At 69.0% G+C, this 740269-nt stretch carries 708 protein-coding genes, 11 tRNA genes, 2 pseudogenes and 1 other annotated feature (1 of these 722 running past the window's edge); of the genes and pseudogenes, 387 read left to right on the top strand and 334 right to left on the bottom strand.

From position 1 onward, the window contains the following. Positions 1-134 (bottom strand): annotated as a pseudogene (locus AB7I40_RS09875) (alanine dehydrogenase); the annotation flags it as partial. A 132-nt stretch (positions 135-266) separates the two neighbouring features. Here AB7I40_RS09875 and AB7I40_RS09870 point away from each other — a divergent pair. After that, positions 267-761 (top strand): Lrp/AsnC family transcriptional regulator, encoded by a 495-nt coding sequence (locus AB7I40_RS09870; RefSeq protein WP_428347273.1) that lies wholly within the window; start codon positions 267-269, stop codon positions 759-761. Between the two features lie 17 nt (positions 762-778). On the opposite strand, the gene AB7I40_RS09865 is transcribed toward AB7I40_RS09870, so the two are convergent. Beyond that, a complete protein-coding gene (locus tag AB7I40_RS09865; RefSeq protein ID WP_428347272.1) occupies positions 779-1276 on the bottom strand; it encodes a hypothetical protein in 498 nt (165 codons plus the stop codon). Between the two features lie 302 nt (positions 1277-1578). On the opposite strand from AB7I40_RS09865, the gene AB7I40_RS09860 reads away from it, so the two are divergent. Further along, on the top strand, positions 1579-1776 hold the full coding sequence (locus AB7I40_RS09860) for a hypothetical protein (RefSeq protein WP_428347271.1): 198 nt from the start codon (positions 1579-1581) through the stop codon (positions 1774-1776). A gap of 19 nt (positions 1777-1795) precedes the next feature. Here AB7I40_RS09860 and AB7I40_RS09855 read toward each other — a convergent pair whose 3' ends face one another. Next, positions 1796-2185, bottom strand: coding sequence for a helix-turn-helix domain-containing protein (locus AB7I40_RS09855; RefSeq protein ID WP_428347945.1), 390 nt, complete (start codon positions 2183-2185; stop codon positions 1796-1798). Positions 2186-2323: 138 nt separating this feature from the next. On the opposite strand from AB7I40_RS09855, the gene AB7I40_RS09850 reads away from it, so the two are divergent. Then, positions 2324-2581 carry a helix-turn-helix domain-containing protein gene (locus AB7I40_RS09850; protein WP_428347269.1) on the top strand — a complete coding sequence of 86 codons (258 nt, stop codon included), beginning with the start codon at positions 2324-2326 and terminating at the stop codon, positions 2579-2581. 24 nt (positions 2582-2605) lie between these two features. Next, positions 2606-3235, top strand: a complete 630-nt coding sequence (locus AB7I40_RS09845) for a flavin reductase family protein (RefSeq protein ID WP_428347268.1) — start codon at positions 2606-2608, stop codon at positions 3233-3235. A gap of 66 nt (positions 3236-3301) precedes the next feature. Here the strand turns inward: AB7I40_RS09845 and AB7I40_RS09840 are convergent, their stop codons facing one another. Genes AB7I40_RS09840 through AB7I40_RS09825 form a run of 4 tightly spaced genes read right to left on the bottom strand, consistent with a single transcriptional unit; the run spans position 3302 to position 6160 of the window. Further along, the gene (locus AB7I40_RS09840; RefSeq protein WP_428347267.1) at positions 3302-3943 is read right to left on the bottom strand and encodes a fasciclin domain-containing protein; all 642 of its coding nucleotides are present in this window, start codon (positions 3941-3943) and stop codon (positions 3302-3304) included. Between the two features lie 49 nt (positions 3944-3992). Then, positions 3993-4697: an anti-sigma factor gene (locus AB7I40_RS09835; RefSeq protein WP_428347266.1), complete on the bottom strand. Its 705-nt coding sequence runs from the start codon at positions 4695-4697 to the stop codon at positions 3993-3995. After that, on the bottom strand, positions 4694-5239 hold the full coding sequence (locus tag AB7I40_RS09830; RefSeq protein WP_428347265.1) for an RNA polymerase sigma factor: 546 nt from the start codon (positions 5237-5239) through the stop codon (positions 4694-4696). Before AB7I40_RS09830 ends, AB7I40_RS09835 begins: the two co-directional genes overlap by 4 nt. A 57-nt stretch (positions 5240-5296) precedes the next feature. Further along, positions 5297-6160 carry a DICT sensory domain-containing protein gene (locus AB7I40_RS09825; protein WP_428347944.1) on the bottom strand — a complete coding sequence of 288 codons (864 nt, stop codon included), beginning with the start codon at positions 6158-6160 and terminating at the stop codon, positions 5297-5299. Between the two features lie 69 nt (positions 6161-6229). Here AB7I40_RS09825 and AB7I40_RS09820 point away from each other — a divergent pair, with 69 nt between their 5' ends. Genes AB7I40_RS09820 through AB7I40_RS09810 form a run of 3 tightly spaced genes read left to right on the top strand, consistent with a single transcriptional unit; the run spans position 6230 to position 8213 of the window. Next, positions 6230-6478, top strand: coding sequence for a hypothetical protein (locus AB7I40_RS09820; protein ID WP_428347263.1), 249 nt, complete (start codon positions 6230-6232; stop codon positions 6476-6478). A gap of 8 nt (positions 6479-6486) precedes the next feature. Further along, entirely contained in the window at positions 6487-7347 is an 861-nt protein-coding gene (locus AB7I40_RS09815; protein ID WP_428347262.1) for an FHA domain-containing protein, read from the top strand. Between the two features lie 2 nt (positions 7348-7349). Next, positions 7350-8213 carry an oxygenase MpaB family protein gene (locus AB7I40_RS09810; RefSeq protein WP_428347261.1) on the top strand — a complete coding sequence of 288 codons (864 nt, stop codon included), beginning with the start codon at positions 7350-7352 and terminating at the stop codon, positions 8211-8213. A gap of 201 nt (positions 8214-8414) precedes the next feature. Here AB7I40_RS09810 and AB7I40_RS09805 read toward each other — a convergent pair whose 3' ends face one another. Further along, positions 8415-9902, bottom strand: coding sequence for an NAD(P)/FAD-dependent oxidoreductase (locus tag AB7I40_RS09805; RefSeq protein WP_428347260.1), 1488 nt, complete (start codon positions 9900-9902; stop codon positions 8415-8417). Between the two features lie 244 nt (positions 9903-10146). On the opposite strand from AB7I40_RS09805, the gene AB7I40_RS09800 reads away from it, so the two are divergent. The 3 genes from AB7I40_RS09800 to AB7I40_RS09790 are packed head-to-tail and all read left to right on the top strand — an operon-like array spanning position 10147 to position 11815. Continuing rightward, positions 10147-11088: an ATP-binding protein gene (locus AB7I40_RS09800; RefSeq protein WP_428347259.1), complete on the top strand. Its 942-nt coding sequence runs from the start codon at positions 10147-10149 to the stop codon at positions 11086-11088. Continuing rightward, positions 11085-11486: a fluoride efflux transporter CrcB gene (gene crcB / locus AB7I40_RS09795; RefSeq protein ID WP_428347258.1), complete on the top strand. Its 402-nt coding sequence runs from the start codon at positions 11085-11087 to the stop codon at positions 11484-11486. Before AB7I40_RS09800 ends, crcB begins: the two co-directional genes overlap by 4 nt. Further along, on the top strand, positions 11483-11815 hold the full coding sequence (locus AB7I40_RS09790) for a fluoride efflux transporter FluC (RefSeq protein WP_428347257.1): 333 nt from the start codon (positions 11483-11485) through the stop codon (positions 11813-11815). The genes crcB and AB7I40_RS09790 overlap by 4 nt, the downstream gene beginning before the upstream one ends. Here AB7I40_RS09790 and AB7I40_RS09785 read toward each other — a convergent pair. From AB7I40_RS09785 to AB7I40_RS09775, 3 genes are all read right to left on the bottom strand, one after another. Next, the gene (locus AB7I40_RS09785; protein WP_428347256.1) at positions 11806-12159 is read right to left on the bottom strand and encodes a metallopeptidase family protein; all 354 of its coding nucleotides are present in this window, start codon (positions 12157-12159) and stop codon (positions 11806-11808) included. The genes AB7I40_RS09790 and AB7I40_RS09785 overlap by 10 nt on opposite strands. A gap of 71 nt (positions 12160-12230) precedes the next feature. Continuing rightward, positions 12231-12304, bottom strand: a tRNA-Asp gene (locus tag AB7I40_RS09780). Positions 12305-12411: 107 nt separating this feature from the next. Next, positions 12412-12484, bottom strand: a tRNA-Glu gene (locus tag AB7I40_RS09775). Between the two features lie 121 nt (positions 12485-12605). Between AB7I40_RS09775 and AB7I40_RS09770 the strand changes: the two genes are divergently transcribed. Then, a tRNA-Phe gene (locus AB7I40_RS09770) sits at positions 12606-12679 on the top strand. Positions 12680-12729: 50 nt separating this feature from the next. Here AB7I40_RS09770 and AB7I40_RS09765 read toward each other — a convergent pair. The 6 genes from AB7I40_RS09765 to AB7I40_RS09740 form a co-directional block, all read right to left on the bottom strand. Next, entirely contained in the window at positions 12730-13968 is a 1239-nt protein-coding gene (locus tag AB7I40_RS09765) for a glucose-1-phosphate adenylyltransferase family protein (RefSeq protein ID WP_428347255.1), read from the bottom strand. Between the two features lie 24 nt (positions 13969-13992). Further along, a complete protein-coding gene (locus AB7I40_RS09760) occupies positions 13993-14526 on the bottom strand; it encodes a dihydrofolate reductase family protein (RefSeq protein ID WP_428347254.1) in 534 nt (177 codons plus the stop codon). A gap of 69 nt (positions 14527-14595) precedes the next feature. Next, entirely contained in the window at positions 14596-15747 is a 1152-nt protein-coding gene (locus tag AB7I40_RS09755; RefSeq protein WP_428347253.1) for a glycosyltransferase, read from the bottom strand. A 28-nt stretch (positions 15748-15775) separates the two neighbouring features. Then, the gene (locus AB7I40_RS09750) at positions 15776-16837 is read right to left on the bottom strand and encodes an NAD(P)H-binding protein (protein WP_428347252.1); all 1062 of its coding nucleotides are present in this window, start codon (positions 16835-16837) and stop codon (positions 15776-15778) included. Between the two features lie 4 nt (positions 16838-16841). Further along, complete coding sequence (locus tag AB7I40_RS09745) at positions 16842-17906, bottom strand: LLM class flavin-dependent oxidoreductase (protein WP_428347251.1); 1065 nt, start codon at positions 17904-17906, stop codon at positions 16842-16844. Next, complete coding sequence (locus AB7I40_RS09740; RefSeq protein ID WP_428347250.1) at positions 17903-18313, bottom strand: acyl-CoA thioesterase; 411 nt, start codon at positions 18311-18313, stop codon at positions 17903-17905. The genes AB7I40_RS09745 and AB7I40_RS09740 overlap by 4 nt, the downstream gene beginning before the upstream one ends. Before the next feature lie 50 nt (positions 18314-18363). Here AB7I40_RS09740 and AB7I40_RS09735 point away from each other — a divergent pair, with 50 nt between their 5' ends. Continuing rightward, the gene (locus AB7I40_RS09735) at positions 18364-19764 is read left to right on the top strand and encodes a hypothetical protein (RefSeq protein ID WP_428347249.1); all 1401 of its coding nucleotides are present in this window, start codon (positions 18364-18366) and stop codon (positions 19762-19764) included. Here the strand turns inward: AB7I40_RS09735 and AB7I40_RS09730 are convergent. Next, positions 19744-19944: a BldC family transcriptional regulator gene (locus AB7I40_RS09730; protein WP_428347248.1), complete on the bottom strand. Its 201-nt coding sequence runs from the start codon at positions 19942-19944 to the stop codon at positions 19744-19746. The two genes, AB7I40_RS09735 and AB7I40_RS09730, sit on opposite strands and share 21 nt — an antisense overlap. Positions 19945-20170: 226 nt before the next feature. Between AB7I40_RS09730 and AB7I40_RS09725 the strand changes: the two genes are divergently transcribed. Then, the gene (locus tag AB7I40_RS09725; RefSeq protein ID WP_428347247.1) at positions 20171-21265 is read left to right on the top strand and encodes a Glu/Leu/Phe/Val family dehydrogenase; all 1095 of its coding nucleotides are present in this window, start codon (positions 20171-20173) and stop codon (positions 21263-21265) included. A gap of 61 nt (positions 21266-21326) precedes the next feature. On the opposite strand, the gene AB7I40_RS09720 is transcribed toward AB7I40_RS09725, so the two are convergent. From AB7I40_RS09720 to AB7I40_RS09690, 7 genes are all read right to left on the bottom strand, one after another. Then, positions 21327-21521 (bottom strand): DUF3073 domain-containing protein, encoded by a 195-nt coding sequence (locus tag AB7I40_RS09720; protein ID WP_428347245.1) that lies wholly within the window; start codon positions 21519-21521, stop codon positions 21327-21329. A gap of 141 nt (positions 21522-21662) precedes the next feature. Then, positions 21663-22772 (bottom strand): phosphoribosylformylglycinamidine cyclo-ligase, encoded by a 1110-nt coding sequence (gene purM / locus AB7I40_RS09715; RefSeq protein WP_428347244.1) that lies wholly within the window; start codon positions 22770-22772, stop codon positions 21663-21665. Positions 22773-22783: 11 nt separating this feature from the next. Further along, positions 22784-24340, bottom strand: a complete 1557-nt coding sequence (gene purF / locus AB7I40_RS09710) for an amidophosphoribosyltransferase (protein ID WP_428347243.1) — start codon at positions 24338-24340, stop codon at positions 22784-22786. Between the two features lie 25 nt (positions 24341-24365). Then, positions 24366-25706, bottom strand: coding sequence for a dipeptidase (locus AB7I40_RS09705; RefSeq protein WP_428347242.1), 1341 nt, complete (start codon positions 25704-25706; stop codon positions 24366-24368). 10 nt (positions 25707-25716) lie between these two features. Next, positions 25717-26067 (bottom strand): sterol carrier family protein, encoded by a 351-nt coding sequence (locus tag AB7I40_RS09700; protein ID WP_428347241.1) that lies wholly within the window; start codon positions 26065-26067, stop codon positions 25717-25719. Next, on the bottom strand, positions 26067-26630 hold the full coding sequence (locus tag AB7I40_RS09695) for a helix-turn-helix domain-containing protein (RefSeq protein WP_428347240.1): 564 nt from the start codon (positions 26628-26630) through the stop codon (positions 26067-26069). The genes AB7I40_RS09700 and AB7I40_RS09695 overlap by 1 nt, the downstream gene beginning before the upstream one ends. A 10-nt stretch (positions 26631-26640) precedes the next feature. After that, entirely contained in the window at positions 26641-27573 is a 933-nt protein-coding gene (locus AB7I40_RS09690; RefSeq protein WP_428347239.1) for an NAD(P)/FAD-dependent oxidoreductase, read from the bottom strand. Between the two features lie 122 nt (positions 27574-27695). Here AB7I40_RS09690 and AB7I40_RS09685 point away from each other — a divergent pair, with 122 nt between their 5' ends. Beyond that, positions 27696-28937 carry an MFS transporter gene (locus AB7I40_RS09685; protein WP_428347238.1) on the top strand — a complete coding sequence of 414 codons (1242 nt, stop codon included), beginning with the start codon at positions 27696-27698 and terminating at the stop codon, positions 28935-28937. Here AB7I40_RS09685 and AB7I40_RS09680 read toward each other — a convergent pair. Then, complete coding sequence (locus tag AB7I40_RS09680) at positions 28927-29880, bottom strand: helix-turn-helix transcriptional regulator (protein WP_428347237.1); 954 nt, start codon at positions 29878-29880, stop codon at positions 28927-28929. The two genes, AB7I40_RS09685 and AB7I40_RS09680, sit on opposite strands and share 11 nt — an antisense overlap. Before the next feature lie 67 nt (positions 29881-29947). Here AB7I40_RS09680 and AB7I40_RS09675 point away from each other — a divergent pair, with 67 nt between their 5' ends. Continuing rightward, positions 29948-30658, top strand: coding sequence for a hypothetical protein (locus AB7I40_RS09675; protein WP_428347236.1), 711 nt, complete (start codon positions 29948-29950; stop codon positions 30656-30658). A gap of 53 nt (positions 30659-30711) precedes the next feature. Here the strand turns inward: AB7I40_RS09675 and AB7I40_RS09670 are convergent, their stop codons facing one another. The 3 genes from AB7I40_RS09670 to AB7I40_RS09660 are packed head-to-tail and all read right to left on the bottom strand — an operon-like array spanning position 30712 to position 34364. Then, entirely contained in the window at positions 30712-31533 is an 822-nt protein-coding gene (locus AB7I40_RS09670; protein WP_428347235.1) for an alpha/beta hydrolase family protein, read from the bottom strand. 4 nt (positions 31534-31537) lie between these two features. Next, the gene (gene purL / locus AB7I40_RS09665) at positions 31538-33796 is read right to left on the bottom strand and encodes a phosphoribosylformylglycinamidine synthase subunit PurL (RefSeq protein WP_428347234.1); all 2259 of its coding nucleotides are present in this window, start codon (positions 33794-33796) and stop codon (positions 31538-31540) included. Between the two features lie 10 nt (positions 33797-33806). Then, positions 33807-34364: a TetR/AcrR family transcriptional regulator gene (locus AB7I40_RS09660; protein ID WP_428347233.1), complete on the bottom strand. Its 558-nt coding sequence runs from the start codon at positions 34362-34364 to the stop codon at positions 33807-33809. Positions 34365-34478: 114 nt separating this feature from the next. On the opposite strand from AB7I40_RS09660, the gene AB7I40_RS09655 reads away from it, so the two are divergent. The 3 genes from AB7I40_RS09655 to AB7I40_RS09645 all read left to right on the top strand — a co-directional run bounded on the left by AB7I40_RS09655 (position 34479) and on the right by AB7I40_RS09645 (position 37938). Further along, positions 34479-35924, top strand: coding sequence for an MFS transporter (locus tag AB7I40_RS09655; RefSeq protein WP_428347232.1), 1446 nt, complete (start codon positions 34479-34481; stop codon positions 35922-35924). 180 nt (positions 35925-36104) lie between these two features. Next, a complete protein-coding gene (locus AB7I40_RS09650) occupies positions 36105-37442 on the top strand; it encodes a glycoside hydrolase domain-containing protein (RefSeq protein ID WP_428347231.1) in 1338 nt (445 codons plus the stop codon). 7 nt (positions 37443-37449) lie between these two features. Then, positions 37450-37938 carry an RDD family protein gene (locus AB7I40_RS09645; protein WP_428347230.1) on the top strand — a complete coding sequence of 163 codons (489 nt, stop codon included), beginning with the start codon at positions 37450-37452 and terminating at the stop codon, positions 37936-37938. Here the strand turns inward: AB7I40_RS09645 and purQ are convergent. Next, a complete protein-coding gene (gene purQ, locus AB7I40_RS09640; RefSeq protein ID WP_428347229.1) occupies positions 37901-38575 on the bottom strand; it encodes a phosphoribosylformylglycinamidine synthase subunit PurQ in 675 nt (224 codons plus the stop codon). The genes AB7I40_RS09645 and purQ overlap by 38 nt on opposite strands. Beyond that, positions 38572-38844: a phosphoribosylformylglycinamidine synthase subunit PurS gene (gene purS / locus AB7I40_RS09635; RefSeq protein ID WP_428347228.1), complete on the bottom strand. Its 273-nt coding sequence runs from the start codon at positions 38842-38844 to the stop codon at positions 38572-38574. The genes purQ and purS overlap by 4 nt, the downstream gene beginning before the upstream one ends. A gap of 67 nt (positions 38845-38911) precedes the next feature. Here purS and AB7I40_RS09630 point away from each other — a divergent pair, with 67 nt between their 5' ends. Further along, positions 38912-39412 (top strand): general stress protein, encoded by a 501-nt coding sequence (locus AB7I40_RS09630; RefSeq protein WP_428347227.1) that lies wholly within the window; start codon positions 38912-38914, stop codon positions 39410-39412. 19 nt (positions 39413-39431) lie between these two features. On the opposite strand, the gene AB7I40_RS09625 is transcribed toward AB7I40_RS09630, so the two are convergent. Continuing rightward, positions 39432-40985 (bottom strand): long-chain-fatty-acid--CoA ligase, encoded by a 1554-nt coding sequence (locus AB7I40_RS09625; protein ID WP_428347225.1) that lies wholly within the window; start codon positions 40983-40985, stop codon positions 39432-39434. 32 nt (positions 40986-41017) lie between these two features. Further along, the gene (locus AB7I40_RS09620) at positions 41018-43087 is read right to left on the bottom strand and encodes an MMPL family transporter (protein WP_428347224.1); all 2070 of its coding nucleotides are present in this window, start codon (positions 43085-43087) and stop codon (positions 41018-41020) included. Between the two features lie 23 nt (positions 43088-43110). Between AB7I40_RS09620 and AB7I40_RS09615 the strand changes: the two genes are divergently transcribed. Next, on the top strand, positions 43111-43599 hold the full coding sequence (locus AB7I40_RS09615; RefSeq protein WP_428347223.1) for a MarR family winged helix-turn-helix transcriptional regulator: 489 nt from the start codon (positions 43111-43113) through the stop codon (positions 43597-43599). Here AB7I40_RS09615 and AB7I40_RS09610 read toward each other — a convergent pair whose 3' ends face one another. Together AB7I40_RS09610 and AB7I40_RS09605 are read right to left on the bottom strand one after the other, a co-directional pair. Then, positions 43600-44019 carry an SRPBCC family protein gene (locus AB7I40_RS09610; RefSeq protein WP_428347222.1) on the bottom strand — a complete coding sequence of 140 codons (420 nt, stop codon included), beginning with the start codon at positions 44017-44019 and terminating at the stop codon, positions 43600-43602. It lies immediately after the preceding gene. Beyond that, positions 44016-44894 (bottom strand): phosphoribosylaminoimidazolesuccinocarboxamide synthase, encoded by an 879-nt coding sequence (locus AB7I40_RS09605; RefSeq protein WP_428347221.1) that lies wholly within the window; start codon positions 44892-44894, stop codon positions 44016-44018. The genes AB7I40_RS09610 and AB7I40_RS09605 overlap by 4 nt, the downstream gene beginning before the upstream one ends. 71 nt (positions 44895-44965) lie before the next feature. Between AB7I40_RS09605 and AB7I40_RS09600 the strand changes: the two genes are divergently transcribed. Next, positions 44966-45835, top strand: coding sequence for a hypothetical protein (locus AB7I40_RS09600; RefSeq protein ID WP_428347220.1), 870 nt, complete (start codon positions 44966-44968; stop codon positions 45833-45835). A gap of 35 nt (positions 45836-45870) precedes the next feature. Here AB7I40_RS09600 and AB7I40_RS09595 read toward each other — a convergent pair whose 3' ends face one another. From AB7I40_RS09595 to AB7I40_RS09580, 4 genes are read right to left on the bottom strand one after another with little or no spacing between them, the layout of a single operon-like run. Continuing rightward, the gene (locus AB7I40_RS09595; RefSeq protein ID WP_428347219.1) at positions 45871-46401 is read right to left on the bottom strand and encodes an antibiotic biosynthesis monooxygenase; all 531 of its coding nucleotides are present in this window, start codon (positions 46399-46401) and stop codon (positions 45871-45873) included. Between the two features lie 10 nt (positions 46402-46411). Beyond that, positions 46412-47830 (bottom strand): adenylosuccinate lyase, encoded by a 1419-nt coding sequence (gene purB / locus AB7I40_RS09590; RefSeq protein WP_428347218.1) that lies wholly within the window; start codon positions 47828-47830, stop codon positions 46412-46414. Continuing rightward, positions 47827-49071 carry a phosphoribosylamine--glycine ligase gene (gene purD / locus AB7I40_RS09585; RefSeq protein WP_428347217.1) on the bottom strand — a complete coding sequence of 415 codons (1245 nt, stop codon included), beginning with the start codon at positions 49069-49071 and terminating at the stop codon, positions 47827-47829. The genes purB and purD overlap by 4 nt, the downstream gene beginning before the upstream one ends. A gap of 5 nt (positions 49072-49076) precedes the next feature. Beyond that, positions 49077-50375 (bottom strand): adenylosuccinate synthase, encoded by a 1299-nt coding sequence (locus AB7I40_RS09580; protein ID WP_428347216.1) that lies wholly within the window; start codon positions 50373-50375, stop codon positions 49077-49079. A gap of 121 nt (positions 50376-50496) precedes the next feature. Here AB7I40_RS09580 and AB7I40_RS09575 point away from each other — a divergent pair, with 121 nt between their 5' ends. Next, positions 50497-51396 carry a diacylglycerol/lipid kinase family protein gene (locus tag AB7I40_RS09575; RefSeq protein WP_428347215.1) on the top strand — a complete coding sequence of 300 codons (900 nt, stop codon included), beginning with the start codon at positions 50497-50499 and terminating at the stop codon, positions 51394-51396. Between the two features lie 22 nt (positions 51397-51418). Here AB7I40_RS09575 and AB7I40_RS09570 read toward each other — a convergent pair whose 3' ends face one another. The 3 genes from AB7I40_RS09570 to AB7I40_RS09560 all read right to left on the bottom strand — a co-directional run bounded on the left by AB7I40_RS09570 (position 51419) and on the right by AB7I40_RS09560 (position 54567). Next, complete coding sequence (locus AB7I40_RS09570; RefSeq protein ID WP_428347214.1) at positions 51419-52411, bottom strand: DNA-binding response regulator; 993 nt, start codon at positions 52409-52411, stop codon at positions 51419-51421. Positions 52412-52614: 203 nt separating this feature from the next. Next, positions 52615-54072: a lysine--tRNA ligase gene (gene lysS / locus AB7I40_RS09565; RefSeq protein ID WP_428347274.1), complete on the bottom strand. Its 1458-nt coding sequence runs from the start codon at positions 54070-54072 to the stop codon at positions 52615-52617. An 81-nt stretch (positions 54073-54153) separates the two neighbouring features. Next, positions 54154-54567, bottom strand: coding sequence for a DUF3151 domain-containing protein (locus AB7I40_RS09560; RefSeq protein WP_428347213.1), 414 nt, complete (start codon positions 54565-54567; stop codon positions 54154-54156). 60 nt (positions 54568-54627) lie between these two features. Between AB7I40_RS09560 and AB7I40_RS09555 the strand changes: the two genes are divergently transcribed. Further along, complete coding sequence (locus AB7I40_RS09555; protein WP_428347212.1) at positions 54628-56106, top strand: DHA2 family efflux MFS transporter permease subunit; 1479 nt, start codon at positions 54628-54630, stop codon at positions 56104-56106. Here the strand turns inward: AB7I40_RS09555 and fbaA are convergent. Together fbaA and AB7I40_RS09545 are read right to left on the bottom strand one after the other, a co-directional pair. Beyond that, complete coding sequence (gene fbaA / locus AB7I40_RS09550; protein WP_428347211.1) at positions 56099-57130, bottom strand: class II fructose-bisphosphate aldolase; 1032 nt, start codon at positions 57128-57130, stop codon at positions 56099-56101. The genes AB7I40_RS09555 and fbaA overlap by 8 nt on opposite strands. A 66-nt stretch (positions 57131-57196) precedes the next feature. Beyond that, positions 57197-57889, bottom strand: a complete 693-nt coding sequence (locus AB7I40_RS09545; protein WP_428347210.1) for a TrmH family RNA methyltransferase — start codon at positions 57887-57889, stop codon at positions 57197-57199. 40 nt (positions 57890-57929) lie between these two features. On the opposite strand from AB7I40_RS09545, the gene AB7I40_RS09540 reads away from it, so the two are divergent. Beyond that, on the top strand, positions 57930-58616 hold the full coding sequence (locus AB7I40_RS09540) for a DedA family protein (RefSeq protein ID WP_428347209.1): 687 nt from the start codon (positions 57930-57932) through the stop codon (positions 58614-58616). Here AB7I40_RS09540 and AB7I40_RS09535 read toward each other — a convergent pair whose 3' ends face one another. Beyond that, complete coding sequence (locus tag AB7I40_RS09535; RefSeq protein ID WP_428347208.1) at positions 58617-59273, bottom strand: class E sortase; 657 nt, start codon at positions 59271-59273, stop codon at positions 58617-58619. Positions 59274-59305: 32 nt separating this feature from the next. Between AB7I40_RS09535 and AB7I40_RS09530 the strand changes: the two genes are divergently transcribed. Both AB7I40_RS09530 and AB7I40_RS09525 read left to right on the top strand, forming a co-directional pair. Continuing rightward, positions 59306-60469 (top strand): pyridoxal phosphate-dependent aminotransferase, encoded by a 1164-nt coding sequence (locus tag AB7I40_RS09530; RefSeq protein WP_428347207.1) that lies wholly within the window; start codon positions 59306-59308, stop codon positions 60467-60469. Positions 60470-60472: 3 nt separating this feature from the next. After that, positions 60473-61231: a class I SAM-dependent methyltransferase gene (locus AB7I40_RS09525; RefSeq protein WP_428347206.1), complete on the top strand. Its 759-nt coding sequence runs from the start codon at positions 60473-60475 to the stop codon at positions 61229-61231. 3 nt (positions 61232-61234) lie between these two features. Here AB7I40_RS09525 and AB7I40_RS09520 read toward each other — a convergent pair whose 3' ends face one another. After that, positions 61235-62254 carry a hypothetical protein gene (locus AB7I40_RS09520; protein WP_428347205.1) on the bottom strand — a complete coding sequence of 340 codons (1020 nt, stop codon included), beginning with the start codon at positions 62252-62254 and terminating at the stop codon, positions 61235-61237. Positions 62255-62488: 234 nt separating this feature from the next. On the opposite strand from AB7I40_RS09520, the gene AB7I40_RS09515 reads away from it, so the two are divergent. Next, the gene (locus AB7I40_RS09515) at positions 62489-62887 is read left to right on the top strand and encodes a hypothetical protein (RefSeq protein ID WP_428347204.1); all 399 of its coding nucleotides are present in this window, start codon (positions 62489-62491) and stop codon (positions 62885-62887) included. A 16-nt stretch (positions 62888-62903) separates the two neighbouring features. Further along, a complete protein-coding gene (locus tag AB7I40_RS09510) occupies positions 62904-63644 on the top strand; it encodes an ABC transporter permease (protein ID WP_428347203.1) in 741 nt (246 codons plus the stop codon). Between the two features lie 19 nt (positions 63645-63663). Here AB7I40_RS09510 and clpB read toward each other — a convergent pair whose 3' ends face one another. The 5 genes from clpB to dnaK all read right to left on the bottom strand — a co-directional run bounded on the left by clpB (position 63664) and on the right by dnaK (position 70355). Further along, the gene (gene clpB / locus AB7I40_RS09505; protein ID WP_428347202.1) at positions 63664-66243 is read right to left on the bottom strand and encodes an ATP-dependent chaperone ClpB; all 2580 of its coding nucleotides are present in this window, start codon (positions 66241-66243) and stop codon (positions 63664-63666) included. 110 nt (positions 66244-66353) lie between these two features. After that, complete coding sequence (locus AB7I40_RS09500) at positions 66354-66755, bottom strand: heat shock protein transcriptional repressor HspR (protein ID WP_428347201.1); 402 nt, start codon at positions 66753-66755, stop codon at positions 66354-66356. Beyond that, a complete protein-coding gene (gene dnaJ / locus AB7I40_RS09495; RefSeq protein WP_428347200.1) occupies positions 66752-67885 on the bottom strand; it encodes a molecular chaperone DnaJ in 1134 nt (377 codons plus the stop codon). Before dnaJ ends, AB7I40_RS09500 begins: the two co-directional genes overlap by 4 nt. Positions 67886-67899: 14 nt before the next feature. Further along, a complete protein-coding gene (gene grpE, locus AB7I40_RS09490; RefSeq protein ID WP_428347199.1) occupies positions 67900-68484 on the bottom strand; it encodes a nucleotide exchange factor GrpE in 585 nt (194 codons plus the stop codon). Further along, positions 68481-70355, bottom strand: a complete 1875-nt coding sequence (dnaK, locus tag AB7I40_RS09485; RefSeq protein ID WP_428347198.1) for a molecular chaperone DnaK — start codon at positions 70353-70355, stop codon at positions 68481-68483. Before dnaK ends, grpE begins: the two co-directional genes overlap by 4 nt. A gap of 139 nt (positions 70356-70494) precedes the next feature. Here dnaK and AB7I40_RS09480 point away from each other — a divergent pair, with 139 nt between their 5' ends. Together AB7I40_RS09480 and AB7I40_RS09475 are read left to right on the top strand one after the other, a co-directional pair. Beyond that, positions 70495-70908 carry an MmcQ/YjbR family DNA-binding protein gene (locus tag AB7I40_RS09480; RefSeq protein WP_428347196.1) on the top strand — a complete coding sequence of 138 codons (414 nt, stop codon included), beginning with the start codon at positions 70495-70497 and terminating at the stop codon, positions 70906-70908. Between the two features lie 41 nt (positions 70909-70949). After that, a complete protein-coding gene (locus AB7I40_RS09475) occupies positions 70950-71795 on the top strand; it encodes an aldo/keto reductase (RefSeq protein WP_428347195.1) in 846 nt (281 codons plus the stop codon). Here AB7I40_RS09475 and AB7I40_RS09470 read toward each other — a convergent pair. Continuing rightward, positions 71792-72289 (bottom strand): MarR family winged helix-turn-helix transcriptional regulator, encoded by a 498-nt coding sequence (locus AB7I40_RS09470; protein ID WP_428347194.1) that lies wholly within the window; start codon positions 72287-72289, stop codon positions 71792-71794. The two genes, AB7I40_RS09475 and AB7I40_RS09470, sit on opposite strands and share 4 nt — an antisense overlap. Positions 72290-72328: 39 nt before the next feature. On the opposite strand from AB7I40_RS09470, the gene AB7I40_RS09465 reads away from it, so the two are divergent. Continuing rightward, positions 72329-73285: an EamA family transporter gene (locus tag AB7I40_RS09465; RefSeq protein WP_428347193.1), complete on the top strand. Its 957-nt coding sequence runs from the start codon at positions 72329-72331 to the stop codon at positions 73283-73285. Here AB7I40_RS09465 and AB7I40_RS09460 read toward each other — a convergent pair. The 9 genes from AB7I40_RS09460 to AB7I40_RS09420 all read right to left on the bottom strand — a co-directional run bounded on the left by AB7I40_RS09460 (position 73184) and on the right by AB7I40_RS09420 (position 85849). Then, positions 73184-73741, bottom strand: a complete 558-nt coding sequence (locus tag AB7I40_RS09460) for a hypothetical protein (protein WP_428347192.1) — start codon at positions 73739-73741, stop codon at positions 73184-73186. The two genes, AB7I40_RS09465 and AB7I40_RS09460, sit on opposite strands and share 102 nt — an antisense overlap. 37 nt (positions 73742-73778) lie before the next feature. After that, positions 73779-76715 (bottom strand): M36 family metallopeptidase, encoded by a 2937-nt coding sequence (locus tag AB7I40_RS09455; RefSeq protein WP_428347191.1) that lies wholly within the window; start codon positions 76713-76715, stop codon positions 73779-73781. A gap of 100 nt (positions 76716-76815) precedes the next feature. After that, positions 76816-78120: a cytochrome P450 gene (locus AB7I40_RS09450; protein ID WP_428347190.1), complete on the bottom strand. Its 1305-nt coding sequence runs from the start codon at positions 78118-78120 to the stop codon at positions 76816-76818. Then, a complete protein-coding gene (locus tag AB7I40_RS09445; protein ID WP_428347188.1) occupies positions 78117-78962 on the bottom strand; it encodes a sucrase ferredoxin in 846 nt (281 codons plus the stop codon). The genes AB7I40_RS09450 and AB7I40_RS09445 overlap by 4 nt, the downstream gene beginning before the upstream one ends. Positions 78963-78976: 14 nt before the next feature. Next, on the bottom strand, positions 78977-81952 hold the full coding sequence (locus AB7I40_RS09440; protein WP_428347187.1) for a helix-turn-helix transcriptional regulator: 2976 nt from the start codon (positions 81950-81952) through the stop codon (positions 78977-78979). Between the two features lie 8 nt (positions 81953-81960). Next, positions 81961-82101, bottom strand: coding sequence for a hypothetical protein (locus AB7I40_RS09435; protein ID WP_428347186.1), 141 nt, complete (start codon positions 82099-82101; stop codon positions 81961-81963). 102 nt (positions 82102-82203) lie between these two features. Next, positions 82204-83349 (bottom strand): imidazolonepropionase, encoded by a 1146-nt coding sequence (gene hutI / locus AB7I40_RS09430; RefSeq protein WP_428347185.1) that lies wholly within the window; start codon positions 83347-83349, stop codon positions 82204-82206. Further along, entirely contained in the window at positions 83346-84650 is a 1305-nt protein-coding gene (locus tag AB7I40_RS09425) for a formimidoylglutamate deiminase (RefSeq protein ID WP_428347184.1), read from the bottom strand. Before AB7I40_RS09425 ends, hutI begins: the two co-directional genes overlap by 4 nt. Continuing rightward, entirely contained in the window at positions 84647-85849 is a 1203-nt protein-coding gene (locus AB7I40_RS09420; RefSeq protein WP_428347183.1) for an allantoate amidohydrolase, read from the bottom strand. Before AB7I40_RS09420 ends, AB7I40_RS09425 begins: the two co-directional genes overlap by 4 nt. 97 nt (positions 85850-85946) lie before the next feature. Between AB7I40_RS09420 and AB7I40_RS09415 the strand changes: the two genes are divergently transcribed. Genes AB7I40_RS09415 through AB7I40_RS09405 form a run of 3 tightly spaced genes read left to right on the top strand, consistent with a single transcriptional unit; the run spans position 85947 to position 88453 of the window. Beyond that, positions 85947-86480 carry a DUF1992 domain-containing protein gene (locus AB7I40_RS09415; RefSeq protein WP_428347182.1) on the top strand — a complete coding sequence of 178 codons (534 nt, stop codon included), beginning with the start codon at positions 85947-85949 and terminating at the stop codon, positions 86478-86480. A gap of 30 nt (positions 86481-86510) precedes the next feature. After that, positions 86511-87602, top strand: coding sequence for an HpcH/HpaI aldolase/citrate lyase family protein (locus tag AB7I40_RS09410; RefSeq protein ID WP_428347181.1), 1092 nt, complete (start codon positions 86511-86513; stop codon positions 87600-87602). Beyond that, the gene (locus tag AB7I40_RS09405; protein WP_428347180.1) at positions 87599-88453 is read left to right on the top strand and encodes an HpcH/HpaI aldolase/citrate lyase family protein; all 855 of its coding nucleotides are present in this window, start codon (positions 87599-87601) and stop codon (positions 88451-88453) included. Before AB7I40_RS09410 ends, AB7I40_RS09405 begins: the two co-directional genes overlap by 4 nt. Before the next feature lie 12 nt (positions 88454-88465). On the opposite strand, the gene AB7I40_RS09400 is transcribed toward AB7I40_RS09405, so the two are convergent. The 7 genes from AB7I40_RS09400 to hutH all read right to left on the bottom strand — a co-directional run bounded on the left by AB7I40_RS09400 (position 88466) and on the right by hutH (position 98152). Then, positions 88466-90373 carry a primary-amine oxidase gene (locus AB7I40_RS09400; protein WP_428347179.1) on the bottom strand — a complete coding sequence of 636 codons (1908 nt, stop codon included), beginning with the start codon at positions 90371-90373 and terminating at the stop codon, positions 88466-88468. A gap of 12 nt (positions 90374-90385) precedes the next feature. Next, positions 90386-91399 carry an NADPH:quinone reductase gene (locus tag AB7I40_RS09395; RefSeq protein WP_428347178.1) on the bottom strand — a complete coding sequence of 338 codons (1014 nt, stop codon included), beginning with the start codon at positions 91397-91399 and terminating at the stop codon, positions 90386-90388. Positions 91400-91437: 38 nt separating this feature from the next. Beyond that, positions 91438-92442: a M48 family metallopeptidase gene (locus AB7I40_RS09390; protein WP_428347177.1), complete on the bottom strand. Its 1005-nt coding sequence runs from the start codon at positions 92440-92442 to the stop codon at positions 91438-91440. 61 nt (positions 92443-92503) lie between these two features. After that, on the bottom strand, positions 92504-93385 hold the full coding sequence (locus AB7I40_RS09385) for a universal stress protein (protein WP_428347176.1): 882 nt from the start codon (positions 93383-93385) through the stop codon (positions 92504-92506). 1 nt (position 93386) lies between these two features. Beyond that, positions 93387-94847, bottom strand: coding sequence for an APC family permease (locus tag AB7I40_RS09380; protein WP_428347175.1), 1461 nt, complete (start codon positions 94845-94847; stop codon positions 93387-93389). 45 nt (positions 94848-94892) lie between these two features. Next, positions 94893-96614: a urocanate hydratase gene (hutU, locus tag AB7I40_RS09375; protein ID WP_428347174.1), complete on the bottom strand. Its 1722-nt coding sequence runs from the start codon at positions 96612-96614 to the stop codon at positions 94893-94895. Then, positions 96611-98152 carry a histidine ammonia-lyase gene (hutH, locus tag AB7I40_RS09370; RefSeq protein WP_428347173.1) on the bottom strand — a complete coding sequence of 514 codons (1542 nt, stop codon included), beginning with the start codon at positions 98150-98152 and terminating at the stop codon, positions 96611-96613. The genes hutU and hutH overlap by 4 nt, the downstream gene beginning before the upstream one ends. Before the next feature lie 160 nt (positions 98153-98312). On the opposite strand from hutH, the gene AB7I40_RS09365 reads away from it, so the two are divergent. After that, on the top strand, positions 98313-99506 hold the full coding sequence (locus AB7I40_RS09365) for an MFS transporter (protein WP_428347172.1): 1194 nt from the start codon (positions 98313-98315) through the stop codon (positions 99504-99506). A 44-nt stretch (positions 99507-99550) separates the two neighbouring features. Then, positions 99551-99943, top strand: coding sequence for a hypothetical protein (locus AB7I40_RS09360; RefSeq protein WP_428347171.1), 393 nt, complete (start codon positions 99551-99553; stop codon positions 99941-99943). Between the two features lies 1 nt (position 99944). On the opposite strand, the gene AB7I40_RS09355 is transcribed toward AB7I40_RS09360, so the two are convergent. Continuing rightward, positions 99945-101963: a caspase, EACC1-associated type gene (locus AB7I40_RS09355; protein ID WP_428347170.1), complete on the bottom strand. Its 2019-nt coding sequence runs from the start codon at positions 101961-101963 to the stop codon at positions 99945-99947. A 159-nt stretch (positions 101964-102122) separates the two neighbouring features. Here AB7I40_RS09355 and ppk2 point away from each other — a divergent pair, with 159 nt between their 5' ends. Then, positions 102123-102983 (top strand): polyphosphate kinase 2, encoded by an 861-nt coding sequence (gene ppk2 / locus AB7I40_RS09350; protein WP_428347169.1) that lies wholly within the window; start codon positions 102123-102125, stop codon positions 102981-102983. Here ppk2 and AB7I40_RS09345 read toward each other — a convergent pair. Continuing rightward, entirely contained in the window at positions 102980-103645 is a 666-nt protein-coding gene (locus AB7I40_RS09345) for a hypothetical protein (protein ID WP_428347168.1), read from the bottom strand. The two genes, ppk2 and AB7I40_RS09345, sit on opposite strands and share 4 nt — an antisense overlap. A gap of 142 nt (positions 103646-103787) precedes the next feature. Here AB7I40_RS09345 and AB7I40_RS09340 point away from each other — a divergent pair, with 142 nt between their 5' ends. Next, positions 103788-104546, top strand: coding sequence for an IclR family transcriptional regulator (locus AB7I40_RS09340; protein ID WP_428347167.1), 759 nt, complete (start codon positions 103788-103790; stop codon positions 104544-104546). Positions 104547-104548: 2 nt separating this feature from the next. On the opposite strand, the gene AB7I40_RS09335 is transcribed toward AB7I40_RS09340, so the two are convergent. Beyond that, the gene (locus tag AB7I40_RS09335; RefSeq protein ID WP_428347166.1) at positions 104549-105598 is read right to left on the bottom strand and encodes a hypothetical protein; all 1050 of its coding nucleotides are present in this window, start codon (positions 105596-105598) and stop codon (positions 104549-104551) included. 88 nt (positions 105599-105686) lie between these two features. Here AB7I40_RS09335 and AB7I40_RS09330 point away from each other — a divergent pair, with 88 nt between their 5' ends. The 3 genes from AB7I40_RS09330 to AB7I40_RS09320 all read left to right on the top strand — a co-directional run bounded on the left by AB7I40_RS09330 (position 105687) and on the right by AB7I40_RS09320 (position 108755). Next, positions 105687-106295 (top strand): hypothetical protein, encoded by a 609-nt coding sequence (locus AB7I40_RS09330; protein ID WP_428347165.1) that lies wholly within the window; start codon positions 105687-105689, stop codon positions 106293-106295. Between the two features lie 235 nt (positions 106296-106530). After that, positions 106531-107859, top strand: coding sequence for a DUF222 domain-containing protein (locus AB7I40_RS09325; protein WP_428347164.1), 1329 nt, complete (start codon positions 106531-106533; stop codon positions 107857-107859). Between the two features lie 95 nt (positions 107860-107954). Continuing rightward, positions 107955-108755 carry a VOC family protein gene (locus AB7I40_RS09320; RefSeq protein ID WP_428347163.1) on the top strand — a complete coding sequence of 267 codons (801 nt, stop codon included), beginning with the start codon at positions 107955-107957 and terminating at the stop codon, positions 108753-108755. A gap of 6 nt (positions 108756-108761) precedes the next feature. Here AB7I40_RS09320 and AB7I40_RS09315 read toward each other — a convergent pair whose 3' ends face one another. Then, complete coding sequence (locus AB7I40_RS09315) at positions 108762-111164, bottom strand: CDP-alcohol phosphatidyltransferase family protein (protein ID WP_428347162.1); 2403 nt, start codon at positions 111162-111164, stop codon at positions 108762-108764. A 66-nt stretch (positions 111165-111230) separates the two neighbouring features. Between AB7I40_RS09315 and AB7I40_RS09310 the strand changes: the two genes are divergently transcribed. From AB7I40_RS09310 to AB7I40_RS09270, 9 genes are all read left to right on the top strand, one after another. Then, positions 111231-112214: a dehydrogenase gene (locus AB7I40_RS09310; protein WP_428347161.1), complete on the top strand. Its 984-nt coding sequence runs from the start codon at positions 111231-111233 to the stop codon at positions 112212-112214. A gap of 9 nt (positions 112215-112223) precedes the next feature. Further along, positions 112224-112622 carry a 6-pyruvoyl trahydropterin synthase family protein gene (locus AB7I40_RS09305; protein ID WP_428347160.1) on the top strand — a complete coding sequence of 133 codons (399 nt, stop codon included), beginning with the start codon at positions 112224-112226 and terminating at the stop codon, positions 112620-112622. Further along, positions 112619-113653 carry a glycosyltransferase family 4 protein gene (locus AB7I40_RS09300; protein WP_428347159.1) on the top strand — a complete coding sequence of 345 codons (1035 nt, stop codon included), beginning with the start codon at positions 112619-112621 and terminating at the stop codon, positions 113651-113653. The genes AB7I40_RS09305 and AB7I40_RS09300 overlap by 4 nt, the downstream gene beginning before the upstream one ends. Continuing rightward, positions 113653-114525, top strand: coding sequence for a lysylphosphatidylglycerol synthase transmembrane domain-containing protein (locus AB7I40_RS09295; protein ID WP_428347158.1), 873 nt, complete (start codon positions 113653-113655; stop codon positions 114523-114525). The genes AB7I40_RS09300 and AB7I40_RS09295 overlap by 1 nt, the downstream gene beginning before the upstream one ends. Continuing rightward, positions 114522-115211 carry a RibD family protein gene (locus tag AB7I40_RS09290; protein ID WP_428347157.1) on the top strand — a complete coding sequence of 230 codons (690 nt, stop codon included), beginning with the start codon at positions 114522-114524 and terminating at the stop codon, positions 115209-115211. Before AB7I40_RS09295 ends, AB7I40_RS09290 begins: the two co-directional genes overlap by 4 nt. A 123-nt stretch (positions 115212-115334) precedes the next feature. After that, the gene (locus tag AB7I40_RS09285; protein WP_428347943.1) at positions 115335-118394 is read left to right on the top strand and encodes a heterodisulfide reductase-related iron-sulfur binding cluster; all 3060 of its coding nucleotides are present in this window, start codon (positions 115335-115337) and stop codon (positions 118392-118394) included. A 112-nt stretch (positions 118395-118506) separates the two neighbouring features. Beyond that, complete coding sequence (locus AB7I40_RS09280; RefSeq protein WP_428345683.1) at positions 118507-118923, top strand: hypothetical protein; 417 nt, start codon at positions 118507-118509, stop codon at positions 118921-118923. After that, positions 118920-119222, top strand: a complete 303-nt coding sequence (locus tag AB7I40_RS09275; protein WP_428345682.1) for a hypothetical protein — start codon at positions 118920-118922, stop codon at positions 119220-119222. The genes AB7I40_RS09280 and AB7I40_RS09275 overlap by 4 nt, the downstream gene beginning before the upstream one ends. Positions 119223-119226: 4 nt before the next feature. Further along, the gene (locus AB7I40_RS09270) at positions 119227-120525 is read left to right on the top strand and encodes a hypothetical protein (RefSeq protein ID WP_428345681.1); all 1299 of its coding nucleotides are present in this window, start codon (positions 119227-119229) and stop codon (positions 120523-120525) included. On the opposite strand, the gene AB7I40_RS09265 is transcribed toward AB7I40_RS09270, so the two are convergent. Then, positions 120488-120766 (bottom strand): hypothetical protein, encoded by a 279-nt coding sequence (locus tag AB7I40_RS09265; RefSeq protein ID WP_428345680.1) that lies wholly within the window; start codon positions 120764-120766, stop codon positions 120488-120490. The genes AB7I40_RS09270 and AB7I40_RS09265 overlap by 38 nt on opposite strands. 10 nt (positions 120767-120776) lie before the next feature. Continuing rightward, positions 120777-122495 carry a sodium:solute symporter family protein gene (locus tag AB7I40_RS09260; protein ID WP_428345679.1) on the bottom strand — a complete coding sequence of 573 codons (1719 nt, stop codon included), beginning with the start codon at positions 122493-122495 and terminating at the stop codon, positions 120777-120779. A gap of 131 nt (positions 122496-122626) precedes the next feature. Here AB7I40_RS09260 and AB7I40_RS09255 point away from each other — a divergent pair, with 131 nt between their 5' ends. Genes AB7I40_RS09255 through AB7I40_RS09245 form a run of 3 tightly spaced genes read left to right on the top strand, consistent with a single transcriptional unit; the run spans position 122627 to position 124164 of the window. Beyond that, positions 122627-123151, top strand: coding sequence for a toxin-antitoxin system HicB family antitoxin (locus AB7I40_RS09255; protein WP_428345678.1), 525 nt, complete (start codon positions 122627-122629; stop codon positions 123149-123151). A gap of 34 nt (positions 123152-123185) precedes the next feature. Further along, a complete protein-coding gene (locus tag AB7I40_RS09250; protein ID WP_428345677.1) occupies positions 123186-124007 on the top strand; it encodes a DUF4097 family beta strand repeat-containing protein in 822 nt (273 codons plus the stop codon). A 22-nt stretch (positions 124008-124029) separates the two neighbouring features. Further along, a complete protein-coding gene (locus tag AB7I40_RS09245) occupies positions 124030-124164 on the top strand; it encodes a hypothetical protein (protein ID WP_428345676.1) in 135 nt (44 codons plus the stop codon). 3 nt (positions 124165-124167) lie between these two features. Here the strand turns inward: AB7I40_RS09245 and AB7I40_RS09240 are convergent, their stop codons facing one another. From AB7I40_RS09240 to AB7I40_RS09230, 3 genes are all read right to left on the bottom strand, one after another. Further along, complete coding sequence (locus AB7I40_RS09240) at positions 124168-125115, bottom strand: siderophore-interacting protein (protein WP_428345675.1); 948 nt, start codon at positions 125113-125115, stop codon at positions 124168-124170. Between the two features lie 146 nt (positions 125116-125261). Further along, positions 125262-125837: a dCTP deaminase gene (gene dcd, locus AB7I40_RS09235; protein ID WP_428345674.1), complete on the bottom strand. Its 576-nt coding sequence runs from the start codon at positions 125835-125837 to the stop codon at positions 125262-125264. Between the two features lie 29 nt (positions 125838-125866). Continuing rightward, the gene (locus tag AB7I40_RS09230; protein WP_428345673.1) at positions 125867-126922 is read right to left on the bottom strand and encodes a ScyD/ScyE family protein; all 1056 of its coding nucleotides are present in this window, start codon (positions 126920-126922) and stop codon (positions 125867-125869) included. Between the two features lie 116 nt (positions 126923-127038). Here AB7I40_RS09230 and AB7I40_RS09225 point away from each other — a divergent pair, with 116 nt between their 5' ends. The 6 genes from AB7I40_RS09225 to AB7I40_RS09200 all read left to right on the top strand — a co-directional run bounded on the left by AB7I40_RS09225 (position 127039) and on the right by AB7I40_RS09200 (position 132327). Beyond that, on the top strand, positions 127039-127800 hold the full coding sequence (locus tag AB7I40_RS09225; RefSeq protein ID WP_428345672.1) for an SGNH/GDSL hydrolase family protein: 762 nt from the start codon (positions 127039-127041) through the stop codon (positions 127798-127800). A 38-nt stretch (positions 127801-127838) separates the two neighbouring features. Next, positions 127839-127914 (top strand) — tRNA-Gly (locus tag AB7I40_RS09220). A 161-nt stretch (positions 127915-128075) separates the two neighbouring features. Next, entirely contained in the window at positions 128076-129362 is a 1287-nt protein-coding gene (locus AB7I40_RS09215) for a C39 family peptidase (protein WP_428345671.1), read from the top strand. Beyond that, positions 129362-130474: a hypothetical protein gene (locus tag AB7I40_RS09210; protein ID WP_428345670.1), complete on the top strand. Its 1113-nt coding sequence runs from the start codon at positions 129362-129364 to the stop codon at positions 130472-130474. The genes AB7I40_RS09215 and AB7I40_RS09210 overlap by 1 nt, the downstream gene beginning before the upstream one ends. A gap of 34 nt (positions 130475-130508) precedes the next feature. Beyond that, positions 130509-131141, top strand: coding sequence for a DUF2461 domain-containing protein (locus AB7I40_RS09205; RefSeq protein ID WP_428345669.1), 633 nt, complete (start codon positions 130509-130511; stop codon positions 131139-131141). A gap of 64 nt (positions 131142-131205) precedes the next feature. Then, positions 131206-132327 (top strand): hypothetical protein, encoded by a 1122-nt coding sequence (locus AB7I40_RS09200; RefSeq protein WP_428345668.1) that lies wholly within the window; start codon positions 131206-131208, stop codon positions 132325-132327. Positions 132328-132336: 9 nt separating this feature from the next. On the opposite strand, the gene AB7I40_RS09195 is transcribed toward AB7I40_RS09200, so the two are convergent. Then, positions 132337-132795 carry an RrF2 family transcriptional regulator gene (locus tag AB7I40_RS09195; RefSeq protein WP_428345667.1) on the bottom strand — a complete coding sequence of 153 codons (459 nt, stop codon included), beginning with the start codon at positions 132793-132795 and terminating at the stop codon, positions 132337-132339. 306 nt (positions 132796-133101) lie between these two features. On the opposite strand from AB7I40_RS09195, the gene AB7I40_RS09190 reads away from it, so the two are divergent. Both AB7I40_RS09190 and AB7I40_RS09185 read left to right on the top strand, forming a co-directional pair. Next, positions 133102-134979, top strand: a complete 1878-nt coding sequence (locus tag AB7I40_RS09190) for an acyl-CoA dehydrogenase (protein ID WP_428345666.1) — start codon at positions 133102-133104, stop codon at positions 134977-134979. Between the two features lie 55 nt (positions 134980-135034). After that, positions 135035-135262, top strand: a complete 228-nt coding sequence (locus AB7I40_RS09185; RefSeq protein ID WP_428345665.1) for a DUF6458 family protein — start codon at positions 135035-135037, stop codon at positions 135260-135262. Positions 135263-135270: 8 nt separating this feature from the next. Here AB7I40_RS09185 and AB7I40_RS09180 read toward each other — a convergent pair whose 3' ends face one another. Together AB7I40_RS09180 and speB are read right to left on the bottom strand one after the other, a co-directional pair. Then, positions 135271-136632 carry a pyridoxal phosphate-dependent decarboxylase family protein gene (locus tag AB7I40_RS09180; RefSeq protein WP_428345664.1) on the bottom strand — a complete coding sequence of 454 codons (1362 nt, stop codon included), beginning with the start codon at positions 136630-136632 and terminating at the stop codon, positions 135271-135273. A gap of 4 nt (positions 136633-136636) precedes the next feature. After that, positions 136637-137677 (bottom strand): agmatinase, encoded by a 1041-nt coding sequence (gene speB / locus AB7I40_RS09175; protein ID WP_428345663.1) that lies wholly within the window; start codon positions 137675-137677, stop codon positions 136637-136639. Positions 137678-137730: 53 nt separating this feature from the next. Between speB and AB7I40_RS09170 the strand changes: the two genes are divergently transcribed. Together AB7I40_RS09170 and AB7I40_RS09165 are read left to right on the top strand one after the other, a co-directional pair. Beyond that, positions 137731-138663: an oxidoreductase gene (locus tag AB7I40_RS09170; RefSeq protein ID WP_428345662.1), complete on the top strand. Its 933-nt coding sequence runs from the start codon at positions 137731-137733 to the stop codon at positions 138661-138663. A gap of 71 nt (positions 138664-138734) precedes the next feature. Beyond that, the gene (locus AB7I40_RS09165; RefSeq protein WP_428345661.1) at positions 138735-141053 is read left to right on the top strand and encodes a sortase domain-containing protein; all 2319 of its coding nucleotides are present in this window, start codon (positions 138735-138737) and stop codon (positions 141051-141053) included. 4 nt (positions 141054-141057) lie between these two features. Here the strand turns inward: AB7I40_RS09165 and paaN are convergent, their stop codons facing one another. Next, positions 141058-142725 (bottom strand): phenylacetic acid degradation protein PaaN, encoded by a 1668-nt coding sequence (paaN, locus tag AB7I40_RS09160; protein ID WP_428345660.1) that lies wholly within the window; start codon positions 142723-142725, stop codon positions 141058-141060. Positions 142726-142795: 70 nt separating this feature from the next. Between paaN and AB7I40_RS09155 the strand changes: the two genes are divergently transcribed. Further along, positions 142796-143458 carry a hypothetical protein gene (locus AB7I40_RS09155; protein ID WP_428345659.1) on the top strand — a complete coding sequence of 221 codons (663 nt, stop codon included), beginning with the start codon at positions 142796-142798 and terminating at the stop codon, positions 143456-143458. Positions 143459-143464: 6 nt separating this feature from the next. On the opposite strand, the gene AB7I40_RS09150 is transcribed toward AB7I40_RS09155, so the two are convergent. Further along, entirely contained in the window at positions 143465-144910 is a 1446-nt protein-coding gene (locus tag AB7I40_RS09150) for a serine/threonine-protein kinase (protein WP_428345658.1), read from the bottom strand. Positions 144911-144951: 41 nt separating this feature from the next. Between AB7I40_RS09150 and AB7I40_RS09145 the strand changes: the two genes are divergently transcribed. Genes AB7I40_RS09145 through AB7I40_RS09120 form a run of 6 tightly spaced genes read left to right on the top strand, consistent with a single transcriptional unit; the run spans position 144952 to position 149671 of the window. Continuing rightward, the gene (locus AB7I40_RS09145) at positions 144952-145527 is read left to right on the top strand and encodes an RNA polymerase sigma factor (RefSeq protein WP_428345657.1); all 576 of its coding nucleotides are present in this window, start codon (positions 144952-144954) and stop codon (positions 145525-145527) included. Then, positions 145524-146006, top strand: coding sequence for a GNAT family N-acetyltransferase (locus AB7I40_RS09140; RefSeq protein ID WP_428345656.1), 483 nt, complete (start codon positions 145524-145526; stop codon positions 146004-146006). Before AB7I40_RS09145 ends, AB7I40_RS09140 begins: the two co-directional genes overlap by 4 nt. After that, positions 146003-147517 (top strand): M1 family metallopeptidase, encoded by a 1515-nt coding sequence (locus AB7I40_RS09135; RefSeq protein ID WP_428345655.1) that lies wholly within the window; start codon positions 146003-146005, stop codon positions 147515-147517. Before AB7I40_RS09140 ends, AB7I40_RS09135 begins: the two co-directional genes overlap by 4 nt. Further along, on the top strand, positions 147514-148257 hold the full coding sequence (locus AB7I40_RS09130; RefSeq protein WP_428345654.1) for an SDR family NAD(P)-dependent oxidoreductase: 744 nt from the start codon (positions 147514-147516) through the stop codon (positions 148255-148257). The genes AB7I40_RS09135 and AB7I40_RS09130 overlap by 4 nt, the downstream gene beginning before the upstream one ends. 17 nt (positions 148258-148274) lie before the next feature. Then, entirely contained in the window at positions 148275-148694 is a 420-nt protein-coding gene (locus AB7I40_RS09125; protein WP_428345687.1) for a pilus assembly protein CpaE, read from the top strand. Next, positions 148691-149671 carry an NAD-dependent epimerase/dehydratase family protein gene (locus tag AB7I40_RS09120; protein ID WP_428345653.1) on the top strand — a complete coding sequence of 327 codons (981 nt, stop codon included), beginning with the start codon at positions 148691-148693 and terminating at the stop codon, positions 149669-149671. Before AB7I40_RS09125 ends, AB7I40_RS09120 begins: the two co-directional genes overlap by 4 nt. On the opposite strand, the gene AB7I40_RS09115 is transcribed toward AB7I40_RS09120, so the two are convergent. Genes AB7I40_RS09115 through pdhA form a run of 6 tightly spaced genes read right to left on the bottom strand, consistent with a single transcriptional unit; the run spans position 149662 to position 156414 of the window. After that, positions 149662-150597: a DivIVA domain-containing protein gene (locus tag AB7I40_RS09115; protein WP_428345652.1), complete on the bottom strand. Its 936-nt coding sequence runs from the start codon at positions 150595-150597 to the stop codon at positions 149662-149664. The two genes, AB7I40_RS09120 and AB7I40_RS09115, sit on opposite strands and share 10 nt — an antisense overlap. Beyond that, complete coding sequence (locus AB7I40_RS09110) at positions 150594-152024, bottom strand: hypothetical protein (RefSeq protein WP_428345651.1); 1431 nt, start codon at positions 152022-152024, stop codon at positions 150594-150596. The genes AB7I40_RS09115 and AB7I40_RS09110 overlap by 4 nt, the downstream gene beginning before the upstream one ends. A gap of 30 nt (positions 152025-152054) precedes the next feature. Further along, positions 152055-152843 (bottom strand): YqjF family protein, encoded by a 789-nt coding sequence (locus AB7I40_RS09105; RefSeq protein WP_428345650.1) that lies wholly within the window; start codon positions 152841-152843, stop codon positions 152055-152057. 23 nt (positions 152844-152866) lie between these two features. After that, positions 152867-154252 carry a dihydrolipoamide acetyltransferase family protein gene (locus tag AB7I40_RS09100; RefSeq protein ID WP_428345649.1) on the bottom strand — a complete coding sequence of 462 codons (1386 nt, stop codon included), beginning with the start codon at positions 154250-154252 and terminating at the stop codon, positions 152867-152869. A gap of 12 nt (positions 154253-154264) precedes the next feature. Next, positions 154265-155245: an alpha-ketoacid dehydrogenase subunit beta gene (locus AB7I40_RS09095; protein WP_428345648.1), complete on the bottom strand. Its 981-nt coding sequence runs from the start codon at positions 155243-155245 to the stop codon at positions 154265-154267. Beyond that, a complete protein-coding gene (pdhA, locus tag AB7I40_RS09090) occupies positions 155242-156414 on the bottom strand; it encodes a pyruvate dehydrogenase (acetyl-transferring) E1 component subunit alpha (protein WP_428345647.1) in 1173 nt (390 codons plus the stop codon). The genes AB7I40_RS09095 and pdhA overlap by 4 nt, the downstream gene beginning before the upstream one ends. 221 nt (positions 156415-156635) lie before the next feature. On the opposite strand from pdhA, the gene AB7I40_RS09085 reads away from it, so the two are divergent. After that, positions 156636-157085, top strand: a complete 450-nt coding sequence (locus tag AB7I40_RS09085; RefSeq protein ID WP_428345646.1) for an SRPBCC family protein — start codon at positions 156636-156638, stop codon at positions 157083-157085. A gap of 2 nt (positions 157086-157087) precedes the next feature. Further along, the gene (locus AB7I40_RS09080) at positions 157088-157783 is read left to right on the top strand and encodes a DNA alkylation repair protein (protein WP_428345645.1); all 696 of its coding nucleotides are present in this window, start codon (positions 157088-157090) and stop codon (positions 157781-157783) included. A 10-nt stretch (positions 157784-157793) separates the two neighbouring features. Here the strand turns inward: AB7I40_RS09080 and AB7I40_RS09075 are convergent, their stop codons facing one another. Next, positions 157794-158720, bottom strand: coding sequence for a cation diffusion facilitator family transporter (locus tag AB7I40_RS09075; RefSeq protein WP_428345644.1), 927 nt, complete (start codon positions 158718-158720; stop codon positions 157794-157796). A 58-nt stretch (positions 158721-158778) separates the two neighbouring features. Here AB7I40_RS09075 and AB7I40_RS09070 point away from each other — a divergent pair, with 58 nt between their 5' ends. After that, entirely contained in the window at positions 158779-159723 is a 945-nt protein-coding gene (locus tag AB7I40_RS09070; protein WP_428345643.1) for an EamA family transporter, read from the top strand. Between the two features lies 1 nt (position 159724). Here AB7I40_RS09070 and AB7I40_RS09065 read toward each other — a convergent pair whose 3' ends face one another. The 4 genes from AB7I40_RS09065 to AB7I40_RS09050 form a co-directional block, all read right to left on the bottom strand. Next, positions 159725-160630 (bottom strand): glutathione S-transferase family protein, encoded by a 906-nt coding sequence (locus tag AB7I40_RS09065; RefSeq protein WP_428345642.1) that lies wholly within the window; start codon positions 160628-160630, stop codon positions 159725-159727. A gap of 37 nt (positions 160631-160667) precedes the next feature. Then, positions 160668-161735, bottom strand: a complete 1068-nt coding sequence (gene hisC, locus AB7I40_RS09060) for a histidinol-phosphate transaminase (RefSeq protein ID WP_428345641.1) — start codon at positions 161733-161735, stop codon at positions 160668-160670. A gap of 25 nt (positions 161736-161760) precedes the next feature. Beyond that, positions 161761-162321 (bottom strand): VanZ family protein, encoded by a 561-nt coding sequence (locus AB7I40_RS09055; protein ID WP_428345640.1) that lies wholly within the window; start codon positions 162319-162321, stop codon positions 161761-161763. A 414-nt stretch (positions 162322-162735) separates the two neighbouring features. Further along, positions 162736-163644 carry a dimethylarginine dimethylaminohydrolase family protein gene (locus AB7I40_RS09050; RefSeq protein ID WP_428345639.1) on the bottom strand — a complete coding sequence of 303 codons (909 nt, stop codon included), beginning with the start codon at positions 163642-163644 and terminating at the stop codon, positions 162736-162738. 61 nt (positions 163645-163705) lie between these two features. Here AB7I40_RS09050 and AB7I40_RS09045 point away from each other — a divergent pair, with 61 nt between their 5' ends. From AB7I40_RS09045 to AB7I40_RS09020, 6 genes are read left to right on the top strand one after another with little or no spacing between them, the layout of a single operon-like run. Next, a complete protein-coding gene (locus tag AB7I40_RS09045) occupies positions 163706-164398 on the top strand; it encodes a GntR family transcriptional regulator (protein WP_428345638.1) in 693 nt (230 codons plus the stop codon). A 39-nt stretch (positions 164399-164437) separates the two neighbouring features. Beyond that, a complete protein-coding gene (locus AB7I40_RS09040; RefSeq protein ID WP_428345637.1) occupies positions 164438-164812 on the top strand; it encodes a phage holin family protein in 375 nt (124 codons plus the stop codon). Then, positions 164812-165300 (top strand): low molecular weight protein-tyrosine-phosphatase, encoded by a 489-nt coding sequence (locus tag AB7I40_RS09035; protein WP_428345636.1) that lies wholly within the window; start codon positions 164812-164814, stop codon positions 165298-165300. The genes AB7I40_RS09040 and AB7I40_RS09035 overlap by 1 nt, the downstream gene beginning before the upstream one ends. Continuing rightward, positions 165297-166151, top strand: coding sequence for a fructosamine kinase family protein (locus tag AB7I40_RS09030; RefSeq protein WP_428345635.1), 855 nt, complete (start codon positions 165297-165299; stop codon positions 166149-166151). Before AB7I40_RS09035 ends, AB7I40_RS09030 begins: the two co-directional genes overlap by 4 nt. A 45-nt stretch (positions 166152-166196) precedes the next feature. Beyond that, the gene (locus tag AB7I40_RS09025) at positions 166197-166919 is read left to right on the top strand and encodes a response regulator transcription factor (protein ID WP_428345634.1); all 723 of its coding nucleotides are present in this window, start codon (positions 166197-166199) and stop codon (positions 166917-166919) included. Continuing rightward, positions 166916-168313: a sensor histidine kinase gene (locus tag AB7I40_RS09020; protein WP_428345633.1), complete on the top strand. Its 1398-nt coding sequence runs from the start codon at positions 166916-166918 to the stop codon at positions 168311-168313. The genes AB7I40_RS09025 and AB7I40_RS09020 overlap by 4 nt, the downstream gene beginning before the upstream one ends. Here AB7I40_RS09020 and AB7I40_RS09015 read toward each other — a convergent pair. The 7 genes from AB7I40_RS09015 to AB7I40_RS08985 form a co-directional block, all read right to left on the bottom strand. Then, positions 168282-169556, bottom strand: coding sequence for an anthranilate synthase component I family protein (locus tag AB7I40_RS09015; RefSeq protein WP_428345632.1), 1275 nt, complete (start codon positions 169554-169556; stop codon positions 168282-168284). The two genes, AB7I40_RS09020 and AB7I40_RS09015, sit on opposite strands and share 32 nt — an antisense overlap. Further along, entirely contained in the window at positions 169553-170158 is a 606-nt protein-coding gene (locus tag AB7I40_RS09010; RefSeq protein ID WP_428345631.1) for an anthranilate synthase component II, read from the bottom strand. The genes AB7I40_RS09015 and AB7I40_RS09010 overlap by 4 nt, the downstream gene beginning before the upstream one ends. A 200-nt stretch (positions 170159-170358) precedes the next feature. Further along, entirely contained in the window at positions 170359-172299 is a 1941-nt protein-coding gene (locus tag AB7I40_RS09005) for an anthranilate synthase family protein (protein WP_428345630.1), read from the bottom strand. A 64-nt stretch (positions 172300-172363) separates the two neighbouring features. Then, the gene (locus AB7I40_RS09000; RefSeq protein ID WP_428347942.1) at positions 172364-174577 is read right to left on the bottom strand and encodes a HelD family protein; all 2214 of its coding nucleotides are present in this window, start codon (positions 174575-174577) and stop codon (positions 172364-172366) included. A 47-nt stretch (positions 174578-174624) separates the two neighbouring features. Further along, positions 174625-175935, bottom strand: a complete 1311-nt coding sequence (locus tag AB7I40_RS08995; protein ID WP_428345628.1) for a hypothetical protein — start codon at positions 175933-175935, stop codon at positions 174625-174627. Beyond that, positions 175932-176492 (bottom strand): SigE family RNA polymerase sigma factor, encoded by a 561-nt coding sequence (locus AB7I40_RS08990; protein ID WP_428345627.1) that lies wholly within the window; start codon positions 176490-176492, stop codon positions 175932-175934. The genes AB7I40_RS08995 and AB7I40_RS08990 overlap by 4 nt, the downstream gene beginning before the upstream one ends. Positions 176493-176528: 36 nt before the next feature. Then, a complete protein-coding gene (locus AB7I40_RS08985; RefSeq protein WP_428345626.1) occupies positions 176529-177287 on the bottom strand; it encodes an enoyl-CoA hydratase-related protein in 759 nt (252 codons plus the stop codon). A gap of 60 nt (positions 177288-177347) precedes the next feature. Here AB7I40_RS08985 and AB7I40_RS08980 point away from each other — a divergent pair, with 60 nt between their 5' ends. From AB7I40_RS08980 to AB7I40_RS08945, 8 genes are all read left to right on the top strand, one after another. Next, positions 177348-178865: a molybdopterin-dependent oxidoreductase gene (locus AB7I40_RS08980; protein WP_428345625.1), complete on the top strand. Its 1518-nt coding sequence runs from the start codon at positions 177348-177350 to the stop codon at positions 178863-178865. A gap of 209 nt (positions 178866-179074) precedes the next feature. Next, positions 179075-179734, top strand: a complete 660-nt coding sequence (locus tag AB7I40_RS08975; protein ID WP_428345624.1) for a fasciclin domain-containing protein — start codon at positions 179075-179077, stop codon at positions 179732-179734. Between the two features lie 17 nt (positions 179735-179751). Further along, complete coding sequence (gene sigK, locus AB7I40_RS08970) at positions 179752-180348, top strand: ECF RNA polymerase sigma factor SigK (protein ID WP_428345623.1); 597 nt, start codon at positions 179752-179754, stop codon at positions 180346-180348. Then, a complete protein-coding gene (locus AB7I40_RS08965; RefSeq protein WP_428345622.1) occupies positions 180345-181103 on the top strand; it encodes an anti-sigma factor in 759 nt (252 codons plus the stop codon). The genes sigK and AB7I40_RS08965 overlap by 4 nt, the downstream gene beginning before the upstream one ends. Next, positions 181100-183232: an FAD-dependent oxidoreductase gene (locus AB7I40_RS08960; protein WP_428345621.1), complete on the top strand. Its 2133-nt coding sequence runs from the start codon at positions 181100-181102 to the stop codon at positions 183230-183232. The genes AB7I40_RS08965 and AB7I40_RS08960 overlap by 4 nt, the downstream gene beginning before the upstream one ends. Then, on the top strand, positions 183232-184536 hold the full coding sequence (locus tag AB7I40_RS08955) for a class I SAM-dependent methyltransferase (RefSeq protein WP_428345620.1): 1305 nt from the start codon (positions 183232-183234) through the stop codon (positions 184534-184536). Before AB7I40_RS08960 ends, AB7I40_RS08955 begins: the two co-directional genes overlap by 1 nt. Beyond that, complete coding sequence (locus tag AB7I40_RS08950) at positions 184533-185843, top strand: class I SAM-dependent methyltransferase (RefSeq protein WP_428345619.1); 1311 nt, start codon at positions 184533-184535, stop codon at positions 185841-185843. Before AB7I40_RS08955 ends, AB7I40_RS08950 begins: the two co-directional genes overlap by 4 nt. Then, the gene (locus AB7I40_RS08945; protein ID WP_428345618.1) at positions 185840-186604 is read left to right on the top strand and encodes a DUF1295 domain-containing protein; all 765 of its coding nucleotides are present in this window, start codon (positions 185840-185842) and stop codon (positions 186602-186604) included. Before AB7I40_RS08950 ends, AB7I40_RS08945 begins: the two co-directional genes overlap by 4 nt. Positions 186605-186610: 6 nt before the next feature. Here the strand turns inward: AB7I40_RS08945 and AB7I40_RS08940 are convergent, their stop codons facing one another. After that, positions 186611-187600: a hypothetical protein gene (locus tag AB7I40_RS08940; RefSeq protein WP_428345617.1), complete on the bottom strand. Its 990-nt coding sequence runs from the start codon at positions 187598-187600 to the stop codon at positions 186611-186613. Positions 187601-187697: 97 nt separating this feature from the next. Between AB7I40_RS08940 and AB7I40_RS08935 the strand changes: the two genes are divergently transcribed. Together AB7I40_RS08935 and AB7I40_RS08930 are read left to right on the top strand one after the other, a co-directional pair. After that, complete coding sequence (locus AB7I40_RS08935) at positions 187698-187961, top strand: hypothetical protein (protein WP_428345616.1); 264 nt, start codon at positions 187698-187700, stop codon at positions 187959-187961. 125 nt (positions 187962-188086) lie between these two features. After that, positions 188087-188230, top strand: a complete 144-nt coding sequence (locus AB7I40_RS08930) for a hypothetical protein (RefSeq protein ID WP_428345615.1) — start codon at positions 188087-188089, stop codon at positions 188228-188230. A 4-nt stretch (positions 188231-188234) separates the two neighbouring features. Here the strand turns inward: AB7I40_RS08930 and AB7I40_RS08925 are convergent, their stop codons facing one another. The 7 genes from AB7I40_RS08925 to AB7I40_RS08895 are packed head-to-tail and all read right to left on the bottom strand — an operon-like array spanning position 188235 to position 197530. After that, the gene (locus AB7I40_RS08925) at positions 188235-189392 is read right to left on the bottom strand and encodes an acyl-CoA dehydrogenase family protein (RefSeq protein ID WP_428345614.1); all 1158 of its coding nucleotides are present in this window, start codon (positions 189390-189392) and stop codon (positions 188235-188237) included. After that, entirely contained in the window at positions 189389-191488 is a 2100-nt protein-coding gene (locus AB7I40_RS08920; protein ID WP_428345613.1) for a biotin carboxylase N-terminal domain-containing protein, read from the bottom strand. Before AB7I40_RS08920 ends, AB7I40_RS08925 begins: the two co-directional genes overlap by 4 nt. A 5-nt stretch (positions 191489-191493) precedes the next feature. Next, positions 191494-193059 carry an acyl-CoA carboxylase subunit beta gene (locus tag AB7I40_RS08915; protein WP_428345686.1) on the bottom strand — a complete coding sequence of 522 codons (1566 nt, stop codon included), beginning with the start codon at positions 193057-193059 and terminating at the stop codon, positions 191494-191496. Positions 193060-193070: 11 nt separating this feature from the next. After that, positions 193071-194780: an acyclic terpene utilization AtuA family protein gene (locus AB7I40_RS08910; RefSeq protein WP_428345612.1), complete on the bottom strand. Its 1710-nt coding sequence runs from the start codon at positions 194778-194780 to the stop codon at positions 193071-193073. Next, complete coding sequence (locus AB7I40_RS08905; RefSeq protein WP_428345611.1) at positions 194777-195559, bottom strand: TIGR03084 family metal-binding protein; 783 nt, start codon at positions 195557-195559, stop codon at positions 194777-194779. The genes AB7I40_RS08910 and AB7I40_RS08905 overlap by 4 nt, the downstream gene beginning before the upstream one ends. Then, the gene (locus AB7I40_RS08900; RefSeq protein ID WP_428345610.1) at positions 195556-196161 is read right to left on the bottom strand and encodes a TetR/AcrR family transcriptional regulator; all 606 of its coding nucleotides are present in this window, start codon (positions 196159-196161) and stop codon (positions 195556-195558) included. The genes AB7I40_RS08905 and AB7I40_RS08900 overlap by 4 nt, the downstream gene beginning before the upstream one ends. A gap of 49 nt (positions 196162-196210) precedes the next feature. Beyond that, a complete protein-coding gene (locus AB7I40_RS08895) occupies positions 196211-197530 on the bottom strand; it encodes a flavin-containing monooxygenase (protein ID WP_428345609.1) in 1320 nt (439 codons plus the stop codon). Between the two features lie 6 nt (positions 197531-197536). Between AB7I40_RS08895 and AB7I40_RS08890 the strand changes: the two genes are divergently transcribed. Beyond that, a complete protein-coding gene (locus AB7I40_RS08890) occupies positions 197537-198034 on the top strand; it encodes a GNAT family N-acetyltransferase (protein ID WP_428345608.1) in 498 nt (165 codons plus the stop codon). On the opposite strand, the gene AB7I40_RS08885 is transcribed toward AB7I40_RS08890, so the two are convergent. From AB7I40_RS08885 to AB7I40_RS08860, 6 genes are all read right to left on the bottom strand, one after another. Then, positions 198018-198371 (bottom strand): rhodanese-like domain-containing protein, encoded by a 354-nt coding sequence (locus AB7I40_RS08885; protein WP_428345607.1) that lies wholly within the window; start codon positions 198369-198371, stop codon positions 198018-198020. The genes AB7I40_RS08890 and AB7I40_RS08885 overlap by 17 nt on opposite strands. A gap of 74 nt (positions 198372-198445) precedes the next feature. Then, on the bottom strand, positions 198446-199072 hold the full coding sequence (locus tag AB7I40_RS08880) for a histidine phosphatase family protein (protein ID WP_428345606.1): 627 nt from the start codon (positions 199070-199072) through the stop codon (positions 198446-198448). A gap of 45 nt (positions 199073-199117) precedes the next feature. Beyond that, a complete protein-coding gene (locus AB7I40_RS08875) occupies positions 199118-200650 on the bottom strand; it encodes a hypothetical protein (RefSeq protein WP_428345605.1) in 1533 nt (510 codons plus the stop codon). Then, positions 200625-201392 (bottom strand): ABC transporter ATP-binding protein, encoded by a 768-nt coding sequence (locus AB7I40_RS08870; protein WP_428345604.1) that lies wholly within the window; start codon positions 201390-201392, stop codon positions 200625-200627. The genes AB7I40_RS08875 and AB7I40_RS08870 overlap by 26 nt, the downstream gene beginning before the upstream one ends. A 59-nt stretch (positions 201393-201451) precedes the next feature. Then, positions 201452-203656, bottom strand: coding sequence for a 3-hydroxyacyl-CoA dehydrogenase NAD-binding domain-containing protein (locus tag AB7I40_RS08865; protein WP_428345603.1), 2205 nt, complete (start codon positions 203654-203656; stop codon positions 201452-201454). 62 nt (positions 203657-203718) lie between these two features. Further along, positions 203719-204930, bottom strand: coding sequence for an acetyl-CoA C-acetyltransferase (locus AB7I40_RS08860; RefSeq protein WP_428345602.1), 1212 nt, complete (start codon positions 204928-204930; stop codon positions 203719-203721). A gap of 39 nt (positions 204931-204969) precedes the next feature. Between AB7I40_RS08860 and AB7I40_RS08855 the strand changes: the two genes are divergently transcribed. After that, positions 204970-205686, top strand: coding sequence for a MerR family transcriptional regulator (locus tag AB7I40_RS08855; protein ID WP_428345601.1), 717 nt, complete (start codon positions 204970-204972; stop codon positions 205684-205686). Beyond that, positions 205686-205973: a DUF1905 domain-containing protein gene (locus AB7I40_RS08850; RefSeq protein WP_428345600.1), complete on the top strand. Its 288-nt coding sequence runs from the start codon at positions 205686-205688 to the stop codon at positions 205971-205973. The genes AB7I40_RS08855 and AB7I40_RS08850 overlap by 1 nt, the downstream gene beginning before the upstream one ends. 114 nt (positions 205974-206087) lie before the next feature. Here AB7I40_RS08850 and AB7I40_RS08845 read toward each other — a convergent pair whose 3' ends face one another. Beyond that, a complete protein-coding gene (locus tag AB7I40_RS08845; RefSeq protein ID WP_428345599.1) occupies positions 206088-206282 on the bottom strand; it encodes a CsbD family protein in 195 nt (64 codons plus the stop codon). 80 nt (positions 206283-206362) lie between these two features. Beyond that, on the bottom strand, positions 206363-206710 hold the full coding sequence (locus tag AB7I40_RS08840) for a winged helix-turn-helix transcriptional regulator (protein ID WP_428345598.1): 348 nt from the start codon (positions 206708-206710) through the stop codon (positions 206363-206365). 92 nt (positions 206711-206802) lie between these two features. Between AB7I40_RS08840 and AB7I40_RS08835 the strand changes: the two genes are divergently transcribed. Then, the gene (locus tag AB7I40_RS08835; protein ID WP_428345597.1) at positions 206803-207414 is read left to right on the top strand and encodes a malonic semialdehyde reductase; all 612 of its coding nucleotides are present in this window, start codon (positions 206803-206805) and stop codon (positions 207412-207414) included. A 6-nt stretch (positions 207415-207420) separates the two neighbouring features. On the opposite strand, the gene AB7I40_RS08830 is transcribed toward AB7I40_RS08835, so the two are convergent. Beyond that, complete coding sequence (locus AB7I40_RS08830) at positions 207421-208860, bottom strand: flavin-containing monooxygenase (protein ID WP_428345596.1); 1440 nt, start codon at positions 208858-208860, stop codon at positions 207421-207423. A gap of 94 nt (positions 208861-208954) precedes the next feature. Between AB7I40_RS08830 and AB7I40_RS08825 the strand changes: the two genes are divergently transcribed. Further along, positions 208955-209152: a hypothetical protein gene (locus tag AB7I40_RS08825; RefSeq protein WP_428345595.1), complete on the top strand. Its 198-nt coding sequence runs from the start codon at positions 208955-208957 to the stop codon at positions 209150-209152. On the opposite strand, the gene AB7I40_RS08820 is transcribed toward AB7I40_RS08825, so the two are convergent. From AB7I40_RS08820 to AB7I40_RS08810, 3 genes are read right to left on the bottom strand one after another with little or no spacing between them, the layout of a single operon-like run. Beyond that, a complete protein-coding gene (locus AB7I40_RS08820) occupies positions 209136-210359 on the bottom strand; it encodes an ATP-grasp domain-containing protein (protein WP_428345594.1) in 1224 nt (407 codons plus the stop codon). The genes AB7I40_RS08825 and AB7I40_RS08820 overlap by 17 nt on opposite strands. A 15-nt stretch (positions 210360-210374) precedes the next feature. Then, complete coding sequence (locus AB7I40_RS08815) at positions 210375-211121, bottom strand: esterase family protein (RefSeq protein WP_428345593.1); 747 nt, start codon at positions 211119-211121, stop codon at positions 210375-210377. Positions 211122-211125: 4 nt separating this feature from the next. Beyond that, positions 211126-212154: an alpha/beta hydrolase gene (locus AB7I40_RS08810; RefSeq protein ID WP_428345592.1), complete on the bottom strand. Its 1029-nt coding sequence runs from the start codon at positions 212152-212154 to the stop codon at positions 211126-211128. Positions 212155-212213: 59 nt separating this feature from the next. Here AB7I40_RS08810 and AB7I40_RS08805 point away from each other — a divergent pair, with 59 nt between their 5' ends. The 4 genes from AB7I40_RS08805 to AB7I40_RS08790 are packed head-to-tail and all read left to right on the top strand — an operon-like array spanning position 212214 to position 215408. Next, positions 212214-212675, top strand: coding sequence for a hypothetical protein (locus AB7I40_RS08805; protein ID WP_428345591.1), 462 nt, complete (start codon positions 212214-212216; stop codon positions 212673-212675). Next, positions 212672-212974: a transcriptional regulator gene (locus tag AB7I40_RS08800; RefSeq protein ID WP_428345590.1), complete on the top strand. Its 303-nt coding sequence runs from the start codon at positions 212672-212674 to the stop codon at positions 212972-212974. Before AB7I40_RS08805 ends, AB7I40_RS08800 begins: the two co-directional genes overlap by 4 nt. A 37-nt stretch (positions 212975-213011) precedes the next feature. Further along, positions 213012-214652 carry a phosphoglucomutase (alpha-D-glucose-1,6-bisphosphate-dependent) gene (gene pgm, locus AB7I40_RS08795; RefSeq protein ID WP_428345589.1) on the top strand — a complete coding sequence of 547 codons (1641 nt, stop codon included), beginning with the start codon at positions 213012-213014 and terminating at the stop codon, positions 214650-214652. Between the two features lie 30 nt (positions 214653-214682). Further along, positions 214683-215408 carry a PIG-L deacetylase family protein gene (locus tag AB7I40_RS08790; RefSeq protein ID WP_428345588.1) on the top strand — a complete coding sequence of 242 codons (726 nt, stop codon included), beginning with the start codon at positions 214683-214685 and terminating at the stop codon, positions 215406-215408. Positions 215409-215414: 6 nt separating this feature from the next. On the opposite strand, the gene AB7I40_RS08785 is transcribed toward AB7I40_RS08790, so the two are convergent. From AB7I40_RS08785 to AB7I40_RS08775, 3 genes are read right to left on the bottom strand one after another with little or no spacing between them, the layout of a single operon-like run. Next, a complete protein-coding gene (locus AB7I40_RS08785) occupies positions 215415-217007 on the bottom strand; it encodes a phospholipase D family protein (RefSeq protein WP_428345587.1) in 1593 nt (530 codons plus the stop codon). A 34-nt stretch (positions 217008-217041) separates the two neighbouring features. Beyond that, a complete protein-coding gene (locus AB7I40_RS08780) occupies positions 217042-218268 on the bottom strand; it encodes a fatty acid desaturase family protein (RefSeq protein WP_428345586.1) in 1227 nt (408 codons plus the stop codon). Positions 218269-218278: 10 nt separating this feature from the next. Further along, positions 218279-219388 carry a ferredoxin reductase gene (locus tag AB7I40_RS08775; protein WP_428345585.1) on the bottom strand — a complete coding sequence of 370 codons (1110 nt, stop codon included), beginning with the start codon at positions 219386-219388 and terminating at the stop codon, positions 218279-218281. A gap of 96 nt (positions 219389-219484) precedes the next feature. Between AB7I40_RS08775 and AB7I40_RS08770 the strand changes: the two genes are divergently transcribed. Both AB7I40_RS08770 and AB7I40_RS08765 read left to right on the top strand, forming a co-directional pair. Then, positions 219485-220687 (top strand): helix-turn-helix domain-containing protein, encoded by a 1203-nt coding sequence (locus AB7I40_RS08770; RefSeq protein WP_428345584.1) that lies wholly within the window; start codon positions 219485-219487, stop codon positions 220685-220687. Between the two features lie 60 nt (positions 220688-220747). After that, a complete protein-coding gene (locus AB7I40_RS08765; RefSeq protein WP_428345583.1) occupies positions 220748-221869 on the top strand; it encodes an endonuclease/exonuclease/phosphatase family protein in 1122 nt (373 codons plus the stop codon). 80 nt (positions 221870-221949) lie between these two features. On the opposite strand, the gene AB7I40_RS08760 is transcribed toward AB7I40_RS08765, so the two are convergent. From AB7I40_RS08760 to AB7I40_RS08740, 5 genes are all read right to left on the bottom strand, one after another. Next, positions 221950-223416, bottom strand: coding sequence for a DEAD/DEAH box helicase (locus tag AB7I40_RS08760; RefSeq protein ID WP_428345582.1), 1467 nt, complete (start codon positions 223414-223416; stop codon positions 221950-221952). 204 nt (positions 223417-223620) lie between these two features. Beyond that, on the bottom strand, positions 223621-224778 hold the full coding sequence (locus AB7I40_RS08755) for a CaiB/BaiF CoA transferase family protein (RefSeq protein ID WP_428345581.1): 1158 nt from the start codon (positions 224776-224778) through the stop codon (positions 223621-223623). 57 nt (positions 224779-224835) lie between these two features. Then, entirely contained in the window at positions 224836-225567 is a 732-nt protein-coding gene (locus AB7I40_RS08750) for an amino acid ABC transporter ATP-binding protein (RefSeq protein ID WP_428345580.1), read from the bottom strand. Continuing rightward, the gene (locus AB7I40_RS08745) at positions 225564-226409 is read right to left on the bottom strand and encodes an amino acid ABC transporter permease (RefSeq protein ID WP_428345579.1); all 846 of its coding nucleotides are present in this window, start codon (positions 226407-226409) and stop codon (positions 225564-225566) included. Before AB7I40_RS08745 ends, AB7I40_RS08750 begins: the two co-directional genes overlap by 4 nt. Next, positions 226406-227248: an ABC transporter substrate-binding protein gene (locus tag AB7I40_RS08740; protein WP_428345578.1), complete on the bottom strand. Its 843-nt coding sequence runs from the start codon at positions 227246-227248 to the stop codon at positions 226406-226408. Before AB7I40_RS08740 ends, AB7I40_RS08745 begins: the two co-directional genes overlap by 4 nt. A 187-nt stretch (positions 227249-227435) precedes the next feature. Here AB7I40_RS08740 and AB7I40_RS08735 point away from each other — a divergent pair, with 187 nt between their 5' ends. The 6 genes from AB7I40_RS08735 to AB7I40_RS08710 all read left to right on the top strand — a co-directional run bounded on the left by AB7I40_RS08735 (position 227436) and on the right by AB7I40_RS08710 (position 235406). Continuing rightward, complete coding sequence (locus AB7I40_RS08735) at positions 227436-227981, top strand: PadR family transcriptional regulator (protein WP_428345577.1); 546 nt, start codon at positions 227436-227438, stop codon at positions 227979-227981. After that, positions 227978-230122: an NADPH-dependent 2,4-dienoyl-CoA reductase gene (locus tag AB7I40_RS08730; protein WP_428345576.1), complete on the top strand. Its 2145-nt coding sequence runs from the start codon at positions 227978-227980 to the stop codon at positions 230120-230122. The genes AB7I40_RS08735 and AB7I40_RS08730 overlap by 4 nt, the downstream gene beginning before the upstream one ends. A gap of 24 nt (positions 230123-230146) precedes the next feature. Beyond that, positions 230147-230857 carry a pirin family protein gene (locus AB7I40_RS08725; RefSeq protein ID WP_428345575.1) on the top strand — a complete coding sequence of 237 codons (711 nt, stop codon included), beginning with the start codon at positions 230147-230149 and terminating at the stop codon, positions 230855-230857. An 86-nt stretch (positions 230858-230943) separates the two neighbouring features. Continuing rightward, entirely contained in the window at positions 230944-231909 is a 966-nt protein-coding gene (locus AB7I40_RS08720; RefSeq protein ID WP_428345574.1) for a sigma-70 family RNA polymerase sigma factor, read from the top strand. Positions 231910-231911: 2 nt separating this feature from the next. Continuing rightward, positions 231912-232505, top strand: coding sequence for a TIGR03086 family metal-binding protein (locus tag AB7I40_RS08715; protein WP_428345573.1), 594 nt, complete (start codon positions 231912-231914; stop codon positions 232503-232505). Positions 232506-232631: 126 nt separating this feature from the next. Continuing rightward, entirely contained in the window at positions 232632-235406 is a 2775-nt protein-coding gene (locus tag AB7I40_RS08710; protein ID WP_428345572.1) for a helix-turn-helix transcriptional regulator, read from the top strand. Positions 235407-235448: 42 nt separating this feature from the next. Here AB7I40_RS08710 and zwf read toward each other — a convergent pair whose 3' ends face one another. The 3 genes from zwf to AB7I40_RS08695 form a co-directional block, all read right to left on the bottom strand. Continuing rightward, entirely contained in the window at positions 235449-236912 is a 1464-nt protein-coding gene (gene zwf / locus AB7I40_RS08705) for a glucose-6-phosphate dehydrogenase (RefSeq protein WP_428345571.1), read from the bottom strand. A 57-nt stretch (positions 236913-236969) separates the two neighbouring features. Further along, on the bottom strand, positions 236970-238394 hold the full coding sequence (locus AB7I40_RS08700) for an NAD-dependent succinate-semialdehyde dehydrogenase (RefSeq protein WP_428345570.1): 1425 nt from the start codon (positions 238392-238394) through the stop codon (positions 236970-236972). A 76-nt stretch (positions 238395-238470) separates the two neighbouring features. Then, the gene (locus AB7I40_RS08695) at positions 238471-240615 is read right to left on the bottom strand and encodes a M4 family metallopeptidase (RefSeq protein WP_428345569.1); all 2145 of its coding nucleotides are present in this window, start codon (positions 240613-240615) and stop codon (positions 238471-238473) included. Between the two features lie 320 nt (positions 240616-240935). On the opposite strand from AB7I40_RS08695, the gene AB7I40_RS08690 reads away from it, so the two are divergent. Further along, positions 240936-241520, top strand: a complete 585-nt coding sequence (locus AB7I40_RS08690) for an RNA polymerase sigma factor (protein ID WP_428345568.1) — start codon at positions 240936-240938, stop codon at positions 241518-241520. A 141-nt stretch (positions 241521-241661) separates the two neighbouring features. Next, positions 241662-243977, top strand: a complete 2316-nt coding sequence (locus AB7I40_RS08685) for a helix-turn-helix transcriptional regulator (protein ID WP_428345567.1) — start codon at positions 241662-241664, stop codon at positions 243975-243977. Here the strand turns inward: AB7I40_RS08685 and glmS are convergent. The 4 genes from glmS to AB7I40_RS08665 form a co-directional block, all read right to left on the bottom strand. After that, positions 243964-245787 carry a glutamine--fructose-6-phosphate transaminase (isomerizing) gene (gene glmS, locus AB7I40_RS08680; protein WP_428345566.1) on the bottom strand — a complete coding sequence of 608 codons (1824 nt, stop codon included), beginning with the start codon at positions 245785-245787 and terminating at the stop codon, positions 243964-243966. The genes AB7I40_RS08685 and glmS overlap by 14 nt on opposite strands. Positions 245788-245795: 8 nt before the next feature. Beyond that, positions 245796-246059 carry a hypothetical protein gene (locus AB7I40_RS08675; RefSeq protein ID WP_428345565.1) on the bottom strand — a complete coding sequence of 88 codons (264 nt, stop codon included), beginning with the start codon at positions 246057-246059 and terminating at the stop codon, positions 245796-245798. A gap of 106 nt (positions 246060-246165) precedes the next feature. Beyond that, positions 246166-246309, bottom strand: a complete 144-nt coding sequence (locus tag AB7I40_RS08670) for a hypothetical protein (protein WP_428345564.1) — start codon at positions 246307-246309, stop codon at positions 246166-246168. A gap of 168 nt (positions 246310-246477) precedes the next feature. Continuing rightward, positions 246478-247434, bottom strand: coding sequence for an alpha/beta hydrolase (locus AB7I40_RS08665; RefSeq protein WP_428345563.1), 957 nt, complete (start codon positions 247432-247434; stop codon positions 246478-246480). Between the two features lie 179 nt (positions 247435-247613). Here AB7I40_RS08665 and AB7I40_RS08660 point away from each other — a divergent pair, with 179 nt between their 5' ends. Together AB7I40_RS08660 and AB7I40_RS08655 are read left to right on the top strand one after the other, a co-directional pair. Further along, positions 247614-248414, top strand: a complete 801-nt coding sequence (locus tag AB7I40_RS08660) for a pentapeptide repeat-containing protein (protein WP_428345562.1) — start codon at positions 247614-247616, stop codon at positions 248412-248414. Positions 248415-248424: 10 nt separating this feature from the next. Further along, entirely contained in the window at positions 248425-249660 is a 1236-nt protein-coding gene (locus AB7I40_RS08655) for a low temperature requirement protein A (protein WP_428345561.1), read from the top strand. 12 nt (positions 249661-249672) lie between these two features. Here the strand turns inward: AB7I40_RS08655 and AB7I40_RS08650 are convergent, their stop codons facing one another. Then, positions 249673-251466 (bottom strand): DEAD/DEAH box helicase, encoded by a 1794-nt coding sequence (locus tag AB7I40_RS08650; protein ID WP_428345560.1) that lies wholly within the window; start codon positions 251464-251466, stop codon positions 249673-249675. 147 nt (positions 251467-251613) lie between these two features. Here AB7I40_RS08650 and AB7I40_RS08645 point away from each other — a divergent pair, with 147 nt between their 5' ends. The 5 genes from AB7I40_RS08645 to AB7I40_RS08625 all read left to right on the top strand — a co-directional run bounded on the left by AB7I40_RS08645 (position 251614) and on the right by AB7I40_RS08625 (position 255490). Then, on the top strand, positions 251614-252213 hold the full coding sequence (locus tag AB7I40_RS08645) for a YceI family protein (protein ID WP_428345559.1): 600 nt from the start codon (positions 251614-251616) through the stop codon (positions 252211-252213). A gap of 86 nt (positions 252214-252299) precedes the next feature. Continuing rightward, complete coding sequence (locus AB7I40_RS08640) at positions 252300-252887, top strand: maleylpyruvate isomerase N-terminal domain-containing protein (RefSeq protein WP_428345558.1); 588 nt, start codon at positions 252300-252302, stop codon at positions 252885-252887. Positions 252888-253016: 129 nt separating this feature from the next. Next, positions 253017-253178: a hypothetical protein gene (locus tag AB7I40_RS08635; RefSeq protein WP_428345557.1), complete on the top strand. Its 162-nt coding sequence runs from the start codon at positions 253017-253019 to the stop codon at positions 253176-253178. 42 nt (positions 253179-253220) lie between these two features. Continuing rightward, complete coding sequence (locus AB7I40_RS08630; RefSeq protein WP_428345556.1) at positions 253221-254480, top strand: acyl-CoA dehydrogenase family protein; 1260 nt, start codon at positions 253221-253223, stop codon at positions 254478-254480. Between the two features lie 2 nt (positions 254481-254482). Further along, positions 254483-255490 (top strand): acyl-CoA dehydrogenase family protein, encoded by a 1008-nt coding sequence (locus AB7I40_RS08625; protein ID WP_428345555.1) that lies wholly within the window; start codon positions 254483-254485, stop codon positions 255488-255490. Positions 255491-255501: 11 nt separating this feature from the next. Here AB7I40_RS08625 and AB7I40_RS08620 read toward each other — a convergent pair whose 3' ends face one another. Then, entirely contained in the window at positions 255502-255843 is a 342-nt protein-coding gene (locus AB7I40_RS08620; RefSeq protein ID WP_428345554.1) for a DUF1801 domain-containing protein, read from the bottom strand. Between the two features lie 101 nt (positions 255844-255944). Between AB7I40_RS08620 and AB7I40_RS08615 the strand changes: the two genes are divergently transcribed. Next, positions 255945-257279 carry an MFS transporter gene (locus AB7I40_RS08615; protein WP_428345553.1) on the top strand — a complete coding sequence of 445 codons (1335 nt, stop codon included), beginning with the start codon at positions 255945-255947 and terminating at the stop codon, positions 257277-257279. 15 nt (positions 257280-257294) lie between these two features. Here the strand turns inward: AB7I40_RS08615 and AB7I40_RS08610 are convergent, their stop codons facing one another. The 7 genes from AB7I40_RS08610 to AB7I40_RS08580 form a co-directional block, all read right to left on the bottom strand. Continuing rightward, positions 257295-258275 carry a patatin-like phospholipase family protein gene (locus tag AB7I40_RS08610; RefSeq protein WP_428345552.1) on the bottom strand — a complete coding sequence of 327 codons (981 nt, stop codon included), beginning with the start codon at positions 258273-258275 and terminating at the stop codon, positions 257295-257297. Between the two features lie 60 nt (positions 258276-258335). Further along, a complete protein-coding gene (locus tag AB7I40_RS08605; protein ID WP_428345551.1) occupies positions 258336-258815 on the bottom strand; it encodes an SRPBCC family protein in 480 nt (159 codons plus the stop codon). Continuing rightward, positions 258812-260569, bottom strand: coding sequence for a DUF429 domain-containing protein (locus AB7I40_RS08600; RefSeq protein WP_428345550.1), 1758 nt, complete (start codon positions 260567-260569; stop codon positions 258812-258814). The genes AB7I40_RS08605 and AB7I40_RS08600 overlap by 4 nt, the downstream gene beginning before the upstream one ends. A 34-nt stretch (positions 260570-260603) precedes the next feature. Beyond that, a complete protein-coding gene (locus AB7I40_RS08595) occupies positions 260604-261881 on the bottom strand; it encodes an MFS transporter (protein ID WP_428345549.1) in 1278 nt (425 codons plus the stop codon). A 26-nt stretch (positions 261882-261907) separates the two neighbouring features. Continuing rightward, a complete protein-coding gene (locus AB7I40_RS08590; RefSeq protein ID WP_428345548.1) occupies positions 261908-262411 on the bottom strand; it encodes a mycothiol transferase in 504 nt (167 codons plus the stop codon). A gap of 15 nt (positions 262412-262426) precedes the next feature. After that, positions 262427-262993: a DUF305 domain-containing protein gene (locus tag AB7I40_RS08585; protein ID WP_428345547.1), complete on the bottom strand. Its 567-nt coding sequence runs from the start codon at positions 262991-262993 to the stop codon at positions 262427-262429. 114 nt (positions 262994-263107) lie between these two features. Continuing rightward, positions 263108-263785, bottom strand: coding sequence for a 2'-5' RNA ligase family protein (locus tag AB7I40_RS08580; RefSeq protein ID WP_428345546.1), 678 nt, complete (start codon positions 263783-263785; stop codon positions 263108-263110). 98 nt (positions 263786-263883) lie between these two features. Between AB7I40_RS08580 and cls the strand changes: the two genes are divergently transcribed. Further along, on the top strand, positions 263884-265392 hold the full coding sequence (gene cls, locus AB7I40_RS08575; protein ID WP_428345545.1) for a cardiolipin synthase: 1509 nt from the start codon (positions 263884-263886) through the stop codon (positions 265390-265392). Between the two features lie 30 nt (positions 265393-265422). Here the strand turns inward: cls and AB7I40_RS08570 are convergent, their stop codons facing one another. The 7 genes from AB7I40_RS08570 to AB7I40_RS08540 form a co-directional block, all read right to left on the bottom strand. Continuing rightward, complete coding sequence (locus AB7I40_RS08570; protein ID WP_428345544.1) at positions 265423-265896, bottom strand: potassium channel family protein; 474 nt, start codon at positions 265894-265896, stop codon at positions 265423-265425. Continuing rightward, positions 265896-266948 (bottom strand): AI-2E family transporter, encoded by a 1053-nt coding sequence (locus tag AB7I40_RS08565; RefSeq protein WP_428345543.1) that lies wholly within the window; start codon positions 266946-266948, stop codon positions 265896-265898. Before AB7I40_RS08565 ends, AB7I40_RS08570 begins: the two co-directional genes overlap by 1 nt. After that, the gene (locus tag AB7I40_RS08560; protein ID WP_428345542.1) at positions 266945-268942 is read right to left on the bottom strand and encodes a phage holin family protein; all 1998 of its coding nucleotides are present in this window, start codon (positions 268940-268942) and stop codon (positions 266945-266947) included. Before AB7I40_RS08560 ends, AB7I40_RS08565 begins: the two co-directional genes overlap by 4 nt. A gap of 91 nt (positions 268943-269033) precedes the next feature. After that, entirely contained in the window at positions 269034-270080 is a 1047-nt protein-coding gene (locus AB7I40_RS08555) for a hypothetical protein (protein WP_428345541.1), read from the bottom strand. A gap of 59 nt (positions 270081-270139) precedes the next feature. Beyond that, positions 270140-271660, bottom strand: coding sequence for an aldehyde dehydrogenase family protein (locus tag AB7I40_RS08550; RefSeq protein ID WP_428345540.1), 1521 nt, complete (start codon positions 271658-271660; stop codon positions 270140-270142). Further along, positions 271657-273285 carry a GMC family oxidoreductase gene (locus tag AB7I40_RS08545; RefSeq protein ID WP_428345539.1) on the bottom strand — a complete coding sequence of 543 codons (1629 nt, stop codon included), beginning with the start codon at positions 273283-273285 and terminating at the stop codon, positions 271657-271659. Before AB7I40_RS08545 ends, AB7I40_RS08550 begins: the two co-directional genes overlap by 4 nt. 134 nt (positions 273286-273419) lie before the next feature. Further along, the gene (locus AB7I40_RS08540; RefSeq protein ID WP_428345538.1) at positions 273420-274712 is read right to left on the bottom strand and encodes a DUF222 domain-containing protein; all 1293 of its coding nucleotides are present in this window, start codon (positions 274710-274712) and stop codon (positions 273420-273422) included. A 203-nt stretch (positions 274713-274915) separates the two neighbouring features. Here AB7I40_RS08540 and AB7I40_RS08535 point away from each other — a divergent pair, with 203 nt between their 5' ends. Further along, positions 274916-275539: a maleylpyruvate isomerase family mycothiol-dependent enzyme gene (locus AB7I40_RS08535; RefSeq protein WP_428345537.1), complete on the top strand. Its 624-nt coding sequence runs from the start codon at positions 274916-274918 to the stop codon at positions 275537-275539. On the opposite strand, the gene AB7I40_RS08530 is transcribed toward AB7I40_RS08535, so the two are convergent. Next, on the bottom strand, positions 275540-276511 hold the full coding sequence (locus tag AB7I40_RS08530) for an aldo/keto reductase (protein ID WP_428345536.1): 972 nt from the start codon (positions 276509-276511) through the stop codon (positions 275540-275542). A 54-nt stretch (positions 276512-276565) separates the two neighbouring features. Here AB7I40_RS08530 and AB7I40_RS08525 point away from each other — a divergent pair, with 54 nt between their 5' ends. Genes AB7I40_RS08525 through AB7I40_RS08515 form a run of 3 tightly spaced genes read left to right on the top strand, consistent with a single transcriptional unit; the run spans position 276566 to position 278491 of the window. After that, positions 276566-276928, top strand: coding sequence for a hypothetical protein (locus tag AB7I40_RS08525; protein ID WP_428345535.1), 363 nt, complete (start codon positions 276566-276568; stop codon positions 276926-276928). Continuing rightward, positions 276921-277313: a hypothetical protein gene (locus tag AB7I40_RS08520; protein ID WP_428345534.1), complete on the top strand. Its 393-nt coding sequence runs from the start codon at positions 276921-276923 to the stop codon at positions 277311-277313. The genes AB7I40_RS08525 and AB7I40_RS08520 overlap by 8 nt, the downstream gene beginning before the upstream one ends. Then, complete coding sequence (locus tag AB7I40_RS08515; protein WP_428345533.1) at positions 277310-278491, top strand: AGE family epimerase/isomerase; 1182 nt, start codon at positions 277310-277312, stop codon at positions 278489-278491. The genes AB7I40_RS08520 and AB7I40_RS08515 overlap by 4 nt, the downstream gene beginning before the upstream one ends. A 5-nt stretch (positions 278492-278496) precedes the next feature. Here AB7I40_RS08515 and AB7I40_RS08510 read toward each other — a convergent pair whose 3' ends face one another. Beyond that, the gene (locus tag AB7I40_RS08510; RefSeq protein WP_428345532.1) at positions 278497-280386 is read right to left on the bottom strand and encodes a penicillin-binding transpeptidase domain-containing protein; all 1890 of its coding nucleotides are present in this window, start codon (positions 280384-280386) and stop codon (positions 278497-278499) included. A gap of 57 nt (positions 280387-280443) precedes the next feature. Between AB7I40_RS08510 and AB7I40_RS08505 the strand changes: the two genes are divergently transcribed. Then, complete coding sequence (locus tag AB7I40_RS08505; RefSeq protein ID WP_428345531.1) at positions 280444-280806, top strand: iron chaperone; 363 nt, start codon at positions 280444-280446, stop codon at positions 280804-280806. 44 nt (positions 280807-280850) lie between these two features. Next, complete coding sequence (locus tag AB7I40_RS08500) at positions 280851-282404, top strand: SDR family NAD(P)-dependent oxidoreductase (protein WP_428345530.1); 1554 nt, start codon at positions 280851-280853, stop codon at positions 282402-282404. 34 nt (positions 282405-282438) lie between these two features. Here AB7I40_RS08500 and AB7I40_RS08495 read toward each other — a convergent pair whose 3' ends face one another. The 3 genes from AB7I40_RS08495 to AB7I40_RS08485 form a co-directional block, all read right to left on the bottom strand. After that, positions 282439-287037 carry a hypothetical protein gene (locus AB7I40_RS08495; protein WP_428345529.1) on the bottom strand — a complete coding sequence of 1533 codons (4599 nt, stop codon included), beginning with the start codon at positions 287035-287037 and terminating at the stop codon, positions 282439-282441. Between the two features lie 221 nt (positions 287038-287258). Next, positions 287259-288335: an alkene reductase gene (locus tag AB7I40_RS08490; protein WP_428345528.1), complete on the bottom strand. Its 1077-nt coding sequence runs from the start codon at positions 288333-288335 to the stop codon at positions 287259-287261. Between the two features lie 190 nt (positions 288336-288525). After that, positions 288526-289425, bottom strand: a complete 900-nt coding sequence (locus tag AB7I40_RS08485; RefSeq protein WP_428345527.1) for a GNAT family N-acetyltransferase — start codon at positions 289423-289425, stop codon at positions 288526-288528. A 118-nt stretch (positions 289426-289543) separates the two neighbouring features. Between AB7I40_RS08485 and AB7I40_RS08480 the strand changes: the two genes are divergently transcribed. Both AB7I40_RS08480 and AB7I40_RS08475 read left to right on the top strand, forming a co-directional pair. After that, positions 289544-289840 (top strand): virulence factor, encoded by a 297-nt coding sequence (locus AB7I40_RS08480; RefSeq protein WP_428345526.1) that lies wholly within the window; start codon positions 289544-289546, stop codon positions 289838-289840. Then, on the top strand, positions 289837-290730 hold the full coding sequence (locus AB7I40_RS08475; RefSeq protein WP_428345525.1) for a homocysteine S-methyltransferase family protein: 894 nt from the start codon (positions 289837-289839) through the stop codon (positions 290728-290730). The genes AB7I40_RS08480 and AB7I40_RS08475 overlap by 4 nt, the downstream gene beginning before the upstream one ends. Before the next feature lie 18 nt (positions 290731-290748). Here the strand turns inward: AB7I40_RS08475 and AB7I40_RS08470 are convergent, their stop codons facing one another. After that, entirely contained in the window at positions 290749-290991 is a 243-nt protein-coding gene (locus AB7I40_RS08470) for a hypothetical protein (RefSeq protein ID WP_428345524.1), read from the bottom strand. 70 nt (positions 290992-291061) lie between these two features. Between AB7I40_RS08470 and AB7I40_RS08465 the strand changes: the two genes are divergently transcribed. After that, the gene (locus AB7I40_RS08465; RefSeq protein WP_428345523.1) at positions 291062-291943 is read left to right on the top strand and encodes a LysR family transcriptional regulator; all 882 of its coding nucleotides are present in this window, start codon (positions 291062-291064) and stop codon (positions 291941-291943) included. Positions 291944-292274: 331 nt separating this feature from the next. Next, positions 292275-294920 (top strand): binary toxin-like calcium binding domain-containing protein, encoded by a 2646-nt coding sequence (locus tag AB7I40_RS08460; RefSeq protein ID WP_428345522.1) that lies wholly within the window; start codon positions 292275-292277, stop codon positions 294918-294920. Positions 294921-294984: 64 nt separating this feature from the next. Here the strand turns inward: AB7I40_RS08460 and AB7I40_RS08455 are convergent, their stop codons facing one another. The 3 genes from AB7I40_RS08455 to dnaB form a co-directional block, all read right to left on the bottom strand. Continuing rightward, the gene (locus AB7I40_RS08455) at positions 294985-295854 is read right to left on the bottom strand and encodes an alpha/beta fold hydrolase (RefSeq protein WP_428345521.1); all 870 of its coding nucleotides are present in this window, start codon (positions 295852-295854) and stop codon (positions 294985-294987) included. Further along, a complete protein-coding gene (locus AB7I40_RS08450; protein WP_428345520.1) occupies positions 295851-296369 on the bottom strand; it encodes a MarR family winged helix-turn-helix transcriptional regulator in 519 nt (172 codons plus the stop codon). Before AB7I40_RS08450 ends, AB7I40_RS08455 begins: the two co-directional genes overlap by 4 nt. Positions 296370-296437: 68 nt before the next feature. Continuing rightward, positions 296438-297850, bottom strand: a complete 1413-nt coding sequence (gene dnaB, locus AB7I40_RS08445; RefSeq protein WP_428345519.1) for a replicative DNA helicase — start codon at positions 297848-297850, stop codon at positions 296438-296440. Between the two features lie 520 nt (positions 297851-298370). Between dnaB and AB7I40_RS08440 the strand changes: the two genes are divergently transcribed. Then, positions 298371-299705 (top strand): MATE family efflux transporter, encoded by a 1335-nt coding sequence (locus tag AB7I40_RS08440; RefSeq protein ID WP_428345685.1) that lies wholly within the window; start codon positions 298371-298373, stop codon positions 299703-299705. 192 nt (positions 299706-299897) lie between these two features. On the opposite strand, the gene rplI is transcribed toward AB7I40_RS08440, so the two are convergent. The 4 genes from rplI to rpsF form a co-directional block, all read right to left on the bottom strand. Next, a complete protein-coding gene (rplI, locus tag AB7I40_RS08435; RefSeq protein ID WP_428345518.1) occupies positions 299898-300344 on the bottom strand; it encodes a 50S ribosomal protein L9 in 447 nt (148 codons plus the stop codon). 12 nt (positions 300345-300356) lie between these two features. Continuing rightward, entirely contained in the window at positions 300357-300593 is a 237-nt protein-coding gene (rpsR, locus tag AB7I40_RS08430) for a small ribosomal subunit protein bS18 (RefSeq protein WP_428345517.1), read from the bottom strand. A gap of 63 nt (positions 300594-300656) precedes the next feature. Next, entirely contained in the window at positions 300657-301211 is a 555-nt protein-coding gene (locus AB7I40_RS08425) for a single-stranded DNA-binding protein (protein WP_428345516.1), read from the bottom strand. A gap of 88 nt (positions 301212-301299) precedes the next feature. Continuing rightward, a complete protein-coding gene (gene rpsF, locus AB7I40_RS08420; RefSeq protein WP_428345515.1) occupies positions 301300-301587 on the bottom strand; it encodes a 30S ribosomal protein S6 in 288 nt (95 codons plus the stop codon). Positions 301588-301787: 200 nt separating this feature from the next. Between rpsF and AB7I40_RS08415 the strand changes: the two genes are divergently transcribed. Both AB7I40_RS08415 and AB7I40_RS08410 read left to right on the top strand, forming a co-directional pair. Further along, complete coding sequence (locus tag AB7I40_RS08415) at positions 301788-302504, top strand: aspartate/glutamate racemase family protein (protein ID WP_428345514.1); 717 nt, start codon at positions 301788-301790, stop codon at positions 302502-302504. Positions 302505-302514: 10 nt separating this feature from the next. Then, on the top strand, positions 302515-303306 hold the full coding sequence (locus AB7I40_RS08410; protein ID WP_428345513.1) for a deoxyribonuclease IV: 792 nt from the start codon (positions 302515-302517) through the stop codon (positions 303304-303306). Positions 303307-303309: 3 nt separating this feature from the next. Here AB7I40_RS08410 and AB7I40_RS08405 read toward each other — a convergent pair whose 3' ends face one another. The 5 genes from AB7I40_RS08405 to AB7I40_RS08385 form a co-directional block, all read right to left on the bottom strand. Next, positions 303310-303627 carry a hypothetical protein gene (locus tag AB7I40_RS08405; RefSeq protein ID WP_428345512.1) on the bottom strand — a complete coding sequence of 106 codons (318 nt, stop codon included), beginning with the start codon at positions 303625-303627 and terminating at the stop codon, positions 303310-303312. A 96-nt stretch (positions 303628-303723) separates the two neighbouring features. Continuing rightward, positions 303724-306174: a CHAT domain-containing protein gene (locus AB7I40_RS08400; protein WP_428345511.1), complete on the bottom strand. Its 2451-nt coding sequence runs from the start codon at positions 306172-306174 to the stop codon at positions 303724-303726. 7 nt (positions 306175-306181) lie between these two features. Continuing rightward, a complete protein-coding gene (locus tag AB7I40_RS08395) occupies positions 306182-307747 on the bottom strand; it encodes a S8 family peptidase (protein ID WP_428345510.1) in 1566 nt (521 codons plus the stop codon). A 38-nt stretch (positions 307748-307785) separates the two neighbouring features. Beyond that, positions 307786-308268 carry a hypothetical protein gene (locus AB7I40_RS08390; protein WP_428345509.1) on the bottom strand — a complete coding sequence of 161 codons (483 nt, stop codon included), beginning with the start codon at positions 308266-308268 and terminating at the stop codon, positions 307786-307788. Beyond that, the gene (locus tag AB7I40_RS08385) at positions 308265-308858 is read right to left on the bottom strand and encodes an RNA polymerase sigma factor (RefSeq protein WP_428345508.1); all 594 of its coding nucleotides are present in this window, start codon (positions 308856-308858) and stop codon (positions 308265-308267) included. The genes AB7I40_RS08390 and AB7I40_RS08385 overlap by 4 nt, the downstream gene beginning before the upstream one ends. Positions 308859-309085: 227 nt before the next feature. Between AB7I40_RS08385 and AB7I40_RS08380 the strand changes: the two genes are divergently transcribed. Both AB7I40_RS08380 and AB7I40_RS08375 read left to right on the top strand, forming a co-directional pair. Next, positions 309086-310309 (top strand): lipid II:glycine glycyltransferase FemX, encoded by a 1224-nt coding sequence (locus AB7I40_RS08380; protein WP_428345507.1) that lies wholly within the window; start codon positions 309086-309088, stop codon positions 310307-310309. Beyond that, positions 310309-311382 (top strand): alanine racemase, encoded by a 1074-nt coding sequence (locus tag AB7I40_RS08375; RefSeq protein WP_428345506.1) that lies wholly within the window; start codon positions 310309-310311, stop codon positions 311380-311382. Before AB7I40_RS08380 ends, AB7I40_RS08375 begins: the two co-directional genes overlap by 1 nt. Here AB7I40_RS08375 and AB7I40_RS08370 read toward each other — a convergent pair. The 5 genes from AB7I40_RS08370 to AB7I40_RS08350 all read right to left on the bottom strand — a co-directional run bounded on the left by AB7I40_RS08370 (position 311340) and on the right by AB7I40_RS08350 (position 318142). Further along, complete coding sequence (locus tag AB7I40_RS08370; RefSeq protein WP_428345505.1) at positions 311340-312773, bottom strand: glycosyltransferase family 87 protein; 1434 nt, start codon at positions 312771-312773, stop codon at positions 311340-311342. The two genes, AB7I40_RS08375 and AB7I40_RS08370, sit on opposite strands and share 43 nt — an antisense overlap. Then, positions 312770-315058: a transglycosylase domain-containing protein gene (locus AB7I40_RS08365; RefSeq protein ID WP_428345504.1), complete on the bottom strand. Its 2289-nt coding sequence runs from the start codon at positions 315056-315058 to the stop codon at positions 312770-312772. Before AB7I40_RS08365 ends, AB7I40_RS08370 begins: the two co-directional genes overlap by 4 nt. Positions 315059-315159: 101 nt before the next feature. Continuing rightward, a complete protein-coding gene (locus AB7I40_RS08360; RefSeq protein ID WP_428345503.1) occupies positions 315160-316119 on the bottom strand; it encodes a glycosyltransferase family 2 protein in 960 nt (319 codons plus the stop codon). Positions 316120-316148: 29 nt separating this feature from the next. Beyond that, entirely contained in the window at positions 316149-317597 is a 1449-nt protein-coding gene (locus AB7I40_RS08355; RefSeq protein ID WP_428345502.1) for a hypothetical protein, read from the bottom strand. Then, entirely contained in the window at positions 317594-318142 is a 549-nt protein-coding gene (locus AB7I40_RS08350; RefSeq protein ID WP_428345501.1) for a hypothetical protein, read from the bottom strand. Before AB7I40_RS08350 ends, AB7I40_RS08355 begins: the two co-directional genes overlap by 4 nt. 149 nt (positions 318143-318291) lie before the next feature. Here AB7I40_RS08350 and AB7I40_RS08345 point away from each other — a divergent pair, with 149 nt between their 5' ends. Then, complete coding sequence (locus AB7I40_RS08345; RefSeq protein WP_428345500.1) at positions 318292-318864, top strand: PadR family transcriptional regulator; 573 nt, start codon at positions 318292-318294, stop codon at positions 318862-318864. A gap of 38 nt (positions 318865-318902) precedes the next feature. Beyond that, positions 318903-319976, top strand: a complete 1074-nt coding sequence (locus AB7I40_RS08340) for an inositol-3-phosphate synthase (RefSeq protein ID WP_428345499.1) — start codon at positions 318903-318905, stop codon at positions 319974-319976. 147 nt (positions 319977-320123) lie between these two features. On the opposite strand, the gene AB7I40_RS08335 is transcribed toward AB7I40_RS08340, so the two are convergent. Then, entirely contained in the window at positions 320124-320813 is a 690-nt protein-coding gene (locus tag AB7I40_RS08335; protein WP_428345498.1) for a DNA-binding response regulator, read from the bottom strand. Between the two features lie 23 nt (positions 320814-320836). Further along, complete coding sequence (locus tag AB7I40_RS08330) at positions 320837-322282, bottom strand: CCA tRNA nucleotidyltransferase (RefSeq protein WP_428345497.1); 1446 nt, start codon at positions 322280-322282, stop codon at positions 320837-320839. 58 nt (positions 322283-322340) lie between these two features. Here AB7I40_RS08330 and AB7I40_RS08325 point away from each other — a divergent pair, with 58 nt between their 5' ends. From AB7I40_RS08325 to trxA, 7 genes are all read left to right on the top strand, one after another. Then, positions 322341-324548, top strand: a complete 2208-nt coding sequence (locus AB7I40_RS08325) for a DUF6049 family protein (protein WP_428345496.1) — start codon at positions 322341-322343, stop codon at positions 324546-324548. Continuing rightward, positions 324545-326371, top strand: a complete 1827-nt coding sequence (murJ, locus tag AB7I40_RS08320; protein ID WP_428345495.1) for a murein biosynthesis integral membrane protein MurJ — start codon at positions 324545-324547, stop codon at positions 326369-326371. The genes AB7I40_RS08325 and murJ overlap by 4 nt, the downstream gene beginning before the upstream one ends. 62 nt (positions 326372-326433) lie before the next feature. After that, the gene (locus tag AB7I40_RS08315) at positions 326434-328308 is read left to right on the top strand and encodes a hypothetical protein (protein WP_428345494.1); all 1875 of its coding nucleotides are present in this window, start codon (positions 326434-326436) and stop codon (positions 328306-328308) included. Then, complete coding sequence (sigM, locus tag AB7I40_RS08310; RefSeq protein WP_428345493.1) at positions 328305-328976, top strand: RNA polymerase sigma factor SigM; 672 nt, start codon at positions 328305-328307, stop codon at positions 328974-328976. Before AB7I40_RS08315 ends, sigM begins: the two co-directional genes overlap by 4 nt. A 36-nt stretch (positions 328977-329012) precedes the next feature. Beyond that, complete coding sequence (locus AB7I40_RS08305) at positions 329013-329690, top strand: hypothetical protein (RefSeq protein ID WP_428345492.1); 678 nt, start codon at positions 329013-329015, stop codon at positions 329688-329690. A 130-nt stretch (positions 329691-329820) separates the two neighbouring features. After that, positions 329821-330813: a thioredoxin-disulfide reductase gene (gene trxB, locus AB7I40_RS08300; RefSeq protein WP_428345491.1), complete on the top strand. Its 993-nt coding sequence runs from the start codon at positions 329821-329823 to the stop codon at positions 330811-330813. 88 nt (positions 330814-330901) lie between these two features. Beyond that, entirely contained in the window at positions 330902-331228 is a 327-nt protein-coding gene (trxA, locus tag AB7I40_RS08295) for a thioredoxin family protein (protein WP_428345490.1), read from the top strand. 11 nt (positions 331229-331239) lie between these two features. On the opposite strand, the gene AB7I40_RS08290 is transcribed toward trxA, so the two are convergent. Next, the gene (locus tag AB7I40_RS08290; protein ID WP_428345489.1) at positions 331240-331887 is read right to left on the bottom strand and encodes an N-acetyltransferase family protein; all 648 of its coding nucleotides are present in this window, start codon (positions 331885-331887) and stop codon (positions 331240-331242) included. 76 nt (positions 331888-331963) lie between these two features. Here AB7I40_RS08290 and AB7I40_RS08285 point away from each other — a divergent pair, with 76 nt between their 5' ends. Genes AB7I40_RS08285 through AB7I40_RS08275 form a run of 3 tightly spaced genes read left to right on the top strand, consistent with a single transcriptional unit; the run spans position 331964 to position 335056 of the window. Next, positions 331964-333280 (top strand): PLP-dependent aminotransferase family protein, encoded by a 1317-nt coding sequence (locus AB7I40_RS08285; protein ID WP_428345488.1) that lies wholly within the window; start codon positions 331964-331966, stop codon positions 333278-333280. Between the two features lie 23 nt (positions 333281-333303). Then, positions 333304-334302, top strand: coding sequence for a D-alanine--D-alanine ligase family protein (locus AB7I40_RS08280; protein WP_428345487.1), 999 nt, complete (start codon positions 333304-333306; stop codon positions 334300-334302). Next, positions 334295-335056, top strand: coding sequence for a lysophospholipid acyltransferase family protein (locus tag AB7I40_RS08275; protein ID WP_428345486.1), 762 nt, complete (start codon positions 334295-334297; stop codon positions 335054-335056). The genes AB7I40_RS08280 and AB7I40_RS08275 overlap by 8 nt, the downstream gene beginning before the upstream one ends. Positions 335057-335221: 165 nt before the next feature. Here the strand turns inward: AB7I40_RS08275 and AB7I40_RS08270 are convergent, their stop codons facing one another. The 8 genes from AB7I40_RS08270 to rpmH form a co-directional block, all read right to left on the bottom strand. Then, positions 335222-336202 carry a ParB/RepB/Spo0J family partition protein gene (locus AB7I40_RS08270; RefSeq protein ID WP_428345485.1) on the bottom strand — a complete coding sequence of 327 codons (981 nt, stop codon included), beginning with the start codon at positions 336200-336202 and terminating at the stop codon, positions 335222-335224. Further along, positions 336199-337158 (bottom strand): ParA family protein, encoded by a 960-nt coding sequence (locus AB7I40_RS08265; protein WP_428345484.1) that lies wholly within the window; start codon positions 337156-337158, stop codon positions 336199-336201. The genes AB7I40_RS08270 and AB7I40_RS08265 overlap by 4 nt, the downstream gene beginning before the upstream one ends. Before the next feature lie 165 nt (positions 337159-337323). Then, entirely contained in the window at positions 337324-338028 is a 705-nt protein-coding gene (gene rsmG / locus AB7I40_RS08260) for a 16S rRNA (guanine(527)-N(7))-methyltransferase RsmG (protein WP_428345483.1), read from the bottom strand. A gap of 32 nt (positions 338029-338060) precedes the next feature. Beyond that, a complete protein-coding gene (locus tag AB7I40_RS08255; RefSeq protein WP_428345684.1) occupies positions 338061-338663 on the bottom strand; it encodes a protein jag in 603 nt (200 codons plus the stop codon). Continuing rightward, positions 338657-339670 carry a membrane protein insertase YidC gene (yidC, locus tag AB7I40_RS08250; protein ID WP_428345482.1) on the bottom strand — a complete coding sequence of 338 codons (1014 nt, stop codon included), beginning with the start codon at positions 339668-339670 and terminating at the stop codon, positions 338657-338659. Before yidC ends, AB7I40_RS08255 begins: the two co-directional genes overlap by 7 nt. Continuing rightward, the gene (yidD, locus tag AB7I40_RS08245) at positions 339671-339919 is read right to left on the bottom strand and encodes a membrane protein insertion efficiency factor YidD (protein WP_428345481.1); all 249 of its coding nucleotides are present in this window, start codon (positions 339917-339919) and stop codon (positions 339671-339673) included. Continuing rightward, positions 339916-340251, bottom strand: coding sequence for a ribonuclease P protein component (gene rnpA / locus AB7I40_RS08240; RefSeq protein WP_428345480.1), 336 nt, complete (start codon positions 340249-340251; stop codon positions 339916-339918). The genes yidD and rnpA overlap by 4 nt, the downstream gene beginning before the upstream one ends. A 23-nt stretch (positions 340252-340274) precedes the next feature. Beyond that, the gene (gene rpmH, locus AB7I40_RS08235; protein ID WP_428345479.1) at positions 340275-340412 is read right to left on the bottom strand and encodes a 50S ribosomal protein L34; all 138 of its coding nucleotides are present in this window, start codon (positions 340410-340412) and stop codon (positions 340275-340277) included. 510 nt (positions 340413-340922) lie between these two features. Here rpmH and dnaA point away from each other — a divergent pair. The 16 genes from dnaA (at position 340923) to AB7I40_RS08155 (ending at position 358399) form a co-directional block, all read left to right on the top strand. Then, positions 340923-342362 (top strand): chromosomal replication initiator protein DnaA, encoded by a 1440-nt coding sequence (gene dnaA, locus AB7I40_RS08230; RefSeq protein WP_428345478.1) that lies wholly within the window; start codon positions 340923-340925, stop codon positions 342360-342362. Positions 342363-342727: 365 nt separating this feature from the next. Continuing rightward, entirely contained in the window at positions 342728-343876 is a 1149-nt protein-coding gene (dnaN, locus tag AB7I40_RS08225; protein ID WP_428347941.1) for a DNA polymerase III subunit beta, read from the top strand. Between the two features lie 27 nt (positions 343877-343903). Further along, positions 343904-344812 carry a phosphogluconate dehydrogenase (NAD(+)-dependent, decarboxylating) gene (gene gnd, locus AB7I40_RS08220; protein ID WP_428347940.1) on the top strand — a complete coding sequence of 303 codons (909 nt, stop codon included), beginning with the start codon at positions 343904-343906 and terminating at the stop codon, positions 344810-344812. Between the two features lie 11 nt (positions 344813-344823). Continuing rightward, on the top strand, positions 344824-345999 hold the full coding sequence (gene recF, locus AB7I40_RS08215) for a DNA replication/repair protein RecF (RefSeq protein WP_428347670.1): 1176 nt from the start codon (positions 344824-344826) through the stop codon (positions 345997-345999). After that, the gene (locus AB7I40_RS08210; protein ID WP_428347669.1) at positions 345989-346585 is read left to right on the top strand and encodes a DUF721 domain-containing protein; all 597 of its coding nucleotides are present in this window, start codon (positions 345989-345991) and stop codon (positions 346583-346585) included. The genes recF and AB7I40_RS08210 overlap by 11 nt, the downstream gene beginning before the upstream one ends. A 206-nt stretch (positions 346586-346791) precedes the next feature. Beyond that, entirely contained in the window at positions 346792-348912 is a 2121-nt protein-coding gene (gene gyrB, locus AB7I40_RS08205) for a DNA topoisomerase (ATP-hydrolyzing) subunit B (RefSeq protein ID WP_428347668.1), read from the top strand. Between the two features lie 120 nt (positions 348913-349032). Then, positions 349033-351642 (top strand): DNA gyrase subunit A, encoded by a 2610-nt coding sequence (gene gyrA / locus AB7I40_RS08200; RefSeq protein ID WP_428347674.1) that lies wholly within the window; start codon positions 349033-349035, stop codon positions 351640-351642. Next, the gene (locus tag AB7I40_RS08195) at positions 351642-352211 is read left to right on the top strand and encodes a DUF3566 domain-containing protein (RefSeq protein ID WP_428347667.1); all 570 of its coding nucleotides are present in this window, start codon (positions 351642-351644) and stop codon (positions 352209-352211) included. The genes gyrA and AB7I40_RS08195 overlap by 1 nt, the downstream gene beginning before the upstream one ends. 83 nt (positions 352212-352294) lie before the next feature. Next, a tRNA-Ile gene (locus tag AB7I40_RS08190) sits at positions 352295-352368 on the top strand. Between the two features lie 47 nt (positions 352369-352415). Continuing rightward, on the top strand, positions 352416-352541 hold the full coding sequence (locus AB7I40_RS08185; protein WP_428347666.1) for a DLW-39 family protein: 126 nt from the start codon (positions 352416-352418) through the stop codon (positions 352539-352541). Between the two features lie 17 nt (positions 352542-352558). Beyond that, positions 352559-352634 (top strand) — tRNA-Ala (locus tag AB7I40_RS08180). 192 nt (positions 352635-352826) lie between these two features. Beyond that, positions 352827-354098: a sigma factor-like helix-turn-helix DNA-binding protein gene (locus tag AB7I40_RS08175; RefSeq protein WP_428347665.1), complete on the top strand. Its 1272-nt coding sequence runs from the start codon at positions 352827-352829 to the stop codon at positions 354096-354098. Beyond that, the gene (locus AB7I40_RS08170; RefSeq protein WP_428347664.1) at positions 354095-356143 is read left to right on the top strand and encodes a Z1 domain-containing protein; all 2049 of its coding nucleotides are present in this window, start codon (positions 354095-354097) and stop codon (positions 356141-356143) included. Before AB7I40_RS08175 ends, AB7I40_RS08170 begins: the two co-directional genes overlap by 4 nt. Continuing rightward, positions 356136-357242, top strand: a complete 1107-nt coding sequence (locus AB7I40_RS08165; RefSeq protein ID WP_428347663.1) for a hypothetical protein — start codon at positions 356136-356138, stop codon at positions 357240-357242. Before AB7I40_RS08170 ends, AB7I40_RS08165 begins: the two co-directional genes overlap by 8 nt. A gap of 3 nt (positions 357243-357245) precedes the next feature. Further along, positions 357246-358121, top strand: a complete 876-nt coding sequence (locus AB7I40_RS08160; protein WP_428347662.1) for a hypothetical protein — start codon at positions 357246-357248, stop codon at positions 358119-358121. Further along, entirely contained in the window at positions 358118-358399 is a 282-nt protein-coding gene (locus tag AB7I40_RS08155; protein ID WP_428347661.1) for a hypothetical protein, read from the top strand. Before AB7I40_RS08160 ends, AB7I40_RS08155 begins: the two co-directional genes overlap by 4 nt. A 4-nt stretch (positions 358400-358403) precedes the next feature. On the opposite strand, the gene AB7I40_RS08150 is transcribed toward AB7I40_RS08155, so the two are convergent. Continuing rightward, positions 358404-359804, bottom strand: coding sequence for a DNA cytosine methyltransferase (locus AB7I40_RS08150; RefSeq protein ID WP_428347660.1), 1401 nt, complete (start codon positions 359802-359804; stop codon positions 358404-358406). A 256-nt stretch (positions 359805-360060) separates the two neighbouring features. Between AB7I40_RS08150 and AB7I40_RS08145 the strand changes: the two genes are divergently transcribed. Both AB7I40_RS08145 and AB7I40_RS08140 read left to right on the top strand, forming a co-directional pair. Further along, positions 360061-360900 (top strand): DUF3883 domain-containing protein, encoded by an 840-nt coding sequence (locus AB7I40_RS08145; RefSeq protein ID WP_428347659.1) that lies wholly within the window; start codon positions 360061-360063, stop codon positions 360898-360900. A 41-nt stretch (positions 360901-360941) separates the two neighbouring features. Further along, complete coding sequence (locus AB7I40_RS08140; protein WP_428347658.1) at positions 360942-361364, top strand: very short patch repair endonuclease; 423 nt, start codon at positions 360942-360944, stop codon at positions 361362-361364. Positions 361365-361522: 158 nt separating this feature from the next. On the opposite strand, the gene AB7I40_RS08135 is transcribed toward AB7I40_RS08140, so the two are convergent. Both AB7I40_RS08135 and AB7I40_RS08130 read right to left on the bottom strand, forming a co-directional pair. Continuing rightward, positions 361523-362494 carry a hypothetical protein gene (locus AB7I40_RS08135; RefSeq protein WP_428347657.1) on the bottom strand — a complete coding sequence of 324 codons (972 nt, stop codon included), beginning with the start codon at positions 362492-362494 and terminating at the stop codon, positions 361523-361525. Continuing rightward, complete coding sequence (locus AB7I40_RS08130; RefSeq protein ID WP_428347656.1) at positions 362491-363591, bottom strand: hypothetical protein; 1101 nt, start codon at positions 363589-363591, stop codon at positions 362491-362493. Before AB7I40_RS08130 ends, AB7I40_RS08135 begins: the two co-directional genes overlap by 4 nt. Before the next feature lie 541 nt (positions 363592-364132). Between AB7I40_RS08130 and AB7I40_RS08125 the strand changes: the two genes are divergently transcribed. Then, entirely contained in the window at positions 364133-365089 is a 957-nt protein-coding gene (locus tag AB7I40_RS08125) for a hypothetical protein (RefSeq protein WP_428347655.1), read from the top strand. Positions 365090-365361: 272 nt separating this feature from the next. On the opposite strand, the gene mobF is transcribed toward AB7I40_RS08125, so the two are convergent. Continuing rightward, entirely contained in the window at positions 365362-368391 is a 3030-nt protein-coding gene (gene mobF / locus AB7I40_RS08120; RefSeq protein ID WP_428347654.1) for a MobF family relaxase, read from the bottom strand. 261 nt (positions 368392-368652) lie between these two features. On the opposite strand from mobF, the gene AB7I40_RS08115 reads away from it, so the two are divergent. Further along, the gene (locus AB7I40_RS08115) at positions 368653-368871 is read left to right on the top strand and encodes a helix-turn-helix domain-containing protein (protein ID WP_428347653.1); all 219 of its coding nucleotides are present in this window, start codon (positions 368653-368655) and stop codon (positions 368869-368871) included. A 615-nt stretch (positions 368872-369486) separates the two neighbouring features. Here the strand turns inward: AB7I40_RS08115 and AB7I40_RS08110 are convergent. After that, positions 369487-369885, bottom strand: coding sequence for a hypothetical protein (locus AB7I40_RS08110; protein ID WP_428347652.1), 399 nt, complete (start codon positions 369883-369885; stop codon positions 369487-369489). Positions 369886-370081: 196 nt separating this feature from the next. Between AB7I40_RS08110 and AB7I40_RS08105 the strand changes: the two are divergent. The 3 genes and pseudogenes from AB7I40_RS08105 (at position 370082) to AB7I40_RS08095 (ending at position 373312) form a co-directional block, all read left to right on the top strand. Beyond that, a pseudogene (locus tag AB7I40_RS08105) lies at positions 370082-371347 on the top strand (IS3 family transposase). Next, positions 370361-370504 (top strand) — a sequence feature (AL1L pseudoknot). It overlaps the preceding pseudogene by 144 nt. Before the next feature lie 154 nt (positions 371348-371501). Continuing rightward, positions 371502-371900 carry a hypothetical protein gene (locus AB7I40_RS08100; RefSeq protein WP_428347651.1) on the top strand — a complete coding sequence of 133 codons (399 nt, stop codon included), beginning with the start codon at positions 371502-371504 and terminating at the stop codon, positions 371898-371900. Then, positions 371813-373312, top strand: coding sequence for a hypothetical protein (locus AB7I40_RS08095; RefSeq protein WP_428347650.1), 1500 nt, complete (start codon positions 371813-371815; stop codon positions 373310-373312). The genes AB7I40_RS08100 and AB7I40_RS08095 overlap by 88 nt, the downstream gene beginning before the upstream one ends. A 144-nt stretch (positions 373313-373456) precedes the next feature. Here the strand turns inward: AB7I40_RS08095 and AB7I40_RS08090 are convergent, their stop codons facing one another. From AB7I40_RS08090 to AB7I40_RS08080, 3 genes are all read right to left on the bottom strand, one after another. Then, entirely contained in the window at positions 373457-373753 is a 297-nt protein-coding gene (locus AB7I40_RS08090; protein WP_428347649.1) for an addiction module antidote protein, read from the bottom strand. 103 nt (positions 373754-373856) lie between these two features. Further along, positions 373857-374051, bottom strand: a complete 195-nt coding sequence (locus AB7I40_RS08085; RefSeq protein WP_428347648.1) for a type II toxin-antitoxin system RelE/ParE family toxin — start codon at positions 374049-374051, stop codon at positions 373857-373859. A gap of 45 nt (positions 374052-374096) precedes the next feature. Further along, positions 374097-375275, bottom strand: coding sequence for a tyrosine-type recombinase/integrase (locus tag AB7I40_RS08080; RefSeq protein ID WP_428347647.1), 1179 nt, complete (start codon positions 375273-375275; stop codon positions 374097-374099). A gap of 286 nt (positions 375276-375561) precedes the next feature. On the opposite strand from AB7I40_RS08080, the gene chrA reads away from it, so the two are divergent. Beyond that, complete coding sequence (chrA, locus tag AB7I40_RS08075; protein ID WP_428347646.1) at positions 375562-376917, top strand: chromate efflux transporter; 1356 nt, start codon at positions 375562-375564, stop codon at positions 376915-376917. A gap of 40 nt (positions 376918-376957) precedes the next feature. Beyond that, positions 376958-377896, top strand: a complete 939-nt coding sequence (locus AB7I40_RS08070; RefSeq protein WP_428347645.1) for a formylglycine-generating enzyme family protein — start codon at positions 376958-376960, stop codon at positions 377894-377896. Between the two features lie 62 nt (positions 377897-377958). On the opposite strand, the gene AB7I40_RS08065 is transcribed toward AB7I40_RS08070, so the two are convergent. From AB7I40_RS08065 to AB7I40_RS08055, 3 genes are all read right to left on the bottom strand, one after another. Next, on the bottom strand, positions 377959-378339 hold the full coding sequence (locus AB7I40_RS08065; RefSeq protein WP_428347644.1) for an SHOCT domain-containing protein: 381 nt from the start codon (positions 378337-378339) through the stop codon (positions 377959-377961). Between the two features lie 135 nt (positions 378340-378474). Then, complete coding sequence (locus tag AB7I40_RS08060; protein WP_428347643.1) at positions 378475-378807, bottom strand: SHOCT domain-containing protein; 333 nt, start codon at positions 378805-378807, stop codon at positions 378475-378477. A gap of 2 nt (positions 378808-378809) precedes the next feature. Further along, complete coding sequence (locus AB7I40_RS08055; protein ID WP_428347642.1) at positions 378810-379253, bottom strand: DUF6325 family protein; 444 nt, start codon at positions 379251-379253, stop codon at positions 378810-378812. Between the two features lie 120 nt (positions 379254-379373). On the opposite strand from AB7I40_RS08055, the gene AB7I40_RS08050 reads away from it, so the two are divergent. From AB7I40_RS08050 to AB7I40_RS08035, 4 genes are read left to right on the top strand one after another with little or no spacing between them, the layout of a single operon-like run. Continuing rightward, positions 379374-380108, top strand: a complete 735-nt coding sequence (locus tag AB7I40_RS08050) for an SURF1 family protein (RefSeq protein ID WP_428347641.1) — start codon at positions 379374-379376, stop codon at positions 380106-380108. A gap of 13 nt (positions 380109-380121) precedes the next feature. Beyond that, positions 380122-380460 (top strand): DUF3817 domain-containing protein, encoded by a 339-nt coding sequence (locus tag AB7I40_RS08045; protein WP_428347640.1) that lies wholly within the window; start codon positions 380122-380124, stop codon positions 380458-380460. Positions 380461-380469: 9 nt separating this feature from the next. Continuing rightward, positions 380470-381291, top strand: coding sequence for a patatin-like phospholipase family protein (locus AB7I40_RS08040; RefSeq protein ID WP_428347639.1), 822 nt, complete (start codon positions 380470-380472; stop codon positions 381289-381291). Next, positions 381288-382295, top strand: a complete 1008-nt coding sequence (locus tag AB7I40_RS08035; RefSeq protein ID WP_428347638.1) for a 1-acyl-sn-glycerol-3-phosphate acyltransferase — start codon at positions 381288-381290, stop codon at positions 382293-382295. The genes AB7I40_RS08040 and AB7I40_RS08035 overlap by 4 nt, the downstream gene beginning before the upstream one ends. A 95-nt stretch (positions 382296-382390) precedes the next feature. Here the strand turns inward: AB7I40_RS08035 and AB7I40_RS08030 are convergent, their stop codons facing one another. Beyond that, a complete protein-coding gene (locus AB7I40_RS08030; protein WP_428347637.1) occupies positions 382391-383029 on the bottom strand; it encodes a hypothetical protein in 639 nt (212 codons plus the stop codon). A 183-nt stretch (positions 383030-383212) separates the two neighbouring features. On the opposite strand from AB7I40_RS08030, the gene AB7I40_RS08025 reads away from it, so the two are divergent. Then, positions 383213-383752, top strand: a complete 540-nt coding sequence (locus AB7I40_RS08025) for a peptidylprolyl isomerase (RefSeq protein ID WP_428347636.1) — start codon at positions 383213-383215, stop codon at positions 383750-383752. 149 nt (positions 383753-383901) lie between these two features. Continuing rightward, positions 383902-384672 (top strand): rhomboid family intramembrane serine protease, encoded by a 771-nt coding sequence (locus AB7I40_RS08020; protein WP_428347635.1) that lies wholly within the window; start codon positions 383902-383904, stop codon positions 384670-384672. An 85-nt stretch (positions 384673-384757) separates the two neighbouring features. On the opposite strand, the gene AB7I40_RS08015 is transcribed toward AB7I40_RS08020, so the two are convergent. Then, positions 384758-385222, bottom strand: a complete 465-nt coding sequence (locus tag AB7I40_RS08015) for a cell division protein CrgA (RefSeq protein ID WP_428347634.1) — start codon at positions 385220-385222, stop codon at positions 384758-384760. A gap of 97 nt (positions 385223-385319) precedes the next feature. Between AB7I40_RS08015 and AB7I40_RS08010 the strand changes: the two genes are divergently transcribed. After that, complete coding sequence (locus AB7I40_RS08010; RefSeq protein WP_428347633.1) at positions 385320-386078, top strand: DUF881 domain-containing protein; 759 nt, start codon at positions 385320-385322, stop codon at positions 386076-386078. 18 nt (positions 386079-386096) lie between these two features. On the opposite strand, the gene pknB is transcribed toward AB7I40_RS08010, so the two are convergent. The 7 genes from pknB to AB7I40_RS07975 are packed head-to-tail and all read right to left on the bottom strand — an operon-like array spanning position 386097 to position 394596. Beyond that, on the bottom strand, positions 386097-387839 hold the full coding sequence (gene pknB / locus AB7I40_RS08005; RefSeq protein WP_428347632.1) for a Stk1 family PASTA domain-containing Ser/Thr kinase: 1743 nt from the start codon (positions 387837-387839) through the stop codon (positions 386097-386099). Further along, positions 387836-389293: a serine/threonine protein kinase gene (locus AB7I40_RS08000; RefSeq protein WP_428347631.1), complete on the bottom strand. Its 1458-nt coding sequence runs from the start codon at positions 389291-389293 to the stop codon at positions 387836-387838. Before AB7I40_RS08000 ends, pknB begins: the two co-directional genes overlap by 4 nt. After that, positions 389290-390750 (bottom strand): peptidoglycan D,D-transpeptidase FtsI family protein, encoded by a 1461-nt coding sequence (locus AB7I40_RS07995; RefSeq protein ID WP_428347630.1) that lies wholly within the window; start codon positions 390748-390750, stop codon positions 389290-389292. Before AB7I40_RS07995 ends, AB7I40_RS08000 begins: the two co-directional genes overlap by 4 nt. Next, a complete protein-coding gene (locus AB7I40_RS07990; RefSeq protein ID WP_428347629.1) occupies positions 390747-392156 on the bottom strand; it encodes an FtsW/RodA/SpoVE family cell cycle protein in 1410 nt (469 codons plus the stop codon). The genes AB7I40_RS07995 and AB7I40_RS07990 overlap by 4 nt, the downstream gene beginning before the upstream one ends. After that, the gene (locus tag AB7I40_RS07985) at positions 392156-393409 is read right to left on the bottom strand and encodes a PP2C family protein-serine/threonine phosphatase (protein ID WP_428347628.1); all 1254 of its coding nucleotides are present in this window, start codon (positions 393407-393409) and stop codon (positions 392156-392158) included. The genes AB7I40_RS07990 and AB7I40_RS07985 overlap by 1 nt, the downstream gene beginning before the upstream one ends. Before the next feature lies 1 nt (position 393410). Next, entirely contained in the window at positions 393411-393884 is a 474-nt protein-coding gene (locus tag AB7I40_RS07980) for an FHA domain-containing protein FhaB/FipA (RefSeq protein WP_428347627.1), read from the bottom strand. After that, positions 393877-394596: an FhaA domain-containing protein gene (locus tag AB7I40_RS07975; RefSeq protein WP_428347626.1), complete on the bottom strand. Its 720-nt coding sequence runs from the start codon at positions 394594-394596 to the stop codon at positions 393877-393879. Before AB7I40_RS07975 ends, AB7I40_RS07980 begins: the two co-directional genes overlap by 8 nt. A 161-nt stretch (positions 394597-394757) precedes the next feature. On the opposite strand from AB7I40_RS07975, the gene AB7I40_RS07970 reads away from it, so the two are divergent. Then, positions 394758-394841, top strand: a tRNA-Leu gene (locus AB7I40_RS07970). Positions 394842-395047: 206 nt separating this feature from the next. Here the strand turns inward: AB7I40_RS07970 and AB7I40_RS07965 are convergent. Beyond that, positions 395048-395530, bottom strand: a complete 483-nt coding sequence (locus tag AB7I40_RS07965) for a MaoC family dehydratase (protein WP_428347625.1) — start codon at positions 395528-395530, stop codon at positions 395048-395050. Between the two features lie 110 nt (positions 395531-395640). On the opposite strand from AB7I40_RS07965, the gene AB7I40_RS07960 reads away from it, so the two are divergent. From AB7I40_RS07960 to AB7I40_RS07940, 5 genes are read left to right on the top strand one after another with little or no spacing between them, the layout of a single operon-like run. Further along, positions 395641-396864: an acyl-CoA dehydrogenase family protein gene (locus AB7I40_RS07960; protein WP_428347624.1), complete on the top strand. Its 1224-nt coding sequence runs from the start codon at positions 395641-395643 to the stop codon at positions 396862-396864. 1 nt (position 396865) lies between these two features. Further along, positions 396866-397681 carry an SDR family oxidoreductase gene (locus AB7I40_RS07955; protein ID WP_428347623.1) on the top strand — a complete coding sequence of 272 codons (816 nt, stop codon included), beginning with the start codon at positions 396866-396868 and terminating at the stop codon, positions 397679-397681. 46 nt (positions 397682-397727) lie between these two features. Further along, positions 397728-398720 (top strand): phosphotransferase family protein, encoded by a 993-nt coding sequence (locus AB7I40_RS07950; protein WP_428347939.1) that lies wholly within the window; start codon positions 397728-397730, stop codon positions 398718-398720. Positions 398721-398762: 42 nt separating this feature from the next. Further along, the gene (gene fabG, locus AB7I40_RS07945; protein WP_428347622.1) at positions 398763-399521 is read left to right on the top strand and encodes a 3-oxoacyl-ACP reductase FabG; all 759 of its coding nucleotides are present in this window, start codon (positions 398763-398765) and stop codon (positions 399519-399521) included. A 36-nt stretch (positions 399522-399557) separates the two neighbouring features. Next, a complete protein-coding gene (locus tag AB7I40_RS07940) occupies positions 399558-400748 on the top strand; it encodes an acetyl-CoA C-acyltransferase (protein ID WP_428347621.1) in 1191 nt (396 codons plus the stop codon). Between the two features lie 40 nt (positions 400749-400788). On the opposite strand, the gene AB7I40_RS07935 is transcribed toward AB7I40_RS07940, so the two are convergent. Further along, entirely contained in the window at positions 400789-401562 is a 774-nt protein-coding gene (locus tag AB7I40_RS07935; protein WP_428347620.1) for a crotonase/enoyl-CoA hydratase family protein, read from the bottom strand. 36 nt (positions 401563-401598) lie between these two features. Next, positions 401599-402597 carry an NADP-dependent oxidoreductase gene (locus AB7I40_RS07930; protein ID WP_428347619.1) on the bottom strand — a complete coding sequence of 333 codons (999 nt, stop codon included), beginning with the start codon at positions 402595-402597 and terminating at the stop codon, positions 401599-401601. Between the two features lie 230 nt (positions 402598-402827). Here AB7I40_RS07930 and AB7I40_RS07925 point away from each other — a divergent pair, with 230 nt between their 5' ends. Beyond that, a complete protein-coding gene (locus tag AB7I40_RS07925) occupies positions 402828-403637 on the top strand; it encodes an enoyl-CoA hydratase-related protein (RefSeq protein WP_428347618.1) in 810 nt (269 codons plus the stop codon). A 24-nt stretch (positions 403638-403661) separates the two neighbouring features. On the opposite strand, the gene AB7I40_RS07920 is transcribed toward AB7I40_RS07925, so the two are convergent. Then, positions 403662-404297 carry a TetR/AcrR family transcriptional regulator gene (locus AB7I40_RS07920; RefSeq protein ID WP_428347617.1) on the bottom strand — a complete coding sequence of 212 codons (636 nt, stop codon included), beginning with the start codon at positions 404295-404297 and terminating at the stop codon, positions 403662-403664. A gap of 257 nt (positions 404298-404554) precedes the next feature. On the opposite strand from AB7I40_RS07920, the gene AB7I40_RS07915 reads away from it, so the two are divergent. After that, positions 404555-405370, top strand: a complete 816-nt coding sequence (locus AB7I40_RS07915) for a helix-turn-helix transcriptional regulator (RefSeq protein WP_428347616.1) — start codon at positions 404555-404557, stop codon at positions 405368-405370. A gap of 4 nt (positions 405371-405374) precedes the next feature. Here the strand turns inward: AB7I40_RS07915 and AB7I40_RS07910 are convergent, their stop codons facing one another. Beyond that, the gene (locus AB7I40_RS07910) at positions 405375-406310 is read right to left on the bottom strand and encodes an SDR family NAD(P)-dependent oxidoreductase (protein ID WP_428347615.1); all 936 of its coding nucleotides are present in this window, start codon (positions 406308-406310) and stop codon (positions 405375-405377) included. A 225-nt stretch (positions 406311-406535) separates the two neighbouring features. Between AB7I40_RS07910 and AB7I40_RS07905 the strand changes: the two genes are divergently transcribed. The 4 genes from AB7I40_RS07905 (at position 406536) to AB7I40_RS07890 (ending at position 413303) form a co-directional block, all read left to right on the top strand. Further along, the gene (locus AB7I40_RS07905; protein ID WP_428347614.1) at positions 406536-407525 is read left to right on the top strand and encodes an acryloyl-CoA reductase; all 990 of its coding nucleotides are present in this window, start codon (positions 406536-406538) and stop codon (positions 407523-407525) included. 27 nt (positions 407526-407552) lie between these two features. Further along, on the top strand, positions 407553-409067 hold the full coding sequence (locus AB7I40_RS07900) for a class I adenylate-forming enzyme family protein (protein WP_428347613.1): 1515 nt from the start codon (positions 407553-407555) through the stop codon (positions 409065-409067). 124 nt (positions 409068-409191) lie between these two features. After that, positions 409192-411831: a flavin-containing monooxygenase gene (locus AB7I40_RS07895; protein WP_428347612.1), complete on the top strand. Its 2640-nt coding sequence runs from the start codon at positions 409192-409194 to the stop codon at positions 411829-411831. A 44-nt stretch (positions 411832-411875) separates the two neighbouring features. After that, the gene (locus AB7I40_RS07890; protein WP_428347611.1) at positions 411876-413303 is read left to right on the top strand and encodes an aldehyde dehydrogenase family protein; all 1428 of its coding nucleotides are present in this window, start codon (positions 411876-411878) and stop codon (positions 413301-413303) included. 78 nt (positions 413304-413381) lie between these two features. Here the strand turns inward: AB7I40_RS07890 and AB7I40_RS07885 are convergent, their stop codons facing one another. Next, positions 413382-414218 (bottom strand): class II aldolase/adducin family protein, encoded by an 837-nt coding sequence (locus AB7I40_RS07885; RefSeq protein ID WP_428347610.1) that lies wholly within the window; start codon positions 414216-414218, stop codon positions 413382-413384. Between the two features lie 189 nt (positions 414219-414407). After that, positions 414408-415496: a sugar ABC transporter substrate-binding protein gene (locus tag AB7I40_RS07880; protein WP_428347938.1), complete on the bottom strand. Its 1089-nt coding sequence runs from the start codon at positions 415494-415496 to the stop codon at positions 414408-414410. 407 nt (positions 415497-415903) lie between these two features. Between AB7I40_RS07880 and AB7I40_RS07875 the strand changes: the two genes are divergently transcribed. Together AB7I40_RS07875 and AB7I40_RS07870 are read left to right on the top strand one after the other, a co-directional pair. Beyond that, complete coding sequence (locus tag AB7I40_RS07875) at positions 415904-416962, top strand: ABC transporter permease (protein WP_428347937.1); 1059 nt, start codon at positions 415904-415906, stop codon at positions 416960-416962. Then, positions 416959-418503 (top strand): sugar ABC transporter ATP-binding protein, encoded by a 1545-nt coding sequence (locus AB7I40_RS07870; protein WP_428347608.1) that lies wholly within the window; start codon positions 416959-416961, stop codon positions 418501-418503. Before AB7I40_RS07875 ends, AB7I40_RS07870 begins: the two co-directional genes overlap by 4 nt. A gap of 384 nt (positions 418504-418887) precedes the next feature. Here AB7I40_RS07870 and AB7I40_RS07865 read toward each other — a convergent pair whose 3' ends face one another. Then, a complete protein-coding gene (locus AB7I40_RS07865; RefSeq protein ID WP_428347607.1) occupies positions 418888-419628 on the bottom strand; it encodes an alpha/beta fold hydrolase in 741 nt (246 codons plus the stop codon). A 659-nt stretch (positions 419629-420287) separates the two neighbouring features. Between AB7I40_RS07865 and AB7I40_RS07860 the strand changes: the two genes are divergently transcribed. After that, positions 420288-420806 (top strand): histidine phosphatase family protein, encoded by a 519-nt coding sequence (locus tag AB7I40_RS07860; RefSeq protein ID WP_428347606.1) that lies wholly within the window; start codon positions 420288-420290, stop codon positions 420804-420806. Positions 420807-420858: 52 nt separating this feature from the next. On the opposite strand, the gene AB7I40_RS07855 is transcribed toward AB7I40_RS07860, so the two are convergent. The 4 genes from AB7I40_RS07855 to AB7I40_RS07840 form a co-directional block, all read right to left on the bottom strand. Then, positions 420859-421779, bottom strand: a complete 921-nt coding sequence (locus tag AB7I40_RS07855; protein ID WP_428347605.1) for a glucosyl-3-phosphoglycerate synthase — start codon at positions 421777-421779, stop codon at positions 420859-420861. Further along, complete coding sequence (gene folP, locus AB7I40_RS07850; protein ID WP_428347604.1) at positions 421776-422615, bottom strand: dihydropteroate synthase; 840 nt, start codon at positions 422613-422615, stop codon at positions 421776-421778. The genes AB7I40_RS07855 and folP overlap by 4 nt, the downstream gene beginning before the upstream one ends. Positions 422616-422713: 98 nt before the next feature. Beyond that, complete coding sequence (locus AB7I40_RS07845; RefSeq protein WP_428347603.1) at positions 422714-424264, bottom strand: long-chain-fatty-acid--CoA ligase; 1551 nt, start codon at positions 424262-424264, stop codon at positions 422714-422716. A 58-nt stretch (positions 424265-424322) separates the two neighbouring features. Then, positions 424323-425567: a flavin reductase gene (locus tag AB7I40_RS07840; protein ID WP_428347602.1), complete on the bottom strand. Its 1245-nt coding sequence runs from the start codon at positions 425565-425567 to the stop codon at positions 424323-424325. A 273-nt stretch (positions 425568-425840) separates the two neighbouring features. On the opposite strand from AB7I40_RS07840, the gene AB7I40_RS07835 reads away from it, so the two are divergent. The 19 genes from AB7I40_RS07835 (at position 425841) to AB7I40_RS07745 (ending at position 443073) form a co-directional block, all read left to right on the top strand. After that, the gene (locus AB7I40_RS07835) at positions 425841-426566 is read left to right on the top strand and encodes a GntR family transcriptional regulator (RefSeq protein ID WP_428347601.1); all 726 of its coding nucleotides are present in this window, start codon (positions 425841-425843) and stop codon (positions 426564-426566) included. Positions 426567-426842: 276 nt separating this feature from the next. After that, a complete protein-coding gene (locus tag AB7I40_RS07830) occupies positions 426843-428234 on the top strand; it encodes a Rieske 2Fe-2S domain-containing protein (RefSeq protein WP_428347600.1) in 1392 nt (463 codons plus the stop codon). Then, positions 428221-428637 carry a Zn-ribbon domain-containing OB-fold protein gene (locus tag AB7I40_RS07825; RefSeq protein ID WP_428347599.1) on the top strand — a complete coding sequence of 139 codons (417 nt, stop codon included), beginning with the start codon at positions 428221-428223 and terminating at the stop codon, positions 428635-428637. The genes AB7I40_RS07830 and AB7I40_RS07825 overlap by 14 nt, the downstream gene beginning before the upstream one ends. Beyond that, positions 428634-429743 carry a thiolase family protein gene (locus AB7I40_RS07820; RefSeq protein ID WP_428347598.1) on the top strand — a complete coding sequence of 370 codons (1110 nt, stop codon included), beginning with the start codon at positions 428634-428636 and terminating at the stop codon, positions 429741-429743. Before AB7I40_RS07825 ends, AB7I40_RS07820 begins: the two co-directional genes overlap by 4 nt. Before the next feature lie 23 nt (positions 429744-429766). Further along, positions 429767-431026: a CoA transferase gene (locus tag AB7I40_RS07815; RefSeq protein ID WP_428347597.1), complete on the top strand. Its 1260-nt coding sequence runs from the start codon at positions 429767-429769 to the stop codon at positions 431024-431026. Position 431027: 1 nt separating this feature from the next. Further along, positions 431028-432236, top strand: coding sequence for a CaiB/BaiF CoA transferase family protein (locus AB7I40_RS07810; protein ID WP_428347596.1), 1209 nt, complete (start codon positions 431028-431030; stop codon positions 432234-432236). A gap of 48 nt (positions 432237-432284) precedes the next feature. Then, positions 432285-432479, top strand: coding sequence for a ferredoxin (locus AB7I40_RS07805; RefSeq protein ID WP_428347595.1), 195 nt, complete (start codon positions 432285-432287; stop codon positions 432477-432479). Continuing rightward, positions 432476-433168: an RraA family protein gene (locus AB7I40_RS07800; RefSeq protein ID WP_428347594.1), complete on the top strand. Its 693-nt coding sequence runs from the start codon at positions 432476-432478 to the stop codon at positions 433166-433168. Before AB7I40_RS07805 ends, AB7I40_RS07800 begins: the two co-directional genes overlap by 4 nt. 151 nt (positions 433169-433319) lie before the next feature. Then, positions 433320-434801 (top strand): FAD-dependent oxidoreductase, encoded by a 1482-nt coding sequence (locus tag AB7I40_RS07795; protein WP_428347593.1) that lies wholly within the window; start codon positions 433320-433322, stop codon positions 434799-434801. Positions 434802-434889: 88 nt separating this feature from the next. Then, on the top strand, positions 434890-435396 hold the full coding sequence (locus tag AB7I40_RS07790; RefSeq protein ID WP_428347592.1) for a DoxX family protein: 507 nt from the start codon (positions 434890-434892) through the stop codon (positions 435394-435396). A 118-nt stretch (positions 435397-435514) separates the two neighbouring features. After that, positions 435515-435916 carry a RidA family protein gene (locus tag AB7I40_RS07785; RefSeq protein WP_428347591.1) on the top strand — a complete coding sequence of 134 codons (402 nt, stop codon included), beginning with the start codon at positions 435515-435517 and terminating at the stop codon, positions 435914-435916. Further along, entirely contained in the window at positions 435913-436920 is a 1008-nt protein-coding gene (locus AB7I40_RS07780; protein WP_428347590.1) for an amidohydrolase family protein, read from the top strand. The genes AB7I40_RS07785 and AB7I40_RS07780 overlap by 4 nt, the downstream gene beginning before the upstream one ends. Positions 436921-436995: 75 nt before the next feature. Continuing rightward, positions 436996-437565 carry an isochorismatase family protein gene (locus AB7I40_RS07775; RefSeq protein WP_428346427.1) on the top strand — a complete coding sequence of 190 codons (570 nt, stop codon included), beginning with the start codon at positions 436996-436998 and terminating at the stop codon, positions 437563-437565. Between the two features lie 94 nt (positions 437566-437659). Further along, a complete protein-coding gene (locus AB7I40_RS07770) occupies positions 437660-438025 on the top strand; it encodes a hypothetical protein (RefSeq protein WP_428346426.1) in 366 nt (121 codons plus the stop codon). A 230-nt stretch (positions 438026-438255) separates the two neighbouring features. Then, complete coding sequence (locus tag AB7I40_RS07765; protein ID WP_428346425.1) at positions 438256-438936, top strand: alpha/beta fold hydrolase; 681 nt, start codon at positions 438256-438258, stop codon at positions 438934-438936. A gap of 40 nt (positions 438937-438976) precedes the next feature. After that, positions 438977-440254, top strand: coding sequence for an LLM class flavin-dependent oxidoreductase (locus tag AB7I40_RS07760; RefSeq protein WP_428346424.1), 1278 nt, complete (start codon positions 438977-438979; stop codon positions 440252-440254). Positions 440255-440283: 29 nt separating this feature from the next. Further along, positions 440284-441279: an alpha/beta hydrolase gene (locus AB7I40_RS07755; RefSeq protein ID WP_428346423.1), complete on the top strand. Its 996-nt coding sequence runs from the start codon at positions 440284-440286 to the stop codon at positions 441277-441279. 32 nt (positions 441280-441311) lie between these two features. Continuing rightward, a complete protein-coding gene (locus tag AB7I40_RS07750) occupies positions 441312-441695 on the top strand; it encodes a cupin domain-containing protein (RefSeq protein WP_428346422.1) in 384 nt (127 codons plus the stop codon). Positions 441696-441756: 61 nt separating this feature from the next. After that, a complete protein-coding gene (locus tag AB7I40_RS07745) occupies positions 441757-443073 on the top strand; it encodes an MFS transporter (RefSeq protein WP_428346421.1) in 1317 nt (438 codons plus the stop codon). A gap of 4 nt (positions 443074-443077) precedes the next feature. Here AB7I40_RS07745 and AB7I40_RS07740 read toward each other — a convergent pair whose 3' ends face one another. Then, a complete protein-coding gene (locus AB7I40_RS07740; protein WP_428346420.1) occupies positions 443078-443530 on the bottom strand; it encodes a MarR family winged helix-turn-helix transcriptional regulator in 453 nt (150 codons plus the stop codon). 40 nt (positions 443531-443570) lie between these two features. After that, positions 443571-444533 carry a phytanoyl-CoA dioxygenase family protein gene (locus AB7I40_RS07735; RefSeq protein ID WP_428346419.1) on the bottom strand — a complete coding sequence of 321 codons (963 nt, stop codon included), beginning with the start codon at positions 444531-444533 and terminating at the stop codon, positions 443571-443573. Positions 444534-444744: 211 nt separating this feature from the next. Between AB7I40_RS07735 and AB7I40_RS07730 the strand changes: the two genes are divergently transcribed. From AB7I40_RS07730 to AB7I40_RS07715, 4 genes are read left to right on the top strand one after another with little or no spacing between them, the layout of a single operon-like run. Further along, the gene (locus AB7I40_RS07730; protein ID WP_428346418.1) at positions 444745-445677 is read left to right on the top strand and encodes a transporter substrate-binding domain-containing protein; all 933 of its coding nucleotides are present in this window, start codon (positions 444745-444747) and stop codon (positions 445675-445677) included. A gap of 6 nt (positions 445678-445683) precedes the next feature. Next, positions 445684-446649: an amino acid ABC transporter permease gene (locus AB7I40_RS07725; RefSeq protein ID WP_428346417.1), complete on the top strand. Its 966-nt coding sequence runs from the start codon at positions 445684-445686 to the stop codon at positions 446647-446649. Continuing rightward, complete coding sequence (locus tag AB7I40_RS07720; protein ID WP_428346416.1) at positions 446646-447479, top strand: amino acid ABC transporter ATP-binding protein; 834 nt, start codon at positions 446646-446648, stop codon at positions 447477-447479. The genes AB7I40_RS07725 and AB7I40_RS07720 overlap by 4 nt, the downstream gene beginning before the upstream one ends. A gap of 13 nt (positions 447480-447492) precedes the next feature. Next, positions 447493-448248: an SDR family NAD(P)-dependent oxidoreductase gene (locus tag AB7I40_RS07715; RefSeq protein WP_428346415.1), complete on the top strand. Its 756-nt coding sequence runs from the start codon at positions 447493-447495 to the stop codon at positions 448246-448248. Here the strand turns inward: AB7I40_RS07715 and AB7I40_RS07710 are convergent. From AB7I40_RS07710 to AB7I40_RS07695, 4 genes are all read right to left on the bottom strand, one after another. Next, on the bottom strand, positions 448223-449596 hold the full coding sequence (locus AB7I40_RS07710) for an MFS transporter (protein ID WP_428346414.1): 1374 nt from the start codon (positions 449594-449596) through the stop codon (positions 448223-448225). The genes AB7I40_RS07715 and AB7I40_RS07710 overlap by 26 nt on opposite strands. A 102-nt stretch (positions 449597-449698) precedes the next feature. After that, a complete protein-coding gene (locus AB7I40_RS07705) occupies positions 449699-450463 on the bottom strand; it encodes a Sua5/YciO/YrdC/YwlC family protein (RefSeq protein ID WP_428346413.1) in 765 nt (254 codons plus the stop codon). A 133-nt stretch (positions 450464-450596) separates the two neighbouring features. Then, positions 450597-451559 carry an aldo/keto reductase gene (locus tag AB7I40_RS07700; protein WP_428346428.1) on the bottom strand — a complete coding sequence of 321 codons (963 nt, stop codon included), beginning with the start codon at positions 451557-451559 and terminating at the stop codon, positions 450597-450599. A gap of 186 nt (positions 451560-451745) precedes the next feature. Beyond that, positions 451746-452549 (bottom strand): SDR family NAD(P)-dependent oxidoreductase, encoded by an 804-nt coding sequence (locus AB7I40_RS07695; protein WP_428346412.1) that lies wholly within the window; start codon positions 452547-452549, stop codon positions 451746-451748. A gap of 276 nt (positions 452550-452825) precedes the next feature. On the opposite strand from AB7I40_RS07695, the gene AB7I40_RS07690 reads away from it, so the two are divergent. The 8 genes from AB7I40_RS07690 to AB7I40_RS07655 all read left to right on the top strand — a co-directional run bounded on the left by AB7I40_RS07690 (position 452826) and on the right by AB7I40_RS07655 (position 460434). Next, positions 452826-454043, top strand: a complete 1218-nt coding sequence (locus AB7I40_RS07690) for an amidohydrolase family protein (protein ID WP_428346411.1) — start codon at positions 452826-452828, stop codon at positions 454041-454043. A 39-nt stretch (positions 454044-454082) separates the two neighbouring features. Further along, positions 454083-455258 carry an LLM class flavin-dependent oxidoreductase gene (locus AB7I40_RS07685; protein ID WP_428346410.1) on the top strand — a complete coding sequence of 392 codons (1176 nt, stop codon included), beginning with the start codon at positions 454083-454085 and terminating at the stop codon, positions 455256-455258. Positions 455259-455323: 65 nt separating this feature from the next. Further along, the gene (locus AB7I40_RS07680) at positions 455324-456790 is read left to right on the top strand and encodes an aldehyde dehydrogenase family protein (protein WP_428346409.1); all 1467 of its coding nucleotides are present in this window, start codon (positions 455324-455326) and stop codon (positions 456788-456790) included. Positions 456791-456829: 39 nt separating this feature from the next. Next, a complete protein-coding gene (locus AB7I40_RS07675) occupies positions 456830-457120 on the top strand; it encodes a hypothetical protein (protein ID WP_428346408.1) in 291 nt (96 codons plus the stop codon). Positions 457121-457204: 84 nt separating this feature from the next. Continuing rightward, on the top strand, positions 457205-457951 hold the full coding sequence (locus AB7I40_RS07670) for an RraA family protein (RefSeq protein WP_428346407.1): 747 nt from the start codon (positions 457205-457207) through the stop codon (positions 457949-457951). Next, positions 457948-458607: an RraA family protein gene (locus AB7I40_RS07665; RefSeq protein WP_428346406.1), complete on the top strand. Its 660-nt coding sequence runs from the start codon at positions 457948-457950 to the stop codon at positions 458605-458607. Before AB7I40_RS07670 ends, AB7I40_RS07665 begins: the two co-directional genes overlap by 4 nt. A gap of 56 nt (positions 458608-458663) precedes the next feature. Further along, positions 458664-459629, top strand: coding sequence for a hypothetical protein (locus AB7I40_RS07660; RefSeq protein ID WP_428346405.1), 966 nt, complete (start codon positions 458664-458666; stop codon positions 459627-459629). 181 nt (positions 459630-459810) lie between these two features. Then, positions 459811-460434, top strand: coding sequence for a GntR family transcriptional regulator (locus tag AB7I40_RS07655; protein ID WP_428346404.1), 624 nt, complete (start codon positions 459811-459813; stop codon positions 460432-460434). Positions 460435-460494: 60 nt separating this feature from the next. Here AB7I40_RS07655 and AB7I40_RS07650 read toward each other — a convergent pair whose 3' ends face one another. From AB7I40_RS07650 to AB7I40_RS07640, 3 genes are read right to left on the bottom strand one after another with little or no spacing between them, the layout of a single operon-like run. Further along, positions 460495-461667 (bottom strand): NAD(P)/FAD-dependent oxidoreductase, encoded by a 1173-nt coding sequence (locus AB7I40_RS07650; protein WP_428346403.1) that lies wholly within the window; start codon positions 461665-461667, stop codon positions 460495-460497. Then, positions 461664-462377 carry a cysteine hydrolase family protein gene (locus tag AB7I40_RS07645; RefSeq protein ID WP_428346402.1) on the bottom strand — a complete coding sequence of 238 codons (714 nt, stop codon included), beginning with the start codon at positions 462375-462377 and terminating at the stop codon, positions 461664-461666. Before AB7I40_RS07645 ends, AB7I40_RS07650 begins: the two co-directional genes overlap by 4 nt. Next, entirely contained in the window at positions 462374-463018 is a 645-nt protein-coding gene (locus AB7I40_RS07640; RefSeq protein ID WP_428346401.1) for a cysteine hydrolase family protein, read from the bottom strand. The genes AB7I40_RS07645 and AB7I40_RS07640 overlap by 4 nt, the downstream gene beginning before the upstream one ends. A gap of 465 nt (positions 463019-463483) precedes the next feature. On the opposite strand from AB7I40_RS07640, the gene AB7I40_RS07635 reads away from it, so the two are divergent. After that, positions 463484-463999, top strand: coding sequence for an NUDIX domain-containing protein (locus AB7I40_RS07635; RefSeq protein WP_428346400.1), 516 nt, complete (start codon positions 463484-463486; stop codon positions 463997-463999). On the opposite strand, the gene AB7I40_RS07630 is transcribed toward AB7I40_RS07635, so the two are convergent. Further along, the gene (locus AB7I40_RS07630; RefSeq protein WP_428346399.1) at positions 463919-464230 is read right to left on the bottom strand and encodes a hypothetical protein; all 312 of its coding nucleotides are present in this window, start codon (positions 464228-464230) and stop codon (positions 463919-463921) included. The two genes, AB7I40_RS07635 and AB7I40_RS07630, sit on opposite strands and share 81 nt — an antisense overlap. Before the next feature lie 173 nt (positions 464231-464403). Here AB7I40_RS07630 and AB7I40_RS07625 point away from each other — a divergent pair, with 173 nt between their 5' ends. The 3 genes from AB7I40_RS07625 to AB7I40_RS07615 all read left to right on the top strand — a co-directional run bounded on the left by AB7I40_RS07625 (position 464404) and on the right by AB7I40_RS07615 (position 466569). Further along, entirely contained in the window at positions 464404-464706 is a 303-nt protein-coding gene (locus tag AB7I40_RS07625) for a hypothetical protein (RefSeq protein WP_428347936.1), read from the top strand. A gap of 66 nt (positions 464707-464772) precedes the next feature. Then, entirely contained in the window at positions 464773-465561 is a 789-nt protein-coding gene (locus AB7I40_RS07620; protein ID WP_428346397.1) for an electron transfer flavoprotein subunit beta/FixA family protein, read from the top strand. A 24-nt stretch (positions 465562-465585) separates the two neighbouring features. Beyond that, the gene (locus AB7I40_RS07615) at positions 465586-466569 is read left to right on the top strand and encodes an electron transfer flavoprotein subunit alpha/FixB family protein (RefSeq protein WP_428346396.1); all 984 of its coding nucleotides are present in this window, start codon (positions 465586-465588) and stop codon (positions 466567-466569) included. Between the two features lie 139 nt (positions 466570-466708). Here the strand turns inward: AB7I40_RS07615 and AB7I40_RS07610 are convergent, their stop codons facing one another. The 3 genes from AB7I40_RS07610 to AB7I40_RS07600 form a co-directional block, all read right to left on the bottom strand. Further along, a complete protein-coding gene (locus AB7I40_RS07610; protein ID WP_428346395.1) occupies positions 466709-467524 on the bottom strand; it encodes an SGNH/GDSL hydrolase family protein in 816 nt (271 codons plus the stop codon). Further along, entirely contained in the window at positions 467521-468906 is a 1386-nt protein-coding gene (locus AB7I40_RS07605) for a UDP-glucose dehydrogenase family protein (RefSeq protein ID WP_428346394.1), read from the bottom strand. Before AB7I40_RS07605 ends, AB7I40_RS07610 begins: the two co-directional genes overlap by 4 nt. Before the next feature lie 76 nt (positions 468907-468982). Continuing rightward, positions 468983-470107: a glycosyltransferase family 4 protein gene (locus AB7I40_RS07600; RefSeq protein ID WP_428346393.1), complete on the bottom strand. Its 1125-nt coding sequence runs from the start codon at positions 470105-470107 to the stop codon at positions 468983-468985. A 199-nt stretch (positions 470108-470306) separates the two neighbouring features. On the opposite strand from AB7I40_RS07600, the gene AB7I40_RS07595 reads away from it, so the two are divergent. The 5 genes from AB7I40_RS07595 to AB7I40_RS07575 are packed head-to-tail and all read left to right on the top strand — an operon-like array spanning position 470307 to position 477049. Further along, positions 470307-472406, top strand: coding sequence for a hypothetical protein (locus AB7I40_RS07595; protein WP_428346392.1), 2100 nt, complete (start codon positions 470307-470309; stop codon positions 472404-472406). Positions 472407-472415: 9 nt separating this feature from the next. After that, complete coding sequence (locus tag AB7I40_RS07590) at positions 472416-473336, top strand: glycosyltransferase family 2 protein (RefSeq protein WP_428346391.1); 921 nt, start codon at positions 472416-472418, stop codon at positions 473334-473336. After that, positions 473336-475438, top strand: coding sequence for a hypothetical protein (locus AB7I40_RS07585; RefSeq protein ID WP_428346390.1), 2103 nt, complete (start codon positions 473336-473338; stop codon positions 475436-475438). The genes AB7I40_RS07590 and AB7I40_RS07585 overlap by 1 nt, the downstream gene beginning before the upstream one ends. Beyond that, on the top strand, positions 475435-476139 hold the full coding sequence (locus AB7I40_RS07580) for a class I SAM-dependent methyltransferase (RefSeq protein WP_428346389.1): 705 nt from the start codon (positions 475435-475437) through the stop codon (positions 476137-476139). Before AB7I40_RS07585 ends, AB7I40_RS07580 begins: the two co-directional genes overlap by 4 nt. Further along, positions 476132-477049: a lysylphosphatidylglycerol synthase domain-containing protein gene (locus AB7I40_RS07575; protein WP_428346388.1), complete on the top strand. Its 918-nt coding sequence runs from the start codon at positions 476132-476134 to the stop codon at positions 477047-477049. Before AB7I40_RS07580 ends, AB7I40_RS07575 begins: the two co-directional genes overlap by 8 nt. A gap of 2 nt (positions 477050-477051) precedes the next feature. On the opposite strand, the gene AB7I40_RS07570 is transcribed toward AB7I40_RS07575, so the two are convergent. Continuing rightward, positions 477052-478722: a TIGR03767 family metallophosphoesterase gene (locus AB7I40_RS07570; protein ID WP_428346387.1), complete on the bottom strand. Its 1671-nt coding sequence runs from the start codon at positions 478720-478722 to the stop codon at positions 477052-477054. A gap of 207 nt (positions 478723-478929) precedes the next feature. Between AB7I40_RS07570 and AB7I40_RS07565 the strand changes: the two genes are divergently transcribed. Then, positions 478930-480408, top strand: a complete 1479-nt coding sequence (locus AB7I40_RS07565) for an alkaline phosphatase PhoX (protein WP_428346386.1) — start codon at positions 478930-478932, stop codon at positions 480406-480408. 141 nt (positions 480409-480549) lie between these two features. Here AB7I40_RS07565 and AB7I40_RS07560 read toward each other — a convergent pair whose 3' ends face one another. Next, complete coding sequence (locus AB7I40_RS07560; RefSeq protein WP_428346385.1) at positions 480550-481353, bottom strand: AIM24 family protein; 804 nt, start codon at positions 481351-481353, stop codon at positions 480550-480552. A 139-nt stretch (positions 481354-481492) separates the two neighbouring features. Between AB7I40_RS07560 and AB7I40_RS07555 the strand changes: the two genes are divergently transcribed. Then, positions 481493-482149 carry a hypothetical protein gene (locus tag AB7I40_RS07555; RefSeq protein WP_428346384.1) on the top strand — a complete coding sequence of 219 codons (657 nt, stop codon included), beginning with the start codon at positions 481493-481495 and terminating at the stop codon, positions 482147-482149. Between the two features lie 57 nt (positions 482150-482206). On the opposite strand, the gene AB7I40_RS07550 is transcribed toward AB7I40_RS07555, so the two are convergent. From AB7I40_RS07550 to AB7I40_RS07540, 3 genes are all read right to left on the bottom strand, one after another. Continuing rightward, positions 482207-483208, bottom strand: coding sequence for an Acg family FMN-binding oxidoreductase (locus AB7I40_RS07550; protein ID WP_428346383.1), 1002 nt, complete (start codon positions 483206-483208; stop codon positions 482207-482209). 111 nt (positions 483209-483319) lie between these two features. Beyond that, positions 483320-483844: a flavodoxin family protein gene (locus AB7I40_RS07545; RefSeq protein ID WP_428346382.1), complete on the bottom strand. Its 525-nt coding sequence runs from the start codon at positions 483842-483844 to the stop codon at positions 483320-483322. Further along, positions 483841-486270, bottom strand: coding sequence for a phosphoketolase family protein (locus AB7I40_RS07540; RefSeq protein WP_428346380.1), 2430 nt, complete (start codon positions 486268-486270; stop codon positions 483841-483843). Before AB7I40_RS07540 ends, AB7I40_RS07545 begins: the two co-directional genes overlap by 4 nt. A gap of 148 nt (positions 486271-486418) precedes the next feature. Between AB7I40_RS07540 and AB7I40_RS07535 the strand changes: the two genes are divergently transcribed. From AB7I40_RS07535 to AB7I40_RS07525, 3 genes are all read left to right on the top strand, one after another. After that, positions 486419-486838: a pyridoxamine 5'-phosphate oxidase family protein gene (locus tag AB7I40_RS07535; protein ID WP_428346379.1), complete on the top strand. Its 420-nt coding sequence runs from the start codon at positions 486419-486421 to the stop codon at positions 486836-486838. A gap of 56 nt (positions 486839-486894) precedes the next feature. Continuing rightward, on the top strand, positions 486895-487530 hold the full coding sequence (locus AB7I40_RS07530; protein WP_428346378.1) for a response regulator: 636 nt from the start codon (positions 486895-486897) through the stop codon (positions 487528-487530). A 101-nt stretch (positions 487531-487631) separates the two neighbouring features. After that, positions 487632-488246, top strand: coding sequence for a hypothetical protein (locus AB7I40_RS07525; RefSeq protein WP_428346377.1), 615 nt, complete (start codon positions 487632-487634; stop codon positions 488244-488246). A 68-nt stretch (positions 488247-488314) separates the two neighbouring features. On the opposite strand, the gene AB7I40_RS07520 is transcribed toward AB7I40_RS07525, so the two are convergent. Both AB7I40_RS07520 and AB7I40_RS07515 read right to left on the bottom strand, forming a co-directional pair. Then, entirely contained in the window at positions 488315-489931 is a 1617-nt protein-coding gene (locus AB7I40_RS07520; RefSeq protein ID WP_428346376.1) for a GAF domain-containing protein, read from the bottom strand. 29 nt (positions 489932-489960) lie between these two features. Next, positions 489961-490401: a pyridoxamine 5'-phosphate oxidase family protein gene (locus tag AB7I40_RS07515; protein WP_428346375.1), complete on the bottom strand. Its 441-nt coding sequence runs from the start codon at positions 490399-490401 to the stop codon at positions 489961-489963. 128 nt (positions 490402-490529) lie between these two features. On the opposite strand from AB7I40_RS07515, the gene ddaH reads away from it, so the two are divergent. The 5 genes from ddaH to AB7I40_RS07490 all read left to right on the top strand — a co-directional run bounded on the left by ddaH (position 490530) and on the right by AB7I40_RS07490 (position 495668). After that, a complete protein-coding gene (gene ddaH, locus AB7I40_RS07510) occupies positions 490530-491288 on the top strand; it encodes a dimethylargininase (protein ID WP_428346374.1) in 759 nt (252 codons plus the stop codon). Continuing rightward, positions 491255-492274: a Gfo/Idh/MocA family protein gene (locus AB7I40_RS07505; RefSeq protein WP_428346373.1), complete on the top strand. Its 1020-nt coding sequence runs from the start codon at positions 491255-491257 to the stop codon at positions 492272-492274. Before ddaH ends, AB7I40_RS07505 begins: the two co-directional genes overlap by 34 nt. Before the next feature lie 66 nt (positions 492275-492340). Beyond that, positions 492341-493633 (top strand): S1C family serine protease, encoded by a 1293-nt coding sequence (locus AB7I40_RS07500; protein WP_428346372.1) that lies wholly within the window; start codon positions 492341-492343, stop codon positions 493631-493633. Between the two features lie 106 nt (positions 493634-493739). Further along, positions 493740-494222, top strand: a complete 483-nt coding sequence (locus AB7I40_RS07495; RefSeq protein ID WP_428346371.1) for a glutathione peroxidase — start codon at positions 493740-493742, stop codon at positions 494220-494222. 63 nt (positions 494223-494285) lie between these two features. Further along, positions 494286-495668: an NAD-dependent malic enzyme gene (locus AB7I40_RS07490; RefSeq protein ID WP_428346370.1), complete on the top strand. Its 1383-nt coding sequence runs from the start codon at positions 494286-494288 to the stop codon at positions 495666-495668. Between the two features lie 10 nt (positions 495669-495678). On the opposite strand, the gene ppgK is transcribed toward AB7I40_RS07490, so the two are convergent. Then, the gene (ppgK, locus tag AB7I40_RS07485; RefSeq protein ID WP_428346369.1) at positions 495679-496431 is read right to left on the bottom strand and encodes a polyphosphate--glucose phosphotransferase; all 753 of its coding nucleotides are present in this window, start codon (positions 496429-496431) and stop codon (positions 495679-495681) included. Positions 496432-496513: 82 nt separating this feature from the next. Here ppgK and AB7I40_RS07480 point away from each other — a divergent pair, with 82 nt between their 5' ends. The 3 genes from AB7I40_RS07480 (at position 496514) to AB7I40_RS07470 (ending at position 499164) form a co-directional block, all read left to right on the top strand. Then, positions 496514-497314 (top strand): maleylpyruvate isomerase N-terminal domain-containing protein, encoded by an 801-nt coding sequence (locus AB7I40_RS07480; protein ID WP_428346368.1) that lies wholly within the window; start codon positions 496514-496516, stop codon positions 497312-497314. 99 nt (positions 497315-497413) lie between these two features. Continuing rightward, positions 497414-498412: an ATP-binding cassette domain-containing protein gene (locus tag AB7I40_RS07475; RefSeq protein WP_428346367.1), complete on the top strand. Its 999-nt coding sequence runs from the start codon at positions 497414-497416 to the stop codon at positions 498410-498412. After that, positions 498409-499164, top strand: coding sequence for an ABC transporter permease (locus tag AB7I40_RS07470; protein ID WP_428346366.1), 756 nt, complete (start codon positions 498409-498411; stop codon positions 499162-499164). Before AB7I40_RS07475 ends, AB7I40_RS07470 begins: the two co-directional genes overlap by 4 nt. A 2-nt stretch (positions 499165-499166) precedes the next feature. Here the strand turns inward: AB7I40_RS07470 and AB7I40_RS07465 are convergent, their stop codons facing one another. From AB7I40_RS07465 to rpe, 5 genes are read right to left on the bottom strand one after another with little or no spacing between them, the layout of a single operon-like run. Then, positions 499167-499862, bottom strand: coding sequence for an HAD family hydrolase (locus AB7I40_RS07465; protein ID WP_428346365.1), 696 nt, complete (start codon positions 499860-499862; stop codon positions 499167-499169). Then, positions 499859-500866: a class II fructose-bisphosphatase gene (glpX, locus tag AB7I40_RS07460; RefSeq protein ID WP_428346364.1), complete on the bottom strand. Its 1008-nt coding sequence runs from the start codon at positions 500864-500866 to the stop codon at positions 499859-499861. Before glpX ends, AB7I40_RS07465 begins: the two co-directional genes overlap by 4 nt. Further along, positions 500863-501816 (bottom strand): phosphoribulokinase, encoded by a 954-nt coding sequence (locus AB7I40_RS07455; protein WP_428346363.1) that lies wholly within the window; start codon positions 501814-501816, stop codon positions 500863-500865. Before AB7I40_RS07455 ends, glpX begins: the two co-directional genes overlap by 4 nt. 1 nt (position 501817) lies before the next feature. Then, positions 501818-503800: a transketolase gene (gene tkt, locus AB7I40_RS07450; RefSeq protein ID WP_428346362.1), complete on the bottom strand. Its 1983-nt coding sequence runs from the start codon at positions 503798-503800 to the stop codon at positions 501818-501820. Continuing rightward, a complete protein-coding gene (gene rpe / locus AB7I40_RS07445) occupies positions 503800-504474 on the bottom strand; it encodes a ribulose-phosphate 3-epimerase (protein ID WP_428346361.1) in 675 nt (224 codons plus the stop codon). Before rpe ends, tkt begins: the two co-directional genes overlap by 1 nt. Positions 504475-504587: 113 nt before the next feature. Between rpe and AB7I40_RS07440 the strand changes: the two genes are divergently transcribed. Further along, positions 504588-505247, top strand: a complete 660-nt coding sequence (locus tag AB7I40_RS07440; RefSeq protein WP_428346360.1) for a response regulator — start codon at positions 504588-504590, stop codon at positions 505245-505247. Next, positions 505244-506362 (top strand): GAF domain-containing sensor histidine kinase, encoded by a 1119-nt coding sequence (locus tag AB7I40_RS07435; RefSeq protein ID WP_428346359.1) that lies wholly within the window; start codon positions 505244-505246, stop codon positions 506360-506362. Before AB7I40_RS07440 ends, AB7I40_RS07435 begins: the two co-directional genes overlap by 4 nt. 119 nt (positions 506363-506481) lie before the next feature. On the opposite strand, the gene AB7I40_RS07430 is transcribed toward AB7I40_RS07435, so the two are convergent. Continuing rightward, entirely contained in the window at positions 506482-507471 is a 990-nt protein-coding gene (locus AB7I40_RS07430; protein ID WP_428346358.1) for a class I fructose-bisphosphate aldolase, read from the bottom strand. A gap of 180 nt (positions 507472-507651) precedes the next feature. Here AB7I40_RS07430 and AB7I40_RS07425 point away from each other — a divergent pair, with 180 nt between their 5' ends. Next, positions 507652-508929: a hypothetical protein gene (locus AB7I40_RS07425; protein ID WP_428346357.1), complete on the top strand. Its 1278-nt coding sequence runs from the start codon at positions 507652-507654 to the stop codon at positions 508927-508929. Between the two features lie 9 nt (positions 508930-508938). Here the strand turns inward: AB7I40_RS07425 and AB7I40_RS07420 are convergent, their stop codons facing one another. The 3 genes from AB7I40_RS07420 to trhA form a co-directional block, all read right to left on the bottom strand. Beyond that, entirely contained in the window at positions 508939-509142 is a 204-nt protein-coding gene (locus tag AB7I40_RS07420) for a hypothetical protein (RefSeq protein WP_428346356.1), read from the bottom strand. Between the two features lie 37 nt (positions 509143-509179). Next, positions 509180-509752, bottom strand: coding sequence for a hypothetical protein (locus AB7I40_RS07415; protein WP_428346355.1), 573 nt, complete (start codon positions 509750-509752; stop codon positions 509180-509182). A 76-nt stretch (positions 509753-509828) separates the two neighbouring features. After that, the gene (gene trhA, locus AB7I40_RS07410; RefSeq protein WP_428346354.1) at positions 509829-510500 is read right to left on the bottom strand and encodes a PAQR family membrane homeostasis protein TrhA; all 672 of its coding nucleotides are present in this window, start codon (positions 510498-510500) and stop codon (positions 509829-509831) included. 155 nt (positions 510501-510655) lie between these two features. Between trhA and AB7I40_RS07405 the strand changes: the two genes are divergently transcribed. From AB7I40_RS07405 to AB7I40_RS07395, 3 genes are read left to right on the top strand one after another with little or no spacing between them, the layout of a single operon-like run. Next, positions 510656-511447, top strand: coding sequence for an ABC transporter ATP-binding protein (locus AB7I40_RS07405; RefSeq protein WP_428346353.1), 792 nt, complete (start codon positions 510656-510658; stop codon positions 511445-511447). Next, positions 511444-512232, top strand: coding sequence for an ABC transporter permease (locus AB7I40_RS07400; RefSeq protein WP_428346352.1), 789 nt, complete (start codon positions 511444-511446; stop codon positions 512230-512232). The genes AB7I40_RS07405 and AB7I40_RS07400 overlap by 4 nt, the downstream gene beginning before the upstream one ends. A 4-nt stretch (positions 512233-512236) precedes the next feature. Further along, positions 512237-513061, top strand: a complete 825-nt coding sequence (locus AB7I40_RS07395) for a MerR family transcriptional regulator (protein ID WP_428346351.1) — start codon at positions 512237-512239, stop codon at positions 513059-513061. A gap of 20 nt (positions 513062-513081) precedes the next feature. On the opposite strand, the gene AB7I40_RS07390 is transcribed toward AB7I40_RS07395, so the two are convergent. The 4 genes from AB7I40_RS07390 to AB7I40_RS07375 all read right to left on the bottom strand — a co-directional run bounded on the left by AB7I40_RS07390 (position 513082) and on the right by AB7I40_RS07375 (position 517499). Next, entirely contained in the window at positions 513082-513726 is a 645-nt protein-coding gene (locus AB7I40_RS07390; protein WP_428346350.1) for a dihydrofolate reductase family protein, read from the bottom strand. A gap of 120 nt (positions 513727-513846) precedes the next feature. Continuing rightward, positions 513847-514155 carry a hypothetical protein gene (locus tag AB7I40_RS07385; protein WP_428346349.1) on the bottom strand — a complete coding sequence of 103 codons (309 nt, stop codon included), beginning with the start codon at positions 514153-514155 and terminating at the stop codon, positions 513847-513849. 1 nt (position 514156) lies between these two features. Beyond that, positions 514157-516622 (bottom strand): M66 family metalloprotease, encoded by a 2466-nt coding sequence (locus tag AB7I40_RS07380; protein ID WP_428346348.1) that lies wholly within the window; start codon positions 516620-516622, stop codon positions 514157-514159. Positions 516623-516698: 76 nt separating this feature from the next. Beyond that, positions 516699-517499, bottom strand: coding sequence for a chitosanase (locus AB7I40_RS07375; RefSeq protein WP_428346347.1), 801 nt, complete (start codon positions 517497-517499; stop codon positions 516699-516701). 153 nt (positions 517500-517652) lie between these two features. Here AB7I40_RS07375 and AB7I40_RS07370 point away from each other — a divergent pair, with 153 nt between their 5' ends. Genes AB7I40_RS07370 through AB7I40_RS07360 form a run of 3 tightly spaced genes read left to right on the top strand, consistent with a single transcriptional unit; the run spans position 517653 to position 519404 of the window. After that, on the top strand, positions 517653-517934 hold the full coding sequence (locus AB7I40_RS07370; protein ID WP_428346346.1) for an excalibur calcium-binding domain-containing protein: 282 nt from the start codon (positions 517653-517655) through the stop codon (positions 517932-517934). Next, the gene (locus tag AB7I40_RS07365; protein WP_428346345.1) at positions 517931-518602 is read left to right on the top strand and encodes an HNH endonuclease family protein; all 672 of its coding nucleotides are present in this window, start codon (positions 517931-517933) and stop codon (positions 518600-518602) included. The genes AB7I40_RS07370 and AB7I40_RS07365 overlap by 4 nt, the downstream gene beginning before the upstream one ends. 58 nt (positions 518603-518660) lie before the next feature. Beyond that, positions 518661-519404 carry a potassium channel family protein gene (locus tag AB7I40_RS07360; RefSeq protein WP_428346344.1) on the top strand — a complete coding sequence of 248 codons (744 nt, stop codon included), beginning with the start codon at positions 518661-518663 and terminating at the stop codon, positions 519402-519404. 22 nt (positions 519405-519426) lie between these two features. Here the strand turns inward: AB7I40_RS07360 and AB7I40_RS07355 are convergent, their stop codons facing one another. Both AB7I40_RS07355 and AB7I40_RS07350 read right to left on the bottom strand, forming a co-directional pair. Continuing rightward, a complete protein-coding gene (locus AB7I40_RS07355) occupies positions 519427-520008 on the bottom strand; it encodes a DinB family protein (protein WP_428346343.1) in 582 nt (193 codons plus the stop codon). After that, complete coding sequence (locus AB7I40_RS07350) at positions 520005-520412, bottom strand: YccF domain-containing protein (RefSeq protein WP_428346342.1); 408 nt, start codon at positions 520410-520412, stop codon at positions 520005-520007. The genes AB7I40_RS07355 and AB7I40_RS07350 overlap by 4 nt, the downstream gene beginning before the upstream one ends. A 100-nt stretch (positions 520413-520512) precedes the next feature. On the opposite strand from AB7I40_RS07350, the gene AB7I40_RS07345 reads away from it, so the two are divergent. Beyond that, positions 520513-522078, top strand: a complete 1566-nt coding sequence (locus tag AB7I40_RS07345; protein WP_428346341.1) for a peptide chain release factor 3 — start codon at positions 520513-520515, stop codon at positions 522076-522078. A gap of 12 nt (positions 522079-522090) precedes the next feature. Here AB7I40_RS07345 and AB7I40_RS07340 read toward each other — a convergent pair whose 3' ends face one another. Next, the gene (locus AB7I40_RS07340) at positions 522091-522426 is read right to left on the bottom strand and encodes a cupin domain-containing protein (protein ID WP_428346340.1); all 336 of its coding nucleotides are present in this window, start codon (positions 522424-522426) and stop codon (positions 522091-522093) included. 77 nt (positions 522427-522503) lie between these two features. Between AB7I40_RS07340 and arr the strand changes: the two genes are divergently transcribed. Beyond that, positions 522504-522914 (top strand): NAD(+)--rifampin ADP-ribosyltransferase, encoded by a 411-nt coding sequence (gene arr / locus AB7I40_RS07335; protein WP_428346339.1) that lies wholly within the window; start codon positions 522504-522506, stop codon positions 522912-522914. Positions 522915-522933: 19 nt separating this feature from the next. On the opposite strand, the gene AB7I40_RS07330 is transcribed toward arr, so the two are convergent. The 3 genes from AB7I40_RS07330 to AB7I40_RS07320 all read right to left on the bottom strand — a co-directional run bounded on the left by AB7I40_RS07330 (position 522934) and on the right by AB7I40_RS07320 (position 524689). Continuing rightward, positions 522934-523593: a Type 1 glutamine amidotransferase-like domain-containing protein gene (locus AB7I40_RS07330; protein WP_428346338.1), complete on the bottom strand. Its 660-nt coding sequence runs from the start codon at positions 523591-523593 to the stop codon at positions 522934-522936. Between the two features lie 85 nt (positions 523594-523678). Continuing rightward, positions 523679-524245: a hypothetical protein gene (locus AB7I40_RS07325; protein ID WP_428346337.1), complete on the bottom strand. Its 567-nt coding sequence runs from the start codon at positions 524243-524245 to the stop codon at positions 523679-523681. A gap of 90 nt (positions 524246-524335) precedes the next feature. Further along, positions 524336-524689, bottom strand: a complete 354-nt coding sequence (locus tag AB7I40_RS07320; protein ID WP_428346336.1) for a hypothetical protein — start codon at positions 524687-524689, stop codon at positions 524336-524338. A 150-nt stretch (positions 524690-524839) separates the two neighbouring features. Between AB7I40_RS07320 and AB7I40_RS07315 the strand changes: the two genes are divergently transcribed. Together AB7I40_RS07315 and AB7I40_RS07310 are read left to right on the top strand one after the other, a co-directional pair. Further along, positions 524840-526747 (top strand): histidine kinase, encoded by a 1908-nt coding sequence (locus AB7I40_RS07315; RefSeq protein ID WP_428346335.1) that lies wholly within the window; start codon positions 524840-524842, stop codon positions 526745-526747. Further along, positions 526747-527403, top strand: coding sequence for a response regulator transcription factor (locus AB7I40_RS07310; RefSeq protein ID WP_428346334.1), 657 nt, complete (start codon positions 526747-526749; stop codon positions 527401-527403). The genes AB7I40_RS07315 and AB7I40_RS07310 overlap by 1 nt, the downstream gene beginning before the upstream one ends. A 27-nt stretch (positions 527404-527430) precedes the next feature. Here the strand turns inward: AB7I40_RS07310 and AB7I40_RS07305 are convergent, their stop codons facing one another. Then, a complete protein-coding gene (locus tag AB7I40_RS07305; protein WP_428346333.1) occupies positions 527431-528282 on the bottom strand; it encodes an alpha/beta fold hydrolase in 852 nt (283 codons plus the stop codon). A 123-nt stretch (positions 528283-528405) separates the two neighbouring features. Between AB7I40_RS07305 and AB7I40_RS07300 the strand changes: the two genes are divergently transcribed. Genes AB7I40_RS07300 through AB7I40_RS07285 form a run of 4 tightly spaced genes read left to right on the top strand, consistent with a single transcriptional unit; the run spans position 528406 to position 531555 of the window. After that, positions 528406-529410, top strand: a complete 1005-nt coding sequence (locus AB7I40_RS07300) for a hypothetical protein (protein WP_428346332.1) — start codon at positions 528406-528408, stop codon at positions 529408-529410. A gap of 58 nt (positions 529411-529468) precedes the next feature. Further along, the gene (locus AB7I40_RS07295; protein WP_428346331.1) at positions 529469-530224 is read left to right on the top strand and encodes a VOC family protein; all 756 of its coding nucleotides are present in this window, start codon (positions 529469-529471) and stop codon (positions 530222-530224) included. Between the two features lie 3 nt (positions 530225-530227). Continuing rightward, on the top strand, positions 530228-530530 hold the full coding sequence (locus AB7I40_RS07290; protein ID WP_428346330.1) for a hypothetical protein: 303 nt from the start codon (positions 530228-530230) through the stop codon (positions 530528-530530). A gap of 26 nt (positions 530531-530556) precedes the next feature. Then, entirely contained in the window at positions 530557-531555 is a 999-nt protein-coding gene (locus tag AB7I40_RS07285; RefSeq protein WP_428346329.1) for a hypothetical protein, read from the top strand. A 61-nt stretch (positions 531556-531616) separates the two neighbouring features. On the opposite strand, the gene AB7I40_RS07280 is transcribed toward AB7I40_RS07285, so the two are convergent. Next, complete coding sequence (locus AB7I40_RS07280; protein ID WP_428346328.1) at positions 531617-532744, bottom strand: glycosyltransferase; 1128 nt, start codon at positions 532742-532744, stop codon at positions 531617-531619. Positions 532745-532820: 76 nt separating this feature from the next. Continuing rightward, a complete protein-coding gene (locus AB7I40_RS07275) occupies positions 532821-533243 on the bottom strand; it encodes a DUF3237 family protein (protein ID WP_428346327.1) in 423 nt (140 codons plus the stop codon). 144 nt (positions 533244-533387) lie between these two features. Between AB7I40_RS07275 and AB7I40_RS07270 the strand changes: the two genes are divergently transcribed. Beyond that, positions 533388-535532, top strand: coding sequence for a M14 family metallopeptidase (locus tag AB7I40_RS07270; RefSeq protein ID WP_428346326.1), 2145 nt, complete (start codon positions 533388-533390; stop codon positions 535530-535532). 24 nt (positions 535533-535556) lie between these two features. On the opposite strand, the gene AB7I40_RS07265 is transcribed toward AB7I40_RS07270, so the two are convergent. Next, on the bottom strand, positions 535557-535949 hold the full coding sequence (locus AB7I40_RS07265; protein WP_428346325.1) for a DUF2510 domain-containing protein: 393 nt from the start codon (positions 535947-535949) through the stop codon (positions 535557-535559). Between the two features lie 138 nt (positions 535950-536087). After that, the gene (locus AB7I40_RS07260) at positions 536088-536636 is read right to left on the bottom strand and encodes a YciI family protein (protein WP_428346324.1); all 549 of its coding nucleotides are present in this window, start codon (positions 536634-536636) and stop codon (positions 536088-536090) included. Between the two features lie 91 nt (positions 536637-536727). On the opposite strand from AB7I40_RS07260, the gene AB7I40_RS07255 reads away from it, so the two are divergent. Both AB7I40_RS07255 and AB7I40_RS07250 read left to right on the top strand, forming a co-directional pair. After that, positions 536728-537189, top strand: coding sequence for a helix-turn-helix domain-containing protein (locus AB7I40_RS07255; protein ID WP_428346323.1), 462 nt, complete (start codon positions 536728-536730; stop codon positions 537187-537189). 37 nt (positions 537190-537226) lie between these two features. Then, the gene (locus AB7I40_RS07250; protein ID WP_428346322.1) at positions 537227-537895 is read left to right on the top strand and encodes a nucleotidyl transferase AbiEii/AbiGii toxin family protein; all 669 of its coding nucleotides are present in this window, start codon (positions 537227-537229) and stop codon (positions 537893-537895) included. A 23-nt stretch (positions 537896-537918) separates the two neighbouring features. Here the strand turns inward: AB7I40_RS07250 and AB7I40_RS07245 are convergent, their stop codons facing one another. The 3 genes from AB7I40_RS07245 to AB7I40_RS07235 form a co-directional block, all read right to left on the bottom strand. Then, positions 537919-538938 (bottom strand): LLM class flavin-dependent oxidoreductase, encoded by a 1020-nt coding sequence (locus AB7I40_RS07245; protein WP_428346321.1) that lies wholly within the window; start codon positions 538936-538938, stop codon positions 537919-537921. Between the two features lie 92 nt (positions 538939-539030). Beyond that, positions 539031-539987, bottom strand: a complete 957-nt coding sequence (locus AB7I40_RS07240) for an NAD(P)-dependent alcohol dehydrogenase (RefSeq protein ID WP_428346320.1) — start codon at positions 539985-539987, stop codon at positions 539031-539033. A 68-nt stretch (positions 539988-540055) separates the two neighbouring features. Beyond that, on the bottom strand, positions 540056-541153 hold the full coding sequence (locus AB7I40_RS07235; RefSeq protein WP_428346319.1) for an MFS transporter: 1098 nt from the start codon (positions 541151-541153) through the stop codon (positions 540056-540058). 79 nt (positions 541154-541232) lie between these two features. Here AB7I40_RS07235 and AB7I40_RS07230 point away from each other — a divergent pair, with 79 nt between their 5' ends. Beyond that, on the top strand, positions 541233-541838 hold the full coding sequence (locus tag AB7I40_RS07230) for a TetR/AcrR family transcriptional regulator (RefSeq protein ID WP_428346318.1): 606 nt from the start codon (positions 541233-541235) through the stop codon (positions 541836-541838). Positions 541839-541875: 37 nt separating this feature from the next. Here the strand turns inward: AB7I40_RS07230 and AB7I40_RS07225 are convergent, their stop codons facing one another. Continuing rightward, positions 541876-542871 carry a sigma-70 family RNA polymerase sigma factor gene (locus AB7I40_RS07225; RefSeq protein WP_428346317.1) on the bottom strand — a complete coding sequence of 332 codons (996 nt, stop codon included), beginning with the start codon at positions 542869-542871 and terminating at the stop codon, positions 541876-541878. 144 nt (positions 542872-543015) lie between these two features. Here AB7I40_RS07225 and AB7I40_RS07220 point away from each other — a divergent pair, with 144 nt between their 5' ends. Next, positions 543016-543585 (top strand): dihydrofolate reductase family protein, encoded by a 570-nt coding sequence (locus tag AB7I40_RS07220; RefSeq protein ID WP_428346316.1) that lies wholly within the window; start codon positions 543016-543018, stop codon positions 543583-543585. Here AB7I40_RS07220 and AB7I40_RS07215 read toward each other — a convergent pair. After that, positions 543564-544442, bottom strand: a complete 879-nt coding sequence (locus tag AB7I40_RS07215; RefSeq protein ID WP_428346315.1) for a LysR family transcriptional regulator — start codon at positions 544440-544442, stop codon at positions 543564-543566. The two genes, AB7I40_RS07220 and AB7I40_RS07215, sit on opposite strands and share 22 nt — an antisense overlap. A 166-nt stretch (positions 544443-544608) precedes the next feature. Here AB7I40_RS07215 and AB7I40_RS07210 point away from each other — a divergent pair, with 166 nt between their 5' ends. The 4 genes from AB7I40_RS07210 to AB7I40_RS07195 all read left to right on the top strand — a co-directional run bounded on the left by AB7I40_RS07210 (position 544609) and on the right by AB7I40_RS07195 (position 547914). Further along, a complete protein-coding gene (locus tag AB7I40_RS07210; RefSeq protein ID WP_428346314.1) occupies positions 544609-546069 on the top strand; it encodes a form I ribulose bisphosphate carboxylase large subunit in 1461 nt (486 codons plus the stop codon). 34 nt (positions 546070-546103) lie between these two features. Beyond that, positions 546104-546523, top strand: a complete 420-nt coding sequence (locus AB7I40_RS07205; protein WP_428346313.1) for a ribulose bisphosphate carboxylase small subunit — start codon at positions 546104-546106, stop codon at positions 546521-546523. Further along, the gene (locus AB7I40_RS07200) at positions 546520-547503 is read left to right on the top strand and encodes an AAA family ATPase (RefSeq protein WP_428346312.1); all 984 of its coding nucleotides are present in this window, start codon (positions 546520-546522) and stop codon (positions 547501-547503) included. Before AB7I40_RS07205 ends, AB7I40_RS07200 begins: the two co-directional genes overlap by 4 nt. Before the next feature lie 171 nt (positions 547504-547674). Continuing rightward, complete coding sequence (locus AB7I40_RS07195) at positions 547675-547914, top strand: hypothetical protein (RefSeq protein ID WP_428346311.1); 240 nt, start codon at positions 547675-547677, stop codon at positions 547912-547914. A gap of 53 nt (positions 547915-547967) precedes the next feature. On the opposite strand, the gene AB7I40_RS07190 is transcribed toward AB7I40_RS07195, so the two are convergent. The 5 genes from AB7I40_RS07190 to AB7I40_RS07170 form a co-directional block, all read right to left on the bottom strand. After that, positions 547968-548222, bottom strand: coding sequence for a hypothetical protein (locus AB7I40_RS07190; protein WP_428346310.1), 255 nt, complete (start codon positions 548220-548222; stop codon positions 547968-547970). Between the two features lie 113 nt (positions 548223-548335). Further along, positions 548336-549175, bottom strand: a complete 840-nt coding sequence (locus tag AB7I40_RS07185) for a hypothetical protein (protein ID WP_428346309.1) — start codon at positions 549173-549175, stop codon at positions 548336-548338. Beyond that, the gene (hypB, locus tag AB7I40_RS07180) at positions 549175-549909 is read right to left on the bottom strand and encodes a hydrogenase nickel incorporation protein HypB (RefSeq protein ID WP_428346308.1); all 735 of its coding nucleotides are present in this window, start codon (positions 549907-549909) and stop codon (positions 549175-549177) included. Before hypB ends, AB7I40_RS07185 begins: the two co-directional genes overlap by 1 nt. Position 549910: 1 nt before the next feature. Then, entirely contained in the window at positions 549911-550402 is a 492-nt protein-coding gene (locus tag AB7I40_RS07175) for a hydrogenase maturation nickel metallochaperone HypA (RefSeq protein WP_428346307.1), read from the bottom strand. After that, a complete protein-coding gene (locus AB7I40_RS07170) occupies positions 550395-551465 on the bottom strand; it encodes an AraC family transcriptional regulator (protein ID WP_428346306.1) in 1071 nt (356 codons plus the stop codon). Before AB7I40_RS07170 ends, AB7I40_RS07175 begins: the two co-directional genes overlap by 8 nt. A gap of 155 nt (positions 551466-551620) precedes the next feature. On the opposite strand from AB7I40_RS07170, the gene AB7I40_RS07165 reads away from it, so the two are divergent. Genes AB7I40_RS07165 through AB7I40_RS07105 form a run of 13 tightly spaced genes read left to right on the top strand, consistent with a single transcriptional unit; the run spans position 551621 to position 565449 of the window. Continuing rightward, positions 551621-552202: a DUF1641 domain-containing protein gene (locus tag AB7I40_RS07165; protein ID WP_428346305.1), complete on the top strand. Its 582-nt coding sequence runs from the start codon at positions 551621-551623 to the stop codon at positions 552200-552202. A gap of 13 nt (positions 552203-552215) precedes the next feature. Further along, positions 552216-553187 (top strand): hypothetical protein, encoded by a 972-nt coding sequence (locus AB7I40_RS07160; RefSeq protein ID WP_428346304.1) that lies wholly within the window; start codon positions 552216-552218, stop codon positions 553185-553187. A 53-nt stretch (positions 553188-553240) separates the two neighbouring features. Then, positions 553241-554869, top strand: coding sequence for a nickel-dependent hydrogenase large subunit (locus tag AB7I40_RS07155; protein WP_428346303.1), 1629 nt, complete (start codon positions 553241-553243; stop codon positions 554867-554869). Further along, positions 554856-555947 (top strand): hydrogenase maturation protease, encoded by a 1092-nt coding sequence (locus AB7I40_RS07150; RefSeq protein WP_428346302.1) that lies wholly within the window; start codon positions 554856-554858, stop codon positions 555945-555947. The genes AB7I40_RS07155 and AB7I40_RS07150 overlap by 14 nt, the downstream gene beginning before the upstream one ends. Beyond that, positions 555944-557368, top strand: a complete 1425-nt coding sequence (locus AB7I40_RS07145) for a hypothetical protein (RefSeq protein ID WP_428346301.1) — start codon at positions 555944-555946, stop codon at positions 557366-557368. The genes AB7I40_RS07150 and AB7I40_RS07145 overlap by 4 nt, the downstream gene beginning before the upstream one ends. Next, positions 557365-558375 carry a NifU family protein gene (locus AB7I40_RS07140; RefSeq protein ID WP_428346300.1) on the top strand — a complete coding sequence of 337 codons (1011 nt, stop codon included), beginning with the start codon at positions 557365-557367 and terminating at the stop codon, positions 558373-558375. Before AB7I40_RS07145 ends, AB7I40_RS07140 begins: the two co-directional genes overlap by 4 nt. 5 nt (positions 558376-558380) lie before the next feature. Then, entirely contained in the window at positions 558381-559586 is a 1206-nt protein-coding gene (locus AB7I40_RS07135; RefSeq protein WP_428347935.1) for an NHL repeat-containing protein, read from the top strand. Continuing rightward, positions 559583-561991 carry a carbamoyltransferase HypF gene (hypF, locus tag AB7I40_RS07130; protein WP_428346298.1) on the top strand — a complete coding sequence of 803 codons (2409 nt, stop codon included), beginning with the start codon at positions 559583-559585 and terminating at the stop codon, positions 561989-561991. The genes AB7I40_RS07135 and hypF overlap by 4 nt, the downstream gene beginning before the upstream one ends. Beyond that, complete coding sequence (locus tag AB7I40_RS07125; RefSeq protein WP_428346297.1) at positions 561978-562253, top strand: HypC/HybG/HupF family hydrogenase formation chaperone; 276 nt, start codon at positions 561978-561980, stop codon at positions 562251-562253. Before hypF ends, AB7I40_RS07125 begins: the two co-directional genes overlap by 14 nt. Before the next feature lie 8 nt (positions 562254-562261). Then, positions 562262-562558, top strand: a complete 297-nt coding sequence (locus tag AB7I40_RS07120; protein WP_428346296.1) for a HypC/HybG/HupF family hydrogenase formation chaperone — start codon at positions 562262-562264, stop codon at positions 562556-562558. After that, positions 562555-563658 (top strand): hydrogenase formation protein HypD, encoded by a 1104-nt coding sequence (gene hypD, locus AB7I40_RS07115; RefSeq protein ID WP_428346295.1) that lies wholly within the window; start codon positions 562555-562557, stop codon positions 563656-563658. Before AB7I40_RS07120 ends, hypD begins: the two co-directional genes overlap by 4 nt. Next, entirely contained in the window at positions 563655-564713 is a 1059-nt protein-coding gene (gene hypE, locus AB7I40_RS07110; protein WP_428346294.1) for a hydrogenase expression/formation protein HypE, read from the top strand. Before hypD ends, hypE begins: the two co-directional genes overlap by 4 nt. Before the next feature lies 1 nt (position 564714). Continuing rightward, on the top strand, positions 564715-565449 hold the full coding sequence (locus AB7I40_RS07105; protein WP_428346293.1) for a DUF6390 family protein: 735 nt from the start codon (positions 564715-564717) through the stop codon (positions 565447-565449). Between the two features lie 25 nt (positions 565450-565474). Here AB7I40_RS07105 and AB7I40_RS07100 read toward each other — a convergent pair whose 3' ends face one another. Next, the gene (locus AB7I40_RS07100; RefSeq protein ID WP_428346292.1) at positions 565475-565627 is read right to left on the bottom strand and encodes a hypothetical protein; all 153 of its coding nucleotides are present in this window, start codon (positions 565625-565627) and stop codon (positions 565475-565477) included. Between the two features lie 195 nt (positions 565628-565822). Here AB7I40_RS07100 and AB7I40_RS07095 point away from each other — a divergent pair, with 195 nt between their 5' ends. From AB7I40_RS07095 to AB7I40_RS07085, 3 genes are read left to right on the top strand one after another with little or no spacing between them, the layout of a single operon-like run. Next, positions 565823-567232 carry an MFS transporter gene (locus AB7I40_RS07095; protein WP_428346291.1) on the top strand — a complete coding sequence of 470 codons (1410 nt, stop codon included), beginning with the start codon at positions 565823-565825 and terminating at the stop codon, positions 567230-567232. 4 nt (positions 567233-567236) lie between these two features. Then, positions 567237-568436 (top strand): M15 family metallopeptidase, encoded by a 1200-nt coding sequence (locus AB7I40_RS07090; RefSeq protein ID WP_428346290.1) that lies wholly within the window; start codon positions 567237-567239, stop codon positions 568434-568436. A gap of 48 nt (positions 568437-568484) precedes the next feature. Further along, the gene (locus tag AB7I40_RS07085) at positions 568485-569333 is read left to right on the top strand and encodes a methylenetetrahydrofolate reductase (RefSeq protein ID WP_428346289.1); all 849 of its coding nucleotides are present in this window, start codon (positions 568485-568487) and stop codon (positions 569331-569333) included. A gap of 95 nt (positions 569334-569428) precedes the next feature. On the opposite strand, the gene AB7I40_RS07080 is transcribed toward AB7I40_RS07085, so the two are convergent. The 5 genes from AB7I40_RS07080 to AB7I40_RS07060 are packed head-to-tail and all read right to left on the bottom strand — an operon-like array spanning position 569429 to position 574297. After that, positions 569429-570079 (bottom strand): DUF1638 domain-containing protein, encoded by a 651-nt coding sequence (locus AB7I40_RS07080; protein WP_428346288.1) that lies wholly within the window; start codon positions 570077-570079, stop codon positions 569429-569431. Then, a complete protein-coding gene (locus AB7I40_RS07075) occupies positions 570018-571967 on the bottom strand; it encodes an ASKHA domain-containing protein (RefSeq protein WP_428346287.1) in 1950 nt (649 codons plus the stop codon). Before AB7I40_RS07075 ends, AB7I40_RS07080 begins: the two co-directional genes overlap by 62 nt. A gap of 7 nt (positions 571968-571974) precedes the next feature. Next, positions 571975-572862, bottom strand: coding sequence for a dihydropteroate synthase (locus tag AB7I40_RS07070; protein ID WP_428346286.1), 888 nt, complete (start codon positions 572860-572862; stop codon positions 571975-571977). Further along, complete coding sequence (locus AB7I40_RS07065) at positions 572859-573530, bottom strand: corrinoid protein (protein ID WP_428346285.1); 672 nt, start codon at positions 573528-573530, stop codon at positions 572859-572861. Before AB7I40_RS07065 ends, AB7I40_RS07070 begins: the two co-directional genes overlap by 4 nt. Then, the gene (locus AB7I40_RS07060) at positions 573527-574297 is read right to left on the bottom strand and encodes an IclR family transcriptional regulator (RefSeq protein ID WP_428346284.1); all 771 of its coding nucleotides are present in this window, start codon (positions 574295-574297) and stop codon (positions 573527-573529) included. The genes AB7I40_RS07065 and AB7I40_RS07060 overlap by 4 nt, the downstream gene beginning before the upstream one ends. Positions 574298-574447: 150 nt before the next feature. Between AB7I40_RS07060 and AB7I40_RS07055 the strand changes: the two genes are divergently transcribed. Then, positions 574448-575887: a trimethylamine methyltransferase family protein gene (locus tag AB7I40_RS07055; RefSeq protein WP_428346283.1), complete on the top strand. Its 1440-nt coding sequence runs from the start codon at positions 574448-574450 to the stop codon at positions 575885-575887. A 79-nt stretch (positions 575888-575966) separates the two neighbouring features. Here AB7I40_RS07055 and AB7I40_RS07050 read toward each other — a convergent pair whose 3' ends face one another. Beyond that, on the bottom strand, positions 575967-576908 hold the full coding sequence (locus AB7I40_RS07050; RefSeq protein ID WP_428346282.1) for an endonuclease domain-containing protein: 942 nt from the start codon (positions 576906-576908) through the stop codon (positions 575967-575969). Between the two features lie 143 nt (positions 576909-577051). After that, positions 577052-577966: a formyltetrahydrofolate deformylase gene (purU, locus tag AB7I40_RS07045; RefSeq protein ID WP_428346281.1), complete on the bottom strand. Its 915-nt coding sequence runs from the start codon at positions 577964-577966 to the stop codon at positions 577052-577054. Positions 577967-578124: 158 nt separating this feature from the next. Between purU and AB7I40_RS07040 the strand changes: the two genes are divergently transcribed. From AB7I40_RS07040 to AB7I40_RS06955, 18 genes are all read left to right on the top strand, one after another. Then, entirely contained in the window at positions 578125-578904 is a 780-nt protein-coding gene (locus AB7I40_RS07040) for an IclR family transcriptional regulator (RefSeq protein WP_428346280.1), read from the top strand. 149 nt (positions 578905-579053) lie between these two features. After that, positions 579054-580523: an aldehyde dehydrogenase family protein gene (locus AB7I40_RS07035; protein ID WP_428346279.1), complete on the top strand. Its 1470-nt coding sequence runs from the start codon at positions 579054-579056 to the stop codon at positions 580521-580523. A 25-nt stretch (positions 580524-580548) separates the two neighbouring features. After that, a complete protein-coding gene (betA, locus tag AB7I40_RS07030; RefSeq protein WP_428346278.1) occupies positions 580549-582261 on the top strand; it encodes a choline dehydrogenase in 1713 nt (570 codons plus the stop codon). Further along, positions 582258-583316 carry a quaternary amine ABC transporter ATP-binding protein gene (locus AB7I40_RS07025; protein ID WP_428346277.1) on the top strand — a complete coding sequence of 353 codons (1059 nt, stop codon included), beginning with the start codon at positions 582258-582260 and terminating at the stop codon, positions 583314-583316. The genes betA and AB7I40_RS07025 overlap by 4 nt, the downstream gene beginning before the upstream one ends. Then, entirely contained in the window at positions 583313-585436 is a 2124-nt protein-coding gene (locus AB7I40_RS07020; RefSeq protein WP_428346276.1) for an ABC transporter permease, read from the top strand. The genes AB7I40_RS07025 and AB7I40_RS07020 overlap by 4 nt, the downstream gene beginning before the upstream one ends. Positions 585437-585485: 49 nt before the next feature. After that, the gene (locus tag AB7I40_RS07015; RefSeq protein WP_428346275.1) at positions 585486-586451 is read left to right on the top strand and encodes an ABC transporter substrate-binding protein; all 966 of its coding nucleotides are present in this window, start codon (positions 585486-585488) and stop codon (positions 586449-586451) included. Between the two features lie 172 nt (positions 586452-586623). Then, positions 586624-588243, top strand: coding sequence for a BCCT family transporter (locus AB7I40_RS07010; protein ID WP_428346274.1), 1620 nt, complete (start codon positions 586624-586626; stop codon positions 588241-588243). Positions 588244-588537: 294 nt separating this feature from the next. Continuing rightward, positions 588538-591042, top strand: a complete 2505-nt coding sequence (locus AB7I40_RS07005; protein WP_428346273.1) for a GcvT family protein — start codon at positions 588538-588540, stop codon at positions 591040-591042. Continuing rightward, complete coding sequence (locus AB7I40_RS07000) at positions 591042-591812, top strand: electron transfer flavoprotein subunit beta/FixA family protein (protein WP_428346272.1); 771 nt, start codon at positions 591042-591044, stop codon at positions 591810-591812. The genes AB7I40_RS07005 and AB7I40_RS07000 overlap by 1 nt, the downstream gene beginning before the upstream one ends. Beyond that, positions 591809-592789: an electron transfer flavoprotein subunit alpha/FixB family protein gene (locus tag AB7I40_RS06995; protein WP_428346271.1), complete on the top strand. Its 981-nt coding sequence runs from the start codon at positions 591809-591811 to the stop codon at positions 592787-592789. Before AB7I40_RS07000 ends, AB7I40_RS06995 begins: the two co-directional genes overlap by 4 nt. A gap of 122 nt (positions 592790-592911) precedes the next feature. Then, a complete protein-coding gene (locus tag AB7I40_RS06990) occupies positions 592912-593175 on the top strand; it encodes a LysR family transcriptional regulator (protein ID WP_428346270.1) in 264 nt (87 codons plus the stop codon). 113 nt (positions 593176-593288) lie between these two features. Continuing rightward, a complete protein-coding gene (locus AB7I40_RS06985; protein WP_428346269.1) occupies positions 593289-593540 on the top strand; it encodes a hypothetical protein in 252 nt (83 codons plus the stop codon). A 21-nt stretch (positions 593541-593561) separates the two neighbouring features. Then, a complete protein-coding gene (locus AB7I40_RS06980) occupies positions 593562-594359 on the top strand; it encodes an ABC transporter ATP-binding protein (protein WP_428346268.1) in 798 nt (265 codons plus the stop codon). After that, positions 594359-594634: a hypothetical protein gene (locus tag AB7I40_RS06975; protein WP_428346267.1), complete on the top strand. Its 276-nt coding sequence runs from the start codon at positions 594359-594361 to the stop codon at positions 594632-594634. Before AB7I40_RS06980 ends, AB7I40_RS06975 begins: the two co-directional genes overlap by 1 nt. Further along, positions 594631-596112, top strand: a complete 1482-nt coding sequence (locus AB7I40_RS06970; RefSeq protein WP_428346266.1) for a hypothetical protein — start codon at positions 594631-594633, stop codon at positions 596110-596112. Before AB7I40_RS06975 ends, AB7I40_RS06970 begins: the two co-directional genes overlap by 4 nt. Beyond that, positions 596112-596588, top strand: coding sequence for a hypothetical protein (locus tag AB7I40_RS06965; protein WP_428346265.1), 477 nt, complete (start codon positions 596112-596114; stop codon positions 596586-596588). Before AB7I40_RS06970 ends, AB7I40_RS06965 begins: the two co-directional genes overlap by 1 nt. 9 nt (positions 596589-596597) lie before the next feature. After that, positions 596598-597533, top strand: a complete 936-nt coding sequence (locus AB7I40_RS06960; RefSeq protein ID WP_428346264.1) for an NADPH:quinone oxidoreductase family protein — start codon at positions 596598-596600, stop codon at positions 597531-597533. 21 nt (positions 597534-597554) lie between these two features. Continuing rightward, positions 597555-599507, top strand: a complete 1953-nt coding sequence (locus AB7I40_RS06955) for a M13 family metallopeptidase (RefSeq protein WP_428346263.1) — start codon at positions 597555-597557, stop codon at positions 599505-599507. Positions 599508-599696: 189 nt separating this feature from the next. Here the strand turns inward: AB7I40_RS06955 and AB7I40_RS06950 are convergent, their stop codons facing one another. Continuing rightward, on the bottom strand, positions 599697-600257 hold the full coding sequence (locus tag AB7I40_RS06950; RefSeq protein WP_428346262.1) for a hypothetical protein: 561 nt from the start codon (positions 600255-600257) through the stop codon (positions 599697-599699). 92 nt (positions 600258-600349) lie between these two features. Between AB7I40_RS06950 and AB7I40_RS06945 the strand changes: the two genes are divergently transcribed. Then, the gene (locus AB7I40_RS06945) at positions 600350-602422 is read left to right on the top strand and encodes a RecQ family ATP-dependent DNA helicase (RefSeq protein WP_428346261.1); all 2073 of its coding nucleotides are present in this window, start codon (positions 600350-600352) and stop codon (positions 602420-602422) included. 21 nt (positions 602423-602443) lie between these two features. Here AB7I40_RS06945 and AB7I40_RS06940 read toward each other — a convergent pair whose 3' ends face one another. The 3 genes from AB7I40_RS06940 to AB7I40_RS06930 are packed head-to-tail and all read right to left on the bottom strand — an operon-like array spanning position 602444 to position 606968. After that, on the bottom strand, positions 602444-604033 hold the full coding sequence (locus tag AB7I40_RS06940) for a DHA2 family efflux MFS transporter permease subunit (protein WP_428346260.1): 1590 nt from the start codon (positions 604031-604033) through the stop codon (positions 602444-602446). 60 nt (positions 604034-604093) lie between these two features. Next, positions 604094-605398, bottom strand: a complete 1305-nt coding sequence (locus AB7I40_RS06935) for a DUF1501 domain-containing protein (protein ID WP_428346259.1) — start codon at positions 605396-605398, stop codon at positions 604094-604096. A 10-nt stretch (positions 605399-605408) separates the two neighbouring features. Continuing rightward, complete coding sequence (locus AB7I40_RS06930; protein WP_428346258.1) at positions 605409-606968, bottom strand: DUF1800 domain-containing protein; 1560 nt, start codon at positions 606966-606968, stop codon at positions 605409-605411. Positions 606969-607131: 163 nt separating this feature from the next. Between AB7I40_RS06930 and AB7I40_RS06925 the strand changes: the two genes are divergently transcribed. From AB7I40_RS06925 to AB7I40_RS06900, 6 genes are all read left to right on the top strand, one after another. Then, positions 607132-608877, top strand: a complete 1746-nt coding sequence (locus AB7I40_RS06925) for an alpha-glucosidase (protein WP_428346257.1) — start codon at positions 607132-607134, stop codon at positions 608875-608877. Continuing rightward, positions 608874-611543: a DEAD/DEAH box helicase gene (locus AB7I40_RS06920; RefSeq protein ID WP_428346256.1), complete on the top strand. Its 2670-nt coding sequence runs from the start codon at positions 608874-608876 to the stop codon at positions 611541-611543. Before AB7I40_RS06925 ends, AB7I40_RS06920 begins: the two co-directional genes overlap by 4 nt. Continuing rightward, positions 611543-612217 (top strand): hypothetical protein, encoded by a 675-nt coding sequence (locus AB7I40_RS06915; protein ID WP_428346255.1) that lies wholly within the window; start codon positions 611543-611545, stop codon positions 612215-612217. The genes AB7I40_RS06920 and AB7I40_RS06915 overlap by 1 nt, the downstream gene beginning before the upstream one ends. Before the next feature lie 121 nt (positions 612218-612338). Continuing rightward, on the top strand, positions 612339-613760 hold the full coding sequence (locus AB7I40_RS06910; RefSeq protein WP_428346254.1) for an APC family permease: 1422 nt from the start codon (positions 612339-612341) through the stop codon (positions 613758-613760). Beyond that, complete coding sequence (locus AB7I40_RS06905; protein ID WP_428346253.1) at positions 613757-614275, top strand: universal stress protein; 519 nt, start codon at positions 613757-613759, stop codon at positions 614273-614275. Before AB7I40_RS06910 ends, AB7I40_RS06905 begins: the two co-directional genes overlap by 4 nt. Further along, the gene (locus AB7I40_RS06900) at positions 614275-615357 is read left to right on the top strand and encodes an ABC transporter substrate-binding protein (RefSeq protein WP_428346252.1); all 1083 of its coding nucleotides are present in this window, start codon (positions 614275-614277) and stop codon (positions 615355-615357) included. Before AB7I40_RS06905 ends, AB7I40_RS06900 begins: the two co-directional genes overlap by 1 nt. Here the strand turns inward: AB7I40_RS06900 and AB7I40_RS06895 are convergent. Then, on the bottom strand, positions 615344-615892 hold the full coding sequence (locus tag AB7I40_RS06895) for a TetR/AcrR family transcriptional regulator (protein ID WP_428346251.1): 549 nt from the start codon (positions 615890-615892) through the stop codon (positions 615344-615346). The genes AB7I40_RS06900 and AB7I40_RS06895 overlap by 14 nt on opposite strands. A gap of 73 nt (positions 615893-615965) precedes the next feature. Here AB7I40_RS06895 and AB7I40_RS06890 point away from each other — a divergent pair, with 73 nt between their 5' ends. Genes AB7I40_RS06890 through AB7I40_RS06865 form a run of 6 tightly spaced genes read left to right on the top strand, consistent with a single transcriptional unit; the run spans position 615966 to position 623908 of the window. Then, entirely contained in the window at positions 615966-617645 is a 1680-nt protein-coding gene (locus AB7I40_RS06890) for a carboxyl transferase domain-containing protein (protein WP_428347857.1), read from the top strand. Between the two features lie 6 nt (positions 617646-617651). Next, positions 617652-619577: an acetyl/propionyl/methylcrotonyl-CoA carboxylase subunit alpha gene (locus AB7I40_RS06885; protein ID WP_428347856.1), complete on the top strand. Its 1926-nt coding sequence runs from the start codon at positions 617652-617654 to the stop codon at positions 619575-619577. Then, the gene (locus tag AB7I40_RS06880) at positions 619574-620506 is read left to right on the top strand and encodes a hydroxymethylglutaryl-CoA lyase (RefSeq protein WP_428347855.1); all 933 of its coding nucleotides are present in this window, start codon (positions 619574-619576) and stop codon (positions 620504-620506) included. Before AB7I40_RS06885 ends, AB7I40_RS06880 begins: the two co-directional genes overlap by 4 nt. Further along, positions 620503-621582, top strand: a complete 1080-nt coding sequence (locus AB7I40_RS06875; protein ID WP_428347854.1) for a hypothetical protein — start codon at positions 620503-620505, stop codon at positions 621580-621582. Before AB7I40_RS06880 ends, AB7I40_RS06875 begins: the two co-directional genes overlap by 4 nt. Beyond that, positions 621579-622700 carry a hypothetical protein gene (locus AB7I40_RS06870; protein WP_428347853.1) on the top strand — a complete coding sequence of 374 codons (1122 nt, stop codon included), beginning with the start codon at positions 621579-621581 and terminating at the stop codon, positions 622698-622700. The genes AB7I40_RS06875 and AB7I40_RS06870 overlap by 4 nt, the downstream gene beginning before the upstream one ends. Further along, positions 622697-623908: a hypothetical protein gene (locus AB7I40_RS06865; RefSeq protein WP_428347852.1), complete on the top strand. Its 1212-nt coding sequence runs from the start codon at positions 622697-622699 to the stop codon at positions 623906-623908. The genes AB7I40_RS06870 and AB7I40_RS06865 overlap by 4 nt, the downstream gene beginning before the upstream one ends. Here the strand turns inward: AB7I40_RS06865 and AB7I40_RS06860 are convergent. Then, entirely contained in the window at positions 623869-624549 is a 681-nt protein-coding gene (locus tag AB7I40_RS06860) for an EcsC family protein (RefSeq protein ID WP_428347851.1), read from the bottom strand. The two genes, AB7I40_RS06865 and AB7I40_RS06860, sit on opposite strands and share 40 nt — an antisense overlap. 36 nt (positions 624550-624585) lie before the next feature. Here AB7I40_RS06860 and aat point away from each other — a divergent pair, with 36 nt between their 5' ends. Both aat and AB7I40_RS06850 read left to right on the top strand, forming a co-directional pair. Then, entirely contained in the window at positions 624586-625263 is a 678-nt protein-coding gene (gene aat / locus AB7I40_RS06855; RefSeq protein WP_428347850.1) for a leucyl/phenylalanyl-tRNA--protein transferase, read from the top strand. Positions 625264-625318: 55 nt separating this feature from the next. Next, entirely contained in the window at positions 625319-625690 is a 372-nt protein-coding gene (locus tag AB7I40_RS06850; protein WP_428347849.1) for a hypothetical protein, read from the top strand. Between the two features lie 37 nt (positions 625691-625727). Here the strand turns inward: AB7I40_RS06850 and AB7I40_RS06845 are convergent, their stop codons facing one another. Next, positions 625728-626060: a rhodanese-like domain-containing protein gene (locus AB7I40_RS06845; protein WP_428347848.1), complete on the bottom strand. Its 333-nt coding sequence runs from the start codon at positions 626058-626060 to the stop codon at positions 625728-625730. A gap of 32 nt (positions 626061-626092) precedes the next feature. After that, positions 626093-626959: an Fpg/Nei family DNA glycosylase gene (locus tag AB7I40_RS06840; protein ID WP_428347847.1), complete on the bottom strand. Its 867-nt coding sequence runs from the start codon at positions 626957-626959 to the stop codon at positions 626093-626095. Between the two features lie 63 nt (positions 626960-627022). On the opposite strand from AB7I40_RS06840, the gene AB7I40_RS06835 reads away from it, so the two are divergent. Beyond that, positions 627023-627289, top strand: a complete 267-nt coding sequence (locus tag AB7I40_RS06835; protein ID WP_428347846.1) for a hypothetical protein — start codon at positions 627023-627025, stop codon at positions 627287-627289. Here AB7I40_RS06835 and AB7I40_RS06830 read toward each other — a convergent pair. Then, entirely contained in the window at positions 627286-627675 is a 390-nt protein-coding gene (locus AB7I40_RS06830) for a hypothetical protein (protein WP_428347845.1), read from the bottom strand. The two genes, AB7I40_RS06835 and AB7I40_RS06830, sit on opposite strands and share 4 nt — an antisense overlap. A gap of 82 nt (positions 627676-627757) precedes the next feature. Between AB7I40_RS06830 and AB7I40_RS06825 the strand changes: the two genes are divergently transcribed. Then, positions 627758-628963: an ATP-binding protein gene (locus tag AB7I40_RS06825; RefSeq protein WP_428347844.1), complete on the top strand. Its 1206-nt coding sequence runs from the start codon at positions 627758-627760 to the stop codon at positions 628961-628963. 26 nt (positions 628964-628989) lie between these two features. On the opposite strand, the gene AB7I40_RS06820 is transcribed toward AB7I40_RS06825, so the two are convergent. Beyond that, positions 628990-629376: a phage holin family protein gene (locus tag AB7I40_RS06820; RefSeq protein WP_428347843.1), complete on the bottom strand. Its 387-nt coding sequence runs from the start codon at positions 629374-629376 to the stop codon at positions 628990-628992. Positions 629377-629488: 112 nt separating this feature from the next. Here AB7I40_RS06820 and AB7I40_RS06815 point away from each other — a divergent pair, with 112 nt between their 5' ends. The 3 genes from AB7I40_RS06815 (at position 629489) to AB7I40_RS06805 (ending at position 631766) form a co-directional block, all read left to right on the top strand. Continuing rightward, a complete protein-coding gene (locus AB7I40_RS06815; RefSeq protein WP_428347842.1) occupies positions 629489-630727 on the top strand; it encodes an NAD(P)/FAD-dependent oxidoreductase in 1239 nt (412 codons plus the stop codon). Positions 630728-630731: 4 nt separating this feature from the next. Beyond that, entirely contained in the window at positions 630732-631112 is a 381-nt protein-coding gene (locus AB7I40_RS06810) for an SRPBCC family protein (protein ID WP_428347841.1), read from the top strand. A 69-nt stretch (positions 631113-631181) separates the two neighbouring features. Next, a complete protein-coding gene (locus tag AB7I40_RS06805; protein ID WP_428347840.1) occupies positions 631182-631766 on the top strand; it encodes a DinB family protein in 585 nt (194 codons plus the stop codon). A gap of 15 nt (positions 631767-631781) precedes the next feature. On the opposite strand, the gene AB7I40_RS06800 is transcribed toward AB7I40_RS06805, so the two are convergent. Next, positions 631782-632606: a PhzF family phenazine biosynthesis protein gene (locus AB7I40_RS06800; RefSeq protein ID WP_428347839.1), complete on the bottom strand. Its 825-nt coding sequence runs from the start codon at positions 632604-632606 to the stop codon at positions 631782-631784. A 66-nt stretch (positions 632607-632672) separates the two neighbouring features. On the opposite strand from AB7I40_RS06800, the gene AB7I40_RS06795 reads away from it, so the two are divergent. From AB7I40_RS06795 to AB7I40_RS06780, 4 genes are all read left to right on the top strand, one after another. After that, positions 632673-633452 carry a glycerophosphodiester phosphodiesterase family protein gene (locus AB7I40_RS06795; RefSeq protein WP_428347838.1) on the top strand — a complete coding sequence of 260 codons (780 nt, stop codon included), beginning with the start codon at positions 632673-632675 and terminating at the stop codon, positions 633450-633452. Positions 633453-633462: 10 nt separating this feature from the next. After that, entirely contained in the window at positions 633463-634416 is a 954-nt protein-coding gene (locus AB7I40_RS06790) for a DUF5926 family protein (protein WP_428347837.1), read from the top strand. Positions 634417-634736: 320 nt separating this feature from the next. Next, complete coding sequence (locus AB7I40_RS06785; RefSeq protein WP_428347934.1) at positions 634737-641720, top strand: beta strand repeat-containing protein; 6984 nt, start codon at positions 634737-634739, stop codon at positions 641718-641720. A 48-nt stretch (positions 641721-641768) separates the two neighbouring features. After that, on the top strand, positions 641769-642275 hold the full coding sequence (locus AB7I40_RS06780; protein WP_428344281.1) for a hypothetical protein: 507 nt from the start codon (positions 641769-641771) through the stop codon (positions 642273-642275). A 110-nt stretch (positions 642276-642385) separates the two neighbouring features. Here AB7I40_RS06780 and AB7I40_RS06775 read toward each other — a convergent pair whose 3' ends face one another. The 9 genes from AB7I40_RS06775 to larB all read right to left on the bottom strand — a co-directional run bounded on the left by AB7I40_RS06775 (position 642386) and on the right by larB (position 649974). After that, positions 642386-642961 (bottom strand): TerD family protein, encoded by a 576-nt coding sequence (locus AB7I40_RS06775; RefSeq protein WP_428344280.1) that lies wholly within the window; start codon positions 642959-642961, stop codon positions 642386-642388. Between the two features lie 63 nt (positions 642962-643024). After that, on the bottom strand, positions 643025-643759 hold the full coding sequence (locus AB7I40_RS06770) for an AIM24 family protein (RefSeq protein WP_428344279.1): 735 nt from the start codon (positions 643757-643759) through the stop codon (positions 643025-643027). A 9-nt stretch (positions 643760-643768) separates the two neighbouring features. Next, complete coding sequence (locus AB7I40_RS06765; protein WP_428344278.1) at positions 643769-644410, bottom strand: AIM24 family protein; 642 nt, start codon at positions 644408-644410, stop codon at positions 643769-643771. 1 nt (position 644411) lies between these two features. After that, a complete protein-coding gene (locus AB7I40_RS06760) occupies positions 644412-645029 on the bottom strand; it encodes an AIM24 family protein (RefSeq protein ID WP_428344277.1) in 618 nt (205 codons plus the stop codon). A gap of 77 nt (positions 645030-645106) precedes the next feature. Then, the gene (locus AB7I40_RS06755; RefSeq protein WP_428344276.1) at positions 645107-646105 is read right to left on the bottom strand and encodes a serine hydrolase domain-containing protein; all 999 of its coding nucleotides are present in this window, start codon (positions 646103-646105) and stop codon (positions 645107-645109) included. 49 nt (positions 646106-646154) lie between these two features. After that, a complete protein-coding gene (locus AB7I40_RS06750; RefSeq protein ID WP_428344275.1) occupies positions 646155-647393 on the bottom strand; it encodes an arginine deiminase in 1239 nt (412 codons plus the stop codon). A gap of 32 nt (positions 647394-647425) precedes the next feature. After that, positions 647426-648022, bottom strand: coding sequence for a TMEM165/GDT1 family protein (locus tag AB7I40_RS06745; RefSeq protein ID WP_428344274.1), 597 nt, complete (start codon positions 648020-648022; stop codon positions 647426-647428). 66 nt (positions 648023-648088) lie between these two features. Beyond that, positions 648089-649288 carry a nickel pincer cofactor biosynthesis protein LarC gene (gene larC / locus AB7I40_RS06740; protein ID WP_428344273.1) on the bottom strand — a complete coding sequence of 400 codons (1200 nt, stop codon included), beginning with the start codon at positions 649286-649288 and terminating at the stop codon, positions 648089-648091. Beyond that, on the bottom strand, positions 649285-649974 hold the full coding sequence (gene larB / locus AB7I40_RS06735; protein ID WP_428344272.1) for a nickel pincer cofactor biosynthesis protein LarB: 690 nt from the start codon (positions 649972-649974) through the stop codon (positions 649285-649287). Before larB ends, larC begins: the two co-directional genes overlap by 4 nt. A gap of 107 nt (positions 649975-650081) precedes the next feature. Here larB and AB7I40_RS06730 point away from each other — a divergent pair, with 107 nt between their 5' ends. After that, positions 650082-650864, top strand: coding sequence for a VOC family protein (locus AB7I40_RS06730; protein WP_428344271.1), 783 nt, complete (start codon positions 650082-650084; stop codon positions 650862-650864). On the opposite strand, the gene AB7I40_RS06725 is transcribed toward AB7I40_RS06730, so the two are convergent. Then, on the bottom strand, positions 650865-651722 hold the full coding sequence (locus AB7I40_RS06725; RefSeq protein WP_428344270.1) for a prephenate dehydratase: 858 nt from the start codon (positions 651720-651722) through the stop codon (positions 650865-650867). It abuts the gene before it with no gap. An 82-nt stretch (positions 651723-651804) separates the two neighbouring features. On the opposite strand from AB7I40_RS06725, the gene AB7I40_RS06720 reads away from it, so the two are divergent. Continuing rightward, complete coding sequence (locus AB7I40_RS06720) at positions 651805-652206, top strand: DUF4446 family protein (RefSeq protein WP_428344269.1); 402 nt, start codon at positions 651805-651807, stop codon at positions 652204-652206. Between the two features lie 139 nt (positions 652207-652345). Here the strand turns inward: AB7I40_RS06720 and AB7I40_RS06715 are convergent, their stop codons facing one another. Continuing rightward, positions 652346-653920 (bottom strand): diacylglycerol kinase family protein, encoded by a 1575-nt coding sequence (locus AB7I40_RS06715; RefSeq protein WP_428344268.1) that lies wholly within the window; start codon positions 653918-653920, stop codon positions 652346-652348. A 66-nt stretch (positions 653921-653986) separates the two neighbouring features. On the opposite strand from AB7I40_RS06715, the gene serS reads away from it, so the two are divergent. Genes serS through AB7I40_RS06690 form a run of 5 tightly spaced genes read left to right on the top strand, consistent with a single transcriptional unit; the run spans position 653987 to position 658018 of the window. Then, on the top strand, positions 653987-655264 hold the full coding sequence (gene serS, locus AB7I40_RS06710) for a serine--tRNA ligase (RefSeq protein ID WP_428344267.1): 1278 nt from the start codon (positions 653987-653989) through the stop codon (positions 655262-655264). Beyond that, a complete protein-coding gene (locus tag AB7I40_RS06705; protein ID WP_428344266.1) occupies positions 655261-656139 on the top strand; it encodes an HAD family hydrolase in 879 nt (292 codons plus the stop codon). The genes serS and AB7I40_RS06705 overlap by 4 nt, the downstream gene beginning before the upstream one ends. Beyond that, the gene (locus AB7I40_RS06700) at positions 656136-656648 is read left to right on the top strand and encodes a GNAT family N-acetyltransferase (protein ID WP_428344265.1); all 513 of its coding nucleotides are present in this window, start codon (positions 656136-656138) and stop codon (positions 656646-656648) included. The genes AB7I40_RS06705 and AB7I40_RS06700 overlap by 4 nt, the downstream gene beginning before the upstream one ends. Beyond that, positions 656645-657439 (top strand): HAD family hydrolase, encoded by a 795-nt coding sequence (locus AB7I40_RS06695; protein ID WP_428344264.1) that lies wholly within the window; start codon positions 656645-656647, stop codon positions 657437-657439. Before AB7I40_RS06700 ends, AB7I40_RS06695 begins: the two co-directional genes overlap by 4 nt. A 9-nt stretch (positions 657440-657448) precedes the next feature. Beyond that, a complete protein-coding gene (locus AB7I40_RS06690) occupies positions 657449-658018 on the top strand; it encodes a hypothetical protein (protein WP_428344263.1) in 570 nt (189 codons plus the stop codon). Here AB7I40_RS06690 and AB7I40_RS06685 read toward each other — a convergent pair. Genes AB7I40_RS06685 through mobA form a run of 4 tightly spaced genes read right to left on the bottom strand, consistent with a single transcriptional unit; the run spans position 658015 to position 660541 of the window. After that, entirely contained in the window at positions 658015-658590 is a 576-nt protein-coding gene (locus tag AB7I40_RS06685) for a bacterial proteasome activator family protein (protein WP_428344262.1), read from the bottom strand. The two genes, AB7I40_RS06690 and AB7I40_RS06685, sit on opposite strands and share 4 nt — an antisense overlap. Before the next feature lie 10 nt (positions 658591-658600). Then, complete coding sequence (locus AB7I40_RS06680) at positions 658601-659569, bottom strand: NAD(P)H-quinone oxidoreductase (protein ID WP_428344261.1); 969 nt, start codon at positions 659567-659569, stop codon at positions 658601-658603. Between the two features lie 17 nt (positions 659570-659586). Beyond that, entirely contained in the window at positions 659587-659910 is a 324-nt protein-coding gene (locus AB7I40_RS06675) for a DUF6457 domain-containing protein (RefSeq protein WP_428344260.1), read from the bottom strand. Between the two features lie 55 nt (positions 659911-659965). Next, a complete protein-coding gene (gene mobA, locus AB7I40_RS06670) occupies positions 659966-660541 on the bottom strand; it encodes a molybdenum cofactor guanylyltransferase (RefSeq protein ID WP_428344259.1) in 576 nt (191 codons plus the stop codon). Positions 660542-660577: 36 nt separating this feature from the next. Between mobA and AB7I40_RS06665 the strand changes: the two genes are divergently transcribed. The 3 genes from AB7I40_RS06665 (at position 660578) to AB7I40_RS06655 (ending at position 662516) form a co-directional block, all read left to right on the top strand. Then, positions 660578-661333: a carbon-nitrogen hydrolase family protein gene (locus tag AB7I40_RS06665; RefSeq protein ID WP_428344258.1), complete on the top strand. Its 756-nt coding sequence runs from the start codon at positions 660578-660580 to the stop codon at positions 661331-661333. A gap of 41 nt (positions 661334-661374) precedes the next feature. Beyond that, complete coding sequence (locus AB7I40_RS06660; protein ID WP_428344257.1) at positions 661375-662373, top strand: hypothetical protein; 999 nt, start codon at positions 661375-661377, stop codon at positions 662371-662373. A 54-nt stretch (positions 662374-662427) separates the two neighbouring features. Continuing rightward, positions 662428-662516, top strand: a tRNA-Ser gene (locus tag AB7I40_RS06655). Positions 662517-662525: 9 nt separating this feature from the next. Here AB7I40_RS06655 and AB7I40_RS06650 read toward each other — a convergent pair. After that, positions 662526-662906, bottom strand: coding sequence for a hypothetical protein (locus AB7I40_RS06650; RefSeq protein WP_428344256.1), 381 nt, complete (start codon positions 662904-662906; stop codon positions 662526-662528). A 112-nt stretch (positions 662907-663018) separates the two neighbouring features. Here AB7I40_RS06650 and AB7I40_RS06645 point away from each other — a divergent pair, with 112 nt between their 5' ends. Further along, positions 663019-663468, top strand: a complete 450-nt coding sequence (locus tag AB7I40_RS06645) for a hypothetical protein (protein ID WP_428344255.1) — start codon at positions 663019-663021, stop codon at positions 663466-663468. 65 nt (positions 663469-663533) lie between these two features. After that, a tRNA-Ser gene (locus AB7I40_RS06640) sits at positions 663534-663622 on the top strand. Between the two features lie 756 nt (positions 663623-664378). Here the strand turns inward: AB7I40_RS06640 and AB7I40_RS06635 are convergent. Together AB7I40_RS06635 and AB7I40_RS06630 are read right to left on the bottom strand one after the other, a co-directional pair. Further along, positions 664379-665383, bottom strand: coding sequence for a LuxR family transcriptional regulator (locus AB7I40_RS06635; RefSeq protein WP_428344254.1), 1005 nt, complete (start codon positions 665381-665383; stop codon positions 664379-664381). Between the two features lie 145 nt (positions 665384-665528). Next, complete coding sequence (locus AB7I40_RS06630; RefSeq protein WP_428344253.1) at positions 665529-667346, bottom strand: phosphoenolpyruvate carboxykinase (GTP); 1818 nt, start codon at positions 667344-667346, stop codon at positions 665529-665531. A 300-nt stretch (positions 667347-667646) separates the two neighbouring features. Between AB7I40_RS06630 and AB7I40_RS06625 the strand changes: the two genes are divergently transcribed. Next, positions 667647-667719, top strand: a tRNA-Arg gene (locus AB7I40_RS06625). A 203-nt stretch (positions 667720-667922) separates the two neighbouring features. On the opposite strand, the gene AB7I40_RS06620 is transcribed toward AB7I40_RS06625, so the two are convergent. Continuing rightward, a complete protein-coding gene (locus AB7I40_RS06620) occupies positions 667923-668507 on the bottom strand; it encodes a hypothetical protein (protein ID WP_428344252.1) in 585 nt (194 codons plus the stop codon). Positions 668508-668619: 112 nt separating this feature from the next. Here AB7I40_RS06620 and AB7I40_RS06615 point away from each other — a divergent pair, with 112 nt between their 5' ends. Continuing rightward, entirely contained in the window at positions 668620-669654 is a 1035-nt protein-coding gene (locus AB7I40_RS06615) for an aldose epimerase family protein (protein WP_428344251.1), read from the top strand. A 3-nt stretch (positions 669655-669657) separates the two neighbouring features. On the opposite strand, the gene AB7I40_RS06610 is transcribed toward AB7I40_RS06615, so the two are convergent. Continuing rightward, entirely contained in the window at positions 669658-671223 is a 1566-nt protein-coding gene (locus AB7I40_RS06610) for a PucR family transcriptional regulator (protein WP_428344250.1), read from the bottom strand. 117 nt (positions 671224-671340) lie between these two features. Here AB7I40_RS06610 and AB7I40_RS06605 point away from each other — a divergent pair, with 117 nt between their 5' ends. Next, on the top strand, positions 671341-672855 hold the full coding sequence (locus AB7I40_RS06605; RefSeq protein WP_428344249.1) for a CoA-acylating methylmalonate-semialdehyde dehydrogenase: 1515 nt from the start codon (positions 671341-671343) through the stop codon (positions 672853-672855). Next, the gene (locus AB7I40_RS06600; protein ID WP_428344248.1) at positions 672848-674179 is read left to right on the top strand and encodes an aspartate aminotransferase family protein; all 1332 of its coding nucleotides are present in this window, start codon (positions 672848-672850) and stop codon (positions 674177-674179) included. The genes AB7I40_RS06605 and AB7I40_RS06600 overlap by 8 nt, the downstream gene beginning before the upstream one ends. On the opposite strand, the gene npdG is transcribed toward AB7I40_RS06600, so the two are convergent. After that, entirely contained in the window at positions 674176-674835 is a 660-nt protein-coding gene (gene npdG / locus AB7I40_RS06595) for an NADPH-dependent F420 reductase (RefSeq protein WP_428344247.1), read from the bottom strand. The two genes, AB7I40_RS06600 and npdG, sit on opposite strands and share 4 nt — an antisense overlap. Positions 674836-674923: 88 nt before the next feature. On the opposite strand from npdG, the gene AB7I40_RS06590 reads away from it, so the two are divergent. The 7 genes from AB7I40_RS06590 to AB7I40_RS06560 all read left to right on the top strand — a co-directional run bounded on the left by AB7I40_RS06590 (position 674924) and on the right by AB7I40_RS06560 (position 685843). Continuing rightward, entirely contained in the window at positions 674924-675169 is a 246-nt protein-coding gene (locus AB7I40_RS06590; RefSeq protein ID WP_428347933.1) for a hypothetical protein, read from the top strand. Between the two features lie 90 nt (positions 675170-675259). Then, entirely contained in the window at positions 675260-675577 is a 318-nt protein-coding gene (locus tag AB7I40_RS06585) for a winged helix-turn-helix domain-containing protein (RefSeq protein ID WP_428344245.1), read from the top strand. Positions 675578-675610: 33 nt separating this feature from the next. Continuing rightward, a complete protein-coding gene (gene recC / locus AB7I40_RS06580) occupies positions 675611-678910 on the top strand; it encodes an exodeoxyribonuclease V subunit gamma (protein WP_428344244.1) in 3300 nt (1099 codons plus the stop codon). Continuing rightward, on the top strand, positions 678910-682233 hold the full coding sequence (locus AB7I40_RS06575) for a UvrD-helicase domain-containing protein (RefSeq protein WP_428344243.1): 3324 nt from the start codon (positions 678910-678912) through the stop codon (positions 682231-682233). The genes recC and AB7I40_RS06575 overlap by 1 nt, the downstream gene beginning before the upstream one ends. After that, entirely contained in the window at positions 682230-684002 is a 1773-nt protein-coding gene (recD, locus tag AB7I40_RS06570; protein ID WP_428344242.1) for an exodeoxyribonuclease V subunit alpha, read from the top strand. The genes AB7I40_RS06575 and recD overlap by 4 nt, the downstream gene beginning before the upstream one ends. A gap of 60 nt (positions 684003-684062) precedes the next feature. Beyond that, a complete protein-coding gene (locus tag AB7I40_RS06565; RefSeq protein ID WP_428347932.1) occupies positions 684063-685229 on the top strand; it encodes an LLM class flavin-dependent oxidoreductase in 1167 nt (388 codons plus the stop codon). After that, positions 685226-685843: a CE1759 family FMN reductase gene (locus tag AB7I40_RS06560; RefSeq protein WP_428344240.1), complete on the top strand. Its 618-nt coding sequence runs from the start codon at positions 685226-685228 to the stop codon at positions 685841-685843. Before AB7I40_RS06565 ends, AB7I40_RS06560 begins: the two co-directional genes overlap by 4 nt. Here AB7I40_RS06560 and AB7I40_RS06555 read toward each other — a convergent pair. From AB7I40_RS06555 to glgX, 5 genes are all read right to left on the bottom strand, one after another. Further along, on the bottom strand, positions 685840-686133 hold the full coding sequence (locus tag AB7I40_RS06555) for a chorismate mutase (protein WP_428344239.1): 294 nt from the start codon (positions 686131-686133) through the stop codon (positions 685840-685842). The two genes, AB7I40_RS06560 and AB7I40_RS06555, sit on opposite strands and share 4 nt — an antisense overlap. Positions 686134-686154: 21 nt before the next feature. Beyond that, the gene (locus AB7I40_RS06550) at positions 686155-687699 is read right to left on the bottom strand and encodes an FAD-binding oxidoreductase (RefSeq protein ID WP_428344238.1); all 1545 of its coding nucleotides are present in this window, start codon (positions 687697-687699) and stop codon (positions 686155-686157) included. Positions 687700-687816: 117 nt separating this feature from the next. Then, complete coding sequence (gene treZ / locus AB7I40_RS06545) at positions 687817-689574, bottom strand: malto-oligosyltrehalose trehalohydrolase (protein WP_428344237.1); 1758 nt, start codon at positions 689572-689574, stop codon at positions 687817-687819. Continuing rightward, complete coding sequence (locus AB7I40_RS06540) at positions 689574-692102, bottom strand: malto-oligosyltrehalose synthase (protein ID WP_428347931.1); 2529 nt, start codon at positions 692100-692102, stop codon at positions 689574-689576. The genes treZ and AB7I40_RS06540 overlap by 1 nt, the downstream gene beginning before the upstream one ends. A 26-nt stretch (positions 692103-692128) precedes the next feature. After that, on the bottom strand, positions 692129-694345 hold the full coding sequence (gene glgX / locus AB7I40_RS06535) for a glycogen debranching protein GlgX (RefSeq protein ID WP_428344235.1): 2217 nt from the start codon (positions 694343-694345) through the stop codon (positions 692129-692131). Between the two features lie 133 nt (positions 694346-694478). On the opposite strand from glgX, the gene AB7I40_RS06530 reads away from it, so the two are divergent. Together AB7I40_RS06530 and AB7I40_RS06525 are read left to right on the top strand one after the other, a co-directional pair. Continuing rightward, positions 694479-695801 carry a serpin family protein gene (locus tag AB7I40_RS06530; protein WP_428344234.1) on the top strand — a complete coding sequence of 441 codons (1323 nt, stop codon included), beginning with the start codon at positions 694479-694481 and terminating at the stop codon, positions 695799-695801. An 83-nt stretch (positions 695802-695884) separates the two neighbouring features. Then, entirely contained in the window at positions 695885-696628 is a 744-nt protein-coding gene (locus tag AB7I40_RS06525) for a hypothetical protein (RefSeq protein ID WP_428344233.1), read from the top strand. Between the two features lie 12 nt (positions 696629-696640). On the opposite strand, the gene AB7I40_RS06520 is transcribed toward AB7I40_RS06525, so the two are convergent. Then, positions 696641-697105 (bottom strand): PPOX class F420-dependent oxidoreductase, encoded by a 465-nt coding sequence (locus AB7I40_RS06520; RefSeq protein WP_428344232.1) that lies wholly within the window; start codon positions 697103-697105, stop codon positions 696641-696643. Between AB7I40_RS06520 and thpR the strand changes: the two genes are divergently transcribed. Both thpR and AB7I40_RS06510 read left to right on the top strand, forming a co-directional pair. Then, positions 697104-697748, top strand: a complete 645-nt coding sequence (gene thpR, locus AB7I40_RS06515) for an RNA 2',3'-cyclic phosphodiesterase (protein WP_428344231.1) — start codon at positions 697104-697106, stop codon at positions 697746-697748. The genes AB7I40_RS06520 and thpR overlap by 2 nt on opposite strands. Before the next feature lies 1 nt (position 697749). After that, on the top strand, positions 697750-698466 hold the full coding sequence (locus AB7I40_RS06510; protein ID WP_428344230.1) for a lysostaphin resistance A-like protein: 717 nt from the start codon (positions 697750-697752) through the stop codon (positions 698464-698466). On the opposite strand, the gene AB7I40_RS06505 is transcribed toward AB7I40_RS06510, so the two are convergent. After that, a complete protein-coding gene (locus AB7I40_RS06505; protein WP_428344229.1) occupies positions 698463-699362 on the bottom strand; it encodes an NAD(P)H-binding protein in 900 nt (299 codons plus the stop codon). The two genes, AB7I40_RS06510 and AB7I40_RS06505, sit on opposite strands and share 4 nt — an antisense overlap. Before the next feature lie 76 nt (positions 699363-699438). Here AB7I40_RS06505 and AB7I40_RS06500 point away from each other — a divergent pair, with 76 nt between their 5' ends. Next, the gene (locus tag AB7I40_RS06500; protein WP_428344228.1) at positions 699439-700038 is read left to right on the top strand and encodes an ACT domain-containing protein; all 600 of its coding nucleotides are present in this window, start codon (positions 699439-699441) and stop codon (positions 700036-700038) included. A gap of 4 nt (positions 700039-700042) precedes the next feature. On the opposite strand, the gene AB7I40_RS06495 is transcribed toward AB7I40_RS06500, so the two are convergent. Both AB7I40_RS06495 and AB7I40_RS06490 read right to left on the bottom strand, forming a co-directional pair. After that, entirely contained in the window at positions 700043-700480 is a 438-nt protein-coding gene (locus AB7I40_RS06495; protein WP_428344227.1) for a nitroreductase family deazaflavin-dependent oxidoreductase, read from the bottom strand. Between the two features lie 34 nt (positions 700481-700514). Continuing rightward, positions 700515-701837 (bottom strand): DUF2252 domain-containing protein, encoded by a 1323-nt coding sequence (locus tag AB7I40_RS06490; protein WP_428344226.1) that lies wholly within the window; start codon positions 701835-701837, stop codon positions 700515-700517. Between the two features lie 43 nt (positions 701838-701880). Between AB7I40_RS06490 and AB7I40_RS06485 the strand changes: the two genes are divergently transcribed. Both AB7I40_RS06485 and AB7I40_RS06480 read left to right on the top strand, forming a co-directional pair. Further along, positions 701881-702957: an SLC13 family permease gene (locus AB7I40_RS06485; protein WP_428344225.1), complete on the top strand. Its 1077-nt coding sequence runs from the start codon at positions 701881-701883 to the stop codon at positions 702955-702957. A 10-nt stretch (positions 702958-702967) separates the two neighbouring features. After that, positions 702968-703885, top strand: a complete 918-nt coding sequence (locus AB7I40_RS06480; protein ID WP_428344224.1) for a 1,4-dihydroxy-2-naphthoyl-CoA synthase — start codon at positions 702968-702970, stop codon at positions 703883-703885. 18 nt (positions 703886-703903) lie between these two features. On the opposite strand, the gene AB7I40_RS06475 is transcribed toward AB7I40_RS06480, so the two are convergent. Next, positions 703904-705475, bottom strand: coding sequence for an MFS transporter (locus AB7I40_RS06475; RefSeq protein WP_428344223.1), 1572 nt, complete (start codon positions 705473-705475; stop codon positions 703904-703906). A gap of 70 nt (positions 705476-705545) precedes the next feature. On the opposite strand from AB7I40_RS06475, the gene AB7I40_RS06470 reads away from it, so the two are divergent. The 11 genes from AB7I40_RS06470 (at position 705546) to AB7I40_RS06420 (ending at position 713694) form a co-directional block, all read left to right on the top strand. Further along, a complete protein-coding gene (locus AB7I40_RS06470; RefSeq protein WP_428344222.1) occupies positions 705546-706166 on the top strand; it encodes a TetR family transcriptional regulator in 621 nt (206 codons plus the stop codon). A gap of 107 nt (positions 706167-706273) precedes the next feature. Next, positions 706274-706585 carry a DUF4333 domain-containing protein gene (locus AB7I40_RS06465; RefSeq protein WP_428344221.1) on the top strand — a complete coding sequence of 104 codons (312 nt, stop codon included), beginning with the start codon at positions 706274-706276 and terminating at the stop codon, positions 706583-706585. A gap of 48 nt (positions 706586-706633) precedes the next feature. After that, positions 706634-707323: an NAD-dependent deacylase gene (locus tag AB7I40_RS06460; RefSeq protein WP_428344220.1), complete on the top strand. Its 690-nt coding sequence runs from the start codon at positions 706634-706636 to the stop codon at positions 707321-707323. A 74-nt stretch (positions 707324-707397) separates the two neighbouring features. Continuing rightward, positions 707398-708126 carry a VIT1/CCC1 transporter family protein gene (locus tag AB7I40_RS06455; protein ID WP_428344219.1) on the top strand — a complete coding sequence of 243 codons (729 nt, stop codon included), beginning with the start codon at positions 707398-707400 and terminating at the stop codon, positions 708124-708126. A 69-nt stretch (positions 708127-708195) separates the two neighbouring features. Beyond that, a complete protein-coding gene (locus AB7I40_RS06450; protein WP_428344218.1) occupies positions 708196-708885 on the top strand; it encodes an energy-coupling factor ABC transporter permease in 690 nt (229 codons plus the stop codon). Continuing rightward, the gene (locus tag AB7I40_RS06445; RefSeq protein WP_428344217.1) at positions 708882-709223 is read left to right on the top strand and encodes a PDGLE domain-containing protein; all 342 of its coding nucleotides are present in this window, start codon (positions 708882-708884) and stop codon (positions 709221-709223) included. The genes AB7I40_RS06450 and AB7I40_RS06445 overlap by 4 nt, the downstream gene beginning before the upstream one ends. Further along, complete coding sequence (gene cbiQ, locus AB7I40_RS06440) at positions 709224-709901, top strand: cobalt ECF transporter T component CbiQ (protein WP_428344216.1); 678 nt, start codon at positions 709224-709226, stop codon at positions 709899-709901. It begins immediately after the preceding gene. Next, positions 709901-710653 (top strand): energy-coupling factor ABC transporter ATP-binding protein, encoded by a 753-nt coding sequence (locus AB7I40_RS06435; RefSeq protein WP_428344215.1) that lies wholly within the window; start codon positions 709901-709903, stop codon positions 710651-710653. The genes cbiQ and AB7I40_RS06435 overlap by 1 nt, the downstream gene beginning before the upstream one ends. A gap of 22 nt (positions 710654-710675) precedes the next feature. Next, positions 710676-711959 (top strand): NAD(P) transhydrogenase subunit alpha, encoded by a 1284-nt coding sequence (locus tag AB7I40_RS06430; protein WP_428347930.1) that lies wholly within the window; start codon positions 710676-710678, stop codon positions 711957-711959. Then, positions 711956-712279 (top strand): NAD(P) transhydrogenase subunit alpha, encoded by a 324-nt coding sequence (locus AB7I40_RS06425; protein WP_428344213.1) that lies wholly within the window; start codon positions 711956-711958, stop codon positions 712277-712279. Before AB7I40_RS06430 ends, AB7I40_RS06425 begins: the two co-directional genes overlap by 4 nt. Further along, a complete protein-coding gene (locus AB7I40_RS06420; RefSeq protein WP_428344212.1) occupies positions 712279-713694 on the top strand; it encodes an NAD(P)(+) transhydrogenase (Re/Si-specific) subunit beta in 1416 nt (471 codons plus the stop codon). Before AB7I40_RS06425 ends, AB7I40_RS06420 begins: the two co-directional genes overlap by 1 nt. Before the next feature lie 118 nt (positions 713695-713812). Here the strand turns inward: AB7I40_RS06420 and upp are convergent, their stop codons facing one another. Then, complete coding sequence (upp, locus tag AB7I40_RS06415; protein ID WP_428344211.1) at positions 713813-714454, bottom strand: uracil phosphoribosyltransferase; 642 nt, start codon at positions 714452-714454, stop codon at positions 713813-713815. Between the two features lie 91 nt (positions 714455-714545). Here upp and AB7I40_RS06410 point away from each other — a divergent pair, with 91 nt between their 5' ends. The 4 genes from AB7I40_RS06410 (at position 714546) to AB7I40_RS06395 (ending at position 717534) form a co-directional block, all read left to right on the top strand. Next, positions 714546-715028 (top strand): tRNA adenosine deaminase-associated protein, encoded by a 483-nt coding sequence (locus AB7I40_RS06410; protein ID WP_428344210.1) that lies wholly within the window; start codon positions 714546-714548, stop codon positions 715026-715028. A gap of 26 nt (positions 715029-715054) precedes the next feature. Then, positions 715055-715492, top strand: coding sequence for a tRNA adenosine(34) deaminase TadA (gene tadA, locus AB7I40_RS06405; RefSeq protein WP_428344209.1), 438 nt, complete (start codon positions 715055-715057; stop codon positions 715490-715492). 86 nt (positions 715493-715578) lie between these two features. Further along, entirely contained in the window at positions 715579-716814 is a 1236-nt protein-coding gene (locus AB7I40_RS06400; protein ID WP_428344208.1) for an alpha-hydroxy acid oxidase, read from the top strand. A gap of 78 nt (positions 716815-716892) precedes the next feature. Further along, the gene (locus AB7I40_RS06395) at positions 716893-717534 is read left to right on the top strand and encodes a hypothetical protein (protein ID WP_428344207.1); all 642 of its coding nucleotides are present in this window, start codon (positions 716893-716895) and stop codon (positions 717532-717534) included. Positions 717535-717537: 3 nt separating this feature from the next. On the opposite strand, the gene AB7I40_RS06390 is transcribed toward AB7I40_RS06395, so the two are convergent. The 4 genes from AB7I40_RS06390 to AB7I40_RS06375 form a co-directional block, all read right to left on the bottom strand. Then, complete coding sequence (locus AB7I40_RS06390; RefSeq protein WP_428344206.1) at positions 717538-718191, bottom strand: GAP family protein; 654 nt, start codon at positions 718189-718191, stop codon at positions 717538-717540. A gap of 58 nt (positions 718192-718249) precedes the next feature. Further along, a complete protein-coding gene (locus AB7I40_RS06385) occupies positions 718250-718627 on the bottom strand; it encodes a DUF779 domain-containing protein (RefSeq protein WP_428344205.1) in 378 nt (125 codons plus the stop codon). Further along, a complete protein-coding gene (exaC, locus tag AB7I40_RS06380) occupies positions 718627-720150 on the bottom strand; it encodes an acetaldehyde dehydrogenase ExaC (protein ID WP_428344204.1) in 1524 nt (507 codons plus the stop codon). Before exaC ends, AB7I40_RS06385 begins: the two co-directional genes overlap by 1 nt. A gap of 182 nt (positions 720151-720332) precedes the next feature. Continuing rightward, positions 720333-721529, bottom strand: a complete 1197-nt coding sequence (locus AB7I40_RS06375) for a GAF domain-containing protein (RefSeq protein WP_428344203.1) — start codon at positions 721527-721529, stop codon at positions 720333-720335. A 151-nt stretch (positions 721530-721680) separates the two neighbouring features. Between AB7I40_RS06375 and AB7I40_RS06370 the strand changes: the two genes are divergently transcribed. From AB7I40_RS06370 to AB7I40_RS06360, 3 genes are all read left to right on the top strand, one after another. Continuing rightward, positions 721681-721770: transfer RNA gene (locus tag AB7I40_RS06370), tRNA-Ser, on the top strand. 323 nt (positions 721771-722093) lie between these two features. Then, the gene (locus AB7I40_RS06365) at positions 722094-722567 is read left to right on the top strand and encodes an AAA family ATPase (protein WP_428344202.1); all 474 of its coding nucleotides are present in this window, start codon (positions 722094-722096) and stop codon (positions 722565-722567) included. Between the two features lie 40 nt (positions 722568-722607). Next, complete coding sequence (locus AB7I40_RS06360) at positions 722608-723189, top strand: hypothetical protein (RefSeq protein WP_428344201.1); 582 nt, start codon at positions 722608-722610, stop codon at positions 723187-723189. 252 nt (positions 723190-723441) lie between these two features. On the opposite strand, the gene AB7I40_RS06355 is transcribed toward AB7I40_RS06360, so the two are convergent. After that, on the bottom strand, positions 723442-724083 hold the full coding sequence (locus AB7I40_RS06355; protein WP_428344200.1) for a histidine phosphatase family protein: 642 nt from the start codon (positions 724081-724083) through the stop codon (positions 723442-723444). A gap of 299 nt (positions 724084-724382) precedes the next feature. Between AB7I40_RS06355 and AB7I40_RS06350 the strand changes: the two genes are divergently transcribed. Then, positions 724383-725276: an AAA family ATPase gene (locus tag AB7I40_RS06350; RefSeq protein ID WP_428344199.1), complete on the top strand. Its 894-nt coding sequence runs from the start codon at positions 724383-724385 to the stop codon at positions 725274-725276. Between the two features lie 7 nt (positions 725277-725283). Further along, complete coding sequence (locus AB7I40_RS06345) at positions 725284-726645, top strand: vWA domain-containing protein (RefSeq protein ID WP_428344198.1); 1362 nt, start codon at positions 725284-725286, stop codon at positions 726643-726645. 5 nt (positions 726646-726650) lie between these two features. Here the strand turns inward: AB7I40_RS06345 and AB7I40_RS06340 are convergent, their stop codons facing one another. Both AB7I40_RS06340 and AB7I40_RS06335 read right to left on the bottom strand, forming a co-directional pair. Further along, positions 726651-728114 carry a lipase family protein gene (locus AB7I40_RS06340; protein WP_428344197.1) on the bottom strand — a complete coding sequence of 488 codons (1464 nt, stop codon included), beginning with the start codon at positions 728112-728114 and terminating at the stop codon, positions 726651-726653. 1 nt (position 728115) lies between these two features. Next, the gene (locus AB7I40_RS06335) at positions 728116-728565 is read right to left on the bottom strand and encodes a putative T7SS-secreted protein (protein WP_428344196.1); all 450 of its coding nucleotides are present in this window, start codon (positions 728563-728565) and stop codon (positions 728116-728118) included. Between the two features lie 121 nt (positions 728566-728686). On the opposite strand from AB7I40_RS06335, the gene AB7I40_RS06330 reads away from it, so the two are divergent. Next, complete coding sequence (locus AB7I40_RS06330) at positions 728687-730252, top strand: potassium/proton antiporter (RefSeq protein ID WP_428344195.1); 1566 nt, start codon at positions 728687-728689, stop codon at positions 730250-730252. On the opposite strand, the gene AB7I40_RS06325 is transcribed toward AB7I40_RS06330, so the two are convergent. Further along, positions 730249-730776, bottom strand: coding sequence for a LytR C-terminal domain-containing protein (locus AB7I40_RS06325; protein ID WP_428344194.1), 528 nt, complete (start codon positions 730774-730776; stop codon positions 730249-730251). The two genes, AB7I40_RS06330 and AB7I40_RS06325, sit on opposite strands and share 4 nt — an antisense overlap. Further along, positions 730776-731072: a type II toxin-antitoxin system VapB family antitoxin gene (locus AB7I40_RS06320; RefSeq protein ID WP_428344193.1), complete on the bottom strand. Its 297-nt coding sequence runs from the start codon at positions 731070-731072 to the stop codon at positions 730776-730778. The genes AB7I40_RS06325 and AB7I40_RS06320 overlap by 1 nt, the downstream gene beginning before the upstream one ends. Before the next feature lie 54 nt (positions 731073-731126). On the opposite strand from AB7I40_RS06320, the gene AB7I40_RS06315 reads away from it, so the two are divergent. After that, positions 731127-731759 (top strand): LysE family translocator, encoded by a 633-nt coding sequence (locus tag AB7I40_RS06315; RefSeq protein ID WP_428344192.1) that lies wholly within the window; start codon positions 731127-731129, stop codon positions 731757-731759. A gap of 38 nt (positions 731760-731797) precedes the next feature. Next, on the top strand, positions 731798-733411 hold the full coding sequence (locus tag AB7I40_RS06310; protein ID WP_428344191.1) for a helicase HerA-like domain-containing protein: 1614 nt from the start codon (positions 731798-731800) through the stop codon (positions 733409-733411). Between the two features lie 35 nt (positions 733412-733446). Here the strand turns inward: AB7I40_RS06310 and AB7I40_RS06305 are convergent, their stop codons facing one another. Together AB7I40_RS06305 and eccCb are read right to left on the bottom strand one after the other, a co-directional pair. Beyond that, positions 733447-733626 (bottom strand): hypothetical protein, encoded by a 180-nt coding sequence (locus AB7I40_RS06305; RefSeq protein WP_428344190.1) that lies wholly within the window; start codon positions 733624-733626, stop codon positions 733447-733449. Positions 733627-733719: 93 nt separating this feature from the next. Beyond that, the gene (gene eccCb, locus AB7I40_RS06300; RefSeq protein ID WP_428344189.1) at positions 733720-737574 is read right to left on the bottom strand and encodes a type VII secretion protein EccCb; all 3855 of its coding nucleotides are present in this window, start codon (positions 737572-737574) and stop codon (positions 733720-733722) included. A gap of 193 nt (positions 737575-737767) precedes the next feature. On the opposite strand from eccCb, the gene AB7I40_RS06295 reads away from it, so the two are divergent. The 5 genes in view from AB7I40_RS06295 to AB7I40_RS06275 are tightly spaced (at most 51 nt apart) and all read left to right on the top strand, a layout consistent with a single transcriptional unit that may run on beyond the window. Next, the gene (locus AB7I40_RS06295; protein ID WP_428344188.1) at positions 737768-738082 is read left to right on the top strand and encodes a WXG100 family type VII secretion target; all 315 of its coding nucleotides are present in this window, start codon (positions 737768-737770) and stop codon (positions 738080-738082) included. A gap of 25 nt (positions 738083-738107) precedes the next feature. Further along, on the top strand, positions 738108-738395 hold the full coding sequence (locus AB7I40_RS06290; protein ID WP_428344187.1) for a WXG100 family type VII secretion target: 288 nt from the start codon (positions 738108-738110) through the stop codon (positions 738393-738395). A gap of 40 nt (positions 738396-738435) precedes the next feature. Continuing rightward, on the top strand, positions 738436-739737 hold the full coding sequence (locus tag AB7I40_RS06285) for an EsaB/YukD family protein (protein ID WP_428344186.1): 1302 nt from the start codon (positions 738436-738438) through the stop codon (positions 739735-739737). A gap of 6 nt (positions 739738-739743) precedes the next feature. Further along, positions 739744-740001: a hypothetical protein gene (locus tag AB7I40_RS06280; protein ID WP_428347929.1), complete on the top strand. Its 258-nt coding sequence runs from the start codon at positions 739744-739746 to the stop codon at positions 739999-740001. A 51-nt stretch (positions 740002-740052) separates the two neighbouring features. Then, positions 740053-740269, top strand: the 5' portion of a protein-coding gene (locus tag AB7I40_RS06275; RefSeq protein ID WP_428344185.1) for a hypothetical protein. It continues 185 nt past the right edge of the window; only the first 217 of its 402 coding nucleotides appear in the window; the start codon lies at positions 740053-740055; its stop codon lies off the right edge, out of view.

The raw sequence follows: 740269 nt of genomic DNA, 5'->3' as shown, positions 1-740269 counted from the left end.
ATCGACGACCCCACCCCCGCACCAGCCTCAACAAACACCTCATGCCCATGCGACACCAACTCATTCACACCCGCAGGCGTGATCGCCACCCGAAACTCATTGTTCTTCACTTCCTTGGGAACGCCGATCCTCATGTGCGCAGACCTTTCATCGGAGACGACTAGCATGGGGCAGATCTGCGGCAGTGAGGGCAACCATCGAATTTCTGCCGCTCGCTTGCCCGACAGGCCGTGGAATGTTCCGACGACAGGAAGGGACGGTGCTCCGTGCCGAACAATCTTCACGACTCCCCGGTCTCCGGCGAGGTGTTGCTCGACGCCGTCGACCGCACCCTGCTGGGACTGCTCGTCGACGACGGGAGACTGGCCAACAACACCTTGGCCAGCCGAGCGGGCATCGCGCCGTCGACCTGTCTGGCCAGGGTTCGACGTCTCCAGTCACTGGGAGTGATCCGAGGCTTCCATGCCGACGTGGACCTGACTGCGCTGGGCCGGCCACTGCAGGCACTCATCGCCGTCCGGCTCCAGGCCGGAGCCCGGGGCCGGATCGCCCAGTTCCAGCATCACCTGGCCACGCTGCCCGGCGTCCTCAACGTCTTCTTCCTCGCCGGCGAGGACGACTTCCAGATTCACATCGCCGTGCGCGATCCCGACACTCTGCGTTCTTTCGTCGTGGACCATCTCAGCGTCGCCACCGAAGTGGCCATGACCAAGACGAGCCTCATCTTCGAACACCTCGGCACGCGCCCTCTGGGAGGGTGAGCAGGCGGGCCCTCGGCTCAGGCGACGCCGACCCTGCGCCGAGCGCCGGCTCTGCGGAGCACCGCACGTTCGCCCGGCCGGGCGACGGCGAGGCGGAACCGCACCCAGTCCTCCGGAAGCTGCAGCAGCCCGGCGACGTCGTGCGCCTCGCACTCCCGCCGCAACGCCCACGTCAGACTGGACAACGGCAACGCCCACCGCACCGCGAGGCGTTCCACCAGACACTCGACCCGGCGCTCGCCGTGCTGGGCCAGGTCACGTCGATCCGCATGCACCAGCTCATGCCAGAGGTATCGGCGCTGAGCGGGACCGGGGAGACCGCGGCGCAGCACGATGCAGCGCTCCTGGTCGTAGTAGCGCGCAGGTTCCGGAATATCGGCGTAGAGCAAACTCAGCCAGGGGCGCGCGGACAGCGCGACCCAGGGGTCCGGGACCGTGCTGTCGCCCCTGCGCCAACCGTCGGGACACGGACCGTCGACGCCGTGCACCGAACCCGACGGCTCGCAGACTGTCATCGCCCTGCACACCCCTCATGGCATTCCGATCCGGCAACCGCCGACGGGGGCAATGATGCCGATCTCCGCCGACACTCGTAGCGATCAGAGTTGTCCACAGCTCTGGAACATGCTGCTTGTGTAGTCGATCATGATTGCCTAGATTTCTATTCGAATCTGACAACGAAGTGACGGGGGCAGTGCAGATCGTCGAGATCGGGACCTTTGTGAGGAGTCTGTGGGCGGGGTCCGAGAAGCGCAGGGGCCGCGTCGTGTGGGCAGCGGTGACCACAGTGCTGGCGGTGGTCTTCACGCTGTGCGCGATGGCACTCTGGCCAGAGGCCGCGAAGAGCGTGGCCCCACCAGTCAGGTCGGCGACCACGACCCAGGTCGCCAGGCAATGTCGCGATGACGTGCCCTGCCCCTCGACGATGTCGCTCAAGGGCGGTGGCCTCTGGGGGGCCGGGCGAGGCGGAGCAGCCTGTCTGTGGACCTACGCGGTCAAGGACGGCCTCTACTAAGCCTCTCAGTCCCTGTGGATCAGGCGTTCTGCTCCAACCGGGCCAGCCGCTCGGACATGGCCCGCAGATCCTCCTGCATGGCACGGATGGCTCGCAGCACGTCCTCACTGCTGCCCCCTGCCGGCACGCGGTCACCGGGAGCGGAGACGAAGGCTCCATCGCTGCGACCGGCCACGCCTATCGGGAGGCCCTGGCTGTCGAGTCCGAGGACCCCCAGGACGGCCGCCCGCTTGACGTCTTGGACCCCGAGGCCGGCCTCGACCCTGTTCCACGTGGTCCGACTGATCTCCGCACGGCGCGCGGCAGTCTCCACCGACCAGCGCTTCTCGACGCGGGCCGCTGCCACGCGTTGCCCGAGTTCCACCAAGTGTTCCATCACGCCCACATAGTGCCAGTCACACTCAGTCATCTCTAGTCACATCTATCGACGTGGATCTGAACAGGACTGCGGCTTATGAACTAGTTGTCGGATATGTCCCAACAGATCGTACACAAGTCTGGACAACTCTGCTTGCTTGTGTCATCTTGCCTCACTATCTTTCTGAGCATGCATGAGGAACACATCAGCCCCGGCACCGTGGAGGTGCACGGCTATGCGCTTCGGATGATCCGGGAGGCGCGTGGCCGCAAGGTGGCCGACCTGGCGGCCGGCCTGGGGGTGGATCGCTCCTACATCGCCCATCTCGAGAACGGGAGCAAGCGTCGGGTCGGCGCTGAGTTCTACGCGCTGCTGTTGACCGAGCTCCAGATCCATGACTACCGGGCCCTGCTGGCGACGGCGCCGGTGCGCAAGCCGCGCACCTGATGACTCCTTGGGCATGATGGCGTCATGCGCACAACCTTCCGCACCGACGACCCTGCCGTGAAGCCCTACCCCCTGCTCACCGCGCTGGTGGTGCCCCGCCCCATCGCCTGGGTGTCCACCTTCAGTGCTGAGGGTGTCGGCAACCTGGCACCGCACTCGTTCTTCACCGTCGCGTGTGCCACGCCGCCGATCGTCTCGTTCACCTCGGTGGGACACAAGGACTCGCTGCGCAACGTGAGGGAGACCGGGGAGTTCGTGGTCAACCTCGCGAGCCGCCCCCAACTCGACCAGGTCAACAACAGCAGTGCGAAGTTCGGCCCCGGCATCGACGAGGCCTCCGCGCTGGGGATCGAGATGGAACCCAGCGAGCGGGTCCGACCACACCGGGTCGCGGCCTCCCCCGCGTCCCTCGAGTGCACCCTGCACTCCACCATCGAGCTGGGGGACTCCGTGCTGATCCTGGGCAACGTCGTTGCCATCACGGTGCTCGAGGAGATGATGGTCGACGGTCACCCGGAGTTCAGCCTGCTCCAGCCCCTGGCCAGACTCGGCCGCGCGGAGTGGGGTCTGCCCTCAGAGGTCGTCTCGATCCCGCGACCCGCGCGACCCGACGACATCCTCGGTGCAGCCGTCGAGGCCGGCGAGACGACGTAGTCCAGGCGCGGGACCGAGCACGCGTTGGCGGCGCCGGGAGGACCCGGCGCCGCCTTCTCGCTGACGTCAGAGGTTGATCGGACGCAGCACCCGGTTGATGCCGTGGGCGATCTGCTTGTTGCCCTTGTTGATGTTCTTCGCCGCAGCGCGCACGCGGGCGTTGAGGTCGTCGGTGTCGCGGTCGCGCAGGAACACCGAGCCATGACGCACCTTGACCCGCAGGTTGGTGCCCGCGAGGGCCGTCGCCAGCTTGGCACCGTCGGCGCCCTTGGCGACCTTGTAGGTCAACGTGGCACCGGGCACCACGTGGTACAGCAGGATCGCCTCGAGCGTCTTGACGTCCGCGACGCCGGCAACAGCCTTGAAGACCGCCTTCTCACTGCCCAGGCGCTTGCCCGACAGGTCGTGGACCAAACGACGGAAGGCCCGATCAGTGGGCAGGAAAGCAGTGAGCGCGACCTTGCCATCCGCCAGGACGGCCACATCGCTCTTCGGCTTGGCCTTCAGCACCGTCGTAACAGCCTTGTCGAGGATGTCGAAGTCGTCCCAGTTGTGGTCGTAGCGGTGGCCGTCAGCGGCCAGGACGGAGGCCAGGCTCTTGTTGCCGAGCTTCTGGGCCGGAGCGACCTGAGCAGTCGCGACGGCTGGACTGACCAGACTGAGCGCGACTCCGGCAACGACGGCGGAGGTGAGGACGCGGATTCTCATGGTGATCTTCCTTCTTTTCTCAGGGTGTTGGACAGGACAGATCCAGGGGTCAGGAGGAGGTCGTCGCTCCCGCGTCGTCGTACGAGGCGCGCAGCACCGAGGTCACCGAGTGCTGGGGGTCGCCGTCATCGGCTTCGAGGCTGACGTCGACCGACGAGTATCGGGCCAGCAGTTGGTCGTCGAGCGTGAACGAAGCGACGCCCGCGGGGCCGACCTGGCCCAGTGGCAGCATCTTGTTGGTCTTCGGGTCCAGGAGCCACGCGTAGTAGAACTTGCCGGAGCGCAGCTTCGGGAGGTCCGAGGTCTTGACGGTCATCGTGGTCGTCGACGACCCGTCGTGCACCATCACGACAACGCCTGCCCCACTGCCCTCGACCGGCTCGAGGGTCGCCTCGGCGAACGGCTTCGGGGCGACGTCCTCGGGGCCGGAGTCGAGGCGCACCCACCCGGTGACGCCGATCCCGACGACCAGGGCCGCCGCGGCAGCGAGCACGAAGCCCTGCCGGCGCCGACGGGTACGCCGGGCCGGGGACACCCGCGCGGGAAGACCGTCGGTGGGGTTCGGCACGAGCGCCGTGCCCCCCAACGTGCGCGAGGCCGAGGCCAGCAACGCGTGACCCACAGCAAGCTCGGCCAGCTCGCTGCGGCATTCCTCGCACCCGTCGAGGTGGTCGGCCGCCTGTCCGATCTCGTCGTTGCGGAGCTCACCGAGCAGCAGCCCGCTCAGGTCCAGGTGGTCGTCGTCGAGGTTCATGACACTCCTCCGTAGGTGTCGATGCCGCGGATGATGGAGGCCAGCCGGCGGGTGCCCCGAGAGGCCCTGGCCTTGACAGTGCCCTGTGCGACGTCGAGCCGAGCTGCGATCTCGCGGTGGCTGAGGCCACCGAAGTAGGCCAGTTCGAGCACGGTGCGCTCGTGCTCGGGCAGTCGCCCCAGCGCCACGCGGACCTCGGCGGCGTCGGCATAGCGATCCGCGGTCTCTCGGCCGTCCTCGCCGACCAGGGTGCGTGCGAGGTCCACGTCGACGATGTCGTGGCGGCGGGCGCGCAGGGTGTCGATGGCGCGGCGGTGGGCGATGGTGAACACCCAGCTGCTGAACCGCTGGCTGGCGTCGTACCGCCCGGCGAAGCGCCATACGTCGAGCAGCGTGCGCTGCAGGACGTCCTCGGCCTCGTCGCGACCCACGAATCGGGTCAGGTAGGCGCGCAGGCTGGGACCGTAGGTCGTGTACACGTCCTCGAGCGCACCCTCGTCATGTCGCGCAAGGCGGCTGCCGATGGCCTGTCCGCTCTCCATGACCCCTACTTCGCAGGTGCGACCCGGCCGGTTGCCGAAGTCGCGAAGTTTTCCGGTTCAGCTGAGGCGGTCGACGTAGGCGACCACGCGACCGAACAGGGAGGCGGCGTCCGCGGGATCGCTGGACAGCGGCTCCGGCTCGCCCGCCAGCTCCTCGATCAGGGTGCTCGCCTCGGCGACCCCTGCGGCCTGGGCGACGTGGGCACAGACCCTGGCCGCGTGACGAACCGCCTGGGGGTCGATGGTCCACACCGACTCGAACAACCTGTCCCCGTCCGGGACCGTCTGCTGGCCGGGGATCTCCCAGGCGGCAAGGACAGCCGGCAGGTCGGGGGCATCGCACACGACCACCCACTCGCGGCGCATCGGCGAGTCGTCCGCCAGCTGTACGCGCACGGGCCGTTCGTCGTCGCCCTGCTCGGAGGTGAAGTCGGCCATGGCCAGGGTGGCGTGCCCGACTCGGGCCAACTCGTTCCACCGCGGCTGGGCCTTGCGGTAGTACTGCTCCTCCTGGAAGGCACCGAAGATGGTGGCCCGCTGGGCGCGCGCACAGCACTCGTCCTCGATCGCCCACGTCAGCGCGAGCAGGGTGGACTTCTTCAGCCGGTGGGGCTCGAGCCGGGGGTGCGCCCGCCGCAGCTCGGCGTACACCGAGTGCACGGGGATCCGGGTGGCGCCCGTGACCTCCGCGATGGCCACCTCGAGCCTCGTGCCGGCATCGCGTCGGTGCAGCACTCCCTTGATCATCGCGACGTCCGCCTCGGTGTAGCGCCGATGGCCGCTCTCCAGCCGTTGCGGTCGAGGGAACCCGTGGCGCGACTCCCAGGTGCGCAGCAGCTCCGGCGTCAGCCCGGTTCGCCGCGCCAGATCGCCGATCCGCAGATTGGGCTCGTCCAACTCTTGCTTTTTCATCTCCTGCATGGCCACTCTAGGAGAGTAAACCTCAACAATCTGTTTAGGGAAGCGTTTAGGTTCAGGAAAGTAGGAGTCATGAGCATCAACAGCCAGTCGGAGCAGGGCAGTCTGAACGACGAGGTGGTGGACTGGAGTGACCTCGGCCAGAAGATGTGGTCGTTCCTCACCGGTCGTGAGGCCGCCATCAACTACCGGTTCATCGACATGAGCATCGAGGTTCCCCGCGACACCGGCGCCCAAGCGCCGCGCGCCGTGTGGAAGGTGGACGGCACCCTTCAGGTGACCACCCGCGACAACGAGGTCAGCCCGGCCCGGAAGGCCTGAGCGCTCACATGGCGACCCAGATCGAGGTCGAGGCCGACCTGAGGTTCGAGGTGGCGGTGCCCGGGCGCGCCCCGGTGCTGGGGACGCTGTACAGCGCCCCCAGCGGGCTGGTGCTCCAGGTGTCGGACCCCCAGATGTTCGCTGGGCGGACCGATGCCCCCGCGATCCGCGGCCTGGCCGACCTGCTGGCCTCCCGCGGACTCAAGGTGCACGTTCACGACGGCCGCACCCATCTCGTGTCCATCGGCGCCATCCGCGCTCCCTGGTGGCAACGTCGCCTGACTGGGTCGCGGCACATCAGGCTGGGCAGCCTGCGGGGTGCGTGGACCTCTGCTCGGTCCCGGGCCAGGACGGTCGACACCCCGGTGCTCCCGGACGCGACCATGCTGCCGCCGGCCACGATGTTCCCCTTGGCACCCACCTTCATGCGGCGCCCGCCGCGCCGGGTCACCACGACCAACGATCCGCTGCGAGGCGGCAATCCGCGCCTCATCCTCGCCCCCGGTCAGGCCGTGGGGAGGGAGGTGGGCCGCGAGCGCCGCTCCACGACGTACTGGCTGGAGCACACGACCACGCTGGGCAGCGGGCCCGACTGCGACATCCGGCTGCCCGGGCTGGCCGAGCTGCACGCCACGATCACGCAGGATGACAACGACGAGTACGTGCTGACCTCCGAGGGCCCCGAGGTGCGGGTGCACGGGGAGCGCACCGACCGCAGGGTGCTGCGCACCGGTTCCCGCGTCGACCTGGGGAAGTGGGTCCTCACCTACTACCGCGAGGAGTACGCCGACCACGGCCGACCGTACAGTGGTCGGGTGGGCGGCGAATTCGGACGGCAACGCAAGCAGCCACCGACGGCCGAGGGGTGAGCATGCCGCTCGGCGTCGTACGCCGTTCGCTGGCCCAAGCGCTGCGTGCCCGCATCGCGGGCGACGACGCCGCGTCTCGGGCCCAGAAGATCTGGCAGGCCGAGGGCGAGCGCTGGTTCACTCCCGACGACCCGATCTGGTGGGTGCACATGGACGCGTCCATGTTCGCCGGTGGAATCCGGGCCCTACTGCTGCAGTCACTGCACCCCCTGGCCATGGCCGGAGTCGACCAGCACTCGGCCTACCGTGACGATCCCTGGACCAGGGTGCAGCGCACCAGCAGCTACATCGCCACCACTACGTTCGGGACTATCCGGCACGCCGAGCAGGTGATCGGCGCTGTCCGACGCATCCACGAGCGGGTGCAGGGCACGACCACCGACGGGACGCCCTATCGTGCCGACGACCCCCATCTGCTCATGTGGGTGCACGTCGCCGAGGTGGAGAGCTTCCTGACCACCTACCAGCGGTTCGGTGGCCGACCGCTCAGCCAGGGCCAGGCCGATCGGTACGTCGCCCAGACCGGCGTGGCCGCCGAACGTCTCGGCGTGCTGAACCCTCCCCAGAGCGAGGCCGACCTGCGCGCGGTGCTGGCCGGCTACCGACCCGAGCTGGTCTCCTCTCCCGAGGCCCGTCAGGCTGCTCGGTTCCTGCTGCGCGAACCTCCGCTGCCCCTGCTGGCGCGCCCCGGCTACCACGCCCTGGCTGCCGGTGCGGTGAACACCCTGCCCACCTGGGCCAGGCGCGAGCTCGGCGTCGTACGCCGTCCTGCGGGGGCGACCACAGGTGTGGTGGCCACGACGGCAGTGCGCTGGCTGATGAGCGACCCGTCGGTCAGTGACCGACCCGGCCTGGTCAAGAGCTGACGATGTTGGACGACGGTGACCCTGTCCCACACAGGGTCGCCGCCGTCCGCGTCAATCGCGTCGATCGGATGGATCGGTGCGGGATCCACCCACCCCCGACTCGATAGAGACAGGTCCAGTCTCGGGGGAAGTCAAGCACCTGCCCATCGGGCGATCAGTCACTTGTGACACCACCCGGATGGGCGGTCGGCCACCAACCGGTCAGTTGCTGACCCCACGCAGGTTGTCGTCGCTGAGCCGCGACTCCTCGGCGGCCCGAGCCTCGAGCTCGGCTCGCCGCGAGGTCTCGAGGAGCTCCCGACTGGCCTCGTAGGCCCCTGGTTGGGACACGAGATCGGTGGCGCCACCACGCAGTCTGCCCAGCGCGGCACGGCCGAAGACCTGTTGCTCGGTGGTGGTCCGCTCCGAGCTGCCCCGACCCACGAACGACACCGCCCAGTGCAGCAGCGCCGTGATCCGGCTCTTGAACCCGGTGATGTAGATCAGGTGCAGCGCGAGCCACATCAGCCAGGCGATGAAACCGGTGAAGCGCAACTTGCCGACCATGGCAACGGCGCGGAAGCGGCTGATGATCGCCATCGAGCCCTTGTCGAAGTAGTGGAACGGCTTCTGGGGCTCCTTGCCACGCAGCCGGTTGTTGATCTCCTTGGCCGCGTACTTCGAGCCCTGGATGGCGACCTGGGCGACGCCGGGGAGATTGTCGAGCGAGATCATGTCGCCGACCACGAAGACCTCGGGATGACCCGGCAGGGTGAGGTCGGGGTTGACGCCGATCCGTCCGGCCCGGTCGAGCGGGGCCCCGGTCTGTTCGGCCAGTGTGCGCCCCAGCGGGTTGGCCTGGACGCCGGCGGCCCAGATCTTGGTGACGGCCTCGATCCGGTCGGTGGTGCCGTCCTTGCGCTTGACCTCGATACCGCGCTCGTCCACGTCGGTGACCATGGCGCCGAGCTGGACCTCCACACCGAGGCTCTCGAGCTCGTGGTGGGCCTTGGCGCCGAGCTTGGCACCGAAGGGCGGGAGCACCTGCGGGGCGGCGTCGAGGAGGATCACCCGAGCGGCACGGGAGTTGATGGCCCGGAAGTCCTTCTTCAGCGTGCGACGCGACAGTTCGGCGATCTGGCCGGCCATCTCGACTCCGGTCGGACCCGCTCCGACGACCACGAAGGTCAGGTCCGCATCGACGTTCTCACCTCGCGCCGCCCCCAGCTCAGCCATCTCGAACGCACCGAAGATGCGCCCGCGCAGCTCGAGCGCGTCGTCGATGCTCTTCATGCCGGGTGCGAACTCGGCGAAGTGGTCGTTGCCGAAGTAGGACTGGCCGGCCCCGGCGGCAACGATGAGGGTGTCGTAAGGGGTCACGCTGACCCGGCCGAGGACGTGGTGGGTCACCGTCCTGGCCTCGAGGTCGATCGCTGTGACATCCCCGAGGAGCACCGCTGCGTTCTTCTGGCTGGCCAGGATCTCGCGGGTCGGGGGGGCGATCTCGCCCTGCGACAGGATGCCGGTCGCGACCTGGTAGAGCAGTGGCTGGAAGAGGTGGTGCGAGGTCTTGGCGATCATGGTGACCTCGACGTCGGCGCGCGAGAGTGCTTTCGTGCCGAACAGCCCACCGAAGCCGGACCCGATCACCACGACCCGGTGCCGCCGGGACTGAACGGGTGCTGCCTGAGGCGTGGTGTTGGCTGCCATCTGGCTGCCCTTCCTTCGAAGTTGCGACTCGATCGGGGTTCTCTCCCCATTGTCCGGCTCTTCACTCCGCAATGCACATCCGGAGCTGGCTGCAGACATCTGTTCAACGAGGAAGCCCGATCTGTTATGCCTCAAGGCGCGACAGATCGCGAAAATTGTGCGATTTTGCTCTGATGGGGGTTTGGATCTGGGGTGGCTCGGGCATGTGGTCCATATTCATACCGAATGTTGGTCGGAGTTGCGTTTGACGCCCACTGCTGCGTCGCTCACGCTCAGCTCGAGCCCGCGTTCCGTTCAGGACGCGCGCCGCTGGGTCGTTGAAGCCTGCCGTTCCATCGGCCGCTCCGACCTCGCTGAGTGCGCAGAACTGGCCGTCTCCGAGCTCGTCACCAACGCGCTGCTCCATGCCGAGCCGCCCCTCGTCGTCCGTCTCGGCGGCACCCCCTCCTACCCTCGGATCGAGGTGGCGGACGGTTCGGTCAACCCACCGTCACCCAACGGCCGGATGACCGACGACCAGGAGTTGCTCTCCACCGTCGGGCGGGGACTGGGGCTGGTGGCCATGTGCTCGGCAGTGTGGGGCGTGCGCATCCACCGCGACGGCAAGGTGGTCTGGTTCGTCCCGGCCAGCGAGGCGCGCCCCGACGTCGATCTGCGAGCGCTCCAGATCGAGTACGAGGACATCTCCGACCTTCCGGGTCCGTCACCAGAGCTTGCCGACCCCGTGCAGGTGCGGGTGCTCGGCCTGCCGACGCAGTCCTACATCGAGTTCCGTCATCACTACCGAGAGATCCGGCGCGAGCTGAGGCTCCTGGCGCTGGCCAGCGAGGAGACCTACCCGATCGCCCGGCACCTCTCCGAGCTCTTCGTGCTGTTCGAGCGCGACTTCCAGCTGAGTTCCGGCACCGACGCCATCCAGAAGGCGATCGAGTCTGGCAACCCGACGGTCGACGTCGACGTGCTCGTGGACCGCTCGTCGATCTCCACCATCGCGCAGATGATCGACGTGCTGGAGCTCGCGGACGCGTTCTGCCGGGCTGAACGGCTGCTCTCGGTTGCTGCGACCCCGCCACAGCGAGCGTTCACGCGCTGGTATCTCGGCGAGTTCATCAGCCAGGGTCGTGGGCGAGAGCCCCTGCGGTGGGCCGGCGGTTACGTCCGGGATCCCGAGCTGCACGAGTCGTGAGGCGCGCCCTCCTCGCCGTCGCCGTGGGCGGCGCCCTCGGTGCCGTCCTCCGGTGGAGCCTGGGACTCCTGGCCCCCGACGGTCAGGGTTTCCCGTGGACGACGTTCGCCATCAACGTGTCCGGCTCGTTCCTCCTGGCGCTGCTGCCGGCCCTGCCATCCGTACGTCGCCATCGGCTGCTTCCGCTGTTCTTGGGCACGGGCGTGCTGGGCGGCTACACCACTCTGTCGACCTACGCCGAGGAGAGCCGGGTGCTCTTCGCCGATGGCCGGGCGGGCCTGGCCCTGGCCTACCTGCTCGGCACCCTGGCGGCATGCGTGATGGCGGTGTGGCTGGCCCGGCACCTGTCGCCTCCGTCGGCCCAGCTGGAGTTCGCTGTCGAGGGTGGCGAGGAGTGACCGGGCTGCTGGTGGCGCTGGGGGCCGGACTGGGCGCTCCGCTGCGTTTCCTGATCGGTGTCCGCTTCGATCGTCCGGCGTTCGCGCTGGGGACCCTGCTGGTCAACGTGCTGGGTTCGTTCCTGCTGGGCGTGTTCAGCGCACTCACCCTGGGTGGACACGCGTTCGCCTTCCTCGGCACGGGCTTCTGCGGCGGGTTCACCACCTATTCGGCATTCGCGGTCAAGACCGTCGAGCACGGCTGGCGCACCGGGGCGGCGTACGCCGTGCTGAGCGTGAGCCTCGCGCTGGCCGCCTGCGCCCTGGGCTTCTGGGTGGCTCAGGCGTAGCCGAGCTCGTGCAAGCGGTCGTCGTCGATGCCGAAGTGGTGGGCGACCTCGTGGACGACGGTGATGCGGACCTCGTCGACCAGTTCCTGCTCGGTGGCGCACATGTCGAGCAACGGGTTGCGAAAGACCATGATCCGGTCGGGCAGCTCACCCCCGAAGCCGTTCTCCCGGTCGGTCAGCGCGACCCCGTCGTAGAGGCCGAGGAGGTCGGGCTCGTCGGCGGGTGGCTCGTCCTCGACGAGGACCACCACGTTGCGCACGAGCCGGGTCAACTCGTCGGGGATGTCGTCGAGGGCGCGATCCACCAGCTCCTCGAACCTCTCCCTGCTCATCTCGATCGGCATTCGTCCAGTCTGGAGCAGGCCCCCAAATGCAGAACACCCCGGACCGAAGGTCCGGGGTGTTCGTCGCTGTGCGACCCCGACGGGACTCGAACCCGCGGCCTCCGCCGTGACAGGGCGGCGCGCTAACCAACTGCGCTACGGGGCCAGGTGTGGTGCCTTTGTGGTGCTCTGGAACGCTTCTTGCGAAGCGGGGGAACTCTAACTCATCCTCGACTCCGGAAACCAATCGGCCATGTGCGCCGACCCGGATCGCACCCCCAACGGGATTCGAACCCGTGCTACCGCCGTGAAAGGGCGACGTCCTAGGCCACTAGACGATGGGGGCCTGCCGCCTTGCGGCAACCGGCACATCATAGGGGCTCGCGAACAGCGGTCCCAAATCCCTTCCCAACCCATTTTCGTGACGGCCCGGGGCCTGCGGTATGGTTTCCGCGCTCAGCAAAGTGGGGCAGGTAGCTCAGTCGGTACGAGCGTCCGCCTGAAAAGTGGAAGGTCGGCGGTTCGACCCCGCCCCTGCCCACCGAGCACTGGACGCCCCCGCTCACCGGCGGGGGCGTTCTGCCTTCCCGGTCAGGTCGTGGTCCCCGGCTCGAGGCGGGATCCGGCAGGGATGACGGCCTCGGCAGCCACCTGCGAGTCCTGGCCGACCAGGGTCACCGCGTCGGAGGACCCCAGGGCATCCGCCTCGGCATCGCCCACGCGCGCGCCGCTGCCGATCGTGCACCCGGAGTCGATGATCGACCAGTGCACGGTTGCGTCGGCCTTGATGACGGTGTCGGCGAAGACGACGCTGTTGCTGACCATGGCACCGGCCTCCACCACGACACCGGGACCGAGCACGCTGCGGTGCACCCACCCCGAGACCCGACTGCCCGGGCTGATCAGCGAATCGGTCACCGTCGCACCGTCGAGCAGGCGAGCGGGCACCCGCTGGGGCGGTTGGGTGAGGATCGGCCAGCCCAGCTCGCCGAAGACTCCGACATCGTCGGTGAGGAGATCCTGGTGCGCCTGGAGGTATTTGCGCGGCTCACCCAGGTCACGCCAGTAGCCGGTCAACGGGTGCGCCACGACCTGGCCCCGATCGACCAGTCGTGGCAGCAGGTGCTCACCGAAGTCACCGAGCCCGGTGTCGCCGGCCGGCCGGTCCTCCGTCGTGTCCGACAGCTCGCGGTGCAGCTCCTCGAGCGTCTCGATGAGGACGACGGGGTCGTAGGCGAAGATCTCGGCCGCGACGACGTTGGTGGTGGGGTTCTCCGGCTTGTAGGCGAACCCGGTCACGGTCGCCTTGTCATCGGCCTCGACGGTGGCATGGTCACCGGCGTCGGCGGGGTCGACAGTGGTCGTGAGCACGGTGCAGCCGGCCTTGCGGGAGAGGTGGGTCTCCAGGATGTCGTTGAAGTCGAAGCGGTACACGTGGTCGGCGCTGGCGACGAGCAGGACGTCAGGGGCGAAGTCGGCGATCCGGGTGCGGAGTCGGAACAGCAGGTCGGCGTTGCCGTGGGCGAAGCCGTCCTCGTCCAGCGAGCCGGAGCCCTGCTCGGGGACCATCAGGCGCAGGCCGCCGCGCGTGCGGTCCAGGTCCCAGGGTCTGCCGTTCGCGACCTGGTCCTCCAGGACAGCCGCCTGGTACTGCACCGACAGCCACACGTCGCTGATGCCGCTGTGCGACAGGTTGGACAGCGACAGGTCCAGCAGCTGGTAGATGCCGGCGATCGGCAGCGCGGGCTTGGGGCGTTCCCGGGTCAGGACGTCCATGCGGGAGCCGGCTCCACCGGCCTGGATGATGGCGAGCACGCGAGGAGCGGTCATGGCGCCATCGTTGCACCCGCCACGTCACAGGGGCGGCGCCACGGGCCGGTAGCGCTGGCGCACGACGCCGGAGTCGTACGCCGTCACCTCCATGAGCTCCAGTCTGAGGGTCACTCCGTCGAACGGCCGGGTGCCGGCGCCACCCACAGCCGGGTGGACCCAGAGGCAGACCTCGTCGATCACCCCGCCACGGAGCAGGTTGCAGGCGAGCTCACCACAACCCGACAGGATCAGGTCACCCTCGAGCTCCTCCTTCAGGCGGCGTACTCCCTCGACGGCGTCTCCCTCGATGACACGGGCGTTCCAGTCGAGCTGGCCGCTGAGAGTGCGTGAGGCGACGTACTTCGGCATGGGATTGAGGACCTCCGCCCACGGACCGGTCGCCGACGGCCAGAATCCGAGGAAGCCCTCGTAGCACCTGCGCCCGGTCACGAAGGCCGCGGCGGCCGCGAGCTGCTCGACCCCGGCCTGGTCGTGGCCCCCGGCGGCCACGAACCACGCGCCGACGTCACACAGTCCATCGACGGTCATGCTGGTGTTGCTGACGAGTCTGCCCATGGTGTCGTCCTCCTCTTCCCAGGTCTGACTCACCCAGCGGCGAGAAGTCATCGCAGCGGCGTCGCCGGGTCACCGTGGGGCGAGGGTCGCGACCACATCGGCGGGAGCCGGCATCGCCGCGATCTCGGCGGCCACCAGAGCAGCGCCCGCACGGTAGGTCTCCTCACGGAGGAGTGAGTGCACCGCATCGCGGACCTGCTCGGAGGAGACCTCCGGTGGCGGCAGCACCAGTCCTGATCGAGTGGAGATCGCTGCCTCGGAGTTGCGGAACTGGTCGGCCGCCTGTGGCAGGCAGAGCTGGGGAAGGCCCAACGCCAGGGCACCGAGGAAGGTGCCGGAGCCCGCATGCGAGACCACCACGGCGCTGTGCCGCAGCACCTCGGACTGCTGGACCCAGGTCACGCTGGACACGTTGTCCGGCTGGTCCCCGAGCGCAGCGGGATCGCCCATCGGGCCGACCGAGACCAGGACCCGGACCGGTAGGGCGGCGATCCCCCGGACCGCCTCGGCCAGCACCGGGACGGGCGCGAAGACGGTCCCCAGGGTCAGGTACACCAACGGTCGTCGGTCTTCGGCTGTCACGATCGCAGGAAGCTCACCGTGCGGCTCACCGGTGTAGGCCTCCGGCCGGATCGACAGGCGTCGCGGGACGTGCTCCAGGGATTGGGTCTGCACCGAGGTCGGGCAGATGTCGAGGTATCCAGCGGCGAAGCAGCCCGCGTAGCGAGGTACGTCGAGCCCGTGGCTCTCCCACAGCTCGGACAGCTGCTCGGCGGCGGCCTCGACGAAGGCGGCCGGCACGGCACCGCCGAAACTGTGGGTGAACGTGTCCACCTCGAGCAGGGCGCCGACCAGGGGCGCGGCCAGCTCGGCCTGCTCGTGGATGATCAGGTCGGGCTCCCAGGAGGTGGCGACAGCCAGGAGGTCGGGGAGCATCACCGGCGCGGCCCAGGCGCCGAACATGTGCGGGAACGCGTAGGCGGCGCGGTCCTGGGGCCGCACGTTGTCGTTGTGGGCGCGCAGGCGACCGGCGACCTCCCGCACCCCAGCGGTGTCGAGACCGACCCCGACGACGTCCAATCCGGCTGCGGCAACGGCCCGAGTGGCCGGCTCGTTGGTGGCCCAGCGGACCTCGTGCCCGGCGGCCACGAACGCCGTGGCCAACGGCACCATCGGGAAGACGTGGCCGACGCCCCACGTCGAGGAGAAGAGCACGCGCATCAGAGGCCTCCTGGGCGGCCCACCGGACTCAGCCAGGTGAGATGAGACCCAGTAGACCACGGATCCGGTGCTCGGCCACGTGGCTGGCGGCCGACGCGATCCTTGCGCCCGGGAGCCCCACCCCCAGCACCGTGCCGTCCCAGCGGGGTGGTTGGGACCAGGCCGGATCGCTCGTCACCCCGGCCTCGGGAGAGCCGTGATCGACGAGCGCGCGACCGATGGCTTCGCGCAGCCCCAGCGCGTCCTCCGGGTCCATGACCGCCGGATCCGGCTGGCCGGGCCGACACACCATGTCGTGGCGCAGGCTGTGCACCAGCGCAGCCACCGTCCAGTACGGCGCCGCGCACGCGAAGCCCGCAGCCAGGGCCGTCAGGTTCGTCGGCGGCCCCAGGGTCGGCACCTGTGCGCGGTACAGGCCAGCCAGGTCGGCGTAGGTCGCCAACAGCTGCGGATAGGAGACGACGTCCGGACCGCCGATGTCCACGGCTCCCACAGTGGAGCTCTCCAAGGCGTCGGCCAGGACCCGGATCGTGTCCGAGACGGCGATCGGCTGGACCTTCGAGTTCATCCAGGTCGGGATGGGCTGGACGAGCAGCGCCGAGGCGGTCTGGCGCACGATCTCGAACGAGGTCGAGCCGGCACCGATCACCACGCCCGCGCGCAGCGACAGGGTGGCGGCGCTGCTCTGCGCCAGGGCCTGCTCCACCTCGAGCCGCGAGGCGATGTGGGGCGACAGATCTGTCTGCGCCACGTCGGGCACCAGGCCGGACAGGTAGACCACGCGGCGTACACCTTGGGCGTCGACTCCACGGCGTACGTTCACCGCCGCCAGGCGGTCACGCGCGCCGAAGCCGCGCACCTGCAGGCTGTGGATCAGGTAGCACACCGCGTCCACCTCGCAGAGGGCCTCGAGGACCGCGGCCGGGTCGGTGGCATCCATCACGACGTTCTCGACCTCGGTTCCCCAGCTGAACCGCTCGGGCCTGGGGACCGACGACGATGCCGCCACCACCGCGTGGCCCCGGCTCAGGAGTTCGGGCACCAGTCGGGACCCGATGTAGCCGGTCGCTCCCGCGACGAGAATGCGCATGACCTCAGTCTGCCCGCCGGGCCAACAGCTCACGCACCCGCGGGACCACCTCCTCGCCGTACAGGCGGATCGAGCTGAGCCGCTGTTCGTGCGGCAGGGTGCCCACGGCGTACTTCAGTTGGAAGCGCGAGAGCCCCAGGGTCCGGATCGCCCAGGCGATCTTGGTGGCGACCGTCTCCGGAGATCCGACGAACAGCGACCCCGTCGGGCCGGCACCGTCGTCGAACTGCTCAGGCGTGTACGGCGGCCAGCCGCGTTCGGCACCGATCTTGGTGAAAGCGGCGGCCTGGTGCGGGTACATCTCCTCGCGCGCTTGCTCGTCGGTCACCGCGACGTGGCCGGGGCTGTGCATCGAGATCGGCCGGGTGCCGTGCCCGTAGTGCTCCAGGGCGCGGTGGTAGAGGTCCACGAGCGGCTCGAAGCGGGCCGGCGATCCGCCGATCACGGCCACCACCAGGGGCAGGCCGTACGACGCCGCACGGACCACCGACTCGGGGGTGCCTCCCACACCGATCCAGGCGGTCAGGCCGTGAGCCGTGCGAGGGAAGGCCTGGCCCGCGACCAGCGGTGGACGGAAGGTGCCCTCCCAGGTGACCGGGCGCTCCTGGAGAAGCTGGGTGAAGAGGTCGAGCTTCTCACTGAAGAGCGTCTCGTAGTCGTCCAGCGACAGCCCGAACAGGGGGAAGGACTCGGTGAAGGAGCCTCGACCAAGGGTCACCTCGGCGCGGCCGCCGGAGACGGCGTCGAGCGTCGAGAACCGCTGGAAGACCCTGATGGGGTCATCGGAGCTCAGCACCGTGACCGACGTGCCGAGCCGCAGCCGACTGGTCTGACCGGCGATGGCGGCCAGCACCACGTCCGGTGAGCTGACGGAGAAGTCGGGGCGGTGATGTTCACCGATGCCGAAGAAGTCGAGCCCGACCTGCTCGGCCACCACGGCCTCGGCGACGACCTGGCCGATGGCCTCGGGATGGCTCACAGCGGTGCCGTCCGGGTGCAGGGCCACGTCACCGAACGTGTCCAGCCCGAAGGTGGGGGCCTCAGGGGTCCCCAGCGGTTCGAGGTTCATGGCCTGCCCTCCGTGGCTCGCAGCTCCTCGAGGATGCGGCGGTCCGCTGGAGTCAGCGGAAGCGACGCAGCGGCTGCTCGGTCCCAGCGAACCGTCACCGAGCGGCTCCGGGCCACCGCACGGCCGTCGTCGGCATACATCGTCTCGGCCAGGGTCAGGCTCTTCGTGCCGACCGCCTCGACAGCGAAGTCGACGCGCACCGAGCGATCCGCGGGCCCCAAAGGGCTCACCCAGTCGATCTCCATCCTGGCCAGCACGTAGTCACCGTCGCCGGACAGCCCGAGCTGCGTGAACCACTGCGTGCGGGCGTCGTCGAGAAGGGTCAGGTATTCGGCGTGGTAGACGTGCCCGTACGCGTCGAGGTCACGAAAGCGCAGGGGCAGCCAGGCCGGGGTCACGTCGGTCATCTCCCCCAGTATCGCCGGTGCCGGCACGACAGGCCTGAGAGAGTGTGCAGGTGCTGCCACGGTTCGAGATCCGCGATCGGCTCCGACCCGTGGCCCTGCTCGCCCCCGACCAGGTCCGCACCGACCTCACCTGGCCCGGCGAGCCGCCCACCTCCATCTGGACCGCGGCGCCGGCACAGGCGCCGTACCTGGCCCTGGTCGTGGACCTGGCGCCGGGCGAGGTGAGCGGCCGCCTCAGCTTCGGCTGGACGTGCGGCGACGGCCGACGGCTCCTTGGGTGGTACGACGGTAGGCGACGCCTGCTCGGCATCGATCTGGGATCGGCTGACGGCACGACCACCTCCCACCGCAGTCGCCGCTTCGGCCGGCTCGACGGGGGTGCGGTCACCGGATCACTGGCCCTGACTCTGACCGGCACCCACCTGACCGTGTTGACCGCGCATCGCGGCACCTGGGCGGCCCGGGCTCGCGTGGACCTGCTGGGAGTGTGGGACACGCGCGCCGAGGCGTTCCTGGACCATCTCGAGGCCGGCTTCGAGTGGACGCACCCGGACGCGGCTCCGGCCCCGATGGCGCGCCTGCGGCAGGGGTCCTTCGGACAGCTGGGACTGCGTGACCTCCATGTCGCCACCCACGCCGACGGCCAGGTGGTGCGACACGAGGACCGCATCGTGTTGACCGCCACCCACGCCGGGCCGGGCTTCTTCGACACCGGGCACACGGGGGTCTGGACGTTCGACCCGGACACCCACGAGCTGGAGCACCGGTCGAACCTCTTCTTCCACCGCCCGGATGTGCCCGGCGTGTTCGGCGACCACGCCACCCACCTGGTCCGTGACGGAGCCGAGTGGCTGGTGGCCACGAGCACGTGGGGGGACTTCGATCGCACCGGTGTCGAGATCACCCTCGCGCGCACCCAGGCGGACCTGCTCAACGGCGAGCACGTGCTGGACACCACCTACCTGGACCTGCCCACGACGGGCGTGGGGGTCTGGGACCCGCATCTGACCCGGATCGAGGGGCTGTGGCACGTGGCCTTCGTGACCGCCAGCAAGTTCTTCGACTTCCACCCAGCCCTGTGTCGCGGCACCAGCCTGGGTGCACTCGAGCTGGTGGGTGAGGACCTCACCCGCAGAGCCACCGAAGGCACCGTCCTGGTCGAGATCGACCACACGTGGCGACTGGTGGCCAGTGACGGCCGGGACAATCGCCTGGACCGTCGCGAGCGCTTTCCCGTCTACGACCTGACGATGACCGAGATCGACGTGCTGGACGCCCCGTATCCGACGAACATTCCCTGGCCGATGGTGCTTCCCGACGGTGACGGTTGGCTGATGCTGACCTTCGACGGGACCCGCTACGGCGGGGGAATCCTCGGGTACGGCACGCACGGCGACGTGGTGGTCATGCGCACCGGAGAGCTGCCTGGATCAGTCCTCGACGGGCGCTGAGCCGTCGAGCAGGCGACGGATCTCGGTCTCACGAAAACGCCGATGACCTCCAAGGGTCCGAATCGAGCTGATCTTGCCCGCCTTGGCCCACCGGGTGACCGTCTTGGGGTCGACCCGGAACATTGCGGCCACCTCAGCAGGCGTCAGCAGGGTCTCGGAATCCGTGGAGTTAGCGCTCATATGATGGTTGCCACACTTTCCATCCCTACCGGTGCTCCCCGCGAGCCAGGTGGGATGATTAGAGTGTGCCACTTGCTAGCGGGTGTCTCAAAAGAGAACTGGACGCAGGCGGCGCATTTTTACCTTCTTTACCCGATTAGTGTGCAATTAAAGGCCGACATTTCCCCCACCCATCGGGAGGTCGACCTCACCATCACCACCCTGATGCCACAAGGACTGATCCACGATGAGCCAGACGCCCGCCCCCGACCTGTTCGACCTCAGCCGCGACCACGAGCAGGTGGTCTTCTGCCAGGACGCCGCAACCGGCCTCAAGGCGGTCGTCGCCATCCACTCCACGGCACTGGGCCCCGCACTGGGCGGCACCCGCTTCCACCCCTATGCGACCACCGATGAGGCAGTCCAGGACGCGCTCAACCTGTCTCGCTCGATGTCCTACAAGGCCGCGCTGGCAGGACTCGACCTGGGTGGCGGCAAGGCGGTCATCATCGGCGACCCGCACACGCTCAAGTCCGAGGCGCTGCTGCGCGCCTACGGCCGGTTCGTGCAGTCGCTGGGTGGTCGCTACCTCACGGCCTGCGACGTCGGCACCTACTCAGAGGACATGGACCACGTGGCCCGGGAGTGCTCCTACGTCACCGGCCGCACGGTCGCCCATGGCGGCGCAGGCGACAGCAGCGTCCTGACGGCCTTCGGCGTCTTCCAGGGCATGCGCGCCAGCGCCGAGGTGACGTGGGGCAGTCCCACGCTCGCCGGACGCACCGTCGGCATCGCCGGCGTAGGCAAGGTCGGTCGCCACCTCACCGGCCTGCTCATCGAGGACGGGGCCTCCGTGGTCGTCACCGACGTCTACCAACCCGCCGTGGAACGGCTCAGGACAGAGTTCCCGCAGGTCACCGTCGTGGAGTCCACGGACCGACTGGTCGCCACCCCGCTCGATGTCTACGCACCGTGCGCCCTGGGGCACGCCCTCACCGACGAGGTCGTGGCCGTGCTCTCGGCCCGGATCGTCTGCGGAGCCGCCAACAACCAACTGGCCCACCCCGGCGTCGAGAAGTCCCTGGCTGATCGCGGCATCCTCTACGCCCCGGACTACTGCGTGAACTCCGGCGGCCTCATCCAGGTCGCCGACGAGCTCGACGGCTTCTCCTTCGAGCGTGCCCACCAGCGAGCCAGCGGCATCTTCGAGACGACCCGTCGGGTCTTCGACCTCGCAGCCGCAGACGGCGTCCCCCCTGCGGTGGCAGCCGACCGCCTGGCCGAGCGACGCATGCACGAGGTGGGCCGGCTGCGCGGGATCTGGCTCAACCCATCGTCCTGAGGGCGCACCTCACACTTCAGGGGCGTCGCCCGAGAAGTGTGGGTCGTGCTCGATCAGGAGTTCAGTCGCGTCGCGAATCGACGTAATCAGGCCAGTCGTCCTCGTCGGACGACTCCACCTGCTTGATGTCGGCACCGTTTCCGGTGTCTCCTCCATGCAGCTCGGCGGCCAACGCCCCGAAGTCCGTCTCATGAGTGCGGTACTTCAGGTCGCGAGCGACCTTCGTCTGCTTTGCCTTAGCTCGGCCGCGCCCCATAGGGTCCGACCCCCTCGCACGCTTGGCCGGGGCACTGTGGCTCCCGGTCTGACTGTCAGAATTATCGTGAGGACAACGCTACCTGCTCGGTGGCTGTTCCCGCACACCCGGGCCACTTTTGGTCATCGTGGCGCTGGTCGGTCACCAGCCCGAGTGTTGCCCCACCAGCTCGACGCGGCCGCCGTTGGACCCCGACGCCACGTCTGCCGAGCCGGCGACCCAGGCGGGGATCCCGTGGCGGGCCAGCACGGCGATCGCCTTGTCGGCATCATGCGGGGCGGTCAGCGCGACCATGCCGACGCCGCAGTTCAGCGTCTGCTCCAGGTCTCCCTGGGGCACGCTGCCGGCCTGTCGAACGAGATCGAAGATGGGTGCCGGTGTCCAGGTGGCGCGATCGATCGTGATCGTCAGCTCGACCGGCAACACGCGTTCGAGGTTGGCGGCCAGTCCTCCACCGGTGATGTGGGACATGGCATGGGTGGCCGTCTCGGCCGCGACGTCCAGGCAGGCCTTCGCATAGATCCTGGTCGGCTCGAGCAGTTCCTCACCCAGCGTCCGCCCCAGCTCGGGTACGTCGCGATCGAGCTGCCACCCCAGACCGCCCTGCGAGGGATCGGCGAGCAGGACGTGGCGGACCAGGGAGTATCCGTTGGAGTGCAACCCGCTCGACGCGATCGCGATCACCGCGTCACCGGGACGGACCCGGCCGGGGCCCAGGAGCCGGTCGGCCTCCACCACGCCGGTCGCCGCGCCCGCGACGTCGTACTCATCGACCTCGAGCAGCCCGGGGTGCTCCGCGGTCTCCCCGCCGATCAGGGCGCAACCGGCCATCACGCAGCCCTCCGCGATGCCCTTGACGATCGCTGCGATCCGCTCAGGGATCACTCGCCCCGTGGCGATGTAGTCGGTCATGAAGAGCGGCTCGGCGCCACACACCACGAGGTCGTCCACGACCATCCCGACCAGGTCGAACCCGATCGTGTCGTGTCGGTCCATCGCCTGGGCGATCGCGACCTTCGTGCCCACCCCATCGGTGGAGGTCGCCAGGAGGGGGCGGTCGTACTTGGTCAGGGCCGAGGCGTCGAAGAGCCCGGCGAACCCGCCGATCCCGCCGATCATCTCGGGACGACGCGCCTTGTCGATCCAGCCCTTCATGAGCTCGACGGCCCGGTCCCCAGCCTCGATGTTGACGCCGGCTTCGGCGTAGGCGGTGTTGAAGGGCTGATCTGTCGAGGGCTCGAACTCGGACACGTGGGTGCTCCTCAGGGGTTGTTGAGGACAGGCAGCGCCTTGCCCAGGGTGGGTGAGTTCAGCGACACCTCGAGCAGGTGCTTGCCGAGCAGGCTCTCATCCGGGAGCTCGATCGGGTACTCGCCGGTGAAGCAGGCCTTGCAGAGCCGGTCTGCGCTCTGGCTGGTCGCATCGACCATGCCCTCGAGCGAGATGTAGCCCAGGCTGTCGGCTCCGATGCTGGACCGGATCTCCTCGACGTCCAGCCCGTTGGCGATCAACTCCGCACGCGTGGCGAAGTCGATGCCGTAGAAGCAGGGCCACTTCACCGGGGGCGAGGAGATGCGCACGTGCACCTCCAGGGCGCCCGCCTCCCGCAGCATCCGGACCTGGGCGCGCTGGGTGTTGCCGCGCACGATGGAGTCGTCGACGACCACGATCTTCTTGCCGCGGATCATGTGGTCCAGGGCGTTGAGCTTGAGGCGGATGCCCAGCTGGCGCAGGGTCTGGCTGGGCTGGATGAAGGTGCGCCCGACGTAGGCGTTCTTGACGAACCCCTGCCCGAAGGGGATGCCGCTCTCCTCGGCATAACCGGCGGCGGCGGGGGTGCCCGACTCGGGGACCGGCATCACCAGGTCGGCCTCGACCGGGAACTCGCGGGCCAGCTGCCGGCCCATCTCGACGCGAGCCTCGTGCACGCTGCGCCCGGCGATGGTCGCGTCGGGCCGGGCCAGGTAGACGTACTCGAAGACGCAACCCTTCCGCTCCGGCTCGGCGAACGTGTAGGAGCGCAGACCGTTCTCGTCGATGACGATCATCTCGCCGGGCTCCACCTCACGCACGACGCTGGCGCCGATCGTGGCCAGTGCGGCCTGTTCGCTGGCCACCACCCAACCCCGGTCCAACCGGCCCAGGACGAGCGGGCGGATGCCCTGGGGATCGCGCGCAGCGTAGAGGGTGTCCTCGTTCATCCACACGAAGCAGAAGGCCCCCCGAAGCAACGGCAGCACCTCGAGCGCGCGCTGTTCCAAGGAGGTGTCGGGGTGGTGTGCCAGCAGCGCCGTGACCAGGCTGGTGTCGTTGGTCGAGGTCTCCTGCGGGCGGGTGTGAAGGTCCAGCTGGTCGGCCGGACCGGGCAGCGCGTCCACCAGCTCGGACAGCTCATGGGTGTTGATGAGGTTGCCGTTGTGACCCAGTGCGATGGAGCCGTCGGCGGTGGGCCGGAAGGTCGGCTGGGCGTTCTCCCACGTGCTGGCGCCGGTCGTCGAGTAGCGGCTGTGCCCGATGGCGAGGTGACCCTTGAGGGAGTTGAGTGTGGACTCGTCGAAGACCTGCGAGACCAGGCCCATGTCCTTGTAGACGAGGATCTGGCGGCCGTTGCTCACCGCGATGCCAGCTGACTCCTGGCCACGGTGCTGCAGGGCGTAGAGACCGAAGTAGGTCAGCTTGGCGACGTCCTCACCCGGAGCCCAGACCCCGAAGACGCCGCACGCGTCCTGAGGACCCTGGTCGTGCGGGTCGAGAGCCGCGGTCAGTCGCCCGTCGCCGCCCTTGCGAGAGGACGGGCGCGTGGGGAGGGGGTTGGCCACGGTCAGCAGTCTACGGCCCCGAACGTCAGAGACGGCCACCGAGGCGGCCGAGCAACAGCGCCTCGGCCAGACAGACCCGCTCGAACTCGGCCAGGTGCAGGCCCTCGTTGGCTCCGTGGGCACGCGTGTCCGGGTCCTCCACACCGGTCACGAGCACGCTCGCGGCCGGGAACGCCTCAAGGAACTCGGCGATGAACGGGATCGAGCCACCCACTCCCATGTCCACCGGTTCGGTGCCGTCCCAGGCGTCGCGGAACGCCGAGCGCGCCGCGTCGTACGCCGGGCCGCTCGCCTCGATCCTTGTCGCCTCGCCCGTGTCCACCACCGTCATCGTGAACTCCGCGCCCCACGGCACCCGCTCCTCAAGGTGGGCGCGCAGGCGGGCCACGGCATTGTCGGTGGTGTCACCTGGGGCGATGCGCAGCGAGACCTTGGCGCGGGCGCTCGCGACGAGGGTGTTGCTGGCGCCGTCGACCTGGGGGGCGTCGAGACCGGTGATCGACAGCGACGGCCGGGTCCACAGGCGTTCGACGGTGGATCCGGAGCCGATCCACTGCACGCCGGGCACGGCGCCCGACTCAGCACGCAAGCGCTCCTCGGGGTAGTCGACGTCGGCGGCCGGGCCGGCGTACAGGCCCGCGACGGCGACGTTGCCGGCGTCGTCGTGCAGGGTGGCGATCAGCCGGCTCAGCGTGATCAGGGCGTCGGGGACCAGGCCGCCCCACATGCCGGAGTGCACGGCGTGGGTGAGGGTGCGCACCTCGATGTCGGCGCGCACCAGGCCACGCAAACTGGTCGTGAGCGCCGGCACGCCGATGTCCCAGTTGGTCGAGTCGGCGATGACGATCACGTCGGAGGCGAGCTCGTCGCGGTGCCTGGTGAGCAGCGCGGAGAGGGTGTCGGAGCCGACCTCCTCCTCACCCTCGATGAACATGGTCACGCTCACCGGGAGGTCGTCGCCCCAGGCACGCACGGCAGCCAGGTGGGCAGCGATGCCGGCCTTGTCGTCCGCAGCGCCGCGCGCATAGAGCCGACCGTCCCGCTCGGTCGGCTCGAACGGCGGGGAGTCCCACTCGGCGTGGTCGTTCTCGGGCTGCACGTCGTGATGGGCATACAGCAGCACCGTGGGCGAACCTGCCGGACCGGCCCGATGCGCGATGACGGCCGGGGCGCCACCGTCGGCGCTGGTGATCTGCACCTCGAAGCCCTCCGCGGAGAAGAGTTCTGCGACCGCCTCGGCACTGCGCTGGACCTCCCCGGCCCGTGCCGGATCGGCGCTCACCGACTCGATCCTGACCAGGTCCTCGAGGTTGGCTCGGACGCCGGGCAACAACTCGCGCACGATGGCGCGCATCTCCTCAGTCATGCCCGCCAGACTAGGTGAGCGGCAGGTACGCCGACAGGTCGGTGCGCTCCCCCGAGGCCAGCACCCGGCCGTCCCGGGTCGCCACCGACCAGGCCAGCTCTCCGGTGGCCAACGCGATCCACGTCTGCGCGTCGAGCTCGACCACGGCCGGCGGCGTACCCCGGGTGTGGCGGACGCCGGGCACCACCTGCACCGCGGCGTACGGCGGCACTCGAAGCTCCACCGAGTTGCCGGGGGACCGCTCGGCGAGCACTGCCATGAAGTGCTTGGTGAGCAGCTTCAGCTCGGCACGGCCGCGCTCGGGGGCGGCCAGGGCAGCGGCGACGGCCGCCGGGTCGGCCGGTCTCAGGCGCGGCGGCATCAGGCCTCGCGCATCGGTTGGAGGATCTGCAGCAGCTGGTAGGTCCGCGCGTCGGGGCCGCTGTGCTGTCCGCGCTGGCGCCAGCTCTCCACGAGGGCCTCGAGCTCGGCCGCCAGGGCTCGGGCATCGGCCCGGGTGAGGCGGAGCGCCGAGTCGCTGATGACCACGGTGGAGTCGGGTTGACGCTCGGCGCCGTAGGCGCGATCCACGGCGTCGCGTGCCGCCGCGGCGGCCTCGCGACGGTAGACGGTGGCGGCTGCCTTCCCGCCGGGCGTAGCCGCGAGCTCGTTCAGGTCGATGGTCAGCCCGGACTCGTGCGCTGCCTTCCAGACCCGGTCCCGCCCGTCGCGGGCCGCCTCCGGGGCCTCGACGACCAGTCCGTACTTCGCCAGCTGACGCAGGTGGAAGCTTGCCTGGTTGGCCGGTACGCCGAGGACCGCGGCCATGTCGGCGGCTCGTTGCGGACCACCGGCGCTGAGCTCCTCGAGGATCCGGTTGCGGACCGGATGGGCGATCGCGCGCAGGACACGCGGGTCGTGGACGTGTGGGGGCTCCTCGGGCATACCCCGCAGGTTAACCGGCCTCGGCCTGGATGAGCTCCGCGTTGATCCATGCGCCGACCTTCATCCCGGCCGCGGCGGCCGCCACCACCTGGCTGGTCGGGTCGGTGACGTTGCCGGCGACGTAGACGCCGGGGACCGCGGTCTGTCCCAACGCGTCTGCCGCTACGTGCGTGCCGACCACGTGCTCGCCCATCAGGAAGTCTGCCGTGGTCAAGCCCAGTCCGGCCAGGAACTCCGAACGGGCCCGGACCGGCGCTCCGACGACCATCGCCTGGCAGGGTACGACGCTGCCGTCGACCAGTCGGACGCCCGACAGGGCGTCATCCCTGGTCTCCACTGCGTCGACCCGCGGCCGTACCGTGCGCCCGCCACGGGCCTCGAACCTGCGGAGCCAGTCCGGGTCGGGATCGGGTTGGTCGTTGAGCAGCAACACGATGTCGGAGCTCCACTGCGTGAACAGCAACGCCTGATGAAGGGCCATGGGCCCGGTGGCCAGGACCGCGATCTCGAGGTCCTGCACCTCCCAGCCGTGGCAGTAGGGGCAGTGCAGGACATCACGGCCCCAACGCTCGCGCAGGCCCGGGACGTCCGGAAGCACGTCGACCAGGCCCGTGGTGACCACGAGGCGGAGTGCCGTGACGCGGCCACTGTCGGCGAGGACCACGGCGAAGCCGCCGGCGAGCCGCTCAGTGCCGGTCACCCGGGTGGACCGGAACTCGCCGCCGTAGCCGGCCAGCTCGGCCCGGCCCCTGGCCAGCAGCTCGAGCGGCGGGACACCGTCGTGGCCGAGGAAGCCGTGCACACCTGCCGCCGGCGCATTGCGAGGCTCGCCAGCGTCCAGCACGACCACGGCCCGACGGGCGCGTGCCAGCGTCGTCGCAGCACTGAGTCCGGCGGCTCCGCCGCCGATCACGATCACATCGAAGTCCATTCGGTCATCCATGCGTCGAGATTCGCCTGTCCACCCGGGAACTGCAAGTCATCTTGCCGCTTCGGCAACCTGCCTCAGGAAAGTTTCGCACTACTACTTGCGCATTATCTATTGCGCACGTTAACGTGCTGATTATGACCAGCTTTCGTACCCTCGCTCGCAACCACGACTTCACCGTGCTGTGGATCGGCCAGACGATCAGCGAGCTCGGCAGCCGGATGAGCATGTTCGTCTTCCCGCTCCTCGCGTTCCAGCTCACCGGGTCCGCCCTGATCGCGGCCGCAGCCGAGAGCAGCCACCTCGTGGGACTGGCGGTGACCCTGCTGCCAGCCGGCGTGCTCGCCGACCGGGTCGACCGACGCCTCCTGATGCGCTTCGCCAGCGCGTCCGGCGCCCTGCTCTACGCCTCCCTGGTGCTGGCAGCACTCGTGGGCGAGCTCACCCTCGTCCACCTGTTCATCGTGGCCTTCCTCACCGGCGCCGGGGTCGCGGTGTTCGCCCCGGCCGAGATCTCGGCCCTGCGCACCGTGGTCCGCTCCGAGGACCTGCCCACCGCCCTGTCGCAGAACCAGGCGCGCCAGCACGTCGCCGCCCTACTGGGTGGACCCGTGGGCGGCCTGCTGTACGGCGTGACCCGCTGGCTGCCGTTCGCCGCCGACGCCGTGACGTTCACGATCTCGTGGGTGCTGCTGGGCCGGATCCGCACCGATCTCTCCGCCAGCCCCACGCACAAGCACCCCCGCGAGGACCTGCTCGCCGGCCTGACCTTCATCCGGCAACGCCCGTTCTTCCGCGTGCTGATGGTGTGGGCCGCGGGTGCCAACCTCATGGTCAACGCCGTGTTCTTCGTGGCCGTGCTGCGCCTCATCGACAGTGGCGTCGACCCGGTGCACATCGGCCTGGTCGAGACAGCCGCGGGCGTGGCGGGCATCGCCGGGGCGATCGTGGCCCCGTGGATCATCGACCGGTTCCGCACCGGGCGACTGACCGTCGTGGTGGCGTGGAGCTTCGTCCCGCTGCTGATCCCCATGGCCCTGTGGAACCACCCGGCCGTGGTGGCCGCAGCACTCGGCGTCGGGGTCTTCCTCAACCCGGCCGGCAACGCCGGCATCGGCGCCTACCGGATCGCAGTCACTCCCGCCGACCTCCAGGGCCGGGTCCAGTCCGCGATGCAGTTCGTCTCCATGTCCACCCTCCCGCTCGCGCCCCTGCTCGCCGGAGTGGCACTGACCGGGTTCGGCGGCGCACCGGCAGTCCTGGCGCTCGGAGCGCTCACGGCGGCGGTCGCCCTCATCCCCACCCTGAGCTCCAGCGTGCGCAGCGTGCCGCGGCCGGCCGAGTGGGTGCGTGAGGAGCAGGTCGCCGTCAGCGTCTGACCGTGGCCGACCGTGCGAAGCGGCCTGCAGTCCGGTCCACGGCCTCGACCAGCTCCTCCGGCGACTCCACCACGAATTCGGCCTCGATCCCGGCCAGCAGCATCAACGGCCAGGTCAGCTCGTCGGCATTCATGGTGAGCAGGCTCGTATCGCCGTCCTCGGACACGTCCACCCAACGTCGAACATGGCCGGGCACGACGTCGGCGGGAGCCAACAGCCGCACCCTGACGGCGTACCGCTGCGGCCGCTCGCGGATGCCGGCCCGCACGAAGCTCAACGCGTCGGGCGCGGGCAGTTCGCGTCCACGGAAGCGAACCCCTGACAGCCTCGCGCCACGCACACGATCGACGCGGAAGCTGCGCCAGTCGTGGCGATCTCGGTCATAGGCGACGAGGTACCACCGGCGTCCGAGCGCCACCAGCCGATGGGGCTCGACGCGTCGCTCGCTCGGTTCGGCGCCTCGCGCGGTGTAGCCGAAGGTCACCAGTTCGTCGTCGCGGCAGCCCTGCGCCAACGTGGTGAGGGTCTCGGCGTCGACACTCGGGCCGTACGACGGGGCGGGGTCGGTCTGGGACCGCACGGCATCCATGCGGCGGCGCAGCTGCGGCGGCATCAACCCGATCACCTTGGTCAGCGCCTGGACGGTGGTCTCCTCCAGTCCCCCGACCGCGGAGGCAGCCGCGGTGCGCAGCCCGACGGCGATCGCCACGGCCTCCTCGTCCTCGAGCAGCAGCGGGGGTAGCGAGCCGCCGGCGCGCAGCTGGTAGCCCCCAGCGACCCCGCGGGCCGCCTCGACGTCATAACCGAGCTCACGCAGGCGGTCGATGTCGCGCCTGAGGGTCCGGGCGCTCACCTCGAGGCGGTCCGCGAGCTCACCGCCGGGCCAGTAACGATGGGTCTGCAGCAGCGACAGCAGTCGCAGCATGCGGGCACTGGTGCTCATGGCAGTGAGCATAGGAGGGATTGCGGACGGCTAGTGGCCGCAATCGCGCTGCCCTAGGGTGTGGCCCGTGAGTCCCCAGGCGTCGGAGCAGCTGAACGCGGACCCGGTCCGGCGCATCGTCGAGACCCTGCACGACCGGATCAACGCCCGGTTCCCCGAGCGCGGACTACGCCGGGCGGCGCTCGATCTGCTCCGGCTGGTCGACGAGGTGGCCAGTGTGTCGAGCGAGAGCCAGGGCCGGGTGCGCACGGCTCGCCTGTGGTCTCGGGTGCTGATGGTGGTGGTCCTCGCGGCGACCGTGGTGGCGCTCGGCTTCACGGTGCGCGACGTACTGCGGGAGGAGACGCTGCACAGCTCGCTGGTGTGGCTGCCGTTGCTGGGCACGGTCATCAGTGATCTCGTGTACGCCGCGATCGCGGTGTTCTTCCTCTACTCGTTCCCCGAGCGGATCCGGCGCGGGCGCACCCTCGAGCTGCTGCACCAGCTCCGATCCATGGCCCACGTGATCGACATGCACCAGCTGGCCAAGGATCCCGAACAGCTGCGCTCCTCGTTCGTGCCGACATCGGCGAGCACGCGGAACGACCTGACCCGGGACGAGATGGAGCGCTATCTCGACTACTGCTCGGAGTTGCTCAGCCTGGTCGGCAAGGCCGCCGCGCTGTGCGCTGAGGCCTCCCGTGACGCCGTCGTGCTGGACACCGTCAGCACCATCGAAGCGCTGACCACTGGGATGTCGCGCAAGATCTGGCAGAAGATCTCACTGCTGCCCGACTGACCCGTGCACATCTGCGACAGGTCGGCGCGATCTGCGCGTACATCTGCGACAGGTCAGGGGAGGAGGGCGAGGGTGCGCCGCCAGGCCGGCGACGCGGGATCGATCACGACGAAGTGGTCGCCCTCGACCGCGACGAGCTCGGCGCGCGCACCGGCGGCCGTGGCAGCGGCCACGTAGTCCTGGGACTGGGTGAAGGGCACAGTGTCGTCCGAGCGCCCGTGCACGCACCACACGGGCACGTCGAGCGGCAACTGCCGGATCGGGTCGGCGGCCTCATCCCCTGGCCCTGGGGGGTGGCCCAAGAACGCCTCGACCGCCCCGTCGCCGAGGCCGCCGGCGTACGCCGCTCGCAGATCGAGCACCCCGGCCTGCGAGATGACCGCGGTCACCGGGACCCGCTCGGAGAAGCCGAACCGCCCGCGCGCGGCCGCCCACGTGGCGAGGTGGCCGCCGGCCGAATGACCCAGCGTCACCACCGTCGTGGTGTCCAGGCCCTCGACTTCCGCCAGCGCATCGATCCCAGCCGCGACGTCGTCCAGAGTCGCCGGCACGCCACCACCGCCACCCAGGGCCGAGCCGACGCGGCGGTACTCGAGGTTGAGCACCGACCATCCGGCGGCCACGAGGCTCGGCACGAGCGGCCGCCCCAGCGAAAGGTCGTAGGCCGCCTTCCAGAACCCGCCATGGATCACCACGACCACGCCGCGCGAGGCCGTGGCGGGACGGGTGAGCTCGGCGTACTGGCTCGGGTCGGCGCCGTAGTCGATCCGGGCGAACCCCGACGAGGTGCCCGCGCCCTCCTTCACCGGTGCGGCTCCACAACCTGCCAGCGCCGCGACCGAGCCGGCCAGCAGGGTCCGCCGGGCGAGGCGCACACGATCAGCCGAGCGCCGCGGGAAGGGTGGCCGACCACGCGGAGCGGATGGTCTCGACAGGCACCGCGAACTGCCCCTCGACGACGAGGTCGCTGCCCCCGGTCCGTCCGATCACGGCCAGCGGCACCCCGTGGGCGGCGGCCAGTGCAGCCAGGTCGTCGAATGCGCCCTGGGGGACGGTCACCAGCACCCGGGCGGCGGACTCGGAGAAGAGTTGGACGAACGGGTCCCCGGCCAGGTCGACCACGGCACCGATGCCCCGCCGCATCGCGCACTCCGCCAGCGTCTGGGCCAGGCCGCCGTCGGAGAGGTCGTGGGCGCTGGTGATGGTGCCGACGGCCGCCGCCAGCAGCTCGGCCAGGGCGCGCTCGGCACCGAGGTCGACGCGGGGCGGGAGACCACCGAGGTGTCCGTGGACGACGTGGGCCCACTCCGAGCCCGACAGCTCGTCGCGGGTCTGGCCCAGGAGCACGACCTGCTCGCCGTCGGCGACGAAGCCGCTCGGCGTACGCCGGGTGACGTCGTCGATGACCCCGAGCACCGCCACCACGGGCGTGGGCAGGATCGCTGTCTCAGCGGTCTGGTTGTAGAGGCTCACATTGCCGCCGGTGACCGGGATGCCGAGCTCGAGGCATGCCTCCTTGAGACCACGGCAGGCCTCGACGAACTGCCACATCACGTCGGGATCCTCGGGGGAGCCGAAGTTGAGGCAGTCCGAGATCGCGAGCGGCCGGGCGCCGCTGGTGGCGACGTTGCGGTAGGACTCCGCGAGTGCCAGCTGTGCGCCCGTGTAGGGGTCGAGCTTCGCGAACCGGCCGTTGCAGTCGGTGGCGACCGCGACCCCCAGGTTGGTCTCCTCGTCGACCCGGATCATGCCGGAGTCCTCGGGCTGGGCCAGGACGGTGTTGCCGCGCACGTAGCGGTCGTACTGGTCGGTGATCCACGACTTGTCGCAGAGGTTGGGGCTGGCGACCAGACGCAGCAGCGTCTCGCGCAGCTCCTCGCCGGAGGCCGGCCGAGGCAGCGCCTCGGCCGCATCGGCCTGGAGCGCGTCCTGCCAGTCCGGTCGGGCGAACGGGCGGTGGTAGGTCGGGCCGTCGTGCGCCACCGAGCGCGGGGGTACGTCGACCACGCGCTCACCGTGCCAGTCGATCTGCAGCCGACCGGTGTCGGTGACCTCACCGACGACGGTGGCGTCCACCTCCCACTTCGCACAGATCGCGAGGAACGCCGGCACGTGGCGGGGCTCGACCACCGCCATCATCCGCTCCTGCGACTCGCTCATCAGGATCTCCTCCGGCGCGAGGGTGGAGTCACGCAGCGGGACCTGGTCGAGACGGACGTGCATGCCACCGTCGCCGGCGCTGGCCAGCTCGGAGGTGGCGCAGGACAGGCCGGCGCCGCCGAGGTCCTGGATCCCTGCGACGAGACCGGCGGCGAAGATCTCCAGGGTGCACTCGATCAGCAGCTTCTCCATGAACGGGTCGCCGACCTGGACGCTGGGCCGCTTCGCCGGGCCGGTGTCCTCGAAGGTCTCGCTGGCCAGGATGCTCACCCCGCCGATGCCGTCGCCGCCGGTCTTGGCGCCGTAGAGGATGACCTGGTTGCCCTCGCCGGTCGCGTTGGCCAGGTGCAGGTCCTCGTGGCGCAGCACGCCCACGCAGAGCGCGTTGACCAGCGGGTTGCCGAGGTAGGTCTCGTCGAAGACGGCCTCGCCGCCGATGTTGGGCAGGCCCAGGCAGTTGCCGTAGCCACCGACGCCGGCCACGATCCCGGGCAGGACCCGATGGGTGTCGGCGGCGTCGAGAGGACCGAATCGCAGCGGGTCCATCACCGCGACCGGACGAGCGCCCATCGCCAGGATGTCGCGCACGATGCCGCCCACTCCGGTGGCGGCGCCCTGGTAGGGCTCCACGTAGGAGGGGTGGTTGTGGGACTCGATCTTGAAGGTGACCGCATAGCCCTGGCCGATGTCGAGCACTCCGGCGTTCTCCCCGATGCCGGCGAGCATCTTGCCGACCGGGGTCTCCTGCGGGATCTCGCTGAACTGCTTGAGGTGCACCTTGGAGGACTTGTAGGAGCAGTGCTCGCTCCACATCACCGAGTACATCGCCAGCTCGGAGCTGGTGGGACGACGCCCGAGGATCTCGCGGATCTCCTGGTACTCGTCGGCCTTCAGGCCGAGCTCGGACCAGGGCTGGTCCCGGGCGGGGTCATCGGCGGCGAGGGCAACGGTGTCGAGCTGGGGGCGGGTCTCTGGCACGGGCGACAATCTACCGGTGTGAGCGCAGCATCCCGTCGGCGACCACTTCGAGAAGAGGGCGTACGACGTCGCTGCCCAGATCACCCTGGTCCGCCACGGTCGCGACACCTCCGACGAGGCGGCACATCTGCACCGAGTCGACCCCCTCGCGCAGCGCACCGTCGGAGGCGAGTCGCTCCACGATCCGGTCGGTCGCCCGGGTGAGGGTCTGACACTTCGTCACGATCGGCGACCCTTCGTCGCCCAGGGCTGAGGTGATCTTGGCCGGCCCGCCCTTGTGCAGGCTGATGAGTCCGACGTAGTCCTCGAACCAGCCGAGCAGGACTTCGCGGGGCGAACCCTCGCGCACCACGGCCTTGTCGGCGGCGTCGGTGACCCGGTCGACCCAGCTCTGCATGATCGCGTCGATCAGGTTCTCGCGCTGGGGGAAGTGACGGTAGAGCGTGCCCGGCCCGACCCCGGCGCGCCGGGCGACCTCGTCGAGCGAGGCGTCGTACCCCTGCTCGCGGAAGACGACGCGGGCGACCTCGACGATCCGGTCGCGGTTGCGCTGCGCATCGGCGCGCATCACATCACCCCTTGCTAAACGGAGACTGTCTCCGTATCGTCGTCTCCAGAACCGGAGCCATCCTCCGCCTAGTCTACGTCGGCCCACCCGGCCAGAACAGGACACCAGAGAAACATGTCTGTATCCGAGACCGCCCGCACCACAGTCCACCCAGACCTACCCACCGAGCTCCCGCCGGACGCCGCGCGCGCCGCGACCGGGATCGCCATCGTCCTGGTGGCCCAGCTGATGCTCGTCCTCGACGCCACGGTCGTGAACGTCGCCCTGCCCGCCATCGACGCCGACCTCGGTTTCGGCCCGGCGTCCCTCTCGTGGGTGTTGAACGGCTACACCCTCGCCTTCGGCGGGCTCCTGCTCCTCGGAGGACGGCTCGGCGACGTTCGCGGACGGCTGCGCCTCTTCGAGCTCGGCCTGGCGCTGTTCACCGCCGCCTCGTTGCTCGGCGGCCTGGCCCAGACCCCGGGTTGGCTGGTCGCGGCCCGCGCCGCCCAAGGGGTCGGCGCCGCGATGGCCGCCCCGAGCGTGCTGGCGCTGCTGACCACCAGCGCCCCGGACGAGGCAGCCCGCAACCGAGCCTTCGCACTCTTCGCCGCGGTCTCCTCCGGCGGCGCCTCACTGGGGCTCCTGCTGGGTGGCTTCGTCACCGATGTCGGCTCGTGGCGCTGGACGCTGTGGATCAACGTCCCGATCGGGATCGCCGTCCTGCTGCTGGCGCGGCGCTTCGTGACCGAGACCGAGCAGCGCCCGGGCAGGTTCGACGTCGGTGGCGCGGTGACTGCGACCCTGGGGGCCGTCTCGCTGGTGTGGGCCCTCATCGGGACCCCGGAGCACGGCTGGACCTCACCGCGGACCCTGGGCGCACTGGCTCTCGGCATCGCGGCGCTCACGGCACTCGCGATGATCGAGCGCCGGGTTGCCCACCCCATGATCCAGCCGCATCTGCTGCGCAGCGGGCGCCGGATCGCAGCGCTTGCCGTCATGGCCTTGGTGGTCGGCGCCCAGCTGTCGATGTTCTTCCTGGTGGTGCAGTACGTCCAGCGGGTCCTCGGCTTCGGCCCGCTCGCGTCCGGCTTCGCCTTCCTACCGCTGAGCCTGGGCATCTTCGCGATGTCGCGGGTCACGCCACGGCTCGTCGCCCGGTTCGGACCCGGCGCCCTGATCATGGTCGGCACCCTGGGGCTGACCACGAGCTTCGTGTTGCTCAGCGAGGTCGGCGCGACCAGCACCTACTTCGGCGCCGTGTTCGCGCCGATGCTGCTCAACGGCCTGTCGGCCGGACTGGTCTTCATGCCCGTCACAGCGACTGCGCTGGCCGGTGTCGAGTCGGAGCACGCCGGCTCGGCCTCCGGTCTGCTGCAGACCACCCAGCAGCTCGGCAGCGCGGTCGGCGTCGCGGTGATCGTGTCGGTGTACGCCGCCGGTGCAGTCCCCGGCGAGTTCCTCCCCGGTGCCCGGTCCGCGTTCCTCACCTCGGCCACCTTCGCGCTGGTCGCCTTCCTGGTCAGCACCGCGGTGCTGCGAACACGGCGCGCGAGGAGCCTGCCCGCGGGTCGTCTGTGAATTACAGATCTGTAGTTATCTGTGAAAGGTGTTGCTGGTGTTACTTGTGTGGTTATGGTGACTGCGCCGGCACGGGGACCAGACACCGCCCCCCGACTTCTGGTCCCGTGCCCGGCCCCAGCCAGACCCCCAGCCTGACCCCCAGCCAGACCCCCAGCCTGACCCCCGACTGGAGAGTCCATGTTCCGCCTTCCCCGCTTGTTGCCCGCAGCACTGTTCGCGTCGCTGATCGCTCTGGTGAGCGGCCTGCTGGTCGTGACCGCGGTGCCGAGCCACGCCCGGGACGGCAACGTGGCGACGCCGGGCAACTTCACCGGCTACGGCTTCGACCAGTGCCTGGCCCCCGAACAGTGGAAGATGGACCGCTGGCTGAACCGGTCACCGTTCCTCGCGGTCGGCATCTACGTCTCCGGCTACTCACGCGGGTGCCGCACGCAGCCCAACCTCACCCCGGCCTGGGTCTCGACCCAACTGGCCAACGGCTGGCGCCTGTTGCCGATCACCCTGGGCCCCCAGGCATCCTGTTCGCCGCACTTCCCGCGCTACGGCAGCGACAAGACGATCGACGCCAGACCCGGCCCGCTGGGCAAGTACGGCTACGCACGCCGTCAGGCCATCACCCAGGCGAACCAGTCGGTGGCCGATGCCGCCGCGTTGGGGATCGGCAAGGGCAGCGCGCTCTGGTACGACCTCGAGGGCTTCGACGCCACCAAGACCGCCTGCCGCGAGTCCGCGTTGCGCTTCCTGAGTGCTTGGACGGGACGGGTGCACGCACTCGGCTACCTGTCCGGGGTCTACTCCAGTGCCGGCTCGGGGATCCAGGTCCTCGACCGGGCCCGCGCCGCAGGCGTTAACTACTACTACCCCGACTATCTCTGGATCGCCCGCTGGGACGGCGTGGCCAACACTCGCACGTCCTACATCAGTGACGTGGGCTGGAACCCGCACCGCCGGATCAAGCAGTACCAGGGCGGCCACAACGAGACCTGGGGCGGGGTGACGATCAACATCGACCGCAACTACCTGGACCTCGGCACCGGCAGCGTTGGACCTGCCAACCTCTCGCTGTGCGGTGGCGTGAAGCTGAACTTCTTCGACTACCAGGCGCTCTCCCCCGGCGTGAACCGGCCGTTCAAGACCAAGGCGCTCCAGTGCCTGCTCAACGGTCGCGGACTCTACGACGGCCCCATGAACGGCTCGTACGACGCCGCGACGATCGCCGCCGCCAACCGGTGGCAGACCCGGAACGGCGCCCGCGTCTCCACCACCTGGAGCATCACCAACTGGTCCAGCCTGCTGACCGCCGGGGCCACGCCCGTGGTCAAGGTGGGCTCCGCCAGTCACGCCGTACGGCGCCTGCAGCGTGCCCTCAATGCTGAGCTCTCCGATGCCCGCGTCCACACCACCGGACTGTTCGACGCCGCCACCGACAGCGCGCTGCGCGCGTGGCAACGACGCAACGGACTCCCCGTCTCGGGCGTGGCGGCAGCCGACACCTGGGCAGCGCTCAGAAGCTAGGAGCCACGTGGCACAGAATCGTGCACCGGCGGCCTACGCGACCTGGCGCCAACGGGTGCTGGCGACGCTGACCGACGCAGGGCTGCTGCTGATGGTGGCCGTGGCGGTCGCCATCCCGGTGTTGGCTGTGCCGGAACCCTCCGTCGAGATCGTGATCGCGGTCACGACGGTCGTGTATCTCTACTGGCAGTTCCTCAACGGCTCCACCGGCCAGTCACCTGGCAAGTCGCTGGTCGGACTGCGGGTCGTCAGCCTCCGCGACGACCAGCCCATCGGCGGGTGGCAGGGCGTGGCCCGGTTCGGGGTCGCTGCGGTCCTGGCGTTCTTCAGCTGCGGGCTCGCCGCACTCGTCGACAACCTGCTCCCGCTTCGCGACGGCCGCCGTCAGACGCTCCACGACAAGGCGGTCGGGAGTGTCGTGCTCGCCGGGCAGGAGCGACGGACCTTGGCCGAGCTCCTCAGGCCTGTGACAAGGCTGATGCGGCCAGGGAGGTGAAGAAGCCCAGACCGTCGGTGCCGGGTCCGCACAGGTCCTCGATCGCGTGCTCCGGGTGTGGCATCAGGCCGACCACGTTGCCGCGCTCGTTGGTGATGCCGGCGATGGCGCGCTGCGAGCCGTTGGGGTTGGGGCCCAGGTAGCGGGCCACCACCCGGCCCTCGCCCTCGAGGACGTCCAGGGTGTGCTCGTCAGCGACGTAGGCGCCTTCGCCGTTCTTCAGCACGATGGTCACCTCGGCGCCCTCGGCGTAGGACGACGTCCACGGCGTGCGGCAGTTCTCGATGCGCAGGCGCTGGTCGAGGCAGCCGAACTTGCGGTGGTCGTTGCGGATCAACGCCCCGGGCAGCAGGTGGGACTCACACAGGATCTGGAAGCCGTTGCAGATGCCGAGCACCGGCATCCCGCGACCCGCCGCCTCGATCACCTCGGTCATCACCGGGGAGAAGCGCGAGATGGCGCCGCAGCGCAGGTAGTCGCCGTACGAGAAGCCACCGGGCAGCACCACGGCGTCGACGCCGCGCAGGTCGTGGTCACCGTGCCAGAGCGCCACCGCCTCGTTGCCGCCGACCTTGACCGCGCGCTGCGCGTCGACGTCGTCGAGGGACCCCGGGAAGGTGACGACCCCGACCCTCATGCGGTGTGCTTCCCCGTCGCGGCGTCACCCTCGACGTGGACGGCGTAGTCCTCGATCACCGGGTTGGAGAGCAGGGTCCCGGCCAGGTCGTTGACACGCGCCAGGACCTCATCGGTCACCTCGCCGTCGACCTCGAGCTCGAAACGCTTGCCCTGGCGGACATCGGTGACTCCCGAGAAGCCGAGGCGCGGCAGCGCGCCGTGCACGGCCTTGCCCTGGGGGTCGAGAATCTCTGGCTTGAGCATGACGTCGACGACGACACGGGCCACGGGGGTGCTCCTCGGCAGAAGGCGTGCAGTTGCGCAACGAGTCTAGGGCGTCGGGCAGAATGGAGGCATGGCAACCCCTGATCCCCGACTCTCGCGAGGCCTCGACCTCGAATTCCCCCAGTCGCTGGCCGTCTACCCGGAGTACGCCGCGGCCCAGAAGGCCGTCGACTTCCTCTCCGACAACCACTTCCCCGTCGAGAACTGCATGATCGTGGGGACCGACCTCAAGCGCGTCGAGCGGATCACGGGACGGCTCACCACCGGACGGGTGGCCATGGCCGGCGCCCTCTCAGGGCTCTGGCTCGGTGTGTTCGTCGGGTTGATCTTCGCGATCTTCGGCGACGACCCGGTGTGGCAGGTCGTGCTGACCACCGCTGCCTTCGGTCTCGTCTTCGGCGTCATCTGGGCCCTGCTGGGCTACGCGGCCTCCCGCGGCCAGCGGGACTTCTCCTCGGTCAGCCAGGTGGTGGCCACGCGCTACGAGGTGCTGGTGGAGAACAAGCACGCCCAGGCCGCCCGCGACCTGCTCGCGAAGCTCCCCGGCGCGTTGCCCGACCCCTTCGCCTGAGTCGACACAGCTCGCGAGCTCAGCTCAGCTCGCGCTTGAGGATCTTGCCGGTAGCCGTCATCGGCAGCGCCGTCACGATCTCGACCATGCGCGGGTACTTGTAGCCGGCCATCTCCTGCCGGCCCCAGGCCACGAGCTCCTCGGGGGTGCTGGTGGCGCCGGGGTTGAGGATGACCACGGCCTTGATCTCCTCGCCGTGGCTCTCGTTCGGGACCCCGATGACCGCAGCAAGCGAGATGTCGGGGTGGGTCATCAGGACCTCCTCGACCTCGCGCGGGTAGACGTTGAAGCCGCCGCGGATGATCATGTCCTTCGATCGGTCGACGATGTAGTAGAAGCCGTCCTCGTCGCGACGCCCGAGGTCCCCAGAGCGGAACCAGCCGTCCTTGATCGCCTCGGCGGTCGCCTCAGGTCGGTCGTAGTAGCCCTTCATGATGTTGTGGCCCTTGATCGCGATCTCCCCGATCGCATCGGGACCGTCAGCGACCTCGGTCCAGTCCGACTCGATCAGCTTCATCTCGACGCCGGGGATCGGGACCCCGATGGAGCCGACCCGCGGCTCCTCACCGAACCGCGAGAAGCTGGCCACCGGAGAGGTCTCCGAGAGGCCGTAGCCCTCCAGGATCGTCACCCCGAACCGGTGCTTGAAGTCCTTGTGCACCTCGACCGGCAGCGCGGACCCACCCGCTGCGGCGACCCGCAGGTTGGCAGCGAGCGCCGCCACGTCGACGGTGTCGTCCAGGGCGCCGAGCAGCCCCCAGTACATCGTGGGGACGCCGGCGAAGAACGTCACCTTCTCGCTCGTCATCAGGGCCAGTGCGGCATGGGCCTCGAAGCGGGGCAGCATGACCACGGTCCCGCCGAAGGCGAAGGCGCCGTTCTGGATGACGGTCTGACCGAAGGAGTGGAACAGCGGCAGCACGCACAGATAGGTGTCGGGGTTGGCCGCATCAGCGCCGAACAGGTCCTTGCCGGCCATGGCGTTGTCACGCATGTTGCGGTGCCGCAGCTCCGCACCCTTGGGCTGGCCCGTGGTGCCAGAGGTGTAGAGGATCACCGCGGTGTCGTCGGCGTCCGTGGCCACCGTCTCGAAGGTGGGCGCCTTCCCGGCTGTCGCCTGGGCGAAGGTCTCGACCCCCTCGATCGGCGACGGCGCCATCGGGTCGGCCGTGATCAGCACGAAGGTCTCGCAGCCCGGGGTCTGGTTGAAAGCGGCGTACCCGTCCTCGCCCATCGGCAGCTCGGGGGTGCCCTGGAAGCAGAAGTAGGCCTTAGCGTCGGAGTCGGCCAGGTGGTAGGCGATCTCGCGGCTCTTGAGCAGCACGTTGAGCGGCACCACGGTCGCCCCGGCCTTGAGGATGCCGAAGTAGATGATCGTGAAGTAGGGAAGGTTCGGGCAGGTCAGCGCCACCTTGTCGCCGGGCTCGATGCCACGCTCCACCAGGAGGTTGGCCACCTGGTTGGCGGCTGCGTTGACCTGGGCGTAGGTCAGCCTGGTCCCTCCGAGTACGACGGCCTCGCGGGCCGGGTAGTCGCGGGCTGAGTCCTCGAGGAGTGATGCGAGATTCAACATGTCGCCAACCTACTGGGCGGGCGTGAGCCGCGTCACCGGTCCGCCCGTGACAGTTGCCCGGGCCACCAGAACCGGCGGCCCAGCAGCGCGACGAGCGCCGGCACCAGCACACTGCGCACCAGCAACGTGTCGAGCAGGACCCCGAAACCGACGATGACACCGATCTGGGTGAGCACGATGACCGGCAGCACCCCGAGCACGGTGAAGACCGCGGCCAGCAGCACCCCGGCACTGGTGATGACCCCGCCGGTGACCGCGAGGGCGGTGGAGATGGCCGTCGTGGTGTCGGTCCGGAACGCCTCCTCGCGGGCGCGGGTGGTCAGGAAGATGTTGTAGTCGACACCGAGCGCCACCAGGAACAGGAAGCTGAGCAGCGGCACGCTGAGGTCCAGCGCGGGGAACCCGAACCAGTGGCTGAAGGCGAACCAGCTCGCCCCCAGGCTGGCGACGTACGTCGCGACCACGGTGAGCACCAGCAGCACGGCGGCCACGATCGACCTCAGGAGCAGCAGGAGGACGAGCAGCACCACGGCCAGGATCAGGGGGATCAGCACCTTCTGGTCCCGGGTGGCCGCGGTCTGCGCGTCCAGGCCCTCGGCGTCCGATCCGCCCACGAGCGCGCCGGGGTCGGCCGACCTGGCGGCCTCGCGCACGGCCCGCACCTGGTCGAAGGCCTCCTCGGAGGACGGGTTGGCACTCAGGACCACGGTCAGCTCGGTGTAGTCGGCGTCGCCGCCGGCCTTCTCGACCGACTGCACCCCTTCGACCTCCTCGACGGCACTGCTCACCGCGCTGGCGGTGTCGGGGGCGGTGATCACCGAGGTCGGCTGGGAGGCTCCCGCAGGGAAGTGCTGCGCCAGCACTTCCTGACCGGTCACCGACTCAGGCTTGACCCGGAACTGCTCGGTCGCCGAGAGCCCGGTCTGCACCCCCAGCAGGGGCAGGGACAGCACGACGAGAAGGCCGAGGCCGATCACCGACACCAGACGTGGGCGGGCGGTGACGACGCTGGCCACCCGGGCCCAGAAACCAGTCTCGGTCGGCTCCGGCTGGCCAACCTTCGGCACGAATGGCCAGAAGAGGCGGCGGCCGAAGATCGTCATGGCCGCAGGCAGCACGAGGAGGGCGAAGAGGACGGCGGTGACGATGCCGATCGCCCCGGCGTAGCCGATGGCGCTGCTGGAGGGATTGTCGGCGAAGGCGAGGCAGAGCAGGGACAGGACCACCGTGCTGGAGCTGGCCAGGATGGCCGGGGCAGCCCGTCCCAGGGCGATCCGCATGGCGTCGTACCGGTTCTCCTCGCGGCGCAGCTCCTCGCGGTAGCGGGCGATGAGCAGGAGGGCGTAGTTGGTGCCGGCGCCGAAGACGAGCACGGAGGAGATGCCGGTGGTGGCGCCGTCCGCCGCGAACCCGAAGACGTGGGTGCCCGCCGCCAGGGCCTTGGCGGCGACCTGGTCGGCCACGGCCACCACCAGCAGGGGGACCAGCCAGAGCCACGGGCTGCGATAGGTGAGCAGGAGCAGCAGCGCGACGACGACGACCGTCGTCACCAGGAGCTTGATGTCGGCGCCGTCGAAGGCCTTCGAGATGTCCACGGTGAACGCGGGACCGCCGGTGACGTTGCTGCGCAGGCCGTCGGGCAGGTCGGCTGCGGCCGTGTCGCGGATGTCGGTGACCGGGCCGGCCAGGTCCTCCTCGGCGATGTCGGAGGCCAACGGCACTCCCACGAAAGCCGCCTGCCCGTCATCGGAGAAGACCGGGAAGACCTGCTGGCCCTGGGCCGCGAGCGGCTGGAGCGCCTTCACCTTCTCCCCGACCAGGGCGCGGTCGGCGGCGGTCAGCGGTTCACCGTCGCGATCGAAGACCACGATCGCGGGCACGTACTCCGCCGTCGACAAGGAGTCCTGGATCTCGGCTGCCTGCGCCGACTCCGAGGTGGTCGGCAGGTTGGCGGTCGCGTTGGGGGCCGTCTCCGCGGTGACCCCCGAGGCCAGGACCGCTCCGGAGAACAGGATCGCCGCCACGACGACGAGCCAGCTCAGCCGAGGGCCGACCGGGTGCAGGAACGACAGCCGACTCTTTCCGGGCTCGAATATTTCCACGCCAGAAAGAGTATGATGTCGCCGTGGAGAATGCAACGCGGGGAACAGCGGAGCCGCCGAGTGGCGAGGCCATCCGCCTGGTCCGCGCCCTGCGCGCCTACATCAACGAGACCGAGATCTACATCGGTGCCGCCGGACGCGAGGCGGAGATGCACCGCACCGACCTGACCGGACTGACCGTGGTGATGGATCGCGGGAACGCCGGCGAGAGCACCACCCCCGGACAGCTCAGCACCGCGATGCGGCTCAGCGCCCCGGCCACGTCGGCGATGCTCGATCGACTCGAGCGGCTCGGCCACGTGGTGCGCCATCCGCACCCCAGCGACCGTCGATCGGTCGTCGTCGAGATCACCGACCACGCACGCGAGGTCGGCAACGCGATGTTCGGGCGGCTGGCGGCCCATCTGGCACCGGTCATGGGTCAGCGCTCGGAGGCAGAGCTGGCCGACATCGCGAACTTCGTCGAGCAGGTCGTGGATGCGACCAGGGCTGCCAGCGACGAGATCCGCTGATCAGTGCGAGCGGGCGGCCAGCAGGCGCGCCGCCTTGCGCAGGTCGGGCAGGACCCCGAAGACGGCGACCCGATCCACCGCGTAGGCCAGCGGCCGCATCGCCCCTCGTCCGGTGACCCGGAAGGTGGGCCGAACCTGACAACCATCACCCTCCTCGGTGAAGTCCAGGGTCAGGACGGCGTGGACTCCGCGCCACGTGCCCACCTCGGTCCAGGTGCGGGGCCGGTCCAGGAAGGTCGTCTCCATGCGGGGGCGCAGGCCGGGCACGGTGACGTCCACCCAGCGTTGACCCACCCGGGGCTGACCCTCGACCGACTCCACCTTGCGCAGCGACGACTGCCATTCCGGGCGGCGGTTCGGGTCGACCAGGTAGTCGAAGACGACCTCGACCGGTACGTCGAAACGGACCTGCCGGTTCATCGGAAGCTCGTGCCGGTGAGGCGCTCGAAGGCCTCGACGTACTTCGCCCGGGTGAGCTCGACGACCTCCGCGCTCAGCACCGGCGGCGGTCCGGAGCGGTCCCACCCGCTCTCGGCCGACGTCAGCCAGTTGCGCACGATCTGCTTGTCGTACGACGGCTGAGGGCTGCCCGGATGCCAGGCGTCAGCCGGCCAGAAGCGGCTCGAGTCCGGGGTGAGCACCTCATCGGCGAGCACGATCTCCCCCGACGGCCGCCGGCCGAACTCGAACTTGGTGTCGGCCAGGATGATCCCCCGCTCGCGGGCGATGGCCTCCGCGCGTGCGTAGATCTCCAGGGTGAGCTCGCGCAACGCAGCCGCGTCCTCGGCGCCCACACTCGCCACGACGGCCTCGTAGGACACGTTCTCGTCGTGGTCGCCCAGGTCGGCCTTGGTGGCCGGGGTGAAGATCGGCTGCGGCAGGCGTGATCCGTCCTCGAGTCCGTCGGGCAGCGCCACGCCGCACACCTCACCCGTGGCCCGGTAGTCCAGGAGGCCAGAACCGGTCAGGTAGCCGCGCGCGACACACTCCACCGGGAACATCTCGAGCGGCTCACACACCACCGCCCGACCACGCACCTGCTCGGGCACGTCGGTGGACACGATGTGGTGGGGCACGTCGAGCTGGTCGAACCACCACAGCGACATCCGGGTCAGGATCTCGCCCTTGTCGGGGATCCCCGGCTCGAGCACGTAGTCGAAGGCAGAGATCCGGTCACTGGCGACCATCAGCAGGTTGCCGGCGTAGGGCCCGGAGTCCAGGGTGTAGAGGTCGCGCACCTTGCCCGAGTGCAGATGGGTCGCACCCTCGATCGCCGGCGCCACTGGGATGTCCATGGACCGGAGCCTAGCGGCGCCCCTGTGGAGAGCCGGACGCGCGGGCGCGCCACCTCGGCAACGATGGCAGGGTGGATCCGGTCGACGCCGTGGCAGAGCTCGGAGGCGTGGCACGCTCCGACCAACTTCTGCAGCACTGCTCTGCCCGAGCGATCCGCAGAGCACTTGAATCGGGGCGGATCAGCAAGGCAGCGCGGGGGCGATACCACCTGCCCTCGGCGAACCAGGCAGCGATTGCGGCCGCCCGGTTGCACGGGACCCTGAGTCACCTGAGCGCTGCCCAGCATCACGGCTGGGAGATCGCCCGCGATCCCGACCGGCCGTGGATCTCGGTGCCTCGCAATCGCAAGACCCTCGGACGCGGAGTACATCTGACGTACAGCGACGAGCGAGGCACAGCGACCGAACCCGTCCGCACCGTCCTCGACTGTGCCCGGCGACTGCCCTTCGGCGAGGCCCTGGCCGTGGCCGACTCGGCTCTTCGACACGGAGTCGATCCCGGGCGGCTGCGGTCGGCCGCTGCCTCCGCGCGTGGCCCAGGGTCCAGCCGATGTCGCCGGGTGGCGAACGAGGCAACCGAGCTCGCTGCCAACCCGTTGGAGTCGATGCTGCGGGCGATCGCGCTCGAGGTGCCGGGGCTACAGGTCAGGGCGCAGGTGCCGATCCAGCTGCCGGGGGTGCTGGTGCACCCGGATCTGGTGGACAGCGAGCTCGGGATCGTCATCGAGGCCGAGGGCTGGCTCTTCCACGGGGTCAACCCCGACCAGTTCAGCCGCGACCTGTGGCGCTACACGATGCTGGTCGTCCACGGCTGGCTGGTGGTTCGCTTCGGCTACCGCCAGGTGATGGATCAACCCGACTACGTGTTCAAGGTCCTGACGTCGCTTGTTCAAACGGGCAGAAGTCATCCTCAGACAGTGCGTCGCCGCTTGGACTGGTGAACTGAGCGAGGCCATTGCACGTTCGGAGGAACGGCTCAGCCCTTGTTCAGCCACCAGCCGAGCCGGCGGGTCAGCTGCGGCAGCACGACCCAGGTCATGAGCGGGATCATCACGAACGTCGTCAGCAGGACGCGCAGCGGGATGCTCAGGTGCGGAGCCACCGCGGCGAACACGTAGGCGGCGATCAGGCTGAGCGGGAAGAAGGCGAGCCAGATGACACTGGCCTGCTTCCAGCGCGGGGGTGCCGAGGGGGTGCCGTCGAACCAGCCCTCGAGCCCCGTTCCGCGGGTCGAGGCCGACTCCACGAGCCCGAGCACTTCGGCGTCCCAGAGCCAGGACCGCCGACGCTCGGAGTTCTCCCAGCCTGCTAGGGACTCCTCGTCGGCGAACCGGTAGAGCAGCTGCCACCGATCGGAGTCGAGCCCTGGCCTGACCCAGCCGGCACCCAGGAATCCCGGCACCTGTTCGGCGAGCGCCTCGCCCGCCCGGATCCACCTGACCATCTCGTCGGCGAGTTCGGGCAGGACGTGGCGGGTGATCGAGACGGTGACCGGCGACGATGTCATGGTCCGTCTCCTAGAGGATGTCGCCCGGCGCGTAGGCCGCGGCCTCCGGGTGCGCCTTGGCAAGGTCGTCGATGCGGCGTACGACGGCCTGCACCTGGTCGACGGCGGCGCCGGTGAACGACAGCGGGGCAGCCACGAGTGAGGCGATCTGGTCGCGGGTCAGCCCGAGCCGCGCGTCGCCGGCGAGCCGGTCGAACAGGTCGTTGACCGCCAGGCCCTGCCGCATCTCGAGCGCCACTCCGACGGCGTGCTCCTTGATGGCCTCGTGGGCCGCTTCACGACCGACCCCGTTGCGCACGGCCGCCATCAGCACCTTCGTGGTGGCCAGGAACGGGAGATAGCGATCGAGCTCGCGCTGGATCACCGCCGGGAAGACCCCGAACTCGTCGAGCACGGTCAGGAAGGTCTGGAACAGCCCGTCGGAGGCGAAGAACGCGTCGGGCAGCGCCACCCGGCGCACGACCGAACAGGAGACATCGCCCTCGTTCCACTGGTCGCCGGCAAGCTCACCCACCATGGAGAGGTGCCCGCGCAGGACCACCGCAAGTCCGTTGACACGTTCACAGGATCGGGTGTTCATCTTGTGCGGCATCGCGCTCGAGCCGACCTGACCCTCCTTGAACCCCTCGGTGACCAGTTCGATCCCAGCCATCAGGCGGATCGTGGTGGCCAGGTTGGAGGGTCCGGCGACGAGCTGCACCAGCGCCGAGACGACCTCGAAGTCGAGGGAGCGGGGATAGACCTGGCCGACGCTGACGAACACCTGGTCGAAGCCGAGGTGCCCGGCCACCCGCTGCTCGAGGTCGGCCAGCTTGTCGGCGTCGCCGTCGAGCAGGTCGAGCATGTCCTGGGCGGTGCCCATGGGGCCCTTGATCCCGCGCAGCGGATAGCGCGCCAGCAGCTCGTCGATGCGCTGCAGGGCCACCAGGATCTCGTCGGCGACGGTCGCGAACCGTTTGCCGAGCGTGGTCGCCTGGGCGGCCACGTTGTGGGAGCGGCCGGCCATCACCGTGGTCTCGTGCTCGACGGCCAGGCGCCCGAGGCGTATGACGGTGGCCACGCCGCGGTCGCGCAGGATCTCCAGGGACTGGCGCACCTGGAGCTGCTCGACGTTCTCGGTGAGGTCGCGCGAGGTCATCCCCTTGTGGATGTGCTCATGCCCGGCGAGGGCACAGAACTCCTCGATCCGAGCCTTCACGTCGTGGCGGGTGACGCGCTCGCGAGCTGCGATCGAATCGAGGTCGACGCGGTCGACGAAAGCCTCGTAGGCCTCGATCACGCCGTCCGGGATCTCGACGCCCAGGTCCTTCTGCGCCTTCATGACCGCGATCCAGAGCTGGCGCTCCAGCACGATCTTGTGCTCGGGCGACCAGATGGCCGCCAGGTCGGCGCCCGCGTAGCGGGTCGCCAGCACGTTGGGGAAGTTCACGACTTGCTCGCCTTCAGTGCGATGTCAGTGCGGTGCTGGGCACCCGGGAAGCTGATGGTGGCCACGCCTTCGTAGGCCTTGGCGCGCGCGTCGGCGAGATCGATGCCGACGGCGGTCACGGCCAGGACCCGACCTCCGGCGGTCACCAGGTGGCCGTCACGGATCGCGGTGCCGGCGTGGATGACGTGGACGTCGTCCTCGACATCGAGCGTCTCGGTGCCGACGATCACGTCGCCTGAGGAGGACGTCTCGGGATACCCCTTGCTGGCCATCACCACGGCCACGGCGGCACCCGGCTTCCAGGCCGGCGGGGGTACGTCGCGCAACGTGCCGGTGGCCGCCCCCATGAGAAGCGCGCTCAGCGGGGAGTCCAGCAGGGTCATGAGTGCCTGCGTCTCGGGGTCACCGAAGCGCGCGTTGAACTCGATGACCCGGGTGCCCCGGGAGGTCAGGGCCAGCCCGGCGTAGAGCAGCCCGGCGAACGGCGTACCGCGTCGCGCCATCTCGTCGACGGTCGGCTGCAGGACCTGCTGCAGAACGTCCGCGACGAGGCCCTCGGGCGCCCAGGGCAGCGGCGTGTAGGCGCCCATCCCTCCGGTGTTGGGCCCGGCGTCGCCGTCGAAGATCCGTTTGAAGTCCTGGGCCGGTTGCAGCGGATAGACGGTGCGGCCATCGGTGATCGCGAACAACGACACCTCGGGCCCGTCCAGGAACTCCTCGACCACGACCCGCTCGCACTGGGCGGCGTGTTCCAGCGCGGCCGCCCGGTCGTCGGTGACCACGACCCCCTTGCCGGCCGCGAGACCGTCGTCCTTGACGACGTACGGCGCCCCGAACTCGTCGAGCGCAGCCGCCACCTGGTCCGCGTCCAGGCACACGCGCGCGGCCGCGGTCGGCACTCCTGCGGCACCCATCACGTCCTTGGCGAACGCCTTGGACCCTTCGAGCTGGGCGGCTGCTGCCGATGGTCCGAACACCGCGATCCCGCGGGCGGCCACCGCGTCGGCGACCCCGGCCACCAGGGGGGCCTCGGGGCCGATGACCACCAGGTCCACAGCGAGCTGCTCGGCGAGATCGGCCACGGCGGAGCCCGACATCGGGTCCACGGGATGCACTGTCGCGACGGCGCTCATGCCGGGGTTCCCGGGAGCCACGTGCACCTGGCTGACGCCCGGGTCGCGGGCCAGCGCCCAGGCCAGGGCGTGTTCTCGGCCGCCGGTGCCGATGACGAGGGTCTTCATCGTGGTCAGCCTCGCACCAGCACCGTCTGTTCGCGACCGGGGCCGACCCCGACGCCCCAGAACTGCGTGCCCGACATCGACTCCAGCGCCTCCACGTAGCGCTGCGCGTTCTTCGGCAGGTCCGCGAAGGTGCGGCACCCGGAGATGTCGCTCTGCCATCCGTCGAAGAGCTCGTAGATCGGCTTGGCGTGGTGGAACTCCGACTGCGTCATCGGCATCTCGTCGTGGCGCACGCCGTCGATGTCGTAGGCCACGCAGACGGGGATCTGCTCCCAGCTGTCGAGGACGTCGAGCTTGGTGAGGTAGTAGTCGGTCAGCCCGTTGACCCGGCTGGCGTAGCGCGCCACGACCGCGTCGTACCAGCCACAGCGCCGGTTGCGACCTGTCGAGACGCCGACCTCGCCACCGATCTCCCAGAGCTTCTCGCCGTCCTCGTCGAACAGCTCCGTGGGGAACGGGCCGGAGCCCACGCGGGTCGTGTAGGCCTTGATCACACCGATCACGCGATCGATGCGGGTGGGCCCGACGCCGGCTCCGGTGCAGACACCCCCGGCCACGGCGTTGCTGGAGGTGACGAACGGGTAGGTGCCGTGGTCGACGTCCAGCATGGTGGCCTGCGCACCTTCGAACAGCACCGTCTTGCCCTCGTCGAGAGCGGTGTTGAGCAGCAGGCTGGTGTCGGTGACCATCGGCCGCAGGCGCTCGGAGTAGCCCAGCAACTCCTCGACGATCTCCTCCACGCCGATGGCGCGCCGGTTGTAGACCTTGGCGAGTAGGTGGTTCTTCATGTCCAGCGCGGCTTCGACCTTCTGGCGCAGGATCGACTCGTCGAAGAGGTCGGCGACGCGGATGCCGGTGCGGTTGATCTTGTCGGCGTAGGCCGGGCCGATCCCGCGCCCGGTCGTGCCGATCTTGTTCTTGCCCAGGAAGCGTTCGGCGACCTTGTCGATCGTGGAGTGGTACGACGCGATGATGTGCGCGTTGGCGCTCACGAGCAGGTTCGTGACGTCGACGCCGCGCTGCTCGAGTCCGTCGATCTCGCGGAACAGTGCCTCGGGCGAGACCACCACCCCGTTGGCGATGACCGCCGTGCAACCGGGCGTCAGGATGCCACTGGGCAACAGGTGGGTGGCGAACTTCTCACCGTTGACCACGATGGTGTGACCCGCGTTGTGCCCACCGCTGGTGCGCACGCAGTAGTCGATCGTCGCCCCACTCGACTGGCTCTGGGTGGCCAGCAGGTCGGTCGCCTTGCCCTTACCCTCGTCGCCCCACTGGGCGCCGAGGATCACGATGGCGGGCATCGCATCTCCTTCGGTGGTCGAGACTGGTCGAGACCTCTGAAATGCAAGCGGCCCCGGCGACAAGGCACCGGGGCTCTTGCGGCCATACGTTACCAAAGTCCGGGTCGGTAGTGTCCTGGCCATGGATCCTCTGCTCGTCATCACCAACAGCGATGCCGGCTCGGCCGATCAGGACAACCTGGACGCCGCCCTCGACGTGCTGCGAGCGCAGGTGTCGGTCGAGGTCGCAGCCACGTCGAACCCCGGCGAGCTCGACGGCGTCCTGCACCGGGCCGCCTCGCGCCGGATCGTGGTCGCGGGGGGCGACGGGTCCATGCACGCCGTCGTCGCGGCCCTGCACCGCCGCAACGAGCTGAAGGACAAGGTGCTGGGTCTGATCCCGCTCGGCACCGGCAACGACTTCGCGCGGGGCACCGGCATCCCGCTCGACCCGGCAGAGGCGGCGCACCTGGTGCTGAACGGCGACATCCGGCCGGTGGACCTGATCGTGGACGAGCTCGGTGAGGTCGTCGTCAACAACGTGCACGCCGGGATCGGCGCACAGGCCAGCCGACGCGCGCACCGCTGGAAGGGTCGGCTCGGCAAGGTCGGGCTCGGACGCCTGGGCTATCCGATCGGGGCCGTCCTGTCCACCTTCCAGCCGCCGTTCGTGCGCCTGCACATCGAGATCGACGGCAAGGTCGTCGTCGACCTCGACCAGCCGGTGCTCCAGATCGCGCTCGGCAACGGCTCCCACGTCGGCGGCGGCACCGAGCTGAACCCCGAGGCCGACCCGGAGAGCGGCCGCATCGACGTGGTGATCTCGCGGGCCCTCAGCCCGGCCGCTCGGCTGGCGTACGTGGTCCACCTGCGGCGCGGCGAGCACCACCGCCGCGACGACGTCATCAACGTCCGGGCCCGGGAGGTCTCGATCTCCGGTGAGGAGTTCTGGTGCAGTGCCGACGGTGAGATCTACGGGCCCGAGCGGCAGCGCACGTGGCGCCTCGAACCGGCCGCCTACGCGATGACCCTGCCCTCCTAGACGAGCCGGCCTCAGTGGGGTCCTAGAGCAGCCCTCGCCGGGCGGCTTCGACACCGGCCTGGAAGCGGGTCTCCACGTGGAACTCGTCGAGCAGGTCGGCCACGCGGCGCCGTACCGTGCGCAGGCTGAGCCCCAGGCTGCGGGCGATCTGCTCGTCCTTGGCGCCGGCCGCCAGCTGACGCAGCAGCAGCTTGCGCGATACGGCCTGGCTACGACGCTCACCGAGCTCCGGCACCGGGAGGGCCTGCTCCCAGGTGCTCTCGAACAGCATGGCCAAGGCGCCGACGATGGCCGGTTGCCGAATCAGCAGGCGGGGCTCGTCGGTGTGTCCCAGCGGTTCGGGAAGCACCGCGTGGGTGGTGCCGATGACGATGAGGCGGGTGGGCAGCTCGGGGACCATCCTGATCTCCTCACCGGCCGCCGCACGGGTCCGTAGGGCGTCAGGCGCCTCCTGCAGAGCCAGTTCGGGGTAGATCGCGCGGGACCGGCGCCCCGAGGCGACCGCATTGGCGATCACCTCCGCGACCGCCGACTCACGCGGGATCCGCCAGGCGTCGGGGCGGAACCAGAGCAGGTCACCGCGACTGTTCTCCACCAGGGCGCGCAGCAGCTTGAGGGGTTCGCCACCGGAGCTCACCTCACCGTCGAGGGCCGACACCTCCGCGACCTCACCTGGCGCCGGGCGACTGTTGGCGGCCACCAGGTGCGGGATGGCCAGGGCGAGATCCTCGAGACGGTCACGCGAACGGGCCGCACGCTCGGCTTCGCTGGCGACCTTGCCGGCCAGCACTGCCGACGCGGTGAGGACCCGGACCCGGTTGTCGGTCAGCTGCACGAGACCGTGATCGGCGAGCCGGGCCAGCTCCACCTCGAGCTCGGCCGGAGTGGTGATGAGCCGCGAGGCCAGCAGGCCGACGGTGCCCCCGGAGAGCGGCAGGATGCGCTGGTGGAGCCGCTCCAGATCAGCGGGAACTCCGAGAGCGGCCAGAACGGACGCGGCAACACGACGAGGCATCCTGGCAGTTTAGTGCCACTGGCATCTTCAGGGGCGAAGTTCGGCATCAACGGATGCGAAGATGCTGGCTCGACCCACCTGGAGCGACGGTCCCACCGCGGGGGATGTGACTGCCGGGGGGTGGCTCGGGAAGCGCGAGGCGCTGGATTCAACGGATCCGGCGCCTCCCGCCTTTTCAGGCTCTGGGCCTCAGGCTCTGGCCCTCAGGAGCGCGACTCCGGTCGCAGGTGCGGGAACAGGATCGTCTCCCGGATGTTCGCACCGGTGAAGAGCATGATCAGGCGGTCGATGCCCAGGCCGAGGCCCCCCATGGGCGGGGCGCCGTACTCCAGAGCGCGCAGGAAGTCCTCGTCGAGCTGCATGGCCTCGGCATCGCCCGCGGCAGCGAGCTGTGACTGTGCCGTGAGGACCTCGCGCTGCACCACGGGGTCGATCAGCTCGGTGAAGCCGGTGCCGCGTTCGACCCCGGCGATGATGAGGTCCCAGGCCTCGATCAGCCGCGGGTCGTCACGGTGCTCGCGCGCCAGGGGCTGGGCCGACGGCGGGTAGTCGTAGAGGAACGTCGGCTGCAGCAGGGTGGGTTCCACCAGCTCGCCGAGGATCTCCAGCACCAGCTTCTCGGCGCCCCAGGACGGGTCGAAGGCCAGCTCCTTGGCCTGCATGAGGCTTCGGAGCGTCTCCACGTCGGTGTCGGGGGTGATGACCTCGCCCACCGCGTCGCTGACCGCGTCGTAGACGGGCAGCCAACGCCACTCACCGTCGAGGTCGACGACCCCTGCTGGCGTCTCGACCTGCCGGCTGCCCAGGGCGTCGGCCGCGGCCAGGAACATCGCCTGCATCAGCTCGGCGATGCTGCGCTGGTCGCCGTAGGCCTGGTAGGCCTCGAGCATCGTGAACTCGGGGCTGTGAGTGGAGTCGGAGCCCTCGTTGCGGAAGATGCGGCCGATCTCGAAGACCTTGTCCACCCCGCCGACGACCGCCTTCTTGAGGTTGAGCTCGAGCGCGATGCGCAGCGTCATCTCCTGGTCGAAGGCGTTGATGTGGGTGCGGAAGGGTCGCGCCGAGGCACCACCGTGGATCAGCTGGAGCACCGGCGTCTCGATCTCCACGTAGCCCCGCTCCTCGAGCGTGGCCCGGATGGCGCGCACGATCCGGGAGCGGTTGCGCACCATGTCGCGGGCCTCCTGGCGGACCACGAGGTCGGCGTAGCGCTGACGGACCCGGGACTCCTCCGAGAGGTCCTTGTGCAGGACAGGGAGCGGTCGCAGTGCCTTGGAGGCCATCTCCCAACGGGCGGCCATCACCGACAGCTCGCCGCGCTTGGAGGAGATCACCCGGCCCTCCACGAACACGTGGTCCCCGAGGTCGACGGTCGCCTTCCAGTCGGCGAGGGCGTCCTCACCGACCTCGCTCAGGCTCAGCATCACCTGGAGCCGGGTCCCGATGCCCTCCTGCAGGGTCGCGAAGCAGAGCTTGCCGGTGTTGCGCACGAAGATGACCCGGCCGGCCACCCCGACGACGTCCTGGGTCTCCTCGCCGGTGTCGAGATGCCCCCACTGCTCACGCACCTCCTCCAGCGTGTGCGTCCGGGCGACCGAGACGGGGTAGGCCTGCTTGCCCTCGTCCAGGAGCCGTTGCCGCTTGGCCCGCCGGACCTTCATCTGGTCGGAGAGGTCGAGCTCGGGCTGTCCGGGGGTGTCACTCACCCGCGAAGGATACCGAGCCGGTGCGAGCCGCTGGCCTCAGCCCAGCAGCTCGTCGTAGGCGGCAGGGCTGGAGTCACGCAGGAACTCCGAGCAGCGTTCCCACTCGGACTCCTCGCCGATCGCCTTGGCCGACTGCGCGAGCAGCGCGAGGCTGCGCAGGAAGCCGCGGTTCGGCTCGTGCTCCCACGGCACGGGGCCGTGGCCCTTCCAGCCGTTGCGGCGCAGCATGTCGAGGCTGCGGTGGTAGCCGACCCGCGAGTAGGCGTAGACGGTCACGTCGTCGGCGCCCTGCTCCTTCGCCTGGGCGGCGAGCGCCGCCCACGCCCACGGAGATGCCGGCGCGTGGCGTACGACGTCGACCGGGTCGGCCCCGCCTGCGAGTTCGGCGGCAGCGGGGTCAACGGGCAGGTGGGTGGGCGGCGGTCCTGCCATCAGGTCGAAGTGGCTCATGGCGCCAGCGTAGGTCAGCGGCGAGGAATCGATGTCGGCGGTCAGGTGTTGACTACTTCCATGGCCGACACTCTCGACACCGACGCGCCCGCGAAGGCGCCGCACGAGCTCAACCCCTGGCCGGCGCTCTTCGCGCTGTGCCTGGGCTTCTTCATGATCCTGGTGGACTCGACCATCGTGTCGGTCGCGACGCCGGCGATCATCGAGGACTTCGGGGCCGGCGTGAACGAGGTGGTCTGGGTGACCAGCGCCTACCTGCTGGCCTATGCGGTTCCCGTGCTCATCACCGGTCGTCTCGGTGACCGGTTCGGCCAGAAGCGGATCTACCTCATCGGACTCACCGTCTTCACCCTGGCCTCGCTGTGGTGCGGTCTGACCGGGACCATCGAGCAGTTGATCATCGCGCGGGTGGTGCAGGGCCTCGGTGCCGCTCTGATGACCCCGCAGACGATGGCCACCATCACCCGGATCTTCCCCGCCGAGCGCCGTGGCCAGGCGATGGCCCTGTGGGGCGCCACCGCCGGTGTGGCCACGCTCGTCGGGCCGATCCTGGGCGGCGTGCTGGTCGACTCACTCGGTTGGGAGTGGATCTTCATCATCAACGTGCCGGTCGGCATCCTCGGCTTCGTGCTGGCCTGGCGCCTGGTGCCCAGGCTGCCCACCAACCCGCACCGCTTCGACTGGCTCGGCGTCGCGCTCAGCGGGCTCGGCATGTTCGCCCTCGTGTTCGGCATCCAGGAGGGCCACCAGCACGACTGGGGCACGGGGATCTGGTCGCTGATCGCGGCGGGCATCGCCGTGATGGGCCTGTTCGTGCTCTGGCAGGCCCGCAACACCCGCGAGCCGCTCGTGCCGCTGCGGCTCTTCCGGGACCGCAACTTCTCGCTGGCCAACGTCGGCATCACCACGATGGGGTTCGCCATCACCGCCATGGCGATCCCCCTGATGCTCTACGCCCAGCTCGTCCGGGGCCTCTCCCCGACCGGTGCGGCCCTGCTGCTGGTGCCGATGGCACTGGTCACGCTGGGTCTGGCGCCGATCGTCGGCAAGCTCACCGACACCATCCACCCCCGGATCCTGACGGGTGCGGGCTTCGGGCTCACGGTGACCTCCTTGGTGTGGCTGTCGCGAGTGATGACGCCCGGCAGTGCGACCTGGGAGATCCTGCTACCGATGGCCCTGCTCGGGCTCGGCAACGCCGGTGTCTGGGCGCCCTTGAGCGCCACCGCCACCCGCAACCTCGAGATGCGCGAGGCCGGCGCCGGCGCAGGTGTCTACAACGCCACCCGTCAGTTCGGTGCCGTGCTGGGCGCGGCCGCGATCGCGGTCCTCATGGACTCCCGCCTGGCCGCCAACCTTCCGGGGATGGGTTCGGCGGGATCGGCGGAGGCCGCGGGCGGTGCCCTGCCCGCGGCCGTCCAGGGACCGTTCAGCCATGCGATGGCTCAGTCGATGCTGCTGCCGCCGGCCGTCCTGCTCATCGGCCTGATCGCGGTGCTGTTCTTCGCGACACCGCGCCACCTGAAGCAGGTCAGCTGAGCGACGTGCCTGCCGAGCGCAGGTTCTCGCACGCGGTGACGATGCGAGCGGCCATGCCCTCTTCGCCGGCCTTGCCCCAGGCGCGCGGGTCGTAGGCCTTCTTGTTGCCGACCTCGCCGTCCACCTTCAGCACACCGTCGTAGTTGGTGAACATGTGGGCAGCGATCGGCCGGGTGAACGCATACTGCGTGTCGGTGTCGACGTTCATCTTGATCACCCCGTAGTCGACCGCGGCCGCGATCTCCTCCGGCAGCGACCCCGATCCACCGTGGAAGACCAGGTCGAAGGGCAGCGACCCCGCCTCGAGCCCCAACTGGGCGACGACGGCCTCCTGGGCCTCCTTGAGGATCTCGGGGCGCAGCTTGACGTTGCCTGGCTTGTAGACGCCGTGCACGTTGCCGAACGTGAGGGCGGTCAGGTAGCGACCCTTCTCGCCGGTCCCGAGCGCGGCCACCGTCGCCAGGGCGTCCTCGGCGGTGCTGTAGAGCTTGTCGCCGGCACCGCCCTCGACGCCGTCCTCCTCGCCACCGACCACGCCGACCTCGATCTCGAGCACGATGTGGGCCGCCGCGGACAGCGCCAGCAACTCCTCGGCGATCTGCAGGTTCTCCTCGAGCGGTACGGCGCTGCCGTCCCACATGTGGGACTGGAACAGGGGGTTCTCGCCCCGCGCGACCCGCTCCGCGGAGATCGCCAGCAGCGGTCGGACGAAACCGTCGAGCTTGTCCTTGGGACAGTGGTCGGTGTGCAGCGCCACGTTGACGGGGTAGTTCTTGGCGACCTCGGCGGCGTAGGCCGCGAAGGCTGCCGACCCGGTGACCATGTTCTTGACCGACGGGCCGGAGAGGTAGTCAGCGCCTCCGGTCGAGACCTGGATGATGCCGTCGGAGCCGGCATCGGCATAGCCCTTGAGCGCGGCATTCAGCGTCTGCGAGGACGACACGTTGATGGCGGGGTAGGCGAAGGATCCCGCCTTCGCGGCGTCGAGCATCTGGGCGTAGACCTCGGGGGTGGCGATGGGCATGCGATCTCCTGAGAAGCGGGGCAGGCGTGCGAGGCTCACCACACTAGTGGCTACCGGGCGGTCGTCTCATCCCCGCCAGGCGGGCACGTCACCGGCACCCGACAGGTCGGCATGCGTTCGGATCCAGGAGTGCATGGCGATGGCCGCGGCCGCCGAGGCGTTGATCGAGCGGGTCGAGCCGAACTGGGCGATGGAGAACGTGCCGTCGCAGACCTCGTGCGCCTGCGTGGACAGTCCTGGCCCCTCCTGGCCGAAGAGGAAGCACACGCGCCGCGGGACCGTCATCGTCTCGAGGTGGGCGGAGCCCGGGAGGTTGTCGATGCCGAGCAGCTGGACGTCGATCCCGTGCAGGTAGGCGGCCAGGTCGGCGGCGCTCGCGTGGTGCCGGATGTGCTGGTATCGGTCGGTGACCATGGCCCCGCGCCGGTTCCAGCGGCGATTGCCGACGATATGCACCTCGGCGGCCAGGAACGCGTTCGCGGAGCGCACGATGGTCCCGATGTTGAAGTCGTGCTGCCAGTTCTCGATGGCCACGTGGAAGTCGTGGCGGCGCTCGTCGAGGTCGGCCACGATCGCCTCCATGCTCCAGTAGCGATACCGGTCCACCACGTTGCGGCGGTCCCCGGCGGCCAGCAGCTCGGCGTCGTACCAGGGCTCCGTGGGCAGCGGCCCCACCCAGGGCCCGACGCCCACTTCTGCGGGCCCGTGGGGCATCGGGTCGTACGGCGCCCGCTGCTCCATCTCACCCTCGAGTCCCATGACACGCGAGCGTAACCGCAGGCCAGTTAGGGTTGTGCCCGTGACTTCGCTGCTCCAGCTCCAGCCCCTGCTGTTGGGCATGAACTGGATGGACCCCACCTGGCTCCTGGAGCAGTTCGGTCAGGAGCTCTTCTGGATCAGCCTGGCCATCGTGTTCGTCGAGTGCGGGCTGTTCTTCCCGTTCCTGCCCGGAGACACCCTGCTGTTCGCGATGGGGCTGTTCATCGCCACCGAGCAGATCGACATCTTCGGCGGTCACCACTCCTTCGACCTGATCGCCGCCCTGACGCTGTTCACATTGGCGGCGTTCCTCGGCAACGTGGCCGGCTACGAGATCGGCCGACGGATCGGCCCTCCGCTCTACGAGCGGGAGGGGCGCATCCTCAAGCGCAAGTACTTCGACCAGACCGAGACCTTCTTCGCCAAGCACGGCAACAAGGCGCTGGTGATCGGTCGCTTCGTGCCGTTCGTGCGCACCTTCATCACGGTGGTCGCGGGGGTCACCCAGATGGATCGGCGCCGCTTCTTCGTGTGGAGCGCCATCGGCGCGGTGCTGTGGGTCACCACGATCACCCTGCTCGGCTACTTCCTCGGCACCAGCCCGATCGGCGACTGGCTGCAGACCAACATCGACTACGCGATCCTGCTGCTCCTCGCGCTCTCGGTGATCCCGGTGGCCCTCGAGTGGTGGCGGCACCGGCGTCCCTCGGCCAAGGTCGCGGACTGACTACTTCTTCTCCGTCGACTCCAGGCGGCCGAAGGCGATCATCCGGTTGTCGGTGTGGAACAGCTCCGAGCACGTCGTCAGGGTGATCAGCTTCTGACCGGGCTTCTGGGCCGGCTGGATGCCGCCATCGGGGTTCGTCGGCAACGGGTCGAGCACCCAGGTGCTGGTGAACGGCACGACCAGGGCATCACCCCCGCTGGTCAGGACGTAGGTGTAGATGCGGGTCCGGGTCTCGATCTGGACCTCGTCACCGACCTCCAGGTCGGGCATGTCCCGGAAGGGCTCGCCGTGGGTGACCCGGTGGGCGGCCAGCGCGTAGTTGCCGACCTGGCCGACCGACGCCGTCTCGGTGAAGTGCCCGACGCCCGAGGCCAGTACGTCGTCGCTGGTGCCCTGCAGGATGGGGACCACGTAGTCCTTGCCGAAGCGCGGGACGCGCAGCAGGGCGTCAGCCTTCATCTCATCGACGGCGGCGAAGTCCTCACCCGCCTTCCACTGCTCCTGCAGGGAGGTGGTCACTTCGCGATGTTTGCGCGCGGAGACGATGTTGGTGCCGTAGAACTGCCAGGCGACGTACCCGATGAGTCCCAGGCCGCACACGATGAGCAGCCAGCCCAGACGGGACTGCCAGCGGCGACGCCGCGCTTTGTCAGACATGGCGGACATTGTCGCCCACTAGTGTCGGCGGCATGACACGAGTCGCCCGACGGCTGCAGGGCATCGCGCCGACGATCTTCGCTGAGATGTCGGCCCTCGCCGTGCGCACGAGTGCGGTCAACCTCGGCCAGGGCTTCCCGGACGCCGACGGGCCGACGTCGGCCATCCGGCGGGCCGAGCGGGCCCTCGAGGGCGGCGAGAACCAGTACGCCCCGGGTCCGGGCCGGCCTGAGCTGCGCGCCGCCGTCGCGCGGCACCAGGAGCGCCACTACGGCGTCATGCTGGACCCGGACTCGGAAGTGGTCGTGACGACCGGGGCGACCGAGGCCGTCGCCGCGGCCATCCTGGGTCTGGTGGACCCGGGTGACGAGGTCGTGGTGCTGGAGCCGTTCTACGACTCCTACGTCGCCGTGCTGCAGATGGCCGGCGCCGTACGCCGTCCGGTGACGCTGCGCGCGCCTGCGTTCCGTCTCGACATCGAGGCGCTCGCGGCCGCCGTCACCGACCGGACCAGGTTCGTGCTGCTCAACACCCCGCACAATCCCACGGGCACGGTGCTGGACCGGACCGAGCTCGAGGCGGTGGCGGCGCTGGCCATCGCCCACGACCTCGTGGTGATCACTGACGAGGTCTATGAGCACCTCACCTACGACGTCGAGCACGTTCCGCTGTGCACCCTGCCTGGCATGGCCGAGCGGACCCTCACCATCTCGAGCGTCGGGAAGTCCTACTCCTTCACCGGCTGGAAGGTGGGTTGGGCGACCGGGCCGGCGGACCTGGTGGGCGCCGTCCTGGCGGCCAAGCAGTGGCTGACCTTCACCTCGGCAGGGCCGTTGCAGTCAGCTGTCGCAACGGCTCTCGACACCGAGCAGGCCTGGCCGCTCGGGCTGGCCGAGGACCTCCGGGCCCGACGCGACCTGCTGTGTGCCGGCCTGGACTCCCTCGGCCTGCCCGCACCGCTGCCGCAGGGCAGCTACTTCGCCATCACCGACATCGCTCACCTGGGCTGGCCCGACGGCCGGACCTTCTGCCTTGCGCTGCCCGAGCGCGCCGGTGTGGTGGCGATCCCGGTGCAGGGCTTCTACGACGACGCCGAGGCCGGGAGACACCTGGTGCGCTGGGCCTTCTGCAAGGACAGATCGGTCATCGAGGAAGGTCTGCGCCGCCTCGGAGCGGCGGATCTGACCTATCGTTGAGAGGTGAGCTTCGAGGTCACCGCTGAGAACTACTCCCGGTTCATGGGGCGATGGGCCGACCCGCTGGCGATCGCCTTCGCCGACTTCGTCGACGTGCAGCCCGGGGACCGGGTCCTGGATGTCGGCTGTGGGCCGGGCACCTTGACCGCAGTGCTGGTGGACCGGCTGGGGTCAGGGTCGGTGTCGGCGATCGACCCGTCGGAGTCGTTCGTGCGGGCGACCGCAGCCAGGTTCCCGGACGTCTCCACCACCTCGGGCGCCGCCGAGGACCTGCCCTACCCGGACGACGCCTTCGACCTGGCCCTCGCCCAGCTCGTGGTGCACTTCATGAGCGATCCGGTGGCGGGGCTGCGTGAGATGGGCCGCGTGACCCGCCCCGGGGGCGTGGTCGCGGCATGCGTGTGGGACCACGCAGGCGGACAGGGCCCGTTGTCGCCCTTCTGGGACGCAGTGGCCGAGTTGGACCCGGACGCCCCCGGTGAGGCACAGCTGCCGGGCACGACGCAGGGCCACCTGGTCCAGCTGGCGAGCCAGGCCGGGCTGACGGCTCCGTCGGGAGGTGCCCTGACCGTGGCGGTCAGGTGCGACACCGTCGAGGACTGGTGGGGACCGTTCACGTTGGGCGTCGGCCCGTCCGGGGACTACGTGGCCGGCCTCTCCGAGGAGCGCAGGGCTCGTCTCCAGGAGCTGTGCACCCAACGGCTGCCGAAGGCACCGTTCGAGATCCAGGCAACGGCCTGGACGATGCGCGCCCGCGCGTGATCCTCAGGCGCGGGGCGGGGCCGGGCGGCGACACCACGCGATCGCCTTGCTGCTGAGCAGCAGCCGCATGACCACTCCGGCCGCGATGAGCAGGGGCAGCGTCACGAAGCTGCTGACCAAGGCCACCACGGACAGGCCGGCGACGACCCCCGAGGAGATGACCATGGCGATCCGCGCCCACTCGCGGCCGCGCCAGACCAACAGGGTCGCGATGCTGGTCAATGCCGCCCAGACCAGCAGCCCGACGAGCATCAGTCCCACCCCGACCAGCAGGGTCTGCTCGGGCATCCCGGAGGTGTCGAGATTCGGGTTCTGGGCGAGCGCCTCGTCGAGCAGGCGGCTGCCGTCCACCAGCAGGGTGACCAGTGCGAACAGCAGCAGGACAGCAGTGAAGGTGCAGAAGGCCCAACTGATGACGCAGGCCCACAGCACCTGGTCGGGGCGCGCCCGGACGGAGTCGAGCATCCCCCGCGAAGCAGGGGGCAGGGGCGCGCCGAAACCGACGTACGGCGCCGGCTCGGTCGGCGGCGGGGCCTGGGACCAGTGCCCGGGTTCGCGCGCACCGGACGGGTGCACGATCTCGGGCCGGGCCCGAGTCACGCCGTTGAACCAGTCGCGGGCCGGGCGGGACCACAGCAGGAGAGCCGAAGCTGCGACCAGCGAGGAGAAGAAGCCACCCGTGGCGACGCCTGAGATGAACAGCGGGACGGCCACGACGGTCAGGGCGATCCGCGAGGGCCGGTGCCGGTGCAGGACGTGCCAGCCGAGGACCGCGGCCGCCGTGGCACAGCCGGCAGCGACCATGGCCAGGACCCGGAGCAACAGGAGCGCTGTGTCGGTGGACATGCCCAGCCCCTCGCCGGGTGGCTCGCCCAAGAACTTCTCCACCTGCTCGCGCACCTCGAGGGTGTGGAAGGAACCGAGCTGCTCGAAAGCTGTCAGCACCACGATGACCGAACCCACGATCACCATCCAGCCAGCCATGGTCACCTGGCTGGGGCGGATCAACTTCGACTCGGTCACCACTCCATTTGACCACCCGGGGCAACCCGGGCGCGGCTGGCCCCTGGCGCGCAACAACGAAATCGCCCAAATGGGTCAGTTTTGGTGACGAATTCGTGTGCCCCGACCGTCCATCGGGGTGGATATCGTCCGCGGGGGATGGGATCTGGGCTGTCTCGCGGTTCAATTGGCAGGTGCCCACAACGCGGTGGTTGCCGTACATCCAGGTGGGAAGACGTCGGGGGGCGTTACAACATGAAGACTCAGGGGAACGCACACGCAGTGCGTTGGAGGATCGACAAGACATCGAGCACCGGCTTCGCCGTGCTCACACATCAGGGGGAGGACAACGCGGTCGAGGTGCAGGTCGAAGTCAGCCGCGGCACCTCGGTGCAGTTCATCTACGGCGGACTCACGTTCCGCGAGATCGCGGCCGGCACCGCGGTCCGGTTGCCACGACACAGCTCGGACCCGAGCCTGCCGAGCTGGAACGTCGTCACGGTCACGTGGCGCGAGGGCAACTGGTGGCAACGACGCCGGGTGCAGCGGTGGCAGGGCGTGCTTGCTCCGGAGCGCGTGGATCGGCCGCGTCGGCGTTCGCCGGTGCCCAGCGGCGCCGGAATCCGGGTGCCATCGCAGAGGCTTCCCCTCTAGCGGTCACAATGCAGGCGTGAGCTCGGTCGTCGACTACGCGCCCTTCGGGGCGGGGCTGTTGGCCATGACCCTGCTCACCGTGGCAGCCGGGCGCTGGGCGGGCACCGGGATCGGCTGGTTCCCACTGTGGGCCATCCTGCGCGCGAGCCTCCAGCTGACAGCTGTGGCACTGCTGCTGCGGGGCATCCTGGCGGTGCCGTGGACGGTGGCGCTCTTCGTGGTGCTCATGCTGTCGACGGCATCGTGGACAGCGGCCGGCCGGCTCGATGGTCTCTGGCATGGTCGGCGAACGGCCGCCGTGGGGGTGCTCGCCGGGGCGTCGACGACGCTGGCGGTGATCTTGGCACTGGGTCTGGTCGACGTGCAGGTGCGCTACGTGGTGGCCGTGGCAGGCATCATCATCGGCAACTCGATGACGGCCGCGACGCTGGCGGGACGCACCTTCCTGCGCGGGTGCCGGGCCCGCAGCGACGAGATCGAGGCGTGGTTCTCGCTGGGCGCCACCCCGGCCCGAGCGCATGGGGAGATCGGTCGCGAGGCCGCGCGCGAGTCGCTGCTGCCCACCCTCGACCAGACGAAGTCCACCGGCCTGGTGACCTTGCCCGGCGCCTTCGTCGGTGCGCTGTTCGGTGGGGCCAGCCCTGCCGAGGCCGCCCAGTTCCAGCTGGTGGTGCTGGTGGGGATCGCCCTGACCATGACCGTGACGAGCATCGTGGTCACCCGGCTCGCGGGACGCTCGCCGTACCTTCTTCGCTGAGCGGGCCGCAGCTGCCCGATCACATGGGGGTGAGCACCAACCCGCCCTCGCTCACGTCGACCGTGACTCCGCCACCGTCGGTGATCGTGCCACTGATCAGCAGCTTGGCCAGGGGGTCGCCGATCGCGGTCTGGATCAGGCGCCGCAGCGGGCGGGCGCCGTACGCCGGGTCGTAGCCGGTCTCGGCGAGCCACGCCTGGGCTGCCGGCGTGACCGTGATGGTGATCCGCCGCACTGCCAGCCGCTGCTCGAGCAACGCCAGTTGCAGGTCCACGATGTGCGTGAGCTCGTCCTTGGTGAGGGCGTCGAACATGACGACCTCGTCGAGCCGGTTGAGGAACTCGGGCTTGAAGTGCTGACGCACGACGGCCATGACCGAGGAGTGCTTCACCTCGGTCGACAACGACGGATCCACGAGGTACGTCGAACCCAGGTTGCTGGTCAGGATCAGGAGCGTGTTGCGGAAGTCCACCGTGCGTCCCTGACCGTCGGTCAGGCGCCCGTCGTCGAGCACCTGCAGCAGGATGTCGAAGACCTCGGGGTGCGCCTTCTCGACCTCGTCGAGCAGCACCACGCTGTAGGGCCGGCGGCGTACGGCCTCGGTCAGCTGACCGCCCTCGTCGTAGCCGACGTATCCGGGCGGGGCGCCGACCAGGCGGGAGACCGAGTGCTTCTCGGAGTACTCACTCATGTCGATGCGCACGATCGCGCGATCGTCGTCGAACAGGAAGTCGGCCAACGCCTTCGCCAGCTCGGTCTTGCCGGTGCCGGTCGGACCCAGGAACAGGAACGAGCCCGTCGGGCGGTTGGGGTCCGAGATGCCTGCGCGGGAGCGACGTACGGCGTCGGACACCGCGTTGACGGCACCCTTCTGCCCGATCAGCCGCTCACCGATGACCGACTCCATCTCCAGCAGCTTGGCGGTCTCGCCCTGCAGCATGCGTCCGGTGGGGATGCCGGTCCAGGCCTCGACGACCTCCGCGATCTGCTCGGCGCCGACCTCCTCCCCGACCAGAGGCTGGGAATCGGACTTCTCGGCGGCCTCGACCGCCACCAGCTTGGCCTCCAATGACGGGATGGACTCGTAGCGGATCTTGCTGGCGGCCTCCAGGTTGCCTTCGCGCAGGTAGCGCTCCTCCTCCATGCGCAGCTGGTCGAGGGCCCGGCGCAGCTCTCCCTCGCCCTCGAGGGAGGCCTTCTCGCGCTCCCAGCGACCCTCGAGCCCGCGCAACTCCTCGGACCGGTCGGCCAGGTCCGCGCGCAGCTTCACCAGGCGGTCGGCAGACGCGGCGTCGCTCTCCTTGGCCAGAGCGAACTCCTCCATCTTGAGCCGATCGACCTGTCGGCGCAGCTGGTCGATCTCCTCGGGTGAGGACTCGATCTCCATGCGCAAGCGCGACGAGGCCTCGTCGATCAGGTCGATGGCCTTGTCCGGCAGCTGACGGCCGGTGATGTAGCGGTCCGACAACGTCGCGGCCGCCACCAGGGCGGCGTCGGTGATCCGCACGCCGTGGTGGGCCTCGTACTTCTCCTGGATGCCCCGCAGGATCTGGATGGTGTCCTCGACGCTGGGCTCTCCGACGAAGACCTGCTGGAAGCGGCGTTCCAGCGCAGGGTCCTTCTCGATCCGCTCGCGGTACTCATCGAGGGTCGTGGCGCCGATCATGTGCAGCTCACCGCGCGCGAGCATCGGCTTGAGCATGTTGCCGGCGTCCATGGCCGAGTCGCCGCCGGCCCCCGCGCCGACCACGGTGTGCAGCTCGTCGATGAACGTGATGATCTGCCCGCCGGCGTCCTTGATCTCCTCCAGGACGGCCTTGAGGCGCTCCTCGAACTCGCCGCGGTACTTCGCGCCCGCCACCATCGCGGCCAGGTCGAGGCTGAGCACGCGGCGGCCCTTCAGGGAGTCGGGCACATCGCCGGCGACCACACGCTGGGCCAGGCCCTCGACGACCGCGGTCTTGCCGACGCCGGGCTCGCCGATGAGGACCGGGTTGTTCTTGGTACGTCGACTCAGCACCTGCACGACGCGACGGATCTCGGCATCCCGGCCGATCACCGGGTCCAGACGCCCTTCGCGGGCGGACTCGGTGAGGTCGACGGAGTACTTCTCGAGCGCCTCGTAGGTCGACTCGGCCTCCGGGCTGGTGACCCGACGGTTGCCCCGCACGGCGGTGAGGCCCTCGCGCAACCCACTCTCGCGCAGCCCTGCGTCGAGCAGGAGCTTCTGGGCACTGCTCTCGACGGAGGCCAGGGCGATCAGCAGGTGCTCGGTGGCGACGTAGTCGTCCTTCATCGAGGACGCCAGGTCCATCGCCGAGGCCAGGGCGCGGGTCAACGCAGCGGAGGCGGCGGGTTGCTGGACGGTCGCGCCGCTGGCCTGCGGCAACGCCTCCATGACCCCTTCGGCACGGGCGGTGAGCGCGGCGGCGTCCACCCCGGCATTGGCGATCAGGGTGCGGCTGATGCCGTCGGGCTCACGCAGGAGCGCCACCAGCAGGTGGATCGGCTCGGTCTGGGTGTTGCCGGCCTTCGTGGCCAGCAACTGGGCGGTCTCGACCGCCGTACGACTCCTCGTGGTGAACTTCGCTGCGTCCATGCATCCAACCTTTCAGCCTGGTTCCAGTGCGTCGAGGGTCCTTCGCCCTCACTTGGCACAACACCATCAAAGTTGAGTGCATTCCACTCAACTTTGGATTTCTGCCGACGTCACCGACCCCGGCGCCAGACCACGATGGACTGGCCTGGGGCCGGCTCACGCAACGCCGGGAGGCGACTGGGCAGGGCGGGCGGAGGCCGCATCGAGGATCGGGCTGCGTCGAGCTCGGCCTGCAGCTCGGCATTGCGACGGGTGAGCGCGTCGATGCGGTGCTCCAGGTCGAGGATGCGGCGTACGCCCTCCAGACCGATGCCGTGGGAGGTGAGCGTCGCGATCTCCCGCAGCAGCTCGATGTCGCGGTAGGAGTAGCGCCGTCCTCCACCCCCGGTGCGGCCCGGGGTGACGAGGCCGAGGCGCTCGTAGGTGCGCAGGGTCTGCGGGTGCAGCCCGGTGAGCTCGGCGGCCACGCTGATCACGTAGACCGCGGCCTCGGGGGTGGGCGAGCCGCTCATGACGCCTCGAAGAGGTTGGTCCGCAGTGCACGGCCCGCGGTGGCCGCCCGGTAGGCCTCCACCGCCTCGCGAGCCGCCTGGTCGAGCACGGCAGGCACCTGCACCTCGACGGTGGCCAACAGGTCCCCGTTGGTGCCGTCCGCCTTGCGTGCCCCCTTGCCTCGCACCCGGAAGGTGCGCCCGTTGGGAGTGCCGGCAGGCAGCTTCAGGGTGACCGGAGCCCCGCCGAGGGTGGGGATCTTCACCTCGGCTCCGAGCGCGGCCTCGTCGAAGGAGATCGGCACCTCGAGGGTCAGGTTGTCGCCCTTGCGAGCGAACAACCGGTGCGGGGTGACTTTGACGTTCACGAACAGGTCGCCGGCCGGGCCGCCGTTCTCGCCAGCTGCGCCCTTGCCCCGCAGCCGGATCTTCTGGCCGTCCTTCACCCCGGCCGGGATCCTGGCCTGGATGCTGCGCGCGGACATGCCCCGCCCACTGCCGTGACAGGTGGGGCAGGGCTCGTCGTAGACGAGTTGCCGGCCGCCACAGGCAGGGCAGGTCTCGTTCATGGAGAACGCCCCGCCCACGCTCGCAACGACGAAGCCGGCCCCTTCGCACTCGGGGCAGATGTGCGGCTTGGTGCCGGGTTTGCCACCGGTGCCCGAACAGTCCGGACACGGGGCGTCACTGGTCAGCCGCAGGCTGATCGTCACACCCTCGATGGCATCGGTGAAGCCGATGGTCGCGGTCGTCTCGACATCGGCACCCTTGGTCGGGCGACGCTGCTGGGTGCGCCCGCGGCCCCCGGCGCCACCGAAGATGTCGCCGAACATGTCCCCGAAGCCACCGCCGGCACGATCGCGCAGCAGGTCGTTGATGTCGAACCCGCCACCGCCGCCGCCGACGCCGAACCCGGTCGGCGCAGCCCGCATCTGGTCGTACTGCTGACGCTTCTCGGCGTCGCCGATCACGTCGTAGGCCTCAGCGACGGCCTTGAACTTCTCGTGCCGAGCGTTGTCACCGGGGTGCGTGTCGGGGTGGTTGTCGCGAGCCAGGCGACGGTAGGCCTTCTTGATGTCGTCGGCCCCGGCGTCCTTCTTGACGCCGAGCTCGGCGTAGAAGTCCTTCTTGGCCCAGTCTGCACTGGTCACTCACTCACCCCCTCTTAGTCGTCGTCTGTCGGGTCCACCACGAGCACCTGGGCCGCGCGCACCACCCGGTCACCGATGCGGTAACCCACCTTGGCGATGTGCTGGCAGGTGGTCACGGTGACCTCGGGGTCCTGACCGATGTGGCTCAGGGCCTCGTGGATGTTGGGATCGAACGGGTCGCCGGGTGCGCCGAAGCGGGTCAGCCCCAGGTTGGCCACCGTGCGCTCGAGCTGCTCCGAGACGGCCTTGAAGCCACCTTCGAGCTCGCCGTGCTGTCGGGCCAGGTCGATGGTGTCGAGGACCTCGATGATCGGCGCGAGCGCGGCGTACGTCGCGTTCTCGCGGATGAGGTCGCGGTCGCGGTCGACCCGGCGCTTGTAGTTCAGGTATTCGGCCTGCAGTCGCTGCAGGTCGGCGGTGCGTTCGGCGAGCGCCATCTGGGTCAGCACGAGCTCGTCGTCGAGCACCGATGCCGGAGCGCCCTCCTCCACCATGTCGGACTCGGCGAGCTCGGTCTCGGTCTCGGGGATGGACTCCCCCGGCCGGGGAGCCGCAGTCTCCTGCGGCTCCCCCTCGCCTCCGACGTTGTCGTCGGTCACTTGGTGTCACCCTCGGCGGCGTCCGTGGACTCACCGTCGGGGGCCTCGTCGACGATCTCGGCGTCCACCACGTCGTCGTCTGCCTCACCGGTGCTGCCGGTGCTGCCACCGGCGGCGGCCTGCTCGGCCTCGGCGGCGGCGTACATCGCGGCGCCCATCTTCTGGCTGGACTCACCGAGCTTGGTGACGCCGGCCTGCAGCTCGTCGGCGGAGGCCTCCGCGTTGTCGAGCGTCGCCTTGAGCGCGTCGACGTCGGCCTGGACCTCGGTCTTGACGTCCTCGGGCAGCTTGTCGGCGTTGTCGGTCAGGAACTTCTCGGTCGTGTAGACCAGCGAGTCGGCCTGGTTGCGCACCTCCACCGCGGCACGACGCTGGGCGTCCTCCTCGGCGTACTGCTCGGCCTCCTTGACCATCCGGGCCACCTCGTCCTTCGACAGGGCGGACCCGCCCGAGATCGTCATCGACTGCTCGCGGCCTGAGGCATGGTCCTTGGCGGACACGTGCACGATGCCGTTGGCGTCGATGTCGAAGGTGACCTCGATCTTCGGGATGCCCCGGGGAGCCGGAGGCAGACCGGTGAGCTCGAAGTTGCCGAGCGGCTGGTTCTGGCCCCACATCTGGCGCTCACCCTGGGCGACCTTGATCTCGACCGAGGGCTGGTTGTCGTCGGCGGTGGTGAAGATCTCCGAGCGCTTCGTCGGGATCGTGGTGTTGCGCTCGATCAGGGTGGTCATGACGCCGCCCTTGGTCTCGATGCCGAGGCTCAACGGGGTGACGTCGAGGAGCAGCACGTCCTTGACCTCGCCCTTGAGCACGCCGGCCTGCAACGCGGCACCGACGGCCACGACCTCGTCGGGGTTGACGCCCTTGTTGGGCTCCTTGCCGCCGAGCAGACCCTTGACCACCTCGGTCACGGCCGGCATGCGGGTCGAGCCACCGACGAGCACGACGTGGTCGATCTTGTCGACCGCGACGCCGCCGTCCTTCAGCACCTGCTGGAACGGCGCCTTGGTCCGGTCGAGCAGATCGGAGGTGAGCTTCTGGAACTCGGCCCGGGTGAGCTTCTCCTCGAAGTGCAGCGGGCCGGACTCACCGTGAGTGATGTAGGGCAGGTGGATCGTGGTCTCGCTGGAGCTCGACAACTCGATCTTGGCCTTCTCGGCGGCCTCCTGGAGGCGCTGGTTGGCGATCTTGTCGGCGGAGAGGTCGACGCCGTTGTTGCCCTTGAACTTCTTGACCATCCACTCCACGACGCGCGCGTCCCAGTCATCGCCACCGAGGTGGTTGTCACCGCTGGTGGCCTTCACCTCGACGACACCCTCACCGATCTCGAGCAGGGACACGTCGAACGTGCCGCCGCCGAGGTCGAAGACGAGGATGGTCTGGTCGTCACCCTTGTCGAGGCCATAGGCCAGGGCGGCGGCCGTGGGCTCGTTGACGATGCGGCTGACGTTGAGTCCGGCGATCTCGCCGGCTTCCTTGGTCGCCTGACGCTGAGCGTCGGAGAAGTACGCCGGCACCGTGATCACCGCGTCGGTGACGGTCTCACCGAGGAACGCCTCGGCGTCGCGCTTCAGCTTCTGCAGCACGAAGGCGCTGATCTGCTGGGGCGTGAAGGCCTTGTCGTCGATCTTGACGGTCCAGTCGGTGCCCATGTGGCGCTTGACCGAACGGATGGTGCGGTCGACGTTGGTGACGGCCTGCCGCTTGGCGACCTCACCGACCAGGACCTCACCGGACTTGGAGAACGCGACCACCGACGGGGTGGTGCGCGCGCCCTCTGCGTTTGCAATGACGGTGGGTTCTCCACCTTCGAGAACCGAGACGACGGAGTTCGTCGTGCCGAGGTCGATGCCGACCGCGCGTGCCATGGAATACCTCCGGGTTGAATCTGCTGGGTGAACTGTGGGTGTTGGTCACAGTCTGTCAAAGAAGTTGAGTCGAATCAACTCAACTCTGATGGTGGGTCCAACGTACCCACTCGCTCGGTTGTTCCCTAGCATCGGGATCATGGCCGAGCCCCTCCTTGTCCCGGTCGAGATCCTCGAAACCCTGAGCGCCATCTGCCTGGCGCTGCCCGAGGTCTACGAGGAGCCGGCCTGGATCGGGATGAGGTGGCGGATCCGCACCAGGACCATTGCCCACGTGGCCACGATCGACCTGGACGCCCCGGGAGCCTTCGCCCGGGCGGTCGACGCGACGGGGATCGTCACGACCATGACCTTCCGTGCGCCGGAGGAGGAGTTGGAGGTGCTCGCCCAGCTCGGACACCCCTTCTACCGACCCGGCTGGGGGGCCAACGTCGTCGGCCTGCTGCTCGACGCCAGCACCGACTGGACCGAGGTGGCCGAGCTGGTCACCGACAGCTTTCGCATCCAGGCGCCGAAGAGGCTCGCGGCCCGACTCGATGAGTCGGCGCAGTAGCGCGGCGGAATAGTTTGGCCGCTCATGGTTTTGTCCTAGGTATGACCGTGCCGACACTGACCCTGAACGACAACACCACCATCCCGCAGCTCGGCTTCGGGGTGTTCCAGGTGCCACCCCCGGAGACCGCCGAGACGGTGACGAAGGCGTTCGAGGTGGGCTACCGCCACATCGACACCGCACAGATGTACCAGAACGAGGAGGGTGTCGGCGCTGCGATCGCAGCCTCCGGCATCGCCCGCGACGAGCTCTTCATCACCAGCAAGCTCAACAACGGCTTCCACCGGCCCGAGGACGCCCGATTCGCCTTCGAGCAGACGCTCACCCGACTGGGCCTCGACCAGGTCGACCTGTTCCTGATCCACTGGCCGCTGCCGACGCAGTACGACGGCGACTTCACCTCGACCTGGCGCACGCTCGCCGAGTTCGTGCAGGACGGCCGGGCCCGCTCCATCGGAGTGTCCAACTTCCAGCCCGCACACCTCACCCGGATCATCGAGGACACCGGGGTCATCCCGGCGGTCAACCAGATCGAGGTGCACCCCTACTTCACCAACGAGGCCGCCCGGACCGCGTCCCACGAGCACGGCATCAAGGTGGAGGCCTGGTCGCCCATCGCGCAGGGCAGGGTGCTCGACAACGAGGTGATCGGCAAGATCGCCAGCAGCCACGGCAGGACGCCGTCACAGGTGACGCTGCGCTGGCACATCGAGCGCGGAGACATCGTCTTCCCGAAGTCGATGCACGTCGAGCGGATGAAGGAGAACTTCGAGATCTTCGACTTCTCCCTCACTCCCGATGAGGTCGCTGCGATCAGTGCCCTCGACCAGGGCGAGAGCGGACGCACCGGACCCAACCCCGACGAGTTCGACTGGATCCCCAGCTAGACATCGAGGGCCCGGCCCCATACCTCCAACAGGTGGGCGAGCCGGGCCCGCTCGAGGTCGCTCAGCGACGCGACCAGTCGCTGCTCGTTGGCCATGTGGGCCTCGAAGGCCCGGTCGATCAGGTGCACCCCCTGATCGGTCAGGGCGACCACGCGACCCCGCGCGTCGTGCTCGCCGACCCGGCGCGTGACCAACCCCCGAGCCACCAGTCGGTCGACCCGTTTGGTGATGGCCCCCGACGTCACCATCGTCCCGGCCGCCAGCTCTCCGGGAGTCAGCTCGAAGGGAGCTCCGTTCCGGCGCAGGGTGGCCATCACGTCGAAGTCGCCCTCGCCGAGCCCGAAGTCGGCGTAGACCGAGACCAGTTCGTCTCTCAGACGCTCGGCCAGTCGGTGCAGTCGCCCGATGATCCCCTGCGGGGACACATCGAGGTCCGGGCGCTCGCGTGCCCACTGCGCCATGATCCGGCCGACGTGATCAGGTTCTCGCTCCATCCCTGGAATATATCTTCTTTGGAAGGTATTATGTCTTCCATGGAAGATAAATGGCGCACCACTCTCTTCACGGCCGTCGCCCCGGCAGCCTGGGGCTCGTCGTACTACGTCACGGCGCACTTCCTGCCACCGGACCGCCCGTTCTTCGCAGCAGCGGTCCGGGCGCTCCCGGTGGGTCTGGTGATGCTCGCCTTCACCCGGCAGCTGCCCCGCGGCGCGTGGTGGTGGAAGGCGCTGGTCCTGGGCACCCTCAACATCGGGGCGTTCTTCCCCCTCATCTTCGTCGCCGGCTACCACCTGCCCGGCGGGATGGCGGCCACGCTGACGGCCACCTCCCCCATCGCGGTCATGCTGATCGCCTGGGCGCTCGTGTCTGAGCGCCCCGCCCTGCTCTCGCTGCTGGGAGCCGCCGTCGGCATCGCCGGGGTGGCCCTCCTGGTCCTGGACGGCGGGCTCAGCCTCGACTGGGTCGGGGTGGCGGCCTCGCTCGGGGCCGTGGCCATCTCGAGCCTGGGCTACGTCCTGGTCCGTCGTTGGCAGCCGCCGGTCGACATGCTGACCTTCTCGGCCTGGCAGCTGATCGCGGGAGGCCTGATGCTCGTGCCCGTGGCCGCGGTGGTGGAGGGTGCCCCACCCACGCTCGACACCCGAGCCATCGGCGGGTTCCTCTACATCTGCGTGATCGGCACCGCCCTGGCCTACGTCGCATGGTTCAACGGGCTCAAGCGGATGCCCGCAGGGGCGGTCTCGCTCATCGGGCTGGTCAACCCGGTCACCGGGACCCTGCTGGGAGTCGCCCTGGCCGGCGAGGCCTTCGGCGCGCTCCAGCTCGTGGGCATGGCGCTCGTGCTCGGCGGTGTCCTCGCCGGACAGCCCGCCGTCCAGGAGCTGGTCTCAGCCCACCTTCACGCTGACCGCGTTGGACTTGGTGTCGGTGTCGGAGTCGACGACCCGGAACTTGTTGACGCCGGTGCGACTGGTCTGCACGAACGTTGAGAAGGAGCCGTTGGTGACCGTGACGCTCACCGAGTAGAAGCCCACCCACGTGCCGTTCTCGAGCCGCTGCACCTGCAGGATCGACCCCTCACCCAAAGGGTAGGACCCGCTGAGGTCGATCTCGTCGAAGGACCCCACGCTGGCCTGGCCGGCCACCAGCTTGATCTCGCGCTTGGGCTTCTTCGTCGGGCTCGATGCAGGCGCCGAAGTGGTCGGCGTCGGGTCGCCGGGCGCCAGGGTGATCAGCGGCCCGGTGCCCTCCGCGGTCGGCGACGGGGTCGGCAGGTAGAGCGAGTCGCCGCCGGTCGCTGCTCCGGTGGCGTCCTGATCACCCCCGAGACCCAGGATCCGGGTCCCGAAGAGCGCGGCACCGCCGAGCAGCAACCCGACGACTGCAGCCACCGCAACAAGCGCGATGAGTCCGGTGAGGACGGGCCTTTCCTGTTTCTCCGACACCATCACATTGTTGCAAAGACCCCGAGCCGGACCCGCATCACGGCGTCGCGGCGCCGTAGACCTTGAGCTCGGTCAGGTCCGTGTAGGAGCACCCGGAGAACGCCCCGCCCGGACACGACGTCGCGAAGTCGGGGGTCTGGTTGCCCAGGATCGTGAACTTCACGAACTCCACACCGGCTGCGCCAGCTGTGGGCGGCACCGGGTTGAGCTGACCGCGTTCGGCTGCGGTGAAGGTGCCCTGTGCTGCCAGAGTCCAGGTGGTTCCATCAGGCGAGGTCTCGATCTGGTAGTCGCCGGTCGAGGCACTGCCGCCGTCCCCACAGGTCGCCGACGGATCCACGGCGAACTCAGAGACATCCACCGGCTGGCCCAGGTCGACCACGATGTACTTCGGCACGAAGACGTTCGTCGGCGTGCCCTCGTCGTCACCCGTGGTGCTCCCCCAGCCAGCGGCCTGGCTGCCGTCGATGGCAAGGTCCGGGCCGCAGGCCGGCGAGAAGTCCGGGCCGTTGAAGTCGGCGATGGACGCGCCGCCACTCGAGGCGGCCCAGTCACGCCGTACGGCGAAGTCCTTGACCGCGCCGGAGGTCGTGACCCGCACCGCCTTGGTGACCGGGTCGAAGCCGCCGCCGCTGACGCTCAGCTTGCGGTAGAGGCCGACCGGCACCGGGCCGAGACGGTAGGTGCCGTCGGCCTTGGTGACGCCGCTCGGGTTGACGACACTGTTGCCGCCCTGGAAGGCGAGGCTGACCGGCACGTCGGCCACGGGGTCGCCCGACGCCGCGTCGGTGACGGTCCCGGTGATGAACGCCTTGCGGACCGTGGTCGGCGGGACGTGGCGGTCCCAGGCGGGAGCCGCGTCGTCGCCGCCCAGCGAACCGGCGTAGAAGCCCATGCCCCGCTTGGCGAAGACCCGCCAGATGGCTGCCTGGTCAGCGCCGCGGAAGACGGCCGTGTCGGCCATCAGGATCGCGTTGCGCATGTCGAGGAACGACGGGTTGTAGGGAGCCAGCTCCATGGCCCGGGTCACGACGGCCTCGGACTTCTTGGCACCGAGTCGGTCGCGGAGGTCCCAGAGGGTCTGCGCCCAGATCTCGCCGTCGGAGTGCACCTCGGGCGAGCCGGAGACGTGTGCATAGTCGGCGTAGGTGTAGCCACCACGGTGCCCCGTCTCACCGCCGCCGCAGCGCGCGACCGGCTGGTTGACCTTGCAGTCCAGCGGCTCGGTGCGGTCGAGGTAGACCCCTTCGCCGTCGTAGCGGAACAGCACCACGTCGACCTTGCCCGGCTTGTCCACCTGCAGCTTGGAGTTGACCAGGGAGTCCATCGCGTACCAGTCGCTCCAGGCCTCACCCATCGAACCCGCCTGGACACCGCCCAGCGACGAGACCCCGTCGGGGTCGACGACCAGGCGGTTGGAGAGCCCGTGGGTGTACTCGTGGAAGACCGTGTCGGCCTCGTCGCCCACGTTGGTGGGCGCGAACGGGTCCTCGTCGGGGTACGACGTGCCGGGCTGGTGCTGCAGGTACATCTGCATCGTGGGCGCCATCCCGTCGGGGGGCGTGTCCATGTTGGCGTTGTCGATGTGCGAGCCGTCCGGCAGCCCGTTGTCGGTGTTCGCGCCGTCGTCGGTCTGGGTGTCGACGCGGTCGCCGCCCTTGCCCTTGCCGGTGAAGTTCTTCTGCTGGAAGTTGCCGGCCGCCTCGGTGAAGCCGATCGGGGACTTCATCAGGTGGTCGTGGAACTTGTTGACGAAGTAGAAGACCTGGGCGGCGTTCTGCTTGCGGTTCGCGCGCCAGGAGTACGGCGTCTCCGGGTCCCACGAGCAGGGCCACGGGTTGTTGCAGAACGAGACCCCGGGAAGCGCGAACGGCTTGAGGCGGTAGTTCCAGCGGTTCTTGTAGGACGGCGGCGCCTCCTCCGAGGCCTGGGGCGCGTTGTCGTCGTTGACGTCGGAGTAGGTGTGGGAGTTGTTGCCACGCAGCCGCTTGGCAGCCGGGCTCAGCCACCCGTGCTTGGTGTAGTTGACCGTGACCTGCTTGCCGCCACGGGCGTTGCCCGGGAAGAACGGGAAGGCCAAGCCGGTGGCGCCCTTGACGCGCACCTTCGTGTCGGCGCTGTTCTCGTCCTGGCCGAGGGGCCGGCGGAAGAGCACCCGGCCGCTGGCGGCATCGATGACGCTCAGGGCCGGCTCGTCGGCGGACATGGTCACGGTGCGCCAGGCGAGGTGGGTGCGGCCACGGGTCACGAACAGGACCTGCTCGGCGTGGTCGCGACTGCCGGGCCGGGTGCTGGCCTCACCGGTGTCCTTGCGGGACGCGGTGATCGCAGCCGCGCCCGTGGTGAGCTTGCTGGCCGACTTGGTCGGGGTCAGCAACGACACCGGCACCGGCGAACCACCGATCGTCAGCAGCCGGCCGTCGGCGTTGACCGAGGCCACGAGGCCGTAGCCGAACACCTTGTCGCCGTTGATCCGCTGGATCCACGAGAGGTGGCGAGTGCCTGCCACATCACGGTAGATCCTGCGCAGGTGCAGGGTCTTCAGGTCGGAGCCGATCAGGCCGAAGCCCGCCAGGTGGGCGCGCACGAAGCCCAGAGCCACCTTCGCCGGCGGCCGGTTGCTCGGAGGGGTGAGGTAGCCGTTGAGTCGGGCGACCAGGCGTGGGGTGCCCGTCGTGCCGTCGATGTCGACCAGGGCCGAGATCCCGAGGACGGACTGCAGCGCCTGGGTGGCCGGTCGCGCAGCTGCCGTCGCAGCGGTGTCGAGCGCGGCGGCGCGGGCGGCGGTCCCGGTGCCGTTGCGGGCGTCGTAGAACCCGCGGGCCTCCGCCTGGGTGCCGTGGTTCTCACCCGCCCCCGGGCCCGCCTTCGGCTGACCGGCGGCCACCGGGTTCGACATCGTCAGGGCGGTGACCCCGGCGACGAGGCTGGCGGTGACGATCTGGACGGAACGAGTGCGTGTGATCCTGGACAACGAGAACTCCTGTGTGAGCCTGCAGAATGCAACCTTCGTCACTCTTGCTCCCGAATGCGCCCTTGGCAAGAGATGATCCGGAAAAACTGTGGCTGGTTGGTCAACCTTCCGGCAGAGGTCGCACGGTGATCCGGGCGCCGTGTCGCGGGACGCTGGTGATGTTGCGGACCTTGGGCTCGTCGGCCTGCGTGGTCTCGACGTCGTAGGCCGCCAGCACCTCGCGCAACACCGCGACCCCCTCCATCAACGAGAAGCCGGCGCCGATGCAGCGCCGGACCCCGCCGCCGAAGGGGATCCAGGTGTTGGTGGGCGGACTGGCACCCAGGAAGCGTTCGGGTCGGAAGGCCTCCGGATCGGGGTGGTGGGTGGGATCGGCGTGGTTGAGCAGGATCGACGGGCCGACGGTGGCCCCCGCTGGCAGCGCGTAGCCACCCACCGTGGCCGGCTGCATCAGCGTGCGCACCACCATCGCGATGACCGGGTGCAGGCGCAGCGACTCCTTCATCACCGCCTCCAGGTAGGCGTCGCCGCCATCACGGGCGCGCTGGCGCAGCACGGGGTCGCGACCCAGCTCGTAGAGGGCCCAGGACAGGGCGGTGGCCGTGGTCTCGTGGCCGGCGAGGAGCAGGGTGACCAACTGGTCGCGCAGCTCGGCGTCGGAGAGCCGGTCGCCCTCCCCCTCGCCGCCGTCGGCACCCACCAGCAGGAGCCGCGAGAGTACGTCGGTGCGCGAGCGCAGGTCGGGTGCGGCACGACGGTCGGCGATCTCGGCGTAGATCAGCCGGTCGAGCTCGATCCGGTTGGTGACCTGGGTGCGCCACGGCCGGAACCGCAGCAGCCAGGGCCAGGCTGCCCCGGCCAGCAGCGCCGGGCTGACATTGACAATGGTGCGCACCCGGGGCCGCAGGGCCGCCAGCCTCGACTCGTCGGTGACCCCGAACACGACCCGCAGGATGACCTCCAGCGTGAGGGCGTTCATCCGGTCCAGCGAGCGGAACTCCACCCCGGGCTGCCAGCGGGCGACCTCGGCGCGGGCCAGTTCGGAGACGACGGCCTCGTAGCCGTGCAGCGCATGGCCGTTGAAGGCCGGCATCAGGAGCTTGCGGGCCCGCTTGTGGTCGCTGCCGTCCTGCAGCAGGAGCGAGTGCTCTCCCATGATCGGGCCGAGGATGGCGTTGCCCTTGCCTGCGTGGAAGACCTCCGGGTCGGCGGCGAAGATCTCCTTGGTGTGCTCAGGCCGGGTGAACAGCACCAGGGGGCGCCCGTGCGGGATCACCCTGACGGTGAAGGTGTCGCCGTACCTGCGCCGCAGGTGCGGGATGAACCGGTGCCGGAACCGCAGCAGTCCCATGCTCTGCACGAGGACGGGCAGTCGAGGACCGGGAGGGAGCGCAGGCTCGGTCATGTGCTGGACAGTAGCCCCGTCCTGGCAAGGTGCACCGGCACGGGCTTGGTGGCGAGGTCGGCGCAGCTCTGGCGGCGCGGCGGCCCCATGCTGGTGTGCACCACGGCCGAAGCGCGGTCGAACCTGACCTCGGTGAGGTCACCGGCGACGGTGGTGCCCGTCAGGACCAACGGTGGGCCGACCTCGCCCAGCAGGTGCACCTCGGCAGCCTGGACCGCCGGAGGGAGTCCGGCGCGTCCACGGGTGGAGGCGAGCGGGTGCCCGCCTGCGTCGATGTCCGCGCAGGCGGCGAGAGCAGTCACCGGGTCGAGCCGGCCCAGGGTGATCCCGCTGGGCAACGCGAGGAGGGTGCCCGCGAAGCGGTGCCCACCCAGGTGGGTGGTCTCCCAGGTGGCACCGGGCCAGCGGCGGCTGAGGGCAGCCGTCACCGGGCGCCCCAGCTCGGCACAGCAGACGTCGCGTCGACCATTGGTGCACACGAGCCAGAGCGGTTCGTCGTAGGGCGTCAGCCCCGGTGACCGGCCCTCGGCGAGCGCCGCCAGGTCCAGCCCGCCGAGCTCGGTGAGCCCGGAGAGAAAGGTGGTCTGGACCGTGTAGGAGGCGCCGTCGTGCCAGGCCAGGAAGACGGTCAGGCCCCGGCCCGGTTGCGCCCGGTGCCTCCGGATCAGCTGGACCCGGATCCCGTGGGGCACCTCGACGTGGCCGGCGAGGAGTGCCGGAGCATCCCGTGGCCACGGTCCGGCGTGCTCGACGAGCAGGAACGCTCGATCGGTCAGTGCCGTGCCTGCCATCGGCTCGTGATCGAGGCGCGAGGCTGTCGAGCAGCGGAAGTCGTCGGGCACGTCGTCGATTGTGCCTACTGCTCGATCAGTCCACGGCGGCGGGCGATCGCTGCGGCCTCGGTGCGTCCGGCGGCATCGAGCTTGCCCAGGATGTTGGAGACGTGCACGCTCACGGTCTTGGTGCTGATGAAGAGCTGCTTGCCGATCTCCCCGTTGCTGTGTCCCTGGGCCACCAGGGTCAGGATCTCGAGCTCGCGCGGCGTCAGGGTGGCCGCGCTGTCCTGGGCGCTCCGGGCCGGGGCCGCGCCGAGCTCCCGCAGCTCCAGCAGGAGCGCAGTGGCACCCAGCGCGCGGGCCGTCTCCCGCGCCTCATCGGCGACCAGCCGGGCCGCGACTGCATCTCCTGTCGCACGCAGCACCGTGGCCAGACCGACCCGGGCCCGAGCCCCCTCGTGCACATGGCCGAACTCGTCGAACAGCGCCACCGCGCTGCGCCAGGCGTCGATGAGCTCATCGGGTGTCGGTTTCTCGGTGTCCGCCAGCCAGCGCACCCGCAGCCACTCCGCCTCGAGGCGGCCCACCCAGGCTCGACCTTCCGGCCCCCACGGGTCGGAGGAGTCCTGGCTCTCGACCACGGCGCGGCCGTCGGCGTGGATTCGCCGGGCGTCCAGCAGGCGCGCGGCACGCTCGGCCGTGGTCGACCGTGCCAGCCCATCCGCGACCGCCCCGAGGGCGACCGCTGCGAGCCGGACCCGGGCACTGAACCGCTCATGCCAGATCCGCACCATCACCGCGACGGCGTCGTCGTAGGCACGCACGGCTCCGGCGGCATCGCCGCGGCGCCCGGCCGTCTCGATCTCCAGAGGACTGGTGGTGATGGCCAACAGACCTTCTGCGGGCCACAGCGCCCGCAGCGGCCGCAGCCTGGCTGCGACGTCCTCGCCCCGGGCCAGGGCGATCTGGAGTCGGAGGCCCTCGAGCAGCGCGGCCCCGATCGGTGGTGGGCTGTGGGCATCGACCTCGAGGAGGGCGAGCTCCTCCTCCCACCGACCCCGCACGTGCAGGACCCAGGCAAGCTGCCAGCGAGCCTCGAACCCGTATGGCGCCCACGTCACCCCGGCGGCCTCGGCCCGCTCGACCCCGCCGCGGAACCAGCGCGCCGCGTCGTCCCACTCGGCCCAGTCCTGGTGGGAACGGCCGATGTGGAACCGGCCTCGCAGCTCGGTGTCGATCGCGCCGGACTCCTGCGCACGTTGCACCGCCAGGGCCAGCGAGGCGCGCAGTGCCTCCTTCGGTCCCGAGCGCTTCAACCCGCTGAGCGTGGTGACCGCGTCGCTGGCCACCGCCCCCAGGTCGAGCCGCTCGGCCAGCTCGAGCGCATCGAGACCGAAGCCCTGCGCCTCGTCGTAGCGGCCCTCGTGGGCCAGCATGCGGGCATGCAGAGCAAGTGCCTGAGCGCGCAGCTTGGTCGCCTCGTCCGGCAACAGCGCCACGGCCTCGGCCGAGACCTTGACCGGTTCCTCGTCGGGCTCGATGACGTCCAGCGCAGCCGCTCGGGCGATCAACAGGCGTGCGCGCCACGAGGGCGGTGCGTCGGTCGGCAACCGCTGGAGCTGCTCGAGGACCAGCGCCGCGGCCCGGCCCGGGTGACCGCTCGCCATCAAGGCGCTGGCGGCGCTGGCCGCCAGTTGCGAGACGTCGACGGCCAGGTCGTTGGGGCGGCGTCGATCGGCCATCAGCTCGAGGGCGAGCTGATAGTGCTGCGATGCCTCGTCGGGACCGCCGACGGTCATCGCCTCGTCACCGGCGCGGATGCCGGCCTCCAGCGCCGTGTCGAAGTCCATGGCCAGGCGCGCGTGCCGGGCCAGCTCGGCTGCTGTCCCGAGACCCCGGCGCTCACGCAGGGCGTCTGCGTAGCGGGCATGCAGCCTGACTCGCTCGCCGGGCAGGAGGTCGTCGTAGGTGGCCTCACCGAGCAGGGCGTGACGGAAGGCGTAGGCGGAGCCCTGGGCCACCAGCACGTTCATCTCCACGGCCTTGCGGACGGCGGTCTCCAAGGCACCGGGTTCGATGTCGGTGGCGGCGGCGAGCAGCTCATGGGTCACCCGCCGCCCGGCGACACTGGCCGCACGCACCACCTGGCGCGCGGTGTCGTCCAGGCGGTCGAGGCGCACCAGCAGGACGTCGGCGAGGTCGGAGGGCACCCAGCGCCCCGGCCCGCTGGCAGCGCCCACCAGCTCCTCGACGAAGAACGCGTTGCCCTCGGCGCGGTCGACGATGCCTTCGACCTCGTCCTGATCGAGTGGCTCGGGGTGCAGCTGGAGCACGAGCGCACGCACGTGATCGGGGGCCAAGGGCCCGAGCTGGAGCCGTTCGACACCGCGCACCCTGCTCCACTCGGCCACTTGGGTGCGCAGGGGATGACGCCGGTGCAGGTCGTCGGAGCGGTAGGACACCACGATCGCGACGAGTCCGCGAAAGGGCCGGGAGAACAGGAAGCTCACCATGTCGCGCGTCGACTGGTCGGCCCAGTGGGCGTCCTCGATGACCAGAAGCAGCGGGGCCGCGGCTGCGACGGCCTCCAGGACGGCGTGGACCGCGGTGAAGAGCTCACCTCGGTCCAGGGCTCGCAGATCGTGCGAGGCGTCCTGGGACATCACCCGGCGCCCGGGCTGGAGGCGCGCGAGGGCGGGGTGGGCGCGCGCCACCTCGGCGACCACCTCGGGCCGCTCGGCACTCAGGCGGCCGATCACCTCGGAGAAGGGCAGGTAGGGAAGGGCACTGTCACCGAAGTCGAGGCAGTGACCGGCGACGACCTGCCACCCCCCCTCGACGGCGACGTCGCGCAGCGCCGTCAACAACCGCGTCTTGCCCACCCCGGCGTCGCCCGAGAGCAGGACCGCGTCGGGGATCAGGGCATCAGGGGACCTCGTCGGACGCACACCAAGCAGGGAGGTCAACTCCGTCAGCTCGGCCTCGCGTCCGACGAGGTCGCGATCCAGATGTCCGGGCGGTGCCACGTCGCCCATGATCGCAGTTGCGACCGACACCCCGGGTCCTAGTTCAGTCGTCCGGGGGCAGCGGGGCGCCGCAACCGGTGCACGCGCCTGCTGCGGCGTACGCCGGAGCGCACCCGGTCGGTGCGGTAGTCCAGCTCGGACTTCACGAAGGCCTCGGACCGCAGGAACTCGTTGCTCATCTCTGTCTCCTCATCTCGTCGATGAGTCGAGACTCGTCCTCTGAGGTAGGCGCGCACATCGGGCGACTTCCCTATCTCTGCTCGATCCCTGCCAGCCCTACCTCAGAGGACCGGGCGCCCGCCCAGCCAGGTCTGGGTGACCAAGGGGACCCCGGGGCGGTAGGCGAGGTGGACGAACGAAGGCGCTTCGAGCACGGCCAGGTCAGCGCGGTCGCCGACCCGCAGGGAACCCACGTCGCTCCGGCCCAGGGCTGCGGCGCCCCCGGCGGTGGCCGACCACAGCGCCTCGGCCGGCGACATGCCCATGTCGCGCACGGCCACGGCGAGGCAGAACGGCATCGAGGAGGTGTAGCACGAGCCAGGGTTGCAATCGCTGGCGATCGCCACCGTGACCCCGCGATCCAGCAGGTCGCGCGCATCGGGGTAGGGCTGGCGTGTCGAGAACTCCACGCCCGGGAGCAGGGTCGCGATGGTGCCGGAGTCCGCCAGCGCGGAGATGTCGGCGTCGTCGAGGAAGGTGCAGTGGTCCACGGCGACCAGCCCGAGCTCGCAGGCCAGTTGCACCCCGGGGCCGAGCCCGAGCTGGTTGGCGTGCAGGCGCCCCTTCAACCCGTGCGCCGCCCCGGCTCGGAGGATCTGCCGGGCCTGGTCGGCGTCGAAGGCACCGCGTTCGCAGAAGACATCGATCCAGGTCGCGTACGGCGCGGCCGCCTCCAACATGGCCCCGGTGACCAGATCGACGTACGTCGCCGGGTCGGTGTCGGCCGGCACCACGTGGGCGCCGAGGAAGGTGGTGTCCTCGGTGAACTGCCGGGCGATGGCCAGGCTCCGGGCCTCGTCCCTGGTGGTCAGCCCGTAGCCGCTCTTGATCTCCAGGCTGGTGGTGCCCTGGTGGCGCATCTCCCGCACCAGCCTGGCCACGTGGCTGGTCAGCTGCTCGTCGGTGGCCGCTCGGGTGGCGGCCACCGTCGTGCGGATCCCGCCGGCGCCGTACGGCGTCCCGGTCATGCGGGCCTCGAACTCGGCGGAGCGGTCGCCGGCGAACACGAGGTGGGAGTGGCTGTCGACGAACCCGGGGATCACCGCTCGCCCGGCGAGGTCCACGTGGTGGTCCGCGGACGGCGCCCGCGTGGCCTCGCCGACCCAGGCGATGGTGGCGCCCTCGATGACGATCGCCGCGTCGTGACGGACCGGTTGCTCGTCGTGGGTGGTGAGCTCGCCGATGTTGGTGATCACGGTGCTGGTCATGCCCACACCTTCTCGATGGCGGCGTCGAGCTGGCGCCCGATCTCGTGCCGATCACCCTGCCGCACGACGACGACGCCGTCGACCATCACGCTGGTCACGTCGGCGCCGGTGGCCGCGAACACGGCGGTGTTCTCGTCGCGGCCGGTGCCGGCCGTCCGCGGCGAGCTCACGTCGAGGGTGACGAGGTCGGCGCGGTGGCCCACCGCGATGGATCCGGTGTCGGCCCACCCGAGGGAGTCGTGACCGGTCGTCGTGGCGGCGGCGAGCAGCTCGGTGCTGCTCCAGTGTCCGCGTTGCTCGGAGGCAAGGCGCTCGTGGAGCTCCACGGCGCGCATCTCCTCGAAGAGGTCGATGACCGCGTGGCTGTCGGAGCCGAGGGTCAGCGGTGCCCCGGCGTCGTGCAGGCGCCGGCTGGGGCCGATGCCGTCGCCGAGATCGCGCTCGGTGGTGGGGCAGAAGCAGGCCCGGGTGCGGGTGCGGCCGAGCGTGGCGACGTCCTGGTCGGTGAGGTGCGTGGCGTGCACGACGCTGGTGCGCTCACCCAGCGCTCCCTCGGCCTCCAACAGCTGGGTCGGGGTGAGGCCGTAGGCCGCCAGGCACTCGTCGTTCTCGGCGCGCTGCTCCGACAGGTGCACGTGCAGGGGGCCTCCCGAGGTCCCCTGCACGAAGCCGGCGAGCGTCGCGATCTCGGCGCGCGGCACGGCGCGCACGGAGTGGATGGCCGCACCGGCCAGGTGTCGGCCCGGGTCGAGGGCATCCACCCGCTCGGCCCAGCGGTGTGCGTCGCCGTCGTCGAAGCGACGCTGCACTCCCTCCGGAGCCCTGCCGATGCCGGCCGCGAGGTAGCAGGTGTCGAGCAGGGTCATCCTCAGGCCGGCCTGCTCGGCCGCCGCGATCAGGGCGTGCCCCATCTCGTTGGGCTCGTCGTACGGCGTGCCGTCGGGCTGGTGGTGGAGGTAATGGAACTCCCCTACGCTCGTGATCCCGCTCGCCACCATCTCCCGGTAGGTCGCCAGGGCCAGCTCGAAGTAGGTCTGCGGGGTCAGGCGTGCGGCCACGGCGTACATCTGGTCGCGCCAGCTCCAGAACGTGCCCCGCTCGCGTTGGGTGCGGCCCCGCAGGGCCCGGTGGAAGGCGTGGCTGTGGCAGTTGGCCAGCCCCGGAAGCGTGAGACCCCGGACCGTCACGGCCTCCTCGGCGGCCGGCGCCACCTCGGTGAAGCGGCCGTCCACCACGGTGATGCGCACGTGGTCGGCGATCCCGGTGGGCAGCAGGGCGCGCTCGAGGACGACCGACGTCATGAGGTGAGTCCGGCCAGGGTGTCGGCCAGGGCCTCGACGCCGGCCAGGCAGTCGGCCATCTCGGCCGACTCGGCCGGCGAGTGCGAGACGCCGGTGGGGTTGCGGACGAACAGCATGGCGGTGGGGATCCCCGCCGCGGACAGGACGCCGGCGTCGTGCCCGGCCTGGGTGGGGATGACCGGCAGGCCGCCGGCGTGGGCCAGCTCCTGGGCCAGCTCCTGGGCCAGCGGACGGGAGAACCGCACCGAGGCGGAGACTGACTCGGCGGTGACCGCCAGCGTCGTCCCGTCCCGCTCGGCACGCTGCTGGCCCTGCCGCGCGATGAGGGTGACCAGCTCGGTCAACGCCTCGTCGCTCGCACAGCGCGCGTCCAGCCACGCGGTCACCTTGGAGGGGACGGCGTTGGTGCCGTTGGGCTCGACCGCGACCCGTCCGAAGGTGGCCCGCTGTCCCGACAGCCGGGCCTGCTTGTTGGCCGCGAGGGCGGTCATCGCATAGGTGAGCATGGGATCGTGGCGGTCCTCCATGCGCGTGGTGCCCGCGTGGTTGGCCTCCCCGGTGAACTCGAACCGGTAGCGCCCGTGCGGCCAGATCTCGCTGGCCAGCCCCACAGCCGCGTCGCGGTCGACCAGGTCACGACCCTGCTCGACGTGGAGCTCCACGAAGGTGCCCACCCCGTCGAGGAGCGTGGAGCCGGTCGACGGGTCCAGCGAGGCGGCGGCCCACGCGTCCTCCAGTCGTACGCCGTCCCGGTCGGTCAGTGCCGCAGCCTCGGACAGCTCCAGCCCGCCGGTCATCAACCGTGACCCGAGGCAGGCCAGCCCGAAGCGCGAGCCCTCCTCCTCCACGAAGGAGCCGATCCCGATCCGTCGGTCGGGCACAAAGCCGCGATCACGGAGCACGTCGAGCGCGGCGAAGGCGGACACGACACCCAGGGGGCCGTCGTAGGCGCCACCGTCCAGCACCGAGTCCAGGTGCGAGCCGGTCAGCACCGAAGGTCGCGAGGAGGGCGTGTCCCACCAGGCCACCGCGTTGCCGAAGCCGTCGTACTCGACCTCCAGGCCACGCTGGGCCGCGGCCTCGGCGAACCAGGCCTGGCACTCCCGCTCCGCAGCGGTGAACGGTTGACGGAAGTAGCCGCCGGTCGCCGATGACCGGCCCACCGGCGCCAGATCGCGCCACATCGACTCGAAACTCACCACCCCAGTCCATCGACTGCCCGTACTGCGGTCAACCGGACCGGCCCGGCGGCGGTCTCGCATCCGAGACACTTGGCCGACTCGGTAGATTGGGGGCGTGCCCGAGAGCAAGGACACCCCCGACGAAGCGCGCGACAAGCGCACCGGCGGCTCCGCCGCCGCAGCCCGTGTGCAGCACCAGGCCCACTGGGTGGACCTGCAGATCCAGCAGGCCATGGCCCGCGGAGAGTTCGACGACCTGCCCGGCTACGGGCGCCCGATCGAGGATCTCGACGGCCGTCACGACCCCGACTGGTGGCTCAAGAAACTCGTCGAGCGCGAGCAGCTCAGTGTGCTGCCGCCCGCCTTGGCGCTGCGCAAGGACGACCTCGAGCTCGAGGAGGCGCTGGACCGCCTGGCCAGCGAGTCGGAGGTACGGCGCGAGCTGGAGGCGTTCAACGAGCGGATCCGCAGGGCCCGGATGCAGCTCACCGGAGGCCCGCCGGTGGTGACTGCGATGCGCGAGGTCGAGGTCGAGGTCGAGGCCTGGACCGCGCGTCGCCGGGCCCGGTTGACCAGTCGGCGCGGGCAGCCCGAGGAAGCACCGCGACCCCGCAGGCGCTGGTGGCGCAGTGGGATTCGTCATACCTGACACCGGCGTCGCGCTGCTAGCGTCCGCAGCATGCGCAGCGCCAAGGACTTCTTCGCCCCCCTCGCCGTCGGAGCGCCCGCTCCCCTGCACGAGATCCCGGCACGCCCCAGCCGCGCCATCCACTTCTTCGATCCCAGCAACGCCAAGATGGCGGCCAAGATCCCCCAGATGGTCGGCTCCGTCGACGTACTCCTGGGCAACCTCGAGGACGCGGTCAAGGCCGACAACAAGCTGGCCGCCCGCGAGGGCCTCGTGGCGATCGCCCGAGCGACCCCGGACCTGGGCGGGCCCGGTGGCCGGACCCAGCTGTGGACCCGGGTCAACTCCCTCGACTCGCCCTGGGGCCTGGACGACCTGACCACCCTGGTGGGCGAGATCGGCGACAGGCTCGACGTCATCATGGTGCCGAAGGTGCAGGGCGCCGAGGACATCCACTACGTCGACCGGCTGCTGGCCCAGCTCGAGGCCAAGGCCGGCCTGACCCGGCCGATCCTCGTGCACGCGATCCTGGAGACGGCGCGTGGCATGGTCAACGTCGAGGAGATCTGCGGCGCCTCCCCGCGCATGCAGGGGCTCTCGCTCGGCCCGGCCGACCTCGCCGCCGACCGCCGGATGAAGACGACGCGGGTCGGCGGAGGACACCCCGGCTACCTGGTCCGCCAGGACCCGACCGACGGTGAGATCGACGCACCACGCGCGGTCCACCAGCAGGATCTGTGGCACTACACGATCGCGCGCATGGTCGATGCCTGCGCCATGCACGGCATCTACCCCTACTACGGCCCCTTCGGGGACATCGCCGACGTGGTGGCCTGCGAGGACCAGTTCCGCAACGCCTTCCTGCTCGGGTGCGTGGGCACGTGGTCGCTGCACCCCAAGCAGATCGCGATCGCCAACAAGGTGTTCAGCCCGAGCGTCGAGGACATCGCCCACGCCCGCCGGGTGGTCGCCGCCCTCGAACGTGACGGGGGCGACGGCACCGGCGCGGTGATGCTCGACGGGAAGATGGAGGACGACGCCTCGCTGAAGCAGTGCCTGGTGATGGTCCACCTCGCCGAGGAGCTGGCCGCGATCGACCCGGAGCTGAAGAAGCTCTACGACGCGATCGAGGTGACCGCATGAGCGACTTCCGCCCTCGACGCTCGGTGCTCTACATGCCGTCGTCGAACGAACGGGCCCTGGAGAAGGCGAAGTCGATCCCCTGCGACGCCCTCATCCTGGACCTCGAGGACGCCGTCGCACCGGCGGCCAAGGCGGACGCCCGCGCGGCAGCGTGTGCAGCCGTACGCTCCGGCGCCTACGGTCGTCGCGAGCTGACCATCCGGGTCAACGGCATGGACACCGAGTGGCATGACGACGACCTCGCCGCGGCCTGCGCGGCGGGCCCGGACGCGATCGTCGTCCCCAAGGTCAACTCCGCCGCCGAGGTCCGCACGCTCGTGGCCGCCATGGCCGATGCCCCCGAGCACACCAAGCTCTGGGCCATGGTCGAAACCCCGGTCGCGATGTTCAACGCACTCGACATCGCCACCGCGTCCGAGCGTCTCACCGTGCTCGTGATGGGCACCAACGACCTCGCCAAGGAGCTGTACGCCGAGCATGTTCCGGGGCGCCAGCCGCTGCTCACCGGCCTGTCGCTCGCACTGTTGGCGGCCCGGGCGGCCGGCAAGGCCATCGTCGACGGCGTCTACAACAACGTGAAGGACGCCGACGGATTCCTGGCCGAGTGCACCCAGGGTCGCGAGATGGGCTTCGACGGCAAGACCCTGATCCACCCCGGGCAGGTCGAGGGCGCCAACGCGGCCTTCGCCCCCTCCGAGCAGGCCGTCGAGGACGCCCGCGGCATCCTGGCCGCCTGGCAGGAGGGCGCCGGCTCGGGCGTCGTCACCTACAACGGCCGGATGGTGGAGAACCTGCACGTGGAGTCGGCCGAGCGGATCCTGTCGATCCACGAGGCGATCACGGCGCTGTAGGAACCTGGCCGCTCAGTGGCAGTGCCCGCCCTCGCGACCGGGCGAGGGCGCCACGTCGATCGAGGGGTTCTGATCGAAGAAGCCGAACGGCTTGAGCCAGAACGAGACCGTGTCGGCGGGCATGATCGGCCAATCCTCCACCCGGGTGATGTGGTGGATGCCGAAGACGTACCAGAGCACCACGTCGGTGTTCTCGAGCGGCTCGTCGTCGGCGATCCAGCGCGTCATCCCCTCGTCGTGCTCCGACTGCGTCGGGTAGGCGCCGGCCGGCCAGCGCTCATCGTCATGGTGACGGGTCACCCACACGGTGTGCCCGATGACGGGGGCGCGCAGGAACTGAGGTGTGTCCGGGTCCATCAGGGAGGGGATCGAGGCGCTGGGGACCAGCTTGTAGGCAGGGTTGGTGCCGACCTTGTTGGTCCGGTTGGGGTTGACCACCTTCCAGGACCGCTGCGTGTCCCAGTTGAAGTCGCGTGCGGCCCGCGACTCCGAGACCACCGGGGTCGCCTCGGTCACGACAGCCAGGCCGTAGGGGTTGTCTGTCGACACCGGCAGGGCCATGGAGTCGACCTCCATCACCGTGTTCTCGTTGCCGTCGACGTCGAGGTCGAGGCGCGCCACGAGGAAGTGCTGGTGGAACGGGGCATAGGTCTGCTCGTCGACGACGGTGCCGGAGCGTGGAGGTCCCGTCTCGGGGTCGAACGGGGTGGTGACCATCAGGCCGGTCGCACGGACCTCGCACTCGATGTTGCCGTCCTCGTAGAACCGCCAGTAGAGCAGGTATTCGTAGTTGGCCACGGTGGCGTGGCACGAGATGACCATCCGGCGCATCCGCCGCACCTCGGCACCATGGTGGTGGTCGACGTGCTTCCAGAGGACGGCGTTGTCCTCCTCGTGCAGGCAGATCGCATTCTTGATCGTGTACGGCGTCCCCGTGGTGTCGTGCAGGACCGCGTCCACGTAGCGGATCTCACCGAGGCAGTCGCAGCCCAGCTCGAGAGAGGTCGTCATGAAGCCCAGACCCCACTCGCCGATGTCGAAGGCGGTGCGGCGGTAGTGGTCGAAGGAGGCGTCGCGGTAGGGCACCACCATCTCGGCCAACGACAACCGGTAGGCGATGTCACGCTTCGTGCCGTGGTCGTCGTAGGCGACCTGGTAGAGCACCGGGCCCTCGCGGTAGTTGAACCCCAGGCGCATCGACCAGTTCTGCCAGGTGAGCTCGGTGCCCTCGATGGTGAAGGAGACTCCCTCGGGCTGGACGATGTCGAGTGGTGTGAGGTCCGTGCGGTGCTGGCCGGTCCACGGCCCCACGACGTACTCCGCGTCGACCTCGGGCTGGCCGTGGTCGTGGTCGTTCTCGAGCGCGAGGAGCTCCAGGGTGTTGACGTCGACGACCACCTTGAGACCGGAGACGGGGTGGGCGTAGAGGTTGCCCTCGGGCGTCGCCCTGTACCAGATGTCGCACCAGCCCAGCCGCCGATCGCGCCACTGCTCGGGCATGAGGGCCTTGGCGTAGGTCCACACCTCGATGGCGACCAGGGACAGGTCGGTGATCCCTCGTTCGGCGAGGGCGGCGATCACGTCCGGGTGGGCACGCATGGCCGCGTCGACCTCGGCGTACTCGTCGGTGGTGAAGTGCGGGGTGACGCCGGGGACGTGGGTCCAGGACTCGACCCGGTCGCCGCTCAGGTCGACGACACCCTCCCAGGTCTGGTTGTCGTCGCGGTTCCACAGCACCGCCAGCGCCGTACGGCGCACGGGGTCGCCGGGCTGCCAGGACCGGACCTCGGCCTTCGGGGGCTCCTGCAGCTCGATCGACGCGAAACGCCAGGACCGGTTCAGTCCCAGCTCGCGCCTGAGGATCGCTGCGGTCTGCGTGAACTCGTGCTCTCCCAGAGAGTCGAGCGGGTGCCGTGACATGGCGTCACTCTGTCAGAACGCGACGTCGATGAGTACCTTTCCCACCGCACCCCGCTCGACGGCCACGTGGGCCTCAGCCGTCTGCTCCAACGTGAAGCGGTGCAGGGGCAGGCCCGCCTCCGGGCCGACGCGTAGCGCCCCGTCCCGTACGGCGGCGAGCACGTCGGCCACCGCGGCCGCCTTCGCCGCACCCGTCACGGTGTAGACGAGGATCCCGTGCCAGTTCAGGTTGGCGGCCATGGACGGCCGGACCGGAAGGGTGACCTCGTCCCCGCCGTTGTTCGCGTAGAACGCCACCGTCGCCCCCGGCGCGGCCACGGCCAGGTCGAGGGCGGCGTTGACGGCCGGCGCGACCTCGACGACCAGGTCGACACCGCCCGGCGCCTGGGATCGGATCGCGGACGCCGCGTCCTCGGTGCGGTAGTTCACGACGTGGTGGGCTCCGGCCGCGGTGGCCAGGGCCGCCTTCTCGGCGCTGCTCACCGTGGTGATCACGGTGGCCCCGGCCCAACGAGCCAGCTCGATGGCCGCATGGCCCACAGCCCCCGCCCCGCCGGCCACCAGCACGACCCGCCCGTCGAGGGCATGGGGCGCCAGTCGCTCCGGCCCGGCGAGGGTGAGGGCGCGGTGCGCCGTCAGCGCGGGGATGCCGAGGCTGGCGCCGAGGTCGAAGCTGGCGTCGTCCGGCAGCTCGACGGCCTGCGGCGACGGCAGGGCGACGTACTCCTGGGCAGTCCCCTCGGCACGCTGCCAGGCGGCTTCCCACACCCAGACCCGCTCACCGATCCGGTCCGTGGAGACGCCCGCACCGACGGCGGTGATCACGCCGGCACCGTCCTGGTTGGGCACCCGGTCCTGGGCGTCGCCGGTGGCGGTGGCTCCCGACCGGCTCTTCCAGTCGGTCGGGTTGACCCCGGAGACATGGATCCGCACCAGGACCTCGCCGGCACCCGGGACAGGCACGGGACGCTCGGTCAGGGACAGGACCTCGGGACCACCGGTCGAGCGGTAGACGATTGCTCTCATGGGCCCATCATCTCCCCCGGACCATCATCCCCCCTGGGCTAGGGCCGCAGCCTGTCGTCGAGCCACAACTTGGCCGACCCCATGAAGCCGGCCGCGTCGTGGACCAGTCGACCCAGGGCGTCCTGGGTGTTGCGGAAGCTGTCGGCGTAGCTCCTGGCGGCCTCGGCAGCAGCGTCGGTGACCTTCGCTGTCGCGTCGTCCTCGCGCCGCGGATAGGTGCCGCCGAGCACCGCCGTGTAGGCACCGGAGTCGACCCAGCGACGCAGTTCGGTTGCCCGGACCACGGCGAACGGGTGGGCCCGGTTCTCGACCAGGAAGGCCTTGAGGATGGAGTCGCGCAGGTCACCGGTCTCGTGGTACTCCGCGCCCTGGGCCAGGAACGACGTCGCGTCGAGGTTGTCGAGGCTCCCGCCGCTGGCCAGCTTCATGTGGAAGCGGAAGGCGGCAGCCGGATCCTGCGCCGCGAGCAGACCGGCCCGGTCGGCGGACAGCTCGGCCTTGCGCGACCACTCCATCAGGGAGGCGGTGATGGCGCGGACGCCGAGGAACCCACCGGGCACGGAGTTGAAGACCCCGGTGAGGTGGATCAGCCGCTGCAGCATCGTCCGGTAGACGGCGTGCCCGCTGACGGCGTGGCCGAGCTCGTGACCGATCAGGAAGCGCAGCTCGTCCTCGTCGAGCAGGTCGACCATCGCGGAGTTGATCACGATCACCGGCTCGTTCATGCCGACGGTGACCGCGTGGAGGAAGGGACTGGCGGTGACGAAGAGCTCGGGCAGCTGCTCGACATCGAGGGTTGTGCCCACCTCGGCGAGCAGCCGGTGCAGCACGGGGAACTGGCGTTCGTCGACGCGGACCGCCGAGCCCAGCAGCATCAGCCGGATGGTCCGCTCCCGGACCAGGCCGGACATCAGCTTGAGGATCGAGTCGAAACCCTTGAGCTTGCGCAGCGCCACCAGGGCACCTTGGTCCGCCGGGTGCTCCCAGGTCCGGGAGCTGACACCAGGCAGGACGGTGCGTGCCCGAGCAGGCTGCTTCTTCATGGCCGGGATCGTGTCACGATCGCGGCGGGCCCGCCGTGAAACCCGGGATTTGGGTGATCGATCAATGCACGACCACCACCGGCACGGGCGAGTGCCGCATGATCTTGCTGGCGTTGGAGCCCAGGAAGACCCGGGCCAGCAGGTTGGTCGAGGAGGACCCCACGACCAGCACGTCGTCGCGCTCCCAGGGCAACCCCTCCAACGCCTCGGACCAGTTGTGACCGGTCGCGACCACGCTGTCGACGTCGCTGATGGTCCCCTGCTCCCGGAGGCCCTCGATGGCTGCCGCCTGTGCCTGGGTGGACTGCTCCACGAACTGGCTCAGCACGAGGTCCTCGCCGAGCACCTCGGGCGGGTACATGGTCCGGCCCAGCACCCCGAACGTGGCGACCCGCAGGCTCGCCCCGATGTCCCGGCAGATCTCGGCCGTGCGGACCAGCGCCGCGTGCGAGGACTCGTCCCCACGGAACGCGCACGTGGCTCGACCGATGCGACCCTCGGCCGGCGGCCGGTAGCCGCGAGGCGCGAGCGCCACCGCCACCGGGGAGGAGTGCAGGAGCCGGTCCGCCGTGGTGCTGACCACCACCTTGCCCCAGCTGCCGTCCGAGCCCGACCCCACGACGATCATGGCTGCGCCGCACTTCTCGGCCTGGTCCGCGAGCGTGCCGGGGATCGATCGTCCGGGGACCGCGATCGCGCGTGCAGTGATCTCCGGGCACGCGGAGGCGAGCAGGGCCTCCGCCTCCGCCACCGCCTTGGCCCCACGCTCGCGGGCCCAGTCGACGTACTCGCGGTCGGTGTGGCCGGCGACCGGGGTCGGCCAGGGAGCCGGTACGACGCTCACCACCAGCAGGTCCTGCCCCGAGGAGCGGGCGAACGTGGCGGCGAGGTCGAGCGCTGAGCGTTCACTCTTGCCCGGGGCGAAGCCGACGACCAGGGTCATCTCACAGCACCTTGTCCTGGGTCTGGGGGCCGTTGAGGATGGAGTTGCGGCGACCCCAGAAGAAGTAGAACGCCATCACCACGAGCAGCCAGCACCCGAAGATCAGCCAGGTGACCGGGGCCAGGCCGGACAGCACGTAGACGCAGGCGACGACCGTGAGGATCGGGGTGACCGGGTAGCCCGGCACCCGGAAGGGACGCTCGAGGTCGGGCATGGTGCGACGCAGCACGATGATGCCGATCGCGACCACCGAGAAGGCCATCAGGGTGCCGATCGACACGGTGTCCCACAGGTAGTCGGCGGGCACGAACCCGGCGATCAGACTGACCACCACCCCCACGAAGATCGTGTTGAAGGTGGGCGTGAGGGTGCGCGGGTTCACCTCGGCGAACTTCGCCGGCAGCATCCGGTCACGCCCCATGGCGAACAGGATCCGGGTCTGGCCGTAGAGGGTGACCAGGGTGACCGAGAAGATCGAGATGACCGCGCCGGCAGCCAGGATGGTCCCGGGGACGTTCGAGCCGGTGATGTTCTCCAGGATCACCGACAGCCCGGCGCTCTGCTGCTCGTCGCTGGAGAACTCCGCCAGCGGCTGCGACCCCACACCGGCCACGGCGACCAACACGTAGACAGCGACGACGATGACCAGGGCGCCCATGATCGCCCGAGGCAGGGCCTTCTGCGGGTTCTTCACCTCCTCACCTGCGGTGGAGACCGCATCGAGGCCGATGAAGGAGAAGAAGATGGTGCCGGCGGCCGCGCTGATCCCGGCCGATCCCGACGCCCAGAAGTTCTCGAAGCGGTCAGCCTGGAAGGCCGTCAGGCCGATGATCACGAACATGATCAGCACCCCGAGCTTGGTGAGCACCATGATCGTGTTGACCTTGGCCGACTCGCTGGCCCCTCGGATCAGCAGCATCGTGCACATGATCACCAGGACCACGGCGGGTAGGTTGATGATCCCCGTGGTGCCGCCGTCCACCGGGATGGGCGAGTAGGACAACGAGTCCGGCAGGGTGAAGCCCACGGTCTTGTCGAGCAGTTCGTTGAAGTAGCCGCTCCAGCCGACCGCGACCGCCGAGCCCGCGACGCCGTACTCCAGCAGCACGCAGGCGGCGATCACCATCGCGATGCCCTCGCCCATGGCGTGGTAGGCGTAGGAGTACGTCGACCCGCTCACCGGGATCGCGCTGGCCATCTCGGCGTAGCACAGGGCCGACAGCCCGGCTGCGAGCCCGGCGATGAGGAAGGACACGATGACTGCCGGCCCGGCGTCCGGCACGGCCTCCTGGAGGACGAAGAAGATGCCGGTGCCGACGGTGGCGCCGACCCCGAACATGGTGAGCTGGAACGTGCCGATCGTGCGTTCGAGCTCTTCGCCGGAGTGGTCACCGGCCTTCTTCAGCGGCTTGCGACGGGCGAGCTGCGCGCCCAGACTCGGTCGGGTGTTCAGGTCTGTCATGGCCGCTCCGTCCCTGGGCTCCGGCGGAGCGCCATTTTCGGGACGCTAGTGGTCCGGACCGTCGTCTGGGAAGACCCCGGCGGCAGATTGTCCGACAATTCCTTCGGTCATCGGGATCCTTACGCCCCGTTCGGCAGCCACCTCGGCCGCCCGGTCGTAGCCGGCGTCGACGTGTCGGATGACCCCCATGCCGGGGTCGTTGGTCAGCACGCGCTCGATCTTCTCCGCAGCCAGCGCGGTGCCGTCGGCGACACACACCTGGCCGGCGTGGATGGAGCGTCCGATGCCGACGCCGCCGCCGTGGTGGATGCTCACCCAGGTGGCACCGGAGGCCGTGTTGACCAGGGCATTGAGCAGGGCCCAGTCGGCGATCGCGTCGGAGCCGTCCAGCATGGCCTCGGTCTCGCGGTAGGGCGAGGCGACCGAACCGCAGTCGAGATGGTCGCGACCGATCACGATCGGGGCCTTGAGCTCGCCCGAGGCCACCATCTCGTTGAACTTGAGGCCGGCCAGGTGACGTTCGCCGTAGCCCAGCCAGCAGATCCGCGCCGGCAGGCCCTGGAAGGCCACCCGCTCGCCGGCCATCGTGATCCACTTGTGCAGGCGCTCGTAATCTGCCGATTCATGGCGAGGGAAGAGCTCGAGGATCGCCTTGTCGGTCGCGGCGATGTCGGCCGGGTCGCCGGACAGGGCGGCCCAGCGGAAGGGCCCCTTGCCCTCGCAGAACAGCGGGCGGATGTAGGCCGGCACGAAGCCGGGGAACTCGAAGGCCCGGTCGTAGCCGCCCTTGCGGGCCTCGTCACGGATCGAGTTGCCGTAGTCGAACACCTCGGCCCCGGCATCCTGGAACTCCACCATCGCGCGGACGTGGGTGGCCATCGATTCCTGGGCGCGCTTGGTGAAGCCCACCGGGTCCTCGGTGCGCTCGCGCTCCCAGTCCTCGAAGGCCGTGCCGGCAGGCAGGTAGAACAGCGGGTCGTGGGCAGAGGTCTGGTCGGTGACGATGTCGATCGGTGCTCCGGACTCCAGCAGCTCGGGGAGCAGCAGAGCGGCGTTGCCCAGGACGCCGATGGACAGCGCCCGCTTCTCGTCGCGGGCCTGCACGGCCATGGCGACCGCGTCCGCGAGGGAGTCGGCCTGGACGTCGAGGAAGCGGTGCTCGATGCGCCGGGTGATCCGGGACTGGTCGCACTCGATGCAGATCGCCACGCCGTCGTTCATGGTGACCGCCAACGGCTGGGCGCCGCCCATGCCACCGAGGCCGGCGGTGACCGTGATCGTTCCGGCCAGCGTGCCGCCGAACCGCTTGTCCGCGACAGCGGCGAAGGTCTCGAACGTGCCCTGGAGGATGCCCTGGGTGCCGATGTAGATCCAGGACCCGGCCGTCATCTGTCCGTACATCGTCAGGCCGAGGTCCTCGAGCCGACGGAACTCCTCCCAGTTGGACCAGTCGCCGACCAGGTTGGAGTTGGCGATCAGGACCCGCGGCGCCCACGGGTGGGTGCGCATCACGCCGACCGGCTTGCCCGACTGCACGAGCATGGTCTCGTCGTCCTCGAGGTCCCGCAGTGTGCGCACGAGGGCGTCGTAGGCCTCCCAGTTGCGGGCGGCCTTGCCCGTGCCGCCGTAGACCACGAGGTCCTCGGGGCGCTCGGCGTTCTCCGGGTCCAGGTTGTTCATCAGCATCCGCAGCGGCGCCTCGGTCTGCCACGACTTCGCGGTCAGCTCGGTGCCGGTGGCGGCGTGGATGGGAAGCCTGTGGTTCATGCGAGTGCTCCAATCGTGTCCTCGACCGCGGCGAGCACGGCGCCGGAGCGCACCAGCTGGAAGGCGGTCTCGATCTCGGGTGACAGGTGACGGTCAGGGCCGGGGCCCTGGATGCCGGCGGCGCGCAGGGTGCGCACGACGGCGGCGGTGGCCGGGGAGGGGACGAGCGGTGCCCGCATGTCGAGGGCTCGCGCGGCGGTCAGCACCTCGATGGCCACCACCCGGGTGAGGCCGTCGACGGACCTGCGCAGCTTGCGGGCGGCCGACCAGCCCATCGACACGTGGTCCTCCTGCATGGCGCTGGAGGGGATCGAGTCCACCGAGGCCGGGTTGGCCAGGCGCTTGAGCTCCGAGACGATGGCGGCCTGGGTGTACTGGGCGATCATGTGGCCGCTGTCCACCCCGGGGTCGTGCGCCAGGAACGGGTTGAGGCCGTGGTTGCGCGCCTTGTCCAGGAACCGGTCGGTACGCCGCTCACTGATGCTGGCGACATCGGCCGCCACGATCGCCAGGAAGTCGAGCACGTAGGCCACCGGGGCGCCGTGGAAGTTGCCGTTGGACTCGACGCGGTCGCCCACGACCACCGGGTTGTCGACGGCGCTGGACAGCTCTCGCCCGGCCACCTGGGCGGCGTACTCCACGGTGTCGCGGGCGGCCCCTTGCACCTGCGGCGAGCAGCGCAGCGAGTAGGCGTCCTGGACCCGGTTGCAGTCCGGGCCACGGTGCGAGGCGACGACGCCGGAGTCGGCGAGGATCCGGACCAGGTTGGCCGCCGAGGCAGCCTGCCCGGGGTGCGGGCGGATGGCCTGCAGCTCGGGCGCGAACACCCGGTCGGTGCCGAGTTGACCCTCGACCGACATGGCCGCGGACACGTCGGCGGTGCGCAGCAGCATCCGCAGGTCGGTGATGGCCATCACGAGCATGCCGAGCATGCCGTCGGTCCCGTTGATCAGCGCCAGGCCCTCCTTGGGCCCGAGCTCGACGGGGGCAAGTCCGGCCTTGGCCAGGGCCTCCGCGGCGGGCATGAGGACGCCGTCGGCGTCGCGCACGTCACCCTCGCCCATCAGCGCGAGCGCGCAGTGCGAGAGCGGTGCGAGATCGCCGGAGCAACCCAGGGACCCGTACTCGTGCACCACCGGCGTGATGCCATGGCTGAGCAGGTCCGCGAGCAGCTGCGCGGTCTCGAGCCTGATCCCGGTGTGACCGGTGGCGAGCGTGGACAGGCGCAGCAGCATCAGCCCACGCGTCACCTCACGCTCCACCTCGGGACCGGAGCCGGCCGCATGGGAGCGGACCAGGGACTTCTGCAGTTGCGCGCGCATCTCGGCCGGGATGTGCCGGGTCGCCAGGGCGCCGAAGCCGGTGGAGATGCCGTACGCCGGGGTGGGGGCCGCGGCCAGCCCTTCGACCACACCGCGGGCCCGCTCGATCGCGGTGCGGGCCTCGGCGCTGATCACGACCGGGGCACCGTGGCGCGTCACGGCGAGTACGTCGTCGAAGGACATCGGGCCGACCCCGACTTCAATCACAGCTGTCATGGCTTCATCAAACTCCCGCGGCCCGCAGGGGACCAGAGACCGAAGGCAGCACGCGTCTCGAATACGAGACCAGCGTGAGCGGTCGGTTCGTGTCCCTTCCCACAGCCCACACGGTGAGATCGACCTGTCGTCGAGCGCGCCGGCGGCGTTCACTTGACCGGTGTCCACGACCACCCATCCCCACGACATCGGCGAGCTGCGCCGCTGGGGCATGCTCGCGGTCGGCACCTTCGCCCAGGCCGCGTCGGCGGTCAGCGTGCACGGCCCGGCGTTCCTGATCCCCGCCCTCCACGACCGCCTCGGCCTGTCCCTCTTCGAGGCGGGCGTGGTCGCTGCCGCCCCGATGCTCGGGGTGATGCTCACGCTCGTGCTGTGGGGGCTGGTGGTGGATCGCCGCGGGGAGCGCTTCGCCCTGTTGGCCGGGTTGCTCGGGACGGCGGTGGCCGGCGGCGCGGCCACCCTGGCCGACAGTGCCCTCTGGCTGGCGCTCACCCTGTTCTTCGCCGGTGCGGCGGCAGCGAGCACCAACGCCGCCAGCGGCCGGGTCGTCGTCGCGTGGTTCCCCCCGGACCGCCGGGGACTGGCGATGGGGATCCGCCAGATGGCGCAGCCCGTGGGCGTCGGGCTCGCGGCGATCACCGTGGCGGTGCTGGCCGACCAGCAGGGCATCTCCACCGCCCTCCTCCTGGCCCCGGCCGTCGCCCTGGTGGCCGCGCTCGCCGTGGCTCTCGTGGTGATCGACCCGCCGCGCCCGGAGCGCACGGCCACGACCGCGCCCAACCCTTACCGGCGCGACAGCTACCTGGCCCGCATCCACGGCGTCTCGACGCTCCTGGTCGTCCCGCAGTTCGTGGTCTGGACCTTCGCCCTGGTCTGGCTGGTGCAGGACCGCGGCTGGTCACCGGCAGCAGCCGGTACGGCGGTCGCCACGTCGCAGGTGGTCGGGGCCTTCGGGCGGATCGCGGCCGGACAGCTCTCCGACATGGTGGGCAGCCGCCTGCGCCCCCTGCGCTGGGTCGCCGTGGCAGCAGCCGCCACGATGGGCGCCCTGGCACTGACCGCATGGCTCGACTGGGGCGTGGCCGTCCTGCTCATGGTGGTGGCCACCGCTGTGACGGTGGCCGACAACGGCCTGGCCTTCACCGCCGTCGCGGAACGCGCCGGCGCGTTCTGGTCGGGCCGGGCTCTCGGCATCCAGAACACCGCCCAGTTCCTCACTGCCGCCGCGGTCCCACCGCTGGCCGGCTTGTTGGTGCCCCTCGCCGGGTTCCCGACCCTGTTCCTGGTGGCCGCCGCGTTCCCGCTGCTCGCGGTCGCCCTGGTTCCGGTCGCGCAGGAGCCAGACCTCTCCTGAAGCCCTAGACTCAGGTCCCAGGCCCATTCTCGAGGTGATCTGTGATGGATGACGAGATCCTGGTCGAGTTGTACGCCGACGGCGAGCAGCTCGGTGACGACGACCTGGAGCGCATGCGGCTCGCGCTGCGCCGGGAGTTCCTGGACCTCAGCGACGTGGCTGCCGTCGGCACCGTGTCCGCCGGTCCGGCTCCGCCCGGGACGCGCGGGCTCGACGTCGCCGCCATCGGCGCGCTCGCGGTGAGTGTGCAGCCCACCATCGAGGTGTTGGAGAAGGTGTTCGGGTTGCTGCGCGGCTGGCTGGGACGCAACACGTCGGCCTCGACGATGCGCGTCACCGTCAACGGGCAGTCCATCGAGCTCTCGCCGACCAAGGAACAGCAGGCCGCCCTCGTCGAGGCCTTCATCGCCCAGAGCGCGACACCCCCCGGGCAGTAGGTCAGCGACTCCCCCACGCCGGAGGTCCGAGGCGGCCCACGACTCCCAGTCCGTGGGCACCTTCCTCGCCGGCCACGTCGACCCACAGCTCCGACTGCTTCGCGTCGTCGGGCGACGGCTGGAGCCAGACTGCGGACTCCCCGTCGGGCGACGAGGTCGGCGACTTGACCAACGCCTCGCCGGCGAACGACTTCGGCTCCTCGCCGGGCACCGCGAACCAGACGTCCCCGGCGTCGGCCGACGGACTGCTGGAGCGCAGGAACAGCACGCCGCCCACCGTCCAGTCCGGGTGACTGTCCGACCCGTCGGTGCTTGCCAGCAGCGGGAGTGATCCCGGACTGCCGTCAGCGGCCACCGAGCGGATGGTGCTCGGATCGTCCGGGTTCTCCGCTGCACACTCCACATAGATCCGGCCGTCGGCCCCCCAGGTGGGCGCACCCACGGCACCCGGTGGGGGGACGAGGCGGCGTACCAGGGAACCGTCCACCTCGACCACGCTCATGCCGGTGGTCTGCTGGTCGGCGTCCTGGCAGAGCACGACGAGCTGGCTGCCGTCCGGGCTCCACGCGGGTCGCGCGGCGAACGGGCAGTCCCTGCGGGCCTCGGCGTCGAGGAGCTGGCGCAGCCCCGACCCGTCCGCCTCCACGAGGTACGCCGGGCGCGCCGCGCCGGCGGTGCCTACCAGCAGGGCCACCTGGGTCCGATCCGGTGAGATCGTCGGGAGGCCGTAGGTGGGCTCGGTGCTCAGGACCTTCGTCGCGCCGCTGACCACGTCCACCGCGAGCAGCTCTCGACCACCGGCGTCCAGGTCGCGCGTGACCAACACCTCGGTCTCCGGCAGCCGGGCCACCGACTCCCCGCCACCGCCTCCTCCACCGTCATCCGCGCCTGGGGGAAGCAGCCAGACCACCGCGCCCGCCGCGATCGCGGCCACTGCCAGGCCCGCGGCCCCCAGCACCCAGCGGCGCGACGGGCCCGGGGGCTCGGAGGTCGGTGGCTGCGGTCCGGTGCCGTCGAGGACGGGTTTCGGCGCGGGCTCCGGCGGCATCCCGCCCAGAGCTGCCCGAGCCGCCGCACGCACCCGCTCGCTGTCATCCTCGGCGGCCATCCGTTCCAGGGCCAGCCGGGCCGCCAGCGCCAGGCCGGGGTGGTCGCCGGACAGCAGGTCGCTCAGCGGCACGGCCGCGGCTTCACGCTCCCAGGTCAGGAGGCTCTGCATGGACCCCTCGATCTCGGGAGGCAGGTCGCTCGGAGAGGTCACGGGCGCGCCGCGGCGCGCGACGTACACGTCGCCCTCGATGTCGAAGGCCCACTTCTTCGGGGTCTGTTGCGGGGAGATCCGGGTGACCTCGTCGTGCACGAACGCATAGAGCTCGTCCAGCGAGACCCAGCCGTCGAGGTCGCGGTCGGCCTCCCCGGTGCGCAACCCGCGGACCAGGGCGCTCGTGAAGGCCGAGGGACCGTCGGCGTCGAGCGCCCCGTCGGCCAGCTCGTCGCCCTCGAAGGCGAACTGCAGCGCCGATGACGCCGTGATCACGGCCCGCCCGCGACCGCCCAGCCGCTCGTTGACATCGACCGCGCCGACCGCCCTGGGCACCAGGCCCCGGGCGAAGGCGCCGGAGTAGCAGCAGTCCAGCAGCAGCACCACGCGTCCTGCGCGAGAGCGGTCCATCGTGCGGCTGACGAAGCTCGACGGCACCGCGGTGGCCTCGAGGAGGTCCAGCCGGGTGTCGGTGGCTGCGAAGAACAGCTCGCCGCTGTCGTCCTTGAGGCCGTGGCCGGAGAAGTGCAGCATCAGCAGGTCGTCGGGCTTGCGATCCTTGAAGAACGTGGCCACGGCCCGGCTCACCTCGTGACAGCGACCGTTGATCACGGAGACGACATCGAAGCCCCCGATGTCGGGATCCGACAGCACCTCGGCAAGCTCCTCCGCATCGCGGGCGGGGGCACGGAGCCGGGTCAGGCCGGGGTCCTCGTGCAGGTACGTCGCGACGATGAGTGCGCTTCTGGTGCCAGGCATGACTCCTTCTCCGTCATCGGTCACGGATGAGGAGGCTGGTTCGCCCGGTCAGATACGCCATCAGGTCTGCCACAGCGTGCTGTTGACCGCATACGCTTGCCAGCCGCCGGTGGGACGCGGGAGCGTGAGCCCCACACGTTTTCAGGGTAGGAGCCCAGCATGAAGCAGTCCAGTGCACCGCCCGCCGGAGCCGACGACATCGGGACGGGGACCGGCGATCGCGACCCGGCCCACTACACGAAGTCGGGCAAGCTCAAGTCAGTGATCTACGAGGCCGAGATGGAGCGGCTGCAGGAGCAGCTGGTGCTGTTGCAGTACTGGATCCAGAGCCAGGGCCTCAAGGTGCTGGTGATCTTCGAGGGGCGCGGCTCGGCCGGCAAGGGCGGTGTGATCAAGCGGATCACCGAGCGCACCAGCCCCCGGACGGTGCGGGTGGTGGCGCTGCCCAAGCCCACCGAACGGCAGAAGACGCAGTGGTACTTCCAGCGCTACGTCGAGCACCTTCCCGCCGCCGGGGAGATGGTGCTGTTCGACCGCAGTTGGTACAACCGCTCCAACGTCGAATGGGTCATGGGCTACTGCTCGGAGGACGAGCACCAGGAGTTCCTGCGCAGCGCCCCGGAGTTCGAACGGATGCTGGTGCGCTCCGGCATCACCGTCATCAAGTACTGGTTCTCGGTGTCCTTCGAGGAGCAGCGCAAGCGGTTCGAGGAGCGCAACGCCGAGCCGCTGAAACGGTGGAAGCTGTCGGACATGGACCTCGCCGAGCACGAGTACTACGTCCGCTACTCCATGGCCAAGGACACCACGTTCCAGTACACCGACATCAAGCAGGCGCCCTGGTACGTCGTCCCGTCGGACGACAAGAAGGGTGCCCGCCTCAACTGCATCAGCCATCTGCTGAGTCAGTTCGACTACGTCGACGTGGCGCCTGACGTGGTGAAACTGCCGCAGATGCGCGAGGTGCCCTATGTCCGCCCGCCGATGCACGAGCAGACGTTCGTCCCACAGCTCTTCTAGACGGTCGCCTCGTAGTAGGTCCAGAGCCCGATCGAGTTGCCCTCGACCTCGACGCTGGCCATCTCGAGCCATGGCGTGCCGAAGAACTGTCCACCCACGACGGTGGCGTCCTCACGACCACGGATGGCGTAGAGGATGCCCCCGTCGTCGTGCACTTCCTGGGACTGCGCTCCGGTCGCCTTGAGACGGAGCGAGAAGGTGTCGCTCCCGCGGCGAGGCACGGCAGCACCGTTGAGACTCTCCCAATCCGGCATGTCGGTGCCCCGGAAGGTCATGTAGCGCAGGTTGGGCGCCCAGGTGTTGGTGGTGCTAGCGGCGCCGTGCTGGTCGAAGTAGAACGCACCCTTGAGGGTGCAGGGGGTCTCGACCTCACCCCAGGCCACCTTCGGCGCGATCGCTCCGGCCGGGCACCACCAGTCGCGGATCTCCCCCCGGATGGTCTCCTCCTCGTCGTAGGTCCAGACCTCGGTCACGTGCTGGTTCCCCAGGCGGCCGGGGAGCCGTCCGACCTGACGGCCGGTGACGCTGACCAGGCCCTGCGAGTACGTCGGCACCCAACCGTCCGGGATCGGTTCAGCGCTCGCAGGCGCGGCTGCGAGCGTGGTGACGGTGAAGACTGCGGGCACGATCAGTGCCAGCGCGCGAGAAACGGTCTTCTTCATGACTTCCCCCCAATAGACGTCTGCGACGCTCCTCAATGTCGTCGCCCCACCAACGACAGACAAGACCCATCCGGGTGGCCGGAGCCACCGACCGGGCCATAGGGACCCCAGACCTGCGCGAGTCGCGTAATAGAGTCCGAGCATGAGCCAGGTGCCCGCAGCCACCCGTGCCCTGCGGGTGTTGCGGTTCCTGGCCAGCCAGCCCGACCCGGTGGCCCTCGACCGGATCACGCGGGCCTGCGAGCTGCCCCGGAGCACGGCGTACCACCTGCTCAACACGATGATTGCCGAGGGCTTCGTCGTCCACCTTCCCGATGAGCGGCGTTACGGACTCGGCGTTGCGGCGTTCGAGGTGGGCAGTGGCTACTCCCGCCAGGAACCGCTCCAGCGGATCGCGCGCCGCCCGCTCGCCGACCTGGTCGACGTGACCCGGCAGAACGCGCACCTGGCCGTCCTGCACGGGCGCGACGTGCTCTACGTCGTGGAGGAGCGCGCACCGGGCCGGCCGCCGCTGGTCACCGATGTGGGCGTCCGGCTGCCGGCTCAGCTGACGGCCAGCGGCCGCGCGATCCTGGCAGCCCTGCCCGCCAACCAGGTGCGGGCCCTCTATCCCGATCGCACGGCGTTCGTGAACCGTCACGGCAAGGGTCCGACGTCGCTCAGCACGCTACGCACCCTGTTGTCGGAGACCCGACAACGCGGCTACGCCAGCGAGGACGGAGAGGTCACGCCCGGCTTCGCCAGTGTCGCCGCGGCCGTGCTCGACCACAACGGGCACCCCGTTGCGGGGGTCGCGGTGACGTACGCCGACGACGTGGACGCGGCAGCCATCGTGAGCGCGGTCCTGCGCACCGCCGACACCGTGACCAGGCGCCTCAGCGGGCACGCGGCCACTCGCTGAGCTCACAGCTGGTTGGCGCTGCCCTCCGTCAGGAAGACCGGAGACTGACCCTGGCCCGGGTCCACGGTCGCGAGCACGCGGCTGACGGGGGTGCACGCCAGGGTCCGCAGCTCGCAGGTGACGACCTGCCGGGCGCGCAGCACGTTGTCCACGCTGTCGTAGTCGATGCGCTCGGCGACGCCGAAGAACGTGTCCTCATCGCTCCAGCCAGCCAGGGTGAAGTGCTCCCACGGGGCATCGATCGTGCGCTGGCGACCGGTCGACGACTCGTACACGACTGCGGGGGTGGGCCACATCGACGTGTCGAAGATCGTGCTCCGGTCCGGGGACAGCAGCCCTGTGCCGAACATCGAGGACTCCGCCAGCTCGCGGTGCCTGCCCTCACCGCGGATGCTCACGTGGTAGCCGTCGGGGAACAGCGTCTCGGCGTACCCCTCGTAGACCTCGATCCCGTCGGCGTCCTCGCTCGCCGGCACCACCGAGGCGTCGTCGAGTCCGATGGTCGTGCCGTCGAAGAAGAGGCGCTCGTCGCTGACGCCGTGCAGGAGCGGCATGATCTCGCCGTACAGGTTGGCCAGATCGTCGTCGTCGTCCGGCTCTTCATCGGGGGTGCGGTAGAGCTGCTCACCGGTCCGGGTGTCGAACGCCGCCACCTGCAGGACGTGGGTCCCGAACGTGTCGGTCGGGCCGCGGGACTGGTCCACGGTCGCGAACACCGACCGGTCCGCCGACACCGCCAGGTTGCCCCAGCGGACGTCCTCGACCTTCTGGGTCTCCCCCTGCGCACTGGTGAACATCAGCCTCGGGCCGCGCATCCAGTAGACGCCGGTCGCGCCGAGCACGAACAGATCCACCCGAGCGCCGAGCTCGACGCTCTGCTCCCCGACATGCAGCGTGCCGTCGTAGAACCACGCCGGCGAGCTGACGTCCCACTCGCTCGGCCCCACCGGCAAGGTGAAGGGCTTCGCGCTCGAAGCGCTCCCGGTGGACTCCCCGCACCCGGCGAGCACGAGGCACGCGAGCACGCCGGCCACGATCCCACGTGCTTTCATCGGGCCATGATCGCATCCGCGCCTTCGCGGGGACTTCGCCGGTAATGTCGGCGACGAAACATGACGTCACAGCACCGACGGAGTCGCGATGTCCGGGCATGAGCTCACAGTCCGTGCCGCCGAGGACCACTACCCCGGGGTCGGGCGACGGGGCACTGTGCTCATGCTCCCCGGACGCGCCTACTCGTGCGACATGTCGTTGTTGGCGTGGACGACGAGGGCACTGCAAGCCACCGGCTGGGCGGTTGTCCAAGCCGGGTGGAACCTGTCGGCCATCCCCGCCGACCCGCGCGCGTTCATCCAGGACGCCGCCCGGCGACTGGACGAGATGAAGCGTCCTGGCGAGCCGGTGCTCGTCGTGGCGAAGTCCCTGGGGACACTGGCCGCTCACTGGGGGGCTGAGAAGGGGTACCCGGCCGTTTGGCTCACGCCCGTCCTCAAGGCAGCTGGCCGGCACCCGCTGCCGAGCCACAGTGAGGAGTTGGCGAGCCGGCTCCGCGACTACCCCGCCCCCAACCTGGTTGTCGGGGGCACCGCGGACATCTTCTGGCAGCGGGGATTCACGGGAACCGGGGAGGTCCTGGAGATCGCCGGGGCCGACCACAGCCTCGAGGTCGCAGACTGGCGCGCGTCAGTGCACCAGCACGAGGCTGTTGCGTCTGCCGTGGTCCGCTTCGCGTCGGGAGCGGCCGGGTAGCGCTGCCATTCTCCGATCACGAGCCTCACTGTCGATCCCCGCGGAGCCAGCCTCTGACGGTGTCCCGGAGCCACTCGTCATCGAGGTCGACGAACTGGTCACTCGGGTCTGTGGCAAGCGGTGGTGCCCGCCTAGGACGGGCCCGCCCACAACCCCCTTCCCAGACAGACCGGTTGTCCACAGGTGAGTGAATGGGTGCTGTCGGCCGTCGGCGTTCGGACCTAGAATCGATCACATGTTCGAAGAGTTGGAGACCGTGGGTGCGGCTGATGCCCGTCAGGTCGTGGCTGCCCTGGGGCGGCTGGTGGAGGTGGTCGCTCGACTCGGGGCACACCCGGGTGACGACGCCTTCATCGTCGACTGCCTGGCCCAGCTGGAGCGGGTGAAAGCCGCGGCGGCCGCCGCCCAGGCCGAGCTCACCACGCGTCTGGACACCATGCGCCGCACTGAGGACAGAGCTTCCGGCTCCGCCGTACGCGAGGTCGGCCGAGGGGTGGCCCACGAGGTTGCCCTGGCGCGGCGCGAGAGTCCCCACGACGCGCGGCGTCACCTTGCGCTGGCCAGGGCGCTGGTCAACGACCTGCCCGAGACTCTGGCGGCACTGGCCCGCGGCGACATCAACGAACGACGAGCCGAGATCATCGCCCGCGAGACCAGGGTGCTGTCCCGCGATGACCGCCGCCTCGTCGATGCCACCCTCGCTGACCGGATGCCTGAGCTCGGCGACCGAGCCCTGCTCTGCGCGGCCCGCAAGCTGTCCTACGAGTTGGACGAACGAGCCACCACCAAACGGATGGCCGCCGCGCGAGCCGAGCGCCGGGTCACCTCACGCCCTCTCGCCGACGGCATGGTCCTGATCAGTGCGACGGTCCCGGCACCCGAGGGAGCCGCGGTGATGCTCGCCCTGAGGGAGTACGCCGACAGCCAGCAAGCCCACGGCGACCCGCAAGCCCACGGCGACCAGCAAGCCCACGGCGACCAGCGCACCCGGAGCCAGGTGGTGGCCGACGTGTTCTGCCAGCGCCTGGTGGGGCTGAGCACCGCGGTGACCTCCACCGTCAGCGTGGAGGTGCAGGTGGTGATGAGCGCCGAGATGCTCCTGGACGAGGACAACACCCAGGCCGCGCACCTTCGCGACTACGGGCCCCTCCCGTCGCGGATCGTGCGCGAGCTGATCGCCACCACCAGGGGCCGGGTCCTCCTGCGTCGGCTCTACGCCAACCCCGACGACAACACCCTGGTCGCGATGGACTCCCATCGCCGCGTGTTCGCCGGCGAACTGCGCCAACTCCTCCTCAATCGCGACGACCGGTGCCGCACCCCCTGGTGCGACGCCCCTATCCGCCACGGCGACCACATCACCCCCCACGCCCGCCACGGCAGCACCAGCGTGAGCAACGGACAGGGACTCTGCGAGTCCTGCAACTACGCCAAGCAGTCCCCCGGCTGGACCCACCGCGTCGCCCAGCCCTGGCCACAGCGACATCGCGTCCACATCACCACCCCCACCGGGCACCTGCACACGAGCAACGCACCACCCCTGCCCGTCGACATCCCTGCATGATCCCCGCTCCGCCGACCAACCGATTCCCGACTTTTCCGGCGAGCGCGACGACAACCGGGCACCATGGTGCGGGTCGACACTGAGGAGCCCACTGAATGCCCACACGCGAAGAGGCGTGGCCTGAAGGCACCCCTAACTGGGTAGAGGTTGCAGTCGACGAGCCCACAGCCGCCGCCGCGTACTACCGCGACCTCTTTGGCTGGGTCTGTTACGACGCCGGCGAGGAGGAAGGGGACTACATCCTCGCCTTCAAGGACGGCCGGCCAGCGGCCGCGATCGGGCCCAAACAGGTGGACGGGGTGCCCGCCAACTGGGCGACGTACTTCGCGGTCGACGACGCCGACGACGCCGCTGCCCGGATCCGTGCAGCCGGCGGCGAACCGCACTTCGACCCCGTCGATGTCGGCCCCAACGGTCGGATGTTCTTCGCCTCCTCTCCCGACGGGGCGAGCTTCGGGCTGTGGGAGGCCGGCGAACACACGGGAGTGGGCATCTACAACGAGCCGGGCAGCCTGGCTCTCAACGTGCTGCACACCGACGATCTCGACCTGGCCCAGACGTTCTACACCGACGTGTTCGGCTTCAGCTATCGCGACCTGAGCCGACCCGAACTCGTCCTCTTCGCACTGCTGCGTGCATCGGACGGCACCGGCGTGGCAGCGATGAGCACCAACAAGGTCGCCCCGCCCGGCACCCCTTCGCACTGGATGACCTGGTTCGCGGTCGACAACTGCGACGAGTCCGCGATCATGGCCTGCCGCCTCGGTGGCCGGGTCCTCGTCGAGCCCGAAGACACCCCCTTCGGGCGCACCGCCGTGGTGGCCGGGATCGAAGGCGAGGTGTTCGGCGTGGTCGACCTTCGCAACACCCGCAAACTCGTCGCCGTCGCCGACTAGACCAGCTCACGGCCCGGCGAACGCCTCGAGGAAACGGTCCCGGAAGTCACTCATCGTCCAGACCGGCGCCTGCGGCGTGGGCCGCAGGCCACGGTCCCAGCCCCAGCCCCGGACGGCCGCGAGGACCGCGGGGTCGTGGGCGATGATCGAGATCGGCACGTCGCGCCCGGCATCGTCGCCGGAGACGATGGTGTGGGGCTGATGGTCGCCCAGCATCACCACGACCAGGTTGTCGTCGCCGTACTGCTCCACGAACCCGGCGACCGCGCTCAGGGCGTACTCGACCGAGGCACCGTACGCCGCGCGCACCTTCTGCTGGTCCGGCCACACCTCGCCGGCGGCCAGTCCCTGGGCAGGCATCGGGTCGAAGATGGCGCCATCGCCCACGTCGGCCCAGGGGACCAGGCGCGGGACCGGTGTGAACGGCGAGTGACTGGAGACCAGGTCGACCTCGGCCATCACCGGGCGCCGGTGGACCGGAGCCAGTTCGAGGCGCTGCAACGCCGAGAGCGTGTATTGGTCGGGCATCGTGGCGTAGCTGAACCGCGGGCCCTCATAGCCCAGGCTGCGCGAATCGTAGAGCTGGTCGAAGTGGTAGAACCGCTGGCCCTCCGGCCAGTCCTGGGTGTTGGCAGGCACCACCTGGACCGAGCGCCAGCCCGCGTCGGTGAAGGCCGAGGTGAGGGTCAGGCGATCGCGCCCCAGGAGCTGGTTGTAACGCTGCTGGCTGTCCACCCACAGCCCCGACTGCAACGACGCGTGCGCGAGCCAGCTCGCGGCGCCATAGGTGGAGGAGGTGAGGAAGCCGCTACGCGCGGCGAACCCGCCGGTCCGCAACCTGGCTGTGGCTCCGTCGAGCACTGCGGACACGCCCGGGGCGACGGATGAGCCCTCCAGGGCGACGCGACCATAGCTCTCCACGACGACGAAGAGCACGTCCTTGCCCTGGAGCCCGCGCAGCAGGGTGTCGCTGGGCGCGTCACTGAAGGCATCGTGCTCGATCTGCTTGGCGAAGCGGTCGCGGTCCTCCAGACCGGCGCGCACCAGCTGGACCTGCGCGCCCGCGAGGTCCGCGGAGCTGGTGGAGGCGACCTGGATCCTGGCCACGAAGGACACCGAGAACACCGCGCACAGCCCCCAGGCCATGCCGAGGACCAGCACCGAGCGCAGGGCGCCGGCCCGGTGGCGCGCAGCTGAGCCGGCGAGACGGCGTACGGCGAGCACCAGCACGACCATCAGCCCGACGGCGAGCACGACGGCACCCACCACCACACCGACCGCGGCGAGCCTGCCCGCCGAATCCTCGACCACTCCGACGCCCGGGCCCAGATAGCCCCAGTCGTTGACCGGGTCGAAGGGCCGGTCGAGCACCTCGAAGAACCCCCAGTCGAGGAGCTTCACGATCACCAGCAGGCCCAGGACGACCCCGAAGCCGCGGGCCAGCACGGGCAGCCAGCGAGCCGGCAGCACCGCCGCCAGGGCGATCAGCAGCAGCCCTTCCAGGGGGATGCTCAGGAAGGCACGAGGAGTGAGCTCCCCCAGCCGTACGGGCGCGACGAGGGCCGCCCACACGACCAGGCAGGCGAGCGCGGTGAGCAGCGCCGGCCCGACAGCCCGTGCGGCCGGAGCACGGACCTCTCCCGTGGCCGGCGCGGTCGTGGCAGGTCGGTGACGAGCGAGCCACAGCACCTGGCGGCCGAAGGATTCCGCCAGGAGTACCGCGGCGCCGGCCAGCAGGAGCGTCTCGAGCCACGCTGCGAGCACCGCCCAGGCCACCACGGTCAGCACGATCCCCTGGATGGCAGCCACCCACTTCGCCCACGGCCGCGGCGGCGAGGGCTCGCCCAGCCAGGGCCACACCTCGACCGCCGCGAGGAACAGGTAGCGCGCGGCCCCGATTGCCAGCACCCACCAGCGGTCGGTGGCGTGGGCCACGTGGATGCTGAGCACGAGGATGAGGAAGGCGTCGACCTCCATGTCGAACCGCGCCCCGAGCGCAGTCTCCCCGTGCGTACGCCGCGCGACGTACCCGTCCACGCCGTCGAGGACCAGCGCGACGGCGGCCAGGAGCGCCAAGGCGTGCACCGGAGCCGCCCCCGGCAGGAAGTCGTTGATGTGGTGGCCGTCGAGGGGCGTCTCCCCCTGGGGGGCGAGGCCCAGCTCGAACACGGTCAGGGCCACAACCGCCGCGACGAGGGTCAGACGGGTGAGGGTCACCGCGTTGGCGGCCCCGAAGCTCGCGGCTCCCGACTCCGCCAGGCCGCGACCCAGCAGCGCCTGGGCAATGACGAGGCAGCCGAGGCCAGCCAGCCACCCACCTCCGCTGAGTCCCACCGTCTCGGTCAGCACGCCCAGCAGGGCGACCAGGGCGAGGCAGGACACCACCACGGCGAGACGGAACGCGCGCAACGTGACCTCCCGCGGAGTGTGAGCAGTGCTACCTTTCGAGTTTCCCACGCTCGGAGAGGTGAGGCCGTGACGCGGACCGCCGGATCCTTCTGGGTCGTCGCTCCCGGAGTGGGCGAGATCCGGACCGTCGAAGTGCCCGAGCCCGGGCCGGACGAGGTGCTGGTCCGCACCCTGTTCACCGCCGTCAGCCGAGGCACCGAGCAGCTGGTCTGGCGCGGCGGCGTGCCGCCGAGCGAGCACCTCACCATGCGGGCGCCCTTCCAGGAGGGTGAGTTCCCGGGACCCGTGAAGTACGGCTACCTCAACGTCGGCTCGGTCGAGGTCGGCCCCCCGCACCTGGTGGGGCGCACGGTCTTCTGCCTCTATCCCCATCAGAGCGCCTACGTCGTGCCCGCGGCCGCGGTCACGGTGGTTCCCGACCAGGTCCCGGCCCGACGCGCCGTCCTGGCCGGCACCGTGGAGACGGCGGTCAACGCCCTGTGGGACGCCGGCCCGCTGGTCGGTGACCGCGTCAACGTCGTGGGAGCCGGCATGGTGGGCTGCTGCGTCGCCCGGCTCCTCGCCCAGATCCCCGGGACCGCAGTCACCCTGGTCGATGTCGACCCCGGGCGGGCCGCAACGGCCGAGGCCCTGGGAGTCGACTTCGCGCTGCCCGACCGGGCACCCGAGGCCCGCGACCTGGTGGTGCACGCCAGCGCGACGTCGGCGGGACTGCAGCTGTCCCTCGACCTCCTCGCTCCTGAGGGCACGGTCCTCGACCTCAGCTGGTACGGCGACACCGAAGTCACCCTTTCCCTGGGCGGCTCCTTCCACTCAGGACGGCTCGCCGTCCGGGCCAGCCAGGTCGGCCTCATCGCCGCCGCCCGCCGCTCGCGGCGTACCCACGCCGACCGCCTGGCCCTGGCACTCGACCTGCTTTCCGACCCGGCGTACGACGTGCTGCTCGGCGACGACTGTGAGCTGGCCGAACTGCCTGCGGTGATGGCCGCACTGGCCACGGGAGGTCGTAGGACGATCGGGCAGGTCGTGACCTACCGCCGCGGCCCCTAGTCTGGGTCCGTGTTCAGCGTGACGGTGCGAGACCACATGATGATCGCCCACAGCTTCCGCGGGGAGGTCTTCGGCCCCGCCCAGCGGCTGCATGGTGCGACGTACGTCGTCGACGCCACGTTCCGGCGCGCGGACCTCGACGACGACAACCTCGTGGTCGACATCGGGAGGGCCGCGGAGCAGCTGCATGAGGTTGTCGGAGCGCTCAGCTATCGCAACCTGGACGAGGAACCCGACTTCGCGGGCACCAACACCTCCACGGAGGCCCTGGCCAAGGTGGTCGCCGACCGGTTGGCGCATCGCGTCCACGCGGGGGACCTCGGCGAGGGCGCACGTGGCCTGAGCGGCCTCTCGGTGACGCTCCACGAGTCCCACATCGCCTGGGCCAGCTACGAGCGCTCATTGTGAAGACGGTCCATGTCGTCGTGCCCCCGGGTCTCGACGACCCGGGCCGACCCAGCGGCGGGAACACCTATGACCGGCGCGTGTGCGGCGGCCTGGCCGCGCTCGGATGGACGGTGCACGAGCACCCGGTGGCGGGCACCTGGCCGCACCCCACGTCGGCGGACCTCGAGGCGTTGCGCGAGCTCCTGGCCAGGATCCCGGACGGTGTGCCGGTCCTCGTCGACGGGCTGATCGCGAGCGTGGCCGCGGAGCCCCTGGCCGCAGCGGGAGCGCGGATGCCGGTGGTGGCCCTGGTCCACATGCCGCTGGGGGCACAGGTCGGCGAGGGGGCGGTGCTCAGATCGGCCGCCGCCGTGGTCACCACCAGCCGGTGGACCCGCCAGCGCCTGCTCGCCGAACACCGCCTCGACCCGGACCTCGTCCATGTCGCGCTGCCCGGAGTCGAACCGGCCGACCTCGCGACCGGCCACCCCACTGGGGGCTCACTCCTCTGCGTGGCCGCGGTCGCCGCCCACAAGGGGCACGACCTGCTGCTGTCGGCACTGGCCGGACTGTCCGCGGCCGACTGGCACCTGACCTGCGTCGGGGCCCTCGACCTCCAGCCGGAGTTCGTCCAGCGGCTGCGCCGACAGGTCGCTGACTACGGCCTCACCGGACGCGTCAGCTTCGCCGGGCCCCGCACGGGGCCCACGCTCGAGGAGGCGTACGCCGCCGCCGACGTGCTGGTCTCCGCATCGCGCACGGAGAGCTACGGGATGGTCGTCACCGAGGCCCTGGCGCGCGGGTTGCCCGTGATCGCCACGCGGGTCGGCGGTCACCCCGAAGCGCTCGGTCGCACCACCCGCGGCGTACTCCCCGGTCTGCTCGTGGCTCCCGACGACGCGGCCGCGCTGAGCGAGGCGTTGGGTCGCTGGCTGGGTGACCCCGTGTTGCGATCCTCGCTTCGGGTGGCCGCCGCCGAACGCCGGGGCTCGTTGACGGGCTGGTCCGCGACGGCCGCTGAGGTCTCCCGGGTCCTCAGGCAGGTCGCCTGATGAGGTCGCTGTGGTGGACCTGGCTCAAGGTCGGTGGCGGACTGGTCATCCTGGCGCTGCTGTGGTGGCGACTCGGCAGCGCGCCGTTCCGCGACGGGCTGCGCTCCGTCGACGCGGGCGCGCTCCTCGCGGCGTCCGCGATCGCGGTGGTGACGACGGTGGCGAGCGCCTGGCGCTGGAGAGTGGTGGCCCGCGGTGTCGACGTGGACCTGCCGCTGCGCGCGGCGGTCGCCGCCTGCTACCGCTCCCAGTTCCTCAACTCGGTCCTGCCCGGCGGGATCCTCGGTGACGTCCACCGGGGGATCAGGCACGGCCAGCAGCTCGGCAGGATCGGCACCGGCATGCGCGCGGTCGTGTGGGAACGGATCGCCGGCCAGGTCGTCCTCGCAGCCCTGGCGGTGCCGGCGCTGCTCAGCCTGACCCGGTCCCCGCTCGTCTGGCTGGCGATCGCGGGCGCGGGCCTCCTCGCGGTGCTGGCCCTCCGGCAGCAGCGTCGGCTCGGCGTACCGGTGCTCGCGCCGACCGCCTGGGCCACCGTCGCACTCGCCTCCGCCGTGGCCGTCTGCGGGTACGTGGCCACCTTCCTGGTGGCGGCGTCCGCGGTGGGCTCGGACGTCGGCGCCGGCACGCTCGTGCCCGTCGCGGTCCTGGTGCTGCTGGCCTCGAGCATCCCGGTCAACATCGGTGGCTGGGGTCCGCGCGAGGGCGCCGCGGCCTGGGTCTTCAGCCTCGCCGGCCTGTCCGCCTCGTTGGGTCTGTCGGTCGCCGTCGCCTATGGCGTGATGGGGCTCGTGGCGACGCTGCCGGGCGCCGTCGTCCTCCTCGCCGACCGGCTCGAGCCCACCCCGCGACACGTGGGACGTGCCGCGTGAGCGATCGGCCCTACACCGTGCTCAGCTGCTGCATCTCCCTGGACGGCTATCTCGACGACGGCAGCGACACCCGCCTGCTGCTGTCCAACCAAGCCGATCTCGACCGGGTCGACGGCGTGCGCGCCTCCAGCGACGCGATCCTGGTGGGGGCCGCGACGATCCGCAACGACGATCCCCGGTTGTTGGTGCGCTCACCCGAGCGCCGCGCGCAGCGGGTCGCGCGCGGGCTGGCCCCTTCGCCCACGAAGGTCACGGTCTCGACGATGGCGCGGCTCGACCCGGAGTCGCAGTTCTTCAGCGCCCGTGGCCCCGACGTCCTCGTCTACTGCCCGACGCAGGCCGTGCCGGGCGCGCGTGAGCGGTTGGGGGGCCTGGCGACCGTGGTCGACGGCGGCCCTGAGATCACCATGCGCCGGCTCGCTGAAGACCTGCACCTGCGCGGCGTACGGCGCCTTATGGTCGAGGGCGGCGGGCAGATCCACACCCAGTTCCTGGCCGACGACCTGGTCGACGAGCTGCACCTGGCGGTGGCGCCGTTCTTCGTCGGTGACTCCCGGGCCTGCCGGTTCGTGGAGGACGGCAGCTTCCCCTGGCACCCCGGCAGACGGGCCGCCGTCGTGGAGACCAGCACCGTCGGCGACGTGGTGCTCCTGCGCTATGCGCTGTCCGAGCGCTTCCAGGCCTGATGGCGGCGTAGGGGAATTCTCACAGCCTGCTGGCCGAGACAGGGCTCGGTCTGGGAACGTCTGGGGTCGTAGGCTTCAGCGGCGCGCATCTCTACGCGCACGGCACAGAGGGGCACCCACAGCATGCAGGTCTTCGCCATCGTCGTTTCGCTGAGCATCGCCGCTGTCGGCGTCGTGCTGTTCGTCCGCGCGATCAGGCAGATCATCGCGGTCCTCAAGGTCGGCCAGCCGGTGTCGCGCAGCGACAACCCGGTCGGGCGGACGGTGACGCTCCTCAAGGAGTCCCTGGGACACACCCGGATGCTGCAGTGGCACTGGGTGGGTGCGGGTCACTGGTTCATCTTCGTGGGCTTCGGCTTGCTCTTCTTCACCCTGCTCACGGCGTTCGGACAGCTGTTCGACGCCCACTTCGCGCTTCCGCTGATCGGTCACTTCGTCCTGTGGGAGTGGGTCTCGGAACTGTTCACGGTGATGATGATCATCGCCGTCGTCTCGTTCATCGTCTACCGCGCCAACCGGCCCTCGGAGCGCGTCCGCGGCCCCCGCGGGCGGCTCTGGGGATCGACGATGTGGCAGGGCTACTTCGTCGAGGGAGTGATCCTCGGCGTCGGGCTCTGCATCATGACCCTGCGCGGGTTGGAGTACGCGCTGCTGAGCCACGGCGGCGAGCACGCCGACAACGCCTCCGCCCTGCACTTCCCGTTCACGTTCTGGCTCGGCGAGGCGTTCTCCGGCCTGTCCGTCGGCACTCTCGAGAATCTCATCTACCTGGTCGCGACCATCAAGATCGTCATCTCCTTCGTGTGGATGATCGTCATCTCCCTCAACGTCACGATGGGTGTGGCCTGGCACCGGTTCCTGGCCTTCTTCAATATCTGGTTCAAGCGCGAGTCCTCCGGCCGCACCGCCCTGGGGGCCCTCAAGCCCCTGACCTCGGGGGGCAAGGCGATCAGCCTCGACGACATCGACGACCTCGACGAGGACTCCGCCCTCGGGGTGGGGGTGGTCGAGGACTTCAGCTGGAAGGGGATCCTCGACTTCACCTCCTGCACCGAGTGCGGACGGTGCCAGTCCCAGTGCCCTGCCTGGAACACCGAGAAGCCGCTGTCGCCCAAGCTGCTCATCACCGCGCTGCGCGACCACGCGCACGCCAAGGCGCCGTACCTCATGGCACCTGAGTCCGAGCGTGAGGCGATCCTCGCGGCCGGCGGGGACACGCTCACCAAGGAGGTCGAGCGTCCCCTGATCGGCGACGAATCGGTCTACGGCGTGATCGATCCCGACGTGCTCTGGTCGTGCACATCGTGTGGTGCCTGTGTGCAGCAGTGCCCGGTCGACATCGAGCACGTGGACCACATCGTCGACATGCGGCGCTACGCGGTCCTGGTGGAGTCCAACTTCCCCGCCGAGCTCAACGGCCTGTTCAAGGGCCTGGAGAACAAGGGGAACCCGTGGAACATGGCGCCCTCCGGGCGTCTCGACTGGGCCAAGGACCTGCCCTTCGACGTGCCCGTGGTCGGGGAGGACCTGGAGTCGCTGGACTCGGTGGACTGGCTGTTCTGGGTCGGTTGCGCGGGCGCCTACGAGGACCGTGCGAAGAAGACGACCCGGGCCGTGGCCGAGCTGCTGGACCTGGCCGGCGTCTCCTTCGGGGTGCTCGGCAACGGCGAGACCTGCACCGGCGACCCCGCGCGCCGCGCCGGCAACGAGTTCGTGTTCCAGGGCCTGGCCCAGCAGAACGTCGAGACGTTCAAGGAATACCGCGTCAAGAAGGTCGTCTCGACCTGTGCGCACTGCTTCAACACGTTGAAGAACGAGTACAAGGACTTCGGCGTCGAGCTCGAGGTGGTGCACCACACCCAGCTGCTCAACCGCCTGGTGCGTGAGGGCAAGCTGACGCCGGTCGCCACCGGAGCCGGGGCAGCCAAACGCTCCATCACCTACCACGACCCCTGTTACATCGGTCGCCACAACGGCGTCTACACGCCTCCGCGCGAGCTGCTCCAGGTGCTGCCCGGGGCGGAGTTCGTCGAGATGGACCGCAACTCCGAACGATCCTTCTGCTGTGGTGCCGGTGGTGCCCGGATGTGGATGGAGGAGAAGATCGGTGAGCGGATCAACATGAACCGCACGAACGAGGCCGTGGCCACCGGGGCGGACCAGATCGCCGTCGGCTGCCCGTTCTGCCGCGTGATGCTCTCCGACGGGCTCACCTCGGCCCAGGCCTCCGGGACCGCCCGCGAGGAGGTCGAGGTCCTCGACGTGGCCCAGATGCTGCTCGCCTCGGTCAAGGGCGAGGTCGCCACCAAGGTGAAGAAGCCCGCCCCGGCTGCCGCGACTTCTGTGGCCGAGCCCGACCCGGTGGTCGAGCAAGCCTCGGTGGTCGAGCAAGCCTCGGTGGTCGAAGAGGCCTCGGTGGTCGAGCAAACCTCGGTGGTCGAGCAAACCCCGGTGGTCGAGCCTGTCGAGACCACCCCCGCACCCACCACCGGCTCCCTCTTCGACGTCGAGCCCGACCCGGTGGTCGAGCAAACCCCGGTGGTCGAGCAAACCCCGGTGGTCGAGCAAACCCCGGTGGTCGAGCCTGTCGAGACCACCCCCCAACCCACCGGCGGCTCCCTCTTCGACATCGAGCCCGACCCGGTGGTCGAGCAGACCCCGGTGGTCGAGCAGACCCCGGTGGTCGAGCCTGTCGAGACCACCACCGCACCCACCACCGGCTCCCTCTTCGACGTCGAGCCCGACCCGGTGGTCGAGCAGACCCCGGTGGTCGAGCCTGTCGAGACCACCACCGCACCCACCACCGGCTCCCTCTTCGACATCGAGCCCGACCCTGTGGTCGAGCAAACCCCTGTGGTCGAGCAAACCCCGGTGGTCGAGCCTGTCGAGACCACGCCCGCCCCCACCGGCGGCTCCCTCTTCGACATCGAGCCCACCCCACCCGCGGAGCCCGAGACAGAGGCTCCTGTCAGGTCCCTGTTCGACGTGAAGGCTGATGTCGAGGCCAAGGCCGAGGCGTCGGAACAACACCCCGAGTCGACCGACGCCGAGACTCCAGTTCGAGGACTGTTCGACACCGACACCGACACCGACACCGAGCCAGAGCCAGAGCCGGAGCCAGAGCCAGAGCCAGAGCCGGAGCAGAAGTCGAAGCCGGAACCTGGCTCACTCTTCGACTACTGAGCATCACTGCGGTCGATCAGTCCAGCCTGGTTGGGCCGATCGACCGCGCTGGTTTCCACAGGCCTCGGAACCGCTGCTCGCGCCAGACGCCGGATCCCACCAGCATCGGGCCATGACCGATGTCGAGAGACGAAGACTTCGATCCAGCGGCGGATTCGGCGACGTGAGTGGGCCCTGGTTCATCCGGGGATCTACGTCGACCATCCACGTAGCCGTCGACCGACAGCGCAGCCTGGTGGCACCCTCCGGAGTCCGTCTGCATCGAGTGGTGGAACTCGGCGCTCGGGTTCAGTGGAACCTGAGTCCGCCCCGGGTGCGCTACGACGACGCCGTACTCGATCTGGCCGCCGACGCCGACTCCGACCTGAAGGCACTGGGAGTCGTCGTGGATGCGTGCAACGCGCGACGCACGACAGCCGGGCGATTGCTCGAGAGACTGGAAGGTCGCCGGCGGATCGCGCGGCGCCGCTGGCTGACCACGGTGCTCTCCGACATCGTCAACGGGCTGCGACCGACCCGCGCGGCGTGATCTTCCGCGACGCCCTCTACGAGGACTTCGGGCTCGTCGTGGAGCTCGACGACCGTGCCTTCCACTGTTCGGTTGCTGATCGCGACCGGGATCTGGACCGCGACCTGGAGGCGGCTGTGGAGCGCCTGGAGACCTTGAGGATCGGCTACGGTCAGGTCTTCGAGCGCCCGTGCGACACCGCCAACAGAGTCGCCAGCGTCCTTCGCCGGCGGGGCTGGTCCGGGATTCCGACGGGCTGCGGAAGGTGCAGTGGGCAGCCCGAACAGCCAGTGCGGTCCTACGCTGGGCTCGGGCGGTGAAGAGATGGAGTTCGACGACTACGTCACGGCGCGACGCGCGACGCTGGTGCGCGTCAGTGTGCTCCTGGGCTGCCCGGACTCCGCTGCCCCTTCGCTCGTCGCGGGTGTCCTCGCCCGGTCGTCCCGCGAGATCAAGAGCGCGGACGATCCTGATCCGGAGGTGCACCGGGCACTGATGGGCAGGATCGCTGAGGTCCGCGACACGTGGCCGCCGGAGTCCGCACCTGCCGAGGATGCGCGCAACGAGCACGGGCTACGGGTACGGCGCGAACTCGCCGCCCTCGACCCCCTGGAGCGGGCTGCGCTGGTGCTGACGCACTACGCCGACCTCACTGCCCATGAGACGGCCGACGCCCTGCGCACCAAACCCACCGTCGTACTCGAGGCCGCGGCGGCAGCCCGGCGGCGGTGGGACGGCATCGGCGATCTCCAGGTGGCCGACCGGTTGCAGGCCGCGGCCGACACCGTCGAGATCCACCCGGCAGGGAGGATCGTGCCGGCACCACCCCGACGCCGCTGGCCCTGGCTGGTGGCGATCCCCACCGCGGCGGTCGTTGCCGTGGTCGCCGTGGCTCTCACCCGTCCTGCACCTCCGAAGGACGACGACCGGCTGCGCGCCGACCAGATCCCCTCGGTCTTCGGGTACGACGCGCCCGGAGCGCGGGACCTGCTCGAGGCCCGCGGCCTCAAGGTCAGGGACGAGCTCGCGCGCGCCTGCGAGGTGGCTGAGCGCGCGCTCTCCTCCGATCCTCCCGCCGGCTCCAGGTTCGAACGGGGCGACACCGTCACGGTGTTCGCCGCCGCCCCGTCGGGCCCGGACTGCGACGCCCACTACGGCGACCGCACCGACGCCTGGGAGTTCATCGACTTCGCGACCGGGAGGGGCCCGGCTCCCGACTTCGCCGACCACGTCTACCTGGTGGTCAACGGGGGAGTCCCGATCACGGTCACGGCAGCGGAGGCCCGCGCCTCCGCCACCTGGCGCGACCTTTCGGCCATGAGTGAGCTGCGCGAGGCCGTCCGCCAGGTCATCCGCCTGCCCAACGGCAACTACGACACCCCGAACCTGGGCGTCTCGACCGTCTTCCCGCACGCCAGCGTGTGCGGCGTACGCCGACCGTTGGGTGCCGGCGCGCGCGAAGCACTCGAGCTCACTGTCACGGTCCCGGGCTCGGTGGGCTGCCCACTGACCGTCGACCTCTACCGCAACGAGTCAGGGATCGACGCGATCGTGCTCTACACCGCGAAGCCGGCTGCGCGGAAGCTCAGTGCTCCCCCGTGGGCGACTCATCCTCGCGGCTGACGGTCTCGGGCACCACGATCGGCCTGATCCGCACCCACGCCAGGAAGCCGAGACCGACGGCCAGCAGGGCGATCCCGGCCCACAGGTTGGCGTTGATGTCGCCCGTCTTCTCCAGTTCCTGATCGCCGAACAGACCCATCAACCCGATGATCACGCCGTAGATCGTGAGCAGCAGTCCGATCACGTTGCGGATGTCCAGCACGCCGGCTGTGTGCTTCGCGGTTCCTGTCTTGTCGTCCATCACTCACTCCTCAGAAAGCCACGTTGAGCACGATGACCATGGCCAGTGCCACGCAGGCCAGGGGGACTGTTCGCCTGTACCAGGGGTAGGCCGCCTCGTTGGGATCTGTGCGCTGGTCCTTCGGTGTCTCGGAATAGACCAGGCCGACCAGTTCAGAGGCGGGCTTCGGTTCGGTGACCAGCGAGATGGCGACGCTCAGGACGATGTCGACCACGAACGCGGTCGACGCGGCGAGGAACGCCGCGCCCTGCCCTGGGAGGTCGAGAGGACCCCACTCGTTGAGGGCGAACACCACGATGGCCGACGAGGTCCCGGCGACCAGGCCCACCCAGGCCGCGGTCGGCGTCATCCGCTTCCAGAACATACCCAGAATGAAGGTCGCGAACAGTGGCGCGTTGAAGAACCCGAACAGGGTCTGGAGGTAGTCCATGATGTTGGAGAAGCTGCCAGCGATGGAAGCGGTGAAGATGGCGACCACGGTGGCCACGACGGTCGCGATCCGGCCCACCCGCAGGTAGTAGCCGTCCTCGCGCCCCTTGACGACGTAGTCACCCCACAGGTCGTAGCTCAGCACAGTGTTGAAGGCCGAGATGTTGGCCGCCATGCCAGCCATGAAGGCAGCCAGGAGACCCGTGATGGCCAGGCCGAGCAGACCGTTGGGCAGCACGTCTCGCATCAGGTAGAGCAGGGCGTCGTTGTAGGCGACCCCGTCTCCCGAGGCGCCGCCGGGCGGAGAACCGCCGGCCTTGAGGTCGGCGATCTCGGTGACCAGTACGGCGGCGATCATCCCGGGGATGATGGTGATGAAGGGGACGAACATCTTCGGAAAGGCGCCGATGACCGGTGTCTTGCGCGCAGCCGAGATGGAGTCCGAGGCCATCGCCCGCTGGACCTCCACGAAGTTGGTGGTCCAGTAGCCGAAGGAGAGCACGAACCCGAGACCGAACACGATCCCCACCACCGACCACACGGGGTTGTCGAAGCCCGAGAGCGCCTGCCCGGGCCAGGAGTTGAGCTGTTGCTCGGCGGGCGGGGCGTCCCCGATCCCGGCGGCTGCGGTGATCTTCTCCTCCAGGCCACTCCAACCGCCGACACGGTGCAGGCCGATGAAGGTGAGCGGCGCCAGCGAGGCCACGATCACGAAGAACTGCAGGACCTCGTTGTAGATCGCGGCCTTCAGTCCGCCGAGGGTGATGTAGGACAGCACGACCAGGGCCGCCACGATCAGCGCGACCCACAACGGCCAGCCCAGCAGCGCGTGCACGATCGTGCCGAGGAGGTAGAGGTTCACCCCCGCGATCAGCAGCTGGGCCACGGCGAAGGAGATCGAGTTGACCAGGTGGGCGGGCTTGCCGAACCGGCGCAACATGAACTCCGGCACCGAGCGCACCTTGGAGCCGTAGTAGAACGGCATCATCACGACGCCCAGGAACAGCATGGCCGGGATGGCGCCTACCCAGAAGTAGTGCACTGCCGGGAGCCCGAACTGGGCACCGGAGGCAGACATGCCCATGATCTCGACCGCACCGAGGTTGGCAGAGATGAACGCCAGTCCGGTCACCCACGCGGGCAGTGAGCGCCCGGAGAGGAAGAAGTCGAGGGAGTCCGACACCTGGCGGCTGGCCAACCAGCCGATGCCGAGCACGAAGGCGAAGTAGATCGCGAGGATCGCGTAGTCGACGGGGCCAGCGTCGATCAGGGTGGCCAGCGGGGTGATGCCCGGGTTCATGCGGCGGCTCCGTTTCCGAGTTCGGTGCTTCGTCGGACACCGTAGACCCGCTCCGTACCCAGTCAAGCCCGACACCACTCTGACGCCAGAATCTCTTGCGTTGACATCAGAGTGATGTCATAGTGATGCGTATGGACATCACACCGTACGTCGACAGCCTGCGGCGAGACCTCGTCGCAGCAGCCGAGGCCGGGGGCGAGGAGATCCGGGCCGCCGCCGAGCGACTCACCCTCGCCCTCGACCCGGCAGCGCGCCTGGCCCTCATGGAGGCGCTCTCGCACGCCGCAGCCGAGATCACCGCAGAGTTGCCCGCCGGGTCGGTCGACGTCCGCCTCAACGGTCGCGAGCTCGATTTCGTCGTCACCACTCCACCGCCCGACGAGGCCGCCCCGGCGGCCGCTCCCCGTGCCGACGAGGTGGAGGACGACGGCAACCTGGCGCGCATCACGCTGCGGATCCCCGAGTCGGTGAAGGCACGGGCCGAGGAGTTCGCGAGTCGTCAGGGTCAGTCGTTGAACACGTGGTTGGTCAACATCGTGCGGATGGCCACCAGCCGTGAGGCCGTGGACATCGACCTGTCGAGCATCCCGTTCCTTAATGACCCCTTCACCAAGCAGAAGGGATCCAGTGGCCGGCGCATGACCGGCTGGATCTGAACACCCCACCCACCGACCACCCTGGAGGCACCTCATGAACACCGCATTCGAAACCCATGAGCCTGTCCAGCTCTTCGTCGCCATCGGCCGGGGCAGCGTGACCCTGTCCGCCGCCGACACCACCGAGTCGACCGTCCACGTGACCGGAGAGCACAGCGACGACACCACTGTCGAGCTCGACGGCAACCAGCTCAGGGTCCTCGGACCCAAGCACCGCACGGGCTTCTTCGGCGGGGAACCCCACCTCGACGTCACGGTGGTGGTGCCCACCCACAGCGAGCTCGCGGTGAAGACGGGCAGTGCCGACATCCAGGCGTCCGGCGCCTGGGGCAGCTCCCAGATCAGGAGCGGCTCCGGGACGGTTCAGGTCGACCAGATCGACGCTCCGGCGCTCATCGAGACCGGATCGGGATCCATCAACGCCGAGCAGATCCTCGGGGAGACACGCATCAAGAGCGGGTCAGGGGACGTGATCGTCCAGCGCGCGGGAGGCGCGTGCGCGGTCAGCACGGGCTCGGGCGACGTGAAGGTGACCCACTCGAGCGGCCCCCTGGTGGTGAAGACCGGTTCGGGGGACCTTCGCGTGGCCACGGCCGACGGCGACGTGTCCATGTCGACCGGCAGCGGCGACGCCGTCGTCGATCGGCTCACCCGAGGCAACTTCACCGTGAAGGGCGCCTCCGGTGACGTCGCGGTCGGCGTACCTCAGGGCGTGCCCGTCTGGACCGACATCACCTCGGTGAGCGGCCAGGTGCACTCGAACCTCGTCGGGGCCGGAACCCCGACAGACGGGCAGGAGCACATCGAGCTGCGGGCCAAGACGGTCAGTGGCGACGTCATCCTCAAGCAGCTGTGAACAGGAAGGGACCATCATGAGCATGTCCGACATCGAAGCCCGACAGCGCATGGCCGACCGACTGCGCCGCGCCCGCGAACCCCACCTGCCGCCCGTTCCGCGACGACACCGGCTGGCTGCCCGGCTGCGGCGCATCGCGCAGCAGTTGGAGAACTGACACTCAGGAACGCATCGCCACCCCCCGGCGCCAGTAGCCCATGAAGGCGACCTGGCGCCGGTCCATGCCGAGTTCGTTGACCAGATGGCGACGCAGCCCTGTGACGACGGCGGACTCGCCGGCGATCCAGGCGTAGAGCCCGTCGAGGTCATGGCCCACCGTGACGGCCTGGTCGAGGATCTCCTCCCCGGAGGAGGAGTACGCGGGGGTCTCCCACAGGTCGTCGTCCACCTCGAGCTCGAACGGCTCGGCCGGGGAGGCGACGCCGAGGTGCGCGAGGACAGCGGCCCGCAGTGGCTCGCCGAGCGGGTCCCCGGAGCGAGGCAGCCACACGATTTCCATGCCGACCGGACACCGCACGTCGAGCACGTCGCCGGCCAGCGGCACCTCGAGGAAGGCGTGGCCGCGGGTGCCGTCAGGCAGGGAGTCGAGGATGCTGCTCACGGCAGGTACGGCGGTCTCGTCGGCCACCAGGAGGATCGTCCGGGCACCGGCCGGGTCGAACTCGATCCCCCCGAACGGCATCCCGCGACGAGGGGCGATCATCATGAGCCGGTCACCGATGCCGGCACCGGCCGCCCACGTCGACGCCGGGCCGGTGGCACCCTCGGCCAGGTGCAGGACGAAGTCGACCACGATCCTGGTGTCGCGGCCTTCGCCGCGGACCGCCCTGACCGTGTAGGTGCGCATGTGGCCGCGCTCCTCGGGAGGTTGCGCCATCCAAGCCTCGACCCAGGACTGCTCGGCGTCCGCGAAGGAGGGCAGGCTGCCGGAGTCCGTGGGGAAGACGAGCTTGATGCGCTGGTCGTACAAAGGACCGTCGACCCCGAAGTCAGCCAAGGCGTCGCCCCCGAACTCGACGCGGACGTACGTCGGCGACAGCCGCTCGATCGAGCGGACCTCGACCTCATCGCAGATCATCGGGCGTTGGTCGGACTGTGTCGTGGTCACTGGGCGACTCCCTTACGTGAAAGTAAGGTAAGCCTAACCTAAATCACCAACGCCTTGTCAGGGGGAACCATCGGTTGTCAGCCATTGCACCGGCTGACAACCGCGGGATTCCCCGGTCGACCGGGGAAACCGTCAGCAGGACCAGCTCAGATCTGGGTGCGGTGGAAGTTCTGGAACGACTTCGATGGCGTGGGACCGCGCTGCCCCTGGTAGCGCGACCCGTACTTGGCCGATCCGTAGGGGTGCTCGGAGGGGGAGGACAGGCGGAAGAAGCAGAACTGGCCGATCTTCATGCCGGGGTAGAGCTTGATGGGCAGGGTCGCCACGTTGGCGAGCTCGAGGGTCACGTGACCGGAGAATCCCGGGTCCACGAAGCCGGCGGTGGCGTGCGTGAGCAGCCCCAACCGCCCCAGGGACGACTTGCCCTCAACGCGCGCTGCGATGTCATCGGGCAGCGACACGACCTCGTAGGTCGAGCCGAGGACGAACTCGCCCGGGTGCAGGATGAACGGCTCATCCCCCTCCGGCTCGACCTCGCGAGTCAGATCGGACTGGTCGGCGGCCGGGTCGATGTGGGGATAGCGGTGGTTCTCGAAGACCCGGAAGAAGCGATCGAGGCGGACGTCGATGGAGGACGGCTGCATCATGGCCGGATCCCAGGGATCCAGCCTGATGCGGCCGGCGTCGATCTCGTCGAGGATGTGGCGGTCGCTCAGGAGCACGCACGTAACCTACCGCGACCGCCCTGCCCCTACGGCCTGACTCTCACGATGGACCCGTTGGCGAACACGTCGATCGAGGCGAAGAGCCGACCGTCGCGGAACTCCACGGCCCCGGGGGACGGCACGTCGACCACGGTGGTGACCTGACGGTGGTAGATCCGCGAGATCCTGTTCGCGAAGAGTTCGGTGACATAGATCCGCCCACCCGGCGCGACCGCGACGTTGGTGGCACCAAGGAAGCCGTCGGCCAACCTGGTCCACTCACCGTCGAACGGGTCGACGCGATAGACCGCGCCTCGGGCACCGAGGCTTGCGTCCTCCGGGCCGCCGGGCAGCAGGCTGACGATCAACATGCCCACCGCGTTGACCTCGACGTCGGTCGGCACCGGCTCGAAGGCGTACGTCGCTCCCACGGTGCACTCCGGGAGCCCGACTGCCGCGGCGGCTTCTGCGGTGATCGACGTCTTCTGCGGGCGGGGCACCCACACGACCTCGATCTTGCCCTTCTTGCCCACGTGGTAGACCGCGTTGGCGCCGGCGTCGGCCACGAACCAACCGCCGTCGGGCGCGTTGGCCACGGCATAGGGGTGGGCGTCGAGAAGCCCGGTGTAGGGCTCGCCGCCGATCTCGGGAGGCACCTGGGCGGCGCACTCGGGCGCCAGGTTGCGGAAGCCGTAGCGCTGGGAACCGTCGGGGTTGTTGCGCTCCTCGAAGCGCCGCAGGTTGGCGATGGTGCGGACCTTGCCGTTGGCCTGGCGGAGCTTGAGGAGGGCGACGGGGTTGGTCTCGTCACCGCCGGTGAACGTGTAGGCCACGTTGTAGCCCCGCGATGCCACGCCGCCGACCTCGCCCGGCTCGGTGAGCAGGTCGGTGGTGGTGCCGTTGGGCCTGAGCTTGGTCAGGGCCCCGGAGAAGGCCTGACCGATGTAGGTCTGGCCGTGGTCTCCGAGGTCGAACTGCAGCGGCCCGGCGAGGCCGCTGACCACGGGATCGTCGACCTCGGCGGCGGCTGTCGCGGCAGAGGCGGCGGTCGTGGGGATCGACAGGGCGAGGGTGGAGACCCCGGCCACGAGAAGGATCGACATTGATCGGCTCATGATGCCCCCAGAGGCAATTTGCGGGATTTGTTCCATCGAGGATGGCACCGCTTTTCCGGAGTGGACCACCCCAGGGTTTTGTGCCTATTCCCTAGCCTGTGGTCATGGGTTTCCAGCGGTACGTCGCCCTCGGCGACTCGTTCACCGAGGGCGTCGGCGACCTCGATCCCGAGCGGCCCAACGGGGTCCGCGGCTGGGCTGACCGGGTGGCGGAGGTGTTGGCGACCAGGGTCGACGACTTCACCTACGCCAACCTCGCCATCCGCGGCCGGAAGCTCGACGCGATCGTGTCCGAGCAGCTGTCTCCCGCGCTGGCCATGGCTCCGGATCTGGTGACGATCTACGCGGGCGCCAACGACATCATGCGACCCCGCGTGGACCTCGATCGCCTGATGGAGTCCTACGACGACGCGCTGGCCCGGCTCACCGCGAGCGGTGCCCGCGTGGTGGTGTTCACCGCGTTCGACACCGGCGGCTCGGCGGTCTACGCCCCCGTCCGGGGCCGCTTCGCCCTCTACAACGAGCTTCTGCGCCAGAGCGTGGAGGAGCACGGCGCGACCTTGGTGGACTTCTGGCGAATGCGCGAGCTGCGCGACTGGCGACATTGGGACCGCGACCGCATGCACCTCAATGCGGCCGGCCACCAACGGATCGCCATCGCCGTCCTCGACCGGCTGGACGTGCCACACACCCTGGCACCGCTGCCTCTCGGCCAGCTGGAGCAGCTGGACCGCAGGGCTCGGCTGGCCCACGACCTGGACTGGGTCCGGACGCATGCGGTGCCCTGGGTCCACCGTCGCCTGACCGGTCGCTCCAGCGGGGACCTGGTCTCTGCGCGCCGACCCACCCTGACCCCGGTCGAGTGAACAGGTAGGATTCCCGTGCCCGTCACCAAGGGGCACCTGCGGATGTAGCTCAGTTGGTAGAGCGCGACCTTCCCAAGGTCGATGTCGCGAGTTCGAGTCTCGTCATCCGCTCCAGTTACGGCCCGGCGTGAACCACGCCGGGCCGTTCGCATTTCCTGCGGCGTGTCGGTCCGCTGTTTCTCCTGTGACTTCTGGGAAACTTGACGACTTTTGAGGTTATTGTGGACAGTGGTACTCGAGACACTCCCCACCCACCACTGAACGAGGTCTTCCCCATGCCCCGTGCATCTCGGCAACGCTCCGGCACCTCTCCCGGCCTGAAGGTGGCTGTCGGCGCCCTGGCTGCGCTGCTCGTCGGGGCCCTCTTCGTGCCCCGAGGGGGAGACGACGACCGGGCCGTGCGTCCCTCCGCGGCCGCCGAGAACGGCGACCTCGCTGACGCCAGCGCAGGACCGAGTGCGGTGACGCCGGAGGCCCAGGCTGAGATCGACCGGGTCGTCACTCAAGGCCTCACCTCCGCTCGGGGACTCTCCGCTCGCTCCCCCCTGGCCAGCCTGGCGGCCAGTCAGGTGCGCTGCGCCGACTTCGAGGGCCAGCGCTACTGCCTGCACAGCGGTTGGACCACTGCCTCCCCCAGCGACGTCGTCGCCGACGTGAGCGCCGAGGCGAGCCGCGCGGCAGCACGCCGTACGGCGGATCAGGTCACCACGGGCGACCGGGATCTCGCGTCCACCCTCAGGGCCACCGCCGCCCTCGCCCCGAGTGCCCGAGCCGCAGCCGACCGCGCCGAGCTCACCGCCGCTGCCCGGTCGGTGGCCAAGGTGTGGTTGCTGCGCAACCAGATCCAGGGGATCCCGCTGCCGGAGGGCTTCCTGAGCCGACACCCCGAGGTGACGGTGCCCACCGACCCTGCAGCCCCTGCCGCCAAGGCCACTGCAAGTCCCTCAGCGACACCGAGCGCCGGCGCGGCGCCCGTGGTGAAGACGAACAAGGACTACCCGCGCGGCTCCTGGATCCTGGACGCCCGCAAGGTCGCCGAGCAGGCCGTGACCTACTACTGCGGTCCGACCTCGATGCAGATGATCGCCTGGAACTGGAGCGGCACCCGCAAGTCCCAGAACCACTGGGCCGACCAGCTCGGCACCACCTCCAGCGGTTCGGCGATCACCGACATGGTGCGCGTGACCAACGCCGTCACCGGCTGGGACCGACCGGCCTATGCCGGGCCCTACATCGTGCTCGACATCAAGGACTTCACCTACCGGCAGTGGATGCTGCTGAACATGCGCCACATCGTCGACTACAAGGCGCCGTTGATCTTCCACCCGATCCTGCTGAAGGAGTTCTACCCCTACCTCGACGACAACGCCTCCGGGCACTTCCAGGTCGGCCGCGGCTACAACAAGCGGGGGGCCAAGGCGAATCTGGTCAGCTACTTCGAACCCTGGAACCAGCAACGCTTCGATCCCTCCGAGCCCTACATCGCGCGGGTCCAGAACCGCAGCGCCTACAAGAGCTATCGGGCCAACCTGGCGCACTTCCAGCACAACATCGGGGTCTGATGCGCGTCGCTCGTTCGGTAGCCGTGACCGCCGCGGTGCTGGCGTTCGTCGCCACGGGCTGTTCGGGCGACCCCGACCCGGCGCCTTCGCCCTCGCCATCGCCCTCGGCAACGTCGAGCTCGCCCTCGAGCACGACGGACGACCCCTCCCCCGACCCTGATCCCGACCCCGGCGACCCGGTCACCAACCTTCTGGACTGGACGGCGCTCGATGCGTCGCGCACGGACGTGGTCACGAAGGGCAAGGACTTCACGATCGTCGTCGACCAGGCCCAGCGCGTGGTCACGCTGGACAACGCCGGTCGTACGTCGAGCTTCCGCGCACCGGCCCGGTTCCAGTTCAACGACGTCCTCACCGACGGGACCTGGCTGGTGATGGTCGCGCAGGACAAGCAGGAGGTGCAGCCCAGTCGAGCGACCGTCGTGGAACTGGCCACCGGCGACGAGTCCACGCTGGACGGCGACTCCGACCTGCCCACGGTCAACGGCGGCTCCTGGGCGGTCGGCGGGGGGACCGTGCTGCATCCGACCCTGGGCCCGGGTCGCCGCTACTGCCTGGCGAGCGTGGAGCTGCCCGCGATGAAGTCGACCCTCGGCTACTGCGCCCCGCGGCGGGCCGGCTTCTCCCACGTCCTGATCTCCCCGACCGCCACCAGCCTGCTCACCTTCAGCGGCCAGCCCCAGTGCCGCACCGTGGCCCGGCTCGACGGGGCCACCATCACCCCCTTCCCCGACGTCACCGACTGCAAGGGCTGGGACGGCGCGGTCACGGCCACCGGCGCCGTCTGGTCGGTGGTGACCAACGAGAACCGGGTGGAGCAGAGCGAGTTCTTCGCCAGCGCCGGTGAGGGCGAGGTCGACCTCGGGCCGGGGACGACGGGATCGCTCACGTGGTGCGGCGACTCGGCGTACTTCGTGCGCGACTCCCAGAAGGACGTCGACAAGGCCCGCCTGCTGCGTTGGACCCCGCAGGGGCGCCTGGAGGTCGTCTACGAGTCACCCGGCAGCGGTGAGGCCTTCCTGACCACGCCCCGGTGCGCTGGCGACGTCCTGACGATCAACGCTTTCGGCGAGGGCGGCGACGAGCAGGTCTGGGCACCAGCGCCCTCCTGAGCCGCGCTCACCGAGTCTGGGCTACCGTCGCCGGGTGTCCGATTTCCAAGGCTTTCCGGTGGCCGCCCTCGACTTCTACGACGACCTCGAGATGGACAACACCAAGTCCTTCTGGGAGGCCAACAAGGCCGTCTACGACGAAGCTGTCAAGGCTCCGATGGCGGCACTGGTGAAGGCCCTGGAGCCGGAGTTCGGCACCGCCAAGGTGTTCCGCCCCTACCGCGACGTCCGCTTCGCGAAGGACAAGACGCCCTACAAGACGCACCAGGGGGCCTTCGTGGCCACCGGCCCCGCCACGGGCTGGTACGTCGAGATCGCCGCTCGCGGGATGCGGGTCGGAGCCGGCTTCTACGAGGCCGGTGGCGAACAACTGGCCGCCGTGCGCGATGCCATCGCCGACGACGTGACCGGGCCGAAGCTGCAACGAGCGCTGCGCAAGCTGGAGCGGGCCGGCTTCGAGATCGGCGGCGAGAAGCTGAAGACCTCCCCGCGGGGGTACGACGCCGAGCACCCCAGGATCGAGCTGCTGCGCCACAAGCAGATCCTCGCCGGACGCTCCTACGGCTTCGAGCCCTTCATCCACCAGGCCGACCTGCTCGATCATGTGCGTGCCGACTGGCGTGCGCTCAAGCCGCTCCTGACCTGGTTGTCCGCCCGCTCCCTGTAGGGGATTTGCGCCCGCGACACGGGATGTTCATGCGCTGGGCGCCGAGACATGTCACCGTGGTGGCATGACGCGTCGCAAGGTGTTCATCCACATCGGGCTGCCTGGCACCGGCGCGGCCTTCGTCGAGCAGGCGCTCCTGACCCACAGTGCCGGCCTGGCCGCGGTCGGGATCGACGTAGCCGCCCACTCGACCGAGGAGCTGCTGCGCGCGGCGATCGAGATCCGGCGCGACCACAAGGACTGGGGCTACCAGCGTTCGGAGGTCGAGGGCACCTGGGCCGAGGTGTGCCGGCGCATCTTCAAGCTCAAGGGAACCGTGGTGCTCAGCCAGGAGCTGTTCGCCGGAGCCGACGCCGACCAGGTGGCCCTCTTCCTCGACGGCCTGTCGGGGCGCGAGGTCCACGTGATCGTGACCGTGCGCGACCCCGGCACCCAGGTGGCCACGGGCTGGCAGGAGTCGGTCAAGTCAGGCGACTCGGTCACCTTCGGTCGCTTCCACGAGCGCATCATGGACCCCGATCGCGGCCATGCGCAGGCGCGTCACTTCTGGAGGTCCCAGGACCTCGTGGAGGTGCTGGGACGCTGGAGTCACGTGAAGGCCGAGCGCATCCACGTGATCGCCGTACCGCAGGTGAGCGATCCGCGGGCCACCATCTGGGCCGAGCTCGGCGCCGTCGTGGGCTTCGACCCAGGACGCTTCGCCCCCGATGTCGCTCGGGCCAGCCAGCCCGCGCTGGGCACCACCGAAGCCGCGGTGCTGCGCGGGGTCAACGAGGCGATCGACGGCCGCATCGAGGGCCAGCTGCGCCGTACTGTGGTGAAGCGCTACTTCGCCGACCGCATCCTCGGCGACACCTCCGCCCCGCCCACGACCACGCCTCCCGAGCTGTACGACGAGCTGCTGGCGCGCGCCGAGGTGTGGCACAAGTTCATCGCCAACGCGGGCTACGACGTGCGCGGCCAGCTGGACGACCTGCTCCCCACGGTGCCGGCCGGCTCGGCGATGTCCCCCGACGACGTACCGGCCAAGGAGCGGCTGCGCACGACGACGAACGCCCTGGCCAACGTGCTGGTGGAGGTGGCGCGACTGCGCGAGCACAACGAGCAGCTCGAGATCCGCAATGCCGCGTTGGAGAAGAAGCGCAAGAAGCTCAAGCGCAAGCTGGCAGCCCGAGCTCCCGAGTGAGCGCCGGCGTCAGTGTGGTTGCCAGGCGTCCTCGTCGCCGGTGCGGCTGGTCACTGCCTTCGGCAGCTTGCCGTCGGCCATCTGCCTCAGCGTGACCTGCTCGAACACGTCGCGCAGCGAGCTGCGCGCGGCGATCCAGACATGCTGGAGGACGGCCGCCGACTCGTTGTAGCTCACCGACTCCGGGCGTAGTCCGTAGACCGACACCAGCGGGCCGTCGACGGCGCGAATGACGTCGGCGACGCTCACCTCCTCGGGCTCGCGGTTGAGCCGCCAGCCACCGGACTGGCCGCGCTGCGACACCACGACGCCAGCGCGGCGCAGGTCGGCGAGAATCGCCTGGAGGAAGCCGTGCGGGATGCCCTGGAGGCGCCCGAGCTCCTCGGCACTCACGGGCACACCGTCGGTGCGTCCGGCCATCTCGATGAGGGCCCGCAGGGCGTAGTCGGACTTGGCGGAGACTCGCATGGCGTCAGTCTGTCAGATAAGTCCACCGGATCCATTGACCAAGACGTGAAACGCAGGCTGGAGTGCGCGGTCCGACGGGGGTGCGTCCGTCGGACCGCGCGGATCGGGGGCGGAAGGGGGGCCTCTACTCCCAATATAAGTAACTTACTACAGAATGGGCAGAATGGAAGCCCGGGGTCGCGATGTGGATCTGGTCACAGGTGTGTCTCGAGGAGTCTCGGCGTTCGCCTTGCGATTCGGCCGCTGACGAAGGATACTTAAGTTACCGGTCAGTAGCCCGCACACGAGAACGGAATAGGTGGAGCAGTGAGCCACTACAAGAGCAACCTGCGTGACATCGAGTTCAACCTCTTCGAGGTCTTCGGTCGCGACCAGGTCCTCGGCACAGGTCCCTTCGCGGAGGTCGACACCGAGACGGCACAATCGATCCTGCGCGAGGTCGACCGACTCTCCCGCGAGGACCTCGCCGCGTCCTACGAGGACTCCGACCGCACCCCGCCCGTGTTCGACCCGGCCACCAACACCGCCGACATCCCTGCGAGCTTCAAGAAGAGCTACCAGGCCTGGATGGACTCCGAGATGTGGCGCCTGCAAGTGCTCGAGGAGCTCGGCGGACAGCCTGCCCCCTCGTCGCTGATCTGGGCCCTCGGCGAGTTGGTGCTCGGCGCCAACGCCCCGGTCTGGATGTACGCCGCCGGGCCGGCGTTCGCCAACATCGTCTACCGCAACGGCAACGACCGGGACAAGCGGATCGCCCAGCACATGGTCGACGGCCAGTGGGGCTGCACGATGGTGCTCACCGAGCCTGACGCGGGCTCCGACGTCGGCGCCGGTCGCACCCGGGCCACCCTGAACGACGACGGCTCGTGGAACATCGAGGGCGTCAAGCGCTTCATCACCTCCGCCGAGCACGACATGAGCGAGAACATCATGCACCTCGTGCTGGCCCGACCGGTCGGCGTCGAGGGGGTCGGGGGCCCCGGCACCAAGGGACTGAGCCTCTTCCTGGTGCCCAAGATCCACTTCGACCACGACTCCGGCGAGCTGACCGGGGAGCGCAACGGCGTCTACGTCACAGGAGTCGAGCACAAGATGGGGATCAAGGTCTCCAACACCTGCGAGGTCACGTTCGGCGACCCCAGCGTCGGTGGCGGCGAGCCGGCGAAGGGCTGGTTGCTGGGCGAGGTGCACAACGGCATCGCCCAGATGTTCCAGGTCATCGAGAACGCACGCATGATGGTGGGCACCAAGGCCATCGCCACCCTGTCCACCGGCTACCTCAACGCGCTCGACTACGCCAAGACCCGGGTGCAGTCAGCCGACCTCACCCAGGCCGCGGACAAGACCGCCCCCCGCGTGACCATCACCCACCACCCCGACGTACGCCGTTCGCTCATGACGCAGAAGTCCTACGCCGAGGCCATGCGGGCGCTGGTGCTCTACACCGCCACCTGGCAGGACAAGGTCATGCTCGCCAACCACGCCGGCGAGCGTGACGAGCTGGCCGAGGCCGTCAACGACCTGCTGCTGCCCATCGTGAAGGGCTACGGCTCCGAGCGGTCCTGGACCCTGCTGGGCACCGAGTCCCTGCAGACCTATGGCGGCTCCGGCTTCCTGCAGGAGTACCCGATCGAGCAGTACGTGCGCGACGCCAAGATCGACACCCTCTACGAGGGCACCACGGCCATCCAGGGTCAGGACCTCTTCTTCCGCAAGATCGTGAAGGACCAGGCCAAGGCGCTCGGCTTCGTGGCCGGCGAGGTGGAGAAGTTCCTGGCCTCAGAGGCCGGCAACGGCCGGCTCAAGGTCGAGCGGGGCCTGCTCGCCACGGCCCTGGCCGACGGCAACGCCATCGTCGGGGCCATGATCGGGCAGCTGATGTCGGCCGACGTCAACGCCGAGGGCGGCGACCTACGCAACATCTACAAGGTCGGCCTCAACTCCTCTCGCCTGCTGATGGCGCTGGGGGACATCGTCTGCGCCTGGCTGCTGCTGCGCCAGGCCGAGGTGGCCCTGACGGCGCTGGCCGGCGAGGTCTCGGAGAAGGACCAGGCGTTCTACGAGGGCAAGATCGCTGCTGCCCAGTTCTTCGCGCACAACGTGCTCCCGAAGATCACCGCGGAGCGCGCGATCGCCGAGTCCGTGGACCTGTCCCTGATGGATCTGTCCGAGGACGCCTTCTGACCCACCACCCATTGGGGTGTGCCGTCGTGTCGTCCCACCCGGGAGGGTGGGCGGCATGGGTATTGGAATCGGCATCGTCCTTCTGGTCATCGGCCTGATCCTGGTGACCGGCGCAGTCGACCTGCCGGCAAGCATCGACGACGCCATCGCGTCGGACACGCTCGGCTGGATCTGTCTGGTCGCGGGGGCCCTCGCGATCGTGCTGGCCCTGGTCATGAACTCCCAGCGCACCCGCTCCACCACTCGCGTCGAGCGGGTCGAGGAGCAGCGACACCTCGACTGACGGGACCGCTAGGAGGTCCGGGCCAGCACCTCGCGGACGACGTCGAGGCTCGTGTCGGGGTGCAGGAAAGCGAAGCGGCCGACGGTCTCCCCGTCCCACTTGCTCGGCGGGATGAAGGCCACCTCGTCCTGATGCAGCCGCTCTGCCCACCTGGTGTAGTCCTCGTGCCCCCAGCCGATCCGGCGAAAGAGCACGACGCCGAGGTCCGGCTCGCGGATCAGCTCGAGATGATCCGCAGCGCGGATCAGGTCCGCGGTCTGCCGGGCCAGGTCCGCCGCGACCTCGATCGCCTCGCGATAGGCATCCACGCCGTACACCGCCAGCGAGAACCACAGCGGCAGGCCCCGGGCCCGGCGCGTGAGGTGGTAGGCGTAGTCGGTGGGGTTCCACTCACCGTGCGAGGTGTGGATCACGTCGAGGTACGACGCGTCCTGCGTGTGTACGCCGCGCGCCAGCTCGGGATCGCGGTAGAGGACCGCGCAGCAGTCGAACGGGGTGAAGAGCCACTTGTGCGGGTCGAGGATGAAGGAATCGGCCAGCTCGAGCCCGGCGTACAGGTGCTTGAGCGACGGGGCGAAGATGCCTGCCCCGCCGTAGGCACCATCGACGTGGAACCACCACCCGTGCTCCTTGGCCAGTGCCCCCACCCCGGCCAGGTCGTCGACGATGCCGGCGTTCGTCGTCCCCGAGGTGCAGACCACGGCGGCGATGTCGCTCGGGTCCGGGTCGGCAGCGATCGCGGCACGCACGGTGTCGGCCGTCAGTCGATGATCGGGCGTCTCCACGACGAGGGCGTCCATCTCGAGCAGCCTCAGGGTGTTCACGATCGACGAGTGGGCATCGGTGCCCACCACCACCCGCAGCCGGCGCCCGCCGAGCGCCTCCCCGAGTCGCGACTTGGCCGTCTCACGGGCGACCGCGAGGGTGGACAGGTTGCCCGCGGAGCCGCCGGAGACGAAACAACCCCCCGCCCCCGCCGGCAGCCCGGCCTCGTCGGCGATGAGTCGCAGCACCGTGTTCTCGGCCGCGATCGCGCCCGAGGCCTCCAGCCAGGAGATGCCCTGGATCGAGGCGCACGAGACCAGCATGTCGAACAGCAGGGCGGCCTTGGTCGGGGCAGCCGGGATGAAGCCGAGGAACCGCGGGCTGTCGGCCGAGATCACGCTCGGCGCGATCACCGAGGCATAGACCCCGAGCACCTCGTCCGGGGGACGCCCGGCGCCCCGGATCAGGCCGTCCAGTCGCTCGTACAGCTCCTGCGCGGGCAGGGCACCCCGGTCCAGGGGCACCGGGTTCATGCGCAGCCGGTTCTCGGCGTACGCCAGGACGCTGCGCACCATCTGCTCGGTGGTCTGGTCGATGTCGTGCACGCGCTCAGCCCATCTCCTCGCCCGGCAGCGGGCCACGGTCGGCCAGGAGCGGCAGGCTGGGGTCCCAGCTGGTGCCCTCGAGGGCATCACGACGGCGTCGGGCGATGGCCGAGAGCGACTCCAGGACGACGCGATTGCCCAACGCCGCGGTGATCTCCGCATGGTCGTACGGCGGGCTGACCTCCACCACGTCCACGCCGACCACGGGCAGCTCGAGGCAGATCCGGCGTACGGCGTCGAGGAGCTCGCGCGCCGTCAGGCCACCGGGCTCCGGAGTGCCCGTCCCCGGCGCGTGCCCCGGGTCGCACACGTCGATGTCGACCGACAGGAACACCCCGTCGCAGTCGTCCATGGCGATGCCGAACGCCTCGGTCAGGCAGACGCTGAGGCCGCGGTGCCCGATCTCGGTCATCTCGTAGGAGCGCATCTGCTTGCCGGCCATCCAGTCCAGCGTCTCCGGGGGCGGCCAGTAGCCACGCAACCCCATCTGCAGGAATCGGTCGCCTCGCAGGGCGCCCGACTCGATCAGCCGGCGCATGGGCTGGCCATGACCGTAGAGCGAGCCGAACTCGATGTCCCCGGTGTCGGCATGGGCGTCGAAGTGGATCATCGAGATCCGGCCGTGCCCGAACACGTTGGCCACCCCGGTCGCATCCGGCAGCGTGACGGAGTGGTCTCCGCCCAGGACCACCGGGATGGCGCCGGCCCGCGTCACCTTCTCGACCGCGACCTCGAGCGCCGGCAGCGCGACGTTGATGTCGCCGGAGTACATCTCGACGTCCCCCGCGTCGACCACCTTCAGGTCGACGAGGCCGTCGGTGCGCAGCGCCAGGCTGGGCCGCGAACCGTCGTGCGGCAGGTAGTCCCGCATCCGGATCGCCATCGGACCGAACCGGGCGCCGGAGCGGCCCGAGGTCCCGCCGTCGAACGGGGCCCCGATGATGACCACGTCGGCATCGGCGTACGACGCCGGGTCGTCGAGGTCGCACATGGGAACGCCCAGGAAGGTGAAGTCCGGACCGAACTGCTGGCCATAGCGGGTCATCCCCGGAGTCTCCCAGTGCGCCTGCCGATGTCAAGCAGTGACAAGGTGACGACATGAGCGCCGCCTGGACCCTGGACGACCTGCCCGACCAGACCGGCCGGACGGCGGTGGTCACGGGCGCCACCGGCGGCCTGGGCGAACAGGTGGCCCTCGAGCTGGCCAGGCGGGGTGCCACGGTCGTGCTCGCCGCCCGCAGCGAAGCCAGGCTCGAGGCCAGCAGGGCCCGCCTGGTCGCGCAGGTCCCCGGCGCCGACGTCCGTCTGCTGCGGGTGGACCTCAGCGACCTGGGTGAGGTACGCCGCGCTGCGGGCGAGGCCGCGGGCCTGGGAGCCGTGCACCTCCTGGTGAACAACGCGGGCGTGATGGCGACCGCGTCGACGCGCACCCCCGACGGGCTGGACCTTCAGATGGCGACGAACCACTTCGGGCACTTCCTCCTGACCGGGCTGTTGTTCCCCCAGCTCCTCGCCGGCTCCGGGCGCGTGGTCAGTGTCAGCTCCAACGCCCACCGTGCCGCCCGTCAGGCGCCCCTGGGCGACCCCCGGGTGCCCGAGCGGCGCTACTCCCGATGGGGCGTCTACGCGCAGAGCAAGCTCGCCAACCTGCTGTTCACCTACGAGCTAGAGCATCGCCTGAGGGCCGCTCGGCTGCCGGTGCAGGCGATGGCTGCCCACCCGGGTTACTCGGCCACCCACCTGCTCGCGACCGGCCAGACCGGTCGGGCGGCCGGAGGTGCGGCGTCCATCCTCAATGCGGTCATGCGCGCCACCGCGCAATCCGCCCACATGGGAGCACTGCCGATCCTCATGGCGGCCAGCGCCGACCTGCCCGGCGGCAGCTACTGCGGTCCCGGAGGGCTCCAGCAGTGGCGCGGGCTCCCCCAGCTCGTGACCAGCAGTGACCTGGCCCACGACCGCTCGGCCCAGGCGCGCCTGTGGGGGATCAGCGAGGACGTCACCCAGCTCCGCTACCCCAGAAGTTCGTAAGGACCGAACCCCCCTCTGCGTCCTACCCGGTGGACGACCGTCCGACACGAAGACCACCGGGGGAACACCACATGCTTGAGCATCATCCGCGCGCCACCGCACGACCGACCCGGCTGCTGGCCATCCTCACCAGCCTGCTGATGTCCGTCCTGGCGACGCTCTCCATCACCGCACCGGCTCGCGCCGACGTGATCGACGACGCCATCACCGGTGTCACCCTGCAGACCACCGGCGACGTCTGGGACGGCGAGACGCTCCGCTTCTCGTGCACCTGGCGGGTCCCGGTCGGGTCGCAGCCCGGCGACACCTTCACGCTGCAGCTGCCCGACGAGCTCAGGTGGCAGGGAGCAGCTTCGTTCCCGCTCCTGGCGCCCGACGGCGTCACGCCGGTGGCCCAGGGGGTGGTCTCGGCCGGAGGGCTGGTGACCTTCACCCTGACCGACTACATGCTGGCGCACCCGTCGGCCAGCGGCACGTGCTCCTTCACCACCATCTACCAGGCCACCGGGCCGGGAGAACACGAGCTCACCTTCGACACCGGCACGAGTGTCATCACGGTGCCCGTCACCGAGGGCGTGCAGTGCGAGGAGGACTGTGGGGTCAACCGGGCCACGAAGCGCGGGTGGTGGCTCGACCCGGCCAACCCGACCCGGATGCAGTTCGTGATCCTGGCTCCCGCAACCGCCGACACCGACGACAACACGATCGAGTTCATCGACCGTCCCAGCGCCGGCTACACCCTGGACTGCTCCTCGTTGTCCTCCGCCATCAGCGCCACCACCAACGCCAGCGGTGCCGTCACGGCGCCCTATGCCGGCCACTACGACGCGACCCGCACCCCGGCCTACCCAGCCGGCCAGCAGCTCGGCGCACCCACGGTCACCTGCACGACGACCAGCCTGAGCGTGATCTGGTCGCACGTCCCCCAGGGCTTCTACTCCGAGGTCCGGATCAAGGCCGACGTCACCGACCCGTCGCTCAAGGAATACACCAACACCGGGGTGGTGCGGATGAACGGCGTCGAGCAGTCCGACGGCTTCACGCTGATCAACCCGACCCCGACCGGCGACGGGCAGGGCCCCGACATCCACCTCGAGAAGTGGTCCACCAACGACGGCGGCCCGGCCACGACGGACGGCACGGACTTTCCCGGCGACTACGACGACGCTCCGGGAGCGGACCTGGTGGTGGGCCAGCCGACCCCGATCACCTTCACCATCACCAACACCGGCGACGAGCCGCTGAGGCAGGTCGAGGTCAGCGACGCCACCATCGCCGGACCGGCGATCACCGACATCTCCTGCGACTTCAGCGCCCTGGGTGGGCCGAGCAGCGGGACCACCTGGGTCGAGGGACCCTTCAACCCGGGCGACTCCTTCACGTGCACGGGGACGGTGCCGGCGATGGCGGCCGGCACCAGCCACTCCGATGACGCCACCGTCACCGGGATCGGGATCGCCACCGGCGCCCCTGTCACGAGTCACGACACCTGGCACGGTCACACGCCTCCGGCACCGGCCAAGGCCCGACCCAGCCTCACCACGCGGACCTCTGCCGCGGTGGCGGCTCCGGGCGTCACGCTGCGCGACCGGGTCACCGGCAGCGGCTACGGCACCTACACCGGCATCGGGCGGGCCACCCTCTACGGCCCGTTCAGCTCACCGAAGGCCGCCCGGTGCACGTCGGCCACGGCGGTCGGCACCGTCGAGTTCACTCCGCGCAACGGCACCGTCACCACGCCGGGGATCACCATCGCCGAGCCGGGTCACTACACCTGGGTGGCGCGCTCGAGCGCCGACGCCCATCACGTGGCAGCCACCCACCGGTGTGGGCTGGCCTCCGAGTCGACGTTGGTGCGCAAGCCCCCGATGCTGATCCCGCCGCTGGTCAACACCGGTTTCAGCGGCACGCTGGGCCGTCTGCTGGCCCGTCCGTCGGTGGCCCGTCCGTCGGTGGCCCGGGTGACCTTCCCTGGCGCCCGCCTCAACGCCCGGGTCTCTCCGACCGGCCTGGTGGGTCGTCGGATGTCCCTGCCGCGCACCACCCAGCGTCTGGTGATGCTCGATCGCACCGCCACGCCGGGAGACGCGATCGGCACCACGGTGATCGCCGGACACGTGAGCAACGAACACAACGTTCCGGGCGCGATGTGGGGGCTGCGCAAGGCCAAGGCGGGGCAGCTCATCGGCTACCGCGCCGGCGACGGCACGGTGCACCGCTACCGGGTGACCCACCGCAGGCTCTACACGCGCGGGCACCTCCCGCTGCGGGTCTTCTCCACCACCGGGGCGCCCCGTCTGGCACTCATCACCTGCGCCCGCATCAAGGTCCGCCCCGACGGCCACTTCCACTACACGAAGAACCTCGTGGTCTTCGCCAAACCGGTCTGAGGGCTCACACGTGGCGGCGCGACTGCACCCATCGGAACCGGCTGGCGACGTAGGCGGCATCGGTGTAGGACGCGTTGGCCGCCGGGTTGGCCCCGGTGCCGTGGAAGTCGGAGTAGGCAGCGGACTGGTTGACGAAGACGCCACCGGTGAGGTTCTCCGACAGGGCCACGCCCGCATCCAAGGCGGCGTCGCGCATGGAGGCGATGACGTCGGCGGAGGTCGAGTAGACCGCCGCCGTCATCGCCCCGCGCCGCTGCACGGTGTCGCGGAACAACGCCACAGAGGCTGCGGTGCCGTCGGTGGCGATGAGGTAGGCGACCGGCCCGAAGCACTCCTGTTCGTAGGTGTCGGCGTCGGCCGCCGTCAGCCCGACCAGCGTGGGGGTGCGCACCTCGGCGTCCGGGTAGGCCGGGTGGGTGATCGTCCGGCTCGCGACGAGGACCTCACCGTGGCTGGCGGCTGAGTCCAGCCGGCCGAGCACGGCTGGGTTCACCACAGCCCCCAGGAGCTCGACGGCGCGCGCGTCGTCACCGAGCAGTCGGTCGAGGGCTGCGCCGATCCCGGCCGCCACGTCGGCCGGCTGCTTGGTGCCCTGGTCGGTGGCGATGCCCTCGGCCGGCAGGAAGAGGTTCTGCGGAGCGGTGCACATCTGTCCGGTGTAGAGAGCGAACGAGAAGGCCAGGTTGGCGCACAGCCCGTCGAAGTCGTCGGTCGAGTCCAGCACGATCGTGTTGACCCCGGCCTTCTCGGTGAAGACCGTGGCCTGACGGGCGTTCAGCTCCAGCCAGTCACCGAACCCGTTGCCCCCGGTGAAGTCCACGAGCTTCACCCGGGGGTGCGTGGCCAGGGTGGCCGCCAGCCGGTCGGCGGGCTCCTCGGCGGCCAGCGTCACCAGGTCCGCGTCGAACCCGGCCTCGGTCAGCACCTCGCGACAGACCTGCACGGTGATGGCCAGCGGGAGGACGGCCGAGGGGTGCGGCTTGACGATCACCGGGTTGCCGGTGACCAGGGAGGCGAAGAGTCCCGGCCAGGAGTTCCAGGTGGGGAAGGTGTTGCAGCCGATCACCAGGGCCACCCCGCGGGGCACCGCGGTGAAGGTCTTCTCCATCCGCACCGGCTCGCCTCGCCCCGGCTTCTCCCAGATCGCCGAGGCGGGCACGCGGCCCATCTCCTCGTGCGCGTAGGCCACGGCCTCCAGGGCCCTGTCCAGGGCGTGGGCGCCACCGGCCTGGAACGCCATCACGAAGGCCTGGCCGCTGGTGTGCTGCACCGCGTTCGCCAGCTCGAAGATCCGGCTGTGCAGCCGATCGAGGATCTCGAGGCAGACACCCACCCGGGCCTGGGGACCCGCGTCGCGCCACGCCTTCAGCCCGGCGCCGGCCGCCTGCGTGAGTGCCTCGATGTCCTGGGCCCGCGGGTAGGCGATGCCCAGCTCGAACCCGAACGGGGACCGTTCGGTGGCCACGAGGCCGTTCGCACCTGGGGTGGCCAGCGGGAACTCGGTGTCGCGCCAGGCCTCGAAGGCGGCCTTGCCCTCCTGGGCCGCCTCCGCGCCGTACACCCGGGGAGAGGGGGACTCGTCGAAAGCGGCGAAGTGTCCTCGTGTCGCGATGGCGGCCACCGCGCTGTCGAGTCGATCACGGTGCTTGTCGTACATGGCCTCAGCAGTCATGCCTCCACCTTCCCCGCCGCTTGTGGCCCACGCAACTCCACGCGGGTCCCTGCGTCGATACCCTTGGACGATGCAACGGGGTGTGGAGGGCAAGGTGACGGTCATTCTGGCCGCCCTCGTCACCTGCGTCCTGCTCGGGGCGGTCGCCGGCTGGGCCCTGGTGACCCTCACCCGAACCGACCCGTCCCGGGCCGAGACCGCCCAGCCGCTCACTGCGTCCGGTCCGCGGTTGCCCACCCAGGCGCCGGAGGAGCCGTACGCCGATGACGTGGCCCTGCCCACGCTGCAGCCGAAGCTGGACTACCGCCCCATCAGGATCGGATCGGACGCCTATGCCTGGCGGGGCACCGTGCCGCGCGGGTGGCTCACCACGGTGATCGGACCCAACGAGAACACCTATGTGCCCCCGGACAGCGAGGGGGGAGGCTACGGTCTGCGCCTGGAGCTGGTGCTCGGTCAGCGCCTGTCCCCCCAGGCCCTGGTCGACCAGCGACTGGTCGCCTTCCGGTCGCTGTTCGAGGATGTGCACGTGCTCCTCAAGACCGCCGACACGATCAAGATGAGCTATCGGGACCCGCAGGCCAACTGGCTGCGCTTCAACACGTTCCGGTGGATCCCCGACGCCAACGGCACCGCCGCCGTCGAGGTGTCGGTCGCCGGACGCGAACAGGACCTGCCCGGCCTCGACGACCTGCTGGAGACCGTGTCGGCGAGCGTCCGTCCGGCGGACTGAGACGGCTCAGGACAGGCCGTGCACGCGGATGCCGTCGAGCACCCGGTTGGCCGTGGCGCTGTCGTCCGAACGCACCTGGACCCAGAGCCACCGGTTGTCGGTCACGCGCACCACCCGCTCGACGACCACCCCCGGGCAGCCGGTGTGCACCTCGGTCTCGGACCGCTCCCCGGCACCTCCGCGCACCCGTGGGCGCACGTCGTCGCACTCCGGGTGGCCGGGAAGCAGCTCGGGCAGGGCGGCACCGGGCATCAGGCCCGCGAACACCGCAGGACCGTCCTTCGGCGACCCGACCTGGACGGCCGGGTAGGAGATGCTCTGGCCCGGCGGTTGCCAGCCCCCGTCGGCGACGGTCGTGCGCCAGGATCGCGGCACCTCCAACGAGATCGACCCCTGGTCGTCGGAGACGGTCACATACGGGTCCTGGCGTTCGAGGTGGAGCCAGACGCCAGCGGCACCGAGGGCCGTCGCGAGGATCCCGGCCACCAGCACCGGCCAGCGCCGACTCCGACGATCGGGCGTCGATGGCGTCGGCTCGGTCGACGCCACCTGAGGCGCCGAGGGCCGCACCCCGACGGCCGTCAGTTCCGGGTCACGCAGGTCCCGCTCGGGCGCTGGAGGCAGCTCCTGGCCAGCCGCAGCGGCGGTGAGAGCCCCCACGAAGGAGTCGATGTCGGGCCACCGGTCCGCACGGTCGACCGAGAGGGCCCTGGCCACCACCGCCTCCAGAGCCGCAGGGTAGGGCCGGTTGGCCGTGCCCAGCGGCGGGGCCGGGGCCGGCTGAGCCGCCGCCGCCAGGCTGGCATGTGCGTACGGCGGCCGCCCGGTCAGCACCAGGTAGGTGAGCGCCCCCAGCGAGTACTGGTCGGCCCGGGCATCCAGCGCGTCCCCCCGGGCCTGCTCCGGCGCCGTGAACGAAGGGGTGCCCGCGATCATCGTGAGCCGCGAGGACATGTCGAGGGACTTGCCCAGGCCGAGGTCGCCCAGCATCGCGCGGACCTGGTCGACGCCTTGGGACTCGTCGGTGCGGAACAGGACGTTCTGCGGCTTCACGTCGCGGTGCAGCACCTCGCGGCGGTGCAGCGCACTCAGGCCGAGGCCGACCTGCCGGATGATGTCGATGCCCTGGTCAGCCGACAGCGGCCCCGCGGTGAGCCGGTCGGCGAGGGTGCCCTGGTCGGCGTACGTCATGACCAGGTAGGGGCGACCGTCCTCGAGCTCCCCGGCGTCGTGCACCCCGACCACGTGGGGCGAGTCGACCTTGCGCAGGAACCGGCCCTCCTCGACGAACCGGCGCCGGACCTGGGAGTCCTCGGTCCAGTTGTCGGCCAGCACCTTGATCGCGACCGGCGAGTCGAGCTGCTCGTCGTAGGCGAGCCACACCGTCGCGAACCCGCCCGAACCGATGCGTCGCCGAACGGCGTAACGGCCAAGACGCACGGGTAGGGACACCCCTGCATTATGTTGCAGAGGACGAAGGGGGAGACGACCGCATGACCGGCAACGAGCTGCAACCACCGACACCGGACGAGATCGACGCGCTTGCGCAGGCTGCCCGGGAGGGCGATGCGCAGGCCCTCGACGACGTGATCCGGCTGCTGCGACCGCGTGTGCTCAACATCTGTCGGGGGGTGCTGCCGTTCAATCCCGACGCGGAGGACGCGTGCCAGGAGGCCCTGATCAACATCGCTGCGAAGATCGGCAGCTTCCGGGGCACGAGCCGCTTCACGACGTGGGTCCACGCCGTGGCCGTGAACAGCGCGCGCTCCACCTACCGGCGTCTCAAGAACCAGGCGACCCCCCGAGGAGCCGGCGACGACCTCGGCCTGGAGCGTGCCGATCCCCAGACCACCAGCGTGATCGCAGGCACCCGGCTCGACCTCCTGGAGGCCATGGACATCCTCGAGCGTGAGCACCCGTCGTTCGTGACCCCGCTGCTGCTCCGCGATGTCTACGGCCTGTCCTACAACGAGATCGCCGCCGAGACCGGGGCTCCGTTGGGCACCGTGAAGTCCCAGGTCCATGACGGGAGACGGCTGGTGCGACCGCTGCTGAGGGTCAGCGAATGAACTCCGACCTGCACCTGCGCGCGGTCGAGCCGCGCGACCACGCGTTCGTCATCGAGCTCAACCGGCTGCACGTCGACCTCACGGCTCCGATGGAGGAGCCCCGGATGCTCGACCTCCTCGGCTGGTCCGAACGGGCCCTGGTCATCGAGGTCGACGACACGCCGGCCGGCTTCGTCTTCACGTTCGCCGCACACACCCCCTACGACTCCCCCAGCTATCGGGAGTTCTGCCGCCGCTTCGACGCGTTCACCTACCTCGACCGGATCGTCATCGACAGCGCCTTCCAGCGCCGGGGACTGGGGACAGCGGTCTACGACGACCTCGAGGCCAGCGCCGACACCCGCCTGGTCCTCGAGGTCAACATCGACCCACCCAACGAGCCTTCCCTGGCGTTCCACCGGGCCCGGGGCTACGTGGGGGTCGGTGAGTTCGGCCCCACCGACCACCGGGTGCTGCAGATGTCCAAGGAGCTCGGGTGATCCGCGGCCGCCTCGGCGTGCTCGTCGCGGTCCTGCTCGTGGTGGCCGCCGGCGTCGTCGCCGTCCGGCTGCTGTCCGGGGGCGACGCCCCACCCGCGGCGAGCTCGACGGACTCGGGCAACGACCAGAGGCCGAGCGGGCCGGCGCAGGGCACCGACGGCCCGGCGTACGACGCCGCGTTGACGCCGGCCCTGAGCGACCCGTTGGAGGACAGCTACTACCCCGACCAGGGCGACCCGGGCATCGACACCCTGCACTACGGCCTCGACCTGACCTGGGACCCCGAGGACACGGTGCTCACCGGCATCGCCACCGTCGACCTGCGCGCCACCACCGACGCCGTCGACTTCCAGCTCGACCTGCTCGAGGCCCTCTCGGTCTCGGAACTGACGGTGGACGGCAACCGGGTCGACTTCGACCAGGACGACGACCAGCTGGTCGTCGAGCAGGCGGTGCGCGCGGACCAGCGCTACACCGTCGTGATCTCCTACGCCGGCACGCCGGCACCGGTGCCGGCGCCCACCACCCGCTCGGACTTCAGCACCACCGGCCTCACGGTGACGCCCAGCGGCGAGATCTGGACCATGCAGGAGCCGTACGGTGCGTTCACGTGGTACCCGGTCAACGATCAGCCCTCCGACAAGGCGCTCTACGACTTCACCATCCGGGCGCCTCGGCAGTGGGTCGGGGTGGCCAACGGGGTGCTGCAGTCACGGCGCACCAACAGTGAGCACACCGTCACCCGCTGGCACCTCGACGCACCCGCGTCGTCGTACCTGACCACCCTGGCCGTCGGTGACTTCGTCCAGACAGAAGACCAGTCGGCCAGCGGCGTTCCCATCAGCTACTGGACGCCTCGCGGCGAGGGCGACATCCTGCGCGCGCTGCGGGTCACCCCGCAGGTGATGGCCTGGAACGAGGCCCGGCTCGGGCGCTACCCGTTCTCCTCCTTCGGCATCCTGGTGGTCGACTCGGAGTCGGGGATGGAGACCCAGACGATGATCACGCTCGGCGACACCGACTACACGCTGTCGGACGAGGTGATCCAGCACGAGCTGACCCACCAGTGGTACGGCGACCTCGTCTCGCCGACGGACTGGCGCGACGTGTGGATGAACGAGGGCATGACGATGTTCCTGCAGGGCGCCTACGAAGCCGACCGCGACGGCATCAGCATCGACCAGAAGCTGGCCATGTGGGCACCCTTCGAGAGTCAGCTGCGCGCGGAGTCGGGACCACCGGGCGCCTACGAGGCCGGGGAGTTCGGCGAGGGCAACATCTACTACGGACCGGCACTGATGTGGAACGCGCTGCGTCACCGCCTGGGCCCGCCGGCCTTCTGGGCCATGGTGCGCGCGTGGCCCCAGGTCCATGCCGAAGGCAACGCCACCCGCGAGCAGTACTTCGACTGGATCGAGAAGGAGACCGGCCAGGAGCTCACGTCCTTCTTCGACGACTGGATCATGGGCACCACCACTCCTCCCTACCCCGATGAGAAGAGACAGACATGACCCGCACCGCCGTCGTGACCGGAGCCAGCAGCGGCATCGGTGCCGCCACCGCCCGGCGCCTGGCGGCCGACGGGTTCACGGTGGTCCTCGCGGCCCGGCGCGAGGACCGGCTGGCCGAGCTCGCCGACGAGCTCGGCGCGACCTACGTCGTGTGTGACACCACCGATGCCACAGCGGTCGCCGAGCTGGCCACCGCGGTCGGAGACACCCTGGACGTGCTGGTCAACAACGCCGGAGGTGCCCTGGGAGCCGACCCGGTCGCCGAGGCGTCGGTGGCGGACTGGAAGACGATGTTCGACGTCAACGTCATCGGGACGCTCCAGGTCACCCAGGCATTGCTCCCGGCCCTCGTAGCAAGTGGCAACGGGCTCCTGCTCAACGTCACCTCCACGGCCGCCCACGAGGCCTACGTCGGCGGCAGCGGCTACACCGTCACCAAGGCGGGGGTCTCGGTGCTCACCCGCACCCTGCGCCAGGAGCTGCTGGGCCAACCGGTCCGGGTCACCGAGCTGGCCCCCGGCATGGTCGCCACCGAGGAGTTCGGCCTTCGTCGGTTCGGAGGCGACCAGGCGCGCCGCGACGCGACGTACGCCGGGGTGCCCGGTCCGTTGTCGGCGGCCGACGTGGCCGACACCGTGGGCTGGATCGCCAGCCTGCCCTGGCACGTCAACATCGATCTCCTCGTCCTCAAACCGCGCGACCAGGCCAGTCAGACCCAGATCAACCGCAGCCAGGGGTAGTCCACACTGGTGAGGTGATGAGCCTTGATCTCGCCCGCGCGCTCCACGCGTCGGGGGTACGGTGGACGCCGGCCAACGGAGACCGGTTCATGGTGCCGGACCGCGACCTGGACGAGGTGGTGTTCGTGCTCAGCGACATGGTGATCGAGATCCGCGAGACACCGACCGGGCCACTCCTGGCCTTCAACGGCACCACCGAGTGGGCCCTGGACAGCCTCGATGCCGACGCCGCGGTCTGGCTGCCCCGCGAGGACCAGTTGCGCGACCTGCTCGGAGACCGCTTCGGCTCCCTCGAGAGCCTGGGAGGTGGGAGTGTGCCGAGCGGCTTCGCCGTCAGCGTGACCGTGGCCGGGGAGACCCAGCGACACGTCGAGGTCGACGCCGAGGCGGCCTACGCGCGCGCCCTCCTGGCGGTGCTGGGAGAGGGGCAGGCATGAAGCTGCTGGTGCTCGGCGGCACGGTCTTCCTCTCGCGAGCGGTGGCCGAGGCCGGCCTCCGACGCGGCCACGAGGTCACCTGCGCGGCCCGGGGCACGTCCGGCTCGGTCCCGCCGGGTGCCCGGAGGTTGGTGGTCGATCGCCAGGACGACGACGGCACCGCGTTCGCGGGGGACTGGGACGCCGTCGTCGATGTCGCACGGCTTCCGTCCTGGGTGCGCAGGGCCGTCGGCGCGGTGCCGCACGCGCACTGGGTGTTCGTCTCGACCATCAACGTCTACGCCGACACCACGACGGTCGGGGCGACCCCGGCCACCCTCGGCCTGGTCGAGCCGGTGACGACCGACCAGGACCCTGCCTCGGGGTCCGAGGTGTACGGCGCCATGAAGGTGGCCTGCGAGCAGGCGGTGCAGGCCGGAGCCGCGTCCTCGATGGTGGTCCGACCGGGCCTGATCGTCGGTCCCGGGGACCCGACCGGCCGGTTCAGCTACTGGCCGGACCGACTCGCCGACGGCGGAGAGGTGCTGGCGCCCGGATCACCGGACGACCCCGTCCAGGTGATCGACGTGCGCGACCTCGCGGAGTGGATCGTCGAGAGCTGCGAGGAGCGGCGTACCGGCGTCTTCGACGGTGTCGGACCGGTGACGAGCCGCGCCGAGGCGCTGTCCGAAGTGGCAGCCGGGGTCGGGGCGGCGCCCGACCTGACGTGGGTGGACCAGGGGTTCCTCACCGGGCACGGCGTGGAGCCCTGGGCCGGCCCGGCGTCGCTGCCGTTGTGGCTCCCGCTGCCCGAGTACGACGGGCTGCTCGCCCACGACGCCGGCCCGTCCTGGGCAGCGGGGCTGCGGCCGCGGCCGCTGGCCGAGACGGCCCACGACACGCTGGCGTGGCTGCGCACCCACGGCGGCACCGTGACCGGGCTGAGCAGGGACGCCGAGGCCGACGTCCTGCGCGCCTGGCACGCGCGTCAGGACTGAGGCTCGCCCGCCTCGTCCACCTGGTCCTCCGAGGACGCCTCGGGCACCTCGGGCAGCGGGTCCACCGCGAACCCGGTGGCGGACCCTGAGAGCGTCTGCAGCATCTGGCGCACGTTGGACAGCTGGGCGTTGATGCTGTCGCGACGTTGCGAGGCGGCCGCGAGCTCGCGGTCGGAGTCGGCGCGGACCCGGTCGGCGGTGGCTCGGGCCTCACGAACGAGCGCGGCGGCGCGCCCCTCGGCCTCCTCCACGATCCGGCGGGCCTCGGCCTCAGCGGCGGCCTGCTGACGCTCGGCGGTCGCCTTGACCTCGTCGACGCGGGCGGCCATGGCGTCGAGCTGGGCCTGGGTGGCTGCCTGCTGCTCCTGGAACTCGGCGGTGGTGCGGTCCCGGCGCTCCGCGAGGGTGGTCTCGAAGTCGGACGCGGCCTTGGCGGCGTTGGCACGCTGCTGCTCGAAGATGGCCTCGGCCTCCTGACGACGGGCGGCGGCGTCGCGTTCGGCAGCATCGCGTTCGCCGTCGGCCGCGCGCTTGGCGTCGGTCACGATCCGGGTGGCCTCGGCGTCGGCGTCACGGCGGCGCTGATCGGCGTACTGGTCGGCCTCGTCCCGGATCACCAGGCTGGCCTGCTCGGACTCCTTGCGGTGCGTCTCCACCTCGGCGCGGACCTGGTCGCGCAGCTCGGTCGCCTCGGCTTCGGCGAGCGACAGGATCTGCCCGACCCGGGCCCCGAGATGCTCGAAGGACGCCGGCTGGCTCGACGCGGAACCGGCCTGCGACTCAGCGCTCTGGAGCCGGGACCGGAGGTCGTTGGCACCCTGCTCGGCGGTCGCGATCCTGGCCTCGAGCTCGGCGACCTTCCGGTCGACGTCGGCCGGGTCGTAACCCCGCATGACGACACGGAACTGGTGCTCGGGCTGGCTCATGTCTGCTCCTCATCGGGTTCTGCTGGTGTGGGGCGCAGCGACTCGGGCACGGCAAGGGCCTCGATCACTCCGGACAACTGGGTGAGCTCGCTGGTGATCTGCTCGCGGCGCGAGCGCAGGGCCGTGACCTCGGCGCGCGCCTCGTCGAGGACCCGGTGGGCCTCGCTGCGCAGCTCATCGGCCTCGGCCTGGGCCGTGGCCATGCGGGTCGCGGACTCCTCGCGGGAGCGGCGCAGGTGCTCGGCGGCCTCGGTCCGAAGCCGCACCACCTCGTCGGCGACATGGGCCCGCATGGCGCTCGCGCCCGCCTCGGCCTCGGCGCTGCGCCGCTCGGCGCGCTCGATCGTGCGGGCGGCCTGGCTCTCGGCCTCCTCGAGCAGGACCCGCCGCTCGGTATCGGCCAGCTCACGGCGCTCCATCGCGTCGAGGTCGGCCTGAGCAAGGGCAGCGGCGGCCTGGGCGTGCAGCTCGCCGGCGCGCTGCTCGGCTTCGGCCAACTCGGTGCGCAACCGGTCGTTGGTGCGGTTGACGACCCGCTGGATGCGGCGACGGACCTCGCCGAGGTGCCGCACGGCGTCCTCATGACCCGAGCTGCGGATCATCTGGGCCTCGGAGTCGGCCGCGGCCAGGAGCGACTCCACGGTTGTCTTGGTCCAGGCGGTCTCGGCGGCGGCGCGCTGCAGTTCGGCCTCGCTCTCGGCGCGGGCGGTCGCGATCAGGGACTCCGCCGTACGCCGGGCCTCGGCGACCGCGTCGCGAGCCTCCTCCTGGCGGACCATGATCTCCTTCTCGGCGTCGCGCCAGAGCTCTGCGACCTCGTTGCTGGCCACCTCGCGCATGGCCGCCGCGTCGGTGGTGGCAGCGGCCAGGTGCGAGTCGGCGTTGATCTGGGCGTGCTCGACGAGCGCGGCGGCGCGGGCGGCCGAGGTGGAGGTGGTGTTCGCCGCCTCCTGACGGGCCGCGTCGAGCAGGGACTCGGACTCCTGGTGGGCAGCCAGCCGGGCGGCCTCGGCTTCGGCTTGTTGGGCGGCGATCTGCGCCTGCCCCGCGGCGCGGCGCTCCTCGAGCTCGGTGTGGAGCTCCTCGAGCAGTCGGTCGCGCTGGGTCTCCGCTGAGCGCAGCAGCAGGGTGGACTGCTCACTGGCGTCGGCGACGATCGCGCGGGCCTCGCCGGCGGCGTCCGCGAGGACTCGTTCGGCGCGCTCCCGCATCCGCTCGGCCTCGGCGTGGTGGCCGGCCGCCTCGTCGCGGAGCCGACGGTTCTCGGCCTCGAGGCGTTGGGACTCGGCCGTGGCGCGCTCAGCCTCCGCCAGCGCTTCTCGGTGCAGCTGGTCGGCGATGTCCTGCGCCCGGCGCAGCAGGGCCGCCGCTGCGCCCTCGGCAGGCGTCGACTCAGCCCCTGTCGTGGGGTTCGTCGGCGCCGGCATACGGCAATTCTGGCAGGTCTGACCGTGAGGTCAACGCGGAATGTCCTGAATTGTCCAGCGGACGCGCCGGGCACTGCCCGGAAACCCGAACTCGGTGTGCACTCCGGGGCTGAAGGCCACGTGGTCGGGCGCACGCTCCTGTAGGTCCGGCAGGCCCACCGACGCCATCAGGCCGTCGCTGAACTCGACCAGCTCGGCGTTGTGCAGCGGCCAGGTCGGATGGGTGTTGGGGATGTAGAGGGTGCGGCCCAGCCAGCGGGTGTGCAGTCCCCAACGTGCCGACACGAACTCGTCGAGTGGGCTCGCGGCCCGCTCGGTGCCCACCCGCACGACCACGTGACTGCTCGCCGGGGCCGCGGTGCGCGACAGACGACGCAGCCGGGCGTCGTAGGTGTGCTCGGTGCTGCCGTTGCGCACCGTGCTGGAGTGACGCATCGAGGCCCAGCGGTAGGGCACGTTGAACGCGGCACGAGCGCCGGCCACCACCACCAGCCGGTCGATGTCGAGGCTGAGGAAGACCACGCCGCGTCGCCCGGTCGAGTCGACCGAGTAGAGCCGCACATTCGTCTCCAGGAACGACCCGAGCCACGGCGTACCGCGCCCCCTGAAGGGTGCCGCGTCGACCATCCGGAACGGGATCAGGCCGACATAGGTGACGCCTTCGAAGGTGTCGGGGCGCACGCCGGGCGGCATCAGGTGCGCCACCCGCTCAGGCGGCACGGCCCAGTGCAGGAAGGTCAGGTCACGCCAGTCCTGGTTCATCATCACCCGGCCAGCGAGTGGTGGGGCGACAGCACTGACCGGCTCGTCGATCGTCACCCCACCAGCATCGCTCGGTGACCCTAGAACAGCAGGGCGCTCGCCGGGTCCTCCAGGATGCCGGCCACGTCCGACAGGAACCGTGAACCCTTCTCACCGTCGATGTGACGGTGGTCGAAGCTCAGGGCGAGCGTGGTGACCTGGCGGACCACGATCTGGTCGTCCACCACCCACGGCTGCTTGCGGATCGCACCGAAGCACAGGATCGCGGACTCACCGGGGTTGATGATGGGGGTGCCCGCGTCGACGCCGAAGACCCCGACGTTGGTGATCGTGAACGTCCCGCCGCTCATCTCGGCCGGTTGGGTCCGGCCCTCGCGAGCAGTCGCCGTCAGCTCGTTGAGCGCCTGCGCCAGGTCGTGGAGGGACAGGTCCTGGGCGTCCTTGACGTTGGGCACGACCAGGCCACGCGGGGTGGCCGCGGCGATGCCGAGGTTGACGTAGTTCTTGAACACGACCTCCTGAGCGGCATCGTCCCAGAACGAGTTGATCTCCGGGGTGCGGCGCATCGCGAGCATGATGGCTCGGCTCAGCACCAGCAGCGGCGAGACCTTGACGTCGGAGAACTCGCGGCGCTTCTTGAGCCGGCCCACGAACTCCATCGTGGCGGTGACGTCGATGGTCACCCACTCGGTGACGTGCGGAGCCGTGAAGGCCGAGGAGACCATGGCACCAGCCATCATCTTGCGCACGCCCTTGACGGGTTCGCGGGTCTCGCGCTCCCCCAGGCTCGGCGTGGTCTCGACAGGCTCGAGCACCGACCCGTGTGCGCCCTCGACGTCGGCCCGGGTGACCGAGCCACCGGGGCCGGTCGGGGTCAGCGTCGCGAGGTCGACCCCGAGGTCCTTGGCGAGCTTGCGCACCGGCGGCTTCGCCAAGGCACGGAGCTCGGCCGGAGCAAGCGGTGTCGCGGTCGTCGCCGGGACAGCGGGCTCGTCGACCCCGGCCACCTCAGGCGACGGGCCGGGTTCGAACGAGCTCTGGACCTGCTGCTGGGTCGCGGCCACCCCCGGCGCGACGGCACTGCGGCGCGCCCGGCGTACGGCGCTGCGCTCGGCCTTGTTGCGACCCACCAGGCTCTCGCCCTCACCGCCGCCGGAGGCACGCGGGTTGGACAGGTCGATCTCCATCTCGGGCTCGGGGCTCGCGGCCGGCGCGGGCTCGGGCACCTCGTTGGGGTCTCCCACGGAGATGATCGGCGTGCCCACGTCGATCATCTCGCCTTCGGCCACCATCAGCGCGAGCACCGTGCCGGCGTACGGCGAGGGCAGCTCGACCAGGGACTTGGCCGTCTCGATCTCGACGATGATGTCGTTGATCTCGATGACGTCGCCGACCTTGACCTTCCAGGCCACGATCTCGGCCTCGGTGAGGCCCTCGCCCACATCGGGCAGTTTGAACTCAGACATCAGGACTCCTGCCTAGAAATCGAGGGATCGGTCGACGGCGTCGAGGACCCGGTCGAGGTCGGGCAGGAAGTCCTCCTCGATCCGCGACGGCGGATAGGGGGTGTCGAAGCCGCCGACCCTGAGCACCGGGGCCTCGAGGGAGTAGAAGCACTCCTCGGTGATCCGGGCCGAGACCTCCGAGCCCATGCCCAGGTTGACGTGCGCCTCGTGCACGATGACGGCTCGACCGGTGCGACGTACGGACTCGAAGACCGGGGCGAGATCCAGCGGCGAGAGCGTGCGCAGGTCGATGACCTCGAGCGACTTGCCCTCGCCCGCGGCCGCCTCGGCGGCCTTGAGGCAGGTCTTCACGGTCGGCCCGTAGGCCAGGACGGTGACATCGGTGCCGCGTCGGACGACCCGTGAGGTGAACAGGGGTGCCGCGGTGGCCTTGTCGTCCAGGTCGGCCTTGTCGGCGTGGTACTGCCGCTTGGGCTCGAGGAAGATCACCGGGTCGTCGCAGGCGATGGCCTGCTGGATCATCCAGTAGCCGTCGACCGGGTTGGAGCAGGCGACGACCTTGAGTCCGGGGGTGTGGGCGAACTGCGCCTCCGGAGACTCGCTGTGGTGCTCGACGGCGCCGATCCCGCCACCGAAGGGGATCCGGATGACCATCGGCATCGGCGACTTCCCCTTGCTGCGGAAGTGCATCTTCGCGACCTGGCACACGATCTGGTCGTAGGCCGGGTAGACGAAGCCGTCGAACTGGATCTCCACCACAGGGCGGTAGCCCCGCAGCGCGAGCCCGACGGCCGTTCCGACGATGCCGGACTCGGCGAGCGGTGAGTCGATCACCCGGTCCTCGCCGAAGTCCTTCTGCAGGCCGTCGGTGATCCGGAAGACGCCGCCGAGCTTGCCGACGTCCTCCCCCATCACCAGGACCTTGGGGTCGTCCTCCATGGCCTTGCGCAGGCCCATGTTGAGTCCCTTGGCAAGGGTGATCCGCTGGCTCATGACGCGCTCCCCTCGAACGACTCGAGATACGCGGCGTAGCCGTCGCGCTGCTGCACGAGCTCGTCGGTGATGTCGGCGTAGACGTGCTCGAAGATGCCGAGCGGGCTGGGGTCGGGCAGGGCCTTGCAACCCTCGCGGAGGCGGTGGCCCAGCGCGTCGGCCTCGTCCTGGACCCCGGCGAGGAAGTCGTCGTCGGCCAGGCCGTTGCGGGTCAGGTAGACCTTCACGCGCGCGATCGGGTCCTTGAGCTTCCAGTGCTCCACGTCGTCGCTGAGCCGGTAGCGGGTCGGGTCGTCGGTGGTGGTGTGCGCACCCATGCGATAGGTGTAGGCCTCCACGAACGTGGGGCCCTGGCCGTCACGGGCGCGCTGGAGAGCGGCCTTGGTCACGGCGTACGTCGCGAGCACGTCGTTGCCGTCGACCCGGACACCGGGGAACCCGAAACCGAGGGCACGCTGGTAGAGCGGGATCCGGGTCTGCCGCTCGATGGGCTCGGAGATGGCCCACTGGTTGTTCTGGCAGAAGAAGACCACCGGGGCGTTGTAGGAGGCGGCGAAGATGAAGGCCTCGTTGACGTCGCCCTGGCTGCTGGCCCCGTCGCCGAAGTGCGCGATGACGGCCGCGTCACGGTCGGGGTCGCCGGTGCCGACCGCACCGTCACGCTGGATGCCCATGGCGTAGCCGGTGGCGTGCAGCGCCTGCGCGCCGATCACGATCGTGTAGAGCCCGAAGTTGTTGTCGTTGGGGTTCCAGGCACCGTGGTCGATGCCGCGGAAGAGCCCCAGCAGGTCGAGTGGGTCGACACCGCGGCAGTAGGCGACGCCGTGCTCGCGGTAGGTGGGGAACACGTAGTCCTGAGGACGCAGGGCGCGGCCGGCGCCGATCTGGGCGGCCTCCTGGCCGAGCAGCTGCGCCCAGATGCCGAGCTCACCGTGGCGCTGGAGCGCGGTGGCCTCGGTGTCGATGCGGCGGGTCAGCACCATGTCGCGGTAGAAACCGCGGATGGTCTCCGCCTCGTCGACTCCGTCACCGGTGTCGAAGCTGAAGTCGGGGTGTTCGACGCGCTCACCCTCGGGAGTGAGGAGCTGGATCAGCTCCGGTCCCCCGTCTTGCTGCGAAGGACCGAAGACCTCGACGAGGTCGGGCCCGAAGTCGGACTGATGACTCACCTGCACTCCTTCGTGTCGCCCGGTGCGCGGGATCACCGCAGGTCCGGGTAGTTGCGTGTGCGCGGTCGTCGACGAAGGGGTGGTACGCCGTCCGACCAGCTGGCGGGCACACGATCCCCGTGTGATCGGGGACACATGCTCCGCTTCTGGACAACGTACCCGGCGGATCCGACCCGCCGCCAATCCGTGGCGGCCTCCGCGCCGCGGCTACTGTCTCGGCCATGAGCTCTCGCATCGTTTCGGCGTCCACCACGATCCTCGCTACGCCTGAGGTGGTCTTCGCGATCCTGGCCGACCCACGGCAGCACAGCAGGATCGACGGTTCGGGCTCCGTGCGCGCCCTCACCACCGGGCCCGAGCGACTCGAGCGCGGCTCGGAGTTCGGCATGGACATGAAGATGTATGGCGTGCCCTACAAGATCCGCAACCGGGTGGTGGAGTTCGAGGAGGGCAGGCTGATCGCATGGCGCCACTTCGGGGGGCACCGCTGGCGCTACGCGCTGTCGCCGGTCGAGGGCGGTACGTCGGTCACCGAGTCGTTCGACTACTCGATGTACAACGCCGTGGCCGCGAAGGTGCTCGAAGCCGCCGGCTACCCCGGCAAGAACCTGCGCGGCATCCAGGAGACGCTGGTGCGTCTCAAGGCGGCCGCTGAGAGTGACGCCGCATAGCGGTGAGCGCCCCCGACCACCAGTTCATCGATGACGTCACGGCGGCGCTGGCTTCGGCCGGCGACCCCGAACGGGCTGTCGCCCAGCAGCGCTACATGAAGTCGGCGATGCCCTACTACGGGATCACCTCGCCCCGGCTCAAGACCCTGCTGCGACCGATCCTGGCGGCCCACCCACCCAGTGACCGGGCCGCGTGGGAGGCCACGGTCCGGACCCTCTGGGACGACGCCAGCCACCGCGAGGAACGCTACGCCGCCATCGCCCTGGCTCGACACCGAGCCGCCCGGCCGTGGCTGGACCCTGATTCCCTGGACCTCTGGCGCCACCTCATCGTCACGGGCGCGTGGTGGGACCTCGTCGACGAGGTGGCCACCCACCTGGTCCGCGAGGTGCTCGCCTCGCACCGTGGGGCAGTCACCCCGGCGGTCCGGGCCTGGGCCTCGGACAGCGACCTCTGGCTGCGTCGAGCGGCGGTGATCTGTCAGGTCGGGCTCAAGGACCGCACGGACCTCGACCTCTTGCGCGCGAGCATCGACGCCAACCTCGACGACACGTCCTTCTGGTTGCGCAAGGCCATCGGGTGGGCGCTGCGCGACCAGGCGCGGACCGACCCCGACTGGGTGAGAGCCGAGGTGGACCGGCTCGGCGAACGGCTCTCCGGGCTGTCGCGTCGCGAGGCGCTCAAGCACCTGTCGTGACCCTCGCCCCTCAGTGCGGCTCGCCGAGATCCTCATGTTCTCGGTGGCTGACCGGCTCGACCTGGAAGGTGGCGTGCCGGACGTCGAAGTGCTCGGCGGTGCACGCCGACAGCCGGTCCAGGATCTCGCCCACGCCGAGCTGGTCGAGCACCTCGTCGGTCACCGTCACATGAGCCGACAGGCTGGGCATGCCGCTGGTGATCGTCCATGCGTGCAGGTCATGGACATCGACGACGCCCGTCATCTCCAGCAGGTGCTGACGCACGTCCTCGAGGTCGAGACCGGCCGGCGCCACCTCGAGCAGGATGGCAGCCGAGTCGCGCAGCAACGACAGCGCCCGCGGCAGGATGAGCACGGCGATCACCAGGGACGCGATCGGGTCTGCTCGCTGGAAGCCGGTCGAGGCGATCACCAGGCCGGCCACCACGGCGAGCACCGAGCCCACTAGGTCGGCGAACACCTCCGTCGCGGCACCACGCAGGTTCAGCGAACCCGTCTCCGAGCGGTTCAGCACCGTCAGCGACACCCCGTTGGCCACCAGGCCGACCAGGGCGAACGCCACCATCGGAGCCGCATCGACCGTGCCGGGATCCAGCAGGCGGCGTACCCCGGCCACGGCGAGGAAGGCGCACACGCCCAGCAGGACGAGTGCGTTGATCGCGGCAGCGAGAATCTCTGCCCGGTGCCAACCGAACGTCGAGCGGTCCGTGGCCGGCCGGGTCGCCAGGTACGACGCTGCGAGCGCGAGCACGATCGCCCCGGCATCGGTGGCCATGTGCCCGGCGTCGGCCAGCAGCGCGAGGGAGCCCGCGACGTAGGCACCCACCAGTTCGACGACCAGCACGACCGCGGTGACCACGAGCACCCAGCGCAGCCGGGCCCGGTCCTGGGCCCTGCCTCCGGCGTGACCGCCCGCGTGGCCGTGATCGTGTCCCATGCCGTCAGCCTAGGAGGGTGGCTCGACGTCCGGGCGAGGCGTCCAGCACGATGGACCCGTGCCCGCCCCCGTCGTGACCACGCGCCCGGCGGCGGCCCTCGGCCTGGTGATGACCGCGCTCGTCGTGGTCTACCTCGTCTGGGGATCCACCTACCTGGCGATCCGCGTGGTCGTCGAGGACGCACCCCCTTTGCTGGGGATGGGCAGCCGCTACGCCACCGCCGCGGTGCTCCTGGGTCTCCTGCTGTCGCTGCGTGGCGGGCTGCGCCGCCTCCTGGTCACCCGACGTCAGCTGGCCGGCTGCGCGTTCCTGGGCCTGATGCTCCCGGTGTTGGGCAACGGGATGGTGTCGGTCGGCGAGAACCTGGGCGCACCCTCAGGCATCACGGCACTGCTCATCGCCATCGCGCCCCTGATGATCACCCTCTTCCGCTTCGCCGCCGGTGACCGTCCGCGACTGCTCAGCCTCGTCGGCGTGCTCCTGGGCCTGGCCGGCCTCGGCTACCTCGTCCTGGCCGGCCGCGGTGCCAGCGAACCGGTCCCGCTCCTGGCGGCCGGGATCGTGCTGCTGGCCAGCACCTGCTGGGCCTTCGGGTCGTGGGTGCAGCCGCGACTGCCGCTGCCGGCGGACGCGTTCGTGATGACCGTGCACGAGATGTGGACCGGTGGACTGATGCTGCTCGCTCTGGGGCTGGCCTCGGGAGAGCGACCCGACCTCGCGTCGTACGGCGCCCGCACCTGGCTGGCCTGGGGCTACCTGGTCGTCTTCGGATCCATGCTCGCCTTCACGGCGTACGTCTGGCTGCTGTCCAACGCCCCGATCTCGCTGGTGGCCACCTATGCCTACGTCAACCCCGTGGTCGCGGTGCTCCTCGGCGCCCTGATCCTCGACGAGCCGGTGACCTCGGCGGTGCTCGTCGGCGGAGGGATCATCGTGGCCGCGGTCGCCATCGTGATCTCGGTGGAGCGCCCCCGTCGCCCGGCTCCGCTCGAGGACCGGTGAGTCAGAGCGCCTCGCGCCCGTGGGCGCTGAGCCACACCGCCGGATCCGGACCCCGCGGCACGATCCCCGACGGGTTGATGCCGGAGTGCACCACGTAGTAGTGCGTCTTGATCTGGTCGAAGTCGGTGGTGTCCCCGAAGCCGGGGGTCTGGAACAGGTCTCGTGCATAGGCCCACAGCACCGGCATCTCGGTGAGCTTGTTGCGGTTGCACTTGAAGTGGCCGTGGTAGACCGCGTCGAACCGGGCCAGGGTCGTGAACAGGCGGACGTCGGCCTCGGTGATGCTCGGACCCATGAGGTAGCGCCGATCGGCCAGCCGCTCCTCCAGCCAGTCCATCGCCGCCCACAGCCGGTCGTAGGCCTCGTCGTACGCCGCCTGTGTGCCGGCGAAGCCGCACCGGTAGACCCCGTTGTTGACCTCGGTGAACACTCGCTGCATGACCGCGTCCATCTCGTCGCGGACCTCGGCAGGCCACAGGTCGGGGGCATCGGGGCGGTGGTACTGCTGCCACTCGAAGAACAGGTCGTGGGTGATCCACGGGAAGTCGTTGGTGACCACCTGTCCGCTCGAGATCTCCACGACGGCCGGCACGGTGATCCCGCGGGGATAGTCGGGGAAACGGGCGAAGTAGGCCTGCTGCAGTCGCTCGATGCCCAGGACGGGGTCCACCCCACCCGGATCGAGATCGAACGTCCAGCTCCGGGAGTCGTGGACCGGGCCGCAGAGGCCCAGGGACACGACGTCCTCCAGCCCCAGCAGGGAACGCACGATGATCGCCCGGGTGGCCCACGGGCATGCCTTGGCAGCGATCAGCCGATAGCGACCCGGTTCGACGGGCCAGCGGTCGCCGTCACGGGTGATCCGGTCAGGGATGTAGTCCATGTCTCGGTCAAAACCATTGCTCATTCAACTACCTTAGGCGGCGAGCGCCGAGATCCACGGTTCAGCGGAAGCGGGCAGCGACGTCGATGAAACGGGTATTGGCCTCCGACTCACCGATCGAGACCCGCACCCCCTCGCCGGCGAAGGGCCGCACGACAACTCCGGCCGCCTCCGCGGCCGCAGCGAAGTCGAGCGTGGCATCACCCAGCGCCAGCCAGACGAAGTTGCCCTGCGCATCGGGGACCGTCCAGCCGGCCGAGCGCAGCGACCCGAGCACGCGGTCCCGCTCCTCGACGAGGGCCTCGACCCGCCGGAGCAGCTCGGCCTCGGCGGCCAGTGAGGCGATCGCCGCGGCCTGGGCGATCGCGGAGACCCCGAAGGGCAGCGAGACCGCGCGCAGGGCGCCCGCGATCGGCGCGGGCGCCACGGCATAGCCCACTCGGAGACCAGCCAGGCCGTAGGCCTTGGAGAAGGTGCGCGTCAGCACGACGTTGTCGTGGCCGCGGTAGGTGGCGACCCCGTCGACGGGATCTGCCATCCGCACGAACTCCACATACGCCTCATCGACGACCACGACCACGTGGGAGGGCACGGCCTCGAGGAACGTGTCCAGGGCGGACTGCGTGATCGAGGGCCCGGTGGGGTTGTTCGGGGTGCACACCAGCACGACCTTGGTGCGGTCGGTGACGGCTGCCGCCATGGCGGCGAGATCATGCTCACCCGTGGCGAGGAGCGGGACCCGGATCGACACCGCACCCGCAGCGGTCACCGCGATCGGGTAGGCCTCGAACGATCGCCAGGCGTGGACCACCTCGTCCCCGGGATCGCAGAAGGCCTGGACGAGCTGGTAGATCAGGCCGACCGACCCGGTGGCCACGGACAGGTCGGTGACCGGGCAGTCGAGCCGGGCGCCCAGGGCCGCGTAGAGCTCGGCGCACGCCATGTCGGGATAGCGGTTCATGCTCCCGGCGGCCGCCACGGCGGCGTCAAGGACCCCGGGCAGCGGCGGGTAGGGGTTCTCGTTCGACGACAGCTTGAAGCTGACGTGTCCGGGGCGCTGGGCCGGCGGCTTGCCCGGCACGTACGTCGGGATCCGGAGCACGTTGTCACGGGGTCGGGGGGCGCTCATGCGCCCACCTAATCACGACCCGGCATCATCGCGCGGGCCGCCGATGGCGCCACGGTCGCAACACCAGCGCCAGGACCAGGCCGACCACGAAGCCCAGCAGCGCACCGGTCACGTTGTCCACCACGTCGGTGACGTCACAGGCCCGGTCGATGCGGGCCAGCTCCAGCTGCACCCACTCGATGGCCGCCGAGTACGCCGCCAGGGCGAGGATGCCCAGCGGGGCGAGCAGCCAGCCGACGTGCCACCGGGACACGACGAGCACCAGCAGGGCTCCCGCCGGCACGAAGAGCACCGTGTTGAGCAGTCGCTGGCCACCGTCGAAGACCCAGAAGCCCTCGGGCGCGGGACCGCCGAGGTCCCACGAACAGGTCGGCAACCGACCCTCGGCGGGAACCACCCCGGGCGCCCCGTTGGCCGGGACCAGCGTGACCAGGGCGATCACGACCAGCCACCAGAGGAGCCCCCACCAGGCCATCGTCGCGACCCACCCGAGGCGGCGCCGCGTGACCAGCGCTGCCAGAGCGCACACCAGGAAGGCTCCGGCAGCACCCGCGAGCATCACGCCAATTCCGCCGACCGGGACCACTCAAGGAGGCTATCGACCCGGCCCCAGCGAGCTGTCCGAGGCCACCCGAGGCCGCGGGATAGTCCACGAGGGGACGGGTAGTGCTTACGGGCCATTTCCCATCATGGGGTGGTTCTGGGGCGCATCCCTAGTACCGCTGATCGCAGCGAACCGGGAGGATTGGCACAGCCGGTCCTTGGCGGGGGAGTCACTGCGTGTGACAGCTTTTGCGCTTGCCCCGTTGAGTTCTGCGGTCATTCGCAGGAAACTCTAAGTAAAGAACTTCGGACCCTGAGGGTCCGAACAGAGGTGGGCGGCGCGTCCGGAGTCCTCCCCCCAGCCCCGGCACGGCGCGCCTGCCAAAGAAAGAAGGCCGACCCGGCAGCCCCTGGCTGCCGGGTCGACTCTTTGCTGCAGACAACCCTTCAGGCGAGGTCAGGGCAGCACGACCTCCGGCACGAGCACGGCGGGCAGGTCTCGCCCGATGGTGATGTCGACCGGGTTGGTGAGGCAGCGGATGGAGCCGCCACCCTTGTGGAACTCGCTCACCTCGACCAGGACGATCTCGAAGCCCCACGCCTCCAGCCGCTCCCGCACCCGATCCGGGCAGGCCGGCATCAGGACCGTGCGCCCGATCACGATGGAGTTGGCACAGAAGGTCATCGCCTCCGCCTCACTCAGCACCAGAGGTTCCGGCACCAGGGCCAGCAGTGCGGCCGCGCTCGCCTCGTCGAACGCCGACGGGCACACCATGGCGCGCCGTTCATCCAAGGGACAGAAGGCCAGGTCGAGGTGGTACATGCCAGGGTGGGCGATCCGCACCCCCCGCACCCGGACACCGAGCTCGACCGCGAGCAGCTTGAGGCCCAGCTCCTCGGTCCGGGGACCGTAGCCGACCACCAGCGCGTCGCCCCAGGCGAACGCGTCGCCGGCTTCGAAGTGTGCCCCGACGCCGTCGCGGCCGACCCAGACGCTGCGGGCCCCGCGGTCCTCGAACCAGGGGTGCGTCGTGACGACCTCCTGGCGTCGCTCGGGATGACGCATGTGACTGAGGACCACCTGCGAGCGCGCCTGGGCATCGACCGTGACCAGTCCCAGGTTCATCGCGTAGACCATGTCGGGTGAGTCCGGGCGCTGTGCGATCACCTCGACCCGGCCGCCCGCTTCCTCGATGGCGGCCACGAGGGCCCCGAACTGATCGTGGGCGCGCTGCGGGTCGGGCTGGTCGCGTCGATCCATGAAGGGATTGATGACGTAGTCGATCCGGAAGTGGTCCGGGCGGACCATCACATAGTGCTTGCCCCACTCGAGCATCTCATCCTCTCTCGTCAGATTGTCGGACAATCAGACACGATGATTTTGCGGGTGAGTCGCCCAAAAGGCAAGAAACGACCACAATGGGGGCATGGCCGACGCGAACGGCTCGCCGTTCGAGCGGCTGAGCCTCGAGTACACCTCCACCGTCGACCGGGTCGCCGACGAGCTGCGCCGAGCGGTCTTCGAGGGCGAGGTCGGCTCCGGCACCCCGTTGCGCGAGGTCGCCCTCGCCGACTCCCTCGGCGTCTCCCGCTCCACCATCCGCGAGGCCCTCGGCCTGCTGGTCGCCGAGGGGATCGCCACCCGGATGCCCAACCGTGGCGTCGCGGTCACCACCCCCGACCCCGACTCGATCCGGGACGTGTGCCGGGCGCGCGCCGTCCTGGAGATCGAAGGGGTACGGCGCTGGGAGACCGCCTCCGAGGCGGCCCGCGACGCCCTGCACACCGCCCTGGTCGACTACACCGCGGCGGTCCGCGACGGGGCCTCCTACCAACGTCTCAACGAGAAGCACCTGGCCCTGCACCTGGCCCTGGTCGGCCTGATCGAGTCCCCCCGGCTCGTCGCGATGGCCGAGACCCTCTACGCCGAGCTGCGCCTGGCACTCGCCCAGATCGACCGGATCCGCCGCAACGCCCACGACCAGGCAGGCACCCATGGTCGGCTGCTCCGGCTGCTCGAGCGAGGCGACATCGAGGCCGCCGCCGCCGACATCGAGCAGCACCTGGCCGAGGCCGAGGTGGCCATCCTGGAGGCGCTGGCCCTACCGCCCGCGACCTGATCGCGACGCGAGGCTGGGCAGTGGCCCTAGGCTGGCCCTGTGCGATTCGTGACCTGGCTCCTGACCAACGCTGCGGCGATCGCCGTCGCGGCCTGGCTGCTCAACGGCATCACCCTCGAGGGCACGGACTGGCAGGACAAGATCGTGCCGCTCCTGCTGGTCGCGCTGATCCTGGGACTGGTGACGATGTTCGTGGAGCCGGTGGTCAAGCTCCTGTCGCTCCCGTTCATCATCCTGACCATCGGGCTGTTCCTCTTCGTGATCAACGCCCTGATGCTCTGGCTCACCTCGGCGATCGCCGACGGACTGGACATCGGATTCCAGGTCGACGGCTTCTGGGCGGCCCTGTGGGGATCGATCATCATCACGCTGGTCACGGGCTTCATCGACATCGCGGTCCTCGAGGATCGCTGATGGACCTGCCCACGCCACGGCATCCGGGGACCTACCGGATCGCGGTCGTGTGCCTGGGCAACATCTGTCGCTCTCCCATGGCCGAGGTGGTCCTCACCGCCCACCTGGAGCGGGCCGGCCTCGCGGACGCCGTCGTCGTGGACAGCTCGGGCACCGGTGGCTGGCACGTCGGCTCGCCGATGGACGAGCGGGCCGCCGGCATCCTGGGCGCCCAGGGGTACGACGCGAGCCGGCACCGCGCCGCTCGTTTCACCAGCAGCCGAGCCATGGAGCACGATCTCGTCCTGGCCATGGACGCCACCAACGAGGCCGACCTGCGCCGGCTCGGTGTCGAGGAGCGCCTGCGCCGGTTCCGTGACTTCGACCCCGAGGGGCCCGGCGACGTACCCGACCCCTACTACGGCGGCCACGACGGGTTCGCCGACGTGCTCGCGATGGTCGAGCGCACCTCGGACGCGCTCGTCACCGCACTCAAGGGCCTGCCGTGACCCGGCAACCGGCCCTGGCCCGACGCGCCGAGGAACTGCTGGGCTCCTCGGTGATCGCGACCGCCCCGGTGGCCGGCGGGGACATCTGCACCGCCAACCGACTGCGCCTCAACGACGGTCGCACCGTGCTGATGAAGACCCATCCCCACCCTCCGGACGGCTTCTTCGCCGCGGAGGCGCGGGGGCTGGAGTGGCTGCGGGTCGAGGGCGGCGCACCGGTCCCGGAGGTGCTGGCCACCGACCACGACTGCCTGATCCTGCCGTGGATCGAGCCCGGCAAGGTCACCAACGAGGCCGCCTCGGCCTTCGGCGCGGCCCTGGCGCGCACCCACGCCGACCGCCCCGCGGCGTACGGGCTGGCGACCGAGGGGTTCATCGGCCGCCTTCCCCTGCCCAACACCCCGGCTCCCACCTGGGCGGAGTTCTACGCGACCCGTCGGGTGCTGCCCTACCTCAAGCTGGCCACCGACCGCGGTCATCTCACCGCCACGGATGCGGCCTCGGTGGAACGCCTCATCGGCCGCTTCACCGATCTGCTCCCCGACGAGGGCCCCGCCCGCCTGCACGGCGACCTGTGGAACGGCAACGTCCTGTGGGGACACGATGCCCAGGTGTGGCTGATCGACCCCGCGGCGTACGCCGGTCACCGCGAGGTGGACCTCGCGATGCTCGCTCTCTTCGGCATGCCCAACCTGCCCCGGGTGCTGGAGGCCTATCAGGAGGCCGCGCCCCTCAGCGATGGCTGGGAGGACCGCGTCGGGCTGCATCAGTTGTTCCCCCTGTTGGTGCACGCGGCCATGTTCGGCGGCACCTACGGCTCGCGCGCCGCTGAGATCGCGGCGAGGTACTGACGCGATTCTCAGCACCGACTCAGGCGTCCCTGGCACAGTGGAGCGGTGAATGCTTCCCCGTCGGGCACCGCCAAGCCCCGCGTGCTGGTCGTCGACGACGACCGCGCCGTGCGTGAGTCGCTGCGCCGCTCCCTCGAGTTCAACGGTTATGACGTCGCACTGGCCGAGGACGGCGCCCAGGCGCTGGCCGGGATCGCGTCGAGCTCCGCGGCCAGCCACCCCGACGTCGTGATCATGGACGTGATGATGCCGCGCCTCGACGGCCTGGAGACAACCCGAGCCCTGCGTGCGGCCGGCAACGACGTCCCCATCCTGGTCCTGACCGCCCGCGACGCCGTCGGCGAGCGGGTGGAGGGCCTCGATGCCGGCGCCGACGACTACCTCACCAAGCCGTTCGCCCTGCAGGAGCTCCTGGCCCGCCTGCGGGCACTGCTTCGCCGCGTGGTCCCGCAGGAGGAGGACGCCGACGAGGTCCTGTCGTTCGCCGACCTGACCCTCGACCTGGCCTCCCGCGAGGTCCGCCGCGGCGGGCGGTCCATCGAGCTGACCCGCACCGAGTTCACCCTGCTCGAGATGTTCATGCGCCGCCCGCGACGGGTCCTGGAACGCTCCTTCATCCTGGAGGAGGTCTGGGGCTACGACTTCCCGACGACCGCCAACTCCCTGGAGGTCTACGTCGGCTACCTGCGCCGCAAGACCGAGGCCGAGGACGAGTCCCGCCTCCTGCACACCGTGCGAGGTGTCGGCTACGTCTTGAAGGAGTCATGACCACACCCTCCTGGTTCGGTCCGCGCTGGCACTACCGCCGCTCACTGGCCAGCCGGGTCACGCTGCTCACCACCATGGCGGTGGGCCTGTCGGTCGCGTTCGTCGCCCTGGGGGCCTACATCACGGTTCGGATGCAGACCCAGTCGACGCTGGACCAGTCGATGGTGGTGCGCGCTGAGACGGCTGCCAAGCAGAGCGCCTTCTCCATCGCCACCGAGACCGGTGAGGTCTTCAACGCCGCCGCCCTGGGCGCCAACGCCGGCGACGTACGCATCGTCCTCATCGGCAGCGACGGCCGGGCGCAGGGACTCGGCCCCGGACCCGAGATCCTGCCCGGCGCACCCGACCTCGCGGTCCTCGAGGGAAGGCAGGACCAGGCGATCCGCACGGTCTACGCCGACGGCAAGCACTACCGGGTCGTCACGGTGCCCACCGAGGACGGGGCGCTGATGCTGGCGCAGTCGCTGGCCTCGCAGGAGAAGGTCCTGGGCCGCCTGGGCCTGGTCATGCTGCTCTTCGGCCTCGTCGGCGTGATCGCCGCCGGACTCGCCGGCTGGGCGGTGGCCCGCAACGGACTGCGCCCGGTGCGTCACCTCACGGCCTCGGTGGAGGACATCGCCCGGACCGAGCACCTCACCGAGATCCCGATCGAGGGCGACGACGAGGTCGCCCGGCTGGCGGCTGCCTTCAACTCGCTCATCGCCAGTGTCGACGCCTCCCGCAACCGCCAACGCCAGCTGGTGGCCGACGCCGGGCACGAGCTGCGTACGCCGCTCACCTCGCTGCGCACCAACCTCGACCTGCTGGCGCAGGCCGACGGTGGCGGCGACGACACCGGTCGCCTGCCTGCAGAGGCCAGGACCGAGCTGCTCGACGACGTCCGCGCGCAGATCGAGGAGCTGACCACGCTGATCGGGGACCTGATCGAGCTGGCCCGCGAGGCACCCGCCGCGCCGGTGGTCGAGCCGCTCGACCTCGCCGAGGTGGTCGAGCGGGCCATCGCCCGGGTGCGGCTGCGGGCCCCGAGCGTGCGCTTCGAGACCCAGCTGGCCCGCTGGATGGTCCTCGGCGAGTCGTCCGCACTGGAGCGGGCCGTCACCAACCTGCTCGACAACGCCGCCAAGTGGAGCCCCCCAGGGGCGCCGGTGACGGTGCGGCTCAGCGACGGGGTGCTGTCGGTCGCCGACCAGGGTCCGGGCATCTCCGAGAAGGACCTGCCGCACATCTTCGACCGCTTCTACCGCTCCACGGAGTCCCGCGCGATGCCCGGTTCCGGGCTCGGCCTCTCGATCGTGCGCCAGGTCGCCGAGCGACACGGCGGCAGCACCCGCGCCACCAGCGGTCCCGACGGCGGCGCACTGGTCACGTTGAAGATCCCGGGAGCCTCGAGCTGACGCTCGGGTCCTCGAAGATCCGCAGCAGCCGCTCGGACTTCCAGCGCGACTCGGCGTACTCCTCATCGACGTCCGAGCGCACGGTGATGCCGCCCCCGGTCCCGAGGCGATAGCGCCAGCCGTCCACCGACGGCGTGGCCACCAGCGAACGGATCACCACCCCCAGGTCGGCGCGACCATCCCCGCAGATCCAGCCGAAGGCACCGGCATAGACCCCCCGAGGAGTCCCCTCGACGGCGTCGATGATGTGCATCGTGCGCAGCTTGGGGGCCCCGGTCATCGAGCCGGCCGGGAACAGCGAGCGCAGGGCACCGACCGTGGTGACGTCCTCGCGCAGCCGACCCCGGACCGTGGAGACCAGCTGGTGCACCGACTCGTAGGACTCCACCTGCATCAGCGCCGGCACCTCGACGGACCCCGGATCACACACGAGGGCGAGGTCGTTGCGCAGCAGGTCGACGATCATGAGGTTCTCGGAGCGGATCTTGGGGTCGCTGCGCAGGTGCTCGCGCAGCTCGGCGTCCTGCTCCGGGGTCGCACCGCGCGGCGTGGTGCCCTTGATCGGCTTGGTCTCGATCATCCGGTTGCGGTCGATCGCGGCGTAGCGCTCCGGGGACGAGCTGAGCAGGCGGGTGTGACCGTGCTGCAGGAAGCCGGCGTAGGGCGCCGGGTTGAGCTCACGCAACCGCAGGTAGGCCTCGACCGGGTCGAGGTCGCTCTCCACCTCGACGCGATAGGTCAGGTTCACCTCGTAGGAGTTGCCGGCCAGCAGCTCCTGCTGCACCCGCGCGAAGGCCTCGCGGTAGTCGTCCGGGGTGGTGATCGTCGTGCTCGCCCCGGGTGGGCGGGCCTGGCGCGGTACGTCGGGATGGTCGAAGACCTCGACGTGACGTGCCCGCATCCACACCGCGGTGGGCGCGAGGTCCTCGGTGTCGAGACCGGCGGGCAGGTCCGGTCGCGAGGCGTAGCCGAAGTAGCCGACCCAATGGACGTCGGAGCCGTCGCCCTCCATCTCGGTCTCCAGCACGTCGAAGATGTCGAAGATGTCGTTGCCGACGGCCACACTCGCGCCGCGCGCATGCCGGAACACCTTCCCGTCCACCAGCGTCAACGACACGTCGTCGTCGTCGAGCCAGCCGATCAGGGAGCGACGGCCCGACCACTCCAGGCCACCGCCGCCGTCCAGCCAGAAGCAACGGTCGTGCACGCCGGCCAACTGCCGGAACCTCTCCTCCGCACTCATCTGAGGAAGTTCGCCATCAACGCCTCGCCGTACTCCGACAGGATCGACTCAGGATGGAACTGGACGCCCTCCAGGGGTCGGCTGACGTGCCGGACCCCCATCACCGCCGGCGGTCCCTCCGGCAGCACGCCCGGGCAGGTCGCGGTCACCACCAGACTGTCGGGCAGCTCGATGGCCTGCAGGGAGTGGTAGCGCACCGCCTTGAAATCCTGCGGCAGGCCCCGGAAGACCCCCTTGCCGTCGTGGGTGATCAGCGCCAGCTCACCATGGGCGGGCACGTCGCGGCCCACGGTGCCGCCGTACGCCGTCACCAGGCCCTGCATGCCCAGGCAGACCCCGAGCACGGGGCGATCGCCCTCACGCAGGACGGTGGTGCCGACCGAGAAGTCCTGGGGCACCGCAGGATGGCCGGGACCCGGTGACAGCACGATGTGGTCGAAGCCGAGCAGGAACTCGGGGGTGGTCTCGTCGTGTTGGACGACGGTCGGCAGGACGCCGGTGACGGCCGCGACCAGGTGCACCAGGTTCCAGGTGTAGGAGTCGTAATGGTCCACCACCACCACGCGCGGCGTGACCTTCGACGAGACCTGGGCAGGGACCACCCGGCTCAACATACTGGGACAGCCCGCGAAACTCGCGCGTCTGGGCGAAATGGACTGCGGGCCGCCAGTGGCGGCCCGCAGGTCGATGAGAGCTCGAACTCCCCCGTCTCGAGTTCGTGCGTCACTTGCTATGACGTGACGTCGCCGGATTTGGTTGCCTGCTCGGACAACACATTTTCAGTCGAGTTTCCCCAGCCCGCTCAGGCCGGCCTGAGAAGGTCGGCCACCAGCCCGTGCAGCAGGTCGTACCCATGCTCGGTCAGGATCGACTCGGCGTGGAACTGGATGCCGCGGAAGTGCGGGCCGGTGAGCACGTGGATGTCCCCGGTGGCAGCGTCGACCTCGGCCGACAGGCCCGCGGGGAGACCTGCGCCGTCACCCTCGATCCTGCCCACGAACGTGTTGTAGAAGCCCACCCGTTCCGTGCGCCCCTCATAGGGGATCGGGGACTGGGTGCCCTGGAACACGATGTCCTTGAAGGCCAACCCGATCCCCAGCTGGTGACACAGCGTCTGGTGTCCCAGACACACAGCCAGGAACGGGCGCCCCTGGGCGAGGAGCTCGGCGACCGCTGCCCGGATCCGCACCATCTTCGCGTCGGTGTCGTCGCGAGGATCGCCCGGTCCCGGACCCACGATCACCAGGTCGAAGCCGTCGAGGGCCCCGGGCACGTAGTCCTCGTGACGCACGACCTCACTGCGCAGCCCGAGCACGCCGAGGACGTGGCGCAGCATGTTCACGAAGTCGTCCTCGCCGTCGAGGATCACCACCGACTTGCCGGCCAGGTGGGCGTCGGGTGGAGCGCCCGCCTGGTCGGTGAGCCAGAACCGGCTGAGCTTCTGGTTGCGCTCGTTCAGCGCCAGCAGGACGTCCTCGTCGCGCGTCAGCAGCGCCGTACCCTCCGCGGGGGCGGCTGCCTGGGCGACGAGGCCGAAGGCCGACAGGATCCCGCCGGCCTTCGCGCGGGTCTCGGCCACCTCGTAGGCCGCCTCGGAGTCGCGCACCAGGGTGGCGCCCGCGGTCACCTTCAACCGGCCGTCGAGGTCGACGTCGGCGGTGCGGATGACGATCGGGCTGTCGGCCGTGGGGGCACCGTCCGCGTCGCGGCCCAGCAGCGCCAGGGCCGCGCCGTAGTAGCCGCGACCCTCGGCCTCGTACTCCTTGATCAGCCGGCAGGCGTTCTCCACCGGGCTGCCGGTCACGGTGGCGGCGAACATCGTGTCGCGCAGGATCTCGCGCACATCGCGGTGGCTGCGTCCGGCCAGGAGGTACTCGGTGTGCACCAGGTGCGTCATCGGCTTGAGGAAGGGCCCGAGCACCTGGCCGCCCTCGTGGCAGATGTCGCACATCATCTTGAGCTCTTCGTCGACCACCATGAAGAGCTCGTAGATCTCCTTGGGGTCGCGCAGGAAGTCGAGCAGCTGCTGCTTGGTGCTGGGCCCGGCGCTCGTCTCGCCCGAGACCTTGGGGACCCGGAAGGTGCCCGAGATCGGGTTCATCCGGACGTCGCCGCCGCGCACGCTCACGTGCCGCTCGGGGCTGGCCCCGACCAGGTAGCGCTCACCGGTGAAGAACAGGAAGGTCCAGTAGGCGCCGCGCTCGCGGGCCAGCAGCCGCCGGAACACCGTCAGGGCCTTGTCGGCGTCCCAGTCGGCCACGACGGCCCGGTAGTGACGTCCCACGACCAGGTTGGCGCCCTCGCCGTTGCCGATCTCGTCGCGGATGATCGCCTCGACGACCTTCGCATAGTCCTCGTCGTCGCTCTCGAAGCCACCGCGGTCGGTGAACTCGACGGCCACATCGGGCAGGGCGCCCAGCACGTCCGGCAACGGGACCTCGAGCTCGGTGTCGATCTCGACCACCACGAGCGGAGTGCCGTCGTCGTGGGCCGCGAAGCCCCGCTCGGCCACCTGCCGGAACGGGATCGCCACGAGGCGGTCGAAGCGGCGCCCGGGCTCGGGGACACCGTCGGCCAGGGGTACGTCGAGCAGGCTGGCCACCTCGCTGCGTCGGCCACCGACGAAGGTCACCGTGTCGGAGTCCTGGAGCCGGATGACCGCCCACGCCTCGTGCCCCTGGATCGCCTCGATCGCGGTCCGGGCACTCGTCGGCCCACTGGAAGACGGGGACTGCTCGGTCATGCGCTCAACCCTAAACCGCGCCGACCTGTCGCAGATGTACGTCCCAAACCCATCGACCTGTCGCTCAGGTGAGCGTGGTGAGCAACTGGGTGGCGCGGGTGAGGACGACGTACAGGGTGGCGCGTCCGGTGACGGACTCGTCCTCGATCTCCTGGGGACGGACCACGACGATGGCGTCGAACTCCAGGCCCTTGGTGTCGAGCCCGGTCAGCACCACGAGGCGGTCCTCACCGGACGGCGCGACGGCCGAGTCGACGGCTGCCGCCGCCGAGGGGGCGTCGACGGCGAACTCGGGCCAGGAGGCCAGCCAGCCGTTGACCTCGGAACGACGCGCGACCGGTACGACGATGCCGACGGTGCCGGCGACCTCGCCCGCGACCCGGGCGACCTCGGCCCGTAGGGCGGCCTCCAGGTCGTCGACGTCGGTCACGATCCGGGGCGGGTTGCCGGTCGAGCGGACCGCTGTGGGCAGGTCGGCCTCCAGCCCCACCCGCGCGGCGTAGTCGGCGGCATGGGCGTAGATCTCAGAGGAGTTGCGGTAGTTGGTCGAGAGGTGGAACTCGTGCAGCGCCTTGCCCTCCAGGGCCTGCGCCCGAGCGGCCGAGGACTCCTCCGGCACCGGCCACGACGACTGGGCCGGGTCGCCCACGATCGTCCAGGAGGCGTTGCGCCCACGCCGCCCGACCATCCGCCACTGCATGGGGGTCAGGTCCTGGGCCTCGTCGATGAGGACGTGGGCGAACGGGTCGTCCTCGACCCGGTGGGTCGGCGGTGTCCAGGCACGCCCCGACGGGGCGTACTCCCGCTCCGAAGCCGTCGTGAGCTCCTGGAGGTCGACCCCGCCCTCGAGGACGGCCGGGATGTCGTCGCGGTCCTCCTGTGCCTGCTGGGGGATGTCACCGAGGGCGTAGCGCAACTCGTCGAGCAACGCGATGTCCTCGATCGAGAGGTCGCTGGAGGAGCCCCACGACTTGAGCAGCAGCCGCTGGTCCTCCGCAGACACCACGCCTTCGCCGACCCGGGCCAGGAAGTCGGGATCAGCGAGCCACGAGAAGACCTGCGGGGCGTCGAGCGGAGGCCACCAGGCCACCGCGAACTCGACGAAGTCCGCATCGGAAAGCATTTCGTCGTCGAACGCCTCGCGGCCCCGCTCGCGCCCACGCTCGCCGCGCACCTGTCGCCACATGGCATCCAGCAACGTGGAGGCGACCCGGGGCAGCTGACGGTTGCGGACGCCCTGCGCCAGCAGGGTGCGGCGCAGCCGGCCCAGGATGCCCCGGTCCAGGACGATGACCTCGTCGCGCCAGAACACCCGGAAGTGGTCCGGCCCGCCCGGGACACCCTGGCGAGCGGCGCGTCGCATCAGCTCCGCCATCCGGGCCGCACCCTTCACGTCGGCCACCCGAGGCTCGTCGTGACGCGTCGCACGCACCCCGTCGACCACCTCACCGAGCGAGCGCAGCGCGACCGCCGTCTCGCCGAGCGAGGGCAGCACCCGCTGGATGTAGCGCATGAAGACGCCCGAGGGCCCCACGATCAGGACGCCGCCGGACTCGTAGCGACGCCGGTCGGTGTAGAGCAGGTAGGCCGCACGGTGCAGCGCCACCACCGTCTTGCCGGTCCCCGGTCCGCCGGTGATCAGCGTCGCCCCCTTGGAGGGAGCCCGGATCGCCTTGTCCTGCTCGGCCTGGATCGTGGCCACGATCGAGTGCATGGAGCGATCGCGGGCCCGCGAGAGCTGCGCCATCAGGGCACCCTCGCCGATGATCGGGAGGTCGGTGTCGATGCTCGGGTCGAGGAGCTCGTCCTCCACCCCGGTCACCGAGGCGCCGACGCAACGCAGCACGCGGCGCCGTACGACGCGCTGCGGGTCGGCCGCGGTCGCCTGGTAGAACACCGCGGCGGCCGGGGCCCGCCAGTCGATCAGCAGGGAGTCGCGGTCGTCGTCGCGCAGGCCGATCCGGCCGATGTAGCGCGCCTCGGCATCGAACGTGGGGTCGAGATCGAGCCGACCGAACACCAGGCCCTCGTGGGCGGCGTCCAACTGGGCGATGCGTCGCGCTGCCTGGAAGACCATCGCGTCGCGCTCGACGAGGCCACCCTCGTGGCCCAGCCGCCCGCGCTGATGACCCTCGCGGGCCAGCTCCGCAGCGTTGGCAGCCGACTTCTGAAGCTGAACGTAGACCCGGTCCACGAAGGCCTGCTCGTGGGCGATCTCGCGCTCGGCGACTTCCTCGGACAATCGGTCCCCCGCTGATGGGCTGGCGTGCAATGGCAAGTCGACAACTCTACCCCGCAGCCTCGCCGTACCGGCGCCCGATGCCGTCATCCACGCCGATACAACGCCACACCCACCTCGCCGCGCGGCCCGAGGCGGACACCGTCGATGGCCACGGTGTGCTGGCCGCCCTCGAACATGCGCACGACACCGAGCCCTCCGCCGCTGTTCCTGGAAGCCACCTTGCCGTCCACGAAGGAAGGCACGGTGACCCGGAAGTTCCCCTTGCTCATGGTCTGGGCCAGGACGGGGCCGGGGTCGGCATCGACGTCCAGCGCGGCCGGACCCAGCGTCGCAACCAGTGACGTCGAGTCGAACCAGGTCCACAGGTGACCGTCGTACTCCACCTGGGCCGGCAGGTCCCACCCGGCCACCACAGCCACCGTAGGGGCGACCTCGTAGAACGCCGCTCCGAGATGGACGCCCGGGGCGCTGACGGCCTCCGGAGAGGGGTCGTCGCGGCCCGACTCCCGTGTCACCCAGATCCGGGCGGTCACCGGGTCGCCGGGCCGGACCCGGTCACCCTTCCGGTCCGCGATGCCTCCGGTGAACGTCGAGTAGCCACTGCCACCGTCGAGCGGCGTCGAACCGGAGCACTGGCCGAACGTCACCAGAGCACCATTGATCTCGACGTTGACCTGGAACTTGTCGCTCAGTCCGGAGCAGACCTCGGACATCCGCAGGTCGCGCTGTGGCATCGCGAACCGCACCGTCAGGTCGTTCTGGCCACGGTCGCCGATGGCGGCCTCGAGCAGGCGGTCGCCGGCGACGTCCGCCCGGAACGTGGTGCCGTCCTTGGTCACCCCGGGCGCCGGAGCCGACAGCGTGTAGACGGCCAGGCCCACCTGGCCGGGACCGGTCGCGCGGAGCACGCCCGAGACGCCCGGTGGGATCTCGTGGAAGTCCGCGAAGTCCTCGGCCCCCAGCTCGACGGTGTCCGGGGACGAGCCGTCGCCATCGAGATCGCCCGGGTCCCTGCCCTGGAGGGAACCGGTGTCGGAGGCCCACGCATAGAGACGGGGCTGGTCGGACGGCGAGAGCCGCACGACGGCCTCACCGCGCCCCTGGTCACCGTCCGCGAACGTGTAGGTGTAGCCCAGGGACTGCAGGGTCTTGGGTGCCGTGTGGCCAGCAAGGTCACGGCTGGCCGGTGCGGCCTCGGGGTCACGCGGCAGGAAGGTGACCACTCCGGCGACGGCGACCACCACGGCAGCGGCGCCGGCCATGGCGGCGCGGCGGCGCCGGCGTACGCCGCGGATGCGGCCCTGCACCTGACTGAGCCGATCACCGGTGGGGATCGTCTCGATGTCGTGTGCGTGCTCCTCCAGGACGCTGCGCAGATCGGTAGGGGTGCTCATCGGGACTCCTCCCCGGTGTGGGTGAGCAGGGCCGGATCGATGCGCAGGTGCGCCATGGCCTTGCTGGTCTGGGATTTCACGGTGCCGACCGAGCAACCCAGGGTGCGGGCGGTCTCGGCCTCGGTCAGGTCCTCGAAGTAGCGCAGCACGATGACCGCACGTTGGCGGCGCGGCAGCCGGGCCAGCGCGGACCACAGGTCCTGGCCGCTCGCAGCACCGTCGGTGAAGTCGCTGCCGGTCCGGTCGGGGAGCTCCTCGGTGGGATGCTCACCGTTCCACTTGCGCCGCCACCAGCTCGCATAGGTGTTGACCAGGATCCGTCGTACGTAGGCCTCCGGGTTGCCGTCGATGCGCGACCAGGCGAACCAGGCCCTCGTCAACGACGTCTGGAGGAGGTCCTCGGCGAGCGCATGGTCGTGGGTGAGCAGGTACGCCGTGCGCAGCAGTCCGCTGGACCGGGCGGCGACGAACTCCTCGAACCCGACCGTGCTCGTCACGCGACCTCCCGGATCGGCCCCCTTGTCGGCCCCATGGTCGCGGAGCGTCGTGGCTGTCATGCACGGTAGTACCGGGTCGCGCCCCCGGAAGGTTGCCTACTTCCTCCGATTGAGGAAAGCCACCATGGCCTCACGGGCCTCCTCGGAACCGAACAGGCGGGCACTGAGCTGGGCGAGGTCCGCACCCTGGGCATCGATCCGGGTCACCAGGTCCCGGGCCAGCAACGACTTGGTCTCGCGCAGTCCCTGCGGGTGGCCCTTGACGAGGTGGGAGCAGGCCGCGTCGACAGCCGCGTCCAGGTCGGCCTCCGGCACCGCCATGGTGACCAGGCCCATCGCCGCGGCCCGGGCCCCGTCGAAGGTCTCGCCGGTCAGGAAGGTCAGGGCCGCCGACCGGTCGGTCATCCGCGGCAGCACGGTCAGGCTGATCGCCGCCGGGGTGAGCGCGAGCCGCACCTCGGTGAACGCATAGCTCGCGTCGTCCGCGCTGATCGCGATGTCACTGGCCGCGACCACGCCGATCCCGCCCGCCCGCACCGCGCCGTGCAGCCGGGTCACCACGGGCTTGGGGAAGGTGACGAGGCGCCGTTGCAGGTCGACCAGCACCCCCGCCGCCTTCTCCATGCCCTCACTGGCCGCCTCCGACAGGTCGGCGCCTGAGCAGAACGCCGGACCGGCCGCCCGGATGACCACCACCCGGACGTCGTCGTCGTCCTGCGCCCGCTGCAGCCCGTCGTACAGCTCGGAGACCAGCTGGCGACTCAGCGCGTTGCGGTTGCGCGGCGAATCCAGGGTCAGGGTGGCGCGGGCAGGGGTCGTGTCCGTCGGGCCGTCGTACCTCACAAGAGCGGTCATGAGGACATGTCTACCGCTCCGCGCGGCAATCCGCAGCGGGCTCCGCTCCGAACACCTCCCATGCGCACCAGACTGCTCCACGCCCTGTACGGCCTCGTCGCCACCGTCACGGGCATGGCCGCCGCACATCTGGTGGCCGCCCTCCTCAACCCGGCCTCCTCGCCAGTCCTGGCCGTCGGCTCGCAGGTGATCGACCTGACGCCCACCCCGGTCAAGGAGTGGGCAGTGCGCCACTTCGGCACCAACGACAAGCCGATCCTGATCGGCTCCGTGCTGGTCGCCACCCTGCTGCTCTCGGCCGTCGCCGGGCTGCTGGCCAGGCGCCGTTTCGCCCTGGGCGCGGGACTGCTGGTCCTCCTGGTGGCCCTCGCCGGAGCCGCTGCGCTCAACCGGCCCACCGCCTCGTTCACCGACGCGCTCCCGGCCGTCGTCGCCGGCCTCGTGGGCGTGCTCGTGCTCGGCGTCCTGTGCCGGATGGCGCGACCCGACGCCGCTCCCGACACCTCGGCCGACCCGGCCACCGGCACGACCCGGCGTCCGTTGCTCCTCGCCACCGCTCTGGGCGCCGTGGGCGCCGCCATGGGTGGCACCGGGCAGTGGCTGATCAACCTGAAGGCCCGCCCCGAGGACGTCGCCATCCCCACGGCCACCGACCCGGCCCCGGCCTTCCCGCGTGGCCTCGAGACCCGGATCCAGGGGATCAGCTCGCTGCGCACACCGAACGACTCCTTCTACCGGATCGACACCTCGCTGATCACGCCGAGTGTCAGCGTCGACGGGTGGACCCTGACGATCGACGGTGATGTCGACAAAGAGCTCGAGTTCACCTTCGAGGAACTGGCTGCGATGCCGCTGATCGAACGCGACATCACGCTGACGTGCGTCTCCAACGAGGTGGGCGGGCCGTACGTCGGCGGTGCCCGCTGGCTCGGCGTACGCCTGACCGACCTGCTGGACCAGGCAGGCGTGGGCAGCAAGGCCGACCAGATCCTGTCCACGGCGTACGACGGCTTCACCATCAGCACTCCCCTGGAGGTCGCCACCGACGGGCGCGACGCCATGGTCGCGATCGCCATGAACGGCGAGGCCCTGCCTCGGGCCCACGGCTTCCCCGTCCGGCTGATCACACCGGGCATCTACGGCTTCGTGGGCTCCACCAAGTGGCTCTCGAAGCTCACGCTGACGACCTACGCCGAGCAGCAGTCCTACTGGACCGAGCGGGACTGGGCCACCGACGCCCCCATCAAGGTGGAGAGCCGGATCGACACCCCCAAGGGCCTGTCGACCATCAAACCCGGCATGACCGCCATCGGGGGTGTGGCCTGGGCGCAGCAGCGCGGGATCGGGAAGATCGAGGTCCGCATCGACGGAGGCGCCTGGCAGGAGGCCAAGCTCGGCCCCGAGGTCAACCTGGACTACTGGCGCCAGTGGTACCTCCCCTGGGAGGCCAAGACCGGCTCGCACCAGCTCGCCGTACGCGCCACCACGAAGGACGGCGAGACTCAGACCGCCGCTCGCGTCACTGTCTTCCCCGACGGCGCCACCGGCATCCAGGAGATCGTCGTCAACGTGTCCTGATCCCCCACCCCTCCCTACCTTTCGATAGTCCAGAACGTTCGGCACCCTCGTACGGCGAGTCTCGGTGCCGAACGTTCTGGACTATCCGGGTTTTGGGGGGGACGCAGGGGAGGAAGAAGTTTTGGGAAGTTTCCAATCCGGTTCCCGAGCAGCACCGAATGCCTAGTGTCCGGCCGCTCCTGGCCTTCCACAGAGATAAAGGAACCATCATGCGAACGAACACCCTGCGCCGCACGGCAGCCGCCGGCTCGATCCTCGCCCTCTCCCTCACGATGGCCGCCTGTGGCGGCAGCAGCGAGGGCGACTCCACCCCCGCAGCCGCAGAGGAGAGCACCTCGGCCCCGGCCACGCCGGATGCCAGTGAGTCCACCCCGGCCGAGACCACCAACGCCGGCGACCAGACCTTCGGTGAGGGCTGCGCGGCCGTCCCGGCCGACGGCGCGGGCAGCTTCAACGGCATGGCCACCGCCCCGGTCGCCTCCGCCGCCAGCGCCAACCCGCTGCTCTCCACCCTGGTCACCGCGGTCACCAAGGCCGGCCTGGTCGACACCCTGAACTCGCAGGAGGCCCTGACCGTGTTCGCGCCGACCAACGACGCGTTCGCCAAGCTTCCGCCGAAGACCCTGAAGGCCGTCCTGGCCGACAAGGCGCTGCTCACCAAGATCCTGACCCACCACGTCATCGCCGGGCAGCTCACGCCCGAGCAGCTGGCCGGCCCGCACGAGACCCTCGCTGGCGACATGCTCAAGGTCAAGGGTTCGGGCGAGTCCTTCAAGGTGGTCCCGGACAAGGCATCCGTCATCTGCGGCAACGTGCCCACAGCCAACGCGACGGTCTACATCATCGACACCGTCCTCATGCCCTCCTGACCCACATAATGGAGCTTGTGAAGACACCCAGACCCGGCAAATCGGACGATCCGTCGCCCGATGGCCGTGACGTCGCCCTGGCCGACCTGCTCAGCAGATCGGCCAGGGGGGACGAGGCAGCATTCGCCACGCTCTACGACGCCACGGCCGCCCGGGTCTACGGGCTGGTCCTCCGGGTCGTTCGCGATCCGGCCCAGGCCGAGGAAGTGACCCAGGAGTGCTTCCTGGACATCTGGCGCACAGCAAGCAGGTTCGACCCCGATCGAGGCAGCGCCATCTCGTGGCTGCTGACCATCGCGCACCGCAAGGGCGTGGATCGGGTCCGCTCAGCAGAAGCGGCCACCCGCCGTGACACGACCTACCACCGCAGCTCCGGTGCCGTCCCCCACGACGAGACCGCCGAGGCCGCAACCAGTTCACTCGAGGCCAAGCGCGTGCGCTCGGCCCTCACCACCCTCACGGCGGTCCAGCGCGACGCGATCGAGCTGGCCTACTTCGGGGGCTACACACATACAGAGGTGGCGACGATGCTCGACCTACCTGTCGGCACCGCCAAGACCCGGATCCGCGATGGGCTGATCCGACTACGAGACGCGATGGGAGTGGGCTCATGAACAACGACAACCGAGACCTGACCCCGGACATTCACGCCCTCTCCGGCGCCTATGCCCTCGATGCCCTCGACGACATCGAGCGCGCTCGCTTCGAAGCCCACCTTGCCGAGTGCTCCGTGTGCCGCGAAGAGGTGGCGAGCCTGACCGAGGCAGCCGGCCTGCTCGGTGCGAGCTCCGAGCTGACGCCGCCCCCCGCCCTGCGTGACGCGGTGCTCGGCAACATCACCCGGATCCGTCCGCTGCCCCCGCAACCGGCACGACCGGTCGTCACCGACGATCTGGCCCAGCACCGCCAGGCTCGCCGCCGCCGGTTCCCGCAGCTGGTGGCCGCAGCGGCCGCCGTCGTGGCGCTCGGAGTCGGCGCCACCGTGTGGCACCCCTGGAACGACGACTCCAGCCAGACCATCTCGGTCGCCGACCAGGTGTTGAGCGCTCCCGACGCCACCAAGGTCACCCACGAGATCGACGGTGCCTCGGCCACCCTGGTGACCTCCAAGTCGCTGGGCAAGGCCGTCCTGGTCGCCAAGGACATGCCGGCCGCACCGAGTGGCAAGGTCTACGAGCTCTGGTTCCAGAACGCCCAGGGCAAGGTCACCTCCGCCGGCCTCATGACCGGTTCGGGAGACCAGACCGTCGTCCTCCAGGGCGACGCCTCCCAGGCGGTGTGGGCCGGGATCACGGTCGAGCCCGAGGGTGGCTCCGACGCCCCCACGATGCCCACCATCGCCGCCTTCGACTTCCAGGACCTGGCGTGAACGCTCACCGCAAGAGGCACGTCGCCGTCGTCGGAAGTGGCGTGGCCGGCCTCACCGCCGCCTACGTGGTCGCGAAGTCGGCCCACGTCACGCTCTTCGAGGCCGACGAGCGCCTGGGTGGCCATGCTGACACCCACGACGTCACCGGTCCCGACGGTCGCCTTGCCATCGACACCGGCTTCATCGTGCACAACGAGCGCACCTACCCGACCCTGCTGAGGATGTTCGCCGAGCTCGGCGTCGCGACCCAGGACTCCGAGATGTCGATGTCGATCAGCGACCGCGGCACCGGGCTGGAATGGGCCGGCGCCCTGGGCCTCAAAGGGGTCTTCCCGACCTGGCGTACGTCGAGGACCCCGGCGTACCTGCGGATGCTTCCGGAGATCCCGCGGTTCCACCGTGAGGCGCGGAAGGTGATCTCGACAAGCTCGATCACTGAGGACCGCGACGTGACGCTGCGCGAGTTCCTCGAGGCCGGCGGCTTCTCGGACTATTTCGCCCACCACTTCATGGAACCGCTGGTGGCCGCGGTCTGGTCGTGCGACCCGGCGCTGGCGCTGGACTACCCCGCGCGCTACCTGTTCTCGTTCCTCGATCACCATGGCATGCTCTCGATCTTCGGCTCGCCGACCTGGCGCACCGTGACCGGTGGCTCCCGCGAATACGTCCGTCGCGTCGCGGCCGGTCTGCCCGACGTACGCCTCGGCACCAAGGTCACCACCGTCACCGAGCTCGCAGACGGCGTGGAACTGACCGACGGCAACGGCCAGGTGACCTCGTACGACGCCGTGGTGATCGCCACCCACCCGGCCCAGGCCCTCAGCATGCTCAGCACCCCCTCGGACCTTCAGCGCGAGGTCCTGTCGGCCATCACCTACTCACCCAACGTCGCACAGCTGCACACCGACACCTCGCTGCTGCCACGAGCCAAGCGCGCCTGGGCGTCATGGAACTTCCAGCGGCCCGCCGCGAACGACGGGCTCATCGTCACCTACGACCTCACCCGCCTGCAGCGACTCCCCACCGAGACCCACTACCTGGTGACCCTCGGCGGCACCGACCTCGTGGATCCCGCCTCGGTCATCGAGACGATGCACTACGAGCACCCGCTCTACACCCCGGCCTCGGTGGCGGCCCAGCAGCGACTCGGCGAGATCGCCACCGACCGAGTGACCTTCGCCGGCGCGTGGCACGGCTGGGGCTTCCACGAGGACGGTGCCCGCTCCGGGCTCACGGCCGCCGAGCGCCTGGGGTTCGAGTGGGTGAGTGATCTCGACAAGCTCGATCACCGAAACACGCTCGATCACGGAAGCTCACTCGATCACCGAAACACGCTCGATCACGGAAGCTCACTCGATCACCGAAACACGCTCGATCAGGGAAGCTCACTCGATCACCGAAACACGCTCGATCACGGGAACTCACATCAGGCCCCTCGCGTCTACGACACGACGATCCGCCATACGCGGCGTACCCCGTGGAAGCGCGCGTTCACGCACCGCTCGCGGACCTGGCTGGTCGACCTCGACCACCTTCCCGACCACGGGATCCTCGGCCGGTTCGAGGCTCGTGACCACCTCGGGGACCCGGCGGCGAGCCTGCGCGGCAACCTCGAGACGTTCCTGGCCGCGCACGACATCGCGATCCCAGGCGGGCAGATCCTCATGGCCGCCAACGCGCGGGCCCTGGGGCACTCCTTCAATCCGATCAGCGTGTTCTGGTGTCACGATGCCAGCGGCGCCCTGGCCGCCACCGTGGTGGAGGTGCACAACACCTACGGCGACCGGCATGCCTACCTCGTCCACCCCGACGAGCAGGGGCGCGCCTCGACACCCAAGTCGATGTACGTCTCCCCGTTCCACGGGACCGACGGCACCTACGAGCTCGCCGTACCCGTGCCCGGCAACCGAACTGCGGACCGACTCCAGATCGCGGTCACCCTGCACACCGACGACGGGGCCGTGTTCAGCGCCTCGCTCAGCGGGGTGCCCACCCGGTCCGGTCCGCTGCGCGCGGCACCCGCGGCCTTGAAGGGCTCCGTGCTGATCCGTCTGCACGGCGTCTGGCTGTGGGCCCGTCGACTCCCCATCCGTCCTCGCCCCCGTCACGCACCCCAGGAAGGCGTCTGATGACTCTCGCCCCCAGCCGGCCGTCGCACACAGACTGGCCCGGTCTCCACGTCATTCCCTCCGGGCCCCGAGCGCGCGTGTTCGCGCGGCTCTCGCGCCCGATCTTCCGCACCGCCCTGCGGCGGCTGCCGGTCACCGTCAAGGTCGGCGACGGCCCCGGGGCCGAGACCATCGGCGCCGGTGGACCGCTGATGACCATCCACCGCCCCGACGAGTTCTTCGCCCGGGTCGGCAGCCAGGGGCTGATCGGGTTCGGCGAGGCCTACCTCACCGGAGCCTGGGACGCCGAGGACCTCGCCGGCTTCCTGACAGTGCTCGCCGCCGACCTCCCCAACCTGGTCCCCGAACGCCTGCAGCGACTGCGTGCGGCGTACGTCGCCCGGCCTCCGCGACACCAGCAGAACACCGTGGACAACACCCGCGACAACATCGCTCACCACTACGACCTGTCCAACGACCTGTTCAGCACGTTCCTCGACCCGACGCTCAGCTATTCGGCCGCGCTGTTCGAGTCCACGATCGGGCCCGACAGCGACCACGTGGGAGACCACCTGGTCGCCGGCCCGCCCAGCACCAGCGGCGACTTCGCGACCGCCCAGGTCCGCAAGATCGAGCGACTGCTCGACGAGGCCCACGTCGGCGAGGGCACCCGGGTGCTGGAGATCGGCACCGGCTGGGGAGAGCTGGCTATCCTGGCCGCCCGCCGAGGCGCCGTGGTGCGCTCGGTGACGTTGTCGAGCGAACAGCAGGAGCTGGCTCGCGAGCGGATCGCCGCAGCCGGCTTCGCCGACCAGGTGCAGGTCGACCTGTGCGACTACCGCCTGGTCACCGGAGAGTACGACGCGGTGCTGTCGGTGGAGATGATCGAGGCCGTGGGCCACGAGTACTGGGGCACCTACTTCGCCACCATCGACCGGCTGCTCGCGCCCGGTGGTCGGGTCGCCATCCAGGCGATCACCATGCCCCACGACCGGATGCTGGCCACCCGCCGGACCTACACCTGGATCAACAAGTACATCTTCCCCGGCGGGTTCCTGCCCTCGGTGCAGGTGCTCGACGAGATCACCCGCAACGAGACGACCCTGCGACTGGGTTGCCGACTGTCGATGGGCCTGCACTACGCCGAGACGCTGAAGCGGTGGGACGAGGCCTTCCTGGCGGCTTCCGACCGGGTCCAGGAGCTCGGGTTCGACCGCACCTTCCTGCGGATGTGGCACTTCTACCTCGACTACTCCCGCGCCGGTTTCGCCTCGGGCTACCTCGACGTCAACCAGCTCACGTTCGCTCGGGAGGACGTGCGGTGAGTCCGGCATCCGCAGCTGTCGCTCCGCGCCTCGCGGACGCCTTTGCACCCTTCACCGGAGGGGAGCTGCCGGTCCGCCTCATCGCCTGGGACGGCTCGACCGCGGGCCCGGTCGACGCCCCGACGGTCGAGCTGCGCAGCCCCGAGGCACTGCGCCGACTGCTCTGGCAGCCCGGTGAGCTCGGGGCCGCCCAGGCCTACGTCCTCGGCGAGCTCGAGGTCGAGGGCGACCTCGACGCCAGCCTGACCCGGGTGCGTGAGTCACTGACCGCACGCGGCGTCCGCGGGCTCAGGCTGTCACCGGCCGCCATCGCGGCCGCGCTGCGCACGGTGGGCTCCCTCGGGGCGCTCAAGCTCCCGCCACCCCCTCCACGGAGCCAGGCACGGGTGCCCCGCGGCCTGCGCGGCCGGCTCCACCAGCACGCCCGGGACAAGTGGGCGATCAGCCACCACTACGACCTGTCCAACGAGTTCTACGCCCTGATCCTCGATGAGGCGATGGCCTACTCGTGCGCCTACTTCACCTCCGACGACCCGGCCTACACCCTGGAGGACGCGCAGCGCGACAAGCTGTCGATGGTCTGCCGCAAGGTCGGCCTGCAGCCCGGCATGAGCTTCCTCGACATCGGCTGTGGGTGGGGCTCGCTCTCACTGCACGCCGCCGAGCACTTCGGTGCCCAGGTCACCGGGATCACCATCTCCGCGGAGCAGAAGAAGTTCATCGACGGCCGGATCAAGGCCAGAGGGCTCCAGGACCGGGTCGAGATCCGGTTGATGGACTACCGGGACCTGGTCGGCTCGACAGGCTCGAGCGCAGTGTGGGACGCCGTCGCGTCGTTGGAGATGGGTGAGCACGTCGGCGAGTCGAACTACCCGACGTACGCCGAGGTGCTGCGCGCCTCGGTGCGCCCCGGTGGCCGGGTGCTCATCCAGCAGATGTCGCGCGCCGGACGCCGAGGGGGCAAGCACCCGGGGGGTGGCCCGTTCATCGAGAGCTTCATCGCCCCCGACATGCACATGCGCCCGGTGGGAGAGACGGTCGCCCACCTCGAGCTCGGAGGGCTCGAGGTGCGTGACGTGCACGCGCTGCGCGAGCACTACGTGCGCACCGTCGAGGCCTGGCTGGAGCGCTTCGAGGCGCATCTGGAGCCGCTCACCGCCCTGGTCGGCGAGGAGGTCGTGCGGGTGTGGAGGCTCTACCTGGTCGGGGGCGCCATGGCGTTCCGCGACGGCCGGATGGGCGTCGACCAGATCCTGGCGGTGCGCCCGGGCGCGCCGCACACCCTGCCTGGGGTGCGTGACTGGTGAGCTTGGCCGCTGTCAGCGCCCTGGCGCTGCTGACCGCCGCGCTGCTGATGCTCGCCACGGCCATCATCGCCCGCCGCGTCGGCCGGATCGCGGTCGTCGACGTCACGTGGGGGCTCGGGTTCGTGGTCATCGCGCTGGTCTGCGCCGTCGCGGGCGTCGGCGATCGGCGCTGGTTGCTGCTGGCCCTGGTCGCGGTGTGGGGACTTCGCCTGGCCTGGCACATCCGCAAGCGGGCCGTCGGCCACGGTGAGGACCCGCGTTACGCCGAGCTGATCGGGGACGACGGGTTCGCTGTCGCGATCCGCAAGGTCTTCGTGGTCCAGGGCCTCGCCCTCTGGTTCATCTCGCTGCCGCTCCAGGTCGGCGCCACGGTGGCGGTCGCGTGGTGGCCCCTGGTGTGGGTCGGCCTCGCGGTGTCGGTCGTCGGCATCGGTTTCGAGACCATCGGCGACGCCCAGCTCGCGGCGTACAAGAAGGACCCGCACCGTCCCCAGGTGATGGATCAGGGCCTGTGGCGCTACACCCGCCACCCCAACTACTTCGGCGATGCGTGCGTCTGGTGGGGGCTGTGGCTGGCCGGTGGGCTGGCCTCCGGCTGGCTGCCCGGGCTGCTGACCGTGCTCGCCCCCGTGGGCATGACCTACTTCCTCGTGTTCGCCACGGGCGCCCGGCTGCTGGAGCGCACCATGATGCAACGCCCCGGCTACCCCGAGTACGCCGAGCGCACCTCGATGTTCGTGCCGCTCCCGCCGCGCCGCTGAACGTGCTCAGATGAGGTCGAGGTCGCGGCAGCGCACCCCGAGCTCGAAGCGGCTGTGGGCGTCGAGCCGCTCGCTGAGAGCGGCGATCACCCGGCGTACCGAGCGCAGGGACAGCCCCGTCCGGCGGCTGACGGCCTCGTCCTTCAGGCCACTGGCCAGGAGCTTGAGCACCGCCATCTCCACGTCGCTGACGTCCGGGCGGTCCGCGCCCTTCGGCTCCGCGGGGATGGCGCTCGACCACAGCGTCTCGAACAGCGTCACCACCACGTCGACCAGTCCGGGCGAGTGCACCACGATCGCCCCAGCAGCGGCGTTGTCGGGTTCGAGCGCCACCAGGGCGGTGTGCCGGTCGAAGAACATCAGGCGGCTGGGCAGGACGTAGGCGACCCGGATCTGCCCGCCGTTGGCCTGCATCCAGTCGAGGTAGGCCCGCAGCGCCGGCGACTGGCGCCGGTGGCCCTCCAGGAACAGCCCGCGCACCGACACCCCGCGTTCGAAGAGCTCGCGGTCCCCGGCGCGGGCCTGTTCCAGGGCCTGCTCCGAGGGAAGGCTGGAGACCACCGTGCAGATCTCGTGCTGGGTCTCACCGAACAGCTCGGCGATCCGGCGTACCGTCGCGTCCCGGCCGCGCAGCACCTCGAAGCGGCCGCGCAGCTCGCGGGAGCGGTGCTCCTCGAAGCGCTCCATCAGGGCGGCGGTGCTGGCCCGCAACCGCTTCACCTGCGCGACGTGCCGGTTGAGGTCCGCCTCGACGCCGTCGACGGCGGCCCGCAGCCCGACGACGGGGGCGACCGGCACGAACTCCCGCGGGCTCTCCTGTGAGGCCCTGATCAGACCCCCGGCGACGAGCTCGTCGAGCACCCGGCCCAGCTGGTCCGGGGCCAGGTCGATGCCCTCGGCCAGGGACTCCATCGTCCAGTTGTCGTGGAACAGGACGTACTCGTAGGCCGCCATGGCCGCCTCCGAGAGCCAGTGCGACCCGAGCGATGGTTCCATCCGAGACCCCGTCACTTGTTGCCAGAGCAGTTAGTGCACCGTTTCGTTCTCCGCTGGCGTCCAGTAAACACGTCAGCACGAGATGGATCGAGGAGACATGCGAATCGTTCGGCTGACCGCGCGGCGGCTGACCGGGACCACCGCGGCATCGGCCGAGGTGGTCGCCCGGCGCATCAGCGCCGCCCTTCTCGCGCATCCCGACGACCGTGTCGCGCACGCGGTGGTGTCCCAGGTCGGGCCCGACGTCGTCGAACTGGCCGTCTTCCTGCGCGAGGGCGCTGCCGACACCCCGCCGGTCGATCTCCCCTCCGGCTGGGCCGTCGACGACCTCACGTCGCGACCGGAGGAGGAGAGCTGGTGAGGGCATGGCCGCCGGTCACTAGTGGCCTAGGCCAGTTGTGCCCCTTCCGTCCGAAAGCACACGTTGGTCAGGCTTCGACCGTGACCTGAAGCAATCAGGTCCCGCACCACCAACGGGAGGAAACCATGATCCGCACCATCGCCCTGCTGATCGCCAGTGCAGTGACCAGCCTCGTCCTCGCCGACGCCGCCACCGACGCCACCAGCGGGAACGAGCAGACGCTGGAGGCCAAGGGGCCGCGAGCCCAACCGTGCGTCGGCTGCTGGTGAGCCCTCAGTAGGACTTGGGCAGGCCCAGGGAGTGCATCGCGACGAAGTTGAGGATCATCTCGCGCGAGACCGGTGCGATGCGGCCGGCTCGCGCCGCCACCAGGAGTCCGGCCATGCCGTACTCCTGCGTGATGCCGTTGCCACCATGGGTCTGCACCGCCCGGTCCACCGCGTCGCAGGCAGCCTCGGCAGCGGCGTACTTGGCCATGTTGGCCGCCTCGCCGGCGCCCAGGTCGTCACCGGCGTCGCACAGGGCAGCTGCCTTCTGCGTCATGAGGCGGGCCAGCTCGATCTCGATCTTCGACTGGGCCAGCGGATGTGCGATCGCCTGGTGGCCACCGATCGGGCCCTGGAAGACGGTGCGCTCCTTGGCGTAGGCGGCCGCCTTCTCCAAGGCGTAGCGGGCCAGGCCCGTGGAGAACGACGCGGCCATGATCCGCTCCGGGTTGAGCCCGGCGAAGAGCTGGACCAGGCCGGCGTCCTCGTCGCCCACCAGGGCGTCGGCCGGGAGCCGGACGTCATCGATGAAGACACTGAACTGCTTCTCCGGCGAGACGATCTCCATCGCGATGGGGTGGTACTCCAGCCCCGGCGAGTCCGTCGGCAGCACGAACAGGCAGGGCTTCAACTTGCCGGTCCGGGCGTCCTCGGCGCGCGCCACGACCAGGACGTTCTGCGACTCGTCCACCCCGGAGATGTAGATCTTGCGGCCGTTGAGCACCCACTCGTCGCCGTCCCGTCGTGCCGTGGTGGTGATGGCGTGGGAGTTGGTGCCGGCGTCCGGCTCGGTGATCGCGAAGGCCATCGTGGCGGTGCCGTCGGCCAACCCCGGCAGCCACCGCTGCTTCTGCGCCTCGGTGCCGAAACGGGCGATGACCGTGCCGCAGATCGCCGGGCTGACCACCATCATCAGCAGCGGGCAGCCTTGGGCTGCCAGCTCCTCGCAGACCGCGGCCACGTCACCGATCCCGCCACCTCCGCCGCCGTACTCCTCGGGGATGTTGACGCCGAGATAGCCGAACCTGCCGACCTCGAGCCACAGGTCGGTGGTCTTGCCCCCGCTGCGCGCCTGCGCGGTGAAGTAGTCCCGGCCGTACTTCGAGGCCAGCCGGGACACCTGCCGGCGCAGCTCCTGCCGCTCCTCGGACTCGGTGAAGTTCATGCCTGCTCCATTTCCACGACAGCGAGCACCTCGCCTGCTGCCACCTGTTGACCCGTCACGACGGGGAGTTCGGTCACGGTGCCCGAGTGGGGCGCCGACACGACGTGCTGCATCTTCATGGCCTCCAGGACCAGGACGGCTTGACCCGCCTCCACCTGGTCGCCGACGCCCACCGCGAGGCTGATGACACAGCCGGGCATGGGCGCCACCAGGCTTCCGCCGGCGAGCAGCTGGTGGGGGTCGGCGAAGCGGGGCAACACCCGCAGCCGGACATGACCATCAGCGCCGTCCACGTCCACGTCCCGGCCGCCGGTCGCATCCGGCTCACCGAGGTGGACCTCGCAGTGCCAACGCACCCCCTCGGACTCGATCACGACCCGGTGTCCGCCGGCGATCGACGCGCACGAGATCACCTCGCACCCGTCCACGCGGTAGCCCTCGCGGCCCCCGAGCCAACTGACCTCGAGGTCGTCGGCGAACCGGGTCGTCTGCGGCTGGCTGACCACGTTGCGCCAGGCGACGGGCACGACGCGCTGGACGGTACGACGGGCAGCCGACTGCTCGGCCAGAGCGATCGTCGCGGCGACCGCGGAGAGCCGGCTGGGGGTCGCCGGCGCGGCGGTCCCGGGATGCCGTGCGAAGAAGTCGGTGCTCACCTCGCCGGCGAGGAAGGCCGGGGTGCGCAGCGTGGCCACCAGCTGGTCCCGGTTGGTGGAGACGCCGTGGATCCGGGCACGCCGGAGGGCGGCAGCCAGCTGGCGCACCGCCTGGTCCCGGCTCGGGGCCCACGAGATCAGCTTGGCGAGCATGGCGTCGTAGTGGGTGGAGACGACGCTGCCGGTCTCCACGGCGGAGTCGACCCGTAGCCCCGGCCGGTTGATCAGGTCGAACCCGACCCCCTCGACCTCCCAGCAGGTCACGGTGCCGGCCTGGGGCTGGTGGTCCGAGGCAGGGTCCTCGGCGTAGAGGCGCGCCTCGACGGCGTGGCCGTAGGTCTCGCCGATGGCACGCGGGTCGAGAGCCCGGCCCTCGGCGACCGCGAGCTGCAGTTCGACGAGGTCGACCCCGTGGACCAGCTCGGTGACCGGGTGCTCGACCTGCAGTCGGGTGTTCATCTCGAGGAACCAGAAGCGCGTCGGGTCGTCAGCGTCGAGCAGGAACTCGACCGTCCCGGCTCCGCGGTAGTCGATGGCGGCCGCCGCTGCCCGCCCGGCCTCGTGCAACGCGGAGCGGGTCGGCCCGTCCAGGCCCGGGGCCGGCGTCTCCTCCACCACCTTCTGGTGACGGCGTTGCACCGAGCAGTCACGCTCACCGAGCACCAGGATGCCGTCGCGGTGGCCCAGCACCTGCACCTCGACGTGCCGGCCGTGCTCCACGTAGGGCTCGACGAACACGGTGCCGTCACCGAACGCGGAGGCCGCTTCGTCCTGTGCCGCCGCGATCTCGGCCGGCAGGTCGGCCAGCGTGCGCACGACCCGCATCCCGCGCCCACCGCCTCCGGCCGAGGCCTTCACCAGCAGGGGCAGGTCGGCCTCGGTGGGAGCGTCCAGGTTGGCCAGGACCGGCACCCCGGCGGCCTCCATCAGGGCCTTGGCCTCGATCTTGGAGCCCATCGCGGCGATCGACGCCGGGGTGGGGCCGACCCAGGTCAGCCCGGCGTCGAGCACCGCCTGAGCGAACTCGGCACTCTCGGAGAGGAACCCGTAGCCCGGATGGATCGCGTCGGCACCGGCCTGCAGGGCCGCAGCGATGACGAGGTCACCGCGCAGGTAGGTCTGCGCCGGAGCGTTGCCCGGCAGCCGCACCGCCCGGTCCGCCTCCCCCACGTACGGCATCGCCTGGTCGGCGTCGGAGTGGACGGCCACGGTCTCGATGCCGAGGCGGCGGCAGGTGGCGAAGACGCGCCGGGCGATCTCGCCACGATTGGCGACGAGGAGACGACTGATCGTGGTCGAGCTTGCTCCCTCGGTGGTCGAGCTTGCTCCTTCGGTGGTCGAGCTTGCTCCTTCGGTGGTCGAGCTTGCTCCCTCGGTGGTCGAGCTTGCTCCTTCGGTGGTCGAGCTTGCTCCTTCGGTGGTCGAGCTTGTCGAGACCATGCCCGTCACATCCGAAAGACGCCGAAGCGGTCGGTGCCCGCGTACGGCTGGTTGTCGATCACGGACAGGCAGATGGCCAGCACGGTGCGGGTGTCACGCGGATCGATGACCCCGTCGTCGTACACCATCCCGGACAGGAAGTAGGGCAGGGACTGCTCCTCGATGCTCTGCTCGACGTAGGCCCGCAGGCCGGCGTCGGCCTCCTCGTCGTACACCTGCTGCTTGGCCTCGGCCGCGGCGCGCGCGACGATGCTCATCACCCCGGCGAGCTGTGCCGGCCCCATGACCGCGGACTTCGCGCTCGGCCAGGTGAAGAGGAACCGCGGGTCGAAGGCGCGACCGAACATGGCGTAGTTGCCGGCCCCGTAGGAGGCCCCCATGATGACGCTGAGGTGCGGCACGGTGGAGTTGCTGACGGCGTTGATCATCAGGGCACCGTGCTTGATGATGCCGCCCTGCTCGTAGTCCTTGCCCACCATGAACCCGGTGGTGTTGTGCAGGAAGAGCAGGGGTACGTCGACCTGGTTGGCCAGCTGGATGAACTGGGCCGCCTTCTGGGCCTCCTCGCTGAACAGGACCCCTTGGGCGTTGGCCAGGATGCCGATCGGGTGGCCGTGCAGGCGCGCCCACCCGGTCACGAGGGAGGAGCCGTAGAGCGGCTTGAACTCGTCGAGGACCTGCCCGTTGGTGGCCGAGACGCCGTCGCAGATCCGGGCGATCACCTGGCGGGGGTCGAACGGCTCTTTGAGGTCGGTGGGGATCAGGTCGAGGAGCCCGTCGGGGTCCTCGTCCGGTTCGGCCCACCCCGCGGCCTCGTCGGGTGACGTTGCGGGGTTGGCCTTGCGCCAGTTGAGGCGGGCGACGATCCGCCGCCCGATGCGGATCGCATCCTGTTCATCCACCGCCAGGTAGTCGGCCAGGCCAGAGACCCGGGCATGCATCTCCGCGCCTCCTAGCGACTCGTCGTCGGACTCCTCGCCGGTGGCCATCTTCACCAGCGGCGGGCCACCCAGGAACACCTTCGCCTGTCCCTTGACGAAGACCGTGTAGTCGCTCATGCCCGGCACGTAGGCCCCACCGGCGGTGGAGTTGCCGAACACCAGCGCGATGGTCGGCTGCTTGCGGGCCGAGGCACGGGTGAGGTCACGGAAGACCCGGCCGCCGGGGATGAAGATCTCCTTCTGGGTCGGCAGGTCCGCCCCGCCCGACTCGACGAGCGAGATCGTGGGGAGCCCGTTCTCGGCGGCGATCTGGGCGGCCCGGAAGCCCTTCTTCACCGTCCAGGGGTTGGAGGCTCCTCCCTTCACGGTCGGGTCGTTCGCGGTGATCAGGCACTCGACGCCCTCGACCACGCCGATGCCGGTGACCAGCGAGGCACCCACCGTGAAGTCGGAGCCCCAACCGGCCAGCGGGGACAGCTCGAGGAAGGCGCTGCCCTCGTCGATGAGCAGCTCGATGCGTTCGCGCGGCAACAGCTTGCCGCGGGCATGGTGCCGCTCGACGTACTTCGGGCCGCCGCCGGCCACGGCCTTGGCGTGCTCGGCGTCGAGCTCGGCCAGCTTGGTGAGCATCGCGTCCCGGTTCACAGCAGGTCCTCCTGGATGTGGACGAAGCGCGAGCGAACCCACTCGCCCAGGCCCTTGGCCTGCGGGTCGAACCGGGTGGAGGCGGCCACGCCATCGCCGAGGAGCCCGTGCAGGACGACGTTGACGGCACCGAGGCGGGGCAGGTTGAACACCTCGATGTCGAGGTCGGCGGCCTCCGGGACCAGCTCACGCACCTTGGCCGGAGTGACGAGCTTGGTCAGCCAGGTCACTCGGTCGTCGTAGCGCGGTGAGCCGTCGTGCACGATCCACAGCCCGAGGTTGGCGTCGCCCCCCTTGTCGCCGCTGCGCGCGTGCACGAACGTGCCGAGCGGCACCCGGCGGTTCACCTGGTCGGCGGGGGCCGGGTAGGGCGAGGGTCGCAGTCCCTCCATGCCGGTGGTGACCGGGCTGAACTCCTGCGGGTCAGCGATCACCTCGCGGCGTCCGTCGGCGTGCACCACCGTGTGGGTCACCGCCTCGCGCTCGACGTACTCCGCGCGATAGATGCCGTACGGCGTGGGTGGGGCGGGTGGGCCGGTCATGGTGAACCCGGGGTACGACGCCAGCGCGAGCTCGACCGCGGGGCCGGTGAAGGCTCGGCCGACCACGTCGGCCGACGGGTCCTTGACGGTGCAGCGCAGGAGCACCGAGGCGGCCTCCTGCGTCGACGCGTCTGCTGCGGGTGTCGAGAGGGGCGACCAAGTCACCTCCTGGGCCGAGATCGCGCTGAGCTGGGCGCGGACCCAGTCGGCCTTGGCCTCGATGTCCAGCCCCGTGAGGACGAACTCGACGCAGTTGCGGAAGCCGCCGAGCTCGTTGACACCGACCTTCAGCCGGGCGGGCGGCGCCTGGCCCCGGACCCCGCTCACCGACACCCGATCGGGGCCTGCGGGAGTGAGCGTGACGGTGTCGAGCAGTGTGGTGACGTCGGGTCCGAGGTAGTGGGTGGACTGGATCTCGTAGACGAGCTGGGCGGTCACGGTGTCGACGGTGACCGCGCCTCCGGTGCCGTCGTGCTTGGTGATCACCGTCGACCCGTCGGCGGCCAGCTCGGCGATCGGGAAGCCCAGGGGCCGCGAACGGTCGAGGCTGAGGAAGCCCGAGAAGTTGCCTCCGGTGGCCTGGGTGCCGCACTCGAGCACGTGGCCTGCGACGACGGCGCCCGCGAGCTCGTCGTACGACGTCGTGCCCCACCCGTGGTGCGCGGCGCCGACGCCCACGACGAGCGAGGCGTCGGTGACCCTGCCGGTGACCACGATGTCGGCCCCGCCGTGCAGGGCGGCGGCGATGCCGAAAGCGCCCAGGTAGGCGTTGGCGGTGAGGGCGCCGGGGAACCCGAGCGAGCGCAGGTCGTCTCCCTCGACGTGCGCGACGCTCGGTGCGAGTCCCAGTCCGGTGGCCACCTCACGGATGCGGGCGGCGAGCCCGGCCGGGTTGAGGCCCCCGGCGTTGGAGACGATCCTCACGCCCGACTCCAGGGCGAGGCCGAGGCAGTCCTCGAGCTGGCGAACGAACGTGCGGGCGTAGCCCAGCGACTGGTCCTTCATCGCGTCGCGGCCCAGGATCAGCATGGTCAGCTCGGCCAGGTAGTCGCCGGTCAGCGCATCGAGCTCCCCGCCGGTGAGCATCTCGCGCATCGCTGACAGCCGGTCGCCGTAGAAGCCCGAGCAGTTCCCGATCCGTACGGGGGCCGTCGCGCCGGTCATGTCCGGTCCCGTCCGCCGCCGGGTGGACCGGCGAACGCCTGGGCGACGCGCAGCCAGGTCTCGGCCGCCTGACCGGTGGCCACGAGCGCGAGGTCGTCGCGGTGCCGGCGCTGGGTGACCAGCAGGGCGAAGTCCAGGGCGGGCCCGGTGACTCGTTGCTCGGCGTCCTCGCGACCGTAGGCCCACTGATCGCCCGACGGCGCCGTCAGCTCGACCCGGACCTCGTCGGTGGGCTTCTCGAGCCCCGCGTTGACGTGGGAGAAGGCGCGGGTGCGCACCCCGAGGTGGACGACGTGGCGGATCCGGTCGGACTCCTCCCGGCGTACGCCGAGCGCGTCGGCGACGTCGAGGGCGTGTGCCCAGGTCTCCATGAACCGGGCCGTCGCCATCGACGTGGCGCTCATGGGCGGCCCGAACCAGGGCAGCCGCGCTCCGTCGGGGAGGTCGCGCAGGACACCTGCCAGTCGCGGCCCCGAGGCGCGCCAGCGGGCCAGGATCTCGGCCCCGGTCGCCTGGGCACCCTCGTCGGCCGCGGTGTCGACGAAGCCGTCGGCATCGTCGATGGCGGTGCGCACCAGCGCGTCCCAGCCGTCCTTGTCGGTGGCCGCGAGCACGGCCACCTCATCGGTCCAGGCGAGGTGGACGAGCTGGTGGGCGATGTCCCATCCCTCGGCCGGCGTGGGCGTGCGCCACTCGGCCTCGCTCAGGGGCGCCACGAGAGCATCCAGGACCTGGGACTCGGCGGCGAGGTCGGCGAGTACGTCGTCGAGCGTGGTCACCGGGTCTCCCTGAGGTGCTCGTCGAGGACCGCGGCCCAGGAGTCGAGCACCCGATCGCGGCGGCGGCGGTCGTCGGTGATCAGGTTGGCGACCCCCAGCCCCCTCACCAGGTCGAGGGTGGCCTGCACGAGCTCGCGGGTGCCTGGTCGGGTCTCGTCGACGTCGAGGAGCTCCACGGTCAGGCGGTGGATCTGCCGACCGATCCGCTGCTCGAGGGGCGCGAGCGCGGACAGCAGCTGGGGATCGGTGCGCCCAGCCACCCACAGTTCCAGGGCCGCGGTGAACACGGGGCTGAGGAAGTGCTCGACCATCATGTCGAGCACCGCCCGGGTGCGGGCGGCGCCTGTCGGCAACGACCGGGCAGCGGACTCCAGCTCGCGGGCCCGCACCTCGCTGAGATGCTCGATCGCGGCCAGCACCAGCGCTGACTTGGTCGGGAAATGGTGCAGCTGTGCGCCGCGGCTCACCCCGGCGCGCTGCGACACGAGCGTCGTCGAGGTGCCGCTCCAGCCGCGTTCGACCAGGCAGTCGACGGTGGCCTCCAGGAGCCGGGCCCGCATCAGCCGGGTGCGCTCCTCCTGGGGGATCCGCACGGTCGTCACGCCCTCAGGATGACGCCGAGTGCAACAAACAGTCAAGCCTGTTTGTAATTCAGACCCTGGTGCGCTTCCGCTCCTTCAGCAGCTCCGCCTTGTAAGCGTGGGCATCGACCTGGATGGTGTGCCGTTTGCTGGCGACGTAGCGCTTGCGCAGGCGGTCGTCGTACGCCGCGATCTGGGCCCGCATCTGCGCCGGCTCAGGCAGTCGGCAGCGGCCGGTGATGAGGTCGGCCACCCAGTGCGCCTGCTGCTCGGCCAGGGGCATCACCGCGCCGATGGGCTGGATCAGGCCGATGAAGTACAGCCCCGGATGGTCGACCGACACGACGCGGCGATAGAGGTCCACGTGGTTGTCCTCGCGGGCGATGAACGTGTCGTCGAGGAACGGGAAGCTGACCCGGTAGCCGGTGCAGTAGACCACCACGTCGGCCTCCACCTCGGAGCCGTCGGCGAACCGCACCGTCGAGCCCTCGAAACCGGTGATCGCGGGTTTGACGCTCAGGTCGCCGTGCCCGAGCCGGGTGAGCAGGTCCGAGCTGACCGTCGGATGCGCATGCAGCACGGCGTGGTCGGGCTTCGGCAGCCCGTAGTCGGTGACCTTGCCGACCGACAACCGCAGCATCGCCCGCATGCCCAGGGACTGCAGGAACAACGGGCCCCGGGCCAGCGGCGAATCCGTCAGGTGGTCGGTCGGCATCCCGAAGAGGAACTTCGGCACGATGTGGGCGCCCCGGCGCATCGAGAGGTACGTCGCGCTCGCCACCCGGGAGGCCTCCACGGCGATGTCGGTGGCGGAGTTGCCGATGCCCAGCACCACGACCCGTTTGCCGGCCAGCACCTCCGGGGTGCGGTAGTGGTGCGCGTGCAGTTCGGTGCCGGAGAACGTCCCCGGGAAGGCCGGCTCGGGCCACCGCGGATCCCAGTGATGGCCGTTGGCGACGATCACCTGGTCGTAGTGCCCGGTGCGGATCTGGTGGGTGTCGCGGGTCCGGACGGTGACGTCGTAGCCGCCACCGGGCGCTGGCACCACCGTGGTCACCTCGGTGCGGAACGTGATCCTGGGCCGCAGCCCGAAGTGGTCCACGAACTGGTCGAAGTAGGCCGCGATCTGCCAGTGGCTCGGGTAGTCGGGCAGGTCCGGCGACATCGGAAGGGCGGCGTACTCCATCGCATCGCGCGAGGTGTTGATGTGCAGCGACTGGTAGGCCGAGGACACCCCGTTGTCGTTCTCGTAGCGCCAGTTGCCGCCGACCCGGGAGCCGAGCTCGAAGCAGTCGAAGTCCACGCCACGCGCGGCCAGCACCTGGGCGGCGGTGATCCCCGACGAACCTGCACCGATGATGCAGACCTTCACGTTGGCTCCTGTCAGCATGGACGGATGTTCCGGATCGCTGGTGACGACGACCTGGTGGCACTGCGTGATCTCGAGCGGGACGCCAACCTTGTGGCGCTGGCCCATGTCTACCCGCCGGAGTCGTATCCCTATCCAGCTGACGACGTGCTCGCCCGCTGGCGGATCGTGCTCGACGACCCGGACTGTACGACGCTCGTGCACGACGGCGCCAGCGGCCTGGACGGATTGGTGGCCTTCGACTCCGTCGAGGGTCGGGGCTCGATCCGGCACCTGGCCGTGCGGCCCTCCCGCTGGGGCACCGGCCTGGCCCGGGCGCTGCTGGAGGCAGCCTGTGACCGGATCGAGGGTCCCGTGTCGCTGTGGTGCCTGGCCGAGAACCACCGAGCCCGCGGTCTCTACGAGCACCTGGGCTGGCAGCGCACCGGGGTGCAGGAGGAGTCGGAGTTCGCGCCGTACCCGGTGCAGTGGGAGTACCTGCTGCGGTCCGTGCCTCGGGGACCGGCCCTCACTCGACCAGGCTGAAGCCCTCGTCGAGCCACCCGGTCACGCCACCGATCATCTTCCGCACCGGCCGCCCGAGCCGGGCCAGCCGCAGGGCCGCCTTGTCGGCGCCGTTGCAGTGCGGGCCGGCGCAGTAGACGACGAACCGGGTGCCGGGCTCGTAGCCGGCCAGGTTGCGCTCCACGATCCGCCCGTGCGGCAGGTTCACCGCCCGGGGCAGGTGGCCGGCGGCGTACAGCTCCGGAGAGCGTACGTCGAGCAGCACGAAGTCGGCCTGCGCGCGGGTGAGGGCGTCGTGGGTGTCCCAGCAGTCGGTCTCGAACTCGAGCAGCCGGGCGAAGTGGGTGGCGGCATCCATGCGGCAAGTGTGCTGATCCGACGGGCCGCCCGCGAGGCCCGATCCCGCCGAGCTTCGACGATATCCGGCCGTGGTCAACGGTAGGTGAGCTGGTCCAGGGGCAGGTGGGTGTGCTCGTTGAACGTGAGCAGGGTGAGGCCGCGGCGGCCGTTCAGCACCCTGGTCACCGAGGTGTTGACCACCACCGGCGCCAGTCGGGTGTGCGTGACGACTCCCGCCTCCAGCAGCTCGGTCACCACCACGGCGATCGGCCCACCGGAGGTGAATACGACCGCGTCGCGACCCTGTCCGAGCCGCCGCAGCGCGGCCAGCACCCGGTTGCGGAACATCGGGTAGGACTCGTCGTACTCGTGGTCGTGGACGCCGGCGGTCCAGCGGTCGGTCGCGGCCTCGAACCACTGTTGGAACTGTGCTGGATCCGGCTCGCCCTCGAAGGGTCGCTGCGTCGCGGCCAGCAGGGCGTCGGCGTCCATCTCGTCCCAGTCCGGGTCGCACTCCACCGGACACGACCACCCGGACGCCTTGAGGGCCAGCTCTGCGGTCTGTCGCTGCCGGGTCAGGGAGCCGTGCACGACCACGTCGGGTGTGAGGCCGGCCAGGGCTGTGCCGACCGTGCCGGACTGCACCTCGCCCAGCGGTGACAACAGGTCGTAGTCGGCCGCCCCCCAGGAGGCCTGCCCGTGGCGAACGAGGACGATCATGGTCCGTGACCCTAGCCGGGCTCGCGCGGAGCCGCGGACAGGAGGTCAGGCGCTGACCGTCGCGACGACGCGGCTGCGCTCGAACGGGTTGGCCCACTGCGCCCGGACCCGCATCAACCGGACGAAGGAGTAGAGCGCCATCGGGATCGCCAGGATGACCGACGCGCGCCAGTCCGGCACCTGGGCGAGCCCGGAGAAGATCATCCCGGTGATGGTGGTCGACAGGGCCAGTCGCGCGGAGTAGCCGACCATGTAGAGCGGCGGCGCCGGGGTGGCCCGGGCACTGCGCAGGTCGACGGAGAACGGTTGCTTGACCGACCACCGCATGGACAGCGACACCACCTGCGCGCACACCACCAGCCAGGCGCACAGCAGAGCCGTCAGCTCCTCCACCGTGGGCTTGCCGGCGCGCAGCGCGGCCAGGGCGAGCGTGGTGGCAGAGCTGACCAGCAGCAGCTCCAGGAGCACCCAGCTGCGTGCGAAGAACGTCAGGGACGGCGACACCGGCAGGGTGTCGCGCCACAGTCCGCCGCGGCCATCGAGGCACCACGCGTTGACACCGAAGAGCAGCGCGGCACCACTCGCGACGAGGCCGGGCAGGATGGTGAGCATCTTCCACTCCAGGCTCCCCGACAGCGCGATCAGGCCGGGGGCGGCCGCCAGCAGATAGATGCCGCGCCGCAACGACACCGCACGCCACACCCCTGAGCGGTCCATCCGGATCATGGCGGCCAGGGGTCCGCTGGGGTTGCGCCGGGCCGGGAAGTTGCCGGTCTCGATGCGGGCCTCGTCACGCGGTGCCCGCCGCAGGGCGACCCGGGCCGGCAGGACGCCGAGCAGCACCGTCGCGCCGATCAGGGCGAGCAGGATCAGCAGGGTCACCGGGAACGCGAGGCCGATCCCCTGGGTCAGGCCGGCGAGCACCGACACCAGGCGCAGGGTCGGCAGGTGGTCCAGCACCAGGCTGACGTGCTTGGTCAGGATCAGGGCCAGGGCGGCGAGCCCCACGAGGGCGGTGATGCCGCGTACGGCGAGCACGCCGTGCGGCCCGCGACGGATCGCCTCCATGCTCCAGGCGACCACCTGGGCCACGGCGGTGGCCCACACCAGCCACAGGAGCGCGATCACGTGGGCGAAGACCAGCGCCGCGGGTCCGACGACGTAGGCCGTGAGGCCCAGCAGCATCCAGCCCTGAAGCAGCCAGGCGATGTTCAGGGGCGCCATCAGGAGGGCACCCAGGTGGTCGACGGCGGGACTGATCGGGAAGGCGACGGCCTGGTCGCGCGCGACCAGCTCCCGGCCCCCGCCCGACGCGACCGCCGAGATCGTGGTCAGCAGCAGGAACCCGGCATAGGCCGTCGGCAGCAGCAGGAACATCTCGAACGCCCGGCTGTGCTTGAGCGAGTAGTCGGCGGCCCCGGGCAGGAAGGCGGGCACGATGGCGGACAGCAGGGTCAGGGTGACGAGGATGGCGACGAACCAGCGGGTGCGGCCCTTCTGCCGGACCGTGGAGGTCCGGAACTGGACCAGGGACCGGGTGTCGGCCAGCGCGTCAGTCCAGGAGCTGACGGTAGACACGGGCGCCTTCCTCTCCCGACAGCGACTCGGCGTCGAGGTTGGCCACGCGCGAGCCTCCACGCAGCACGACCGCGGTGCTGCAGGCCTGGACCGCGAGGTCACGCAGGTGGGTCGAGACCAGGACACACGCCCCTCGGGCGCGGGCGTCGGCGATGACCTCCTGGGTGGCTTCCACGCCGAGCGGGTCGACACCGTCGAACGGCTCGTCGAGCAGCAGCACCTGGGGCTGGTGGAACGCGGCGAGCACCACCGACATCCGGCGGCCCATGCCGTGGCTGAAGCCTGCGGTGATGCGGTGGGTGACGTCGCCGAGCTCGAAGCGCTCCAGGAGGTCGCGGGCAGGCTGCTCCCAGCCGGCCGGCATCCGGCGCAACCGGGCGGCGAGCTGCAGGTGCTCCCACGGGGTGGCGCGGGGCACCAGGCCGCCCACGTCGGGGCAGTAGCCGTTGCTGCGTTTGGCCGCCATCAGGTCGGTGCGCAGGTCGTGACCGGCCACCCGCACGACCCCACCGGTGGGCGGGATGACACCGGCCAGGACCCGCATCGTCGTGGACTTGCCCGCGCCGTTGCGGCCGAGCAGCGCCGTGGCCTGCCCGGCGTACGCCTGCAGGTCGACGCCGTCGACGGCGTCCACGGTGCCGAAGCGCACGTGCAGCCCACGTACGTCGACGAGCGGGGCCGCGCCGTCCTCGGGGGAGGAGGCGAAAGCCACATCGGGGTCGATGGCGGAGGATTCAGTCACGCGTCAAGTGTCGCCGACCGCCCGCGGTTGCACAGAAGAATCTGCACATCTGCGACACCTCAGGCGGGGAAGGACTCGCCCTTCGCCGCCATCTCCCGCAACCGGTCGGTCGGGCGGAAGCGGTCGCCGTACTTCTCGGCCAGCTCGTCGGCGCGCGCCACGAAGGCCGTGAGACCGATGGTGCCGTCCACGCCCTGGTAGCCGGTCATGAACTGGGCCGCTCCGCCGGTGAGGGGCGGGAAGCCGATGCCCATGATCGAGCCGATGTTGGCGGCCGCCGCGGACTCGATGACACCTTCCTCGAAGCACTTCGCGGTCTCGATGGCCTCGGCGAACATCATCCGGTCGGCGACGTCGGCCAGCGGCGGTTGGGGCTCGGCGACCGGGAAGGCGTCTGCCAGACCGGGCCACACACCCGCACGCCGGCCCTCGACGTAGTCATAGAAGCCGGCACCCTTGAGCCGCGAGGGGCGGCCCAGACCGATCATCGTGGCCACCACGGCCTCACCCGGGTGCTCGACGTAGGACTCGCCGGCGGCATCGCGGTTGGCCTTGCCGATCTTGGCCATCAGCTCGAGGTTGAGCTCGTCGGAGAGCTGCAGCGGCCCGACCGGGTAGCCGGACTGCGTGGCGGCGCGCTCGATCGAGACCGGGTGCACGCCCTCGGCCAGCATCGCCAGGCCTTCATTGGTCATGGTGCCGATCACCCGAGAGGTGTAGAAACCGCGGCTGTCGTTGACGACGATCGGGGTCTTGCGGATCTGCTGGACCACGTCATAGGCCTTGGCGAGCGCCTCGTCGGAGGTCTGGGCACCGCGGATGATCTCGACCAGCGGCATCTTGTCCACCGGGCTGAAGAAGTGCAGCCCGATGAAGTCGGCGGGCCGGTCCACCCCGGTGGCGAGGTCCGTGATCGGGAGGGTCGAGGTGTTGGAGCACAGGAGCGCGTCGGGGTCGACGAAGGGCAGGATCTCGGCGAAGACCTGGTGCTTGAGCGAGGGGTCCTCGAACACGGCCTCGATCACCAGGTCGCAGCCGACGAGGTCGGCCGGGTCGGCGGTGGCGGTGATCCGGCCGAGGAGCTCGGCCTTCTTCTGCTCCGTGGACCTGCCCCGGGAGATCGCCTTGTCCAACAACGACTCGGAGTAGGCCTTGCCGCGGGCCGCGTTGTCGGCCGACACGTCCTTGAGCACGACCTGCATCCCGGCCTTGGCGCACGAGTAGGCGATGCCGGCCCCCATCATGCCCGCGCCGAGGACGCCGACCTTGACGGCCTTGTAGGGGGCGAAGCCCTGCGGGCGCAGTGAACCGGAGTTGATCGCCTGGAGGTCGAAGAAGAACGCTTGGATCATGTTCTTCGACTGCTGGTTCACGATGAGACTGGTCAGGTAGCGCGACTCGATCCGCGAGGCGGTGTCGAAGTCGACCTGGGCACCCTCGATGGCGGTCGAGAGGATGGCGCGCGGAGCGGCGTACGGGGCTCCCTTGGTCTGCTGGCGCAGCAGCGCGGGGAAGGCCGGCAGGAACTGCGCGAACTTCGGCTGCCGGGGGTCACCACCGGGGATGCGGTAGCCGTCGCGGTCCCACGGGTTCTTCGCGGCCTCCGGGTCGTGCTGGTGGTCCAGGATCCACGCCTTGGCGGCGGTGAGGAGGTCGTCGGGCGCCACGACCTCGTCGACCAGGCCCTTCTCCTTGGCAGCGGCGGGCTGGAAACGGGTGCCCGGCAGCAGCACGTCCATCAGGGCGGGCTGGATGCCGATCATGCGTACGACGCGCGTGACGCCGCCGCCGCCGGGCAGCAGACCCAGCTGGGACTCGGGCAGACCGATGTCGTAGCGCGCGTCGGCGGCGATCCGGTGGTTCGCGACCAGGGCGATCTCGAGCCCGCCGCCGAGGGCGGCACCGTTGATCGCGGCCACCACCGGGCGCGGGAACGTCTCGAGCCTGCGCAGGTCGGCCTTGACCTGCTCGACCTCGGCGAAGACGGCAGGGGCGTCCTCGACGGTGGTCTGCACCATGCCCTTGAGGTCACCGCCGGCGAAGAAGGTCTTCTTGGCGCTGGCGATCACGACCCCGATGACGTCGTCGACCTCGGCGTACAGCCGCTCGACGGCCGCGTGCATCGAGTCGCGGTAGAGGGCGTTCATGGTGTTGGCGCGCGCGGTCGGGTCGTCGAGGGTCAGGGTGACGATGCCCGCGTCGTCGCGCTCGTAGCGCACGGCGCTCTCCTCGGTGATCGAGCTTGTCGAGATCACGTCATTCATGTGGGGTCCTAACTGGGGTCTCGAGGCGGCTGCAGAGCAACCTCCTCGACCAACGGAGTTGATCAGATGAGTCCGACGATGGTGGCGATGCCCATGCCGCCGCCAACGCAGAGGGTGGCCAGGCCGCGTCGCTGGTCGCGCCGCTCGAGCTCGTCGATCAGCGTGCCGAGGATCATGGCGCCGGTGGCCCCCAGCGGGTGTCCCATCGCGATCGCTCCGCCGTTGACGTTGGTGACCTCGTCGTCGATGCCCATGTCACGCATGAACCGCATCGCCACGGCCGCGAAGGCCTCGTTGATCTCCCACAGGTCGATGTCCTCGGCGGTCAGGCCGGCGACGCCGAGCGCCTTGCGGGCCGCCGGGGCCGGACCGGTCAGCATGATCGTGGGGTCGGCGCCGGACACCGCGGTGGCGATGATCCGGGCCCGCGGCGTGAGGCCGAGGTCGAGGCCGACCTGCTCGTTGCCGATCGCCATCAGCGCGGCACCGTCGACGATGCCCGAGGAGTTGCCCGCGTGGTGGACGTGGTCGATGCGCTCCACCCAGTGGTACTGCTCCAGCGCGACGTCGTCGAAGCCGGCCTGCTTGCCCATGTCGGCGAAGGACGGCTTCAGCCCGGCCAGCGACTCCACGGTGGTGCCGGGGCGGATGAACTCGTCGTGGTCGAGGATCGTCAGCCCGCTCGCGTCCTTGACCGGGACCACCGAGCGGGTGAAGCGACCGTCGGCCCAGGCCTTGGCGGCCCGGGCGTTCGACTCGGCGGCGAAGCCATCCACATCGGTGCGGCTGAAGCCCTCGATGGTGGCGATCAGGTCGGCCCCGATGCCCTGGGGCACGAAGTTGTTGGCGAAGGCGGTGGCCGGGTCCATGGCCCAGGGACCGCCGTCAGACCCCATCGGCACCCGGCTCATGGACTCCACGCCACCAGCCACGATGAGCGTCTCGAAACCGCTGCGCACCCGCTGGGCGGCCTGGTTGACGGCCTCGAGCCCGCTGGCGCAGAACCGGTTGAGCTGCAGACCGGCAACCGTCTCCGGGTAGCCCGCCTTCAGGGCCGCGGTCTTCGCGATGTCACCGCCCTGGTCCCCGATCGGGGTCACCACACCGAGCACCACGTCGTCGACGCGAGCGGTGTCGAGGGTGGGGTTGCGGACCTGCAGTTCGTCGAGGAGCCCGACCACGAGGTCGACGGGCTTCACCTCGTACAACGTCCCGGTCTTCTTGCCGCGGCCCCGCGGTGTGCGCAGGTGGTCATACACGAATGCTTCAGCCATGGTGCCAATTGTGACACCATTACTGTCACTGTGGTCAACGTGTCGAAGGTCTCCCCCGAGCTCCTGACGCTCGACGAGCTCTGCTCCCGGGTCGGTCTGAGCGTGCGCAACGTCCGGTTCTACACGACGCGCGGGCTGGTCCCGGCCCCGATCCGCCGCGGACGGTCCGGCTACTACTCCGCCGACCACGTCGTCCGGCTGGAGCTGGTTCAGGAGCTGCAGGCCCACGGCTTCACCCTGTCGGCGATCGAGAAGTACGTCGCCCGGATCCCGGACAGCGCCACCCCGGCCGACATCGCCCTGCATCGCACCCTGCTGGCACCGTGGATGGCCGAGGCTCACGAGGTGCTCACCCACGAGGAGCTGTGTGAGCGGGCGGGCCGGGAGCTCACCACTGACGACCTGGACACCCTGGCTGCCCTCAGCGTGATCACACCGGTTGCGCACGGCCGCTACGAGGTGGCCCTCGCACACCTCTCCGTGGCCATGGGCCTGGTCGACGTCGGCTTCCCCACGTCAGCCGCGCTCGCTGCCAAGAAGGTGTACGCCGCGCACGGGCGCGCCATCGCCGAGGAGATCAATGAGGTGTTCCGTGGCCAGGTGTGGCCGACGTACAAGGAGCAGGGCATCTCCCCCGAACAGCTGCAGGAGCTGCTCGAACGCCTCAAACCACTGTCGATCGCCGGCCTCGTCTCGGCGTACGAGTCGGCGGTCAACGACACCAAGCGCGAGAGCATCGAACGGCGTACCCGCTGATGGACTTCGCGTTCGATGCGCGGCTCATCGAGTGGCGCGGACCTGCGCCCTACTACTTCCTGCGAGTCCCCGACGAGGAGAGCGCGGACATCAAGTTCGCCGCCAAAGGGCTGGAGTACTGGGGCCAGGTGCCGGTGGTGGTGCGCATCGACGACAGCGAGTTCACGACGGCACTGTTCCCCAAGCACGGCGCCTACCTCATCCCCGTCAAGCTCGCCGTGCGCCTGCCCCTCGGGATCGACGTCGGCCAGGTGGTCGAGGTTGCCCTGAGCGTCGGGCGGCCCTAGCCGCGCGGCCCGAGCCGGGAGGCCCTCAGCCCCTCGGGCTCGAAGGGACTGATCTCCCGGGCGCAGAACGGGCCCGCTGCGGCGTACGCAGCGGGCCCGAATCTCTGAAGGACGTCAGCGCTTGAAGGCGTCCTTGACGTCCGAGGCAGCGTCCTTGACCTTGTCGCCGGCCTGCTTGACGCCGGCCTCGCTCTGGTCGGCGCGGCCCTCGGCCTCGAGGCGCTCGTTGTCGGTCGCCTTGCCGGTCGCCTCTTTGCCCTTGCCGGCAACTTCTTCGACCTTGTGCTTGATCTTGTCGCCCATGCTCATGGGATCCCACCTTTCAGGAGGTTGGACTCCAACGTAGGCACGCCGATCCAGGGATCGTTCCACCCCTGAGGGTGAAAGCGTCACTCGTGGCCCTGACAGCGCTCCTCGGTGAGGTTCTCCCTGGCCCAGGTCGTCAACGCCTGGAGGGCAGGCAGGATCGCCCGACCACTCTGGGTCAAGGCATAGCTGACAGCCACGGGCGGTCCGGGGTCGACGGTGCGCTCGACGAGGCCGGCGCGGGTGAGCTCGGCGAGTCGGTCCGACAGCATCGAGTCGCTGATGCCGAGGGTCCGCTTGAGCTCGGCGAACCCGGCCGGGGCCTGGATGAGGGTGCCGAGGAGTACGCCGTTCCAGCGCTTGCCGAGGAACGTGAACGCGCGCTCGAGCTGAGCGTCACACGCACGCGTCTCGGGAGCGGTGTCAGGCATGTGACGAATACTACTCTGCTTCGATCTTCACTGTGACTTCTGTTTTAGTAGTAACATCTCAATCCCAAGCCACTACTCTCCAAGGAGCCGACATGACGACCACCACCCTCGAGGCACTCAACGACACCGGCCGCGCACTGATGTTCACCGAGGCACGCACGGCGAACTCGTTCTCCGACGAGCCCGTCAGCGACGCCGAGCTGCAGAGCATCTGGGACCTCGCCCGCTGGTCCCCGTCGATGGCGAACTCCCAGCCGCTGCGCGTGCTCTTCGTCCGTACGCCGCAAGGGCGCGCACGGCTCGGCGTACACATGGCCGAGGGCAACCGTGCCAAGACGGTGGCCGCACCTGCCGTCGCCGTGCTCGCCTACGACAGCGACTTCCACGAGCACTTCCCCACTGTCTTCCCTGCCCGTGGCGAGATGTTCCGCGACAACTTCGGCGGGATGCCCAGCGAGGCCCGCGAGGAGGTGGCGAAGTACAGCGCAGCCCTCCAGAGCGGCGTCTTCCTGCTCGCTGTCCGAGCACACGGTCTTGCCGCCGGTCCGATGGGCGGCTTCGACGGCCCCGCCATCGACGCCGACTTCTTCGCCGGCACCACGTGGAAGACCCACCTGGTCGTGAACATCGGCCACCCGGGTGTCGATCCGTGGTTCGACCGGCTTCCGCGCCTCGACACCGACACCGCGCTCGACTGGGCCTGATCGACCTCAGCGGCGAAAACGCAAGGCCCTCTCGCGGCGTGAGCGGAACCGGAGCGTCACCGCATCGCGCAGGTAGTTGTGGGGGGCCTTCCACGGCCCTCGATCGCCCTGCTTCGGGAACGCGTCGAGGGCGCGCTGCACATAGCCCGACGTGAGATCCATCAGCGGCGCCGTCGCGACGGAGGAGTCCAGCACCGGGACGACGACCTGGAAACGGTGCCTGGCCATGTGCCGCAGCAGCCCCACGACGTACGCCGAGACGAGGTCGGCCTTCAAAGTCCAGGAGGCGTTGGCATAGCCGACCACGTAGGCGAAGTTGGGGACGCCATCGAGCATCACGCCGCGGTAGGCGATCTTCGAGGCAGGGTCCACGGTCGCGCCGTCGACGACGACCTCCGCCCCTCCGAAGGCCAGCAGCGACAGGCCGGTCGCGGTGACGACCACGTCGGCCGGCACCTCGGTCCCGTCGGTCAGCCGGACGCCGTCCGGGGTGAACGTCTCGATCCGACCGGTGACGATCGAGGCGTCACCTGCCCGGATTGCCCGGAACAGGTCGCCGTCGGGCACGATGCACATCCGCTGGTCCCAGGGGTCGTACGGCGGTTTGAAGTGGGTGTCCACGGCGTAGCCCTCGGGCAGCGCCTTCAGGGTCGCCCCGCGGATCGCCTTGCGCACGAACGCCGGTCGGCGACGGGCGAGCTGGAAGAGCCCCCATTGCACGAGGATGTTGCGCCAGCGCACCACCGAGGAGGCGAGGGTGTCGGGCAGGAACCTCCCGAGTCGGGCCGCGGCGTTGTCGCGCTGCGGCACCGAGACCACGTACGTCGGGGTGCGCTGCAGCATCGTCACGTGAGCGGCCCCTGGTGCGAGGGCCGGAACCAGCGTCACCGCCGTGGCACCGGAGCCGATCACCACGACCCGCTTGCCGGCGTAGTCGAGGTCCGCGGGCCACGACTGCGGGTGCACCACCCGACCCTTGAACTGCTCGAGCCCAGGCAGATCGGCCGCGTAGGGCCGGTCGTAGTCGTAGTAGCCCGTGCAGTTCCACAGGAAGCCGCAGGTGATCTGCCGGGGGCCGTCGTCCGTCTCGAGGTCGACGGTCCAGACCTGGCGCTCGCTGTCCCAGGCGTAGCGGACCGCGCGCTGGCCGAACCGGATCTTCTGCACGACCCCGAACTCGGCAGCGGTCTGCTCGACGTAGGCCTTGATCGACGGCCCGTCGGCCAACACCCGGTCGTCGGTCCACGGTCGCAGCCGGTAGCCGAGCGTGAGCATGTCGGAGTCGCTGCGCACGCCTGGGTAGCGGAACAGGTCCCACGTGCCGCCGATCGCCTGCCGGCGCTCGATCACGGCGTACGTCGTGCCGGGCTGGTCGCGCTCCAGGTGGCTGGCCGCCCCGATCCCGGACAGCCCGGCACCGACGATGAGGACGTCGACATGATTCACACGAGCATGTCTAGCAGCCCACTTTCGCTCGCTGTCCACAGGTCGGTGAGGACGTGGTTGCGGGGCTCGACAACACCGAAATATTATCGAACACATGTTCGATGTCTCCGTCGCCGACCTCCAGGGGTGGGCAGTCCTGCTCACCCACCTGGACACCACTGTCGACGACGCAGGGCGGATCGCCCAACTGCGGGCTCTGGAGGACGTGCAGGCCGCGGCATGTGCCGCGCAGGCCAGGATCGCGGTCGACTTCGCGGCCTCACAAGCACTAGTCGTCAGGCGTTATCCGTGACCCACAGATCGATCAGGCCACGGAAGTGGCCCAGGAACTGGTCCTGCTCGTGGGCCGGGTAGGTCGCCTGCACCGTCTGGCGCAGGATCCGGTCGAAGTCCGCCGAGGTGACCCAGTCGTGGACCTGCTCGTCCAGGTGCGGCAGGTGAGTGGCGCACCAGTCGGTGTAGGCAGCCGTCTCGAAGTGCTCGTCGGCCAGGGCGAGGTAGCCCTCCAGCTTGGTGGCGTAGTCCAGGGACGGGTCGTCGGCGATCGCGAAGTAGCGACTGGTGCCGAGATCGACCTGGGCGGTGCGCCCCGTCGCCAGGCAGTACGCCGACCAGCGCACCAGGGCCGTGATCGCCCACGGGAAGTAGTAGTGCAGAGAGGTCACCGCCACGTCGGGACAGGCATTGGCGTAGTCGATCGGGTAGACCTCGTCACCGGCCACGAGCATCTCGCAGGAGTTGAACTCCCACCCGAAGAAGGCGTTGACGATCCGGCTGATCGCCATCGCCTCGTGGCCCGCGGACTCCGACAGGAAGTCGTGGCTCACGGCGTACCGCTGGTGCATGGGCTGCTCGGGGCGGAAGTCCATCACCATCGTCTCGGGGCCGATCGAGAGCGCCCGCGCGAACTTCTCGTAGTCCACCGTCGCCTGCAGGTGCATCAGCATCTCGCCGGACTCGTCATAGGCCCGGTGCAGGTCGTCGCGGTCGTTGACCCGGGAGACCCCGCGCCAGCCGCCGCCATCGAACGGCTTCATGTAGAGCGGGTAGCCGACCTCCTCGGCGATCGCGTCGAGGTCGAAGGACTGGTTGTACTTGGCGGAGGTGTAGGCCCAGCGCACGTTGTCGACCGGGTTCTTGTAGGGCACCAGCACGGTCTTGGGGACCTTGAGCCCGAGCCGGAGCATGGCGCAGTAGGCGCTGTGCTTCTCCATGGACTGAAAGGTGAACGGACTGTTGAGCAGGTAGGTCCCGTTGACCAGGGCGGCCTTCTTGAGCCACTCGCGCGGGTGGTAGTACCAGTAGGCAAGCCGGTCGATCACCAGCTCGCTGCGCACCGGATCGGTGAGGTCGAAGGGCTCGATGGTCAGGCGCTCACTGCTGAACGTGTGCGTGGCGCCCCCGAAGGTCACCGGACCGACCCGGCCCAGGATCGCCTCGAACGCCTGCGGCCAGTCCTCCTCGGCTCCGAGCAGCAGTCCGATCAGGTGATCGCTCATCGAGTCATCCTCTCCTCAACAGAATCGTGGTAGATGCAGCGCGATCTGGCGTTGCCACCAGTCCCAGTCGTGGGCCGAGTCGTGGCCCCAGACGTCCAGGTCGTGCGAGATCCCCTGAGCCGCCAGCAGCCCGGCCATCCGGCGCGCCTCCGGCAGGCTCGAGGTCGGGTGGGTCTCCCACGGCCCCTGCCCCACCGTGAGGACGACGTGCAGCCTGCCGCGCAGCCACTCGAGATGCTCACCCGACAGGTTCGGGACGTAATCGGTGGGGTTCGTGAAGTACGCCGCGTCGCCCCGGGCGCCCCAGGCATGCCACTGGGAGGGGTCGTAGTTGCCCGACTGGCAGATGGCCACCGGGAACAGGTTCGCGTGGGTGAGCGCGAAGTTGAGCGCGTGGTAGGCCCCCATGCTGCAGCCGGTGACGACCGCACCCGAAGCCCCCGGGGTGTCCTCGTCGATCCAGCCGACCACCTGCCCGGTGACCCAGGCGTCGTAGGCACCGTGTCGCCGGGCCCGGTCCTCCAGCGGCAGCCAGTTGTCCGACCAGGTCGCGGCGTCGAAGGAGTCGAGGCAGTAGAGCTTGATCCGGCCGCCGTCGATCAGGTCGCGGAGCGCCTCGACCATGCCGTTGTTCTCGTAGTCCCACGCCCGACCCTGCTCGCTGGGGAAGACCAGCACAGGCCGCCCCCAGTGGCCGTAGCGGATCACCGTCCCGGCGCGGTCGAAGCCGGGTGCCTCGAGCTCGACCTGGACGCGTTCCATGTCGTCAACTCCACACAGATGCGAGCAGATCGGTCAAGTGCGGGTCGAGCAGGTCACGCCAGCAGGTCCAGTTGTGGCCGTCTCGGACCTCACCCCAGTGCACCTCGACACCGTCGGTGCGTAGCCGCTCGGCCATCAGGCGGTTGTTGGCCAGGTTCTCCTCCGCGGTGCCACACACCAGCGTGATGCTGCGGGCCGTCCCCGGGCCAGGCTCCAGCTCGGCGACGAAGCGAGTGATCTGGGGCCACTGCTCGAAGTCCGACTCCTGCGGGTCGGTCTCGGGGGTGAAGAAGGAGCCCGACTGCAGGAACAGTCCGGCGAAGACACCTGGGTGGGTCCACGCGGCGTGCAGGGCGGCCACGGCGCCCAGGCTCTGACCCATCAGCACCGGCCGACCCTGGATCGCCCCGACTCCCCCGATCGCCGGCAGCACCTCCTCGACCAGGTGAGCGGCGTACTCCGGGTTGGCGGCGTACTCCTCATTGCGCTGACCCCCCAGTTGGCCGGGAGGCAGCAGAGCCACCCGCATCGGGGGCAGCCGCCCGGCCGCGACCAGCGCGCCCACGTAGCGGGTGAGGTGGCCGTAGGCGTCCATCTCGGGTCCGTCGTGACTGATCAGGAGCGGAAGCCCGACGTCGGCGGAGATGCCCGCCGGGGTCCAGAGCTCGCCGGTGACAGCGCCGGTCAGGCCGGTCCGCTCACCCTGGACCGGTTCCAGGGCCAACCAGGGCGGGTCGAGGTAGCCGGCCAGCGGGAGCCAGGAATGGTCGCCGAACGCGCCCGCGACGAGCAGCGGGTTGCCGGCGTCGGTGCCCAGCTCGCCGTCGATCTCGAGCAGGTACTCGATCCGGTCGAGCGGCAGTCCGGTGAGGGTCAGCTCCCACCCGGCGTCGGTGGGGCCGAAGTCGCTGGACAGTGGGAGGTCCAGGTCGGTCCACAGGCGCACCCCGCCGAGCGCGTGCTCCGGGTCCGGGACCCGGAAGGTGACGACGTCCCCGTCGACGGAGGTGGTCTGGTGGCTGGCGTCTGACACGGGGGCGATGCTACGCGGATCACTTGCCATAGTGGAAACTGATGGCTATGGTTTCCACTATGGAAAGCAATAGCGACCAGATGGCCCAGCTGCGCGAGGCCGACCGAGCCGCCGCGGCGCCGTACCTCGACTATCCTCCGAGCCCGGTGTGGTACCCGGTGGCCACCGGGGCCTGGTTCGCCCTGATGCTGCTCGCCGTCAGCGCGCTCGACGACCACCGCGGCTGGGCGATCGCCGCCATCGTGACCCTGGTGGCGATCGAGTTCGCCTTCATCGCGTGGGTGCGACGCAGCTGGGGCACCTGGCCGCGGATGGCCGGGGCACCGGCGGAGATCACAGGCGCCTACCGGTGGTACGTCGTGCGCCTGGTCGCACTGGTCCTGGTGGTCGGCGTCGCGGGCTGGCTCGGCGGCCACTGGGTCGCAGCCGGGGTCGCGTTCGTCGGCACGACCGCGCTGATCTGGACCTACGACCGCATCTACGCCCGCGCCGCCTCCCTGACCCGGGAACGCCTCGCGTGAGCGTGCCACAGCCTGGCCTAGCCGACCTCGATCCGGTCATCCACGCCCCCAAGCGACTCGCGATCATGGCCGTGCTGAGCAACTCCACCTCGAGCGACTTCGCGTTCCTGCGCGGCCACCTCGAGGTCAGCGAGTCCGACCTGTCCAAGCAGATGTCGGCCCTGGAGGCTGCCGGCTACGTCACGGTCAGCAAGCTGGGCCGCGGCCGGGGCGGGGTGACCACCTATCGGATCACCCGCTCGGGCGCCGCCGCCTACCGGCGACACCGGGCCGCGCTTCGCGCGCTGCTGGGCGACTGAGGGCTGACCCTTTCCCGGCGCCGCCCCACCCGACATGATGGGCCGCATGTCGAACCGCGCCGGACAGCCAGCCCAACCCTCCGACCTCGTCGATCTCGCCCACCTGGTGACGGCGTACTACACCGGGATCCCGGACCCCGCCGACGTGGACCAGCAGGTCGCCTTCGGCACCAGCGGACACCGCGGCACCAGCCTGCGGACGTCCTTCAACGAGCACCACATCCTGGCCACCACCCAGGCCATCTGCGACTACCGCAAGGCCCAGGGGTACGACGGTCCCCTGTTCCTCGGTCGCGACACCCACGCGCTCTCCGAACCGGCCTGGGCCTCGGCCATCGAGGTGCTGATCGCCAACGACGTCACCGTGCTCGTCGACGACCGCGACGGCTTCACGCCGACCCCCGGGGTCTCGCACGCGATCATCCGCGCCAACGTGGGCAGGACCAACGGGCTCGCCGACGGCATCGTGGTCACCCCCTCCCACAACCCGCCCTCCGACGGCGGCTTCAAGTACAACCCCCCGCACGGCGGCCCCGCGGACAGCGATGCCACGTCGGTCATCGCCGCCCGCGCCAACGAGCTGATCGCCGGCGGCCTCGCCGACGTGCGCCGTACGCCGTTCACCCGGGCCCGGGCCGCCTGCGGGGACTACGACTTCCTGGGCACCTACGTCGACGACCTGCCCTCGGTGCTCGACCTCGCCCGGATCAAGGAGGCCGGCGTCCGGATCGGGGCCGATCCCCTGGGCGGTGCCAGCGTGGCCTACTGGGGTGAGATCGCGGACCGTCACGGCCTCGACCTCACCGTCGTCAACCCGTTGGTCGACGCGACGTTCCGGTTCATGACGTTGGACTGGGACGAGAAGATCCGGATGGACTGCTCCTCGCCCTCGGCGATGGCCTCGCTCATCGCCCGCAAGCACGACTACGACATCGCGACCGGCAACGACGCCGACGCCGACCGCCACGGCATCGTGACGCCCGACGCCGGTCTGATGAACCCCAACCACTTCCTGGCCGTCGCCATCGGCTACCTCTTCGGTGGCGCCCGACCCGGCTGGCCCGCGACGGCGAAGATCGGCAAGACCCTGGTCTCCTCCTCCATGATCGACCGGGTGGCTGCTTCCCTCGGCAAACCGATGGTGGAGGTGCCGGTCGGGTTCAAGTGGTTCGTGCCCGGCCTCATCGACGGCTCGTTCGGTTTCGGCGGCGAGGAGTCGGCCGGTGCCTCGTTCCTGCGCACCGACGGCACCACCTGGACCACCGACAAGGACGGCATCCTCCTGGCACTGCTGGCCTCCGAGATCCTGGCCGCGACCGGACGCACCCCGAGCGAGCACTACGCCGACCTGGTGGCGCAGCACGGGGACCCTGCCTACGCCCGGATCGACGCCCCCGCCAACCGCGAGCAGAAGGCCAAGCTGGGCGCGCTGTCGCCCTCCGACGTCTCGGCAACGTCGCTGGCGGGCGAGGAGATCACCGCCAAGCTCACCGAGGCACCCGGCAACGGCGCCAAGATCGGCGGCCTCAAGGTGACCACCGATTCGGCCTGGTTCGCTGCTCGCCCCTCGGGGACCGAGGACGTCTACAAGATCTACGCCGAGTCGTTCCAGGGACCCGAGCACCTCGCGCAGGTGCAGTCCGAGGCCCGCGACGTGGTCAGCGCGGCGCTCGGCTGAGGTGACCACCCGGCGCCGTACCCTGTCCGCATGACCACCCCGAGGCCCGACACCGACGTCGAACGCGTCCTGGTCGTCATGGCCCACCCCGACGACTGCGACTTCTCCAGCGCCGGCACCCTGGCCGCGTGGACCGACGCAGGCATCGCGGTCACCCTCCTGTGCCTGACCCGGGGGGAGCAGGGCGCGCAGCCCGACGCGGACATCGCCGCCATCCCGGCCCTGCGTGAGCAGGAGCAGCGCGCGGCCAGCGCCGAACTCGGGGTCAGCGACGTCCGGTTCCTCGATGGTCACCCCGACGGCGGGCTGGCGCCGAGTGCGGACCTGGTCCGCGAGATCGTGCGGGTCATCCGCGACGTCCGTCCGCAGCGGATCGTGGGACAGTCCCCGGAGCGCAACTACGACCGGATCATCGGCTCGCACCCCGACCATCTGGCCTCCGGTGAGGCCTGCCTGCGGGCGACCTACCCCGCGGCGGAGAACCCTTTCGCCTGGCCCGAGCTCCTCGACGAGGGCCTCGCGGCCTGGAAGGTCAACGAGGTCTGGCTGGTGGCGCACCCGACGCCCGACCACGCCGTCGACATCACCGACACCTTCCACCGCAAGGTGGCCGCCCTCAAGCAGCACGCCTCGCAGACCGGTCACCGTGCCGATCTCGAGCCGATGCTGCGTCAGTGGGGCGAGTTCAGCGCGCGGTCGGTCGGGCTGCCCGACGGCCGGTGCGCCGAGCTCTTCAAGGTCGTCACGGTCAACTGAGGCCGCTCAGAAGTCGTCCGCACGGCGCAGGGACCTCGGGCGACCGTCCGGGTCGTGCAGGGTGAGGTACGCCGGGAGCGCAAGGGCGCGCGTCAGCACGCCCAGCTCGGGCGGGTGCAGTCGCCTTAGTCGTCCGTTGGGCCGGGGGCCGGCCTGCCCGCCGGCGTACCAGTCGTCGAGTGCGGCCGCCGACTGCTCGAAGGCGGTGTACATCTGCGACGGGTCGACACAGTCCGCCATCACGTCGAGCAGCTCGTCGGGCCCGTCCACGGTCCGGTCGAGATGCTCCGCGGCGAGGGTGAGCCGCAGCCGCCGGGCATAGCTGCCACGACCCTCGTCGAGCACGACCGCGGAGAGCTCCGAGTCATGCGTCCAGGAGCGCCGGTTGAAGTTGTCCGACCCGATCGTGGTCCAGGTGTCGTCGATGATGCAGCACTTCGCGTGGACGTAGATGGGCGTGCCGACCCGGTTCTCGATGCCGTAGATCGCCACCCGCCCGGGCGCCACCCGAGCCATCTCGAGCATCGCCCGGCGCCGGCCCAGCAGCTGGGGAGTTCGCCCCATGGCCCCCTCGAGGTCCGGGTGCAACGGCACCACGGCGATCACGTGCAGGTCGCGATGGGCTCTCAGCGCCTCGGTGAAGACGTCGCCCACGTGCTGTCCCCAGAGGTACTGGTCCTCGACGTAGATCAGGCCACGGGCCCGACCCAGCGCCTTCGAGTAGCCGCGTGCGACGCTCCGCTCGCCCCCGTTCGCGAAGGGGTAGTCCCGGTTGAGCCGGAGATCGGGGTAGGTGCGCAACAGCTGGACCAGGTGCGAGCCACCCGCAACGGGAGGCGGGGGCGGCGCCTGCTCCGGCATCGGATCAGGACTGAGGTCCATCCCGCTGAGCTTGTCGGCCAGGAACCGGATCGGGTTCCGGCTCAGCGGCGTCGGGTCCTCCCATCGCTCGCGGAACACCGTCTCCACGTCGTGCACGGCCGGGCCGCTGATGGCGGCCTGGATGTCGTGCCACGGCGGGGTGTCGCCGTACTCGCCGGCCATCGTGAGCGCCTGCGGGTCCCCCAGGTGATCGGCGTCGTCGCGCCGGGAGTGGCACAGGTCGATCCCCCCGACGTAGGCGATGTCGCGGCTCGGGTCGTCGCGGTGCCGGATCACGACCAGCTTCTGGTGGTGCGAGCCGCCGAAGCGCACCCGCATGTCGAGCAGCGCCTCCGCGCCACGGCGCTGCAGCTTCTTGCCCAACCGCCGGTTCTCCCCGGAGGTGAACCCGAACGCCTCCAGGTGCGAGCGCCACACCAGGCCCCGGACGTCGACCCCGCGCTCGTCGGCCCGAGCCAGGACGTCGGCCACCTCGCTGCCCGGCTCCCCGGTCAGGCGCTCGTCGGCGTCCCCCTGCCAGTCGGTGAAGAGGACGAGGTCCCCGGCCCTGGTGGCCTCGAGACGTTCGAAGAGCTCAGCGAAGTACGTCGAGCCGTGGATCAGCGGACGAACCAGGTTGCCCCGCGACCAGGCCTGGTCGCCGGGGTGCCGGTCGTCGAGCCGGGTGTCGGGGTTGGCGCGTTCGCTCCGGGTCAGCAGCCAGTCGGTGAGGGACACGTCCCCCACCCTGCCGCACGACCCCCCGGTCGGGTCAGGCAGCCTTGAGCTTGCGCGCCTGCTGGGTGAGCCTTGCCTGCGCCGCCCGACGGACCTTCGGACCCTTGGTGGTCATGCCCCACAGCATCTTGAGCTGCTCGGGCGCGTTCTTCACCGTGGTGGTCGCCAGCCAGTCGTTGGGCAGCGAGAGCCGCACGACCTTGTGCCAGGCCGAGTAGACCTGCGCCGGCAGCGGAGCCGAGTGGTAGTTCAGGCCGAACTTCTCGAAGAGCGCCTGCACCTGCGGGGCGATCTCGGCGTAGCGGTTGGACGGCAGGTCCGGGAAGAGGTGGTGCTCGATCTGGTGCGACAGGTTGCCGGTCATGAAGTGCATGACGCTCGAGCCGGAGATGTTGGCCGAGCCCAGCATCTGGCGCAGGTACCACTCACCGCGCGACTCGCCCTCGATCGAGGTCCGCTCGAAGGTCTCGACGCCCTCGGGGAAGTGACCGCACATGATCACCGAGTGGGTCCACAGGTTGCGGACCAGGTTGGCGGTGAAGTTGGCGCTCACGGTGTGCAGGAACGAGGGGCCTGACAGCAGCGGGTGCACCACGTAGTCCTTGGTGGCCTGCTTGCGGATCTTGGCGAGGGTCTGCTTGGCGCGATCCTTGAAGTCCTTGCTGCGCTTCTCCTTGGGGATGGCCAGGTTCTTGCCCAGCTCCAGGTCGTAGGCCGCGATGCCGTACTCGAAGAAGCACGCGTTGATGAAGTTCCACAGCGGCTGCGCGAGGTACAGCGGGACCCACTTCTGGTCCTCGTCGACGCGCATGATGCCGTAGCCCAGGTCGTTGTCCTTGCCGACCACGTTCGTGTAGGTGTGGTGCAGCTCGTTGTGGGAGTGCTTCCACTGGTCAGCGGGCGAGGCGTTGTCCCACTCCCAGGTCGTGGAGTGGATCTTCGGGTCGCGCATCCAGTCCCACTGGCCGTGCATGACGTTGTGCCCGATCTCCATGTTCTCGATGATCTTGGCGACGCTCAGACCGGCCGTGCCGACGAACCAGGCAGGCGGGAACAGCGAGAACAGCAGGACGGCCCGGCTGGCGAGCTCCAGCTTGCGCTGGGCGTCGATGACCTTGTGGATGTACGCCGCGTCGGCTTCGCCGCGGGTGTCGAGGATGCTCTGGCGGATCGCGTCGAGCTCGATGCCGAGGAGCTCGATGTCCTCGGGGCTCAGGTGGGCGATCGGGCTGATCCCGGTCTTCTTCTGAAGGGTGGTCATGTCAGTCTCCTCAGTGGTCGATCTGGCAGGGGCCGGCGGCGGCCGAGATGCAGGTCTGGATCTGGACGCCGTCGCCGGGGGCGGCGGTGGTGATGGCACCGTTGCGCAGGTCGCGCACCGCGCCTTCGCGCAGCGGCAGGACGCAGCCGAAGCACACGCCCATCCGACAGCCGCTCGGCATGAGCACGCCGGCGTTCTCGGCGGCGTCGAGGATCGGGGTCGCACCGTCGGCGTCGACGGTGGTGCCGTTGGTGAAGGTGACGGTGCCACCCTCACCGGCAACGACCATGGTGGTGCGGAAGCGTTCGATGTGCAGCGGGAGGCCGAGCGGCGTGTGGTGGGCCTCCAACGCGTCGAGCAGGCCGACGGGGCCGCAGGCGTAGGTCACGCGTTCGGACAGGTCGGGGACGATCGTGTCCAGGTCGGCCACGTCGAGCAGGCCGTCGACGTCGGTGTGCAGCTCGACCAGGCGCAGCCTGTCCTCGGCGGCGTAGGCGCGCAGCTCGTCGCCGAAGATGACCTCCGAGCGCGAGAGCGCCGAGTGGAGCAGCACGATGTCGGTCTCCACCGGAACCGCCCGCGAGAACAGGTTGCGGAGCATGCCGATGACCGGCGTGATGCCCGAGCCTGCGGTCACCAGGAGCAGCTTGCGCGGGATCGGCACCGGCAGCACGAAGTCGCCTTCGGCCTGGCCCAGCTGCACCATCTGGCCAGGTCGGACCGAGTGCACCAGGTGGTGGGAGACGACCCCGTCCGCGATGGCCTTGACGGTGATGCTGATGCAGCGGTCCGGGCGCGGGCCATGGGTCAGCGAGTAGGTGCGCCACAGCCGCACGCCGTCGACGGCAACGCCGATCCGGACGTACTGCCCAGGCACGTGGCCGGCCCAGTCCCTGCCAGGCTTGATGACCAGGGTCGCGGAGTCGGCCGTCTCGGCGCGCACCTCCACGATCCGGCCACGCAGGTCGGTGCCCGACCGCAGCGGGTTGACGAGGTCGAGGTAGTCGGCCGGGGTGAGCGGGGTCGCGGCCGCCTCGAGGACGGACGCGATGCGTTCCCTGATCGACGGCGTACGCCGGGTGGTCCCCGTGACGTCGCCTTGAAGGAGATGCATGCTCATGTACTCCATGGTGCTGGACAGATGATCTAAAGTCATGACTGGTGGTGGTGAATTCGCCCCACTGTTTTGTTCGCTGCGAACAAGAGAGGCGGGGGCATGACGCTCAGTGGGCCCGGCAGATCAGCCGAGGGAATCGAACTGCCACCCGACATCGCGGAGGCCATGCGGCTGCACCTGCCGACCGTGGCCGACCGCACGGTGGCTGCGGTGATCGCCGAGGTGCCCAGCTATGAGGGCGCCCTGGCCGGACCGATGGGGGAGACGATCCGGGCAGCTGTCCAGCTGGCGCTGGGCGGCTTCCTCAACCTGGCGACCCGCTCGCGGCGCTCCGACCCGGGTACGCCGCTCGCCCCGGCACTCGAGGGTGCCTACCGGCTGGGCAGGGGGGAGGCGATCAGCGGGCGCAGCATGGAGGCGCTGCTGGCGGCGTACCGGATCGGGGCGCGCACCGCGTGGCGAGACATGGCCGACGTTGCCGTCAGCAACGGGCTCAGCGCTTCGGCCCTGACCTCGTTCGCGGAGCTGGTCTTCGCCTACATCGACGAGCTGTCGGCGGCGAGTGCGGCCGGCCACACCGACGAGCTGGAGAGCAGCGGACGGTTGCGGCGGCGCAACCTCGAGCGTCTGGCCCGCGCCCTGCTGACCGGAGCGCCGGCCGATGCGGTGGTGGCTGCCGCCGAGCGAGCCGAGTGGGCGCCACCGGCCGCGCTGACCGCCGTCCTGCTGCCGGAGTCCCAGGTGCGACCGGTTCTCACGGCTGTCGACCCCAGGACCCTGAACCCCGCCGAGGACCTCCCCAACGCCCCCGAAGGCCTCGCCCTGCTCCTGGTGGCTGAGGCCCGCCCAGGCACGGCCACCTCGCGCACCCGCCTGCTGCGCGTGGTCGCCGACCACCAGGCCGTGGTGGGCCCCACCCTCCCGTGGCTGGAAGTGGCGGGCTCCTACCACCGTGCGCTGCGCTGCCACGCCCTGCCGGGGGTGGCCGGGACGACGGTCGACAGCGACACCCGCCTGGCCGAGATCGTGCTGTCTGCCGACCCCGCCGCCCTCGCCGACCTGCGGGCGCGGGTCCTGGAGCCCTTGTCGGGCCTGCGGCCGGCAGCGATCGAGAAGCTCACCGAGACCCTGCGGTCCTGGTTGCTGCACCACGGTCGACGCGACGAGATCGCAGCCGAGCTGTTCGTGCACGGGCAGACGGTCCGCTACCGGGTGAGTCAGCTGCGTGAGGTGTACGGCGACCGGCTGGACGACCCCGCCTTCGTGCTCGACGCCACGATCGCGCTCGGGTCGGCCGGCTAGTCCGTATCAGGTGGGGCTGCACCGGACTCCTCCAGAGCAGCACCGGAAGGGGTGGCGACCATGCGACTGGCGTCGTTCAACGTGGAGAACCTGTTCGCGCGCCCGAAGGCCATGGACGCCAGCGAGGGTGACGCAGCCACCCGACGCGCGGTCCTGGCGGCCCAGGCCCGCCTCTCGGACCTGTTCGAGCTGGCCGACTACGGGCCGGTGGAGGCCGAGATCCTCTCCCTTCTCGAGACCCTCGGCATCGCCGAGGACGACGACGGGGAGTTCGTCCGGCTGCGCAAGCTCCGCGGACAGCTGCTGCGGCGGCCGCACCACGGCCCGGTCGAGGTCGTCGCCGAAGGCCGCGCCGACTGGGTCGGGTGGGTGGAGCTCACGACCGTCGCCGTCCACGAGCGCGCCACCGAGAACACCGCACGGGTCATCCACGAGCTCGACGCCGACGTGATGACCGTCGTGGAGGCCGACAACCGCCCCGACCTCGACCTGTTCAGCAGGTCCCTGCTGCCAGCGGTCGGCGGCACGCCGTACGAGCAGGTCATGGTGGTGGAGGGCAACGACTCACGAGGCATCGACGTGGGGCTGCTGGCGCGGGCGCCGTACCGGCTGGTGCAGCTGCGCACCCACATCTTCGACGAGGACGACCAGGGCCAGGTCTTCTCACGCGACTGCTGCGAATACCACCTGCAGACCCCGCTGGGCACCAGGCTCGTGGTCCTGGCCAACCACTTCAAGTCCAAGGGCTACAGCTCACCGGGAGACCCGATCGGCGCCGCCCGGCGACTGCGCCAGGCCACCCGGGTCGCGGCGGTCTACGAGAGCCTGCTGGCCGAGGGCATCGACCATGTGGCGGTCACCGGCGATCTCAACGACGATCCGTCCAGCGCCGCCCTCGTCCCCCTCCTCGCCACAGACCTGCGAGACGTGAGCGAGTACGACGGATTCGACTGGAACCACCGCCGGGGCACCTACGGCTCGGGCAACGAGAGCCAGAAGATCGACTACGTTCTGCTCTCGGCCGCCCTGTTCGCCCGGGTGGTCGGCGGCGGGGTGTTCCGCAAGGGCGTGTGGCACGGCAACCGGACCACGGACCCGTGGGACCTGTTTCCTACCTTGGAGCGCGAGGAGCACCAGGCCTCGGACCATGCCGCGATCTATGCGGACCTGACCGACTTCTGAGCAGGTGTCCTCAGACGACGAACGCGGTTGATCGGTCCAGACTGGCTGGAGCGATCAACCGCGTTGAAGTCGAGTGTGGGTCAGCGACCCGAGCTGAAGCCGGCCGCGCTGTGCGACCCGCCCCCACGCGAGGAGCCACCGGCCGGACGGCCGCCTGAGCGACCTCCGGAGCGACCAGCCTTGGGTGCAGAGCCGCCGGCACCCTGGCCGCCGGTGCGACGCGAACGCTGACCGCCGTTGCCCGCCGACGAACCTCCGGACTTGGCGCCGCTGCGCGAGCGGTTGCCGCCACCGTTGCCACCGCCGGAGCGACCGCGGTTGCGACCGCCGCCACCCTGGACCTCGGGCTCGGAGACCGGGAGGCCTCCGGCGACGACCACGCGCTCGCCGGGGGCGAGCTTGACCAGCATCGGGTGGGCGGCGCCGTCGATCCGGGTCGTGGTGGCGGTGATGCCTGCGGCCCGGGTCAGGCTGCGCACGTCGCGCACCTGGTCGTCGGTCATGAGCGTGATGACGGTGCCCTCGTTGCCGGCGCGCGCCGTACGGCCCGAGCGGTGCAGGTAGGCCTTGTGCTCGACCGGCGGGTCGGCGTGCACCACGAGGGCGACGTCGTCGACGTGGATGCCGCGCGCGGCGATGTCGGTGGCCACGAGTGCGGTGGCCTTGCCGGAGTGGAACGCCTCCATGTTGCGGGTGCGCGCGCCCTGGCTCAGGTTGCCGTGGAGCTCGACGGCGGTGACGCCGTTCTTGTTCAGCTGACGGGTCAGGGCCTTGGCACCGTGCTTGGTGCGGGTGAAGACCATGGTGCGCCCCGGAGCGCTCGTGAGGTCGATGAGGACCCCGAGCCGGTGCTCACGGTTCACGTGCAGCACGTGGTGCGACATGGTGGAGACCGGCGACTGGGCGGAGTCGGCCTCGTGCGTGACGGGGCTGACCAGGAACTGCTTGACCAGGCCGTTGATCGCGCCGTCGAGAGTCGCGGAGAACAGCAGCCGCTGGCCCGACTTCGGGGTCTGGGCGAGCAGGCGCTTGACCGACGGCAGGAAGCCGAGGTCGGCCATGTGGTCGGCCTCGTCGAGGATCGTGACCTGCACGTCGCCCAGCGAACAGGCGCCCTGCTGGATCAGGTCCTCAAGACGGCCGGGGCAGGCGATGACGATGTCGACGCCCTTGCGGAGCGCCTGGACCTGCGGGCCCTGGCCGACACCACCGAAGACGGTGCGGGTGCTCAGGCCGGTGGCCTTCGCGAGCGGGATCAGGGCCTGCTCGATCTGACCGACCAGCTCGCGGGTCGGGGCCAGGATCAGGGCACGGGGTGCCTTCGGGGCCGGGCGACGGTTGCTCGCGGTGAGGCGGGCGACCAGCGGAAGGAGGAACGCGTAGGTCTTGCCGGAGCCGGTGCGGCCACGGCCGAGCACGTCGCGCCCGGCGAGGGAGTCGGGCAGGGTCGCTGCCTGGATGGGAGTCGGGCTCGTGATGCCGAGGTCAGCCAGGAGGGCGGACAGGTCTGCGGGCACGCCGAGGTCGACGAAAGATGAAGAAGACAAGAGAGAATTCGCTATCAGTTGGTGTGTCTCACCAAGCCGTTCCCGCCGGCGGCGGGAGTAGGAAAGCGTTGTGCTCGCGTTGTGTCGCGAGGGGCGCTCTCTGCTGTGAAGCGAGTTCGCGCCGGCAGCCCGAGGTAAGACTTGGCGGGCCGTTGTCTACAAGAGTAGAGCACCTGACTCGGAATCGGTGAATCAACGCCCGCGTCAGGCCTGGACGGCGGCCCCTGACGCGAGGAGCGCGTCCACGTCACGGATTCCCCAGGCCAGCAAGGCGTCCCGGGTCTGCTGACCTGCGGCGGACGGTGGCGAGGTCAACGTCGCCTCGGTCCGGGAGAAGCGCGGGGCGGGCGCCGGCTGCACGGCCCCGTCGCGCTGCACGAACACCCCTCGGGAGACCAGGTGCGGCTCCTCGGCGGCCTCGGCCATCGTCAGCACCGGGAACACGCAGGCGTCGCTGCCCTCGAACACCGTCGCCCACTCGGCCATCGTCCGCGACGCGATCCGGTCGCCGATGAGTCCGCGCAGCTCGCCGTACCGCTCGGTGTCGGCCTGGCCAGGCGCGTCGTCGGGGAGCCCGAGGAGGCGGACCAGTTCGGCGAAGAACTGCGGCTCGAGGGCTCCGACCGACAGGTGCCGGCCGTCGGAGGTGGCATACACGTCGTAATAGGGCAGCCCGCCGTCGAGCAGGTTGACCCCGCGGGCCTCGGTGAGGGTGCCGCTGGCCAGCATCGCGGAGGCCATCGAGTTCAGGTGCGCGGTGCCGTCCACGATGGCCGCGTCGACCACCTGCCCCTGACCGGAGAGACGTGCCTCCAGCAGGGCGGCGAGCAACCCGATGACCAGGTACGTCGACCCGCCACCGAAGTCCCCGACCAGGTTCGAGGGGAAGTGCGGTCGGGCCGGATCCTGCCCCATCCCGAAGAGGGCGCCGGTCATCGCGACGTAGTTGAGGTCGTGACCCGCTGCCTGCGACCACGGCCCGTGCTGGCCCCAGCCGGTCATCCGACCGTAGACCAGGGCGGGGTTGACCGCCATCGTCTCCTCAGGTCCCAGCCCGAGCCGCTCGGTCACGCCGGGGCGCATGCCCTCCACCAGGATGTCGGCATCCGCCACCAGGTCGAGCACCACCTGCACCGCAGCCGGGTCCTTCAGGTTGAGGGCCACGCTGGGGCGCCCACGGTTGAGGAAGTCGTTGGTCGGCAGGATCGCCAGGGACGAGCCGCCGGGCCGCTCCACGCGGATCACGTCGGCGCCCAGGTCGGCCAGGATCATGCAGGCGTGCGGACCGGGCCCGATCCCCGCGATCTCGACGACCTTGACACCGCGAAGCGGTCCGGTGCCCTGTCCCAGTTCGACGCTCATGGCCGCGAGGCTATCGGCCGACCTGTCGGCGCGATCCTCAGGGACGTCTGCGACAGGTCACAGGACGCGGCGCAGGAACTCCCGGGTGCGGTCCTCGCGTGGAGCGGCGAAGATCCGCTCGGGCGAGCCCTGCTCCAGGATCCGGCCCTGGTCGAGGAAGCAGACCTTGGTGGCGACCTCGCGGGCGAACGCCATCTCGTGGGTGGCCAGGATCATCGTCATCCCGCGGTCCGCCTCGGCGCGCACGATCTCCAGGACGTCGCCGACCAGTTCCGGGTCCAGCGCCGCGGTGATCTCGTCGAGGAGCAGCAGCCGGGGCTGGGTGCACAGCGCCCTGACCAGGGCGACGCGCTGCTGCTGGCCGCCCGACAGCGCATCCGGGTGGGCGTCTGCCTTGTCGGCCAGTCCGAACCGGGCCAGCAGGTCGAGCGCCCGGTCACGCGCCTCGCGCGCACCCACCCGATGCACCTTCACCGGAGCGAGGGTGCAGTTGTCCATCACGCTCAGGTGCGGGAACAGGTTGTAGGCCTGGAACACCATCCCGATCTCGCGGCGCACCTCGCGGGGATCGACCAAGGGGTCGGACACCTCCCGGTCACCGAACGTGATGGTGCCGTCGTCGACGCTCTCGAGCAGGTTGAGGCAGCGTAGGAGAGTGGACTTGCCCGAGCCGCTGGAGCCGATCAGGCAGATCACGTCGTGCACGTTGACCGTCAGGTCGATGTCGCGCAGCACCACCTTGTCGCCGTAGGACTTGCGAAGGTTCTCGACCGTGAGCAGCTCAGTCATCGTCCGCCCCGTTCCCGGCGCTGGGCGCGTGCACTCAGCCAGTCGGTGAACCGGGCCAGGGGCACCGTCACCACGACGAAGAACGCCGCGGTGACCAGCAGCGGCGTGTAGTTGAAGTTGAAGTTGCCGTAGTCCTGCGCGGCGTACAACGCCTCGGTCACCCCCACCGCCGAGACCAGGGCGGTGTCCTTCTGCAGGGACACGAAGTCGTTCATCAACGGCGGTACGACGCGGCGCAGCGCCTGCGGCAGGATCACGAAGCGCATGGACTGTGCACGAGTTAGGGCCAGGGCCTCTGCCGATGCCAGCTGCGAGGGGTGGATCGACTCGATGCCTGCGCGCACCACCTCGGCCACATAGGCGCCGTACGACAGCACGAGCGCGGAGGTCGTCAGCCAGAACAGGCTGGTGGTGACGCCCTGGAGGTTCAGCGCCGGGATGCCAAGCGCGAACAGCACCACGACCAGCAGCGTCGGCACCCCGCGCAGGAGGTCGGTGTAGACGATGGCGAGCAGCCGCAGCGGAGCGAGCCACGGCGAGATGGTGTGCCGGGTGACGGCGACCATGATGCCGATCACCAGGATGATGGGCTCGGCGATCAGGAACATCCGCACGTTGACCCAGAAGCCGTCACGGATCGCCGGGAACGACGCCTTGGCGTCCTCCCAGCTCAGGAACAGGTCGCGGAAGCGCGGCCATCCGGGTGACGAGGTCACCCCAGCCACCAGCAGGCCGAGCACCACCACCGTGACGAGGGTGGCGATGAGCGCACGTCGACGGCTCAGGCGGCGCGCGACACTCTCCCGCTCGAGCTGACGGACGCTCGGGGACCAGTCCTTCACTGCAGGACGGGTACGTCGACCACGTCGGAGAGCCACTTCTGCTCGAGCTCGGCCAGCGTGCCGTCGTCCTTCAGCGCCTGCACCGCCTCGTTGATGCAGGGCAGCAGCTCACTGCCCTTCTGCATCAGCAGGCCGAACTCCTCCGGCGCGCCACCGGTCGGGAACTGTCCGGTGATCGTGCCCTCGGGGATCTCGACCGCGGTGATGTAGAAGGCCGTCGGGAGGTCGGCCACGATGGCGTCGACCTGGCCGTTGAGCAGCGCCTGCTTGGCGACGTTGGTGTTGGGGAACACCAGCGGCTCACTGGTGGGCTGGATGTCGTCGCGGATCGCGGTGAGCGAGGTCGTCCCGGTCTGCGCCCCGAGCTTGAGGTCCTTGAGCGCGGACAGGGTCGAGGCAGCAGCGGCATCCTTCTTCAGGGTGATGACCGCCTGGGCCGCGGAGTAGTAGCCGTCGGAGAAGTCGACGACCTTCTGGCGCGCCGGGGTGATCGAGATCTGGTTGATGTCGAAGTCGAACCGCTTCTCACCAGGTGCATACGAGTTGTTGAACGGCACCTTGACCCAGGTCACATCGTTCTTGTCGAAGCCGAGCTGGTCGGCGACCGCATAGGCGACGGCCGATTCGAAGCCCTGCCCGTTGGCCGGCTTGTTGTCGACGAACCACGGCTCGTAGGCCGGCGAGTCCGTGGCCACCGTCAGGCTGCCGGGCAGGAGGACCGGCAGATCCGCCGTCGCGCAGGAGTCCGCCTCGGTCACGGTCTCGGCCTCGTCCTGAGGCGCGCAGGCCAGCACGGACAGGGCGAGGGGGGCCAGCAGGAGCAAGGGCTTCAGGCGCATGGAGGAATGGTAGGACCCGCGGCAGGCGCGGCGCAGCGGCGGCCGACCCCAGTGCTGTGGGTCACCTTGGCTTGCAACTCGTTGCATAGGGGAAGAGACTGATCTCGACAAGCTCGATCAACGACGTCGAGCGGCTCGATCAACATCAAGCAGCTCGATCAACATCAGGCTCGACCAGCGGAGGACCATGGCTCTGGAACACGCGCTTCTGGTCTCGCTCAGCGAGCGGCCGGCCGCCGGTCTCGAGCTGACCCGCCGCTTCGAGAGGTCCATCGGGTTCTTCTGGGCCGCCACCCACCAGCAGATCTACCGCACCCTGGCCCGGATGGAGGCCGACGGCTGGGTGAGCAGCACGGTCGTCTCCCAGCAGGGCCGCCCGGACAAGAAGGTGTACGCCGTGTCGCCCCAGGGCCAGGACGTGCTCGCCGCCTGGCTGACCACGCCCAGCCCCCAGCCCAACCCCCGCAGCGACCTCTCGGTGAAGATGCGCGGCGCATCGTTCGCGGCCGACCGGGACGCGGTGCTCGACGTCGTACGCGCGGACCTGGCCGAGCACCGCACCCGCCTTGCCTACTACCAACAGCTCGAGAAGCGCGACTACCCCACCCCCGGGACCCTCAACGGTCTCGAGCTCGACCAGCACCTCGTGCTCCGCGGCGGCATCCGCCTCGAGGAGTTCTGGGTGTCCTGGCTCGAGGAGTACCTGCACGCCCACGAAAGGCCCACCTCATGACCTATCCCCACCTGCTCGCGCCGATCACGATCGGTTCCACCACGCTGCGCAACCGGGTGGTGATGGGGTCGATGCACACCGGCCTCGAGGACCGGGTCTGGGACATCAGCAAGCTGGCGGCGTACTTCGCCGAGCGCGCCGCTGGTGGGGTCGGGCTCATCGTGACCGGGGGCTACGCGCCGAACAAGCGCGGTTGGCTCAAGCCGTTCGGCTCGGAGATGACCACCCGCCTGCAGGCCATGCGGCACCGGGAGATCACCGATGCGGTGCACGCGCACGACGGCCGGATCGCCCTGCAGATCCTGCACGCAGGCCGCTACGGCTACCACCCCTTCAGCGTCTCCGCGAGCAACCGGCAGTCGCCGATCACCCCGTTCAAGCCGCACGCCCTGTCCGCTCGTGCCGTGGACCGGACCGCGACCGACTTCGCAAAGTCCGCCGCCCTCGCACAGAAGGCCGGGTACGACGGCGTCGAGATCATGGGCTCCGAGGGCTACCTCATCAACCAGTTCCTGGCCAGCCGCACCAACGACCGCTCCGACCGCTGGGGTGGCACCGCTGAGAAGCGCATGCGCTTCGCGATCGAGATCGTGCGACGCACCCGAGAGCTCGTCGGGCCCGACTTCCTCGTGCAGTACCGGATCTCCCTGCTCGACCTGGTCGAGCACGGCCAGTCCTGGGACGAGGTGGTGGCCCTGGCCAAGGCTCTGGAAGCGGCCGGAGTCGACATCTTCAACACCGGCATCGGCTGGCACGAGGCGCGGGTGCCCACCATCATCACCCAGGTCCCTCCGGGGGCGTGGCGCGCCACGACCGCCCGGCTGCGACCCGAGGTCGGCGTCCCGGTGTGCGCCTCCAACCGCATCAACACCCCCGAGCTGGCCGAGGAGATCCTGGCTGCCGGGGAGGCCGACCTGGTCTCCATGGCGCGACCGTTCCTGGCCGACCCAGAGTTCGTGACCAAGGCGGCAGCCGGGCGCGCCGACGAGATCAACACCTGCATCGGCTGCAACCAGGCCTGCCTCGACCACGTGTTCGCCAACGAGCACGCCTCCTGCCTGGTCAACCCGCGGGCCTGCCGGGAGACCACGTTGGTGCTCACGCCGATCGTGGTCTCGACAAGCTCGACCACCGAGACGCAGCGCTCGACCACCGAGACGCAGCGCTCGACCACCGACACGCAGCGCTCGACCACCGACAGAGGCGGCTCGACCACCGAGATGCAGCGCTCGACCACCACCACGGCGAGGTCCGTGGCGGTCGTGGGGGCGGGGCCCGCGGGCCTGGCGGCCGCCGTGTCGGCCGCCGAGCGCGGCTTCGAGGTCACCCTGTTCGAGAAGTCGGACGAGCTGGGAGGTCAGTTCCGGCTGGCGATGGCGGTGCCCGGCAAGGAGGACTTCGCCGAGACCCTGCGCTACTACCGCCGACGGCTCCAGGTGCTGGGTGTCGAGGTCCGGCTCGACACCACGGCAACGGCGGCCGATCTCGTGGCGTTCGACGAGGTCATCGTCGCCACGGGCGTCGAGCCACGACTCCCGCAGTTCCCGGGCAGCGACGACCCCCGCGTGGTGTCCTACGCCGACGTGCTCAGTGGCCGGGTCACCGTCGGGCGTCGGGTGGCGGTGATCGGGGCCGGCGGCATCGGCGTGGACGTCAGCCACTACCTCACCCACGACCCCGAGGACACCCTCGAGGACTGGATGGCGCACTGGGGCGTCGGCGACCCGACCGTGCATCCGGGCGGACTCACCGACAAGCTGCCGCGCACCCCCGTACGCGACGTGACGCTGCTGCAGCGCAAGACCTCGACGATCGGTCGCGGCCTGGCCAAGACCTCCGGTTGGGCACACCGGGCAGTGCTCAAGGACTCCGGGGTCACGATGGTCCCGGGAGCCACCTACGACCGGTTCGACGACGCCGGGCTCCACGTGAGGGTGACCGGGAAGGACGGGCGGCGGTCCGAACGGGTCATCGAGGTCGACCACGTGGTGCTCTGTGCCGGACAGGAGTCGGTGCGCGAGGTGTACGACGACCTCCCGGACGGGCGAGCGGCACACCTGATCGGCGGTGCCGACGTGGCCGCCGAGCTCGATGCGAAGCGCGCGATCGAGCAGGGCACCCGGGTCGTCGCAGCGCTCTGAGCCCTCAGGGGGCACGATGGGGGCATGTCCTCCCCCGTGATCCGCCGTGCCGGCGACCGTTATCGCAGCGACGCGGAGGGGCGATCGACGTACCACTCGTTCTCGTTCGGGCCGAGCTATGACCCCGCCAACATCTCCTTCGGCGGGCTCGTGGCCCACAACGACGAGCGCATCGAGCCCGGGCACGGCTACCCCGACCACCCGCACCGTGACCTGGAGATCGTCACCTGGGTGCTGTCGGGGGCACTGACCCATCGTGACGCCTCCGGAGCCACCCAGGTCATCACGCCCGGCCAGGTCCAGCGGATGTCGGCCGGCACCGGGATCGTGCACTCGGAGACCGTGGAGCCCGACGCCGGCGCGACCCGCTTCATCCAGACCTGGGTCCGGCCCAGCAACGCCGGTGGCGTGCCGTCGTACTCGGCAGCCACGGCACGGCCCAAGACCGACGAGCTCACAGCACTGGCCTCGGGGGTCCGTCCACATGCGCTGGTCCGGATCGGCGCCGCGGCCAGCCTGTACGTCGCCCGCCTCGAGCAGGGCGTCACGCTGCCCGACGCGCAACTGCTGCACGTCTTCGTGGCCTCGGGCTCGATCAAGCTCGGCGACGACGTCCTCGACGACGGAGACGCTGCCCGGCTCACCGATCTGGGCTCCATGCCGATCGCGGTCTCCGGTGACGCCCCGGCGGAGGTCCTCGTGTGGGCCTTCCGCGAGTCGGGCCGACGCGGCTGACCCTGGTGCTGCTCGACGGCCGATGAGTTCCGCTGTCGACGCAGGTCCACCTGTCGAGGCAGACTTGAGGCCGCGGGAGGAGCAGGATGAGCATCGATCAGGACGTGACGGCGACGACGGAGGAGTTCCCGGAGGTTGCCCAGCGCTACCGGCGTGAGCTGCTGGCGCACTGCTACCGGATGACGGGCTCGGTCTACGAGGCTGAGGACCTGGTGCAGGAGACCTACCTGCGGGCATGGCGCGCCTACGAAGGTTTCGAGGGCCGCTCGTCGGTGCGCACCTGGCTCTACCGGATCGCGACCAACGTGTGCCTGACCAATCTCGAGGGAAAGGACCGGCGTCCCTTGCCCACCGGGCTCGGCACCGTCGTCTCCCGGCCGGGAGACGAGCTGGTCGAGGAGTCCGAGATCCCGTGGCTGGAGCCGGTCCCTGACACGGCCGTGATGGTGACCGAGCGGGACTCGATCCGGTTGGCGTTCGTGGCGGCGCTGCAGCACCTCCCCGCCCGCCAGCGCGCCGTCCTCATCCTGCGCGACGTGCTGCGCTGGAAGGCCGCGGAGGTCGCTGAGGCGCTGGGCACCAGCACCGCGGCGGTGAACTCGGCGCTGCAGCGGGCCCACGCCCAGCTCGCGGCCAAGGGGCTGAGCGAGGACAGTGTGGTGCCCGACCTGGACCCACGGCAGCAGGACCTTCTGGACCGCTACGTCGACGCGTTCTGGCGCAAGGACATCGACGCCATCGTGGGGATGCTCACCGCCGACGCCGTCTGGGAGATGCCGCCCTACACCGCCTGGTACCGCGGCGCCGAGACCATCGGACGCCTGATCGACGGCCAGTGTCCCGGCGGGGTGCACGACATGGTGATGCTGCCGACGTCGGCCAACGGCCAGCCGGCGTTCGGGCTCTACATGCGCACCGCGCGGGGCAACTTCGTCCCGTTCCACCTGCAGGTGCTCACCACCGACGGTGAGCGGGTCAGCCACGTCGGAGCGTTCTTCGACACCCGGCTGTTCGCCACCTTCGGGCTGCCTCCCAGCCTCCCTGCGCGCTGACCATGGCCGGCCCGCCCGGCACCCGCCTCGAGGCCCTGCCGCCGGCGGTGTCGCTGCTCGAGCGCTCCATCGGCTTCACCCGGGTGGCGTTGATGGACGTCACCGCAGACTCGCTGCGCAACCCGACGCCCTGTCGTGCCTGGGACCTCGCCCAACTCCTGGCCCACATGGATGACGCGCTCGACGCCTTCGCCCAGGCTGGCTCGGGTGCCGTCGACCTGGTGCCGCTGCGGTCCTCGCCACAGGTGCTGGAGCGGATCCGGGGCAAGGCCTGTGCCCTGCTGGCCGCCTGGTCGCAGGCCGACCCGGCGGCGATCCTCATCGGGGACCGGGAGCTGCCGGCGGCCGTGCTCGTGCGCGCCGGGGCCCTCGAGATCGCGGTGCACGGATGGGACGTCGGGCAGGCGACCGGGCACCCCAGGGACCTGCCCGAGGACCTGGCCCGACACCTGCTGCCGATCGCCACCGACCTGGTCGAGGACGCCGATCGACCCCACCGGTTCGGACCTAGGGTCGCGGTTGCAGAGGGTCGGGGCCCCCAGTTTTCGGCGTCGTACGGCGCCGAATTGCTGGGGTTTCTAGGCCGCTTTGCCTGACAACCCCAGCAACCCCAACCCCTGCTGGGGGAAAGACCACCCCGACTGACTATTCCCACTGGTCCCTAGCCGTCAATTGGCTGTCCGGCTGGTGCATTTTTCAAGGACTGTCCCTAAGTTGGAGACATGGTGGGGGCCTACGTACTAGAACGCGACACTGAGACCACAATTTTGGGCAAGCTGATTTCCCGAGCCGCTGGCGGCCGGGGCAGCTTGGTGGCTATTGAAGGGCCGGCGGGTATCGGCAAGACCCGTCTTCTGGCTCATGCTCGGCAACTCGCCACCAACTCCGGTTGGCGGGTGCTGGACACACGTTGTACTCCGATGAGCAGCACGATCGGCTATTGCGTCCTGCGTGACTGGTTCGGGACGCTGGCGCATCGTGCCGGCGAGGGAGTGCACCCGTTCGACGGTCCTGGTCGCGCCCTGCGCGAGCTGGCCGACGGGCACGACCGCTCGATCGGCGACCTGACCTACGCCGTGCGTTGGGTCCTCGAGGACCTGACCTCGGAGCAGCCGATGCTGCTGGTCGTCGACGACCTCCAGTGGGCCGACAAGGCCTCGGTGGAGTCACTCGACCTGCTGGCGACCGCCCTGCAGCAGCTGCCGTGCCTGGTCGTCTTCACGGTGCGCTCCGGCGAGCCGGTCGCGGCATCGGAGTCGCTCAACCGGCTCCTGGGTGCCAGCACGGTGCTGACGCCCGCGCCGCTGTCGCGCGAAGCCGTCGCCGAGCAGGTCCGCGCCGTCCGGCCGCGTGCCGGCGACGCCGAGATCGACGCCCTGCACCGCAAGTCCGGAGGGGTCCCGTTCTTCGTCAACGAGCTGATCGCTGACACCAGCGGCACTCCGGACGCCGTCGTCGGGTCGATCAGCGGACGACTGAGCCGGCTCAACCCGACCGCGACCACGACCGCGCGGGCCGTCTGCCTGCTCGGCTCGCAGGCCAGCGTCGGTCTGGTGGCCGCACTCACCGGCCACCCGCTCGCCTCGGTCGCCGACGACATCTCGACCCTGGTGAGCGCACAGATCCTGACCCCACACGGTGGTCACCTGCGTGGCACGCACCCGCTGATCGCCCAGGCAGTCCTGGCGCCGATGTCGGCGCACGAGTCGTCCGAGCTGCACCACCGCGCTGCCCAGGTCCTGATGGGCCGCGGGGCAGCTCGCTCGGTCATCGCCTCACACCTGCTGCAGACCCTTCCCGGCACCGACCCCGTGGTCCGCGAACGCCTGCGCGAGCAGGGTGAGAGCGATCTGGCTTCGGGTTCACTCGAGGAGGCCGGCCGCTACCTGTCCCGCGCCGTCGCCGAAGGACCGGTCACCGCTGCCGACGTCGACCTGATGTCGGCCGCCGCCCGCGCCCTGGCCGGGCAGCGACTGCTCGACGACGCTCTGGCGCTGTGGGAGCGAGCCACTGAGCTCGCCGAGGATGACATCACTCGGGACCGCCTGCGGGCCGAGGCCGGCGACGCGCTCATGGTGGCCGGGCGTCACCTGGACGCGCAGGACGCCTTCGGGGCCCGACAGGACCCCGATTCGGGACGCCAGCGTCTGTTCGCCCGCATGGTGCTGGCGGGACTGCTCAACGGGGTCTCCCTGGACTACCTCCGGGCACAGGTCAGCGACGTCCTGGCCAAGCCGCCGCTCGGCGACACCCAGGAGGAGCGCCTCAGCCTCGCGGCCGCGTCCGTGGTGCTCACCTTCGAGTGCCAGGACGGCGAGCGGGCCCGCGACCTCGCGATCCGGGCCATCGGAAACGGCGCGATGCTGCAGGACGAGAGTGCCGAGGGCTCGATGCTCTACCTCGCCACCAGCGTCCTGCACTGGATGTCGGCCTTCAGCGAGGGCGACGCCATCCTCACCTCCGCGATCGACGACGCCACCGCACGCAAGGCATCGATGGCCCTGGCCACCGCCTCGTTGTGCCGCGGCAACATCCGGATGCACATGGGGATGATCTCCGAGGCGCTGGTGGACCTCGAGGTGGCTCTCGCCCAGCGCACCCATGGCTGGAACGCCTTCATGGCGCCCCTGCTGGCTGCTCTGGTCGAGTGCCGGATCGCCCGTGGTGAGCTCGACCGCGTCGCGGACCACCGTGACGAGCTCGAGGAGCTCACCCACGCGCCCGGTCTCACCGGAGCCTTCGCCACCTACGCACTGGCGGACCTGGCCGCGGCCCACGCCGACCACGAGCAGGCCGCGCACCTCTACGCGCAGGTCGGTCGACTGGTCGACGGCCGCATGGACAACCCGGCGATCCTGCCGTGGCGCGCCGGCGAGGCGCTGTCCCGGATCCGGATGGGTCAGCCTCGTGAGGCCGTCAACCTGGCCCGCGAGAATGCCGACCGCGCCCGGGCCTTCGGGGGGCCCTACGCGATCGCCCAGGCGCTGCGCACCTTGGCAGCCGTCGACGCCACGGGTGACCGGGTCGGGATGCTGCGCGAGGCCCTGGCCGCGCTGCAGCAGACCCAGGCACCGCGCCTCGAGGCACAGGTGGCCACCGATCTGGCCGGCATGCTGCTGCTCACGCAGGGCATGGGCGACACCCGCGAGCCCGTCGTACTCCTGCGGCGCGCGGAGTCCTACGCCGCCTTCCAGGAGCTGCGCCCGCTCAGCGACCGGGTGCACCGGATCCTGGAGCGGATCGGGGAGCCGGTGAAGCGTTCGACGACGGAGAACCTGACCTCGTTGACCGCCTCGGAGCGCCGGGTGGCCGATCTGGCTGCCTCGGGGCTGTCCAACCGGCAGATCGCGCAGCAGCTGTTCGTGACCGTCAAGGCCGTCGAGTGGCACCTGTCCAACGTCTACCGCAAGCTCGGCATCCGTTCGCGCACCCGCCTCCCTGGGTTGCTCAACGTGCCGAGCCAGCGCACCGGGGGACTCACCCAGCGCGCCGTCTGACCCAGACAGGTCAGTGAGGCCTCACCCCATCGGGGTGGGGCCTTACTTCTTGTCGCGCCACTTCCGCTCGAACGGCAGCCGCCAGGCCCGCGGAGCGATGAGCTGGTGGATCTGGTTGGGGCCCCAGGAGCCGTCGGGGTAGGTGCGCACCGGCGGCGGGTTGTCGAGCAGCGGCTCGGAGATCTCCCACAGCCTCTCGACACCCTCGGCCGTCGTGAACAGGGTGTGGTTGCCCTTCACCGCGTCCAGGATCAGACGCTCGTAGGCCTCGAGCACCGAGCCGGACCACGCGCTCTCCTCCACCGAGAACTGCATCGACAACTTGTCCAGGCGGAAGTCCGGTCCCGGGCGCTTGCCGTAGAAGGACAGGGACATCTTCGAGGAGTCAGCCAGGTCGAAGGTGAGGTGGTCGGGCCCGTTCTGCCCGATCCCCGAACCCTCGGGGAACATCGACTGCGGAGGCTCCTTGAAGGCGATGGAGATGATGCGCTGCCCCTCGGCCATCTTCTTGCCGGTGCGCAGATAGAACGGCACGTCGGCCCAGCGCCAGTTGTCGACGTAGCACCTCAGGGAGATGAAGGTCTCGGTCTCTGAGCCGGGCGCCACCCCGGGCTCGGACTGGTAGGAGTCGTACTGACCCCGGACCACGTCGGCCGGCTGGATGGGCAACATGGAGCGGAAGACCTTGTTCTTCTCCACGGTGATCGCGTCGGGATCCAGGCCCGTCGGTGCCTCCATCGCGGTGAACGCCAGCACCTGGAACAGGTGCGTGACCACCATGTCGCGATAGGCACCGGTGGCCTCGTAGAACTCGGCGCGCGACTCCAGCCCCAGCTTCTCGGGAACGTCGATCTGGACGTGGTCGATCATGTTGCGATGCCAGATCGGCTCGAACAGTCCGTTGGCGAACCGGAACGCCAGGATGTTGAGCGCCGCCTCCTTGCCCAGGAAGTGGTCGATGCGGAAGATCTGGCTCTCGTCGAAGACCGCGTGCAGGGCCGCATTGAGCACCTTGGCCGAGGCCAGGTCGGTGCCGAACGGCTTCTCCATGATGATCCTGGTGCCCTCCACCAGGCCGGCCTCACCGAGCGTGGCGATCACGGCCAAGGCCGCCCTCGGCGGCACCGACAGGTAGGCCAGCCGGTTCTGCGGCTCGGTCAGCCCCGCCTCGGCCTCGGCCAGGCCGGCAGTGAGGTTCTCGACCGTCGGCGGACCGGCCCAGAACAGCCGCTTGGAGAACTCGTCCCAGTCACCCTGGCTGACCTCGTCGCCGTGCTCGGTGACCGCCGCATGGGCGAACTCGATGAACGAGTCGCGGGTGTGTTCCTCCAGGGAGGTGCCCAGCACCTGCATGTTGGGCAGCAGCCCCGAACGCAGCAGGTGCAGCAGGCCCGGGAGCAGCTTGCGCTTGGACAGGTCGCCCGTCGCCCCGAAGAGGATGACGGTGGTCGGGGGTCCCGGGGTGCCCAGGGGATGCCTTCCCGAAGCGGTGTCTCTCTTTGCCATGTCATCGACCATGATCCAACCTTGTCACGCGAGCGGCTCAGGCGCGTTGCGCCGAGGTTACGACGTAGAGATCCCAACGTACTTGGTCTCGAGGTACTCATCTATGCCGTCGAAGCCACCCTCGCGACCGAAGCCGCTGGCCTTCATCCCGCCGAAGGGAGCAGCGGGATTCGACAGCAGCCCGGAGTTGATGCCGACCATGCCGTACTCGAGCCCCTCGGCGATCCGCAGTGCTCGGTCCAGGTCGGCGGTGTAGAAGTACGACGCCAGGCCGTACTCACTGTCGTTGGCGCGGGCCAGCGCCTCCTCGTCGGTGTGGAAGATCGTGATCGGAGCCACCGGCCCGAAGATCTCCTCCCGGTTGATCCGGGCACCGGCCGGGACGTCCACGAGCACCGTCGGCGGGTAGAAGTGCCCTGGACCGTCCAGCGTCGTTCCTCCGACGACCAGCCGGGCTCCGTCACTGACCGCGTCGGCGACCAGACCGGTCACCGAGGTGACCGCCTTGTCATCGATGAGGGGACCGACGTCGGTGCCCTCGTCCTGGCCACGTCCGACCGTGAGAGCAGACATCCGGGCCCCCAGCTTCTCGGCGAACTCGTCGGCGACCGAGGCGTGCACCAGGAACCTGTTGGCGGCCGTGCACGCCTCCCCCATGTTGCGCATCTTGGCGATCATCGCGCCGTCCACGGCGGCATCGACGTCGGCGTCCTCGAAGACCAGGAAGGGAGCGTTGCCGCCCAGCTCCATGGACACCCGCTGGAGCTTGTCGGCGGACTGCTTGACCAGGATCTTGCCGACGACCGTCGACCCGGTGAAGCTCACCTTGCGCAACCGGTCGTCGGCCATCAGTGCAGCCGAGACGACCGGCGAGTGGTGCGTGGTGATCACGTTCAGCACCCCGGCAGGGAGCCCGACATCGTGCAGCACCTCGGCGAGCTTGAGCATCGTGAGCGGGGTCAGCTCGGCGGGCTTGACGATCATCGTGCACCCGGCCGCGATGGCCGGACCGATCTTGCGGGTCCCCATCGCCAACGGGAAGTTCCACGGGGTGATCAGCAGACAGGGGCCCACCGGCTGCCGCATCGTCACAAGCCGGCTGCCACCGGCAGGGTTGGTGAGCCAGGTCCCCGTGATCCGCACCGCTTCCTCGGCGAACCAGCGGAAGAACTCGGCCCCGTAGGCGACCTCGCCCTTCGCCTCGGCAAGCGGCTTGCCCATCTCGAGGCTGATCAGCTTGGCGAAGTCGTCGGCCTGCTCGGTGATCGCCTCGAACGCCCGTCGCAGGATCTCACCCCGCTGGCGGGGCGGGGTGGCCGCCCAGCCGGCCTGCGCTGCGACTGCGGCATCGAGGGCGTCCAGGGCGTCCACCTCGGAGGCGTCGGCCACCGAGTCGATGGTCGAGCCGTCCGCGGGGTCGCGTACGTCGAATCGTGCACCACTGCGCGCCTCGCGCCATTCACCGTTGATGTAGAGGTCCATGGCGACAGCCTCGCACAGCAGACCGGCGCCCGGGGAGCCCCGGGCGCCGGTCTGGCGATGATGCGTCAGCAGCTGCTCACGGCACGTCGTACTTCAACGTGAAGGCACCGGAACCGGAGTAGGACAGGACCCTCCACCGGTAGGTTCCCGCAGCCGCGTTGTAGGTGATCTTCTCGGTGGCCGTGGATCCGAGGCTGGTCGCCACGTTGGTCCACGAGGAGCCGTTCCTCTTCTGCAGGTAGAGGTCGAAGTCCACCCCGCTCGGCCCGGTCAGGCAGCCGACGATCGGCCCCGCGACCGAAGCGAAACCGGTCGAGGAGGGTTTGTAGGTCGAGGCACGGTTGGCCAAGGTGCCGGTCGCGGTGACCTCGGAGCAGGTGCCGCCCGCGCCGGTGATCGTCCAGGTGAACGTCGTCGACCCCGCCGCACCGGTCGTGTCCGTCGCGGTGACGGTCACGCTCGCGGTGGTGGCCGTGGTCGGCGTACCCGAGATCAAGCCGGTCGAGGAGTTGATCGACAGACCCGCCGGCAGGCCGGTGGCCGTGTAGGTCAGCGTCTGGCCGGCAGCCGAGTCCGTGGCGGTGATCTGCAAGCTGGTCGCCGTGCCGGTGGCACCGCTCTGAGCGCCCGGGTTGGTGACCGTGACGGTGTTGTTGGACGTCGAGCAGGTGGGGTCAGCGGCCTGGGCCGGCACGCTCACCGCGTTCCACGCAGCCTTCACGGTGTTGAACTCGGCGCAGCTGCCCGGGTAGAGGTTCTTGGCAGCCGTCAGCGTCCAGGTGCGGTACTTCAGGTACGACGAGCTGGTGGTCTTCATCAGCATGGCGTTGTACATGATCTTGGCTGCGGCCTGGATGCCGAGCCCGGAGATCGTCGTGCCGTTGCAGGTGGAGCTGGTCGGCTGGCCGTTGGTGGGGTTGGTGCCCTCCGCCAGCAGGTAGAACCAGTGGTTGCCGGGACCAGCGGCGGCGTGGACCTCGGCGGTCGGCGTCGCGGCCGAGTAGCAGTTGTCGTCGCCGGCCAGGGACGGGTTGTACATGTAGCGGATCGGGCCGGTCCCGACCAGGTTGACCATCTCCCCGACCGTGTAGTCCGGGGTGTCCACCGCGTTGTTGGCGTACCACTCGGTCATCGCGCCGAAGGTGTCGGCGACGAACTCCTGCGTGTTGCCGTTCGAGATGCCGCCGGGCGTCTTGTCGTCGATGCCGTGGCCGAACTCGTGGGCGACGACGTCGATCTCACCGATCCACTTCCCGCCGGTCTGGGTGTGTCCGATCTGCACCTGGGTGCCGTCGTAGTAGGCATTGACGTCATTGAGGCCCACCCGGATCGGGACCCAGCCGCCGGTGCCGTTCATGCCGTTGCGTCCCAGCCACGAGGAGAGCATCTGACGCTCCATCTCCGCGGCGTAGAAGGCATCGACACAGCCGGTCTCGCGGTTGGTCGCGTCACCGTTGCCCCACAGGTCGTCCGACCCTGAGAAGGTCGCGTTGCCGGTGGCGTTCTGACACACGAGCGTCGCGGCGTTGGTGTTCTTCATGGAGTACGTCGAGCCCGACAGCGTAGTGGGCAGGCTGACCGACGAACCGGAGTAGGCCGAGTTGCCGGTGCCTTCCAGGACGTGCTCACGGGTGCCCAGCACCTTGCCGGAGCGGGCATCGACGTAGACCGAGAGACTCGAGGGGCTGGTGCCCTGCACCCCGGTGACCCGGGTCTCCCAGGCCAGGTGCGAGCCGGCCTTCTGCCAGACCACGAGCTTGGTGGCACTGGTGGAGTCGGTGCGGGAGAGCTGGCTTCGCGCGACGCCGGCCGCCGTGGACCTGCTCAGGGTCGGCGTGATCGAGGGGAGGGCGGTCTTGCGGCCCTGGGCGACCGACGTGGAGAGGACCTGACCGGCATCGTCGGTGACGACCACGAAGTCGCCTCCGACCACGGGCAGGCCGCGGTAGAGGCGGTCATAGGAAGCGAACTGGATCCCGTGCGAGGAGATGACGGGGTTGGCGACGTACGACTCCTGGGAGCCGATGCGCAGCTGCGGTGCCCGACTCGTGATCAGGTGGCGGGAGGTGGTGCGAGCCAACTGCTTGGCGTCCTTCCCCGCAGCTTTGGCGGTGTGGACGGTGGCCGGCTTGGTGCCGGCGTCGGCTCCGACCGGCAACGCGGCGACGGCTGAGCCGGCCAGAACGGTGGCTAGCAGACCACCCAGATATTTCCTCTTCATGTGCGCAACACTCTTCCTCGAAACGGCGGACCCGATCAGGCCGGCACGGGATGAGGTCGTCCGAGACGGTGGACGGCCGGATCGAAGCGTCACTCTCCCGTCGCAGGGGGTCAACGACTGGCCTCCCTCATGTTCGTGCAATGCACAAAGATGTCCCGCTCGCCGAGTCCGTCACGACCACGGATCTCCGTAGTCGATTCCGTATTTCTACCGATGGCCGCCTGATCCTCACTTGAGATCGTCGATGCGACCGAGGCCTTCAGACCGACACAGGTCGACACAAGGGCACTCGGCGCACCGGCAATCGATGGAGTGGGACCATGACCGAGGCGACGATCTCGCCCGCCGAAGACCTGTTGGACGGGGGGCTCGACTCCGCCAGCGACACCGACCTCGCGGCGCTGGTGCGCCGTGATCGTTCCGCCGCCGCCTTCACCGCCCTGGTGGATCGCCACTACTCGCCCATCCAGGCCTATGCCTGCGCGATCGCCCACCGGCGTTTCGCCGAGGACCTGACGGCGGAGAGCTTCGCGCGGCTCTGGCGCAAGCTCTCCGAGGGTGCCGGGCCGACGACGGCGGTGCGGGGCTACCTGAAGACCATCGTGCGCAACGCACTGATCGACGGCCATGCCACCGAGGCTCGCCTGGTGTGGTCGGAGGATCTCCCCGAACCCTCGACCTCGCGCGACCCCGGCGAGGAGTCCGACGACGTGGTGGAAGCACTGGCCATGCGCGACGCCCTGGCCAGGCTCGCGCCGCGGCACCGGCAGGTCCTGGAGCTCACCGTGCTGCAGGACCGCTCACTCGCCGAGACGGCTGTGCTCATGGGACTCAATCCCAACGCGACCGCCGCCCTGAAGTATCGAGCGTGCCGCAGCCTGCGTGCCGCTCTCCTGGCGACCTGACCCCCACGAGGCAGCACCGCACGGACGGCCGCCCGGCCTGGGGGATGGAGCATTCCGCGTCGGAGCGGTAGCGTTGTCGCACGGTTCTCGGAGTTGCAGGCGGCCGCCCTTGCCCGGCCGCGAGTGGTCAGAGGTGAATCTGTGCCTCCAGGTGTTGCGTCCGTGTCGGTGTGCCCGGAGAGCGGCCTGCCCTTCGAGACCACCTCGTTCCTCGGGCGCGCCGCGGAGACCCGACACGTCTCCAGCATGATGGGCCAGGCGCGCCTGGTGACACTGGTCGGCCCGGGCGGGATCGGCAAGACTCGACTGGCGATGCGGGTGGCCGCCGAGGCCGCGGAGAAGTTCTCCGACGGCATCCGGTTCGTCAAGCTGGGAGACGTGGACGACCCGGCACTACTGCCAGCCGTGGTGAGCGCGGCTGTGGGACTGCAGGGACGCTCCAGTGAAGCGCTCGTCGACCAGTTGAGAGAGGCGTTGAGGCGCCAGGACCTCCTGCTCGTCCTGGACAACTGCGAGCACCTGGTGGAGGCGGCGTGCGACCTGCTGAACGAGGTCCTGCCGGCAGCACCTGACCTTCGCGTCCTGGCGACGAGCAGGCAGTCACTGGGAATCGCTTCCGAGCACGCGTGGCAGGTGCCCCCCCTGTCTGTGCCGCTGAGGCTCGAGGGCCACCCGGTGAGCGCAGTCACTCTCGAGACCAGCGAGGCCGAGGCCGTCGCCCTGTTCGTGGACCGCTCCCGGGCGGCGAGCGCCGCACCCGCGTTCTCCGACGAGGAGCTCGCCGTGGCCGTGGAGATCTGTCGGCAACTGGACGGCATGCCGCTGGCCATCGAGCTGGCGGCCATCCGGACCCGCTCGCTATCGCTCCAGCAGGTCCTCGACGGCCTGCACGACAGGTTCGAGCTCCTGACGCTCGGCAACCGTGGTGCGACGCCCCGCCACCTCAGCCTGCGGGCCCTCGTGGACTGGAGCCATGAGCTGTGCACCCCGCCAGAGCGTGACTTCTGGGCCCAGGTCTCGGTGTTCAGCGGAGGGTTCGACCTGGCGGCGGCGCAGAACGTCTACTTCCCGCACGAGGAGTCAGCCACCTCGGTCATCGATCTGCTCGATGCCCTGATCGACAAGTCGATCCTGCACACCGAGCGCTCCGGCCAGACCATGCGCTACCGCATGCTCGAGACCATGCGCGAGTACGGCGGACGGCGGGTGGTCCAGGGTGGCGACGAGGATGGGCTGCGCCGTCGCCATCGTGACTATTTCGCGTCCCTGGCCGATGACTGGTTCGTTCGCTGGTTCGGGCCGGACCAGGTCGAGATCATCGCCGCGATCAAACGGGACTGGGCGAACCTCCAGCGGGCCCTCGACTTCTCCACCTCCCAGCCACCAGAGGCGACGGTCGCGCTGGACCTGGTCGCGAACCTGTTCTACTACCACGTCAAGTCGGCTGTCTCGGAGGGCCGGCTGTGGTGCGACCGGGTCCTCGCCCTCTCCTCCGCCGCGTCGGCCGCACGCGCCCGAGCCCTGTGGGCCACCGGCTGGCTCGCGGTGATCCAGGGCGACCTGTCGACGGCGCGCTGCACGAGCGACGAGCTGCACAGCATCGCACCGGCGCTGGGCCAGGACGCGCAACGCCTGGCAGGTCTGGTGGGAGCCTTCCTCTCGATCGCCCAGGGTGACTCCGAGACGGCCCGGAGGGCGCTGGGTCCACTCGGGCCCATGCCGGAGCAGGCAGCCGGCCTGATCGTTCGTCACATGTGGGGGCTCGCATCGTTGATCGACGGAGACTTCCCGGCGGCTCGAGAGACGTTCGAGGGATCGGTCGCGATCTGTGAGGAGGTGGGCGAGCAGTGGCTGCGGGCCCATGCGCTGCGAGAGCTCACCTTCATCGCCTGGAGACAGGGCGACTCGGCGCGCACCCGAGAACACGGCGCGAAGGCCCTCCAGCTGCACCTCGCCATGGACGACCACCTGGGTGTCGGGCACTCGCTCGAACACCTGGCCTGGTCCTCGCACGACGACCTCAAGGGTGCCCAGCTGCTCGGTGCCGCCGACGCCACGCTCGCGCAGATCGGTGCGCAGAGGCACGGCTTCCTGGAGCAGGAACACCTCCGATGCAAGGAACGGCTCGTCCGCACCCTCGGGGAAGATGCCTACGAGGCTGCTTTCGAGACGGGTCGCACAGCGCCTTTCGGCCGAGCGATCGAGCTGGCGCTCGCCCCGGATCCGGACGACTCCATCACGCTCACCCGCCGCGAGAGCGAGGTGGCACGCCTGGTGGCTCGAGGGATGTCGAATCGCGAGATCGCCGAATCGCTGTTCGTCAGTCCCAGGACGGTCGAGACCCATGTCGAGCACATCCTCGCCAAGCTGGGGCTGAGGAGTCGTGGTCAGGTGGCGCCCAAGCTCGCCCTCGGCGAGGCTTCCGGGCGACACCCGGGCCCTGTCACTCCACGGTGACGGACTTCGCCAGGTTGCGGGGCTTGTCGATGTCGTGCCCGAGCCGCAGCGCGGCGTGGTAGGCCAGCAGCTGAAGCGGGATCGTGAGGAGGATGGGGTCCAGCTCGGGCTCGTTGGCCGGTACGTCGATCCGGGTGGCGCGCACCTCGCCCAGATCGACGTCGGCATGGGTGATGACCACCAGCGGACCCAACCGGGCGTCGATCTCATGCAGGGCGGCCACGTTGCGGTCGGTGAGCTCGTCGGCCGGCACGATCGCCACGGTGGGGACCTCGGGACTGATCAGGGCCAGCGGCCCGTGCTTGAGCTCTGAGGTCGGGTAGGCCTCCGCGTGCCGGTAGGAGATCTCCTTGAACTTCTGGGCACCCTCACGGGCGACCGGGAAACCGCGGACCCGGCCGATGAAGAACAGCGACTCCGCCTCGGAGAGAAGAGCAGCCACCTCCGCGATGGCGTCCTCCTGCTTCAGCACCTCCTCCAGCTGGGCGGGGAGCCGCTGCAACCCGGCGATGAGCCGTCTTCCGTCCGCCACCGAGAGGTCGCGTACCCGCCCCAGGTGCAGCGCCAGCAGTGCGAAGCCGAGGAACATGTTGGTGAGCGCCTTGGTGCTGGCCACCGCCACCTCCGGCCCGGCGTGCAGGTAGATGCCGCCGTCGCACTCCCGGGCGATGGCAGAGCCGACCACGTTGACCAGACCGACGACGCGGCCACCCTTGCGACGGATCTCCTGGACCGCGAGCAGCGTGTCGATGGTCTCGCCGGACTGGCTCACCGCCAGGTAGAGCGTGTCGGGTTCGATGATCGGGTTGCGGTAGCGGAACTCGCTCGCTGCCTCGGCATCCGCGGGCACGCGGGCGAGCTCCTCGATCAGGGCCGCCCCCATCTGCCCGACGTAGTAGGCCGAGCCACACCCCAGGATCTTGACCCGCTTCACGCCCCGGCTCTCGCGGGCATCCAGGTCGAGCCCGCCCAGGTGGGCCGTGCCGAAGCGCTCGTCGAGACGTCCACGCAACATCCGCTCGGCGGCCGCAGGCTGCTCGAGGATCTCCTTGTACATGAAGGACTCGTGCTCACCCGCGTCGTAGGTGGCGGGGTCGATGTCGAGCTCGGTGATCTGGTTGGCGAGTCGGGTGGCGGTTCGGTCCGTCGTGCTGGAGGTGGTGAAACCGGCGGCCGTGACGGTGGCCAGTTGACCGTCCTCGAGGTGCGCGACGGTGGTGGTGTAGCGCACGAGCGCGGCGAGATCGGAGGCCACGTGCATCTCCTTCTCCCCCACGCCGATGATCAAAGGCGAGCCGTTGCGGGCCACCACGATCCGATCCGGGAAGTCCTCGTGCAGGACGGCGACGCCGTACGTGCCCTCGATGCGAGCCAGAGCGGAGCGCACCTTGTCCTCCAGGCTCGCCGCCTCGCTCAGGGCCACCAGATGGGCGAGCACCTCGGTGTCGGTGTCGGAGACGAGGTCGATCCCGAGATCGCTCAGCTCGGCGCGCAGCGCCGCCGCGTTGTCGATGATGCCGTTGTGTACGACGGCCACCTTGCCGTCAGCGGAGCGGTGCGGGTGGGCGTTGACGTCATTGGCCGGACCGTGGGTGGCCCACCGGGTGTGGCCGATGCCCACCTTCCCAGCGAACCGCTTCGGCAGGTCGATGGCACGCACGCGGCCGGCCTGCTTGGCCACCTTGATCCCGCTCGCCGCGAGGACGGCGACGCCAGCGGAGTCGTAGCCGCGATGCTCGAGCCTGGTGAGCCCCTCGAGCAGGAGTGGGGCGGCCTGCTGGCCGCCGACGTACCCGACGATTCCGCACATGTGTGGTCCTAGCCGTAGATGATGCGGCGCAGCTGCCGCTCGGTGAGCTCTGGTGCGGCGACCACGCGGTCAGCCAGCTCGCTGCGAAGGCGCGCGAAGATCTCCGGGTTCTTCGCCCCGAAGGTCTGCAGGTGGGCATGGCGGCGGCGCACGTAGTCCTCCACGCTCTCAGCATGGAAGGCGATCACGTCGCCGATCACGCGTGCGGCATCCGCGGCGGTGAGCCCGGTGCTCTGGACCACGCGTTCAACGAGGGCGGGATCGGCGGGCACGGAAGGAAGCGTGCGCCTCGAAGGCGGAACTGTGCAACTTCCTGCCCGATTTCGGGCAGAAATGCAGCGACCCGCCACCAGAGGTGGCGGGTCAATGCTGCAGGACTCAGGCTGCGTGCGGGTTGGGCTTGCTGGCCACGGCGGCCGCGGAGATCCAGCGGGCCTCCATGCGCACGCGACCGTCCACACCCTGGACGGGGACCCACTTCATCGCGAGGTCACCCCTCGTCGTTCCCTGGTGATTGCGCATCAGACACCTCCCGTTCATCTTGTGTTCATGTTCAGTGTGCCATGCAGTCGCCGAAAATGCCAAAGAATCCCCACTTCGGGGGTCGAAAACCCATCGACACGCCCGGAACTGCCCCACACCATCGGCGTTTCGGGCATTTATGACTGCTGCACGCCCCCACTGAGGGGGTCAGGAAGCGAGGCCGTCCTCGACCGGGGGCCGCAGGGGGACCACCCGGTCCACGAAGGTGCTGATCTGTTCCACGGCAGCGGCGCCCTCAGGCAGGAAGTCGGCCAGCACCGGGAACGCGTGCACCTGGCCCTCCCAGATGTGCAGGTCGACCGGGACACCGGCCTTGTCGAGCCGCTCGGTCATCAACTCCGCGTCGTAGCGCAGCACCTCGTCGGCGGCGCACACGATCAGCACCGGGGGCAGGCCCCGAAGATCGGCGTTGACCGGTGACATCTCCGGATCGATCACCGGCGTGCCCGTCACGTGATGGGCGACCCGCTGCAGCCGGAAGGCGGGGATGAAGTCGTCGCGCAGCGCGTTGCGGTGTCGTCGGCGCTGGGTGTTGTCGAACTCCAGCCACGGTGAGAGTGCGACCACGCCAGCCAGGGCGATGCCCTGCTCAGTCGCGGCGAGGGCGACGGCGAAGGCGAGGTGGCCTCCTGCGGAGTCACCTGCGAGCACCAGACCGGATGGGTCGAAGCCGCGGTCGATCAGCCAGTCCACGGCCTCGATGCAGTCGCGGATGCTCGTGTCGACGTGACCGCGGCCGTGCTGGCGGTAGGCCACCGAGAGGACGGGCAGGCCCGCGCGCTGAGCCAGGCGCTCGGTGATCCGGCGATGGGTGCCCAGGCCGCCCATCACGAACGCCCCACCGTGGAAGTAGACGATCGCACCCCGGCGCGGGTCGCAGCCCTCGACGCTGAGCAGCTCTGCCACCCACTCACCGCCGTCCACGGACTCCACCTGGACCTCGGAGTGCCGCGGCAGGGCCTGCATGCCCACGTCGACGAGGTCGAGGAGGCAGGCTGCCGTGCGCGACGACGGGAACAGGCCGAGCACCGGCCGCACGACAGCGCGCGAACCGATCCGGACGAGGAGCGAGCGGTGGCTCGAGCGAGCGTGGATCTCGATCACTGCCGATCCCTTCCCTCCGGTGCGACCCCGACGTGCCGCACGACTGTAACCCACGTCACGTCCTGCGAGACCTGCCCGATCGGAGGGTAGGCGCCCCAGAATCCCCAAGCCCGGTTGGGGATTCCGGGTTTTCTCGATCCAATCGGACACTCCGAGCCAACCTCGGGTTGAATGGCCTGATGACCGGGTTCAGGGCCGACTGCGGCAACTGCGTGGGGCTCTGCTGCGTCGCTCTGACGTTGACCCGCTCAGCAGACTTCCCGGTCGACAAGCCCGCCGGCGAGCCGTGCGAGCACCTGCAGTCCGACCTGAGGTGCGGCATCCACGACCGGCTGCGTGACCGGGGGTACACCGGCTGCACCGTCTACGACTGCTTCGGCGCGGGGCAACAGGTCACCCAGAACTGGATCGGCCCCGACTGGCGCGACGCCGCTGACGCGGGTCAGGAGATGTTCGCGGTCTTCGGGGTGGTACGCCAGCTGCACGAACTCCTGTGGCTGCTCGAGTTCGCCGGAAGCCTGAGGGCCGCCGAATCGCTGGTGGCAGACCTGGAGCGGGCCACGTCCGACATCCTCGCCGTGGCGGACGCGGAGCCGGCGGTGCTGGCGGCGTACGACGTAGCCAGACTCCGCGACCAGGTTGCTCCCCTGCTGCGCCGGGTCAGCGTCCTGGCGCGAGGTTCGTGTCCGGGCACTGACCTCGACGGTGCCGACCTGATGGGACGGGACCTGACCTCGCGCACGCTCGTCGGCGCCAGCCTGCGGGGTGCACTGCTCGCCGGGGCCGACCTGCGGGGTCTGGATCTGGGCCTGGCCGACGTCACGGGGGCCGACCTGCGTGGCGCCGACCTAGGTGGGACAGACCTGAGGGGAGCGCTGTTCCTCAACCAGTCGCAGGTCGACGCCGCCCGTGGCGACACGAGCACCAGGCTTCCGGACGGCTTGCGAGCACCCGCCTGGTGGGCGGCCCCACAGCCCTAGAATCCCGGCCATGACCGAGACCCATCATCACCGGATCCGGATGACCGGCCGTGACCCGCAGGAGTCACACCGTGCCGCCACGTCGCTGGAGCTGCTGTTCGACCTGACCTTCGTGATCGCGTTCGGGACAGCCGCCGACGAGCTGGCCCATGCCCTCGCCGCGGACCACTTGCAGTCCGGCATCGTCGGCTTCCTGTTCGCGACCTTCGCGATCTCCTGGGCCTGGATCAACTTCGCCTGGTTCGCCTCCGCCTTCGACACCGACGACTGGATCTACCGGCTCACCACGATGGTGCAGATGGTCGGGGTCCTCATCCTCGCGCTCGGGCTGCCGGACATGTTCGCCTCACTGGAGCACGGCGAGCACGTGGACAACACGGTGATGGTGCTCGGGTACGTCGTGATGAGGGTGCCGATGGTCGCGCAGTGGGCACGCGCAGCCGCGCAGGATCCCACCCGGCGACGTTCCTGCCAGGTCTTCATCGTCACGATCCTGACCGCCCAGGTGGGATGGATCGCCCTGCTGCTGGCCGACACCGGCGTGGTCACCACGTTCGCGTGCGCGGGCGTCCTGGTCCTGGTCGAACTCACCGGGCCCGTCCTTGCCGAGACCCGGGTCGGGTCCACCCCCTGGCACCCCCACCACATCGCCGAGCGCTACGGCCTGCTCGTGATCATCGCGCTCGGCGAGGGACTGCTGGGCACCATGGCGGCGCTGTCGGCCATCGTCGGGCCCGAGGGTCCCGGCTGGACCAGCGACGTCGCCGTCCTCGGCCTGGCCGGAACCGCCCTGACCTTCGGGATGTGGTGGGTCTACTTCACCGTTCCCAGTGGCCATGTCCTGGCCACGCGACGAGAGCGCTCGTTCGGGTGGGGCTACGGTCACATCCCCCTCTTCGGGGCGACCGTCGCGGTCGGAGCCGGCCTCCACGTGGCGGCCTACCAGATCGAGCACCACAGCAAGCTGACCGTGACCGGGACCGTGCTGACGGTGGCTGTCCCGCTCGGCATCTACCTGGTGCTGGTCTTCGGGCTGTACGCGCTGTTGACCCGCTCGGTGGACCCGTTCCACCTGCTGCTCGTCGCCGCCTCGACCATCCTGCTCGTCGGATCCGTCGTGCTGGCCAGCGCCGGCCTGTCGCTGCAGTGGTCCCTGGCGATCCTGGCGCTGACCCCGTGGGTCACGGTCGCCGGCTACGAGATCGTCGGCCATCGCCACAACGCCGAGGTGCTGGCCCGGCTGTAGGGAACCGGTGGGTCAGTCGCGTGACTTGGTGCGCGGCTTCTTGAAGTCGCCGCGGGCATCGGACTTGCCCTTGTAATGACCCCCGGGACGGTTCGCCGGCGCCCCGGTGTCGGAGCTGAGCTCGATGAGCTTGCCGGAGATCCGGGTGCCTCGCAGCTTGTCCCAGGCGCCCGCCGGCAGCTGCGCGGGCAGCTCGACCAGCGAGTGGTCCATCCGGATGTCGATGTGCCCGAAGTCGTTGCGCCCCAGCCCGCCCTCGTTGGCGATCGCGCCGACGATCTGGCGCGGCTCCACCTTGTGACGCTTGCCGACCGCGATCCGGTAGGTCGCCATGTCGATGTCGGTGCGGCCACGGGGCTTGCGGGCTTCGCGCTTGGCGCGCTCGCTGCCCTGGTCACGACGATCGGAGCCGCGGTCCTCGCGCTCCTTGTACGCCGGGCGCACAGGCTCGGGGTCGAGCAGCAGCGGCTCGTCGCCCTGCATCACCACGGCGAGGGCCGCAGCGACGTCACCTTCGGGGACGTCGTACTCACGGACGTAGTGGGCCACGACATCGCGGAAGAAGCCGACCCGGTCGGAGCTGAGGGCCTCGGTGATGGCGCCGTCGAACTTGCTCAGACGGGTGGAGTTGACGTCGTCCACCGTCGGCAGCGGCATCAGGGTCAGCTGCTGCCGGGTGGCCTTCTCGATGGCCTTGAGCAGGTAACGCTCCCGCGGGGTGACGAACGAGATGGCGTCACCGGAACGACCGGCCCGGCCGGTGCGCCCGATCCGGTGCACGTAGGACTCGGTGTCGGTGGGGATATCGAAGTTGATGACGTGGCTGATCCGCTCCACGTCGAGACCGCGGGCGGCGACGTCGGTGGCCACCAGGATGTCGAGCTTGCCGTCCTTGAGCTGGTTGATCGTGCGCTCACGCTGGTTCTGGGCGATGTCGCCGTTGATCGCTGTGGCGCTGAAGCCGCGCGCGCGCAACCGCTCGGCAAGCTGCTCGGTGGCCTGCTTGGTGCGGGCGAAGATGATCATCGCCTCGAAGTTCTCGACCTCGAGGATGCGGGTCAGGGCGTCGAGCTTCTGCGGGAACGACACGATGAGGTAGCGCTGCGTGGTGTTGGGCGCCGTCGTGGTCTTGTTCTTGATCGTGATCTCGGCGGCGTCGGTGAGGTACTTCTTCGAGATGCGGCGGATCTGCGCCGGCATCGTCGCCGAGAACAGGGCGACGTGCTTCTCGGCCGGGGTGTCGGCCAGGATCGTCTCGACGTCCTCCGCGAACCCCATCTTCAGCATCTCGTCGGCCTCGTCGAGGACCAGGAACCGGAGCCGGCTCAGGTCGAGCGTGCCCTTGTCGAGGTGGTCCATGATCCGCCCGGGGGTCCCCACGACGATGTGGACGCCACGGCGCAGGGCGCTGAGCTGGACGCCGTACCCCTGACCGCCGTAGACGGGCAGCACGTGGACGCCGCGCAGGTTGGCGGCGTAACGCTCGAAGGCCTCGCAGACCTGGAGCGCGAGCTCACGGGTCGGGCACAGGACGAGTGCCTGCGGCGCCTTCTGGGCCAGGTCGAGCTGGGAGAGGATCGGCAGGGCGAACGCCGCTGTCTTGCCGGTGCCGGTCTGGGCGAGGCCGACGACGTGGCGGCCGGCCAGCAGCGGTGGGATCGTCGCTGCCTGGATCGGTGAGGGGGACTCGTAGCCGAGGTCCTTGACTGCCTTGAGCACGCGGTCGTCGAGGCCGAGATCCGCAAAGGTGGGCTCCGCAGAGCTGGGTACGTCGTTGCCGGTCGCGGCATCAGGGGTGTCACTCACCTTCGAATGGTAGTCGCTCGGCACCGCTGCCCACGAAAGCGCAAATGATGCCTGTGGCTCAGATCACACGCCAACGGGAACAAATCGGACCCGGGTCCGCTTAACCTAGTTGACGGTTCAACCAAAGACCTAGATCAGGAGCATCCCATGAGCATCTTCAGCCGCAAGACCAGCGCCCCCGAGTCCGTGTTCGACGGTGGCACCACCGCCGTGGCCGACATCACCGGCGACTACACGATCGACGCCTCGCACAGCCACGTCGGCTTCCAGGCCCGTCACGCCATGGTCACCTCCGTGCGCGGCAGCTTCAAGACGTTCGAGGGCACCGCAGCCATCGACACCACCAACCCCGCCGCCTCCTGGGTGAAGCTGTCGATCGACGTGGCGAGCGTCGACACCGGCTCCGCCGACCGCGACGGCCACCTGCAGTCCCCCGACTTCTTCGACGCCGCCACCTTCCCCGCCATCACCTTCACCTCGACCCAGGTCGAGCGCGACGGATCCGAGTGGGCGATCACCGGCGACCTGACCATCAAGGACACCACCAAGCCCGTCACGGTCGTCTTCGAGGAGACCGGCTCGGCCCAGGACCCGTTCGGCAACCTCCGCGTGGGCTTCGAGGGCGAGGTCGCCGTCAACCGCAAGGACTGGGGCCTCACCTGGAACGCCGCCCTCGAGACCGGCGGCGTGCTCGTCTCGGAGAAGGTCAAGCTGCAGTTCGACATCTCGGCGATCAAGAACGCCTGATCCGCAGCACACTCAACAGCAGGGCCGCCGGGAACACCGGCGGCCCTGTTGCATCCCCGGGGTGAGCGCGAGCACCATGAGATGCCATGAGCCAGATGTCGACGATGTACGCCGCAGCCACCGAGCACCTGGCCGGGATCGTGCTCGCGCTCGACGACGACCAGCTCCGCTCCAAGGTGCCCGGCAGCCCACACTGGTCGGTCCACGACGTGCTCGCCCACCTCGCCGGAGGCCCGAGCGACGCGCTGACCGGCCGGATGGACGGCGCCCCCGCTCCGTCATGGACCGCGGTGCACGTCGCCGAGCGCCGTACCACCAGCGTCGACGACCTGATCCAGGAGATCCGCACCAACCGACCCGCCCTGCAGGCGAGCATCGAGGACAACCCGCGCCCCGCGATCGTGTGGGACGTCTCGGTCCACCTCGCCGACCTGCACGAGGCCCTGGAGCTGGGCCGACCCGATCCCTCCCTGTGGCAGCCGGTGCACGCAGCCGTCGCCCCCTACCGACTCGGCGAGCGCGTGCTCGACGTCGAGGACTACGAGTTGTTCCGGGGCCTCTTCTCGCGCAGGTCACGCTCGCAGATGCTCGCCTGGGGGACTCCGCTGACCCAGGAGGAACTGGACGAGCTGCCGATCTTCGGGCCCCGTGACGATGACCAGCCGGTGCCCTGAGAAGGCCATCGCAGGCCGCCGCGCCAGACTTTACTTCTGCTCGCGTCATGCCGGAACGACCCAGGCGTCCCTTCACCGTGGGGCAGCGTCACTTGGGGAGGAAGTGGCCTACCGAACAGGAGTCATCGCATGACCGTCAAGGAAGCAGCATCAACGCTCGACCTGCCCGTCTGGACCGTATGGAAGCTCTGCACCGCAGGCTCCCTGCCGTCGTGGCGGGCCGAAGGACGCATCCTCATCATGCCGTGCGCCGTCACGGAGTTCGCCCGGGTGTTCCCGAACGCCGCCTGAACACCTGCCCGACCCAACCAAGTCGTGGCTAGGTTGGTTGCCATGGAGCGACGACTCAGCGACGACGACCGGGAGTTCCAGGCCCGGATGCGCAACATCTTCACCACCCAGGTGCCTCAGCAGGTGCGCGACAAGGTCGCCGCGGGCCACGAGCTCACCAAGGCCGACATCGTGGCCGCCCACCAAGCGCTGAACGCCGCGGGCGTTGCGGTTCCCGGCTGGCCCGTCGAGTACGGCGGGCAGGACTGGACCTCACTCCAGCACTACCTCTGGGCCAGCGAGATGCAGGCGGCCGCCGTACCGCCGCCCCTGGCCTTCAACGCCAACATGGTCGGCCCGGTCATCGCGGCCTTCGGGTCCGAGGAGTTGAAGCAACGCTTCCTCCCGCCGACCGCCTCATTGGACATCTGGTGGTGCCAAGGCTTCTCCGAGCCCGACGCCGGCTCCGACCTCGCCAGTCTGCGGACCACAGCCGTGCGCGACGGTGACGAATGGGTCGTCAACGGCCAGAAGACCTGGACCACGCTCGGCCAGTACGCCGACTGGATCTTCGCGCTCGTGCGCACCAACCCCGACGCCAAGAAGCAGGCCGGCATCTCCTTCCTGCTCATCGACATGACCTCACCCGGCGTCACCGTGCGACCCATCCAGTTGATCGACGGCGGTCACGAGGTCAACGAGGTCTTCTTCGACAACGTCCGGGTGCCCCTGGACCAGCTGGTCGGCGAGGAGAACAAGGGCTGGGACTACGCCAAGTTCCTCCTCGGCAACGAGCGCGTCGGCGTCGCTCCCGTCGGCTCGATCAAGCGCAGGCTCGCTGCGGTGAAGGAGTACGCCGGGAGCGTGGTCTCGACAAGCTCGACCACCGAGGGCAGCCGCTCGACCACCGAGGGCGGCCGCTCGACCACCGAAGACCACAGCCGCTCGACCACCGAGGGCAGCCTGCTCGACGACCCTCTGGTCGCCGCGCGGATCGCGGAGCTGGAGTGTGACCTGATGGCGCTCGAGCTGACGGTGCTACGGGTGGCCGGCGGCTCCCACGAGGGCAAGCCCGACCCAGCGTCCTCGATCCTCAAGCTGCGCGGGTCGCAGCTCCAGCAGGACGTGCTCGAGCTGGCGGTGGACGTCGCCGGGCCGATGTCGCTGGCTTGGGGCCTCGAGGACGGCGAGTCGACCCTCCCGGACTGGACCGCAGTGGCAACGCCGACCTACCTCAACTTCCGCAAGGCCACCATCTACGGCGGTTCCAGCGAGGTGCAGCGACAAGTCATCGCCGCCGGCATCCTGGGACTGAGGAGCTGACCATGGACTTCACCCCCGACAACGAGCAGAAGGCCCTGCGCGAGGCCGTGCGCGACATGCTCAAGCGCACCACCCCGCCCGACACGATCGGCCTGCCGGTGCACGACCCCGAGCAGTGGCAGCAGTTCGTGGAGATGGGCCTGGTGGCCCTCCCCTTCGACGACAGTGCAGGCCCGGTGGAGGTCATGCTCGTCGCGGAGGAGCTCGGGCGGGCGCGCGTGCGCTCGCCGTACGTCGACGTGCTGCTGGCCGGGCACCTGCTCGCGGCGACCGGACAGGGCGACCTGCTCGACGCGATGGGTGAGGGCCAGGCGTTGGTGTTGCCGGCGCTCGCCGAACCGGGCCGGTCCTGGCAGTCCGCGGCGAGCGTGACAGCAAGCGGTGACGCACTGAGCGGCACCAAGGACCCGGTGCCCTACGCGGCGGCCGCGACCCACGTCATCGTGAGCTCCACCCAGGGCCTCCACCTGGTCGAGCACCCCCCGGTCTCGGGCAGCGGGATCGCCCTCGATGCCACGCCGGCCACGTTGCTCACCGAGGACCACTCCGTGCTGGCGCCGGCCCTCAACCTGGCCACGGTCGCACTCTGTGCCGAGGCCCTGGGCGCGATGTCGGCGGCCGTCGACCTGAGTGTGGACTACCTCAAGACCCGCAAGCAGTTCGGCGTACCCCTGATGAGCTTCCAGGCGCTCACCCACCGCGCCGCCGACCTCTACGTGTCCCTGGAGCTGGCGCGCAGCACGGTGCAGTACGCCGCCATGTCGCTCGCCGAGGACCCCGGGGACAGCGAGCTCGTCTCCCGCACCAAGGTCATCGTGGGCAAGTCCGGCCGGTTGATCGGCCAGGAGGCGATCCAGCTGCACGGCGGGATCGGGATGACCGCGGAGTATTCCGTCGGCCACCTCACCGCGCGACTCACCGCCATCGAGCACACCTTCGGAGACACCCGTCAGCACCTCGGGGCGCTGGCCCGCTCGCTATCGGGGCACACCACGGTCGACGTGGTCTGACCCGCCGCGGATCAGGCCCGATTGAGTTCGGCGGCCTCGCGGACCAACGCCACGAAGGCGGCGTCGTCGAGGTCGCCGGGACTGAAGAGGTCGACGGCGCGTCGGGTGCCGGCATCGAGGCTGGCGTTGAACACGGAAGCCGGGTCGGCCAACGTCGCACCCTTGGCGAACGTGACCTTCACCTTGTCCTTGTACGTCTCGACCGTGCAGATCAGCCCTGAGCTCGAGAAGGTCGGGACACCGTCCGGGTTCGACGCCTTGCGCCACTTCGCCTCCTCCTCGACCTGGGGCTCGGCCTGGACGATGAGGGCACGGATGCGGTCGACGAGGTCGGTTCTCCAGTCAGCAGCCATGGGCTGAACCCTACTGAGGTCCCCGGCCGGTGTCGCGCCTGCGCGGACGACCCGGAAAACTCCCGCGACAAGTGTCGGTGGGACCGGGCAGGGTAGTGGCGATGTTCGCCGCCCTGCTGCGCTCCGCGCGCCCCCCGTCGCCGCTCGCCGGTCGCCTGGGCGTCCAGTCGCTCCTGTTCGCCCTCGGTGAGGGCACATTCATGACCGGATCGGCGGTGTTCTTCACCCAGATCGTGGGGTTGTCCGCAGCCCAGGTGGGTCTCGGACTGACCCTGGCCGGCATCGCCTCCTTCCTGGCCGCCCTGCCGATGGGCAAGCTCGTCGACCGCTACGGGCCCAAGAAGATGTGGGCCCTCAGTGCGACGGGGCAGGGCGCGATGTTCGCCGTGTGGCCCTTCATCACCGACTTCCGTGGCTACGTCGCGATGGCCGTCGGCATGGAGGTCATCGGCGCGCTGGGCAACGCGGCGCACGGCGCCTACACGATCGACGTGCTGCCGCCCGAGGAACGGGTGAGGTCGCGCGCCTACATGTACTCGGCGCTCAATGTGGGCTTCACGCTCGGTTCCCTGATCGGCGGGATCGCGCTGGCCTTCCACTCCAACCAACTGCTGCACGCACTCCCCTGGTTCACCGCGGCGATGTTCCTGGTCAATGCCGTCGCCATCGGACGGCTGCCGAAGGCGTCGCACGACGAGCGGACGCCGGAGGACCGACTGGTCAAGATCCCCGGGCCAGGACCGCTGCGCAACCCGGGCTGGTTGCTCACCACGTTCTTCGGCGGTGTCTTCTGGACCAACCAGGTGCTGCTGCACACCGTGATCCCGCTGTGGCTGGTGCAGGAGACCGATGCCCCGCGGGTGCTGCTGGCCTTCCTTTTCGGGACCAACACCGTGATGTGCATCTTCCTGCCCATGACGGTGTCTCGTGGCGTCGGGGACATCCCGACCGCGTTGAGATCGGTGCGGGTCTCGTCGTGCTTCTTCGTCATCTCGTGCGTGATCACGTTGATCACCCACGACACGGTCGGCTGGACCACGATCGCTCTGGTCTGGCTGGGCCACGTCACCGTGACCGGGGCCGAGCTCTACCTCTCCGCCGCGAGCTGGGCGTTCGAGGCCGAACTGATGGACCCCCGCCAGCGGGGCGCCTACCAGGGAGCCGCCGAGTTGAGCAGCACCCTGGGCAAGGTGTGGGCGCCAGCGCTCTACACATTCCTGGCGTTGAGCTGGGGAGCTGCCGGCTGGCTGGTGATCGCTGCGATCATCGTGCTCGCCACCATCGGGGTGCACCCCGCCACCCGGATGGCGCGACGGTTCCTCGAGCAGCACGTGCCCGCCGACGTGCTCGCCGATGCCCGCGCCTCGACAGCCGACCCCGAGGAGGCGGTCGCGCTGGGCCCACCCACCTACATCGAGGGGGAGCCCGGCCACTGAGCCGGCGTCCGCCCGTCAGGCAACGCCTGCGACCGGGGCGGCGTACCTCGCCCGCCACGCGTCGTAGTCCCAATCGGCGAGGAAGTCGCCGGCCGAGCGGGCGCCGTTCGCGAACAGCATCCGTTTCTCCACCGCGTCCAGCCTGAAGTCCGTCGCACGAACGCCGCTGGTCTCCACGAAGATCGTGCGCGAGGCCACCGACGCCTGGTCGACGTAGAGCTGGTCGTGCGCGTTGGTCATCGTCGCCACCAGGGCGCGAGCCAAGGAGAGTGGGTCGTCGGCGTCATTCCACTTCTCCTCGGACAGCCGCAGCCGGCCCGACAGCTTGACCCCGATCGTGGGGTGGTCGAGCTCGTCGTCGAACAGGTCGATCGGGTAGTTGGAGAGCATCGCCCCGTCGGTCAAGACCAACTCGTTCCTCCCGTCGGTGAGCGCCGGGTCGACGCGCAGGCGCCAGGGCCGGAAGAAGAACGGGATCGATGCCGAGGCGCGCACGGCGTCCGCCACCGGCATCGCATCGGGTGAGTAGCCCAGCAGCCGCTCGTAGTCCCACGGCAACCGGAGCATCCGCCCGCGTGTCACGTCCGAGACGATGACGACCAGGCGGTAGCGCTGCTCGACCGGCGTGCGAGCGTCGGCCCCCGGGACCCGCAAGTCCCCCCAGGTCTGCACCCCCGCCTCCGCGAGCGTGGCCGCCACCCAGCGGTGCAACACCCGGCCCCGGTAGATGCCCTCGCGCAGCATCACGTCCAGGCCGCTCCCGAGGGGGCCGAACAGGCGGCCGGCGGCCCCAGGATCCAGGAACCCCGAGAAGTCCGTGTCGACCAGCATCGACTCGAGCCGGTCCTGCAGGCCGGCCGCAACGAAGGCCGCGACGATCGCCCCGGCCGAGGTGCCGGCCACCCGGTGGAAGTCGTAGTCCCGGGCGAGCACGCTGACAGCGCCGGCCAGGCCGGCGCCCTTCACGCCTCCGCCCTCCAGCACCAGGTCGCTCACACACCGATCTCCAGGCACGAAAGTAAAGAGCCGTGAGCTCGGGGCGGTGATACGACCGCGTCAGTCGATGCCCAGGTGGTGCAGCAGATTGGACGAGAAGCGCACGCCCATCGTGCTGATCACGCCCTTCATCGCCATGCCCACCGCCGGCGCAGCCAACCGGGACAAGGGCAGGTCGACGGCCACCGACAGGCTGATCGAGAGCTTGGTGCCGGCCTCCGCCTCGGCCAGGAGGTACTGCCCTTCGACCCCGGCCCGCTCGGACCTGCCCGGCGGCGGATCGTGCACGAAGTCGATGCGGTGCGGCTCGTCGAACATCATCCGCTCGGTGAAGGCCGGCACCACACTGACCCCGAGCACGGGGATCCGGGTCAGCTGCCAGTGCCAGAGGTGGCCCCGCTCGTCGGTGTCCACCTCGATCGAGTGCAGGAACGGGGTGAGCTTCGGCAGCAGGACCGGGTCGGTCAACGCCTCCCAGATCGCTGCTCGCTCCGCCCTCACCACCGACGAGGTCTGCGTCGAGCTGCTGAACCGGGTCACTGAGGGGCACCACCCATACGCTCGAGACGGGTGCGCAGCAACGCCTCCCGGTGGACATTGCCGTGCAGGCCGAGATAGCGCTCCCGATAGACCGCCAGCAGGGCGTCGTCGAGGCGGCGTACGGCGCCGGGCGGGTAGCGGTAGCCCATCTGCGCACTGATCTGCACGTCGTCCACGGTGCGCAGGGCATCGCCGAGCTCGTCGAGGGAGGTGATCCCGAGCTCGAGCAGCAGTCCGGAGATCCAGGCGTAGTGGTCGGTGCGCGACCAGCCGGCGTCGGAGTACTGCCCGGCCAGGAAGGCGGCCAGCTCCCGGGGGCTGATGCGCGGGTCGTCGTCGGCGGTCTCCGTGCGCTGCTCGGCGACCTCGGGCCGGAGCCGGTCCCAGATCGTGGAGAACTCCCGATCGGCCAGCTCCAGCAGTCCCGCAGCCAACGTGAAACGCCGGTCGAAGTCGCGCACGTGCTCGTCAGGGATGGTGCCCTTGTAACGGATGTCGTGCTCGAACTCCGCCCAGGCGTGCTGCAGCACGGTGCGGATCTGCACCGACGCCCCGAGCCCATGCATCGAGGCGAAGGCCGGGGAGGCCGCGCGGCCGGCGTCGAGCGAGATCACCAGGTGCCGGCTCGCGTAGCCGAAACGGCCCTCGCGGGCGGTCTCCTGGCCCATGTCCCGGTCATCGAGCACGGCGATCTGGTCGGCCAGCAGGTCCGCCACTGCGGTGACGTCACTCTGCACGTAGGTGATCACCCGGATCCCGATCTGGTCGGTGATGTCGGTGAGGGGGTCGGGGTAGAGCAGCTTGCCGTCCGGGGCCAGGCGGGAGGCCTTCTCCGCGAACGAGGCGATGCTCTTGGTGCGGCCGGTGACGCTCAGGTAGTTGATGCCGCCGTCGTCCAGGATCGTGGTGATGAGCGCCACGAACTCCTCTCCGGCACGCTCGAGGGCGGGGTGCCGGGCGGCGTACTCCTGAACGGCGCGGCTGATCGGACTCGGCCGGGGCGGACGGGCACTGGGTTGATGATCGGCGGGCAGCGTCGGGGTGACGATGTAGCCCTCCGCGAAGTCCCCGTAGACCGTGATGTCCGCAGGACGACGCACGGCGTAGAGAGCCACGTAGGCGCAGACCACCGCATCGACCTGGTCCTCCACCCGGCGCAGCTCGCTCTTGCGGGTAGCCGTCTCCACGTCGGCCACCAACGTGCGCCAGGGCGGATGGCCGGCCACGTGCAGCGCCGGCTGTGCTGACGCCAAGCCGGACAGCAGGTCCATCAGGTGGCGCAGCTCGCCCTTCAACTCCCCGAGGGAACGTCCGGGCTTGTTCTTGTACTTGAGCGTGCGGCCCAGCCGGAACAGGGCGATGGTGGCGGGGTGCGGGTAGACCTCGATGGCTCGCCGCGCACTCGTGGACCCCGGGTCCATGTCGAGACCCAGAGCCGTCGCGAGCCGTGCTCCGCGCGGGGTGGTGCTGAACTCCGGCTTGGCCGTGTTGGAGGGGTGGGCGCCGGCCTCGAAGGCCCGGAAGTCCCGGTTCAGTGCCGCCTCGGCCGGACGGTTGCCGCTCGCGTTGGTGACCACCAGCGGCGCGTCGATGCCGACCAGGCAGTCGTCCTCGACGTACGGCGCCAGCGCCTCGCGGATCTCCTCGTCGGTGCTCACCGAGGAGATGTGCACCAACCGGCCCGTGTCGTCGAGCACTGCCAGACCGGTGGGCTTGCGTTGACCCCACGCGAGATCGACGCCGACGAAGTGCATGGGAGAACCCTCCCACGGCGCTGGTGGATCCGGCTCAGGTGAGGGGTTGGCGCACCAGGCGGTAGCGCACGAAGGCCGGCACCAGCAGAGCGGCCACGACGGTCCCCACCACCACCAGGACCCCGCCGCCGGCGGCCGTGGCGGCGGTCCCGACCATCGCCGCCGAGGCACCGTGGGCCACGTCGGCGACCCGCGGGCCACCCGCGACCACCACGATGAACACCCCTTGGAGTCGGCCGCGCACCTCGTCCTTCGCTGCCGTCTGGAGCATGCTCGTGCGGAACGCCGCCGACGCCATGTCGGCAGCCCCACCGACCACGAGCATCCCCACGGCGATCCAGAGGAAGACCCCCGGACTGCCCTGGGCCAGGCCGGTGGCCACGCCGAACCCCACGATCGCCAGGCCCCACACGATGACGCAACTGATCACTGCCAGGCCCTGCCGTTCCACCCGGGACACCCAGCCGGAGAAGATGCCGCCGATCACCGCGCCCGCCGGAATCGCCGCGAACAGCAGGGCGAACGCCAGCCCACCTTCGGTCGGTCCCCCGAAGCTCGTGTGCGCCATCTCGGGGAACAGCGCCCGGGGCATCCCGAAGACCATGGCGATGATGTCGACCACGAAGGACATGAGCAGCACCGGATGACCCTTGAGGTAGGCCAGCCCGTCGATCACCGATCGCAGCCCCGGCGTGATCGCCACCCCTTCGACGGGGAGCCGGGGAAGAGCGACCACGGCTCCCAGGGTGGCCAGGAGGGTCACCGTGTCGGCCAGGTAGAGCCACGAGAAGCCGAGGAGCGGGATCAGGGCACCGCCGACCAGGGGCCCCGCGATCGCCCCGGCCTGCATGACGGTCATGTTGAGCGAGTTGGCGGCCGGCAACTGCTCGGGTGGGAGCAGCTTGGGCAGCACGGCGCTGCGGGTCGGCTGGTTGACCGCGAAGAACGCCTGCTGCACCGAGAACAGCCCCAACAGCAACCACACGTTGCTGGCACCGCTCACCGCCTGTGCCCAGAAAAGAGCGCTGGTGAGGATCAGGCCGAGCGTCGTACACACCAGCACGGTGCGCCGGTCCATCGCGTCCGCCAGCGCCCCACCCCAGAGCCCGAAGATCACCAACGGCACCAAGCCGAAGACCCCCGTCAGACCCACGTACGCCGACGCCCCCGTCATGGCGTAGATCTGCGCGGGAACGGCCACGACCGTCAGCTGGGCACCGATGACGGTGACGATGTTGGCCAGCCACAGCCGGCGGAAGTGCACATTCTCCAGCGGACGGGTGTCAGCCAGCAGGCTGCGGGGGTTGGCCACTGGCTGACGCTATCTGGAAACCGCGCTCACAGGCCGAGCAGCCCCCGCACGTAGGACGCCTGTCCCAGGTGCTGCTGGTCATCGTTGATGACACTGACCAGGCGGACGCCGAGCGTCACCGGCGGGTCCCACCGGTGGTCGACCACCCGGTCCAGATCACCCGCGTCCAGCCCGGCGACGTACCCGAGGGTCTGTTCGTGGACCGCCGTCAGGTACGACCTCAGCTGGTCGGCGTCCGCGCGGAGCTGTCCCACCTCCAGGCGGGACTGCCCGTAGCCGGTCGCCGAGACCTCGAACGGCAGCGCGAAGCGATCCGCGAAACCCTGGGCGGTCCACACCTGTTCGATGCCCGCGGCGTCGGCGACGTGGTCGTCCTGGACCCGGGTGAGGTGCCACACGAGCCACCCGACGGGGTTGGCGTCCGGACCCGGACGGGTCGCCAACTGGTCAGGGTCTAGGCCGTCGAGGACCGCGACCCCGCCGTCGTGGATCCGCCCGAAGGCGTCGGACAGCAGCTGCGCAGGAGTCATGGCTCCCGAGCGTACCTACTGCTCGAGCATCGCCCGCATGGTCTCGATCTCCGCCCGCTGACTGCTCACAATGTGCTCGGCGAGATCGAGAGCGGGTGGATACCTGCCGTCCTCGACCTCGGCCTCACCCATGTCGATCGCGCCTTCGTGGTGCGCGATCATCATCCTCAGCCACATCGCCTCGAAGCCCCTGTCGTTCACCTCGTCGAGCTGGGCGAAATCCTCCTCCGACATCGCGTTGGCCATGTCACCCATGCTCGCGCCGTCCATGTGGTGCAGGCCGGTGCCCTCGGGGACCTCCTCACCCCACGACTCGAGCCAGCCGCCCATCAGGTCGATCTCCGGGGCCTGGGCGGCCTTGATCGCGGCGGTGAGGTCCGCGAAGGCCGGGTCCACGTCCCTGCCCTCGGTCATGTCGACCATCACCAGCGCCTGGGCGTGGTGCGGGGTCATCTCGGTCGCGAAGGCGACGTCGGCGTCATTGTGCTTCTGCGTACTGCTGCTGCCGGTGTCGTCGCTACTGCTGCAACCGGCGACGACGAGGACGGCGACCGCCAGGACAGCGGCGATGCTGGGCTTCATCTGGTGCGTCCACCGGCATGGACGTGGTGAGTTGCAACACTGGGCAACCGGGCGGTTCTCACCTCTTCAGAGTAGGCCGGAGAGAGGAATCGCCATGGCGGAGCGAAGGCCGGCTCAGCCGGTGAGGTCCTGTTCAGCGTCCGCCCCCAACGCAACGACCGCCTCGACGCGCCACTGGTAGTGATCGCGTTCGCGGGTCACGGCCGCGAACGTGAGCTGCGGCTCGGAGACCACGATGACCAGATCGTCCAAGGCGTCGACAGCAGCGTCGGCGCGGAGCTTGCCGATGATGCTGCTGCGCTCGCACGGTTGATTGAGGTAGCCCAGGCTCACGTGCGGCCAGAACGGCTCCGCAGCACTCACCCCGCCGCCGATCGCTCGGAGCGCCTGGTCGAGTCGACGCTGCAGGTCCAACAGGGCCGGTGTCGCCGACACGCGCAGCACCACCGAGTCCACCATCGTGCTCAGCGGGCCGAGCTCGAGCTGCAACGGAGGACAGCCCTCCAGTGCCTCGCTGGCAGCGGCCACCACGGCGGCCAACCGGTGCTCGTCCACCTCGTCGACGAAGCCCACCTCGAGCAGGGTCAGGTGCAACCACTCGTGGGGGATCACATCGACACTCTCGATCGCCTCGAGCACGCTGGTCAGCTCGTGACAGGCCGACCAGAAGGCCGGCTGGTTCTCGAAGGTGAGGTACCAGTAGAGGCAGGGCCGGTCAGAGGTCCACTCCGGACGCCACTGACGGTGCTCGATCAGCTGGCTGGCCTCGGGCCACGAATCATCTGTCGGCATCGAACCGCACCCTTCGCTCGAGCCATGATCCAGCGAGATGATCATGCCGCAGCCACGAACCGAGTGCACGCAAAACCGCCGAGGCCTAGAGTTCGCTCGTGCAGACGATCCTCACGGTTCTCGGCGTACTCCTGGTCATCACCGACTACGTCATCAAGTTCCTGGCCATCGGCGTGCTCCCGACCAACAAGAAGCCCTCCTCGGCGATGGCCTGGTTGATCCTGATCCTGGTCATCCCGTTCGCCGGGTTCGTGGTGTTCCTCTTCCTGGGCCGCACCAACATCGGCGCCAAGCGCCAGGCTCGCCAGAAGGAGGCAGACGAGGCGATCCGTGCGGCCACCGAGAGAGTGGTCTCGACAAGCTCGACCACCGAGAGCGGCTCGACCACCGAGAACGGCTCGACCTCCGGGGGCGGCCCGCCGCCGTACCTGGCGTCGATGGCGATCCTCAACCGCAACCTGGGCTCCCTGCCGCTCCAGCCCGGGAACCACATCGAGCTCTTCCCCGGGTACGCCGACGCCATCGCGGCCATGACGCGCGCCGCCACCGAGGCGCAGCACAGCATCGAGGTCGAGTTCTACATCTCCGCGTGGGACGAGGTCACCTCACCGTTCTTCGAGGCGCTCGTGGCCGCGGCGGCCCGGGGTGTCACGGTGCGCCTGCTGTTCGACCACATGGGTTCGCGCGGCATCCCGGGCTACAAGGACTTCGTGGCCAAGCTGCAGACCTCCGGCATCGCCTGGCACCCCATGCTGGCGGTGCAGCCCCTCAAGGGGAAGTTCCAGCGCCCCGACCTGCGCAACCACCGCAAGATCATGGTGGCCGACGGGCGCGTCGCGTTCACCGGTTCGCAGAACCTGATCGAGCCCGGCTACAACAAGCCCAAGAACCATGCGGCCGGCCGGGAATGGGTCGAGCTCGTGGCTCGGGTGGACGGCCCGGCGGTCAATGCGCTGCGGGCAGTCTTCGCCAAGGACTGGTACACCGAGGCCCACGAGCGCCTCGGGGACGAGATCCGGACCGACACGGTCACCGTCCATCCCGACGGCCCCGAGACGGTGACCGCCCAGGTGCTGCCCAGCGGCCCGGGCTATGTGACCGAGAACAACCTGCGGCTGTTCACCGCCCTGATCTACTCCGCACAGGCTCGCGTCTCACTCACGAGCCCCTACTTCGTGCCGGACGAGCCCCTGCTCTACGCCGTCACCACGGCCGCGCGCCGCGGGGTCGACGTGGAGTTGTTCGTCAGCGAGGAGGGCGATCAGTTCATGGTCTACCACGCGCAGTGCTCGTACTACGAGGCGCTGCTCGAGGCCGGCGTACGCATCCACCTCTACCCCGCTCCGGCAGTCCTGCACTCCAAGCACTTCTCCATCGATGACGACGTCGCGGTGATCGGCTCGAGCAACATGGACATGCGCTCGTTCGCCCTCAACTACGAGGTCTCGCTGATGCTCACCGGGGGCGACATCGTGCGGCGCTTCCGCGACGTGGAGGACAGCTACCGTGCGGTCTCGCGCGAACTCACCCTCGAGGAGTGGCGCGGCCGCCCGTGGGGCAAGAGGTACGTCGACAACGCGATGCGGCTCACCGCTGCCCTGCAATGACGCCGCACGCAAGGAGCAGCGTTCGGAGGATCAGGACGACGCCCGCCGGTTGGCCAAGCCACGGAACAGGGCGGTGAGGACCACGACGTTGAAGACGATGAGACCACAGACGAAGCCGCGGGCCAGCTGTCCCTCCGCGTGCACGTCGCCGTAGCCGACGGTGGCCATGGTGCTCAGGGTGAAGTAGAGCGCATCGGTGCGCGTGCCCAGTCCTACCATCTGGTGGTCACCCAGCCGCTCGAGCAGGTAGAAGCTCATCGAGAACGAGATCACGACGACCGCGACCGCCATCGCCAGCACCGGCGTACTCCGAACGGAGTCGCCACGCTCGAGGTGGCGCACCTCGCGGGCCAGCATGAGGCCGAGGAGAGCCAGCCCAGCCAGCGTGACGATGAGCCCGAGCACGATCACCGACGTCTTCTCGAAGCTGACGGGCACCGCATAGTAGGCAGCCAGCAGACCCAGCAGGCTGAGCAGTGGGCGGTCCCAGCCCCCGAAGCGCATCAGACCGGATCCCCCGCGGGCTTGCCGCTGATCAGGGGTTCCATCCACCGAGACGCCGGATCGGCCTCGACCAGGAGCGCCTTGAACAGCAGGCTCATCGGGACGGCGAGCAGCGCCCCCAGGGGGCCGAGCACCCAGGCCCAGAAGACCAGCGACATGAAGGTCAGCGTCGTCGACAGGCCCACCGCGTTGCCGACGTAGCGGGGCTGGATCACCGATTGGATGACGAGGTTGATCAGCGAGTACACGACGATCACCCAGATCATCAGGCTGGGGCCACCCTCGAGCAGGCCGATCACCGCCGGGGGGATGACGCCGATCACGAAACCGATGTTGGGGATGAAGTTGGTGACGAACGCCAGGACTCCCCACACGAACGCCCCCGGGACGCCCATCAGCGCCAGCACCGCGGTATCGATCACCGCCACGATCAGGCCGAAGACCGCCGACACCGCCAGGTAGCTGCGGGTGCCCTGGGCGAAGTGGGACAGGGCGTCGACCAGCTCAGGCCGGTGCGCACGTGCCCCGGCAGCCAGCCTGGAGACGTGCGCTGCGTCGAAGGCCAGGAAGAGCAGCAGGGTGATGATGAAGAACAGGTTGGTGAAGATGCTGAGGATGCTGCCGAGCAGCGCCGTGGCCACGTCGACCACCTTGCCCACGTCCATGGCCCCCACCACCGCGTCGACCTGGTCGGTGCCCACCCCGCGGTCGGCGAGCCAGTGGCCGATGTCGGTGACCAGGTCGTTGATCTGCGGGGCGTACGACGGCACCAGGACGGCCAGGCGACCCACCGAGACGACCAGTGCCAGCGTCATCAGCACGATCAGGACGTAGGCGGCGACCAGGACGACCACGGACGCCGCCCAGGGTGGCATCCGCCGGTCGAGGGCCGCCCGCAGCGGATGGAACACGATCGTGAGGGCCAGCGCCAGCATCCCGGGCCCGACGATGCCGCTGGCCGACCTGAGGCCGGCAATGATGAAGAACAGGGCCGCGACACCGACCAGCAAGGTGGTGGTGCGGGGAAGTGTGGACGTGCCCGGGACGTTCATGGGGTGCTCCTCGCGAGGTTCTTCCGGTGTCCCAGTGACTCCAGGATCCCGATGAGGTGAAGGTGCAGTTCGTCGCCGCCGACGATCTGGTGGTCGGGGTGGAAGAGCTCAGGAGGAGCCAGGACGAAGCCGCGGTCCTGCCACCCACCCAAGCCACCGTGACACCCGACGAGTGGCTCGAAAGCCGCGACTTCCTGGGTGCCCGCATCGATGGCGCTGTTGACCAGGATGTCGGGGCACTGGGCCATCTGGGTCAGGGAGAGCAGCATCGCCGGGGCGTGATCCCCGAACGGCACCAGCGGGTCCTCCCCCTCGACCACCCCGGTGGCGAGGTGTCGGCGTCCGGCTCCACCGATGGCGACGGGTCCGCCCTCCGACATGACGGAGACGAAGCCGACACCCGGGTGGGTCGCCAGGCCGGACACGAGCGCGGGCCAGCGCCGGTCGAGCTCCTCGAGGGTCAGTCGTTCGGGCTCTGGCACGAACACGAGCCCGAGGTTGCCGCTGCCGACCACCACGAACTCGACGTCCGGGGCCGACTCCTCGGGTGCCAGCTTGCGGTCCATGCGGCGCGCGGCAGCCTTCTGGACACCGGACGTGCCGCCACCGCCGAGGTCCTCGATGACCGAGTCGACGCGGCCCCAGCCTTCGACGTTGTCCTCGAGGCTGGTCGACGGAGCGTGCGTCAGCTCGGTGCAGAGCTCGCTGAGGCTGGTGCCGTAGCGCGACGCGAACGGCTCGCCGGTGGAGTGTCCGTGGTCGCTGAGCAGCACGATGTGATACTTCCGCGCTGCCCCGGCCGCGACCCTCTCCAGCACCGACAGCACGTTGTCGAGACCGGTGAGGGCGATGAGCGACTCCAGTCGCGTGCCGCCGGCATGGTGGGCCACCTCGTCGTAGTCGACGTAGTTCACATAGATGCTCTTGGCGCCGCGCATCATCTCCTCGGCGACCACAGCGGTGTTGAGGTCGCGCAACAGACCGTTGGTGAAGGCGCGTAGTCCGGCGAAGGTCCAGGACCGGTGCACCCGTGGGTGCATGTCCTGGCGGTGCTGACGCTTGGCCTGGAACCGCTCGCGCACCGCCTCGGCGATCGTCCTCGAGACGCTGCGCGACAAGCCGTCGGGGCGCAGCAGGAAGCGGGCGAAGACGACCCGGGTACGCCGCGAGCCACGGCTCACCTCCAGCCGACTCATCGTCATGGCCGCCTTGGGTGCGTCCCCGGTGAAGAGGTTGGAGATCGACACCCCGTCGTCGGCCAACAGGCCCAGTCCGGTGCTGGCGCGGGACTCGATGATCGCCGCGTCGTCCGGCCGGTTGGCCACCAGGACCCGGGCGAGCTCACGGTCGTACCAGCGGAACGCGGGCACACCGGACGCGTGGCCCTGCAGGATCGCCTGCTGGCTGGCCGGCGTCGTGCACGGCATCTGCACGGTCCACTCGTGGACGCCGTGCGACCCGCTGTCCACCCAGCGTCGCAGCGTCGGCATCGAACCGGACTGCAGCACCCACTGCATCACCGGGAAGGAGACGCCGTCGAGCTGGACGAACAGCACACCGTCGATCTCGGGGTCCGCGACCTTCGCCGGGCGGGTTCGCAGGAGGGTGGCGGCGAACGAGTCATCTGTCCCGGCACTGACGATCCAGGCCAGCAGGGTGCCGAACGCGGCGGCGATCCAGGCTGCGGCCACCGCGGTCCAGAGGTGGCGGAAGGTCGCCCCAGGCACCACCGTGAGGGCCAGCTGCATGACGAGGGCCTGGCCGAAGATCGTGGCGATCGCCACGGCGATCCAGCCGATCGTCGCCGCGACCTGGACGAGGATGGGACGCACGATCATGCCGACCAGTCCGGTGACCGCGGCCGCGACCAGCAGCGGCAGCCACGAGGTGAACGTGAAGCCCGGCAGGAGCTCGGCCGTCAGGAGGAGCGCCAGGAAGGACAGGAACCAGGAGACGAGCAACCTGACGACATCGCCGACATGAATCCTGTTCACGGTTCATAGTGGCACGGCAGAACCTCCGAAATCCGTCCGTGATGTCCGTTTCGACGCAGGTTCTCCGCGGTCGTGGTCATCCTCGGGGGAGTCACACCACCCAGATCACGAACGCCAGAACGGCCGCTCCCATCACCATGGCGGCGGCCGGACCCGTGACGGCCGACACCGACCGCCCTGGTGAGACCGCGAGCTGCCGCACCCGAACAGCACTGCGCGCGGGTCCGGTCAGCCAGGTCAGCACGAGCGCGACCAGCGCCGCCACGAGCAGCGCGCGCATGGAGGCGCGCAGCGCCACGAACAAGATGTCCCACACGGCTCGGACCACGTCCGTGTCCTCCGGTCCCACCAGGCCGGTGACGTGGGCTCGGGCCACCTTCAGGCCGATGGCCAGCAGCACCACGCCGACGATGGCGGCGTACGCGAGGAAGCGGACAGCCCGGCGACGGTTGCGAGCCAGCAGCACAGCGAGCCCGACGAGAAGCAGCCACAGCACCGGGAGCCAGTAGCCCAGCCGGTCCAGAAGGTCGTAATATCGCTGCGCCCTCTCGAGGTCATCCGCCTTGACGAAGGCGAAGCTGGCCTGCAGCTCCGGAAGGGCCGCCGCATCCACGAGGCCCTCGTCGTCGAGGATGCTGAACACGGTGGTCAACAGGGTGTCGAGCTGGATGCTGATCCGACCGTCGGAGTCGACGAGCTCGCTGTCCTCACCGGAGAGCACCGCGACGAGCTGCTCATGGGCCGACCGGTTCGCCTCCGCCCAGGCGACCGCGAACTCCGGATCCCGGATCACCCGGACGACAGCGTTGTGGACCGTGGCCGTGATCGCACCACGCGCGGTGCCCGACAGCGCCGACAACCCGACCCGGAGACGGGGCGGCAGACTGCCGTCGGCCAACAGGTCGTTGAGCTGCTGCTCCCGCTTGTCGAGATCGATCGCCTCGAGGGCCACGCGCTCGAGGCGGACCTCCACGGCCGACTGCACCAACGGTTCGGACGCGAGCGGCGCCACCGTGTCGACATAGCTGTCGGTGTCGGTGACGACGGCCGCCAGCCACCCCGAGACCAACGCCAACGGCAGCAGGATCGACGCGACGACGACAAGGATGCCCGAGGCGAGGGAGGACCGGGGAATCATGGAGGAGATGATCCCATGCGGCTCCGGCGCTGCGGATCCTCCTGGCGAGCCGGGCCGGATCAGCCTCGGCGCTTGCGCTTGCCCAGTTGCGTGGCTCGACCGTGCAGTGCGGTCACGAGGGTGGCGAAAGCCGTGTCGGTCTTGGCGTCGCGTCCGAACGTCGTCAGGTTCATCACGGGCTTGATGCGTTGCCGGGCGACGGCCTTGGCGAAGGTGAACTCCTTCAAACCGTCGGCTCCGTGGATGCGACCGAACCCCGAGTCACCGACGCCCCCGAACGGCAGCGAGGCGATCCCGGCGAACGAGATCACGGAGTTGACCGAGGTCATCCCCGAACGCAGCCTGCGCGCCAGCTCCGGCCCCCGCTTCGCCGAGAAGACCGTCGAGCCCAGGCCGTACTTCCCGGCATTGGCCAGGTCCACCGCCTCGTCCATCGAGCCCACTCGCGTGACCGTGACGGTCGGACCGAAGGTCTCCTCCGTGATCGCCGTGGAGTCCTCAGGGACGTCCACCAGCACCGTCGGCTGGATGAAGCGCTCCCCCACTGCCCCCGGCCCGCCGACGACGGCGCGACCTCCGCGGGCCAGCGCATCATCGATGTGGCTGCGCACCACGTCGACCTGACTCGGCAGCGTCATGGGGCCGAGCTGTCCGTCGATGTCGGCCCGCACGCCCTTCGCGGCGGCGGTGAGCTCGGCGAGGAAGGCGTCGTAGACGCGCTCATGGACGTAGATACGTTCGACGCCGATGCACGTCTGGCCGGCGTTGGAGAACGCTCCCCAGGCTGCGGCGTCCGCCGCGGCCGTGATGTCGGCGTCGGCATCCACCAGCAGGGCGTCCTTGCCTCCCGCCTCGATCACGACCGGGGTCAGGCTCTCGGCGCAGGCGGCCATCACCTGCTTCCCGGTGGCAGTCGAACCGGTGAAGGCAAGCTTGTCCACGCCGGCGCGACACAGGGCCGCGCCGGTCTCGCCGCGACCGATGACGAGCTGCAGCAACGCACCGGGGGCTGATGCGGGAACGACCTCGGCCAGGGCATCGGCAAGCCACACACCGACACCAGGCGTGAGCTCGCTGGGCTTGAAGACGACCGGGTTGCCGGCGGCCAGCGCATAGGCGATCGAGCCCATGGGCGTGAAGACCGGGTAGTTCCAGGGCCCGATCACGCCGATGACGCCCAGTGGCAGGTACTCCACCGTCGCTGCCTGGTTCGCCAGCAGCAGCCCGGGGGCCTTCCGCTTGCGCCCCAGCACTTTCTCAGCGTGGGAGGCGGCCCAGGCCAGGTGCTCGATGGCCAACCCGATCTCGAGCTGGGCATCGCCATGCGGCTTGCCCGTCTCCTGGTGGACGACATCTGCGAGCTGGCCCATGCGCCGGGTCAGCACGCCTCGCCACAGCCCGAGGATGTGCTTGCGGCCGTCGAAACCGAGCCCGGTCCACCAGTCCACTGCCTCGCGGGCCCGGGCCACGGCGGCCGCGACGGACGCAGCGTCGTCGATGGCGTGGACGCCGACCACGTCGCCGGTGGCAGGGTTGAGCGACTCCAGCTTGTCCACGTCGGACTCGGTGAGGTGAGTCATGGGGTTGCCTTTCCAGTGACGCGGCCGCGGATCAGGTCCGCCGCTCGCTCGCCGATCATGATCGTGGGGGCGTTGGTGTTGCCGCGAGGAACCACCGGCATGACGCTGGCGTCGACCACCCGCAGTCCGTCGATCCCGCGCACCCTGAGCTCGGGGTCGACCACCGCGTGTTCCCCGGTGCCCATCGCGCAGGTGCCGACCGGGTGGTAGAGCGTCTGGGTGTGACGGCGAAGGTGTTCGACGATCTCGGCGTCGGTCGGGTCCGCCTGACCGGGCATGGCGGGCGCCTCGATGTAGTTGGCCAGCGGGCCGGTGCGCACCGTCTCGAGCAGGCGGCGGACGCCGACGGTCATGGCGTCGAGGTCGGCCTGGTCGTCGTAGTACGCCGGATCGATCTCCGGGTGCCACCTCGGATCGGTGGAGCGCAGGCGGAGCTGACCGCGACTGGACACGTTGACCAAGGTGGGTGCGACGGTGACCTTGCGGGTGGTGGGCTCGTGCAGACCGTTGTCCCAGAACCCGCTGGGCGCCACGTGCGCCTGGAGGTCGGGCGCGGCCAGGTCGTCCCGGCTCTTCCAGAAGCCGCCACCCTCGCCGATGTTGGAGACCAAGGGCCCGGTGCCGGTGGCCTTGGCGCGCGCGAAGTTGACCAGGTTGTTGTAGTCGGCGAGGTCGCTGATGTCCTTGGTGTGGAACACGATCGGGGCTGCAGGGTGGTCGTGCAGGTTCTGCCCCACCCCGGCCAGGTCACTGACGACGTCGATGCCGAACTCGTGCAGGTGCGCGGCCGGGCCGATCCCCGAGAGCATCAGCAGCTGTGGTGAGTTGATGGCGCCCCCGCACAGGATGACTTCGGCATCGGCGTGGACCGTCACGCTCTCGCCCTGGGAGCGGTAGGTCACCCCGACCGCACGCGCCCCGTCCAGGACGAGCCGCTCCGCGAGCGCGCCGGTGCGGACCGTCAGGTTGGCGCGATCCATGGCGGGTTCGAGGTAGGCCTTGGCGGTCGACCAGCGGCGGCCCTTCTTGCAGGTCACCTGGTAGAGCCCGGCGCCTTCCTGCTCCGCGCCGTTGAAGTCGTCGGTGGGCTTGAAGCCGGCCGTGATCGCAGACTCCACCCAGGCCTCGGTGAGGGGATGGGTGTAGCGCCGGTCCTCGACGTGCAAGGGACCGTCCTGGCCATGGAACGGGTCGCCGAGTCGGGTGTTGCCCTCTGCCTTGATGAAGTAGGGGAGGACGTCGTCGTAGCCCCACCCCTCGGCGCCGTGCGCGTCACGCCAGGTGTCGTAGTCCAGCCGGTTGCCGCGGATGTAGATCATGGCGTTCATCGACGAGCAGCCGCCCAGCGCCTTCATCCGAGGCCAGTACGCCGAGCGGCTGTTGAGCTGCTTCTGCTCGACGGTCTGGTAGTTCCAGTCCCACCTGGTCTTGAACAGATTGGCGAACGCCGCCGGGATGCTGATCTCGTCGGCGTCCGCTGGTCCGCCCGCCTCGAGCAGCAGCACGGTGGTGCCCGGGTCCTCGGTCAGCCGATGGGCCAGAACCGCCCCGGCGCTGCCGGCCCCCACGACCACGTAGTCGAAGCTCTCCAGGCCTGCTGCACCCGCTGACGAACTTCCTGTCACTGCGACCTCCTCGAAAGCGCGGTCACCGACCGCGTCACAGAGAACCTATGCCGAGGTGGTCGGCGTCACAATGGCTGGTTACTGATGAGTTGCCCTGGTCGCGGCACGACCGGCTGCCGGGCCAGCGCATGGTCCTATCTTCGTCGGTGGAAGCGCCACTCACCCGAGCTGTGACGGCGGAGGTCGAAGAGATCATCGTGGGCGCGCCGGTGGTGGAACCCGCAGAGGGGGAGGGCGTTGTCGAGGTCGGTGTGCCCGCCGCGGGACCACGGGTGCAGATGGTGGATCTCGCACCAGGCGAACGGTCGCTCACAGCCCGCGACGGCACAGGAATCGTGGGCCACGGAGAGGGCCTGGCGCTGACTCGGGGTATGCAGTCGCCTGGTCCGTCCCAGGTCGAGCGGCACGGAGGGCCCACCGAGGACGGCCGGCACCAACCCGGCCTCGCAGGCCAGGCGCCTGGCCTCGGTGGCGGAGATCCTGATGCCCGTGTCGAGGCCGGCGGCGCCGATGCCCGACAGCAAGGCGTCCAGCTCGAGCTGCACCACCAACGTCGCGACATTGCCGCTGTGACCGGCCGTCGGCAGGTGTTCGAGGAGCTCCAGGAAGGCCACTCCGTTACGTTCGGACCAGCTCAGGCAGGGACCGGCGGTGGGCAGCGTCGGATCCACCACCAGTTCACCGCCCTTGTCGCGGCCGAGGCGGCGGGGAGCGGTGAGCCTGTCGAGCGCCGACCGAAGCAGCTGTCCGTGGAGCTCGGGGATCACGAAGCGCCCGGCGAAGGTGCCGTCACCGTTGTCGTGCAGCGTCAGCCAGGTCTCGCGGTGGGCCCGTCGCTCCTCCTCACCCAGCAGCTCGGACTCGTGCTGGTCGGCGACCTGGACCGACATCGTCTCGAACATCCGGCGGGCCACCTGGCGCAGGTGTCGCGCGTCCATCGGTCGACCGGAGCGGTTGGCGTCACCGGTCGCCTTCGCGACCAGGAGCTCCTCGGCTTCGCGGATCTGCGCGGCGCTCGCGCCGTCTGGTGCACGATCGGCCGCCTGGACGATCACGCGCACCTGATCCATCCTCAGCCGGCCGGCCGCGAAGGCGGCGCGCGTGCTGTCGTAGGTCTCCTGCAACCGGCGAGCCAGGAACAGGCCACCGGCCGCGACCGCCCTCGTGTCGCCGGTCAGCTTCGCCAGCCAGGCGTCGGTGCCGGTCTCGGCCGCCCCGGCCGCCACCCCGCGGGCATCGACCTCCGCCACCAGGGCCAGGCGCCAGGCCGCCACCTGGGACTCCAAACGGGACAGAGCGTCGATCGCGGTGGCCAGCTCAGTCTCCGCGATGGCCACCGCGGGCACCGCAGCACCTTCGAGGACCGCGTCCCGTGCAGCCTCCAGCCAGCCGGTCACTGCCGGCTCGTGCAGCTGCTGAATGCTCATACCTGGATCGAAACAGCCAGCACCGACAACCACGCGCCTTCATCCACAGCCCCGTCACAGGCGCTCCCACACACTGGTGCCATGCAGCTTGACGAGCCCGGGCCCTGGTGTGTGGAGCCAGCGGCGCGCTGGGGTCGCTGATGGTCCGGCGCTGGACCGCCTCAACGAGCGCACTGCGACCCGCTGAGCGTTAGCATCCGGTCATGCCGTCCCGTGAGTGGCAAGTCGCCACGTCTGCCTTCACACAGGCAGCGGACTGGTACGCCGAGCTGGTGGCCGCCTGCCCCGACGACGGCTGGGGCTCCCCCGGACTCGGGGAGTGGACGGTCCGCGACCTGGTCGGCCACACCAGCCGCTCGCTGTTGACCGTCGAGGCCTACCTGCGCCCCGGCCCCGGACCGGTCGACCTGGAGACGCCCTCGGCGTACTTCACGGCCGCGTTGGCCTCCATCGGTGACCCGGCGGCGGTCTCGCAGCGCGGGGTGGCAGCCGGCGAGGCCCTGGGGGCCGACCCGGTCGGCGCCGTGCGCGAGATCAGGGACCGGGTGGTCGCTCTGGTCTCGAACGCCCTCGCCGACGACCACGTCGACACTCCTGTGGGTGCGATGCGACTGATCGACTACTTGCCCACGCGCACCTTCGAGCTGACCGTGCATACCTGTGACCTGGCGATCGCCCTGGGCACGGAGCCGAGGCCGCCCGCGGATGCGGCCCGCGTGAGCCTGGCCCTGATCTCCGACCGGGCAGTGGCCGGCGGGGCCGCTGCGACGTTGCTGCTCGCCGCGACCGGCCGCCACCCCCTGCCCGGCGGTTTCACGGTGCTGTAGTCACCAGGCGTAGTGCTCGGGCGCCGTCTGGCGACCGGGGAAGATCTCGTCGAGGCGGGCCAGGGCTGCCTCGTCCAGCGTCACGGACAGAGCCCGCACGCCGGCGTCGAGCTGCTCCTGGGTGCGCGGCCCGACGATCGGGGCGGTGACGGCCGGCTGGTGCAGCAACCACGCCAGCGCCACGTCGCCGGGCTCGTGGCCGAGCTCGGCGGCGAAGGCCTCATAGGCCTCGATCGCCGGCCGGCGCTGCTCCACCGCCTCCTTGGCACGACCCTGCAGGCGCCGCTTGCCCTCCTGGTCCTTCTTGAGTACGCCGCCCAACAGCCCACCTTGCAGCGGCGACCAGGGCAGGATGCCCAGACCGTAGTGCTCTGCTGCCGGGATCACCTCGAGCTCGATGTCGCGGGTGACGAGGTTGTAGATCGACTGCTCGCTGACCAGCCCGGTGAAGTGCCGCGACGCGGCGGCGGACTGGGCCTGGGCGATGTGCCAGCCGGCGAAGTTGCTGCTACCGGCGTAGAGGATCTTGCCCTGGGCGACCGCGACCTCCATCGCCTGCCAGATCTCCTCCCACGGCGTACGCCGGTCGATGTGGTGGAACTGGTAGAGGTCGACGTAGTCGGTCTGCAGCCGGGTCAGGGAGGCGTCCAGCGCGCGCCGGATGTTCAGCGCCGAGAGCCTGCCCTCGTTGGGCCACTCGCCCATGTCGCCGTAGAGCTTGGTGGCCAGCACGGTCTTCTCGCGTCGGCCGCCGCCCTGCGCGAACCAGTTGCCGAGGATCGTCTCGGTGGCGCCTTTGCCCTTGTCCTGTCCGTAGACGTTGGCGGTGTCGAAGAAGTTGATGCCCGCGTCATGGGCTGAGTCCATAATCGAGAACGAGTCGGGTTCGCTGGTCAGGGGCCCGAAGTTCATGGTGCCGAGGCACAGGCGGCTGACGGAGAGGCCGGAGCGGCCGAGCTGGGTGAATTCCATGCCTCCACCCTGCCGCGCGCGTCCAAAGCTGCGCCTCCCTCTATGTTGGGGCACGTGACCGACTGGCTCCAGATCGCACTGACGGTGCTCGCGTTGGCCGTGGCCCTGATGGCTCTGGGGTACGTCGTCCTCGACCGGGTCGCCGATCGCTGGCTGCTGGCCCCGGTGGCGCTCCTCGCCGTCGGGACGGTGTGGCAGCTGGTCAGTGGGGTGCTCAAGCTGATCGCCACCGACCGCGACGTGTCCGGTCCAACCTTCGTGGGCTACCTGATCGGGTTGGTCCTGGTCCCCCCGCTGGCCACGATCTGGGCGCTCGGCGAACGCAGTCGTTCCGGAACGGCAGTCCTCATCGTGGCCGGGCTGCTGGTCCCGTTCCTGCTGCTGCGGCTCGACACGATCTGGAGCGGCGGTGCCTGAGACCAACACCGGCCCCGGCCGGGTCCTCATCGCTGTCTACGCCACGTTCGCGCTCGCCGCGACCGGACGTTCGGTGGTGCAGCTGGCCACCAAGGCCTCCGACGCACCGGTGCCCTACGGCCTGTCCGCCCTGGCCGCTGTCGTCTACATCGCCGCGACCGTGGGGCTGGCGAAGTCGGGGGCGCGGTGGCGTCGGGTGGCCTGGGTGGCCTGCGGGGTGGAGCTGGTCGGGGTCCTCGTGGTGGGCACGCTCAGCATCCTGGACAGCAACGCCTTCCCCGACGACACGGTCTGGTCGGGCTTCGGCAGCGGCTATGGCTACATCCCGCTGGTGCTTCCGTTCGCCGGCCTCGCCTGGCTCCACCACACGAGGGGGGACCGATGACGCCCGGTTCATCCCAGTGGCGCTCCGACCAGCTGTCAACGATGCTCACGTTCGCCGAGGGCTCGCGCACCGATCACGGATTCGCCTGGCTCGACGCCGAGGGCCGCCCGCGGGCCGACGCCGGACTGCAGATGTGGATCAACGCGCGGATGACCCATGTCTTCTCGCTGGCCACCCTGCTGGGACGCGGCGGCGCCGCAGATCTCGCTGCGCACGGGGTCCGCACCCTGCGCACGACCTTCGCCGACGTCGAGTACGGCGGCTGGTTGCACCAGGTGGCGCTGGACGGCCAGGTGCTCGACGCCACCAAGAGCTGCTACGACCACAGTTTCGTCCTGCTCGCCGCCGCCAGCGCGACCGCAGCGGGGGTCCCGGAGGCTCACGACCTGCTCGTCGACGCCTGCGAGGTGCATCGGGCGCACTTCTGGGACGAGGAGGCGGGTGCCTGTCGTGAGTCCTGGGACCGCTCCTTCACCACGTGTGAGGACTACCGGGGCGCGAACAGCAACATGCACACCGTGGAGGCCTACCTGGTGGTGGCCGACGTGACCGGGCAGGCCGCCTGGCGGCAGCGGGCCCTGGAGATCGTCGAGCGGCTGGCGCACGGAGTGGCGCGCGCACACGACTGGCGCCTCGTCGAGCACTTCACCTCCGCCTGGGAGGCCCTGCCCGAGCACAACCGGGACCGCCCCGACGACCCGTTCCGGCCGTACGGCGCCACTCCCGGTCACGGTTTCGAGTGGTCCCGGTTGATGGTCCAGCTGGAGGCCGCCCTGCCTGACCCACCGGCCTGGCTGCTGCCTGACGCCGTCGCCCTGTTCGCCCGGGCTGCCTCAGACGGCTTGTGCTACACCACGGACTGGGCTGGGCGTCCCGTGGTCGAGGAGCGCTTCCACTGGGTCCTCGCGGAGGCGTTGCAGGCCGCCGACGCCCTGGGCCGCCGTACCGGCGAAGCGGTGTACGCCGAGCAGGCGGCGGCGTGGTGGCAGCTGGCGGCGGACCACTTCGTCGACCCGGTGAACGGCTCCTGGCATCACGAGCTGTCGCCCGCCCTGGAGGTCTCGACGCGGACCTGGGACGGCAAGCCGGACGCCTACCACGTGGTCGGGGCACTCCTGGCTCCTGACCTGCCGCTGGCCCCGACCGCTGCGGTGGCGCTGGCGGAGCCGAGCGCCTGACGACCTCAGCGCAGGAACGCCTCGAGCAGGGGTCCGGCGGTGCCCGAGCCGGACTCGCCGGTCTCCACGAACACCGCGACCGCGAGGTCGCCCTGGGTCGCGATCATCCACGTGTGGGTGGGCAGGGACCCGTCGGCGGCCGGCTCGCCGTACTCGGCGGTGCCGGTCTTGGCGCCCACGTCACCCGGCAGGCCGGCCAGGAAGTTGCCGGAGCCTTCGGTGACCACGGCGCGCATGAGCTCCTGCAGCTGCCCTGCCTCCTGCTTCGTCAACGGCGTCGCTGGCGCGGTCTGGGTGGTGTCCACGGCAGGGATGAGCCGGGGCAGCACCGCCCGGCCGTTGCGCACGGACGCTGCCACGGCCGCCATGGCCAGTGGTGAGGCGAGCACCTTGCCCTGGCCGATGAGGTCCGCGGCGGCCTCGGTCTCGCTGGCCGGCGCCGGCACCTGCCCGAAGTAGGCAGGGAAGCCCAGGTCGTGGTCGACCCCCAGGCCGAGGGCGGCGGCGGCATCGGCCAGCGCCCCCCGGGGCAGCCGGCTCCCGGCACCGATGATCGCGGTGTTGCAGGAGTTGGCCACGGCCTCGCGCAGGGTGATCCGGCCGAGCGCCGTACTCGGGTAGTCGTCGTAGTTCTTGAACCTCTTGCCGTCCACGACCAGCGTCGCCGGGCAGTCCACCGGACTCTGCGGGGTGAGGCCCGATCGGAGCAGCGCCAGGGAGGAGACGATCTTGAAGGTCGATCCGGGGGCGTACTGGCCGTAGGTGGCGATGTTGTTGCCCTGCGCACCCGGCCCGTTGGCGGCCGCCAGGACGTCGCCGGTGGAGGGCCGCAGGGCGACGATCGCGGTCGCGTTGCGAGCACCGCCCTCGAACCCCGCCAGGATGCGCTCGGCCTTGAGCTGGAGACGTTCCTCGAGCGTGATCTTGAGCGGTGTGCCGTCGACCGGGTCGTAGGAGTAGAGCTGGCGTTCGGTGCCCTCGGAGTCGACGGCCTGGACGGCCAGTCCGGGGGTGCCGCGCAGGGTGTCGTCGTAGCGGGCCTGCAGACCTGACAGGCCGACCACGTCGCCGTCGCGGATAGCCCCGTCCGACTTCTCGATGATCTCGGCGGTGGCCGGCCCCACCGAGCCCAGGATGGGCGCGGCGAACTCCCGCGTGGGCGCCAGCGGGATCTGGTCGGTGATCGCGGCGGCGCCCGGGATCTCGGCGTACGCCGAGCCGACCTCGCCGGTGTCCTCGCGGCGCAGCACCAGCGCCTCCACGAAGGCCTTGGCCCCGGCCTGCTTCGCGGACTTCACGTACGACGCCGCGTCGATGTCGAGCACCTGGGCGATCCGGCGGGCACTGTCGGCCACCTGGGCTGGCTTGATGCGCACCTTGTCCAGTCCGTAGCGCACCACGTCGCGGTCGGTCACCAGTCGACGTCCGCCGGCGCCGATGATGTCGCCGCGCTGGGCCGGCAGGGTGTCCACGTCCAGGGTCTCGCCCGCGACGAGCGAAGGCTCGAGGATCGAGGGTGCCCACTCGACCTGCCACTCCTCGCTCCCCTCCTCCAGCTGCGCCTGGCTCTCGTAGGTCCAGTCGTGACCTTCGAACGACCACGACCAGGCCAGGGTCGCCGTGCCGGACCCGGCGCTCGCCTCGACGTTCGTGACCTCCACCGCGACGGGGGTGTCGGCCAGTGGCCCGAGGAGGGTAGGCAGATCGATGGCGGAGGCCTCCGTCGACCACGGCACGTCCGTCACGTCCTTCGCGATCAGGCCCTGGACAAGCAGGTCGGCAGCCGTCCCCGGTCCGTTGCCGTCGTCTCCCGAGGAGGTGCAACCGCCGACGACCAAGGCGGCCACGAGCAGGCCACACAGTCCGAGAGTCGGTCGAGGAGTCTGGGTGCGCATGGCCCCGATCCTGCCAGCCGGGCGGTCAGGGAGCCCTGCTGCTGCCACACTGGGGGCATGACCGCTGACTCGGTGAACGCCTACCTCTCAGCTCTCCCCGCGGAGCGACGAACCGTGGTGGAGGAGGTCCTGCGCCGGCTGCGCCGCGTCCTGCCCGGGGCCGAGGAGACCATCAGCTACCAGATGCCGACGCTCAAGGTCGATGGCGAGTCGGTGGTGCACCTGGCCGCGTGGAAGCACCATCTCAGCCTCTACCCGACCCCGGCGTTGAGCGGTGACCCCGACTTCGAGGCGGAGTTCGCCCCACACCGGGGCGAGAAGGGCACTGCCCGCTTCCCGTACGTCGACCCGATGCCCTACGACCTGATCGAGCGGATGGTCGAGCACCTGCGCGAGGAGCACCTGCGGGCTCGCTCCTGATCAGCGATGCCGCGCGTGGGGGCGCCCCACCTTAAGATCTTGCGGTGACCACGACCCCGGACTCCGCTGACGCCGTCGGCGGACCCGGCGACGTCGGGCACGTCGGGGGCATCGACCCCGCGGACCTCGCGGTCACCGTGCGGGTCCTCACCCAGTTGCACGAGCTGCCCGACCACCACCCCGACATCCGCACGGTCAAGCATGCGGCCAGCCACATGTACAAGGCGCTCAAGCGGGAGCGCAGGACCCGCAAGCGCGAGGCCGAGCTGGCCGCCGACCGTGCGGTCACCGAGGCGACCGCGACGGGCTCACCGATGCGCATCGACGACGAGACCAAGGGCATCTCGCTGGTGTCCTCGGCCCCGGGGGCGTTCGCCGGTGAGCTCATCAACCCGCGCGGGTGCTACATCTGCAAGAACGACTACACCTTGGTCGACGCGTTCTACCACTGGCTGTGTCCCACCTGCGCGGCCTTCTCACACTCCAAGCGTGACCAGCGCACCGACCTGACTGGCAAGCGGGCCCTGCTGACCGGCGGCCGCGCCAAGATCGGGATGTACATCGCCCTGCGCCTGCTGCGCGACGGTGCCCACACCACGATCACCACCCGCTTCCCGCGCGACGCCGTACGCCGCTTCGCCGCGATGCCGGACAGTGCCGACTGGCTGCACCGCCTCAAGATCGTCGGGATCGATCTGCGCGACCCCACCCAGGTCATCTCGCTGACCGACGACGTCGCTGCGGACGGCCCGCTGGACATCCTGATCAACAACGCCTGCCAGACCGTACGGCGCTCGCCGGGCGCCTACTCCAACCTCGTGGAGATGGAGGCGGCGCCACTGCCGGACCTGCCGGTGCTCCCGGAGCTGGTCACCTTCGACCGGATCTCCGAGGCCCACCCGGCGTCGATCTCCGGCGCGCTGACCACCTACGCCGTGGCGCACCACGCCCCGGTGGTCGAAGAGGGCGCTCTGCGCCCTTCTCGAGACCACACGCCGGCAGACCTGACCGCTCTCGCTCTGAAGGCCGGCAACGCCTCGCTGGAGGCGCACCTGGCCGGCACCGCGGTCGATGCCGGTGGGTTGCTGCCGGACACCCAGAGCACCAACTCCTGGACCCAGGTGGTCGACGAGGTCGACCCGCTGGAGCTTCTCGAGGTGCAGTTCTGCAACTCGATCGCGCCGTTCCTGCTCATCTCCCGGTTGCGTCCGGCCATGCGGGCAGCCGTGCAGGTCAACGGTGCCCGGCGCGCCTACGTGGTCAACGTCTCGGCGATGGAGGGACAGTTCTCCCGCACCTACAAGGGGCCTGGCCACCCGCACACCAACATGGCCAAGGCGGCGCTCAACATGCTGACCCGCACCAGCGCGGCGGAGATGTTCGAGACCGACGCGATCTTGATGACCGCGGTCGACACCGGCTGGATCACCGACGAGCGGCCGCACCAGGAGAAGCTGCGGATCGCCGCCGAGGGCTGGCACGCCCCGCTCGACCTGGTCGACGGGGCGGCGCGGGTCTACGACCCGATCGTGCTGGGCGAGGCCGGCGAGGACCTCTACGGCTGCTTCGTGAAGGACTTCAAGCCCAGCCCCTGGTAGCAGGGCTGGGCTCGACGTCCAGGGACCAGGTGGCTCAGCTGCCGTTGATGACCCGGAGTCGGCGGTTCTGCCGGTCCGCCACCCACAGGTTGCCGTGGGAGTCGAGGGCCATCGCGGAGGGCCGCTGCCAGGTCGAGAAGAGCGGGAACCCGCCGTCGCCGAGGTAGCCGAACTGACCACTGCCTGCGAGCGTGTCGAGGTTGCCGTCGTGCACCAGCCGGATCCGGTTGTTGTTGGCCTCGCCGATGTAGAGGTCTCCGTTGGGTGCCGCGAAGACGTACTGCGGCTTGTGCAGGCCGGCGTCGATGGCCAGGCCGCCGTCGCCGTCGGCGGTCGCGATTCCGGTCCCGGCGAAGGTCGTGATCACCCCGTTGGTGTCGACCCTGCGGACCCGCTCGTTGTCGTAGTCGGCGATGAACACGTTGCCCGAGGCGTCGACGTCCACGCCGTACGGGCTGTTCAGCCGGGCGGCGGTGGCGGCGATGTCGTCGCCGTTGTAGCCGGCCGTGCCGGTGCCCGCGAACGTGGTGATGACACCGTTGGGAGCCACCTTGCGGATCTTGTGGTTGGCACGGTCGGCGATGAACATCGACCCGTCGGGGCCGAAGGCCACGTCGTACGGCGTCCGCAGTCGCGCCGCGGTGGCCTGGCCGCCGTCGCCGGTGTTGCCGGCGGTGCCGGTGCCGGCGACTGTGGTGATCACACCGGTGGCCGTGGTGACCTTGCGGATCTTGTTGTTGCCGGAGTCGGCGATGTAGAGGTTGCCGGCGGCGTCGAAGGCGAGGCGGACCGGGGTGTTCAGGCGCGCCGCGGTGGCCTGACCACCGTCCCCGGTATTGCCCGAGGTCCCGGTGCCGGCGATCGTGGTGACAGTGCCGTTGAGGTTGATCCGGCGCACGGAGTGCAGTGCGGAGTCGGCGAAGTAGACCCGGTCCTGGCTGTCGATGGCCAGGCCCCACGGGGTGTTGATGCCGACCGCGACGGATTGCTGGCCGTCGCCGGAGTAGGTCGTGCCTCCGTTGCCGGCGGCCGTCCACAGCAGGTTCTTGCCGCAGTTGGCTGCGGTGTACGCCGCCGCCCGGTTGAAGTAGTTCCAGGCGTTGGCGTTGAGGGACTGCGCCGCGTTGGCCTGGAAGAACACGCGGCACGACGCGGCGTTGCCCACTGTCATCGCATCGCCCTCGTCATAGGCGAACTCGGTCGCGGCGCCGCCGGCGACGGTGGCGATGATGTCGGCCGAGGCCGCCGGGGTCGCGTAGCCGACGTTCTGTGCGTTGGTGCTGATCGTCTGCAGCCCCGTCGTGGCCCGGGAGAGCGGGTGCAGGGGCTTGGCGATCGTCACCTGGTTGGCCGAGATCACCTGTCCACCGGTGGCGGTCATCCCCATCTCGTCGAGCATCCGGCTGTGCAGCACCATCGTCGGGCGGGCGAGGTCCCGCAGCCGGGTGCCGAGCCGGGCCTCGACCACGCTCGGGTAGAGGATCACGTAGGAGTAGTCGGCCAGCACGTCAGCGGGCTGCACGGTGTTGTCGTCGGCGTAGGTGATGGCGTAGTTGTCCTCGACGAAGTCGGTGACCTTCTTGTCCGCCGCGGTCAGCACGGCCGGGTCGGCCACCACGGCGAGCACCTTGGTGCCGCCCACCGGGGGGTTGATGGTGACGGTCTGCGACGAGGAGGAGGAGAGGTTCCCGTTGTCGTAGGCGGCGGTGCCGGTGAAGGAGTACGTCGGCTTGGAGCCCACCGACCCGGTGACGAACCGGTCGACGTGGCAGTTGATCATCTGGAACGCCGCGACCACCTTGGGCAGGCCGCACTCCGAGGACACGTCTCCGAAGGTGGGACTGGTCAGGCTGGTGACCGTGGTGGGTCGCACCGGATCCAGGTTCATCATGGTGACGTTGAAGCGGACGGTCTGACCGGGGTAGGACACGATCCCGGGGCCCACGACGGTGCGCAGCCGGAAGGTCGTGGTGCTGGTGAAGATCTGCACGAGCGAGGTGTCGGTGTCGCTCAGGGCCGTGGCCCCGGCGTTGCCGGTGGCGGTGACGGTCGAGCTGACCGAGGTGGCCGCAGCGCCGCTGACGGTCTCGGCGGCGGTCGTGCAGCTGTACATCTCGCCGGCTGCCAGGGTCTGGGGCAGCGAGCAGGTTCCCGACCCGTTGAGGTCACCCATCCGGGCGTCGTTCAGGGCCGTGACCGTGACCGACCGGTCGGTGTAGGTGTTCTGCACGCGCACCTTGTGCGAGACGCTCCCCGAGGGGGCGATCACGAACGGACGCGACGGGGTCTTGCGCACCTCGATGCCGGGCGCGGGGTTGGGCCAGAACGCGTTGCGTCCGTGGTTGACGACGGCGAAGGCGTCCCCGTCGCTGCCGGCGAACAGGCCGGCCGGCTCCAGCTCGACGGTGAGGACGCCCCGGAAGCCCCCGGCGTTGGGCACCCAGTTGATGCCCTGGCCGGTGTCGGGGTCGACCGCTGCCACCTGGAACCGGGGGTCGGACTTCGTCTCGGTCTCGAGGTAGCGGAAGTGGCCGGAGAAGTAGACGGCATCCTTGTCGGCGGCGACCGACTCCATCGTGTCGCCGATCCGGTCGGACCACAGCGGCTGCTTGTTGGTGGCGTCGTTGGCCATCGAGAACGAGTTCAGCGTGTCGCAGGCGGGGTAGTAGATGTGTCCCGAGCTCACGACGTACATGGACTGACCGTCGGGGTCGATGTCGATGTCGCGCATGAAGCCGACCTTGCCGCTGCGCGAGCAGGGTTGGTCGTAGAGGTCGGTGTGCCAGTCGGTCACCAGCGCGCTGGGCCCGCCGACGTCGATCTGGGCGATCAGCGGCCGCTCGACGCCGGCGATCTTGCGGAAGTTGCCGATCACCATCAGCTTGGTCTCGTCCGGCGACAGCGCCATCGCGCGCATGCCGCCCTCGCTGATGTCGTTGGTCGGCTCGGTGAGCGGCATGCTGAAGTTCGGCAGGAGCGCGCCGGTGGTGGCGTCGATGGCCGCCAGCCGGCTGGTGTTGACGCCGTTGAGGACGTCGAAGTTGCCGCCGAGGTAGAGCGTGCTGCCGTCGGTGCGGACCGCCATGTCCTTGACGTAGGAGTTCGCGCTCGCCTGGAAGGCGGCGATGTTCTGGCCTGTGGCGATGTCGAGCTTGGCGATCTTGGACTTCGCCTGCCCGCCGATGTTGGAGAACTCACCGCCGACGAAGACCGCCTGGGCGTTGGCCGACGCCTTGACGGTGTTGACCTGGCCGTCCGGGGCCGGGTTGAAGTCCGAGCGCAGCGCTCCGGTGGCCAGGTCGTAGGCGGCCAGCCCGGAGCGGGCGACGGTGCCGTAGTCGGAGAAGTCGCCGGCCACCAGCAGGGAGCCTCCGTCGCGCACCAGCGTGAGAGCTCCGCTGGTGCCGCTCTGCGGCGTACGAGCCAGCGAGCGTGGGGTCTCGTAGTACGGCACCACGGTGGTCACGGCGTTGGTGGCCAGGGCGACCCGGGCGATGACCGCGGGGTTGTCCTTCTCGGGGGTCATCTGGAACGAGCCGCCGAGGTAGAGGCCGCCGTTCCCGTCGAGGGTGACAGCGGCGATGTCGCCGGAGATGCCCGCCAGGGCCAGGGACGTCGTGACGCCCGCGCCGGCCAGGGTGACTCCGGCGAGCCGGTTGCGGGTCACGCCTCCCACGGAGCCGAAGGAACCACCGAGGTAGACGGTATTGGCGGCGTCGTCGACCTCGATGTCGTTGACGGTGTTGTTGATGCTGACGCTCAGGGTGCCGAGGGCGCCGTTGGCGCCGTCGAGGGAGGCCAGTCGGGTGCGCGCGATGCTGGCCACGTTGGTGAAGAGCCCGGCGACCAGGACGTCGCCGTTGCTGCGCACGGCGATGTCGTTGACGGTGTTGTTGGGCGTGCCGTTGGCCCAGGTCGCGTTGCGGGCGCCGGTCGCGGCGGTGAGGCCCGCCAGGCGCCGGTAGGTGACGTTGTCGACCTTGGAGAAGTCGCCGCCGACGTAGAGGAGACTGCCGTCGCTCGACAGGGCCAGGCTGCGGACGACGCCGGTGACGTTGGCGCCCCACGTGAAGGCCCCGGCGGCGGAGAACCGGGCCACCGCGTTGGCACTCTGGCCGGCGATGCTGGTGAACGCCCCGCCGACGAAGAGGTCGCCGGCGCCGTTGGTGGCCAGGTCCCAGACCGCCCCGTTGGGAGCCGGGTTGAACGACGTCACCGCGCCGGTGGAGTCCACCTGGGCGAGGTTGGTGCGGCTCTGGCCGCCGACAGCGGTGAAGGTGCCGCCGAGGTACCAGCCGCCGGCACCGTCGGAGACCGCGGCGCGGACCGAGCCGACGACGTCGGGGAAGGTGGCTCCGAAGGACTTGGCGGCGGTGTCGACGATGCCGACCGCGCCCCTGGTCACCGGGCCCACCCGGGTGAAGTTCCCACCGAGGACCACCGAGGAGCCGACCTGGGCGATCGTGCGCACCTCACCGTCGACGGCATGCACGGCGGCATCGCGCGGACGCTCGGCCACCACCCCCGCGCGAGTGTCCGGGTCGGCGTGCGCCACGGGTGCCGCGGTCAGGACGGCAAGGAATCCGGTCGACCCGAGCGCCGCTGCCAGAAGGAATCGCACAGCGTGCTTCATGACGCTTCCTCACGTGGTGATCGCCCGTCGCGCAGACGGATGTTGTCGTCGAGACGCGAGTGCCCGGCACCGCTGATGTCCCCCAACTGTCGATGGTAGGGACGATCACTTGGGGTGCGACCAAAGATGATCCGTCCGGGAGCGCACTCGGGGCGCCCTGACTAGGCAGGGCGCCCCGAAGTGATCAAGCTGGACTCTGGGGTTGCCCCCAGCGAGCAGGCTCAGGCCTGCTCGAGCGTGGGGTAGTCGGTGTACCCCTCCGCGCCGCCACCGTAGAAGGTGTCCGGGTTGGGCTCGTTGAGGGCGGCACCGGTGCGCCAACGCTCAGCAAGGTCGGGATTGGCCAGGTACGGGCGGCCCACCGCGACCAGGTCGGCCAGCCCCTCGTCGAGGATGCGCTCGACGTCCTCGAGGCTGGTCACGTTGGCGAAACCGGAGTTCTCGATGACCGGTCCACCGAACAGCTTGCGCAGGTCGGCGACCAGCTGGGTGCTAGGGTCGGCCAGGATGCTGAGGTAGGCCAGCCCGAGGTCGGCGATGCCGTCCACCAGGGCCTCGTACGTCGCCCGGGTGTCCGCCTCGTCCTGCTCCAGGACTCCTTGGATGTTGTGGGCCGGAGAGATCCGGATCCCCACCCGGTCGGCGCCGATCGCAGCTGCGACGGCGCGGGTCACCTCGATGACGAGGCGGGCCCGGTTCTCCGGCGAGCCGCCGTACTCGTCGTTGCGAGTGTTGCTCGAGGGCGCGAGGAACTGGTGCAGCAGGTAGCCGTTCGCCGCATGGATCTCGACGCCGTCGGTGCCGGCCTCGATGGCGTTGCGCGCCGCCTGGGCGAACTCCTCGACGATGCCCGGAAGCTCGTCGGTCTCCAGCGCCCGCGGTACGACGTGGTCGAGCTGCCCGTGGGCGGTGACCATCTGGCCGGGGGCGGCGATCGCACTGGGAGCGACGGTCTCGAGGCCGTCCTTGTTGTCGGGGTGGGCGATGCGGCCCACGTGCATCAGCTGGATCACGAGGTGTCCGCCGCGGGCGTGGACCGCGTCGGCGACCAGGCGCCATCCCTCGATCTGGGCCTGGCTGTGGATGCCCGGGGTGTTGAGGTAGCCCTGGCCGACGGCACTGGGCTGGGTGCCCTCGCTGATGATCAGGCCCGCTCCGGCGCGTTGGCCGTAGTACTCCGCGTGCAGGTGCGTGGGTGCCATGCCGGCGCCGGCGCGATTGCGCGTCAACGGGGCCATCACGAACGACTGCGGAAGGGCCCAGCGGCCCACCTGGACGGGTTCGAAAGCGCGGGTCATGCAGCAACCTTTCATCGTCGATCAGTTTGACTGTTCAACCAATCGAACAGCGCCGGGCGTGAGCCCATTCCCCCGGAGGCTCCTGATGTGATCGAGACCGCACCCGCGCTCCAGCCCGCACTGGTGCACCACCTGCGTCGAGCCGACCTGGTCCGCACCCTGGGGGCTGCGATCTGCCTGGCCGGGGCGATCATGGCGTCGCTGTAGAGCGATACCCCTGGATCGACACCTCGAGGCGGAAGCCGAGCTTCTCGTAGAGCCGCCTGGCTGGGAGCCGCGGATCCTGCACGGTCAGGTTGACGTTGTGGTGCGCGGAGATCTCGATCAGCCGGCGGCTGATCGCAGTGACGAGCTCGGCCCCCAGGCCGAGGCCGCGTGCCTCGGGCGCCACCGCGACGTAGTCGAGGTAGCCGTCCCCGTCGGGCTGTTCCCGACCGGCGGCGTACCCCTGGACGACGCCATCGTGCTCGGCGACCAGCACGGTCCAGGTGCCGGCCTCCGACCGGTCCACGAGCTGCTGCGTGCTCGCATACGTCCGGGGGAACTCGAGGTCGTGCAGCGGCTCCAGGAGGGGAAGGTCGGCTGCGGTCACCGGCCGGATCCACGGGCTGTCGGCCGGCCACGATCCCGCGGCCCCGGCATCGGCCACGAAGACGTGATTGATCACGCCGGGCTCCCAGCCGAGGGCCGTGCCCAGGCCCGCGAGTCGGGCGTTCGCCACGTCCCCCGAGATCTCCCGGTCGGTGATCGCGGCCGGGATCTGGGCTGCAGCGGCGTCGAACACGGGCCTCGCCCAGCGCTCCCAGGCGGCGTCGTCACCGCTCACCCAGGGGCCGAGGATCCAGGCCCGGGCGGCCTCGAGGTCCCACTCGGCCAGCGCCACCCCCACGATCCGGGCGCCGTCACGGGCGACCCGCACGGTGTCGTGCCAGGGCGGCTCCAGGTCGGCCAGCTCGGCCTCGATGCCGATCCGGGTGGCGCCCAGGTAGGGGATGTTCCGGGTCGGGTCGGCCTGCTGGGCGACGATGAGGTCGAGGACCTGGTCCCGCTCGCCAGGGTCAGGCGGTGTGGGCCGCTGCTCGTCGGTCATGTCCGGCATCCTCCTGGATCGTGGCCGCCTTGTCAGCCGTGGTGCGACTCGGCTCCTGATCGTGCCTGATCAGCGAGACGAATCGGCGTACCTACCGGCGGCGACCTAGGCTGCGGGGGTGACTGAGTATCAGGTGACCTACTGGCGTGATCTGCCCTCGCTCGTGGTGGCCCGCGAGGGTGACGCAGTGACCAAGTCGCTGCTTGCGGCGCGCTTCCAGGGAGCGATCGACGAGGCCGCGATGCGCTTGGGTGAGACCGGCAGTGACGACTACCTGGCCGGGTGGCGCCGTACCGATTGGACTCCTGCCGAGGGCGACCCGGCCCAGGTCGCCGAGCAGGTCAGCGCCCAGCTCGAGGAGGCGTGGCCCGCCCAGGCGATCACCGACTACCTCGATGCGCTGGGCCCGGCGTGAACCACCTGACCGAGCTCCTGGCGCGGTCCGCGGGGTCCTCCGACGGGGTCGTCCTGCTCGACGGTGGCATGGGCACGCTGCTGCAGGACAACGGCCTGGTCGACGGTGGTGCCGGCGAGCTGTGGAACGTCGATCGCCCGGAGGTCATCCGCACCGCGCACGAGCAGTACGCCGCGGCCGGAGCGCGCATCCTGACCACCAACACGTTCGGTGGCACCCGACCGCGTCTGCAGATGCACGGGCTCGAGGACCGCGTCCATGAGCTGAACCGGGCTGCCGCGCAAGTCGCGCGATCGGTCGCGGACGCGCACGGCATCCTGGTGGCCGGCGATCTCGGCCCCACCGGTGAACTGCTGTCCCCACTGGGGACGATGTCGCCCGAGGAGGCTGAGGGTTTCTTCGCCGAGCAGCTTGCCGGCCTGGCCGAGGGCGGCATCGACGTGGTCCTCATCGAGACCATGAGTGACCTCGGGGAGGTCGAGGCGGCGGTGGCGGCGGCGCGTGCCGTGGTGCCGGAGGCACCGATCATCGCGACGCTCAGCTTCGACACCAACCTGCGCTCGATGATGGGGGTCCGGCCCGCGGACGCCGTCACCCAGCTCGGAGCGCTCGGCGTGGACGCGGTCGGCGCCAACTGCGGTCGCGGTCCGACGGAGATGTCTCAGATCGCTGCTCAGCTGGTGCAGGCGCGGTCGGACGGCTTGCTGCTGGTGGCCCAGTCCAACGCGGGGTTGCCGCAAGTGGTCGGCGACCATTTCGAGTACGACTCACCTCCAGACGAGATGGCCGCGCACGCGGTGGCGCTGCGCGATCTGGGCATCGACCTGATCGGGGCGTGCTGCGGATCGACGCCTGCGCACATCGATGCCATGCGCCGCGCCCTCATCTGACCAGCAGGTTCGGTCCGTTCAGGAGGCCATGCGGTGCTCGCGCACGTTGCGCGAGACGATGCCGCGGATCTGCTCGGCGGCGTCGCTGTCCTCGCCGCGCAGGGAGGCCAGCAGGTCGTCGACGTCGCTGGGGCTCGTGTAGTGGGCCAGCTCGCGCTCGAGCGCACGGAACTCGGCGCGGGCGGCGCGCCGCTCACGCAGCTCGTCGCGCAGTTCGGCGAGGACCTGGACCGGCGAGCGGGTGGACTTGTGTGTGGTCATGCTTCAAGTCTCCGCGCCCTCAATCCATACGTCCAATGTGGATTCTGCTCATTATTCATGCGATATCGTCATGGATATGGAGACCGATGCGTTGCGCTGGTTCCAACAGGTCGCCGACGGAGTGACGGTCACCGAGGTCGCCGACATCTACCGGGTGAGCCAGCCAGGTGTGTCCCGGGCCCTGGCCCGTCTGGAGACCGAGGTCGGGACGCCCCTGCTGCACCGTGAAGGGCGACTGCTGCGTCCCACGCATGCGGGCCGGGTGATCAAACGGCACGTCGATGCCCTGCTCCACGCGCTCGACGACGGGTTGGCGGCAGTCAGCGAGTTGGTGGACCCGGAGACCGGCACGGTCACCGTGGCATTCCAGCTCTCCCTGGGCACCTGGCTGGTCCCAGGTCTGATCGGGCGGTTCCGGCAGTCCCACCCCCAGGTGACGTTCCGGCTCGAGCATTCCGACGACGCTCTCGGCTCCTCCCTGCTCGCCGGAGGGCGCATCGACCTGGAGTTCACCTCGCGCCGCCCGCGCAACCCGGCCGTCCAGTGGCACCACCTGCTCGATCAGCCCCTGCTGCTCGCCGTACCGCCGGCACACGCGCTGACGGGGCACGCGTCGGTGTCCCTGGCCGAGGTGGCGGCGGAGGAGTTCGTCATGCTGCGACCTTCCTGGGAGCTGCGCACGCTGAGTGACGAGCTGTGCGCCGCAGCGGGGTTCACGCCCCGGGTCGCCTTCGAGGGAGACGACCTACCTGTCGTGGAGGGCTTCGTCGCGGCCGGACTCGGCGTCGCCATCGTTCCGGCATCGGACCCGGGTGGTGCCTCGACCGGCCGCGGCGACCTCATCCCGCTCAGCGACCCCGGCGCCTTCCGGGAGGTCGGGGTGGCCTGGTCACGTGAGCGACGCCTGCTGCCGTCGGCCGAACTGTTCCGCCAGTACGTCATTTCGCGGTAGGCGTCCAGGGACACGACGCCTCGTGGTCCAACTCCCGACCGGACGGGACGCTCCGGCCGTGCCGTCCGGCATCGGCGGCATAGCCCGTTCGGGTGGTGCCGGTCGCGGATCGGACAACCTTCAACCAGATTGCGTCAAGCGCCGGACAGCATCGATTGACCACTGCGATGCTCATCGTGTTCTCGGTGACGTGCCCCCGTGTGTGGGGCACCCCCCAACTGCCCTCGATCGGCCATTGCCCGGCCGCGTCCGAGCGCGCCTTCTCGATGGCTCGACCCTGCTCCTTCGCACCACTGTCTCGAACCCGCCAACCCCCAGAGTGAGGAACCCTGTGAAGCGAACCGTTCGCCCCCATCCCGTCCGTGCCGGGCTGTCGACCGCCGCCGTGCTCAGCATGGCCGCCGCCGGCCTGAGCCTGAGCGTCGCCCAGTCCGCGGGTGCAGCCGTCCCGGACCCGGCCAGCCAGAACTATCAGGCCTATGCGTACGGCTCGACGTTCCAGTCGAACTTCTACAACAACAGCTTCGAAACCCAGCGCTACGTCTCCGCGGGCCAGAGCCAGTCGGGCGCCCAGAACAACAACGGCACCGACCGCTACTCCTACGCCTACTCCTACGGCCTCAACACCTATCCGGCCGACTCTTCCGGACTCTCGGCGAATGTCTACCAGTGGTCACAGTCGGCCAACGCGGCGGGCGAGCAGTCCGACACCAACCCCGGCGGCAGCGTCGAGGGCGTGCTCTCGGTCGGTGCCAGCACGGCGTACGGCAAGACCAACTTCGTCGACCAGGACACCTGTGTGCCGGCCGGCGAGTCGTTGGCCAAGACGACGACCATGGCCTCGGACATCGACGTGGCTCCGGGCACCGTGAACGGCCAGCAGCTCGACCTGCTCGATCAGGTCGGTGAGGCCACCGTCACCACCGACATCACCATGGAGTCCAACGGGGACGGCGACCACCGCAGCCTCGTCACCACGGTGACCGGGTCCACGGCCACCTACAAGGCCTTCGACGGACGGCTCACCATTCGCGTGGAGAGTCCGGCCCAGCTGGTCGGCACCACCAACGGCCTGGAGAACGTCGCCGTCGAGGTCACGCCTGCCGTGGTGACGATCGAGGACGCCGAGGACGCCGAGGGCACCGTGACCACCCTGGAGACCAACCAGACCTACGAGTACACCGACCCCGCTCACCCGGGGATCCGGATGTACGTCTACGCGCCGCAGGCCTACACGAACAACAGCTCCGAGAACGGCACCTACCTGGACGCCAGCACCCAGGCCTTCCAAGTCCAGGCCTACGACGAGACCAGTGGCGGGAACAACGGCCAGGGCTACGCCTACGGCCAGAACCTCAACATCCAGTCCCAGGTGCCAGCTGGCGGCGTGGACTGCACGCCTCCCGCCGACACTGACGAGGACGGCCTGACCGACCCGCAAGAGGGTCGCCTGGGCACCAACCCGGAGGTTGCCGACACCGACGAGGACGGTCTTTCCGACGGCGTCGAGGTCAACACCACCCACACCAACCCGCTCGTCGCCGACACCGACGAGGACGGCCTGCTGGACGGAGCTGAGGTCAACCAGCACCTGACCGACCCGAGGAACCCCGACAGCGACTACGACGGCCTCAACGACGCCTCCGAGCTCGAGGCCGGCACCGACCCGAACGTTTCCGACACCGACGAGGACGGCCTCTCCGACGGCGCCGAGGTCAACCAGCACCAGACCGACCCGCTGGTCGCCGACACCGACGAGGACGGCCTCTCCGACGGCATCGAGGTCTACGAGGTCGGGACCGACCCGAAGGTCGCCGACACCGACACCGGTGGGGCCTTCGACGGTGAAGAGGTGTCACTGGGCACCAGCCCGTTCGACGCGAACGACGACATCCAGATCACCGACGCGGACGGCGACGGCCTGACCAGGGACCAGGAAGCCGAGCTGGGCACGAACCCGGCGAACCCCGACACCGACGGTGACACCCTCTCCGACGGCGCCGAGGTCAGCACGTTCGAGACCGACCCGCTGGTCGCCGACGGCGACGAGGACGGCCTGAACGACGGCGAGGAGCTCGGCAACCAGACCGACCCCCGGGTGGCTGACACCGACGAGGACGGTCTCAAGGATGGCGCCGAGGTCAACCAGCACGGCACCAACCCGACGGTGGCCGACACCGACGAGGACGGCCTGAACGACGGCGACGAGGTCAACACCTACGAGACCGACCCGCTGGTCTCCGACACCGACGACGACGGCCTCAGCGACGGCGACGAGGTCAACACCTACGAGACCGACCCGCTGGTCTCCGACACCGACGAGGACGGCCTCAGCGACTCCGAGGAGGTCGAGCTCGGCACCGACCCGAACCTGGTCGACACCGACACCGACGGCGTCACCGACGGCCGCGAGGTCAACGAGAACGGCACCGACCCGCTGGTCGGCGACACCGACGAGGACGGTCTGACCGACGGTGAGGAGGTCGCGATCGGCACCGACGGCACCAAGGCGGACACCGACAAGGACGGCATCTCCGACGGCGACGAGGTCACCGGGGCTGCCAACCGCAAGTACGACAACGGGGTGACCAACCCGCTGGTCAAGGACTCCGACAACGACGGCCTCACCGACGGCCGCGAGGTCAAGGGAGCCGCCACCGGCAAGTTCGCCCGACTGCGGACCGATCCCAACAACAAGGACACCGATGGTGACCACATCAAGGACGGCACCGAGATCCACGGCCTCACCAACGCGAAGTTCGACAAGACCTACCGGTCGAACCCGCTGCGGATCGACTCCGACCGCGACGGCCTCAAGGACCGTCAAGAGGTGACGGGCGTGCGCAACAGGAAGTTCCACAAGGAGCCGACCAACCCGATGCGGGCCGACACCGACTTCGGTGGCGTGGACGACCTGGACGAGATCCGCGCCGGCAGCAACCCTGCCGACCGCAACTCGACCCCGTTCCACCCGTGATCAGCTGAGCTGAGCTCCACAGCGCAGGCCCCCCGGTTCCCCGGGGGGCCTGTTGCGTTGCGCTCTAGGTCCCTGCGACCAGCTCGTCGAGCATTCGATCCAGGGCGCCCACCGTGATGGAGACGTGCCCCTCGCCCTCCTCGAGGTGGCTGGTGACCTGGGGGAGATTCTCGGAGAGCCAGATCCCGTGGGGGAACGGCACCATCAGGTCCTCACTGCCCTGCCACACCAGTGTCGGGGTCCGCAGGTCGTCGAGCTCGAAGCCCCAGGGCCGGGTGAAGGCCAGGTCGTCATCCAGCCAACCGTCGATCCCGTTGCTGACCGCCTCCCGCATCGAGCTGGCCAGGTCCGTCGCGAACTCCCCGGTGATGGCCGCCACGTCGACCGGTGGCAGCAGCGAGCTCATCGAGGCGCTGATCTCGGCGCCCTGGATCTGCTGAAGGTCAGGACGGACCGCCTCCAGCCAGGGTCGCAGGGTGGACTCTCCTGCGAGGGCTGCCGCGAACTCCTCCAGGTTGTCCTCGCCCATGCCGGCCAGCCAGTCCAGCCCACCGGCGTCGTACGGCGCCACTCCGGCGATGCAGAGCACTGCCTGGACGCGGGTCTTGAGCAGCGCTCCGCAGGCCAAGGCATGCGGACCGCCACCGGACCAGCCGGCCACGAGGCACGAGTCCGCGCCGATCTCGTCGAGGACCGCCGCGGTGTCGGCGGCCACGTCCGCGACCGACCTACCGGGCGCTCGGCTCGAGGCGCCGTACCCCGGTCGGGACCAGGTCACCAGTCGCAGGCCGCGTGAGTGCGCCCCGCGCCGGAGACTCTCGAACTGGTGACGGCTGCCGGGGGTGCCGTGGTGGAAGACCAGCGGGAGCCCGTCAGGAGGGCCACTCACGGCCAGGTCGAGGGTGCGGCCGTCGGGCAGGTGCAAGGCTGTCATGCCTCATTGAACACCGGCGCCGGGTCGGGTTCGGCCGACTGACCCGTCATCGACAGCCGGCCCTCGGGGTCGATGCGTCCCAGGATCGCCTGGGCGATGTCGGCCAGTTGGTCGACCTGCTCGGGATCGAGGGCGTCGATCACGTGGTGACGCACCGTGGCCACATGGCCCGGAGCTGTCTCCTGCAGGGTCTGCCACCCCTGCGCGGTCAGCCGCGCATTCGTGGCCCGGGCATCCTGCGGACACGGAAGACGTTCGACCAGACCCCTGTCCTCCAGGCGCCGCACCACGTGGGAGAGGCGAGGCAGCGTGGCATTGGTACGCCGCGCCAGCGTCGTCATCCGCCAGGTCCGGTCCGGGGCCTCGGACAGAGAAGCCAGTGTGAAGTACTCGAAGTGGGTCAGCCCGGCGTCGCGGCGCAGTTGCGAGTCCAGCACGCCGGGAAGGAGCTCGAGCACCGCGGCCAGCCGCACCCAGGCCTGCCGCTGGTCGTCGTCGAGCCAGGGAGTGGTCATGCGGCCGATCGTAGTCGAAACGGTTGACGCAACAACCAAGTCCCGGTGGAGGTGTCCCCCGCGGGAGGTCAGTGAGCCATGTCGACGAAGCGGGAGTAGTGGCCCTGGAAGGCGACGGTGAGATCGCGGGTCGGACCGTTGCGGTGCTTGGCGACGATCAGGTCGGCCTCACCGGCGCGGGGCGACTCCTTCTCGTACATGTCCTCGCGGTGCAACAGGATCACCATGTCGGCATCCTGCTCCAGTGAACCGGACTCGCGCAGGTCGCTGATCATCGGGCGCTTGTCGGAGCGCTGCTCGGGACCACGGTTGAGCTGGGAGAGCGCGATGATCGGGACCTCGAGCTCCTTGGCGAGCAGCTTGATCTGGCGGGAGAACTCCGAGACCTCCAGTTGGCGCGACTCGACCTTCTTGCCCGAGGTCATGAGCTGCATGTAGTCGATCACGATCAGCCGCAGATCGTGGCGCTGCTTCAGGCGCCGCGCCTTCGCCCGGATCTCCATCATGGTCATGTTGGGCGAGTCGTCGATGAACATCGGCGCGGACTCCACCTCGCCCATCTTGCGAGCCAACCGAGCCCAGTCGTCGTCGGTCATCTGACCGGTGCGGATGTGATTGAGCGGCACCTTCGCCTCGGCCGACAGCAACCGCATGGTGATCTCCGAGCGCGTCATCTCCAGACTGAAGAAGACGCTGGCCAGGTTGTTGTGAATCGAGGCGGCCCGACAGAGGTCCAGGGCCAGCGTCGACTTCCCGACACCCGGGCGCGCCGCGACGATGATCATCTGGCCGCTGTGCAGACCGTTGGTGAGGTCGTCGAAGTCCGCGAAGCCGGTCGGGACGCCGTACAGCCCGGCCTCCCGGTTGCCGATCGCCTCGATCTCGTCGAGGACGTGATGCATGATGTCGCTCAGCGGGGCGTAGTCCTCCGAGGTGCGCTTCTCGGTGATCTTGTAGACCTCCGCCTGGGCCTGGTCGACGACGTCGTCGACCTGCCCTTCCCCCGCGTAGCCGATCTGCACGATCTTGGTGCCGGCCTCGACCAGGCGGCGCAGGATCGCCTTCTCCCGCACGATCTCGGCGTAGTAGCCGGCGTTGGCCGCGATCGGCACGTTGGCCGACAACGTGTGCAGGTAGGGCGCGCCACCGACCCTGGCCAGCTCACCGCGGCGCTGCAGCTCGGCGGCCACCGTCACCGGGTCGGCCGGCTCGCCGCGGGTGTAGAGGTCCACGATCGCGTCGTGCACGATCTCGTGCGCGGGCCGGTAGAAGTCGACTCCGTGCAGGACCTCATTGACGTCGGCGATCGCGTCCTTGCTCAGCAGCATCGACCCGAGCACGGACTGCTCCGCGGCCATGTCCTGGGGAGGGGTGCGGTCGTTGCTGCCGCGAGGTGCCTCACCGGGAGCGAACGACGACGGTCCGTCGCCCCACTGCGGCTCCGGCCCGAAGCCTGCTTCGGTGTGCTCGGCGACGCTCATCCGGCTCCTCCTGGCGGTGCACTCATGCGACCCACCCGTGTGACTTCGTGACGACCCCAGTGCAGTCGTGGTTCGACCATAGGGCCGGGCACCGACAGCGCAGCGCAGGCCACGCGAGTCGGATCACCGGGGGCGAACCAGCGGCTGACGCTATGCCTCCGCACACGGGATGATCAAGCCCGCGCCGGAGGGTTATCCACAGGCGCTGTGGATAACCTGGGGGTCGTCGTGGACGACACGCCTCTGTGGGTGCACAACATGGGGAAACACCTGTGGACAGGGCATCCCACTCAGTGAGCCGCACCTCGCTGACCTGCGGAAACGATGCAGTCAGCCTGTGGAGAAGAAAAAGTGTCCAGAAAACCTGTTCATCTTCCAGCCACCGGACAGTCACATGTAGTCAAGTCGACAAAGCGCCGGAACGGCAAGCAACACGGTCGAGGCGGGCGCTCTATCCACAGGTGACGCCGTAGTGGACAGAGGCCGGATCTACTCCTTACACTGCTACGCTCCCCCGGTGCTGCGCCCCACCGATCGCGAGATCCTGCGACTGGCGTTCCCAGCGTTTCTGGCCCTGGTGGCCGAGCCCCTGTTCCTGCTTGCCGACGCCGCCATCGTCGGTCACCTGGGCACCCCGGAGCTGGCGGGACTCGGCGTGGCCGCAGCCGTGCTGCAGACAGTCGTCGGGTTGTGCGTCTTCCTGGCCTACGGCACCACCGGGAGCGTCGCGCGCAAGCTCGGTGCCGGTGATCGCCGCGGTGCCCTGAGCCAGGGCATCGACGGTGTCTGGCTCGCCGTACTGATCGGCGCCGTCACCACTGTGGTCGGCGTCGCCTCGACCCCGCTGCTGGTGGCCGCGTTCGACCCCGGACCGGCCGTGACGGACTTCGCCACGACCTACCTGCGCATCGCGTTCCTCGGCACCACTCCCCTGCTGGTGATGCTCGCCACCACGGGCATCCTTCGTGGGCTTCAGGACACCCGCACCCCGTTGGTGGTCGCGGTCGTCGGCAACATCCTCAACGTCGTGCTCAACGTGCTGCTCGTCTACGGGGTGGGGTCGTTCGACGGCCTGGGTATCGCCGGCTCGGCGCTCGGCTCCGTGCTCGCCCAGGTCATCAGCGCCGGCCTGCTGCTGGCCGTGGTGGTCCAAGTGGCCCGCTCCGAGCAGGCCCCGCTACGCCCACACCTGGGCGGCGTCCGCGGCGCCGCCAGCGCCGGCGTACCGCTGCTCATCCGCACCCTCACCCTGCGGGCCGCTCTCCTGCTCACGGTGTACGCCGTCGTCCTCGCCGCCCAGGATGCCGCCGGAGCCGAGCGGGACCTGGCCACCCATCAGCTCGCGCTCACGCTGTGGTCGTTCCTGGCGTTTGCGCTCGACGCCATCGCCATCGCGGCCCAGGCCATCACCGGCCGGGCGTTGGGTGCCGGCGACGTGGTTGGCACCCGCGCGCTCACCCGTCGGATGATCCAATGGGGAGTGGTCAGCGGCTGCGTGACGGGGGTGGGCCTGGCTGCGGCCTCCCCGTGGCTGGGTGTCCTGTTCACCGAGGACGCAGCGGTACGACGCCTGCTGATCCCGGTGCTGATCATCGCCGCCCTGGGGCAGCCCGTGGCAGGCGTGGTCTTCGTCCTCGACGGCGTGCTGATCGGGGCCGGCGACGGTCGCTACCTGGCCTGGGCCGGACTCGTCGCCCTCGTGGCCTACCTGCCCCTGCTGCTGCTCGGGGCCCTCGTGGGCGGTTCGGTGGTCTGGATCTGGGTCGCCTTCGCCGGTGGCTTCATGGCCGCGCGGTGCGCCGTACTGCTCCACCGCGCCCGTGGCTCCGCCTGGCTGGTCACCGGCGCCGGGTGAGTGCTGCGGAGGTGCATGAATCCCCGGGCGACCGGGGAAATTGGCGGTTGTCAGCCGTTGCAAGGGCCGACAACCGCGAGTTTCACCGGGCGACCGGTGAAACCTGCACGAGCCAGTGAAGCCTGCATTCCCAGAAAGACGACGAAAGGGCCACCCCAGCGGGGTGGCCCTTCGACGTGAACTGGTCGCAGGTCAGGCGGTGACGACGTTGAGGGCCACCGTGGCGGACACCTCGTCGTGGAGCTTGACCGACACCTGGTGAGCGCCGAGCGACTTGATCGGGTTGCCGACGACGATGGTGCGCTTGTCGACAGCTTCACCCGACGTAGCAGCCAGGGCGTCGGCGATCTCGGCGACCGTGACGGCACCGAACAACCGGCCACCAGCACCGGCACGCACCGAGACGTTGACCGGCGAGCCCTCGAGCTTCGCCTTCACCTCGGCGGCGTGGTCGTGGTCGCGCACGGCACGCGAGTTGCGCGCGGTCTTGATCGACTCGATCGTCTTCTCGCCACCACGGGTCCAGCGGATGCCGAAGCCACGGGGGATGAGGAAGTTGCGGCCGTAGCCGTCCTTGACCTCCACCACGTCGCCGGGGGCGCCGAGACCGGTCACTTCCTGAGTCAGGATGAGCTTCATGTCAACGCCTCCTTATCGACCGGTCGAGGTGTAGGGCAGCAGTGCGACCTCGCGGGAGTTCTTGACCGCGATCGCGACGTCCCGCTGGTGCTGGACGCAGTTGCCGGTGACCCGACGCGCGCGGATCTTGCCGCGGTCGGAGATGAACTTGCGGAGCAGCGTGGTGTCCTTGTAGTCGACACCGGTCGCCTTCTCCTTGCAGAACTGGCAAACCTTCTTCTTGGGCTTGCGAATCACTGCCTTGGCCATTGTGGTGCTCCCTTTCGATAGAGCCCGGCTTGCGCCGGAATGGTGAGGGTGTATTCGGTTGGATCAGAACGGGGGTTCGTCGGAACCCACGCCGGGTGCTCCCCACGGGTCGGGCTGACCGCCGCGGTTGCCGCCCTGCGGGGCGGACTGCGCGGGAGCAGCCGGAGCCGGGGTGGCCCACGGGTCAGCGCCACCGGCCGGAGCCGAAGGAGCGGACTGGCCGCCGCCGGAGTAGCCCCCACCGCCGCCGGAGCGGGTGGTGCGGGTGACCTTGGCGGTGGCGTACTTCAAGCTGGGGCCGACTTCCTCGACATCGAGTTCGTAGACCGTGCGCTTCTCACCCTCGCGGGTTTCGTAGCTGCGCTGCTTGAGACGTCCCTGGACGACGACGCGCATGCCCTTCTGCAGGGACTCGGCGACGTTCTCCGCGGCCTGACGCCAGATGGCGCAGGACAGGAAGAGACCTTCGCCGTCGACCCATTCGTTGGTGTTCTTGTCGAAGTTGCGCGGCGTCGATGCGATCCGGAAGTTGGCGACCGCAGCCCCGGAAGGGGTGAAGCGCAGCTCCGGGTCGTCGACGAGGTTGCCGACCACCGTGATGATGGTTTCGCCTGCCATGTCAGGGCTCCTTGCTGATGATCCGTGGGTGGTGTTGCTTCACATGGTGTACGGCTGGACCGACATGTGGAAATGGTTCTCCACAGCGTCAGTTGGCAGCGCGCAGCACCTTGGTCCGCAGCACGGACTCGTTGAGGGTGAGCTGGCGGTCGAATTCCTTGACCGTGGCCGGCTCGGCCTGCAGCGTGATGATGGCGTAGATGCCTTCGGCGTTCTTCTTGACCTCGTAGGCGAGGCGGCGGCGTCCCCAGACGTCGACGTTCTCCACGTTGCCGCCATCCTTGCGAATGACGTTGAGGTACTTGTCGAGGGACGGCTCGATGGTCCGCTCTTCAAGGCTGGGGTCGAGGATGACCATTACTTCATAAGCACGCATAGCAGTCTCCACCTCCTCTGGACTTGGGCGACCACGGTCTTTCCGTGGCAGGAGGGCTGTGCGTCACGCCGCACCTGAGCGGTGAGGCGGGTTTCCATCTCGACGGGCATCCCTCGGTTGGGAGCAGTCGAAGTGAAAGACAGCCAAGGCTAACAGCGGCGCGCGCCCAGCCGAAATCCCCTGGCCCCTAGGCTGGTGACATGCGACTGCTCGGCGTACTCGGCGGAATGAGTTGGACCAGCACGGAGACGTACTACCGCCTCTTGAACGAGGGCGTGGCCGCTCGCTTGGGGGGCCTGCACTCGGCCCGGCTGCTGGTGCACAGCGTGGAGTTCGAGGAGGTCGCGCGCCTCCAGCACGCCGGGGACTGGGCGGGCACCGAGGCGATCCTCGCCGACGCGGCGCGCGGACTGCGTGACGGCGGAGCAGAGGCACTCGTGCTGGCCACCAACACCATGCACAAGGTCGCCGACGGGATCGAGGCGGCTACCGGGCTCCCCCTGCTGCACATCGCGGACCCCACTGCCGCCGCGATCACGGCGGCCGGCCTCGATCGGGTGGGCCTGCTCGCGACGGCGTTCACGATGGAGCAGGACTTCTACATCGCTCGGCTCCGGGCCGCCGGCATCGAGTGCTTGGTCCCGGACGCCGCCGGGCGGGCAGAGGTGCATCGGATCATCTACGACGAGCTCTGCCACGACGTCGTGACCGAGACCTCACGGGAGGCCTACCGTCGCGTCATCGGTCAGCTGATCGACCGCGGTGCCCAAGCCATCGTCCTCGGCTGCACCGAGATCGACCTGCTCGTCTCGGCCCGGGACAGTGCCGTGCCCCTCTTCGACACCACCAGCCTGCACGTCGCGGCGTCCGTGGACTGGCTGCTGGCCGACCCCCCGGCTGTCGGTAGCGGTTCCTAGACTGGGGGGCATGACTCTCATCGGCGCCCACGTCGACCAGACCGACCCGATCGCCGAGGCCAAGGCCCGCGACACCACGGTGGTGCAGTTCTTCCTCGGAGATCCGCAGGACTACAAGGGCCCGGCTTTCGCCTACGCCGGCGGGGCCGAAGGGTTGAAGGCGGACGCCGAGGCGGCCGGCGTGGACCTCTACGTGCATGCCCCCTACATCGTGAACGTCGCCACGACCAACAACCGCATCCGGATCCCGAGTCGCAAGCTGCTGCAGCAGCACATCGACGGAGCTGCCGCGATCGGAGCCAAGGGCCTCATCGTGCACGGGGGTCACGTCAACAAGTCCGACGACCCTGCCGTGGGCTTCGACAACTGGCGCAAGGCGATCGAGGCCACCGACCTCAAGGTGCCGCTGCTGATCGAGAACACCGCTGGCGGCGACAACGCCATGGCCCGCTACCTCGACCGGATCGCCGGAGTCTGGGACGCCATCTCGGCCAGCAGCGACGCTGACAAGGTGGGCTTCTGTCTCGACACCTGCCACGCCCACGCCGGGGGCAACCCCCTGGAGACCGTGGTCGCCGACGTCCTGGCCATCACGGGTCGCATCGACCTGGTGCACTGCAACGACAGCCGCGACGAGTTCGACTCCGGGGCGGACCGGCACGCCAACTTCGGGGCCGGCAAGATCGATCCCGACCTGCTGGCCTCCGTGGTGCGCGATGCCGGTGCGCCGGTGATCTGCGAGACTCCCGGCGGTGCTGTCGAGCACGCAGCCGACTTCGCCTGGTTGCGCGAGCGGCTCTGAGGCTCAGCTCACCAGCACCGACAACTCACGCACCTCGCTGCGCTCGGGGCAGCGACGGTTGACCAGCGCCAGTCGCAACGGCTGGGCCTGTTGACCTGACGCCCCGAACGCGAGGAAGCCGAGCGATCGCCGGCGTGGGCCGACGGGAAGCACCGAGGGGCGGTCCGCGACGGTCTCGGTGAGCGGGAAGAGGCATCCCGGCTGCTCGACGACCTGCCAGTCGGCGTCGGTCTGGTTGTGGCTGAGCTGGACCTCCAGCCAGTCGCCGGCGTGCAGGCGGACGACGGAGCCGGACTCGGGTTCGCTGACGACATGGCGCATGTGAGAGAGGAGCGCACGGCGCCGGGGGTGATACGGGGGCCGATGTACATCTGCGACAGGTCGGCGCTGGGGTGGCGTACATCTGCGACAGGTCGGCTAGCCGAAGCAGACGAACGGGGCCGGAGGGCTCTCGCGACTCACCGCCGGTACGGCGGCCGCCAGGGCGGCGGCCGGCTCCAGACCGGCGGCCAGACCGGCGTGCATCGCGGTGAGTACGTCGTGGGCGGCCTGGTCGCTGACCGCCGCCGACGAGGCGATGACGCATCGCACTCCGGCGTGCAGCCAGGCTGCGGTCATCCCGATCAGCTCCTCGCCGTAGCGCACCGAGGAGCGGCCGACCTCACACGCTGAGAGCAGCACCACCTGCGGCACCTTCTCCAGCTGGTCGATGTCGTAGCCGAACCACGGCCCCCCGACCAACTCGACACCGGAGAACAGCGGGTTGTCGGCCGAGTGCCGCCCGTGCGCTGCCATGTGGAGGACGTCGACCCGGGCCGCCAGAGCCGCCACGGCGTCGGCTGTCGCCAGGTCCCCACGCAGTTCCACCGACCCGCGCCAACGCAGCGCCGCGTCGTGCACCTCCGCCTCGGCGCGCGCCACCCGGGGACCGGCCACGAAGCCGACCTTGACCAGCGACAACGGTGTACGCCGGGCCAACCAGGACGTCGCCGACTGCGCCACCGTCACCGGGCGACCCACGAAGCCGGGAAGCAGGGTCCACGGCACCCCGGCGAGTACGCCGCTCGGGGTCAACACCACCTGCCGGTCGCCGATCCGCTTGAGCAAGGGCGTGACGAGCAGTGCCGCCAGGTCCTCGAGTCGACCGGCGAGCTGCTCGCGCACCACGATCGCGAGCACCTCGGGGAGGTTCGAGGCGGCCACGTCCAGGTCGGGCAGGAGTCCGTCGAGCAGCTCATCGAGCTCGGCCCGGGGACCGAGGTCGTGCCGGGTCGCCGCCTCCGAGCCCACGACCAGGGCCGTGACCCGGTCCCGGGTGACCACCCACGCGACCAGCGCGGTGTCGTCGCCGAGGTGCGCTCGCACCCGGCTCAGCGGTGCCGGCTCGGCCACCTCCCCCGACCCGCGCAGCTGCCAGGCGCGCTCGCGCACCCGGGTCCGGATCTCCTGGGCACGCCGGGGGTGCGGGACCCGCGCACCGTCCTCCGGGGTGGCGAGCCGGCGCAGCTCGGCCAGGTCCGAGGCCATCTGCTCATCGCTCGGCGCTCGGACCGGCTGCACCCGGCTGGCCAGCATGCGGGCCCGTTCGGACCACTCGTAGAGCACCGACGCGCGCCCGGAGGCGACTGCGAGCTCGAGGCCGCGCCGGGCCAGGGAGGTGCCGTGACCGACCACCATCGTCTGCAGGTCGAGCGAGCCGAAGGAGCTCTGCCAGGCGTGCAGCTCGGCAAGGCCGCAGCGCACCTGCGCGAGGGCCGCCGATCTCCTGCCCTGGACGACGGCAAGCTCCGCGCGGACGTCGCGGGCCAGCAGCCGCAGCGACAGCGGAGCCGCCGTCAGCAGGCGCACGGTGCGGATGCGTTCGCGGGCCTCCTCGACGCCACCGCGGCGCAGCATGACCCGGGCGGTGTGCAGCTTGACCGAGGCCGCACCCCAGTAGAGGCCGTGGCCGTCGAGCTCGGAGGCCAGGGCGTCGCCGCGCACCAGGAGTGACTCACCGTGACGCCCCAGCTCCACCTCGGCAGCCAGGGCCGCACTGTCGGCGCGGATCCGCCAGGCATCGGTGCCGGTGCGCACGAAGCGTCGCCGCGCCTCGCGCGCTGCCACCAGGGCGGCGCCGGGGTGACTGTGCTGCAGGGTCCGGGCCAGGGTCAGCTCCGCTTCACCGCGTCGCTGGTGCGAGCGCCGCAGGCCGAACACGCGAGCGGCGTCGCGCAGCGCGGCCTGCCCCTCGCGCACCAGTCCCGCAGCGATGAGGACCTCCGCGCGGTCCTGGTCCACGGTCGCCTTCATCAGCGGGGACATCGCCGAGAGCACCGGGCTCGCCCGGTCGAGCATGTCCAGCGCCGAGACCAGGTCCCCCTTGAGCATGAAGGCGTAGCCGAGGTTGTGCAGTGCCAGGGACTCCTCCTCGGCGTCCCCCGCCTCACGCGCGTGCTGCGCTGCCTGCTCGAAGTCCTGGATCGCGCGGCCGGCATCGCTGAACTGGAGGAAGACACCACCGCGATTGATGTGCGCCTTGGCAAGTTGCAAAGGGTCCTGCAGCGAGCGGATCGCATCTCCGAAGGCTCGCAGCGACTCGGTGGTCTTGCCGTTGCGCAACAGCAGCAGAGCGTGCTGGCACTGCACGATCCCATGGGTCTCCGGATCCAGGCCGTCGATCTCGAGCGCCCGCCGGCACAGCCGGAACGCCTCGTGGGCATCACCGGTCTCGTAGGCGTGGAAGGCCAGGCTGGCCTCGATCCGGGCCCGGACCTGGGGTGTCTCGGCCACCGCACGGGCCGCCAGGAGCAGTCGCCGCGCCGCGTCGAAACGACGTGCCGTCAGGGCCACTACCCCGCGACGATGGAGCTCCTCAGCCGACTGCACCCACTCATCATGGCCGCTTGATGCCCGTCTCCGCAGTCACAACCTTCCACGCGCGGTCCACCGTCGCCCTGAGGTTCGGCTTGGCGCCCTCCGCGGGCAACCTCCCCAGCGCCGCCGCCAGGCGGCCCGCGAGCAGCGGAGCGGCGAACGACGTACCGCTCCAGACCGCGAAGCCCCCACGGAAGTCGTCCGGATCGATGGTCTCGCGCCACCGGCCGAAGACCTTCGTCCGGGCGAACGGCATCCCGGCGGCGTTGTACGGCGGCATGGTGCTCAGCAGGGCAGCCCCGGGGGCGTAGGTGCGCACCCAGGGACCCGCGTTGCTGAACATCGCGTCCGACTCGTCACTGGGGTTGCGGGCACCCACCGAGACCAGCGGCACCCGGTCATGATGACGCTTGACCGGCCCCTTGTTGTCGGCCCACGGCGCGAAGGCCGCCGGGTACGACGGGCGCGACGTCGAGTCGTTGCCGGCCGAGCACACCACGATCGTGCCCAGCCTGCCGAACTCCTCCATGATCGACTGGATGATCGGATCGAGGAGCGCGTCGGCCGGGGACTCGTGGTAGTAGCCCATCGAGAGGCTGAGGACGTCGATCGCCCGCCCGCCCGGGTCACCGGCCTCGTGGCGGCGCACCAGCTCGAGGATCTGGGCCAGCGCGATGATCCAGTCGCGCTCGACCAGCGAGCCGAAGGACGGCACGATCCGCCACGAGAGGATGTCGGCGTCGGGGCAACCCTGGTGCACCAGGCCGGCGATGAACGTGCCGTGCCCCGCGTAGGGATCCAGCATGCCGTCGAGGATGCCGTCGAGGTCGCCGTGGAACTCCGGGTCGGTGGCGGGGTCGTCGTAGCCGATCGGCAACCCGTCCAGCGTGACCTTGGTGTCGACGGCGCCCTTCAGCCAGGGGTGGTTGAAGAAGCAGCCGGTGTCGAGGATGGCCACGACCGGACGCCGACCCGCCACCTTGGCGCTGCGTGCCGGGGCCGGGCCGACATAGGCGACCGGCTGGCGTCCCCCCCAACCGGGCAGCCCGTAGGTGCTGGCCGCGGCCGAGCCCGCGGGGTGCGGCGACTCGACCGGGTGGGGTGACTCGACCGGGTGGGGTGACTCGACCGGGTCCGGGCCGACCCGGCGGGCCAGCACGACGTGGTCGAGGCTCACGCCCCTGAGAGCCTGCGCGCCGAACTTGCTGCGCGCCTGCTCCAGCACCGCCCACGCGTTCGGGGCCACGTAGACGTCGTGCTTGCTGATCACCAGCCGCACGGTGCGCACGCCGAACGGCAGGCTGGCCAGGCGCTCGTCCATGGCCTCCAGCTCAGCCTTCCAACCGAACCCGTCTGCGACGTCCTGCAGCATCCGCAGCTTGTCGTCCACGTCGACACGGTTCGAGATCAGCAGTCGCGCGCCGACGTACACCGTGGGCCGGAGGTCGGCAGGCTCGGTGCGCAGCGCCGTACTGGGATCGAGGACTCGACCCGTCCCGTCGGCCAGGACCACCGGGGACGGCAACCGAGGCTCCCGATCCAGCGGCTTGCGATTCACCGGCGGGCGCTTGGGCTTGGGGGGCATGCAGTGTCCTCTGGTTGTCGGGTCGGACTGGTGGGGGATCAGAGTTCGAAGGCCGGGGTGCCGAACGGCTTGGCCCCCGCCTCGTGGGGAGTCAGCCAGAGCCGGAAGAGACCGGAGGGCAGGTTGCGGAACTCGAAGCGGCCCCGCGCATCGATGTCGGTCTCCCACTCCCCGTCGTCGGTGACCAGGGACGCCTTGATCGTCATCTCGGCCGCGGGAGCCAGCCAGCCGTCGAGGCGTCCACCGTCACCCGGCTCCTCCTCACCTGCGGCCCGGACCAGCAGCGCCATGTCACCGTGCGCGAACTGCAGCGTGTACGCCGTGCCGGTGCCGCGGGCGCCCTCGAGCTCGTAGGAGCGCTCGATGAGGACCAGCAGCTCGTAGTCGAGGTCGAAATCACCCGACACCTCGGAGGCGAGCACGGCCTGCATCCGCGCAACAAGGTCATCAGGCACAGGGTCCCGTTCGGTCCACACCGTGCGGACAACGCTCAACAGCGCCTCGCGGTTCATCTCGGTCATGACAGACCTCCTGTCTGCATCAGCGCCACGCGCAACTTGGCCAGGCACCGACCCCGGGTGGGGCCGATGCTCCCGACGGGCATCCCGAGATCGGTTGCCAACTGGGCATAATCGGGTCTGTTCTCGAACGCAACGATGCGCAGCAGACGCTGACAACGCTCCGGCAGTGTCTCGACCGCTTCCCACATGAGCCGGTTCTGGTCGAGCTCGACCGCGGACAGCTCGGCCGAGCGCTGCTGCGGGAGCCGGACAGCCAGCTCCTCGTCCTCCACCGCGACGGCCTTCGTGCTCGCCTTGCCGACCCGCCACGCCTCCCGGCGCGCGGTGGTCGTCAGCCAACCGCCGATCGCCGCCGGTTCCACGATCGCGTCGCGGCGCCGGACCAGCGCCAGCCAGGTCGTCTGGATGACGTCCTCGGCGGTGTCCTCCGACAGCCGGTAGGCCCGCACGACATGCCACAGCACCGGTGTCATGAGAGCGACGAGGTCGTCGAGTGCCGACGTGTCACCGCTGACCCAGTGCTCGAAACTCCGCGCGCACTGGCCCCACAGATCGTCGGCCTGGTCAGACCGCGAGTCGCTCACCGTCATCGGTTGCATTCTCACACTGCGCAAGAGCAACGGATCGGGCTCCTGATACCGGTCTAGACAATTTCCTTCCGGACGTATCAGGCGCGAGGAGCGCCACTCTTCACCGGCACAACTGAATGGGACTTCTCTTCCCAATCCCACGAAGGGGATTCGAGCCGCGCGGGGGGCAGCTCGAATCCCCTTTCCCATGCCCGCACGCCCCGGATGCCCCCTGTAGCCTCGGGGCCGTGACTTCCCCTGCCCGAACCGAGCGTCTGACCGTCCGGCCGATCACCGCGGAGGAGCACCTCGACTTCATCCGGGCGCAACCCTCCGCGAGCTTCCTGCAGACCCCTGCGTGGGGGCAGGTGAAGTCCGAGTGGCGACGCGAGTCGCTGGGCTGGTGGGCCGGGTCGGGCTCCGGCCCCGACACCCTGGTGGGGGTCGCGCTGGTGCTCTACCGCCAGTTGCCCCGCCTCAAGCGCTACCTCGCCTACCTGCCCGAGGGGCCGGTCATCGACTGGGAGACCGAGGACCTCGACGCCTGGTTGAAGCCGATGCTGCGCCACCTGAAGAAGGCCGGTGCGTTCGGGGTCCGGATGGGCCCGCCCGTCATCACGGCTCGTTGGTCCGCCGCCCAGGTCAAGGAGGGCATCGCCTCCGACGACGTACGCCGGCTCGGCGACCTGCCGCCGACCGAGCGCAGCCGGTCCGGGGCCGGCGTCGTCTCGCAGCTCAACGAGCTCGGCTGGCGCCTGCAGGCGGTCGAAGGCGGCTTCGCCGCCGGTCAGCCCCAGTTCAACTTCCAGATCCCCCTGGCCGGCAAGTCCGAGGACGACGTCCTCAAGGGCATGAACCAGCTCTGGCGCCGCAACATCAAGAAGGCGGCCAAGGAGGGGGTCGAGGTGGTCTCGACAGGCTCGACCACCGAGGGCGGCTCGACCACCGAGGGCGGCTCGACCACCGAGGGCGGCTCGAGCACCGGGATCGGCTCGAGCACCGAGCTGAAGCTGTTCCACGACCTCTACGTCCACACCGCCGAGCGTGACCACTTCACGCCGCGGCCGCTGGCCTACTTCGCCACGATGTTCGCCGCGCTCGAGGCGGAGGAACCCGACCGGATCCGGCTCTACCTGGCCCGCCACGAGGGCCAGCTGGTCGCGGCCACGATCGCCATCCGGGTCGGCACGCACGCGTGGTACTCCTATGGCGCCTCCTCCACCGAGAAGCGCGAGGTCCGCGGCTCCAACGCCATCCAGTGGGCGATGATCCGCGACGCCCTCGCCGCTGGCGCGGAGGTCTACGACCTGCGCGGCATCACCGACACCCTCGATGCGGACGACAGTCACGTCGGGCTCATCCAGTTCAAGGTGGGCACCGGTGGCGAGGCCGTGGAGTACGCCGGAGAGTGGGACCTGCCGATCAACCGAGCGCTCTACAAGGCCTTCGAGCTCTACATGAGCAGGCGCTGATGTCGCTGACCCTCAATGTCGACGGCCCCCGCTGGCGTGCCCACCTGCGCGCGACCGTGGCGGCCAGCCCCGGCATCGTCCCGGTGATCAAGGGCAACGGCTACGGCTTCGGCAAGAGCCGGCTGGCCACCGAGATGGCGGCGCTCGAGCTCGACACGATCGCGGTCGGCACCTACGACGAGATCCAGCTCGCCATGGACTTCCCCGGCGACCTCGTCGTCCTCACGCCCTGGCGCCCGTTCGGGTCGGCGATCGACCTCGTCCTGAACGACCAGGCCCCGCACGACCGGCTGATCCACACCGTCAGCCGGCTGCAGGACCTCGAGGACCTGCTGACCCGCCAGCCCACCGCCCGCTTCGTCATCGAGCGTGCCACCAGCATGTTGCGTCACGGGATGACCGCCCGGGAGCTGCGCGAGGCCGACGGGATCCTGCGTGGCCTCGAGACACCCGAGCACCCCGCTCGCCTGGAGGGCGTGAGCTTCCACCTCCCGCTCGCCGGCTCCAACCTGTCCCAGGCCCGACGCCTGATGACCGACGTGGTCGCCTCGGGGCTGCCCACCCACACGATCTGGGTCAGCCACCTGACGCGCACCGACCTCACCGCCCTCCGCACGGCGTACGCCGACTTCACCATCCGGCCGCGGATCGGCACCGACCTGTGGCTCGGCGACCGGTCCGCGCTTCGGGTGACCGCCACCGTGCTGGACCGCCACCACGTCGAGCGCGGCGACACGTTCGGCTATCGCGGCCGCACGGCTCCCAAGGCCGGGACCATCCTCGTGGTCAGCGGCGGCACCTCCCACGGCATCGGACTCGAGGCACCGTCGGGCGACCTCTCGATGAAGGCCCGGGCCGCGACGCTGGCCCGCGGCGGTCTGGATGCGGTCGGGTTCGTGCGCTCGCCGTACTCGGTGTTCGGCAAGCAGCGGCTGTTCGCGGAGCCCCCGCACATGCAGGCCTCCATGCTGTTCCTCCCGCAGGGCGCACTGGTGCCCAGCGTCGGTGACGAGATCGAGGTGCGGGTGCGCTACACCGCCACGGACTTCGACCGCGTGCTGGTCTCGGAGTAGTCCTCCGGCTCGTCGCGGTCCACCGGGTCGTGCCAGGGCCGAAGCATGTCGCGCACCACCACCGCGACCAGGTAGAGCTGGGCCGCGATCCGCAGCACGATGGCGATCCAGTAGACCGGTGCGCCTCCGTCGGCGGTCGAGGAGTCGAGCTCGCCGCCCAGATACCACCACACGCTGGCGAAGTAGAAGACCTCCCCGGCCTGCCAGATCAGCAGGTCACGCCAGCGCGGCCGGGCCAGGACCGCCAGCGGCAGCAGCCAGAGCACGTACTGCGGCGAGTAGACCTTGTTGACCAGCAGGAACCCCGCCACGATCACGAAGCCGAGCTGGGCGAAGCGCGGGGTCACGGGTGCGCGCAGGCCGACCAGGAGCACTCCCAGGCACCACACGCTGAAGAACAGCCAGGACGCCACGTTGATGGTGTGGGCACTGAACGCGTGGTCGGGCGCCGGGAGCTGGGAGAGCACCAGCCAGATCGAGCCGAGGTCGGCGGTCCGCTCGGAGTTGAAGTGCCAGAACACCTTCCACTGCTCAGGGCCGGTGACATAGGCAGGCGCGTTGACCAGGATCCAGCTGAGCGCAGCCGCGACCGTCACCCGCACGAGGTCGGTGAGCCGACGCTGCCGTAGGCAGATCACCAGCAGTCCGCCCAGCAGGAAGAGGGGGTAGAGCTTGGTGGCCACCCCCAGCCCGATCAGCACCCCGGTCAGCACCGGCCGCCCGCGTGCCCAGGCCCACAGCGCACCGGCCACCAGCACGACCGCGAGCAGGTCCCAGTTCACCAGGCCCGTCAGCAGCAGCGCCGGCGAGGCGGCGAAGCCCAGCGCGTCCCATGGCCGTCGCGGGTTCACCTGCGCGAGCAGGTACGTCGACACGATGGCCATGAGGGCGAACAGGATCGCCGAGAGACTCACGAAGGTCCGGATCTCGGTGACGACCTCAGGGTCGTTCCACAGCTCACCGACCGGTTGCTGGGCGCGCGCCGACAGCTCCGGCGACCCGGTGGCCAGGTGGGTGAGCACAGCCGTGGCATAGGCGACGTAGGAGATCCCGACCGGATACTCCATCGTCTCGTAACGCGCCCGCGTCTCGGCGTCGTCGGTGTAGGGCCAGGTCAGCTCGGCGAACCCGCGGCCGGTGTAGAGGTAGGGCAGGTCGGAGTAGCACATCTGGGTGTAGCGCTGGTCACCGTTCTGCCAGGTCGAATTGAAGCAGCCGGCCTTCTGCACCATGCCGAGAGCACAGCAGACGGCGGCGACCACCAGCAGCACCCGCACCGGGGTCCACCACGGGTGACCCCGGCTGTGGTCGCCGGCCGGACCGCCGATCACCTCGCTGGCAGAGCGCAGGACGGGATCGTCCTGCGTCGCGCGGGTCACCGGCTCGGTCACCGCGGTGCTGCTCCTGCGGGTTTGCTCGCCCCTACCGACGGCGTGGGGGTGCCCGACGGGGTTGGCGTCGGGGTGTCGGACGGTGTGGGAGTCGGGGTCGGCGTCGGGGTCGGCGTCGGCGTCTGAGTCGGCGTCTTCGAGGGCTCCTGGCTGGGGGTGTTGCTCGGCGTACGGTTCGGCTGCCGGGTCTTGGTCGGCGGCGGCACGTACGGCGCGTGACCCTCCTGGGGCGCCTCACCGTCGACGTTGGCCGCGTCCGGCAGGTCCTCGACGGGCTCACCCTCGAGGGCCCTGGTCATCACGGCGGTCCAGGTGCGGGCCGGGTAGTTCGCGCCGAAGTAGCCGGCCTGCCCGTTGTAGGAGGGCAGCCAGTCGTCGTCGAGCTGGTCGTCACCGTCACCGCGCACGAACATCACCGCGGTCGACAGCTGGGGCGTGTAGCCCACGAACCAGGACGAGGAGACCTGGTCCTCGCCGTTGGTCGCGGTGCCCGTCTTGCCGGCGGCCGGCCGGCCGAGCGCCTGTGCGGCCGCGCCGGTGCCGTTCTCCACCACCTGCTGGGCGGCGAACGACACGTCGTGGCTGATGTCCTCGTCGAGGACACGCTTGGTGCTGACCTTGTGGTTGTAGAGGGTCTCGCCGTTGCGGTCCACGACCTTGTCGATCACGTAGACGTCGGCACGTTCGCCGCCGTTGGCGATGGTGGCGTAGGCGTTGGCCAGGTTGACCGGGCTGACCCGGGCCTTGCCGAGCGAGACCAGGATGTCGTCGGGCGAGAAGTCCGTGGTGGTGGCCGGGATGCCGGGGTACTTCGCGTTGGCCTCCGCCGGGGGCAGACCCATCGAGCGGGCCATGTCGTAGATCTTCTGTGGGCCGTCGTCCATCCCGACGGTCATGTCGACGAAGGCGGTGTTGATGGAGTCCTCCATCGCCTTGACCATGCTGACGTTGGAGCCGTAGTCGGTGCCCAGCCCGTCGAAGCCGGAGCCCTCGTTGCGGACCGTGAGGCCGTCGGGGAACTCGTAGGGCGAGTTGCCGTCGAAGGTGTCCTTGAGGGAGTAGCCCTCCTTGATGGAGGCCGCGAGGGTGAAGGCCTTCATCGTGGAGCCGGCCATGCCGCGCTCGGTCGCCCAGTTGAGCTGCGACTCCAGGAAGTCCTGCCCCCCGTAGAAGCCGCGCAGCGCCCCGGTCCCGGGCTCGATGCTGGCGATCCCGACGTGCAGCTTCTTGTCCTTCTTCTTGCTCAGGTCCGGGCGCACCTCGTCGGCGCCGGCCTGGGCGGCGTCCATGTCCTTCTTCTTCAGCGTGGTGGTGATCTCGAGCCCACCGCCGGTGATCTGGTCCTCCGAGAACAAGGGCTCACCGTTGCCGTCCTTGAGCTTGAGCAGCTCGGACTTGACCAGGGTCAGGGCGTGCCCGCGCTGCCCGCCGTATGTGTCCTGGGCCTTGATCTTCGGGAACTTCGGCAGGGACCGCTCCGCCTTGGCCGCCTGGTCGGCGGTGATCTTGCCGTCCTCCTCCATGCGACCCAGCACGTAGGCGTAGCGCTCCTTCAGCTGCTCGCGAGCCGCATCCCCGTTGGCCGGGTCCATCCCGGTCGGGTTGTTGACCACGCTGGTCAGGACCGCGCACTGCTTGAGGTTGAGATTCTTGGCGTCCACGTCGAAGAACGCCTGGGAGGCGGCCTGGATGCCGTAGGCGCCGCGCCCGAAGTAGATCGTGTTGAGGTAGCCCTCGAGGATCTCCTGCTTGCTCAGGGTGTTGCGGATCTTCAACGACAAGAACGCCTCCTTCACCTTGCGGGTGAGGCTGCGCTCCTGGGTGAGGTAGAGGATCTTGACGTACTGCTGGGTGATCGTGGAGGCGCCCTGGGTGGCGTTGCCCTTGGCGTTGCTGAACGCTGCGCGCACGATCCCCTTGGGATCGATGCCCTTGTCGGTCCAGAAGGTGCGGTTCTCGGCCGCGACCACGCCCTCCTTGATGCAGTCGGGCATCTCGTCGTAGGAGATGCTGTCGCGTCGCTGCACGGCGAGCTGACCGAGCTCGGTCTTGCCGTCGCTGTAGTAGATGTGCGAGGTCTCGGTCAGGAAGTCGGCGTTCGGGTCGGGGATCGTGGTGCGCTGGTAGACCACGAAGCCGGTGATGGCCAGGGCCAATGCACCGACCAGTCCGACGATGACCAGCCACTTGACGACCTTGAGCACGCGAGAACGCCCCGAGGACTTCTTCTTCTTCGGGGTCGGTCCGCTCGCTGCGGAGCCTGCGGCTCTGCGCTTTCCACTCACGTGCTGGTCTCCGGGTGCTGTTCGACGGCGACTGAGGGGTCCTGAGTCGCTACGAGGGTACGGGGTTGCCCGAGCGCCCTCCCAATCCCCTCAGCCGGCTCTCAGCCCCGGGCGGTCAGCGCCAGCGAGTAGAGCGGGCGATCCTGCGCCTCGACGTAGACACGCCCCAGATAGCTGCCGATCACTCCCATCATGATCAGCTGCAGGCCGCCCATCAGGAACATGCCGACGCCCAGGAACGCCCAACCTGGCACCGCGTCCTGGGGTCGGAACAGGCGTACGCCGAGCGCATAGAGGCCCAGGAGCACGCTGAGCAGCGAGATCACGAACCCCAGGCGCGAGATCAGCTTGAGGGGAACGGTGGAGAAGCCGAGGATGCCCGCGGCGGCGAAATTGACCATCGAGCGCCACGGGTAGCCGGACGTGCCGGCGTGGCGTTCGTCCCGATCGAAGAGCAGGGCCTCCTGGCGGAAACCGACGTGGGCCACGATGCCGCGCAGGAAGCGGTCCCGCTCGCGGTAGCGCACCACCTCGGCGACCACGCGGGCATCCATCAACCGGAAGTCGCCGACGTTGCGAGGGATCTCGACCGACGCGAGCCGTTCGAGGACCCAGTAGAAACCGAAGGCCGTCGCCCGTTTGAGGGCGGTGTCGCGGCGACTGCGACGTTGGCCGTAGACCACGTCGGCCCCGCCCTCCCAGACCTCGATCATCTCGATGCTCACCAGAGGCGGGTCCTGCAGGTCGGTGTCCATCACGATGACCGCGTCGGCGTCGGCAGCGAGGTCGAGGCCGCAGGTCACCGCGATCTGGTGCCCGAAGTTGCGTGAGAGGCTCAGCACGGTGACCCGGCGATCGTCCGCGCGCAGCGCCAGCAGGTTGGCCAAGGACTCGTCGCGGCTGCCGTCGTCGACGTAGATGAACTCCCAGTCGAGGTCGCAGCGTTTGTCGCACGCGCGCAGCAGCTCGGCATGGAACGCCTCGATACCGGCTGCCTCGTTGAACACCGGCAAGACATAGGTCACCTTGCGGCGCCGGTCCTCGGGTGGGTCGGTGGTCATGACGAGTCCTTTTCGAGAGTGTCGTCTGGTCATCGTGCGTAGCCGAGCACGATCACGGTGACGGCCAGAGCCGTCAGGCTCAGGACGACCTGGGTGGCGCTCAGCCAGCGGGCACCGAGGCCGACACGGGTCAGCACCACGGGCGGCGAGGCCCGCTGCTGGTGCACGAGCGTGACGACCAGTGCGAGAGCCAGCCCTCCCAGAGGAGCGGCGGTGGTCCAGTAGCGCGAGCCGCCCACATGGACGAAGGGCTGGACGAAGAGGGCCAGGAGACCCAGCTTGATCAGCACGCTGAGCAGTTGCTGCTCGTAACGGGCCCGGACCAGCACCAGCAGGCCCAGCACCCAACCGAGCGCCACCAGCACGTAGGGCACGACGGAGGTGTAGGTGATCACCTTCCCCCAGCCGTCGGAGGGAGGCTTGTCGGACAGGATCGACACGAACCCGGTGGGGTTGAGGAAGTAGCGGCGCGCATCGCCTCGCACATCGCGCACATAGCTGCGCCGCGTCACGTCTGCGCGCGCGTGCGCCGACATCTGCTGTTGCACCTCGAGCTCGCTGTGCCCGGTCGCCCGAGCCACCTCTCGCGCATAGCGCAACGGGGTGAACCAGATCGTGCTGCCGGGATCACACGGTCCGAAGCACAGCTCGTTGGGATCACCGAACGTGTTGGCCATCACGGTCGGCACCGACGTGGTGGTGACCACCCGGCCGCCGAGCGTGTGGGAGGCGAAGAGCGACCACGGCAGCAGCAGTCCCACGAAGACCGCACCGGCGACCGCGACAGCGGCCGATGCCCGCACGCGCTCGCGGGTGGAGAGGGATCGGACCGCCGAGACCGTGGCGGCCAGGACCCCGGCTCCCAGCATCGCGACGACCAGGAGTGCCGCACTCGAGCGCAGGTAGACCACAGCGATCGCGATGAGCCCCAGGGCCGCCCCCTGGCCCAGGCTGGGAGCCACACCGGCGCGCACGGTGCGCACCAGGACGACTGTCCGGGTCAGCAGGAGGACCACCAGCAATCCGCCCGCGAGGTCTCCCCACGCCGCCATCGAGAACATCACCCACATGGGGATCAGGCCCGGGACGACCAGCAGCGCCGCGGCGTACCGAGCGCCGAGGGCGCGCCGGACCTCGAGGACGACCCACAGCAGGAGGCCGGTGCTCACCAGCGCGAGGTAGCCCCGGATCACCGCCGCAGAGGCGTCCGGGACGACCACGAAGAGCGGGGTCATCAGCACCGAGGAACCGGGCATGAACCAACCACTGCCGACCACGTTGCGCTGCAGTTCCGCGGTGTCCACCGGGCCGAGGGCCGCCAGGTCGCGGACCAGGTTGGACAGGGCTCGCGCGCCATCGGCGTAGGCGGCCTCGTCACCGTGCAGCGGCGTCCCGGCCATGGTCGCGAACAGCACCAGCGTGAGGAGCACGTGAGCGGCGAAGAGCCAGATCAGCACGGTGCGCGCGGACGGCCTCACGCGTGATCACCCGTGCTGGGACCGAAGCGTTTGGTGGAGAACGGGTCGGCACAGACCGGACTGTCGGACTGCACCGGGGTGCTCGGGAGGTTCAGGACGATGGTGCCGCGCACGATCGAGTCCTCGGGCACGCCCGGCAGGGGCGTGAGGCTCGCCAGGATGGCGCCGGAGGTCGGGCTGTGGAAGGCGAGCATCCCAGGGCGCGGTCCCGGGTGCGGCGTGAAGCCGCCGGCCGTGAAGGCGCGGCGCAGTCCGGCGAGCGCCGTGGCCTCGTCGACGACGTCGTACTGCAGCACCAGGCGACGGCGGAGGTGGTCCTCACCACCGAGGTCGGAGTCCCGGCGGACCTGGTGCGGGAAGTCCAGTCGTACGCCGGGCGGCAGCGGCCAGCACCCGTTGGTCAACGCGTCAGGTGGCAGGGCCGGTCGGTAGTGGCCGGTCGGCTCGGCCCGGCCGAAACTGCCGCTGAACAGCACCACGACCAGCAGGAGCCCGGCTCCGACGAGCCAGCCCCACCGCGAACGCGCGTGCCGTTGAGTCAACATTGCCCCCGCAAATGTTTCCGACCCCGAAGTCGGTCAACGCCCACCGAGGGCGCCTCGCTTGCGAGACTACCCCCGCTTCTTGGCGCCTCCGAATCACCCGGCTCCCGGGGGCGATTCGCACTTGTTGGATATATCGCTACGATAGGTCTATGGCAAGACGCGGTGACACCATCGAGCTCGCGGTCCTCGGGCTGCTGCACGAGTCGCCCATGCACGGCTACGAGCTGCGAAAGCGGCTCAACCTCATGCTCGGATGGGGTCGCCTGCTCTCCTACGGGTCGCTCTACCCCGCCCTGAAGAAGATGCTGCGCGCCTCGTGGATCGAGGAGCAGGTCTCCCTGGCCGCCCCCGGTCGGCGTCAGCGGATCACCTACCAGGTGACCGAGCAGGGCACCGAGGAGTTCACCAGGCTGATGTCGGAGGTCGGCCCGACCGCCTGGGAGGACGACAACTTCGACATCCGCTTCGCGTTCTTCTCACGCACCGACATGGAGATCCGGCTCCGGGTCCTCGAGGGACGTCGGATGCGGCTCCAGGAGCGTCTCGAGCGGGTGCAGAGCCAGCTGTCGATGACCCAGCGCGAGGTCGACCGCTATGCCGGCGAGCTCCAGCGCCACGGTGTGGAGTCGGTGGAACGCGAGGTCCGCTGGCTCTCCGACCTGATCAATGCAGAACGAAGCAACCCGGGCGACAGCCCGGGTGTGACCCCCACCCAGTTGTGACCAGCGCACACGACCAATCCGATGGAAAGAGGAACCCGATGGGCTCGGTACGAGTAGCAATCGTGGGAGTGGGCAACTGCGCCACTTCCCTGATCCAGGGCGTCGAGTACTACAAGAACGCCGATCCCGAGGCACAGGTTCCCGGCCTGATGCACGTCATGTTCGGCGACTACCACGTCCGCGACGTGGAGTTCGTGGCCGCGTTCGACGTCGACGCCAAGAAGGTCGGCTTCGACATCGCCGAGGCCACGCAGGCCTCGGAGAACAACACCATCAAGATCGCCGACGTCCCCCCGACCGGCATCAACGTGCTGCGCGGCCCGACCCTGGACGGTCTGGGCAAGTACTACCGCGAGACCATCGAGGAGTCCGACGCCGAGGCCGTCGACGTGGTCCAGGCACTCAAGGACGCCAAGGCCGACGTCCTGGTCTCCTACCTGCCGGTGGGCTCCGACGACGCCGACAAGTTCTACGCCCAGTGCGCGATCGACGCGAAGGTCGCCTTCGTCAACGCGCTGCCCGTCTTCATCGCCTCCGACCCCGAGTGGGCCAAGAAGTTCGAGGACGCCGGTGTCCCGATCGTCGGTGACGACATCAAGTCGCAGATCGGCGCCACCATCACGCACCGCGTGATGGCCAAGTTGTTCGAGGACCGTGGCGTGCAGCTCGACCGCACCTACCAGCTCAACGTCGGCGGCAACATGGACTTCAAGAACATGCTCGAGCGCGACCGGCTCGAGTCGAAGAAGATCTCCAAGACGCAGGCCGTCACCTCCAACATCGAGCACGACCTCGGCGCCCGCAACGTGCACATCGGCCCGTCGGACTACGTGCAGTGGCTCGACGACCGCAAGTGGGCCTACGTCCGCCTCGAGGCCCGCGCCTTCGGTGACGTGCCGCTCAACCTGGAGTACAAGCTCGAGGTCTGGGACTCCCCCAACTCGGCCGGCATCATCATCGACGCCATTCGCGCCGCCAAGATCGCCCTGGACCGCGGCCTGGGCGGACCGATCATCTCCGCCTCGTCCTACCTGATGAAGTCGCCGCCGGTGCAGCTGCCCGACGACGAGGGCCGTGCGCGCGTGGAGGCCTTCATCCGCGGCGAGGAGTGACCTGACCACAGCGATCGAGCCTGACCTCGGTGGTCGAGCCTGATCTCGGTGGTCGAGCTTGTCGAGACCACGGCGGTGGCCAGCCCTGCGGGGCGGCCGCCGCCGTTGGCCATTTCAGGCGGGCATCAGGCCGACATCACGCCGGCATCAGGCGGTGGACTCGGTCCCGGGCTCGCCGCCGTACCTCACGGAGTCAGGGAGAAACCCGTGGTGGACCGCCCAGAGAACTGCCTGCGATCTGGTGGTCACCCCCATCTTCCGGTACGCAGAGCGAATGTAGGACTTCACGGAGTTGATGCTCAGGTAGGCCCGGCTGGCGATCTCCTTGTTGCTCAGGCCGAGGGTGATCAGGGCCACGACCTCGGACTCCCGCACGGTCAGGCCGTCGCTCTGGCCGGGCCACAGGCCCCCGTTCCAGTCGTCGGTGGCGGTCTCGGCCGCCTCGTGCAGCTCGCTGACCACCACTTCGCCGTCGTGGATCCGCTCGAGGGTCTCGACGAGCTCGGTGCCGGAGAGGCTCTTGGACAGGTAGCCGCTGGCACCCTTCTTGATCGCCATCTCGATCAGCTCGGGCTGCAGGTTCCAGGTGAACACCACGACCCTGCCGGCGCCGTCTCCGGCGATGACCCGCTCGATGTCGTCGGCGTCGACCTGTGGTTGGGCGAAGGTGTCATAGAGGGTGAGGTCGACGTCGGAGGTGACCGGGACTCCCGCGACCATCTCGACCATCCGGACCCGGTCGGGGTACGGCGCCAACAGGTGCGCCAGGCCGAGGACCACCAACTCGTAGTCGTTGGCCAGCGCCACCGCGATGGGCCTCGTCCGGGAAATCGACATGCTGGGAGCGTAAGCCCTCGCGCTCAGCCGTGCGAGTCCCGCCAGGCAAGCAGGGCCGCGGTGGCGTCCTGTGGTGTCATCGGGCCGTTGTCCATGCGCAGCTCCAACAGGAACCGGTAGGCCGCCCCGACCGTGGGGCCCGGCGGGATCTGCAGGATCTCCATGATCTGCGCACCGTCGAGGTCGGGGCGGATCGAGGCCAGCTCCTCCTCCTCGGAGAGCTGGGCGATCCTGGCCTCCAGCTCGTCGTACGTGCGCCGCAGCCGGTCGGCCTTGCGCTGGTTGCGGGTCGTGCAGTCGGCCCTGGTGAGCATGTGCAGACGCTCGAGCTGGTCGCCGGCGTCGCGGACGTAACGGCGGACGGCGGAGTCGGTCCACTCGCCGGACCCGTAGCCGTGGAAGCGCAGGTGCAGCTCGACCAGTCGAGCGACCGCGTCGATCTGGTCGTTGGAGAAGCGCAGGGCCTTCATCCTCTTGCGGGTCAGTTTGGCCCCGACCACGTCGTGGTGGTGGAAGGTGACCGAGCCGTCGTCGAGGAACCGCCGGGTGCGGGGCTTGCCGACGTCGTGCATGAGGGCCGCGAAGCGGGACACGAAGTCCGCTCCGCCACCGAGGCGGTCCTCCTGCTCGATGGACTGCTCCAGGACCGTGAGGGTGTGGTCGTAGACGTCCTTGTGTCGGTGGTGCTCGTCGCGCTCGAGGGCCAGGGCGGGCAGCTCGGGCAGGACGATCTCGGCCAGGCCGGTCTCGACCAGCAGGGACAGGCCGCGGCGCGGGTAGGGCGCGCAGATCAGCTTGACCAGCTCGTCGCGGACCCGCTCGGCGGAGATGATCGAGATCCGGTCGGCCATCTCGGTCATGGCCTCTACGACGCCGGGGTCCACGGTGAAGCCCAGCTGGGCCACGAACCGGGCCGCGCGCATCATGCGCAGGGGGTCGTCGGAGAACGACTGGTGCGGCGTCCCGGGGGTGCGCAGCACCCGCTGGGCCAGGTCGAGCACCCCGCCGAACGGATCGATGAACCCACGGTCCGGCAGCGACACGGCCATGGCGTTCACGGTGAAGTCCCGGCGGCCCAGGTCACCCTCGATGGTGTCGCCGAACGCGACCTCCGGTTTGCGCGAGGTCGGGTCGTAGCTGTCCGAGCGGTACGTCGTGATCTCGACCTGCCACTCGCCCTTGCGGCACCCGATGGTCCCGAAGGACCGCCCGATGTCCCACACGGCGTCCGCCCAGCCCTTGACCAGCCGTTCGGTCACCTCGGGTCGCGCGGACGTGGCGAAGTCGAGGTCGACCTGCTGGCGCCCGAGCATGGCGTCGCGGACCGGCCCGCCCACGAGCGCAAGACGGTGCCCCGCCGCGGTGAAGCGCGCTGCGAGCTCGTCGGTGACCGGAGCGATCCGGTCGAGCTCAGCCGCGACGCGCTGTTCCACCTCGGAGATCAGCAGGGGCGGCAAGGGGTCGGACACGGGAGCAAACTGTAGTGGCTCCGGGCCCCGACGCAGATTGCCCGGATAGGGTCGGCGGGTGACAGGTCGGGTGAGGCAACGGGTCGCGCACGCCGCGACCCCGCTCCCGGTCCGTCTGGTGCCGCTCATCCTGGTCACCTCGGTGGTCGCCTCCCTGCTGAGCCTGAGCCCCGGCGTGGGCCCGGCCCGGGCCGAGAGCGGGAGCCCGGCCGAGGTCACCGATCCGCTGAAGGTCACGATCAGCGGCGTCGCGCCGGCGGTGATCCCCAAGAAGGGACCGCTGCGGCTCAGCGGCACGGTCACCAACGTCTCCGAGGAGACGTGGTCCCTGATCAACGTCTACACGTGGGTGGCCGACCAGCCGATCACGACCGCCGACGACCTCGACGCAAACGCCCAGAGCGATCCGTTCCAACAGCTCGGGCAGCGGATCGTCGAGCCCGAGACCGACCTGCGCATCGACGAGCTGGCGCCCGGCCAGTCGACGTCGTACTCGGTCTCGGTGCCCCACGACATCCTCATCCGCTACCTCGACCCGAGCGCGCCCGGCGTCTACCGCATCGGCGTGCAGACCCTGGGCGCCTCCACCGATGGCCGACCCGAAACCGCTGTCGGCAGGGCCTACACCTATGTGCCGCTGGTGTCGCCGGACGCGAGCGACGTGCAGGCGGCCGTCGTGCTGCCGATCCGGCGTGAGGTCACCTACACCCACGAGGGCAAGGTGCGTGACCTGCCGCGTTGGCGTCGTGACCTCGGTCCCGCAGGTGGGCTCCACAACCTGCTCGACTTCGGCTCCAGCGCACCTCCCGGGACGCTGACCTGGTTGATCGACCCCGCTGTCCTGGAGGCCGTACAGAGACTGGCCGACGGCAACCCGGTGCGTGATCTCGGTCCGATCAGCGAGGTCCCCCCGGACACCACCGCATCCCCGGACCCCACCCCGGCCGCCGACGAGGACGCTGACGGCGAGGACTCCGGCGCCGCCGCCTCTGCAGCCGCCCTCGACGAGACCAGTCGCCTGGCCACGGAGTGGCTGGCCCAGCTCGCCACCGCGACCACCGGCAGCAGGGTGCTCTCCCTGCCGTACGGCGACGTGGACATGGCAGCGGCCAACACCGTCGACCCCCAGGTCGCCAAGCGGGCGACCGCCCTGTCGGCCACCGTGTTCCAGGACCTGGGGATCGCCGCGGACCCTGCGGTCGCACCCCCCTCGGGCTACCTGGAGCCGGCTTCGGTCGCCGCCCTGGACACCAACGCGACCATCCTCGCCTCCGACGCCGTGCTGGCCGACCCCGACCTGAAGGTCGACCCCCGGTCCACGACGGTGCTGGTCAACGCCCACCGGGTCGATCTCTACGACGAGGCCGCCTCCTCCGGTGGCCCCGGCCCGACCCGCCCTCTCTCCGAGGTGGCCCTGCGCCAGCGCGTGCTCTCCGAAGCCGCCCTGCGCTCGCAGCAGCAGGACCCTCGCCCCCTGGTGATCGCCCTGCCCGCGGACTGGAACCCGGGTGGGGTGCGGGCCGGGTTCTTCGACGCTCTCGACAGGTCCTGGCTGTCCGTGGTGCCGCAGCAGTCCCTCGGCGACCCGGATCCACCGACAGTCACCGCCGACAGCCTCGTCTACCCCGAGCGTCAGGCCGAGCGAGAACTGGGCATCGCCAACTTCGACGCCGCCATCCGTCTCGCCCAGGCCGGCGCCACCCTGCAGAACCTGCTGACCGACAACACCACCGTGGAGCGTGAGGTCCTCGCGCAGGCCCTGACCACGACGTCGTACTTCATGCGCGGCGACCCGCAGGCAGCCATCGACGATGCCGACCGCGCCCGTCGCTCCATCGAGGCCGTCTTCAACCAGGTGCACATCTCGGCGCCCGAGTCGGTCACGCTGTCGGGGGCCTCCGGCCCGGTGCGCGTCGACCTGCGCAACGACCTCGAGCAGACGGTGACCCTGCGCATCGAGCCGATCGCCGACCAGTACATCTCGATCCGCACACCCGGCAAGATCAAGCTCGAGGGCGGCACGAGCACCAGCGTCCGGCTGCGGGTCCGCTCCACCCAGCTGGGCCTGCACCAGGTCCGGCTGGCCCTCGTGGACGATGACGGCACCCGACTCGGTCCGGGCGCGGACCTGCCGATCCGGTCCAACCAGTCCGGACGGGTCATCTGGGTGATCATCGCCGCGGGCATGGCGCTGCTGTTCGGGGCGATCGCCCTGCGGCTCGTGCGCCGGTTCACCGGGCGACACAGCCATGGTGACCAGGGATGAGCGGAGAGGAACCCGGCAAGCACGTGGGCCCGGCGCTGCCGGGCACGGGTGAGGAGTCCGGCTCCAGCACCGAGCAGCGCGGGATCCTGAGCTCCGGGGCCGTCATGGCGGCCGGCACCGTCGTGTCCCGGCTCAGTGGCTACGTGCGCTCGGTGCTGCTGGTCGCGGCACTGGGCAGCGCCCTGCACGCCGACATCTTCAACATCGCCAACACCATCCCCAACATGCTCTACATCCTGCTGGCCGGCGGGGTGATCAATGCGGTGCTGGTGCCCCAGCTCGTGCGCGCGATGAAGCTGGACGAGGACGGCGGGGACGCCTACACCAACCGGATCATCACCCTGGCCGGGCTGTTCCTGCTGCTGGTCACCGTGCTGCTGGTGATCGCGGCGCCTCTGGTGATGCGCGTGCTGCTCTCCTCGTCGTACGACCTGCCCGAGCTGGCCGCGCAGCGCCAGTCGGCGATCACGTTCGCCCGCTTCTGCCTGCCCCAGGTCTTCTTCTACGGCATGTTCGTCCTCGTCGGGCAGATCCTCAACGCCCGCGGCCGGTTCGGCCCGATGATGTGGGCGCCGATCGCCAACAACGTCATCTCGGTGCTGGTGCTGGTCAGCTACCTGGTCATCTTCGGCAAGGCCCAGGACATCTGCGCCAACCCCGACCTGGTGGTCGCGGACCACAACCAGGTCCTCGGCCCGTTCTCACTGGGTCAAGAAGCCCTGCTGGGACTCGGTTCGACCCTCGGCATCGCCGTGCAGTTCCTGATCCTCGTGCCCTATCTGCGGGCGGCCGGCTTCCGGTTCCACCCTCGCTTCGACTTCCGCGGGACCGGGCTGAGCCACACGCTTCGCCTGGGCGTGTGGACCGTGCTCTTCGTCATCGTCAACCAGATCGCCTACACCGTCGTCGTGCGCCTGGCGTCGGGCGGGACCGCCGGGGTCATCGGGGCCGACTGCGCCGCCGCCGGATCGGCCACCGGCTACACGGTCTACTCCTCGGCGTATCTGCTGGTCATGGTGCCGCACGCGATCGTCACGGTGTCGCTGTCCACCGCGATCCTGCCGCGACTCTCGGCCAGCGCCGCCGACGCCGACCTGCCGGGCCTGGCCGCGACGTTGTCGGCCACGCTGCGCACGACGCTCGCCCTGGTGCTGCCCTTCGCCCTGGTGCTGCCGGTCGTGGCCGTCGAGATCAGCCAGCTGGTCTGGGGCTACGGCGCCAACGCGGGGTCCTCAGGCAACTTCGCGCCCTCGCTGGCGCTGTTCACGCCCGGACTGTTGTTCTTCACCGTCCACTACCTGATGCTGCGGGGCTTCTACGCCCTCGAACGCACCCGCACCGTGTTCTGGATCCAGTGCGCGGTGTCGGCGACCAACATCGCCCTGGCCTTCGCCTTCGTGCGTGGAGCCTCCGCCCACGACACCTCACCTGCGCTTGTGCTGGCCTACGGCGGCTCCTACCTGGTCGGGGCCACCGTCTCCTACCTGCTGCTGCGCCGCGTGCTGGGTGGCCTGCAGACCTCCGACACGGTCCGGTTCCTGGTGCGGATGGTCCTCGCCGCAGGTGTCGCCACGGCGATCAGCTTCGCCCTCGCCACCGGGCTGCGCAGCTGGTTCGACGGGCAGTCGCGCGGGTCGTCGGTGGTGATCGCGGTGCTGGTGATCGGGCTGGACGGGCTCGTCTTCGTGGTCCTCGCCCGGCTCCTGCGGATCCAGGAGGTCTCCGAGGTGGTGGGCCTGGTCACCAGTCGGTTGCCGGCCGGTGTGACCCGGCGTCTGCCGGGGCGTGCGGGCCGCCCGCCGTCCGGGTCCCGGAAGCACTGACCCCCGCGTCCTACGATGACCGCAGGATGACAGCGAAAGAGCCGAGCAGCGGAGGGGGTGCGGTGCCGAATTCGATCCGGACCGGCGACATCGTCGCTGACCGCTACCGCATGCTCGACCTGCTGCACGAGACCGAGGGCGGTCTGTTCTGGCGAGCCTTCGACCAGATCCTGGCTCGTCACGTCGCCTTCCACGTCATCGGGGCCACCGATCCTCGGGCACCGCTGCTGCTCGAAGCCGCCAAGCGCTCGGCGACCGTCACCGACAGCCGGATCCTCCGAGTGCTCGACGCCGACGAACGCAGTGGCATCTGCTTCGTCGTCAACGAATGGGGATCGGGCCAGTCCCTCGACATCCTGCTGGCCGACGGTCCCTTGTCGCCGCGCCGGGCCGCCTGGATCGTCTCGGAGGTCGCCGAGACCATCGCCAAGGCACACGGCCTGGGCCAGGCCCACGGGAGGCTGGTCCCGGAGAACGTGCTGATCGACCACAACGGGTCGGTCAAGATCATCGGCTTCGCTGTGGACGCAGCCCTGCACGGCCTGCCCGCCGGCCGGCGCTCGACCGACACCGTGGACCTGGCCGGGCTGCTCTACGCCTGCCTGGTCGGCAAGTGGCCGGGAGTCTCGTCCTCAACCCTGCCGCGGGCCCCACAGGAGGGCGGCCAGCCATTGCGACCCCGCAAGGTCCGCGCCGGCATCCCCAAACCGCTCGACGTCGTCTGCGACGAGGTCCTCAGCCCGTTCGCCCACACCGCGGGGAGTCATGCCCGCACCATCGACTCGGCGGCCGCCATCCACGAGGCCCTGATCGACTTCGTGGGCGACCCCGGGGTCCTGGCGGCGGCCGAGAAGGACCACGCCCCGACCGTGGCCTGGTCCGCGCCGGTTCCGTTCGGCCCCCAGGTCGCGCCGGTCGACCCGCCCTTCGGGCACCTGCCCGAGCAACAGCCCGAAGCCCGCACCGAGGACAGTCCCGCGCCACCCTCCGAGGCTGAGGCGGCGCCCGACCCCGGAGCCACGGTGGCCGGCGTACCGGTCTTCGAGTCCGAATGGCTGACCCCTCGGGCTGACCCTCCGCCACCGCCGCCCCGCTTCGAGCAGCCACCCGAGCGGCCGCTCTACGCCCCCGATCCGGTACGCCGTCCCCGCGACCCGGCCGCCGAGGGCCCGTCGACGGGGGCGCGCCCGGGGTCCGCAGGGCAGGCCAGCGGTGCGCCTGCTTCGGGCACCGAGTACTGGCCCTGGGACACCGGCCACCCGATCAGCCACCCCACGAACGGGACCGGGACCGGGCCGATCGTCGACGCCGACGACGACGAGGGCCGGATCCCGGGACGATCGTTCCTGCGCCTCGCCGCCCTGATCGCGGCCGCGGCCCTGCTGCTGACTGCGGTGGCGTTCGCCATCGCGCTCACCCGCGACGGCTCCACCAGCGACCCCGGCACCGACCCGACCACCGGCGGCCCGGGCAGCACGGCCGACCCCGGGGCCGCCGTCAAGGTGGTCGGCGTCACCGACTTCGACCCTCAGGGCGATCCCCCTGAGGAGTACCCCGAGCTGGCCGACAACGCCATCGACGGGGATCGCGGGACCAGTTGGCGCACCTCGTCGTACCTGCAGGACTTCGGACCGGGTGGGCTGAAGGACGGCGTCGGGCTGGTGCTCGACCTCGGCTCGGCCCAGCCGGTGGGCCAGGTCGACCTCGACCTCGTCGGGTCTCCCACCAGCGTCTCGGTCTACGTGCTGGCCAAGGCACCGACGCAGGTCCCGGGTGGTGACCCCAGCGGATCGGGGACGGCCCAGGGGGATGCCCTCTCGGTCGAGCTGCCCGAGGACACGACGGGTCGCTTCGTGCTCGTCTGGCTGACCTCCCTGCCCGAGCCCGAGAACGGCTCGTTCCGCGGTGAGATCTCCGAGATCGTCGTGCGGTCATGACGCCGCGCTCCGACGCGGACCTGCTCAGCGCCCACGTGGAGGGCGACACCGAGGCCTTCGGCGAGCTGTTCGCGCGGCACCGCGACCGGCTCTGGGCCGTCGCCCTGCGCACCATGGGCAACCCCGACGACGCCGCCGACGGCCTGCAGGACGGCCTGATCGCGGCCTTCCGGCGGGCCGACACGTTCCGGGGCGAGGCCCAGGTGACGACATGGCTGCACCGCGTGGTCGTCAACGCCTGTCTCGACCGGATCCGGTCGCAGAAGGTCCGCGCCACCGACCACCTCCCCGACGACCTCGAGGAGTACGCCGGCCGCGGCTCGCTCTCCACTGCCGGCGACGCCGTCGACCCGGCCACCGCAGCCGAGGTGGACGACACCCGGCGCCAGGTGCTCGACGCCCTGGCGACCCTGCCGGCCGAGCAGCGTGCGGCCCTGGTGCTGGTGGACATGGAGGGCTACCCGGTCTCGGAGGTCGCCGAGATGCTCGACTGTGCGGTCGGCACGGTCAAGAGCCGGTGCTCGCGCGGGCGTGCCCGCCTGGCGGTGCTGCTCGGCGTACCCGACGCCCCCGAGCCGGGTGACCCACCTCACCGGAACCTGCGGGCCGCACCGATCGTCCCATCCACGGATCCCGCCCGAGCGCCACCACCGCGCTACAACGACTGAGTCCCCACGCCCCACGGCCCGCAAGGAGGTGAGCCCATGACCACCGATGATCGCGAACTGACCCCTGCCCAGGAGGACGCCGTACGGCGCCGGCTCGCCGCGGCGCGGCACACCGAGCCCCTTCCCGACGCGGTGGCCGAGCGCCTGGACCGCGTGCTGGGCTCGCTGGCTGACGAACGTCGGACGACACCCACCGCAAGCAGCACCCCTGGCGCGCCGGTCGCCGACCTCGCCGCACGACGTCGACGTACCCGCGCCACGCAGCTGCTGGTCGCGGCTGTGGCCATCGTCGCCGTCGGCTTCGGCTTCGGCCAGCTCACCGGCCAGATGGGTTCCGACGACAGCGCGGACAGCGCCGCTGGGGGTAGCAGCTCAGACAGCCGGATGCCGGAGGGCGCCCTGGACGAGCCCAAGGGCACCGATCCCACCTCCCGACAGCCCAGCACCTTCCTCAGCGACCTGGCGCTGGTCACCCGCGACCGCTTCGACAGCGACGTCGCCGCAGCCCGCGACACCGAGTCTGCGGCCAGCAGCCTGTCGGTGCGCAAGGCGTGCCTGGACCCCGGGCCCGGCGAGCAGGCGATCGCGGTCAGGTACGCCGGCAAGCTGGCCACCCTGGTCTATCGCACCCCGGCCGGCAACCTGCAGAAGGTCGATCTCTACCGCTGCAACCCGCCGGGTTTCGTGCGCAGCGTGGAGATCCCCGCGCCCTGATTCCCGGCTCGAGGCGGTCCGCAGCGCGGGTGCTCTCGCACCGTGGAATGCCGGACGCCTACGATCGGTTGACAACGACGTACCCGATACCAGCGCCGCGACCACGCGGCCCGCAAGGAGCAGTGCTCGCATGTCCGACCCCCGCAACGTCATCATCATCGGTTCCGGCCCGTCCGGCTACACGGCCGCCGTCTACGCCGCGCGCGCCGCGCTGCACCCGTTGGTCTTCGAGGGCTCGGTCACAGCCGGCGGCGCCTTGATGAACACCACCGAGGTCGAGAACTTCCCGGGCTTCCGCGACGGCATCATGGGCCCGGCCCTGATGGACGAGATGCGCGCCCAGGCCGAGCGCTTCGGTGCCGAGCTGATCTCCGACGACGTCATCGAGGTCGACCTCACCGGCGACGTGAAGGTCGTCAAGACCGCCACCGACACCTACACCGCCCGCTCGGTGATCCTCTCCACCGGCTCGGGCTACCGCAAGCTCGGTCTGCCCCGCGAGGAGGAGCTCTCCGGTCGCGGCGTCTCCTGGTGTGCCACCTGTGACGGGTTCTTCTTCCGCGAGCAGGCCATCGCCGTCGTCGGCGGAGGCGACTCCGCCCTGGAGGAGGCGCTGTTCCTGACCCGCTTCGGCTCCCGGGTGTTCCTGATCCACCGTCGTGACGAGCTGCGCGCCTCCAAGATCATGCAGGAGCGTGCCTTCGCCGACCCGAAGCTCGAGATGGTGTGGAACTCGGAGGTCGCCTCCATCGAGGGCGACGACAAGCTCACCGGCGTGATCCTGCGCGACACCGTCACCGGCGACCTGCGCCCCCTCGACGTGACCGGCCTGTTCATCGCGATCGGCCACGACCCGCGCTCGGAGCTCCTAGGTGGCCAGGTCGACCTCGACGACGACGGCTACGTCCTGGTGGACCACCCCTCCACCGCCACCAACCTGCCGGGCGTGTTCGCCGCGGGCGACCTGGTCGACCACCACTACCGTCAGGCCATCACCGCCGCCGGGACCGGCTGCGCAGCAGCGCTCGACGCCGAGCGCTACATCGCGCATCTCGACCACCAGGCCTCCACCGCCGGTGCCGCCGAGGTGCTCGTCGAGGAGGTCCAGACCGCGGGCGCCTGACCCGTCACCACCCGCCGGGTCGGGAACAACTGTCCCCGATCAGGTGTTGAATCAGCACCAGACCTCATCTCCTTCGAAAGGGAAACTCGTGGGCAACATTGCAGCCGTGACCGACGCCGACTTCGACACCGCCGTCCTCAAGTCCGACAAGCCTGTGCTGGTCGACTTCTGGGCCGAATGGTGCGGCCCGTGCCGTCAGGTCGCGCCGATCCTCGACGAGCTCAACACCGAGCACGGCGACAAGATCACCTTCGTCAAGATGAACGTCGACGAGAACCCGGTCACCCCGTCGTCCTACCGGGTCACCGGCATCCCGACCATCAACGTCTACCAGGGCGGCGAGGTCGTGAAGTCCATCGTGGGCGCCCGGCCGAAGGCCGCGCTGCTCAACGAGATCGCCGAGTTCATCAACTGATCCAGCGCTGATCAGTTCGTGCCCCGGGCCGAAGGCCGAGATGCCTTCGGTGCCGGGTGCACGATCGGGCGCACGACGCCCAACAGCTTCTCAAGCGCCTGCTCGACCTCGTCGCGCCATGTCAGGACGCTGCGCAGGTCCATCCGCATCCGCGGTCTCGTGGTGTGCGCGCGCTGGGTCTTGAACCCGACCCGCCGACAGAACTCCGTGGGCACCATGCAGTGACCTGACCGCCCGCGGGTGTCGGTGAACGCCTCGACCGCCCGGATCCCGCCCCGTTGGATCAGGTCTCGGGCCATGCCCTGGACCAGCAGCCGCCCGATGCCGCCGTGCCGGTGGGCGGGGTCGACGTACAACGTGGTCATCACGACGGCGTCGGCCGACACCGGGGCGGTGGGGAACGAGTCTGCTCCGGGCACGTAGGGCGCGGGGGCGTAGATCACGTAGCCCACGACCATGTCGTCGACCAAGGCGACCCGGCCGCAGGAACCCCACTCGCGCAGCACCTCAGAGACCCAGCCCTGCTTCTCCTCGGCCGCATCCTGACTGGGCACCCGTTGGCGTCGTACCGGGTCCAGCTCCCAGAAGAGGCAGGCCCGGCAGGCCGTGGGCAGGTCGGCGAGCCGATCGACCGTCAGCGGCGCGGTTCGGCGTGCCATCACACCCCTCCAGATCTGCCCAGATCACGACCCACGTGCTGCGCGGGACCGTGCGATGATCCATGCTAGAGGGGCCATGAACGAGATCGCTCGCAACAGCACCCGGCTCGACAGCTATGTCGACCGCTATGCAGCCCGCACCAAGGGTATGACCGCCTCCGAGATCCGGGCCCTGTTCGCGGTCGCCTCCCGTCCCGAGGTCGTCTCGCTGGCAGGTGGGATGCCCAACATCTCCGGCCTTCCGCTCGACATCGTCGGCAACGCCATCAGTGACCTGATCGCCCACCAGGGGCCGACGGCGCTGCAGTACGGCTCCGGGCAGGGTGATCCGGTCCTGCGCGAGCAGATCACCGATGTGATGCGCCTGGAGGGCATCGACGCGCACCCCGACGACATCGTCATCACCGTCGGGTCCCAGCAGGCGGTCGACCTGGTCACCCGGATCTTCTGCGATCCCGGAGACGTCGTGCTGTGCGAGGCACCGTCGTACGTCGGGGCGCTGGGCGTGTTCAAGTCCTTCCAGTGCGACGTCGTCCATGTCGAGATGGACGCCGACGGGCTGGTGCCCGAGGCCCTTCGCCAGGCCATCACGGCCGTCAAGGCGGCTGGCAAGAGGATCAAGTTCCTCTACACGATCCCCAACTTCCACAACCCGGCCGGCGTGACCCTGTCGCTGGCGCGCCGGCGCGAGGTCCTCGAGATCTGCCGTGAGGCCGACATCCTGGTCCTCGAGGACAACCCTTACGGTCTCCTCGGCTTCGACCAGGAGCCGATGCGCGCCATGCGCGCGGACGAGGCCGAGGGCGTGATCTACCTGGGCTCGTTCTCCAAGACGTTCGCTCCGGGGTTCCGGGTCGGCTGGGCTCTGGCCCCCCACGCCGTGCGCGAGAAGCTCGTCCTCGCCCAGGAGTCGGCCACGTTGTGTCCTTCCTCGTTCAGCCAGATGGCGATCTCGGCCTATCTGCGCGAGCACGACTGGCAGGGCCAGATCAAGGGCTTCCGGGAGATGTACCGCGAGCGCCGCGATGCCATGGTCGATGCCCTCGCCACGCACATGCCGGCGGCCTGCACGTGGAACGTGCCGTCAGGTGGGTTCTATGTCTGGCTCACCCTGCCCCCCGGGATCGATGCCAAAGCCATGCTGCCTCGGGCGGTGACGGCGCGGGTCGCCTACGTGCCGGGGACCGCCTTCTTCGCTGACGGCTTCGGGTCCGGGTCGATGCGCCTGTCGTTCTGCTACCCCACACCCGACCGCATCCGCGAGGGCGTACGGCGCCTGGCCGGTGTGCTGGAGCAGGAGCTCGAGCTGCGCGAGACCTTCGGGGCGATGAGCCCGGCGCCCGGCCTCAATCCACGAAGTGGCTACGACGGACCCAGCACGGACATGACCTGATGGCACCCGATCAGGAGGAACCCATGGTCTCGACAGAGCAGGCCCCTTCGTCCCCCGACAGGGCGGCCGGTCGGGTCGTGGTCCTGGCCGGTGGGCTGTCGCACGAACGCGATGTGTCCCTGCGCTCAGGGCGACGGGTCGCTGAGGCGCTGCGCCACGACGGCGTCGAGGTCGAGGAGCGCGACGTCGATGCCGCTCTGCTGCCGTCCCTGTCGTCCGAGCGCCCCGCGTGCGTGATCCCCATGCTGCACGGCGAGGCCGGCGAGGACGGGGCCGTACGTGAGGTGCTGGAGCTCCTGGACGTGCCCTACGTCGGGTCCCGCCCCGCCGTGTGCCGCACCGCCTTCGACAAACCGGTCGCCAAGACGATCGTCCGGGCGGTGGGGATCAACACGCCGGAGTGGTACTGCCTGCCCCACGAGACCTTCCGAGAGCTCGGGGCGGTGGCGGTGATGGACGCCCTGGTCGCCAAGCTGGGGTTGCCGCTGATGGTGAAGCCGGCACGCAGCGGGTCCGCACTCGGCTGCACGGTGGTGCGCGAGGCGGCCGAGCTGCCCACAGCCATGATCAATGCCTTCGCCTACGGTGACGTCGCGCTCCTGGAGCAGTTCGTCAGCGGTGACGAGGTGGCGGTGCCGGTCATCGACGACGGCAGCGGGCCGCAGGCGCTCCCCGCGGTGGGGATCAAGCCGGACGGCGGGGTCTACGACTACACCGCCCGCTACACCGCCGGCTCCACGGAGTTCGTGGTCCCCGCACGGCTCTCCCCTGAGCTCTCCCGGCGCTGTGCCGAGGTAGCGGTCCAGGCCCACGAGGCCCTGGGCCTGCGGGACCTGTCTCGCTCCGACCTCATCGTCGACGCCGACGGCGAGGTGTGGTTCCTGGAGGTCAACGTGGCGCCGGGGTTCACCGAGACCTCCACGGTCCCGTTGTCGATCCAGGCGGCGGGCCAGGATCTCGGCAAGGTGATGACCTCGCTGGTGCGAGCGGCCGTGGCACGGACGGGTGCCTCGGATGCGTGACCTGACCTATCCGCCGATCATCCTGACGGCGAAGACGGCCTTCCGGGCCCTGGGGCAGACCTTCCAGATGACCGGCACCGACAACGTGCCGAGGTCAGGCGGGGTGCTGCTCGCGGTCAACCACATCAGCTATGTGGACTTCATCTACGGCGGACTGGCAGCCAACCCGTCCGGGCGCCTGGTGCGCTTCATGGCCAAGCGGGAGCTGTTCGACCATGCTCTCGCGGGTCCGCTGATGCGTTCGCTTCACCACATCGAGGTGGACCGCGCTGACGGCATCGGCTCCTACCAGAAGGCGCTGGAGTATCTCGCGGCCGGCGAGGCCGTCGGGATCTTCCCGGAAGCCACCATCTCACGCGCGATGGTGCTCAAGGAGTTCAAGACCGGTGCAGTGCGGATCGCCGCTGCGGCGCAGGTGCCGCTGGTCCCGGTGATCCTGTGGGGCACGCAGCGGATGATCACCAAGGACCACCCGCGTGACCTGTCGCGGGGCAAGACCATCGCGATCACGGTGGGCACGCCGCAGCACCCGACCGGCGCCGACCCGGTGGGCGAGACGGCAGCGCTCAAGGCGGCCATGACCGACCTGCTCGACCAGACCATCAAGGCCTACCCGGCCGACGAGCAGCCCCCGGGCTCGTGGTGGCTCCCCCAGTCGTATGGCGGCAGCGCACCCACCCTCGAGGAAGCCGCAGTCCTCGAGGCCACGGAGAAGCGCCGTCGCGCCGAAGCCCGCCGCGCCAAGAGGAAGTAGAAAACCCCTTCCTCTACCCCTGCATCTCTTTGTCCCTTTATCGTTTTGTCGACTTATCAACATTCGCGCTGCCGCCTTTGATAGTCCCGAACGAAGTGCACCGCGACACGCCGTTCAGCGGTGCACTTCGTTCGGGACTATCCCGCGAGGACGAGCACTCCCCGGCTAGATCGGGCGATCGCTCCGGTTGCGCGGGTCCATGATGTCGACAATGCGGCGCAGGTCGTCGAGCGAGGCGAACTCGACGGTGATCTTGCCCTTGGATCTGCCCAGCTCGACCTTGACCCGGGTCTCCAGGCGGTCCGAGAGCCGTTCAGCGAGATCGGCGAGGCCGGGAGCCGTGGGGCGACGACGCACCTGCCGCTCTGCGCGTCCACCGTGCTCTCCGACGGCGACGATCTCCTCGAGGCCGCGCACGCTGATGCCCTCAGCGACCACCCGCTGTGCAAGGCGATCCTGGATGTCACTGTCGGAGACGGCGAGCAGCGAGCGCGCGTGTCCGGCGGACAGTACGCCGGCAGCCACACGTCGTTGCACGGCGGGCGACAGCTTGAGGAGTCGCAGGGTGTTGCTGATCTGCGGTCGCGACCGGCCGATGCGCTGGGCCAGGTCCTCGTGCGTGCAGCCGAAGTCCTCCAACAGCTGAGCGTAGGCGGACGCCTCTTCCAAGGGGTTCAGTTGCGAGCGGTGCAGGTTCTCCAGCAGCGCGTCGCGCAGCATGTCGTTGTCACCGGTCTCGCGAACGATCGCCGGAATGACGTTGAGCCCGGCGAGCTGCGCGGCTCGCCAACGGCGCTCCCCCATCACGAGCTCGAAGGTGTCCTCGCCGGTGCGGCGTACGACGATGGGCTGCAGCAGTCCGACCTCGGTGATGGAGTGCACCAGCTCAGCCATCGCCTCCTCGTCGAACACCTGCCGAGGCTGCGCGTGGTTGGGGATGATCTGGGTCAGTGGCAGTTCCGCGAAGTAGGCACCTGCGGGCGCCGTCGGCAGGCCCGTCTCCGGCTGCGCCTGTCCGTCGGCGGGCTGGTGGCCGTCGGTCGAGTCGACGGTCCCGATGTCGGAGGGCCTGCCCGCTGGCGACGTGGGGATCAGGGAGCCAAGGCCCCGGCCGAGGCCACGCCGCTGTGGCTGCTTCTGATTCATCGGGTCCCCTTGGTGGCCATCTCGCGCGCCGCCTCGAGGTAGCACAGTGCGCCGGGTGAGCCCGGATCGTAGGTCATCACGGTCTGTCCGTAGGAGGGTGCCTCGGACACACGAACCGAGCGGGGAATGCTCGTGCGCAGCACCTGCTCACCGAAGTGTTCGCGGACCTCCTCGGCGACACCTGCTGCCAGCCGGGTGCGGCCGTCGTACATGGTGATGAGGATCGTTGAGACGACCAAGCGAGGGTTCAGATGTGCCTTGACCATGTCCACGGTCTCGAGCAGCTGACCCAGGCCCTCGAGGGCGTAGTACTCGGCCTGGATCGGGATCAGCATCTCAGCGCCAGCCACGAGGGCGTTCAGGGTCAGCAGGCCGAGCGAGGGCGGACAGTCCACGAGCACGTAGTCGAGCCGGTCCTCGCCGGCCTCGTGAGCCGAGCCGATCTGCGGGTGGGCCTGGATCGCCCGGTGCAATCGGTTCTCGCGAGCAACCAGGCTGACCAATTCGATCTCGGCGCCCGCCAGGTCAATGGTGGCGGGCACGACGAAGAGCCCGGAAACCTCCTCGGACTCCTGCATCACGTCCGCAAGCGGCACACCCTCCACGAGCATGTCGTAGGTGGAGGGCACTCCCCGGTGATGCGGGATGGAGAGCGCGGTGGAGGCATTGCCCTGCGGATCGAGATCGATCACCAGGACGCGCTGCCCGAGCTGAGCGAGGGCGGCTGCCATGTTCACTGTCGACGTCGTCTTGCCGACGCCACCCTTCTGATTGGCCACGACCAGGACTCGGGTGGCGTGGGGGCGCGGGAGTGGCGGCCGACCGGTACGGGCGAGGATCGTGCTCTCGGCGGCTCGCGCCAAGGGAGTGGTGGAGTCGTGGAGTGCGTCCGGCTCCCCACCGAGCTGGCCCGCCATCTGCGCCGCCGTCCGAACCGTGAACGGCGATGTCGTCATGGTTTCACGTGAAACATCCGCACCGAACTCGTTGGCACCAGCACCTGGATCCGTTGAGACCATCGAGGGCCCTCCCTGTGGAAAAACATCGACAATCTGTGGATAGTCACGCTCAACTGGGGGCGTTGAACCGGTGGATAACTTCTGAGTCTCCTCAGTCACGATTCATTTCTCCCGACGTGACCGTCGCTTGGAGCGGCCTTCTGTCGACCCGAGCGGCCCTGATCCGGCGGCCCTGTCAGAACTTACCTGTCCGGGGTGCGCCCAGGCCACCCGCACGGCAAAGGTTGGCCGCTCAACCCCAGGGACTCTCAACTCCAGGATCTCCGGCTCGGAGCAATGCAAGCGACGCAGCACGGCAGCATGCTCACGCACCTCGTCCGCGACCGACGACCCCTTCAACGCGAGCAGGCACCCCTCGGGAGACACAAGGGGCATGGACCATTCGAGCAGGCGATCCAACGGGGCTACCGCTCGTGACGTCACCACGTCGAAGGTCCGGCTTCCGTGAAGCTGCTCGGCTCGGGCCCGGACCACCTCGACCTGCGCCAGCCCCAGGTCAGCGACCACCTCATCCAGGAACGTCGTACGCCGCAGCAGCGGCTCGACCAGGGTCACCGACAAGTCGGGCCGGGCGATCGCGAGGACCAGGCCGGGCAGTCCCGCGCCGGAGCCGATGTCACACACGGAACTGTCCGGTGGGATCTCGGCTGACAGGGCAGCCGAATTGAGCAGGTGTCGCTCCCAGAGCCGCGGGACCTCGCGCGGGCCGATGAGACCGCGGAGGGTGCCTTCCGTCGCGAGTAGTTCGGCGTACCGAACAGCGGCCTCGAAGCCGACAGAGAAAACCCGCTGTGCCGAGTCAGGCACAGCGGGTGTTTCACGTGAAACATCCATCCGGATCAGGCCGGCTGCACCACGACGTAGCGGCGCGGCTCAGTGCCCTGGGACTCGGACACCAGCCCGGCTGCAGCCACGACGTCATGGACCACCTTGCGTTCGAACGGCGACATGGGCTCAAGTGAAGCCGGCTCGCCGCTCTCCTTGACCCGGCTTACCAGCTCGGCAGCCATCTTCTCCAAGGAGGCACGCTTCTCGGCGCGGAAGCCGCCGATGTCCAGCATCAGCCGCGACCGCTCCCCGGTCTCCCGGTAGACAGCCAAACGCGTGAGCTCCTGGAGGGCGTCGAGCACCTCCCCGCGAGCGCCGACCAACTGGGAGAGGTCGGCCCCCACGATGGACACAGCGGCGCGATCCCCTTCGACGTCCATGTCCAGGTCGCCGTCGAGGTCAGCGATGTCCAACAGCTCTTCGAGGTAGTCGGCGGCGATGTCGCCCTCGTTCTCCAGACGCTCGAGCCGCGACGGCCGGCCGGCGCCGTCGCCACCCTCTGTCTCGTCCGATTCCTCCACGTCGGCGTCGTCGGACGACTCCTCGGGGGCGTCCTCGTCGACAGTCCCGGTCACGTCTTCGGTCACGTCTTCAGCCTGCTCTTCGGTCACGATGCGTTCTCTCCTGGCGATGCGGATGGTGGCGGGGAGCCCTTCTTCGGCGCCTTGCCTGGTGGCTGCTTCTTGCCGCGCTGGCTCCGCGGCTGGCGCTTGGGTTGCTGACGGACCGGGGCTGGCGGCGGGGCGGCCTCTTCTTCAGGGGCCTTCTCCAACACGACCGGCGGGTGCCCGTGCTTGGCAGCCTTGGCTGCGTCACGCTCCTGCTTGGCCTTCTCCGCCGGCGTCCCGGGGGCTGGGTTGTTGCGGATCACGTAGAACTGCTGAGTCATGGTCCAGAGGTTTGAGGTCGTCCAGTAGATGAGCACACCCACCGGGAACGCGACCCCACCCACGGCGAAGACGAGCGGCAGCACGTAGAGCAGCATCTTCTGCTGCTGGGCGTAGGGCCCCGTCATGGCGTCGGCAGGCATGTTCTTGCTCATCAGCTGACGCTGCGTGAGGAACGTCGTCAGGGTCATCGCCACGACGAGGATGCCGGCCATGATCTGCACGCCGATGTGGTCGGCGTTGGTGAAGCTCTGCGAGATCGGGACACCGAACAGCTCGGCATTGGCGAACTGGGTGGCGAGATCCTTCGTCAGGAAGCTGTGCGAGGTCTGGTTCTTGGCGGCCTGGTCGATCAATCGGAACAGCGCGAAGAAGATCGGCATCTGCAGGATCAGCGGCAGGCAGGAGGCGAAGGGGTTCGTCCCGGTCTCCTTGTACAGCGCCATCGTCTCCGCAGCGAGCTTCTCGCGGTCGTGGCCGTACTTCTTCTGGAGTTCCTTGACCCGTGGCTGCAGCAGCTGCATGTTGCGACTGGACTTGATCTGCTTCACGAACAGCGGGATCAGGGCGGCACGGATGACCAGCGTGAGACCCACGATCGACAGGGCCCAGGCGGCACCGGACTCAGCGGGAAAGATCAGGCTCCACACCCAGTGCCAACCGACCAGGACCGCGCTCGTGACGTAGTAGAGCGGGGCCATGATCGCGCCACCGATGGTTCCGAAGATCGACACTCAGGCTCCTTGAGTCTGGGAGTTGGCCCGCTTCGCAACGGGTGGAACGGGGTCGTAGCCGCCGGCTGCCCACGGGTGGCAGCGACCGACACGGCGAGCGGCGAGCCAACTGCCACGCAGGCTGCCGTGCACCGTCACCGCCTCGAGGGCGTAGGCAGAACAGGACGGGTGATAGCGACACACCTGGCCGTAGAGCGGGCTGATCAGGAGACGGTAGAGCTTCAGGACGCCGATCAGCAGGTGCTTCATGAAAGCACTCGCTTCAGGCAACGATCCAGGTCCGCCCCGAGTTCCGTGGAGTCCGCCGATCCAGCCGGCGGGAGTGCGCGCACCACGAGCACACACGAACCCGGGAGCGACGAGAGTCGTTCCCGGGTGAGGTGGCGAAGTCTGCGCTTCACTCGATTGCGGATGACAGCGTTGCCGACTGCCCTGCTCACCACGAATCCGATCTCCGGATGACCCTCCTGCTCCTCGCGGAGCAGGTGCAGGACCAGCGTGCGGGACCCGGCTCGGGACCCCGAGCGCGTGGTCCGGCGATAACCCTCACTCGACGTGAGACGGTTCGCCTTGGCCAGCACGGGCGGAACTGTGGTGGACCGGGTCAGACCGACAGGCTGCTGCGACCCTTGCGTCGACGCGCAGACAGAATGCTGCGGCCGGCACGGGTGCGCATGCGCAGGCGGAACCCGTGCACCTTGTGGCGACGACGGTTGTTCGGCTGGTACGTACGCTTGCTCACGGCTGGTTCTCCGATGCCAGGTCATTTTCTTCGGACGTGTCCACACCGGGTGAAGTGGGCGGCTGGCCTTTCGGCTGGCACCGCCCACCCACAAGTGATCACTCACACGATCTGTTGTGGACATGCGGCACCGGTCGACACACGGTGACCGCACAACGGTACGCGCCCGTCGGAGACAGGGTCAAACTCGCGATGGCCTGCCCTGTGGATGACGGGTTGTCGCAACCACCGGCAACTTGTTAGGTTCAGGCTTCCGAGGGCGCCGCACAGAGGGCCTCGACCCGCTCCACGGGGCAGTTGTGGTGTGGGTCACAATCTCTCTCAACACCCGTCTGACCAGCACAAACGTGCAGCTACCGGGGTTTGAGACCCGCTCGCGCCGGCTTCGGGCACAGCGATGGACACTGGTTGCACAGATTGTGGACAAGGTTGTGGAAAAAAACGCCTGACTGGCCCTCGGACGTGGGTCCCGGAGTCATCCGCAGGTCAGATTCAGGAAGTGGAGCAGCAGTGGAATACGGGGCAGACGACCGGGATGACCAGTCCAGCGGTCCAGGCGCAGACGTGGACCTCACGACGGTATGGCGCACGCTGGTCAACGACCTGCAGCCGAGCCTGCGGGCCTGGCTGAGCGCCAGCGAGCCGGTGACGCTCCACGAGCACACCGCGATCATCGCGGTTCCCAACGACTTCACCCGCACCCAGCTCGAGGGCCGCCTGCGCACCCGCCTCGAGGACTCGTTGACCGAGGCTTTCGGGCACCAGATCCGGATCGCGGTCACGGTGAACCCGCTCCTCGACGACGGGGCGGTGCCCGAGCCCCAGCCCGAGGCCGCGCCTGAAGAGTCCCCAAGTCAACAGATCGACTTGTCGACAAACACCTCCATGATGGCCACGGGCGGCAAACCCAACGCCATGGAGACCAGGCTCAATCCCAAGTACACCTTCGAGACCTTCGTCATCGGACCGTCGAACCGGTTCCCCCACGCCGCCGCCATCGCTGTGGCCGAGGCTCCGGGCAAGGCCTACAACCCACTCCTGGTCTACGGAGACTCCGGGCTCGGCAAGACCCACCTCCTCCACGCGATCGGTCACTACGTCCGCAGCCTCTACACCGGAGCCAAGGTCCGCTACGTGTCGAGTGAGGAGTTCACCAACGAGTTCATCAACTCGATTCGTGACGACCGCCAGGACCGCTTCAAGCGCCAGTACCGCGACGTCGACGTGCTCCTCATCGACGACATCCAGTTCCTCGAGGGCAAGACGCAGACCCAGGAGGAGTTCTTCCACACCTTCAACACGCTGCACAACGCCAACAAGCAGATCGTGCTCACCTCAGACCGGGCGCCGAAGCGCCTGGAAGCGCTCGAGGACCGGCTGCGCAACCGCTTCGAGTGGGGTCTGATCACCGACGTGCAGCCGCCTGACCTCGAGACGCGGATCGCGATCCTCCGCAAGAAGGCAGCCATGGACCGGCTGACAGCACCTCCCGACGTACTGGAGTTCATCGCCTCCAAGATCCAGACCAACATCCGCGAGCTCGAGGGTGCTCTCATCCGGGTCACCGCGTTCGCCAACCTCAACCGACAAGAGGTCGACCTGACTCTCGCCGAGATCGTGCTGCGCGACCTGATCCCCGAAGGCGCCGAGCCCGAGATCACCGCGGCGGTGATCATCGCGCAGACAGCTGCCTACTTCGGCATCTCGATCGAGGACCTCTGCGGCCCGAGCCGGGGCCGGCACCTGGTGCAGGCCAGGCAGATCGCGATGTACCTCTGCCGTGAGCTGACCGACCTGTCCCTGCCGAAGATCGGGGCCCAGTTCGGCAACCGCGACCACACCACCGTGATGTACGCCGACCGCAAGATCAACCAGCTGCTCGCCGAGCGCCGCTCGGTCTTCAACCAGGTGAGCGAGCTGACCAACCGGGTCAAGCAGGCCCGGGGCTGAGGCGGCCGAACTACAACGGTGTGAGATGTGGACAGCCCTGTGCCCACGCCCCGTTTCGCGGTGCACAGCCTGTGCACTCACTACCCACCCAGGCTGCCGACAGGCTCCACCCTCCCCACGAACGCCACGTCATCCCCAGGTTCCTCCACACACCATGTGGACACGCAAACGGCACCTGACCTGCATCAATAGGGTTCATCCACAGTTTCCACCGACCCTATGACGACTACTCAACCAGTTATGGATCACACCATCGTGCAAAGACGACTGACCTCCGATCTGGGGAGAACTCCCACTCGTCGGTGCCTCATGGCAGGATTCACAGTCCAAGACGTGTCATCGGTCCACCGAAAGGCAAACGAGTCGTGAAGTTCCGCGTCGAGCGCGACGTGCTCGCAGATGCTGTCGCCTGGGCGGCCCGCAGCCTGCCGGTCCGACCCAGCGTCCCCGTCCTGGCCGGTCTGTTGATCGAGGCCGGCACCACCGAGTCCGGCGACGGCCTGCAGCTGTCCACCTTCGACTACGAGACCTCGGCCCGGGCGACCCTCTCGGCCGACGTGTCCGCCGAGGGTCGCGCCCTGGTCAGCGGACGCCTGCTCGCCGACATCTGCCGCAGCCTTCCCAACAAGCCGGTCGAAATGGTGCTGGAGGGCACGAAGGTCTCGCTGACCTGTGGGTCGGCCCGCTTCAGTCTGCAGACGCTGCCGGTGGATGAATACCCGACGCTCCCGACCATGCCGTCGGCCAGCGGCACCGTCGACAGCGATGTCTTCGCACACGCGGTGGCCCAGGCGGTGACGGCAGCCGGACGCGACGACATGCTCCCGGTGCTCACCGGGGTCCGCATCGAGATCGACGGTTCCACCATCTCGCTGTTGGCCACCGACCGCTTCCGACTCTCCCAACGCGAGCTGACCTGGCAGCCGAACTCGCCCGACGAGTCGCTCGCAGCGCTGGTCCCGGCGAAGGTGCTGGCCGACACGGCCAAGTCGTTGACCGCGGGGAGCCAGGTGACCATCGCGCTGGCCGCCAGTGGATCCGGCGAGGGCATCATCGGTTTCGAGGGCGCGGCACCAGGTGGCATCCGCCGCACGACCACGCGCCTGCTGGACGGCGAGTTCCCCAAGGTGCGCAGCCTGTTCCCCAACGAGCACCAGACCACCGCGCGGGTCGACAAGGTGTCGCTCATCGAGTCGGTCAAGCGCGTCGCGTTGGTGGCCGAACGCAACACGGCGGTCCAGCTCGCCTTCAGCGACGGGGTCCTGACACTGGATGCCGGCTCCGGTGAAGAGGCTCAGGCCTCGGAGTCCATCGAGGCCGCCATCGACGGCGACGACATCACGACAGGCTTCAACCCTCAGTTCCTGCTCGACGGCCTGACTGCCATCGAACAGCCCGTGGTCGAGCTCGCGTTCACCCAGGCGTCCAAACCGGTGGTGATGAGCGGTGCGGCCGACGACTCCGACTCCGACGGCTTCCGCTACCTGTTGATGCCGCGTCGCCTGCTCTCCTGACCCACCCACGACGAAAGGGTTACGCACATGGACATGGGACTCATCGGTCTGGGCAAGATGGGCGGCAACATGCGCACCCGTCTGCGCAACGGCGGCGTGAGCGTGGTCGGCTACGACCGCAACCCGGACGTCAGTGACGTGGGCAGTCTCGAGGACCTGGTGGCCGCGCTGCCCAGCCCCAAGGTGGTCTGGGTGATGGTGCCCGCCGGCGACCCGACGCGTCAGACGATCGCCGCGCTGGGCGACCTGCTCGGTGAGGGCGACCTGGTGGTCGACGGTGGCAACTCGCGCTGGACCGACGACCAGGCCAACGCCGCGATGCTCGCCGAGAAGGGCATCGGCTTCGTCGACTGTGGTGTCTCGGGCGGGGTCTGGGGTCTGCAGAACGGCTACGCGCTGATGTACGGCGGTGCCGACGCCGACGTCGCGAAGGTCCAGCCGGCCTTCGACGCCCTTCGTCCCGAGGGTGACTTCGGCTGTGTCCACGCCGGCAAGGCGCCGGGGGCGGGCCACTTCTCCAAGATGGTCCACAACGGCATCGAGTACGCAATCATGCAGAGCTACGCCGAGGGCTGGGAGCTGCTGGAGAAGGTGGACCTGGTCGACAACGTCACCGATGTCTTCCGCTCGTGGAAGGAAGGCACGGTGATCCGTTCCTGGCTCCTCGACCTGCTGGTCGCCGCGCTGGACGAGGACCCCGGACTGTCGAAGATCCAGGGCTACGCCGAGGATTCCGGGGAGGGGCGCTGGACGGTGGAGGCTGCGATCGACAACGCTGTCGCGGTGCCGGCCATCGCCGCGTCGCTGTTCGCCCGTTTCGTCTCACGCCAGGACGACAGCCCCGCCATGAAGGCGATCGCGGCCATGCGCAACCAGTTCGGTGGTCACGCCGTGCACGCCGGCCCGCCGGCCGGTGGCGACGCCGCGCCGGCCTGAGAAAGGGAGTCGTGCACGTCGCTCACCTCACGCTGCACAACTTCCGCTCCTACGCCGACCTCGATGTGCCGCTGGAGCCGGGGGTCGTCGCCTTCGTCGGCCGCAACGGCCAGGGCAAGACCAACCTCGTCGAGGCCATCGACTACCTGTCGCGGCTCCAGTCGCACCGGGTGGCCACGGATGCCCCGCTGGTCAGAGCCGGGACCGACCAGGGGATCATCCGCGCCGCCGTCGTGCGTGACGGGCGCACCGCCGTACTCGAGGTCGAGCTCAACCCGGGGCGGGCCAACCGGGCCCGGGTCAACAGGTCACCGCTGCCGCGCTCGCGTGAGCTGATCGGGCTGATCCGCACCGTCGTGTTCTCGCCCGACGACCTGACCCTGGTCAAGGGGGATCCGTCGGACCGGCGCAAGTTCCTCGACGACCTCCTCGTGTTGCGCACTCCACGCCTGGCGGGGGTGCGCTCGGACTACGACCGGGTCCTGCGCCAGCGCAACTCCCTGCTGAAGACTGCTGGTGCCGCACGTCGGGGCTCCACCTCCCAGGAGGGGGCGCTGTCCACGCTGGGGGTGTGGAACGACCACCTGGCGCGGACCGGCGCCGAGATCCTGTTCGAACGTCTGCGGCTCGTCGAGGATCTGCGCCCCTACCTGGGCAAGGCCTACGCCACGGTCGCTCGTGGTGCCTCGCGCGAGGACGCCGAGATCGACTACAAGCCGTCCTTCGAGCTCCCCCTGCCCGCTGGCGAGCCCGGCGGGACCACGCTTCCGGATCGTGCCGCTCTGACCGCTGCTCTGCTGGCCGAGGTGGAGCGTCGCCGCAACGACGAGCTCGACCGGGGGATCTCGCTGGTCGGCCCTCATCGTGACGAGCTGGTGCTGACGCTGGGCAACGGCGATGTGCGGCTTCCGGTCAAGGGCTACGCCTCCCATGGGGAGTCGTGGTCCTTCGCGCTCGCCCTCAAACTCGCCTCCTACGACCTCTTGCGCAGCGACGGTGACGATCCGATCCTGATCCTGGACGACGTCTTCGCCGAGCTCGACACAGAGCGGCGCCAGCAGCTCGCCGAGCTGGTCGCCGGTGCTGAGCAGGTGCTGGTCACCGCGGCGGTCGAGGCCGACGTCCCTGAGGTCCTGGCCGGGGTCCGGTACGCCGTTGCGGAGGGTGAGGTGACCCGTGTCGGATGAGGACGCCGTGGTCTCGACAAGCTCGACCACCGAGGCAAGCTCGACCGGCGAGGCGGGCTCGAGCAGCGAGGCTCCGAACGATGACTCCGGTCTCGAGCTCGCTCGGCTGATCTCGAAGTCGCTCGCCGGGGCGGCGCGGGGCCGCCCGGGCCAATCGGGTCAGCAGTCCCAGCGGCGGAGCTCGACGCGGCGACGCAGGTTCACGCAGTCGACCGGTGCCCACCCCGATGACCGCGATCCCCAGCGCCTGGACACCACGGTCGGCCGGCTGGTCGACGATCTGGGCTGGGAGACCGACCTGCGGGTGCACGGGGTGTTCGGGCGGTGGCGCGAGATCGTCGGCGACGCCATCGCCGAGCACTGCACCCCCGACTCGTTCGCGGAGGGGCGGCTGCTGGTGCGCACCGACTCCACCGCGTGGGCCACCCAGCTCACCCTGTTGGCCGCCAACGTCGTACGCCGGCTCAACGAGGACCTCGGCGACGGCACGGTGACGTTCCTCGACGTGCAGGGACCGAGTCAGAAGTCCTGGAAGAAGGGCAGGCTCAGTGTGCCGGGGCGCGGCCCCCGCGACACCTACGGCTGACGCCCGATATGCCGATCTGAGGGCCTCTTGGACGTATGGGGACCCACCGGACCCCCTGAACGGCGGCAGAATCCGCCTTCAGAGGGCTCAGATCAGCATGTTTGTCCGCAGATCCACCCCCATAACAAGGGCGTGTGCGTGGAATCCGGCCCTCAGAGGGCTATCATGGACGTTAGGTCGCCGGCTTTCTTGCCGCGGCCTCCTTCATGTGGCAAGCACGAACAGAAGAGGTACGCGTGTCTGAGGAAGTCAGCTCCACTGCTCCCGCGGAAGGCACGACGTACGACGCCTCCGCCATCCAGGTCCTCGAGGGACTCGAAGCGGTGCGCAAGCGCCCGGGCATGTACATCGGCTCCACCGGGGAGCGCGGCCTGCACCACCTGGTGTGGGAGATCGTGGACAACTCGGTCGACGAGGCGCTGGCCGGCTTCTGTGACCGCATCCTGGTCACCCTCCAGGCAGACGGAGCGGTCCGCGTCGAGGACAACGGTCGAGGCATCCCGACCGACACCGCCCCTGGGCAGGACATGCCGGCGGTGACGATGGCGCTGACGATGCTGCACGCCGGCGGCAAGTTCGGCGGCGGCGGCTACAAGGTCTCCGGCGGTCTGCACGGTGTCGGTGTGTCGGTGGTCAACGCACTGTCGTCCCACCTCATCGTCGAGGTCCGCAACCGTGGTCACCTGTGGCGCCAGAGCTTCAGCCTCGGTGTCCCCGACGGCGAGCTCGAGCAGGTGCGCCCGATGGAGCCGGGGGAGTCGACCGGCACGGCGGTGACCTACTGGGCCAGCGACGAGATCTTCGAGACCACGACCTACTCGCTGGAGACCATCACGCACCGGTTCCGCGAGATGGCCTTCCTCAACAAGGGCCTCGAGATCGTCGTCAACGACGAGCGGCCGGCCGCCGACGACGTCCTCGACGCCGTCAGCGACGAGACCGTGGCAGCCGACATCGACCAGGCCGGCACCGACGCGATGCGCAAGGGCGAGGGCGGCGGGCTGACCCAGGTCTTCAAGTACGACCGCGGCCTGGTCGACTACGTCGAGCACCTCAACCGGCGCAAGCAGCACGCCAACCCGACGGTCATCTCCTTCGAGGCCGACTCCGGTGACGTCAAGGGCATCGACACCTCCGACAACCCGATGTCGCTCGAGATGGCGATGCAGTGGAACACCTCCTACTCCGAGTCGGTGCACACCTTCGCCAACACGATCAACACCCACGAGGGCGGCACCCACGAAGAGGGGTTCCGCGCGGCCCTCACCACCCTGATCAACCACTGGGGCGAGCAGTGGAACCTGATCAAGAAGAAGGAGGACCGGGTCTCGGGCGACGACGTCCGCGAGGGCCTGACCGCCATCATCTCGATCAAGATGGCCGAGCCCCAGTTCGAGGGACAGACCAAGACCAAGCTCGGCAACACCGAGGCCAAGGGCTTCGTGCAGCGCGTCGTCAACGACGGCCTGGGTGCCTGGCTGGAGCAGAACCCCTCCGAGGGCAAGGACATCGTGCGCAAGGCCCAGGCCGCCGCGTCGGCCCGGATCGCGGCCCGCAAGGCACGTGACCTGGCCCGTGGTCGCAAGGGTCTGCTCGGCGGCGGAGGCCTGCCCGGCAAGCTCTCGGACTGTCAGTCGACCAACCCGGAGGAGTGCGAGGTCTTCATCGTCGAGGGCGACTCCGCCGGCGGCTCCGCACGCCAGGGGCGCGACCCGCGCATCCAGGCGATCCTGCCGATCCGCGGCAAGATCCTCAACGTGGAGAAGGCCCGCCTCGACAAGGTGCTGGCCAACACCGAGGTGCAGGCGATCATCTCCGCGCTCGGCACGGGCGTGCACGAGGAGTTCAACCTCGAGAAGCTGCGCTACCACAAGGTCGTGATGATGGCCGACGCCGATGTCGACGGTCACCACATCAACACCCTCCTGCTGACCCTGCTGTTCCGGTTCATGCGGCCGCTGATCGAGCACGGCTACGTCTACATGGCGCAGCCGCCGCTCTACCGGCTGCGCTGGAACAAGCCTGCCGAGCACGAGTTCGTCTACTCCGACTCCGAGCGAGATGCGCTGATGGCCGACGGCCTGGCCTCGGGCAAGAAGCTGCCCAAGGAGAACCCGGTGCAGCGCTACAAGGGCCTCGGTGAGATGAACGCCGACGAGCTCTGGGAGACCACGATGAACCCCGATCAGCGGCTGATGCTGCAGGTCACGCTCGACGACGCCGCCCAGGCCGACGAGATCTTCTCCACGCTGATGGGCGAGGACGTGGAGATGCGTCGCTCCTTCATCCAGCGCAACGCGAAAGACGTTCGATTCCTCGATATCTAGGTCTCTTGCTCACAACCTAGACATCGATAGAACTCTCCAGAAAGACGGATCGTGACCGAGAACAGCACCGAGAACCCAGGCCCCGGCGGCCGGATCGAGCCCATCGAGCTGCAGACCACCATGCAGCGGGCCTACATCGACTACGCGATGGCGGTCATCGTCGGCCGGGCGCTGCCCGACGTACGCGACGGCCTCAAGCCGGTGCACCGACGGGTGCTCTACGCGATGTACGACGGCGGCTACCGCCCCGACCGCGGCTACTCGAAGTGCTCGCGCGTCGTGGGTGACGTCATGGGTCAGTACCACCCGCACGGCGACACCGCGATCTACGACACCCTGGTTCGCCTGGCACAGCCCTGGGTGATGCGGGCGCCGCTGATCCACGGCCAGGGCAACTTCGGGTCACCGGGCAACGACTCGGCTGCGGCCATGCGTTACACCGAGTGCCGCATGGCGCCGTTGGCCCTGGAGATGGTCCGCGACATCGCCGAGGACACCGTCGACTTCCAGCCCAACTACGACGGCCGCTCGCAGGAGCCGACCGTCCTGCCGGCCCGCTACCCCAACCTGCTGGTCAACGGCTCGGCCGGCATCGCGGTCGGCATGGCCACCAACATCCCGCCGCACAACCTGCGCGAGGTCGCCGAGGGCGCCCAGTGGGCCCTCGAGCACCCCGACGCCACCCGTGAGGAGCTCCAGGATGCGCTGGTCGAGCGCATCAAGGGTCCCGACTTCCCCAACGGTGCCCTCATCGTGGGTCGCGACGGCATCGAGCAGGCCTACCGCACCGGCCGCGGATCGGTCACCCAGCGGGCCGTCATCGAGATCGACGAGGACAACAAGGGCCGCACCTGCCTGGTCATCTCCGAGCTGCCCTACATGGTCAACCCCGACAACCTCGCGCTGAAGATCGCCGAGCTGGCCGACTCGGGCAAGGTCCAGGGCATCTCCGACGTGCGAGACGACTCCTCGGGCCGCACCGGGCAGCGCCTGGTCGTCGTCCTCAAGCGGGACGCCGTCGCCCGCGTCGTGCTCAACAACCTGCTCAAGCACACCGAGCTGCAGACCAACTTCAGCGCCAACATGCTGGCCCTGGTCGACGGGGTGCCGCGCACCCTCACGATCGACCAGTTCGTCAGCAACTGGGTCACCCACCAGATCGAGGTCATCCAGCGCCGTACCCGCTTCCGGCTGGCGGCCGCGGAGTCGCGCGCCCACCTGTTGCGCGGCCTGGTCAAGGCGCTGGACGCGCTCGACGAGGTCATCACGCTGATCCGCAACTCGCCGGATGCCGACGAGGCGAAGCTGGGCCTCATGACGCTGCTCGACGTCGACGAGCTGCAGGCGCAGGAGATCCTCAACATGCAGCTGCGCCGGCTGGCGGCGCTGCAGCGACAGAAGATCATCGACGACCTGGCCGCTATCGAGCTGGAGATCGCCGACCTCGAGGACATCCTGGCCAACGAGGCCCGTCAGCGCCGGATCATCGGTGAGGAGCTCGGCGAGATCGTCGCGAAGTACGGCGACGACCGGCGCACCCAGATCATCGCGGCCGACGGCGACCTGTCGATGGAGGACCTGATCCCCGACGAGGACCTGGTCGTCTCGATCACCCGGGGCGGCTACGCCAAGCGCACCCGAGCTGACCAGTACCGCACCCAGAAGCGCGGCGGCAAGGGCGTTCGTGGGGCCTCGTTGCGCGGGGACGACGTGGTGCAGCACTTCATCGCCACCTCCAACCACCACTGGCTGCTGTTCTTCACCACGGCGGGGCGGGTCTACCGGACCAAGGCCTACAACCTGCCCGAGGCCTCGCGTGACGCCAAGGGCGGTCACGTGGCCGGGTTGCTGTCGTTCCAGCCGGACGAGTCGATCGCGCAGGTCCTGGCGATCCGCGACTACGAGCAGGCGCCCTACCTGGTGCTGGCCACGCGCAACGGCCTGGTCAAGAAGACCCGGCTCGGCGACTACAACTCGCCGCGGCAGGCCGGCGTGATCGCGATCAACTTCCGTGAGGACGACGACGAGCTGATCGGCGCCGAGCTGGTCAACGCCGACGACGACATCCTGTTGGTCTCCCGCAAGGGGCAGGCGATCCGGTTCACTGCGGACGACGCCCAGCTGCGGCCGATGGGTCGGGCCACGTCCGGAGTGGCGGGGATGAAGTTCCGCAGCACCGACTCCATGCTGTCGATGTCGGTGATCCGCGCCGCCCAGGTGGCGGCCGAGGAGTCCGCGGAGGACACCGGGGCTGACGTGTCCCCGCAGTACGTCTTCACCATGACTGACGGCGGCTTCGCCAAGCGCACCCGGATCAACGACTACCGCGCGCAGTCGCGCGGCGGACTCGGGGTGAAGGCGATGTCGCTGGCCAACGAGGACCGCGGCGGACTCGTCGGTGCGTTCATCGTCGAGGAGGGTGACGAGATCCTGTCGATCACCCAGTCCGGTCAGGTCGTGCGCAGCCCGATCAACGACCAGTTCCGGGCGACCGGTCGCTCCACCATGGGGGTCAAGTTCGTGACCCCGAAGCCCGGCGATGCGGTGGCTGTGGTGGCCCGTTCGGTGGAGTCGAAGGTGGAGGCAGAAGTGGACGCGATCGTGGCCGCCGAGGGAGGTGTCGAGGGCGCTGCGGAGACGGCCGACGAGGTCGCTGAAGTGGCAGATCAGGAAACGAGTGCAACAATCGAGGTTGGACCCGACTCCGACACCGGGGAGAGTGAAGCCTGATGACCGACACCCGCACCCAGCGCGTCGACCATGACGCGGGCGTCGAGGAGACCGCCGAGCGCGCCGATTGGCGCACTCGACTGCAGGGGGCTCTGAGCTCAGGCAGTGGTCCGAGCCCGAAGCCTCCGGCCGACGGAGCGGGCCCGGGCACCACCGTCGTCGCCGGCCCGAAGTCGGCGACCGGGCCCGCCAAGCAGCCTCGCAAGGCGCGCCTGCGGCTGAGTCGGGTGGATCCCTGGTCGGTGATGAAGACCGCCTTCCTGTTGTCGATCGCGCTGGCCGTGGTCACCATCGTCTCGGTCGTGATCGTCTGGTCCGTGCTCGGTGCAGCCGGGGTCTGGGACTCGATCAACTCCTCGGTGCAGAACGTGATCGGTGGCCAGGAGTCCCAGAACTTCGACGTGGAGAACTACGTCGGGATGTCGCGGGTGATGGGCTTCACCATGCTCGTGGCCGTGATCGACGTCGTCCTGGTGACCGCGATCGCGACGCTGGGAGCCTTTCTCTACAACATGTCCGCGGCCCTCCTGGGCGGCATCGAGCTCACCCTCTCGGAGGACAGCCACTGACTCGGTGGCCCCCGTTTTGTCCGCCCCGCTCGCGGTGGGGTAATCTTCCCCGGCGGTTCATCCGCGTGTCGTCACCACGGCAGGGGCCTATAGCTCAGACGGTTAGAGCGCTTCCCTGATAAGGAAGAGGTCACAGGTTCAAGTCCTGTTAGGCCCACCCTCCATCCCTGCCTGCTCCACCCAGATTCGAAGGGGTCACGCGTCATGAAGAAGCTCTTGTTGGTCCTCCTGGCCGCGCTCGGTGCCGTCGTGGCCAAGAAGAAGTACGACGAGTCGCGCGCCGACCAGGCCCTGTGGGCCGAGGCCACCGACACCGTCGACAAGTCCTGATCCACCCCGCACCACCGGGGGCCTTGGCGCAATTGGTAGCGCACCTGCTTTGCAAGCAGGGGGTTAGGGGTTCGAGTCCCCTAGGCTCCACCATGAGAAACCGCAGGTCAGCCTGCGGTTTCTTCTCATTTCAAACCTAACCCCCTGCTGGCTCTTGCCGGGCTGTGGGGGACTGGCGGGGGAATGCGATGACGAACATCGAGACAACCCTTCCTTTCCGGCTTGTGCATCGGGCCGAACCACTACTGTGACGGCAGTCAATAGTTGAAGGCTGGGGGGTGAAGCGTGACCGAGGATCCACAGGTCACCTCGCCCGAACCAGACGCCAGCTTCTTCTTTCCAGCGGCACCCGACGCAGTCCGGATGTGCTTAGGACCGTGCGCGGACGCGAAGCCCGTCACGGCGTTTCCAACCGCGAGGGGAAAGCCTGGTGCCCGCCACGCCGAGTGCCGCGCCTGCCGATATCAGCGGACGAGCCGCGCGGCGTCTGTTGCGCCTGACCTCGACGTCAACTCGGGCATGCATCTTCCGCCGCGCGGGCAAAGGGAACGGCTCCGCAGTCAGCGCCAAACGGTCGCCGAGACCGTCCTTGAAGTGATGATGGCGCACATCGGCGTGGCCGTGACGATCACTCAGGCCTACGAAGAGGTCTTCGACCGAATCGATTTTGTTCCGGCCGAGATGGACGTCCGGGAGAGTTTGCTTGCTTTGTCTAAGACCGATGACCGTTGCGTGAAGGTAGTTCGCGACGTGTACGCATGGTCGACGGACGGGATCGTTCCTTCACCGCCTGCGCCGCCTCATGTCGCCGACATGATTGAGCGGCGTTGGCGCGGCGAAACACTCGATGAGATCGGTGCTGCCCACGGCTTGACGCGTGAACGAATCCGCCAACTGCTCAAGAAATACGGCGGGCCAACCGCGAAAGAGATCCGGGACATGCGAGCAGCGGAAGCACTCACCGCTCAGCTCGATCATGAGACGGCGGTCGCGGCTCAGATTCGCGTTGCCCTCGCCGGCCGTGGCCCAATGACGGTCGCCGAAGTAGTCGAAGCGACTGACATCGGATCCGTCGACGTCTCTAAGTACTGGCCGGCGGAACTTTCCCACCTTCGGCTTTGGGGCGCTAGCCAAGTTGAGAACCGGTGGAGCGATGAGGACATATTGGCCGCGCTGCGTGAAGCATCTGCCTATGAGTTCCCCCTAACTACTACGGCCTACAGCGACTTGTTGCAGGTTGGCCAAATCGAGGGAGCGTCCGTGCCTCGTATTGGCCAACGATTCGGCAGTTGGTCGGCCGCATGCGCTGCGGCTGGAGTGCTTGCCGGGGAACCGTGGAACCGCGATTACGAGTCGAGGTGGAGCGACGATGATCTCCTCCAGATCGCTCGGCGATATCTGCTCGACCCCGACTCTCCAAACTCCGCGCACCGGTTCGATGAGTGGAAAAGGGTGTTCGCTTCCGACGGGCCGTCGTTTCAAACGCTACGCAACAGGTTTGGATCCTGGACTGAAGTGAAGCGACGCGCACTCGCGCAGGGAGGCGTGGCGACATGAGCGAGATCGACAGACTCGACAAGGTGCTCGCATCGTCGATCGATGACGAGACGCGTGCTGGAATCTGGGAGTCCGTGCGAGCGATTTTGGAGCAGGGTCCGCCAGAGGGAACTGCGACGCAGTCGACGGTCCTTGCCCTTGGCTACGTGCAGTCGGGAAAGACCACGTCCATCACGGCGCTCGCTGCAGCTGCGGCAGACGCCGGATACCAGGTGATCGTTGCGCTGCTCGGGTCGACCAACCTTCTACTCGACCAGAACCGCGACCGCCTCGAGTCGTCGCTCGGTGTCACATCCCGGTCAGACTACGTGTGGATCAGCGAGACCAATCCAGCGACGGAGACAGCCGGCAAGAAGCTCCGCAAGTTCATCGACATGGGACGGGTGTGTCTTGTGCCCGTGCTGAAGCACGCGGGGCGGATCCGGGCTGTCGCAAAGCAACTGGAGAAGATCCCAGATGACCTGCGCGTTCTGATCATCGACGATGAGGCAGACCAGGCGTCACTGAACACAAGCAAGGACGCCGAAAGCAGCACTTACGCTGCCATCCGGGAACTACGAAACGCCGTGCCTAGTCACCTTTTCGTGCAGTACACAGCAACGCCTTACGCACCGCTCCTCCTCGACGCTGCTGACATCCTCAGTCCGCAACATGTCGAGTTCCTCACGCCAGGCAAGGGCTACACCGGCGGCAAGCAGTTCTTCATTGACAACGCCGAGCGCGTCGTGCGCAACGTCCCACTGCTGGACGAACAGGCATCCAAGACGCCGCCGCTGCAGTTGCAGAAGAGCCTCCACAATGCGCTGTCGTCCTTTATTGCTGGATCTGCTCTCCTCCTCCTTCACGACGCCGCGAGCCCGCCGATCAGCATGCTGGTGCACTCAACGGCACGCAACGATGTGCAAGCCAGGTATGAGTTCTTGATCCGCCGGCAGTTGGAGCAGTGGAGGAAGAGCATTGTCGAGGGGGACATCAGCAGCGTTCCGGGCGCCATCCTGGAGGAGCGCAATCGCATTGTTGCGAATGGGGCGGACGACGTTGACGACGTGGCATTTGTAACCAAGTTGAAGGTCGTCATCTCCGAGGCGATGACCTGGCTTGTCAACAGCACCGCGGACGTTAATAAGGTTGACTGGCACGTATCGCCGATTCACGTCCTCGTCGGGGGCAATAAGCTAGACCGCGGCTTCACCGTTGAAGGTCTGACGGTCACTTACATGAACCGACCGGCGAGCCCTCAAGTCGACACGCTCGAGCAGCGCGCACGAGCATTCGGATATCGCGCAGATCTATTGCCCTACTGCCAATTCTTCGCTAGCAAGAAGACGGTCCGCTCCCTGACGGAGGTCGTCCACACCGAGGAGGACCTCCGAGCTCGTCTGCGCGACCACGTCGAGGGCGGCGGCTCGGTGCACACGTGGGCCCGGGAGATCGGTATCTTGCTGCCTGAGGGCATGATGCCGACACGATCAAGCGTCGTGTCGGCGTTGTCGAGGATGGGCCTTGGCTGGCACCAGATGCGAACGCCTTCTCGCCTAGTGGCGGAAACAGCTCACAACTATGGACTGCTTGAGCAGCTCGGGTTGATGGATGCGCCGCGGACTTCACAGGGCCGATTGGCATTCCGCACCCTGCATGTGGACTCGCTCGAACCGGTGGAGACCCTGCTCGCTCAGTGGGCGCGTCCGGACTACAGTCCGGGCTGGCTTCACGATGAGTTCGTCGACGCCGTGGCTCGTGGCTTCGCCCATTTGAAGAAAGCCACGATCATGCTCATGGAGGACGGGGACGCACCACGGACGCGCAAATGGTCTGACGAGCTCGGATTCGTCAATCTGTTCCAAGGCCGGGACTTGAAGCCTCAGCCGAATGGCGATTTCTATCCTGGCGACCGTTTCGTCGAGGGCCTGGAGAATGATCCGAACCAGATCTTGATTCAGGTTCACCGCACTCAAGTACGGCAACACGAGGAAGACGGCGAGGTGCTGGCTTTGGCCATCTATCTTGGCTCTGGTCTCGTAGTTCGAAAGGAATCGAATGTCTGAGTCCCTCCCGGTCAGCGCAGGTCGTTCGGGAAGAGTTGCGCTTTCGGCTCTTCGCCTCGATCCAGAGAATCCACGCATTCCCGAGACGCACCGGACGAAGGACACGGCCGAGCTGGCGACTCTCCTCGAGATGGGATTTGAGGCGTACCCGGTGGCGCAGTCGATAGCCGAGTTGGGGTTCTTCAACGCTGAGCCGCTCATCGTCATCCCGAGTCCCGATGAGGCAGACACGTGGATCGTGGTGGAGGGCAACCGAAGATTGACCGCGTTGGTTGGCTTGGCCTACCCCCAGATCAGGGCCGGCTTCGCGACGCCAGACCGTTGGGAGACCATCGCCACGAAGTGCACGATCAGTCCCGAAATGGAAGTACCCGTTGTCATCCACGAGTCACGGGAGACAACGCACGCGGAGATTGCCCGAGTCCATGTCGTCGGTAAACTCGCGTGGCGACCTTTCATGCAGGCCCGGTATATCGCTGCTCGCGTGGCGGAAGGTCGAACCATTCAAGAGGTTGCTGACCTGATCGGCATTCCGAAGAGCAAGGCGGCCGACCTTTATCGCGACCAAGCGGTACTGACACAGGCCGCGAGTCTTGGGCTCGAGACGTCGCAGGTCGAGAGCGCATTTTCCCTGCTGACGGTGGCCATGGGCAGCACCAAGATTCGTAATCACGTGGGTGCACCCTTGGGTTCACAGACGTCGATTGGCAAGGATCCGGTGCCGGCCGAGAAGGCAACTGAGCTTAAGGAGGTGATCCAGTGGGTCTTCGGCGACGAGGAGCACGAGTCGCTCATCTCGGACTCGCGACAGATCTCGCTCCTCGGAAACGTGGTGGCCTCCCAAGTCGGCCTTGAGGCGTTGCGTGAGAACAAGACGCTTGAGGAGGCAAAGCAGCGTATCCAGGAGAAGGGCCTTGACCCTCTGAAGGCGCTCATGCTGAAACTCAACGCCGCAAAGAACTCACTCAACGCCGCCAGCAGCGACGTCGCGGAGTTCGCGATCGACGCTGAAGTCCAGAACCTTGTCGATGACATCGAGTCGCTCGTGGGAAGCATTCGGTCGACGCTAGACGACGTCAAGGCAGAGTCCGGGCTTTAGACAGTGACCGACTTGGAGGTCTCGAGCACCGAGGCCATCGCCGACTGGATTGAGACGAGCGTGCTCGTCAGCGACTCGGGCCACTTTGGCCGAGACAAACTAGACGACCTCGCCGCAAGGGAGATCGGTGCATCTCCAACGAAGGTCACGATGGCCATCGACACCATGGCTAAGCGAGCGAGTGTGCTCGGGGCCGCTTATCCCTTCGCGGTCAGAGACATCGCAGTCCTTCGCAGGAAGAGCCGTCATGCAGGCCACTACGCGGCCCTCCTCTATTTGACGCCGGGGTCAGTAGCGCGCCAAACCGTGCGCGCGTCGGAAACAGCTGAGATGGGAGAACTGCTGGAGGAGGTCTCCGAGGAAGCGCTCGCCAACTTCTGGGGTGTGGGTGGAAGCGCGCTCTCTTTTGGCTACCCCTCGAAGCATGGTCGGCCCGAGGCGTTTGACCAGGCGGTTGTCTGGCTGGCAGGCCGGATTGGTTTGGACGCTGGCCGGGGGTATCGACCACCCCGACGCAAAGACGGCGGTGTTGATGTCGTCGCTTGGAGACAGTTCACGGACCGCAGGCCAGGCTTCCCCCTCGCGCTCGCGCAATGCACCATCCAAGCGGAGACCTTCACCAAGACCACGGACATCGACCTCCGACTCTGGGCGAGTTGGCTCGCGATGGACAGCGACCCGCTCAGCCTGCTGGTGATCCCAGGGACCGTTCGGTCCGCTGGTCCGGACTGGAAGCAGTTGGCCACAGTCGTCATGGTCATCGACCGGATTCGTTTGCTGGACCTGCTCAGTCGTGACCCCGAGGGCGACCGTGAGCTTGCTTGGTCGACCGAGACGACGTCGGCGCTGAGGTCCGTACTGAGAGGTGCCGAACTATGACCACCAAGGCCGACATCGTGTGGGACATCGCGGTCAAGCTAGGCGTCGAGGCACCAAAGATGTCGACGGGATCAACAGAACCTCGGGAGATCTTCGATCTCGTCAACGAGGCGCTCGGGCTGGGGATAGACGGCAGCTTGACGAAACCAGACATGGCTCGCAAGATCGTTGAGGCTGCGGGGACGCCTTGGAATGCGCACTACGAGTCCAGCGGCGGGACAGTGACGAAGGTCGGGCTGCTGGCAGTGCTTGAAGCCGTCGAGCACTTTGTCGCGTAATGCGCTACCCGGCAGCGCGGCCCGTGTCAGTGGTCGAACTTCGACGGCGGATGATGACGTCTCGGCTGGGGTCCCAGTAGCGCTCGAGCGCGGCGTCTGGGTTGACGTCTGACGCCTCGACAGCGGCGGCTAGGCCTGGGGCGCGACGCCGGATCGCGCCCGCCGTCTTGATCGCGTGCTCACGGAACACGTGGTACGCGGCGCCGACATTCACGCCATTGCCCATCTGCCTGTAGGTCGCCGCATCCGGCTGGGCGCCGAAGTCGAACCACTCGGGCAGGCCTTGCAAACGGGCGGCTTCACGTGGTGAGAGTCGGCGTTGCCGATCACCAAGGATGCTCGTCTGGGTGATCGCGACCAGCGCAGGTACATAGGTTGCCTGCTTCACGCGAAGCCCGGAGGGGCGCAGATGCATCACGGTGTCGAGCAGCGACTCGGCATCCTTGGCTTGCCACTCAAACTTGCGTCTCGAAGCCGGGAAGTCGCGCAGATAGTTCCATCGTGAGAGCCAGGCCTCGAGCAACTCCCTGTGCTCGGTGTAGAACTCCGCGTTCTTGCGGAGGAACACGGCCTTCCAAGCCGCAGTGCCCGGGGGAACGACAAGGTCGTCCTGGTGGACGAACGCGTCGACCCAGACCGGGAAACCAGGAAGCTTCGGGACACCGGCCGATCGGAGCGTCACGACAAAGTCGTTCCACGCCTCGACCAAGGTCGTCTCGGCGGGCCCGAGGTTGAGTCGGAGCCGGTTCCCGATCTCGTGATCTGCCTGGATCGGTAGGTGCTCTTCAAGGTGCCACTCGGACGGAGACCAGCCATCCACCGGGAGGTGCGGGACCGACGGTGCGACATCGATGTGGGACCGGTTCGTTCCCACATACGTGGCCATGATGAAGACCCGCTCACGAACCTGGGGCCGCCCGCCGCGCTCAGGAGGAAGCAAATGCGGCGAGAACACAATGGGTCGCGAGGACACCTGATAGCCCAGTTCACGAAGCGAACGGACGATCACTTCCCATTCGTGCTTGTGGCGAGGGCCGTAGATATTGCGAACGTTTTCAAGCAGAACGACGGTAGGTCGACGCACCTCGAGAATGCGAAGGATGTTCCAGAACAGTGTCCCGCGTGCCTCGTCCATCCCTCGCTGGTACCCGGACTTCGAGAACGGCTGGCACGGGAAGCCCGCCGCCAACACGTCGTGCTTGGGCACGCGCATCTCGCTCTGCGTGTCGTCAACGATGTCGCCTCGAGCTCGGATCTGCCAGTTCCGCTCATACACCGCGGCCGCGTCAGGATCCTTCTCCACGGCGTACACGCATCCACCACCCAACGCGCTTAGCGCAGCGTGAAATCCACCGACGCCGGCAAACAGGTCGATAAAGGTGAAGGCAGCGGAGCTCGAGTTCATGGTCCCTAGCTTAGCTGAAAGCTGAGCTATTTGGGGCCACCAGACATAGAAGTCTTGGTGGCCGAGTGCCAGTCGCGACAGTAATTCCCGAGATCACCGCAGGTCCTTCCTTCGCAAGCGCTGAGAGTATGCAGCGAGGCTAGACGCCGGCTAGGACAGTTCCATCGCAGGGCTGAAATGACCTGGGGACGATGTCCTGCGATCACCGGCGGTGCATCCGTCCCGGTAGATACCCTGGCGGCCGAAGGGGGGCAAAGTGCCTGAAGACTGGAGCAAGTCGGAGGTCGACCACGTGGTCGACATCTACTTCTCAATGCTGAGTCTAGAACTTGCCGGGGAGGCTTACTCGAAGACTCAGTTCCGACGGAGTCTGGCCGGCAGTGTCCCACGTTCTGAGGGGTCGCTTGAGTTCAAGTTCCAGAACGTTTCCGCGGTGCTTGACGAGTTGGGAGCTGTGTGGATCAGCGGGTACAAACCCCGGCGCAACGTTCAGCAGCTTCTGCGGGAGCGCGTGACGGAGCGCTTCGAAGGCGCTGTGGATCTGAGGCATGACATGTTGCGGGCGGTTGAGGCACCTGCCGATGAGAATGCCCCGCTGGGCCCTCCCGTGGAGGCCCCGACAACTGAACCACCGACACGACACTTCGCGCGGGTCGGTCGACGGGTGGACTTCGCAGCTGTCGAGGCGGGCAACCGGTCGCTGGGCATGGCAGGAGAGCTTGCGATCGTCGAGTTCGAGCGCCAAGCTCTCGCATCTGTAGGTCGTGACGATCTCGCAGCCGAGGTTCGCCACGTTTCCGTCGAGGATGGCGACGGGCTTGGCTACGACGTCCTCTCATTTGACCCACAAGCGGACGAGCCGTTGTTCATCGAGGTCAAGACGACCCGGTACTCGCGGGAACTTCCGTTCTACGTCACGAGAAACGAAGTCGAGTTCTCTGAGGAGGCGAGTGGTGCATATCAGCTGGCGCGGGTCTACCAGTTCGGTCGGCGCGCTGGACACTTCCGTCTCACCGGCTCGCTTCGACACTCCATGTGGCTCGACCCGCAGACATACATAGGCGGTCCGTCTGAGAGCGCCACGCAAGGGCCCTAAGTCGGTTGGGATTGGACGTCTTTGCAGGGCATGCTGGCGCTGTGCCCCCCGAGTACAAGCCCTGGGCATCGTCCCCGGCAGTACGGGCGACGATGCGGGGAAACCGTCGCCGCGACACACTTCCCGAGCTTGCGGTGCGTCGCGCCGTGCATGCACTCGGCCTGCGGTACCTCGTCGACGTCAGGCCGCTTCCCGACCTGAACCGGCGGGCAGACCTTGTCTTCACGAGGGCGAAAGTCGCCGTCTTCATTGACGGATGTTATTGGCACGGCTGTGCAGAGCACGGGACGGTTGCGCGGATGAACGCCGACTACTGGAAGTCGAAGATTCAGCGCAACCGTGAACGTGATGCGGAGACAGACACTGTATTGACCGAGCGAGGCTGGGTGTCGGTGCGAATCTGGGAGCACGAAACCGTGACCGCGGCAGCCGAGAAAGTGCTGGCAGTCGTGCGCAGTCGCTAGTCTTCTCAGGCGAGCTCAGGCGAGCTCAGGCGAGCTCAGGCTGACCCAGTGCGTCGCTCTGATTCATGCGAGCGTGCGGCTTCCCACGACGCCGGCCACGGCCGCCAAGTTGCCGGCTACGCGTCTGACGCAGGCGGAACTCCGGCCGATTGACGCTTTCACGGCTCGGCGCGGATATCCTTCGGGATTGGCGGAGGTATCACGCGATCCTTCCTCGAGCGGGGCAAAGCGTCGACCGGCTTCGTTGCCTCAGTTGATGCCCGCAGACCGGTGACTTCCTCCTGAACGAACGCCTGGAGATCCGGCCACTCGGACCATGAGGTCGGGTCTACCTGGCGCAACTCGTGAACGAGTCGTCCCCGATCCCACAGATACGTCACGTTGGTCCCGGCACGCTCCCACCATGGGTCCTTCGGGCGCATAAAGAAGGGGACGGCGAAGCCCACCATCGGGTCAGCCTTGATACGGATCCACTCTCGCCAGTCCTCAGGGATCACATCTCTGGGCTTCTTGACGAACGCCCGCTGGATGGTGTTCTGCGCAAGAACGATCGGAAAAGCTATTTGCCCGTCTGGAAACGGAGCCCAGCCGACAATGTCAACGCCGCCGTCCAGCGACTCCGAGTACGCCTCATGGCTACGGAGACCGACGCCAAGTTTCTGGGCTAGCCACTCGACGGCTTTCGGAAACTCGCTCGGCCGATCCCCGCGAGGCGGCCAGCCAAACACCAGTGCATGCGCACGGGGCCCGAGTGCAGCCTTGACGGCTTCGCGGACAACCGCGTCGAAAAGCGGATCGGATCGGGGGTAGTCCTTCGCGAGTCGCAGCGGCGTCTCCCGAAGCGACAAGAGTGTTAGGAAGGAGTAGAGGTCCGAGCCGCCGGCGCTGTCGAAACCAACGCCGTTGTCCACTGTGAAGAACGGGTAGTGCTTGCCGATGTCGCGGGCCCGACGATCAATCTCAGTAAACGCAAAGTCGAATTCGTCTTCTGAAGGCGCTTGTCCGCTAGTCCAACCGTCGCGTATCTCCGCGATTGAGAGGTATTCCTCGCCTGAAACGAGTAACTCTGTCTCGACGTAGTGTGCGAGTTCGATGGGGTCCGAGCTTTTGGGCGCCTCGATCCACGTCATTCGCTGCGCTCGATGCGGGGCTGCGTGAGAATTTCCTCCACGAGGTCTCGGAGTGCCAGTAACAGCTCCACGGTCGGCTGCGGCAGATCGGCACCAGCTTGGGGAGGCCTCGTGGCCCGAATTTGCGAATGAGCGTTATCGACTGCGCGGGCGAACTGCTCATCGGGATCCGTGATCGCTGCCTCAGCTTGATTCAGGGTGCCGCCTCGCCGCAGAACCTCGAGGCCCCGACCGGAACTATCTGCGAGCACTCGCGAGAGAGCGCCCAACTGACGGGAGTCTGTGAGCAGGGGCGATTCCGTCTTCGATCCAAAGATCCAGCCCAGGACCTCCTCGAGTTCCTGCTTGCGATCATCGGGCAGTGGCCAGTGCTCGGCGTCCACATGGCGGGGGGCGGGACCGCCTATGTGGTCGCGAATGCCCCGGTTTCCCATCGCTGCGTTGAAGACTCCGAACTTCTGACGAGCACGGCTTGTTTCGAGGCGAAACATCTTGGATCCCTGCTCCAGGATCTCGTGGTCGCGGTACATCGATCGGACTGCTGTCGGAGTCTTGCCGACGAGTTCAGCAACGTCGACTAGTGAGTTTCCATCTTCGACCAGTCCAACTATGTATCTGGCCTGGGCATACGCGCCCCATGGCTCGATACCTGCAATATGTCTGTACCCGAGAAGCGGGGCGATGCTTCGCGCATCCTCGACGATCAGAACGGGGAAGAGCGCATCGGGATCGAGCGTCGGTAGTCCCCTCCAACCCTTGTTCTCCTTGGTGAACTCCTCGCGGAGAGAGTCGTGCTGGAGGCCAAGCAATGCGGTGAGTCGCCTGTTGCCTTCAATCACTCGGTACTTCTCGCCGTGACGAACTGCGATCATCGGCTCGCTCAGGAAGTACTGATGCCGTGATATGGACTCAGCAATCCGAAACGGGTGGTACTCCTTGGCCATGAGAACGGCCAGCGCCCGCTGTCGCTCTGTGCTATCTGGTTCGTCCTCATCGCCAAGCTGATCCTCGGACCGCAGACGGGGGTTATGCCAGTCGAGCAGTAGTTGGCCAGTGGCCAACATCTCGAGCCGGCCTTGGTCGATAGGGGGAGCCATGTGCGTAGCTTACAAGGTTCGCTTGGATGACCCAGGCGGCAGAACGCCCGCCGCTTCGGATCGGCCCAGCGCTTATTCGAGTCAGCGGTGAAGAGCTCTACCGCGCGCTTAGCGCAGCGACCAGACGGCCCTAGGCCGTGCAACACATGCCCGAATCATTGGTGACCATTGACGACCTCGTACGAGTCACGAACCCCGCGGCTCGAATGCCCGCCTCGAGCACCTGTCTTCAGCCTTCAGATCGAGCGGCACGGATGCTACGAGTGTCCGTAGATTGGTCCGCCCACCTGGGCGGGCCGAGCCAGAAATGGGGGAAGCGGGGCCGGGCAATCGGCATCGACGGTCACATCCTGAGATGACGATCGAGGAGATTCCAGTACCGATTGGTGCTGGTTGGTACCGAACGTCTCGGACTGTCTCTCAACGTCTTGGGATGTCTCGTCGGCCCGCACAAGTGGCCCTTGACGTGCAGGTTTGTCCCGCTCACGCTGGAAGTTCCCCGCTGATCGTCATCGGCGGGAACGTTTGTCGGGAGCATGCCGTGTCCGTCGCTGATCGCCTTGGCCTCCAGGACCTGGAGGGCGAGTTGATGTGCGCAGCGCGTGCGGCGTGGCGGCGCTGGTCGGCAACTCACCAGAGCTTGGCGGTCGTGCCCGAGTTCGACGATCTGCGCGACTGGACGAGGGCCGCACCGGTCGATGAGGCCAACGCGGTGCTCGGCGTACTCGCGTCGCTGACTGAGACGGACGGTCGCGCGGTCACGGCGTTGGTGTGGGCCCTGCTACCTGGGGCCGAGGCGCGCGCCCGCAAGCTGCGGGATCTAGATGGGGACATCGACGGCCTCTTCGCAAGCCAACTGTGGGTCGAGTGCCGCAGTGCCCATCGGCTCAAGGACGGCCGCATTGCTGGCGCGATCCTCGGGCAGACGACGCGGGAGGTGTGCGCTCATCTCGGCGTCGGTGACCTGGCCCGCCGGCGGGACCGCTTCATGGTCAACGCTCGTGGAATGCTCCCGGGCGACGACGTCGCCGTGGTCGACGAGGCCGATGACATCGATCCGTTCTGGGAGGTGACTGGGCTGATGATCGAGGCGATCGATGCCAAGGCGCTCCACGTCTTCGATGCTTGGTTGCTTGGCGAGCTCGCTCGGATCGCTGCCGAGCTCGATGTGGCCGGTCGTCGTGGCCGGTCGGGCCTGACGACTCCGGCCGTCGTCGATGAGCTTGCTGCGACAGTGCACCTCTCGGCTCGCGCCATTCGCCGTCGAGCCACCACGGCACTCGACCGATGGGCCGAGTTCCTGCGGGGCCGCGACGATCCGGATGCCTATCCGGCCTGGCGCGCGAAGCACCGTGACTGTGCAGTGACGCCGGCCGAGGAGATGCAACTGGTGCTGAACGAGGACGGCCCAGCGGAGTTCTTCAGATCTCGAGACCTACCCCCGGACGCGTGGGCCCCCGACGTACCGCCAGAGCGTCGACGCTCCGCTGGTGGGTGACCAAGCGCTGGATCCGGTAGGCGAGGGCATCGATCTTGTGGTCTGCGGGTAGCGGGCGCCGCGGGCTTGCTGCGCGCTGCAGGATGCGCTTGGCGTTGACGCCGCTGGCTTGGATGCGGTCGAGCTCGCGGGCCAGGTCGAGGGTGTGCTCGTCACGGTGGTCGGGGTCGCCGATCGCCGTTGCGATCGTGGCCTCCCAACGTCGGACCGACGCTGGGTAGAGGGCGTCGACCTTGCGCTGGAGATGGCGCGCGTAGCGGTCGGCGGCGAGATCACCGCTGCGTGGGCCGGACGGGAGCCCAACAGGCTGCGGTCGCCGGCGGGTACGCCGTTGGCAGCGCGCCAGACGGCCGTCTCGGTGCGGAGCTCGTCGGTGAGGACGTCAGCGAAGCGATGGAGTGTCGTCGGTAGCTGTGCGTCGCGGCGTACGACCTCGGCGAGGGTGGTGACGCGGTCGGCGCGGGCCGCCAGGTAGGCGGCCCATCGCGGCTCGTCGCGTAGGTCGGCAGGGACGCCGGGCAGCCACGGGAGCGGGCCGGGGCCGGCGGATTCGAGCGCCTGATCGGCACCTCCGCGAAGGAGTCGTTGGGTCGCGGTGGTGACCGCGTCGGCATACCGCTGCGCGGCTTCGTGGAGGCAGGCGCGGGGCTGGTGGCTTGCGCGAGCTCGGCGGTGGCCGAGGTCGCGGCGCCGTCAAGGCCGACGATCCGGTCGAGGTTGTCGACGGCGGTGAGTTGCTCATCGATGCCGGGCAGGAACTCTTCGTCGGTGTCGGCCTCTTCAGTGATGAGGTGGACGTGGTTCTCGGCCTTTCCGCGGGTGAGCATCGTGTAGAGGAGTTGCCGGTCCTCGTGCCCGGTGATGATGCCGTGCATGACGTCGGCGGTGGAGCCTTGGGCGGCGTGGACGGTGGTGGCGTAGCCAAGCTCGACATGCTCGGCGACGTACGCCGCGGGAAGCGTGACGTGCAGGCCCGACCGCAGGTGCCGCGCATGGACGCCGCCGTTCGGGTTGACGCCGGCGATGGTCCAGCGGTCGCCGTTCTTGACCCAGTCGGTGCCGCTGACGCCGAGGCGGCGGTTATTGCGGCGGGTCAGGATCACGTCCCCTTCGCTGGCCTGGTTCCCATCCGCCAACCGGACCTCGTCGTGTGGTTCGGCGCCGGCGAGGCGGGTGTTGCGGGCTGCCTTGTTGAGGCGAGCCACGAAGTCGCGAGTGGGGGCGAGCATCAGGCATTCGCGGCCGGCTTCGGTTTGGTCCTGCCAGGCGACGAGGACCTCGGTCAGGCTGCTGAGCTCGTCGCCGGTGTGAATGCGATCGTGGTCGAGGTAGAACCCGAGGGCCGAGTTGTCGCCGTCCCGTAGGGCGAGGGACGCGGTTGCTTCGATGGGGTCGTCGAACCGCACCACCTCCGAGAGTCGTTGGGCGCCGTGGGTGGCGGCGATGTCGCGTAGGACGCCGCCGGCGCCGATGGCGGCGAGTTGCTGGTCGTCGCCGATCAATCGCACCCGCGCTCCCGTCTGGACGCTGGCTGCGATGACCCGGTCCAGAGTGGGAGTGTCGGCCATCCCGGCCTCGTCGATCACCACGATCGTGTGGGGCCCGAACCCGGCATCCAGGCCGGCGGCGATGGTGTGATCGAGCATCGCGAGTGTCTCGGCCCGGATGCCGGTCGCCTCCGTCAGGACCGCGGCTGCTACTGCTGACGGTGCGAGCCCGACGACCTCGTATCCGAGGTCGTGTGCGGTCTGCGCGAGGACGCTCATCGCCGTTGTCTTGCCCGCACCTGCCGGTGCCAGTGCCAGCGCAACCTGCCGCGGATCAGTGACGAGCGCCCCGACGAGCTCGCGTTGCCCCTCGTTCGGCGTCGGTCGGTCGAGGGTCGCGGCCATCAGCGCGAGCTCGACATCCACCGGATCGGGTGCTGTGGCGCTGACGGTCCCGGCGGCGTCGACGATTCGCTGCTCGGCGCCGAGCATCGCGGGGCTGGTGAAGCGGTCGGCGCCGGTGTGCCGGTAGACGCTCACGCCATCTGATCGCCGTAGTGCAGCTGGCTCGGTGATCGGGTCGAGGTCCGGGGTCAGGTTGACCAGTCGGGTGGTGACGGCGTCAACGAGATGCCCCACCACCTCAGCCACCTGCCCTGGTGCCAGGTAAAGGTTGCGGACCTGACGCTGGGCTTCGGCGTATATGTGCCAGGACTGCCACGTCGCGCGATGCCCCTCGAGTTCGGTGATGACCTGGTCGGCTGCCGATGCGAGCCATGCGGAGGTGAGCCCGGCGCGAGGCTGCCCGTCGGGGTTCAGGACGGTGACGAGCATGACCTGGAGCCCGCGTTCGCCGAGGACGTCCACTGCCTCGGTGTGCCAGGTGCTGCGCTGATCGGCCTCCGAGCGGGGCTCGTGCTTCGCCTGCCGGGTCTCGAGGTTCGCGCGTTGCGCCAAGGCGATCGACTCCTTGCCGGTCGGGGGGCGGCCGTGGCGCTCGGTGAACTCGTCGGTGAGCTCGGCGACGCGGTCCTCGATGTCGGGGCGGCGGCTCGACCACCGCTTCATCAACGCGGGGTCGATGCCGGCGATCTCCCGCACCGGCCGCTTGCCACCAGGTCGCGGGACGTCGACGAACGTGACGCCGAGTTGCGTGTGGAGGTGGGCTTCGAGGGCGGTGTTGTAGGCCTCGGAGGCGACGACGACGTGCTCGTGCAGGACAGTGCCGTAGATCGACAACCACTTGCCTTGGCGTGTCTGGACCTTGTTCGCGACCGCTACATGCGTGTGGAGGTCCGGGTCCCCGGCCCGCGAGTCACGATGCACGAACGCAGCGGCTGTCAGGCCGCGGGTCTCGACCTGGCGGGCGCCGCCCGCGCCTTCTCGGGTGAAGACCGCATGGGCCTCGAGGAACGTGAGCGCATCCTGAACGGCGGCGTCGTGGGCCTGCTCGATCTTGCTTGCGACCTCAGGCGGCGCGATCGCCCACAACGTCGAGACCGACTTCGCTGGACTGAACGTGAGGTCGAAGCCGGCCACGGATCCCTTCCCGAACTTCCGCCCCAGCGCGGTGCCGGTGACCGGGTGACAGCCGTCGCCGAACAGGTGGCTCATCTGCTCGGCAGTCACCATGTCGCCGCACTCGATGCCGTCGATCCCGATCAGGCCGGAGCCGACCCAGCGCCCGGGTGCCTCGCCCTTCGCCTCGTAGTAGTCCACCAGCCGGGTGCGGCCGAGCTCGGTCGAGTCCGCGGCGGCGACCTGCCGGGTCAGGTACTCGTACCCCGACCCGGCCGCGAGCTTCTTCAACGTCATCGTCACACCCATCAAGGCCGGGACCGGGCCGCGAGTGGCCACCCCTGATTCGTCAGTGAAAGAGGTGTGCCTGGAAAAGAAGAAGGGTGGAGAACGGGCAGGGGAGAAGTGGAGGGCAGCGGAAGGGAGGCTGGGAAGGGGCGAGGGTGGTGAAGGTGAGGTAGTGAAGGGGGAGGCAAATGGGGTGGCCACTGGAGGACATCCATCGGCCTTGAGGGATGAAGGCAGCCAACCGGGCCGCCACCGACCCAGGAGCACCCGATGCGCGCAACCGTCACCCCCACCCGCCGCCTCATCCCACTGACCGAGGCCGCCGAGATCCTCGCAGTCTCGGTCAAGACCGTCCGCCGCTACGTCGCCGCCGGCGAGCTCGACGCCGTCCGGCTCGGGCGGCGGACGATCCGGATCAAGGCCGAGTCGATCGAGCGGCTGATCGACACGCACCCGGTCAACGCATGGCGCGGCCGGTCGGGTTGGTAAGCGGTCGGTGGGAAGGCGCCATCCACCCTCGGTAGGTTGAACTCGTGGAGCCCGATGCGCCTGGCCTGTTCGAGATGCACGTCGAGGCGCCGGCTCGCCCGAACTTATGGGGCTGTGTCAGGCGGCGCGTGCTGCCGAAGCCTGGGTGCCTGGGCGGGCATTCGCGGTGAAAAGACACGCGTCAGCAATGCGTGGATCTTGCGGAATTGGACTTCAGGGGCTCTCGGGGTTCGCGGCGACACACTCCTGGCACGCATAGCGACGCGCATCCATCTCGGCGCCGCATTCCTGACAAGTGCGCAGGGCCTCAGTCCCGTCGGACTTCCAGGTTCGCGTCACGCATGGCGTGCAATAGACGGTGTCGTCCTCATCCCAGACGTCCTCCGACCCACAGTTATGACAGGCAACGCTCATAGCCACTCCTCCAGGAGATGCGTCTGGTCGTACCCGGGATCACCGCTCATCACGAATCGCCGGATCTTTGCCGAAGTCCGAATGCTTCGTGGTCGATCTCTACGCGGCGCAAGGTCGAAGGACTCGTCGTAACTCAGGCAGGTGGTCGTAGTTGTCCACGCGCTGCCCTCGAACGACTCCGGCGACAGCTCCTGGCACGAGTCAATCACCGGCAGTCGCGTCGTCCGTCGGGAAGTCTGAGACCGTTGTCAAGAACTGACGGGAAACAAAGTAGGGGTTCGTTGCGTTGTCCAACACCTCGATGAGGATCGCATCCTCGTCGCACTCCAGTACGCGGTACGAATCGCCGAGATGCAATGTCAGGCCAGCCCCGCTGTCGGTGCCGTCAGCCGTAACGTCGAAGAGCAGCCCCTTCGTTGGGCAGGGCGCGTTCCGCCTCTTGAGCGCAGCCTTGGTCGCCTTGAAACCGTACTTTCCACCGGCTTCAGTGCCTCGACCCACCGCCCAACCACTCGCGGCAATCATGACTGCGAGAGCCTTGGGTCCTCCGACCTTCTTAGCCAAGCTGGTCATCGTTTGGTACGCGCCCAGATTGCCCATCCACGTCCTTCTCTCGCTAACTCTCCAGTTGATGCTATCGATTGTGTGGCCACAGGGCCGAAACTCCAACCCAGTGCCGACCCGACCACACCATCCTGGCGGACAGGCGGCGATTAGCTGGCCGTTCCGGCTGAGCCGGCACAGTGTCGCGTGCCGGGTCTGATGGAGGCTCTCATTCCACGGAAGGATGAGAGTCATGGCAGCACCGAGGAAGTACCCCGAGGAGCTTCGGGAGGGGGCGATCCGGATGGCGGTCGATCTGCGGCGTGACCCGACGACCAGGACGGGCGCGCTTGCGCCGGGTCGGGGAGCAGCTGGGGATCAACCCTGAGACGTTACGCAACTGGGTCGGCCAAGCCGAGATCGACGAAGGCCACCGTCCGGGCGTGACGACCGCCGAGGCGCAGCGGATCGCCGAGCTCGAGCGCGAGAACAAGGAACTGCGACGAGCTAATGAGATCTTGCGGACGGCCTCGGCTTTTTTCGCCGCGGCGGAGCTCGACCGCAAGCTGAAGTGACCACCGCGGTACTCGTCGACTACATCGACGCGCACCGCGACCGGTTCGGGGTCGAGCCGATCTGCACCGTCCTGCGCAAGGCGGGAATGCAGATCGCCCCGAGCAGCTACTACGCCGCCAAGACCAGGCCACCGTCGGCCCGGGCCGTGGCCGACGAGCAGCACCTCGAGGTCCTGCGGCGGGTGCACGTCGAGAACTACGGCGTCTACGGGGTGCGCAAGATGCACGCCGAGCTCAACCGGCGCGGCCACCGGATCGCCCGGTGCACCGCGCACCGGCTGATGCGCGCCGACGGGCTGCGCGGCATCAGCCGGGCCAAGGGCCCGCGCACCACGATCCCGGGCCGTGGTCCCGACAGCCGACCCGACCTGCTGGATCGCGACTTCCAGGCGCCGGCACCGGACCGGGTGTGGGTCGCGGACATCACCTACTGCCGGACCTTCGCCGGCTGGGTCTACGCCGCGTTCGTCGTCGACGTCTACTCCCGCCGGGTCGTGGGCTGGCAGCTGTCGAGAAGCCTGCGCACCGACCTGGCCTTGGACGCCCTCGAGATGGGCCTGTGGACCCGCGAGCACGCCGGACGCGACACCACTGGCGTGATCGCGCATTCGGACAAGGGAGTTCAGTACCTCGCCGTCAGGTACACCCAACGGCTGGCCGAGGCCGGCGCCGTCGCGTCCGTCGGATCCACCGGCGACAGCTACGACAACGCCCTGGCTGAGGCGTTCAACTCGCTGTTCAAGGCCGAACTGGTCCGCAACAAAGGCCCGTGGAAGAGCATCGACGACCTCGAGATCGCCGTCGCGGAATACATCGACTGGTTCAACCACCGACGCTTGCACGGCGAGATCGGACTCGTCCCACCCGTCGAGTTCGAAGACGAGCACTACCGGCACAACCCCGTAGCGACTACCGTCGCCGCGTCAGTTCAGAGCCTCCACTGAACCCGGCACGCGACACAGGCTGTTCCACGTCATTCTGGGCGGAGTTCTCCGGCAACTGTCAGGATTGCGCCGAGCTATTGGGCGTCCGCCACCCAACACACTTGCTCGGAGAGGTCGGTTCCATGCGCCAGGACGGTCACGCAGGGGTTCGGCGGTGACCGCGATCGCGTGGACGGTCGTCGACCCCGACACGATCGAGCGGATCATCGCGGTCGGACTGTGTCGTCGGCACACCAACGCCAGGCGTATCAACCCGTCGCAGGGCGACGGCGGCCTGGACGTCGTGGTCCCCGTCCCGAGCGGGTCACAGCTACACGTCGACAACTACCAGGTGAAGAAGTTCGCTGACGATCTCAACGACTCCCGCAAGCAGCAGATCAAGAAGTCCCTGACCCGGGCGATCGCCACCCACAACGACACCGAGAAGTTCGACTACACGATCGCGACCTGGTATCTGCACTGCCGATGGAGCTCACCCGCGAGCAGGAGAGGTGGCTGTTCGACCTCGCGGACGAGCTCAAGGCGCCGTTCCCAGTCAAGATCTTCAGCCTGACCGCCATCGAAGAACTGCTCCTCGATGCTCCGAACATCCGTGAGTACTACCTCGGCGACGGCATGGAGAAGGTCAGTCAGATGCTTTCGCAGATGGGTACGTTGGCCGGCCTCCAAGACGTGACCGCCGACCCGACAAAGGTGGAACCAGCTGACGCCACCCGCAGCCTCGATGACCTCCACCGCCACATCAACGACGCCGACCCGCACTTCAACTACGACTACGAGGTCACCGGGGCGCCTCCCACCATCACCCCCGGGCCGGGCCTCATCGCCAGCGTCGTGGCACGCGCCGGCAAGGACGCGCCACACGTCACCTGGCACATCTCCACCAAGTACGACGCCGCGCTGGAGGACCGGCCGATCCCTGGGACCTACACGGTCCACCCGGGCCGCATGACCGACGAGCAGCGCAAGGCCTGGGAACGGTGGTGCAAGTACGGCACGCCCGTCGTGCTGACTGGTGACGCGATCGCGGAAGTCACCCTGGACCTCCCCGGAGGCCTATCCTCCGCGGAACCGGTCAGCGAGAACGTGCTGAAGCTCGGGCCGGCGTACGGAGATTTCAACGACGAGCCAGCGACTCGAGCACTTTGGATCATCGAAGACGCAGACGGGACAAAACTGGCAGAACGGGCATTCGACTTTCGGCTCGCCGCACGCGGCCAGGCGGGCGGCGAGCACCGACGCGCTATGGATGCCGACGGCTACATCACGCTCGACCTGTACACGCACGTCACCAGCGAGACCGGGGGCACACTAGAGGGTGACATCCATGCGCATGGCGAACGCTGGGTCGGACAACCCGTGCAACGCGTATTGCCGGCCATCCGTTTCTGCGCTGCCTGGGGCAACGACAACAAGCTGATGGTCCAGGACGAGTTCGCGCTCCGCGCCCCTGCGCTCCTCAGAACCCTCCCCGGCGAGCCTAGGATTTCGCCGGTCCTGCTCTCGGTCGTCGAGGACCTAGCTCGGATCAGTGCGGCCACTGGCCGACCCATCGGGTTGCCAGAGGATGTCAGCCTGCTGTCGAGTGGTCGCGGCACAATCGTCCGTACAATCGCGGACGTCCTCACCGAGAGCGAGACCGAGATCCGCGTCGGCGACCTCGTTCTCTGGTACGAGGATCACCCGGGCGCGTTCGAGGACCTAGAGGCCCGGGCCGCGTCCGGGTCGCTGATCGTGCCCTGGCCCGCGCCGTTCCCACTGTTTGGTGAAGGCTTCGAGTTCAAGTTCATCTTCGAGATCACCGAGCGGGTGACCCTGGAGCCGGCGGAGCCGAGCGAGGGTCAACCGGCGACCAGGAGGGGCGCCCGCGTGCTCGCAGCCGACCTCATCCGAGGTCGTCTACGCCTTGAGACCGAAGCTGAACCGGAACCAGAGCCGCCGCCGCAGCCCCTCATGGAAGGCTGACTCGGCAAGCAGACGCCCGAGGTGCGCTCGGTCGACGCCGAGCCGCAATAGGCCCAGGGCGACGACCGTCATTCTGGGTGGTAGGACGCGGGCAGGCCCGGTACTCGAGAGGAACCCGAGACGGGCGACCGCATCATCGTGTGGCTAGGCGACCGCGTGGAACTCGATCTTGAGGCCGAGCGCCTTGGCGACCTTCATGATCGTCGCGAAACTGGGGTTGCCGTCGGTCGAGAGCGCCTTGTACAGACCCTCGCGGCTCATCCCGACCTTGCGGGCAAGCTCGCTGAAGTTCTGCGAGCGGGCGATGTTGCCGAGTGCCTGAGCTACGAACGCCGGGTCATCGCCCGCCTCCTCGAGGACGGCTTCGAGGTAGTAGCCGATGTCCTCGAGCGAGTTCAGGTAGCCCGCCGAGTCGTAGGGCTTGAACTCAGTCTTTGCCATTGTTCTCCCGCTCCGTCGCGATCTCGTGGGCCTTCTCGATGTCCTTGACCTGGGTGGACTTGTCGCCGCCGCAGAGCAGGATCAACAGCACGTCGCCCTGTTGTTAACAGCAGACCCGGTAGCCCGGGCCGTGGTGGATCCGTAGCTCCGAGAGCCCTCCGCCTACCGGCTCGGCGTCACCAGGATTTTCGCAGATCAGTCGGTCGACCCGCATCTGGATCCGCGCTGCCGTGCGCGGGTCCTTGCGCTTGAGCTTTCGGAACCAGGTGTCGTAGATGTCGGTCGTGACGACGTTCAACGCTGTCAACTGTAGTTCACACCCCCGAGATTGCCAACGGAACGATCATGATCGGCGGTCCTTGCGCCAGGCGTCGTAGGTTGCGCCGATCTTCTCGGCGAGAGCCTTGTCGCGGTCGAGCGTCGCGTGTTGATAGATGGCCATCGCGGCCTGGGACGCGTGGCCGGCACGGGCCTGGAGTTCGGCCGCGGTGGCGCCATGCTGTCCGGCAATCGTGAGGGCCGTGTGCCGCAGGTGGTGCAGTGTCAGGTCTGGCCGGCCCGCGGCTGTGCGGGCTGGGCGATAGCGGTCCATGAGGTAGCGAACGCTCATGTGGTCGGTGCGATCACCCGGGAAAAGCAGGCCATCTGGCCCGGTGGCGGCATGCTGGAGAAGGTGCGTCTGAAGCATGGGCAGGAACGGCGGCGGGACGTGCACGGTCCGTACGCCACTGGCCGTCTTCGGTGACGAGATCACCCGGCCGCATCGACGGCAAGCTCCGTCGGCACCGGGAGTCACGTCCTTGTCGACCTTGCGAGTGACGTGGATCCGGCCAGTTACGCCGTCGACATCTGAGCGGCGCAGCTCGAGGAGCTCGCCCTGACGTAGGCCGACGTACGCCGCCAGCACGATGAGTAGCCGGAGCCGCGGCGGCGCTCCGCTGACGATCTTCTCGATCTCGTCGAACGTAGCTGGCTTCGCCACCTGCTTCACGCGCGCCGAACCGGCTCCACGCACCTTCGGCGGCGCACGGTCGATCAGCTCCTCCTCTTCGGCAGCCTGCATGAGGGAGCGCAACAGCCGGTACGCCGCAGCGTTGCTTGCTTCTGCCTTGGGATCCAGGGACGCCCGCCACGCCTTGATGTCCGAGAGGGTCACCAGGGTCAACGGGGTTGCCCCGAAGTGCGGAAGGATCCGGGTCTCGAGCAGCGTGCGGTAGCCTTTGATGGTCGTCGGTCGCAGACCACGCTCGGCAAGGTAGCGCTCGGCAAATGCGGCCACTGTGTTGGTTGCCGCCGCGGCCTCACGCTTCTGCTTGGCTGCCAGCCGCGCCTGCGGCGGAATCCACTCCTCGCGATCGATCAGGGTGCGCTCCGCAACGAGCCACGACTCCGCGTCGAGCTTCGTGCCCAGGGTGCGTGAGTAGCGAGTGCCGTCGGCCATCGCGTAGCGGGCCCGATAGGTCACTTGTCCGCTGGCGCTGACTCGGCGCTCGATCTCGCCGAAACCCCTTCTGCTCGCCACCTGTCGGTCTCCCTCCCGCCGAGCCAGAACGCTTTGTGGGGGACTGTCCCCCACAACCCCCTGCTTGATCGGCCGTCCCCCTGCTGCCGTCGCAGTGGGTGTCCCATGGGGGTCCTATGGGGGTCCTATGGGGGAAAGAGTGGCACTTGTGGGGGAAAGATGTCCACCTTCGGCTACTATTTGCGCAGGTCAGAGCGTTCTTGGCACTTGCTTCTTGGGTGCTTTGCAAGCAGGGGGTTAGGGGTTCGAGTCCCCTAGGCTCCACCACGTACGCCACACTGTGAGCATGCCGGGCGACGTCATCTCGCTGCGCGAGGCGACGAAGGTCTGGTTCTCGATCTCGCTGCAGACCTTCGGTGGGCCGGCCGGGCAGATCGCGGTCATGCAGCACGCCCTGGTCGACGAGAAACGCTGGATCGGGCAGCAGCGGTTCCTGCACGCGCTTTCCTACTGCACCCTGCTGCCTGGCCCCGAAGCCCAGCAGCTCGCGATCTACATCGGGTGGCTGCTCAACGGCGTGCGTGGTGGGCTGATCGCGGGCACCCTGTTCGTGCTGCCCGGGGTGATCGCCCTGCTCGGGCTGTCCGCCCTGTACGTCGGCGCCGGCGACACCACCGTCGTCACCGCGATCCTGGCCGCCGTGGCCCCAGCGGTGCTCGCGATCGTGGTGCAGGCGGTCATCCGGGTCGGCGGCCGGGCCTTGGGTCACCCCGCGCTGGTGGCACTCGCCGTGGCGGCGTTCGTGGCCCTCGCGTGCTTCGCCGTCCCGTTCCCGCTGGTGGTCGCCGCCGCGGCCGCGATCGGCTGGGCCCTGGGCCGATGGGCGCCGTACACGATGGTGGCGAAGGCGCGGGGCGGCGCCGCCGAGGACGGGCCCGCTCCGCTGATCCCGGACGACGCGCTCCACACCGAGCGGCCCAGCCGCACCCACACCCTCAAGGTCGTCGCGCTGGGCCTCCTGGCCTGGGGCATCCCGGTCGGGGTGGTCGTCGCCCTCACGGGCCGTGACAGCATCTTCACCGACCAGGCGTCCTTCTTCACCGGTGCTGCCCTGGTCACCTTCGGTGGCGCCTATGCCGTGCTCGCCTACGTCGCACAGAAGGCCGTGGAGGTCTATGGCTGGTTGGCGCCAGGGGAGATGGTCACCGGCCTCGCCCTGGCCGAGACCACCCCCGGCCCGCTGATCATGGTCGTCCAGTTCGTGGCCTTCGTCGGTGCCTACCGCGCACCCGGCGACCTCAACCCGTGGGTCGCGGCCGTGACCGCCGCGCTGCTCACCACCTGGGTCACGTTCGTGCCGTGCTTCGTCTTCGTGTTCGCCGGTGCGCCGTACGTCGAGCGACTGCGCGGCAACCACGCCGTGTCCGCAGCGCTCACCGGCATCATGGCGGCCGTGGTCGGGGTCATCGCCAACCTGGCGATCTTCTTCGCCGTGCACACCCTCTTCCGCCAGGTTGAGGTCGTCGCCTGGGGGCCGCTGCACCTCCAGGTCCCCGACCCCGGCACCCTGAAGCCACTGTCCCTCGCGATCGCCCTGCTGGCGGCGTACCTGCTCCTGCGCCGCGGGTGGAGCATCCTGCGCACCCTCGGCCTGTGCGGGCTCATCGGCCTCGTCGTCGGGCTGGTCCAGGTCGTCGGCTGACTCGTGCCGGAGCTGGGCGCCTCGTCTATCGTCTGACCTGATGCGAGCCAGCCAGCAGATCACCCTCCCTGAGGGCACGTTCACGATGGGCTCCGAGGACCACTACCCCGAGGAAGCGCCCACGCGTCGGGTGCGCGTCGACGCATTCGCCATCGACGCCACGCAGGTGACCAACGAGCAGTACGCCGCCTTCGTCGAGGCCACGGGCTACCTCACCGTGGCAGAGCGCGCCCTCGACCCGGCCGACTACCCGGGGGCGCCGGCGGCCAACCTGCAGCCCGGGTCGATGGTCTTCACCCCGACCCGCGGACCGGTGGACCTGCGGCACCTCGGCCAGTGGTGGCGGTGGAAGCCCGGCGCGTGCTGGAAGCACCCCAACGGGCCCAAGAGCTCGATCGACAAGCGGCTCGACCACCCCGTCGTCCATGTCGCTCACGAGGACGCTGCCGCCTACGCGACCTGGGTCGGCTGCGAGCTGCCCAGCGAGGCGGAGTGGGAGTACGCCGCCCGTGGCGGCCTCGAAGGCGCGGCGTTCACCTGGGGCGACGAGGAACGGCCCGGCGGACGGATCATGGCCAACACCTGGGACGGGCCCGACTTCCCGTGGCGCAGCAGCGGCGAGAGTGGGTTCCTGCGCACCGCGCCGGTGGGCAGCTTCCCAGCGAACGGCTACGGACTCTTCGACATGGCCGGGAACGTCTGGGAGTGGACCGACGACTGGTGGACCGAGCAGCACCCCGAGGAACCGGACAAGCCCTGTTGCCTGCCCACCAATCCGCGCGGCGGCGAGCAGGAACAGAGCTATGACCCCGAGCAGCCGCAGTTCCGGATCCCGCGCAAGGTGGTCAAGGGCGGCTCACACCTCTGCTCCCCGTCGTACTGCCTGCGCTACCGACCCGCGGCCCGTCGACCGCAGATGATCGACACCGGCACCAGTCACCAGGGCTTCCGCTGTGTACTGCGCACCCCCGCCGCCTGAGCCCCGCAACGTCATCACCTCTGGTCGCCTGGGCAACCAGAAGTGATGACGTTGTGGATGGTTCAGCGCAGCGCGCGGGCCTTGAGGGCGTCGTACTCGCTCGACGAGATCGTCCCGGAGTCCAGGAGGGCCTTCGCCTTTGCGATCTCCTCCGAGGGTGAGGCACCGCCGGCCACCGACTGGATGTAGGCCTCGGTCTGCTGCCGTGCATTCTGATGCTCGGCCATCGCACGCTGCGCCATGCCGCCGCCGCGCGCGAACAGGTAGATCAGGGCGGTGAGGAACGGCAGGATCACCAACCCGAAGACCCACACGGCCTTCATGCCACCGGACACGCTGTGGTCCCGGAACAGATCGATGAGGATCTGGAAGAGCACCATGAGGTAGCCGAAGAAGAGGAACGCCGAGATCATCAACCAGAAGAAGTCCCAGAAACTGTCCATCAGTCGCTCGCTTTCGTCGGTCCCACGCCTCGGGCGGCTGGGAGAAACTCTGGGCTCAGCATCCTCGTGCGTCTCACTGATGTCCACCACTGTGCAGGAATCCCCGGTCGACCGGGGATTCCCGCACGACAACGCTCAGAGAGCGAGGACCTTCGCCTTCTCGGCGCTGAACTCGTCCTCGGTCAGGAGCCCGGCCTCCTTGAGCTTGCCCAACTCGGTGATCTTGGTGATCTTGTCGTCGATCGACATGCCGGCTGGCGCCGCGGGCGGCGCAGGAGCAGCCTGTGCTGCTGCCTGGGCGGCCGCCTGATCGATCATCGCCTGCTGCTGCGCCTGGGCGGCCGCCTGCTGCTGTGCGCCTCGCTGGGCCTGCCGCTGCTGCACGTTGCCGGACACCGCAGTCGCCGTCCCGGCGATCACTGCCGTGCGGGCCATGGTGCCCAGAAGGCCCGGTCGTCCTCGTCGCATGTCTACTCCTCCTCGTCGAGTGCGGCGACGGCCGCCAGCACGTCTTCTCGTGGGATCCGCTCGAGCGCGACCACGCGGCCGTTCGACCCCCGGATGGCAGCACCCAGTCGGGCCGCCCAGCTGTTCTCCCAGACCACCACCAGCGCTGACGTGCCGGGCTCGAGTCCCTCGGCCACCTCGTCGAGTTCGCTGTCGTTCAGCAGGTCGTAGTGGCCCTCGCTGAGCCGGTCGAACGCGTGAGCCACGTCGGCGTCGGTGACCTCGAGGTACGACGCCGCGCCGGCGTCGTCCTTCAGCACGAACGCGAGGTCGAGGATGCGGACGGTGCCGCTCTCCTGCAGGTCCAGCAGCGCCGGCGCGACCTCGCCGTTGAACTCGTTGCCCTCGAAGAGGATCACGGCGACATCGACGGGCCCGATGTCGTCGGCAGACAGGTCAAGCGGCATGACAGGTGACCTCCAGCTGGTAGTGACACGACGTGTGAATCCTACGGTCACGCTCACGTCCCCCGGCGGACAAGTCAAGGCCCGAGAGGAGCGGTCTGGCCCGCCTCGTACGCTGGGGCGGTGCCCGTCCCTCGTCCGTTGCAGCCGCGCTACTGGGGCTACCACCTGCTGGCGGTCGTGCTGGTCGCCACGGCGATCGGCCTGGGCCTCTGGCAGTACGACGCGTGGCAGACGCGGCGCTCGGCTGAAGCCACCGACCTGACCCAGCGCGACCCGATTCCGCTGGCCGATGCCATCGGGCCCGACGACCCGTTCCCGGGCAACCTGGTGGGTCAACCGGTCACCGTCACCGGCACGTGGGTGCCCCAGGGGACGGTCTACGTCAGTGGCCGCGAGCACGAGGGCCGAGACGGCTTCTGGATGGTCACTCCGCTCCAGGTCGACGGCGGTGACTCAGCGCTCGAGATCGTCCTCGGCTGGACCGCAAGCCTCCAGGACGCACCGGCCGCCCCGGACGGAGCGGGAGAGGTCGTGGCCTGGCTGCAACCTCCCGAGGGCACCGGGGAGGCCGACCCGGACCCGGCGGACGACGTACTCCCGCAACTGCGGATCGCTGACGCCATCCAACATGTCGACCAGGACCTCTACGGTGCCTACGCGGTGCAGCTGGGTGAGTACGCCGGGCTGGTCCAGGCAGATCTGGAGCAACTGCCCGACGCCGGCCGCTTCACCGCGCTGCGCAACCTGCTCTACGCCCTCGAGTGGTGGGTCTTCGGTGGCTTCGCGGTCTTCATCTGGTGGCGGTGGGTCCGCGACGAGGTGCTGGTCCGCGACGAGGCCGTTGTCGGTGACTAGGTAGGTTGGCGGCGTGCAGAGACTGTTCACGACCTACCGGGTGCTGGCCATCATCGTCGGGGTGCTCCTCGTGTTCGGCGCGTTCGTGGCGCTGCCGCTGCGCTACCTCACCACCGAGGGCTCCGACCTCCAGCAGCTCGGCGAGACGCTGAGCCTGGTCTGGGTCGTCCACGGGTGGGTCTACATCGCCTACGTCGTGGTCGCCTTCCTGTTCGCCCGCGGGGCCCGTTGGACGATCCCGTTCACGCTGCTGATGCTGGTGGCCGGGCTGATCCCGGTCCTGATCTTCTGGGTGGAGCACCGGGTCACGCAGCGCACGCGTCAGGAGCATCCGGAGCTCGTCAGCCGCTAGGGTCTGACCGTGGAGAAGACCGCGTTCGTGCTGGGTGGTGGCGGTGTGCTCGGCGCGGTCGAGGTCGGCATGCTGCGGGCCCTGTTCGAGCACGACATCGTGCCGGACCTCGTGGTCGGCACCAGCGTCGGTGCGCTCAACGGTGCGTTGGTCGCCCGGGAGCCGCAGAGCTCGGTGATCGCCCGACTCGTCGAGCTGTGGACCGCCGTGGGGGAGTCTCGCGACGTCTACCCCAGCCAGCCGCTCAAGACGGTACGTCGCGCAGTGTCCAGCGGCACCCACGTGTTCTCCTCGCGACCGCTGCGTGATCGCATGCAGGAGGAGTTCGGCGACCTCACCTTCGAGGAGCTCCCGGTGCAGTTCCAGGTGTGCGCGGCCAGCATCGAGCGGTCCGCCGAACACTGGTTCAGTACTGGACCGGTGGTGCCGGCCGTCATGGCGAGCGCCGCCGTACCAGGCCTGTTGCCGCCGGCCAAGGTGGGCGAGGAGCACTACCTGGACGGCGGCATCGTGAACTCCATCCCGGTCGGACGGGCCGCCCAGCTCGGCGCGACCCGGATCTTCGTGCTCCAGGTCGGGCGCATCGACCGTCCGCTGGTCGCCCCCAAGCGCCCGTGGGACGTGGCGCGGGTGTCGTTCGAGATCGCGCGCCGACACCGGTTCATCCGCGAGATGTCCGAGCTTCCGCCCGGGGTGAGTGCCCACGTGCTCCCGGCCGCAGGCACCTCCGGCCGCGACGACTCGATGTTCGCGTTCCGGGACTTCTCAGCCGTCGCGGCCAAGATGGAGGCGACCTACGAGGCCAGCCGCGACTACCTGGACGCGCTGTGATCTGGGCGCTGCGCCGCTTCATCCTGGCGCCGGCGATGATCGGGCTGACCGTCCTGATCTGGGTGACGTTCCCGTTCTGGTTGATCGTGGGGGCGGCCCTCTCGCCGCTGTTCCCGGGGCGGTTGCGGATTCTGCGCCTGCTGTGGATCTTCATCCTCTACCTGACCTGCGAGTCGATCCTCCTGCTCGTGATGTTCGTCCTGTGGATCTCCTCGGGCTTCGGGTGGAAGATGCGCACGCCGTACTTCGAGGGCCTGCACTACGACCTCGTGCAGATGCTGATGTGGTTCTTCTTCCGCGAGGCCAAGCGGGTCGCCCGCCTGCGGATCATCAGCGAAGGTCCCTCCCCGGACGCCCACCCCGGCAAGCCGATCCTGGTGTGCTGTCGTCACGCGGGGGTGGGGGACTCCTTCACCCTCATCCACACCCTGATGGACTGGTACGGCCGAGAGCCGCGGGTGGTCCTGAAGGACACGATGGCCTGGGACCCCGCGATCGACGTGGTGCTGCGACGGATCCCGGCCCGGTTCATCTCGCCCAACCCGGCCAAGGGCCAGAACTTCGAGGACCAGATCGCCGACCTGGCCACCGGGCTCGACGAGAACGACGCGTTCGTGATCTTCCCCGAGGGCGGCAACTTCACCCCGGCGCGCCGTCAGCGCGCCATCGACCGGCTGCGCAAACTCGGCATGGAGCGGATGGCGCAGCGCGCCGAGGAGATGATCCACGTCCTCGCGCCACGTCCGGGCGGCTTCCTGGCCGCCCTCGACGCCGCCCCCGAGGCCGACATCGTGCTCGTGGCCCACACCGGGCTCGACCACCTGGTGTCGGCGCGAGATCTGTGGCGCGAGCTGCCGTTGGACAAGCAGATCATCATGCGCTGGTGGCAGGTCTCCAACGAAGACATCCCGGCCGGCCGCGAGGAACGCATCGAGTGGCTCTTCACCTGGTGGGAGGAGATCGATGCGTGGATCGCCGAGCACCGGCCAGAGGATCTCCCTTGAGCCCCAGGTTCATCAAGGTATGCAGGCAAATGCCCGCTGTCCGTGTCGAATTCGACACGGACAGCGGAGGTTGACCTACATACCTTGATGAAACGTCAGGACTTGGACGAGCCCTCGTCGCCCTCAACCTCGACGACCTCGGCCGGGTCGTCGGGGGTGGTGACCGCGTGCGGCTCCTCGACGGCGTCGGCGATCGCCTCGTCGGGCGATGCGGCGGCAGCATCGTCAGCCGGCTCGGCCACGGGGGCGGCAGGCTTGGCCGGCGGCGGTGGCGCAGGCGTGTACGCCGACTGCCAGCTGTCGTCGCTGGCGGTCAGCTTCTTGTAGACGAAGGCGGCGATCCCGGCCACGCCGGTGATGACGAGGACCTTCTTCAGCTTGCTGCCCTTCTTCTTGGCCGGCTCACCCTTGATCTCGGCGACCTTCGCGGTCGCCAGGTCCCGACCGGTCGCGGCGTGCTCGGCGACGATGGCGGCGCCCTGCGCTGCCTTCTCCGTGGCCAGCGCGCGGCCCTGGGCCAACACCGGCTTGGCGGAGTCGACGGCGTCGTTGTAGAGGGGGACGGCCCTGTCCTTGGCGTCCTGGTAGAGCGGGACGGCCCTGTCCTTGGCGTCCTGGTAGAGCGGGACGGCCTTCTCCTTGGCGGTGTCCACGGCCGACTCGATGGCAGGCAGGATCTGGTCGACCAGGTCGCCCGCCTGATCCATCAGGCTCTTCTTCTTGCGGAAGCCCATGCTTCCCGTCCTCTCGCTAGCCGAACCCGGACCTCCATCCCACCATGTTCGGGCCGTGAACCCAAGCGCCCAAAAGGGTGGTGGCGTTTGAAAGCTTGCGCTCGCCTGAAAGGATCACGCAGTACACCCAGCACCGTGCCAACAACACGGCACTCACGTGATCGTCACTAGAAGGGCAAGTCAATGACTGACCTGCAGGCCGTCCTGAAGACCAACCGGGGCGACATCACCATCAACCTCTTCCCGAACCATGCGCCGGAAACGGTCGACAACTTCGTCGGGCTCGCCGAGGGCACCAAGAACTACAAGGCTGACGGCGGCAAGACGTCGGGACCGTTCTACGACGGGCTGGGATTCCACCGCGTCATCGAGGGCTTCATGATCCAGGGTGGCTGCCCGCTGGGCACCGGCACCGGTGGCCCGGGCTACACCTTCAAGGACGAGCCGCACCCCGAGCTCGTCTTCGACAAGCCCTACCTGCTCGCGATGGCCAACGCCGGACCGGGCACCAACGGTTCGCAGTTCTTCGTCACCGTCGGTGCCACCCCGTGGCTGAACTTCAAGCACACGATCTTCGGCGAGGTGGCCGATCAGGCCTCGCGCGATGTCGTGGACGCCATCGGTACGACGGCGACCGGTCCCGGCGACCGCCCCAAGGACCCGGTGGTCATCAACACGGTCGAGGTCATCCGAACCGCGTCGGGCGAATCCGCAGAGTCCTGAACACCACTCCACCGTCTCCCGAACCCGGGGTGCCGACCTGTTATCGGCACCCCGGGCGTGAGACCTACATCCGCTGCCAGCGCTGCGATCGGCCCATCTGCCCCGACTGCATGCGCGATGCCGCCGTGGGCTTCCAGTGCCCTGAGTGCGTGGCTGAAGGCGCGAAGAGCACCCGGGCCGCCCGCACGACGTACGGCGGGACGCGCTCGGAGAACCCCCAGAAGACCTCTCTGGCCCTGATCATCATCAATGTCGGGGTCTGGATCGCCATCATGGTCACCGGCGGAGCCGGCAGCCGGCTCGTGGACCTGTTGGCCCTGCGCCCCAACGGTGTGTGCCTCACCGGGCAGGGTGCGTTCGACCAGCCGGAGGCGTCGTGCGTCAACCCCGCCACCTGGCTCCCGGGCGTCAGTGACGGCGCCTACTGGCAGATGATCACCAGCACCTTCGCCCACGTCGAGGTCGTGCACATCGGCTTCAACATGCTGGCGTTGTGGGTGCTCGGGCCGACGCTGGAGGCCTACGTCGGTCGCGTCCGCTTCCTGGCGCTCTACCTGCTCTCGGGCCTGGCCGGCTCCGTGCTGGTCTACTGGGCGTCCTACGAGTACGGCTCCACCCTCGGCGCCTCAGGCTCGATCTTCGGTCTCATGGGCGGCCTGCTGGTCGTGACCGTCAAGATCCGCGGCAACGTGCAGGGGATCTTGACCTGGATCGCTATCAATGCCGTCATCACCGTGGTCGGCGCGGGCTCCATCTCCTGGCAGGGCCACCTCGGTGGGTTCCTGGGCGGTGTCCTGATCGCTGCGCTGCTGATCTATGCCCCCAAGCCGCGTCGTACGACGTGGCAGGTCTCGGGGATGGTCGCCATCGGGGTCGTCCTGGTCCTGGCGACGGCTCTTCGCACGACGCAGCTGGCCTGAGGCTCGCCCCCGACCCGGAGAGTTATCCCCACTGTGGATAACTCCTGTGCATAACTACACCGGTGTCATTCGCCCACCGGGTCGATCACTCCCAGCGGGTGGCGAAGGTGAACCCGACGGCCATGAAGCCGATGCCGACCATCAGGTTGAACTGGTCCAGGTCGTTCATCACCGGCACCTTGCTCAGGTCGGTGCTGAGCACGTAGAACGTACAGATCCAGATCAGGCCGACCAGGAAGCAGCCCAGCATCCCGACCACCACGCCGCGGCCACGGCCGAGCGGGGTCGAAGGGTGCGCGGACAATCCGAGGCCGAGGAACGCCAGACCGAAGCCGATGGCGTAGTTCCAGTCCTTGAGGTCGGCCATGAACGCCGGCTTGCCCGCCTTGGGAGCGGGTACGGCGGTGGGGTCGACGCGCACCTGGATGTAGTAGTAGGCGATCCACGCGATCCCGAGGACGATGAGCAGGAGCGAGATCGCGAATCGCGTGGTCAGCAGTGGCCCCGCGGTGGGGTCGACGTACTGCTTCGCGGCCTTCGGTTTGGTCACCAGGTTCTCCGATCTGTACTGCTTCTACGCTGTGGCGAGGGCAAGTGGGGCGGCGTGAATGGCAAATTCTCCCGCGCCGCGGGCTAGCGTAGTCGCCATGGCCCACGACCCCGCCCTCGACGCCCGCGCCAGGCGGCGCCGTCAGGTGTGGCGGGTGGGCACTCCGCTCGTGGCGATCCTCAGCGGAGCCCTGTTCGTGGTCAGTGCCGAGAGCAGCGACGGGACGGACCTGCGACCGGGGCGCTACCCCGATCTGTCCTCGATCGTGTCGGCTGAGAGCGGCGCGGTGGAGAACCTGAAGGCCCGCGCGGCCAACCTCAACCAGGAGGTCCAGCAGCTGACCGCCGGGGTGGGTGACAAGAAGGTCAACCGGATCAACGCCGAGGTGGCCGACCTCAAGGGTCCTGCTGGCCGGCTGCCGGTCAGCGGTCCCGGTCTGACCGTCACGCTCACGGACTCACCTGAGTCGGTGCAGGTGACCGACGAGGTCGGCGTCAAGCTCCTGGTGGTGCACCAGCAGGACATCCAGGCCGTCGTCAACGCCATGTGGCTCGGCGGCGCGAGCGCCGTCACCATCCAGGGCCAGCGGGTGATCTCGACGACGGGGATCAAGTGCTCGGGCAACGCGGTGCGTCTGCACGGCATCCCCTACGCCCAGCCCTACGTCATCTCCGCGGTCGGCGACCAGGACTCGCTCTACACCTCGATCATGGGCGACGCCTACCTCGAGGTCTACCGCGGCCAGGCCGAGGACCCCGACATCGAGATCGGCTGGGACCTGGAGCTCGAGGACTTCCTCGAGGCGCCGGGCTACGACTCACCGGTCGACATGGCCTACGCGCAGGTCCTGCGCTAGGCGCTCACGCCACCGGGATCAGGGTGTCGCCCCGTCAGTCGGGGTGGTCCCATCGGTCGGTGTCGTGCCGTCGGTCGGGCTGGCGCCGTCGGTGGGCGAGGCGGTCGCGCTCGGAGGCACGAAGCTCGACACCACGATCGTCACCGTGCTGCCCTCGGACAACGTCTGACCTGCTGCTGGACTCGTCCGGATCACCGTGCCCGCAGGCTCCGTGGTGTTGCTGTCGGCGATCACGTCCGGCTTGAACCCGGCGTCGCGCACAGCCTGCTCGGCCTTCTCCTGCGTCATCCCGATCACGTCCGGGACCTTCTCGGGGCCGTCGGACCAGGAGACGGTGATCTCGGAGAACTTGGGCACCCTGGTGCCGGCTGCCGGGTTGGTCTCGATCACCTGTCCCCGAGGCAGGTCGGACTCCACCTCCTGCATGGTGACCTTGAACTTCTGCTCCTCCAGCAGCGCGCGCGCGCCGCCACGAGGCTGACCGACCACCGACGGCACGGTCACCAGGGACACACCGCTGGAGACGACCAGGTTCACGTCGGAGCCCGGGGCGACGTACTGGTCGCGATCGGGATCCTGCGAGATGACGCGCTTGTTGGGCACGGTGTCGCTGTTCTCGTAGGTGACCACCGGCGTCAGGCCCTTCTCCCCGAGGGCGGCCCGGGCTTGGGTCTCGGTGAGGTTGACCAGGTTGGGGACCTGGACCTTGTCGACCGGCTTCTCGAAGAGCGTCGGCCAGAGGATCACCCCGCCGACGAGCAGGGCGGCCACGACCAGCCCGATCAGGACCCACAGGCCGGTACGGCGCCGGGGCTCCTCCTCCTCGGGCTCCAGGCTCACCGGCTGGGTGAAGGAGGTCGGGGTGGGGTCGGGGACGGGGACCGGGGCCACCACGACCGGGGCCTGTACGGGGCGCCCGGAGAGGTAGCGCTCGATGTCGGCCCGCATGGCTGCCGCGGACTGGTAGCGGTCCTCGACCCGCTTGGCCAGCGCTTTCATCGCGATCTGGTCCACCTCGGGTGGCAGGTCGATGTCGTGCTCGGAGGGCGGGGCGGCGGGTTCGCGGACGTGTTGGTAGGCGACCGACACGGGGCTGTCCCCCACGAACGGCGGACGGCCGGTGAGGAGCTCGTAGAGCAGGCAGCCGGTGGAGTACACGTCCGAACGGGAGTCGACGGTCTCGCCGCGCGCCTGCTCGGGGGAGAGGTACTGCGCGGTGCCGACCACGGCCGCGGTCTGGGTCATCGTGGAGGAGGCGTCCGACATGGCACGGGCGATCCCGAAGTCCATCACCTTCACGTCGCCGGCGGGCGTGAGCATCACGTTGCCGGGCTTGATGTCGCGGTGGATGATCCCGGCGCGGTGGCTGTAGTCGAGGGCCGACAGCACGCCGCTGGTGATCTCGAGGGCGCGTTCGGGCAGGATCTTGCGCCCCTCGCGGATCACGTCTCGCAGCGTGCGCCCGGCGACGTACTCCATCACGATGTAGGGCTGGGCGACGCCGTCCTCGGTCATCTCCTCGCCGGTGTCGTAGACGCTGACGATGGAGGGGTGGTTGAGCGAGGCGGAGGCCTGGGCCTCGCGCCGGAACCGGGCCTGGAAGGTGGCGTCACTGGCGAGATCGGTGCGCAGTCGCTTGACCGCGACGATCCGGCCGAGGCGGGTGTCGGTGCCCTTGCGCACCTCGGCCATGCCACCTCGGCCGAGCAGCTCGCCCAGCTCGTAGCGCCCGCCGACCAGGGTCGGCTGCTGGTTGCTCATCGGTCGTTGACCTTCCCGTGAAGCTGGCCGGCCAGTGGTTTGGCGGCGGGTGTCGTGGCGTCAGTGGTGGGAGCTGACGTCGGGGTGGTGGGGGTGCTCGGCGTGGTCGGGGTCGAGGGCGTGCTGGGCGCGGCACCCCAGTAGGTCACCGTGACCCGGTCGCCCTCGTTGAGCTGCCCGGACGGGTTGACGTCCTCCACGGTGTCGGGGGTCTGGTCGCCGGGATTGGTGACCCGCTCGGTGCTCACCCTCAGGCCGAGGTCGCGCAGCGCCTGGGCGACGTCGTCCACGTTGTCGCCGATGTAGTCGTCGGGGTTGACGTTGACCGTGGCCGGCGCGGTGGGCGAGGACGACTCCTGCGTCGGTGTCGTCTCGGTGGTCGGGGCGCTCGTGGAGTCCGTCGGCGTCGTCGGCGTGCCGCCGTCGTCCTGGTTCTGGCTCACCACCAGGGCCACCACCGCCACGATCGCCACCACCGCGAGCAGCACCCACGGCCACGGGTTGGTGCCGCGGGAGCTGGGCTCGGCCACGGGCACCGGGGCCGTCACCGGACCGGTGGCGGCAGGCAGCACCGCGGTGGCGGGCCCGATCGCTGGCTCGGGCGCCGGCACGACCCGGCTGGGTACGGCGGCCCCGGCCGACCGCGGATTGCGCAGGGCCGCTGCGAACTCGGCGGCGCTCGCGTAGCGGTCCTCGGGACGCTTGGCCATCGCCCGGCGTACGACGGCCGCCAGATCGGCGGGCACCTGCGCGGGCAGCTCGGGGACCGGTTCGCGCAGGTGGGCGAGCGCCGTGGTGACCGGGGTCTCGCCGACGAACGGGCGGTAGCCGGCCAGGCACTCGAAGGCCACGACCCCCAGGGAGTAGATGTCGGAGGCGAAGGTGGCGGTGCCGCCCTCGGCCTGCTCGGGGGAGAGGTACTGCGGGGTGCCCATCACCTGTCCGGTCGCGGTCAACGCCATGCCGTCGGCGGCGCGCGCGATCCCGAAGTCGGTGATCTTGACCCGCCGGTCGGGCAGCACCATGAGGTTGGCCGGCTTGATGTCGCGGTGCACGATCCCCGCGGCGTGGGCGGCGCCGAGGGCGTCGGCGGTGAGGGCCATCAGCTCACGGGCCACGTCGGGGTCCATCGGGGACTGCGGGCGCAGCAGGTTGGAGAGCGGCTGCCCGTCGACGAGCTCCATCACCAGGAACGGTCGCGGACCGCCCTCGAGGACGCCCTCACCGAAGTCGAAGACCGCGGCGACTCCGGGGTGGTGCAGCGCCGCGGCGTGGCGGGCCTCGGTCTCGAACCGGTTGCGGAAGGTGGGGTCATCGGCGTACTCGGGCTTGAGGACCTTGATGGCGACCTCGCGGTTGAGCACGGTGTCGGTGCCGCGCCACACGACGCCCATGCCGCCGGTGGCGATGCGGGAGTCGAGGCGGTAGCGCTGCTCGGCGTCGACGTAGGTCATGAGTTGATCACCGCTTCCATGACCGCCTTGGCGATCGGTCCACCGAGAAGTCCTCCGGCGATCTCGCCGCGGGGGATGTCAGCCTTCTGGATCATCACCGCGACGGCCACCTGGGCGTCCTCGGCGGGTGCGAACGACGCGAACCAGGCGTACGGCGGCACGTCGGGGATGCCGCTCTGGGCGGTCCCGGTCTTGCCGGCCACCTCGATGCCCGGGATGGCCGCCGGGGCCGCGGTGCCGTCGTCGACGGTGGCGACCAGGAGCCGGGTGAGCTCGTTGGAGGTCGAGGACGACACGGCCTTGGAGAGCTCCTCGGGGTCCACGGGGTCCAGGACCTCGAGCTCCGGGGTCTGCACCTCGTTGACCAGGTAGGGCTTCATCACGGTGCCGTCGTTGGCGACGCCGGCCACCACCATCGCCATCTGGAGCGGGGTGGCGGCGACCTCGAACTGTCCGATGCCGGCCTGCGCGGTCTGGGCCGGATCCATCCCGGCCGGGAACACCGACTGCGCCTGCGGGCCGATGTCGTCGAGGTAGTCGGCGTTGAACCCGAAGGCCTCGGCCTGCTTGAGCATGGCGTCGGCGCCCACCTCGTTGGCCAGCGCGGCGAACGTGGTGTTGCAGGAGTTCTCCATGGCCTGGGTGAAGGGGATCCGGTTGGTGCCGCAGTCGCGGCCCTCGTTGTCGATGACGCTCGTGGTCTGGGGTGCCTGGTAGGTGGGTCCACCGGGCACCGAGCTGCTCGAGTCGTAGCGTCCGCTCTCGATCGCCGCCGCGGCCGTGACGATCTTGAACGTCGAGCCTGGTGGCAGCCGGGTCTGGATGGACCGGTTCAGCAGCGGCTCGGTCTTGTCGGCGTTGAGCCGGTCGTAGGTCTTGGAGACGGCGTCGAGGTCGTGGGAGGCCAGCCGATTGGGGTCGTAGGTCGGCAGCGACACCATGGCCAGGATCTTGCCGGTGCTGGGCTCGATCGCGACCACGGAACCCTGCACGTTGTCGCCGAGCGCCGACAGCCCGTCGTACGCCGCCTTCTGTGCGGCGGCGTTGAGGGTGAGCTGGACGCTCCCGCCCTGGGGCTCGGCGTTGCTCAGGACGTCGAGGAGCCGGTTGACGAACAGCCGGTCGTCGTCGCCGGACAGTACGGCGTTCTGGGACTTCTCGATCCCGGTCTGGGAGTAGAAGGAGAAGTAGCCGGTGACCGGGGCGTAGACGAACGGCTCGTCGTAGGTGCGCTGGAACTGGTAGGTGTCGTTGCTCTTCACGCTCTTGGCGATCGCGTCGCGGCCCACCAGGATCGCGCCCCGTTCGCGGGAGAAGGCGGCCTCGATGACCCGGCGGTTGCGGGGGTCGTCGTTGAGGGCGCCGGCCTTGTAGTACTGCAGGTAGGTGGCGTTGAGCATCAGGGCCACGAAGAGGACCAGGCAGAAGATCGCCATGGTGCGGATCGGCTTGTTCACCCGAGCTTCACCACCTGGGTGGCATCGGAGTCCACGTCGTCGGGCACCGACAGGTCCGGCACCGGACGCCGGGCCTGGTCGGAGATGCGCAGCAGCAGCGCGATGATCACCCAGTTGGCCACCAGCGACGAACCGCCGTACGACAGGAACGGGGTGGTCAGGCCGGTGAGCGGGATCAGCCTCGTGACCCCGCCGATGACCACGAACACCTGGAGCGCGATCGAGACCGCGAGGCCGGTGGCCATCAGCTTGCCGAAGGAGTCGCGGCAGATCAGGGCGGTGCGCAGGCCGCGTTCGACGATGAGGCCGTAGAGGAGGATCACGGCCATCACCGCGGTCAGCCCGAGCTCCTCACCGATGGCGCCGATGATGAAGTCGGACTCGGCGTAGGGGATCCGGTAGGGGCTGCCGCCGCCGAAGCCGCGCCCCAGGAGGCCGCCCCAGCCCATGCCGAACAGCGACTCGACGAGCTGGCCGGAGTCGGGGCCCGAGCCCTGCTGGTAGTAGCGCATGGGGTGCAGCCAGATGTCGACGCGTTCGGCGACGTGGGCGAACAGGCGGTAGGCGGTGTAGGCGCCGCCGAGGAACAGCACGCTGCCGACGACCAGCCAGCCGGGGCGTTCGGTGGCGACGTAGAGCATCACCAGGAAGAGCCCGAAGAACAGGAGGCTGGAGCCGAGGTCACGCTGGAAGACCAGGATGGCCAGGCTGACCAGCCACATGCCCAGGATCGGGCCGAGGTCCCGCCCGCGCGGCAGGTCCACGAACAGCACCCGGCGCCCGGCCAGGGCGAGGGCGTCGCGGTGCATGACGAGGTAGCCGGCGAACGCCACGACCAGCAGCACCTTGGCGACCTCGCCGGGCTGGAAGCTCAGCGGCCCGACATGGATCCAGATCCGGGCGCCGTTGATGGTCTTGCCGATGCCCGGCAGGATCGGCATCAGCAGCAACACGATCGCGGCCAGCCCCGAGGTGTAGGTGAAGCGCTGCAGCACCCGGTGGTCGCGCAGGATCAGCAGGGTGGCCGCGAAGAGCACCACGCCGACGGTCATCCAGGTCAGTTGCTGGCCGGAGAAGATCCCTTCGGCGCCCTTGGCCAGGTCGAGACGGTAGATCACGGCAAGGCCCAGCCCGTTGAGTGCGCAGACGCTCGGCAGCAGCACCGGATCGGCGTACGGCGCGGTCAGCCGGACCACCACGTGGGCGGCCAGCACCAGCACGGTCAGCCAGGTGCCGTAGCCGATGATGTCGGCAGGCACCTCGCCCTTCACCCCGATGCCCACGGCGGCGTAGCCGCCGACGCCCACCAGCAGGGCGATGAGGAGCAGGAACAGCTCCGCTCCGCGCCGACGGCGGTGGACGAAGCCCAGGATGGCGCCGGGATGCCCCGGTTGGTACGTCGACATCAGCAGGTGTCCCCGGGCGCGCAGTCCTGGCTGCCGGCGAGCTCCTGCACGGTGCGGTGGGCCTCGTCGAGGTCGGCAGACTCGATGCCCTGGGTGACGAGCCCGGCGTCATAGTCGGAGAGCAGGTCGAGGCGCACGTCGGTGGTCTCGTAGGGCGAGTTGAGGGAGATCCCGGGCAGGTCGGTGTTGAGTCCGCGGAAGATGGTGACGTTGCCGTCCTGCTCGCCGACGAAGTACTGGTGCTGGCTCCAGGCCCACGCGGCGGCGACTCCGATCCACAGGAGCCCGACCAGGCTCGCCAGGGCCAGGAGCCGGCGCAGCCACCCGAGTCGCCGCGGTGGGCGCGGGGCGTAGCGCACGCTCTCGGGATCGAGCGGGTCGCTCAGGATCGCGTGGGGTACGTCGGAGGGCACGGCCTCCAACTCGCCGGTGTCCCCGGCGCGGTGGCCACGGAAGACTGCCGCCATGCCGGTGCCCCGGCGACGCGGCAGCTCGGCGGCGGCACCCACCAGGAGCGGCTCCAGAGGCTCCTCCGGCTCCTCCTCCACGACGTCGGCGACGATGCAGGTGATGTTGTCCGAGCTGCCGGCCTCGAGGCTGGCCCGGACCATCTCGACCGTGGCGTAGTCAGGGGTGCCCGAGCCGAGGATGTCGGCCATCCGCTCGTCGTCGAGGACGCCGCTGGCCCCGTCGCTGCACAGGAAGAGTCGGTCGCCGGTGGCGAGGTCGACCAGGAAGAGGTCGGGTTCGTTGTCGCCACGCCCGTCGACGGCCTTCAGGATGAGGTTGCGGTGGGGGTGGACCCGCGACTCCTCCTCGGTGATCCGGCCCTCATCGATCAGGCTCTGCACGAACGTGTGGTCCTTGGTGAGCTGACTGAGCGCACCGCCACGGTAGAGGTAGGCGCGGCTGTCTCCGACGTGACCGATGCCCACGCGGGCCCCGTCGAACAGGGCGACGGTCATGGTCGTGCTGGTGCCGTTGAGGGCGGGGTCGTGGTCGACGAGCTCGCCGATCCGGTCGTCAGCGCGGTGGATCGCTCCAGCGACCGCGCCGAGCAGGTCCTCGCCCGGGGGCTCGTCGAGGCGGACGAGCTGGCCGACGGCGGTGCTGGAGGCCATGTCGCCGCGGGCTGCGCCGCCGACGCCGTCGCAGACGGTGAGCAACCACGGCCCGGCGTACCCGGAGTCCTGGTTGTCCTTGCGGACCCGCCCGACGTCGGACAGCGCCGAGTAGCGCAGGTGCAGCGGCATCTCACTTCCTCAATTCGAGGGTGGTCTTGCCGATCCGGACCTGGGTGCCGAGCGCGATGGTCGTGGGCTGGGTGATCCGGGCGGTGCCGACATAGGTGCCGTTGGTCGAGCCGAGGTCCTCCACGAACCACTGGTCGCCGCTGGCAGCGATCCGGGCGTGGCGGGTGGAGACGTAGTCGTCGTCGAGCCGGATCGCTGCGTCGGTGCCGCGACCGATGAGCACGGGCGCGGCGTCGAGCTCGGCGCGCTGCCCGGCGTTGGGTCCGTCGACGACCGCCACGTGGGTGGGCGAACCGCGGCGCTTGGTGGGCGGCTTGGCGGCCTTCTGCCGGCCGCCGTTGCGCTCGACGCGGGCACCCTCGGGAACTCGGGCCCCGAACATGTCGGAGCGGATCACCGAGATTGCGGAGAGCACGAAGATCCACAGGATCGCCAGGTAGGCGAACCGGATCAGGAAGAGGGTGAGCTCAGACATCGCCGCTCTTCTCGTCGTCGACGATGCGCACGGTCATCGTGGTGTTGCCGATCTTCACCGTCGAGCCGTCGTACAGGGGTGACTCCAGCACCTTGCTCGCGTCGACCAGCATGCCGTTGGTGGAGTCGAGGTCGCGGACGCCGAGCTTCAGGCCCTCGCGGCCCCCGGAGACCAGGAACTGGATGTGGCGGCGACTCACTCCCGGGTCGTTGATGCGCAGGTCGGCCTCGGTGCCGCGGCCCACGACGAGGCCGGGGGGATCGAGGGGGTGCTGGGTGCCGTTGACCTCGAGCAGTGCGCGGGCCCGCCCGACCTGGGTGTTGGTGGCGTTGTGGGTGACCTTCGCGACGGCCTTGCTGCGGACCCGGAACCTTCCGGTGGTGAGGTCGTCGGCCCCCTCGAAGACGATGTTCACGGGTCCGGGGAAGACGTAGCTCTGGTGGTCGGCGTGCTCGCGCAGCGTGCTGGTGAGCTCCTCGGCCATGGCGCTGTCGTAGGGGCTGAGCCGCTCGAGGTCGCCCTCGCTCAGCTCGACGTGGAAGCTGTTGGGCACCAGGCGCCGGTTGCGGCTGAGGATCTGGGCGTTGTTGTCGACCTCGCGCTGGAGGGCCGCGGAGATCTCGACGGGCTGCACGGCACTGCGGAAGGCGCGCGCGAACACGCCGGAGATCATCTGCTCGAGCCGGTTCTCGAATCGCTGCAGTCCACCCATCACGCCTCCTCCCGCTCCTGGTGGTCGATCCGCTCGTCGTGGCCGAGCCTGTCGAGACCACGCCCATCGCCGCCCCGGGGTCCTCCGGGCTCCGTCGATCGTATCGGGGTGTCCCAGTTTGGGTTCCGCTGCCGCGCTGGGATAACCTTTGCAGGCTTCACGCGCGAGTGGCGGAATAGGCAGACGCGCACGGTTCAGGTCCGTGTGTCCGAAAGGACGTGGGGGTTCAACTCCCCCCTCGCGCACAACAGCCCCAGGTCTTCTGACCTGGGGCTTCGTGCATTTGCAGGATGCCCGCGCACTTGCGAAGTGGGCACCAGCCCTCACCGCAGGGAGTGAACATGGCATGGATCGAGAAGAAGAGGCGCCGCGACGGAGGCATCTCCGCACGAGTGGTCTGGTGGCTTGGAGGCGATCGCGAGGGCGCCAATGTTGCGGGCAGGCATGACCGTCAGGTCGGGGGAGGTCCCGGCACCAAGTGAGCGACTGACACCGCCACGCACACCGGCCGGTCGTGGTCTTCACGTTCGAAGACCTGTTCGTGGTGAAGCAGCAAGCCCTTGGCCCCTTCTTGGACGCTCAGAATCTTGGCACGCAGGCGCACTCGCGAATCTGTGGGGAGAGGGGCAGGGAATCTCACCTTCTCGTAGCCGTAGTTGAGGCTGGCTGAAAAGTGCTCGAACGAGATCAGGTCCGCCAGGAGCGCCGGGCCGAGCGACAGAGTGAACAGCCCATGGACGACCGTCGAGCCGAGTGGGCTGGCTTCTGCGCGCGGGGCGTCGACGTGGATCCACTGCAGATCACCGGTCACCGCGCCGAAGGAGGCGACCCGTTCCTGGCTCATTGATGACCAGGCGGAGGGTCCCAGCTCCACACCGACGAGCGCGTTGAGGTCGTCCAGCGTGGACGGAGTTTGAGGCTGATTCGCAGCCATCGCTCACCTCTCATGTGGTCCAGTTCATGAACATCTAACTTGAAACTGAAGTCGGATTCAAGTCATAGTAGAGAAGTTCTTGCCGCGTGTGATCACTACCAGGGAGTGCCATGTCCATGTTCGAAATCTCCGATCGCGCCAAGCAGCTCCAGGAGGAGCTGCTCGGCTTCATGGACGAGCGCGTCTACCCGGCGGAAGCCGTCTATGCCGAGCAGATGCGGGAGTCCGGCGACCCGCATTTCCATCCCCCTGTCCTCGAAGAGCTCAAGGCAGAGGCGCAGCGACGTGGCCTGTGGAATCTGTTCCACCCACACGCCCAGTGGGGTCCGGGCCTGACGAACTTCGAGTACGCACACCTCGCGGAGATCATGGGTCGCAGTCCGCACCTGGCGCCAGAGGCCACCAACTGCTCAGCACCGGATACCGGGAACATGGAGGTCTTGACCCTGTTCGGCACCGCTGAGCACCAGGAGAGATACCTCAAGCCGCTCCTTGAGGGCACTATCCGTTCGGCCTTCGCGATGACCGAGCCGGCGGTGGCCAGCAGCGACGCGACCAACATCCAGCTGAGCATGGAACGCGATGGAGACGAGTACGTGCTCAACGGTCGCAAGTGGTTCGCATCAAACGCGCTGCATAAGAACTGCAAGGTCCTCATCGTGATGGGCAAGACCGATCCGCTCGCTGATTCTCACCGGCAGCAGTCCATGATGGTCGTCCCCATCGACGCCCCTGGCGTCACCTTGGTACGTGGCCTCTCAGTGTTCGGCTACTACGACCGCGAGGGGCACGCCGAGATCCTGTTCGAGAACGTCCGGGTCCCCGAGGCCGATGTTCTCTCAGGTGTGGGTGAGGGTTTCGCGATCAGCCAAGCGAGACTCGGCCCCGGACGCATCCACCACTGCATGCGGGCGATCGGCATGGCGGAGCGTGCGCTCGAACTGCTCTGTCGTCGCGCGCTCGCGCGCGAGACTTTCGGCGCCGCCTTGGCGGAGCGAGCCAACATCCAGGACTGGATCGCCGAATCCCGCATCGACATCGAGAAGACTCGGCTGTTGACATTGAAGGCTGCGTGGATGATGGATGAGGTGGGCAATCGAGCCGCCCGAACCGAGATCGCTGCCATCAAGGTCGACGCGCCGAGCATGGCGTTGCGAGTGGTGGACCGGGCCATCCAGGTCCATGGGGGCGGCGGCGTCACGGATGACTTCCCCCTCGCCGAATTCTGGGCTCACCTCCGAACCTTGCGCCTGGCTGACGGTCCCGACGAGGTACACAAGAGGTCAATCGCCCGCCAGGAACTGCGGAAGTACACCAGCGCCCGGAGCCACTGACATGGACGTGCACGGGCTGGCGGGACTCACCGCCATTATCACTGGTGGATCGCGGGGTATCGGACTTGCGACCGCTGACGCGTTCGCCGCCGCAGGATCGAACGTGGTGCTCACCTCGCGGCGGCTGGACTCGGCGTTGAACGCGGCCGACTCGATCAACGCTCGGGCAGAGCCAGGCAGAGGCGTCGTCGTTGGCATGGAGGCGCACGCCACCACGCCGGGGGCCGCTGAGCTGTGCGTCCAGCGAACGCTCGAAGAGTTCGGCTCCGTCGACATCCTCGTGAACAATGCCGGAACCAATCCGGCCTATGGTCCGCTCATCGAGCAGGACCACCTCCGATTCGCCAAGACCTTCGACGTCAACGTGTGGGCGGCTGTGAACTGGACGTCCGTCGTCGTCCGGGCGTGGATGGGCGAACACGGCGGCTCCGTGGTCAACACTGCGTCAATCGGTGGACTCTCGGTGGAGCCGGACGTGGGTGTATACAACGCCACCAAGGCGGCGCTCATACATCTCACTCGTCAGCAGGCCTTCGAACTGGCTCCCGGTGTTCGCGTCAACGCAGTGGCCCCAGGTGTGGTCCGGACCAGACTGGCCGAGTTGCTGTGGAGCGACCACGAGGAACGCCTCCGGTCCGAGATACCCCTCGGGCGCATCGGTGAGCCCGAAGACATAGCGGGCCTCGTCACCTTCCTCGCTTCACGTGCAGCGTCGTGGATCACCGGTCAGACGGTCGTCATCGATGGTGGTGCGCTTCTAGGAGACGCATCTGCGGATCGGGCGCCTCGTGCCAGTACGGCGGAACACCGTGGCTGACAAAGCGAGGACCCATGAGTCCCACTCATCAGTTGACTTGGACGTCGTGCGCCAGTGGATGCCGACGGTCGGCCAGCGACCTGAGGGCCGACTCTCTCTGACACGAGTCGGGCTGGGCCAGTCCAACCTCACCTTTCGCCTCATCGACCAATCAGGTAAGAAGTGGGTCCTACGTCGCCCACCCTTGGGGCGTCTGCTGGAGTCCGCGCATGACGTCGCTCGCGAAGCCCGGATCCTCAAGGCGCTGGGCCCGACGGCAGTGCCAGTCCCGCAGGTCTATGGCGAGCTGCCACGAGGCGCGACCAGCGACGGCGCCCCTGCATTTCTCATGTCGTGGGTTGACGGCAACGTCGTGGACACCATGAATTCGGCTGAGGCGTTGGATGCTGAGGGACGACGGTCGATCTCAGTCGGCCTGGCCAGGACTCTCGCACGCATCCACGCCGTCGACGTACAGAGGGCCGGTCTGTCCGAGTTGGCCAGCCACAAGGCCTACGCGCCGCGACAGCTCAAGCGATGGAAGGGCCAGTGGGAACAGTCCAAGACTCGTGAGCTTCCGCGCCTCGACGACCTCACGCTCTGGCTTGAGCAACGATTGCCGGTGGAGCGAGAAGTCGTGCTCGTCCACGGTGACTTCCACGTGCGCAATGTCATCGTCACTGCGGGCACCTCGGACGTCGCCGCGGTCCTGGATTGGGAGCTCAGCAGCCTGGGACACCCGCTGGCGGACCTGGGCACGCTGCTCGCCTATTGGCCCCACCCGGGCGAGGTGGGGCTCGGAGGGTTCACGCCCACTGCCCTCCCTGGGTTTCTCACCCGGGACTCGATGATCGCGGAATATGCCCGCGCTAGTGAAGCTGACGTTGGTGACATCGTCTTCTGGCAGGTTCTCGCGCTCTGGAAGCTGGCGATCATCGCAGAAGGGGTCCTGCGGCGCACCAAGGACCAGCCGCTGAACAAGGCTGCGGCAGGCGCGCCTGAGGCGGCGGAGATCTCGGGACTGGTGGACCGGGCATGGCACGTGATCGCCCATGCCTGAACTACACATCGTCTTCGCAACCACGAGCAGAGGAAGAACAAGATGACAGGGACCAAGCCGACCGCCATCGTCACCGGAGGAGCAAGAGGGATAGGGGCTGCCACTGCAGTTCGTCTTGCTGGTGAGGGCCACGGGGTTGCTGTCGCCGACCTCGACCTCGCGGGATGTGGCGAGGTGGTCGAGTTCATTCGGTCTGCGGGAGGAGTGGCAATGCCCGTCGTGGTCGACGTGGCTGACGAGGTCAGTGTCGCCGACGGAGTGCGCCAGGTCGCCGAGGAGCTTGGGCCGCCGAGCGTCCTGGTCAACAACGCGGGGATCCTCCGCGACAATCTTCTGTTCCGGATGACCTTGGCCGACTGGGATGACGTCATGGGCGTGCATCTGCGCGGCGCCTTCCTGATGAGCCGGGAAGTTCAGCAGCACATGGTTGCTGGACGGTTCGGTCGGATCATCAACATGTCCAGCGTCTCCGCCCTCGGCAATCGTGGCCAGGCAAACTACGCAGCCGCCAAGGCAGGACTGCAAGGTCTCACGAAGACGCTCTCGATCGAACTGGGGAAGTTCGGGATCACGGTGAACGCGATCGCCCCGGGATTCATCGAGACGGACATGACACGAGCGACAGCAGCTCGCATGAACGTCGAGTTTGATGAGTTCCGAGATCTTCTGGTGGCGGAGATTCCGGTGGGGCGTTCTGGAACTGCGGATGATGTCGCAGCCGCTGTCGCCTTCTTCGCGAGTCACGAAGCCGGTTTCGTTTCAGGCCAGGTCCTCTATGTGGCCGGCGGCCCGACCACCTAGGCAGCCCACCCGCTACCAACAGATCAGGAGAGGCCAATGAGGCAAGCGGTCATCGTTTCCACAGCACGGACACCCATCGGGAAGGCCCATCGCGGTGCCTTCAACGACACATCTGCCCAGGAGCTCGCAGGTCACGCGATCCGGCACGCCGTCGAACGGGCGGGTGTCGAGGGACCTGAGGTCGAAGACGTGATTGTGGGGGCAGCGCTGCAGCAGGGATCGAGCGGTTTCAATGTGGCACGACAAGCTGCCTTGCGTGCCGGCTTGGGGGTTTCTGTGGCGGGAATGACAGTCGATCGACAGTGCGCGTCGGGGCTGATGGCAATCGCGACGGCGGCGAAGCAGATTGTTTCCGATGGCATGGACGTCGTGGTGGGCGGAGGAGTCGAATCTGTCTCCCTGGTTCAGAACGAGCACCAGAACAACTATCGCGCGGAGGACCGCTGGCTTGCCGAGAACCTGCCCGACATCTACATGCCGATGCTTCAGACGGCAGAGGTCGTTGCCCAACGCTATGGCGTCAGCCGTGACCAGCAGGATGAATTCGCATGCGCTTCTCAGCGGCGTACTGCGCACGCCCAGCGCAACGGACTGTTCGACGACGAGATCGTCGCGTTCACCTCATCGCGCCTGACCCGGGACCAGTCCGGAGACTTGGTGTCCGAACGACGCACGATCAGTCAGGACGAGGGGAATCGACCGACGACCTCGCTGGCGGGCCTCGCCGGTCTGCGCCCGGTGCTTTCAGGCGAGAGGGCACAGGCCACAGTCACGGCCGGAAACTCGTCGCAGCTCTCTGACGGCGCCTCTGCGTGCGTCCTGATGGAGGCCGGAGAGGCGAGCCGTCGAGGCCTTGAGCCGCTCGGGAGCTATCTGGGTATGGCCGTGGCCGGATGCCCACCCGACGAAATGGGTGTTGGCCCCGTCCTCGCGGTCCCACGGCTGCTTGCACGGCACAAGCTCAGCATCGACGATGTCGATCTCTGGGAGCTGAATGAAGCTTTCGCGTCGCAGGCCGTGCACTGCCGTGATGCGCTGGGTATCGACCCCGATCGCCTCAATGTGAACGGGGGAGGCATCTCCATCGGCCATCCCTACGGCATGACCGGCGCTCGTCTCGTGGGCCACGTTCTGCTCGAAGGTCGTCGACGTGGAGCGCGCCATGCGGTCGTGACCATGTGTGTCGGGGGTGGCATGGGTGCCGCGGCCCTGTTCTCGGTCCTGTGATGGTGGTTTCGCGCCCGACCTGGACACGCGATCCGCGCGGCTACCTCCCGGTCCACACCGGTTGGCGGCGTTCCGCAAATGCCCTGGATCCTTCCTGGGCGTCGTCGGAGCTGTTCACCAGGTCAGCTGTGCCGGCTTGGAGCCCCCAACCGGCCCCCAGACCCCAATCTCCCGCCTGACTGAGGATGTGCTTGGAGCCAGTCACCGCCAACGGCCCGTTCGACGCGATGGTATCTGCGAGCTTGAGTGCGGTTTGCAGGGCAGCGCCAGGCTCGGTCACGCGATTGAGCAGACCCACCTCACGGAGCCTGTCGACCGACATCGGCTGCCCGGTGAGCGCGACCTCCGCGGCAACGTGGTACGGGATGCGTTGGGCCAGGCGCAAGAGACCTCCGCCGGCAGCGACCAAGGCACGGGTCACCTCCGGCAGGCCGAGCCGAGCATCGTTGGAGGCAACGATGAGATCGCAGGCGAGCGCCATCTCGAGCCCGCCAGCAAGAGCAAACCCCTCGATGGCTGCGATCAGCGGCTTACGCGGTGGGGCCTGGGTGAAACCCGCAAACCCTCGGCCGTCGATGAATGGCAAGTCACCGGTAAGGAATGCCTTCAAGTCCATCCCCGCGCTGAATCCGGCGCCTGCGCCCGTGAGCACGCCGACCCGTCGGTCCGGATCGTTGTCGAAGCCGTCGAGTGTCGCGGCCAGCGCCCGGGCCACCTCGCTGTTGACGGCATTGCGAGCATCTGGTCGGTTGAGTGTGATGACGAGGATGTGTGGGTTCCCGGCGAATGGCTCGGCGAGGACGGTGTTACTCATGGTGCTCCTTCTCAAGGTGTGAGGCGACTTCGCTGGTCACAGACGGACGAGCATCTTGCCGGTGTTCTCCCCTGTGAGGAGACCCGTGAACGCCTCGACGGCACTCTCGATACCGATGTGGGTGGAATGGGCGGAGGCGAGTTGCCCGTCGCGTCGCCAGGCCAGTGCCGCTTCGCCGAACTCGGGTAGCAGATCGAGGTGGTCACCCACCAAGAAGCCTCTGAGTGCGAGGCGCCGGGTGATGGCCAGGATCAGGTTGGTCGGACCGGCTGGGCGCTGTTCCTCGTTGTACTGAGAAATGGCGCCGCACAGAGCCACCGAACCGTGGTCGGCGAGGTTGTCGAGCGCCGCTTCGAGATGACCTCCTCCGACATTGTCGAAGTACACATCGATCCCGCGTGGGGCGGCGTGAGCCAACTGGTGTCCGAGGTCGCCGTCGCGATAGTTGATCGCGACGTCGAAGCCGAACTCGTTCACTAGTCGATGGCACTTCTCGGAGCTTCCTGACGAGCCGATGACACGAGAGGCCCCCCGAGCGCGGGCGACCGTCTTGGCCACCAGCCCCACCGCCCCGGCGGCAGCGGATATGAACACGACGTCCCCCTGTTTCACGGGTGCGATCCTGGTCAGGCCCACGTAGGCGGTCAGGCCAGGCATGCCGAGCTCGCCCAGATAGCACTCGGCAGGAGCGGCTCGAGTGTCGATGCGTCGGGCCGTCGAGGCTTCGACGACCGCCACCTCTCGCCAGCCAAGCCCATGAATGACGTCCGAGCCAACGGGAAACCGCGGATCGGACGACCCGATCACCTGCCCCACGGCAGCGCCATCGAGGGCAGCGCCAAGCGCGAAGGGATCCACGTAGGAGCGAACGTCGTTCATCCGCCCTCGCATGTACGGGTCGACTGACATCCAGGTGTTGCGCACCAGTAGATGTCCCGGCGGCGCAGACGTGGGCGCGGGGCGGTCGACGACCTCGAAGTCGTCGCTACTCGGCTGCCCGACAGGGCGGCGTACGAGCCGCACTTCCTTGCTCATGCTCGACGTCCTTGTGGTGGTCCGAATCGTGGGGGTCATCGTGGCATGTATTGAAACTGACTTCAACTTCGAAAGAGTGGTTTCGCCGTACAGCCTCTCCGGGCCCGCAGCCTGTCCACCTTGGTGCACTGGGGAAGCTCCGACCCGGGCTGTCAGCATCGGTACGACAGGCGGCCAGTGCTGGTAATCCGGCGACGGCGCGACCCCGACGATGCTGAGGAGCGAAGCAGATGACTGAAGGTTCCGTCGCGACTGAGGTCGACACCGTCCTCGCTGACCGGCGAGGTGGAGTCCTCGTCCTCACCCTCAACCGTCCCGACCGCCTCAATGCATGGAACAGCGCGATGGAGAGCCGCTACTTCTCACTCCTCGATGAAGCTGAGCGTGATGGCGACGTCCGCGCCATCGTGGTGACGGGAGCCGGTAGAGGTTTCTGTGCTGGGGCGGACATGGACGACCTGCAGGTCGTTGCGGGGGCGGACGAGCAGACTCTGCCCGTGCGGCAGGTCCCGTGCCATCGCCCCCTCCTTCTCGCGAAGCCGTTGATCGCCGCGGTCAATGGGGCCGCTGCTGGGCTCGGTTTCGTCCAGGCGATGTACGCCGACATGCGTTTCACCAGCCCGGACGTGAAGTTCACCACGGCGTTCGCGCGGCGGGGGCTCATCGCGGAGTACGGGATCGCGTGGCTGCTGCCCCGGCTGGTCGGGCAGAGCGCCGCCTCCGACCTGTTGCTGTCCGGGCGCATCGTCAAGGGGCATGAGGCTTTGGAGATGGGGCTCGTCGACAGAGTGGTGGAGCCTGATCAGCTGCTCGAGGAAACGGTGGCCTATGCGCAGGAGCTGGCGGCGTTCTCCTCGCCCGCGGCGATGAAGGCCATCAAGGCGCAGCTCCTGCAGGCGCAGCAGTCGTCCTTCCTCGAGGCGGTGGCCGACGCTGACGCGCGCATGCTCGAGTCCTTCCAGCACCCGGACCTGGCCGAGGGAGTGTCGAGTCACCTGGAGCGGCGCGGTCCTCGGTTCGCAGGCCTGGCGGGCTCCTGAGCCCGCGCCGGTGCGGTGTCGGTGCTATCCCCCTGAGGGGCGCTCGGCGTCGGGGATGCGGAGCGCATTGAGCCACAACCTGGTCAGGGTCGTCATGAGTTCCTCCCAGTCGAACGGCTCGCCAAGCACCAGCCCCAAGTAGGCGAGGCGGCTGATCATGCTGGAGAGAACCCATGATGTCGTCATGGGGTCCAGGGAGGCGTCCGCCAGGCCGGCGTCCTGAAGCCGCGCGATCTTCAGGGCGTTCCGCTCGGCGAACGTCCTTGCGCGCTTCAGCCGGAGCTCGGCGAAGAGGGGATCGAGAGTTGCCACCTGCTCGAGGAGCATCATGAGTCGCGCGTTGCGTCGGTAGGACTCCAAGTAGGCGCGATTGCTCGCTTCGATGACGGCGCCAATCGTCTCGTTGCTCTCCGGAACGTGAGGGAAGCCCGGATTCAGCATGTCGTCCTGGACGGTGTCCAGTACGGCGACCAGTGCCTCCTCCTTGCTCTCGAAGTAGGTGTAGAAGGTTCCACTGGAGCAGTTGGCCGCGGCGGTGATGTCGCTCAACCGTGAGTTGATGAAGCCGTCCCGTTCGAAGACGCCACGTGCAGCAGCCACCAGCGCGGCCCTTGTCCTCAGCCCTCGCTTCGTCGACGGCAACTCCTTGAGAGCGTCCATCGCAAATGCCGAGCGGGCGCCGAAGCTCACGGGCGGGGGTGAATCTGCAGACATGAGCTCCCTGTCGTCCACGTGGTGGTGCCGGCGCTGCCAGGCGCGAAGGTAGCACGAACATGACTTCAATTTCAGTGATGTTCAAGTTACACTTGACGTCAAGTTCAGTTTCGGGCGTGTATCACGAGTTCGGAGTAATGTGCGTCACGTCGCGCCGCTGCGCTCGCTGGATCTCGTGCGCACCGACGGTGAGGAGTGAGGCGATGAACGGACCGAGGACTCCCAACGGGGGAGTGCGGATTCCGGTCGAGCACTACGAGCGAGTGCTGGCCGTCCTCGAGCAGTGCGATGCCGCCGAAACCCTGGAGGAGTTCAAGGAGCTCGTCTTGGAGTCGCTGGCCTCGGTGTTCTCCTACCGCCACCTCACCTGCTTCTCGGGCCCCACGGTCAAACAGGCCTTCGGAGATCGAGCACCATCGTTGCGCGGATCGTGTGCCGTGAGCTGGCCCGGCTATCGGGACCAATGGCACAAGCTCGACGTGCTGTCCTCACCCGAGTCCTGTGCCAACCTGGAACGGGACGGCTTCAGCGATCTCAGAGGGCTCTCACGGGTGCCCGACTGGGGTCGCGAGTACATCGACGGACACATGCGCGCCTGGGGCTACCGGTCGTCCGCGGTGATCCACCTCGAGTTCCCTCAAGGCGGACATGCCCTTGTCGGACTCACCGATCCCGACCCTGACCTGATCGACGATGTCGATGCCGCCACTCTTCGCGTGCTCTCGCGCAACCTCTCGGCCATCAGCCGGCGACTGGCGACGTCCCGAGTCGAGGAGCGAATGCCCGATTCGCTCAGTGATCGCCTCCACGAGGTGGCGTCACTGGTGTGCGCGGGCCAGTCGAACCGGGAGATCGCCGAGGGTCTCTACTTGAGCCTGGACACCGTGAAGAAGTACGTCAGCCGGATCCTGGCCACCACCGGATGTCGTTCCCGTGCCGAGCTCGTCGCACGCTATCGACCTCCAACGCGACGCATCAGGCAGGACATGGGAGGCGAGGTGCGCGCGTCGCGGCCGTGATGCATCAGCTCGAGCCGGCCGGCGGATCAGGCATCGTCGCGAAGACGCCCTGCTCACGCATCTTCACATAGAAGTCTGGCTCGTAGACGCCTTCGGGGTGGGCCCGCACCGCGGCATCGAGAATGTGCGCATCGTCCCCAATCAGGATCCGCCACTCGCCGGCACGGACACCCTCAAGGATGTCAGCGGCAGCTTCGGCGGAGGACATCGGCGCATTCGTCCTGAATGACTCGTCGATCGCCTTCAGATCACCCTGAAGTCCGTCTGAGCCGTTGCTGCCGGGTAAGACATCGTCGTGGCCGCCGAGGTAGGACATGGAGTTGCGTACGAGCGATGTGCCGATGTAGCCAGGCATCACCAGGGAGATCCCCACGTTGGGTGCCCGCAGCCGGAGGTCCGTGATCAACGCCTCGCTGAACCCTCTGACCGCGAACTTGGCTGCGCTGTAGGCGACCAAGGACTCCGACGTGCTGAGCCCGGCCCAGAATCCGTTGACACTGCTGGTGTTCACGATGCGTGCCTGCGGGCTCCTCATCAGCGACGGAAGGAAGACTCTCACTCCCAGGTACACGCCACCCCAGTTCACGTTGAACACTCGCTCCCACTGCTCGCGGGGCTCGACGACGAAGCTGTAACCGGCGCCACCGATCCCCGCGTTGTTGAACAGCAGGTCCACGTGGTTGCAGCCGTGAGCGTCCTCGACATGGGCACGAAATGCCTCGAGCTCCGCTTCGGATGAGACGTCGGCGACGAAAGACGAGAGCCGCACACCCGGAGCGGCCGACGCCTCGCACAGGGCGAGGGTCTCCTCCAGGTTCTTGGAAGACACATCGCAGATCGCCACATGGCATCCCTCCACCGCGAGCTGCCGGGCGAGCTCGGCCCCCATCCCGGCGCCACCTCCGGTGATGACCGCGAGTTTGCCGCTGTACGTCTCCATTGCGTCTCCTTTGACGAGACCCGGAACCCCGGATCGCTCCGCTTTCCGACGCTAGGCACTGCCCCAGAAGCCGACCAGTGCACCAAAGTGCGATTCGTGTGGGGTGGCGTGTACACCTTCGTGCACTGTGCGAGGCAGGTAGGGATTCCTAACGTGGAGCGCGTGCCGGCTCCGCTCAGGAGCAGCCGGACGCAGCAGAACATCCGACGTCCACGAGGAGAGTCTGTGCGGAGCTTCAGGGCCATCGAGATCCAGCGGGGCGACGACGGGTACATGGTCGATGTGGTCGATCGCCACCGAGCGGAGCCGGGAGACGGGGAAGTCCTGGTGGACGTCGCCTTCTCGGATCTCAACTACAAGGATGGACTCGTCATGTCCGGCCGGTTCGACCTGGTCACGAGATTTCCCATGGTCGCCGGCATCGACTTGGTGGGGACCGTCGCAGAATCGAACAGCGACAACGTGCGCGTCGGTCAGCTCGTCACCGCCAATGGCTGGGGACTGGGGACTGATCATGACGGGGGGCTGGCTCAGGCGACCCGCCTTCGTGAGGAGTGGGTCACGCCCGTGCCGGCCGGCATCGACGCATTCTCGGCCGCCGCGATCGGTACCGCCGGCTACACCGCCGCGCTGGCCGTGTGCGCTCTGCGCCACCGTGACGTGACCAAGGACTCCGGGCCGGTGTTGGTCACCGGTGCGGCGGGAGGCGCAGGGTCCATTGCTGTCCTGCTCTTGTCCCGTCTCGGGTACACCGTGGTTGCCTCCACGGGGAGGCGGGACAGTGAAGCGCCCTACTTGGCGAGTCTGGGCGCGAGCGAGGTGATCGATCGGATCACCCCCCTGCCTTCGGGCCAACTCGGCAAGGCGAAGTGGGCTGGGGCCGTCGACACCGTGGGGAGCAGCACCCTCGCGACGATCCTCGCCGAGACGCGTTACGGCGGCACTGTGTCCGCCATGGGGATGGCCCAAGGAGTGGATCTTCCTGGCTCGGTCGTCCCGTTCATCACGCGTGGAGTGACGCTGGCCGGGATCGACTCGGTGTATGCCCCCCACGACGCCAGGCTCGAGGCCTGGGCCTTGCTCGAGGACGTACTCGATCTTGAGGTTCTGGCAGGGATCACCGAGACCATCGGGTTGTCAGGCGCCCCGGATCGAGCGCTCGAGATCCTGGCCGGCAAGGTGCGAGGCCGGGTAGTCGTCGACGTCAATGCGTGAGCTGGCGGTCACGAGCAAGGAGTCAAGGTGAACGTCGTCGAGGGGTTGTGGGATCGCGCCGGCCGACAGCCCGACGCGCCTGCCCTCACGGTCGGCGATCGGACCTGGACCTACGCCGAGCTGGTGACGAGCGCATCGGTGATCGCGACGCGCTTGATCGTCAGCGGCGTGAGACCCGGTGACAGGGTTCTCATCGTCCTGCCGACCTCGGCGGAGTTCGTGGTCATGTACCACAGTGTCCTGGCCGCGGGCGCCATCGCGGTGACCGTCAACACCATGAGCACCCGCGAGGAGATCGACTACTTCATCAAGGACTCCGGATGTGTCCTCGCCGTCGGCTGGCACGAGGCCCCAGGACCCGTCACCGCGGCCACGTCGGCTCGAGCCGTCCCGCTGTGGATCCCGGACCCCGTCACCCGCCCGCTCTCCGGCATGGGTTTCGTTCCGATCGTTCGAGGGGACGACGACGTCGCCGTCCTGCTGTACACCTCCGGGACGACCGGACGCCCCAAGGGTGCGCAACTGACGCACGTGAATCTGCGCGAGTGCGCTGACGCCGTTGCTGCCGGTCTGGAGCTGGGAGGCGACGAAAGGTTCGGCACCGCGCTGCCCCTGTTCCACGTGTATGGCCAAGCAGTGGTGATGGGCACGGCGTTCCGCTGCGGCGCGCTCCTGTGCCTTCTGCCCGTCTTCGATGCGCCACGGCTGTTGCGGATGGCCTGCGAGGAGGGGCTGACCCTGCTGGCCGGCGTCCCGACGATGTGGAACGACATGCTGGATGCGGAGACGGGGCTTGAACGAACTGACTTCCATCACCTCCGCATCGCGCTCTCTGGTGGCGCCGCACTGCCGCTCGAAGTGGCGCGTGCGCTCCGAGACCGCTTCGGCTGCACTCTGTTGGAGGGCTACGGGCTCAGCGAAGCCACGGGCGTCGCGACGATGAACAGCCCCGACGGCGTTCGGAAACAGGGCAGCGTCGGCCGCCCGCTGCCGGGCCTCCGGGTCCGCGTGGTCGACTCGGACGGGTCTCCGGCTCTGACCGGTGACGTGGGCGAAGTCGAGATCAGCGGTCCGGTACTGATGAGGGGCTATTGGGGGCGGCCGGAGGCTACCGCCGAGGTCATGCACGGCGAGTGGTTGCGTACCGGCGATCTGGGCCGACAGGACGCTGAGGGGTTCCTGTGGATCGTCGATCGCAAGAAGGATCTCGTGATCCGTGGGGGCTACAACGTGTACCCGCGCGAGATCGAGGAGCTGCTCTACGAACACCCCGCAGTCCGCGAGGCCGCGGTGATCGGGGTTCCCGACCGTCGGCTCGGCGAGGAGGTGGCCGCCCTGATCGTCTTCCGGCAGGGGCACTCGGTCGGCGTGGATGAGCTACGGGGGTGGCTCGATGAACGGTTGAGTGCCTACAAGACCCCCCGGATCTTCCTTCAGGTCGACGTCCTCCCGAAGGGCACCACGGGCAAGATCATCAAGCGTGAGATCGACCGCGAACGGGTCCTCGCGACAGGAACCCGAACGGTGAGAGCAGCGAGATGAACCTCGCCCCCGTGGGGAATGACACCTTGGTGCACTGTGCGCCGACGGATCGGCTTCCTAGCGTGGCACAGCGTCCAACGAGTGCCGTTGAGACCGCCACATCTATCCATGAGGAGGCCGCCGCATGGCGACGCAGAGGGTCCAGGACACCCACATCGAGACCCCAGGCGCCGCCCCGGGTGCTGACGTCGATGTGATCGTCGTCGGGGCTGGCTTCGCGGGCCTCTACATGTTGTACCGCCTGCGCGAGCAGGGATTCTCGACGATCGTTCTCGAGGCCGGGGAGGACGTCGGCGGCACCTGGTTCTGGAACAGGTATCCCGGCCTGCGGTGTGACATCCCCACCACTGACTACTGCTACACCTGGGACGCCGCGCTGGAGGAGGAGTGGACCTGGTCGGAGAAGTTCGCAACCCAGCCGGAGATTCTGCGATACCTGCAGCACGTCGCCGACCGGTACGACCTCCGACCCGGCATCCGGTTCTCCACCCGCGTCACGAAGGCCGAGTGGGACGAGGCATCGGCATCATGGACCGTGGACGCGGCCACCGGCGAGAGCTGGACAGCACGACACGTGGTGATGGCATCGGGCGCTCTGTCGGTCCCGAAACCAGTCGACATCGATGGTCTGCAGGACTTCGCGGGCGAGGTGTACAGCACCTGCAGCTGGCCCGAGGAGCCGGTGGACTTCGCCGAGAAGCGCGTTGCTGTGGTCGGTACCGGGTCCTCCGGCATCCAGCTCATTCCGCTCGTCGCCGACCAGGCGGCACAGCTGACCGTCTTTCAGAGGACCCCGGCGTTCTCGCTTCCAGCCCGTAATGGTGCTCCCCCCGCCCACAGGGTGCAGAGGCTTGCCGAGGACCGGCAGACCTATCGCGAAGAGGCCCGATGGTCGTCGGGCGGAGTCCCCTTGGACCCGCCGAAGGAGCGAGCCGAGGACCTGTCCGAGGTTGAGCGGGTGGCTCGCCTCGAGGAGGCGTGGGCGGCTGGAGAGATCGCGGCGGTCAACTCCGTCTTCGCTGACCATCTGACGAACAAGGCCTCGAACGACTTCTTTGCCGACTTCATCCGCAGCAAGATCCGCTCGATCGTGAAGGATCCCGCGACCGCCGAGAAGCTGTGCCCGACGGACTACCCGTTCATGGCGAAGCGGCCATGCTTCGACACCGGCTACTACGAGACGTTCAACAAGCCTCACGTCCAGCTCCACGACCTGCGCAGCTCTCCCATCGTGGGTGCGGACGAGAAGGGCCTCGTGACAGTCGACGGGCTGCTTGAAGTCGACGCGATCGTTCTGGCCACGGGGTACGACGCCCTCACTGGTGCCCTCATGGCCATCGACATCGCCGGTCGTGACGGCCTCACCCTGCGGCAGAAGTGGGCCGACGGGCCCGCTACCTACCTCGGACTGATGAGCTCCGGTTTCCCCAACCTGTACATGATCACCGGCCCGGGAAGCCCGTCGGTTCTCTCCAACATGGTGGTGGCGATCGAGCAGCACGTCGATTGGGTCGCGAGGTGTCTCGTCGAACTACGACGTCGGGACGTGAGCAGCATCGAGCCGACGCCCGCCGCCGAGCAGGGTTGGGTCCAGCACGTGCTCGACTGTGCCGAGATCACGCTGTTTCCTGCGGCCAACTCCTGGTACCTCGGCGCCAACGTGCCGGGAAAACCGAGGGTGTTCATGCCGTACGTGGGCGGCGTCGGAGTGTATCGGCAGACCTGCGACTCGGTGCTCGATAGGGACTTCCTCGGCTTCGAGCTCACAGGCGCAGCCGGCACGCAGCGCAGCGACGAGGTGGTCAATCACCTTCAGCCCGATGTCGCGGACCTGGTCCGCACCAGCAGAGATGGTTGTGCCACGACTCTCACCGGTGATCTGCGGGAGGCACGTAAGGCGATCCACGAGGCACGAGGAACACGGCCGGGTGGACGCGAGATCTTCGAAGTCGTTGAGGGAGTGGTTCCCGGAGCGGACGGCGAGCTCCCCTTCCGCCTCTATCGGCCAGATCAGGAGGGGCCCCATCCCGTGGTCGTGTATCTACCGGGGGGCGGGTGGGTGCTGGACGACCCGTGGTCGGAGGGGTTCTGCCGTGACCTGGCCGCCCGAGCCGGTGTCGCCGTCCTCGAGGTCGCCTACCGGCGCGCGCCCGAGGCCCCGTTCCCCGCTGCGGTGCTCGACGCGTACGCGGCCACCCGGTTCGCCAGTGAGCGTGCGGTGGAGCTGGGCGGCATCCCGGGTCAGGTGGCGATCGCCGGTTGGGGAGCGGGAGCGAATCTTGCGGCAGTGGTCGCTCAGATGGCGCGCGATGCCGCAGACGCCCCTGACATCGGCGTACAGGTGCTCATCAATCCCATCACCGATGTGACGGCGATCGCCGAGGGCAGCCAGGCGCAGGAGGGGGAGTACGGCCCAAGGGCCGAGAGTGTCAACTGGCTGGTGCACCACTATGCCGGGACGCAGGACCTGCGGGACCCGCGGATCTCGCCCGCCCGGTCGACGAGCCTGGTCGGCCTGGCACCCGCGGTCGTCGTCACCAGCGAGTTCGACTCGTTGCGTTCTCAGGGCGAGGACTACGCCGACGCCTTGGAGGAGGCGGGTGTCCCGGTGCACAGGATCGCTGCCAGGGGACATGTGCATGCCTCCCTCCCGATGGTGGCGCTGCTGTCCGGTGATCCCGTCCGGGCACAGATCGCCACCACCGTGCGCGAGGTCTTGAACGTCGACAGCCGACTCCAGCCGGTGGTGACCCGCAGCGCTTGACCGGATCGCGGCAGACCACACAACGCCCAGCACTAGGAGGAGCAATGGACCACACCTTGCAGTTCTATATCGATGGAGCCTGGGTCGATCCCATCAGCGCAGAGACCTGCCCGGTCATCAACCCGGCGACCGAACGCGAGATCACATCCGTCGCCATGGGCGGTGTCGCGGATGTGGATCGAGCCGTGGCAGCCGCAAGACAGGCATTCGTGAGCTACTCGCAGAGCACCGTCGAGAGCCGACTCTCGCTTCTGGACAGGATCACGACCGTGTACAAGTCGAGGGCTCGTGAGATCGGGGAGCTCATCAGCGCCGAGATAGGAGCCCCGATCGACCTGGCTGTGAACGTGCAGGCGGCCGTCGGATGGATCCACCTCGAGACGACCCGGGAGGTCCTGGCGTCGTTCGAGTTCGAGACCGCGCACGCGTCTACCATGATCCGGCGGGAGCCGATCGGCGTATGTGCCCTGATTACCCCGTGGAACTGGCCGATCCATCAGATGGTTCCGAAGGTAGCCGCGGCGCTTGCAGCGGGCTGCACCATGATCCTCAAGCCGTCGGAGATCGCGCCGCTCAATGCGGTCGTCTTCGCGGAGATCCTCGACGAGGCCGGTGTTCCCCCGGGAGTGTTCAACATGCTCAACGGGGACGGCCCGATTGTCGGTGCGGGCCTCGCAGCCCATCGCGACGTCGACATGGTCTCGTTCACGGGTTCCACCCGTGCAGGCGTCGACGTTGCGCTGAAGGCCGCCCCGACGGTGAAGCGGGTTGCCCAGGAGCTCGGCGGGAAGTCGGCCAACATCGTGTTGGATGACGCCGATCTGGCCGATGTCGTGTCACGAGACATCGGTGTCCTCTGCACCAACACCGGGCAGTCCTGCAATGCCCCCTCGCGCCTGCTCGTGCCCTCCAACCGGATGGATGAAGCCGCCGAACTGGCTGCCGCCGCCGTGTCCGGTCTGGTCATCGGCGACCCTCTGGATGAGGCGTCGACGGTGGGGCCACTCGCCTCCCGCGCGCAGTTCGACCGGGTCCAGAGCTACATCGCGGCTGGCATCGAGGAGGGTGCTCGGCTCGTCGCCGGCGGCTTAGGGCGCCCTGACGGTCTCGACGTCGGGTTCTACGTGCGTCCGACGGTCTTCTCCCATGTCACCAACGACATGAGGATCGCGCGCGAGGAGATCTTCGGGCCGGTCGTGGTTCTCATCGGATACGAGGATGAGGACGACGCGGTTCGAATCGCCAACGACTCGGTCTACGGACTGTCGGGGTGGGTCTCCGGGGATCCTGAGCGGGCGCGCGCATTGGCGCGTCGGGTTCGCAGTGGCGAGGTGCACGTCAATGGGGCAGGGACCGACTTCACTGCCCCCTACGGCGGCTACGGACAGTCGGGGAACGGACGCGAGTTCGGGGTCTCCGGTCTTGAGGAGTACCTGGAGACCAAGTCCATTCTGGGCTACTACGCCTCCTGAGCGCAGGGCAACGAGAAGGAACCCGGCCCCTCACGGGGACCGGGTTCCTTTTGGTTCGGGTGCGGACGGAGAGTCTCCTCAGTCGAACAGGTCGGGGTCGGTGCGGCAGATCTCATCCCACAGTGGCTGGAAGTTGAACCAACCGGCCCACGGCGTGCCGTTCTCGCGGGCGGTGTGGGAGGCCCACTCATGACGGATGACCTGAGGCGTGCCGGCTGCCATCGCGGCCAGCTGGGCCTGACACGAGCGCTCGAGCGAGATGAACCAGAACACGGCCTCGTCAAGGGTCTGCCCGACGGTGAAGAGCCCGTGGTTCTGATGGATCGCTGCCTTGTTGGCGCCGAGACCTGCAGCGACCTGTCTGCCGGCCTCGATCTCGAAGACCACAGCCCCACCCTGTTCGGTCACGACCGCGTGGTCCTCGTAGAACGTGCAGGCATCCTGTGTCAGCGCCGCGAGCGGGATGCCCAGGGAGCTGAACGACTTGCCGTACGGCGAGTGGGAGTGTGCTGCAGCGATCACGTCCGGACGTGCCTGATGGATCGCGGAGTGCAGGACGAACGCGGCCCGGTTGACGGGTTGGTCGCCGTAGACGACGTCTCCCGAGTGGTTCACCAGGACGAGGTCGCTGACACGCATGTGCCGAAAGCTACGTCCGAACGGGTTCACCCAGAAGTGGTCGGGAAACTCGGGGTCGCGCACAGTGATGTGACCAGCGACGCCCTCCCCGAAGCCGAATCGTCCGAAGATGCGGAGTCCGCCTGCCAATCGCTGCTTGCGGTGGAGGCGTTCCTCCTCGAAGGAGTCGAACACGGGCGGCTTGGGCAGACTCGCGATCTCCCTGGCGACCAGTGGTACGCCGTCGATGTGTCGGTCCGTGACAGTGAGCGCGGATGGCATCTGGCCCAGTTCCATCGTAGAGACTCCTTTCGAACGCATGCAGACGCATGCAGTGTGGATGACCTTTCTCGGTGTCTCGACGCTATTTCCACCGACGGTCGGCGGGCAGTGCACCAAGGTGTACAGCGCGTACGTGCTCCACACATGCCGATTCGCCGGACCCGACAGCACGAGTCCGGCGAACCGGGGGGACCAGCTCCTACGTCACCCGGTGTAGAACGGCGTCAGCCCGGTTCCCTCGGGTATGACTCCCGGTGCCGGGACGTTGGCGTCGGTGACCAGCGGAGAGTCGACGTAGAGCTGGGGGTTCTTGGGCGGCTCTCCGCCAGCCATGATCTTGCCCAGCTCTGTCAGGACGACGTTCGAGACGGCCACCATGTCGTTGACCACGGTGGCACCCTGCGGCCCCCCCTTGCGGATCGAGTCCAGGTTCGGTTGCTCACCGTCGAGCGACACCACGAAGATGTCGTCACGACCGGCAGCCTCGAGCGCCGAGACGGCCGAGTACCCCCCTTCGTCCCACGGCACGAAGATTGCACCGAGGTCGCCACCTGCGGGGTAGCGCGTGAGAATGTCCGTTGTCTTGTTCTGCACGTCGACCGCCGAGTTGTCCGCGTTCACTTCCTGCCGGGCCACGATGGGGATCTTGTAGAAGTCCGCTTGGGTCGTGACACTGAGCTCTCGGGTGCGCAGGTTGGCCAGTGGCGTGTAGCCGAAGATGGCGATACCGCGTCCCTTGTTCTCCACGAGCAGCCGCTGCGAAATGTATGTGGCGACCTTGTTGCCGGCAATCCACTCGTTGGCGCCGATGTCGAAAGCGAGGCCGGGTGCGAGCCCACAGTAGAAGCCGGCGACGGGGATGTTCTTCGCGCCGGCTGCGTCGAGACCATCGCCGATATTGGGGGCTTCGGTGTTGGCCACGACAATTGCGTCGTATCCCTTGTCCGCCCAGACCCTCATGGTGTCGTTGGTCTTGAGAAGGTCGAAGGCGGTATCGACCGCGTCCACCTTGAAGTCATGCTCCTTGCCGAGGTCCTCCATGATCTTGACCGCGCGTGCGACCGTCGGACCCTTCAAGTTGACGCCCACGACGCCGACCGAAGCTCCCTTGAGTGCCGCGAAGTCGGTGGCCGTGAACGAGCCGCCGACCTGCGCTCCGGCTGCTCCACTTGACGTTGGCGCCGTCGACTGTGCGCCACCGCCATCGGTGCTGCAGCCGCCCAGGGCGAGGCCTGCTCCCGCTCCTGCCATGCCGCCGAGCACAAGTCGACGAGAAATGATGCCGTTCTTCATTGTTTACCTGCCTTATGGCTGGGTGTCTCGAATGAGCCAGAGAAATTCGGCCTCGATCCGGCCGATCGAACATGTGCGTTCCGGTGCCGAGTCGGATGCACGACGGTGCAGTCGGAGATTACGACCGGCCTGCTCCGCCCTCCAGTGCACCAAGGTGGACAGGTCGAGCCTGACCGGCTCCGAGGTGAGAGGCGCCAGGAGCTCGACCGAATGGCTCGGGCGTGAGTAGCCGTGTGCACTTTGGTGGACTGGTGAGGGCCAACCGGCAGACCTAGTCTGCGTAGAACAGTTGATGGGGCCAGGCTCCGCGTGGTTTGACGATGGCGACAGCGCAGATCAGTCGGCCGCTCCGCCCAGGCCGGTTCCTGGTCGCTATTCGGCTCCGCGCGATGACAAGGAAGTCACAGATGAAGTCCTCCGAGACGAGTCCACCTCCTCCGACGACCACGGTCGGCGGACCCTCTGTCAGCGGTCCGCCGAGCCAGAAGGCGAGGGAGCAGGTGAGCGCCACGCCTGGTCGCCGATCTTCGTGGTGGCTCATGCTCATTGCCCGCTACGGGACCTTGATCGGCTTCGCGTTGATGTTGCTGGTGTTCTCGCTGACCGCAGACTCCTTCTTCTCCGCTGCCAATCTCGAGAATGTCCTGAAGGCGAGCGCCGCCCTCGGAGTCCTCTCGATCGGACTCACGATTGTCCTCATCCTCGGTGATTTCGATCTCTCGATCGGGTACACGGCGACTGCCGCGGGCATGCTCGCAGCGGGAACTGCACAGAGCTACGGGATGGCGGGAGGAACGGTCGCCGCGCTCCTGGTCGGTGTGGGCGTCGGGCTCTTGAACGGCCTGGTCGTGACACGCCTGGGTGTGTCGGCATTCATCACGACACTCGGTGCCGGTCAGATCATTGCAGGTTGGCTGATCGCCTATCGAGGAGGAATCCAGATCTCGGCTGACCTACCTGCGGACTTCACGTCGCTGGGCAGGGGAAGCATCGGCCCGATCTTCACCCAGGTCGTGGTCTGGTTGCTCGTCTGCGTAGGAGCGTGGCTCCTGCTGGAGCGAACGGTCATCGGGCGCAGGATGTATGCAGTGGGGGGCAACCCGGTCGCTGCGCGTCTGTCGGGGATCAACAACGAGCGTTCTCGCCTTCTCGCCTTTGTCCTCAGTGGCGCCTTCGCTGGCTTGGCCGGGCTCATGGTGACCTCGAGCCTCGGGGTTGGAAACCCTACGTCGGCAGTCAGCTTTCTCCTCCCAGCCTTCGCCGCCTGTTTCATCGGGGCGGCAACTCTGCGCGAAGGGCAGTTCCATGTTGGTGGAACCGTCGTGGGGGTGCTGATGCTGAGCTTCCTGTCCAACGGGCTGGTGATCGCGGGTGTGGAGCGTGCTTGGACCATTGCGTCCCAGGGCATCGTGCTGGTCGCTGCCGTGACCATCAGCACCTTCGCGCGGCGAGTGGCCTCACGATGACAACACAGCAGCCGTGGATACGAGTGCGCGGCCTGAGCAAGAGTTTTCTCGGGGTGGTGGCGCTCGATGGCGTCGACCTTGACGTGCTTCCTGGGGAAGTGCACGGGCTCATTGGTCAGAACGGCGCGGGAAAGTCCACGCTCATCAAGATTCTGGCGGGCGTCCACCATGCCGATGCGGGATCGATAGAGATCGAAGGCACCGAAGTGCATCTTGCGAATGCCGCGCAATCGGCTGCCGCTGGGATCGCTGTCCTCCACCAGGAGCCTCAATTCGTTGCTGATCTTCCCGTCTACGAGAACGTCTATCTCGGCCTGCGGCCACCGATGATCGGCCCGTTTCTCCACCGGGCAGCCATGCGATCCAACTGCTCAGACATCCTGCGCCGGCTGGGCGTCGTACTGGACGTGAACAGCCGGATGGCGGACCTGCCAGCGGCCCAGAAGTCGATGGTCTCGCTCGCACGATGTCTTCTCCTCGGGGCGAGGCTGATCATCATGGACGAGCCCACCGCCTCCCTGGGCGCTCACGAGGTCGAGCAGGTGTACACGACGGTCGAGCGGCTGAAGGCTGCCGGCCTCAGCGTCATCTACGTCTCCCACCGGTTGGATGAGATCGCGGCGTTGTGTGATCGAGCCACGGTGCTCCGAGACGGAAGGCTAGTGGCCAGCGTTGAAAGAGCGGACCTACAGGATCGCAAGACCCTGGTGCGCATGATCCTCGGCACCGAACCCTCCGACCTCGTACGGGCCGGTCGCCACACCCGTGGCGAGCTGAGCGTTCGGGTCGAGGGGCTGAACTGGAAGAACAAGGTCCAGGACGTCAGCTTCGACCTGCATCGTGGTGAGGTCACCGGAGTCATGGGCTTTGTGGGTTCAGGTCGCTCAGAGGTGGCTCATATGCTCTTCGGCTCTCTGCGTCCTGACTCTGGAACCATCGAAGTCGATGGCCGTCCGCTGCGGGCGTCATCTCCCCAGGCAGCAATCAAGCGGGGGATTGCGCTGTTGCCCGAGGACCGAAGGCATCAGGGGTCGTTCGGCGACTGGACCGTCCGCGAGAACTTGACCTTGGCGGCATTGTCGAGCTTCTCAGTCTTCGGCTATATCCAGCGACGCAAGGAGCGGCAGCGTTATGCATCCGACAAGGGTCGGCTGGGAATCAAGGTGGCCAGCCCCGAGAGTCGGTTCAGCCACCTGTCGGGAGGAAATCAGCAGAAGGTCGTGATTGCCAAGTGGCTGGCGACGGAGGCGGACGTGTTCATCTTTGACGAACCGACGCAGGGCGTCGATGTGGGAGCGCAGGCAGAGATCCACCGACTTGTGCGTGACATCGCCGCACAGAACCGAGCTGTGCTGTTCATCTCCAGCGACCTGGAAGAGACCCTGCGCATCAGCGATCGCGTTCTGGTGATGAGGGAGGGGCGGGTAGTCGGCGATCTCGACTCGGTGGAGACGAACCTCGAAGACGTGCTGGCGCTCTGCTTCGGAGGCGTACAGGATCCACTCCAGGGGATGGACCCTATCGGGGATCGCTCGGCATGAAGCAATGAAGCACGGCGAGCCCGTCCTAGGTCCTGAACGCCGGAGGTATAGATGGCCGGCTCACCTTGTGACGGCCCCCCACACCATGCCTCCCAAGGTCGGTGTCAGGCAGCCGCGACTCCCCTACGGCGAGTGGCACGCCCGTAGCCCGGGCAGCCTGCAGACTGTATGCGGCATGTCGGCCGTCGGATGGCAGTTCTTCTGGACACTGAACTTCTGGGCTGCCGGACCGAAAGCATGTCCTGAGTGCGTGCATGTGTTGGTCGAACACGAAGGCGTGTGACGAAGGCCTGGTCGCGCAGTCACGGGTTCAGCTCTCGCGGCAGCACCGCCTACGCCGGCGGGCGACGGGGGCTGCCCATCTGGGTCAGGTGGCCCACCGGGTCAAAGGGTGTCCCAGAACGACGCGAGAGTCTCGGCTGCCGCACTCGGCCTCTCAACCATCCACCAGTGGCCGGTGCCGTCCAGCGTCACCAAGTCCGCGCCGACATTCGTGGCGACTTCATGAGCCAGTTCGGGCTGGGTGTATGGGTCGTCAGGGTTGTGGATCATCAATGCCGGGCGACGCTGAGCGTTGCTGAGCCGGTCACCCAGCTCGCGCATTCGGGGCTGTACGGCGGATCGATACACGGCCAGGATCGCGGTGCCCATGGCGGCGTCCAGATGCTCGGCGATGCTCGAAGCCAACTGCGGGTGGACTCCATAGTCGGCCGCCAACTCCTCGCCGCTGAGAGAGATCATCGTGGAGACCAGTCGTTCCCCTTCACCGGGTGTCTGCCACACCTGGGCCGCGGGGTGCCACACGTAGTCGGGGTGAATGATCCCGCAACAGTCGGCCACCCAACTTCGCAGGAGATCCGGCCGATCGGCTGCGACTGCGAACGTGTGACCCGCCCCCCAATCGTGCCCGACCAGGTCAACCGGCTCACCGATCGATTCGATCTCCCTCATCAGCCAGTCACGGTAGTCGGCAGCTGTGCAATTGAATCCCTCCGGGATTGGTGCACCGAAGCCCGGCGGCGACAGCAGGAGGATGTCGTCAACGCCGCGGCTCTCCAACTCAGACACGAGCGCATCCCATACAGAGACTGTCTCCGGATTCCCATGCACGAATACCTTGGTCACAGTGTCCTCACTTGCTGTGGGCCGATACGTCAGCCGTCACCTGAGCGCCGGCGACGGCTCAATTGACAGTAGACCCGAGCGAGCATTGCCACAGTGCACCAAGGTGCCAGTTCGTGGCTCGCTCCTGGGGCCGTTCACCAGGCGGGCCGTCTCGGAGATGCTGGTCTTGCTCTCCACGGATGCGCAGGCCACTGCAGTGGGCTGGAGTTGATTCCGTCGCACCCGATGCACACCGTCCTGGCGCTCGTTGGCTACACGGGTGATCCGGGCTGGCGTGCCCGTGTTCGGCGGCACCCGTCGGATCAGAACTCAAGATCTCGCTGGTGCTCTCCCTGGGCAGCACGGACACCGGGGAACGGTGTGCAACGAGGGGCAACGGGTGCCTGGAGAAATTGCCGGTTCATCTCCCCCTCGCGCACACCAGCCCCAGGTCTTCTGACCTGGGGCTTCGTGTATTCCGGAGGCTCGCTCAGTTGCGAAGTGGCACCAGCCTTCATCGTAGGGAGTGCTCATGGCACGGAAAGACGAGAAGCAGTGCGGCGACGGAGGCATCTTCGCTCGGTCGGTCTGACGGCACGCCTCAACGAGGTGGTCGACGCCCTCGAAATGGCTGCGGGGTGGGAGGCGACGTCTCGTGTGGTTCGCTAGATCTTGTGGCAATGATCTTCGTGGTTCGGCACGCGCCGACGGCCGCGAATGCCGCGGGTGTCTTTCAGGGCCAGTCAGACGTGCCGGCCGAAGTGATCGTCAACCCGGAACGTTACGCCGTCCCCGCCGCGCGACCGCGGACGATCTTCACCTCGCCGCTACAGCGTGCCCGGACTGCGGCGGACGTGCTCTTCCCCGGTGAGCCCGCCATCGTGGATGAACGGTTGATGGAACGGTCCGTCGGAGAGTGGGAAGGGCTGGACCACGATACGGTGCGGCAGCGCTGGCCGGCTTATGGGGAAACTGACCTCGATCTCATGCTCACTCCACCCGGCGGAGAGAGTGTGAGCGAGTTCGGAGCTCGGGTGCAAGCTTTCCTCTCCGACATATCTGGCGCGAACACGGACACCTACATCGTCACGCACAACGGGTGGATCCGAATGTCGATGTTGCTCAACGGGACCATCTCGCGCGATACCTTGTTTGCTGAGTCGGTGCCGTTCATGGTGCCCATCCCTTACGCGGGATGACGCGGCATCGATGTTCTTGGCCGCGGCTAGATGGTGGTCCGGAGCGAGGGGCTCAAGGTTGGTCGATCGACTCGAAGGCCGGACGCTCTTGGGTGACAACGGTGCGATCGGTCCACCTGCGGTCATGAGACAGCCGTGGCAGATTGATCGAGTCAGTCTCTTCGCGAGTTGGCGCTGACCGGCGACGGTCGGCGATGGCGAGCAGCTCGGTGGCCATCATCCCCAGGTCGTGCAGGTTCTGGTGCCTGTGTGCCCGACGGCCGAGGTCGACCTGGGCGATCGCCTCCAACCCATGCCGGGACTCGACATCGAGGAGGTTCGCCATCTCGACGCCGTAGCCAACCGGCACGGTCAACGAGGCGAACACCGAACGGCGGATCGCCCATTCGCCTGCCAGCGGCTGCACGACCGCCGAGAGAGACGGCCGGTGCACGGACAACCAGGGTCGTGCCACGAGCTCGGTCACCCGTCCACCCTCGGTCGAGACCCCTGAACCCATGTCCATGACCCTGTCGTAGTAGCCCTTGACCAGCAGGGTTCTCTGCTCGGTGAGCAGCGGCCCCAGAAGTCCAGAGACGAAGTGGGTGCCCCAGCAGGTGAGGTCGGCGTCAACGAAGACGAGCAACTCTGAGTTGGTCACGAACTGTGACTTCCACAGGGCTTCGCCTTTGCCCGGTCGCACTCCCAGGTCCGGGCGCACGTCACCGACCGAACACACCCTGGCGCCGGCTCTCTCCGCTTCGGACGCGGTGTCGTCGGAGGAGAGGGAGTCCATGACGACCAACTCGTCAACGAGGTCTGTGAGGTCATTGCGGATCTCCCGCACGACGTGACTGACGGTTGCTTCCTCATTCCGCGCCGGAATGATCACCGCCACCGTGGTCGAACCCTTGAGCGACAACACCCGCTCCAGAGGCCAGTCGTCCGAGGACGACGTGTTCCGCTCGTACCAGCCTTGTGCGTCCGGGTTCACGAGCCAGGCTCGTGCCTGAGGTCGTCGGGGAGGACGTAGTCAGGCGAGAGGTCTCGCATGCCTGCGAGAGTCTCGACGGTGGCGATCACGTCGCGGGCGGCCGTCACGTCATGCACACGCACGATGTGTCCGGGCGCGGAAGCGAAGTAGGCGATCGCGGCATGTGTCGCAGCCTCGCGTCCGAGCGGAGAGCGTCCGGTGATGGCGCCGAGGAAGTCTTTGCGGGACAACGCCAGGAGCACGGGACGACCGAGGTCGCGTACGTCTTGGATCCGACGCAGCACGCTGACGGTCTGGTGTGGCGTCTTGGTGAAGTCGGGACCCGGATCGAGAATGACTGCCTCCTCGGCGAGACCGAGCGACTTCGCGATTGCCAGCCTCTCGCGCAGGAAGCATACGACCTCTGTTCCGACATCGCGGTAGAGATTCTTGTCCTGAAGGCGCACCTTGGGTCGGGCTGCCGTGTGCATGATGATGAGGGCCGCGTCATGGGCGACACACGAACCCACGACTTCGGGGTACATCAGCCCGCTCACGTCGTTGAGGATCGACGCCCCCGCCGTCAGAGAAGCCTCGACGACGTCAGGCTTGTAGGTGTCGACGCTGATGGTGACTTCGGGGTACGAGCGGTGCAGCCATTCCACGATGGGGACGACGCGCTCGATCTCGCGGGCGGAATCGATCTCAGGTTGGTTCGTGATCGCCGATTGTCCCCCGACGTCGACAATGTCGGCACCGGCCTCGACCAGCGATGCCGCGAGTTCCAGCCGCTGCTCGTGCGACGTGAAGCGGCCGCCGTCCGAGAAGGACTCAGGGCTCGCGTTGACGACGCCCATCACCAGAGTGGTGTCAACGACGCGGGACCTCCCGCCCAGCAGGAGCCGGGGTGCAGTACCTACGTGAGGACTTGGGAAGTGAATCCGCCGATCGCTCATCAGGTCAGTTCGCGTTTGAGGATCTTGCCAGTTGCAGTCATCGGCAGGGCATCGCGGAATTCGATGATCCGCGGGTACTTGTAGGCAGCCATGTTGTCACGCGCCCAGGCTACGAGTTGCTGCTCCGTGACAGGGGTGCCCGGTGCCCTGATGACGAACGCCTTCACTTCCTCACCATGCGTCTTGTCGGGAACGCCGACGACGGCGACCAGGGAGACCCCTGGGTGCGTGAGCAGGACCTCCTCGATCTCGCGGGGGTAGATGTTGAAGCCGCCGCGGATCAGCATGTCCTTGGCGCGGTCGACGATGTAGTACCAGCCGTCAGCGTCCCGGCGGGCCAGGTCGCCGGTGCGGAACCAACCATCGTGGATGGACTCAGCGGTCGCTTCGGGTTTGTTGTAGTACCCCTTCATCACATTGTGACCCTTGATGGCTATCTCACCGATTCCCTCGGGGTCGGTGATGTCGTTCCAGTCCTGGTCGATGAGCTTCATCTCCACACCGGGGATGGGCTTGCCGATCGAGCCGGGGCGGGCCGGCTCTCCGAAGACGCCGAAGGACGCGACCGGAGACGTCTCCGACAGTCCGTAGCCCTCGAGGATCGTGACGCCGAAGCGCTTCTCGAACTCTCTGTGCACCTCCACGGGCAGTGCGGAGCCCCCTGCGACGGCGACCCGCAGATGGTCGGCGATGTGGGAGACGTCCGGACCGCCATCCAGGGCGCCCAACAGTCCCCAGTACATCGTCGGAACGCCGGCGAAGAACGTGATCTCTTCCTTGATCATCAACTCCAGAGCGCTCCTCGCCTCGAAGCGTGGTAGCAGGACCGAGGTTCCGCCGTATGCGAAAACGCCGTTCTGGCACACAGTCTGGCCGAACGAATGGAACAGTGGCAGCACCGTGAGGAAGGTGTCGGGGGTCTCCGCACTCGTCGCGAACACCGCGCGGCCCGACAGTGCGTTGTCACGCATGTTCCGGTGTCTCAGCTCCGCGCCTTTGGGCTGTCCCGTCGTCCCTGAGGTGTAGAGGATGACTGCGGTGTCGTCCTCGTCAGTGGGCACCGTCTCGAACTCAGACGGGAAGTCCTGCATGGCCTGGGACAGGGTTTCGTACCCCACCAGGGGGGACGCGGCGTTCGGATCCGCGGTGATCGCGAAAAAATGCTCGCACGTCTCGACCGCGTCGAATCCTTCCAGCCCGTTGGCGCCCATGGGGAGATCGGGCGTCCCTTCGAAACAGAAGTAGGCCTTCGCCTGGGAATCCTTCAGGTGGTAGGCGATCTCGCGGCCCTTGAGAAGTACGTTCAGCGGCACCACCGTCGCTCCCGCCTTCAGGATGCCGAAGTACACGATCGAGAAGGAGGGAAGGTTCGGGCAGCTCAGGGCGACCTTGTCGCCGGGGGTGATGCCACGGTCGACCAGCAGGTTTGCGCACATGTTGGCATAGCGATCGACCTGCGAGTAGGTCAGACGTGTGTCATTGAGGACGACCGCTTCGCGGTCGGGGTAGCGTGCGGCGCTGTCCTCGAGCAGGCTTGACAGGTTGTACATGGGTCCTCCGTTGGCGAGATGGGTCGGCAGCTGTGCGCCGGTGGCCGTTCATCGCTTCTCAATAGCGTCCGAGTGTCGATTGAGGCTGACTGGCTGGGGTCAGGGCGTGAGTCTGTGCTGCCAACATTGATTCGATCGCCCGGGCGGCTGCCCGGAGCCTCGTAGCGCGGCTGAAGACCTCCGCCGCGGTGAGGTGCGGTGGCAAGTCCCAGAGTTGTACGACCATCTCGACCTTCCCCGCTGGGCTGAAGATCGGCGCCCCGAGCAGGCGCACGGATCTGCCTTGGGTCAGGTCGAGACTTGCGGGTTCATAGAGACCCTCCAGACTCGCGACCAGCCTGACGATCTCCCGTTCGGCGTTCGCCGCCTGGCTGTCGATATTGCGCAGGTCACTGAGGGCCGCGATGAAGTCGGGGGATTGGACGGCGACTGAGTACCCGCGTTCACGGACGCGCTCGAGTCCTGCGAGGAGAGCGCGGCGTTGCTCGGACGTGGGCGTCTCCAGCAGGCGTCCCATCCATGTGTCGATCGCGGCCTGGTCGGACCAGGCGACGAACGGTGAGCCGACAGGGGGAACGTGCGGCATCCGGCGACCGACTTGGAGGATGGACCGGCCGTCTCCTGGACTGGCGGTGGCGATGAACACCAGACTCGGGCCGACGTTTGCCTGCAGGCCGCAGTTCACGTTGAGTTCGGTGGCCAATCGCTCGAGTTCGGGGCGCGCGATGTCCGCCTTCTGGATGGGACCGAGCAGGTCTTCTTCAGGGGGCACCACCAAGGAGCCCGAGTGGAAGCGCCCGTAGCCGCCTTGGTAGAACAGCAACGGCAGCACCGGGTTCGTCACACCAAGCGCTTGGACACGGCCCAGCACGATGTCGTGGTCGCCAGCGTCCACGGTTCGCTCGTGGGTGCAGTCAATCCAGGCCACGGCCTCATCGAGTCGCGGAGCTCCGGATGGCGACGGAGACCACTCGACCCCCGCCCATTTGTCGACCGCCTCCTTCGAGGCGAAACCTCGACACAGAGGCTCCTGGTCAGCCGAGAGGATGTTGACACAGAACTGGGTGGCATTGCGCAGTTCGGCATATGACTTGGAGTCCTTCTGCGGGAGGAACGCCACCAGCGGCGGCTCCAGCGACACAGATGTGAAGGAACCAACCAGCATGCCGATGGGCCCCGCGGGCCCTACCGCAGCCACGACGGCGATCCCAGTGGGGTAGTGGCCAAGGACTGTTCGAAGGTCCGCCGGATCCAGAGTCGCGTCGGCGGCCCCTTCCGACAGGTCCGCGCCGGCTTCCTTCACAGTGCTCTCCTCACCACTCCAGCCCGCGTGTTGAGTGAGCGCCGGTTGCTCGCCCGCCCTGGCAATGGGACGCGGATTCGCACCTACAGCCTAGCGAGAGATCTACGGTCTGTAAACTATGGACTACAGGAAGTGGAGATCGAGACAACGGCGAATCTGCCTGTGCCCGAGTCTGCGCGTCCAGGACGGCGCACCCCTATAAGATGCAGCCCGTGACGTCGACCTGATGTCACCAGTTCCTCTCACGAGGGCTCTTTCAACTGGAGGACGTTCATGCCCGATCCCTACACAGCTGGCAGTGGGAATCCGGGTGGGTACCCCTCGGGCGCGATGACCAAGTCGGACCTGGCCTACTACCGCATCCGCGCCGAGATCATCGATGGCACCATGCGCCCCGGTTCTGAGGTCGACCAGGAAGCGCTGGCGTTGCGGTTGGGTCTGTCGACGACGCCTGTCCGGGAGGCTTTGCGACGCCTCGAGGAGCAGGAACTCGTCGTCAGCCAAGCCCACCGGAACACCCGCGTCGCACCGCTCTCGCGTCGCGTCATCGAGGACACCTACGCAGTTCGACTTGCTCTCGATCCGATGGCTGCCTCGTTGGCGGCGACCGTGGCCTCTGCAGACGAGATCAAGACGATGCGACGCTACCTCGAGGTCGACGCGACACGATTGAGCCCGCAGGACCTCCTTCACCGCAACAGGGATCTTCACCGCTCGATCTACGCTGCCTGTGGGAACCCCGTTCTGGTCAGGCACTTAGAGAGCCTGTGGGACCGATGTGACCGCTATCGTTCAGCAATCCTCCAGGGGTTCACGGGCGCAGGGACGCCCGAGGATGACCACCGCAGAATCGTGGAGGCTGAGGACGACCACCGCAAGATCGTCGACGCCATCGCGCGACATGACTCCGACACCGCCGCGGCTCTCATGGGCCCGCACGTATCGGCCTCACTGGAGACGATAAGACGAGCTGCACCGCTTGAGAACGGGTCCGACTAGCAGCCTGGCCCTGGGGTGATGTGAGCACTCATGGCACCCCGCCAGGTTGTCCAGGCGTCGGCTTGCTCCGACGCTGGCCGTGAGTCTCACCGGGGCCACGGCCCACCTGCCGAGGCTGGCATTCGAGTCACACCCACCCGCCTCTGAGGGCGCAGGGACGCTCAGAGGTGCACCGTGTCTTGCCCTCGTGCCCTCCCAGCCCACCCTCCTTGACCGTAAAGCAACGCCCGATGCGCTTCCTGTAGGCTATAGAGAACAGCCTGTGTCTGATGTACAGTGACCGAGGTTCGTCAAGGAAGATGCGGCTCGCGAAGCGCGAGCAAGCGAAGTGGAGGCGTTGTGCTGACCTCGGAAGAGAACGAGTTGGTCACCAGGGTGGGACCCGGTTCGGTCATGGGCGAGTTCATGCGCGAGCACTGGATCCCCTTCTTCTTGTCGGAGGATGTTGAGCTCGAGGGGCAGCCCCAACGAGTCCGACTGCTGGGCGAGGACCTCATCGTCTGGCGCGACACCAACGGGGCAGTTGGTCTCACGGCCCCCGGGTGCGCGCACCGCAATGCGCCGTTGGTCTTTGCGCGCAACGAGGAGTGCGGCCTGCGGTGCGTCTACCACGGCTGGAAGTACGACGTCACTGGCCAGTGCGTTGACATGACCACCGAGCCGCCCGAGAGCAGATTCAAGCGGCACATCAAGCTGACTGCCTACCCGGTCGTTGACCGCGGTGGCGCCCTATGGACCTACATGGGCAATCGACAGACCCCGCCGCCGCTTCCCGATCTCGAGTGGAACCTTGTGTCTGCGGAGCAACGCCACCTGTCCATCCGCGTGCAACAGTGCAACTGGCTGCAGGCCTTGGAGGGTGAGATCGACTCGTCGCACGGATCAGTGCTGCACGGACGCGTCGACAAGAAGGGCCTGCTCTCCAACTCCGCACAGGCCAAGGACATGACTCCAAAGTTCGAGGTGCTGCGACATGACTTCGGGATGTCCGTCGCGGCCAGGAGGCAGACGGGTGAGGCGGACAGCTTCTACTGGCGAATCAACCGCTACCTGATGCCGTTCTACACATTCGTGCCGCCGCTACGCGAAGAAGGCGCGTTCTCGGGCCACGCCTGGGTGCCGATCGACGACAACAACACGGCGTGCTTCATGTTCACCTATCACCCCACGGAGCCGTTGTCCGAACGACTTCGCCAAACGATCACACACGGCACTCGTAGCGGGCGCGAGGGCGGCCATCTGAGCACTCAGGGTCACGCAGAGGATCCGGGGCCGGTGCCCTATGCGCGCTATGTGTCGAAGTACGCCCGGGAGAACGACTTCGGGGGGGTGGACTACCCCGCCCAGGTGTCGACCTACTTCTCTGGGCTGCCGGGCCTGTGGCCGCAGGATGCCGCCTGCCAAAGTGGCCTGCAGCCCATTGTCGACCGGACCCGAGAGCATCTGTCATCGTGCGATGCCGGCATCGTGCTCGCACGCCGCGTCGCGATCGATGCCGCCACGTCCCATCACGAGTCGGGCGAGGCTCCCATCACGGCTCAGGACCCGAAGGTCTCGATGATTCGAGCCCTGGCCATGAAGCTGAAGCGGGAAGAGGCGTGGTACGAGGCCGGCAAGGAGCACATGGAAGCGGTGCTTGGGGCCGAGATCGCCTATGAGCTCGTCTGAGCGCCCCTTCCCTGTCGCCACAGCCGACTCGCGTCCCTTCTGGCAGTTCACGGGCGATCATGAGCTCCGTGTCCCCAGGTGCACAGACTGTGGAGTGTTGCGGTATCCACCCACTGCACGATGCGGGTTCTGCCTCAGCCCCGCCTCAGAGTGGGTTCTGCTCTCCGGCAGAGCCACCCTCACGAGCTGGACGACGGTCCGCGATGCGTTCGTGCCCGGGATACCAACCCCCTACCACCCCGCTGAGGTCGAGCTGGTGGAGCAGGCCGGGCTATCGATGATCACCCAGTTGGTCGACCTCGGTGAGGATGACCTCCGGCCGGGCAAGGAGCTCGCGGTGTCATGGCTGGACACCCATCACGGCTATTCCCTTCCGCTCTTCGCGCCGGTGAGGCCGTCATGAGAAGTCGGGTCGCCATCATGGGGATCGGCTCGACGGCCATCTCACGTGACAACGAACGCAGCGTGGCGTCGTACGCCCTGGAAGCCGCGATCAATGCCGTCGCTGATGCCGGACTCACGCTCGACGACATCGACGGGCTCCTGGGCTGTCCCGGAGCTCCGAACGCCTCGGCCGTGCACGGCGACGGCGCCGACGAGATCTCGGCCCGTTCGCTGGCCGGGCAGCTCGGGCTCAGGAACCTCAGTTGGCTCTCGGATCTTGGCGGCATGGCCATCGACATGGCAGTCTCCGGGCGCCAGAGCATCCTGGCCGGTGACTGCGCCTATGTGCTGGGCGTGCGGGCACACTACTTCCTCGCCGATCGCACCTACTCTGCCGCCAGATCCGGCGCGGTTCACGGTGACGCCCAATTCACCCTTCCCTTCGGGTATGGCCCGGCGGGTACTCGGTTCGCAACGCGAATGCAGCGGTACTTCACGCAGTACGCCCTGACGCGCGAGGATCTCTATCCCGTCATTCAGCTCTCACGTGAGAACGCCCGACTCAACGAACACGCCTTCTGGCGACTTGCTCCCGTCCCGACGCTCGAGGACTACCTGACGGCTCGGCCCATCTCCGAGCCGTTGGGTCTCCTCGACTGCGATCTCCCCGTGTGCGGCGCGAGCGCGTTCGTCATGTCGTCAGGACCACGCGCGAAGGACGGGCCGCACGATCCGGCCTATCTCGCGGGCGTGGCCAACTGGACCATGGACGACGACGTGTTCGAGCGATCAGGTATTTCTCGATCCGACGTCGCTGTCGCCCAGATCTACGACGGCTACTCCATCTTCGTGCCGTGGATGCTGGAGTCGCTCGGCTGGTGCGAGCCGGGGACGGCCCTGGCTCGGCTCGCGAGCCCGCATGAACAGCTCCCGGCCATCAACACCTTCGGGGGCGCGCTCGGTGAGGGTCGACTCCACGGGATCGGGCATCTGCGCGAAGGAGTGCTCCAAGTCTCCGGCCGAGCGGGGCCCCGCCAGGTCGACTCCGCCGACAACGCTCTCGTCCAGATCGGCTCGCCTGACCGTTCGTGGCAGCTCATGCTGAGCAGAGAGGAAGGTTCCTGATGGGAGCTGAGGTGCAACCTGTCGTGGGAACACAGCCGCTCACGGGGTTCCGTGCGCTGGAGCTCGGGTACTCCGGGGCCAGCGTGTGTGGCAGGTATCTCTCGGATCTCGGCGTCGAGGTCGTCAAGGTCGAGGATCCCTCGGGAGCCGACCGCTCACTGCATGCCCCTCGCCACCGAGACACCGAGGGATATCGCCTTTCGCACTTCTGGCTCGCCTACAACGTCGGCAAGCGAAGCATCTCGCTGGATGTCAGGACGGCACTAGGTCGCGAGATCCTGGACTACCTGTTCCCCGCCTTCGACATAGTGCTGGTCGACCACACATGGGCCCACGATGGGCGGACCGCCGACCAGCTCTTCGAACGCGCATCGGCCGCCAACCCCACCCTGATCTGGGGGGAGATCTGGCCCTACGGTCGCGGGGAGGTTGCTGATCAGCTGCTCGGCACCGAACTGACGGCTCAGGCAGCGGGCGGCCATATGTACCTCAATGGCGATGCCGACCGTCCGCCGGTGGCGGTCGGTCTCCCGGTCGCGACCCTGCAGGCGGGGGTGGAGCTCGCCGGAGCCGTCACAGCCGCATTGTATGGACGACTGAGAGACGGCATCGGCGACCGCATCTCCGTCTCCATGCAGGAGTGTGTCGTGGGCACGCTCTTGAACACGACCATGACCTGGCAGCTCCTCCAGCATGAGGAGATGCGCGGAGGAGAGGTTCGCCGCGAGCGGTCCAACAGCTACTTCACCAGGATCGTCTGGCCCTGTGCCGACGGCTACGTCCACATGAGCCCGGTCGGCGGAGGTGGCGGTGAGGTCCGGAGGCGGTCATATACGGCCCTGGTCGACTGGATGGTCGAGGACGGCCACGACCACGAGATCCTGCATCGACCCGAGTGGAACTCCACCGAGAACGTCTCAGACATCCCGCAGGACGAGTACGACGCTGTGGTCGACGTGATTCGTCGCTTCTTGATGACCAAGACCTCTGCCGAGATCATGAAACGAGCGGTGGATCACTTCATGTTGGCTGCTGCCGTCAGCTCCGTTCCCCAGGTGCTCGAGAACGAGCACCTGAACGCTCGGTCCTATTTCACGCGGGTCGAGGGGATCGTCGGTGACCGTTCTGCGCTGCTACCGGGGCAGTTCGCCCGGTTCTCCGAGACGCCGCTCAAACCCATCACGCACCCACCCCGGCTCGGCGAGGCAACTGAGGAACTGCTCGCGATGGCGGGCTACACCAGTGAGCAGGTCGCTCAGTTCAGCAGTACGGGAGTGATCTGAGATGACACGCAGGCTCTTCGAGGGACTCAAGGTCCTGGATTTCACCTGGGCCGCAGCAGGTCCGATCACGACCAAGCACCTCGCTGACGGGGGTGCGACCGTCGTCAAGGTCGAGTCCTCGACCTATCCCGACTCCGTCCGTCTCGGCGGCCCCTACAAGGACAACAAGCCAGGCATCAACCGCTCCGGCTTCTTCGCCGACTTCAACACATCCAAGCAGGGCATCGCACTGGACATGAAGAACGCCGCCGCCAAGGAGGTGATCCTCGACCTGGCCTGCTGGGCAGACGTGGTTGCGGACAGCTTCCGACCCGGAGTGCTGGGGCGCAGCGGCCTCGGCTACGACGTCATGCGCGAGCGGAACCCGGGCCTCATCACGCTGAGCACCTCGCTGTACGGCAGTGACGGCCCCTACAGCAATCACCCTGGGTTCGGCGCCCAAGGAGCGGCGCTGAGCGGGATTCATGGCCAGACCGGATGGCCGGATCGGGCACCCGCGGCACCGAAGGGTGCCTACACCGATTCGATCGCTCCCCGGTTTGCGTTGGCGGCCCTCTCCGCAGCGCTCATCCACCGGGAACGAACTGGCGTGGGGCAGCACATCGAGATCTCGCAGATCGAGTCCGGTGTGCAGTTCCTGGCGCCGGAGCTGCTGCAGTACCAGCTCGACGGGGTGGCTGCCCAAAGACACGGAAACGATGCTCAGATGGCGGTTCACGGGGCCTTCCCCACGGCAGGGTCGGACTGCTGGATCGCCATCGACGCCACGAGCGATCAGTCGTGGACCAGCCTGCAGCGCTTCTTCGCAGACCGAGGCGATCCGCGGTTGGAGGATTTCGACTCCGAGGATCGCGTGCTCAGGATGGACGCTGTGCATGCGATCGTGGGCCAGCTGACAGCCGGCTTCGAGTCGGCCGAGCTCGCGCGTGACCTGCAGAAGGTCGGCGTAGCGACCTACCCGGTGAACAAGGGGTCGGACCTCATGGCCGATCCGGTGCTGCGAGACAGCGAACATTTCACGAACCTCGACCATCCGGAGATGGGCCGACTCGACTACAACGGCCCGGCCTACCGCTTCCAGCACTCGACGGTCGAGCTGAGGTCGGCGGCCCCCTGCCTGGGCGAGCACACACATCTGGTGCTCGGCGAGCTGCTGGGCTACGACGAGCAGCAGATCAGCGCGCTCGAGGCGGCCGGGGCGCTGCGGTGACAGCTGACCCAGCACAGCACTGAAACTCAGAGAAGTGAGGAGAGAAGCGTGAAGATCTCAATCGACGCGACCGGATGCCGTGGACACGGCCAGTGCGTCATCGCCGCACCAGAGGTGTTCGACCTGAACGATGAGGACGTTGTCTACCTGCTGGTCGACGAGGTCGCTGACGATGGTCCCCTCAAGGACAGGGTGCTCGAGGCCAGGCAGATGTGCCCCGAGCAGATCATCTTCACCTCGTGACGACACCGGACCGGCTCGTGGACGACGTGGTCGCTGGGTTCAGTGCCATGGACGTGTGCGCGATCTCGGATGCGCTCGACGCGCTGGGCGTGCACGCGCCCCAGCCGGTGGGCATAGCCCCGTTGTGGGAAGGTGCGCAGACGACTGGGAGGGCCCTGACGGTTCAGTTGGAACTGGCCCCGCCACCAGCTGGTCACGAGCAGGTGCACCTCGGCGCGCGTGCCATCGCGGCCGGCACCAGCTCGCACGTCATCGTGGTCGCCAACGCCGGAAGGACGGCGATGGGCGCCTGGGGTGGGCTCCTGTCGGCTGCTGCCCAGGCGCGCGGCATCTCGGGCGTGGTCGTTGACGGGGCGTGTCGCGATGTCGATGAGCAGCGCGTGTCTCGGTTCCCCGCCTTCGGTCTCGCGCCCGTGATGCGCACCGCCAGGGGGCGCGTCTACGAGAGTGCCTTCAACGTAGACATCGTCCTGGCGGGGGCCGTCGTCCGGCCGGACGATGTTGTGCGCGCCGACGCCAGTGGGGTGGTCGTGGTGCCCCGGGAGGTCGAACGTGACGTCTTGGCCAAGGCACAGGACCTGGTCCGACGCGAAGCCGCCATGCGGCGAGACCTGGAGGCTGGCGCAGACGTCATAGCTGTTCTCGGCGGAGCCTACGAACACATGCTCGTCAAGGAAACGGAGTCTTGAGTCCTGGTCCAACCAGCCGAGACCTTCCGAGGGTACATTCTATAGCCTATAGTGAATCAACCGGACGGCGCGCTCGCGCCGCCTGCCACATCCTGAGGGGCGAGGAGGCGGAGACCTCCCGGCCGATACAAGACGAGAGCTGAGGTTTCGCATGTCGGAGTTGCAATGCAATGTCGTGGTAGTTGGGCTGGGTGGCGCGGGCAGCATGGCTGCGATCGAGGCCGCGGAGAACGGCGCGAAGGTGATCGTCGTGGAGCGTTCCGACGATGGCGGCGGAAGCACCCGGGACTCGGGCGGGAACATCCGAACCTTCAACGACACCGAACAGGCCATTGATCACTATGAGTACCTGTCCTACGGCTCGACGCCGCGCGAGGTCATCCGCGCCATGGTGGAGTCGGCCAAGACGCTGCCCGCGTGGGTGGAGGCGCACGGCGGCAAGCAGGAGTTTCATGACCCGCGTGGCGTAACGGGCAAGGAGCCCTACCCGCAGGTCATCTGTCCGATCGGTTACATGGGCAGCGCGTTCGAAGGTGCTCCCGGCGCCGAGGGCCTGGCCACGCGCTTTCAGGCGGTCCCGGAGGCCTGGGAAGCCGAGACGGGGTTCCGGCCCTCTGGCACCACGCTCTGGCAGGTGCTGGTCCCGGTGATGGAGAAGCTCGACATCGAGATCCACTACAACGTACGGATCGACGAGTTGATCGTCGACGCTGACGGTCGAGTCGCCGGGGTGACCGGCGTCGGCCCGGACGGCACGGTCGACATTCGGGCCGATCGCGGTGTGATCTTGACCTGTGGTGGCTTCTCCGACGACACCAAGCTCAAGATCGACAACTTCGGAGCTGACATCCCGACGATGTGCGGGCCGGGCAAGAAGACCGGCGAGGGCGTCAGAATGGCCCAGTCCGTCGGCGCCGATCTCTTCCACATGAAGGATCTCGCGTCCGTCTTGGCATACAAGTTCCCCGACAACCCGGCGGGCTTCTTCGGCACGATGCGTGGCCCCGGGTTCGTTCTGGTCGATCAGGACGGCTTGCGCTTCTGCAACGAGACTGAGCTCGAGACGCATGCGGCCGGCCTGACGATGCTGGTGCCCGATCAGCACCGAGGCTCCTACCGCCGGCTGCCCGGCTTCTTCGTCTTTGACGAGGAGACACGCTACGACGGGCCCATCGTTCGAGTCCCGTCGGGCTACAACGCAGGATTCGACTGGAGTATCGACAACTCACGAGAGATCGAGCGCGGTTGGATCACCAAGGCCGACTCCATCGAGGAGTTGGCGGAGAAGCTTGGCCTGCCCCCTGAGGCACTGGCGAAGACCGTCGAGAAGTTCAATGGTGCCGCTGCGAACGGTGACGAGGACCACTTCGGTCGCCCGGCGGAGCTGCGTCGCCCGCTCGCCTCGGCGCCGTTCTACGGCGTCCCCGTGTGGCCGGCACTGCTGAACACGCAGGGTGGTCCGCGCCGCGACGCGGAGTGCCGGGTGGTCGACCCCATGGGCAAGCCCATCCCGGGGCTCTTCAGTGCGGGTGAACTCGGATCGATGTTCGCTGCGTATTACCCCGGCGGAGGCAACGTCACCGAAGCGCTGGCGACCGGCCTCATCGCTGGTCGTGTGGCAGCGACCGCCTGAGCCGAGCGCGAATCAATCGTTCGGTGTTGTGACGACCCGGCTGCCTCTGGGGTCGACAGGATCCGTTCTGCTGAACAGGAGTGGTCACATGGACGCCGATCTCGGCGCGCTCATCATCCGCCTGGCGCTCGGGCCCATGCTGGTGGCTCACGGGTTGAACAAGGTGTTCGGTCCGGGTGGCCTCGAGGGTACGGAACGCTGGTTCGCGGGCCTCGGCTTGAGACCAGCGAGGCTGCATGCGCGGCTCGCCGCGGGCACCGAGATCGCGACCGGGGCGCTGATGTCAGTAGGGCTGCTGACGGGCCCAGTTGCGGCGGGCTTTGTCGGGCTCATGCTGGTCGCGGGCCTGACCGATCATCGGGGCAAGGGCTACTTCGTCTTCAAGGGCGGCTCGGAGTATGTGGTGCTGGTCGCCACCGTTGCCCTTGGTCTGGCCGCGACGGGACCGGGGGCGTGGTCGCTCGACCATGTCCTTGGTCTCGACTACGCCGGCTCGGCGTGGGCAGGCGCCGCCCTCGTTGGCGGAGTGACCGCGGGACTGGGCCTTCTTGGAGTGTCGTATCGCCCAGGGTTGCGTCGGCGGGCCCGGCGATGACGTCGGAGCTTCAACCCTGGTGCTTGACGCTCGCCCATTTGCCTATAGACTGTAGGCAACAGAGTATGCGCGTTGCCGGGACACCTCGTCGTTCCCGACGACCAGCGAAGGAGATGTCGTGTCCAGACGTCGTGTCATCGAACTGCCCAACATCAGCCATGCAGCACCGATCCCGACGGCCACGGTCATCGGCAACTTCTTGGCGAGTTCGGCGATCTTCGGTGCCGATCAGGCCACAGGGACTCTGCCGCATGAGCCTGAGGTCGAGATCGCCTGCTTGTTCGAGAACGTGAACACGGTTCTCACTCTCGCGGGCGGCAGTCTTGCCGACGTGCTGCGCATGGACGTGTTCGTCCGCGACAACGTGGTCCGCGACCTCATCAACAAGGAATGGATGCTGGCCTTTCCCGACGAGCGCGACCGGCCAGCTCGTCACATCACGGTGATCACGGCACTGCCGGCGCTCGCCCAGATCGAAATGATTGCCGTCCTTCCCGCGGAAGCGAGTGAAAAGCCATGATCATCGACTGCCATGCGCACCTTGTCGCCCCTGATTCGCTCTACTCCTACCGCACCATGCTGCAGGCCGGCGCCGGTCATCTCGACCTGAGCTGGCCGTTGGACGAAGCGGGCCTTGCTGCGTGTGCTGCGAACAACGTGGCGATCATGGACGCTATGGGCACCGACGTGCAGCTCTTGTCACCACGTCCGTTCCAGCAGATGCACTCCGCGAAACCTCCGAGCATCGTGCACAACTGGATCGCGACGAACAATGACGCGATCGCCCACACGGTCTCCCTGCACCCCGATCGCTTCATGGGGGTTGCCGGGCTTCCGCTCTGTGGCGGCGAGCCGGTGGAAAGCGTCTTCGAGGAACTCGACCGAGCCGTCGAGACACTCGGTTTCGTCGGTGTTTCGCTGAATCCGGACCCTTGGGAGGGAAAGGGCTTCACACCCCTTCTGGGAGACGAGTTCTGGTACCCGCTCTATCAGCGCCTGGTGGATCTCGACGTGCCGATCCTGGTGCATTCCGCCGGGTGTGAGAACGGTCGCGAGAGCTATGCCGATCACTTCCTGTCCGAGGAGTCCATCGCCACACTCTCCCTCGCGCGCTCAAGTACCTTCGATGACTTCCCGACTTTGAAGGTGATCATTCCGCATGGGGCGGGCTCGGTTCCTTATCAGATCGGGCGATGGGAGGCGGAGCGTCGACTGCCAGGTCTGGGGGGGTCCCCGGACCTGCCGCCCTTGAGAGATTCCCTGCGCCGCATGTGGTTTGACACGGTCCTGCACCGGCGGGCCTCCCTCGAGCTCCTCATCGACACGGTGGGAGCGGACCGGTTGGTCTTCGGAACGGAGCGCCCGGGAAGCGGCTCATCCGAAGACCCGCTGACCGGCCGCCCGTTCGACGACGTCAAGTCGAATCTGGAAGAGATCTCGCAACTGGATGACGAGCAGCGTCGGGCCATTTTCGAGACCAACCCGCTCGCGGTCTTCCCGAGGGCGGCAATGCGCCTCGCCTAGGTCCCTGTACCGCCACCATGCCCGCATTCGTCAGGGCATCTTCACCGAGAAGGAATGATTGTGACACTAACCACCTTGGACGCTACGCCCGCGCTCGTGGTCATCGATCTGCAGAAGGGACTCCAGAGTGTCGAGGGCAAGCCCCACACGGTCGCGGAGGTCGTCAGCCGGACCGCCGAGCTCGCGACCGCCTTCCGGGACCGCGATTTCCCGGTCGTGCTTGTCAACGTCGCGGGTGGGCCTCCTGGGCGGACCGAGCCGCGTCCACCCGCTGCCGCTCCGTCGGGCGCGACTGCGCCGGCCGCGCCGCCGGCCAACCCTGCTGAGCTGATCGATGAGCTCGGCGCCCAGGAGAGCGACCACCGGATCACGAAGAAGCAGTGGGGGGCATTCCACAACACCGAGCTTCACGGTCTTCTCCAAGATCTCGGGGTCACCCAGGTCTTTGTAGCCGGCATTGCCACCAGCGCCGGTGTGGAGTCCACTGCTCGCTCGGCGCACGATCTCGGATACAACGTCGTGGTTGCCACCGATGCGATGACAGACCGCGATCCGGCCGTCCATGCCAACAGTGTGGAGCGGATCTTCCCGAAGCTGGCTGAGACAGCCACCGCTGCCGAGATCCTCGACAAGCTGTCTGAGTGACGATCAAACCGAAGGCACCCTCGCGGCCCTGCCTGCCCGCGACGCCCCATCCCGACCTACATCAGACGCGGTTCGACACCCAAGGAGCTTTGACGTGGAAATGGTTCGCATCTTTGCCGACGCCGATGGAGAGTCCAGGTTCGAGGACCTCGATCCGGGACTCGGTGACTTCGCGGCACACGGCTTCCAGACGGCGTCCTCCGATCTGTGGCCGGTGAAGGCGGTTCAGTTTCGCACCGTCGTCGAGGACTTCGCGTCCGATTACCACACCGCTGGCCAACGACAGCTCGTGATCAACCTGTCGGGGACCTCGGAGATCGAGGTGAGCAGCGGCGAGAGGCGGACCATCGGGCCGGGGGTCGTCCTCGTTGTGGAGGACACGACCGGGCGGGGACACAAGGCCGCCAAGACGACCGGAGAGCCTTTGCACATGATCCTCGTGCACCTGGGCGAGGCGTGACCGGAGGCGTGCAGCGCGGATCCGTAGCTGTGCACGAGCGAAGTCATTGACATGGCGAGGGTGGAGAAATACTATGCCTATAGAATATAGGCGATGGAAGGAGTCCCGTGCATCGGTTACAACTGGAGAACGCTGACCACCGAGTAGTCACCGTTGCCGACCTGGACATCCACGTCTCGACGCTCGGGTCCGGACCACTTCTCGTCGTCCTTCATCGGTCCTCGGGACGAGTGGGCAGTGAGCCGTTCCTGGAGGCCTTGGCCGAGCACTTCACCGTCGTTGCCCCAGACCTTCCCGGGTACGGGTTGTCCGATAGGCCGGTATGGGCGCGGTCGCCACGGGATCTTGCTTTCTTGATGCTCCGGGTGCTTGACCGCGTGGCCGATGAGCCTGTCCATCTCTTCGGCGCGGGCTTCGGAGGGTGGATCGCCGCCGAGATGGCGGTGCTTGCTCCGAATCGATTCTCCGCGCTCACGCTCCTCGGGCCGGCGGGGCTCCAGCCGCGGACCGGCGAGATACTCGACCAGATGGACCTGGAGTTCCAGATGTACATCCGGACGTGCTTCTCGAGCGACGAGGCCTTCGACAAGTACTTCGCATCGGGGGTCTCAGATGAGTACGTCGACGGCTGGGACTACGGGCGAGAGATGACGGCCCGGGTGACGTGGAAACCATGGATGTTCAGTCGTCAGCTCCCGCAGATGCTGATCGAGTTCACCGCCCCCGCGCTCGTCCTTCGAGGACAGCACGATCGCGTGATCCCCGCTGACTGCGCCGTTCGCTATGCAGAGCTGCTGCCGGGTGCGGAGCTCAGGGAGCTTGCCGGAGCCGGGCACATTGTCGAGCTGGAGTCACCTGAGGCGCTCGTCGCCGAGATCCTGCGTCACCCCGCGGCTGTCTCGCAGGCCTGAAGAAGCTAGCCGGCCTGAGCGACACGAAAAGGAGCACATTATGTTCATCGGCTACTTCACTGAGCGGCCGTACCAGCGTCGAGACCGACCGTGGTACGGCGGCATGGTCCAGGACCTGCAGATCAGCAACAGTGAGTATGACCCAGTGCTAGGCGCTCAGCTCTACAACCGATACCTGGACGAGAAGGCACACGCCGAGGATGTGGGGTTCGACGGCCTCATCTTGAACGAGCACCACTCGACTCCCTTCTGCATGGGTGGTGTCCTCAATGTCGAGGCGGCGATCCTCGCGCGCATGACCAGCAAGGCCAAGATCGTGCTGATGGGGAACGTCCTGCCCATCTGGGACGATCCGCTGTGGCTGGCCGAACAGCTCGCCGAGATCGACATGATCTCCAACGGCCGCCTGGTCACGGGCTGGGTGCGTGGCACCGGACGTGAGAGCTTCGCCCACAATGCGCAGCCGGCCTACAACTGGGAGCGATTCCAAGAGGCCCATGACTTCATCCTCAAGGCTTGGACCGACCCCGGGCCGTTCCGGTGGGAGGGCGAGCACTACGACTATCGCTACGTCAATCCATGGATGAGGCCGCTGCAGTCGCCACACCCGCCGATCTGGATCCCCGGCGTCTACAGCAAGAACACGGTGGAGTGGGCCGCTCGGCACCGTTATCCGTACTTCATGCTGTCGACCGCCCTCGAGGCGACGCGACAGTCCTTCGAGTTCTACTCCAGCGTTGCCGAGGACGAGGGTTTCGAGGCGGGCCCGGAGCATCGGGGCTACCTGTTCAAGGTGCATGTGGACGAGACCGAAGAGCTCGCCTACGAGACCGGGCGCAAGTATCTGGAAGGCCCAGGGAACTTGTTCCTCGAGGGAAGCCCCTCGCTGGCAAACCGCGCCGTCCAACAGTTGCCTGGTCTGGTCTCGCGAAACCATGTGCTTCCGACTGGCAAGGTCGCGCACGTTGCTGCTGCCCGGGGCCGGGCAGTCGGGCCGGCCCCCAAGCAGCTGACTGGTGCGGCTCGCAGGGCTGCGATCACCGCAACGTACGAGAAGCAACTGGCCGAGCACACGATCATCAGCGGCACTCCGGACGTGGTCATCAAGAAGGTGCGCCACGTCATGGAGACCTTGCGGCCGGGCTCCATCGGCTTCTGGGACGGAGATGGCGACATGACGCACGACGACGCCACACGCAGCTTGCGGTTGATGGGATCCGAGGTACTTCCCGCGGTCCATGAGATCGCGAGGGAGCTCGGCCTCTCGAGTCCGTTCGAAGTCGACCCGAACACCGCGAATCTCGCCGTGAGCGAGTAGCCTGCGTGGGTCATCGGATGGACTCCCCCGTGGCTGTCCACAGATCGGTGCTCGGCCTGGGCCTCATCGAGGAGAGCGAGCGATTCGTCGCGGACCTGTTGGCGAAGCCGGCGGTGCCCATCTACCGACGAGACGTTCAGTCCTATCGAGAAGCGACGCTGCAGGCGGGCCGCGCCACGGCTCGCGCCGATGTCGCCGTGACGCAGCGCTCAGTCTCAACGGGCGGCCGGACTGTCGGGATCAGGCAGTTCCTACCCTCCGAGGGTCCACGAGCGGGCTACCTCTACTTCCACGGCGGAGGTTGGGTCTTCGGGTCCGCGTCGATGCTCGATGCGGAGCTGGCCGAGCTCTGCCACGAGCTGGGGATCGCGATCTTCAGCGTCGACTACCGGTTGGCACCGGAGCATCCTTTTCCGGCTGCGTTGGAAGATGCAGAGACGGCCGCGCTCTGGCTGATCCATGAAGGTCGCGGGGAGCTCGGCCTGGGCCGCGTGGCCATCGGCGGGGCGTCTGCGGGCGCGCACCTGGCTGCGGTCGCATTGCAGCGCCTGGCCGCGGTAGGTGAACAGGACGCCTTCTGTGCTGCGAACCTGGACTACGGGATCTTCGACCTGTCGATGACGCCCAGTCAACGTCGGGGCGCGGACACTCCCCGCCTGACACGTGCAGACCTGGAGTGGTACTACGACAAGGTCATGCCCGGTTCGGACGCGGAAGGCCGACGCGCCCCTGCCGTCTCACCTTTGTACGGAGACCTCGGTGGCATGCCGCCTGCGCGGTTCACCGTAGGAACGCTGGACCCATTGCTGGATGACAGCACCTTCATGGCTGAGCGGTGGAGTGCTGCCGGGTCGGCGGCGACACTCGAGATCTACGCCGCCGCCACCCACGGATTCTCGCGACAGCAGAGCGGTCTAGGTGCCCTGGCGACGCAGCGGGAGGCCGCGTTCCTGGCTCCCCATCTCGGCACGACCATCGACGTACGCCGGACACCGACGCAGCAACAGGAAGTGAGTTCGAGATGAAGGTCAATCGAGGGCGTGCAGGCTCCCCATCGGTGCAACGGACAGAGACCGTCACCGGGGAGATGTGGGGCGAGCCCCTGTACATGGGCGAGGACGTCGTGGTCCACAGCGTTGTGTTCACGCCTGGCTCCCGTACACACTGGCACCGTCACGAAGGGCTCCAGGTGCTGCTGGTCACGTGCGGGGTGGGCTTCGTGCAGACAGCCTCCGGTGAGACCGCGGAGGTGGCGACCGGCGACATCGTGTACTGCCCGCCGGGTGAGGAACACTGGCACGGCGCAGCACAGAACAGCCTCATGCAGCACACGACGTTCACCTTGGGCAAGACCGATTGGTTCAAGCCCGTGGATGACGAGCAGTACGTCGAAGCCCACCGTGCGGGCCACGGAGCGTCGAAGAGCGTGCGGGGCTCATGAAGGCCTATAGCGCGGTGTAGGCTGGCCAACTAGTTAGCATGGCGTACTAATTTAGGAGCCGTTGCTGGGCGCTCGGGAGGGGGTTAGTGACATCAAACGCCACCTGGACAGCACGTTCCTCGCACTGAGGTACCGGGACTACCGGCTCTTCGCCGCCGGCCAAGCGATCTCTGTCTGCGGGACCTGGATGCAGAAGGTCGCGCAGTCCTGGCTCGTATTGGAACTGACCGATTCCGGTCTGATGCTCGGGGTTACGGTCGCCTTCCAGACAATGCCGACGTTGCTGTTCACCGCCTTCGGGGGGTCGCTGGCCGACCGTTTCGATCGCCGGCGGATCCTCCTGGCTACTGGCGTCCTGGGCATGCTGCCTGCGCTGGCGCTAGGTGTCGTGGTGCGTCTTGACGCGGTCGTCTTGTGGATGGTTCTGGCCGCCGCTCTCTTCCAAGGCCTGGTCGATGCGCTTGAGAGGCCAGCGCGCATGACCTTGGTCAATGACATCGTGGTTCCTCGGGTCCTCCCCAACGCGGTCACGCTGAACAACGTCATCCAGAACGCAGGCAAGTTGGTCGGCCCGGCGATCGCGGGAGTACTCATCGCGACGTTGGGACTGGCACCGGCCTTCTTCACCAACGCCGCGTCGTACGTCGCCGTGGTCATCGGGCTGTTCCTGATCCGCCCTGCCTACGTGGAGGAGCGGGCGGTCGGATCGCGTGGGAGCGTGCGCGAGACGTTGAAGTACGTCTCAGGACGCCCCGAACTCGCCGCCAGCCTCACCATGCTCGCTGTCATCGGAGTGTTCGGCTACAACTTCCAGGTGCTCGCGCCCATCCTGATCCGTGACGTGTTCGCCGGCGGAGCCACGGCAGTCGGCCTCGCGTTCACATTGATGGGTCTCGGCGGCGTTGTAGGAGGGCTGGCCTTCGCCGGCCGAATCAGGGGGAGTGCCTGGAGCCAGCTGGCGACAGCCGGCCTGTTCTGTGTTGCCCTGATCCTGACGGCGCTCGCGCCAACGCTGTGGCTCGCCTTCGGGGCGCTCTTCATCATGGGTGCGGCCAACGTCGTCTTCTCCTCGGCCTCGGGCGCCTATCTCCAACTCACCTCCGACCGCCACATGCGCGGGCGAACGATGGCCCTCTACATCGTCGCGCTCGCTGGCTCGAGCACCATCGGCGGGCCGCTGCAGGGCTTCATCGCCGAGGTGACCAGCGCCCGGGTCGCGTTGCTGGTGGCCGCGACAGTCACCGCGCTCGCGTGTGCGGTCATGTACCGCCATCTTCGGGCCCGACAAGCCGGCACCTTGACTGCGAAGCGGTCTGGTCCGCAGGAGGACGACAGCGGCGTCGCAGCCCCGGATACAGGAAGCATCGACATCATCTGAGGCGTCAATGGTGGGGAGACACCAGCGCCTGCAATGCCGGAAGTGCGCGGACCAGAGCGTCGCGCTGTTGGTCGGACAGCTGTGCGACCTCGCCGGCGAGGTAGGCGCTCGCGCACTCGCGCGACTGGGCCAACAGCCGATGACCGTTGTCGGTGATCTCGACCAGCAGCGATCTGCCATCGGTGGGATCGACCTCGCGCGCAACGTAACCCATGGCCTCGAGGTTCGCCACCAGTCGAGTCACCGACGACTTGTTGATGAGCTCGTGGCGTGCCAACTCACCGACTCGAATCGCGCCGGACCGACGAAGCGTCGCCAGCGCTGACATCTGAGACAGCGTCAGCTCAGTCCCCGAGTAGCGACGGATCCGGCGGTTCAGCAGCAGGCTGATCTCCTGCAACGCCTCGAGCTCGGCAGTTCCCACCGGTGACGCTGTGGACTTCGGCGGCCCGCTCATTGCTGCACTCTAGACGGTACGACTGAGCGTTCTGCGATGTTCAGGACGGGTGGCCAGCCGCTCGGGTTCCCGACGTCAGAGCCGCTGCGCCGCCCTGAGGTCGGCGGACGAGCGTCGCCCGGCCGTCTTCGTGGGCGACGATGGCTGGCTTGCCGAGGTAGTCGGTGATCTCGGCAGGCGCGGTTTGGCGCGCGTTCTCCCCGCGGACGATGGTTGCTTCGTCATGCAACAGGCACACCTCTGTCCCGTCCTGCGTTCGCAGCGTGAGCGACGTTGCCGTGATCCTCACGACGATGCCGATAGCCGGCGGAGGCGTGGATGCCGGAAGCACCCGGATATCAATCGACAGGCGCAGCCTGTCGCTGCTGTTCGGCAGACCTCGATGGGGGGTCATCTGGTCGATGACCAGAACGTCACCCGGACGGTAGGTGGCACGAGCCCATGAGTCCGCCGGCAGGCTGCCGGAGGGGATGTAGGGGTGTGGCAGCCCCGGGATCGGGTGGAGATGGCCGCGGGTGTGTTGGCCGACCGCGATCTCGATGCCACCCAGTTCCGGCGTGATCTCGACCAGCGGGATCCAGAACACCGAGAAGCCCATGTTGTTGCTCCCGACGCCGTCCTGGTGGATGCCCACCGGGACGGCTTTGCCTGGCCACGTGAAGTGGTACTCGTTGATCGGCAGCAGGAAGGGCTCCTCATCAAGCAGCTGCCTGATGAGGTTCTGCAAGCTCGGGCGAGCAAACAGCCACGGCGCCATGCCCATGGCATGGAGGTCCTCAGGTTGTGACACGAGTCCGGGTGGAGCGTAGCCCGACCAGATCGTCGACGCTGGCGACGAGACCAAGCCCTGGGCGTGGCACCAGGAAAGCAGGTCACCGCGGACACGGGTGACGTCGGCGGCATCGATCACATTGCGCAGGAAGAGGTATCCGTCCTGCGTCAACCGATCGTGCAGCCGCCCAGGGTCGCCCAGCAGGTCGTTGGCGGCTCTCAGGTCGTGCACGGTTCTCCTCGGTCGGTGCCGGCCCGAACGTTGCTCGGTTCCTGACGATGGCGTCGCAGTGCACGTTACTCAAGCGCAGAGGGAGCGGCAATAGGCTGTAATCCATAAGAAGAGTGCTGAACACCTCTTGCGTGCGAGGTCAAACATTGACTATCGTGACGGCTCTCACATCGAATATAGGCTATGAAGTGTAAGCGATGCCGACAACCGGGTGGGGCGTCAATTCAGAGATGAGGATCAAGTGAACAGATTCGTCAGCCGGGTGCCACTCGCCATCGTGACTGTCGTGGCCGTTGCACTCACCACTGCAGCCTGCGGTTCGAGTGGAGACGCGAGCTCACCGGACACGTCCACCGCGGACAACGCTGCCTACGCAGCAGCTCGCGATGCGCTGCCCGCCAGGATCAAGGACGCAGGAGTCCTTCGTTTCGTCGGCGCCTCGAACCCACCCTTCCGGATCATCAGCGGTTCGACCGTCGAGGGGGCCGACGCCGAGATGGCGGTAGCCATTGGTGAGGTGCTCGGCGTCAAGACATCCTTCGATGTCAGTAGCGACGGCGACTCGGCACGCACGGGGATCCTTGCCGATCGCTATGACGTCTACATGGGCCCGTCGCTGCTCGACGCGGAGCGGCACGAGCAGTTCGACGGCGTCACCACTGCAAGTCTGGGCGCGGCTCTGGTGGTCAAGAAGGACAACGCGGAGATCGAGTCTGACGAGGACCTGTGCGGCAGGAAGCTGGCGGAGGTGACTGGCAGTTCCTTCTCGGAGAAGTTCGTGGCACTGTCCGATACGTGCGAGGCGGACGGCATGGAGCCGATCGACATCATCCAGCTGGGCGACCCGCAGACGGTCATCCTCGCGGTGCTCTCGGGCCGGGTCGACGCGGGCACGACGACAAACACGGCCGCGGCCGATGCGACGAGGACTGACGAGAGCCTGAAGGTCGTCCACCCCACGACGCCGGGAATCAGTGAAACCGTCGAGGCCGGCCTGCTGACGCTGCCCGATACGAGTGAAGCGCTGTTCGAGGCGTACAAGGTCTTGATCGAAAACGGGACGTACAACAGCATCATGGAGAAGTGGAACATGAAGGACGCCGAGATCGAGGAACCCAAGCTCAACGATGTGGCGGAGGAGTAGGGAGCCGTGATCGGATCTCCAACAGCATCAGGTCTCGCGGAGGCCCCGAAAGGAGCCTCCGCGATCAACCTGCCCCACGAAGATGTCGCTCAGGCACGTGCCAGAAAGAAGCCGTGGCGGTGGTTGTTCACGGCCCTTCTCGCCATCATGGCGCTGCACTTCCTGGACTTCCTGCTGACGAACGAGAACCTCCAATGGAGTGTGGTTGGCGACTATCTGTTCGACGCCCAAGTGCTCGACGGTGTCGCCAACACCCTTCGGATCTGGGCGATCGTCACTGTGCTGTCCACGGTCTTCGGCGCGGTCATCTGCTCACTGCAGATGAGCACCTATGCGCCGGCGCGCTGGGTATCGAAGTCGTATGTCGCGGTCTTCTTGGCGATTCCGCCGTTGGTTCAGCTCATCTTCTGGTTCAACATCGCCTACCTGGTCCCGGAGCTCTCGATCGGGCTCCCGTTCGGTCCGTCATTCAACGGATGGGACACGAACGCGGTTGTGGATCCGTTTGCGGCTGCCATCGTCGGCCTGACGATCGTGGAGTCGGCGTACATCGCTGAGATCATTCGCGGCGCGATGCTCAGCGTCCCGCAGGGACAGCGCGATGCAGCCAAAGCCGTCGGCTTCGGTTCGCGTACGACCTACTTCCGAGTGGTCCTGCCCCAGGCGCTGCGCGCGATCATCCCCCCGTGGGGAACCAAGGTGGTGAGCATCGTCAAGGCGACGTCGCTGGTGAGCATCATCGGCCAGACCGACCTGTTGCGTGCTGTGCAGGACATTTACAACCGCAACTACCTCACCGTGCCGCTGCTCATCGTGGCGATCATCTGGTACCTCGTCATCGTCTCCGTGCTGACGACGCTCCGCAACATGCTCGAGCGCCGTTATTCGCGCGGCTTTCAGCCAGGCGCCCCGGTCGGGAAGCGTTCTGGTCGAAGGTCGCGCACGTCGAAAGTTGAGGTTGAGGTCCTGTGAGTCCTTCCATCACTGAGGCGGCCACCGAACCGAGTGCGTCGTCGGCGCCGTCGGGTGACGGGTCTGAGGTCCTTCGGCTGTGCAATGTGCGCAAGTCCTACGGGTCAGTGGAGGTCCTCAAAGACGTGTCGCTGACCGTCCATGACCGCGAGGTGGTCGCGATCATGGGCTCCTCGGGGTCAGGGAAGTCGACGCTCGTCAGGTGCGTGGATCAACTGCATCCCATCGACGGTGGCTCCATGTACCTCGACGGGCAGCTGCTCGGATATCAGAGAAGCAAGGGGGTGCTCCGCCCCCTCAAGACCAAGGACATCGTCAAGCAGCGCCGTCGCATGGGCATGGTCTTCCAGGACTTCAATCTGTTCCCGCACCTCACCGCCAGGCAGAACGTGACCGAAGTTCTCATTCGTGCTCACGGGCGCTCGACGCAGGATGCCGAGGAGCGCGCGGATCAGGTGCTGGAGCGCGTCGGTCTGGGCCACCTGGCTGACCGATACCCGATGCAGCTGTCCGGCGGTCAGCAGCAACGGGTAGCGATCGCTCGCTCGATGGCCCATTCTCCCCGGATCGTTCTGATGGACGAGCCGACCAGTGCGCTCGACCCTGAGCTGGTCGGCGAGGTGCTGGATACGATCCAGGATCTCGCACAGGTGGGTCGAACCATGGTCATCGTGACGCACGAGCTCCGGTTCGCCCGCGACGCGGCCGATCGTTGTGTCTTCATGGAGGACGGTCGTGTTGCGGAGGTCGCCCCACCTGATCAGTTCTTCGGTGATCCACAGTGCTCCGGGCTGAAGCAGTTCCTGTCGCACCTGTCCAAGCATGAGTAGAGGAACGTCGACGATGACGCCCAGCACGAGTGAGCCCACCGTCGCCATGGTCGTGGGCGGCGGCCGCAACATCGGTCGACAGATCGCCTTGACCCTGGCCGAGCATGGCCATGCGGTTGCCGTGGTCGTGCGCGAACGGCTCGACGAGGCCGAGCAGGTGGTGGCGGAGATCCGCGGTTCGGGGGGCGCTGCCGCCGCGTACGCCGCCGACGTGGCGAGCTCGGCCGAGATCGGCCGGGCTGTGCAGGCGACGGTTGACGACTTCGGTCGCATCGACGTTCTCGTCAACTGCGCTGCGATCCGCACCTATGTCTCCCTCCTGGATCTGACGGACGAGAGCTGGGAGCGTGCGCTGGGCGTCAATCTGAGCGGTCCGCTGTACGCCGCCAGAGCCGCGTTGCCGCACATGGTCAGACAAGGTGGCGGGGCCGTCATCAACATCTCCGGTCTGGCTGCGCTCATGGGTGGCAGCAATCTGGGCATTTGCATGGCGACCACCAAGGCAGGTCTGCACGGGCTAGCGCACTCCATCGCGTCGGAGTTCGGACCACATGGGGTGAGGGCGAACTCGGTGATTCTCTCCCGTATCGAGAACGCAGCCGACGAAGTGAGCCCGGAGCGCCTACAACTGGAACTGAGCGGCATCCCTCTGCGTCGGATCGGCACCATGCATGAAGTGGCGGACCTGTGCGCCTATCTTGCGTCCCCGTCCTCCAGCTACCTCACGGGCCAATCCATCCACCTCAACGGTGGCAAGTACATGGCGTGACGCGGGGGCCAGTCACCGCCCCGGTCACAAGCTGTCGGTCCGCCACGACGAGGACGAGGCCCAACGAGCTGACTATCACCATGCAGATGGCAATCACCTCGAGATGGTGGTCGCTGACGCCCGTGTGGAAGGCAACCGAGATGATCCCGGAAGACGCGATCGCGCCGATGTAGCCGAAGGTCCGGAGGAGCCCCGCCGCGGTGGCGATCTGCCCGGATGCGATCTGGGTGTAGAGCGCAGTCTGGTTCGCGCTGATGGTCGTGCCGAGTGCGAGGCCGAAGACGAGCGTGATGATGAGGATCCACTCGAGGGGCGTGCTCGACGAGAGAGCAAGCACGCCGAGAGAGCCCACGAAGGTGCTGACCGCCGCGACGATGAGTGGGCTACGGACGAGATTGCGTCGCGAGATCGGCCAAGCGACCAGCGCTGAGAGAACGCTCATGGGCAGCAGCATCAGGCCAGCCTCCTGCGGGGACATGCCTCGCCCGGCCTGAAGCCACTGAGTGACGCCGTACAGGACGGTGTACGCGCACAATGAGGTGAGCGCGTAGCGCAGATAGGTGCGAGTCAGGGCGAGGTTCGTCACCAGCAGACGAGTGTCCAAGAACGGTTCCGATGCCCGCAGCTCCCACCATCCGAGCAGGCCCGCTGATGTGACCGCAAGGCCGAGGGCGATCCAGTTCGTGGCGGGCAGGGTCATCAGGAAGACCAGGGTGGCGGAGATCGTGCCGGCGAAGAGCGCCATGCCGAGCGGGTCGATCCGCCTGGCCGTTGCCCATATTGATCCCGAGTGCTTTCTCGGGGCGTCCGGCGGGATCCATGCCAGGGCGGTCACCAGAGCCAAGAGCGCACACGGGACGTTGATCAAGAATGTGCTTTGCCAACCCCAGGCGTGGACCAGCACTCCGCCCACGGGCAGACCGACGGCCGCGGTCCCCGCCCCAGCGATGACCAGGCCGCCAAGCACGCCCCCGGGGGGTGCTTCCAGCCCGAGGTCCTGGGCCCGACGGCGCACGAGCAGCATCGCCGCGGGGTAGCACGCGGAACTTCCGACCCCGATCAGCACGCGGGCGACGACCAGGGCTGCAAGATCCTGCCCGGACGCACCCACCGACCCGCCGAGGATGACGGTCGCCGTCCCAGCAAGGAAGATGCGTCGTGGCCCAAACTCCACGGCCAGCTTGCCGCCCACCGGCTGCGCTATGGAACTTGCCAGATAGAGGGCAGACACGAGAATCGCTGTTCGTCCGACCGACACACCGATCTGACTGGCAATGGGTACGAGCGCGGTTGCGATCATCGAGCTGTTGATCGCGTTCAGCGAGGTCCCGACATAGAGGGGAGTCACGAAACGTCGAGAGAATGCGGGATGGTGCGAAGCACGTCGGGTCGCCATCACAGGCTCTCAGCCCATCGGTCGCTCAGCGGCACCGCCGCGCCCCGGGTACGGCTAGTCGGCGTCGACCAGCGCGAACTCGTCGACATGCCCGCCGGGGGAGACCTCGCGACCCGGGTCCGGCGGCAGATCGATGCCGAAGTGACGCTTCATCACCCAGGCAATGCTGTCGAATGCGCGTCCCCAGCGGACCAGCTGCATGGTGTCGAAGTTGAACTGCGTGGACGTGGTGCTGCTGTAGCCGTCCTGCGGACCGTAGTCGATGACGAGATCCGCTGCAGCGAGGACCTCGGGCTCGATGTCCTCGACCCGCGCCTTGGGGCCCGCTCCGGATGCGTTGCAGGACGACGCGAACACGGGAAAGAGAGTGCCCTCCTCCGCCCGCGCGTTGACCGCGTTCAGGAAGAAGCCGCCCATGTTGACGCCTGAGGTGATCGTGCCGTTGGCGGTGCACAGTTTGAGCGCGTCCGCATCCAGCTGCTGGATGAGGGGATGATCGGCACGAAACCTCGCGATGACATGGATCGGAAGGTTGTAGGTCTCGGTGATGCAGGTGATCATTGCCCGCTTTGTGTCATCGAGGATGTGGACTTCTCGCTCGCCGCGGTTGCCCATCATCAGGCCGAGTCGTTTGTGCGCGGGCCGGCCCTTGATCTCGTTGATCCGGGCCCCGCCCTCCTTGGTGCCGGGTCCGGCGATCGTGTAACCACCTGCTGCGGGACAGATGACCACACCTCCGTGCGACAACACCTCCCACATGGCCTGGACATCAGCGGCGAGGTCGGGGCAACTGATGGTCGTGTGATGTTCGTCTGGCATGCGCACTTCTCCGTTCGGAGGAATTTGAGGATGGGGGCTCACAGAGGGGAGAGACACCCTCTGGCCATGGTTACAGGCTATAGACAACAGGAGGGTCGCACAAGGTGCAGCGAGGTGGGGAGTGGTGAGGGCCTCAACGGCGGTTGACGCGCGCCCCAAGGATCGCTTTGGACACTCCGTCAAGGCGCTCGAGATCAGCCATGGTCAGCTCGATATCGGCGGCTTGCGCGTTGCTCTCAACCTCCTGCACGGTCCGAGCGCCCGGGATGGGGACGACCCACGGGCGCTGCGCGAGCAGCCAGGCCAGCGCGACCTGGGCCGGCGTCGACTCCTTCTCGGAGGCGATCTCGCGCAGTGGGTCCAGTTTGGAAGCGTTCGCCTGCAGCAGCTCGGGGCCAACGCGCGGGAAGTAGCTCGTCTTGCGGATATCGGTGTCGTCCAGAGCAGCAGTGTCCAGCTGTCCCGTCAGCAGGCCGCGCGAAAGGGGGGAGAACGCCATGAACCCGACTCCCAGTTCGGCGCACACGCCGAGCACTTCTTCCTCGACGCCGCGCTCAGCCAAGGAGTACTCGCTCTGCAGCACTGAGACGGGGTGTACGGCGTGGGCACGTCGGAGGGCATCGGGCGTGGCATCGGACATCCCGATGTAGCGAACCTTTCCTTCAGCGACGAGCTCGGCCAAGGTGCCGATCGACTCCTCGATCGGCACCTTCGGGTCGACCCTGTGCTGCAGATAGAGATCGATCGTCTCGAGGCCCATTCGTCGCAGGCTCGCGTCACACGCCTGCCGAATATAGGCCGGACTTCCGTCGTACCGGGCCGGGACGCCGTCCTTCGCTGGGATGACTCCGAACTTCGTGATGACCTGGTAACGGTCGCGATCCGCGCGGACGGCCTTGCCCACGAGCACTTCGTTGGCACCGTCGCCGTAGACATCGCTGGTGTCCAGGAAGCTGACGCCGAGCTCGGCGGCTCGGCTGATGGTTCGCAGGCTCTCGGAGTCGTCCGATCGACCGTAAAGACCCGACATGCCCAGGCACCCCAGTCCGATGGCGGAGCCAACAAGTCCGCTCGTGCCCAATGCCCTTGACTTCATAAACGTCTCCCGTCTGCGTGCTGAATGCTTGCGTTGTGTCTGTCGCCAGTGCACTCGCGCCCTCCGGGGCGGGGAGACTCCGGGCGCGTACCGATGAGGGGTTGTCCCGTTCCCGATACGCGCCCAGAGCTGGCGGTCAGACGTTCGCCGTAAGTGGTGGAGGCGTGGACACGCCACGCTTGGGGGTTAGCCGCCGGCAGGTCCCCCGCCGGCAGCCACCCAGCCGCCGTCCACCGGAATGATGGCTCCGGTGATGTACGAGGAGTCCTCGGAGGCCAGGAACAGTGCGGCGGTCGCGATCTCCGACGGTTGACCGACTCGACCGAGCGGATTGTTGCTCGGACGCTTCAAGCGCGGATCGTCCGCAGCCCGCTCCTGGTCTCCGCGGGCGAAGTCCATCCGGCCGCGTGCCAAAGGCGTGTCGATCCTTCCGGGGGCGATGCTGTTGACCCGGATGTTGTCGCCGCCGTAGTTGCCGGCGACAGTCGTCGTGAGGTGCATGAGTGCCGCCTTGGACGCGCCGTAGGCACCGTTGTTCCCACGGTTGCCGAAGAGACCGAAGACCGAACCGATGTTGATGATGGTTCCGCCGCCACGCTCGATCATGACCGGAATGGTGTGCCGCATGAAGAGCCACGGTCCGAGGAAGTTGACGTCGAACTGGCGGGTCACGCGATCGAGGGGCACTTCTGGCAGAGGCTCGAAGTCCGCCCCGATTCCCGCGATGTTGCCCAGGATGTCAACGCCGCCGAACTCTCGAACAGCCGTGGTGACGACGGCTCCGACCTGGTCGTCCTGGGTGACATCACAGACAACCGTACGAAACGAGTCAGCTGGGAGATGGGCGGTGACCTCTGTCATCCCGGCCTCGTTGACGTCGGCCAGGACAACCTTGGCGCCTTCTTCAATGAACAGCGCCGTGATGGCAGCCCCTTGGCCACTGCCTGCGCCGGTGACGATCGCCACCTTCCCTGCGAGTTTGCCAGCCATAGTCGTCCTCTCTTAGTGGCACGAGCTCTTAAGGCCCGTACTCGTGGTTCACAAGGTCCGGAGACGGGGATATTTGCATGCCCCATGCGGACGGGGATATTCCATACGGGCGACCTCAGCGAGCCCCTCATAGACTATAGCCTGTCGAAGAGTGGCAGGGAAGGCCGCGGTTGGGGTACGCCGTGAGCGTGAACTAGCTCAACGCAGGGGCTTGACGCACAAATCCCGAGGATCTAGCCTGCTATTAACTATAGCCTGCAGGAAGCGGATGATGTCATGGGTTTCATCGACTGCGACACACATGTGCTCGAGAACGAGGACACGTGGTCGTACCTCGCAAAGAATGAGCTCCAGTACAAACCCGTCAAGGTTCAGATGCCGGCGGCGCCCCCCGGGGCTGTCAAGCGGGCTCCTGCGCCGCCAGTGTCCATCTGGCTGATGGGGGACACGTGGGTCACGGCTGCTCCGCTCGATGGCAACATGCGCAACAACGCGAACAAGTATCTCGACGGTGTCGCTGACCTGACCAACCTCGGCGGGCGGATCGAGGACATGGACAGCCTCGGCATCGATGTTCAGCTTCTGCTGTCCACCTTCTATCTAGGGGCCGAACTGGACAACCCCGCAGCGGAGGTCGCGCTCGCGCGCAGCTACAACAGGTGGATGGCAGATCACGTCCGGCCGGAGTATCGCGCTCGCCTCCCATGGGCGGTCCGGGCCCCGATGCGGAGCATCCCCGAGGCCATCAAGGAGCTGAACTTCGGCAAGGAGAACGGCGCGGCCGGCATCCAGGTTCGTGGCCTCGAGCACGCCATGTATCTCACCGACTCGTTCTTCGAGCCGCTGTGGCAGCATGTCAACGATCTCGAGATGGGCGTGTTCGTTCACCTCGGCGAGGCAACCCGACGCATCGATGGCCAGTCCCTTGGACGGACGATCGCGAACCCCGCATCCATGATGAGGCAGCTGTTCCCGTTGATGGCTGGGTTCCATGCGGTGATCGCCTCGGACTTCGAGAAGCGCTACCCGAACATCCGGTGGGGATTCCTGGAAGGCGGTTCGTCCTGGATCCCGACGGTCCTGCAGATGGACACGCGGCTGCGTGCCAGCGCGGACGAGTTCCTGCGACACCGTCCGCTCAGCCACGACGCCTTGGAGGAGAAGCAGGTCTTCATCGCCGTCGAGACCGACGATGCGCTGGACCATCTCAGTGCAGCGGTCGGCGAGAATATCCTGGTCGTCGGAACGGACTACGGCCACAACGATCGGGGCACCGAGCTCGGCGCGCACAGCGTCATCCAAGCCCGCGAGGACGTGGACGCCGGCCTTGCCAAGAAGATCGTCGACAGCAGTGGTCGGCGACTCCTCGGCATCAAGGAGGACTTCACGCCGGCACCCGCACCGTCGGGACTCGGCAAGGTCCCCCACGTCCAAGGCGCATCGACCCCCGACGGCAAACCGATCCTTGTCCACAAGATTGTCAGTCGGGTTTGAGGCGACGTACACCGATGGTCAGATGAGAGCTGGGAGCACATGAGGCACGGCATATTTCTGCCACCGTTCCACACACTTCAACAGAATGCCACGCTTGGACTGCAGCGCGACTTCGAGCTGCTCCAGATCATGGATGCGTTGGGCTTCGACGAGGCCTGGATCGGTGAGCACCATTCAGGCGGCTGGGAACCGATCTCGTCCCCCGAGATCTTCATCGCCGGTGCAGTCGAGCGCACCCGACGACTCGAGTTCGGCACCGGGGTCATCTCGCTTCCGTACCACAACCCCTTCAACGTCGCGAACCGCATCGTGCAGCTGGATCACCAGACGCGAGGCCGGGTGAAGTTCGGGTTCGGACCGGGACTCCTGGCCTCCGACGCACACATGCTGGGCGTGGAACCCGAGCAGACGCGTCACCGGATGGCCGAGGCGGTGGATGTCATCGTGCGTCTGCTGCGCGGTGAGGTCGTGACGGAGAAGACCGAGTGGTACAACCTCCAGGAGGCGCGACTCCACCTCCTCCCGTTCACGCGGCCTTACCCCGAACTTGCGGTAGCGAGCGTGCTCACCCCGTCCGGCGCGCAGCTGGCCGGCAAGTACGACACGTCGATGTTGTGCATGGCCGCAGGCGAGGATGCCGGGTTCAAGGTCCTCGACACGAACTGGGCAATCGCGGAGAAGGTTGCTGCTGAGCACGGTCGCACCATGGATCGCTCACGCGTCCGCATCGTCATGGGCATGCACCTGGCCGACACCGTGGAGAAGGCGCGAGAGAACGTCCGCTTCGCCTTGCGCCCGTTCATCGACTACGTGAACAACAACCTTCCGCGCCATACCGTCCCCGAAGGCCAGGACATCGTGGACTGGGCCGTCGAGAACAAAGTCGGCGGCGCAGTGATCGGGACACCGGACATGGTCATCGAGCGCATCGAGCAGGTGCAGGAGAAGATGGGCGGAGTCGGCACGGTCCTGATCAACGCCTTCAACTGGGCAGACCACCACGAGACGATCCGGTCGATGGAGCTCTATGCGGACTACGTGATCCCGCACTTCGAGAATCAGAAGCAGGCGCGTCAGGACTCCTACGACTGGATCACCGAGCACCGCACCGGCTTCTCGGAGAAGAGAGTGCGCGCCGTCGAGCAGGCCATCGCCAGTGGACGCCCCGAGTCTGCAGGGGAAGGCGACGGGAAGCCGCACTTCCAACAGCTCTAGGTCCGCTGCGTCGGGCGGTCGATTTCGAAAGGGAGATCATCATTTCCAGCACTGTGGAGCACTCATTGGACGCCCCGTTTCTGGACGGTAGGCCGAAACGGCTGCTGATCGGGGGCGAATGGGTTGCGGCCAGTTCAGGAAGGACGTTTGACAGCATCAATCCCTCAACGGGCAAGGTCATCGGCGAGATAGCCGATGCGGAGGTCGCCGACGTCGACGCGGCAGTCGCGGCAGCGCGGCGCGCCTTCGAGGGCCCTTGGAGCAGGTTCACTCCTCAGGACCGCCAGAACATCCTGCTGAAGCTCGCAGACATCATCGAGCAGAACATCGACGATCTCAGACTGTTGGACGTCCTCGACATGGGGGCGCCCATCCGGCGTACCAGGCGGTCGAATCGGGTGGTGGAGACGCTTCGGTACTTCGCCGGCTGGGCCACGAAGCTCCACGGCGAGACCGTCCCGAACTCACTACCCGGATCGGTGTTCAGCTACACCCTGAAGGAACCGGTCGGCGTATGTGCCAGCATCATCGCCTGGAACGGTCCTCTGGGAGCGACGCTGTCGAAGATCGCACCAGTGCTGGCCACGGGGTGCACCACCGTCGTCAAGCCCGCTCCGGAGGCATCGCTCACGGCGCTGAGGGTCGGGGAACTGATCCAGGAGCTGGGGCTGCCTCCCGGTGTCGTCAACATCGTCACCGGTGGCGGCAATGTCGGTGCGGCTCTTGCTGAGCATCCTGACGTGGACAAGGTTGCGTTCACCGGTTCATCGGCCACAGGGCAGAAGATCGTCCGCGCGGCCGCAGGCAATCTCAAGCGCGTATCGCTCGAGCTCGGCGGAAAGTCGCCGCACGTCATCTTCGCCGACGCCAATCTCGAGGCTGCACTGCCAGTGGCGAGCAACGCAGTGTTCGGGAACTCCGGTCAGGTCTGTTACGCGGGGACGCGCGTCTTCGTCGAGCGCCCGGTCTACGAGGAATTCGTGTCTCGGATGTCTGACATCGCCAATTCGCTGGTGGTCGGGAACAGCGTGGACGAGGCGACCGACATCGGCCCGGTTGTCTCCCAGGCACAGTTGGACCGGGTCACTGGCTACCTCGAGATCGGACGCAAGGAGGGGGTGCGGACCGCTGCTGGCGGGAGCCGAGCGATCGAGGGCGATCTCGCCCACGGCTACTTCGTGGCACCGACCGTGTTCGCCGACGTCAGGGATGAGATGCGTGTGGCGCAGGAGGAGATCTTCGGACCCGTCGCCTCGGTGCTTCCCTTCGACAGCTTCGACGAAGTGAGTAGGCGTGCCAACTTGACGGCGTTCGGACTGGGTGGCGGCGTCTGGACCCGCGACATCGGAAGAGCGCATGCCCTGGCAGCCTCCATCAAGACCGGCATGGTGTGGATCAACTCCTACGGACTCGGGGACCCCGCCATGCCCCATGGTGGGACGAAGATGAGTGGCTGGGGCAGCGAGTACAGCATCCATGGACTCGACGAGTACCTCGACGTCAAGGCCGTGTGGATCCGAACCGATGTGTGAGGGCTCGTCCGCGCGGGAACCGCGGTCATGATCATCGTCGTGAGCGCGCCCGAGTCGGATGTCAGGCTCGATGATCCGGACGACTTCACACGATTCGACGTACACATCTCTGGCGTCGACCAGGTCGGAGCTCAGGTGGCCCTGGCCGGCGTGGCCGAGTTGCAGGGGGTGCACGCCCTGGTGGACCCCGACGGTCTCTTTCAGCTTCCCGGTGCCCGTCCTCATGACGACCTGTGGCTGAAGCAGTTCGACGACATGGTGACCCTCGCACGCTCACATGGGTGGGTGGACGTAGCTGGACGGATACGCGCGCACATCGTCTGGGTGTGAAGGCCGGCTAAGAGAACCTTGACACGTGTTCGATGTAGTTTATAGGCTATCAAATCCAAGACCTGAGATCGTGAGGAGTCCGTCGTGGCAGAGCGACCGCCTTCGCTGACTGACCCGAAGTCGTCGTCAGTGAAGGGAGGCGAGGACGTGTCGGGGCTGGTTGAGCGCGCCTCCAGGTTGAGCACGTCCGGCTTGTCAGATGCTCTGGACAAGCTGGGCATTCCGGGCCAGATCGCCGGCCTCCGACCCATCAGTCCCCACCACTTCTTCTGCGGCGAGGCGTTCACGGTTCGCTACCGGCCGGTGAGTTCCACCGGGGAGAACGTCGGCGACTACATCGACGACGTGCCTACGGGGTGGGTCGTCGCGATCGACAACCAAGGCTCGCCCGAGTGCACGGTGTGGGGCGACATCCTCACCGAAACGGCATCGGCTCGAGGCATCGCGGGCACGGTGGTGGACGGAACGTCTCGGGATTCAGCCGCGTCTGTGGATGCGGGGTATCCCATCTTCTCGCGAAGCACCTGGATGCGCACCGGCAAGGACAGGGTCACTGTCGAAGGCATCAACGTTCCTATCGTCCTGGGTGGGGTCAACGTCGAACCCGGCGATCTCCTCGTGGGTGACCTGGATGGAGTCGTTGCCATCCCCCGCGCCAGCCTTGCCCAGGTTGTCGAAGTCGCCGAGGCCATCGAAGGTGTCGAAGAACAGATCAGAGCCGCGGTGAGGGCTGGCCAGCGTCTGGATCACGCACGGGCGACCTACGGATATCACGGGTTGCAGCGGGCATCTGGCCGCGGCGTCACAGCGACCGGAAGCCAGGGATCATGACCACCACCAACAACCCGGTGTTCGGCGGCGACTCGCCACAGGCCGCGTTGGACGTCGATGGCCTGCTGAGATACGGCACGGCAACGCTGCACGAGGCAGCGGAGGTCAACAGTGTCCTGCCCCCAGCGATCAGGCCCGTCGTACCAGGCGTCGGCGTGTGTGGACCGGCCTTCACCGTCGAGACGGGCGCTGGAGACAACCTGTGGATCCACCGGGCCCTCTATCGAGCGCCTGCCGGCTCCGTGCTTGTCGTGTCCTGCAACGGTGTCTACGAGTACGGGTACTGGGGCGAGATCCTGTCGACGGCTGCGAAGGAGTGCGGTCTCGCAGGTGTCGTCATCGACGGCTTTGTCCGCGACTCCGTACCCCTGGCGGAGGTTGGGTTCCCGGTCTTCGCTCGCGGGCTGTGTGTCCGGGGCACGACGAAGCGGCCCGGCGCTCGTGCGGGAGTCGGAATGCCTCTGAACTTCGGAGGCATCGTCGTCCGCCCCGGAGACATCATCGTGGGCGACGCGGACGGAGTCATCAGCCTGCCCCCCGAGTCGTATGCCGGCCTACTCGATCGAGCAGCGGAACGCATCTCGAAAGAGCAATTGATCATGGAGCAGTTGCGCAGGGGCGAACGCTCCGTCGACCTGCTGGGCCTGGAACCGTAGTGCTGCTCCACCGTCCAAGAGTCCTTGGGTGGATCTATACGTGAAGGAGGCCCAACGTGGCCGAGATTGTGTTCGGGTTCGGGACGTCGCACAGCTCACAGTTGAGCCTGCCTTCGGCGGACTGGCCGGAGCAGGCTGAGCTGGACAGGTCCAGGACGCCCTGGGACGAGCTCATGCGCACAGCTCCTGAGTCCAGAAGGGCCGAACTGCTGCCCGACGTACAAGAAGAGCGGCACTCGCGGGCCCAGCAGGCACTGCGGACCCTGTCTGAGACGGTCGAGAAGTTTCGACCCGATGTGCTCGTCGTCGTCGGTGACGATCAAGACGAGCTGTTTCCGTTCGACGAGTTGGTGCCGACAATTGCGTTCACCCTGACGACCGGCCTTTACGACCGACCCGTCGACCTGAGCAAGCTCCCGGCGATCCGGCGCAAGACCATGTGGGCCATGCACGGTGACGAAGAGGAGCTCTATCCAGTCGACGTCGGGCTCTCCGAGCACATCGCCACCGAGGTGTCAGCCAGCGGGATCGACGTGGCTGTGCTTCGGACCCAACCCGCGACACGCAGCCTTGGTCACGCCTGGACCTTCATTCGCCGCCGCATTCTCGGCACAGACAACCTCCCCATGGTTCCCGTGTTCCTCAACACCTACTTCGCGCCGAACAGGCCTACGCCGGCCCGCTGCGTGACCCTTGGCGAGGCCATCGCAGACGCGATCAGGAGCTTTCCTGGAGATCTCCGGGTGGGGCTTGTCGCCTCTGGCGGGCTGAGTCACTTCGTGATCGATGAAGAGCTGGACCGACGCATCCTGGAAGCGTTCAAGAGCGGTGATACTGCCGCCACGGCCAGTGAGCCGCCGGACCTGTTCGACTCCGGCACCTCGGAGATCCTCAACTGGATCACCGTAGGGTCCGCCCTGCGCACCTTCGAGTTCGACCTGATCGACTATCTCCCCGCCTACCGGTCCATGGCCGGGACCGGATGCGGCTTCGCCTTCGGAGTGTGGAGTCCGCGAACCTGAGCCGCGGACAGGCTCATGGCCACCCACGCGCCAGCGTCAGACCCTGCTCGCCCACCATCTGTTCTGTCAACTATGGATGGTAGTATGTAGGCCACGTGCGGAGAACGCCCGACGACTTGTCAGGCCTAGTGGGAGGGTCGTGACTGTGGTGCAAAATCTCGCGGGTCGGGCCGGAGAGGCCATGTCGAAGTCCCAATGGGCCTACCGGACAGTCCGGGCGATGATCCTGTCCGGTGAGCTGGAGCCGGGCACGAGTCTCGATCAGCAGGCACTCGCCTCACGCATCGGCCTCTCCACGACTCCGCTGCGCGAGGCGCTACGCCGCCTCGAGGCGGAGAACTATGTCATCGCCAGAGATCATCGCGAGATGACGGTCGCCCCCATGTCGCTGGAGTACGTCGAGCAGATCTATGTCGTGCGACTCGTGCTCGATCCGTTGGCTGCACGCCTCGGGTGCGAGCGCATGTCCGACTCCGACCTCCGCAAGGTCGAGGGACTGGTGCCGCAGGCAGGCAAGTCGAAGCTGGAGTACTTGGAGCAGAACCGCGAGTTCCACAGGGCCATCTATGCCGCCTCCGGAAACGTGCCGATGACCCGAGTCCTTGACGGTCTCTATGATCAGTCCGATCGTTACCGTGCACGCGTGTTGGATGACTCCGAGATGGCGAACCGCGCCCTCGAAGAACATGCCCAGATGTGCGACCTGGTGCTGAAGCGTGACTCCGACGGGCTCGCGGCGTTGATGACGACTCATCTGCTCGGTTCGCTCGAGCACTATCGCCGGGTCGGCACGCGCCTCCTCTGATCTCATCTGCCGCACCTAGGCGGTGTGGCTCGGTCCTCGTGCTGCGGCGGGCACCAGCGCTCATGAGGCCGGGTGGGCCGCGGTGATGACAGATCTCCAGCGCAGGAGGCTGCTCGAGGCGTTCACAGCCATGACACCGATCGGGTGACCGTCGAGGGCGTGGTAGGTGACCACGAACGCATCTGTTGTCGACTCCGGCTGCCGTACCGAATTCTCGCTCCACTGACCAAACATCTTGATCTTCCACTCGAACTGGTCCGACCAGAAGTACGGCACCTCGTGAAACGGGGCTGCGGAGTCGCCGCGTAGCAGCGCGGCCAGATTCCTCCCAGCACGTTGGCCCTGCTGGGACGCGTTTGTCCAGTGCTCCACTCTGACGCCCCCCGCTGCGCGGGTGCCACCGAATCGGACCACGTCTCCTGCCCCGAGGACGACGTCGGTGCCGGCTGCAACGAGTGTGTCGTGGCAGACCAACCCGTCGTCGAGGGTCAGGCCGGCTCCTGACAGCCAGCCGGTGCACGGCACGGCGCCGACGGCCACGATGACGAGGTCGGCTTCGATGTGGGTGCCATCCGTGAGTTCGAGAGCGCTGACACGGCCCTGGCCGTGGTAGTGAGCCACCGGGTTGCCGAGATGGAGCGAGACTCCTTTGCGAGCGTGCAATCCCCGTAGGAGTTCCGAACCGGCAGGTCCGAGGCTCCTGAGCATGAGTCCGTCAATGCTGTCGACGACGGCCACCTGCTTGTTCAGTGTTCGACAGGTGGCTGCGAGCTCGCAGCCGAGAACTCCGCCGCCGATGATCGCGATCGATCGGGCGCGGCCGAGTGCTGCCCGAAGCTCTGTGGCGTCGGCGTCATCGCGAAGGTATGCCACGTTGGAGAAGCGTTCCAGCTCGGGGATGAGCCTCGGTTGTGCGCCGGTGGCCACGATCAGACCGTCGAAGCGGAGGCGCTCTCCATCCTCGAGTTCGATCGTCTGCGTGGCCAGATCAAGCTGAGAAGCCCGATTCCGCCGCCAAGAGAGGCCTTCGGCGACGCCCGGCCGCATGGAGAGGGGCTTCGCCGGTGAGGTCTCCAGAAGGAACGACTTGGACAGCTGAGGGCGATCGATCACCGGGAGGGTCCCGGCCGGCTCGACCATCACGATGTCGCCCTCGAAACCACCGTCTCGGGCACCTTCGGCTGCGCGCGCCCCCGCGAGCGAGCCCCCGGCGATCACGATTCGAGACGTCATGGACGGTTCCTCTCCTTGAGCGGAGCACGCGTGGTGACTCCTTCGGTGCGGCGGGAGTCCTGTGATGCTGTCGAGAGGGCGTCGACGGCGTCCGCGCTCGTCCTCACCTCGTAGATCGGATGGGCAGCGAGGGCGTCCTCGTGGGATCGTGGATCGAGAGCCGCGCAGCCATCCTCGATGACGGTCACCTGATACCCCCGCACAGCGGCATCAACGGCATTGACCATCATTCCGCCGTTGGTGAGGCAACCAGCGACGAGGACGTGCCGCACACCCCGATGGCGCAGGATCGGATCAGCGCTGCCGCACCAGAACGACGACACGCACTGCTTGGGTACCTCATAGTCAGTGCGCTCGGCGGTCAGACCCGATGTGAGCCCCCAGGCTGGGGTGCCAGGGACGAGTGGCGCCATGCTCGCCGCGTGCAGGCCCGGCGGCCAGTCGCGCGCCTGCGAGCTGACGATGAGTGGCTTGACCCAGAGCACCGGCCCCCCGGATCCACGGACCGCAGTGGCGACTCGCATGATGGCGGGAACCGCGACCTGTTCCAACCGGTCGAAGTAGTAGTCGGTGTCCAGGCCTGCGGCTCGCCTGTTGCGGTCGAAGGCGGACCCTCGCTCCGTGAACGCTTTCGTCATGTCGATGACGAGCAACCCAACGGCGCCGGGCTCCCACGTCGAGACGACCGCCTCAGAGGTCTCGGGATTCATGCTCGGATCTCCTCGGCGAGACTGGAGATGACTTCGCTGGTGCCGGTCAGCCGAAACATTCGGGAATGCAACGAAAGACTCTCGTCATGGCGTTCCTGGCTGACGTCCGCGCAGGCATCGTCGACAACTGCAGTGAGGAAACCAGTGTTGGTGCTGTCCATGGCGCTGATCACCACTGCGGACTGCGTCAGGCAGCCAGCCACCAGTACGTCGGTGACGCCGAGGTTGCGCAGGGTTGCCAATAGGGGACCACCCCAGAACGCGCTCATGCTGAAGGTGGACAGGCGATGGTCTCTCGGGTGGTCCACGATGCTCGGAGCGAGGGCATAGGTGTCAAGGCCGTCGTGGCAGGGTTCGTCGAACCCCTGGTCGAGCAACGAAGCGCGATGTGAGATCGGCCAGTCGCTCGCTGTTCCCGTACGCAGCTCCGGGGTGACCCAGACGACCGTGCCGGCGGTGCCTCGCACCGCAGCGGCCAGGGCGTTGACCTTCGGCAGGATGGCGGCTGCCCGATCTTCGAAGTAGCTCGAGTCGTGGAAGCTGCTGCGCAGGCGACGCGCGAAGAGCGAATCAGGTGCCACCCAGGCGCTGTTGAAGCCGATGGCGACGAGCGCCGCAGGCGACCTTGCAGAGGCTGACACGAGGGCTCCTACGTGCTGGGTAGAGCGGAGTTCTCTCCGCGATGCGGTGATGGCTTGCCGCCGCTCTATTACAGAATATAGTCTGTAGAAGCGGTCGTGTCGAGGGTGCCCAGATCACGAAGACCAGCCTCGAACGACTGTTGAGAGAGGAGCGCGTTTCCATGGCGGAGCATCGGGCGACGGCTGAAGGGCCGGGTGCGGGGTCTCCCGAATCGGGTGACCAGCACTGCGTCGACACAGCAGGGCAGCGGACCGATGAGGGACGGGTCGGCGAAGCCAGGCGCTGTCAGCAGGTCCCCGACAAGGTGCCCAAGCCCGCCAGGTCGACTCGTGACGAACGCCGGAAGGTAGCTGACTTCGGGCGCTACCGAGCCGCTAGGGACGACAGCGAATGGGCGGGTCTGCACTGATAGGCATCGAGCGCCGACTGTGTCAGGAGCAGGCGAACCAGGGCGGGGCCAAGCAATGATCGCCGATCACGAATCGCGCAACATTCGTGTGGATCGCGATGTCGTCGCCGTGGTGTTGGTGTGGCGTGGGCGCGTCGGCATCTTCAAGCGCGCCGTGGGTGGCAGCACCCACGACCGTCTTTGGCATGGGATCGCAGGGGAGGTCCGCAGCGGTGAGACCCCCCTGGTTGGTGCCGCTCGTCAACTGCTCGGCAAGACCGGGCTACTGGTGAGCGATCTTCAGCACCTGAAGGAAGGGCCCGTGCTCCGGCTTGGACTCGAGGGGGGTGTGCCGCGGCGGACGCACACGTTCGTCGCGGTCACCGAGTCCAAGCGCGTGCCCTTGCTGCATGAGCAGGAGTCCCTCAGGTGGGTGAAGCCGCAACGGCTCGCGAGGTTCGACGGCCAAGACGCTGGAGTCCGGGACATCGTTCTCGCGGTGACTGCGGTCCTACGGGCGGGTGGAGGGGTCGGCGGAGGCGACGACGTCTGTCAGGCCGAGCCGTGCGAGCTCGTAGGCCGAGCTGGCTGAGCCGAGCAGCGCTCGCGGCACGGGAGGCACTTGGCCGGTCTCCAACATCGCCATGATCGTCTTGATCTTCAGGCGCTCCAGGTCGTCGAGCACGTCCACGATGGAGTCGCCCTCCACCTCGCAACCTGGCAACTCGGGGTAGGAGGCGCGGCGTATCCACACATCTGGCGCGCTCTCCACCGACTCGGCTTCCAACAGGTAGGGCACCCGTAGGTATTCGTCCAGGTTCACCGCTGCTCCTCCGGGTCGCGAGACGTTGTGCCATAACAGGTTCCTTGTTCTTATAGACTACAGTACGTAGACTGCATCGAAAAGGAAGGGGTGGCGTGGTGCCTCAGACTGGACAATCTGGTGACCTTGCTGTGGCGCCGCCCCGGTGGCGTGGCTCCTCGCAGGTGGTCTCTGTGTGGCCGACGGCGGCAGGGACGGAACTGGTGCTCTCGCACTACTCCGGATCGCTCATCCGCGTTCACTCGAGCGCCCGATGTGACGAGAAGGCTGCCGACGCCCTCGACGTCGAGCACCAACGTCCGGTGTCCGTTCGCTTCAGGTGGCACCAGGACCTGACCGACTGCAACGTCTTCATGATCGGGCAGGCCGGGATGCGCCGGGTCTCGGTGACGTCCGGTCAGGCTCTGGCGCTCCTGAAAGCCGGTGTCCGCGGCGTGGCGATGGGCTTGCCGCCCGTTGACTCGCGGGCACGGTGATGCTCGTCAGCGAACAGCGTGACTGACTCACGCTGGGCGCTGGCCATACGAAAGGCAATAACTAGCGTGAACATCATTGTGTGTGTCAAGTACACGCCTGACACGGCGGCAGACCGCAAGTTCGGTGCCGACCACACGGTCGATCGCGGCTCGGACGGCCTGCTCTGTGAGCTCGACGAGTATGCCGTCGAGCAGGCGTTGCGGATCAAGGAAGGTCGCCCAGATGAGGAGGTCAACGTCACCGCGCTCACCGTGGGGCCCGCGGAAGCCGAGATCGCGCTGCGCAAGGCGCTGCAGATGGGCGCCGACCACGCCGTACACGTGGCTGACGACGCGATCGCAGGATCGGACGCAGCGGCGACCTCGCTGGTGCTGGCAAAGGCTATCGAGCGGAACGGCATCCCGGACCTGATCATAGGTGGCCTGGCGTCGACCGACGCCGGCATGGGTGTGCTGACCGCGATGCTGGCCGAGCGCCTCAATCTGCCGCAGGTGACCTTGGCCTCCGTCGTTGAGATGCAGGGCGCCGAGGTCCGGATCAAGCGGGACGGCGACACGGCCACCGAGATCGTGGGGGGAACACTGCCGCTGGTGATGTCTGTGACAGACCAGTCGGGTGAGGTTCGCTACCCGACCTTCAAAGGGGTGATGGCGGCAAAGAAGAAGCAGGTGCAGACCCTGTCGCTGCTCGACATCGGCGTCGACCGCAGTGAGGTCGGGCTGGCGGCCGCCTGGACGAAGGTGCGAGGGACCTCCGAGCGTCCTCCGCGCACAGCCGGGGTGATTGTGAGGGACTCGGACGGGTCCGGCGCTGCTGCCGTCTTCGACTTCCTCGCATCGAACAAGTTCGTCTAGAGACACTGAGGAGCGGGTAGAGCAATGTCTGAGGTTCTGGTTCTCGTCGATGACGCCAACGGCGTGGTCCGCAACTCGACCTTCGAGCTGCTGGCACTAGCCAAACGCATCGGGTCACCGTCTGCGGTCTTCGTCGGGGCGGTCAACAAGTCCGAGGTCGCGGCAGAAGCCTTGAAAGCGCACGGCGCCGACAAGGTCTACGTCGTTGACGACGCCGTGATCAAGGGTTACCTGGTCGCACCCAAGGTCGAGGTCATGCAGCAGCTCGTCGAGCGCATTTCGCCGGCCGCGATCCTGGTCACCGCCTCCGCCGAGGGGAAGGAGATCGCCGGTCGTTTGTCGATCAAGCTCTCCTCAGGCCTCATCACTGACGCCGTCGATGTTCGAGTCCAGGACGGGTCGATCCTCACCACGCAATCTGTCTTCGCCGGCAACTTCACTGTCGAAGCAGAGGTCACCAGGGGCACACCGATCATCGCCGTCAAGCCCAATGCAGCGTCTGCTGAGCACATTGCCGGTGCCGGAGTGGTGGAGCCGTTCGCGGCGGTGATCTCGGAGGACGCCAAGACCGCCCGAATCGTAGCCAGCCAGCCACGGGCGGCGACGGGTCGACCAGAGTTGACAGAGGCAACAGTTGTCGTTTCCGGCGGGCGCGGAACCGGTGGTGACTTCGCCTGCGTCGAGGGCCTTGCCGACGTACTCGGGGCGGCGGTGGGCGCATCGCGAGCCGCCGTCGACTCGGGCTGGTACCCGCACACCGCCCAGGTCGGGCAGACAGGCAAGGTTGTTTCACCGCAGGTCTATATCGCCGGGGGAGTCTCAGGGGCGATCCAACACCTCGCCGGCATGCAGACCTCGAAGATGATCGTGGCCGTGAACACCGATGAGGAGGCTCCGATCTTCGAACACGCGGACCTGGGGGTCGTTGGCGACATGCACGTTGTATTGCCCGCAGTCGCCGAGGCGGTCGGGACGCGGCAGCCGACGGACCCGCCGACCCCTCAGTAGGTGACTCCTGATGACTGGATGGCGTCTCGTGGTTCACAAGCTGGTGGAGTTCCTGGCCGCAGAACACTGTTGCCGCACTCTCGACGTGCACGAAAGGCAGCGCTGGGCTCAGCTGCCCTGGTAGTGGTGCGAGATTCGACTAGCGCGCGGGCTCGTGGTGTCCGAACGGCACCGCGTCCTGAGCGCCCAGCGCCGCGAGCACACTCGGCAGCAACGCCTTGGCCGTACGGCGGTAGCCGGCGCCCGACGGGTGGAACTGGTCCAGGGAGAACATCTGGTCCGGCTGCGCGATGAAGAACGGCCCCACCACGTCTGAGAGGGAGACCGCGCGCCCACCGAGACGCGTGACCGCCTCGCGTTGGGCCGAGGCCAGTCGACGCGAGGCTCGTCGACCCAGGCTCCGCAGCGGCTGCGGGACCGGTCGCAGGGCGCCGAGGTCCGGGCAGGTGCCCACGACCACCGGGATGCCGCGGGCCAGGAGCTCCTCGACGACCTCGCGGAGATGCCGCACCGAATCGCTGACCCGGACCCGGTGCGTGACATCGTTGCCGCCCACGATCACCACCGCGACGTCGGCGACGAACCCCTCGGGCAGGCCATGGACCTGCCCGAGGACCATGGACGTCTCGGAGCCGACTCGCGCCGCCGTCAGCAGTCGGACCGAACGGTGAGTCTTCGTCGCCAGTCGGCTCGACAGCTGGGCGCCGAGCGTGTGCTTGGCCTTCTCGGCTCCCAGTCCGGCTGCGATGGAGTCACCGAGCAGCAGCAGCGAGATCGGGTCCCCGTACCCGGCTTTGTAGGTCTTGTCCGCGGACGGCGCGACGTCGCCCCAGCCATGGCCGATGGCGGCTCGCGCGACCCGGGCCTGCCGGTGGAGTGCCACGCGGCCACCGATCGTGAACGCGACGACCGTTCCCAGCCACACCGCGAGCCCGAGGGTGATGCGCCTGCTCACCCGACGGCGGCGATGCTTGCCGCGACGTGGGTCGCTGGGATGGGGGTCGCCGGTTTGGGCCAGGCGTCGCGGCCGATCCCGACCACGGTCCAGCCTGCTCGTCGCCACCACTCGGCGTCCAGCCTGTTGCGGCCGTCGACCAGGACCTTCGTCCTGACCAGCTGACCCACCTCCTCGGGGTCGAGGTCGCGGAACTCCGGCCATTCGGTGAGGTGCAGTACGACGTCCGCCGCGGCGAGGGCGGCCCGAGGGCTGGCCACGTAGGTCAGTGCCGGTTGGACAGCCCGGGCGTTGGTGGTCGCCTCGGGGTCGTAGACGCGCACCTCAGCACCGGCCCTGTGGAGCTCTCCGGCGATGTGTAGGGCAGGGGAGTCGCGGACGTCGTCGGACAGTGGTTTGAACGCTGCCCCGAGCACCGCGACGCGTCGGCGCCGCAGAGTGGGAGCACACAACGACGTGACCAGGTCGACGGTACGGCGACGGGCGCGCAGGTTGGTGGCGTCCACCTCGTCCAACAGCGCCGCGACGTTCGCAGCCCCGAGCTCCTGCGCTCGCGCGGCGAGCCCCCTCAGGTCCTTGGGCAGGCAGCCACCCCCGTAGCCGATGCCGGCGTCGAGGAAGTTCCGACCGATCCGCCGGTCATCACCGAGGACGTCCGCCAAGGCGGCGATATCCGCACCAGAGCGTTCGCTCAGCTCGGCCATGGCATTGATGAAGGAGACCTTCGTGGCCAGAAAAGCGTTGGCTGCGACCTTGGCGAGCTCGGCGGTGGCCAGGTCGGTGACATGCACCGGGATCCCCCGCTCGATGATCTGGCCGTAGACCTCACGCAGGACCCGCTCTGCGCGCGGGGCCGTCACCCCGAAGACGAGGCGGTCGGGACGGAGGGTGTCCTCGACCCCGTGGCCCTCACGCAGGAACTCCGGGTTCCAGGCGAGCGAGACGTCCAGGCCCGGCAGCGCGAGTGCCGCGATCCGGGTGGCCAGCCGCTCTGCGGTTCCGACCGGGACGGTCGACTTCCCCACGATCACGGCATCCTGGACCAGGCTCCGTGACAGCGCTTCCACCGAGGCGTCGACCGCGCTCAGGTCGGCTGCTTGTCCGTGCCTCGACTGAGGGGTGCCGACGCAGATGAAGTGCACGTCTGCGAAGCGAGCTGCTTCGGCCAGGTCGGTGGTGAACCGGAGCAGGCCGGTGGACACGTGCTTGTGCAGGAGCGCACCGAGTCCGGGCTCCGCGAACGGTGCGATCCCACCGCTGAGCAGTCGCACCTTGCGCGGGTCCGTGTCGACTCCGATCACCTCGAAGCCGAGTTCGGCCATGCTGGCCGCGTGGGTTGCACCGAGGTAACCGGTGCCGATGACCGAGATACGTGGGTTCATGGTTGAGACCTCAGCAGTCCGGTCTGAATGGTTCGCGCCATGGAGGAAGATGTCTGGTGTCCGTTGGGTGTCCGCGTCAGGCCACTGCCGGCGCATGCTGCCGGCCGATGACGGCGGCGTAGTGCACGTCGATGAGTTGGTCGACCACGCTGGGCCACGACCGCGTCGAGACCGCGAGCCGGCCAGCGGTGGCGAGCTCGGCTCGCAGCGAAGCATCCGCCGTCAGCTCGATGACCTGCTCCCGCAGCGCGCCGGTGTCGCCGGCCGGATAGAGCAGGCCGGTGCGGCGATGATCTATCAGGTCCAACGGACCTCCCGACGCGGGTGCTATCACCGCCACCCCCGACGCCTGGGCCTCCTGGACGGTCTGGCAGAACGTCTCCGACTCGCCGGGGTGCACGAAGACGTCCAGGGACGCGAAAGCCTGGGCCAGTTCGTGGCCGCGCAGCATCCCGGTGAAGTGCGCCTGGGGCAGATGGCGCTGCAGCCAGTCCCTTTCCGGTCCGTCGCCCACCACCACGAGCCTGCTGCCCTGCAGCGCCGCCAGCTCCGTCAGCCGGCGGACCTGCTTCTCGGGCGCCAGGCGCCCCACGTAGCCCACCACCGACCTGGCTGGGTCACCTCCCGTCCACGCCTGCCGCAGGGTGGGGTCGCGATGGCGTGGGTCGAAGACGTCCAGCGAGACCCCGCGCCGCCAGAGGTGGAGATCCTGGACGCCGAGTCCGGCCAGATGGGCCCGTGAGGCGAGGGATGGGACGAGGTTCCGGGTGGCACGCCGGTGCAGTCGGCCGACCCAACGGTCCACCAGGCGTCTCACCGGGACACCGTTGTGACCGGCGAAGCCGGCGACGTCGGTCTGGTACACCGCCACCGTGGGTACGCCGATCCGGGTCGCGGCGCGTTGCCCCGCGGCGCCCAGGACGATAGGGGAGGCCAGGTGGACCACGTCCGGGTGGAAGGCTCGCATGACCCGCTCGACCGTGGAGTCGGGAAGCCCGACCGGGAAGGTGTCGTATCGGGGGAGGTCGAAGGAACGCACGCGCACGACGGGGCACTGCCGGTAGGCGCTGGGGCCTGGCCCAGGCGCGACGATCAGCACCTTGTGTCCACGGGCGAGCAGTCGGTCGCAGACGTGTCGGACACTGTTGGCGACGCCGTTGATCTGGGGGAAGAACGACTCGGTCACGATGAGGACCCGCATGCCCTCACGGTGAGGTCTCGGTGTGAACGCATGGGGTTTGTGAGGTGGGTGTTGAACGAAGTCCCGGGGACCGACCCGGGAGAGAGTTGACTCCTGCCGTTTCAGTGGCGGCCACGATCCGTTCGGCTGGCTACGAGACCGTGCGGGTGTGCACCCTGTCGTGGCGACCACACGTTCGACTGATCCCAAGCCACGGCCGGTGCGGGTCGAACCTGCGCCGAGGCTGCCTCGCTCGCTGCTCTGGGTGTGCGCCGCGGTCGTGGTCGCCGCGGTCGCGATGGCGGTCGTCGGGAGCTCACGCAGCGGCATCTCGTGGGATGAGCCCTACCACGTGATGCGGCTGCGGAACTACTTCGACCACGGCTCGTACGCGCTGGACTGGGCATTCGCCGGGGACGGGCCGACCTCGGATGCGACCAACACTGCTGTCTACGGGCCGGTTGCGATGCTGGTCCTGCACGGCCTGACCGTCGTCCTCGGGGTCGAAGCCTGGGGCGAGGTCTCCGCCAGCGCGTCGGCGTACGAGGTGCGTCACCTGGGTGTCGTGATGATCGGGCTCGTCGGCACCGCGGCGGCCGCCGCGACCACCCGGATACTGCTGGGGTGCTGGCGGTGGGCGCTGTTCACGGCGGCTGCGCTGCTGGCGCTGCCGATGTGGACGGGGCACCTGATGTTCAACATCAAGGACGTCCCGGTGGCGACCGGCTATACCGTCATGACGCTCGCCTTGGTCGCGATGCTGTCGCCCAGTGTGGGACATCGGGTCGTCCGGGTCGTCGGACTGGCAGCAGGGGTCGTCCTCATGGTGGGCACCAGGCCGGCGATGCTGTCGGCCGTCGTGGCGGGGCTGGCGCTGATCGCCGCCTTCCGGGTCGCCGCTCCTCGGCTGCCCCAGGTGCGCACCACCCTGCACGAGGCCGTGCTGGGCGTGGGCGTTGCGGCGGCGGTCCTGCTCCTGGTCTATCCGACGGTGTTCGCCCACCCGGCACTGCTGCTGCAGTCGACCGAGCAGTCGGCGAGCTTCCGCGACGGCCGCAGCGCCGTGTACGGCTACGTGCCCTTCCATGTGCTCGCTCAAGTGCCCCTGCTCCTGCAGGGCTTCTTCGTCGTGGGACTGCTGGTCTCAGTCCGCTTCATCCAGCAGGGCTGGCGCCGTGAACCGGTCAGGGCCGTGCAGCTGACCCTGGTCGGGCTTCAGCTGGCGTTGCTTCCGTTGCTGGCTATCGCACTGCACTCGGACGTGTACAACGGGCTGCGTCAACTGCTGTTCGCCTCCCCGGCTTGGGCCGTGGTCGTCACCGTCGGCGCCGCGAAGGCGCTGGGCCGGGCCCAAACCTCCAACCAGACCCCCAACCAGACCCCCAAGCAGACCCACAAGCAGACCCCCAGCCAGACCCGAACAAGGACCCGCACGATGACCGGGCTGGTGGCGGCAGCCCTCCTGCTGCCCATGCTCGACCAGGCACAGCTCTTCCCCTACCAGTACACCTACTTCAACGTCGCCCTCGACGCGACCGGTGTCCACGTGGCCTCGGACTACTGGCGCACCAGTGTCCCGGAGCTGATGCCCCGGATCCCGACGGACGGGCAGATCGTCTGTGGGCCGACGCGGTCGGGCAACGAGAAGGCGCCCGAGGCGATGGTCGCCGGACGCTACTCCTCCGACAGCAGCGTCGACTGCCGCATCGACCCCCTCGGGCCGCTCGCTCCGGCGTGGGTCGCGGGCGGGCTGCCACTGACCTCGACGATCCCCCACGACGAGTTCTACGTGATCATCGACCGTGATCACCCCGTGCCCTCGAACTGCGAGCGAGAGGCCGGGGTCACGCGCGAGCGCCACCTGCGCGAGATCCAGATGACGTACGTCGCCCGCTGCCGGCTCGCTCCTTCGCCTCTGGACGCGACGCCGGTGACCTTCACCCGCCCCGCCCTCGAACCGAACATGCTGCCCGGGCCGTGGGCCTTCGCGCCACAGGGGTGGGTGCTGCGAGACTCCCCGGACGCCATCGACGCCCCGGGGGTGTCGGCAAGCCTCACGTTCACCGCCCCGGCGCGCTGCGTTGTCCAGGCGTGCGCGCTGGTCGTGGAGGGTGACTCCCCGCCCGACCTGGCGGCGACCGTCAACGACGTGGGCGCCGACGTCCAGGTCGGCCTCGGCTCGGCCATCGTCCGGCTGGCCCCGGGGACCGCTGACGCCTGGGTCACGTTGCGCCGCACGTCCGGGGTGCCTCTCGCACTGCGTGTGCACAGCATCCGCGTCCTCCCCCTTCCGACCAAGACGCTTCCGACCAAGACCTAGGAGAGCCTGATGGCAACCAACCTGTGGGTCGTCGTACCAGCCCTGAACGAGGCCGAGAACCTGCCGGTCGTGGTCCCCGCGATCGTGGCCGAGCTGGCCCTGCTCGACGTCGAGGGCCATGTGCTCGTCGTTGACGACGGGTCGACGGACAAGACTCGGGAGGTCGTGTCCGACCTCGCCGACCGACACCTGGAGGTGAGCCTCATCTCGCTGGGCCGCAACCAGGGCAAGGCCCCCGCCCTGCGTCGTGGGTTCGAACGGGCCCTGAGCGAAGGCGCCGACATCATCGCCATGATGGATGCCGACGGCCAGGACGACCCGACCGAGCTCCCGTTGCTGCTTGCCCGTCTGGCGGAGGGCGCCGACCTCGTCACCGGTGCGCGCACCGTCCGCCACGACCGGTTCGTCAAGCGCACCACCTCCAAGCTCTACAACGCAGTGACCGCGCTGCTGTCCGGTGTCCCGGGCAAGGACTTCAACTCCGGCTTCAAGGTGATGGACGCGGACGTGGCGCGGCAAGCCTCGCCGATGCTGTACGGCGAGCTGCACCGCTACCTCACGGTCGTGGCGCACTGGTGGGGGTTCCGGGTCGCCGAGGTGACGGTGCAGCACCACCCGCGCCTGCACGGCAGGAGCAAGTACGGCCTCGCCCGGTTCTGGCGCGGGTTCGTGGATCTGCTCACGGTGCGGTTCCTGATGTCCTACGAGAGCCGTCCCTCGCACCTGTTCAGTGGGATCGGGGTCGCCAGCGTGCTCACCGGGGGACTCGCACTGGCCTACCTGCTGGTGCAGAAGGTCGCGGGCGAGGCGATCGGTGGGCGTCCGTTGTTGATCACCGCTGTGGTGCTGGTCCTCGGTGGGCTCCAGCTCGTGCTCTTCGGGCTCTTGGCCGAGCTCGTCGTGTACTCGCGCCAACGCACGAGCTCGTGATGGCGGCTGACCCTCGCAGCTGGGGACCACCGCCGCGGGTCCTGGTGGCCGTCAGCGCGGTCGTGCTCGGGGTGTGCGCCGTCCTTGCCGTGCTGGGCGCCTACCGCACCGGCGTCACGACCGATGAGCCGATCCATGTGATGCGGCTGCGCAACTACTTCGACTCCGGGTGGTACGCGCTGGACTGGGACTATGCCGGAGGCGGTCCGGGCTCCGAGGGCACCAACACGTTCGTCTACGCCCCGGTCGCCATGCTGGTCCTGCATGCCTGGTCCGTCCTGTGGGGTGTGGAGGGATGGCACGAGGTCGCGACCACGCCACACGCCTACGACGTCCGGCATCTCGGGGTCGTGATGTTCGGTCTCGTCGCCTTGGCCGCCGTGGCGACGTTGACCCGGGCGGTCCTCGGGCATTGGCGGTGGGGCCTGGTCGCCTCGGCGGCCCTGGCGGCGATCCCGATGTGGACCGGGCATCAGATGTTCAACGTCAAGGACGTGCCCGTCGCGACCGGGTACACCCTGGTCACGCTCGCACTGGTGACCTTCGTCGGACGTCGGCGGCCCTCCGCGCGCCGCAGGGTGGCGCGCGTCGCCTGCCTGGTGGGGGGACTGGTGCTCACCCTGGGGACCCGTCCGGGCATGTGGTCGGGGCTGTTCGTCACGGTCCTCGTCGCGGTCGTCGGGCTGCTTGCGGTGACCCGTGGAGGCATGGTTCGGCGGGTTGCGGTGCCGGCCCTCGTCGACCTGGCAGCCAGCCTTCTCGCGGCCGCAGCACTCCTCGTGGCCGCGTACCCACGGCTGTTCGGGTCGCCCGTGCGGGCCCTGCCCCGCACGACCGAGTCGTCCTCGAGCTTCCTCGACGGGCTGAAGTCGGACCGCCTGTACGTTCCCAGGCACGTGGTCGAGGAGATGCCGACCATGCTGCTGACCTTCGTGGTGCTGGGCACGTTGGTCGCCACGCTTGCGCTCTGGCGCGGCCGGCGGGCCCGCGACGTGGCGTCGACGAGGATGGCGGTCGTCGGCACCCAGGCCTTGGTGCTCCCGGTGGTGGCCATCGTGCTGGGCTCGGACCTCTACCACGGGCTTCGCCAGCTGCTCTTCGCGGCGCCGGCGTGCGCCGTCCTCGCGGCGTACGCGATGGCGTGGCTCCAGCACCGGGTCAGGACGGAGCAGCGCCGCGGGCGTCAGCTGGTCGTCGTGGTCGCAGCGTCGGCCGCCCTGGTCCTGCCGGTCGTGGACCAGGTGACCCTTCAGCCGTACCAGACCACCTACGTCAACCTGGCCACCGACCTGGTCGGCGCCCCGTTCAACGACGCCGCCACCCGACCGGGCGGCGACTTCTGGCGCGCCAGCCTGCCCGAGCTGCTGGAGGGCCAGTCGTTGGTTCGCCAGCTCGTCTGCAAGGCCGCACTCGACCAGGACGGCACGACGTCGTTTCCGTTCACCGACGGCTCCGAGGCGTTCTCCACGAGCCGGAGCGTCGACTGCCGAGAGGAGGCGAACGGTCCGTTGGCACCCCAGATGCTGCCCGTCGTACGCACCCCACCACAGGACGAGTACGACGCCGTCTTCCTCAAGGCGCTGCCGAGCAACTGCGCCCCCATGAACGAGGTGACCCGGTGGCGCCACGGCTTCGAGTTGATCGTCACCGTGCTCGGCCGTTGCACCTTCACCCCCTCACCCCTGACGGCCGCGGGGACGCAGCCCGCGGACGCCGCGGCGGCCACCACCGCTCCTTCCAACCTGTGGCGCTTCGCGGTCGACGGGTGGCAACAATGGCCGGGCCGCGTAGAGCTCACGTCGCCGGTGCCGGAGGCGGTGCTCGCCTTCGTGCCGAGTGACCAGTGCGGGCTGACCGGCTGCGTCCTGGTGCTCGTCGGCAGCGCGCCGACAGACCTGGTGGCCCACATCTCCGGTCGTCAGGTTCCCGTGTCGATCGCCGAGGACGGGACGGTGCGCCTCACGATCACTGCGCGCGAAGGGGCGGCTGAGAGCGTGTGGGTCACTCTCACTCGCACCTCGCAAGGCCCACTGGACGTGCGGCTGAGCGCCCTGGCGCTCACCGGACAGCACGATGCCGGCACGACGGAAGGACAGCGATGAAGAGGGTGTATCTGGCGACGATGCGTGGGTTGCGCTCGGCTCTCGCGGCGGTGGGGTTGCTGCGGCTGCTGGACCGATGGGCGGCGCGCTCACGCATCGGCCTCTGGGTGCGGTCGCTGCTCTCGATCTACGATCTCGAGGATCTGCTGAGGCACGACGTTCCGTGGTGGACGTTCGAGGCCTCCGACCAGGTCGCGGCGTGGCTGGCCGAGCACTCCGATGCCCGCGTCTTCGAGTGGGGTTCGGGAGCCTCCACGGCCTGGCTGTCTCGCCGAGCCGGGTCGTTGACCTCGATCGAGCACGACCGCGGCTGGGCCGATGTCGTCACGCCGGTGCTGCCGGGAGACACGCTCGTGCGGGTGATCGAGCCGCGCTCCGCGACCGGCCGCCCCAGGGAGGCACTCTCCGAGAAGCCTGGCTTCGCGGGCCTCGACTTTGCCGCGTACGTGGCGGCCGTCGACGAGACGGAGGGGCTGTTCGACCTCATCGTCGTCGACGGCCGGGCACGCAGCGCCTGCTTCCAACGAGCCATCTCCCGGCTGGCGCCGGGCGGGATCCTCGTGTTCGACAACGTGGACCGCCGGCGCTATCGGGAGGCCATCGCCGCGTCGCCGGTGCCCATCGACGTGGCCTGGACCCGAGGCCTCACCCCGTCGCTGCCCTACCCGACCAGGACGGCCCTGGTGAGGCTGCGTGGTTGACCGCGAACGCGCCCGCAGGGTCGGCGCCGCGGTCTTCCTCGGGGCGGTGGCGGCCTTCGCCTGGTTCGGTCTGCGAGGGCGGTTCGACGAGATCGGGCGAGCCCTTGCGGACACCTCGCTGGTGGGGGCGCTCGCGGCACTGGTGCTGGTCCTGGTGGGGCTGCTCAGCACCGGAGTGCTGTGGCTGCGCCTGATGGTCTGCCTGGACGCCCGGATGCCGCTCGTCGACGCCCTGGGGACGTTCTTCGTCGGCCAGCTCGGAAAGTACCTCCCCGGATCGGTGTGGTCGATCGGAGCCCAGGCCGAGCTGGCCCGGCGACACGGCGTGCCGGCCCGGACGACGGTGACCGCCGGGCTGCTGTTCCTGGGCTACCACGTGGACACCGCCGTTCTGCTCGCGGCCGGAACCCTCCTCGCGGGCGGCCTGGAGTCACCCTGGCCGAGCTGGCTCTCGTGGATCGCGCTGGGGGTGTCTGCAGGTCTCCTCATGCCAGCGCTCCTGCGTCGTCTCGCTGGTCAGGTGGCCGGCCAGCAGGTACGGCTGGGCTGGATGGACACTGTCTGGGTCGTCGCTCTGATGGGTGTGGCCTGGCTGGCGTACGCGGGTGCCCTGGTGCTCCTCAGGCCAGGCGCGCGGTGGGACGAGCTCGTCGCGCTCGGGGCGGCCTTCGCGGCGGCGTACGCCGTGGGCGTGCTCGTTGTCTTCGCCCCGGCCGGCGTCGGGGCCCGCGAGGCAGTGTTCGTCCTGCTCCTCACCCCGGTCATCGGGGCCGCCCCGGCGACCGCGCTGGCGTTGCTGGCTCGGGTGGTGCACACCGTCGCCGATGCCCTGATGGCCACCGGCTGGGCCCTCTGGGCACGACGGTCGGGATCGCGCGACCCCGCTCGGGTCAGAGCGGCCGCGCCCTAGCCTCAAGGGAGGGGATCGACGAGCAGCAGCTCGGTGTTGCCGTCGCGCTGGGCACCGCGCCGGTCGATGAACCCCGAGTCGTTGTAGGCGAGCTCGCGGTACAGCGAGGCGAGCCCGGTCCTCGACAGGTCGTCGTACGGCGAGACCGCCGGCGATTCCGCGTCGAACATCGTGGTGAACAGTGACAGGGTCCGATCGCCGTTGCGGGCCACCTCGATGACCCGACCCTGCTGAGGAGCATCCACGTGCGAGGCGGTGTTGATCTCCCAGAACGAACGCCGTGGATCGGAGTGCCGACGTGGGGTGATGCGGTTGTGGTGGAGGTGGCCGTTGACCCAGGCGAGGACCTGGGGATGGCGATGCAGGACGTCGAGCACCTCGTCGCCCGAGTGCCGCGGCTCGCACGGGTCACGAGGGTCGGGGGCCAGGTTCGTCATCCGGTGCGAGGGGTGGTGGCTGAACACCACGACGTAGGCCCGCGGGTGCGCTTCGAGCTGCTGCACGAGCCAGCTCAGCTGAGTCGAGCCGAGCGATCCGTCGGCGCCTCCGGCCTGGTTGGTCGTGTCGAGACTGATCGCGAGGACGTGCTCGGACAGCCAGTGGATGAAGTAGAGCCGGGACCCGTCGGCGCTCGCGTCGTACCCGTGGCCCACCGGTCCGGCGCCGGCGAACCGCGGGTCTCCCAGTGCCTCGACGTACTCGCGCGCCGTGAAGGGAGCCCGGCGCGGGTCCGAGGTCACCGCGCGTGTCTCACCGCGGCCGGCGATCGCCTCGAGCTGGGCGTTCAACCCGTCGAGGTCGCCTCCCGCCGGTGTGCGCGCGCACAGCCGGGTCGCGAGCCGGAGCGCCACGTCGGAGCGCGCCGCGAAGATCTTGCGGTCACCGGCGTACCACTGCGCGATCGCGGGGTCCGGCCCGAGGGTTCCCAGCGCCGCCACGTCGTGGTTGCCCATCGTCAGCAGCCACGGCGCGTCGAGACCGGGCGACGTGAAGGGCGCGGTCGCAGCCGCCAACAGGCCAGGAACGAAGGGGAAGCCGTGGGTCTTGTAGCGGTCCGCCGAAGCGCACTCAGGTTGCCAGAAGTCCGCAAGGCCGCAGGCCGCGACGCCCTCGAACACGTCTGGGTTGCCGCTCGTCGGATGCAGATCGCCTCCCGCGAGGATGGACAGCAGCCACTCGAGCTCGAGCCCGCCCTGGTTGTCGGTGTTGTCGCCGGTGGTGATCACCGCGTCGATCGGCCGCCCGGTGAACGGCCCGACACGCAGCGAGTTCACCCGCTGCACCAGCGCCGTCGCTCCGTGGGTGCCCAACAGCTCCTGGGGGCGGTGGCCGGTCCCGCACACGCGGTCGAGGTATTCGAAGCGCAGGGGATTCTGGACGTCGGTGATGTGCAGATCGGTCAGCTGCACGACCGAAGCCAGCCCCGTACGCCGGCGAGCGCGATCAGCGGCAGCGCCGGCGAGCTCGGTGCGCAGCGTGGTCGGCTGGGCCGGTCCGGTGGTGAGGAGCCGGTAGCCGGGCGCACGAGTAGGGATGATCGTCGACTCGAGCGTCGTCCCGGAGGGTGCCACCGGCGGGCTGGGCAACTGCTCGCGAAGAAGTCTCACTGCCACCAGTCCCCCCACCGAGAGGGAGCCGTACTGGACGACCTTGCGGCGCGTCAATGTGACCACATCTGCAGTGTTTGCGGTCCGTGGGGGCAACAGGTGTCCACAACCTTGATGCCCTGTGAAGCCCGCGCGAACTCGGAACCGTATGGCCGTCCTGGTCGCTGGGCGTTCACCGACTGGTTGCCTGGCCGGACCTCAGATGGCGTTTCGGATTTCACGTTGCGCCTCGAACGTTTGCCTGAGCAACCGCCAACCCGTTGGAGCAATGACATGGACATCTCTCGCCGTGGCCTGGTGACCGGTAGTGCTGCCGGTGCCGGTCTCGCTGTCACTGGATCGTTTCCCTCACTCGCTGACTCGACACCGAGGTTCGGTGGCGGCCCTGCCGCCGAGCATCGTCCGTTTCCCGCGTTGGTCGATGACCCCCGCGGGATCCTCGCGCTGCCACCAGGGTTCTCCTACAAGATCCTGACCAAGGCGGGGGAGACCAGGCTGACCACCGGCGAGCCCTGCCCGAGCAACCACGACGGCACCGCGGTGTTCGGTCGCGGCAGGCACCAGTACCTCATCCTCAACCACGAGTGCGACGCGGGTGACGCCTTGGGTGTTCCGCACATCCCCGGCACCGTGTACGACCCCGGCGCCACCGGCGGCGGAGGTTGCACCGTGGTCAAGACCGATGGCAAGGGCAACAACCTCGCGCAGTTCGTGGGACTCTCCGGCACCATCGCCAACTGCGCTGGTGGGCCGTCGCCGTGGGGGACGTGGTGGAGCTGTGAGGAGGCGACAGCGCGGGCCGGTGAAGCATGGGAGCACGAGGACACGGGTGTGAGCGGCACCTACCAGCGCGATCACGGCTACGTCTTCGAGGTGTTCGGCAATGGACACGCCCATCCCGTCCCGCTCAAGGCACTCGGTCGCTACGACCACGAGGCGCTGGCGATCAGCCAGGACCGACGATTCGTGTTCCTCTCGGAGGACGCCGACGAACCGAACGGGCTCTTCTACCGCTGGCACGGACCGCGCGGCTACCGGATCGGTCGAGACTCCGCCGCCCAACTCTCCTCGGCGTCGTTCGGACGACTGAGCGCCATGGCCATCCTCCTCGACGACGGCAGTGTGCTGCCGGATGTCGCCTACCTGACCTCGGCGCAGCTCGGCCGCCCGTTCGCGGTGCGCTGGGTCGAGGTGCCCGATCGGGACGCCGAGCAGGCCGCCGTGCGAGAGCAGTTCGCCGAAGGCGAAGTCACCCGCGGACGGAAGTTCGAGGGCGTGTGGGGGACCGACGCGGGGGTGTACGTCGTGAACTCCTACGCGCTGGAGAAGGGCGAGGACCTGCCCGTGGATGCCGTCGCGCACACCGGGATGGTGTGGTTCTACAACTATCGCGACGAGACGATCCAGCTGGTCAACTACTTCCCCTACCAGGACTACGCCCGCGACGAGACCCGCGAGCCCGCCTTTCCGGACCTCTACTTCGACAGCCCCGACAACGTGACGGTCACTCCGTGGGGTTCGCTCGTCCTGGCAGAGGACGGAGTCGGCGCGTCGCACGTGCTCAGCAGCACGCCCCAAGGACCCACCTACGCGATCGCCCGCAACATGATCAACATCGGTGACGAGGAACCGGAGTACTCCGAGTTCACCGGACCCACCTTCTCCTCCGATGGCAGGGTCCTCTACGCGAACATCCAGGATCCGGGCATCACGTTGGCCATCACCGGCCCGTGGCACAAGTACCTCGGGTAGCCCGCTCTCGACGCGCGCTCACGCCGGCCGATCCCATTGGTGCTACGCCGGTCTGAGCGTGGGCCGCCGGTTCAACCGCCCTCGCGCACCGAAGCCCCAGGTCTTGCGACCTGGGGCTTCGTGCATGTCCGGGGCCGCCCGCTACTCGTTGCCGCCGAACATCGACCCGATGGCGCCGAAGCCGGTGTTGCCGTTCTGGGTGCTGCCGCTCAGCCGGGCGCTCTTGGCCAGCGCGGTGGCCAGGCCCTGCAGGGTCACCGACTGCAGGATCACCCGTCCGTTGCCGCGCAGGGTGGCCAACGTGAAGCCCTCGCCGCCGAGCAGGGCGTTCATGACGCCCTGCCGGTTGAGTCGCCCGACGGTCTTGATGCCGTAGGTGATGTTCTGGTCCCACGCGACGATGCAGCCGGTGTCCACCACGAGCTCACCGCCGTAGTCGGCCGGGTTGATGTCGATGAAGTCGCCGGAGCCGCCGACGAGCAGGGTGCCGGTGCCCTCGAACTTCTGCAGCAGGAAGCCCTCGCCCCCCATCAGCCCCTGGCTCAGCCCGGAGAAGGCGATGGACTGGTGCACCCCGGCCTCGGCGGCCACGAAGGCGTCCTTCTCCGCGAACCAGGTCTCCCCGGGCTGCAGCTCGATCACCCTCATCTCGCCGGGGATCACGCCGGCGAAGGCGACCAGACCGTCGCCGCCCTTGGTGGAGAAGTGCGTGACCGCCAACGACTCCCCGGTGAGCATGCGTCGCCCGGCTGACATCGCGCCGCGCAGCATTCCGCCCACTCCGCCGGCCCCTTCCTCGCCCGGGGCGGTCATCTTCGTCTCCATCACGACGTCGCCGGAGGAGAAGAGGAACTTGCCGGACTCCGAGTAGACGACCTGTCCGGGGGGCAGCTGCACGATCGCCATCTGGGTGGTGGTGCCGACGAGTTGGACGTTGATGGTCATGGGCCAAGTCTGCCGTGTTCCAGGTCACACCAGGCAAATGCAATCCGGATCGGCGGGGGTGGCGAACTACCTGTACGACAAGGGGAACTTCCCCAGTGCAAGGAAACAAAGGAAAATCCTCATGCGTACGAACCTCTCCATGACCAAGCGCAGCCTCGCCGGCTTCGCCACGATCGCCCTGCTGGCGGTCCCGCTCGCTGCCTGCGGCTCCAACGCCGACGCCAGCTCGGGCAGCAGCTCGGCCTCCGCCTCGGCCCCCAAGGCCGTCGCCGTGATCGAGGCCCTCAGCGGCCAGGACACCCAGGTCGCGCTCGACAAGGGCTTCACCGACGCCCTCACGTCCCTCAAGCTCACCCCCGGCGTCGTCGGAAGCGCCAAGCTGGTCGACGGCTCGCTCGTCTTCCCGATCACCGGCGGCAACGTCAGCGTCTTCACCCCCGGTGAGGTCTCGCCGTACGTCATCGGCCAGATCCAGCACGAGGGCTCGGGCCTGTCGCTCACCGCGGGCAAGACCACGGTCGAGCTCACCAACCTCAACGTCGACCCGGGCGTGTCCCGCGTGTACGGCGACGTGACGGTCAACGGCAAGGTCGCGGTGACCAGCGCGTTCCTCTTCCAGCTCGACGGTCGCACCCTGAAGCCCCTCCAGGCCGAGGGCGACACGGCGGTGCTCGAGGGCACCAAGGTCGAGATCTCGCCCGACGCCGCCGGTCTGCTCAACCAGACCTTCAAGACCGACGCCGTCAAGGCCGGTCTGCTGGTGGGGATCGCGAAGATCACCGTCAACACCAACTGATCCATCCACAGGCCACAGGGCACGAACTCCGGGGGAGTTCGTGCCCTGTTTCTGTCGTCAGCGGGCGGGCTCGCGGATCAGCACGTCGTCGAGTGGCCGGCGCCGGCTCGCCGGCAGCGGCTCGGTGTCGGCGATGGGCGGCCAGCCCACCCTCAGGATGATCTGCGGGAAGCCCCGGCCCTCGAGCAGCTGACCCTGCACGGCCTGCCGCGTCTCCTCGACCTCGAGAGCCTGGCTGAGGGGTACGACGCGGAACCCGTCCATCGTCGCCCGGAGCCAGATGGCGCTCATCGCCTCTCCGGCCCGCAGCCGGCAGAGCACTGAGTCGTCCTCGGTACAGATCACCAGGATGCCCTCAGGGTCACCGACGGGCGGGCGCGTCTGGTCCTCGAGTGTTCCGGTGGGGAACGTGCGGTTGCCCTCGTCCGGCTCGATCGGCACGGCATGGATCGACATGCCGTCGCTGCGGTCGTTGAGATGTGCTGCCAGCTCGGCCTGGTAGGCCGGGTCGCCGGACTGGGCCTCGTCGGCGCGCCGGGTGAGCGTGCGCAGCCGGGCGCGTGCGGACTCGTCGGTGATCGGCACCACCGCAGCACCCCACTGCTCACCGATCCGGGCCAACGTGTCGAGCCGCTCGGGCGGCACCGGCCAGGAGGTGAAGCGTCGACGGTCGGTCTGTCGGGAGCTGATCGCCATCATCTCGTCGATGGCCTCCTGTGGTTTGATCACCGGCTCGAGCGTGATGCTCGCCAGTCGGCGGTGGTTGCGGGGGTCGGGCAGCCGGGTGACCTCCGCCCTCCAGCCGAGCCCGCGCGCGGCCACCTGCACGTGGTGCAGGGCCGCCCCACAGCTCAGCGCGAGATCGCGGCCGTCCGGGTCCATCTGCAGCACTTGACGCGACAGGTCGGCCCAGAGCTCGAGTTCGTCTCCGCGCAACCGCCACAGCCAGGGCTGGGTGTTGTGCACGCTGGGGGCGCGGCAGGCCAGCGTGAGGATCTCGTCGAACGGACGCCGTGTGGTCTTCGGTGCGACGGGGTCGCCGTCAGAGCTCAGGATCATGACTGTCACTTCCCAGGGGTGATGGTTGCCTCCAGCCTGTTCAGGGGCGTCGGTGCTCGGCAGGGCCGCCGGTCCGGACCGGACGGGACCTTGGTCCGCACCTGGGTCGGCTCAGTCGGTGTTCGCGGCGTTCACGTCGGTCAGCTTCTCGGCCAGGGCCGTCCCCCATCGGCGGGCCCGTTCGAGGTCGCCGGCGACGAGCGGGCCCGGCGTACCGCTCACCCAGAAGCTCTCGCGGCCCAGGATGGTGAACCCCAGCGCGTGGGCCAGGTGCGAGACCTTGTGCGCGGCCGAGCCGGGCAGGTGGCGTACGGCGCGGGCGCGGGTGTCGAAGCAGGCGAACGCCTGGTGGCGCGGCGGCGGGGCGAGCGAGTCGACCCACTCGCGCAGGCCGATGTCGACCGACCCCTCCGTGCCGCCCTTGGCGATGGCCTCCGCGCGGGTGGAGGCACGGCTCAGGGAGAAGGCGTGCGTCGGGCCGCCCACCACGACGAGGTCCCAGGTGTCGTCGGCCGGCGGTGCCGACGCGACGTCGTGGAGCTCGACCTCGAGGTGGCCGCGCAGCCCGGCTGCCACCGCCTCGGCGACCTCACGGGTGTTGCCGAACATGGACTCGTAGACCACCAGTGCCTTCATCGCGTTGCCTCCTCGGTCGGGACCCACTGCCAGTTGCGGACCTCGGGCAGGTCCTCGCCGTGGGTGTTGACATGGATCTTGTGCTCGATGAGCTTGTTCTTGAGGTGCTCGCGCACCGACCCGCCGGCCGATCCCAGGCGCGGGACCCGGTCGATCACGTCCATGGCCAGGTTGAACCGGTCGAGCTTGTTCATCACGGTCATGTCGAACGGCGTGGTGGTGGTGCCGTTCTCGATGTAGCCGCGCACGTGGAGGTTCGCGTGGTTGGTGCGACGGTAGGTCAGGCGGTGGATCAGCCACGGGTAGCCGTGATAGGCGAAGATGACGGGCTTGTCGCGGGTGAACAGGGCGTCGAAGTCGGCGTCGGACAGGCCGTGCGGGTGCTCGGTCTCGGGTTGGAGGCGCATCAGGTCCACCACGTTGACGAAGCGCACCTTCAGGTCCGGCACGTGCTCGCGCAGGAAGTCCACCGCAGCCAACGCCTCCAGGGTCGGTACGTCGCCCGCGCAGGCCATCACCACGTCCGGCTCCCCGCCGTCGTCGGTGCTCGCCCAGTCCCAGATCCCCACGCCCTTGGTGCAGTGCACGACCGCCTGGTCCATCGTCAGGAACTGCATGGCCGGCTGCTTGCCCGCCACGATCACGTTGACGTACTGCCGGCTGCGCAGGCAGTGGTCGCCCACCGAGAGCAGGGTGTTGGCGTCCGGCGGCAGGTAGACCCGCACGACCTGCGCCTTCTTGTTCATCACGTGGTCGATGAAGCCCGGGTCCTGGTGGGAGAAGCCGTTGTGGTCCTGGCGCCACACGTGCGAGGTGAGCAGGTAGTTGAGCGAGGCGATCGGCCGCCGCCACGGGATGTCGTCGGTGACCTTGAGCCACTTGGCGTGCTGGTTGAACATCGAGTCGATGACGTGGATGAAGGCCTCGTAGCAGGAGAACAGTCCGTGACGTCCGGTGAGCAGGTAGCCCTCGAGCCACCCCTCGCAGGTGTGCTCGGACAGGATCTCCATGATCCGGCCGTCCACGGCGAGGTGGTCGTCGGCCGGCGTGCTCTCCGCGTTCCAGGTGCGGTCGGTGACCTCCATGACGTCCTGGAGCCGGTTGGAGCTGTTCTCGTCGGGGGAGAACAGCCGGAAGTTCGTCATGTTGGCGGCCATCACGTCACGCAGGAACTGGCCCAGGACCCGCGTCGACTCCACGGCTCCGGTGCCGGGGGTGCTCACCTCGACGGCGTACGACCGGAAGTCGGGCATCACCAGGTCGCGCAGCAGGACGCCGCCGTTGGCGTGCGGGGTGGCGCTCATGCGGCGATGCCCGACGGGGTGCAGGTCCCGGATCGAGGGCACCGGGGACCCGGCCTCGTCGAAGAGCTCCTCGGGGCGGTAGCTGCGCATCCAGTCCTCCAGCACCGCGCGGTGGGCGTCGTTGCTGCGGGCGTCGGCGAACGGCACCTGGTGGGCTCGCCAGGTGCCCTCCATCTGCTTGCCGTCGATCTCCTTGGGCCCCGTCCAGCCCTTGGGGGAGCGCAACACGATCATCGGCCAGGGCCTGCGTGCGACCGGGGTCGTGGCGGGGTCGTCGCCCACGCTGCGCGCCTCGGCCTGGATGTCGGAGATCTCGTCGAGGCAGGCATCGAGCGTGGCGGCGAACGCCTGGTGCATGCTCTCGGGGTCCGAGCCGGACACGATGTAGGGCGTGTAGCCGTAGCCGCGCATGAGGTCGATCAGCTCGGACTCGGGGATCCGGGCCAGGACCGTGGGGTTGGCGATCTTGTAGCCGTTGAGGTGCAGGATCGGCAGGACCGCACCGTCGCGCCGCGGGTCGATGAACTTGTTGGAGTGCCAGCTGGTGGCCAGCGGGCCGGTCTCGGCCTCACCGTCGCCGACGACGGTGGCCACCACCAGGTCCGGATTGTCGAACGCGGCGCCGTACGCGTGCGAGAGCGCGTAGCCGAGCTCGCCGCCCTCGTGGATCGAGCCGGGGGTCTCGGGGGCCACGTGGCTGGGGATCCCGCCGGGGAAGGAGAACTGTGTGAACAGCCGCTTGAGGCCCTCCTCCCCGGGGCCGATGTGGGAGTAGTACTCGCTGTAGGTGCCTTCGAGGTACGACGCCGCGACGAGCCCGGGACCGCCGTGGCCGGGACCGATGACATACATCATCGACTGGTCCCGCTCGGAGATCGCCCGGTTGAGGTGGGCGTAGACGAAGTTGAGGCCGGGCGTGGTGCCCCAGTGCCCGAGCAGCCGTGGCTTGACGTGCTCGGGGAGCAGGGGAACCCGCAGCAGCGGATTGTCCATCAGGAAGATCTGCCCGACCGACAGGTAGTTGGCAGCCCGCCACCAGGCATCGATGCGCTGGAGGGTCACCTCGTCGAGCGGGTGACCGGAGACGGTGCTGCGGGTGGCCTCGGGGGTGGGGTGGAGCATGAAGGGTCCTCCTGGTTGGTCGGCACCCCCAGCATGTGGGCGGCCCGCCGAGCACGCACGGGCCAATGGGCCCTTGCCGGGGTGACCGCAGTCCCTGTCGCTGCACCGTCTCGACCGGCACGCTGGTGCAAAGCGGAAGGAGAGGGACATGAACCTCGACGAGCGGTGGTTCCAGGGACACCTCATGGAGATGTCACGCAGTGAGTGCCTCGAGGCACTGGCCACGCGCCCGGTCGGCCGGGTCGCCTACAGCGACGCCGACGGGCCGGTGGTCACACCGGTCAACTTCGCCCTGGACGGCGAGGATGTCCTGTTCCGCATCGCCAGCTGGACCAGTCTGGCGCGCGGCCTGCACGGCCGGGTGGCGTTCCAGGTGGACGACTTCGAGGAGTACACCCAGTCCGGCTGGAGCGTCCTGGTCCGGGGTCAGGTCTCCTTCATCGACCACGACAGCTCAGGCCCCGGGCCTGCCGTGAACCGGCCGACCCCGTGGGCCGAGGGGCGTCGCGACCTGCTGGTCCGGCTCTCGCCGACCCAGGTCACCGGGCGCCGGCTGATCGCCGCGTGAGACATGCGGGCCCTAAGACCCGTGCATGATGTGGGTCGGGGCAGCACACTGGCCCCATGACTCCCATCAAGGTGTTCCTGCTCGACGACCACGAGGTGGTGCGGCGCGGACTGCGTGATCTGCTCGAGGCCGACGGCGACATCGAGGTGATCGGCGAGTCCGGCCTCGCTGTCGAGGCGACGAGCCGGATCCCGGCCCTGCGCCCCGACGTGGCGATCCTCGACGGCCGGCTGCCCGATGGCAGCGGCATCGACGTGTGCCGCGAGATCCGCTCCGTCGACCCGAGCATCCGGGCCCTGATCCTGACCTCCTACGACGACGACGAGGCGCTCTTCGCCGCCATCCTCGCCGGCGCGTCAGGCTATGTCCTCAAGCAGATCGCCGGCCACGACCTGCTCGACACCGTACGGCGGGTGGCCGCGGGTCAGTCCCTGATCGATCCGTCCCTGACCGCCCGGGTGCTCGACCGGGTGCGCAATGGGGAGCCGGAGGCCGCCGAGCTGTCCGGCCTCACCGACCGTGAGCGCGAGATCCTTGAGCTGATCGCCGAGGGCATGACCAACCGGCAGATCGGCGAGCGGCTGTTCCTGGCCGAGAAGACGGTGAAGAACTACGTGTCCAGCTTGCTCGCCAAGCTCGGCCTCGAGCGACGTACCCAGGCTGCGGTGCTCGCCGCGAAGCTTCTCAAATAGGACTTAATACCTGCACGGTGGTGCCGTCGTCCCCTGACCGCCAGAGCCCGGAAGCGATTGTCTGGAGGTACAAGCCAGACACATCTAGCAGGAGGCGACCCATGGTCACCATGCACCGGAACCACGACAGCACTGTTGCCGACGCGCACGCCACAAGTGGCGCGGTCGGCACCGAGACCCGAGCGTTTGACCGCGCACTGGCGGCACTGCGGATCGGGTTCGGGCTCACCTTCTTGTGGGCCTTCTTCGACAAGCTGCTCGCCCTCGGGTTCAGCACCGGAGCGATCACCGATGACGCCGGCGCCCGCACGGGGATCGACTTCTTCGCCAACGACGCCGCTTGGCTCAACGGCGGCAACCCGACCGAGGGCTTCCTGGCCTTCGGCGTTCCCGCCAACAACCCGTTCCAGAGCATGTTCAACTCCATGGCGGGTGACGCCTGGGTGAACGTGTTGTTCATGGCTGGCCTCCTCGGCGTGGGGATCACCCTCACCTTCGGCATCGGGATGCGTCTCGGCACGATCGCCGGCGCGCTGATGTACCTCCTGATGTGGACCGCCAGCCTTCCGCTGGAGAACAACCCGGTCATCGACGACCACATGCTCGGCCTGCTCAGCATGATCGTGCTGGGGCTGTCCGCAGCCGGCAACACGTGGGGACTCGGAAACGCGTGGTCCAAGACGAGTCTCGTCCGCAGAGCCCCCCTTCTGCGGTGAGTTCGTCGGCCGACCACCGGCCAGCTACCCCCGACTGGGCCATCCGGCCCGGTCGGGGGTGGTCGCATTTAACGGCTCCGGTTCCCGTTCGATGCGCCGAGGGGCACCTGCCACTCCAGGATCGTGCCCTGGGGCTCGCGGGGGATCAGGCGCAACTGGCCACCGAGCTGCTCGGCACGACGACGCAGGTTGAGCAGCCCGCTCTCGGCCCTGTCGGCCGGCAGGCCGCAGCCGTCGTCGGTGACGCGCAGCATCAGGTCGCCGCCGGCCACGTCGATCTCCACGCTGGCGCTGCTGGCCGCGGCGTGCCGGGCGATGTTGGACAGCGCCTCACGGAGTACGGCGAGCAGGTGCTCGTGCAGCTGCCCCCCGGACAGGGTCGTGTCCACGGGGCCGACGGTCCGCAGGCCGGGCGTGAAGCCGAGCGTGGTGCGGTAGTCCTGCACCAACGCCGAGACATCGTGGCGCACCGAGGTCTCCCCGGTGTGCTGGAGCTCGAAGATCGTGCTGCGGATGTCGCGGATCGTACCGTCGAGGTCGTTGACGGCACGGTCGAGGCGTTCGCGGAGCTCGGGGTTGTCGGCTTTGGCGCGACCCGCCTGGAGTTGAAGTCCGGTGGCGAACAGCCGCTGGATGATCAGGTCGTGCAGATCGCGCGCGATGCGCTCGCGGTCGGACACGATGGCCAGCTCCTGGCGATCGGAGAGTGACTGGATCCGGTCCAGGGCGAGCGCGGCCTGCTCGGCGTAGGAGGTGATGAGCTCCTTCTCCTGGCTGAAGATCCGGGTTGCCGATGCGCGGGCGTCGACGATGACGACGATCACCAGGGGTGGGAAGAGCCGGGTGCGCAGCGGGAGCACGATGGCGCGTCGGCGTCCTGCGAGCTGGACGTCGTCGGGGGTGTCGTGGTCGAGGGCGCGGCGCAGGTGGCCGTCCAGCTCGGTGATCAGGTCACTGACGCGCTCGGCCTCCCGTCCGTCGACGACGGCGAGAACGGGCTCGCCTCCTTCGTCCAGGGCGAAGACGCCGACCGACAGCGCCTGCGACACGGCGCGGGCGCCGGAGGCGATGTGGGGCAGGGCCTCGCTCAGGCTGAGGGGTGCCTGCATCACCTCGTGGAGCCGAGCGGCCGCCTCCAACCACGTGCGCTGCCGCTCGCTCATCGCGTAGGCACGGGCGTTCTCGATCACGAAGCCGGCGGCACTGGCCAGCGCCACCACCAGGGTCTCGTCCTGCTCGCTGAACTCCTCGCCCCCGGCCTTCTCGGTCAGGTAGAGGTTGCCGAACACGGTGCCGCGGATACGCACGGGCACGCCCAGGAACGAGGTCATCGGCGGGTGGTTGGGCGGGAAGCCGTAGGAGGTGGGATGGTCCTGCAGCGTGGGCAGGCGCAGGGCCTGGGGATGATCGATGAGCAGCCGGAGGATGCCGCGCCCCCGCGGTGGTTCGCCGATCTGCTCGCGCTGGTGGTCGTCGAGGCCGTGGGTGATGAAGTCCGAGAGCAGTCCGTCGCTACCGATCACTCCCAGGGCGCCGTACTTCGCCCCGGTCAGCTCACACGACGACACCACGATCTGGTCGAGGACGTGGTGCATGTCTCGCGCGGAGCTGATGGCGATGACGGCATCGAGGAGCACTCGCGCGCTGGAGGGCAGTGCGGCCGTGGTCGGGCTGTGCTCGGGCATGGACCCCATCCTGACACCCCGCCCGGGCGTCAGCGGCTGCGACGGACCGGGACCTCGTTCTCCCGCGTCCACCCGGTGCCGATGCGGCGTCCGCTCAACTCGTCCCAGCGCAGCCGGACGTGCAGCAGGCGCGGACCGCTGGCCCAGGGACGGGGCTCCCAGAAGGATTGGATGGTCTCCAGCTCCTGCACGTCCTCGATCATGGAGCCGCGGCCGGTGGCCACGACACTCCAGCCGGTGTGCAGCTCGTAGTCGAGATGATCGACCTCGAAGGCGAGCTGGTTGTTCCAGGCGTAGGTGCCCAGGACGCTGTACGGTGCGGTGCGGAAGATGATCGAGTCGTCCTGGGTCGTGTAGTTCACCGGCATGATCCGGGGACCGGACGGGGTGCACACGGCGGCGCGACCGACGACTCCTGCAGCCAACAGCTCGCGGCACTGCTCGTAGGACATCTCCGTCGCCTCACTCATGGACTCAGCGTGCTTTGTGCGGGGTTGGAAAGCACGGGTCCTAAGTCCTTTGTCGGCAGGGCAGGTGGTCGTTGCCTCGTCAGTCAGCCCTGCCCCGCCGCCTGAACCTGCGCACTAGGCTGACGCCCATGTCTCGCATCGCCCTGGTCCGCAGGCCCACCGACGACCTGGCCTCCGGCATCGTCACCCATATCCAACGATCCGAGGTCGACGTGGAGCTGGCGAAGGTCCAGCACACGGCGTACGCCCAGGCGCTGCGCGACGCGGGGTGGGACGTGCGTGAGGTGGAGCCCGCGCCCGGTTGTCCCGACGCGGTGTTCGTCGAGGACTCCGTGGTCGTCGTTGACCGGACCGCTGTCATCACCCGGCCCGGTGCCGAGGCCCGACGCGGCGAGACCGCCGGCACCGAGGCCGCCGTACGAGCCCTCGGACTCACCGTCGCGCACATCACCGGTGCGGCCACGCTCGACGGGGGCGACGTCCTGCAGGTCGAGGACACCGTCTACGTCGGTCGTGGCGGACGCACGAACGCCGACGGCATCCGCCAGCTGCGCCAGCATCTCGAACCCCTCGGGCGCACTGTCGTGCCGGTCCGGCTCACCGATGTCCTGCACCTCAAGTCCGCTGTCACCGCTCTGCCCGACGGCACCCTGCTGGCGCTGCCCGAGCTCCTGGAGCCCGGGGTCTTCGCGACCTCGCGTCCTGTCACGGAGGAGGGCGGCTGCCACGTCGTCCCACTGGGAGGCAGCGAGATCCTGATCGCCGCCTCGGCCCCCCGCACGATCGACTACCTGGCCGACCTGGGCTTCACCCCGCTCGTCGTGGACATCAGCGAGTTCGAGAAACTCGAAGGATGCGTCACCTGCCTGAGCGTGCTGATCCGATGAGCGTCGGCTGGGGGATCGCGGCCACCGGCAAGATGGCCGAGGCCTTCGTCGGCGACTTCGACCACGTCGACGGCGCCGAGGTCGTCGCCGTGGGGAGCCGGCGACCCGCCAGCGCGCAGGCGTTCGCCGAAACCCACGGCATCGCCCGGCACGGCACCTACCACGACCTGCTCGCCGACCCCGGCGTCGACGTCGTCTACATCGCCACTCCGCACCCGCAGCACCGCGCCCTGGCGCTGGCAGCCATCGACGCCGGCAAGGCCGTCCTGGTGGAGAAGGCCTTCACCGCGACGCTGGCCGGCGCCCAGGAGGTCGTCGCCCGCGCCCGGCACCAGCACGTCTTCGCCATGGAGGCGATGTGGACGCGGTTCCAGCCGGTCATGGTCACCGCCCGCGAGCTGATCGCCGCAGGCGAGATCGGCGACCCGCTGATGGTGCAGGCAGACCTCGGCGCCTTCCGCGCCTTCGATCCCAGCGACCGCCTCTTCGACCCCGCCCTCGGAGGAGGTGCCGTCCTCGACCTGGGCGTCTACGTCATCTCCGTCGCCCAGCACTTCCTCGGCGACCCCGACCGGGTCACGGCCACCGGGCGGCGGTTCGCCAACGGTGCCGACGCGAGCGTCAACATCCTGATGTCGTACGACGACGGACGCAGCGCGTCCGTGATCGCCTCGCTGGAGGGTGCTTCGGGCGGCCGGGCCACGGTCCTGGGGACTGGAGGCTCGATCGAGTTCGCGCCCCGGTTCCACCACCCGACCACGATCATCGTCCGGCGCAACGGCCAGTCCGACGAAGAGATCACTGCCCAGCCGCGCGGGCGCGGCTACGCCCACGAGATCGACGAGGTGAACCGGTGCCTCGCCGCAGGTCTCACCGAGAGCGATGTGATGCCGTTGGACGACACCCTCGGCGTGCAACGGGTCATGCAGGACGCCCTGGAGCAGCTCGGCGTGACGCCGAGCGAGGACGACGACGTCGACGTCTGAGGAATCACACCGGATCCACAGGTTCCGCTGAGCAGTTTCGCAGGATCGCTTGGTCAACTGGATGACATGAACGACGCACCCGACAACTCCGCTCCTGAGAACCAGGACCCCGCTCAGTCGCCCTACGGCCCGTACGAGGCGCCGTACCCGTCGCCCTACGTGCCGACGTACGCCCAACCGTTCGACCAATCGTTCGGTCAGGCGCCCCCGCCCGCCCCGAAGCGTCACCCGTGGCGCGCCGCCCTCGCTGGTGGCGTCGCCGGCGGCGTGCTCGCTGCCGCCGTCGCCGTCCCGGTGACCCTCTGGGTGGTCCCGGACAACGCCAGCTCGGGCACCAGCGCCGCCGCCCCGGAAGCACCGCAGGGGGGCGGCACCTTCGAGCAGCCCTCGGACGGCCTCTTCCCCGAGGCCGGGCCGAACGTGTCGACCGAGCCCGAGTCCACCGGCACCAAGGCCACCGAGGAGCAGTCCCAGGGAGTCGTGCTGATCGACACCGTGCTGGGCAACGGCGCCGGCGCAGGCACCGGCATGATCCTCACCTCGTCGGGCCTGATCCTCACCAACTACCACGTCGTCGAGGGCTCGACCTCGATCAAGGTGACCGACGCCGTCAGCGGCGACACCTACACCGGGGAGGTCGTCGGTCACGACGCCGCCTCCGACGTGGCCCTCGTTCAGGTCGACGCCGACAACCTGACGCCGATCGACCTCGACCAGGACGGCACCACGCTCAACGAGAAGGTCACGGCCGTCGGCAACGCGTCCGGCCAGGGCTTCCTCTCCGCCGTCACCGGCACCATCCAGGCCGAGGACCAGTCCATCACCGCCTCCGACGGCGAGGGTCTCGGCGACAGCGAGCACCTGACCGGCCTGCTGCAGACCGACGCCGCCGTGGTGCCGGGCTACTCCGGCGGGCCCCTGCTCGACGCGGACGGCGAGGTCGTCGGCATCGACACCGCAGCCTCCAGCAACAGCAGCACGATGTCGGCACTGTCCGGCACCTCGGAGGGCTACGCCGTGCCGATCGACGACGCGATGAAGATCGTCGACCAGATCGAGGCCGGTGACGAGAGCGGCACCGTGCAGATCGGCCCCTCGGCCTACCTCGGCGTCGGCATCGGCCGGTCCGGCGGCACACAGCTGGTCGAGGTCGGCGAAGGCGGACCCGCGGCCGAGGCTGGCCTCGCTGCGGGCGACACGATCACCAGCATCGACGGCACCAGCATCACGTCGTACGACGCCCTCAAGGCCGTGCTCGCCGAGCACGAGCCCGGTGACCAGGTGAGCATCGAGTGGACCGGCACTGCCGGCAACAGCCACGAGGCCACCGTGACGCTGGGGTCGAACCCGGCGAACTGAGGCCGCCATCCGAGCAGCGGGTGCGTCCCTTGACGGAAACGTCGGGCGCACCCGCTGCTCGCGCCGAGATTGCACCTTCCAACCAATCGGCTGGCACGATTGAGGCATGACTTCTCTCGCAGACTTCGACGCCCGCAGCATCGACGGGGAGCAGATCGACCTCGCGTCCTACGCCGACCAGGTCGTGCTCGTCGTCAACACCGCCTCGGAGTGCGGCTTCACCGGCCAGTACAAGGGCCTGCAGGAACTGCAGGACCAGTACGCCGCGCAGGGGTTCACCGTGCTCGGGTTCCCGTGCGACCAGTTCGGGAACCAGGAGCCCGGCACCGAGGACGAGATCGCCACCTTCTGCGAGAAGAACTTCGGCGTGCAGTTCCCGCTCTTCGCCAAGGTGGACGTCAACGGCGACCAGGCGCACCCGCTCTTCGCGTGGCTGCGCAAGGAGAAGAGGGGAATGCTGGGCGGCAAGATCAAGTGGAACTTCACCAAGTTCCTCATCGGCCGCGACGGCCAGGTCATCGACCGGTTCGCGCCGACCACGACGCCGGAGCAGCTCACCGACAAGATCGAGTCGGCCCTCAGCTCCTGACCGATATGACCGAATGACCTCTGCTACTTGCCCGTAACCCGGGGCGGGGTCGAAGGTGGGCACATGTCCGCCACCACGTCGTCGTACTCGATCACCATGCGGCTCTACACCGCTCCCGACCACGGCGTGGTGGGGACGGTCGCCACCTGCATCGCAGCCTGCGGTGGCATCGTCACCGCCATCGACGTCACCGAGTCGCGCCACGACCGGCTCGTCGTGGACGTCACCTGCTCGGCCACCGACTCCGACCACAGCCAGGAGCTGGTCAAGGCCGTCGAGGCCATCGAGGGCGTTGTCGTCCACAAGGTCTCGGACCGGACGTTCCTGCTCCACCTCGGCGGCAAGATCGAGGTGCGTTCCAAGGTGCCGCTGAGGACCCGCGACGACCTCTCCATGGCCTACACGCCCGGGGTCGGCAGGGTCTCGATGGCGATCCACGAGAACCCCGAGGACGTCGTCAACCTGACCATCAAGGGCAATGCCGTGGCGGTCGTGACCGACGGCTCAGCGGTGCTGGGCCTGGGCAACATCGGACCGGGCGCGGCACTGCCGGTGATGGAAGGCAAGGCGGCGCTGTTCAAGCGCTTCGCCAACATCGACGCCTGGCCGATCTGCCTGGCCAGCCAGGACGTCGACGAGATCGTGCGCGCCGTCGAGATGATCGCGCCCGGTTTCGGTGGCATCAACCTGGAGGACATCGCGGCCCCACGCTGCTTCGAGATCGAACGGCGCCTGCGCGCCTCGCTCGACATCCCGGTCTTCCACGACGACCAGCACGGCACCGCGATCGTGGTGCTGGCGGCCCTGACCAACGCCCTGCGCGTGGTCGGCAAGAACATCGGCGACATCCGGATCGTCGTGGCCGGGGCCGGTGCGGCCGGCAGTGCCATCGTGACGCTGCTGCTCGCCGGCGGGGCCGGCGACGTCACCGTCTGGGACCGCGAGGGCCTGCTGTCCCGTGATGACGCCACCCTTCCCCCAGCCAAGGCCGAGCTGGCCGCGCGGACCAACCCGCAGCGACTGCGTGGCGACCTGCAGTCCGGGCTCAACGGTGCCGACGTGTTCATCGGCGTCTCCGGGCCGGGGGTTCTCAAGGCCGAGTGGATCGCCGACATGGCCCCGGACGCGGTGGTCTTCGCGCTGGCCAACCCGGACCCCGAGATCGACCCCGTGGAGGCCTCGAAGTACGCCGCCGTGGTGGCCAGCGGTCGATCGGACTACCCCAACCAGATCAACAACGTGCTCGCGTTCCCCGGTGTCTTCCGCGGGCTGCTCGACGCACGAGCCAGCGAGATCACCACCGACATGCTGATCGCCGCCGCCGCGGCGATCGCCCACACGGTCAAGGACGAGGAGCTGAACCAGTCGTTCATCATCCCGTCGGTGTTCAACCCCGAGGTGCCCAAGGCAGTGGCAGCCGCGATCAGCGGCCGCCCGCTGGCGTGAGCGGAGTCGCTCAGCGGTTGGCGTAGAGCGCGGCTCCGATGATCCCGGCCTGGTTGCGCAAGGTGGCCGGCACGATCGGCGTCGCGATCTCGAGCAGCGGCAGGAAGTCGGCCGACTCCTTGCTGATCCCTCCACCCACGACGAACAACTCGGGCGAGAACAGGGCCTCCAGCGTCTGGTAGTAGACCGACAGCCGGTGCGCCCACTCCTTCCAGGACAGGTCCTCGGCCTGTCGCACCGAGTTGGCCGCCCACTTCTCGGCGGCACCGTGCCCCTGAAGGTGCAGGTGGCCGAGCTCGGAGTTCGGCACGAGCGTGCCGTCGTAGATGAGGGCCGACCCGATCCCGGTCCCCAGGGTGGTCACGATGACCAGTCCCTGCTGGCCGCGCGCCGCGCCGTACCGCACCTCGGCGAGGCCGGCGGCGTCCGCGTCGTTGACGACGTGGACGTCGCGCTTGAGCGCCTCGGTGAACAGGGCGTCGGCGTCGGTGCCGATCCAGGACTTGTCGATGTTGGCCGCGGAGCTGACCACGCCGTTGCGGACGATGCCGGGCACGGTGACGCCGATCGGACAGGTCGAGTCAGGGAACTGCGCCACGAGATCGGCGAAGAGCCCGGCGATGATGTCGGGGGACGAGTTGGCGGGGGTCTTCACCCGCACCCGCTCGGCGGCGAAGGCGCCCTTGTCGAGGTCAACGGGTGCGCCCTTGCACCCGGTGCCGCCGAAGTCGATCCCGAAACCTGTGTGTGGACTGCTGGTCATGGGGGACATTCGACCACATCGGGCCGGGGTGCTGACGGAATCTCAGAGGCGCCGACAGGGGTCCGGATGAGAGGGTGGCCGCGTGAACGTCGCCCAGCACCTCGAAGGCCTGCGGGTCGCTCTCGTCGCCTTCGTCCGGTACGCCGACCGGGCCGGCCTCGATGCCCCCGTGCCGACCACGCCTGCCTGGTGCGTCCGCGACCTCATCGCCCACCAGGGCATGGTGCACCGCTGGGCGGCGGCCGTGATCCGAGGCGAGCGCATCGATCCCGGCGCCGTCGAGGGCGAAGGGCGCGCTGCCGCCGACCCCGTCGAGTGGCTGCGCGACGGTGCCATCGCCGTGGTGCAGGCCATCTCCGATGCGCCCGAGGACCTCGATGTGCTCGTGTTCCTCCGGGATGCTCCCGGCGCCCGCGAGTTCTGGGCGCGGCGGCAGTGCCACGAGACCACGATGCATGCGGTCGACGCCCTGGCGGCGAGCCTGGGCCGCTACCCCAGGGCGGCTGACACGGCGATCTCGACCGACGTGGCCCTCGACGGCATCGACGAGCTGCTCACCGGTTTCATCACCCGGGACCGCTCGCGACTGCGCAGCGAGGAGCCCATGACGATCGCCGTCCGCCCGACGGATGCTGGGCAGTCCTGGCTGGTCCGGGTGAGCACCGACCCGGCCGTGACCACCCGGCACCCGGCGTCGGTGGTCGAGCAGGGTTCGGTGGTCGAGCAGTCTTCGGTGGTCGAGCTTGTCGAGACCACACCCGACATCGTCCTCGAGGGCACGGCGGTCCAGCTCTACCTGAGCCTGTGGAACCGCAGCGACGAGGTCATTCCGGAGGGTGACTGGGACCTGTGGGTCGAGGGCGCCCAGATCCGCTGGTCCTGAGAACATGAGGCCCGTTGGGTCCGGGCCGATGACTTCTTGTCGGTGGTCCGGTCCATGCTGGGGACAAGCGCTGAGAGTCGCAGATGAACAGGAGCCGCGATGATTCACGCACGAGGACTCGTGCAGACCTTCCACACCGGTCAGGGCAAGAAGAAGACCGAGGTCCGGGCCGTCGACGGCGTCGATCTCGATGTCGCCGAGGGCGAGGTGGTCGGTTTCCTCGGGCCCAACGGCGCCGGGAAGACGACGACGTTGCGGATGCTGGTGACCCTGCTCAAGCCGACGGCGGGCACCGCCTCGGTGGCCGGCTTCGACGTGGCCACCCAGGCCCAGCAGGTGCGCCGCAGCATCGGCTACGTCTCCCAGGCCGGCAGCACCTTCAGCGGTGCGTTCGCCGGTGACGAGGTGGTCGATCACGGCATGCTCTACGGCATGTCGAAGGCCACCGCCACGGCGCGTGGCCAGGAGCTCTTCGGCCAGCTCGAGCTCGACGGCCTGTGGCGGCGGATGCCGAAGAACATGTCCGGCGGGCAGAAGCGTCGCCTGGACGTGGTGATGGGCCTGATCCATGAACCGTCACTGGTCTTCCTTGACGAACCGACCACCGGCCTGGACCCGCAGGCCCGGGCCAACCTGTGGGAGCACATCGCCGACCTGCGCCGGCGCCGCGGCGCGACGGTGTTCCTGACCACGCACTACCTCGACGAGGCCGATGCCCTGAGCGACCGGATCATCGTCATCGACAAGGGCCGGATCGTCGCCAGCGACACCCCCGACAACCTCAAGGCACAGGTGGCCGGCGACCTGGTCGACCTGGAGGTCGTCGACACCGCCCAGGTGAGCATGGCGGCCGAGCGGCTGGGGGCGATCGCCGACAACGTCGAGATCGAGGAGCGCCACGTCCGCGGCCGGGTGCAGCGGGCCGGCCGCGCCGTCCCGGGCCTGCTCCGTGAGCTCGACGCCTCCGGAGTCACCCTCGATTCCATCGAGGTGCACCGACCGACCCTGGACGACGTGTTCCTCACCCTGACCGGCCGGTCCCTGCGTGACGCGGACCAACCCGACAGCGAAGAGACGACTGACGGAGTCCCAGCATGACCTTCCTGCGCGAGTGCACGATCGTGTTCAACCGCCAGCTGCGGATGAACCTGCGCAATCCGGCGTGGGTGCTGATCGGCGTGATGCAGCCGGTGCTCTACCTGGTGCTGTTCGGGCCGTTGCTCAAGCCGCTGACCTCCCAGTTCGGCGCCGACAACGCCTACACGTTCCTCGTCCCCGGCCTGCTCGTGCAGTTGGGCATGTTCGGGGCCTTCTTCGCCGGGTTCAGCCTGATCGGGGAGTGGCGCGAGGGAGTCATCGAGGCTGAGCGGGTCACCCCGGCGAGCCGCACCGCGCTACTGCTCGGTCGGCTGATGCGCGACGTGCTCCAGCTCCTGGTCCAGGCCCTGATCCTGGTCGGGCTGGGCTACCTGATGGGTCTGCGTGGTTCGTTCTCGGGAGTGATCCTGGGCATCGCCATCACCCTCCTGGTCGGCGGCGCGTGTGCTGCGGCGTCCAATGCCCTCGCACTGACCACGAAGAGCGAGGACGTGATGGCGCCGGTCATCAACATGGTGATGATGCCGGTGCTCCTGCTCAGCGGCATCCTGCTGCCGATGACGCTGGGGCCTGACTGGCTCCAGAGGCTGAGCGACTTCATGCCCTTCCGCTGGATCGTCGACGCCGTGCGCGACACCTTCGCCGGGGAGTTCGACACGAGCGGAGTGGCCTGGGGCAGCGCGTGGGCGGTCGTCCTGTTCGGGTTGGCGATCTGGTGGGGGACGGCGGTGTTCCGCAAGGACAACGCCTGACCTCAGGTGGTCAGGCGACTGCGGAACCACTCGAGCACCGCAGGGTCGTCCAGGCCCTCGCCGACGTACGCCGCGCCCGACAGGTCGTGGTCGCGGGTGTAGTCATTGGTGACCGCGACGCAGCGCAGACCGGCCTGCACGGCGGCGCTGACTCCGGCGGCCGAATCCTCGACGGCCACGCAGTCCTCGGGGCCGTGACCAGTGAGCCGCATCGCCTCGAGGTAGACCGCCGGGTCGGGCTTGAGCACGGTGATCTCGGTGCCGGTCACGACGGCCCGGAACCGGACGACGGGGAAGGTCCGGGCGAGCAGTGGCTCGACCCAGGCCCGGTTGCCCGTGGTCGCGACGGACAGCTCGACCCGGGCAGCGGCGAGCTCGGTGAGCAACCGGACAGCGCCGGGCCGGGGCGGCACGGCGCCGACCTCGATGAGGTCTCGCATGAGGTCGGTCTTGCGCGTGTGCAGCCGCCTGGCCAGCTCCTCCGCCTCCGCGGGACCATGGCCCCGGGCCACCAGGTAGCGGACCAGGCGCCGCCGGCCGCCGGTGACGTTCAGGAGCTGTCCATAGGGCACCGGGTCCCAGCGGTCCGGCAGTCCCGCCTCCTCGAAGGCGAGGTTGAAGGCCACCCGGTGTCCGTCGCGTTCGCTGTCGACCAAGGTCCCGTCGACGTCGAAGATGACGGCTTGCAGCCTTCTCACGCGGTGTAGTCCACGGCGGAGTACGCCGCCAGCCGGTCCAGGCGGTGCGTGGAGTGGATCTCCCGGATGCTGCCCGACTTCGAGCGCATCATCAGCGACGAGGTCTCGATGACGCCCGACAGGTTCCGGGGGCCGTAGCGCACCCCGGGCAGGAGCTCACCGTCGGTGATCCCGGTGGCGCAGAAGAACACGTCCCCGGGGCCGACGAGGTCGCGGCTGGTGAGCACGGCGCTGAGGTCGAGCCCGGCGTCCAGGGCGCGGCGGCGCTCGGCCTCGGAGGTGGGGTGGAGCCGGCCGAGGACCTCGCCGCCGAGGCACCGCAGGGCGGCGGCGGCGATCACCCCCTCCGGTGTCCCGCCGATCCCCATCAGCAGGTCGATGCCGGTGCCCGGCCGGGCCGCCATGATCGCGCCGGCCACATCGCCGTCCGGGATGAACCGGATCCGGGCTCCGGCGGCCCGGATCTGCGCCACCAGGGTGTCGTGACGGGGCCGATCGAGGACGACGACGGTGACGTCCTGCGGCGTACCGCCCTTGGCTTTGGCGACGGCGGCGATGTTGTCTGCCACCGGGGCGTCGAGGTCGACCACCCCGACGGCGTCGCTGCCGACGACGATCTTGTCCATGTAGAAGACCGCGGAGGGGTCGTACATGGCTCCGCGCGGTGCGACCGCGATCACCGAGACGGCATTGGGCTGTCCCTTGGCCAGCAGGGTGGTGCCGTCCACCGGGTCGACGGCGACGTCACATCCGGGCCCCTGGCCGGTGCCGACGCGCTCGCCGTTGAAGAGCATCGGGGCGGCGTCCTTCTCGCCCTCGCCGATGACCACGACGCCGTCCATCGCCACGGTGGAGATCAGCGCGCGCATCGCGTCGACGGCGGCACCGTCCCCGCCCTCCTTGTCACCCTTGCCGACCCAGCGGCCCGACGCCATGGCAGCGGCCTCGGTGACCCGGACCAGTTCGAGGCCCAGGTTGGCGTCGGGCGCCTCGGCCCCGGTCACTGCTCGTCCTGACGGGCCTGCAGCAGGTGGTAGAGCAGGATCAGCTGGGTGATCGCCAGCGGTTCGCTGCGCCGGTCATCGGTGATGCGACCCAGGCTGTCGGGGGGCCCGCCCTCGACCTCGAGCTCGGCCCAGATCGCCTTCTCCAGCTGACGCGCCTCCTCGGTGGAGGCATGCCCATGCACATGGAGGCAGTCGGTCGGGGTCCCGTCGGCGTCGCGGATGATCTTCAGGTGCATCGCGGTGCGGTGGTCGTCGGTCAGGATCGTCGAGAGGGACGGGTGCTGGATGGTGGGGCGCAGCATCAGCTCCGCCGAGAGCGGCGTTCCCGGCGGGTCGTTGCGGGTCGCGATGGGCGCGAACCTGGCCACGATGTCGGCGTACCGGCGCTGCGGCCGGATGTAGGCCGCCGACTCCGGCTCACGCCGCTCCAGGTCAGCCACCACCTGGGCGGGGGTGTAGCCGCGCTTCGCACAGTCCCGGTCGATCTTCCACTGGTGCCGGATCTCCTCGGGAGGGTCGAGGAAGACGGTCACGTCGAAGCAGGCGCGGGCCAGTTTGGTGGCCAGCGGGTGCAGTCCCTCGATGATCACGAACTCGCGGGGCTCGACGTACGCCGGCCGAGTGAAGGTGCCGGTGGCGTGGTCGTAGACGGGCTTCAGGATCGGTCGACCCAGGGCCAGGAGCTGTAGGTGCTGCTCCATGATGTCGAGGTGGTTGCAGTCCGGGTGCAGGGGCGTGAACGGCTTGGTCTTGCGTTCCTCGCGATCGAAGGCGTGGTAGTCATCGACACAGATCGAGGTGCACCGATCCTCACCCAGCGCCTCGACCAACCCCTTGGTCAGGGTGGTCTTGCCGGCGGCCGAGTCGCCCGCGATCGCGAGCATCACCGGCCGGGCGGCGCGCCCCGTGGCCTCCGAGCGGGTCATTCGCAGCATCTTGTCGGGCATCTCAGGTCTCCAACTCGCTCAGCAGTGCGGTGATCTGGGCAGTGACGGCTTCGGTGGTGAGGCCGACGTGGGCGAGCACGGCGGGTCCGGGGCCGGAGGCGCCGAACTCGTCGATCCCGATCGCCAGGTCCACCAGCCCGCGCCACCCGGAGGTCACGCCGGCCTCGATGCTCACGCGCGGCACGGAGCGGTCCGGCACGTAGAGCGAACGGTCCATCGCCGAGACGACCCGGGTGGTGATCCCACCGGACGCCAGCCGTTCGGCGACCTCCATGGCGAGCGAGACCTCGGAGCCGGTGGCGACGATCTCCACCTGGACCGCGCCGCCCTCCTCCCTCTCCCTCGATAGTCCAGAACGGTCGGCACCGGCTGAGGCCGTTTTCAGGTGCGTTGCGTTCGGGACTATCGGGAGGGCGGGCAGCGACTGGCGCGACAGGATCAGCGCAGTCGGCCCATCGGTCCGCGAGATCGCCCGACGCCAGGCCTCCACGGTCTCGGCCTCGTCGGCGGGGCGCAGGACCTGGAGGCCCGGGATGAGACGCAGCGACTCCACGTGCTCCACCGGCTGGTGGGTGGGGCCGTCCTCGCCCACGGCGACGGAGTCGTGGGTCAGGACGTGGATCACCGGCTGTCCCATCAGTGCGGCGAGGCGCAGCGCCGGACGAAGGTAGTCGCTGAACACCAGGAAGGTGCTCCCCCAGGTGCGGAAGCCACCGTGCAGGGAGATGCCGTTGAGCACCGCGGCCATCGCGAACTCGCGGATCCCGAAGGCGATCACCGACCCCGCGAAGTCCTCGCGCGTCACCAACGCCGCGCCTGTCGCCGTACCGGTCGAGCCGGCGAGGTCCGCCGAACCGCCGACCAGCTCGGGCAGCAGGCCGGTCAGTGCGATCAGGCAGTCCTGCGACGACTGACGGGTGGCGCGGGAGCGGCCTTCGGCGATGGCAGCCAGCGTCCCGGAGAGCTCACCCGGCAGTCGCCGTGCCCGAGCTCGCGTGAAGTCCGCGGCTCGGTCCGGCGCACCGGCGGCGTACGCCGTGAAGGCGTCTCGCCACTCGGCGTGCCGCGCGGCCCCCTCGCCGGCCAGGAGGCGGCAGACCTCCGTGACGGCGTCGGGCACGCTGAACGGGGGGAGATCCCATCCGGCGCGTGCCCGGGCGGCGGCGAGCACCGGCTCGCCGAGCGGGGAACCGTGGACTGCGGAGGTGCCCTCGACCCCGGGGGCGCCGTGGCCGATGACGGTGCGCACGGCGACGAAGCTGGGTCGGGGGTCGGCCTTGGCTGCCCGGAGTGCGGCGTCGATGGCCTCCACGTCGGTGCCGTCGGTGACGGTGACGGTGTGCCAGCCGTACGCCGCGAACCGGGCCAACTGGTCGTCGCTGGTCGACAGGGCGGTGGACCCGTCGATGGTGATGGCGTTGTCGTCCCACAGCACGACGAGGCGACCGAGCCCGAGGTGGCCGGCCAGGGAGGCCGCCTCGTGGGAGACACCTTCCATCAGGCAGCCGTCCCCGACGATCGCGTAGGTGTGATGGTCGGTGATCTCAGGGTGGCGGGCATGGGTCATCCGCTCCGCGAGGGCAAGACCCACTGCCATCGCCAGGCCCTGGCCGAGCGGGCCGGTGGTCGTCTCGACGCCGGGGGTGTGCCCGACCTCGGGGTGTCCCGGGGTCCGGGATCCGAGCTGACGAAACGCCGCGAGCTCGGCGAGCGGCAGGTCGTAGCCGAACACGTGCAGCAGCGAGTAGAGCAGGGCCGAGCCGTGCCCTGCGGACAGCACGAAACGGTCCCGGTCGGCCCAGTCGGGGTCGGCCGGGTCGTGCTTGAGGTGCCGGCTCCACAGGGCCCAGGCCATGGGGGCGGCACCCATCGGCATGCCCGGGTGGCCGGAGTTCGCGGCCTGGACCATGTCGGCGGCCAGGAAGCGGAGGGTGTCGACGGCGAGCAGGTCGACGTCGACGGCGGTCAGTTCGTCGGTGGTCATCACGCGGCCGCCTGACGCAGGAGGTCGACGGCGGCGGCCTTGCCGTCGGCGTGGGCATACATCCACGAGCCGCTGATGAAGACGTCGGCACCGGCGCGGGCGGCTCCGGGGATGGTGGAGTCGGTGATTCCGCCGTCCACCTCGAGCTCGATGGCGAAACCGGACTCGTCGATCATCCGGCGCAGCTCAGCGATCTTGGGCTCGACCGCGGCGATGTAGGCCTGGCCGCCGAAGCCGGGGTTCACGGTCATGGCGAGCACCAGGTCGGTCTCGGCCAACACGTGCTCCACGACGGAGGCGGGGGTGTGCGGGTTGAGGGCGACCCCGCTGCGCGCACCCAGGTCCCGGATCCGGGCCAGGGTGCGGTGCAGGTGGGGGCAGGCCTCCGCGTGGACGATCAGCAGCTCGCAGCCGGCGTCGGCGTACCGGCTGAGCAGGTCGTCGGGCGCCACCACCATGAGGTGGGCCTCGAAGCCGACCGTGCTGTGCACCCTCGCGGCCGCGATCACGTCCGGACCGAAGGTGAGGTTGGGGACGAAGACCCCGTCCATGACGTCCCACTGGATCCGGTCGACGCCGGCAGCGCAGAGTGCGGCCACCTCGTCACCGAGCCGGGCGAAGTCGGCTGGCAGCACGGAGGGGACGATGAGGGGTCGTGGCGTCGATGGCGGCATGGGACCAGTTGACCGGTCCCGGCGCCGACGGCACTCACCCGCGTGGGTGGAGCCGGGGGTGAGATGTCGATGGACAGCCCTGGACGCGGGCGTTTCGCGCTTAGGGTGTGCCCATGTCAACGCCCCCGCTGCGCCTGGTCCTCGTGGATGACCACGAGATGGTGCTGCACGGCCTCGGTGCGATGCTCGGGCACTTCGCCGAGGAGGTCGTGATCGTGGGTACGGCGACGACGGCCGGTGCGGCCCTGGCGCTCGTGGCCTCCGATGCGCCGGACATCGTGCTGTGCGACGTCCGCCTCGGCAAGGAGAGCGGCCTCGACCTGTGTCGCCAGATCACCACCCAGCACCCGGGGGTGAGAGTGGTGCTGTTGACGGTGTACGACGACGAGCACTACCTGTTCCAGGCGCTGCGGGTCGGGGCGTCGGGCTACATCCTCAAACGTGTCGACGCATCCGAGCTGGTCGGGCACCTGCGCCGGGTGGCGGAGGGCGAGACCGTGATCGATCCCGCACTGGCCGGTCGGGTGGCGTTGTCGGCGGCGCGACTGAACGCGGGCGAGTTCTGGGCCGGCGCCCACCTCGGCCTGACCCAGCGCGAGTCGGAGGTCCTGGAGCTGCTGGTCTCCGGGCACTCCAACAAGGCGGTCGCCGCCCGGCTGGTGGTCAGCGAGGACACGGTCAAGACCCACATCCGTGGGCTCTACCGCAAACTCGGTGTCTCCGAGCGGAGTGGGGCGATCGCGGTCGCGCTGCGCGAGGGGCTCTTCCGGTGACCGGGGTGCCGACCGCGCAGGACGTCGCGGCGGCGTTCTCGGCAGACGGCGTGCTGGTGTTCGCCAACGACGGCGCCGAGCTGACGCTGAGCGATGTCTGGCCGGCCAACCCTGCCCTGACACCACTGCTGCGGATCGCGGTCGGTTTCGGGGTCACCGGGCTCGTGGCCCGCAACGGCCAACCGGTCCTGCTGGCCGAGGACTCGCCGCGCAATCCGGTGCACCGTCAGCTGCTCGGGCTGGCGCCGGGGGAGACGGTGGCCCGCATGTGCCTGCCCGCTCTCGGCGTGGAGGGTGTGCTCTCCGGGGTGCTGGCCCTGCACCGGTCGCCCGCGCGACCGTTCCGTCGCGAAGAACTCGCCGAGGCCACGGCGTACGCCGCGGTGCTGGGACTGCACCTGCACGCCGAGCAGCTGTGGGGCGCGGTGCACCGGCACCGCAGCGAGCGCGACCGCCTCATCGCTGCAGCGATCTCGGCGCAGGAGGCCGAACGCCGACGGATCGCCTTCGACCTGCACGACGGGGTGACCACCGCGTTGGCGTCGATGTCGTTCCACCTGTCGGCAGCAGACCTGTCGGTGGCCGAGCTGCCCGGTGCCGATCGGGCGCGGGCCGAGGTGGGGGCGGCCCGTCAGCTGGCGGACCTGGCCTACCAGCAGACCCGGGTGGCGATCTCCGGGTTGCACAGCCTCGTGCTCGACGACCTCGGACTTGTCGCCGCGCTCGAGTCGCTGGCCCAGACGGCCGCCGGTGCGGACGGTCCGGTGGTGGACCTGGTGGTCGATTCCGCCGCGGTGTTCGACGACGTACCCGACCATGCGGCGGCCGCCCTCTACCGGATCGCCCAGGAGACGCTGGGCAACGCGGTCAAGCATGCCCGCGCGGACCGCGTAGTCCTGTCGCTGCGCAGGGTGGGGGAGTCGGTGGTGCTGGGCTGCACCGATGACGGGATCGGTTTCGACCCCGAGGAGCGGCGTACTTCCCGGATCGACGACGGCGCGCAGCACTTCGGGCTGTCGTCGATCGCGGAACGCTGTGCCCTCATCGAGGCCTCGCTACGCCTGGAGTCGATGCCGGGACGCGGGACCACGGTGCTGGTCGAGCTCCCGCTGTAGGGCTGCGCGCCCGTGCGGGGATCCCCGGTCGACCGGGGAAACTGTCGGTTGTCAGCCATTGCAACAGCTGACAACCGCGGGAATCCCCGGTCAGCCGGTGACTCCTGTGGTGGCGTGACTCACGCAGTGGCGGCAGCAGCACGCTCGCAGTTCGCGATGAGCGCCTGCTGCGCGCGGGTCACGTTGGCGGGTTGGCCGGCCCAGGTGGCGAGGGCGTCGTTGACGAGCGCGCGGCCGAAGGAGAAGGTCATCGCCCAGGGGGCGGTGTCGATCGCGTTGAGCGCGCGCAGGAATGCGCAGGCGTCGTCGGTGGGGTGACCGCCGGAGAGGAAGGCGATCCCGGGAACGGTGGCGGGCACGCAGTCGCGCAACACGTCGTGGGTGACCGTGGCGACGGTGCGTGCGGACACGTCCTGGCAGCCGAGCCCGGGGGTGACGAAGTTGGGTTTGAGGACGATCCCGGTGAGGTCGACGTCGGCCTGCTGGAGTTCGTCGAAGAGCGCGTCGAGGGCCATCCGGGTGGCGACTGCGCAGTCGACGAGGTCGTGGGCGCCGGCGGCGAGCACCTCGGGTTCGACGACCGGGACGATCCCGTGCAGCTGGCACAGGGCGGCGTAGCGGGCGAGGGCCTGGGCGTTCACGCGAGCCGAGTAGGGACTGATCGTCGACACGTCGAAGACCGCGCGCCACTTCGCGAAGGCGGCCCCGCGGGCGGCGTACGACCCGAGACGCTCGCCGAGCCCGTCGAGGCCCTCGGTGACGAGGGCGCCCGCGGTGCCGGGCAGGGGGACGGTGCCGGTGTCGACCTTGATGCCGGCGAGTACGCCGAGCTCGGCTGCCGCCGCCGGGAAGGTGCGGGCGTCGGTGAGCTGCTGGCCGAACGTCTCGTCGCACCAGATGACACCGCTCACGGTGCGGGCGAGCCCGGGCGCGGTGAGCAGGAGCTGGCGGTAGTCACGCCGAGTGGTCTCGGATGCCACGACACCCTCGCCTTCGAGCCGCGTCGACATGGTGGCGATGCTCTCGTCGGCCGCGAGGATTCCCCGACCGCCCGAGGTCAGCCGCCGGGCGGTCGTCGCGAGGTCACGGGTCTGGGCGGTGACGGTCATGGTTCCTCCAGTGGGTACGTCGGTGTGGCCAGCGTGCGCGACCCCGGGCCGACCGGACTCACCCCTGCGGGGGATATGCGGTGTGAAGTGTCCTTGACGAGGGCCGACGCGACCGGTCACAGTCGAGAGGCGTCAGCATCCCTGTGGAGGTGTGAACCGATGTCCCCAGGTGGCCCGGACATGGAGCCGAACCCGCACCAGGGGCCGGGCGAACCGCCCTGGCTCCCGAGCGGAGCCCACGGCCATGACCACGGGGACCGGTCCGCTGAGGAGCACGGCCCTGCCCCCGCATCGGTCGGGCAGACGCTGGACCGGGCCCACTATCGGGTGGAGGCGGTGGCTCGAGAGCGACAGTCCGCCGGGGACCCGATGCCTCCCCCGTCGACCGATCCGCACCTGCAACCGACTCGCGACGAACGGTTCGGGCGGCTACGCGAAGCTCAACGCCGCACCGCCGAGTGGGCCCAGGCCCGAATCGACGAGGACCTCGGTGGGCATTGGCCGGAGTACCTGCTGCCCACCGCGCAGTACCTGCTCGACGTCTTCACCGCCCTGTCCCAGGACGAGGACTTCTGGGCGGAGATGATCGCTTCGGAGTTCGCGGTGTCCACCATGACTGCCGAGGAGTCGTTGCTGGTCCAGGAGATCATCTCCTCGGACCTCTACGGGCTCCTGGAGATGATGGACTTCCGGCCACCTCCACCGATCGTCGACGTGACGGTCGAGTTGCAGCTCGCGATCGACGACGTCCGCTCGGATCCCGACCGTGCGCGCCGCGCGAGCCGCAGCCACGATGCCCGTCGGGGCATGGCGCTGTTCTGCTATCGCCTGCGACCACTCATCGAGGCGGCCGAACGGGTCGCACGCACCGACGAGGACAGTCCCCGGACCCGGGAGACCGGCCGCAAGCTGTTGCGTGCCGTGAGGCGTGGGGGCCTCGCCGCGGGGCCGGCGGCCGTCGCTGCCGGGGTGACCACTGTGTTGTTCCCGCCGGCCGCGCCCGTAGCCGCCGGCGCAGTGGTGGCCGCGGGCATGACCGAGGCAGCGAAGGAGCTCACCAAACGCAGCGTCGAGGCAGGCTCCACCCACCTGCTCGCGGCGAGCCTCGCCGACGAGGAGGCCGTGGGCGATCCCGCGGCTGTCTATGAGGCCACGCGTGCGGCCTTCCAGCAGCGCATCGGTGACGTGATCGTCTGGGCCCGACACCTGGAAGCTGGGGTGTACCCGCTCCCTGTCGCCGTCCACGCCACCAACCTCGAGGCGATGCGCTGGTATTTCCAGTTTCGTCGCGCCGAGCTCGCCTATCCGCCGGCGATGGGGCGCGGAGCCCACCTCGGTGCAGGGGCGGCCTGGGAGGCACTGGTGCGGTTGCGCGAGTGGCCCGAGCGCCCGGACCCCGATGAGTTGTCCCTGATCAGGCGCGACCTGGAGAGCGCCCTCAGCGATCTGGTCGGCTAGAGCTAGGCGCTACTCGGAGGGCTGGGGCACCTTGCACTTCACCTTCGGGTTGACCCCGAGGTAGTTCAGCGGGCCGGCGACGACGGTGAGGGCGGTGTCGCCCACGTTCTTGCAGCTCACCTCGCGGTTGTCGGTGAAGTAGTCACGCTGGAACGCGGCCAGCGCTCCGACCAGCAGCCAGAGGATCACGACGATCCCGACGAGTCTGCGCATGTGGTGCTCCTTGTTCGACGGTGCGGGTGCCTCGACCCTACGGGCCGAGGTGCGCGAGCCACGGTACGTCGACCGCGCCAGCCACGAACAAGCCAGTCCCCACCACGATCGCCACCCAGTGCGGCAGGAGCACCTGCGGCATGAACCACGGCTTGACCCGGACCAGGCGGTGCACCATCCGGGAGTCCAGGCGCTCAGGTTCCTCTCCGCGCCAGTCCTGGGCCGGTGGGCCACCGTCGTAGGACCAGTACATGTCGATCCGTGGGGAGGACACCTGGCCGATCCCTGGCACGGTGGTCGAGTTGAGCTGCGAGGCGACGTACTCGATGTCGCGCATGCGGGGGTAGTAGCGCACCTGGAAGGACTTCAGGAGCAGGTCGAGGAACCAGAACCCGAGGGCGGTCAGCGCACCGAGCCCGAAGAGGGCGTAGTGCTGGGTCTGGAAGCCGAGCCCCAGGGCTGCCAGTGAGAGCGTCACCGACCAGCCCTTGACGATCATGAGGCGGCCGTCGAAGTCGGACACGGCGCCGACGAGGGCGTAGTACTCGCGGCCGAGATCCTCGCGCAACGCCTGTTCGCGAGGGGTCAGTCCCGCTTCACGATCTGCCATGGCCGCTGTCCTTCTCGCCTCGACCGGTTCCACGATAGACCCGGAATGAGATCAGGAGCCACCACCGGCGCCTCGCTCAGCGCAGGGAGTAGGTGGCGATGGACACGCCGACGTAGTGGGTGGCGAAGGCGGTGAGGGCAAGCAGGTGGAAGACCTCGTGGAACCCGAACCAGCGGGGGATCGGGTTGGGTCGCCGGGTGCCGTAGACGATCGCGCCCATCGTGTACAGGGCGCCGCCCAGGAGGATCAGGAACGGGACGACGTTGGCGCCCGGGTAGGAGATGAAGTCCTTGACGAAGAAGACGGCCGCCCACCCCAGGGCGAGGTACGTCGCGGTGTAGATCCACCGGGGGGCGTCGATCCAGAAGAGCCTCGAGAGGATTCCGAGTGCTGCGCCGGACCAGGCGACGGCGAGCAGGGCGACGCGTGGCTGCCCACTCAGCATGATGAGGGCGAAGGGGGTGTAGCTGCCCGCGATCAGCACGAAGATGCTGGCATGGTCGATGCGCCGCAGGATCAGCGCGACCCGCGGCGCCCAGTTGCCCCGGTGCAGGGTGGCGGATGCGGTGAAGTTGATGAGGGCCGCGAGCGCGAAGACGGTCGAGCCGATGCGTGATGCCGGGCTGGGGGAGAGCGCGATGAGCACGACGCCGGCGGCCAGGGCGAGGGGAGCGGCCGCGGTGTGTAGCCAGCCACGGAGGTGTGGAGCAGCCTCGGACACCCTGATGGGCGGATGTGCGATGGTCATCTGGCTCGCCCCTTGCGCTCTGATTTCGTCGCCGGGGTCCGGGGCCACTGAGCGCCGCACGCGCGGGCTCCTCCTCGACGATAGCAGCGGTCCGCAGGGACGAGACCGGATCGGGGGCTTGACCTTGACGTAGCGTCAATCCGGACGCTGGTGTCATGACCACCATCACCGCTGCCATCGAGGTCGCCGGCGTCACCAAGTCGTACGGCGAGAACGCCGTGCTCCGCGGCGTCGACCTCACCGTGCCCGCCGGCACCGTCTACGCCCTGCTGGGCCCCAACGGCGCCGGGAAGACCACCATGGTCCGCATCCTCTCGACCCTCATCAGCGCCGACGCGGGGGAGGTCCGGGTCGCCGGCTTCGACGTCCGCCGGGAGCCGGACGGGGTACGCCGCTCGATCGGGGTCACCGGACAGTTCTCGGCCATCGACGAGTTGCTCACCGGCCGGGAGAACCTCCGGCTGATGGCCGACCTGGCGCACCTGCCGCGGGTGAGGGCCGCCGGGCGCGTCATCGAGTTGCTGGACCAGTTCGGCCTGACCGACGCCGCAGATCGTCAGGCTGCGACGTACTCCGGCGGCATGAAACGCCGCCTCGACCTCGCCATGACCCTGGTCAGCCGCCCGCGCCTGATCTTCCTCGACGAGCCGACCGCCGGGCTCGACCCGCGCAGCCGACGCGACCTGTGGCAGATCGTTCGTGACCTGCTGGCAGACGGGGTCACCGTCTTCCTCACCACGCAGTACCTCGAGGAGGCCGACCAGCTCGCGCACACCGTGGGGCTGCTCGACGACGGCCGGCTCGTCGCCGAGGGGACGCCGGCCGAGCTCAAGGCGCAGGCCGGCGGGGAGACCCTGGACGATGTCTTCCTGGCACTGACCGGCCACGCCGCCACCCCTCCCGCCCAGGACGACTCGAGCGACGACCAACTGGAGGAGATCCGATGACGACCCTGACCTACACGGCCCGCGACTCCGCCACGATGCTGGGCCGCAACCTCAAGCACATCCGCCGCTACCCGTCCCTGACCCTGATGCTGATCGGCCAGCCGGTGCTCTTCCTGCTGCTCTTCGTCTACGTGTTCGGCGGCACCATGGGTGCTGGGCTGCCGGGCGGCGGCGGCCGATCGGCCTACCTGGCCTACATCTCGCCGGCGATCCTGATCATGACCGTGGCGTCGGTGGCGCTGAGTACGGCGATCTACATCGCCAAGGACGCGACCGAGGGGATCATCGACAGGTTCCGCACCATGCCGATCGCGAAGGCGTCGGTCCTCAGCGGGCACGTGCTGGCGGCGCTGGCTCAGACGGCGCTCGCGCTTCTCGTCGTGGTGGGGCTCGGCCTGCTCCTCGGCTACCGCCCGGGCGTCGGTCCCGCGGGCTGGCTGGGTGCCCTCGGCGTCCTGGTGCTGCTGGCGATCGCACTCACCTGGCTCTGCCTGGCCCTCGGCCTGGCTGCCGGCAGTGTCGAGACCGCGAGCAACACGCCGATGTTCCTGATGCTGCTGCCGTTCCTCTCCAGTGGCTTCGTGCCCACCGACTCGATGCCGGCCGGGCTGGCGTGGATCGCTGAGCACCAACCCTTCACGCCGATCATCGACACGCTGCGGGCCTGCCTGGAGGGCACCTCGCCGGGCTCGGACCTCTGGTGGGCGATCGGCTGGTGCGTCCTGATCACCGTGTCGTCGTACCTGTGGGCACGTCGCCTCTTCTCCCGGGTTCGGGCAGGCTGAGACCGTGCTGACGATCGGCCAACTGGCGGCCTACTCCGGGGTGACCACGCGTGCCGTACGGCACTATCACCAGATCGGCCTGCTGCCCGAGCCCGAGCGCGACTCGTCGGGCTACCGCACCTACGCCGCCGCCGACGTCGTACGACTGATCCGGGTCCGGACGCTCGCGGAGGCAGGCGTCCCCCTCGCCCGGGTCCAGGAGCTGCTGACCGCCGACGAGGCGGGCTTCGCCGAGGCGGTGGCCGAGATCGACCTCCGGCTGCGCGGCGAGATCCAGCAGATCCAGGCCCACCGGCGCAGGATCGCCCAGCTTGCTGCTGGCGACAGCCTGGCGCTGCCGGTGTCGGTGACCGAATACCTTGACCGGATGCGCTCCCTGGGCGCGCCCGAGGTGATGGTGGAGATGGAGCGCGACGCCTGGATCCTGATCGCCGCACAGCTGCCGCAGCGCATCGAGGAGTTCATGGTCGTGAAGCAGGCCCAGCTCGACGACCCCCTGATGCGGCGCTTCCTGCACATCATGGCTGGGCTCGTCAGCGGCGATGACGAGTCCGACGCGCGGCTCGCCGAGACCGCTGACCTGGTGGTCGAGATGGCCGAGCAGGCGGCAGCTCGAGGTGAGCTCGACGGCCAGGACGATGCCCTGCCCGACAACGCCTTCGCCGACCTGCTCGACACCCTGGTCCTGGCCGCCGGCCCACGGATGGTCCGGATCCGGGACAGGATCCAGGAGCTGATGATGGAGCGCGGCTGGAGCGGGCTGATCAAGATGGAGCGGGTCGCCGACGTGGAAGGCGCTGGCCGACAGCCAGCCCAGCGTCGGCATTGACCATCACGTCGCGGGCGGGGTCAGCGACGCCAGAAGAGGTGGTGGACCACGCCGCCGGGCCGGGGCACGACGTCACGGTGATAGCGGTCGAGCAGGTCGTCGGGGGAGTCCCACAGCCGGGACCCGCCACCGAGCTCCACGGGAGCGACGGCCACGTGGAGGGTGTCGATGAGTCCGGCGTCCAGGAACTGGCGCACCGTGTTCGCTCCACCCCCGAGTCGGATGTCCTTGCCCTCGGCCGCGGCCAGGGCGCGCTCCAGGACCGTTGCCGGGTCGCCGCTCACGAAGTGGAACGTCGTGTCGGCCAGTGTGAACGAGGGCCGCTCATGGTGGGTCATGACGAAGACCGGCGTGTGGAACGGCGGCTCGCTCCCCCACCAGCCCTGCCACTCCTCGTCGGTCCAGGGGCCCCGTTGAGGCCCGAACTTGTTGCGGCCCATGATCTCGGCACCGATGTTGCGATGGAAGTCACGCACGAGGTAGTCGTCGATCCCGCGGCTGCCACCGGGCTCGGTCCGGTTGGGCCAGCTCGCCGTGGCCCCGGCCCACCCGAACCACTGCTGCGGGTCGGCGTGGCCGAACGGCCGCTCCAGGCTCTGCCCCTCGCCGGCGCCGTACCCGTCGCTGGACACCATGAAGTTGTGGACCCTGACCATCTGCGTCATCGCTGCTCCTCATCGATCTGCCGCTGTCGCCATGGTGGACCATCGCGCTGTGCAGAACTCATCGGAAGGCCCGGTCGGGGTGGTCACCGTGTGAACCGTCCCAGATCCGGACGGGCCAGGTCACTCACCGACGACGCTGACCCGGATCGTCCCTTCGTAGGAGTCGTCCCAGGTGCCCGACCAGTCCCGCAGCCCGTACGTCGCGGTCACGGTGACCCGTTGCGGTGCCAAGGGGTCGATCACGGCGTCCAGGCTGACCTCCAGGGACCCCAGGTGGTGGTCGTTGTTGCCGGAGAAGGCGACGTCGAAGCCGCGCAGGAACGCGGCTGCCTGGGCGACCGGGCCGGTGAAGATCACCTCGCCGTCCTCGGCGCGCGGACCGGAGCCGCGCAGGGCGTTGAAGGCGAGATCGAGTGTGCGCGTTTCCATGTCAGGGCTCCTCTGGGTGGTGGTGGTCGCGGTGCTGGTGGGACCGGTCGGCGGGCGGAACTGGGAGGTCGAACCGGGTGATCGCGGTCAGCTCGGTGTCTTCCCAGGTGAGGTCCCAGACCGAGCTCGCCACCGCGCTGCGTCGGTCGATGGCGCGGGCAGACAGCCGGCGCGTGGACGCCGGGATCAGCCGGGTGTCCAGGAGTCGCCCGGAGGCGATCTCGCTGCCGTCGGCGTACCAGCGCAGTTCGCGGGCGTCGAGAGCGGTGCTGGCACGCAGCACCCGCGGACCGACCCGATCGTCACCGCCGGTCAGCTCGATGCCGGTGGGCACCGGTGCCGGCACGGCGACCCGGCCCTCCCACTCACCCGACGCCGTGGCCAGGCCGGTGGTCACCAGGACCCGCAACCGGGCGAACCCGCCGGCCGCGATGAGCGACTTGGGCACCTGCAGCTGACGTTCGCGCGTGCGCGGCGCGACACCGCGCCAGACGCCGTAGCGGTCCTGCCACTGGACCAGCGCCCACAGCCGAACCTTCGTGGACTCCTCGCCGAGGGCCCAGCGCAGCAGGAGGTGGTCCTGCGTCAGGTCGGGCGCCAGCTCGACCTCGAGGTGGGGTGCGGGCGCCTGGCCGATGTCCTGGCGGTGCACCACCCTTCGGCGCTCGAGCAGGACCAGCTCATGGGCATCGTCGGGGAACGCGACGGCCTGCCGGATCCGCACGGGTCCGCGGCGCCCGCAACCTCCGACGCAGCCCGGGCAGCCTCCCGCACAACCCCCACCGGGGCTGCAGGGCCCGCACGTGTCGGCGGCGTAGAGGCGCTCGCAGACCAGGACGCGGCCGTCCTTGGTGCGCAGTTCGGCGGTGAGGTCCGTCGGCCGGTGCCCGCGTGGGCGCGGGAAGGTGGGGAAGGTGAAGCAGTCATCCACGAACAGGTCGCCGTCGCCGGACCGGTCGACCCGCAGGAACAGGTGCGGGGTGCGGATGGGCTCCCACTCGCCGTGGTCCTCGCGGCGCGCCGCGCCCCGGTCGGCGGCCACCTGCAGGTCGGTGGACGCGCTGCGCGCCGGGATCGCACTGAGGAGGGCCTTGTAGGTGTACGGACTGATCCACTTGTTCGGGGAGTAGCCCATCATGTCGTGCCAGGTCGAGGGCGGCTTGACGGCGCCGAGGGAGACGGTGGCGTCGAAGCCGTATTCACCGATGCTGTCGGAGTCGAACCCCGAGTAGTCCGGATAGCTGCCGTCCTGGTTGTCCGGACTCGCACAGCGGGTCACGTTGTCGCAGGGGGCGTGCTGGCGGCCGAGCGCGTGTCCGATCTCGTGGGCGGCGGTCGTCGTGCGCGCGATCTTGCCGACTCCCGCGCCACCGCCACCGCACCCCCCGACGGTGCCGTTGTCGACACCGACGTTGTAGAGGCCGTACACGATCGACCCGTCGTCGGCACCGAGCTCGCTGACCGCGTCGAGCAGGTCGGAGAACTTGTCGCAGCCCTGGCCGATGTCGGAGGTGATCTCCTCGTCGTAGTCCATGGTCTGGTAGGAGACGACCTGGACCTGAGGGGTGGGGTAGAGGTTCTCGGTGAGCGCCAGGGTCAGGACGAAGTCGCCCAAGGTGGGCGCCGCCAGGTCGGCAGGGGTGGCCCCCGGTCGTGTGTCGGGACCGGTGTAGTTGATGCCCACCGCCTGGATGTCGACGGTCGGGATCACGTCGAAGGCGAGGTCGCGTTGGAAGGGCGGTGAGAACGCCGTCGCATCGGCCGCGTTGCGGACCTGGGCGTTGATCGAGATCGTGCCGCGACACAGGTTCTCGGGGATGAGGAAGTTGAGGGTGTGGCGGCGTTCGCCGCGCAGGATCGCCACGTCGCGACGCGGTGCGATGGTCTCCATCGGGAGCACGACGGTGGTGCTCGTCCCTGAGGTGACGGTGAGCTGGCCGGTGAGCGTGCTGATCGGCGGCAGGCCCGATGCGGCATCGTGGTCGACATAGAGGCGTACGACGGTCGGCTTGTCGGCGACCAGGCGGATCGAGTTGTCCGGGAACACGTGGGGCGGCGCGAGATGGGTCGCGCTGCGGAAGTGCTGGACCGCCTGGGTCAGCTCGGCATCGACGATGAGCAGGTCGGGGCGGGGCTGGCCGGGCGCCGGTGGCACGGCCGGGACCAGGTCTGCGACGAGCGCCCACTGCACGTTGCCGGTGAACGAGTCGTCGAGGGTGCCGCTGTAGTCACGCAGCTGGAAGTCGCCGGTGACCTCCACCTTGGTCGGGTCCGTGGTGTCGATGTCGGCGGCCAGCTCCACCTGCAGCCGACCCAGGTGGTGGTCCTCGCCGACGTACGACGTCGCGTAGCCCAGGATGCCCACAGCGACCTCGCGGACCGCGCGCGGGAAGGTGACCACCTGGGTGGCGCTCTGGGGCGCTCCCTTCGCGGGCGGGAAGTCGAAGGAACTGATTCGGAGGTCCATGCCATCACCCCTGCGTCGTACCGAGCTTGATTGCCCACACGGAGCGGGCGGCGGGGGCGATTGATACGTGGGCGCGTCAGCGACCGATGTGGAAACGGTCTCCGTAGACGTGCCACGTGAGCGGCGGGGCGAGGTCGAAGTTGCGTTCACGCAGGAAGCGGGCCTGGCAGGTGTCGATGCGCGAGGTGTCCTCGTGTGCTGCCTCCAGGCGCATCACCCGACGCCGGGCGGCGAAGAAGGCCCTCAGGTAGGCCGTCTCGGCTCCGCCGTCGGCCGGGGTGGCGGCCACCCGTCTCGCGGCTCGGCGAATCCCGCCGAACGATTGCGGGTCACCACCGAGCCCGTGCATGACCAGGGCGTCGTAGTAGACGAACTGGCCGAGGGTGCGCAGCCCGTCGCGCATGCCCCTGGTGACCGCTGGGTTGAAGTAGCCGCGGTCGCGCTCGTGGTCCTGGGCGCGGCGGAACGCGCGGTCGTGCGCCGCGTCGTGCCAGGCGCGGACGAACGGGCGACCGAGGCCGGCGTGCGAAGCGGTGCCGTTCACTTCGCGAAGGGCGGGTAGGAATCGGCGTAGCGGGTTGCTCGGCTGGCGGCGCGTGTAGTCGCGGACGACTGCCAGCATGTCGCCGGTGCCCGAGCAGAAGCCGATGATGCCGCCGGTGTAGCCGCGCCCGTCGCCGATGTCCTGCAGGTAGGTGTACTGCGCGCGCCAGTCGAGCGAGGAGTTCTCGGCGCTCGAGACCAGCTGCATGGCGATCTCCTTGCGCGAGGGACGCCGCAGTCCATGCCTAGCCGCCGCGTCGGCCGGGCCGGCGACGAGCGCGTACGGCGCCAGCAGCACCCCCGCGACGGCCGTTCGACGTCGGAGCGGTTCCATGCGCCCGACCCTACGCGCGCCCGACAGGTGGCTCAGGCGGAAGACCGCAAACAGATGGTTGCAATCAACCAGTTTCGGCACGCGCAGGTGGTGGGGGCACGTAGCCTCACGCCGTCCCCCCAAATCGGGCAAAGGGACACGAAGGGGGACCAAATGAACAAGGAACGAACCGCTGGACTCGCCGCCGGACTCGTGCTCGCTGTCACCGGTCTCACGCTCGTCGCGCCGCCCGCTCAGGCCGCTGGGGTGTGGACGAACTGCACGTCGGTGAACAAGCACTACCCCCACGGTGTGGGCCGCGTGAACGCCCACGACTCCACGTCGGGGACGCCGGTGCGGAACTTCAAGAAGTCCAACCGGCTCTACAAGGCAGCGATGAACCACAACAAGGGCCTTGACCGCGATGGGGACAAGATCGCCTGCGAAAAGGCGTGACCCCGCCCAGCGTGGCCCGGTTCGCCCTCGTCGGGGTGCTGGCGCTTGCCGGCGTGGGTGCCATCATCCCGTCGGCCCAGGCGCGGGCGCCTCACACCGTGTCCGTCACGGTGCGGGCCGCCGTACGGAACCTGCCCGTCGCGACCGAACACCGCAAGGGCTACGACCGCGACAAGTTCGCGGACTGGTTCGACGCGGACGGCGACTGCCGTGACACCCGCGACGAGGTCCTGGCCGCCGAGTCGCTGGTGGCCGTCCGCGGCTGCGACATCCAACGAGGCAAGTGGCGCTCCTACTACGACGGGGTGGTCACCCGGGAGTCCACCACCTTCGACATCGACCACCTGGTGCCGCTGGCTGAGGTGTGGGACTCCGGCGGCAGGCGGTGGACCGCCGACACGCGGGACCGCTATGCCAACGACCTCGGTGACCGGCGCACCCTCGTGGCCGTGAGCGCCTCCTCCAACCGCTCCAAGGGTGACCAGGACCCGGCGGAATGGATGCCGGAGCTCGCCCGGTGCACCTACGTGCGTCAGTGGGTGGCGGTCAAGATCCGCTGGCACCTGAGCGTCGACAAGACCGAGAAGGCCAAGCTCACCGCGATGGCGCGGGCCTGCGCCAACCTCACCATCACGGTCCGGACTGCGAAGGTCGGCCGGCGCGGCTGACGACTCGAACGCGCGGCGCGCCCCAGTGGTGGTCTCTCTCGCCGCTACGGTCTCCAGCGTGACCACTGACTCTGAGACCGGCACCGAGCATCGCCGTACGCGGTGGGAGCGCGCCACCGACGCTCCGTTGACCGTGGCTGCGCTGGCCTTCCTGGTCGCCTACGCCTGGCCGATACTCGACCCGTCGCAAGGCGACAAACCTGTCTTCGGATTGGTGGTGACGGTGTCGTGGGCGCTGTTCGTCGTCGACTACGTCGTCCGCCTGGTGCTCTCCCGAGATCGCCGTGCGTTCGTCTTCGGGAATCTGCTGGATCTCGCTGCGGTGGCTTTGCCCATGCTGCGCCCGCTGCGGCTGCTTCGCCTGGTCACGGTGCTCGGGGTGCTCAATCGTCACGCGGGCGGATCCTTCCGCGGACGTGTCGCCGTGTACGTCGTCGGGGCGACCACTCTCGTCCTCGGCGTGGCCTCACTGGCGATGCTCGACGCTGAGCGCGGAGCTGACGGCGCGAACATCCAGACGCCGGGTGATGCGCTGTGGTGGGCGCTGACGACGGTCACCACCGTCGGCTACGGAGATCACTTCCCGGTGACAACCGAGGGCAGATTCATTGCCGGAGGACTGATGGTCGCCGGCATTGCCCTGCTCGGTGTCGTCACCGCCTCGTTCGCGTCCTGGCTGATCGAGCGGGTCGCCGAGGTCGAGGAAGAATCCTCCGCAGCTACGCAGCGTGACGTACGTGCGCTCGCCAGCGAGATCGCCCAGCTGCGCGCGCAGCTGGTGACGCCGTCGCAGGCCGACTAGGAGCAGCCGAACGCGCCCGGACTCAGGCGCCCGTGCGCCCATCGATCCCCTCGCGCAGCAGGTCGAGATGGCCGCAGTGCTGTGCGTACTCGGCAATCATCCGCAGCACCAGCCAGCGCAGATCGACGTCCTCGTCCCAGTCCAGTGGCCGCGCGGTGTCGTCGAGGTCGTGGGCGGCGACGATCTCGCGGGACTTCGCACACTCCGTGCGCCAGGTCTCCAGGTCGGCTGCGAAGTCGGCCTCCGAGGGCGGGTCGAAGTCGAGGTCGGGGTTGTCCGCGGTGAAGAACAGGAACGGCACGTCGCGTCGCTCGAAGTTCTGCTGGAACCACCACCGCTCGACTCCGGCGAGGTGTCGGACCAGGCCGTGCAGTGACATCGTGGACGGCGGCATGGGTCGCGAGCGGGCCTGCTCGTCGGTGACGTCGCGGCACTTCAGCTCCACGGTCGCCCGGTAGTAGTCCAGGTACGCCGCCAATGCCTCGCGCTCGTCGGCCACGCGAGGGATGCGTGGGCGGTCGTCATCGGCCCAGACGGGGGAGAAGTCGTCGTCGCTCAGGCCGGACTCCGATCCCGCCGGGCCCTTCGCAGCGTCCTCGCTCATGTCGGGACGCCGTAGGGGTCACGCGCCACGCTGGAGATCGGCACGATCTCGCGGCCCAGGGGCATCAACGACAGGGGGATCATCTTCCAGCAGGCGACACCGAACGGGATCCCGATGACGGTGATCATCAGCAGCGCACCGGCGAACAGGTGGATCAGGGCCAGTTCCCAGCCGAAGAAGATGATCCACACCACGTTGCCGAGTATCGACCAGACGCCAGCATCGCGGCGCCAGATCGTCGTCCGCCCGAAGGGCCACAGGACGAAGCTCGCCAATCGGAAGGAGGCGATGCCGAAGGGGATCGTGATGATGAGGATGAACGCCAGCAGGCCGGCGATGACGTAGCCGATCGCGAGCCAGAATCCAGCGAGCACCAACCAGAGGATGTTGCCGATCGTCCGCACGAGACCACCTCAGCAGAATCTGGCTCCGTGTCAAGGCGGGTCGAGCTGCCCACGCGTCGGTGAAGCGGTGTTTCGGCGCTCTGGCCGGTAGATTCGCGCGGTGCCTGACACTCGCCCCCGCCGTACCTTCGCCGTCATCAGCCATCCCGACGCGGGCAAGTCCACCCTGACCGAAGCGCTCGCCCTACACGCGCGGGTGATCAGCGAGGCAGGAGCCGTCCACGGCAAGGGTGACCGGCGCGCCACGGTGTCGGACTGGATGGCGATGGAGAAGGCGCGCGGCATCTCGATCACCTCGGCCGCCTTGCAGTTCGTCTACCGCGACCACGTGATCAACCTCGTCGACACCCCCGGGCACAGCGACTTCTCCGAGGACACCTACCGCGTCCTGTCGGCGGTCGACTCCGCGGTGATGCTGGTCGATGCCGGCAAGGGACTGGAGCCGCAGACCCTGAAGCTGTTCAAGGTCTGTGCCCTGCGCGGCATCCCGGTGATCACGGTGATCAACAAATGGGATCGTCCCGGGCTGTCGGCCCTCGCACTGATGGACCTCATCCAGGAGAAGATCAACCTTCGGCCCACACCCCTGACCTGGCCGGTCGGCGAGGCGGGTGACTTCCGCGGGGTCCTGGACCGCCGTACGGGTGAGTTCGTGAAGTACACCCGCACCGCCGGCGGCGCCACCCGAGCGCCTGAGCGCCGGTTGGGTTCGGACGAGGTCGAGGAGGCCGACGCGCAGCTGTGGGCGGCGGCGGTCGAGGAGCATGAGCTGCTCGCCCTCGACGAGGCCGACCATGACCAGGGCCGCTTCCTCGCCGGCGAGACCACACCGGTCATGTTCGCCTCTGCGCTGCAGAACTTCGGCGTCGCCCAGCTGCTGGACCTCCTGCTCGACCTGGCCCCGGACCCCAGCGCCACCGCGGGGGTCGATGGCTCGGTGCGTGAGGTCGCCGACGACTTCAGCGCGTTCGTCTTCAAGGTGCAGTCTGGGATGAACAACGCGCACCGCGATCGGCTGGCCTACGCCCGGGTCGTGTCCGGCACGTTCGAGCGCGGCATGGTCGTCACCCACGCCACCACCGGGCGGCCGTTCGCGACGAAGTTCGCCCAGGCCGTCTTCGGTCGGGACACGACCTCGGTCGAGAGCGCCGAACCGGGCGACATCATCGGCTTCGTCAACGCCCAGAGCCTCCGCGTCGGCGACACCGTGTACGTCGGGGATCCCATCGAGTACCCACCGGTGCCCAGCTTCGCCCCTGAACACTTCGTGACCGCGACCGCCGGTGACATCGGCCGCTACAAGCAGTTCCGCCGAGGCATCGAGCAACTCGACCAGGAGGGCGTGGTGCAGGTGCTGCGCTCGGACCTGCGCGGCGACCAGAGCCCCGTGCTGGCGGCGGTCGGTCCGATGCAGTTCGAGGTGGTCGAGGACCGGATGACCAACGAGTTCAACGCCCCGATCCGGTTCTCCCGGCTCGACTACCAGGTTGCCCGGCGCACCGACGCGGCGGGCGCTGTGGCGCTGTCGGGGATGCGGGGAGTCGAGGTCCTTGAGCGCAGCGACGGCACCAGGTTGGCGCTCTTCGTGGACCCGTGGCGCGCCATGGTGACCGCCCGGGACAACCCCGACGTCATGCTGGAGGCCCTGCCCGCCGGTGGCGGCTGACGCGAGGCTCGGTTAGTCGGTGTCGCTCTCGGCACGTGAGTACTCGGCCGGACCGAAGACGACCACGACCGCGAAGTCCTCGACGATGTCGATGAAGCGGTGCTCCTCGCCGGCCGGGACGAAGGCGACGTCGCCCGGGCCCATCGGTGCACTCCCGCTGGGGGTCCACAGGGTGGCCCGCCCGTGGGTGACGAGGTAGATCTCGTCCTCGGTGTGGGGTGACTGGGGATCTGTTCCGCCGGCGGGCAGCGAGTAGGTGCCACAACTGAGATCGGGCACCTCGAGATGCTCTTCCCAGTGGTTGCTGGTGGTGGCCACATAGGTGCCGGCGCCCTCGAGGATCCTCATGGTGCTGATCGTATTGCGCCGCTCGACTGCTCCGCCGCACGTGCGGTCCAGCACCGCTGTGCCCTTAGGCTGGCGTGGTGAGTGACGTCGGGGACGAGGGGCCGTTCTTCCACGGCACGAAGGCCGAACTGCGGGTGGGCGAGCTGCTGACCGCGGGTTTCCGGTCGAACTACCGGCCCGAGGTCGTGATGAACCACATCTACTTCACCGCGCTGCGCGACGGCGCCGGGCTCGCCGCCGAGCTCGCTGCGGGCGAGGGAGCTCCACGCGTGTATTCCGTGGAGCCGACCGGAGCCTTCGAGGACGACCCGAACGTGACCGACAAGAAGTTCCCCGGGAACCCGACCCGGTCCTACCGGAGTCGTGAACCGCTCAGGGTCGTCGGCGAGGTGCACGACTGGACCCGGCTCAGCCCCGAGGCGCTCCAGGGCTGGCGCGACCGGTTGGCGGCGATCCGCGAGGAGGAAGGCGGCGAGATCATCAACTGATCGCCGCCCTGAGCCTGGCTCAGGCGAGCAGCTTCCACTCCCCTTCGGAGATGACCTCGACCTGACCGTCAGCGACCTTGATGGCGGTCTCGTCGTCGATCACGTACGCCGGTCCTCCGATCTCGACAGCCCATCGCTCGGCCGCGGCCATCGTGTTGTCCGCGAAGACGCCCAGGTGCGGGAAGATGGAGAAGTCGACGACCCCCAACGTGTGGTCGTCCGGTGCTGCGGCCCACTCCACGAACTCGGTCCCGATCCGTGGGGTCATCACCATGCTGCCGGCGCTCACCCCCACCCACACCGTCTCGGTCAGCGACGGCAACAGGTCCGCCAGCCCGGACTCCCGCAGCCAGTGACACAGGTACGTCGCGTCGCCACCGTCGACGAGCAGCACATCGGCGTCGCGGACCCACGGCACCCAGCGCTCCGCGCCGATGCTGGGCAGCGCGCTGAGCTCGAGGACGCCCAGCGACTTCCATCCCAGGGACGTGAGCCCACCCGACGGCGGGAGGCCACTCACGAAGCCACGCACCGAGACCGGCCCACACATGGGGTGGCCCCACTGGGCGGTCGGGATGCACAGGGCATCGCAGTCGGCGATCGGCCTGCCCAGCAGGTCGACCAGAGCATCACGGATGCTGGTGTTGGTGACGCCCCCGGACGTGAGCAGAAGCTTCAAGGTCCCTCCCGGGATGTGTGGATCGAGTACGACGGGTAGACCGGCCAAGTTCGCCGTACTCATCGCTCCGGGTGATTCAGGTTGCTCAGGCGCAGAGCTCGACCCGTCGCTTGGTCGCACCGATGTGGTCGGCCGAGACCCATGAACCGCTCGCAAGCTGGTACCACCTGGTGTCGCCCGCGGCCTGGCCGAGCCCGTCGACCCAGCAGACGACCGAGACCCGGGCACCACGGGCGAGGACGCCGTCCGTGGCTGCGCGCAGCGTCGGGGCTTCGCGGCGGTTGAGCCGCGCGGCCGTCACGCGTGCCGTCGAGTTGCGGCCGTCGCCGCAGAAGCGAGGAGCCGGACCGACGTTGTCGACGTAGCGGGCACTGACCCACCGGCGCTTGCTGCCGTGCACGAGGTACCACAGGTCGTTGCCGCCGATCGACACACTGCGGACCTTGCACACGAGGGTGAGCCGGGTGCCGTCGCCGTAGCCGCCGTAGCGCGGAGCGGCCGCCGCAGGCACGTAGTGGGCGGCGAGTCCGCCCGCTGCGTCGACCTGTCCGACGTACCCGGGTGCCGCGTCGGCGGCAGCGGACGTCGCCAGCCCGGCGCCGAGCGTCATTGCGATCGTGGCGAGTGCGGTGAAGGTGCGGCTGCGGTGCACAGTGATCCCCCTTGTGGTGCTGCGTCCGGCAGTTCCGGCGCTACCAGTAGAGACGCCAGGGACCGATCAGAGGTTGGCTCCGCGCGGCGCTCAGTGCACGTCGACCACCTGGTCGGGCCGACCCGTCGCCGTACGCCGGGCGCGGACCCGGGCGCCCAGCAGCACCAGGCCGATGCCGGCCACGAAGATGATCGCGTTGACGATGCCGTAGGCCATCACCTCGCCCTGGGAGAAGTCGACGGGGAACGGGCCCGTCGGGGTGTCGCCGAATCCGGAGCTGCCGCCCAGGCCGCTGCCGCCCGACATCCAGGTCAGCAACAGGTTCAGGCTCTGCAGGGTGAACAGGAACGAGCCGGCGATCAGGAAGCCGAGCAGTGCTGCCTGCCGGCTCTTAATCAGGAGGCCGATCGGGAACGCGGCGACGATGGTGAAGATGAGGGTCATGCGAGGCTCCTGGTCGGACGTGGGGTGACCTGCCCAGCGTCGCCGGGCGGTCGGCTCCCACGCATCGGCGCGAGCACGTGGGGCGACCGCGGATCACACCTACGTGCCAGCACTGGTCCGCTGCGCGTGGTTCTGCGAGACGATGGCGCCGTGGCTCCGCTGACCAGCCGGTTGTTGACGACCGCCGCGACCGGCCTGACCGTCGCCGCGGTGCTGCTCGCGGTTGTGGACGGGGACGGGCCAGCCACCATCATCTGCGTGGCCGCCCTGGTCGCGGTGGCCACCGGGTGGCTGATCGCGATCCGCGATCCGCGCTCGGCCGTCGGGCCGGCACTGGCATGGAGCAGCGCCGCGGTGGCGTGTGTCATGGCCGTCGAGGTGCTGGCTCGGTCCGCGTACGGCGGGTCGCCGTACCCGCTCGCGGACCTCGCTCGACCGTTGTGGGTCGGGATGTGGCCGGTCAACATGGCCGGCGTCTTGTGCCTGCTGCTGGTCTTTCCCGACGGAGCCCTGCTCGCTCGACGCTGGGCGGTCGTCCCGGCCGTCTACGCCGGCGGCACAGCGTTGATGATCGCCTGCAGCTGGGATGCTCGCCAGGTCGACGGCCGGGTGGTCGGCGGACCGCAGGGAGCTGGGGCTGCAGTCGCGGGACTGGTCGGCCTGGTGGTCATCGGGGGCTCGCTGGTCCTGGCCATGGCCTGTGTGGTCCTCCGCTACCGCCGCGGCGGTCAGAAGACGCGCGAGCAGATCCGCTGGCTGATGCTGACGGGCTTCGTGACGGTGGCGTCGTTGGTCCTGGGTTGGGCGGCGCTGAGCCTGGGCGCCACGGTGCCGGTCGCGTTCACGCCGTTCCTCGTCGGCGTCGTGGTCCTGCTTCCCGCCTCGGTCGGCATCGCCATCGTGCGGCACGACCTCTTCGACGTCGACAGGTTGCTGGGCACCACGACGGCGTGGGTCCTGACGCTGACCGGATCGGCGGCGGTGTACGCCGCGGTCGTGTTCGGCGTCGGCCGCCTGCTCGACGAGAACACCGCTCTGGCACCCCCTGCGGCTGCCTTCGTGACGGCGCTGACCCTGTTGCCGTTGCAGCGCCACCTGGCCACGGCGACGGCTCGGCTGGTGGATCACGACCGCTTCGTGGCCCTCGGAGAGGTCGAGCGGTTCGCTCGCGAGGTGCAGACCGGGGAACGCGAGCCGGAGGACGTCGAGGCCGTGCTTCGTGCCGCCCAGCGCGACCCGGGTCTTCGTCTCGTCCTGGCCAGGCCGGACGGCTCATGGGTCGACCTCCGGGGCACGGTCGTGGACTCGCCGGCCGGCCTCGCCGTACGGGCGCACGGCACCGTCATCGCCCGGATAACTCTCGGACACGAGTCGGCCCGTGCTCGCCGACGCCTCGCCGACCTGGCGCGTGCCGGCTGGGTGCCGATCGAGGTCAGCCGGCTGCGGCTGGAGCTGCGCGAGGCGCTCGCTGAGGCCGAGGCCGGCCGCGCCCGGCTCGCGGAGGCCTCTGTCGCCGAACGCAAGCGACTGGAGCGCGACCTGCACGACGGGGTCCAGCCGCGCCTGGTGGCGACCGGCATGCGGCTGCGCTCGATCCAACGTGGCCTCGGTGTGGAGGCGTCGGCCGAGGTCGACGCTGCGGTCGATGAGCTGGAGTCGACCGTGGTGGAGCTGCGCCGCCTCGCGCACGGCATCCGGCCCTCCCGGCTCGACGACGGTCTGGGGGCCGCGCTCGCCTCGCTGCGCACCGACGGACCGGTGCCGGTGCAGGTCAGGGTCGCCGAGCTGCCCGAGCTTGACGACCTGCGCTCGCTCACGGCGTACTTCGTCGCCTCGGAGGGGGTGGCCAACGCGCTCAAGCACGCCCATGCTGCCTGCATCGAGGTCTGCGCGCAGGTCCTCGACGGCCGACTGGTCGTCGAGGTCCGCGACGACGGAGTGGGCGGCGTCGCGCCGCTCGGGCTGACCGGGCTGCGGGACCGCGTCCTGTCGCTCCAGGGCGAGCTGGTGGTCGTGAGCGCGGCCGGCACCGGTACGACGATCCGGGCGGTGCTCTGATGCGAATCGTGGTCGCCGAGGACTCGGTGCTGTTCCGCGAGGGCCTGACCCGCCTGTTGGGCGACCTGGGCCACGACGTCGTGGCTGCGGTCGGCGATACGCCGGCCCTGCTGACAGCCGTCGCCGAGACGCGTCCTCAGCTCGCGGTCGTGGACGTCCGGATGCCGCCGGAGCAGGAGTCCGACGGTGCCCGCGCTGCCGTGAGCATCCGCGCCAGCGATCCGGCCATCGGTGTCCTGCTCCTCTCCCAGCACATCGAGCTGCGGCACTGCATGGAGCTGATCGGCACCGCTGGGTTCGGCTATCTGCTCAAGGACCGTGTGTTGCACCTGGACCAGTTCGACGACGCTCTGCACCGGGTCGCCGCCGGCGGCGTCGCCCTGGATCCCGAGGTGGTCCAGGCCCTGGTCCACTCGCGGCAAGCGCCGGCACTGGGAGGTCTGACCGAACGCGAGACGCAGGTCCTCGAACTGGTGGCCCAGGGCCACTCGAACACCGCGATCGGCGCGATCCTGGTGCTCTCCGAACGCACGGTGGAGACCCACATGCGCTCGATCTTCGGCAAGCTCGGCCTGCTCGACGACGGGGCGACGCACCGTCGGGTGCGCGCGGTCGTCACCTACCTGGAGTCCGGGCGGACCAGCAGCGGGCGCTGACTCCCGACGAGCCTGAAGGGTCCTGCTTTACAGGTGCGCGTCCAGCCAGGACACGACGTCGGCGGTGACCTCGTCTCGGTTGGTCTCGTTGAGGATCTCGTGGCGGGCCCCGTCGTACAGCCTGAGGGTCACGTCGACCATCCCGGCGTCGCGGTAGCGCTGAGCGAGGACCTCCACGAGCTGTCCGCCACCGGCCAGCGGGTCGTCGGACCCAGACGCGAGCAGCAGCGGCAGGTCGGACCGGATGCCGGCCAACGCGGTGGGGTCGGCGAGGGTGCCGGCGGCGCCGAAGAGCGCTGGCACGGTCGCCTCCGGGAGGTCGAACCCGCACAGCGGGTCGGCCACATAGAGGTCGACCTCGGCCTCGTCGCGCGAGAGCCACTCGTAGCCGGTGCGGTGCTCGAAGCCGGCGTTGAACGCCTCGAGCCCGACCGGCCCCTCAGCCGCCGCCAGGCCGGCCGCCAACAGATCCAGGGCCGTGCTGCCCGACAGGACGACCCCGGCGTACTGATCGGAGTGGGTGAGGATCACCGACTGGGCGGCGAACGAACCCATGGAGTGGGCGAAGAGGAACACCGGCAGGTCGCCGCGCAGGCTCGCGCCGTACGCCGCCAGGTCGGCGATCAACCCCTCGAAACCGGGGGCACCGAAGTCGCCGGGGATGCCGGCGATCGAGGCGCCGTGCCCACGGTGGTCGCAGGCTCGGACGGCGTAGCCGGCGTCGTTGAGCGCACGCGCGAACCGGTCGTAGCGAGCGGAGTGCTCCGCGAGGCCGTGGGCGACCTGCACCACGCCGCGGGGATCGGCGACGTCCCACGCGTAGGAGGCCAGCTCGAGGTCGTCGACAGGCGAGGTGAAGGTGGATCGCTGCATAGCCATGCTCGCACCCTAGGGGTGGGCCCAGGACCGGGGTCAAGGTGCGCAGGCCCGGCCGACTTAAGTCGGGTGCGCTCGAGACCTCAGCCGGTCCCGCCGTCGCTGTGGCGCACCTAGCGTGTGGGCATGCGCACCGCCTGGCTACCCGCCCTCGCACTCTTCGTCCTCGCGCCGGTGTGCGCGGAGTACCTCTGGGGCTATGACGACAGCACCGGGCACCCGGGGACGCTGGTCGGCAACCTGATCATCTTCTCGCCCCTGTACGGCGCTCCCGCGCTGCTCATCCGTGAGCTGGCCCGGCGCCGCGGACTGGGGTGGCCCGGCATCCTGCTGCTCGCGGCCGCGTTCGGCGTCGTCCAGGCGGCCATCGTCGACCAGTCGATGTGGAGCACCGGCTACCGCGACATTCCCTACTGGGAGGAGATGTCGGTCCCGACGTACCTGGCCCCGATCGGGCTGAGCCTCTACCTGGCGCTGTCCTTCGTCGGTGGCCACGTGATCCTCAGCATCGGCTCACCGATCGCGCTCGTGGAATCCCTGACCCCGGTCCGCCGACGCGACCCGTGGCTCGGCCCGGTGGTCCTCTGGACGCTTGTCGTCCTGTACGGCGCAGCCTCCGCGCTGGTGCTCAAGGACGCCTACGACACCGGCGAGGCCTCGGCGACCCTGGGCCAGCTGATCGCCTCGGCACTTGTGGTGGTGGGGTTGGTCGTCGCAGCGCTGCGGGTCGGGCGTCGGCGGGCGTCGGTCGTCGTGGGTTCGGTCCCCCGGCCCCTGCTGGTGTGGGGGGTGGCCTTCGTCGCCATGATCGGTTGGGTGGCGATCCCGCCCACCCGGATCGGGACGGCGCTGGTCGCACTGACCGCGCTTGGCGCAGGGGTCGTCGTGTGGCGGTGGTCGCACCGGGAGGCCTGGAGCCAGCGGCACGTCCTGGCCCTGGCCAGCGGTGCCGTCGTGGCGGCGGGTTGCTTCGCCTTCTGGACCACCCCGATCGGCGATGTCAGCCAGTTCGAGAAGTACGGCCACAACAGTGCGTTGCTCGCCGGCGTCGTGCTACTCAGCCTCGTGGCCGCATGGCGGGCTGGCCACCTCGACGGAACCCTCCGACCCTCTCCTCGCCAGCCCGCGTGACTCGAGGCACACCGGGAATTGCGGTGCACCAGTGCTGGCTCGGGGCTAGCGTGCGGGGATGTCCTCGACACTGGTGGCGGTGACCTTCGACGCAGCCGACCCGGAAGGCTTGGCATCCTTCTGGGGCAGGCTGCTTGACCGGCAGGTCGTCGGCGAGGCCAACGGTGCCCTCCTGCCCGCGTACGACTCCCAGGTGGGGCTGCGGTTCGTCGCGGCTCCCACTGGGGACTCCGGCGGCAGGCGGCTGCACCTCCACGTGACCAGCACGAGCCTGGAAGACCAGCAGCGGACTGTGGCGACGGCCCTGAGCCTGGGGGGTCGACACCTCGACGTGGGCCAACTCCCCGAGGAGGAGCACATCGTCCTGGGCGACCCGGCGGGGAACGAGTTCTGCGTCATCGAGGCGGCCAACAACTTCCTTGCCGGCTGCGGCCGGCTCGGCGAGGTCTCCTGCGACGGGAACCGGGAGGTGGGCCTGTTCTGGCGCGACGCCCTCGGCTGGCCCCTGGTGTGGGACCGCGACGGGGAGACCGCGATCCAGTCGCCCGCAGGCGGCACCAAGCTCTCGTGGGGCGGTCCGCCCGTGGCGCCCAAGCAGAACAGGAACCGCAGGCGCTTCGACCTGGAGGCGGCCGATCCCCCACGCGAGGTGGCGCGGCTGATGGCGCTCGGCGCGACGCGACTGACCGAGCGGGACGGCAGCACCGAGCTCGCCGACCCCGAGGGCAACGAGTTCCGCGTGGCACCGGTGCAGGACCTCCGCGGTGGTGTCGAAGGGTCTGTCTGGAAGGCCCTGCCTCCGGCTAGGTTCTGAGTCATGGGTTCCGCCGGGCAGCGCGTGCTGGGCGCGCTGGTGCTGCTGGTCGCCGGCATGCTGAGCCTGCCGCTCGCGGCCTCCCTGCTCGATGGCCAGGGGACAGAGAACTGGATACTTCCCGCCCAGTTGGTCGCCATGGCGGGGATCGGTGCCGGCCTCACCGTCACCCTCCCGGCGCTCGCCCGGGCAGGGGCGCCTCCCGGACGTCGTGCACTCACCGGAGCCGGGTGGGGGCTGCTGGCGGCATTCGCCGGGGTGCTGGTGTTCTGGCTCCTGCTCAACGGAGTCACGAACGGCGCGTAAGGCGAGCGACCACCTATTCTTCTCAGATGAGGCGGACGCTTGTGTGCTCAGTGCTCGCCCTCGGCCTCTCGCTGACTGCCTGTCAGTCACCCTCGGACAGCGAAGACCCGGGCGCCACGGGCCTTCCCACCGGTGTCGGGCCGCTGGCCACGGACGCCGTGCTCTGGGCAGAGGGTGACACCATCCACGTCGAGAACCGGACGATCCGGGCCCGCAAGCCGGTGCGGGCCATGGTCGAGGCGAACGGCCGGATCTACCTCGTCCAGGGTCGCTCGGACGTCGTCCGGGTCACGGACGGGGGGGTGCCCCGTCCGACGTCGCTTCGTGCCGAAGAGCTACGCGCCTCCGAGGACGGCCGCTACCTGGGGTTCCTCGACACCTCCGACGGCTTTCCGTGGTCGACCGCCATCGTCGACCTGGAGTCCGGCGAGATCGTCGTCCACGACGGGGCCGGCATGGGCGACGCGGATGACGATCTGGCGGACCTCTACGAGGATGCGCAGCCCCAGGTCCTCGGCTTCGCCGGCGACGACCTCTTCGTCCGGACCACCGCGGGCGTGATGTCCTGGGACCCGAAGACAATGAAGCGAACCGAGCACGGCGACCTGTACTTCTTCGCTCGCCGCGACGTCGGCGGTGGGCAGTTGCTGTCAGCCCTGGTACGCCGCGGCAGGCTGGTCGTTCCGAAGGACCCCTACGACTCGACCCAACGGGGCCACGTCTCCCCGGACGGCTCCGTTGTCCTCATGCCGGTCGACGGCCGCACCCAGGTCTTCGAGGTCGACGGCGGACGCCGGCTGCCGGCGGACCTGCAGGGTCGCACGTTCATCCTGGGCGGGTGGACGGACGAGGACACCGCCTACGGCATCTCCTTCGACGGCAGCGCCTTCGGACCGCGTCGGGTGCGTCTGGTGCAGTGCCGACTCGCCGTCGAGCAACGATCATGTCGAGTCCTGCGCACGATCCGGCCCAGTCCACACAAGCTGGTCCTCTTCCCGACGGGGTCGGGGGCAACCGACTACTGACGCCAGGCATCAGCCGACCTGCCGCCGATCTCGGGCGGTTCCAGGCGCGTGGGTGACGGGGTCAGAACTGCAGTCCGGCCCACGCCGTGTCGGCGTCGGGCATCGTGGCGATCTCGTCGCGGACCCGCTCGGCCGCAGACCGGAACGTCGGGTCGCCTGTGACCGTCGCGACGGCGGCTTCGATGGACTCCACCGCGTAGTCCTCCGGAGCCACGAGCATCCCGGCGCCCGCACGGACCAGGAGCGCGGCGTTGTCCGGCTGGTCGGTCCCGCGCGGCAGGGCGACCTGCGGTACGCCGTGCACGAGGCCGCCGAGCATGGTTCCCGATCCGCAGTGCGAGACCAGCAGGTCGGCTCGCTCGAGCAGCGACGCCTGGGGCACGAACTCGGCCACCACGGCGTTCGCAGGCAGGGGCCCGAGCTCGTCGAGGTCGAGCGGCCGTCCTGTGGTGGCGACCACCACACCGTCGTACCCCGCGAGGGCGCGCAGCCCGGTGGTGAAGTCGGAGGTGTCGGCGTTCTTGACGGTGCCGAGGGTGAAGTAGGCAACGCGCTCGGCCGAGGCGAGGACGTCGGCCAGATCGGGTGGCAACGGTTGGGGTTCGCCGGCGCTCGGTCGCACCGCGGCGGCCTCGGGCCACGGTGGGGGCGCGTCGGGCTGCAACGAGGGTGGGCAGAGGTCCAGTGCCTGCTCGGTCGAGAGCTGCTCCCACAGCTCGGGCTCGCCGATGGCTGCCCCGGCGGCCCTGATGAGCGGAGCGTAGAGCGGGAACATCGGTCCGATGCCGTGGACGACGCCCGGGATCGCGAGCCTACGGGCCACCATGGATCCGGCCTGCTCCAGGACCTCATGGACGACGACGTCGGGGCGCCACTGCGACGCCATGGCGACGAGGTCGTCGAGGCGTTGGAGCGCGGGTGTGCCGAACAGCGTGATGACTCCCTCCATCATCCGCTGTTCCTCCGTGATGCTCTGGTTCGCCCACACCGCCTCGTGCGCCGACCATGCGGATTCCCAGCTCGGCCCCACGGCATGGACGTCCAGGCCTCGAGCGGCCAGCGTGTTGATCAGGTCGGGGCCGGTGGCGACGCGCACGTCGTGACCGGCGCGCTCGGCCGCCCGGATCAGGGGCAGCATCGGCAGCGCGTGCCCGTAGGCCGGGCACGAGGTGAACAGCACTCGGGCCACGATCAACAATGTGACACGCACGCCGCCGACCAGACAACCTCCGCCACCGGCGATCCTCAGCGGTCGGCAGCACCCTTCACGACAGCACGGGCCCGAGAGGGAGCTCGACTCGGCATTCGTAGTAGCGCATCGCGAGGCGGGCGTGGTCCACGTCGATGGTCCCCTCGCCGATCGCGACGACGTCGTTCAACCACAGGTAGGTGGGGGCCGCGGTCTCGAACGTCATCACGTGGACGCCGGTGCCGTCGGCCAGCGATGACAGGCCGGTGAGGGAGAACAGCACGTCACCGTCTTCGCTGTGGATGACGCCGCGGGCATCGGGACGTGCGAAGCGGTCCCGGATCCGTGGGAAGTTCGACCACTGTGCAGATCCGGACAACCGACCCTCGAAGGTGGCCGTGCCCTGACCGTAGATCCGACCGTCGGCGCCTGCTGAAGGCTCCACCTCGTGGAGCAGGTCATAGGTCCAGGCGACGTCGCACAGATGATCCAGCTGCATGTCCGAACCTCGTGGTCTCCGAAACCGACCCCGTCTTGGAACGCTACACCGGGCTGACCCCAGCAGCGACGACAGACGATTGGCGTGGCAGCCAGACAGGTCTACCTTGGGTAAGGACCCTACTGGCGTGCATAGGACTCCATCATGGCCATCACGACTTCGCATCGACCCATCTCCCGGCTCCGCGCGACAGCTCTGGGGGCCGCAGCACTCAGCGTCTTCCTGGCCACGGCACTGGCCGGGGGAGCCGTCGGCGCGGTGGCCGACGAGAGGACCGAGTCGGACCTGGTCGGCAGCGACGGCGACAACGTCCGGGTGGTGTTCGTCCACGCGCGGACCGTCGCCCAGCGCAACCAGGTGATCGCGCTCGGCGTCGACTACACCGAGCACGCCACCGCCCAGGGGATCGAGGTGATCCTGCACAGCGACGCCGACGCCCAACTGCTCCGCGACGCCGGCTTCACCTGGGACGTCAAGGTGCGCGACCTGGCGGCCAGGATGGCCGAGTCGCGGCGGGCCGACGCCCGCTACCAGGCTGCTGTGGAGACCTCCCCGCTGCCCAGCGGGCGCACGAGCTACCGGGTGTACGCCGACTACCTCTCCGACCTGCGCCTCCTGGCCCACCGATACCCGTGGCTCACCAAGCCGATCACGATCGGCAGGAGCCTGCTGGGCGAGCCGATCCGTGGCCTCGAGATCAGTCAGAACGCGGATCGGGTGGCGGACGGCAAGCCGGTCTTCTTGATGATGGGGGCCCACCACGCCCGGGAATGGCCGAGCTCCGAGCACACCATGGAGTTCGCCTTCGACCTGCTGCAGGGCTACGCCCAGGGCAACCGGCGCGCGCGCCACGTGCTGGCCAAGGAGCGCGTCATCGTGGTCCCGATCGTCAACGTCGACGGCTTCCAGATCTCGCGCGACGCCGCGACGCTGGGTGATTTCTCGCTGTTCGACTACGAGATGAAGCGCAAGAACTGCTCGGTGTCGGTGAACACCCCGGCCGAGTACCTCGGGGGCACCTGCGACGACAACCCGGCAGGTCGGCTGCGCGGCACCGACCTGAACCGCAACTACCCCGGCTTCTGGGGCGGCTTCGGTGCGAGCACGGACTGGTCCGATGACACCTATCGCGGAGACGGGCCCGGGGACACTCCCGAGGTGGAGGCCGTGCGTCGGCTGATCTCGGAGCGCGCGGTGACCGTGATGATCACCAATCACACCTACTCCAACCTGGTCCTGCGCCCACCGTCGCTGCTCAGCACCGGCAAGGCGCCCGACGAGGTGCAGTACAAGGCACTCGGCGACTCGATGGCCCAGGCCAACCAGTACGCCAGCCAGGCGGCGTACCAGCTCTATGACACCTCGGGAAGCGTCGAGGACTGGAGCTACTGGAACACCGGGGGCTACGGCTTCACCTTCGAGATCGGGCCGGACGACTTCCACCCGGAGTACGCCGATGCCGTGGTGGGGGAGTACCTCGGGATCGCACCGGCGGCCGGCGCGGGGCTCGGCGGCAACCGGGAGGCCTACTACCGGGCTGCGGCGGCTGCGATGGATCCGGCCCAGCACGCGCAGATCGTCGGCCGGGCACCGAAGGGCCGCTTCCTGTCGGTGCGCAAGAGCTTCGTGTCGGAGACCTCGCCGGTGATCGACGAGGATCTCAACGAGGGTGAGCCGCTGACCTATGCGGACACGCTGACCACGAGGCTGGTGACGTCGGGCGGCCGGTTCACGATGAACGTGAACCCGTCGACGCGGCCAGAGGTCGTCGGCCGCTACGGGCGAGACCCGTTGGCGCCCCCGCAGGCACCACTCGCCATCACCAACCCCGACGGGATTCCCGACCCGGGTGTGGGCGAGCTCTCCGAGATCGAGATCCAGGGTCTCCCGGAGGCGGACAACGGGTTCGCGCAGTTCTCGTTCTCCTGGCCCGGTGCTGCCGACTGGGACTTCTACGTCCTGGACTCCACAGGTGCTGTGGTCGGCCAGGCAGCGAGCCTGGACAACCCGGAGAGGGTGACGATCCCCGATCCGGTCCCAGGGACCTACACCGTGCTGGCCGACAACTACGAGGGCGGCTCCGTCGAGGACGACTGGACGGGAGAGGCCACCTTCCGCGGACCCGAACCGGCCACCTACACAGGCATCAAGGAGGCCTGGATCCTGACGTGCCGCGACTCGCGCGGTCACGTGCTGGCTCACCAGGAGGTCATCGTCGACCGCGGCGCTCGCTTCTATGCCGGGCGGGTGTGCAGCCCGTCGTACATCAAGCGGGCGGCGAGCCGATAGCGCCGGCCGAGGTGTCGACTCGGCCTAGGTGAGCCGCTCGAAGACCATCGTCGCCTGGATCCGGTCACCGCCACCGAAGCCCTTGCTGCCCGAGGCTGCGGTGCTGATGGTGTGCAGCCGGTAGCCGAGCGAAGCCTGAGCGTTGATGGCCCCCTCCAGTTCCGTGAGGTTCCCCGACCCGGTGCCCCACAGCTTCTCCTTCAGGATCACCTGGAGGACGACGTAGCTCGCGCCCTGCACGGCCGGCCGCGGCTGGGCTCCGGCGACTGCCCGGGCCTCGATCTTGCCCACCACCCCGGCCAGGCCACCTCCTGTCTGAGACGGCGGCTGCTGATACTCGTCGGTCCACTTCTCGCCGTCCCACCAGCGCTGCTTGCCCGCGCCGTCGTCGTACCAGCCTGCTTGAGCGTTGCTCACGAATCCCTCGTCTCGAAAAGTCCCGACCCTTGCGCGGCATGCTAGCTCCGGCAGCGACCAACGGTTCACGAAAGCGCCGATACCGCAGACGTCACCCTCTTCGTACGCCGAAGCTGGATCCCGCCGCCGGAGTCGTCCTCAGGTCGGCCGACCGCCGGGCTGCCACTCATGCACCTCGATCCCGACGTACCGGTCAGCGGACAGCACCTCCCGCGCGGCCGCTTCGTCAGGCGCCTGCAGCAGGACCGACGCCCCGAGCACCAGCGATCCATCGTCGGAAAGCAGTGGGCCACTTGCGATCAGTTCGTCACCCGACGGTGCCGCATCGGCCGCACCCGCAGGTTCCAAGGTGAACCCGAGGACGAGGTAACGGGCTCGGTCCGGCCGGCCACCCGTGAAGTCCCACATCGTTCGTCGCAGCGAGTTGTGCCAACGCCGGAGCATCACGTCGCGGTAGGCGCCGGCCTGGTAGCCGGGCTCCTCGAAGGCGAACGCGCGGGCAGCGGCGGGATCGGGCAGGTCGAGGATGTGGACGCTCCCGGTGAGCGCCCCGTCACTGGCGAAGGTGGGGCCGCGGGCGATCATGGTCGCGGCGAACCGATCCATGTAGGACCAGTGTTCCTCCACCATCTCTTCGCGCAGTGGCGTAGATCCGGGCCGATCACGGTGATAGCAGAAGAACTCCATGGCTCAAGCCTCTCTGACGACGAGACGGGACATTCACCGTAGATTGTTTCTCATTATTGAATTTCAGATCCGAATGACTAAAATGAGAAACATGCCAGCAGCTAGTCCCTACACCAATCCCGAACAACAGGCGGACCTCGAGCGCCTGGGCGCCCGGCTTCGCGAACGCCGAAAGGCCCTCGGGGTCACGGTAGTCGCCTGTGCCGAAGCTGCTGGCGTGTCGCGCGTCACCCTGCACAGGATCGAGGCAGGCAACCCGTCGGTCACGATCGGCGCCTACAGCAACGTCGCAGCCGCGCTCGGACTCCACCTCGTCGTCCCGATCCTCGACGCGCCAGCAGCAGACCCGGTGACGATCACGGTCGGCGACTACCCCGGCCTGCGCACGCTGGCCTGGCAGACCGACGCCGGCACCACCATCACCGAGACTGAGGCGCTCAACCTCTACGAACGCGGCTGGCGACACCTCGACCAGGAGAGGTTGACCGACCACGAAAAGGCGTTCATCCAGCACCTCGCGGACGCCTACAGCAACGGGAGGCTCCTTGTTTAGGCGGCCGCACCACCAAAGGGTGGCCGAGGTGTTGTCGATGCTCGACGCACCGCTCCTGGCAGAGCACAACTGCTGGTTCGGAGGCGGCACGGCGATCGTGCTCACCAACGGTGAGTTCCGTGAATCGATCGACATCGACTTCCTGGTCTCCGACCAGCAGTCCTACCGAGGCTTGCGCCAGATCGTCCGGGACCGTGGGCTCGACGCTCTGGCCACACGCGAACTTGACCTGGGCCGAACACCTACTGTTGACGGTTACGGGATCAGGACCTCGGTGCTCGTTGCGGGGGTTGCGATCAAGCTCGAAATCATCCATGAAGGCCGCATCGACCTCGACACTCCCTCCGAGGACGATGAGATCTGCGGCGTTCGGACCCTGACGCGAACCGATCAGGTCGCGAGCAAACTGCTCGCCAACGACGACCGCTGGGCAGACACGTCGACATTCAGCCGCGACCTCATCGACCTGGCCATGATGGAACCCGCCACTGCCGCCCTGACGGCCGGCGCTCACAAAGCAGTCGATGCCTACGGCAAGACGGTCGGCGAGAGCCTCGACAACGCAGTCACCTACCTCCGCGAGCGCCCACACCGTCTCGACGAATACATCCGCGCACTCAAGATCGACACGCCCCGAGCAGCTGTGTGGCAGAGCATCCGCAACCTGTCCGCACGATGCGCGAAGATCGAAGGTCTCGGACGTTAGTCGTCAGGACTGCAAGCGCTGCGTCAGCGCCAGCTCAGCTCCGGCGCGACGTACCGGACGATGCTGTCCAGCAGGTGCGCGTTGTAGTCGACGCCGAGCTGGTTCGGGATCGTCAGCAGCAGGGTGTCCGCGGCGGCGATCGCCTCGTCCGTGGCGAGCTCCTGGACGAGCTGGTCGACCTCCCCGGCATATGTCTTGCCGAACCGGGCCGTGCCGCCGTCGATGAACCCGACCTGGTCCTCACTGCGCGACTCCGCGCCGAAATACGCGCGGTCGGTGCTGTTGACGATCGGGAAGATGCTGCGGCTGACCGACACCCGCGGCTCACGCTCGTGACCGGCGTCCTTCCAGGCGTCTCGGAACATGTGGATCTGCTCGGCCTGGAGCTGGTGGAACGGCACACCGGTGTCCTCGGTGAGCAGCGTCGAGCTCATGAGGTTCATGCCCTGCTGGCCCGTCCACACGGCGGTCTTGCGTGTTCCGGCGCCCCACCAGATCCGGTCCCGCAGGCCGGGCGACTGGGGCTCGATGCCCAGCAGCCCGGGCGGGTTGGCGAACATCGGTCGCGGGTTCGGCTCGGCGAACCGCTGTCCGTCGATCACCTCGAGGAAGACCCGGGCGTGCTCACGCGCCATCTCGGCGTGATCGTTGCCCTCGCCGGGGTCGTAGCCGAAATGCTTGTAGCCGTCGATCACCTGTTCCGGTGACCCCCGGCTGATGCCGAGCTGCAACCTGCCCCCGGAGATCAGGTCGGCGGCGCCGGCGTCCTCGGCCATGTAGAGCGGGTTCTCGTATCGCATGTCGATCACACCGGTGCCGAGCTCGATCCGACTCGTCTTCGCGCCCGCCGCCGCAAGAAGCGGGAACGGTGAGGCGAGCTGGCGAGCGAAGTGGTGCACACGGAAGTAGGCACCGTCCGCACCGAGCTCCTCGGCCGCGACCGCGAGGTCGATGGACTGCAGCAGTACGTCGGAGGCCGTCCGCGCCTGCGAGTGCGGCGAGGGGTTCCAGTGGCCGAAGGACAGGAAGCCGATCTTCTTCATGTGAGAACAACCAGCGACGCCGACTCCTTCTTCCCGCAGCCGGCCAGACGTGATCCTCGCGTCGTTGTCAGGTCGGGCCATCGAGCCGCGGCTCAGGAGAGACGAACCACGACCTTGCCAAGGGTGCGTCCCTCACCCACATCAGCGAGCGCGGCGGGCACCTCCTCGAGCGCGTAGGTCCTGTCGATCGTGATCCGTACGTCGCCGGCGACGCAGAGGGCCGCAATCGGCTCAAAATGCGCGGGACCCTCGTGGACAGCGAGCACCCCGATGGAGCGACCGGTCAGTCGCCCCACTGCCCAGCCAGCGGTGAGGAGGCGCAGCAACGTGGGAGCCGAACCACCAACAGCCCGATACGTGCCACCGGGCGCCAGAGCGCGTCGAACACCGAAAACCGAACGCCGCGCGACCAGGTCCAGGATGAGGTCGTAGGGCTGCGCCGTGCGAGTGAAGTCCTCAAGGCGGTAGTCGATCACCTCGTCTGCGCCCATTGACGTCATGAAGTCCAGCTTGGCGGCGTTGTCGACACCCGTGACGTGCGCGCCGCTCCGCTTGGCGAGCTGAAGAGCGAGGCATCCCGAACCTCCTCCAGCACCATTGATCAACACCCGGCGCCCCGCAGCGGCCCATCTGGTCCCCTGAAGGGCGATCGCCCCCGATTGCGGAAGGACCGACGCCTCGGCGAAGGTCAACTGCTCCGGCTTGAGAGCGAGCACCGATTCCGGTGCGAGCGCGTACTGCGCGAAGCCACCCTTCAGTGCCAGGTTGTCGCCGTACACCTCGTCCCCGGACTTGAACCGGGACACCCCTTCCCCGACGCTGTCGACCACACCTGCGATGTCCGAGCCGAGGATCCGGCTAGCTGGGACACGAAGCCCGCCGATCCGCGCATAGGCGGGCGATCCCCGCAGGCACTCCCAGTCACTGAGGTTGACCGACGTGGCGGCGACCTTGACCCGCACCTGGCCGGCGCCTGGCGCCGGGACCGGAACGTCCTCGACCCGAAGCACATCAATCGACCCGTAGCTGTCGCGGACGACCGCCTTCACTCCCGCCCTCCAGCACATGGGGTCACGCCGCCAAACCTAGAGCAATGGAGCGTCGATGTCGCTCGGCATCACGCCCTTGACGAACCGCAGGCGGCACCCAGCGCCGCGATGGCGGCAGCGACCAGAAAGGCCAGGGACAACCCGCCGCGGTCGGCGAGGTTGCCGGCCAGTGCCGAGCCCATGGCCTGGCCCAACGTCAGGATGATGAAGAGCACGGAGGTGCCGGCAGTTGCTCGCTCCGGGACGAGGCTGGAGACCCACGCGATCAGGGCGGTGGTGGCTGCGACGAAGGCCCAGCCGAATACGAAGCAGGCCACCAGCGCCACGGCGAGCAGTCCGGTGTCCAGCGCGAGTGTTGCGATGCTGATGGCGACGCTGACGCACGTATAGAACCAGCTTGCCTCTGGTCTCCATGCATGGAGCCGGCGTGCGGTCAGGACGGTGGCCGTGCCGCCCAGCCCGACCGCTATCCAGCCGATCGTCGACCACGTGCCACCGAATTCCTGCTCGACGAGCTGGGTCCGTCCGTAGGTCCATACGGCTGCAGAGGCCACCCCGAGGAGCAGCGCCCCGGTGGCCGGCGTGCGAAGCTCAAGAACGAAGCGCCACCCGGCCTCACCAGACGAACCCTCTGACTGCTGTGCGGACGGGGCCGATCGGGACCGGTCGAGGATGAGCACGGCGACTCCCGCCAGAGCGGTGAACACGGCCCCGATGACGAACCCGGCCCGCCACTGCGGCAGCAGCACGAGGGCCAGGGCACCAGCCGCTACGAGGCCCGGCCCAGTGCCGGAGTTGACGACAGCCTGAGCGTGGCCCTGTCGGTGCGCGCGAACATTGCGGTCGACGATGCCGACCATTCCGGGCGATGCGAGTCCGGCGCCCGCTGAGGCGACGATGGCAGCGGGCACGAAGGCGGCCGCGCTGGAAGCGAGCGCCATGCCCGCGGATCCGACCGACCCGGTGAGCAGAGCTGCCAGCACCAGCACACGTGGCTGTCTCTCGACGAGCAGTCCGACCAGGGCGCCGACCGAGTAGGCGACCGAGGCGCCGGAGGAGATGTAGCCGACCGCCGAGGAACTCAGGTGAAGGGACGCCTGGATGTCGGAGAGGTAGAGCCCGTAGGCGAGGCGGATCAACCCGTAGGTGCCTGCGACGAGGCTCATCCCGGCAATGACCAGGCCCAACGCCCGAGGATCCTTAAACGATAACGCACGTTTCATTTTTCGAGCCTAGACTATCGGTGTGGCTATTCGTGCGAGCACCGAGGCGAGACTTCTGGACGCGGCCGACGAGCTCCTCTTCGACCGGGGGGTCGTCGCGACCCCGGTGGACGCGATCCTGGAGCGCGCGGGCGTATCTCCCGCGACCCTCTACCGCTCCTACGCAAGCAAGGAGGCACTGGTCGCCGCGACTCTTGACCGGCGCCAACGCGACTGGCTGGAAGCGTGGGACGAGGCAGTGGCACGAGCCCCCGACGACCTGTCACGCCTGCTCGCCCTCTTCGACGCGCTCGACTACTTCACCAGCAGGCCCCACGCGGCCCGCTGGTGCGCGTTCCTCGGGACGTCCGCCGAGTACGCCGAAGCGCCGCCCGTTCTGGCCGCCGCCATCCAACGCGACACCGACGACCTCCGCACACGACTCACCGCGCTGGCAGAGCCCCTGGCCGGGCCTGGCGCCGCAGAGCTGGCCGAGGAGATCCTGCTTGTCTTCTCGGGCCAACTCGCCATGCGCCTGCGCTCGGACGGCCCAACCGACACCTCGCTCGCCCGGCGGATCGCCGAGGCCGTAGCGGCCCGGGCGAGCACAGGATGGTCGCCGCGACCCGGGGCTGACGCTGAGGGCTGAGAAACCTCGCGTTGGTGACCAGGCAGCAGTCCGTTCCTCACACGTCCAGCACCGGTGGCAGACCGAACCAGGAGAAGAGCGAGCTCTCGAACCGGCTGAGCTCGCTGATCCCACCAGCCGTGACGGTCACCGCGATCAGTCCGCTGGCGCGGCGTACGCCGTCGGGTCCGGCGACGTAGGCGCCGAAGGCCGGGTGGCCATTCGCCCGGGTGGGGACCAGCGAGAACCGGCGGGCGCCGAACAGGAGCGCGAGGAACCCACCGACCGGACCACGGCCGACGTACTCGAACGCGATCGGTGGCATCGACATGAAGACGTCATCGGTCAGCAGCGCCACCACCCCGGCGACATCTGCCGCCTCGTACGCCGCGACGAACCGCTCGACAAGCGCTCGCTCGGCCGCATCGTCCAGCTCCGGTGGAAGGGCTCCGTCACGCGTCGGACGTGTCCTGTCCAACGTTGACCGGGCCCGCTTGAGCGCACTGGTGACCGACTCGGAGCTGCGGTCGAGCATGCCGGCCACCTCGGTCGCCGGGAAGCCCAGCACGTCGCGGAGCACCAGGACCGCGAGCTGCAGCGGCGGCAGCACCTGGAGCGCTGCGACAAAGGCCAGCGAGATCGACTCGCGCTGCTCGTAGCGAGCCTCTGGACCCAGCGGCAGGTCGTAGGCCCCTTCGAGCAGCGTCTCCGGGAACGGCTCCAACCAGGAGACCTCGCCCAGCCTGGTCGGTTCCGGCGCCGCCACCCCGGGGATATCCCAGGCCTTGGCAGGGCGCCGCTTCGTCGTCCGCAACGCGTTGAGGCAGCGGTTGGTGGCGATCCGATAGAGCCAGGTCCGCAACGACGCACGCCCCTGAAAGCCGCCCAGCCCCTGCCAGGCCCCCACGAGAGTGTCCTGAAGCGCGTCCTCGGCATCCTGGAGCGAGCCCAGCATCCGGTAGCAGTGCACCAACAGCTCGCGGCGATGCGGTTCGGTCAGCGCCCGGAAGGCCTCCGCGTCGCCCGCCTGCGCCCGCGAGATCAAGTCGCTCATGGGATCACTCTCTCGCTCGTCCTGGTCGATCTCCTCCTACTGACACCGAGCGAGCCCCGGACTGGGCGCTTCAGCCACGCCCACGTCACGCAACAGCCGGTGTCTGAACCTGCGTAGGCAGACACCCAGAGAAGGAGAACACCGATGGGCACCATCGTGGTCAACACCAACATGACGCTGGACGGCGTCGTCGAGAACCCCACCGGGGAGGACGGTCCGGGCGGCGGCTGGTTCAACGCCACGTCGGACACCGACCACGAAGCCTGGGCCGGGTTCGAGTTCGAGGAGTCCCTTCACACCGACGCCCTGCTGCTGGGCCGCGAGACAGACGCCTGGTTCGCCCAGCGTTGGAGCGACCGGCAGGGCGCATGGGCCGACCGACTCAACGGACTGCCCAAATACGTCGTCTCCTCCACCCTCACCGAGACCGCGTGGGCCAACGGCACGGTGCTGAAAGGCGACGTCGCCGAGGCCGTGGCCCGACTCAAGGCCGAGGTTGACGGCAGGATCGTCGTCTTCGGCAGCGGCACCCTGGTGCAGACCCTGCTCGAGCACGAGCTCGTGGACGAACTGCGCCTCTTCGTCTTCGGGGCTCTGGTCGGACGCGGCGGTCGGATGTTCGACGCGGGCTCGCCCGCAACGCTGCGCCTGACCCGGGCTGAACGCATCGGCGACGGGATGCTCTTCGTCGCCTACGACGTCGTCCACGGCTGAGGCAGCCGGGGGGCGTCCACCTGCGCCAGGAACAACCGCGCCACCGGCGACGGCGCGTCCGACGTACACAGATGCCAGGGCCGGTCCAGCGGCGTGCCAGGCACGTCGTACTCGACCAACGCACCGGCAGCGACCAGCTCCGCGACCACACGCTCATGCACCAACGTCACGCCCAGCCCCTCGCGGGCAGCGGCGATCGCGGCGCCCGACGTGCCCAAGGTCAACACCGGCGGTGTCCACTCCAAGGAGGCCAGCAGGTCCAGCGTCGTCGTCCGCGTCCCGGACCCCTGGCCGGTCAGCAACCACGTCGACGACAAGGGGGTGAGCCCGGGGCGACCCACCACGACCAGCCGATTCTCCCGCGTCGCCCGCGTCCGCAGACCCGAGCCATGTGGCGGGCGGCCCGCTACCACCAGGTCGACCTCGTGGTGGGACGCCGCCGCGAACAGCTCATCGCGCGGCAGCACGGACAACGACAGCTCCACCAGCGGATAGGCCGCCACGAACGACGCGATCATCGGCGGCAACACGTATTCGCTCGCCGTCGCCACCGCCCCGATCCTCAGCCGGCCACGCTCCGCGTCCCGCACGGCGGCAGCCGCCTCGCCGAGCAACCCCACCAAGGAACGGGCGTACGTCGCGAACGTGTGCCCGCTCTCGGTCGCGGTGATCCCACGACCCGACTTCGTGAACAACGCCGTCCCCAGCGCGCCCTCCAACGCCGACACTGCAGCCGAGATCGCCGGCGGCGTCACCACCAGCGCCTCCGCCGCGCCCCGAACGCTGCCTGCGTCGTACACCGCCAGGAACGTCTGCAGCCGGCCCCAGGTCAGCGCCGCGGGAAGATCGGGAGTCATTGTTAAAGACTACCTGAAGGGTTAGCAGTGAAGATTCCATTGTTGTTGTGGGGTGCGTGGGTGAGAGTGGTCTCGACAAGCTCGACCACCGAGGGACCGCTCGACCACCGAGGGACCGCTCGACCACCGAGGACCAGCTCGACCACCGATGAAAGTAGGGACGACGATGACGCTCATCGACGAGGCCATGGAGACCAAGGGTCGCTGGGACCCGGGCGTGCAGAGCTACGCCGGGATGGGCTACTGGAACCCCGACTACGTCATCAAGGAGACCGACATCCTCGCCGTCTTCCGGGTCACCCCGCAGGACGGCGTCGACCCGATCGAGGCGGCTGCCGCGGTCGCCGGGGAGTCGAGTACGGCCACGTGGACCGTGGTGTGGACCGACCGCCTCACCGCCAACAGTCACTACCAGGCCAAGGCCTACCGCGTGGAGGACGTCCCGGGCCGGCCGGGGGAGTACTTCGCCTACATCGCCTACGACATCGACCTCTTCGAAGAGGGCTCGATCGCCAACCTGACCTCGAGCATCATCGGCAACGTCTTCGGCTTCAAGCCCCTCAAGGCCCTGCGCCTGGAGGACATGCGGATCCCGGTCGCCTACACCAAGACCTTCCAGGGCCCGGCGCACGGCATCGTCATGGAGCGCGAGCTCCTCAACAAGTACGGCCGCCCCCTGCTCGGCGCCACCATCAAGCCCAAGCTCGGCCTGAGCGCCCGCAACTACGGGCGCGTCGTCTACGAAGCCTGTCGCGGTGGCCTCGACTTCACCAAGGACGACGAGAACATCAACAGCCAGCCCTTCATGCGCTGGCGCGACCGCTTCCTCTACTGCATGGAGGGAGTGAACAAGGCGATGGCCGAGACCGGCGAGATCAAGGGGCACTACCTCAACATCACCGCCGGCACGATGGAGGAGATGTACCGCCGCGCCGAGTTCGCCAAGGAGCTCGGCAGCGTCGTCGTCATGATCGACCTCACCATCGGCTACACCGCCATGCAGTCCATGGCCCACTGGGCCCGCGAGAACAGCATGCTGCTGCACCTGCACCGCGCCGGGCACTCGACGTACACCCGGCAGAAGACCCACGGCGTCAGCTTCCGCGTCATCTCCAAGTGGTGTCGCCTCATCGGCGTCGACCACCTCCACGCCGGCACGGTCGTCGGCAAGCTCGAAGGCGACCCCGCCACCACCCGTGGCTTCTACGACACCCTGCGCGACGACAAGGTGCCCACCAATCTCGAGAACGGCATCTTCTTCGACCAGGACTGGGCCTCCATGCCCGGTGTCATGCCCGTCGCCTCGGGGGGCATCCACGCCGGCCAGATGCACCAGTTGCTCGACCTCTTCGGTGACGACGTGATCCTGCAGTTCGGCGGTGGCACCATCGGTCACCCGATGGGCATCGCCGCCGGGGCCGAGTCCAACCGGGTCGCCCTCGAGGCCGTCGTCAAGGCCCGCAACGAAGGTCGGCACCTGCTCATCGAAGGCCCGGACATCCTGCGTACGGCGGCCAAGACCTGCCGGCCACTGGAGGTCGCCCTGGCCACCTGGGGAGACGTCACCTTCGACTACACCTCCACCGACGCACCCGACTCGGTGCCCACCGCCGTCCCGTCGTACTAGGTCCTCGGTCCAGCCCACCGAAAAGGAAACCCCCATGAAACTGCGCCACGGCACCTTCTCCTACCTGCCCGACCTCACCGACGACGAGATCGCCGCCCAGGTCCGCTACGCCCTCGAGCACGACTGGCCCGTCTCGATCGAGCACACCGACGACCCGCACCCACGCAACGTCTACTGGGAGCTGTGGGGCCTGCCGATGTTCGACCTCACCGAACCCGACGGCGTCCTCACCCAGCTGAACGACTGCCGCGCCACCTTCCCGCACCACTACATCCGGGTCCTCGCCTACGACGCCCGCCTCGGCCGGCAGACCACCGCCATGTCGTTCCTCGTGCAGTCGCCCGCGGACGAACCCGGCTTCCTGCTCACCCGGGTCGAGGGTGAGAACCGCACCCAGCGGTACGCCGTGCAGTCCTACGCGACGTCGGCGCCGGCGGGAGCGCGCTACCCATGAGCCAGACGGGGTTCGGGCACGTGGTCTCGACAGGCTCGACCACCGAGAGGTCGGGCTCGACCACCGAGAGGTCGGGCTCGACCACTGAGAAGCCCCTCGAGACCCTCGCCGACGACGCAGAACTGGACCTGTCCAACGACGAGGCCACCACCCGGGTGGAGGACACCCTGGCAAAACTCGAGGCAGAGCTCGTCGGCCTCGCCCCGGTGAAACGGCGGGTCCGTGAGATCGCCTCGCTGCTCCTGGTCGACCGTGCGCGGCGCCAGTTCGGACTGGCCTCGTCGCGACCCACCTTGCACATGAGCTTCGCGGGCGGGCCGGGCACCGGGAAGACCACCGTGGCCCTGCGGATGGCCGAGATCCTGCACGCGCTCGGCTACATCCGCACCCCCAAGGTGCACACCGTGACCCGCGACGACCTGGTCGGGCAGTTCATCGGGCACACCGCCCCCAAGACCAAGGAGGCGATCGCGCGTGCGGCCGGGGGCGTGCTGTTCATCGACGAGGCCTATTACCTCTTCCGCCCCGAGAACGAGCGCGACTACGGCCAGGAGGTCATCGAGATCCTGTTGACCGAGATGGAGAACGAGCGCGGGTCGCTGGTCGTCGTCTTCGCCGGCTACCCCGACCGGATGGCCACCTTCTTCGGCGCCAACCCCGGCCTGTCGTCCCGGGTGCCGCACCACATCGGCTTCGAGGACTACTCGCACGGCGAGCTCGTGGAGATCGCCGACCTCATGGTGGCGGCCGAGAACTTCCGGTTCGACGACGAGGCGCGCGACGCGTTCTCGGCGTACCTCACCAAACGGATGCAGCGTCCGCAGTTCTCCAACGCCCGCAGCGTCCGCAACGCCGTCGAACGGTCCCGGCTGCGCCAGGCCCGGCGGCTCGTCGAACTCGACCGCCCCCTGACCCGCTCGGACCTGATCACGCTCACCGCGCAGGACATCTACGGCTCGAGCTTGTTCGCCGAGGCGTGAGGCCCGGCTGGTTCATCAAGGGATGCAGACCAACCGACACTTCCCGTGCTGAATTCACCATGGAGAGTGATGGTTCATCGTGGGGAGTGTGGTGGTTCACCTGCATACCTTGATGAACCAGCGACCTCGACCCGACAAACGCCCGCAGCAAACGCTCGCTAGCGTTGGCGCATGACCGAGCGCATCGAGGTCCAGCTGGACCAGGAGCGACACACCCTGGTGGCGGCCGAGGCCGAGCACTCAGGACGCAGCATCGACGACGTGATCGGCGAGTGCATCGACGTCGCATTCGACGAGTTTCGCCGCGCACGACTGAGGGCGCAGACGCGGGTCGAGCACTTCCCGAACGGAGCGAGCCGTCAGGTCGAGCATCGGGACGAGGAGTTCCTCAGCCCGGAAGATGATGCGTGATCCTCGGAGCCGACCCGCAGGCCGACTCCGAGGAGTCACGTGATGAGTTCAGCTCAGGCAGCGAGCTTGCGCAGCATGGCCATGTCGACCGGGCCGAGCGTGTAGGTGCCGGCCGTGGACGTCACCTGCCACACGCGCTGGCGCACGCCGATGATCTGCTTGCTGGGAACCAGAGCGACGCGTCGCCCCTCAGGTCCCGTGAACGACAGGCACTGGACGCCTGACGAAGGATGCCGAACTCGAGACACTCCCAGACGCTCACCTTCGAGCGTCTCGAGGTGCATGGTCGGTGCAGCGTTGAACGACATAACTGTCATGTTATTTACCCCCCCGGGTATGCGTTGTCCTGACCCATCAGGAACAACACGACAATCGTACCCCGCTCTCTGGCCCATATTGACCAGCGGTACAGCCCGGCGAGTTAAATCTTTGCGAGTTCCAGCAGACCGAGGTCGAAACGGGCCCGGACCCGCGCCGACGCAGCCGCCGCCAGCACGATCATCCGGGCATCCGCAGTGCGCCCCGAGCCGATCTCGACGGCCCCACTGTCCGGGGACTCACGATGCGCCATGACCCAGTCGAACAACAGCCAGTCCACCGCCCCCGAGGCCACCAACGGCTCCGCCTCCGGCACGCCGACCGCCTCGGTCACCCGCGCCAGCGCGTCCCGGTGCTCGGTCAGGGTCGCGTCCTTGTCCACCCCCGAGGAGTCGAACAGCAGCATGCTCAGCGTCGCCGGCAACCGCAGACCGTCCTCGGTCACCACCAGCCACCGTGCCCCCGCCCAGGGCCGGCTCTCGTCGACCCAGTGCAATCCCGCACGACCGCCCACGACGCCCGGGCCCGGCTGGTCCAGCTCCCCGTCGTACGGCGCTGGGCCCATCATCGCGATCGACTGCCGCGCACGGATGCTCATCAACGCAGCGGTGCCGCTGATCTGCCCCGCCCGCACGTCGTCGGGCAGGCCCACCTCGCCGTGCGCCTCGGCGTACTCAGCACACAGCCGGTCGATCGCCCGGTAGGCCGCACTCACCCCGTCCTGCTCGTCGGGCCGCGGACCGCGCCCGCCACCAAGGATCTCGCCGAAGCGCCCAGCGACCTCGATGAGTACGTCGTCCAGCGCCTCCAGGTGGGTGGGCAGCCAGCGCTCGGCCTCGGCGCCAGGCAGTCGCACCACCTCGACCAGCCGCAGCGGCCGGCCCTCAGGGGAGACCCAGTGGAAGCCGATCCGCTGATCCGTGGCCTCGATGCGCGGCAACATCAGGCGAGCCACTCGTGCCACTCGTCGAGCCCTGCGCCGGTGCGCGCGCTCACCTCGATCATCCGGGCGGCCGGGTTGATCCGTCGCACGTTGTCGCGGAACAGCGCCAGGTCGAAGTCGAGGTGCGGCAGCAGGTCCATCTTGTTCACCAGGACCACAGAGACCGACCGGAACATCACCGGATACTTCAGCGGCTTCTCCTCGCCCTCGGTGATCGCGTAGACCATCACCGAGTCGTGCGCACCTACGTCGAACTCAGCAGGACACACCAGGTTGCCGACGTTCTCGACCAGCAGCAGGTCGAGCGCGTCCAGATCGAGGTCGACCAGCGCCTTGGCCACCATCGGCGCATCGAGATGACACTCGCCGCCGAACCCGTCACCGGTGTTCAACAACGCCACCTGCGCGCCCAGCCCTGCGAGCCGGTCGGCGTCGATGGAGGTCTCGATGTCGCCCTCCACCACCCCGGCCCGGACCCCTGCCTCCTGCAGGTGGCGCAGCGTGTGGACCAACAGCGTCGTCTTGCCCGCACCCGGTGACGACATCAGGTTGACGCACCGGATCGAGCGAGCGTCGAACGCTGCCCGGTTGGCGGCGGCAGCCAGGTCGTTCTCACCGAAGATGTGCTCCAGCACGCTCACCCGCTCGGTGCCGGTCGCATAGCCCGAGTGGTCACCGTGCTCGTCGTCGTGGGAGTGCTCGGTGCCATCGTCGTGACGGTGGAATCGGCCCATGTCAGTGCTCCTCAGGTGCGGGTGGTGTGGTCTCGACAAGCTCGACCACCGAAGTTGGGTCGACCACCGGAGGTGGGTCCGGTGCGGGTGATGTGGTCTCGACAAGCTCGACCACCGAGGATGGGTCGACCACCGAAGTTGGGTCGACCACCGAAGGTGGCGCGAGGTCGATGCTGGTGACCATGAACTCCTCGCCGGTGTGCAGGGAGATGTCGCCGCTGGAGCAGCTGGCGCAGGTCAGCACCAGGACGTGCTCCACGGTGGTGCGCTCGCCGCAGGCGCGGCAGTCCAGGCGCACGGGCACGTGGTCGATCTCGAGCTCGGACCCGGCCAGCGGGGAGGCCTCGGTGATCATCGACCAGCAGTAGCACAGCGTGTCCGGCACGACCTGGCGCAACTGGCCCACCTGCAGGTGCACCGTCGCCACCGAACGCGAGTCGCGGGCCTTGTCGACGATGCCGTAGATGCTGCGGCACAGCGAGAGCTCATGCACTGCGGATGCCTCGCAACGTCGTCGAGGGGGACTCCCCGAACCGCTGGCGGTAGACCAGCGAGAAGTTGCCCAGGTGGGTGAAGCCCCAGCGTGACGCCGCCTCGGTGACGGTCATGCCGTCGCCCGGGATCGCCTCGAGCAGCGCCCGCCGGGAGGCGTCGAGGCGGCGGTCGCGGATGAACGCGATCGGGGTGGTGTCGAGGTCCTCGCGGAAGCCGGCCTGGATCGACCGCGGACTCATCTGCACGTAGTCGGCGATGTCGCCCAGGGTGATCGGCTCGGCCAGGTGGAGCTCGATGAACTCGATGGAGCGGCGTACGGCGACCCGCCCCGACTGCTTGGGTCGCGCCCGCAGGCGCTCGGAGTAGTTCGACTCCTGGATGTAGAGCAGCGTGGAGATGATCAGCTCCTCGAGCGAGCCGGCGCCGTACCCCTGCTGGATCAGGGAGCTGGGCGAGAGCACCTCGTTGGACAGGATCTGCAGGGCGCCGTGCCAGCGGGCCGCGGTGTCCGTGGTCAGGTCGCCGACCGGCGAGAAGATGATCGGCTCGTCGAGGCGGCGCCCGAGCATCCGCGACAGCTGCCGCTCCATCGCGTCGCGCTCGATGCGCACGATCGTCTGGGGGGAGTCCTGCTCCAGGTTGAGGGTGTAGGTCGTGCCCGGCGAGATCACCAGCGCGAAGAACGGCGTGATGTGGTGGGTGTCCCCGTCGATCGTGGCCGACGCGTGCCCGGCGCTGGTCATGTGCACCGTGAAGCAGTCGGTGGAGTGCGGCACCGTGACGGTGGTGGCCACGGCGTAGTCGAGGTAGGCCATCGTCACGTCGAGGAACTGGATCGCGTTGAGGCGGCAGTGGAAGTCCTCCAGCAGCCGCGGGGCCGGGGTGACCTGGCAGCGCCCCAGCAGCTGGCACGTCACATCGGTGGCCATCGCGAGGTCCTGCGTGTCGACGATGGAGTGTTCCTGCAGGGCGTTGGGTACGCCGCGGGGCCGGATCCGCTTGCGCACCGGGAGTCGGGTGCGATCGACGTTCATGAACCGCAAACGCGACAACCGCTCCACTGCAACCTCCTCCCGGCCTCCGCACACTATCCGTGGATTGCGCTTCTGGATCAAGAAACTTGCGCAATTGTGATAGCCGATTCGCCCACGCGATAGTTCCGGCCTGTGACCCGGCTTACATTCAAAGCGTCCGAAAGCCGAACGTGGGAGGGCACATGACGCTGGCTCCGAGCCGGGAAGAGGCCGCTCAGGCCCAACTGTCAGCACGTCTGAACGACCCCGCCGTCGCCGGGGCACTGACCAGCCTGCTCGATCACGCCGAGCTCCTCGCGGTGCTCGTCGAGGGCCTCGACGGGTTCGTGGCCCGCACCGAGGTCATCGGCGACAACCTCGCCGGCAGCTTCAGCGAGCTGCGCACCACCGTGCAGTCCAACGAGGCGTTCGCCGACTCCGGCGTCGACCTCCAGGCGCTCGCCGATGCCGGCGTCAGCCTGGCCGCCGTACTGCCCAAGGCCGCGCCCGGGATGGTGGCGGCCGTCGAGAGTGGCGCCATCGACAAGCTCTTCGCCTCCGGCGTCATCGGCCCCGCGGCCGTCGACCAGGTGGCCATCCTGGCCAACGGGCTGGTCTCGGGAAGCGACAGGTTCGCCCAGGACCCCGTGCAGATCGGCGGGCCCCTGTCTCTGCTCAAGCTGCTCAAGGATCCCGACATCAACCGCGCCATCAGCTACTTCGCGACCGTGGCCAAGGCCATCGGCGCCGAGATCGCTGCGGCCCAACCGACCAGCCAGAAGTAGGAAGGACACCCGGATGTCATCAGTGTTGTGGTTCCAGGCGGGAGCCTGTTCGGGGAACACCATGTCGTTCCTCAACGCGGAGGAACCGAACGTCGTCGACCTGATCGTCGACTTCGGCCTCGAGCTCCTGTGGCACCCCTCCCTCGGGATGGAGCTGGGAGACCAGGCCAAGAAGATCTTCACCGACTGCGTCACCGGTGAGCGCGACCTCGACATCTTCGTGCTCGAGGGCACCGTCATCCAGGGCCCGGACGGTTCCGGCCGGATGGACATGTTCGCCGACCGGCCGATGATCGAGTGGGTCACCGAGCTGTGTGAGGCCGCGAGCATCGTGGTCGCCATCGGTGACTGCGCCTGCTGGGGCGGCATCCCGGCGATGGAGCCCAACCCCAGCGACTCCACCGGTCTGCAGTTCCACAAGCGCGAGCGCGGCGGGTTCCTGGGTCCGGACTGGCGCTCCAAGTCCGGGCTCCCGGTCATCAACATCCCCGGCTGCCCCGCCCACCCCGACTGGATCACCCAGATCCTGGTCGCCCTGGCCACCGGTCGCGCCGGCGACATCGCGCTGGACGACCTGCACCGGCCGCAGACCTTCTTCAAGACCTTCACCCAGACCGGCTGCACCCGGGTGCAGTTCTTCGAGTACAAGCAGTCCACCACCAGCTTCGGCGAGGGCACCCGCACCGGCTGCCTGTTCTACGAGTTCGGCTGCCGTGGCCCGATGACGCACTCGCCGTGCAACCGGATCCTGTGGAACCGGCAGTCGTCGAAGACCAGGGCCGGCATGCCCTGCCTGGGCTGCACCGAGCCCGAGTTCCCGTTCTTCGATCTCGCCGCCGGGACGGTCTTCAAGACCCAGAAGGTCTCCGGCACGATCCCGAAGGAAGTCCCCGAGGGAGCAGATCACCTCACCTACATGGCCCACGCCGCCGCCGCCCGGATCGCTGCTCCGCAGTGGTCCAAAGAAGACATGTTCGTGGTCTGAGCGTGCGCAGAGTCACGAACCATCAATCCGTCGTGGTCTGAGAGGAACTGACAATGACTGCAGTGCAATCCGGCAAAGAGGCCGTCGACCTCTTCGTCTCCCCCCTGGGCCGCGTCGAGGGCGACCTCGACGTCCGGGTCACCATCGAGGACGGCGTCGTCACCTCCGCCTGGACCGAGGCCGCCATGTTCCGCGGCTTCGAGATCATCCTCAAGGGCAAGGACCCGCAGGCCGGCCTGATCGTCACGCCCCGCATCTGCGGGATCTGCGGCGGCAGCCACCTCTACAAGGCCTGCTACGCGCTGGACACCGCCTGGGCCACCCACGTGCCCCAGAACGCGACCCTGATCCGCAACATCGCGCAGGCCTGCGAGACGTTGCAGTCCATCCCGCGCTACTTCTACGCACTGTTCGCCGTCGACCTGGTGAACAAGAACTACGCCAGCTCACCGATGTACGACGAGGCCGTGCGCCGTTTCGCGCCGTACGTCGGGACCGCCTACCAGAAGGGAGTCGTGCTCTCCGGGAAGCCGGTGGAGGTCTACGCGATCTTCGGTGGCCAGTGGCCGCACAGCTCGTTCATGGTGCCCGGTGGCGTGATGAGCGCGCCGAACCTGTCCGACATCACCCGGGCCACCGCGATCCTGCACCACTGGAAGGACAACTGGCTGGAGAAGGAGTGGCTGGGCTGCTCCATCGAGCGTTGGCAGCAGATCAAGACCTGGGAGGACATGCAGGAGTGGGTCAACGAGAACGACTCGCAGTACAACTCCGACTGTGGCTTCTTCATCCGCTACGCCCTCGACATCGGCCTGGACAAGTACGGCGCCGGCTGCGGCAACTTCATCTCCACCGGGACCTACTTCGAGCCCTCGATGTATGAGAACCCCACCGTCGACACCCGCGAGGACGCCCTCATCGGCCGCTCCGGGATCTACGCCGACGGCGCCTGGCACGACTTCGACCACCTGCGGGTCTCCGAGGACGTCAGCCACTCCTTCTACACCGGCGACCGGCCGCTGCACCCGTGGGAGGGCGAGACCAACCCGATCGACCCGAAGAACGGTCGCGAGCAGGGCAAGTACTCGTGGGCCAAGTCGCCGCGCTACGACGTCCCCGACCTCGGCCGGATCCCGCTGGAGGCTGGTCCGCTGGCCCGACGGATGGCTGCCGCAGGCCCCGGCGCTGCCGGGCACCAGGACGACGACCCACTGTTCGTCGACATGATGGAGAAGCTCGGCCCGTCGGTGTTCGTGCGGCAGATGGCGCGCATGCACGAAGCGCCGAAGTACTTCGGCTGGGTGATGGACTGGCTCAGCCAGATCGACCTGCACGGGTCGTTCTACACCAAGCCCATCGAGCACGCCTCCGGCAAGGGCTTCGGCTCCACCGAGGCCGCCCGGGGGGCTCTGTCGGACTGGATCGTGATCGAGGACGGCAAGATCGCCAACTACCAGGTGGTCACCCCGACGGCGTGGAACATCGGTCCACGCGACTCCGAGAACACTCTCGGCCCGATCGAACAGGCTCTCGTGGGCACCCCGATCGTGGACATGGAGGACCCGGTCGAGCTGGGGCACGTCGCCCGCTCGTTCGACTCCTGCCTGGTCTGCACGGTGCACGCCTACGACGGCAAGACCGGACGAGAGCTGAACAAGTTCGTCATCAATGGCATGGTCTAGCAGCCCAGCTCCCCACGAGCTGCTCGACGACGGCTTCGCACCGGAGCCCTGCGAGCTGCTCGTGATCGGGTGCGGCAACATCCTGCGCGGCGACGACGCGGTGGGACCGGTGCTGATCCGGCACCTGTTCACCCGCGGCGTCCCCGACGGGGTGCGCCTGGTCGACGGCGGTACGGCGGGGATGGATGTCGCGTTCGGGATGCGCGGCGCGGCTCGTGTCGTCATCGTCGACGCCTCGGCCACGGGAGTCGCGCCGGGGACCGTCTACCGGGTGCCGGCCGAGGAGCTCACCGAGCTGCCCCCGATCGACGGCCTGCACACCCACAACTTCAGGTGGGACCACGCGCTGTCGTTCTCCAGCTGGCTGCTCGGCCCCCAGAAGCCGACCGACATCACCGTCTTCCTCGTGGAGGCCGGCCAGCTCGAGCCCGGTTCCGAGCTGAGTGCCCCCGTGGCTGCCGGCATGGAGACGGTGATGGGACTGATCGAGCGGGAGTTCTACCCAGTGGTCTCGACAAGCTCGACCACCGAGGGGGAGGGTGCCTCGACCACCGACAGGGGCGAGACCACCGAGGGTGCCTCGAGCACCGACACGGTCGAGATCAACGACGCCGGCTACCTGCACCTGCCCGCGGCACTTGCCGCGGCCCACTTCCCGGCCGATGTGTGCGTCGCCCGGATGGAGGGCGGCGACCTCGTGCTGATGCCGCTCATCGGTGCCGCCAACGGCGGGCTGGTCCTCAAGCAGCGCAATGTCGCCGGCGACCGGTCGCTGCTGGTCAACGAGGTGCTGGCGTTCACACCGGTCGCGGGTACGTTCGAGGTGTCGTGGGACGAGTCGCGCGCTGCGCTGCGAGTCCTGCTGAGCGGGACGGGTGAGGCAGATGGAGACCGAGGTCCAGACGGAGGTCGTGGCCGAGCGCGGTCAGTGGATGGTCTACCTGCTGGTGCTGACCCCGGAGGGGATCGAGCGGCGGGCGCTGCAGAGCTACTTCACCCAGGCGAAGGCGCAACTGGCGGCCGACGTGATCAGACGGACGGCGGCCCGGCGACGGGCTCCACGAGAGGCTCCCGATGACCGTGCTTGAACACCCCCAACCCGTCGGGGCCTTCGGTTTCCCCGCGGGCCTGCTGCTGGCCGTCCCCCTGACGGCGGAGGCGTCGGCCGCCTGCCACGACCTGGTGGCCGGGCGGCTGCCGGCCGCGTGGCCCGACGAGCTGAGAGGCCTCGAGCTGGCCCACGCCGACGACCTCGAGGGCGCGCTGGCGGCCTTCGCCGGCGACGACCCGATCGCGCGCTACAACCGCTGGGTCCTCCAGCCCGAGGGCGAGTCCCTCGCCGAGGTGCGCGCCGGCCTCCCGGACTCGGTCGCCCCGCTGGTCGACGTCGTCGGCTACACCATCGGGCTGGTCGACTGCCCGGCGTACGACGTGAGCGGGCTGCCCGGCGAGATCGCCGCGCTCGTGCTCGCCACCCGCGCGACCGCCGCCCTCGAGCACGGAAAGGCCGAGCAGGCGCCCGACCTCCTGGTCGCCGGATCCCACGCCGCCGGGGCAGAGTCGCCCGCGCTCTCCGCCCTGCTGCTGGGCAACGCCGGCACGCTCCTGCGTGAGCACGGCCAGGTCGAACGGGCCCGCACCCTGCTGACCGAGGCCGCTGACGCCCTGACCGGCACCGACCTGGGCGACGTCCGCGCCGAGCTGCTGCACCTGCGGGGCAGCATCGCCCACGAGGAGGCCGCCTCCGGCCGCGGGGATGCGCGGGCGCTGCTGCAGGAGGCGATGAAGGACTACTACGACGGTCTTCAGCTGGTGACCGAGCAGTCTGCGCCGTACCTGTGGGCCAGCCTGCAGATGAACCTCGCCACCGCCCACCTGGCCTCGCCGATGACGCAGGCCTCCGACCAGCTGCGACTCGGGGTGGCCACCCAGGCCCTGCGGGCCTGTCGGCGGGTGTTCACCCCGGAGCACTACCCGGGCCCTTGGTCCACCGCGACCCTCAACCTCGCCAACGCACTCATCTACACGCCCTCCACCCACCAGGGCGACAACCTCGTCGAGGCCGTCGAGCTCTACGAGGAGGTGCTCGAGTCCGGGATCCGCAACAACGACCCCCTCGGCCGGGCCCGGCTGCTCTCCAACCAGGGCAACGCGCTCGCCCACCTCGGGATCTTCTCCGAAGCCCGGGCCAAGCTGGTCGAGGCCCGCTACCTGTTCGAGGAACAGCTCGACCACGACTCCGCCATGACGGTCCGCGGGGTGCTCGACGAGATCGCCAAGGCCGAGGTCACCGACCCCGACGACGACCTGGCCGACCTGGCCCGCCAGGCCGAGCAGATGGCCCGGATGCCCCAGAGTGAGGGCGCCTTCACCTCCGGCATGGGCGTGCGGATGACCGTGGCCGGTGACCTCACCGGTCCGCCGCCGAAGCCCACCGTCACCGTGCTGCCCGCCGGGTCCGCTCCCCGGGACCCGCGCAACTCGGAGGACTCACGATGACCCAGACCGTCAGCTCGGACATCGAGGAGCTCGCCGGGGCCCTCGACGCAGCCACCGCGAGGATCAGCGCTCTCGAACCGCTGCCCAAGCAGGTCGTGACCGAAGCACTGGACGCGCTCAACGCCCTGCACAAGAGCGGCCTGACCACGATCGTGCGTCGGCTCAAGGACGACCCCCAGGGCAAGGAACTGCTCTTCGCACTCGTGGACGAGCCCGAGGTCCGGATGGTCCTCGCCATGCACGGCATCATCCGCCCCGACCCAGCGACCCTGGCGCGCTCCGTGCTGGACGCCGTACGCCCCGGCCTGCAGTCGCACGGCGGCGACGTGCAGTTCGACAGCATCCGCGACGGCATCGCCTACGTGCGCCTCACCGGCGCCTGCAACGGCTGCTCGATGGCCGCGGTCACGATGCGCGACGGCGTCGAGACGGCCCTGGTCGCCGGGGTGCCCGGCGTCACCGGTGTGGAGGTGCTGCCCAACGACCCGACGCCCACGTTGATCCAGCTGTCCGAGATCGGGATCGGGCCGCCGGGTGTGGTCTCGACAAGCTCGACCACCGAGGGAGGCTCGACCACCGAAGGACGCTCGACCACCGAGGGAGGCTCGACCACCGAAGGACGCTCGACCACCGAGGGAGGCTCGACCAGCGAGGACCGCTCCGCGCTGGAGGCGGCCGGCTGGTTCCGGGGGTTCCCCGCGGCGGCGATCGCCGTCGGCTCGCTGGAGTCGCTCACCCTGAACCCGTCGGACGGCCCGTCCGTGGACGTCATCGTGGTCAACGCCGCGGGGCAGCTCGCGGCCTACGTCAACGAGTGTGCCCACCAGGGCCTGCCGTTGGACAACGCGCTGGTGGACGCGACCGAGGGCACGATCACCTGCCCGTGGCACGGCTTCTGCTACGACTCCGCCACCGGGGAGTGCATGAGCATGCCCGGCGCCCAGCTGCAGCAGCTGCCGCTACGGATCGAGAACGGCGACGTCTGGGTCCGGGCGGTCGGCAGCTGATGCGGGTGCAGGTGATCGCCACCGGGTCGACGCACACGGGCGTCGTGCCGGGCTTCGGCGTACCCGACACCGTCGCCTCGCCGCCCACCACCTACGCCGGCTGGCGTCCGCGTGCCGTCCTGGGCGCCGACTCCCCCGGAGGGCTCCTGCTGCCGCCGGCGATGCCCACGTCCGCGCACGTCTATGCCCCGCGGGCCGTGTGGACCGACGGCCACCTGGTCGTGGCGGCCGACACCGGCAACCACCGGGTGCTCATCTGGGACCACGTGCCCGACACCGACGGTGCGGCGGCCGCCGTGGTGCTCGGCCAGCTCGACGAGCACTCCGAGGGACCCGCCGCGGGCGGGGTCGGCCCGGCCAACGGCATGCACCTACCCAGCGGCGTCCTGGTCCACGAGGGGCGCCTCGTGGTCGCCGACGCCTGGCACCACCGGATCCTCGTCTGGGACACGGTCCCCACCGTCACCGGCACGCCACCCGACCACGTGCTCGGCCAACCCGACGCCGTCAGCGTGGAACCCAACGCCGGTGGCGAACCGACCGCCACCAGCCTCTACTGGCCCTTCGGCATCGCCGTCATCGACGGCCGCTTCCACGTGGCCGACACCGGCAACCGGCGCGTGCTGGTCTGGCGCGACGGGCTGCCCGAGCCGGGGCAGCCGGCCGACGTCGTGCTCGGCCAGCCCGACCCATGTTCGCGGGAGGAGAACCGCGGCGCCGGGGTGGGCGCCGACTCGTTCCGCTGGCCGCACGCCTTCGCCGACACCGGCTCCGGCGGCGTCATCGTGGCCGATGCCGGCAACCACCGGCTGCTGCGCTGGGACCGGCACCCCGAGACCGACTGCGCCGCCGACGCCGTGCTCGGCCATGACGACTTCACCGGGCACACCGAGTTCCCCTACGTCTCCCAGGCCGGTCGGCTGCGCTTCCCGTACGGCGTCAGCTCCGCCGACGGCCAGCTCGCGATCGCCGACACCGCCAACAACCGGGTCCTGCTCTATGCCTCCACCGACGCGGTGCACGACCAGGCGCCGTACGCCGCCCTGGGCCAGCCCACCCTCGCCGCCAACGGTGAGAACCGCTGGGAGGCCGTGGGTGCCGACACGCTGTGCTGGCCCTATGGGCTGCACTGGTGGCGCGGGGACGGTCTCGAGCTGATCCTGATCGCCGACTCCGGCAACAACCGCGTCGTCATCTGGGAGCGCACATGACCACCCCGCTGAGCGTCCCCGTGGCCGGCGGCCCGGGCCCGTCGGTCGCCGTGCGCCGGCGACTGGTCGTGCGCGGCGTGGTGCAGGGGGTCGGCTTCCGGCCGCACGTGGCCCGCCTCGCCGGTGAGCTGGGCCTGGCCGGCACCTGCCACAACGACGCCACCAGCGTGGTCATCGAGGTCGAGGGCAACCCGGGAGTGGTCGCGGAGTTCGCCAGGAGGCTCGAGTCCGAGGCGCCGCCGCTGGCCCGGATCCTCGCCGTGACCGTGGTGGACCTCCGGGTCCTGGGCGAGACCGGTTTCGCCATCGAGGCCTCCACCAGCGGAACGGGCGCACGGACGATGGTGCCGCCCGACACGGCCGTGTGTGCGGACTGCCTGCGCGAGTTCCACGACCCCGCCGACCGACGCTACCGGCACCCGTTCATCACCTGCACCAACTGCGGACCCCGGTTCACGATCACCCGGGACCTGCCCTACGACCGGCCGGCCACCACCATGGCGGCCTTCGCGATGTGCGCCGACTGCGCGCTGGAGTACGCCGATCCGAGCGACCGCCGCCATCACGCGCAGCCCATCGCCTGCCACGACTGCGGCCCGACACTGCGGGTCACGAACTCAGCCGGCGCCGAGATCGCATCGGGCACCGAGGAGTCCCTGCGCGCGGTCGTGGCCGCCCTGCGGGGTGGGGCCGTCGTGGCCGTCAAGGGAATCGGCGGCTACCACCTGGTCTGCGACGCCTCGTCGTGCTCGGCCCCCACCGTGCTGCGCCACCGCAAGCAGCGTCCCGACCAGCCGTTCGCGGTCATGGTGGCCGACCTGGAGACCGCCGAGCGCCTGGTCGAGGTGGGGGACGCGGCCGGCGTGCTCACCTCACCGGAGCGACCGATCGTCCTGCTGCCCCGGCGCCCCGACGCGGCTGTGGCCGATTGTGTGGCACCCGGACTCGACGACCTCGGCGTGCTGCTGCCCTACGCGCCCCTGCACCACCTGCTCTTCGCCGAGCAACCGGACGGATCGCCCGGTGCCCCACCGGTGCTGGTGATGACCTCCGGCAACCTCTCGGGCGAACCGCTGTGCTTCGACGACGACGATGCCTTCGCCCGGCTGGGCCGCATCGCCGACCTCTTCCTCACCCATGATCGCGCGATCGCGGTGCCCTGCGAGGACTCGGTCCTCGCCTGGCACGACGGCGACGTCCTCCCGTTGCGGCGCTCGCGTGGCTACGCCCCGTTGCCGGTGCTGCTCGGCGGGGCCGAGGACGACGCCGACGACGGCGCAGTCGTCCTGGCCGCCGGGGCCGAGATCAAGAACACCTTCGCCCTGGGTCGTGACCACATGGCCTTCGTGTCGGCCCACCTGGGCGACCTCGGCTCGCTGGAGAGCCGTGAGGCCTACCAGAGGGCGACCGCCCAGCTGCTGCGCTTCCACCGCAGCTCGCCGCAGCTGGTCGTGGCCGACAGCCATCCCGGCTACGCCTCACGGGCGTGGGCCAGGCAGTTCGCGCAGGACCTCGGCGTCGAGCTGTACGACGTGCAGCACCACCACGCGCACCTGGCCGCCCTCGCGGCCGAGCACGGCCGCCTGGACGACCCCATCCTCGGAGTCGTCTTCGACGGCACTGGCTACGGCTGCGACGCGGGTGTGTGGGGCGGGGAGTTCCTGCTGCTAGGGGATCGCGGACTGAGCTCCGAGCGCATCGGCCACCTGGGCACGGTGCGCCTCGCTGGCGGAGACGCCGGCGTGCGCAACCCGGTCCGCACAGCCGCTCTCGCCATGCTGGGAGCCGGCGTCGAGCTGGCCGGCACCCCGGTCGACGAGGCCCTGAGCGACACCGAACGCAAGCTGCTGCCGTCGTTGTTCGCCTCCGACACGGGCTGGGTCGCGACCAGCAGCGTCGGCCGGCTCTTCGACGTGGTCTCGGCCATGCTGGGGATCCGGGAGCGGATCACCTACGAGGCCCAGGCCGCCATCGAGCTCGAGGTGGCCGCGACCCGGTGGCGCCGCGAGCACGGTGCGCTCGGCGTACCGCTGGACCTTCCGGCCTCCACCGACCCCGGGCTGGCCCGGCTCGACCCGGACCCGCTCGTGCGTGGGCTGGCGCGGGCCCAGCGCGACGGCGTACCCACGGGCCAACTCGCCTGGTCCTTCCACGTCGCCCTCGCCGCGGCCGCCACCGACCTGGCCGAGTCGGAGGCCGCGGCCCGCCGGGTCACCACCATCGGGCTCACCGGAGGCGTCTTCGCCAACCGGCTGCTCCTCGGGCTCATGGAGGAACGCCTGTGGACCGACGGCTTCGAGGTGCTCACCCACCGCCTGGTGCCGTGCAACGACGGCGGGCTGGCCCTCGGCCAGGTCGCGGTCGGCGTACGCGCCCTCCAACAGTCCCGAGATGAGAGGTCCTGACATGTGCCTGGGAGTGCCCGGAAGGATCATCGACCGCTGGCAGGCCGACGACGGCGCGCTGCTCGCGCACGCCGACTTCGTCGGCGAGGTGCGGGTGATCCGGCTCAACTACCTGCCCGACCTGGACGTCGGCGACTACACGATCGTGCACGCCGGCTTCGCCCTCACCCGACTCGACCAGGCCGAGGCGGACAAGACGATCGCACTCATGCGCGAGGTCGACCTCCTCGAGCCCGCCCCCACCGTTTCGCCACAGAACTAGGAGCAGCCATGTGTCTCGCAGTCCCAGGCCGGGTCCTCTCCGTGGAGGAGAAGGACGGCACCACGATGGCCCAGGTGGACTTCGGCGGGCTCCGCAAGGAGGTCTGCCTGGCCTACATCCCCGACGTCGAGATCGGTGAGTACGTCATCGTGCACGTCGGCTTCGCCATCCAGCGCCTGGACGAGAAGTCCGCCCAGGAGACCCTCGCCAACTTCGAACGGCTCGGCATCCTCGAGGAGGAGTTCGGCGACGGCTTCGAGCTCGCCGCCCGCCAGGCCGGCCAGCAGACGGGAGCACAGTCATGAAGTACCTCGACGAGTTCAGCAACCCGGACCTGGCCAAGCGCCTGATCGACGAGATCCACGCCGTCACCACCCGGCCCTGGGCCATGATGGAGGTCTGTGGCGGACAGACGCACTCGATCATCCGTCATGGCATCGACCAGCTGCTGCCCGACGGGGTGGAGATGATCCACGGACCGGGCTGCCCGGTCTGCGTGACCCCGCTGGAGATCATCGACAAGGCCCTGGCCATCGCGGAGCAACCGGGCGTGATCTTCTGCTCCTTCGGCGACATGCTCCGGGTGCCGGGCTCCAGCAAGGACCTGTTCGCCATCAAGAGCGCCGGCGGGGACGTCCGCGTCGTCTACTCCCCGCTGGACGCCCTCAAGCTGGCCCGGGACAACCCGGACCGCGAGGTGGTGTTCTTCGGGATCGGCTTCGAGACCACCGCCCCGGCGAATGCGATGACCGTCTACCAGGCCCGCAAGCAGGGGATCACGAACTTCTCGCTGCTGGTCTCCCACGTGCTGGTGCCGCCCGCGATCGCCGCGATCATGGAGTCGCCGCGGTGCCGGGTGCAGGCGTTCCTGGCCGCCGGCCACGTGTGCAGCGTGATGGGTACGTCGCAGTACCCCGCGCTCGCCGAGAAGTACCAGGTGCCGATCGTGGTCACCGGCTTCGAGCCGCTCGACATCCTCGAGGGGATCCGGCGCACCCTGGTGCAGCTGGAGTCGGGTCAGCACGTGCTGGAGAACGCCTACTCCCGGGCCGTCACCGACGAGGGCAACCTGCCGGCGATGGCGATGCTCGCCGACGTCTTCGAGGTCACCGACCGGACCTGGCGCGGGATCGGGATGATCCCGCAGAGCGGTTGGAAGCTGTCCTCGCGCTACGCCGAGTTCGACGCCGAGACGCGCTTCTCGGTGACCGACATCCACACCGAGGAATCCGCGCTGTGCCGCTCAGGTGAGGTCCTGCAAGGGCTCATCAAACCCAACGAGTGCGCCGCCTTCGGCAAGGAGTGCACCCCGCGCAACCCGCTCGGGGCGACGATGGTCTCCTCGGAGGGCGCGTGCGCGGCGTACTTCACCTATCGGCGACTGGAGCTGGTGTCGGTCTCATGAGCAACGATCTGGACTTCGAGGCATGGGTCTGCCCGATGCCGCTGCGCGACACCCCCAACATCGTCATGGGTCACGGTGGTGGCGGGGCGATGTCGGGGGAGCTGATCGAGCAGCTGTTCCTGCCCGCCTTCGGTGGCGCGGCGCACGCTGAGCTGGGCGACTCCGCGGTGCTGTCGATGCCCGCCGGGCGCCTGGCGTTCTCGACCGACTCCTTCGTGGTGAAGCCGATGTTCTTCCCGGGCGGGTCGATCGGGGACCTGGCCGTCAACGGCACGGTCAACGACCTGGCCATGTCGGGGGCGACCCCGCTCTACCTGTCGACGGCGTTCATCCTCGCCGAGGGCACCCCTCTGGCCGAGATCGGCCGGGTGGCGATGGCCGTGGGCAAGGCCGCCGAGGCTGCCGGCGTACAACTCGTCACCGGTGACACCAAGGTGGTCGACTCCGGCAGTGGGGACGGCATCTACATCAACACCGCCGGGATCGGTGTGGTGCCCGACGGCGTCGAGATCGGGCCGCGGCGGGCACGGGTCGGCGACGCCGTGATCGTCAGCGGGGACATCGGGGTGCACGGCATCGCGGTCATGAGCTGCCGCGAGGGCCTTGAGTTCGGCACCACCATCGAGAGCGACACCGCACCGCTGCACGAGCTGGTGGCCGAGATGCTGGCCACCGGGATCGACGTGCGCGTGCTGCGGGATCCCACCCGTGGCGGAGTGTCGGCCACCCTCAACGAGGTCGCCAAGGCGTCGGGGGTGGGCATCGAGATCGTCGAACGGGACCTGCCCATCCCACCGGAGGTCGCCGACGCATGCGGGCTGCTCGGGCTCGACCCGCTGCAGGTCGCCAACGAGGGCAAGCTCATCACCATCGTCCCGGCCGAGCACGCCGACGAGATGCTGGCCGCGATGCGGCGCCACCCCCTCGGGGTCGGGGCGCGGCGGATCGGCACCTGCGTGGCCGACCACCCGCGCATGGTCGTGGCCCGGACCGGCCTCGGCGGCACCCGCGTCGTGGACCTGCCCGTGGGTGAGCAACTGCCCCGGATCTGCTGAGATGTCGGCAGCGGGGGCCATCCAGTTCGCGCGGTACGCCTACCCACCCAACGAGCTCGGCTACTGCGGGCCGGAGGGTGGCGAGGCGATGCTGCTGCCGGGTGCGGAGGCGGAGATCGAGCTGCGCGCGCGACAGTTCGACGGTGCCTGGGTCTACCTGGAGTTCCTCGCGGCGGTCCTGGGGACCTCCGACCCGCTCGCCGCAGAGGTGGTCGAGGCCTACTGGATCGGCAGCCCGCTGCTCGACTCCGTGCCCTCGGCCTCCCTGGTGGAGGTGCTCGAGGAGCGCTTCGCCACCCAGATCGGCGGCACCTGGCGGGAGTCCGCCGGCCGGGCCCAGGCCCACCACAGCTATCAGGTCTTCGAGGTCTATCCCTGGGCGGCGATGCTCACGCAGGGACTGGCCCCCGGGCCGGCGGTCAGCGTGCTGGACCGCTGCCGGATCCGGTGCGGCGTGGTGGAGGCGGTGGACGGTGAGACCGTCACCGTGTCGTCCTCGGCCCTGGCCTGGGACGGTGCCCTGCTGACCCCGGGTGCGCCGGCCCTGGAGACCCTGCGCTGGTCCCTGGGCGGCAACAGCCTCATCGCCGCCCCGGCGGTGGGCGAGGTCGTGTCGCTGCACTGGGACTGGGTGTGCGAGGTGCTGAGCGCTGACCAGGCCGCCCGCATCGAGGAGCATGACGAGCGCCAGCGCACGCTGTTGGGGCTGGCCCAGCCTGCGACGGGCCGACCATGACGGTCGCCTACCCTTGAGCCGGTCATCACTCGTGAAGGGGGCTCCAGATGAAGATCGCTGTGGCCGGCGGCACGGGCACGGTCGGCGTCGTCCAGGCGGCGACCGCTGCAGGGTTCGACGTCACCTCGATCCGCACGACGTCCGACAGGGAGTCGCAGCAGTTCTTCGGTGCCGTCACCCAGCAGCACCGGCGACGTCCCCTGGACCATCCTGCGAGCCACCCAGTTCCCGACCGACCATGCCACCATCCGGTTTGCTGACTGGTTGCCATGAACATGCGCTTTCAAACGTGCAGTACTGCGACCCATCCCCGGACCTGTCCCGGTCTGTCGCCCCAGGACAGTCCCCATTGCACGTTTGAAGCGACGCCACGATGAGCGACTTCGTGGTCTACCGGTCCACCGCCGGGAAGGCCGTCATCGCGGCAGCCGTGCTCGGCAGCGGCATGACGCTGCTGGACGGCACGGTGGTCAACGTGGCGCTCAAGACGATCGGCCGTGACCTCGACGCCAGCCTCGCCGAGCTGCAGTGGATCACCAACGGCTACCTGCTGTCCCTCGCGTCGCTGATCCTGCTCGGTGGATCGCTCGGCGACCGGTACGGGCGCAAGCGGGTGTTCCTCGTCGGCGTGGTGTGGTTCGCGCTCGCCTCGCTGCTCTGCGGTCTGGCCCCCACTCCGTTCGTGCTCATCCTCGCCCGGATCCTTCAGGGAGTCGGCGGCGCGCTGGTGACCCCGGGCAGCCTGTCGATGATCCAGGGAGCCTTCGGGCCCGACGACCGCCCGACCGCCATCGGCGCCTGGTCGGGGCTGGGCGGCATCGCCGCCGCGATCGGGCCGTTCGTGGGCGGCTTCCTGATCGACTACGCCTCGTGGCGCTGGATCTTCCTGATCAACCTGCCCCTGGCCGTGGCCACCGTGCTGGTGGCGATGCGGTGGGTGCCGGAGACCCGGGACGAGGAGACCGCGGGGCGCTTCGACGTGACCGGTGCCGGACTGGCCGCGCTCGCGCTGGCGGGCACGACGTACGCCTTGATCCAGTGGGGGACGTCCGCTGCGGCAGCTGCGGCCCTGGTCGGAGTCGTCGCTGCCCTCGCCTTCGTCCTCGTCGAACGGCGTACGCCGCATCCGATGGTGCCCTTGGGACTGTTCTCGTCGCGGACCTTCAGCGCCGCCAACGTGATGACCCTGCTCGTGTACGCCGCCCTGGGAGCCGTCTCGTTCTTCGTCGTGCTGCAGCTGCAGACCGTGTCGGGCTACGACGCGCTCCGGGCCGGGGTCGCGATGCTGCCGATCACGATCGCGATGCTCTTCCTGGCGGCCCGAGGAGGTCGGCTCGCGGCCCGGATCGGGCCCCGGCTCCCGATGACGATCGGGCCGTTCGTGATCGCGCTCGGCGCGCTGGTGCTCCTGCGGGTCGGTCCGGACGCCAACTACTGGCTCGACGTCTTCCCGGGAGTGACGCTCGTGGGGCTCGGCCTGGCGGTGCTGGTCGCTCCGCTCACCTCGACGGTCCTGGCCGCTGCGCCGGACCACAACGCCGGCATCGCGAGCGGGATCAACAACGCGGTGGCGCGGGCGGGGTCCCTGTTGGCGATCGCCGCGCTCCCGGTCGCCGTGGGGCTCTCGGGGATCGACTACGACGTACCCGCCGTCTTCGACACCGCCTACGCTCGCGCGATGGTCATCTGCGCGGTCCTCCTGGCAGCCGGTGGTGTCCTGTCGTGGTTCACGATCCGCAACCCTGACTTGTCGAGTCGGGAACACTTGAGCCCCAGGGGGTGAGGTGATGGGTCGACGCTTGATCCTGCTGGTCGTCGTGGCCGGGCTGGCTTCGGCCTGCTCGGGTTCTCCGGCGTCCGCACCCCTGCCGACCGCCTCCTCCGGCTCACCCTCGTCGGCGTCCGCGTCGGCGACTCCCACCATGCCGACCTCGGCACCCACCGTGGACCCGTCGCACGCGGTGCCGACCCCGCCGCCCTGGTCGGGTCGGGTGCTCCCGCCCGACCTCCTGGTCTACGCCCCGGACTCGCTGAGGCCTGCGACCATCGAGGCGATCCGCCAGGTGCCCGGCGTCACCGACGTCGAGTCGATCTCGATGGCGCAGGTGACGGTGGAGAACCAGGGACTCAACGTCGTGGCGGTGGACCCGGCGACGTACCGACGCTTCGCTCCCACCAACAGCGCGAAGCTCGACGAGCAGTGGGCCAGAGTGGCCAACGGAGAGCTCGCCATCCTTCCCGCGCTCGGCGAGAAGCTGATGAACGCCGACGGCTACCTCCAGCTCGGCACCGCGACGACGGCGCCGCTGCTGCACGTCGGGGCGCTGGCGCCGCAGATCCCGCAGGTCGATGCGGTGATCAACACCACGTGGGGCGCCGAGCTCGACATGCCGGTCGGCAACGCACTGATCGTGGCGACCGACGAGACATCACCCCAGTCGGTGCGCCCGAAGATCACCAAGATCGCCGGCGAGGCCGCCTCGGTGCAGATCCTGACGGTCAACCTGGACACCTCGGTGCAGCAGACCGCGGTGCTGGTCGGTTCGGTGGGCGACGCGGTCGGCACCTTCAACTACACCGTGCTGACGGGGGGCCGGATCGCGCCGGACCCGGCCTGGGTGACCGCGCACATCCGGACCGAGTCGGTGCCGCTGCTGGGTGACGTGACGTGCAACAAGCTGATCTTCCCGCAACTGCGTGCGGCACTGTCCGAGGTGGTGCGCGCGGGGCTGTCGGACGCCATCCATCCCGCCGAGTTCGCGGGCTGCTACTACCCGAGATTCATCGCCGGGACCACGAAGCTGTCCAACCATTCGTTCGGTCTGGCGCTGGACCTCAACGTGCCTGGCAACCAGCGTGGGACCGTCGGCGAGATGGATCGAACGGTGGTGGCGATCTTCAAGTCCTGGGGCTTCGCCTGGGGCGGCGACTGGAGTTACACCGATCCGATGCATTTCGAGATGAACGCTCTGGTGGCGCCCGGCTGAGAGCGCTAGGCTGAGGCTGTCGGTGCGTATAACGAAACGGATTGCATAATGCGCAACAAGGTAGCGAATCGCCAGATCCTGCTCGACCTCCTGGCGCACGCGCGTTACGAGGTCCTTCCCACCGCCACCACCGAGGACAAGATCCTCCAGCACCTGCCGACCGATCGCGTCGTCACCGTGACCGCGTCGCCGGCCAAGGGCCTCGAGATCACCTTCGCGCTGGCCGAGAAGCTGGCCGCCAACGGCTACCCCGTCGTACCCCACATCGCAGCGCGCATGGTGACCGGGCGCAGCGAGCTGGCCGAGATCTGCGACCGGCTGACCAGCGCCGGGATCACCCGCGTCTTCGTGCCCGGCGGCGACGCCGACCCGGCCGGCGACTACGTGGACTCACTGAGCCTGCTGGAGGATCTGCGCGAGCTCGGCTCGCCGTTCGAGCACGTCGGCATCACCGGCTACCCGGAGTCCCACCCGAAGATCCATGACGACCTGACCGTGCAGGCGATGTGGGACAAGAGGCGCTACGCCACCCACGTGGTCAGCAACCTGACGTTCGACCCCGCCGTGATCGCCGACTGGCTGGGCCGGCTGCGCGCCCGCGGCGTGACCATGCCCCTGCTGCTCGGCATGCCCGGTCCGATCGACCGCGCCAAACTGCTCGGCATGGCCGGCAAGATCGGGGTGGGGGAGTCCACCAAGTTCCTGTCCAAGAACAAGGGCCTCTTCGCCCGCCTCGCCGCCCCCGGCGGATTCACCGGCGAACGATTCCTCGAGCAGTGCGCCCCCGCCCTCGGCAAGCCCGGCGCCCTCGTCGAAGGCCTGCACGTCTTCACCTTCAACCAGATCGAGGCCACGGAGAACTGGCGCAACTCGATGATCGAGCGCCTGTCTGCTTGAGCGGCTGGTTTCCCCGGTCGACCGGGGGTTCTGTCGGTTGTCAGCCATTGCATCAACTGACAACCGCGAGTTTCCCCGGTCAGCCGGGGATCCCGTCAGGTCGGCAAACCGACCAGATCGGACAACGCAGACTCAAGACCGGTGTGGCCGGTCTCGATGACCGTCAGGGGCAGTCCGATGCGGTCCGCGGCGGCCCGGGCCAGCCCGCGCAGCTCGTCATTGGGCTCCTGGGCCAGCCACACCACCCGGGTGTAGGACCCGAAGTAGTCGTCGCGCAGCTCCGGGTAGCGATCAAGCCCCAGTTCCCGCTCGACGGTCCGCGCGAACGAGCGCACCAGGAAGTCGGTCAGGAGGTAGGTGCCCGGCTGGTCGTCGAAGAAGCTCTGCAGCCGCGACGGGCCGGCGAACACGTCGTAGCAGTGCAGCCCCGGCAGCCGCTCCAGCCCCAGGTCTGAGCACACCGAGTCGAGGGCGCCGTACGTCCCGCAGTCGGCGTACCCCACCACGACCTTCTCGTACGACGACCCCAGCGCCTCGGCCAGCTCCCGGACCTCGCCGGCGATCTTCTGCGGCTGGTTGTGCAGCAGCGGCGGCAACGGGTGTACGTCGACCGGCCAGCCGTGGCTCAGCGCGATCGCTGCCGCGGGTTGGGCCAGGGCCCCGCACGCGATCAGCGCGATGCGCTCAGAACGAGAGCTGCTCGACGAACTTGTCGTTGAAGTCCGGGCGGTCGGAGAGCTCGACATAGGCAACCTCCTCGATCAGCGCCGTGGCCCCGGCACGTTCACGCAGGGACAGCAACGCCATCTTGGCACCCTCACCTGCCACGTTGCCTGCCGCGACGATGCGCAGCACCGGCAGCTGGGGCACCAGGCCGATCCGCACCGCCGAAGCGGGCGAGAGGTAGCTGCCGAACGAACCGGCCAACAGCACCTGCTGGATGTCGAGGTGCTCGAGCTCGAGCTGCTCGAGCAGCAGCGTCCAGCCGGTGGAGATGGCGGCCTTAGCGAACTGGAGCTCCCGCACGTCACGCTGCGAGAGGTAGACGCACTCGTCGGGCGGTGAGTCCGGGGTCGGCTGGTGCAGGATGAAGACCCGCTCTTCGCCGATCTTGGTCAGCCGGTGGGCCAGCACGGGGGCGATGTCGAGGGCGTCGACCTCGGGCACGAACCGCCCCGAGCTGTCCAGCAGCTTGACCTTGACCAGCTCGGCGACCGCGTCGACCAGGCCGGACCCGCACAGACCGCGCGGTTCCACGTCGCCGATCACCCCGAGCGTCACCCCGGGCTCGGAGGTGGCATCCAGCTTGATCACCTCGATGGCGCCGTCTGCGGCCCGCATTCCGCACCGGATCGCACCCCCCTCGAACGCCGGGCCGGCCGGAGCGGCGGTGGACAGGATGGTGTCGCCGTCGCTGAGCACGATCTCGCAGTTGGTGCCGACATCGATGAACAGCCGGGTCCGCTTGTCGCGGTCCATGCCGGTGGCCAGCATGCCGGCCACGATGTCGCCGCCGACGTAGGCGCCGAGCGCCGGGAAGAACACGGCCCGTGCTCGCGGGTGCAGTGTGAGGCCGACGTCGGAGGCGAGCACGGTGGGTGGTTGTGCGGTGGACATCACGAAGGGGGCGACCCCGAGCGGCTCCGGGTCGATGCCGAGCACCAGCGCGGTCATCGTGGCGTTGCCGGCGATGGCCACCTCGTAGACCTGGGCCGGATCGATGCCGCCTTCGGCACAGACCTGTACGGCGAGCTCGGCGAGCGTGGCCCCGGCCGCCTCCTGGAGCCGGCCGAGGGCGTCGGGGTCCATCATGGTGGCGCTGATCCTGGTGATGACGTCACCACCGAACGGCTGCTGCTTGTTGAGCATGGACGCCACCGCCACCGGTGTGCCGGTGCCGACGTCCAGCAGGGTCGCCACGACCGTGGTCGTGCCGAGGTCGAAGGCGATCGCGTAGCGTTCGCCGGTGGTGTCCCCGGGCTCCACGTCGATCAGGTCCTCGTCGATGATCACCGCGGTGACCTTGAAGTCGGACTGCCTCAGCACCGTGGAGAGCCGACGCAGCACGTGAAGGTCGGCGTTGAGCTCGAGGTCGCTGATGGCGTCGGTCAGTCGCACGAGGTCGGTGCGCTGGTCGGCCAGCGTCGCCTCCTCGAGCTCGACGTAGCGCTTGACGAGCGCGGGTCGCAGGATCACCTGGCGCCCGACGCCGACCGTTGCCGCCTTGGGGCGGGTGGTCAGTGGGGGCACCTCGATGGCCAGGTCCCGAGTCGCCTGCACCAGGCAGGCCAACCGCCAGCCCTCGGCGATCTGGTCGCTGGTGAAGGTCCGGACGTCGTGGCGGGTGATCGGGACCGATCCGCCCTCCACCTTGACCTTGCACTTGTGGCAGGTCCCGTGGCCACCGCACGTGGAGTCGATCGCGATCCCGTTCCACGACGCCGAGTCGAACACCGTGACACCGGGCGGGACCCGGACGCCGCGCTGGGTCGGTGCGGCGTCACCGGTGGAGTGCACGGTGAACGCAAGGTCCACCCGACCGGTGCCGTCGTGGGCGGCCTGCTCGGTGCCGGACGGCTCGATCAGGCCCTCCCGGGCGATGTTCTCCAAGGTGAAATCGGGACCCTCAGTCACTGTGAACTCACTGCGTCAGGGCTGCCTCACGCGCAAGCCGGGCACGGTGTGCCGCGATCCAGGCGCCACCCCACTCGTCGTGACCCAGGAGCAGGTCGGCGGCCTTGACGGCCTCGACGACGGACGGCGTCCGGGTGTCCATGATCGCACTGGTGAGGCCGGCGGTCATGGCCATCGGGAGGAATGTCGAGTTGATCTGGTGACGTCCCGGCATCCCGAACGAGACGTTGGAGGCGCCGCAGGTCATGTTGGCGCCGAACTCGTCACGGATCTGGCTGACACAGTCGAAGAACGTGTTGACCACACTCTGGTCGGCACCGATCGGCATGGCCAGCGGGTCGATGACGATGTCGCAGGCAGCGATGCCGTACTCCTTCGTCGCCACCTCGAAGATCTTGCGGGTCAGCACCATGCGCTTCTCCGCATCCATCGGGATCTCGTCGGAGTCGTTGGGCAGCGCGATGATCGCGGCGTCGTACTTCTTGACCAGCGGGAGGATCTGCTCCATCCGCTCGTCCTCAGCCGTGATCGAGTTGACCAGCGCACGGCCCTGGTAGACCGCCAGGCCGGCTTCCAGCGCCTCGACCACCGAGGAGTCGATGCAGATCGGCTTGTCGGTGAGCTGCTGCACCAGGGTGATGGCCTTGGCGAGCAGCTCTGCCTCGTCGGTCAGCGGGACGCCCATGTTGATGTCGAGCACGTCGGCACCGCCCTCGACCTGGGCCTTCACGTCCCGTTCGATCGCCGAGAGGTCGCCGGCGCGCAGCTGCTCCTGGAAGATCCGGCGCCCGGTCGGGTTGATCCGCTCACCGATGAGGCAGAACGGTCGGTCGTGGCCGATGACGACCTCGGTCCCCTTGCCGCGCAGGACGGTCTCCAAGCGGGGCGCGCTCATGCCGGCACCTTCGCGCGCTTCTCGTGCAGGAGGGCCTTGGCGCGCTTGACGGTCTGGGACGCGTCGGCCGCGTAGCCGTCGGCGCCCACGGCGTCGGCGTACTCCTGGGTGACCGGGGCTCCGCCCACCATCACGATGACGTCGTTGCGGATGCCGGCCTTCTCGAGTGCGTTCATGTTGGCTTTGAACATGGGCATCGTGGTGGTGAGGAAGGCGGAGAACCCGACGATGTCGGGGCTGTGCTCGTTGATGGCGGAGACGAACTTCTCCGGGGCCACCTGGACACCGAGGTCGATCACCTCGAAGCCGGCGCCTTCGAGCATGATGTTGACGAGGTTCTTGCCGATGTCGTGCACGTCGCCCTTGACGGTGCCCATCAGGAACTTGCCGATGGTCTCCACGCCGGTCTCGGCGAGCAGGGGGCGCAGCACCTCCATGGCGCCAGCCATCGCGCGACCCGCGATCAGCATCTCCGGCACGAAGAAGTCACCGCGCTCGAAGCGCGCACCGACTTCCTCCAGCGAGGGGATGAGGGCTTCGAACAGCAGGGTCTGCGGCTCCATCCCCAGGGCCAGGCCCTCGCCGGTCAGCTCGAGCACACGTGGTGCGTTGCCGATCAGGGTCTCGTCGTAGAGACCTTTGAGGATCTCCTCGGGGGTCATGCTCATGCCACTCCCTCCTTGCGGGTTCGCCGGCGCAGCAGCCCGGAAAGCTGCTCCGCCCGGTCGTTCAACAGTCGGCCGATCTCGTCGAGCCGGTCCTCCAGTCGCGGACTGGGGCCCGAGACGCCCAGTGCTGCGATGACTTCGCCGCCGCTGCCGCGGACGGGTACGCCGACACCGGTGAGCCCGATCTCGAGCTCATCGACGGTGCTGGCGTAGCCGCGACGGGTGACCTGCGCCAGTTGGCGGGCCAGGACGTCGCGGTCGGTGATGGTGTGCGGGGTGACCTGCTCGAGCCTGCCGGGCGGGATGGAGAGTGCGCCGTAGGCGAGCAGCACCTTGCCGAGGGCGCTGGTGTGCACGGGCACGTCGACCTCGGTCCAGTCACGGGTGCCGAGCATGTAGGTCGAGTCGACCTGCGCCACCTGGACGACGCGGTCGCCGCGGGTGACCGAGAGGTTCACGGTCTCGCGGGTCTCGGTGCCGAGGCGCTCGAGGGTGGGACGGGCCAGGCGGACCAGCTCGTCCCACGGGTCGTGGCGGGTGGCGTAGAGCCAGAACAGCGGGCCGGCGACGTAGGACCCGGCGGCGTTGCGCTCGAGCAGCTCGGTGCGCTCGAGCGCGGTGAGCAGCCGTGAGGTCGTCGACTTGGGCAGGCCGCACTCGTCGTGGAGCTCGAGGAACGACAGCGGCTCGTCGGCCCGCACGACCGTGGCGATCAGCAACGCGGCGCGATCGATCGCCTGCGTGCCGGTGTTCGCCGTGGCGGCCACTGTTGCTCTCTCCTGCCGGGGTGAGGGGTGCTTGCCGAATGGTTGCGGAAGTTCCATGATGTGGAACTAGGATTCCACATGATGAGGCTAGGATGCCGCACAAGGCGGGGTCAAGTGAAACCGTCGTCCGTATTTGCGTGAAGGAGACCGATGTTCCACAACCGGATGCCCCGCTACGAGATCCTCTCCGCGGACGCCATGGAGACCCTCGACCGCGGCTGGCGAAAGCTGATGACCGAGATCGGCGTCGAGTTCATGGACGAGCGAGCCCTCGAGCTGTTCCGCCAGGCCGGTCAGAAGGTGGTGGACAACACCGTCTTCCTGGACCCCGAGTTCGTGCTCGCCCAGGTCGCCAAGGCGCCGAGAGAGTTCGACGTCCAGGCGCGCAATCCCGCCAACAGCATCCACATCGGTGGTGACTCGATGGCGTTCGGCGCCGTCTACGGTCCGCCCTTCGTGCGCCAGGGCGACGTACGTCGCGACGCGACGATGTCGGACTTCCGCAACTTCACCAAGCTGGCCCAGTCCTTCGAGGTCATGGACTCCGCCGGTGGCGTGATCTGCGAGCCCAACGACACCCCGCTGGACAGCCGCCACCTCGACATGACCTACGCGCTGCAGACGCTGACCGACAAGGTCTACATGGGCAACGTCGTCTCAGGGGTCAATGCCGCCGACACCATCGCGATGTCCTCGATCCTCTTCGGTGGCCGCGACAACATCGTGAAGACCCCGGCCTCCATCCAGCTGATCAACTGCAACTCGCCGCTGCGCTGGGACGACCGGATGCTGGAGTCGCAGTTCGAGTACTCCACCGCCGGCCAGCCCGTCGTCCTCACGCCGTTCATCCTCATGGGCGCCATGTCGCCGGTGACCATCCCCGCCGCGTTGGTGCAGCAGATCGTCGAGGCGCTCTCCGGCGTCGCACTGTCGCAGCTGATCAACCCCGGCTGCCCGGTGATCTTCGGGTCGTTCCTGTCGAACATCGACATGCAGTCCGGGTCGCCGACGTTCGGCACCCCCGAGTCGGGCATCGGCCTGCTCTGCACCGGTCAGATCGCCCGGCACTTCGGGCTGCCGTTCCGCACCGGTGGCGGCCTGACGTCCTCGCAGGTCCCCGACGCCCAGGCCGGCTACGAGGCCCTGATGACGATGATGCCGACCTTCCTGGCCGGGGCCAACTGGGTCATGCACTCCGCGGGCTGGCTCGAGGGCGGTCTGGTGGCCGGCTACGAGAAGTTCATCGTCGACATCGAGATCCTCCAGATGATGCACGCGGAGTTCACGCCTCTGGAGATCGACGAGGCCTCGATGGCGTTCGGTGCGCACGAGGAGGTCGGCCATGGCGGTCACTTCCTGGGTGCCATGCACACGATGGAGCGTTTCCGGACCTGCTTCTACCGCCCGTTGTTGTCCTCCTCGGACAACTACGAGAAGTGGATGCGCACCGGTGGCGTGGACACCGCGCACCGCGCGGAGAAGATCTACCAGAAGAAGCTCGAGGAGTACGTCGCTCCGCCGCTCGACGATGCCATCCGCCTCGAGCTGGAGGAGTACGTCGTACGCCGTCGCGCCGAGCTCGGCGACTGATCCCTCTGTGTTGACCCCTCTCGCAACGTCATAGGTTCTGGCTGCCCCGACCACCGGAAGCTATGACGTTGCGGCGGATTCATGCTGCCCTGCGCCAGCCTGCCGCCACCAGGGCCCTCTCGATCTGGGTGAAGAAGTCCTCCGGGGCGACCCTGAGTCCCAGGAGCGGGATCCGGAGCACGGTGTCGCCGGCGATGGTCAGGGTGTTCTGGCGCAGGGCGTCGCCGACGATCTGCTCGGCCCACGCGTGCTGGATGCCATCGACCTCGACGACCAGCCCCCACCGTGCCCAGCGGAAGTCGAGGTAGTAGCGGCCGTTGCGGGCCCGGAACACTGCCTGACGCTCCGGCTCGGGCAGGCCTCGGGCGCGGCAGCCCCGGAGTACGTCGAGTTCACCCAGGGATCGCACCCCTCCCATCAGGTCCAGCAGGACGTCGTGGATGAAGCTCCGGCGTTTGTCTCGTCGCACTCGCAGCATCACCGTGCTGATCGCCTCGGCCGTGGTGAGACCCTGCTGCACGGGCATCGTCAGGAACAGGGCGGCCTGCCGGTCGCTGACCGCCCAGAGGGCTGCGTGCACCGCGGCCACCTCGATCCGGGCACGGCGCAGACCCGGCCCCACGACGTCGTCAGCGCACCAGCGACGGGTCTGCCGGATGTCGATGCCCGGCGGTCGGCGCGCAGGTGCTCCCCGGGGCACGGACACCCGGATGGTGTCGACGTTGAGTCGCTCCACCCCGCCCTCCACCAGGGCCGAAGCGCCGTCGAGATAGGCCCTCGGGCCGGCCTCGAACACGGCGATCCAATGCCGCGCCTGCTGGGTGAGGGGGCCGGTGTGCACGCAGATGCACTGGCGCCCGACCCGCGCCCACCGCTGAGCCGCCACGTTGGCCCGGACCTCCGCCCTGGTGATGCCGGCGCCGTACAACTGCGGTCGCGACACCACTCCGGCTTGGTCGGCCGCGAGGGCGGCCACGCGCCTGCGTCGAACGCTGCGCCGTCGTCCGTAGGTATCGTCCACGGTGGGCCAGTGTTCCCGCGTCCGCTCGGCCTACACCGAGGTGCTGAGGGCTTGTGGACAAACGCCCCCACCCCCCCGCAGCGTCATAACAACTGGTCGCCCCGGCAGCCAGAACCCATGACGTTGCGCAGGAGGAAGGGGGGTCAGCGGAAGACGACGGTCCGGTGACCGTTGAGCAGCACCCGGGACTCCGAGTGCCAGCGCACTGCGCGGGAGAGCACCTGGGCCTCGACGTCGCGACCGGCCGCCACCAGCTGGTCCTGGTGGTAGCCGTGGTCGACCCGGATCGTGTCCTGCTCGATGATCGGTCCCTCGTCGAGGTCGGCGGTGACGTAGTGCGCCGTCGCCCCGACGAGCTTGACGCCCCGGTCGTAGGCCTGGTGGTAGGGCTTGGCGCCCTTGAAGCTCGGCAGGAACGAGTGGTGGATGTTGATCACCTTGCCGGGCAGCCGCCGGCACACGTCGTCGGAGAGCACTTGCATGTAACGCGCCAGGACGACGAGGTGGACGTCGTGCTCGTCGATCAGGTCGAGCAGCGCCTTCTCGGCGACGGCCTTGGTGTCGGGGGTGACCGGCAGGTGGTGGAACGGCAGACCGTAGACGTCGCACAGCTTCTCGGCGTCGCGGTGGTTGGAGACGACGGCCGGGATCTCGATCTGCAACGAGCCGGTGGAGTAGCGGAAGAGCAGGTCGTTGAGGCAGTGCAGCTGCTTGGAGACCATGATGAGCGTCTTGTACGGCGCCCGGGCGCCCCACAGTTCGAAGGTCATGTCGTAGCGCTCGGCGACCTCCGCGAACTCGGTGCGCAGCGCCTCGGCCGTCGAGCCACCGTTGATCTGGAAGTCGATGCGCATGAAGAAGCGGTCGGTGATCTGGTCGTCGAACTGTTGGCTCTCCACGATGTTGCCGCCGCGCTCGACCAGGAACCCCGACACCGCGTGCACGATGCCGGGCTGGTCCGGGCAGGTCAGCGTGAGCACGAAGTCTCCCGACGGCAGACCGGGCGGGGCCGCGATCGTGGTGCCGTCGGGGGTCTCACGGGTGGGGTGGTCGTTCATTCGGCATGCTCCTACGGCAACGTGGGTCGAGCGGCTCGACGCATCATGTCAGCCACCCAGGCTGTTGCGCCTTGAAAAACTCATTCTGCGATACGCAACAGCGACTTGCCTAGTGGTCCGGTCGTCGTTTTATGCGCAGAGTGCACTACTGTTGCGCCATGAGCAACACCACTGACCCCAGTTCCACCGGTGGCGTCCAGTCGGTCGATCGGGCGATCACCATTCTCGAAGTGCTGGCCCGCTTCGGCGAGATGGGGGTGACCGAAGTGGCCGGCGAACTCGACGTCCACAAGAGCACCGCCTTCCGCCTCATGAGCACACTGGAGGGCCGCGGCCTGGTCGAGCAGACCGAGGGGCGCGGCAAGTACCGCCTCGGTGTCGGCCTCCTCCGCCTCGCCGGTGCGACCACGGCCCGGCTCGACGTCGTGCAGGAGGCGCGACCCATCTGCAAGGCGCTGGCCGCCTCCACCGGCGAGACCGTCAACGTGGCGGTGCTCTCCGAGGCATCCGCGCTCTACCTGGACCAGGTCGCCGGCTCGTCGGCACTGCAGCCGCACAACTGGGTCGGCCAGCACATCCCTCTGCACGCCACGAGCAACGGCAAGGTGCTGCTGTCCGGGTTGGGCAGCGAGCGGCTCGACGAGGTGCTGCACGGGCTGCCGGCGTACACGGCCCTCACGATCACCAAGCGATCCGCCCTGCGCAAGGAGCTCGACGTCGTCCGCGAGCAGGGGTACGCCGTGGCCGTGGACGAGCTCGAGGTCGGCCTCACCGCGGTCGCCGCTCCGATCCACAACGCGCACGGTGACGTGATCGCCTCGCTCAGTGTCAGCGGCCCGACCTTCCGGTTGGGCACCGCCAAGATCGACTCCGCCCTGCCCCTGCTGCTGGAAGCCGCGGAGGAGATATCGCACCGGCTCGGCTGGGGTCACCGCTAGTCATCACCTAGGGTCACAGGTCGGTATCTGAGGCAAAGAATCCTTGACGACCGGGCCCAGTCGCACCATGCTCAGGGAAACATTGGGTTGCGCAGGGGGCACAGGGTTGCGTCATGCGCAACACGTGTCCGAGTTGAAGGGTGGGGCGGGTGCCGGAGAACTACATTGCGGGCCGCTGGGTCGGCGCTGCCGCCGGTGCTCGCCGGGAGATCCGCTGCCCGGCCGACGGCACCCTGGTCGCCGAGATCGACGAGTCCGGCCCCGAGGACACCCGAGCCGCCATCGCCGCCGCGCGTGCCGCTTTCGACGACGGTGCCTGGCCCTCGACGTCCGCGCGGAGCAGAGGTGACCTGCTCCTGCGCGTCGCCGACCTGCTCGAGCGGGACACCGCGATCATCGCCCGGGCGGAGGCTCTCGACACCGGCAAGCGCTACGTGGAGGCCGAGTTCGACGTGGCCGACGTGGTCTCGGTCTTCCGGCACTTCGGCCACATCGCCGACGACGAGGCCGGTCGCGTGGTCGACACCGGCAACCCCGACGTGGTCAGCCGCATCGTGCACGAGCCGGTCGGGGTGTGCGGGCTGATCGCTCCGTGGAACTATCCGCTGCTCCAGGTGGCCTGGAAGGTCGCCCCGTGCCTGGCCGCGGGCAACACGTTCGTGCTCAAGCCCAGTGAACTGACCCCGCACACCGCCATCCACCTGATGAAGGTGCTCGAGGAGGCCGGACTCCCGGCCGGCGTCGCCAACCTGGTGGTCGGCGACGGCCCGAACGCAGGGGCTCCGCTCAGCGAGGACCCGCGGGTCGATCTGGTCTCCTTCACCGGCGGACTGGCCACCGGCAAGCGGATCATGGCGACCGCGGCCGGCAGCGTGAAGAAGATCGCCCTCGAGCTCGGTGGCAAGAACCCCAACATCGTCTTCGCCGACGCCGATTACGACACCGCTCTGGACTTCGCTCTCACCGCGGTCTTCCTGCACTCCGGTCAGGTGTGCTCGGCCGGCGCCCGGCTCGTCGTCCAGGAGGAGCTGCACGACCGGTTCGTCGCCGACCTGGTCACCCGCGCCCAGCAGATCCGGCTGGGCGGCCCCTTCGACGACAAGGCCGAGACCGGGCCGCTGACGAGCATGGCGCACCGCGACAAGGTGGAGGCCTACGTCGCTGCCGGCATCGCCGAGGGCGCCGTACTCCGCTGCGGCGGCAAGCGCCCTGACGACCCGGCGCTTGCCGACGGCTCCTACTACCTGCCGACGATCCTGGACGGCTGCACCAGCGAGATGAGCGTGACCCAGGACGAGTCCTTCGGTCCGGTCATGACCATCGAGACCTTCTCGGGAGAGGACGACGCGGTCCGGATCGCCAACGACTCCATCTACGGGCTGGCCGGTGCGGTGTGGACCAGCGACGCCGGTCGCGCCCAGCGCGTCGCGGGACGGCTGCGCATGGGCACGGTCTGGATCAACGACTACCACCCCTACGTCGCCCAGGCCGAGTGGGGCGGCTACAAGCAGTCGGGCATCGGTCGTGAGCTCGGCCGCGCGGGCCTGGAGGAGTACCGCGAGACCAAGCACGTGTGGCACAACATCAACCCCGCCCCGCAGCACTGGTTCTCGGTCTGAGCGGGCGGTCCAGGAGGAGAACGCGATGGCAGCCGAGCAGTACGACTACGTGATCGTGGGAGGTGGTTCGGCGGGCTCTGCTCTCGCCAACCGACTCAGCACGGATCCGTCCACCACGGTGCTGGTGCTGGAGGCCGGACGCTCGGACTACAAGCTCGACCCGTTCATCAACATGCCGGCCGCGCTGCCGATCCCGATCGGCAACAGCCTCTACGACTGGAAGTACGAGACCGACCCCGAGCCGCACATGAACGGCCGCCGGATCTACCACGCCCGTGGCAAGGTGCTGGGGGGCTCCAGCAGCATCAACGGGATGATCTTCCAGCGCGGCAACCCGATGGACTACGAACGGTGGGCGGGCGACAAGGGCCTGGAGACGTGGGACTACCTGCACTGCCTGCCCTACTTCAAGCGGATGGAGAGCTGCCTGGCCGGCGCCGATGAGTGGCGCGGCGGCAGCGGCCCGCTCAAGCTCGAGCGCGGCCCGGCGACCAACCCGCTGTTCAGTGCCTTCTTCGAGGCCGCGCAGCAGGCCGGCTACCCGCTCACCGACGACGTCAACGGCTACCGGCAGGAAGGCTTCGCCCGGTTCGACCGCAACGTCTACCGCGGTCGGCGCTGGTCGGCTTCGCGGGCCTACCTCGACCCGGTCAAGAGCCGCAAGAACCTCACCATCGAGACCTACGCCTTCGCCACGAGGATCAACTTCGAGGGGACCCGGGCGGTCGGCGTCGACTACACCCGCGCCGGCAAGTTGAAGCGCACGGTGCGAGCCGGCGAGGTGATCCTGTGTGGCGGGGCGATCAACTCGCCCCAGCTGCTCCAGCTCTCCGGGGTCGGTGACGAGGAGCTGTTGAAGCAGCACGGCATCCCGGTCGTCCACCACGCCCCGGGGGTGGGGGAGAACCTGCAGGACCACCTCGAGGTCTACATCCAGTACGCCTCCAAGCAGCCGGTCTCGATCGCGCCCGGCCTGCGCTACCGCCAGCGTCCCAAGATCGCGTTCCAGTGGCTGTTCCAGCGTGGCGGGCTGGGGGCGACCAACCACTTCGAGGGCGGTGGGTTCGCGCGCAGCAACGAGGATGTCGATTGGCCCAACCTCATGTTCCACTTCCTGCCGGTCGCGATCCGCTACGACGGCACCCAGCCGGCGGGGCTCAAGCCTGGTGAGCACGGCTACCAGGTGCACATCGGCCCGATGTACGCCGACACCCGCGGCTGGGTGCGGATCAAGTCCGCCGACCCCAAGGTCCACCCGTCCATGCAGTTCAACTACCTGTCCACGCCGACCGACCGCAAGGAGTGGGTGGAGGCGATCCGGGTGGCTCGTGACATCCTCAACCAGCCCGCGTTCGCGCCGTTCAACAACGGTGAGCTGTCACCCGGGCCGGGAGTGGAGAGCGACGAGCAGATCCTGGACTGGGTGCGTGAGGACGCAGAGACTGCCCTGCACCCCTCGTGTACTGCCAAGATGGGCCTCGATGACATGTCCGTCACTGATCCGCTCACGATGAAGGTCCATGGCACCGAGGGCCTCCGGGTCGTCGACGCGTCTGTCTTCCCCTACGTCACCAACGGCAACATCTACGCGCCCGTGATGATGGTCGCCGAGAAGGCGGCCGATCTGATCGCCGGCAACACGCCCCTGGCCCCGGCCACAGTGCCCTACTACCGCTACCGAGACGGCAGCCCGTTGTATCCGCCCGGCGACAGCCGCAACCGTGAGGAACGCGCATGACCCTGTCCATGGACAAGACCGGCACCGAGACGCCGGCCCTGCACGTCGAGGGCCTCTGGAAGATCTTCGGCCCGAAGGCCGACAAGATCATCAACTCCTCCGACGCCCAGCTGTCGCGCAAGGAGCTCCAGGAGAAGACCGGCCACGTGGTTGGCATCCGGGACGTCGGCTTCGACGTGGCCGACGGTGAGGTTTTCGTGGTCATGGGCCTGTCCGGCTCGGGCAAGTCGACCCTGGTCCGTCTGCTCACCCGCCTCATCGAGCCCACCGCCGGCACGGTCCAGCTGTACGGCGAGGACATCACCGCCATGTCGGACAAGGCGCTGCTCGACACCCGCCGCCGGAAGGTGTCGATGGTCTTCCAGCACTTCGGCCTGCTGCCGCACCGCAAGGTCATCGACAACATCGCGTTCGGCCTGGAGGTCCGCGGCGAGGCCAAGAGCGGTCGACGCAACCGGGCCCAGGAGATGGTCGACCTGGTCGGTCTGAGCGGCTACGAGAACAACTATCCCGACCAGCTGTCCGGTGGCATGCAGCAGCGCGTCGGGCTCGCTCGGGCGCTGGCCGCGAACCCCGAGGTCCTCATGTTCGATGAGCCGTTCTCGGCCCTCGACCCACTGATCCGCCGCGACATGCAGAGCGAGGTCATCCGGCTCCATGAGGAAGTCGGCAAGACGATGGTCTTCATCACCCACGATCTCTCGGAGGCACTGAAGCTGGGCGACCGGATCCTGATCATGCGCGACGGCGAGATCGTCCAGATCGGCACGCCCGACGAGGTCGTGGGTGCGCCCGCTGACGAGTACGTGCGCGACTTCACCAGCGAGGTCCCCAAGTCCCACGTGCTCACCCTCAAGTGGGTCATGCGCAAGCCGACGGGCGCCGAGAGTGCCGACAGCCCGGTGCTCCCGGTCGGCACCATCGTGCGCGACGCGGCCCGGGCGGTCCTGGACTACGACGGCCCGTGCCGGGTGGTGGACGGCGACGAGCTCGTCGGTGTCATCGACGACGAGGACATCCTGCGCGTAGTCGTGGCGGAGGAGGGCACGTCATGAGCGTCGATACGGCGCCCAAGCGGATCGTCAGCAAGGAGGAACAGCCCTACGTCGAGGCCGAGAAGAAGCGCCACACCGGCTACAAGGTCCTCGGCATCATCGTGCTGTGGCTGATCCTCTACGCCGTCTTCAAGGGCAAGCAGACCCTCGAGCTCGCCTTCCAGGACACCAACGGCTTCCACCAGTGGCTCAACGACGCCCGGGACTGGGTGCAGGTCGAAGGCCAGGACAACTGGTTCTTCGGCGGTGTGCTCGGTGCGATCGGTGACTTCTTCAACAGCGCCGTCGAGTGGCTGCAGAAGCTGATCAGCATCCCGGCGTTCCCGCGTCCGGTGCCACAGATCGGCTGGCTCGGTGTGGTGGGGATCGCCGCCTGGATCACGTGGTCGGTGGCCGGACTGCGCTCGACCATCCTGGTCACCGTCTCGTTCCTGATGTTCGGCATCCTCGACCTGTGGTCGCCTGCGATGGATCTCCTGATCATCACCGTCATCGCCGTGGTGGTCTGCATCATCATCGGGCTGCCGATCGGCATCCTCATGGCTCGTCGCAAGGCAGTTTCGGTGGCGATCACCCCGGTGCTCGACATCATGCAGACGATGCCTGCGTTCGCCTACCTCACGCCGGTCGCCCTGTTCTTCGGGATCGGGGCGGCTTCGGCCGTCGTGATCACGCTCATCTACGCCCTGCCTCCGTTGATCCGGATCACCGAGTACGGCATCAAGTCGGTGCCGGCCAACACGAAGGAGGCCGCCCGGTCACTGGGCCTCACGCAGGGTCAGCTGCTGCGCCAGGTCGAGCTCCCGATGGCACGGCGCACGATCGTGGTCGGCATCAACCAGTGCATGATGGCGGCGCTGTCGATGGCCACCATCGCGGCCCTCGTCAACGGACCCGGCCTCGGCAAGAACGTCGTGTCCGCGCTGCAGATCCTCAACGTCGGCGCCGCGTCGGTTGCCGGTCTGGCGATCGTCCTGATGGCGATCATGCTGGACCGCACCACGACCGCGGCCAGTGAGCGCTCCGAGGCGCAGGGCCGCGCCTCGGGAGTCGCCTCGGTGAGCGGACCCGGCGTCATGCTGACCGGCGTCATGCTCGAGCGCCTGCCCCGGTGGGCCAAGGAGGACGCCGGCAGAGGTCAGCGACGTCCACGGCTGACCAACGCCGGGCGCTGGTTGACGCGGGGCCTGTTGCTCATCCCGGTGGTCGTCATGGTCTTCCTGTCCCGCCAACAGATCAACCTCGCCGCCTTCCCGGACGTCTCCGACACACCTGTCATCAAGTGGATCAGTGGAAGCAACCTCACCAAGGTGATCAACGACTTCACCAGCTGGTTCGTCGACCTCGTCGACGGCTTCACGATCGCTCTGAAGGACGATGTCACCAACTGGATCATCAACCCCTTCCAGGACCTGCTCGCCCTTTCGCCCTGGTGGGTGATGGCCCTCGTGCTGCTGGCGCTGGCCTACGTGCTCGGCGGCTGGCGCCCGACGGTGGCCACCCTCGTGTGCCAGGCGGTCATCCTGGGCACCGGCCTGTGGAACGACACGATGGTGACCCTGACCATGACGCTGCTGGCGACCGTCCTGGTGATGGTGATCGCGATCATCCTCGGGGTCAGCATGGGCCGCGGGCCGAGGACCGACACGATCATCCGGCCGTTCCTCGATGCCTTCCAGACGATCCCGCCGTTCGTCTACCTGGTGCCCGCGCTGGCGCTGTTCGGCGTCGGTCGCTTCACCGCCATCCTGGCCGCCACCGCCTACGCGGTGCCGATCGCCACCAAGCTGGTGGCCGACGGCATCCGTGGCGTCTCACCGACGACCGTCGAGGCGGTGCGCTCGGCGGGCAGCACGAAGTGGCAGATGATCTCCAAGGTGCAGCTGCCGATGTCACGCGAGGCACTGGTGCTGGCCACCAACCAGGGTCTGCTGTACGTGCTCTCGATGGTCGTCATCGGTGGTCTGGTCGGTGGCGGAAGCCTGGGCTACCTCGTCGTCTCGGGATTCTCCCAGACCCAGTTGTTCGGCAAGGGGCTCGCCGCCGGCATCGCCATCACCGCGCTCGGCGTGATGCTCGATCGAATAGCCCGAGGGGCAGCAGCGCGCTACGGCCGCTGACCACACAAACTCCTCCGCGACATACGCGGAGCCGAAGGAAGGAATGTTCATGGCACGAGGACTGAGCCGAATCCGGCTGGTCGCTGTTGCTGCGGTCGTGGGCCTCGGCCTCACTGCATGTGGTGGAGGCGGCATCGAGGATGCCAAGGCGCCCTCGGGTGGCAGCGACTGTGGAGACTTCCGCATCGCGGTCAACCCGTGGACGGGGTACGTCTCGAACGCGCACGTCATCGGACAGGTCGCAGCGACCGAGCTGGGCTGCAACGTGACCTACTCCGACGTCAAGGAGGAGGTCGGCTGGCAGGGCATGGCCGACGGCACGCTGGACACCATCGTCGAGAACTGGGGCCACGACGACCTGGTCAAGAAGTACATCACCGACGCCGGCACCGTGCAGGACGCCGGACTGACCGGCAACGACGGCATCATCGGCTGGTACGTGCCGCCGTGGATGGCGGAGAAGTACCCGGACATCACCGACTGGAACAACCTGAACAAGTACGCCGACCTGTTCAAGACCTCGGAGTCCGGCGGCAAGGGTCAACTGCTCGACGGTGACCCGTCGTACGTCACCAACGACGAGGCGCTGGTCAAGAACCTGGACCTCAACTACAAGGTCGTCGTGGGTGGCAGCGAGGCGGCGCTCATCGAGAGCTTCCGCTCGGCGGAGAAGAACAAGACGCCGTTGCTGGCCTACTTCTACGACCCGCAGTGGTTCTTCTCCGAGGTCAAGCTGGTCAAGATCAACCTTCCCGAGTGGACCGAGGGCTGTGACGCCGACCCCGCCAAGGTCGCGTGTGACTACCCGCCGTACGCCCTGAACAAGCTGATCTCCACCAAGTTCGCCGACTCGGACTCGCCGGCCGTCGACCTGGTGAAGAACTTCACCTGGACCAACGACGATCAGAACCTGGTCTCGACCTACATCGCTCGCGATGGCATGACCCCGGATGACGCGGCCAAGAAGTGGATCGCGGACAACCCGGACAAGGTGGACGCCTGGCTCGGCAAGTAGTCACCGGCTGAACCGATAAGTGGTGGATCGCAGTCACCCCCTGACAGCGAACCACCACAATGGCCATTCCCGCACCATTCCAATGACAACCGCAAGGCGCCCACGCCACACAGGTGTTGCATCAGACGCTTTCGGGTTGCGCATTGCGCAACGAATGATGGAGTTGGTGCGCATGTCCATTGATGAATCCGCCCGTCCGGGCAGCGATGTGGCCCCGCCCCGCGACGAAGACAACCTTCCCGTCGACAAGATCGTGTTCGGGATCGCGGCGGCCCTGGCCATCGCGTTCGTGCTCTTCGGGGCACTGAATCCCGACGGCCTCAACGACGGCACCGCCAAGGCGCTGGCCTGGATGACGAAGTCGTTCGGCTGGCTGTTCGTGCTCACCAGCGGCTTCTTCGTCATCTTCTCGGCGTACCTCGCTTTCAGTCGCTACGGCAACATCAGGCTCGGCCCCGACGACTCCCGGCCGGAGTTCTCGACGTTCTCGTGGGTGTCGATGATGTTCGCGACGGGCATGGGCATCGGCCTGATGTTCTACGGTGTCGCCGAGCCGCTCTACCACCTCAACGGCCCGCCTATGGGGATGGCTGAGCCGGCCTCGCCCGAAGCCGCCCAGATGGCGATGGAGTACACGTTCTTCCACTGGGGCTTCCACCCCTGGGCGATGTACGCCGTGATCGGGCTGGCCATCGGCTACTTCGCCTATCGCAAAGGCCGGGGCAACCTGGTCAGCGGCACGTTCTACCCGCTGCTGGGCAAGCGGGCCGGAGAGGGTCCCGGCAAGGCCATCGACGTCATCGCGATCTTCGCGACCCTGTTCGGCTCCGCCACCTCGCTCGGGCTCGGCGCGCTGCAGATCACCGGGGGCCTGGCGAACGTCTTCGGTCACGCGAAGTACGGCGAGGGCGCGGCCGTGCTGGTGATCGTGGTGCTGTGCACCTGCTTCGTGCTCTCCGCGGTCACCGGCATCGAGAAGGGCGTCAAGTACCTCTCCAACGCCAACGCCATCGCCGCCGCCCTGTTGGTGTTCTTCCTGTTCGTGGTCGGGCCGACCGTGTTCATCCTCGGCACCTTCACCGAGTCCATCGGCGGCTACCTCACCCACCTGCCCACCATGAGCTTCCGCACCGGGGTGTTCGGCGGCTCGGAGTGGCTCAACGACTGGACGATCTTCTACTGGGCCTGGTGGATCTCGTGGACCCCGTTCGTGGGCATGTTCATCGCCCGGATCTCCAAGGGGCGCACGATCCGTCAGTTCGTGATCTACGTGATCGCCGTACCCAGCCTGGTGTCGTTCGTCTGGTTCTCGATCCTCGGTGGCGCCGCCTTCGACCTGCAACTCAACCAGGGCGTGGACATGAACGGCAAGCTCAACGAGGGCCTGGAGAACGCCCTGTTCGACACGCTGAGGGAGTATCCGCTCTCGACCATCACCATGGCGTTGGCTGTGTTCCTGATCGCCATCTTCTTCATCACCGGTGCCGACAGCGCCTCGATCGTGATGGGGATGCTCAGTCAGAACGGCAAGGAGGAGCCGCAGCGCCGCCTGACCATCTTCTGGGGGGTGGCCACCGGGGCCGTGGCCGCCGTGCTGCTCTGGAGCGGTGGCGAGAACGGCCTGAACTCGCTCAAGACACTGGTCATCCTGGTGGCCGGTCCGTTCATGCTCATCCTGATCGCGATGTGCTTCTCACTGCTCAAGGAACTGCGGCACGAGCCCTTCGAGTCGACGCTGCCGGGCAAGGTACGCCGGGCGGTCGCGCATGCGGAGCGGTTCCCGGATCAGTGACCGGATCAGTGACCGGATCGGTGGCGCATTCAGCTTGGTCGGGAGCAGCCGGCGGTTCGCCGTCGGCTGCTCTTGACACAGCACCCGTCCCCGGGGACCCTAATACCTAGTTGTCTCGCATCACGCATTGCGTTGCGGATGACGCAACTGATCTCGACAAGCTCGATCACCGAGAACGACAAGCTCGATCACCGAGAACGACAAGCTCGATCACCGAGAACGACAAGCTCGATCACCGAGAACGACAAGCTCGATCATCGAGGCGAACACGCTCGACCACCGAAAGAGGACCCCATGGCCACCGTCCCCAGCTCCGCCCAGGTCGTCGTCGTCGGCGCCGGCATCGTCGGCAACAGCCTGGTGCACCACCTCGCCGAGCTCGGCTGGACCGACATCGTCCAGATCGACAAAGGGGCCCTGCCCAACCCCGGTGGCTCCACGGGGCACGCCTCCAACTTCATCTTCCCGGTGGACCACTCCCGGGAGATCACCGACCTGACGCTCGACTCGGTCAAGCAGTACAAGGAGATGGGTGTCTTCACCCAGTCCGGTGGCTTCGAGATCGCGCGCACCGAGGAGCGGATGGAGGAGCTGCGCCGCAGGATGTCGAGCTCGAAGGCCTGGGGCATCGACAGCGAGCTGGTCAGTCCGGCGTTCGTCAAGGAGAAGGTCCCCTTCATCGAGGAGGACCAGTTCATCGGCGCCTTCTGGACCCCCAGCGTCGGCGTGGTCGACTCGCTGCGGGCCGGCACGATCATGCGGGAGAAGGCGCTGGCCTCCGGCGCACTGAGGGTTGTGCCCAACGTCGAGGTCACCGGGCTCGACGTGGAGGACGGCAGGATCAAGCGGGTGCGCACGACCGGCGGAGACATCGACGCCGAGACCGTCGTCATCGCGTGTGGCGTGTGGAGTCCCAAGATCGGCGACATGGCCGGCATCAAGATCCCGCTCACCCCGGCCGTGCACCAGATGATCAGCGTCGGTCCCTGCCCGCAGCTCGCCGAGACCGAGGGTGAGATCACCTTCCCGATCGTGCGCGACATGGACACCTTCTGCTACGAGCGCCAGCACGGCGCCGACATGGAGGTCGGCTCCTACGCCCACCGCGCGATCCTGCACGAGCCCGAGGACATCCCCTCGATCGAGCAGGCCAAGCTGTCGCCGACCGAGATGCCCTTCACCTCCGACGACTTCGACCCGCAGCTGGAGCAGGCCTTCGAGCTGATGCCCGACCTGCTCGGTGCCGACGGTGCCGAGATGCGCTACGCCATCAACGGCCTGCTCTCGTTGACCTGCGACGGCAACCCGATCCTCGGCGAGAGCCAGGTCGGCGGGTTGTGGACCGCGGCGGCGGTCTGGATCAAGGAAGGTCCCGGAGTGGGACGCGCGGTGGCCGAGTGGATGACCCACGGCTACTCCGAGATCGACATCCACCACAGCGACATCGCCCGGTTCTACCCCCACCAGGAGCGCCGCGAGCACACCCGCCTGCGCACCACCGAGTCGTTCATCAAGACCTACGGCATCGTGCACCCGGCCGAGCAGTACGAGTCCGACCGCGACCAGCGACTCTCGCCCATGCACGACTCGCAGGTGAAGCTCGGGGCGGAGTTCTTCGAGGCCGTCGGCTGGGAGCGCCCGCAGTGGTACAACACCAACGCCGACCTCCTCGAGGTGTACGGCGAGGCCGTGATGCCGCGCGAGAACGAGTGGGACGCACGCTGGTGGAGCCCGATCATCAACGCCGAGCACCTGCGGATGCGTGATGTCGCCGGCATCATCGACCTGACCGCGTTCTGCATCTTCGACATCACCGGCGCCGACGCCCTCGCCTCGGTCCAGGGTGTGTGCGTGGCCCAGTGCGACGTCGCGGTCGGCAAGGTGATCTACACGCCGGTGCTCGACGCGAAGGGTGGCTTCCGTTCCGACCTCACCGTGATGCGGCTGGGCGAGGACCACTTCCGGGTCGTCACCGGCGGCGCCCACGGCATGGCCGACCGCAAGTGGTTCGCGGACCGGCTGGTGGGCAACGCCGAGCTGAAGGACCTCACCAACGACGTCTCCACGATCGGCGTCTGGGGCCCGAAGGCCCGCGACATCGTCGCCTCGCTGACCGACGAGGACGTCTCCGACGCCGGCTTCGGCTTCCTGACCTGCCGCAACATCACCGTGGCCGGCATCACCGTGCTCGCCTCGCGGATCTCCTACGTCGGCGAGCTCGGCTGGGAGCTCTACGTGCCCATGGACCAGGCCGCCGCCCTCTGGGACGCCCTGCTCACCGCCGGTGCGTCGTACGGCGCAGTGCCGGTCGGCATCGGTGTCTACGGCACGACCGGCCGGATCGAGAAGGGCTACCGGGCGTACGGCGCCGAGCTCGACGCCGAGCGTTCCATCGTGGAGGCCGGGATGCAGCGGCCCAAGGTGAAGGCAGCCGACTTCGTCGGCAAGGCCGCCTATCTCAAGCAGCGTGAGGAGGCTCCCGCCGCGGTCCTGTGCACCCTGGCCGTCGACGACCACACCTCGGCCAGCGGCGTGAAGCGCTACATGCTCGGGGGCGAGCCGATCCTGACCCGTGACGGCGGGCTGCTCACCGACGGTCACGGCCACCACTCCTACGTGACCACGGCCGGCTCCGCGCCGAGCCTGGGCAAGCACCTGTTGCTGGCCTACCTGCCGCCTGCCGAGGCCGTGCTGGGCAACCAGCTCGCGGTCTCCTACATGGAGGAGCTCTACCCGGTGTCCATCGTCAGCATCGACGCGACCCCTGCGCTCGACCCCGAGAACGCCCGGATCCGCTGATGACCAGCGTTCTGGTCTGCATCAAGCGCGTCCCGGACTCGTCGGGGCAGATCCTGCTCACCGAGGACGGCCAAGGAGTCGATGGTCGGTTCGTCGGCTTCACGGTCAGCAACCACGAGAACAGCGCGGTCGAGCTGGCCATCCGGATCGCCGACGCCACCAACGGCTCGGTGACCCTGGTCAGTGTGGGTGCCGCCGAGACCACTGAGCAGCTGCGCGGCACGTTGGCCCTGGGCTGCCAGGCCGCCGTGCTCGTAGAGGCCGACCCGGCCACCCTCGGACCGGTCGACGTGGCTCACGAGATCGCCGCGGTCATCCGCGACCACGAGCAGGCCGGCACGACGTACGACCTGGTCCTCCTGGGCAACGACGCCGCCGACAGCGGTGACTTTCAGGTGCCGATCCGGCTGTCCTACCTCCTCGGTCGCCCGGTCGTCACCGGAGCCTCGGTCGTCGAGGTGGCGGACGGCAACCTGACCGCCCACGTCGACGGGCCGGTCGGCGAGGAGACCTACTCGCTGCCGCTGCCGGCCGTGGTGTCCGTGCTCGAAGGTGGCGCCGAGCCGCGCTACCCCACCCTCAAGGGCCGCATGGCCGCGAAGAAGATCGAGATCGAGATGCGCACAGCCACGCGCGCCCCGGTGGGTGCATCACGGGTGAAGCTGTTCCTCCCGCCGGCCGCACCGAGCAGCGTGCAGATCATCGGTGAGGGCCCCGAGGCCGCCCCGGCGGTCGTGGAGTTGTTGGAGAGCTTGGGAGTGACACGATGATCCTGGTCCTGATCGAGTCCGAGGACGGCGCCGCCAGCGAGATCTCGCTCGAGACGCTCGCCCTGGCCCGCTCGCTGTCCGCCGAGGGCGGCGGCATCGCCATCCGCGCGGTCGTGATCGGCGAGGTCGACTCGCGTGAGTCCCTGGCCGCCGAGCTGGGGGAGCACGGCGTCTCGGAGGTGCACCAGGCGGTGGGTTCGGCGTTCGACGCGTTCGGCGGCGCCTCGTGGGCTGCCGCACTCCAGAGCATCCGGCAGTCCACCGGATCGGTGGTCGTCACCACGGCGGGCAGTGCCCGCGGCAACGAGGTGCTCTCGCACCTGGCCGCGCGGCTCGACGTACCCATGGCCGCCAACGTGGTGTCCTTCGCGGGGCTGGCCCCGTTCGTCGTGACCCGCCAGGTGGTGGGGGGTGCTGCGTTGGAGGAGATGAAGCTCGACCAGCGGCCCGCGATCTTCTCGGTGGCCGGTCACTCCTGGACGGCCGAGTCCGCCGGGGGCGCTCCGGCGTCCTGGCACGAGTTCACCCCCGAGGTGGCCGAGGCCGACCTCGTGGCGCGGGTGGTCTCCACCGGCGCCAAGGAGGTCGACCACTCCGACTCGCTCAAGTCCGCCCGCGTGGTCGTGGGCGCCGGCCGCGGGGCCGGCGGCCCGGACGGCTTCGGCGCGGTCGCCGAGTTGGCCGAGCTGCTGGACGGCTCCCTGGGAGTCTCCCGGGTGGTGACCAGCCTCGGCTGGCGGCCCCACCACGAGCAGGTCGGCCAGACCGGGAGTCGGATCTCTCCGGAGCTCTACATCCCGTGCGGCATCTCCGGTGCGATCCAGCACTGGGCAGGCTGCGCGAGCTCCAAGACCATCCTGGCCATCAACACCGATCCCGAGGCGCCGATGATGACCAAGGCGACGTACGCCGTGGTCGGCGACATGCACGAGGTCGTGCCCGCGGTGATCGAGGAGCTGAAGGCTCGCCGCGGTTGAACTTCCTGCCACGGCAGCAACACCCCTGAGCCGGGACCTTGCCCGCACCACCTGACGGTGTGAGCGTGGAGTCGTAGCCGACTCGGTGCCGTGATACGGGGTGATGTTTCGATGGTGACGACGTGAACGTCGAACTGCTGCACACGTTCCTGACCGTTGCCCGGCTCGGGTCCGTGACCGCAGCCGCCCATCATCTGGGCTATTCGCAGCCCACCGTGTCGCAGCAGGTCTCGCGGCTGGAGTGCCTGCTCAACGAGCGCCTGCTCGTTCGCGGCTCCGGTGCGATGACCCTCACCGATGCCGGCCAGCGCGTCGTGCCCCTGGCACGCGTGATGATCGTGGCGTACGGCGAATTGACGCGTCCCACGGGACGTGTTCCGCGATGACCATTCCCGCGAGGTTATTGGAAATCCCAATGATCCCTTTTCTCCGAGGAATTGCCCCGGGCATGCTCCTCGAAGTCACACATTGTGGCTCACGAAAAGCGGGAGGTAAGCAAATGTCTTCAACCCTCGAACGTGTCAACGACTTGGCCCTCGGTGGCTTCGTCAAGGTCACGTCGACCGATGTCAGTGCCCTGCGTGAACGCAAGATGGCCTGGGTCTGGGTCTTCTTCGCGATCCTGATCATGGTCGCGGCGGCCGTGGCCTTCGTGATGTGCCTCAACCGGGGCTACCGCGGCTTCTCGGGCAACTGGCGGTTCCACACCAAGTGGAAGATCCCGGTCGGGATCGACCTCGGCTGCTACTGATCCACCAGGAGTGAGATGACCATGACCGCACCCACGAGCCTCCTCGACGTCGAGCACCTGCGGGTCGCCTACGGGAACCACGTCGCCGCCAGCGATGTCGCACTGCACGTCTCCCCCGGAGAGACGGTCGGGCTGCTGGGGCCCAACGGTGCGGGCAAGAGCACGGTCATCCACGCCATCATCGGGTTGGTCTCCCCGCAGACGGGGCGCGTTCTCGTCTGCGGGGAGCCCAACACCTCGGCGCCGGCCAAGCGGGCCTTCGGGTTCGCCCCCGACGACCTGCCCACCCCGCTGTCGCTGACCGGGGCAGAGACGATCGCGCTCATGGCCCGCCTGCGTCGTGGGGACTTCGACAACGACTTCGCGCTCTGGCTCGCCGAGCACTTCGAGCTGGGCCCGCACCTCGGCCGGGCCGTCGTCGGCTACAGCCACGGGATGCGCCGCAAGCTCCAGATCGTGTGTGCCGTCTCGCACCACCCGGCCCTGCTGATCCTCGACGAGCCCTTGCGTGGCCTGGACCCGGAAGCCGCTGCCATCCTGCACGCCATCCTCGAGGTCCACACCCGCTCGGGCGGCGGTGTCCTGCTGGCCACCCACGACCTGGAGGCTGCAGCGCGCACCTGTGACCGGGTGACGATCATGGCCTCGGGTGCCGTGGTCGGTGCCGGCACCCCCGACGAAGTCTGCGCCCAGGCCGGCACCCTCTCCCTCGAACCTGCGTTCCTGGCCCTCAGCGGCCTCTCCGAGCGCGTGGACGATCGCCGCACGGCCATCGTCGAGAAGATGTCCACCCAATATCGCTGTGAGGAAGTGATCTGATGAAATATCTTCTTGCCGCTTTCGAGGCTGCTTTCTGCACCGTTTGTGTTTATCTGATCTGCGGCTTGGTGCTTTTTGTCACGAGCGCCAATGTCGCCATTCCTGGACTGATGACCGCGACGTCGCAGACGCAGGACGGAAAGCTGGAGACGAGCCTCGATTTCCACCCGGTCGCGGGTGTGGTGATCTTCGTGGTGCTGACGCTGGTCTTCGCATTCGCCCATCGTGCGGTCGGCCAGCGCAGTGACCGGTCGGACTCGGTGCTGGCGAGATGATCTCGCGCTCCGCCGTCGTCGGGGAGGTCGCCCGGACCCACCTGCTGGTGTGGGGCGCCGACCTGCGGCGCACGCTGGGCGGCCGGGCCCGGGTCCGGGCGCTCGCCGTGCTCGGGGTGGCCCTGGTCGCGCTCACCGCCGGACTGTCGTGGAGCCTGGCTCCCGACCTCGGGGCGTCCGTCGAGCGGGAGCGGGCCGCCCGCGCCGTCCTCATCGTGGTGTTCGTGCTCGGGGCGGTCATCTGGGCGGCCTTCGCCCTGGCCCTTCCCGACAGCACCGCCGTCGACACGGTGCTCACCGCCATTGCTGCCGACGAGCAGGACCGGCGCCTGGGACTGGCCGTGGTCACGCTGGTGCCGGCCCTTGCGATCACACTGTGCGCCTCGCTCGCGGTGGCCGGCGGCCTGATCCGCGATGCGGGGTCGGTGGGTCTCAGCCTGGCCGCCGTGGGCCTCGTGGTCAGCTGCGCCTTGGGCGGCATGGCCCTCAGTGCCCTGACCGCCGGCGCGATCACCCGACTCCTGGTGGCCACCCGGCTGGCTAGCGGGGCCACCTGTCGTGGGCTGGCAGCGACGGTCGTGGTGGTCGGTGTCGGCAGCTTCCTGGCCCGAGTGATGGCCAACATCGACGCCAAGGCTTCCCTTCGCAACCCGCTCGTGCTCGTCGGTGAGGTGGTCGGCGTCCTCGAACGCCCCTGGGCAGCCGGCGTCCTCGCTCTCGTCGTGATCCCGATCGCCTCCCTCCTGGTGCTCGTGGGCGGCTCCTGGGGACGTGCGCCAGCCCACCATGCCGCCCTGTCCGCCCGGCTCGGCCGTTCCAATCGGCACATCGTTCCCTCGACCTCGCTCGCCGTTCTCGAGCTGCGCCAGCTCCTGCGCTACCAGCCCAACGTCGGTCTCCTGGTCCTGGTCGTCACCGCCACGGCGGCGACGCTGACGGTCGCCGGAGACCGGTCACCGGTCTTCTCCCACTCGGTCTTCTTCGCCCTGTGCTCCCTGGCCACCACCTCGGCCGTGACCGTGGCCGGAGTGGAGAGCCGCTCGGCCTGGCTCTATGCCGCCACCGGTCGCTGGTGGGCCCACGTCTGGGTCCGGCTCGCGGCGTACGTCGTGGCGTGGGCGACCTATGTGATGGTCTTCGCCAGTCTGCTCACGATGACCAGCGGTGGGCAGTTCACCATGGCCGACGCGTTGGGCGTCCTCCCGCTGCTCGGACTGGAACTCGTCCTCGTGCTGCTCGTCGGCGCATTCCTCCCGGTCACCGAGGAGCACGGGCTGTCGGCGATCTCCGGCGAGTTCGCCGCCATCGTGGTGGTCCTGATCGTGGCCTTCGGCCTGCCCCGCATCGAGGTGCTCAGCACCAGCCAGTGGGCACTGACCGGCGTGGTCCTGCTCGCCGCCGTACTCGGTGGATGCCTCTACGGCTGGCGCCTGGCCCCGGCTGGGGCACCGCGTCAGGGCGAGGTGCTGGCCGCCTGATGGCCTCGAGGATCCGCGTCCAGCCGCGCGGGCGGCGGCGTACGGCCCTGGCGATCGCGGCCCTCACGCTGCGACCCACGGCCCTGGCGACGATCGTGGCCGCCCTCACGGTGCTGCCCCTGGCCTGGTGGTTCGGCAGTGCCTGGGCGGGGCTCGCCCTCGTGGGGCAGTTGGCGTTGGGCTTCTGGGTGTCCTTCGCGGCTCACGAGGTGGCCCATGCGGTGACGCTGCCCCCCGAGGCCGGCCCTGCCGTCGAAGGCACCTGGTCGTCGGTCTACGTGTGTGCCTCGCCGGATCTGGTCGGCGCCCGCAGTGCCGCGGCCGGACCTGTCGTGGGCACCCTGACCTGCCTCCTGTTGGGCGCCGCCGGCCTCGCGGCGCTCGCCTGGGTACCGCTGGCCTTCCTGCACCTGGTGAACCTGACCTCACTGTGCCCCGACGGCCGCATCCTCCGGGAGTCGGTGGGAGGTCAGTAGGGTCACTGCATGCGCGCAGTCCAGGTCACCCAGACAGACGGACCCGTCGAGGTCCGCGACATCCCGGAGCCGACCCCGGGTCCCGACGATGTCCTCATCGAGGTGCACCGGGTGGGGGTGAGTTTCCCGGATCTGCTGCTCAGCAAGGGGCTTTACCAGATGAAGCCGGAACCGCCGTTCACGCTCGGCGTGGACTTCGCGGGCACGGTGCTCAGTGGCCCCGGCCTCGAGGTCGGCCAACGGGTCTGCGCGGTGCTGCCGTACGGCGGGGCTGCCGAGCGCGTCGTCGCGCCCCGCCAGTTCGTGTTCCCGTTGCCGGACTCGCTGTCGTTCGACGAGGGCGCGGCGCTGCCCATGAACTACCTCACCGCCCTCTTCGCGCTGCGTCAGCGCGGCCAGGTCCAGCCTGGGGAGACGGTGCTGATCCACGGGGCGGCAGGTGGCGTGGGCACGGCCGCGATCCAGGTCGCGAGGGGTCTCGGAGCCCACACCGTCGCTGTGGTGAGCAGCGCACCCAAGGAGTCCCTGGCTTTGGCTGCCGGCGCTGACCGCGTGGTCCGCGTCGAGGACCTCGCCGACGCCGGCCGGGTCGACGTCGTGCTCGACGTGGTCGGTGGTGACGTGTTCCTGCCCAGCCTGCGGCTGCTCAACCCGTTGGGTCGGCTGCTGGTCGTCGGCTTCGCGGCCGGTCAGGGCATCCCGGAGGTCAAGGTCAACCGGCTCCTGCTCAACAACATCGACGTCCGCGGGGTCGGCTGGGGCGCCTTCGCGATGGCCCGCGAGGGTTACATGCAGGAGCAGTGGCGCGAGCTGGAGCCGATGCTCGCCGACGGCACCGTCAAGCCGCCGATCGGTGCCACCTACGACCTTGCCGACTTCGGCTCTGCTCTTGCGGAGATGCAGGAGCGCCGAACTCTGGGGAAGTCCGTCGTGGTCGTCTGCTGAACACTTGGTTAGGCTCGGGAGGTGAGCACCCTCGATGACGCCCGTCCGGGCATGAACCCCGCCATCCGCCCGCAGGACGACTTGTTCGGCCACGTCAACGGCCGCTGGCTGGACGAGGTGGAGATCCCGAGCGACCGGTCGAGCTGGGGGCCGTTCGTGCAGCTGGCCGACACCGCCGAGGAGCAGGTCCGCGAGATCATCCAAGAGGTCGCCGCCACGGTGGACCCGCTGGCCCAGGGCGAGATGGGCGATGCCGACAAGATCGCGGCGCTCTACCAGTCGTTCATGGACGAGGAAGCCATCGAGCGGCTGGGGCTGACCCCGGTCCGGCCCCTGCTCGACGCCGTCGAGGCCCTGCGAGACACCCGCGACCTGGCGGCCCTGCTCGGTGAACTCGAGCGGATCGGTTCGCACGGGCTCTTCGGCAGCTATGTCGACACCGACTCCAAGAACTCCGAGCGCTACCTGTTCAACCTCACCCAGGGTGGGCTCGGCCTGCCCGACGAGTCCTACTACCGCGAGGACAAGTTCGCCGAGATCCGGGAGAAGTACGTCGCCTACCTGAGCCGGTTGCTCACCCTGGCCGAGGTGCCGGACGCCGATGCGATCGCCCAGCGGGTCCTGGAGATCGACACCGAGCTCGCCAAGGGGCACTGGGAGCGCGCGGAGACGCGCGACGTCCAGAAGACCTACAACCTGACCACGATCGAGGAGCTGCGCGAGCTCACCCCGGCCTTCGACTGGGACGCCTACATCCGCAACCTCGGTGGCTCTGACGCGACGATCGCCGAGACCTGCGTGCGCCAGCCGTCGTACTTCGCCCACCTGTCGGAGGTGATCACCAGCGTCCCGATCGAGGACTGGCGCGGGTGGTTGCTGACCCGGGTGCTGCGGGCGAGCGCGGCCTACCTGACCGAGGACTTCGTCGAGACGAACTTCGACTTCTACGGGCGCACCCTCAACGGCACCCCCGAGCTGCGGGCTCGCTGGAAGCGCGGTGTCGGCCTCGTGGAGGGAGCACTCGGTGAGGCCGTCGGCAAGATCTACGTCGAGCGCTACTTCCCGCCGCAGTCGAAGGCGATGATGGATGAGCTCGTCGCCAACCTGCTCGAGGCCTACCGGCGCTCGATCGAGGCGCTCGACTGGATGACCGAGGAGACCAAGCAGCGGGCCTACGAGAAGCTCACGACGTTCCGGCCCAAGATCGGCTACCCGGACCGGTTCCGCGACTACTCCGCGTTGCAGGTCCGCCCGGACGACCTGATGGGCAACGTCGCGGCCACGGCCAGCTTCGAGACCAAGCGCCAGCTCGACAAGATCGGCTCCCCGGTCGATCGTGACGAGTGGTTCATGCTGCCGCAGACGGTCAACGCCTACTACAACCCCGGGACCAACGAGATCTGCTTCCCGGCCGGCATCCTGCAGAAGCCGTTCTTCAGCCCGGAATCGTCCATGGCCGAGAACTACGGCGGCATCGGCGCGGTCATCGGCCACGAGATCGGTCACGGGTTCGACGACCAGGGAGCCCAGTACGACGGCCTCGGCAACCTCAACGACTGGTGGACCAGCGACGACAAGGCCGCCTTCGAGGTCAAGTCGAAGGCGTTGATCGAGCAGTACGACGCGTTCGAGCCCCGTGCGCTGCCCGGTGAGCACGTCAACGGGTCACTGACCGTGGGCGAGAACATCGGTGACCTGGGCGGACTGACCATCGGGCACAAGGCCTACACGATCGCCGAGGGCGGCACGATCTCGAAGGAGTCGAGCCAGGCGCTGTTCCTCAACTGGGCCTACGTGTGGCGCACCAAGCGACGCAAGGAGCAGGAGCAGCAGTACCTCACGATCGACCCGCACAGCCCGCCCGAGTTCCGCGCCAACATCGTGCGCAACCTCGACGAGTTCCACGCGGCGTTCGACACCGCGCAGGACGACGGCCTCTGGCTCGACCCCGGGGAGCGCGTGCGCATCTGGTGACACCGGTCCAGGTTTCCCCGGTCGACCGGGGAAACTCGCGGTTGTCAGCCTCTGCAATGGCCGACAACCGTGGACAAGCCCTGACAACCTCCACCGTGCGCACGCATGCGGGAGGCGCGTGCGCATCTGGTGACACCGGTCCAGGTTCCCCCGGCCGGACTGACCCGCCGGGGAAACCTGCAGCCGATCTCACTGGAAGCGCTGGAAGGTCGTCTGGTAGTCGTCGATCCAGCCGCTGAGGGGGCTGTCGCTGCCGAAGTCGGCGGTGTTGGTGAAGACCTCCAGGGTGTGTCGCCCTGGCCCGACCTTGGTGCAGAACTGTGCGGCGTGCATGCCCCAGTTGTCGTCGCTGGCCAGTGCCATCACGTCGCCCACGGCGGTGTAGGGCTGGATGTTCACGCCGTCGAGCTTCACCTCGATGCCCATCCAGTCGTCCGACTCGGCGTTGTACAGGCGCGTCTCCCCGGAGAAGGTGACCACGACGGTGTCCTTGCCGACGCGGGGCCCGGCGAAGTTGAGCTTGGCGCCCGGGATGGCAAGGTCGCCGGTCTCGCCGAAGGTGAAGGGGGTGTTGACGCTGCGGGTGCGCACGTTCACGCTCGGGCCACCGTCGCAGCGGTGGACCCTCGGTGCTGTTTCGGCCCCGGCGCCGGGGGCGGCCTGGGGGTTCCCGCCACCGGATGCCAGGGCGAGGCCCCCGGTGGAGGCGACGATGGCGGCGGCGCCGGCGGCGATCAGGATCTTCTTCATGATGACTCCTTGGATGTGGCCCACCCCGATGGTGGGCCGGTGAGAAGAGGACCCCTGGGCGTGGTGTCGGATACCGCTGATAGACAGGCCCCATGACGAGCACCGTGCGTGAGCGCGCCGAGGCCCACCTCCAGGCTCTGGTCGGGCGCCCGGACGCGGTGCTGCGCGACGACCAGTGGACCGCTATCGAGGCGCTGGCCATCGGCAAGCGGCGCGCGCTGGTCGTCCAGCGCACCGGATGGGGCAAGTCGGCGGTCTACTTCGTGGCCACCCTCCTGCTCCGGGAGTACGGCGCTGGGCCGACGGTGATCATCTCGCCGCTCCTGGCGCTGATGCGCAACCAGATCGAGGCCGCCGAGCGGGCCGGGATCCGCGCGGTCACGATCAACTCGACCAACATCGAGGACTGGGACCGCATCCACGACTCGATCAATGCGGGTGAGATCGACGTCCTCCTGGTCAGCCCGGAGCGGCTCAACAACCCGGGTTTCCGTGACCAGGTGCTGCCGCGTCTGGCGGCCACGGCCGGGCTCCTGGTGATCGACGAGGCGCACTGCATCTCCGACTGGGGGCACGACTTCCGTCCTGACTACCGCCGGATCCGCACGATGCTCGCCGAGCTGCCTGATGGGATCCCGGTGCTCGCCACCACGGCGACGGCCAACGCCCGGGTGACAGCGGACGTCGCCGAACAGCTGGGCAGCGACGTCCTGGTGCTGCGAGGTGAGCTCGACCGGGAGTCGCTGCAGCTCGGTGTCGTGCAGCTCAAGACCGCGGAGCAACGCCTGGCCTGGCTCGCCGATCACCTCGGCGACTTCGACGGGAGCGGGATCATCTACTGCCTGACCGTGGCCGCCACCCAGGAGATCGCGCAGCACCTGCGCAGCGCCGGCCACACCGTGGCCGCCTACTCCGGGCAGACCGACCCCACCGAGCGTGAGGCCCTGGAGCGCGACCTCGCGGCTGGGCGGGTCAAGGCGCTGGTGGCCACCAGTGCGCTGGGGATGGGGTTCGACGCCACGCTCGGCTTCGTGGTCAACATGGGCGCTCCGCAGTCGCCGGTGGCCTACTACCAACAGGTCGGACGTGCCGGTCGCGGCACCGACCACGCGGTCGTCGTCCTGCTGCCGGCGCTCGAGGATCGCGACATCTGGAAGTACTTCGCCTCCCTCGGCTTCCCGCCCGAGGGCCAGGTGCGTCAGACGCTCTCGGTCCTTGCAGACCAGGGCCGTCCGGTGAGCACCGCGACCTTGGAGACCTTCGTCGACCTCAACCGGACACGACTGGAGTCCATGCTCAAGGTGCTCGACGTCGACGGCGCCGCCCGCCGGGTGCAGGGTGGCTGGGAGGCGACCGGCCAGGACTGGGCCTACGACGCGGAGCGCTACCGCCGGGTGGCCGAGGCTCGCGAGGTCGAGCAGCAGGCGATGCTGGACTACATCCGCACTGACCGCTGCCGGATGTGGTTCCTGCGCAACCAGCTCGACGACCCCGGTGCCGCCGAGTGCGGCCGCTGCGACAACTGCGGGGGGCTCGCCTTGTCGGCGACGGTGTCGCAGACAGCGGTGAGCGATGCGTCCGCGCAGCTGTCGCGACCCGGCGTGGTGCTGGGCCCGCGCAAGATGTGGCCCACCGCGTTGGCCAACCTGGGGATCGACCTCAAGGGCAAGATCGCTGACGCCGCCGAGGAAGGTCGGGCGGTGGCGCGACTGACCGACCTCGGCTACGGCCAGCACCTGCGAGAGCTCTTCCGCAGCGGCACTCCGGACGGCCCGGTGCCGTTGGCCCTCGTGCACGCGGTCATCGAGGTGCTCGGGGAGTGGCGGCCCGCCGTCGCGGGCATCGTGCACGTGGAGTCGCAGCGTCGCCCGGTTCTCGTCGCCGACTTCGCCGACGGGTTGTCGCGCTACCTCAAGGTGCCGGTGGTCGGCAGGTTCGCCATCGTCGACCCCGACGTGCTGCCGGACCAGGGTTCATCCAACTCCGCCCAACGGGTGGCCGCAGTGGGACGGCGTTACTCACTCGAGGGCGAGATCCCGCCAGGACCGGTGCTGCTGCTCGACGACCTGGTGGTCAGCGGCTGGACGATGACCCTGGCAGCGCGCGCTCTGCGACGCGCGGGCGCGAGCGCCGTGCTGCCTCTGGCGCTGGGGACCCAGACCTGAGGCACCCGCACGCCCCTGCGGTCAGTGCGTGAGCATCGCGGCGGGGTCGATGGTCTTGGCCAGCGGCCTGCGTGGCAGGAAGTACGCCGGGATGAGGCAGCAGGCCACCAGGATCGTGGCCACCACGAACACGAAGGCGAACGCGTCGGCCATGTCGAGCTGGGCCTGGGCGAACAGTTGCGGCAGCGTGTTCGGGTCGATGCCGAGCTTGACTGCGGCTGCCGCCACCGATGCGTCGTCGTCACTGCCGCCGGTGAGGGACATGATCCGGGTGAGCTGCCCGATCTGGGGGCTGGAGTTGAAGCCGTTGGTCAGGAGCACCGAGAACAGCGCCGTACCGATGGAGGCCGCGACCTGCTGGATGATGTTCATCAGCGTGGAGCCCCGCGCGATGCTGGCGTCGTTGAGGGTGGCCAGCGCGGCGCTCATGATCGGCATCATGGTGGAACCCATGCCGAGGCCCATGATGAACAGCGAGGTCAGCAGGTAGAGGTACGACGTGTCGGCGCTGATCTGGGTGAACATGGCCATTCCGGCGGTGATGGTCGCGATGCCGGTCATGACGATCTTGCCCGGTCCCATCCGGTCGGCGAGGACGCCGGCGATCGGCATGGTGACCATCGCGCCGACTCCCTGGGGCGCAAGGAGCACACCCGACTGCAAAGGACTCTCGAGGCGCACCTGCTGGAAGTAGAGCGGGAAGAGCAGGCTGGCGCCGAAGAAGGCGATGGCGAACAGTGACATGGCGAGCATGGCGACGGTCATGTTGCGGTCGCGGAACAGGCGCAGGTCCACGAGCGGGTGGATGTTGGCGGTGCGCAGCGCCCAGGGCACGAAGGAGGCGATCAGCAGGGTGCCGATGATGGCGGGCAGGAGGACCTTCGCGGTCCAGATGGTGCCGGCCTCGGGGATGGAGGAGACGCCGTACAGGAAGGCGGCCAGGCCTGGCGACAGCAGGATCATGCCCAGCCAGTCGAAGCTCTCCGACGGCCTGACGTTGTCGCCGGGCAGCACGATCCACGCGTAGACCAGGGCTGCGATCCCGATCGGCACGTTGATCAGGAAGATCCAGTGCCACGACGCCACATCGATCAGGTAGCCACCCAGGATCGGGCCGAAGATCGGGCCCAGCAACATCGGGATGCCCAGGACGGCCATGACGCGCCCGACCCGTTCGGGGCCGGCCGCGCGGGTCAGGATCGTCATGCCGAGCGGCATCAGCATGCCGCCGCCGAGGCCCTGCAGGACCCGGAAGCCCACCAGCATCTCCAGGCTGTTGGCGGTGGCACAGAGCGCTGAACCGGCGGCGAACAGGAGCACCGCGAGCAGGTAGAGCCGCTTGGTGCCGAACCGGTCGGCTGCCCAGCCGGTCAGGGGGATCACGCTGGCCAGGGCGAGCGTGTAGCCGGTCATCGTCCAGGCGACCTCGGCCGCGGTGGCGTCGAACTCGGTCTGGAAGGTGCGCAGCGCGACGGACACGACGGTGATGTCGAGGATCGACATGATCGCGCCGAGCACGACCACGCCGGCAACGATCAGGACGCCTTTGTCGAGCTTTTCGGAGGGCACCTGGTCGGACGGCGTCTGAGTGGGGTCATCAGAGAAGGACACCGGTCGACTCTAGTGAACCGATCCCGTGCAGTGCACACTCTTTTGTCGGGGTACGGCGCCTCAGACCATGAGGTTCGGCACGTCTGCCTCGGCGAAGCCAGGGAAGACCCGGGCCTTGTTGCTCACGCCGAAGCGGCTCTTGAGCACCGGCCAGAGCACGCTGCGGTAGTCCTGGGCCAAGGGGACGTCGTCGTCGTTGAGGTCGGCCTGGGCCAGACCCTTCCAGCCGCCGTGCACGTCGCCACCGTTGACGCCGGCACCGAGGAGCAGCATGGCGTTGCCGTAGCCGTGGTCGACGCCGTGGTCGCCGTTCTCCTTCACGCGGCGACCGAACTCGCTGATGGTGATGACGGTGACCCGCGAGGCGGCGGTGCCCAGGTCGTCGAAGAACGCCACCATCGAGCGCGCGAAGTGGTCCAGCTGGTCGTGCATCCAACCCGTGCTCGGGTCGTTGCCGCCGAGTCCGTTGTGCATGTCCCAGTTGCCGTAGTCGACGGTGATCACCTCGGTGCCGAGGTCGGCCTTGATCAGGGCGGCGGTGTTGGCGAGGACCGACTGCAGCTGCCCGGGCGGGTACGCCGCGGTGTGCACCGGGTTGGCCGGGTCGTTCTCGTCGAGCGCGGCACCCGCGGCCAGGTCGCCGAACATGTCGACCACGTCGAGGGTGCTGCGCACGCTGTTGCCGAGGCCGGACTTGTCGGAGTACCACATCTTGCGCAGTGCGGCCTTGCGCCGCTTGGCGTTGTTGCCCAGGTCGGCGACCTCGAGGTCGGAGAGCCGGTAGGCCCCTAAAGCGGGGGCCGGTCCGACCTGCGAGGTCGGCAGCAGCGAGGACCCCAGGTTGAACGAGGTCTGGGTGGTGGCGTCCTTGTCCAGGCCGACCATCCGGTTGATCCAGCCCACCCGGGCCGATGACCCGGGGTCGGCGTCCTCGATCACCTCCATGGCGTCGAAGTGGCTGCGGTTGGGCTGCGGCAGGCCGACGGCGTGTACGGCGCCGAACGTGCCGGCGTTCCACATCGGCATCAGGGGCGCGAACGCCGGGTGCAGGCCGAACCGGTTGTCGGTCGTGCTGCCCAGCAGTGAGGCCTCGGGCACGACGATGCCTTCGCGGTAGCCCGAGAGCAGCGCGTGGTCGGCACCGCGCGGCACCACCATGGAGAGTCCGTCGGAGCCGCCACGCAGGCTCATCACGACCAGGACGTTGCCGCCCTCGCCGGGCGTGCCGCCGTACGTGACCTGCCGGAAGGCCTCGCCGAACAGGCTGGCGCCGGCCATGCCGACGCCACCGGCGGCGGCCGCGGCGAGGAAGCTGCGTCGGGAGGTGGAGAACTCAGGGCAACCGCAGGGGGTCTTGTCGGTCATGATCGGCTCCTCACCGGTGCAGGTGGGTCGGCGAGTCAAGCAGGGACGAGACGATCAGGTCGACCGGGAACCACTGGTTGACCTCGTCGTCGGTGAGCCGGTGGCCTCGCGAGAAGCCCAGCTGCTGGGCGATGCCCTTGCGGATGCCGAGGCTCGGGGTCTGCCCGAGCACCACCTGGCCGATGTGGGTGATCACGTGGTCCACGGTGGCCGGCAGTGGTGGCATCCAGGCCGCGTCCGAGCGCCACGCCGCCTGGTGGTGGTCGGCCGAGGGCCACCAGCCCGCGGTGACGCTGCGGTGCGTGTCGAAACTGCTCAGGATCCGCCCGGCGCTGCTCCAGGAGCGGTTGTCCTGCGGGAACCCGTTGGGCGCCGGCCACTCGTACGGCGCCTGGCCGAGCTCGCGGTACTGCCAGTACATCGCGTTGGCGAACGACCAGTCGTCCTTGGGCTTGCCCATCTGGATGCCCAGCGAGCGGACCGTGGCGACGTAGTCCTCGGACGGCGTGCGCACCTTCAGGCCCGCGGAGCGAGCGAACTCGGGGTGGTCGATCAGGGCCCGCAGGGTGGGTCGGATCGAGGTGTTGCTGTTGAGGTAGGCACGCGCCACCGTGTTGACCAGGCCGGCCGAGGGGGTGTCGCTGACGAACTTCACGCACAGGCGGCGCGCGATCCGCCGGGCTGTGGCGGGGTGGTGGGCCAGGTACTTCAGGTAGGCCTGCGTCGCCGCGCGCCCGTCCTTGTTGTTGTTGGGGTGGTGGAACCCCATGATCCGCAGCGGCTTGGCGTTGTAGTGCACCTCGGGGTCGTAGTAGGCCCGGAACGAGGGCCAGTAGAGGTCGACCCGGTAGCCGGTCAGCATCTTGGCCGAGCTCTTGACGTCCTTCTCGCTGTAACCGGCATCGACACCGACCGTGTGCAGCTCGAGGAGCTCTCGGCCGAGGTTCTCGTTGGGGTTGTCCTTGGTGGACACGGCGTTGTCGAGGAACAGCCCCATCGCCGGGTGGGTCGTCGAGTGCAGGAGCAGCTGGGTGAAGCTGGACAGGGCGTACTTGCGGATCATCCGGTCGTAGGAGACGCGGTAGAAGTACGCCGAGTCGTCCATCAGCGGCACGTGCAGCAGGTTGGACCAGAAGTCGACCATCTGCTCGAGGAGCTGGTGGCGGCTGTAGATGCGCCGGCACATCGTCCACTTGCTGAGGTCGGCCATGACCTCCCAGGCGACCCCGCCGTCGAAGATCTGCTTCGGGGTCTGCTTGAGGCTGGGGAACCAGCGATCGATCTGACGGCCCTTGGGGTCGGCGATGCGGGTCGGGTAGAGCTGCTTCTCGAACCAGTCGCGACCGCCGCCGACGGCTTTGACCTGGGTGGCCAGCTGAGGGGTCAGTCCGCCGCTGAACCGGCGGGCGATGTGGCGAGACGGCCCACCGAGGACGACGGGCGTCACAGCGGCGCGCAGGAGTTCGCCCTCGCCCTTGGACGCCGGGCCGGTGACCTTGCTGGTGGGACGGCCGTCGGGCTGCTTGAGCCGCTTGCCGGCGTACCTGTTCTGGATCTTCGTCTCGGACACGCGAGCGCTCCCGATGTCTGGGGGATTCGCACCATGCAGGCCGTCCCCCGACCAGAGCCCGATGCGATAGCACCCGACCCTAGTGCTGATCAGGGGGGTCGCGCACGGTTTTGGGGCGATCCGGCGGCCGGTGACTGTCGGTTGGGCTTGCTAGCGTGACGCTGTGCCCGACCTCCCCGCAACAGCCCAGGCCGACGTCCCTCCCGCCCGGGACTGGTGGAAGTCAGCGGTGGTCTACCAGATCTATCCGCGCAGCTTCGCCGACTCCGACGGCGACGGCGTCGGTGACCTGGGCGGCATCCTCAGCCGGCTCGACCACCTCCAGCGGCTCGGCGTGGACGTGATCTGGCTCAGTCCCGTCTACCGCTCGCCCATGGACGACAACGGTTACGACATCAGCGACTACCAGGACATCGACCCGCTCTTCGGCACGCTGGCGCAGTTCGACGACCTTCTCGCCGCGGCCCACGAGCGTGGCATCAGGATCGTGATGGACCTGGTGGTCAACCACACCAGCGACGAGCACGCGTGGTTCCTCGACTCCCGGGCGAGTGCCGACAGCCCGCGCCGCGACTGGTACTGGTGGCGTCCGCCCCGGCCGGGGCACGTCGGCGGGCAACCCGGGGCGGAGCCGACGAACTGGGTGTCGTTGTTCTCCGGTCCGGCGTGGCAGTGGGACGAGACCACCGGCGCCTACTACCTCCACCTCTTCAGCCCGAAGCAACCGGATCTCAACTGGGAGAACCCCGAGCTTCGCGAGGCCGTCTACGCGATGATGCGCTGGTGGCTCGATCGCGGGGTCGACGGCTTCCGCATGGACGTCATCAACATGATCTCCAAGCGCGAGCTCGTCGACACCCCGGGCGGTGATCCCGCCCCCGCGGCGTTCAACGGGCCGCGACTCCACGAGTTCCTGGCCGAGATGCACCGCGAGGTCTTCGCCGGGCGCCCGCCCGGCCTGCTCACGGTGGGTGAGATGCCCAGCAGCACCGTCGAGCAGGCGCGGCTCCACACCGACCCGGCCCGCACCGAGCTCGACATGATCTTCCAGTTCGAGCACGTCGATCTCGACTCCGGCCCCGGGGGGAAGTGGGATGTGGTGCCGCTTCGCCTGAGCCGGCTCAAGGCCTGCCTGGGCCGCTGGCAGGAGGGCCTGGCCGAGGTCGGCTGGAACAGCCTCTACTGGGGCAACCATGACCAGCCACGGGCGGTGAGCCGCTTCGGTGACGACTCACCGCACCACCGGGTGCGCTCGGCCACGGCCCTGGCGACCGTGCTCCACCTGCACCGCGGCACGCCGTACATCTATCAGGGCGACGAGCTGGGCATGACCAACGCCCACTTCGCGACCATCGACGATTTCCGCGACATCGAGGCGCTCAACCACTACCGCACCGCGGTGGCCGCCGGGGCCGATCCGGTGGCCGTCCTGGACGCGCTGCGGCGCAAGGGGCGCGACAACGCCCGCACGCCGATGCAGTGGGACGCGTCGCCGGGGGCCGGGTTCAGCTCCGGCGACCCGTGGATCGAGGTCAATGCCAACCACGTCGAGATCAACGCCGCCGACCAGGTCGACGACCCGGACTCGGTCTTCGCCCACCACCAGCGCCTGATCGCGCTGCGCCACGAGGAGCCGGTCGTCGCGCACGGTGACTTCACGATGTTGCTGCCCGAGCACGAGCAGCTCTACGTGTTCACCAGATCCCTCGGGGGGCGCGAGCTGCTCGTGGCGGCCAACCTCTCCTCCGAGCAGCGGGTCCCCGTGGATGTCCCGGCCGAGTGGGCGCGTGCCGAGCTGGTGCTCACCAATGTCCCGTCCGCAGCGCGGCCGAGCCAGCCGGACGACGCCGACGAGGCCGCAGCGGCGTTGGTGCTGGGCCCATGGGAGGCCCGGATCTACCGCCGATGAGCTTCGTCCCGATCACCGGCACCGCGACGTTCAGGCTCGCCGACCCGCCCCGGGAGAGCGCTGTCGACTTCACCGATGACGGCCGGGCCGTCACGCTGCCGATCCGCGGCGCGCTGCCGGTGCTGTCCAAGGCCCAGGCCGACGACTCCAGCCACCCGTCGGTCGCTCTGCTGTCGGGTGCGGCCCTGTTGGGCCTGCGGTTGGTAGCGGCCGGCCGGATCGAGCCCGGACCGGGTGCCTGGGTGGTGCGGCTCGACGAGGCCGAGGAGGACCGCATCGCGATGCTGGCCAAGGCGCGGGCGTGGGGCGATCTGGACGCCATCGAGGCCGAGCACCTCGTGCGCTCGGTGATCGCCGCCGTCGTGGACGCCGTGCCCCGCCGTCCTCCGAGCGAGCAGGTCCGCCGCGAGCCTCGTCCCCACTTCACGACCCGCCTGCAGCGGCTGGTCGAGGAGCGCCGCATCCAGGTGCCCGACGACCGACCGCAGCTGGTGACGCTGTCGCTGCGCGTGGAGGCGGACGAGCAGGAGCTCAGCGAAGGGTCGTGCCGACTGGTGCTGCAGGCCCACGACGAGCGCAACCCGCTGCATGTCTGCGATGCCGCCCTGCTGTGGACCGAGTCGGGTCCGTCGTCCAGCCACGGATTCGGGGACCGGGCCCGCACCCATGCCACCATCGCCCTGCGGGCTGCCGCCGACGCCTGGCCGGTGCTCGACCGGCTGCTCGAGGAGCGGGTGCCGGACACCCTGCACCTCGACGGCGACGAGCTGACCAGCCTCCTCGAGGACGGCGTGGCCGGGCTCGAGGCGGCCGGCGTACCGGTGCTCTGGCCGCGAGCGCTCAACCGCGAACTGACCGCACGCACCGTGCTGAGTCCCCGCAAGGACGACAACCCGTTGATGACCGGGTTGTTCGGTCCCGATGCGATGTTCTCCTTCAAGTGGGAGCTCGCCCTGCACGGCGAGACCTTGACGACAGAGGAGATGGACCAGCTGGCCCAGGCGGCCACCCCGATCATCAAGCTTCGGGACAACTGGATGGTCGTGGACCCGCGGATGGCCCGGCGCGCCCGCAAGCGGCTGATCCGCGACGTGAAGCCGATCCAGGCACTGGCCGCGACCCTCACCGGAGTGGTGAGCGTCGAGGACCAGGACGTCCCGGTGGTCGTCGGAGCCACCCTGGAGAAGGTCCGTGCGAGCCTGGTCGGTGCTGCCACCCGGGAGCCCGTGCCCACGCCGACCGGCCTCGAGGCGACCCTGCGTGACTACCAGCGCCACGGGCTCACCTGGCTGGCACAGCTGACCTCGCTCGGACTGGGTGCCTGCCTGGCCGACGACATGGGACTGGGCAAGACGGTGACCCTGATCGCGCTGCACCTGCACCGGGTCGAGGCAGGTCAGACCGGTCCCACGTTGGTGGTCTGTCCGGCCTCCCTGCTGGGCAACTGGGAGGCCGAGATCCGGCGGTTCGCGCCGGGCGTGGGCGTGCGGCGCTTCCACGGCGGGGTGCGTGACCTGAGTGGTCTCGACACGGCCGGCACCCACGGCGGGTTCGTGCTCACCACCTACGGCACCATGCGCCTGGACCACGAGGCCCTGGCGGCGGTGCCGTGGGACCTGGTGGTGGCTGACGAGGCCCAACACGTCAAGAACCCGCAGTCCTCGACGGCGCGCACGCTGCGCCGCATCCCGTCCAGCGCCCGGGTGGCGCTCACCGGCACTCCGGTCGAGAACAACCTGACCGAGCTCTGGGCGATCCTCGACTGGGCCACCCCCGGGCTGCTCGGCAGTCGCAACGCCTTCCGCAAGGTGTGGGCAGCGCCCATCGAGTCCGGCGTCGACAGCGCAGTCGCTCGCCGGTTCGCCGACCTGATCGGTCCCTTCCTGCTGCGTCGTCGCAAGTCCGATCCCGGGATCGCCCCCGAGCTGCCTGCGAAGACCGAGACCGATCACCTCATCGGGCTCACGAAGGAACAGGTCGTCCTCTACGAGGCGCTCGTGCGCGACTCCATGGAGCGCATCGAACGTGCCGATCCCGAGACCAGGCGCGGGCTCGTCCTCAAACTGCTCACCGGCCTGAAGCAGATCTGCAACCACCCGGCCCACTACCTCAAGCAGGTGAACCCGCGGCTCACCAACCGCTCGGAGAAGTTCGACCTGCTCGACGAGGTGCTCGGCACCGTCCTCGCCGAGGACGGCGCCGTGCTGATCTTCACCCAGTACGTCGCCATGGCTCGGCTGCTGGAGGCACACCTGTCCGCGATCGGGGTGCCGCACCAGTTCCTGCACGGTGGCACCCCGATCCGGGGTCGCGAAGCGCAGGTGGCCAGGTTCCAACGTGGAGAGGTCCCGGTCTTCCTGCTCTCCCTCAAGGCCGGCGGGACCGGCCTCAACCTGACCGCGGCCGATCACGTGATCCACTTCGACCGGTGGTGGAATCCAGCCGTCGAGGAACAGGCCACCGACCGCGCCTACCGGATCGGACAGACCAGGCCGGTCCAGGTGCACCGGTTGGTCACCCAGGGCACCATCGAGGAGAAGATCGCCGAGCTGCTGGCCCGCAAGCGCGCCATCGCCGACTCGGTCCTGGCCAACGGCGAGACCGCCCTGACCGAGCTCGGCAACGACGAGCTGCGCGACCTTGTCACGTTGCGACGGGTGGAGTGATGGGCGCGGCCTCGGACGCCGGCATCACCTACCCCCGCTTCCAGCCCCGCGCTCGGGCCGCGCGCGCCACGAGCTGGTGGGGCAAGGCCTGGGTGCGCGCCACCGAGGAGTCCGCCTACGGCGAGGGCGACCTGCGGCGCTCCCGCTCTGATGCGAGGGCCGGACTCGTCGGTGGCATCACCATCGAGTCCGGCTCGTTCTTCGCTGCCGTGCGTCACGGCGACGACACCTGGTCACCGCGCATCGACCTGCCTGTGCTCGATCCCGTCCAGCGGGCGGCCTTCGTGGAGGTAGTGGCCTCCCGGTCCGGGCGGATCGCGGTGTTGCTCGCGGGGGGACTGCCCCATGACCTGGTCGAGGACGCCGAGGAGTCCGGGGTCGAGCTGCTGCCCTACGGAGGGGAGTTCGACGCCTCGTGCCCGTGCGACGCGTGGACCCAGCCCTGCGTCCACGCGCTCGCGGTCCTGCACCAGTGTGCCTGGCTCATCGATGACGATCCGTTCGTGCTGTTGAGCCTGCGCGGACTCTCGCGCGAGGAGTTGCTGGCGGCGCTGCATGCCCGGGAGGACCAGGCCGGGCGCGATCCGGAGGTCGACGAGCTCGACACGGCGTACGACGCGGCAGTCCGTGCGCAGCGGCTGATCGACGACCTGGACGCCAGCCCCGACGTATAACGGGCCGTTTCCTTACGCTTCAGGGCTTTCAGAACTGGGGCCGTTGGACGCTTTTCAAGCCGGTCCAGGAGGCGCTAACGTGCCAGCACTCAGCCGCTCCGGCAGAGGTGGGGAGGCTCAGATGTCGTCACAGGTGGCCGGATCGACCGTGGCCGTGCAGACAGTCGTCCGCAAGCTCGGGCTCGGGGCCATCATCGGCATCATCTTCTTCTCCGTCTCCGGCGGGCCCTACGGGCTCGAGGACGTCGTCGGCTACTCGGGCGCGGGGATGGCGATCTTCCTGATCATCATCACGCCCCTGATCTACAGCCTGCCCATCGCCTTGATGGTGGCCGAGCTGGCGACCCTGATGCCGGTGTCCGGCGGCTACTACCAGTGGGTCAAGGAGGGCATGGGCCCGTTCTGGGGCTTCCAGGCCGCCTGGTGGGCGTGGGTGGCCAGCTGGTTCGACCTGGCGATCTATCCGGTGCTGTTCACCGAGTTCAGTGCCTACTTCTTCCCGGGCCTGGAGACCACAACGTTCGCCCTGGGCCCGGTCGACCTGTCGCTGAAGTGGATCGTCGGGGTGATCTTCATCTGGATCTTCGCCGGCATGAACATGCTGGGATCCTCGATCGTCGGCGACTCCTCCAAGGCCTTCCTGGTCATCGTGCTGCTGCCGTTCCTGCTCGTCCTGGTCCTCGGCCTGTTCCAGATGGACTACAACCCGGGCACCCCGTTCGTGCCGGAGGGCCTCTCGACGATGGAGGCCTTCGGGGCCGGCTTGTTCGTGATCATGTGGAACTACGCGGGCTGGGACGGCCTGAGCACAGTGGCCGGCGACATCGACAACCCGCGCAAGAACTACCCGAAGGCGCTGGCGATCACGATCCCGATGATCACGTTGATCTACCTGCTGCCCACCGTGGTCTCCATCGCTGCGGTGGGCACCGAGGACGTGGAGTGGACCGCTGGTGCGTTCACGCTCGTGGCGGAGAGCATCGGGGGGCGCTGGCTCGGCCTCCTGCTCGCCTTCGGTGCCGTGGTGTCGGCTATCGGCCTGTTCTCCGCCTGGCTGCTGAGCTATTCACGCATCCCGTTCGCGTTGGCCAACGACGGCTACCTGCCGCCGTCGCTGGCCAAGCTGCACCCCACCCGCGGCACGCCGATCAACACCATCGTCATCGCAGCCATCATCTGCTCGTTGGTCACCCTGTTGCCCTTCGGACAGCTGGCCGCGCTGTCCGTGCTGGTCGGCGGCTGTGTGCTGATGCTCGAGTTCGTCACCCTGATCGTGATGCGACGCCGCTTCCCCCACCTCGAGCGTCCCTTCAAGGTGCCCGGAGGTGCGGCCGGGCCCTGGGTGATCCTGGTGCTTCCGGCCACCGTCATCTCCATCGCCGTCTACTACACCGTGCTGGAGTCAGGGTTCCTGGCCGGAGTCGGCTACGCCGTGGGAGGCCTCCTGACCGGAGTGATCGCCTACCTCGCCCTGAGCCCCGCCAAACGTCGCAGCGGCATCGACAAACGAGTGAACTTCGAGACCGGGGAGCTGACCGGATGAACGCCAACGCCCGACCCAAGGACTGGGACGACGAAGTCGTCCTGCCAGACGTGAGCACTCCCAAGCGGGTGCTGATCGCCTTCGACGGATCCCACAACTCCGAGCGCGCCCTCGCCTGGGGCGCCTACGTGGGGGCCCGTGCCGAGATGGAGATCGTGGTCGTGGTCGCCTACGAACAGCCGATGACGATGCGTGGGCGAGGTGCTGTCTACGTCGAGGAGGTCCGTGACGAGCTCGAGACCGAGGCGCTCGCGCTCGCCACGGAGGCGGTGGAGCTGCTCAAGGGCCGCAACCTCAACGCCCGTGGCGTCGTGGTCAAGGGCGAGATCGCCGGCGCCATCCTCGACGTCGTGGAGCAGCAGGACTGCGAGCTGGTGATCATCGGCCGCCAGGGCATCTCCTCGGAGCTGGGCGGAGCCACGTCCGCCATGGACCGGGTCCGCAACATGCTGCAGGGCGGCATCTCCCACAAGGTCGGCAGGCACTGCACCGTCCCGGTGTTGATGGTGCCGTGATGGCGACCGCGTTCTCCCGCCGACGGCTGCTGCAGGGGGCGGGTCTGGTCGGCACGGCGGGCCTGCTCAACCTGGGCGTGGGCGCCTGCTCGACCGCCGCCGAGAAGCGGATCAGCTTCCTGAACTGGCAGGACTACGTGGACCCCGCGCTGCTCACCCGCTTCACCAAGGCGACCGGGCTGGCGGTCGGCTACGAGACCTACGAGAGCAACGACGAGCTGGAGAAGCGCCTGCTCTCGGCTGCCGTCACCCGCAAGGGCGGGCGCAAGACGACCTCGTTCGACCTGGTGGTGCCTAGCGAGAACCTCTTCACCACCCTCATGGAGGGTGACCTCCTGCAGAAGTTCGACTCCGCCGTCGTGACGTCGGCCCTGCTCGACAACCTCGAGCCGGAGCTGCGCTCGGTCGGGGGGGACTACGCGGTGCCGTGGGCCACCGGCACCACTGGGATCGGCTACGACACCACCGTGTTCACCGAACCGCCCACGTGGGAGGTGTTCCTGGACGCGACCTACGCCGGGAAGATGTCGTTGCTCAACGAGCAGCGAGAAGCCTTCGCCGCAGCACTGTTCTCCTTGGGTGAGGACATCAATACCACCGATCCAGCGGTCATCGACGCCGCCGAGACCCAGCTGGAGAGGTTCCTGGTCCAGGCAGAGCTGAACTCCTCCACCTACCTCGACGATCTCGCCGACGGGAAGCTCGTCGTGGCCCAGGGCTTCAACACCGATGTCCTGCAGGCCGCCGTACGCAATCGCGACCTTGCCTTCACCGTCCCCGAGCAGGGTGGGACCACGTGGGTCGACCTCCTGTGCATCCCGGTCGACGCCCCGAACCCGGAGGGGGCCAACAAGATGATCGCCTTCTACCTCGACCCGGCCAACTCGGCCGACAACGCGGCCTTCAACCTGGTGGACACCGGCAACGTGGCTGCCCGTGAGTCGGTGCCGGCAGAGGTGCTGGCCGACCCGGCCGTGTTCCCCACGGCGGCGGTCGCAGCCACCCTCGTCCCGATCAAGGACCTGGACAGCACGGCCACCGACCTCTACGGGCAGGCCTGGGAGCGACTCACGAAGAACTGATGCCCAGCGCCCGGGTGGCCATCTCCTGGAGCAGGACACGCATCTCGGCGGTCGGCAGGAACGCGCTGTGGGGCGTGGAGTTCAGCAGTCCGAAGGTGGCATGCACCCTGGCCTGGGCCTGCCGGACGCCGAGTCCCGGCTCGAGCTCGCGCAGCTCACCTGCCCACAGATCGACGTACTCCCGCTGGAGGCTGCGCACCCGCTCCCGGGCGGTGTCGGGCAGTGAGGACCAGTCTCGATCCTGCACCACGATCAACGGCTTGTTCGCCAGCGCGAAGGACACGTGCCAGTCGATCAGTCCAGGGAGGCCCTCGCCTTCCTGGAGCCGTTGGCGCCCCACCCGCAGCAGTTCCTCGGAGATGGAGACCAGCATCTCGGCCAGCATCGCGTCCTTGGACTCGAAGTGCTTGTAGAGCGCCGGGCCGCTGATTCCACACGCCGTGCCGAGATCCACCACCGAGACACCATGGAAGCCCTTGGCCGCGAACAGCTGGGCCGCGGTTGCCAGGATCTGCTCGCGGCGGGAGAGTGCCATGGGGCACAGACTAGCGGTTGTGGTTAATGATCGATAACATCGCTAGTTAGTGATCATTAACCTAGGAGGATGCGTGGTCTCGACAGGCTCGACCACCGAGAGCGGCTCGACCACCGAGAGCGGCTCGACCACCGAGAGCGGCTCGACCACCGAGAGCGGCTCGACCACCGAGAGCGGCTCGACCACCGACACAGGTCTGCGCGCGCTGGTCACCGAGCTGCGTGAGCGGCTGGCCGTCGTCCGGCAGGGCGGAAGCCCGGCCGCGCGAAAGAAGCACACCGATCGTGGCAAGCTGCTGCCGCGCGAACGCATCGACCGGCTGATCGACCCCGGCAGCCCCTTCCTTGAGTTCAGCGCGCTCGCCGCGACCGGGATGTACGGCGACCCCGACCAGCCTGACACCGTCCCCAGCGCGGGCATCATCACCGGGATCGGCGTCATCGAGGGGCGCGCCTGCGTGATCGTGGCCAACGACGCCACCGTGAAGGGCGGCACCTACTACCCGCTCACGGTGAAGAAGCACCTGCGGGCGCAGGAGATCGCCCGGCAGAACCGGCTGCCGTGTCTCTACCTCGTCGACTCGGGTGGTGCGTTCCTGCCGATGCAGGACGACGTCTTCCCCGATCGCGACCACTTCGGTCGCATCTTCTTCAACCAGGCCAACCTGTCGGCCGAGGGGATCCCGCAACTGGCGGCGGTCATGGGATCGTGCACCGCGGGCGGTGCCTACGTGCCGGCCATGTCCGACGAGAGCGTGATCGTCCGCAACCAGGGCACCATCTTCCTCGGCGGCCCGCCGCTGGTGAAGGCAGCCACCGGTGAGGTGGTCACCGCTGAGGACCTGGGCGGCGGCGACGTGCACGCCCGCACCTCCGGGGTCGTGGACCATCTGGCCGAGGACGACGCCCACGCGCTGGCCATCCTGCGCTCGATCGTCGACACGCTGCCCGCCCCGCTGGTGGAGCCGGACGAGGCCACCGTCGAGGAACCGCACGAGCCGCCCGAGTCCCTCTACGACGTGGTGCCAGCCGACACCCGCACGCCCTACGACGTCCGCGAGGTGATCAAGCGGCTGGTCGACGGCAGCCGGTTCCACGAGTTCAAGAAGCTCTACGGCGAGACGCTGGTGTGCGGCTTCGCCAGCATCTGGGGACACCGGGTCGGCATCGTGGCCAACAACGGCATCCTGTTCTCGGAGTCGGCGCTCAAGGGAGCCCACTTCATCGAGCTGTGCAACCAGCGCAAGATCCCGCTGGTCTTCCTGCAGAACATCACGGGCTTCATGGTCGGCCGGGAGTACGAGAACCGCGGCATCGCCCGCGACGGTGCCAAGCTGGTGACCGCGGTGGCCTGCAGCGTCGTACCCAAGTTCACCGTGGTGATCGGTGGCTCGTTCGGCGCCGGGAACTACGGGATGTGCGGGCGGGCCTACGACCCACGGTTCCTGTGGATGTGGCCCAATGCCCGGATCTCGGTGATGGGTGGGGAGCAGGCCGCATCGGTGCTCGCCACCGTGCGCCGCGATGGCCTGGAGGCCCGCGGTGAGGTGTGGAGCGCGGAGGACGAGGAGTCCTTCAAGGACCCCATCCGGGCCCAGTACGACACCCAGGGCTCGCCGTACTACTCCACCGCCCGCCTCTGGGACGACGGCGTGATCGACCCCGCCGACACTCGCCGCATGCTCGGGATGGGACTGGTCGTCGCTGCCCAGGTCCCCACGCCGGCACCGCGCTACGGAATCTTCCGGATGTGATGTGAGATGCACACTCTTCTGATCGCCAACCGCGGCGAGATCGCCCTGCGCGTGATGCGCACCGCACGGCGACTCGGGCTGCGCACCGTGGCCATCCACACCGACCTCGATCGCTCGGCGCCACACGTCCGGGCCGCTGACCAGTCGGTGCCGGTGGCGTCGTACCTCGACATCGATGCGGTCGTCGGGGCCGCGCTCGCGGTCGGCGCCGATGCGATCCACCCCGGTTACGGCTTCCTGTCCGAGCGCTCCGCGTTCGCGGCCGCCGTGGAGGCTGCTGGCCTCAAGCTGGTCGGGCCCAGCGCGTCGGTGATGGAGCAGATGGGACGCAAGGACGCGGCCCGTGAGATCGCCATCGCCGCCGGCGTGCCGGTGGTCCCGCAGGACGCCACGTCCTTCCCGATCCTCGTGAAGGCGGCGGCCGGCGGGGGCGGCAAGGGGATGCGGATCGTGCGCACCCAGGAGGAGTACGCCGACGCCGTGGCCTCGGCTCGTCGCGAGGCGCTGTCGGCGTTCGGTGACGACACGATGTTGGTGGAGAAGTACGTCGAGCACGGGCGTCACCTCGAGGTCCAGGTCATGGCAGACGCCCACGGCAACGTCGTGCACCTCTTCGAGCGCGACTGCTCCACCCAGCGCCGGCACCAGAAGGTCATCGAGGAGGCACCCGCCCCGACGATCACCGACGAGACCCGGACACTCATCACCTCGGCTGCGGTGGCCCTGGCCAAGCAGGTCGGCTACGAGAACGCCGGCACCGTCGAGTTCCTGCTCGACGCCGACACCGGAGCGGCGTACTTCCTGGAGATGAACACCCGGCTCCAGGTGGAGCACCCGGTCACCGAGCTGGTGGTCTCGACAAGCTCGACCTCCGGTTCGACACGCTCGACCTCCGGTTCGACAAGCTCGACCTCCGGTTCGACAAGCTCGACCCACCTCGACCTGGTGGAGCTGCAGCTGCGGGTGGCTGCGGGTGAACCGCTGCCGTTCACCCAGGACCAGCTCGGCCTCGAGGGGCATGCGATCGAGGCCAGGATCTACGCCGAGGACTCGTTCAACGGCTTCTTGCCCCAGGCCGGCACGGCCACCTACGTCCACTGGCCCGAGGGCGTGCGTGTCGATGCCGCGCTCGAGAGCGGCCAGGTCGTGAGCACCTCCTACGACCCGATGCTCGGCAAGGTGATCGCTCGGGGAGCCGATCGAGAAGCTGCCCGGCGCGCACTGGTGGCCGCGTTGGACGACACGGTGATCCTCGGGCTGACCACCAACACCGGGTTCCTCAGGGCCCTGGTGGCCAGCGACGAGTTCCGCGACGCCACCATCGACACCGCCTGGCTCGACCACCACGAGGTGACCGCGCCCTCCCGGGACCTGGCCAGGGTGTTCGCCGCCTGGGCGGCCGCGCCCCGCGCGACCGACGGGGTGGGACCGTTCCGCAGGGACGGCTGGCGGCAGGGGGCCGGCCCGGCGCCGGTCTACGTCGAGCTCGACCAGGTCGTCACCGTCGCTCCCCACGCCGTGGACGGCAAGGACGTGGTCGAGCTGGCCTACCGCGACGAGCCCGACTCGCACGTCGACCTCCGCTTGGCGCTCGACGGTGTCGCCCACCGGGCCCGGGGGTACGTCGGGGCGCGCGCGATCGAGATGGTCGTGGACGGTCAGCGGTTCGTGTTCGAGCGACCGGACGTCTTCGGTGACCATGGCCCCGTCGCCGGCGACGGCACGCTGGTCGCCCCGATGCCCGGGACCGTGCTGGCGGTGCACGTCGCGGAAGGGGCGGCTGTGGTGGAGGGTGAGACGCTCGGGGTGATGGAGGCGATGAAGATGGAGCTCGCGCTCAAGGCGCCCTTCGCGGGGACCGTGACCGAGGTGGGCGCTGCTACCGGTGAGCAGGTCTCGCTCGGTGCGGTGCTGTTCGTGGTCGAAGCATGAGGACGCCGCAGGTGGCCGGGGCCGGCGCCGACCGTTCGGTCACGATCTACGAGGTCGGTGCCCGTGACGGGCTGCAGAACGAGAAGACCACGGTGCCGACGGCGATCAAGGCCGAGTTCATCGGACGCCTGGTCGAGGCGGGTCTGCCGATCATCGAGGCCACCAGCTTCGTGCACCCCACATGGGTGCCGCAGTTGGCCGACGCCGCCGACCTGATGGAGCTGCTGGGCGAGCGGGGCAAGGACATGCCAGTGCTGGTGCCCAATGAACGCGGCCTCGAGCGCGCCCTCAAGCTCGGGATGCGCCATGTGGCCATCTTCGGCAGCGCGACGGAGACCTTCGCGCGACGCAACCTCAACCGCGGCCTCGACGAGCAGTTCGCAATGTTCGAACCCACTGTGCGCCGGGCCAGGGACGCCGGACTCGACGTCCGCGCCTACGTGAGCATGTGCTTCGGTGACCCCTGGGAGGGCGACGTGCCCATCGAGCAGGTGGTCGAGGTGGGCAAGCGGCTCTTCGACCTCGGAGCCAGCCAGCTGAGCCTGGGCGACACCATCGGGGTGGGCACGGCGAACCACGTCACGGCCCTGATCGCCGCCTTCACCGAGGCAGGCATGGGAGTCGACCAGCTCGCCGTGCACTTCCACGACACCTACGGTCAGGCCCTCGCCAACGCCCACGCGGCGCTGCAGTCAGGCATCACCACGTTCGACGCGAGCGCCGGCGGTCTGGGTGGCTGCCCCTACGCGGAGAGCGCGACCGGAAACCTGGCCACCGAGGACCTGGTGTGGATGCTCCACGGCATGGGGATCGACACCGGAGTGGACCTGGCGAAGCTCGTGGAGACGAGCGTGTGGATGGCCGCACAGCTGGGTCGGCCGAGCCCGTCACGGGTCGTCACGGCGCTTGGTGCAGAATTCGCGACATGACGCGTGTGGTCCACCTGCACATCGGTGCCCCGAAGACCGGGACCACCTACGTGCAGGACAGGTTCAGCCTCAACGTGGACGAGCTGGCCAAGCACGGTGTGAACTACCCAGGTCGCACCCTGGGTGATCCCTCCACCTTCCACTTCCGCGCCGCCCTGGACCTGCTCGGCCAGGACTGGGGTGGCTCGCCGGGGCATGCCAGCGGTTCCTGGGACGCCATGGTGCGCAAGGTCCGCCGACAGCGCGGCAAGGTCGTGATCAGCCACGAGATCCTTGCGCCAGCGCCTCCGGAGAAGGTCGCCAAGGTGATGCGGGACCTGCGCGGCTCCGAGATCCACCTCGTCTACTCGGTGCGTGACCTTGGCCGGCAACTGCCGGCTGCCTGGCAGGAGAGCATCAAGCAGGGCCGCAAGTGGAGCTTCCGGCGGTTCCTGGACTCGACCGAGCGCGGCAACGTGTGGTTCGCGCGCGCCTTCGACCTGCCCGGCGTACTCGGCACGTGGGGCAAGGACCTGCCCCCCGAGCGGGTGCACGTGGTCACCGTGCCGCGGCGCAACTCCAAGGACCCCGACCTGCTCTGGCGACGCTTCTGCCAAGCGCTGGACGTCGATCCGTCCTGGGCGCCGCTCGACAGCACCAAGTCGAACCAGTCCCTCGGCACCGTCGAGACGCAGCTGATCCGCCGCCTCAACCGCAAGATCGGTCGCGGACCGCGACACGAGGCCAACTACGACGACCTGGTCCTGCGCCTGCTGGCGCGCGAGGAGCTGTCCGGCAAGCGCCGCTCACCCAAGGTCACCCTGCCGCCGGATCGCTTCGAGTGGGCCGAGCAGCAGGGCCGGATCTGGATCGACTGGCTGGCCGGCAGCGGCGTCGACGTGGTCGGCGACCCCGCCGAGCTGATGCCACGCCGGCCCGATCCCGACGCCCCCTGGGCCGACCCGGACCGGGTGCGCTCCCGCCCGCTCATGCGTGCCGCCCTCGATGCCCTCGAGGTGATGACCCGCGAGGCCGCGAGCCGCCCGGACCCGTTCCTGCGTCGCGCCCGCCGCAAGCTCGGGCGCGACCCGTCGTGATCGCCGACTCACCCGGCGTACGCCGCGCCTGGGGTTGGGTGGATCACCTGCGCTCCGGTGGCACCACCCCCTGGTCCGAGTGGTCCGGCCAGGCCGTTGCAGCGGGACCGGTGCTGCCCGGCGCGCAGCATCTCGAGGTCGTACGCCGCCTCAACCTTCTCGGGCCGGTGCCTGCGCACCTGACCGACACCGTGCTGTCGACCAGCGGGGCCGGTCGCGGTCAGCAGGACCTGGACCTCGTGGGGGTCCGCGACGGGGAGCATTTCGGTGCTCCAGCCGTGGATCCGGCGCACATCGCCGCGGAGGAGCTGTCCCGCGTCGGTGCAGGCGCGCTCGCGGATCTGGTGCTGGCTGCTCCCGCACCAGCCGAGCAGGACCGCGCATCAGCGCCCCGCCGCCGGCTGCGCCGCCACCGCTACCGACTGGTCGGTGACCCGCTGCTGGCCGGCTCCTACCGCGACCAGCTCAGCGCCCAGGGACGGCCGAGCGGCGGTCGCCACCCACGGGTGGTGCTGCTTCTGCATGACTACGCCGGCTACCTGGCAGACGTGTGGTCGGTCCAGGCCAGGCGTGGCAACGGCTTGGGGTGGGGTGGCTGGCTGGACCAGTTCGCCGGCCAGAGGGTGCTGCCGCACCGGGTCGATGTGGTGGCCGTCGCAGCTCAGTGGGCGGACCGGGTCGGGCCCGATCGCGTGCACCCGGCCTTCGAACCTCACGAGGTCGCCGCGGTGACCGGCGGGGCGGTGGTGACGCCCGACCGGCTCTCGCACGCGGCCCTCGAGGTGGCCCGTGAGACCTCCACCGCGCTCCGGCTGTCGTTGGGCGACGAGGCGCGCCAGGCCCGGCTCGCGGGCGTCCTGCTGCCATGGCTGCGGGCCGTGGACACCGGGACCCTGCGGCCCCCGACGGTGCCCGAGCGGCACCGCGACTGGGTCCAGGCCGAGGCGGTGCGCATCCGCGACGCTCTGGCCGATGCTGGCTACCCTGTGCCGAGGGGCGGGCTGGATCGACTCCTGCCGGACCAGGCGGAGCCCCGGGCCGGTGTGATCGGCTCGCCCGACGACGGAGAGGTGCTGGGCATGATGGTGGCGGCGTTGCACCACGGGGCTGCGCGATGAGCAAGCGCGTGATCCTGCACGTGGGGACACCCAAGACCGGCACGTCGTACGTGCAGGACGTCCTCTACCGCAACCGCACCACACTCGCCGCCCACGGTGTGCTCTACCCCGCCGATCGCTTCGATGCCCAGTTCCTGGCTGCCCTGGACCTGATGCGGCTGCCCTGGGGCGGCTTGGAGACCGAAGCCGTGGGGGAGTGGAAGCGCCTGGCCGGCCACGTCCGCCGCTGGCCGGGCACGACGATCATCAGCCACGAGATCCTGGCGTGCGCGACCCGGGCCCAGGCGGCCCAGGCCCTGGCCGACCTCGGGCACCCGCGCACCGAGGTCCACGTCGTGGTCAGCGCACGTGACCTGGTGCGCCAGATCCCGGCGGAGTGGCAGGAGAACGTCAAGCATCGGCGTACCTTCACCTACACCCGGTTCCTGCGGATGATCCGCGACCCGGAGCGGGCCTCCCAGACGGCGTCCTGGTTCTGGGGCGTGCAGGAGCTGCCGGACATCCTCGAGCGCTGGGGCGCGGGACTGCCACCCGAGCGCATCCACGTCGTCACGGTGCCCAAACCCGGGGCGCCGCACAGCCTGCTCTGGGAGCGGTTCGCGGCCACGTTCGGGATCGGTGGCCTCAAGCTCGACCTGGATGTCGGCCGGGCCAACCCCTCGCTCGGTGCCCCCGAGACCGCACTGCTGAGACGGATCAACGTGGCGGTCAACGCGCTGGTGAAGCCGGCCGACTACCGCCCTCTGGTTCGCGAGCTGCTGGCCCACCAGACCCTGTCCAAACGCCGCAAGTCACCTCGACTGAGCGTTCCGCCCGACGTCCATGCCTGGGCCGGTGAACTGTCGCAGGCCTGGAACAAGGAGCTCGACCGGCGCGGCTACGACATCGTCGGTGACCTGGCCGAGCTGCAGCCCGCGCCGGAGGCACCCACCTTCTCCGACCCTGACCACCCCCGCGAACGCCAGGTCAACAAGGCTGCCGTCGAGGCGGTCCGGGCCCTGCTGTTGGAGAACGTGCGCCTGAGGGAGGCGGAGGCGGATCTGCAGCGCCGGCTCTCCGAGACCGAGGCGGCGCTGCGGCGTTCCTACCTCCGCCCGACCTATCAGCTGCGGGAGAAGGCAGTCGCCCGGCTCGAGAACGGCTGGGTGGGCAGCAGCGTGATGAAGGCCTACCGCCGTGCGCGCGGCAGGAGCTCGCCGGCGGCGTAACGCCCCACGCGCCACGTCACGTAGGCGTCGGCGCTGAGGCCGAACAGGCCGCCGACCACCGGCACCCGCCTGCCCACCACGGTGGCCAGGCGCTTGCCGGCGATCCGGGTGACCAGCTCGGAGGCGACCTCGGCCGAGATCACCACGTCGAGGTCGGGGTCGTGTGCCGGCGCAGTGGCCACCGCCATGGGCGGGGCCGGGAGCTTCTTCTTCTTGACCAGTCGGTCGACGCCCTCGGAACCGAGCATGCTGATCAGGATCGCGTTGCGCACCCGGGGATCGTCGAGGTCGTAGCCGCGCAGGTGGGCGATCGCCGCGATCATCCGGCACTGGATGAGAGCCAGCCCGGTCACGTTGGTGGGGATGGCGACCACGGCGGTGACCAGGCCCCCGAGGTTGGTCACGAAGCCCTGGGCGCCTGCGTAGCGCACGTGCTTGTCGATGATCTCCTTGGTGGCCTTGGCGACGTCCCCGTGGTGGGCGCTCAGGAGCGCTTCTGCCGCGGCCGCGGCACCGGGGAGGGGGCCTACGCCACTCACTGCCCTCTTGAGCGCCTCGCGCACGAAGCTGTCGGTCAGGCCGGGAGCCAGGCCGGTCACGTGGGGAGCCACGCTCTTGCCGATGCTGCTCTTCACGCTCATGCACCGATCCTACGGACGAGCGGTTAGGTTGGAGGGGTGCCTGTCGAACCTCCGGCCGTGCCCTGGATCTTCCCCGGGCCCGCCGAGCTCGCCGAGCGGGGCCTCGACGATCTGGTGGCGGTGGGTGCCGATCTGGAGCCGGGGACGCTGCTGGCGGCGTACCGCGCAGGGCTGTTCCCGATGCCCACCGGCACCGGTGAGATGCACTGGTGGTCGCCCGATCCCCGCGCTGTGCTGCCGCTCGAGGGCCTGATCGTCTCGCGGTCGCTGCGCCGCTCGTGTCGCAGTTTCGAGATCCGGGTGGACACGGCGTTCGCCGACGTGATCGCCGGGTGCGCGGATCCGCGCCGTCCGCAGGGCTGGATCGACTCCGGGATCGAGGCGGCCTACACCCGTCTTCACGAGCTTGGCTGGGCCCACTCGGTCGAGGCGTGGCGCGACGGCGAGCTGGTGGGTGGGCTGTACGGCGTCGCCATCGGTGGGCTGTTCGCGGGCGAGTCGATGTTCCACCGAGTGACCGATGCCTCCAAGGTGGCGCTGGTGGGACTGGTCGAGGTGCTGTCCGACGGTCAACCGCGGGTGCTCGACGTCCAGTGGCGCACCGATCACCTGGCGAGCCTCGGCGTGGTGGAGCTGTCGCGCGCGAGGTATCTGGCGCGGCTGCCAGAGCTCCTGCAGGTGCCCCTGCCGACCGCGTTCACCGCATTGGCCTAGGTCGCGCTGCATGGGGCAGGATGCAGACGACAACAATTCGAAGCACGGGAGACACATGTTGAAGCCGCTGTTCATCGCCAGCCTGGTGCTGGTCGCCGCCACCTCGGTCGCCTGTGGAGGCTCCGACGGATCGAGTTCGGCCGGCGCCCCGACCGATGCCTCGAAGGCCGACTTCTGCAAGGTCATCACCGACTCGGACGCCAAGACCACCGGCGAGGACATCGCCGACACCCTCTCCGAGGTGGGCACCCCGAAGGGCATCACCGACGAGGCGCGCTCGGGCTTCGAGCTCTTCGTGAAGAAGGTCAAGGACCTGGACGCCGACGCCAGCTCCGCGGACTTCGACAAGCTGCAGAAGTCGTTGAGCGCCGACGAGCTCAAGGAGTTCACGGCGTTCATCACCTACGTCTCGACCGAATGCGTCTGACGTTCTCCGGGATGGTCGGGGCTGCTGCCCTCCTGAGTCAGACCACCTGAGGTGGGGCGCCCGTCTCGCTGACCATCGCGCGTCGGGCGCCGGCCCACTCGAGCATGCCGCCGTCGAGGTTGACCACGTCGCGACCCTGCTGGCTCAACCAGGCGACAGCCTGGCCGGAGCGGGCGCCGACCTTGCAGACCACGAGGGTCTGTTCGAGTGGGACCTCCGCGACCCGTGCCATCAGCTCGCCCAGAGGGATGTGGGTGGCGCCCTCGATGTGGCCGTGGGTCCACTCGACCGGTTCGCGGACGTCGAGCACGTGCAGACCCTCCGGCAGGGGATCGGGAACCTGGTCGACGCTGACGGTGGGGATGTGCATGGTGTCCTCTCGGGGGTCGAAGCCGGTCGAGACTACTTCAGCAGCCTGCTCATCCGTCGATCGGCGAGCGGCTTGCCACCCGTCTGGCAGGTGGGGCAGTACTGCAGGCTCGAGTCGGCGAAGGAGACCTCGCGGACGGTGTCACCGCACACCGGGCAGGGCTTGCCGGTCTGGGCGTGGACGGCCAGGTTGCTCTTCTTCTCGCCCTTCAGCTCACTGGCTGCCAGGCCCTCGCTGCGCTTGACCGCATCTCCGAGGGTCCCGCGGATCACGTGGTGCAGGGCGGTGACCTCGTCCGGAGTCAGCGAGCTGGCCGGCTTGAACGGGCTCATCCTCGCGGCGTGCAGGATCTCGTCGCTGTAGGCGTTGCCGATGCCCGCGATGGTGCCCTGGTGGCGCAGCACCCCCTTGATCTGGGAGCGCCCAGCAGCCTGCAGGATGCCGGCAAGCACGTCGACGGTGAAGTCGTCGGCCAGTGGGTCCGGACCCAGGCGGGCGATGCCCTCGATGTCCTGGGGGTCGCGGGTCACGTAGATCGCCAGCGACTTCTTGGTGCCCGCCTCGGTGATGTCGAGGCCGGAGTCGTCGTCGAGGACGACGCGCGCCGCGAGCGGGGACTTGTTGCTCGGCTTGGGCGGCAGTTTCGGGACCTCGTCGCGCCAGCGCACCCAGCCGGCCCGGGCCAGGTGCATGACCAGGTGCAGGCCGCCGGTGCTGATGTCGAGGAACTTGCCGTGCCGGGTGACGTCCTCCACGAAGGTGCCCTCGATGGCCGACAGCGGCGGGTCGAAGGTCTTGAGTGCGCTGAACGCAGCGATGTCGACGCGGACGATGGCACGACCCGAGAGCCGCCGGCGCAGGTCAGCGGCCAGCGCTTCGACTTCGGGCAACTCGGGCACGTGAGCAGTTTAGGTCGATCCGTTTCGGTGACAAGTGCACCGAGCCAGGCGCATCATTGCTTCATGCAGTCGGCTGTGCCCCGGGTCGGGCCGCTTCCACGCACGGGCGAGATCTTCCTCGACGCCCGCAGTGCCAGGCGTGCCCTGCGGGTCACCTGGCATCACGAGTCCGGGCTGGTCGTGCTGTCACTGTGGCGCGACAACCTGTGCGCCGGCACCTTCCGGTTGTCGGTCGTGGAGGTCCCCGACCTGATCGACATGCTGCGCGCCGGACTCGACGCGGCGTACGACGCCAGCGCGGCGCGCACGGCCCTGCCGGGCGCTTCCTAGGGGTTGCGCACGGCGCGGATCGTGGGGCTCAGGTCGCCCTTGCATCCGGGGATCGCCCGCACGACGGCGTAGAAGCGACCAGGCGTGCCGGTGTTGCCGGTCGACCACTGGTAGGTCGTGCCGTTGAGCGACGCGGTGTCGCTGGCGAAACGGAGGTCGTCCCCGCCGCCTCGGGTGCCGATCTGCTTGCGGACCACGACCGTGCGGCCCTCGGCACACTTCTTGGGCTTGGGGCTGCGCACCGTCCCGGACAGGTCGGTGCCTTCTGCCCTGATGGTGACGGTGGTCTTGGCCGGCGGCGCGGCGGGCGCCGTCTGGGCGGAGGCTTGGGCGAGGGTGAGGGTGGAACCGGCGAGGACGAGGCCGGTCAGCAGTAGTGTCTTCATGGTGGTGCGGAGTGCTGCGACACCGTGCTGATACGAGCAGCAAATCTAAGGTTTGACCTAGATTCCTCGATACGGTGCGGACATGGATCCGATCCGCAACCCCTACGCACCCGGTGCCGGTCAGCGCCCCCCGGAGCTCGCGGGCCGCGACGAGCAGCTGCGTGCCTTCGACGTCGTCCTCGCCCGCGTGGCCGCCTCCCGCCCGGAACGCTCGCTGGTGCTCACCGGACTGCGAGGCGTCGGCAAGACGGTGCTGCTCAACGCGCTGCGCTCGGCCGCCGTACGCCGCCAGTGGGGGACCGGCAAGCTCGAGGCGCGCCCGGACCAGGGGTTGCGCCGGCCCTTGTCATCGGCGCTGCACCAGGCCGTGCGCGAGTTGGGACATCCGGAGCCGAACTCTGTGGACCACGTCCTCGGCGTGATCCGCTCGTTCGCCCAGCGCGACGCCGGGGCGTCGGCTCGGCTGCGTGACCAGTGGCACCCGGGCATCGACGCCCCGGCAGTGAAGGGTCGGGCCGACTCGGGCGACGTCGAGATCGATCTCGTCGAGCTGTTCACCGACGTCGGAGGGCTGGCTGCCGATGTCGGTCGAGGGGTCGCGGTGTTCATCGACGAGATGCAGGACCTCGGGCCAGACGACGTCTCGGCCCTGTGCGCCGCGTGCCACGAGATCAGCCAGTCGGGACTGCCGGTGATCGTCGTGGGGGCCGGGCTGCCCCACCTGCCCGCCGTACTCTCGGCGAGCAAGTCGTACTCCGAACGGCTCTTCGGCTATCAGCGCATCGACCGGCTTGACCGGGCCTCGGCCGACCTGGCGCTGTCGGCGCCGGCTGCCAGCGAGGGTGCCGCCTTCACCGACGAGGCTCTGGAGGAGATGTACGCCGCAACCGGTGGTTACCCCTACTTCATCCAGGCCTACGGCAAGGCCGTGTGGGACCGCGCGCCACGCTCGCCGATCTCGGCCGACGACGTGCACGTCGCCGCTCCGGAGGCGGAGGGGGAGCTCGCGGTCGGCTTCTTCGGCAGTCGCTTCGACCGGGCGACGCCGGGGGAGCGGGACTACCTGCGGGCGATGGCCGACGCGGCGCTCGCGGTGGATCCGACAGCGCTCGACGAGGTCGGTTCGGTGCCGACCGCGGATGTCGCCGCCGTGCTGGGAAAGAAGCCGCAGTCGTTGTCGCCGGCGCGCGACGCGCTGCTGAAGAAGGGCCTGATCTACTCCGGTGAGCGGGGACGGATCGCCTTCACGGTCCCGCACTTCGGGCGGTATCTGCGCGCTCAGGGTTGAGTGGTGCCCCGTGGCTCCAGCCAGCGTCAGTCGCGGCGCGCCTCGACGGCGTTCTTGATCAGGAACATCGGGAGCAGGAACGAGGCCAGGGCGGTGACCAGCCAGACGATCAGGGTGGCCAGGATCCAGGTGCTGGCGCCTTTGATGGTGAGGGAGTCGCCGATCAGCGTCACCACGAGGAGCGCGACGAAGGTGGCCACCAGGCCGATCCCGCCGAGGAACGCGGTCGCGTTCTTGGCGGCCACCTTCATGAGGAACGGCGAGATGATGCTCTGGATGAGCGCATAGATCACTACGACGAAGATGAACCCGCTGGCCGAGATCGAGAAGTCGTCGAGGATCAGGGACGCCGCGATCAGCCCGAGCGCCGCCGAGCCCAGGAAGATCGCGGTGCGAATCAGGAGTCGGATCATGCGAGCAACATAGCGCTCATCCAGACCGCCCGTCATGCCTGCGGACGTCATCGGACGTGGTGGTCTGGGCGACCAGGAACCACGACGTTGGGTGGTGCGACAGGATGGTCACATGAGTGAGTCCTGCGACGTCCTGGTCATCGGCGCCGGTCTGGCCGGACTGCAGTGCGCGCGCGAGCTCCAAGCCGCCGGTCGCGAGGTCCAGGTGTGGGAGGCCTCCGACGACGTCGGTGGGCGGATCCGCACCGACGAGGTCAACGGGTTCCTGGTGGATCGCGGGTTCCAGGTGCTGAACCCCGCATATCCGGCCGTACGGCGCTGGGTGGACGTCGAGGCGCTGCGGAACAAGCCGTTCGGCGCCGGGATCGGGGTCCGGCTCGACGACCGGCTCGCGGTGCTGGCCAATCCCGTTCGAGAGCCGGGCCAGCTCGCTGCCACGCTGCGCAGTGGGCTGCTCCGTCCCGCCGCTCTGGCCCGACTCGCCCGATGGGCGGCTCCTGCGCTGGGCAGGCCCGCACGCCTGAAGACCGGCCCGGATCTGCCCCTGCGTGAGGCCCTCGACAAGGTGGGGCTCACCGGCGACCTGCGCACGATCGTCGACCGGTTCTATGCCGGCGTCCTGCTCGAGGACGGCGGTGACACCTCGAACGAGTTCGCGCTCCTCCTGCTCCGCATGTTCGCCCTGGGGGCGCCGGGCCTGCCGGCCGCGGGCATGCAGGCGCTCCCGCGACAACTCGCCCAGGGCCTGACGGTCCGCACCGACACCCGGGTCCAGTCCGTGGTGCCCGGCGGTGCCGAGGTCGAGGTGTACGCCGACGGGGCGGCGGCGCGGGCCCGCACGGTCGTCGTGGCCACTGACCCGACCACCGCAGGCGCACTGACGCCGGTGAAGGCGCCGGCCATGAAGGGTGTGCTGACCTGGTGGTACGCCGCCACCCACCTCCCCACATCGCTCGACCTCCTCTGTGTCGACGCACGCACGCGCTCGGGCGGTCCGCTGGTCAACGTCGCGGTGATGACGGCAGCGGCCCCGTCGTACGCTCCGCCCGGCAACCACCTGATCCAGGCTTCCGCCCTGCTCCACCCGGGCCAGGAGCCCCCGAGTGAGGCCGAGGCGCGCAAGCATGCGGGCGAGATCTTCGGGAGTTCCACCCATGGCTGGGAGGTGGTCGCCAGGCACGAGATCACCCATGCCCTGCCCACGCAGCTGCCACCGTTGAAGCTGGAGCAGCCGCTGGCCTCCGGGTCCAGAGTGCTGGTCTGTGGGGACCACCGTGACACCGCCTCGATCCAGGGCGCACTGGTCAGCGGTCACCGGGCCGCGCAGCACGTGCTCGCCGGGTCGCGGTAGCCAGGTGCTCTCCGTCTCCCGGCAGATCGAGGCCCCCGCGGCAGCGCTGTGGTCGCTGCTCGTCGATGTCTCCACCTGGCCGGAGTGGGGCCCGTCGGTGGCCGACGTCGAGCTGTCCACGTCGACGCTCGGGGCGGGCAGCCGCGGCCGGGTGCGGACGGCGGTCGGGTTGTGGTTGCCCTTCGAGGTCACCGGCTTCGACCCGGGCAGCAGGTGGTCGTGGTCGGTGTCGGGCATTCCGGCCACCAGCCACTCGGTGCGAGCCACCGGCACCGGTCGATGCCGCGTCAGCTTCGGGGTGCCGTGGTGGGCACCGGCCTACCTGCCGGTCTGCGCGGTGGCCCTGAGGCGCCTGGACGCACTGGCCACGATCCCGTCTGATTGAGGACAGTAGCTGGCCTCAAAGGTCGCGATGCTGGTCACGAAGGCATCCACGACCGAGAGGACCAACATCATGCACCAGCCCGCGAAGCACTCCGAGATCGAGAACATCATCGGCTACCTGCAGCAGCAGATCGATGCACTGCGCACCGCCGCTCATGGGCTCACCGACGAGGAGGCGCGGTTGTCCCCCTGCGCCAGCACGCTGTCCATCGGCGGACTGGTCAAGCACGCGACGTACGTGTGCAACGGGTGGGAGCACCGCGAGGCCGTGGCCCGGGGGGAGGCCAGCGGGGAGCTCGACGAGGCGGCCTTCGCGGAGTTCTTCGGCAGCTTCGCGCTCACTGCCGAGGAGACCCTGGCCGGTGCGCTGCGGGCTTTCGACAGCGCCGCCTGGAGCTATCTGGCCGCCATCGCCAAGGTAGATCCCGACGCCGTCATCATGGAGCCGCCGGCACCGTGGGCCGGGCGCTTCGAGCCGACCGAGACGACCGCGCGGTTCGCGATGCTGCATGGCGTGGAGGAACTGGCTCGCCACGCCGGCCACGCCGACATCATCCGCGAGCAGATCGACGGAGCGAAGGCAGGATCCCTGCTGGCTGCTGTCGAGGGACGTCCCGCGAACGACTTCGTGACTCCCTGGCAGCGCTCGGCTTGAGGTCTCCGGCGCTGCTCAGAACTCGACGTCTCCGCTGATCCGGACGCGGGTGGCGCCGCCGACCCAGACCTCGCCATCCTCCGACCACACCGTGACACGGCCCGTGCGGCCGAGCACGGTGCCCTGGGCGACGGTGTACGACGGCGGCGCCGCACCGGACTCGATCAGCCAGACCCCGAACCCGGCATTCAGGCTCCCGGTGACCGGGTCCTCGTTGATGCCGACGCCGGGAACGAAGGCTCGGACCTCGTAGTCAGCGGGGCCACCTGCTGCGTGAGCACCGATCACGCCGACGTCCAGATCGCCCAACGCGACGAAGTCCGGCTCGAGGGCGAGAACGGCCGCGGCGTCCCGCAGCACCAGTCCCATCCAGCCTGGCCCGTTGTCGATCCACGCCGACGCCACCAGCTCGTCGGGAGACAGGTGGAGCGCTGTCAGCGCCTGGTCGAGGTGCGCGGGCTCGACCGGGCCGAGCCGGGCGAACCCAGGGGCCGCGAACGCAAGTCCGTCGCCGTCGCGGCGGATCGGCACCAGACCGGCGGCGCACTCCTGGATGACGGGTTCTGCACGGGGGCGCCCGCCCGCCGTCAGCCAGGCCCGGCAGCTTCCCAGGGTGGGGTGACCGGCGAAGGGCAGCTCTCCGCTCACGGTGAAAATCCGGAGCCGGTAGTCGGCCTCGGGGGTGGTGGGTGTCAGGAGGAAGGTGGTCTCCGACAGGTTGGTCCAGTTGGCGAACTGGGCCATCTCCGCGTCGCTGAGGTGATCCGCGTCGTGCACCACGGCGACTGGATTGCCACGAAACGAGTCGGTTGAGAAGACGTCGACCTGCGTGAAGCGCATGTCCGACATCCAACCAGTCGGCCCGGTTGCGCGGCACCCAGCCCCGGCGTCGGCAAGAATGTAGGGATGAGGCCCCAGGTCGTCGCCCACCGCGGCGCGAGCGAGGACAACGCCGAACACACCCTGGGGGCCTACCTCCGGGCTCTCGACGTCGGCGCCGAGGCGTTGGAGTGCGATGTCCGGCTGACGGCCGACGGACACCTGGTCTGCGTGCACGACCGCGACCTGCGCCGTACGGCGTCCACGAGAGGCGTCGTGTCGACCATGGAGCTGGCCGATCTCGACCAACTGGACTTCTCGTCCTGGAAGAACCCGTGGGCAGACCTCGATGACGAGGCCCAGGACCGCGACATCGAGTTGGGCAAGGTGCTGACCCTGCGCAAGCTGCTGGAGACGGTGGCCGACTACGACCGCCACGTGGAGCTCGCGATCGAGACCAAGCACCCCACCCGCTACGGCGGCCTGGTCGAGCGCCGGCTGGTCGAGCTGCTGCGGGAGTTCGGATGGCACCGGGCCGGCTCCCCGGTGCGCATCATGAGCTTCTCGTGGACCGCGCTGCAGCGGGCCAACCGACTGGCGCCCGAGCTGGAATACGTGATGCTCGTCGACAAGGCCCGGCACTGGCCGATGCTGCGGCGGATGGTCGAGCCGTCCTGGCTCGTCGGGCCCGGCATTCGCGCGCTGACCGCCCACCCGGAGCTGGGCGAGCGCCTGAATGCCGCGGGCAAGCGGCTGCACGTGTGGACGGTGAACACCGACGAGCAGCTCCAGACCTGCCTCGACCTGGGGGTGGAAGCGGTCATCACCGACCGCCCGGCGTACATCCTGGACAAGCTCGGCGTATAGATTCCCGCGCATGGGAAAGAGTTCGCGCACCAAGGCCAGGAACGCCGCCGCCACACCGCTCGCCGAGGGCGAGGTGGGCCCTCGCCAGCCCTGCCCCTGCGGCTCGGGACGGCGCTACAAGGCGTGCCACGGGGACCCGAGCGGTCAGGTCCAGGCGTACGTCGGGAGGCCGTTCGAGGGCCTGGATTCGGAGTGCGACCTGGTCGCCTTGCGTGAGCTGGTGCCCTCGGCCACCGCGCCGCTGACGTTGACCGCCGACGGTGCACCGGCGGTCACCCTGTGCTCGCTGCTGCCGGGCGCAGCGCCCGCACTGGTCCGCGACAATGGCGAGGTGTGGCTGGGACTGCAGGTGCAGCACAACTTCGGAGACCCGTCGCGTGACCTGGGTGCGGTCCTCGAGAAGGCACTGGCTGCCTCGGCTGCGCAGCAGACCGGTGTGGTCGGGCTGACCGAGAACCCCGGATCCGGTCCGCGGCTGCAGGATCTGGTCACCGCCGACGCCCTGGACATCAGCGTGCATGACGGTTTCGGCTTCTGGATCGCCGACGCGGAGCGCACCCCGGAGATGGAGGCGGCCCTCGAGCAGGCCAACGGTGCCGCGTTGCCCACGTCGCGGCTGGCGAGTGTGGAGGCGGCGTACTGGACGAGCGTGGGCACCAAGGAGCACCTGCGCTGGGTGATGCCCGAGCCCGAGGACGCCCTGCTGGACGCCCTGTCCCGCCTGCATGCGGCCCGCGACGACAGCATCGCCGAGGGATCGCGGCTGGTGGGGATGTTCCGGGCCCACGGGGTGCTGACTCCCGTCTGGGACCTTCCGCTCGGCACCGGGGCCGAGGTGCTCGAGGAGGCGGCTGCGGACTTCCGCCAGCGACTCCAGGAAGCGCTGGACGATGACTCCGACCTGTCGACGGCGCAAAGGTCCGCGCGAGCCGGCCTCGCGAACCGCCAGGTGACGATCCGTTAGGTGAAACTCGGGCGAATTGTCGCGTCTCAGTTGTTTCACCCTGTGGGGTGAAGTAGATTCATGCTCGACCAGCCGTTGTTGCATCCCCCGTCAGCAACGGCTGGTCTTCTCATGCCTGCGTCGTGACGTCGCGGTGAGCTGTGGACCGGTCCCTCGCGGACCGGTTTCTGCGTTTCAGGTCGACCCCGCCAGACCCGCTTGGACGCGAGCGTAAGGAACCGGCCCCGCCCTCCGTCTGAGAACCGAGGTGCACCGATCGTCGGGTGTGGCGATCAGCCGTGCCCTCGTGACTGAAGCGGTGTCGACTCGAAGGGCTCAACGTGAAGCTGGGATGTGGGGGCCAGACCGGTTCTGCGGTGTCGCGGGCCGTGGCGGCGACGAGGGTGCCCGCGCTGGTTCGCCAGACGCGACGCGCTCGCTTCGTGATCCTGGCGGGCTTGGTCATGCTGATGTCGATCATCGGCGTCGGCTCCCCGTCGGTGGCGGCCGGTCCACCGACCCTGAGCGTCTCCTTCTCGCCGAACACGACCTACGGTCAACAGGCGACGACGATGACCATCACGATCGGCGACACCAACGACGGCACGCCGATGTCGCTCACCAGCAACTTCAACAACACCTTCCCGACTCAGATGGTCGTGGCATCCGCGCCGGCGTCGACCACCTGTCGCAACGCGGCCGACACCGCCAGCGCGGTCATCCAGACGAACACGGGCGGGACCCTGGCGGCCGGCTCGCTCGGCATCCGGCTCCCCTCCGGGAGCGTCATCCCCGCTGGCGGCTGCACGATCACCGTGTCTGTTCGCGGTACGTCGGTCGCCGGGACGTTCACGAACACCACCAGCACGTTGGTGACCAACAAGGGCACCGCGCCCGCGGCGTCGGCCCCCCTCACCATCGCGGCGGGTGTCTTCGGCCGCGTCTACAACGATGTGAATCTCGACGGCACCGACAATGGCGAGGCCGGGTTCGCCAACGCCTATGTGGTCGTCCGAAACGACGCGACCGGCGTGTGCTCGGTCACCCAGACGGATGCCACGGGTGCCTACGGGTTGCCCGTCACCAGTGGTGCCTCTCACACCGTCTACGAGACCTACGCCAATCCGGGCGCAGCCTGCCCGCCGACCAATTTCGCTCAGCCTCCGGGAATGACGATGTCGACGGCAGTGCGTACCCGGACGTTCACGGCCGCCTTCACCAACACGCAATCCTTCGGACATGCTGCGCCCGATTCCTTCACCAACAACGGCGAGTGCTCGAACTACGCCTATCAGACCGTTCACCTGAGCAATGGCCTCAACCTGCTGCAGGTCAACCTGCTGACCGGCGCGGTGGCCGACCTGTCGACAACCAGCTATTGGCCTACCCAGACCACGGGAGCGTTCCCTTCCGTGAACGCCATGGCCATGGATGACTCCACGGGCATCTTGTTCGCTGTGACTGTCGCGCAGACCCCCACCCAGGTTCTCGCGATCCTGAACGGGTCCCCACAACCCACGTCGATCAGCCTGGGGTCAGTTCCTGGACTGCCCAGCAACACGCTGTGGTCCAACGGCGAGATCATCGACGGCTACCTCTACATCCAGGCAGCCAACAGCACGCCTCGGGTCGTCCACGTGATCGACATCAACCCCAATCGTTCGACCTACCTACGGCTGGTCGAACCGGCCAATCTCAACCAGCTCGATGTCGCGCCCCTCGGCGTCACGGTGACGGGTGGCGCGACCTCCATCGACTTCGCCCTGGGGGACGACGGTTTTCTCTACGGAGCCAGCAACGGGTTGGTCCGACGCCTCAACCCGGTCACGGGAGTCGAGACCAGCATCACGCCCACCGGCACCGCGGCGAACCTCGCGAGCTTCGCTGCTCAATCCGGTTTTGGGGCGGCCTATGCGGCCACCAGTGTCGATTTCGCCGGTGGATACATCTTCTTCGGCTCCAACGCGGCTCCGGGTCCGATCTACCGATACAACGTGACCACCAACGTCATCGAGCTGGTGTCGCAGATCAACCAGTCGACCGCCAGCAACGACGGTGCTCGATGCCGGATGCCGCTCCTGCTCGAGGGCGGTGACGCACCTGACAGCGCCCCGGGCACCGCAGGGGGTGCCACTCCGGACTATCGGACGACAGTCAGTGACGACGGTCCACGTCATCAACTTCCGGCGAACGCCGCCACTCGGGTCACGTTGGGCACGCAGATCGATGGCGAGGAGAATGGTCAACCGAACGTCGCCGCGACGGGCGACGACAACACGGGCACTCCCGACGACGAGGACGGCGTGTCCCTGTCGCCCCTCACCGCCGCCGCCACCCCAGGGAACACCTACTCCGTCACCGTGACCGGGTCGAACACCACTTCTGGTGCCGCCACCGTGGCTTGCTGGGCGGACTGGAATCGCGATGGGGTCTTCGCGACCGCCGAACGGATCATCGGGGCAAGCGTTCCTGGTGGTGCCGGGGGGTTCACCCGCAACCTCGCTTGGACCCTGCCTGCTGGATTCGCTCCGGTGGTCGGCACCAACTACTACCTGCGTTGTCGCATATCGACCGACACAGGGGCCACGACCGGTTCGGCCAACTGGGCCGCGAACCCGACTCCCGATGGTGACGGGCGTGCCCTGGCCGACGGCGAGATCGAGGACTACCGACTGGTGGTCACGGCCGCGCTCGACGTGGTCAAGTCGGTCACCACAGTCAATGGCAACCCCGCGACACCCGCCACGGTCGTCACCCCCGGAGCCGTCATCGGCTACTCGATCAGGCTCACCAATCCTGCGCCGTCACCCGTCACGACCACGCTTACCGAGACGATCGGCAACAACGTCACCTACACCGGGACCGGCGAGGGATGGACCTGTCCTACCGGGACCGACCCGGGCGATCAATGCACCCGAAATGTCACTGTCGGTGGCGGCTCGACCACCACCGTCACCTTCACGGTCACGGTGGACAACCCGCTGCCCGCTGGTGTGACCAGCATCGGCAACGCTGTCACCTCGTCCCAGGGCACGTGCTCGGCCTGCCAGGTGACGAACCCGGCCGGCACCCCGGCTCTCACTCTGGTGAAGACCGCATCCCCGTCGACGTATGCGGCCGGTGATGTGGTGACCTACACGTTCACCACCACCAACACCGGGACGACCACGTTGAGTGGGGTGCGGGTGTCCGACACCGGTCTGACCGGGCTCTCTGCCTTGTCGTGCACTCCGGCTGCCCCTGCCACGCTGGCACCAGGCGCGGTCCTGGCCTGTACGGCCACGAAGACGATGACGCAGGCGGAGGCTGATGCGGGTGCGGTGACGAACACGGCGACCGCGACCGGTACCCCGCCTGGTGGTGGACCCGATGTCACCGACATTGACGACGAGACTGTGACGTCCTCGCCCGCCCCTGCCTTGGAGCTGGTGAAGTCCGCGTCCCCATCGACCTACGGTGCTGGTGATGTGGTGACCTACACGTTCACCACCACGAACACCGGGACGACCACGCTGAGTGGGGTGCGGGTCTCCGACACCGGTCTGACGGGCCTCTCTGCCTTGTCGTGCACTCCGGCCGCGCCGACCACGTTGGCACCGGGTGAGGTCCTGGCCTGTACGGCCACGAAGACGATGACCCAGGCGGAGGCCGATGCGGGTGCGGTGACCAACACTGCGACCGCGACGGGTACCCCGCCTGGTGGTGGGCCAGACGTGACCGACACCGATGACGAGACCGTGACGTCCTCGCCCACTCCTGCCTTGGAGCTGGTGAAGTCCGCGTCCCCATCGACCTACGGTGCTGGTGATGTGGTGACCTACACGTTCACCACCACCAACACCGGGACGACCACGTTGAGTGGGGTGCGGGTGTCCGACACCGGGCTCACGGGCCTGTCGGCGCTTAGCTGTACGCCGGCGGCTCCGGCCACGTTGGCACCAGGCGCGGTCCTGACGTGTACGGCGACCAAGACGATGACCCAGGCCGAGGCTGATGCGGGTGCGGTGACGAACACGGCGACCGCGACCGGTACGCCGCCTGGTGGTGGGCCGGACGTCACCGACACCGACGACGAGACCGTGACCAGTGCTGCCGCACCGGGCATCAGTTTGGTGAAGACCGCGTCCCCGAGCACGTTCAGTGCGGGTGATGTGGTGACCTACACCTTCACCACCACCAACACCGGCACCACGACCCTGTCGAACGTTCAGGTGTCCGACACCGGCCTCACCGGCCTCTCTGCCTTGTCGTGTACGCCGGGTGGGCCGGCGACACTGGCACCTGGTGAGGTCGTGACGTGTACGGCGACGAAGACGATGACGCAGGCCGAGGCCGACGCGGGTGCGGTCACCAACACCGCGACCGCGAGCGGTACCCCGCCTGGCGGTGGGCCGGACGTGACCGACACGGACGACGAGACCGTCACCAGTGCTGCGACCCCGGGCATCAGCCTGTCCAAGTCCGCGTCGCCGAGCACCTTTGCGGCTGGTGATGTGGTGACGTACACGTTCACGACCACGAACACCGGGACGACCACGTTGAGTGGGGTGCGGGTCTCCGACACCGGGCTGACCGGCCTGTCGGCGCTGGACTGCGTCCCCACGGCTCCGGCGACGTTGGCGCCGGGTGAGGTGTTGACGTGTACGGCCACGAAGACGATGACGCAGGCGGAGGCTGATGCGGGTGCGGTGACGAACACGGCGACCGCGACCGGTACGCCGCCTGGTGGTGGACCGGACGTCACCGACACCGACGACGAGACGGTCACGAGTGCTGCGACCCCGGACATCAGCCTGTCCAAGACCGCGTCCCCGAGCACGTTCAGTGCGGGTGATGTGGTGACCTATACGTTCACGACCACCAACACCGGCACCACGACCCTGTCGGACGTCGAGGTCTCCGACACCGGGCTCACGGGCCTGTCGGCGCTTAGCTGTACGCCGGGTGCGCCGGCCACGTTGGCGCCCGGTGCGGTGCTGGCGTGTACGGCGACGAAGACGATGACCCAGGCCGAGGCTGATGCGGCTGCGGTCACCAACACTGCGACCGCGACCGGCACCCCGCCGGGTGGTGGGCCGGACGTCACCGACACCGACGACGAGACTGTGACGTCCTCGCCCACTCCTGCCTTGGAGCTGGTGAAGACCGCGTCCCCGAGCACGTTCAGTGCGGGTGATGTGGTGACCTACACCTTCACCACCACCAACACCGGCACCACGACCCTGTCAAACGTCGAGGTCTCCGACACCGGGCTGACCGGGCTCTCTGCCTTGTCGTGCACTCCGGGTGCGCCGGCGACACTGGCACCTGGGGAGGTCCTGGCCTGTACGGCGACGAAGACGATGAGCCAGGCGGAGGCTGATGCGGGTGCGGTCACCAACACTGCGACCGCGACCGGTACCCCGCCGGGTGGTGGACCGGACGTCACCGACACTGACGACGAGACCGTCACGAGTGCTGCGACTCCGGGCATCGGCCTGTCCAAGACCGCGTCCCCGAGCACGTTCAGTGCGGGTGATGTGGTGACCTACACCTTCACCACCACCAACACCGGCACGACGACCCTGTCAAACGTCGAGGTCTCCGACAGCGGGCTGACCGGGCTCTCTGCCTTGTCGTGCACTCCGGGTGCCCCTGCCACGCTGGCACCCGGTGCGGTCCTGGCCTGTACGGCCACCAAGACGATGACCCAGGCCGAGGCAGACGCGGGTGCGGTCACCAACACTGCGACCGCCACGGGTACCCCGCCTGGTGGTGGGCCTGACGTGACCGACACCGACGACGAGACCGTCACGAGTGCTGCGACCCCGGACATCAGCCTGTCCAAGACCGCGTCGCCGAGCACGTTCGGTGCGGGTGATGTGGTGACCTACACCTTCACCACCACCAACACCGGCACCACGACCCTGTCGAACGTCGAGGTCTCCGACACCGGGCTGACCGGCTTGTCGGCGCTGGACTGCGTCCCCACGGCTCCGGCGACGTTGGCACCAGGCGCGGTCCTGACGTGTACGGCGACCAAGACGATGACCCAGGCCGAGGCCGACGCAGGTGCGGTCACGAACACTGCGACCGCGACCGGCACCCCGCCTGGTGGTGGACCGGACGTCACCGACACCGACGACGAGACGGTCACCAGTGCTGCCGCACCGGCGATCAGTTTGGTGAAGTCGGCATCGCCCTCGACCTACGGTGCTGGTGATGTGGTGACCTACACGTTCACCACCACCAACACCGGGACGACGACCCTGTCGGACGTGGAGGTCTCCGACACCGGGCTGACCGGGCTCTCTGCCTTGTCGTGCACTCCGGCTGTGCCTGCCACGCTGGCACCCGGTGCGGTCCTGACGTGTACGGCGACGAAGCCGATGACGCAGGCGGAGGCTGATGCGGGTGCGGTGACCAACACCGCGACCGCGACCGGTACCCCGCCGGGTGGTGGATCTGATGTCACCGACACGGACGACGAGACCGTCACCAGTGCAGCCGCACCGGGCATCAGCCTGTCCAAGACCGCGTCTCCGTCGACGTACGCGGCCGGGGATGTGGTGACCTACACCTTCACCACCACCAACACCGGCACGACGACCCTGTCGGACGTGGAGGTCTCCGACACTGGCCTCACGGGACTGTCGGCGCTCAGCTGTACGCCGGCTGCTCCGGCGACGTTGGCGCCGGGTGAGGTGTTGACGTGTACGGCGACGAAGACGATGACCCAGGCGGAGGCCGATGCGGGTGCGGTGACGAACACCGCGACCGCGACCGGTACCCCGCCTGGTGGTGGACTGGACGTCACCGACACCGACGACGAGACCGTCACCACTCACGCCGTTTCGAGCCTCAGCCTGCAGAAGATCGACAAGCTCAGGGATCAGAACGGCAACGGCAAGGCCGATGTCGGCGAGGTCATCGAGTACTCCTTCGAGGTCACGAACACGGGTGGAGTCACCCTGACCGACGTGAGGGTCAACGACCCGATGCTCGGAGGGGTGATCGCCTGCCGCCCCAGCACCTTGGCCCCGGGCGAGGTCGCGAATTGTGGGCCGGTGAACCACACGGTCACCCAGGCTGATGTCGACGGCGGCACCATCATCAACCACGCAACCGCAACCGGGAACGATCCTCGCCCCGATGGCGAGGACCCGACGAGCGACGACACCGCCACCACACCGACCGCCCCCACACCAACCGCCCCAGGCTTCCCGAATCTGCCCGGGACCGGCGCCTCAACTGCGATGACCATCACCGCACTCGCTGGCGGCGCCCTGCTGCTGGCGGGATGCCTGATGGTGGCGGTGGCTCGTCGCCGTCGCAAGTACGCCTGAATCGCTCCCTGCCCCAGCGGCGCACCAACCAACAAGGAGAACGTGATCATGAATCTGACCAGGAACGGGAACGTCGGCCGACGACTCGTTGTCTCGGCGGCTGTCGCCTGCCTCACGCTGGGTCTGGGGGCCTGTAGCGGGAGCGACCCGGACGAGCCCGGCGCGGCACAGACGAGCGCAGCTACCAAACCGACTGACGCGACGAGCGAGGACGCGGCCGGCGACGAGCCCTCATCGACTCAGGTCGAGCCCAGCATGGGTGAAGACTTCGACGGCATCCTCGCAGATGTGGCCACCAAGTCGTGTCCGACGGACAAGGGTGATGTCAAGGCGAGCGGGACGGTCATGAACTCCAAGGACGACGCTCGCGACATTCTGGTGAGCGTGGTCTGGTTGAAGAAGGACTCCGGCGACTCGGTAGCCATCAACTACGTCGAACTGAAGGACGTGCCGGCCGGTGAGTCGGCCACGTGGTCCGTCCCTGCGTCGCTCGATCGCAAAGCCGGGCGCTGTCTCGTGTCGGCCAAGTCGAACAAGGTCGGCACCCTCGGGTAGCGGGGAGGGCCGCGGTCAGGCTGGCTTCAGGCTCGCTGCGGAGGCACCCGACCGCTGCACCCGGCCCGGGAGAACGCCTGGCGGCGTTTCTCCCGGACCGACAGTGAGGATCAGACGTTGACGCCGAAGTCGGCGGCGATGCCGCGCAGACCCGACGCGTAGCCCTGACCGACAGCTTTGAACTTCCACTCGGCGCCGTTGCGGTAGACCTCGCCGAAGACCATGGCGGTCTCAACGGAGGCATCCTCGGTCAGGTCGTAACGAGCGATCTCCGTGCCGCCGGACTGGTTGACGACGCGGATGAAGGCGTTGCGGACCGCACCGAAGTTCTGCTTGCGGTTGTCGGCGTCGTAGATGGACACCGCGAACACGACGCGCTCGGCCTCGGCGGGGACAGTGGCCAGGTTGATCTTGATGACCTCGTCGTCGCCCTCACCCTCGCCGGTCAGGTTGTCGCCCGTGTGCTCGACCGAGCCGTCGGCCGACTTGAGGTTGTTGAAGAACACGAAGTGTCCGTCGGAGAGCACCTTGCCGGCGCCACTCACCACGATCGCTGACGCGTCGAGGTCGAACTCACCGCCGGAGAAGGTGTTGGTGTCCCAGCCGAGACCGACGTTTACCGCGGTCAGGCCGGGGGCCTCCTTGGAGAGCGAGACGTTGCCGCCCTTGCTGAGCGAGACTCCCATGATGATCCCTTTCTGGTTGCTTGCATCAGTTCTACGCGATTGCTGGTTGTCCGCCGGCGAGTCCTACTGCTGCTGACGAGCGATCAGTTTGTGTCCGAGCTGGTTGGCGGAGTTCGCGTCAAGCAGGTTGGTCTGCGACTCCACGATCCGCATCAAAGCCCCGTCGACGCGCAACATCTCCGAGGACTGCATCAGGATCGTGCCAGATCCGGTGAAGTCATACTGCCGTTCCTCGCCGGATTCGCGACCGAACATGCTCTGGATCCCGGCGGTGAAGGACTGTGCCATCCAGTTGTAGTCGTAGTGCACGCTCGGCGACGGGCAGTCGGCCCATCCGAGGAGGGCGTCCGGATCGGCGCGGAACGGCGGCTCCACGAAGATCACCGGGCCGTTCGAGGAGGCCAGGAACTTGCCGGTCCCGATGAGGGTGACGAACCCGGGCACGATCGACTGCTTGAGGTCGAGGGACGGCTGGAAGCCCAGCAGGTTGGTGGCCTTGATCGTCAGGTTGCCCTCGTCGAGGTCGAAGGAGTTGATGTCATAGCCTCGGTCGCCGATCACCAGCTTGCCCTGGCCGCTGGCCACGACCCAGTCCTGTGTGTAGAGCGGTGAGGAGAACCGTGCGGCCACCCAGGCAGCCCTTGATGCGAAGGCAGCGACCCCGGAGAAGTCGATGTTGCCGTAGTGGGCGATCATCGCTCCCTTGGTCAGGAACCACTCGCCGTGGAGGTCGATCGAGAACGCGTAGTGGTTGACGTTGTCGTCGACCGGCAACGTCTGGGCGTTGTAGACATCCATCGCTGCTCCTCAGAACTTCTTCTCGGAGGCCTGGACGTGGACCGTCCCGTGGCCGGAGACGTGCAACTGGAAGGCCTCGCCCGAACCGCGCCCGGTCAGTTCCCGGAATCCGACGCTGGCCTTGAGCTGCACGGTGAGGGCGCCGACATGTCCCACGTAGGCCTGAGGGTCGACACCCACGGTCTCGCCGCTCAAGTGGAGGGGGAAGGTGCCTCCGTGACTGAGTAGGGCTACCGAACCGTGTCCCGAGACGCGCGAGGTGAACAGCCCCTGCCCCGTCATGGCGCCGCGCACGGCCTGACCAACGCCGCCTGCGCCGATGGTCTCGAGACTGATCTGGAGGTTGGCGTCATGGGCCAGCAGCCGATCCGCCTCGACGGTGAGGGAGTCGCCGGTGAGCTCGATGATGGAGACGTAGAGTCCGCGCCACCCGTAGTAGACCGATCCGGTGCCCTCGGTGACCATCATCTTGACCGACTCACCGGTCATGGCGCGGCCGACCACGCCTCCGACGCCCTGCCCCTGCCCGGCGATCGGGCGGAAGGTCACCTGCCCGTCGTACCCGAGCATGGCGCCGCGGCGCGCGATGATCTCCTGGCCCGGGGCGACCTGGGTGCGCACGACCTTGCCGTTGACCTGCTCGAACGCCATGTCAGCTCTCCGCCGGCTGGATGTAGACGATGCCCTGACCCTCGAAGCGCAGGCTGAACGGTTCGCCGCCGCCCTCACCGGCCAGGCTGCGCCAGCTCACGCCGGAGACCATCGTCATCTGCAGCTGACCGGTCCCGGCGACGTACGCGTCGGGGTCGACCACCAAGGGCTGACCGGGCGAGACCTCCAACCCGATCATCGGGCCGTCGGAGGTGATCGCGCACTGTCCGCTGCCGGTGACCTTGGTGGTGGCCACACCCTGTCCCGTGGTCATGCCGCGCAGCCCGGCGAACTGGACGTCCAGCTTGAGACCGGCGGTCACCGCGAGGATGTGCTCGGACTCCACGGTCATGGTGTCGTTGTCCAGGTCGACGACGGTGACGTCGAGCGCGTCCTCGGCGAGGTAGACGCGTCCGGCACCGGTGCACTCCATCAGGCTGATCGCCTCACCGGCGACCCGTTGCTTGAGCGCGGCGCGGAAGCCGCCGCCACCGCCCATGCCGGCGTTCTTGAACTGCACGTCGCCGGTGTAGGCGACCATCGAGCCCGACGAGGCGCGGACGGTGTCGCCGGCCAGGTCGGCGTGCAGCACTTTCTTGGCTGCGGTGAGCGTAGCCACGGAGGTCCCCCTGCGATCTGGTGTCTGGGCGGACAGCCTAGGCGGGCTTGCCGCAGACGGGAACCCAGGGCCTCGCTTCAGGGTGTCTGGGCCAGCCGGTCGATTTCGGTCACCACCGGCCATGCCCCATCACGGGTGTTGGAGAGCACCACAGCGTCGACCTCCTGGGCCCCGAAGTAGGTCACGATGCCGCTGGCACCGTCGTAGCAGCCCTGCTTCCACCAGTCCCGGCCGCTGAACTCCAGGCCGAACCCGTAGTGCACCGTCTCGTCGTGGCGCACCTGAGGGGTGAGGAAAGCCGCGGTGAGGTCCGGCGGCAGTAGACGGCCCCCTCGTACCGCCTGCAGGAAGCCGACGAGGTCGGCCGCGGTGACCCGTGCTCCGCCGTCCGGCGTGCCGATCGGCGGACTCTTGAAGATGTTCTGCTCCAGCCGGCCGTCCGGTCCCGGGTCGAAGCCCTCGGCCACATCCGGGTCGGCGTGGCGCCGGTCGAAGAACCCCGAGGCAGTCATGCCCGCCGGGCCGAAGACCTCGCGGGTCACGTAGCTGCGGTAGTCGGTGCCGCTCGCCTGCTCCACGGCCATCCCGGCGAGCACGTAGCCGACGTTGCAGTAGCGACACTGCTGACCGGGGGGTGCCAGCGGTTCCTTGTGAGCGAACTGGGGCAGGAAGTCGACGGCCTGGGTCACCGCGTAGACGGGGCGATCGATCCACAGGTCCGCGTACTCCTCACCGGCCTCCTCGTCGGCGTCGTCGGCGATGCCGCTCGTGTGGGTCAGCAGGTGCCGCAGCGTCACGTCCGCAGAGATGGTGGTGCCGGCCAGATCGACCCAGGTGTGGATCGACGCGTCGAGGTCGAGCAGCCCGCGGCCCACGAGCTGCAGCGCCGCCACGCTCGTGAACAGCTTGGTGATGCTGGCCGTGTCGAACCGGGTACCCCGGTGGTTGGGCACACCCCAGCGCGGTGACGCCAACCCGTAGGCGCCCTCGAAGAGGGTGTCGTCGTCGCGAGCGAGCAGGACCACCCCACTGAACTCGTGCTCGGTGAGGAAGTCATGCAGACCGTCGACCAACATGTCTCACGACGGTACGCCGGCAGCGCCTCGGCGTCGCCGCATTTTTCGTCTAGCCGACTGGCAGCGGGGCTCGCGAGATGGGGCAGCTCATGCAGCGCGGGCCACCGCGACCCGAGCCCAGTTCCGAGCCAGCGATCTTGACCACCTCGATGCCCGCGTCCTCGAGTCGGTCGTTGGTCTCGTCGTTGCGCTCGTAGGCGACCGCGACCCGCGGTGCGAGGGCGAGGGTGTTGTTGCCGTCGTCCCACTGTTCGCGTTCCGCGGTGACCGGGTCGAGGCCGGTGTCGATCTGGTGCAGCGTGTCGATCTGCATCGCCTTGGCTGCGGCCACGAGGAACGGCGCGGCCGGTTCCACATGGAGCTCGAGGTCGGTGTCCTCGGCGCCGGGGCCGCCGATCATGGTCACGGCGTAGGCGATGAGGGTGTCGGCGACGTTGGGGTACATCACGACCTTGTCGACGTCGACCATCGTGCAGACGGTGTCGAGGTGCATCGTGGCGCGCTCCTGCGCGATCGGGACCGCGAGCAGGGTGTGGGCGAGGCCGGCGTGGAACACCTGGCGCGCCAGCCGTTCCGCACCGGCAGGGGTGGTGCGTTCGCCGACCCCGACGGCGATCACGCCAGGGGCCAGCAGCAGGACGTCTCCACCCTCGACGTACTCGTGGGTCCAGCCGTGGATCTTGTCGGTCCCGGTGAAGCGCGGGTGCGAGGTGTAGATCAGCTCGGTCAACTGGGTCTCGCGGGAGCGGGCCGGCATCGCCAGCGAGGTGACCGCCACCCGGTCGCGGATCCAGACTGAGGAGTCGCGGGTGAAGAGCAGGTTGGGCAGCGGGTCGATCACGAAGTCGTAGGCCGGCAGCAGCGAGGTCACCAGGCCGAACCCGCCGCGAACCTCGTCGTTGCGGATGCCGGCAGTGATGTAGGCGGTCAGCTCTTCGGGGGAGGCGTCGCCGAGCAGGGAGGCGAGGTAGCTGCGCAAGGTGTCGCCGAGGTGCAGGCTCGACAACGTGGAGGCGATGGCGTGGGAGCGGGCCTCCTCGCTCGCGAACGTCTCGGTGAGCAGCTCGGTGAGGTAGAGCACCTCGACGTCACGCTCGCGCAGGGCCGCGGCGAAGGCGTCGTGCTCCTCCTGCGCCCGGCTCACCCACGGGATGCCGTCGAAGAGGAGCTTGTCGTTGTTGCGCGGGGTCAGGCGCTTCAGCTCCGGACCGGGTCGGTGCAACATCACTGTCTGCAGCGTGCCGACCTCGCTGTCCGCGCCGTGGGGTCGTGTGCTCCTCGATTCCATGGCGGCAGCCTAGAGGAACATCCGGCCGGTGGTCAGGCCAGCAGTTCGTAGACCGTCACGCCGGCCAGCACCATGCAGACCCCGGCGCCCACGTAGTGCAGCACGTGGAGCGGGATGTAGCGCAGCAGGACCCGTCCGACGATGACGGCCAGCCCGCTCACGGTCAGCAGCGCGCCCCAGGCCCCGAAGAAGACACTGATGGGGTCGTCGTAGCGCGCCACCAGGGAGAGCGTGAGGAGCTGGGACAGGTCACCCCACTCGGCTGCGAACAGCACCAGGAAGGACGCCAGGACCACCCGGACGCCATGGACGTCGCCGGCTTTCGCTGCGATCTCGGCCTCGTCATCGGCGGCAGCATGGTGGGCCCGGGCCTCGCGCAGCAGGACGATGGCCCCGAAGGCGAACAGCAGCGCCGCACCACCCCGGACCAGGTCATCGGGCAGGAAGCTGGCGGCCTTCCCCAACGCGACGGCGATGCCGGTCTGCGCCGCGAAGGCGAGTCCTACCCCGATCCACACCAGGAGCGGGCGGTACTTGGTCGACAGGACCAGCGTGGCGATGAACGTCTTGTCCGGCAGCTCCACCACGAAGATGGCGGCGAAACTCAGGGCGACGACGGCGAGATCCATCAGACTCCGTTGATCGGGTGTGGTCGGTGAGAGCGCCTTTCGGTGATCGAGCTTGTCGAGATCACCTCACTCGGGCGAGATCATTCTCCGTGATGCTCCGATCGCATCGGCCAGCACCTCACTGACCGGACGTCCGAGGGCGGCCGCTGCGCGGGCCACGTCCTCGTACTCCGGTTGTGCGTTGACGATCTCGCCGTCCTCGCTGGCGAGCTTGATCGCGATCTCCTGCCCCTGCACGTGGACGGTGCGCATCTCGCGGTCCAGCGCGTGCTTGGCCAACGGGCTCTCCCGCAGGCCGATGGTGGAGGTGTGACGGAAGATCGCCGAGCGGACGGCCGGTGCCCGGTCGCTGCGCACCAGCACGCTGAGGGTGTGGGCCGGGCGGCCCTTCTTCATCAGGATCGGTGTCAGCCAGGCATCGGAGGCCCCGGCGGACAGCAGTGTGGCGATCACCGATGGCCAGACCCGCGGGTCGAGGTCGTCCACGTTGCTCTCGATGAGCAGGGGGACAGCGCTCGGGTCGGGGGCGGAGTCCGTCGAGACCAGGATGCGAAGCACGTTGGCATAACCCTGCGGATCGCGGGTGCCCGCGCCCACCCCGATCGTGGTCACCGTCATCGCCGGTTGGGCTCCCCACGAGGTGGCGAGCTCGGTCAGCAGGGCGGCTCCGGTCGGGGTGCACAGCTCCATGGCCGGGGCGCCCGGCAGCCCGGCGTACGACGGGACACCGCGCAGCAACTCGGCCACCGCCGGGGGAGGCACCGGCAGGGGGCCGTGCGCCGAGCGCACCGATCCCGAGCCCACGGCGACGGGGGACACCACCACCTCGCGCGGCCCGGCGCGTCCCGACCACAGCCAGTCGAACCCGGCGCAGACGCCCACGATGTCGGCGATGGCGTCCAGGGACCCGACCTCATGGAACGAGACATCGAGCGGGTCGCTGCCGTGCACCGTCGCCTCAGCCAGGGCGAGCCGCTCGAAGACGCGGACGGCGAGCAGGCGGACCTCCTCGCTCAGCTCGGCACCCAGGAGCAGTGCGCGGATGTCGCGCCAGGACCGGTGGTGCACCGAGTCCTCGATCGCCACCCCACACAGGACGGCCGAGAAGCCATTGCGCTGGACCGTGGCCGGCGCGAGCCGTACCGGTTCGGGCGTCACTGCGTCGATGGCGGTCTGCAGAACCTCGACGGGTACGCCGACGCCGACCAGCGCCCCGAGCAGCATGTCGCCGCTGGCCCCTGACGAGGCGTCGATCCAGACTGTCATCGAGGGGCCGCCCGCCGGGCGACGCGGGCCGCGAACACCCCGGCGCCGTACCCGTTGTCGATGTTGACCACGGTGACTCCGGGCGCGCACGAGTTGAGCATCGCCAGCAGGGCGGCCAGTCCACCGAACGAGGCCCCGTAGCCGACGCTGGTGGGCACGGCCACGAGGGGAACGCCGGTCAGACCGCCGACCACAGACGGCAGGGCACCCTCCATCCCGGCGACCACGATCAGGCAGTCGGCGTCGGCCAGCCGATCGCGCACACTGAGCAACCGGTGCAGCCCGGCCACGCCGACGTCACCGATCTCGACCACCCCGGCGCCGTGCACGCGAGCCGTCAGCGCGGCCTCGGCCGCGACCGGGGCGTCCGAGGTGCCCGCGGACACGATCGCGACCGTGCCCTGCGGGGCCGGCAGCGGGCCCAAGGTCACTGCTCGGGCCTCCGGGTGCAGCGTCGCCCCGGCGAGGGCCGTGCCGACGGCATCCAGGGCGACCTCGTCCAGACGGGTGGCGAGGACCGCTCGATCGGGGTGGCGTTCGTGGAGGGTGCGCAGGATGCCGATCACCTGCTCCGGGGACTTCCCAGCGCCGTAGACCACCTCGGCGTCGCCGGTTCGCTCGGCCCGGTCCACGTCGACGCGTGCGTAGCCCAGGTCCGCCGTCCGCGGGTCGATCTCATCGCTCACAGGGGCGAACCTACCGCCCCGGCGACGACGCAGGGGTTGTGGCTGTCGGTGGGCAGGTGTTGGCTGTGATCGGGGTCGCTCATCTGTATGCGAAGGGGAACAGCACCATGACGAAATTCGATTCCTATGCGCAGGGCACGCCCTGCTACGTCGAGCTGACGACACCCGACCAGCAGGGGTCCAAGGCCTTCTACGCAAGCCTGTTCGGCTGGGAGGTCGCGGAGATGCCGGTCGACGACGAGGGGGGCTACTACGTCACCGCCGCCGTCCAGGGCGACGCGGTGTGCGGGATCGGCGGACAGCCTCCGGCGCTGAGCGGACATCCGGCCTTCTGGTCGGTCTACCTGGCCGTCGACGACGTCGACGCCGCCACGGCCAAGGTCGCGCCGGCCGGCGGCACAGTCGAGGCCGGGCCGTTCGACGTGATGGAGCTGGGCCGGATGAGTGCCATCCAGGACCCGACCGGTGCGCGAGTAAGCCTGTGGCAGGCTCGGAACCATGTCGGCACCGTGCGCGCCAACGAGCCCGGGACACCGATCTGGCACGAGTTGACCACTCCGGACGTCCCGGCGGCGTCTGCCTTCTACGCCGACGTCGTGGGGCTTGCCGCCGAGACGGTGCCGATGGAGGGCGGCGACTACACGACCTTCAATGTCGAGGGCCGCATGGTGGGCGGCGCCATGGCACCGCCGATGCCGGACATCCCGCCCAACTGGGGCGTCTACTTCAACGTGGACAGCGTCGACGACACCGTCGCGGCGGCCCAGGGCCTGGGTGCCAAGGTGGCAGCGCCGGCGTTCGACGTCCCGGGCGTCGGCCGCATGGCGGTGCTGATCGATCCCCAGGGTGGCTACTTCAACCTGATGGAGAACCCGCCGACCAGCGACTGATCAGCTCGAGCGGAAGGGGTCGGCGGGATAGACGCCGAGGATCTTGACGTCCGTGGTGAAGAAGGCGAGCTCCTCCAGCGCCCGCTTCAACCCCACGTCGTCGGGGTGCCCGTCGACCTCGGCCAGGAACTGGGTGGCGGTGAACAGCCCACCGACCATGTAGCTCTCCAACTTGGTCATGTTGACCCCGTTGGTGGCGAAGCCGCCGAGTGCCTTGTAGAGAGCTGCCGGCAGGTTGCGGACATTGAAGATGAAGCTGGTGACCACCGGCCCGTTGTCCGCAGGAGCTTCGACGAGCTCGCGCGAGAGCACCACGAACCGCGTGGTGTTGGTGTCCTCGTCCTCGACCTCCTCGCGCAGGATCTCGAGCCCGTAGATCTCGGCCGACAGCGGCGGTGCGATGGCCGCTTGCGTGGGATCGCCGGACTCCGCGACCTCACGCGCGGCACCGGCGGTGTCTCCGGCCACGACCGGCTTGAGGCCGAGCTCGCGAATCGCGCCGCGGCACTGACCCAGGGCGTGCACGTGGCTGTGCACGGTGCGGATGGTGTCCAACGACGAGCCGGGGACGCCCATCAGCGTGAACTGGATGCGCAGGAACTTCTCCGCGATGATGTGCAGCCCCGAATCGGGCAGGAAGTGGTGGATGTCGGCCACGCGACCCGCGATGGAGTTGTCGATCGGGATCATCGCGAGGTCGGCCTCTCCGCTCTCCACAGCTGCGAACACGTCCTCGAACGACGCGCAGGCGATCGCCTCCCAGTCGGGGAAGTGCAGGCGGCACACGATGTGGGAGTTGGCGCCGGGCTCGCCCTGGTAGGCGATCCGATGCGGCGACGTGGAAGGAGAGGTGCTCACCCGCGCAGTTTCGCACGTCGCCCCCGGCTCGCCGTGCCGGTGACCGGCTGCCGGGCGATCGCGCGATTAGGCTCGCCCCATCATGCCGATCGTGCTCGCCTCCCTTGCCCTGCTGGCTGCCGTCGCGGCGCTGGCCATCTCCGTGATGGTGCTGCGCACCCTGTCCGGCAGCCGACGCAGCACCGGCGAGGAGGCCCTGCCAGAGGACGTCCAGGGACTGCGGCAGGAGGTGGCGGCACTGCGGATCGAGGCGCGTGACGCCCTGCGGCACCTCGCCGTGGTCCGCTACGACGCCTTCGGCGATATGGGCGGACACCTGTCCTGGTCGATGGCCCTGCTGGACAACGGCGGCAACGGGGTGGTCCTGACCTCCATCCACGGTCGCAGCGAGGCGCGCACCTACGCCAAGACGGTCACGGACTGGACCTGCGCCCAGCAGCTGTCGCCCGAGGAGTCCGAGGCGATCGACAACGCCCACGCCTGAGGTGCCTCAGAGCAGCAATCACGTTTCAGGTGTATGCCCTGAATCGCGCATCGGGCGCCGCGTCGGCGGATCCTTGACGGTGGGCGCGGGCCCCTTGGTGGAAGCCTGACACCTCGCGCGAGATGCCAGGTGGAGGGACTCAGCGGGGCACGCGCACGAGCAGTCGCCCGGGCAGGCACTCCATGGTCAGTTCTCGACCGCTCCCGATGGAGTCCCCGTCGAGCTGGCGCGGGGCGTCGTTGCTGGCCCGGATGACGACCTTGGCCCCGGTCATCCGGTTCATCGTCTCGTCCGTGCGCGGCCGCTTGGCCAGGATGCGGTAGGCCAACGGGATCCAGGACAGGAAGCGCCGCGGGTGCAGGAGGACGACGTCGATCAGTCCGTCGTCGATCGCGGCGTCGGGGAGCAGGGGGAGGCCTGCCTGGAGGAAGCCGACGTTGCCCACCAGGATCGTGCGAGCCCGGTGCTTGGTGAAGGGCCCGTCGTCGATCGACACGTCGATCCGGATGGCGGGGAACATGATGGCCTTGAAACCGGACAGCACGTAGGTCAGCCACCCGACCTTCTTCTTGATGTCCTCGTTGACGCCCTCCATGATCGCGGCGTCGAAGCCCATGCCGGCCATCACCATGAAATGGGTCGGCTCGACGCCGTCGCCGGAGACCGCGACCATGTCGATGGCGCGGTCCTGTCCGGTGAGCGCCACGTCGATCGCCGCGCGCAGGTAGAGGGGGATGTCGAGGTTGCGGGCCAGCAGATTGCCGGTGCCGGCCGGGATGATGCCGACGGGGATGCCGGTGCCGGCGAGCTCGGCACACACCTCACGAACGGTGCCGTCGCCACCACACACCAGCACCAGGTCTGCGCCGGCGACCGAGGCGCTCGCGGCCATCCCGGTCCCGGGGTCCTCGACGGTCGTGTAGTGCCAGGACGGCCGCGACCACCCGGACTCCGAGGCCATCGTGGTGACGATCGCCTCGAACGCCGACAGGTCCTCGACCTTGCTCGGGTTGAGGACGACATGCAGGTCGCGGGTGCCGGCGAAGCTCTCGATCAGCGGCTCGGCCGACTCGGCGTGACTGCGCGGAAGGGGGGAGTAGAGCGCCAGGCCGACAAGCACGACGCCGGCCCCGAGCAGCCAACCGGCGACCACGTCGCTGGGGTAGTGGCGACCGAGCAGGATCCGGTCCAGGCCCACGACGAACGCCACGAGCACGTAGGTGACGATGAGGATGCGGCGCAGGTTGGCCCGGCGTACCAGCATCGACACCAGGACGATCCCGACGCCGGCGAAGGCGGCACTCGACGAGGCGTGCCCGCTGGGCATCGAGTGGCTCACCAGGAAGCCGATGGCGTCCTGGTAACCCGGTCGGTCCCGGGCGAACAGAAGCTTGACCCCTGTGGTCACCAGCGACGTCGTGATCATCACTCCAGCGGTGAAGTACGCCGCGCGGCGGTGCTTGTTGACGAAGAGCGCCACGACGAGCACGGAGACCATCACCGTCACACCGATGGTGCCGAACAGGTGCTCGATGCCGCGCAACAGGTGGACGAGGCTGGCATGGCCCAGGGCCCAGCGCTGGGCATCCTCCCCCCACCGGTCGACGCCGTCCAGGGGGGTCGAGTCCCGGGTCGCCACCAGGGCGATGAGCGCGAACAACGTCAGGCACAGGGCACCCAGGCCCAGTTCCCTGGAGCGCAGTCGGTTGGTCACAGCGGCCAAGTATGCCGTCCGGATATCCGGTCGGCGGCAGTCGACCCCTGGCGTTAGCCTTGCCCCATGATCGATCCCCGCATCATCCGCGAAGAACCCGACCGTGTGCGCGCCTCCTTGGCCAAGCGCGGTGTCTCCGACGAGCTGGTGGATCGAGCGCTCGCGGCGGACGCATCGCGCCGGGCGGCGATCGCTGAGTTCGAGGCGAAGCGCGGTGAGCAGAAGCAACTGGGCAAGCTCATCCCGCAAGCCAGCGGCGAGGAGAAGCAACAGCTGCTGGCTCGCACCAAGGCGCTGTCGGCCGACGTCAAGGCCGCCGAGGCCGCTCAGGGCCAGGCGGAGGAGGAGTGGCGTGCGGCCACGCTCGATCTTCCGAACCTGGTCGCCGACGAGTCGCCGGCCGGCGGTGAGGAGGACTTCGCGCTGCTCGAGACCGTCGGCACCCCGCGTGACTTCGCGGCCGAAGGCTTCGAGCCCCGGGACCACATCGAGCTCGGCAAGCTCCTCGGAGCGATCGACATCGAGCGTGGCGCCAAGGTCAGCGGCAGCCGCTTCTACTTCCTCACCGGCGTGGGTGCTCAGCTGGAGCGCGCCCTGGTCAACCTGGCCATGGATCAGGCACGCGAGGCAGGCTTCACCGAGGTGATCCCGCCGTCGCTGGTCAAGCCGCGCGCCATGGAGGGCACCGGCTTCCTGGGTCAGGCTGCCGACGACGTCTACCGCGTCGAGGGGCAGGACATGTATCTCGTCGGCACCTCGGAGGTGCCCATGGCCGCCTACCACTCCGACGAGATCCTGGACGGCAACTCGTTGCCCCTGCGTTACGCCGCGTTCAGCCCCTGCTTCCGCAAGGAGGCAGGCTCGCACGGCAAGGACACCAAGGGGATCATCAGGGTGCACTGGTTCGACAAGGTGGAGATGTTCGTCTACACGACCCTCGAGGACTCCGAGGCCGAGCACCAGCGGCTGCTGGCCTGGGAGAAGCAGTTCCTCGATGCCTGCGAGCTGGCCTACCGGGTCATCGACGTGGCTGCCGGGGACCTCGGCCTCTCGGCTCAGCGCAAGTTCGACTGCGAGGCCTGGATCCCGACCCAGGGCAGATACCGCGAGCTCACCTCCACCTCGAACTGCACCGACTTCCAGACGAGACGTCTCGACACCCGCGGTCGCTTCGGCGACGAGGTCAGGCCGGTGGCCACCCTCAACGGCACCCTCGTGGCCATCCCGCGGACCATCGTGGCGATCCTGGAGACCCACCAGCGGGCCGACGGCTCGGTCCGCGTGCCCGTGGCCCTCCAGCCCTACCTGCAGGGTCGTTCCGTGCTCGAACCGGTGAACGTGTGACCAACTGGGTTCCCCGCCTGGTCGCCCTCGACATCGACGGCACCCTGCTCAAGTGGGTCGACGGTGGTGGACTGACCCACGAGCAGATCAGCCCCGCGGTGTACGACGCCGTCCACCTCGCTCTCGACTCCGGGGCCCACGTGGTGCTGTCCAGTGGTCGCTCGCCCCACGGCATGACACCGATCGCGGACCTGCTGGACCTGCACGGCGAGGAGCGTGAACGGCTGTGGATCGTGGCATCCAACGGTGCCGTGGTGCTGCGCTACCCACCGTTCGAGATCGTCTACGAGGAGACCTTCGATCCACGTGACGCCGTCGTGGCGATCTTGGAGCGACACCCGAGCGCCCTGGTCGCGGTCGAGGATCGTGAGCAACAGGGCTACCGCGTGAACCGGCACTTCCCCGAGGGTGAGCTCTCGGGGATCCTCACCATCACCGACGTGGCGGAGATGGTCGCCGAGCCCGTCAGCCGGGTCATCATCCGCGACCCCGACGCCACGGTCGAGGACTTCGTCGAGCTGGGGCGCTCCCTGGGCCTGCACGGCACCGACTACGTCGTGGGCTGGACGGCCTGGCTCGACCTGACGCCCGTGGGTGTCTCGAAGGCCTCCGGGCTCCAGTACGTCGTCGATGCGGTGGGGCTGACCGCTGCCGACGCGCTGGCGATCGGCGACGGCCGCAACGACATCGAGATGCTGCAGTGGGCCGGGCGTGGGGTGGCCATGGGACAGGCGGTCCCCGAAGTACATGACGTCGCCGATGCCTCCACCGACAGCGTCGAGCAGGACGGCGCGGCCGTCGAGCTCAACCGCTGGTTTCGAGACGGGCGTGGGACGCCCTCCTCAACCCAAGGGTTTCGAGACGGGGACGCATGAGGCTGCCCGCTGAGATCACCAGCCCGCGGCTGGTGCTGCGACTGATCACCCCCGACGAGGCGCGCGACATGGTGGCCGGTCGCCGCCGTACCGACTGGCATGCCGACTATCCGCGCCAGGACGACCGGGATGCGGCGTCGATGATCAGGTCCACCGATGACGCCGGACGTCCCGATGGCTGGGGCCCTCGCCATGTGGTGCGCGCCTTCGACGGGTTGGTGGTCGGCTCGATTGGGTTCTTCGGGCCGCCCGACGACCTGGGCGGCGCCCCGGAGACCGAGGTCGGCTACGGCCTGGTCGACGATGCCCGGGGTCGCGGCGTGGCGTCGGAGGCCGTGCGTGCGCTGCTGCAGCACACCGACCGTCTCGGGGTCCGGGTCCGCGCCAGTGTGCTGCCGGGCAATGCCGCGAGCATCCGGGTGCTGGCCACCTGCGGCTTCACCGAGCTCCGCGGCAGCACGGAGGAGGGCGAGCTGGTCATGGCGCGTCCTCTGCCGGTCATCACATGATCCCGAGGCTGGTGGCCACCGACCTGGACGGCACCCTGTTGCGCTCTGACGGCACCGTCAGCCCACGCACCCGCGACGTGCTGACGGCGCTCGAGACCCGCGGCGTACCGGTGGTGTTCGTCACCGGACGCCCGATGCGGTGGGTGGACGAGCTGCACGACGACGTGGGTGGCCACGGGCTGGCCATCTGCAGCAACGGGGCGATCGTCTACGAGGTCGCCGACCGTGCCGTACGCCGGGCACTCCCGCTCGACCGCGCGATCGTGCTGGAGGTCGCCGCCCGGCTCAGGGCCGCTCTGCCGGGCACGGCGTTCGCGCTGGAGCGCACGCACGGGTTCGCCCGGGAGGACAGCTATCGCAGCCGCCATGTCGAACCGGTCGGCACGCCCCACGGCACGCTGGAGGAAATCCTCGACGACACGGTCGTCAAGGTCCTCGCTCTTCACGACGAGATGGACGGCGACGCCTACTGGCGGGCCGTGGACCGGTTGGTGGGCGATCTCGTCGACGTCACCTGGTCGAGCACCTGGGCCCTGGTGGAGATGAGCGCGCACGGGGTGACGAAGGCCAGCACGTTGGCCCTGCTGTGCGCCGAGCTGGGCATCACCTCCGCCGAGGTGGTCGCTTTCGGTGACATGACCAACGACATCGCGATGCTCCAGTGGGCCGGGACCTCCTATGCCATGGCGGACGCGCACCCGGCCGCGCAGGCGGCGGCGACGCATCGGGCGCCCGGGCACGATGCGGACGGTGTCGCCGTGGTCCTGACCGAGCTGTTCGACCTCCCGTAGGCTCAGCCCATGCGTCGACTGCTCGTGGCCCTGCTGCTCGCCCTTTCCGGGGTCGTGCTGGGACAGCTGCCGGCGCACGCCTGCTCCTGTGTCGTCCAGACCCCCGTCGACCAGATGAAGCACGCCAACGACGTGTTCGTGGGCACGGTGACCTCCAAGGCCCGCGTGGCGGCCGGAGTGACCTATGTGGTGGCGGTCGAGCGGGTCTACAAGGGCTCGGTCAGCAATCCTGCGAAGGTCACCACCGGTGCCGACTCCGCCTCGTGTGGGGTCGACAACCTGGTCGCTGACCGACGCTACGTGTTCATGGGCGCCGCCTCGGGCGACGCCATCGAGATCAACCTGTGTGGTGGCACCGCGCCTGCCACCACGCGCAAGCTCGACCAGGTGACTGCCCTCTTCGGGGCGGGCAAGGCGCCTGCAGCGGCACCCGATCCTGATCCGGTCAGCGCCACCATCACGAGGGTCGACGACACCAAGCCGGTGAGCTTCGCGAGGCTCGCCGCCCCCGGCGGTGCCCTCCTGATCGTGGGACTGCTGGGACTCTTCCTGCTGCGCCGGATGTCGCGAGCGCGTTAGAGGTACATGCCCCCGCGGCCGCCGCTCTCGGTGGGTTCCTGACCGGACTGCGCAGTGGGGTCGCCCGGGTTGCCGGGGGCCGTCGCCATGCCCGGAGGTAGGGCGCGCATCTGCTCGAGCTGGGCGCGGGCGGCCACCTGCTGGGCGTAGATCGCCGTCTGGATGCCGTGGAACAGCCCTTCGAGCCAGCCCACCAGCTGGGCTTGGGCGATGCGCAGCTCCGACTCCGTCGGGGTGGCGCTGCTGAACGGCGAGACCAAGCGGTTGAGCTCGTCGTCCAGCTCGGGTGCCAGTCCGTCCTTGAGCTCGGTGACCGACACCTCCAAGAGGGCCGCGAGGCGCGTGCGGCCGGCCTCGTCGAGAGGCGCCGCCTTCACCTCTTCGAGCAGCTGGCGAATCATGCTGCCGATCCGCATCACCTTGGCCGGCTGCTCCACGAGGTCAGTCACGTGGCGGACCTCGTCCCCGGGCGTGGTGTCCTCGTCCGAGGTGTCGCCGGCAACCGACATCCCATCGGGTCCGATGACCGTGATCCGGGGATCTTCGGGCGCTTGCGATGCGTTATCGCTCATGGCCAACACCCTACGCAGTGAGGACAATCTTGCCGATGTGGGCACTGGACTCCATCAGTCGGTGTGCCTCGCCGGCGTCGGCCAGTGGCATCGTGGTGTGGACCACGGGCCGGACCTGTCCGGCGGCCACGAGTGGCCAGACGTGCTCGACGACCGAGGCGCAGATCGCCGACTTCTCGGCGACCGGCCGACTACGCAGCGCGGTCGCGATGACAGCACCCCGCTTGCGCAGCAGCACCCCGATGTCGAGCTGACCGTTCACTCCGCCCTGCATGCCGATGATCACCAGGCGTCCCTCCGTGGCCAGGGCGTCCACGTTGCGCTCGAGGTAAGAAGCACCCATGTTGTCGAGGATGACATCGGCGCCGCCTGCCTGCTTCACGACAGCCACGAAGTCCTCCTCGCGGTAGTTGATGGTGACCTCGGCACCCAGTTCCCGGCAGACCGCAAGCTTCTCCGCCGATCCGGCCGTGGTCAGGACCCGTGACTTCAGGGCAGCGGCGAGCTGGATCGCGAAGGTGCCGATCCCGCCCGAGCCGCCGTGGACCAGCAGGGTCTCTCCCGGCTGCAGTCCCGCGACCATGAACACGTTGGACCACACCGTGCAGGCCACCTCGGGCAGCGCGGCCGCCGTCACCAGGTCCACGCCGTCGGGCACCGGCATCACCTGGCCGGCCGGCACGTTGACCAGTTCGGCGTACCCGCCGGCGGCCAGCAGGGCGCAGACCCGGTCGCCGACGGCCCAGCCCGTGACGCCCTCGCCGAGGGCGGCGACCGTCCCGCTGCATTCCATGCCGATGATCTCGGAGGCCCCTGGGGGCGGCGGGTAGTGGCCGCGACGCTGCAGGGTGTCAGCCTTGTTGATCGCGGTCGCGGCGACCTTGATCAGGACCTCTCCCGCGGCTGCGACCGGATCCGCGACCTCGGCGATGGTGAGGACCTCAGGCCCTCCGGGCTCGGTTGCTACGACGGCTCGCATGTGGCCAGCCTAGGCACTCAGTCGTCGAGGGTGTCGCCGCTGTGGTCGACGACGCTGTCGTCGGGGACCTCATCGTCCACGTCAAGGGGATCGGGTGCGGTGGAGGGCCGGTCCCAACCTTCGGCCAGCATGGTGGCGAAGCCCGCGAGCTTCTCGACCTTCTCCGGGTCGGCGTCGTGGACGGCCGCCGCATAACCCAGGAGGTACGCCGTCACCGGAGCCGCAGGGCGTTCGACGTTGGTGGCCGCCACCCTGGCCAGGTCGAGGATCAGGGCCTCGTCCACCTCTGCCTCGACGTCGAGGACGTCACAGAGTTCGTCGATCCAGTCGTGAAGGTTCACGGTTCCCAGAGTCCAACTTTTGACTCGTCCCCGCAAGCCTGAGCGAAGGTTCGGCTCAGGGCTCCAGGTCGTGCAGATCGGCCCAGGTGTCGATGTCGCGGCCCTCGTCCCCGACCGATTCGACCAACGCCAGGTCCAGGTCGGCCAGGAGCTTGTGCATAGGCAGCCCGTGCCACGTGCCCGGCTGGGGGCTCATGGCACGCAGTGGCCGGGTGAGCAGGGCCATCGCCAGCTGCTGGCGGCCGCGGGCGTCGACCAGGGTCGCCCCGTCTCGTTCGCGGGCAGCGGTCAGCAGTCGGTCGACGGTGGCGGAGGTGACCCGGGGCATGTCGACGGCCAGGACCAGCACCGTGTCCACGCCCTCCGCCAGCGCGGCAACGCCGGTGAGCAGTGCCGCCGCCGGCCCGCCGTACGCCGGGTCCTCGCGGACGAAGGTGACCGGTGACCCGAGGGACATGGGGGCCGTGACGCGGTCCCCGACGACGACGATCTCGGTGGCACGGGCCACTGCGGCGATCGTGTGCTGGAGGAGGGTCCGGCCGTCGAGGTCGATCGCTGACTTGTCGGCGCCGTCCACCCGTCGGCCGGTGCCGCCGGCGAGGATCACGGCAGCGAAAGCGGGGGAGGGCACGCGCGCAGTGTCCCATTGGCGTGGCAGGGTGGAGCAATGCAGGTTGCGCTGATCCAGGACGTGTCCGCGCTCGACCCGGCGGCCAATCGGGCGCGCTTGCGTGAGCTGTGCCCGTCGGGCGCTGACCTGGTCGTCTTCCCCGAAGCCTTCGCCCGGGACTTCGGGCCACCGGGCTCCTCGGTCGCGGAGGTTGCCGAGAGCGCTGACGGTGCGTTCGCGCGGGAGGTGGCCGACGTCGCGGCCCGCAACGGCACGACGGTGGTCGCCGGCATGTTCGAGACGTCATCCGATCCGGCGCGCCCGTACAACACCCTGGTCGTGCGAGGCGTTGCCACTGTGGACTACCGCAAGATCCACCTCTACGACTCCTTCGGCTACCGCGAGTCCGACAACCTGTCCGCCGGGGACCCGCAGCCCGTCACCTTCGCGCTGGCCGGCTTCACGGTCGGCCTCATGACCTGCTACGACCTGCGGTTCCCTGAGCTGTCGCGCCAGCTCGTCGACCGGGGCGCCGACCTGCTGGTGGTGCCGTCGGCGTGGGTCGCCGGTCCGCGCAAGGTCGATCACTGGGTCACCCTGGCGCGAGCCCGGGCCATCGAGAACACCGCCTACGTGGTGGCCGCGGGGCAGAGCGGCCCGCGCTACACGGGGCATTCCCTGGTCGTCGACCCGTGGGGGGATGTGGTCGTGGAGGCGGGGATGGAGCCTGCCGTCCTCCGGGCTGTCCTCGACCCCGAGCAGGTCAGGCTGGCGCGGGAGACCAACCCCAGCCTGGCCAACAGGCGGCTGTAATCTCCTCGGTTGTGTCCTCTCGCGCCCCCGCCCGTCGCAGGATGCCGCGCGAGCCCCGGTTCGCCGGCTTCCCCCGACAGGGAGCCGTGACGACCCTGTGGTTCCTGGTGACAGTCGCTGGGCTGGCCCTGCTCTGCTGCGCCGTGGTCGAGGTGGGGCCCGCCTGGCTGTCCGGGGTCGGCGCGGTGATCGTCGCGACGTCGTACGCCGCTGCGCTGGCGCTGCGCAGTGGCGGGCGACCGGTGATCTACGGCCTGGTGGCGCTCGTCATCGGGGTGGCGGCGGTCTGGTCGGACCGCGACGTCCTGCGCAATGGTGCAGCGGTGCTGACGGCCATCGTGGCCGCGGTCTTCGCGGTGACCGCGACAGTTCCTGCCGTCCGGTTCGCGGGAGCTGTGCGTGAGGTGCTCGTTGCGGTGGTGCTGGCTGGGGGTGGGGCGTTGGCGGTCGTGGGGCTGGAGCCACAGGTCGCCTTGGGACGGTTCGAATACACCACTCTCGCCGGCGCCCTGGTCCTGGCGCTGGTCATCATCTATCGCCTCGGTGCGGGCCTGCACGGTCTTGGCCGTCGCGGTCTGGTGATCGTCGCCGTGGGTGGCCTCGTGCTCGCCGGCACGCTCGCCTACGCGGAGGCGTTGCGGCGCTACGGCTCCCCGGACTTCGTCACCACCATCGACGAGGCGGTGGTGTGGACCCGGGACAACCTGGGGGCGGTGCCGCGACCACTCCAAGCACTGCTGGGCATCCCCGCCCTTGCCTGGGGATGCCACATGCGCGCCCGGCGTCGCCAGGGATGGTGGGTCTGTGCCTTCGGGGTCGCCGCCACGGCCTCGGTGGCGTCAGGACTGATGCACCCCAAGGTGAGCCTGCTCGAGGCGGCCCTGACGGTGCTCTACAGCGTCGGGCTGGGGCTGGTGATCGGCTATCTGGTGATCCGGATCGACCTGGCACTGACGGCGCCGCGCGGTGCGGGTGGACGACGCGCTGAGGAGGCGACCGCACTCCGGCCGGAGCCGAGGCGTACGTCGGCGCTGCTCTGAGCCGGCCTCTCCCTTAGACTCGTCGCCGGTCCGCGTTTCGCGACGCGCGGCCATGGAGGGGTGCCGGAGTGGCCGATCGGAACCGCCTTGAAAGCGGTCGCTGGCAGAAGTGTCAGCCGCGGGTTCGAATCCCGCCCCCTCTGCTGCCAGTGCTACTCGGAGCCGCCGAGCTCGAGCTCGACGGCGTCGTAGGCCAGGTCGCTCAACCGCTGCAGGTGGTGGTTGACATCGGTGAGCAGTCGCTTGATCTCGGCACGCAGGTCGTCGAGCGCGTCGGTGTCCTGGACCTGCGGCCCGAGCGCTGCCATCCGGCTGAGCAGGGCGTTGCGCTCGCGCAGGATCGCGCCGGACCGGGCGGAGACCCAGTCCTCGTCAGCCGAGGGGGAGCCCTGGTCCAGCTCGGCGCGCAACGCGTCCATCTGACGGCAGACCGACTGACGCCACAACCGCCGTGAGCCTCGCTGGCGCGGCAGATCGAGGGCCTGGTCGAGGCCCGTGAGGGCAGTTCGCAATCCGGCTGTGCTCGCGGTCATCGTGACCTCCCGGCGCTGGGGTTCTTCGAGTGTGCCGTCCGTCGGGCGCACCGACAAGGGGCAGGAAGGTGGGAATTGGCCTCGATCCCGCGGTGTCTTGTCTAATTCGGGTATGCCGTCCGACTATCGACTCTCGCCCCAGCTGGCCGCCCGATTGATGGGTGTCGCCCTGGTGGGGGTCGGTGTCCTGGTGTGTGTCGCGACCCTGCTCATCGCGGTCCTGCGACTGCCGGTCGCGGTGTTGACCGCCGTCGTCGTGCTGGCCCTGGTGTTGGTGCTGATCGGTGGACTGGCCCTCGGTCAGGGGAGCTATGTGGTGCGGCTGACTCAGGACGGCTATCGGGTCCGTTTCGTGCGTGGCGCCGGGGTGAAGCAGGGGCGCTGGGTCGACGTCTCCGACGCCGTCACCGCCGAGGTGGCCGGCTCTCCGTGCATCGTTCTGCGCTTGCGTGATGGGCGCTCGACCACCATCCCGGTGCAGGTGCTGGCGGTGGATCGTGACGAGTTCGTGCGCGATGTCCAGCGTCACCTGCGTGGCGGACAGGGGCTGCGTCCCCTGTGATGGGGAACCCGATTCGGCAACACCCGGATCGGGCGGTAATCTATCCACGCGCTCAGCGAGCGCGGGGAGGCGTCGCCTAGTCCGGTTTATGGCGCCCGCCTGCTAAGCGGGTTCAGGTTAATCCCTGTCGCGAGTTCAAATCTCGCCGCCTCCGCCCTTCGCGAGACGAAGAAACCCTGTCGGGCCCCTCGGGTCCGACAGGGTTTCTTGGCTCACCAGGTATCAACACTCTCCATGTAAACCTCATGTCACCGTGGACATCGTGTCGCCGTACCCCTATCGTTCAAAAGACCCCTCCGTTGCTCGGTGTGGAATGACGCCGTCGTCATCCGGCTCTCGGTGCGCCAGACCAGCGAGTAGCTACCTTGCGGAGGAACCGATCAGACAAGTCCCGGGAGGATCTTGGGTTTCCACTGACAGCGCCGCCTGACCCCATTGCGGGGGCTTCCGCACTGTCCGTTTTGTATGCAAATCGGAGTGACCGATCTGCATGTTTCTGCAACCCCAAAACCTGCACGTTTCTGAGGGGGCATCCCTCTATCTAGTCGCGCCTCGACACCGCACACTTGATCTCAGAGGGCCACACGGTCCACGAACCTGAAACGGAGATCATCGATGTCGAGAATCGTCAAGCACGCTGTTGTAGTCGTAGCGACGGCCGTGATTGCGCTCGGCTTTGGTGCCGGCAGTGCGCAGGCCAAGGACATCGCCTGGGGCGGTTCCATCACCACTGCGGTCTCCAAGTAACACCCCCCCACAAACACTGAGACGCGGACCCGACACCCCCCCACTAGTTCGGTCCCAGAGCCTCCCCCCCCCGGCCCGTCTCAGCACGAGGGCAACGGATCCCCATCCGTTGCCCTCGTACCCATTTCGGACCGATCGCGGTGGCGGGGGAGCGTCCGCCCGCTCAGGACTCCTCGGTGACGTCGTCCCCGGTGATGCCGCGCTGCCCCATGTAGTAGCCGAGCTGGAACCGGGTCTCCGCCTCGTACTCCTCCTTCAGGTCGGCCACATAGCCGGCGTACGTGCGCGGGCTCACCCCGAGGCGCTTGGAGCTCGACGGGTCGGCATAACCCCGGATCAGCATCCGGATCGTCATCGCCCGCTGGGCCGTCGCGATGCCCCTCATGGTGTCGGACTCCTGGTTTCCGAACGGTCGTGCTCGTTCCCAGGCGCGCTCGAAGACGTCGACCAGGTAGGCCACCACCGACGGCTCGCGGATCACCATGGCGCTGAAGGCGGCTCCGGCGCCCGGGACGACCGCCTGCTTGCGGTCGAAGATGATGAGGCGGTTGAAGAACTCGTCGAGGGTGCGGATCTCTCCACCCTTCAACGTCATGAGCCTGGCGTACTTGTGCGTGGTCGCGTGTCGGCGTGACGAGTGTTGGTAGAGGGTGCGGACAGCGACGCCGCGGTCGAGCGCCTCGATCTCGCGTTGCGCGCCGCGCATCAGTTCGCGCAGCGGTGCTCGCACCGCCTGGGGGGCTGCGGTGAGGACGTCGATCGTCGCGTCGTCGGTGGCGCTCTCCAGGAACTTCGTGATCGCCGGGAGCCCGTGGAGCTCGGTGAAGGGGCCGTGCGCGGCGATGGGGGAGCGGCGCCAGGTCTGGGACAGCGTGCCGAAGGCTTGGGCCCAGCGCGAGGACTCGGTGATGAGCTCGGCGCCGCGCTGCCCCAACGGAGTCACGACGCGCGACTGGCTCCCGGCTGGGTCACGTGCGGAGTAGCGCTCGCCGTTGGTGTCGAGCGCCAGCAGCCCGAGGTCGACCAGCAGGTCGAAGGCGGGTCGCAGCTTGGAACGTTCGCCCAGGCGTGCGTCGGATGCGGACAGGCCGTCATTGCTGACCGCCTCCTCGTAGAGGGCGGCAGCGTCGGTCTCGAGCAGCTGGCGATCCTCAGGCCCGAAAGCCATGTCGGACTCGCCGCGAGGAGTTGCCTGATCCGGCACAGCCATCCTTCCGCGTTCACCATGTTTCGGGATTCAGATTATCCACGGCGAAAGGACAATTGCCCCACCCTGCGGCCGGGGTGGGGCAATTGAATGTTGCAGTTGAGTCTCAGGCGTCGAGTCTGGCCCTCAGCCCGTCTAGTTCGGTCCAGAGCACCGCGGGCAGTTCCTCGCCGAACTTCTCGAACCACTCCTGGATCTGGGGGAGCTCGGCCTTCCACTCCTCCACGTCCACTGCGAGTGCGGCCTCGATGTCCTCCGCGGTCATGTCGAGCCCCTCGATGTCGAGGGCCCCGGGCGCTGGGACGTGGCCGATGGGGGTCTCCACTGCTGCGGCGGTGCCTTCCATCCGCTCGACGACCCATTTGAGGACGCGGCTGTTCTCGCCGAAGCCCGGCCACAGGAAGCCACCATCGGCGTCACGGCGGAACCAGTTGACGTAGAAGATCTTGGGCAGCTTGGCCTCGTCGTTGTTCTTGCCCATCGAGATCCAGTGGTTGAAGTAGTCACCGGCGTTGTAGCCGATGAACGGCAGCATCGCCATCGGGTCGCGGCGTACGACGCCGACCTGGCCGACGGCCGCAGCCGTCGTCTCCGAGGACAACGTGGCTCCCATGAACGTGCCGTGGGTCCAGTCGCGAGCCTCCGTGACCAACGGGATCGTGGTCTTGCGACGGCCACCGAAGAGGATGGCGTCGATCGGGACGCCGCGCGGGTCGTCGTACTCATCGGCCAGGATCGGGCACTGCTTGATCGGGGTGCAGTAGCGCGAGTTGGGGTGGCTGGACAGCTCGTCGCTGTCCGGCGTCCAAGGCTCGCCCTTCCACGAGGTGGCGTGGGCCGGCGGGTTCTCCAGACCCTCCCACCACACGTCGCCGTCGTCGGTGAGGGCGACGTTGGTGAAGACCGAGTTGCCGATGTCGATGGTCTTCATGGCGTTGGGGTTGGTGTCCTGGTTGGTGCCGGGGGCGACCCCGAAGAAACCGAACTCCGGGTTGACCGCCCACAGGCGCCCGTCGTCACCGATGCGCATCCAGGCGATGTCGTCGCCGAGGGTCTCGACCTTCCAGCCCGGAATGGTGGGGGCCAGCATCGCGAGGTTGGTCTTGCCACACGCGCTCGGGAATGCGGCCGCGATGTATTTGCGAATGCCCTCGGGGCTGGTGAGCTTGAGGATCAGCATGTGCTCGGCCAGCCAGCCCTCGTCGCGGGCCATCACGCTGGCGATGCGCAGCGCGTAGCACTTCTTGCCGAGCAGGGCGTTGCCGCCGTAGCCGGAACCGAAGGACCAGATCATCCGTTCCTCGGGGAACTGGACGATGTACTTGGTGTCGCTGCACGGCCAGCGGACGTCTGCCTGGCCAGGCTCGAGCGGCATGCCCACCGAGTGCAGTGCCGGCACGTAGTCGGCCTCCAGCTCCTCCATGCGGGCGAGCACGTGGCTGCCCATACGGGCCATCACGCGCATCGAGGCCACGACGTACGCCGAGTCGGTGATCTCCACGCCGAACATCGGCTTCTCGGCGTCGAGGTGGCCCATGACGAAGGGCACGACGTACATGGTGCGACCTCGCATGCAGCCGGCGTACAGCCCGCGCATGAGGTCCTTCATCTCGTCGGGGTCCATCCAGTTGTTGGTGGGACCGGCATCCTTCTCGTCGAGCGAGCAGATGTAGGTGCGGTCCTCGACCCGGGCCACGTCGATGGGGTCGGAGGCGGCGTAGTAGGAGTTGGGCTTCTTGGCCTCGTCGAGCTTGACGAAGGTGCCCGTGGCGACGAGGGCGTCAGTGAGCTCGGTCCACTCATCGTCGGTCCCGGTGCACCAGTGGATGGTGTCGGGCTGGGTGAGCTCGGCCACTTCGGTGACCCAGGCCAGGATGCCGGCGTGGGTCGTGGGGAGGGTCTTGTCAGCGGTTTCGGCGGTCATGGGTGGGTCCCTCTCGCGTTCGCGGGCAGTCGCCTCTCGCGGTGGAGAAGGCGCTCCCGGCCGTCGAGCGTATCGACGGATCTCGTGGAGTTTTCGGTGTGGAGTTTGACGGCCTCATTGCCGGCCAACGTGGTGCGCTTGCCCCCGTGCACGTGCCCTGAACTGCGACAACGTGTCAGGTGGAGGTGAGGTTACCTGCGGGGAACGGCGGCACCTATTGGATCGATCAAGCGTGCTGGACCGGTCCTGATTTCAGATCCGCAGGCGGGTTCGGCTATCCTCGACCAGTCCTCGTGACGGGCGCCTGTAGCTCAACGGATAGAGCATCTGACTACGGATCAGAAGGTTTGGGGTTCGAATCCCTACAGGCGCGCAAGACATGAACGGCCCCTGATCAGCGAAACTGCTGAGCAGGGGCTGTTCTGACGCAACCGGCAACGATTCCTCGGTCCCAAGGACAGGGCAGCACGCCGGGCGGACCCTCGGCTTCGGGCTGGCGTTCGGGCGCATGCTGGCCCGAACAACACGGGTATCAACTGGGTGCAGAGCAGTGAGGCGTCTTTCCTCGCCGAACGACTACCCCCGATGCACCCGGGCGGTGAACCGCTCCTCCATGAAGCTGGTCCCCGGAGCCGTGTCCAGATAGAAGTAGGTCGAGTCGCGCCAGTGGTCGGTCGTGACGGCAGCTCCCTGGAACTTGACCCACCTGGCCCGGTCGACGCAGGAGGCTCGCATCGAGATCACCGCGCGGTCCCGGCGGTAGTCCACGTGGTGACGCATGACGCAGCCAGGCTCGAAGCCCTGCCTCCGCAGTCGACCCGCCCAGTGACCCCTGCCGGCCTGGATGACCACCTCGGGACGACTGCCGGTCGACGTCTTCAGGGTCCCGCCGAGCGCCAAACGCGGATCGGAATGGTCGAGCTCGCGGAAATGCAGCACGATCCGGAGCCGGTTCATGCCGTAGTCCACCGTCATCCGTGTCAGGTCACCGTTGGCCTGTCGCGGCGCGGAATGCAGGGTGAAGTCGTCGGCTGTGAAGCCCTCGACGTCGCGGCGGGCGTCGACCGAGACCCTGCTCTGAGCGACCGCAGGGGCGGCAATGGCGATCGAGAGGGTCACGGCGAGGGCGGCAAGCAGCACGCGTCCGAGGTTGCGTTGCATCAGGAGTCCGTCCGGTCGGCGCCCAGAGTCTGCCTGTGCAGGGGAGACGCTCGCAAGGAGTACACCATGGCGCCGATACCCTCAGCAGGCGAACAGCAGAAGGAAGGCCGCGATGCCCAAACACACCGAGGACGGCTCGACGCTCGTCACCCTCGCGAGCGACTGCTGCCGGGCGGTGCTCAGCAACGTCGGCGCCAGACTCCTCGAGCTGCACGTGCCCGACCGTGACGGCGTCATGGCCGACGTGGTGCTCGCGCGCCCGACGCTGTCGGAGGTGCTGGCGGACGGCAGCTACATGGGTGCCATCGCCGGGCGGTACGCCGGGCGCCTGCGCGGCGCTCGGTTCTCCCTGGACGGGCACACCCATCACCTGGCCAGCAACGAGGGCGACAACCACCTCCACGGCGGGGACCGAGGCTTCGACCAGCAGGTCTGGGACCTGGACGTTCATCCGGGCGGGGAGGCGGTGACGTTCACCCGCTCGTCCCCCGACGGGGAGGAGGGCTACCCGGGCACGGTGAGCGCCACCGTGACCTACGCGCTGCGTGGCACCACCCTCGAGGTCAGCATGTCGGCCACCACCGACCGTCCCACCATCGTCCGCCTCGTCCAGCACGCCTACTGGAACCTCGCCGGTCACGACCAGGGCAACATCCTCGACCACGTCCTGCGGCTCGACGCGAGCCACTACATCCCGCTCGACGCCGAGCTCCTGCCGAGCGGGGAGGTGCGCGCGGTAGCGGGCACGGCGTACGACTTCCGCACCCCGAAGCCGATCGGCGCGGACCTCGACCGCGTCGAGAACTCGGGGGCCGGACGCGTCGCCACGGCGTCCGCGGGCTACGACGACGTCTGGGCACTCGACGGGGTCGGGATGCGCAGCGTTGCCACCCTCGCCGATCCCGCGAGCGGACGGCGGCTCGAGCTGTCCACCGATCAGCCCGGGATCTGCATCTACGTCGGCGGCTACCTGGGAGGCACGCCGGCCAAGGGCGACCTCGGGCACTACGGCGACTTCGCGGGCCTGACCCTCGAGACGACCGGCTTCCCCGATGACGCCAACATCGCTGAGTTCCCCTCGCCGGTGCTGCGCCCGGAGGAGACCTACCTGCACCGGATGCGGCTGGACTTCTCGGTCGCCGACTGAGGCTCACGCCTCGGCGGCGAGTTCCTGCACCATCAGGGCAACGTGCAGCGACACGCGCACGTCGGGGTCGTCCAGCTGCACCCCCAGCACCTGCTCGACGAGAGCCAGCCGGGCATAGAACGCCGGCCGGGACAGGTGCAGGGCGCCGGCCGCAGCGGACTTGCTGGTCGGGTGCTGGACGAGCGCGCGCACCACCTCGACGAGGTCCGTGCCGTGCGTTGCGTCGTGATCGGCGAGTGCGCCGAGCTCGCGGGTCACGAACAGCGCGAGCCGGTCGTCGGAGCCGAGGAGAGTGAGCAGGCCCCGCAGGTGCACGTCCTCGAGGCGATGCACCACCTTGCTGGTGCCCGGCCTGATGGCGTCGACCACCTGGTCGGCTTCGCGCAGGGTGCGGTCGATGACGGCGGAGTCCAGCACGGCCCGGCCGGCCCCGATCGTCACCGGGTGCTGACGCGACACCCGGCCCGCGAGCCGCTCGACCGCAGCCGACTCCGACGCGCCACGGCTCAGCGACAGGAGCACGCGGATGTCGCGGTCGACCTCGCAGATCAACGCCGGCACTCCCAGCTCGTGGGCGGCCCGGACGGTGGCCGCCATGACCGGGGCCGAGCCACGCGTCGGGTCGGTCGGCCGCACGCACACCGCGACGAACTGACGGCGAGCGGTGGGGAAGCCGGCCAGTTCGCAGCGGCGCAGCAGGTCGGCGTCGGTGGGGTCGAGCTGGAGGGCGAGGAGCAGTTCGTGGTGGGTACGCCGCACCACGTTGTCGCGATCGCGGTCGTGCAGCCGGTGCATCGCCAGAGCGGCTGCGGCCCGCTCGGCGAGGGCGATCAGCCGTTGGGGCGGCGGGGTCGGTGACTGGAGCACCAGGCGTCCCCACCCCCGTTCGCGGCGGCCCAACCGGGTCAGCAGCCAGCCGTTCTCGGCGTCCCAGGTGGTGCGACCGGTGAGGGTGATCCGACGCGAGCGCGTCTGCCAGTCCTCGAGGAACCCGGCCACGTCCTCGGGGCCGGCGAGGTAGTCCAGCACGCGGTGCCCGTCACTCTCGAGTACGACGGCCGACCCGGCGAGCCGCTGCACGGCGGCCAGGATCTCCGACGGTCCCGCCTCGTTGAGGCCGAGCTCGGTGAAGGTCTCGTGCACTCGTTCGGCATCGCGCAGCTCCGTCAGCTGCTCATCGACGACACGCTCGCCGACCTCCTGCGTGATGGCCGCGAACTTGGCCACGCGGGTCAGCGCGATCAGCGGCAGGCCTGCCTGCTCGCAGGCCGCGACCAGGGCCGGAGGCAGTTCCTTCCACCTACGGCCGAGCTCGATCATCAGGCCCGCGGCCGGGATCTCACCCAGGCTGGCGGCGAAGGCGGTCAACTCGGCTGGGCGGTCGGGCAGGGCGATGCCCGTGCTCAGCACCAGGTCGCCGGGCCGCAGCAGCGGCGCGATGTCGGCGACCTCGGCGGCGTGCACCCACCGCACCGTGCCCTCGAGGGAGTCCGCTCCGGCCAGGACCACCGGTGCGGCCCGGCGCAGCGCGGGCATCGCGAGGACGTCGCGCAAGGTCAGAACCGCCATGCGCGCGCCCCCTCGACCCCGACAGAGTGTCTGTGCATGAGAACAATCGTGACACTTCGTCGGCTCGGGGGCCACTCGTGATGGGACAGACTGGGCAGCAGTCTGCGAAGGAGAAACATGACCACCTCGATCACCCACTGGGTGGACGGTGCCGAGTACGCCGGCACCTCCGACCTCTGGTCCGACGTCACCAACCCCGCCACCGGTCAGGTCAGCGGTCGTGTCGCCCTCGCCAGCGAGGTCGACGCGGAGCACGTGATCGCCGCGGCCTCGCGCGCCGCCAGGGAGTGGGGCAACACCTCGGTCGCCCGACGTACCCAGGTCATGTTCGCCTTCCGCGAGCTCCTCAACAGTCGCAAGGGTGAGCTCGCGCAACTGATCACCGCCGAGCACGGCAAGGTGCACTCCGACGCCGTCGGCGAGATCTCCCGGGGCCAGGAGGTGGTCGAGTTCGCCTGCGGCATCGCGCACCTGCTGAAGGGTGGACACTCGGAGAGCGCTTCCACCGGGGTCGACGTGCACTCGATGCTCCAGCCGCTGGGTGTGGTCGGGATCATCAGCCCGTTCAACTTCCCGGCCATGGTGCCGATGTGGTTCTTCCCGGTCGCCATCGCGGCCGGCAACACCGTCGTACTCAAGCCCAGTGAGAAGGACCCGTCGGCGGCGCTGTGGATCGCCCGCCTGTGGAAGGAAGCGGGTCTGCCCGACGGAGTGTTCAACGTGCTCCAGGGTGACAAGACCGCGGTCGACGCCCTGCTGCAGAGCCCGGACGTGGCCGCGATCAGCTTCGTCGGCTCCACCCCCATCGCCCGCTACGTCTACGAGGAGGCCAGCCGCGCCGGCAAACGCGTCCAGGCCCTGGGTGGCGCCAAGAACCACATGGTCGTGCTCCCCGACGCCGACCTCGACCTGGCCGCCGACGCCGCCGTCAACGCGGGCTACGGCAGCGCCGGCGAACGCTGCATGGCCATCAGCGTCCTGGTCGCCGTCGAGCCGATCGCCGATGACCTGGTGGCCCGGATCGCCGAGCGGACCCGCACCCTGGTCATCGGTGACGGCCGCAGCGGGCAGGCCAGCGAAGCTGACATGGGGCCGTTGGTCACGCGGGCCCACCGTGACAAGGTCGCCGGCTTCGTGGAGTCCGGAGAGGCCGCCGGCGCCAAGCTGGTCATCGACGGCCGCGAGGTCCAGCCCCGTGGCGAGGACGCTGGGTTCTGGCTCGGTCCCACCCTGTTCGACCACGTCACCGCGGACATGGAGATCTACCGTGAGGAGATCTTCGGACCGGTGCTGTCGGTCATCCGGGTGTCGACGTACGACGAGGCGCTGGCGCTGGTGAACAGCAACGACTACGGCAACGGCACGGCCGTCTTCACCAACGACGGTGGGGCTGCGCGCCGGTTCCAGAACGAGGTCGAGGTCGGCATGGTGGGGATCAACGTCCCCATCCCGGTGCCGGTGGCCTACTACTCCTTCGGCGGCTGGAAGCGGTCGCTGTTCGGCGACACCCACGCCCACGGCACCGAGGGCGTGCACTTCTTCACCCGGACCAAGGTGGTCACCTCGCGCTGGATCGATCCGGCCAACCGCCCGGCCGGCGGACTCGAACTGGGGTTCCCGCAGAATGTCTGACATCCCGACCGACGCCACCCGCGCCCACGAGCTCGACCGACGCCACGTCTTCCACTCGTGGTCGGCGCAGGCGAACCTCGACCCGATGGTCATCACCAAGGCCGAGGGGTCCTGGATCTGGGACCAGACCGGCGACCGGCTCCTCGACTTCACCTCCCAGCTGGTCTTCACCAACCTCGGCCACCAACACCCCCGCATCGTCCGCGCCATCCAGGAGCAGGCCGCGACCCTGTGCACGGTCGCCCCGGCCCACGCCAACGCGACCCGCTCCGAGGCCGCAGCCCTGATCGCTTCCCACACCCCCCAGGGTCTCGATCGGGTGTTCTTCACCAACGGTGGCGCGGACGCCAACGAGCACGCCATCCGGATGGCTCGCCTGCACACCGGTCGGATCAAGGTCCTCTCGACCTACCGCTCTTACCACGGCGGCACACATCTGGCCGTCAACGTGACGGGCGACCCCCGGCGCTGGGCCAGTGACCATGGTGCGGCCGGGACCGTGCACTTCTTCGGCCCGTTCCTCTACCGCAGCGAGTTCCACGCCACCACGGAGGCCGAGGAGTGCGAGCGTGCGCTGGCCCACCTGGAGCAGGTGATCGCGCTCGAAGGACCGCAGACCATCGCTGCGATCATGCTCGAGTCCATCCCCGGAACCGCGGGGATCATGCTGCCCCCAGCGGGCTACCTGCGCGGCGTACGCGAGCTCTGCGATCGGCACGGCATCGTCTATATCGCCGACGAGGTGATGTCGGGCTTCGGTCGTGCCGGGCGCTGGTTCGCGGTCGAGCACGACGACGTGGTCCCCGACCTGCTGACGTTCGCCAAGGGGGTGAACTCGGGCTACGTCCCCCTCGGTGGGGTCGCGATCAGCGACGCGATCTACCAGACGTTCGCCACCCGTCCCTACCCTGGCGGGCTCACCTACTCCGGGCATCCGCTCGCCTGCGCGGCCGCGGTGGCGACCATCCGCGCGATGGAGGACGAGGGCGTCGTCGAGCACGCCGACCGCCTCGGGCGCGAGGTCTTCGGCCCGGGTCTGGCCGAGCTCGCGCAGCGACATGACTGCATCGGTGAGGTCCGCGGCACGGGAGTCTTCTGGGCGCTCGAACTGGTCACGGACCGCCAGACCCGCGAACCGCTCGCGCCGTACGGCGCCAGCAGTCCAGCCATGGCCGCCATCCTGGGGGCCTGCCGGGACGAGGGGCTGCTGCCCTTCGCGAACTTCAACCGCATCCACGTGGTCCCCCCGCTGACGATCAGCGAGGACGAGGCCCGCGAAGGCCTGGCCATGCTGGATCGTGCCCTGACGAAGGCGCGTGGCTAGACGTCGGTGATCCGCAGCCCCGAGTGCGCCTTGTAACGACGGTTGATGCTGATCAGGTTGGCCGTGAACGCCTCCACCTGATGGGCGTTGCGCGAGCGCCCTCCGTAGACGCCACGCATGCCAGGCACCCGTGAGGCCAGCTCCTGGATCAGGTCGGTGGCCTCGCGGTCGTCGCCGAGGACCAGGACATCGGTGTCGATCGACGTGACGTCTGGGTCCTCGAGAAGGATCGCGCTGACGTTGTGGAAGGCCCCGACCACACGACTGTCGGGGAGCAGGGCAGCGGCCTGCTGAAGGGCCGATCCCTCCTCCACGACGAGCGCAAAGGCGCCCTGCTTGTCGAAGCCCAACGGGTTGACGCAGTCGACCACGACCTTGCCGGCAAGCGCAGGTGCCAGGCTGGCCAGGAGCGCACCGTGACCCTCCCATGGGACGGCGATGACCACGATGTCCCCGGCAGCGGCGGCCTGCTCGTTGTCGGTGCCGCGCACCGCTCCCGTCGCGGCGAGTGCCGACGCGGCCTCGGCGGCCCGCGCCGCGTCCCGGCTGCCGATGACGACGCGAAGCCCCGCCGCGGCGAAGCGGCGGGCCAGGCCCCGGCCCTGGGGCCCGGTCCCGCCCAGGACGGCGACGGTCATGGTCTCCAGTGCATTCACAGGCTCAGCGTACGGATCGTGGGTGCAGGCGTAAGGACACGCCACATGGTTGCGTCCTCGTGATATGGAGAATTTCGACCGGGTGAGGATGCCTGACGGTCGAAACGCAGGCGAGGTCTACGAGCGACTGATGGCCACCCTGGTGAACGAGGAAGTGGGCAGCCTGATGCGGCCCCACATCGTCGTCTGCAGCAGTCGGGACACGGCGATGGTGTGCTACTCGGGCCCTTACCCCGACGGGCTGAGCGCGCTCATCGCGGCCGAGCGTGACGCACGGCAAGTGTTCGACGACCTTGATCTGCACTTCCAGGTGTCCCCGTTGTTGCCACCCTGAATCGGCACAAACGTAAGCAAACCCGCCGCACACTCGTCTCTGCACAGGGCCTCGACGTGGAGCGCCCGTGAGTGTGCGAAGGGGGCATCGGTGGAATTCATCGTCGTCCAGGATGTGCGGGTCGAGCCGGAGACCGGTCGGGTGTGGCGTGGGGGCGTGGAGGTTCACCTCAGTCCCATGGAATTCAGGCTGTTGATGGCGCTGATCACCCGGGCCGGAATCGTGCGCAGCCGGCAGGAACTCATGCGACAGGTGTGGGACACCGACTTCTACACCTCGTCCAAGACGATCGACGTGCACCTCGGCTGGCTGCGTCGCAAGCTGGGTGACGACCCACGCAGACCCCAGCTCATCTCGACCGTGCGGGGCCGTGGGCTGCGGTTCGAGACGACGAGGGACAGGTTCTGAGGCTCTGTCCGCCGCGCGTGGCATGCTGCCCGCGTGACGCTCTTCCTCCATCGCGCAGCGCGCACCGACCTGCTGGCCAGGCAGCTCGGTGAGCTGTTGGCGACCCCGCTCGCGGATCCGTTCGCGCGCGAGCTGGTGGTCGTCCCGGCCAAGGGGGTCGAACGGTGGCTGAGCCAGCAACTCTCCCACCAGCTGGGGGCCACCGCAGCAGGCGACGGTGTCTGCGCGGGAGTGGACTTCAGGTCCGCAGGTTCCTTGATCGCCGAGCTCACCGGGACCACCGACGAGGACCCCTGGGCGCCGGACGCGCTGACCTGGCCACTGCTGGAGGTCATCGACGAGAGCCTTGACGAGGCCTGGTGTCGACCCCTCGCCGTGCACCTCGGACACGAGCACACCGGCGACGAGGCCGCGTTGAGGCAGGGCCGACGATATGCGGTCGCTCGCCGCCTCGCCGGGCTCTTCGCGTCGTACGCCGTCCAGCGGCCGCAGCTCCTGGAGGACTGGCTCGTCGGCCGCGACAGCGACGGACTCGGGGCTGCCCTCGAGCCCGACCTGGCCTGGCAACCCCCGCTGTGGCGGGCGGTCGTCGCCCGCATCGACAGCCCTGCTCCCCACGAGCGTCACGCCGCCACGCTCGTCGCACTACGGGGTGCCCCGGCGGAGGTGCCCGAGCGGCTCTCACTCTTCGGGCACACCCGGCTGCCGCTCACCGAGATCGCCCTGCTCGACGCGCTGGCCACCCACCACGACGTCCACCTGTGGTTGCCGCATCCCAGCAACGCCTCCTGGACCGCGCTGCGCGGTGCCGGGGGACCCGTGCCGCGTCGATCCGACACGGCCCACCGCGCCGTCGAGCATCCGCTGCTGGCCACCCTGGGCCGAGACGTCCGCGAGCTCCAGCGCAACCTGTCGACGGTCGAGCTCACCGACCTCCACCACGACGGCGGAGCGCTCCCCGACACCCTCCTGGGGTGGCTGCAGGCCGACCTCCGCGACGACCGGGTCAGGCCGGAGGGACGTTCGCTCAGCGAAGGGGACCGATCGGTCCAGGTCCACCGGTGCCACGGATCGGCGCGCCAGATCGACGTCCTGCGCGAGGTCCTGCTGGGGCTGCTGCAGGACGACCCCACGCTCGAGCCGCGCGACATCGTGGTGATGTGCCCCGACATCGAGACCTATGCCCCGTTGGTGACGGCCGGCTTCGGTCTGGACGACGTCCTCGACGGCGGCCATCCCGCGCACCGGCTCCGGGTGCGCCTGGCCGACCGCTCACTGACCCAGACCAACCCGCTGCTCGGGGTCGCCGCCGCGCTGCTGGACCTCGCCGGTGGGCGCGCCACCGCGAGTCAGGTGCTCGACCTCAGCCAGGCGCAGCCCGTGCGTCGTCGCTTCGGCTTCAGCGACGACGACCTCGACACCATCACCGCCTGGGTGCGTGAGTCCGGCATCCGGTGGGGCTTCGACCAGGCCCACCGGGCGCCGTACGGCCTCGAGGAGTTCGTGCACAACACCTGGCAGTTCGGCCTCGACCGGGTGCTTGCCGGCGTGGCCATGTCGGAAGACTCCCAGGCCTGGCTCGACACGACGCTGCCACTCGACGACGTCGGCAGCAATGCGGTCGAGCTGGCCGGCCGGTTGAGTGAGTACGTCGCCCGGCTCACTGTGGCCACCGACAACCTGACGGGCACCCGGCGACTGGCGGACTGGCTCGAGGCCCTCGCCGAGGGCGTGACTGCCCTGACGAAGGTCGAGCGCGACGACGCCTGGCAGGCCGGTCAGGTGCAACGCGAGCTGGCCGAGGTGCTGGCGGACGCGGGAGACCGGGCCGAGCTCCCCATGCGTCTGGCCGACGTACGCTCCCTGCTCGGTCGACACCTGGCCGGGCGGCCGACCCGGGCCAACTTCCGCACCGGCACGCTGACCGTGTGCACCATGGTCCCGATGCGCTCGGTTCCCCACCGTGTCGTCTGTCTGGTGGGACTCGACGACGGAGTCTTCCCCCGGCTGGCCTCGGTCGATGGCGACGACGTCTTGGCCCGGACCCCGGTCACCGGTGAACGTGACCCGCGCTCCGAGGACCGTCAACTGCTGCTCGACGCCATCGGGGCGGCCGGGGAGAAGCTGGTCATCACGTTCACCGGAGCCGACGAGCACACGGGCCAGCGCAGGCCACCGGCTGTCCCGCTCGGCGAGCTTCTGGATGCGCTCGACCGCACCACCACGGCCCCGGTGCGCCACGAGATCCTCGTCGAGCACCCACTCCAGCCGTTCGACGTGCGCAACGTCGAACCGGGGCGCCTCGGCGTCCCCACCGCCTTCACGTTCGACCCGGCGGTCCTGGTCGGCGCCCGGGCTGCGGCGGGGGACCGGCCCACGCAACCCGGGTTCCTCGACCGCCCGCTGCCGGTCCGAGACAGCGACGACGTCTCCCTCGCCGACCTGGTGGGCTTCTTCCGTGACCCCGTGAAGGGCTTCTTCCGCGCCCTGGACCTCACCTTGCCGTGGGACGTCGACGGAGTCAGCGATGCCATGCCCGTCGAGATCGACAACCTGGAGGCCTGGGGGGTGGGGGACCGGGTGCTCAGCGACATGATGCGCGGCATCCATCCCGACCAGGCACTGGGTGCGGAGTGGCGCCGCGGAGCGCTGCCCCCGGGGCAGCTCGGGTGGCGACGCGCCACCGAGATCCGGGAGCAGGCCATGCAGCTCGCGCTCGCTGCGCTCACCCACCGCCAGGTCACCCCGCGCGCCATCGACCTCGAGGTCGAGCTCGGGCACGGCCGCCGCCTGACGGGCACGGTCACGCCCGTGTACGGCGACCGGATCGTCTCGGTCACCTACTCCCGCCTCGGCGGCAAACAGCTGCTCGAGTCCTGGGTTCGCCTGCTGGCCCTGTCGGCCCACGATCCCGACCACAACTGGACCGCCCTGACGATCGGCCGCCCGCCTCGGGGCACGACGCCGCTGCAGCGGCTGCTCGGACCGGTCGACCAGGCCCCCGAGCTGCTGCTGCGCGAGTTGGTGGCGCTGTACGACGCCGGACGGCGAGAGCCGTTGCCGCTGCCCCTGAAGACCTCGTTCGCCTGGGCGGGGGCTCGTCACCGTGGCGACGACCCCCGGGAGGCGGCGCTGAAGAAGTGGCGCAGCGGGACCTACCCTGCCGACGACGCCGATCCTGCCCACGAACGGGTCTGGGGTTTCCGGGCACCGCTGGAGGACCTGCTCGTCCCGGCTCGCGCTGACGAGGGGGTCGAGGGCGAGAGCACTCGGCTCGGGTCCTATGCAGCGCGGCTCTGGCTGCCGATGCTGCGCAGCGAGCGGGTGCTGTGATGGAGCCGTTCGACCTGACCGGCGACCTGCCGTCGGGACCCGGCACCACGGTGCTCGAGGCGAGCGCAGGCACCGGCAAGACCTTCACCCTGGCTGGACTCGTCACCCGTTACGTCGCCGAAGGTCGGGCGAGCCTCGACGAGATGCTGCTGATCACCTTCGGCCGGGCCGCCAGCCAGGAGCTGCGGGAGCGGGTGCGGGCACAGCTGGTGGACGCGGCCCGGGCGCTGGACGACGGCCTCGCCGGTGACAACGCGCTGCTCGCCGGCCTGCTGACGGGATCGGCCGACGAGCTCGCCGAGCGCCGCAGCCGGCTGCGCGACGCCCTGGCCGGCTTCGACGCCGCCACCATCGCCACCACCCACCAGTTCTGCCAGCTGGTGTTGAAGTCGTTGGGGGTGGCCGGTGACACCGATGCCGGCGTGACCCTCGTGGAGAGCCTCGACGACCTGGTCACCGAAGTGGTCGACGACCTCTACCTGCAGCAGTTCGGGCAGCAGCGCGAGACACCCGTGCTGACCCGGGCGGCGGCGCTGAGCCTGGCCCTCGAAGTGGTGCGCAACCCGCACACCGAGCTCCGACCCCTCAACCCCGCCCCGGGCTCGACGGAGGCCATCAGGATCGGCTTCGCCCGGGCGGTCTGCGCCGAGCTGGAGCATCGCAAGCGCCGTCTCGGTGTGCTCGGCTACGACGACCTCCTGAGTCGACTGGCCGCCGCCCTCGAGGACCCCGAGGCGCCGGCCCGGGACCGGATGCGGGGCAGGTGGCGCATCGTCATGGTCGACGAGTTCCAAGACACCGACCCGGTGCAGTGGCAGGTCATCGACCGGGCCTTCGGCGGTCACTCCACCGTCGTACTGATCGGTGATCCCAAGCAGGCGATCTACGCCTTCCGCGGCGGCGACATCGTCACCTACCTCGACGCCGCGCGCACGGCAGGCCTGCAGCGCACGCTCGGCACCAACTGGCGCAGCGACGCCCCGCTGGTCACCAGCCTCCAAACGGTCCTCCAGGGTGCTGCCCTGGGTCACCCCGACATCGTGGTCAGGGAGGTCGAGGCACACCGGCGTGAGCATCGCCTCGCCGGAGCGCCACACAACGCGCCGTTCCGGCTGCGAGTGGTCACCAGGGAGAAGTTCGGCATGCGCGGCACGCGCACGGTGCCGATGGACCAGGTGCGAGACCACGTCGCCGCCGACCTCGCCTCGGACATCGCCGGCCTGCTGGCCAGCGGAGCGTCGTACGACGGGCGGCCGATCGCGGCCGCCGACATCGCCGTGATCGTGGAGGCCCACCGCGATGCGCGGGTCTGTCGCGACGCACTTGCGGCCGCCGGCGTGCCCGCGGTCTACACCGGCGACACCGACGTCTTCGCCTCGGAGGCAGCACGTGACTGGCTGTGCCTGCTGGAAGCCTTCGGGCAACCGCATCGAAGCGGCCTGGTGCGGGCCGCGGCGGTCACGATGTTCTTCGGGGAGTCTGCCGAGTCCCTCGCGAACGGTGGGGACGAACTCACCGACCGGATCGCCGGAACACTGCGCGAATGGGCCGACCACGCCCGCGAACGTGGGATCGCGGCCGTCTTCGAGGCCGCCCAGGTGGCGGGCATGGGCCGCCGGGTGCTGTCGTGGCGCGGTGGTGAGCGGCACATGACCGACCTCGCCCACGTCGCCCAGGTGCTCCACGAGACCGCGCACCGGGACCGCCTCGGCCTTCCCGCGCTGCTCGACTGGCTGCGCGAACAGTGCTCGGGCAAGGCCACCGGTCAGCGCAACCGCCGACTCGACAGTGACGCCGCGGCCGTCCAGGTGATGACGGTCTGGGTCAGCAAGGGCCTGCAGTACCCGGTGGTCTACCTGCCGTTCGCCTTCAACCGCAACGTGCAGTCACGCGACCTGGTGCTCTTCCACGAGCCCGCTGCCGGGGGCGGCGGCGGGACGGATCGCGCCCAGCGCTGTCTGCATGTCGGCGGCAAGGGGAGTCCGGGATTCTCGGGGGTCGAGGCGCTGGGACGCGCCGAGATGGCCGGCGACGACATCCGGCTCACCTACGTCGCGCTCACCCGGGCCCAGAGCCAGGTGGTGACCTGGTGGGCACCCTCGTGGGACGAGCCCAACGGGGGCCTGTCCCGGCTGCTGCGTGGCCGGGACCACGGAGATGCCGTCGTGCCGGACCGGTGCGAGCCCAAGGTGGGCGACGTCGAGGCGCTCGCCTGCTTCCGGCGCTGGGAGTCCCTCGGCGGGCCGGTGGTCGAGGAGTCGGCCCTTGTCGCTCCCGCGCGCAGCCGGCCGAAACCCCTTCCGGCCGGCCTGGGGGTCCGCCGTTTCACGCGGTCGATCGACGTTCAGTGGCGCCGTACCTCCTACTCCGGGCTGATCCGTTCCGCCGAGGAGGCAGGGGTCTCCAGCGAGCCGGAGGCGGTGCCCCTCGACGATGAGTCTCTCGATCCGTCGCTCGGTGAGCCCACGTCCGCCAGCGGGCTGGAGGTTGCCTCGCCGATGGCCGACCTACCCGCCGGGGCGGCCTTCGGCTCGCTGGTGCACGCGGTCCTCGAGACTGCAGACCCGCTCGCCCCCGACCTGCTCGACGAACTCCGTGCCCAGGTGCGTGAGCACCTGCCGTGGTGGCCGGTCGAGACGGGCGTCGAGGAGCTCGCGGAGGCGCTGGTGCCGCTGCATCGCACGCCACTGGGTCCTCTCGCGCCCGGGCTGACGCTGGGGGACCTGGGACTCTCGGACCGCCTGTGCGAGCTGGACTTCGAGATCCCGCTGTCGGGCGGTGATCACGGCGACGGGCATGACGTACGTCTGGCGGAGGTCGGGGTCCTGCTGCAGCGACATCTGAACGCCGATGACCCCCTGTTGCCCTACGCCGCGCGGCTCCTGGCGCCCGGCCTGGGTGAGCAGTCCCTCCGGGGCTACCTGTCGGGATCCATCGACGTGGTGCTGCGGGTGCCCGGTCCGGCGGGCGAGGTGCGCTACCTGGTGGTGGACTACAAGACCAACCGGCTCGGTGATCCCGACCAGCCGCTGACGGCGGCCGACTACAGCCGCGATCGGCTCGAGGCGGCCATGACGCACTCCGACTATCCGTTGCAGGCGTTGCTGTACCTCGTCGTGGTGCATCGCTACCTGCGATGGCGTCAACCCGGCTATGAGCCCGGTCGTCATCTGGGCGGGGCCCTGTATCTCTACCTGCGTGGGATGTGCGGTGCCGACACCCCGACCATGGACGGGCACCCGGCCGGCGTGTTCTCGTGGACCCCGCCGCCGGGGCTGGTCACCGACCTGTCCGACCTGCTTGACGGGAGGGGCGGGCGATGAGCCTCCTCGAGACCGACGACCGATTCGACCCGCGGTTGGTGGCGGGCGCCTCGGGCCTGCTGGGCGTGTTCAATGCCGCCCTGGTCATCGAGGCTGCCGACGTGCACGTCGCGCAACGCCTGACGGCGCTGGCCGGTGAGCCTGACGAGACCGTGGCACTGGCCCTCGCGCTGGTCGTGCGCGCGCTCAGGGGCGGCTCGGTGTGTGTCGACCTCGCCACCGTGGCCGACGACCCCGAGCTGGCCGGGTTGCCGTGGCCGGACCTCGAGACGTGGTCGGCGGCGGTTGCCGCCAGCCCCCTGCTGGGCACTCCGCCCGTCCTGCGCCTGGACGCTTCGAACCTGCTCTACCTCGACCGTTACTGGCGCGAGGAGGAACAGGTCTGTGCGGACCTGGTCGCCCGTCCCGACGCCGCGCCGCTCGATCCGGTGGCCGAGGCAGCGCTGCTGGCAGGTCTCGACCGCGTCTTCCCCGAGAGCGGGTACGACGAGCAGCGGGCGGCCGCCCGGGTGGCGCTCGCCCAGCGCACGACGGTGCTCACCGGCGGCCCCGGCACCGGCAAGACCACCACGGTGGCGGCGCTGCTCGCCCTGTTCGCCGAACAGGCCGAGCTCGCTGGCCACCCGAACCCCCGGATGGCGCTGGCCGCCCCGACCGGCAAGGCGGCCGCACGTCTGCAGCAGGCCGTCGAGGAGGAGTTGACCAAGCTCCCCACGGTCGACCAGGAACGGGTGGCGGGCGTGCGGGCAGTCACCTTGCATCGCCTGCTGGGCAGTCGCCCTGACAGTTCGTCGCGCTTTCGCCATCACCGCGACAACCGATTGTCCTACGACGTGATCGTTGTCGACGAGACGTCCATGGTCTCCCTCACGATGATGGCCAGGCTGCTCGAAGCGGTCCGCCCGGAGGCACGCCTGATCCTGGTGGGCGACCCCGACCAGCTGACGTCGGTCGAGGCCGGGGCCGTTCTCTCCGACCTGGTCGACGGTCTGGGGTCCGGCAGCGAGCTTCAGGTCGCCGCGCTGCGCACCTCGCACCGTTTCGGGGAAGCGATCGGCCGCCTCGCCGAGGCGGTGCGCCAGGGAGACGCCGACGCGGTCGTCGAGCTGCTGGAGGCCGGGGATCCGCACCTCGAGTTCGTCGTGAGTGAGGAGCCGGAGGCTCGCGTCCGCGAGCTGGTCCTTCCGCACGCCCTCGACCTGCGCAGCGTCGCCGAGGCCGGGTCGGTGCCCGATGCGCTGGCGGCCCTCGACCGGCAGCGACTGCTGTGTGCCCACCGTGAGGGACCGTTCGGCGTACGCCGTTGGAACGGGCTGGTCGAGCGGTGGCTGACCGAGGCCACCGGGGAGCCGGTCTGGTCCTCGTCCTACGTGGGCCGACCGGTGCTCGTGACCGCCAACGACTACGGTCTCGGGCTCTACAACGGGGACACCGGGGTGGTGTGCCGCTCGGGGGACGGCAGCCTGCGGGTGGCGTTCGCGACCAGCGGCGAGCCGGCCACCTTCGCGACCAGCCGACTCAGCGAGCTCGACACCATGCATGCGATGACGATCCACAAGAGCCAGGGCAGCCAGGCCGACGAGGTCGTCATCCTGCTGCCGCCCCAGGAGTCGCGGCTCCTGACCCGCGAGCTGTTCTACACCGCGGTCACGCGAGCCCGGGACAAGGTGGTGGTGGTCGGCACGGAAGCTGATGTCCGGGCAGCGGTCGCGCGCCGGGCGCAGCGTGCAACCGGGCTCCGGCAGCGACTGCGTGGGCGAGGGGAATAGAACGACCGTCCGTGGTGCTTTAACATTCAACTACTTAGTTGGATCCTTTGGAGGCAAGTCATGGAGTTCGGAATCTTCACGGTCGGTGATGTCACCACCGACCCGACCACGGGTCGCACCCCCACCGAACACGAGCGCATCAAGAACACCATCGCGATCGCCACGAAGGCCGAGGAGGTCGGTCTGGACGTGTTCGCGACCGGTCAGCACCACAACCCCCCGTTCGTCCCGAGCGCTCCCACGACCACCCTGGCCTACATCGCCGCACAGACCTCGACCCTCAAGCTGTCGACCTCGACCACGCTGATCACGACCACCGACCCGGTACGCATCGCCGAGGACTACGCCACGCTCCAGCACCTCAGCGACGGCCGCATGGACCTCATGATGGGCCGAGGGAACACTGGCCCGGTCTACCCCTGGTTCGGCAAGGACATCCGCGACGGCATCTCGCTGGCCATCGAGAACTACGCGCTGCTGCGCCGCCTGTGGCGCGAGGAGAACGTCGACTGGCATGGCAAGCACCGCACCCCGCTCCAGGGCTTCACCTCGACCCCGCGGCCGCTCGACGGCGTGGCGCCGTTCGTGTGGCACGGCTCGATCCGCAGCCCCGAGATCGCCGAGCAGGCCGCCTACTACGGCGACGGCTTCTTCTCCAACCACATCTTCTGGCCTGCCTCGCACACCCAGCAGATGGTCGCGCTCTACCGTCGTCGCTTCGAGCACTACGGCCACGGCAGCGCCGACCAGGCGATCGTCGGCCTCGGTGGCCAGGTCTTCATGGCGAAGAACAGCCAGGACGCCGTGCGCACCTTCCGGCCCTACTTCGACAACGCGCCCGTCTACGGCCACGGCCCGTCGCTCGAGGACTTCACGTCGCAGACCCCGCTTACGGTGGGATCGCCCCAGGAGGTCATCGAGAAGACGCTCGGATTCCGCGAGTACGTCGGCGACTACCAGCGGCAGCTCTTCCTGATGGACCACGCCGGCCTGCCGCTCAAGCTGGTCCTCGAGCAGCTCGACCTGCTCGGCGAGGAGGTCATCCCGGTGCTCCGTCGTGAGTTCGAGGCGCTGCGCCCGTCCCACGTGCCGGCCACAGCACCGAGCCACGCTGCGCTGGTGGCGGCGTCGGTCGAGCGGACGTCTTCGGTGGTCGAGCGGCCTGCCTCGGTGGTCGAGCGGCCTGCCTCGGTGGTCGAGCCTGTCGAGACCACGAGCCTGCGATGACCACCCGGACCATCGCCGTCGTCACCGCTGGCCTGAGCGAGCCGTCGTCCACGAGTCTGCTCGGGGCCAGGCTCGCCGAGGCGGCCACAGCGGCCCTGCGGGAGCGCGGCGACGACGTACTCGTCGAGCTGATCGAGCTGCGCCCACTGGCCCATCAGCTCGCCGACAACCTGCTCACCGGGTTTGCGGCAGCCGACCTCGCCCGGGCCCAGGCGACGATCGCTGGCGCCGACGCGGTGATCGCGGTGACGCCGGTGTTCAGCGCGTCGTACTCCGGTTTGTTCAAGACGTTCTTCGACGTGCTCGAGGCCGACTCGCTGGCCGGCGTACCGGTCCTGATGGCGGCCACCGCCGGCACGGCTCGGCACTCGCTCGTGCTGGAGCACGCCCTGCGACCGCTGTTCGCCTACCTGCGCGCCACCACGGTCCCGACCGGGGTGTTCGCGGCCTCGGAGGACTGGGGCGACGTCAGCTCCGGTGCCCTGGCCGACCGGATCACCCGGGCCGCCGGCGAACTCGCCGGCCTCGTCAGCGGCCGCCCCGCGCGCCGCACCCCGGACGCGTTCGACCAGGTCGAGGACTTCGAGGACCTGCTGCGAGGGCTGGAGAGCTAGCTTCCCTCGGAGATGCGGACGTGGTGCCGGATCACCTCGCCGACAATGAAGTTGAGGAACTTCTCGGCGAACACCGGGTCCAGGCCGGCATCCGTGGCCAGCGCCCGGAGTCGGATGATCTGGCGTTCCTCGCGGGCCGGGTCCGCCGGCGGCATGCCGTGTTCGGCCTTGAGCACGCCGACATGCTGGGTGCACTTGAAGCGTTCGGCGAGCAGGTGGATGAGGGCGGCATCGATGTTGTCGATGCTGCTGCGCAGGTCGGCGAGTTCGGCAGGCACTGGCTCGGTCACGCGTTCAGGATAGAGAGGTTCTCAGAAGTCCTGAGGCTGCGTGAAGAATCCGGACGCGTCGTACTGCTCCCGGACCGTCGCCAACCGGTCGGCGTTGTCGGCGAAGTACGCCGACCGGAAGTCGGTGAGCGTACTGTCGGAATAGTTGACGTAGGCGTGCTCACCCCACGACGGCACCATGGCCGACCGGAACCCGCGCACATAGCTGTCCGCAGCGCCGGCGGAGCCGACACCGTCGCCGAACGTGGCGGTGTACTGCACCGTCATCAGCGCCGAGCGGTGCCCGAACGCAGTCGCGTCGGCCGCCAGGTCCTGGACCCGTCCCCCAAGCGCATCCATCGAGATCCCCGCTTCCAACAGCCCGGAGGACTGGGCGTCCTGCACGTGGTCGAGCAGTGTGGTGATCCCACCTGCGGGGAGCACGTCGTAGGCGACGTGCGAGGTCGCCCCGAACGCCTCGCGGGTCAGGCTGCCGCCGGGACCGGTGTTGCACTGAGCGACCGGGATGTTGGAACAGCCGGCGTACGACGCCATCGCCTCGCCATAGCTCCGCACGTCACTCGATCGAGACGCCGGCGCGGGCACCTGGTCCAGGAGCCCGGACAGCTGGCCGTCCAACGACGACTGAGCCCCCACCCAGGTGCCGGAGAGCAGCAGCGTGGGCCCGTCGGGGTGCTTCTCGCCGCCGAGGGCCTTCAGGGTCGACCACAGCCGGGCGTCCGCTGACGGCGCCCACTCCTGCCAGGCCGCGATCACCTCAGGGGCCGACGCGATCGGCCAGGTCAGGAAGAACGTGCCGAGCGTCGGTGCTGGCTGGGTGGCGAAGACGAACGAGGTCACGACCCCCACGTGGCCCCCGCCTCCACCGCGCAATGCCCAGAAGAGATCGGGGTCGTGGTCGGCGTCGACGGTGCGCAACGTGGCGTCCGCGGTCACCACGTCCATCGAGGTCACGGCGTCACAGGTCAGGCCCATGGCCCGGGTGAGGACGCCGACCCCTCCGCCCAGGGTCAGCCCGGCGATGCCGACGGTGGCGCAACTGCCTCCGGCGATGGCGCGGCCCGCGGTGCCGAGAGCGGCGTACACGGGTGCGAGTGCGGCCCCGGCGCCGATCGTGGCCGTCGTGCCGTCGACCGTCACGGTGTCCAGGGACCGGCAGTCGATCACCAACGCACGCGGGAGCCCGGTCCTGCCTCCGCCACCTCCCGACCACCCGGGATAGCTGTGACCTCCCGATCGGATCGCGATGGGGATGCCGCTGTCCTGGGCGAAGCTCAGAGCGGTGGCGACGTCGTCGGCTCCGCTGACGGTGAGTACGCCGAGGGGGTGGTTGTCGTCGTAGCGTGGGTTCTCGAGCAGCCGGACGGTGTCATAGGCCGGATCCTTCGGGAGCGCGAGCGAGCCGGTCACGTGGCGACGCAGCTGTGACCAGTTCGCAGTGCCGGCGCTCGGAGAGCCACTCGGCCCGGTCGGGGTCGGCGCGGTGCGGCTCGGATCGCCCGAACAGGCCGCGAGCGCGCCCACGGCTCCCAGGGTCAGCAGCCCTCGGCGGCTCCAACGGTCCACACCGTTGAGGCTAGCTGCATGAATCCCCGGATATCCGGGGAAGTTCGCGGTTGTCAGCCTCTGCAAAGGCTGACAACCGCGAGTTTCCCCGGCCGCCCGGGGATCCCCGCGACCGACTCAGGACGGCGCGAGCAGCGTCCCCGCATGCGGAGGCAGCGTCACCGAGCCGGCTCCCAGGTCGGCGCCGGACCCGGTGTGGAACAGCACCCTCCAGTCCGCTTCGCCGACCTCGACCAGGGCTGGGGCGTCCCCGAAGTTGATGCACATCAGCAGGTCCGAGCGCGCCATCAGGAACACCCGGCGTTGTTCGTCGACCGCGCACGCGACGTGACCGAACGCGGGGTCCGTGAGGGCGGGTTGGGTACGCCGCAGCGCCGCCAGCTCCTGGTAGATCGACAGCATCCGGGCGTGGCGTCCGCTCGAGACCTCCGACCAGTCGAGTTTGGAGTCCAGGAACGACGAGAGCGCCTGGGGATCCGGCACCACAGCCGGGTCCCAGCCCATCTTCTCGAACTCAGCGATCCGGCCCTCTGCGGTGGCCCGTCCGAGGTCCGGTTCGGGGTGCGAGGTGAAGAACTGGAACGGGGTCGATGCCGCCCACTCCTCGCCCTGGAACAGCATCGGAGTGAATGGACCGGCCAGCGTCAGCAGCGCAGCACAGGCCAGTTGGTCATCGTCGAGATGCTCGGTGATGCGGTCGCCGCGGGCCCGGTTGCCGATCTGGTCGTGGTTCTGACTGGCCACCACCAGGCGCCAGGTCGGCATGGTGGCGGTGTCGATCGGCACGCCGTGGTCGCGCTCGCGGAACGAGGAGTAGGTGCCGTCGTGGAAGAAGCCACGCTCGCACACCTTCGCCAGGGCCGTCAGCGGCTCGAAGTCGGCGTAATAGCCGGCCACCTCCCCGGTCAGCGCCACGTGCACGGCGTGGTGGAAGTCGTCGCTCCACTGGGCGTCGAGCCCGTAGCCGCCCGCCTCCCGGGGGGTGACCAGCCGGGGGTCGTTGAGGTCCGACTCGGCGATCAGCGTCAGGGGTCGCCCGACGTACGCCGACAGCGCGGCGACCTCGATCGCCATCTCCTCCAGCAGGTGCGTCGGTGAGTCGTCCGCAAGGGCGTGTACGGCGTCCAGCCGCAACCCGTCCACGTGGTAGTCGGCGAACCACATCAGGACGTTGTCGAGGATGAGGCGCCGCACCTCGGCGGCATCTGGGCCATCGAGGTTGACGTGCGAGCCCCAGGTGTTGGCACCCTCGGCCTTCAGGTAGGGGCCGAACATCGGCAGGTAGTTGCCCGACGGCCCGAGGTGGTTGTGCACCACGTCCTGGATCACGCCCAGTCCGGCCGCGTGGCAGCCGTCGACGAACCGCTGGTAGCCCTCCGGGCCACCGTAAGCCTCGGTGACCGCTGACCACAGCACGCCGTCATAGCCCCAGTTGTGGGTGCCGTTGACGGCGTTGACCGGCATCACCTCCACGAAGTCCACGCCGATCGACTTCAGGTGGTCCAGCTTGCCGAGGGCCGCGTCGAAGGTGCCTTCGGGGGTGAACGTGCCGACGTGGAGTTCGTAGATGACCCGACCGGCGAGCTGGCGACCTGTCCACGACTGGTCGGTCCACGCGAACGCGGCCGGGTCGAAGGTCCGCGAACGTTCGTGCACTCCCGAGGGCTGGCGGCGCGAGCGCGGATCCGGGACGGGGGTCTGTGCGTCATCGATCAGGTAGCCGTAGTCGACCTCGTGGGCGGCGACCGGCGCGGCCGGGGTCCACCAGTGGTCGGGTCCCCGCAGCATCGGCACCACGTCGTCGCCGACGCTGAGTCGCAGCCGGGTCGGTACCGGCGCCCAGACATCGAAGGGGCCACGTGCGGTCGGCTTCATCAGGAGTCCTCTCGGGCCAGGAGCGCCACCGGCAGGTCATGGAGCAGCACGGAGAGGGGGACTGCTCCGGAGTACTCGCGGCCGGTCACCTGCTCCAACCACGTGCCCTGGGGCAGCCGCAGCACGGTGTCGCCCCAGCCGCCCGCGGCAGCAAGCCCCAGGGGCAGTCGGGTGACCACGGTGACGGCTCCTCCACGGTCGAAGGCCAGGGCGTGGTCGGCGGCCGAGCCCTCGGCGCTGAGCGGGTCGTAGGAGGTGAACAGGTCGGCGCGGTCTCGGCGCAGCGTCAGCGCGGCGTAGGTGAGGGCCAGCTTGGCCGCGCCGGTGTCGTCCGGCGAGACGCTCAGCGGTGTCGCCTCGCCGCGCCGTACGCCGGCCAGGTGCGCAGCGCGGGCGTCGAAGTCCACCGGGCGCCGGTTGTCGGGGTCTACCAGGCTCTGCTCCCACAACTCGCTGCCCTGGTAGACGTCCGGCACCCCCGGCATCGTGATGCCCAGCAGCTTCGCCGCCAGGGCGTTGCTCCATCCAGGGGCGACCACGACGGCCAGCAGTTCTTCGAGCACCTGCCGAACGGCGGGGTCGTCGAGGGCAGCATCGACCGCCGCGTGGACGGCGTTCTCATACGATTCGTCTGGAGCGGTCCAGGTGGTGCGGTCGCCTGCTTCGCGCATGGCCTTCTCCGCGTAGCCGTGCAGTCGGGCGCGCAGGTCCGGCGGTGGCTCCGCGCCGGTGCCGGCCGGCCACGCGCCGACGATCGCCTGCCAGAGCAGGGAACCGAAGCCGGCGTCGGGCACCGGTGCCAGCGAGAGCAGCTCGTCGAGCGCGGCCTCCCAGACCAGGGGGGTCTCGGAGAGCACCGTGATCCGGGCCCGGACGTCCTCACCGCGCTTGGTGTCGTGGGTGGACAGGCAGGTCATGGCGTCCGGCCATTCGTGCTGCCGGTCGGCGAGCCACCCGTGGAAGACAGTGGGTGTGGTCGCGAAGACCGACGGGTCGCCGCCGACCTCGTTGAGCGAGGTCAGGCGCGACCAGCGGTAGAAGGCGCAGTCCTCCACGCCCTTGGCCATCACCATCCCGCTGGTCTGCTGGAAACGTCTGGCCGCGGCCGAGGCCGGGTCACCGAGGATCGGCGCGATGGTGTCGAAGGCCGTTCCCAGCTCCGGTCGGTGGGACCGGGCCAGGGCGAGTGCCTCGTCGAGGTGCTCGCGACCGCCCGGCAGGTAGGACCGGTAGACGGGGAAGCAGGCGAGCAGCTCCGCGACGGCATCCGCGATGGCGGTGGTCTCGACAAGCTCGACCACCGAATCATGGACCTCGACGACCGAGTCATGGACCTCGACGACCGAGTCATGGACCTCGGCCACCGAGTGATCGACCTCGACCACCGAGTGAGGCACGGATCCCCGGCGTCGATCGAGCTCGACCACCGAGTGATCGAGCTCGACCGACAGCTCTCTGGTGATGCGCTGCACCTCGGAGTTGAGGATCGTGTCCGCCACCGTGCGCTTGGTGTCGTGGATCAGGTCGTGCCAGTCCACCGGGGCGCCCCGGAGTCGGGTCTCGAGCGCATCCAAGGACGCCTGACCGGCCGGGTCGGTCAGGACCCGGTCGATGAACGCCAAGGCGTCGTAGCCCGTCGTCCCCTCGGTGGACCAGGTCGCGGGCAGTCGCTCCCCGGGTTCGAGGATCTTCTCGACGAGCACGTAGGCGTTGCCGGTGATCTCGGCCAGGTCGGCCAGGTAGCCCTCGGGATCGCGCAGCCCGTCGGGGTGGTCCACCCGGAGGCCGTCGACCAGCTCTTCGTCGAACCATCGCTTGATCTCGACGTGCGACTCGGCGAAGACAGCCGGGTCCTCGACGCGCACGGCGGCCAGCGTGTTGACGGCGAAGAAGCGCCGGTAGTTCAGCCCCGAGTCCGCGACCCGCCAGTTCACGATCTCGTAGTGCTGGCGGTCGTGGACCGTGTTCGGGTCGGCCCCGTCGTCAGCCGTGCCAGGGGCGATGGGAAAGCGGTGGTCGTGGTAGCGCAGCTCGGGACCGGTGGGGGTGTCGGCGAGGCTGAGGTGGGCGATCGGACCGCCGGTCGGGGACCGGTCGTCGTCGCCGGCCACGGGGATCCGGATCCGGCCGCCGCCGGCGTCCCAGTCGACGTCGAACGTGTCGGCCCGGACCGAGGATCGGCCGTGTTGGAGCAGGTCCCACCACCAGGTGTTCAGGTGCGGGCTGGCGACGCCGACGTGGTTGGGCACGATGTCGACGAGCACCCCCATGCCGAGCCGTTTCGCCTCCGCAGACAGGGCAGCCAGTCCCTCGGCGCCGCCGCGGTCCGGGTCGATCCGGTCGTGCGAGACCACGTCGTAGCCGTGGTTGCTGCCCACCTCTGCGGCCAGCAGGGGTGAGAGGTAGACCCAGTCGACGCCCAGGTCATGCAGGTAGGACAGGCGGCGCGTCGCTTCGAACAGGTCGAAGTCCTTGCTGATCTGGAACCGGTAGGTGCTGACCGGCTTGCTGGTCCTGCCCTCGCCCATGAGTGGCTTCTCCCTCGTGCTGGTGTCTAGCGTGCGTGTCGCTGCTCGGAGGCCACCGTCGACGTGGCCGAGGTGGCCAACGCGGCCACGGACGCGGCCACCGAGTGGTCCGGGGCCGCTTCGGGCTCGGCGTGCTCGCGCAGGACGACGAGCGAGTGCGTCTCCAAGGAGAAGGTCGACCCGGCCGGGCAGGTCTCGGTCTCGTCGGCCGACCCGCCGGTGTCGATGACGACGTCCCATGCGGCGGCGTACTCGTCGGGGGGCAGCGTGACCTCGATCGGGCCGTCGGCGTTGAAGTAGAGCAGGAAGTGGTCATCGAGGATGGTGCCGCCGCGACTGTCCTTGCCGGCGATGCCGTCACCGTTGAGGTACATGCCGATGGCCTGGGACCCGCTCTGCCAGTCCTCCTCCTCCATCGGGCGGCCGTCGGGGTGCAGCCAGACGATGTCGTTGAGCCGGTCGCCCTCGGCGCCGTTGCCGATGCGCACCGTGTTGCCGGTGAAGAAGCGCTTGCGTCGGAAGGTCGGGTGGCTCTTGCGCAGCTTCGCGACTGCGGCGGTGAACTCGATCAGCGGCTTGTCGGCCTTGTCCCAGTGCACCCAGGAGATCTCGGAGTCCTGGGCGTAGGTGTTGTTGTTGCCGTCCTGGGTGCGGCCCATCTCGTCGCCGTGCAGCAGCATCGGGACGCCCTGGCTCAGCAGCAGCGTGGCGATGAAGTTGCGCTGCTCGCGAGCGCGCGCCTGCTGGATCTCAGGGTCCTCGGTCGGCCCCTCGGCGCCGTGGTTCCAGGAACGGTTGTGGCTCTCGCCGTCGTTGCTGTCCTCGCCGTTGGCCTCGTTGTGCTTCTCGTTGTAGGAGACCAGGTCGCGCAGCGTGAAGCCGTCGTGAGCGGTCACGAAGTTGATGCTCGCGACCGGGCGACGCCCCGAGTGCTCGTAGAGGTCGGAGGAGCCGGCCAGCCGGGACACGAACTCGCCCAGCGACGGCTCCCCGCGCCAGAAGTCGCGCACGGTGTCGCGGTAGGCGCCGTTCCACTCGGTCCACTGCGGCGGGAAGTTGCCGACCTGGTAGCCGCCCGGGCCGACGTCCCACGGCTCGGCGATCAGCTTCACCTGGCTCACGATGGGGTCCTGTTGCACGAGCTCGAAGAACGTCGCGAGCCGGTCGACGTCGTAGAACTCCCGAGCCAGGGCTGCGGCGAGGTCGAAGCGGAAGCCGTCGACGTGCATGTCGGTGACCCAGTAGCGCAGCGAGTCCATGATCAGCTGCAGGGAGTGCGGGTGCCGCACGTTCAGCGAGTTCCCGGTGCCGGTGTAGTCCATGTAGTACTGCTCGTCGTCCTCGACGAGGCGGTAGTACGCCGGGTTGTCGATCCCCTTGAAGCTCAGCGTTGGGCCGAGGTGGTTGCCCTCGGCGGTGTGGTTGTAGACCACGTCGAGGATGACCTCGATGCCGGCGGCGTGCATCGACTTCACCATCGTCTTGAACTCCTGGACCTGCTGACCCAGGTCACCGGTGGCGGCGTAGTCGGCGTGCGGTGCGAAGAAGCCCAGGGTGTTGTAACCCCAGTAGTTGCGCAGGCCCTTCTCCAGCAGCGTGTTGTCCTGGACGAACTGGTGCACCGGCATCAGCTCGATCGCGGTCACCCCGAGCTTGTTCAGGTGCTGGGTGATGGCCGGGTGGGCGAGCCCGGCGTAGGTGCCCCGCAGCTCCTCGGGGACATCCGGGTGCAGCTGGGTCATGCCCTTGACGTGAGCCTCGTAGATCAGCGACTCGTTGTAGGGCACCCGGAGCGGACGATCGCCCTCCCACTCGAAGAACGGGTTGATCACCACCCCGAAGGTCATGTGCCCGGCGGAGTCCTGGTCGTTGCGGGACTCGGGATCGCCGAAGTCGTAGCCGAAAAGCGACTGGTCCCAGTCGATCTCTCCGGAGGTGGCCTTGGCGTAGGGGTCGAGCAGCAGCTTGTTGGGGTTGCAGCGCAACCCCTTCTCCGGATCCCACGGCCCGTGCACCCGGTAGCCGTAGCGCTGCCCCGGCTGGACCTGCGGGAGGTAGCAGTGCCAGACGTAGGCGTCGACCTCGGTGACCTCGATGCGGGTCTCCTTCTGCCGGCCGCGCTTGCTCTCCTCGAACAGGCACAGCTCCACGCGCTCGGCGACCTCGCTGAACAGGGCGAAGTTGGTGCCGCTGCCATCGAAGGTGGCACCCAACGGATACGGCATTCCTGGCCAGGTCTCCACCACATCAGCTCCTAGCCTGGTTGTTTTGATCGATCCAACTACATCACGAGTGCGCCGTACCCGTCGCATCCGGACCTAACCATTGCCGAGCGCGGAACCGCTCACAAGTGGTGAGCGTCATACGATCATGGAGATGACCCGACGCGATGCGCTGCGGCTGCTTGCCGTGCTCGCCGCAGTGGCGGGAAGCCCCGCCCTGCTGGCGGCGTGCGGGACGGAACAGGACCGGCCCCAGGGCCGGTCGGAAGGTGACGACGTGACCGAACTGGTCAGCTCGGAGGAGGAGCGCTCGCCCGGTCGGGTCGAGTCGCTGCCCGAGGCGGTCGCCTCGATCAGTGCCCTCGGCGGCGGCGTGTACGCCGAACTGAGCCGCCAGCCGGGCAATCTCGCCGTGTCGCCGTACTCGGTCGTGGTCGCTCTGGCGATGACCCTGAACGGTGCCGCCGGAGCCACCGCCGCAGAGATGAGGTCGGTTCTCGGGGTCTCCGACCTCGACGACTTCAACGGTGGGCTGGACGCGCTGACCCTGCACATCGAAGGGTTGGCCGGCACCCAGCGCCGTGCCGACGGCAGTGAGGCCGAACTCGTCCTCGCGGCCGCCAACGCACTGTTCGGGCAGCGCGACACGACCTGGCAGGAGCCGTTCCTGGACGCGTTGGCACGCTACTACGGCGCGGGCATGCGGCAGGTCGACTTCGTCGGCGACACCGAAGGTGCGCGCACGGTCATCAACGACTGGACCGCCGAGCAGACCCGTGACCGGATCCCGCAGATCCTGCCCGCAGGCGCCCTCGATGAGCTGACCCGGCTGGTGTTGGTCAACGCCATCTATCTCAAGGCCCCCTGGGAGGAGCCGTTCTTCGCCTCGGCCACCGCGGCGAAGCCCTTCACCACCGACGACGGCCGCACGGTGCAGGCCGACACCATGACCGTCGGACTGGCCACCTCGGGCTACGCCCGCGACGACGACTGGCAGGCAGTGCGACTGCTCTACGCGGGCGGTCAGCTCGCGATGACGATCCTCCTGCCCGCCGAGGGGCGGCTCGCCGCAGTCTCGGACCTCGTGGCCGGCGGCGGCCTGGGTGAGATCCTCGGCGCCAACCGGGACGCCAAGGTGCGCCTGTGGATGCCGAAGTGGGAGTTCCGCACCCAGGCCATGCTGGCCCCCATCCTCGGTGCGCTCGGCATGCCCACGGCCTTCACCGAGGCGGCCGACTTCAGCGCGATCACCACCACCGAGGAGGTGCACCTTTCCGCCGTCGTGCACGAGGCGTTCATCGCGGTCGACGAGGAGGGCACCGAAGCGGCGGCCGCTACCGCCGTGGTCGCGGGCACCACCTCGATGCCCCAGTACGTCGACGTGAACGTCGACCGAGCCTTCCTGTTCGTCATCCACGACGTGGCCCATGGCACCCCACTGTTCCTGGGGCGGGTGGGCGACCCGACCGCAGGGTGAATCCGGGATGCGTGTCGGTCGGCCTCGCAGGTCGTGATCGAATAGGGGCTCATCGATCGCCGGCCACACGGGAGTGAACACACATGAACAGCACCGCACGGACGTTTCTCGGGGGAGCGGTGGGTGTCGTCGTACTGGCGGCCCTCGGTGCTTGTGGCGGCGGCGACTCCAGCGAGGACTCGTCGGGCGATGCCGCCTCGGAGGCATTCGCCAAGAAGTCGGCCAAGGACATCCAGGACGCGGCTCTCGCTGACATGAAGTCCCTGGACTCGGTGACGATGACCGGTGAGCTGACGCAGGGCGAGGGCACCCTGGGCCTCGACCTCACCCTCAACACCGACGGTGAGTGCGAGGGCAGCATCACCATCGGCGAGGGGTCCGCTGACCTGATCAATGTCGGCGACAGCTCGTACCTCAAGGGTGACGAGGCGTTCTGGGCGGGCACCGCGGGTGCCGAACAGGGCAAGTCCGTGGTCGCCCTGCTGGGTGACAAGTGGGCGCTCATCCCCGCCGAGGGCGGCTTCGGTGAGGTCTGCGACCTCGACCAGCTCCTCGACGGCTTCGGCGACGAGCCGACCGACGGCGAGGAGCCGGTGGTGGGCGACGTCACCGAGGTGGACGGCGAGGAGGCCGTCGAGGTCACCAGGGACAAGGACGGCGCGAAGGTCGTGGCCCTGGTGGCCACCGGGGACAAGCACTACATCCTGAAGATCGCGCAGGAAGGTGGCGACGAGCCAGGCTCGTTCACCTTCAGCGACTTCAACGAGGACCTGGACGTGGAGGCTCCGGCCGACGACGAGGTCGTCGACCTCGCCCAGGCCGGCTGACGGTCCGGCCGCTCAGTCGGCCAGTCGCGCCGGGAAGCCGCCCGTTGCGACGGGCGACCAGCGGGTGGGCGTGATCCGCAGCAGGGACTTGCCCTGCGTGAGCATCGCGGCGCGGTAGTCGTCCCAGTCCGGGTGCTCCCCGGAGATGCTGCGGAAGTAGGCCACCAACGGCTCGACGGAGTCAGGGGCGTCGATCACCTCGCAGTCGCCGTCCACCTGCACCCAGGCGTCGTTGAACTCGTCGGAGAGCACCAGCACGCTCACCTGCGGTCGGCGCCGGGCGTTGGCGGTCTTCGCGCGCTCTGGGTAGGTGGAGATGACGATCCTGCCCTGCTCGTCGACGCCGCCGGTGACCGGCGAGGACTGGGGGCGGGCGTCGGAGCGCTCGGTGATCAGGATCATCTTGTGTCGCGGCCGGACGAAGGCCAGCAACGCGTCGAGGTCGACCTGGGTGGTGGTTGCGATGGTGCGTGCCATGTCTCCAGCCTGCCAGCAGCGGAAATCGATTGCCCTCGCCCCGGGGGTCGTCGACGATGATGACGTGCGGATGTTCGTGGCGGTGGTCCCGCCGGATGAGGCCCTGGACGACCTCGACGAGTTCCTCGACGTACGGCGCGCAGCGGCCGACTTCCGGTGGTCCGCCCGGGAGCAGTGGCACCTGACGCTGGGGTTCTTCGCCGAGGTGCGCGAGCGCCGGCTCGACGAGCTGGTCGGTGGCCTCGAGCGGGTCGCGGCCCGACGGACCGTCTTCGCCACGAGGATCCTCGGGGGAGGAGCCTTCCCGGACGCGGCGGGGGCCAAGGTCCTCTGGGCCGGTGTTGATGCCGGCGACGACCTGAGTCGGCTGGCCCGCGGTGTCCGCGGTGCTGCCAACACTGCCGGTGTCCGGGTCGACGGTGCCCGGTTCCGGCCCCACGTGACACTGGCCAGGTTCGGCCGGCCGCGGGAGGTGACCCGGTGGGTCCGGGTCCTGGATTCCTACCGGGGGCCGGAGTGGGAGGTCAGTGAGATCGCGCTGATCGAGTCGCACCTCGGCGAGGGGCCACGCAGGTCGCCCCGGTACGAGACGGTGGTGACGATCCCGCTGGGTGCCCTCACCGGGGGCCGCTTAGGCTGGTGACATGAGGATCGGTGACCTGCTCCGCACGTCACTGTGGGACATCTTCCCTCGCGATCACTGGCAGTCCCCCGCGGATTTTCGCCGCCGGCAGGCGGTCACGGTCGTCGTCGTGCTCATCGGCGCGATCGTGTTGGCCCTGTCGCTGCGCATCGAGCCGGGCAGCCCGAGCTTCTACCCGGCCACGCTGGTCCTGGCGGCGGTGTGGGCCATCGGGGGCTTCGCCTCGGGCCCCCTGCACCTGGGCCGCATCGAGACCGGGCCCCAGACAGGTGACCGGATCGGTGACCGGGCCAGGCGCCCCATCGTGCAACCGATCGTCATCGGGCTCGCGCTGTCCGCGGTGTTCACGGTGGGAGCGCTGATCGTGCGCGAGATCCCACTGCTGGAGAAGCAGGTCAGCTCGGTGCTGGACTTCGCCAACCAGGGCGTCGGCCCGCTGGTGCTGCTGGTGACCGTGCTCAACGGGATCGCCGAGGAGCTGTTCTTCCGTGGCGCGGTCTACGCGGCCGTGAAGAAGCACCAGGTCGCGGTCACCGCTGTCGCCTACTGCCTCACCACCGCCGCGACGGGCAACATCATGTTGACGTTCGCTGCGCTGATCCTCGGCGTCGTGGTGGGCCTGCAGCGCCGGGCCAGCGGCGGCGTACTCGCACCGATCCTCACCCACCTGACCTGGTCGGTGTCGATGCTCTACGTGCTTCCGGCGATCTTCGGCTAGGCCTTCTCGGCGCTGCGTTCGGCGAGGGCGACCCGCACCGACTCCTCGTAGGTCATCGAGTCTCCGGGCACGATGTCCTTGATGGAGTGCTCGCTCACCACGACCTCGGTGCCCATGGAGTCGATGAGGTTGCGTCCGGTCGTGACATCGACGTCGGTGACCAGGGCCAGCCAGTACGACGACAGCCGCGGGGTGAGCACCGGAACCGTCACGATGGGCACCGAGCGCCCCTTCTCGACTTGGGCGGCGATGCGCAACATCTCGATGTAGGTCAACCGGTCCGGGCCACCGATCTCGAAGATCCGGCCGAACGCCTGGGGCTTGTCGGCGACGCCGACGAGGTAGCGGACCACATCGTCCAGCGCGATCGGCTGGGTGCGGGTGGTGGCCCACTTGGGCACGATCATCGCCGGCAGGCTCTTGACCAACTGGCGGGTGATCTCCCACGAGATGCCGCCGTTCCCGACCACGATCGCGGCGCGCAGAGCGGTCACGGGTACGCCGTCCTCGGACAGCAGCGATTCCACCTCCCGGCGCGAGCGCAGGTGTGCCGACAGGCTGCCGTCGTCGGCGCCGAGCCCGCCGAGGTAGACGATCTGGCGGACACCGGCCTTCGCCGCCGCCGCGGAGAAGTTGCGCGCAGCCTGCGCATCCAGGCGCTCGAAGTCGGCGTCGTCGAGTGAGTGCACCAGGTAGTAGGCGATGTCCACCCCGGCCAGGGCGGCGTCGAGGGAGTCGCTGTCTGCGACATCGCCACCCACCGGGGTCCCCGGTCCGTCGTAGGTGTCCGGGTGGCGCGTCATCGCCCGGAGGTCGTCGTGGCCGGCTGCGCTGAGTGCTTTCATGAGGCGACGACCAACGAATCCGGTCGCGCCCGTGACGAGGATCCGAGGCATGTGTGCAGCCTAGTCGGGGGGTTCACGTCGCGGATGGCGTCACGAGCGCGTAACCCAGTGGGTCTAGGGTCGATGCATGCCGTTCCTGCTCCGCGTCGCCCTGCCGGACGTGCCCGGTTCGCTGGGCCGCGTGGCGACCGCGATCGGTGAGGCCGGCGGCGACATCGAGGCCATCGAGATCGTCGAGCACCGTCACGACGGCACCGCGGTCGACGATGTCCTGCTCGAGGCGCTCCCCGGCGTGATGCCCGACTCGCTGGTCTCGGCCTGCAACGCCCTCGACGGGGTGTCCGTGGTCTGGATCAGTCGTTACGCCGCCGGAGGCGGGCTCTTCCTCGACCTCGAGGCCGTGGAGGAACTGACCGCCCACCCGACCCTGGCCGTCAACAGGCTGGTCGAGCTGCTGCCGAAGATCTTCCGGGCCGACTGGGCCGCCCGGGTCGGGGCCGACGGGGTCCTGCAGCGCACGGGCGCGGCACCCGACGAGTTCGCGTGGCTGCGCGTCGACAAGCCCGGACGCCTCGACAGCGCCGACGACAACGTCCTCGCCGCGGCACCGTTGGCGGGTGACGAGTTCGTCGTGCTGGCCCGGCGTGGCGGCCCGGACATCCTGGACTCGGAGATGGCCAGGCTGGGTCACCTCGTGGCGCTGGCGGTCTCGATCGCGGGCTCCTGAGGCGTCACTCGATCTTGGTGAGGACGAAGACCGGGATCTCCCGGTCGGTCTTCTCCTGGTAGCCCGCATACGGCGGGAAGGCGGCCACACAGCGCTCCCACCAGGCCTCCCGCTCCGCACCGGTGACGATCCTGGCTGTGTACGACGCCGGCTCCGGGCCGTCCTGCAGGTCCACCACCGGGTGGGCCACGAAGTTGTGGAACCACGCCGGGTGCTCCGGGGCACCGCCCTTGGACGCCACCGCGGCGTACTCGCCGTCGTGCTCGACGCGCATCACCGGGTTCTTGCGCAACTTGCCGGATTTCGAGCCGACGGACGTGATCACGACGATGGGGCGGCCCTGGATCGTGTTGGACTCGCGTCCGCCGGAGGCCTCGTACTCGTCGACCTGCTTGGCGGCCCACCCGGAGGTGCCGCGCTCGTAGTCACCCTTCAGTGTCATAGAGGGAGAATGCCACGGGGCGCCTCGTTGTTCCTCAGCCGACGGCTGAGACCAGGTCGAAGGCACCCTCGCGGAAGGCGTCGACGAACAGGGCATGGTCCTTGCGGGTCCTGCTGGCGTAGTCGATGGCGAAGTCGACGAGCTCGTCGAGGAAGCCCTCGAGATCTGCGTCGATGGCCTCGATGATGGCCTCCTCGGTCTGGAAGTCGACCAGGTCCTCGTCGCTGTCCTCGTCGGAGACACAGTGGATCTTGGCGGTCGCCCGGCCGAGCAGCTCCACCACCGGCTCGATGTCCTCGGGCTCGCTGATCCGGGACCAGTCGAGGTCGGCCTCGTACGGCGACACCTCGGCGACGACGTACCCGACCTTGTCCACGGTGGTCCAGCCGAGGAACGGGTCGGTGTGCACCTGGAGCTCGCGCTGGCTGATCACGGTGCGGTGACCCTCGTGCTGGAAGAACGAGGTCGCCCGCTCGTCCTCGACGATGCGACCGACGGCCGGGACGTTGGCCTGCTTCATCGAGAGCACCACGTCGTTCTCGAGCGCCTGGTTCAGGCCCTCGATCAGGACGTTGTAGGCCGGCAACCCAGCTGAGCCGATCCCGAACCCGGAGCTCCCGACGACATCCTTGATGTCGTAGAAGACGTCCTGTTGCTGACGCTTGGAGTCCGACAGTGTCGTCAGGTAGCGCGCGAAGGCCCGCTCGACCTTGGCGCGTTCGGTCTTCCCCAGTTCACGCACGCCGGCGCCCCGCGTGAAGCGGCGCTCGTGCTCGACCACCTCGGTCATGTCGTCGAGCATCTCGATGCGGGTGCACATCCGGGCCGTCATGAGCACCTGGTGGATGGCGCCATCGGTGTTGTCGAGACGCAACGCGAACGCCTCGTCCTGATCGACCTGCACGTAGTGGCGCACCTGCTCGACGTACGCCTCGAGATAGGTCCTGGCCAGGCGGCGGATGTCGGTCTCCGGCAGGGCCTTCTGCCAGCCCATGAGCGCGAGGCTCGCGACGAACCGGCGAAGGTCCCAGCTGAAGTGGCCCAGGTAGGCCTCGTCGAAGTCGTTGACGTCGAACACGAGCACCCCCTCGGAGTTCATGTAGGTGCCGAAGTTCTCCGCATGGAGGTCGCCGTGGATCCAGACCCGGCTCGTGCGTTCGTCGGAGCGGTGCTCGCGGCGCCGAGCCATGTCGGCGTAGAAGAGGACGGCGCTGCCACGGTAGAACGCGAACGGGTCGGCGGCCATCTTGCGGAACTTGGTGCGGAAGCCTGCGGCGTCCGCCTTCATCAGCGGCTCGAACGCCTCGCTGAGGGTGGCGACGATCAGTTCCTGGCGTTTCGCGTTGCTGGCAGGCATCCCTCGACCCTAGGCGGCGACGCGAAACGCGTAGGGTCTCCTCGTGCTCATCGAGGCCGTCGAGGCTGCCTGGCAGGCGACCTGGCCGGTGCTGCTCTTCCTGGTCGTCATCACCCTGGTCAGCGACCTGTGCGCCGACGCCCGCGTGTTCGACGTGGCCGCGCACCTGTTCGCCCGCGCCGCCGGCGGCCGCACCCTCCTGCTGTTCGCGCTCTACTGCCTCCTGGCCACGGTGACGACCGTCCTGCTCAGCATCGACACCACGGCCGTGATGCTCACGCCCGTGGCGCTGGCCCTGGCGGCCGAGCTCGACCTCCCGCCGCTGCCGTTCGCGTTCGCGACCATCTGGCTGGCGAACGGCGCGTCCCTGCTCCTGCCGATCTCCAACCTCAGCAACCTGCTGGCGGTGGAACGCACGGGCCAGAGCGCCGGAGAGTTCGTGGCCGACCTGTGGCTGCCTCAGCTCGTCGTGCTGGTGGTGGTGCTCGGCGTCCTCTTCGTCCGGTTCCGCGCGAGCATCCGCGGACGGTACGCCGTGCCACGGGTGCTGCCTGCGCACGACCGGGTCCTGGTGGTGGCCGCCTCGGTGATCGCGCTGGGCATCGCGATCGGCACCGTGGTCGGGACGCCGGCCTGGTTGGCCGCCACCATCGGGCTGCTGCTGCTCGTGGGGCTCTGCCTGCTGCGCGACCCCGCCCTCGTGAGGCCGGCCCGGCTGTTCTCCCTGGTCCCGGCCCGGATCGTCCTCGGTGCCTTCGCCCTCTTCGTGCTGGTCGAGCTGGCGCTCGTGGTCTTCGAGCCCGACACGATCGGCTGGCCGAACGACGTGGTGCTGGCCGGCAGCGCCGCCGTACTCTCCAATGCGGTGAACAACCTGCCGGCCTGGCTGGCGCTCGCGCCGGTGACGCCCTCCTCCAGCTATCCGGCACTGCTGGTCGGCATCAACGTCGGCGGCATGCTGCTGCTGTGGGGGTCGCTGGCCAATCTGCTGTGGTTGCGCCGTTGCGCGAAGGTCGGGGTCACCGTCACCGCGGCTCGGTTCGCGAAGGAGGGTGTGGCGGTGGTGCCGCTGGCCGTCCTGCTCGGTGCCCTGGCCTGCGGACTGCGCGGGGCCGGATAGCCTGCCGGTCATGAGTGCACTCGAGGGCGTGTCGCAGACGTTCGACCCGGACGCCTGGGACCCCGTGCCCGGCTTCGAGGACCTGACCGACCTCACCTACCACCGTGCGCGCGCCCACGGCACCGTGCGGATCGCCTTCGACCGTCCCGACGTGCTCAACGCGTTTCGGCCGCACACCGTCGACGAGCTGTTGCGGGTGCTGGAGCACGCGCGCACCAGCGGCGACGTGGGCTGCGTGCTGCTCACCGGCAACGGCCCGTCGGAGAAGAACGGCAAGTGGGCGTTCTGCACCGGCGGCGACCAGCGGATCCGCGGCCGGGCGGGCTACCAGTACGCCGAGGGCGAGACCGCGGACACCGTGGACAAGGCGAAGATGGCGCGCCTGCACATCCTCGAGTGCCAGCGGCTGATCCGGTTCATGCCGAAGATCGTGATCTGCGTGGTCCCCGGCTGGGCCGCCGGTGGTGGGCACTCCCTGCACGTGGTGTGCGACCTGACGCTGGCCAGCAGCGAGCACGCCCGGTTCAAGCAGACCGACGCTGACGTGGGCTCGTTCGACGGTGGGTTCGGCTCGGCCTACCTCGCTCGCCAGGTGGGACAGAAGTTCGCCCGCGAGATCTTCTTCCTGGGCGAGGAGTACTCCGCCGAGGACGCCTACCGGATGGGCATGGTGAACCGGGCGGTGCCGCACGACTCGCTGGAGGCCGTCGCGCTGGACTGGGGCGCCAAGATCAACGGCAAGAGCCCCACGGCCCAGCGGATGCTGAAATACTCCTTCAACCTGATCGACGACGGACTGGTCGGCCAGCAGCTCTTCGCCGGTGAGACGACCCGGCTGGCCTACATGACCGACGAGGCCCAGGAGGGGCGCGACCAGTTCCTGGAGAAACGCGAGCCCGACTGGTCGCCGTACCCCTGGTACTACTGATCTGGCGTGTTGCGCTGATCAGTGAGTGTCCACCGGTGTCGGACCGACCGACCCAGGTGCCGGGGCGGTGTCGTGGGCGTGCAGGTCGACCGCGAGCTCCTGCGCGTTGGGTGCACGCACGGCGACGATGACCGCCCCGAGTGCCAGGACCGCCGCCGCGACGAGGAATGCCCCACCCGTGGCGTCCACGAAGGCCTGGTTGGCAGCGTCCAGCAGTTGCTGTCCGCGGTCTCCGAGGCCTGGTGCGGCTGCGTGGACAGCGGCCAGGGACGAGGTGGCGGCGTCAGCGGCGTCGCGGGGGAGGCCGGCGACCGCGGGGGCGAGGTTGGCTCGGTACTGGTCGTTCAGGACGCTGCCGAGGATCGCGATCCCCAAGGCCGACCCGAACTCACGCGAGACGTCGTTGACCGCGGAGCCGACGCCCTGCTTGCTGGCCGGGAGTGAGGCGGTGATGGCCATCGTCGCGGGCGTGCTGGCCAGCGCCATGCCGGCGGCGAACACCGCCACCGCCCCGGCGAACTTCCAGTAGACGAGGTCGGCCCCGAGCTGGGTCAGTAGCAGCATGCCGACCGCCGACAGCGCGAGACCCAGGCTGGCGACCCGGTTGGTGCCGAACCGCTGCGCGAGCGCTGGCGCCCGACGGGCCAGGGGGATCAGGACCACGGGCAGGGGCAGCAGTGCGCAGGCCGCCTGGAGCGGGCTGAGCCCGGCGACGTACTGCAGGTACTGCAGGACGATGAAGAAGAACCCGAAGCTGGCGAAGAACTGCAACGCGATGGACAGCGCGCCGGTGCTGAACCCGCGCAACCGGAACAGTCGGGGGTCGAGCAGCGGGGACTCCTGGCGCAGCTCCCACGCCACGAACGCGACCGCGGCGAGGATCCCGACGACGAAACCGGTGACGGTCATGGCGTCGCCCCAGCCACGCTCGCCGCCTTCGATGAAGCCGAAGACGAGTCCGCCGACCAACGCCAAGGACAGGAGCGCGCCCAGGGGGTCCAGGGCGGGGGGGTGCGCGTCTCGGGAGTTGGGTACGACGAGGGCGCTGCCGATCAGACCGAGCGCCGCCAACGTCACGTTGAGGGCGAAGAACGAGTTCCACTCGAAGAACTCCAACAGCAGGCCCGAGCCGAAGAGGCCCACCACCGCGCCGCCGCCCGCGACGCCGACCCAGACGCCGACCGCCTTGGCCCGCTCCTCGGGTGGGAACGAGGTGGTGATGACCGACAAGGTCACCGGCATCACGGCGGCGGCGCCCACGCCCATGGCCGCACGCATGGCGATCAGCATCGTCGGGTCACTGACGAACAGGCCGAACGCGGACGCGCTGCCGAAGATGGCCAGCCCGGCCAGCAGCACGGGCTTGCGCCCGAACCGGTCGCCCAGGGCGCCCGCGGCGAGCAGCAGGCCGGCGAAGACCAACGTGTAGGCATCGACGATCCACTGGATCTCGCTCTGGGTGGCGCCGGTGTCGCGCTGGAGGCTCGGCAACGCGACATTGAGTCCGCTGACCGCGGACACGACGGTCATCAGGGACAGGGCGATCACCGCGAGCAGCGCGGTACGACGCCGAGGGCTGAGAGCTTCCATGGCTCGACTCCTTAAGTTCATCGACTGTTGAATAAACATATTCAACACACGATGAGTTAGGGTTGTCAACATGCCGAGCACTCCCAGGTCCACGTCGGACTCCCGCAGGGCGGGGCGCCGGGGCGCCTCCAGCACCGCCCGCGACGACATCTCCCGTGCGGCCGTCGAGGTCTTCGCCGAGCGGGGCTACGACAACGCCGGCCTCCGGCAGATCGCCGACCGGGCCGGCGTCGACCCGGCCCTCATCAACTACTTCTTCGGCTCGAAGGCCGAGCTCTTCGCCGAGGTCGTCGGCCTCCCGTTCCGCCCCGCCGACGTACTGCCCGGCATCCTCGACGGCGATCCGGACGGCATCGGGGAGCGACTGGCCACCTTCGTCGTCGCGGCCCTCGCAGACCCGGGGCGGCGCAACACGATCGTCGGGATGATCCGGTCCGCAGCGAGCCACGAGGTCGCCGCGGTGATGGTGCGCGACAAGGTGACCCGAGAGCTCCTGCTCCCGATCGCGGCTCACCTGGGCTCCGACCGAGCAGAGGTCCGCGCCGGTCTGGCCATGTCACAGGTCGTCGGCCTCGCCTTCGCCCGCCACGTGGTGGGACTCGAGGTCCTCAACACCGCATCGCAGGACGCCCTCGTTGCCGCGCTGGCGCCGACGTTGCAGCGCTACCTCGCCGGCGACCTCGACGGCTGATCGGTTCCACGGCGCCGACCGTCATGCCAAAACGCCACGGCCGAGGGCAGCCTCGCCCTAGGGTGGCAGCTCCCGGGCGGCGACCAGCTCTCGCGGACGACAGCTCCATGAGGACTCTGATGATCAAGAACACGCTGTTGGCCCTCGCAACCGTCGCCGGGTTCGCGCTCGTCGCGGGTTGCGGCAGCTCCGCTGTCGCGCAGTCCGACGTGGAAGCCCAGATCTCCAGTCAGCTCGCCGAGCAGGTGGGCCAGGAGCCGGACGACGTGGTGTGCCCCGGCGACCTCGACGCGGAGGTCGACACCGAGATGGAGTGCACGCTCACCGCAGGCGAGGACGAACTGCCGGTCACGGCCACCGTCACCGACGTGGACGGCGACACCGTCAACTTCGACATCGAGGTCGGCGACATCAAGTAAGGGTCCCCGCAGTGGCCCCTGCCGTCGGGGACGGCGCTACGTTGAGGCATGCGCATCGTCGTCCTGACCGGAGCCGGCATCTCCGCCGAGAGCGGGGTCCCGACCTTTCGCGACGCGGACGGCCTCTGGGAGGGCCACCGGGTCGAGGACGTGGCCACGCCCCAGGCATTCGCCTGGCAGCCCGACGTGGTGCAGGCGTTCTACGACACCCGCCGGGCTGCTCTCGACGCGGTCGACCCCAATCCTGCGCACCGGGCGCTCGCGCGGCTCGAGCAGGCGCTGGGAAAGGACCTGCTGCTGGTCACCCAGAACATCGACGACCTGCACGAGCGCGGCGGCTCCACCGACGTCGTACACATGCACGGTTCCCTGCGTACGGCGCTGTGTACGACGTGTCACCAGCGCTCGCCCGTCGCCGAGCCACTGCTGGCCGACCCGCCGTGCCCTCGGTGCGGCCACCGGACCCTGCGCCCTGATGTGGTCTGGTTCGGTGAACTGCCGCACGAGATGGACCGGATCCACGACGCTCTTGCCGAGGCGACCCACTTCGTGTCGATCGGGACCTCCGGCGCGGTCTACCCCGCTGCCGGGTTCGTCCAGGTCGCCCGCTCGGCCGGAGCGCACACGCTGGAGCTCAACCTGAAGCCGAGCGAGGGCACGGGCTACTTCCACGAAGCCCGGCACGGCTTCGCAGGTGAGCTCGTTCCGCGCTGGGTCGATGAGCTGCTGGATCGGTGACTGCTCGGTCGGAGATCGTGAGCCAAGCCTGCCCTTGGTTGCGCCTACGTCCGGCGATGGGTTGACTCGGCCGCATGAGTGCTGAGACGACCGAGCCCGCAGCGCCGCACGAGGGCGAGGCTCACGAGAGCGGCATCGGTGCCCGCCTGAACTGGCTGCGCGCGGGAGTGCTGGGTGCCAACGACGGCATCGTGTCCACCGCGGGCCTGGTGGTCGGAGTCGCTGGTGCCACCACCGATCGCAATGCCATCCTCGTCGCGGGTGTGGCCGGACTCTTCGCCGGGGCGCTCAGCATGGCCGCTGGCGAGTACGTGTCGGTCAGCACCCAGCGTGACTCCGAGCGGGCCCTGCTCGAGAAGGAGCGCAAGGAGCTTCGCGACATGCCGGAGGACGAGCTCGCCGAGCTGGCCGAGATCTACGTGGAGAAGGGCCTCAGTGTCGACCTCGCCCGCCAGGTCGCCCAGGAGCTGACCGACCATGACGCGCTGGGAGCGCATGCCGATGCCGAGCTCGGCATCGACCCGGACAACCTGACGAACCCGTGGCACGCGGCCTGGGCCTCGATGATCGCCTTCACCGTGGGGGCCCTGCTGCCGCTGCTGACCATCACCCTGGTGGCGCAGTCGGCACGGGTCTGGGTCACGGTCGTCTCCGTGGCGCTCGCCCTCGCCCTCACCGGGTGGTCGAGTGCCAGGCTGGGCCAGAGCCCACCACGTCGCGCGGTGCTGCGCAACGTGGGTGGTGGGTTGCTGGCGATGGCCGTGACCTACCTGATCGGCGTACTGTTCGGCGCTCGGATCTGACCTCTCCGACCGGGCCTGCCCGATCGGGCAGGCTATTGCGAACTGTTTGCAACAGCGTATGGTGGGCTCATGCACGTACCTGACGGATTCCTCGACGCACCCACGTCGATCGCGACCGGCGTCGTGGCCGCGGCAGGCGTCGCTGTCGCCCTGCGCGGTGCACGCCGCGAGCTGGACGACCGCACCGCGCCGATGGCGGGCCTGGTCGCCACCTTCGTCTTCGCCGGCCAGATGATGAACTTCCCGGTCGCGGCCGGCACCAGCGGTCACCTGCTCGGCGGTGCCCTCGCCGCCGTGCTCGTCGGCCCCTACACCGCCGTGCTCTGCGTCAGCGTCGTGCTCCTCGTGCAGGCACTGTTCATGGCCGACGGGGGCATCACCGCGCTCGGCACCAACGTCACCCTGATGGCCATCGTGGGCTCTGTGGTGGGGTGGCTGGTCTTCCGGGGCGTCCAGAGCATCCTGCCCAAGCGCCTGTCCATGGTCGCCCCCGCAGCCGCCGTGGGGGCCCTGGTCAGCGTGCCGGTGGCCGCGGTCGCCTTCACCGCCCTGTTCGCCATCGGCGGGACCGCACCGGTGGAGACGAAAACGGTCCTCACCGCCATGGTGTCGTGGCACGTGCTGATCGGCATCGGTGAGGCCGTGGTGACCGGACTCGTCGTCGGCGCCGTGACCGCCGTACGCCCCGATCTCGTGTACGGCGCCCGCCGGGTGCTGGCCACCCGCACCCTCGAGATCCGGAAGGTGGGAGCGGCATGAGGACCAGGACCTTCCTGGCGATCGGTGTCCTGGTCGCCCTGCTGATCGCCGGCGTGGCCAGCTTCTACGCCAGCTCGCACCCCGACGGCCTCAACTACGTCGCCGAGAAGACCGGGTTCATCGACCAGGAGAAGGCATCGGCCACCTCCGACGGCCCGTTCGCGGGCTATGCCACCAAGGGCGTGGACAACGAACGGCTCAGCGGCGGCATCGCCGGCGTCGCCGGCTGCCTCCTGGTGCTCACCATCGCCGGAAGCCTCACCTGGGCCGTGCGCCGTCGCGGCCACGAGGAGCAGAGTGACACCACCGACGAGACATCCGAGCGCGAGTCCGTCTAGATGGGCGCCGGCCACGGCCACCGGCTGCACTTCCACGGGCACAGCCCGATCCACAGGGCGCCGGCCCACCTCAAGCTGCTGACCCTGGTCGGCTTCATGCTGATCGTGGTCGCCACCCCGCGGGAGTGGTATCCGGTCTTCGGCGGCTACCTCCTCCTCGTCCTGGCCGTCATCGCCACCAGCCGGGTCCCGTTCGGCTACATCGCCCGGCGCATGGTGGTGGAGACACCCTTCGTGCTGTTCGCCCTGCTCGTGCCCTTCGTCGCCACCGGCCCCAGCACCCAGTTCCTGGGGCTGACGGTGTCCCAACCCGGGCTGGTCGCCGCCTGGGGGCTGTTGGCCAAGGGCACCCTGGGCGTGATGGCCTCGCTCACGATGGCCGCCACCACCGAGCCGACCGACGTACTGCGAGGCCTGGAACGCCTGCGGATGCCCGACCTGATCGTGCAGATCATGGGTTTCATGATCCGCTACCTCGACGTCATCACCGCCGAGCTGACCCGCATGACGACCGCGATGCGCTCGCGCGGCTGCGACCCGCGCTCACCGCGGCACTGGCCCGTGCTGGCCCGGTCGCTGGGTGCCCTCTTCATCCGGTCCTACGAACGTGGTGAACGGGTCCACCTGGCCATGGTCTCGCGCGGCTACACCGGCACCATGCCGTCCAAGGAGTCCTGATGGCCACGCCCGTGCTCGAGGTCCAAGGGCTCGCCTACGCCTACCCCGACGGCCACCAGGCCCTCTTCGGGGTGGACCTGCACGTGCACCAGGGCGAGCGGGTCGCGCTCCTCGGGCCCAACGGCGCCGGCAAGACCACCCTCGTGCTGCATCTCAACGGCATCCTGACACCGGGAGCCGGCACGGTGTCGGTCAGTGGCCTCCCGGTCGTCAAGGAGCACCTGAAGGAGATCCGCCGCCGGGTGGGCATCGTGTTCCAGGACCCGGATGACCAGCTCTTCATGGCCACGGTTCGCCAGGACGTCGCCTTCGGCCCGGCCAACATGGGGGTCAAGGGAGCCGAGCTCGAGCGCCGGGTCGTCGAGGCACTCGACCGGGTCGGGATGGTGGACTTCATCGACCGGCCCCCACATCACCTGTCCTTCGGTCAGCGCCGACGAGTGGCGGTCGCGACCGTGTTGGCGATGCAGCCGGAGATCCTGGTCCTCGACGAGCCGTCCTCCAACCTCGACCCCGCCTCGCGTCGCGAACTGGCCGACATCATGCGCTCCCTGGACGTGACCGTCCTGATGGTCACCCACGACCTTCCCTACGCCTTGGAGCTGTGCCCGAGATCGGTGGTCCTCCATGACGGAGCCGTGGTGGCCGACGGGGCCACGTACGACGTCCTCACCGACGACGTCCTCATGAAGGCCAACCGGCTCGAACTGCCCTTCGGGTTCGACCCGCGAAGCGTGCGTCTGAGCGACTGAGCCATCGGCTAGGTTCGGGCAGGTGAAGATCGCCGTAGCCGCAGAAGTCCACGCTGGGGAGACCCGGGTCGCGTTGGTGCCGGAGCTGGTCGGCAAGCTCACAGGTCTGGGCTATGAGGTGTCGGTGGAGCCCGGTGCCGGTGCGGGCGCGCTGATCTCGGACGAGGAGTTCCTCGACGCCGGGGCCGCGGTGGATCCGGCCGCCCTCGAGATCGCAGATGTCGTGGTGTCGGTCCAACCCCTGTCCGTGGCCGCGATCCGGCGGTTGAGGTCCGGAGCGACCACCGTCTCCTTCCTGCCCGCCGCAGCGAACCCCGAGGTCGTCACCGCGTTGCTGCAGTGCTCGATCACCTCGCACGCCATGGAACTGGTGCCACGGATCTCCCGCGCCCAGTCGATGGATGCACTGTCATCGCAGTCGCTGGTGTCGGGCTACCGGTCCGCGATCGTGGCCGCCGGTCTGCTGCGACGCTTCTTCCCCCTGAACATGACCGCGGCCGGCACGGTGCCCCCCGCCCAGGTCGTGGTCCTCGGAGCCGGGGTGGCCGGCCTCCAGGCCATCGCCACCGCGAAGCGGCTCGGCGCCGTCGTCAAGGCGTACGACGTGCGAGCAGCCGCGGCAGAGGAGATCCGCTCGGTGGGCGCACAGTCGATCGACCTGGCGCTGGAGACGCTCGAGGGTGCCGGTGGCTACGCCCGCGAGATGACCGAGGACCGGGCGGCGCGCCAGCGCGACCTCTTGGCCCCCTACATCGCCGCGGCCGACGCGCTGATCACGACCGCCGCCGTACCAGGCCGGCAGGCGCCCATGCTGGTCACCTCCGCCATGGTGGAGCAGATGTCACCGGGCTCCGTGGTCGTCGACCTGGCTGCCGACTCCGGTGGCAACGTGGAGGGTTCGGTGGCCGGCGAGGTGGTGCGGATCGGGAACGCCCAGGTGTGGGGCGGTCGCAACGTGCCCGCGCAGATGCCGGGCCCGGCGTCGAAGCTCTACGCCCAGAACATCGTCAACCTCGTCACCTTGATGACCCGCTCCACCGACGGGGTGGCCGCCTTCGATCCGGACTTCGAGGACGAGATCGTCGCGTCGTCGTGCGTCACCCGCGACGGCGTCATCGTGCACGAGCCGACCAGGGCGGCGCTGGACCCCGACCCGGTGGTCGAGCCTGATGTCTCGGTGGTCGAGCCTGATGTCTCGGTGGTCGAGCCCGATGTCTCGGTGGTCGGGCCCGATGTCTCGGTGGTCGGGCCCGATGTCTCGGTGGTCGAGCCTGTCGAGACCACTCCCCAAGGAGAGCAGCCGTGAGTCCGTCCATCGTCTATTTGACGATCTTCATCCTGAGCGTCTTCGTGGGCATCGAGGTGATCTCGAAGGTCTCCTCCACGCTGCACACCCCGTTGATGTCGGGAGCCAACGCGATCCACGGCATCATCCTGTTGGGTGCGATCCTGGTGACCGGGTCGACCGACAACACCTTCGCGCTGATCATCGGCCTGGTTGCGATCGTGCTGGCGGCGGTCAACATGGTGGGCGGTTTCGTGGTCACCGACCGGATGCTGCAGATGTTCGTGCGCAAGAAGCCTGCCAAGGCGCCCGTCGCCCCGGACGATGGGGGAGCGGCCTGATGGACGTCGTGATGCCCGTCTGGGTGCAACTGGTCTTCCTGCTGTGCGCGGTCTGCTTCATCCTGGCCCTCAAGGGCCTGTCCGGACCCAGGACGGCACGCGCCGGCAACCTCCTCGGTGCCGGGGCTGCGGTCGTCGCCTGCGCCGTACCGTTCTTCTGGAGCGAGCTGGACCTCGATCACGTCGCCCTCATGCTCGTCGCGATCGCGATCGGCACCGTGGGCGGTGTCGTCGGTGCCCAGAAGGTCACCATGACCCAGATGCCGCAGATGGTGGCCCTGTTCAACGGGGTCGGCGGCGGCGCAGCAGCCCTCGTGGCCCTGCTGGAGCTGCATCACATGCTCGAGGAGCAGTCGGCGTTCCCCGGCATCGACCTGTTCAACTGGTTCGTCTACGCAGCCACTGCGTTCACCATCGTGGTCGGCTCGGTGTCCTTCGCCGGGTCCATCGTCACCTTCGCCAAGCTCCAGGAGCTGATGACGTCGCGCCCGGTGACCTTCCCCGGGCTGCCGTTCCTCTTCGGGGGCTCGTTCGTCGTCGCCGTCGCCCTGTCGGTGCAACTGGTGCAGTCGCCCGCGATGTGGATCGGGATCCTGCTCGCACTGCTGGGTCTGGTGATCGGTGTACTCCTGGTGCTTCCGGTGGGCGGCGCCGACGTACCGATCGTCATCTCCTTGCTCAACGCCTTCACCGGCCTGACCGTGGCTGCCGGAGGCTACGTCCTGAACAACACGGTTCTGCTGGTGGCGGGGACCCTGGTCGGCGCATCGGGCACGTTCCTCACCCTGCTGATGGCCGGCGCGATGGGCCGGTCGGTGGCCAACATCCTGTTCGGCGCTCTGCGGGGCGGTTCGACACTGGGGGCCGGAGAGGCCTCAGAGCGTCCGGTGCGCTCGGCCGGACCCGAGGACGTGGCGATCCTGTTGGGCTACGCCGACCGCGTGATCATCGTGCCGGGCTACGGCCTGGCAGTGGCCCAGGCCCAGCACACGCTGCGCGAACTGGTCGACGTCCTGATCGCACGGGGCACGAAGGTCGACTACGCCATCCACCCGGTGGCCGGCCGGATGCCGGGGCACATGAACGTGCTGCTCGCCGAGGCCCAGGTGCCCTATGAGCGGCTGATCGAGATGGACGAGATCAACTCCGAGTTCAAGCAGACCGACGTGGTGCTCGTCGTCGGAGCGAACGACGTGGTCAACCCGGCGGCGCGCACCACGCCCTCGGCACCCATCTACGGCATGCCCATCCTCAACGCCGACGAGGCCCAGCAGGTGGTGTTCATGAAACGCTCGATGCGCCCCGGCTTCGCCGGCATCGAGAATGAGCTGCTCTTCGACCCCAGGACCACGTTGTTGTTCGGTGACGCCAAAGACTCACTCGGCAAGCTGCTGAATGCTGTGAAGGCACTGTAGGTCGGGGTGTGTTGCGGGTTTCCCCGGTCGACCGGGGGAACTCGCGGTTGTCGGCCATTGCAACAGCTGACAACCGCGGGGATCGCCGGTCAGCCGGTGATCCCTGGGGCTGGTGGGATCACCCGACGACGCCGTACAACCGATCGCCCGCGTCCCCGAGCCCGGGCACGATGTAGCCCTTCTCGTTCAGCCTCTCGTCCATCGCGGCGGTGACGATGGTGACCGGGACGTCGACGGAGGCGAGGTCGGCCTCGAGCCGGGCGCAGCCCTCGGGGGCGGCGAGCAGGCAGATCGCGGTGATGTGGTCGGCCCCCCGGTCCACCAGGAACTTGATGGCGGCAGCGAGGGTGCCGCCGGTGGCCAGCATCGGGTCGAGCACGTAGCACTGCCGTCCGGACAGGTCGTCGGGCAGGCGCTCGGCATAGGTCGACGCCTCGAGGGTGTCCTCGTTGCGGACCATCCCGAGGAACCCGACCTCGGCCGTGGGGAGCAGGCGCATCATGCCGTCGAGCATGCCCAGGCCTGCTCGCAGGATGGGTACGACGAGCGGCTTCGGTGAGGCCAGCTTGACGCCCACCGCGGGGGACACGGGGGTGATGACCGTGACGGGGACGACTCGGACGTCGCGGGTGGCCTCATAGGCGAGCAGGGTCACGAGCTCGTCGGCCAGCTGACGAAACGTCGGCGAGTCGGTGGCCTCGTCGCGCAGGGTGGTCAGCTTGTGTGCGACCAACGGATGGTCGATGACGTGGGTCTCCATGAGGTGAACCCTAGTGGGCCGTTCGGCAACATGGTTGGTGTCGGGTCCCGCCTTCTGTCACTCTGGGGGACTGACAGGTGGGAGGTGTCCGATGCCCGATCAACTCGACGGGATCGACTTCGCGGTCGCCGCATTTCGTGAGGACGGGATCTGGCATGTCCAGGAAGTTTCGGACACGGTCCTGACCGACATCGACACCCTCTCCCACGCCCTGCGTCGCCTGCCGGGGGACGGCGCGGTCGGGCTGGTCGCGATCGACGAGGACTTCTTCGTGATCGTCCGGGTGAACGGCCCCGAGATCCGGGTGCTGCTCTCCGACATCACCGCTGCCGACGAGTGGGACCTGGCCCGGTCCGCTGTCGAGGCGCTGCACCTGCCCTACCCCGAGGAGGAGGACGAGCAGGTCCCTGCCGGAGACCTGAACATCCTCGGCGACCTGGGCATGCACGCCATGGACATGGCGGCGTTGATCGACGACTTCGAGCTCTACCCCGACGAGATGCTGTCCGACGTGGCCAGTCGTGCGGGCTTCGGACCGCAGTTCGACGACGCGGTCGGCCTCACCTCGGCGTGATCCCGATCGAGCAGTGGGTGCCCCCCATGCGGGTTGCCCTCGACGAGGCACGGGCTGCCCTCGCCACCGGCGACGTACCGGTCGGCGCGATCGTGCTCGATCCTGACGGTGTCGTGATCGGCCGGGGTCACAACGTGCGCGAGGCCCGGGCCGACCCGACCGGCCACGCCGAGGTGCTGGCCCTTCGTGAGGCGGCTTCGGCTCGCGACGCGTGGCGCCTGGAAGGCTGCACTCTCGTGGCGACGCTCGAGCCCTGCACCATGTGTGCCGGTGCGATCGTCCTCGCCCGGATCAGCACCCTGGTCTTCGGGGCGTACGACGCGAAGGCCGGCGCGGTCGGGAGCCTGTGGGACGTCGTGCGAGACCGGCGCCTCAACCATCGCCCTGAGGTGGTCTCCGGTGTGCTCGCCGAGGAGTCCACTCGTTTGCTGGACGACTTCTTCCGCCAGCGGCGTACCCCCTGACCACGGATCGGGGTACGGCGACCGCTGCGCGAGGTCGACGCGGTGAAGGGGAGGCAGAGAATCCGAGGCAGTGAGAGAGTCGCCTGATGAAGCGACAGCTGCCCAAGCGCCACGACCTGGCTCCCCTGCTGAAGTTCAAGAAGCCCACCCTCTCTCCCAAGGAGCGCCGGCTGGCTGCGGCCCTGACCGTCGAGGACCTGCGCCGGATCGCCAAGCGGCGTACTCCCAAGCCGGCGTTCGACTACACCGACGGCGCGGCCGACGGGGAGGTCTCCCTGGCGCGCGCCCGTGAGGCGTTCGGCGACGTTGAGTTCAACCCTGCCGTCCTGCGCGACGTCTCTCGGGTCGACACCTCGCGCGAGGTGCTCGGCAGGCAGGTCGCGTTGCCGTTCGGGATCGCGCCAACCGGGTTCACGCGGATGATGCAGGCCGAGGGTGAGATCGCGGGCGCCTCGGCTGCGGGTGCAGCTGGCATCCCGTTCACGCTGTCGACGATGGGCACGACCTCGATCGAGGAGGTCGCCGGGGCCAACCCCGAGGGCCGCAACTGGTTCCAGCTCTACATGTGGAAGGACCGCGATCGATCGATGGCCCTGGTCGATCGGGCTGCCAAGGCCGGCTACGACACCTTGGTGGTGACCGTCGATGTCCCTGTGGCCGGGGCCCGGCTGCGTGACGTGCGCAACGGCATGACGATCCCTCCCACCCTGAGCGCTCGGACCGTGGCCAACGCCATCCCGCGACCGGCCTGGTGGATCAACTTCCTGACCACCGAACCGCTCGCCTTCGCCTCGCTCGACTCGTGGTCGGGCACGGTGGCAGACCTGTTGGACACCATGTTCGACCCGACCGTGACCTATGAGGATCTGGCCTGGATCCGGGACCAGTGGCCCGGCAAGGTGTCGGTCAAGGGCGTGCAGACCGTGGCCGATGCCCGTCGCCTCGCGGAGGCCGGGGTGGACGCCGTCGTCCTGTCCAACCACGGTGGACGGCAGCTGGACCGGGCTCCTGTGCCCTTCCACCTGCTGCCGCAGGTGGTCGCGGCAGTGGGAGACGACCTTGAGGTCCACCTGGACACCGGCATCATGTCCGGTCAGGACATCGTGGCCGCACTCGCGCACGGAGCCCACTTCACGCTGATCGGACGCGCCTACCTCTATGGGCTGATGGCCGGAGGACGCGACGGCGTGGATCGCACCATCGACATCCTCCGCGGTCAGATCGAACGCACGATGCGGCTGCTCGGTGTCGCCACGCTCGACGAGCTGGAACCTGGCCACGTCACCCAGCTGCAACGCCTGGCCCCGCGCGCCCTGCAGTAGACGACTCTGGGGTTCCGAGCCATGGCCGGAGCGTGCAGGGCGATCTAGCATCGGAGTCAGTCGTTGGGGGGAGTGCGCATGACCTGGTTCGCTCGAGGGGTGGCGGTGGCTGCCGCGCTGGTGGTCGTCCCGTTCACAGCGGCGCCCTCCCAGGCGGCGTTGGCTCGCACCTACACCAAGTCGGCTGTGGTCGAGCTGGTGGAGATGGGGGCCATGCCGGGCGCACCTGGCAACGCCCACTACGGGCACCTGGAGTTCTACAGCTCCTCCGACGGGTCGGCGGCCGTGCGCGGCTACGTGTTCCACTTCGATTGCCCCGCCGGCTTCGAGCCGACCCGTACGCCGGACTTCACTGAGGCGGCCGGTGAGCTGGAACGTGAGTGCACCTTCTTCGAGGAGGGAACCGAGTCGCTGGAGTCCGGTGAGGTTCGCATCCGGATGACCAAGGACCAGGCCTGGACCCATGTCGAGGGCTACTTCGACGGATCCTTGGCCGGACAGCCCACTGTCGACTTCTCGCTGACCCTGCGCGGGTTCGGGGAGGTCACCGAGACCCACAGCGTCACCCGCTTCCCCGGCTACAAGCAGCGCACCCGCGACCGCGAGCGTGCCGCGAGCGTCACGGGCACCATCGGGGGTCTGGGGTTGGGTGACGAGCCGGACGACCTGCGCTTCGTGGGCCAGGTCCACCGCGTGCGATTCCTCACCGCCACCTGGTAGTCCTCAGAGCTCGCCGAACCCCTTCGACACGAGCAGGCAGCCGATCACCACGATCACGACGGCCATGACCGCGGCGTTGTGGGTGATCAACCAGTCCTTGGCGCGCGCGAGAGGGGGCAGCATCCGCTCGCCCACGACCAGGAATCCGAGCACCGGTACTGCGACACTCGACGCGGCGACAGCGGTGAAGGCCGCCACCGCCACGACGAACTCGGTCAGGGTGAGCTCCACCCCGCCGACGTACAGCCCGGCGGCCGCGGACAGCAGCAACACCTTGGGGTTCGCCACTGACAACAGCAGCCCGATGCTCAGTGCCTTGCGCGCATCTGCCGTCTCGAGCGACTGCATCCAGCCCGGCGGCGCGGCCTCCTTGCCGCGGCCCAGCCACTTGACCACGCCCAGGATGACCAGAGCGAGTCCCAGGACGATGCGCAGCCAGATCGCCCAGACCGGCGTCTCGCCCCGTTCCAGCACCGTGGCCAGGGTGGTGAACACCAGAGTGCCGACCAGGATGCCGACCACCCAGCCGGCCAGGAACGCCGTACTCGCGGCGCGTGGCTGCCGGGTGAAGAGCAGGAGGATCGCAGGAATGACCGGGAAGGGTGACGCCGCAATGGCCACCGCCAGCGGGAGGATCTCTCCCAGTACCTCGCCCATGTGTGTCCTTCAGGTCCGATGTGTCGCGATCGTCCCACAACGAAGGCAGTCGAGGCGGTCAGTGTCCGACGTCGGCCGCAATCGATTCTGCATCCGTGAACAGGCGGGAGCGGATCAGGAAGCGAACCCCCTCAGGTGCCTCGAGGGAGAAGCCCGCCCCTCTGCCCTTCACGACGTCGATGGTCAGGTGCGTGTGCTTCCAGTACTCGAACTGAGTCTTGGACATGAAGACCGGGACCTGGCGCTCCAGGCCGACCTCGAGATCGCCGAGATGAAGGTCGGACCCGCCGATCCGGAACTCCCCGTCCGGGTAGCACATCGGCGAGGAGCCGTCGCAGCAGCCGCCGGACTGGTGGAACATCACCGGTCCGTGGGAGTCGGTGAGGCGGCGGATGAGCTCCGCCGCCTCCGCTGTGACAGCGACCCGTTCAACCATCAGAAGAAGCCCAGCTTGTCCGGAGAGTAGGAGACAAGGAGGTTCTTGGTCTGCTGGTAGTGGTCGAGCATCATCTTGTGGTTCTCGCGGCCGATCCCGGACTGCTTGTAGCCGCCGAAGGCCGCGTGGGCGGGGTAGGCGTGGTAGCAGTTCGTCCAGACCCTGCCGGCCTGGATCGCCTTGCCGGCGCGGAAGGCTCGACTGCCGTCACGGGTCCACAGGCCAGCGCCGAGGCCGTACAGGGTGTCGTTGGCGATCTTGAGCGCATCGGCCTCGTCGTCGAACGAGGTGAGCGACACCACCGGCCCGAAGATCTCCTCCTGGAAGATCCGCATGGAGTTGTCGCCCTCGAAGACGGTCGGCTGCACGTAGTAGCCCTCGGCCAGGTCGCCCTCGAGGACGTTGCGCTCGCCACCGGTGAGCACCTTGGCGCCCTCCTGCTTGCCGATGTCGAGGTAGGACAGGATCTTCTCGAGCTGGTCGTTGGAGGCCTGGGCGCCCATCATCGTGTCGGTGTCCAGCGGGTTGCCCTGCTTGATGGCCTCCACCCGTGCGATGGCGTCGGGCACGAAGTCGCTGTAGATCGAGCTCTGCACGAGTGCGCGTGAGGGACAGGTGCAGACCTCGCCCTGATTGAGCGCGAACATGGTGAAGCCCTCGAGGGCCTTGTCGTAGAAGGCGTCCTTCTGAGCCGCCACGTCCTCGAAGAAGACGTTGGGGCTCTTGCCACCGAGCTCCAGGGTGACCGGGATGATGTTCTCACTGGCGTACTGCATGATCAGGCGCCCGGTCGTGGTCTCACCGGTGAAGGCGATCTTCCGGATCCGGCTGCTGGAGGCCAGCGGCTTGCCGGCCTCGACGCCGAAGCCGTTGACGACGTTGAGTACGCCGGCCGGCAGCAGGTCGCCGATGAGCTCCATCAGCTTGAGGATTGACCAGGGGGTCTGCTCGGCCGGCTTGAGTACGACGGCGTTGCCGGCCGCGAGAGCAGGGGCGAGCTTCCAGACGGCCATCAGGATGGGGAAGTTCCAGGGGATGATCTGGCCGACCACACCCAGGGGCTCGTGGAAGTGATACGCGATGGTGTTCTCGTCGATCTCACTGATGCCACCCTCCTGGGCCCGAAGGGCGCCGGCGAAGTAGCGGAAGTGGTCGACGGCGAGCGGCATGTCGGCGTTGATGGTCTCGCGCACGGCCTTGCCGTTGTCCCAGGTCTCGATGACGGCCAGGTCTTCGAGGTTGGCCTCCATCACAGCGGCGATCTGGAGCAGGATGTTGGAGCGTTCCGTGGTCGACGTACGACCCCACGGGCCGGCTGCGGCCTCGGCGGCATCCAGGGCCGCCTCGATGTCCTCCGCGGTGCCGCGGGCGATCTCGGTGAACGGCTTGCCGTTCACGGGGGAGATGTTCTCGAAGTAGGCACCCTTGATCGGGTCGACCCACTGGCCACCGATGTAGTGCCCGTAGCGGCTCTTGACCTCGATGCTCGAGTCAGGCGCCCCGGGTGCTGAAAAGACAGACATGCGAACTCCCTGTGATTGATGTGACTGCAGTCACACGGTAGGAAGTGCCACGTTGCGGGGACGTTGCAGGAGTCACCGGTCAGCCGGGGAAACTCACGGTTGTCAGCCATTGCAACGGCTGACAACCGCGGGAATCACCGGTCAGCCGGGGACTCCTGCGGCAGGAGTGAATCCGGCCCCAGCTACAGCAGCTCACGGTCCAGCCGGGCGATCTGTCCGTCGATCAGCGCGAGCATGGGTGAGGCTCCGCCGACGGCGTCGCGTTGGGCGGTCCACATCTCGTAGTCGTCGGTGCCCCACGCCGAACGGGTCCAGGTGGACATCAGGTCTGCCTCGCCACTGCGCAGAAGCGCTTGGCGCAGGGAGTTCTCGAGGTTCTCCCGCAGGCGTACGACGCCGGGCGCGATGGAACGCGGGAGGACAGGTCCGGCGTAGGCATGCATCGCGGCACGCAGGTTGCCGGCGGCCAGGTGCGCCTCGACGGCGAGCCAGTCGGCGGTGACGCCGGCCGCGAGACGGTAGGGGCGTGAGGCCAGGAGCTCGTCACCGAGGAGGTGGCGCAGGCGGTTGAACTCGGCCCGCAAGGTTGAGGAGGGACTGTCGTCCTCATAGAGCAGTACTGCCAGTTCGTCACCGGACAGGCCGCGCGGCGCGGAGGCCAGCAGCAGGAGGATCTCGCTGTGGCGTGGCGAGAGCCGCAGGTTGGCGTGATGGCCGCGGCCGTCGTTGAGGGCGAGCAGCGCTTCGGAGCGGCCGAGTGACTCCATGACGACGTGGAACCCGTCGTACTGCTGCTCGCGGAGGCCGACCGTCAGCCGGTCACGGGCCAGTTCGGCCTCGGCCATCCGGGCGGCGGCGCGCACCATGGCCATGGTCTGCGGTACGACGATCTGGTCGCCGCCGGTGATGTCGAGGACCCCGAGAAGGCTGGAGGAGCCGGGATCGTGGATGGGGGTGGCTGCGCACGACCACTGCTGCACCGACTGACGGAAGTGCTCGGAGCGGATCACGTTGACCGGCTGGTCCAGGCGCAGGGCGAGCCCGGGCGCGTTGGTGCCCGCGAGTCGCTCGTCCCAGTTGCTGCCCTCGACGAAGCCGATGGACTCGGCCCGGCGCAACGTGGCCGGCGTGCCGCACACCCAGAGCAGTTGGCCGGCTGCGTCCGAGACGGCCATCATCGCGTCGCAGTCTCGTGCGGCTTGGCCGAGGACGTCGTCGAGCAGCGGGAAGACCCGCGAGAGGGGGTGTTCCTGGCGGTAGTCGCGCAGGTCATTGTCGGGCAAGGTGATCGGGGCGTCGACCCGGTCGGCGAGCACGCCGGCGGCTGCGGAACGATGCCAGGAGTCCGCCACCTCCGCGCGCATCGCATCGTGGGTCATGGGCTCAGTGAACACGGTCACACGTCACCACACCAGGATCTCGACAGCAGGGCAGTCTTGGCAGACTGCGACGAGCAACGTTGCAACCACGTTGCAACGGCCCCCGGCACCTGATTTCGGCCCCGTCCACTGCTCTAGTAGCCTTCTCCGCGGTGGCGTGTCCGAGCGGCCTAAGGAGAACGCCTCGAAAGCGTTTGTCGGTGCAAGCCGACCGAGGGTTCAAATCCCTCCGCCACCGCCAGTGGGCTCCGGACCAGAATCCGTAGTCCGAAAGACGAAGACGCCGTCTCGTGGTCCTGGAAGGGGCCGCGAGGCGGCGTCTTCGTGCACGAGCACCGCGGACCATGCCGGTTGCCGTGCTCGGCGGGTCTGCGCAACGGTGCCGCACGCCGGTGACAGGCAACCGACGTGCCATCGAATTCCACTGACGCGGGGAAGGGGCTGTGACCGCGACGACCCGACTCGGACCGCAGGACCTGGCCTCCGCCACGTGCCAACTGTCAGCACTGACGTGAGGAGGCACGGGACCGGAACCTGTCCTGTGCGACTCCCTAGAGTGAGCCCATGTCCCGAGTGATCTTCATGTGCGGACCTTCCGGGGCTGGCAAGTCGACCTACGCACAGGGGCTGGAGCAGGACGGCATGGTCCGGCTGTCGTTCGACGCTGAGGCTTGGAAGCGCGGCATCTTCGTCGTGCCCTTCCCGCCCGGAGTCCGCGAGGACATCGAGGCACACCTGCGGGCCCGCCTGCTGGAACTCGTCGCCCACGGAATCGACGTCGTCCTCGACTTCTCGTTCTGGTCCCGCCAGATGCGCAGCGACTACCGCCGTCTCCTCGAACCCACTGGGGTGGTGCCCGAGACGGTCTACCTCGCAACCGACCGGGCCACCGTCCTCGAACGCGTCCGCGCCCGGCGCACCAGCCACCCCGACGACTACCTGCTCGACGACGACCTCGCCGCTCACTACTTCGACCACTTCGAACCGCCCACTCCCGACGAAGGCCCCCTCACCGTTATCCCCTCGCCGAGCCAATGAACCCGGACAGTGCTGGTGAACTGTCCACAGGAAGGACGACATGCTCAACGCCAGGACCCGGGCCCCGCATGGACTCGTCCGCACCGCGTTCATCGCCACACCCCTCACGACGGACCTTGTCGAGCCCGACTACAACGCCTACATGGCCAGCCCAGAGGTGATCGGAGCACACAGCGACGGGCGCTGGCCGATCGACGGCTTCACGCTCGATGACAACCGTGCCCTGGTCGCTATCCATCAGGCCGACCACGAAGCCGGCCGGGCGTTCACCTACCTGCTCATGAACCCGACCCGAACCCAATCCCTCGGATGTCTCTACCTCAACCCGCTCCGCGACTACCTGGTCCGGGTTGGAGCTGCCCCCGAGACACTCCAGCAGTTCCCGGCCGAGTCAGCCATGGTGACGTTCTGGCTCCGCCAAGACATGGAGCACCTCACGACCGACGTCGCCACCGCAGTGGACGACTGGCTGCAAAACGAGTGGCCACTCAGGCGTGCCTTGTTCCGTGCGCTACCCGCTGAGCATGAGTCGATCGCGGCCTTCGAGTCGCTCGACCTAGTGAGCGTCGCCCTCGAACTCCCCGAAGAGTCACGCCCCTACCGCTGGTACCGCTCGCGTTGAGGCAGCTGTGAACGTCCGGCGCACCGGCCGGCCCCGAAATCAGCAAGGGGGCCCGACCCGGTGGACGCTGCTGGACCCCACTCCAGAGCGTCCACCATGGTGGCCCCTTTGTGTTCGGGTCCCATACCCCCCGGTAGGACCCCCGAACAGTGATGAAACGGAGCACCTCGAACCTCATGACGCGAAATGACAGCGATTTCTTTAAGAGTTTTCGCCGATCGCGACGGAACCCGTCGCCGGGGGCGATTCTGGCTATCGCAGGGGGTCGGCGGCGGGGCCGGACTGCCCTGCTTCGGCCACCACGTGCTCGTCCCAATCCGTGACGATCCAACCCTCCGGGCCACCGTCGAGCCGGATCAGGCCGGTGTTGCGCAGCGGATGCTGACGCACGTGGTCGAGGGAGACGTTGCGCACGCGCGCCCCGCACCAGGTGCGCAGCATGGCGCCGTGGCTGATCACCGCGACGGACTCCGCGCCGGTGGCCAGCACCTCGCTGATCACCCGGTCGAAGCGGGCCAGCGCCTCGAAACCCGACTCCGCCCCGGGCAACCGCGATCCCAGGTCTCCTCGGACCCACGACAGTGCAGTCTCGACGTACGCCTCGGCGTGCTCGGGGAGCGTGGACATCTCGTGATCGCCGGCGCCGATCTCGACCAGGCCATCGCGAAGCGTCGGTTCGATGCCGCGTGGGTCTGCCAATCCCGCCGCCGTACGCCTGGTGCGCAGGCGGGGCGAGGCGAACACCCGGTCGATGTGCTCCTCGGCCAGCGCCGCGGCCAGGTCGCTGACCTGTCGCTCACCGAGCTCCGTCAGGTCGGCGCCGGGGTGCGCGGTGTCCAGAGCCCGGGACACGTTCGAATGGGTCTGGGCGTGGCGGATCAGGAGCAACTGCACCCCGCCAGCCTGTCAGTTCGCCGTAGGGCGGTGAACACCGCCACCGGGAAGCAGGTGGGATTGCCGGGGTGCGGGGACCGGGGATGGTCTGGGCGCACTCCGGTTCGCCTTGCGGCGACTGCTTCCCGGCGACGGCTGAACAGGGTGAGGGTTGGCCGGTCCCCCTGCCGGTGTGGACATCGTTGTTGCGTCGGGCTGGTGCTGTCTGTCGAACAGGGAAAACTTTACGGTCCCGAGACCACTGGTACGAACCTGCCAGACCTGAGGCTTGCCGTCGACCCTGGCCTATGCTGCCGCGGGTGACCTGGTTCGCCTCGCCTGACGATGTCGGCACCCGACTGAGAGCCCTGGGCTACCTGCCTGACGCAGCCACCAGCACCACGGCCTTCCTCGCCGGTGAGCTCGAGAAGCCCCTCCTGATCGAAGGCCCGGCCGGCGTCGGCAAGACCCAGCTGGCGAAGGTGGTGGCCGCCGCAGCGGGGGCCGAGCTCGTCCGGCTCCAGTGCTACGAAGGCCTCGACGAGGCCCGAGCACTGTACGAGTGGAACTACCGCAAGCAACTCCTGCGCATCCAGGCCTCCGGCTCCGACCAAGCCTGGAGCGAGACCCACGACGACATCTTCACCGACGAGTTCCTCCTCACCAGGCCGCTGCTCACCGCCATCCGCCGTTCGGGGCCGACCGTTCTCCTCATCGACGAGGTGGACAAGACCGACGTGGAGGTCGAGGGTCTGCTCCTCGAGGTGCTCAGCGACTTCCAGGTGACCATCCCAGAGCTGGGCACCCTGACCGCCGTACGCCGCCCCTACGTCGTCCTCACCTCCAACGCGACCAGAGAGCTGTCCGAGGCCGTCAAGCGGCGGTGCCTCTACCTGCATATCGACTATCCAGATGCGGAGCGGGAACGCGAGATCCTGCTGTCACATCTGCCTGACCTGGAAATGGCCCTGACCGGCCAGGTCGTGGCCGTGATCGCGGAGCTGCGGCAGCTGGAGTTGAAGAAGTCTCCCTCGATCGCCGAGACCATCGACTGGGCACGCACCCTGGTGGCCCTGCAGATCGAGACTCTCGACCTGGAGGCCGTCTCGCGCACCCTCGGTGCGGTTCTGAAGCATGCCTCGGACCACGACAAGGCCCTCAGAGAGCTCGCGAAGCCGGCCCTGCGTCAGCGCCTTCCGACCGCCGGGCAGTGAGGTTGCGGTGGCACTGATCGAGCGGCACGTCGACTTCGTCGAAGCCCTGCGGGCCGCGGGGCTGCCGGTCAGCCTCGCCGAGGACATCGATGCCGGGCTGGCGCTCACCTCGGTGGATTGGTCCGACCGCGAGGTCATGCGCGCCGCGTACGGCGCCACCTTGGTCAAGCGGCAGTCCCACCGGACCACGTTCGACGCGATCTTCGACCTGTTCTACCCAGCACTCCTGGGCAGCGGTGTCGAGGTGGAGGACGGGCCGGACGACGTACCGTTGCGCGACGGTGCCCAAGCGCTCGAGGATCTGCGCGACCGACTGGCCGAGGTCCTGGCTTCGACGGATGCGCAGGCGGCACAGCGCCTGGCCAGGGAAGCCGTGGGCACGTTCGGTGCGATGCCGGGGCGGGGCCCTGGGATGTCGAGCTGGTCCTCTCACCAGGCCATGCAGCGCGTCGATCCAGAGAGCCTGGTCGAGCGCGTGCTGCTCGCGCTGGGCATCGATCCGCTCGACCACGAGGCCCGGGCGGAGGTGACTGCTCGCGTGCGCGGGTTTCGCCGCCTGGCCGAGGCGGACGCTCGGCGTCGTATCGCTGAGGAGAAGGGGCCCGAGCACGTCGCTCGCAGCACCTTGCGCCCCAACGTCGACCGGTTGGACTTCATCTCTTTGCGGCAGGACGACCTCGCCGAGATGCGTCGCCAGATCCAGCCTCTGGCCAGACGGCTCGCCACGCGGCTGACCAAGGAGGCACACGCGAGCCGGGGACGTTCGCTGGACTTCCGTCGGACCGTCCGCGCGTCGATGTCGACCGGTGGCGTCCCGATCACCACGCACCACAAGCCTCGTCGGCCGCATCGCTCGGAGTTGGTGGTGCTCTGTGATGTCAGTGGCTCGGTGGCCAACTTCGCCCAGTTCACCCTGCTGCTGGTCTTCGCCCTGCGCGAGCAGTTCACGAAGGTCCGGGCATTCACCTTCGTCGACACGGTCCACGAGGTGACCGACCACTTCGTCCCCGGCGCGGATGTCGCGGAGGTGATGACGGAGCTCGCAGCCAGCGTCCGGCACGCGGCACTGTGGGGCCGCACCAACTACGGACGGGCCTTCACGACGTTCAACTCGGCCCATCCCGAGGCCCTCGGGCCGCGCTCCAGCCTGTTGATCCTCGGAGATGCTCGGTCCAACCACAGCGAGCTGGCCCTCGACGAGCTGCGCCGCATGGCGGGGGCGTCCCGTCACTCCTGGTGGCTCAACCCGGAGCATGGCCGGCACTGGGGAACAGGCGACTCCGCGGCTGTCGAGTACGGCGAGGTGGTGGCGATGGTTGAGTGCCGCAACCTGACCCAGCTGGGGGAGTTCGTGCACGACCTTGTGTGAGGTGCTCACCGGGTGACCACGAAGGATTGGGCAGCGGACTTGTGCGCCTCCAAGAACCCGTCGAGCGACCGGCGCTGCTCGACGATGCCCGGTGCGGTGGACAGGTCGGCAGCGTGCGCACCGTGCAGGTAGTGGGCTACGTCGTGCTGCTGGCCGCCGGCGCGGGAATCGTCGAAGTAGACGGTCACGTGGTTGCTGGTGGGCGAGTTCCTCTCCCCACTGGTCAAGGGCACGATGTCGCCGGCATTTTCCAGCGACAGCACCTGGGCTCGGTCGGGGATGTCGCCTGGGGCGATGGGCGAGCCCAGAGTGATCACGTTGGTGATGTCGAGCTCCGGATGCTGGCGCACCAGGTCGACGGCCAGCATCCCGCCCATCGAGTGACCCACCATCAACACGGGCTGGCCCGGCTGGATGCCGGCCAACTTCATCGCTTGGCGGACGCCGTCGCCGTACGTGGTCTCGCGGCCGGCGGTGAGCAGGAGGTCTGCAGCCCCGTCCCGTGCCGACCCACCCTCGGGTTGAGGCAGGAACTGGTCAGTGCCGGGCGCGTAGAGGATCCATCGGATCGTGCCGTCGGAGGAGTCGAGACGCTGGACGGTGATCGCGCCGTCGGGCTGTGGCAGGTCGGTGGTGCCGTTGATCGCGGCAAGATTCTCGACCAGGTCGGCGAGACTCCTGGGGGTCGCTGGCACAGGCGTATCGGCCTCATCCAGGTGGCTGAGCAGAGCGGGGCCCTCGGTGCCGCCGATCCGGGCCAGGGTGCTCGCCGCCTCCTCGGTGGTGAGGTGGGACGGCAGGAAGGCGGGCCCGCCCGGTCCTGGCCAGGTGCTGGCGGCGAGCCCATCGAGCAGGCCGCCTGCACCGTTGAACAGATGACGCTCGAGGGTGGGATGCCGCAACATCCAGTCCGTTCCTGATTCCGCGAGGCTCCGGGCGAGCGGGAGCGCCCAGGGACGCACCCGCGGCGACATCACGACGGGCATCGCGAGAGCGGCCCCGGCCACCACCATCGGCAGCGCCGTGCCCACAGCCCTGCCCAACGCGTAGTCGACCAGCTCCATGCTCTGATGCGCGAGCCGGTCCTGTTCTTCGATCATGTCGATCGCGGCCCGGATGAGCCTGGCGTCGGTCTCCCACGCCACTGACGACTCGAGGACCCCGTCGGGTCCGGCAGTCGCGGCACCAACGGCGGCTTCGACCGCGGCGAACGTGGCGGGAGACAGGACCGAGGACTCCAGCAGCTCGGGACTGAGCAGGACCTGGCCGTTGAGGGCGGCTCGGTCCCGCAGCCTGCTGCCCAGGTCGTCGTAGGTGTCGGCCAGGGCCCGCACCTCGGCGTAGGCGGCAGTCAGGGCGGCGGCGCGCTCGACGGTGGGGTCACTGGCCCCGCCAGACACCTCGATGATCGGCGCAGGGACGGGGTCACTGGCCTGGCCGACTCGGTCGGGAGCGGGGGACGCTGCCACGTCAGCGCCCCAGCCCGGGCAGGCGGACCCCGAGCCAGTCCAGGTGTCCCGGGGGTGGGGGTACGAACCGGTCCAGGGCCTCATCGACCGGATCAGGCGTCAGCGCCGCCACCCCGGCCAACGCCTGGTGGGTCAGGCTGGTGAGTCGTGCTCGGGCGCCGTGCACGAGTGCCCGGGCTCGGTGCTCGACCTCGGCGATCACCTGCTTGAGATGGTCGACGGCGGCGGCGTGACGCTCCAGCGCCACGGCTGCGTCATCGTGTCGGTGGGCACACTCCAGCAGTTGCTGCAGCCGACGTTCGGCAAACGCTCGCATGGCGTCGGCCGCCCGTCCGGTCCAGCGCACTGCTGCGACCTGCTCGCTCAGCCCCCTCGCCTCGCACCGGAGGTCGGTCGCCCGGTCGCGCAGCTGGTGAGCCAGTTGCCGGATCTTCGCGGTGTCGCCGTACATGTGTCCCTGCCTTTCGCCACCAGCAGGTCTTCCCACCCCGTCCGCGCCGAAACACACGGCGCTCCACCCTGTGGAAAACCGATAGACTCGGGCTCCGCCGCCGCCTCTCGACGGGACGACCTTGACCTTCGACGCCCACCAGCTCGACACCTTTCTGTTGGTGGGCTCCGTCGTCACGATCCTGGCGATCCTGGCCGTGCGACTGTCCTCCCGGGCGGGCCTGCCCAGCCTGCTCATCTACCTCCTGATGGGCGTGGGCCTCGGCGAGTCCGGGCTTGGCGTGAGGTTCGGCGACGCCGAGCTCGCGCACGCGCTGGGGTTCGGGGCGCTCATCATCATCCTCGCCGAGGGCGGTCTGACCACGAACTGGCGCGAGATTCGGCCCGTGATGCGGATGGGGTTGTCGCTGGCCACCATCGGTGTAGCGGTCTCGGTGACAGTCATGGCTCTGGCCGCACACTTCGTGCTCGGCCTTCCCTGGGAACTCGCCGTCCTCCTGGGTGCCGTCACGTCATCGACCGATGCCGCGGCCGTCTTCTCGGTGCTGCGCGTCGTACCGCTGCCCCGTCGCCTGACCGGCGCCCTGGAGGCGGAGTCCGGGCTCAACGATGCGCCCACCGTCGTGCTGGTCACGCTCGTCTCGAGCGGTGCCGCCGCCGAGCACGGGGTCCTCTACATGGCGGGGATCATCGCGTTCGAGCTGCTGGCAGGTCTCGTCATCGGCCTAGCGGTCGGCTTCGGTGGCGCCTGGGTGATGCGCCGGGCTGCCCTGCCGTCATCGGGGCTCTACCCGCTGGCCGTGCTGGTCCTCACGTTCCTGGCGTACGCCGTGGGAGCCGCGGTGCACGCCTCCGGCTTCGCCGCGGTGTACGTCGCCGCGCTGGTGCTGGGCAACTCGGACCTGCCCCACCGAACCGCCACCCGATCGTTCTCCGAAGGCGTGGCGTGGCTGGCTCAGATCGGGCTCTTCGTGATGCTCGGCCTGTTGTTGTTCCCGAGCCGGATCACCCTGCACAGCGTGGGACTCGCTGTGGCCGCGGGGCTGGTGCTCACCCTGGTCGCCCGGCCGCTGTCGGTTCTCGCGAGCTCGATCGTGAGACCGATGAGCTGGCAGGACACCGCCTTCATGTCGTGGGCCGGCCTGCGTGGAGCGGTCCCGATCGTGTTGACGACCATTCCGCTCGCTGCAGGTGTGAACGGGTCCGAACAGCTCTTCGACATCGTCTTCGTGATGGTGGTGATCTTCACGATAGTGACCGGCCCGACCCTGCCCTGGGCCGCGAAGGTCCTCGATGTTGTCCAGCGTTCAGAACCGCGGGACCTGGAGATGGAGGCTGCGCCGCTGGAGCGGGTGGCTGCGGACCTCCTCCAGATCACCATCAGTCCCCAGTCGTTGATGCACGGGGTCGAGGTCGGTGAGCTTCGCCTCCCGCGGGGAGCCTCGGTCTCCATGGTGATCCGGGACAACGAGACGCTGGTGCCCGAGCGGCGTACGGTCCTGCGCCGTGGCGACGACCTCCTGGTCGTCACCCCCCGCAAGGTGCGCGACGCCACGGAGCAGCGGTTGCGCCAGGTCTCGATCGGCGGCCGACTGGCTCAGTGGCTGGGTCCCGACCAGCTCAGCGAAAAGCGCGACAAGCGGGGCGAGAAGCGGGGCGCGGAGCATCGCACCGACTGGGGCGACTAGTTCGCGACGCACACCTCGGCGTCGGCGCGGACGTTGATCGCCTGAGGCCCCTTGAGGACCCGCGTGAAGTCGTCGCCGACCACCACGACGATGCCGGGGCCGAGCGGCTCGCCCGTCGACGCCGTGACCTTGACCCCGGGGCCGAGGTGTCGCAGCACCAGTTGCACGGCAGGGTTGGCGCGGTCGGGGGCCCAGACCTGGACTCGATCGACCTTGGCGGTCGCGGGGGCGTTGCCGCTGTCGCCGGGCGAGAAGCCGCGGGCGCCGAACTGCTTGATGGTGCGGTTGGCCAGTCCGTCGGTCACGCCGGCGTTGTAGACGCTGACCGTGACGTCCGAAGCGCGGAGCTTCGTCCCCTTGGTCAGCGTCGTGACGGTGCAGACGGCCTCGGGGGTGGGCGTGTCTCCGGTCAGGCTGGGTAACGGGGCGATGAGTTGGGACCATCCCCAGACGAGACCGAGCAGCATCAGGATGCTGAGCACGACGAGGGTGGTGGCGGTGCGCAGCCTCGGCCCGATCTGCATCAGGCGTCCGCGCTGAACACGCGGGCGTGCAGGACGTTGCGCTGCTGCAGGGCGGCACGCAGAGCACGGTGGAGTCCGTCCTCGAGGTAGAGGTCGCCACGCCACCGCACCACGTGGGCGAACAGATCGCCGTAGAACGTGGAGTCGTCGTCGAGCAGGGCATCGAGCTGCAGCGTGGCCTTGGTGGTGACGAGCTCGTCGAGCCGGACCTGGGTGGGCGGGAGCCCGGCCCAGCCGCGCGCGTCCAGACCGTGAGCGGGGTAGGGCCGCTCGGTCCCGACACGTTTGAAGATCACGTCGGTGACTATATCGAGGTGACCGATGTGGGTCCCATCACCCAGAATGAACCCATGCCCACGTCCAGTCAGTGGCTCGCCTTCCTCGTCGCCTCGATCCTCTTCATCCAGGTGCCCGGTCCGAGCCTCCTGTTCACCATCGGTCGTGCGCTGACGGTGGGTCGGCGCGATGCTTTGCTCTCCGTGGTCGGCAACGGCATCGGGGTGACCGCCCAGGTCCTGGCGGTGGCCGTCGGACTGGGGGCGGTGGTGGCTGCCAGCGCCACGGCCTACACGGCCCTCAAGGTCTGTGGAGCGGTGTACGTCGTGTGGCTGGGCATCTCCGCGATCCGGCATCGAGCCGATGCCCGGGTGGCGCTCGAGGAGGCTCGAAGACTCCCCGAGGCCAGGGGGCGCGCCCTGCGTACGGGGATGATCGTGGGTCTCACGAACCCCAAGACCATCGTGTTCTTCGTGGCCTTCCTGCCGCAGTTCACGAACGAGGCCGCAGGCCGCAGCGGACTGCAGATCGCTGTGCTCGGTTCCGTCTTCGGAGCGATGGCTATCGCTTCGGACTCCTGCTGGGCCATGGCGGCGAGCCGGGCCCGCGACTGGTTCGCGCGCAAGCCGGATCGACTCGACCACCTCGGCACCGCCGGTGGGGTGATGATGATCGGGCTCGGGGCGGCCCTCGTCGCCAGTGAGTAGCCTCCCGCTCACCCATCAGGCTGGTTAGGCTTCACCGCATGACCGAGACGCCGGCCGAGCAGCCGATCGCCCCACCCGTCGAGACCAACCCGATCGCCGCGGCGGTGGGACCGGGCTACGAGTTCGACGGGGCAGCCCTCGAACTCGGTGGTCTGATGCTCGGAAGCGACGAGCTGTCCGACGTCCACATCCGCATCCCCCTGGGCATGCTCAACCGCCACGGCCTCGTGGCCGGGGCCACCGGGACGGGCAAGACCAAGACCCTCCAACTGTTGGCCGAGCAGCTCAGCAGCAACGGCGTTCCGGTCTTCGCCGCGGACATCAAGGGTGACCTGTCCGGGATGAGCGTGCCGGGGCAGCCGAGCGACAAGATCGCCTCACGCGCGGCGAGTGTCGGCCAGCAGTGGGCCGCCAGGGGCTTCCCGACGGAGTTCTACGCCTTGGGTGGCCAGGGCACCGGCATCCCGCTGCGCGTCACCATGTCCTCATTCGGCCCGATGCTCCTGAGCAAGGTGCTGGGTCTCAACGACACCCAGGAGTCCAGCCTCGGGCTGGTCTTCCACTATGCCGACAAGGCGGGCCTGCCCCTGCTCGACCTGGCCGACCTGCGCGCGGTCATCGCTCACCTCAACTCCGACGAGGGCAAGCCGGACCTGAAGGAGCTGGGTGGCCTGTCGGCCGCCACGGCCGGTGTCCTGCTGCGCGAGCTGATCTCCTTCCAGGACCAGGGTGCCGACGCCTTCTTCGGCGAGCCGGAGTTCGAGTCCAGCGAGTTCCTGCAGGTCTCCGCCGACGGCAAGGGTCTGATCAGCCTCGTGGAGTTGCCCAACCTGGTTGACCGGCCGGCGGTGTTCTCGACGTTCCTCATGTGGCTTCTCGCCGACCTGTTCCACGACCTCCCTGAGGTCGGCGATATCGACAAGCCCAAGCTGGTCTTCTTCTTCGACGAGGCCCACCTGCTGTTCAACGACGCCTCGAAGGCCTTCCTTGACCAGATCGCCCAGACGGTGCGGCTGATCCGGTCCAAGGGTGTCGGAGTGTTCTTCGTGACCCAGTCGCCGACCGACGTCCCGGACAATGTCCTGGCTCAACTCGGATCGCGCGTGCAGCATCAGCTGCGCGCCGCCACACCCAACGATGCGAAGGCGTTGAAGCAGACGGTCAACACCTATCCCACCTCGTCGTACGACGACCTCGGCAAGGTCATCCTGTCGCTGGGCATCGGGGAGGCGATCGTGACGGTGATGAACGAGCGAGGTGCCCCTACACCGGTGGCGTGGACGAGGCTGCGCGCCCCGGAGTCATTGATGGGACCGGCCGAATCCTCCGCGATGGAGGCGGCAGTCAAGGCCAGTCCGCGCTACGCGAAGTACGCGACCTCGATCGACCGGGAGTCGGCCCGCGAGATGTTGGCCGCCAGGCTCGAGGCCGGCGCTGCCAAGGCCCAGGCTGAGGCCGAGGCGGCCGCCGAGGCGAAGGAGGCCGCTGCGGCAGCCAAGGAGGCAGCGAGGACCAAGAAGTCGACATCCGCACGCAAACAGGACGATGGCGGCGTCGTCTCGGACGTGGTGAACTCGGGGGCGTTCAAGGACTTCATGCGCACCGCAGCGCGCGAGATCGCTCGTGGCATGTTCAAGTCAGGACGTCGCTGACCCACGCACTGGCCTGATGGCCCTAGCCCTCTGGGTCAGGCGCACCACAGGACGCGCTCGCCGACCATGTCGGCCAAGGCGTGCACGCCGCGCAGGTCGTCGCGCCCGTTGAGCAGGGTGAGCAGGCCCTTGGCGTGCTTGGCCTCCTGGCGCTCCCGGGCCGCGAGGATCTGCTCAAGCTTGCGGTCGAAGTCGATGTCCGTGCCGGTGTTCATGAACTACCCCCAGTGGTGTGGTCGTTGAGATATCAATCATGAGCGAGTCAGTTGAAGAACATGTAGACAGTGGGTTACATCCAGATCACTTCCTCATCGGTGCTTCCGCTGGTGGTTCACGCAGGCGATCTGGACCGAGAGTGCTCCGCGACCGCGGGTGATGAACTGCGCCCGACCTGGCAGCGCTGGTTCACAGCGATGACCTCCGACCAGGGCGCCCTCATCTGGGCTGCCCGAGAGCAGGAAGCCAGCGGCTCCGAGCTCCCGAAGGCTCTGCATGACCGGCTCGAAGGCTCCCCGGGCAGCACCCCCGCTGCGTCGTGCCAGGAGGACGCGCAGCCCCACGTCGTGAGCTCGAGGGAACAACGCGATCAGGGGAGCCAGCGGGGAGCCGACCATCAGGTCGTAGTCGTCGACGATCACGAACACCTCCGGCCCTCTCCACCCGTGACGGTGTGGTGCTGACGACCCGCTGGGACCAGGGAGCCGCCCTACGAGCCGGACAGCGAGTTCGCTGAGCACCGTGCCGGTGGTGACCGGATCGGTCAGGTGGTGGAGCAGCTGCGGCTGGGCCACCGCCCCTTGGAGTGATCGCCGAGGGTCCACAACGACGACCTGGGCGTCGGACGGAGAGCGCGTCCGGGCGATCTCATGACAGATCGTGTGCAGCAGCGCGGTCTTGCCGGACCCAGCTTCGCCGAAGATCAGGGTGTGCGGATCGATCCTGCAGTCGAGCGTCACGGGCGCGAGCTCACGCTCGGCGAGACCGACCAACAAACCCGGTGAGTGATCGCCGGCCCGACGAACCTCCTCGAGGTCGACATGTGTAGGCAGCATCCTCAACCGGGGAGCCGGTGAACCCGGCCAAGCCGCCCGGGAACGCGAGACGAGATGGTCGACACCGGCGCGAAGGGTGCTGGGATCGGACTGCCCGTCCAGGCGCGGGAGGGCCGCGAGGAAATGCCCCTTGTCAGGGACCAGGCCCCGACCTGGCCGGTGCGGGACCCGTTGCGCGCGTTGGCGGTCGATCTCGGAGTCGAGGGGATCACCGAGGCGCAGTTCCAGCCGGCTGCCGAACAGGTCGCGGCTGGCTGGGCGGATGTCGGACCAGCGACTGGTGGTGGCGAGCAGGTGCACACCGAACGTCAGGCCGCGATCGGCTAGCTGCTGAAGGGTCGGCTCGAGGTCCTCGAAGTCGGAGCGCAGGGTGCTCCATCCGTCGATCACGAGGAAGACGTCTCCCCACCCGTCGCCGACCTCACCGCGGTGGCGCTGATCGCGGTATCGGTGGACAGAGTCGAGGTCGTGCGCAGCGAAGTGCTTCTCGCGCGCATCCAGGATGTCGCCGACCTCGGCCACGATCCTGCGTACGACGTCGGGGGTCGCCCTGGTCGCAATCGCAGCCACGTGCGGCAGCACGGCCAGGGAAGCGAAGCTCGAGCCACCGAAGTCGAGCACGAAGAACTGCACTTCGTGAGGAGTCGCGACCAGGGCCAGGGCGCAGACGACGGTCCGCATCAGGGTGCTTCTGCCGCTGCGGGGTGCACCCACCACGACCAGGTGGCCACCGGAACCTGCGAAGTCGAGCAGCAGCGGGTCGCGCCGCTGTTCCTTCGGGCGATCGACGCGGCCGACCGGCACGGTCAGGAACCCGCGAGCGCGCCAGTGAGGCGATACGAGGCCGAGGGCAGGGTCGCTGACCAGGTCGGGTAGCAGCGCATCGAGGGTGTCCGGCAGATCAAGGGGTGGAAGCCAGATCTGGTGGGCGGACGGCCCCTGTTCGGCGAGTCGAGAGACGGCCACATCGAGGATCGATCCGGCGACGGCAGGCCGACGTGTCGCTGGCGCCCCCGGAGTGGCCGGGTCGGGGGTGACCGCGGCTGTGAACGGGAGGACCTGCACCGTCCTCGGGGTGACGGGGTCGCGGTTTGGCAACGGCCCAGAGACCTGGACAGCGTGGAACCGCTGGAGCTTCGCGGTGCCCGTCTGCAGGAACCCCGCCCCGGGCTCGGGTGGCAACTCGTGGGCGATCGGACTGCCGAGGACCGCCCGGGAATCTGCCGCCGAGAAGGTGCGCAGCGCGATGCGGTAGGACAGGTGCGACTCGAGCCCGCGAAGCCGACCCTCATCGAGCCGCTGCGAGGCCAGCAGGAGGTGGAGCCCCAGGGAGCGTCCCAGGCGCCCCACTGCTGTGAACGTCTCGATGAACTCCGGCCTGGCCGACAGCAGCTCGGAGAACTCGTCGACCACGATCACGAGCGCTGGGAGCGGCGCCAGCTCGGCTCCAGCCTCACGGGCAGCCTCGTAGGCGGCCCGGGAGCAGACGTCGCCAGCGGCCCGGAGGATGACCTGGCGGCGCTCGAGCTCGCCGGTGAGCGCCTCCTGCATGCGATCGACCCGCGCCACATCGTCGATCAGGTTGGTGACCATCGCCGAGACATGGGGGAGCGCAGCCAGCCCGGCGAACGTCGCACCGCCCTTGAAGTCGACCAACACCAGATTCAGCTGTGCCGGTGACTGCCCGAGAGCCAGGGCCAGCACCAACGAGCGCAGCAGTTCGGACTTCCCGGAACCCGTCGCGCCCACCACCAGACCGTGTGGGCCGGCGCCGCCCTCAGCGGACTCCTTCAGGTCGAGATGCACCACTCCCGTCTCACCGTGGCCGAGGGGCACCCGCAGCCGTTCGTCAGGCAACGTTCGAGACCACCGCTGATGCACGTCGAGTCCAGGCAGGTCATCGACGTCGAGAAGCCTCATGACGTCCGTCGGTGCTGGCAGATCGCGGTTGCTGGTGGCCTGTCCGGCGAGTCGGCGGGCGAAGGCCTCCGCGACGGTGAGGTCGCAGTGGTCCGCAATAGCACGAGCGGTCGTCATCCCCGGACCCCTGAACAGGACGGTGTCAGCCTTTGTCTCGAACCGCAGGTGCGCCTCACTCACGCCAGGCGCCACGCCGGCAAGCAACGCCAGCGACGTCATCCTGGCCGGGATCGCCGACGTCGGCGGCGACGGGTGGCCGTCCACGACCAGCAGCAGGTGGCGCGAATCCGGGGGGCGGTGTGTCAAGCCCCACTGGCTCCACGCCTGTGGGTCCGACGACAGGAGTCGTCGTGCACCGGCCGCGTCGCCATGATGTGGGTGTCCGTTGTGCGGCAGCCACTTCAGCCAATCCCAGCGCTCCAGGTGCTCCTCGGCGACCAAGGCGGCGATCATGAGAGCACCGGGCGGGTGGCAGGCGGCTGCGGAGCAGACCAAGGCCCTCAGCAGGGAACGGCTGCGCTCGGCCGGTCCGCTGACGGCAATGTGCGTGTGGTCGCGCAGGTCCAGGCAGGCAGGCAGGTGCGACTGCGACGCGTGTACGCCGACAAGGCGGCGTGCTGCCGCGGCCGCACCGGGGTCGGTCCGACTGCCGGATCGCGTGGGTGGGGCAGCCAGGTCGACGGACAACGGCAGCCGGGCGAGGCCGTAGCGAACCGGCAGAGGACCGGCGTCGCCTCGAGGTGCCTCCCAGAGCCGATCGGTGTGGGAGGCGGGCAGGGGCAGACAGGCCGGATCGGGGTGGTGCCAGAGCAGCGCCCGGCGCTGCTGGCCGGCAAGCTCGCGCAGGTGGGTCCGGGTCTCGTGCAGTCGACCTAGGTAGTCGGCGCGCTTGTCGTTCATCCTGCGCAGGCGTTGCTGACGCTGCCGGTCGACCTGGAGGACGACGAATGCGACGCTGGCCAGCACGAACGCGGCGGCCGCAACGACCGTGCGACTTGATGTGCCGTGCTGGCTGCCCATCTGGGTCATCAGAGCGATGGAGGCGACACTCCCCACCACCGGCAGGGCACTCGACAGGACCCCGGCTGGGCCCTCGGTAGCTTCCACCTCGGGTGGTGCCTCCACCAGCAGTTGACCGGTGGGCACGACGGGCCGATCGGCGGGCCAGAGGTGCTGCGGACCAACGCTCATGTCACCTCCTGAGTAGCGCCGGGTCTATGACCGTAGAGAGGCAGGGGCGCCTCGGCCAGCACCGATTCGACGGCCTGTGGAACACACACACCCGATCTGTGGAAAAGCAGGTGAGCAGGTTTCGTCGGCCTCGGCCAGGGAACGGCTCGTCATCAGTGGGACGAGCCACGTCCTCGCCGAACAAGGAGTCCGCATGACCACACGCGCCATGGAGAACACCTCAGATGCCCTCGGTCAGTCAGTGATACTGACGCGCCAGGCGCGTGTCGACCTCGCTGCCCAGATCAGCGAGCTCAACGGCCGGCTCGCCGCCCTCGGCGCCCAGTGGCAGGGCCAGGGCGCGACCGCCTTCGTCCGGGTCCATCAGGCTTGGCATGAACAGGTCGGACGCCTGCTGGGAGCCCTCGACGGGTTCGCCGTGGCGCTCGAGCACACCGAACGGTCCTTCGACGCGACCGATGCCGACGTCACCGCGGCCTTCCACCAGTTCAGCAGCCGGCTGGGCTGAACAACCAACGAGAGGACCAATCCCCATGACCGATCTCAAGGTGAATCACGGCGGCCTCGACGTCGCCGCCGCCGACCTGAGCACTGCCTCGACACGGCTCCAGCAGCTCATCGCGGATCTGGAATCCCAACTCAACGCGCGTCAGCAGTCCTGGACCGGGGCCGCCAAGGATGCCTATGTCCCGGCCAAGGCCACCTGGACTACGGCCATCGAGTCGATGCGCGAGATCCTGCTCCAGCTTGGCCAAGCCGTGGACCGTTCGAACCAGGCCTTCGCCGCTGCAGATGTCGCCGGCAGCCGTCTCTTCGCATGAGGTGGCTCGGTCGGGGCGGGTGGAGTCGCCGAGCCTCAGGGTGACGGTTGCCTTCGGGTGTCGCCGTGCCGACGTGGTGCTGCCCGGAGGTGTGCCAGTCGCGGAGCTGGTCTCTGAGCTCGCGCCCCTGCTCGGGGTGCCCGAGTCCGGCTCGGGGCTGAATGCGTGCTCGTTGGTGAGCCTGACCGGGCACGAGTTCACGTCGACCGACACCCTGGCGACCCAGGGGGTGCGCGACGGTTCGGTGCTGGTGTTGTCGCCGGCGCCGGTCGGACCGGCTCCCCGGGTGTACGACGACCTGGTCGAGCTGGTGGCAGACATGCGGCCCAGGGCTCCCGAGCCGGCGCGCGGCCAGTGGTCGACGTACGCGGGTGTCGGCTGCCTCCTCGTCGCAGCGCTGTGCATGGTCCTCGAGCGGGGAACCACCGCTCCGGGCGCCGCGTTGGCGGGGCTGGCAGCCCTCCTGCTGACCGTGGCCGTCGTGTCGTCCCACCGAGGCGACGGCCTCTGGTCGGTGGGGTCGCTCGGCTGGGCAGCAGCTACGTGCGGCGTGGCGTCGACGGTCTCGATGGTGCCGGATGGTCCGTCCACGGGGACGCGTTTCCTCGCCGGTGGGGCCGCGGCAGCGATCGTGGGTCTCGTCGGGCTGATCGCCATGGGTCCGGCTCGACTGGCCCTGCTACCCGTCGTGCTTGCTGGTGGCGTGCTGGCCATCGACGGGTGGGTGCTCGCCCGGGTGTCCTGCGAGGCTGCCCTGGTCCTGCTGCCCACGGTGTGCGCCGCGGGAATCACGGCGGGGTGGTTTCCGGCGATGTCGCTGTCGTTCGCCTCGATCCGCCCCGTTGCCCTCTCGCCTCCCGTGGAGGGCAACTCTCCCGTGCTCCCTCTCGACGACCAGGCCGTTCGATCGGCGATCCGGCTCGCTGATCACGTGCTGATCGCCCTGACGACGAGTTCAGCGATGCTCGTCGTGGTGGTGGCGCCCTTCGCGGTCGGGTCAGGACTCGCAGGCACGTCGTTGCTCGCAGTCATCTCCCTGCTGTCGGCGATGCGCAGCCGAGGCAAGCCGATGTCCGGGGTGACCACGGCTGAGCTCTGCTCGGGAATCGCGGGAGGCGGCGCCTTGATGACCTCGATCGTGCTTCATCAGCCCGCGTGGCGCCCCGGTCTCGCGGCGGGGGTCGTGGTCCTCGGATCGGTGCTGGTGGGAGCCGGCCTGTTCCCAGGCAAACGATCCGGACGTAGAGCCCACATGGCCGATCTGATCGAGTCCGCACTGCAGGTGTCCCTGCTGCCGCTGCTGGTCCTGGGGATGGGACTGCTCGCCGGGGTCAGGGGGTGATGGGACATGTCTCGTCACCGCGAGCTGGCCGAGGCCGAACGCGACGGCCGTCATCGACTGGGCGCTGCCTTCGTGCACGGGATCGGACCTGGTGAGGGCGTTCCTCGGGGTCGGCCGCTCCGTTCCGTGCTGGCCGGTTCGGTGCTGGCCGCCCTGATGCTTCTCAGCGCCTATGCGGTTCGCGTCCTGGATGGCGACGATCGGTGTGACGCTGACCCGGGGTCGACGCGCACGCCAGATCCAGGACCCTGCCAGACGCGCTGACGGGTCGCAGGTGGGCCGACCCGGAGCGAGCTGCTGGAGCATGATGTCGGGATGGCAACTGCCCACACCTTCGCGATGGCACTTCGCACCGGCAACTGGGGCAGGGGCGGCATCATCCTGCCGTTCCACAAACCGGTGGTCGTCGAGCTGGCTCCACCCGACCTGCCTGAGGTGGTCGTTCGCTTCGTCGTCGGGTTGACCGCCGTGCCTCGGTGCTTGAGCGCAGCGGACCTGACCATGCTCCAGGTCGCAGACCCCGGTGGGCGGC

It is taken from the genome of Nocardioides sp., from assembly GCF_050246775.1.
Taxonomy (GTDB): domain Bacteria; phylum Actinomycetota; class Actinomycetes; order Propionibacteriales; family Nocardioidaceae; genus Nocardioides.
Note: the sequence above shows the minus strand (reverse complement) of the source record. Positions and strands in the feature narration are given on the sequence as shown.

What these genes read in the sequence shown, in the direction of transcription:
- AB7I40_RS09865 (WP_428347272.1), bottom strand. Translation starts at nt 1,276, where the DNA reads ATGACAGTCTGCGAGCCGTCGGGTTCGGTGCACGGCGTCGACGGTCCG.
- AB7I40_RS09860 (WP_428347271.1), top strand. Translation starts at nt 1,579, where the DNA reads ATGGCACTCTGGCCAGAGGCCGCGAAGAGCGTGGCCCCACCAGTCAGG.
- AB7I40_RS09855 (WP_428347945.1), bottom strand. Translation starts at nt 2,185, where the DNA reads ATGACTGAGTGTGACTGGCACTATGTGGGCGTGATGGAACACTTGGTG.
- AB7I40_RS09850 (WP_428347269.1), top strand. Translation starts at nt 2,324, where the DNA reads ATGCATGAGGAACACATCAGCCCCGGCACCGTGGAGGTGCACGGCTAT.
- AB7I40_RS09845 (WP_428347268.1), top strand. Translation starts at nt 2,606, where the DNA reads ATGCGCACAACCTTCCGCACCGACGACCCTGCCGTGAAGCCCTACCCC.
- AB7I40_RS09840 (WP_428347267.1), bottom strand. Translation starts at nt 3,943, where the DNA reads ATGAGAATCCGCGTCCTCACCTCCGCCGTCGTTGCCGGAGTCGCGCTC.
- AB7I40_RS09835 (WP_428347266.1), bottom strand. Translation starts at nt 4,697, where the DNA reads ATGAACCTCGACGACGACCACCTGGACCTGAGCGGGCTGCTGCTCGGT.
- AB7I40_RS09830 (WP_428347265.1), bottom strand. Translation starts at nt 5,239, where the DNA reads ATGGAGAGCGGACAGGCCATCGGCAGCCGCCTTGCGCGACATGACGAG.
- AB7I40_RS09825 (WP_428347944.1), bottom strand. Translation starts at nt 6,160, where the DNA reads ATGCAGGAGATGAAAAAGCAAGAGTTGGACGAGCCCAATCTGCGGATC.
- AB7I40_RS09820 (WP_428347263.1), top strand. Translation starts at nt 6,230, where the DNA reads ATGAGCATCAACAGCCAGTCGGAGCAGGGCAGTCTGAACGACGAGGTG.
- AB7I40_RS09815 (WP_428347262.1), top strand. Translation starts at nt 6,487, where the DNA reads ATGGCGACCCAGATCGAGGTCGAGGCCGACCTGAGGTTCGAGGTGGCG.
- AB7I40_RS09810 (WP_428347261.1), top strand. Translation starts at nt 7,350, where the DNA reads ATGCCGCTCGGCGTCGTACGCCGTTCGCTGGCCCAAGCGCTGCGTGCC.
- AB7I40_RS09805 (WP_428347260.1), bottom strand. Translation starts at nt 9,902, where the DNA reads ATGGCAGCCAACACCACGCCTCAGGCAGCACCCGTTCAGTCCCGGCGG.
- AB7I40_RS09785 (WP_428347256.1), bottom strand. Translation starts at nt 12,159, where the DNA reads ATGCCGATCGAGATGAGCAGGGAGAGGTTCGAGGAGCTGGTGGATCGC.
- AB7I40_RS09765 (WP_428347255.1), bottom strand. Translation starts at nt 13,968, where the DNA reads ATGACCGCTCCTCGCGTGCTCGCCATCATCCAGGCCGGTGGAGCCGGC.
- AB7I40_RS09760 (WP_428347254.1), bottom strand. Translation starts at nt 14,526, where the DNA reads ATGGGCAGACTCGTCAGCAACACCAGCATGACCGTCGATGGACTGTGT.
- AB7I40_RS09755 (WP_428347253.1), bottom strand. Translation starts at nt 15,747, where the DNA reads ATGCGCGTGCTCTTCTCCTCGACGTGGGGCGTCGGCCACGTCTTCCCG.
- AB7I40_RS09750 (WP_428347252.1), bottom strand. Translation starts at nt 16,837, where the DNA reads ATGCGCATTCTCGTCGCGGGAGCGACCGGCTACATCGGGTCCCGACTG.
- AB7I40_RS09745 (WP_428347251.1), bottom strand. Translation starts at nt 17,906, where the DNA reads ATGAACCTCGAACCGCTGGGGACCCCTGAGGCCCCCACCTTCGGGCTG.
- AB7I40_RS09740 (WP_428347250.1), bottom strand. Translation starts at nt 18,313, where the DNA reads ATGACCGACGTGACCCCGGCCTGGCTGCCCCTGCGCTTTCGTGACCTC.
- AB7I40_RS09730 (WP_428347248.1), bottom strand. Translation starts at nt 19,944, where the DNA reads ATGAGCGCTAACTCCACGGATTCCGAGACCCTGCTGACGCCTGCTGAG.
- AB7I40_RS09725 (WP_428347247.1), top strand. Translation starts at nt 20,171, where the DNA reads ATGAGCCAGACGCCCGCCCCCGACCTGTTCGACCTCAGCCGCGACCAC.
- AB7I40_RS09720 (WP_428347245.1), bottom strand. Translation starts at nt 21,521, where the DNA reads ATGGGGCGCGGCCGAGCTAAGGCAAAGCAGACGAAGGTCGCTCGCGAC.
- AB7I40_RS09705 (WP_428347242.1), bottom strand. Translation starts at nt 25,706, where the DNA reads ATGACTGAGGAGATGCGCGCCATCGTGCGCGAGTTGTTGCCCGGCGTC.
- AB7I40_RS09700 (WP_428347241.1), bottom strand. Translation starts at nt 26,067, where the DNA reads ATGCCGCCGCGCCTGAGACCGGCCGACCCGGCGGCCGTCGCCGCTGCC.
- AB7I40_RS09695 (WP_428347240.1), bottom strand. Translation starts at nt 26,630, where the DNA reads ATGCCCGAGGAGCCCCCACACGTCCACGACCCGCGTGTCCTGCGCGCG.
- AB7I40_RS09690 (WP_428347239.1), bottom strand. Translation starts at nt 27,573, where the DNA reads ATGGATGACCGAATGGACTTCGATGTGATCGTGATCGGCGGCGGAGCC.
- AB7I40_RS09685 (WP_428347238.1), top strand. Translation starts at nt 27,696, where the DNA reads ATGACCAGCTTTCGTACCCTCGCTCGCAACCACGACTTCACCGTGCTG.
- AB7I40_RS09680 (WP_428347237.1), bottom strand. Translation starts at nt 29,880, where the DNA reads ATGAGCACCAGTGCCCGCATGCTGCGACTGCTGTCGCTGCTGCAGACC.
- AB7I40_RS09660 (WP_428347233.1), bottom strand. Translation starts at nt 34,364, where the DNA reads ATGCGCGCCGATGCGCAGCGCAACCGCGACCGGATCGTCGAGGTCGCC.
- AB7I40_RS09655 (WP_428347232.1), top strand. Translation starts at nt 34,479, where the DNA reads ATGTCTGTATCCGAGACCGCCCGCACCACAGTCCACCCAGACCTACCC.
- AB7I40_RS09650 (WP_428347231.1), top strand. Translation starts at nt 36,105, where the DNA reads ATGTTCCGCCTTCCCCGCTTGTTGCCCGCAGCACTGTTCGCGTCGCTG.
- purQ (WP_428347229.1), bottom strand. Translation starts at nt 38,575, where the DNA reads ATGAGGGTCGGGGTCGTCACCTTCCCGGGGTCCCTCGACGACGTCGAC.
- AB7I40_RS09630 (WP_428347227.1), top strand. Translation starts at nt 38,912, where the DNA reads ATGGCAACCCCTGATCCCCGACTCTCGCGAGGCCTCGACCTCGAATTC.
- AB7I40_RS09625 (WP_428347225.1), bottom strand. Translation starts at nt 40,985, where the DNA reads ATGTTGAATCTCGCATCACTCCTCGAGGACTCAGCCCGCGACTACCCG.
- AB7I40_RS09610 (WP_428347222.1), bottom strand. Translation starts at nt 44,019, where the DNA reads ATGAACCGGCAGGTCCGTTTCGACGTACCGGTCGAGGTCGTCTTCGAC.
- AB7I40_RS09605 (WP_428347221.1), bottom strand. Translation starts at nt 44,894, where the DNA reads ATGGACATCCCAGTGGCGCCGGCGATCGAGGGTGCGACCCATCTGCAC.
- AB7I40_RS09595 (WP_428347219.1), bottom strand. Translation starts at nt 46,401, where the DNA reads ATGACATCGTCGCCGGTCACCGTCTCGATCACCCGCCACGTCCTGCCC.
- purD (WP_428347217.1), bottom strand. Translation starts at nt 49,071, where the DNA reads ATGAAGACCCTCGTCATCGGCACCGGCGGCCGAGAACACGCCCTGGCC.
- AB7I40_RS09580 (WP_428347216.1), bottom strand. Translation starts at nt 50,375, where the DNA reads ATGCCCGCCATCGTGATCCTCGGCGCCCAGTGGGGCGACGAGGGTAAG.
- AB7I40_RS09575 (WP_428347215.1), top strand. Translation starts at nt 50,497, where the DNA reads ATGGATCCTCTGCTCGTCATCACCAACAGCGATGCCGGCTCGGCCGAT.
- AB7I40_RS09570 (WP_428347214.1), bottom strand. Translation starts at nt 52,411, where the DNA reads ATGCCTCGTCGTGTTGCCGCGTCCGTTCTGGCCGCTCTCGGAGTTCCC.
- lysS (WP_428347274.1), bottom strand. Translation starts at nt 54,072, where the DNA reads ATGAAGGTCCGGCGGGCCAAGCGGCAACGGCTCCTGGACGAGGGCAAG.
- AB7I40_RS09560 (WP_428347213.1), bottom strand. Translation starts at nt 54,567, where the DNA reads ATGAGCCACTTCGACCTGATGGCAGGACCGCCGCCCACCCACCTGCCC.
- AB7I40_RS09555 (WP_428347212.1), top strand. Translation starts at nt 54,628, where the DNA reads ATGGCCGACACTCTCGACACCGACGCGCCCGCGAAGGCGCCGCACGAG.
- fbaA (WP_428347211.1), bottom strand. Translation starts at nt 57,130, where the DNA reads ATGCCCATCGCCACCCCCGAGGTCTACGCCCAGATGCTCGACGCCGCG.
- AB7I40_RS09545 (WP_428347210.1), bottom strand. Translation starts at nt 57,889, where the DNA reads ATGGGACTCGAGGGTGAGATGGAGCAGCGGGCGCCGTACGACCCGATG.
- AB7I40_RS09535 (WP_428347208.1), bottom strand. Translation starts at nt 59,273, where the DNA reads ATGTCTGACAAAGCGCGGCGTCGCCGCTGGCAGTCCCGTCTGGGCTGG.
- AB7I40_RS09530 (WP_428347207.1), top strand. Translation starts at nt 59,306, where the DNA reads ATGACACGAGTCGCCCGACGGCTGCAGGGCATCGCGCCGACGATCTTC.
- AB7I40_RS09515 (WP_428347204.1), top strand. Translation starts at nt 62,489, where the DNA reads ATGAAGACTCAGGGGAACGCACACGCAGTGCGTTGGAGGATCGACAAG.
- clpB (WP_428347202.1), bottom strand. Translation starts at nt 66,243, where the DNA reads ATGGACGCAGCGAAGTTCACCACGAGGAGTCGTACGGCGGTCGAGACC.
- AB7I40_RS09500 (WP_428347201.1), bottom strand. Translation starts at nt 66,755, where the DNA reads ATGAGCGGCTCGCCCACCCCCGAGGCCGCGGTCTACGTGATCAGCGTG.
- dnaK (WP_428347198.1), bottom strand. Translation starts at nt 70,355, where the DNA reads ATGGCACGCGCGGTCGGCATCGACCTCGGCACGACGAACTCCGTCGTC.
- AB7I40_RS09480 (WP_428347196.1), top strand. Translation starts at nt 70,495, where the DNA reads ATGGCCGAGCCCCTCCTTGTCCCGGTCGAGATCCTCGAAACCCTGAGC.
- AB7I40_RS09475 (WP_428347195.1), top strand. Translation starts at nt 70,950, where the DNA reads ATGACCGTGCCGACACTGACCCTGAACGACAACACCACCATCCCGCAG.
- AB7I40_RS09470 (WP_428347194.1), bottom strand. Translation starts at nt 72,289, where the DNA reads ATGGAGCGAGAACCTGATCACGTCGGCCGGATCATGGCGCAGTGGGCA.
- AB7I40_RS09465 (WP_428347193.1), top strand. Translation starts at nt 72,329, where the DNA reads ATGGAAGATAAATGGCGCACCACTCTCTTCACGGCCGTCGCCCCGGCA.
- AB7I40_RS09450 (WP_428347190.1), bottom strand. Translation starts at nt 78,120, where the DNA reads ATGACCGAGCCTGCGCTCCCTCCCGGTCCTCGACTGCCCGTCCTCGTG.
- AB7I40_RS09435 (WP_428347186.1), bottom strand. Translation starts at nt 82,101, where the DNA reads ATGAGCAACGAGTTCCTGCGGTCCGAGGCCTTCGTGAAGTCCGAGCTG.
- hutI (WP_428347185.1), bottom strand. Translation starts at nt 83,349, where the DNA reads ATGACCAGCACCGTGATCACCAACATCGGCGAGCTCACCACCCACGAC.
- AB7I40_RS09425 (WP_428347184.1), bottom strand. Translation starts at nt 84,650, where the DNA reads ATGACGTCGGTCGTCCTCGAGCGCGCCCTGCTGCCCACCGGGATCGCC.
- AB7I40_RS09410 (WP_428347181.1), top strand. Translation starts at nt 86,511, where the DNA reads ATGCGCAGCGCCAAGGACTTCTTCGCCCCCCTCGCCGTCGGAGCGCCC.
- AB7I40_RS09405 (WP_428347180.1), top strand. Translation starts at nt 87,599, where the DNA reads ATGAGCGACTTCCGCCCTCGACGCTCGGTGCTCTACATGCCGTCGTCG.
- AB7I40_RS09400 (WP_428347179.1), bottom strand. Translation starts at nt 90,373, where the DNA reads ATGTCACGGCACCCGCTCGACTCTCTGGGAGAGCACGAGTTCACGCAG.
- AB7I40_RS09395 (WP_428347178.1), bottom strand. Translation starts at nt 91,399, where the DNA reads ATGAGAGCAATCGTCTACCGCTCGACCGGTGGTCCCGAGGTCCTGTCC.
- AB7I40_RS09390 (WP_428347177.1), bottom strand. Translation starts at nt 92,442, where the DNA reads ATGAAGAAGCAGCCTGCTCGGGCACGCACCGTCCTGCCTGGTGTCAGC.
- AB7I40_RS09385 (WP_428347176.1), bottom strand. Translation starts at nt 93,385, where the DNA reads ATGACCCTGGTCGTCGGCTTCGCCCCGGGCAAGAGTGAACGCTCAGCG.
- AB7I40_RS09380 (WP_428347175.1), bottom strand. Translation starts at nt 94,847, where the DNA reads ATGACAGACCTGAACACCCGACCGAGTCTGGGCGCGCAGCTCGCCCGT.
- hutU (WP_428347174.1), bottom strand. Translation starts at nt 96,614, where the DNA reads ATGAACCACAGGCTTCCCATCCACGCCGCCACCGGCACCGAGCTGACC.
- hutH (WP_428347173.1), bottom strand. Translation starts at nt 98,152, where the DNA reads ATGACAGCTGTGATTGAAGTCGGGGTCGGCCCGATGTCCTTCGACGAC.
- AB7I40_RS09360 (WP_428347171.1), top strand. Translation starts at nt 99,551, where the DNA reads ATGGATGACGAGATCCTGGTCGAGTTGTACGCCGACGGCGAGCAGCTC.
- AB7I40_RS09355 (WP_428347170.1), bottom strand. Translation starts at nt 101,963, where the DNA reads ATGCCTGGCACCAGAAGCGCACTCATCGTCGCGACGTACCTGCACGAG.
- ppk2 (WP_428347169.1), top strand. Translation starts at nt 102,123, where the DNA reads ATGAAGCAGTCCAGTGCACCGCCCGCCGGAGCCGACGACATCGGGACG.
- AB7I40_RS09345 (WP_428347168.1), bottom strand. Translation starts at nt 103,645, where the DNA reads ATGAAGAAGACCGTTTCTCGCGCGCTGGCACTGATCGTGCCCGCAGTC.
- AB7I40_RS09340 (WP_428347167.1), top strand. Translation starts at nt 103,788, where the DNA reads ATGAGCCAGGTGCCCGCAGCCACCCGTGCCCTGCGGGTGTTGCGGTTC.
- AB7I40_RS09335 (WP_428347166.1), bottom strand. Translation starts at nt 105,598, where the DNA reads ATGAAAGCACGTGGGATCGTGGCCGGCGTGCTCGCGTGCCTCGTGCTC.
- AB7I40_RS09330 (WP_428347165.1), top strand. Translation starts at nt 105,687, where the DNA reads ATGTCCGGGCATGAGCTCACAGTCCGTGCCGCCGAGGACCACTACCCC.
- AB7I40_RS09325 (WP_428347164.1), top strand. Translation starts at nt 106,531, where the DNA reads ATGTTCGAAGAGTTGGAGACCGTGGGTGCGGCTGATGCCCGTCAGGTC.
- AB7I40_RS09320 (WP_428347163.1), top strand. Translation starts at nt 107,955, where the DNA reads ATGCCCACACGCGAAGAGGCGTGGCCTGAAGGCACCCCTAACTGGGTA.
- AB7I40_RS09295 (WP_428347158.1), top strand. Translation starts at nt 113,653, where the DNA reads ATGAGGTCGCTGTGGTGGACCTGGCTCAAGGTCGGTGGCGGACTGGTC.
- AB7I40_RS09285 (WP_428347943.1), top strand. Translation starts at nt 115,335, where the DNA reads ATGCAGGTCTTCGCCATCGTCGTTTCGCTGAGCATCGCCGCTGTCGGC.
- AB7I40_RS09280 (WP_428345683.1), top strand. Translation starts at nt 118,507, where the DNA reads ATGACCGATGTCGAGAGACGAAGACTTCGATCCAGCGGCGGATTCGGC.
- AB7I40_RS09270 (WP_428345681.1), top strand. Translation starts at nt 119,227, where the DNA reads ATGGAGTTCGACGACTACGTCACGGCGCGACGCGCGACGCTGGTGCGC.
- AB7I40_RS09265 (WP_428345680.1), bottom strand. Translation starts at nt 120,766, where the DNA reads ATGGACGACAAGACAGGAACCGCGAAGCACACAGCCGGCGTGCTGGAC.
- AB7I40_RS09260 (WP_428345679.1), bottom strand. Translation starts at nt 122,495, where the DNA reads ATGAACCCGGGCATCACCCCGCTGGCCACCCTGATCGACGCTGGCCCC.
- AB7I40_RS09255 (WP_428345678.1), top strand. Translation starts at nt 122,627, where the DNA reads ATGGACATCACACCGTACGTCGACAGCCTGCGGCGAGACCTCGTCGCA.
- AB7I40_RS09250 (WP_428345677.1), top strand. Translation starts at nt 123,186, where the DNA reads ATGAACACCGCATTCGAAACCCATGAGCCTGTCCAGCTCTTCGTCGCC.
- AB7I40_RS09245 (WP_428345676.1), top strand. Translation starts at nt 124,030, where the DNA reads ATGTCCGACATCGAAGCCCGACAGCGCATGGCCGACCGACTGCGCCGC.
- AB7I40_RS09230 (WP_428345673.1), bottom strand. Translation starts at nt 126,922, where the DNA reads ATGTCGATCCTTCTCGTGGCCGGGGTCTCCACCCTCGCCCTGTCGATC.
- AB7I40_RS09225 (WP_428345672.1), top strand. Translation starts at nt 127,039, where the DNA reads ATGGGTTTCCAGCGGTACGTCGCCCTCGGCGACTCGTTCACCGAGGGC.
- AB7I40_RS09215 (WP_428345671.1), top strand. Translation starts at nt 128,076, where the DNA reads ATGCCCCGTGCATCTCGGCAACGCTCCGGCACCTCTCCCGGCCTGAAG.
- AB7I40_RS09210 (WP_428345670.1), top strand. Translation starts at nt 129,362, where the DNA reads ATGCGCGTCGCTCGTTCGGTAGCCGTGACCGCCGCGGTGCTGGCGTTC.
- AB7I40_RS09200 (WP_428345668.1), top strand. Translation starts at nt 131,206, where the DNA reads ATGACGCGTCGCAAGGTGTTCATCCACATCGGGCTGCCTGGCACCGGC.
- AB7I40_RS09195 (WP_428345667.1), bottom strand. Translation starts at nt 132,795, where the DNA reads ATGCGAGTCTCCGCCAAGTCCGACTACGCCCTGCGGGCCCTCATCGAG.
- AB7I40_RS09185 (WP_428345665.1), top strand. Translation starts at nt 135,035, where the DNA reads ATGGGTATTGGAATCGGCATCGTCCTTCTGGTCATCGGCCTGATCCTG.
- speB (WP_428345663.1), bottom strand. Translation starts at nt 137,677, where the DNA reads ATGACCCGCTATGGCCAGCAGTTCGGTCCGGACTTCACCTTCCTGGGC.
- AB7I40_RS09170 (WP_428345662.1), top strand. Translation starts at nt 137,731, where the DNA reads ATGAGCGCCGCCTGGACCCTGGACGACCTGCCCGACCAGACCGGCCGG.
- AB7I40_RS09165 (WP_428345661.1), top strand. Translation starts at nt 138,735, where the DNA reads ATGCTTGAGCATCATCCGCGCGCCACCGCACGACCGACCCGGCTGCTG.
- paaN (WP_428345660.1), bottom strand. Translation starts at nt 142,725, where the DNA reads ATGACTGCTGAGGCCATGTACGACAAGCACCGTGATCGACTCGACAGC.
- AB7I40_RS09155 (WP_428345659.1), top strand. Translation starts at nt 142,796, where the DNA reads ATGCAACGGGGTGTGGAGGGCAAGGTGACGGTCATTCTGGCCGCCCTC.
- AB7I40_RS09145 (WP_428345657.1), top strand. Translation starts at nt 144,952, where the DNA reads ATGACCGGCAACGAGCTGCAACCACCGACACCGGACGAGATCGACGCG.
- AB7I40_RS09140 (WP_428345656.1), top strand. Translation starts at nt 145,524, where the DNA reads ATGAACTCCGACCTGCACCTGCGCGCGGTCGAGCCGCGCGACCACGCG.
- AB7I40_RS09130 (WP_428345654.1), top strand. Translation starts at nt 147,514, where the DNA reads ATGACCCGCACCGCCGTCGTGACCGGAGCCAGCAGCGGCATCGGTGCC.
- AB7I40_RS09125 (WP_428345687.1), top strand. Translation starts at nt 148,275, where the DNA reads ATGAGCCTTGATCTCGCCCGCGCGCTCCACGCGTCGGGGGTACGGTGG.
- AB7I40_RS09120 (WP_428345653.1), top strand. Translation starts at nt 148,691, where the DNA reads ATGAAGCTGCTGGTGCTCGGCGGCACGGTCTTCCTCTCGCGAGCGGTG.
- AB7I40_RS09115 (WP_428345652.1), bottom strand. Translation starts at nt 150,597, where the DNA reads ATGAGCCAGCCCGAGCACCAGTTCCGTGTCGTCATGCGGGGTTACGAC.
- AB7I40_RS09110 (WP_428345651.1), bottom strand. Translation starts at nt 152,024, where the DNA reads ATGCCGGCGCCGACGAACCCCACGACAGGGGCTGAGTCGACGCCTGCC.
- AB7I40_RS09100 (WP_428345649.1), bottom strand. Translation starts at nt 154,252, where the DNA reads ATGTCTGAGTTCAAACTGCCCGATGTGGGCGAGGGCCTCACCGAGGCC.
- AB7I40_RS09095 (WP_428345648.1), bottom strand. Translation starts at nt 155,245, where the DNA reads ATGAGCCAGCGGATCACCCTTGCCAAGGGACTCAACATGGGCCTGCGC.
- AB7I40_RS09085 (WP_428345646.1), top strand. Translation starts at nt 156,636, where the DNA reads ATGAGCTCTCGCATCGTTTCGGCGTCCACCACGATCCTCGCTACGCCT.
- AB7I40_RS09075 (WP_428345644.1), bottom strand. Translation starts at nt 158,720, where the DNA reads ATGGGACACGATCACGGCCACGCGGGCGGTCACGCCGGAGGCAGGGCC.
- AB7I40_RS09065 (WP_428345642.1), bottom strand. Translation starts at nt 160,630, where the DNA reads ATGAGCAATGGTTTTGACCGAGACATGGACTACATCCCTGACCGGATC.
- hisC (WP_428345641.1), bottom strand. Translation starts at nt 161,735, where the DNA reads ATGAGCGCCCCCCGACCCCGTGACAACGTGCTCCGGATCCCGACGTAC.
- AB7I40_RS09045 (WP_428345638.1), top strand. Translation starts at nt 163,706, where the DNA reads ATGGCCGACGCGAACGGCTCGCCGTTCGAGCGGCTGAGCCTCGAGTAC.
- AB7I40_RS09035 (WP_428345636.1), top strand. Translation starts at nt 164,812, where the DNA reads ATGGACCTGCCCACGCCACGGCATCCGGGGACCTACCGGATCGCGGTC.
- AB7I40_RS09020 (WP_428345633.1), top strand. Translation starts at nt 166,916, where the DNA reads ATGACCACACCCTCCTGGTTCGGTCCGCGCTGGCACTACCGCCGCTCA.
- AB7I40_RS09015 (WP_428345632.1), bottom strand. Translation starts at nt 169,556, where the DNA reads ATGAGTGCGGAGGAGAGGTTCCGGCAGTTGGCCGGCGTGCACGACCGT.
- AB7I40_RS09005 (WP_428345630.1), bottom strand. Translation starts at nt 172,299, where the DNA reads ATGACCGAGCAGTCCCCGTCTTCCAGTGGGCCGACGAGTGCCCGGACC.
- AB7I40_RS08995 (WP_428345628.1), bottom strand. Translation starts at nt 175,935, where the DNA reads ATGAGCACCCCTACCGATCTGCGCAGCGTCCTGGAGGAGCACGCACAC.
- AB7I40_RS08990 (WP_428345627.1), bottom strand. Translation starts at nt 176,492, where the DNA reads ATGACAGCCACGACGCTCCGCGACCATGGGGCCGACAAGGGGGCCGAT.
- AB7I40_RS08985 (WP_428345626.1), bottom strand. Translation starts at nt 177,287, where the DNA reads ATGACCGCTCTTGTGAGGTACGACGGCCCGACGGACACGACCCCTGCC.
- AB7I40_RS08980 (WP_428345625.1), top strand. Translation starts at nt 177,348, where the DNA reads ATGCGCACCAGACTGCTCCACGCCCTGTACGGCCTCGTCGCCACCGTC.
- AB7I40_RS08975 (WP_428345624.1), top strand. Translation starts at nt 179,075, where the DNA reads ATGCGAACGAACACCCTGCGCCGCACGGCAGCCGCCGGCTCGATCCTC.
- AB7I40_RS08965 (WP_428345622.1), top strand. Translation starts at nt 180,345, where the DNA reads ATGAACAACGACAACCGAGACCTGACCCCGGACATTCACGCCCTCTCC.
- AB7I40_RS08955 (WP_428345620.1), top strand. Translation starts at nt 183,232, where the DNA reads ATGACTCTCGCCCCCAGCCGGCCGTCGCACACAGACTGGCCCGGTCTC.
- AB7I40_RS08940 (WP_428345617.1), bottom strand. Translation starts at nt 187,600, where the DNA reads ATGGAACCATCGCTCGGGTCGCACTGGCTCTCGGAGGCGGCCATGGCG.
- AB7I40_RS08935 (WP_428345616.1), top strand. Translation starts at nt 187,698, where the DNA reads ATGCGAATCGTTCGGCTGACCGCGCGGCGGCTGACCGGGACCACCGCG.
- AB7I40_RS08930 (WP_428345615.1), top strand. Translation starts at nt 188,087, where the DNA reads ATGATCCGCACCATCGCCCTGCTGATCGCCAGTGCAGTGACCAGCCTC.
- AB7I40_RS08925 (WP_428345614.1), bottom strand. Translation starts at nt 189,392, where the DNA reads ATGAACTTCACCGAGTCCGAGGAGCGGCAGGAGCTGCGCCGGCAGGTG.
- AB7I40_RS08920 (WP_428345613.1), bottom strand. Translation starts at nt 191,488, where the DNA reads ATGGTCTCGACAAGCTCGACCACCGAAGGAGCAAGCTCGACCACCGAA.
- AB7I40_RS08915 (WP_428345686.1), bottom strand. Translation starts at nt 193,059, where the DNA reads ATGCTCACCAAGCTGGCCGAGCTCGACGCCGAGCACGCCAAGGCCGTG.
- AB7I40_RS08910 (WP_428345612.1), bottom strand. Translation starts at nt 194,780, where the DNA reads ATGACCGGCGCGACGGCCCCCGTACGGATCGGGAACTGCTCGGGCTTC.
- AB7I40_RS08895 (WP_428345609.1), bottom strand. Translation starts at nt 197,530, where the DNA reads ATGCTGACAGGAGCCAACGTGAAGGTCTGCATCATCGGTGCAGGTTCG.
- AB7I40_RS08890 (WP_428345608.1), top strand. Translation starts at nt 197,537, where the DNA reads ATGTTCCGGATCGCTGGTGACGACGACCTGGTGGCACTGCGTGATCTC.
- AB7I40_RS08885 (WP_428345607.1), bottom strand. Translation starts at nt 198,371, where the DNA reads ATGGATGCCGCCACCCACTTCGCCCGGCTGCTCGAGTTCGAGACCGAC.
- AB7I40_RS08880 (WP_428345606.1), bottom strand. Translation starts at nt 199,072, where the DNA reads ATGATCGTCCTCGTTCGCCACGGGCAGGCCTCCTGGGGGGCGGCCGAC.
- AB7I40_RS08865 (WP_428345603.1), bottom strand. Translation starts at nt 203,656, where the DNA reads ATGAATGACGTGATCTCGACAAGCTCGATCACCGAGGAGAGCGCCGTG.
- AB7I40_RS08860 (WP_428345602.1), bottom strand. Translation starts at nt 204,930, where the DNA reads ATGGCTGAAGCATTCGTGTATGACCACCTGCGCACACCGCGGGGCCGC.
- AB7I40_RS08850 (WP_428345600.1), top strand. Translation starts at nt 205,686, where the DNA reads ATGGACTTCGCGTTCGATGCGCGGCTCATCGAGTGGCGCGGACCTGCG.
- AB7I40_RS08845 (WP_428345599.1), bottom strand. Translation starts at nt 206,282, where the DNA reads ATGAGCATGGGCGACAAGATCAAGCACAAGGTCGAAGAAGTTGCCGGC.
- AB7I40_RS08840 (WP_428345598.1), bottom strand. Translation starts at nt 206,710, where the DNA reads ATGCCTGACACCGCTCCCGAGACGCGTGCGTGTGACGCTCAGCTCGAG.
- AB7I40_RS08835 (WP_428345597.1), top strand. Translation starts at nt 206,803, where the DNA reads ATGACGACCACCACCCTCGAGGCACTCAACGACACCGGCCGCGCACTG.
- AB7I40_RS08825 (WP_428345595.1), top strand. Translation starts at nt 208,955, where the DNA reads ATGTTCGATGTCTCCGTCGCCGACCTCCAGGGGTGGGCAGTCCTGCTC.
- AB7I40_RS08820 (WP_428345594.1), bottom strand. Translation starts at nt 210,359, where the DNA reads ATGAGCGATCACCTGATCGGACTGCTGCTCGGAGCCGAGGAGGACTGG.
- AB7I40_RS08815 (WP_428345593.1), bottom strand. Translation starts at nt 211,121, where the DNA reads ATGGAACGCGTCCAGGTCGAGCTCGAGGCACCCGGCTTCGACCGCGCC.
- AB7I40_RS08805 (WP_428345591.1), top strand. Translation starts at nt 212,214, where the DNA reads ATGGAAAGCAATAGCGACCAGATGGCCCAGCTGCGCGAGGCCGACCGA.
- pgm (WP_428345589.1), top strand. Translation starts at nt 213,012, where the DNA reads ATGGGCCGCATGTCGAACCGCGCCGGACAGCCAGCCCAACCCTCCGAC.
- AB7I40_RS08790 (WP_428345588.1), top strand. Translation starts at nt 214,683, where the DNA reads ATGACCACCCCGAGGCCCGACACCGACGTCGAACGCGTCCTGGTCGTC.
- AB7I40_RS08780 (WP_428345586.1), bottom strand. Translation starts at nt 218,268, where the DNA reads ATGACCACCCTTCAGAAGAAGACCGGGATCAGCCCGATCGCCCACCTG.
- AB7I40_RS08775 (WP_428345585.1), bottom strand. Translation starts at nt 219,388, where the DNA reads ATGAGCATGCATCTCCTTCAAGGCGACGTCACGGGGACCACCCGGCGT.
- AB7I40_RS08770 (WP_428345584.1), top strand. Translation starts at nt 219,485, where the DNA reads ATGACGCTCAGTGGGCCCGGCAGATCAGCCGAGGGAATCGAACTGCCA.
- AB7I40_RS08765 (WP_428345583.1), top strand. Translation starts at nt 220,748, where the DNA reads ATGCGACTGGCGTCGTTCAACGTGGAGAACCTGTTCGCGCGCCCGAAG.
- AB7I40_RS08755 (WP_428345581.1), bottom strand. Translation starts at nt 224,778, where the DNA reads ATGAGCGTCGAACTGGGACAGGGCACCGGACCGCTTCGCGGTGTCAAG.
- AB7I40_RS08750 (WP_428345580.1), bottom strand. Translation starts at nt 225,567, where the DNA reads ATGACTGAGCTGCTCACGGTCGAGAACCTTCGCAAGTCCTACGGCGAC.
- AB7I40_RS08740 (WP_428345578.1), bottom strand. Translation starts at nt 227,248, where the DNA reads ATGCGCCTGAAGCCCTTGCTCCTGCTGGCCCCCCTCGCCCTGTCCGTG.
- AB7I40_RS08735 (WP_428345577.1), top strand. Translation starts at nt 227,436, where the DNA reads ATGGCTCTGGAACACGCGCTTCTGGTCTCGCTCAGCGAGCGGCCGGCC.
- AB7I40_RS08730 (WP_428345576.1), top strand. Translation starts at nt 227,978, where the DNA reads ATGACCTATCCCCACCTGCTCGCGCCGATCACGATCGGTTCCACCACG.
- AB7I40_RS08725 (WP_428345575.1), top strand. Translation starts at nt 230,147, where the DNA reads ATGTCCTCCCCCGTGATCCGCCGTGCCGGCGACCGTTATCGCAGCGAC.
- AB7I40_RS08720 (WP_428345574.1), top strand. Translation starts at nt 230,944, where the DNA reads ATGAGCATCGATCAGGACGTGACGGCGACGACGGAGGAGTTCCCGGAG.
- AB7I40_RS08715 (WP_428345573.1), top strand. Translation starts at nt 231,912, where the DNA reads ATGGCCGGCCCGCCCGGCACCCGCCTCGAGGCCCTGCCGCCGGCGGTG.
- AB7I40_RS08710 (WP_428345572.1), top strand. Translation starts at nt 232,632, where the DNA reads ATGGTGGGGGCCTACGTACTAGAACGCGACACTGAGACCACAATTTTG.
- zwf (WP_428345571.1), bottom strand. Translation starts at nt 236,912, where the DNA reads ATGGCAAAGAGAGACACCGCTTCGGGAAGGCATCCCCTGGGCACCCCG.
- AB7I40_RS08700 (WP_428345570.1), bottom strand. Translation starts at nt 238,394, where the DNA reads ATGGACCTCTACATCAACGGTGAATGGCGCGAGGCGCGCAGTGGTGCA.
- AB7I40_RS08695 (WP_428345569.1), bottom strand. Translation starts at nt 240,615, where the DNA reads ATGAAGAGGAAATATCTGGGTGGTCTGCTAGCCACCGTTCTGGCCGGC.
- AB7I40_RS08690 (WP_428345568.1), top strand. Translation starts at nt 240,936, where the DNA reads ATGACCGAGGCGACGATCTCGCCCGCCGAAGACCTGTTGGACGGGGGG.
- glmS (WP_428345566.1), bottom strand. Translation starts at nt 245,787, where the DNA reads ATGTGCGGAATCGTCGGGTACGTCGGCGGCCAGCAGGCCGCCCCACTC.
- AB7I40_RS08670 (WP_428345564.1), bottom strand. Translation starts at nt 246,309, where the DNA reads ATGCGCAATCACCAGGGAACGACGAGGGGTGACCTCGCGATGAAGTGG.
- AB7I40_RS08660 (WP_428345562.1), top strand. Translation starts at nt 247,614, where the DNA reads ATGACCGGGTTCAGGGCCGACTGCGGCAACTGCGTGGGGCTCTGCTGC.
- AB7I40_RS08655 (WP_428345561.1), top strand. Translation starts at nt 248,425, where the DNA reads ATGACCGAGACCCATCATCACCGGATCCGGATGACCGGCCGTGACCCG.
- AB7I40_RS08645 (WP_428345559.1), top strand. Translation starts at nt 251,614, where the DNA reads ATGAGCATCTTCAGCCGCAAGACCAGCGCCCCCGAGTCCGTGTTCGAC.
- AB7I40_RS08640 (WP_428345558.1), top strand. Translation starts at nt 252,300, where the DNA reads ATGAGCCAGATGTCGACGATGTACGCCGCAGCCACCGAGCACCTGGCC.
- AB7I40_RS08635 (WP_428345557.1), top strand. Translation starts at nt 253,017, where the DNA reads ATGACCGTCAAGGAAGCAGCATCAACGCTCGACCTGCCCGTCTGGACC.
- AB7I40_RS08630 (WP_428345556.1), top strand. Translation starts at nt 253,221, where the DNA reads ATGGAGCGACGACTCAGCGACGACGACCGGGAGTTCCAGGCCCGGATG.
- AB7I40_RS08625 (WP_428345555.1), top strand. Translation starts at nt 254,483, where the DNA reads ATGGACTTCACCCCCGACAACGAGCAGAAGGCCCTGCGCGAGGCCGTG.
- AB7I40_RS08620 (WP_428345554.1), bottom strand. Translation starts at nt 255,843, where the DNA reads ATGGCTGCTGACTGGAGAACCGACCTCGTCGACCGCATCCGTGCCCTC.
- AB7I40_RS08615 (WP_428345553.1), top strand. Translation starts at nt 255,945, where the DNA reads ATGTTCGCCGCCCTGCTGCGCTCCGCGCGCCCCCCGTCGCCGCTCGCC.
- AB7I40_RS08600 (WP_428345550.1), bottom strand. Translation starts at nt 260,569, where the DNA reads ATGCACTTCGTCGGCGTCGATCTCGCGTGGGGTCAACGCAAGCCCACC.
- AB7I40_RS08590 (WP_428345548.1), bottom strand. Translation starts at nt 262,411, where the DNA reads ATGACTCCTGCGCAGCTGCTGTCCGACGCCTTCGGGCGGATCCACGAC.
- AB7I40_RS08585 (WP_428345547.1), bottom strand. Translation starts at nt 262,993, where the DNA reads ATGAAGCCCAGCATCGCCGCTGTCCTGGCGGTCGCCGTCCTCGTCGTC.
- AB7I40_RS08580 (WP_428345546.1), bottom strand. Translation starts at nt 263,785, where the DNA reads ATGCCGACAGATGATTCGTGGCCCGAGGCCAGCCAGCTGATCGAGCAC.
- AB7I40_RS08570 (WP_428345544.1), bottom strand. Translation starts at nt 265,896, where the DNA reads ATGCGCTTCGGGGGCTGGGACCGCCCACTGCTCAGCCTGCTGGGTCTG.
- AB7I40_RS08565 (WP_428345543.1), bottom strand. Translation starts at nt 266,948, where the DNA reads ATGAACGTCCCGGGCACGTCCACACTTCCCCGCACCACCACCTTGCTG.
- AB7I40_RS08555 (WP_428345541.1), bottom strand. Translation starts at nt 270,080, where the DNA reads ATGATTCCCCGGTCCTCCCTCGCCTCGGGCATCCTTGTCGTCGTCGCG.
- AB7I40_RS08550 (WP_428345540.1), bottom strand. Translation starts at nt 271,660, where the DNA reads ATGACTCACCTCACCGAGTCCGACGTGGACAAGCTGGAGTCGCTCAAC.
- AB7I40_RS08540 (WP_428345538.1), bottom strand. Translation starts at nt 274,712, where the DNA reads ATGAGCATTCAGCAGCTGCACGAGCCGGCAGTGACCGGCTGGCTGGAG.
- AB7I40_RS08535 (WP_428345537.1), top strand. Translation starts at nt 274,916, where the DNA reads ATGCCGTCCCGTGAGTGGCAAGTCGCCACGTCTGCCTTCACACAGGCA.
- AB7I40_RS08530 (WP_428345536.1), bottom strand. Translation starts at nt 276,511, where the DNA reads ATGGAATTCACCCAGCTCGGCCGCTCCGGCCTCTCCGTCAGCCGCCTG.
- AB7I40_RS08515 (WP_428345533.1), top strand. Translation starts at nt 277,310, where the DNA reads ATGACGCCCGGTTCATCCCAGTGGCGCTCCGACCAGCTGTCAACGATG.
- AB7I40_RS08510 (WP_428345532.1), bottom strand. Translation starts at nt 280,386, where the DNA reads ATGCGCACCCAGACTCCTCGACCGACTCTCGGACTGTGTGGCCTGCTC.
- AB7I40_RS08505 (WP_428345531.1), top strand. Translation starts at nt 280,444, where the DNA reads ATGACCGCTGACTCGGTGAACGCCTACCTCTCAGCTCTCCCCGCGGAG.
- AB7I40_RS08495 (WP_428345529.1), bottom strand. Translation starts at nt 287,037, where the DNA reads ATGAAGCACGCTGTGCGATTCCTTCTGGCAGCGGCGCTCGGGTCGACC.
- AB7I40_RS08490 (WP_428345528.1), bottom strand. Translation starts at nt 288,335, where the DNA reads ATGACCCGCGCTTTCGAACCCGTCCAGGTGGGCCGCTGGGCCCTTCCG.
- AB7I40_RS08485 (WP_428345527.1), bottom strand. Translation starts at nt 289,425, where the DNA reads ATGACCGACGAGCAGCGGCCCACACCGCCTGACCCTGGCGAGCGGGAC.
- AB7I40_RS08470 (WP_428345524.1), bottom strand. Translation starts at nt 290,991, where the DNA reads ATGACCACACACAAGTCCACCCGCTCGCCGGTCCAGGTCCTCGCCGAA.
- AB7I40_RS08465 (WP_428345523.1), top strand. Translation starts at nt 291,062, where the DNA reads ATGGATATGGAGACCGATGCGTTGCGCTGGTTCCAACAGGTCGCCGAC.
- AB7I40_RS08455 (WP_428345521.1), bottom strand. Translation starts at nt 295,854, where the DNA reads ATGACAGCCTTGCACCTGCCCGACGGCCGCACCCTCGACCTGGCCGTG.
- AB7I40_RS08450 (WP_428345520.1), bottom strand. Translation starts at nt 296,369, where the DNA reads ATGACCACTCCCTGGCTCGACGACGACCAGCGGCAGGCCTGGGTGCGG.
- dnaB (WP_428345519.1), bottom strand. Translation starts at nt 297,850, where the DNA reads ATGAGCGTCGCCGAGCACACCGAAGCAGGCTTCGGGCCGGAGCCGCAG.
- rplI (WP_428345518.1), bottom strand. Translation starts at nt 300,344, where the DNA reads ATGAAGCTCATCCTGACTCAGGAAGTGACCGGTCTCGGCGCCCCCGGC.
- rpsR (WP_428345517.1), bottom strand. Translation starts at nt 300,593, where the DNA reads ATGGCCAAGGCAGTGATTCGCAAGCCCAAGAAGAAGGTTTGCCAGTTC.
- AB7I40_RS08425 (WP_428345516.1), bottom strand. Translation starts at nt 301,211, where the DNA reads ATGGCAGGCGAAACCATCATCACGGTGGTCGGCAACCTCGTCGACGAC.
- rpsF (WP_428345515.1), bottom strand. Translation starts at nt 301,587, where the DNA reads ATGCGTGCTTATGAAGTAATGGTCATCCTCGACCCCAGCCTTGAAGAG.
- AB7I40_RS08415 (WP_428345514.1), top strand. Translation starts at nt 301,788, where the DNA reads ATGCGACTGCTCGGCGTACTCGGCGGAATGAGTTGGACCAGCACGGAG.
- AB7I40_RS08410 (WP_428345513.1), top strand. Translation starts at nt 302,515, where the DNA reads ATGACTCTCATCGGCGCCCACGTCGACCAGACCGACCCGATCGCCGAG.
- AB7I40_RS08405 (WP_428345512.1), bottom strand. Translation starts at nt 303,627, where the DNA reads ATGCGCCATGTCGTCAGCGAACCCGAGTCCGGCTCCGTCGTCCGCCTG.
- AB7I40_RS08395 (WP_428345510.1), bottom strand. Translation starts at nt 307,747, where the DNA reads ATGCCCCCCAAGCCCAAGCGCCCGCCGGTGAATCGCAAGCCGCTGGAT.
- AB7I40_RS08390 (WP_428345509.1), bottom strand. Translation starts at nt 308,268, where the DNA reads ATGACCGAGATGAACCGCGAGGCGCTGTTGAGCGTTGTCCGCACGGTG.
- AB7I40_RS08385 (WP_428345508.1), bottom strand. Translation starts at nt 308,858, where the DNA reads ATGACGGTGAGCGACTCGCGGTCTGACCAGGCCGACGATCTGTGGGGC.
- AB7I40_RS08375 (WP_428345506.1), top strand. Translation starts at nt 310,309, where the DNA reads ATGTCGCTGACCCTCAATGTCGACGGCCCCCGCTGGCGTGCCCACCTG.
- AB7I40_RS08360 (WP_428345503.1), bottom strand. Translation starts at nt 316,119, where the DNA reads ATGACCACCGACCCACCCGAGGACCGGCGCCGCAAGGTGACCTATGTC.
- AB7I40_RS08350 (WP_428345501.1), bottom strand. Translation starts at nt 318,142, where the DNA reads ATGTTGACTCAACGGCACGCGCGTTCGCGGTGGGGCTGGCTCGTCGGA.
- AB7I40_RS08345 (WP_428345500.1), top strand. Translation starts at nt 318,292, where the DNA reads ATGGCAAGACGCGGTGACACCATCGAGCTCGCGGTCCTCGGGCTGCTG.
- AB7I40_RS08340 (WP_428345499.1), top strand. Translation starts at nt 318,903, where the DNA reads ATGGGCTCGGTACGAGTAGCAATCGTGGGAGTGGGCAACTGCGCCACT.
- AB7I40_RS08335 (WP_428345498.1), bottom strand. Translation starts at nt 320,813, where the DNA reads ATGTCGATTTCCCGGACGAGGCCCATCGCGGTGGCGCTGGCCAACGAC.
- murJ (WP_428345495.1), top strand. Translation starts at nt 324,545, where the DNA reads ATGAGCGGAGAGGAACCCGGCAAGCACGTGGGCCCGGCGCTGCCGGGC.
- sigM (WP_428345493.1), top strand. Translation starts at nt 328,305, where the DNA reads ATGACGCCGCGCTCCGACGCGGACCTGCTCAGCGCCCACGTGGAGGGC.
- AB7I40_RS08305 (WP_428345492.1), top strand. Translation starts at nt 329,013, where the DNA reads ATGACCACCGATGATCGCGAACTGACCCCTGCCCAGGAGGACGCCGTA.
- trxB (WP_428345491.1), top strand. Translation starts at nt 329,821, where the DNA reads ATGTCCGACCCCCGCAACGTCATCATCATCGGTTCCGGCCCGTCCGGC.
- AB7I40_RS08290 (WP_428345489.1), bottom strand. Translation starts at nt 331,887, where the DNA reads ATGGCACGCCGAACCGCGCCGCTGACGGTCGATCGGCTCGCCGACCTG.
- AB7I40_RS08285 (WP_428345488.1), top strand. Translation starts at nt 331,964, where the DNA reads ATGAACGAGATCGCTCGCAACAGCACCCGGCTCGACAGCTATGTCGAC.
- AB7I40_RS08280 (WP_428345487.1), top strand. Translation starts at nt 333,304, where the DNA reads ATGGTCTCGACAGAGCAGGCCCCTTCGTCCCCCGACAGGGCGGCCGGT.
- AB7I40_RS08275 (WP_428345486.1), top strand. Translation starts at nt 334,295, where the DNA reads ATGCGTGACCTGACCTATCCGCCGATCATCCTGACGGCGAAGACGGCC.
- AB7I40_RS08270 (WP_428345485.1), bottom strand. Translation starts at nt 336,202, where the DNA reads ATGAATCAGAAGCAGCCACAGCGGCGTGGCCTCGGCCGGGGCCTTGGC.
- AB7I40_RS08265 (WP_428345484.1), bottom strand. Translation starts at nt 337,158, where the DNA reads ATGACGACATCGCCGTTCACGGTTCGGACGGCGGCGCAGATGGCGGGC.
- yidD (WP_428345481.1), bottom strand. Translation starts at nt 339,919, where the DNA reads ATGAAGCACCTGCTGATCGGCGTCCTGAAGCTCTACCGTCTCCTGATC.
- gnd (WP_428347940.1), top strand. Translation starts at nt 343,904, where the DNA reads ATGGACATGGGACTCATCGGTCTGGGCAAGATGGGCGGCAACATGCGC.
- gyrB (WP_428347668.1), top strand. Translation starts at nt 346,792, where the DNA reads ATGTGGCAAGCACGAACAGAAGAGGTACGCGTGTCTGAGGAAGTCAGC.
- gyrA (WP_428347674.1), top strand. Translation starts at nt 349,033, where the DNA reads ATGCAGCGGGCCTACATCGACTACGCGATGGCGGTCATCGTCGGCCGG.
- AB7I40_RS08195 (WP_428347667.1), top strand. Translation starts at nt 351,642, where the DNA reads ATGACCGACACCCGCACCCAGCGCGTCGACCATGACGCGGGCGTCGAG.
- AB7I40_RS08185 (WP_428347666.1), top strand. Translation starts at nt 352,416, where the DNA reads ATGAAGAAGCTCTTGTTGGTCCTCCTGGCCGCGCTCGGTGCCGTCGTG.
- AB7I40_RS08170 (WP_428347664.1), top strand. Translation starts at nt 354,095, where the DNA reads ATGAGCGAGATCGACAGACTCGACAAGGTGCTCGCATCGTCGATCGAT.
- AB7I40_RS08165 (WP_428347663.1), top strand. Translation starts at nt 356,136, where the DNA reads ATGTCTGAGTCCCTCCCGGTCAGCGCAGGTCGTTCGGGAAGAGTTGCG.
- AB7I40_RS08155 (WP_428347661.1), top strand. Translation starts at nt 358,118, where the DNA reads ATGACCACCAAGGCCGACATCGTGTGGGACATCGCGGTCAAGCTAGGC.
- AB7I40_RS08150 (WP_428347660.1), bottom strand. Translation starts at nt 359,804, where the DNA reads ATGAACTCGAGCTCCGCTGCCTTCACCTTTATCGACCTGTTTGCCGGC.
- AB7I40_RS08135 (WP_428347657.1), bottom strand. Translation starts at nt 362,494, where the DNA reads ATGACGTGGATCGAGGCGCCCAAAAGCTCGGACCCCATCGAACTCGCA.
- AB7I40_RS08130 (WP_428347656.1), bottom strand. Translation starts at nt 363,591, where the DNA reads ATGGCTCCCCCTATCGACCAAGGCCGGCTCGAGATGTTGGCCACTGGC.
- mobF (WP_428347654.1), bottom strand. Translation starts at nt 368,391, where the DNA reads ATGACGTTGAAGAAGCTCGCGGCCGGGTCGGGGTACGAGTACCTGACC.
- AB7I40_RS08115 (WP_428347653.1), top strand. Translation starts at nt 368,653, where the DNA reads ATGCGCGCAACCGTCACCCCCACCCGCCGCCTCATCCCACTGACCGAG.
- AB7I40_RS08110 (WP_428347652.1), bottom strand. Translation starts at nt 369,885, where the DNA reads ATGGGCAATCTGGGCGCGTACCAAACGATGACCAGCTTGGCTAAGAAG.
- AB7I40_RS08095 (WP_428347650.1), top strand. Translation starts at nt 371,813, where the DNA reads ATGGAGCTCACCCGCGAGCAGGAGAGGTGGCTGTTCGACCTCGCGGAC.
- AB7I40_RS08090 (WP_428347649.1), bottom strand. Translation starts at nt 373,753, where the DNA reads ATGGCAAAGACTGAGTTCAAGCCCTACGACTCGGCGGGCTACCTGAAC.
- chrA (WP_428347646.1), top strand. Translation starts at nt 375,562, where the DNA reads ATGCCGGGCGACGTCATCTCGCTGCGCGAGGCGACGAAGGTCTGGTTC.
- AB7I40_RS08070 (WP_428347645.1), top strand. Translation starts at nt 376,958, where the DNA reads ATGCGAGCCAGCCAGCAGATCACCCTCCCTGAGGGCACGTTCACGATG.
- AB7I40_RS08065 (WP_428347644.1), bottom strand. Translation starts at nt 378,339, where the DNA reads ATGGACAGTTTCTGGGACTTCTTCTGGTTGATGATCTCGGCGTTCCTC.
- AB7I40_RS08060 (WP_428347643.1), bottom strand. Translation starts at nt 378,807, where the DNA reads ATGCGACGAGGACGACCGGGCCTTCTGGGCACCATGGCCCGCACGGCA.
- AB7I40_RS08055 (WP_428347642.1), bottom strand. Translation starts at nt 379,253, where the DNA reads ATGCCGCTTGACCTGTCTGCCGACGACATCGGGCCCGTCGATGTCGCC.
- AB7I40_RS08030 (WP_428347637.1), bottom strand. Translation starts at nt 383,029, where the DNA reads ATGGGCTTCCGCAAGAAGAAGAGCCTGATGGATCAGGCGGGCGACCTG.
- AB7I40_RS08025 (WP_428347636.1), top strand. Translation starts at nt 383,213, where the DNA reads ATGACTGACCTGCAGGCCGTCCTGAAGACCAACCGGGGCGACATCACC.
- AB7I40_RS08010 (WP_428347633.1), top strand. Translation starts at nt 385,320, where the DNA reads ATGGCCCACGACCCCGCCCTCGACGCCCGCGCCAGGCGGCGCCGTCAG.
- pknB (WP_428347632.1), bottom strand. Translation starts at nt 387,839, where the DNA reads ATGAGCAACCAGCAGCCGACCCTGGTCGGCGGGCGCTACGAGCTGGGC.
- AB7I40_RS08000 (WP_428347631.1), bottom strand. Translation starts at nt 389,293, where the DNA reads ATGACCTACGTCGACGCCGAGCAGCGCTACCGCCTCGACTCCCGCATC.
- AB7I40_RS07990 (WP_428347629.1), bottom strand. Translation starts at nt 392,156, where the DNA reads ATGTCGACGTACCAACCGGGGCATCCCGGCGCCATCCTGGGCTTCGTC.
- AB7I40_RS07985 (WP_428347628.1), bottom strand. Translation starts at nt 393,409, where the DNA reads ATGCCGCTGCACCTGCGCTACTCGGCGCTGTCCGACGTCGGGCGGGTC.
- AB7I40_RS07980 (WP_428347627.1), bottom strand. Translation starts at nt 393,884, where the DNA reads ATGTCTGAGCTCACCCTCTTCCTGATCCGGTTCGCCTACCTGGCGATC.
- AB7I40_RS07975 (WP_428347626.1), bottom strand. Translation starts at nt 394,596, where the DNA reads ATGGGTGGACTGCAGCGATTCGAGAACCGGCTCGAGCAGATGATCTCC.
- AB7I40_RS07965 (WP_428347625.1), bottom strand. Translation starts at nt 395,530, where the DNA reads ATGGCTGCGAATCAGCCTCAAACTCCGTCCACGCTGGACGACCTCAAC.
- AB7I40_RS07960 (WP_428347624.1), top strand. Translation starts at nt 395,641, where the DNA reads ATGTCCATGTTCGAAATCTCCGATCGCGCCAAGCAGCTCCAGGAGGAG.
- AB7I40_RS07955 (WP_428347623.1), top strand. Translation starts at nt 396,866, where the DNA reads ATGGACGTGCACGGGCTGGCGGGACTCACCGCCATTATCACTGGTGGA.
- fabG (WP_428347622.1), top strand. Translation starts at nt 398,763, where the DNA reads ATGACAGGGACCAAGCCGACCGCCATCGTCACCGGAGGAGCAAGAGGG.
- AB7I40_RS07940 (WP_428347621.1), top strand. Translation starts at nt 399,558, where the DNA reads ATGAGGCAAGCGGTCATCGTTTCCACAGCACGGACACCCATCGGGAAG.
- AB7I40_RS07935 (WP_428347620.1), bottom strand. Translation starts at nt 401,562, where the DNA reads ATGAGTAACACCGTCCTCGCCGAGCCATTCGCCGGGAACCCACACATC.
- AB7I40_RS07930 (WP_428347619.1), bottom strand. Translation starts at nt 402,597, where the DNA reads ATGAGCAAGGAAGTGCGGCTCGTACGCCGCCCTGTCGGGCAGCCGAGT.
- AB7I40_RS07925 (WP_428347618.1), top strand. Translation starts at nt 402,828, where the DNA reads ATGACTGAAGGTTCCGTCGCGACTGAGGTCGACACCGTCCTCGCTGAC.
- AB7I40_RS07920 (WP_428347617.1), bottom strand. Translation starts at nt 404,297, where the DNA reads ATGGACGCTCTCAAGGAGTTGCCGTCGACGAAGCGAGGGCTGAGGACA.
- AB7I40_RS07915 (WP_428347616.1), top strand. Translation starts at nt 404,555, where the DNA reads ATGAACGGACCGAGGACTCCCAACGGGGGAGTGCGGATTCCGGTCGAG.
- AB7I40_RS07910 (WP_428347615.1), bottom strand. Translation starts at nt 406,310, where the DNA reads ATGGAGACGTACAGCGGCAAACTCGCGGTCATCACCGGAGGTGGCGCC.
- AB7I40_RS07895 (WP_428347612.1), top strand. Translation starts at nt 409,192, where the DNA reads ATGGCGACGCAGAGGGTCCAGGACACCCACATCGAGACCCCAGGCGCC.
- AB7I40_RS07890 (WP_428347611.1), top strand. Translation starts at nt 411,876, where the DNA reads ATGGACCACACCTTGCAGTTCTATATCGATGGAGCCTGGGTCGATCCC.
- AB7I40_RS07885 (WP_428347610.1), bottom strand. Translation starts at nt 414,218, where the DNA reads ATGGAACTGGGCCAGATGCCATCCGCGCTCACTGTCACGGACCGACAC.
- AB7I40_RS07880 (WP_428347938.1), bottom strand. Translation starts at nt 415,496, where the DNA reads ATGAAGAACGGCATCATTTCTCGTCGACTTGTGCTCGGCGGCATGGCA.
- AB7I40_RS07875 (WP_428347937.1), top strand. Translation starts at nt 415,904, where the DNA reads ATGAAGTCCTCCGAGACGAGTCCACCTCCTCCGACGACCACGGTCGGC.
- AB7I40_RS07870 (WP_428347608.1), top strand. Translation starts at nt 416,959, where the DNA reads ATGACAACACAGCAGCCGTGGATACGAGTGCGCGGCCTGAGCAAGAGT.
- AB7I40_RS07860 (WP_428347606.1), top strand. Translation starts at nt 420,288, where the DNA reads ATGATCTTCGTGGTTCGGCACGCGCCGACGGCCGCGAATGCCGCGGGT.
- folP (WP_428347604.1), bottom strand. Translation starts at nt 422,615, where the DNA reads ATGGGCGTCGTCAACGCGAGCCCTGAGTCCTTCTCGGACGGCGGCCGC.
- AB7I40_RS07845 (WP_428347603.1), bottom strand. Translation starts at nt 424,264, where the DNA reads ATGTACAACCTGTCAAGCCTGCTCGAGGACAGCGCCGCACGCTACCCC.
- AB7I40_RS07835 (WP_428347601.1), top strand. Translation starts at nt 425,841, where the DNA reads ATGCCCGATCCCTACACAGCTGGCAGTGGGAATCCGGGTGGGTACCCC.
- AB7I40_RS07825 (WP_428347599.1), top strand. Translation starts at nt 428,221, where the DNA reads ATGAGCTCGTCTGAGCGCCCCTTCCCTGTCGCCACAGCCGACTCGCGT.
- AB7I40_RS07820 (WP_428347598.1), top strand. Translation starts at nt 428,634, where the DNA reads ATGAGAAGTCGGGTCGCCATCATGGGGATCGGCTCGACGGCCATCTCA.
- AB7I40_RS07810 (WP_428347596.1), top strand. Translation starts at nt 431,028, where the DNA reads ATGACACGCAGGCTCTTCGAGGGACTCAAGGTCCTGGATTTCACCTGG.
- AB7I40_RS07795 (WP_428347593.1), top strand. Translation starts at nt 433,320, where the DNA reads ATGTCGGAGTTGCAATGCAATGTCGTGGTAGTTGGGCTGGGTGGCGCG.
- AB7I40_RS07790 (WP_428347592.1), top strand. Translation starts at nt 434,890, where the DNA reads ATGGACGCCGATCTCGGCGCGCTCATCATCCGCCTGGCGCTCGGGCCC.
- AB7I40_RS07780 (WP_428347590.1), top strand. Translation starts at nt 435,913, where the DNA reads ATGATCATCGACTGCCATGCGCACCTTGTCGCCCCTGATTCGCTCTAC.
- AB7I40_RS07760 (WP_428346424.1), top strand. Translation starts at nt 438,977, where the DNA reads ATGTTCATCGGCTACTTCACTGAGCGGCCGTACCAGCGTCGAGACCGA.
- AB7I40_RS07740 (WP_428346420.1), bottom strand. Translation starts at nt 443,530, where the DNA reads ATGAGCGGGCCGCCGAAGTCCACAGCGTCACCGGTGGGAACTGCCGAG.
- AB7I40_RS07715 (WP_428346415.1), top strand. Translation starts at nt 447,493, where the DNA reads ATGACGCCCAGCACGAGTGAGCCCACCGTCGCCATGGTCGTGGGCGGC.
- AB7I40_RS07705 (WP_428346413.1), bottom strand. Translation starts at nt 450,463, where the DNA reads ATGCCAGACGAACATCACACGACCATCAGTTGCCCCGACCTCGCCGCT.
- AB7I40_RS07700 (WP_428346428.1), bottom strand. Translation starts at nt 451,559, where the DNA reads ATGAAGTCAAGGGCATTGGGCACGAGCGGACTTGTTGGCTCCGCCATC.
- AB7I40_RS07695 (WP_428346412.1), bottom strand. Translation starts at nt 452,549, where the DNA reads ATGGCTGGCAAACTCGCAGGGAAGGTGGCGATCGTCACCGGCGCAGGC.
- AB7I40_RS07690 (WP_428346411.1), top strand. Translation starts at nt 452,826, where the DNA reads ATGGGTTTCATCGACTGCGACACACATGTGCTCGAGAACGAGGACACG.
- AB7I40_RS07685 (WP_428346410.1), top strand. Translation starts at nt 454,083, where the DNA reads ATGAGGCACGGCATATTTCTGCCACCGTTCCACACACTTCAACAGAAT.
- AB7I40_RS07665 (WP_428346406.1), top strand. Translation starts at nt 457,948, where the DNA reads ATGACCACCACCAACAACCCGGTGTTCGGCGGCGACTCGCCACAGGCC.
- AB7I40_RS07655 (WP_428346404.1), top strand. Translation starts at nt 459,811, where the DNA reads ATGTCGAAGTCCCAATGGGCCTACCGGACAGTCCGGGCGATGATCCTG.
- AB7I40_RS07650 (WP_428346403.1), bottom strand. Translation starts at nt 461,667, where the DNA reads ATGACGTCTCGAATCGTGATCGCCGGGGGCTCGCTCGCGGGGGCGCGC.
- AB7I40_RS07645 (WP_428346402.1), bottom strand. Translation starts at nt 462,377, where the DNA reads ATGAATCCCGAGACCTCTGAGGCGGTCGTCTCGACGTGGGAGCCCGGC.
- AB7I40_RS07635 (WP_428346400.1), top strand. Translation starts at nt 463,484, where the DNA reads ATGATCGCCGATCACGAATCGCGCAACATTCGTGTGGATCGCGATGTC.
- AB7I40_RS07615 (WP_428346396.1), top strand. Translation starts at nt 465,586, where the DNA reads ATGTCTGAGGTTCTGGTTCTCGTCGATGACGCCAACGGCGTGGTCCGC.
- AB7I40_RS07605 (WP_428346394.1), bottom strand. Translation starts at nt 468,906, where the DNA reads ATGAACCCACGTATCTCGGTCATCGGCACCGGTTACCTCGGTGCAACC.
- AB7I40_RS07600 (WP_428346393.1), bottom strand. Translation starts at nt 470,107, where the DNA reads ATGCGGGTCCTCATCGTGACCGAGTCGTTCTTCCCCCAGATCAACGGC.
- AB7I40_RS07590 (WP_428346391.1), top strand. Translation starts at nt 472,416, where the DNA reads ATGGCAACCAACCTGTGGGTCGTCGTACCAGCCCTGAACGAGGCCGAG.
- AB7I40_RS07585 (WP_428346390.1), top strand. Translation starts at nt 473,336, where the DNA reads ATGGCGGCTGACCCTCGCAGCTGGGGACCACCGCCGCGGGTCCTGGTG.
- AB7I40_RS07580 (WP_428346389.1), top strand. Translation starts at nt 475,435, where the DNA reads ATGAAGAGGGTGTATCTGGCGACGATGCGTGGGTTGCGCTCGGCTCTC.
- AB7I40_RS07565 (WP_428346386.1), top strand. Translation starts at nt 478,930, where the DNA reads ATGGACATCTCTCGCCGTGGCCTGGTGACCGGTAGTGCTGCCGGTGCC.
- AB7I40_RS07560 (WP_428346385.1), bottom strand. Translation starts at nt 481,353, where the DNA reads ATGACCATCAACGTCCAACTCGTCGGCACCACCACCCAGATGGCGATC.
- AB7I40_RS07555 (WP_428346384.1), top strand. Translation starts at nt 481,493, where the DNA reads ATGACCAAGCGCAGCCTCGCCGGCTTCGCCACGATCGCCCTGCTGGCG.
- AB7I40_RS07550 (WP_428346383.1), bottom strand. Translation starts at nt 483,208, where the DNA reads ATGATCCTGAGCTCTGACGGCGACCCCGTCGCACCGAAGACCACACGG.
- AB7I40_RS07545 (WP_428346382.1), bottom strand. Translation starts at nt 483,844, where the DNA reads ATGAAGGCACTGGTGGTCTACGAGTCCATGTTCGGCAACACCCGTGAG.
- AB7I40_RS07540 (WP_428346380.1), bottom strand. Translation starts at nt 486,270, where the DNA reads ATGCTCCACCCCACCCCCGAGGCCACCCGCAGCACCGTCTCCGGTCAC.
- AB7I40_RS07535 (WP_428346379.1), top strand. Translation starts at nt 486,419, where the DNA reads ATGAACCTCGACGAGCGGTGGTTCCAGGGACACCTCATGGAGATGTCA.
- AB7I40_RS07530 (WP_428346378.1), top strand. Translation starts at nt 486,895, where the DNA reads ATGACTCCCATCAAGGTGTTCCTGCTCGACGACCACGAGGTGGTGCGG.
- AB7I40_RS07525 (WP_428346377.1), top strand. Translation starts at nt 487,632, where the DNA reads ATGGTCACCATGCACCGGAACCACGACAGCACTGTTGCCGACGCGCAC.
- AB7I40_RS07520 (WP_428346376.1), bottom strand. Translation starts at nt 489,931, where the DNA reads ATGCCCGAGCACAGCCCGACCACGGCCGCACTGCCCTCCAGCGCGCGA.
- AB7I40_RS07515 (WP_428346375.1), bottom strand. Translation starts at nt 490,401, where the DNA reads ATGAGTGAGGCGACGGAGATGTCCTACGAGCAGTGCCGCGAGCTGTTG.
- ddaH (WP_428346374.1), top strand. Translation starts at nt 490,530, where the DNA reads ATGTCTCGCATCGCCCTGGTCCGCAGGCCCACCGACGACCTGGCCTCC.
- AB7I40_RS07505 (WP_428346373.1), top strand. Translation starts at nt 491,255, where the DNA reads ATGCGTCACCTGCCTGAGCGTGCTGATCCGATGAGCGTCGGCTGGGGG.
- AB7I40_RS07500 (WP_428346372.1), top strand. Translation starts at nt 492,341, where the DNA reads ATGAACGACGCACCCGACAACTCCGCTCCTGAGAACCAGGACCCCGCT.
- AB7I40_RS07495 (WP_428346371.1), top strand. Translation starts at nt 493,740, where the DNA reads ATGACTTCTCTCGCAGACTTCGACGCCCGCAGCATCGACGGGGAGCAG.
- AB7I40_RS07490 (WP_428346370.1), top strand. Translation starts at nt 494,286, where the DNA reads ATGTCCGCCACCACGTCGTCGTACTCGATCACCATGCGGCTCTACACC.
- ppgK (WP_428346369.1), bottom strand. Translation starts at nt 496,431, where the DNA reads ATGACCAGCAGTCCACACACAGGTTTCGGGATCGACTTCGGCGGCACC.
- AB7I40_RS07475 (WP_428346367.1), top strand. Translation starts at nt 497,414, where the DNA reads ATGATTCACGCACGAGGACTCGTGCAGACCTTCCACACCGGTCAGGGC.
- AB7I40_RS07470 (WP_428346366.1), top strand. Translation starts at nt 498,409, where the DNA reads ATGACCTTCCTGCGCGAGTGCACGATCGTGTTCAACCGCCAGCTGCGG.
- AB7I40_RS07455 (WP_428346363.1), bottom strand. Translation starts at nt 501,816, where the DNA reads ATGCCCGACAAGATGCTGCGAATGACCCGCTCGGAGGCCACGGGGCGC.
- tkt (WP_428346362.1), bottom strand. Translation starts at nt 503,800, where the DNA reads ATGACCACCGACGAACTGACCGCCGTCGACGTCGACCTGCTCGCCGTC.
- rpe (WP_428346361.1), bottom strand. Translation starts at nt 504,474, where the DNA reads ATGCCGCCATCGACGCCACGACCCCTCATCGTCCCCTCCGTGCTGCCA.
- AB7I40_RS07440 (WP_428346360.1), top strand. Translation starts at nt 504,588, where the DNA reads ATGTCAACGCCCCCGCTGCGCCTGGTCCTCGTGGATGACCACGAGATG.
- AB7I40_RS07430 (WP_428346358.1), bottom strand. Translation starts at nt 507,471, where the DNA reads ATGACCGTCACCGCCCAGACCCGTGACCTCGCGACGACCGCCCGGCGG.
- AB7I40_RS07425 (WP_428346357.1), top strand. Translation starts at nt 507,652, where the DNA reads ATGGAGCCGAACCCGCACCAGGGGCCGGGCGAACCGCCCTGGCTCCCG.
- AB7I40_RS07420 (WP_428346356.1), bottom strand. Translation starts at nt 509,142, where the DNA reads ATGCGCAGACTCGTCGGGATCGTCGTGATCCTCTGGCTGCTGGTCGGA.
- AB7I40_RS07415 (WP_428346355.1), bottom strand. Translation starts at nt 509,752, where the DNA reads ATGGCAGATCGTGAAGCGGGACTGACCCCTCGCGAACAGGCGTTGCGC.
- trhA (WP_428346354.1), bottom strand. Translation starts at nt 510,500, where the DNA reads ATGACCATCGCACATCCGCCCATCAGGGTGTCCGAGGCTGCTCCACAC.
- AB7I40_RS07405 (WP_428346353.1), top strand. Translation starts at nt 510,656, where the DNA reads ATGACCACCATCACCGCTGCCATCGAGGTCGCCGGCGTCACCAAGTCG.
- AB7I40_RS07400 (WP_428346352.1), top strand. Translation starts at nt 511,444, where the DNA reads ATGACGACCCTGACCTACACGGCCCGCGACTCCGCCACGATGCTGGGC.
- AB7I40_RS07390 (WP_428346350.1), bottom strand. Translation starts at nt 513,726, where the DNA reads ATGACGCAGATGGTCAGGGTCCACAACTTCATGGTGTCCAGCGACGGG.
- AB7I40_RS07385 (WP_428346349.1), bottom strand. Translation starts at nt 514,155, where the DNA reads ATGGAAACGCGCACACTCGATCTCGCCTTCAACGCCCTGCGCGGCTCC.
- AB7I40_RS07380 (WP_428346348.1), bottom strand. Translation starts at nt 516,622, where the DNA reads ATGGACCTCCGAATCAGTTCCTTCGACTTCCCGCCCGCGAAGGGAGCG.
- AB7I40_RS07375 (WP_428346347.1), bottom strand. Translation starts at nt 517,499, where the DNA reads ATGGAACCGCTCCGACGTCGAACGGCCGTCGCGGGGGTGCTGCTGGCG.
- AB7I40_RS07370 (WP_428346346.1), top strand. Translation starts at nt 517,653, where the DNA reads ATGAACAAGGAACGAACCGCTGGACTCGCCGCCGGACTCGTGCTCGCT.
- AB7I40_RS07355 (WP_428346343.1), bottom strand. Translation starts at nt 520,008, where the DNA reads ATGAGCGAGGACGCTGCGAAGGGCCCGGCGGGATCGGAGTCCGGCCTG.
- AB7I40_RS07340 (WP_428346340.1), bottom strand. Translation starts at nt 522,426, where the DNA reads ATGAGGATCCTCGAGGGCGCCGGCACCTATGTGGCCACCACCAGCAAC.
- AB7I40_RS07320 (WP_428346336.1), bottom strand. Translation starts at nt 524,689, where the DNA reads ATGACCCTCATCTTCACCATCGTCGCCGCGTTCCCGATCGGCCTCCTG.
- AB7I40_RS07310 (WP_428346334.1), top strand. Translation starts at nt 526,747, where the DNA reads ATGCGAATCGTGGTCGCCGAGGACTCGGTGCTGTTCCGCGAGGGCCTG.
- AB7I40_RS07305 (WP_428346333.1), bottom strand. Translation starts at nt 528,282, where the DNA reads ATGGCTATGCAGCGATCCACCTTCACCTCGCCTGTCGACGACCTCGAG.
- AB7I40_RS07300 (WP_428346332.1), top strand. Translation starts at nt 528,406, where the DNA reads ATGCGCACCGCCTGGCTACCCGCCCTCGCACTCTTCGTCCTCGCGCCG.
- AB7I40_RS07295 (WP_428346331.1), top strand. Translation starts at nt 529,469, where the DNA reads ATGTCCTCGACACTGGTGGCGGTGACCTTCGACGCAGCCGACCCGGAA.
- AB7I40_RS07290 (WP_428346330.1), top strand. Translation starts at nt 530,228, where the DNA reads ATGGGTTCCGCCGGGCAGCGCGTGCTGGGCGCGCTGGTGCTGCTGGTC.
- AB7I40_RS07285 (WP_428346329.1), top strand. Translation starts at nt 530,557, where the DNA reads ATGAGGCGGACGCTTGTGTGCTCAGTGCTCGCCCTCGGCCTCTCGCTG.
- AB7I40_RS07275 (WP_428346327.1), bottom strand. Translation starts at nt 533,243, where the DNA reads ATGCAGCTGGATCATCTGTGCGACGTCGCCTGGACCTATGACCTGCTC.
- AB7I40_RS07270 (WP_428346326.1), top strand. Translation starts at nt 533,388, where the DNA reads ATGGCCATCACGACTTCGCATCGACCCATCTCCCGGCTCCGCGCGACA.
- AB7I40_RS07260 (WP_428346324.1), bottom strand. Translation starts at nt 536,636, where the DNA reads ATGGAGTTCTTCTGCTATCACCGTGATCGGCCCGGATCTACGCCACTG.
- AB7I40_RS07255 (WP_428346323.1), top strand. Translation starts at nt 536,728, where the DNA reads ATGCCAGCAGCTAGTCCCTACACCAATCCCGAACAACAGGCGGACCTC.
- AB7I40_RS07250 (WP_428346322.1), top strand. Translation starts at nt 537,227, where the DNA reads ATGCTCGACGCACCGCTCCTGGCAGAGCACAACTGCTGGTTCGGAGGC.
- AB7I40_RS07245 (WP_428346321.1), bottom strand. Translation starts at nt 538,938, where the DNA reads ATGAAGAAGATCGGCTTCCTGTCCTTCGGCCACTGGAACCCCTCGCCG.
- AB7I40_RS07235 (WP_428346319.1), bottom strand. Translation starts at nt 541,153, where the DNA reads ATGAGCCTCGTCGCAGGCACCTACGGGTTGATCCGCCTCGCCTACGGG.
- AB7I40_RS07225 (WP_428346317.1), bottom strand. Translation starts at nt 542,871, where the DNA reads ATGAGCGACTTGATCTCGCGGGCGCAGGCGGGCGACGCGGAGGCCTTC.
- AB7I40_RS07220 (WP_428346316.1), top strand. Translation starts at nt 543,016, where the DNA reads ATGGGCACCATCGTGGTCAACACCAACATGACGCTGGACGGCGTCGTC.
- AB7I40_RS07215 (WP_428346315.1), bottom strand. Translation starts at nt 544,442, where the DNA reads ATGACTCCCGATCTTCCCGCGGCGCTGACCTGGGGCCGGCTGCAGACG.
- AB7I40_RS07210 (WP_428346314.1), top strand. Translation starts at nt 544,609, where the DNA reads ATGACGCTCATCGACGAGGCCATGGAGACCAAGGGTCGCTGGGACCCG.
- AB7I40_RS07205 (WP_428346313.1), top strand. Translation starts at nt 546,104, where the DNA reads ATGAAACTGCGCCACGGCACCTTCTCCTACCTGCCCGACCTCACCGAC.
- AB7I40_RS07200 (WP_428346312.1), top strand. Translation starts at nt 546,520, where the DNA reads ATGAGCCAGACGGGGTTCGGGCACGTGGTCTCGACAGGCTCGACCACC.
- AB7I40_RS07195 (WP_428346311.1), top strand. Translation starts at nt 547,675, where the DNA reads ATGACCGAGCGCATCGAGGTCCAGCTGGACCAGGAGCGACACACCCTG.
- AB7I40_RS07190 (WP_428346310.1), bottom strand. Translation starts at nt 548,222, where the DNA reads ATGTCGTTCAACGCTGCACCGACCATGCACCTCGAGACGCTCGAAGGT.
- AB7I40_RS07185 (WP_428346309.1), bottom strand. Translation starts at nt 549,175, where the DNA reads ATGTTGCCGCGCATCGAGGCCACGGATCAGCGGATCGGCTTCCACTGG.
- hypB (WP_428346308.1), bottom strand. Translation starts at nt 549,909, where the DNA reads ATGGGCCGATTCCACCGTCACGACGATGGCACCGAGCACTCCCACGAC.
- AB7I40_RS07165 (WP_428346305.1), top strand. Translation starts at nt 551,621, where the DNA reads ATGACGCTGGCTCCGAGCCGGGAAGAGGCCGCTCAGGCCCAACTGTCA.
- AB7I40_RS07160 (WP_428346304.1), top strand. Translation starts at nt 552,216, where the DNA reads ATGTCATCAGTGTTGTGGTTCCAGGCGGGAGCCTGTTCGGGGAACACC.
- AB7I40_RS07155 (WP_428346303.1), top strand. Translation starts at nt 553,241, where the DNA reads ATGACTGCAGTGCAATCCGGCAAAGAGGCCGTCGACCTCTTCGTCTCC.
- AB7I40_RS07150 (WP_428346302.1), top strand. Translation starts at nt 554,856, where the DNA reads ATGGCATGGTCTAGCAGCCCAGCTCCCCACGAGCTGCTCGACGACGGC.
- AB7I40_RS07145 (WP_428346301.1), top strand. Translation starts at nt 555,944, where the DNA reads ATGACCGTGCTTGAACACCCCCAACCCGTCGGGGCCTTCGGTTTCCCC.
- AB7I40_RS07140 (WP_428346300.1), top strand. Translation starts at nt 557,365, where the DNA reads ATGACCCAGACCGTCAGCTCGGACATCGAGGAGCTCGCCGGGGCCCTC.
- hypF (WP_428346298.1), top strand. Translation starts at nt 559,583, where the DNA reads ATGACCACCCCGCTGAGCGTCCCCGTGGCCGGCGGCCCGGGCCCGTCG.
- AB7I40_RS07125 (WP_428346297.1), top strand. Translation starts at nt 561,978, where the DNA reads ATGAGAGGTCCTGACATGTGCCTGGGAGTGCCCGGAAGGATCATCGAC.
- AB7I40_RS07120 (WP_428346296.1), top strand. Translation starts at nt 562,262, where the DNA reads ATGTGTCTCGCAGTCCCAGGCCGGGTCCTCTCCGTGGAGGAGAAGGAC.
- hypD (WP_428346295.1), top strand. Translation starts at nt 562,555, where the DNA reads ATGAAGTACCTCGACGAGTTCAGCAACCCGGACCTGGCCAAGCGCCTG.
- hypE (WP_428346294.1), top strand. Translation starts at nt 563,655, where the DNA reads ATGAGCAACGATCTGGACTTCGAGGCATGGGTCTGCCCGATGCCGCTG.
- AB7I40_RS07105 (WP_428346293.1), top strand. Translation starts at nt 564,715, where the DNA reads ATGTCGGCAGCGGGGGCCATCCAGTTCGCGCGGTACGCCTACCCACCC.
- AB7I40_RS07095 (WP_428346291.1), top strand. Translation starts at nt 565,823, where the DNA reads ATGAGCGACTTCGTGGTCTACCGGTCCACCGCCGGGAAGGCCGTCATC.
- AB7I40_RS07090 (WP_428346290.1), top strand. Translation starts at nt 567,237, where the DNA reads ATGGGTCGACGCTTGATCCTGCTGGTCGTCGTGGCCGGGCTGGCTTCG.
- AB7I40_RS07085 (WP_428346289.1), top strand. Translation starts at nt 568,485, where the DNA reads ATGCGCAACAAGGTAGCGAATCGCCAGATCCTGCTCGACCTCCTGGCG.
- AB7I40_RS07080 (WP_428346288.1), bottom strand. Translation starts at nt 570,079, where the DNA reads ATGTCGAGCTCTCCGACCGCCCGGACTTCAACGACAAGTTCGTCGAGC.
- AB7I40_RS07070 (WP_428346286.1), bottom strand. Translation starts at nt 572,862, where the DNA reads ATGAGCGCGCCCCGCTTGGAGACCGTCCTGCGCGGCAAGGGGACCGAG.
- AB7I40_RS07065 (WP_428346285.1), bottom strand. Translation starts at nt 573,530, where the DNA reads ATGAGCATGACCCCCGAGGAGATCCTCAAAGGTCTCTACGACGAGACC.
- AB7I40_RS07055 (WP_428346283.1), top strand. Translation starts at nt 574,448, where the DNA reads ATGTTCCACAACCGGATGCCCCGCTACGAGATCCTCTCCGCGGACGCC.
- purU (WP_428346281.1), bottom strand. Translation starts at nt 577,966, where the DNA reads ATGAACGACCACCCCACCCGTGAGACCCCCGACGGCACCACGATCGCG.
- AB7I40_RS07040 (WP_428346280.1), top strand. Translation starts at nt 578,125, where the DNA reads ATGAGCAACACCACTGACCCCAGTTCCACCGGTGGCGTCCAGTCGGTC.
- betA (WP_428346278.1), top strand. Translation starts at nt 580,549, where the DNA reads ATGGCAGCCGAGCAGTACGACTACGTGATCGTGGGAGGTGGTTCGGCG.
- AB7I40_RS07025 (WP_428346277.1), top strand. Translation starts at nt 582,258, where the DNA reads ATGACCCTGTCCATGGACAAGACCGGCACCGAGACGCCGGCCCTGCAC.
- AB7I40_RS07020 (WP_428346276.1), top strand. Translation starts at nt 583,313, where the DNA reads ATGAGCGTCGATACGGCGCCCAAGCGGATCGTCAGCAAGGAGGAACAG.
- AB7I40_RS07015 (WP_428346275.1), top strand. Translation starts at nt 585,486, where the DNA reads ATGGCACGAGGACTGAGCCGAATCCGGCTGGTCGCTGTTGCTGCGGTC.
- AB7I40_RS07010 (WP_428346274.1), top strand. Translation starts at nt 586,624, where the DNA reads ATGTCCATTGATGAATCCGCCCGTCCGGGCAGCGATGTGGCCCCGCCC.
- AB7I40_RS07005 (WP_428346273.1), top strand. Translation starts at nt 588,538, where the DNA reads ATGGCCACCGTCCCCAGCTCCGCCCAGGTCGTCGTCGTCGGCGCCGGC.
- AB7I40_RS07000 (WP_428346272.1), top strand. Translation starts at nt 591,042, where the DNA reads ATGACCAGCGTTCTGGTCTGCATCAAGCGCGTCCCGGACTCGTCGGGG.
- AB7I40_RS06995 (WP_428346271.1), top strand. Translation starts at nt 591,809, where the DNA reads ATGATCCTGGTCCTGATCGAGTCCGAGGACGGCGCCGCCAGCGAGATC.
- AB7I40_RS06985 (WP_428346269.1), top strand. Translation starts at nt 593,289, where the DNA reads ATGTCTTCAACCCTCGAACGTGTCAACGACTTGGCCCTCGGTGGCTTC.
- AB7I40_RS06980 (WP_428346268.1), top strand. Translation starts at nt 593,562, where the DNA reads ATGACCGCACCCACGAGCCTCCTCGACGTCGAGCACCTGCGGGTCGCC.
- AB7I40_RS06975 (WP_428346267.1), top strand. Translation starts at nt 594,359, where the DNA reads ATGAAATATCTTCTTGCCGCTTTCGAGGCTGCTTTCTGCACCGTTTGT.
- AB7I40_RS06970 (WP_428346266.1), top strand. Translation starts at nt 594,631, where the DNA reads ATGATCTCGCGCTCCGCCGTCGTCGGGGAGGTCGCCCGGACCCACCTG.
- AB7I40_RS06965 (WP_428346265.1), top strand. Translation starts at nt 596,112, where the DNA reads ATGGCCTCGAGGATCCGCGTCCAGCCGCGCGGGCGGCGGCGTACGGCC.
- AB7I40_RS06960 (WP_428346264.1), top strand. Translation starts at nt 596,598, where the DNA reads ATGCGCGCAGTCCAGGTCACCCAGACAGACGGACCCGTCGAGGTCCGC.
- AB7I40_RS06950 (WP_428346262.1), bottom strand. Translation starts at nt 600,257, where the DNA reads ATGAAGAAGATCCTGATCGCCGCCGGCGCCGCCGCCATCGTCGCCTCC.
- AB7I40_RS06945 (WP_428346261.1), top strand. Translation starts at nt 600,350, where the DNA reads ATGACGAGCACCGTGCGTGAGCGCGCCGAGGCCCACCTCCAGGCTCTG.
- AB7I40_RS06935 (WP_428346259.1), bottom strand. Translation starts at nt 605,398, where the DNA reads ATGACCGACAAGACCCCCTGCGGTTGCCCTGAGTTCTCCACCTCCCGA.
- AB7I40_RS06920 (WP_428346256.1), top strand. Translation starts at nt 608,874, where the DNA reads ATGAGCTTCGTCCCGATCACCGGCACCGCGACGTTCAGGCTCGCCGAC.
- AB7I40_RS06915 (WP_428346255.1), top strand. Translation starts at nt 611,543, where the DNA reads ATGGGCGCGGCCTCGGACGCCGGCATCACCTACCCCCGCTTCCAGCCC.
- AB7I40_RS06910 (WP_428346254.1), top strand. Translation starts at nt 612,339, where the DNA reads ATGTCGTCACAGGTGGCCGGATCGACCGTGGCCGTGCAGACAGTCGTC.
- AB7I40_RS06905 (WP_428346253.1), top strand. Translation starts at nt 613,757, where the DNA reads ATGAACGCCAACGCCCGACCCAAGGACTGGGACGACGAAGTCGTCCTG.
- AB7I40_RS06900 (WP_428346252.1), top strand. Translation starts at nt 614,275, where the DNA reads ATGGCGACCGCGTTCTCCCGCCGACGGCTGCTGCAGGGGGCGGGTCTG.
- AB7I40_RS06895 (WP_428346251.1), bottom strand. Translation starts at nt 615,892, where the DNA reads ATGGCACTCTCCCGCCGCGAGCAGATCCTGGCAACCGCGGCCCAGCTG.
- AB7I40_RS06885 (WP_428347856.1), top strand. Translation starts at nt 617,652, where the DNA reads ATGCACACTCTTCTGATCGCCAACCGCGGCGAGATCGCCCTGCGCGTG.
- AB7I40_RS06880 (WP_428347855.1), top strand. Translation starts at nt 619,574, where the DNA reads ATGAGGACGCCGCAGGTGGCCGGGGCCGGCGCCGACCGTTCGGTCACG.
- AB7I40_RS06875 (WP_428347854.1), top strand. Translation starts at nt 620,503, where the DNA reads ATGACGCGTGTGGTCCACCTGCACATCGGTGCCCCGAAGACCGGGACC.
- AB7I40_RS06865 (WP_428347852.1), top strand. Translation starts at nt 622,697, where the DNA reads ATGAGCAAGCGCGTGATCCTGCACGTGGGGACACCCAAGACCGGCACG.
- AB7I40_RS06860 (WP_428347851.1), bottom strand. Translation starts at nt 624,549, where the DNA reads ATGAGCGTGAAGAGCAGCATCGGCAAGAGCGTGGCTCCCCACGTGACC.
- AB7I40_RS06850 (WP_428347849.1), top strand. Translation starts at nt 625,319, where the DNA reads ATGTTGAAGCCGCTGTTCATCGCCAGCCTGGTGCTGGTCGCCGCCACC.
- AB7I40_RS06845 (WP_428347848.1), bottom strand. Translation starts at nt 626,060, where the DNA reads ATGCACATCCCCACCGTCAGCGTCGACCAGGTTCCCGATCCCCTGCCG.
- AB7I40_RS06835 (WP_428347846.1), top strand. Translation starts at nt 627,023, where the DNA reads ATGCAGTCGGCTGTGCCCCGGGTCGGGCCGCTTCCACGCACGGGCGAG.
- AB7I40_RS06830 (WP_428347845.1), bottom strand. Translation starts at nt 627,675, where the DNA reads ATGAAGACACTACTGCTGACCGGCCTCGTCCTCGCCGGTTCCACCCTC.
- AB7I40_RS06825 (WP_428347844.1), top strand. Translation starts at nt 627,758, where the DNA reads ATGGATCCGATCCGCAACCCCTACGCACCCGGTGCCGGTCAGCGCCCC.
- AB7I40_RS06820 (WP_428347843.1), bottom strand. Translation starts at nt 629,376, where the DNA reads ATGATCCGACTCCTGATTCGCACCGCGATCTTCCTGGGCTCGGCGGCG.
- AB7I40_RS06815 (WP_428347842.1), top strand. Translation starts at nt 629,489, where the DNA reads ATGAGTGAGTCCTGCGACGTCCTGGTCATCGGCGCCGGTCTGGCCGGA.
- AB7I40_RS06805 (WP_428347840.1), top strand. Translation starts at nt 631,182, where the DNA reads ATGCACCAGCCCGCGAAGCACTCCGAGATCGAGAACATCATCGGCTAC.
- AB7I40_RS06800 (WP_428347839.1), bottom strand. Translation starts at nt 632,606, where the DNA reads ATGCGCTTCACGCAGGTCGACGTCTTCTCAACCGACTCGTTTCGTGGC.
- AB7I40_RS06795 (WP_428347838.1), top strand. Translation starts at nt 632,673, where the DNA reads ATGAGGCCCCAGGTCGTCGCCCACCGCGGCGCGAGCGAGGACAACGCC.
- AB7I40_RS06790 (WP_428347837.1), top strand. Translation starts at nt 633,463, where the DNA reads ATGGGAAAGAGTTCGCGCACCAAGGCCAGGAACGCCGCCGCCACACCG.
- AB7I40_RS06780 (WP_428344281.1), top strand. Translation starts at nt 641,769, where the DNA reads ATGAATCTGACCAGGAACGGGAACGTCGGCCGACGACTCGTTGTCTCG.
- AB7I40_RS06775 (WP_428344280.1), bottom strand. Translation starts at nt 642,961, where the DNA reads ATGGGAGTCTCGCTCAGCAAGGGCGGCAACGTCTCGCTCTCCAAGGAG.
- AB7I40_RS06770 (WP_428344279.1), bottom strand. Translation starts at nt 643,759, where the DNA reads ATGGATGTCTACAACGCCCAGACGTTGCCGGTCGACGACAACGTCAAC.
- AB7I40_RS06765 (WP_428344278.1), bottom strand. Translation starts at nt 644,410, where the DNA reads ATGGCGTTCGAGCAGGTCAACGGCAAGGTCGTGCGCACCCAGGTCGCC.
- AB7I40_RS06755 (WP_428344276.1), bottom strand. Translation starts at nt 646,105, where the DNA reads ATGTTGGTCGACGGTCTGCATGACTTCCTCACCGAGCACGAGTTCAGT.
- AB7I40_RS06750 (WP_428344275.1), bottom strand. Translation starts at nt 647,393, where the DNA reads ATGGAATCGAGGAGCACACGACCCCACGGCGCGGACAGCGAGGTCGGC.
- AB7I40_RS06745 (WP_428344274.1), bottom strand. Translation starts at nt 648,022, where the DNA reads ATGGATCTCGCCGTCGTCGCCCTGAGTTTCGCCGCCATCTTCGTGGTG.
- larC (WP_428344273.1), bottom strand. Translation starts at nt 649,288, where the DNA reads ATGACAGTCTGGATCGACGCCTCGTCAGGGGCCAGCGGCGACATGCTG.
- AB7I40_RS06730 (WP_428344271.1), top strand. Translation starts at nt 650,082, where the DNA reads ATGACGAAATTCGATTCCTATGCGCAGGGCACGCCCTGCTACGTCGAG.
- AB7I40_RS06720 (WP_428344269.1), top strand. Translation starts at nt 651,805, where the DNA reads ATGCCGATCGTGCTCGCCTCCCTTGCCCTGCTGGCTGCCGTCGCGGCG.
- serS (WP_428344267.1), top strand. Translation starts at nt 653,987, where the DNA reads ATGATCGATCCCCGCATCATCCGCGAAGAACCCGACCGTGTGCGCGCC.
- AB7I40_RS06700 (WP_428344265.1), top strand. Translation starts at nt 656,136, where the DNA reads ATGAGGCTGCCCGCTGAGATCACCAGCCCGCGGCTGGTGCTGCGACTG.
- AB7I40_RS06695 (WP_428344264.1), top strand. Translation starts at nt 656,645, where the DNA reads ATGATCCCGAGGCTGGTGGCCACCGACCTGGACGGCACCCTGTTGCGC.
- AB7I40_RS06690 (WP_428344263.1), top strand. Translation starts at nt 657,449, where the DNA reads ATGCGTCGACTGCTCGTGGCCCTGCTGCTCGCCCTTTCCGGGGTCGTG.
- AB7I40_RS06685 (WP_428344262.1), bottom strand. Translation starts at nt 658,590, where the DNA reads ATGAGCGATAACGCATCGCAAGCGCCCGAAGATCCCCGGATCACGGTC.
- AB7I40_RS06680 (WP_428344261.1), bottom strand. Translation starts at nt 659,569, where the DNA reads ATGCGAGCCGTCGTAGCAACCGAGCCCGGAGGGCCTGAGGTCCTCACC.
- AB7I40_RS06665 (WP_428344258.1), top strand. Translation starts at nt 660,578, where the DNA reads ATGCAGGTTGCGCTGATCCAGGACGTGTCCGCGCTCGACCCGGCGGCC.
- AB7I40_RS06660 (WP_428344257.1), top strand. Translation starts at nt 661,375, where the DNA reads ATGCCGCGCGAGCCCCGGTTCGCCGGCTTCCCCCGACAGGGAGCCGTG.
- AB7I40_RS06650 (WP_428344256.1), bottom strand. Translation starts at nt 662,906, where the DNA reads ATGACCGCGAGCACAGCCGGATTGCGAACTGCCCTCACGGGCCTCGAC.
- AB7I40_RS06645 (WP_428344255.1), top strand. Translation starts at nt 663,019, where the DNA reads ATGCCGTCCGACTATCGACTCTCGCCCCAGCTGGCCGCCCGATTGATG.
- AB7I40_RS06635 (WP_428344254.1), bottom strand. Translation starts at nt 665,383, where the DNA reads ATGGCTTTCGGGCCTGAGGATCGCCAGCTGCTCGAGACCGACGCTGCC.
- AB7I40_RS06630 (WP_428344253.1), bottom strand. Translation starts at nt 667,346, where the DNA reads ATGACCGCCGAAACCGCTGACAAGACCCTCCCCACGACCCACGCCGGC.
- AB7I40_RS06620 (WP_428344252.1), bottom strand. Translation starts at nt 668,507, where the DNA reads ATGCAACGCAACCTCGGACGCGTGCTGCTTGCCGCCCTCGCCGTGACC.
- AB7I40_RS06615 (WP_428344251.1), top strand. Translation starts at nt 668,620, where the DNA reads ATGCCCAAACACACCGAGGACGGCTCGACGCTCGTCACCCTCGCGAGC.
- AB7I40_RS06610 (WP_428344250.1), bottom strand. Translation starts at nt 671,223, where the DNA reads ATGGCGGTTCTGACCTTGCGCGACGTCCTCGCGATGCCCGCGCTGCGC.
- AB7I40_RS06605 (WP_428344249.1), top strand. Translation starts at nt 671,341, where the DNA reads ATGACCACCTCGATCACCCACTGGGTGGACGGTGCCGAGTACGCCGGC.
- AB7I40_RS06600 (WP_428344248.1), top strand. Translation starts at nt 672,848, where the DNA reads ATGTCTGACATCCCGACCGACGCCACCCGCGCCCACGAGCTCGACCGA.
- AB7I40_RS06590 (WP_428347933.1), top strand. Translation starts at nt 674,924, where the DNA reads ATGCCTGACGGTCGAAACGCAGGCGAGGTCTACGAGCGACTGATGGCC.
- AB7I40_RS06575 (WP_428344243.1), top strand. Translation starts at nt 678,910, where the DNA reads ATGGAGCCGTTCGACCTGACCGGCGACCTGCCGTCGGGACCCGGCACC.
- recD (WP_428344242.1), top strand. Translation starts at nt 682,230, where the DNA reads ATGAGCCTCCTCGAGACCGACGACCGATTCGACCCGCGGTTGGTGGCG.
- AB7I40_RS06565 (WP_428347932.1), top strand. Translation starts at nt 684,063, where the DNA reads ATGGAGTTCGGAATCTTCACGGTCGGTGATGTCACCACCGACCCGACC.
- AB7I40_RS06560 (WP_428344240.1), top strand. Translation starts at nt 685,226, where the DNA reads ATGACCACCCGGACCATCGCCGTCGTCACCGCTGGCCTGAGCGAGCCG.
- treZ (WP_428344237.1), bottom strand. Translation starts at nt 689,574, where the DNA reads ATGAAGCCGACCGCACGTGGCCCCTTCGATGTCTGGGCGCCGGTACCG.
- AB7I40_RS06540 (WP_428347931.1), bottom strand. Translation starts at nt 692,102, where the DNA reads ATGGGCGAGGGCAGGACCAGCAAGCCGGTCAGCACCTACCGGTTCCAG.
- AB7I40_RS06530 (WP_428344234.1), top strand. Translation starts at nt 694,479, where the DNA reads ATGACCCGACGCGATGCGCTGCGGCTGCTTGCCGTGCTCGCCGCAGTG.
- AB7I40_RS06525 (WP_428344233.1), top strand. Translation starts at nt 695,885, where the DNA reads ATGAACAGCACCGCACGGACGTTTCTCGGGGGAGCGGTGGGTGTCGTC.
- thpR (WP_428344231.1), top strand. Translation starts at nt 697,104, where the DNA reads ATGTCTCCAGCCTGCCAGCAGCGGAAATCGATTGCCCTCGCCCCGGGG.
- AB7I40_RS06520 (WP_428344232.1), bottom strand. Translation starts at nt 697,105, where the DNA reads ATGGCACGCACCATCGCAACCACCACCCAGGTCGACCTCGACGCGTTG.
- AB7I40_RS06510 (WP_428344230.1), top strand. Translation starts at nt 697,750, where the DNA reads ATGAGGATCGGTGACCTGCTCCGCACGTCACTGTGGGACATCTTCCCT.
- AB7I40_RS06505 (WP_428344229.1), bottom strand. Translation starts at nt 699,362, where the DNA reads ATGCCTCGGATCCTCGTCACGGGCGCGACCGGATTCGTTGGTCGTCGC.
- AB7I40_RS06500 (WP_428344228.1), top strand. Translation starts at nt 699,439, where the DNA reads ATGCCGTTCCTGCTCCGCGTCGCCCTGCCGGACGTGCCCGGTTCGCTG.
- AB7I40_RS06495 (WP_428344227.1), bottom strand. Translation starts at nt 700,480, where the DNA reads ATGACACTGAAGGGTGACTACGAGCGCGGCACCTCCGGGTGGGCCGCC.
- AB7I40_RS06490 (WP_428344226.1), bottom strand. Translation starts at nt 701,837, where the DNA reads ATGCCTGCCAGCAACGCGAAACGCCAGGAACTGATCGTCGCCACCCTC.
- AB7I40_RS06480 (WP_428344224.1), top strand. Translation starts at nt 702,968, where the DNA reads ATGAGTGCACTCGAGGGCGTGTCGCAGACGTTCGACCCGGACGCCTGG.
- AB7I40_RS06475 (WP_428344223.1), bottom strand. Translation starts at nt 705,475, where the DNA reads ATGGAAGCTCTCAGCCCTCGGCGTCGTACCGCGCTGCTCGCGGTGATC.
- AB7I40_RS06470 (WP_428344222.1), top strand. Translation starts at nt 705,546, where the DNA reads ATGCCGAGCACTCCCAGGTCCACGTCGGACTCCCGCAGGGCGGGGCGC.
- AB7I40_RS06465 (WP_428344221.1), top strand. Translation starts at nt 706,274, where the DNA reads ATGAGGACTCTGATGATCAAGAACACGCTGTTGGCCCTCGCAACCGTC.
- AB7I40_RS06460 (WP_428344220.1), top strand. Translation starts at nt 706,634, where the DNA reads ATGCGCATCGTCGTCCTGACCGGAGCCGGCATCTCCGCCGAGAGCGGG.
- AB7I40_RS06455 (WP_428344219.1), top strand. Translation starts at nt 707,398, where the DNA reads ATGAGTGCTGAGACGACCGAGCCCGCAGCGCCGCACGAGGGCGAGGCT.
- AB7I40_RS06450 (WP_428344218.1), top strand. Translation starts at nt 708,196, where the DNA reads ATGCACGTACCTGACGGATTCCTCGACGCACCCACGTCGATCGCGACC.
- AB7I40_RS06445 (WP_428344217.1), top strand. Translation starts at nt 708,882, where the DNA reads ATGAGGACCAGGACCTTCCTGGCGATCGGTGTCCTGGTCGCCCTGCTG.
- cbiQ (WP_428344216.1), top strand. Translation starts at nt 709,224, where the DNA reads ATGGGCGCCGGCCACGGCCACCGGCTGCACTTCCACGGGCACAGCCCG.
- AB7I40_RS06435 (WP_428344215.1), top strand. Translation starts at nt 709,901, where the DNA reads ATGGCCACGCCCGTGCTCGAGGTCCAAGGGCTCGCCTACGCCTACCCC.
- AB7I40_RS06420 (WP_428344212.1), top strand. Translation starts at nt 712,279, where the DNA reads ATGGACGTCGTGATGCCCGTCTGGGTGCAACTGGTCTTCCTGCTGTGC.
- upp (WP_428344211.1), bottom strand. Translation starts at nt 714,454, where the DNA reads ATGGAGACCCACGTCATCGACCATCCGTTGGTCGCACACAAGCTGACC.
- AB7I40_RS06410 (WP_428344210.1), top strand. Translation starts at nt 714,546, where the DNA reads ATGCCCGATCAACTCGACGGGATCGACTTCGCGGTCGCCGCATTTCGT.
- tadA (WP_428344209.1), top strand. Translation starts at nt 715,055, where the DNA reads ATGCGGGTTGCCCTCGACGAGGCACGGGCTGCCCTCGCCACCGGCGAC.
- AB7I40_RS06400 (WP_428344208.1), top strand. Translation starts at nt 715,579, where the DNA reads ATGAAGCGACAGCTGCCCAAGCGCCACGACCTGGCTCCCCTGCTGAAG.
- AB7I40_RS06395 (WP_428344207.1), top strand. Translation starts at nt 716,893, where the DNA reads ATGACCTGGTTCGCTCGAGGGGTGGCGGTGGCTGCCGCGCTGGTGGTC.
- AB7I40_RS06390 (WP_428344206.1), bottom strand. Translation starts at nt 718,191, where the DNA reads ATGGGCGAGGTACTGGGAGAGATCCTCCCGCTGGCGGTGGCCATTGCG.
- AB7I40_RS06385 (WP_428344205.1), bottom strand. Translation starts at nt 718,627, where the DNA reads ATGGTTGAACGGGTCGCTGTCACAGCGGAGGCGGCGGAGCTCATCCGC.
- exaC (WP_428344204.1), bottom strand. Translation starts at nt 720,150, where the DNA reads ATGTCTGTCTTTTCAGCACCCGGGGCGCCTGACTCGAGCATCGAGGTC.
- AB7I40_RS06375 (WP_428344203.1), bottom strand. Translation starts at nt 721,529, where the DNA reads ATGACCCACGATGCGATGCGCGCGGAGGTGGCGGACTCCTGGCATCGT.
- AB7I40_RS06365 (WP_428344202.1), top strand. Translation starts at nt 722,094, where the DNA reads ATGTCCCGAGTGATCTTCATGTGCGGACCTTCCGGGGCTGGCAAGTCG.
- AB7I40_RS06360 (WP_428344201.1), top strand. Translation starts at nt 722,608, where the DNA reads ATGCTCAACGCCAGGACCCGGGCCCCGCATGGACTCGTCCGCACCGCG.
- AB7I40_RS06335 (WP_428344196.1), bottom strand. Translation starts at nt 728,565, where the DNA reads ATGTACGGCGACACCGCGAAGATCCGGCAACTGGCTCACCAGCTGCGC.
- AB7I40_RS06325 (WP_428344194.1), bottom strand. Translation starts at nt 730,776, where the DNA reads ATGCAGATCGGGCCGAGGCTGCGCACCGCCACCACCCTCGTCGTGCTC.
- AB7I40_RS06315 (WP_428344192.1), top strand. Translation starts at nt 731,127, where the DNA reads ATGCCCACGTCCAGTCAGTGGCTCGCCTTCCTCGTCGCCTCGATCCTC.
- AB7I40_RS06310 (WP_428344191.1), top strand. Translation starts at nt 731,798, where the DNA reads ATGACCGAGACGCCGGCCGAGCAGCCGATCGCCCCACCCGTCGAGACC.
- AB7I40_RS06305 (WP_428344190.1), bottom strand. Translation starts at nt 733,626, where the DNA reads ATGAACACCGGCACGGACATCGACTTCGACCGCAAGCTTGAGCAGATC.
- eccCb (WP_428344189.1), bottom strand. Translation starts at nt 737,574, where the DNA reads ATGAGCGTTGGTCCGCAGCACCTCTGGCCCGCCGATCGGCCCGTCGTG.
- AB7I40_RS06295 (WP_428344188.1), top strand. Translation starts at nt 737,768, where the DNA reads ATGACCACACGCGCCATGGAGAACACCTCAGATGCCCTCGGTCAGTCA.
- AB7I40_RS06290 (WP_428344187.1), top strand. Translation starts at nt 738,108, where the DNA reads ATGACCGATCTCAAGGTGAATCACGGCGGCCTCGACGTCGCCGCCGCC.
- AB7I40_RS06280 (WP_428347929.1), top strand. Translation starts at nt 739,744, where the DNA reads ATGTCTCGTCACCGCGAGCTGGCCGAGGCCGAACGCGACGGCCGTCAT.